Here is a 922,746-nt window from a genome sequence, read left to right on the forward strand (position 1 = left end):
CCATCAAGCATTTAGCCCTGATATCTGGTACGCCGACAACTACTATATGTTGCTCGAGTTTACGATTCGTGGCTTTGGTTGGTCACTTCTACCTTCGCACTTAGCGGAAAATGCGTTACATTCAGGTGAGTTAGTACGTGTCCCTGTAGACTTCGAGCAGCTTGGTTGGGTAGCCAACGTGGATGTAATACAGCATCAAACATGGAGCCACGACCCCATGCACAAGAAAGCACGTCAGCTGCTGCGTAATTTATTAAATGAGATTTAGACTATGAGTACGATTACTGTCGTTGGCGCAGGCTGGCTGGGATTGCCGCTGTGCCAAAACCTAGCGCTTAAAGGCCATAATGTTTATGCCAGTCGAACAACTGAGGAAGGCAAGAACGAATTGAGTTCGAAAGGCTTACAGGCATTTGTGTCCAACTTAAATGAACCGGCAAGCAATGGGCTGTCCTCAATCCTGCTTTCTCAGCAAAGCGAGATTGTAGTGGGCAGTTTTCCTCCCGGTTTTCGCAAGGGTAACTCTACAGGCTATATCGATTCATGGCGCAACCTTATTGGCCAGGTGCGCAAAAGTAACGCCAAAAAGCTCATTATGATTAGCTCAACCACGGTATACCCTAATCTAGCCGAGGATATGCCAGAAGACGCTGCGTCCTTAGCTTTAGCTGAACAGTACGACCACTTCAGTGACAATGCTCGTACCATGCTACAAGCCGAACAACTACTCATCGACTCAGGGTTAGACTATGTCATTCTACGCTGCTCAGGCCTCATTGGGCCAAACCGTAATCCTGCTCGCTTTGCTAGCAAGCTAAAGCAAATTAGTCGTTCTGCGCCGGCCAATATGTTACACCTGCAAGATGCTGTCGGTATCTCAACATTCGCAATTGAAAACGCCAGTAATACGATACTAAACGCCACTACACCAAATTGTCTCAGCAAAGCAGAGTTCTACCCACTTGCGATAGAAAAAGCAAAACTCGACGACATCGTGCTCCCACCAATTGTCGATATTCCTGACAAACGTATTTTGTGTAATAAACTCATCGCACTAGGCTACCAATTTACTTTCGACAACCTTCCTTCAGCGCTGGACGATATCAATGGCTAAACATCTATATCAACATATCGAATCACTTTGGCAGTACATGTTAATGGAGCATTCACCAGAACAGTCAGACATTATCTTCGTACTGTGCAGTAACGACATAAGGGTTGCAGAGCATGCAGCCAGCCTTTATTTGAAAGGTTTGGCGCCTAAAATCGTCTTTTCTGGTGGTGAAGGCCGGTTCACCAATGGATTGTTTGATAAAAGTGAAGCTGAAACCTTTGCTGCTATCGCTAGAGACTGCGGTGTTCCTGCTGAAGACATTATCATTGAGAACCTTGCAACCAATACCGGAGAAAACGTTCTATTCACTCATAAGCTATTGCAAGAAAAAGCGATCAGCCCGGAACGTATTATCTTGGTGCAAAAGCCGTTTATGGAAAGACGTACCTATGCGACCTTCATGAAGCAGTGGCCAGATGAAGTTCAAGCGGTATACGTCACCTCTCCTTACCAGCCATTCTTTGATTACTTGAACGAACACATGACACTTGATCTTGTCGTGGAAGCTCTGCTATCAGACTACGAACGTATTCTCAATTACCCTGCATTCGGATTTCAAATTGAACAACCCACTTCACCAGAAGCGCAGCATGCGTACGAAAAACTGAGAGAAGTGTTTGTTAAGTCGTAAATCATCAACTAAACAAAAAGGCCAGAGTAAAACTCTGGCCTTTTGATTAGTTAAGTTAGCATTCTAGTGAAGAACTTCTTCTTTTGCGCCAAGATATTTGAACTTAAGTTCATCTTTCTTAAGTGACACTTTCACAGTACCACCGTCAACCAATGAACCAAACAGTAACTCGTTAGCCAAAGGCTTCTTAAGCTGCTCTTGAATCACTCGGCTCATTGGGCGAGCGCCCATCGCCTTATCGTAACCTTTCTTAGCAAGCCAGTGTCTTGCATCTTCAGAGACTTCCAACGACACTCCGCGCGCATCAAGCTGAACTTGCAGCTCAACAATGAACTTATCAACCACTTGATGGATGACATCTTCATCTAGACTGTTAAACCAGATGATATTATCCAGACGGTTTCTAAATTCTGGCGTGAACACCTTCTTGATAACTGACATTGCATCGTGGCTGTGATCTTGTTGAATCAGGCCAATCGACTTCTTCACTGTTTCCTGTACACCAGCATTGGTCGTCATCACTAAGATTACGTTACGGAAATCAGCTTTACGACCGTTATTATCAGTCAAAGTACCATTATCCATCACCTGCAGTAGCAAGTTAAAGATATCTGGGTGCGCTTTCTCGATCTCATCCAACAGCACAACGGAATGTGGGTGTTTGATAACTGCATCAGTCAGTAGACCACCTTGGTCATAACCTACGTAGCCAGGAGGAGCACCAATCAAACGGCTCACTGAATGGCGTTCGCCATACTCTGACATATCAAAGCGCAACAGCTCGATACCAAGAAGTTTTGAAAGTTGAACCGTCACCTCTGTTTTACCAACCCCTGTAGGACCAGCAAATAGGAAAGAACCAACAGGCTTGTTGTCTGCACCAAGGCCAGCACGAGTCAGCTTAATTGCCTCACTGAGTACATCGATAGCCGGATCTTGCCCGAACACCAGCATCTTCATCTTGTCATCAAGATTTTGCAGAATGTCTTTATCAGAAGAAGAGACTGATTTCTCTGGAATACGCGCCATCTTCGCAACCATCGCTTCGATATCGGCCACGCTAACAGTTTTCTTACGGCGGCTAGCAGGTGCTAAGCGGCTACGCGCGCCAGCTTCATCGATAACGTCGATTGCTTTATCCGGCAGGTGACGCTCATTGATGTATTTCGCTGAGAGTTCGACTGCTGCACGCAGTGCTTTGTTGGTATAACGCACCTCGTGGTGTGCTTCATATTTTGGCTTAAGACCAATCAAAATCTTAGTCGTGTCATCGAGAGACGGCTCAACAATATCAATCTTCTGGAAGCGGCGAGATAACGCGCGCTCTTTCTCAAAAATATTGCTGTATTCTTGATAGGTTGTAGAACCAATACAACGAAGCTTACCGCTACTCAACAGTGGCTTGATAAGGTTTGCTGCATCGACTTGACCACCAGAGGCCGCACCTGCACCAATAATGGTGTGGATTTCATCGATGAACAAAATCGCATCTTCTTCTTTCTCAAGTTGCTTAAGAATTGCTTTAAATCGTTTTTCGAAATCACCGCGATATTTGGTACCCGCTAATAGCGAACCAATATCCAATGAATAAATAACGCTATTTTGGATAACTTCAGGTACCTGGCCTTCGACAATTCTCCAGGCCAAACCTTCAGCAATCGCGGTTTTACCCACGCCCGCCTCACCAACCAGTAGAGGGTTGTTCTTACGGCGACGACATAAGACTTGAATAGTGCGCTCTAGCTCTTTATCACGACCAATTAGTGGGTCGATATTCCCCTGTTTAGCCACGTTATTGAGGTTGGTTGCGAAACTCTCCAGACGCTCTTCCGAATTTACTTCTTCTACGCTGTCATTGTTGAATGATTCTGAAGATGAATCATCGCTAGAGTCAGAAGATTTGGTAATGCCATGAGAAATAAAGTTAACAATATCTAAGCGGCTAATGTCATTCTTTTTAAGCAGGTACGCTGCGTGTGACTCTTGCTCGCTAAAAATTGCGACAAGTACATTAGCACCCGTTACTTCATTACGCCCAGAAGACTGAACATGGAATACGGCGCGTTGAAGAACACGTTGAAAACTCAAAGTCGGTTGGGTTTCTCGAGTTTCATCGTTTTCAGGTATTAGAGGTGTAGTTTGATCGATGAATACATCGAGTTCTTGGCGAAGTGCGTCAAGATCTGCCTTGCAAGCTAATAATGCTTCCTTAGCGGCATCGTTTTCTAATAATGCCAATAGGAGGTGCTCGACAGTCATAAACTCATGTCGTTTGTCTCTGGCACGAGCAAATGCACCGTTCAGACTCGACTCTAATTCTTTATTAAGCATAAGTACCTCCTTTAGGAACAACTCTGTTGCTCGAGCAAGTGATTATTTACGCTTGCTCCTTTGTACACAGCAATGGATGCTCATTTTCCCTTGAGTACATAGTGACTTGGGCCACTTTTGTCTCAGCAACTTCGGCGGTGTAAGTGCCACAAATTGCTTTCCCTTCGTAATGCACCTTGAGCATGATCTGCGTTGCTTGATCAATGTCCTTCGAGAAAAACCGCTCAAGGATTTCGATAACAAAGTCCATCGGCGTGTAGTCGTCATTATTAAGCACAACGTTATACATCGCAGGTGGCTTTATCCCTGTTTTCTCTCTCTCCAGTAAATCTGAGTCTGGAGTCACCCATTCAAAATTTTTACTCATGACTAAATCAATATTCGAGTGTTTCTGTACTCAATTTTACCATCTTGTGTTGTGAAAGTTTTCGATTTTTCTCATAAAGTCGAAGAGAAAAATCATCGAGTCTAAAAACATCTCTTACTTAGAGACTAATGCAGCATTTGAGTCGCTGCAAATAAAACATTTCTATCATTCGGCTTGACTTATCTAATTGATTAAAAAGACACCAGAAAGCAATCTTAGTGACGAAAAAATCTTCATATTGACAGTTGCATTCATTACACAAATGTAAATCTTAAAAGTGATTTACTTGCAAATATGTCGAGTTTTAGACCTTTTGCCTATTGACTGTGTTCAATCATTGACTACATTGGTCAATTAGTGACTAAAAATTTGGCATCCGCTGAATTGATATTCACTCATACAACGTCGAGTCAGGGGTTGATTCGGCCGCAGTAACAACATCAGTAACAAAATGCATGAGGGATGTATAGCATGGCTACAGGTACAGTAAAATGGTTTAACAATGCCAAAGGGTTTGGTTTTATCTGCCCAGAAGGCGAAGATGGCGATATTTTTGCACACTACTCCACAATCAAGATGGACGGATACCGCACTCTGAAAGCTGGTCAGCAAGTCTCCTATGAAGTAGAGCAAGGGCCTAAAGGTTACCATGCAAGTTCTGTCGAGCCACTTGAGACTCAAGCTGCAAAGTAACTGCTGTCTTAGTTATAAGCTGTTTTACAGCGCAAGATAACCCGCCCTATGGCGGGTTTTTAGTCTCTATTTTCATCTGGCAACTCATTGCCCATCTTGTGACTTTCTAGTCTCGCACTATTCTTAGCTTAGGACTTGTTTAAATAGGTGTTCGTCACTTATGTGTGGCAGACTAAACATCATTGATGACCCGCTGACTCGTCTAGTGAGTCAAATCGCCGGCATCAGGTTCACCACCAAATCTAACAGCAACCTATGCCCCACTGATTCAGTCTCCGTCTTAGCGACCGCTCAAGGCCGTATCACGCAACGGACGCTATCATGGGGCATAAAACCTCACTGGGCGCAAAGGCTCATTATTAACGCGCAGGCCGAAACTGCGGCTATCAAGCCAACGTTTAAACAGGCTATACACCAGAATCGTGTCATCATCCCCTGCTCCGGTTGGTACGAGTGGACCGGCGAAAAAAACCACAAAGAAAAATATTTGTTTCGCGTCGACGACTCTCACCCGACATTGATGGCTGGTATCGCTCTCGGTGAGCATCTCGTCACCCTCACCACACAAGCGAATGAACGATATCGCCAATACCACCATCGAATGCCGCTGTTGGTGCAAGAAGAAGATGTGTTTGATTGGTTAGGAAGCGCCGACTCTAAGTGGGTTGATCTACTCAAATCAAGTCCGGCTAGTCATCTATTAGTAACGCGCTGTGCTTAAGTGACTCCGCAGGCATGATCAAAAAAGCCCGCTGTTAAGCGGGCTTTATATTCTTTAATGGGATTAACCATTAATAATGCTGTTTAGCGTAGAGCTAGGACGCATTAATTCAGATGCTAGAGCATCTACTGGAGCATAATAACCACCAAGCTCACCTGCAACGCCTTGAGCACCGTTCAACTCAGCAACAATTGTTTCTTCATTGTCTGCTAGTGATTTCGCTACTGAAGCAAACTCTGCCGCCAATTCTGCATCTGCAGTTTGCTCGGCTAGTGCTTGAGCCCAGTATGTCGCTAGGTAGAAGTGGCTACCACGGTTATCCAACTCACCCACTTTACGTGAAGGCGACTTGTTGTTATCTAGGAACTGGCCTGTTGCTTTATCTAGAGCGTCAGCAAGTACTTGTGCCTTCTTGTTGCCTGTCACTACGCTTAGGTGCTCTAGAGAAGCCGCTAGTGCTAGGAATTCACCTAGAGAGTCCCAACGCAAGTGGTTTTCTTTCTCTACTTGTTGAACGTGTTTAGGCGCTGAACCGCCGGCACCAGTTTCGAATAAACCACCACCGTTCATTAGCGGAACGATAGAAAGCATCTTCGCTGATGTACCTAACTCAAGGATTGGGAACAAGTCTGTTAGGTAGTCACGTAGAACGTTACCCGTTACAGAGATCGTATCTAGACCTTCTTTAATACGAACTAGCGAGAACTGACACGCTTCTAATGGAGCAAGGATCTTGATTTCCAAACCATCAGTATCGTGCTGTGGTAGGTACGCGTTTACTTTCTTGATAAGCTCTGCATCGTGTGCACGATTTTCGTCCAACCAGAACACGGCTGGAACACCTGTTGCACGTGCGCGAGTTACTGCCAGCTTAACCCAATCTTGGATTGGCGCGTCTTTCACTTGGCACATACGGAAGATATCGCCTTCCTCTACTGATTGCTCAAGTAGAACGGCACCAGATGCATCCACAACACGTACTGTACCTGCTGCATCGAGAATGAATGTCTTATCGTGAGAACCGTACTCTTCCGCTTTTTGAGCCATTAAGCCTACGTTTGGCACGCTACCCATAGTCGTTGGGTTGAATGCGCCGTTCTCTTTACAGAAATCGATAACTGCTTGGTAGATACCCGCGTAGCTACGATCAGGAATCATCGCTTTGGTATCTTTCTGCTTACCATCTGGTCCCCACATTTGGCCAGAAGAGCGCAGCATTGCTGGCATTGAAGCATCTACGATAATGTCACTAGGTACGTGTAGGTTAGTGATGCCACGGTCAGAATCAACCATCGCAAGAGGTGGCTGAGTTTGGTATACCGCTTGAAGTGCAGCTTCGATCTCTTCTTTTTGAGCTGCAGGCAGTGATTGGATCTTCGCGTAAACGTCACCGATACCGTTGTTAACATCAACACCAAGCTTGTCAAACAACTCGCCGTATTTCGCAAACACATCTTTGTAGTAAACCTTAACCGCGTGACCGAAGATCACAGGGTCAGAGACTTTCATCATGGTTGCTTTCATGTGCAGAGAAAGCAGCACGTCTTTTTCTTTCGCGTCTGCGATTTCTTTTTCAAAGAATGCAACCAGTGCAGCCTTGTTCATCACAGAACAATCGATAATTTCATTGTCTTGTAGAGGGAACGCTTTTTTCAGTTCTTTCACAGAACCGTCTTGTGCAACAAATTCAATCTTCACGTCAGTTGCTTTTTCTACTGTCGTCGATTTTTCGCTGCCGAAGAAATCTTGGCCTGACATGCTTGATACATGAGACTTAGAATCTGCTGACCAAGCGCCCATTGAATGAGGGTTTTTCTTTGCATAGTTCTTTACAGAAAGCGGGGCACGACGGTCTGAGTTACCTTCACGTAGTACTGGGTTTACCGCACTACCTTTGATCTTGTCGTAAGTCGCTTTGATTGCTTCTTGCTCGTAAGTGCTAGGCTCTTCAAGATAGTTAGGAAGAGCGAAACCTTTGTCTTGTAGCTCTTTGATTGCCGCTTTTAACTGCGGGATAGATGCTGAAATATTTGGTAGTTTAATGATGTTTGCTTCTGGCGTTTTCGCCAGCTCACCTAATTCTGCCAGTGCATCACCAATACGCTGCTCTTCTTTCAAGTGCTCAGGGAAGTTTGCAATAATACGCCCTGCTAAAGAGATATCACGTGTATCAACGTCAATACCTGAAGAAGCTGTAAATGATTGAATAATCGGTAATAGCGAGTAAGTTGCTAGTGCTGGTGCTTCGTCAGTAATCGTATAGATGATTGTAGGTTTTTCTGTAGGCATGAAATTTCCCTATTGTTCTAACAGCCTCTATTGGATGAATAGTGCCGTGTGAATGTACGCTTCCAAACTGGTACTGCATCCCCAAAACGTTTGGTCGCGATATTGTCACTCTTTTAAAAATACTCGGCTTTGCGTTGAGCATCGAAAACCTGAGTCCGTGAGTGTAGTTACTTATAATTAAACAAAACGAAGATAATAGTCTATTATCTTGTGCATTAATCTGTTTTTGGGCGCGCAAATGATAGCTCAAATTGGAAATTCTTAAAACTTTCAAACACAGTTCATTTACATTTTTGCAAGGTAGTTAACATGTCATCACGCTCCAGTCGTGACTCTAACGGAAAAGCCAATCAGGCAAATAAGCCAAAATTTAAACAAAGTAAATCGCCAGTATCTTGGAAAAACCGTTCACAAGACAGCCTTCCTAAAAACAATCGCGCTCAATTTAAGCGTAAATCTAAGGCTGAGCCTAAACGCGTTTCTGCCGAAGAACGGAAAGTCATTGTTTTTAATAAGCCATTCGACACACTAAGCCAATTTACCGATGGAGAAGGCAGGCAAACTCTCGCTGACTACATCCCTGTAAAAGATGTCTATGCAGCAGGCCGTTTGGATAGAGATAGCGAAGGGCTTATGGTGTTAACCAATGACGGCATTCTGCAAGCTCGATTGACTCAACCAAAATCGAAGTCTCCTAAAACCTATTGGGTCCAAGTCGATGGCGCCCCTCAAGAAGCCGATTTGGAAAAACTACGCAAAGGTGTCGAGCTAAAAGACGGCATGACACTGCCAGCCAAAGTTGAAAAGATGGATGAACCTGATATCTGGCCCAGAACGCCACCTGTCAGATTTCGCGCTAATATCCCCACGACATGGCTTGCCATTACAATTATCGAAGGAAGAAATCGCCAAGTGCGTAGGATGACCGCTCATATAGGCTTCCCTACCCTAAGACTGGTACGTTATTCAATGGGAGACATTACGCTAGCCGATCTACAGCCGGGTGAATGGAAGGAAATTAAGCTCTAAATTAGACGTAAAAAGCCTCTACGAATGTAAAGGCTTTTACTTCATAACCATCTAACTTTTAGAGCAACGCAAGCATCAGCATACATGCTCGCTCTAGTTACTTGTGGCGCTCTTTAAGTTTGTTCACAACATCATTCATTGACAGATCTTGGTCCTGAAGTAGAACCATTAGGTGGTAAATCAAATCTGCCGATTCACACACTAGCTCCGCCTTATCGCCCGACGTCGCCGCAAGCGCGACTTCAACGCCTTCTTCGCCCACTTTTTGCGAAATACGCTTGGTGCCACGGGCATAAAGACTGGCAGTATAAGAGGAATCTGGGTCGGCACTCTTGCGGGCAGCCAATAGCTGCTCAAGTTGATGAAGCCACACCATTTGTGACTCCTCTTGAGGGTCCACATCCCAGCAAGTTGTGTTACCCAAGTGACACGTAGGACCAATGGGATTCACTTTCACCAGTAACGTGTCGTTGTCACAATCGAGCTGAATGTTCACCAATTGCAATACGTTGCCAGAGGTCTCACCTTTCGTCCAAAGACGTTGCTTGGTACGAGAGAAGAACGTCACTTGACCTGTTTCGCCCGTTTTTGCCAACGCATCTTGGTTCATGTAACCCATCATCAGCACTTGGCTTGATTGGAAATCTTGTACGATGGCAGGTACCAGACCATCCACCTTTTCCCAGTTGATTCGCTCAGCTAGCGAACTTACTTCGGCGGCTTTCACACTCATAGTCGTACCTCAATGCCTTGTTGTTTCAAATACTGCTTTAGTTCACCAATATTGATGACTTGCTTGTGGAATACCGATGCGGCAAGCGCGCCATCCACATTTGCTTTTTGGTAGGCTTCTGCGAAGTGCTCCATGGCACCCGCCCCACCCGATGCAATCAATGGTACGTTACACACTTCACGCACCATATTAAGTTGTTCAATATCGTAGCCGTTACGCACGCCGTCTTGGTTCATCATGTTCAATACGATTTCACCAGCGCCACGCTTTTGCACTTCTTGCACCCAATCACGCGTTTCCCATTGGGTTGCTTTGGTACGTTCTTCATCACCAGTAAACTGGTAGACCTGATACTTGCCGGTCTCTTTGTCGTAGTATGAGTCGATACCAACAACGATACATTGAACGCCAAACTTATCGGCAAGATCGGTAATCAACTGCGGGTTCGCCAACGCAGGTGAGTTGATCGAGACTTTGTCCGCGCCAAACTCAAGAATGCGTGCTGCGTCTTCGGCTGATTTAATGCCACCAGCGACACAGAAAGGAATATCAATTACTTCCGCAACGCGAGCGACCCAACTTTTATCTACGACGCGGCCATCACTTGAAGCGGTAATATCGTAGAACACAAGCTCGTCAGCGCCCTCTTCCGCATAACGCTGTGCCAGAGGAACTATGTCGCCAATGATCTCGTGGTTACGGAACTGAACGCCCTTTACCACTTGTCCATCACGAACATCAAGACATGGAATTATTCGCTTTGCCAGCATGCAAACGCCTCCTCTGCTGTGAACTTACCATCTAACAGTGCACGACCAACAATCACACCAGCCACACCGCTGCCTTTTAGCGCTTCGATATCTGCTAATGAGCCAATGCCACCTGAAGATTGAAACTGCACTTGTGGGTACTGTTTACATAGGTCGACGTAAAGCTCTACGTTTGAGCCTTCTAGCGTACCGTCACGAGAAATGTCCGTACAAAGCACGTGCTGCAAACCTACCGTTAGGTAATCGTTGATCAGAGCTTCGATGGTCACGCCTGAGTCTTCTTGCCAACCAGAGATCGCCACTTTACGTGTGCCGTTTTGGTCGATGTTAATGTCTAGTGCGAGAACGATTTTCTCTGCGCCATACTTTTCCATCCAACCTTTCACAAGCTCTGGCTGTTTTACTGCTGTAGAACCAACTACAACACGTTGAGCACCTGCTTGGAGTAGATCAATGACATCTTGCTCTGTACGCACACCACCGCCGATTTGGATGTTCGCTGGCGTACTTGCTAATAGCTTTGCAATCAAATCAAGCTGGCGTGCTGTTGTGTCTTTCGCGCCGGTTAAATCCACCAAGTGCAGCCAGTTAGCACCAGCTTGGTGATACAAGTTGAACTGCTCTGCTGGATCGACTTTATACTCGGTTACTTGGCCGTAATCACCTTGATAAAGGCGAACCACCTGTCCTTCAATTAAATCAAGAGCTGGAATAATCACACTAAATCCCTTTTATAATTCTAAGAAGTTTTGAATAAGTTTCGCGCCCGCTTTTGAAGAACGCTCAGGGTGGAATTGCACGCCGTAGTAGTTACCGCTTTGTACTGCTGCTGTGAACGGGTTGCCATATTCACATTGGGCAATGGTGTAGTCACCTACTGGCATCGCAAAGCTGTGCACGAAGTAGAAATACTCACCCTCTTCAATACCTTTGAACAATGGGTTACCTGCTTTTGCAGACACCGTGTTCCACCCCATATGCGGCAGCGGTAAATCGCCGGTTTGTAGCAACTTCACTTCGCCATCACAAAGTCCAAGACACTCAACCAACTCATCTGCTTTCTGCCCTTTCTCTTGAGACACTTTGCCCAACAGTTGCATGCCCAAACAGATACCTAGCAGCGGCTTTTCTACCTGCTTTACCAAGCTGATAAGGTCACGCTCTTCAAGGTTTTTCATCGCTTCGCTGGCGGTTCCCACACCCGGTAGGAATAGCTTATCTGCCGACAATACAACTTGCGGATCTTTTGAAATTGTTACGTCATAGCCTAGGCGTTCAATAGCAAACTTCACCGAAGAGACGTTGGCACAGCCAGTATCGATAATGACAACTTTCTGTTCTGTCACTGTTTTTCTCCTTGCTAAGGTTAGCCTTAAAGTACGCCTTTACTACTTGGCAGCTCAGTGCCTTCTACTTTGATTGCTTGACGCAAAGTACGTCCAAACGCTTTGAACAAGCTTTCAATGATGTGGTGATCGTTATCACCAGCTGAAGAAAGGTGCAGCGTACACGCTAGGGTGTCAGTCAAAGAACGGAAGAAGTGAACCACCATCTCTGTTGAAAGATCACCGACTTGTTCACGGCTGAATTGCGCGTCGAACTTAAGGTAAGGACGACCAGATAGGTCTAGTGCACATTGTGCCAAACACTCATCCATTGGCAGGCTAAAGCCAAATCGGCCAATACCACGCTTATCACCTAACGCTTCTTTCAATGCTTGCCCTAAAGCAAGAGCGGTGTCTTCTACTGAGTGATGATCGTCAATGTGTAGATCGCCCTCCACCTTACACACCATCTTAAATCCACCGTGCGTTGCGATTTGATCAAGCATGTGGTCAAAGAAGCCTAGGCCTGTAGAAATATCATTACCGCCTTGGTCATCAAGATTTACCAAGACTTTAATATCCGTTTCTTTCGTAGTACGAACCACTTCCGCGACACGAGCTTTTACTGTTAAATCTTTAAGGATCTGCTTCCAGCCCATGGTTTCTGGATTGTATTGAATGCCACGAATCGCCATGTTTTCCGCAAGCTGAAGATCCGTTTGACGATCGCCAATCACGACTGAGTTTTGGAAATCCACTTTTCCACCTTGAAGGTACTCTTTCACCATGCCTAACTTAGGCTTACGGCATGAGCAATTATCTTCTTCAAAGTGAGGGCAGATCAGTACGTCATCGAACTTCACACCTTGAGATTCAAAAATCTCCATCATCATATCGTGTGGTGCATCAAAATCTGCTTGTGGGTAGCTGTCGGTACCCAAACCATCTTGGTTCGTTACCATCACTAGACGGTAACCTGCTTCCTGTAACGACAACAGGCTTGGGATAACGAACGGCTCTAGCTTTAGTTTATCTAGACGGTCTACTTGAAAATCAACCGGTGGCTCAACGATTAAAGTGCCATCACGGTCGATAAAAAGGATTTTTTGTTGTTTGCTCACTCGAACTTCCTTATTACTAATCTTTGGCGCTTCCGCTTGTTAGCGAAAACAAATAATTTTATCTCTACTTATGAGTAGTAGTTTCTTATAAATCCGAGCGTTTTTTCACACTCGTCGCGGTTACCTACACTGATACGTACGCAGTTTTCAATAGGCGAGTTACGCAAAATAATGCCGGTATCCCATGCAGCTTTAAAAAGATCGTCGCCATCAGGGAACTTCACCAATAGGTAGTTGCCCCACCCCTCGAACACTTCCAAACCTGGAATCATCGACAAACCCACCTGCAAATAGGCACGGTTTGCATTTAAATCAAGCACTTGAAACTTGGCTCGTGCCAACCCTGACTCAGATAATGCTTGAGTTGCAATTTCGGCAACCGGAACGGGTACTGGGTATGGTGCAATAACCTTAAGAAGTACATTAATCAGTTCTTCGTTCGCAAGCGTAAAACCACAACGTAACCCCGCAAGAGCAAAAGCTTTCGACAGAGTGCGCAAAATCGCCAAATTTGGGAACTGTTCAAGCAAGTCTACTGTTGACGCTTCAGGACAAAAATCGATGTACGCTTCATCCATCACCACGATAGCGCGGTCTTTGGTCATCTCAAGTAACGAAACAATATCTTCACGCTTAACCAAGTTACCCGTTGGGTTGTTTGGCGAACACACAAAAACCAATTTGACGTTATCTAGGTTGGCTTCAATACCAGCAAGGTCAAGCTGCCAATCCGAGGTTAACGGGACGGTTTTACGCTCGACACCAATGGTTTCTGAACTGATAGCGTACATACCGTAGGTTGGTGGACAATATAAAATCGCATCTTCACCTGGCTCACAGAATGCACGAATCAAAAGCTCTATACCTTCATCTGCACCTCGAGAGGTCAGCGTTTGTTCTGGCTTAACACCAGCGTAGGCAGCATAGGCTGAAATCAGTTCTTTAGGCTGGCATTCGCTGTAACGATTAAGCCTGGCAAAATCGGTCTTATATTCATTGTTGAATGGTGATTCATTAGCATTCAACCATACATCACCAGTACCACCGATACGACGAGCTGACAAATATGGGGTAAGTTTTTGGACTTGTTTACGCGCTAGCTTTTCCATCTCATTGTCCTCTTACTTCGCAGCCAGTTTTTCGACACGGCTTAACTTTTCTGTACGAATAGTCACGGCACGTTTGTGAGCATCTAGGCCTTCAGCTTCAGCCATCGTCACAACCGTTGGAGCTAAACCTTTGAGGCCTTCAGCAGACAGTTCTTGAACCGTCATACGTTTAGAAAAGTCCGCTAGCCCTAAGCTTGAGTATGTACGCGTGTAACCGTATGTAGGAAGAACGTGGTTAGTACCCGACGCATAGTCTCCTGCTGATTCCGGGGACCAGTCACCTAGGAAGATGGAACCTGCATTATCTAATAGAGGTAGAAGCTCGCGTGGGTTTTTAGTCTGAACAATTAAGTGCTCTGGACCGTAGTAATTTGAGATTGAAACTGACTGAGTCAGTGATTCCGCAATAATGATTAAACTAGATGCCAATGCTTTTTCCGCAATATCGGCACGCGACAGCTCTTTTAGCTGACGTTGTACCGCGTCTGTCACTTGATCGGCAATCACTGGAGATGGAGTCACCAAAACAACTTGAGAATCAGGGCCGTGCTCTGCTTGACTTAAAAGGTCGGCAGCAATGAAATCCGGATCGGCGGTATCATCGGCAATCACTAACACTTCTGATGGGCCTGCAGGCATGTCAATCGCTGCACCTCGGAAATCATTGCTCACTTGGCGCTTAGCTTCGGTCACATACGCATTACCTGGGCCAAAGATCTTATCGACTTTCGATACAGTTTCAGTTCCGTAAGCCATTGCTGCCACAGCCTGGCCACCGCCAACATTGTACACTTCATCGATATTACAAAGCTTAGCGACGTAAAGAATTTCGTCGGCGATAGGCGGTGGTGAACACAATACAACTTTTCGGCAACCTGCAATCTGAGCCGGCACACCTAACATCAGTACGGTTGATGGCAGGGGTGCACTGCCACCTGGAATATACAAACCCACGGTATTAATTGGACGCGTAACTTGCTCACAAACAACACCAGGTTGAGTTTCTACTCTGAGAGGCTCAGGGCGCTGAGCCTTGTGAAATTTGGCGATGTTAGAGTACGCTTGCTCAAGTGCGTTTTTCATCTTTTCTGATAGACGCCCGGCAGCCTCATCGATTTCTTGTGCAGAGACACGAATAGATTCAGGTTTAACGCGATCAAACTTTTCTGTCAGCTCTGTTAATGCCTTATCACCTTCACTACGCACCTTGGCTATAACATCGGACACTGCCGCTGTAATGTTTGCGCCTTCACTGATCGCAGGTCGCTCCAGTACAGAGTCTTGCTGAGATTCACTTAATGACTGCCATACAACCGTTCTCATGTTGTTACCCCATCATTTTCTCAATTGGAAGTACTAGAATTGAGCTTGCACCCAACTCTTTCAGCTGTTCCATCGTTTCCCAGAACAAGTTTTCTGTACTAACAAGATGTACGGCTACTTTCTCCTTATCAGAAGAAAGAGGCAAAACGGTTGGATCTTCTGCACCTGGCAGTAACGCCTTCACTTGTTCAAGCTTGGCAACAGGAGCATGTAACATGATGTACTTCGACTCTTTCGCTTGCTGAACGCCTTGCATACGAGTGAGTAACTTTTCAATTAACGCAAGTTTGTCTTCATCAAACTCGCCAACACGTTGAATCAAGGTCGCCTTAGACTGGAAAATAACTTCGGCTTCTTTCAGCCCATTTGCTTCTAAAGTCGCACCTGTCGAAACAAGGTCTGCAATCGCATCAGCTAGGCCCGCTCTTGGAGCCACTTCTACAGAGCCTGTCAGCATACAAGTGCTAAACGGTACGCCCTGCTCATCCATGTAAGCTTTAAGCAATTGAGGGTAAGTCGTTGCGATACGCTTTCCGGCCAAATCTTGCGGGCCGTTATACTCTTCATCTTTGTCAATGGCGATGGACAAACGGCAACCACCAAAATCTAAGCGACGAAGTGAAACAAATTCATAAGGCTCACCTAGTGCTTTACGGTCATAGCGAACTTCTTCAAGCTCATTTTCGCCAATAAAGCCCAAATCAACGACTCCGTCCATGATGAGGCCTGGAATGTCATCATCACGAACAAGCAATAAATCAATTGGCATATTTAGTGAGTGAACCACTAGGCGCTCACCCATGATGTTAAATTTAACACCACATTTTTTGAGTAGGTCTTGGCACTCTTTACTCAAGCGACCTTTCTTTTGGATTGCGATTCTTAGGCGTTGTGATTGCATTGCTGTATCCCTGTGCAAGAAGTTGAATTTATTAAATTTTACTGAATCAAAAACTAAAAAACCCTCGGGAGCTTTTGGTCTCCCGAGGGTTTAAAATCTTGTTTTCTATGATTTTATCTCCGGGAGTTTTCTGCCTCCCGGGTATGCGCGTATCTCCCCGAAAGACTAGATAGGGTGATGATGGTGATGAATGTTCATTACAAAATTGCGCATACTTATCAGCTCTTAGTTATGTTGCTGTCTTGATATCCACACTAACTAAGCTTGATTTTATTTGCAACCTTTAATTAGCACTTTTTTAATTTTATTTGTTTGAAACAAAAAAGGAGGCCGAAGCCTCCTTTATGACAGTTTTATTTCCTGCGCTTAAGCGCTCTGGCAATTTGCCATTTTTGATTTCGACATAATCGAAAGTACAAAACAAACCAATACAAATGTTGCAGCAGCGGCAGCAAAAGACATAGCAATAGAGGTAGTCATGCCAAGAACAATAAATCCAATACAAGAGACTAACGCCACTGAAAGTGCATATGGGAGCTGAGTCGCAACGTGGTCAATATGGTTACAACGCGCCCCTGTAGAAGAAAGAATCGTTGTATCAGAAATTGGTGAACAGTGGTCCCCAAATACAGCGCCTGCCAGTACAGCACTCAACATAGGTAGCATCAGTGCTACATCGGTTGCACCAGCCATATCACCAGCGATTGGTAACATGATACCAAACGTACCCCATGACGTACCGGTTGAGAAAGCCATTAGGCCCGACAACAAGAATAAGATGACTGGTAGCCAATGAACGTCAATGTTGCCTTGAGCTAAGGTAGACAAGTAAGAACCCGTCTTCATATCACCAATGACTGAACCAATTGTCCAAGCAAATACTAGGATCAGAATTGCACCAAACATTGATTTTGCACCAATCCAAAGCGTACGGGTAATTTCCACCATTGGGATACCCTGCTTAAGAACGGTGAACAGTGCAACCGCAAGGCCAAGCAAACTACCATAGATAAGAGACATGCCTACATCGGTGTTTTCGAATGCACCAAGCAACGCAAATTCTTTACCGTCGGCTGCCAATGCTTGTCCACCGGTGTAGAGCATGGCTGCTACTGTTGCTACGATAAGCGTTACGATAGGAAGTACTAAATCAAGCACATTGCCTTTCTCACTTTCTCGAATATCCAACTCTTCGTTTAAGTCATGAGCTTCCTGTGTATCGTTCTCTTTATCTTTATCGAAACCACGGCCTTGAGAAGCTGCAATTTCATGATCACGCATTTTACCAATATCTAAACCGAACCATGCCACTGCAAATACCATTAGTAGAGCAAACACAGCGTAGAAGTTCATTGGGATTAGTCGAACATAAGCACCAAGAGCTGAATACTCTGTAATGCCGTGAGAGACCAAAATGCCACCGATAATAGTAATGATGTAAGCACCCCAACTAGAAGCCGGCATAATCACACACATCGGCGCCGCCGTTGAGTCTAGGATGTAAGCTAGTTTAGCGCGAGAAACATAGAATCGATCAGTTACCGGACGCGAGATAGCGCCTACTGCTAGACTGTTGAAGTAATCATCAACAAAGATGAAAACCCCAAGGAACGCTGCGAGTAACTTCGAGCCGCGTTTACTTTTCACACGAGATTGAGCCCATTCAGCAAACGCGCGAGTACCACCAGACAATGTCAGTAATGCAGTCGTCATTCCTAATAAAATAAGGAAACCTACAATGCTCATGTTCCAAGTATTAATACCACCGTCTTCAATAAAGACGCTTGAAACGGTTGCCCCAACATAACCTAGTGCATTACCGATAGAGTAATCGGCAAGCAAAACTGCCCCCAGGAGAATACCAACCCCAAGAGATACTAAAACACGACGAGTAATGATTGCTAAGCTAAGCGCGACAATTGGCGGCAATAGCGACAGCGGAGATGATGCGAAATCAATTAAATTCATGATCTTCAAAAACCAGTAAGTAATGGCTAGAGATCTACTGCAGACAAATTACGTGAAGTCATTTCAACGCAATTAATGTTGAACTTAGCGAAAGGGAAGCGAACACTTCACCCAACCCTACAGTAGCGCTCCATAGTTTAACAAATTATAGACTATGGCAGTGTTGTACCTATTTGATACAACCCCAGCAGGTGGCGTTGATATACCAGTCTACTTCGGCGATAACACCCTTTCACAACAATTCATAGGCATCACCCCAATTGTTGCTACTGATTTGTATCGCTCCTCTACCGCGCAACATACAATCAACTATTGAAAAGTCAATTTAACAATTAATTAACTGCACTTACGCATAAGGTGGCGCCATTGTACTTACACAGGTCACCAATGCAACATATCATTCCATTTTTAGTGATATTTTATTTTTGGCCGATTCTGCCACATCTACTCCTGTGGGAAATCTAATGCTACAAATAGCATAACTAGGATTAATACCTAGTGAGACACTTTAGTCGTGTATGGGTAGCTTCGATAAAATTCTCTCATATCTGGTTACTTATTCGATTAAATATGAAGCAAGTTTAATTTAACCCAAATATTAAAAACTATTCGAACGAAATAATATTGTATTCTTAGTAGTCGCAGTTTAATATTATTCGGTCGACTCTTTTAAATTCATAGGAATAGTCATGTCGGATCTATCTAAAACTTTATTAAACATTCGTAGCCTACGTGCTTTTGCTCGTGAATTAACTTTAGAGCAACTAGAAGAAGCATTAGACAAACTAACCATCGTTGTTCAAGAACGCCAAGAAGCTGAAGCAGAAGAACGCGCAGCGAAAGCAGAGCAAGAAGCGAAGCTAGCGGCAATTGCAGATCAAATCGCTAAAGATGGTATTGATGTAGAAGCACTTATTTCAGCACTTTCTGGTGAAACAAAAGCGAAAGGCACAAAAACAAAACGTGCTCCTCGCCCGGCTAAATACAAATATGTAGATGGCGAAGGTAACGAAAAAACCTGGACAGGCCAAGGTCGTACACCTTCAGCTATCCAAGCGCAGCTTGACGCAGGTAAATCTCTAGAAGATTTTGCGATTTAATAGCGAATTCGTTAAATAAAAAAGGCTCCTTTCGGGAGCCTTTTTTATTATTACTAATTAGTCATGTTGTCCACTTATTACATGAGGAGCTTAGCGTTCCCAATATGACTCTTCTAGGCTATCTTCTCGTTCAGGTAAACCTCGAGACAAACGCGGAGAGTGTTGAACTAATACTTCGTAACTGGCTCTATTTGAATACTTACAAACTTGTGAGAATGAAGAGTAAGTTAAGAATGTATGAGCGTGTTTGCTCGAATTCGGTACATTCTCTTTATGGTATTTATTTGCTGCCATATCATGCAAAAGAGCTGACAATGCAGCATCACCAGCACCGTTGGTATTCTTTATTTTTTCTGGGCCGCCCATATAAGGTGCAATATGTGAATATACCTTGATTGGTTGTTCACATGCAGACTTTGACGCCGGACGACTGAACTCAAAACGGTTAAATTCAGCAATAGAGCCCGGTAAGAGAGGTAACGAAGTTTCCCTTTTTGCGGCATCTTCAGTATAGCCCGCCATGAACAGTCCAACAGGACCTGCGGTACACAATACCAAGTCAACCCATTCTAACGCTTTATCCGATGCAGCTAGAGGATCGGATTCCCCAGTTAACGCTTCAGCTTCGTCTTCATTCATAGCTACCACAGTGACATGGTCGCGTAAAAACTCTTGCCAGAACGTCGGATCATCTTGAATTACGAATTTCGTTCCTAATGTAAGTACAACAGGCACGTCATTTTGTTTTGCATATTCTATTGCTTTCATCGTCGCTTCAGGCATTGGGTCGCCTTCTTTACAACGAACTAAATATGCTGTTAATACTAACGCAGAAGCATTTTTAAAGATTTTCTCAGGAATACTTTCTGGATGAAGTTTATTCATTTGGCCTTCACTGATCGCGAAAGTTCTTTCTCCATCTTCGGTAATCAAGGCAAAACAACGGCCAATTGCTCCTTCAACACCCTGTAGATAATTCAAATCCATTCGGCTCGATGTATTACATAAATAACGGTAACCGTAGCTGCCAATCTTAATATCTTGGCTCATCACTCCTAAAAGAGTCGAACGATCATCGGCAAGCACAGAGTAGTTGTGCAAAGTATTGCCAATCGTGCCACCCGCAAATTCATTGGTAATAAGTTTTTGATCTTTGAGTTCGTTATAGAGAGACTCTGCCGCTTCATCATCAATAACCAACGAGTGACCTTTACTTAGATTATATTTCTCAATTAAATCAGTCGTCACTTTTGCTTCAATATCAACCAGAGTTTGATCAATACCGATAATATGCGTGCTGGACATTTTTTTACTTTCTTGAGCTTGGCTCACTAAAGGGTCACGAGCGTGTACTGGAAAGTAGTGCTTAGATTTACGTTGGCCTGGAAATTTCATAGCAATGATTCTAAGTATGGAAGTGAAGGATGCAGGATTCTACCGCGCACTTGTGTGCGCGGCAATACAGTGAATTATAGCAAACGTTTGCAACATTCAATTAACGGATGAGTTCTATTCCCCTTCCATAAAACTCAAATCTGGTAGCATATCTAAGTGCTCAGAATAACGTTTTAAATTAAATTCAGAGTCGTTTTTCATTACATCGAAAATCTCAATCGCAACAGCACACGCCATCATAGCAACCGCTTCATCGCGTGGGGTTCCTGTCATCATCAAACGCATTAAAGTTTCTTTCGCTTTGATCGGGTTACCATCTTCCAATTGATTCTCAACCACTTCAATCAACTCGGCTTCCTGCATAAATTCATTTTGTTCAGACATAATTTTCTCTTAGGCTTGTTTTCGCGAAACTATGCCATATATACGCAGGGAATACATCTGAAGAAATAGTAAGAGCGGCGCGTTAATACACTGTCCAACCACCGCCACTTAAGTGGGCAATTTGTAGTCAAATCGAATTGTGATTTAGATCGCGGATCTGTCCCCTACTCGCTATTTCTGTTAGAATCTGCGTCCAGTTATTTTGAGTGGTGTTTAGTAATGTCTGACAACAGCCAGAAAAAAGTCATTGTCGGTATGTCCGGCGGTGTTGATTCCTCCGTTTCCGCTTATCTTCTGCAACAACAGGGCTACCAAGTTGAAGGCCTGTTCATGAAGAATTGGGAAGAAGACGACAACGAAGAGTATTGTACTGCAGCGGAAGATTTAGCAGATGCACAGGCTGTGTGCGACAAACTAGGCATTCACCTGCACACCATCAACTTTGCTGCAGAGTATTGGGATAACGTATTTGAGTATTTCTTAGCGGAATACAAAGCTGGCCGTACGCCAAACCCTGATATTCTGTGTAACAAAGAAATCAAATTCAAAGCGTTTTTAGAGTTTGCCGACGAAGTACTCGATGCCGACTACATTGCTATGGGCCATTACGTACGCCGCTCTTTCCCAGAAAATGGCGATAAACCGCAGATGCTTCGTGGTTTAGATGGTAATAAAGATCAAAGTTACTTCCTGTACACATTGAGCCACGAGCAAGTTGCACGCAGCTTATTCCCAGTAGGTGAGTTGGAAAAGCCAGAAGTTCGTCGAATCGCTGAAGAACAGGGCTTAATCACTGCCAAGAAAAAAGACTCTACCGGAATTTGTTTCATTGGCGAACGTAAGTTCACTGACTTCCTAGGGCGCTACCTACCTGCTCAACCAGGCAATATTGAAACCCCAGAAGGTAAAGTCATTGGTACACACAATGGCTTGATGTACCACACCCTAGGTCAGCGAAAGGGCTTGCACATTGGTGGCCAAAAAGGCGGTGGTGGTAATGAAGACCCATGGTTCGTTGGTGACAAAGATCTCAAACGCAACGTGCTTATCGCAGTACAAGGCAAAGATCACCCAATGCTTAAATCTCAAGGGCTTATCGCTTCTCAGTTACACTGGGTAGATCGCGACGTTATTAATCAACCATTACAATGCACTGTGAAAACTCGCTACCGTCAAACAGATATCCCGTGTACTATCATCCCTATTGACGATGAAAACATTAAAGTTATCTTTGATGAACCTCAAGTCGCGGTAACACCAGGGCAATCTGCAGTTTTCTACCTAGGCGAAGTTTGCTTAGGTGGCGGCATTATAGAACAGCGCATTTAACTAATTAAAATAAGGAGTAAGACTACGTGGCTAATACACTTTATGATCGTACTATCGCTTTTGCAGGGATCTGCCAAGCTGTTGCTTTAGTTCAACAAGTAGCGAAGAACGGTGAATGTGATACTGACGCGCTTACAACTTCTTTGAATGCCATACTCAACACAAACCCGAACAGTACACTAAACGTATTTGGACGTGAGGCCGACCTGAAAATTGGTCTTGAGTGTTTAGTGAAAGGCATTGACAGCACTCCGACAGGAAGTGAGATTACTCGCTACATCATCAGCTTGATGGCGCTTGAGCGCAAACTAAGCAGCAGAAACGACGCTATGTCTCAACTTGGTGATCGTGTCCAAATGTTAGAGCGCCAACTAGAGCATTTTGATTTGCTAGACGAACAGATGGTTAGCAATCTTGCGAGTGTGTACCTAGACGTAATTAGCCCTATCGGGCCAAGAATCCAAGTCACAGGTACGCCAGAAGTGCTTCAACATACAACAAACCAACACAAAGTAAGAGCTTTGCTGCTGTCTGGGATCCGAAGCGCCGTTCTATGGCGTCAAGTAGGGGGCAAACGACGCCACCTCATTTTCGGACGTAAGAAGATGGTTGAACAAGCTCAAATCTTGTTGGCCAGAATGTAATACTCAGCTCGCGCATAGTCGCGAGCTGATTTTTTATCCGCCAAGACTTTTTATTTACCAAAACAAACTCAACGCAAACGTTTGCGCAATCTTCGTGACAATTGCCGTTGATATTGGTATAAAGCTCACCAAATTAAGTTAAGAACCTCAATTCAGGAGAAAACCATGGAACTGTCAGCATTGACTGCTGTTTCACCAGTAGACGGCCGTTACGGAAGTAAAACCACTGCATTACGTAGTATCTTTAGTGAGTTTGGCCTACTAAAGTACCGCTCTATCGTTGAAATTCGTTGGTTGCAAAAACTTGCTGCTACCGATGCGATTAAAGAAGTACCAGCATTCAGTGCAGAAGCAAACCAGTTCCTAGATGAACTTGCAGCAAACTTCTCTGAAGAAGATGCAGCACGTATCAAAGAGATCGAACGTACAACCAACCACGATGTTAAAGCGGTTGAGTACTTCCTTAAAGAGAAAGTCGCTGGTGTACCTGAGTTGCATGCTGTAAACGAATTCATTCACTTTGCTTGTACTTCAGAAGACATCAACAACACTTCTCACGCTCTAATGCTGAAAGAAGCTCGTGACGAAGTGATTCTTCCTGAAATCCAAAACATCATCGATGCTATCAAAGCGCTTGCTGTTGAATACCGCGACATCCCTCTTCTATCTCGTACACACGGTCAGCCAGCATCTCCATCTACAATGGGTAAAGAAATGGCGAACGTGGCGTACCGTATGGAGCGTCAATACAAGCAAATCGCTAACGTCAAAATTCTAGGTAAGATCAATGGTGCTGTAGGTAACTACAATGCTCACCTTTCTGCTTACCCAGAAGTTGATTGGCACCAATTCTCTGAAGAGTTCATCACTGAATCTCTTGGCGTAACTTGGAACCCATACACGACTCAAATCGAACCACACGATTACATCGCTGAACTGTTCGATGCAGTTGCACGTTTCAACACTATCTTAATCGATTTCGACCGTGACGTATGGGGCTACATCGCTCTAGGTCACTTCAAGCAGAAGACTATTGCTGGTGAGATCGGTTCTTCAACGATGCCACACAAAGTGAACCCAATCGACTTTGAAAACTCGGAAGGTAACCTTGGCTTAGCGAATGCAGTATTCGGCCACCTAGCGCAGAAACTACCAATCTCTCGCTGGCAGCGCGACCTAACGGACTCGACAGTTCTACGTAACCTAGGTGTTGGTGTTGGCTACGCAATCATCGCATACACTTCAACTTTGAAAGGTATTAGCAAACTAGAAGTGAACCGTGAAGCACTTCTTGCGGAACTAGACCAAAACTGGGAAGTTCTTGCAGAGCCAGTACAAACTGTGATGCGCCGCTACGGCATCGAAAAGCCTTACGAGAAGCTAAAAGAGCTCACTCGTGGTAAGCGTGTTGATGGTGAAGCGATGCGTAACTTCATCGACGGCCTTGATCTTCCAGAACACGAGAAAGCACGCCTAAAAGAAATGACTCCAGCTAACTACATCGGTCAAGCAATCGAGCTAACTGACAAGCTGTAAGTTTCGAATAAGATGATTAAAAAAGGCTTCCAAAATGGAAGCCTTTTTTGTACCCCTAGAACGATCTATCTGGATAATACGGCCAACAGTCAGCTCAGCTCAATAACTCAACGGCCAAGCCAGCCAAAATCGGCCTCTGCAAATTCAAACAAGTAATAAAAAAGGCCTCCTAATGGAAGCCTTTTAATAAATCACTGTACTAGCAATTACATGTTACGTAGAGACGCAATGCGCTTATCTAGCGGTGGATGGCTCATTAGAAGCTCACTCAGAGAGCGTTTACCATTGATACCAAACGCCATCATAGAACCCTCTAGTTGCGGTTCATGACTCACTTTTAAGCGCTCAAGTGCCGCTATCATCTTCTCTTTACCAACTAGGCGAGCAGCTCCAGCATCCGCATGGAATTCGCGATGACGACTGTACCACATCGTGATAAAGCTGGCTAAGAAACCAAACACCAATTCAAGCACCATAGAAACACCGAAGTAAACCATCATGTTACTTCCACCCTCACCCTCTTCATTGTTGTTATTTGAGGCAACAATGTTGGCAATAAAGCGAGATAGGAAGATAACGAAAGTATTTACTACACCCTGCATAAGAGTCATGGTAACCATGTCACCATTCGCAATATGGCTCACTTCATGGGCCAGAACGGCTTCCGCTTCGTCTCGGGTCATGTTGTGTAAAAGACCTGTAGACACTGCAACTAAGGAATCGTCTCTTTTTGCACCCGTTGCGAATGCGTTGATATCTGCTGCGTCATAAATCGCAACCGTTGGCATACCGATGCCTGCCTGTTGCGCTTGGCGGCCGACAGTTTCTAGAAGCCAGTGCTCCGTTTCATTACGTGGACTTTCGATCACCATACCACCCACTGAGCGAAGAGCCATGCTCTTTGACATCATCAGCGATATGAATGAACCACCGAAACCAAAGACGGCAGCCATTAATAGAATTCCAGACGTGCTTCCGCCGCCTAGCTGAATTCCAAATACAGCACTCACAATATTCAAAACAACACTTAGCACTAAAATCACGGCCAAGTTAGTTGCTAAGAACAACATTACTCGCTTCATTACCTGTCTCCAATAGCAAGCTTTTAATTATCCCCTTCCAACATTCAGTTGTTAGGGACTGTTAGTTATAGATATAGTTTAAATGCAAATAAAACAAGGTTAAGTGTTAAATTGAAACATTTGTTTTCTGGTAAGATTTTGGAATCAGCACCACACGTTAGACTTTAGTCTTATTGAGGTCGAAAGGTAAAGAGACTACATTGCGGTGAGAACAAAACGAGCTCCATGTAACCAAAGGGACTGACCATGGCAGAGACTAGCAACTATCAAATGGCTATTGATTTACTTTGCTGTCATCTTGGAATCTCAGAAGATGAAGCAAAACAACAACTTGGAATAAAGCAGCCACAACAGGCGCAACAACAAATCAGTGATACTCAACAAGCACTGATGGGCTTAACCCAAGAAAAATAACTACAAAAAAGGGCTGCAACAGCAGCCCTTTTTCATTTTTTCTCTATCGTTAACTCATCAATGGAGCTAAATCGATATATTTACCAAGATCTTTTCTCTTCACTCTAGGCACGTATGGAATTTCACCTAACTTAGGTGCATCCATCTTGTCTTCAAGCATTTCAATGATCTCAGCATAGTGCTCTGTACCAGGGTTAACTCGGTTGGCGACCCAACCTACAAGGTTAAGTCCGTCGGCTTTAATAATTTCAGCCGTTAACATCGCATGACTCAGACAACCCAATTTAATCCCAACGACTAGTACAACTGGAAGTTGTTCTTGCTTGACCCAAGTGGATAAGCAGTCAGTATCGGAAACAGGTACACGCCACCCACCTGCGCCTTCAACCAGAACGACATCGGCGTTCTGTTTATGCAGCATAAGCTTTTCGCTCAATACCCCATACTCGATAGATACGTTTTCATGCTTTGCAGCAATATGAGGAGAAGCAGGTAGCTCCAACGTGTAAGGATTTATATCTTTATAATCACACTCAACATTTGCGGCTTGTTGTAAATGCAACGCATCTGAGTTGCGCATTCCCAGTTCAGTGCTTTCACTACCCGCTGCAACCGGCTTATAGCCAATTGTTTTTAACCCTTGTGCAGCCAACGCTTGAAGAATAGCCTTCGAAGCGACTGTTTTGCCTACATCGGTATCCGTACCAGCAATAAAAAATGAGTCGATCATAGATTGATGGCCCCAAAACATACCTGATAAGTAGCAGGCAGTTTATTCTGTTGATTCTTGTATACTTGGTACGCACGCTCGACTTGAATAAGCGATCGACGACTCGTCAGACCATGTGAGCGACCACTTACGTGGTTAGCACCTATGCCTTTGAGATCACGCATGACAGAAAATGCAGTGTCGTACCAAACTGTGATAGGGGTCAAGTTTAGGTGATGATTGGTGCAGTGAGATTGCGCTAGCGCAATTTTTACCTGATTGGATGTCATAAAATCGTTAACATGTTGATATGAGTCAACTTCACGCCACGCTTGCTTAAGCTCATTCAGCGAGCCATCAAGTAATGTGGAGAATACTCCTCTACCTTTCGGTTTAACGATCCGCTTTATCTCAGCTAACGGCACCGCCAGATCGGTACACCATTGCAATGCCAAGCTTGAGAACACAAAGTCCACGCTATTATCCGCCAAAGGTAAGCACTCCGCATCGGCTAGCACATATTGAACTTTCTCGCTCCCACAGCGCTGATTAGCTTGTTCTAGCATCTGACTTGAAAGGTCAATACATATCACTTCAGCACCTTTCGCCAACAACTGCTCACTGAAGTAGCCGGTTCCACAGCCAAGGTCGACAACGGTTGTACCGCTCAGGTCTTCAGGCAATAGTGTCAGCAACCTATGCCCAACATCGCGTTGAAAGGCAGCATGCTGATCGTATCCCGCAGCTGCTTTTCCAAAAGTCTCAGCAATAAGGCGTTTATCCGTTTGCGTATCAAACAATTCTGTTACTACTTGAACCATTTAGTACCCTTTATTGATATTTTCGAGTATCGCATCCGACAAGTTCACGACTTGCTCCTTCGTGTGGTTGGCAGTCAAAGTTACTCTCAATCGTGCACTATTTGTCGCAACAGTTGGCGGCCTGATAGCAGCAACCCAAAGTCCTGAAGCTTTTAGGTAGTTAGAAAAGGTGAGCACTCGCTCACTGTCGCCTAATATAAAAGGTTTGATTGGTGTTGTTGTATCTACAAAACCGTTAACTTGACTCAGCTTGCTTTGGTATACACCCTGCAACTCTGCTAGTTTTTCTCTGCGCCAATTCTGCGTTTGAATCATTCCAATGGCATGAGTTAGAGCGTAAGCCTGAGAGGGCGGAATCGCGGTCGAGTATACGTGGTGCTTTGCAAACTGCGTTAAGTAATCCCCACACTCCTGACTACAAAGGATCGCAGCCCCCGACAAACCAAATGCCTTGCCAAAAGTCACCACCAATATTTCAGGGCGAATTCCAGCCTCATCACAACTACCTCGACCGTCTGAGCCCAACACTCCGATCCCATGAGCATCATCGACCGCCAACCATGCTCTATCGAGACAAGCGCTTTGGATATCCACTAACGGCGCAGTGTCTCCATCCATGCTGAACACACCTTCGGTCATGACGAGCGTATTTGAAGCCTTACCCAAGAAACTCGACAGATGTTGAACATCATTGTGGCGAAAACGCTTCATATCAGCGGCAGACAACAATCCAGCTTCCATCAAAGATGCATGGTTTAATTTGTCTTGAACGAGCAAATCACCCTTTTCTAAGAGACCAAAGATTAACGCCTGATTAGCTGAAAATCCTGAGCTAAACAGTATTGCCCTTTCAAAACCAAGCCAATCACACAATGCACTTTCAAGATCTGCATGGGCCGAGCTATAACCTGTAACTAACGGTGATGCGCCACTGCCACAGCCGTATAAGCTAAGTCCATGCTGCCAAGCTTCCAGCAGCTGTTTATCTCGTGCCAAACCAAGATAGTCGTTGCTAGAAAAATTAACATATCGGCTCCCTTCGAACTCGATACATGCTTCGTCAAGCGAAGTCAGTACCTTTGATTCTCTAGAGAGATCATGCTGACGCCGATATTCTAGTGCGCCAGCAATCCGCTCATTAAATGCTGGCTTCATAAAATAGGTCGTCTTTGCCCGGTCTTGCCGCAACACGCTCAACGACACGATCTAAGAGGTCATTTTCTTGAATTTCATCTGGCTTCTGAACAACTTGTTGACTATTGATGCCTAATTTTTTGAACAATTGCATGTCGCTGTCTTCGTCCGGGTTTGGAGTCGTAAGTAGCTTACATCCATAGAAGATTGAATTAGCTCCAGCCATAAAGCAAAGTGCTTGCATTTGCTCATTCATATTCTCACGACCAGCAGAAAGGCGCACAGCTGACTTAGGCATCATAATGCGCGCAATCGCAATCAAGCGGATAAAGTCGAATGGATCAACATCGTCAACTTCTTCAAGTGGAGTACCTTTCACTTTAACCAGCATGTTAATAGGCACACTCTCTGGGTGGGTCGGCAGATTCGCCAGTTCTACGAATAACCCAGCTCGGTCATTCGCACTCTCACCCATTCCAATAATTCCACCTGAACAGATTTTCATACCTGCATCTCGCACATGAGATAATGTATCTAAGCGGTCTTGGTAGGTGCGTGTTGTAATGATATTGCCGTAGAATTCAGGGGAGGTATCGAGATTGTGGTTATAGTAGTCAAGACCAGCATCCGCTAACTCTTTCGCTTGCTCTGGGTTAAGCATACCCAGAGTCATACACGTCTCTAGCCCCATACCTTTTACCCCTTTAATCATTTGGGTTAAATGTGGCATGTCACGCTCTTTCGGGTTTTTCCATGCAGCGCCCATACAAAAACGCGTTGAACCTGAATTTTTTGCCTTCTGCGCCGCATCGAGTACACGCTCAACCTCCATTAAACGTTCTTTATCTACATCAGTACGATAATGAGCACTTTGTGGGCAGTATTTGCAGTCTTCCGGACACGCACCTGTTTTAATCGACAACAGCGTGCTGACTTGTACGTGGTTATGAGGTTGATGTGAGCGATGAACAAGCTGCGCTTCAAACAGTAGATCCATGAACGGCTTTTGCATCAGTGTTTGTACTTCTGCATGTGTCCAGTTGTGACGTACTTCCACAAGGCTTCCTTATTTAATTATTTGTTAATTGCTTGGCTAGTGTAACGACAACAGATACACTGTCAACAAATTGAGATTCAACAAGTTTACACTTGGTTATTTTTTAATCTACAGGTTAAATCATTCATGGACTTAGAATTCGACCAGCAGCACGTTTGGCACCCGTACACCTCTACAATCTCTCCGTTAACATGCTACCCCGTTTCATCTGCAAAAGGAGTACATATAGAACTTGAAGATGGCCGACAGTTGATTGATGGAATGTCTTCCTGGTGGTCTGCAATTCACGGCTACAATCATCCGACTCTTAATGAAGCGGCTCACGCGCAGATTGACCGCATGTCGCATGTCATGTTTGGTGGTATAACACACCAACCGGCCATCGATTTATGTAAGTCGTTAGTTGAAATGACTCCAAAAGGGCTTGAGCAAGTTTTTCTCGCTGATTCAGGATCGGTAGCTGTTGAAGTCAGTTTAAAGATGGCGCTGCAATACTGGCACGCAAAAGGTGAAAAGCGCTCTAAATTTCTAACCTTAAGAGATGGTTATCATGGCGATACCTTCGCTGCCATGTCAGTGACCGACCCCGACAACTCGATGCATTCCCTATATAAAGGTTTCTTACCTGAACACATCTTTGCCACCTCCCCTAATACGGGGTTCTGGGACAATTGGAACCCAGAGGATATTGAAGATTTGGAGCACAAACTCGAGCATAACCATAAGGAGGTTGCCGCGGTTATCCTTGAGCCGATCGTGCAAGGTGCAGGAGGGATGCGTATTTATCACCCGGAGTATCTAAAACGTGTACGTAAGCTCTGTGACCAATATGGCCTATTGCTGATTCTCGATGAAATAGCGACCGGATTCGGGCGGACGGGAAAACTGTTTGCTTGCGAGCACGCTGAAGTCGTGCCGGATATTCTCTGCGTCGGCAAAGCCTTAACAGGCGGATACATGACCCTATCGGCAACCATAACGACCAAACATGTCGCGGACACTGTATGCAGTGGAGAAGCGGGTTGCTTTATGCATGGGCCAACGTTTATGGGAAACCCACTTGCGTGTGCAGTTGCTTCGGCAAGCATGTCACTACTTAAGCAAGGCAATTGGAAATCTCAAACACACAATATTGAATCAAGCTTTGCCAGATTGCTGCCAGCTTTACTTCAAAACGAAAGAGTAAGGGACGTGAGGTGGTTAGGTGCGATAGGTGTGGTAGAGACCAAACAGCCGGTTAATATGGAAGCAATACAAAAACGGTTTGTTGAACAAGGGGTTTGGATACGACCATTCGGTAAACTTATTTATATGATGCCTCCCTTCATTAGTGAGGCTCACCATATCAAGCGACTGATTGATGCGATTGCACAGGTTATAAGCGAAGACGATTGTTTTTTAGATTAGTTTATGGTTTTTGACATCCAACAATTAAAACAAAAGCCGTGTCGACTGACACGGCTTTGCTTTGCAAATGACACTTTGAAAATTTATTCTTGATCAATCATCCATTTACGGAATTCTTTTTGCTCAGCTTTAGTCGCTTTCTTATACCAAGCTTTAAGCTGTTCTACTGTCTGAGGTTCGACAGCCTTAGGTTGCTCTACAACATTCTTTTCAACTTGCGTCGCCGAAGTTTGTGTAACTTCTTTCTCTGCTGATGCACTGGTCGCGACGACTGCTGCACTTGCCGTTGTCGCAGTCACCAGTTTGCCATCGACAAATGTAATACCACGTTCGCTGTTATAGTCTTCGACAATGCCGTCCATCCCCATGAATGGAAGTAGACCTTTTTTGCTCGAAAGTTTGTCCAGATCATAAGCTAACGCATTGCCATCCTGAGACAAGCGCCATTCAGGGTTGTTAGAGCGAAATGCTTTTTCTGCCTCAGCTTTACTTCTGGCTACAGGGTGGTTCAATTTTATTTCTTCACCAGAAACATCAAACGTCAAGACAAAGGGTTCCGATGTATATACAGAGCTGCTGCTTCCTCGCCCTAAATCTTTGTCCATACGAACAATAACTTGATTCATGCCCGGATCGATGTTGTTCTTGCCAATTTTTGATTCAGCTTCTTGACCATTAATATAAAGGACAGAAACCCCTTTAGCGGGAACTAGTGTTGCTGCATTAATAGAGAATGCGACCATCATTGTCGACAGTGAAAGGATTTTGATTAACTTCACAGGGCTTAACTCCTTGATAATTATACGCTAGTGAACCTTTACTAGCTCGATAGATACTATAATTCACATCAAACGAGACAACAATGCTCGTCAAGTTATATTCAAAAAAACAAAGCCACCCTGAAGGGTGGCTTTGTTAGGATATAAATCAATTAAGATTTAATTAGAAGCTAGCTTTAACACCTAGTGCAACGCCTACTTCGCTGTTGTCAGCATCATCGCCACCTACTTCAGCGTAAGCTGTAGTGTTAGGAGCTAGAGCATAACCAGCATTTAGGAACCAGTTGTCTGATTCTAGAGCATCAACGTCGCTTGAACCGAAGCTGTAACCAGCAGCGATAGTAACTGAATCGATTGTGTAATCAGCAGCTAGGCCAACAGTGCTTGAATCAACTTCAGAACCAGTTGCTTTAACTTTAACGTTAGTTGCGTAGTAACCTAGTTCTAGGTTTAGGTTCTCAACACCAGCGTAACGAGCTTCTAGAGCAAGAATTTGTTCTTCTTGAGGAACAGTAGCTAGAGTTAGGTCGCCGTCACCGTAGTAACCAGTGAAGTCGAAGTCAGCAACACGAGCACCTAGTTTAAGGTCAAAGTAAGAACCATCTGTACCGATGTTAGTTGAGTTGTTGTGGTCTTGTGCGATAGACACTGTACCGTAGAAAGTACCTTTGTCTACGTCGTAACGAATCATTTCGTCTTCACAGAATGTGCTGTCGTTGTTGAAGAAAGAGCTAATACCAAATTGGAAGTCAGAACCAACACCAGCATCATCTAGAGCACCACAAGTACGACCTACTTTAATAGAACCGATAGACTGAGAGTATAGAGCTACGTATGTGTCACCAACATCTGCGCTAGAACCTTGACCGCTAGTTACAGTACCGCTTGCGCCGTCAAATTCCCAGTAACCACCGAATTGTAGATCGTCGTTGATTGCGTAACGAACGTCAAAACCGAAGTCTGCGTCTTGAATTTCTTGTTGGAACTCAGCGTCTTTGTCGAAACCTTTTACGTATACAACTTCGATATCACCAGCTAGATCAACTGTAACACCTTCATTGTTGTAAATTTCGATTGCTTGAGCAGAACCTGCTGCCGCCATAACACCTAGAGCTACTAGAGTCTTTTTCATAATAATCCACTGCCTTTTCTATAGAATGGGAATTCCTTATCCGGTTCCCTTTATGTTTTTTGACCATGACTCAAACTCTTAACTGGTTGGATGTCATCGCCTGTAATTCGGGTTCTAGATTGCAAAAGATCCTCCCACCTGTCAAATAAACTAAAAAATTATTATCAAAAAACATAAAAGCCATTAATAACAATAAGTTGCAGTGATTTGCGTATTTTTTTCGAGCAACTTCTTAGCTTTGCCCGATGTATACCCCAAGTCATCACCCACCCAAAGAGTAGTTTTAAATTCCAATTTCAAACTAAAATAGTCACTATCACAGAATATTAAACTTAACATTCATACAACTCGAAGTTATATATAATTCATTACCTAAATTTATTCTAAGTTCATGATGGTTCAGTTTTTTTTGTGAAGGAGATCTAGATTTGTTTTAAAAGCATTCAATTTCGTGAACTAAGTATCCCATAGCAATATGTGCTACTATCCGGGGGTCGTTAAGTAGGTCACAGTATGTCAACCAGTAAAATCCAGCAATCCATTCGCCACAGCTATCAAAACCTTCAATCACAGTTAGAAAACTTTGTACCTCGTCGAGCTCAGAATTACCTTGTTGCTGAGATCGCCAAGACACTCTGTGGCGACTATCACAAATCTAATCGCATTCTGGTGGCCGAAGCCGGTACTGGGATCGGTAAATCGTTGTCTTATTTGATGGCCACTATTCCCGTGGCAGTATGGAATAATCGTAAGGTTGTAATTTCTACCGCTACCGTTGCGCTACAAGAACAACTAATAAATAAAGACCTTCCATTGTTTCGTCGACTAACTGATAGAGAGTTTTCTTTTATTCTTGCAAAAGGTAGACAACGGTATTGCTGCGCCGAAAAGCTGGCATCAGCAAGTGGCGTTGATGGTGGTCAACTGGCGATGTTTGAGTCAAAGCCGAAAGCAAAGGACATCGAGTTACTCGGGAGACTCTATACCGCTTTGTCCCAAGGTAAATGGGATGGTGACAGGGATTCTTGGCCAAAACCAATCAAAGATGAATTGTGGCAACACATCGTTAGCGACAAACATACCTGTAATCTCAGTATGCCCGCTCATAGAGACTGCCCTTTTCAGAAAGCCCGATCAGAGCTAGACAAAGCTGATGTCATTATCGCAAACCACAGTTTAGTGATGTCCGACGCTGACTTAGGCGGGGGCGTTATTCTTCCAGAACCCGAAAACACAATTTACGTTTTTGACGAGGCCCATCACCTACCAAAAGTTGCACGTGACCACTCCTCGGCGGCCGCCAGTCTAAAAGGTGCTGCAAGTTGGTTGGAGCGGTTGAACCAAGCTGTGAGCAAGTTTTCTTCCCTCGCAGATGAAAAGCGGGTCAGTCGCTTTCGAAATGAACTACAGGATGCTATCCAGTTTCTCATACCCACTCTAGGTGCTCTCGCAACGCGTTTTGAGCCAAGCCAATTTGAAGAAAAGCGCTATCGTTTCGAGAATGGTGAACTCCCCGAATGGCTAGAAGCCGAATCTCAGGAGCTTAAGAAAGCTGCGAATAAAGCAAACACAGCAGTCGCGAAGATCGCAGATTTAATCGCCGAACGCGTGAAAGATGGAGAGTTAGCAAATCGGCTAGCGGAGCCGGCACTTGCTGAACTGGGCTTCTATATACAACGGATGGAGAACCTTGCCCAAGTATGGCAGTTGATGGCCGAGCCGATTCGAGATAAAGGAGCTCCGCTCGCTAGGTGGCTAGAAGTGAGCCCAGATCGAGAAGACGACTACATTGTTAATGTCTCACCACTAGAAGTAGGCTGGCAGCTAGACCAGCAACTTTGGAGCAGGTGTATTGGCGCGGTCTTGGTGTCTGCAACCATGAGAGCGCTAAACTCTTTCTCTTTCTTTTGTCATCAAGCTGGCATTAGTGAAAAACCGGAAAAAGGAACGCGCTTTCTAGCGTTGGCCTCACCGTTCGACTATCAAAATCAGGCCGAACTTTACGTGCCAACAATGAAGTATGAGCCTCAAGCTCCTCAGTTTACTGAATATCTTATTGAAAGATTGCCTAAGCTAATAGAAGACAAGAAAGCCAACCTTGTTTTATTCTCCTCTTACTGGCAAATGAACCAAGTTGCCGAAGCATTGGCAACCAATTTTGCTAAAAGAGGCTGGGCTCTTCAGGTTCAAAGTGATAGCTCAAGGTCAGAAATTCTAAATAAACATAAAACGCTCGTACAATGTCAGAAAACCAGTGTGCTATTTGGTACTGGTAGCTTTTCAGAAGGCTTAGATTTACCAGGTGAGCTACTGGAAAACTTAATTATTACCAAGATTCCTTTCGCTGTTCCAACGTCACCTGTAGAGCAGGCTCATGCGGAATATATAGAACAGAGGGGTGGGAACCCTTTCTTACAAATCAGTGTACCTGAAGCGAGTAAAAAGCTGATCCAATCGGTTGGCCGTTTGCTGCGCAAAGAACGAGATTCTGGTAGAGTCATCATCCTTGATCGCCGGATAGTCACCAAGCGGTATGGAAAGTCGTTACTCGATTCACTACCACCGTTTAAAAGAACAATCGAATATTAGGAAATTTCCCTAGAACTCGTTCTCCGTAGTATCCGGTGAGTGAATAAATAGAAGAATAATGTATGGAATTTATCGAACCAACCATGTTGGTTGCGTTGGCACTTGTTGCATTCACTGCTGGGTTTATAGACGCAGTGGCCGGAGGGGGGGGAATGTTAACAGTCCCAGCTCTCTTATCAATCGGCTTACCACCTCATATCGCGCTGGGGACGAATAAGCTTGCCGCTACTTTTGCGTCATCAACGGCAGCATTTACTTACTACAAGAAAAAGCTCTTTAAACCCGAGTGCTGGGGAAGAGCTTTTGTTGCGACATTAATCGGCGCGACAATCGGGACACTAGTAGTCGATGCAATCAGTACAGAGTGGCTCGAGAAAGTGCTGCCATTAGTCATTTTGGCGGCCGCTATCTATACCATCTGGCATAAAACACCGAATGCAAATAACAATGCCACACCTCAGCCCTGCCCCACCCTACACAAAAAGCAATACGTGCAGGGTTTTACGCTTGGTTTTTATGATGGTGTAGCCGGGCCAGGCACCGGCGCTTTCTGGACGGTAAGCTCCATGGCGCTATATCGCTTAAATATACTGCTCGCTTCAGGGTTAGCGAAGGCGATGAATTTCACCAGCAATTTCACATCATTGGTCACCTTTGCCATATTAGGACACATCGATTGGGTATTGGGACTCACCATGGGTGTATGCTTAATGGCAGGTGCTTTTGTCGGCGCCCATTCAGCCATTCGCTTTGGTGCTAAGTTTATCCGTCCTGTGTTTGTAACCGTAGTAAGCGTATTAGCAATTAAGCTCGCTTATGAAGCTTGGTTTGTGAATCTATGAGTAAATTATCGCAATTAAAACCAATATTGGCTCAGCTCGCTGTAGACGCAGCCAATCTCGACCGAGCCCGCGGCGAGCACCACCAGCCTCTGTTTGATGAGCGCTTGTTCCATGCGCACTGTAAATTACTAGTACCGTGTGTGAAAGAAGCTCAATCTACATTCGACACGATTCTTCGAGAAGAACAAGCGAATAAACTTACGCAGCAACGGGCTGAGTTTCTTTCAGAGCGGTTGCTAGCACAGATCTCTGCCATTCAACGAGAATTGTCGACTCAATCTATCCGCAAAAACGAACCCAAGCACTCTTCTTACTATCGAAAGCCTATCAACGCCTTGTATCAAGAGCTCGCGCAGCACCAAGAGTGGGAAACACGGCTTAAAGATATGGTTCGTGAAAAAGAATTCGCTGTATCCCAAGCCTCTTCTTTTCAGCAACAGCAAGCTCAACAAGCACTGATTGCAACTGAGCAGCGGCTAAAGCGCTGCCAAGAAGCCAAACTCAAAATCGAAAACCAAATTACCTATCGAGAGAAGAACCAATAACATGGCCGACCAAGCTAAATCACCACTCGATGACGCGCCCGAAGAAATCAAACTGGCCGTCGACCTCATCTATTTACTTGAATCGAATGAAATCGAGCCTTCCATAGCGCTAAAAGCCATTGAGATCGTCAAATCAGATTTAGAACAAAAGCTATCCGCTACAGAGTAATACCATGGATCAACTAACCGACTATCAGCTAACTTTCTCCCTAGACGAGTTTCTATCCTTATATTGGCAGAAAAAGCCCACCATCATTAAACAGGGTTTTAAAGACTTTAAAGATCCTATTTCTGCCGAAGAATTGGCTGGTTTAACCATGGAAGAGGAAATAGACACTCGCTTCGTTTCTAACTTGAATGACGACTGGTGCGCCGAACACGGGCCTTTTGACGAGACTAAGTTTTCAACTTTAAATGACTCTCACTGGCAGTTTATCGTTCAAGCAGCAAATCACTGGCACCAAGGTGCAGCGCAACTTGTCAAACCATTCAAGCAGTTACCGCAATGGCTGTTTGATGATTTGATGATCAGCTATTCTGTACAAGGTGGGGGGGTTGGCCCTCATATCGATCAATATGATGTATTCATCATTCAAGGAAGTGGGCGTAGACACTGGCGTGTTGGTGCAAAAGATATCGGTCAGTATAAAGAAACTTGCCGCTCATCCGCTTTACGCCAAATCGAAGGCTTCGATGCAGTCATTGATGCAATACTAGAGCCCGGTGACATTCTTTATATTCCACCAGGCTACCCTCATGATGGTTACGCACTAGAACCTAGTATGAGTTATTCTGTTGGCTATCGTTCACCAAAAGAACAGGAACTCGTCAGTAATTTCGCCGACTACATCCTTGCTCACGATATGGGCGACGTGCACCTCAGTAACCCTGACCTTAGAGCCCGTCAGCAATTCGGTGAAATACAGCAGCAAGACTTAACGCAACTCACCGAGATGCTCACCTCCGCACTTGAGAGCCCTGAAACTATCAAAGACTTTATGGGCTGTATGCTGAGCCAGTCTCGTCACCAGTTAGATATTGTTGAACCCCAGGAGAAATGGGAAGCTGAAGAAATACAAAATTACTTACAGCAAGGCGGTCCGTTGCACAAAGTGTCAGGCTTACGTGCCCTTTATCATCAGGGGGAAAGTAATATTGCCTACATTAATGGTGAAGTTATTAAGGTCCCGACAACGCAGTGCCACATACTTGAAACTCTGTGTAACCAAGATGAATTTCAGTTGAAAGATTTAGATGGAGAGACTGATGCATCCACAATTTCTCTGCTTTGTAATCTGGTAAATAAAGGTTATTGGTACTTACTCGATTAGAGTACTTACTCGATTAGAGTACTTACTCGATTAAGCTCCAAACCTTTTTCTTACGGTTAGAGCACGAGTTGGAGTGATCTTTTCCCATAACACCACGTATTCCTTGAATGAGAAAGATGTTGGGGAATAGTTATGTCGGACAACGAAAAGCTCAGGGAAATTCATCAAAGGTTACGTACAAAAGCTGAGTGGAGAAAAGCTTTCTCTATATTGGCTTTAATAGCCAGTTCTGCGATATTAACAATTGCATTGATTTGGACGACAGCTTACCTCATCGACTCAGACAAGGCTGTTTACTGGGGCATCACATTCGAACACATAGCCTACACATGGAGTCCGCTGTTACTCATCTTTACCTGTATTCTCCTAGCTCTGTTCAGCATTAAGAGTTACATCCATCAAGAGCGATAAAAAAAGCGAAGAGGAAACTCTTCGCTTTTTCGATTGTTTGACAGTGTTAAACCTTAAATTGATCTACCAGCTTTTGCTGATTTGCAGACAGCTCTTCTATCTGTACACCGACCGCTTCTGATTCACCCGCTTGCGACAGTATCTGCGCACTTAAGTCCCTTATATTCGAGACGCTTTGGTTCACTTCCGCCGATACGGCTTGTTGTTCTTCCGCTGCTCTAACAATCTGACTGTTCATATCATTAATTGCAGAGATCGCCTCAAAGATATGACTCAATTCAACGACAGCTTGGTTCACCTGCTGTGCAGAATCATTGGCAAGAATATTTCCTTCTTGAATGGCCTCAACTACGTCTTGAGTACCTTGTTGAACTTTGGCGATAACATCTCGAATTTCTCCTACAGAATCCTGCGTCCTACTCGCAAGGTTACGAACTTCGTCGGCTACGACTGCAAAGCCTCTACCTTGTTCTCCCGCACGAGCAGCTTCGATTGCGGCATTCAATGCCAGTAGGTTAGTCTGCTCCGAGATGCCTTCAATAACGGATAGGATTTCGGTAATATTAGCGTTGTTCTTTGCCAGTTCCTCTACAACAGGTACGGCTGCGGTCATGCGCTCAACCAGTTTAACCATCTCTTGTTCTGACTGTTCGATAACTCTTTGCCCTGAGCTTGCTGCTTCATCCGCTTCACTCGCCGCCTTCACTGCCACTTCCGCATTTTGGACCACGAGACTTGCCGTTTGAGTCATTTCTTCTGACGCGGTCGCGACAAGGTCGACTTCCTTAAATTGAGAGTCACTACTGGTTCGCGTTTCTGCCGCGGCAATTTTTGCTTGCTCTGTCGTCGTTGCGACCTGATGGGTGGTATCAACAACTTGTTTGATCGTGTGCTGCAGCTTATCTAAGAAAGAGTTGAAGCCATTCGCCAACTGGCCAATTTCATCTTTGGATTTTACGTCTAATCTCTGAGTCAGATCTCCTTCACCAGAAGCGATATCATCCAAGCGGCTGACCACTTCACGTATTGGCTTAACGATATTTAAAGCCAGCAGTGCAATCAGAGCTAAACCAACAACAACAAAAATAGCGCCTGCAATCAATTCAGTTTGAACACCTGCAGAGACTTGATCGCTGATGATCATGTCGAGCTTGTCCGCATCTTCTAACACTGCTGATCGTGGCATTTCAAATATAACGCCCCAGGTCTGGTTAGCGACCATTATCGGCGCGAACACAGACAACCATTGGCCATCGTCGCTCCATTGAGTCGTCACCTCATAACCAAACAAGAAGTCTGTAATAGCATCACTACTTAGGCGTGGCGTGGAAAGCGCTTGACCAATCGTTAGTGACGAATCATCGCTGGCGATCAAGCTACCATCTAACGCGACGATATATACATTACCCAAACCAGAGAACAGAGTTTCATCAGAGGCTTTAGCAACATCACCGAGCTGGTCGAGTTTTAAATCGATGCCGAAGAAGCCGATAGCGGTGTCGTCTATTTTAATTGGCACGGAGATGGATGTAGTGAGGACAGTACCTTGCTCTTGCTGAACCAGTTTTGGCGTTGATACACATGTTTCACCACTGGCCAACGGACAGAAGAAACGCTCGCTATTGTCACCGTGGTCAATCATCGCTTCTGTTAGAACATTAGGAACAATGTTTTCGCCGTTAGCTGCAGTTTGCCAGTACGGTGCAAAACGCCCTCTCTCGTTTGATCCCACATAATCGGCACCCTCATAGTTACTGTCTTCACCATCAAGCATATGAGGTTTAAATACGAGATAAGCGCCCTGAATTGAATCAAATGCTATAACGGATTTTCTCACCATTTCATCAAGGGCAGTACGTAGCTCTTCACTAGAACCAAAATTCTCTTCTGTATTGGTTTTATAGAAAAGAGCACTAGATGCCAGCATCTCTGATCGATAGATAGCTTCATTCAGATATTCACTCACTTCCGTTGAATTGAGCAGCGCACGGGTTTGTAACAATTGCTCTGATTTATCGATCACCGATTCAGAACTTTGTTCCTTAATGATCTGCTGATTCGCCACCGCGTTATAGACAGAGAATCCAACTAATGAAAGAGAGGTAATAAGCAGGCAACATCCTGCTAGAAGTGTGATTTTCCACTGAACGGAAAGGGTTCGCATACTACATCCTTATAAGCAAGCAATCTATACATCTTAATGAGAATAACCTGACTAAATCATTAGACCATAATCCTTAAACAGGTCAATCTAAAGTTTATATATCTGTTAACAATTTTGTCATAACTGGTCAATATAGCTGGTTAGCCACGTCTATTTCTCGTTCTGTTTTGTTTAGTGTTACTATCTCAGTCAAATACAAAAACAAGGACACTCAATGAAAGTCATTAGCTTTAATATCAATGGACTTAGAGCTCGCCTCCACCAGCTACAAGCATTGATCGACAAACATCAACCGGATGTCATAGGCCTTCAAGAAATCAAAGTTCATGACGAAGCATTCCCAATTGAAGACGTTGAAGCCATGGGCTACAAAGTCTACTTTCATGGTCAAAAAGCGCACTACGGTGTAGCAATGTTGTGTAAGCAAGAGCCAGTTCACGTCCAGAAAGGCTTCCCTACCGACAACGACGATCATCAAAAGCGCATGATCATGGCAACTTTCGAAAATGAAAACGGCGAAAAAGTAACGGTATTAAATGGCTACTTCCCTCAAGGAGACAATATTTCTCACGAGACTAAGTTCCCATACAAACGCCAGTTTTATAAAGATCTGATGACTTATCTAACCGATCATCACAGTAACGATGAGCAACTTATTGTCATGGGCGACATTAACATCAGTCCGCTCGATTCAGATATCGGCATTGGCGAACCAAACCGTAAGCGCTGGTTGAAAACGGGTAAGTGTTCATTCCAACCGGAAGAACGTGAATGGCTGAAAACACTGCTTGATTGGGGATTTGAAGATACATTCCGTAAGCTGCATCCAGACACTACTGAGCAGTACTCATGGTTTGATTACCGCTCACGCGGGTTCGACGACAACCGTGGCCTTCGTATTGATGTTGTGCTGGCGACGCCATCACTTGCGGCAAAGTGTACTGAAGCGGGTATCGATTATGAGTTGCGTGGCATTGAAAAACCATCCGACCACGCGCCAATCTGGTCAACATTCGAATAATATAACTCGAGTTTTAAACCCAAACGAAAAAAGGCTTCCAAATTGGAAGCCTTTTTGTATTCATCAAAATGAACTAGCTAAGTGGTCTTAGATACGCTAAGAAACGTTTTTCCGCGTGTTTGAAACACCACAGAATGATGAACGTCAGAGCCATGTAGAATAGGCCTGCAGTTAAGAATGATTCAAACGGCGCATAGTAACGAGAGTTCACCAGGCGAGCGGCCCCCGTTAAGTCCATAATAGTCACGATACCGGCAACTGCACTACCATGCAGCATGAAGATCACTTCGTTACTGTAAGCAGGCAATGCACGACGCAGTGCACTTGGCAGAATGATCCTACGGTATGTCTTCCACGGACTCATACCATAGGCTTTCGCCGCTTCCACTTCACCCTTTGGTAAACCGTTAATCGCGCCGCGGATAATTTCCGCTGTATACGCTGACGTGTTCAAAACAAACGCGACGAGTGCACAGAACCAAGCGTTCTCCCACAACGTATCTTTAACTGGAAAGAACTGGTCCATTCCGTAGTAAATAAGATAAAGCTGAACCAGCAATGGTGTGCCGCGGAAAAAGTAGATAAAGGCCCAAGATGGCCCACTCACAAAGTAGTTGTGGCTATTACGAGCGACGGCCAAAGGAATCGCTACGATTAGACCAAGAATCAGTGCTAGCCCGACTAACCAAACCGTCGTCCATAAACCGTCTAAGTAGACCGGGAAGCTTTCAATCACTAATGAAAAATCCATTTCTTACCTCGCATGAATACTGAACTTGCGCTCAACGAGCTTTAAGAAGCCGGTCGATACACTGGTGAAGAAAAGGAAAATAAGCGCAACAGCCATATAGAAAGTGAATGGCATTTTCGTTGAGCCCGCAGCCAGGGAGCTCACACGAACCATGTCTTCAAGGCCGATAATGGAAACCAACGCTGTCGTTTTCAAAAGTACCAGCCAGTTATTACCAAAGCCTGGCAACGCGTGACGAATCATTTGCGGCAACAGGATTCGGCGAAAAGCCAGTACCGAACTCATTCCGTACGCCTTTGCCGCTTCCATTTCGCCTTTGTCGACCGCCATAATTGCACCGCGGAACGTTTCCGCCATGTAAGCGCCGAATATAAAGCCAATGGTTAAGATACCCGCGATAAACGGACTAACGTCAATGTAATCCGGCAGGTAAGAAGTCCACTCATGGTTTGGATCGCTCGAAGCGAACCACTCATTTAACCATTCGTTAATTGAGTACAAACTGTTATTGAGAAGAATTTGGCCACCAAAGAAAATTAGCATCATCAGAACCAAATCGGGGATGCCACGAATGATGGTGGTGTAAAGAGTAGCGATAGCACGCGCCCAGCGATATGGCGCAAGTTTTGCCAGTGCTCCTAGCATGCCTAATACCATTGCAAGTATTAACGACAGAATCGCAACTTCAATAGTCAGCACGGCCCCTTTAAGAATAGAGGCTTCGTATCCTTGTAAATCCAGCATATTTTTATCCCAACAGAACTGCTTAAGTGTTGGTAAATAGAGTTAAATCAGGAGAGGCACCAGCCTCTCCTAAACCTAGAAAAATCTAGTTATTATTGACCGTAAACGTCGTAGTTGAAGTATTTAGCAGCAATCTCTTGATAAATACCTTTCTCACGTAGAGATAGGATTGCAGCGTCTAGCTTTTTAGTAAGGTCTTTATCTTGTTTGCGAACAGCAATTCCCATACCTTCACCGAACCACTTCGGATCAGTCAGAGAAGGACCAACGAACTCATACGCTTCGCCGCCCGCTTTATTTAGCACGCCTTCTTCAAGTGCAGATGCATCACCTAGAACTGCCGCTACGCGACCGTTTGCTAGATCCAGGTAAGCTTCATCGAAAGAGCCGTAACGTACGATGTCTACTTTGTCACCGTAGTTGTCAGTTAGGTATTTATCATGCGTTGTTGCACGCTGTACCGCGATTTTTTGACCATCTAGGTTGTCAAAGTTCAGGCCTGCGCCTTTCTTCGCGATGAATTTGTTAGGGATAAGTGCGTACTTACCAGTGAAATCAACTTTCTTCTTACGCTCTTCGGTGATAGACATCGCTGCGATGATTGCATCGTATTTACGAGCAAGCAGAGAAGGAATGATACCATCCCAATCTTGAGGAACGATCTTACATTGAACTTCCATCTCTTTACACAGAGCGTTAGCCATATCCACGTCGAAACCTTTCAGAGAACCATCTGATTCTGTCCAGCTAAACGGAGGGTAAGCACCTTCGATACCGAAGCGAACTGTTTTCCATTCTTTCGCTTGAGCGACACCAGTTGCAGTAGTTGCAGCAAGTGCTGCTACTAATAACCACTTTTTCATTTCCATACTCCTGTGATTGGTATAATCGTTTTTGTTAGTTAATGTTGTGTTTTTAGAATGACTAACTTGGCTAGCCAGTTTAGTAAATCGAAGATATAAATTGCTGAAGTCTTTCAGACTCAGGCTGCGTAAATAGCTTAGCAGGATCTCCCTGTTCTTCTACTAGTCCCTGATGCAAGAACATCACGTGATTGGAAACATCACGAGCAAACGCCATTTCATGAGTTACCACTAACATGGTTCTGCCTTCATCAGCCAGATCACGCATTACACCAAGGACTTCACCCACTAATTCAGGGTCAAGTGCAGAGGTCGGCTCGTCAAATAGCATAACTTCTGGGTCTACCGCGAGAGCGCGTGCGATTGCTGCACGTTGCTGCTGCCCGCCTGAAAGGTGGCCTGGGTAATAATCTTTACGCTCGTAAAGCCCTACCTTCTTTAGCAACATTTCTGCATTTTCGATAGCTTGAGCTTTTGGTACACCTAATACATGAACTGGAGCTTCGATAACGTTCTCAAGTACGGTCATATGTGACCAAAGGTTGAAGCCTTGGAATACCATCGCCAAGCGAGAGCGAATTCTTTGTACTTGTTTTTCATTAACAGGTACGGCTTCGCCTTGACGGTTATTCTTCATTTCGATGAGCTCACCGTTTACCCAGATTTCACCTGCGGTCGGTGTCTCTAATAGATTGATACATCTAAGAAAGGTACTCTTTCCTGAACCGGAAGAGCCAATAATAGAAATTACGTCGCCTTTGTGTGCTTCTAAAGAAATACCTTTTAGTACTTCATTCTGGCCAAAGGTTTTGTGCAGTTCTTTTATATCCAGCGCTGGTACATCTTTCATGCGCTTTTACTCCCTGTCGTGTCTAACTGCTTGGGTTCCACCCATATTTCGCTACAAACTAGCACTCCTCCCGAACAGATGCAACAAATTATTAACCTATAAACTATGGATGCATAGTTACAAAATATGACTAATAATTCATAAAATAGGCATTTATGCTTCTATGCTCGCATAAACCAAACAGCAACCATCAATTCCATTGAGTTATATTTATTAACAAATTTATAAAAACAAGATCTATCTCAATCTTTAGATTTCCGCCTAAAATCACTCCTGACATAGCATATGCATATTGTTTACTTCGAGTTATGTAATAATATTTCACTTTAAAAATCAGAACGATGGACCATTTAGGCTGCTTGTGTAGTTTTCTTTCACATTCTTTCATAAAGTGATCAAGATCAATCACCCTAAAGGGTAAGCACGTTACACTCGCCTCAAAGATAAAAGCCCTTAGAAGGCTACCATTGTCTTTTTAGTCGTCTATTCTTAAGCACTCAATTACCGTGCTACATAGGCAGGCTAAGGACTTTGCCGCAGGAAGCGGACTTGAAATTGAAAGAATGACTTACTTTTGAATATGAGGAATCTATGTCAGACGCAGTGAAACAACCGCACTCTGATTCGGATATTGAGAACAAGAGCTATAAAGAGCTTCATCGTCCAGCATCAGAATTTGCGAGCCGTTCAGATTACTTAGATCATGAACTGCAAATTATGAAACCGCGCCGCTTTGGATTAAACCTTCCTGGTCGCGACTTCCGATTTGAACTTGAAGATTTAGTTCCTGCACTCGCAGGTACCATCGGCATTATCGCGATGTACTCTGCAGTAATGATGTCTTGGGCAGATGGCCTAACCGCCGCTTGGGACCACGTGAACCTTGGTAAAGAGTTTGCGATTGAAGTTGCTCGTGTAGAGATGCTTATCCCTGCCCTACTTTTCTGTATTCTTGCTTCAGGCTTTTTTAACCCACGCGCTAACCTAGCCGGTAACCATGGCCCGATGATTCCGCTGATCGGTTCTATCGCGTTAGCTGGCGCTCACCCTCTTGCTCTTGCAATTTTACTTGGCGTGTTTGGTTTACTATTAAGCTACTTTAAGGGCGGTTCCAAACTGGTGAACCTCACCTCAGAAGGTACAGCCGGCGGCTTGCTTATCTTCCTTGGCTTTACGGGTACCATGAGCCAGATTGGTTCAATTCAATCTTGGGCAACGGGTCTACAGTCTGCAGATGTCGCTGCAGGTAGCATGGGCTATGTTGGCCTCATCGTACTTGGTATCACCATCGCCATTTACGCTTTCCTAGCAAAAATCAACATGCGTTGGTTAGCCATCCCAGTATGTGCTATTACCGGCCTTATCGTCGCACTTGTACTTGGCGCAGGCTTCGACCTAACGTTTGAAACTGAAATGGGTCTACCTAACCTAAACCCTGTTTATTGGTGGGGCAGCACAGAACAAGGTTGGATGCTTGGTCTTCCAAATCTTGAACACTTCATCGCTTCTTTACCTTTTGCGATTCTAGCGGTAGCTATGTGGTCACCGGATTTCCTTGGTCACCGTATCTTCCAAGAACTGAACTACCCACGTAAAACTGAAAAAGTGCTGATGGACGTTGATGACACGATGACTATGTGTTCGGTACGTCAAATGGTCGGTACGGCGGTTGGTGGTGGTAACATCACATCTTCTTGGGGTACTTACATGATCCCAGCCGCAATCGCGAAACGTCCTATCCCAGCAGGTGCAATTTTACTAGGCTCACTATGTATTATTGTTGCTATCCTTGGTTTCCCTATGGACGTTGCGGTATGGCCACCTGTGATGCGTGTGGCTCTGTTAGTAGGTGTTTTCCTACCACTACTTGAAGCTGGTATGCAAATGGTAAAAGACACCAAGGACTCGCAAGCTGCAGGTATTTGTATCTTCGCTTCTGTTGTTGCTAACCCTGTGTTGGCATGGGCTCTGACCATGTTCTTAGACAACAACGGCCTAATTGGCGATAAAGAACGTGCCACTCGTCTATCGTTTGCAGACAAGATCATTATCCCTGTCGGTGTATTTGTTATCTGTCTCGTTGCTATGCTTGCTGTAGGTATGCTAGAAAGCCAATATGGCTTAAAAGCGTGGCTATAAGCACCATCGATTCAAAAAATGTGTGGGTAGCGCAAGTCGCTACCCTACTTTTATCAACTTTTTTTATCTTTTATTGATTTAGTTTAAGGTTTGCGGAATTTTTTTAGTTTACTCTTAATTTCAAGTTAGCGAGTCTCTTTCTCGAAACGAGTAACAATATCTATAGTATTAATGTTGAATTTTGAAACTATACATATTGTTATTAATAAAGAGTGTACTGGTTCCCTCTTTGGGATTGCTGGCTCAACAGTAAACAGTACGTGTTTTTTCTACTAAAAAGGTAGGTATGTCATGGCAGAGCAATTTGCTAAAGCTTGGGAAGGTTTTGCTGAAGGTGATTGGCAGAACGAAGTAAACGTTCGTGATTTCATTCAAAAGAACTACACACCGTATGAAGGCGACGAGTCTTTCCTAGTTTCTGAAGGTACTGAAGCAACAAACGTACTTTGGGCTAAAGTAATGGAAGGCATCAAGCAGGAAAACGCGACTCACGCACCTGTTGATTTCGATACTTCTGTTATCTCTACCATCACTTCTCACGATGCTGGCTACATCAATAAAGATCTTGAGACTATTGTTGGTCTACAAACTGAAGCGCCGTTAAAACGTGCAATCATGCCTAACGGCGGTGTACGCATGATCGAAGGTTCTTGTAAAGCTTACGGTCGTACGCTAGACCCACAAGTTTCTAAAATCTACTCAGAGTACCGTAAAACGCACAACCAAGGTGTTTTCGATGTTTACTCCCCTGATATCCTAAAATGTCGTAAGTCTGGTGTTCTAACTGGTCTTCCAGATGCATACGGCCGTGGTCGTATCATCGGTGACTACCGTCGCGTTGCACTTTACGGTGTAGACTTCCTAATGAAGGACAAAGTAGCTCAGTTCCACTCTACTCAAGAGCAACTAGAAGCTGGCGACAACCTTCAAATGACTATGCAACTACGTGAAGAGCTTCAAGAGCAACACCGCGCTCTAGGTCAAATGAAAGAAATGGCAGCATCATACGGCTACGACATTTCTGGCCCTGCGACTACAGCTCAAGAAGCTATCCAGTGGACTTACTTCGGTTACCTAGCAGCTGTTAAATCTCAGAACGGCGCGGCTATGTCTCTAGGCCGTACTTCGACTTTCCTAGACGTATACGTTGAGCGTGACATCGCAGCTGGCATCATCACTGAAGAACAAGCTCAGGAAATGATCGACCACTTCGTAATGAAGCTACGTATGGTTCGCTTCCTACGTACTCCTGAGTACGATGAGCTATTCTCTGGCGACCCAATCTGGGCAACAGAATCTATGGGTGGTATGGGTGTTGACGGTCGTACGCTAGTAACACGTACAAACTTCCGTTTCCTAAACACGCTATACACTATGGGTCCTTCTCCAGAGCCAAACATCACTGTACTTTGGTCTGAGCAGCTACCTGACGGCTTCAAGAAGTTCTGTGCGAAGGTATCTATCGATACTTCTTCTATCCAGTACGAGAACGATGACCTAATGCGTCCAGATTTCGACAACGATGACTACGCTATCGCTTGTTGTGTATCGCCAATGGTTATCGGTAAGCACATGCAGTTCTTCGGCGCTCGTGCGAACCTAGCTAAAACTCTTCTATACGTTATCAACGGCGGTGTAGATGAGAAGCTTAAGATCCAAGTTGGTCCTAAGACTGAAGCAATGACTGACGAAGTTCTAGACTTCGACAAAGTTTGGGCTGGTCTAGACAACTTCATGGATTGGCTAGCGAAGCAATACGTGACTGCGCTAAACGCAATCCACTACTCTCACGACAAGTACAGCTACGAAGCAGCGCTTATGGCTCTACACGACCGTGACGTCCGCCGTACAATGGCTTGTGGTATCGCTGGTCTATCTGTTGCAGCTGACTCTCTATCTGCAATTAAGTACGGCACAGTTAAGCCAATCCGTGACGAAGACGGCATCGCAATCGACTTCGACATCTCTGGCGACTACCCGAAATTTGGTAACAACGACGCACGTGTTGATGACATGGCTTGTGAACTTGTGACTATCTTCATGAACAAGATCCGTAAGCTTAAGACTTACCGTGATGCAGTACCTACACAGTCTATCCTGACTATCACTTCAAACGTGGTATACGGTAAGAAGACTGGTACTACACCAGACGGTCGTAAAGCAGGTGCTCCATTCGCTCCAGGTGCAAACCCAATGCACGGTCGCGATGAGAAAGGTGCGGTAGCATCTCTAACATCTGTAGGTAAACTACCGTTTGCTGACGCTAAAGATGGTATCTCATACACATTCTCTATCGTTCCAAACGCACTAGGTAAAGAAGAAGATTCACAACGTTCTAACCTTGCTGGCTTAATGGACGGTTACTTCCACCATGAGCAAGGCATTGAAGGTGGTCAGCACCTAAACGTGAACGTTCTTAACCGTGAAACTCTAGAAGACGCAGTTAAGCACCCAGAGAACTACCCTCAGCTAACAATCCGTGTATCTGGTTACGCTGTTCGCTTCAACTCTCTAACTGTTGAGCAGCAAAAAGACGTAATCGCACGTACGTTTACTGAAACTCTGTAAAACATCCGTTAATAAACGTTTGTTAACAGTAAAAGCCCTGCTCTATTGAGCTGGGCTTTTTTATTATTCAAAAACATAATTATTAGTTATGAACTCGATGCGGTAAATTGGCGAGCTCGTGCACATTTGTACTTGTTTCTGCATTCTTTGCTCACAGATGGTTACAAGTTGCGGTAACATGAGGGTTCATTCAAGATTTGTAGTACACACATGAAGTTCACTCACCTATTACCTCTACTCCTGCTATCGACTAGCGCTGTCGCCTCTGAACGTTCTACCGTTACTTTTGGCTTAGACAATGATGGCGTATTCGGTGTCGATCAGGATTACACCAACGGAATATTCCTCTCTTATACATCCAGTGCCATTAACGAACCTTGGCTCATATTTAAGCCTCTCAGCCTTTCATTTTGGGGCGCAGGTTCACTGGATAAATGGGAATTTACGCTCGGTCATAAAATGTGGACTCCTTCAGATATCGAAGATACCACTCCGCGCGCGAACGACCGCCCATACGCAGGTTACTTCCATGGTGAACTGAACTACATCAGCCTACACCCCCAACAAGCTCAACGCTTCAACTTAACACTGGGTGCAACGGGCGAAAACTCCTACGCAGACCAAGCACAAAAGTTGGTTCACAGTATTACCGGATCAGACGACCCGAACGGTTGGGAATTTCAAATTGATGATGAAGTGGTGGGAAGTGTGGGCTATTTGAGCCACTTTAACCTAATGCGTAATCGCTCTATTGCCAATACAGATTGGGAAATCTCCAATGTATCGGAAGCGAATGTCGGTAACTTCCGAAGTGATGTCTCTACGGGCTTAATGTTTCGCTGGGGTACCGACCTAGCAGGCAACATGGGGGCCGCGAACATCAGCACAGAAAACCCATTTCGTGCAGGCATGATTGGTGCGTCCAATTCCGCTTGGTTCGTCTTTACCGGTATTGAAGGTCGCTATCGTTTCAACGATATAACCATTGAAGGCGATCGCTCTGGGGTTGAAGAGTGGGCGCTAGAGAATGGACAAGATCCAAGTATCTATGATGTGACTCTTGAGAATGTTCAAGCCAGTGCCGTTGCTGGTGTCGCTTGGTATAATGAATACGTCGGCGTGAGCTTAGCAGCAACAGTGAAAACGCCCGATTACAAAGAAGCCACTGAATCCATTTACGGTACTGGTGCCTTCTCTTTCTGGGCGTTCTTCTAACAAGTCCTAAATAGTAAAACGTTGGCAGTCTGAATTCAGGCTGCTTGAACGTTTGTCCACAAGTTGGCTGGTTGCTCTTAACTGTTCGTTGTTGTCTTCCAGCTCTTTCATCGCACCGGAAATTTGCGTCATGTTGTCCGCCATAGACTGACTAGTGGTCGCTAGCTCTCTAATTGAAGCGAATATGACTTCCGTTTGGTGCGCCGCTTCATCGGCTTTTTCAGTGATTTGAGTCAACGCCTGCATAGCCTCATGGCCTTTTTCCTGCCCAACTCGTATCGATGATTCGGATTGGCCAATATACTGAATCACTTCCGCACTCTCTTTTTTCATCGTGTCGATGGTGTCTGATATCTCAGTCACGGCATCTACCGTACGAACTGCTAAGCTTCTAACTTCGTCGGCTACCACAGCAAATCCTCTACCTTGCTCGCCTGCCCTAGCGGCCTCAATAGCTGCATTCAGTGCCAACAAGTTAGTCTGCTCGGCAATTCCGTTGATGATTTCCATGACAGAGTCGACTTTCGAAGAGGCTTCTTCCAGTTGCTGAGTGTGGCCTGCCGCTGAACTTAGAATCTTACCGACGTCTTCTAGAGAGCCAATAGCAGCAGTAATGACGGCTGCCCCCTCTTCGGCCGCTTGTGTCGAAGACTTACTGATGTCTGCCACAAATTCTAACGAGTTCGATACTTCTTGGGTTGTTACACTGACTTCTTCAGTTGCTGAAGCCAAAAGTTGAGTTTGTCCTAGTACTTCTGACTGATTGTGGACCAACCTATCGATGCCAACGTTAAGCTCCGCTGCGTTTTCTGACAACGCATCACTGCTTTGTTGCACGCCATGAACCAATTCCCCTAAGTTTTCACAACTTTCATTAATCGTGGTGGCTAATTGATTGAACTCATCTTTATGATTCTTACTGATTACCATTCTCTGAGACAAATCCCCTTTAGCAACCGCCCCCAATACCTTATTGGTCAAGTTGACAGAACGGGTAAGTGTCATACTGATCGTGATAAAAATTGCGATAGTGAACACTGCCAGTACTGCACATGCCACCAGCACCGACCACTGTGTTTGAGTTGCGCTTTTGCTCGCGTTCGATTGGTAACGATGGCTTATATCGGCAAGCTCTGCTGTCACCGCATTGATGACACTAGTGAAGTGCTCCTCACTGGCAAACAACTGCTGATCCTTGCTACCTAGTTGCTGAGAGAGCTCACTCACTCGCATGAAGGTACTTTTGAATGCGTCGATTTCTTTCTCATACAAGTCCAACATCGCATAGGTATTCGACATATTGACGAAGCCTGCCATGGCTCGATTGAACAATTTTAAGTTTTTTTCATTCGGTTGAAGTAAGTAGTTTTGCTGCGCTTTGATCATAGCTTGAAAATCGGAGTTGAGCGTAACCATGCCGGTTTCTTCAATTTTTTGCTCAATGGTTGCAGCGAGTTGTTTAAGTTGTCCAAGGTTACCTTCGTCAACATTAAAACCAAGCTCTGCTTTGAGTTCTAGCCAAGGCACAATTGCAGTAGAAAATTCATTGGCACTTTCTGTTAATTCGCTGGCTTGTGTTGCAAGTCCTAATTCACGTAGAAAAAGCGCATCTTGCTCCGTCATGGCTTTAAGCTCATCCACTTTGGTTTTCACTTCTTGAACTTGGGAGGCTGTGAGTGAATCCAATTCTGAGGCTAAAAATAGCAACTCACTTTGCGTTCGATAGATAGACATGGAACCATCGGCTACTTCACCACTGCTGTGGTACTGCTCTTCCATTCCAGATAACCGATTCGACGTGAAAATGCCGAGCGTTAAAAAACCAACTGACAACACGACTAAGAACAAAGTGATCTTTTGTCGCTGAGACATGATTAGCGCATCCATGAAATTTCCCTCAATCACCAATGGTGATTCCAGCAAAAGGCAATATACCCAAGTTAGTATTTACATTTTTGTTATTAATAACAATTTTATAACATATTTCTAACCATGATCGATGTTTTTTTGCTGTTACAGTTTTCATCTTGAGGATTCGCCCTAAAGACCTATTTATACAAAGGGTTTTGTAATAAAATAACGTACAAATCCCTTACTTGAGAGCACACCATGTCTACAACTGGTCGTATCCACTCCTTTGAGTCTTGTGGAACCGTTGACGGTCCTGGAATTCGTTTTATTGTCTTTATGCAGGGCTGCTTAATGCGTTGTATGTATTGCCACAATCGCGATACTTGGGATACTCACGATGGCAAGGAAGTCACTGTTGAAGAAATCATTAGTGAAGCAAAGTCTTATCGTCACTTTATGAATGCTTCCGGTGGTGGTGTCACATGTTCCGGTGGCGAAGCGATGTTGCAACCTGAGTTTGTGCGTGATTTCTTCCGTGCGGCAAAAGCAGAAGGCATTCACACCTGCTTAGATACCAATGGCTATATTCGTAAGCACACTGAAGTTGTAGATGAAGTGCTCGAGGCGACAGACCTTGTCATGCTCGACCTTAAACATATGAAGGATGAAGTTCACCACGACTTTATTGGTGTCTCAAATAGACGTACGCTCGACTTCGCTCGATACTTACACAAAATTGGTCAAAAGACTTGGATTCGATACGTTGTCGTTCCAGGTTACACCGACGATGAAGAAGCGGCGCACATGCTCGGTGAGTTCATTAAAGATATGGACAACATTGAGAAAGTCGAGTTACTTCCTTACCATAAGCTAGGTGCGCATAAGTGGGAAGCATTAGGTCACGATTACCCACTGGATGGTATCAACCCACCATCAAAAGAGACAATGGACAAGATCGTTTCTATCATAGGTCAGTATCACGATAACGTTAAGTATTAAGTACTTAACGGAAATACGATAGACTATAAGCCAGCATTCTTTGCTGGCTTTTTTATATGGAGATAAATCATGCTGCTGCCAGAGCTGTTTGCATTGGCTATCGTGACGGTTGTCATCGTGGTGTTTTGCTATACCGACGTAAATACAGTGTTTTTCCCAAAACTCCAGGCAGAGAAGACTTTCCAACACCTCACTTTCGCCAGCATGTTCGCCATTTTTATTCTTTGGTCAGCCCAAGCAGGTATTAAGCAAGGATTAGACATCCATTTTCTCGCACTAACTACATTGTGTTTAATGTATGGTTGGAAAAGTGCATTTACCATCACTATCCCAATCACTTTTGGCCTAGCTCTATTTGGTACAATCTCTTTTTACCACATCCCAGTATACCTGTTAGTTTCCAGCCTAATTCCAATCCTTGTTAGCTTTTTAGTTTTCGAGCTCAGCTACCGATTTTTGCCACGTAATATATTTGTATTTATCTTTGTTGCTGGCTTTTTTAACGCCGCATTCACTGGCAGTATCCACCTCGTCGTCAATGCGCTTTGGTACTCCGTTAATGACGCGTATACGTGGCCTGAAATCGTTGATAACTACCTTGTATTCTTGCCTTTGCTCGCTTTCCCCGAGGGGTTACTCAATGGCATGTCAGTCGCCCTACTTTGTGTATTCAAACCAGAGTGGCTGCGAACGTTTTCTGATAGAGATTACCTTTACCCACGAAACTCTCAAAAGTAGCCCTTCAAGCACGTTAAAAATTACATTTTTCACATTAAAACCGTGTTGAGATCATGTTTCGAGCCGGATAACACCTGTTAATCTTAGCTACAGAAAAATGAATATCTTTTAGTGAGGCTACTTATGGAAATGACAAACGCTCAACGTTTGATCCTATCGAACCAATATTACTTAATGTCTCAGATGGACCCTGAAAACCGTGCAAAGTACCAGCGTTTACAAATGATTGTTGAACGTGGTTATGAACTTCAAATGCGCGAGTTAAATAAAGATTTCGGCTGCTTAGTAGAAGCAGAGTGCCGTGAAATCATCGATATCTTAGAAATGTACCACGCAATGCAAGAGTCTAATAAAATGCTTGCAGAGCATGAACAATCGCAAGTGGATCAGCGCCGCCTTCAATTTTTAGGCTTCGATATCGCTAGTGAAGCGCAACTAGTGAACTATGTACGTTTCTTAATTGACTCAGAAGGACTTTATCCTCAATTCGACAAAGGCGATCACCACTTTAACAGTCAGATGCCAATGTTAGATAAATACCGCCGTATGCTGGTAACTTGGAAAAATTGTCCAAGACAATACCACCTATGCGCGACAGAGCTTACCCAAATTTTTAACGCGTAAGCTCTTCCCTCTGTTTTAGGCACGTTAGAGCCAAGAACGAAAAAAGGTTGGATTACATCCAACCTTTTTTACGCCAAATACTCTTGTTGTGCCAAAACAAAGGTCTACTCACTTTTCCTTTATTTAGAAAACGTACGCCACACCGACGTTGGCCGTGGTATTGACCCCACTTTCGATAATCGGGCTTCGCTCGATATCACCTTCTAAGTTGGTGTAACGAACCCCACCTGTTACCCGAACTCTCGGTGTAATGTGCAGGTATGCCGAAGCTCCAATAAAGTACTGGCCGTCCCAATCTGCATCAAACTTCGTCAACCCACTTCTCATAGCCTCTTCACCACTCACACCATATAAATGATTGTTGAGGTTCTGGCTGTTGTAGGCATAGCCGATTGACGGTGTAATTGCCCAGCCGCGTTTTCTGATTGGTAGCCTCCACGCAGCTTCTGCATACAACCCATTATGTGTACGCCCAACATCGGTTCCTGCTGTCGCTTCAAACATACCCACCATCGTAATAAGCTGATAGCTGACACCACCTAGTATTGTCGAATCACGCTCGTCAAGCTTCTGAATTTGTTCATTGTCTGAGTCAGATGGCTTTAGTGTTCTTGGGTCATACACTAAGCGAAATACTACGTTCTGCACTGAACCTACCGGATTAATGCGATAGCCTGCGCTAAAGCCACGTAAGAATAAGTGCTCTCCCTCGTAACCAACTACGGGAATAACTGTCTGATTTGATGGCGTGTCTTTATAAACAGCAGGAGAGTATGACGCTGCGACACCGAGTGACCACTGAGATATGTCAGCTTGTACTCCTGATGTCATCGCTGTCCAAATACCAATCGAACCCACTATTTGTTTCAAAAATCTCACACTACCACCAGTCACCTCAAATTAATTAGGTTCGAAATATACAGAACAACATACAGGTTTATCAATACAATCATTGTTCATTTTTATTTATCAAGCATGAAGCATTCACTCATAAGAGGACTTTCTCATAGAAGCAAAACTGCGGAGAAGCACAGCCATATTCAACTCGCAAATGAGAAATTTTAGATAGGCGATTTTCATCACCCTTTTGCAAATAAACACATAATTGTTAAGCAAAATTCGAAATAGCAACTAGGCTTAAATAGGAAAGGATTTGTATTCCATTGCGGGTTGTTTGTCAGTATGACAGGTTCAGAGGGGATTTCATTATGAGTATTTTCGACCACTTCCAAGCACGCTATGAAGCAGCCAAGGATGAAGAGTTATCACTGCAGGACTTTTTAGGTCTCTGTAAAGATGATAAAAGCGCGTATGCAAACGCAGCAGAACGATTACTAATGGCCATTGGTGAGCCAGAAGTTATTGATACTGCCCAGGATCCCCGATTAAGCCGTATTTTTTCTAATCGAGTCATCTCTCGTTATAAAACATTTGAGGATTTTTATGGGATGGAAGATGCGATTGAACAGATCGTTTCTTACCTAAAACATGCGGCTCAGGGGTTAGAAGAGCGCAAACAAATTTTATACTTACTCGGCCCAGTGGGCGGTGGTAAGTCATCACTTGCAGAAAAGCTAAAAGCACTGATGCAACAAGTACCAATTTACGTACTGTCCGCTAACGGAGAGCGAAGCCCAGTCAACGACCACCCATTCTGTCTATTTGATGTCAGCGAGGATGGTGACTTATTGAAGCAAGAATATGGCATCGAAAAACGTTACCTACGTTCAATCATGTCACCTTGGGCTGCAAAACGTCTGCACGAGTTTGGTGGGGATATTTCTAAGTTTAAAGTAGTGAAAGTTCGCCCTTCTATCCTCGACCAAGTTGCGATAGCTAAAACTGAGCCAGGTGATGAAAATAACCAAGATATCTCATCTCTGGTTGGTAAAGTCGACATTCGTCAGTTAGAGCACTTTTCTCAAGATGATCCCGATGCCTACAGCTATTCCGGTGCTTTATGTAAAGCCAACCAAGGCTTGATGGAATTCGTCGAGATGTTCAAAGCTCCAATTAAAGTGTTGCACCCGCTCCTAACTGCGACTCAAGAAGGCAACTTCAACGGTACCGAAGGGCTGTCGGCACTTCCATTCGACGGTATGATCCTAGCTCACTCCAATGAGTCCGAATGGCAAACCTTTAGAAACAACAAGAACAACGAAGCATTCCTCGACCGTGTGTACATTGTCAAAGTACCGTATTGTCTAAGAGTGTCTGAAGAAGTGAAGATTTACCAAAAATTGCTGGATCACTCAGAGCTATCCAAAGCACCTTGCTCACCAAGCACGTTAGATTTACTGGCTCAATTCAGTATCCTGTCGCGCTTGAAAGAACCAGAAAACTCTTCACTGTTCTCCAAAATGCGAGTCTATGACGGTGAAACCCTTAAAGACACCGATCCAAAAGCGAAAAGCTACCAAGAATACCGCGATTATGCAGGCGTCGATGAAGGCATGTCAGGGCTATCTACCCGTTTTGCATTCAAGATCCTCTCACGTGTATTCAACTTTGACCAAGCAGAAGTGGCAGCTAACCCAGTGCACTTGTTCTATGTCATTGAACAACAGGTAGAGAGAGAGCAGTTCCCTCAAGAACAATCAGAGAAATACTTGGAGTTCCTAAAAGGTTACCTAGTGCCACGCTACGTCGAATTTATTGGTAAAGAAATTCAGACTGCGTACTTAGAGTCCTACTCTGAATACGGTCAAAACATCTTTGACCGCTATGTCACTTACGCGGATTTCTGGATTCAAGATCAAGAATACCGTGACCCAGAAACAGGCCAGCTGTTCGACAGGGCATCACTGAACAGTGAGCTTGAAAAAATTGAGAAAACAGCAGGCATCAGTAACCCTAAAGATTTCCGTAACGAAATCGTTAACTTTGTACTTCGAGCTAAAGCCAACAACAACGGACAAAACCCTGTTTGGACCAGCTACGAGAAACTTCGCACCGTGATCGAGAAGAAAATGTTCTCGAATACGGAAGAGTTGCTTCCAGTTATCTCCTTCAATGCGAAAACCTCTTCAGAAGATCAGAAAAAACACGACGACTTTGTCGCTCGCATGATGGAGAAGGGCTATACCGAGAAGCAAGTGAGATTGCTATCTGAGTGGTATTTGCGAGTACGTAAATCCTCTTAAACGCAAGCTAACCTAAGCCCGCAATAAACCTTACAGCCATCATAATGGTGGCTGAAGGTTCAGTGGTGTGACGCTTACAGGGGGTAACTCATGGCGCAATTTATCGATAGACGACTGAACGGGAAGAACAAGAGTGCGGTTAACCGTCAACGCTTCCTTCGTCGTCACAAAGAGCAGATTAAAGAGTCTGTGGCAGATGCCGTTAATCGCCGCTCAATCACTAACACTGATTCTGGTGAGGATGTTTCAATCCCTCACCGAGATATAAAAGAACCCGTATTCCATCAAGGAAAAGGAGGCGTTCGAGAGCGCGTTCATCCAGGTAATGATCAATTCATCAGAGGCGATAAAATTGAACGTCCAAAAGGCGGTGGCCAAGGTGGAGGCTCAGGTGAAGGTGAAGCAAGCCCTGATGGCGAAGGGCAAGACGAATTTGTATTCCAGATCTCCAAGGATGAATACTTAGATCTTCTATTTGAGGACTTAGAGCTACCAAACCTCGAAAAGAATCAAATCAACAAAATCACTGAATGGAAAACCCACCGAGCAGGTTTTCAGACCGCTGGTATTCCTTCTAATATCGCGATCGTTCGTTCATTGCAGCAATCTCTTGCTAGACGCACAGCAATGACAGCCGGCAAAAAACGTATGCTTATCGAGTTAGAAGACGAACTAGAGCGAATCAAGAACATTGAGCCCGCTCAGGCACTTGAAGAAAAACGGCTGAAACAAGAAATAAAGGACCTACGCAAGAAGATCGAAAGTGTCCCATTTATCGATACGTTTGACCTTCGTTTTAAAAACTATGAGAAACGCCCTGTTCCTTCCAGCCAAGCGGTTATGTTCTGCTTGATGGACGTTTCAGGCTCGATGGACCAAGCCACGAAAGACATCGCTAAACGTTTCTATGTACTTTTGTACCTGTTCTTAACTCGTACGTATGAAAATGTTGAAGTGGTGTTTATACGTCACCACACACAAGCGAAGGAAGTCGATGAGCATGAGTTCTTTTACTCTCAAGAAACCGGCGGAACCATCGTTTCAAGTGCCCTTAAGCTAATGAATGAGATCGTTGCAGATCGCTACCCTGTTGGCGAGTGGAATATATACGCAGCGCAAGCTTCTGATGGTGATAACTGGGCAGATGACTCCCCTCGTTGTAAAGAGCTTCTAATAAACAAACTGTTGCCGACGTGTCAGTACTACTCGTACATCGAAATCACTCGTCGCTCCCATCAAACTTTATGGCATGAATACGAAAAACTCGAACAGTCTTTCGATAACTTCGCGATGAAGAATATTCGAACGGTTGACGATATTTTCCCTGTATTCCGAGAGCTATTCCAAAAAGAAACCGCGTAGGGAGGCACTATGACAACAAAAACGAAAAAGCCAACCAACAAAAGTAAGGTGCTGCCGGACGGCCCTGATTGGACGTTCGAATTATTGGAGCGTTACCACAAAGAAATAAAGCGTGTAGCAAACTACTATCGACTCGATACTTATCCAAACCAAATTGAAGTCATTACTTCTGAACAAATGATGGATGCATATTCTAGTATTGGTATGCCCATTAATTACAACCATTGGTCATTTGGTAAAAAGTTCATCCAAACCGAGCAAGGTTACAAACATGGTCAGATGGGGCTCGCCTACGAGATTGTTATCAACTCAGACCCTTGTATTGCCTATCTCATGGAAGAAAATACGGTCACCATGCAAGCGCTTGTTATGGCGCACGCATGTTATGGTCATAACTCTTTCTTTAAGGGTAACTACCTGTTCCAAACGTGGACAGACGCCAGCTCTATTATCGATTACTTGCTATTTGCCAAAAACTACATCACTGAATGTGAAGAGAAGTATGGTGTCAGCGAAGTAGAGGAGTTGTTAGATTCTTGCCACGCACTGATGAACTTCGGTGTTGATAGATACAAGCGCCCGGAAAAAATCTCTATTGCAGAAGAAACCGCGCGCCAAGAAGAGCGTGAGGCGTACTTGCAATCTCAAGTGAATGAGCTTTGGCGTACCGTACCTAAAGCAAAAACCAAAGAGGAAGATATTAAGGTTCGTTTCCCTACCGAACCTCAAGAAAACATTTTGTATTTCATCGAGAAACACGCGCCATTGTTAGAGCCCTGGCAACGAGAAATTGTGCGTATTGTGCGTAAAATCAGCCAATATTTTTACCCACAAAAACAAACTCAAGTGATGAACGAAGGTTGGGCTACGTTCTGGCATTACACCATACTCAACCATCTTTATGATGAAGGGTTGGTGTCAGACAAATTCATTCTAGAGTTTTTGCACAGTCACACCAGCGTAGTCGCGCAGCCGTCATACAACAGCCCTTATTTTAGTGGTATCAACCCGTACGCTCTGGGCTTTGCAATGTTTCGAGATATTAAACGTATCTGTGAAGAACCTACCGACGAAGATAAAGAATGGTTCCCAGACTTGGCCGGAACGGATTGGCTAGATGCAGTTCACTTCGCAATGCATAATTTCAAAGATGAGAGCTTCATTAGTCAGTACTTGTCACCTAAGCTGATGCGTGATTTTAAGCTTTTCGCTGTGTTGGATGATGATCGCAAAAACTTCATTGAAGTGAGTGCCATCCATGATGACTCTGGTTATCGTGCCATCAGGGAGAAGCTAGCCGCGCAGTACAACCTTAGTAACCTTGAACCTAACATTCAGGTATTCAATGTGGATGTAAGAGGCGATCGTTCATTGACCTTACAATACGTGCCTCATGATCGCATTCCATTAGCGGACAACCATGAAGAAGTCCTCAAGCACATGTACCGGCTTTGGGGATTCGATGTCATTCTTGAGGAAGTGAAAGACACAGGAAGAAGAGAAATACTCTCCACCTGCCCTCAACGTGGAGACTACGACGGTAAAATTTAGTATTTGAAAGATTTAACTTCCCCCTCCCCTAGCCCTAGATAGGGCAATAAAAAAGGAGCGCATTGCGCTCCTTTCTCTATATGCTGGATAGACCAACTTAAGACAAAATGTTTCGTACAACTTCCAAGTCTTCTGGTGTATCCACACCGGCCGCCGGTGCTTCTTTAGCTACAGCAACATGGATTTTTTCGCCATACCAAAGCACACGTAACTGCTCGAGACATTCAATCTTTTCCAGTGTAGTCGGTTGCCAGTTGATATAGGTGTTAATGAAACCAGCCCGGTAAGCATAAATACCTATGTGGCGCATAAGCGGTTGATGAATAGCCTTATCTTCTTTCGCAAACGCATCGCGATCCCAAGGAATCGTTGCTCTGCTGAAGTACATTGCATAACCATCTTTGTCTGTCACAACCTTAACTGCATTTGTATTAAACACTTCGGATTCGTGTTCAATTTCTACGGCTAAGGTCGCCATTGGTGCTTGGCTTGCCGCTAGGTTATCTGCTACCTGACGAATGATTGATGGCGGGATAAGTGGCTCATCCCCCTGTACATTAACAATGATGTGGTCTTCGGGAATATTCATCACCTTTACCACTTCAGCCAAACGTTCGGTGCCCGATTCATGGTTTGCTGAAGTCATACAGACTTGGCCGCCAAATGAGCTAACAGCTTGAGATACTCGCTCATCGTCAGTCGCAATGATTACGTTATCAGCACCCGCTTGAATAGCCTGCTCATAAACCCATTGAATCATCGGCTTGCCTGCAATATCTGCAAGAGGCTTACCCGGAAGTCGCGTGGACTGATAACGAGCAGGAATGACGACTGTAAAAGACATTAGCGTCCCTCTTCCATAGACATGGTACGTGCTTCAGGTTCAATCAGAACAGGGATGCCCTCTTTGATCGGGTATGCCAAACGGTCGAGTTTGCATATCAGTTCTTGGCTTTCTTTATCAAACGTGAGCTTACCTTTACATACCGGACAAGCGACGATTTCAAGCAGACGGTGATCCATATTGTTCCATTACCTCATTAATTTTGTTCAAAACACGCAGCTCATCTTCCTCTCGGAAGGTGGCAGAAACAGGTAGATACCACCAATTTTCTTCTGCAAACGCTCGGCATTTTACCGCGTCTTTTTCGGTCATTATGACATTAGAACCTTGCTGTGCAAGGTCTCTTAATTCTTGCTGATTAAAATCTTTATGATCGGCAAAACCTTGCGTCACTTTAACTTGCGCCCCAAGCGTAGCGAGGGTAGCAAAAAAGCGTGGAGGGTGACCTATCCCAGCGAACGCGACAAGATCGGCAAGTTGACTAACTGGCGCTTTCTCACCCGTGACCAAATTGATTGCTAGACTTGGAGTGAGCATCATTGGCATTTCACCAGATTGGGCATTGCCGCCATTGGTCACCACAAAATCCACTGTCTCTATTCTTGAAACCGGCTCTCTTAGTGGTCCCAACGGTATCATTTCGGCATTACCAAAACGGCGTACACCATCGACGATAGAGAACTCTATATCACGCTGCAACGCGTAGTGTTGCAGGCCATCATCGGTAACAATGACGTCCACACCAAGAGGTAACAGTGCTTGTACCGCTTGGCTGCGCTTGGGATCTACAGCAACAGCAGCCCCAGTACGTTGAAAAATGAGTTTTGGCTCATCGCCACTGTGCTCGGTAGGGGTATCAGCGTTTAGAACGAGTGGATAACTTGGCGCTTTCCCGCCATACCCGCGAGAAACAACGCCTGGCTTGTACCCCTGTTTTTGTAAAGCTTCAACCAACCAGACAACCACAGGCGTTTTACCATTGCCGCCCGCAGTGATATTGCCGACAACGATAACAGGAACAGGTGCTTTGTAACTGACTTTCTTACCCGTTTCGTAGCCTTGTTTTCTCGACGAACTAATCCAGCTAAATAATAGGCTTAGTGGCCACAAAAGTGGCCACAAGACATATTTAAGCGGATGGTTTTCAAACCAGATTTTTTCAATCACGGATTATTCGCCAAATTGGATCTTATGTAACTGAGCATAGGCACCTTCTCGCTCAATAAGAGCAGCATGTGGGCCACGCTCAATGATCTCACCATCGTCGACCACCAAAATTTCATCCGCTTCTTCGATGGTGGACAAACGGTGTGCAATCACTAATACCGTTTTATCTTTTTGTAATTCATCTAATGCCGCTTGAATCGCACGTTCAGACTCTGTATCCAGTGCCGATGTCGCCTCATCCAAAATGAGAACAGGCGCATCACGCAGCAATGCTCGCGCTATTGCGATTCGTTGGCGCTGACCACCGGACAGGCTTGCACCATTTTCTCCAATCACAGTATCCAAGCCGTCATCCATGCCTTCAATAAATTCCATAGCATGAGCTAGCTTAGCTGCGTTCTCGATTTGTTCTCGACTGTATTCTCCGCCAGAGGCGTAGGCGATATTATTTGCAATCGTATCGTTGAATAAATGGACATTCTGCGATACCAACGCAAAGTGATTACGTAAGTTTTTAAGTTTGAAGTCACGTACATCATGGCCGTCTAGCATAATTGAGCCAGAATCTACATCGTAGAAGCGAGTAAACAAGTTTGCGATGGTACTCTTACCCGAACCCGAACGGCCAACCAGTGCAACTGTCTTACCCTGAGGAATCGAAAAGCTCACATTCGACAGAGCTGGCTTTTCTTTACCTTGGTAAGTAAAGGTCACGTCCTTCACTTCAATTTCGCCACGCACTTTTTGAGACTCGTATTTACCCGAGTCTTTTTCAGTTTCTAGATCCATTAGGGCAAATAGGGTTTGGCTCGCAGCCATACCACGTTGAAATTCCGACGTCACATTCGTTAGCGCTTTCAAAGGGCGCATAAGACCGAACATAGCTGAAAAGACAACCGTAAAGGTACCAGGAGTAAGATCTGCTCGAATAGAGTCTACGCTTGCTAAGAACAACACGGTAACAAGAGCGATTGAGGCTATCATTTGGATCACAGGGTTTGCAATAGCTTGAGCCGCGACCAGCTTCATAGTCTGCTGACGCATCTGGTTACTCACGCTATCAAAACGTTCACGCTCGACCTCTTGACCTCCGTACGAAAGCACAACCTTATGCCCTTTAAGCATTTGCTCTGCAGAGGCTGTCACATGTCCCATCGAGGTCTGCATGTTTTTGGAAATCTTGCGAAAACGCTTCGACACCACGCTAATTCCCCATGCCACTAGTGGGGCAACCACGATTAGCACTAGCGATAGTTCCCAACTGTTCCAGAACATCAGAATCAGCAAACCAATGATACTAGCACCTTCACGGACAATACTGACTAAGGCGCGGCTGGTCGCTCCGGCAACTTGTTCAGAGTCATAGGTAATTCGAGACAGCAACCCACCTGTCGATTCTTTATCGAAGAACGCAACCGGCATATGCATAAACTGATTGAAGATCTTGCGGCGCATCTGCATCACCACATTACCCGAGACCCAGCTCAAGCAGTAGGTTGATACAAAGCCACTCAAACCGCGAACGGCCATCATGCCAAAGATGATTAAAGGAAGAATTCGAAGAAAGTTAGACTCTGCATTACCAAAACCTTCATCGAGAAGTGGTTTCAGTAAAGAGACCATATAAGTATCTGCAGCAGCATTAATGATGAGAGCAACAACCGCAACAGATAAACCAGATTTGTACAGTCGAATGAAAGTCCAAAGTCGCTTAAAGGTTTGCCACGTGGTCTCGTCGGTATTTAATGACATAGAAGTGCTTTATTTTTATTACAATATTCCCTCTATTCTACTCCGTTACGTAGCATCTGCCTATACCAAGCACCGCCTTCATCCTCCCTTAAGTGAGAAACTTGCCAGCCCTGACGGCCTACATGCAGTGTAATTTGCCCATGACTACCTGTATCTAGCCATTCGCTACCGTATCTTTGGTAGCGTTCTACAACGTGACGGTTCGGTAAATCCCATCTTCCGTGTTTGGCTGTCGATGCAATGGCAACGCTTGGGCTCACTGACGCAACAAAGGCAGAGGTTGAAGACGTCCTGCTGCCATGATGAGGGACAATGACCACTTCACTGTCTAGAATACTTGGGTTTCGTACCAGTAACCATTCAACAACAGCATCCATGTCTCCCGTTAATAGCAAACTAAATTGCGACTCAACATCCACCAGCTTAATCACACAAGAGTGAGGATTATAAGCTCGTGAAACTGTATCCGGCGGCCAAAGCACTTGAAACTCAACACCTTGCCAATTCCAACTTTTGCCTTTCACACAAGAATTAGCACCGGCAAGAGATTGACTACTCCATACCTTGGTGGGGGAAAGTAATTGTTTCACATCCTCAGCGCCACCTGCATGGTCGTTGTCCATATGGCTATAAACCACACCATCTAACCTTTCGATTCCGCGAGCATGAAGTAGTGGTGCCACCGTAGAACGAACCATAGAGCCCCCTTCCCAACCGATTCCTGTATCGTAGAGAATTGCTTGGCCATTTCTTTGCACTAATACCGCTAAACCATGACCAACATCTAGTACATCGATCCTGAGGCGCCCATCGCTTGTTTGCTTTATAACAACGGAGACGAAGATACTTCCCATGACGGCTGCAGTTAGTATTCGAGCCTTTCTTCTGAGCACTGTTCCAACACTGAGCACTAACGTCAGACACGTGATGCCTAACCACTGCAAATCGGATAAAACGATCCAGCTATTAATAGAGTGTTCGCTAGCCCACGAAACCAAATCCAAACTAGCCGCAACCAACTCCCAGAGAGGCTGACTCCATGATGCACCGATAAGTGTTGCCGCTAGAGACACGAAAAGCACTGGCACAACAACAAAACTAAACCAAGGAATGAAAAACAAATTGTATGCTACTGAACTCAATGACAAGCCTGAAAACAAGTAACTACTCAAGGGCGTCAGCAATAGAGTGATCGCTATTTGAATCGTAATTGTTTTTCTAAACAGCCCCCACGTAAAGGGAGTATGAGCAGTGACCCAATAAAGCACAGATACAGCGGTTAAAGACAACCAAAAGCTTGAGCTCAAAACAGAAAATGGTGAAACAAAGGTCAACACTACCGCCGTTAGCAGAATCTTCATTAATAAGGTCGAGCGTAGATTCATCGCTAGTAACCCAACCACAATGACACACATTACTAATGCCCTAGTCGTCGGTACACTGAACCCTGCTAGCCACGAATAACAAACTGCAAATAGAAAGCCTGTCACTAGCGATGCCCACACTAGGTTATGGTGGAACACCGTCAATACGCGACCAACAAAAAAGCCGATTGCGAATGCTAAGCCAATATGGAGCCCCGAAATAGCAATCAAATGAGACAACCCACTTGTTCGATACCGCTTTCGCTGCTCCAACGTCAAGCGGCTACGGTCTCCAAAACTCAGCGCCAGTATTGGACCAAGCTGCGCATTCTCTTCCAACAATGTCGCTACTTTGCTATGTAGCGCACTTCTTAACGAGCTAGCGGAACGTATACGTAATGGCTCGTGATGGTCAATCACAACCTTAGCGAGCCAACCTTGACTAAAATAGTATTGCTCCTTATCAAAACCAGTTTCATTCATCTGCCCGTAAATACGTTTTAAATATACGCTAGCGGTAATTTCATCACCCAAGTGGATAGGTAGATTCGAATGCAAGCGTATCCGCGGGCGGACTAAGGCGGGCAAAGTTTGACCATTGATTGATCTAACTACAACTGTGGCTTCATAACCTCGACTTATTTGCTTAAAAAAGCTGTCAACCTTAGCATTTATGGTAATATTCTGGCCGGCATGAAAGAGTGTGTTTGTCTGAAATGATATCAAGTTACCATTGATTACTATGACAAATAAGGCAAGGGAGCTTCCTAGAACGACTCGTAGCCTCCTATACTTCAATGAAAGTAAGGAAAACCCTATTACCGGTAATAACCAAGCCACAGATGGCATAACTGGCCAGTGCGATGCCGTTGTAATCGTGATAAAAAATGAAGCTAGTAACCAGTAGTTAGAAAAGAGAGTCATAGTCCCCGATGCCAAGAAAATTCATCAAACGTTTTATGCCCAATCACGACGTGATTAAACGTCAGAAGGCATTAAAGGTTTTTGGCAATGTGCTTTACAATCCAAACTTGTGGTGTTTAAACCGCCGTTCCGCCGCAGGCGCGTTTGCTGTTGGCTTATTTATGGCGTTCGTCCCACTCCCTAGCCAGATGATTATGTCTGCTGGCTTAGCGATCGTTTGTGGAGTGAATCTTCCATTAGCAGTAGCGCTTGTCTGGATCAGTAACCCTATTACCATGCCAGTCATGTTCTATTTCGCCTATAAGGTCGGAGCTTTTGCTATGAATGTTCCGGCCCAAGGTTTCCATTTTGAGCTATCCTGGGAATTCTTGCTTCACCAGATGCATACCATCGGGCCTCCATTCTTACTTGGCTGCCTAATTTGTGGGGTGATTTCTGCGATATTGGGCTACTTTGGAATCAAAGGTTTATGGCGCTACTCCGTTGTTCGTAGCTGGCAAAAACGCCAACTACGTTAAGATATTTATCCTCGAAGTGACAGTTGAGCTTCGTAGATTAAAACCCAGTTAACCTCGTACATGAAATGAGATGTTAGCCAAAACTAAAAAAAGGACCTATCGGTCCTTTTTTTGTTATTTGAAGAACAGGTTAGAAAGATGATTCAACTAACCTTAACTCCTTTACTTGGAGCTGAGCACCGAGGCAGGATTGAGTTTGGTTGCCCGAGATGAAGGGTACCAAGTCGCCAATAGGCTAAGTACTATCGCAGTGCTCGATACTAAAAGAATGTCTGAGAAGTTAACCTGCGAAGGTAGGAAGTCAACGAAATAGATATCACCAGATAAAAACTGGTGACCAATCAACGCCTCCAACGATTTAATTAAAGCGGTAAGGTTCATCGCAACCAAGGTACCCAAGACACTACCGACAAGGCTCCCCAGAACACCGGAAAAGACACCCTGCCATACAAATATCTGCTTAATAAGACTGTCAGTCGCTCCCATTGTACGAAGTATCGCTATTTCTCCAGCACGATCTTTAACTGCCATCATCAATGTGGAAACAATGTTAAAACTCGCGACTCCAATTACCAAAACCATAACCAAATACATGATGGTTCTTACTAATTGAATGTCTCGATGTAGGAATCCATATTTTTGCTGCCAGCTTCTCAGGTAAACATAGACATCCAAAGTATTCCCTACTTCACGAACTATTTGCGTTGCTTCAAGGACTGGTTCAACCTTGATGGAAACGCCAGTGACAGAATCTTGCATAGAAGCGTAACGTTGAGCATCGGCTAATGGGATAAGTGCTAAGCTATGATCGATTTGACCATTAAGCGCAAGTAAACCTGCCACCTTAACGCGGACACGCTTGGGCGTTTGTACTTTCGTTGTCCCATCGGCCATGGGGATCATCAATGTGACGTAATCACCCACGGCAACACCTAACGTATTTGCTACGCCCTGGCCGAGAATGACATTCTGCTGTCCGGCTGTGAAGCTCGACCATGCTTCTTGATCAATAAAGTCTGCTAAGCTCGAGACTCTGCTCTCTAGTTCAGGTTGAACCCCCCGCACCTCGATGGCTTTAAGCTGTGCTCCCCGCTCAACTAAAGCCGTAAGCTTAACGTATGGTGCAGCGGCCACAACTTGCTTATGCTGCTCCGCTTTATCGACCACAGTTTGCCAATCTTTTAATGGTGCACGTACCCCTTCTAGTTCGGCGTGAGGGATCACCGAAAGCACTCGGTTTTGCAGTTCTCGCTCGAAACCATTCATCGCAGAAAGGCCAATAATGATAACGGCCACACCTACGGCAATACCAATCGTTGACGATAGCGAGATGAAGGACACCATCTTATTACGCTGTTTCGCTTGGCTAAATCGGCGACCGATAAATAACGACAAAGAAGAAAACACTTAGGCAACCCCTTCATTCATTAATAAGCCATCTTGCATTTTCATCTGACGATCCATTTTGGCGGCTAACTCTCCATCGTGAGTTACTACAAGAAATGCGGTACCAGACTCTTGATTCAACTGACGCATCAAGTCATAGATGGCCAAGGCAGTGTTGTGGTCTAGGTTACCCGTCGGCTCATCGGCCAGAACCAAATCAGGCTTATTAACTAACGCTCTCGCAATCGCCACACGCTGTCGTTCACCACCAGAAAGCTCTGACGGGCGGTGGTCGACTCGATGGCTAAGTCCAACCTTTTCTAGCAATTCCCTTGCTGCTTGCTTCGCGGTCGCTGTTTTCACGCCACCAATCATCAGTGGCATCGCCACATTCTCGAGCGCCGTAAAGTCAGCCAATAGGTGATGGAACTGATAAACAAACCCTAAGTGCTGATTACGAATTTTGGCTTGTTTATTCGAGCTTAACTTGGTGAGTTGTTGATCCAAGAAAGTCACCTCACCTTCTGTGGCATCATCCAATGCACCAAGAATATGGAGCAAAGTACTTTTACCGGAGCCTGAGGTGCCGATTATAGACACCAACTCACCACGCTGAATATCAAAGCTAACGCCTTTCAATACTTGAGTGTCCAACGCTCCTTCATGGTAGGTTTTACATACATTACGACATTGAAGAAGATTACTCATATCTTAAGGCCTCGGCTGGTTTAACTGAAGATGCTCGGTAAGAAGGAAATAGCGTCGCTAATAAACTCAGGGCAATAGCCAATATAACGACAACAAAAATTTGAACTGGGTTAATCAGTATCGGTAGTTGACCACCGACTGAAAATAGCGCGACACCCATACTTTCAAGCAGCGTATTAAGGTTAGTGGCCAGCAAGATACCAAGCCCACCACCAACCACGGCACCTATAATGCCACTACTGGCACCCTGTACCATGAAAATAGACAGTATTTGATTGTTAGTCATACCTTGCGTTTTTAGTATCGCCACTTCTGATTGCTTCTCCATCACCACCATTATCAAGGCGGAAATGATATTGAATGCTGCTACACCAACAATCAGCCCCAGCATCAACCCCATCATGTTTTTTTCCATTCTGACCGCTTGGAACAACTCACCGCGTTGGTCACGCCAGTCACTCCACTCCCAGCCGGTAGGTAGAGGCTGTTGCGACAGTTCACCAACCACAAATGGGTCATCAAAAAATAGACGCCAACCAGAAATAGACTCTTTGGAATAGCGCAGCAAACGTCCCGCATCACCAATATGAGTGATCATGAGTTGCCCATCGACATCAGAACCCGTATTGAAAATACCCGCTACGGTAAAGTTGCGCTGGCTTGGAATACGCCCAAGAGGAGTATATTGGCTAGCACTGGTCACCATTAAACGAACCTTATCTCCCATCGAAACATTCAGTGAACGCGCCAAAGTATGACCAAGAAATACGCGATAACGGCTAGGTTGGAGGTCAGGCAGGTAACCCGCAATAAGGTGTTGTCCAATTGGATCATCGTCGCCAGGTTCGATCCCAACCAGATAACCAGCTGCAAGTTGAGAAGCACTTTGGATGACCGCTTCACTGCGCACAATCGGCTCTGCACGTTTATTTGACAGCGCTTGAATAAAATCAGGGGCAACGTCGGTATAAGCCGTTTTGCCACTTTGGTCCGAGATCACCGCTTGAGGTAATACGCCTAAAATTTTGCTCTTAAGCTGAGCTTCAAAACCGTTCATTACCGACAACACCGTGATGAGAGACATCACCCCAATCGTAATACCGGCGGTAGACATATAAGACACAAATCGACTGAACCTATCGCCCGAGCGTCCTCGTAAGTAACGCAATCCGATAAAGGCCGAAATTGGATGAAACATATTAAAAACCAAGAAAAAGTTATGGCTCATACTCTAACGATTAACATCGGAAGGTTGTAGCCCTATTTTGCTAATTATAAGGTTCAATACGCTATAACTAGCCCAAATACTGTATTTATTTACACCATTAGTCCTCCGATACCTTGATAAGTTCGCAAGTATGGCGATAATCACAAGATCACTTGTTATTTTTGTCTTGCGAAAGAGGCAGATATAACAACTACTTTTTACAAGGAAGATGTCTATGTCAGATCAAGAGTTTTTTACCGTTCATCATCAAATGAACGCCAATGTAGAACCATTGGGTGATGGATTCAGCCTTCCTTCTAAAGAACAATTCGAAGCTGAAATTCCTGCGCCTTTTATTGTCGCTAGCGAGTTCAGCCAACTCGATCTAATCAACGACCAAGCTAGAGCTGAATTGAAAAACAGCGACTTTAAGCATGTGATTCAACTGCTAGACACTCAGAACTCAAAGCTTAACTTGCTGCTTTCGTTTATGCTTTCACAGCAAGACGATGAGCGCTTTCGCTGTAAAACCAAATCGTTCGGAGCCAGCCAATTCACTTTCGCTTCAGAGCAAGCCGTGTCAAAAAGCACACACGTTCGCGCCAAATTGTTTTTGGAGTACCCGCCTGCGGCCATCTATTGCTATGGAGAAGTCACAGACTGCCAACAAGAAGACAGTGACCACCTCGTGCACGTGAAATACACGTTACTCCGAGACAGCGACCAAGACCTGCTGATTAAGGCTGCACTTCACCAACAACAAAAACTACTGCGCCAACGTTCACTCAATAGAGACAGCTAAACAAGATTATGACAACACCCACTCTATTATCTCTGACGCTACCAACTGGCGCCGGAGACAAAAAACATGTCGGTAACCTGAAAGGGGCCAGCTTGGCGCTTGCCGTTGCGGAACTGGCAAAACAACACAACAGCCATACCCTACTAGCGGTACCTGATCCACAAACCGCTCTAAAACTACTGCAAGAGATTGAGCAATTTACCAACGAAGAAGTCGCGCTGTTCCCTGACTGGGAGACGCTGCCTTATGATAACTTCTCGCCACATCAGGAAATCATTTCTGACCGTATTGCTCGACTTTATCAATTGCCTACGCAGACAAGTGGCATCACGATTATTCCTGTCGGTACTCTTTTACAGCGTCAATCACCTCGCGACTATTTAATGCAACACACTTTGATGGTCAAAACAGGTGATTTATTCTCATTGGAAAAACTTCGTATCCAATTAGAGAACTCAGGGTACCGTCACGTTGACCAAGTATTCAGCCCAGGCGAGTATGCGAGCCGTGGATCGATACTCGATCTGTTCCCTATGGGCAGTAACGACCCGTATCGCATTGATTTTTTCGACGACGAAATCGATACGATTCGTACCTTTGATCCAGAGAACCAGCGCTCGATTGAGGACATTCAAGAGATCCGCCTGCTTCCAGCGCATGAGTTCCCAACCACTGAATCGGCAATTGAAGATTTTCGTATTCGCTGGCGTCAACGCTTTGATGCGCGTAGAGAGCCCGAATCGGTTTACATGCAAGTCTCAAAAGGAACTTGGCCAGCAGGTATTGAATACTGGCAACCACTGTTTTTTGAAAAAACTGAGACACTGTTTGACTACATTGCACCTGATAGTCAACTGATCACAATTGGCGATCTAGAAACCGCCATTGACACCTTCCTAAATGACGCTGAGTATCGCTACGATCAGCGCAAAGTCGATCCCCTAAGACCTCTTCTTCCACCTAACGAATTGTGGATGAAGAAAGACGAACTATTTAGCCAGTTCAAAGCGCTACCTCAAGCTGTTTTAGCCGTTGACTCAATCAATGAGAAGCAAGGCCGAGTCAACGCACAGGTCGAATCTCTACCTGAGCTTTCAGTGCAGCATCAAAACAAAGAACCGCTCGCGCTGCTGCGTAAGTTCAGCGAGGCGCATAACGGAAAAATCGTCTTCTCGGTCGAGTCAGAAGGCCGCCGTGAAGCTTTATTAGAATTGCTGCAAGGCATCAAACTGCGTCCAAATGAAGTCACTGACCTTTGCGCTGCTATCTCAGGCAACGACAAGTTTACTCTCGTACTAGGCGCATCAGAACACGGCTTTATTCACCAAGGCGAAAACCTCGCCTTTATTTGTGAAAGTGACTTACTTGGTGATCGCGTCATTCAGCGCAGACGAAAAGACCGCAAAGTCACCAATAGCGATGCGGTAATTCGCAACCTAGCTGAATTAACCACCGGGCAACCTGTGGTTCATATCGACCACGGTATTGGCCGTTATATTGGGTTACAAACACTCGAAGCAGGTGGGATGACAACCGAATTCGTTACCCTCGAGTATCAAAACGACGCGAAACTCTATGTACCCGTAGCCTCACTTAACTTAATAAGTCGCTATTCCGGTGGCGCAGAAGAATCGGCACCACTTCATAAACTCGGCGGCGAGGCTTGGGCGAAGGCTCGTCGTAAAGCGGCAGAGAAAGTAAGAGATGTGGCGGCGGAGCTACTAGATGTCTACGCCAAACGAGAGTTAAAACCAGGCTATAAATTCGCCCTCGACAGAGGGCAGTACGCTACTTTCAAATCCGGTTTCCCATTTGAAGAAACCGACGATCAAAACATGGCGATTAACGCCGTACTTTCAGACATGTGCCAAGCAAAAGCAATGGATCGACTTGTCTGTGGCGACGTGGGTTTTGGCAAAACAGAAGTCGCAATGCGTGCTGCATTTGTGAGTACAGATAATGGTAAACAGGTAGCGGTGTTAGTGCCGACAACCCTGCTTGCCCAACAGCACTTTGAAAACTTCCGCGATCGTTTTGCTAACCTTCCCATCAGAGTGGAAGTGCTATCTCGTTTTAAATCAGCCAAAGAGCAAAAACAGATCATACAAGACGTAGAAGACGGCAAAGTCGATATCTTGGTAGGTACACACAAACTACTTTCAAATGACTTGAAGTTCAAAGATCTTGGTTTACTGATTGTCGATGAAGAGCACCGATTTGGCGTCCGTCAGAAAGAAAAAGTCAAGGCTATGCGTGCGGACGTCGACATCCTCACCCTGACCGCAACCCCAATTCCAAGAACGCTGAATATGGCAATGAGTGGCATGCGAGACTTATCGATCATCGCTACTCCACCCGCTCGTCGATTAGCCATCAAGACCTTTGTTCGCCAAAGCGAAGACAGCGTTATTCGAGAAGCGGTTCTGCGTGAGATCATGCGCGGTGGTCAGGTGTACTTCTTGCACAACCAAGTTGAAACCATCGATAAGGTCGCTGCCGATCTAGAAAAGCTCATTCCAGAAGCTCGTATTACCACTGCGCACGGACAGATGCGGGAGCGTGAATTGGAAAAAGTCATGAACGACTTCTACCACCAGCGCTTTAACCTGTTGGTTTGTACCACAATTATTGAAACAGGCATCGACGTTCCGACAGCGAACACCATCATCATGGATAGAGCGGACAACTTAGGGCTTGCTCAGCTTCATCAATTGAGAGGACGTGTAGGCCGTTCACACCACCAAGCGTACGCATATCTTCTCACGCCCCACCCTAAAGCAATGACGAAAGATGCCATTAAGCGTTTAGATGCGATTGCTTCTTTAGAAGACTTAGGTGCGGGCTTTACCCTAGCGACCCACGACTTAGAAATTCGTGGTGCTGGTGAGCTATTGGGTGATGAGCAAAGCGGCCAAATTCAGTCGGTCGGCTTTACCTTATATATGGAAATGCTAGAGCAAGCAGTCGAAGCGCTAAAAGAAGGCAAAGAACCCTCTTTGGATGAGCTACTCCGAGAGCAAACCGAAGTCGAAATGCGACTCCCTGCCCTACTACCGGACGATTACATCCCAGACGTTAATACTCGATTGTCGATGTACAAGCAAATCGCTAGTGTGACCAGCCAAGAAGAGTTGGCTGAGCTAAAAGTGGAACTGATTGATCGTTTCGGTTCATTACCAGACGCCACCAAAAACTTACTCTCGATAGCGACACTGAAAATCGATGCCGCTGCTCTGAAAGTGAAGAAAATTGAGGCACATGACAAAGGGGGTTACATCGAGTTCTATCCTGATGCTGACATTAACCCGATGTTTTTGGTTAAACTATTACAATCACAGCCACAAAAATTCTCTATGGAAGGCCCAACGAAGTTCAAGTTTACGGTACCATTAGTAGACAGACGCAAGAGAATCCAATTTGTAGCGGATATGCTGTCGGAATTTCAACAAAACTTGCTTCCAAAAGCGTAGAATATATTCATTATTAATGGGTTAGCCCCAATTGACGGAGTCAGAATGAAAAAGTTGATCCCACTACTGCTCTTATTAGTCTCCATGCCGAGTTTGGCACAAAGACAATTTGATATAGAAGTGATCATTTTTGAGCGTGCAGTTGATGCAGAAAAGACCAGCGAGTCATGGCCAAATACGCTGCCTGAAATCGACTTGGAACGTGTTGGAAGCTTCGCTGATGCCAGTTATCGCCAAGAGAAAGGCGTAAAAATGCTTGATTACTCAAAGTATGAACTCACTGAGCAAGCGCAATCTCTGCGTGATCATGCTGGCTTCAAAGTATTGCTGCATAAAGCTTGGCGCCAAGGTGATGAAGGAAAAAGAGCAGCACCTGTTTTCCATATCCAAGCAGGTAAAGATTACTCAGCGAAATTCAACGCAGATGGTTCTGAAAAAGTCTCCGACGTTGATGCTTCTCCAGTAGAGGGAGTGGTCGAAGAGAGTATTCCTCAGCCCTTGTATGAGTTGGATGGTAAGCTGCAGATTTACGTTCAGCATTACCTATACGCTGAAACTCAACTGGATATCAAAAAGCCAAGCGTACGCGAAGTTAAGCTCGAGGAAAAACCTCTAGAAGTATCCGGTGACCTCGTAGAAGAAGAGGCAACCGTTGTAGCCGGCAATATGGAAGATGTTACGCCGACTGTAAAAGTGGAAAAGTTCTTAAAAAGTTACCGTATGGAGCAAAAGCGTCGTATGCGAAGCACTGAAACTCACTACTTAGATCACCCGCTACTTGGAATGATAATTCAAGTTCGCCGTGTCGAAGAGCAACAATAAGTTTCTACGCCCTCTTACGAGGGCGTTTTTAGTTCCGCTTGCCAAAACCAATCGCTATGAGTCCTGATTACACGATTATCTCACCACGACTGACGTTAAAACTAATCAGCCCCGATGAAGCTGCTAACTTGAGCGCCATCATTCGCCATTCTGATACTCTTCATCAGTGGATTGATTGGTGCTCCTCCGAGTTCACAGCAAAAGATGCAGAGCGCTTCTTGCTCGCTAACAAACTCAACTGGGTTAAAGGCCAAGCCTATGGGTTTGGTTTGTATCGACGCGATGAGGATACGTTAGTGGGTATGGTGGCGATTAATGAGTTGTACCACACATTTAATATGGCGAGTGTGGGCTATTGGATTGCCGATGAGTATCAGCACAATGGGTATGCTAAAGAAGGCGTCAGCGCACTGGCGAGCTTTTGCTTCGAACAACTGAAACTCACTCGAGTTGAGATAGTCTGTGACCCGGATAACCTACCTAGCCATCGACTCGCATTAAGTTGTGGTGCAAAACAAGAAGCGCTAGCCCAAAATCGATTTATCTATGATGGAAAGCCCAAAGCAGGATTAGTGTTTTCGATTCTCCCCTAGGAAAAAGACCGCCTCAAAAAGCGACCAACACAGCATGTTTGATTGAGAGCTCCCCCTTTAAAATCAATGGGCTCCGATTGGAGCCCATTGTGATCTATCTTAATGCAGTTTCAAGTTCGGTCTCAAGACTCGGTTGATCCTGCCCATCAGAATAATCAGCGCTGTCTTAAACATGCCGTGAAGCGCCATCTGGTGTAATCGATAGAGTGAGATATACACCACACGTGCAATTCTACCTTCGACCATCATCGAACCTTTGGTCAAGTTACCCATCAGGCTACCGACGGTAGAGAAACGGCTTAATGACACTAAAGAACCTTTGTCTTTGTAGACATACGCCTTCAGGTCGCGACCGTTAAGCTTAGCGACGATATTAGAAAATGCACAACTTGCCATTTGGTGCGCAGCTTGAGCTCGTGGAGGTACAAATGAACCGTCTTCTTGAGTACATTGCGCCAAGTCACCGATGACGAAGATATCATCGTCACGGGTTGTTTGTAGCGTATCTTTCACAACAAGCTGATTGATTCGGTTCGTTTCAAGACCTGCGATGTCTTTAATAAAGTCAGGTGCTTTGATACCTGCCGCCCAAACCATGATTTGAGCAGGAATTTTCTCGCCATCTTTAGTAACTAGCCCGTGCTTGTCCGCTTCTGTCACCATTGTCGCAGTACGAACGTTAACGCCTAGCTTGGTTAATTCTTGATGAGCAGCGCCCGAAATACGTGGAGGAAGTGCAGGAAGAATACGTTCACCCGCTTCTACAAGGTTCACGTTCAGCTTACTTGAATCTAGATCACCAAAGCCATACGTACGTAGCTCTTTAACTGCATTGTGAAGTTCAGCAGAGAGCTCTACGCCGGTTGCACCAGCACCTACAATTGCTATGTCTACACTGCCTTGTCCGTTCTTAGCGTGCAGCTTTAGGAACTCATTGTTCATTTCAGTGCGGAAACGGTGAGCCTGTTCAGGGCTATCGAGGAAAATACAGTGGTCACGAACACCTGGGGTATTAAAATCATTCGATGTTGAACCGATAGCCATAACGAGAATGTCGTACTCAAGCTCGCGCGTCGGCATTAACAGTTCGCCATGTTCGTCTTTTAATTCGTGAAGTTTGATCGTTTTACGTTCACGATCGATGTCTTCTAAACCACCCATTTGGAAATCAAAGTGATGATTCTTAGCGTGAGCTCGATAACTCAATGCATCAACACCTTCGTCCAGTGATCCCGTCGCTACTTCATGCAGCAAAGGCTTCCATAGATGGCTAGCTTTACGGTCAACCAGTGTGATTTTAGCTCGCTTCTTGCGGCCTAGGGTTCGGCCCAGCTTCGTGGCTAGCTCTAGCCCACCAGCACCACCGCCTACGACAATAATTCGCGTCACGATAACATCCTCTAAAAGTTTGAATAATTATGATTCGAGCCGCCGTAGCGTCCCGATAGAATTCGCTTGTTTACTCGGGTAGAGAGATCACCGCAATGCGGTTTATGAAGGCAATCCTAGCTTTTGGGAAAACAGCTATTGAAAACCTCAGTTACTGGACACAAATACGGGATGAACCGCAACAAATGGGCAAGTTTAGTACTCGCTCTCAATTTTTTTTGATATTTGTCAATTTTTTTATAGCCCACTCATTATATAGGGGTTAAGCCGCTTCGCAACTCCTGAATACAGCCAATTCGTTAGTATTTTTGTTCTAAATTACTCGCCTTTAAGCTTGTTTAAAGGCTTTCATTGCCTGTAGATGCTGAGAAATCTTTTTAAACTTGTGTGCTTGCGTTTCGTCCCAAACGATATCGTAGTAGTCTTCCAATTCAGACGCCGACTTACCGTTATCATGAATTTCATCTTCTTTCGACAAAATCACTAAGCATCGGCCTTTATTTTTCGTCCTGAATTCCGACACGCATTTTGTCGCGATGTCTTCATACTCTTCAGGCCTATCGATTCGACCTTCCATTGTTCGCTCTGGGTGCAAATTAGGATTAAAGATGACTTGCTTTATCCCGCATAAAAATCCAATGCGCTCTGACCAGTAACCACCAAGGCCTACACCACAAATGATAGGCTGTTTATCATCCGACTGTTCAATCAGCTTATGCACTTCTTTCAATAAATGCTGCATATCGTGCTTAGGGTGTAAGGTACTGTAGTTCACGAAACGCACATCGTCATCAATAAACTGTAACTGTAAAATCTTCTCGTGGTTGCCAGGGCTTGTTGAGTCAAAACCATGCAAATAAATAATCATAATAACTTTCCCCGCTTTTTGGATAATCTACCACGAACTTTATGGTTTTAAAGGAATCATTACACAATAAGCCTAGCGACAGCGCCAAACAGTGATCCGATTATCACTGTTGATTGCTGCCGACAGATGAATTGATGAAATATTCAGCGTAAGTGCGAGGTATTTGTCCAGTGCGACTATTCTTGAGGCGGAGCATCATCGACGGTGAGTTGCGATTTAAGCAGTTCTGCCTGCTCTAAATACTCTGCTTCACCCCACAATTGATAAGCCAGTAGGTACCATAACATTGCCATCATCATCGTCCGAGGTTGCCATGCAAGCACCCCTTCTGCCCAATCATCGACTCCCTCTACTTCACCGAGTTGACAGTAACGGTACACGGCTTCTAATGGCTTTTCTTCAAACACCATAATACTCAGAGTCAGATCAAGCCGCGGGTCAGCGATGGATGCATACTCCCAATCAATCACGCGGTTGCCCATTTCAGTCTTTACCATGTTGTAGCCAGCTAGATCAAAATGACATAAAACTTTTCCTACATCAGCCAAATTCGGTGCACTTCGCCAGCGCTGGTAAAGGGATTGATAGTTTTCTGTTTTAAGCTCTTTTTTGATCTGCAGCCAATAGTGGTCAACTCGGGCTGTATAACTGAAAGGAGCAACGGGTACGCGAGATGTATCTAGTTGATGCACTTTGAGCAGCATTTTTAGCAGGTCGTCGAATGCCAGGGAATCGGTCAAAGATTCCCCTTCTATCCATTCAACCAGCAAGCCATGTTCATTTACTGTTATCGGTTTAGGTCCAACAGAAGAGGACTCTATAGCAGATAGGATTTGATACTCTTGGAAGCGAGAAATTGAAAAGGCTTTTGTGATAGGAGTATTAGGGCGCCAAACATAGCTATCACCGTTGGGTAATACAACTTTCCAACAGCGATTCGTTAATCCCCCAGTCAGGGTTTGCGCATAACTGGGGGGAACTTTGAAGAAGTGATCTAAAGACAATAACGATGAGTCTAACTGACACGCTTCATGCCACGACATCCTTGCCATACATCACCTCTCCAACTTAGTTCATTACAGACCTAATAGGCTCTTAGACTCTTGCTTACGAATCTCTGTCTCATCAGCCCACTCGATTAGGCCAGTTTCGAGATCCATCAAACGCATTGTCATTTTGTAGTACACATCTTTGTCACTACCTGCATTCTTCACAATGCTAGATAGGTTGCCGTAGAGCATGTACTGTGCGCCAACCATCTTACCAAACTGAATCGCCGTGCTTTGATTCACTAGCTCATCGTTGTTTTGGAAGTTCAACTGTTCACGCACAGACTCTACACGATCCATATCAACGAAACGGAACTTACCAGAGTTGAGCATTTTAGTGCTCACTGTATCCGTAATCGACTCTGTATCGATGTGTTCGCTGGTTTTATTTTTGATACGCTCAACAAATACGATTGGGCGAGAGTCTTTAGTGATTGCTGCGACCGAACCAGACATCATCATGCTATCAACCATTTCACCTGCAATCTTTTGAAGGTCGGTTGAACCGAAATCAATCGTGGTAGTTTCTACAGCTTGAGCATCACCATAGCTCACCTTGTTTGAACAACCGCCTAAAATGACCGCAAGACCTAATAGTGCAATTACACTCTTTTTCATACTTGTTCCTTATTTACCCGTATTCTGGGCTTATAACTTTTACTTTCGATATTTTCGGTTGTTTTTCCGACAACCGTATTCATTAACGGCTAATTCATACCATCAGAAATAGCGAAGAACGAACCGTCTCAAACTTTTAACTTGGATTAATCTGCTTCGCGAATTTGAACACGAAACTGTTTACCGTTCGGGTTAACTGACACTTCTGAGATAGAGAAGCTCTCTTTACCACGTACCACCGTTTGACGCCATGGGCTGAGTTTATTGTTAACCTCTAGACCATCTTCGTCATACCAGTAAAAACGGTACTGGATGTGTTGATCGCCATTGTATTCACTGACGAGCCTAACAACGCCACGTGCGTGTCCATCGACTTCTGTCGTCGCAATATCGTCAATAACTAAGCGAGAGCCTAGAACATTGTCGCCAAACAGCACATTCTGCGAAGCGCCATCGACACGTAAACCGGCCGTGTTACTCGAACACCCCACCACGAGAACTGCCATCAATGCAGCAAATAACCACTTTTTCATTACAATTTTCCTAATTGTTTATGCCAAACAGTAGAGTTATTTCCTTGTCTTGAAACCCAAACTAATACCGTTCTATTTTGCTCAACGTTGAACGTGTAATCCTTTCCGTCAACATTGAGGGTTTGCTCGCCCGCATTCACTTGCGCGCTTGCGCTATACACTTTGCCAGGTAATGTTTGCCAGCTACGCGTATCGGCTTGCTCAGTCAATGTATTCCAAACATTGAACAGCAAGTTACCTACATCGTCGCCTTTCGCTGTCTCTTTACGCATCTGATCCTTTGCCAATACACGTAGAGTTTGCCTTATTACTATGGTCGGCATTCTTTCAGAGAGATCTCGCTGAGCCATCAAATTTACGTTGGTCAACTGATCTGAAGAAAGCGCATCATCGTTAAGCTGTAACGCTCTAAACCTTTCACTTGCATCAGAGCGATAGTAAGGCAATGCTAAAGAATACAATGCGCCATCACCGCGACTGTCATATACCGGTAGAGATAGCTTCCAAGCACTCAAGGCTTCTACAACGCCCTGCTCGTCAATCACTATGACTCGGCTCTTGCCAGAGTCCAGAGAATTAACGTCTCCGTATCGCTTCTTAAGCTTTTCAAGATCTTGGTTCATCCCCAAGCGCTTAGCAACACGCATCGTTCCATCAATGATTTCTGCGTTATCTGGTTCGACCGCCAACGCTCGACGATAATCCACATACGCACTATTTAGATCGTTAGAAGTTTCGTATAGCAAAGCTGATAGATACAACAAATACCCATTTTGAACCGCTTGCAGCGTTTTTCCTGCATCTGGGTAATTGGAAAGTACACTCCCCAAATTTGGAGATACCCCTTGCTTCTTCAAGCTCGCCTGGGCGGACTCTAATTCGCGTTCGCGATCTTTCCTTGCCCTTTCCTGCACTTGGTTCGCTCTTCGCATCTCGACGAGCGCCCCTTCTAAGCTGTTACTTTGAAGATAGTTCAGCCCCAGATAAAGATGCAAAAAGCCGAGCTCGTAATCGGCAGGGCTATAGGTATTGAGATTATCATTAACAGCAATAGAGCCCACACTGGTCGCTGTATCGCTGACCGAGATCACCGCTTTATCTTGCTGAACACGAACGGCTGAATCACTCAGTTCTAAGCTAGATTTACTTTGTGGGTAATGCTCATTGAGAAAATAAACACGCCCTTTTTCCATATTGTCTAAGATATCACCTGCGATATACTCAGGGAGCTTTTGCTCCGCTTCATCATACTGACCCGACTTAACCGCAGAATAAACGCCATTATTTTGGGCGCTGTAGTGACTAAATAAATTTCCAGCCGACAGATTTGCACAGGCTGAAAGAAGCATTACCGCAGACGTTACGATTGTGATCCGAATTGGTCGTTTCACTTCGTACTCCATTGTTGTAAACATACTATTGTTCTAAACGTGCATTGTTTGAGCATATTGGCTGATATTCCACCGAGATACAGTATCTAATTAAAGACTGTAGTGCCGGAAAACCAAAACACCGAGTTGGACAACACAACTCGGTGTTAGTTTACATTAACCAGCCACCCTGATTAGCTCATTAACAGCGGACCAAGAGGTCGGCCGCCGACTAAGTGCATGTGAATGTGGTATACCTCTTGGCCGCCGTGTGAATTACAGTTCATGATCAAACGGTACCCGTCTTCTGCAATACCTTCATCTTTAGCAATCTTTTTCGCCACAGTGAACATACGCCCCATGGTCAACTCGTCTTCAACTTCGATATCGTTAGCTGTTGGTATTAGTTTATTTGGAATAATCAGCACATGGATTGGAGCTCTAGGGTTGATGTCACGGAATGCGGTGACTAAATCATCTTGATACACTACATCGGCAGGAATTTCTTTATTTATAATTTTGCTAAAAATGGTTTCTTCAGCCATTGAGTACTCCGTCTACTCGTCTTTATATGCGTTAGCTTCAGTATGCTCCAAGCTGGAACAAAGCTCAATAAAAACAGTGTTCACTTAACATTTATCACAATACCCTAATATTCGAATTAAAATTTGTATTGTGCGTCATAAAATGCGTCTCTCACTCTCAATACAATAATGACTATTTTGTTAATTTTATAAGACGAATTTGTCTTTGTGTTTTCTAGGGAGAGAGTATATGAAGGGTTCAGTGATTAGGCGTATGTACGCCGGCTTCACACTGATCATCATAATGTTCGCAATTATGACCAGTATTATGATGGGAGGCATGAGCCAGATCCATTCAAACTTTGAGTCGGTATCTAAGGTTTCACTTCCGTTAGTATCAATATCTAACCAAACTGCAGTACAACTGCTGTCAGCAGACAAATCATTCAAGGACTTTTTGACTACGCAAAGTACGGAACGTATGGCGGAAATGCGTGAAGAATTTGCCAGCGCAAAAGAGCAGTTTGCCGCAACGTTCGCTCAGCTACAAACTTCCAGTGCAAACAATCCGCAACTGGCAGAAAACATTACCTTGCTTCAAGAAATGGAGCAGCGCTACTTTGCCGAAGCAGAGGATGCAATGAACAACTACGAAGCGATGTTTGCCGCTCAAGAGAAGGTTCAAAAGTCTACGCGTAACTTCCAGCGTCTGCATTCTGAGTTAAGCACTGGTATGAAAGAATACGTTGATGATCAAAGTAGCATCTCAGTGAAAGTCATGGCGAAGAGTTACTTCATTAAGCTAAAAGACGCAGAAGTGATCACGTCCGATGCGCTTGCAAGCTCGAATGTCGAACTGGTCAACAAAGCTGTAGCCAAAAACAAAAAAGCCGTGACTCATTTAAATTACGCGTACCGTGGCCTTTCGGCTCAAATGCCTGAATTGAAAGAAGTGTTTGATGAATCCGTACAGCAGTTTACCCGTGACGTGGGTAAAAAAGGCGGCGTACTTGATCAACACAATAGCTACTTACTGGCCAAACAAGCGTTGTATGAGAACATTGGTAACCTCGCTGTTGAGGTTGATACGGCTATGTCTATCTTAGACTCATTCAACACCGTGGCGACAGAAGGATTGAATCAATCACTTGCAGAAGCTGGGGAAGTTTATGACCAAGGCGTAGTGAAAGCGATTGTTATCGGTGCGATTGTCGTATTGTTTGCAGCGGGCATCGGATATCACATTGCACATAGTGTTCGTGAACCACTCACTCGTATCTTGAAGACACTAGAAAGCCTAACTGAAGGGGATATGACTCAACGTATCGATATACGATACAACAACGAGTTTAGTCGAGTAAGTGGCCACATCAATTCACTTGCAGATAACCTGCATAACATCTTAGTTAAACTTAACGACGCGTCAGATGATCTAACCAGCACAGCGAATTCAAACCAAAGCACGTCCTCTAGCGCACAAGCACAATTGAGTACCCAGCGCGAACAAACAGCCAATGTAGCAACAGCAATGACAGAGATGTCTCATTCTGTACAAGAAGTTGCTCAAAGTGCACAAAGTTCACAGCAGATGGTCAAACAGGTTGAAACCGCATCAGAGTCTGGACGTCAGATTATGAGCACCAACATTTCGACCATTAACCAGCTTGAAGTTCGACTAACCGAATCCGTTGAAGCAGTGAGTGAACTGCGCAAAATGAGTAGCCAGATCGGATCAATTCTAGATGTGATTCGCAGCATTGCTGAACAAACAAACCTACTTGCACTGAACGCTGCCATTGAAGCTGCTCGTGCCGGTGAACAAGGACGTGGCTTTGCTGTGGTAGCAGATGAAGTTCGTGTACTTGCTCAAAAGACGACAGAATCAACATCTGAAATCGAGAATATGATCAGCAACTTACAAAGCAGCTCAACGGCAGCGAACAACGTCATTGAAAGCTGTATGAGTGATATGGAACTGTCGGTAGAACAAGCATCTAACGCTAATAGCGCAATGGAAGAGATACAAGCTCTGATTCTAGAAATCAGTCATATGAGTACTCATATCTCACAGGCGGCAGGTGAGCAAAGTGAAACAACGACAGAAATAGCATGTAATATCGAGGAGATTAACCTCATCGCAGACGCGAGTTACCAAGCAATGTCGCAAATTGCTAGCACCAATGAAAGCCTGACCCAACTTGCCAACCAACAAGGTGAGTTAGTACACCGCTTCAAACTTTAAGGTTTTGTTAGTGAGCGTAAACTCACTGTCAACCTAACGTAAAACTCTGACTAAGGGCGCCTTTATTTCTGAGGCGCCCTTGTTTTTTGTCTGGCACGGCGTTATATCCTATTTATGGTTCGCGCACCTTTTCCCAATTTCCCTTTTCGCGAGCCGAACATGAGGAAGATTTATGGCTGTTCATGTCGGTATCATCGACCAAGATCCAATTCGATTAGTCACCCCCCTACTCGACAATCGTACCATCAGCAAACACATCGTATTCATTGGTGATGCCACTCAAGAGTCAATGTATGTAAGACTCCACTCCGTGTTAGCTCAGCGTGACATTACCTCCGAGTTTTTCGAAATTCCTACGGCAGTGAACACCTCGATCATCAAACAATCAATTCGCAAACTTGCTGAAGATTTAAAAGCGCGTGGTGAAGACGTTAAGCTAAATGCCAGCTGTGGTTTACGCCATCGCTTATTGTCTGTATACGAAGTGTTCCGCACCTACCATTGGCCAATTTTTGTTGTTGAACCAAACAGCGACCGTCTTTGCTGGCTATACCCAGATGGACAGGAAGATACCCAAGTTCAAGATCGCATCACCATATCCGACTACCTAACCGTTTTTGGTGCGCGCGGTGAATTCAATGAACACGAGCTACCTCCTCAACTTGATCAAACTCTATACGAACTTGGCGAGCGCTGGGCAAGTAATGCACTAGAGCTGGGTCCTGGCCTAGCGACGCTAAACTACCTTGCGACCACGTGTCGTAAAGAGCAAAAGTTAGACGTTGAGCTGTCAGAGAAGCAGCAAGGTTATCGTGAGCTCAATATGCTGTTGGATGATTTAGTCAAAGCCGAGATAGCGACATACAGCGATGGGGTGCTTACCTTCGCCAATGAGGATGCGCGCCGCTTCTCCAACGGTGAATGGTTAGAAACTCTTGTGCATAGCACTGTGAAGCAGATACAGGACACAATGCCAACGATTCAAGACCGCTCTTTGAATGTACAGGTATATCGCCAACTTGGAGAACGTGAAGTACGCAACGAGCTTGATGTAGCATCGGTAGTGAACAACAAGCTACACATTATCGAATGTAAGACCAAAGGTATGCGTGACGACGGTGATGACACCTTGTACAAGCTTGAATCACTTCGCGATCTTCTAGGAGGACTTCAGGCAAGGGCAATGTTGGTGAGCTTCCGCCCTTTACGCCATAATGACATCACACGAGCAGAAGATTTAGGCTTAGCACTTATTGGCCCTGACGAGCTCAAAGATCTTAAAACGCACCTAACCACTTGGTTTAAAGGTGCAGGCGGTTACGAAGACCTCTAAAACGCCAGTCTTTAGGCATAAAAAAACCGGCGGTAGCCGGTTTTTTTGTTCTGAATCGAATTAACTGTCATCTTCAGTAAAGTTTGTTGGCAGTGTCGTCTTCATCTGATTCCAGATTTGTGCACTACCTAAACCATAGTGACGAACCGCTAGTGGTATTTGATCACGACTTCCTGTTTCACAGATATCCAATAGTTGGCGGTAGAAATCCAATGCTAACTTACGAGCTTCTGGATTAGAGAAATAATAGCTACCTACTCGGTCATATAACTTTCTCAAACCATTGAAAATTAATCCATATATCTGGTTACCAGAATGGAATGCCAAACGCTGGAACAACATGTAATCATAATAATTAAATGTTTTCGCAATTAGATTACTTTGGCGCTTTTCTTCATCTTTTTCACCATCATCTTTTATGTGTTGGCGAAGCTTTTCAGCGTAAGGAGATGATTCGATAAATACGTCCCAGCTCTCAGCATTTAATAGCGATTCACAAGATTCAATCACATTTGCAATTGTTCTTTCTGAAGCTTCTTTGTTTGCCTTAAATGCGTAACGCATAAAAATAGGACTGATACTTGTACGTGCTGCAAGCAAATCTTCAACAATTGTTGTCGCATTATCCGCGTCTAACGTCATAAGAGTATCTAGGATGTGTAGACCCGAAGTTTCCATGAATTGGTTTACTTTCGTCGGCTTACCGTGCTGGATCGTCAACCAACCATCACGCGCTAGACGCTGTAAAACTTCACGTAGAGTTGTGCGCGTAACACCTATTAATTCTGATAATTCACGTTCTGCTGGTAAAATAGAACCTGGAGGGAATCGGCCATTCCAAATGCTTTCGATAATGTATTTTTCTGCAAATCCTGCTGGGCTTTTTGCCTTAATGACCATTAAGTACTTTCCAGTTTTATTTTTAATTAGATAGCACTCATCATACCACTATTTTCACCACTTCGGAAACCTACTGATATAAAACTCGCCACAAGTAACATTTAGAGTTAACACTCTAACCATCTTCTCAATTTAAACAAGTTAAACCGGGATAGGAAGCGCAATAAATTTACACTTTAGTAGTACAAGTGTCTCGCAACTGCTTATATGTTATGACTCCTTATTCTATACGGCATAAATGTTTTCTCAGTTAACTTCAAACATCTTCATTCATATAAGATACATAAATTGTCAATTTCAGCACTTTCATTCATTGCGAACTATTAAGTTAACTTTTTCACAACTCTTCTTTGATATTTACCCAACTTAGATCGCGTTTTTTGACTAAATTCATCCATCTTTCATACCAAGGATGAGTTTCTTGTTGACTAAATAAAAGCGAAGAGTAGAGTTGCGGTCGAAGTAGAGTGCTTGTCTTTCTCAGGGAGTGACTTGGCAAGGCCACAATCGTCATGGATCGTTGTTGTTTTTCTAAGTCGCTGTTGGATCAGAGCATTACCCAAGAAAGTTCTGATTAATGGATACGAGCTACTCATAGTGTCTATTTATAACAACATTAAGAGTATTACCCATGCCGATGTCACTCGGAAGTGCTTTTATTAAGAACTTTCTTGGTAAAGCACCAGACTGGTACAAAGTTGCCATCATTTCATTTCTAATTATCAACCCTATTGTTTTCTTTTTGATCAACCCATTTGTTGCTGGTTGGTTATTAGTTATCGAATTTATCTTCACTCTCGCTATGGCGCTAAAATGTTACCCACTCCAACCAGGTGGTTTACTAGCGATTCAGGCTGTCGCGATTGGGATGACAAGTGCCGACCAAGTAAAACATGAACTCGTTGCGAACATCGAAGTTCTGTTGCTACTGATCTTTATGGTTGCTGGCATCTACTTCATGAAGCAGCTGCTTCTCTATATTTTCACAAAGATACTGCTAGGTATCCGTTCAAAAGCAATTCTATCTGTTGCTTTCTGTTTTGCAGCAGCATTTTTGTCAGCATTCCTAGATGCACTAACAGTAATTGCGGTTGTCATTAGCGTAGCGGTTGGTTTCTACTCGATTTATCACAAAGTAGCCTCAGGAAAAGGGTCATCAGCAGCACATGACCACACCCACGATGGTGAGCTGTCTGAACTAACACGCGATGATTTAGAAAACTACCGTGCATTCCTACGCTCACTACTCATGCATGCAGGTGTGGGTACAGCTCTTGGTGGCGTTATGACAATGGTGGGTGAGCCTCAAAACCTTATCATTGCAGATCAAGCTGGCTGGCTATTTGGTGAGTTCATCATTCGCATGTCACCAGTCACTGTTCCTGTTTTCTTCTGTGGACTAGCAACTTGTGTGCTAGTCGAAAAATTCAAAGTCTTTGGTTACGGCGCTGAGCTTCCAGATAACGTTCGTCAAATCTTAGTCGATTTCGATACTGAAGAGCGTAAAAACCGCACTAAGCAAGATGTTGCTAAGCTATGGATTCAAGGTGCAATTGCAGTATGGCTAATCGTTGGCCTAGCCCTTCACTTAGCGGCTGTAGGTTTAATTGGCCTGTCCGTTATTATCCTTGCTACTGCATTTACCGGTGTTATTGAAGAACACTCATTAGGGAAAGCATTCGAAGAAGCACTGCCTTTCACGGCGCTACTTGCAGTATTCTTTGCGATTGTTGCAGTAATCATTGACCAAGAGCTGTTTAAACCTGTTATTGACGCGGTTCTGCACGTAGAAGATAAAGGGACACAGCTTGCTCTGTTCTACGTCGCAAACGGCCTGCTGTCGATGGTGTCAGACAACGTATTCGTTGGAACGGTCTACATCAACGAAGTGAAAGCTGCGCTGGTACAAGGCATCATTACTCGCGACCAATTCGATCTACTGGCCGTCGCTATCAACACCGGTACTAACCTACCTTCAGTGGCGACACCTAATGGCCAAGCAGCCTTCCTATTCCTACTAACATCTACGCTGGCACCACTTATCCGCTTGTCGTATGGACGCATGGTTATTATGGCTCTACCGTACACTGTGGTATTGGCGATTGTTGGCCTTGCAGGAATCATGTTCTTCGTTGAACCAATGACCGCGTTCTTCTACGACGCAGGTTGGATTTCACCTAGCACGGCAGAAGCAGTTAGTAGCACGGTTTCAAACGGCCACTAAAAAATTTAGTTGATCGTGAAACTATTCCAAGATAAAAAGCTCTGATATATCAGAGCTTTTTTATTACGAATAAGGAATCTTTTGTGAAGCTTCTCTCTTTACTCAACACCTTCTCAAGAAGTCGCCTATCTTGGCTGCTGCTATTACTTGTAGTCGTCTTCTTTGAAGCATGTGCCCTATTCTTCCAACACGTCATGCTTTTACCACCATGTGTCATGTGTATTTATGAGCGTGTTGCTTTACTTGGTGTGGGTGGCGCGGCTCTCATCGGCCTGACTTCTCCGAATAATCCATTCGTACGTTGGTTGGGCCTTGCGGCTTGGGGAGCCTCTTCGTATAAAGGGCTTCAGCTTGCGCTCCAACATGTGGACTACCAATTCAATCCATCACCATTCGCGACATGTGACCTGTTCGTGACGTTCCCAAGCTGGGCGCCATTAAACCAATGGGCACCGTGGATGTTCGAAGCTTATGGCGACTGTAGCAAAGTGGTTTGGCAATTCTTAACGCTTTCTATGCCGCAATGGTTAGTTGTCATCTTTGCCGCGAACCTTGTTGTTCTAGCCGCAGTTGTTATCTCTCAGTTTGTAAAACCTGAGAAAGCGTAATCTCCAAAGGGCAATCTCGCGATTGCCCTTTTTCATACGTTACTTTCTGTTCCACCAGCACCTTCTAGCCTACCCTCAGTCACTATTTCGACTCCGTATCATCCATACCGATCGCAATTTTTCATTTGCAAAGATACCGATGTTAGCCAGCGAGCACACAAAAAAAACGCAAGCTGTAATAGCTTGCGCTTCAATCATGATCACGGCCTAATTGACTAGTTCATCTCACGACCAGGAGCCGGAGCAAGAACCTCTCGGTTACCATTATGGCCTGGTGCACTAACAATACCTTGTGCTTCAAGTTGCTCAACAATGCGTGCAGCTCGGTTATAACCAATCTTAAATCGACGTTGAACCCCTGAAACAGATCCTCGACGAGACTGCACAACATGCTCAACCACTTGGTCAAACAGTGGATCCATGTCTTCCTCACCTTCTGGCTTTTCACCCGGAAGTAGTGCTTCTGGGCCTTGGTCGCCATTAGTGATCTCATCAATATAGTTTGGTTTGCCTCGCGCTTTCCAATTATTGACCACGGCATGAACATCATCATCGGATGCAAACGCACCGTGCACACGCACTGTATGACTAGAGCCTGGCGGTAAGTAAAGCATATCACCCATACCCAACAGCGACTCTGCGCCCCCTTGGTCTAGAATCGTACGCGAGTCAGTTTTCGTTGAAACCGTAAACGCCACACGTGTTGGAATGTTGGCTTTAATTAGACCTGTAATGACATCCACAGAAGGGCGTTGAGTGGCAAGAATCAAATGGATACCCGCTGCACGTGCTTTCTGCGCCAACCGAGCGATAAGCTCTTCGACTTTCTTACCTACAACCATCATCAAGTCGGCAAACTCATCGACAATAACTACGATATACGGCAAGTTTTCAAGCAATGGAGGCTCAGGATCCATGCTGTCACCATCACGCCATAAAGGATCGTGAATTGGATGGCCCGCTTCCGCTGCCATTTTCAGCTTATCGTTGAAGCCCTTAATATTACGAACGCCTAGTGCAGACATCAGCTTGTAACGACGTTCCATTTCACCCACACACCAACGCAGCGCGTTTGATGCATCTTTCATATCGGTAACGACTTCAGACAGAAGATGCGGAATACCTTCATAAACAGAAAGCTCTAGCATTTTCGGGTCGATCATGATGAAACGCACTTCTTCTGGCGTTGCTTTGTACAGCATACTTAGAATCATTACGTTCACACCCACCGACTTACCAGAGCCCGTAGTACCGGCTACTAATACGTGTGGCATCTTAGAGAGATCGGCAATCACGGCTTCACCAGCGATGTCCTGACCAAGCACTACCGTCGTTGGTGACTTCGCTTCAATAAACTGCTGGCTACCCACAACATCAGAGAAATAAACCGTTTGTCGGCTCATATTTGGCAGCTCAAGGCCAACATAAGGTTTACCCGGGATCACTTCTACAACACGAACCGCCATCGCAGACAGTGAGCGTGCCAAGTCCATAGAAAGACCGGAAATACGGCTGACCTTAACACCAGGTGCCAGATCAAGTTCAAAACGAGTAATGACTGGACCAGGGAATATATCTACCACTTCAGCCTTGATCTTGTAGTCCGCCAATTTAGCTTCAACCAAACGCGCGATATTTTCTAATGCCTCTCGGTCGATAAAGTTTTCACGCTTTTCAGGGTGGTAGAGTAACTCTAACGTCGGCATTGGTTCTGCCGGCTTAGGCAAATTGACGTCTTGCTGGACTAGGAATGGGTTTTGTTGAGCAGCAACATTTGCCTGCGCTTCTGAAACCATATCTTGGAACGCAGCCACATCTTCATCGTCTGGCTCAACGTCTTCTTGCACAACTTCCTCAGCGGGCATCAATTCTGCCACTGGCGCTTCATCTTCTACCGGCAGCTGTTCTGGCTCAGACTCAAATTCATGAGAAGTCAGTTCCGCCTCTTCTTGCTCTGCAACATCAAATGTCGAGATAGTCGGCTCAATATGTAGCGGATCAGGTTCTACATCTTCTGCAATACGTTCAAACTGCTGATCATTGATCACTGGTTCAGTAATTGATTGTTCATCTACTGCTTCAACTGCAGGATCTGCAGCGGTTTCTACCATAGGCTCGAATGCAGGTTCTGAAAGCTCTGGTGTGCTTGCATTGCTTTCAACTTGCCAAGGCATAGTGTCAGCTTCAGCGACACCAGTTTGTTGAATTGGGCTTTCGATAGCTGCCGGTGATACAACGGCAGCCGCAAGCACTTCTTCTTTAGGCGCAAGATCATTGGCATCCGCCGCCGCCATTTCTAATTCTTCTATGGTTGCCGTCAATGGACGTTCACGTTCTTGCTCGGTCTCATCATAGTGGTACATCGGCTGCTCTGGCTGAGCACTTACTGGCTCAGATGCCACTGATACGGCTGTAGCGCTCGCGGCAACTGCCGTTTCAGGCATATGGATATTGAAGCGTCTTTCTGGCACGTGCTCTTCGACTTCAGGCTCAGTAGGTAGAGCATCAGACATAGTGACAGAATCAAAATCACGTCTTTCTTCTTTACTCGAGGTAGGTACGTATTCAGACAAATCCGGTGCCAGAGTTTCTTCTTTATCTCCACGGATGCGATTCATTAGTAAGCCTGCAGCATGGATTGTGCGTTCACCTAGCCACTCGACGATAGCCAACCATGAAATTCCAGTAAGCAGAGTAAAACCCGCCCCCCATAAGAAAAGAAGAACGAGAGTGGTGCCTAGCACATTTAATGTCGGTAGAGCGAGACTGGTTAGTACATCACCGATAACACCGCCTGACGAGAAATACCAAATATCGTCGAAATTAATGTCAGCTAAACCACAGCTTGTAAGCACCAAAACCACAAGGCCAAGTAATCTTGTGCCCCACAGCGTAAGATCTAGAGGCTCATCTTCCCCTCTAGTTCGTAAGAAAATCCAAGCGGTCGCAGTGAGAATGATAGGTATTGGGTACGCTAAAGAACCGAACACGAAAAACAGTGTGTCAGCAATCCACGCGCCTAAAGTGCCGCCAGCATTTTGGATATCACTGCCCCATGCGGTTTGTGACCACGAAGGATCAGCAGGGCTAAAGGTTACCAGCGCAACGGCGAGTAGGATTGAGAAAAGTACCGCCAGAATTAGGCCGCACTCTCGAAGACGTTGTGATCCATTTAAACGAGAAGACTGAGGCTCTTCACCCGTTTTGATAATAGTCGCGACTTTCTTTTTGTTCTCTCTGAACATAAACCAACTTGATTTTAATTAAGACCAACCCTCGTAGGAGTTTTGGTGGTGTGAAAACAATCTGAGCGGCATAAGCCGCTCAGAAAGATTTAACCATATTAAGGGTTAAAACCCAATTGCAGAAAGTCAGAATATGGAAAAGAGTTCCATCATTTCCCGACCTTTAGGCAACTAGCGAGTTTTAATCACTAACTGGTTGGTTTGTTTTACTTCTTCCATAACTACGTAGGTACGAGTGTCATTTACACCCGGAAGGCGAAGTAGCGTATCGCCAAGTAGCTTACGGTAAGCGCTCATATCTGATACGCGTGTTTTAAGAAGATAGTCGAAGTCACCCGAAACCAAATGACATTCTTGGATATCATCTAGCTTCTGTACCGCTGTGTTGAACTGCTCAAATACATCTGGAGCACCACGGTTAAGAGTGATTTCTACGAATACGAGTAATGATGCATCAAGGTACTGCGGATTCAAAAGAGCCGTATAGCCTGTGATATATCCTTGTCGCTCTAAGCGACGCACACGCTCTAAACACGGAGTTGGAGAAAGTCCAACACGTTTTGAGAGCTCAACGTTAGAAATTCGACCATCTTTCTGCAACTCGTTAAGAATGTTGCGATCGATACGGTCTAGATCCTTGGACGGCTTTTTGTAGTTGTCTGCCATTTTTTATTCCACCTTATTACTTCCTTGCAAAAAAATATACTACAACTTTTTAATATTCAGTATCAAATTTTACTTACTACTGTCTATACTAGATATTAATTCGACAGAATTACCCTACACACAGATAATACAACCAAAATTAAATAAGGAGTCAGGATGATCATTGGCGTACCTAAGGAAATCAAGAACCACGAATACAGAGTGGGCATGATCCCGGCAAGTGTTAGAGAGCTAATCTCACACGGTCACCAAGTTTATGTTGAAACCAACGCCGGTACTGGTATCGGTTTTTCAGACGATGATTACATCGCTGTAGGCGCATCCATTCTTCCTACCGCTGCTGACGTTTTTGCCAAAGCAGAAATGATTGTAAAGGTTAAAGAACCTCAAGCTGTCGAACGAGCTATGCTCAAAGAAGGGCAAATTTTATTTACTTATTTGCACCTAGCACCAGATTTTCCACAAACTGAAGAGCTAATCAAGAGCAAAGCTGTCTGCATAGCATATGAGACTGTAACAGATAATATGGGTCGCTTGCCACTATTAGCACCAATGTCTGAGGTAGCAGGTCGCATGTCTATCCAAGCAGGTGCACAAACTTTAGAGAAATCTCACGGTGGACGTGGTCTTCTTCTTGGTGGTGTACCAGGTGTTGAGCCAGCAAAAGTTGTTGTTGTTGGTGGTGGTGTAGTGGGTGCAAACGCTGCACGCATGGCAGTTGGTCTACGCGCGGACGTAACTATCCTAGACCGTAACGTTGATACTCTTCGTCGCCTAGATGAAGAATTCCAAGGTCGCGCAAAAGTGGTTTATTCTACAGAAGACGCTATTGAGAAGCATGTTCTAGAAGCTGACCTAGTGATCGGTGCGGTTCTAATTCCAGGTGCAGCAGCGCCTAAACTAGTGACTAAAGAGCACATCGCTAAGATGAAGCCTGGCGCAGCGGTTGTAGACGTAGCGATCGACCAAGGCGGTTGTTTCGAGACTTCTCACGCAACGACTCACGCAGAACCGACTTACATCGTTGATGACGTTGTTCACTACTGTGTGGCTAACATGCCTGGTGCAGTTGCTCGTACATCAACATTCGCGCTTAACAACGCAACACTGCCTTACATTGTTAAGTTAGCGAACAAAGGCTACCGCGAAGCACTTCTAGAAGATAACGGCTTCCTAGAAGGTCTAAATGTCATTCACGGTAAAGTGACTTGTAAAGAAGTGGCTGAAAGCTTCGACCTAGAGTACATCGCTCCAGCAGACGCTATCGCAATGTTCAACTAATGTTGAATGAATAGACAAAAAAGCGCCCATCAATGATGGGCGCTTTTTTATTTGATTGTTTTGAATATTGAGTTTAAAACCAACGCTCTAAAGCGGTTTTATCTAGTTGCCTAAACGCTCTGTTAAGGATCACCGCTAGCTCTTTATAACGCGGTTTAGATTTGATTGGCTCTAAGGCAAACCCACTTTCAGTGATCTTTTGGTACAACTCTCTGTACCAGCCTGCTAATGCCGGAGGTAGTTGAGTATTAGCGCGATTACCTAACCACCAGATGCCTTGAAGTGGCAAACTAATAGCAAATAGCGCAATAACTACAGCTTGAGGCATTGCTTGTTGGTTTTGGAACGCCATTTGAGTCAGGATACTAATTGCTGCAATGGCCGGCATGACTTTAATCGCAAAGCGGGTTGCTTTTATCACTCGCTGCTCAGGAAAGAGCATGTTGAGCTCTTTGCGCATCGGCCAAATATCCATATATTTCTGACCATCTTTTAAGCTGTGGACTAATCCGACTTTATTATTCATATGACACTCTCACTATCAAAGCGGGCTCAGCGCTAAAAATTAGTTGAACTTTTCAACTTATCGCGTAAAAAATTGACGAAAGTTAATATTCTTTCAAATTTTTTTTGTTATATTTGCCTATTATCGCTATCCTTTGCGCACCCTCAATCTCATTGTTGCTGTTATTTACAATTAAGGCAACTTTGCGATGACCATCTGCAAGGATTGCATAAGTTGCTTTCATGGTAAAGCGACGTCTCACTATACGGAAATTGAAGTTTTTTTTGACCAAGATTAGTGCGCACTCGCAAAGAGTTGAACTATTCTTGAGATTGATTTTCATCCTTAACTGATAAATTGTCAGACGAATAACAGGTAGTCACACATGTCTAAGCTAGTTTTAGTTTTAAACTGCGGTAGTTCTTCTCTTAAATTCGCTATTGTTGATGCAGCAAATGGCGAAGAGCACCTAACAGGTCTTGCTGAATGTCTTCACCTTCCAGAAGCTCGCATCAAGTGGAAACTTGATGGTAAACACGAAGCACAGCTAGGCGACGGTGCAGCACACGACGAAGCACTATCTTTCATCGTTGAAACTATTCTTGCGTCTAAGCCTGAACTAGCAGAGCAACTAAAAGCTGTTGGTCACCGCGTTGTACACGGCGGCGAGAAATTCACTCAGTCAGCTCTAATCACAGACGACGTACTTAAAGGCATCGAAGACTGTGCAACTCTAGCACCTCTTCACAACCCTGCAGCAATCATCGGTATCAAAGCGGCTCAAAAAGCGTTCCCTGGCCTACCAATGTCTGCAGTATTCGACACGGCTTACCACCAAACAATGCCTCAAGAAGCTTACCTATACGCTCTACCGTACAACCTATACAAAGAGCACGGCATCCGTCGTTACGGCATGCACGGTACTTCTCACCTATTCATCGCTCGCGAAACTGCTGAGCGTCTAGGCAAACCTGCTGATGAACTAAACATCATCAACTGTCACCTAGGTAACGGCGCATCTGTATGTGCAATCAAAAACGGTAAGTCTGTAGATACTTCAATGGGTCTAACGCCACTAGAAGGTCTAGTAATGGGTACTCGTTGTGGTGACATCGATCCTGCGATCATCTTCCACCTACACGATGCTCTAGGTTACTCAGTTGAGAAAATCAACACTATGCTAACTAAAGAGTCTGGCCTACAAGGTCTGACTGAAGTGACTTCTGACTGTCGTTTCGTTGAAGACAACTACGGTGACAAAGAAGAAGCAACTCGCGCGATGGATGTATTCTGCCACCGCCTAGCGAAATACGTTGCTGGTTACACTGCAACTCTAGAAGGTCGTCTAGACGCTATCGTATTCACTGGCGGTATCGGTGAAAACTCTGCGCCAATCCGTGAAATGGTTCTTAACCGTCTAGGTGTATTCGGTATCGAAGTTGATGGCGAAGCAAACCTTAAAGCACGTTTCGGCGGCGAAGGCACTATCACTTCTGCAGACAGCCGCATCCCTGCAATGGTTGTTTCTACTAACGAAGAACTTGTTATTGCAGAAGACACAGCTCGTCTAGCTGGTCTTTAATGAATTTTCTGGCTAGCTTCTCGCTAGCCAGTTTTTTTATATCCATATAGTCAAAGGTACTCTCCTAATGTCCCGTACTATTATGCTTATCCCTACCAGCGCAGGCGTTGGTCTAACTAGTGTTAGCATGGGTGTTCTACGCGCTATGGAACGTAAAGGCGTTAAAGTCTCGTTCTACAAGCCAATCGCACAGCCTCGTAGCGGTGCAAACCAACCAGATTTAACATCAACGATCATTGCTGCAAACAGCGACATCATCGTTGGTGAACCAACTCCAATGACCACTGCTGAAACTCTGATCGGTAGTGAGAAAATGGATGTACTTCTTGAGTCTGTTGTTGAGCAATACAACAAAATCAACAAAGAAGCAGAAGTAACGCTAATTGAAGGCTTAGTACCTACTCGTAAGCACCCATTTGCAAACCAGGTGAACGCGGAAATTGCGAAAACACTTGGCGCTGAAATCGTATTTGTAGCGACTCCAGGCACAGACAACCCAGCTCAACTGAAAGAGCGTATTGAGGTTGCATGTTCTAACTTTGGTGGTACCAAGAACAAGAACATCAAAGGCGTAATCATCAACAAGCTAAACGCACCTGTCGATGATGCTGGCCGTACGCGCCCTGACCTATCTGAAATCTTCGATGATGCAGACAGCGCTCAGCAAGCAAACCTTGAAATAATGCAAATCTTCAACTCTAGCCCTATCCGTGTTCTTGGTTGTGTGCCATGGAGCATCGACCTAATTGCAACTCGTGCAATCGATATGGCTAAACACCTTGATGCGGAAATCGTAAACAAAGGTGAAATCGAATCTCGTCGTATTAAGAGCATCACTTTCTGTGCACGTTCTCTACCGCACATGATTGAGCACTTTAAGCCAGGTTCATTGCTAGTAACTTCAGCAGACCGCCCAGACGTAATCGTTGCAGCAGCACTAGCAGCTAAAAACGGTGTAGAGATCGGTGCGATCCTACTGACTGGCGGCTACGACATTCCAGAGCAAATCGTTGACCTATGTAAGCCTGCTTTTGAAACAGGTCTTCCTATCTTCAAAGCTCAAGGCAACACATGGCAAACCTCTCTTAACCTGCAAAGCTTCAACCTAGAAGTTCCTGCAGACGATAAAGAGCGTATCGAGTTTGTAAATGACCACGTTGCAAGCCACATCGATGGCCCTTGGATCGACTCACTATCTGAAGGTACTCAAGGTATTCGCCGTCTAAGTCCACCAGCGTTCCGTTACCAGTTAACTGAGTTTGCTCGTCGTGCAGGCAAGCGTATCGTTCTTCCTGAAGGTGATGAGCCACGTACCGTAAAAGCTGCGTCTATCTGTGCTGAACGCGGTATCGCAACTTGTGTACTTCTAGGTAACCCAGATGAAATCCGTCGCGTTGCAGCACAACAAGGTGTTGAACTAGGCGCGGGTGTTGAGATCATCGATTCAGATTCAGTTCGTGAAAACTACGTAGCTCGCCTAGTTGAACTACGCGGCGCGAAAGGTATGACTGAAGTCGTTGCTCGTGAAAAACTAGAAGACTCAGTATTCCTAGGCACTATGATGCTAGAAGCTGGCGAAGTAGACGGCCTAGTTTCTGGTGCGGTACACACAACAGCGAACACTATCGTTCCTCCATTCCAGATCATTAAGACTGCACCTGATGCGTCTATCGTATCTTCAATCTTCTTCATGCTACTGCCTGATCAAGTATTGGTTTACGGTGACTGTGCAATCAACCCAGATCCAACAGCAGAGCAACTTGCAGAAATCGCTATTCAATCTGCAGATTCTGCAACTGCGTTTGGTATCGACCCTCGCGTTGCTATGATCTCATACTCTACTGGTGAATCAGGTAAAGGTGCAGACGTAGATAAAGTACGTGAAGCAACTAAGATTGCTCAAGAGAAACGTCCAGATCTTGTTATCGACGGTCCTCTTCAGTACGACGCGGCTATCATGGAAAACGTTGCGGCTTCTAAAGCTCCTAATTCTCCAGTAGCAGGTAAAGCGACAGTATTCGTATTCCCAGACCTAAACACGGGTAACACGACTTACAAAGCAGTGCAGCGCAGCGCAGATCTAGTATCTATCGGTCCAATGCTTCAAGGTATGCGTAAGCCAGTAAACGACCTGTCACGCGGCGCTCTAGTCGACGACATCGTTTACACCGTTGCTCTAACCGCTATCCAAGCAGACCAAGCTGAAAAAGCAGAAGAGAAAGTCGTTAACTAATTTCTCTTAGCGATAACCATATTGAGCGGCTAAGCTTGATGCCCTAATATGGAACACTGATGTAAATTAGTAATAAAAAGCCCTAGATTAAATCTAGGGCTTTTTTGTACCTGGTAGAAACAAGTTAGGCAGTACTTACTTATCGCGGCCATGCAGCGAATCTAGGTCAAGCTCCGGCCCTACTGGCACAACTTGAGTTGGGTTAATACCAGTATGACTAAAGTAATAGTGACGCTTAATATGATAAAAATCCGTCGTCTCTTTCACACCCTCAACCTGATAAAGCTCTTTCAAGTAGCCTTGAATATTTGGGTAATCTGCAATGCGCTTTTTATTGCATTTGAAGTGGCCAACATAAACCGCGTCGAAGCGCACTAACGTGGTGAATAGACGCCAATCAGCTTCTGTGATTGTATCGCCTACTAAGTAGCGGCTCGTAGCTAAATGAGAATCTACCTTATCAAGCGCTTCGAATAGCTGTTCATACGCTTCTTCGTAGGCTTCCTGTGTGGTCGCGAAGCCGCATCGATAAACACCGTTATTGATCCGTGGGTAAATGTAGTCGTTCCATTCATCTACTTTAGCTTGCAATGCTTGAGGATAGTAATCGTCATGATTCCCCGTTAACTCGTTAAAGGCTGAGTTAAACATACGGATGATCTCGGAGGATTCGTTACTCACGATAGTCTCGGTTTTCTTGTCCCACAGCACAGGAACAGTAACACGGCCAGTGTAGTCACGCTTCGCTTGAGTATAAATCTGATGCATGCGTGTATGACCATATAACGGCTCAGGAAGCCCCATTTCCCAGCCTTCGCCCATCATGTCTGGGCATACTACGGTAACGTCAATATGATCGGCTAAGCCTTTGAGTTGGCGAAACACCAAAGTACGATGCGCCCATGGGCAAGCTAAGGAAACATAGAGGTGGTAACGCCCCGACTCAGGCTTGTAAGTCGCGTTTGGTGAGTTCTCTATCCAGTTGCGAAAACCTGCGTCTTCTCTTACGAATTTACCACCCGATGTTTTAGTATCGTACCAAACGTCATGCCATACACCTTCAACTAACTTACCCATACTTGTTTCCTCGCTAAGCTCTTCTGATGTCATTCATTATATGAAATGAAGAACAGAGCTTAATGGGCAAAAATTGGCGTTGTTATTCGAAAAATTGGAACAAGTACAGCGTAAGCTAGATACCTGATCAAAAAAGCCTGCTTATTCAAAGCAGGCTTTTTAACTGTTACATCGCTGTGATTAGAAAATCCAATGTGCAATCACTACGATAATTGGCAATGTTACAAGCGTACGTAGTAGGAAGATGGCAACCAGTTCCAAGAAGTTGATTGGCACCTTACTGCTAAGAATAACTGAGCCCGTCTCTGCCATGAAGATAAGCTGCGTTACCGACAGTGCAGCGACAACAAACTTAGTCATGTCTGCATCGATTGTTGATGCAGCTATGATTGAAGGCACATACATATCAGTAAAGCCAACCAACATAGTTTGCGCTGCTGCCTGTGCATCCGGCACGTTCAACGCTTCTAATAGCGGAACAAACGGCGCGCCTAGCATTGAGAACAGTGGTGTTGTTTCTGCAACAACCAAGCCTAATGTGCCCACAGCCATTACTACAGGAAGCACTGACAGAACCATATCGAGTGCGTTGTGAATGCCTTCTTTTGCTACTGAACCCAAGCTTTTTACTTGATTGGCTCTTTTCAGCGCAAGGTTCAAACCAAAGCCCATTGTAGATTGACCTTCAGGTACCAACTCGTCATCACGGTTTGGTTTCGTGCCATCGATGTATAAGTCTTTCTTGTAAGACAGAGGTGGCAGGAATTGAATGACCATAGCTGCAAACACGCCTGACAAACAAATCGCAAAGTAGAATGGAACAAAGTAGTTTTGTAGGCCAACTTGCGTCAGCACAACCAGCGAGAATGAAATACCTACAGGTGAGAACATGGTCGCAATGACCGCCGCTTCACGAGCAGTGTACTTTTTGTCTTCGTACTGTTTACTGGTCAGAATAACCCCTACCGTACCGTCACCTAACCATGAAGACATACAGTCAATCGCCGCACGTCCTGGTAGACGGAAAACTGGGCGCATGAATTTACTCAGCATGGTGCCAAGTAACTCTAATAGACCAAAGTTCAAAAGCAGTGGAAGAAGAAGACCTGCAAAAAAGAATGTCACAAAAAGCGAAGGTAAAAGGTCATTCAGAACTAGGCCACCTGTGTTGCCATTCCAGATCATTTCTGGACCAACTTGATGCAGTGCAACCAACGTAAATACTGCGCCTAACACACGGATGGTTAGCCAGACAGGCGTCAGGACAAACAGTCTGGTCATCAATGCTGAGTTTTGAACAAATGCAGGTTTGAATAAAGTTGCAGCTAGTGAAGCAACTGCTGAAAAACAAATAACTGCTGTTACCGTTGGTAAAATTGCGTCACCAAGGATACCTTTGAAACCTTTAGCAAGTAATGCTAACAGAAAGGTAAAGTTTCCGTCGATCGTTAGTGGTGCAAGAAAGAAAAACAAGCCAAGCAATGATGGAATGGCAAACATCAGCACATTCCGGCTCGTTTTGTGGTTGTCTTGGGTAAGAACTGTTTCGCTCATCTGACTACTCCCTAGATGATTTAAATTTCACATATAGTGAATAACTTTTCTTTTGCGAGATTATATCGACAAAAAAATCACACACAAGCAAAATTTGTATATTTATTCACTTAAACAGCATTTAAATACAAAATATAAAGCTAAAACTCGATAAGCTATTGATTGGAGTAGAATTCAAAATCTGAGCGGCATGTATCCCGATGACAAGACAAATAAAAAAGCGCGCCGATTGGCGCGCTTTATGCGGTTTCATTTGAGTAGTGACTACACTTCTACATGTAAACAAGACACCGCGTGAACATCGGAACCTTGAATCGATGGTTTAGTTTGGGCACACGCTTCAGTCGCTTGCGGACAACGAGTACGGAACACACAACCAGATGGAGGGCTGATTGGCGACGGTAAGTCACCTTCTAGCATTTCAATCTTCTTGTTACGCTCTAAGTTCGGATCAGGGATCGGAACCGCCGACATCAGTGCACGTGTATACGGATGCTTAGGGTCGGCGAACAGTGCTTCGGCTTCACCGAGCTCTACCGCATTACCCAAGTACATAACCAGAACACGGTCAGAAATATGCTTGACCACCGATAGGTCGTGGGCAATAAACACTAGGCTAAGACCTAGCTCTTTCTGTAGCTCTTTAAGTAAGTTCACTACCTGAGCTTGAATCGATACATCCAATGCAGATACTGGCTCGTCACAGATGATCATCTTCGGCTTTAGAATAAGCGCGCGTGCAATACCGATACGCTGACACTGACCACCAGAAAACTCATGCGGGTAACGGTTAATCACGTTTGGTAACAAACCTACCTTCGCCATCATTTCTTTAACGCGAGATTTCACTTCGTCTTTAGATAATTCTGGATAGAAGGTTTCCAAAGGTTCGGCAATGATATCGCCGACCGTCATACGCGGGTTAAGTGACGCTAGAGGGTCTTGGAAGATCATCTGAATCTCTTTGCGAGTTTCGCGACGTTTTACTTCTTCCATCTTGGTTAAGTCTTGACCGAGCCATACAACTTCACCGTCGGTAGATTCCACCAAGCCGATGATTGCACGGGCGAACGTTGACTTACCACAACCCGACTCACCTACTACACCCAATGTTTCGCCTTCATAAAGTCGAACATTAACGCCATCCACCGCTTTAAGATTGGCAGGTTTCGCCCAAGGCCACGCAGATTTAGACGCAATACTAAAGTGGACTTTGAGATCTTTTACATCCAGCAGTAAAGATTTATTCATGCTCATCGTTTCCAAGCCTCCCAATCAGAAAAACATGCACGCTGACGTCCGTCTCCGAATGGAGTCAGGATCGGCGTTTCACTCTTACAACGGTCTGTTACACGGTGGCAACGCTCTTGATAAGGGCAGCCAGGTGGTAAGCGAAGTAAGTTTGGTGGGTTACCAGGAATTGTTGGCAGAATTTCGCCTTCAGTATCCAGGCGAGGAATCGCTTTCAGTAGGCCCTCTGCATATGGGTGGCTTGGCTGATAGAAGATTTCATCAACCGTACCGTACTCCATCGTTCGGCCTGCATACATAACCAATACTTTGTCACATGAACCCGCAACAACACCTAAGTCGTGCGTAATCATGATGATCGCTGTATTGAACTCTTGCTTAAGCTCATTCAGTAGATCCATGATCTGAGCCTGAACTGTTACATCCAATGCCGTTGTCGGCTCATCTGCAATCAGCAGTTTAGGACGACACAGCAGCGCCATTGCAATCATTACACGCTGACGCATACCGCCCGAGAATTCGTGCGGATACATAGTAATACGCTTGCGAGCTTCAGGAATCTTTACCGCTTCAAGCATACGGACCGATTCTTCGAATGCTGCCGCTTTACCCATGCCCTTATGCAGCATAAGTACTTCCATCAATTGGTCACTCACCTTCATGTAAGGGTTAAGTGACGTCATTGGATCTTGGAAGATCATCGCAATCTGTTCAGCACGGACTTTGTTTAAAGCATATTCTGGAAGGTTCAGGATTTCATTACCTTCAAACTTCGCACTGCCGGAAATAATACCGTTTTTAGCCAATAGGCCCATGATTGCGAATACTGTTTGAGATTTACCCGAACCCGACTCCCCTACAATACCCAAGGTTTCGCCTTGGTTTAGAGAGAAGTTCAAATCGTTTACCGCGGTGACGATACCATCTTGAGTGGTGAACTCGACTCGCAGATCTTTGACATCTAATAGACTCATCATTGCTTCCTTATTTTTATAGCTTTAATTATCGGTCTTTAGGGTCAAGCGCATCGCGCAAGCCATCACCAACGTAGTTGAAGCAGAATAGAGTCACGACCATAAAGGCTGCTGGGAAAGCCAATTGCCAAATAGCTATTTCCATCGTTTGTGACCCTTCTTGCAGTAGAGCACCCCAACTCGTCATCGGCTCTTGAACACCTAGACCAAGGAATGAAAGGAAGGATTCAGTCAGAATCATGCTTGGGATAAGCAGCGTTGAGTAAACCGCAACAATACCCAATACGTTTGGAACAATGTGGCGAGTAATGATCTTCCACTTGCTTACACCGCTCACGTGTGCCGCTTCGATAAACTCTTTGCTACGTAGGCTCAGCGTTTGGCCACGTACGATACGTGCCATATCGAGCCAAGCAATGGCACCAATCGCCACGAAGATAAGAATGATGTTACGGCCAAAGAAAGTGACCAATACGATAACCAGGAACATGAATGGTACCGCATAAAGGATTTCCAATACACGCATCATCAAGCGGTCAACTTTACCGCCAATAAAACCAGACGTAGCACCGTAGAGCGTACCAATCAGAACGGCTACTAAGGCACCTAGGATACCCACCATTAATGAAATTCGACCGCCAATCAAGGTACGAACGTAAAGGTCACGCCCGAGGCTGTCGGTACCAAACCAGTGCTCAGCGCTTGGCCCAACGTGCATCGCATACCAGTCAGTATCGTCGAAGGTGTAAGGCGCAACCATTGGCAAAAACACAACAGCCAAGGTCATAATGAAAAGGATAAACAAGCTCACCATCGCCGCTTTGTTACGCATGAAGCGAATGCGGGCGTCTTGCCATAAACTACGACCTTCAATCTCAAGATTTTCTGAGAACTTTTCGATCGCTTCTAGATTCTCTTTTTTCGTTAACATAACGATACTTCCCTGTTAGTAACGGATTTTCGGATCAATCAGCGCTAGCAAGATATCAACGACAGCGTTGAAAAGGATGAATAGGAAACCAATTAGAATGGTGATCCCCATTACTAGCGAATAGTCACGGTTGAATGCAGCGTTAACGAACAGCTTACCGATACCTGGTAAACCAAAAATTGTTTCGATAACCACAGAGCCGGTAATGATACCTACGAATGCAGGGCCCATGTACGACACAACAGGTAGCAACGCAGGTTTCAGCGCATGCTTTAGAATGATGTAACGGTAGCTCAAGCCTTTTGCGCGAGCGGTGCGGATAAAGTTACTGTTTAGAGTTTCGATCATTGAACCACGCGTGATACGCGCAAAGGTCGCAATGTATAGGAACGACATACCAAGAACCGGTAACACCATGTATTCAATTGCACCGCCATTCCAACCACCTGCTGGGAACCACCCCAGGCCGATTGAGAATATGTAGATCAGAACGGGGGAGAAAACAAAGGAGGGCAATACCACCCCTATCATGGATGTCGACATCACCGAATAGTCGAGCCACGTATTCTGTTTGAGTGCGGCGAGCGTCCCGACGGCCACACCAACCACAACGGTAAAGATGAACGCGTAAAAGCCAACTTTTGCTGATACAGGCAGCGCTTCAGACACTAGCTCATTTACTGTGTAGTCTTTGTATTTGAATGATGGACCAAAATCACCTTGCAAGATATTGCCTAAGTAGGTGGTGTATTGTTCGAAAAGAGGCTTGTCCAAGCCGTATTTCTCATTGATATTCTGCATTACTTCAGGCGGCAAAGTTTTTTCAGAAGAAAATGGGTTACCTGGAGCAAAACGCATAAGGAAAAACGAAACGGTTATCAGGACAAGTAAGGTTGGAATTGCTTCCACAATACGAGTAAAAATTAACTTCAACATAATGCATCTCACATCTAAAAAATAATGCACCCATAGCGCAAGCTACGGGCGCATTGTTATCTACTTCAAACTATTATTTTTGAATGATGTACATATCTTTTGAGTAGATATTGTCCTGAGGGTTTTGATCAGGGTAACCACCTAGTTCAGTGCTCACTAGACGCGGCTGAACGTATTGGTAAATTGGCGCGATAGGCATGTCTTGCGCAAGCTGAGCTTCAGCAATTGCGTAGTACTTGTTACGCTCGTCTTCCGACTTCGCCACTTTAACCGCGTCGTTCATCGCTTTGTCGAACACGTCGCTTGAGTATTTCTGATCGTTTGAACCGTTCTCAGTCATAGCAATCGCTAGGAATGTAGATGCTTCGTTGTAGTCCGCACACCAGCCAGCACGACGAACATCAAAGTTGCCTTGCTTAGAGCTGTCTAGGTACGTTTTCCACTCTTGGTTTTCTAGCTTAACGTTTACGAATCCACCTAGAGATTTCTTCCACATAGATTGAACCGCTACTGCGATTTTCTTGTGGTTCTCTGAAGTGTTGTAAAGAAGTGTGAAATCAAGTGGTTTGCCTTGACCAAAGCCCGCTTCTTCTAGCAGTTCTTTCGCCTTAGCGATACGCTCTTTCTGTGAAAGTGCTGCGTATTCTGGTGTTTCAGGAGCAAAACCTGTGATACCACTGTGAGTCAGTGCGTAAGCTGGTTTTTGACCTTGGCCAAGAATCGCTTTGGTGATGATGTCGCGGTCGATTGAGTAAGACAGTGCTTTACGTACGCGAACATCGTCGAATGGAGGACGCTGTGTGTTGAAACCGTAGTAGTAAGTACATAGGTTTGGTGAAACCACAACGTTATCTGCGTAATCTTTCGTTAGACGGCGGAATTGCTCGTTTGGCACTTCGTAAGTCAGGTGGATTTCACCTGATAGGAAGCGGTTCATTTCCGCGTTTTGGTTTTCGATAGGTAGGAACGTTACTTTGTCGATAACTGTGTCTTTGTTATCCCAGTAGTTTTCGTTACGCTCAAGAACGATCTTCTCGTTTACTACCCAATCAGACAGTACGTAAGCACCGTTACCAACAAAGTTACCAGGCTTAGTCCAGTTGCTGCCGAATTTCTCAACTGTTGCTTTGTGCACTGGGTACATTGTTGTGTGTGCCATCATCTTAACAAAGTAAGGTAGTGGGACTTCTGTTTCTAGAACAAGTGTGTGGTCATCAACCGCTTTAACACCCAACTCACTTACATCTTTCTTACCTGCAATGATGTCTTTCGCGTTCTTCATCTTGGTGTATTCGATGTACCAAGCGTATGGAGAAGCTGTCGCTGGATCCGCTGCACGCTTGAAGCTGTATTCGAAGTCGTACGCTGTTACAGGATCGCCGTTAGACCATTTTGCATCTTTACGGATTTTGAAAGTAAATGTTTGGTTGTCTTCTGTAGTCCAAGATTCTGCCGCACCTGGAATCGTGTTACCTGGGCCATCTTGAATAACTAGGCCTTCCATTAGGTCACGAAGCACGTGTGATTCTGGCACACCTTCTACTTTATGTGGGTCAAGAGACGCAACTTCAGTACCGTTACCACGAACGAGTTCTTGAACTTTTGCCAATTGAGTACCAGCTGGAACTTCAGCTGCTAGAGTTGTTGTAGAGGTGGCAGCCACTGCCAAACCAGCCCCTAGAAGTAGGGCTTGAGTGATTTTATTCTTGTACATGCATTAAACTCCAAGTTTTATGTTTTGCATCCATGACTTCTCTGCAAGGTCACTAGAACGGACAGTGATTTAGGTTTTTTTAGCTCAAAAATTAAGCATAAAACTCTAAAACCTTACAAAGATTGCGGCACACATTAGCAATCATCGAAGTAATTTGCCATAAAAACGCGGCAAAAAATCTTATAATTCTCCGATAACCACTCAAAACCAATCGAATTCACCAACAAAAAGATAAATTATGGTGAAACAATGTAAGAAAGAACTTACAAGTTAGCGGTTAGTGCCAAATAATCTAACATGACACACTTTTGCAGCATCTTATGCTAGAAACTAACCAAGAATTTAACATTTACGACATGACAGGTCTAATAATTACTCATGAATGACTTATCGGAGCTGTCAATTTGTGAAGGCAATCACCAACCAATATCATCAAAAATTAGAGTAATTTATCCGCCTAATCGACTGCTTATTCACATACAATGAGTGAATAATCCATATCAGCATTTAATAGAATACGGCAGAATATCCTACTGGCCTATGCTCACCTATACATATCGACAAGATCGTCACTGAATGGTTATTTAAACGCTTTTTGCCCGACTCACCTCGATTAACCAACACCGGATAACCGCCAAAAGTTGAAGTAGTCACACACTTCTCACAATTAATACCTAGTGAATCGACACAGCGCAGTCACTCCCTCTCTGTTCAGCGGACATAAAAAAGCTCCTTGAAGGAGCCTGACTAACGACTAGTGATTTACTTAACCGTCATTTCCGGAGATATCTTTCCATCCATGACTGGCTGACTTACTCCGTAATAGCGCATTGTAAAACTGAAGTCCTGCCCTTTCGTATCAATGTTATTCACCGCTTGTTCGCCACAGTTGAATGATACCGTTACTGTCCCATCTGCATTTGTTGACCAAGTATGCGAATTGACATTGGTGACACCCTCAATGAGGTAGCGTGTATTGTCATAAGCGGTAACTGATGTGAAGTACTTCGATTTTGGATCGTCAAAGGTCGTGGTTAAGCATTTCCCTCCATCAAGCATGACAGAGTTAGTATATTTGTTTGCCACACCGACTTCCGGCGACGAACCACCCCAACCGTTGGCATTCTCCAAGTTCCATTGATGACGATCGGTAATCTCGTTCGATGTTCTTGGGAAAGTATATTCGAACACTTCACCCTGTGTTTCTTCGGTGAGGCGTGCCGTCCACTCTTCTACTTTATCGTAGTCATAGTTCTGGATGGTATAAGAGCCAAACTTAAATGAGTCATCCTGATAGAGATCTTGTGTTTGACGCGCGACATCCAACCCTTTTTCCATACCCGTTCGGTAAATCAAAAACACGTAATCAGTTTCTACAGGTAAATCATAACGCCCAGCGCCCACAACATAATGTTGTCCGTGACCTCCTTCCGTTACCACTTGAACCGCAGAGTAGACCTCCGTTTTTGGCAAGTCGAACTGGACTCGACCATCAATAGTTTGAGCCACCACCACTGAGTAGAGCGTGTCATCATTCATTTGAACGGTTGGCGCTTTGTTCCCTCTTGGTGGCAAGTTGCGCATATGAGTAATTTGTTGGTTGGCTCCAAGCGCTACCCAGTTACGGTAGTTACGCGCTGTTTCAGCATGTGCGTAGTTTTGGTCTGTAATTTCGATAGTGTCCGCAGCCAGAATTGGTGAAGAAGCAAGCATGCTAGCTGTAAGTAGTGAAGCTGCGATTAGTGTCTTTTTTAACATGAGATTACCTTTACGTAGTTAATCTAGATAATGTGTAACGTACCACCTGCTGAATTAGGTGGTACGTTATTCGTGGACTTTCGTTATTACTTCACTTCTACGAAGTCACTTGGTTTCCAAGATTTATCGAACCATTCCTGCTTAGGTCCGTATACTCGGAAAATAACGTTGTAGCCTTTGCCGTCAACAGTTTGAACCCAGTTGCCTTCGTGGCCTTCGTGGCCTTCGTGGCCTTCGTGGCCTTCTGGCGCTTCAGGTGCAAAGTGGACAGTGATTGAACCATCTTTGTTTTTAACAACGTTTTTGTTCAACCCGTCAAGCCCAGCACTTACTTGGTCTGTGGCAAGCATTGAACGTGTTTGGTTGTCATAAACCATAAACGACCAAAACTTAGTCACAGGTACATTTGCGGGTAGTGTCACCGTGTAATGCTTAGAACCATCCAGTAGGTTTTCTTCGATATCACGGGTCGCAAGTAAATAGTCGGAACCCTTACCAACACTTTTCGTCACCATATCCGGCGTAATCCCTGTTGCCATAAAGTGGAACATGGCACGGTCGTCAGCATTAATCACACCACTTGCATCTTTGAATTCATGCCCATTGATGAGTGGAGTAAACCAATGACGATCATCATACGTTTTCACGGATTCATCCGGATGAAAGTAGAAACTACGCGCTTCAGCTGTCGCGATCTTGGCGGCTTCTTCTAATATACGTGCCATACGAGCATCAGGTTTAAACGCTTTACCTTTTTCTATGCCTAAACGTTGAGCCAGTGATAGCCACTCTGGATCAAAAATTTCGCTCGGTTCGTACTGAATTAAGGTATTGATCTCGTCATAAAACTCTTCGTTCATCGCGTGAACCGTGTTGTATTTCACATCGGTAATATTGATGAACTCCGTGTTGTTGCTCTTGCCGTATGGATAAAGCTTCATTGTTTCTTTCAGTTTTTGCACATCTTGCTCAACAGAGTTCGGCGTAGTGACGATTCTTACTAATAGCCAATGCTGATACCCGTCTGTTTTTACGTGAATGTAACCGTCTGGAAGTTCACCTTGGTATGAAGAATGGTAGAAGAAATATTTACCACCTTTACCTTGGTCCTCGGGGTGTGTTACCCCCACTCTCGAGGTGAATTGAAACGCCGCGTTATCCACCAGCCCCAATATAGGTGTGCCAACCTCTAACACTACTGGACCATTCTTTACGTCAATTTCCGATGTTACATATGGCGTAGTTGTATTCGCGGTTAACCAAATGCTATTTGCGTTGAGCATGCCTTCCGAAATACCAATGGTCTGATTCGGCTTCATGCCTATGCTTTCATGCCCTTGAAGTAGCCCCTGAATCGACGCAACAGGAATACCCGATAGAAAGACGCGCACTGCGTCGGCAGTGTCGACAAAGTCGCTCGCTTTCGTAGACGCTTCTAAAGAGGGAGCGCCATCGACATAGTTCAGTTCGCCAAGGTATTTTGACTCGACGTGATTTGGCGTAACAATGGAGCTTGGGATATGAGAAGAAAGATCGGAATTGCTGGCTAGTGCATTAGCACTCAAAGACATACATCCAATAACGGCCAAGCTAATAAGTTTCAGTTTGCTATTTACCACGAAGGTCTCCTAAACACAGTGAAGTAACTTGTTCAAAGAATACCCAACGCCTCAATTTGCATCCAACGACTTATAATCATAGTATATTATTACCAAAACGAATAATTTAGCATTTCAATGACCAACGAAACGGCGCAGCAACTCTCACGAGTCGACCTGAACCTTCTAGTGACTTTAGATGTATTACTGAGAGAAAAGAATGTCACTCGCGCAGCTGAGACACTACACCTATCCCAATCTGCTTTGAGCAGAGCCTTAAAGCGGCTGCGTACAACCTTTGACGATCCACTCTTCACTCGAGTTGCAAGTGGGTTAGTACCGACACCAAAAGCACTACAGTTGGAAACTCAACTGCGAAACGTTTTGCCTTCGTTGCGCACTATTTTTTCAGAGCAATCATTCATTCCCAAAGAATGTAAACTCACATTTTCTATTTCATTACCTACCTTTATCTCAAGCGCTTTAATGCCTAGCCTGATGCGTCGACTATCTTGTGACGCACCCTTGGTCAATATCGTCGAGCAGCCAGCAAAAGCTAATCCATTCACCGCCATAGACCAAGGGCAAATCGACTTCGCTTTTCATTACTCAGCATCGAATACTAAGCGCTTTATTTCTCAGGAGGTGGGCACCCTATTCCCACAATTATTTGTTAGAAAAGGCCATCCTCTAACAAAAGAGAACCAAGTTAATATCGAACGTATCCTACAGTTCCCATTACTCGGCATGTTGGTGGAACAAGATCAAACGCACTCGTTCAGTGCGCCCATTCAAAAGCTGTATGAAGACTTTATGCTCAAGAGCCAGCCTAAACTTAGAAGCTCTCAAACACAGATTTTGCTCGATAGGATGTGTGAATCCGACTCTGTGCTGTTCGGTACCAACACCATTCAAGCATTACCCGGATTCAATACCAATTTTCAGCTGATCTATACATTAGAACATGAGGAAAGGTACAACGTAGCTTTACATTTAGTACAACACGAGCGAACGCAGCACAGTCAAGCGCATCAGTGGTTTGCGGGAGTGATGCTAGAACACTTACAAAAAGCTCTTAGCACCCACCGTTAAACTCTTCAGAAAAATAAAAAACGCCGGATAACTTATCCGGCGTTTTTATTGATGCTAAAGACTACTATGCAGCTTGAGCTTCACGACCCAACTGCTCAAATAGTTGTGTCGGAGTGAGATTAAATCGGCGCCGAACAAAACGGCAGAAATGCCCGACCGATGAGAAATGTAACTCCGTCGATATTTGAGTAATGTTTTTACCCGTTGTCTTAAGTGACTGTGCCTTGTCGATGATTAACGATTCTTTAATCTTGAGAAAGGACAGCCCTTCTTTTTCCAACCGGCGCTGAATGGTACGGCGTGGAATTGACGTCACGCTAGAAGCAACATCGAGCGATATGTCGTGCTCATCGAATATTGGCCCAAGCGCACTTTTCAATGATTCGCTGAATGTCTCGACACCATGAGATTTCACCGAAAACAACGGTGTTGGCGAATTGCATTCGGTCGGCAACAGTTCGATCCCAGTGTACGGCTGCGCAAAACACAGCACACATTGTTGCTGATAAACTTTCGCCAAGTAATGGTGAATATCACTAAGCTCATCGACCTTAAGGTATAGATTAGATTTTACTGGGATATCTTTGAGTAAGTGACGGTATAACTCCAACGACAAGATCGAGAAATAGACCTCAGCAAAGACAAATTTCACGCTCGACTGCTCAACCGGTTCTACCACTAAGATTGGTTTACCATAGTGATGTGTTGCGCCCATCCAGAAACCGGCAAGGTGCGGCTCTGAGTTATAGACAGCTTGCGCCACATTCCATTGGAATAAAGACGTCGAATCGACGAGGCCTTGAGTCAAGACCGGTAAGATATCGTTTTGAATGCTGCATTGAATCGCTTCGACCAGCTTTTCTTTACCGTACTGCTGGGCAGTATTACGCAACAAAGATTCAAAACTAGCGTACGAAACAAGTCGAGTTTCCTCTTTTTGAGGAAAAGGACACATGGCATCACGATAAAGCTGTGACTTACGTTCTGCGTTTCCTTCCAGAGCATTAATAAATCCATCTAAGTACATTGTATGAATTAACGGAATCATAATTTACCTAGGATATTTAATTTAAAGGTGTCGATACAAAAACGATAAAAAGCCCTAACAATCGACATCTGTACGTAATTTACTCTTGTATAGATATAAGAACCAATGTAAAAAAAGGATAACTGATATACGCCTGGTGCATTTCTATGGTTACATTAGAGCAACAACTATCCAGAATTGACCTCAACCTACTCGTCTCTCTGAGTGTTTTGATCAAGGAAAGGAACGTAACAAAAGCGGCTAAGGTGCTTTACCTTTCCCAGCCGGCAATGAGTCGAACCTTGTCTCGCTTGCGCGATCTACTTGGCGATCCACTGTTCTATCGCGAATCCAACGGCCTAGTTCCGACCCAAAAAGCGTTGGAGCTGCAAGCGCCACTCGATGAGCTGCTTAGAGCGATGCAACAGTTAGTCACCGCAACTAGCTTTAGCCCCAAGGAGTGTGAGCAAGCCTTTACCATTTCTCTGCCACCCTTGATGAGCCAGTTTTTGTCTGTACCTTTGGCCAAACGCTTTATGGCGGAAGCACCCAAAGCTAGCTTGCTTGAGTTCCCGATCTCCCGAGATCCGTGCCAACAATTGCAAGAGCGCATCGTTGACTTCACCATCCACATCGAGAAACCTGGCAACGAGATGGAAATGCCAGCGCAAAAGATCGGCCAAACCTACGCCATGTTTTACGTGGCTCCAGATCACCCGTTAACTCAGAAAGAAAGCGTGACACTGGAGGATTGCCTGTCCTATCGCTTCGTAGACCTAACACTCGATATTCGCTCTAACTACGGATTGCTAAACCCGATCGACAGCTACCTGCACTCCAAAGGGCGTATGCGTGATATTGCGTTTCGTAGTGGGCAGCTTCAGACCTTAATTCAGGTGATGCAGGGAACGAATACTGTGCTGTCTTCGTCTCACAAAGTGGCCGAGCTCGAGAACTTGAAAGATACTCTCGTTCCTATCTATGCCATGGATGACAGCGAACTACTGGTCGACGTGTACTTGATTGAGCATAAGCGCACAGAAAACAGCCGCCCTCATCAATGGCTTAAACAACTCATACTGAATACATTAAGTGATGTGCTGAGCACACCGAATGCCTAGCCAGCGAAAGCGCTAGCGGCATAGAGTTGAAGTGCGAGTTCTTTGAACTCGCACTTTGTCGTTATAGAGCGGATGTATCGATAAGTAATTAGAGTGCGCTTAGGTAAGCCTTCAGAGATTTCAATCGAACCGTCGCACCACCAATAATGTCCATAAAACCAAGCATTGGGTGTGGTTTGGTTGCTGAAATCCAAGCTGCGCCTTTCGCACCGAGTGGAATGCGGTAACCCTCTGGTTCTTCGAACTCAATGATCACCGTACGGCCATGAGTTCCCATGTTATTACCGACATGTTGAGTTACGCGCTGAGCACCGTTTTGAACCGACACCATCGACTCACCCGTGCCACTGGTAATACTGTGAACCTTACCGCGGAACACTTCACCAGGATGCGAGTTGACATAGAACTCGGCAAACTGACCAACCTTGATGTAACGGAAAGATTGGTCTGGAATACGCATTTCCATGAACTTCTTACTGGTGTTGAATAAGTGCATGTTACCGGTGCGCGTGCCTTTAGTGATGTTAACCACACCCACTTGGCCATCAAATGGCGCAACCACTTGGTTTAGGTCATTAAGCCATTCCGTTTCTGCAATTTGCGCGCGAATGTTGCCGATATCAGCACGCTTAGACGCAAGCGTCGCGTAACCTTGCTGGATCTTGTTGGTCAAGTCATCGCGGTCCACTTCGCTGCTGTACTCGTCCAATTTCTCCATACGTTGTAGGTTTTTCTCGTCGGTTTTGATTTGTGTTTCCGTCGCGTCAATTTCGTGCTCAATCGCTTTTAGCTGTGCTTTCAAGCCGTTGATTTGTTCAACATCTGACGTTGATTCCAACGTGTACAACAAGTCACCTTTCTTAACCACTTGGTTGTGCTTAACGTAAACATCTTGCACTTTTTGACCAATTAGCGGGCTAAGGACCGCATGAGGAGCCTTCACGGTACTGCTATCGGTAAGATCCACAGGCGCCCAAAATCGGCTAACGGTGAACAATGTCGTTGCTAGAAAAGCACCAAAGGACACTAAAATCGTTGCATTCTTCAAGTTCCACTTAATGACACCAGCTTTAACTAACAGCCAGCAAATCAGGATATAAGGCAGCATAATTTCTTTCATTACTTCGTCTCCTCACCTGTTGATTTTGAATCTTGAACACCTTTACGAATGATCGCACTCAAGCCATCACTGATAACATCCCAACGAGTAAAGGCGATAATTAACGCGAAAATCCACCACACTTTGTTAATAAACAAACCACACAGCGATAAGATAAACACTAGATTGCTGTGAGCGCTCTTTTTATGTTGTGTTTCATGCACCGCCACTTCATGTAAGCGCCACAATAAGTAACCGACATACCCAAAAATCGACAGAGTGATCACAAAGATTAGCCCCATGAACACTTCGGAATTCAGCAAGTTTATGATGCTCGGGTTGCCACCAACGAAATCGCTCGCTGGCATCTCTTTACCGTGGATCAGTGACAAAGTAGAAAAGAAGAATGATGTGCCAGCCAGTGCTGACACTACTGCGATGGCTTTAACAAGCCACATCAGAATCGCTTTGATTTTTTTCATGGTTTAGCCCTCTAGAACGTGTACGCCATACCAACAAAGTGAACGTGGCCGATTAGAACACCGTCCAATGGGTTTGCTTTTCCAGTTTGCTCGATATCCATTTCACCAAAGTCTGCGAACTCGTAGTAGATGTCTAGCTTGCTGTCTGTCCACGCTTTGCTTACACCCACGGAATAACGGTGCTGTTCGCCCACAGGTAGGTCTGGGCTTTGGTTTGCAGGGTCATCTATAGGAGACGTTTCATAGGCGTAGCCAGCTTTTAGGCTCCAACTGCTTGTAAGTTGATATTCGCCCCCAATTGATGCTCGCCATACGTCTTGCCATTCGCGATTAATCGAAAGCGTCCCCTCAGGGCTCGTTAAGTCGACATCTGTTGACTGCATATCAGACCATTGATGCCACTGAACAGACGTCATAAGGTCGAGCCTGTCTGTCATTTGATAAGCAAGGCTTAAGTCTGCTGTCGCAGGAAGGATAAATTCGGTGCTATACGTACCCGTTCTAGTCACCGTTTGCTTTAAGATAACGGCACTGACTGTTGAGTCACCATCAAACTCATGTTCAATTTTAGAACGGTAAGACAAGCCAATTCTGGCCTTATCTGTCGCTTGAAAAACTACGCCCAAGTTGTAGCCGTAGGCAAAATCATCAGCGGTGTCGAGTTCGGCCAAAGCGGAGCTTTGCTGGAACAAAGCGTAATCAACTTGTAGGCCCGCAGCGATAGAAAGCTTGTCGCTTATCGCATAGCTCAAAGATGGGTTAAATTGATATGTAAGAAGTGCAACATCTGTCAGCTGGTTTTCGCCTTGCCAGCCGTCACCATAATCTAGCGTTGCACCACCAAGCGTACTGAAAGCCAAACCCAGTTTTAGTTTTTCATTTAACTCCATCACATGGTAAAAACTGGCAATAGGCATCGTTGTATTACTGTGCCCTTCAGTCCCCTCACCTTCATACTTTACGTCCAAGTTAAGTAGTAGGCCCGAGATTGTGGTGTGCTCTTTATCCATATGAGACATAATCGCTGGGTTGCTCCAAATGGAGGCAGCGGATCCAGTGTAAACTGCATCTCCAGCTCCTGCCGTACCCATATTTGCGTATGTTGCTTCCTGCAAAAATACTCCACTAGCGAATGCCGAATTGCATGCCGCTAAAACCGATAAACCGGCTATACGGAACATTGTTTTTGCCATTGTGATTCCTAGAGTAAATGATAATAAACACACTAAAACTAGGGCAACACAAGACATCACTTCAAATCATTTAAAAACATTTCAGGTATACGCTAAATGCATAGTCATTGATACAGCTATCATTCAGGCATTTTTTTGATTTTCACAAAAGATATAAAAAAACCGCATACAAGGAACTTGTATGCGGTTTGTTGTTTAAGTTGTAATTACGCTGTTACTTAGAAGTTGTAGTTCACGTTTAACTCTACTGTTTGCTCAGCACCGTACCAGCAGTTGTACATGTCGTAACAAGTGTATGATTCTTCGTTGAATAAGTTGTTCACGATCAAGTTAGCTGACGCACCACTTAACGAACTAGATAAGTAACTCATGTCATAACCAAACGATAAATCAACTGTCGTATAGCTTGGCACCATACCCTGAGTATTGGTCGCGTCCATCTGCATTTCACCGACATAGCGAACGCCTGCACTTGCACGAGTCCCCGCAAGCGCACCGTCGTAAACGAAGTAGTTCGCCCACAGGTTCGCAGCGTGCTCAGGGATATAGATAGGAGTGGTGCCCTCTAAGCCATTTTCACTATCCTGAGTAACTTCTACATCTAGGTAGGTGTAGTTTGCAGCAATATCCAAGGCATCAGTAATAAACCACGTACCTTGCGCTTCTAAGCCACGAGAGGTGAGTTCACCGACTTGCAGTTTTGCGCCCCATGGGTCTAGAGGATCTGCCATCAAGGCATCGCTTTTCACGATATTGAACAGCGATATCGACCCTGATTTAGACATATCCGGCGCCATATATTTCACGCCAACTTCAACTTGCTCACCCATTTCTGGCTTGTAGTTCTGACCTTCGGTGCTTGCCGTTGGTTCAAAGCTGGTAGCATAGCTGATAAAAGGTGCCACGCCGTTTTCGAATTCGTACAGTCCACCCACGCGGTATGAGAATTGGTTTTGGTCCGCTTCTGTGTAGTTTTCGTAAGGGTACCAATCTGGCCCATACTGATATTGGCCAGTGTAGTCGCTACTCGATTTAAACTGATCGTAACGGCCACCAGCAATCAACACCCAACGATCCCAACGCAATTGGTCTTGGAAGTACATGCCTAGTTGTTCAACCTTCACTTTGTCTTCGTATTCGGAAGTCTTAGAGAGTTGGCCGCGATCAATCATGTCGTTATTTGGGTCGAATAGGTTAAACGTACCAAACTGGCTAGTACTTCCGTACTCGTTGTACAGCGAATTACCATCCAACTTCTGGTAGTCGAGGCCAAATAGAATGTTGTGCTCAACGTCGCCCGTCATCACCTTAGCGGACAACTGGTTATCGATCACGATACCTTCCGACTTCTCGGTTGTGTCGTAGATGGTACGATCCAAGTTCCCAGTTGCTGGGTCGAATTGATCTGCGGTGTGGTAAGTGTTCTCTTGGTACAAATCCGCTTTCATATAACGGAAGTTTTGTAAGAACGACCAATTGCTGTTGAACTGATGTTCAAATTTGTAGCCAGCTAAAAAGACTTCACGCTCAAACGTGCTCCAGTTTTTATCACCAACAAAAGTATTTGGGTTAGTGCTACCGTTAGGGTTATCGACAAACATACCCGATGCAGGCATCGAAGAGTTCATCCCCATTGCTGGATCATTTTGATAGTAGATATTCAGATTAAGTAGCGTTTTCTCGCTAATATTCCAATCGATCGAAGGTGCAATGACATAACGCTCCTCTTCGGTATGGTCGACTTGGCCATCTTGCTTTCTCGCTAACGCAATGAAGCGGTAGTTGAGATCTGAATTGCCGATTTGCCCAGTACTGTCAATCGATGCTTCCATTAAGTTACGAGAACCAGTAGCAACACCAATATCTGTATTCGCTTCCTGCTGTGGTGATTTAGCAATCATATTCACCATACCACCTGGAGGCATCGCACCGTAAAGTACCGATGTAGGCCCCTTAAAGATTTCGACCTGCTGCAATGCGATTGGATCAATCTGAGGTTGTAGATTCCAACCCGCTAGAGACTGCAAAACCAAGCCATCATAATAGCTTTGGCTCACATCAAAACCACGGATATTGAACGTATCGTACATAGTGACCGACGAGCCTTTTTGCTCTGTCACTACGCCCGGTGTATAACGCAACGCTTGGTTTAAAGACTTCACGCCTCTAGCTTCTAGCGTCTCACTTTCAATCACATTAATCGCTTGTGGCGTTTCTTCTGGCTCCAGTGACGTTTTGGTCGCAGTATTTCGGTAAGCTTTACCTAATACAGAAATAGTCTCAACGTCCGAAGATTCCGTTTCTTCCGCAACAGTTTGGAATGAGGCCAACAATGAAATAGAGATAGCGCACGCAAGCGAAGTACGTACGAATAACGGGCGTGAATTTTGAATAGTCATAAGTCCCTACAAGTCGTATCCGATAGATGTAAATGGAATGTTAGTGATAATTGTTATCATTTGCATGCATGATATCCGAGAACGAATCGGAAAACTTAACCATTTGGTGCAACTTAACTGATTAATTTATTGATAGGGAACTTTTTCATCGGGTTAAAAGGTGAAATGACTGCAACACCGTGCCCTGTAGGCTTTCCTTCACTCCCTTTAATCACCTTTAGGTGCGACAGGTAACCAGTATTCGACACTAATAAAGCCTTGTTCAGTTTGAGGCTGGTACACTTCTATCTCACTTCCATCTAAGGCGATATAGCTTGAATGAGGAAGCCAGTGGAAAATAAACCAACTGACTGCTTCGGAAAAACGTTCAATTTCTCCCTCGTATTTCAAGACAGCATATTGACCTTCATCGATAGAGACCAAGTCTAGTGTTTCAGTTAGCGGGTGTGTGACATTAGCAGCGTCCGTCCCCGCAAAGTAACTGAGTGACCCTTCCAATATATCGCTATCAAACTGAAACACGCCGACATATCGCTCAAAGGGCTGATCATGGGTTAGCTTTTGAAAGTGTTGCCAAGCGAGTGGAACCGTTTGCAAGTAATCTGGATTGGTCGACATTAAGCCTTGCACCGGTTGGCTGACCCCAACCACATCGAATCTATTTGAGTGTTCAATTTTAACTTGATAAAACACATCCCCCTGAGAGGAAGAGGGCTGTGGCGCACGGACGACTCGCTGACAAATACCCGTTCGCGTACCACGTAGCTGATATTGCTTTGGGCTTAAGCCAAACTGCTTTTTGAACGCCCGACTAAAAGCAATTTCAGAGCCGAATCCACAAGCAGAAGCGATGTCTAACATACGCTGTTGCTTGCCGAGCACAAGCTCCGCAGCATGAGAAAGCTTCTGCTCTCGCACATACTGAGCGACTTTCTTTCCGGTGTATGCCTGAAAAACTCGCTGTAACTGCCAACGAGACCAACAACTTTTCTCGGCAAGCAGTTCTAAAGAGATGGGCTGGGAGATATGCTGATCGACATAATCTAGCACTTGCTCGATTCTATTGAGTCTATGGCTTGCTGATGTCGACGCTTTCATATGTCATAACGGTGAGTGGTTAAAAAGTGAGTCCAGTGTATACCCATCCATCACTTCGATGCACCAACTGAATTACTTCTTGTTATCAGGATGACGAGGGCAATCTGCGCATAGCTTTCGCCCCTCGCATTTATACACCAAGCAACAGCTGGTTCTTACTAACTTAAGATGCCCTGTCTCGTCATCAACTCGCAAACTTGCTAACAACTTCTCGGGTAGTTGAAATGCTTTAAACCAGAGCTGCGCTTGAGCAAGAAGATAGTCGTTGGTTAACTCCGGTACAAAGTTTTGCAACTTGATGAGACAACCTAAAATACCATCGGCGATCAAGTGGTGGGTAAAACCCGGGCGAATGCGAGTCCAGCTGTCGATAGACTGGCGATAAAACGAGTAGAGCTCTTGTAAATCGCGCCCGGCCATGTCAATCAACTCTTCCTGAGAGGCATGGGTATGTTGATGGCTTTCGAAGCTGAACCCTGCAATAAAGTGGGCATGTATACCCTGCCCCATGCGCTTCAGTGGAGGCAGACCATGACAGGCATAGATAGAGACAAAGGCCAAATACATTGGTTGCCAGCAGAGTAAATCCCATGTTCGGGTCAACCAATAGGCCGCGCCAGCTTCTGGGTTTTCTTGCTTCAAGCGTAGGTACAAGCCTTGAATATCACCAGAACAATCATTGTCGATATGAACAAAGCCAAATCCAGTCTTATCCCGTGGGCAAGACGTCACTTCCCCTTCCAAGTATGGTGTGACTTGACGCGAGTAATCAAAAAGCTGTTGGAAAAATGAGTCTGTCTGCATTGCTGTTTGAACGGTTCCGGATTTGGACGCTAGAGCATAGTTCGATACAAATAATAATGCAATTTATTATATGGATTAGCTTGGGTTACACTTTGCTACTCGAAGAAGCTTCACGTAACTGTGTTAGAAACTTCACCCAGCTTTGAGCTTCATTCGACGGGTTAATTTCGTTGACTCGTTTTGCATGAACCAGCGCTGTATCAATATCATTAAGCTTATACAGGGCTCGCACCCTAGCCAGTTCAACATCAGCTTTACGCGACTTATCGGTCACTTTATCCAACGAAGCTAGGGCAGCTTTATATTGGCCCTCTTGGCTTTGTAGCTGGGCCAGGTTCCAGTAGTACTTTTCATCCAACTGTGCCGCCAGTTTCCAAGTGCCAATCGCTTCTTGCCACTCTTTCGCCATTTGCCAATATGTCGCCTGCTCTGCTAGGAGCTTCGATTCTTGGCTGAGCTTTTCAAGTGTCGCCATCGTCTGCGCAGCACGCATCGGAATCCCGCGCTGTGCGTACAACTGAGCTTTAAGGTGAATGTCTTGCTGAGACAGTTCAATACCTTGCAGGGTTGCGAGGGCTAGTGTGTCTAGCGCCGCTTTACTTTGCTCTAACCTCAGGTGTAGTCCGGCTAATTGACGCCACCAATTGACCTTATTCGGCTCCAGTACAATTAGCCGTTCAAGAGTAGGAATCGCGCCTTCCCACTGCTTAAGCTGCATCTGTGCACCCAATTTTAGCGATAGTGGCGTGACTTCATCTGGATGACCAAATTTGTCGTATTTCGCGATACCGTTAAGCACCTCACGATACTGCTCAATTTGGTAGTGGGCCTGCGCTATACGAAGCCAGAGTTGGTCTTCTTTTTGGCTATCAGGTACCGCTTTAACCAAGTCATAGTAATACGGTAAAGCCTCTGAGAACTCCTGCTCGTTGAGCAACAGATCTGCCAACATTTTTTTGGTTGTCCAAGCTTGCTCATCTTCAAGCAAGTCGCTCTCCACAGCCTGGCGAATATGTTTGATAGCAGCCGAAGTATCATCGGATTGCCAATAGAAAACCCCAAGCATACGGTCGACGTAAGCCTTATCGTATGCACCATTCGCATCGATAGCGTTTAGGGTTTCAATCGCCTCGGCATACTTTTCTTCCTGCGCTAATGTGTTTGCTTTTTGCACCCGAACCGCAGTGTACTGCGTTAGTTGAGCGCCAACAGTAACCGGTGTCCAAGAGAGTGACGCCACCAATACAAGCATGGTGAAAGCGACCGTTGTGTATTTGCGTATCATCATTTTGCTAGTTTGAACTCCAGCTTAACGCTCTGATTGAGCTGAGCAATGGCCTTACCATCAATCACTTTTGGCTGATATTTCCACTTTTGCAACGCTCGAATGGCTTCTCGTTCGAATACGCGTCGTGGATTAGCTTCCACCACTTCAATATCCGTCGGGCGACCTGTTGAGTCAATCGTAAACTTCATGATCACATACCCTTCCATTGAGCGTTTAAGTGCTTTGGCAGGATAGCGAGGTTCGACACGATATAGCGGCATTGCTTGCTGATTAACACCAAAGTCTGAGAAGGTCGGTGCATTGATCGCCAGTCCATCAACAGCGGTATCTAAACCAAGTGATGGTACAGATTGCATCGAAGTGACTTGATTCACTTCTGCCTTCGCTTGGCTAACTTGAGCTTGTGGTGGAATTTCTGGTGGCTCTGGTTGATCCGGCACGCTGCGCTGGCGACGTTGCAGTTCCTGCTCATTTTCCACCATCACCATATTAAAGCTCACCGCTTCACTTTGCTTAGGTGCGCCTTTATGACCATTATCGACCATCCATGCCATAAAGCTGAACAGCCCGACAGAAAGTATCAGCGCCAGCGGAATAGCAACCCAGATACGCCCCATTATTGTTTCTCCGCGGCCAGTGCGATGTTTTTCACTCCTGCTCCTTTGGCAGCGTCCATCACCTTCACAACCGTACCGTTATACGCATGCTCATCAGCTTGAATCACGAGAGAGGCATCAGGCTTATCCAATAACAGATGTTCGAGAGTGGCTTGAACACGTTCGGCATCGACCACACGTTTATCAATGTAGATATCGTTTGCCGACGTAATTGCTACGAAGATCCCAGCATCTTTTTGGCTTGCAACATTTGAAGCCTGAGGGCGGTTGACCTCAACTCCAGATTCACGAACAAATGAACTGGTCACGATGAAGAAGATCAGCATGATGAAAACAATATCGAGCATCGACGTTAGATCGATTTGTGCTTCTTCAGATTTATTGTGGCGTCGACCGAGTCTCATCGTTGACTCCTTAAAGATTTTTCTAACTTCAGTTCAAGTAAATTGCATTTTTTGGCAAGACGAGAGTGTACAAACATCCCCGCTAAGGCTGCGACCATGCCAGCCATCGTTGGCAGGGTCGCCAACGAAATCCCTGAAGCCATTAGCTTAGGGCTGCTGCTACCTTGGTTTGCCATGACATCAAAAACAGAAATCATACCCGTCACGGTGCCAAGCAAACCTAACATAGGGCATATTGCCACCAGCACCTTGATGAAATTGAGATTCTGGCGAAGCGCCATATGCGCTTGACTAACCCAACTGTCACGAATCGCACGGGCGTGCCAAGAGGCATGGTCTTGCCTTTGTTGCCAAGCGTCAATCCACTCCGAGCGCTGCTTAGGGAAATAGAATGCGATGTACAATACTCTCTCAATGACAAGACACCAGAACACCGCGACGACAGCCGCCAACCACCATAATACTTGACCACCTTGCTGCATGAACTGCTGCAAACTCAAGTACCAGTGGCTAGACAACAATCCGCTGCTTTCTAGCAATGAGATTGAAATGAGATCGTTCATTACGCTGGCGTTCCTACAGGCTCAAGATCGGTTTTTTCCGCTTGCTCTGCCACTAAGCCGATGCCTTGTTTTTCCAGAATATTGCGAATATTTTCAGACTGAGTGCTCAGAATGTTATGCGCTAGAAGTAGTGGCATCGCTGAAACAAGACCAAGCACGGTAGTCACGAGTGCCATCGAAATGCCGCCCGCCATAACTTTAGGGTCACCGTTACCAAACTGCGTGATCACTTGGAAGGTTTCGATCATACCCGTTACAGTACCAAGCAGGCCTAACATCGGTGCCAATGCTGCAAGAAGCTTCAGCATTGATAAACCTTTTTCTAACGCTGCTTGTTCGTCTACTACCGCTTCCAATAAGCGAAGCTCAAGCGCTTCTACGCTTCGGTTTTGCTCTTTGTTATATACGGCAAGTACACGGCCAAGTGGGTTATCTCCTGGGTTTTCCGGCTGTTTAAGCTGCGCCGCGATCTTACGACGAGCGTTTGCCAGTGATACTCCACGAACTAACGCTATCACAAGGCCAACCGCCAATAAGCCTAAGATAATCTTACCCACTACACCACCTGCTTGTAGCCTGTCTGATAGGCTTGGCGTATGAGCCAGTTGCTCTAGCATAATGCCACGAGAAGGGTCTAGTACCACGCTAGACATGTCACCAGATAACACACTCGCAAGAGAGGAAAGTGTCGGCCCTTGCTCTGGCTGTTTGCGGTATTCAACCGCGTCACCACGTTTGCCATTCCACTCAATGTAGCCATTTTCTGTCACCAGTCCTAAAGCGCCAATGCGCACGGCTTCCACTTGTTGTTTCTGCCCTTCACCATTGATAAGAGTCACATTCTCTTTTTTCACTTCACCACTGGCGTTAATTTGTTCTAGCAAACTCTGCCAAAAGCCGGTTAGCTGCGGCATTGAAGGTAGTGACTTAGCCGCAACGATATCATCGACAACAGCTGAGTGAGTGTTTTCACTAACCCCAGTTACCGAGAAATGAAGCTCCGACTGAAGCTCTTTCGCATTTTGGCGCACAACACCAAACAACTCGCCCAAGCTACCGGTTTCTAAGCGCAGTTGCTCTTCTAGTCGGGCTAGAGTGTTTTCGTTTTCACCGAACGTTTTGGCTAGCGCGTCCGTTTCGCTCTGTAATTGATCTCGCTTGGCCGTCAACTCTGCTTTCAGTGCGTTAAGCTCTTTCTCCGAGAGGTTGAACTCAGCGCGTCTTTGTTTCTCAACTTGTTGCTGTTGCTGCCTGTCGGTAGACGCTTTTTGCGCTAATTCATCGGTCGCATGAGTCGCGAAAGACGCAAGAGAACACAGTAAAACAGTGCTAAAAATACGAGCTTTCATGTTATTTCGCCTCCGCAACAGTCAAAGATACAGGTAGTTGAATTAAGCTTGGCGCCACTTGCTTGGCAGCAATCGCATACGCTTTATCAAGTTCCGCTTTATTTGATGAATCAACCGTTACCCAAGATTGAGACTTCTCGTCCCAAGACCAGTATTTGTTACCCCCTAAATTACGCGCAATTAAGCTCACGCGGCCTAAATACAACACATCGGCTTCAATGCGTTCAGTACCAGACATTTCGATACTGCCGCGGTAAAGGCCAAGCTTAGTTCCGTAATCTAGCTCTATTTGGTAAGCCTCTAGAATACGGCGGTATTTTTCAGCATCGCTCACATCCGCTCTTGGCATCATGGCTTCTAGCTTCTCGATGCGAGTGACTCGCTGTTCAAAACGAAGGGGCTTGTCGTTTTCCACCAATGTTTTTAGACCATCGATCATGTTATACATCAGAGGCACTACCCCCTGACGAGTGTATTTGATTTGGTCGATCTGCTGATCAATGCTGGTAATTTCTTTCTGTTGGCTATCGACCAGAGACTTAAGGTGATCGCGGTATACTTCCAGATTCTTAAGCTCTTCTCGCAGCTGTTCAATCTCGGCTTTGTGTGCCATCGCGGCTTCTGCGCTACGGTCGATTTTGACTTGGCTGCTTGCCGATTCTGCGTGGCTTTTACTTTGAATAGACTGTGCGCTATCTAAACCAGAAGCGAGTGCCGTGGCAGAGCAAACAGTGAGGAATAAGGTGAAGCTAGATTTCATTATGTTCATGGCGATACTTACTTTAGAAGCGATCCCGAAGAAAGACAGTGTTGTCGTGTTTTCAAATACCTTATTGATAAACACTCTCATTATCAATAGGGCGGCGATTGTATCGGCTTTTATTTTGAAATACCAATCGATATTTCAAACGTATTGTTCACCAACCATAATCACAAATAAAGTAAGGGTATTAACTCTTTTCACAATATCACTTGGTAACGAATAGGGATTTTATCATCTACCGTACGCTACCCACAGCTATCCTGACGCCCAAATCATAGTTCTGATAAATACAAATCCTATCAAATACGCCAAGACTAATGATTATGAAAATCGTTATCATTAATCATATTTTATGGTAAAGTCAGCGCCTGATAATAACCCTATGCATAATGCGTTCACTCATGTACCAACTCGTCGATGCCTCTTTTGATATTGAAGGCAAAACCATTCTTCAGCCTACTTCCCTTACTTTTAATAAAGGCCAGGTAACGACATTACTCGGTCATAACGGTTGTGGTAAATCGACTTTGGTAAAGTTACTCAGCAGGCAAAACTCACCCAGTCACGGCAAAGTATTGTTCGAAGGAAAGGCTGTTTCTGAGTTTTCGCACCAAGATTTTGCACTAAACGTCGCTTATCTCCCTCAGCACCCACCTATCACCGACGGCGTGACCGTCCGAGAGTTAGTGTGCTTTGGCCGTTACCCTTGGAAAGGCGCTTTTGGCCGATACAGCAAACACGACTACCAGTTGGTCGATGACGCCATCGAAAAAGTAGGCCTTACGCCGTTTAAAGATAGATTTGTAGCAACGCTGTCGGGTGGTGAGCGCCAACGAGCATGGGTAGCGATGCTACTTGCCCAGCAAAGTAAGTGTATTTTATTGGATGAGCCCACCTCAGCATTAGATGTAGCTCACCAATACGAATTGCTGGCACTAATTAGAGAGCTCAACAAAAGCTTAGGACTAACTGTCATCATGGTGCTGCACGATGTGAACATGGCTGCAAAGTTCAGTGATGAGCTTATCGCCCTGCATTCAGGGAAAGTCATCGCATCAGGCTCACCAGAATCAATGATGACACCACAAACATTACAACAGATCTACGGAATGGAACTGGCGCTCTTTCCTCACCCAGAAACAGGCAAACCTATCAGTTACATCCCTTAACTGTCCGGTAGTAGGAACTCAGAATGAAATTCATAACGCTTTTATTTGCTGCACTGATTGCTTTCAACGCGAGCGCAATTGAGATTGAACACGAAATGGGAATGGCACATTTCGACGCAACACCTAGCAAAGTCGTGACCCTAGACTGGGCACTGACAGAAACCGTACTTAGCCTTGGCATTGAGCCTTATGGTGTCGCCGATGTCCCTGGTTACGATACTTGGGTTTCTCAACCAAAACTGAGCCCTGGTACTATCGATGTGGGTTCTCGTCGTGAACCCAACCTAGAACTGCTTACTGACATCAAGCCAGATGTTATTTTGATCAGCCAACACATGGCACCTGCTATCGAGCAACTGCAAAAGATCGCGCCAGTTCTTGTTTTCACAGTCTACAGCGACAAAAAAGCGCCACTTGAGTCGGCAGAACATATTACTACTCAACTAGGTGCTCTATTAGGAAAGCAGCAACAGGCGAAAAATGTCATTGAAGCGACTCATAAACGTTTAGCTGACAATGGTGATGCGATTCGTAAGCAGATGGATGAAGATAAGCCTCTGATGTTTATTCGTTTCATTAACGACAAAACGCTAAGAATTCATAGCGACGGTTCTTTAGCACAATCAACCATCGCGCTTATGGGTTTAGAAAACTCTTGGCATGAACAGACTAACCAATGGGGCTTTACGACGGCTGGGGTCGAAAAATTAGCAGAGCATCAAAAAACCAACCTGATGATCTTTGGCCCACTCAATGACACTGAACGCCAGCAGCTGATCAGCTCACCACTTTGGCAAGCGATGGAGTTCACTCGTACCGATTCCGTTTATGAACTGCCAGCGATTTGGACCTTTGGCGGATTACTGTCAGCACAACGATTTAGTGACCACATCACGCGTCAGTTATTGAACTAATCAATGAACACAACCACATGCCAAGATAGCGAGTTACCCGTTACATTCAGCCGCAAGCTACTTATAGTTGCGGCGATAATGGTCGCTATTGTTATTGCGTTACTCGACATTACCGCCCCTTATTCTCAAGGTATCCAACTGCTGTGGGATACGTTATTTCACTACGACCAAACAAATTACCAGCACCTGATCACTCATTTAACTTACCTACCCCGTTTGGTTGTCGCGATATTGTGTGGTTTTGCACTTGCGATTGCTGGGTGCGTGATGCAGTTTGTGCTACGTAACCCTATTGCCTCTCCTACTACGCTGGGCGTTGCGGCAGGTGCAGAACTTGGCATGATATTAGGTACCTTGCTAATCCCTGCCAGTATGGGGATCGGTGGATTCATTCCAGCTTTCATCGGTGGCTGCTTAGCAACCTTTCTCGTCTTCTCATTAAGTGCTAAACGTGGCTATTCGCCGGTACATATGGTTTTAGCTGGCATGGTCGTTAGCCTATTCTTTGGCTCCCTCAATACGATGCTGCTACTGCTGAACGAGCAGCAGCTCACCAGTTTATTCGTGTGGGGGGCTGGTACTCTAAACCAAAATGACTGGTCGAGTACCCAAATGCTTATCCCATTGGTGTTCATTCCTACTGCGTTACTGCTCGCACTGCAACGCCCTCTGTCAGCCCTTCAGTTTGGCGATGGCGTTGCGACATCTCTTGGCGTAAATATTAAACAGATTAAGCTCGCCTGTTTATCACTGGCAATCTTTGTTACTGCAGCGGTTGTCAGCGAAGTTGGGTTAATTGGTTTTGTTGGTATCGTTGCCCCTGCGCTTGCTCGAATGTTAGGTGCTCGAACCCTTTCGCGTCAGATTTTACTTAGTGGTGTTATTGGTTCAGCCATGCTGCTTTTGGTTGATCTTGTGATTCAGCCTTTCTCTGGTGTGGGAGGAGAAATGCTACCAACTGGAGCGATGACTGCACTGATTGGCGCTCCATTCTTACTATGGCTATTACAACGCAAATCTTTGCAATCAGATTTGCGTTCACGTGACGAAGTGGTTGAGCAGTATCAACATCGTCGACTTATCCCTGTACTCAGCATATTAACCATTGTGGTGTTCATCGTGGCGATGATTGCGCTATTTATTGGTAAAAATCAGTTTGGTTGGAGTTACGCCATCACGCAATCATTGTTTGAATTGCGGGCACCAAGAGTCGCCGTGGCTTTACTTGCAGGAATTGGGCTAGCGTTTGCGGGCACCATTATTCAACGAGTATCCAATAACCCTATGGCAAGCCCAGAGATTCTCGGTATCAGTTCTGGCGCAGCCTTAGCCTTGGTCCTTGGCACCGTGCTTGGTATGTCACTTGAACGACATGAACAAATGCTGTGGGGAACGATAGGAGCATTATCTGTTACCGCTGTCGTTTGGTTGATGGGACGAAAACACAACTTTGCACCCACTCAAACCTTGTTAACAGGTATTGCACTCAGTGCTGGCTTGGATGCCCTATTACGCGTTGCCATGACGTCTGGACAAGATAATGTGAAGTCATTGTTAACTTGGTTATCCGGCTCAACGTATTTGGTTTCTAGCCAAGATATTTGGTTGCTGCTCTTTGGCGTCATTATCATTGGTGCGGTGTCTCTGGCCTCACATCGCTGGATTGAATTGATCGGGCTCGGTGAAGTCAGCGCCAACAGTGTGGGTGTCGACTGCCGAAAAGTGCGCTTGGTATTACTCATTTTGGTCGCGGCGATGACAACCCTCTGCACGATTGTGATTGGCCCGCTAAGCTTTATCGGCTTATTGGCTCCGCATATGGCCAGATCTTTACACCAATATCGAGCTCTACCGCAAATGATAACAGCAGCACTGATCGGCGGCGCCGTGATGGTGATGGCCGATTGGATTGGGCGCGTCGTCTGGTTCCCATGGCAGTTCCCTGCTGGGCTACTTGCTTCCCTAATCGGCGGTGGCTACTTCTTGTACTTGATGAGACGTTAGGTGAGTTCAGTCTATTTCAATCGCTAAATCGGCCCTCATCTAATTGATAATAATAATATTTAAAAACGGATAATTCACAACACTAAAACATCCAACTCTACTTTTTCTAATATTCCATCAATTTCTCTAAAATTAGTTGATCACATTAATGCAACTAATTATCATTCCGGTTCTTATTTTCAATACTAACAACGTCAACCCGAGAAAGATGATGAAACCTACAATAAGGAAATTCCCCCTTTCGTCTGTTGCTGTCGCAGTGGCCCTTGCAGCAACAACTTCGATTACCGCCCAAGCTGAAGAAACCACAACGACTCAAGAGAAAATGGTTGTTGTGGCTAGCCAAACACCTAAAGCGATCAGTGAGATCCCAGGTACAGTTTGGTACATCGATTCAGAAGCAATCCAGCAGGAATACCGTGCTGGCAAGAACCTTGATGAGATCCTAGCAGCAACAGTACCGTCACTCGACATTGCAAGTGGTGGTCGTACTAATGCCGGACAAAATTTACGTGGCCGTGGTATTACCGTGATGATCGACGGTGTGTCACTACAATCGATCCGCGACATCAGCCGCCAGCTTGATGCAATTGACCCATTCAACATCGAACGCATCGAAGTGCTTTCAGGTGCAAGCTCTATCTACGGTGCAGGTGCAGCTGGTGGTGTAATTAACATCATTACCAAGAAAGCAGACAGCAACGAAGTTGCATTTGAAACATACGTAAGTGGTACTTCTGGCTTTAACGGTAGCGAAGATGGCGACTTTAAAATCGCTCAGTCTATCTCAGGCGGCAATGACAAAGTCAGCGGTCGTGCAGCGGTTGCCTACACTACAACCCAAGCTTTCTACGATTCAAATGGCGATATGGTCACTCCGGACATGAGCCAAGGTTCTTACCAATTCAATGACACGATTGATCTACTTGGTACATTGCAGTTCAACATTAGCGACGAACAGCGCTTGAACCTTCTTGCTCAGTATTACGACAGCCAACAAGACTCACCTTATGGTCTGTACTTCGAAAAGAACGAAGATGGCTTCTATGACTTTGTTGACGTAAGAGATGGCTACCACTCTGACAGACAGCAAGGTACCGAGCGCATGATGCTGAGTGCGGCCTACTCTCACGATAACGTGCTTAACCAACAATTTATCGCAGAGCTCTCTTACCGAACAGAGGATCACACCTACACGCCTTACATTGGTATCTACAGCAACGGCGAACCATATAAAGACGAACTCAGCCTGAGTTCTTCTCGTCAAAAGACTGAGATCATCAGTGCAAAAGCGCTTCTACACAAATCCTTTGATTCTGTGAACCTTACTTACGGTGTTGATGGCTACATTGATAAGTTCACCAGTGACCAAGCAATTTACGATTCGCAAACGTCTAGCGAATCAGGCGGCCTAATCAACAACATCTCTCACTACGACGGTCGTTATCCTGGCATTGATTCATCGGCACTTGCTGGTTTCATCCAAGCCGAGTACGCCATTACTGAAGCGTTATCGTTACAAGGTGGCTATCGTTACCAATACATCAATACCGAATTAAAAGATTTCCAAAAGAATGCGGATTCTGACTTCTACGAAGGTGGCGATGTCGATTATTCAGTTAACCTATTTAACCTAGGTGCAATTTACAAACTGACTTCAAACTCGCAAACATGGGTGAACTTCTCACAAGGTTACAATCTAGCGAACCCGGCGAAGTACTACGGTAAGAATGATTCTAACGGCAACCCTGTCGACGTAAATAGCTCAAAACTTGATGGTATTAAGACCAACAGTTACGAACTCGGCTATCGTATCGAAGGCGCCGATGTTTCATTCCAAACAGCTGCTTACTACTCGTACTCAGACGGTTCAATCTTGTATGACTACGATAATGACCACACAATCTCTGACGTTGCAGAGCCAACACGAGTGTATGGCTTAGAAGCGTTAGTGGATTACTGGGCAACAGATCGACTAAGCCTAGGTGCGTCTGGTCACTACGTTGTGTCTGAGATCGAAGCCGAGGATGGTTGGAAAGAGATGAACGCTGAAGATGCAAGTACATCGAAAGCGAATCTTTGGGTTGGTTGGACAGAAATGGACTACAACGTGAAGCTTCAAAGCTCAACAGCATTTGACTACGAAGATGCCGATGGCGATAGCCTAAATGGTTACACAGTGGTTGACCTAATGAGTACATACCACTTACCAGTTGGCTCTCTTGGCTTTAGCATTCGTAACCTATTTAACGAAGAGTACGACACAATGCTAAGCCAGCGTGCGAAGTACTGGTATGGTGACAACGCAATGTTTGACTACAACGGCCGTGGCCGCACGTTCACATTGAACTACCAAGTTAAGTACTAATACGAAACTTAGCAAACCAAAGTCCATAACGAAAAGCCGCTGATCATTCAGCGGCTTTTGCTTTTGTAGGTGGCCCATAGGTTAGCAGTCATTGTCTACTTATATCTTGGTAGCATCAGCAGCTCTATCTTTTGTTGCTTTCGGTAATGCAGTACAACCACTTAGTTTGGACAACACATTAAACAATAAGCCAACAGCAAACAAGGTCACTACAATGCTCGCGCCACTTGGTAAATCATAGTAAGCCGACATAGCGATACCCGTTACGATTCCAAAGGCACCAATACCGATACTGGCGACTAAAAAACGCCAACCGACTAGCATGGAAGCACATAAAGCAGGAATGACCAGTAAAGCAAACTCTAGGTAGATCCCCGTCAACTTCACCGTAATTGGCATTAAGATGGCGAAGATGAGGTAAAAACCACTTCCCTGCATAAAGCTTGGCTTCAGCTTGATAACCACCAGCATGGCAGCAGTAATGATTGCTAACGGCCACACGTCATCCCATGTTGACCAAAGCAGCTGCCCGTTCAAGATCCCTTGAATAAAGTCTGCACCATGCGGGTCTTTGCTGACTAGCAGTACCGCAACAGAAGCTGACACCACAAACAAGCTACCAATCATTGGTTCTAGCTGATCTTTGTAACGTCGTTCCATCAAGGCTATTAGACCACACAGCAATAATGACAAGACCCATGGTCCAATCATCTGTCCTAACCAACTTTGCGGAATTACCCCCAAATGCTTGAGCCAATACTGACTCAACGCCGCACCAAGCGCGGCCACTTGTGCGACGGCTAAATCGATGAAAATAATTTCACGTTTCAGCACCTGTTGGCCTAATACAACGTTTCCCACCAATGCAATCAGCCCGCAAATAAATGCGGGCGCTAGCCAATAATAGTCCGCTAGCATGCCTAAATATTCACTGGATTAGCAAAAAGGGCGAGTAAGTCATCGATGACCTCGTCATACATTTCATCAAGCGACTGCCCTTTTTTGACCGTCAGAGGTAATTGGACGATAGGCTTGTTCGTTTGGCCGTTCAACCAATTGGCAGGTCGGCTATCTTGATGTGAAGAAAACACAATCGCGTCAAACGAACTTGGCTCTAAACTAGATAAAGATTGCAAATGTGCTGTGGTAGGAGAAATACCTGGCTTTGGTTCTAAATCAGCCACTTGTTCCATCCCTAACCAGTCATAGAGATACCGATAAGTCGCGTGATAACCGACCACCTTTTTGCCCTCGAGGCGCTTGGCTTTCTCGCTCCACGTTGCAAGGTTTTGACGCCACTGAGCACGAAACTTCATCCCATTGAATTGGTATTGATGAGCATTCTCTGGATCAATAGCCTGAAGTCGTTTGGTCACTGCGTGGGAAATCGCCACCATGTCATTGGCTGCAAACTGAACATGAGGGTTACCATGAGCATGAATATCACCTTGGCTTCGATCGACATGGTCATGGGTATCCAACCTGTTCACATAGTCGGAGGTGTAAAGCATCCCTTGCGCATTGTTTTGGACAACCGGATTACCGCTACGAACCTGAAGCATTGGCAACCAACCTACTTCCAGTTCCGACCCAGAGCATACCGCGAGATCTGCTTGACGCATTTTGGCAATCAACGATGGCCTAGCCTGAACATAGTGTGGGTCCTGTTTCTCAGTGGTCGCTGAATAAATGCTGGCATCGGGTGCATGTTCAGCTAATAACGCTTTCCACTCTGGCTCACAGGTAAAAATATTCAGCGCAAAACTAGGTGAGGAAATTATGGCAGCTCCCGCTGCCATTAATACTGCTATTCGCTTAGAACGCATGAGCACCATGCGCCCCAAAGGTCATTACGTACTGCAGCGTGAACACATTATCTGTTTCGTCAGATTGGTTTTCGACACGAGAGTATTGCGCACGAATCGTACCAAAGTGCGAAGAATCCCAAGCAATCATAGCGTCTAGCTCTTGATCGCTAAGCTCCGAGAAGTGCATGTGGTCGCCGTGTGCGTGGCCGTCATAGGTTTCAGCTTCACCGTAACGTAGGCCCATTGACCAGCTCGGGTTAAAGCGGTAAACACCCGAGACATAGTAAGCCGATAGAGTATCTGGAGAGTGTGCATCGTTGCTGTACTTCGAATCAACAATGTCATCAAGCAGCATGTATTCCGCCGCTAGAGTAAAGTTGCTGTATTTGTAATTGCCATTTGGCGCCCACTTCCAAACAAAATCCGCACCGTAAAGGTTAGATCCAGTCACGGTAGCTGAGTGATTATGATCGTGGTCGTGATCATGGCCGCTGTGCACGTGTACATCTTCACCGAACGACTCAGTTTTACCATTTTCGTTACGCAGGTAGCTCAAGCCAAACTGCCAGCTTGAAGAGTCAGAAATATCATTCCCCAACTTCAAGTTAGTGCTGTAAACACCAACATCTTCACCGTCTTCAACCGCAGACATCTTGCTACCACTGAACGCTTCTACGCCAAACTTCACGTACATGTCTGTTGGCAAAACAATGTTTGCACGTACACCATCATCATAATAGTGAGAGCCAAGGAACGTACGGTATGCTACCGGTCTTTCTACAAAGCTATCGGTGTGCATATGCTGATTGTTTAAGTAACCAAAGTCAGACAGGAAACGACCCGCACGGATATTCACACCGTAAGGAAGAGACAAGGTTTCAATAAAAGCTTCTTCTAACAGTAACTCGGTTTCATCACCATGGCTTTCAAGTACAGTGGTCAATGCACCGTGGAATTTGTCATCGATATTCGCTGACATGTTTAGCTCAGTATGCCCAAGGCCAAAGCCTTCACTGCGCTCAGAATGGTTCCGTTCACCATTTTGATAGTAACCATCCAGCACCACACCAATTTGTGGATTTGAAAGCGTATTCGCCATAGCAGTTGAAGCAAAAAGTCCTGCTAGCGCAAGAGAAACGGTTGTCTTTTTCACGACGGGGTCCTTAAATTGTTATAATGTAACACCTTTTAACTTTTAGTATGTTATAACATAACAATAAATTACCAATCTTAGATATGTAATATTTTGTAAATTAAATTATTAAAGCAGCGCTGTTCCTTTTGATAGCGAATAGTTAGGAGGGAAAGCTATGATGGATACTGGCTACAAAAGCGCCTTGCAGCCAGATTGGAAAGGTGGGCTATAGCTTGAGTACGCCGTAGAAATAGGCAAGCTCTGCAACCGTTTTAGCGGCAAACTTTTTTAACAAGCTGGCGCGATGCACTTCCACTGTCCGCATTGCAATACATAGCTCGTCGGCGATACGTTGATTACGCTTGCCGTCGATAATCAGCATCAGGATATCCCTTTCTCTTGATGTCAAAGCATCATAAGCATGCTGCGCTGTCATTACTTCAACGTTTTTCAAAGACTGCGATGCCGCTACTTCAATAGCGTTCACAAGCTCGGAACCACTCACCGGCTTTTGGAAAAAGTGAACCGCCCCTTCTTGTAACGCCTCCACAGCCATCGGGACATCACCATGCCCTGTAAGATAAATAACGGCCAAAGGGCTATGAATTTGGTTAAGTCGCTGCTGAACTTGTTGCCCACGAAGCTTTGGCATTCGGCTATCCAAAATAACGCAGCCTGGCTCACTGAGATCTACGCTGTCGAGGAACTGCTGACCATCAGAAAACGTCGCAACATTGAGTTCGTGCTCTTCCAATAAAAACGCCAACGAATCGCGCACTGATTCGTCGTCATCCACAACATAAACAGGCAGATCAGCACCTTTCTCAGTCATTGTGTCTCCTTTCTTTATTTGCAGTGAGATACGGTATGGTTAATGTCACTCGGCAGCCATGTGGTTCAATGTTCTGTAGCTGTAATTCACCTTGGTGTTTTTCAGCTACATCTCGGCAAATAGTAAGACCAAGCCCTAATCCCCCTGCTTTGGTTGTGACAAAAGCTTCAGTCGCTGCATCACTTTGTAAGCCGGTTCCGTTGTCGATAACCTCAATCACAAAGCCTGCTTCACCGTATCGAGTCTCTAAGTCGATGCTAACGGGTAGCTCGCATTCCGGTTCTCGTGAATGATTGGCAGCACAAGCCTCAGCAGCATTAGTTAACAGATTCACAATCACTTGCTGTATACCAACACGGTCCACAACCACTTCTCTGGCAATCCCCACTCGTGTTGTCTTTATCAAGATATTTTGTTTGTTGAATCGGTAGGCCAACATCTCAATGGAGTCATCGATAACACTGGTTAAGTCACACTTAGAAAACTCAACCTCCCTTTTCTGAATGAGGGTACGAAGCCGCTGCACGATAGCATCGGCACGCTCTACTTGCCGTTGAATTCGTTCGAACACGGGTAGCAGTTCTTGGATTGGTTTGTTTTTACTTACCCGTAGCGCTCCCCCTTCGCTGTAATTTCGAATTGCAGCTAAGGGCTGATTGATTTCATGGGCTAGGCTTGTGCCTAATTCCCCCACTATCGCCACACGCTGGGAGTGCTCGAGCATTTCACTCTTTTCCTTCAAGTCATGCAACGTCTGTTCTAACTCACGTTTACTTCTACTAAAGCGATACTCCAGCCAGAAATGATAAACATTGATAACAATGAAAAAGATCAGTGCTGCCCACGCCCACTCTTGATGAATTCGTAGCCAGCGTAGCGCTTCACTCCACCAAGGTTGCTGCAAAGGATGGAGATCCAATGCTTGATACAGTTTATCAATCGATAGCAAACTTACCGGTGACGTCCACCCCGCTGCACCCGCGGCAATCGCGGCAGTGCTCTCCGAAGGCATAGATAACAGTGCTCGAGAAAGCTCTTTGGCAATAGCTTCAGACCCTCGGGCGGTTTTAGCTAATGACCAGTTAGGATAAAGGGGTGTCGACGCTTGGCATCCCAGCGATGACGATGGTTGCAGGTTCAGAACGCGGTAATCTTTTTGTTCGATGAGCCCATCTCGACTCATATTTTCCAGTAGACACACCGGCACTACTGCGGCTTCAACGTTAGCATCTCTAAGCTGATAAAGGTTGGCATCAATTGGAAAACCTAAAAACCTAGCGTCAGAAAAAAAATCGTTGGGATCCAGACCTTGCTCAGCCAGTTGATAGCGCAGCGTTAAGTAGCCACCAAACGCTATTTCAGATACAGCAGCAATTGGCAAACCTGCCACATCCAAAGCCGTTTGATATGGAGAGTCTCGTTTTACCACTAACGCGGAACCAATACCGTAGTTGGTCTCTGGCTCAGTTCGGCTAGTCAGCGTTGCTACCCAAGACAATTCATACTGTCTGCCTAACTTCACAGCTTGCCCAGGATTAGTCAGCACGAAATCCACTTGCTGCTCCTCAACCGCTGTCCTCATGCCGTCGAGGTCTAGCGGGGTCAGAACGAAAGTGATATTCGGCATCTGAGTGCTCAACCAGTCTAGTGTTGGTTGCCAACGTTGTTCTGCATATAAGTGCCCACGAATCGCCAGCACCCCGATCTCTACTTTCTCGGTCTGCTTTTCATTGGCGAAGACAGGCATCGAGGCGAGTATTGCCAGCCACAGCGTGACGGCATAGGTTCCTCGTCGCCAACTCATTTTCATGGTTATCCCCAGTTTTCGATTTCTGGCGACAGCATACCAGCAGCTACCCCACCCCTACATTTGTTTTGGATCAATTAAGTATTGGGTATGTGGAAATCCACAATACCGAGCCACTTAGGCATTTCTGACAATACAGTTAAGCCCAAATCAATCTTAGCAGGTCAGTGATGGATTCAACCAAACGACGCTTTCTCAGTGCTGTCACCGCCGGTGCTGCACTCATTCCTGTAACGGGGATCAATACTGCTACCGCAGCCACTGTGATCAGAAATAATAATCAGCCTGATCGCAAAGGCGAAAGCGGTAAGCGCTACGCGATGGTTATCGACTTACGCCAATGTGTAGGCTGCCAAGCCTGTACTGTAGGGTGCAGCATTGAAAACCAAGCCCCTATTGGAAAGTTCCGCACCACGGTAAAACAGTATGAAGTCGCTCTTGAGGACGGTTCAACAGCCACCCAAGAAGTGAAAGCCTTCACTCTGCCTCGTTTGTGCAATCACTGTGAAAACCCACCGTGTATTCCAGTCTGCCCTGTTCAAGCTACTTTCCAAAGAGAGGACGGTATCGTCATGGTTGATAATAGTCGCTGCGTTGCCTGCGCATATTGCGTACAAGCCTGCCCATACGATGCGCGCTTTATTAATGAAGAAACGCTAACCGCCGATAAATGCACCTTCTGTGCACATCGTCTAGAGCAAGGTTTATTGCCCGCCTGTGTTGAAACATGTGTTGGAGGCGCTCGTATTATTGGCGATCTCAACGACCCAAATAGCGAAATACAGCGCTTGCTTACCCAACACAAAGGCGACATCAAAGTGCTTAAACCTGAAGCTAACACCAAACCCCATGTGTTTTACATAGGCATGAGCGAACGCTTCACTAGCCAAACCCAAGGTCAAGCCGCGATTTATGATCCGCAAGGAGAACAAGCATGAGCATCACAGAAGTATTGATTCAACCACAGGCAATCGCGTGGCTTCCATGGGCAGTACAATATTTTTTCTATATAGGGTCAGCCTACGCTGCAGCTATTCTATTTCTGGTTACTCTGATCTATGACACTCGATTTACTCACCGGTTGCGCGCAGCCTTAGCATTAACTATGTCCATTGGAGCGATTATTGGTCCGCTTGCTCTGACAGGAGACCTGCACCAGCCGGGGCGAGCTTGGCATTTTTACGCCCACTTCACACCTTGGTCTTGGATGTCTCTTGGGTCTTTATTCTTGCCTGCTTTCTCAGGACTTGCTGTCACCACAGCTTGGCTCTATTTGCGCCAAGATTTACACACGTTATCAAGTCACTCTAACCCAGTGCTACGTTGGATATCAGTACTAACGTTAGGCAACTGGAACGTTTCTCGTAAAGCGCTAATCGCCATCAGTAGTTTGACTGTAATCTCAGGGTTATCGATCGCTTTGTACACCGGTGCTGAAATCGCGAATGTTGAGTCTCGCCCCCTATGGAACCAAGCAGCTTCACCACTTATTTGGTTTACCACAGCGTTTTTAGGCGCTATCGGTCTCTCACTATTGATATGGGTTCTTTTCCCGACAGGGCGCAACGCAAAACACCTCTCTGACGCAGATGCCAAGCTAGTAAAGAATACTGCACTGCTTAGTAGTATTTCCGCGCTGATCCTAGTACCAATCTGGGCATCAAACCATTCTGCGTTCTGCTTATTTTATGATGACCACTGGGTGAAAAACATCGCCGCAATGAGCTTATCACTACTAATCTGCGCGCTAGCCGTCTTGTTCTTTATGCGTGGCCAAGCTCGCCTCGGCGGTATCCTAGTCATTTCTATCGCTACCTTATCGACAACATGGCTGACGCGCTGGATCACCATGATGGAAGTGCAAACTCTACCTAAATACGACGTGGGGCCTTATCCGTACTCTCTTCCACTCGATAGCTCTGGACTCCTCGGCATCATCGGAATGCTTGGCCTTTGGCTAGCGCTCGCAATGTTTGCGTCTGAGCTCATTAAACGCGATGACGAAACGTCTCTTTCTACCACCACTGACAGCCAATAGAGGTTTTCTTCATGGACACTAAACGCAGACAATTTCTCAAAACAGGCCTAGCGGCTGGTGGATTAGGTGCTTTCGCCGCGGGTTATGCAACAACAGCGAAGCATGCTGTCAACGGCGTAGTTAACGGTACTGCAGGCAAAGCAACGCGTGACATACACCATGGCAACTCACTTGAACCAGAATACAAAATGGCTGGCGAAAATCAGTTGGTGCCGAATCCAAACCAACGTGTTGCTCCATCCATGTGCTTCGGATGCTGGACGCTCTGCGGACTAAGAGTAAGAATCGACAACCGTAATGATGAAATATTACACATAAGCGGTAACCCTTATCATCCTTTATCACACCACCAGCACATTCCGATGGAAACACCGGTCAAAGAAGCCTACTTATCTATGGCTGGTGAAGCTGGCCTTGATGGACGTTCTACCGCTTGTGCTCGTGGTAATGCAATGCTTGAAATTCGTAACAGCCCTTATCGTATCACTCAACCTCTCAAGCGAGTTGGAAAGCGTGGTGACGGAAAATGGCAACCCATCAGCTACGAACAATTAATCGAAGAAGTGGTTGAAGGAGGTAACTTATTTGGCGAAGGACACGTTGACGGGCTACGAGCTATCCGCGATATAGATACGCCTCTTGATAGAGACAACCCAGAATACGGGCCGAAGGCCAATCAACTGTTGGTCACTAATGCAGGTAATGAAGGTCGCGACGATATTCTTAAACGCTTCGCGTTTAACAGCTTCGGTACCCGTAATTTCGGCCACCATGGTTCGTATTGTGGGTATGCTTTCCGTGCAGGAAGCGGCGCATTTATGAATGACCTAGATAAATTTGCTCACTTGAAGCCCGACTTAGACCACGCTGAATACGTGATGTTTATCGGTATGTCACCAGCTCAAGCGGGCAATCCTTTTAAGCGCCAAGCTCGCCAATTAGCTCACGCACGCACCCAAGGTGAACTGGAGTACACTCTGGTGACCCCAAGTTTACCTGCTGGTTCTTCTAGTCTTGCCGCGGGAGACAATAATAACTGGATTCCAATCAAACCGGGAACCGACTCAGCTTTGGTTTTAGGTATGATTCAGTGGATCATTCGCCATCAAAAGTATAACCATCAGTTTCTGGCACAGCCCGGCGTCAACGCTATGAAGAAAGCGAAAACAGCCCACTGGTGTAACGCGACTCACTTGGTGATCAGTGACGAAAATCATTCGCGCAATGGCAGTTTCTTGCGCGCGTCGGACCTTGGATACACCTATCACGGCGATGCGCAATCTGACGGTGACCCGTATATCATCGTCGACGTACAAACTGGTGACTTTAGCGTGCATACACAAAGTGAAGAAGCGGAGTTATTTGTTGAAAAGCAAGTCAAAATCGGCGACAAACTCGTCACCGTAAAGTCTTCGCTTCAACGCTTGAAAGAAGAAGCGTTTCGTTATGATTTGACCTTCTATAGTCAGCAATGTGGCATCAGTGTAGAGACCATAGAGTCTTTGGCAAAACGCTTTACCAGTTATGGCACCAAGGCCGTGGTGGATACTCATGGTGGTAATATTCACACCAATGGATTCTACAATGCGTTTACCATCATGATGCTTAACGCCATGGTCGGTAACATCAACCTAAAAGGCGGCGCGATGGCAAAAGCGGGCGGGTTGCCAACTTCCGGCCAAGGTCCTCGCTACGACTTCACTCGATTTGAAGGAAAAACAGGACCAAAAGGCGTATTCCTGTCGCGAAGCAAATTCCCATACGAGAAAACCAGCGAATATCAACGTAAACTCGCCGCAGGGCAATCACCCTACCCAACGCGAGCGCCTTGGTACCCTATTTCTGCGCCGCTACTTACCGAGCATTTATCTGCCGCAATCGACGGCTATCCATACCGAGCGAAAGCATGGATCAATCACATGGCGAACCCGATTTATGGAGTTCCAGGGCTTAAAACATTATTAGAAGACAAACTCAAAGATCCAAAGCAGCTCGGACTTATCATTTCTGTGGATGCATTTATTAATGAGACCACAGCACTGTCTGATTATATTGTTCCAGATACCGTCACCTACGAAAGCTGGGGCTTCGCGACGCCATGGCACGGCGTACCAGTCAAAGCAGTCACGACGCGCTGGCCAATCGTTGAACCTCGCACAGAAAAAACCGCAGACGGCCGATCCATTTGTTTAGAAAACTTTGTTATCGATGTCGCGAAAAAGATGCAGCTAGCAGGGTTTGGGTCTAAGGCTATTAAAGGCACCAACGGTGATTGGCACGACTTACATAAAGCCGAAGATTTCTATCTTCGTGCTGCGGCAAACTTAGCTTATGTCAAAGGCGGCGTACCCGAAGTGAACGCATCCGACATCGTTTGGTCAGGTTTGGAAAGACTGATTCCAACGATGCAATCAACCTTAACACCAGACGAGCTCAAAAGAGTGGCATTTGTCTTCTCTCGAGGGGGTCGTTTCGAAAACGCTTCCAACGCGTATCAAGACGATCAAATGAAGTATAAGTGGAGCAAACCTATCGCGATTTGGAATGAAAAGTTAGGTTCAGCTAAAAATACCATGACAGGAGAAAGCTATTGCGGATGCCCAACTTGGCATCCCCAGAAGCTAAGCGATGGAACACCGCTGGAAACGAAATACCCGAAATCAGAGTGGCCGTTTAGCCTCACTAACTTTAAATCGAATATCCATAGCGCAGTGTCTAACTTGTCCCCAAGGCTAAACTCGATAAAAGGTGTGAATCCTGTTTACCTGCACCCACAAGATGCTGAGAACGCCGGTATTCGCACAGGTGACCACTTCATTATCGAAACGCCAAGCGCCAGCACCAAAGCCATTGCTATGGTTTTGGATGGAGTGGCACCGGGTACTCTCGGCTTTGAACATGGGTTTGGCCATACGGAACTTGGCGAACGCGCTCATTGGATAGGAGACGTTCAGCAACCTGTAAAGCTTAAGCATAATGACGGCGTTAACATCAATGATGTTGGCCTGATTGACCCAACACGCAAAGGGAGAGGCGTCATGTTGGATTGGGTTGTCGGCGCGGCAGCAAGACAAGCACTTCCGGCGAAAATTAGAAAGGTGTAACCCAGCTTGCTAACAACGCTCTCCTGAGTTGGAGAGCGTTACTCTAGCCCAGTTCGTGACGCTAGCACTTTACCCGCTTCTTTGTTCTAATACCCTCGCCTTCAGGTAGAGGCTAGCTAAGTTAAAACGATATTGGGGAACATCATGGAAAGCATCTATTTTGCCGGCGGCTGCTTATGGGGCGTACAGGAGTTTATTCGCCACCTTCCTGGGGTTATCTCTACTGAAGTTGGCCGAGCGAATGGGACAACCGATACCACCACCAGCGATTACGATGGCTATGCTGAATGTGTGCTCACTCAATTTGATCCGAATGTCATCACAGTAGAAGTGTTGATGGGGTATTTCTTTGAGATCATCGATCCGTATAGTGTGAATAAGCAAGGAGAAGATGTTGGCCTGAAATACCGCACCGGTGTTTACAGCACGCAGGCTATTCACTTAGAACAAGCTCGACAGTTTATTGAATCACGAGAAGACTCTGCTCGAATCGCAGTCGAAGTACTGCCACTAACCAATTACGTGAAAAGCGATGAAGAGCACCAAGACAGGCTTACTCGCTTTCCGGATGACTACTGCCACATTCCGCTCGATTTGCTGCATAAATACAAGAATCAGCCTTGATAGCCAAACTTTGCTAGATAGTGCCAGACTTTCTTCACGTCTTGTTGGTCAAACCCGTTCTGGTTTACCGCTTCTCCCAATAAATAAGGAGTCAGCCAACCGTCTTCGGCAATGTCTTTTGCCACCTCTACAATCTGTTTTCCGCGGTATTCTGGGTTCTGTTCGACTACTTTAACAGCTAATCGATAACCTGCATGCCAGCAAACAGGAAGTGCTATCCTTTGAGCAATATCTTCGACCTCACTACCTTGAAATGACGGATCCAATACCAGTTCTTTTACATCTTCAGTCAAAGAAAGCTGACCATGAACATGCGCCTCTATGTAATTATCGAGGGCATCGCTGTTACTTGAATGCGCCAGTTCAATCAAAGGAGTTAAATATTCATTGGCAGCAAAATGCTCCGGTTCGAAAAAGCTGTCTGGATAACAGTAACTCGTTCTTTGTAAGGTATGTGGTTGCAACACAAAATACGAAGAGCCAAATCGAGGCGATGCTCCGGTTTCTAATGCCAGATAATTGAGCGCGCCATATTTCGGTCTAAGCACGTCAGGGGCATGGTCGTATGCACCATCAAATACTCGCTGCTCCCATAACCAGCGGTCACCACCTTGGTAAGCCGTTAATCCACCATTGCTCGTCCCCGTTTCAAACTGAGATTTCAACCTGCCATCATTTGCGATCGCTGCCAGTAATGGCTCTCCCTGTAAGGTCAACCTATCAGGGTGAAAGTTTATGGTGACTTGGTGCAGAGAAGGTTGTGGTATTCCAGACGACTTAGCCGTCATAGTTGCGATGACAGCATTGCAGATATCGGTTTCCAACGTCACTGAGCATTTCCAAAAGTTCGACACTTAGTGACTGTATCGAACCTCAGCTCTGTTGCCTAGCACTCTATGAACTAAGCGTATTTCCGCTGCCACGACTGCATTGCTTTTCCGACTAACACGATGGTGACCGTTCCAATCAATACAGGGGTAATCAAAAAGCTCCAACCAAGTAACTGACTCGACATCATGATGAACAGCGGGTTTGCGCCTGCAGGTGGATGTGTTGTGTCGGTCAACAGCATAGCCGAGACTCCGATTCCAGTCGCAATAGCTAAGGTCGCAGGGTTAACACCAATAAAATGAACAAAGCCCAACCCTACTGCCGCTGTGATCAAATGACCGAAAATGACATTTTTCGGCTGCGCAAGCGGGCTATTCGGCAAGCCAAACACAATCACTGTCGACGCACCAAATGGAGCCATGACTAGGATAAAGTCGGAATAAGATTGGTTAGAAAACGTTAGGATTCCAATTGCGATTGCCGCACCGATTCCAGCCACAACAGAAGTGGAAAGTTTATTCATGACATGCTCCAAATTTATTTCAAAAACAGTAGACAACTCTGTCTCCTTTTTTTAGAGTAGACAAATCGGTCTCCTTTTTTTAGAGTAGACAAATCGGTCTCCTTTTGTCAACATACAAAAAACGGAGAGATATATGAGTAAAAAACGTCAGCTTCTGATCGATACTGCACTTGAACTGTTCTACACGCAGGGTATTAACTCGATTGGCATAAATGAAGTGCTCAAAGTGTCTGGCGTGGCCAAAAAGACCTTATACAGCCACTTCGAAAGTAAAGATGCCTTGATACTGGCGGCACTAGAACAGCGACATTCGGTCTTTATCCAATGGCTTGAGAGCAAACTCGCAGACGCCCCCGACGACGAATCACTAATCAGGCAGTTATTTGGCGCACTTGATGAGTGGTTTCATGGCGAGTCAAAAGAACTGGGGGCCTTTCGAGGCTGCTTTTTCATCAACACCTCCGCTGAATTTAGCCAGCAGAGCCCTGAGATATTGGGCCAATGTCAGCTGCACAAACAGCAAGTAAAAGCGTTGCTGGGTGACCGATTACAGTGCCCTTCGCCTCTGCTATTGAATACCCTCTGTACCCTTAAAGAAGGGGCAATTTCAAGTGCTCATGTCTCTCATGATCGCGATGCGGCGAAGCGCTGTATTGAGCCGCTACTTATTTTGCTCTCAATTGTAAACGCGCCAGCCAGTGAAGCTTAACAGGTTGTGTCCTCCTTGCTTTGGCTTATAATGAGCGCGATTTATTTGAGACCTCGACAATGATTTCTAAAAACCAGCTAAAACTCCTTCGTGCTCTCGGGCAAAAAAAACAGCGTAAAGCGCTAGGCCAATTTCTCGTTCAAGGTGAAAAGAACGTCTTAGAGCTTCTTGAAAGCCCGCTAATCACTAAGCAAATCTTCGCGACGTCGGAGTTTTTGGCGCAGCACGGTAAAGAGCTACAAGGGTTTGACTGTATAGAGGCCTCGCTGGATGAACTCACTAAGGCAAGCACTCTCAAAAGCAATAATGCCGCCATCGCGGTGGTAGAAATGCCTGAAGTTCAAGAGCCACAAGCACAAGGTTTGATGATTGCTCTTGATGGTGTTTCCGACCCGGGCAACCTGGGTACCATCATCCGCCTAGCGGATTGGTATGGAATCGAGCACATTGTCGCAAGCAGCGATTGCGCCGACCCTTACAACCCAAAAACAATCAGCGCTACGATGGGCAGTTTTGGTCGCGTTACGGTGACCCAGTTGGATTTGCCACGCTATTTGGAACAAACCGATTTACCAATATATGGCGCGTTCCTCGAAGGGGAAAGTGTTCATCACACCGAGTTTTCTGCACAAGGTATTTTACTGATGGGTAGCGAGTCTCACGGCGTGCGTGAAGAAGCGTCTAAGTTTGTCACCGACAAAATCACCATACCCGCTTTCGGTGGCGCGGAATCCCTCAATGTTGCAATGGCAACGGGCATTATTTTGGATAACCTACGCCGACAGCACAGCGCCTAATAAAGAAGTTACTCTATTAAACAACGAAAAAGGGTTGGCGCTAAACGCCAACCCTTTTTTAATCATTTGTAGCTCGGTACTGCTTTGCAGTTTGAATGCAAGTCGTAACTACTTTTCCAGCATGTCCAATTTATCTGGCACACCATTCCACTTTTCAGCTTCATCCATTGCTGGCTTCACTTCCGTTTGCACCGGCCACACTTCGGCGAGTTCAGCATTCAATTCAATGTAGATTGTTTGATCTTCTGGTACTTCATCTTCTTGGAAGATCGCATGCGCATCACATTCATCGACACACAGACCACAATCGATACACTCGATTGGGTTAATCACCATAAAGTTAGGGCCTTCATGAAAGGCATCGGCAGGACATACCGCAACACAGTCCGTGTATTTACATTGGATACAGTTATCGGTTACGACAAACGCCATGATGATCCGCTCTATAAGTTAGTCAAAATCGAAGAATGGGGATAATACTCATCCCAAGCCAAAATTCAACCGCTTGAATCGGGATACTTCCCTACAGCCCGTTAATTAGTATGACAGACTATCGAATTTTTCGTAAAATGCGCGCCATTGTGAGCTGACTCTTACCCAAGAGTTTCGGCTAAGACACCTACTACGAGACATCAATAATGATACGTTTAACTGAAATTAAGCTGCCTCTTGATCACGAAGAGAGTGCGCTAACCGACGCGATTGCGAAAAAACTGGGGATCTCCAGCGAGCAAATCATCTCTTTCAACATGTTTAGACGTGGCTATGATGCACGTAAAAAAGCCAGCATCCTGCTTATCTATACTCTTGATGTCATCGTAGAAAACGAAGCACAACTGCTTGAGCAATTTGCCAACGACCCACACGTAAAACAAACACCAGACATGGAATATAAGTTTGTTGCTCACGCTCCAGAAAATCAAACAGAGCGCCCTGTGGTTATCGGTTTTGGCCCATGTGGCTTGTTTGCGGCGTTGATTCTTGCTCAAAGCGGCTTCAAACCAATTGTTGTTGAACGTGGTAAAGAAGTGCGTGAGCGTACCAAAGACACCTTTGGCTTCTGGCGCAAGCGTACACTGAACACGGAATCTAACGTACAGTTTGGTGAAGGTGGCGCAGGTACTTTCTCTGACGGAAAACTCTACAGCCAAGTAAAAGATCCAAACTTCTATGGCCGCAAAGTCATTACCGAGTTTGTTGCAGCAGGCGCACCAGAAGAAATCCTCTACGTAAGTAAGCCGCACATTGGTACCTTTAAGCTGGTGACCATGATTGAAAAAATGCGCGCTAAAATTATCGAGTTAGGCGGTGAAATTCGCTTTAGCACTCGTGTCGACGACATTCATATGGAAGACGGTCAAATCACAGGCTTGACGCTATCAAACGGCGAAGAGATCAAGTCTCGTCACGTGGTACTCGCAGTTGGCCATAGTGCTCGTGATACCTTTGAAATGCTGCACGAGCGCGGTGTTTACATGGAAGCGAAGCCGTTTTCTGTCGGTTTCCGTATCGAGCATAAGCAATCAATGATCGACGAGGCTCGTTTTGGACCGAATGCAGGCAACCCGATTCTAGGCGCTGCAGACTACAAATTGGTTCACCACTGTAAAAATGGCCGCACCGTATACAGCTTCTGTATGTGCCCGGGTGGTACTGTGGTTGCCGCCACCTCTGAAGAAGGCCGCGTTGTCACTAACGGGATGAGCCAATACTCTCGTGCTGAGCGAAATGCAAACAGCGCAATCGTGGTAGGTATCGACCCAGAACGTGATTACCCTGGTGACCCACTGGCTGGTATTCGTTTCCAACGTGAGCTTGAGTCAGGTGCTTACGTACTTGGTGGTGAAAACTACGATGCGCCAGCGCAGAAGATTGGTGACTTCCTAAAAGGTCGCGATCCTAGTGAGATTGGTGATGTTCAGCCGTCATTCACTCCGGGTATCCACCTAACGGATATCTCTCAAGCGCTACCGGATTTCGCAATCGAAGCAATTCGTGAAGCGATTCCAGCGTTCGACAAGAAAATCAAAGGCTTTGCATCGGACGATGGCCTGTTAACGGGTGTTGAAACTCGTACTTCTTCTCCGGTTTGTATTAAGCGTGGTAAGGATTTCCAGAGCATCAACCTAAAAGGGTTCTTCCCTGCTGGTGAAGGTGCGGGTTATGCCGGAGGCATCCTGTCTGCGGGTATCGATGGCATTAAGGCTGCTGAAGCAGTCGCTCGCTCTATGGTTGAGCAAGCCAACAAGTAATCGCTTACGATTAATCCAAGCAGAAAATAAGCGGGGTAAAATTTATCCCGCTTTTTTATTCTCATTTTCTTCCATACTGAGTTAAACACGCTGCCCACTGAATAGGTACTTCAATAATGAAATGGCTACTTGCACTGCTCGCTCTCAGCGCGACTTCATTCTATGCGTTAGCAGATACCACCCACTACATTCGTTACTCTCATTTAGGAAAAGTCAGTTACGGTAAGTTGGTTAACGACACAATCTATCCACTCGAAGGCGACGTGTTTACCAACTCTGCTCTGTCTAGCCGCACTTTAACGCTTAGCCAAGTAGAGGTATTGCTGCCCACACAACCAGAAAAAGTGTTCGCGGTTGGTATGAATTTCGCGAGCCACATGCCTTCACCTTCAGATCAAGCGCCACCTCTGTTTCTCAAGTTGCCTTCCTCACTTATTCTGTCCGGCAGCCCGATCAACGTTCCTCAAGGTGCAAGCAACGTACATTTCGAGGGCGAGTTAGTTATTGTCATCGGGAAAACTGTCCGCAATATCCCAGAAAGTGAAGCGGAGAGTGCCATATTTGGCGTAACGGTAGGTAACGACATTACCGAGAGAAACTGGCAAGGCTCAGATTTACAATGGATGAGAGCAAAAGCCGCCGATGGTTTTGGGCCTATCGGCAAAACCATTGTTCGCGGTGTCGATTACAATAATGTGCTACTCACCACTCGCTTAAATGGGAAAGTCGTACAGCAAGAAAACACGCGTAATATGATTCATTCTCCAGCGAAAGTGGTCAGCTACTTAAGTCAGTATTTCACTCTTAAACCTGGTGACCTGATCTTCATGGGGACACCTGGTCGCACTCAAGCGCTAAAAGATAAAGATGTTGTCTCTGTGAGCATTGATGGTATCGGAGAAGTCAGTAACCAAGTTCGTTTTTAACTGGCTCTTACAAACAGCCGGGACTTTAGTAAGCACTCATCCTAATATAATTCAGTACATGGCGACCTTTTATTTGGTCGCCATGTATTTAAATGGGCTTAAATAAAAAATTTTGCTTCCCGATAAAGTTTTCTTATTTAGCGAGCAGAGCTTACTGGCACCAAGTTATTCTTCGAACCAAGAGTAAAAGTGTCGTAATCTCTTAAAACATACAAAGCAAAACACGCTGCTAACATTGGCCATGCGGCAAAGAAAAGCAAGTTATTGAACGGGTCCATGTACTTTCCAAACGAAGACAGCGTCGAAACCGCATGCAAACCAAGGATCGCACCGTAAGTCCACTTCTTCCATAGGCCTGCAACAAAGGCACCCAGAAATAGCATTTGCAACACGCCAAGCCCCATCATTGCGCCGGTCGATAGCGACAAGCCGTAAAACCCTTGCATTACCTTAACCGCGTGTTCTGGAACAATAATCTTGTCCAATCCCCACATGAGAAACACAACAAATATCGACACTCTGAGTAAAAGCAAACTGACTGAAATGTTGCTTGCGAGTTTTTTGTCCATTAGTAATCCTTATTATTTTGTTACAGATATAATCTGGAAGCCATTTATTAAAAATGTAATGTTGCCCACCTCGCAAATATCTAACCGCGAAGTAACACAACCGAAGCAGATGACCTTTCAACGAAAATAAACATTTCACGAAATACGCATCAGGTTGTAAGCAAATATTAAATTCTCTAATCAATTGGTACGGACAAAATAGGTTTATGACCCAATCACTGCTCACTCGCTTCCAGCAACAGTGGCCAATAGGTAAGAAAAAGCGCTACCAGTCGCTGGTCAACCGCTACTCTGCCGAGTTATACCAATATGCATTCTGGCTGACTCTCAATCAGCAAGACGCACAAGACATGGTTCAAGAAACCTATGTACGCTGCTGGCACCAGATTGGAAGCTTCCAAAATCCTTGTGCCAAGAAACAAAAACACTCTTTGTTCGCTTTATTGCGACACCAAAGCTTTTATCACTTTGAGACTCGCTGTAGCGCCACCTCTACCCCAGAATTTGCTTTAGGATGTAATCCACAAGACGCCAACCTGATGGGGATACAATCATCTGTAGCACAACTGCCACTGGTTTATCGTGAGCCGTTAGTATTGCAAAGCATGCAAAAATTCAGCACTAAAGAAATCTCAGTGCTATTGAATATGAGCGAATCATCCGTTAACAACAGAATTTTGGAAGCTAAACAAAGGTTAATTACGCAAGGGGAGGAAGGTCATGAGCACCGAGAAACCCAATGCTTCTAATGTTGCCAGCTTTATAGAATATAAACGACGTAGCGACAGCTTTGAGAATGAGCTGTTTCAAGCGCTACGAGTGGATGTTCCGAACAATTTGGCCACCAACCTTAAAGACATCCCTAATCGGGTACCAGAGAGAACCCGCCGACCGGCCATTATTGGCAGCATGGTGGCAGGTTTATCTTGTTTGTTATTGGTGGGAAGTTTGCTGTTCAATTCGACACCGACGGCGCATGCCGATAACCTAATCGACACAGCCTACAACCATATGATGACTCAAAAGAGCTTCACAGACACAATATCGAATGAAGTAGAGATAGGCGAAGTAAACAACAAATTAGAACCATTTGGCGTTGAAATCGAAGAACTTCCATGGAAAGTTCGCTATGTAAATCACTGCTATTTTAAATCAAAAGCAGTATTTCAGATGATCACTATGCTCGATTCAGGTCAACGAGTCAGTATTTACTTGATCCCAAACGCAGCTTCCAAAGGAAAGGCCGACAACGCGGACAAAGGCGTAGAAATTAACTTGGAATCAGGAGCAGCAGTGGTTGCTGTCAGTGAGAGTCGAGAACTATCAAAACAAGTTCTTAAAGAGTTTAGCGGTAACATCAGCTAGCCTTTACTCTCCAAATCAAAAAAGCCACTTCTAGTCTCCTAGAAGTGGCTGCTGTTCCCGATATGGTTTAACCCGATACCTATCAACTAATCAGAGTCAGTTACGCTGTTTCTGTCTCTTTCGTAACGTCAGACTTATCTTCAAAAGAATTGTGAATCAGGTAATCAAATGCACCCAAGCTTGCTTTCGCACCTTCGCCCATAGCGATGATGATTTGCTTGTAAGGTACTGTCGTCACATCACCAGCTGCAAATACACCACTCATGGATGTCGCGCCGTGCGCATCAATTTCAATCTCGCCACGAGGTGACAGCTCCACTTTGGTGCCTTTCAGCCATTCACTGTTTGGCATCAAACCAATCTGTACGAAGATACCCGCCAATTCGATTTGCTTCAGCTCGTCAGTGTTGCGATCTTTGTACTCTAGACCCGTTACTCTACTGCCATCGCCTAATACTTGTGTCGTTTGTGCCATCTTAATGATTTCGATGTTAGGTGTTGCGTTGGCTTTGTCGATGAGTACTTGGTCAGCACGAAGCGTATCCGCAAATTCAAGAACAGTGACATGCTCAACGATACCGGCAAGATCGATCGCCGCTTCAATCCCTGAGTTACCACCACCGATAACCGCCGTTTTCTTACCTTTGAACAGCGGGCCATCACAGTGAGGGCAGTACGCTACGCCTTTGTTACGGTATTCTTGCTCGCCTGGAACATTCATTTCGCGCCAGCGTGCACCTGTGCTAGTGATAACAGTACGTGAACGTAATACCGCACCACTTTCTAACTCCACGTGAATGTAGCCATCTTTGGTATCTTTAGCATCGATGATGTTTGCAGCACGTTGCTCTGTCATCACTTCAACACCGTATTCTTTTACATGTTCTTCAAGGCTTGCAACCAGCTTAGGGCCTGTTGTTGCTTTCACTGAGATGAAGTTTTCAATCGCCATAGTATCCATTACTTGACCGCCAAAACGATCAGCAACTACACCGGTACGAATGCCTTTACGTGCCGCATAGATTGCAGCTGACGAACCAGCCGGGCCACCGCCAACAACCAATACATCAAACGGTGCTTGCTCGTTTAGGCCGGCTGCTTTCTTCTCTGCTGCGCCTGAGTCCACTTTGTTTAGTATCTCAGCCAGTGACATGCGGCCTTGGCCAAAAAGCTCACCATTAATAAATACGCTTGGTACCGCCATGATGTCACGTGATTTCACTTCATCTTGGAACGCTGCACCATCAATCATGGTCGTCTTAATTAGCGGGTTGATTGCCGACATCATATTGAACGCCTGAACCACCTCTGGACAGTTCTGACATGATAGTGAGATAAAGATTTCAACATTCAGTTCTTTATCAAGCTGTTTAATCTGCTCGATTACGTCCACTTCAAGTTTAATTGGATGGCCACCGCTGTGAAGCAGCGCTAGAACCAAAGAAGTAAACTCATGACCCATTGGTAAACCTGCAAAACCGATTGAAGTACCTTTCTCTTGGTTCACAACCTGCATGATTGGCTTACGCGAACTTGCATTATCATCATGAGTCACATCAATCTTGTCAGTCAATGACGCGATGTCATTCGCTAAAGCTTCAAGTTTTGTTGCTGTTTCACTGCTATCTAGGCTCAGTACCAGCTGAACATTTGTTTTTAAGTTTTCTAAGTATGCTTTTAGCTGCTGCTTCATTGCTTGGTCTAACATAATCGTGCCCTTTCCCAATTCTTGTCTTCATTCTTTGTGTTGCGCTCTTTTGCGCTGATGGAGTTAGTTTGCCCTGCTCACTAACATAGGTAAATTCGAACGTTTCTATCACTTTGGTAGGTAAAACCTATTATAAAAATGCATGAAATTATTCTCTTTTTGGCTCAAGAGTTACTCGCAGCTTCCTACTTAGAGAACCTACTTAATAGCTCTCGATAGTGATTTACAACGCGAGTCACTTGCAGCGCTGGTGGACACCCCCTGATGTGAAAAAGCCACATCGGTAATGATGTGGCTTGAAAGCTAAGGCGGCACACCTCGCCCTTTAGGAGCGCGGACAAGGTATGCCTTTTTAATCGGAGTAATCCGTTAGATTTTACCTACTAGGTCTAGAGATGGCGCTAGAGTCTCTTCACCTTCTTTCCATTTAGCAGGGCAAACTTCACCAGGGTTGTTTGCTACGTACTGTGCTGCTTTCACTTTACGTAGTAGGTCTTCTGCATCACGGCCAATGCCTTCAGCAGTGATTTCCATTGCTTGGATAACACCTTCTGGGTCGATTAGGAATGTTGCACGGTCTGCAAGGCCTTGACCTTCACGCATTACGTTGAAGTTGTTAGTGATAGTGCCCGTTTGGTCGCCTACCATGAAGTACTCAATAGTACCGATTTTGTCTGAAGTATCATGCCACGCTTTGTGTGAGAAGTGCGTGTCTGTTGATACTGAGTAAACTTCTACACCGCGAGATTGAAGCTCAGCGTATTTTTCTTGTAGGTCTACAAGTTCAGTAGGACATACGAAAGTAAAGTCTGCTGGGTAGAAGAAAAATACTGCCCATTTACCTTTTACATCTTGCTCTGTGATTTCTACGAACTCGCCGTTTTTGAATGCCGTTGCGTTGAATGGTTTGATTTCTGTGTTGATCATGATTCTACTCTCTTTCATTTTTGTCATGTTTGACGCTCTGCTGCGTCGATGGAGATATATTGCCTCTCCCAGAGAGAATTAGAAAATTGGACGTTTCTATTAAATTGATAGCCAAAAGCTATTTGTAAGCCACCAACTTGATAGGTAATTCAAATCAACAGTAAATTTAATAGCTGGAAGATAATTGAATGACAGAGTGGACTGCTTGGCACTATAGAGCGATGTACGTGAACCTCAGTATTGTGGACTACATACGCACTATAAAGTAACTCATTTGGGAGCATTATCAGCTACTGTGTTTACGAACCTAGGAAATCAAGAGTAGTTATAGCTATTGCAAAGTGTATTGCTCACTTAAAGAGTGCACTTGAACATAAATTCTAAGTCTAAGGTGTAAGAATGTAGTTAGAATCTGGAAATCCATCGCCCCACTCTCTTTATATACTTTCTTCCAACGCACTATATGTGAACCGTGGAAATAGCTTATGAATTTTTATGAGTTTTATACAAAGATACAAATTCAGATAGAAGAAGCTCAATCTTTAGAGGCTTTGGTTGTCCAGCGACAAAGGAGACCTTCCAAAAATTCCGGACTACCTTACAAAGTAGAGCGCGGTGTGTTAATAAAGCATGACTACACAATATCCAAACCTGTCTTGGCGAACGTTAAAACTATGATACTTGATCCAGTTTAATCAATATTATGTTAAAAACCATTGACATACTCGATGATGACTTAGCCTACTGTAAAGCAATTTTAAAGTGAAAGTCTCAACCCAGACAAGAGCAGAGTGTATTATCGAATAGTTCCTTAGGACGATTAAACAGATGGTCTGGAAATCGATACTTTAAAAATGAATCCAAGAGTTCACTAAAATAAAGGTAATGAATCCTGAAAGTGAGGTGCTTTCAACTTGCTAAAGAGCAATTAACACCAACATAACATAAAAACAAATTTAGCGTTACAACTGAAAAACTTATGCCGTTAGAGTCTGATAGTTGTGTCACAGTGTTGAAGCAGAACCTTGTTTTCATGATCACCCTTTCGAAGGAGGCGAACTCATCTAGCACTCTGTATCAAACTTTTGTAAGAAATAATAGATCTAGTAGAAAGTTCTCCTTCTATCTATAAAACCACCTAGTTATATAGATGGTTTTATAATCGATAGTTAAAGCTAATTAGCAACGGTGTTAACAGAGATATTAAACACGCTGTTTTTACGTGGGTTGTTGACTGCGGAAATGAGAATATTATTTTCCCAAATAATACTATTGCCTCTCTTACCTTCGACATGAACGTAATAGCGAGCATCTTCTTCAAGATCGATTGAGTTGTAATCCATCTTATATTTGGCAATAAAGCCAGTGTCATACGTCGCTTTCGTTTCAGTCTCTGCGATAATATTTCCAGCCATGTCTTTTAGCTTTACGACGGCAGGCACTTCGACAAAATCGACATTTCGGTGTGCAGGTTTAATACTGCCTTTGATCGTCAACTGTTGACTCTCCGCCTTTAAAACGGATTCGGTTGGTGACTTTTGAGTTTCAGACAAACTGAGTTCATCTGCGTTTGAGTTGTGTGTGTCGCATCCAGTGACACCCAAGGTGAATAGCAGCGTCATCGATAAACTACGGAAATAATCCATTAACGATCTCCTCTATACATTCGAATATTAATAATAAGCATATTGCATTTATTTATGGGAGCTGAAGACGCACTTCAGCTCCCCTTTTTATTAGTAAGTTACGTTATATTAGTGAAGATATTTGGCACCACGCTCGTATCACCTCCATACGGCACTGAGGTCCCCATTGCCTGAGCAATGGTTGCCCAAATACGCTGTTGGTCGACTTGCTTTCCTGCCTTCCAGTGATTACGGTCACCATATTGCTCAATGTTGAAGTAACGACCCGATCCATTACCTGAATTTAGCAACCCAGAAGCACCGCCAACCAATAGCATAGGTTGATTGTATTGATGCTCAGGTGCGCCATCAGACATCTCAGACGTAATAACAACTAACGTATGATCAAGCAGAGAATCTGAAGGCACATCAGGATCAGCATGACGAGCCAACTCATCCAAAAACAGTTTGGCTTGACGGGCGTACCACTTGCGACACGCTTTCCACTCTTGTTCGCTCTTATAACGGTGAGCTAAATCATGAGGGTTGGCGTACAGACTTGCCTCTTTAATCACGATCTGATCCGCAGAGCGACCAACTTGGACTGTCGCGACCCGTGAAATACCACAACTCAGAGAGGTCGCAACCACTTGATGATGGCTAGCCTGTACTTGGTTTCGGAAATCTGGAGACATAATTGGATTGTCTGCCGGTGTAACAGGTTCACATTCTGCAGTAATTGGTATTGATGAATGTATGTCATCGACCACTTGTTCCATCGAATCAAGGTGAGTATCCAGTTTCTGTCTCTCACGCCCTGAAAGCTTGGAACGCAAGGTTTGAATATCTTGATTAATCGGGTCAAACAAATGAGTACCGTTATTACTTGAGGCTGGTGCAGCTTGAGCACCGCTATAGTTGGTACCAAATATGTTCTCAAACATTAACTTTGGATTGCCTTGCGGGGTACGCTTGTTTTGACCATCCCACGACACATACCAATTCACGCTATCTGTCGCGTGCGGCCCCGCAAATATCGAACGTTGTGACGGATCTGTGCCAGGCATCACTTGTCCTAATAGGACATCGATCGAGCTTTGGCTTTTATTTCTGTCACGCAAGACCTCTGCCCAACCGCCATGACCGGCATTACCACCACCAAGAATGATTCCTTGCAGATACAAAGACTTATCTTTGTATGCTGCTAACTCTTGGCTTACCTCGTTTAGAGTGAAATTAGTGCTATCTGTACTATTTCCGTCTTTTACCTCTGGAAACCAAAGGCCTTGGTTGTGACCACCAGTAAAGCTGTCGGTCGCAAACCCATCTGGCACAACAAAAAATACAACCTTGGTTTTGGCTTGTCCTGTTGTCCCCGCATGAGCCATTCGAGTCAGTCCCGGTAGAGACATAGGCGCTAGGACACTGGCACCCGCTGCGGCCTGAAGAAAACGTCTACGACTTTTTAGAAAAGACATTAGTAGTCCTCCTTTTTGAATTTGAACATTTGAGATGTCGCCAGGGTTTCCAACATTTCGCTGATAGAACCGCTCTTCTCTAATTGTTTTGTCATGTCTTGTACACCAGCCGTAGAATTCGCACCGGCTTCTTGACCCATCGCGTAACGGAAATAACTGTCTGCCAAACACTGTAGAACTGTTGCGTTGGTTGGGAAGTGTGCGGAGATGTCTCGGCTATTATTGAAGTCGAGCAACACACTTGCACCAGAGTTATCCACCAGTGGGCCTGAAGCATCGATCGCTAACATCACGCTTGGATCGTTGTAAGCCGCTTCTTCGATTCTCCATTTACCCGTTTGGCTGTAGTTCTCCATTGAAGCTCCCGTGTCATTCATGAACTCGTGACACTGCCAACATTGACCTGCTGACGCATCTTGTCCATTGATAATGTCCCAGCGCTCCCGAGTCGTGATCGGAGAATCTGGTAGCTCGATATCGTCCGGATCAACGTCGACAGGAACACCTATTGTTCGACACATTAAGTTCTGGCGAATCATCAACCCGCGCTTCACCATAGAAGTTGCTGCATAGTCTGAGTTAACAACCTGAGTTAAACCATGGTGAAGTAGGCCACCACGTTGGCCGTTGCCCACGACAACTTTCTGGAACTCTTCACCAGTCACACCTTCAATGCCATAGTGCTGAGCCAGCGTTCCATTGACGAAGGTAAAGTTAGGGTTGAATAGCTCTTCAACCGTGCCCTCACCTTCCGTTAAGAAGTAACGGATAAACTCGGCCTGTTCTTGAACCATTGCATTAACTACATCAGTCGTTAAACCTGGCTTTTCTGGCAACTGTTGAACTTGCGTATGAACGTAATAGCCAATGAAGTCGGTAAAGCGCGCAATACCTTGTGGACTTTGCAGCATGCTGGCCACTTCGCTAGCAATCTGTTCATTCGTCGCGAGCTCACCTCCTGCTGCTTTTCCAAGGAGTAAAGTACTCGGTGTCGTACCCAAGAAACTGTACGACAGTGCTGTCGCAACTTCGTATTGATCAAGCTCATAAACACCCGCTTCATCAGTTAACGTACCCAACTCTGAACGATACAGGTAGTTTGGTGAAAGCAGCATAGACGCCACTAAGTCACGTGGACCGTACTGATTTAGGAAACTCATAAAGCGTGTATGCTCATCAGAGGTTAACGGACGGCGATAAACTTTGAGGCCGAGATCTTGAACAAACTGTGGTGTGCTAACACTGTTTGTGTAACCAATCGTAGTAAGGTCAATACGCTCAGAAACTTCAACGGCCATCGCGTGGAACTGTCTCATATCCTCTGTAAGAATGACGCCTTGGTTAGATTGCCCCGCGTACTTAAACTCACGCTCGTACTTATCTTTTGGAAGTTTTTCTTTGTTAATAGTGATACCAAACAAATCTTTGATGCTATTGGCATACTCATAGCTCGTCAGTAGTCTTACTTGGCGATCGCCGTAAGACTCTGTTGAGTTCAAGTACTCGTACCATAGATCATCAAACAGGTAGTCTGCGATTTGCTCTGCACAGGTTCTATCACAATGACCAGCGATAGGCATCGACATGATTTTGTTTAACAGCGCTTCGTAGCCCGCGTTATTCCATGTATTTGCCTTATTGGCATCATCAAAGAATTCCGTTGAGTGACAAGACACACAGTTCTGACTGATCAGGTCTTCACCGCTACCGAACCCTACGTAGTTCACATACAGGTTATGCTCGAGGTTAGACTCATTGATCTCTACGACTTGTTTAGCAGGCTGCGGATAGTAGTTTTTCATATGAGGGTAACGGATTTCGTAAGATCCATAACCAAAGCTTTGTTCAAACGCTTCCCCCCAATCCATGTCAACTTGAATGGAGTCGCTGGTCGTTTGGTCGACAATAGTCAATGTTAAGGACTGCTCAGAAATACCTGATGGTTTTTGAGGCGCTGTAAATTTCACCAAACCTTCAAGATCTTGAGGCTTCTCAACATACTCAAGTTCAATGACCGAACTCGGATTACTGTCCGAGATGGTGATTTCATGATTACGTTGCGCAGGAATATAATCTCCAACATCATGCAAACGGACTTGATACGTACCATTTTCTAACCCGTCAATGTGCATTGTTGGCGCATCCCACGCTACATGGAAACGACTTTCATGACCATTCGGGTGAGTGAGTACACCAACAACAAGTTCATCACTGATGCTTTCATCAGGAGACGAGGTCGTAGTAAAGCTGACCTGCTTTACATTTGCACCCATTGGATCATAAGACACTCGATAAAGGACATTTGCCTTGTCATCCGATACCAACATAGACCCGTCGGCAAGTTCAAGGAACTCAACTGGTCGGCCAACACACGCGTCAGTTAGACATGTGTAAGACTCTACTGAACTCAAATCACGCATCCAGCCAGTGACCAGAGGGCGCTCATGAATCACTTCAGTCCCGTTCTCAATCGTCACCATACGCAGCTCTAAACCTGGGTGTTCAGGGCGACTGTTACCGTGGGTGGCATAAATTAAGTGCTGAACATTCTCTGACTGAGAATATGCATTCCAAAACTTAACTCCCAAAGGCGCACTGTTTGTCATGACATCAAAAGCAGCACCAGTGAAGTCTGTCGGTTTAACAACATCATAATCAATAGTCGGTAAGATCGCTTTAGGTGGAATGATCGGTGTCCCGCCGTTCGCACCCAGCAACATATCTTCCCAATTTGCCATTTCTTCGTCTGTCAGACCGCGAGTGCCCTTACCAAAGAAAATTGGAGCGCCGAAATTCTCATTACCAGGATTAGCCAAGCGGTTAATCTCATCAGGGTTTGCAAATTGCTGACGGTTGTTATCGCTAAACCAAATTTCACCCGTTTGAGGATGCCAGTCAAAGCCAACTGCGTTACGGATACCATTGGCTAGAATTTCATATTCACCAGTTTCCAAATCGATAGAGAAAATGGTTCCGTACATCTCTTCCTCAGGGGTAGTACAGATGTTACATGGCAAGCCAACTGCGGTGTAAAGTTTCTTATCAGTTGGGTCAATAGGATTAAATTTCAGAGGGTGCTTCTGGTGTTGGAATCGCGTCCACCACTGCTCCATTGGAATGGGTGTTTTAGCGCCATCCGCTGGGTAAGTGAAGATCTTCTCTGCTTTAGGACGAGACTTAAAGTTATCGTTGATGTTTTCGATCTTATACAACGCGCCTACTGTACTAAAGTAGAGTGTACCATCACGATAAGCGACGCCATGAGGCTCTTCACCTTCGGCAACAATATACGTCCCTATCGGTGCTTTTGTTTGCGGGTCGAGCTCAACGGCATAAATAGTGCCACCTAATGGATCGGAGTCGAGCTTGATTGCAGAAGATCCCACAAAGATGATGTTCTCACCCTGTGCCATAGCACGCGGCTGATAAATCCCTTCGAGGAACGTTTCAACTTTCACTCCACCTAATGGTAGCAATGAGTCTGTATCGATAGGTGCTCTAAATAGTGCATCCACTTTGATTTGAGGCTCTTCAACTTCTGTAAAGTCGACAACCCATGGTGAAAAGCGCGCAACATAACCGGCAAATCCGTCGATGTTTAGCTGATATTGGCACTCATTCAGTTCATCGATATGGATAACGTCTTCCCAAGTACCGCTAAACTCAATCGATGTACCATCTGTCGGGCAGTATAGCGTCCCTGTTAGAGTCTGGTTCTCTAGCTCAGCAGGTGGATTCAATAGATCCTTGTGTTCGAAGCTAGGGAACTCAATAGTTAGACGATTACCTTTAAAGGCTTCTTTCACCACTAAAGTGACATCTTCAGAGCGAGCTTGTGCACCTGTATCATCTGTAGCCACCGCAAAAACCCTATAAAAGCCTTTAGGTAAGCCAGTGTGTGATAGTGTAAACGGCTGACCTACCGTAGAGCCATATAGTATTCCATCAACATAATAGTCTAATCTTTCGACAGTACCATCTACATCGGAGACTAACGCTGAAAGTTCAAACTCTTGGCTATCAATAACTTCTGTCAAGTTAACTTCAACACTCGGCGGCTGATTCTCAGGCACCTCACATTTGCCTTTGTAGCTCCATGCGTCTTGCCAGTAGTCCTCACCATGATATGGTACACCCGGCTCATAAGGAGCTTGGCCGCACCACCCCACTTGCTTACATTGGTATATCTCTCCATTATTAACAACCATGTCACCTGTGATGTACCCATGTTCATTAACATATTGGGGATAATCGCAATCGCTAGCACCACCGTCACCACTCTCAAGGTTTGATACCTCTATAGAAATTGCATCAGAAAGCGTAGTTAAACCTTCGCTATCGGTTGCAAGTGCAGTAAGCGAATGTGTTCCTGAATTAACAAGGTAAGAGGCATGAAACGGTGGCTCTGTTACAACGGCAATACTTTCTTCATTAGAAAAAAACTCTACACTTGAAATTTCGCCTTCTTTGTCACTAGCCAAGGCTTTAAGCGTAATTCTATCCCCTGCTATAGCTTTTGCATTATCAGAAGGAAATATAATAGTCACATCAGGAGCATCGTTATTCGGCTCAACATCTCTAGGTATCAACTCAAAATTGATAGTTGTACCTTTAGAGCCCCAGACTTTGTTTCTATAACTGCTTCCTTTGACTACACTAATAGCTCCACTGCCAGAAAGTTCTCCAGCAATAACACCTAAAATATTCGCGCTGTTTATGTCATTTGCGACTACATGCTGCCAGTTATAGTCTTTAGGTACATAATCATAAGTCGAAGTAACTCTATGCACATTTCCTTCAACATCGGTAATCGTAGTCAAAACTGCTTGTGACGACGAAGGAACCGTCCCGCTAATATCGGTGATGAGTTCAAAATCCGGCACTAACTCAAGCTCGGCGACCGCCCCTGCCGGTCCCCAAATTTTGTTTCTATAGCTACTTCCCTTTACAATTTCTATCGTGCCGTCCATTTTAAGCTCACCAGCCAGTATTCCTGGGACATTTGCATCATTAATGTTTTGTGCTAAGACGTGCTGCCAGTTGTAGTCTTTAGGAGGTTCGCTATAAGTTGATGTTACATAGTACTCCTTACTATCCGCGGTAATCGTTGCCAAAATGGCCTGTGAATCCTCAGGTGTTGAGCCTGTAATTTCAGAAATAACCGTCAGCTCACTGCTAACAAGACCTGTTACTCTTAAAGTGTCAGAACTTTCGTTCTCGCCATCGCTCACCGTTAGCCTAAATTCATAATCTACACGTTCAGTTAGCTCAGGCATGATAAAGTGAGCCACAGCTTTATTAGCATTTACCATAACAACGATTGGGCCGCTGATCTGTTCCCACGCATAACTTAAGCTGTCCTGCTCCATGTCATATGTTCCAGAACCATCCAGAATGACGTTCAAATCTGGCGATTTAACCTGGCGGTCAGGGCCAAGAACAATTGAAGGGGGTGAGTTAGTAACTGTACTAGAACACGCCGAGGAGCCGTGAATTTTTAACCAAGCAGACTTTGACCATTCAGGATCAGAATGGGTTGTTGGGCCTTCAGGGTCGGGGACATCATTTGGGCCGGCCCACCACTTTGCCCTGAAATGGGTTCCAATATGACAAACCTCTGCATCTAGGTTATATGCTTTTTCAACCCACATAGGTGGGCTGGCGTGAGCAGGAGCCGTGATCATCAAAGCGCCAACCACAGACAAATACATTTTGTTCAATTTCATATCCATATTACTTAATTCAAAACGGTTAGATCTTTTTAATAAAAGAAACCAAAACATAACTAGTCGACAAAAAAATAAATAAATAATCGAACAAAAAACAAACAAAACAGTAAGGTAATAAAGTGATAAAAAAGCAAAACTCGACATAGCATCCAAAAAAGACAGCAGGAAAGGGAGATATATTTCCAACAAAAATCAAACTTCGCCCAAAGGCAAATGTTCACAGGAACTTACAGTTGGGCTATTTGAACAAGTAACCTATGTAGCAATAAAACCTTCCCATCACAGTTATATGCCCAAATTTAAAATAAACAATGAAGCTATTTTCATTAGCGAGAACCAAAAATTGTCCTTTTTTCGTACAGGTCGAGAAGTAACTTTTAGGTCGAAGGAAAGTAAGCTCCTTACACTGTTATGTGATAGATACCCGTCACCAGTATCGAGGGAAGCTATAAAAGAAGTGATTTGGCAAGGGCGATATGTAAGTAATGAGTCGATAAATCAGACCATAAAAAACTTACGTAGCAAACTTTCGATAGATCAAGGAATCAAGACTATTCCTAAGTTAGGATACGAAATGAATGTAGAAGTTAAGAGACAAAATATATTGCCCCCGTTAGGAAATATATTGAGTCGTTTTTTCAATTAAGGTTGGCGTATACCTAATCCAAGTATAATTCAATCACCTATTCCGTGACTTAACCATACTTACCTAAATTCATACCCATACATAATATCTCTTTCAGTTACAACGGAAAATGAGTCTCTCCGAGGAACTGCCTAGACAAGGCTTACAAGTGAGCAATGGTATTACCGACATGATATTAGGCAAAGGACTTAGAGGCTGATAATAGACACAGACTACGTATATGACATGAACATGACTGTTGAACTTGAATGTTTTCATGCATTCAATAGTTTCACAATACCTTTCTTAATAAATAGCATGACGCAACAAGTCTACTGGCTCGTTAACGAGGAATACGCTCATATAAAAAGGGGCGGCTCGAGGCCGCCCAAATAGGTATCGTTATACTAGGTCATTGTGTTTACATTACAATAACGAAAAAGATTATGCCTTGGTTAATCGTCTCTTTCCGTTCAAAAAAACAAAATCAAGAATTACCATTCTGGTTGAGTAGACTCGATTTCAAAGTATACCCAGTCAGTTTCATCGGCAGCGTTGTCGCAACTAGAGTCAGAGGACCAAGCGTCATCTTCAATATCTAAAATCGTAATTAGATCATTTGGAGCCGCGTCGTAATACTGAGCTGTGAGTTTATAACCCATCTTGTCGTTATATATACGGAAACCAGAACTCGACAGCTTGTGTACATTCCATGGTACAAAAACAGACCACTCTTGCTCCAAAAAAAGGTCATTATTTTGTCCATCGAATGTAAGAACAACGTTACTTTGATCAATATTGTTATCCTCCCAGTCGAATGGCAAATAGTTCAGACTCGTACTGTGCGAACCTAAGGTATCTAGGTAGTCTTCAATTGATTGCTCATCTGAAGATGAAATATCGACAGTGCCGACTGCACTTTCAAGTGCCGAATATAAATCCGAAGCAACAACAGAGGACGTGTAAGGCTTATCTGAACGATTGCTTATATCATTCATAAAACTCGTGCTTGGATAAGTGATGTTCGTAACTGAATTATTAATGCTCCACGCACACATAGTATTGAGCTTTACATCAGCAAACTCGGCCTGATAAGAATCTGAATATTCAGACACCCCATTTGGGAACACAAGCACTTTAGTAGGAGAAATAAGAAGCCTCACACTAGCTTGCGTAGCAGTAGAACCTCCAGAAGACCTTACTTCGAACATGATTTCTTCAGTTTTATCATCTAACCCAAAAGTCGCCGTTGTTGGCCCTTTAGTGTTAACCGCCTGAGTTTTAACTCCAAAACCATTGCCATCCCGCGTAAGTTCAAGAGAGTTGTTATCATCAAAGAAGCTTACTTTGTCTGATATATCTCGCCAAACATTATCGCTGTATAAACCTTGTACGTAGATATTGTGTTTGAGGCCCGTATCGAAAACAGCTTCTTCGTAATGAACACTAATATCTTCTAATGTTGCTTCAGTCACCTGAACTTCTACTTGAGCCATATGCCCTTGAAAAGAAGCTATAATGATCGTTTTGCCTTCAGTAATACCGTTAACTACGTTGTCAACAATACTGACAATAGATGAGTTTACCGCAGTGAAATCTGTCTGTGCTGTAACATCCAAGTCTTCACCTTCAACAGTAGCGATTACAGTTAGGGCTGCCGAGCTACCCGCTGGGATCGATTCGGTCAAATCTTCAATTCGAATCGCGTCGATCTTTCCATTTACAACATTAAAAGTTTTGCCAGCGCTAACAAGACCAGATGCTGCAGTAACAAAAGATGTGCCCGTACCAATTGTTTCTACTTGCCCTTTATCGACAGTCAAAACGGTCGGTTTTGATGAAAGCCACTCAACCTGCTCAGTCAAATCCATTTCCTGTGAATCAGAAAATACGCCTTTAACAGTAAGAACGGTGGACATACCATTAGGGAGCTTAATCGCTCCTTCCGGAGACATGATTAAGTCGGTCAGAGTTGCAGAACTCACCCTAAGTGGCAATTGCTCGCTAGACACACCAGAAAATTGTGCCTGAGCAAACGCTTCACCCGCGGTTAAACCGGTTAAAACACCAGATTCGTTAATCGTAAAATAAGATTCATCTGAAGAAGACCACTCAACTTGCGACGTCATATCCACTGTACTTGAATCACTAAAAATACCTTTGGCGTGAAGGGAAATTTCATAACCTGCCGGTACTGTAGAATAATCAGCCCTAACTTGAATTAACTCTAGTGAAGCCTCGGTTACTACAACTTCGATGACATTAGAAGATACACCGGACATACTAGCGTGTATATTTACATCACCACTCGCTTTCGCGGTAAGCACACCGGAAGATATGTTAGCAATAGTATCGGAAGAACTGACCCAACTTGCAGAGCTCGTGATATCTTCCTTCTCCCCATTTCTATAGGTTGCAATAGCTTTAAATTTGAGTTCGAGCCCTTTCGCTACCTGGATTCCGCTCTTACCTTCAAGTGCCCCCTCCACAAGACTTACGGCTACTGACTTAATGTTGTTTTGGGACGTATTTAAACTGGAGGAAGATTCGTCGTTACATCCAATCATTCCTGCCACTAAACTAAAAAAAACAAGGCAAAAAACCAAATTGGTTATGCTAAATTTTTTATCTTTACTTTTAAAAATATACTTCATAATTTGTCACTCTTACGGACTAAATAAAACATTGAATAACAAGGAGCTATTCGAATGCAATTTATCCTAAAAAAACAAAATTTATATGTTCCCGTGAACACTTTTATAAAAAATAGAAAAATATAAAGATAAGGATCTTATCCCAAGAGAGTAGATACAAAAAAAAAGCGGCACAAAGTGCCGCAAAGATGTACAAAACGATAGAGTTAAATGTTGAAGGGTTTCATCATAATAAAAAAATCAAACAATTAAGTTCATAGGAACAATTAAAGAGGCGAAAATTAAAATTTTAGAATACAAAAAGTATAAAGATGAATTTGATGGGTAAAGACAACGTCGAAAAGCTCTGAGAATTACACATAAAGCCTCTTGGTTCCTAAGAACAAAAATAACACATCTATTACAGGACCCTAACCAACATTTTTCACAAACAATGGTGACAATTTACTCAATAACAACTAACCTTTCAGTATATTTTTTGTTCAATTGAACACAAGGATACGTAAAGATAGGTTAGCCAGGCGGCTTACCTCAGATAAAACTTAACACTTTCATGAGGTAAACATGAATTTTCACCCTAAGGATATTTCATCAATCATTCAGTTTGGTGAGTCCAGTAAAATAAAGAAAGGGACCACTCTCATTCACCAGGGAGGATGCATAGATACACTGTACTATTTAGTCGAAGGAGAAGTTTCTCTGTGCACATCGACAGAAAATGGAAACATCGTATATTTTGATAGTAGGCTTCCAGGTCAATTTATTAACCCTGCTCAATGGGTGTGTAATAAAGAAATTTCAGAAATAACATACAAAGCAACAAAAGATTCCGTTATATGTCTGATTTCTAAAGAAAGCTTACTTTCAAACAAAGAATATTTAGAAGCTATGCTTATGCAAGTCTCTCAGCTTTTAATAAATGCTCATGAGAGAAGTACCGCCTATCTTACCTCAAGTAGCCTTGAGCTGATTGTAAATTTCATTTACGGCTTTCCCGTCGGTAGTGTGATAAACATTACGCATGAAGAAATCTCTAGAAAACTGAAGATATCTAGGCCTCAAGTAACCAAGTGCTTAAGATTATTGAAAGAGCACGGGGTGATAGATGGAAGAAGTAAGGTCATCAGATTAATCAGCAAAAAGGACATTCAAATCGACCAGTAATTGCGCATAAAAGCAAAGCACACGCTCGGATTTTCATCGTTCAAAATTGGATGATGGGGATCCACCTCCGCCAAGATACCCCTAAAATCCCCCCTCCGCTCCAACAACAGCCCTAATAACAAAAAAATCAATAAAAAAAAGTAAATATTTGTTCTCCTGAACTTTATCTAGTTCAAAAAAAAACAAAAAATACTCCTATCAATAGACAAAGTTTAAAGAAATAAATGAAAAAATTAATCGAGAATATTATGCCAGGTACAACATTTATAACAATGTTTGGCGGCCTTGGTTGTTTCATCAATAATGAGATATATGGACTAATAATCAATGATAGATTTTACATTCGCTCCAGCAATGCGAACATCTCTTACTACAAGAAAATAGGATGGCTAAGGCATTCATATTCTAAGAAAAAATACAACAATACTTTAACTCGGTATTTTCGTGTCCCTGAAGAATATTTGGATTGTGATAAAAAACTACTTTCCTTAATAACTTTAGAACTCAGACAAAGAAGCCATGAACTGACTAGATTACAAGAAGATAATGAGTCTAAGTTGAATAAATTACCCAATATCCAGAGAAGTTTAGAGCGTAAGCTAAAAGGGGTTGGAATTAAGACAGTTGAAGATCTCAAATCTACCGGAGCTGTTCAAGTTTATAGCAAGCTTAAGGAAATCGAAGGAGATAGTTTAAGAAAAGAAATACTTTTCTGTTTAGAGGGTGCTATTCGAGGTGTAAGAAAAGAAGTGATTCCGAAACACCGCAAAGAAGAACTTATTAGCTATTTAAACTAGCTAAAGCAACAAAAATCATCAAAAGAGAATAAATATGTTAAGTAAAAGCCTTTTAATTCCTACAATTATATTGTCTTCATTATCTACTTATACCTTTGCAGATAATGAGAAAAACTTCTATATTGGTGCAGACTACTATGGTGTTACAAATACTGATTCTAATAGAGTCGCTGAACAAGAACTAGGCCCCGGATACGCCATTAATCTTGGTTACTCATACAAGCTAGCTGAAAGATGGTCTATCGATGGTGAACTAGAATACGCTAACTACGGAAGTACCGATAAATTAAATCTTGATGGTGATAACCCTTCCGCATACGGTTTGGACGGTTCCTCACTGTCTCTTAATCTTAAACCAACATATAGGCTGAAAAGTAACGGCTTATATTTGTCTGCATTATTTGGCTTTGGACATTACAACTTCAACTCCAGTTACTATGATTATACTAACTTTTTGGGTGCGTACACTAATGACAAAGGAGTTGGATATAGTGTCGGGTTTGAGACAGGATATGAGTTCGACCAAGTTATTGCAAGTTTGGGATATAAGCAAGCATATGTAAATCTCAACGACATCGAATTATCAGCTCTTTATCTAGGTTTAGCATATAGATTTTAATTTTATTAACGTCCCAACATTTTAATGTTGGGACTTTTTATTTGGCATAGATTAATGAACGAAAAGAACTTATTTATTGCAAGCCGAGAAGAAAGCCTTGTAGATTTTCTAAAAACTGATTTGTCCATTGGAAAAAACCTACACCTGCAATATATATCAAAGTGTAACTTCAGAGAAAACAGCACTCTAGTCAAGGACTGTAAGAGAAAGTTGATACGAACCATTTCATTTAGCGATGGAAAAACATGGTTGATTCAAACTGATTCGTAATAAAAAACGGCTGAAGAAAATTGACTTCGAACTCTACACCTCCAACCACATTGTTAATCAGCCAATGAGTTCATATGAACCGAATGTCATAACAGGGAAGATGATAATAATAAAAATATTATAAAGGAATTTTGCAGTGAACGACGAAAGACTAGATGCCATTTATAAAAAAGACGTGATAAAAAACGTTAGAAACTTTAGTAAAAACTCATATATATTCCGACAAGGAGATGATATATCCAACGTATATCTTATCCTTGAAGGACGGGTAGGTGTAAGATCTACTACAGAAAGTGGAAAAGAGTTGGTATTCAATGAATATAGTAAAGGCGAGTTTTTAAACTTGGTCAATGCATTTAATGGCGAAAAACGTTCATTAGTAGACTTTATTTCAATAGAAAATACAAAAATTGCATCAATACCAATTCAACATGTATACGAAAACTATAGCATACTATTGTTAGCTACCAAACAAATGGCCTTAACATTAAAAAGAGCTTTTGAGCACGCCATGATAATTTATGACGGTGACGCACACACAAAAGTTAGTAGGTACATCTCCACATTCAAAGATAGTAAGTTAAATCTAACACACGACGAGATAGCAAAACGGTTAAGAATATCACGGCCACAAGTTACTAAAGCTTTAAATGAGCTAGAAAGCAAAGGCTACATAAGAACAAAATATAAAGAAATCGAAATAATAATGGATTGAATTGAGATTCCAACATCAGCCAAGGAGGGCTCCTTTGAGAACATACATACCAAGACCACTTAGGCTACTAATGTTTTTAATTTTTTTAACATTTCCAGAAATTTCATTATCAAAGAAAAATGAATATTTCGAGTTAAAAGTAGGTGCATGGTCAAAGCATTTAGGCAGCAAGCAAGAATACAATGAAACACATAATTTACTAGGTGGTACTTACAATAACATCTCAATTTTTACATTTATAAACAGTTACAACAGCAGAAGTTACGGTATTAGTTATCAATACTATAGCCCACTATCAGGTAACGTTAACTTAGGTCTATCTGGTGGCTTGCTGTATGGGTATGGCCATATTTCTGGATACGAGATCATCACACCTTATGTGGCACCTTACATAGACATCTACATCTATGACTTTGGCCTTGCGCTAAGCTACGTACCCGCTATTAGTAGTACAACCGATGGTGTAATTCTCTTTTCAAGTAAAATTAAGTTTAAGATTTAAAGCCTTGTACACTAGACAGAAGCCTTATGCTGTATAGGGCACTAACATTTATTTTCACTCCCCCTCCCTTCATTTTGTAACAAAAATGTGATTATTTGTTCATTTAATCAATTTTTTATATAAAAAACCCTAAAATATCTTCGTTCACTGGTCAGTGAACATAACAAAAAATCATCGAAAATAACAACGTCAGTTAAGGAAAAAAAATGAAAAAAACAGTTATCCTAATGTCACTTAGTATATTAGTTTCTCCCTCCAAACAGCCGGTACCACTGAATGCGCTAAGGGCTATATTAACTGGATTTCTGTCGGCTACAACGATGGAGACGATGGAAATCGAATCGACTTTTCAATAACAGCAACAAGCAGCAAGAGTGATTTAAAAAAAGGACAAACTAAGAACTACAAAATTGATAACCACCACAACGGTAATGACAGTGATGGAAAGCTATTCTTTTCCATGCTACAGAATGCACAATATTTCGGAACAACGGTACTAATCGGTGACAACCATGGCACACGGTGTGACGACGTTAGCTACATTAAAACTTACTAAGGAAATAAAAATGTTTTTATATAGAATGCTATTCTATCTATTCATGTTTGGTGTTCCTAGTGTGAGTCTAGCCTACGACGTACCATCTTCTTATCGCTTCCCTTACATGATGCAAGATCCAGACACAGGGCAAGCATATAGAGCTAGTTATCATTACTCCGGCAACACTATAAATTATTTTGTTGAACCAAGCGCACAGCATTTCGATGTAGAATTTAACGGTAGACGCTATCCTTTTTCTACAAGAGACCTTTTGGAAGGCGACAGCGTAACTCAGGGTGTGTTATCTCGATGGAACAATGTAATACGCCTAAGAAGAACGAATAACATGTCGGAAGCAAATCTTGTTATTCGTTCTTCGCGGGCCCCAGCAGCAGGCCCAGGGGCCGGGGCGCTCGCAATTGGAACCTCCCTTGGATACGGTACTCCGAGAGCTTCAAGAGCTTTGATAGAAATTCACCCAGAGCAATTCGAGCCTATGCGACAGCGCTTGGAAACACTTGAACAAATTAATCGGTATCGCTTTATCGACTATGAAGAAGATTACCAGCTACTCAACACCTTAATGCTTTACACTATCACTCATGAATTTGGGCACGTATTGGGATTTTCACATTCAAGGATGGCCCATTCATGCATAGAACAATCGAGCATTCTTAACCAGCGGCAAAATGCTCCACTTATGATTGGGGATTTAACCGATTATTTTTTGGTGCAATACCATCTCAATAACGATACTGCCGTTTCAATAGAAGACATACGGCCATCCCGAACAGAACTGGCAGCCTATCAATCTGCTAACCAAAACGGTAACCAGTTTGAGTGTGGAACAGTTAATAGGGCTGCCGGAATGGTACTGAGGAGCGAGTTTTAATATATAATCTTATGGCTTTACAATAGTAAAGCCATTATCTCCCCCTCCATTAATGTGCACAGGCACTTTATTGAAAACCCGAGAAATCATTATAATCGTCACTAGGACCGAGCATAAGGAACATTAAGAAACTTAACCAAAGAACTTGATTATGAAACCATCCAAACTAACTACATATTTTACTTTAGTTACTCTAAGCATTGCGTGTTTAGCAGGAATTTCCTATCTTAACTCTGATCGTTCTGATATTTTTCCCTCTAACGATTCTGAACATGAAGCATTCATTGAATTCCAAAATATCTTATTTCGATGTACAAAGGACTCCATTTGTACACCTGTCGAATCAAAATCAAGCAATGAGTCAATTTCCTAACTATAGATAAAGTAAATGGCGATAAAACTTCATCCACGATTGTATTACCTTAAGCCTCATAGACTGTACGACACTGTTGAGTAGCTACCAATGATTTGCATATCGTAATTTTGCTCTATAAGTTAAGAGTATATACCCTCAAGAACTTGGAGATAACAAGGCTAACACCATTACGCCTGTACTCAACATAAAGGCTATGTTCATTAAGTAAAGAGCAGCGTGCCATATGGTTGTACTATTCTAGTTTTTAGCGTCAAGCTAGCTACTCAATCACACAATAACCTTATTAGCCATTGGATTATATGAACATAGCCTTTTCTCTCAATAAGGTACATTAGTTCCCATAATAATTTTATTATCGTTACACTTCGAAGGTATATATGCTTTGTTTTAAATCAATAGATGAAGGGGGGTACAAAGCGCTCACCAAAAACTTTAAAAGTGGCGATATTGTATTCGGTTTATCTATAGATAGGTCCCTTGGCGTTGAGGCGTTGAATCGGAAATCTTACCCTAATAAAATAAAGGGTAAGGAGAATATCTTAGTTCAAAATACACTCACTAACGCAGTCTTCGGCACTACTGTCTTACCGGGAAGGCAGAGATCTGACGAAAATATTATAAATGAACTTTATGACCCGCTCAGAGGGTTAGCATTCAAAAGATACACCTCCAGCTACCCTTCATTGATGAAAACAGACTTTTTGAACCTACACGATTCCGAAAGAGCAAATAGATTATGGAGTAGAACGAGTAAAGCTGGTTTACTGTTCCAGATTTTTGAGCGAGGAGCTACAGTTCATTTTTGTGTGGATCATCTTCAATTTTCCATAAGAAAAATAGCTAAAAAGGAGGGGGTCGAAGGAAACTGTGTCACAGCCTCTGAAATACGAATGCTGTATCGATACCGACACCACCCACAAGTTGCACGTTGCTTGAAGATTTACACCAAAGAAAGAGAAATACCATTACATGAGTTTTTCAGTGACCCAAATTGGAGTTTATACTTGCCAAGTAACACTTATTTCTGACTATCAAATCTCTCATTTATTTCTACATAAATGAGAAGATTATAATCCCCCTTAAAAATCTTCTATACAAATGGCCTAACCTTAGAGCTAAGAGTTGGCATATGCTCTAGCCTTTTTTTTGTTTCAAATAATTTTTCAAACGGAACGTATACCACAACCACTCTGTCCAACCCTATACTCCCTATACTTACTGGATGATCGCGTATTTTCTCTGAAATAGGAACATACTTGTCGAAGCCAATTAATATTGGATAAGCGTTCTCAATACTATGCCGTGAATAACTAAGACAGTCTTTGTAGTTTTGGATATAGTGTAAGCTAACTCCCATACTTATCGGCTGACTTTTATATAAACACTCGATCGTATAGCCTCTCTCACCTGACTTTAACCCACCATCACGATGGAACCACGCGGTCCTATCAATATCTTCCATCGATAAAAAGGCTCTATATTTAATTAGGCCTTCTAAGAAATTAGAGTTTGTTCCATGAACATATAGAGCTCCCAAGCTAGCCATTTCCTTGAATAAAGGCTCCTCATGAATAGGCTTCACTTTTAATTTCAATCCGGAACTGTTTTGAAGTGGCATTTTTTTCTCCCAGACAATCAAACGTAGTCATCGATTAACGTAAAGAACAAGTACCGCGTAAATCGCGCTCTTAACGCTAGAGCGTTTTTACGAATCGAACGGTTTATATGAACCAATATGAATCCCAGCAGTGTAATTGGAATAAATATCAACAAAATCGAGACATCAATACTTAGTCATAGCCATAGCCATAGCCATAGCCATAGATACTTTAAGGATGGGAAAGCCTGTTGTCACAAGCACAAAAGAAAAAACGCAAATGGAAGATAAACACCAATATTTGTCTATAACGTTGGCTTTCAACATTACCATAAGACAGCTCTCCTCCTAATAAAATCTATCCACAGATTTTGTGGATAGTTTGAAATCTTAAACATTCCGATTCCGTTCTATTGAACCACTTGCCTACTCGAAAGGTGTTACCGTAGGTAACTTGGTTATCGCTTCAAAAGACTAAATAAGAAAGAAACAAAGGTCGGTTGCTTAGCTTCAGAGTCGCAATTATTTGACGCTCATCTATAGATTTAAGCTAGCCTAAGTATCATGCCAGCAATTACGTCTGCATGTTCTAGAACAGTCCTTTCATATGCATGCCGAATCAAATATTTGTATTTCATGTGACGAGGACCTAAACCTTTGAGATTCTGCAATCCACAATTATTGAAGTTAAATAAGGACCTCAAATGTTAAAAAAACTACCGCTAGTCACCCTGATTGTATTCTCCATTTGTGCTCAAGCCACTAGCCCACCTGACACTACTTTAAGTACGCGTATAAGCAGTCTAGAGGCAATTGAAATTTCCGCTGATAGAATTAATAACGACATTATTGAAGGCCAATTTGATAAAATTTTCGAGCTATATGGGAGTCTTAGCGATGAACAAAGAGTGATGCAGCAATTTTCTAATTCCGTAAATACTGATGGCGTTATACAGAATTTGGAGCAGAATAAAACCACGATCATCAATGAAGCTTTCAATACCATTCTCGAGAATACCGGCAAGGTGTTTCCTAAATCTGCAGACTTCACTCCCAAAGGGCTTATTGTTCTTGGCGCAACACCTGAAATAGGCATTTTGGAAAGCCGATTAGATGTCGCTTACAATATGGCACTGGACAACAAAACTTTACCCATCATTCTGTCAGGCAAGGGACGTAAAGAAGATGTTGTTGAAGCTGACTACATGTATGAATACCTGGTTTCAAAGGGGCTAAGCAGAGATCGTCTTTATAAAGAACCCTTAGCTCTAGATACCGTTAGCAACGCTGAATTTTCATATTTCACTATCACTGGAAATGCAGTCCTAAATGGTGTTACAGATTGGTTAGTGATCACCAACAATTACCATGCAATGCGCGCTCTGAACAACTTCCAATACGTATTCCCTGACAACTACAATATATCTGTATATTTGTCGCCATTGTTACCAGAAGGAGTTACGCACCCAGATCGTCTCACCATTTTGAGAGAGCTTGTTGCTGAAGAAGTAAGCTCAGAATCGAATCACCGATTTATGGAACTGCTAACTTATGAGCAATTCAGCAATAGTAGCCAAGTGTTTGAGCCGAAGAATATTTCCGGGCAACCTTGCGCAATCCTTAACGAGATGCTGATCGAACATAGATTGTATAAGGGCAAGATCAATGAATTAACAATGCAATTTAGCCAGTGCTATAAAGCTAGATAGCCAATAACGGTTCAGTGCACTAAATGGCTGAAACCGTAACATGTACTACTGCTATGGTGCGTTAGGCTAGGGTGTTGAAAGCTGTTCTTAACGTGCTTATATGTTCAAGCACATTAAAGGACAAAGGTTCCAACGCAGTCGACTCCGCTCCTGGACTAGTTAAACAGCAATGTATACATCTATAACGAAACATACCATTTAATAAAATCAGAGTGAGTTGTCATTTAGAATGGCATGTGAATTCCCATGCCATTTTATTAAAATTAACGTGAGTTACAGTAGCACATGAAGGTGGAAAGAGCTCCTTAGTCACTAGTTTACAATAAACTTTATGCCATCGACGAACTCACCCTGTGACCAAATTTTGACTTGTCGGATTGATGCTCCATCTGGTAATTCAAAGGTTTTATCATCTGTATTAAATGCAGAGTTTTTTGAGCCCAACACTTGTATAGAACCATCATCAAAAGTGAACGCCATACTCAGCAAATGACTCCCACTGTTTTCTAACTTTCCTGAAGTGGCAGTGATTTGCGCTACACGGTTAAGATCGATCTGAGTAAGGCTTCCACCAATACCACCTTGCATCGCATTTTCTTGTGTGCCAATTGCATCGATCGCACTACTATGGCGTATATATAGAGTTCCTGCGGGACCAACATCTTGATGAGCTGGCGAACCGGAGGTGAAACCGAATACTAGCGATTCATCAACATTACTAAATACATTTGTGTAAGAGGTGATAGTACGAAAACTCACTTGATCAGTGTCACTGCTATAAAGCCCTAACTCGCCTGTTACCTTGTTGTGCCCAAGATACTCATCAGAGAAAACGTTGCTCAGTTTATCAGTACCTTCTATCCACTCCCAACGCTGACTTAGACTTGAATCGCAGTCTTGTAATCGTTTTAGCGAGGCTCCATCTAAACATTTACCCACATCACTTGCACTAACATAGCGCCCTAACTGATCAAAAATGAAAGATTGTGAATTTTTGGTCTCCTCACAAACCCTCGCCATAAGAACACCATTGTCATCCATATCAACACAGCGGTTATTAAAACTTCCAAGTTGAAGGTTAACCGGCCTACCTCCTGTGAATACTGGATGTTCCCAGTCAACGGTAAAACTCACTTTTTTTCCCACTCGGCGACGCGGTGTATTTTCGAAGCCACGATACGACTGACGTAATCCGCGCCTGTACGCGCCGTTATAGATAGGACGAATATTGACAGAGGAATCAATGGTAAAGTCGGTTGTTCCTACTGCATTAGGAGCAGCCTTATAGATCACATCCATCTTAGGCACAAAGCTGGCATATCCGATAGGGTTAATACGATTAATATCTACAGGATATTTCTTTACCCATGGAGCATCAGTTGAACGATCTAGCAATGACTTTGCTGTTGCAAACTGATCACGATTCCACTTGAACTGAACATTCTGTGCATTTGGGCTATAACGCTCGACACGATAGTCTTGAGTATTAAAAGTTAACCAGCGGCTCTGATTGTAGCTAGCATTTGCTTCTAACTTAGCTTTCGGCCCGTCCTTGCCAACTTCAACACCACTTGCTACGCCAATCTCAAAGCCTGACACTTCCCTTACTTCGTATTGTGCATTTAGATTTTCCCTAGGGAATGTTTTTAAGATGTGCGCTTTGCTGTTCGAAGCATTAAATGAAAATTGATAATCTTGGGCTATAGCATCGGTAGACCAGTCTTTAAAGTACCCTCTCAGCTTTAAGGAACTCGACTTAGATTGCCTAAATTCGAGACGCTCATTAAGGTGAACCCCTGCACCTGTGGTGTCATCATCTAAACTTATCCGAACAATTTTTGCATCAGGCGTCGCCGAGCCCGTCGTTCCATATTGCAATGACCGCTCTAAGTTAACACGATAAATCAATGAAATATTGGGGTTGTCACAGAAAACGCTTTCGCCTCTATTCCATAGATGCGATTTCTTGAAGGTACATTCATCATTGGTAATAGGTCTATTCACATTTAAGTAAAATGCAACGTGTGGTAGTGAATGTGTCTCTGATGCTATACCTGATGCTAGTTTGCTAATGCCTTGCTTTTGTCTAGTCAGCATCGTTGAGGATGCTTCCAGCAAACTAACATTAGGATCATTCTCATCATCTAGAGGGGTAAATAACAGTCTTCCCTTATGCTTGCTTATGATCAAAAAATCACTAGTAAAAGCTAGCCCTATTTTATTTCTAAACAATAACTTAGCCTGTTTTTTTTGTACCTCTTCATTAATCGTACTAAAGTCTATAAAGTATCGGACTTGTTGATCTAAAACCTTGTTTCGTATAACTGAAAAGGATGGCGGAGCACCCTCCCCTTGTAGCCAGTAATTAGTATTAATGTAGTTGATTTGGCTATCATTCTGAAGTCTACTGAATATCCCAATAGCTGCCTCTTGCGGCTGATTGATGTTAGCTTGAGCAGGGTTAACTAGTGAACTACATATAACAGCCATAGTACTGAGTGATTTCCATCCATTGGTAAATTTATAGTTTATATTTTTCATTTTTCTGTCCCTAGCCAAATTATTGAGTTAATAATAACGGAGAGATAATTACGATTTCATTCGTTTTTCAATCAAGGTTTTACATTCCTATTAATCAAAACTGTCACTTCTCTCCATACCGTAATTGATATACTTACTAAAACCTGTAGGAAAGTAAAAAAGCCATCGACTTGAATTAAGATCTCAATAAATGTAGCTAATGCACACACTAATAAAATAAAATTGTGACTCTATTTGGCATAATATTCATGACCGATATCATCGTCATTCACCTTTTTCTACTTCATAGAAATATTTTTCTCAAAGCTCTTTGGTTAATATGTTAATTTTATTATAGTCATTAATATATCAATCTATAAATATTCATGATTCGCTAACGTCAAATGGTAAAAAATTCATTCTCTATAAAAAGTATTACCAACCTTACTAAATTGCCTCGAAAAATAATTCACTATGGCCTTTTCATTGTTCATTTAGCCTACGTTCTAAAGAACTTTCGGAGGATAAGGGATTGTTAATACAACATGGGAAGTTATGTATCGCCTTCCACTTTTAAAATATAAGTTCAGATAAAAAAATAGAATAGCCAATTATATCAATGAGATATGAAGTTAATTTAGAGTAGCATGGTGTTTTTACATCAAAGTGTAAAAGATATGATTATATTTGATCAAGCCAGAACCTGAGGCTGTTTGACAATGAGTTAATTCAGCCAGTGCTAGGCTTTATCCTTAATAAATAAATGGTAAATCAACATAAGCTCTTGCTTACTCAACAAGTTTTCGTAGCCTTTGTTCATAGCTATGTACTGCTCTCTATCTCTAATTAAAATCGGATGTTGTGGGCGAGACATAGGTTGTCTTAAACATTTGAATTGGTTAAGTTTTATCATACTGCTTATATTCACGTTTAATTAACAAGAGGTATTTTACGACAACTCGTTGCTTTAGATCGTTATACCAATATATACTCAATCCGTTGACATGATTTTCTATTCTAAGTTGCAATATTTTGCAATAGTATGCCTGTTTATTCCAAGTAATTTTGCAGCTTTGGTTTTATTACCAAGAGTATAGATAAGGGTTTCTTTGATAATCATCCTTTTCACTACTGGTAAAATATGACTTAAATCAGGTGTTTCTGAATGATAATCGTAAGCTGCTAATTGTAATCGGAAATATCTCCTTAAAACCTCATTTTCTAATGCTATTCTCGCCATTCTCTTTCCCACTCTTGCTGTTCAAGAAAAAGCTCTATCTTTTTTCTTATTTTCCATTTCTTCCTATCTTTTTCAGAAACAACAACTACCGAACGATATGTGTCTGTTTTTGTTTTTATTCCATTACCTTTTTTAATAAAATCCCAAGGATGATTCATGGTGTCCCCACTTCTTAAATACTACTAAGCTAGTGTTCCAATATTTTTCACTATTCTTATATATAGTCTATATTTGTTAACAATATTCACAGATCACCCTGTCGAATTAAAGTGCCCAAGAACGTTTCTTGCCATGATAGATATAACGAGGTAAATTTTTGTTAAAATTGATGAGGTTAGGAAGAAAATAAGTTGTTTAAATAGTATGGTTGTCAATTTCAGTGCCAGTTTATCCTACTAGCACGTCATGCAGTTTGTTGAGAGGTGCGATAGGAGCCCTGTATAAAGGAAAATAGATTCACTCGCAATTGGGCTTCTTTTTCAGTCTATGTACTCGAAAAATCAGTAAATCGATACTCCGCCAGGTGTTGTTCCAACTAGGACATCTAGATCACCGTTCACGCCTTGATGATCGTTTTTGAGTTCGGAGCCTATAAGCAACTCACCATCAGAAGACATGCTCATCGAAGAGCCAAAATATAGATTGTTGGTTGAAGAAGTAACATCTTTATTGAACATCACATTGATATCGTTACTTTTATATCCCTCATTTCCATCTAGATGCCCCCGTCAGGCGAAGCGTTCGCCGCCCAAATCGTACCATTATGTCTTAATACACTTACCAAACCACAATTAGCTTTGGTAATATTAGTATCATGTAACTCGTCGGTAATCCCAGTAAAAATCTTGTTATTTACAGATTTATTTGCTATAGCGAGTTCATTTCCATCACGACTATACTCGAGCGCACTAACTCCTGACTTGATATAGTACCCGTACGGAAAATCTTTACCTTCATCAACGTCTTGGCTGTAATCCCAATTAGCTCCATCAAACTCAAGTAAATGAATAGCTAACTTATCAGCGATAGCCAACCTACTTCCATCACCGCTCAATGATAAATGTTTGCCGAAATTCTCGAAGTGGTGGGCGTTATCATTCCCCTTAATAAAACCTGTCTCTATCCAGCTACCATTTAAGTATTGAAATATATAAACTGCGCCAGCTTCTAAAGTGTTGTTCTGTGCACCACCACCATTGATACCTTTGTGAGGAGAAGCCTCTTTTTGAGCACCAACAGCAATCGTCGTACCGTCGTAACTGATATCTAGGTCGCTCGCGAACCAATCTCCAGCGTCTGAATTCGAAGACTTGATTAATGTCTGTTGAACCCAATTACCGCCATCCGTTTTTTTAAATAAATATGCTGCACCGGAGTTGCTTGCAATATTATCATCCCCTAAGCTTCCGGTTCCCTGTCCACTAGAGTCTTCAGCGATAGCACCAACTAGAAGGCTATTGCCATCACCGCTCAATGCCAACGTACGACCAAAGTAGTCATCAGCACCAGAGTTGCTTGCTTTTACATACTGAGTTTGCTGCCACCCAGAGGTGTCAAGTTCAAAAATATATACTGCACCTGAGCCTGATGCACTATTATCGTTGCCTGAACCTGCCAATCCTTTCTCAGCTGAAGCTTCACCATCCGCTCCAACTGCTAAGGTTTTACCATCGTCACTCAAACTAATCGCAATACCAAATCGGTCATCTTGGTCAGTGTTATGAGCTTTTATATAAGCGCTTTGAGACCATTCATCGTCATTGTTTTTATTGTATATATAGACGGCCCCAGAGCCCGGAGCCTGATCATTATCCGCGGCGCCATTCACGCCCACTGCATATGACCAATCTCCCGGGGCGGATATAGCTAAAGTTTTGCCATCTTCACTAATATCAACACTATGACCGAAATCAAATTTGTCATTATCACTCGGTGAGAAACTAGGTTTAATAAAGCCAACCATATTGTTAATTACGTCTGCATCAATCAAATGAGATGGGGAATCAATAGATCCCATACCATTATACGCTCGAATAAAGATGTTTCTTTCATGCATTTTGATTAAAGAACTTACGCTGTATGAAACTTCGGTTTGACCTGTAACTGTAACTAATGGCTCTTCACACATATCTGCTACAGAATTATCGAGAGCCTCTAAGCAAATCGTATATTCAATTCCTTTCTCATTGGATTCAGCAGCACTTTCCCAAACAACTTTCATTTGCTTAACTTTACCGCTCTCACCCGATGTATTGTGCTTGCGATGTTGGTCAAATTAAAATGAGTCATTCCTGGTGGAGGTGTCACTCCCGGCAGTGGAGGTGTCGGTTCAGGGTTAGACGTATCGCTAGAGTCATCGTCTCCACAGCCTCAAAGGACAACACTACTCAGTAGCAAGGATAAGTTCATTAGTGAACGTTTTTGTTTATTTGTAATCATGTTATTACTTATATGGTTGTTTAACACGGCCATAGGTTATCGCTAACAGTAATGACAATAAGTTCAAATAAACAAGCTATAAACTTAACTCTCGATATTTATTCGAATAACAAGCCCTATCAATAATTCAATGTTCAGAAACCATAGTTAAGGCAATGGCCTCCCCCTCTTGCCGGATTGTTTATATCTTGAAATTACAATTTAAAAGTTCATGTGAACTTAATATCTTCAAAAATTTAAGTGATGATGATCTAAATTCAACTAAATCAATCCAAAAACATGTTTGAAAGAAGAACAACCAACATCGCATTAATATTTTGTTTCGGCTCCCTTTTATTTGGATGCAACCACGAACGTTATCCAGCGACGTCATCTTCGGCTCCACCTTCGGAAGTTGTTCCACCTGCTGGCTCACAATTGCAAGCATTTAATATTATTGACATGTATAGTGCCAACACTTCTGGTCTTAACGCGAATATTGGCCTTTTGACAGTTGATTGGGAAAGCTCAGCCAAGGAAAATATCATCGATGTGGAATATACAGTTTGCAAAGAAGACCATAACCTTGCGGATAACTGCCTTCCCTTAGCTTCAACCACAGATGCCACTTCTGTAACTTTTGCAGTACCATCTTTTCTAGATTTAGTAGAGCATAGTTTGTTTGTTATCGCTTCCAAGCAGTCAGAAATAAAACTCAGTCCATCAGAGCCCGTTCCTGCCAGCGAAGTCACTAATATGATCGGTTATATAAAAGCGTCCAACACTGGTGAAAACGATAAATTCGGTACTTACGTAAGTTTAAGCGCGGATGGAAAAACTTTAGCTGTCGGAGCGATTCACGAAGGGTCTTCTGCAACAGGTATTGATGGTGATCAAACCGATAATAGTGCTAGTAATTCTGGTGCTGTGTACCTATTTCGTCGAAATGGCAACGTATGGGCTCAACAGGCTTACATCAAGGCTTCTAACACTGATGAGGGAGATCAGTTTGGTAGTTCTTTAGCTTTGAGTGCAGATGGTAATACCTTGGCTGTAGCGGCTATATATGAAGACTCTAGTGCAACCGGCATTAATGATGATCAAATAAATAATAGTTCGGAAAAATCCGGCGCTGTGTATGTATTTCGATTTGAGAAAGAAAACTGGTCGCAACAAGCTTACATCAAAGCATCTAACACCGATGAGGGTGATGAATTCGGATACTCTTTAAGTTTAAGTGCAGATGGCAACACCTTGGCTGCGGGAACTCAATATGAGGAATCTAGTGCAACTGGTATTAATGGTGATCAGACAAATAATAGTGCTTACGCTTCCGGTGCCGTGTATCTATTTAGATACGACCAAGAACGTTGGTTTCAACAAGCATATGTCAAAGCGTCTAATACGGATGCTCATGATAACTATGGTATATCCGTTTCTTTAAATGCCAACGGCGATACCTTATCCGTTGGGGCGATTGATGAAGACTCGGGTTCAGCGGGCATCAATTCAGATCAGAGTAACAATGAAATAAATAATGCCGGAGCCGTTTATGTGTACCGCTATGAACAAGAAAATTGGTCACAACAAGCGTATATTAAGACTAAGAATCCAGAAGACCACCTCCGCTTCGGATCGTCAACCCATTTAAGCGAGGATGGCAATACTTTGGCTGCAGGCTCTATAGGCGGTTTGGTATACCTGTTTCGATATGAGCAGGGAAGCTGGTTACAAAAAGCATCTATGAAAAGCTCCAACACCGAATATGATGACAGATTTGGACGAGAAGTGAGAATAAGTGCAGATGGAACCACTTTGGCAATTGGGGCATACACTGATAGCTCCAGTGCAACCGGTATAAATGGAGAGCAGCACGACAATAGCATGATTAATTCTGGTGCAACGTATATATTCAAATATGATCAGGACGATTGGTCACAAAAAGCTTATATTAAAGCCTCTAACACGGATAGCGGGCATCAATTTGGTTATTCGTTTAGTCTAGGTTCGAACGGAAATACTTTAGCGGTATCATCTCCTCATGAAATGTCTAGTGCAACGGGGATAAACGGTAGTCAGTCTGATATTGATGCTGTTGGGGCCGGCGCTGTATATTTATTCAAATTGTAAAGCAAAATGTATTAGTTGAAACTAGAATTGTCGTCCAGACTCATTCTGTGTTGGTCCTCCATCATATTGATATGAAGAGCGCATTTCTAATAGTCAATGAGATAATCCATTGTTGTTTTGGAGCTACCACACCAGCTAACTATACTTTTCATTCATATAACAGCACCCTTGGTTTAAAGAGGATATCATGTCTGGCAGCCTTCCTCAGCTCTTATTGGCTATGGTTACGGCCCTAGCTATGGTTACTACCTTGCCAGTCGAAGTGTGATTTTCTGAGTTAATTAGATATATAATCATCCCCTTGGTGTATCTTTTGTGGTTGTGCTCAGTCGTTCGACGCTTACCGTTTATTTAGTTGAAGAGTTTGATACTGCTTGTAGCATGAATTTTGATGAAGTAGTTCTGATAAAAGCGACTAAACATATTGCCTCGAACTTAGATTACATAGGCATGCTGTACCCACGCTAGTAACTAACAAGAAGGTTACTTAATTCGAGATGTTTACCATAGTAAGTTTAAATATATTTATTAGTAAATCGGGAGCTTCTCAGAATTGTTTACTTTAAAACGAAGGGTGTTACATAAGCATTTATTTTTAATTTGACTGCTTAGGAGCTTATGTATTCTACAGTCAAGCTCAAATATGAGTGATGAGAAATTCCATATGAGCTCATTATTAACCATTACTGCTACGATTCTCGAACAGCTATAGCTTCATTCAAAGTAGGAGAATCCAACGTTGTGATAGCTTTCCGTTCAGCTTGTGTTAATAGCTTCCCACCTTTTTGCCAAGCGTCAACAGACATACAGTCGGTATCAAACACATTGATATACCTTTGCATGAAAAGCCTACATTCATCGCAAATTTTTCGAGACGATGCCAAACCGAAAATCTTGAGATTCTGTTCTTTCGCATATAGTACAATCGAATTCTCTGCATGATATGGCTCTTGTAAAACTTCCATGTTTAACTTTTTAATAAGAACGTTATGTCTTATCACTGGTGATACGATTCTATCTTTTGTTAGACGCACTTCATTAAACACTGCACTATTAATACCTAAAACTAGCTTAACCTTAAAAAGCGAAAGCCCAACGGCACCAATAGCAACAGTATCGTACCTTCTATTAGGCATAAAGTTATGGCAAATGTCTGTAATCGCGAGTAAAAAGTCGTTAGTTGGCAGCATAATAATCCCCCTAAAGTCTTACTTGATGAAACCTTGATCTTTTCTACTAAAAACGAATAAATAGCGATACTGTCGTGGCACTAACGTCCAAACTCCAACAATCCTTATTCATGGAGCAAGGGCGGTCACGACCCATAGTAAAGAAAAAGTGAATGGCTTGTATCTTTGCAGGTAAGACTTGATGTTACTGAAAGAGAGCAAAACGCCTTGGTGTCTCTTTTTATTCGATAAAAAGAGACACCAAAGCAGTTGCCTTAATCGGTAAAACTAGAGCTTGTAGACATAGGCCGCACCACTGCGTGCTGCACTGTTATCAGTCTGGTCACCGTTGATGCGGGTGGCATTCGAGTCTTCATCTACAGCTCCCACCACCAGAGTACTACCATCGGCACTCAAACTGATTGAATGGCCGAAAAAGTCACTACTCTCCGTATTGGAGGCCTTGAGGTAAGCCTTCTGGGACCAATTATCACTGGCGTATCGGAACAGGTACACCGCACTACTGCTTGTTGCACCGTTATTCTGGTTACCGTTGACGCCGGTGGCATCCGAGTCTTCATATATAGCTCCCACCGCCAGAGTATTACCATCGGCACTCAAATTGATTGAATGGCCAAAACGGTCCCTCATCTCCGTATTGGAGGCCTTGAGGTAAGCCTGCTGGGACCAATTATCACTGGCGTATCGGAACAGGTACACCGCACCACTGTCTTCTGCACTGTTATTACTCTGGTTACCGTTGACGCCGGTGGCGTTCGATTTTTCATACATAGCTCCCACCGCCAGAGTATTACCATCGGCGCTCAAACTGATTGAATAGCCGAAATAGTCTTCCGCCCCCGCATTGGAGGCCTTGAGGTAAGCCTGCTGGGACCAGTTATTACCGGCGTATCGGAACAGGTACACCGCACCAGCGTTTAATGCACTGTTACTAGCCTGGTTACCGTCGATGCCGGTGGCACTCGAGTCTTCTCTATGAGCTCCCACCGCCAGAGTATTACCATCGGCACTCAAACTGATTGAATAGCCGAAATAGTCGGTCGACGCCGTATTGGAGGCCTTGACGTAAGCCTGCTGGGACCAGTTATTACCGGCGTATCGGAACAGGTACGCCGCACCACTGCTTGTTGCACTGTTATTAGTCTGGTCACCGTTGATGCCGGTGGCACTCGAGCCTTCAGCTAGAGCTCCCACCGCCAGAGTATTACCATCGGCACTCAAACTGATTGAATGGCCAAAACGGTCACCCAACCCCGGATTGGAGGCCTTGAGGTAAGCCTGCTGGGACCAGTTACTACCGGCGTATCGGAACAGGTACACCGCACCACTGTCTGTTGTACTGTCATTATTCTGGTCACCGTTGATGCCGGTGGCACTTGAGTCTTCATCCTTAGCTCCCACCGCCAGAGTATTACCATCGGCACTCAAACTGATTGAATGGCCGAAAAGGTCACCCGCCCCCGCATTGGAGGCCTTGAGGTAAGCCTGCTGGGACCACCTGTCACCATCTCGACGATAAAGGTACACCGCACCACTGTCTGTTGAACTGTCATTATTCTGGTCACCGTTGATGCCGGTGGCACTTGAGTCTTCATTCTGAGCTCCCACCGCCAGGACATTACCATCGGCACTCAAACTGATTGAATGGCCAAAACTGTCATCCCCCTCTGTATTGGAGGCCTTGAGATAACCAATCATATCCGTGATTTCATCAGCAGAGACAGGTTCAGCGGGACTAGCTTGCTTTTCCTCCCCCTTTGTCGCCAATACAAAGAAATCATTCTCTAGAGCATCCAGTAAAGAGGGGACAGAAAAGGTCGCAGAAGTTTCATCGGTTACCTCAGCCAAAGGCAAACACTGTTGGGGTAAGGTAAGGTCTTCTTGACAGACGGTATATTCCACTCCAGTGATGTCTTCCTCTAGTGCGGCGCTTTGCCAATCTACCGTTAAACGGCCAATATCCCCTGCAGTTCCTGAGGTGTTAGCATGGCTCATATCGATAATATTGAACGGTTTCAACTCTGACTCCGGTGGAGGCGTTACCTCCGGTGGAGGCGTTACCTCCGGTGGAGGCGTTACCTCCGGTGGAGGCGTTGAAGAATCGTCATCACACCCAAATAGAAAAGGAGTAACGAAAATAACGAACATTGAACTGACAAGTTGTTTCTTTTTAAACATATTTTTAACCACAATGATAGTGTTTCAGTTGGACACCTCCCTATTAAATCGGTTATTAAAATTAATATTGGTTCTTATCAGCAAATAAAGAAATTTAAATTTTCGACTTGAAGGTTTTGTGGCTTTGTTGCTTAAGTCGATGGAACTAAATCTAGAAGCTATGATCTGATCTGGCTACACCCATCAATCATCGTAGCCTCATGCCTAAGCCTCGTTACAAAACAACTAACTGGAAGCAGTACAACAAAGCCTTAATCAACCGCGGTTCTCTGACCTTTTGGATTGATGAGGAAACGATAGCTGAGTGGAAACAAAACAAACAAGGCAAACGTGGTAGACCTCGCCGATTCAGCGACTTAGCCATTACTACCGCACTGATGGTGAAACGCATTTTCTCAATGCCATTGAGAGCGCTACAAGGTTTTCTCGACTCTGTATTTAAGCTGGCTAACATCCCGCTTACTTGCCCGCACTACACCTGTATAAGCCGCCGAGCTAAGGAAGTTGAGGTTTCATTTCAAACCAAAACCAGAGGAGCAATACAACACCTGGCAATTGATGCCACTCGCCTCAAGGTTTATGGTGAGAGTGAATGGAAGGTCAAGAAGCATGGTACTGATGGGAAGCGCAGAGTCTGGCGTAAACTGCATATTGCAGTAGATACAAGCACTCACGAGATAGTGGCGGCAGAGCTGAGTTTATCTAACGTAACCGATGCGGAAGTGCTCCCCAACTTACTCAAGCAGACGCGTCGTAAAATAATTGAAATATCAGGTGATGGTGCTTATGACACAAGGAATTGTCATGATGCGATACGGATTAAGCGAGCGGTTGCGCTTATCCCACCACGAGAAGGAGCTGCATTCTGGGAACAAGGACACCCTCGCAATTTAGCAGTAGCTTGTCAAAAGCTCTACGGCTCCAACAAGAAGTGGAAAAAACGGTATGGCTATCACAACAAGCGCTCATTATCAGAGACAGCAATGTACCGAGTAAAACAGCTGCTAGGTGGGAAATTAAGTCTAAGAAATCACAATGCTCAGGTTGGCGAGACTTACGCTATGATCAAAGCGCTGAACAAGCTTACAAGACTTGGTATGCCTGAAACGCAGTATTTTGCTTAATAACTGAACAACTTTGGGCTGCCATGTCTTCCAACCGAATTAAGCAATAAAGCCCTTTGTAGTACAAAACGACCCGCATACTCTCTGCACCAACTGTTTTATCGCCACTTTTTAATAGATATGTACAATGCTTGTTGCTAATTCAGAAGAAATCTTTGAGCAGCAATAAAACAGACTACATCCCCGCTTCTCTTCAGGAAATAAGCCAACACTTTGGCATTGATACTCACGCAGCGTTTGTCGAGAAGGCGGCCAACACTATTAGAGGTAATCAATCTCCAACCATACGTAAGAATCGTCCAAAGGTGGGGACTAGAATTTAAGCCTCGCATGTTGCGAACATCATTACTATGTTTTTATAACGACTCCAATCTTTACAATACGATCAGCTGTAATTTAGATGCTCTCAATTTAGCAGTAGTGAGTTGACGAGTGGATAGCGATGGCTTTGTTTCACGTCCATACGGGAAGAAGAGCGAAATAGAGCGGGGATTTAATCACGGAAGCATCCGATTACAGAGCAAGAGCGTTAAGTGAGATAGCCCATGTAGAGAGCACCACTATTCATCATCAATCGCTTTCAGAACTATATTTAAAGCCGGTTAATTGATAAACAAGGATAAAGCAGTAGAAGTGATGCTTGCAACATAAGTCAGCATAGCGCGAACAAGATTTCAAATAGTTAGAAAGCAGTTTGCAGCATAAGTTCGCATAACATTGCATCGAAAGCCTGCAAATTTAAACAATACCCCAAATCCAACGTTGTAAAATTACCACAGCCCCAATGAGCCCTCCAAAAGACATTGCGGGCACAACATTGCGAGCATGTGTGTAGCACACTTTTGGACAAAAATGCGTTAGAGCTACTGCACTAAATAGTTAGATTCGAATAAGGTGAATTTAGGTAAAATCTAGCTTGTTACAGTCTACAAATTAGAGCACGATTTACTTAGACTGACAGGACCGCTGATTGCTCCCTATTCTCGACTAGGTCTGTATATATAAATCTTTCCAAAAGACCTATAATTCCATCTTCAAATAAATTCAGTAACCATTGAGATGAAAAGCTATCTGGTATGAATGATCGTATTGTTCAGGCTCGCAAGGCTCTGATCTTAGAGAAAATAGCAGAAAACCCCTCTTCCAAACCGTTATTTAGGTATATAAATAAGCTTGGCTTTTCAGCAGAAGCTCGAACACTAGCAATCGCGGTTATGAAGGTAGAGTCCACTGCTAGGCCATGGTGGTTTAGGCTTGCGGAAGCCACAGTAGCAATGGTATTAGCAGCTCTCTCATTGTTAACAGGACATCTACCAAGAAATTATACTGTTGGTCCTCTTCAGTTGGGGATAAAAACATCCTTAGAATGGACCAACTCAGAACTGACTCCATTCAATTACATTCGACGACTCTGTCTTTTGTTGCAAGCTAAAGGAAGTTTGCGGATATTTAGGTGTGGCTATAGATTTCATCTACGGTCTATTAGAGCGGACAAAACTTCATTGCTTGAATTCAGTGAGTTTTACAACGGTAAGCAATCTATAAAGAACCGTTCTGTGCCGTACCATGAAGCTCTATTGGTTGCCATTAAATCAATAAAAGGAGCGTCAATAATTGATGTCGCTCGCAATGATAACCGATTAAATATAATGCAAACAGATAATGGAAAAGATGCTGCTCTATCCATAGAACGAGCAGTGAAAAAGAGGCTGTATTCGATACAAGAAAGTAGTGAAGATGGCGAATTAATTTCTGCGGTGGTTGTTCTTTGCAGTAATAAGACTCGTAAGGTTATTCATTCAATATATGTAGGACCTGATGTGGAACAGCAACCGGCTCTTCAGCAAAGACGATTGGTAGGATCGATCCTAAAAGTGCCTTTATACACATGTTATATAGAGCAATTCAAGTCAACTATCGATGAGACTTTCAATGATAAGCCGATAAAAGTCATATCAGATGGACAGGTGTTACAGCCCAGAAATGCAGACCATAAATTTCGAGGCCCTGTGACCGTGAAATATTCTTTTGCCTATTCAATTAATACAGTAGCTTTACAGATACTAGAAAAGCTTAAGGTCGAAAGGTTCATTTCATATCTAAGGAAGTCAGGGGTGCATATTCCTCTGCCCAATAGCCCGCTGCTTGCGCTTGGGGCTGTACACCTAACTATCTGGGAGGTACTTGCACTCTTTTCTCCAATTATGACTGGAGGGTACCTGAGCTGGGTTTCTAATGATGATTCTCGTCAGGTTTCCCCCCTTAATAATGGGGCTAGAGTCTCAAGTCGAAGAACAATAGAGACTATGAAGGACTTGCTGAAGGAAACAGCAATGGATGGGACTGCTGGATACCTACTAAATAAGGATCCTCATTCTCTTGGTGGAAAGACAGGTACGAGTGAGAAGAACCGAGACCTGTGGTTTGTCGGTGCTATCGATGAGGATACTTATGGTGCTGTTTGGATTGGAAGACACGATGGGCAACCACTCGTGGCAAACGATCATATCCCTATCTCGGCTTCGCGATTTGCTGTCCCAATGTGGTCAGACGTAGTTAGTGCATACAAAGAATGCACTAGATAGATTCGGTTGAGTACTCATCTGACCTAGAGTTCTATCCTTCCCGATTAAAAGATGCGATAAGCTGTTTGAGGCACCAAGCGAGAACTGCAAAAATGATTGCGGCCACTAGGCTATTCACAATGTCCTTAGCATCCAAATGGTTAGTTACTGCTGAAGTGTCGATATCAAATAAGATAGGGGCAAGGAGAGCACCAAAGAAACCACCAACCGTAAAAATCACAGCGACCATGATGTAAAGTGTGTATAGCTTTGCTTTTTGCCTAGCATAGTTTGGACTTATCAACTCTGGGTTATAGTAATCAGGCCAAACGAGGCAGAAAGCGGAAAAGAATCCTACCGATGCACCAACAAGCTTAATATTTTCAGCATAGCCAAAATAGAGAGCTGTCAACCCCGCCAAAAGGCCGGTAACAACTGGAATTGAGCTCCTGAATAAAGCCCCTAAAAATGATACGTCCTCATCCAACCCGTCTATAAGGCGTTCGTAGTGAAAATACCTCTTGGGCATAATTTTTTTCTGGACCTTTAAGAGCCCCATAGTGACGAGTGAGAACAAAAATATAAGTAGTAAGCTAAAACTCAGGTTATCCACAGCGACTTAATCCTTCCTTATGTGTTTAAATGCCTTGCTCCCCGCTTAGTTTATACTCAACATTTCTTTTGATGCTTACTTGCGGTTTCCGATTATGTTGTTCTTCGACTCTATAAGTCCAGAACTTTAAAATTGGCAAACTTCTGTCCACAAGTGTTTCAGGTAAAAAAAGTATTTCACTTATATGAAATTCCTAGCTCGAAACGGGACAGGTTTGAGCTAGCTACAAAAGCTAGCTCGCTTGGGAGGCTTCATATCTGAGATGCGCTAACGAGTAAATGGAGTGACTATGCTCTTTTAACTGCATCCAGCTCATTTTCTGCCTGCCGCATATCGTCTATCGCCTCTTTTAAATCTTCAGAACTTACCGCGCCTGCTCGATGAAGCTTTGCCATTTCCTTGTGATGCTGACACGCGCGATCATACTTTTCTCTTGCTTCTTTTATTTCAGGAGTTCTGTTTATGTTGAACATAGACAACTACCTCATGTGATTGAATGAACATGTTAAACACTACAGTACAAAGATGAATAAAAGTAAGTCAAAGCAGCACGATATAAATTGAGAGATGGTGCAAGTCTAACAACGAATGGGGCAAAAGTGTTTTAGCTTACCTTCCCCCGTCTGACTAGACACTGCCAAAAATCGATCAATCTTTATTGTAAATGATCAGACTTTATTGGAATCGACAAACTATATTGTCTTCCGACAATACATTTTGTAGAGATCCATTTACTCAGACCTGTTACATCAACTTCAAGCAAGTAATTCACATGACCATTTCGCTCCACGACAACGCAACGAATCGTTCTCTTTGCATCAGAGTCAATCAAGTGGCATTTACTACGTCCAACCTGATCTAGCTCATGAGTGTACGAGTCAATGATTGTGCAGGCATATTTTTCCTCTAGCATTTGCACCATCATGTTAAAGGCCGTAAAACGAGAAGCATACTCCTCTGATCGATCAGTGCAATCTTGCATACCTCCACCCATGTCTGCCGAAGGTATCTCACCATTACTGCCAGGCTCATTGGTACTGACCTTATCACCTGCTTTCTTAGCTTCATCTTTGCTTCTATCTGGCCGATGACTCCTTTTTGGCGTTGTTGCTTTCGACGTTGAAAAACGATTTTTAAACCTTACTGAGCAAGTATTTTCACCTAGTAAGAATGCATGGTTAGCATCGGAAGCCTCACGATCATCATCGATAATATGATCTTCTGGGCGCTCGTATGGTTCAGGGCATTTTCCACCAGTGGTTGGCTCTTGGCCTTCATCTGGATGCGTAAAAGAAGGGTTATGGAAATAGACCCTGGACGGCATAAGAGCATTAATTTCAATATCCGTGATCTTTTCAACCAGAAAGTAGCGACCACTTGCATCAAGCCGGCCTTCATATGACAAAGACCACCCAGACATTTGAGGAGGGTCGAAGTGAAATAGCCAACGCTTATACCCCGCAGATACATCTTGGTCCTTCTCGACGTTAAAATATCTAAAAATCTATTCAAATGAACGCTTTGCATTGCTATCAATAAGCAACCAGCTCAACATTGCTCTTGTTGCACAATCATTGAATGCCGAAGGAGGAAAGTTTGATGTTTGCAACACTTCGATATTGGCATAATCCTCCTTGGTGTTAACTTCGACCTTGAAGTCTGTAAGCAAACGAGAAGACATTAATGACGCTCGCGATAAGTAAGAGCTGGCATAAAATAGGACCCTTGCCAACTCTAGCTGAGGAATAATCAGTTTAGGGGCAGATACTCGGTCTAATACAAATGCATGTTGCTCTGACTCTTTCTTTCTCAAAGACTCTGCTGACTCTGAGTCGGGGAACTCACTCAAGCTACTGTGTCGAAGGAACTCATTACTTCTAAATTTATGACGCCCTCGTTTAGCGTAACTTTCTGACAACCCTCTTGGATTAATTATTTTTCCTCGGTACAAAGCAGGGACATTAGAAAATGCAGTCGCACGAAAATTATTTTTCTGCTGTGGGGGATAGCACCAAACTTCAATTGAAGGCCGGTAAGACGAATCACTTGTTCGTACTAATACTTTACCTGTATGGACTATACGTACATCATCGTCACACTTGTAAAACCTAGCTCCCATATCATTTCCTTATTTGTAATCTGATCTTGTAGTTACCCAGCCAAGTAAGTCGATGATAACTGGCATTATTCTTTCGTTGGGGAGGCTTGCTGAACGCATCAATTGCCAGCGACTCATTCCTGCTCCTGTTTTTGATTTTGCGATTACAGCCATGACTAGCCGACGAGCTTGAAACTCAAAGACGCTTTCTTGATACCGATTCAAAGCAAAAGATAGCAAGGGTAATAAGTTCAGTTTTTTGCTCACCGATCCGTAATCATCTAGCTGCTTGAGTAAGAAGTTTTTGCTTCTTCGAGGGCCGTCAATAACAGTATCTAATCGTTCTACAATCCTAATAAGCTGCTTAGTTAGTGAGCGGTCTCTTGCTCTCCAATCTACTTTTTTCTGCCTTACATGAGATTGGGATTGATGGGCTCGATTGAAAGCCAATAACCAATCTCTATCATTTCGGTACAGCCAAGCATACAGTGCACCACCACCAGGAAGTTTGCGTGCTCTCTTAATCGGGGCCTTGCCTATTAAGTTACGCCACAGCTCACGTTTTTCTTCACTTGAATTTGGCACAAGCTGAGCATTGTCCTTCGGGATCGATACCGTCACTTTATCTTTTGATTTTACTTCTTTTATGATTTCACTAGCCGACATTTCAGGAATAAAAGCAGACCAAACCGTTAAGTGCTGTAGATAGCTAAAAGCTTTACGATGACGGCGAAATAACGTGCGAAGCCAGTTAGTATCTCTATCAGAATTGATGGTGAGCTCAGGGGTAACGATCTTGCTTGCAACTAAGTCTGCAATCTTATCGTGAGCAACCTGTTTAGGACCTTTTCCACACCCAAAGTCCTGTGCTAGATGATTGTAGAAAAGGCTCCATTGATGCTGAGTCGGGGAGTCTTGGGCTGGTAAACACATTACCTCTTTAGCTTTGCTAGCTAAGTAAGCAAACCGCTGCGCTGTTATATTCTGGTCGTTACATAAAAAGGGCTGGCATTGTATTCGGTCACATGTATGGTACATGTGCCTACTATCATGGTATGAGGTTGTCGATTGGCTCAGAAGCCCATGCTCAGGGCAGTATGGTAAGGACGGTAAGAACCAAAATCTCGACCAATAACTTTCCCCATATTTTTGCTTTTGTTCCGCAACACAAGCAGGGCAAACACGAAAGTTGTCCGATGTTTTTACAATAGAAGCAGGAGCTCCTAGCATTAGATGAACAGAGCCCTTAGCACAATTTTCCATTCGCTTCATCGCTCTTATCCTGACACTTTCATCAACAAAAGGAGCGTAAATCGGGAACATTGTATGCTCATAAATAAGCTGTTGGACGTCAAATCGTCCCGTGTTAACTAGCTGCTCTGATATCGATGACAAATGACTAGGCAGGTCAATTGTCGCAATCACTTTTCTGTCACCAAACACTTCATCTAGTAGCTGTTTAGAGCTTGTTATCGCACTGCGAATTCCAGCTCTAGCTACCAAACTATAGATTAATTCATCTGGGTATGGGACAGGGAAACAGCGCAATATTAAACCGCCTTTTCTAGCAATGACTGAATGTCTAAAATCAAACCCGACTTTGACATTGCAGTGTACACTTCGTTATCAGAATCAGACTGAGAATGAACAAACCTCAAGTCCTCACTATCAAGTGTATGCCATTGAGTTTGTTTGATTGATGATGCCCTCTTGCCCTTGCTTGGCTTAGCCTCTTTTTTTGGTCGTAGTTGTTCAGGATTAGTGAGTTGCTCATGCACCAGCGGCAATAAGCTTATCCATGTCAAATCAGGATTTAGGTCAAATAGCTGTCGTATTACGGGAGCCAAAAGCGTTGAGTCGAACTCATCTTTCAAGGCCATATATACACGCCGCTCTTCATCGGTTTTGAGCTGTTGATATGCAAACTCTTCAGGTGTTTGTTGGACTGTTTCTGCAACCTGCTTTTGCAGTTCTAGTAGTCTCTTGTCTGTATCGCTAAGTTTAAGATCTGAAAACTTAATCATTTCTTCGACATCATTAGACCGCAAAGCTGCGAGCATTGGATGAACGGGTTTTAATTCATCCTCATAAACCTGTCGCATTAATTTAGGCGTGATCCTTTCCATTTTTGTCGCGATTGCACGCAACTGACACAATACGAATAGTTTAACCACAATATCCAGTACGCCTTGGCTCAGGTCATACCACAAAGAACGAATTTCCTCCGATAATACCTCATCACGTTTTTGTAGCCATTGGAGAGTCCATAACTTATCAGTGAGCGCTTTCCACTCTCTTCCTTCTTCCATTGGATCCCAAAAAATTGCGCCAAGACCAGAGCCACGCCTTGCAGATCTCATATCTGCCTCAAATATCTCGCGGGCTCGTGGTGTTCCGACCAAAATCACCGGAAGACCAATGGTATTTACCAGTGTTACAAAGAAATTGAGCATTTTCTCAGAACCACCAGAGCGAGAGCGGCTAAGGTGCTGTATTTCATCAATAATAAGAACACCTACTGCGTGAGCATTTGCAACTTGGGCCATTGCAGCTAAAAGTGTTTCAATACTGGGCCTTTTTCTCATCGAGTATTGTCTTTCGTAGTTTGATGTTCCTAGTGCTCTATCCATCGCACGAAAAAAGTTCAAACACAGCTCTTTAAGTGAACCGTCATGGGAGCAGTCAATTTTTAGATAAACAACTTGCTCAAGATTTCTGTCAGGGTGGTAAATAACTTGAGGATATAACGACAAAAGCTGCTTAATCGCTGTTGTTTTGCCATTTCCGCTACATCCGATCAATGTCATGCTTTGGGCTGTAGAACTAACTTCCGTGAACTTTATCGCCTTCAAATCACCAGATAAAACACGCTCGTAACCATTTTGTATGTGTCTTGCCCAGTCACCTGTTTCGGGGTTTCTTCCAACATAGCCACGCCGTATCATCAATGAAAGCCTTTCATGCAACTGTATGTGCTGACTGAGGGGCTGGAAAAAATCATCAATAACACGACAGATACTATGCGCTCTTTCAATGCCATTTCGATGGATATCTTCTGCGGTACACCTCAACGAACTCTTTAGAGCACTTGAGTCGTCCAGGAAGCTATTTATCGGTGGTAGGGCCTCTATCAGCGGGTTATCTCGATAAACTGAGAGTGTCGCATTTTGATAGACGGCAACTACGCGATGATCTTGGCTTTTCTTCATCAATTTTCATCCTCATCATCAAATAGCTCCGGTATGAAGTCAGGCAGTTGATAGCTTTCCTCCTCTCCCTTTATAGGTATCGCCGACGCAACTTCTTCTTTAGTCCTGTCTGGCCGTATTGCTAGTTCCTTTCTCTCTTGCTCTCGCGTATTCCGTTTATTGCCTTTAATCTCATTTATCTTTTGCGCGTTGCTCAATGTGCTGGTTTTTCGATTCTTTTTCGCCTTTTTCAGTTTCTTTTCAAGAAGGTCATCAAAATCCCGTTCTACCGGTGCAAATTGATAGTTAGCTTCTGCTAAAGTTTGTTTTTGAGCCGCTTGACGCTCCCATACTTGATACCAAGTTAGATCACGGAACTCTCTACTTCGACTTGAAAGATCGCAAACCCAAAATGTATTTTTTCCTTCTTCAGGAAACAAATATATGTGATTAGCAGAACCTAGCTCATAAGCTGCAAATAGTTTTTGGGGTCTCGAAACTTCCGAAGAACGGTGCATCCAACCTGTCTGGATAATTTCTTTTCCTGTGTAGGTTAATCCCCATAACTTTATGCCTAACTCTGATACGGTGACCTTTTTACGCGGTAACAGCAGTATCTTTGCAATATCTGTATCAATGGCTCGCAAACGGCCAGTACGATGCTGGAGTCCCCACCTCCAAAGCTCAATAGGGATCGATGGAAGGTTTTCTGGCATATCAGAATCGCGATCGTACTTTTCTAACGGTTTGTTTAAGTTGTGAGCAAGTATTGAATAAAGCAGTATTTCAATAAAGTCTGATCTCGCCACAGCAGCTTCAACCCTATAATCGCTTTCACCATGCTTCTTAACCTTGTTACCAGTTACGACACCTGGCATATAGGGCTTAAACTTAGCTTGCAACGTGCCAAATGACCTCTCTACGATACCTTTGGCGTCACCCCTTCGAGGGGGAGCACTTTCAAGACGAACTCCTATAGCATCAACCAAATAATTTGCTTGATGGCTCATCAATTCACCGCGATCAGCTAGCAGAACATCGGGAATACCTACACATGGCCACTGCTCTTCAGAAATATCGATTCCATATTCTGCGCAGGCATTTACTTTGCTATCAAAGCTGCATATAAGTGCCTTCATTGCAACGGGAAAAGAAGGGTTATCGAACCCGATATAAAAGCCAGCAACCATACGGCTAAAAACATCAATGACCATATAAATGGTCGGTCGACCGATAACCTTATCTGGGTCACCGTCATCAACTAGGTAAATATCGGCGATGGTGGCATCAATTTCGTATCGGCTGCCCGGGCCTAACGCTTGCTCGGTAGCAGTGCCATGAAGTGGTCTAACATCTTTTTTGTAATTTCCTTGAGGCGTCTGTACCGTGAGCTGAGTGGCCTTTGTATACTCGGTTTTGTAAAAGTATTGAAACTGGCGAAGCGTCGGAATTTCATGCTCTTCAACGTCAGGATGTTTGAGCTTGTAAGCCTTAGTAAACTTGATGTACGAATATCGAATTGAAAAGCCCTTATCATTCATCAGATACTTATCACAAATGATTCGAAATTGCTTTCTGACACTTTCGGTCACTGGCTCTCCGCGACCAATACCATATATCCTCGGTCTACCAGCTTTGCTAGTCTTGAAGTTTCTTCTTTTTCCACCTGCACCAGAGTTTTTGTAATCAGGCAAGAGAGCATTCTTCATCTGTCCTCTTTGCCAATAGCGCCTCAAGAGTCGATAGAGAGTAGGTTTGCCTTTACCCGATTTAGCAATAACCTGATTAAGCCTGCTCGCTCGAACTCGCTTGTCAAACGCACCTTCGCCTTCAACGATAGGCTTTATAAGTTCATAGTTGCGTTGGCTTTCCAAATAATTACTAGATGCTTGGTCCCAAGACTCACCTTGGAGGTATGAGTAGGGGTCAGGGATCTTTTCTAAACGCCCCTCATCAGTCCAAGCAAAGCATTCATCAAAATAGACTCTTTCAGGTAAACCTTTATTCTCATCAATAGCAATCCAATAGAAGTAGCTTGTCTCAGTAAAAAGTATACGATAGGGCTTGCCATCAAATGATAGGGTTTCATTAACTCGCCACATAGCTGTGCCCCTCATCAAAAGCTACACCTCTAAATACAAGGTCTCTTGCTCGCAAGCTATGGAAAGGATAACGAATATCAAACGTGATAAGCCTAGCAGCGCACATCAATCGAAGATCGAACATAGAGTCTCCTAACTTCTGTCCAAAGGCCAACTCATATTCTTTTGCAATTTCAACCACTTTCCTGTCGGGAGTGTGAGAGAAATAAGCTTTCATGTGTTTAAACGTTAGCAAAAGCTCATCGGTAATCAATTTATCAAAATACCCTTTGACGCCATATAGCCACTCAATATTATCCACAACGATTTTATCTATTTCCTTCTCCGTGACGAGGAACCACGGGATCTTTTTTAACTGCCAATAACGACGTTCAATTTCAAGCTTTTCGATAGTTCTGGGATCTTTAAGGGCATTTTTATATTTAGCTTGGATAACAAATCGGGGCTGAACTTTAGAAGAGGAGCTGACAAAAAAGTCTGACGACATTACTTGATTGACCCCGTTTTGCGCAGGGTGCCAAAGTTGATGTTCCTGGCAGATATTTAACGTGTCATTCACATACAACCACGGTTTATAATTAGAAAGCTTTCCTGAACCTCGGCCTTCGTTAATCCGCCTGATGATTTGCTTTTCAGTTAAAACATACTTTGATTTTGCCATAACAAAAACCCGGTCAACTTTTAATCAGTCTAACCGGGTTTAAAAAGTTTTCAACTTTAATGTCTCAGTTTCAAACTTTATTGTTTAGTTTCAATTTTTATTGTCTTACGACACTAATGATCCTTCGTAATGTCGGTTTTGATATCGCCGTTCGTTGGTGTAACAACTCCTGTGATATATGCCGTCGCTTTAACGCCAACTCGATATTCTCACCCAGTTGTTCGAGGATGCGTTGCTGTCTAGGAAAAACCACGGCTCTGCGACGTGAGCTCATAATGAAACTATATCTCCATCAATGTTCAAAATGTGAAAGCGTAGTTTCACTAAAGGTCTAGGTATACGTTCTGTTGTAAGTAACTCAACCAGTAACATTATACCTTCTTCATACATGCGTCCCCATAAACACATTACCGACAGTACCAAAAGTAAGTCAATTGTGTCTCATATGAGTTAAATAGATAGCCGGCACAAGCAAAGTTTGGGGCAAAACCTTCCTAGAGTTATCACGTAAAACAGCAAAATGAGAATGACGTTGACTGTCGGAAAGCCGCTTAGTAAAGCTTCCAAACCTACTGAGATATCTGTCAATTTCACCGTAAAATCCGACACTGAAAACCCTATTAAACCTATGTTTTATAAAGGTTAATTTCGGTTGCAAAAGTTATCATTTTTTTTAGAAAAAGCATTCCGAACTGAAAGAGCTCAACATCTGCCACTATTGATCACTGGTAGCGCGTAATAGAGCTACTTTTTGTGGTTATGGTCGTGTCTGTGCTTTAGCTAAGCTAGCTCCTTTGTGTTCGACACGTAAATCCATATTTTATAAACACTTTAGGGGAGAAATAAGTTCATTTCGCAGGTTGCGATTCGCACACTGCGAAATGAGCGTCTAACTCGAAAGTGGGCAAATTAACGGGTTAGTAAGCTTTAATGAACAAACTGACGGAACACAAATAAGCCTCGCATTGGCGAGGCTTGATGGTGTTCATTTGTAGTATTGGTGACGTCTTTTCGAATTATGCTTCCAACACTTAGCAACGTCATATACGTGTGCAGGGTAATCATCCCACGGGTTAGCTAGTGATCTTCCTCTAGCTGCTCGCAGTTTGATGGGATATTCACCACACTCAACTTTATGGAGGAAATAGTAGCTCTTCTCCTGCTTGGTTGAAAAATGCTTGTGAGTTCCACTGCGTACGCTAGGATACACATCCCATAGATAATCCCCTTGCGCTTTGACATAACTTCGATACTGTCGTTTTAGTTTTTTCATTTACCCTCCAGGTTTACATTACCTAGAAGGGGTCCTGTGCAAAGTAGTTCATTCGTCCACCATGATGTGCTCTTTACCCAAGTCTAGCAACTTCTAGTTAGGGCCTAAAATCATTGCCAAAGCTTATCAAGAAAACCATTAGTCTTAATACCATCTGTGAAGAGTTTGGGCAAAAATGGGGCAGACTCGCTTGAAATTAAAACAGCAATGTTTCATGTCTTTAAATTATTCTTAAGCTTCGCTATCGATTCTAGTTTTCCAATTAGCTCACGATCACTGGCGACCATACCAAGGTCATTTTCGAGGCCTAATACTGACAAAACGATCATATAGTGCCCAATAGAGACTGTTGAATCACCTCTAATTGTCGGAGGACAATATAGTTTAAAACTTTTCCATCTCAAACACCTTACTTTTAAGTAGAAAATAGGCATTGGGTGACAATAAAGGTTGAAACCTAATCTCTATTACAGCTTATACAAGCCAAAACCATTACAATAAAGATTGAAACTTTACAGATAATATAGTAACACAATAATATTTGACACAATTAACACTAAAAGAGGTTATTAGCCCTAACTAATAACCTCTTAAGCTATCTACACTAACCGTATTATTGACCCATAGTGTGTGCCGTTAGAATAGCTGCATAAACTGACTTCGCCGTAACAAGGAAAGGCATGTTGTGAATCGTCTCACCTTCAGCACATGAAGCCTCTGCCACTTCCATTAGCTTGTCATGGTTTAGCTCTTTCACGCCCATGTCGTGTAGGTTTGTTGGTAGACCAACAGCGCGACAGAAGTTAAGCACTTCTTCAATCTCTTGTTTCGGTGCATTCTCAAGCACAAGCTGTGTTAGCGTACCAAATGCTACCTTCTCACCGTGTAATAAGTGGTGACACTCTTCAAGCTTAGTTAAACCATTGTGGATTGCGTGTGCTGCAGCTAGACCAGAGCTTTCAAAGCCGATACCTGATAGGTATGTGTTTGCTTCGATGATGTTCTCTACTGCTTTCGTGGAAACCTTATTCTCTACCGCAGATTTTGCTTTTTCACCATCGGCAATCAGCGTCTCATAACATAGCTTCGCTAGTGCTTGCGCTGAACGAGTTGGTGCTCCCCCCGCCATTGTCGCTTTACCTGATAGACCATTCGCGCGCGCTTCAAAGTAAGTAGACAGCGCATCACCCATACCTGCAACCAGTGTACGGACAGGTGCTGCAGCGATGATACCTGTATCCATGATGACCATATTCGGGTTAGCAGGGAATAGTAGGTACTCACTGAACTCACCTTCTGGTGTGTAGATAACAGCCAGTGCTGAAGTTGGTGCGTCCGTAGAAGCGATTGTTGGAACAATTACAACAGGCAACTTAGTGTAGAACGCGATAGCTTTTGCTGTATCTAGCGTTTTACCACCACCGACACCGATGATGACATCATTTTGAGCCGCATTACATACTTCGATTAGACGTTCGATCTCTGGGCGAGAACACTCACCAGCGAACTTATCAAAGTTTACTTCTAGACCTTCACCAACGATGCTTGTTTCAACGCGGTCACGAACCAAACCCATTACGAAGTCGTCAGCAATCGCCAGTGGTTTCTTACCAAAAACAGATACGTATTTGCCGATGTTGTCGATTGCGCCTTCACCTTGGATGTACTTGCTTGGTGAGATGATGATGTTATCCATGTTCTTTTCCTATAATTCTTTTGTTTCGTTATTTATTGTTATTTTGGTTGCGGCCTTTTGCTGCTAACAGAAGCGAAAGACCACTTATTCGATGCTAATTACTTAGAACTGGCTGAATACAGTTTCTACAGCGAATGCGCCTGGATCTTTAGTGCCTGATAGGCTGTCGCTGTTTAGGTATGAAGAACGACCTGCGTTTGCGTTGGTCATCTCTACCGTAGATTCTGCCCCTGCTTTAGCTGCTGCAATCGCTGCAACAAAACCTTCAGCAGCCCATGCCTCTAGCGCTGGATGAAGCGCATCAATCATAGTGCGGTCGCCCGGTTTCGCGCCACCGTAAGCCATCATCTGACCAAGACCGGCTTGAAGTGCTTGAGCAAGAGAGCCGTTTTGTTCGTAGTCACGACCAGCCGCAGTGAACATGATTGAAAGTAGAACGCCAGAAGAGCCACCCATTACGGAAGTTAGGCAGTCTGCAACCGTTGTCAGCAGTTTCGCTTTATCTTGTAGAGGAAGCGCGCTCGCCTCCAGTTGAGCAAGTACCTTACGAGCACCTGCAGCGAAAGTAGAACCGGTATCGCCATCACCCACAATCGAATCAAGATGGTTTAGTTCACCTTCGATATCGATGATTGCATTACAAACTTTGCGTAAAACTAGCGCGGTTTCTTCGTCGTAAGATGGCTCAAACTCTTTCTTCGCAATGTGGTTTTCACACTTAGTCACAGGGATTTCACGACACGCTACTGCACCCGGCCATGCTTCTGTTTCAACTTCAGAGGTAAGTGCTTTCGTGATTTCATCCGTTAGCTGGATAGCAGAAATCGAGAAGCCTTTCATATCAATCGCGGTCATTAGAGCGCCGCTCACGATGAATTTCGCTTGTTTACCAAGATCTGATTCCATCACTTCTTTTGCTACGATGTTCATCTCAATTGGAGATAGGCCACCTAAGTTGTTGAGCAAAATAGCATTGTCTGTGGTTGGCTTCGCTTCCAACAGCTTGCTTACCATTGTGGTAACCAACTCTTTCGCTTGTGGAAGGTCGATGGTTTCGATACCCGCTTCGCCGTGAATACCAAGACCTAGCTCTGCTTTACCTTGAGCAATACGATCATTGCTTTCACCCGGTAAAGAACAGCTTGTTAGCGCCACACCAATCGATGCCGTCTTGTCACTTGCTTCAACCGCTGCTTGTTTCACTTCTTCTAAAGAACCGCCGTTCTCTGCCACGTAGCCCGCGACTTTCTGAACAAACAAAGTACCTGCGATACCGCGAGGCTGTGGATTACCAGGGATAGAAATGTCATCACCAACGACAATCAGATCAACCTTACGACCCATCTCTTTTGCTTTTTCAACAGCAAGACCAAAGTTCAGACGGTCACCCGTATAATTTTTGATAATAACCAAACAGCCAGCATCGCCCGTTACATGAAGGATTGCGTTTAGAACGGCATCAACACTTGGCGCTGCAAATAGATCGCCACAAACGGCAGCTGTCAGCATGCCTTTACCAACAAAACCTGCGTGCGCTGGCTCGTGACCAGAGCCACCACCACAAATAAGCGCCACTTTATCTTTGTTCCAGTCGCTACGAGCAACCACTTTGATGTCGTTTTCAAAGTCTAGAAGCGTTAGGTTTTCACGTTGAGCGCTGTAAAGCGTGCCTTGGATAGAGTCGATTACGAAAGACTCTTTATTATTTAAAATCAGATCAGACATTTTATTTCCAGGTTTTATTCAAGCGTAGAGATACAGAGACTAATTAATTACTATTAATAGCCTTGTTTATAATTTATTTTGGATAAAATAATGGCGAGATAATTTTTCACCTCGCCAGATATTTTAGATATTATTTATTGTAAAAGGTTCTTGATAGAGCGAGTTCAACACCGCGAATCTCAGCAAGACCTTTTAGGCGACCGATACAAGAATAACCAGGGTTGGTTTGCTTCTTCAGGTCATCGATCATTTGGTGGCCGTGGTCAGGACGCATTGGGATTAGTCGAGTTTCACCTTGGTCTTTACGACGGTTCTCTTCTTTAAGCAGCGCATTGATCACGTTGTACATATCAACATCACCTTCTAGGTGAGCTGCTTCATGGAAACTCATCGGGTTCTCTTCACGTTGTGTAGAGCGTAGGTGAGTGAAGTAAATACGATCACCGTACGTTTCAATCATATTCACAAGGTCGTTATCGCCACGAACGCCGTAAGAGCCCGTACACATGGTGATACCGTTCATCTTGCTTGGCACTGCCGTAGTAAGCGCTTCAATATCCTCAATCGTTGACACGATGCGTGGCAAGCCAAGGATAGGCCGCGGTGGATCGTCCGGGTGAACAGCAAGCTTGAGACCATACTGTTCACACACTGGTATGAGCTCTTCTAGGAATAACACCATGTGTTCACGCAGTTTCGCTTTATTAATGCCTTTGTACGTATCTAGACGCGCTTGGAATTCTTCTAGCGTATAGCCTTCTTCCGCCCCTGGAAGCCCTGCAATAATGTTAGCAGTCAGCTTGTCTATTTCTGCTTGTGTCATTGCTTCAAAACGTTGGCGCGCTTCATTCTGTTCTTCTTCTGTGTATTCTGCATTCGCACCTGGACGTTTTAGAATATAAAGCTCAAATGCGGCAAATTCTATTTGGTCAAATCTCAACGCTTTGGAACCATCAGCCAATTCATACTCTAGATCAGTACGAGTCCAATCCAGCACGGGCATAAAGTTATAGCAAACTGTATCAATTCCACATTCAGCTAAATTTATCAGCGACTGCTTATAGTTTTCTATCCACTCTGCGTAGTTTCCAGAGCGCGTTTTTATTTCTTCGTGTACTGGTACACTTTCTACAACCGACCAAACAAAGCCTTTTTCTTCAATGATTGCTTTGCGCTTTAGTATTTCTTCTATTGTCCAAACCTCACCATTTGGAATATGGTGGAGTGCATTTACAATACCTGTTGCTCCAGCTTGTTTTATATCATCTAGTGATACAGGGTCATTCGGGCCATACCAACGCCATGTTTGTTCCATATTACTTACCTTTATTGGGACAATACTAACCCGCAGTAGAAAACTATTAATCTACTGGAGTTATTTATATTTGAGTTTTAAATTATTTATCTAAATAAGAAGCCATCAAATTTAGGATCATCTACATCAGACAATTCAAACAGCGTCTGCTTTACATTTTCTAAATGTTGCCACATCGCTTCTTGGGCTCCCTTAGGATCACGTTTCTGAAGAGCTAGTAGTACTTGTTCATGATCTTCAAGCCAAGCCGTTCGATAGTTCATATTAGTGATTCGTATGTGGAGTTGACGCCACATAGAGCTTTCGTCTCGACGAGCCCAGAGATCTCGCACAATATCACTAAGTACACTGTTTTGAGATGCTTCAGCGATGGTTAAGTGAAACATTTCATCGCCATCATAATCACCATGGCCTGTTTCTAGCTGTTTACGCTCTGTATCAAGAGCATCACGCAGCTTAGAGATGTCACTCTTAGTTACATGTTGCGCAGCAAAACCTGCAATTTGGCTTTCTAGAACTTGGCGAGCTTGAAGGAGTTCAAATGGTCCAATATCAGAGCCAGCACGATTATTGGTTAGTTTTTGAGATTGACCAACTTCAGGCACGCTCACTACATAAACACCAGACCCTTTTCTAACTTCGACCAATTGCTGAAGCTCTAACATAATAATTGCTTCACGCACGACAGAGCGACTGACTTCCATTTCCTCGGCGATGTCGCGTTCTGGTGGGAGGCGGTCACCAACCTTGAATTCACTTGTGCTGATGCGTTCCTGTAATGCAAGGCCAATTTCTTGGTAAAGTCTTTTTGGTGCGGTGATTGCGATATTCATAGTAACTACTTTTTTGCTTTTTCTAGTGGTGATAATAGCACTCTCGTATAATTGGTCAACCAATTATCAACTCCACGCTCAACTTTGATTGATAAGTTTGGCGTAGAACTCTCCTAGGAGTTTAAACGACTCTTTTTTAGTGAATTTGTCATTTGAAATAAGCCCCTTACGATTCCAACCTTTTTGGAACATATTTTGTCGACGCTCAACTCTAAACTCATAAAGAATCCATGGAGAAATTCCTTTAATGTAGTCCAACTTCTCTAAGTACTCGATCTGTTTTTTATAGACTTCTGTCATGTATGATTCACTAAAGAAACCTTCTTTCGGTGCGCCCTCACCAATGAAACCATCTGCACCTGTTTCAGAGATGACCACTGGTTTGCCCGGATTGGAGTTTTCACCAATTTCTATCAACTCATCAAAGACCTCTTCATACCAACCGTAGTATTCATTAATGCCAATAACATCAAGGTGTTCAGCAAGGCGGTCTTCAATCTTATTTTTTGCATGGTTGACTAAACAAGCAGCGGAGACTAAACGTGTTGGGTCATACTCTCGTGCGGTTTGCACAAGGTTAGACATAAACTCAAGTCGAGCATCGGTATCCGCGTTTTCGTTGCCTACAGACCACATAATGACACTTGCTCGGTTGCGGTCACGCTTAATCATCTCAATTAATTGGTTCTGTGCATCCTTATATGTCGCTGGGTTTTCAAAATCAATTGCCCAGTAAACTGGAATTTCAGCCCAAATAAGAAATCCCATCTCATCGGCCATTTTTGTCGCCATTTCATGATGGGTATAGTGCGCAAAACGCATGTAGTTGCAATTGAGCTCTTTAGCATGTTGGAAGCGACGCTTGAGGTCTTCTGGAGTCACGACTTTACCAAGAGTTTTATCATCTTCATGAACACTGATACCACGCAGGAAAGTATTTACTCCATTGACAAAGATATCAGTCCCTACAACTTGTACTTGTCTAAAGCCGACTCGATCTGAAACTATGTCATCACCGTATTGAAAGGTCACATCATATAGCTTAGGACTCTCTGGAGACCACAATTCTGGAGTTGCTGAAAACTCCAAAGCGCCTTTTCCATTGTCTAGCTTAATGGATTGCTCTATATCGAGTTCTGGGATTAAGGCGGTGGCTTCTTCCAGCTCCCCCTCAACGTCAAACTCGGCTCGGAGTGTGTTGTATTGGCTGTTTGGTACAAGGTAGATATGAGCATCGCGGATAACCTGAACCGGGGTTCTAACTATCTCGATATCACGGTATATGCCGCCATAGTTGAACCAATCTGTGTTACGCATAGGTACACGGTCAAGCGTACGAGCATTGTTGACACAACACATAATCCAGTTTTGACCAACTTTTAATTTATCAGTGAATTCGGCAAAGAAAGGAGTAGATCCTCCATAGTGGTTACCAAGAAACTCACCATTAAGGAATATTTTACAGTCGTACTGAGCCGCACCGATACGTAAGAATATGCGTTCGTCATCTTCGCTAGGCTTGAAGTCCCATGCTTTGGTATACCATGCACTTCCTTCAAAGAAATACCATTTCTCTTTTTCCATCTGCCAACATGAGGGCACAGGAGTTGTTTCACCCACATATGGGTCGTAGTCCCAAGGCTCAATTCTTTGCTCTGCTGGCATTGGCTTCATATCGTACCAGCGTTGACGAAGTCCCGTATCGAGTAGGTCTACTGCAAAGTTCCAATACCCGTTGAGTGACTCAGTCTTACGATCTCCCATAAACAACATGTTCGTGTGATTAAGGTTTTGAAGATTGAAAGGGACATCGTATTGTTCGTCGTGAAGACAGTTAATAGCATTTTCAGCGAGTTCAGAGCGCTCTAACATCTTTGCTTTACTCCAAAAAAAGAGAGCGCGAGTGCGCTCTCTATGAGGTTAAAATTATTGTACCAGTGCATCAATACCACGAACGTAATCTGCGATCGCTGGGTTGTTTAAAGCCGCATCGTGCATAGGTTTAACAGCATCCACAAATGGTTGTTTTTCTACCGAAACGAACTTCACATTCATTGATTTCTGAGCCTTGTCGATAGCTTTTTCTGTCATTTCAGACCACACCTCTTTGTGGTACATCATCGACTCATTTGCTGCTTTCTTCAGTGCAGTTTGGTCTTCGGCATCCAACTTGTCCCACACCTTAGAGCTGATAACGAGTACATCTGGAATCATTGTGTGTTCGTCTGCGCTGTACACCTTAGATACTTCGCCATGACGTGAGTTTGTTAACGCAGTTGGATTATTCTCAGCGCCATCTACCACACCTTGCTGCAGCGCAGTATATAGCTCACCATATGCTAGTGGAGTTGGTGACCCGCCCATAAGCTTAATCATCTCTACCGCAGTAGGACTAGGCTGTACACGGATCTTCATGCCTTTTAGATCTGCTGGAGATTTAATCTCCTTATTAGCGTAGAAACTACGTGAGCCTGCATCATAGTACGTTAGACCAACGAAACCTTTGTCGTGTGAAGCTTCAAGAATTTTCTGACCCACGTCACCCGCCATTACACGGTAGTAATGCTCACGGTCACGGAAAATGTAAGGGATATTAAATGCGCCATAAGCAGGTTCAAATGATTCCATTTCACTCGCATTTGACTTCGAGATATCTAGAGCCCCATTTTGTAAAAGCTCCATTGATTCGCGCTGAGTTCCAAGCTGACCATTAGGATAGATTCGGATTTTTACTTCACCGTCCGTGTACTCTTTCACCTTGTCTGCCATGTATTGCATCGATTTGTGTACAGGGTGATTACGGTCTTGGTTATGGCTCAGTTTAAGCGTAGTGGCAGCAGCAGCCGAAAATGTGGTCGTCGCAGCTAGCGTACAGGTAACGAAAGTGGCTAATGCTTTTTTGTTCCAACGCATATTGAGTGTCTCCATTCAGATTTATTCAGTATTCAGTAATTGGATGGTTTTAATATTCGGTTAACCAAAATGTAATAAGCTAACATTTATTTTTTGTTCGAACTCAATTTCACTCATATTTGGTCCACTTTCAACCAATAACTTCCAATTGATTGACCAATGTCGACTTTTTAACGTTCGAATTGGCCGGACCAATTTTAATGTGAGTTCTATCACAAGCATTTTTGTGATCCTATGATTAAATCACACCAACTTTGCTTCTGGGTCGATGTGAGATTACCCAGAAAATTACTAGATTTGGTCAATTAGGAGATTCTATGAATAAGCTCATAGCGATAATGAATAAGGCTCTATCCTTATTTTGCATATCCCTGAGTAGTGTTTTGGTTGTATGTGTCGTATGGCAGGTATTTTCTCGCTACGTCCTGAATGTGCCAAGTACATTTACGGATGAAGTAGCGAGGTTCTTATTTATTTGGGTCGGCCTGATGGGCGCCGCATATACATTGGGCCAAAAGCGTCACTTGGCAATCGACCTATTGGCAATGAAAATTGAGCACGACCATGCAAAACACGAAAAATTAAGGCTAATTATTAACGCTATTAGTATGGTTTTCGCGTCAGTAATCCTTACTTATGGTGGTGGAAAACTGATGTTAAAAACACTATCAACTGGCCAAGTCTCTCCTGCTCTTGGAATTGAAATGGGGCTAGTTTATGGCGCTATTCCATTGAGTGGCCTATTTATGATGATTTATTTGGCTAAAGACATACTGGATAACATCTCTAACTTAAATAACCCAGTTCGCCCTGAATAATACAGAAGGAATATCATTGTGGAATGGCAAGTCATTATTGTTTTATTTGGTAGTTTCTTTCTCTTTTTAGGGTTAGGTGTACCAATCTCTTTTGCGATCGGCATTGCATCGCTTTTAACCATTATGCTTTCGTTGCCTTTTGATGCAGCAATCGCCGTTATTTCTCAAAAAATGGCATCAGGATTAGATAGCTTTGCGCTTCTAGCTATCCCGTTCTTCATCCTAGCGGGTAACATTATGAACCAAGGTGGTATTGCTCTCCGCCTTATTGAATTTGCAAAGGTATTAGGTGGTCGCCTACCGGGCTCACTTGCTCACGTAAACGTTCTAGCAAACATGATGTTTGGTGCAATCTCTGGTTCTGCTGTAGCTTCCGCAGCGGCAGTGGGCGGCACAATGGCACCGCTACAGAAGAAAGAAGGTTACGACGAGTCTTATTCTGCTGCTGTTAACATCACCTCGTGTCCTACCGGTCTTCTGATTCCACCAAGTAACACCTTCATCGTTTACTCGTTGATCTCCGGTGGTACATCAATCGGTGCACTATTCCTTGGTGGTTACATCCCTGGCCTACTGATGGGTCTAAGCCTAATGATCGTAGCTGGCGTGATTGCTAAACGTCGTGGCTACCCTGTTTCACCAAAACCAAGCGGCTCTGAAGTACTAAAGAAAACTTGGGATGCACTGCCAAGCTTGAGCTTAATCGTCGTCATCATGGGAGGTATCATTGGTGGTATCTTCACAGCAACAGAAGCATCGGCAATTGCCGTGGTTTACACCTTGCTACTGGCGGTTGTGTTCTACCGTGAAGTATCTATTAAGCAGCTACCATCAATCATCCTAGAGTCTGTGGTAACCACTTCAATTGTTCTTCTGTTGATTGGTGCATCTATGGGTATGTCTTGGGCAATGGCAAATGCCGATATCCCTTACATGATCAGTGATGCTCTACTGGCGGTATCTGAAAACCCAATCATCATTCTACTGATTATCAACATTATCTTACTGATCGTTGGTATCTTCATGGATATGACACCAGCGCTACTGATTTTCACACCTATCTTCCTGCCAATCGCAATGGACCTAGGTATGGACCCAGTACACTTCGGTATCATGATGACATTCAACCTAGCAATCGGTATCTGTACACCGCCTGTAGGTTCAGCACTGTTCATCGGTTGTTCTGTAGCAAAAGTGAAGATCGACAAAGTTATCAAGCCTCTACTGCCATTCTACGCAGTATTGGTACTGGCGCTGATGCTGGTGACTTTCATCCCACAAATCAGCCTGACACTACCTCAGCTATTCCTAGGCTACTAATCGCCTAGCAGACATAACGTTACCCAAATAAACAAAACAGAAAGCCCTTAGAAATGGGCTCTCTCATTCAACAGGAATGCACCATGAAAAGCCTAAGAAACTGGACTTTCAATCAACAAAACAACAACGAAATCATCCTGAATGTGGATGAGAAGCACGCCCTACATCTATTCGTGCTTGAAACAAATCTAATCCGCGTTCTTATCAAGCGCAAAAACGAACTGCGCCTAGACCGCACTTGGATGATTGCACCTGACGGCCAAGATGTACCTTGGGAAGGTCGCGACCGTATGTCTACAGAAGGTTTCTCTCTTCCTAGCTTCGAGCTAACGCACAACGAAGAGAAACTGGTTGTTGAGACTGAAACACTACGCCTAACGCTCAACCAACCACTTTGGATGGAATGGGAACACAAAGTAAACGGCGAGTGGCTACCACTGACTAAAGACCGTAAAACAGGTGCTTACCAGCTGGGCGTAACAGAGCCAGGCATCAGCCACTTCATGAACCGTGGCGACGATGAGTACTACTACGGTCTTGGTGAGAAAACAGGTAACCTAAACCGTGAAGGTCGCCGCTTTGAAATGCGCAACCTAGATGCAATGGGTTACGACGCAAGCTCAACAGATCCTCTATACAAACACGTTCCATTTTACATCACTAAGACCAACACTGACGAAAGTGCAGCATCTTTTGGTGTGTTCTACGATAACCTTGCAAGCTGTTGGTTCGACCTAGGTAACGAGCTAGATAACTACCACATCAAATACCGTAGCTACCGCGCTGAAGATGGCGATCTAGATCTGTACTTCATGTACGGTGACAGCATTAAGAACGTTACCAAACAATTTGTTCGCCTAACCGGTGGTACAGCATTTGGTCCTAAATGGAGCCTTGGTTACAGCGGCTCTACCATGCAATACACCGACGCGCCAAACTCTCAAGAGCTGCTTGAAGGCTTTGTTGACCAATGTGAAGACAACGGTATCCCTTGTGATTCATTCCAGCTTTCTTCTGGTTACACATCAATTGGTGACCTACGCTACGTGTTCAACTGGAACTACGACAAGGTGCCAAATCCAAATGCGATGGCAGACCACTTCCACAACAACGGCCTGAAACTGGCGGCAAACATTAAGCCGTGTCTACTGCACAGCCACCCACGCTTTGAAGAAGTAAAAGAGAAAGGTCTATTCATCAAAGACTCTGAATACGATCAACCAGAAAACTCAGTATTCTGGGATTCAGACGGCTCACACCTAGACTTCACTAACCCAGACACAGTGAGGTGGTGGCAAGACAACGTTAAAGAGCAACTGCTAGACAAAGGCATCGACTCTACGTGGAACGACAACAACGAATACGAAATTTGGGACAAAGGCGCTCGCTGTTTTGGTTTCGGTAAAGAAATCCCAGTTAGCCTGATTCGCCCTCTACAACCTCTTCTAATGATGCGTGCATCGTACGAAGCGCAAGTAGAATACGCGCCAGAGATTCGTCCTTACCTAATCTCTCGCTCTGGCTGCCCAGGCATGAACCGCTACGTTCAAACTTGGAGTGGTGATAACCGCACTAACTGGACGAGCTTGAAGTACAACATCAAGATGGGTCTTGGTATGAGCTTATCTGGCCTATACAACCTAGGTCACGATGTGGGTGGTTTCTCTGGTGAAAAACCGGATCCAGAGCTGTTTGCACGTTGGGTACAAAACGGTGTAATGAACCCTCGCTTCACTATCCACTCTTGGAATGACGACGGCAGCGTAAACGAACCTTGGATGCACCCAACAGTAACGCCAATCATCCGCGATGCAATGAAGATTCGTTACCAGCTTCTTCCATACATCTACGATTCGTTATACCAAGCGCACGCTCACGACGAGCCAATGCTACGTCCTACGTTCCTAGATCATGAGCACGATGAAAACACATTCGTTGAGAATAATGACTACCTACTAGGTAAAGACCTACTGGTTGCATCAGTGGTTGAAGAAGGCCAGCGTGAACGTGAAGTTTACCTACCAAACAACCAAAACGGTTGGTACGACTACTACACAGGCCAATGGTACAGCGCAGGCAGCACAGTAACACTTGATGCTCCACTTGAGCGAACTCCACTTCTTGCTCGTGCGGGTTCTATCATCCCTACAAGTGAGCGTATTGCGAATGCAGATGCGAAAAAAGATAACCGTCGTGGGCTGAACATCTACCCAATTCAAGGTGTCGGCAGCAGCACGTGCAGCCTATTCGATGATGATGGCGAAACGAATGGTTACCAATCTGGCGAGTACATCACGCTAGACATCGAAATGACATGTGACAACAGCAAGATTGAGCTAAGCATCACTCGCGCGGGTGAGTTCAAACCCGCTTACGATGCACTGACGCTAAACCTACCTCAAGGTGAAACTCGTCAACTAATCATCAACGGTGAAACATACCAAAACGGTACTGCTTTCCCTCTAACAGCAGCGAAATAAGGGACTGATTCATGACAAACATTAGCAATCAAACACTTAACGAATCTGTAAGCCAACCAACTTACGATCGTTCAAAGCTAAAATCTCGAATCGTTCACCTAGGGTTTGGCGCGTTCCATCGCGCCCACCAAGGTCTTTTTACTGATGAAGTTGCACGTAAATCAGAGAGTGACTGGGGTATTTGTGAAGTAAACCTATTCGGCGGTGAAGACCTAATCAAGTCACTGCGCGAGCAAAACCACCTATACACAGTTGCTGAAAAGGGTGCTGAGTCGACAGATGTAAAGGTGATTGGTTCAGTCAATGAATCTCTACACCCAAGCTTTGACGGCATTGAGGCTGTGATCGAAAAGATGGCAGAGCCACAAGTCGCTATCGTTTCAATGACTATCACAGAAAAAGGCTACTGCGCAGACCCAGCAACGGGCCTGTTAGATAAGAACAACCCACTGGTTATTGCAGATTTAGAGAACCCAACTCAGCCAAAATCCGCTCTGGGTTACATTGTTCAAGCGCTTAAGATTCGCCGTGAGCGTGGTCTAACGCCATTCACTGTGATGTCTTGCGACAACGTTCAAGAGAACGGTCACGTAGCAAAATCGGCGATTCTTGAATTTGCCAAATTGTTAGATGCAGAGCTAGGCACATGGATTGAAGCTAATGTGACGTTCCCATGTACTATGGTTGACCGCATTGTTCCAGCTGCAACAGAAGAAACACTGAACGAAATCACCGAGCTGCTTGGCGTTCAAGATCCATGTGGAATCGCATGTGAACCCTTCCGTCAGTGGGTAATTGAAGACAACTTCGTTGCCGGTCGCCCTGATTGGAACATCGCGGGCGCAGAATTTGTTGCTGACGTAGTGCCGTACGAAGAGATGAAACTTCGCATGCTAAACGGTAGCCACTCTTTCCTTGCTTACCTTGGTTACCTTGGTGGTTACGCGCACATCTCAGACACAATGACTGACGAAGGCTACCGCACAGCAGCATTCGACATGATGATGAAGGCTCAAGCGCCATCTCTTAGCATGCCAGAAGGTACAGACCTTGAAGGCTACGCGAAGCTTCTGATCGACCGCTTCACGAACCCAAACCTGAAACACAAAACATGGCAAATCGCGATGGATGGCAGCCAGAAGATCCCTCAGCGTATGGGCGGCAGCTTACGTTTCCACCTAGAGCAGGGCTCTGACTTCAAATGGCTTGCAGCAGGCATTGCAGGTTGGATGCGTTACGTATCAGCCATTGATGAGCAAGATAACGAGATTGATGTTCGTGACCCAATGGCAGAGCAATTAAAAGCAGTATGTGATGAGCACGGTCAGAACGTACCCGTTGTTCCTGCACTACTGGCTATCGAAGCGATATTTGCTCCAGAGATTGGTCAAAACCCACAAGTTATCGATGCAGTAAGCTCTGCGTACCAATCTCTAGTCGAGAAAGGTGCTCGCGCTACCGTTGCAGCACTTTAAGAGGAAAAAGACATGAAAAACTTTCTATGTGATGACTTCCTACTAAGTAATGAGACGGCTCGCCGTCTCTACCATGAGCATGCAGCAGACAAGCCGATTTTTGACTACCACTGCCACCTAAATCCAGCAGAGGTTGCACAAGACCGTAAATTTGAAAACATGAGCCAAATCTGGCTTGAAGGCGATCACTACAAGTGGCGTGGCATGCGATCTGCGGGTATTGAAGAGCGCCTAATTACTGGCGATGCAAGTGAATACGAGAAGTTCCAAGCGTGGGCGAAAACCGTTCCAATGACACTGGGCAACCCTCTATTCCACTGGACGCACCTTGAGTTACGTCGTCCTTTTGGCATCACTAACAAACTGCTTAGCCCAGAAACGGCTGATAGCATCTGGCATGAGTGTAATGAACTTCTTCAAACTCCAGAGTTTTCTGCTCGTGGCATTATGAAGCAAATGAATGTGGTAATGGCGGGTACAACCGACGACCCTATCGATACTCTAGAACATCACGCTGCGATTGCGGCAGATGATAACTTTGAAGCGGAAGTGCTACCAAGCTGGCGTCCAGACAAAGCGTTCAAGATTGAACTGGATGGCTTTGCTGATTACATGACGCTACTGGGTCAAGCAGCGGATATTGAGATTACTAACTTTGATTCCCTGCTTCACGCTCTAGACAAGCGCCTTGCGCACTTTGATGCTCATGGCTGTCGTGCAGCTGACCACGGTATCGAAGTGGTTCGCTACGCAGAAGTACCATCAGAACAAGCTCTGGATAGCCTAATCACTCGCCGCCTAAATGGTGAGGTGCTCTCAGAAACAGAATGTGCGCAATTCTCTACAGCAGTTCAAGTATGGCTTGGTAAACGCTACGCGAAACTGGGTTGGGTTATGCAGTTACACATTGGTGCGCAGCGTAATAACAACACTCGCATGTTCAAACTACTTGGTGCAGACGCAGGTTTCGATTCAATCAGCGACCGTACATTTGCATTCGAACTAGCTCATATTCTTGATGACATGGACAAGACAAACGAGCTACCAAAGACCATTCTTTACTGCCTAAACCCTCGTGACAACGAGATGATGGCAACCATGATTGGTAACTTCCAAGGTGGTGGTATCGCAGGCAAGATTCAGTTTGGTTCAGGTTGGTGGTTCAACGACCAAAAAGACGGTATGCAACGCCAAATGGAGCAACTGTCTCAGCTAGGTCTACTAACCCAATTCGTGGGTATGCTGACAGACTCGCGCAGCTTCCTATCGTACACCCGCCACGAGTACTTCCGTCGCATCCTGTGTGACATGATTGGTTGCTGGGCTGAAAACGGTGAAGTGCCAAATGATATGTCGCTGCTTGGCCCAATGGTTGAAGATATCTGCTTCAACAACGCTAAGCGCTACTTTGCGTAAGAGCAGACTATGAAGAATATCGCAATAATTGGAGAGTGCATGATTGAGCTGAACGGTAAACCGTTCGGCGCAATGCACCAAACCTTTGGTGGAGATACGCTAAATGCCGCGGTTTACCTAAGCCGTGGCTGCGAACTCAATACCAAAAAACAGCCTATCACAGTCTCTTACGTCTCTGCGATGGGGACTGACCCGCTAAGTGAGGGCATGCTTGCTCGCTGGCAGCAGGAAGGTATTAATACCGACCTCGTGTTGCGTGATAAGGTTCGTACACCTGGCCTATATCTAATCCAGTTAGATGATCAAGGTGAGCGAACCTTCTTGTACTGGCGTAACCAATCGCCAGCTCGCTACCTGCTGCAACATCCTGATTTTAACCGTATCGAAAAATCGCTAGCCGAAATGGATATTGTGTTTGTCAGCGGCATCAGCTTAGCCATCTTGCCCGAAGAAGATCGCGGCAAGCTGCTTAATCTACTCGCTAGCCTTCGTCGTCAAGGGATTGAAGTCTCATTTGATAGTAACTACCGTCCCGCCCTATGGCCAAACGATGGGCTTAAGACTATAAAAGAGAACTACCAAGCGATGTATCAGGCAACAGATCTAGCGCTAGTCACATTTGATGACGAGCAGCTCATCTGGGGCGATAAAACACCTCTCGATACGTTGAGTCGTTTACATCAGCTTGGCGTTACCAAGATTGTCGTCAAGCTTGGCGAACAAGGCTGTCTGGTTGGTGATACCACGACTAATAGTCACTACGCGGTGCCAACCACTCCGGTCGAAACTGTCATTGATACCACATCAGCAGGTGACTCATTTAACGGCGGCTTCCTATCTAGCTACCTAGCAGGGGGCTCTTTAGAACAATCATGTCAACGCGGTAATGCTCTTGCCGGCGTTGTGATCCAACACCGTGGCGCAATCATCCCAAAATCCGCCACCGACGTTGTGACTCAAAAACAGAACTAATTACCAAGGATTTATCATGTCTACAATTAATGAACAGCTAAAAGCACTTAAAGTTATTCCTGTAATCGCTATCGACAATGCGCAAGACATCATCCCTCTAGGCAAGGTGTTGGCTGAAAACGGCCTTCCAGCAGCAGAAATTACCTTCCGCTCTGACGCAGCCGTTGAAGCGATTCGCCTTCTTCGCGCAGCACAGCCAGACATGCTCATCGGCGCAGGTACGGTTCTCAACAAAGAACAAGCTATCGCCGCGAAAGATGCAGGTGCGACCTTCATAGTGTCCCCGGGCTTTAACCCAAATACAGTGAAAGCGTGTCAAGAAATCGGTATCGATATTGTTCCTGGCGTTAATAACCCGAGCACAATCGAAGCTGCACTGGAAATGGGGTTAACCACACTTAAATTCTTCCCAGCAGAAGCTTCTGGCGGCGTTAATATGGTAAAAGCACTGCTTGCTCCTTACGGTGATGTACACATAATGCCGACAGGTGGTGTAAACCCGAAAAACATCAAAGACTACCTAGCCGTGCCGCGTGTTCTTGCCTGTGGTGGCACATGGATGGTTGATAAAAAGCTAGTTGAAGCAGGTGAATGGGAAGAGCTTGCACGCCTAACTCGTGAAGCGGTAGAGTTAGTTAACTCTTAAGCAGAGACACCCTGATAAATCCTCTCCCTCTTGGAGAGGATTTTTGTATTAGCACACTCAAAAGGTCTGTTATGAATATCCTTTTTCTTCACACTCTCGACAGCAATACTGAGCTTTTCAAGCCGTTGGCTGAAGCTAAATTTCCACAGCACCATATCACTCACGATGTGCAAGAAACCTTTCTTACCGATATTCGTACCCACGGTCAGAACACACAAACCACTCAAGCAATACACGCTTATCTCGAAAACCAACTCAATAACGGTATCGATTACATTGTGTGTACCTGTTCAACACTTGGTCCTGTGGTGGATAGCTTTCCCAATGAGCAAGTTTTTCGAATCGATAAACCAATGGCGCAACTTAGCGCCCAATACACATCATGCTTAGTCGCCGTCACTCTAGAGAGCACCATCGAGCCCACTCGTGAGCTACTAGAGTCGCAAGCATCGGAAGCTCACTTTGAATTCCTACTAGTTGCAGGCGCATGGGATCTCTATGCAAGCCAACGACTCAATGCCTTCAATCAATGCATTGCTGACTGCGTTTCTCAACCATTGCAGCAAGAAAACACATATCAAGCCGTCGTTCTTGCCCAAGCCTCAATGACGGATGCCGCTCCACTCATTGTGAGTGAGTTGCCCGTTTTAACCAGCCCTGATACTTGCTTAGCGTATCTAGCTGAACGCTTGAACTAACCTCAAACCAAAAGGTCGATGAGATGATCGCTGCACAAATTGTTGGCGGGATAGCCTTTCTCTGTGGTGTACTCGCCTTTCTACAAAAAGAAGACCTAAAGTTTCGTTACGGTATGGTAGGGTTTTGTTTCATCATGGCGATACACTTCTTTATGATGGATGCAATGGTCGCAGCGATTGGGGTGAGCATTAACGGTATTCGTGCTTTTGTTTCGATAAAAACACAATCGCGTTGGGCTATGTGGATATTCATCAGCTTATTGATTGCAATGACGGTTCCACAGCTAAGCGCTCCTATAGAAGCGCTCACCATCATCGGTTCAGCGGCAGGTACTTGGGCTCTGTTCTCGTTAAAGGGAATTAAAATGCGCAGCGTGATCTTGTTTAACTCTTGCTGCTGGTTCACACACAATTTATGGCTAGGCTCCATCGGGGGGAGTTTGGTTGAGGGAACATTCATCATCACCAACTTGATGACGATTTATCGGATGTGCTTAAACCTCAAAGGTAAAGAGTAAAATGCTTGCGCTCAGAGCTCCAGTATCGGTTTCATTCAATTATTGCTCAGCTAACAATTGTCCATAAAAACCTAGCTTGTGACAAAGGTTAGCTTGAAGCTCCGTGGGCGAAACCCTTCAAATTAATTCAACTTAGACACTGTTATTATTTTATCCAAATGCAGTGGCACTAGTTCAGCCTTATCAAGTAACTTCTACTCATTTTGGTGATAAGATATAGCGACACCCATTATAGCTTTTCAGTCACCCTTCCGGCCCAATCTAAGATTGATTCCGTCGGAATCCCAGTCGGGTGCCCCTCTACTGATTTAGGGTGAGAAATGCCAATGTGCTTTTGGAAGCCAAACATGGCATCCATTTCTTGTGTTGGCCATCCCAGAGACTTTGTCACTACGCCTTTTTTGATTCGAGAAAACTGCTCTTTCCAATTGCGAGTATCAATCTGCCGTATACATGTCAGCGGACAATAATGTTTGATCGGTTTTGCACTTAAAACTGGTAGAGCTGGCCGTTTTTTAAGCTAAAGTTTGATCGTTTTTCAGAGATTACCATTTTCAAAGAGCCAAAAAAGTACAATAAAGATTGATCGCTTTTAAGCTCATTTTTGGACAAAAGTGAGTTTAGGAAAATTGAATATTAGCAATTAATGAATAACTACAGGTATGGCAAATCGCTTGATTTAATGGCCAGCATTGCTGATGCTGCTAGCTTAACAATCAGAGGTGTTATGACAACGACGTCGCTTATCAGTCGCTGTCAACCGCATTTGCTCTTTTCAGCTTGTTCAACTATCACTCTCGCATCAATCCAAAATGTGAATAAGGCTCGGTTGTTCAGGGAAATATTATAATGACATCAATAAGGGGCTTTAGCATAAAACCATGGTAAACAGGAGGACATCTTTGGTTTGGTCATAGATTTCTAACATTAATTCACTAGATTTCTGCAACAAAGCCCCGAATATCACTAAAGCATAGTTAAAAAGCTTACAGAGGATACAGAGACAAAACCTGCAAACGCGTAACATGCGATTTTACCGACCACTCCTGTGTGGAATTTAAGGTCGTGCATACCATGATGGACACGGTGCATTGCATGCCACATTGGTAGTGCTAGTGTGCCAATGATAAATAGCGCACCAATGATGCTAGTTGCAAACTCAGACACGCGCTCGTAGCTCAGAGCTTCTGCGTTAATTACGCCTAGTGGTGCTAGTACGCCAAGCACTAGGATAGTAATTGGTGTGATCATCGCAAACCAAGTGCCGCCAGCGCCAAATAGGCCCCACCAGATTGGCTCATCAGAACGTTTTGGAGCTCTATCAACAGAGTAATTTGGTTTCATCGTTAACGCTCCTTACACCACGACTAAGACGATTAGTGAAATAAATGCCACTGCAGCCCATTGTGTTAGTACAATAATCTTTTTATCTACTGGCTTACCTTTTAAACGGATCGGCATAACCTGCGGCATCATGCTAAAGAAAGTCTGAGCATGAAGTAGGCTACCAGCAAGTGCCACGATGTTAATCGCGATGATCACTGGGTTCGCCATGAAGTCTAGCCAGGTTTGCCACGCTTCAGGTCCTTTCACTAGTGAGCCTAAGCCGAATGTTAGGAACAGTGTGAATAGGATCAATGGGAGTACCGTTGCTTCACGCAGCATGTAGAAGCGGTAGAAAGGATGGTTCTTCCACCAAGTGCGTTTTACTTCACGAACGTAAGGTTTACGGTTGCTCATCCTTATGCCTCCACTTTTTTCGGTGAACCATCAGGTTTCAACATAGCAATTACGAAGTCCATAGAAGACTCTACTTTGCCTTGGTTTACTGCCGCTGCAGGATCTACGCTCTTCGGACAAACTTCAGAACAGTAACCTACGAACGTACAACCCCAAGCGCCGTTTTCACCGTTGATCAGCTTCATGCGCTCATCTTTACCGTTGTCACGGCTGTCTAGGTTGTAACGGTGTGCCAGAGTTAGAGCAGCAGGACCGATGAACTCAGGGTTCAAACCAAACTGAGGACATGCTGCGTAGCAAAGACCACAGTTGATACAGCCAGCAAACTGCTTGTATTTCGCCATTTGCTCAGGCGTTTGCAGGTTTGTACCGTCTTCTGGTTTGCGGTCGTTACCAATGATGTAAGGTTTGATAGCTTCTAGGCGCTCGATGAACGGCGTCATGTCCACGATCAAGTCTTTCTCGATTGGGAAGTTTGCTAGTGGCTCGATAGTCACACCATTCGGGTAGTCACGTAGGAAGCTCTTACAAGCTAGCTTAGGCACGTTGTTTACCATGATGCCGCAAGAACCACAGATCGCCATACGACAAGACCAGCGGTAAGACAGATCTTTGTCTAGGTGATCTTTGATGTAACCAAGCGCATCAAGCACAGACATGGTTTCATCAAAAGGTACTTCGAACGTTTGAGTATATGGTTCTGCGTCCTTCTCTGGGTCGTAACGCAGAATGTCGACTTTTTGAATGCGGTTTGATGACATTATGCTTGCTCCTCTGCCTTCTTCGCTTCTGCTTCAGCGGCTTTTTCAGCTGCTGCTGCTTTCTCTGCTGCTTCACCGTATAGACGGGCTTTAGGCTGAGACTTAGTGATCTTCACGTTGCTGTAGTCGATGCTTGGTGCAGCATCTTCTTGGAAGAAAGCGAGTGAGTGTTTTAGGAAGTTCACGTCATCACGCTCTGTGCAATCGTCGTCTAGACGTTGGTGGGCACCACGAGATTCTTTACGTAGGATTGCAGAGTGAACCATCGCTTCTGCGACTTCTAGGCCGTAACCCACTTCGATAGCGTAGAGAAGGTCAGTGTTGAACACTTTGCCTTTGTCTTTGATGCTGATTTTCTTGTAACGAGCTTTCAGCTCAGTGATCTTTTCAATCGTTGCTTGCATCAAATCTTCTTGGCGGTAGATACCACAACCCGCTTCCATGGTGTGACCCATTTCAGTACGGATATCTGCCCAGTTTTCTTCGCCTTCTTGGTTCATTAGAGCAGCAATGCGATCTTCAACTGCTTTCACCTGAGTCGCGATAGACTCTTCGTTCCAGCCTTTGAATTCTGCCGCGCGTTTCACCGCTTGTTCACCCGCAACGCGACCAAATACTACGAACTCAGCCAGTGAGTTAGAGCCTAGACGGTTTGCACCGTGAAGACCAACAGACGCACATTCGCCAACCGCGAATAGACCTTTAATGCGAGTTTCACATTCGCCGTTGGTTTCAATACCACCCATGGTGTAGTGAACCGTTGGACGAATTGGAATTGGCTCTTTTGCAGGGTCAACGTTCACGTAAGCTTTCGCTAGCTCACAAATGAACGGTAGACGCTCTTGTAGATACTCTTCACCTAGGTGGCGAAGATCTAGATGCACCACATCACCAAGAGGGTGTTTAATAGTGTTGCCTTTCTGTTGTTCGTGCCAGAAAGCTTGAGAAACTTTGTCACGTGGACCAAGTTCCATGTATTTGTTCTTAGGCTGACCCACTGGAGTTTCAGGGCCCATGCCGTAGTCTTGTAGGTAACGGTAGCCGTCTTTATTGACGATGATACCGCCTTCACCACGACAACCTTCCGTCATCAGGATACCCGTGCCAGGAAGACCTGTTGGGTGGTACTGAACGAATTCCATATCACGTAGAGGAACGCCGTGACGGTAAGCCATCGCCATGCCGTCGCCCGTTACGATACCGCCGTTGGTGTTACAGTGGTAAACGCGACCTGCGCCACCTGTTGCTAGTACGACAGACTTCGCTTTAATCGTAACCAGTTCACCTTCAGACATGTGGATTGCAATCAGACCTTGTACTTCACCTTCATCAACAAGCAAGTCGACAACAAAGTACTCATCAAAGCGCTTGATTTTGTCGTACTTCATCGACGTCTGGAATAGCGTGTGAAGCATGTGGAAGCCAGTTTTATCTGCAGCGAACCAAGTACGTTCAACCTTCATACCACCAAAGCGGCGTACGTTGACTTCACCGTTCTCTTTACGACTCCATGGGCAACCCCATTGCTCCATTTGGATCATTTCGCGAGTCGCGTTCTCTACAAAGTATTCAACAACGTCCTGTTCACATAGCCAGTCACCACCGCCAACAGTGTCGTTGAAGTGGTTGTCTAAGCTATCTTCATCCTTGATAACTGCTGCTGAGCCACCTTCTGCAGCAACCGTATGGGAGCGCATTGGGTAAACTTTAGAAATAAGCGCTACTTCTAAGTCCGGGTTTGCTTCAGCCGCTGCAATAGCAGTACGAAGACCAGCGCCGCCTGCGCCGATGACTGCGATATCTGTTTTTAATACTTTCATATTATACCTATTGACTTAGGAGGCTATTCTTCGATATTCACAATATTGAGCAGACCAAAATTCTTCGTCGATTCTTTCCTGCAAACGTTCTTCTGTCCTATCACTAGCCTTTCCCTGCTCAACAGCTTTTTTCGCTACCTCTAAGGCAATCTTTCTTGAAACCGCTTGAATATCGCTAAGCGGAGGTAATAACAAATTACTTCCTTTTAGCATTGGGGACATTGAAGCGAGTGTAATACTCGCCTGCTGTAACATCTCGTTTGTAACACGTTTGGCATTTGCACTGATCACACCAAGCCCCACACCAGGGAAGATATAACTGTTGTTACATTGAGCGATAGGGTAACGCTTACCTTCGAATACTACATCAGAAAATGGGCTACCCGTCGCGACAATAGCTTTGCCTTGCGTCCACATGATGATATCACTTGGCTTCGCCTCTACGCGGCTGGTTGGGTTTGAAAGCGGCATGACAACAGGTTGCTCACACCCTATTGCCATGCTTTCAATAACCGCTTGGTTAAACAACCCTGGTACACCTGTAACACCGACCAGAACATCCGGTTTGGCATGCTGAATTACATCAAGCAAACTGATCTCATTATTTGCTTGAATTCCCCACGTTTTTCTAACGGAGACAGGTTGAGAGAGATTCTTCTGGAAAGCAAGTAACCCCGTCATGCCTTGCTCTAGCATTCCCCATCGGTCGACCATAAAAACTTGGCTACGCGCTTGTTGCTCTGTTATACCCTCAGTCATCATTTGAGCAACTACAGCTTCGGCAATGCCGCAACCTGCAGAACCAGCACCTGCAAATACTACTCTCTGTGCTGAGAGCTTTTTACCTGTGGCATTCGCCGCAGCGAGTAATGTCCCTACTGTTACAGATGCGGTTCCTTGTATGTCATCATTAAAGCAGCGGAACTTATCTTGATAGCGAGTGAGCAAAGGCATCGCGTTTGTTTGTGCGAAGTCCTCAAACTGAATCAGAGCATCAGGCCATCGCTGACGAATGGCTTTTAAACAATCATCAACAAACTCATAGTATTGCTCGCCAGAAACACGAGGATGACGCCATCCCATGTACATAGGGTCAGAAAGAAGAGCAGAATTATTAGTGCCCACATCTAACACAATTGGCAAAGTATGTTCGGGGTTGATGCCGCCACACGCTGTGTATAATGCTAACTTCCCAATAGGGATCCCCATACCTCCAATACCTTGGTCACCTAACCCCAGAATGCGCTCTCCATCCGTAATGACGATAACTTTAACATCAGTATTCGGTGCATTGTTCAACAGCTCTTCAAGCTCACCTTGATCTTCATAACTCAAAAATAAACCTCGGTTACGACGGTAGATCTGAGAGAACTTTTGACATGCATCTCCAACAGTTGGCGTATATATGATCGGCATCATCTCTTCAATATGCTGATTGATGAGTTTGTAGTAGAGTGTCTCGTTCGTGTCTTGAATATTGCGTAGATAGATGTGTTTATCCATCGACGAGGCAAACAGCGAGAACTGCTCATATGCTCGACTAGCCTGCTCATCAATACTCTCGATGTTGGCAGGTAAAAGCCCTGTAAGGTTAAAGCTCTTACGTTCTTCTAATGAAAAAGCACTACCCTTGTTAAGTAATGGTGTATTGAGTAGTGTATTGCCCGCTTGTCGTATAAAAAGTTTCTTTAACATTAGCCTGCCACCTTTCGGTATAATTCTATCGCTTCGTCTATTAGCGCTTCGTTACAGCCTAAGTAATGCTTAGGGTCGCACGCTGCATCAATTTCGTCTGAAGAAAGTATCGCTGAAATACCTTGGTCTCTCTTGAGGACATTTGCGAGCTCACCCTGTTCTGGCGCATTCGCAATGGCTGCTTTCACTTTGTTGTAGCCATCACCTCGACCTGACTTCTCTGCCACCTTCATCATTACCGCTTCAGACATAATGAAGTTGCGAGAAGCTGAGAAGTTCTCCAGCATTTTGCTTTCATTAACAATGAGGTTGGCCATAAGGCGATCAGCTCTTTCTAATGATGTCGACAACGCAAGTGATGCCTCTGGAACTAAACTCCAGTTCAACACACGCATAGAAGCAGAACGAACATCTTGCTGATCCATTAAATTTGGTGCTCCCGAAGCGTACATCCACCCCATTCTAGATAGAGTTTGAATCATATTGGCTGCACGCGGGTTAGCTTTGTGAGGCATAGTGCTTGAACCACCGCCCGCTTCGCCTTCACGCACTTCACCAATCGATGCTCTACCCATGGTTTCGATATCATTCGCGATACGACACAAGGAGCCATGTACTAGTGCAAAGTACTGGATGAGTTCCGCAATATGATCTAGGCTCGCATTCCCGAGCCCTTTTGGCTCTGTTAGCTTCAATTTAGCAAACAGGCGCTTACGAACTTGGAGCCCTTCTTTTCCAACTGAAGACAAATTACCCACCGATCCACCATACATTCCCGTTGTTGCCCTAGGGTAAATCTCATCAAGTCGTACTAGATGACGAGTGACCTCTTGAAGGTAACTGCTCACTTGAAGCCCCCAAGTAGTCGGTAAAGCATCCATCGCGTTGGTTCTTGCAACCATGATTGTTTGTTTGTGTGTTAAAGCCATCAACTTTAACTGATTGCCTAACGTGATTAATTGCCCACGAATAATGTCCAGAGTCTGCTTAACTCGCATTGCTAAACTTGTATCGAGCAAATCTTGTGTCGTGCAACCCCAATGTAAGTACTTTTTGACGTCATCATCACCACGTTCAGCAAGTTGATCAACAAGTGGTTTGATTGCCATACCAACCTCTTGAGTCTCTAGCGCTAACCGTTCCCAATCTATATTTTGTAAATCACATACTCGTTCAATCGAGGCGACAGCAGAACAAGGAATCAACCCTAACTCTGCTTGCACCTTAGCAATCGAAACCTCAAAAGTTAACCAAGTACGAATCAAGTTTTCATCTGACCAAACTCGTTTCATTTCGGCCTGTGTGAACAGTGGCGAATAGAGTGTTGAGTCAAAGACGGAAGCGTTTGAGCCATGCATATCTACTTTCCTATGCGCCAATAAATGTAATTAGAAGAACCGTAATCAAACCACCTATCATTGGAATCGCGGTACGCTTAACTAACTCTGTGGGAGGAATGCCCGCAACTCCAGCACATGCAATCACAACACCTGCAACCGGAGAGAAAGAGCGGAAAATACCGGCTGACAGCTGCATTGGTAGTGCAAGAGCTGCCGTTGAAACACCAACATGCGTCGCGACATCCGGAGCCAGATTGGAAAAGCTGAAGAACGCCGCATTGCCAGAACCCGACATCAATGCTGTCACACCGATAATAGCGACTAGCATGACAACCATCATGGTGTAACCAAAACCAAGATGCGTAGCAACACTCAACATGCCAGAAATAAAGCCAATTGCTTTAAGGCCTACGACGAAAGTTTGTGCGGCGATAATTAACGAGACAACACCGGCAAACACATCGCCCATGCCTTGTAAGTAAACCTTAAGGGAAGCCGCAACCGCCTTGCCATCTTTTGAATAAAGGTAATAGCACGCCATCGCAACCGCCAAGCTGATAAACATCGCTGTGACAACATCAATTTTGATAGAGGTGATCGCGAACTTGCTGAAGGTCAAAAGTAGTACAAGAGGGAGAACAGGCAAAGCAGCAAACCATATTGGAGCTTCACGAGAAGTATCTTCTTTTGCTTGCAGCTCGTATGAGACACCATTAACTTCATCACGTTTATCAAACCATTTTTGACAAACAAAATGTAAGACAGCAATCACCAGTGCTGTACACACACCAACAAACAGTTGGTGTTCTACAAAATAAGAGGCTGCATCAATACCAATCACTTCTGCGGCTTTATTCGAAGCTCCAGACGCTGGGCCTAAATCCAAACAAGCGGTTGTTGCAAGCACAGCAGCTACCGATGCTGGAGTGCAGCCAATCCCGACCAAGACTGGATATAAGGCAACCAATAGCAACATCGCTAGACCAACGGCACTAGGGATGAATACATTCAAAAACTGACCCAAAATGTAAGCAAGAGCGAGGATGATGTATGGGTTGCTAATCACAGAGAGCGGTTTAGTCGTCACTTGAACCAGCGCATTTGCTGCACCGATATAACCCATGTATTTGGAGAAACCACCCACCGCCATGATGATTAAACCAAGCTTGGCCAGTGTTGAAGACGAAATCGATTTGATGACCAAAAAGAAGTCAACCACGGTAGCCCCTGAAGAACTTACCCCTTTTGGTAAGAATTCAGGACCACCTGCAATGACCCCAACCAGCATCATTAAAATACCAGAGCCGAACAATACAGCTTGCGTATTGTACTTCTTGATGATTAGAAATCCTGCCCCGAAAACAATCGGCAGAGCGAGCAGAGCGACCATATGTTTCACCTTTTTTTAAGTATTGAGTCACCGCTATCTTGTTTCTTAGGTGCCAGTAGCAACATGGGAAGTGCCCTTTCTCTAGAAAAAATGTGATTCAATTAAAACTCTCCTTCTTTACAGCTCGTTAAATCACCATTCATTCAAATAATTGTCTTCATTCACCTTTATGTCTCTATCCTTCGAGCAACCTCGATCACAATTTAAATAAAAACGTACCGCTCAATTTTCCTTCAATATTCTTGATTAGCTCGAAATGAGAAATTGAGTTTCCCATTTTTCCCACCTTACAGTAGCCTAATAAAGTAATGAATCATATTGAGTTTATTGTGCTCACTTCATACTCTTAGCATCCAGTAAATCAGTGGGAATTTTCATTTCTCATCACGGACGCATTTTGCTCACAACTTGTAACAATATATTTAACTGGGTCACAATTTCGCCAAATTATTCGCGCTATCTCCATACTTGTTCGTGTCTTTATAGATAGTTAGAGAGCCAAGCGGATGACTCACATAACAAATTCAAATTAAAACAAGAGATCTATCAATATTTAAATAGGGAAGCGGCAATTCCCTTATTTTTTAAGCAAGCCACTCATTACGATGCAAAGGTTTCCAATAACAAGCATGGAATGAGCATAATGATTAGAAATAAACCTCTCTTAACCCTTTTACCTACCCTCTGCCTCGCATCGTTCGCTCAGGCACAAAACGTTTATGATGATGAAACCAATAGACTAGACATATATGGTCGATTGGAAGGTCAAATCGCTAAAGGGGACGAAAGTTTTGCCAGCAAAGACGATTGGTCAGGAAGAATGAGTGGTCGCCTTGGTTTTAATATGAGCCGAGAGCTAAGCGCAATTGAAGACAGCCGTGTCATTGGTAAATTTGAATGGCAAGTTCGTACAGAAACGAATGATACTCGCCTTGATGAAGGTGAAGATTTAGAGGCTCGATACAATTACTTAGGTGTCGAGAATGACGATTGGGGCATGGTGATCTTTGGTCGCACTAAAAACCCAATGTATCAGGTTATGAAGATGACCGATAAATACAAAAACTACACGCCTAATATCTACAACTTTGGCATCTCGGCCATTGATACCTCTTACAAGTACAACCGCCAAGATGCAACTCTACAGTACAACGGCAACTTTGGCATTCATGAAGTTCAAGCCGCTTATGTGATGGGTAATGGTGAGAATGACCGCCTGGATAACGGCATGATAGCGAGTTACCGAATGAACTATAAAGGCGATGGCTTCAAATTGTCCCCGGCTCTCGCAATCAGTCAGTTCAACCGTGATAAAAGCAACACTGACACTAAGCGTGAACAGCACGATCAAATTATGGGTGGTATAGAACTGTCTTTAAAAGGTTTTACGTTTGGCGTTACCGCTGACTACGTGAAGATCAATGAAGATGGCGGAAGTGAAGATAAGTATTTTGGGATAGACTCCATCGTCGCATACAAGTGGGATAACTTTAGAGTATTAGCCGGTTATAGTTTCCTAGACCAAAAAGATGAGGATATCTACGAGAGAGAAGACTGGCGTGTCGAAGGCCAGTGGACATTGGCTCGACGCACTTATCTATCTTTAACCTATGACAGAGAGCTCGCCTCCAAAAATAAAGAGGGTGACGACGATGCAATCACACTTGGACTGCGCTACGACTTTTAAGGACTTGTGATGAAAAAACTACTTAAAACCAACCTACTAGCGACAACGTTAGCACTCGGTAGCTTTGCAGTTAATGCCGATACACTTATCGCGCCATCACCAACAGCAAAGATGGACGGTGACAACAAAGTCGTCGCAATATACGGAAACTCGTATACCCATTACAACAATAACTTAAATACTCGTCTACGTGATTTAACGCGGTCTTTATTGCCAAATAACGCGAAAGGTTACAGCTACCGAGGCATTACTATCTCAAGTGGTCGCTTGGGTTGGCATGAGCAAAACCTGCGTTTTCAAAACACGTTGAAAAGTTGGGATGTGGTCGTATTCCAAGGCAGTTCAATGGAACCTATCACTAAAAAAGCGTCGTCACGTGACTACTTTGAGGAGTCGGCAAAAACCATGGCGAAAGTTGCACATGACACTGGTTCTAAAGTGGTTTATTTCATGACGTGGGCTCAACAATCTCGGCCAGAGCAGACACGTGCGCTAGCAAAAGCGTATCAAGATATCGCGAAAAAAACAGGCGGATATGTGGCGCCGGTGGGTTTGGCATTTGAACAAAGCATTAACCAATACCCAGAGATCAATCTTTATCATAGTGATGGTAAACATCCATCACTTGAAGGCACCTATCTAGCTGCATCAGTGTTCTTTGCAACGCTATACAATAAATCACCAGTGGGCGGCGCAATTCCAATTGATACTGATATGTCTCCAGAAACCGCGAAAAAGTTGCAAACCATAGCATGGGAAACCGTTCAGAGGTTCCAAGATAACAAATAACGTCCTGATTGTGGTCTTCTGTCTACTCTGGCAGAAGACCATTTACCTTACAAAGATCACCTTTCAAACAGCAAAACACAAAGCACTCATCCCCGTGTGTTAATCTTCTTATCAATACAATGAACTACGATTGAGCTTTATGAAAGACCATCTCGATTTGGACTCCTACAAACAATTGGCAGAGCAGCTTCAACCTTTTACTGACTCCGAAGCAGCGCTTAATACATTTATCATTGAGCACTTTGGTGAGTTGTCTTATTACGGCATCATCGACCTAGCTCAGAAAGCAAAAGTTAGCAAAGCGACGATAGGCCGCTATTTGAATAAGCTCGGATACACTGGTTATTCAGCATTTAAGCATGCATTAAAACAAGATTTAATCGCCCATGACATCGTTACACCAATCGATGCTAGCAAAGCCAAATCACAGGTTCAGGGCGCCAATACAAAAGAAGAAGCCTTGCGCTATATTGTCAATGTGAGCCAACTCATCGACCAGTTTGTTAAAGATTTGGACATTAAAGAACTTGAGAAACTCGCCAAATTGATCGCCGACAAAAGTCGTACCATTTATGTAGTCGGTCCAGCTTCATCGCGTGCGTTAGCGATTCACTTCTCAACACTATTGAAATACAACCGAACTGAAGTCATCTTATTGCCTCTCGATAAAGGCGAACTGCCAAAAACACTACTTGGTCTTAAAGAAGAGGATATTCTAATTGCTTTTTCCTACTATCGCTTTAACCCCGTCGTTTTAGACATCACTAAATATTTCAATAGTAAAAATGCTCACGTTACCGTTATTACCAATACCCACTCGAACCCTTACGGTATCTATAGCAATGCACAATATGTGCTACCAAGTGACGTCGATTCAATCTTCCACAGTCGGACCATAGGCTTCTTGTTTGTTGAATTGCTTCTTTTTTTAGTACAACGCGAATCTAACGATAATGATAACTTCGAAGAGCTAGAGTCTCTGTTCAAGTTCTTTGATGTATTCTCATCAATTGGTCAATAAATAGAGTAAGTGTGCTGAAGCCGCGTACTTCCTAATTTGGCAACAAGTTATTGGCCAATTAGATTGCTACCAAGAACATTACTTTTTCTTATCTAAAAGCAAGCAGACTCTAAAAAGGTTTGGGGCAATTTTGAGTTACCCAATTGCCGTATAACGTCAGCCAAGCTGCAAATCATTTTTGTTTGCTAGCCTTTGTTATCAACTGAAACTCCATGCCAGAGCGTTTAGTGTTACGGGTTCTATAGCGCGTTGGATATTTATCAAAAAAGTCAGATAACTTCTTCAAACCGTAGTTTCGAGGGTCAAAATCTGGCTTCAATCTTTTTAAATATTTGCCAATTTCACCTAGTTTTGCCCAACCCGATTCATCTCTATAGTTCTGCCAAGCTTGATGCATTAATCGCCATAATTCGCGTTCTGCGTCTTGATTAGAGCTTGATTGTGCCTCCTCAAGATCAACATCAGCGTTCAAGTTCTCTATTGCAACAAAGTCGTCACAAGCGTTTTTAAAAGAAGTCGGAGTCATCGCTTTTCCAACACCGATAACGTGTATCTCTGACTCTCTTAACCTCGTAGCAAGACTTGTAAAGTCACTATCACTGGATATCAAAGCAAAAGCATCAAACCGTTGACTGTATAAGAGGTCCATTGCATCAATAATCATTAAAGAATCTGTGGAATTTTTTCCAGATGTGTAGGCAAATTGCTGTTTGGCTTGAATAGCTAACTCATTTAAAGGCTGCTTCCAGTTTTTTAGTTGCTCAGCAGAAAAATCGCCATATGCACGTTTAACGATGATCTGCCCAAAACTAGAAAGCTCTTCAATAATCAGGTTTAGCTTTGAGTGCGGAGTGTTTTCTGAATCAATTAATACAGCGATTTTTCTGTTACCCATAATCCGTACGTGACCATCCTTTATGTAGTTAGTTGCACTATATCGGCATTAGTAATATTTGTTCAAATGGGATTATCCAGAAATGATAAGAGTAACAATTCTAAACAGGAAAGGGGCAAAAATGAGTTGAACACGTCTGTTGCACCACGCCCTCAGCGTGATTAGCTTATAACTCGGAATGCGCATTTTGAGCCACATTCCCCGCCAGCAAATTAAAAAGCAAAAACCATCAAGCCTAAACTTGATGGTTTCGATTATTAACTGCTTGTTCAGCAGGTTTGGTTGTTTCCTTCCTGACCTATTCTTAACTGCCTATGCGGCAGGACACGATAGCTCTGCTTAAAAGTTTGGTCGCGGATATTTCTTAGCTGCCTATGCGGCAGGACACTGTTAACTATAGTCACTAAGCTGTTAATGCCACTGGTTTACATAACAAAATCCAAAAATACCCTTTTTCTTCTTACTTCTGTAAGTCCCTGTTTTTAAATCTCTAAAAAAGGACTGTCAAAAAAGGGTCGAACACGTAACTCTGGAACCGTGCCTTTTCTTTCTTGATTGGTGGCTAAACCATAGCTATTAAAGTTTGCAGCAACGCGCTCACTGACAAACTCCTTTTGCACGAACAAAATATAATCCTGCGCTGATGAGCCGCTAGAAATGGGGATTCGATGAAAGCTATCTATGATACGCTCTTCATTCGTTGCTGGTAACGATGGTTCAACACCAGATAATTCGGCTCTCGCCATGCTACGTTTGATTCGACGTTTCTTGGAACCCAGAAAGATTTTCCCAATCGTTTGGTTACGGGTAAACCTAACCTCTAAAGCATTGTCGGGCACCTCACATACACTGGAGATCTCAAATAATCCTTCATTTAACATCAAAGAAAAGTAGGGCTGAAAAGAGAGTCCAATCATCATCTCTTTATCTTCAGCAACAAAGGCTATGGTTTGACCAACCGTAGATTCATTCCAATCAGGGAAGCTCACTCCAATCCTATTCATCGCTTGTCGGTTATTGACCATAAACAAGTGCATTTGTGATATACAACGCCCTGCTAACAGCTCATAGTCGGCTTGAACAGGGGTATAACGTATACAGAAGTAGTAACGCTTCGACATAGCTATCCCTTACTTCGCTTTTGAACAATTGAAGAGGCCGCCTTTGATCAAGACAGACATGATGAAGTGCACATCATTTGGGATGGTCTGAGTATCTGTCATTGTCTCAATCCAACTCTCTGTATTTCTAACCAATTGGTAAAAGTCATTTCCACGGGAGACATGCCGCCTTGCTATAACGTACTCTCGGTCAGCTCCATATTCATTCACTCTTAATGGCTTATCTGCTTCTTCATGCCACCAATCGTCAATCGATTGCAACGCTGCGCCAACTTTTTGCCCATGAAAAACAACAGTTTCCCTTCCGTTCAATAATTCTACGGTGGCTAACTGTTTAGTAGGAACACCATCTTCTCGGCTATCTAAAAACTCTTGGCTTGGGTAAACCTCATCTCCCCAACCAACTCCAATTTTAGCTTTGACATCCATGTAGAAGTATTCGGTTGGATCAGACAGGGCTCGCGTCAAATAAGCTGTAAGTTTTTCTAAGCATTCCGCTGAAACTTCATCCCAATGACCATACCAAGAAAGCCTTGTTACATTCTCTACAATCAAGATTTGTGAATCACTGGTGGTCACTTCTATCGACAATTTTCGGCACTCTCTGTTTCTCCAAAGCCAAGTACCAAGCAGAATGTTCTTCGCGTATCGAAGAGCAAGTTCCTGATACCCATTAAGCTCTTCATATGTTTTAGCAAGTAACGAAAGTTTAGAGCGCACTTCATTATCACTACAGGTATCTGGAGTTAGAGAGTTGGATCGTATTCGAAGGGGGAATGCACAGTAGATATCATCAACACCAGGTTTGACATAACACTCTTCGATGAACTGAGGATTGGAGTAAGCTAAATCTTGTGGAGCAACATTCTTTTCTACGAACTTCCCCCCTTTATAGGCTTCTGCATAACCACCTTTTGGCGCACGCAACCTAGTCCTATCAATTTCAAGGGGACACATCTCACCACTTTTAGATAGATAGTAGAAATATGCTTTGCCAACAGAGAGTGATCGAACGTAGTTTAGCTGAGTGCAAAGTTCCATAAACGATTAATCCCTATAGTTTTTTATAAGAATAGTTTCGCTACTGCATTCTATCGACCAAAAGGCGTGGTTTAAAAAGTGATCTCTTCCACTAAAACGTACATCTACCGGATTCACTTTCTTAGCAAACCCTATCGCATTCTCTGCATAGGCGTGACAATCGGTTATAGAGTTTAACCGTTTAGTAGGACGTTCTAACAAATGGTAGCCAATAGAAACTGGCAAATTATCGGCATCTTTAGTCACTAAACGCTCTAGTTCATCAAAGCTACTCGGTTGGCTCTCACTTGGGTATAACCATCGCCCGTATGCTGGTAACCCCTTTATGACGTGGAAAAGCTCGCTCCTGCTGGTAAACGTCTTCAGCCACTCAACCTGTGCCGATAACTGTGGTTGGTATAATGCCCCTCCGGCGAAAGCAACAGGAAGTGCCGTTTTAAGCGCGGTCTTAAAATCTGAAATGCGGCTATCACTATGAACTCTGACAACTAAGTCTATTTCTAGATCCGCCAATCGTTCACTACGAATGGTTGGTCGTTTAGCGTTCGAAACCGTTCTAGCTTTGGCGACTGAGTTAGGTTCGGTAAGCTTGGCTGTCGGTTGAATGTTCTCGCTTCGAACATAGAAAGAGAAACTCGAAAACTCAAACGGGGAATCACAATGAACTAACTTATTAAACTCTCTTTGATAGCGGTGCATAAAGCCCCAAATAGCCGTCAAAGAAGGAGCACCACACAGATATGGGCTACTCATTGCGACCGCATCTTGCACCCTCATCGATGACAAATAGATATACTGCTCGCCCGTTACCTTATCTTCATTGCCAATTGGTTTGCTGAGTTGTTCGAGGATCCATACAATTTGGGCTTTAACGACCTGCATAAGCTTAGGGTGATAGGCAAACTTGGCAGCATACTTATTATTCTGAAACGTGAGATGCAAGCGACGGTTAAACTCACTAGCTAAGGAACCTAGGTCCGATTCTGGTAGCCCCAAAAAGGCCTGAGCTAAAGTGTCATCATGTTCCAATTGCTGTTGATTAGGGTCACCATCAACGATATCTCTTAACTCAATTAATGGGAGCATCCACAAGGCTATCTGCTTTCGCAATATCTTACTTCTAACCTTGCGAGCACTCTCCCTCTGCTTCTGCGTTTTAGATGGTTCTGAACCAATTAGATGATTTAACACCTGACAAATTTTGGCGTTAGTTACCTGATAGTCATCAAAGTAGTGGCCACTCTTTTTGCGACTTTCAGGTAACGTCCCACCCTGTGCTGGTTTAACGCCTAGTGGATAGTTTAGGATTTTCATATGCCCACCTAAACTACCGCACAGATTCCCGATACTGGCCGAGTTTGGTAGTGCTGAAGAAACAAAGTTAAGCTTACTTTCTCGACATCTCGCTCTCACCTCTAACTCACTCTGGATAGCATGACTGACCACAGGGGTGACCGAGACATAATCATCCCCCCACGGAAACCGTAGTTGCTTACTATAAGTACTGACACTGTCGGGAAAATGATTATCAGGGAGCTGCTCTTCAATTGTATGTTTTAAGCGAGTAAGTGACTTAGCACTTAGACCGAATTCGTTGAGCAACTCAATCCAAAAAGAGCTTTCTTGCTTGATAAGTGAAAGGATGCATACGGGCTGTGATTGCCAACTAAAAGGATTCAATAACCACAATGTGTGACGATACACAGCGGAATTATGCGCCCATCCCAAGCGTTGCTCTAATACTGCGCTTGAAATGAATACCTCGGTTGTCGTAAAAGGCTGCGCGACTATCCGCTGAGCTTTAACTCGGCAGTCTGGAAACTTGAGATTATGAGTGTGGAACCATTTGATTTCATCAAGGGATGCTTCGAAGTTCTCAGCCGCTTTTAAATGCCTTTTAGCACGGGCTACATCCAACCAATCAGAGCATCTATCTGAATGATGGCTTGAACTGAGATTGAGCAAGATCGTTAACGCCTCTTTTTCAAACCCTTCAACACAGACATCTTCCGTATAGGGCATGAACATCTTCTTTATCGTAATCTGCTTTACCGCTTCGTCTTCAATCGCCAATAAGTCACTTAATTTCGTCATAATTACCACTCAGGTAGATATACGCTTAAACCATCACTTTCAGAGCTCATTCGGGTCAGCTTTGTTTCAATGACACTTCGTAAAGTAAACGCTGATTTGTGACTCGCTATCTTTGCATGCATTCTCTGCCTAATAGCGGCTTTGATCTCACCAAACTCATACAACCGATATACCTCATCTGTTGTACAAGAGAGCAATGTAGAAGCTTCTAAGGGACTAAGCAGTACATCACCGATATTTCCTTTTGCGGTTGAAGGTACTGTTGCCATAAGCTGAGTAAAGTAAGCTAACACCTGTGTCAGTACGATATTATGACTCAACTGCCGACTAGGTAACTGGCGACAATCTTTAAGCAGAGCACCAAAGGCTTCGTTGAAAAACACCTTCTTCCAATCTTTTACTCGCACAAGTTCTGCCTTCTCTTTCAAGGCATCGAGGTCTTGCCACAGTGCCGTTGGCCAAGCGCCACAATATCCAATGAATGACTCAAAACTGAGGTCATCGATATCGCCATAGCGACTTACATACCAAAGTAAAAAGCCATAGCGCTCAGATAACGTCATTTCTGCTTTCAATAGTCCCAAGGGTTTTGAATCATTTCCTGACAACCATTGCGAGACCAACACCTCAGCCTCTGGCGCATCCTCTACTGGCGAGTTTCGGAGCTCAAAACCACATTCACATTGGCTAATACTCTCGGTACTTTGATATTCAAGTCTCGACTTACACTCGGGGCAATGATGAATCAGCTTACAGCCATGATGTTCACAAGCTTGGTGAGAGATAAATTGCCACTGCTGGCGAATGTAGGGTGCTTCGTTAACACACAGAGGGCAAATAGGCGTGAAGCGTTTGCGAAGAAAAGCATAAGGGTAGTCAACGCCAAATCTATGAACAGCTTTGTATTGCGGAGAGAATTGAGCTTTTGAATGTGATAGCGCTAGGCGCAATACACCAAAATTGTTGAGCTTTAATTGGTTCTCAAGATGGATAAGCACTCTCACCCGCATTTGGCTTGTGGTTTGAGCGTGGTAGATATTGACTCGTTCGAGCCCTAAGGGGAAAGAACCAGCAATCGCTTCATGCTGATCCATGGTGTCGAACCAAATGTCTTCTGCAAAATGAGAAAATCGCTCGTAACCTTGCTCTTGCGATAAACGCAACAAGAAGCTTTCGAGCGATTCATCAGAGTAAAGTTGAATGTCCGTTTTCACATGTCACCACTAAAACTTAGAATATCTAAGTTTTAGTATTGGTGAGTTTTCTAATACATCAAACTCTCAGAAGTACTTTTGTGATTAGACTCGCTTTATGAAGTAACTTTACGCTACAGGTCTAGCTGATCAGCCCGCATTATCTCTTGCAACAACACTTTTGAATAAGGAGGGGCTTCGAAAAGCTTGTATGAGGAGGACTCTCTTACTAAACAAAAGCCTTTAGAATAAGTAATCGGCTCTTTAAAACGATTGTTACCATTCATCTCATCCCCATCATCTATGCAAATTATGAAATCTATGTTTGAATATTGTTTCTTAGAATCATCCGGTTCAAACATCTGATACTCTCTATCGAATTTATAGCCACTTCGTTCAAGCACCGTGCTCGTTTTGCCGCTTATTCTGTAGCAAAACATACCGCATACTAGACTATCATTATGACTTTTGAGCTGCTTTGATTTTTGTTCAAAGTCCCTAATTTCTGTTAACTTTGCATTAGTTTTAACTTCAATGATCGCTGCACATTCTGTGATACAAATTCGAACTTGGTTCCCTATACTTGGGTTCACCGTGCCTTTCCGTCTTAAAATAATATCATGTTGTCCATATTCGATATCTCGGAAGAAGACCTCGCCTTTATGTAATCGGCCATCAACATTATCTAACCTCTGATTAATTTGATAGTGAAGGAACTCCTCACGAGCATCGCCCAAAACGCCTTTATGCTTAAACTTTTCAAGAGCTCTTGACTGAAGGCGCAACAACTCATCAAGGTACTCGTACAAATATGACACTACTCAGACCTACTGAAATTAAGCACTCTGACTTTCAGCAACCACTGCATTCGCATTTACTGTGCGAATAACTCCAAACAACTCCACTACGGTCCCTTCATCGAAGAAGCCGTAAGCGCTTTCGCCGTGATTGTCGGTAAATGGTGGCTCGAAGAGTTGCGACATATCTAAGATGCCGTTGCTAACGAGGTAGTCAATCACTTGATCGACGAACTGAATTTGCTCGGCGTTATACGCCTCTTCATCAAGGAAGCTACTGAATGCTTCTTTGGCTGCGTTCATATCTAAGCCGACAAGCTCGCGGATAAACGTACCTAAAGGCTTCTCTTGTAAGATTTTCTCACGATACGTTTCTACATCACTCATACCACTAGCTTCCAGTAGCAAGCCTTCTAAAACATCTAAGTCCGCTTGGGTAATGGCTTTATTGCGCTTTAGCTTTTGGATTGTTAATTGGTCTTGGTGATCTTGAATATAGAGCTCAATCTTCTTACGGTATTGGGCTAAATCAACGCTTGGGTTCTTGTACACGTTTGTCACGTCATGGACACCTTGAACTTCGTCTTCAAAGTTTGTGTACACCATCTCTTTTTTATCTTTGTCCAACGCAAACATCAGATTTCGTAGCTTACGTCGTAGTTCTTCTAGCGTGACTAAGTGGATATCTTGCCAAAACTCTTGGGTCTGGATATCTTGAATCAGCTGCAGTTGCGCTTGCACTGCTGGGATGGTTGATTTGGCCTCTAACTGTTCTGCAAACTCAATAACTCGCTCACGGCTTTTTTCCGAGATAATACCTTTCTCTAATAGATCTAGCTGCATGGTCAGTACAAGGCTGTCAAAGCGGTGTGATAAATGATTAAGTTGCTCATCAGAGTTAAATGCCTCAGCTTCAGTTGGAAGTTCTGAGATCTGACTCTCTAGCTCAGTAAACTTAGCATCATCAATATTATCCCAATGCTCACGCTCTAAAAATGGCTCAATTGCTCGACGCTTCGGTCTTACAATAAAGTTATCGAGATTCATACCACTAACAATATGGTGTAACATATCCAGTTGGTAACGATTTAGCTCAGAATAGCGCTCGCAGTCTTCTGGTTGTTGCTCTCTGAACTCTTCATTATTTAATCTGCTGTTAAGTAATGTACTGAGTAGAACGCGCTTCTCGAATACCTGTTGAGTCACTGGTTTCGCCACTCCGATCGCAATACCTTCAGGGTTCGCATCGAAATACTCAAAGTTTTGGCAATAATCGAAAACCTTAAAAGTCTTCTTATCATCCTTCGGACCAAACAGGTCTTTACACAAACGTGTTCCACGCCCAATCATCTGGGTGAATTTCACTTTTGAGCGAACGACTTTGAAGAACACAAGGTTCACTACTTCTGGTACATCAATACCGGTATCGAGCATATCTACCGAGATCGCGATACGACAGGTTGGGTTCTTCGGGTCAAACTCGTCAATCTTATTCTCGTCACCGCTGAACTCGTCGATAAGACTTTGTGCGTAAGTCTCTTTGAAGGTGATCACTCGCGCCAACTTCCCAGCCCACTTGGGGTAGTTCTTATTGAACATTTTCTCGAGGAAAACCGCATGGTCATTGTTGGCTGCAAAGATGATGGTTTTACCGATGACATCACCGCCTTCAACGTGGATACCACCACGTTTATCTTTACTCATTAACTGAGCAAACATCTTCTCGGCAGTGTCTTCATTAAACAAGAACTTGTTGATCTCAGATGGCAATACTTCATCTCGATCTTCTAGCTCAGCCTTGTTTTCCCACTCTTCTTGCTCTTCAGGGGATAAGTCTTTGTACTTTACACCTTCACGAAGAAACTTGGTTGCCACGGAGATCTTTGTTGGTGGCACAAGATAGCCTTGGTCGTACGCTTTATCGTCTTCATAAGCGTAAGTTGGCATCCCTTTTTGCAGGTCAAAAATGCCATAAGTGTCTTTTTCAACTTCATCTTTTGGTGTTGCTGTTAAACCCACTAAGAAACCATCAAAATACTCGAAGATTTGACGGTATTTCGAGTAGACGGAACGGTGCGCTTCATCGACAACAATCAAATCAAAATGACCGACACCAAATGGACGCTCATCTGCACCTCGATCCAGTAGATTCTTCATGGTCGGGTATGTCGAGAAGTACAAGCGACTGTCGATACTGTTTTTGCTCTGACCAGAATCCAAAATAGAACAACTTACCCGAGGCAGTAGCTTAACGAAGTTCTTCTTGGCTTGAGTGAGTAGCGCATTACGGTCGGCAAGGAACAGGATGTTCTTAACCCAATCGTTTTTCACTAACAAATCGACAAGGCTGATCACAGTACGAGTTTTACCCGTGCCCGTTGCCATAACGAATAGCCCTTTGCGCTCATGTTCTAGCTCAAAGTCTTGCAGCAGTTTAGTGATGGCTGACTTTTGATAGTGACGGTTGGTAATTTCGTTGTTAATAACAAGATTGCTGTTAGGCATGCCATTTTCAAAGAATGGTTTGCGGTCGGTACGACGCTTCACCATAAGCTCAAGTTCGGCTTTGGTGTAAAAGCCTTGAACTTCGCGTGGCGGGTAGAAATGGTCATCCCACAGATGCGTCTCATAACCGTTAGTGTAGAAAATAACTGGGCGCACACCACATTGTTTTTCTAAACAATTAGCATACAGCTCAGCTTGTCGCTTACCTTCTTCTGGGCTGATGCAAGCTCGTTTAGCCTCCACTACCGCTAAGGCAGTGCCGTCATCCCCCCACAACACATAATCTACTTTACCGTTGCCTTTGGGGTTCACTGTAGAAATCGGCATGCCTGAAACTGGATATTCACGGTCTCGCTTATGCTCTAGTTTCCAACCGGCTTCTTCCAAAAGCACATCGATAAGATAAGTGCGAGTTTCTGCCTCATTATAGTTGTGTGTATCCGTGACTTTTTCCGCACTTTGCTTGGCTTGCTCGATCTGTTCTAGTAAGGCTTGGTTTGCTGCTTTTAGCGCCTCGTTTTCTTTTAGCTGCTTGAGGTAAGTTTCACGCTCAACTTTGTATTCTTGCTCTAGCTGCTTCTCTAACTCTTGAACCCGTTTGATGCTGCTTAGCGCTTTGGTCGCTACAGCCGCATCAATTGAGACTTGCAGTGGGATAAGCGCTTCATCAAATGGCTGAACTAAAAACTGACTACGATTCAAGTCTGGTGTATAGGTACGAATAAACCAATACAAAACATGGTGCAGCTCTTTCACGGCTTGCAGCGCATCACGCTGTGGTAGTGTGGTTTTGCTGTGTACCGCCTCGTTACCCACCTTGATCACCAGCTTGAGCTTAGGGAATAGATTTGTGGTGAGGTTTTGTTTAAAGCCCTTGTCATGAATGAGCGACATTAAAGTTACATCATGGCGAGGACGGGCTAGCCAGTTATCAATATCAAATACGGTTTCAACCATTAACTCCAACGCATTACGAGCATAGAAGCCGGCAATACGCGGATCGGTCTTGATGCTGCTTTCCGCATTTTTGGCACGAGTTTGAATCTCAGTACAACGCGTGGTGTATACATCGCTGCCACCGTTAAGGGCAACGTCCATAAACGCAAAGTTGCTCTTTTGAGAAGAGCTGCCTTCAGCGCTAGACGAAGAATTTGCCGTATCTGACATTGAATTTCCTTTTTACATCATATTGTTATTATTTGTTATAGGTTTAGCTCGCCTTTAAAGGCTTTTTGCATAAGGGCATTAAAGCTATCATTGTATTCTTTCATTAAAAGTCGATTTTCAGCCAATAAATGGGTTAGTTGCTTACTAGAACTAACGAAATTCAACTGATCTTCTACGGCAGGAAACTCGACTTTTAATTTCTTTAAGTCGCCCAATCCAATTCTTGAACGAGTTGCTTCAACCGTAATAGCTTTTAGTGCATGCCTGCCAAGCTGACTATTAAAATAAGCAACTAAATACTCAGGTAAAACGATTGATCTGTCACATTTGATTCGAATGACGTCTTGAGTAACGATTGCTTTAGGTTGATCAAAAGGATAGATAGCAGCAGTACCTGGTGGCTCTCCAACTTTTGCGATTAAAACATCACCAGCGTCTACACGACAAGAATCTAATTCTAGAGCTTTCTCTTCTGTTACATAAACTTCTTTTTTCCGCTTAAATTCACCAGATGCAATATCTCGGATATAGAGCACTGGAACACCTGTATCCGTTAACTCAGATGAAAGTAAGTTGCTTCCAAATGGTCCATTTACAAAAGTATTTTTCTCTTTGATAGCCAAGTCACCAAAAGATACTACCGATTTACGAACTCGGTTATAACTAGACATAAACACTGACTGAGCGAGGCTGTTTAGCTCTTGTTCCATTTGCTGGCAGTCTTTACGCAATTGATCGGCTTTTTCTAGCACCGCTGCGATTTGCTTTTGGGTTTCTAGTGGGGGGAGTGGGATTTTCAGAGATTCGATTACTTTCTTGTTTATTTGAGGGAAAGTCGAACCCGTTGAATTCCGATATAACTCATCTTCAATTGATGCGATAAAATACCATAAGTATTTTGAGTCTAATTTTTCATAATTGGCTCTAAGCCCCGCAACACCGCGTCCGAGGCAATATTCTTTATCTGCCCAGTTCAAATCACCAATCGTAGCTCGAACACAAATTATGATGTCGCCTTTTTTACATAGTTTTGTTGGTTCAATTGTTGCTTTCTTTGGTCGAGGAAATACATCGCCATAGTCTGCTGCGCCAGCAATGAGTGGCACACCTCTATCCAGCTCTACATATGTCGAACCTTTAGGCGCAGAACCCATATCGATTTGGCAGACCGTTGATAAATTAACTAGAGGCCAGCTCATTTTAACAACCCTTCTAAATCAGCTAATCCCTTCGCCATACTATTTTGTAGCGTTTTAATGCGCTTCAAAATGTCCTTTGGTGCATCATATTGCACCTCTTCGTACACCACTTCTTTGTAGCGGTTGATGCTTAGATCAAAATCGTTTTTGCTGATGTCCGCTACCGGCACCATAAAGCTCTGCTCAGTCTTCTTGCGCTTGTATTCTGGGCTATCGCTGTTTGGTGTGCTGTCTTCATTGGTCAGCGTGTTGAAGCGTTCAATAATATCGGCAATATTGCTTTGCTCGTGAGTTGGTGTTTCGCCATCTTTAAAAAGCTGACTACGTTTATCATCTAACGAGAAACCATCGGCCTGCATGTCGTAAAACCAAACGTTATCAGTACCGCCACTGTTGGTTTTAGTGAAGATAAGAATCGCGGTGCTTACGCCAGCGTATGGCTTGAATACACCAGAAGGCAGTGAAATGACCGCTTCTAATTTCTGCTTAGATACAATTTGCTCACGAATCGTTTTATGCGCTTTAGTCGAACCAAATAACACACCATCTGGAATGATAACTGCCGCACGTCCACCAACTTTAAGCATACGAAGGATTAAGGCTAAGAACAGCAGCTCTGATTTTTCAGTCTGCTTTTTCTTTTTCACCTCAACCTGAATCTCATTGCCATCTTCATCAATTTCGGTTTTGAATTTAGGTGCCGTTTTCTTAACAACTGGATTCTTACCTAATGCACGAAGTAAGTCTGGTGCAACAATATCGAAATCAACTGCCCCTTTAAACGGTGGGTTGGCAAGGATAAGGTTGTAGGCTTCAGAGATATTCTCGTCACCTTGGTCTTGCAAGCTATCACGGTAGTGCACACTTGGGTTCTCAATCCCATGCAGCAGCATGTTCATCGCACCAATGCGTAGCATGTGTTTATCAAAATCGAAGCCAGTAAACATTTCATTGTTGAAGTGCTTGCGGTTATCAGGCTTGTTCACTTCTTTTGCGTGATGCTCTTCAACGTACTCAACCGCCGCCATTAAGAAGCCACACGTGCCTGATGATGGGTCACATATGGTGTCGCCCACTTTTGGCTGCATCAGCTCGACCATCATTTGGATGATGTTACGCGGAGTACGGAACTGACCATTTACGCCTGATTGTTGCAACTTGCTTAACAGATACTCGTACAGATCGCCTTTGGTGTCTTTGTCGTTCATGTCGATAGCACTTAGTAGCTGTACGACCTGATCTAATAACTTAGCCGATGGGATCATGAAAATCGCATCTTTCATGTGTTCAGCAAAGCTACCTTCATTTTGTAGCGATTTGATTTTAGGGAACACACGATCACGGACGATTTCCATCATTACATCAGGATCTTTGTCTTTGAAACTACTCCAACGAAGGGCTTGCTCTTCAGGCGAAAAGGTTGGGTTGTTTAGCGGTAGACCTGTTGCTTGGCTGCGACGCTCAGCGGTCTTTTGCAGTTCATCTAAACGACGAATAAATAGTAGGTAGGAGATCTGCTCGATAACTGAAATTGGGTTAGCGACACCGCCTGTCCAAAACATTTCCCAAACTTGGTCGATCTGATTACGAATTTTGCCTGTTAGCATGGTGATTCTCTTTGGTAAATTGTTACTCTCTTAACAACAAGAAAACAACTTAATGATGCATCAATTTATCGCGCGATTTTACCATACAAACTCAGTTTTACGTTAATGTGCATCACATTGAATTACTCAGAAATAAAAGTACTATTTTTTATTCAGTTAGCTAGTATCTAGCGCATCTATTTTTGTTAGAAAGCGAATGATGATGACCAGAGGAACACAACTCAAAATATATCTAGCAAATGGCTCTGTAACAGGTATTCGACATGCTGAAATTGTCAACTGGACAGGTCAAGCGATTGCGGTTCCTAGAGTACACATCAAAGAGCTATCTGAATGGGAAGAAACTCAGCGTCCGGGCGTCTATTTTTTGTTCGGGTACGACGCGGATAGTGGCAATAGCCTTGTTTACGTTGGAGAGGCTGAGCATATTCAGAAAAGATTGTCGCAACACTTGGCTGGCAAAGAGTTTTGGAATGAAGCTATTTGCTTTACCAACAAAGATGAAAACTTAACAAAAGCACACGTTAAGTACCTCGAAGCCCGTTTGATCGAAATAATCTTAGAGTCAAAACGATACGACCTCGACAATGACAAACAACCGCCTACCTCTTCATTGCCTAGAGGAGAAAGGGATGCCATGGAAACTTTCATCGACAATATTCGTACTGTTATTGGTTCTCTAGGGCACAAATTATTGGAGCCGAGAGTATCTCAACCCGCTTCGCTCCAAACAAACGAGCAAGAAAACACAGTATTACAACTGAAGGTCAAAAAAGTTGATGCTAAAGCTATGCTTACTGATGAAGGCATTGTCGTATTGAAGGGCTCTCAAGCACTAACAACCGCACAGCCTAGTTTATCTAAAGGCTATACAAAGTTGCGTAGTAGCCTCGAAGACAAAGAAGTGCTAACACCATCTGGAGATCGTCTGGTCGCAGCTGAAGATATTCTGTTTACCAGTGCCTCGCAAGCCGCAACCGTCCTACTGGGCTATCCTTGCAGCGGTCCTGATTACTGGAGAGACTCTTCGGGTAAAACATTGAAAGAGATTGAAGCTGAATCAGTCTAAGTGAACGCTGCAATGACCCTCTGCTTAAATTGACCTAACCTCAGCTCATCCATGGCTAAAGTAAGCCCTGCATTATTTGAATTAATAACATCTGAAGTTTCTCCCCAACTAAGTAAGCTTGGTTGGGGTCGATCAGATTGAACGCTTTCCGATACGGTACTCGACGGCAGGCGCTTTTCGTCAATAGCACTCGGCACATTGTTCTCTTGTTTAATGTACATGCAGCTATCAGGAATATCCTGCTCAATTCTTTCAGCAAACCCAATCAAGCTTTCTTCAGCAAAGGTATACAACCAAGCTTCTTGGTTGGGTGAATCATTAACTCTCAATATCCTTCCAAGGACTTGTCTAAAATAGAGTTCCGTTTTGACCGAACTCATATGACAACAAACCTGCAGCCGAGGGATATCTGTTCCTTCACTTATCATTCCAACACTGACTATCCATTGAACATTCGAGTGACGAAAAGACTCAATTTCATTTAACGGATTATCATGATGATAAGTCACGATGGATGCTGATTGATTAAAGTGCTCAATCAGTCGCTTTTGAATATGTTTAGCGTGCTTTATAGAAGCAGCGACGACTAAACCTCCTGCATTTGGGGACTCTTGCCTTATTTGGGCTAGCTTTTGGCAACCACTATTTAATATGTAGTTCATAGCGTCTTCATTGTGAATGACACTGTGATATGAGACATCGGATTGTTTAAGGCAATCAAGAATAGAAGCGAAATATTGATTGTCATTTCCGGCCTTAACACTCAGATGTTCATTATCGATTAAAACGATTTTAGGGCGGCGACATACCTTATCTTCAACAGCCTGTTGCAAGCCGTAATGATAATCGCAAGCAACCTTCCCATCAGGGTCGGAATACTCAGCCATGACAATGGGTAGTCGATCAGAGCGCCAAGGAGTGCCTGACAGCGCTAATGTGTAACGGGCAAAACCTTGGATCTTACTGACAATTTCTAACCCCCATGAATTTGATCGCCCCTCATCATCAAATGAACAATGGTGGATCTCATCAAATACGACTAGTACCCGATATTTACTGACGGTGTTCAAGAAGTTTTCATCTAAAAAACGGATGGATTGATAGGTATAAGACCCGCCTAGAGAACCCAAGCCACCATTAAATGAACATTCCAGTTTCCATGAAAAGGTCTTTTTCATCCCTTCAGCGACCGAAAGTAATGGTGAGAAACAGAGAACTAAGTCAATCATACCTTCTTGAAAAAGACGCTTAGCAACCTCTGCAGCCATAACAGTTTTACCTGCTCCTGGAGTTGCTTGACAGAAGAAGTGTGAACGCTTGTTTGAAGTAAACTTATCGATAACTTGAGCTGCACACTCAGCTTGCCATGTTCTTAACATTGGGAAGCCTTGCTTTGGGCTACTTGCATCCAGTTGGTTAGTGCATTGATTTTGCCCAATAGCTTAGCTGATCGCTCTCTCGCTGCATTGAATAACGGTTCCATATCATGCTTGTTGTTTGGAAAACGCGTTAACAAAGATTGGTATTCCTCAATCTCGCCCAGAGTAATCGCTAACTCACCTTCATGTTGTTTTTTCTCTTGTTCTAGTGCATTTAGAGAGAACTCCGGAGTTTGAACAGGTATTGAATCAACTTTAACTTTCTTATTTCTAGCTGCTCTAGGCTCAATTGTGAGCGCTTTGAATTCAATAGTTTGATGGTAACGCTTGTCTCTGCGAGTCCCAATGACAGAAAGCCAGCCTTTCTCCTCAAGTGATAGAAGTTGCTTATAAACATACTTTCGAGCTTCGTCACTGCTCGTAAAGGTTGAAGTACTATTTAACAAAGCATCCCTAGCTTCTATAACAGAGAAATTGTCCATCCCTTTTTCAATCAATAGGTTAAACATATCAGGATTAATTCTGGTTACTTTCTTCATGTGACTCTTGCATACAACAAAACTTAGGATTGCTAAGTATACAAAAATCAGTAAAACTTAGACAATCTAAGTTATCTAAAGGTTGAAAAGAAATGTGTAAGTGCAGAAAGACAACCCAATCCCAGCGAGGCTCAAAGCTGCGCGTAAAAAAGCCAAAATCACCCAAAAAGATTTAGGGGTGAAAATCGGCATGGAACCAAGCTCTGCTAGTGGGCGAATGAACCATTATGAGAAAGGTAGACACGTACCAGATATTGGTACACTCGAACGAATGGCTGAAGAGTTAGATGTTCCCTTAAACTATTTTTTCTGTAGGAACGAATTGAGTGCTGAACTGGCGTGTGCCATTGATAAGATGAGTGACGACGAGAAAGAGGCGCTACTGGAAAACCTAAATGGCGAAAGTCATCTCTAAGCTTTAAGCCCGCTTTTACTCAATAACATGCTCAACGGAATTGCATCTGTAAATCGCGGAGCAAGTATTTTATCCTCTGCGGCAATGGCATTTAGGTTGTAAGTAGAACCAGAGTCAATTTGATGAAGACGAAGCTCCTCTACAGGAGCATCAAATGGGTTATCCAAATAGGGGAACTTAAATGAAAACGTGCGCGACAATATCGCTTTGTCTATCGTATCGACGTTCTCATTGAAACTCATCAGTAGTGCATCTTTCAAGAAGTGCTTCAACGCTCGGCACTCCCCTCTACACATAACGAACAAAGGATATAACACTTCATTTTTTGTAAGCACTGGCGGTTCATCAAAACCCATTCTCGCACTCAACCCAGCGACAAATTTCGCAAAGTGCTTTTTTTGTTCCAAATCAAAAGCATAAGATGCCGTTCCACTCGAATAACTGTTAGCTTTCAAGAGCTTGAAATACTCAATCTTTCGTCTCCAACTTAACCTCGAGTTCCATTGCGGCTCTGTCGCGATCACATCGGCATAAGGCATACCAACCAATACAAACGAGACTTTCGCTTCTTCACTTATATATTTGAACGTATTAGCAATTGCTTGCCTTTCTTCTGCTGTAGAAAACTCCACAAGTTCTTGAATTTCATTGACGATAATCAGCTCAACAGATTTACGTTTAAGTTGCTTTACAACAGCCTCTCCAAGAGCAATTTCATTACGTCGTCGAGTACCTCTTCCTCCCGACTTTCCATCTAAATCAACTAAAAATTGGGTTAGCGTGTTCTGTTCATTTATTCGGCTCGGTACTCTGGTGCTAAGAATAGGTTGTTTGCTCCAAGTTGAACTCGACGGAAAGCGTGATAGATAATTGTTGATCAAAGCAGTCTTTCCACTGCCGGCCTCACCAGTTAGCAAGAAAGACTCAGGTTCACCGCCAAGAGAGTGGTTAAAACGAAGCTGATCGAAAATGGAGTAGATTTTAGTAATTGCAGGATACTCAATAAAGCAGGTTTCAAAGGCTCTTAGCTGTTCAAACTGCCTAGATGTTAAGTTCAAATTAATACCCCTCAATATCTTCAAAATCATCATCAGATAATTGCTCTGAGAAATCGACTACGACTGTGGTTTCTTGTTTAGCTGAGGTCGTATCGATTGAGCCAGGGCCCTCTGAGCCCACATCATTAAACTTTGCTAACTTCGAAGTATTACCCGTTTTAGGCAAGCTAGCCTTATTACTTTTTGCACTGCGGAATCTATCAGTTTCTTCCTGAATACGTTTCTTCATGTATAGAAATGTATCCGCTAGCGCCTCATCATCAGCAAGCTGCTTAGTATTGAGCCTACGTACTTTTTGTATTCGCTCGTGTTCAAAAAGCGACAGTCCTTTTGTATATCCGTTGTTGTCTACCGCTGGAACTTTTATGTACCTCTTTTCCGATTCTAGATAAACATGGATATAGCTGATATCAGAAGGGTCTGTTTTGGTCTTAACAAACAGCTTTTTGCCATTGTTGGATGCCCAATATTTACGGTATTCAATAAGTTCTGAGGACTGATAGCGGAGGTTATGAAGCCTGATCCCTGCCACTCCAATGGTTCGGTGTCTGAGCAAACCTAGCTCAACCCTCAACTGCTCCTTCTCAGCACCACTGTAGTATGAGGGAGTCCACTCCGATTGGTTCCATTTGTGGTATGGAATGTCACGTTCTCTTGAATCAGGTGCCATATGGTAATAGTCAATAATCCACTTATGAAGCAACTCAAGAAAAACGGAAACTCTAACCACCGCGTCCTTTTTAGGATTGTAATCTTGAAGTTGAGTAGGATTGGTGAACGTTTTTCCAGGCAGTGCGTTCACTAACCCTTTGTTCATCTGATCAAACAGCTTTTCTATCCCAGACTTTCGCCAAGGCTTAGCTGCTTGACTATATTGGATGTCTGATACCAGAGGCCGTAACGAATCTTCCAAGCTTTGACTCCAAAACTCGGCACCATTATCGACAACTAAACAGTCAATCTTACCGTGGCAAGGCCATTCATTATCAATAGATGGATACCTTTGCTTTACCCAACACTTATCTAGTAGCGAGTTCAATAGCGCCTTCCTGACAGAGTCAAAACTAGGCTCTCTAAAGTTGATACTGCACCCTACGATACATTTACTGAAGCGGTCATATAGCATCGTCAAGTAGGGCCGTCCTAAAGGAATATCTAACTCATCATCAATCAGGATAACTGGAACCGGGGTATGGTCAATTTCAACAAACTCCATTGGTTTAGTCGCAGCCACCTGTTGACCAACAGACCGAAACTCCCGCTCCGCATATCGTTTGCCAAACCTTGCGATCGCTACATCATATGGAGGTAAGTCGTGTATGCGATTATAAAAAGCTCGCTTTGAAATTGGTTTGATTTTCCCTTCGACAATCCCACGATTTATTTGAATCACTCGACTCTTATAGTATCGGTATGCTTCGGCTACACTTAGTCGTTCACGAGTGAGGTATATCTTGTGAATTGCTTCATCAATCAAGGATTGAGAATCAATTTCTTTTTGTCGGTTGCCCTTAAACGTATGCTTCGGAATAAGTGCACATGGGTCTTTACCCGCTTCAAAGTAATATTTTTTCCAAGTTGCTAAAGTTCGCCAGCTCGGGGGAGTGAGCTGTAATTCTGGTTCAATGAGACTTAAGATGGGGTTCAAGTTTTTCTCGGTCCATCCACCTTTTAAGCGTATCTCCACGAAATCGATGATTTTGATACGACGGATAACTTCTTGTTGCACCCTTTTCGGCTGGCTGTCTAGGGTTGATAAAATTTCAACGGGCTCTTGAAATAGCTCTATTGGAGGTTGTTGCGACTCTCCTTCTGAAGCTTCAAACTCATCAAAGAACCCAAATATGTTATTGGAGTCCGATGGCATAGTTAGCACCAAACGTAAGTTTCGAGGCCAAAGCCAATATTGTTGAGGTCTGTTTTAACTTGCCCCGAAGAGATCCAAGGAAGAGTAGAGATAAGTGTGTCCTGCTCCGATAAACCGAAATTCAAAGACACCTCTTGTAACTTCACCATTTGTTTACGTTGAATAAACGCCAACACTAACTTTTGAAACTCAGTCACTGTCCGCAATCCGGAGTAACGATGTAGTAGCTTGAAGTTATCTAAAGTTGGTCCCATTCTAATTTGCTTCTCAGTTACTAAAACCAAGCGTCTGTTAAACTCATTGAATGCAACTCTTTGTTTCTCTTTGAATCGGTCCCTGAAATCAGGTTTGAGAATCTGGCTAGAGTGTTTTACTTCAAAGAAAGTTGAATGGCCATCATGATCTGTCGCCAAAAAATCGGGGGTATATCGGCACTTCCGATTATTGAATTGATAATGGAAACCAAAAGGTTGGGACGTAAAGCTTTTGATGTCTGCGTTATATTCGAGGTGAAAGCAGAAATCGAACTCCAAAATGGAGAGAGTGCGAACAACCGCATCATTCTTCAAGCTCATGAACTTACAGATGTTGTGTACGTGAGATGATTTCTTGGTTTGATCGAACATAGCAAAATCACTTTTGTTGTAAACCTACAACAAAAAAATAGACTATGAAGACTTATGGTGCAAATATGAAGAAAGCCTGCAATTTATGCGAACATATATTGCAGGCTTCAAGAAGGGCGGAGACCCCAGCCACATCCCGGCACACAAGTCACACGCTGCGGCTGCTTCCTTCCGGACCTGACCGAGTTCACGAGCTATTGTTGCGGGAGGACCAGGGCCTCCATAGATTCTGTTTCTTGACGTTGCCATCAAGAGCGAAGGGGATTATCGGTGATAGCAGCCCCTAATGCAAGGGCAAACCTGCTTATTTTGGTGCTTAGGAATCTAAGTGTTTAGGGATTAAGCGATCCGGCTATAAAGCTCGCAAGATATTGCTGGTTTTCGATGCGCATTGTGTCTCTTTATTCTTGTCGCGATACATCGCTTCATCAGCAATATTCATGACTTCCTGTAAAGACATAAACTGCTTTCTTGGTGGAGAAACGCCAACCGCCACTGACACTTTCAATGTCAGATTGGCTGAAGTGTTACGATAGTAGATTGGGCTTAGCTGCTCGGATAGCCCGATGATATCTTTGCGCTCAATGTCTGCGACCAACACAAACTCGTCACCACCAATTCGGTAACAACTGCCACGCCATACTGAACGGATTCTGTCAGCAAGTGCTTTGAGTACCTCATCGCCTATCTCATGGCCATAGTTGTCGTTAATCACCTTGAATTCGTTGATGTCTAGGTACACCAACGTCATGTTTGCGCCCACGCCAGTACGAAACTTACGGTGCAATGCTCGACGGTTTTTCAAACGAGTAAGATTGTCGGTTGTGGATTGAATATGAAGATACATTGCTACAACCAACATAAATCCAATCACCAACATAAGTAACCATTGACTCTGACGGGCAAAACGCTTCTCTGTCAGTAGTGTCGCCCGCCAATCTGGCTGCACATCGTATTGACTCACAATCGATTCCACATCCAGCATCTTCATTGCTCGGCTAAACAAAGCAGCTAGAGCTTCACCCTGTTCATTTTTGGTGAATCCAATCGCAATATCTGATGTGTAAAAGCTGCCAATCATCGAATCTTTTACCAAAGGCAGTAGTTCGTTAGCACCACGAAGAATGAGATTAAAGCTGGTTTCACTCATTGGCACATAATCGATATCCCCACGAAGTAGCGCTTGCATTAATTCCGTATCAGTTTGATAGGTTTTTAATCGCTTGTTGGGAAGAAGTTGCCCGAGCAATTCTTCAAAGAAATCATCTTCAATGACACCTATTCGCTCAACCACCAGCTCCGATACATTACGATAAACGTTATCTTTGTAGCCTTCCCTTTTTACCATTACAGAACTTGGCTGGTAGTAAACGTCGCTATAGCTAACCAACGCTTTTCGGTGCTCAGACACAACCAAGGGGGCAATAATGTCGATATCTTTGGAGATGATGTCACCATACATACTTTCCCAAGATTCTCCTGCGTGACTTGTGATATCACACTTAAGAAGCAGTATTTCGCAAGCAGAGAGAACAATGTCGGCACTAATCCCCGTCACTCGGCCATCACGATGGTAAGTGGCGTACTGGCCACCATTTTCAAATTTGACCTTTAGAGGACGAGAGATGTTGAGTCCAGCATCGATAACAGCCTGACGCAGCGCCTGCTGACGGATATCCAGTTGGTACTTCTCAATCGACTCTCGTAGCAATTTCTGAATAGGCGCAGTGTGAATGTACGCAACCATCTGCTTGAGCACAGCTTGGTGTTGACCTTTAGGTGCAACAATAGAGACAGGTTGGATAGAGATTTGATCGTTAAGCAACTGAGCATCTAACCCTTTGAGCAACATCGGCTTAAGTTGGTTAATTGCGTCTACGACCCCTTCAACACCGCCGCTGTTGAGTAGCTGATAAGCTTCAGCATGACCACTGTATTCCACCGTTGTGATATGCGGAAAGTTAACATTTATCAATTCTCCATACACAGTCCCGGCTGGCACTCCAACAATAGAAATATCTCCGAGCCGAGCGTTGTTGTAACTGTATAGGTAGGTATATTCGATATTAGTGGGTTCAGAAAAAGAAAAGCGCAATGCTCTCGCATCGGTATAGGTGATATTGGCAGCGAAATCTGTGTCTCCACTTTCCACAGACTGAAGAATTGCATCGAAGCTCGGTTGATCGATGTAGTCGATATTAACGTTGAACTCATCGGCAATCGAATCAAACAAGACTCGAGTAACGACATCATCAGCTTCTGTCGACACTTTATAAGTGGTGATGCTCGAAGCTGCATGCAATGCAAAGGATGCACTGCATAAGCAGCAAAAGAAGAATGTTCGAGCAAGCCAAGCAAACATTAGATATATCCGTTATTTAAATGAGTGGATATTAATTATTTCTAATATTATGCATCACCACACATCAAAACAAAACAGCACACGTTAACACTTGTGCAACATAACACCTAAACTAAGAGTTCAATCACACCTCTTCCGACTCATCCGAACTGCGCAAGATGTAATCCGTCATCCAAGCCGTACCAAGCAAACAAATCCACACCACAAACACTGGGTTGGGTACTTCAATATTAGGCGACACGACGAGTGCAGCAAATCCTACGGTTGGTAGAGTCCAGCAGAGAAGCTTGTTCCAGCGGAAAGTCTTGAGCTTAGTGAGGCTTTCCATTGACGCCATGATTCCCGTAACGCATAACGCAACCAATACCGCGTAAGAAAGGTCGGCTATCCACAGTGGTAGAATAAGACCTAACGCCCACCAACTGTGTTTATTAGACGGCTTCCAATGATTGGCCGCCCACCAAATCACAATCACAGAAAGAGTTTGCACCGCCGTCACCATAGCACTGCCACCCAACTTTCCACCTGATTGCGTCACCATGATGCCAACCTGAAGCGTCACCACTATCAAAGCTGCAGTGAGAATCACGCCAATGCTACTGCGGCGGGAGAAAATCACCATCAACAATGGGAATAGCACCCATAAGCTGACTGATAATGCGATAGGTTGATGGGGAAGCGTCAAACCGTAACTGGTCATTGCACCCAATAAGATAAGCCCTGCCACGCCCCCTTGTGGAAATATCCATAACGCAGGGATCACTAGCGCAAGAACGGGAATGTCACCTTCACTCAAACTGATTGCTCTGGCACAAACTACCGCTAATAGGGTTGTGATTAAGAATTGAAATGTTGAAAATACCATGCCCTCTCCTTATACCGTTCCGTGGTAACAATTGAACTAGGACAAATTCAGTATGGATCAATTTTTAGTACAAATCTTTGCAGTAATTCACCAAATTCCACAAGGAAAAGTAACCACTTACGGTGAGGTCGCGAAGTTAGCAGGTTATCCAGGATACGCTCGTCACGTAGGTAAAGCGTTGGGGAATCTGCCAGAAGGTAGCAAATTACCCTGGTTTCGAGTCATCAACAGCCAAGGAAAAATCTCACTCAAAGGTGAAAACCTTAACAGGCAAAGAGACTTACTTGTTAAAGAAGGCATTGAGGTAACTGAAGAAGGGAAAGTGAGGTTGCGAATATACAAATGGCAGCCGTAGCTGCCATTTGTAAATATAACGTTACCGAAACTCTCGTTACTTACCACGTACACCAATCAGGCGAAGATCGACAACTTGGGTGTTGTTTTCATCTGTGATCACAGCGTTCATTGTGTCGGTTATAAAACGAAGCTTACCATCAACCTCAATGCGTGCACTTACGCTGTAACGATGGCGAGCGTCGATTTTCTTGCTGTCGTATGCAAGGTCAAAGTTAAATGGCACCTGCGCCCCATTGGTTTCAAAGCGATGCTTAGCGAGAACTTTTGCAGGTGCGTCTGCCAATGAAACATCTTGTAGCGTAATGGTGACTACCGCATTGTCAGGTAATGCGATACGCTCGCGATAAGCCACAGTACCGGTGATGGACTGAACGCCGCTCTGTTCCACTGCTTGTTCTGATGCTTGGCATCCCATCAAAATTGAACCGAATACCACTGACAGTACAAGCATTAGTGCCTTTTTCATAAAGCCTCTCTAAATTGTTAAATTCACAGCAATTATAGGTTTGGTTTGCTAAGCTGTCATTGTATATAAACCAAGTTGACAAAAATTTGACTCTGCTAAGATTTGGACAACTAGAATACTAGAGCAACAATAACTAAGGTAATTGAAGTATGAGTAAAGCCTTAACTGAATTATTAAGCCTGCTTCAGCTAGAAAAGCTGGAAGAAGGGCTATTTCGCGGTCAAAGTGAGAATTTAGGACTGCCACAAGTCTATGGTGGCCAGGTGATTGGCCAAGCGCTATCCGCCGCTCGATATACTGTTGAGTCCGACAGAACCGTTCACTCATTCCATAGCTACTTCCTTTATCCCGGTGATCCAGAAAAGCCGATTATTTATGACGTAGAAAACCTCCGTGATGGTCGTAGTTTTAGCACGCGTAGAGTGAAAGCCATCCAGAATGGCCGTCCAATTTTTTATCTCACCGCCTCTTATCACGGTGATTCACCGGGTTTCGAGCATCAAAATACGATGCCAAATATTCCTGGACCTGAAAACTTCGCATCAGAATCAGAGCTAGCAGCTCGTATTGCAGAGTTTCTGCCTGAGCGTCTAAAAAAGACGTTTTGTGGAGAAAAACCTATCGAAATGCGACCAGTGACTGTAGTCAACCCACTTAAACCCAGCAAAGAAGAACCCAAACAATACCTTTGGATCAAAGCGAATGGCGACATGCCAGACAGCCAATTAATCCATCAATACTTGTTGGGTTATGCATCCGATTGGGGTTTCTTGGTGACCGCTTTGCACCCTCATGAAGCCTCGCTGATGACGCCTAATTTCCAAGTGGCGACGATTGACCATTCGATTTGGTTTCATCGCCCTTTCAAAATGGATGATTGGTTGCTTTATGCCATTGAAAGTCCAACAGCAAGCAACACTCGTGGCTTAGTGAGAGGGGAAATATACAACCGCCAAGGCGACTTAGTAGCGACTGCAGTGCAAGAAGGGGTAATGCGCTACACCAAGTAAGGAATCACTCACTTCTCTTCTAAGTAACACGCTTGAAGCTCTCTATTGAAGTTGGCGACCAAATCCGGTCGCCCATTTAAATTTCGTTTTGTAAAGTACAGATACAGTGGCTTGTTCTTCACAAGCGAAGACTCCACTTCGTCCAACATTTCCATTTCTTCGAGTAACTTTTCTGCCACTAGATTATTGGCGATGAAAATATCAATCCTGCGCTTTTTGAGCAGCAGTACCAGCTGTTCAGTCGTGTTCGGGCGGTTGTAGATCGGATAGCTATTGTCTTCAAGCCAGCGCGACATATTCGACCCGATGAAAGCACCAATTCGTGGCCCGTTTTTCAAGTCATCGACATTTTGTGGATTAGATTTAAGCCAATACCACTTCCATTTTTGCTCCGCAATAATGTCCGTTTTCACGGCATAACTGTCTCGGTAATTGTTCTCAGAACCGGCAAAAAATCCGTCAACTTCAGAGCTCTCAGCCAGCCTTTGCGCTCTAGCCCAAGGTTCGACGAGAATCGTCAAACCCACCCCCAACTTATCGAATGCACACCGAACTCTATCCACTGCAATACCCTGGAAATGTTCATTCGCAACAGTCTCTACCCTCGCCTCTTCCGAGTAACTACCATAGGGAGCAAGGTTGTGAGTAGCAAGTACCACTTGCCGAGCAGCGACATGTACCGAAACAGTCGCCAACATAACCCAAAGGATGCAGCGCATAACGACACCAATAAATCAGAATCAACACACTAACTATAGTTTCTACTGGCGTAATCGTTCATAAAACAACTAGGTGCGTACTATGCAAACTTATATAGGCAGAGCGGTGGTGTACTTAAGTGGTTCCATCGCAAAAGTCGAGGTGACGTTAGATATGCCATCAATGCTGTTGACGAGCTTTTTATAGAACTCATCAAAGCACTTCATATCTTTAACGAGCACTTTCATCATGTAATCGTACTCCCCCGCCATTCGGTAAAACTCCATGATTTCTGGGAACTCTGATGCAGTCTCAACGAATCGGCTATACCACCCATGAGAATGATCGCATGTTTTAACCAGTACAAATGCGGTAAATGATAACCCCAAAAGTTCTGGGTTCAGCAAAGCTACCCGCTTTTCAATCACTCCGGATTCTTCGAGCTTCTTTAAACGTTTCCAGCACGGGGTTGTGGTTAGGTTGACCGCTTCGGCAAGGTCATTGAGTGACAAAGTGCTGTCTTGTTGAAGCAACGCGAGTAGTTTTCGATCAGTACTATCTAGATTCATTTCATCGACTCGGAGCAAAAGAGAAAAATATTCTCTCAATAATAGAATTTACAGTGTCGATAGCAAAGCTTTTCTCTCAGATTAAGGCTAAATTATTAGCATAACAATTTTAAGGAGATACCCTATGTGCAAAGATCATAACTGGATAAACAATGCTGTTCGTAAAATCGAAGCAGATTACCAACGTTCAGCAGACACTCACCTTATTAAGCTAGATATTCCAAGCTTAGAAGGCATTGATATTTATCTAAAAGATGAAAGCACACACCCAACAGGTTCTCTTAAACATCGCCTCGCACGCTCACTGTTTCTATACGCTATTTGTAATGGCTGGGTTGGTCCAGAGACCACCATCATTGAATCTTCTTCAGGTAGCACTGCCGTTTCTGAAGCATACTTTGCCCGTCTGTTAGGCTTACCATTTATCGCGGTGATGCCAAAGAGCACTGCTCGTAAGAAAATTGAACAAATTGAGTTTTACGGTGGTAAAGCGCATTTGGTCGATCGTTCAGATGAAATCTATGCTGAATCTCATCGCTTGGCTAAAGAGCTTAACGGACATTACATGGACCAATTCACCTATGCTGAGCGCGCGACAGACTGGCGTGGAAACAATAACATCGCCAATTCGATCTTTAGTCAAATGGAACATGAAGACCACCCAATTCCAGAATGGGTTGTAATGAGTCCGGGTACCGGCGGTACATCAGCTACTATTGGCCGATTCATCCGCTACCAGCAGCACAACACTAAGCTATGTGTTGTCGACCCAGAAAACTCAGTGTTCCACGATTTCTACAAAACAGGTAATGCCAACCTTACCGGTGACTGTGGAAGCAAAATTGAAGGTATTGGCCGTCCTCGCGTAGAGCCGAGCTTTATCCCTGGTGTTGTCGATGAAATGCGCACTATCCCAGACGCGGCCAGTGTCGCAACTGTTCACTGGCTAGAAAAAGTGCTCGGTCGTAAGGCTGGCGCATCTACCGGTACTAACCTATATGGCGTGCTCCAACTGGCAAGTGAAATGAAACAACGTGGTCAACGCGGCTCTATCGTCACACTATTGTGTGATAGCGGAGAGCGTTACCTAGACAGCTACTACAACGCCAACTGGATTAAAGAAAACATCGGTGATCTTCAACCATATCTAGCAAAACTAGAGACCTTAGAAGCAACAGGTGTACTAGATTAACGTTGAACACAACACAGTTTCGTTAGTCTTGGGGAAAAGGTTCTACCTTCTTTCATCTTGATAACAAAAATCTGTCTAGCAAAAACAAAGGCCACTGAAATGTCAGTGGCCTTTATCATAGTTAACTCTAGATTGAAGATGCGTTACAGCTTTTGCCTTCCCAGCAATGAGTGAGACAACGTTGTGCCGTCAACCAACTCAAGCTCTCCTCCGACAGGAACGCCATGAGCAATACGACTTGCCGAGACTTCATGAGCATGACACAACTCAGCAATATAGTGCGCTGTGGCCTCACCTTCTACTGTCGGGTTGGTGGCTAAAATCACTTCAGCAATATCGCCACGTCGTAGTCGGTAATCGAGTACATCTAGGCCAATATCGCTCGGGCCAATACCATCAAGCGGAGACAAATGCCCCATGAGCACAAAGTAACGGCCAGAAAACTGCCCGGTTGCTTCAACAGCTGCAATATCTGCCGGGCTTTCAACCACACAGAGCTGACCATTTTCTTGGCGCTTTGGATTGGTACAGATATGACACACTTCTTCTTCGGTAAAGGTTCGGCACTCGGTACAGTGACCAATCTCAGTCATCGCCTGACTCAAAGCATCAGCAAGCTGAACGCCACCTTTTCTATCGCGCTGTAACAAATGAAAGGCCATACGCTGTGCCGATTTGGGGCCAACCCCAGGTAGACAACGTAAGGCCTCCATCAAATGCTCCAGCATATGACTGGTACGCATTAATAATTCGCTTTATTCAATAAAACTAAGCTTGCGCTTTAGAATGGCATCTTCATGCCTGGTGGAAGTTGCATACCACCAGTTACACCAGCCATTTTTTCTTTTTGTGTTTCTTCAACACGACGCGCCGCATCGTTAAATGCCGCTGCGATAAGATCTTCTAGCATCTCTTTATCGTCTTCCATCAGACTTTCATCGATTTCAACACGACGCACGCTGTGGCTACCAGTGATAGTCACTTTTACAAGGCCAGCACCAGACTCACCGGTTACTTCCATGTTTGCGATTTCTTCTTGAAGCTTTTGCATACGATCTTGCATTTGCTGGGCTTGCTTCATTAGATTGCCCATACCGCCTTTACCAAACATTTTCGTCTCTCTGGTTTAATTGGGTGTTTCACTATTTATGGGGCTAAACATGCTTTATTTCAACCCCTGCTTATTCTGTTCTATCAGGTTAGATTGGACGAACGCTGTCTCTGTCTAACTCGGCTGCAAAGCGCTTTTCAATAAATTGTACGTTACTGTCGTTCTCTAAACTGACGAACGCCTGCTGTAGCCTTTCTTGATAAAGCTTATCACGTAATTCTAACGGCGTTTCTCCCGCCTCGCCGATTTCTACAGATAAATGACAATCTTCACCTAACGCTGTATTCAATGCTTCGAGAAGCTCTTGCTGCGCTTTATCGGTGTTTAAATGCGCTTGTCCGGCACGTAGCGTCAGTTCAATTGAACTGCCCGATTTTTTGTACGACGAGTTGAGTGCTAACTGTTCGACCAGTTTTGCTGTCTCAAGTTTCGAAATAATTTTTGACCAACCGTCTTGCTCGATTGACTCTTTCATCAGCTTTTCTGCCATTTCTGGCGTTTTAATATGCTCTAACGCTTTTTTAATTTGCGTCGGTGTCAGTTCTTTTTTGACTGTTTCAACAACAGGTTTAGACGGTTTCCATTGATATGGTTCATTCTTGTCCTGCTCTGGTGTACCAGAAGATAAGTTTGCAGTCATTGAAGCAGGCGACACCGGCGCAGTACTCGCGTGCTTTTGAGCTACACGATCAAGTACCGATTCTTTTTTTGCTGATGTCGCACTAGGCTTTTTTGAGCCCGTTTCCTTGCCAGATGATGTATCCCTAGCAGAGGATAATCCACGTCGCTGCGAGCGTAATTGATGACGTAAACCACTCAATGGTGAAGCAGGAGCCGTGCCCTGAGAGGCTTGCTGTTCAGGTTGGGAAACCATTTGTGCTGACGGAGGTGTACCTTGTGGCTCAGGCGCCATATCACTCGGTGGAATAGAGTCATACTCTGTGTAATCAGGCTGTCCCATCTCATAGCTAGGAGGCACATCCTGTGGCGCATAACCGTATTGGCTGTCGTCACTCACTGGTGGCGGTGTTTGTTCCGTATTAGGCTGCTGCTGACGCGGCATCGAAGGTACTGGTCGTGCAGCAATTTGCGGTGCAGATTGCTCAGCAATCGGTGACGTTGGGGCTGCCGGCGCTTGATTGACAGCAGGTACAGCTTGAGGCTGAGCCGGCACACTCGCTTCTTGAGCTGCACTTGTTGCTTGCGTCGAGATACTGTTTATCACCGAACTGGATGCTGGCTTGAATGCCATCATACGAAGTACGATCATTTCGAGGCCAATACGCTCTGTCGGCGACAGCGGTAAATCTTCTCGACCTTTTGAAGCAATCTGATAGTACAGCTGCACATCTTGTGGCGACAGCGCTTTACTTAGTAATTCGATTTTTTCCGCGTCTGGCTGCGCTTTATCAAGCGTCGATGGCAAAGCTTGGTACATGGCGATTCTGTGTAACTGGGTCGCTAGCTGTTGCAGTAGCCCGTCCCATTCCACCCCGTTTTGCGCCAAGTGCCCGATACAATCCATCGCAAGCTGAGGCTGCTTTTGACTGATCGCTTCTAGCAAATGAATCGCTTGATCAGTATCAAGCGTTCCCAACATGTGGGCTACGGTATCTGTTTGAACATTCCCGTTACCAAGTGCAATGGCTTGATCGGTCAAGCTAAGCGCATCACGCATACTGCCATCGGCCGCGTGTGAGATCATCCCGAGCGCTCGAGCTTCTGCAGAGACTTGCTCTTGTTCAAGAATATGATCGAGTTGCTGATGAATGTTATCAACACTGATTGGCTTGAGGTGGAACTGCAAACAGCGTGACAAGATGGTCACCGGCAGCTTTTGCGGATCGGTTGTTGCCAATAGGAACTTCACATACTCAGGCGGCTCTTCCAACGTTTTAAGCAATGCATTAAAACTGTGCCTAGAGAGCATGTGGACTTCATCGATTAGATAAACCTTAAAGCGGCCACGCGCGGGCTTATATTGAACGTTATCCAATAGATCACGAGTATCTTCAACCTTAGTGCGAGAAGCTGCATCAATTTCCAGTAAGTCGACAAAGCGACCTTGGTCGATCTCTTTACAGCTATCGCAGGTACCACAAGGTGTTGAAGTGATGCCAGTTTCACAGTTCAAACCTTTGGCAAACAATCGCCCAATTGTGGTTTTACCTACGCCGCGCGTTCCACTAAACAGGTACGCATGGTGTAAACGATTTTGTGCTAAGGCATTTTCTAGCGCAGTCAGAACATGCGCTTGCCCAACCACTTCATTGAACTTAGTTGGGCGCCACTTCCGCGCTAAGGCAAGATAACTCATGAAATAATCCAGTTATTCAGGGGAATTAGTGACCGTCAAACTCACAGATGCTGTAAAGCTCTAGGCCTAAAGCTTCTAGTCGCTTGTCACCACCAATTTCCGGCAGATTAATGACAAACGCAGCATGCTCAACTGAGCCACCAAGTTGGCGGATTAGCTTAGTCGTCGCTTCGATGGTGCCACCCGTTGCAAGTAGATCATCGACCATCAGAACTTTGTCACCTTCGTTGATTGCATCAGTATGGATCTCTAAGGTATCTGTTCCATACTCAAGCTCGTAAGTCTGTGCTACAGTTTCTCTTGGCAGTTTACCAGGCTTACGTACTGACACGAATCCAACACCTAGCTCTAACGCTAAAGGAGCGCCAAATAGAAAACCACGAGCTTCAGTACCCACCACTTTGGTAAAGCCCATGTCTTTGTACTTTTCAACCAACAGTTGAATCGTGGCTTGGTAAGCTTTCGCATCTTCCATCAAGCTAGTGACATCGCGAAATAAGATGCCTGGCTTCGGGTAATCTGGGATGCTTTTAATGCTCGATTTGATCAGAGAAATAGTTTCAGTAGTCATAATTCAACTTATTTAGGTTGGCTCGTTGCTCGCGCTGCCTATTAGAGTTTTATTCAGGGCAACGTTCGCAAGCGTTTTGCTTATCAGTGACACAACCCACACTTACCAACTGAGCATATTGAAGAAGGTAGTCTCACTGACTCTGTATTCTTAGTAAATTATAGTGTTTTCAGCTCAACAAAGGTGTCGTTGCTGAAAAAACAAACGCCCACTCGAAGAGCGGGCACACTTCCCAGCAATATTAGTGATTTTCTTCTTTTTCGGCAACCAACTCTATCACAGGAAGGCGTATAAACCACGTCAGCAGCAGGCACAGCATGACCAATAGCATGGCTTTTAACCAAAGATGTGGAACTACCCAGATAGAAAAAAGAAAACTGATCACAATAAGCACAGCCCCGCGCTTTTTTACTTGTTTGGTAACCGCGCGATTTTGTTCCCAATTGGCGATGATAGGGCCGAAGGTTGCATGGTGATGTAACCAACTGTGAAAACGAGGACTACTGCGCATAAAGCAGGCGCTCGCTAGCAAGATAAAAGGTGTGGTAGGAAGAAGTGGAAGAACGATGCCGATAATGCCAAGTAATAGGCTCAAGCCACCAACAATATTAAGAGCAATTCGACGAATACTGATGGTGGACTCCTAACTTTTCGGGAGATTAAAAACCCGCGTAGCAGTTCATAACTCGAATCCAAGTTAGTGTTGCTGGAAGGGTTGGGATCAATAGCACAGCAATGAAGCCTAAAAAGTAGAAGATATTATAAGGTTCTTTGAAATCTTTGTCTGCCATGGGATTACTTCTCTAATGTAGTTGACTGTTCGACGTTCTCATTGGTTACACAAGCGTTAACAAAATGAGTAATTATTGTTTTGGCCGCAAACTATAACCGAAACATCGAATGACAAACACCGATGAATAAAAAGGTTATTCCCATGGTTGCTGTTTTGAATACATACAAAAAGCCCGCAGATATCTCAGCAACCACATCGCTAAGAAAATCTACGGGCTTAATTTGATTAGTCCCTTTGTTAAGCACTACCACCTTGGTAAATATCTAAACTAAAGCTACTGGTTCCAAGCTTACTTAACGATAACTGGCAAGCTGTGTTAATCGGCAGCGAGGCTGTGACAAAATTCTTAGCACAGTTTTCTCCTAATCTTACGCCACCAGGAATGTGTTGGGATTGATAGCCGTTTGACCACTGGCCATCCAACCCAGCTGGTAATATAGATACCGTGCCTTCAGAGAGATCCGCTATGCCAAATAAAGCCTTGATTGGGCTTGCACATTCAGAGCAAGCGATACCTTTTTCGACAATATCCGCGATGTCTTTTAAATCGGCGTTGAAACATTTTAAGTTTCGTAGGTAATCGTGAAATAGCGCGCGAACTAACAAAGTCGTCGCAACACCTCTCTCATCATCAGACGACGAGTCCACAAGGTAAAAGGCAAATTGGCCGTTCATCAACCAAGCGTAGTCGAATACAAGGGGCATCATCTCTGTTGACTGTAACAACCGGTAATTACATTTCCAAACCCCTTGAGAAGTGTCTTTGTCTGGAAGTAATGCATGCAGCAGATCTTTGGCTGCACTTGGGTTGTTTTGCAAATACTCTAAATGCCAATGAAGTTCTTGTTCTTCAGGCAGATCACCACCACCATCAACTCTAAACCATTGGGTCGAAAAATCTCGTTGATCAGACATATGATCAAAGGAATCATCCAACGTATTTTCAATAGCATCGCTTAAGTTTTGGTGATCTCCGATAGGTTTTGGCAGGAAGTCCTTAATTCCATAACGAAGTGCTTTTGCAACATCAGACATTTCGTCGGTTGCAGAGACCACAATAAGTGGTAATGAAGGGTACTCAAGGCTGACTTCTTCCACGAATTCAATACCATCTAACACCGGCATTGAGAGATCGCACAAAATAAGATCCGGTTGCTCAACTCGAAGTTGCTTTAACCCCTCTAGCCCGTTCTCTGCCTCGGTTACCTTGTATCCTTGCGCTTCTAAATAGCCGGTCGTAATACGACGAAAAATTGGGTCGTCGTCCACCAGCATAATCAATTTCTGGCTAAGAGCGTTTTGCGCCGAGTGCACAGTAGCCGCGTTGTGAGTTTTATACATAAGCTTACGCCTCACATCTCCATCACTTGGTTAGTTATTGTTATTTTTATTAGCTTGTCCAGTCACTCTTTAAAAAGTAGTCTTGAAATAACTTTTATACAAATATTCCACTTTTCAACGCAGTTGCATACTATATGTATGGAATATCACATTTCTCAGAACTTGTTGATATGACGCAAGCTTTAACATATGAGAAAGTTATAAATTAACCGAATTCGTAAAAAAATGTGTCCGGAACGATGAAATTAGATGATCTAAACCTATTTAGACTGGTTGTCGAAAATGGGAGCTATACCGCAACTTCGCGTAAGACCATGATACCTGTCGCGACCATTACCCGACGCATTCAGGCATTAGAGGACTCTCTGAACCTGAGATTGCTCAATCGTCATGCGCGTAAACTATCTTTGACAGAAGCAGGCGAACGTTTTTATCAAGAGTGTTCACCTCTACTGCAACGCTTAGCGAATACCACCGAAGAGCTGACCGATGAATGCCGAGGCGCAGCTGGTCGAATCAAGATATCCGCACCTTCTAACCTCACCAAACGTATGATGATGCCAATGTTCAATGCGTTTATGAGGCAATACCCCGACATCAATATAGAATTGACCACCAGCAACCTAGCTGATGAGCTTGACCCAACGGAATGGGATGTCATTTTCCGCGTCGGCCCTCAGCGTGACTCAAGCTTGATTGCTCGTAAGATCAGTGCAGTGGAAGATATTTTGGTTGCTAGCCCAGAGTATCTCGCAGCGAACCCTGCGCCACAGCATGCCGAAGAACTGAGCCAACATTCTCTGTTAAAAGGCTACCCACTGATCAAGTGGCAGCTATCAAACAGCTCTGGTGAAACGGTCGTGAATACCGATAAAGGGCGTTTTCAAGCGAGTACCCTGAACATTGTCCGCAGCGCATGTTCCGACGGTTTAGGTATTACGCTTATGCCTAACGTTATGTTGAAAGAGTACATTGACGACGGCAGCTTGGTTCGAGTTCTTAAAGATTGGAACGCTAACCCTCGTGATATCTATATGCTGTACAACCATAAAGACCACTTACCTGAAAAAGTGCGTTTATTTATCGATTTTGTTATCGCGTTTAATATCCACTAATCGCAGAACAATAAGACACAAAAAAGAGCTTGGTAATAACACCAAGCTCTTTTTTATTGTTTTCAGCCACTCATTGCCAATTACTTATAAGTACTCGACAAACTTAGTGAGATCTCGCTCTGGCACTTTCATTGGAGTACAACCCGGAGTACCTAAATAAAGGAAGCCGACAATTTCATCTTCACCTTCAACACCAAAAGCCTCGCGAACTTGCTCATCAAACATCCACTTACCTGAACGCCAGAAACCTTGAAAACCCTGCGCCACCGCAGCCATCTGCATCGCCTGTACTGCGCAACCAGCAGAAAGGTGCTGCTCTAACGCTGGCACTTTATCGTGTGGAGTGACTTTAGCGATCACTGTAATCACCATTGGTGCTCTGAAAGGCGCATTTTTCACTTTTTCGATTACCGCCTCTTCACTGTTCGCTGCGGTCGCTGCATTGACCAACACGTCAGACAGTTTTTGCAGCCCCTCTCCTTGCGCGATGACAAATCGCCAAGGGGTTAAACCCGCATGATCTGGAGCTCGTAAACCTGCTCGAATAATATTTTCTAGTGCTGATCCTTCAGGTGCCGGCGCAGCAAGTTTGGCAATTGACCTTCTGTTGAGCAACAGATCTAACGCATCCATTTTCAATCCTTCTTTACTTCTTACTAGTCAACATTGGTCGCTAGTCTATTAATGCATTGTTATCACTTGATAATAACTCTCGATAACAAAAAAGGCGAACCCAAAGGTTCGCCTCAATTCACATAGATGCTCTTTTCTGAACAGCGATATTACTCGTAGAAAGGTTTATCCAGCCCAGCTCGAGTTAATAAACCATCGCACGGTGCAAATCTGTCACCATATTTCTCAGCATGCTGGTTCATTATTTCAATCAAATTTTTGATACCAATCTGATCCATATACCGGAACGGTCCACCTAAGAATGGCGGGAAACCAATTCCGAATATCGCACCAATATCACCGTCACGAGGGCTGCGAATGATGCCTTCGTCTAAGCATCGCACCGCTTCGTTGAGCATTGGTAACACACAACGCATCGCGATGTCTTTCTCTGCTAGCGTAGACTCTGGTGTCAACTTAAGAAGCTTGTATACCGATTTATCCACTTCTTTTTTCTTACCTTTGTAGGTATAGAAGCCTTTGCCACTCTTACGACCTTTTCGGCCATCGTTCAACAAGGTATCGAATACATCAGGACCTTGGAATCGAGCGCCCAGTTCACTCACTAGGATAGGCATGATTTTGGCGCCAATATCGACGCCAACTTCATCAAGTAGCGTGATAGGGCCAACTGGGAAACCAAAATTGAGCAGCGCATTGTCTAGCTGTTCAATTGGCTCACCGGTTAGCAGCACTTGAGCCGCTTCATTCATGTAAGGTGCCAGAATACGGTTTACATAGAAGCCCGCGCAATCTTTAACAACGATTGGCGTTTTACCTTGCTTCTTCGCCAATGCTACGACGGTCGCGATGGTCTCTTCAGACGTTTTGTCATGTGGGATCACTTCCACCAAAGGCATCTTCTCTACCGGGCTGAAATAATGTAGTCCGATGACGTTTTCTGGTCTGCTCGCTTTAGCCGCAATTTGATGAATTGGCAGCGAAGAGGTATTTGTCGCAAAAATGGTGCTTTCTTTCGCGTTCTCTTCGATATCTGCAACCATTTTCTGCTTAAGGTCTAGATCTTCAAAAACGGCTTCAATCACTACATCGGTATGATTGAATGTCGTGAAATCGGTACCGCCAGACATCTGCATCATCTTGCTTTGTAGCTGCGCTTTCGACAAAATTCTGCGTTTTCGCTGCTTTTCAAACAGTTTATAGTTGTATTTCAGCGCATTTAAAACACCATCGTTCGAAACATCTTTGATTCGGACAGGTACTTTCGCCTTGGCAACCGACACATGGCTGATACCCGCCCCCATCAGGCCACCGCCCAACACTCCAACGCGACCAACTTTAGCTGGATCTGCTGAACTGCCATTTTCTTTCTTCATTTCTGTTGTCGCAAAGAAGATCGAACGCAGTGAGTTAGATTCAGACGTCATGACCAACTCGCCAAATCTTTTTGCTTCAAGTTCCTGACCTGCTTTAAACCCTTTCTCTAAGCCGTGACGAATCACTTCAAGAATAGCGTCAGCCGCTGGGTAATTACCCCGGGTCTTTTGATTGGTTTTCTTTGCTGCTTGCTCAAAGATCACTTTGCGGCCAAGCCCAGTTTGAGAGATTAACTTCTCTTTGGTCGAGACCTTGCGTTTAGCGTTCTTTTTGCCTTTATGTTTGTCAACGAATGACTTTGCTACATCCAGTAATACGGTATCTGGCACACATGCATCGACAACCCCGAGTTTTTTAGCTTTCTTAGCACGCAGCTGTTTTCCTGTAAGAATCAAATCTAGCGACGGCAATAGGCCAATCAAACGTGGAAGACGCTGAGTACCGCCAGAGCCAGGTAATAAGCCAAGCTGGACTTCTGGTAAGCCCAAGCGTGTTTTATCAGAGTCAGTACAGACACGGTAATCACACGCCAGTGCAAGCTCTAGACCACCACCCAAACAAGGGCCATGAATAGCTGCAACAACTGGGTAAGGTAAATCCGAAAGTGCCTGGAACATTTCTTGGCCTTGCTTGGCTAACGCTTCAGCTTCGCCCGCTGTTTTACAGGCAGCCAGCATTCGAACATCGGCTCCAGCCACAAAATTGTCTGGCTTGAGTGAATGAATGATAAGGCCGTTAACCGATGAACCACTTTTCTTCAACTCAGTTAGAATCACCTGCATTTCTTCAGCAAATTCAGCTTGCAACGTGTTCATCTTCTCTCCCGGCACATCAATAGAAAGCCAGGCGATTTTTTGATCGTCAATAATTAGGTTGAAAGCAGCTGGTTTGTTCTCTGCTGCCACATTTTCTGGCTGCTTGTCCTCAGACTGCTTGATTGCATCACTCATTATTCAACCTCCAAAATCATTGCTGCACCTAAACCACCTGCCGCACATGCAGTGTTTAGAGCTAAACCACCGCCACGACGTTTAAGCTCACGAAGCGTTTGAGTCATCATTCGTGCACCCGTTGCGGCAAATGGGTGACCATAGGCGATAGAGCCACCTAGTACATTAAATCTATCCATATCTATTTCACCGATCGCCTTAGAGCGACCTAAATGTTGCTGCGCGAACTTATCACTACCAAACATTTTCACATTAGATAGCGCTTGTGCTGCGAACGCCTCGTGCATATCGATAAGCGTCAAGTCTGATAGCTCGATCCCAGCTCGTTGCAGCGCCAATGGCGTGGCATAGGATGGCCCCATCAGCATGTCTTTTTCCACGCCAATCGCTGAGAATGCGTAAGAGCGGATGTAGCCCATGATTTCCAAACCCAGCTCTTTCGCTCGACCTTCGCGCATTAGCATTACCGCAGCTGCACCATCGGTCAAAGGTGTACTGTTCGCCGCTGTTACACTGCCATATTGGCGGTCAAACGCTGGGCGTAATTTCGCGTAACCTTCAAGTGTTGAATCATGGCGAATGTTATTGTCTTCTGAAATCCACTTTTTATAAGGTTCAGGGAAAGCGGTCATCACCTCGTCTGAAATCTTGCCGTCCTTCCAAGCTTGAGACGCTAGGCTATGCGAACGATGCGCCAATGCATCTTGCTCTTCACGAGTTATACCGTGACTTTTCGCCATTTGCTCCGCGGTTTGCCCCATCGATAGCCCAGTAGAATATTCAGCGACAGCCGGTGGCACTGGCATCAAATCTTTAAACGAAAGTGACTTCAAAATTTTGAGCTTTTGCCCAACCGTCTTTGTTTTACTTAGAGCAAGTAGATTAGCTGCCAACTTTTTAGATACGCCAATTGGAAGCACTGAAGAAGAGTCCGCCCCCCCCGCAATACCGACATCTACGGTCCCTGAGATAATACTTTCTGCGACATTAACCGCCGATTGAAAACTCGTCGCACAAGCACGAGTCACGCTGTACGCATCGGTATGGATATTCATTCCAGTGCCCAATACGATTTCACGTGCAATGTTTGGGGCTTCTGACATTTGTACGACTTGGCCGAATACGACTTGATCAATCAATGCAGGATCGATTTCTGTGCGTGCCATCATTTCGCTCACAACCATCTTGCCAAGATCAACGGCAGGTACTTGGCTAAATTCCGTGCTCTGGCGTGCAAATGGTGTACGCAGCCCTGCTACAATAGCAACACGCTCACCGGAACGCGTTTGTAATATTTGTTGGTTTTTGACTTGCTGCTTACCCATTGTTTCTCCTTAGGTTCACATTCTAAAACAAAGAGGTCTGACCTGATGCATTGTAACGAGATTGTTAAAACAATCAAACATGCGTTTAAATAAACGTGACCTCAGCATAGAAACTGACCTAAGGGTAGCCAAGTCAGGACGAGGAATCGTTGGCACAATGTCAAATAATTTCAGAAACATACACAGTGTTACCCGCTAAGAGAACACATGCGGGTATATGTACCTTGCAGTCACTTGGGTATGTGTTTTAATTAGGGAAATAGTTTAGGCAAAAAAAAAACCACACAGAACTGTGTGGTTGGAATATCTAAAGCAATTAACTTACGCCAATTGAAAATAATCAGTTTCCTGATTAGGAGAAAGTAAAGTCAGCCTTCAAAAGGAAGTGTCATCTTGCTCAACATGTTAGCCACAAGGACTAACTAGATGACAAGGTGTACTATAGCGACTACTTGGCAGCAGATTTTGAAGTAGATCAATTTTATATTGATTAAGCGTTTATTCGTGAAGTTACAGCAAGAAAACCCTTAATCCGTGCCTAATCAAGAACCAAAAGATGGCTAACACGCGAGCGAAATGGAGACTCATGTGCCAATTATAAATTTTTTTGGAAAGAAAAAGTCTAATAGTCCGGTCGATTCAGATATGGACAGACAAAGAAAATACGAAGCGCTTGTAAGAGCCTACCATCGAGATTTATATCGATATGCCTATTGGCTGTGCAAAGATCAAAGCATTGCGGAAGATCTGGTGCAGGAAACCTGTTTAAGGGCATGGAAGTCTCTCGACAGTTTACAAGATGAAAAAGCCGCTAAATCGTGGCTTATTACTATCTTAAGGCGCGAGAATGCACGCCGCTTCGAAAGAAAACAATTCGATTTGGTCGATATCGACGACTACGGCAACGATGCCAAAGTCAGTGATGAACCTCACCATCAAACTGAGTGGGTTCAAGCACAGATAATGAAACTCGATGTGGAATATCGCGAACCACTGTTTCTTCAAGTTGTTGGGGGATTTAGTGGTGAAGAGATTGGCGAGATTCTCGACCTGAATAAAAACACCGTAATGACTCGATTGTTTCGAGCACGTAATCAACTGAAAGAAATGATGGATTCTTCAGAATCACCACGAGGGCAGCAAAATGGATGAATTAGAATTTCGCCGCCGCATAATGTCGGACCCAAAACAGCGCGATGCTGAAATCGCTGACGCTTTAAACAATAATGAAGCGAATAGTAAGTTTCTTGATGATGTTTTAGAGCTTGATGCACAATTGGCAAAAGCAATGAACGTTGACGTCCCAGACGATCTCGCGGACAAGATTTTGTTCAATCAACCAATAGAGAAAGACAATGTCGTTAGGCCAAACTTTGCTAAACGTGCAATGGCGCTCGCCGCTTCTGTCGCATTCGCATTTGGTTTGTTAGTTGGGCAGTTAAATTGGGGTAATTTATTGGTACCACCTGCTCAAGCAAGTCTTGTAGATACCGCAATGAAGCATGTACTCGACGAAAAAAGTTTTATCGAGCCGCTAGACGAGCAAGTCAGCTCAAGGCAAATCAATGCCAAGATGGCACCGTTTGCTTACCAGTTTGACGAAAACTTCCCATACCACGTGTATTATTTAAACCATTGTGGATTTGGAGATTCGAATGCAATGCATATGGTATTTCAGGGTGAAAAAGGCAAAGTAACCTTATTCCTAACCAAGGTTGGTTCGGAAGATACTAAGAATTTCCACCAACAAGGTATGTCTGGAATCGTAGAACCCATAGGTAATACCAGTTTAATCTTGGTTGGAGAAGACGGCGAAAATGTTGCTAAGATCGCTGAAAAACTCGCTCCTATGATCATCCCAGCTAGCTAACCGATAAAAGGCTCAATTCTCATAATTGAGCCTTTTTTGCAGAATAAAAGTAGAGTCAAAACTCTAAAAAGACTCATTTTTAAGCATTTTCCTGCCAAATACACATCATTTCCGTAATTTTATCATCCAATTAGCCAATGGTCGGATTTCTATCCTCTATACTAGCGACTAGTATCAGCCACCAAACTGAGCATTTGCTCAAATATATCGCCCACTAGAGGCGAACTATTAAAGGAAAAGCAAAAATGAACAACACGCGTCTGTTTAAAAAATCGCTGTTAGCAGTAACAATCACAGCAGCTACGTTTGCCTCTTCACAAGCAGTAGCAGCAGGTTTCCAACTTAACGCCCAGTCAGCAACTGGTATTGGCCGTGCATTTGCCGGTGATGCAGTAATCGCAGATAACGCTTCTGTAATGGCTCGTAACCCAGCAGCAATGGCTCTTTTCGACAAAACTTCTCTGTCGCTTGGTTTTGAAACTATTATTACCGACATTCAAGTTAAAGATGCTACCTACACTTCAGCAAACGGCCCACAGGCATCTAACTACGACAACGCAGGTGGTACTTCAGTTGCTCCCAACATTCACCTAATTGTTCCTGTAAACGACAAGTTCGCTTGGGGCGTAAATGCCTACTCAAACTTTGGCACATCGACAGATTTTGGTGACGACTTTGTAGGCGCTGAATACGGCGGCGAAACTGATATCATGAGCATGAATATTGGTCTTTCTGGTTCGTACCGCTTAAACGACCAATGGAGCTTCGGTGCTGGTCTGGACGTAATTTACGGTAAAGGTACGCTAAAGCGCTCATTTAGTGACACGTTATACACTGGTTCAATTGTAGATGGTACAACTGGTTTGCTAAGCGCATTAAACGGCAGTGAGATTGTAAATATTGATGGAGCTGACGGTTGGGGTGTTGGTTTTAACATCGGTACTGTTTACGAACTAGATGAAAATAACCGATTTGGTCTTTCTTACCGCTACAGCCCAGAAATCACGGCAAAAGATAGTCAAGGCCAAGAGATCACTCTGCCACTACCAGATATGGCTGAATTCTCGGGTTACCACCGTATCGATGAAACTAAATTCGCCGTTCACTACTCTCTACAATGGGTAGGCTGGAAAGCGTTTGATCAAATCGCATTCGGTGGAACACTGGATGCACCTGCATCTGAGTACAAATGGAAAAATGCGGGCCACGTTTCTATCGGTGGTACGTACTACCTAAACAATGACTGGACACTACGTACGGGCTACATGTACGACATCGCAGCTCAAGATGACCTAAAATCAGTATCAGTTCCTGATTCAGACCGTCAGTGGTTGTCTGCTGGTTTCACATACCACATTGATTCTGCTTCAAACGTAGACTTCGGCTTTACCTACCTAATTGGTGAAGATGTTAAGAACGTTGAAGAAAACTACGAAGTTGGTGGGACAACACTATCGTCCATTTCAGCAACAACTCGCGCAGATGCTATCCTAGTCGGCCTACAATACAGCCGCAGCTTCTAAGCGAAACACTGACAAAGCAATAATATTAAAGGGCTGGTTTTCCAGCCCTTTTTGGTTTCTACGCTCTCGCAATCTATTCATTTAGCGAACAGCTGTACTCAATTAGGCGGCATTCGCATCACACCTGTACGCTCAAATTCTTAAACAATTACATAACACTCAGAATATTCGTCTGACATATTGAATTGAAATGTATTTTATTTCTGAATATGGTCAAATTTTCATTTTTTGTTTTTAAAGCTTTTACTCTAACTTTAAAATCTCGCGACTATTCATCCGCACTTAAGCGAACAAAATAATGAAAACAAACAAATCTCTTCTTTCTTTGGCAGTGGCGACTGGCTTAGCTGTGTCTTCTACGACAGCTTCCGCAGCGGGCTTTCAGTTGGCTGAATACTCTGCAACAGGGCTTGGCCGAGCGTACGCAGGTGAAGCTGCCATGGCAGACAATGCTGGAGCGCAGTGGCGTAACCCAGCAATGTTAACTTACTTGACCGGCACGCAAGTCTCAGTTGGTGCGATCTACGTAGACCCAAATATCGATGTCGACGGTACAATCAATGGTGTCCTGCCAACAAGTTCAGAAGACTTCGCAAATAGCGCGGTAATCCCTAACTTCTACCTCTCTCATCAGTTAAACGACAAGGTATTCTTGGGTTTAGCACTTGGCACCAACTACGGCATGGAAACTGAGCTGGATGCTAACTTCGCAGGCAATCACTTTGGTAACGAAGCAATGGTCACCACAATGGAGGCTAACTTTAACGTTGCGTACCAACTGGTTGAAAGCGTTAGCATTGGTGGTGGTATCCGCTACGTAATGGGCGAAGGTCACTTCGGCGCGACCTCCCCTAAACAATCAGAGCCAACACTGCCTCAAGGTACTACTTTGAAATACATGGAAGGCGACGATACTTCGTGGGGATGGCAAATTGGTACAGCGTGGCAGATCAATGAGAATCACCGCATCGGTTTCGCCTACAAATCTGAAGTCGAACTGAAACTCGAAGGTTATGCTGAAGGTCTTGGCTTCGGTTTAGGCTCTGTGGCTCCACAAACTCGCGACAATGGTTATATGAACCTTGCTCTGCCTGCTACCGCTGAACTTGCAAGCTTCCACCAGTTAAATGACAAGCTTGCCGTACATGCGAGCATCAACTGGACTGATTGGAGCAGCTTTGAAAAGCTAGAAGCTCATCTAGATACCCTTGGCACTCACATGGTGAAGGTAGAAAACTGGGATGACAACTATCGCTTTGCACTAGGTGCGACCTACCAGCTAGATACCAAACTCGCACTACGTACCGGTATCGCCTATGACATGTCCGCTGTAAGTGATAAAAACCGTACTATCACTATTCCGGAAACCGACCGTACCTGGTTAAGTATTGGTGCGAGCTACGATGTAACACCTCAATTCAACCTAGACGCCGGTTTTACGTATATCATAGCTAAAGATGCCCCGATTCAAGAATCTCGCGGCTATGAGTCTGACGACGCTTCCCAAGCCATTGGCGGTGCATTCCAAGGAGAAGTATCAGGTAACGTTTGGTTAATTGGTGTGCAAGCTAACTACACGTTCTAACTCCAGAGTTGGAAAACAAAAAAGGCTTGATGGTGACATCAAGCCTTTTTTCATTGCACTGTCCCGTCCTAAATAAGGTTGACACTTTCCAAACTAAAATTCTTCGTCTAGGTAGTCATCTAAGAAGTCTTCTTCATCTTCATCATAATCATCCGTCACAATTTCTGCTTTGAAGTCTTGGTGCTGAAGATACACTTCTCTCGTTAACGCATATGGATCAGGTGAGTTCTCTAGTTGGCTTTCTTGTGCGACTAAAGAAGCACGAGTTTCCATGCCTTCCAAAGCCCACTTGCCAAGCCCTGCCCAGAAGTTTAAATAAGACAATGGCGCATAGAGCCCGTCGACCACATCCGTGGCTTCTCTGACCGTCCAGGGGCCATATGCAGGTACCATCACGTAAGGACCGTTACCAACTCCATAATGACCAACCGCGTCACTGAACGCTTTCTCGTTATGATCTGTGATCCCAGCCTCGGAAGCGATATCGATAAAACCCAGTAAGCCTAGCGTACTGTTGAGCCAAAAGCGGTTGAAGTGATCGAGCGCCTTATCTCCGTTTCCCATAACAAGGTTATTCACCATGCTGGAAGGTTCATCTAAGTTACCAAGAAAGTTGGCGATACCGCTACGAACCGGAGATGGAACGTAGTTGACATACGCAAGAGAGACTGGGCGCACTAGGTACGGATCAAGATAGTCGTAGTTAACCGTCCACATTGCGCGGTTAAACCCTTCCAGTGGGTCATTTATATTTGACTGCGGTTCTTCTTCAGGCGCACTAGCACACCCGAGTAGGGAAATAACAAATAAGCCTAAGATCCATGGCCGAAGCGGTCGAAGCTGCATAGACACAATATCCATATAAAACAAAGGCCAGTGAATACACTGGCCTAATCGTTACAACAAGTATATACAGATTGTATTAATACTGCTTATTAATCATAACTTCAACTGCTTCACCCAGTTTAATAACATCGCTGTCACCATACCAGTCACCATCTTTGGTCGCTACGTTGCCGTCAGTATCAATACGAACTCGGACAATTAGTTCTTCCAAGTCAGACAGTTTACGCCCTTGCACCATACTGTTTCCATCATCCAACACTACCGTTCTCGGTAGTGTTCCAAGTGGGTAGCGTGCTGCCGCTACTGGCATTGGCGCACCATCAGCGCTATGAATAGAAACAATCAGTGCAGAATTAGGATCCGCTTGAACGTCATCTGAAAGAGAGATAGTTACCGATACCGATTTGCCTGGTTCAATCGCTTTACCCATCTTCTTTTGAGCACTTTCAATACTGCGAGAAAGCATCTCATAACGGCTGTCTTCTGGACCAATCATTTGTTGCATAATGCTCCAGTACTTCACCGCTGCTGGGTAATCCTGACGCTCAAATGCATCAAATGCGAGTAGAGAGAAAACACGCAGATCAACGTAGTCTTTTTGTACTAGCTTACCGAGTAAGGTACGAGCACGGTTTTGATCAACTTCATCCTGAGACAACATCAGTGCTTGTGCGTAGCCAAGCTGTACATCGTCATTTTCCGGCTCAAGACGATATGCTTTTTTCATAGCCCCAATAGACGTATCGACATCGCGATTTGCCAGCGCGATTCGGCCTAGTAGTAACCAGCCTGTAGAGTCTTCAGGTTGATAATGTAAGCGCGTGCGCAAAGCTAAAGTTAAGTCATCCACCTCGTCTTGAGTTAATGCCTCGCCCTGTGGCGACATTAACTTTTTAGACAAAGCAGGTAAGTTATTGCTCACTTCTTGCCAGCTTTTTACTTGATCTGCTGCACCAAACTTAGCGTACATACCGTAAGAAAGGCCAACCACAAGAAGCACAGAAGGGATTAATACCATAGCCGGAGAAATGTGTGACTTCTCAGTTTTTGTATCATCGGCAGGAATGTCATCCAATAGAGACTGTTTCAAATCTGAAATCAGCTCTTGCTGGTTATCGACTAGACCTTCGTCAGTTTCTTCTTCCAATTCTGATAAGCGATCTTTGTAAAACGCTTTGTTGAGTTCATCACGCAACATTTCATCATTGTTGGCTTTCTTCTTGATCACTGGTAGCGCGATAAGAACACATGCAAATGCGACAAGCGCAATTGAAGCTATCCAGAATAATCCCATTACTGCTTGTCTCCGTTATTCTTCTCGTCAAGTAACGCTTTGAGTCTTGCTTCTTTATCTTTGTCCCAATCATCTCCGCTTGCGGTTTTTTTCTTAGTCGTTCGAGTACGAAGTACGATCAAACCGAAGCCTAAAACAAGCACTGCAATTGGACCAGCCCATAGAACGGCTGTACCAAGAGTCAGTGGCGGATTGTAAGTCACAAAGTTGCCGTAACGAGCAATCATGTAATCGACGATTTCTTTCTCAGATTTACCTTCTTTTGTCATCTCATAGACTTTTTGACGCAAGTCCTGAGCGAGCTCGGCGTTTGAATCGCCAATGGTATTGTTCTGACATTTAGGGCATCGCAACGTATGGCTTAGATCCTTGAATTGAAGCTCTTGCTCCAAGGTATCAAATTCATACACATCGATCGCTGCACTCGCAGCCATAGAAAGTGAGAAAGCTGCCACTATAGCGAGGAGGAATTTTTTCATTGCTTCGCCTCCGCCAACATTTCGTCATACATTGGTTTTAGCTTCTCATTCCAGTTGCGGGTATTGACGTCGCCAACATGACGGTATCGGATGATACCGTTTGCATCGATTAGGAACGTTTCAGGTGCACCGTATACACCTAAGTCTAGTCCCAGCATGCCGTCACCATCGAATAAGCTAATCAGGTAAGGGTTGCCTAACTCATTTAACCAACGTACCGCTTTATTACGCTCATCTTTGTAGTTCAAACCAATGATTTTAACGCCTTGGCTTGCAAGCTCATTAAGGTAAGTGTGCTCTGCGTAACACGTTGGACACCATGTCGCCCAAACGTTTAGTAGCAGAGGCTCACCTTTGAAAATAGCTTGGTCGTAAATTTTGCCAGGTTCTGCTAAATCTTCTAGATGGAACTCTGGAACGTCTTTACCAACCAGAACGGATTCCAGTTTGGTTGGATCATCACCCTCAGAATTACGTACCAACTGAGTAGCAAACACGGCTGCCAAGGCCATGAACGCGACTAGTGGGATAAAGAGTATCTTCTTATTCATTTACGCCTCCTTGGCCTTCGGCTGCTTACGGAAGCGGTATCGCTTATCGCTAATTGCAATCGCGCCACCTAGAGCCATCAGTAATGAACCGGCCCAAATCCAACGGACAAACGGTTTATGATAGATACGAACTGCCCACGACTCACCATCATCAAGACGTTCACCCATCGCAATGTAAAGGTCGCGAGTAATACCTCTGTCGATCGCAGCTTCTGTCATCATTGAGCGGGCTGTACGGTAGAAACGTTTCTCTGCGTGCAGTGTATTTACGTATTTACCATCTAGGGTGATTTCAAAGTCCGCAATGTAACCATCGTAGTTAGGTCCATCTTTGTCACGTAGACCTTGGAAGTAGAAATCGTAGCCTTGGATCTGGTAATGCTCACCAGGAGCTAAACGTACATCACGCTCGATACTGTAGTTTTGCACCATCGCAATACCAATAACGGTAACAGCCATACCAACGTGAGCACACATCATTGCCCAGTGGCTACGTTGCAGTTTACGTACACCCTCGGAGAATTTATGACGGTGCGTAGCACGCTCATAAAGTTCAAATGCATGCAACAAAATGATCCAGAACGCCATCACCCAGCCCATAAATGCCATGCCAGTGTAATGCTCGGCAAGGGAGAACACGGCCAAAGCAGCTAAGCCAAGTGAAAGGACACCGGAGATAACCATAGGCTTAATAAGCTTAGATAGGTTATCGCGTTTCCAGCGGATCAGTGGACCAATACCTAACAGAAACGAGAAAGGAATCATCAGCCAAGCAAACAGCATATCGAAGAATGGTGCACCGATAGATACCGAGCCCAAGCCAATTTGCTTATGAACTAGAGGTAACAGCGTACCCACTAAGACAACAGCCAGTGCTGCCATCAGTAATACGTTGTTTGCTAATAGTGCATTTTCACGAGATACCAGATCGAAGTTACCGCGAACTCGCACTGCAGCACCTTTCAGTGCGAACAATAATAGCGAACCACCAATAACAAAGACCAAGAAGCCCAGAATGAACATACCGCGCGACGGGTCAGATGCAAATGCGTGCACTGATACCAAAATACCCGAACGGACTAGGAATGTACCTAATAAGCTTAGTGAGAAAGCAGAGATCGCTAACAATACTGTCCATGCTTTAAATGTGCCGCGTTTTTCGGTCACCGCTAACGAGTGCATTAAGGCGGTACCCGCCAGCCAAGGCATGAATGATGCGTTTTCTACTGGATCCCAGAACCACCAGCCACCCCAACCAAGTTCGTAATACGCCCACCAAGAACCTAGTGCGATACCTAGTGTTAGGAATAGCCATGCGGCAGTTGTCCAAGGACGAGACCAACGAGCCCAAGCAGTATCCAGTCGACCAGACATGAGAGAGGCAATTGCAAACGAGAACGCTACAGAGAAACCTACATACCCCATGTACAGCATTGGCGGGTGAATGATCAAACCCGGGTCTTGCAGCAGTGGGTTTAGATCGCGACCATCAACTGGGAAGAATGGCAATGTACGCAAGAACGGGTTTGAGGTAATGATGATGAACAACAAGAAGCCGACAGTAATCATACCCATAACGGCCAGCACTCTTGCTACCGATTCCTGAGGCATCCCTCGGCTAAACATAGCAACGGCTACAGTCCAAGCTGCTTGGATTAATACCCAAAGAAGTAGCGAGCCTTCATGAGCCCCCCAGACTGCAGTTAGCCTGTAGTACCAAGGCAACTGAGTATTTGAGTTTGTGGCTACGTAGTTTAATGTGAAATCATTGGTATAAAACGCCCATAGCAAGGCGATAAAAGACACCAACAGTAATAAGAACATCCCCCAAGACAACGGCCTTGCTGTGTTCATTAACATTGTATTATTTCGAGACGCACCGACCAATGGCAGTATGCTTAATAGCACCGCCATACCGAGAGAGACGATCAGTGCAAAGTGACCTATTTCAGCAATCATTGACCGCTTCCTTGTTTTTGCTCTTGTGTGTATTGAAGAGGTTCGTGAGTTTTCTTCATTGCTTCAGCAACTTCTGCTGGCATGTACTCTTCATCGTGTTTTGCCAACACTTCAAATGCTTCGATGGTAGTTGCATCCGTTAAAACGCCTTGTGCAACAATCCCCTGACCTTCGCGGAACAAGTCAGGAAGAATACCGTCGTATACGACAGTGACTTTTGGACCAACGTCGTGTAACTCAAAGCTTACGCGTAGTGACTCAGGATCGCGTTTGACAGACCCAACCACAACCATGCCACCAATACGTAAACGTTGACCTACTTCTGGTTTAGTGCCGTCAGGCTTGCCGTTAACTAGCTCAGTAGGCGTGTAAAATAAATCCATATTCTGGTTAAGCGCGTAGAGCATTAAACCAACAGTTGCACCGATGCCCACTAGGATTGCGAGAACAATACCGAGCCTCTTTTTACGTCTTGGGTTCATAATGTATTCTCCATATTCTTAGCTGCATCGATACGCGCCTGACGGTCGACCTTAGCTTGAACTTCGCTTAGAAGTTTCTTGCCACGACGGATGCTAGTAACCAGTAAAATCAACATAGATAAAAAGGTGATGCCAAAAGCACTCCACACATACGCGGCATAACCGCCCATGAAGAAGAAATCACTCATCGATTCAAAATACATGCTATTTGGCTCCCTGAGATTGGTTTGTCGCAAGTTTAATCACCCAAGGGCGATGGCTCTCTTTACTGATGATTTCATTGCGAAGACGGATCATTGTGACCGCCCCGAAGAAGAACGCGAAGCCGAAGATACTCAGAAGAAGTGGCCATAGCATGTCGTTAGAAATCGACGGTTTGGCAAACTTGGTGATCGTTGCGCCTTGGTGAAGCGTGTTCCACCACTCTACTGAGAAGTGAATAATTGGTAGGTTTACGACGCCAACAATAGCCAAAATTCCGGCCGCTTTTGAAGCCGTTTTTTGATCGTCAAATGCGTGGTAAAGAGCAATAACGCCCAAATATAGAAACAGTAGAATCAGTTCAGATGTTAAGCGAGCATCCCAAACCCACCATGCGCCCCACATAGGTTTTCCCCAAACCGCACCAGTAAGCAGAGCGATAAAAGTAAACACAGCTCCGATTGGCGCCATAGCGGAAGCGGCCATATCGGATAGCTTAACTTGCCACACTAAGCCGATAAATGCGGCAATCGCCATCGACATGTAAACACCCATTGACCAAATAGCAGATGGTACGTGAATGTATATAATTCTAAAGCTATCGCCTTGCTGATAGTCCGATGGTGCAAATGCTAGGCCCCAGACTGTACCGACAGACAGACAAAGGAGGGCTAATACTGAAAACCAGGGAAGTAACTTACCGCATAGGTGGTAAGCGGATTCAGGCTTTGCATAGGGATGGAGCCATTTCCACATGTTTGTTCTCGCTCTTACTTCTGTTTAGACGAACTTAATGTTCGTTCTGTAATTTATATAAAGGGAAAATTTCGTGCTTGATCAAAAACAATTAATGCACACTTACTCGTAATGCGGCGCTAATTGCAAACGGTGTTAACGTCATAGCCCCCATAAACATGGCTCCAAGTATGGCTAACTGACCATTGTAAGGCATACCGAGAGACGCAGCATCGATTGCTGATGTAGCAAAAATAAGTATTGGAATATACAAAGGCAGTACAAGAAGACTTAATAGTACCCCTCCCTTTTGCAATCCAACGGTAAGCGCTACACCAATAGCACCTATAAAGCTCAAAGTGGGCGTCCCTATCAGTAAGGTCAACACAACTGCGAGCCAAGTGTTGAAGTCCAAAGACAACAAAATTGATAATAATGGGCTGATCATAATCAGTGGCAGCCCAGTCAAAATCCAATGCGATATGACTTTTGATATCACAACTAATGGCAATGGTACGGGCATCAGCATCATTTGCTCTAACGCACCGTCTTGGAAGTCATCACGAAACAGCCGTTCAAGTGACAATAACGCTGACAAAAGTGCTGCAACCCATACGATTCCGGCGGCAATGCGGGCTAACAGGTTTGGCTCAGGACCAATACTCAATGGGAACAAAGTAATAACGATAATGAAGAACCAAAGAGGATTAAAAATATCGGCCTGTCTACGATATGCAATCAGTAGTTCTCGGTGAACAATTGTGGACATTGTAGAAATCATTGCTTATTCACCTAATTTGATCTTTCTTAGCTTAGGGTTATCTGCAAACATGTCTTGGTGAGTTGTCAGCATAACAATCCCACCTTCTTCAGCGTGTTTGAGGAACAATGCCTCTAGTACTTTCACGCCTTGCTTGTCGATGGCGGTAAGAGGTTCATCTAAAATCCACAACTTTTGTTCACTTAGCCAAAGCCTCGCTAACGCCACACGACGTTGTTGACCTGCAGACAACTGCGCAACGGGCACATCCTCTCGGCCAGCTAGCCCTACCGTAGTAAGCGCTTGATATAGTGTCTCTTTCGTAACGTTATTTTTTGAGTGAATTGTTTGATAAAAGTTCAAGTTCTCATAGGCTGTAAGCTCTCGCTTTACACCAGTTTGGTGCCCTAAAAACAGTAAATCTTGATGGAAAGCGTCTCGATTAGATTCGATGTCTTCGCCATTCCAATAGATTGTACCCTCGTCACGATCACCTAAACCGGTAATGATACGGAGCAATGTCGTTTTTCCCGTACCATTACGACCTTCAATCTGAACAAGTTCGCCGGATTCTATCGTAAAAGAGAGTGATTCGAACAAGATTCGTTCATCACGAATGGCGGTAAGCTGTTTTACTTCTAGCATGGGCATTCATCGAGCTAATTCAAGACGGTTATATTACCACAGCCGGATTTAGACAAAACAGATTAACCCGCTTTTGAATCACGAAACTACGTAAGAAACTGTTAATTTTTAATCACTTTTTGTCGCAATTAATACTTTAGAGTTATATCAGTAAATATTAGATACAAAAAAGAGAGCTACAGCTCTCCTTTATCAACCAGCATACGCTAACTTCTTTTCCGCACCGGTTTAGATGCCTTATCTGGATTTGTTTCCAACGGCGGAATTTTCTCTTGCCCTGCTAACTTTTTCTGGAGTGACATCATCAGTTCAGCTTCGGCTTTAGGTAGCTCACACTCTTCAATAAGTTCATGAAGCCCAGCCCCAAGCTGAACCATTTTGCTCGCTCGTGTATATAAGCGACCATCGTTGTCAGCATGTTCTAATTCGGCAATTCTTTCATTCAGGTGTTGAATAATGTCTTTCTGCTCGCCAACTTGTTGACCTAGACCGACAACAACTGACCTTACTTCCAGCAATTGCTTGTTAGCTTTTTGTAACTCTTTTTCCAGTGCGCGGTACTGCTGGCGTTGGTGTGCACTTTGCTTCGAAAACTGACCTTTAAGGCGTATTAACCCAATAATCAGCACTAATACAACAAAAGTACTAACGCCAACGATGACTGGTGTACTAAGCAAAGATTCCATCGCCATTATAGGTGAGCCATTTCATCCCATTCTTCTTCAGAAAGAAGCTTATTCAGTTCAACCAAGATGAGTAACTTACCGTCACGGTTACTTACACCTTGGATAAACTTAGCACTTTCATCTGTACCAACACTTGGAGTGGTGTCGATCTCTGAAGAGCGCAGATAAACAACTTCAGCTACACTGTCGACCAAGATACCAATAACTTGGCGTTCAGATTCAATCACAATGATACGCGTGTTATCAGTGATTTCACCTTCCATTAACCCAAAGCGAGAGCGAGTGTCGATTACCGTTACAACATTACCACGCAGGTTGATGATACCCAATACGTAATCAGGCGCACCAGGAACTGGGGCAATTTCAGTATAGCGAAGTACTTCACGTACCTGCATTACGTTAATGCCGTACGTTTCTTCTTCAAGTTGGAACGTCACCCACTGAAGCACTTCGTCATTAGTTTGTTCTTTTCTTACTTCGACTTCATTAGATTGAGACATACCTTTTCCTCTCTAAGTCGTTTCCGACTAAATCTGTTTGTTATCTATCTAGTGCTTTGACATCAAGCCCTGCATTAAGCATAGCTATCAATGCCTCAACGTGAATCAAAGCACACATTTTTTCTTTAACCATACCCGCTAGCCAAGGCCTCTTTCCTGCCTTTTCACGCCAGCGAACTTTTTCTGTATTAAGCGATTCGGTGCCTTTAAGTTCAGAACTTGCAAGCCCCCACATGCTCTCACCAAGCATTACGATGTATTCATAGTTTTCTTTGTAAGTATCGTCTGCCAATTTATCCGGCATCACCCACAAAGCAGTATCAACAACATCAAGTTGGTTATCTTTGTTGGTCTGTAACCCTAAGTACCAACTAGGTCGCCCAATGAGATGGCTTAATTCGCCAATTCTGTGAATACCACCTAGTTCATCAAGCGGCACCGCAAACGTGACACCGTTAACATCAAAATACAGTACCTGGAAGTCTTCCGTTCTCTGGGTACTTTGCCAGTCTGACAAGTTGTTTCCACCAGACTGCGTTTCCAGTGCTTCTTGCTCAACGCTGGAGTCAGTTATATCGGAATCTTCAACTACTTCAGTGTCTACGACAACAGCGACATCTGCTATTGGCTCTTCAATAACCTCAGTATCAGACACAACAGTGTCAGCCGAAGCTTCAGGTAACTCTTCAATCACCCAATCTTGAACTTCCTCAACAACTTCAACTGTTTCAGGTGCTGATGCAATATCGATAGTGTTTTGCTCTATGAGTTCTTCCAACTCCAACTCTTGAACTGGGTTACTGTCTTCGAGTTGCTTCAACAAGCGTTCAACATCATCAAGATTAGGTAGCTCAATCTCATCACCATGAAGCTGATAGTAACTGCGCTCAGGTGAAGCTTGACGCTCTGGCTCTGGCTCTGGCTCTGGCTCTGGCTCTGGCTCTGGCTCTGGCTCTGCAGAGACTACCGACTCTTCAACAATGTCAACAAACGCTGTTTCCGCTTCTTCATCCAGTAGCGCAGTGAAGTAGTCATCTAACGCTTGTTCTCCTGACAACAATGAATCGCTACTCATCGATACTCAACCTCTCCAAGAAGAGTAACAACTGTTTGTATGCAAAGACCCCCCGACTCCCCGCAGCAAAGTGTGACACTGGAAGATGCTTTAAACTTGCGTCTCTAAATTTGGTGTCAATTGGTACAGCCGAACTCCAAACTTGGTTTGGATAATCTTTTTTAAGCTGATTCAAGGTTTGCAAGGAAGCATTGGTTCGCTTGTCGTACATTGTTGGAACGATCGTGACTTTAAACGCACGGTTGCGAGACTTCTGCATAATAGCCAAAGTCCGAACCATTCGCTCCAAGCCTTTCATCGCCAAGAACTCAGTTTGTACTGGGATCAATATGCGGTCGCTTGCCGCTAGTGCGTTTACCATCATCACACCAAGTATTGGAGGACAATCAATCAACACATAATCATAGCGTTCTTTTAGTGCGGACAACGCACGCTTTAGAATCAGCCCCATCCCACTGCGATTGCCCATGACTCTGTCTAATGTCGCAAGAGACATGTGCGCCGGAACTATATCTATGCCTTCAATTTCTGTTTTCAAGATGAGAGGCGACACAGTTTGCGGGGTGTATTCTTTTAGCTGGAACAGGTCGAACAAACTCGCTGGTACATTATCAGAATCGTAGCCGAGGTAAGTGGTCAAGGAAGCATGCGGGTCAGTATCCACTAACAACACCCGTTTCCCCTGCTTGCTAAGCAAACCCGCTAAGGTAACAGTCGTAGTCGTCTTGCCGACTCCTCCTTTCTGGTTTGCTACACTCCAAACAATCATGCCCTTACCTCTATGCCATTCCGACTTCAACTAGCATACGCTCAGCAATTCGGTCGAGTGGCAAGTCTTCTGTGGACAACCCCGCTTTCGCGACTGCTTGTGGCATTCCGTACACAACACAACTGTCTTCATCTTGCGCCCAAATCGTCGCACCTGCAGTTTTCAACATGCGAGCACCTTCACGACCATCTGCCCCCATACCGGTAAGTACCATCGAAAGTACCTTATCGGCATATATTTTTGCAGCAGAACCAAAAGTGACGTCAACACATGGTTTATAGTTCATGCGTTCACCGCCATCAATGACTCGCAGCTTCGCTGATCCAGGACGTCCATCAACCATCATTTGCTTACCACCTGGCGCTAAATAAGCAACACCAGGTTTCAAAATATCACCGTCTTGTGCTTCTTTAACTTGAATCCGACAAAGCGAATTCAAGCGACTCGCAAACGCTGCCGTAAATGTCGCAGGCATGTGCTGAATCAACACAATCGGATGTGGGTAATTCGCAGGAAGCTTAGTTAGAATTTTTTGCAGTGCGACAGGCCCACCAGTAGAAGTGCCTATTGCCGTCAATTGGTATTTTTTACCTGTCGCCTTGAAACGCGTTGCTGCTGGAGCACTTGCCACGGTTTTTGCAGCCGGCTTAGCACCAAGTGGAGCTCGCGTTGAGGTAGCTGGCTTAGCCGCTGGTGTAGGACGTGGTGTAACAGGTCTTCGCATCATCCCGCGACGCGAGGCGATTTGAATCACACGTTGCTGTAAAAGGCTCACTGCTTCATCACGGTTACGCGCGATATCTTCAAACTTTTTCGGTAAGAAATCCAAAGCCCCTGCATCAAGCGCATCTAATGTCGCTTTAGCACCATCGTGTGTCAGGGACGAAAACATCAAAATCGGAGTTGGAGACGCTGCCATTATCTCTCTGACAGCGGTGATTCCATCCATAACTGGCATTTCGATGTCCATCGTAATGACATCGGGTTTCAAGCGCTTCGCTTTTTCAACCGCTTCCTTACCATTTACTGCAACATCAACGACTTCTAAACGCGATTCTGAGTTGATGATCTCACTCACCCGACGACGGAAGAAACTTGAATCATCAACAACTAATACTTTAATCGCCATATATTCCCTTTTTAATAGCGTGTAACGCTTAGATTCGCGATGCCGCAGCGTACTGCTTCAACAAATCTGGTACATCCAAAATCAGCGCGATGTGGCCGTCACTTGTAATTGTCGCACCCGCCATGCCAGGCGTACCTTGTAACAAGTTATCTAATGGTTTGATTACCACCTCTTCTTGGCCGATCAATGTGTCAACGACAAAGCCTACACGTTGACTACCAATTTGAACGATAACGACATGTCCATGCCCTTTACGCAGTTCAACTTGACCGGCTTGCGGGGCGAGCCAGTTTTGCAAGTAGAATAGCGGAATGGACTTCTCGCGAACAATAATAGTCAATTGACCATCAACAACGTTCGTACGACTTAAGTCAAGGTGGAAAATCTCATTCACACTTGCAAGAGGAAGAGCAAATGGGTGGCCTGCAACACCAACCATTAGTGTTGGTAAGATTGCTAAAGTAAGAGGCACTTTGATGGTGATCTTAGTGCCTTTACCCATTTCGGAGTCAATATCAATCGAACCATTTAGTGTATTGATCGCTGTTTTCACAACGTCCATACCTACACCACGGCCCGAAATGTCAGAAATCTGCTCTTTACTTGAGAAACCAGGCATAAAGATCAAATTGAAACATTCTTTATCAGAAAGTCGCGAAGCCGCATCTTCATCCATCACTCCGCGCTTCACCGCGATACCACGCAATTTATCCGGATCCATACCGCCGCCATCATCGACGATAGCCAGTTCGATATGATCACCCTCTTGCGAAGCAGACAGGATTACCTTACCGGTGCGAGCCTTACCAGCTGCAACACGGTCTTCAGGCATCTCAATACCATGGTCAACGGAGTTTCGCACCAAGTGAATCAATGGATCAGCTAGAGCTTCAACTAAGTTTTTATCTAAGTCGGTATCTTCACCACGCATTTCCAGTGAGATATCTTTGTTCAAGCTACGAGCTAGGTCGCGTACAACTCGTGGGAAACGGCCAAATACTTTCTTAATTGGCTGCATTCGGGTTTTCATCACCGCCCCCTGCAGGTCAGCAGTGACAACATCTAGATTCGAAACCGCTTTCGACATTTCTTCGTCGTTGCTGTTTAAACCAAGACTCAATAAACGGTTACGAACCAATACAAGCTCACCGACCATATTCATAATGGTATCAAGTGTTGAAGTATCGACACGGACGGTCGCATCAGCTTGTGGCTTCTTAGTTTGTGTCGCTGGTGTCGCGGCTTCTTTTTTCGCTGGTGGCTTACTCTCTGCTTTAGGTGCTGGTTTCGGAGCCGCAGGCTTAGGAGCAGAAGTAACCGGTGCGGGAGCAGCCACAGGTGGTGGCGCAGCATTAGCCGAAACAGGTTTCGTTGCAGCATCCAGTTCTTCTGGTGAAGGGCCTTTCCCTGAACCGTGGAGTTCATCGAGTAGCTTCTCGAACTCCGCGTCAGTCATAAGATCATCACCACCTGCAGCAGGTGATGCTGCAACAGGAGGAGGTGTTGGTGCTGCTGGAGGTGGCATCGTTGATGTTTCAGCGCCAGGTGCCTTACCTGAGCCATGAAGCTCATCTAACAACTTTTCAAATTCATCGTCGGTGATATCACCATTTACATCCGCTGCAGCTGCAGCAGGCTCTGGAGCTGATGGAGGAGTAGCCGCGGCGCTAGATTGTCCAGGTGCACTGCCCTGTCCATGTAACTCGTCTAGAAGCTTCTCAAATTCATCTTGAGTAATATCATCCACCGACCCTGCATTCACTTGTGGCTCCACGGGTGCTTCTTCAATAACAGGCTCGACTTCGGCGATTGGTTCTGGAGCAGGTTCTTCAGCTACAGGTTCAGGGGCGGCTTCATCTTCTGATTCTGGTTTACACAAACGATGAAGTTCATCAAGTAAGTCTTGATCCGCTGGTGTCATTTCTTCGCGATCTTGTACTGCTTGGAACTGTTCATTGACAGTATCTAAAGCACGTAACATGGTATCCATTAAACCAGCCGTCACAGAACGCTGGCCATTTCTTAAGATATCAAACACATTCTCGGCACCATGACAGGTATCGACAAGTTCTGAAAGTGACAGGAAGCCCGCACCACCTTTAACGGTATGGAAGCCGCGGAAAATGGCGTTGAGAAGGTCTCGGTCTTCTGGGTTGTTTTCAAGTTCAACTAACTGCTCAGAAAGAAGCTCGAGTATTTCACCTGCTTCAACTAAAAAGTCCTGAAGAATTTCTTCGTCTAATTCGTAGCTCATACGTTACCCCTAAAAACCAAGACTCGAGAGTAGATCGTCTACTTCATCTTGAGATGAAACTGCGTCGGTTCGCTCGTGAGGGTTCAAAATTGGACCTTCAGGATCGACTGATGCTTTTTTCTTGTTATCGGATGCTTCTTCGGTTTGGTTAGTACCGAAAACGGTTAGGATTTCAACCAAACGACCTTCGACTTCATTCACTAAGGTGATGACACGGCGAATAATTTGACCCGTTAGGTCTTGGAAGTCTTGCGCCATCAATATCTCAGTAAGTTGTCCGCGCAACTCTGAACTGTCGCCTTCAACTTGTGATAGAAGCTCATCAATGCGATGGCAAAGCGCTTTAAACTCAGCTAATTCAATTCTGCCATGCATCAGTTCATTCCACTGAGGACGAACTTTTAACAACCCTTCATGAAGATCGTCGGCAATCGGCATACAGCGATCCACTGCGTCCATCGTTTTGTTTGCAGCAACTTCTGTTTTTTCGATCACGTATTGAAGTCGATCCCTCGCATCGGGGATTTCGTCTTTTGCAATCTCATTCATACGCTCATCGAGATTAAAATTCTTGAGCGAATCATGTAAGTCGCGGGTAAGAGTACCTATTTCTTGAAGCATGGCGTTCTCACCACCCTCATAGATATTCTTAACTAGCAGGTCGGCTTCTTGCTGCTGCTCTTGTTCGAGCAATTCGACAAGTTGTTTTGCCTGGTCTAATGAAATCATCCTAATATTGGCCTTTTTGCGTTTAACTAAACGCCATAAAAACTGGCTTATAAGCGCTCAAAAATTTTGTCTAGTTTTTCTTTAAGAGTAGCTGCGGTAAACGGTTTAACAATGTAGCCATTTACACCAGCTTGAGCAGCTTCAATGATTTGTTCGCGTTTAGCTTCTGCTGTAATCATCAGTACAGGCAGGTGCTTAAGCTCATCATCAGCACGAATGTTCTTCAGCAAATCGATTCCTTGCATCCCTGGCATGTTCCAGTCAGTCACGACAAAATCGAAATCACCTTTCTTCAACATAGGCAATGCAGTCAGGCCGTCATCCGCTTCTTGGGTATTATTGAAGCCCAAATCGCGAAGTAGATTTTTAACGATACGGCGCATTGTTGAAAAATCGTCAACAATAAGAATTTTCATATTTTTATTCAAAATTGCCTCCACTGAGTTTGATATCAGTGATTGTTATTCATGTTCCGTCCAAGCACTTAATTTGGTACGTAGACGCTGCATTGATTGGCTGAGTATTTGGCTAACGCGAGACTCGCTAACACCAATAACTTCACCAATTTCTTTTAAGTTTAACTCTTCATCATAATAGAGCGAAAGTACTAAGGCTTCACGCTCTGGTAGAGATTTTATTGATTCTATCAATGCTTTGCGGAAAGATTCGTCTGCGACACCCTTAAACGGTGTATTGTCATCATCTTCCGTTGGTGCAATTGCATCATCAGAAACACCTAGATCTTCAATTCCCACTAACCGAGAACAATTAATGTCTGTTAATGCAGTGTGGTACTGATCTATCGACATATCTAGGTATTTCGCTACTTCAGCATCCGTTGGATCGCGATTTAACTCACTTTCCAAGGTCGAAATCGCCTGGCTAATTTCTCGATTATGCTTATGCACGGAGCGGGGAACCCAGTCTCCGCGCCTGATATCATCGAGCATAGCGCCACGAATACGAATGCCAGCATATGTTTCAAAGCTGGCACCTTTGCTTCCGTCGTAATTTTTTTGGGCTTCAAGCAAGCCGATCATGCCGGCTTGGATCAGGTCGTCAACCTGTACACTTGGTGGTAAGCGGCCGAGTAAATGGTGCGCAATACGTTTGACCAATACAGAGTACTTCTCCAAAAAAATCTTTTGGCTATTTTGATTAGCATATTGGTCGTAAGTCAGCGCTTTATTCACTGAATGTTTCCCCTAAAATGTCTGTTCGATTTAATAATCGCTCTACAAAGAATTCTAGATGACCACTCGGAGTTTTGGGAATTGGCCAAGTAAGTGCTTTATTTGCCAACGAGCTAATTGCCAAAGCTGCTGGAGAGCGAGGAAACGCATCCACAACAATTTTTTGTTTTTTAACCGCTTGGCGCACTTTGTCATCTAATGGAATACATGCTACGAGTTCAAGGCTCACATTCAAGAACCTCTCTGTGACCAAAGTCAACTTTGCAAATAATTCTCTACCTTCACGGTAGCTTCTGACCATATTTGCAACAACTTTGAAGCGCTGAACCTGATGTTCTTTGCTCAAAAGTTTGATCAGAGCATATGCATCAGTGATCGACGTTGGCTCATCACATACCACAACAACAACATCCTGAGCGGCACGTGAGAAACTGATAACCATATCAGAAATACCAGCTGCCGTATCAATTAGCAACACATCCATTTCTTCTTCGAGACTACCAAACGCTCGAATCAACCCTACATGCTGTGCATGTGAGAGTTCAGTCATACTTTGCGTGCCTGAGGTCGCTGGAATAATCTTAATTCCATGCGGTCCTTCTACAATGGTATCTTTAAGCTCGCACTCACCGGCTAAAACATGGCCCAAATTAAGTTTTGGGCGAATCCCTAGCATCACATCGATGTTAGCTAAGCCTAGATCTGCATCTAGTACCATGACGTTTTTACCTTGGCGCGCCATACTAATGGCAAGGCCTAAGGTGACATTTGATTTACCTACACCACCCTTACCGCCAGTTACGGTAATAACCTTGGTTAATGATGGTTGCGTTAAGCGGCGTAAGCCACTTGCTTGGTCATGTATCATTTTATTTGTCATAATTTTTCGCCGCCTAGAGCCTCTCGTCTGAGTCACTATTCCAGTAGTGAGGCTCATTATCTGTCGACTTTTCAAGTAATTCGTTCGCTTTGGCTACCATGTATTTTGGCTGTGCTAAGACGATGTCCTCAGGTACACGCTGTCCATTTGCTATGTAAGCGACTGGCAAAGCATTTTGTACAACAACACTCACAAACTCCCCCAAGCTAAGCGATTCATCGAGCTTGGTCACAATACAACCAGAGAGCGGAATACGTCTGAAATGCTCTATGGTTTCTTGTAGCACTTTCCTTTGCGCTGTAGCTGGCAATACAAGATAGCTATGAATCACTTCTCCACTCTCTTGCATTAGCGTATCTAGTTGCTCAGACAAGCGAACATCTCGCTGTCCCATACCTGCTGTATCAACTAAGATCAGGCGGCGATTTCGTAACTGATAAATTACATCGGCTAACTCGTTGGAATCTTTAGCAACTTTTACAGGGCATCCCATAATTCTTCCATAAATGGACAGTTGCTCATGTGCACCAATACGGTAAGTATCCGTTGTTACCAGTGCGACATTGTCTGCACCGTACTCCATCGCAGCTCTCGCGGCCAGTTTAGCAATAGTGGTCGTCTTACCTACACCAGTAGGACCAAGCAAGGCTACAATCCCACCGCGCTTTAAAATATCTTGTTTAGAGACTGGGATTTGGTCGGCAACCAAACCTAGCAACGCCTTCCAAGCTTTCGTCGGTGGCGTATCTTCGGGAATATAACAAGCCAACTGATCTGCAAGCTCAGATGACACTCCCATTCGCTCCAAACGTTTAATAAGCATAGCTCTTAGCGGCTCACGACGTTCGACTTCTTGCCACATTAACCCTGATACTTGGTGCTCTAGAAGGCGACGAATCGAAGTCATCTCTTCTTTCATTCCTTCGAGCTCTTCATTAGGTAACGATTTATCGTTTTGGCGCTGTCTGTCGTACCTCGAAGGATCTAGGCGTGGAGGTGCTTTCTCAACCCTGCGGTCTTCTGCAATCAAGCGCGCTAAAGGAGAATCCGCCTTTGGCATGATGCTGTCGCGATCATTTTGGTCATTCTGACGTTTAAGCAGGGCAGAGAGTGAATCCTCGTTCTCGGATTTACGTACCGGCTCAGGTTCTTGTCCGTTACTGTACTGCTTAAGCATGTTGGCAAACCGTTTAGTCATTGAGTGACCGTTGTCTGCTCCAGCTTTGAGGCTTACTTTATCATCCTCAAGCTGCCGCTGAGCGGGCTTATGAGAAGCCACAGATGATGCCTGAGTGTAGTTATTTCTCGGACGAGAGCTATAGGCATTTGCTGAACGTTCATTGGCTTGCTCACCATCAACTGCGGCAACAATTTCAACGCCACCTGCGACTTTTTTGTTAGACATGATCACGGCATCAGCACCAAGTTCTTCTTTGACTTGGAGCAAAGCGGTACGCATATCTTTGGCAAAAAATCGTTTAATCTTCAAAGTAGATGTCCATTTAAGAATTGGTTAACAATCAATTTCCAACTGCCTGTACAATTCGTATTTGTTTCTCATCTGGAATTTCTTGGTAAGACAGAACCCGAAGCGATGGGATCGTGTTCTTAACAAATTTCGCGAGTGTCGAGCGCAATACCCCAGAAGTAAGGAGTACAGCAGGCTCACCTTTAAGTTCTTGATCTTGAGTTGCTTGACTCAAAGAAGATTGCAGTCTTTCCGCTAAACCAGGTTCAATGCCTGCCGATTCTCCACCGGATGCTTGCATGGTCTGATGCAATATTTGTTCCAGCTCAGGAATCAAGGTAATAACAGGTAATTCTGGCTCTATCCCATTGATTTCCTGAACGATCAGGCGCTTCAAGGAAATGCGGACTGCTGCGGTCAAAATGTCGGGTTCTTGACTCTTCGTTGAGTATTCGGACAAAGTTTGAACAATGGTACGAATGTCACGAATCGGGATCGCTTCGTTAAGCAAGTTCTGCAGTACTTTAACCACCACACCAAGCTGGAGTTGATCAGGTACAAAGTTCTCCACCAACTTCGGTGCGCTGCGCGATAGCATTTCAAGTAGATTTTGAACTTCTTCATGTCCAATAAGCTGAGATGCGTTGTTGGTCAGTAACTGACTCAAGTGTGTAGCGAGTACCGTTGACGAATCAACTACCGTATAGCCCAATGCCTGAGCATGTTCTCGTTGCTCTTCTTTAATCCAAACAGCTTCTAAGCCAAAAGCAGGGTCAATAGTTGGCTCGCCCTCAATCATTCCATACACTTGCCCAGGGTTAATCGCAAGCTCTTGGTCTGGACGAATTTCAGCTTCACCGACCGCTACGCCCATCAAAGTGATTCGATAGCTGTTTGGGGTTAACTCAAGGTTGTCGCGAATATGCACCGCCGGAATGAGAAAGCCGAAATCTTGTGACAGCTTTTTACGAACGCCTTTAACGCGTTCAAGTAGTTCCCCACCTTGGTCACGATCCACTAAAGGAATCAATCGGTACCCCACTTCTAGGCCAATAACATCGACGGGTTGAACATCATCCCAAGACAGTTCTTTTTGAGTAGGTGCTTCGGCTTCTTTTTTAGCTGGAAGTTTGGCTTCTTCTGCTTCTTTCTTCTGTTTACGCGTTATCCAGTACGCCCAACCACCAGCCATCGCAGCCAGCAGCAAGAACGCAAAGTGCGGCATGCCAGGAACAACCCCCATGACACCCAAAATGCCTGCCGTTATCATCAGCGCTTTAGGGTTGTCGAACATCTGGAATACGACCTGTTGCCCCATGTCCTCGTCCGTGTTCTGACGAGTCACCATAATCGCAGCACCAATAGAAAGAAGTAGCGATGGTATTTGCGCCACTAGACCATCACCGATAGTCAATAGCGTGTAGATTTCAATCGCGTCACCGAAACCTAGCCCGTATTGAGCCATACCAATCGATAGACCACCGATGATGTTGATAAATAGGATCAAGATACCGGCTATCGCGTCACCTTTAACAAACTTAGACGCACCGTCCATCGAACCGTAGAAATCCGCTTCTTTTGTCACTTCAAATCGACGTGTTCGCGCCTGCTCTTGATCAATCAACCCCGCGTTTAGGTCGGCATCAATCGCCATTTGTTTACCCGGTAAGGCGTCCAACGTGAATCGCGCGCTTACCTCGGAAATACGCCCTGCACCTTTTGTTACAACCATGAAATTGATGATCATTAAGATAAGGAAGACCACTAGACCAACGGCGTAATTACCACCGATAACAACGTTACCAAATGCCTCGATCACGCTACCCGCAGCCCCTGGGCCCTCGTGGCCATGCAGCAAAACTACACGAGTTGAAGCAACGTTGAGCGCTAGACGCAGCAGAGTCGCAATAAGTAGTACTGTCGGAAATGCAGCAAAATCTAGTGGACGCCTGGTGTACACAGTCACCAATAGCACCACCATCGCTAGTGCAATATTAAAGGTAAAAGACAGATCGAGAACAAATGCAGGTATTGGCAGGACAACCATCGCCAATGTAGCGAGAACCATGACTGGCGCGCCAATGGCCGGCATCGCTCGCTGTGGAATTGAAGGCAGTTTATCCGCAAATGGAAGTGAAAATTTCATAGCTCAGCTGGCGGTCTCGATTGAAAATATTGATTAGTATTGAATTACTTAAATCAGGAATGCAAAAATTAGTCCGCTTTACATCGTCAAAATAATGGCTGGCTAGGTTTTATACCAGAGTAAGATAAATTAGCCGAAACCTAAGCAACGACTAACCAAATCTAAAGCACTGTCAGAGAACAGGCTGTTCTTTAACGCTCTATTAAGGATGGATATGCCAACTTTGTTGACCAGACTGACTTGCCGGTTCGAAGTCAATACACATGAGGCCGGACGTTGGGAACATTGGAGGTACCATGTCAGTCACAAACTCTGCAGAGAGATATCCAACAAGTGGTAGATGGGACACTAGCAGCACCGATTGTAAGTTTTCAACTTCAATCAAAGCGGAAACATAGTCAAACACTTGTTCAGATTGACCATAGGGAGTGATATCTTCACTGGTTTCTACACTTTTTGCTGTAAAGTGTTGCCCAATAGCTTCCCAAGTTTGCTGTGCTCTTAGGTAGGGACTGACAAGTACCTTGTCAAACTCATGAAAACCTTGCTCGCGACAAGCACGGGCTACTGAGATCGATGCATCTCGACCTCGTTCAGTAAGAGGGCGCTCAGCATCAGAGGAAGCAAAATGCTCCGCTTCTCCGTGACGCATAATGAATATTTTCATTCTTGGTTCCTAAACTACTTGTATTTATATCTGGCAGTCTTTTGCTGCTCTTTCTATTCCAACGGATTCTTAGCTACGCAAAGCAGTTCGATCCAATACACGCAGTCACCCTCATAATAAACCGCTAAAGAGACTCGGTTTTGGGGTGTGTGGGTATAACAATAATTATATCAACAACCTTGCTAATTACGCTGACTTTTTTAACAATCTATTAAAACGCTATGACCTACGTAGCGTTTATGATTATTTAACCCTGCCCTATATTTGCAGCTCTCTGTTTCATAGTCATAATTGAACAATAACTGATAATTACGCGTTATGCCTTTTGAGTCATAAAAAGGCACTTTTCGGAGAATTGCTGTGCACGTAAGCCCAAATGATACTAATCAATACCGCTACATTACGTTGGCTAATGGTTTACGAACCTTGTTGGTTCACGATCCCGATGCACAGAAGTCCGCAGCTGCTCTCGCGGTCAATGTTGGGCATTTTGATGATCCAAGTGACAGAGAAGGATTGGCGCATTACTTGGAACACATGCTTTTTCTTGGCACAGAAAAGTACCCGAAGGTGGGCGAGTTTCAAAGCTTTATTAATCAACATGGTGGTAGCAACAACGCTTGGACCGGGACAGAGCATACCTGCTTCTTTTTCGATGTTTCTCCAAACGCTTTTTATAAAGCCCTAGATCGTTTTAGCCAATTCTTTACCGCGCCCCTGTTCAATGAAGAAGCGCTTGATAAAGAGCGTCAAGCCGTAGAGTCCGAATACAAACTTAAGCTCAATGACGACTCTCGACGTCTATACCAGGTTCATAAAGAACTGATTAATCAATCTCACCCATTTTCTAAATTTTCAGTCGGCAACCTCGAAACACTAGGTGACCGTGACGGGCAGTCGATTCGAAGTGAAATCGTCCAGTTTCATCAGCAGCAATATTCTGCCGATTTAATGACACTAACATTAGTCGGAGAGCAACAACTTGATGAGCTAGAGCAATGGGCTAGCGAGCACTTCTCTTCCGTGGTCAACAATCAGTTAGCAGGTAAGTCGATCGATGTAGAGTATTCTGCGCCATCCAGTACGGGTATCACTGTACATGTCGAGCCAGTCAAAGAGATCAGAAAACTCATCCTCGCATTCGCGATGCCAAGCGTCGACGACTACTACCAAACTAAACCACTCTCTTATTTAGCTAATCTACTAGGCTATGAAGGTGAAGGTAGCCTGATGCTCGCCTTGAAAGATCAAGGCTGGATAACCTCTCTGTCTGCAGGCGGTGGGGTAAGCGGCAGTAATTACCGAGAATTTACCGTTAGCTGCTCGCTCACAGAGCTAGGGCTTGAGCACACCGACACCATTATTCAAGCCGTATTCCATTATTTAGAGCTTATTAAGCAGCAGGGAATGGATGAGTGGCGATACAATGAGAAGCAAGCTGTGCTCGAGTCCGCTTTCCGTTTTCAGGAACCAACACGACCGCTAGACCTTGCCAGCCACCTTGTTATTAACATGCAACATTACGCCAGTGAAGACGTGGTATACGGCGACTACATGATGACCGAGTATGAAGAAGCGACCATTCGACGCTTCATGGATTACATGACAATTGATAATCTGCGTACAACCATCATTGCTAAACATCAGCATTCTGACCAAATCGCTAAGTGGTATTCGACTCCCTATTCGGTCGCTCCGTTTAGCCAGCAACAAATTGACATTTATCGTAGCAAAAATAATGACTTCCCATTAGCGCTGCCTCCAAAAAACCCATTTATTTGCTACGACCTCGATCCCCAGCCACTCGAATCTAACAGCGAGCTGCCAGAAGTGATTGAAGAATTAGATGGTTTTACGCTTTGGCATCTACAAGATCATCAATTCAGGGTGCCTAAAGGCGTTATTTACGTTGCCATAGACAGCCCCCATTCTGTAGCAAACCCTCGAAACATAGTGAAGACGCGCCTGTGCGTAGAAATGTTCTTAGATTCTTTAATTAAGGAAACCTATCAGGCCGAAATCGCTGGGATGGGTTACAACATGTACGCCCATCAAGGTGGTGTGACTTTAACGATTTCTGGCTTTAGTCAGAAACAACCTGAGCTGATGAAAATGATTTTGCAGCGTTTCGCTGCACGCGAATTCAACAGCCAGCGTTTCGACTCAATAAAGCAACAGTTGTTACGCAGTTGGAATAATTCTGCGCAAGATCGTCCTATATCGCAGCTGTTCAATGGTATGACCGGGATTTTACAACCCAATAACCCACCTTACCAAGACTTAATAGCGGCACTTGAAAGCATCGAGGTGAATGAACTCGCGGAGTTTGTAGAGAAGATCCTAGCTGAGTTGCACGTCGAAATGTTCGTCTATGGTGATTGGCGTAAAAAAGACGCGCTTCAGTTGGCTACGACTCTTAAGGATGCGCTGCGAGTAAGCAATCAAAGTTACGAAGAGTCGCTACGCCCGCTTGTCATGCTTGGCGAGAACGGTACCTTCCAGCGTGAAGTTCATTGCGATCAAGAAGATTCAGCGATAGTAGTCTACTACCAGTGTGAAGACATCGAGCCCAAAAGCATCGCGTTGTATTCACTGGCAAATCACCTAATGTCTGCGACGTTTTTCCACGAAATTCGTACCAAGCAGCAACTGGGTTATATGGTGGGAACTGGCAACATGCCGCTAAATCGCCACCCTGGTATTGTGCTTTATGTTCAATCTCCAAATGCCGCGCCTTCAGATTTGATCAGCTCCATCGATGAGTTTCTCAATGCCTTCTATATGGTGCTGTTAGAGCTGAACGAATACCAATGGCACAGCAGTAAGCGAGGACTGTGGAACCAGATTGCAACACCTGACTCGACGTTACGCGGTCGAGCTCAAAGGTTGTGGGTAGCAATCGGTAATAAAGACCACACTTTCGACCAGAAAGAGCGCGTTTTGGAAGAGCTAAAACAACTCAGTCGTACAGACATGATCCGTTTCGTCGTCAACCAACTTAAACCTCGGACTGCCAACCGTTTGATCATGCATACCCAAGGTAACGCACATCATGAATCGGCAGCCCTAGACCTAGGCCTAGAGATCGGTTCGATTGAAGAGTTCCAGCTCAGGCCAAAAGACGTTGACCTTGGTTAAAAACAAACACGAGAACTAGGACAAGCAGCTTGAACTAAAACATTCCGTTTAATTTAAAAATAACAAAGGGAGTCGTTGGCTCCCTTATGCTTTTCCTAAACTCAAGTGATCAAACTAGACCGTCAACTTTTAGCCTTGTTCTGATTTCACAATGCGCTTTAAGCTATGCGGATGCAGTTTGATACATATTCCCTGCCACTTAAACGCAACAGTTGGGTTATTCAGCCGCTCCCCCTCTCCTTTAGGGCTCGACAGTTTCACTTTAACTCCCTGATCCGCTAGGTGATCCCAATGGGCATCAAGTTTAGGAAACTGAGCGCGAATTTCTGCTGAAAACTCTTCAGCAGTTGTAGCTTGGCTCGGAATAACAAATTCAACATGCTCCCAGCTCTGTTCTGGGTAGGTTTTTCCAGCCGCTGGGTAAGGTAGCTCTAAGCACTCTATCGACCACTTTCCCCAATGGAGCGGCTTATCAAAGGCCATCACAATGATCGGGCGGCCATTAATCGTTGCTTGCGATATCACCTCCCCCTCTTTTTGCCACTCTTGATGCGCCAGTTTCGCCAACTCAGAATCATTAATTCTCAAAGCAATATGATCGGCTTGAAAATCGGTCAGATTAATATGCAAGAGTTCGGTTAAAGCTTGAATTTTATGCATAAAGCTATCAAGTTGAAGCTTCATCTGAGAGGGCATAAGGTTAGCGTTGAGAAGTGCTTGAGGCATTTTTGATAATCCAAAACATTGATTTTTCCGCAATACTAACAAGATTAGGGTGAAAAGTAGAAAAATTCCCAATTAACTCCCTACAAGCATGTCGATAAAGTTGGTATTATGTGCGCCAATTTATGAACAAAATTCAGATATGCATATCGCTCTATGAGTGAATAAAATGCATAGCTAACATTTCCCTAGTAATAAACAATTCCCAAGAATTGAAGGAAACGCGTGTGAATATCCAAGCACTTATTAATGACAAAGTATCTCAGGCTCTTGAAGCCGCCGGCGCACCAGCAGGAAGTCCTGCTGCAGTCCGACAATCTGCAAAGCCACAGTTTGGTGATTACCAAGCAAATGGAGTAATGGGTGTTGCTAAGAAGCTAGGTACAAATCCACGCGAGTTCGCACAAAAGGTATTGGACGTTCTAAACCTAGAAGGCATTGCAAGCAAAACTGAAATCGCTGGCCCTGGTTTTATCAACATCTTCCTTAGCGAAGAGTTCTTAGCGAAGCAAGCCGATGCTGCACTTGCAGACTCACGCCTAGGCGTGGCGAAAGAGTCTGAAAAGACTATCGTTGCGGATTACTCTGCGCCTAACGTAGCGAAAGAAATGCACGTGGGCCACCTACGTTCTACTATCATCGGTGATGCTGTTGTTCGTACCCTTGAATTCCTTGGCCATAAAGTGATTCGTGCTAACCATATTGGTGACTGGGGTACTCAATTCGGCATGCTAATCGCTAACCTTGAGCGCGTACAACAAGAGTCTGGCGAAGTTTCAATGGAGCTATCAGACCTTGAAGCGTTTTACCGCGAATCTAAGAAGCTTTACGACGAAGATGAAGAGTTCGCAGTAAAAGCACGTGGCTACGTAGTAAAACTTCAAAGTGGTGATGAATACTGCGCAGAAATGTGGAAGAAGCTTGTCGATGTCACTATGGTTCAAAACCAGCGTAACTACGACCGCCTAAACGTATCACTGACGCGTGATGATGTGATGGGTGAAAGCATGTACAACGACATGTTGCCAGGTATTGTTGCAGATCTTAAAGAAAAAGGTCTGGCACAAGAAGATGATGGCGCACAAGTTGTTTTCCTAGATGAATACAAAAATAAAGATGGCGACCCTATGGGCGTTATCATCCAAAAACGTGATGGTGGCTTCCTATACACAACCACTGATATTGCATGTGCGAAGTACCGCTACGAGCAATTTGGCGCAGACCGCGTATTGTACTTCATCGACTCTCGTCAACATCAACACCTAATGCAAGCTTGGACAATCGTTCGCAAAGCTGAGTACATCCCAGAGTCAGTCTCGCTTGAACACCATGCGTTCGGCATGATGCTAGGTAAAGATGGCAAACCATTTAAGACTCGTGCAGGTGGTACGGTTCGCCTAGCGGATCTTCTAGATGAAGCAGAAGAGCGTGCAGCTAAGTTGATCGAATCTAAGAATTCATCACTTGATGCGGAAGAGAAAGCTAAGATTGCAAACACAGTAGCAATGGCAGCGGTTAAGTACGCGGATCTATCTAAGCACCGCACTACTGACTACGTGTTCGATTGGGATAATATGCTAGCTTTTGAAGGCAACACCGCGCCTTACATGCAGTATGCATTCACTCGTGTATCTTCTATCTTCGCTAAAGCAGGCGTGTCTATGGACGAACTGCAAGGCGAAATTAAGATCACGGATGAAAAAGAGAAAGCACTTATCGCTAAACTGATGCAGTTCGAAGAAGCAGTTCAGTCTGTTGCTCGTGAAGGTCAACCACACATCATGTGTAGCTACCTATTCGAACTAGCAGGTCAGTTCTCTAGCTTCTACGAAGCTTGTCCAATCCTAGTCGCTGAGGACGAAAGCGTTAAGCAAAGCCGCTTGAAACTGGCAGCATTAACCGCGAAGACGATTAAACAAGGCCTTTCTCTACTTGGTATTGATACGCTAGAGCGTATGTAAAGTGAGTCTGGAGCGATAAAGAAAGGTTGGCGTGAGAACGTCAACCTTTTGTTTTATAGGGATATATACCCTGCACAATAAAAGAAATGGATTAGCACTATGAGTTTTGAACTGCATCCGCAATTAGCAAAAGATACCAGTGTGATTGGTGAGTTTCCGCTATCCCTTGCTTTACTGCATAAGGATAACGCGGTCCCTTGGGTTATTTTGGTACCTAAACGTACTAACCTAAAAGAGCTTCATCACCTGCCAATGAAAGAGCAGCAGCAGTTTTTGGTTGAATCTCAAGCCGTTAGCCAAGCATTGGAAGCCACCTTCCGCCCTGATAAGCTAAACCTAGGTGCTCTTGGTAACATGGTGCCTCAGCTGCACATTCACCACATAGCGCGCTTTACAGATGACGTCGCGTGGCCAGGGCCGGTTTGGGGAAATACTAACGGAATATTCCGCTCTGAAGAAGAACAACACGAAGTGCTAACGCGCATTCAGAACGTACTTTCCCTGAGCTCTCAATTCCGAAAGCTCTAACCAACAAAAGATTAAGACGAAAAAAGCCGCTGTTAAAACAGCGGCTTTTTAAGCTAAGAGCCTAGATGGCTACATTCTGACCGTAAGCGAAATCGCATCTGCGTGATTCACACAATACCTTATTCTCGTAATATGATCGGATTTATTGGTATCAACCATTTTCGAGATAACACCTTTACGAATCCATACCGACAGCATTGCATCCACGCCATCTTCACTAAGCGCAAATTTCTTCGCTAGCTCTTTTCTCGAAACAAATCCAGAGTGTTCAATGTAGCTCTTTAGCTCATTTAAGATCATGCCGTTTGTACCTCTAAGTCGGGCGCATTTTTCTTACCCGCGACTTTTAACATGCGAAGAACCACAAAGCCCGTACCAATCACTGTCACAATGCATACCGAACTATAGATAGGATGTTCAGTGAAGTGGGTCACTTGGTTGTAAAGCGTTGCAGAACCATACGCTAAGCCCATGGTCCAAGCGGCAATAAAGCGCGCATACATTTGTCCAAACTCACGAACATATGCCCCCATTGCGGCTACACAAGGAGTGTATAGCAAGATAAAGATAAGATAAGCAAATGCTGCATTACCTGAGGCAAAATACCCTTTTAAGTTACCAAAAATTGACTCATCCACTTCAGACTCTTCAGCGAAAGCAGACTTATCTGTTAAATCACCAACTTCTATTCCTAGGGGATCTGAGTAGCTTAAACCCGCTAGATTATCCGGAATCGTCATTACGGCTTCTTCTAAGCTCGCCATTAAGTCAAATTCAGCTTCTTCGCTTTCACTTGGTGCATATAGGCTGTTTAGCGTACCTACAACTGCTTCTTTAGCAAAAATACCTGAAATAATACCTACTGTCGCTGGCCAGTTATCTCCATTTACACCAATCGGTTCAAACACAGGAGTCACAACTTGAGCAGCTTTAGACAATACTGAGTTTTCACTGTCTTCATTGCCAAATGAGCCATCTGTCCCGATTGAGTTGAAGAAGCTCAAAATTGCTACGACCACAACAATCGTTTTACCGGCACCAAGTACAAATCGTTTAAGTTTCTGCCAAGTCTTGATCATCACGTTTTGCAGTGTAGGTAACTCATAATCAGGCATCTCCATGATCAGGTGTTCACTAGAGCCAGGGTAAAGCGTGCTTTTCAAGATGAGGCCAGTGAAAACCGCAGCTAGGATTCCAAGTACATACAATGCGAAAACAACATTTTGCCCACTTTCAGGAAAGAACGCGGCAGCAAACAGGGCGTATACTGGAAGGCGAGCACCACATGACATAAACGGCGCCATCGAGGCAGCGAGTTTACGCTCTCTTTCTTGATCCAATGTACGCGTTGCCATGATAGAAGGCACGTTACATCCAAAGCCGAGTACCAAAGGAACAAACGCCTTACCTGGCAAACCAATTTTTTGCATTACTTTATCCAGAACGAATGCCGCACGAGACATATAGCCTGAACTTTCTAGCACTGCTAGGAATAGATATAAGCAAGCGATCACAGGGATAAAGGTCGCGACCGTTTGAATACCACCACCAATACCGTCTGCAATTAATGTTGATAGCCAAATCGGCAAATGGTCATCTAAAAGGTAGTGCCCGCCATCCACAAATACCGCACCAAAACTGATGTCAAAGAAGTCAATAAACGCGCCACCGACGTTTATGGCGAACATAAACATCAAGTACATGACAACAAAAAAGAAAGGAACACCAACCCACTTGTTTAAAATGACATTGTCTATTTTCTCAGACAACTTGTGAGTCAGCTTGCCTTCCATACGACGAACTGCTTTACACTGTTCGTGTAGCAGCGTGTACTTGGTATCAGCTACTAATAGATCGACATCTATTCCCAGTTTATTAATTTGCGTTGACACTAATTCTCTTTCAGCTGATTTGAGTGCATTGATGACTAGTCGATCATTTTCCAACGCTCGAATTGCTAACGCACGCTCAGACGATTCTTGTCCTGCAAATAAAGGGGTAATTACTTCAAGCGCTCGTTCAAAATCTTCACCATAGTCGAGAGAGAGTTCATCAAGCGTCACCCCTTGCACAATAGTCTTATGCAATTGATCTTTGAAAGCGTTAACTTCTGCTTTTTTGTTTGCCGAAATGGCAAATACTGGGCAACCGAGCAGTTTCTGTAGTGCTTTGATATCCAATACTTGTCGGTCACGTTTCAGCGCATCCATCTTGTTGACCACCACAACCATTGGGCGGCCAAGCTCGCGCAGCTGCAAAGTCATATATAGAGAGCGCTCAAGGCACGTAGCATCTACAACATTGACGATAAGATCTGCCGGGTGAGTTAAAACCGCTCTAGAAGCAATGGACTCATCAATACTGTTCGCATCGTTGCCACTGTCTAAGGCATAGATACCAGGCAGGTCTGTTAATGAGAAGTGATCGCCAGCATGACTAAATGCACCTGTTTTCTTTTCAACCGTTACACCTGCCCAGTTACCTACTTGCTGCTTAGCGCCGGTGAGACCGTTGAATAAGGTCGTTTTCCCGCTGTTCGGATTTCCTACCGTCAGTACTGTGTAGTTCATGCTAACTTCTCCACGTTCACTGCTGCTGCAATAGCTTCGCGTAAAGCCAGCGATACCCCACGTACTTCAAATTGCATCGGGTCCCCCATTGGAGCTCGTCGAATAAAGGTTACAGAAGTATTAGGTAGAACCCCCATAACCATGAGTTTCTTTCTAACATCGCTTGCTAAGTTGTCGAATGAACGCACGACGGCGACATCTCCTGGGTTCAACTCTGATAACTTCATAAGTCCCTGCTCAAATCAAAAGTGGTAATGAGAAATATTTTTATTAACAATTGTGATTGTATCGATAAATACCCCTTCTAAATTTGTGTGAAATCAAAGTTTGCATAAATGAACACGTTGCTTTCGTAAAAATAAAGCTCGTTAAAAACGTCAATTAAACCAATAGACCCGACAATTACCTCCGCACAGACACATACTTAAACTCAATCAAATATTGTGATTATCATTCCAAAACAACAGGTTATGAATGATTTATCAAAACTGTCGCTTTTCTTATGGGAATTTGTCGTTAATTTTATAAGTAAAATAAGTCCAATATTTTATAGTTAATCACGTCGAGAGGGGCATCCCCTCAAAACAGAATTCCAGAGGTGATATAGCAATGCTATATCACTCCGGCAGCAAGCGAAGGTGTCATTGGCACCCGTGGTATAGTCCCCCCGGCTATACCACGATATTTTTTTTCTTATTCCCCACCCATCTAAGTAATCTCTCAATCACACCCTGTACAACCAAATTGAACTTTACTCTCTGCGTTTATCGAAACGTTGCCTTGTTTCCATTTAAATCTGTACTTGCCAAATACAAATAGCCAGGTTTGCCATACAACGAGTGGTTGCTAGCACATCGAATGTTTAGCAGGTTCTAGCGAGCTATTATGTGTAAAGCTGTGAGTCGTTGTCGCATCCGCAAACAATGTACCTAAAGCGGCACAGACATCATTAGGGTATTCGGATATGAACAAGCCCAAGATAAAAAGAGCGCGATAATCGTGCCCTTTTGGAAAGCAAGTAAATAAGAGAAGCGCTTTAGGACAAAGCGCTAGCATAAAGTAGGGTTCAATCTGCCTCGTATGTTTCGATGAACTGAGTAGGCGGCACGCCAAAATGATGCTTAAAACGCTGGCTGAAATAGGATGGATCATTAAAGCCACAATCAAAAGCAACATCAGAGACTTTTCCACCATTGAGAAGCTTTTGGCATGCGCGCTCTAAGCGAACTTCATTAAGGTACTCTTTGAACGTTTTTTCGGTTGCCGACTTAAATCTACGCTGAAGACTGCGTTCCGACATAAATAGAAGCTTAGCAGCACTCGCCGTTCCAAAGTCAGGATCAGAATAATGATTAGAGACTAACCCTTCGACTTTCTGTAGCCACTCTTGTTCTGGTCCAATTGTACTTTGCTGAGCCTCTAAAGGCGCTGTAGTAGGCTCATGCTGATTGCCAGTTTCTAACTCGGTACGCTTCCAACTGAGTTCGATCAGATTGCGCTCTTGTGAAATATAAGTATTGAAACTGCCATCATTTAGCTGTACTAGCTCAGCTAAATTGACAGAACTAACTTCATCTTCATTTACACTAGGAGACTCACCAAAAGGTTTTCCACCATCAATCAGCTTTAGAACGGCTCGGCCATCTTTACTTGTCAGTTCAAGTCTAACAATCTGAGACTTGAAACAGCGTTTCAAAGCACTATCAAACAAGGTATTAAGCACTACATCCAAATTGAAATTCATCAATTCGATATGTATATCATCCTGCTCTGAGAAAAATTCAAGTTCAATATCTGCTTTAGCAAACTCATTCCTCCACCCATCAATAATGGTTTGAATTAGTACCGGTAGATTATGAATTTGCTTGGTTCCCGTGCCATCACTTTTAACATCACGAAGAATGTTAAGCTCGCTAGAGACTTGGGTAAGCGCAGAGCTCTCTACCATTCCATGCTTCATTGCGGCAGATTGGAGCAAAGAAGTGATTTTAGACTGAATCGAACCAACAAACTGATCATAAATGAGCTGTCTGATTTCAAGCTGCTTGCGAAGCTGCTGGTTATTGGTCAGCAAAATGCGACTTTGATGCCTAAGCTGGTTAGTTTTCAACGCGACCTGCGCCTTTAACATTTTGTTCGTGGCAACAATAATCCTTGATCGCCAAATAATAACGATTGCAATGAACAGCAGCACAACCATCACCATGACAGATACAGCGAGATTTGTTAAATACCAAGGTTCCTTTACGGTAAAACTTTGTTCTATTGTTTCAAAATCTAAGTTCAACAAAGAGGCACGCTTGACTCTAATGGTGTAGTCCCCGGGCAATAGGTGGTCTAACGTTAATTGGCGGCCTTCTAGCTCAGTCCAACGGTCATCACCTTCCACTTGGTACAGTAGTTTTTGAGTATTGCTCTCGGGCAGTATTCCCAACAAAAAACTGATCGAATCCCCGTAACTCAATACGATATTCTCAGCAGGCTTATTACCCGTGGAAAGTACCTGATGGTTGACGCTTATTTGGCTAAATAAAGTCTGCTGCTCAGGAAGAGGATCCACTAACAATTCGTCAGCATTTACTTTAATTAACCCCTTCCTTACCCCCAAAATCAGTTCGTTCGCCCCATCGAAAGAGCGGTCACACAGGCCGGCAACAAATTCGTTGTTCAGAAGACCAAACGGCTCGCCAAAGTGTTTTCTTAGATGACCGGATTCGTTGTAATGGGAAAGCCCAGTGGAAGAGGTAAGCCAAATGCCGCTGTCATCATGAAGTAAACAGCGTGGGCTCAAGTTCTGCTCGTTAAGCTCAATCGCTTGTATCGCATCCCGATTGTTTTCAAAGCGATAAACACCATAAGCACCTGCGACCCAAACACCACTGCGGCTAGAAAGAATATCGATAACTTGGCCAAAGTTGTGGCTTTCGCGTACAAACCTAACTTCGCGATCTTTCAGCTGATAAACGCCATGGTCGGTGCCGATTAGCAATCCATGCTCTTCGCTTGAACGCAGTTTCGTCACCTTGGCAGGAAGATACTTATCAATCAGCCACGCTTCACCATAATCTTTAAAGGCATTGGTTTTAGGGTCAAACGACCAAAGCTGCTCACCCTTGGTTCCCCATAGTACCCCATCAGCACTGATTTCTATTTGCTCTACCGGTTGGGTCCTTATTGCTTTAGGTAGGTGTCCACCAATGACTTTACCTGTCAACGCGTCTAGGCAGACAATGCCAATATCCGTCGCAAGCCACAATATTCCGTCTCTCATGACTAAATCATGGACCTGTCGTCTATAAACAACCTTTTTAGTTGGACGTTGACCTAAAGTAACTTGATAGAGAGCTCGGTTACTAACTAACCAATACCCTTCTTGCTGCTCATTTTTTAGAATTTTGGTGATGGATTCATTGCTCGCAACGGAAGTAAGAAGATGATTGGGAATACGCTGAAACTTCTTACTATACAGTGAGTAATATCGAATGCCTCGGTCAGTAGCAATCCATACCCCCCCCACTCCATCATTGATTAGCGAATAGACCTTTCTCCCTTTGAGCGAAAAGTCATTCACATTATTGCTTTGCAGTTCAGTCAGTTCGCCGCTCAGAAACGAATATACGAACAAGCCTCTTTCGGTGCCTACCCAATATTCGGATTCTGTTTCTGTAAACGAAAGAACGTGACCTTTACCAATAAGTTCAATCGGCTTGTCTGGCTGTGCGAGATCAATAATGATCATCCCTTTCAGTGTTCCAACCAATATTTCTCTTCTGGCTTTGGAGAAGTACAGTTTCTCTACGAAATGTTTGTTGGAAAGCCCAATATGGCTAAACGTCGAGTTATCAGACAAATAAACGCCTGAGTTGGTCGCCAATACCCATTTAGACAACACTCTCTGTGCATCATTGATAGTCACATGGCTCGACTGATTGTATTGATAAAGCTCCATCAAGGAGTACGACTTAAAGTCTCTCGTATCAACTTGATAGGTATAAAAATATTTGTCATCTGTAACCCAAATATACCGGCCAGAACTTCCTATTTTTTGGATGCTGCTGCCTGGGGTTAAGCTAAAAATGAGCTCGCGCTCTTGGTTTGGATAAGTACGATAAATTTCGTTGTCGACAAATGACCAAAACGCGTTATTGAGAAAAGCCAGTTGCTCGTTAGTGTTGTCGAGCACAGAACCGGTTCTTGGTAGGATATTTTGCCCGTCAAAAAACACTAAACGGCCATGGACATCATGAATCCAGATCCCTCCTTGATCGCCTAAATAGAGGTTTTTAGACGCAAAAACCTTCCCTTCCGCTTGGGTGGGTAACGGGTATAAGACTGTAGAAGACGTATCTTCAGCAATGCTCGCGACTGAAAACAGAAGCGAGCACAGCAAGAGAATCGTTCGGAAAAGCAAACCAAGTCCTTTTAGCAACAATGCATATCAAGCCATCGCGCCAACCGACATCACTTGCCTTCCCATTCTGAGGAGAAGTACAAATACTAAGTATCGTTATCGTACATTATTTTGCGGCGCTAATTATCCCAATTCTATATCAATCGCTTGATAATGAAAGTGTTATAGAGCACCGGTTCTACAAAATCTCCCTCAGGTCAAAGAATTTTCTTGATTACTTACTCAGGCAATCGGAGAAATCTGACGCCATCGAGGTTAAGAACGTAAAGTAGCTACCAGACTGTACTGGGATTTCTGAACCGATCGGGTCTAAAACACCCACATCAACAGAACTTCCACGTGTAACAGATTCGATAACTGCCGGAGTAAACTGTGGCTCAGAAAACACACATTTTACTTCATCATTTTTTAAAGCTGTTCGGATGGAAATTAGCGTTTTAGCACCCGGTTTTCGCTCAGGAGAGACCGTGAAGTAACCAAGATGGTTCAAGCCATAGTCAGACTCAAAGTAACCGTAAGCATCATGGAAAACGTAGTACCCTTGCTCTTTTATTGGGAATAATTGGGTGTCGATGTCTTTCTTCACTTTGGCCATTTCAGCTAAGAAGGCCGCGAGGTTCGCTTCGTAGGTAGCCTTATTTTCTGGATCAATGTTCGCAAGTTTTGCAGCAATAGCTTGCGCGACTTGTACCGTGGTCTCGTTACCTAACCAGAAATGAGGGTCGTGGCTACCATGGTCGTGGCCTTCATGAGCATGTGCCCCACCCGCATATTCTCTTAGCTTAAGGTTTGGGATATCACTCAAAGTTAGAACTTTCGGCTGGGATTCCAATACCTTCTCAAGAAACGGCTCAAGGTCATGGCCATACCAAATCACCAAATCCGCTTGTCGGACACGCTTCACATCCGAAGGTTTTAGCGCATAGTCGTGTGGAGAAGTGTTATTACTAAGGAGTACCTCTGGCTCAGCTACTCCTTCGGTTAATTCGTAGGTAATCATTTGTATTGGTTTAATACTGGTCAAGACAGTTTTTGCCCACGTAACAGTTGGAGCAATGGCTAGCGGTAACAATAGTAGTGGTAGTAATTTCTTCATGAGCTTATGAGTTGAGGCTGTGGCTTTAATTGGGAACTAATGTTACATTATAACATTAGTTATTTGCAAATGAGTTCCATTCATGTCTTCTTTAGTCGAGCTGCATAATATCCAAGTGCGCTTTGGGCAAAAAAACGTCCTTGATAATGTCAGTCTTAGTCTAGAAAAAGGGAAAATCACGACCCTTATTGGGCCTAACGGAGCAGGCAAGTCGACCCTTGTCAAAGTTTTACTCGGATTACAAAATGTTCATTCTGGTCACATATCTAAGCCCGCTAAATTACGGATTGGCTATGTACCACAAAAGCTAAAGCTCAATGACTCACTTCCACTTGATGTAAAACGGTTTCTTAAACTTGCTGGTCGTTTCAGCGATCAAGAGCTACTCGATGCACTCAAACTCGTCGGTGCTGAGCATTTGATTCGCAACAACATGCATCAATTGTCAGGAGGTGAAAACCAACGTGTTTTACTTGCTAGAGCATTGCTACAAAGACCAGACTTACTTGTATTGGATGAACCTGCTCAAGGAGTTGACGTTCAAGGACAAATTGACCTCTACGAATTAATTGACAATATTCGCCATCGATTTGGGTGTGCTGTATTTATGGTCTCACACGATTTGCATTTGGTCATGGCAAAAACTGACGACGTCATTTGTTTGCACCACCATGTGTGCTGTTCAGGTGCGCCGGCAAGTATTGCGAAACACCCAAAATACATTGCCCTATTCGGCAGCGCTGAGCGCGAAAGTTTGGCTTTTTACCACCATGAGCACAGCCATCACCACCACGATTTGGCAGGTCAGCCAGTAAAAGGTGACGCAGCCGGCTGTGCTAACCACCAACACGGTCACACCCATGATTGAGTTTTTATTGCCTTCAATACTTGCAGGCCTAGGCATTGCGCTTATCGCCGGCCCATTGGGCTCTTTTGTCGTATGGCGACGAATGGCCTATTTCGGCGACACTCTGGCACATGCATCGCTTATGGGCTTAGCGCTCGGCTTTCTATTCGATATTAATATCTACTTCGCACTGCTGATATGTAGTATGTCTTTAGCCGTTGTGTTGGTGACATTGCAAAAGCAGAAGCTCGTGGCTACCGATACATTGCTTGGTATTCTCGCGCATAGCGCATTGTCGTTAGGCTTAGTCGCAGTGAGCTTCTTGGATAATGTTCGCGTCGATCTAATGAGCTACCTGTTTGGTGATCTACTCGCTGTCTCACCTTCGGATTTAATGGTTATCTATGCTGGCGTCGTCGCTGTTGCCGCGACACTATTTATTTTTTGGCGACCGCTGCTATCTACTACGGTTAATGAAGATTTAGCGTCAGTTGAAGGACACAATGTTGACTTGATGCGTCTCGTCTTAATGCTGATGGTTGGCTTGGTGATAGCAGTTGGCATGAAGTTTGTGGGCGCGTTGATCATGACATCGCTATTGATCATTCCTGCTGCGACAGCTCGTAGATTTGCTCGAACACCAGAACAGATGGCGCTCATAGCCTCAATGCTTGGCGTAGTGAGTGTCTTATGTGGCCTTTCATTATCTTGGCATTTCGATACACCTGCTGGGCCATCTGTCGTTATTAGCGCGACGTTCTTATTTGTCCTTAGCCAAGCAGCTAAGATCCGTCATTAAGAAAATGATTCGCCAGTAGCAAAGTGTCGTTTTTTACAACGTTAGTTTACACATAAAAAGAAAGGCTTCCATTTGGAAGCCCTTTTTTTATGCATTAAGCCCCTTCGTTATGAAGGTCGATGTTTGCGAGCTCTTGCAAAATCTCGGCTTGAATCTTTGCATCGTCACTTCTTAGTGACTCAAGGTAATCTAAATACTCTTGATTAATATCACCCGTAACGTATTCACCGCTAAATACAGACGTTTCAAACTGAGCAATATCACGATTACCTAAGCCTACTGCATCCACAAGGTCTTCCAAGCTTTGGAAGATTAACTCATCAGCGCCGATTTGCTTACAGATTGCATCATTATCACGACCATGAGCAATAAGTTCGTTGGCGGTCGGCATATCAATACCGTATACGTTCGGGAAACGAATTTCAGGTGCGGCTGATACCATAAAGACTTGTTTCGCACCTGAGTCACGAGCCATTTCAATGATTTGCTCAGATGTTGTACCGCGCACAATTGAATCATCAACTAGCAGGACATTCTTGCCTTTAAATTCAGAGCGAATTGCGTTGAGCTTGCGACGCACTGATTTCTTGCGTTGCTGCTGACCCGGCATAATAAAAGTACGGCCAACATAGCGGTTCTTAACAAAACCTTGGCGGTATGGCTTATCGATCGCTTGTGCGATTTGAAGTGCAATATCGCACGACGTTTCTGGAATTGGGATAACCACATCAATATCGAGGTGCGCATACTCTTCTTTAATACGCTGACCTAGTTTTTTACCCATTTCTACTCGAGCACTGTACACCGAAATTTTATCGATAAACGAGTCAGGTCGAGCAAAGTAGACAAATTCGAAGATACAAGGGTTAAGCGTCGGGTTGTCAGCACACTGCTGTGTGTGTAGTTCACCGTCAAATGTCGCATAGATAGCTTCACCTGGCGCTACGTCACGTACAAAGTCAAAACCTACCGCATCCAATGCAACAGATTCAGACGCTACCATGTACTCTACGCGCCCTTCTACTTCTCGTTTACCCAAGCAAAGTGGTCGAATACCATTTGGGTCACGAAATGCAATCAAGCCATGTCCGATGATCATCGCAACCACAGCGTACGCGCCACGAATAGTACGATGAACATTTGTCACTGCACGAAAGACATCTTCAGAAGTAACATTTCCTTTCACCATGTCAATTTCATGAGCCAATACGTTCAGCAGTACTTCTGAGTCAGAAGTAGTATTGATATGACGACGGTCTTTCTCGCAAATTTTGTCACGCACTTTGTGCGCATTGGTTAAGTTACCGTTGTGAGCGAGTGTAATACCAAAAGGAGAGTTAACATAGAATGGTTGAGCTTCTGAAGCACTTGAACTACCTGCTGTTGGGTAGCGAACATGGCCGATACCAACGTTGCCCTGTAGGCGCTGCATGTGTTTTGCTTCAAAAACATCTTTCACTAAACCGTTCGCCTTACGCAGACGAAAACGATTGCTTTCTATGGTACAAATACCAGCGGCATCTTGGCCACGATGCTGTAATACCGTTAACGCGTCATAAATTGACTGGTTTACAGGCGTTGTACCCACGATTCCAACAATACCACACATGTCTTAACCCTCGATTGCGACAATGACTGGCGCTAAAGCGCGCCAGATAAGAAACTTGATGTTGCTTGTATATGTTCAAAGAACGGTTCGATGATTCGCTTAAATTCAGGCACTAACACTGAAGTTTTAAACCATTCAGAGTTATTAGCTGTCGTAAAGACATCCATAAAAAACAGAGCGGCGGAAACAATCAAAACACCTCTTAATGCACCGAATACGATGCCTAAGATGCGATCCGTTCCAGACAGCCCCGTTTTTTCCACCAGCTGGCCAATCACGTAATTCACCAATGCCCCTACAATAAGGGTAGAAACAAATAGTGCCGCAATAGCCGTTCCGTTGCGGAACATGTCATCTTCGATATTGGTGAAGTACACTGCGAGTTTCGCGTAATACTGACTGGCGATAAAAAACGCGCCAAACCAAATAACTAATGACAAAGCTTCTTTAGCGAAACCTCGAACTAAACTGATCAAAGCTGATAGCCCGATCACACCTAAAATGACAAAATCTAACCAATTCATGAGTTCTTACATCTTAAGTTGGCGCGCATTTTAACAGAAAAAATAGCGACGCAAACGTTTTCTTATGGATTTAGTGGTTTAAATTTAAGCAAACGACCTTTTGAACCGGTTATTTTTTCCAATTCAATTATCTGACGCTCAAGTTTACTTTTTGATACATCTGGACCAACAATGACTCGAGTAAATGAGTTTTCTTGCTTAGTATGAGCTTGATAACCACGCTTCTGTAAATCTTTAACAAGGTTTGCTGCATTGTCAGCATTTTTCAATGCCATCAACTGAATGATCCAAGCACTGTCTTGATATTCATTCTTCTCCGCAACAGTTTTTACTTCTACCGGTAAAGGCTCTTTATTCGCTGTTTCGACTTGAGCTGCTAAGACTTCTTCAGTCACAGAAACGGGTGACTCAGGTAAGGCTACTTGATCTTCAATGGGATCGAGCATTTCAAACGTTTCTACTTCACCATCAAGTTCGGGTTTAATTGGAATACTCGCGATCTCTTCTTTGTAATGAAGCTTCTTTCCATCAAGTAGATCAGGAAGGACGATAACACCAATGGCAACCAAAATAATGGTGCCGACTAATCGGCTTTGGAACTTACTTGCCATTTATTCTCCTTTTTTCTGCCAGTGTTCTAAGACTTCACCAACAGTATGAAATGAACCAACAACCAGTATCACATCTTCTCTATTTGCTGATGTCAGCGCGGCTTCAAATGCAGCAACTGGCGATTCGTATGAGGTAACAGGACTATCGATGTACTGGCAAAGTTCAGAAGCTGTTGCAGCTCTAGGGCCAGTGAGAGAGGCTGGATACCAATCTCCGCTGATAGTTGCGAGTACATTAAGCGTAGCTTCGATATCTTTATCATGAAGCATCGCAACGACGACATGTACTTTACGCCCCGAAAATTGTTTATTCACTTGCTCGACTAGATACTGCGCCGAATGAGGGTTATGTGCAACGTCCAAAAGAATCGTTGGCGCATCCGCTAGTATCTGCATTCTTCCAGGCAATGCGGCTTGCCTTAGGCCATTCACTATATTGACATCACTTAAGTCAAGCTCAGCACACCCCAGCGCCATTAGGGCGGTTGCGGCATTTTGCAAAGGCAAACTAGGCACAGGTAAATCATCTAGGCTAAAGGCGCCACTAGACCACTTCCAAGAGTCTTCTCCAGTAAGGCTGTACTCGTATTGAATGCCTACTTGATGAAACTCAGAGCCAATGTCATCAGCATGCGCAGCAACGGTTGCTGGAGGCTTAGGCTGACCACAAATAGCGGGCTTACCTGGGCGATAGATACCCGCTTTCTCAAACCCAATCACGTTTATGTCGTCACCTAACCAATCAACGTGGTCGACCGCTAAACTAGTGATGACCGACACGTCATGGTCAACGACGTTAGTTGCGTCTAACCGCCCGCCTAGCCCAACTTCGAGCAGAACTATCTCAACTTGTTCAGTTTGAAATAAACGAAGTGCAGCCAGTGTCGCGTACTCAAAAAAGCTCAGGCTGATATCGCCACGTTGCTTTTCAATATAGTCAAAGGCTTGGGTATGCTTATCATCACTGAGCTCATATCCATTGATACGAACACGTTCGTTGTAACGAATTAGGTGCGGAGAGCTATAAACGCCCACTGAGTATCCAGCATCAAGTAGAATAGCTTCCATCAGGGCGCAGGTTGAACCTTTACCATTGGTGCCAGCTACAGTGATGACTTTTGGAGCGGGTTTGGTGAGGTTGGCTTTCTTAGCGACCGCGTCTACACGCTCAAGGCCAAGGTCGATTGCCGAAGTATGGATGTTTGTTAAATAATCAAGCCACATCGTAAGAGGAGATGTGGCTTGAGGAATAGGGTTTTGACTCATCTAACTTTAACCGATAATTAAGGTCTGTTGTTAGTGTCTACTTTACCCTTTTTCGCCTGCTTCTGGTACTTGATATGCAGGTTCATTTGGTGAATCGTTCACAGAAACTACCATTGGCGATTCTTTACGAGTCATCTTGGCAATAAGGCTACCCACACGTTGGCGCATCTCACGACGATCAACAATCATATCGATAGCACCGTGTTCTAGTAAGAATTCACTACGCTGGAAACCTTCTGGCAGATCTTCACGTACCGTTTGCTCAATAACACGACGACCAGCAAAGCCAATCAGCGCTTTAGGTTCACCAATATTTACGTCACCTAGCATTGCTAAACTCGCGGAAACACCGCCCATTGTCGGATCTGTCATCACTGAGATAAACGGCAAGCCTTTGTTAGACAGACGCTCAAGAGCAGCACTGGTTTTCGCCATTTGCATTAGAGACATTAATGCTTCTTGCATACGAGCACCGCCACTTGCGCTGAAACACACAAGGCCACAGTTATTTTCGATTGCAGCTTCGACTGCACGTACGAAACGAGCACCTACAACAGAACCCATTGAACCGCCCATGAAAGAAAACTCAAATGCACAAGCCACTAGAGGCATGCCTAGAAGTTCACCTTTCATTACGATCAATGCGTCTTTCTCGCCACTGCTCTTCTGAGCAGCTGAAATACGGTCTTTGTATTTCTTGGAATCTTTGAACTTTAGCTTATCTTGAGGCTCAAGGTCGTTTGCGATTTCTTCACGGTTATTTTCGTCAAGGAAAGTTTCAAGACGACGACGAGCTTTCATGCGCATGTGATGATCACACTTAGGGCACACTTCTAAATTTCTTTCTAGTTCCGCGTGGTATAGCACCTGCTCACAAGAGGTACATTTTGTCCAAACACCTTCAGGGATTGATGCTTTGCGTGAACTTACGATGTTGCTTTTTTCTAAAATCTTTTCAAGCCAACTCATGGAAGACCTTTCTCTCTACTCCCCCGCTTTATTGCGAGAGATACAAATTCGGAATTTATGCGTGATGGATTAAAGCATATAAAATGCCAACTGTAGACAAAAAACTGGTTGTACCTATTTCCTGTATGGATATCTCACGCACAAGCTAATGAAACCAGCGCATATTTTCGCCACTTAGTTTAATTCATCGGGGAAAAACAGCGGCCCAATTGGTACCCTTGGTAATTCAAAACTACTTGGGTAATCTACATCAACAAGATAGAGCCCTTCAGCCTTGGCCGTTGCCCCCGCAAGCTTTCTATCTTTTTCAGCCAATAGCCATTTGATCCATTCTGGAGATTGTTCTCCACGCCCTACGGCGATCAAGCTACCGGTAATATTTCGGACCATATGGTGAACAAAAGCGTTAGCCTTGATATCGATAACAACGTAATCGCCGTGACGGCTCACGTTTAAGTGCATAATATTACGCCAAGGGCTACGTGACTGGCAATGAACGGCTCTAAAGGACGTGAAGTCATTCTCACCTAAAAGGTACTGCCCTGCTTGATGCATTTTTTCGACATCAAGGTCTCCATGATAATGACTCACCCCCGATGACAGGATCCCCGGACGATAAGCGTGATTATATATCACGTAGCGATAGCGCCTTGCTGTGGCTGTAAATCGTGCATGAAAGTCTTCAGGTACTTCTTTTGCCCAGCGAACAGCAATATCACGTGGCATATTTGCATTGACTCCCATAGTCCACGCTGCCACTTTTCGCATTGATGTGGTATCAAAGTGGACAACTTGCCCTGTCCCATGAACACCCGCATCCGTACGCCCAGCGCATTGAACTTCGACCGGATGGTTCGCAACAATACTTAAAGATTTCTCCAGTTCTTCCTGAACACTTTTGACATCTCTTTGACGCTGCCAGCCATAATACTTTGTGCCGTCATATTCGATACCTAGGGCAATTCTCATGTTCGCTTTACTCTTGAAATTGGGGCGAGCAGTATAATAGGAATTGTTACTGATTTCTAACCAACAAAACAAAAATAGGCAGCCTAAGCTGCCTATTCGGTTTACTTTAACTTAACTCTGACGAATGGTATCAATTAAGTTTTTAGCTTCGCGGCGTATTTCGTCTGAACCGTCTACTATTGCCTCTTCTAACAGCTTAATTGCCCCTTGAGAATCATTCATCTCGATATAGATTTTAGCTAAGTCGAGCTTGCCTACCGCTTCTGCGTTAGAATCTACATCTTCAAAGCCAATATCACCGATAACATCAGGGAATTCATCCAAACCAACATTTAAGTTCAGTTCCTCTTCACTGCTCGATAGCTCTTCCGCTTCGCCATCAACTTCCGCCATCAGTTCATCGATTGTTCTGTACCCTTGCGCTTTAGGGTCGAAATCATCCTGCTCTCCCCAGTTTTCATCTGAGACTACAGCCTGTTCAGGTTGATTTTCAGCATCCCATGCAGACTGTTCATCTTCTGGAATTTCCTGAGGTATGCTCGCTTGTTGCTCCGGCGATAAACTGAATCCATTCCAGTCTTCTCCGCCAACTTCCAGCATTGCATCAAGATCCATACCCGCACTATCAATAGTTTCACTATCGATTGGTGAGTCAAACGAGAATGAAGATTGAGTCGCTCCATCATCTTCACTAAGCAATTCGTTAAGTGTTTCCTCACCATACTCAGCACCAGCAAGATCTGAAACTTCTTGATTCTGGAACACACTGAACAGAGCATCTTGTTCATTATCAGAATCTTCTACACTGGCTCTGATTTCTTCAGGCAAAGCATCTGATTGCGGTGAATCAGACACCACATCAGCCAGCGCTTCTTCTTCGCTGTAGTCAGGTAGCTCTAGATCATCGAATGACTCTGTCGCCGCTATCGCTTGTTCTTCAGCTGGTGCTTCTAGCTCTGGCTCTTGAGGCTCAAGTGCAACATCAGCAAGTGCATCTTCTTCGTTGTACTCTGGAAGCTCTAAGTCATCAAAGGACTCTGTCGCCGCTATCGCTTGTTCTTCAGCCGGCGCTTCTATCTCTGGCTCTTGAGGTTCAAGCGCAACATCAGCAAGTGCATCTTCTTCGTTGTACTCTGGAAGCTCTAGATCATCAAACGACTCTGTAGCCGCTTCCGCTTGCACTTCGGCTGGCACTTGTGATTCTGGCTCCTGAGGCTCAAGTGCAACATCAGCAAGTGCATCTTCTTCGTTGTACTCTGGAAGCTCTAAGTCATCAAAGGACTCTGTGGCCTCTTCCGCTTGTACTTCCACTGGCTCATCTAACTCTGGCTCTTGAGGCTCAAGTGCAACATCAGCAAGTGCATCTTCTTCGTTATACTCTGGAAGCTCTAGATCATCGAATGACTCTGTAGCCGGTTCCTCTTGTACTTCCGCTGGCTCATCTAATTCTAGCTCTTGCGGTTCAAGGGCAACATCAGCTAGTGCATCTTCTTCGTTGTACTCTGGAAGCTCTAAGTCATCAAAGGACTCTGTGGCCTCTTCCGCTTGTACTTCCACTGGCTCATCTAGTTCTCGCTCTTGCGGTTCAAACGCAACATCAGCCAGTGCGTCTTCTTCGTTGTACTCTGGAAGCTCTTGATCATCGAATGACTCTGTCACCGTTTCCGCTGGTACTTCGGCTGACTCTTCAAGTTCTGGTTCTTGCGGCTCAAGCGCAACATCAGCTAGCGCGTCTTCTTCGCCATATTCAGGAAGCTCTAGATCATCAAACGACTCTGTAGCCGCTTCCGCTTGTTCTTCCGCTGGCGTTTGTAACTCTGGCTCTTGAGGCTCAAGTGCAACGTCAGCCAGCACGTCTTCTTCACCGTATTCAGAAAGCTCTAAATCATCGAATGATTCTGTAGCAGCTTCCGCTTGTTCTTCAGTCGGTGCTTCTAGCTCGGGCTCTTGAGGTTCAAGCGCAACATCTGCCAGTGCATCTTCTTCGTTGTACTCTGGAAGCTCTAGATCATCAAACGACTCTGTAGCCGCTTCCGCTTGTTCTTCCGCTGGCGTTTGTAACTCTGGCTCTTGAGTCTCAAGGGCAACGTCAGCCAGCGCGTCTTCTTCGCCGTATTCAGGAAGCTCTAAATCATCGAATGATTCTGTAGCCGCTTCCACTTGTTCTTCAGTCGGTGCTTCTAACTCTGGCTCTTGAGGCTCAAGTGCAACATCAGCTAGTGCATCTTCTTCGTTGAGCTCAGGAAGCTCTAGATCATCAAACGACTCTGTAGCCGCTTCCGCTTGTTCTTCAGCTTGCGCTTCTACCTCTGGCTCTTGAGGCTCAAGCGCAACATCAGCCAGCGCGTCTTCTTCGCCGTATTCAGGAAGATCTAAATCATCGAATGATTCTGTAGCCGCTTCCTCTTGTACTTCCGCTGGCTCATCCAGTTCTGGCTCTTTCGGTTCAAGCGAAACATCAGCCAACGCATCTTCTTCACTGTCTTCTGAAAGCTCTAGCTCATCAAGTGATCCATCACGATGTTCTGGGTCTGTTGTCTCCATATCGGCCAGAACATCTGCCGCAGTTGACTCCACAGCATCTAGCTCGGCATTGTCCGTATCGACTTCTACTTGAGGCTCAACTTGAACATTTTCTTCAAGCTCAGGTGTACTTTTATCGCCAAGATCCTCAACATCTTGGTCAATTAGCCAATCATCGTCTTGCGGAACGCCAAACTCATTCGCCACTGCTTCAGGAACTGATAGCTCTGGCTCTGGCTCTGGCTCTGGCTCTGGCTCTGGCTCTGGCTCTGGCTCTGGCTCTGGCTCTGGCTCTGGCTCTGGCTCTGGCTCTGGCTCTGGCTCTGGCTCTGGCTCTGGCTCTGGCTCTGGCTCTGGCTCTGGCTCTGGCTCTGGCTCTGGCTCTGCAAGATTGCTTTCAAGTTCTTCGATGTCAACTGTTTGTTGCGCTTCATCTAAGTCCAGCGTGTCCAACAGTGGATCGGCTTCAGGTGCAACGCTGAGCATGTCATCGATAAAGTCATCGCTGGAAAATTCTTCATCGGCATTTGGCTGAACGCTGTCATCCGTACCAGTTTCAACTGACTCTTCATCCAGCGTGTCAATTTCAGACAGTTCCAAATCCAGTTCATCAGAAGTCGAATCTGGTTCTGCAGTGTCATTGGTCGGCTCCGAGAGTTCAGTTCGCTCAACATTGGTTTCTTGAGGCTCTTGCTGACTAGCTTGCTGCTCAATTTCCAATAATTCATCAAACAGGTCGGTACCGTCACTATCAAAGCTGTCATCACCAACAAGAGAATCATCAGACTCTAGCAGCTCATCAAGTGTGCTTGAATCGCCAACATTTAACGGTGTATCTTCGGAGTCAAGTAAGTCATCCAGTAAATCTGTGCTGTCTTCCTCAACAGAAACCTTGTCTGCTTCCTGCTCTTCCCCTAATAGTTCATCAAGCAGTTCAGTGCTATCACTATCGAGCTCTATTGCTGACTCTACTTCACTGCTAGACTCATCGAGGTCGATAAGCTCATCCAACAAATCTGTACTTGTGTCATCAAGCGAAATCGATTCTTCATCAACAATCTCATCCAATAGTGCAGTGTCGTCGACGGCATGCTTTTCCAATTCTTCTAAATCGGCTTGAGATTCGATCTGAGCAAACAAGTCATCAATTTCACTATCAGACGCTAGATTTGAATCTCCTAAGTCAAAGTCTTCTGCACTCTCCAGATTCACATCACTTTGCGTGTCGACAGGCTCATCATCAGGGCTATTTAGGTCAAACGAGTCGCCACTTTCTTCTAGCAAACTATCAATGTCAAAATCGTCATCGTCGTCACTGTCTCCTAGAAGCAAATCGTCTAGCATTGACTGATCAAGTTCATCAGTACCTAACTCTTCATGGTCGTCGTCCCCAGAAAGTAGCGCTTCAATATCATCTTGAGACATGCCGTTGTCATCTGAGAGGTCAAAGCCAGCTTCTTCATCATTATCATCGAGAGAGGCTTCATCAAGCGCTCGTTCCATCTCTTCAAGACCTAACGCTTTGTCTTCTGTGTTGACGCTAATGCCATTCGAACTCATATCGATGTCTTCAAGCTCAGCGTCCAAATCTCCGTTATCACCGATACCAGCAAACGGGTCTTCACCATCTTCGTCTTCTAGATTGAAATCAAGATCGCTGTCATCGAGGTCGGCAAAGATATCGTCTTCTTTCTTGTTGTCTTCGTCTTCTTCTAACGAGATATCATCATCTAGAGCTTTGTCATCATCAGCTTCACCAAATAGGTCATCATCGAGTAAAAGGTCATCATCAATGCTGTCGTCAATTTGGTCGATAGGTGCAACAGGCGTCATGCTATCTTGCTGAGATTGCATGAGCGGCTCTTGTGCTGATGACTCTTCTTTCGAACGACGGCCAAGTAGCACAACGATGATCAACACAATCAGCAAACCAGGAATGATAGCCAGTGCAGCCACTAGCCAAGTATTAGATAGTAGCTCATCAAGTTGTGATGGCTTCATCTTTTGCTCTTCGCTTAAACGGTTGCGCTCTTCTTGAAGTAGCTTTTCCACTTCATTACGAATACGATCTTCATCACTCAACTCGTCTTTAAGCACATCCACTTCTGACTGGACATCAGCCAGCATCAAACGAAGTCGATGGTTTTTTTCTTCAAGGGCTTGCAGTTCACTTTCTGAACTTTCCAGCTCGTTCTTTAGGTTGCTGACAATCTCAGGTTGCTTTTCAGGCGGAGCTTCTTGGGCCGCTGTAGCAGAGTTTTCAGTTGTCTTAGGTTCAGGCTGGGTTGGCGTACTTGGCGCTACTTTTTCGGTGGTCGCCGGAGTATTCGATACAACTGTTGCTGGGGCGACAGGTAGATTATTAAGCTTGTTTTGGTGAGCCTCCATTATAGCGACAGCTTTAGCGGTAGAAGTTCCGCGAACCTGCGCTAGAGACGGTATACGCAATGTACTACCAGGAATCAGGCTATGAATATTTTGGTCTTCAAAAGCACTTGGATTGAGCTCGTATATCGCCAATAGAGTCTGCTGAACCGTCAGGTTGGGAGCAGGCCTCACCTGTGTAGCGATCTTCCATAGGGTATCGGCGTCCGTTGTTGGGCCGAAGAAGCGAGAAGGCTCATTGCTGTTTGCACGAGAAATAGGTTCTGCAAATTGTGGAGAAGCTTGTCTCTCACCATTTGGACCTGTAAGGCGAATGCTTTCGGCACTAACGATAGAAGTCTGAGTCACGGCTACCAACACCAAAGGTAAAAGTAGACGCTTTAAAAATTGACGCATATAAGGCTCAGCTATGTGCTTAATAAGAATAAAATTATAGAGATCTGTTAAATATATCGGATTAGGCGAGCAAAACTATAGGCCTCAAGGCAAAAAATGTGTTGCTGGCGCAATAATCGCAGTAATCTCACATTAAAGTTAGGCCAATTGGATGATTTGTGTACCTAGCTCTGCTCAAGTTGTGAATTACAACGACTTATGGCTAAAGTCTTACTGATTTGAACCAGAATTGATTTTTGTCTTACCTAGTACAAAAAAACCTCGCATATTGGCGAGGTTTTGAAGCTAAATCAGATGAGATTCAATACTTAGAAGTAGTCTCGAATCAACACTTCTGCAATTTGTACCGCGTTAGTCGCAGCACCTTTACGTACGTTATCAGCTACTACCCAAAGGTTAACACCACTATGGTGGCTAATATCATTGCGGATACGGCCAACTTGAACGTGGTCTTTACCACCAGCATCACGTACTTGGGTAGGGAAATCGTCACCGAAAAATACTTCGATTCCATCTGTTTGATCTAGCAGACGTGTAACTTCTTCAGCATCAATTGGAGAACGTGTTTCGATATGAATCGCTTCCGCGTGGCCGTAAAACACAGGCACACGAACACAGGTTGGGTTGACCATAATCGATGGATCATTGAAGATTTTCTGCGTTTCCCACACCATTTTCATTTCTTCTTTGGTGTAACCGTTTTCCATAAACTTATCGATTTGAGGAATACAGTTAAACGCAATTTGCTGAGAGAAGTTTTCCGCTTCTGCAGGCATACCATTTAGCAGCTTGGCCGTCTGGCCTGCTAGTTCATCAATACCCGACTTTCCAGCACCCGAGACTGACTGATAGGTTGATACGTTGATACGCTCAATACCCACTGCGTCATGAATTGGCTTCAGCGCTACTAACATCTGAATCGTAGAGCAATTAGGGTTAGCGATGATATTGCGGTTACGAAACTCTGCAATAGCTTCTGGGTTTACTTCCGGTACAACAAGCGGAATGTCGTACTCGTAGCGGTAGTGTGAAGTGTTATCAATCACCACAACACCTTCGTCAGCAGCAACCGGTGCCCACTTTTCAGAAAGCGCACCACCCGCTGAAAATAGCGCGATGTGAACTTGAGACCAATCAAACTCTTCTACATTCTGAACTTTGATGGTTTTACCATTGAAACGGTAAGTCTTACCTTCGCTGCGCTCGCTCGCAAGCAAGTGCAGTTCGCCAATCGGGAATTTGCGTTCTTGCAACACTTCTAGGATGGTTTCGCCGACTGCTCCAGTCGCACCCAAAACCGCAATATTAAACTCTTGGCTCATCACTTACCTCGATTTGAAAACCTAATTTTTCCAGTGGGGCTAAATTACACGATGGTGTCCCAGTCACTGTTACTGCACTGTATTCACGCCTATCCCAATACTGCTTACGCATCAGGTCGAAAGAACCTGGAGTGGCGATTTCGCGACGGAATAAGGCATCGTCTTTACGCACATCATAGATTAATTGCGTTATGTTGTGCAGGCTCGCTTCGTCCCATGCTCGATCTAAGACCAAATTCGGCACTGGAGCCGTTGGTAACAAGTCGGAGGCTTGGGCACGTAAATCTCGGCCAATGAACTCACAATAACTATTAAAAATCATTGTCGTCCCTCTGGCTTTCCCCTCTAAACCATAGCCTGCAACGTGAGGGGTGGCGAATGCTAACAGAGGTAAGAGCTCCATATCAACTTCTGGCTCATATTCGAATACATCTAGCGCCGCAACAAAGCCATCATTTTTTAGCAAGCGATGTTTCAAAGCCGTGTTATCAACAATTGGACCACGAGCAGCATTAATCAGTATTTGATCGCTACGTAAGTTAGACAACACTTGCTCATCGATCAGGTGGTGGGTAGGAAAATCTCCGTCTTTAGTCAATGGAGTGTGCACGGTAATCACGTCCGCTTGCTCGAGCAGCTGGTCTAGAGGAGTAAATTCACGGCTATCGCCTTGTTGCTGCTTAGGTGGATCGTTGATCAATACTTTCAAGCCAATGCCGCCTAACGCTTTCGCTAAATACGAACCAACTTGGCCAGCACCGATAATGCCTACCGTTTTATCAAATACCGAAAAGCCTTTTTGCTGGGCCAACACCATCAATACGCTGAACGCGTATTCCGCAACACCCACTTTGTTACACCCAGGAGCAGCGGTGAAGAAGATACCTTTTTCCTTTAGCAAGGCTTGGTCAACGTGATCCATACCTGCGGTCGCAGTGCCAACAAACTTCAATTTGTTGGCTTTCGATAACAACTGCTCATTCACTTTGGTTACCGAACGAATCATTAATGCGTCTACATCAATCAAGTCATCGGCGGTAAGCGTTCTACCAGGTTTAAGCACTACTTCGCCCAACTGGCTGAATAACTGCTCAGCATAAGGCATGTTTTCGTCAATAATAATTTTCATATCGGTAATCGAGTAAGAATAGTTCGAAAGGATTGCTTGGATTGTGCTAAAAAGCACAAGTGGTGTCGAGCATATAATGAGTAGAGCAGATATAAAAATGCCCGGCTCACTCGAGCCGGGCAAACATCCAGAACAAAAGGATCTTGTCCCGCTCTCCATGGGACAAAGTCTGCGTCTGTTCGATTAACTAGATACAACACTAGCCAATCAAGCTCTGGAAACTGGCGTGCTCTGTTCGAGCATCATTCAGTTTTTAGCCTTGGTACTTCTTGATTACTAGTGTCGCGTTTGTACCACCAAAACCAAAGCTGTTAGACATAACCGTTGTTAGCTCTTGATCGCGCTTTTCAGTCACAATATCTAGGCCTTCAGCCGCTTCGTCTAGGTTTTCTACGTTAATGCTTGGTGCGATAAAGTTGTTATCTAGCATTAGCGCTGAGTAAATTGCTTCATGAACACCTGCAGCACCCAATGCGTGACCAGTCATCGCTTTAGTTGCTGAGATTGCAGGGCTCTTACCAGCGAAGACTTCTTGGATTGCACCAAGTTCTTTAACGTCACCGACAGGTGTTGATGTACCGTGCGTGTTTACATAATCAACAGAGTCAACGTCTTGCATTGCCATCTTCATACAACGCACAGCACCTTCACCAGATGGTGCTACCATGTCGTAGCCGTCTGAAGTTGCGCCGTAACCAACGATTTCACCGTAAATTTTCGCGCCACGAGCTAGTGCGTGCTCTAATTCTTCAACCACTAGCATACCGCCGCCACCAGAGATAACGAAACCGTCACGATCTGCATCGTAAGTACGTGATGCTTTATCTGGAGTTTCGTTGTACTTAGTAGATAGCGCGCCCATCGCATCGAACATCATGGTCAGAGACCAATCTAGTTCTTCACCACCACCTGCGAATACAACGTCTTGCTTACCAAGTTGGATAAGCTCCATTGCGTGGCCGATACAGTGTGCTGAAGTTGCACATGCAGAACTCATTGAGTAGTTCACACCGCGGATTTTAAATGGAGTTGCCAAACATGCTGAAACTGTAGAAGCCATCGTACGTGGAACCATGTAAGGGCCTACACGCTTTACGCCTTTCTCACGAAGAATATCCACTGCGTTCACTTGGTTTAGTGAAGACGCACCGCCCGAACCAGCCACAATACCAGTGCGCTCGTTCGATACTTGTTCTTCAGTTAGGCCAGAGTCTGCAATCGCCTGTTCCATCGATAGGTAAGCAAACGCTGCTGCGTCGCCCATAAAGCGCATTTTTTTGCGATCAATATGGTCAGCAGGGTTCATTTTTAGGTTACCCCAAACTTGAGAACGCAGGCCATTTTCTTTGAACTGCTCTGAAGCTGTGATACCTGACTTCCCTTCTTTAAGAGACGCTAAAACTTCTTCGACGTTGTTACCGATACTTGAAACAATACCCATACCGGTGATTACGACTCGTTTCATGTGACAATCCTAATAATTCAAAATTCCGCTAGATAATAACTAAGAAGACCAACAAAAGTGGTCAGCTTTCCCATAAATTCGTACAATCTCACCCTATATACCGCAGTTTCTCACAGAATTCACACATTATGACTTCTATAACCAATGCACAGCTTGATTGGAATGAATCAGGAACACCTGTATCCGATCAATTTGACGATGTTTATTTTTCCAATGTAAACGGCCTCGAAGAGACCCGATACGTTTTTCTCACTCAGAATCATCTACCGCAAAGATGGCAAGAATATGACCAACGTCGATTTACCATTGGGGAAACGGGGTTTGGGACTGGCTTAAATTTCCTTGCGACTTGGCAATGGTTCGACGCATTCAGACAAGCCAACCCAGACGCTAAACTCCAAGAGCTGCATTTCATTAGCTTTGAAAAGTATCCGCTCAGTATCGAAGATTTAGCCAAAGCTCATGAGGCTTGGCCTGAATTAGCCGAGTACGCAAAAAAGCTGCAACGCCACTACCCTATCGCCGTTCCCGAGTGCCATCGAATTGTGCTTGAAGACGGCGCCATCACTTTGGATCTGTGGTTCGGTGACATCAAAGACTGTATGCCACTAGTGCCAACAACCCAACGTGGCTTAATTGATGCGTGGTTCTTGGATGGCTTTGCACCAAGCAAAAACCCAGAGATGTGGAACCAAACCTTATTCAATAACATGGCGAAACTGGCAAAGCCAGAAGGCACCTGCGCCACATTTACTGCTGCTGGTTTTGTCCGTCGAGGCCTAATCAAAGCTGGCTTTGAGATGAAAAAAGTCAAAGGTTTTGGCACTAAACGAGAAATGATCGCAGGCTCAATGAATCAAACCTTACGGTTCAGTAACATTGCACCATATTACGCTCGGTGCACAACCGATCAGCTTAAGGATGTCGCGATCATTGGTGGCGGTATTGCCAGCGCAACGTTGGCTAAGACGCTAGCACGAAGAGGCATAAATGTTAGCCTCTATTGCGCTGATGAAAAACCAGCACTAGGCGCATCGGGCAACAAGCAAGGGGCGGTATACCCATTGCTTAACGGTACTCATACTGGCGTTTCTCGATTGTTTGCGCCGGGAATGCTATTCGCTCGCCAATTCGTAGAGCAGTGCGCAGATACCATTGATTTCGACCATGATTGGTGCGGTGTAACCCAATTAATGTGGGATGACAAAACCAAAACAAAACTCAGCAAAATGATGGAAGGAAACTTTCCAGCATCTCTCATAGAAAAGCTGTCGGCTGAAGAGACGAATCAAATACTGGGTTTACCTGTCGATATGGACAGCATCCACTATCCACTTGGCGGCTGGCTTTGCCCAGCCCAGCTAACCCAGAACCTCATTGCCGAATTAGAAAACACTCAAAAGCTCAGCGTTCACTATCAACATGAAGTTGAGTCACTAAACTTCGACCAAGACTCACAACGTTGGTCACTATCGACTCAACAAGGTCACTTTGAGCATCAAGCCATCGTCATCGCAAACGGTCATCAGTTCGACCAATTTGTGCAGAGCCAGCACCTACCGCTTGGTAAAGTGAAAGGACAAGTGAGTCACATACCTACCTCAAGCAACCTCCAACAGCTCAAAACTGTATTGTGCTACGACGGATACATGACGCCACATAATCCGAATAATCATCAGCATTGTATCGGTGCAAGTTACGACAGAAGCCATATTGACCAAGAATTCGATCCGCAGGCGCAAGTCGATAACGCAGCAAAACTCAAAAGTTGCTTACCAAAACAAACTTGGGTTGATGATGTAGACACCAGCGGCAATCAATCGCGCCAAGGTGTAAGGTGTGTAAGCCGAGATCACTTACCCTTCGTAGGAAATGTCGGTGACTTCGAGCAGATCAAACGTCAATACGCTGATCTGTCTCAGCAAACCGAAGAGCATATTAAACCTATTGCCCAATATGATAATTTGTACTGTTTCGTAGGATTAGGCTCTCGTGGCCTTAGTTCTGCACCTTTGATGGCTGAAGTGTTAGCGTCGCAAATGTGTGGCGACCCGCTGCCACTACCTGTTGATATGCTCGAAGGGATACACCCGAGCAAGATGTGGGTAAGAAAGCTGAAAAAAGGCAAGGCTCTGACCGAGCTGTAAAATTAAAAACGCCTCGATTCGTCGAGGCGTTAATTCGTCAAGGTATTATAGTGTCTAACCATTTCTAATTTAGCGTTAATTCATAAATGGCGCTAAATTGGAAAGCTTACTAAGCAAGTTTAGCCACTGCCTGTTTAAGCTCCGCTACAATTTCGTCGTTGCTCACCGCACCTGTTTCGAAATTGAAGTTGTCGTAGAAGCTTGGTACTGAAACCGATGCTTTTACGTTGCCACCAAAATAAGGTGCGGAACCCACTGCAGCAGCCAATACATTTTGAGCTCCGCCTGGGCCTGGTGAGGTGGCTAGGTAAACCGCTGGTTTGTTCTTAAACACTTCACGGTCAATGCGGGTCGCCCAATCGAATAGGTTTTTGTACGCCGCAGGGTAATGGCCATTGTGCTCAGCAAATGAGATAACAAACGCATCCGCCTCAGCCAAATCATTCAAGAAACCTTGCGCACCTTCCGCCTGGCCAATTTCTTTTTCCAGATCTTCACTAAACATTGGCACTTGATAGTTATTGATATCTAATACAACTACTTCAGCACCTTCGACTAAGTTTGCTGCATAAGTAGCCAAGGCTTTATTAATAGAAGTTGAACTGGTTGATGCTCCAAATGCGATAACTTTCATGGTGTTGCTCCTGTTGACTCGTTTCTTGTTATCTAGAATAACGGAGTACAGATTTTCAACAACCGTAATTTTCGCATCAAGTTATTCAATATTTTCGAACAAGAGTCAGCGCGTTCTTTAGGCTTGGCTTTGCAGCTCTTGCCATAAATCTTGAACAATGATGCGATCCGCTGGAGTCAACTCGCTGCGTGCGTCTTCAAGGCTTTGTTCAATTCGCTGCTTTAGTACATCTAGCTCTGCAATACCATCCTCTTCACAAGAAGCGGCAGAAAGAGAGATATGACCACGTAGATAACCACCGGCAAACAACTCATCATCTGAAGCGCTCTGTATGCGCGCATCAATCATATCCAGTAGTTTTTCTTCAAATTCAATAATCATTGTCGTCTCTTTATATTTTTAGATTGGGTATCCGTAACATCATAGCGTTCAAGCAACCTTGAAGTGGCTAATATCGAGTTCAGGAACCTCGTAATACTGGCGCAAAGCATCTGAAAGCATTTTAACTCTTGGCGGGATGCCCTGCTCAAATATACTTTCAACTTCACGATAGACCTTATTCATAAAGCCCAATCGATCTGGCTCAAAATCGCCGTGTAGGTTGTCACAACTTACGTTAAAAGGAAAGCCAGCGCTCGTGGCTAATATCCACTCATAAGCCTGAGGACGAATTTCTACTTTCTCGAACTCGGCTTGTACTGCTTCTGTCCTTCCATCTGGCTCATACCAGTACCCAAAATCTTCCATTAGCCTTCTTTCCGGACCTGCTACACACCAATGCGCAATTTCGTGTAACGCAGATGCATAAAAACCACGAGCAAAAATAATGCGATGGTGTGGCACTTTCTCGTCGGCAGGCAGATAGATAGGCTCATCCCCACCCAACTCCAACTTAGTGTTGAACTGGGGGTAAAATGTCTCATTGAAGATTGTCACTAAGTCTTGGTATTCGTGGCTCATAGCATGTCTAGCGTAGTGAATGACAGCAAAAACGCATTTTCCCTTTTTTAGCTGATAAGGTAAAGCTATTGTAAGGGATATAACATTAGATTATGTAATCTGAAAAACGATTTCGTCGGTATAAAATCTCATTCGCCTAAAAACGTATTTGCCACTACACTCTCGCCTTTCTTATTCCCCCTACTGGTTTTTTCCAAAAAGTTTTGAGTATCTCATCATGCTACTAAGTGTTTTGTATATCATTGGCATCACGGCGGAAGCCATGACAGGCGCATTGAGCGCTGGTCGACGCAAAATGGACTGGTTTGGAGTTATGCTGGTTGCAAGTGCAACAGCTATAGGTGGTGGTACAGTACGAGATATTCTGCTGGGGCACTATCCACTTGGTTGGGTCGAAAACCCACAGTTTTTGGTGATTACCTGTATTGCAGGCGTTTTGACCACAGGGTTTGCAAAATGGGTGATTAAACTGAAAGGCCTATTTATTCGACTTGATGCACTTGGGCTGATCGTATTCAGTATCATTGGTACTAAAGTCGCTATGGGAATGGGCCATCACGCGCTGATCTGTATGGTGGCAGCTCTCGTCACCGGTGTGTTTGGTGGATTACTGCGAGATTTGATCTGCCGCCAAACTCCTCTTGTACTGCACGAAGAGCTGTATGCGTCTGTTGCATTGATTGCTTCAGGACTCTACTTGGGTCTATTGGAGTTGGGGATAAATGACGTTACCGCGACCATCTCTACCCTTGTTGTGGGCTACGCACTTCGTATGGCAGCAGTACGATTTAAATGGCGCCTACCTTCATTTCAACTAGAAGCGGAAAGCTCTATTCACTAACTGAATAGACAACCCCACAGTTCAGCGAAATTCAGGCACATAACCACAAAAAAGCGCTCCTAAAAAGTAGCGCTTTTTCTGTTAGCTGGAGATTAAATCTTTGGCGTTTCCGTGGTCACACCAAAGTTTTGACCACGATGACGCAGCAGGTGGTCCAACAACACAATCGCTAACATAGCTTCAGCAATTGGCACAGCTCGAATACCTACACAAGGATCATGACGACCTTTAGTAATTAGCTGAGTCGGCTCACCTGTTTTAGTAATCGTCTCACCTGGTACAGTGATACTTGACGTTGGCTTCAACGCAATGTTTGCGACAATTTCTTGACCAGTAGAAATACCGCCGAGAATTCCGCCAGCATGGTTACTTGCGAAACCTTCAGGTGTAAGCGGGTCACGGTGTTCGCTGCCTTTTTGCTTAACCACATCAAAGCCGTCACCAATTTCAACACCTTTTACCGCATTAATGCTCATCAACGCATGGGCGATATCTGCATCTAAACGGTCAAAGATTGGCTCACCTAAACCAACAGGGACGTTGGTCGCAACAACCTGCAGTTTGGCACCAATTGAATCGCCTTCCTTTTTCAGGTCGCGGATCAGTTGGTCAAACGCATCTACTTTATCCGCATCTGGGCAAAAGAACGCATTGTTCTCAATCTCATCCCAATCAACTTTGTCGATGGATACGTCACCCATTTGAGACAAGTACGCACGCACCTGAACGCCGAACTCTTGCTCAAGATATTTCTTAGCGATGGCACCTGCCGCCACTCGCATTGCGGTTTCGCGTGCAGAAGAGCGACCACCACCACGGTAATCACGGACGCCGTATTTTTGGTGGTAAGTATAATCGGCGTGACCTGGGCGGAACTTGTCTTTGATTTCCGAGTAATCTTTTGAGCGTTGATCGGTATTTTCGATCAGTAGGCCAATCGATGTACCTGTTGTTTGACCTTCAAAAACACCGGAAAGGATTTTTACTTCATCAGGTTCACGACGCTGCGTTGTGTAGCGTGATGTGCCAGGACGACGACGGTCGAGATCTTTTTGAAGATCTGCTTCTGTAATTTCAAGCCCTGGTGGGCACCCGTCGACGATACATCCTAGTGCGATACCGTGACTTTCTCCGAACGTGGTCACTCGGAAATGTTGTCCGATACTGTTTCCTGCCATTACTTCCTCAATTGCTGCCAGTATTCATTGCCACAGTGAGCATATGTCTACTGACGTTACTCTCTATTCTTCGTGATTTCATAGTGGCTTTATTGCCCAATGATGTAAACCCCTAATGAGGTACAAAAGTGGCTTTTGCCGCAATAAAAAACGCCAGCATTACAATGCTGGCGTTTTCAATTCACTATGAATAATCAATCTTTGTAGAGTGCAAACTCTTCTGCATGCTCAACAATCTGGTCACGAGTTAGCATAAACACGCCATGGCCACCGTTTTCGAATTCAATCCAAGTGAATGGAATCTGCGGGTATTGTTCCATCATATGTACCATTGAGTTACCAACTTCACAGATAAGAATACCTTGTTCAGTCAAGTAATCAGGGGCATTAGCCAGAATACGACGTACCAGCTTCAGGCCATCAGTACCCGCAGCGAGACCTAGCTCTGGCTCATGAGTAAACTCATCAGGCAAGCTGTTCATATCTTCCTCGTCCACGTATGGCGGGTTAGACACGATTAGGTTGTACTTCTCTTTTGGCAGATCGCGGAACAAATCGGAACGAATCGGGAACACTTGCTGCTCCATACCATGATCTTGAACGTTTTGTTCTGCAACCTGAAGCGCGTCGGTCGAAATATCGATAGCATCCACTTCTGCTTCAGGAAATGCATGCGCACAAGCGATCGCAATACAACCACTGCCAGTACATAAATCCATGATGCGCACTGGCTCTTCTACCAGCCAAGGTTGGAACTGAGCTTCAATCAGTTCACCAATTGGCGAACGTGGCACAAGCACTCGCTCATCAACGAAGAACTCAAGTCCACAGAACCACGCCTTGTTAGTTAGGTAAGACGTTGGCGTACGCTCATTAATACGTTTTACCACTCGCTCAACAATACGCAGACGCTCGCTGCTGGTTAATCGGGAGTTCAATACGTGTGGAGGCACATCAATAGGCAGATATAGAGTTGGCAAGATTAATTGCACTGCTTCATCCCACGCGTTGTCCGTACCATGACCATAAAAAAGGTTTGCGGCATTAAAGCGGCTTACCGTCCAACGAATCATGTCTTGAAGGGTATGAAGCTCAGATACCGCTTCTTCTACAAAAATCTTATCCAAAATTGCCTCCGAAAAGCGCTACAATACTGCTAATTGAGTTTTACTATAAATTTTGAACCCTATGAGCAAAAAAGACACCGATCACGATGATGATTTCGCCTTATTTAAGGATGCAGTAGAGGGCGTTAAAAAGTTGCGACAGGATACCATAATCCATCAACCAAAAAAAAACCCTAAGCAAAAAGAAATCAGGCGCAGTGCCCGTGAAGCCAGCGATACAGAGTTTTATTTCTCCGATGAGTTTGTCCCGCTCCTAAGCGAAGACGGCCCAACGCGTTACGCTCGTGATGATGTATCCACCTACGAGGTAAAACGCCTGCGTCGCGGGGTATATGTTCCAGATGTGTTTTTAGATATGCATGGTATGACACAGCAAGAAGCTAAACGTGAGTTAGGGGCGATGATTGCATACTGCATCAAGAATGATGTTCACTGTGCATGTGTGCAACACGGAATCGGTAAACATATCCTCAAGCAAAAAACGCCACTTTGGCTTGCACAACACCCCGATGTGATGGCATTCCACCAAGCCCCTCTAGAATTTGGTGGCGACGGAGCATTGTTAGTTCTACTATCCATTCCTGAAAAGTAAAAAAGCCGCGTATGCGGCTTTTAATGTCTAAGCTCTGGTGGAATCGGTACGTCTTCAGCTTGAAACTTAGGCCTTTCACCACCGCGCTTACGGTATTGCTTAAGCTGGAACACATACGCTAACACTTGAGCTACCGCGGTAAATAGCCCATCTGGGATTTCCTGTTCCAGCTCTGTTGTATGGTATAACGCCCTTGCCAATGGCGGAGCCGGCACCACATAAATATCATGCTCTCTCGCCACTTCACGTATTTTCATCGCCATATGGTCAATACCTTTTGCGACAACAACAGGCGCTTTATCGGTGTTTTGTTTATACCTTAGTGCAACTGAAAAGTGCTCTGGGTTAGTAATAATAACATCGGCTTGCGGTACTTCTGCCATCATACGACGCTGTGCGGCTTCCCTTTGGAGCATACGAATTCGGCCTTTCACTTCAGGCTTACCTTCAGTGTCCTTATATTCGTCTTTAACTTCCTGTTTGGTCATTTTTAACTGATTGGCGTGTTGCCAAATCTGAAAAGGAATATCAATCGCGACAACCACAAGTAATGAGCAGCTGATCAACAAAACGAAATTCAGCAGGATGTCCAATGCATGGAAGATATTCTGCGGATAAACATCCATGCTTAACTGAAACAAGTCTTCTTTGGATGCATTAATTAGGTAGAAAGCAACGCCAGACACTAGAGAGACCTTTAGAATCGACTTGACCAACTCTACCCAGCTCTGCATGCCGACCATACGTTTTACGCCGCTTAATGGATTCATTTTGGACCACTTAGGCATTGCGGCCTCAACTGAAAAGCTGATACCTCCAACACCCGCGGAACCAATCAGGGCAGCGATAAAGAGCATGACCAAAACCAGAATCAAAGGCCCAAGTAGGCTACCAATCGCACCAAGTGCAATATCGCCTAATTTGGCAAAGTCGAACACCTCTTCTCGACTCAAGTCGAATAAACGACTCATCGATAAAAACAGCTCTTTGCCGAGCGCTTCGCCAAACCACATCAACGCAATCGCGCCAACCACTAATACCGATACGGACGCGAGTTCTTTAGACCTTGCAACCTGCCCTTTCTCTCGAGCCTGTTGCAAGCGCCTGGGCGTGGCGTCTTCTGTGCGTTCTTGGCCGTCTGATTCTGCCAATTCAGCCTCCTAACACATTATTTAGCGTGTAACGTAACTTCGTTTTGCACGCTAACAATTCAATCGAATCATGCGACATAACTGCTGCTCGCCTTGTTCCCATAGTAGTTCATAGTGGCTATACAAGCCGCCTAAAATATACCAACAAATCAATAGGCCGACCAAAAGTGCGAACGCAAAACCCAACGAGAAAATGTTTAGCTGCGGAGCGGCACGTGTCATTACGCCAAATGACATATTAATGGTGAGTAGCGCGATGATCCCTGATAAAGACATGCTCAGTGCAAACTTGAACATGATACCGAGCCACAATGCAATTTCGCGAAAGTCGACCGCAGTCAACGAACCAGACCCAATCGGCAGCGAGTGAAAACTCATCACCACTAATTGAATCATTTTAAGATGGCCGTCAGTCGCGAGGAAAAACATTGTCGCAAGAAACATAAATAGCTGACCAAGTAGCGGCGTGTTTTGCCCGTTCGCGGGGTCAACCATTGAGGCGAAACCCAAGCTGGCCTGCATACCTAAGATCTGACCGAGAATAACAAACGTCTGGATCATAAACTGGGTTATTGTGCCCATCGCAACGCCAATCACGATTTGCTCGAGCAATACCATAAAGCCTTCAAAAGACACCAGTTCAATTGTATTAGGAACAGCCGGACTCACCGCAAAAGTGATGGCTAACCCAAGGTATAAGCGTACTCGTGTTGGAACAAAACGCGCACCAGTGACCGTCATAACCATTAACATGGCCGCAATACGCGTATAGGGCCAAAAGTAGTTCGCAATCCAATCTAAAACGACACTGGTTGGATATTCCATAAGAGGCCTTTAGTACAAGACCTGAGGGAGACGCTCGATAATGCCGAAGAAGAATTCCATAAGCATTTGCGTCATCCAGTGAGCAAACAACATAAGTGCAAGCAACGTCACTACAAGACGAGGCAAGAAACTCAATGTTTGTTCGTTGATAGACGTGGCAGCCTGAAAGATGGCCACGACTAAACCAACCAATAAGCTTGGAATGATGATGGCACACACCATAATGAGTACCATCCAAAGCGCATCTCTAAAAAGTTCGACGAATAACTCAGGAGTCATAGTATTCTCCCGCTACAAGGCGAAGCTGCCGGCGAGCGTCGACAAGATCAAGTTCCAACCATCGACCAGCACAAACAACATCAGTTTAAACGGCAACGATACGATCATCGGTGATAGCATCATCATACCCATTGCCATCAGAACCGATGCCACTACCAGGTCAATGATCAAAAAAGGTAAGAACAGCATAAAACCAATTTGGAACGCCGTTTTCAGCTCTGAGGTGATAAATGCAGGTATCAAAACCGCCATCGACACATCTTCTGGGTTAGTCACCTCTGCACCAGCAATATTGACGAAGGTTTCTAAATCTTTCACACGAGTCTGCTTCAGCATAAATGCTTTCATCGGCTCTTGGGCAGTATCAAACGCTTCACGAGCAGTAATTTGTTCATTGAGATAAGGCTGAACCGCCTGATCGTTTATCTTGCTCAATACCGGAGACATGATGAAAAAGGTGAGGAAAATTGCGATACCGATAATCACCTGATTCGATGGTGTCTGCTGCAAACCCATCGCCTGACGTAATATCGACATCACAACCACGATTCGTGTAAATGAGGTCATCAAAATAACCATGGCAGGCAAAAAGCCCAACATGGTCATCAGCGCTAGAATTTGTAAGTTAATCGAATAGTCTTCACTACCGTCAGGGTTGCTGGTCATAGTAAAGGCAGGAATCCCACCGCCACTCGAGCTTCCCGAGGCAGCCGTACGAGCAGCCCCCTGCTCTTTTTCCATTGCCGTAACTGTGATACTCGATGCACCTGCAGCATTTTGAGGGATAGGTGTTTCTAACTCTTCTTGCGCATAAGTCAACGATGAAAAAGAAACGAGGATTAAAGTAACCGCTAGGCTAAGTACGCCACTTAGTTTTTTGAATATGAACAGATAATTCATCCTTTTTCACTCGCTCCATTCTTTTTCAATAGTTGAGCTAGCTGATTCGAAAACGGGACAGTTTCCGCATCTTCCTGAGAAATGGGGTTATCGAGCTTAGAAATGAGCTGAATAGATTGGGCGGTCACACCAACTAAAAACTGTTCCTCTCCTGCCTGAACAATCATGATCCGCTCTTTGGTACCAACCGGCAATTGGCGTACGACACTAAGGCCCTTTTGATTCATCAAAGTAGGCACTCGCATTCGCTTTAACAGCCAAGCTAAAAATAGAATGAAGGCTATAACGAACAAAAGCGACCCAAGGGTGGTCGCTAAATCAAGTTGGCTCGCAGGATTTGCAGCCAACGCACTAGACGGCATAAGAACAAGCCATAAAACGCTTCGTTGCATATATTACCCGTGGCTTCCAGCCAGTTAAGGGATAACTATCTAAGTTTCTTAATACGCTCGGTCTGGCTGATAACATCAGTCAGACGAATACCAAACTTATCGTTGACCACAACAACTTCACCGTGCGCAATCAAAGTACCATTCACCAAGACGTCAAGAGACTCACCAGCCACTCGCTCTAACTCAACCACCGAACCTTGGTTCAATTGCAGCAAGTTACGGATACTGATTTGAGAACGCCCAACTTCCATTGAAATAGTCACTGGGATATCTAGGATCGTATCAAGTTTGCGTCGCTCATCTTCTGAAATTGGAGATGAAGTATCTTTTAGTTCATCTAACGGCGCGGCAAGAATATCGTCTACATCCACTTCCGGAGCAGCAGGATCTTCACCTAAGGCAGCAGCCCATTCGTCCGCTAGTTTTTGGTCGTCACTTGGTTCCATTTTTCATTACCTACTTAATATTCTTCTTCATCATCGCCAGTCTCTTCTTCGAATTCAGACATGATGTCTTTTCCGAAGAATGCGAGGTCCGTTTTAACGACATCTGGGCGTTTAATTTTCTCGGATACTTGCACCGCCATGTTCTCACCAGCTCGTCCCATCTTCACACGGAATGTCGGCAATTCTTCAACAAACATGGTGGCATGTTCAGGCATAGTGATTGGGATAATATCGCCTGCTTGAAGCTCCATGAGGTCGCGCAGCGAAATGTCTTGCTCAAGCAGATTAACTCGGAAATTCACCGGCACGTCCATAATTTCTTCACGCAGCGCAGAACTCCAACGGATATCGGTTTCCATCTTGTCAGATTGGACACCTGCATCGAGCAGTTCACGAATCGGCTCAACCATGGAGTACGGCATAACGACATGGAAATCCCCGCCGCCACCATCGACTTCAATGTGGAAAGAGCTAACTACAATCACTTCCGTCGGGCTGACGATATTCGCCATACTTGGGTTCACTTCAGAATCAAGATATTCGAACTCGACACCCATTACCGGCGACCAAGCCTCTTTGTAATCTTCAAACACTATTTTTAATAGTAGTTGAACAATTCGTCTTTCCGTTGGAGTGAACTCGCGACCTTCAATACGGGCATGGAATCGACCATCACCGCCAAAGAAATTTTCTACCAGAATAAAGACCAAACGCGCTTCCATAGTCACCAAGGCCGTACCTTTTAACGGCCTAAAGCGCACCATGTTCAAACTGGTTGGAACATAAAGGGTGTTCTGATATTCGCCAAACTTCATCATTTGAACGCCGTTTATCGACACTTCAGCAGTTTTGCGAAGCATGTTAAACAGGCTGATGCGTAAATGTCGTGCAAAACGCTCGTTGATTAGCTCAAGCGTTGGCATTCGACCACGAACTATTCGGTCTTGTGAGGAGAAGTCAAAATTGACGGCGGCGCCACTTTCGTCTTCTATTTCCTCTTCGACCTCTTCGACATCATCTACCCCGTGGAGTAGCGCATCAATTTCGTCTTGGCTTAATAAATCGGTCACTCTGCACCTACTGAATTACAAAATCGGTAAACAAGACACGTTCAATAACGGGCTGTCCTACCGCTCGAGTTAGGCTGGCTTTAATATCTTCCGTTGCCTTATCTCTCAGCTCTACACGTCCATTGGCACTGCGAAGTTGGTCAACGGTGGCAGAGGCAAAAGTGCCCAATAATGAACTTTCAATCAACGGCGAATGATAACGAGCTAAGTTTTCGTTCTCACTACCTCTTACCATTAACTGCACTTTGATCTGTACAAGCCTGTCTCGCTTATCGCCTGTTACGTTAAACAAGAAAGGCTGAGGAATGTTGACGTAAGCAACTGGGTCGGCCGGCGTCACTGTTTGGGTATTCACAGTTTCTGCCTCAGGGGCAGCTTCATCGGAACCCATCAAAAAGAAAGCTGCACCACCGCCACCTGCTATCAATACAACGACTGCAATAATGATGATAAGCAGTTTACTTTTCCCTTTGGGCGCATCTTGTTCTAGATCTTCGTCAGCCATAACTTTCTCTAAACATGTAGTTTTTATATAGTTTATGCGTAATAACTAATTCCATCACGCTTTGTTGCGACATTCAAATCAAGATTGACGTCTGTATCAAGGTTTTCTTCCATTCCAGCGGCTTCATTGCCGCTTCCTTGAGCATTATTGCCATTTTGTGCGCTATAACGCCCCTGTTGCTGGCCCGCACTTTGCTGCTGAACAGAAGTGTCATTTAACTGTACACCTTGCTGTGCCAACATCTCTCTTAACCTTGGCATAGACTGTTCAATAACATCTCGCGCCTGTTGGTTAGCAACAGTGAAATGTACGGCTGTACCATCGCCATTCATATTCATTCTAATTTGCATACGTCCCAGTTCTGGCGGATCGAGACGAATGTCGATGTTTTTCAAGTTTTTCGACATCATCATTTGTACACGTTCCGCAACCTGGTCTCCTGCCGCCTCTTTAGTCAACATCATCGGTGTTTGAGCTTGTGCAGCACTTTCCACGCGAGCTTGTAGACTATTTGGACCTTGTTGCGCCCCTGCCGCACCAGCAAATTGCTGAGCGCCGGTGACGTCTTGCTTATCTTGGCCTTTTGCTAAGCTACTCACACCCTTAGCACCTAATGCTGCTTTCAATGCCGCCTGATTATTAAGCTGCTGCTGTGGTACTTGGGGAGCCATATTCGCTGCTACCAGCTGCTGCATCTGCGCTTGAGATAAGTCCGAAGGCATGGATGACGCCATTTGAGTCATTGCCGCCTTGTCAGCATTGATAGCAGTGGCCGTTTGTTGTGCCCCCTGCTGCTGGAGAGCTTGATGGACTGATGCTGCTACTGCTGCCTGTTTCGCTTTGTTGCCTTGAGCATCTTGAGCTTGTGCTGCACTTGGGTCGGTTTGTTCGGTTGAATTCCAAGCTATTGCTCCTGCTGCAACTGCCGCCCCGGTGCCCGCGCCACCACTTGTAACTCCCGACGCGCCAGCAGAACTCACCTGAGGGCTACCAGTAACTTGTACTGACTGAGCAGACTTCACATCACCCTGCGCCGCCGCACCAACCCCCAGGGCAGCAGCCGCTTTCACGCTACCTTCCTCACCCGGAGTTAATTCCTCAACCCCAGAGCTAACAATCGAAGCTTCCCCTTGGGGTGCTTTAGTCAAAGCCCCTTCTTCTGGCTTTTGGCCTACAACGGCTGCGGCCGTAGCCGCTTTTATTCCCGCATTTTGATTTGCTTCAGCGTCTGCTTGAGAGTTAGCACCTTTTACCTGATGAGTCGATGGGTCTTGCTGAATAAATCGCTTTGCCGACTCTGGAATATTGTCCGACTGTTGAGCGTTGGCGGGCTGTTCTGAACTCGCAGCAAACTGATTAGGTGATTGCTGAGCGACCTTACCATCGCCGACAACGGAATCATTTGAGCCTGCTTGAGATTTTGCTGCAACAGCTGCAGCAACCACCTTAGGATCTTTCGGCTCGCCATCACTGATAACCTTTTCACCCTCTTGTTGAGGCAAAGGTTTGCCGTCTTTTGATTGTAAAGCATTGTTCGATTCATTTATTCGACCAAGCATCTCATCGGTTTCTTGTTTCGCTTTGGTTGCTTGCGCTTTTTCTGACTCTTCAGCACTCACTTTTTGCTGGGTTTGCTTGCCTGTATCAACCGATTCGGCTTCCGACGATTTAACTGTATCACTATCTGATTGGGTATTTTTTTCTGCACTGCTTACTTGTGACGTTTTGGTTTCCTTAGTGTCACCTAGCTCATTGCTTTCTTTACTTTTTTCAGCACTTGAGACGCTTTTCTCTTCATCATCGGAAGCATCTGCCTGCTTCAACACCTCATCAGTGCTTTCACTGCTTTTCTTAATCTCCGCTTTAGCCTCTTCGCTACTTGAAGATTCACCGTAGGTCGATAACGATTTTTCTGTTGAAGAGGACTTATCTGCTGAAGAAGATTGAGCGCTTTCTTCAACTTTTCCTTTCTCGTCAGAGCCTTTCTCTCCTTCACCACTGATAAGAGAAGTAAGCTTGGATAGGAAGCCTTCTGAGTCTTTAGATTCGGAACTGGCAGTCGCCCCCTCACTTGACGAGGTTTCTGATTTGGAAGAGCCAAAAACTGAGGATAAATTTATATTCATACAGACGTTACTCTTGTAGACGTACCAAGTGCTGCATAAAACGGGGGAAACCAGCAGCAGTGAGAAAATACCTTGGACTACAATTGCAAAAAACACGCCAACCGGACATAACACGCAAACAATTTAACCGGCTCGCGGTAAATTGCTCTAAGCCGAATTAAAAAGAGTCGCGATTAGCTCTATTGCGGCTAAATTGAAGCGTAGAAAATTCATCAAGCTGCTGTTGCTCCTTCCGAGCCAGTTGCTTTTGGCGTTCTGTTTGCTTTTTCTCTAGCATCCATTCATACGAACGACGCTGCTTTCTTACTTCCATCCAGTGTTGCTGGCAGTTTTCAACCTGTGACTTAAAGTGGTTCTCTGCCTGCTTTTGCTTAGCAAGCGTTTCGTCTAACTGGGTCAAGAATCGGTTCAGGTGGCTATATTCGCTTGCCGTTAAACCAGACTTACCGCGATCGATCAATTGCTGACAGTAATCGAGGCGATACTGCTCAATTTGAGAAAGTTGGTCATAATAGTTTTCGAGTTCGACGCGCGCAGTATTCAACGCAAGTACCGCTTGTTCTTCGCGCTCTTTGGATTGGTCAAGTAGGAAATCTAGTGCATTTTCCATCGCTTATGTATGAACTCTTCCGTTAACAGTAACAATGACGTTTGAACTTACCGTAAGCGTTAAGCTTGCAGCACATTTTTAAGCATGCCAATACACATATCGTAAGGCACACTTTGTGTCATACCTTGTTGCAAATACTCGTCCAGCTTCGGCTTGAGAGTAAACGCACTGTCTATCGCAGGATCGGTGCCTGGTTTATACGCGCCAATAGAAACAAGGTCTTGGTTCTTACGACAAATAGAAAGCACCTGTCTAACCGCTTTAGACATTAGGACATGTTCTTCGGTTGTGATTTGCGGCATAACACGACTCACCGACTTCTCAACATCTATCGCTGGATAATGACCGGCATCGGCCATTTCACGTGATAGTACAATGTGCCCATCAAGAATCGCACGAGAAGCATCGGCAATAGGGTCTTGGAGGTCGTCACCTTCTGTAAGTACGGTAAAAAAGGCTGTAATTGAGCCTTGTTCATCCCCGCCATTACCAGCGCGTTCGACCAGAGCTGGCAGCTTAGCGAACACAGAAGGCGGATAACCTTTCGTAGCAGGTGGTTCGCCTACCGACAAAGCAATCTCACGTTGCGCCTGAGCAAAACGAGTCAATGAGTCCATAAGCAAAAGAACATCCAGCCCTTGATCGCGAAAATACTCTGCAATAGTCAGAGCGGTTTGACACCCTTTCAGCCGCATTAAAGGTGACGAGTCGGCTGGTGCAGCGACAACAACGGAGCGCTGTCGTCCATCAACACCAAGGATTTCTTCAATAAATTCTTTTACTTCTCGACCACGCTCACCAATCAAACCAACAACGACGACTTGAGCGGTCGTTCCTCGTGTCATCATCCCTAAAGTAACCGACTTACCCACACCCGAACCGGCAAACAGGCCAATACGCTGCCCTTTACCGACAGTAAGTAGGCCATTGATAGCCTTCAAGCCCACATCAAGAGGTTCAGTAATTGGCTTTCTTGCCAGAGGATTAATAGGTTCTGCATTGAAGGCGGCTCTTTGATCGGAATAAATCGGCCCTAAGCCATCCAATGGATTACCAACGCCATCGATGACTCGGCCAAGTAACTCCATTCCAACAGGTAAACCCGCTTCACTGGTTAAAGGCGTTACTTTTGCACCCGGTAATACCCCGGTGATTTGCTCACTCGGCATAAGATAGAGGTTATCACCCGAGAAGCCGACAACTTCGGCCTCCATAGAACCATTCATGGTTTCAACCGTACACAGGCTCCCGATCGGAGCGCGACAACCTGTCGCTTCTAATGTTAAGCCAACCACTCGAACAAGCTTGCCTGAAGCTACGGGGCGACAAGTCAAACCTTGGGTTTGATATTGGCTTAAGCGTTCTGCGAGGGCTAACATTACTCACCACCATTGTGGCGGTTAGAACCACAAAAGCTTTGCAAAACGTTCCGAATACGCTCTTCCATTCGATAATTCACGCTCGATTCACCCGCTTCTATTTGCACATCTCCACGGTTAAGCGCTGGCTCTGCAACCAGCGTCCAATTGCGAAAATCGAGTTCATTTTCACCGTAAGCAGAGCGGATAATATCGACGTCTTCAGGGTGGAGTTTCAACGTAATCGCGTGACCAGAAATTGGCAATGCTTCTACCGATTGCTTAATGGTATCGAGGATTACCTGTGGATTGGTTTGAGCTTCAACATGAACAACTTCCTTCACTAGCGTGAGTACCATGTCGACTAATTGTTTTTCAACTTGAGCATTCATCAGCTCTAACGGCTGAGCAAACTGATTGGCAAGTCCTACAAAGGTCTGAACTTGCTGCTGAATAAACTCTTGCCCCTCGGCAACACCTTGTAACTTACCTTGTTCTAGCCCTTCTTGGTGCCCTACTTCTAGTCCCTGCTCTTTGCCTTTGTCATAGCCTTGCTTAAAGCCAGCCTCTTGTCCCTGCATTAGACCATCTTGATAAGCGCCTTGCTTGATTAGCTCAATTTCTTCTTCTGTGAGTTGAAGTGGCTCTTCTTCAGCAGGCTCATCAAAGTTAGGTACCCAGCTTGGATCATAGTTAAGCGCAGTATCCTTCGCCTGTTTATTAACTTCAGAGCCGTAGTCAGGTAGGCCCCATTTCTTAGGCTGCTCTACTGATTCATCATTATCGAGGCGCAAAAAGCCTCGTTTCCTTTCACCTGACATGCTCTGTTTCACCTGACTGTGTAGTCTCGACTCGCTTTAATGAAGCAGTCGCTTAAAGAAAAATTATAGGAACTCGTCTGCGCCGCCAGACAACATGATCTCACCGTTGTCGGCCATTCGGCGCGCAATGGCCAGAATTTCTTTCTGAGCAGTCTCGACATCAGAAACTTTAACCGGCGGCATTGCTTCAAGGTCATCACGCATCATCTCAGCTGCACGTTTAGACATGTTCTTGAAGATCTTATCGCGCAGCGCATCGTCAGCACCTTTAAGCGACTTCTGCAATACATCTTGTGGTACATCACGCAGCAACTTCTGAATACCTTGATCGTCCACTTCGATAAGATTCTCGAACACGAACATAAGGTCTTGGATTTGCGTCGCCATGTCTTCGTCTTGGTCGCGGATCTGATCCATGAGGATACCTTCGACATTGTTGTCCATGTAGTTCATGATCTCTGCGGCAGCTTTCAGGCCGCCAATCTTGGCCGCTTGCGCGCCCGCTTGACCCGCAAACTGTTTCTCCATGATCTCGTTCAATTCGGCTAGTGCAGAAGGTTGGACTTCTTCAAGGTTCGCAATACGCATCATAAGATCCAATCGGTCACGCTCGGCAAACTGAGATAAGATTTCCGCTGACTGATCGGCCTCTAAGTAAGAAAGAACGATGGTTTGAATCTGAGGGTGCTCGTTGATGATGATAGAAGCCACTTGACGAGGGTCCATCCACTTCAACGAGTCTAGGCCTTTCGAGCCCGTACCTAGAAGGATTTGGTCTACTAAGTTATTGGCTTTATCTTCACCTAATGCCGCAACGAGGGCGTTACGCATGAAGTCTTCGCTGCCCATACCAATGTTGGTGTATTTTTGAATATCTTCTAAAAAGGCGCGGTGTACTGCTCCCACCTTTTCTTGACTCAGATCCGCAGCCCTTGCCATCGCGCTACCAACACGCTGAACCTGCTTCGGTTCTAAATGGCGAATAATACCCGCAGCGTCATCTTCATTGAGGCTTAACAGCAGAATCGCGGCCTTTTCGTCACCGCTGATCGTCGAGATGTCGACGGCATTCTCGTCTTCGCCGTTGCCATTTTCTTGAGGTACAATTTCGTTAGGCATCTTGCATCCAATTCTTCACTACTTGAGCTGCTAGCTCAGGTTCATTCGCCACTAAAGCACGCACAGCTTTCAACACGTCTTCATCTTTATGTAAGTTTGGTAAGTCGATGCTAGAGCCAAATTCAAACAGCTCTCCACCTTCTATATCACCGCCGATTAGGCTGGTTTCACCATCCATACCGATTGGCAAGCCATCTGGACCGTATGCTTGATCGTCTTCTTCAGCAGCAGGGTTAAGCAGTTTTTTCATTGCAGGACGAACCAGCACTAGAACCACAACGATAATGACCAACGCACTGGCGAACCAACGAACCCAGTCGTTGAAGTTTGGATGTTCCCAAATCGGCACGTCTGCAATGCTTTCAATTTCAGGCTCAGCAAACTGCATGCTCAGAACATTCAGTAAATCACCACGATTCTCGCTAAACCCTACCGCTCCAATTAAAACTTGGCGTATAGAATTGAGCTCGGCATCTGAAAGAGGCGTGTAGGTTGTTTCACCGGTATTCGGATCCACCGATGCGCGATTTTTTATCGCTACCGCAACTGTCTGACGATTCACGACACCGGTCTGGCGACGCTCATGGCTAATAGTAGTGTCTAACTCAAAGTTGCGCGTCGCTTCTTTATGAACCGAGCCTTGCCCCAGCATCGAACCATCTTTCATTTGCGCTACGTCTTGCGGAATAGAAGCATCTGCCGGTGGTTGGTTACTCAGAGCGCCTGGCACACCAGCAACAACATTCCCGTTGTTGTAGTCTTCTAAGGTGTACTCACTTCGCGTTGATGGGGTATTAGGATCAAACTGTTTGCGTGTTTGCTCGATCGCGCTGAAGTCCAGTTCAATATCCACTTGAGCGGTATAGTTACCAAAGCCTAAGATTGGAATAAGAACTGAGTCAATCTTGTCACGTAGCGCTTGTTCTTGCTTACGCTCTAACTCGTGCTCTTTACGGCGAGCAGATGAGGCAGGATCTTGAGAACCAGAGCTAAGAAGACGACCATGTTGGTCGGTGACAGTCACTCTGGTTGGTTTCATTCCAGGAACCGCACTCGCAACCATATCTACCACAGAATCGACTTCACCCTGCTTTAGTACTGAGCCAGTACCTAAAGTCAAAAAGACTGAAGCAGAAGCTTCTTGGTTATGACGAACGAACACGCTTTGTTTTGGTAAAGCAAGTAAAACGCGAGCACGTCGTACTTGTTTCATTTCCTCAATCGCTTTAGACAGTTGGCGTTCTCGGCTCAGCTTTAATCGTTCTAATTCAAGACGCTGTGATACACCGAACCCCATATCTTGAAGCAAGATTTCATCACCAGCTTCAGTTTGGTTATTTAAACCTGCACGGGCCAAATCAAGTTTCAGGCCACTGTATTCGGTAGCCGGTACTAAAATCGTATTGCCTTCAAGCTTGTAGGACAGTTTTTTCTGGTCGAGGTAGTCAAGGACAGGAATCAACTCATCGGTTTCATACGCACCCAAAGGGCGCATCTCTGGCTCTTTCACCCAGAAGAACAACATGACGATAAGCGCCACACAAATCGAAATCGATAGTACAAGTACGACTTGGCGTAGCAGATCCAAATCCCCCATCGCAAAATCAAACTTCGATGAGTCTTTTTCATTTAAATCAGGGTTTTGCTGCTCAACATCCAGATCCGAGCTGGCAACCATCGCGTGGCTGTCAGCGGAGTCGGATAGTGCGAGATCTGTTGTTTGATTCTGGTCTGCCACTGTTACTACCTAATCATTAAACCGGCATGTTCATTAGTTCTTTATAAGCTTCAACCAACTTATTACGAACTTGGATAGTTGCATCAAATGCGACACTGGATTTGTTACGAGCGATCATTACGTCCGAAAGAGACACATTTTCGTCACCACGGTCAAAACGCATTTGCAAGTCGCCTGAGGTTTTCTGTAATCCATTTACGTTATTAATCGCTTTGGTCAGCATATCACCAAAGTCGGCACCTACTTTTTGCCCAGTCGGCGCAGGTGCCGTGTTGGTCGCTTCAAGCCTCATTGCTTGCATTTCGCTGTTTAGACCGTCGATTCTCATTGTTCCCTCGGCTGCCAATTCTTTGACTTTTGCATTAGTTCTTTAGTTAGTTCAGCAATATGTATGCCATCACAAATTTGACACATGAATTCGTTCAATTAACCCGGTATATCAATACCAGCATCGCGCATTTTAGCTAACTTATAACGCAATGTTCTCGGGCTAATTCCAAGCTTTTCTGCCATTTCTTTACGGCGGCCATTACACTCTGCCAATGTGTCAAGAATGATAGTGTATTCCTGATCCCTAAGCTCCCCACCCAGGCTTGCAGAACCCTGCGATAAGGAACGATTTTCCGTCACTTCAGCAATAGGCTTGATCGCCGGCGTCGCAACGCCTGTTTCTACGACTTGCTGTAAGCTGCCTGCGTCTTGCCAATCGACACCTTCCAAAAGAATATGGTCGCCAGAAATATTTCCGTTCTCACTCAGGATAAGCGCACGCTGAACCACGTTGTCCAATTCACGCACGTTGCCTGGCCACGGGTACATCAGCAGTTTACCCATTGCATTGCTGTCAATTTCTGGAACGGGTAATCCTAACTTTTTACAGTGACGCTCGATTAAGTGTTTAGCTAAAGGTTCAATATCGCCACGGCGGTCACTCAAAGCTGGCCACGCAATTGGGAACACATTCAGGCGGTAGTACAAGTCTTCACGGAAGTTACCTTCTTGAACGTATAGTTTCAGGTCACGGTTACTGGTCGCTAGCACGCGAACGTCCAGTTTAATGCTTTTACGGCTACCTAAACGCTCTACTTCTCTTTCTTGTAGAACGCGAAGCAGCTTAGCTTGAAGGTTCAAATCCATTTCACTGATTTCATCAAGTAAAATAGTACCACCTTGCGCTTGCTCAAACTTACCCGGACACGCCTGAACAGCACCAGTGAAGGCACCTTTTTCGTAGCCAAACAGAGTTGCTTCGAGCATGTTGTCTGGAATTGCCGCACAGTTGATCGCTACGAAAGGGCCATCTTTACGATTCGACGCATTGTGGATGTATCGCGACATCACTTCTTTACCCGAACCACTTGGGCCAAGCACCATCACATTCGCATCGGTTTTTGCAACTTTGTCTGCCAAGGCTAACAACTTTAGGCTTTTATCATCAGCGACAACCGCATCACCATTGTCATCTGATTTGATTGGCGCGTAACGACTAACCATATTGAGCAGAACTTCTGGGGCGAATGGTTTCGCCATATAGTCGATCGCGCCATCTTTCATAGCAGATACCGCATCTTCAATATTGGCATATGCTGTCATCAATAAAACGGGCAGATTTGGCCAATGCTGTTTAATGTTACGAAGCAGCGCTAAACCACCCATACCAGCCATTTGAACATCCGAAACAACAATGTCGATAGCGTTTGACTTCAACTTCACTAACGCATCTTCAGCACTGTCAGCTTCTAACCATTCGTATCCCGCTAAAGCTAGGGTATCGACCAACGCTTCGCGTAGACCTTCGTCGTCTTCTACGATTAAGACTTTACTTTGAGCCATTGTCACTCTCCATCATTACTTCTAGGGGATCAGCAGCCTCGCGCTGAAGTGGGATACACATGGTGAAACATGCGCCATCACCCTGTTCTGAAATCAGCTCAAGCCTGCCATCATGTGCACGGCAAACCATTTGTACAACCGCCAAACCAAGACCTGTACCTTGGGAGCGCGTTGTAAAAAATGGTTCCATAATTTTGCTCTGTAATTCAGCTGGCACACCAGGGCCACTGTCTTGAACTGAGATTTTTAATTCATTGTTTACTGGTCTGAAAAACACATCGATCTGTGAGTTTTTCCCGGCGATTTGTATCGCGTTCATAACCAGATTACTTAACGCAGACGCGATCGCATTTGCGTTACCTAGTAAGGACGTCTGTTCTTGTTCAACTTCTTGGCAGTAATCGATGTGATTATTTTTTAACGACGTTTCCACCATAGGGGCAAATTCCGCAACTAAGTCAGAAATGGTGAAAGGCTTAACTACCTTGTTATCGCCGCCTTTAGCAAACAGCAGCATATCGTTGACCTGCTTCTCTAGGTCGTGAAGCCTGTCCATCAGTTTCGATTGGAAACGATCTTTGGTCGCCGGTGGTAAGTTAGGCGCAGCCAAGTTCGACGCATAAAGCATCGCACTAGAAAGAGGTGTTCTGACCTGGTGAGCCAGTGAAGCGACCATACGGCCGAGCGATGAAAGACGCTGTAAATCACTCACTCGAGATTGGAGCAAGCGTGTTTCAGTAAGATCGGTGATAAGAATCAATTGACCCGTGTTTGATGCTGAAATCGCCAAACGCACCTTACGACCATTTCGCAAGGAAATTTCATGGCCATCATCTTCTCGTGGTGCAAAAGCAGTCTGAATAATTGAAAACCACTTCTCCCCAAGCAAAGGGACGTCTAACAACTTCATTGCTTCTGGGTTGGCTTCGCGCACAACACCTTGTGTATCCAACAGAATTACGCCTGCGGGCATAACATCGAGCACTTGTTTATAGCGCTCTACTTGGTCTTCCAATGTGTCTAAATGAGACTGATTTTCTGCTGGGTCAACTGCTTGCATGTCGTATTTCTGCCAATAAAACTACAAAAGGCTAACATGCGAAATACATGCCAGCCTTTTATTCTTTATTTTCAATAGGTTATCGCCATGACAACTAATTGACGCAGTTTTTTGTCAGCGTTGAAGGTTATATTTACGCATTTTTTCAACCAAGGTCGTGCGTCTCATTCCTAGCATATCGGCTGCGCGTGCCACAACACCATCTTGAGCTTCCAAAGCTTGGCTGATCATATTGACTTCTAAATCGGCCAGCAATTCTTTCAAATTCACCCCCTCAGGTGGTAGAGACTGAGGGGCTTCCATGCTGTCGTTGAAGACTTCTGTTTCTTCAAAATTGAAATTTTCTGAGAAGATGTCCGCTAAGACGTCACGCTCTTGCTCCTCTACAGAGCTAAAGCTGCTAGGTTCAGGTTGGAACTCTGGAATATCACTGTAGCGATACTTCGTTGGAAGATGGTTTACATCAACCAAGCTATTTGGATACAGGATGATCATACGTTCAACTAGGTTGGCTAACTCTCGCACGTTCCCTGGCCAATCGTGCTCCATCAAAGAATTGATAGAACGTGGCGTGAAACAGATTGGTTGCCCGCCTTCAGCTTCCATGCGCGTCATAAGCTCTTGAAGCAATAAAGGAATGTCTTCTTTACGCTCTTTAAGCGCTGGCATCTCGATTGGGAAAACATTTAGTCGGTAGAACAGGTCCTCACGGAAAGAGCCTGCATCTATCATATCTTCCAAATTACGATGAGTTGCAGCAATCACGCGAACATTGACACGAATAGTGGTATTACCGCCAACACGCTCGAAACTTCGCTCTTGTAGTACACGCAGCAACTTAACTTGCATCGGCATTGGCATATCACCAATCTCATCGAGGAAAAGTGTACCGCCTTCTGCGAGTTCAAAACGCCCCTTACGAGAGGTAATTGCACCAGTAAACGCGCCCTTCTCATGGCCGAACAACTCACTTTCAAGCAAGTCTGGCGGTATTGCACCACAGTTTATCGGTACAAATGGGCCGCTACGACGTGCTGAATGATAATGTATATTGCGTGCTACTACTTCCTTGCCTGTTCCCGACTCACCGAGAATAAGTACATTCGCCTCTGTACCCGACACTTGTTCAATCAGGTGGCGTACTTCTTGAATACCTAGGCTCTGGCCTACAAGGCTACGGAACAATGTATTTTTACGTGAACTTGGAACAACCTGAACGCCTTTGCGACCTAAAAAGTCTTTACAGTGTCGTAATGCTTCACTTAACTGGGGATAGTTAAGCGGGAATTCTAGTTCACCAACGTACTGGGGGTAGTCTTCAACATGGTAAGAATGCTTACCCGCAATAAGAAGTGGGATATGATTTGAGTTGGCAAGCTTTTGACTCAGTTCTGGAGTCAGGGATTTGCTTTGCAAGGAGCCGATAATACACCCTGCCCAAAGCGTAGACCAATCTAGGTCTTCTATTTGCTCGGAAGTGACTACTTCACATTGTTCCCCAACGAATTCTAAAATATTACTCAGATTGACACGTACTTGAGCGTCGTCCTCAATCACAAGTATTTTTGCTAAACCTTGCATAGGTGAAAATGTTTGCCTTCAATTGAAAAAGTTTGCAGCAGAGTGAAATATAAATTCAGAAGCCCGAAATTTTGAGATTGGCTACTTTAACGATAGACAATTTATATAAATCAGCAACAAAAAAGCCACTTTACTAGCGTAAGTGGCTTCTATTTTATTTGATAAAAAAAATAAGGCAACCAAGCAATTGCCAGATGTGATGTTCGTGGAAAGTTTCCTAACCGTTACAAACCGACATCGCTTGCAGTTAAATTGTGATATTCAGCCGGAATTTGGTCCCACGCTGACTTAATTTCGCGAATAATGTCGATAACATCATCAATTGGCTGAGGATCGTTCAGGTGATTAGCATTTGAAATTTGCGTAATCATGAACTCATATAACTGGTCCAAGTTCTTAGCAACATCACCACCGTCTTCCATAGACAAGCAGCTTCTTAAGCTAATGATGATATCTAACGCCTTTCCGAGACGCTCACCTTTAACGGGAATGTTACCTTGCTGCATCGCAGCCTTACCTTGGATCAGGCGTTCTATCGCACCAGCCATCAGCATTTGCACAATCTTGTGTGGAGACGCCGCACTCAATTGACTGTCTACTGAAACCTTCTTGTATGCCTGCAAAGAACCACGCATAACTTTCCTCTTCTATAAAAACTTTTTGTACTGCTGCACAGACTTATTTCCGCGACGGAACTTAATCAACTCCGTACCAATCTGATTCGTTTCAGATTGCAGCTGCCCAACAAGCTGTTTTGTTTCTTCCATTAATGAAAGCCAATCTTCCGACTTAGCAAATTCTGGATTTACTTTTATATAGTCTAAGACATTCTGCAATATCTGTTCCCTGTTATCGACCAACTTAGTTATTTCTTCAGGATTAATGTCACCCAAAGTAAGAATTTGAAGTATTCGGTGATCCAGATCACGTATGGTTTGAAGTTCTATCACAGCATTAGCCTAACGCATTCATCATTCCGGCCAATTGACCCTGCATTTTGCTTGTCGCGTCTTGCATTGCAGTAAATTTGGCATGGGTTCGCTTCTCTAATCCTTCCATGCGGCGATCCAATGCCGCTTGGTCATCTTCAAGACGATAGTTTCTTTCTACTAAACTTTGCTCTCGCGTTCGGATAGACCCTGTTGCGCCTGTCATGCTTTGGATGGCATCTTCCACCTTTTTAGCAAAACCCTGATTACCACCAAAAAAGTCTTCTAACTTATTGAAGTTATTGTTCAACTGGCGATCCAGCAAATTATAGTTAATTTCTAACGTACCTTGCCGTGTGGTGGTAATACCAAACTCCGTCAGAGACTTTAAATCTTCCGGCGCTGGTTCGATGCGAGAGGAAAATACCGCTTTTAAGCGTGAATCGGCACTGCGGACAATACTGTCCCCTGCCAATGGGCCCGCTTGGCCTGTTTGTGGATTGACACCCGCAAGTTCTTTAGAGGTTTGGTAGAACTGATTGTATGCTGCGACAAACTGTTCAATATCTTCGCGCACCCCTTGCCTATCGTATTCAATATCGATTTCAGCAGGCGGCCTGTTGTTTTCCGTTTTGCCTTTGAGCGTCAAATCGACGCCTTCAATCGCGTCTTCAATAATGTTGTTATGACTCGATAAATGAGCAACGCCATCGAGCAAAACCTTCGAGTCCTGCGCAGCTTGAACTTGTGTCATGCCGTAATAAGTATCGAATGCTTGTTGCGCAGCCAATAGATCCGCATTCGCCTTATCAACGCGTTCCAAATAAGCGCGCTCTTCTGGAGTCAGCTTTGCACGCTCCATCTGTTTCGCTTGTTCAGGCGTGATTTCACCGCTAGCTACCGCTTTGTCGATCGCTGCTTGCTCAGCAGCAAGCTTACTCTCAAGCGCTGCTTGCGCTTCTTTTGGCGTTACATAGGAATCGGTTAGTGTACCAGAGGCGGTGTTACTCCACCCCGGAACATCTGGCGCTTTTGCACGAGATTTATCGTCCAACCCATCGCCTGGCTCATAATATGAATCAAGTAGAGTACCTGACGCGGTTTCTGACCAACCCGGAATGCGATCTTGAGGTCTTTGATACTTGTTGGCTTCTGCTGCCGCCGCGACCGCTGCTGGCGACATATCCCCACCGGCACTTTGGGCATTTGGATCGACGGAAGTAGCAGCACTCTCAGCTCCTTCAACAAGTTCTTGATCGACCTGCTTCGCTGCATTACTAATTTTATCCGCTATTTTCTGAGCCAGTTGTTTTTCGACATCAGTTAATGGATTGATCAATTGCTGGGCAGCAGCGCGCGCCTTTTCTAAATCTTTAACCCTGTCTTCTAAGGTTTTGTATTCCAGCTTCTTGAGCGGATTACCAATTTCTGATTCCACAGAAATTTTAATGTTGTTTTTCTCGCCCGACATGTTCGATGCGAGAATCAAACGTGGACCGGCCGCATCATTAATAACCGACGCTCGAACTCCCGGGTTACTTTTGTCCCCGTTAATGGCACGAACAATATCGACTAATTTTGAATCTGGCTGGACATCAATGGTGAAGTTATCTTTACCTAAACCGATTTGCAGCTTGCCCGGGCCAAATTTGTCGTCTTCAGACAGAACATCCGAAGCAACTTTATGACTCTGAGCAAGCTGCATCACATCGATAGAATATCTACCAGCGATTGCAGCAGTGGTTGCAGTTGCTGACACGACGTCTTCATTGGTAGTGTCGACTTTTCTCGCAGCAAATGCCTTCTCCTGACGAAAACTCGCCATTAGATCTTTCATCGTATCCAGCGACTCTTTGAGCCGACCATATGCGCTAATACTGGCTTGGTTGTCCGTCCGCTCATTGTCAATACGTTGCTGCTTTGGAAGCCGCTCCGCATTCACAATTTTGCTGACCATGGAATTAATATCCATGCCGCCAGTATTCATCCCCATAGGGCCTAAACTCATTAAACCACCTCAAACAACACGATTAAACCTTATCTATCAACAACCCCGTTGAATAACGGGCCGCTTGATCTCTAAGGCGCCTGAACACCTCCAACATCTCCTCGTCTGGTATCTGACGAATAATATCGCCAGTACTAGCCTCATAGATTGTCACCACATCTCTTCCGGATTGTTCATCAACCCGAAAAGATAAACCAGTGTTTAAGGAAGAAACAAATTCATTCATTTGTTCAACAACCTTTTCCCGTTCAGCTTGATTAAGCTTCTCTCGCTGTGCCAGCATTTCAGCGGCTAATTCTGCGGATTGAACGGACTTCTGATTTACTTCGGCCGCTTTGTTACTCCCTTTCTGGGAGGCAACGCTAGGTGCACCGTTGTATTCTGAAGCAAGTTTAATGCCACCTTGTGAGCCATAAAGCTGGATGTTCGATGTATTGGACGGTATATCCATAACAATCTCCCTTCCACCTTATAGGTCGGTAATCTATTGATTACACTGCCCAATAAGCTCCTGACGAAACTTATCGATTAACCTAATAGGCTAAGAGCCGCTGACGGTGATTGCTTCGCTTGCGCCAAGATAGAAGTACTCGCTTGTTGCAAAATCTGAGACTTCGTCATCTGCGTCGTTTCTTTCGCGTAGTCAGTATCTTCGATACGGCTACGTGATGCATTTACGTTCTCGTTGATGTTCTCTAGGTTATTGATCGCATGACCAAAACGGTTTTGGAAAGCACCTAGAGATGCACGTTGACTATCAACCGACTTCAAAGCACCATCAATAACAGAAACCGCCATTTGCGAACCTGCAACCGTTGAAACATCAACATCTGCAACAGTGATATCCTGAGCCGCACCGAAACCAATTTCGCCACCAAGCCCACCACCAATAGTCACTTCGCCATCAACTTTTTGAGTTGAAGCGAATAACTGAAGCTTACCTTCTTCGCCAACAGAGGCTTTCACATCTTCACTTTGACCATTGATGTAAGTCGCGAGCTGTTCGATATCATCGCCAGCCTTAGCATTAATGGTTAACGCTTTTGCTTCTCCATGCTTATCAGTATAGTTCAGAGTCAAATCGGTTGCTGTAGTAACAGTCCAGTCAGCGCTTTTGCCTTGTTGAGCAACATACGCTTTACCACCCATAGCTTCGGTGTCCGAACGCATATTTCCCATACTCAGCATTACCGCCTCACCAGAGCCCGCACCAATTTGGAATGACTGGTCGCCAAACTGACCATTAAGGAGTTTATTACCACCGAACGAGGTAGTTTCTGCAATACGGTTTAGCTCATCATTTAGAGCTGATACTTCTTCTTGAATCGCAACACGTTCAGAACGCGAGTTTGAACCATTTGAGGATTGTAGCGATAGATCTCGCATACGTTGGAGGATATTGGTTGTCTCGTCCATCGCACCTTCAGCAGTTTGCGCGATCGAGATACCATCGTTTGCATTCCTCACCGCCACGTCTAAACCACGGCTTTGAGATGTCAAACGGTTAGAAATTTGTAGACCTGCCGCATCATCGCGAGCACTGTTAATTTTGTAACCCGATGATAGGCGTTCCATCGACTTTTGAGCACCATCAGCGGCACTGTTTAGGTAACGCTGTGCGGTCATCGCCGACACGTTCGTGTTTACGTTAATTGCCATATTTGATCTCCTTAGGCATTGGGTTGATGTGCCGCCGTGTCTCTCACCTCACATAAGCACATCTCATTTCTCTCAATCCTTTAACGGCGAGTAGAAAATAAGCTTTAGGAAAAAATGATTTTTTTTTAATTAATTTTCCGAAGCCTGTAGTCCAGCCGGCTCGGAAATTAACAAAAACCCTTTTAAATCAAACAAATATTTAACGCATCGGCGATTTATCCTGCGCAATAAAAAATCCAGCCAAAGCCGGATTTTTTATTTAGCTTGTAGAAATTAGCCTAGTAGGCTAAGCGCTGAGTTTGGTGCTTGCTTAGCTTGAGCAAGAATAGAACTCGATGCTTGAGATAGAATTTGAGACTTGGTCAATGCAGTTGTTTCTTTCGCAAAGTCGGTATCTTTGATTCGGCTCTTAGACGCATTCACGTTTTCGTTGATGTTGTCTAAGTTGCTAATTGCGTGCTCGAATCGGTTCTGGAACGCACCTAGTTCAGCACGGTGACTATCAACAGATTTTAGAGCGTTGTCGATGATTGCAACAGACTCTTGAGCACCGCCCACACTGGTTACATCAATCGTGTCAACAGTCACATTCTTTGCAGGTCCCATACCTAACTCGCCTGCTAGACCACCACCGAATGATACTGCGCCATCAACTTTATTCGAACCAGCAAATACTTGCAGTTGACCATCTTCATTGACGGAAGTCTTAACCAAATCTGTTTGACCGTTGATGTAAGTTGCAAGTTGCTCAATATCGTCACCTTCTTTCGCGTTAATATTGATTGTTTTCGCTTCACCATCTGTTGTCGTTAGGGAGATAGTTAAATCTTTAGCCGTTGCAGACACCCCCCAATCTTTATCTTTCGCGTTTGCCGCCTGGTAACTCTGACCACCCATTTGTGCATCGTCACTACGCATGCTGCTCAGCGTGAGCATGACAGCTTCACCGTTATCTGCACCAATCTGCATTGATTTGGTACCGAAAGTACCGTTAAGCAGTTTATTACCACCAAAAGAAGTTGTTTCAGCGATACGGTTTAGCTCGTTGTTTAGCGCTGTTACTTCTTCTTGTATAGCAACACGCTCTGATTTGGAGTTCGAACCATTAGCAGATTGTAGAGACAAGTCACGCATACGTTGAAGGATGTTAGTGGTTTCATTCATCGCACCTTCAGCCGTTTGCGCAATTGAAATACCATCGTTAGCGTTACGTACAGCTACATCTAGACCACGGCTTTGAGCCTGTAATCGGTTCGAGATTTGAAGACCAGCAGCATCATCTTTCGCACTGTTGATTTTAAAACCTGAAGATAGACGTTCCATTGATGTTTGCTGTGCATTGTTTGCGCTGTTTAGGTAACGCTGTGCTGTCATCGCTGATACGTTAGTATTTACATTAATTGCCATAATTGTTACTCCAATTGATTTTCCGATGTATCCGGTTTCCGACGTCTCGGAAAACCAAGTTGTTCTCTTTAAGTTACTTTTATTAACGGCTCGATTTTCAAAACCTTGAGCATTTTTTTAAGTTTTTTATTAAAAAAATGCATTTCGATTAAAAAACAACCTAAAGCACACAAAAGCCGCAATAAATGTATTTTTTTGCTAAAGATTTTAAAATCGCGGCCGAATGGGTAACCCGCTAAAAGCTAGGTTGCATATGGTTCTAGATAAATTAAGCGAGAAGTGTCAGTGCCAGATTTGGCTGCTGCTTCGCTTGAGCAAGAATAGAAGTGCTAACTTGTTGCAAGATCTGCTGTTTTACCATCTGAGTGGTTTCTTTCGCATAGTCGGTATCTTTAATGCGACTGTTGGAAGCAGCTAAATTTTCATGCACGTTATCAAGGTTGTTGATGGCATGATCAAATCGATTTTGCAGCGCCCCCAGATCAGCGCGATGACTATCAACATATTGCATAGCGGCATCTAAAACTGCTACAGATCGCTGCGCGCCGCCCACGCTGGTAATATCTAAATCATCCACAGCTTCATAGCCCGCAGTCACCATTTGTAGTTCATTAGCGAGACTACCGGAGAATGAGATCGTACCCGATGCTTCTTTGCCTGCCATGAATATCTGCAGCTGACCGTCTTCATTAACCGACGCTGACACTTTATCCGTTTGGCCATTAATATAAGTAGCAAGTTGCTCGATATCATCACCAACTTTCGCTTCTATATTAATCGTTTGTTGTTGGCCATTGGAATCGACATATTGCATATTCAATTGCTGATTGCCTTGGCCCACTTGCCAACTTGAATCCGCTTTAGCGGCTGCGATATAAGAAAAACCGCCCATATCGATACCGTCAGAACGCATGCTTTTCAGCGTCACGGAGACTGCTTCACCAGAGCTCGCACCGATTTGAAACGACGACTGACCAAACGTCCCGTTGAGTAGTTTGCGACCACCAAAAGATGTAGTTTCAGCAATCCTATTCAATTCATCGTTCAAAGCCGCCATTTCTTCCTGTAATGCGACTCTTTCCGCTTTACTATTGGAGCCATTCGCCGATTGTAACGACAAGTCGCGCATGCGTTGCAACAAGTTGGTACTTTCTTGCATTGCACCTTCAGCGGTCTGCATGATTGATATGCCATCGTTCGCATTTCGAACCGCGACATCTAAACCACGCATTTGCGACTCTAGTCGATTAGATATTTGCAATCCCGCGGCATCATCTTTCGCGCTATTAATACGGCTCCCTGAAGCAAGGCGCTCCAAAGATTGGTTCAGCATTTCAGTCGCATTGCCCAAGTGGCGCTGCGCTGTCAGTGCGGAAACATTAGTATTAACCGTAATAGCCATAGTGACTTACTTACTCCGAAAGTTAGCTGTTCAAGTTTATATCGGTCACCTCTTCAGTTTCTTTAACAAAAAAACCGAGCTCATTGAGCTCGGTTTTTATTTAATAGAGATAAAGGGTTACTTCAGTTTAAGCTGCGCAAGCATGTCAGCGGATGGAGCAAAGAAATAGGCCCCAGTTACCGCTTTAGTGAAACGTAAAAGCTGATCAGTTTTACCATCGGTTACGCCGTACATGCTTTCGAGCATCGCTTTGAAATTGTGCAAAGTATTGCAGTAAGCAATGAACAATAAGCCATGTTCACCACTTACACTGCCGTATGGCAAGCTATGGCGGACAATTTTAAGCCCTTTTCCTTCTTCTTTGATATCAACTCGCCCAACATGCGAAGCTGCTGGTACATTTTCCAGTTCAATGGAATCTGGCTTGGTACGGCCAATCACTTTCTCTTGAGCAGAAACATTCAAACGATTCCAAGAAGGTAAGTTATGGATAAAGCGCTGAACCATGACATAACTGCCACCAGCAAACTCTCCATCTGCGACAAGAGCCACTTCACGACGCTGAGCATCTTTCGGGTTTTCTGTACCATCGACGAAGTCAGTCATGTCACGAGAATCTAAATAACGGTAGCCGTATGTCTCATCCACGACGGCTACGTCTTCCGCGACTTGCGCGAAGAACTTACGCAGTAGGTAGAAGTGCAAGTCATGTCGGTTAGAGTGACAGTGAATCAGTACATCGACATCGCTACTTGGCGCTACAACCTCACCTTCTCCCAATACAGGGAAATCAATCAGCTCACTAGGCATAGCCACATCAAGCTGCTGCCAAAATGCTTTAGTAAATGCGACCGATAACGTAAGCTCAGCACCCGGCTGGGTTTGGTTTAGTTCTTCGACCAAAGCAGGCAATAATTGAAGCTGTTCAAGTACCTGTGGCGCATTTTGGCTCACTTTAAGCAATGTATATTGGGCAAACGGACCTGCTTCTGGCAGGATAGCGCTCTGAGGTTGAGACATAGGATGATTCCTCACTTTTATTTTTGCTCAGTGTAATACTTTTTTATTGATGGATATTGATTGCGATCATTAGGGCATGCCCAGCGACAACTTTTCTTTAAACGTCTGGAGGCGTTTGTAAGCAGTCACTTACACTACGACTTTTCGTCAAGTAGAGCACAAACCACATTAGCAATAACATGGTAGCACCATTAGCCCAGCTGAAAGCACCGTTATCTAAATAGACATGATACAAAGTTTGTATCAACTGTGCGATTGAGGTAGCTAAAGTTATCCCCCCGCCCCAACTCACGACTCTATTGAGCCACGCTCGATCCGGATTTCTCAAACTGAAAAGCCACATTAGCACCATACTTGGTAAGCCCATCGCAAGGCCCAAATACAGCATAGTATGATCAGGATAAACAATAGAAAGGATTTTAGAGCCACTGTCTCGGCTGGCCCCTGCAACAACGAACACAACCCAAGCTTTGGCTAAAAAAATCCAACCTAACCACAACCATTTAGGTGCTTTCAGAAAACCGTGTTTATCGTATTGTTCGATGGCGTACCGCACAGTCGCTCACTATTTTGATTCAATATCTTGTCGACACTGTAACGCAATCAAATTAGCGATGTATACCCAAATAACCTCAGAAGCTTATTCAGCGAGAATTGCATGGTTCGCAAACAAGGTAATACATGTACCTAGGCACGTCGCGAGTTGATCTCACGCCAAGAAAGGAAAAAGAAAGCCAACAAAGCAAGCATAGGTAGCCCCCATAACAAAGCATTTTGCGCAGAGAAAGTCGGTTTATACAGGACAAACTCGCCATACCTCGCTGTCATGTAGTCAATGACTTGCTGATCCGTTTCGCCCTCATTCACTTTGTTAAATACAATCAAACGCAGATCTTTGGCTATCGGTGAATTTGATTCAACTAAATTCTGGTTTTGACACTGCGGGCAACGTAGAGTTTTCGCTAGCTCAATCGCTCGTTTTTGTAGTTGAGACGTATCAAACTCGAATAGCTCCACTTGTTGAGTCACTTCTTTGCTCGCTGGCGCAAACAAGTCCGGCTCACTGGCAACCACCGTACATGACACCATCATCGCCACTATAACGCACAGTAATTTAACCGATTGGATCATAACAATTCCTAGCCACTTTATAGCCTGACAAAGTAAGAGGAAAAATATCGCTGCCAAACTTTGTCAGTCAGCCGTCCGCTATGCTTTAACACGATATTTCCTTCATTATCGACCAGATAGGTCTCTGGTGTACCAACCACTCCCAAGTCTATTGCTAATAGCCCTTTGGGATCGAAAATAACTTCTCGGAATGGGTTCTCCGCCTGAGTTAAGTAACGATTTGCCGCATGCTCTGAATCGCGGTAATTCAGGCCTACAATAGGAACCCCTTTAGCTTGTAAGTCGAGTAAGTACTGGTGCTCACTCTTACATATGCCGCACCACGATGCCCACACATTAACCAATTGATAGCCATGACCAACGACCGTGCTTTCATCTAAAGTACGGTTGCTGTTTAACAAACTCGTTGACGTAAAACTTGGAAAACTCGCGACCGTACTCGCATGGACTTTAGTTTGCTGCTGAGAAACGAGTCCAACCATGACTATCGCAGCGAAGCTAAGTGTCACTGCGACCAATATCCAAAAGCTACGTGCTTTCGACTTGCTCATAAACACCACTCTCTTGTTTTAGCCGCAGTATAACAACCGACATTCCCCCGAGCATACCTAATAAAGCGCCAAACCAAACCCAGCGAATTGCAGCTTTGTACTGAACCTTCACTGCATAGGATTGGCTGTCCACTTTTTCACCTAGGGTAACGTAGTAATCTCCATGCCAGAAAATCTTAATCGCAGGTTCACTCATGTTCATCACCCTAACTGGATAATGACGCCTCTCAGGAAAAAGCGAAAAGCTCTCACTGCCTTGCTGATCAAAATAAATCGACGCCCTTTCTGCGGTATAATTCGGGCCAATCCGCCATTGGGTTTCTTGATAGTGCACCTGCCAGTCAACGAACTCAAAGGTCTTATTAGGAGCAAGCTTTCGGTTTACTTCGTAAGAATGTTCCGCGTTCATCGCAGCACCAACGCAGGCAATTGCTACTCCCACATGTGCCAAAGTCACTCCAATCAGTTTTTTTCTGTCGTTGGCCTTAAACCCAGCCCAAAGGTGAGTGACCACCACCCAAGATGCCAATATCCACACCGCACAAACCAGCGTATCAAACAGTTCAACTCGCTCAACGGAAGCTGGGGTCATCTCTAAGTTGAACACCTTAAGCTGAAATAAGTACCCCAATAACCCAGAGACAATTGCGACTAACCCTAACCAAACGACTTGCTGCCAGCGACAATAACCTCCTTTGCGCCACTTAACTAAGCTTCCAGCTCCCATTCCAACTAAAGCCAATAATGACAACGGCGTGATAAGTGTATTGAAATAAGGTGCCCCAACCGAGATGCTTCCCAAGCCAAGAAGCTCATAAACCATGGGATAAAATGTGCCGAGAAACACCGTAAACGTTGCAATCAAAAGCAGTCCGATTGCGACTAACACGAGATAACTGCGACTGAACACTGACACCAACGGCTCGGAGGTGAGTTTATCTCCCCTAAAAATCAATAAGCCAAATGAGCCAATCAACATCACAACTAAAATCAACAGTAGTGAAATACCTTTGCCCGGATCGACGGCAAACGCGTGGACAGACGTCAGCACCCCAGAACGCACGATAAAGGTGCCCAAAATGCTTAGACTGAATGTGATAAAAGCGAGGCTCATTACCCATGTCAGCAACATTTTTTGGCGCTGAGCAGCAAGCAATGCATGAAGTAACGCTGTACCAGTTAACCATGGCAATAACGAGGCATTTTCTACCGGGTCCCAGAACCACCAGCCCCCCCAGCCTAGTTCATAGTATGCCCACCAAGAGCCTAATACGATTCCGCCAGTAAGAAAGACCCACGCCACCAATGCCCACTGACGGCAAAGTGGTAACCAATCGAGAGTGACTTTTTCCTGCATCAGTGCCGCACAAGCGAACGCAAACACCATGGAGTAACCGATATAGCCTAAATAAAGCAAAGGGGGATGGAAGATAAGGCCAACGTCCTGCAACATTGGATTCAAATCACGCCCTTCCGCCATAAACTGAGGGCTAAACTCAAATGGATTAGACGCCAGCAATGTAAACCAAGCAAAAGCAGCGACCAGTAAGTTCATCACCCACAAAACGTCTGCTTTATATTGTGATGGACAACGTCGACTCAATGAATACAGTGCCGCCCATCCAGATAGAGTCATAACCCAAAACAGCATGGAGCCTTGATGCCCACCCCATACCGCGGCAAATTTAAAAAATACCGGTAGTTGAGAGTTAGAGTGCTCAGCCACATACAGCAATTGGAATTGGTCGGTCAGGAAGGCGGTCGCGAGTAAACCTAAACTCAGCAATGAGAGTAAACCATTCACTCGAGTAACAGGCAGCAAGTAGTGTTTGCTATTCGCACTAGATTGACCATCTTTGCCTGTTTGAACAAAGCGTTCAGATGCCCAACGTGGTAAAACGTATTGAGCACTTGCCATGGTGCTCAATACGACAACCGCAATCAGGGCTACTAAGCCTAACTCTCCTGCTAACATAGGCTAAACAACTGTCATTTGTCCGGCGTAAAGAATGAAGGTTCTAAGCATTAGCACCCCAACCAGACTCAAGGTCGTCACGACCAAAATGAAGCCATTGTTATGCTGGACTTCTTTTGGTGAAACTGCATTCAGTGTGAGTGGTAACAACATACCTATGCCTACCACGCCAATCCAGAACCAATTCGACCAAAAACCTCCACCGATCGCATTCCAAGCAGCCACTTCACTTTGTCCGCCCGAGAAGATGAGCCCTGTAAAAAATGTCACCAATACAAATAACTCAAATAGCACCACTGGGCGTTCAAAGCCATGCACCCATTTAACACTTGCACTTGATACCGGCTCTTTGAAAACTAGAATGCCGAACATGAGACATGCTGCTGCTCCAGACGATAGGCTCGAGAACAAGAACAGGATTGGCAATACTGGATTATTCAGCATTGGGTAGGTTTGTAGAGCAGACAATAAGAACCCAGTGTACGCTGCGAGTAGGATCGCCAGTACGCCGAGAAACACTTCAATCGCGTTTTCGAACTGTCCGAACTTTTCAAGCAAGGTGTCCACAAATGCAAACTTGCCCTGAAGGAATGCAACGATCTGTTTTCTAAAGATGATGCCAATCCAAACGAACAACACTGCCATGTAGACTTGGAACAGCACGACCCCCATCGACATCACGGACGTGACGTTGAAATAGATCATAATCTTCCAAAACGATAGCGGCTTAGTCAGGTGAAAGATCAAGATGGTCAAACCGGAAATAATCCCGAATGGTGCTAACCAAGCCGTCGCTTTCAAGATGCCATTTTGTGCAGGGTCTCCTTCTATTACCTTTCTCTTCAGGTAAATAGATATCATCACCGCACCCGCAGACATACCTGCTAAAAACAGATAAATCGCAATAATCCAATCCCAAACTAAAGAGTCAAACTGGAATGCACTTTCTACTCCGTTCATGGCTAAACCTCCCCTTTCTGTTTAGGAATCTTGTACAGCTTCGGCTTAGTTCCTAGGTGAACCTTATCTCTATAAACCACCTGGTTATTAAGCACTGCGTTGATCTCGCTGCTCGGGTCGTTAAGATCGCCAAATACCAAGGCTTTAGTAGGACACGATTCAACACAAGCTGGCAGTTTGCCCTGAGCTAAATTGGTATCTCGGCAGAAGTTACATTTATCTGCTGAACCATCAGCTGGATTAAAGAAACGAACTTGATAAGGACACGCTGCTAGGCAGTAACCACAGCCAACACATTTATCCTTATGAACATCAACGATGCCTGTTTTTTCGTCTTTATAGGCCGCACCGGTAGGGCATACCATCACACAAGGTGCATTCTCACAGTGTTGACAAGATTTTCGCGTAAAACGGTATTCAACATCTGGATGCTCACCCATAGGTTCGCTGCGAATGATCTCTAAACGCGATACGCCTTCTGGTACCTTATTGACGTCGCGACATGCATCGGTACAAGCAGTACAACCAATACACGCGGTTTCATCATGGATCATTCCGTATAGCTTATTGCCATCTTGTTCAACATTTGCCAGTGTTTTCCGGCTGTTCAGCACCGCTGTACCAGCGACTCCAGTAGTAAAGATGACTGCGCCTGCGCCCGTTAAAAAGTTACGTCTTGAACAACTCATATCACCTCTCCTCTTCTTTTTGGTTAAAATCAGAGTGGCAGTCCACACACAACTTAATGGTTTCTTTGCGCTCAAAGCCCAACACTTTGGCTTTTTTCGCATGAACATCGTGGCAGTTTGAACAAGTTAAGTTCTTGGCATGCACATCGTGGGTCCAGCTGTCTTCTTGCAAGTATTTTGGCTGATGACAATCGGTACACTGACTGTTAGCTTTCAATATCGCCTCAGGATCCATGAACACTTTTTCGGTGCCGGGTTTCGACTGCGCTGAAGAATACTTGGTCACAACCGGTGCACCTTCACGGTGATCAGGTCCTATAGAGTTATGACATTCAGTACAATTGACTTCCCGCCCCAAAATCTTATGTGCTTCCTCACCATGAGAACCTTGGAGGGTTTCTTTAGAATCCTTATGACACTGAATACATTTGTAATCCTTGTCACGGATAAGCGTGACTTCATGACGATCTGATTGGCCTTCAGACTGCAAGGTTGAAGTATCGGCAACGGCATGAAGAGAATAACCATAAAGGCAGAATGCTAGAATAGACTTTAGCATTATGACCATGGCCAACTTTATATTGCCCATTTTATCCTTTCCTTATACCAGCGCTAAAACATCTCATAGAAATGATTAGTTACTGATCAAAATTAACTTCCTCTGGGGTCGAGTAAATAAAACCCCAAATGAGATCAATTCTTATTTTTGGATAAGCCACAACGCTATATTTATATATTACTCATCTGCCTATTTAGGGGTAGATTTTATCGAGCAATTAGTGAGCTAAATCACCTTGTATCTTATAGGTGAATAGTTGCTAAGTTATTGATGAGAATGGTTTTCATTAAAAATAAACCTGCACACAAATAACCCTTAAGGGGTAGATACACTTAAATTTGAGATAGATCACTAGGCCAAATTGATCTAAGACAATGAATAACTATTACAAGGTTATTTAAAAAGTGTCTTTTTATTACAATTTGTTTCAGTTCTCTAATTCTTATTATTGGTATAGCCAGTTCACAACGCTGTTTATAACAACAGAATTATGGAGACAACACTGTGAAGAAATTGCACTGGATACCAAATTCCGCTGCAGCATTATTGTTAGCGACCAGCTCAATATTCAGCGTCGCCAGCTTTGCTGCATCTGAACCTACCGAACGCATCGATTCTAGAAACGACGCGTATGAACAGAACCACCCAGACCAATATGAATCGTGGAAAGCCACGTCGGAAAGCGAACACATAGAAGATGCGTTAGCAGAAGACCCAAATATGGTGATTCTCTGGGCTGGCTATGGATTCGCTAAAGACTATAACAAGGCACGTGGCCACTTCTATGCCGTTGATGACGTACGCCAGACTCTCCGTACAGGCGCACCCAAAGATGCTAACTCAGGTCCAATGCCTATGGCATGCTGGAGCTGTAAGAGCCCAGACGTTGGTCGTGTGATCGATGAACGTGGCGAGGATGGCTATTTTGAAGGTAAATGGGCACGCTTAGGCGAAGAAATTGCTAACCCTATCGGCTGTGCTGATTGTCATGACACCAGAAGTGAAGGCTTCAAAAAAGGTGAACCCGCTCTTGCGCTTGCCAAACCTTACGTTGAGCGTGCCTTTGAAGCGATCGATAAACCATTTGAAAAGCAGTCTCGTCTAGATCAGCAAGCTTCTGTATGCGGTCAGTGCCACGTTGAGTACTACTTCACAGGCCCTAACAAGTCCGTGAAATTCCCTTGGGATCGCGGCACCACAGTTGGCGAGATGGAAGAGTACTACGATGCCATCAACTTCAAAGACTGGACACACAAAGTATCCAAAGCACCAATGTTGAAAGCACAGCACCCGGGTTACGAAACATGGCGTGATGGTATCCACGGCAAAAACAAAGTGGCTTGTGTTGACTGTCATATGCCAAAAGTCACCAAAGAAGACGGTACCGTTTATACAGACCACAAAGTGGGCAACCCATTCGACCGCTTCGAAGACACTTGTGCAAACTGCCATACTCAGTCAAAAGACCAACTTCGTGAAATTGTTTCTAGCCGTAAAGCTCAAGTACTTAACATGAAGCTCACTGCAGAGAAGCAAATCGTAGCTGCTCACTTTGAGGCTGGAGCGGCTTGGGATGCTGGCGCAACCGAAGCAGAAATGAAGCCAATCTTACAAGACATTCGTCATGCGCAGTGGCGTTGGGACTATGCAATCGCATCTCACGGCGTACATATGCATGCACCAGAAGTCGCGTTAGAAGTACTGGGTACTGCGGTTGACCGCGCGGCAGATGCTCGAACTAAACTGGTTCGCTTATTAGCCAAAAAAGGCATTACAGAACCTGTTGAGATCCCGGATATTTCAACCAAGCTAAAAGCACAACAAGCTCTTGGTATGGACATGGATACCATGAATAGCGAGAAACAAGATTTCTTGAAAACGGTTGTTCCAGAGTGGGAAAAAGCCGCAGAGAAGCGCGAAGCAACTTACGACTAATCGCCCTCGACAAGCACTTAAAGGCCAAGCAACTGCTTGGCCTTTTCTTTGTTGCGAATAGAATATTGCTAGGCCGATATCACGGCACTTTCCAGCAGATGGGATTCTGGCGAATGAAACGCTTCAATCAATACCTCTTCATCGAGTTTATTATGGCTCTGACATGTCGACACCACTGCAAACAAAGCCTCACCTGCATAGGCCGTCATCGTATCAGCCGCCCCTCCAGATTGAGACAGTACGCTTAACCGCGTTGCGCTAGTGCGATCAACTAGCGCCTGCAAAGAAAGGCTCAGCTCTGACTGAGTAAGCATCGATTCAATACGATACAAGTACCCACCTTCCACTTTCTGCCTAACCCAATATTCATACGCAGAACACTCCAGTACTTGTTTGGAAACCACTAAACCTGAGCTGTTAAATCGTATCGGACGTATATTAACTGGGGTGTGCTTGAACTCAGGCTGCCCAGACGCAATATCTGTATTGGGTATAATCAACGAGCAAGGTTTGCTGTTTTTTGCTGTCACGCTATTCCAGTGAATTGGCATAAACACCTGCTGCGGTGACACTTCGTCGCTTATTCGACATCGGGCGAGGACTTCTCCTTGTGAGTTACAGATAGCGACCACATCATCAGGCTGTATCCGATATCGCTCTGCTGTGGCAGGGTGGACAGTAACATAAGGTTCAGGTGCATGGCTGCCTAACTGAGCCGATAGGCCCGTGCGGGTCATCGTATGCCAATGGTCTCGAGTGCGCCCGCTATTAAGCAATAATGGCACTGCGCTCTTGCACTGGCTGCGGGGATCGTTATGCTTCACTGCCACAAAACGCGCTTTGCCATCTGGAGTGAAAAACCGACCATCCGAGAAAAACCTTTGTTCTACAGGCTGGCTCTGCATACTCTGTACCGGCCACTGTTGAGGTGTGAGCTCACTGTATCCTCTGTCGTCTAATTGCGTCAGACCAATCAAGTTCAAGTCACGTTCACCGTGAGCGTTACCTATCGTGGTCAACCGAGCGTATTCAGAAAATATCTCTCCTTCATGTATATAATCAAACGCGTGACCAAAACCCATTTTCTGCGCTACTTGGCTGATAACCCACCAGTCTGCTTTTGCTTGTCCGGGGCTGGGTAACACACGTCGCTGTCGCGAGATTCGTCTTTCAGAGTTGGTCACCGTTCCTGATTTTTCACTCCAGCCTTGTGCAGGCAAAACCAGGTCTGCCATTCGGCTAGTTTCTGTATCTGCGATGCAATCAGACACCACAACAAATGGGCAAGCATCTAGTGCGGCCTTGATTTTCTTGCTGTCCGGTAAGCTGACCATAGGGTTGGTTGCCATGATCCAAACGGCCTTAATCTTCCCTTCTGCCATCGCATCAAACATATCAATCGCTTTGAGCCCTGGCTGCCGCGCTAGGCAATCTGTCTGCCAAAAGTGACTCACCAATTGATGATGCTCGACATTGTCAAACTCCATATGGGCCGTCAGCGTGTTCGCCAGTGCGCCGGTTTCCCTGCCGCCCATCGCATTAGGTTGGCCAGTCACTGAAAATGGCCCACTCCCAACCTTACCAATTTTCCCCGTGGCTAAATGACAATTAAGAATGCTGTTGACCTTGTCCGACCCTTGGCTTGATTGGTTGACGCCCTGAGAATACACGGTGACCACTTTTTCGGTTTGGCTAAATAGCTGATAGAAATCGTCGAGCTGACAGCGCGATAAGCCAGTTTTTTGCTCTATGCTTGCTTCAGGCTTGGCGACTTTGAGCGTTTCATTAAACCCATTAGTGTGCGCAGCAATGAAATCTGTATCGAGTGCTTGGTTCTCTTCAAGGTAGCTAAGTAAACCATTGAACAATGCCACGTCTCCACCAGATGCAATAGAAAGGTGCATGTCAGCAATGCTACATGTTTCCGTTTTTCGAGGGTCCACTACCACAACTTTCAAGTTTGGATTATCTTGCTTGGCCGCCCGCAACCGCTGAAAAAGCACAGGATGACACCAAGCTAAGTTTGAACCCACAAGGACAACGAGCTCCGCCTGTTCCAAATCGGAATAACACACTGGCACGGTATCACTGCCAAATGCTCGCTTATGTCCAACCACTGATGATGCCATACACAAACGCGAGTTGCTGTCGATATTCGCGCTCCCCATAAAGCCTTTCATTAGCTTATTCGCCACGTAATAGTCTTCAGTAAGCAGTTGACCAGATACGTAAAATGCCACCGAATCTCTACCGTACTGTTCGATAGCTTGGGTAAACTTATCGGCAACCAATTGGGTGGCACTATCCCAAGATAGCGCTTCAGTCCGAGAGCCCATTTTGAGTGTTGGATGGAGCAGTCGACCATCATGAATCACGGTATCTCCCAACGCTATGCCTTTGGTACACAGCTTTCCGTAATTCGAGGGATGTGACTTGTCACCTCTTACTTCCAACTTGCCGCTGGACAACGGACGCGCTTCCACACCGCACCCTACTCCACAATACGCACAGGTTGTTTTAATCCATCCATCATTTACTTGTGTCATCCTTTCCCACCTGCTGCTGTTTATTTTCAACTCCCTTTAAGTAGCAACTTATACGCCAATTCCAAAATTATGCATATTTCATTAATAATCGAATTTTTAATTCTTATTTATCATAAACTTAATCACGAATACTACTTTAGTGGTATATATGATCTTACTATATATAGAGGGAATAAAATTCTATTTGCACCATGTTATCGCTCAAATGCACCAATAAGGCTCATTTTTCTCACATTTTGCTTTATCGAACATCCTAACCCCACGTTAATCAAAGCAAAAACAAAAGCACAAGCCATTGTTTATTAACGACAATATAAATTAAACATCTCCATAGAACTGCAAATGGCACTCTCCTTGCTGATTGGTAAAACAACACGTTTACGACGTATTGCTGTTAAAGGAGTAACGCAATGAAAAGTCTGAATAAAGAAATCGGCACAGTCACGCTAGTTGGCGCAGGTCCCGGCGACCCAGAACTGCTAACCATCAAAGCATTGCGAGCAATAGAGTCTGCTGAGGTCATTGTCTACGACAACCTCGTTAGCCAACCGATACGCGATCTTTTCCCATCCACTGCAGAAACGTTATATGTAGGGAAAACAAAAGGATGTCACAGCAAAACCCAAGACGAGATTAACCAACTTATGGTTGAGCTGACCCTTTCCGGTAAAAACGTATGTCGTGTCAAAGGTGGGGATGCATTTGTATTTGGTCGTGGTGGTGAGGAAATGTTACTACTCAGCCAGAAAGGCATTCAAGTTTCCACCATACCCGGCATTACCGCCGCATCAGGCTGTACCACCTATGCCGAAATTCCTTTAACGCATCGAGGGCTTACTCAAGGTTGTACCTTCATCACTGCGCATGCGGATAAGAAGCTCGATGTCCAGTGGCAAGCACTCGCGCAATTAAATCAAACCATTGTGGTTTATATGGGGCTAAGCAAAACCGAGCTTATCCGTCAAAAATTGATTGAGCACGGTATGTCAGCCGACACGCCCGTAGCGCTAGTCGAGAATGGTTGCTCGTCGGATCAACGCAACATCCTCGGCACTCTAGACCAATTGAGTGAGCTCAAACATCAGCACGATGTGCAATCTCCCGCTCTGATCGTGATTGGCCAAGTCGTCAGCGTGGCTGAACAGATGCAATGGCTCCACCAGCTCAACTCCAAAATTCAACCAGATACACCATCAAGCACAGTGTTGGCAAAAACCGCATAGAGCAACACGCAAACAGGCGTGCGCAGAAGATTATTCGAATAATAAGTAATTTTAAGGAAGCAGACATGAAAACAGCACAAAGGATTGTAGTCGTTGGTAACGGCATGGTCGGACACAAGTTTATTGAGTCTATTATTCAAGCTAACCGCGATGATATTGAAGTCATTACCTTTTCAGAAGAACCAAGGCTTGCCTACGATCGCGTTCAACTCACCTCTTACTTTGAAGGCAAAACAATTGAAGACTTATCGCTGACCGATGAGCTCTACTACGAAGAGAATGGCATCAAATTCGTGGTCAATGAAAAAGTGACGCAGATTGATACCAACAAACAGCAAGTTGTCACTGAAAATGGACGTACAGAACAGTACGACAAATTAGTCCTCGCAACAGGCTCTTTCCCTTTTGTGCCTCCAATCCCGGGCAATGACCAAGAGCACTGCCACGTCTACCGCACTATTGAAGATCTCGATGCGATTGAGCAGTCGAGTAAGCAAAGCCAAAGTGGCGTGGTTATCGGCGGCGGCTTGCTAGGGCTTGAAGCAGCCAATGCAGTAAAAAACCTCGGCATGGACACTCACGTTGTGGAGTTTGCTCCCCGATTAATGGCAGTGCAGCTTGATCAAGGTGGCGGCACTCTACTTAAACGCAAAATAGAGGCCTTGGGTGTTTCGGTACACACCGAAAAAGCCACCACAGAGATCATTGCTGGGGAAAGCTCGCGCTACCGAATGAACTTCGCTGATGGCAGTCACCTAGAAACAGACATGATTGTTTTTTCTGCTGGTATCCGCCCGCAAGATGAACTGGCGCGCAGCAGCGATATTGAGATTGGAGAACGCGGCGGCATTGTGATTAATAACCGCTGCCAGACAAACCACCAAGATGTGTACGCTATCGGTGAATGTGCTTTATGGGACAATAAGATTTTTGGCCTCGTCGCACCAGGCTACCAAATGGCCAAAGTAGCGGCTGAGCATATTCTTGCTAGCGATGAGATCAGCACTGAGTTTACCGGTGCTGACATGAGCACTAAATTGAAGCTGTTAGGTGTTGATGTAGCCAGTATTGGTGAAGTGCATGATCAAACAGAAGGCGCACTGTCTTACACCTATAACGACGAAATAGAACAAGTCTATAAACGTTTGATTGTCTCAGCAGACAAACAAAAAATCGTTGGGGCGGTTCTGGTCGGTGATGCCGATGCATACGGCACGCTGCTACAGATGAAACAAAATGATATGCCACTACCGGAAAACCCTTCGGTACTGATTCTACCCAATGTCGCCGACGACGATTCTTCAGCGATGGGAATCGATGCATTACCAGATAGCGCCGTCATCTGTTCGTGCTTTGATGTGACCAAAGGTGACATCAAAGAGGCCGTTTCCGCAGGCTGCACCACCATGTCAGCTTTAAAGGAAAGCACCAATGCATCGACAGGCTGTGGTGGCTGTAGTGCTCTTGCTAAGCAAGTCTTAGACAGTGAATTAAGCAGCTTAGGTGTTGAAGTTAACAACGATATTTGCGAACACTTCGCATACTCGCGTCAAGAATTGAGCGACATTATCCGCGTAAATAAAATCCGTACTTTCGACCAGTTGCTAGAAAGCCACGGGCAAGGTTTAGGCTGTAGTGTATGCAAACCTGCAGTGGGTTCCATTCTCGCCTCATACTGGAACGATTACATTCTAGAAGACCAACATTTAGAACTCCAAGACACCAATGATATCTACCTTGGTAACATGCAAAAAGATGGGACTTATTCTGTGGTTCCCCGTGTCGCTGGAGGAGAAATCACCCCAGATAAATTAATCGTTTTAGGCGAAGTTGCTAAAGAATTTAACCTTTACACCAAAATTACTGGCGGGCAACGAGTTGATCTTTTCGGAGCGCAGCTCAACGAACTACCACTGATCTGGAAAAAGCTGGTTGATGCGGGTTTTGAGACCGGCCATGCTTACGGAAAGTCTGTCCGTACTGTGAAATCTTGTGTCGGCAGTACTTGGTGTCGATACGGTGTGGGAGACAGTGTCGGTTTCGCTATCGACATCGAAAATCGCTACAAGGGGCTCCGTTCCCCTCATAAACTCAAATTTGCTGTTTCAGGCTGTACTCGCGAATGTGCTGAAGCGCAATCTAAAGACATCGGCATTATTGCAACCGACAAAGGTTGGAACCTGTACGTGTGTGGTAACGGTGGCATGCGCCCACGTCACGCCGACTTGTTTGCCACTGACCTTGATATTCCCACTCTGATTCAATACGTCGACCGAATTCTGATGTTCTACATCCGCACCGCCGACCGTCTGCAACGCACATCCGTTTGGCTCGAAAATCTAGAGGGTGGTATCGAATACCTCAAACAAGTCGTTATCGAGGACAAGCTTGGTTTAGCGCAAGAACTTGAAGGTGAAATGGCTCAAAACATTGCCAAGTATCAATGTGAGTGGAAGACCACCATCGAGAGCCCAGAAAAACTCAAGCGCTTCAAACACTTTGTTAACTCGGATAACGGTGACAGCAGCCTTAAATTTGTCACGCTACGTGAACAACGCTTCCCAGAGCCTGCTCAACAAGGGCTCAGAGATTCAGAAACCGCTATTGAAGTAGTGGAAGTCAACTAATCCCTTACCACAGTGAGATTTGCGTTACTCGCTCACCTCACTGTGGAACTCAATCAAATTCTGGTTAGGAGATCATTATGGAAAATTGGTTAACTATTTGTCATACCCAAGACCTTGTCCCCAATACGGGCGTGTGTGCTGAAATTGCCCAGCAACAGGTCGCTATTTTTTATTGCGAGCGCAACGCTAAGCTTTACGCGCTGTCGAACTACGACCCAATTGGCAAAGCCAATGTGATGTCGAGAGGAATCATTGGCTCTATTGAGGGCCAACCTTGTGTCGCGTCCCCTTTGTATAAGCAGCACTTTAACTTAGAAACCGGAGTTTGCTTAGAAGAGCCCGAGTTCCAACTGACCCCGTACTCAGTACGTGAACAAGGCGGCGTAATCCAAGTTCAAGTTCCAACAGAACTTGCGGCATAACGCCTGACTCTATAGCCTACAAACGGTACAAGGAATTATCACTATGGAAAGTACAAAATTTTCGCTGCTGTCTTTTACAGGTAAAATGAAAGTCCTGCATCTTAGTTGGATGGCATTCTTTATCACCTTTGTGGTGTGGTTTAACTTTGCTCCACTACTGCAAATGGTCAAAACATCACTCGGATTATCAACCGAAGAGATCAAAACACTGCTGATCTTAAATGTCGCACTCACTATTCCTGCTCGTGTTGTGATCGGCATGTTCACCGATAAATATGGCCCAAGGCTAGTCTATTCAGCGCTACTCGCGATTTGTTCCATCCCATGTTTTATGTTTGCGCTGGCCGACTCTTTCATGCAAGCGGCTATTGCTCGCTTTCTACTCGGCTTCATTGGCGCTGGTTTCGTAATCGGTATTAGATTGGTTTCTGAGTGGTTCCCACACAATGAACTCGGCACAGCAGAAGGTATTTATGGAGGCTGGGGTAACTTTGGTTCTGCGGCAGCCGCATTCACTCTACCCACTGTTGCAGTGCTATTTGGCGGGGAAGACGGTTGGCGTTACGCCGTCGGCATCACTGGCTTAATGAGTCTTGCATTCTCAGTGATTTTCTACCGCAGCGTTACCGATACTCCGAAAGGGTCAACCTATTTCAAACCTAAGCATTTGTCTGCGATGGAAGTGACTTCAAAAGGTGACTTCTTCTTCCTGTTGATCATGAAGATTCCAATGTACGCCGCACTTGCTTTGCTTGCATGGAAGTTATCTCCATCGGGCATCAATATGCTTAGCGATACAATGGTCAACGCGATTTATGCTGGGTTAGCTGCACTGTACCTATACGAAGTTAGCCAAGTATGGAAAGTCAATAAAACCGTGTTTGAAAAACCAGTCGAAGAAATTCATCGTTATAAGTTCAAGCAAGTTGCAGTACTGAATGTCCTCTACTTTGCTACATTCGGCTCAGAACTTGCGGTTGTGTCTATGCTTCCTTTGTTCTTCTCTGAAACCTTTGAGCTATCCCCTGTTGTTGCAGGCATGGTGGCTTCTGCCTATGCGTTCATGAACTTGATGTCTCGCCCTGGTGGTGGTTGGATTTCCGATAAGTTCGGTCGTAAACCAACTCTACTCATCTTAACAGCCGGTCTTGCGGTCGGTTACTTCCTAATGGGGCAAGTTGGTAGTGAGTGGCCTATCTGGTTAGCTGTCGCTGCGGCCATGGCTTGTTCGTTCTTCGTCCAAGCAGGTGAAGGGGCCGTATTTGCAACCGTACCGCTAATCAAACGTCGTATGACCGGGCAAATTGCTGGTATGACAGGGGCTTACGGTAATGTGGGTGCTGTGGTTTACCTTACAGTTCTGTCATTCGTTGATTATCAAACATTCTTCTATGTGATTGCCGCAACGGCCGTACTTGGCTTTGCAACGCTACTGATTATGGAAGAACCAAATGGGCAAATTGCTGAAGTAAACGAAGATGGCAGCGTCACTATGATCGACGTGTCTCACTAACATCAATAATCGGGGGGATATTGCCTCTGCCTATGGGCCGCACTCTCATGGATGAGAGCGCAATATCGTTCAAAAGCTCTGTTCAAGCCTGATACGTTCAGAGCTTTTGTTCTCACCCAGTTTGCCCACTTACTTATTAAACGGTGGCCGTCTACGATGAATGTAATGCGCACGACCAAACAAAACGAAGTTGATAGCAACCCCGTCGCAAGCAAATTAACTATGCGCTTCGGGGGCTGTTCACTACAGGGGCTACGTGACGAAAACCAAGATGCCTTTCTAGTTAAAGCGCCAAGCGACAATGCTGAGCTGGAACATAAAGGGATTGTGGCGTGTATCGCCGACGGGGTTAGCTGCAGTGACCACGGCCAAAAAGCCAGCCATACCACTACAATACAGTTCATCACCGATTACTACGCCACACCAGAAAGTTGGAGTACCAAGCACTCCGCAGGAAAAATCTTAAGTGCATTAAACTCCTGGCTGTTTCATCAGGGCGCTAAGCAAGATCTTAAGCATAATGGCCTAGTGACTACATTCAGCTCGGTCATCTTCAAATCTAACTCGGCTCACTTGTTTCATGTTGGGGACAGCCGAATTTATCGAATCCGTGATAAAAAGGTCCATCAACTCACCCGAGACCACCAGCGCACAAACTTTGGCAAAGGCCAGTATTTAACTCGCGCCATGGGGATGGACAACACCCTTGAAGTCGACCACCAAACCGTATCACTAAAATGTGGTGACCGCTTTATACTCACCACTGATGGCGTACATGACTTTATTGATTACGATACGTTGTCAGAAATCGCTTCACGAGACGCTGACGACCTTGAACTACTCGCGCAAGATATCTGTAATGAAGCACTTTCGAATGGCAGCAGCGACAACCTAAGCTGCTTGTTACTCGATACCCTTACTCTGCCCAGCAACTCTCTACTGGAGCATCAACAACAATTAGCCAAACGCGCAATCCCACCGGCTTTGAGAGAAAACAATCGCATTGACGACTTCTTAGTCACCAAGGTGCTCCATGCTGGCTCAAGAAGCCACGTCTACGAGGTATTCGATGCCACCACAGACCGAACATTCGTGATGAAATGCCCTTCATTGCACTATACCGAAGACCAAAGTTACTTAACGGCATTCGCCAACGAATACTGGGTTGGGACTCAGCTCAATAATGAACGTGTCATGAAAGTCTTTCCTTCTCCCCCACACTCCAAGTTCAACTACCAACTGTGTGAACCCATAAACGGCATAACCTTACGGCAGTGGATGCTAGACAACCCACAGCCAAGCTTAGACAAGGTTCGAAAGCTCCTCGAAGAAATCATCAAGGCCGTTCGTGTATTCCAACGAGCAGACATGATTCACCGAGACCTGAAACCCGAAAACATCATGGTGACAGCAAGCGGTAAGATAAAACTGATTGATTTTGGTGCCACACTGGTGAGTGGATTGGAAGAAGCGCAAAGAACTGACATAGCACAAAGAACCAACATAGAAGAAGCGCCACTCGGCGCAGCAAACTACATTGCACCAGAGTATTTACAACATGGAAGAGCCACGATTCTATCCGATCTCTTTTCTGTCGCGGTGATCGGCTATGAAATGTTAACTGGGCAATTGCCCTATAAAGAAACGACTGGACTTACCGTTCAATCTGCTCGCCATCAAACATGGGACTACCGTCCACTCAGCACATTCCGTCCAGATCTTCCTGACTGGCTAAACTTAACTTTTAAAAAAGCTTGCCACCCTAAAAGTGCGCTTCGTTATCCTGTGCTTAGCGAGTTCATCACCGATGTGTTTAGCCCAAACCCGAGGTTACAAAAAGAGCTAAGTGAACAGCCGCTCATGCAACGAAACCCAGTTCTATTCTGGAAAGGCTTAACAATTGCTCTGGCATTGCTGGCGACAGTCGAACTGTTTTTACTGTTGAGTCACTAACAACTGTTTGGCTCGGTTGATGTTATTAATAATGGTCACTCGATCTAGGTCGCGTTGCTGTGAGTCCAACAGCTTGACCCAAGTATCGATAGCTTGCTGATAACGAAAGCTGACAAAATGGTCATTGGCTATTAGCATCAATGCCGTTGGATTATAAGGCTCTTGCGACAGGGCCGCATCTAATAGCTGTGTGACCTCTTCATTCATGGATTGCGAACTCAGGTAATAAAGCGCTGATGCTAGGGCAGCAAGTTGGCTAGCAGAAGGTTCAGGCGAGAGGCGAATCGAATAACCAAAGCTGGTTCTTGCTGCTCGAAAATCGTTTTCAAGCAAATACACATGGCCAAGCTGGAACCACAGCTCTGAGTCATTAGGGTTTTCAGTCAGCTTATCTTGGATATCGAGCATGAACGCTTGGCGTGTCATCGAAGCGGTATCAGCTTGGTCATTTTTTGGTGGCGTTCCTCGCACGATGAAGAGTAATCCAATAGCAAACACAGCCGCCAAAGAGACAAACTTTAGCGCCGACCACTTATCTTTTTGGCTTGCGACAATGAGAGAGCCGATAAACACCCCCATTAATATCATTGCCACTACTGTCCATACCGCCATGACACACCCTTCATACATATATCTTTGTAATACTTCACAAAGTATATCGTGGTAGTCTATAAATAACTTTGATCACGCAATAGTTAATCTGATGAAAAAGAAAGTCGTTCCATCGGAACAATCACAACAAGAAGCGGCAAAAATTGCCAAAGCCACTCAAAAACCAGGGCAAAGCAAAGAACAAACGCGCTTGATTGCTCAAGGGATAGAAAAAGGCATCGCGCTGTACAAGAAACAGCAAAAAGAGAAAAACCGTCAGGCTGACAAAGCGAAGAAGAAAGCTCAGAAAGCCAAAGCGAATGAACAAGACAGCCCCGTGATTGACCAAGAGATAAACTCCACCCATTCAGAGCAAAAGCCAAGTATGTTGCCATGGGCTCTACTTGCGGTGAGCTGGATAGGGTTTATCGCCTACATCACTCTGCAATAAGGACACAACAGGATGCAGAAAACACTCTTTGCTCTCGCTCTCGCAGCAACCACACTGACAGGCTGCTCCACACCTGTAGCGAAACTCTCAAACGGCGCAGATAGCATTCAAGTACGTATTGATGGGCAGTTTGATGGTGGAAAATGTGAGTGGTTAGGAGACTTAACAGGCAGCGAAGGTCATTGGTACAGCTACCTGTTCTTCCCGAATGATGTGATGATCCGAGGGGCGATAAACGACCTTAAGAGTCAAGCTTACACCATGGGCGCAGACACCCTTTACATGATCAACCCACAAGATTTTGCTACGTCGTTTACTGTGTTTGCTAACGCATACAAGTGTAACTAAGGCGAATAAAGAAAAAGCCAGCGAACGCTGGCTTATGCACGAAACCCGAGACTCTCGGCAATGTCACTTTGGCGCTCTAACACCCACTGGCTGTCAAAGGGACCCCAATCCGACAGCTGATAATAGCCGTCATTATGACGTCGTCCATCTTGGACAAACATAAGTTCAATTCCGATCCCAGGCAGCGCTTTTAGTACATCTTGAATAGTACGACGAGGCCACCCCGTTTTCTCGATAAGTTTAGGCACATTTGGCCTTTCAAGGCTTTCTACTAACAGAGCTAAGTATAAACGCCTTGCAAAAACAGGACTCAATTCCATTGACACCTCCTATTACTGTGCATACCCATTATTTCTGTTTTGGCTTTCAAGGTGTTGAGTTCGATCAATAACTGGCCGATCGTAACAGTTTGAAACGTATTTTTTTTAGCCTGCAAAATATTTACTTGTCTGTTTTGCTTCTTATTCGCTTCCTGATAGGATTTGCTGATAACAAATAAACACAGCATTCAAAGGAACGTTATGAGTATTACCATGTATGGCATCCCTAACTGCGATACCATCAAAAAAGCCAAGAAGTGGCTCGAAGCAGAAAGCGTAAGCTATGAATTTCACGATTACCGTAAACAAGGAATCGACACAGACATGGTGACCCAGTTTTGTCAGCAACTAGGTTGGGAAAATGTCCTGAACAAGCGCGGCACCACTTACCGCCAATTGACTCAAGAACAGAAAGATTCTCTCAATGAGCAAAATGCAATCGCACTACTTGTTGAACAACCAGCGATGATTAAACGTCCTATCTTGTTGGTAAACAACCAATACCACCTTGGATTCAAAGCGGATCAGTACAGCACGATTTTCTCCTAATTCGAGTATCGAGCAGTTCAACATGACTGATTCCAAACCCTATAACCTCTATTCAACTAATGACTATTTAAAGGAATTCAAGGATGACAGATAGCCCGACTTTGGCTCTCGCAAAAGACCTCATCAGCCGCCAATCCGTAACTCCAGAAGATGCTGGCTGCCAAGAGGTGATGATTGATCGCCTAAAAGCGCTGGGGTTTGAAATTGAAGTGATGGTGTTTGAAGACACCACAAATTTCTGGGCTCGTCGTGGCAACGAAGCCCCACTATTTGCTTTTGCAGGCCACACAGATGTGGTGCCAGCTGGACCACGTGAACAGTGGCACACACCTCCTTTCGAACCAACCATTATCGATGACCATCTGCATGGCCGTGGCGCAGCAGATATGAAAGGCTCGCTTGCATGTATGGTTGTTGCAGTGGAACAATTCATTGCCGAAAACCCTGACCACAAAGGTTCAATTGCCTTCTTAATCACCTCCGATGAAGAAGGCCCGTTCATTAACGGCACAACCCGCGTGGTTGATACACTCATGGCTCGTGATGAAAAAATCGATATGTGTATTGTGGGTGAACCGTCCAGTACACACGCAGTCGGCGATGTAGTGAAAAACGGCCGTCGCGGCTCTATTACCGGCGACTTGCGCGTAAAAGGCACGCAAGGCCATGTTGCCTACCCGCACCTTGCCAATAACCCAGTACACCAAGCTCTACCTGCTTTAGCAGAGCTTGCTGCGACAAAATGGGATGATGGTAATGAGTTTTTCCCACCGACAAGCTTCCAGATCCCAAACCTGCAGTCAGGTACTGGCGCATCTAACGTCATTCCTGGTGAGTTTGATGTTCAATTCAACTTCCGTTTCAGTACAGAACTGACAGATGAAGAGATCAAACGCCGAGTTCACTCTACACTCGATGCTCACGGTTTAGATTACGATTTAAAATGGACGCTAAGCGGTCACCCATTCCTAACTGGTACGGGAGACTTACTAGAAGCGGTGGTCAACGCTGTCGATGAAGTCAATCACAAGAAGCCGGAGTTGCTGACAACTGGCGGTACATCGGATGGCCGATTCATCGCCAGAATGGGTGCTCAAGTGGTCGAGCTAGGCCCAGTCAACGCAACCATCCATAAAGTAAACGAGTGTGTCAGTGTGCCAGACCTAGAAAAACTCACTGACATGTACCAAAAAACACTAGAGAACCTTCTAGGGTAACAAGGGCGATTTTGCTCACTGAGGGACCTATGACTCCTGAACAACTGACTGGACAACTTCAGACCCACCTAACGCCGACTCTAGTTGGTCAAAAGGAGTTTCTGGTCCATGAGCAAGTCAGCCAAGATCTACTGGCATTGAAGTCAGCCGCTGATGCAGCTGGCTTTAATTTCAACATCGCCAGTGGATTTCGAAGTTATCAGAGACAATCTGAAATCTGGAATAATAAAATGTCTGGCGTCAGCCCGATTCTAGATTCCAACAGCAAACCCATTCCTATCGAACAACTTTCCGAACATGAGCGCGTAATGGCAATACTGCGCTGGTCTGCCCTTCCGGGAGCGAGTCGTCATCATTGGGGTTGTGAGTTTGATGTTTTTGATAGAAGCGCTCTTCCCGAAGGAGTTCTGCTACAGCTTGAGCCATGGGAATACCAAACCGGCCACCAAAAAGAGTTTTACCTGTGGCTCAGTGATAACCTGTCGAAATTTGGCTTTTATTTTCCCTACGATCTAGACCGTGGAGGAGTAGCCATCGAGCCATGGCATATTAGTCATGTGGAAACCAGCCATACTTGTTTATCTCTGTTGACCCTCGATATTCTTGAGCAACAACTACATGCGGCTCCCATTTTGGGGCTCGAAAGTGTTCTCTCTCAGCTACAACAGATCTACAATCAATACATTAGCAACGTAAATCAGGTGAAGTTGTAATGGAACTACTTACTAACCCTTGGGTCATCTCGATCATCGTGGTAGGAATCATTGTCGGTAACATCGCGGCTTTGAAATACACGGCAAAAATGAAATTTGGTCAGATGGAAAAAAAGGATCAGCTCGATCGACTCAACGAACTCGATAAAGCTAGGCGCGCAGAAGAAGAAAACGAAAAAAGGGACTAGATAGTCCCTTTTTTTGTATGTGAATCGCTTTTACTTCGACTCTTTGTCTGCCATTGCTGCCAGCACTGGTACCATATCTTTCAGTATCTGCTCTTCAACTGGCTTACCGTTAACATCAGTAATGTTGATTGAAGTACGGTTACCTAGGTCACCAAATAGGAAAGTATAGTTAAGACCTTGTAAATCATAAGGCTTCACACCCACGCCTTCCCAGAATTCACTATCCGGTTCCGCGTACTTAGCTGTAATTGTACCTTGAGATTGGTTACGGCCTTCAATGGTGAATCCCATTCGATTCAGGATTTCAGGCAAGCGTGGCCAAAGTACGTTATATGGAGTACGAGCGATAATAACTGGGAAGCCACTGCGGTCGGTACCCATTGTAATTGGGATAGTTTTCACTAGCTCTTGCGCTTTACGCTGCGCTTCTTCTCTCAAGTCGAGATCGTATCGAGCTGTTACTAAGTTGGTCATTAACGCATTGTAACGCTCTTTGTTGGTGGTAGAGACAGGCATCTCTTTACCGCCTTCGCGCCAATCGATAAGTGAAATCTTAAACCCGTAACGGTTATTTGCTTCTACTCGAGTCATCTCGTAGCGGCTACCGATCTTCACATCCTCATCTTCTGATACCCAGCTAACCCAATCGGTTTCAATTCGGTTTTCTGAGTTTTCCAACAGGTTGATCTTGCGTTCACTTAACATGGTTAGTGTGGTTTGCCACACTTTATCCATCTCTTCTTTGCGTAGCAGCCATAAGGTCGTTTCACTATTTTGGCGTTCCGCACGAGCGCCCGGAATCAACTCCAGCACTTGTTGAGGTGGACGAATATCCACTTCCTTACCAATACCACCAGAGAACTCCCCTTCAGGGATCTGGTAGTTAGGATAGGTTTTTACATCAACGCCTTCAGGTAGCGTCCACTCTTGCATATCGGCTGTGTTCAGATATTCGAAATCGTCTTTCGCCTGACGACGTTGAGACGGATCACTAGAACATGCGCTCAAAACAAAAACAGCTAGTGAACTGATAACTAGCTGATTAGAAAACTTCATTGAAACTCCTAAAAGAGCCAGAGCATATACGCTCTGGCTACACAAACATTAGTAAATGCACGCTTCTGTCATCGCTTGTGCAACGATAGGCTTCGCTTGCTCTGAAAGCTCAGTCAAAGGAAGACGCAAGCTACCGTCAGCAATGAGACCCATTTTGTGTGCAGCCCATTTCACTGGGATTGGGCTTGATTCGACAAACAAGTTTTTGTGCAGTGGCATAATGCGTTGATTGATGATCTCTGCTTCTTCCCACTTGCCTTCTTTTGCTAAGCGGAACATTGTCGCCATATCTTCAGCAGCAATGTTGTTTGTCACAGAGATAACACCGTGGCCACCTTGTCTAACAAATTCAAGACCAGTACTGTCATCACCACTTAGTAAGATAAAATCTTCACCACAAAGTTCACGGTGAGTTGCAATTCTGCTTAAATCACCTGTCGCATCTTTCAGTGCAACGATGTTTTCGATCTCAGCAAGGCGTGCAACCGTATCTGGGTGTAGATCTACCGCTGTACGGCCAGGTACATTATACAAAATCTGAGGTACATCGCTTTCTTCTGCGATGGCTTTGTAGTGCTGGTACAAACCTTCTTGAGTTGGTTTGTTGTAGTACGGTGTTACGCTTAGGCAACCAGCGATACCAGAGTTGTTCAGCAAACGGCTAAATGTCACAGACTCGTGAGTTGCATTTGCGCCTGTTCCCGCAATAATTGGAATTCGACCATCCGCAAACTCGACCGCTTTAGTGACTACCTTGACATGCTCTTCAATGGTTAGCGTTGCGGACTCGCCTGTTGTTCCGACCGCAACAATACCGTCTGAACCAGCTGCCACGTGAAAATCCACCAGCTTTTTCAGGCTGATGAAATCTACTTCACCGTCTGAGTTAAACGGTGTGATTAACGCCACTATACTTCCTGAAAACATGTCTTTCTCCCTATATTGATTCTTTTTGCATGGTACTGTAAGGCGATTGATAAACACAAGGAAATAAACTCGCTTAAATCACCTAAATGAGTGAATAATTATCAGATGTTAGAGGTTTGGCATGAATCGCCAAGATCGCCATTAGTTATACCGCCATATTTGGTTGTCTTGTCAGCGTGACGTCATTAGCTCATGTGATACACGATAAAAAGGCTTGGCCTCGCGTTTTTCTCCGCTACAACTGTGCTAACATGCTTATTAATGACCACATCAAATAAGCAAACATATGACCCAACATCTCGTCATCACCGCGGTCGGTACGGATCGCCCAGGCATCTGCAATCAGGTCGTCCATTTAGTGACCCAGTCGGGGTGTAACATTGTTGATAGCCGTATTGCTCTGTTTGGCAATGAGTTTACGCTTATCATGTTGCTTTCAGGGAATGCTAATGGCATTTCTCGCGTCGAAACCACTCTTCCTTTACTTGGTCAAGAACACGACCTCATCACGATGATGAAACGTACCTCAACGCACGATCTTATCGACAATGCCTACACCATAGAAGTGTTTGTAGAGTCAGATGACCAAGTAGGACTCACTGAAAAATTCACTCAGTTTTTCGCCGATAAAGATATCGGCCTCGGCTCTTTAAGTGCTCAAACCATCAGCAAATCGAAAGTTCAATCAGAGAAAGACCAATTCCATATTGCTCTTACCGCCTCCGTGGACTCTGGCTGTAACTTGATGCAACTCCAAGAAGAATTTGATGCACTTTGCCAATCCCTTGATGTTCAAGGCTCGCTCAACTTTATAAAAAACAGTCTATAAAAAGGAATCGCAATGAATACGTTGACAGCAGGTACGCCAGCTCCAGCATTTTCTCTATTAGATCAAGACGGCAACACCGTTTCCCTTAGCGACTTCGCGGGTAAAAAAGTGTTGTTCTACTTCTACCCTAAAGCCATGACTCCAGGCTGTACCGTGCAAGCTCAAGGGCTTCGCGATACGAAAGCAGAGCTAGATGCTCATAATGTTGTGGTTCTAGGTGTGAGTATCGACCCTGTAAAACGCTTAGGTAAGTTTATCGAGCGTGATAACCTAAACTTCACTTTACTGTCTGACGAAGACCACGCTATTGCGGACCAGTTCGGTGTTTGGGGCGAGAAGAAATTTATGGGCAAGGTATACGATGGCCTGCACCGCATTAGCTTCCTAATCAATGAAGAAGGCGTGATTGAACATGTTTTCAATAAGTTTAAAACTAAAACTCACCACGAAGTGGTTTTAGATTACTTAAACGAAAACGCATAAGCGCTGCTTCGGTTAAAAATAAAAGCGCCGGTCATTAGACTGGCGCTTTTTTGTTTAGTGGCAATCCGGTTCAATAATGCTATTCAAGCTCTAAACAATAAACTTGTTCAGAATAGCATCTTGCTCGCGGACGTTTTCAGTTTGAACTTGCATCGCTATGTTTGCGTTCTCTGCTGAATCCGCTACTTGAGTCGATAGGTCTTTGATCTTCACTGTATTGTTGTTGATCTCTTCCGCTACCAAGCTCTGCTCTTCCGCTGCAGAAGCAATCTGTAGGTTCATGTCTGAAATCTGTTGGATTGAATCTCGGATACGCTGTAAAGAGGCGTTTGCCGCTTGAGCTTTATCTACCGCATCAACCGCTGTTGTTTTGCTCTCGTTCATCGCCGCCGAGACCGAGCTTGCGCCCGCTTGTAACTGCTCAATCATGCTTCGAATTTCAGTCGTTGACTCTTGAGTACGTTGCGCCAAAGTACGAACTTCGTCTGCAACTACCGCAAAGCCGCGGCCTGATTCACCAGCACGCGCTGCCTCAATCGCAGCATTCAACGCGAGCAAGTTGGTCTGATCGGCGATGTCGTTGATGACTTTCAAGATCGTTTCAATGTTCGCTGTCGCCGACTCTAGCCCATGGACTTCTTCAACAGCCTGATCGATACGGGCAGAAAGGTTATCAATCGAAATCGTGGTTTCATTAACGACTTGAGAACCCATTTCAGTCGCCTCATCGGCATCTTTCGCAGCAGAAGCTGCACCTTGAGCATTGTTTGCAACTTCAGTTGCCGTCACCGACATCTCATGCATTGCCGTCGCTAATTGTTCCAACTCATGTAGCTGACTGCGCATCGCTTCCGCTGATTGTTCCGCCCCCTGAACGGTTGCCTCAGTACCACGCATAATCTCAGCACCAATCGCTTTGGATTGAGTAATTTGCTGCTGAAGTGTTTCTGTAAAGGTATTAAAGCCTTTGGCTAACTCGGCAAACTCTGCGTCTGTATTAGTATCTAAACGTTTAGTAAGATCGCCCTGCCCTGATGCTACGTCCTGAATAGCTTCATTAAGTGTCCCAAGAGGGCGCATAAGAGAACGAATCAATACAAGCAATATGACGACACTGATAACCACTGCAATGATGGTGTAAACAATCGAGCTACTTCGTAAATCGTTCACTGACTGGTAAGCAATACTTTCGTCGAGAATGACACCCACATACCAGTCTTCACCTGGAACTACAGCAAAGTTCAACGTATAGGAGTCACCATCCAGCTCTATATGTTGTGTAAGATCTTTAATTTCCGCATTGGGCATATAGCTACTTAGCGGCTTACCATTCTTCTCTTTATCAGGGTGCGCTATCGTCGTTCCGTCCCCAGACACAATGAACACGTACCCAGCATCAAACAACTTCACCTTATTTACGATATCTGCAAGCCCTGCGAGACTAACATCATAGAAAATTGCTCCAACAAACTTACCTGCATCTCGCACCGGAGTCGCAATAGAAACCAATATTTCATTGGTGGCAGAGTCTGCATAAGGAGCGGTGATGATCAATTTTCCTGCATTTTTTGCATCGATATACCACGGGCGGGCACGTGGATCCCATGTCGCACCAGGGTCCCAGCTAGGGTCATTACTAACATGTGAACCATCGTTCTCAAACCCTATTCCTGCAAGCAAAAACGTATCTTTAACAACAGGTCTTGAAATTACATCTCGAATTTTGTTTGGTGAAAGGTCAAGCTCTAACATACTCGTTGAGTAAGCAGCAATTGACTTTCGACCTTCAATCTCTGAGGAGACGGTATCGCGCACTCCATTCACAATTTCTGTCACACTGGATTCAACTTGTTTCTTCACTTCAGCTTGCATAGTGAAGTACTGCTTAGCAGTCAGTAACGACACAGTCACAAGTAGCAAGACAGAAGATGCAGCAACTATTTTCTGACTAAATTTCATAGATTCCCTCAATTAATATATATGCCATTTATTATTGTTATTCTTCGCACTTTGTATCGACCTGATAACAAACCTCTAAAGTCATTTTTCTTCAATTTGTTGGCGCACTTAGTGGTTTATCAATAAAAGTATAGTTGCTTCTAAAAAATAAAAGGCAGTATCAGCAAAACCTGATACTGCCTTTCTTCAATTGAGTCTCAAACCAACACTGATTACAAAGTCGTTCTGTATTAATTGAGCGATAACACGTCTGTACCTTCATCTAAAAACAAAAGCGCCAGTCATTAGACTGGCGCTTTACATTTAACAACGTCCTTATTCGAGAATACCGTCCAAGGATTTAAACGATGAACTTGTTAAGAATTGCATCTTGCTCACGCACGTTCTCAGTTTGAACTTGCATTGCAATATTTGCATTCTCAGCAGACTCTGCCACTTGCGTCGACAGGTCTTTAATTTTCACAGTATTGTTATTGATTTCTTCTGCGACCAAACTTTGTTCTTCTGCTGCCGAAGCAATTTGTAGGTTCATGTCGGAAATCTGTTGAATTGCATCACGAATACGCTGCAGGGAAGCATTTGCCGCTTGAGCTTTATCTACCGCGTCCACAGCTGTTGTCTTACTTTCGTTCATCGCTGCTGATACCGAGCTCGCACCCGCTTGTAGTTGCTCAATCATGCTACGAATTTCAGTCGTTGACTCTTGAGTACGTTGAGCCAAAGTACGAACTTCATCCGCTACCACCGCAAAACCGCGACCTGACTCACCAGCACGAGCCGCCTCAATTGCAGCGTTCAACGCAAGCAAGTTAGTTTGGTCAGCGATGTCGTTGATCACTTTCAAAATCGTTTCAATATTCGCAGTCGCAGATTCAAGGCCATGAACTTCTTCAACAGCTTGGTCAATACGAGCCGACAAGTTATCGATCGAAATAGTAGTTTCATTTACGACTTGAGAGCCAACCTCGGTAGCGTCATCGGCATCTTTCGCTGCAGAAGCCGCACCTTGCGCATTGTTTGCTACTTCGGTCGCTGTTACTGCCATTTCATGCATGGCCGTTGCAAGCTGCTCCAATTCTTGTAGCTGGCTGCGCATTGCTTCCGCCGACTGCTCGGCACCTTGTACGGTCGTTTCAGTCCCACGCATAATTTCAGCACCAATCGCTTTCGATTGCGTGATCTGTTGTTGTAGCTGTTCGGTAAAGGTATTAAAGCCTTTCGCTAGCTCTGCAAACTCTGGATCAGTATTCGTATCTAAGCGCTTAGTCAAATCACCTTGGCCAGACGCTACATCTTTAATTGCCGCATCTAACACGCCCAGAGGTTTCATTAGGTAGTTTAGTAGGAGAACCATGACAGCAATACTTGCTACAACGGCAAGGACAGCATAAATCATCGAATCACGTTTCAAGGCCGATACTGCTTGGTAAGCTTTTTCTTTATCCAGCACAGCACCCACATACCAGTTTTCACCTGGAACTTCTTCCATGTGAACAATGCTTGGTTTGTCATCAATGACATGCTCGCTTTGACCAGCTTGCACTTGAACGCTAGGCATCACCGTCGCCAACTTAGTACCGTTTAGACTTTCGGTTGGGTGGGCGATGATGGTTCCGTCTGCCGCTGTAATGAACATTTCACCCGCACCAAACAAATCAATAGCGTTAACCAGTTTCGCAAGTCCAGTTAGCTCTACATCGAAGAACATCGCACCAACAAACTGACCTTGATCGCGAATTGGCACACCAATCGAAATAATCACCGCTTTAGTTGATGCGTCGACATATGGTTCAGTAATCACCATAGAGCCGCTTGCTTTAGCACGCTGATACCAAGGACGAGTACGAGGATCGTAGCTCGCATCTGGGATCCAATCATCGTTGGTAATAAACTTATCTTTCGAGGTTTCGTAACCCACACCAACAGAAATAAAGTTATTGATTAGAGTTGGTGAATGAATAACTTTCTCGATGTAATCCATGTCTTGTGGAGCGATCTCAACAACACTTTGCGTCGCTTCAGCTAATGAGCGACTTTTAGACATTGACGCTACAACGGTACTTTGTACACCAGCAACTAATTCCTTAAATGCCCCCTGAACCAGTTTACCTACTTCTTTTTCGACAGTGTTAATCTGGTGGATAGACAGCAAAGCAACGGTCGTTAACAAGAGCGCAGAAGCAGCCCCTACAACCTTATGCATAAATTTCATAGTATTCCTTGTTCGGCACGTGAGATGGGCTCTCACGACTTCTATCGTTGTTAAATTTTTTTTGAGACGTTATACGCTAAATCGACAGGCTTGTAAAAAACATGAGCTTTTTTTACACATTTTTTTACTCAATAGTAGTGTAGTACAGTTGGTCAGATATAAAAAAAAGCTCCTTTGATTAACAACCAAAAGAGCTTTTTAACAATAGCTTATAAGATGCAATTAGGTGGGGTTGTGTTCCTCGTAGTCTGGCAATGCATTCCATACTGCTTTAACTAGAGTTGCGAGTGGAATCGCAAAGAACACACCCCAGAATCCCCAAAGTCCCCCGAACACCAACACGGCAACAATAATCGCTACTGGGTGTAGGTTAACGGCTTCAGAGAACAAAATTGGCACCAACACGTTACCGTCCAACGCTTGAATAATGCCGTAAGCAATCAGTAGCCAATAGAAAGGTGGTGTTAACCCCCATTGGAACAAACCAACTATCGCCACAGGCACAGTAACCGCTGCTGCCCCGATATAAGGGATTAACACAGAGAAGCCAACGGCGACCGCAAGTAGCACTGAGTAACGTAGGTCAAGAATGGCGAAAGTAACGTAACTTACCCCACCAACAATTAAGATCTCGAGCACCTTACCACGGATGTAATTTGAGATTTGTTGGTTCATCTCATGCCATACCTGCGTCGCCAACTTACGATTGCGTGGCAGGATACCGCTCGCCATGGAGATCATCTCTTGCTTGTCTTTTAGCAGGAAGAACACCAACAACGGCACAAGAATCAGGTAAACAGCCAATGTGGCGATGCTGACCAATGAAGCTAAAGAGCCCTTAACAACACTTTCTCCCATACCAATAACTTGGTCTTTTGCATTGGTTGCCAATGACTCGACAATTTGCAAATTAGCGAGTTCAGGGTATCGCTCTGGAATGGTAGCAATAAAGTTCTGCAAGCCAGAATACATATTTGGGATATCGTTGATGAGGTTGCCGACCTGCTGCCAAATCGTCGGAACCAACCCAAATACCGCAAGAATCATGACGCTAGTGAAGGTCAGTATCACCAAAATAACCGATAAGGTTCGCGGCACACCAAAGCGCGATAGCTGAGTCACTGGCCACTCAAGTAAGTAAGCCAACACAATCGCGACTAACAATGGAGCGATCAAGTTGCCAAAAAAGTAGATGGTAATAAACCCAAACAGCAGAATCGCCACTAGGCTGACCGCGTGTGGGTCTGAAAAACGACGCTTATACCAGCGATTCACCATTTCAAACATTAAACTAAGCTTCCTTTGTCACTTGCATGGCACAAAATTCAGAGTTGTCTTCACATTCAATTTTATAAGATTTTGATTGAAGAAAGCGTTCTATATCGCGTTTTGAGCTTGGGTCTGAGATGTAGAGAGTCGCAACCTCATTGTTCGAAAGCTTTGCAATGTGACGCTTCGCAAGTAATAACGCCATTGGGCAACGCTCTTCGCGCAAATCCAGAATATTGGGTTTCATTCTTTAGCTCGATGCTTATTATAGGAGGGTCATTGTATAGAGTTTTACGTACCAAACAAACTCAAGTTATGTTTCTGTTGATGTGATAACCCTTCAAGTGCCAAATATACGTGATCACAAATATTTGACACGGTAGTTATCGAAATGGAAGACGGACACCGCTACAATTCACTCAAAATCATAAACTTGCCTGATTACGGAAACCAAACCACTTCTAAAGTGTCTATACAGAATATGAATACGGAGTATCACTAGCCAATATGTTTAAACGCGCTCGTTCCCTTGTCTGCCTTTGTGTTGCCGCTGCGATTGCCAGTCCGACGCTGTCTGTCGCCAACGATATTGAACTACCTGATATTGGCACCACAGCGGGAGGAACTCTGACTATAGATCAAGAATTGATCTATGGTGATGCGTACATGCGTATGCTCCGTAACAGCCAACCCATCGTCAATGACCCAGTTCTGAACGAATATATCGATAACTTAGGTCATAGACTGGTCGCTAACGCAAACGACGTAAAAACGCCTTTTACCTTCTTCATGATTCGCGATCGCAACATCAACGCATTCGCGTTTTTTGGCGGATATGTCGCCCTGCACTCTGGCCTGTTTTTACATGCGCAAAGTGAGAGTGAACTAGCCTCTGTTGTTGCCCACGAAATTGCGCACGTAACGCAAAGGCACTTGGCTCGAAGCATGGAAGATCAAGCGCGTCGCTCTCCTGCTACTATCGCTGCGTTGGCAGGTTCTCTGCTGCTTGCCATTGCTTCTCCAGAAGCCGGTATGGCGGCAATAACCGCGGCCACCGCCGGCAGCATGCAAAGCCAAATTAACTATACCCGCAGTAATGAGAAAGAAGCAGACCGCTTCGGTATCGCAACATTAGCCAAAGCAGGGTTCGATGTTAAAGCCATGCCCCGTTTCTTTGGCCGTTTAGCCGATGAATACCGTTACGCAAGCAAACCGCCACCAATGTTGCTGACTCACCCATTACCAGAAGATCGTATTACCGACAGCCGTGAGCGTGCAAGGCACTACCCTCCAATGCGCATCCAACCAGCCTTGGATTACCACTTAGCGCGCGCCAGAATCGTTGCTCGATATGCAGGCATTGAGGGCGAAGCAGCATTGGATTGGTTAGATCGTACAGAAAAGAAAGCCAAACCCGAACTTGTTCCAGCATTCCAATACGGCAAAGCGTTGGTGTATTTGGACACTAAAAAGCTCGACCAAGCAGAGCCAATCTTACTTGAATTGAGCAAGCAGGACCCAACCAATAACTTCTATCTAGATGCGCTATCTGATTTATACATTGCAAAAAAAGAAGCAAGTACCGCGCAAACCATGCTAGAAAAAGCGTTGTCCTCTAAGCCGAGTAACCCAGTATTAACCATTAACTATGCCAACGTGTTGCTGAAACAAGATAAATACGAAGATGCAATCCGAGTGTTACAACGCTATACACACGACAACCCGAACGATATCAATGGGTGGCATTTACTGTCGGAAGCCAATATTGCACTTGCTCGAGGAGATGAAGATTTAGCAGCTCGAGCAGAGATACTGGCTCTGAAGGCAAACTGGAACAAAGCGATTCAATATTACTCTCAAGCAAGCCAAATTGCTGAACTTGGGAGTTTGAAACAAGCTCGATACGATGCACGTATCGACCAACTTATGGTCCAAAGAGATCGATTCTTATCACTCCAATAAAAAATACAGCAGTGGAGAACACTATGTCAGTCGTGATTTATCACAACCCAAAATGCTCAAAAAGCCGTCAAACTCTTGCGTTACTTGAAGAAAAAGGCATTACACCAGAAATCATTAAGTACCTAGATACACCACTTAATGTCGCGCAACTTAAAACCATTTTCGGCCAGTTAGAGCTAGACGCTGTTCGCGGCATGATGCGCACTAAAGAAGCTATTTACAAAGAACTGAACCTCGCAGTAGCTTCTGACGAAGAGTTATTCCAAGCAATGGCAGAAAATCCAAAGCTTGTAGAGCGCCCAATTGTTATCGCTAACGGCAAAGCAAAGCATGGTCGTCCACCAGAGCAAGTTCTAGACATTCTCTAATGTGTAAGCTACTCGTACTGTATTACAGCCGACATGGCTCGACTCAAGCGATCGCGCGCCAAATTGCGCGCGGTATTGAATCACAGCCAGGCTGCGAAGCCGTACTCAGAACCGTCGAAGATCTGACTTCTCACTCTAGTGATGCCAGTGAACCAGTCGTCACGTTTGACGAGCTGGCCAATTGTGATGGGCTGGCGATGGGCAGCCCTGTGTGGTTTGGCAATATGGCTGCACCGCTGAAGCACTTCTGGGATCAAACCACCACGCTGTGGGTTAAAGGTGATTTGATCGATAAACCTGCCTGCGTCTTTACTTCATCATCCAGTATGCACGGCGGCCAAGAAACCACCCTACAAACGATGATGTTGCCGTTACTCCACCATGGAATGATGGTATTGGGTATCCCCTATTCTGAACCGGCTTTACATACTACCCGAGCGGGAGGGACTCCATACGGAGCCACCAGCGTTGCCTCCGAACACAATTCAGCACTCGAGCGCGACGAAGCCGAATTAGCACGGGCACTTGGTGCCAGATTAGCGGCGACCGCCCTAAAACTTAAACAGTGAGATTCACTATGGAAACGACATCTCGAACTAAGCAATTTCGCTTACTGGCATTGTTTGGTAACTTGGCTTTATTAGTATGGGTCGCACTGTGGCAGTGGACGCTGTCTCCGCATCCATATGTCAGTAACATCACCCTTGCGATTGCATGGTGCATCCCGTTGCTTCTTCCACTACCGGGAATCCTAGCTGGGAAACCTTATACTCACGCTTGGGCGAATTTTGTCCTGATGCTTTACTTCCTGCACGCGTTGACCATTTTGTATGTCGATGGTGGGGAAAGAATGTTGGCGTTGGTGGAGCTACTGCTCACCTCCGTTGCGTTCGCCGGCAATATTCTGTATGCCCGCTCTCGAGGCAAAGAACTCGGCTTAAAACTGAAAAGGCTTTCAGAAGTGGAAAAGCAGGAAAGAGCCCGCTTCGACCAGTAACAGTAGCTTAGCTCGAAGCTAGGCACAAAATCACATTAAAAAAGCCCTTCAGTTGAAGGGCTTTTTGTTTGTACCGTTTCACTGCCACTCAAAATTAAGCGTTGTATCCACAGGCTCGAGTGGTTCAGCCTCTACAACCTCTAGCGGTTCAGTAGCATTCACCACACTGCCATCTGCTGTGCTCACTGTTACGTTTTGAGCATCTGTGGTTTGAGACTCAACTGTATCCACTTCAGGTAGTGCGGTCGGCTCTGCATTTTCTGGTAGGTTAGCAGGAACTGGTGGCTGCTCAGTTTCTGGCAGTTGTACAGGTACGGCTACGTCTTGTGGCTCAACTTTGATAACCTTGCCCATACGAAGTACTTCCTGCTCAAAATCTTCCTCTGACGCCAGTAAGTGAACATTGAACAACACAGATGAACCTTGAATCTTAAGAATATCAAGCGAAGCAACCGAGCTTAGTGCCTTCAACTTGTTTTCAAGTTCGAAGAAATCCGCCGCATCGTTAATCATAGTAAACTCTGCTTTTACAGTTTCAGACGATTCACTCGCCACAACTACCGCATTCTTTTTCGCATAGTAATCTGCTAAATCAGCAACCATGTCTGCTGCCGCTGATTGGCCAGAGCTACTTCCCGTCACAGGAACTTTAGTACTGGTTTGCATCGTCGACGGATTCTGGTCGTACAAAGTCCAACGTAAATTGTTCCCTTGAGCACGAACGACTAACACAGCATCGGCAGGATAACGCTGGCTCGCCGCACTAAGTGGCTGAACGAAACCGCCCCACAGATCCGATACGGCAATTCCGCTGATGTCATCGAAGTCACCAACTGGCAATGTCAGTGGCAAACCACGTTGCTCTGCGCTTGTTTTGATCGCGTTAAGCAATGGAGTACCAGAATGCTCCCACGAAATATTTCTATCAAAATTAGAATCTTCCACCAGCCAAACTAGCAAATTTACTCGGTTCTCAGGCCAAAATGGTAACTGAGCCTGGCTCAGCAACGAGCGAATATGAGGAGCACTGAATCCCATTTGCAGAGTCTGAGACTCACCCGAGCGCCCATAGCTAAGCTGAGTGACGTACTGTGAAGACTGATTCAATGCTTTGACGATCACTTCATTATTGATGGCATCGGTATCACCAGAAGCACGAACAATCACTTGCTTCATGCCTTCAATACGCGCCTTAGCGTCTGCGTCTTTCTGCTCTTGTTCGAGCACTACTTCAGAGCGATATAAATCTACTTTAGTTAAGGCGTGAGCAGGGATAGTAACTAACCCCAGTAATAACAGAGCGATATTGCGCATACGTTTCCTAGATAGTATTGGGCGAAGACAGGGCTTTGCAAAATATAGTGTTTTCGAGTGTTGATGATAAGCAACTATCCAATCCTGAGCAAGGAATGCACTTCAAGTTACGGTCAGAATTCATGTCTAGCGTCTCGAACATCCATATCTTAGATTGAAAACCGATAATTTATTTGACCTAGGTTACATTGCAAACGTTTGCCAAAGTGATAAAATCCCGCGAATTTTATTTATTGAACAGGGAAATGATATGAAAAATGCTATTCAGGGAGCGCAAATGCTATTTGTTGCTTTCGGCGCATTGGTGCTGGTACCACTTCTAACCGGCCTCGACCCGAGTGTGGCACTCTTTGGTGCTGGTGTCGGTACTCTTCTTTTCCAATTGGTTACTCGACGTAGTGTGCCTATTTTCCTCGCCTCTTCTTTCGCTTTCATTGCCCCTATTCTTTACGGTGTTCAAACCTGGGGCGCACCTGCCACTATGGGTGGCTTAATGGCAGCTGGCTGTGTTTATGTCGCAATGGGCGCATTAATCAAAGTCCGCGGTGTAGAAATCATTCATAAATTACTCCCGCCAGTTGTCGTTGGCCCTGTCATTATGGTGATTGGCTTAGGCTTAGCGCCAGTCGCGGTAAATATGGCGTTGGGCAAGGTAGATGGTTCACAAGTCATCGACGCAAATGCATCGCTTGTAATCTCGATTGCTTCGTTGCTTACCACCATCATATTGAGCGTGTTCGCCAAAGGCTTTTTAAAACTGACTCCTATTTTAGGCGGTATTGTTGTGGGCTACTGTTTAAGCCTTGGCTACGGCATTGTTGACTTCACACCTGTGAAAGAAGCCGCTTGGTTTGCGCTACCGAACTTTACGACACCGGAATTCAATATCAATGCAATCTTGTTCATGATCCCAGTTGCCATCGCGCCTGCTGTAGAACACGTTGGCGACATGCTAGCCATCTCCAATGTGACCGGCAAAAACTACATCAAAAAGCCAGGTCTGCACCGTACCATTACTGGTGATGGTGTGGCGACTATTGCTGCTTCAATGGTTGGCGCCCCGCCAAACACCACTTATTCAGAAGTGACCGGTGCTGTAATGCTAACCAAGGCATTTAACCCTGTTATCATGACATGGGCAGCGATAAGTGCGATTGTACTTGCTTTGGTAGGTAAGCTAGGCGCTGTACTGCAAACGATCCCAATGCCAGTCATGGGCGGCATTATGATTTTGCTATTCGGTTCAATTGCGACCGTTGGCCTTAACACTCTAATTAAAAACAACGTTGACCTGCACAAGTCACGCAACCTAGTTATCGTCGCCATTACATTGGTGTTTGGTATCGGTGGTATGGCATTTGGTATTGGCGAATTCAGCCTTCAAGGCGTTAGCCTATGTGGTATCGTTGCTATTCTGCTTAACCTAATCTTGCCGAAAGATTTAGGTGAAAACCACGTAGTAGACAACGCGCAAATGGAAGACGAAGCGAAATAGTGTCTTAGCCAAGATGTGAACATACCCTAGATGTAAAAAGGCTGATCTTTGCGGATCAGCCTTGTTGTTTGCGGGTAATTAGGGTCTGTTGACCTTTCGCACCTCTAGCCACATAACGGAACAAACTGACCTCTCGTCAACGCTGCAAGGTCATTCGCTGCCAACTCAATCTCCAATCCACGCTTACCTGCACTCACACATATCATGTCCTGTGTTAACGCACTTTCATGGATAAAGGTCGGCAATGCCTTTTTTTGTCCTAACGGGCTAATACCTCCAACGACATAACCGGTTGTCTTTTGGGCGATATCAGGATCAGCCATATCCGCTTTTTTCGCTTTGGCCGCTTTCGCCGCTTGTTTCAAGTTCAGCTTCTGATCCACCGGAATGACTGCAACGGCCAAATTCTTTGGTTCACCATTAACGCAAAACAATAACGTTTTGAACACGCGAGCTGGATCTTGTCCCAATGCCTCAACCGCTTCAAGGCCAAAGCTCGCCGCTCTAGGATCGTGCTCATACTGATGAATGTTGTGAGTGACTTTTTTCTTCTTCGCGAGATTAATAGCCGGTGTCATTTTGCTCTCCTTAAGCTCCAACAAGGACACAAACAAAAAAGCGCCGTCATCTTTTGAATGACAGCGCTTTAGATTAAGGAGTTTTATGAGTTGTCGTCAACTTACTTGTAAACCATCTCGCCTGATGGAGCATATTGGTTTACATCAACAGGGCTATTCGCTTCTAGGTACTCTTTCAGCACTTCTGCATCAACGAAACCTGTGTTTACGTGACCAGGATGACCCGTTAGTTTAGGGTAACCGTCGCCACCTGCTGCGTTGTAGCTCGGTACAGTGAAACGGTAAGTTTCGTCTAAACGAAGCTGTTTACCACCGATGAATACGTTAGATACTTCACCATTAGCCACCGTCATAGAGATACCAGCGAACTGAGCGTATGCACCTGAATCAACCGGCTTGGTTGCAACAACGTTTAGGTAGTCTAGTACTTCAGCACCAGTCATATCTGTGTAAGTCAGGATGTTAGCAAAAGGCTGTACTGTCAGTACATCTTTGTAAGTAACGTCACCGCCTTCAATCGAGTCACGCACACCACCAGAGTTCATAACTGCAAAGTCGGCTTTTGCACGCTCCATGTGAGCCGTTGCGATCAAGCGACCAAGGTTGGTCTGTTGGAAACGAACAACATTACGGTCGCCTTCTAGCTTACCGTTAGTCTCTGCAATCTTAACGTTAAGCTGAGCTTGACCTTGCTCTTGATATGGACGTAGGAACTCAAGTAGTGCTTCGTCTTGCTTGATCTCATCTTCAATAAGAACGCGCTGTTTCTTACCATCGATTTTAACTTTCTTCTTCAAGTTTACTGGGATCAGATCGTAGCTCACCATTTCTAGTTCACCGTTACGGAATTCGTAATCAGCACGACCTACGTATTTACCCCATTCGTGCGCCTGAACGATGTAAGTACCGTTTTGTACATCTGGCTTACACTCATCAGAAGGCTTGAAGTTCTTCTTCACAACGTTCGGTGCTTCCATACAAACTGGCTCTTGAGAGTGACCACCAACGATCATATCTAGAGAGCCTTCGTCTAGGTAACGAGCAAGCGCTACATCACCCGGAGCGTTCACGCCGCGCTTACCATCTTCGTAGTGGCCCATGTGAGTAACCGCGAAGATCAGGTCAGGTTTTTCGGTCTTTTCTAGCTCGGCAATCAGCTTTTTCGCTTCTTCTTTTGGATCACGAAAATCAATGCCACCGATAAACTCTGGATTACCGATTTTCTGTGTGTCTTCAGTCGTTAGACCAATAACAGCAATCTTGATGCCTTGCTTGTTAAACATCTCGTAAGGCTGGAACATACGCTCACCAGTCTCTTTGTCATAGATGTTTGCCGATAACATCGGGAAGTTAGCCCACTCTTTCTGCTTAAATAGCACTTCTAGCGGATTGTCGAATTCGTGGTTACCCAGTGCCATCGCATCGTAACCAATCTTGCTCATACCTTTGAAATCTGGTTCTGCATCTTGAAGATCTGATTCAGGTACACCGGTGTTGATATCACCACCAGAAAGAAGCAGTGAGCTGCCACCCTCGGCTTCAATCTCAGCACGTAGCTCGTCGATTAACGTCTTACGAGCAGCCATGCCGTACTCGCCGTATTTGTTTTGCCAAAAACGACCGTGGTGGTCATTGGTGTGAAGAACTGTCAGCTTATAAGTTTTGTCCGCTTCCCACTCATGCTGAGGTGCTGTTGCACAACCCGCTAGAGTCGCAAGAATCGCTGCACTGAGCGTTGTTTTAAGAATAAGGCCTTGCTTCATTGTCATACCTTTGAACTGTTGGGGATCCACTGCTTTTCATTATCGGTAATAGTTATCAAGATCAGCGCACTTTAAGGCGCTGTTTAACCGATAAAACTTGAACTAGTTTAAATTAACCTAGTTTAGGTGACAGGATGATTTCATATTTATGTCGCCTAGATCACCTTAAATTAGTAAAGAATGTGTAACGAAATGAGGATCTTTCATATCAAATTCCAATAGATCACAAGCAATCGTTTTACTGTGAAGTGAGTGTATTTGAGTAAAATGTGAGGGATTGCACTAACTCAACATATCTGGGAATAAAAGGCAGACAAGATCAAAAAAAGGCTGACATATTCATGTCAGCCTTTTGGGTATATTTTCGAAGAAAATCTACTTAATATCGATACTATCAAAGCCTTTGATAAGATCATCAAGCGCTTTCATTTGAGCCAGGAAAGGCTCGAGTTTGTCTAGTGGTAAAGCCGATGGACCATCACAACGAGCTTGATCCGGGTTTGGATGCGCTTCGATGAATAGACCTGCAATACCTGTTGCTAGACCAGCTTTCGCTAGCTCAACCGTTTGCTCACGACGGCCACCAGATGCCGCACCAGAAGGGTCGCGCATTTGCAGCGAGTGCGTTACGTCAAAGATAATTGGGCTGCCTTTAGACGCATTTTTCATTACGCCAAAACCAAGCATATCAACAACAAGGTTGTCGTAACCGTGGCACGAGCCACGCTCACATAGAATGATATTTTCGTTACCACATTCAGCAAACTTCTCAACAATGTTACCCACTTGACCAGGGCTCATGAACTGAGGTTTTTTAACGTTGATAACCGCACCCGTTTTTGCCATCGCTTCAACTAAATCGGTTTGACGAGCCAAAAATGCAGGCAACTGAATCACGTCTACAACATCCGCTACTGGCTGAGCTTGCGCTTCAGTGTGGACATCTGTGATGATTTTCACGCCAAATGTATCTTTCAATTCTTGAAAGATCTTCATACCCTCTTCAAGACCAGGGCCACGGTAAGAGTGTACAGAGCTACGATTCGCTTTATCGAAAGAAGCCTTAAATACGTATGGGATGCCTAGCTTTTCAGTCACTTTCACATAGTGCTCACAGATCTGCATAGCTAGGTCGCGAGATTCTAGAACGTTCATGCCAGCAAACAATGTGAAAGGCTTATCGTTGGCAACTGGAATGTCACCAATCTGAACTATTTTCTGTTCCATTATTTTCTCTCTTATTTGTTTTCAATGCGATGAATAACAGTCAGACACTTAGTGGACGGTGACTGAACTTTCACTCATGGCTTTAACTTGATTTTGCAACAGCTCCGACGCTGGGTCATCAGGGCATTGATCGATGAAATACTGGTAATCATTCAGTGCGACTTGATGGCAGTCTAACTGTTGGTAGATGAACCCACGATCGCGAATTTCGTATGGATCATCTGGCACAAAGGTTAACGCGAGATCCGTGCATCGCAGCGCTAAAGTATAGCGCTCCTCGCGAAGTAAGGCACTTTTCAGCAACGCCAACCAACGGCCAATCACGGTTGGGTTATCCGTCGCTTCTAAATGCTCAGGTTTTAGCGTTGCTAATGGGCCTTTACTCCCAATCAACCAGGCTTTCAGAATATGCTCCGATACGTATTCACCGTTAAATGGGTTGATATACAACGGCTTCTCGCCATACCAGTTCACTTGGACAATGAATTGGGTTGGAAACGTAATACCTGCAACAGGGAACCCTAGCTTACGGCCAAAGTACAGCAGCAGCGCCCCTAAGCTTACTGGGATCCCTTTACGGCGCTCTAGAACTTTATCTAGAAAGCCGTTGCTTGAATCGAAGTAGGCTTCTTGGTCACCGACAAATGCCCAATCGTGGTAGAACAAGCGTAAGAATGATTCAAACTTTTGCTTCTCGTCCAACTCGTGGATCAGCGCCAATTCAGCTTCTTTAAACAATCGCTCGAGTTCTTGCTCTGCCCAGCTTACATTTGTTTCTGGATTCACGGCCCGATTTAGGACCAATGCTCCTTCAGCAAGCTCCATTGCATCAAAGTCTTCATCACATAACTCAAGCATTTATGCTTTTCCTACCTTCACTTCTATCAAATTTTTTAAATGTAATTAGCCCAAAAACATTGGGATTTTGGTCACGGCTACTTTGCCGGCAATACCTAGCCAGCCTAGAGCACCAAGAAACGCAAACGTTCTAGACAATTTATTTTTACCCAATTTAAGAGCAAAGAAACCTAGCGCAATGTATGCCAAAACCGAGGTGAGTTTTTCCGTCAGCCACATACCTTGAGGAGTAAACGGATAAAACTGCGTAATCATCACTAAAGTGATACCAGAAAGCAGAAGCACCGTATCGTTAATATGCGGGAACACTTTGAAAAACTTTTTATCGAGAAGTTTGGAATCCATCATCATTAATGCATAACGAACAGACAACAAAGTGGCACTGATTGCGATAGTCAGTAGGTGTAAATGTTTAATACCTTCGTACATGAAGTTCTCTCTATTGTTGATGGTAAAACTGGCCAAGTGTCACTCGGTCGTTTCCACCATAGTCCTTTTCTGTAGCCACTTGTTGATACCCAAATGACGCTAAAATTTCTCTTACTAATTCGCCTTGGTCATACCCATGCTCAAACATAAGCCAGCCTTCATTCTCCAGAAAGCCAATCGCATTTTCAGCGATATGCTTGATATCCGCTAGGCCATTATCGTCGGCAACCAACGCACTTTTCGGTTCAAAGCGAACATCACCTTCGACAAGGTGCGGGTCATTAGCTTCAATATAAGGAGGGTTCGACACGATTAAGGCAAACTTTGTGCCAGCAACTAAAGGTTCAAACCAGCTGCCGGAATAAAATATCGCATTGGAAATACCTAACTGACGAGCATTTTCGGTCGCAAGTGATTGAGCCTCTTGCTTGAGGTCAACGCCGATCACTTCTCTTTTGGGCATCTCTGAAGCCAAAGCCAATGCAATCGCACCTGTCCCTGTACCTAAATCGAGTATTTTGCCGTCTTGCTGATAGGTTTTATCTAACGCAACTTCAACTAAACGCTCGGTATCAGGGCGAGGGATAAGCGTGGTTGGGGATACTTTAAGTGGTAAAGACCAAAACTCGCGCTCACCGATAATGTAAGCAACTGGCTCACCTGAAATTCGTCTAACCAGCAACTGGCTGAAACGATCATATTGCTCGTTATCTAGCTTTTTTTCTGGCCACGTAAATAGATAGGAACGTGGCTTTTCCAGCGCGTGGCAAAGCAATACCGCAGCATCAAGAGAGGGCGAATCACTGCCACTCTCTTCAAGTTGTTTGATTGCAGTATCCAGTGCAGATTCTACACTCGGAAGCTCACTCATTTAGTTGTTGTCTGCTAGCGCAGCGAGTTGGTCAGCTTGATGTTCTTGAACAACAGGATCAACCAAACTCTGTAGATCACCTTCTAGCACTTCTGTTAGACGGTAAAGAGTGAGGTTAATACGGTGGTCTGACACACGGCCCTGCGGGTAGTTGTATGTGCGGATACGGTCACTACGGTCACCTGAACCTAGTAAGTTACGACGTGTATCAGACACTTCTGCAGCACGACGCTCTTCTTCGGCTTGTACAATACGCGCAGCAAGTACAGACATCGCTTTCGCTTTGTTTTTATGTTGAGAACGTTCGTCCTGACACTCTACAACGGTACCCGTTGGCAAGTGAGTAATACGAATAGCAGAGTCTGTCGTGTTAACGTGCTGACCACCCGCACCTGATGCGCGGAAGGTATCGATCTTAAGGTCAGCAGCTTTAATTTCTGGCAAATCAGCTTCTGGGATTTCTGGCATAATCGCAACGGTACATGCAGATGTGTGCACACGACCTTGAGATTCAGTTTCAGGTACGCGCTGAACACGGTGACCACCGGATTCAAACTTCATGGTACCGTAAACACTGTCGCCACTGATTTTCGCGATCATTTCTTTATAGCCGCCTTGCTCAGACTCGTTGCAGCTCATTACTTCAACGCGCCAACCTTTCTTCTCAGCAAACTTAGAGTACATACGGAATAAGTTACCCGCGAAAATACCGGCTTCATCACCGCCCGCACCCGCACGAATTTCAAGGAAACAGTTGCGCTCGTCATTTGGATCCTTAGGTAAAAGCAAGATTTGAAGTTCGTCAGTAAGACGTTCGATCGTCTCTTTTGCGTCCTTAATCTCTTCTTGCGCCATTTCTCGCATTTCTGCGTCATCTTCGTTAGCCATTTCTTCAGCAGCCACTAAATCTTCTTGAGCTTGCTGGTATGACTGGAAGCACTTAGTCACTTCTTCCAGTTGAGAATACTCTTTCGAAAGAGCGCGGAATTTATCTTGATCACCAATTACATCTGGATCACCAAGCAGGTGTTGAACTTCTTCATAACGCTCAACGAGAGTTTCAAGCTTTACTAAAATCGACGCTTTCATACATTCTTTCTTAAGTTAGGTTTTCTTAAATTAGGCTTTCTTTTACGGCAAAGGTAATTATGGCAGGTCATCAAGACCTAAGCTTTGTCTAATTACCGTTAATTTTGCTGGCTCGCCCTGTTCGGCCGCACTTTGCAATGCACGGGTCGGGGCATGAATAAGCCGGTTGGTCAGCTTATTACTAAGCTCTAGTAGCACTCGCTCTGGATCGTTACCCGCAGCCAGTGATTGTAAACTTTTTTGTAGCAGGTCTTCTCGGATGTCATTGGAAGATTTGCGGTATTCTCGGATACTATCTACGGCCTGCAACGAACGCATCCAAGTCATAAACAAAGCACTTTCTTCACTCACAATAGCTTCAGCCTGAATGGCTTCGACTTTGCGCTGCTCAATATTGCTTTCGACAATGGACTGCAAATCATCAACGGAATACAGGTACGCATCACTTAAGTCACCGACTTGAGATTCAATATCTCTTGGTACGGCAATATCCACCAGTAACATCGGCTGGAAACGTCTCGCTTTCAGTGCAGTTTCGACCATACCTTTACCAATGATAGGTAGAGGACTCGCCGTCGAACTGATCACGATATCTGCTTTAGCGAGATGTTCTGGGATTTCTGGCAGACTAATCACTTGAGCGCCAAACTGCTCAGCTAACCCTAACGCCCTTTCACGGGTACGGTTAGCCACAATAATGCGTTCACAACCATTTGCGGCTAAATGCTTAGCAACCAGTTCAATTGTCTCACCAGCACCAACAAGCAACACGGTTGAATCCGCTAACGATTCGAAAATGTGTTTCGCCAAAGTGCATGCCGCATAAGCGACTGACACGGCATTGCCGCCAATATCAGTTTCCGTTCTCACTCTTTTCGCAACGGAAAATGCTTTTTGGAACAGTTTTTCCATCGACGAATCGACAGATTTGTATTCACGAGCATCAGAATACGCTTGCTTTACTTGACCAAGAATCTGAGGCTCACCCAATACCAAAGAATCCAAGCCGCAAGAAACACGCATCAGGTGTTTAATGGCGGTTTGCTCTTCGTGGGTATATAAGCTTGGTTTAAGCTCTTCAGGGCTTACTTGGTGAAATTGAGAAAGCCAATCAATAACCTTACTTTTACTGCCTTGTTTCACGTCACAGTAAATCTCGGTACGGTTGCAGGTAGAAAGGATAACACTACCGTTAACATTTGAATTTGCGCCTAGTTGTTTTAGTGCTTCTGATAATTTATCAGGACCAAAAGCCACTTTTTCACGCAATTCAACCGAAGCTGTATTGTGATTAATTCCAATAGCAAGCAAGGACATGTAATGTGGGTTCTCTGAATCGAAAATACAAATAAGGCCAGAATTTTACTTGATGACCCCATTTATTAAAAGGGTCAAACGGTTTTGTTTTCCTGACTTCGTGATATCAATGATATAGTAAAGAGTAATCCTTCCTAAAATCGAGCAAATAGCGAGCAACTATGAGTTTCATGAGTCGTCTTATCTCTTTCTTAGTCGCCTTTTTAATTTTGTCCGGATGTAGCTCATTACCGGAAAGTCAGATGAGTGTTGAATGGCAAGCACACCAAGACAAACTCACGAGTATTGAAACTTACAAAGCCGTAGGCAAGCTCGGTTACATCTCTCCACAGGAGCGGCAGTCACTAAATTTTCAATGGACGCATTCGCAAGACCGCAGCCAACTAAGACTAACCAACTTCCTCGGCCAAACCGTACTCAACCTTGTTATTACACCTCAAGGCGCGATAGTAAATACTTACGATGACCAAACATTCTCAGACCTGAGTGCGACCCAATTGGTCAAAAGGCTCACAGGGTTAACAATTCCTGTGGACCAACTCCAAGACTGGATGCTTGGCATGCCCACCGGAAGTGATAGCTACGAATTAAACGTAAACAACACACTTTCGACCCTCAATAAAACCATTGCTAATCAAGACTGGCAGTTAGAGTACTTGTCTTATCAGGACATTGAATTCAACAACTCTCCACTGCCGTTACCGCAAAAAATGAGGCTCAATCAGGCCGAAACCAAGATTAACTTAGTGATCTCTAAATGGACGCTTAACTAAATGATTTCCAGTACAACTCACTGGCCTTCGCCAGCCAAACTGAATTTATTCCTCTATATCACTGGGCAACAAGAAAACGGTTACCACGACTTACAAACTCTATTTCAGTTCCTCGATCATGGTGACGAGCTGTCTATCACCGCAAGCTCAGAAGGCACGATAACAATCCTCCCTGAAATACCAGGATTGAAAACCGAAGATAACCTTATTTACAAGGCTGCTATGGCTTTACGGGCATATACTGGCTGCCAGCTCGGAGCAGAAATCGTACTGACTAAGAAACTCCCTATGGGAGGTGGTATTGGTGGTGGTTCCTCCAATGCCGCAACCACACTAATTGCCTTGAATTACCTATGGGATCTGAAACTTTCAGACATTCAGCTGGCTGAGATCGGATTAGCACTCGGCGCTGATGTACCAGTATTTGTCCGCGGATTTGCTGCTTTTGCTGAGGGTGTAGGTGAGCACTTAACTCAAGTATCCCCCCAAGAGAAGTACTACTTAGTAGTTAGACCCAACGTAAGCATAGCAACAGCGGACATATTTAGGCATCCCGACTTGACCAGAAACACGCCGAAACGAGCCATGGCAACGCTTCTTGAGCAAGAGCACGTAAACGATTGCGAAAAAATTGTCCGAATGCTGTACCCAGAGGTTGATAAGCAACTTTCATGGCTGCTACAATACGCGCCGTCAAGATTGACGGGTACTGGATCTTGCGTTTTTGCTGAATTTAACAGCAAGAAAGAAGCAGAAGCAGTGCTTGCTCAACTGCCTGACACTGTCTCGGCATTTGTCGCTCAAGGGCGTAACATCTCGCCATTAAAAGAGACATTGGCTGAATACCAATCAGCCCACCACAACTCTATTTAAAACTGGACGCAACCCTGAGGTTTCCACCGTGCCTGATATGAAGCTATTTGCTGGTAACGCAACACCTGAACTAGCCCAACGTATTGCTGACCGTCTATACATCTCTCTTGGCGATGCTACTGTAGACCGTTTTTCTGACGGCGAAGTCGCTGTACAAATCAACGAAAATGTTCGTGGTAGTGATGTATTCCTAATTCAATCGACTTGTGCACCAACCAATGACAACCTAATGGAATTGGTGGTAATGATTGACGCAATGCGCCGTGCTTCAGCGGGCCGTATTACTGCGGTAATCCCATACTTCGGTTATGCACGTCAAGATCGTCGCGTACGTTCTGCTCGTGTGCCAATCACTGCAAAAGTTGTTGCAGACTTCCTTTCAAACGTTGGTGTAGACCGCGTTCTAACTATCGACCTACACGCAGAGCAAATTCAAGGTTTCTTCGATGTACCTGTAGATAACATCTTCGGTACACCAGTTCTACTTGAAGACATGCAAAACCGCGGCCTTGAAAACCCAGTAGTGGTTTCTCCAGACCTAGGTGGCGTAGTTCGTGCTCGTGCAACAGCGAAAGCACTTGGTGATGTTGACATCGCTATCGTTGATAAGCGTCGTCCACGTGCAAACGTTTCTGAAGTAATGAACCTAATCGGTGACGTTGAAGGTCGTGACTGCGTTATCGTAGACGACATGATCGACACAGGTGGCACACTATGTAAAGCAGCTGAAGCACTAAAAGAGCGCGGTGCGAAGCGAGTATTCGCTTATGCTACTCACGCGGTATTCTCTGGTGCAGCAGCGCAGAACATCAAGAACTCAGTACTAGACCAAGTAATCGTCACTGACTCAATTTCTCTTTCTAAAGAGATGGCAGCGACAGGCAAAGTAACCGAACTAAGCCTTTCTCGCATGCTGGCTGAAGCGATTCGCCGTATCAGTAACGAAGAGTCAATCTCTGCGATGTTCAACTAAAGACGAGTCTTTAGAACAATATATAAAAGAAGCACCCACTTTGGGTGCTTTTTCTTTTGTCGTCGTATCACATCGGTGACATGCCTGCGCCCTTCTCGCTCAACAGATAACTTCTGTGCTATGATACGGCGCTTTTTGAGATCCCAGAGAGATTCTAACCGTGAGTCAACCAATTAAACTTCTTGTAGGCCTAGCCAATCCAGGTCCTGAATACACTCGTACAAGACACAATGCAGGAGCATGGGTCGTCGAGGAATTAGCAAGAGTCCACAATGTCACTCTAAAGAACGAAGCGAAGTTTTTTGGTCTGACGGGACGTATCATGGTTAACGGACAAGATCTTCGCCTGCTGATCCCAACAACTTTTATGAACCTGTCTGGTAAAGCGATTGCAGCTTTGGCTAAATTTTACCAAATTAAGCCAGAAGAGATCATGGTTGCCCATGATGAGCTAGATTTACCACCAGGCGTCGCTAAGTTTAAAAAAGGTGGTGGTCATGGCGGACACAATGGCCTACGAGACACCATTAGCAAACTTAGCAACAATAAAGATTTTTATCGCCTCCGGATTGGTATTGGCCATCCTGGGCACAAAGACAAAGTTTCAGGTTATGTGTTAGGTAAAGCCCCTGCTAAAGAGCAAGAGTGCCTAGACGCGGTTGTAGACGAATCAGTACGCAGCCTCGACATCTTAATCAAAGATGGCCTAACAAAAGCACAAAACCGCTTACACACGTTCAAAGCTGAATAAGGTTACTATCATGGGTTTTAAATGTGGCATTGTTGGTCTACCAAACGTTGGTAAATCTACGCTATTTAATGCACTAACTAAAGCGGGTATCGAAGCCGCAAACTTCCCGTTCTGTACTATCGAGCCAAATACTGGCGTGGTTCCTGTCCCGGATCTTCGCCTAGACGCGCTTGCGAAAATCGTTAACCCACAGAAAATTCTGCCAACAACAATGGAATTTGTTGATATTGCAGGCCTTGTAGCTGGAGCCTCTCGCGGTGAAGGTCTAGGTAATAAATTCCTAGCTAACATTCGTGAAACGGACGCTATCGGCCACGTTGTTCGTTGTTTCGAAAACGAAAACATCGTTCACGTTGCGGGTAAAGTATCTCCGATCGAAGATATTGAAGTCATCAACCTTGAGCTTGCTATGGCAGACTTGGATTCTTGTGAGCGCGCAATCCAACGTAACGCTAAAAAAGCAAAAGGCGGCGACAAAGACGCTAAATTCGAACTTTCTGTATTAGAAAAGCTACTACCCGTTCTAACTGAAGGTGGCATGGCTCGTACCGTAGAACTTGCTAAAGAAGAAGCAGCAGCAATTGGCTATTTAAACTTCTTAACGCTTAAGCCAACCATGTACATTGCGAACGTTAATGAAGACGGTTTTGAAGACAACCCGTATCTTGATGCAGTACGTGAGTACGCAGAAAAAGAAAATAATGTTGTTGTAGCAGTTTGTGCCGCTATCGAATCTGAGCTTTCAGAGCTGGACGATGCAGACCGTGAAGAGTTCCTAGCAGACATGGGAATCGAAGAGCCAGGCTTGAACCGAGTAATCCGTTCAGGTTATGAGCTGCTTACTCTTCAAACTTACTTCACGGCAGGTGTAAAAGAAGTTCGTGCTTGGACTATTCCAGTAGGAGCGACTGCGCCACAATCTGCTGGTAAGATCCACACCGACTTCGAAAAAGGTTTCATCCGAGCTGAAGTGGTTGGTTACGACGATTTCATTCAATATAACGGCGAATCGGGTGCAAAAGACGCAGGTAAATGGCGTCTAGAAGGAAAAGATTACATCGTAAAAGATGGTGATGTAATCCACTTCCGCTTCAACGTCTAGTTGAACTGATGAAAAGCTAATCGAAAGCCAGCAAACAAGCTGGCTTTTTTCGTTTTTAAGCTTTCTTAAGTGCGAATACGAAACAAGTTAACTTGTTCTAAACTTGCTGTTTTGATAACAGTTTTCGATCACAAACGCGTCTCTTTGTTTAAAAAGAAACCGAACGACCGTTTTATCGGGATTTATTAAAAAAAACTATTGACGGGTTTAGCTCAACTCCGCATAATGCGCCCCGTTCCCAGCGAGACAACAACGTTTCACTGAGAGCAACAATATGGTATTGGCTACGTAGCTCAGCTGGTTAGAGCACATCACTCATAATGATGGGGTCACAGGTTCGAATCCCGTCGTAGCCACCATTTCCTAAACGCTTTTTACTTTAAACCGTAAGAGCTGTTAGGAAATAATGCGGAAGTGGCGGAATTGGTAGACGCACCAGATTTAGGTTCTGGCGCCGCAAGGTGTGAGAGTTCAAGTCTCTCCTTCCGCACCATTATTTAGAATAACTTGTTTGTTAATGACAAATTATTCGCTGTTGGGCTATCGCCAAGCGGTAAGGCAGCGGCTTTTGATGCCGCCATTCCCTGGTTCGAATCCAGGTAGCCCAGCCATTAATTATAAAAGTGCTATTTATCTTGAAAAAGATGATGACACTCGCGATGAGATTATATATATTGTCTCGCTCGCAAAGATGGCTACTTAGCTCAGTTGGTTAGAGCACATCACTCATAATGATGGGGTCGCAGGTTCAAATCCCGCAGTAGCCACCACAATTCATTCAATAGTTTTTACCAGTTAACTGTTGGTGATATATAGATATTGAGACGCGGAAGTGGCGGAATTGGTAGACGCACCAGATTTAGGTTCTGGCGCCGCAAGGTGTGAGAGTTCAAGTCTCTCCTTCCGCACCATCTCAATTCATCTATAAAAACAAAGTATGCGGAAGTGGCGGAAGTGGCGGAATTGGTAGACGCACCAGATTTAGGTTCTGGCGCCGCAAGGTGTGAGAGTTCAAGTCTCTCCTTCCGCACCATACTTTGACAATTTGGCTACTTAGCTCAGTTGGTTAGAGCACATCACTCATAATGATGGGGTCGCAGGTTCAAATCCCGCAGTAGCCACCATTTCCTAAGCGCTTTTGTTTGCTTTAAACATTGAAAAGCTTTTAGGAAATAATGCGGAAGTGGCGGAATTGGTAGACGCACCAGATTTAGGTTCTGGCGCCGCAAGGTGTGAGAGTTCAAGTCTCTCCTTCCGCACCATTATTTAGAATGACTTGTTCTGTTGCCTAAGAGTAATAAAACAGATTGTTCGCTGTTGGGCTATCGCCAAGCGGTAAGGCAGCGGCTTTTGATGCCGCCATTCCCTGGTTCGAATCCAGGTAGCCCAGCCATTATTTAACAGGTCGAATTGAGTGCATTATTTGATGCCCCATCTATTCTCCCTGGTTCGGCTCTAAGCAGCCAGAACACAACAACGTCTCACTGATTTACCAATCATCAGTGATGACCATACTCTTAGCAGAGATTAAACAGCTATGCGGAAGTGGCGGAATTGGTAGACGCACCAGATTTAGGTTCTGGCGCCGCAAGGTGTGAGAGTTCAAGTCTCTCCTTCCGCACCATTATTTAGAATGACTTGTTCTGTTGCCTAAGAGTAATAAAACAGATTGTTCGCTGTTGGGCTATCGCCAAGCGGTAAGGCAGCGGCTTTTGATGCCGCCATTCCCTGGTTCGAATCCAGGTAGCCCAGCCATTATTTAACAGGTCGAATTGAGTGCATTATTTGATGCCCCATCTATTCTCCCTGGTTCGGCTCTAAGTAGCCAGAACACGACAACGTCTCATTGATTTACCAATCATCAGTGATGACCATACTCTTAGCAGAGATTAAACAGCTATGCGGAAGTGGCGGAATTGGTAGACGCACCAGATTTAGGTTCTGGCGCCGCAAGGTGTGAGAGTTCAAGTCTCTCCTTCCGCACCATTATTTAGAATGACTTGTTCTGTTGCCTAAGAGCAATAAAACAGATTGTTCGCTGTTGGGCTATCGCCAAGCGGTAAGGCAGCGGCTTTTGATGCCGCCATTCCCTGGTTCGAATCCAGGTAGCCCAGCCACTACAACGTCTCATTGATTTACCAATCATCAGTGATGACCATACTCTTAGCAGAGATTAAACAGCTATGCGGAAGTGGCGGAATTGGTAGACGCACCAGATTTAGGTTCTGGCGCCGCAAGGTGTGAGAGTTCAAGTCTCTCCTTCCGCACCATTATTTAGAATGACTTGTTCTGTTGCCTAAGAGTAATAAAACAGATTGTTCGCTGTTGGGCTATCGCCAAGCGGTAAGGCAGCGGCTTTTGATGCCGCCATTCCCTGGTTCGAATCCAGGTAGCCCAGCCACTACAACGTCTCATTGATTTACCAATCATCAGTGATGACCATACTCTTAGCAGAGATTAAACAGCTATGCGGAAGTGGCGGAATTGGTAGACGCACCAGATTTAGGTTCTGGCGCCGCAAGGTGTGAGAGTTCAAGTCTCTCCTTCCGCACCATTATTTAAAACCCAGCTTAACGGCTGGGTTTTTCGTTTTTAGTCTGTCGAGCTTACCCACTCAATCGGCAATAGATCTGACAAAGTCAATTCACTCGATATCCTCTCTGATCAATACAAATTTCAACTGTACTTAAGCTTAAACGTCAGCAGAGCTTCTAGTCATATAGGCATATCGAAGAAATTCCTCTGGTGTGTAGCGGCTAGGTATACCGATTTCCAATTTTAATGACAAGGTTGCCCATCAACCAATAGAACGGCGCTACAAATTGGAAACTCGGAGGATCACTAACTGCGTACGGTTATCTAGTCGGCTGAGTTACGATTCGACTGTAAATGACGCAATCACCTGGGTTCATCTCGTTATTGATTTCATAACACACTCTCGTTTTTAGCGTGGAAAGTACTACTTTGTTTAGGACGGGATAATTAGGGTGAAAAAAAACCCAGCGTTAAGCTGGGCCTTTTATTCGTGACTCTCACCTTAGCCAAGTAGACCAAGAGCTGAGTTAGGAGCTTGCTTTGCTTGCGCCAGAACAGAGCTAGAGGCTTGAGAAAGGATCTGCGACTTAGTCAGTGCAGTTGTCTCTTTCGCAAAGTCTGTATCTTTGATACGGCTCTTAGATGCATTCACGTTTTCGTTAATGTTTTCTAAGTTGTTGATAGCGTGGTCAAAACGGTTTTGGAACGCACCTAGTTCTGCACGATGGCTATCTACAAACTTCAATGCTGCATCAACGACAGCAACTGATTGTTGTGCACCGCCAACAGTACGAACATCGATAGTATCAACTGTTTCAGCTTGAGCCTGACCAATTCCAAGTTCACCAGCTAAACTACCACCAAAGGTCGCAGCGCCTTCTACTTTGTTATTACCAGTGAAGAGCTGAAGCTTGCCGTCTTCATCTACTGAAGCCGTAACCATATCGGTTTGACCATTGATGTAAGTTGCTAGCTGCTCGATATCATCGCCTTCTTTAGCGTTGATAGCGATATTTTGCTGCACGCCAAACTTATCAGTCAGTGCGATTGTTAGGTCGTTAGCACCTGCTTTCACTTCCCAATCTTTGTCTTGGCCGTTAGCCGCTTTGTACGAGTTACCACCCATCATCGTATTGTCGCTACGCATGTTGTTCAGGGTAAGCATTACTGCTTCACCATTATCCGCACCGATCTGGAATGATTTAGTAGAAAACGTACCGTTTAGTAGCTTGTTACCACCAAATGATGTGGTTTCAGCAATACGGTTCAACTCGTTGTTAAGAGCTGTAACTTCCTCTTGAATCGCAACACGCTCAGATTTTGAGTTAGAGCCGTTTGCAGATTGAAGTGAAAGATCACGCATACGTTGAAGAATGTTAGTGGTTTCGTTCATTGCACCTTCAGCTGTTTGTGCAATCGAAATACCATCATTCGCGTTACGGACCGCAACGTCCAAGCCACGACTTTGTGCATTCAAACGGTTAGAGATCTGTAGACCCGCTGCGTCGTCTTTCGCACTGTTGATTTTAAAGCCAGATGATAGACGTTCCATTGATGTTTGCTGAGCATTATTTGCACTGTTCAAATAACGCTGCGCTGTCATCGCTGATACGTTTGTATTTACATTAACCGCCATAGTGGTTTCTCCTATTGATTTTCCGGCGTAGCGGAAATTTCCGAACGGTTTCCGACGTCTCGGAAAACCAATTAGTTCTCTCAAAGTACCCTTATTAACGACACGGTTTGAGATTCCTTTAGAAAAAAAATAGGTAAAAAATAAAAAATACACGAAAGCAATGAATAACAAGACCTTACGCCCAGAAGGTAAAAAAAAAATTAAAGAAAATTGAGGTTTGGTCGAGAGGGGGGAACGCTAAATTGCAGATAAGAAAAAGCCCCTTTTCCTTTGAGAGAACTGGGGCTAGTTGGTAGCCAGAGCCAATGTGGAGATCAAGAGAAATGAACACATCACCGGCTGACCGGGTGCATGCTTATCGTAAAGTCACTAAACGTAAGTGAGAGAGTCTAATAACCAATAATAATCATGCTTTGCCATTGATCCTTTACTCTATGCCCACGTCTGAACACGCAAGTAAAGTCTCTGGGGTTACTGCAATAGTGACATTGCAGAGTTTGGCAACTGTTTTGCTTGAGCAAGTATCGAAGTACCTGCTTGTTGCAGAATTTGTGATTTCGTTAATTGAGTCGTCTCTTTGGCGAAATCGGTATCTTTAATACGACTGTTAGAAGCTTCAACGTTTTCTTGGATATTCGCCAAGTTGTTAATGCTGTGGTTAAGTCGGTTTTGCTTCGCACCTAGGTCAGCACGCTGAGAGTCTACATAACGTAGTGCAGCGTCGATAATACCTACCGCGTTTTGTGAACCACCTACTGTTTTAATATCAATATCTTGAACAGTAGACGTTTGACCTAATCCACCAGCAAGGCCAAGTTCACTTGCCAGTCCACCTGATATAGCGAAGTTACCTTCTAGCTCATTTTCGGCGATAAAGATTTGCAGCTTACCTTCTTCATCAACCGAAGCTTTTAGCTTGTCAGTTTGACCGTTAATGTAAGTTGCTAGCTCTTCGATGTCTTGGCCTTCTTTTGCCATGATATCAACCGTAGTCTGCTCACCTTTATCGTTGGTGTATTCAAACTTAATGTCTTTTGCTGTTGGTTGAACATCCCACGTTGCCGTCTTAGGTTGAGCGGCAATGAATGTGTGCCCCCCCATGCGAGAATCATCCGCACGGATACTGGTTAAGCCCATGATAATAGCTTCACCTGAACTCGCACCAATTTGGAATGAAGCATCACCAAACGAACCATTCAACAGCTTACGTCCACCGAATGATGTTGTCTCTGCAATACGGTTTAGCTCGTCTTGCAGTGCTACAGCTTCTTCGTTCAACGCTTTACGCTCAGACGGCGAGTTCGTGCCGTTAGCCGATTGCAGAGCTAGGTCACGCATACGCTGAAGAATGTTAGTCGATTCGTTCATCGCACCTTCTGCTGTCTGAGCAATGGAAATACCATCGTTGGCATTACGCATAGCTACATCTAGGCCACGAGACTGTGCGGTTAATCGGTTCGAGATCTGCAGGCCAGCTGCATCATCTTTTGCACTGTTGATTTTGTTACCTGAGGATAGGCGTTCCATCGAGGTATTCAATTCACCAGTTGCCTTATTTAGGTAACGCTGCGCGGTTAGCGCTGACACGTTAGTATTTACTGTAATGGTCATACTTTGCTCTCCTAGTGAGTTCGCAAATGCTTTGCGAAGCGGCCAGCTTAATCTCATTTGGAAGCACTGACCGTAAGTGACTTATATCCCTTATTTACTAGGGTTACTCGTCTATAAATTCGCTACGTACACTGATTAATACAATTTATGTGCCAAGTTATAAAAACCCATCAAATAAAACATTAACCAACTTAATATCAACAACTTAGATCATTAGGTAATAAGTAAGTTTTTTTCTTATTACTTGCTTTCCAAGTCGTGCTGGGCGGCATTGCCGCTCTTTTGCCTCCCTACCCAATCGGTGAGGAAGCACAACACATCACTTCGCTCATACGGCAGATGCACGTATGGCATTAAAGTTAGATGTAGTTAAATAGAGTGAGGTCTTTCGTTTTGCCGAATGCCTGTTGCGACGCTTGCAGTGCCCGAGTGTTTTCATTGAACTCAATAACGGCAGCCGCATAGTCCAAATCTTCGAAATTACTTCTAGATTTAGCTAATGTAATCTTGAAGTCTTCATGTTGCTGCTCTTGGATATCTAAAGTACCTAAACGTGCACCAACGTCAGTACGCGCTTTGTTAAGGTGTATAAATGCAGCATGGAATTCTTGCGTGATCTGATGCAGTTTCGCTGTAACATTCGGGTCTGACACTGAACCCTTGGATAACTCCATCGCGTCTCTAAAGCTATCGAAGATGGAATAAGTCTTTCTAGGTTCGAGTGAAATGGCATCACCTTTGGTGATCTGCCCTTTTACCTGAATAGTAACGTCTTGGTACTTGATGCCCACCGAAGGGTCAAACTCATCGGCTTTTACTACAGCACCGTCTTGCTCCAGCTGATAGCCAAACTTGCCATTCGCCATATCAACAAAAGTCACTTTATAGACTGACTGATCATCTGGGTTAGTATTAACAGCACGCTCTAATAGAAGATCGGAACCATCATTCAATTGATACTGAGGCTCGTAATCACCAAATGGATTATCAATCTCCATAAACATCTTGCTGCCAGGGTCATTGATTGCCATCTCCAAACTGTTAGAGATTTTCATCTTGCGCTGGTAGTCATCACCTGCGTAACTTACGTTCCCTTGATTGTCTTTGAAGAAAGGTTGATTCTTCGGTTTTGTACCGGCGAATATGTAGTTACCAGACTCGTCTTGTACATTAACAAGGTTCAAAAAGTTATTGGCAATCTCTTCAATTTCTCTAGATTTAGCCACCCTATCTTCCGGTGATAACGAGCCGTTGATCATTTCCATTACAGTACGTTTCGCTTCATCGGCAAAACTCTCCGCATTGGAAACAATGACTTCATGATGTTCTAAGCGGTTTCTCACCAACACGATCGCATCAACATACTGGCGTAATTGTTCCGATTGCTGAGTTACATTCTGGATATAGTGGGCTGCTAGCGGATCATCACTGGCTTTTTGCAGCTTTTTGCCCGATGCCAATTGCGCTTGGTTGTGGTGCACCTGAGTTTCTTGGCGGCGCAAATCATTTTGTACCGACTGATAGTTATGGAAGCTAGAGATTCTATTTAACATTAATTAGCCTCCTACCTTAGTGCCAAGATGGTGTTGAATGTGTCATTTGCCGCTTGGATAATGCGTGAAGACGCCATATACGACTGTTGAAACTTCATCATGTTTGCCGCTTCTTCATCCAGGTTTACACCAGCAATAGATGCAATGCGCTCTTGGGCCGCTTCTTTTTCTAAGCGTGCTACGTCTGCAAGACGCGAGGCGGTGGACGTTTTAAGCGCAACATTGCTGTTTAGGTTTTGGTAAACGTCGATGATGGTCGACTCTTTATCATTCAGCTTTTTCGCTGTCTGCAGATCCTGCATTTTACGTAAGTTGCCGTTGTCACCTTCAGAAGGGACAAGGTTTGCCGTAAACTTATCATTCGGCAAAGCGCCAGCTGAAAGCTCAAACGTGGTGCCCTGAACTGTCACAGGCCCAGTAGGTGGGTACGCTTGTGGCTGCATCAGCACTTTGCCTTTGGTATCCGTTACAGCAAACTGATCGCCCTTTGGTGAAATCACCACTTCGAACTCTCGAAGGTCGCCCGCAGCTCTAATCTTGAAGCTCGCACTACCTTGTGCAAAAGTGGTTGATGCCTGATAGCTTTGTGCCGCAATCGCAGTTGGATCATTGGTACGCATCTGAATTTGTGCCGCCCCTTGGCGCGTTGGGCGAATAAGTATACGTTCTCCAAGCTCTAGCCCTTTTCGGACCTCAATACGCATCCCATCAACCAGTAGCTCTCCACCGACTAGAGGAGCTGTAATGCGTTCTCCTGTTGGCTTAGTGACAATGTAGTCGCTGCCGTTGTATTGCAGAGAATACTCGCCCCCTTGAAGCTGGGCAGTATCATCAATAAATACAGCAAGCTCAGCATTCGAGCCCGCAGGTTGAACAACACGAGATTTTGCGACTACTTCAGAGTTCATATCAGTAAAGATAAGACCACCGACGTTGCCTCGTAGGTCCAGACCTTGAGATTGTAATTTATTCACCTCATGTGCAAAGGCAGTGGAAAGTAGGCCCATCTGATCCATTACTTGAGGTATATGCTCATCACGCATGTCCAAAATGGCGCCAATGTTACCGCCAATATCTTTAGCGGTAATGGCCTTGATACCTTTGCCTTCCACCATTGCAAGACGACGTTTATGCACATCTGGGTACCCATCCATGACCGCTAGTTGGCTTGCTTCAGTGCCGGAAACTAAAGTATGTCCGTTACCAATATGGACGTTGTATCCCTCGTTATTTTGACGAGTGGTAACCGTAACCTTGGTGTATTGAGAAAGCTCGTTGACGAGTTCGTCATGCTGATCTTTTAAATCGTTATGCGGCGCTGGAGTCCGCATCATTAAACGCTGCAAATCTCTTAATTCATAGGCAATCTGATTGATTCGTTCCACACCCATATTGAGCTTTTTGTTGGCAACGTCAGATTGCATCCTTACCGTCTCGTGGAAGTCGTTGAGATTCTTGGCAATGAGCTCCGCTTTTTCGAGAACAACTTTACGTGAACCGACATCATTTGGGCTATCAGCTAGTGTTTTAACAGCATCAAACCATTGGTTCAGGTTCTCTGGAATTTTTTTGGAAGTCACTGAAGACAGCATGCGCGTCAACATGTCTAAGTTTTCTTCTGTGTCTTTACGAAAAGCATTATTAGTCGTCGAGAGGTTCAACTCATTAACGGCAAATTGATCCCATGAGCGGCGAACATTTTCCACGTGGACACCCATCCCATAGGTCTGCCCACCAAAGTGACGAGGATCATTGGTTCCTTGGATTACAGATTGACGGCTATAACCTTCTGTATTCACATTAGAAATGTTATGACCAGTCGTGTTTAGCTGTCTCTGAGATGTGAGAACACTTTGTGCCCCTAAATTCAGAAGATCTGACGACATACGCCCCCCAAAAAACCAATAAAATGGAGTAGTTACTACTCATCCACTAGTTAAAAAGCAATATGTATGCCAAGTGGGTAATATTTACATTAAACAGGGGTTATAGCGCCTATTGTTTGGAAGTGCGGGAGGCAATACCTGAAAATTGAGAACATAATAAAACCCGCAACAGCGGGCTTTATTATGTGCTTACATTTGGTCGATTCGTTGTTTAACTCGAAGGACCTTATCTGCGTATTTAGGGTCTGTGGCGTAACCCGCTTGATGGATGCCTCGAATAAAGTCTTCAGAGCTGCCGTTGTTCTGTAGCGCTGTACTGTAACGTGGGTTCTGGTTAAGGAATTGCACGTAATCCTCAAAGCTATCTTGATAACTTTGATAAGAGCGGAATGCTGCTTTCTCTTTCACTGGCGTATCACCATGATATTCCAGAGTTTGAGTGGCTACTTTATCACCTTGCCAGCTTCTATCCGCTTTAATATTGAATAAGTTGTTACTGCTTCCACGTGAGTTCTTAACCACTTTTTGCCCCCACCCTGTCTCAAGAGCAGCTTGTGCAAGCAATAACGAGGAGTCAACACCAAGCGCCTTGGCGGCTTGCTCAGCATACGGCTTCATAGAAGCAATAAAGCTTTCCGGAGATTCAAACGAGGTTGGTTCAGCAGCTAAAGGAGCAACATCATTACCAGATTGAGCCCGCATTTCACGACTACGTGCTACTTTGTCCATGATTTCTTCGAAGTTGTCTTTTCGATTATCGGCATTAGGGTCATTGATTGTCCCCGTGCTCAATTGAGCAACGATCATATCAGCTAAGCCTAACGAGCCAGACTTGCTCATATCACTCGCCATCTGTTCATCCAACATCTGACGATAAAATTGCTCGTTTTGGCTATTCATTAAACCGGAATCAAACGTAGAGTTGGCATCACGCATTGATTTGAAAAGCATCGAAGTGAAAATCGATTCAAACTGTTTCGCAGCTGCAGTCAAGGCCGCTTTCTCGCCTTCACCTTCTCCGTTCACGGCCTGTTGTCGAAGCTTGTCTAAGCTAGCAATGTCATGTACGAATCCAACATCATTTCCATTGTTAATCATGACACAGCCCCTTAGATAACTATCAATTGGCCTTCAATTGCACCCGCTTGTTTAAGCGCTTGCAGAATGGCCATGAGATCAGAAGGTGCAGCGCCGACTTCGTTCACCGCACGAACGAGATCATCTAGGGTTAGACCAGGTTCAAACTTGAACATTTTTCCCTGTTCTTCAGTCACTTCAATATCAGTGTCAGGGGTTACTACCGTTTCTCCGCCACCAAAGGCATTCGGCTGGCTCACATTCAGGTTTTCTTTAATCGCTACAGTCATTCCACCGTGAGTTACGGCGGCAGGTTTTAGCCTTACATGACGCCCTACGACAATAGTACCAGTACGCGAGTTAACGATAATTTTTGCAGCACCATCTGCTGGGTTGAACTCTAAGTTTTCGATCGCAGACAAGAAAGCAACTCGCTGGCTCACATCGCGTGGAGCACGAACTTTTACTGAGGTCGCATCCACAGCAGATGCCATTTGAGGGCCTAGGAAGTTATTGACCGCATCAGCCATACGTTGAGCAGTGGTAAAATCAGATTCAAGCAAGTTAAAAGTGATAAAGTCACCTCGGCTAAATGGCGATGGTATTTCTCGCTCGACGATTGCGCCGCTAGAAATCATACCTGCAGTAGGGTTATTACCCACGATTTTCGAGCCATCTGCGCCCTCCGCGCTGAAACCACTCACCACAAGATTACCTTGTGCTACTGCATACGTTTCACCATCCAAGCCTTTTAGAAAGGTTTGCATCAATGTACCGCCACGTAGACTTTTCGCAGAGCCAATCGAAGAGACGGTTACATCGATGGTTTGGCCTTGTTTAGAAAATGCCGGTAGGTCTGCAGTTACAATAACTGCAGCGACGTTTTTAGTTTTTGGCTTAGTACCCGGCGGCAACTGAATGCCGAAGTTTTGCAGCATTGCATTGAAGCTTTGGTCTGTAAACGGGGTGGATTCACCGGTGCCCGGTAAACCCGTGACTAGACCGTAACCCACCAATTGGTTACTACGTACCCCTGCAACTTGCGCTACATCTTTGATACGCGCCGCTTGCGCGCTAGTGGCAATGAAACAAATGCCAATCAGTAACAGGGATAACTTTTTCATCATATATACCTTTCAATGAAATGAGCGTGAAGCCAAAAACTCGACCTTTCTACAACGTTATAATGAGACATTAAAGAATCGTGCCAAGAATCCAGGTTCTTGCATATCTCTGTTGGTACCCGTACCAGAATACTGGATTCGAGCATTTGAAATACGGTTCGACGCAATGCTGTTGTCAAAATCAATATCGTCCGGTCGAATCGTTCCGCTTAATCGGATGTATTCATCGCCCGTATTCAGCGTTAGCCACTTTTCACCACGAATGACGAGGTTGCCGTTTGCTAACACTTCAATGACTTCAACCGTAATGAAACCAGAAATACTGTTGCTTTGGTTCGCTTCAGCACTACCACTGAAGTTATTGTCATTTTGTAAATTATAGGAGAAATCGTAGTCACCGATGTTCAGTGGTTGTCCACCCACTTCAAGCGGTTCCATTGAAGAGTCATTCGCTTTCGAAAGGTCAGCATCTGCACTTTTCGCCGCTTTGGTGCTCTCATTCAGTTCAACAGTGATGATATCGCCCACACCACGTGGCTTTGAGTCATCATATAAACTATTTGCACTGGCCAAGTTAAACAGAGAGCCCGTTTCTGCCGCATAGTGCTCTGGCGCGTGTTTAGGGTGAATTGGCGCCCATGCAGGATCTCCTGCAACTGGATCATTACGTCCGCGCAGTGCATCCGTAAGTCCCGATTGCTCGTCAGAAGACTTATCTCCTTCAACCGCATCAACCGTCGTTGTGCCCTGTACAACATCAGAAGTCTCTATTGGTTCTTGAAATGCCGAACAGCCAGCTAGAACCAACAATGAAAGAACAGAAATTTGGCGAATCATATCGAATTCCTCAATTCAAACTTATAGCTGTTGGTTCACAAAGCTCATCATCTTATCTACCGCTGAAATTACTTTCGAATTCATTTCGTAGACTCGTTGAGCTTCGATCATATTAACCAACTCTTCCGTGACATTAACGTTTGAAGTTTCAAGCATCGCTTGGCGGATATCACCAAACCCATCAAAACCTGGAACACCCTCCTGTGGGTCACCACTTGCCCCTGTCGGCAAGTAAAGGTTTTGACCAATAGGCTCTAGACCACCAGGGTTGACGAAGTCTACGGTAGTAAGCTGACCGACAACTTGGTTATCTTGCTGACCAGGGAGGCGAACGGATACCTCACCGTCCGTACCCACAGTAATGCTTGTTGCATCTTGTGGAATAACGATCTCTGGTTCGACGGTATAACCTGCGCCAGACGTGACTAATGCACCTTCATCATTCACCGTGAATTGACCGTTACGCGTGTAACCAATATTGCCGTCTGGCATCAGAATTTGGAAAAAGCCATCACCTTCAATCATCATGTCCAAGCTATTGCTTGAGGTCTGAGTATTACCTTGTGTATGAACTTTTTGTGTAGCAACTACTTTAGAACCGGCACCAAGCATTAAACCGCTTGGCAGTTCGGTATTCTGAGAAGACTGGCCGCCAGGTTGATTAATATTTTGGTAAAACAAATCTTCAAAAACCGCACGGCTTTTCTTGTAACCCACTGTCGATGCGTTAGCCAAGTTGTTCGAAATCGTTGAGATATTGGTTTGCTGGGCGTCAAGTCCAGTCTTACTGACCCATAATGCTGGATGCATAGTCGTCTCCTTAAATCCTTATTAGCTCATACGAAGGAGAGAATCGGATGCTTTATCCATATCCTCTGCCGTGCTCATCATCTTGACCTGCATTTCAAATTGTCTTTGCAAATCAATTAGACTTGTCATCTCACCTACCGCGTTCACATTGCTTCCTTCAATGGCGCCAGTAAGAAGTTTGACATTGGCATCTGCTTCATATGCCACATTTGGCTCTTTCGAACGAAAAAGGCCATTGGAATCTTTGAATAAGGCTTGGTTATTGGTGTTGGTGAGCTTAATACGATCAACCACTTCAATAGCGTCCGCAGGAGCGCCTTGAGGTACAACCGAGATCGTACCATCAGTACCTATTTCGACTTTGCTTAGCGGGATAGGCAACGTAATTGGTGCCCCATTCTCACCAAGTACAAGGTGGCCTGCAGAATTGGTGAGTAAACCGTTTTGGTCAATCTTTAGGTTGCCGTTACGAGTGAGACCTTCCTTGCCGGTCTTATCCATTACAGAAATCCAGCCGTTACCCTTGATCGTGACATCGAGATCTCGGCCTGTCGTAATGACGCTGCCCTGTGCAAAATTCTGCCCTGGTCGCTCAGTCATGCTAAATACGCGGCTAGGTAAACCATCACCATAAGCCTGCATTGACCTTGCTTGCGCCAAATCAGCACGGAAACCCGTGGTACTAACGTTCGCAAGGTTGTTAGCTCTAAGCTGTAAAGCCTGCATATTTTGCTTTGCGCCACTCATGGCAAGAAACAGTGCGCGATCCATAACGTGCTCCAATAACCTATATTCAGATCAATTAAAGCAATGAACGTGCCAATTTTTATCTTATTGATATATGAGAGATTTTAGCGAAAACGGCAAGCGAATGTAGAGATAAAGAAGTGAATTGCCATAGGTGGCAACAACAGCAAGCCAGTGATTGCCACTCGCTTGCCATTGAAGTTGTTCATCGATAGGAGAATATTCGACTATCGAATCTGAAGGATATTTTGTTGTGTTTGGTTATGAACTTCTAAAGAACGAGAGTTCGCTTGGAAGTTTCGTTGAGCGGAAATAAGGTCCACCAACTCTTGCGTCATATCGATGTTAGATTGCTCTAGTACACCACTACCAATTGAACCAAACGAGCCGGTGTTAGACTCACCCCAAACCTTTTTGCCCGACAGGTTGGTAGAATCCCACTGGGTTCCCCCTTTCTTAGCCAAGCCTTGCTCATTTGCCACACGAACCATTGCAACACGTCCAAGGATAACTTCCTCACCATTTGAGTAAGTGCCGACAACGCTACCTTTTTCGTCAAAATCTACTTTGGCAAGGAAACCAGTTGTCGCGCCATCTTCATCAAATGCCTGAAGCTCAAATGGAGCCGCAAATTGGGTTGAGTCACCGAGTTTAAAGTTCAAGGTTTGGTTAACATCCGCACCACCCAAATCAATTGGGTTAGCACCCGAACCCAGAGGTTCAGTAGTAATAGGATTACCATTATTGAGGCTAGCAAGCGTACCATCATTGTTGAACCTAAAAGTATGACCGATATGGCCGGTAGGAGACGTTGCGTCACCACCAGTAATGTTGACTGGCTTTTCACCGTCACCATCCGTCACTGTGTAGTAACTTTGCCAAGTGTTTGGCTGGGTCGCATCTTTCAAGTAATACGTAGTCAACTTGTACGATTGTCCCATTGAGTCATAGACCGTTGAAGACGTTGAACGGTTGTAAGTTTCAGGATCGTTAATATCAAACAATGCTGGGTCTTTTAGCTCTGCATCGGCTGGCAAGTTAATGCCGATTTTCACGTTCTCTGTTTCTTTTGGTTTACCGTATTCTTTCGGAATCTGGATAGGAGAAGGCTCATAAGACAAGGCCTGTCCAGTTTCTTTATTGACTTGGTAACCTAGAAGATATTCCTCGTTCGCATTCACCATGTAGTTACTTTTGTTCAGATGGAACGCACCGTTACGCGTCATTTCGTTAGTCGTAGGAGACAAACGATCTTTCGCAACAGCAAAGAAACCATTACCTGAAATACGAAGATCCATCGGGTTGTTGGTATAAACACTCGAACCTTCGTGAAACTGCTGGGCTACTTGAGAGGCTTGCACACCTTGCCCTGGAGTTGTTTTCGCATGAGTGAATAACGAGTTAGAGTACACATCACCGAACTCTGCACGCGACTCTTTAAAGCCGTACGTGTTTGCGTTAGCAATGTTGTTACTCGTTGTATTCATATCTAATTGAGCAGCCGATAAGCCGCTAAGTGCAACATATGACATTCTATATCTCCTATCTAGCTAGTGTGGCTATGCTTTGCCAACTTCTAGTACTTCAGCAAGTCGAACTGGCGATTCAAAACCAGCTAGATTGAGTAGTACATTACCATCGCCCTTACCTAGCAATACACTATTGACGTTTGCGTATGTTGAAACATCAAATTCTGTAGATTGCCCGTCGAGTATGCCCGAGGCTTTAACATTGTATTTGCCAGCCGGCAATGGATTTCCTTCTTGGTCTTTACCATCCCAAGTGACTCGGCTATCGCCCGCAGGCTGTGCACCGACATCAAATGTTCTGATAAGCTGGCCCATTTGGTCTTCAATACGAACCATCACGTTATCAACGTTTTTCGGCAGCTTGACCATTGCAGACATCTCACCGTCATCTTTCTTGCTACCCGCTGCTCCAGGAACTAGAACATCGCGGCCAACAAGTGATGAGGCTTGCAGCGCTTGGTTTGAGGTCATAGAAGAGTTCAGCGTATCAAACTGAGTGTTCATCTTGCCAATACCATCTACCGTTGCAAACGACGCCATCTGAGCGATCATTTGATCATTACTGACCGGCTTGAACGGATCCTGCTGGGACAATTGCTTAGTGAGCAACGAGAGAAAGTCTTCTTGTTTAAGAGCTTGCTTACCCGTTACTTCATCAGGCTTATTTTTGTCCTGTAGTTGTTTAAGCTGGTCGATATAGGACAAGCCACTCTGACCAACATTATTAATGTCTCCGGCCATCTGTTACCCCCTTATCCCTATTGACCCATCTGCAGCGTACGCAGCAGCATTTGTTTACTTGCATCCGCTACTTGCACGTTCGTTTGGTAAGAACGTGAAGCAGAGATCATATTCGCCATTTCTTCCATCACATTAACGTTTGGCTTATAAATGTAGCCTTCGTCATTCGCAAGTGGATGATCAGGGTTGTACTCAGCATCCAGTGGTTTATCACTTTCAACGATACCTAACACTTTCACTGGCACGTTATGATCACGGTTATAACGTGCTTTACTTAACTCCGCGCCAAATACAGCGTGGCGAGCTTTGTAGGTTTCTTCAGCAGAGCTAGAAACACTATCCGCATTTGCCAGGTTGCTTGAGGTCGTGTTTAGACGAACAGATTCAGCGCTCATTGCAGAACCAGTCACATTGAATACATTAAATAAGCTCATCTAATTATTCCCCTTTAATCGCTTTCGTTAAGTTCTTGAATTTACTTCCTAAGAAGTCAAGTGATGCCTGATGTCTGATTTGGTTCTGCATAAACAAGTTACGCTCTAGATCCACATCGACAGTATTGCCATCACCCGTGTCAGGCTGAGTAGGAACACGATAAAGCTGCTCCCCTGTCACTGTCGTTGAGGCAGAGATATGCCGACCATCGGTGCGGCTAAGACCAATGCTTGCCTCCGACGTTGCCGCCTGCAAGGCTCTCTTAAAGTCCATCCCTTTTGCCTTAAAGCCCGGTGTGTTTGCTTGAGCAATGTTGGTAGAAATCACCTCAGCATTGCGCTCACGTACACCAACCGTGTGTTGGTGGATACCTAAAGCATTGTCAAAAGAAATAGCCATACTTGCCTCAACTCAAAGAACTGACCGTTATTAATCTAGATAAAAGCAATTTGTGTACCAACTTTTATCGCAAATATCCAAATAACCGCTATCACACTACAAAAAGCAAATAACAGACCAACCTAGACCTATCTTTGGAAATGTACGTGAAGAGATATTCGAATGTCTCACCCTATATATAGCGCAGGAGCGCATAAAGAAAAAGCCCGGCGAGTTGCCGGGCTTTGAAAATAAAGAAACACTATTTGAGCTTATAGATGATCCCAGGATTACATCGAACCATATCAAAGCGGTCGGTTAGGCCTGTTAGTGATTCCGATGCCCCTAGTAACAAGTATCCCCCAGGGTTCAAGCTGTTCGCTATTTGGTTCAAAACTTGAGACTTCATGTCTGGCGAAAAGTAGATCAGTACATTACGGCAGAAAACGATATCGAACTTGCCGAGCAGAGCATAACTTTCCATCAAGTTCTGCGGGCGAAAATTCACCAAACGCTTAACGTTGTCTTTGACCTTCATACGGCCGTCACCCGCATCTTCGAAGAACGTTCTGCGGCGTTCCGGAGAGAGTCCACGACCTAATGCAAGGTTGTCGTAAATGCCTGCGCGACACATATCAAGCATACTCGCCGAAATATCGGTAGCGGTGATCGATACATTAGGCAACATCCCTGGCTTACGCTGCTGAGTTTCTAAAACTGTCATTGCCATTGAGTAGGGTTCTTGACCCGATGAGCTTGCCGCCGACCAAATTTTAATAGGCCTTTTATTTGCGGCAATTTCTGGTAACAATTTTTCCGACAGCACCTGGAACGGGTACGTATCGCGAAACCATAACGTCTCATTCGTCGTCATGGCATCCACAGCGGCAACTCGAAGTTCACGATTCCGCCCCGTTACAACATCTCTTAATAAGTCAGATAATGATCCAACTTTGAATTTGGTGACCAAGGGGCTAAGACGACTTCTCACTAGGTACTGTTTACTGTCGCCCAGAACAATACCACACTGAGATTCTAAAAAGCGGCTGAAATCACGATACTCTTGATCGCTTATAGTTATCGCTGTCATTAATGTCTCTTTATTCTGTTAATGCTGTTTTAACCGCATTACCAAGTTCATCAGGGTTAAATTTCGCGATAAAAGAGTTCGCACCTACCCTTTCAACCATGGCTTGGTTAAAGACCCCACTAAGTGAAGAGTGTAGAATTACATACAAATCTTTAAGATCAGCATGGCGGCGTATCTCCGCTGTTAAAGTATAGCCATCCATTTCAGGCATTTCGATATCAGATATCACGAGAGATATCTGATCATAGATACTACCTTCTGCAGACATTTCTACAAGCTTCTCATAGGCTTCTTTGCCATCTTTTACCGAAACAACTTCAAATCCGATTGAAGTAATTGCTCGCTCAACCTGCTTACGCGCAACGGTAGAGTCATCCGCAATAAGAATTCGGCGCACAATTTGCTTCTCTTCTTCTGCTTGTGCAATTTCTTCGCCGATGGAGGAATCCATCGTCTCGTCAACAGGGGCGATCTCGGCTAGAATCTTTTCCACATCGAGAATTTCAACCAGCTCGTTGTCGATATTGGTTACGGCCGTTAGGTAGTTCGCCTTACCAGCGCCGTCTGGTGGAGGAAGGATCGCCTCCCAGTGCATGTTGATGATACGCTCTACAGAGCTCACCAAAAATGCTTGGATAGTACGGTTAAACTCAGCGATTACGACGAAACACTTGTCGATATCGGTAGTTGCACGGCCACCAATGGCCAAACTAAGATCAATAACAGAAACGGTATGGCCACGAATATGAGCAACCCCACGAACAAGGGGGTGTAAGTTTGGCATTGAAGTAAGCTTCGGGCACTGTAGGACCTCTTTTACTTTAAATACGTTGATCCCGTAACGCTGACGACCCATAAGTCGAAATGTTAACAGTTCTAATCGGTTTTGACCTACAAGTTGTGTACGCTGATTCACCGAATCAAGAATACCGGTCATAAGCTCATCTCCATCTCAAACTTTTGTTATAAAAGTGATAGTCTACTACAGGCTATGTTAAACCAGAGAAACAAAATGGTGTATTCTAAAACACATTGGTATTTTGTTACCATAACTAAGTGTAGAGCTATATATAAAAATTTTAATCACTCTATCGGCTTTTTGTTGGTTTTCTTTAGCTTCTATGCGCAACCTGCGACGATTGAACAAATTGAAGCCATTCAGCAAGCCGCTGAGAACTATATAATTAATAACGTTGAGGCCCCGACTGGGGGTAAACTCGACGCCACTGCAGCCAATATCGACACTCGCGTTTTCGCAACCGACTGTCCATCTCCCCTCGAAACATCATCGTCTTCTCTCAACGGGTCTGCGAGCAATATAACTGTGTTAGTAGAATGTTACGACGATAACTGGAAACTTTATGTTCCTGTACGTTTAACACTTTCTGGCCCTCAAGTTACAGTTGCCAGCCCACTGAGTCGGGGGCAAATCATCACAAATAATGATGTAACTATCAGTATGGTAGACCTGCATCGATCACGTCGGCAAGGCTTTTCCTCACTTAATGCCGTTGTTGGCGCTAAAGTGAAGAGGAACTTAAACGTCGGAAATGTTGTCGAAACAAGGGATATATGTGTCGTTTGTCGTAATGAAACGGTAGTAATTAGAGCAGTAAAACAGGGAATGGTCATCACAACCAAGGGTACCGCCCTCACAGATGGTGCAGCAGGCGAGCAGATAAGAGTGAAAAATACGAAATCCAACCGTATAATAGAAGGTATAGTAACAGGAATTGCAGAAGTCACGGTTCACTTCTGACCAATGAATGACTTATGCGACTGCCCAGTCAAATATTATGGGTAGAAATTATTAAAGTAATTTCTGTAGCAGTCGATAGTGACTGTACAGGTTCCCAAATCAAAGAAAGGCTAATTTATGGCAGGTATAGATAACATACGCTCTGGACACACGATGACATCGTCGACTCGTAACTCCACGCGTACAGAATCTAATGCATCTTCTGGTACTCAATCGTCGTCACAGTCTGGGGCCACAGACAAAGATGCAGTTTCTCTTAGTCAACAGGGAAAGGACATTGGGGCGATGCATAATCAAATGAGCACACAACCAAGCTTCGATAGCGCAAAAGTTGCAGCTATCAAAGAAGCGATCGCAAATGGTTCTTATACGGTAGATCCCGAGAAGCTTGCTGATAATATGATCAAGTTCGAAGATGAACTTGGCGGCCTATAGGCATACTTGTAGATAGGAGCGATTGAGTTATGGCAGCATTATTAAGCTTGGTCGAATTTCAACTCAAAAACGCCCATGATCTATCTACATTACTCGAGCAAGAAAAACACGCAATTGCCGCTCGTGTGGCAAAAGACATCGAGTCACTAGCAAAAGCTAAAGTCACGTTAATTTCTCAGTTAAAACAAACTGACGATCGAATAGCCTCTCATCCAGATGTTTCTAGCCTTTCAGAAGATGAGCAACTTAAATCGATGGTCAGCCAAGTACGTTCAATCATTCACGACTGCCAACAAGCCAATATGATCAATGGAGAAGCACTTGAACGTGCTCAGGTTAGCTTTAATAAACTGAATAACCTAATGCAGCAAAGTCACGGAAAGATTGGTATGACCTACAACGCAGTTGGCCAAACGCATACATTATCAACACTAGGCACCAATATAAAAGCATAGTGTTACAAGGAATAAAAAGCGGCAACCTAAGTTGCCGCTTTTTATTCTGGAGAGAGCTGACTATAAAATTTAGAATAGGGTTTGCTGGCGTTTTTCTGGAACTTGTTGAACTTCACCGTATTCGCGAAGTTTTTCCATCTTTTGGATATCTAGTCTAAGTTCCGTGACATAGCTGTCCCCCACTTTGTAACTGCGTACTACTTCCGCACCACGGATCACACCATCAACAGCGCCGGAAGTTCTTTCCGTTCCTAAGCGTTGGTTTTTCAAATCCGCTCGGCCACTCACTCGCATACCATATACTTGTTCTGCTAGCTCACGATATGCATCGATCTTAGAGGCACGCATAGCACGAACTTGCTGCTCTTCCTCATTCTTTCCTACTTGCTCACTGATACTCGCGTACCCTACAGCTGTCAGCCAATCATCAGGACGCATGTTACTCAATGGTTGGCAACCTACCATGATTAACACGGCAAGCATTACTATCCACTTACTCATTTCTTGCTCCTACGGACGTAAAATCACAGTATATGGTTGTGTCATGGTTGGATCTGAGCGAATTAGCACTCCATCCTGTGTCCGAATCGTATTCAACGTATCTAAATCACGCCCAATACGATCAGCTGGCAAAAACCCTTGCGCTGTAGCGACAACCACTCGTGACTGCATACCAACCACACGTGCATTCACTAGCACGCCCCCTTCTTGGCGCAGCATCGTGCCAGTAAGGATGTATTGAATTTCTTGCTCTTGGGCGAGCTCTTTCCAATCACGGCTGAGTGCAAAATCACCTTGCTGGGTGACCTGAATATTGCCTGTGGTTTTGAAGTCCACAACTTTGAAACCACGACGTTGGAACTGGTGAATAAACCCTTCTGATACCGAGTTTCCTAACCAGTTAGTCGCATCCATACTTTGCAAATCAACAAACGATGTGACTGCAATCGGTGTTCTTGCTGACACGCTCGTATTTGAGATCATCAGATCTTCTGTCAGACTCTCAACAAAAAAGTCGAGAGTATGGCGCGGGCTTTCCATCAGCATAAATTGAGAACCCGAGTACGGCTCTTTACCGTTATATATTGGGGCGTAGGCACATGCAGTTAAGAATACTGCTGGCACTAACGTTAACCATTTTTTCATTCTCTTGATCTCCAGATATTATAAGGCATTCGAATGTTCAAAGCTTTGACGCTATAAAGTGGAACATTCCTTGCTTTTCTAACTCTGCTATTAAGAAGAAAGGCAATGCCTAAATCAGCTAGAAAATGAAAAGCAATATTTATACCTAATTGGCCGCAGATGATGAAAAAAAATATACTCTCCATATTTTCAGTACTTTATATCCTAGTGTTTAGCACGCTCGCTAAAGCAGAATGGTATGAAGTGACAGGAACTGCCACTATCGTATCCTCAGAAGAAGTGGCACGCCTGCACGCGCTAGAGGATGCTATCTATAAGGCGGTCAGTTTTTCTGGTGGTGACATTGGCAGTATCAGTAACTTAAGAGACTTTTTGGAAACAGACAAAAAAGAGTATCAGTTCACTAATCACGAAGTTCGCTACATCCTAGTTGAATCGGAAAGAAGCAAAGATGGTGTAATGACCGTAAGGGCAAGGCTAGATATTTATCCATCGGCAAGTGGTTGCCACGTGAGCCAATACAAGAAGACCTTCTTAGTGGGTAATATCGATGTTGCCTCACCTCAACAGGCCGTTATGGGTCAAATTTATAACATTGGTGATGACTTCGCTCATGTAATCAATCGTCAAATTGATCAAGAGTCGGCCAGTTTTGTCTCAGTGGGCACCACCGACTACGAAATCAGTAAACGTTACCCTGAACGGCTAAAAATGATCGCTCAAGACACTGGAGCGCAATACATTATTGGCGGTGTAATCACCGATCTAACAGCAACCATTGATAAGAAGCTACTGAGAGACGACGTAGTGAACCGACAGTTTGCCCTCGAAATGAAAGTGTTTGATGGGAAAACAGGCCATGAGGTGTATAACACCAATTACCGCGAAGTCGCTCGTTGGCCATTTGCTAAAACCAGCCAGATAGACACTAAGAGTGCTCGTTTCTGGGCCTCTACCTACGGAGACATGATGTTGCGTGTCAGCCGAAATATCATGTTGGACTTAGAGTCTGAGATTTCCTGTAAGATCACCCTGCCAGAAGTGGTGGCTAAAACCGGCCAAACAGTAACCATCGATCTTGGTCGGTTACATGGAGTACGTGAAGGTGACCAACTACAGCTTTGGCACACAGGCGCTTTTATCGACCAAAAAGGCCTACCTCGTAATAAGGTTACCCAGAGTGACATTACCCTAACCGTCATTCGAGTATACGAGAATGAAGCAGAGCTCAAAGTCGATCAAGCCAACCTAGCAGGCGCTATTCAAATTGGCGATGTAATGCACAAACAGCTTTAGCGTGACTAAGAACTGCTTAACATATTCAATTTATTGAGTAAAATTATGGTTCTCTAAGCTCCCGTGGCACAGCTGGATAGCGCAGCCCCCTCCTAAGGGGCAGGTCATAGGTTCGAATCCTATCGGGAGCGCCACTTTTTAATATGGACCCAATCGGGTCCATTTTTTGTTTCTTAGATCCTTGTTCCAAAGTCACCCAAACACTGGCTTCCATTCACCTCTGCCGTACCGCAAGTTAACTTTTCTCTGATTTTGACCGCTGGGTTAGTCGATAGACTGCTACTTCTCGTTTCATGCTAAATCTACTAAAATGTCTATTAACAATATTATCGATAGCTATAAGATGAAAAAGAGTAATCTGACGACTAACACAGGGCACCGCTTTATTTCAAAAGCCAAAACGGCATTTAAGATCCATATTCATACTCCAGATGATACGGTCCTTCATCGCTCTGTCGGTTACATTCGTTTAGGTGAAAAGAAAGGGCTAAAGAAGGCGATTAAACTAAGAAACGAGTTAGGTAGCCAAATGTGGGGGAAATTTTGGAGGCGGCTACTTAAAGACCCTTATTTGATGACTCGCTTGCCTCACTCTTTAGAACCAAAGATCATCTTTAAGCCTCGCCCCACCATCGATAACCCAGATGGCAAAGACGAGTGCTATATCGCCGCATGGAGAAACTACGATGACAACGGTAAATTAATTTATCGCAGCGTTGTATGTTCCATTAACAAGCATGGCAGGCTAGGAGCCTATTCCAAAACGAAGAAAGCGCTGCTTGAAGCAAATAAAGAGAACCTTGAGATCCTCGAGTTTATGGGACGTCTCAACAGCATCGACCTAAAATAGTCTCTTTAGGGGCCACGTTTCCCATGTGGGCAGACATAAAAAACGCAGCCAGAATGGCTGCGTTTTTTAGATAAGGGAAGCTGAATTAAGCGTTCGCTTCGCGTTCTTCAATAAATGCGATAGCCATCTTAATACGAGCAACACAGCGCTCTTTACCTACGAGTTCCATTACTGCATCAACAGATGGAGATTGACCACCTCCTGTTACTGCAACGCGTAGCGGCATACCGATTTTACCCATACCAATTTCTAGCTCTTCACAAACGGTAGCAATAACACTTTCTTTGATGTTTGCTGTTGTCCACTCTTCTAGTGCTTCAGCTTTTGCAAGTGCAAGCTCTAGTGGGCCTTTAGCAACACCACGTAGGTGTTTTTTAGCCGCACCAGCTTCAAACTCTGAGAAATCTTCGTAGAAGTAACGAATCTGCTCAGCAAGTTCTACTAGTGTGTTACAGCGCTCACCAACAAGCTTGATCACTTCAGTGATTGCTGGGCCATTTGCAGTATCTAGCTTCTGGTTGTCTAGATGCCATTGTAGATGCTCAGCCACGTACTCAGGAGCCGAAGTCTTGATGTAATGGTTGTTCAACCAAAGTAGCTTTTCAGTGTTGAATGCTGACGCTGACTTAGAAATAGCATCCAAAGTAAACAAGTTGATCATCTCTTCTTGAGAGAAGATTTCTTGGTCACCGTGAGACCAACCAAGTCGCACTAAGTAGTTGTTTAGTGCATTTGGTAAGTAGCCTTCATCGCGGTATTGCATAACTGATACAGCACCATGACGCTTTGATAGCTTAGCACCGTCATCACCGAGGATCATTGCACAGTGTGCAAAGGTCGGTACTGGAGCACCTAGTGCTTCATAGATATTAATTTGACGTGGCGTGTTGTTGATGTGGTCTTCACCACGAACAACGTGTGTGATGCCCATATCCCAATCATCAACGACGACAACAAAGTTATACGTTGGTGCACCATCAGTACGACGAATGATCAAGTCATCCAGCTGGCTGTTTGCGATTTCTATACGGCCACGGATCTGGTCATCAAATACGACACTGCCTTCTTTCGGGTTACGGAAACGGATAACAAACGCATCGCCTTCTTTTGCCTCTGCATTAGCAGCAACAATTTTCGGGTGCTCAGCATCGTAACGAGGCATCTCTTTTGCTGCTTCTTGCTCAGCACGGATTTCGTCTAATAGCTCTTTAGACGCATAACATTTGTATGCTTTGTCTTCTGCTAGCAGCTTATCTACCATCTCGTTGTAGCGATCGAAACGCTTAGACTGAAAGTAAGGACCTTCATTCCACTCAAGGCCCATCCACTGCATACCTTCAAGGATCGCATCAACCGCTTCCTGAGAGTTACGTTCTAAATCAGTATCTTCGATACGCAGAACGAATTCACCGCCCTGGTTTTTAGCGAATAGCCAAGAATAAAGTGCAGTACGTGCACCACCAACGTGAAGGTAGCCAGTAGGGCTAGGAGCAAAACGAGTTTTAACCGTCATGTAAAATACCTTGATTGTCTATATGACTGCACCACTCCTTAAGCTAAGGATGGCGCCAAAATTGCGCGTTATTTTAGCACCGATGCGTAATTCTACAATCCTGATATTACTTTAAATTGCGCATAGCCCATTGCATAAATTGCTGCTGCTGTTCTGCGGTTAAATTGCCGAACTCTTGTTGCAATCCAGTAAGCCCTGGTGCAGGTTTATGTGTAGACTGGTTTTCAGATGCTGTAGCAACCGCTGGTGTGGCTACTGCACTGTTGCCCATTTTTGCATTGTAGTCAGCAACTTCACGCTCGTAATCGCGAAACCCTTGTAACCCGCCCTTATTTAGCTGTACAAGTTCGTATTTAACTGGCTTACCCTCTTCCGTTTCAAGCGTAAGATCTGGGTTCTTTGCAAATTTGTTTGCGTCTTCAATAGTGCGGAACTTCTCGTAGCTGATTGACAACGTTTGTTGATCTTTCACATCAAATTGAAGAAGCAGTGGCTGAGAATCAAATTTTCGACGTTTACCGTCTTCAAATACGATTTGACCAATTGTTACCGCAAGTTGGTTGCTACCAGTATTCAAAGCGATCGTGTTTTTATCCTGATAGTGCTGCTCAGAAACCATAGCTCCATTGAGCACTCTAGGGGTAATTTCCGTTTGTAAATTCAGAGCGCCATCGGCAAAAGCGAGCGAAGAAAACAAAATAGGTGTAGCAGCAACTAATAATGATTTTTTAAAACGCATATTTTTTCCATTTTTGAACGAGCAAAGGGTATGTATCCACATACCCTTTTTATTATTCACATTACTGTACAAAGTTCATATCTGTAACATGTCAGTGATTAATTAGAAGTAGTATTCAACACCTACAGAAAACTCATCATAATCTGCTGACTTCCAACGTAGTTCGCCAGAACCATCTATTGATTCAGCGCCGTCACCGAAGTCTAGTGTACGAGCACGAACATACAGTACAGCTGATGGGTCTACGAAGTACATGACTTGCGCTGACAATACGTTGTCATCAGTATTCTCGATAGTTTTACCATCACGCTCTAACTCAAAGTTAGCTGCATAGCCCAGTTTGTACTGCCAGTCACCCGTCGTATACATAATTGCAGAAGACATTGCATTTTGCTTTTCTTTAACGCCGTTACTGGCCGATGCTTCCATCATTTTGTATTGTGCGTAGAATGAAATGCCATTGTCGAACCAACCTTGAAGGCCAACAAGATACGTGTCGTTATCCCAAACGTGTTCCGTTGTGACATTACCATCAGCATCAGTAACAGATTCGCTTACAACATTGCGGTTTCCTTCATACGCTAAGTCGAACTGAATAGGGCCCATTTTGTAATGGCCTGCAATACCGGCCCAGTAATCATCACCTGCACCTAGCCCTGCGCTATCACCGGCACCTACTGCCACGTCAAATGACAATGCATCCATGTACATAGGGGTATCCCAACGGATGGTGTTTGATTGACGGTCTTGATACTTAGCACCACCGATTGCGCCGCCCCAGTCGTATACGTCACCCAAACCTGGGTTAGACGCTGGCCAGTCAACCAACTCATACATAGGTGTTAATACACGACCTAAGCGGATTTGACCCATTGACTCACTTTCGAAACCAACAAATGTGTCACGCTCACCAAGCCCTGCGCCTTCACCACCAAAGCTTGGATCTACATAGCCACCTTCAATTTGCCAAATGAATGTTGGGCTGAAGTTTGCAAATTGCTTTTTACCTCGGAAGCCAATACGCGATTCATTGTTCAACTGACCGCCACCGAGATCATCATCGGTAGCTGAACTACCAGAATCATAATCACGATACGCGGCCTGCATTGCGATGATTCCGTACACTTCATATGCAAAAGAGTCTTTAGTTAAGTAATTCTTAGCTGCATCACTGTTAGCGCCGTCAGCAAAAGCTGCGCCACTTAGCATTAAGCTTGATACTGCTGCACCCAGAAGTGTCTTTTTAAAGTAAGACATAGATTAACCCCTATATATTTATTAGTTTTTCCTTGTCCCATAACAAATTGGCATTTGTTAATGGCGGACTATTTATGGACGGGATAATCTTGGCAAACTTTTTTTGCGGCAAGAAATCAGCTCAAATGTAATCTGAGCAACTTCAAACTAAACAAAAGAAAATAAAAATAAACACTAAAAATTCAATAACTTAAATACAAACAGATCAATTAAATAAACGTCAAAATGGGTACAAAGCAAAAAAAACACCAAATATCGGCCATTTATTGCCAACAAGATCACTATGCTTTTTTATTGTTTTACGGAACTTTATAAAAGCCTAAATAAATATTTGAAATAGCTCGCAAACTAAAAGCAGCTAAGTTGGGTAAATAGAGATGATTTTGACGTTTTTACTTAGTCAAACTCCTCCTATTGACCTTCCCCCTAAGGTAAGGTTTATGCTGCTGATAAATCGTCTCAATTGGTGAATAGCATGAATACTTTCTCGTTGCCTTTATATGACCTTAACTGCATGGGGTGTGCAAATAAAATAAAGCGCGCTTTGCAAGAAGAACATGATGTAAGCATTGAAAAGCTATCTCCCACTCATATTGAGTTGATCACACCATCAATCTATAAAGCTATTCACGCAACAATCGTGAAACAGGGCTACAAAGTCGGCAACAAACAAGAATTTTTACTCAGTGGATTGAATTGCAATAAATGCGTCGAAAAGCTAAATAAACACTTAGCGGACTCGGATGATTTGGTTATTTTAGATATATCAACCACATCCCTTATCATTGACACTCACATCGACAGCCATCTAGTCCAAAAACTGATTGAACAAATCGGTTTTGAAGGCGAACTCAACACTCAACAACAACAAACAGCAACTCAAGAATCAGCAGCACCAAGTGTAGATACCCCTACTCCAACATCAGCTAGTCATCAAACAGTAAGCACACACTTACAGATAAATGGGATGACATGTGCGAGCTGTGTAGCATCGGTAGAAAAAGCATTAATGTCCGTAGAAGGTGTCGTGAAAGCTCAAGTCAACCTGTCAGAATCCAGTGCTTTGGTATTGAGCGATAACGAACTCGTTGAGTCGAAGAAGCAGCAGCTACTGGATGCCATCAAGACAGCCGGCTATCTAGGGGAGCTTGTTGAAAGTCCAAAGGCTGCACAAGAGAAACAAGCGCAGCAATTGGCCAGCAACCGGTCACTGCATAAACGTAATGCATGGCTAGGGCTCATAGTCGGCGGCCCTCTTATGGCTTGGGGCGTTTTCGGCGGGAGTATGATGATCCGAAACACCCAAGATCAGCTCGCTTGGGGAGGTATCGGATTACTCTGTTTACTACTACTTTGTACCGCGGGTAAACACTTCTTTCACAATGCGTGGCAAGCACTGATTCATAGACGAGCAACGATGGACTCCTTAGTTGCAATGGGCACAGGTGCCGCCTGGCTCTACTCAATGCTTATCGTGCTTTGGCCTGGATGGTTCCCAGAATCTGCACGCCATGTTTACTTTGAGGCTAGCGCAATGATCATCGGGCTTATCTCCCTTGGCCATTACATAGAAGCTAAAGCGAAAGCCAAAACAACACACTCGATTCAAGCACTAATCAATTTACAGCCTCAAACGGCCCTATTGATTGCTAACGGCATTGAGCAGACCATTGCCGTTGAAGATATTAAAACGGGCATGACGTTACGCATTAGACCAGGAGATAAAGTGCCGGTTGATGGCGTAGTTTTGTCAGGTTCTTCCTACATCGACGAATCAATGCTAACTGGTGAGCCAATCCCGACCCATAAAGACCATGGCGATAACGTTGCAGCTGGGACACTAAACCAAGACGGCAGCTTAGTGATCACCGCTGAAGGAGTGGGCAGTGAGACGATGCTCTCACGCATTATTCAGTTGGTTCGCCAAGCACAAAGCAGTAAACCGGCAATAGCGAAACTCGCCGACCAAATATCGGCAGTATTTGTCCCTATTGTCGTTGTTATCGCATTGGTAGCAGCCGCAGTTTGGTACTTCGTTGGACCGCAACCAGCTCTGAGCCACATGCTCGTCGTTTCTACTACTGTACTTATCATTGCTTGCCCATGTGCTCTTGGGCTTGCAACGCCTTTATCCGTCACCGTCGGAGTAGGTAAAGCGGCCGAATTAGGCATTTTGATCCGCGATGCTGACGCTCTGCAATCTGCCAGTAAGATCAACACCGTTGTATTTGATAAAACAGGAACTCTGACCCAAGGTAAGCCTAGCGTCCAAAAATTGTTTAATATAACTGATCAGCAAGATTCCATACTCGAAATGCTGTATGGCACTGAACGCTTATCTGAACATCCATTGGCCAAAGCGGTCTGCGAACATATCGATCAAATGGGCTTTATCGCTAAAGAGCCTAACAGCTTCAACAATCTTCAAGGTCGTGGCGTCGAAGCTTCTTTTGGGCAAGATTCGATGGTCGTTGGTTCCTTGCAGCATATGGAGTCGCTAGGAATATCTCTCACTTTATTTGAAGCTGAAATTCAAGAATGTATAGACAATGCTTGGACGCCAATTGTGGTCGCACTCAACAATAAAGTTCAAGTACTCGTTGCGGTCTCGGATCCGATAAAACCCGAAGCGAAGCGAGCTATCAAAAGTTTGAAAGCGTTAAACATCGATACCGTCATGTTAACTGGCGATAATCAAGCCGTCGCCCAAGCTATTGGTCTCCAATTAGGCATCAACAGCGTTATTGCTCAAGTGCTGCCTAATCAAAAAGCGGATCAGATTCAGAATCTACAAGCGCAAGGCAAACATGTTGCCATGGTGGGAGATGGGATTAATGACGCGCCAGCTCTGGCTCAAGCTGATCTAGGTGTTGCTATGGGTGCAGGTAGCGATGTGGCGATAGAAAGCGCACAAGTTACCTTACTGAACTCATCGCCTTTATCCGTAATTCGAACAATTGAGCTATCAAGCGCGACAGTCAAAAACATGAAACAAAACTTGTTTGGCGCCTTTGTATATAACTCTCTTGGTATACCAATCGCTGCTGGTGTTTTATATCCAGCATTTGGTTTTCTATTAAGCCCTGTGTTTGCAGGTGCTGCCATGGCTTTATCTTCTATTACTGTTGTAAGCAATGCTAATCGCTTACGCCTGTTCCAAACCAAATACTAACACTCAGAGGTAATCATGAAATTGAAATTAATGACTATCGTTCTTGCCGCCACTGCCTCCGCCAATGCATTAGCTGCAGACATTATTAACCATAAGTCACCATATTGTGGTTGCTGTGGAGAATGGACTAAACATATGAAAGACGCAGGCTTCTCGGTTGAAGAAAAGCTGCATGAAAATATGAACCCAATTAAACAAAAGCTAGGTATCACGCCAGAGCTTGCTTCCTGCCACACTGCCGAAATCAACGGGTACGTATTTGAAGGCCACATCCCTGCAGACGATATCAAAGCATTTCTTGAAAACCCGCCGAAAAACGCAGTTGGGCTTGCCGTCCCGGGGATGCCAATGGGTTCTCCGGGGATGGAATATGGCAATGAGAAAGACGCTTATTCTGTTTACGCATTTAACGACAAAGGACAAGTGTTTGAATATCGCCGTTACGAAGGTAACCAATAAATAAAAAAGAGCCTGGTATTAACCAGGCTCTTTACTTTAGGACTTTAAGGACTTTTTAAAATCTGAATTGTTTCGATTAGAAGCCGTAAGAAGCACCGAATACGAATGCGTTGTTCGTGTTGTCGCCTTGGTTACGGTACTCGAAGTATGGTTGAACGCCTTTACGAGTCCATGTAGCGCGAAGCTCGTGGTCCATCGATTCAGCTTCGATTAGGTATACGTTGTTGTAGCTAAGCGCTACATCTTCATTCAGCGTGTAACCGATGCGGTTATCCATGCGGTAATCAGTTTTGTTATCAGCATCAGTTGCGTCGATATGAGCACGAGTACGGTTGCTCAGTTGGATACCGTTGTCAAAGTTGTAACCAATCTTAACTAATGGACGATATTGTAGGCTCTCACCTTGGTAAATCACGTGTTGATAACCAGCAGCAACCCAGAAGTTGTCGTTAATGGCGAAAGACTGCTCACCACCTACAGTAGTGTAAACAGAATCTTGCTTAGATACGCCGTCTACTACTGCGATTTCACCTAGTTGGATACCATCAAACTCAGTGTATACAGTGAAGCCACCAAAGCGGTTATCAAAAGTGTGGCCAGCTTCTAGAGTTGAGGTTACATCAGAACCGTGCATTTTATCGCTGTCTGAGTGGAATTGTAGGTTACCCGTTACGTAAGAAGAACCAGCGAAAGCGCTTGAAGCGAATGCAAGAGAAAGTGCACTTAGTGCGATAACTTTTTTCATAATTAACTGCCTTTAAAATGTAATTTAGCCGCGGTTCTTATTAGGTATATCATTCACCACCGACCGCAAGTTGGGGTTGCCTCCCTGGCATGGCAGCCATATTGCAAAAATTAATTCGCCCTGAAAAATAAAACCTCAAATATAGTGATCTCACGCATCACCCAAAAACATAAATAGAACACTTAACAATAAAAAACAATCACTTATCGACACATATAAAAAAGACTAAAGTCATTCAAAGTGAGCCAGATCACTATTAATAGGATTAACAGTTAACCAATCACAGTGTGAGATCACACCAAATTTAGCGATTTTGACAGGTAACTTAATTTTCGTTGATAAAAATCCGATCTCGATCACTAGTGTGACCACAGTATTTAATTCACGCCGATAAAAAAAGCCCCAAGCTATCGCTTGAGGCTTCACCAATAGTTTTGCTAAATGTTACTGAACAATAGTTACTCGGCTCGTGCGTTCACCTGTCGCAGACACAGAGCGAATCATCACTTCCCCTTCTACCTGAGGTTGATTGTCCGCAGAGTAAGTCAGCCACTTCTCACCATCCAGAGAGTATTGAAGTTCAACACCAGGGAACTGAACGTTCATGACTAGCTTACCATCTTCAACTTTTGCGCCAGGTACAGGTAAGCGGTAGTCAATACCTGATTTTTCTAGCTTAGCCAGTTCACGTTGACCAAGTACGTTCGCAAAGCGGTTGTAGTCTTGGTTTAGCGCTGCTTTGTCTACTAGGTTTGTCTCTAGAGAATACTCTACACCCACTTTGTAGTCGTTTTCCCAATCAGCACGGTGCCACGCACGCTCTGCCGCTGCTAGTACGCGAGGGAATACCATGTACTCGTATTGCTCATCGTTACGTACTGTCTCAGACCAAAGCTGTGCTGATAGACCGTAGAAAGGTTTCGCTTCAATTTCACCTTTGCCAGTGAACCCGTTGCCGTCGCGGTCTACCGAGGTTTCTGCGTTCTGAGGCATGTTCTCTGGTGCAAACCCAAACATCTTACGAGTGTCTGTTGCACGCGTTGCCCAGTAGTAACCGCGCTCTTTCGGATCCACTTCGTATGGCATGTCCATGTACACGTAGTCTGGGTTAGAAACGATCACGTCGTAACCTTTCTTCGACCATTCGTACACAGATGATGTGCCACCCCAGTAAAGAACGTCCCAGAAGTTAACACGTGTGTTTTCTGTTGCGAACGCTTTCTCACCTTCACTGTATTTAAGGCCATCTTGCCAAGCTTGGAAGTTTGGAATGCCCTTCTCTGCCACAATCTTCGACACTTCTTCTGCGAAGTGGCTTGGTAGATGAGCAAAGTCACTTACCGTACCGTCTGCAATTAGCGTCTGACATTGTGGAGATAGTGCGAATGGCTTGTCTTGTTTAGACAGGTCGATCGTACCTTTCCAAGCAACTTTATCTTCCGCGTTGACGTCTTGTAAACCAGCCCCTAGCTTGATGTTCTTCGCTTCATCACCACCAAAGTGCCATGTTGTTAGCGGCGTGCCCGCCTCGATGTGCATTGCTGCTACTTCTGAAATCACTTTATCAACAAAGCGAGTTGAAGATTCCATACATGGGTTGATGAAGCTTTGCTTGTTGTAAAACTGAACCGTCGTTACGTTCGATGTATCTTGAGGATCCATCAGGCGGTACTCGTTCGCTTCTGCTTCTTTACCTTCTTCCATTAGGCGGTCGTAACGTGCTTCCATTGATACTACTGCTGCACGAGCGTGCGCTGGCATATCGATTTCAGGAATCACTTCGATGTTACGCGCTTTCGCGTACTTCAAGATGTCCACGTAGTCTGCTTTGCTGAAGAAGCCAGAACCAAAGTTGTCTGTCGTTGCACCTGAGCCAAGCTGAGGCAGTAAACAGCTTTTCTCTTGCAAATCGAAACAACGGTTAGCACCCACTTCAGTCAGCTCAGGCAGACCCGGGATTTCTAAACGCCAGCCTTCATCATCCGTTAGGTGAAGGTGTAGTTTGTTCATCTTGTACGCTGCCATTTGGTCAAGCGTGGCAAGGATTGCGTCTTTAGAGTGGAAGTTACGAGCTACGTCCACCATTACACCACGGTAATCAAAACGCGGCGCATCTTTAATAGACAGTTGTGGTAGAGAATCAGCATTTTGGCTGTCTACCAGGCCAAAGATAGATTGTACTGCGTAGAAAGCGCCTGCTTGGTCAAACGCTTTAATCGCAATACCGTCGCCTTTGATGCTCATTTCGTAAGCACCAGATTTTGCTAATTCACCGGTGAAGTCTGCAGGAACAACAGTGATACTTACAGGAAGATCACCACGGACATCCACACCTACCACTTCTGCACGATCTTGAATTGCTGCGTATTGAGTCGCATCGAATGCGTCTTTAGGCAGCGCAATACCCGCCGTGATATCTACTGTACCTTCGCCTGCTTCAACAGACATTGGCGTTGGTAGTAACGTTGTTGATACGTCTTGTTTTGCTAGGTCTTCGTTCTTCTCGAAACGAGACACAGCGTTTGCAAATACATTGTTGTCGTCTGGCGTACGTTTTAGGTTGTTACCCTCAAGGCCAGTCACGAAAGATGCAACGTCTTCTGTGTTAAGAGAAGCAATCATCTTAGGCTCTGCATTTGGTGCAGCAACAAACGCGCCTGGCATGAAGTCAGTTTCAAATAGCTGCCAGTATTCAGCAACAAGAGGAAGAACCACTTCTTCACCTGCAGCAAAGCCATCAAACTTATCGGTTGGTTCTAGTTTGTGTAGGTCACCCGTAACGCGAGAGATTTTGAACTGTTCGTTTTCAACATCCAGAATCAGACGAATACTGTGGAAGTAAATAGCCCAATCTTTAGAGTCAACCGCTTCACCTTGGTTAACTAGCGTCATGTTTACTTTGTTACAAGACGCCCACTCAGCGCCCATGTCTTGACATGCAAGACCTTCATTTGCGCCGTGGTTGGTTAGTACTTCATATTGAATATCAAGGTTGTCAGCGAGCGTGTTAACCGTAGATTGCTCAGTTGACGTAAAAGAAGAACACCCAGCTAAAGTAGCAACAACAGAGGCTGCTAGAAGACTTTGTTTAAACATCTTACTTACCCTAAAAGTGAAATGGTGCGAGCCAAAACAGCTAGCAAAATTGCGATGCATTCAACATAGCTCGAGTTATTTTAGGTCGTAAAATTAATCATCATTGGAAGTGATCGGAGTCAAACTTTGAAATAAGGCATTATTTTTTTATCTTAAAAAACAGAACGTTAATCACAACGTCAAAATCGACACAGTATTATTAACGAGTTTACTGAGAAGGAAATCACACTTATTTCTAGAAAACAGTAAAAAATTTAGCCAAGCATCACAAAATGCCTCTGACTGGGATACACTTTGATCTTAGCTCCAAATAAGAAATGTGATTTTTTCCACAAATATTTCTCGTCAACTTACGTTAAAAAGTTTTGCTTTGACAATTTTTACTCACAGGTCTCAATCCACATGCTCAGATCCTTAAGCCTATTGTTACCACTCTTGTTTTCCACACTATCTGTGGCTGAACCACTGTACTGGCAAGCTAAGAAAGGCGAATTGACATATACCATCATGGGCTCAGTTCATATCGGTGATGAAAGCATGTATCCACTCCCGAAGCCTATAATGGATAGACTAAACTCTTCCGACGGGTTGATTATTGAAACCGACATAAGAAAGACTCAGGGAATTACATACCCTGAAATGCAGTACCTATCTCAGGATGTGCTTTCATCCCGGCAAAAGTCTGATCTAAAGGGCATTGCCAAATTTCTGGAATTGAATGATAAGCAACTACTCAGCTCACCTCCTTGGGCTACGGCGCTAACGATTCAGATGAAGCAAACGGAATATTTGGGCTACCAAGCCGCTTTAGGTGTCGACGCTCACCTCATGTATAAAGCAACAATCAAAGAAATCCCAATATTAAGTTTGGAGTCATTGCAGTTTCAGGTCGACCTGTTTACCGGGCAACCAGAGTCAGGCAAAGAATTCCTAGTCAGCGCTATCGAAGAGTTTGATCATGTTGAAGGCGTACTACCCTGCTTAATAGAAAGCTGGCAGGCCGGAGACAAAAGTAAATTGGAGAAGTTCGCACAACTTGCTGCAATGTCACCGGAGCTCGAAAAAGCGTTTATTCACGACCGAAATGCAGACTGGGCGCAAAAGCTTGCTAATCCACCGTGGAGCAAAAAACAGCAAGGGCAATATTTGATGGTTGTAGGTGCACTCCACCTAGTCGGTGAAGACAACGTTCTAGACTTACTCAAGCAAAATGGATTTTCCGTTTCTCAGCAGTCTACCAGTAGTGAGGCCAGCTGCAATTTTAAGTATTAAATAATAATAACTAGCTATAACACCTCTCTGACATGTAGCTTGCTACAAAGATTACTATTTTGAGCAACATTTATAACGCTCTGTATCAAATCAAATAGGTTGTTTGCATGCGCAATTCCATTGCTATCCTTTCATTATTAACAATCCTACCGACCACTGTTTTTGCCAGTGAGCGGTGTACTGTCGATACTTTTCAGCCTGTCGATATTCAACCTAGCATTACAGGTGGTGTCTACGATAAAGAAAGCGGTCAATTTCTCACAACGACGAAACCACCGATGCGTTGTGCCTCTGTCACTTTTTATACCCAAGTGACTCGCAACCGTATCGCACGAGACATGGGACATGAGTTCACCGCAACTTACTTTGATGGTGAAGAAGGTGCCTCTCACTCAATTAAGTTCGACGACGATGCGGTAAAAGCCGGGTACATTCGCGTAGGCCCAAATAACCCAGCAACGGCTTACCTTTGTTTCACCACAGCAGAAACCCCCATTCAATCTATCCGATGCGATGTGAAATAACCTAGTCTAAGGTCTAGGCTCAAAGAGATACCCTTTGAACTTCAGGCGAACCCCACTATGGTTCTAGCCCTATTTTTATGCTCCTAAACGACGAAAGCCTGCTTAAAAAGCAGGCTTTCTTAAAGTGGTCGGTGAAGAGGGATTCGAACCCCCGACCCTCTGGTCCCAAACCAGATGCGCTACCAAGCTGCGCTATTCACCGAGATTGTTGTCACAAGCTTTGCCTGTCAACGGATGCGTATATTACGGATTCCTGCCCCGAACGCAAGCCATTTTAGCGAGTTTTTTACAAAACAGTACTGTTCGATTAAATGCTACTCAATCAAAACCAAAATGTGATTAAAAACACATCAACAGAAACAAGTTCACAACCCATAAGAAACAATTGATCCAGATCAGTACCAAGCATTTAACTGACTTATAAATTAAAACCTGTCTTCGATACTTTTGGAGGAAACATGGACTTTTGGCTTGATCTCCTATTTGGTAATGCAGTGGGGCTATCTTCGATGATAGTAATCTTTGGCGCTTTAGGTCTGATGCTGTTTTATGGCGGCTTCATCCTCTATAAAGTTAAGAACGACAAATCTCCTCACTAGATCGCTTAGCTACTATTAAACAATAGAGTAACGCTATGCACCGAAGTAGATTATCTGTCTACTTCGGTTTTTTATTTTTCTTCCTCAGATACGTAACACGGCCGCACGCACGAGGTGCTAGTGATATTCGTTGCTGATATAATAGTTAGCATTCCGAATTTCGTGATATGAGCTGTTCCCATGTCGAATAAAGACGAGCTTGACCTCTTCAAGCAAATGATGGGGGATGTCAAACCCATCAAACAAGATACTGCTGAACTGAAAAAGACTCACACAGTATCAGACTCTCAATTAGCAAAGCGGCAAGCCGCTACATGGCTATCGGAACAAGATCCTGAGTATTTGTCTGTCGACCACGCTGAGATGCTCAAACCAGAAGACATCATCGAATTCAAAAAAGATGGGGTTCAGGAAGGGGTATATCGCAAATTACGTTTGGGTAAATACCCGATTCAAGCCAAACTGGACCTACACAGACGCACTCTTAAAGAAGCTCGTGATGACGTTGTTGGCTTTCTTAAGCAGTGCATTCAACTTGATATTCGTACCGTATTGATCGTTCACGGTCGTGGTGAAAAGTCCAATCCACCAGCCCTAATGAAAAGTTATGTAGCCAGTTGGCTAAACCAAATCAAAGACGTGCAATGTGTGCATAGTGCACAGAGATTCCATGGTGGTACGGGCGCGGTTTACGTATTACTACGAAAGAGTGCAGACAAAAAGCTGGAAAATCGTGAGCGCCATCAAAAACGCATGGGCTAACGTTTCATACGATGCTAGAATCGCCCGCTTACTTATTACTCCACCAAACTAAGCCGTTGAGAAACGTAAAGAGGTCAAGATGACAACCGACAACGCTAAACGCCTAAACAAATTTATCAGTGAAACGGGATTTTGTTCTCGTCGTGAAGCCGACCGCCTCATAGAGCAGGGCCGTGTCACTATCAATGGTAAAATTCCAGAAATGGGGACTAAAGTCGTATCGGGTGACGACGTTCGTGTCGATGACAAGCCACTAAAGTCAAAAGAGCGCCCTATCTATATCGCATTGAACAAGCCAACCGGTATTACGTGTACGACTGAACGTGACGTTCCTGGCAACATTGTCGATTTTATTGGCCACCACAAACGCATTTTCCCAATAGGCCGCTTAGATAAACCTTCAGACGGGCTTATTTTCCTGACCAACGACGGTGATATTGTTAATAAGATCCTTCGTGCGGGTAACAACCACGAGAAAGAATATGTGGTTCGCGTTGATAAACCTATTACCCAAGAGTTTCTTACCCACATGGCATCCGGCGTCGATATTCTCGATACCACAACGCTGCCATGTAAAGTCACAAAGGAAACCAAGTTCTCATTTCGAATCGTTCTGACCCAAGGTTTAAATAGACAGATCCGTCGTATGTGTGAAGCGTTGGGCTATGAAGTATTTAAACTTCGCCGCGTACGTATCATGAACATTTCTCTAGACGGTATTCCAAATGGAAAGTGGCGTTACTTATCGGATGATGAGGTATCAGAGATCTTATCTATGTGTGAGGATTCTAGCTGCACTGAGGACGCGTCGAAAGTCGACGGCAAAGGTAAAAAAATCCGTAAAGCCACGGATGCCAAACTGTTTGATAGCCGAGAAGAAAATCAACCATCCAAAGCGCGACGCAATCAAAAGCAGAAAACCTTTCATGGCCGTAACGCTGACGAATTTAGACATGCGCCTAACTCGAAGAAAGGACGTGGCAAACCAGATAATAGCCGAACGAATAATAACAAAGGTAATAGCAGCGGCAAGGGAAAAACGTATTACAAACCAGACAACAACGAAAACTCTACACGCCAATCAAATAAACCACGTAAGTCTGGCACTTTGAGCCTGAAGAAATAGACAGACATAAAAAAGGAGAGCAAATGCTCTCCTTTTTTGATTGGCTCAGTTCAATTACTGAGTACCAAAAATCTTATCGCCCGCATCACCCAAACCAGGAACGATGTAGCCTTTGTCATTTAGCTTCTCATCAATAGCAGCAGTGTAAAGTTCTACATCTGGGTGCGCTTTCTCTAACGCTTCAACACCTTCAGGAGCCGCAACCAGTACAAGAACTTTAATCGCCTTACAGCCTTTCTCTTTAAGAAGGTCGATCGTTGCGATCATAGAACCACCCGTTGCAAGCATTGGGTCAACTACAAGCGCAATACGCTCGTCGATGTTCGATGCTAACTTATTGAAGTAAGGAACAGGCTCCAATGTTTCTTCATCACGGTAAATACCAACAACACTGATACGTGCGCTTGGCATGTGCTCAAGAACGCCATCCATCATGCCTAGACCCGCACGTAGAATTGGCACAACTGTCACTTTCTTACCTTTAATTTGGTCCACTTCCACTGGACCATTCCAACCTTCAATGGTTACTTTCTCTGTTTCAAAGTCTGCAGTCGCTTCATAAGTTAATAGGCTACCTACTTCGGTCGCTAACTCACGAAAACGCTTCGTGCTGATGTCACCTTCTCGCATTAGACCAATCTTGTGTTTAACTAGAGGGTGTTTTACTTCAACAACTTTCATTTCCATCTCCGGCAATATGGGGAACATTTAAACAAACCTTCGAATTATACACGATCTCAAAATAAATTTCAGGGTGATTAGAACAATAAAAAAACTCGCGCAAACGTTTGCTCTTTATGTTTAACCGCTGGTAGAATAGCGCCGTTTTCATATCCAACTTTAACCGAGGACTTCCCTGTGAGCGGTAACAACTCTTCTCTAAGCTATAAAGACGCTGGTGTAGATATTGATGCAGGCAACGCGCTTGTTGATCGAATTAAAGGTGCGGTAAAGCGCACTCGTCGCCCTGAAGTTATGGGTGGTATTGGCGGCTTCGGAGCCCTATGTGAACTACCAACTAAATACAAGCAACCTGTACTCGTGTCTGGCACTGATGGTGTAGGTACTAAGCTTCGTTTAGCTCTGGATATGAACAAGCACGACACAATCGGTATCGACCTTGTCGCTATGTGTGTGAATGACCTGATCGTACAAGGTGCAGAACCTCTTTTCTTCCTAGACTACTACGCAACAGGAAAACTAGACGTTGATACTGCAGCTGACGTAGTTTCTGGTATTGCTGAAGGTTGTATTCAAGCCGGTTGTTCATTGATTGGTGGCGAAACGGCGGAAATGCCAGGCATGTATGAAGGCGAAGACTACGATGTAGCAGGCTTCTGTGTCGGTGTAGTAGAAAAAGAAGACGTTATCGATGGCACAAAAGTCGCTGCTGGTGATGCACTTATCGCTGTAGGTTCAAGCGGTCCACACTCAAACGGTTACTCTCTTATTCGTAAAATTCTAGAAGTGTCTGGTGCCGATAAGAGTGAGGAACTAGCAGGCCGTACTATTGGTGAACACCTGCTCGAGCCAACTAAAATTTACATTAAGTCTGCGCTTAAGATGATTGAGCAGCACGACATCCACGCAATTTCGCACATCACAGGTGGCGGCTTCTGGGAAAACATCCCGCGTGTGCTTCCAGAAGGTACAAAAGCAGTCGTTGATGGCAATAGCTGGGAATGGCCAGTTATTTTCAAATGGCTACAAGAGAAGGGTAACGTAACGACTCACGAAATGTACCGCACATTCAACTGTGGTGTAGGCCTAGTGATCGCCCTTCCTAAAGATCAAGCAGACGCAGCTGTTGAGCTATTAAATGCAGAAGGTGAAAACGCTTGGGTTATCGGTGAGATCGCAAACGCTGCAGCTGGCGAAGAACAAGTAGAGATCAAATAAGTATGAAAAGTATCGTCGTTTTAGTTTCAGGGAACGGTTCTAACCTACAGGCAATCATTGATGCATGTGACAAGGACATTACTGGTGGTCGCGTGACCGCAGTATTTTCCAACAAAGCCAATGTCTATGCTTTAGAGCGTGCTGAGAAAGCCGGTGCAGCAGCACACTTCCTTGACCCTAAAGCCTTCGATACCCGTGATGCGTTTGACCACGAGTTGATGAAGCAGATCGATGAATATAAGCCAGACGTCATTGTACTTGCTGGTTACATGCGAATTCTAAGTGGTGAATTCGTTCGCCACTATATGGGCCGCATGATCAATATTCACCCTTCTCTGCTACCTAAGTACCCTGGCCTTAACACTTATCAGCGTGCTATCCACGCTGGAGACGAAGAGCATGGTACTAGCGTTCATTTCGTTACCGAGCAGCTTGATGGCGGTCCTGTTATTTTGCAGGCTAAAGTGCCTATTTTCGACGAAGACACGGTCGAGACTCTCACTGAACGCGTTCAAACTCAAGAACACAAAATCTACCCGATGGTGGTTAAGTGGTTGGTTGAAGAGCGTTTAGTGATGAAAGATGAAAAAGAGGCTTACCTTGATGGTGCTCTTCTGGGTATGCACGGTTACGCTGAAGAATAAATGCCTTTAGGCAAATAAAAAAAGAAAAGGTTGATGTACATGCATCAACCTTTTTTATTTCTCGGCCTTAGCCAAAGTAAGCCAAACGATTCAGTTACTCCAACGGTTCAGTTGGTGCCTGGCATTTAGGCTTCGCTTCAGCAAACGCCACATCGGTTAGCTTGGCAGCATTTCCGTCGATGAGCTCGCCAAAGTGGAATATCCCATACTCCCCTGGCTTCATCCGATGCCAAACTTCGTTGTCCGTCAATGGTTGTGTCGCAATAACCGATACCACATCATTTGGCGTAGTTTCTTCTTGGAAGTTAATCGTGACATCTTCATCAATCAGGCTCGCTTTCCCAAACGGAGCTCGACGTGTAATCCAATACAGATGGTTAGTGCAGTATGTCATCACATACTCACCATCCGACAATAACATATTGAATACACCTTTATCCTTCAACTTGTCGCAGCATTGTGCGACAAACTTAAACATCCCCACCATATCTTGAGGAGGTTCAGGGTATCGCTCTTCAAGCTGCTTCATGATCCAACAAAAAGCACGTTCGCTGTCTGTCTGCCCTACCGGTAAATAGCGCCCGACAGACAAGTCTTGATAATCACTTAGCTGACCGTTGTGTGCAAACGTCCAGTACTTACCCCATAAGTCACGAGTAAATGGGTGGGTGTTTTCTAAACTTACCCCACCTCGGTTCGCCTGTCTTATGTGACTTACGACAGCACAACTTTTTATCGGATAGTTTTGTACCAGCTCGGCAATCTTTGATTTACAGCTTGGGTTTGGGTCCTTAAAAGTACGAAACCCTTTCCCTTCATAGAAGGTAATCCCCCAGCCATCTCTATGCGGGCCAGTATTGCCACCTCGTTGCATCAAGCCTGTAAAGCTAAAGCATATATCTGTCGGTACATTGGCGCTCATGCCGAGCAATTCACACATGGTTTATTGGACTCCTTTACTCTAAACCAATTATACAAGCCTCTAAGACAACACGCCTTAGGCCATCTCTTTCTCAATCAGCTGAATCACAATGTGAATAATCTTAATATGAATCTCTTGAATACGGTCAGCATAACCAAAGTGTGGCACGCGAATTTCGATATCCGCTAGGCCTGCCATTTTACCGCCATCTTTACCAGTAAGAGCGATGGTTTTCATTCCTTTCGCTTGTGCCGCTTCGATAGCTTTTAGAATGTTGCCGGAATTGCCTGAAGTTGATAAACCAAATAGTACGTCGCCTTTTGAACCAACGGCTTCTACATAGCGAGAAAATACAAAGTCATAACCAAAATCGTTACTCACGCAAGACAAATGGCTTGGATCTGAAATCGCGATTCCTGGATAGCCAGGACGATTCTCACGGTAACGGCCTGTCAGCTCTTCGGCAAAATGCATAGCATCACAGTGCGAACCACCATTGCCACAAGACAACACCTTACCACCTTGTTTAAACGACTCAGCGATAAGCTTGGCTGCTGCTTCAATTTGAGCAATATTGTGCTCGTCACTTAAAAATTTATTTAGTACGTCGGCAGCTTCTGTTAATTCACTTTTGATTAAATCCTGATACATGGCGAGTTCTCTTATCGTTCTGAGTATTTGAGCATGGGGTGCTGGGTTTAGCACATTTGTCTCAAGTTTACTTAAACATTCCCGACTGTCGATAGTTAGCTTTCAAGATTTGTTGCTTTCTTGCCATTCCACGACAACAAAATCGTCTTCCGCTTCAAATATTAGAACTTTCACTCTACTTAGATCACTTTTTGCGCACTTTGAGGTTTTACATTTTATTAATATTTTGATTACACTTATAACTGGTTAGACCTCTTACAAGATATCTGCAATATCAATGGGTGATAGTTGCTAATAAGGAAAATTATATGGAAATCTTGCTCTCTATACTTGGCTTTGCTGCTGTACTCGGCACCTGCCTATATCATCGAACGTCTTTGGTAGCATCTGTCGCTGCTCTGACTGCTACGATGTTTGCGCTTTCAATCTTTGGCGCAGCTGGACATATAAGCTGGGCACTGTTCATTGCTGCTACTGCGTTACTGGCCATCCCTTCCGTGCGCCAGTCTGTCATAAGCCGCAAAGCTCTAGCGTTGTTCAAGCAGGTTTTACCTGCCATGTCGCAAACTGAAAAAGAAGCGCTAGATGCTGGTACAGTGTGGTGGGAAGCAGACTTATTCAAGGGCAAGCCCAATTGGCAAAAGCTACATACTATCGCTAAGCCTCAGCTAAGCGCAGAAGAGCAAGCTTTCTTGGACGGCCCAGTTAATGAAGTATGTGCAATGGTCAGCGACTATCAAGTTACCCATGAGCTTGCCGACCTGCCTCCTGAAGTGTGGCAGTACCTGAAAGATCACAAGTTCTTCGCCATGATTATCAAAAAGAAATACGGTGGATTAGAGTTCTCGGCTTACGCTCAATCACTCGTATTACAAAAGTTAACCGGTGTTTCTAGCGTATTATCCTCTACCGTCGGTGTACCAAACTCTTTGGGCCCTGGTGAGTTGCTGCAGCATTACGGTACTGAAGAGCAGAGAAATCACTACCTACCAAGACTTGCAGAAGGTAAAGAAATCCCATGTTTTGCCTTAACGAGCCCTGAAGCAGGGTCAGATGCAGGCTCTATCCCAGATTTTGGTGTGGTATGTAAAGGCAAGTGGAAAGGCAAAGAAGTGTTGGGTATGCGCCTAACGTGGAACAAGCGCTATATTACTCTTGCTCCTGTTGCCACCGTATTAGGTTTGGCGTTTAAACTGCGCGATCCTGAAGGGCTGCTGGGTGACACTGAAGATCTCGGAATCACTTGTGCCCTGATCCCTACGAATTTAAAAGGTGTGGAGATTGGTAACCGTCACTTCCCACTTAACGTTCCATTCCAAAACGGTCCGACCAAAGGCCAAGATATTTTCGTTCCTATCGACTTCATCATCGGTGGGCAAGAAATGGCTGGCCAAGGCTGGAGAATGTTGGTTGAGTGTCTTTCTGTTGGCCGTGGTATCACGCTACCATCAAACTCAACAGGCGGTATCAAAACTGCTGCTTTAGCTACCGGAGCTTATGCTCGAATTCGTCGCCAGTTCAAACAGCCTATCGGCCAAATGGAAGGTGTCGAAGAGCCTCTAGCTCGTCTTGGCGGTAACGCATATGTTATGGATGCAGCCAGCAACCTGACTGTGGCTGGTATTGACCTGGGTGAAAAACCATCAGTCATCTCTGCAATTGTGAAGTACCATTGTACTCACCGAGGCCAACAAAGCATCATCGATGCGATGGACATTGTTGGCGGTAAAGGCATTTGTTTGGGTCCATCAAACTTCTTAGCGCGTGGCTACCAAGGTTCGCCAATCGCAGTAACCGTTGAAGGCGCAAACATTTTGACTCGCTCTATGATCATCTACGGTCAAGGCGCGATCCGCTGTCATCCATATGTGTTGGCAGAAATGGATGCCGCGTATTCCGAAGATGCTAATGCACTCGATAAGTTCGATTCAGCGCTCGCTGGACATGTTGGGTTTACCATGAGTAACTTGGTCCGCAGTATCTGGTTTGGCTTGACGGATGGCTATGGCTCTTCTGCTCCGACTACAGATGCAACTAAGCGCTACTACCAACAACTTAACCGCTATAGCGCAAACTTGGCGCTTCTATCTGACATTTCTATGGCAGTTCTTGGTGGTTCTTTGAAACGAAAAGAACGCTTGTCTGCACGTTTAGGCGACATATTGAGCCAACTTTACTTGAGCTCAGCAACACTAAAACGTTTTGAAAATGAGGGACGACAAAGCGCTGACTTAGCTCTTGTTCACTGGGGTCTACAAGAAAGCTTGAAACAAGCAGAAGAAGCGATCGATGAGTTCCTAGCTAACTTCCCTAACAGAATTGTAGGTATGGCTCTGCGTGTTCTACTCATGCCATTTGGACGAGTACGTAAATCTCCTTCAGACAAACTGGATAGCCAAGTTGCTAAGATTCTTCAGACACCAAGTGAAACGCGTTCTCGTCTTGGTCAGGGCCAGTACTTAGAAGCCTCAGAACATAACGCTGTTGGTAAATTAGAACAAGCGCTAGAGATCGTGCTTAAAGCAGAGCCGATTTTCACTAAAATCTGTAAGGCAACCGAGCAACGTCGTCCATTCTTACGCTTAGATCTGGTTGCGGAGATTGGCCTTGAAAAAGGTATTATCAGCCAAGAAGAAGCAGAGCTTCTAAAGCAGGCAGAAGTACATCGTTTATACGCTATCAATGTCGATGATTTCTCCCCAGAGGAACTCGCAGCAAAGCCGCAGCTTCCTGCGATGGGTGAAGTCGCATAGCAAAACATAATTCATCAGTAAAAAGGGCAGCCTAATGGCTGCCCTTTTGTTCGACTATTCGCTCAGTATGAGTAGCGCTACCACATATTAGACTCAATAATGCCTTTAGCTACATGACTCACTCAGTCGTGTCGGATACGATTAAGAAGCATCATAAAAAGTGCGAGAGATGGACTTCATCATTTCTTCGGCATATCCAACTGCATCTCTGGCATCATCTCTTTCTTAGCCCGTAGTTTACCGCGAATAAACCAAGCAACTAACCCCAGAAGAATCGCAAACACATTACCACCAACAATCAACAGGATGCTACGCATGCGTTTTTCTTCGCGCATCTCAATCAAACGCATTTCTTCCAAGCGCTTTTGTTGCTCTAACTGTTGCTGCTCTTGAAGCTTACGAGTGGCTTCATAGTCGACTTCTTCTAAAACGCTGTAACTCATCTCCGAGGTCATGAAGCTCAAAGCGCGCCCGGACGCTAAATCCGTTGCGTAAATCGAACTGTTCCAAGTAAAGTTACCGAGCTCACCACTATTGGGGACTTTAACCGAGACTGACATCGATTCATCTTGGCTGGAGTTCTGTACCACCGTTTCTGCGCCATTCATATCCATATGTTTAACCGACAGGGCCAAGGAGCCTGGAGCAATCATGCCTTGCTCGCCAGAAACCGCCACTTCATGAGGCATCCCATCTTCACGCGATTGAATGAATGTAGCTTGAACCGGCGTCGGATAGACCAAGACTTCTTGCTCTTGCGCTCTTAAAAAGACCCCATTGCCAGACGTCACTCTAACGCGATACTTGCCAGGCTCTGGAGAGATTGGTAGCGATACGGTAAATACACCGTCTCCTGGAAACTCGTCCAAGCCTGTTCCATCGTCAGAAAATTCACCAATAACCACTGGAACCGGTTTGGCTTCTTTAGTTAGGGTTTCTTCGTTTTCAACGAACTTAGTAAACGTGACCCGCAGGTTCACCCTGTCCAAGAAATCACGTACCACCAGTGGCTTTCCATCTGAAGTTAGGCGCGCGGTAAACTTGATATCTTCACCTTGGAAGAGTCGATTAGGAAAGACGTCTGTTTCCAGAGCTAAATTTGAAATCAGCTTTATTTTGTTCTTCGGCGTGACCTTACCTACCGCTTGCCAAGGGCCTGGCATAGGATTATCCACAGAGATAATGTCCATGGCTGACTCCTGATACCACTGCACATTATCTGGGCTACGCCACGCATAGTATTTCTTACCATCAGGACGCACTAATACCACTGGTTGCGAACGTTCAGCGCGGTAAATGACAAAGGTAATTTGTTTGATGGTGGGATCCACTCGAAAACGGTTATCGAGTAGAGACATTGAGGATTCTCCGCTAGCGAAGCTTGTTACGCTGAACACTAAGCCAATTATGGCGATTAAAATCCTCAACATTTTTTCTCCTACTGACGCCAGAGGCAACTACCGGCCTTCTCGACAATGTCCAATCTAGAATTGTGTGCTTCTACTTCATCGGCGCTTGCTAGTAAAACCTTTAGCGCTTTTCGCCCTCCAGCGACACGTTTTATGCTTTCACCACCACTTTCACCCTGCGCCTCAGCATGAAATTGCAACGCCGTTTGTCCGCCGGTCATGGCCAAATAAACATCAGCTAGGATTTCAGCATCGAGCAATGCCCCGTGAAGTACACGTGCAGAGGTATCAATAGTGTAATGCTTTGCTAACGAGTCGAGGTTCTTCCTTGCTGGCATGTTGGGCATGCGCTTGGCCATTGCAAGGGTATCGGTCACTTCACAGTAATCTATGGTTTGACCTATGGTCTCATCCAGCATGCGGAATTCGTGATCCATAAAGCCCACATCGAAGGGCGCGTTATGGGCGACTAGCTCAGCGCCTTGAATGAACTCCAAAAACTCTTTGTGAACGTCTCGATAATCGGGCTTATCACGCAAGAATTCATCGGTGATACCGTGAACTTCAATCGCATCGGGTTGAATCTCGCGATCTGGCTTTATATAAACGTGAAAATGTCTTCCAGTCAGCTTACGGTTGATGATTTCTACCGCACCAATCTCAATGATTCGATGCCCTTGGTAATGTGGCCCACCTTCTCTGTTCATACCGGTGGTTTCGGTATCGAGAACGATGATGCGCTTGTGCTCAGAATTGTTGCTGGTATTCATAACAAATTGTGTGTCAGACTATGCAGATAATGTGCTTAACCCAATAGTATCAAATCATGACGAAACAGGTGGAAATTTTCACTGATGGTTCTTGCTTAGGAAATCCTGGGCCTGGTGGCTATGGCATTGTACTTCGTTACAAGCAAACCGAAAAAACTCTCGCCAAAGGTTACACGTTGACCACCAATAACCGAATGGAAATGCTTGCAGCCGTTGTTGCACTCCAAACTCTTAAAGAGCCGTGTCAGGTTATTTTAACCACCGATAGTCAGTATGTGCGCCAAGGTATTACTCAGTGGATTCACAACTGGAAAAAACGTGGTTGGAAGACAGCCGATAAGAAACCGGTGAAAAACGCTGACCTTTGGCAGGCCCTCGATAAAGAGACAGCTCGACATGATGTTGATTGGCGCTGGGTAAAAGGCCACGCAGGACACCGTGAGAACGAGATGTGTGATGAACTTGCACGTGCTGCAGCCGAGAACCCAACAGAAGAAGATATCGGTTATCAGCCAAGCTAGTGGCGTTATCAAAACTCACTGAAAAACAAAATGGCTGCCTTTCATGGCAGCCATTGTTAGTTTTGAGCGTTAGTCTTTAGAGACTCGATTGTTAACCCGGTAATTGACACTCACTGGTGATAATCGACGCTTCAATCTCCAATGCGGCTTAATAGGTTTTAGTGGATAAGTGCGCTTACGTGCCACAATAAAATACAAACTCCCCATTGGAGACGCCCAATCTCCTAAACTGCCTTCCAACCAAGTCCACATAGTGCGGTACTTTTGCATCGGAAACAGCGCGTATGAATCACAGTGAATGACTTGGTAGTTCAACACACTAAGCCAATCCTTTATCCGGTTTGGCGTAAACATCCTTCCACTCCAAGGCAGGTTATTACGACGCCACGGCATCAAACTCGCAAGGCCAGTAAAGCTGATTGGGTTAAACCCAGTAAGAATTAAATAACCATCATCAATCATAACCCTATCGACTTCGCGGAGCATTCGGTGAGGGTCGTTACAGTAATCAAGCTGATGAGACATGATGACAGCATCAAAGCTTTTTTCTAAAAAGGGCAAATCGTAACCATCTGCAATCACATTATGCAAAGGGTTCTGGATATCTAGGTTAACTTGATGTTGAATGTTACAGTTGCAACTGGTGAGTTCACAACTCAACCCACCCAACTTGAGCATATGATACCCGAACAGCTTTGGGCACCATTCATCAAGGCGCGTTTGGATTGACTCACTCACCCATTGGCCATTTTTCAGTTGCGACCACGAATGAGGTTTCTCAAGCTTCTTTTCACTACGTGCTGGCTTCATTAATAACCTGCTTAACTTAAGGTGACCGGAGACTCAACAATGTTAACTATCAAAAGCATACCTGCATTTAACGACAATTACATCTGGCTGATCCAAAATAGCGATCAACGCTGTGCTGTCGTCGACCCGGGCGATGCTAAGCCAGTTTTGCAGTACATAGAGCAATACGGCCTCACCCTCGACGCGATATTGATTACCCACCACCACAACGACCATATTGGCGGTGTGCCAGACTTGGTCCATAAGTTCCCAGATATTGATGTAGTAGGCCCAGCTCATGAACCTATTCCAACTCTAACTCACCCGGTTGAAACAGGGGATCAAATTAAACTTTTTGATGAAATTTTCTTCGTACTTGGGCTTGAAGGACACACCCGAGGCCATATTGGATATGTGGGAGATGGCAAACTATTTTGCGGCGATGTGCTTTTCTCTGCAGGGTGTGGCCGTGTTTTTGAAGGCACCATGGAGCAAATGTTCACCTCTTTGAGTAAGCTTGCAGCACTTCCAGAAGAAACCCTAGTCTACTGCGCCCATGAATACACTGCGAGTAACGTCGCCTTTGCCATGGCTGTAGAGCCAGACAATGACCTGCTGCATAAGTATCGTGAAGAGGTCAATCGTAAGCGAGCTCAAAACACCCCAACCTTACCCACAACCATTCGCCAAGAAAGATGGATTAATCCATTTTTGCGATACGACGAGCCAAGTGTGATTAAATCGGTCGCAAATCGAACAGCAAAAACAGATCCTTTATCAATCTTTACTGCATTACGTGAGTGGAAGAACGAATTTTAACGTTTTGCTGCTTGTCACTCCCCTAGAGTGACAAGTATCATCAGCAGCCGTTCAAAAAAAGGGCTGTAAAATGCGATTACGTTACAGCTGGGTACTTGCACCATTGATTTTATCAGGGTGTCAACTTACCCAGTCTTCGGATCAATCTAAAGATTCATCTCCAACCAATCTTCCAAAAGAAGAAGTTGCCGTTTCTCCAACGCCGAAACCAGAGCAACCAAAAACCGATCCGATTCCCGTCGTGACGCCACAAACCCAGCAAGATGTTTGGCAACGCATTGCTATGCAGCTGGAAATGGAAATTCCTGATCATAAAACGGTTGATTACTACCGAACTTGGTACCTAAAACACCCTAACCACCTTCGTACAGTATCGAAACGTGCTGAACCGTTTTTGTACCTCATCGTCGACAAAATTGAACAGCGTAATATGCCACTTGAACTTGCGCTATTACCTGTCGTAGAAAGCTCTTTTGACGCGTTTGCCTATTCGCACGGAAGTGCCGCTGGCTTATGGCAGTTTGTTCCTGGCACCGGAAAAATGTACGGTCTTGAGCAAGACTTCTGGTATGACGGTCGACGTGATGTCGCAGCAGCAACAGACGCTGCGCTCGATTACCTTACTTACCTAAACAACCGTTTTGATGGCAACTGGAACCATGCTATTGCCGCTTACAATAGCGGTGGCGGTCGTGTTTCAAGTGCTATCCGTAAGAACAACAAACTCGGTAAGCCGATTGACTTCTTCTCTCTCGATCTACCGAAGGAAACCAGCGGTTACGTACCAAAGTTACTTGCTTTGGCAGACATCGTAGCGAACCAAGAGAAATATGGCTTAACCATTCCAGCCATTGCCAACCAACCCGTTGTTGACTTAGTTGATCCAAAAGAGCAACTAGACCTTGCTATTGCAGCCAATTATGCAGGCATCTCAGTTAAAGAGCTTCAGAGCTTAAACCCGGCGTATAACCAATGGGCTACGTCACCAGATGGCGTCCAACAGTTGTTGCTTCCAATTGACTCCATCGAAGGCTTCAAGGCCGAAGTCGAGAAGAACCGTGGCAAAGGCATGAAGCTTGTTCGCTATAAAGTGAAGTCGGGAGATAGCCTGAGTGTATTGGCGAGCAAATACAACACAACCACCAGCGTGATCCAAAAAGCAAATGGTTTGTCAGGTAACACGATTCGTGTTGGTCAGCACTTAATGATTCCAACATCGACCAAAGACGAGACGACTTACGCACTCAGCGCCGCTAACCGCCTGCAGAAAACTCAGTCTCAATCACGTGGCCGATACAAACTCACTCACACGGTGGCTAAAGGCGATAGCCTATGGACTATAGCCAAAGCCAATAAAGTCTCTCATCAGTCTTTGGCTAAGTGGAACGGTATGGGACCTCGTGACACCCTACGTGTTGGCCAGAAACTGGTGATCTGGAAGGACAGCAGTGATGGCGCGATCATTCGCACGGTATTCTATCGCGTACGCTCTGGCGACACGATCAGTGGTATCGCCAGCAAGTTCAAAGTAAAAAGCAATGACATCGTGAAGTGGAACGACTTGAACAAGTCGAAGTATCTGCAACCGGGCCAGAAGTTAAAATTGTACGTCGATGTGACTAAGGTGAGCGTATGAACCCGTCTAGCAACCCTTTGATAATGTTGGTCGATATTTTTCGCTCCCCTTCAGCATGTTACCTTGCGTTGTATCAAAGAGGGACTTGGGGTTGGCAGCCTTATATCTTCCTTATCCTTAGTCCATTTCTATTTTGGGGTGCATACTTCGATATCGTCGATTTCGACTGGTTGTCAACCGCTCTTAAGCCACAACTTAACCCTGAGCAGTTTGCACTACTTGACGCCAACACATTAATGGCAAGCGAAGTAATTAGCGACATTGTTGGCAGAACCATTACCATTTTTATGTTGGCTTTCTGGTTCAACTTAGCCACTAAAGCAAGTCAACATCAACATGGCTTTTGGCGCTGGTTTGCTGCTGGTGCTGTCATCACCTTCCCAGCGGTACTTGGTGATCTCGCCAGTTACGCCAGCTTGCTTCTCAAGCATGGTCAGGTCATGAGCTATGCGGCTGACCTCAACAGTCTAAACGGCTTACTTAAGCTGCCATTGACTAATCCATGGTCTCAATTCGCGAGTTCATTCCCGCTGTTATTACCTTGGTACATTGTACTAGGTTACGCTGCGGTTGGTACTTGGACCGAGTTTGACCGAGGCCAAGCACTGGTTATATCTGCGCTGCCTTGGGTTGGTTACTACCTAATCTGGGCCATCTATATATTAGTTAGCTAAGGAATAGACACCCGTTAAGGTGAGTTGCTCATTAAAGCAAATTCCACCAACAACGGGTTATGATCAGAAGCGTCCGATTCGGGCGCTTTTGCGTTTTGGAGAGTAAGCCCACGGTAAAACACATGATCCAATGGCAAACCATTGATAAATTCTTTGCGATGATCCGGACTAAATCGCACTTCCTGCAAGTCAAGAGCCTCAAGGTGGCTTTTCATCACCGCTAACCTTTCTTCGCTCCAGCTATTGAAATCACCCGCGAACACAATTGGCCCGGTATGGGTAGTAAGTTCAGCAACTAAGCTGTCGAGTTGACGCTGGTACTCCTCAGTACCATAAGTAAAGTTCACTGAATGGATATTAACAACCGCTAGCGATTGCCCGTTTGAAAGTGGGTAGACAGCATACAAACCGGATTTGGGTAACCTTAACCAAGGCTCCAGCTCTGTATAAGCACACGCTAATGACGGAGCGTGTTTCGATAGGTTTAACACCCCGGCAGAGACGTCAAAAGCTTTGAAAGCATCAACTTGACTGCCGAACCACTGACGTTCGGAAACCCAAACCTTGAGTTCATTCGTCATACTCGCTTCTTGCAGCAGGACTAATTGCTGGCCTCTCGAATATTGATTAAGTGCTTGCTGCCAATTATCTCTATTTTGTTTGTATATGTTCCAAACGAGTATCGAGAGTTGGCCATTATCATCAACCGGGACAGTGCTCTCTGAGTGAAAACAGCGAAGTTCAGGTTGCGCATTATCTTGCGTCACTACAGATAACTGAGGTGATGTAGGTAATTTGAAAATGCTTTGGTAAGCAGCGATACCACCAAATCCCACCGCTAAGACAACAGCGGCTGCTATCGAAAATTTCTTAATGCTCATCGTATGCTTAATAATAGAAAAAGGAGCCGTAAGGCTCCTTTTTTAGATTGCGTCTTCGTCTTCTTCGCCAGTACGGATTCGTACCACTCGCTCGACATCGGTAATGAAAATCTTACCATCACCAATTTTGCCAGTTTGAGCTGTCTCGATAATTGTATCTACACACTGGTCAGCAACATCATCAGTCACCACGATTTCAAGCTTCACTTTTGGCAGAAAGTCGACCATGTATTCCGCACCGCGGTATAACTCAGTATGACCTTTCTGACGGCCAAAGCCTTTCACTTCAGAAACAGTCATGCCAGTAATGCCAACTTCAGCTAGCGCTTCACGGACATCATCCAACTTAAATGGCTTGATAATCGCTTCAATTTTTTTCATGTTCATCCCTTAAACTTTCATCAACTTAGCTTATTATCTTCTAGCTGATTTAAACAATCAATTGTCTTATAGCCAATTAAAAAGCCCAAGCTTAGTAACTTGGGCTTGTTGCAGCTTAATCTGCAAGTCTAATTCGATTTAATTCAAATCTACCGAACTATCTGAGGCTGTTCGACATTTTGGACTTGCCACTACTTAGAGCTCACCTTACTTAAGACTAGCGTAGTATGCTGCTAAGTTTGCGATATCCTGATCACTTAACATTGCAGCTTGAGGTTGCATAACAGCAGCATTACCACCATTACGTTCTTTGTTTTTGTACGCGTTCAGTGAAGAGATCAAGTACTGCTCGTTTTGACCTTTCAGATTTGGATACCCCGGAATCAAAGCGATACCGTCAGCGCCGTGACATGCGGCACATACTGCAGCTTTCGCTTGGCCCGCAGCAGCGTCACCAGCAGCTAAAACGTTGCCACTTAAAAGACCCATTCCAATCACTATTCCAATTGCGACTTTCTTCATTGCTTTTCCTTTTTGCTTGTTTTTATTTTCAGCGATTTTAAATAAAAACCACTTACTTGTCCCAGATGAGTTCACAGTCTTGGCCATAAAACGCTTTGTCGACAAATAACCCAACGACCGCGGCAACCTTGTCATCCACTAGTACTATAGGGGTTCTACGTCTGAGCCAGCTCGGAAGACCATATTCTTGAAACAATTTCTTAAGCTTTCTACTGTGCCCACGTTCGCAAGGGTGCGCACTCAGCCCTTCAGGGTTGAACATCACTTTGATTTCTCGGCCAACCAACGCTTTGGCACTGAGCTGCCCTTGTTTTTTCGTTTCAAGTATCGATAGTTGTCCGAGCCCGTCAGGAAGGTTCAGAGGTTGTTCCAGTGAGATAGACGCTTGCCACAAAGATACATCGCTGAAATCTGGAACCAAATAAAGCCTCTGTTGAAAGCGGCGAACCTGAACATTGGTCAAATTCAGGATGGGATTCGCATCTCCTTTTGCTAGAGCGACATCTTGCCAAAGCTGATGAATGTGTTGCTTGCTCGGCATGAGCTGATGATTGTGTTCAAACCACATACGAAGCAACCTGTTACGCGCCAATACGCTATGTGAGTGCAGCGCTGCTATGTCGATGCTACTGTCCGCTCGCAAAGCCATTGAGAAAGGCTGAGAAAGCAGTTCATTCAGTAGCTGTTCTTGCTCGGCACATAAGCTGGCACTACGGGCGACAGATTGGCTAAACGATGGCCATCTCGCTGCCATAACAGGCACTACCTTATGGCGAATGAAGTTGCGGTCAAACCGAGTATCATGATTACTCTCATCCTCAACCCAATTTAGCTGATTCAACGTAGCGTATTGCTCGATCTCATTGCGGGAGCGTGACAACAACGGCCTAACTAAGCGACCATGGTTCCATGCTGTGTCACCCGACATCGATGCCAAGCCTTTAGGGCCACTTCCTCGCTTCAACGCCAGTAGAAAGGTTTCTGCTTGGTCATCAAGGTGTTGCCCTGTCAGCAACAGATCGTTGGCGCCAATGTAATTATGTAGCACCTGATAACGCGCATTCCTTGCGTTACTCTCGATATTACCTTGCTGCTTATCTAACTCAATATTTTCAACAATCAAGTTGATATTCTCGTCATCACACCACTTCTGACATTTCTCAGCCCATTGGCCCGCATTGTCACTTAAACCATGATTGACATGGATAGCGAGACATTCCACCTCATGCTCTCGCTTATACCGTCCAAGCATGTGCAGTAATACACGAGAGTCCATTCCACCACTCAAAGCCAAAACGACTTTCTCCATGGAAGAGCTATACTGGTTCAGTTGGTTGGCAAAGTGAGGATAGAGGTCATCCATATAAAAGCTAGTTCCTGTGGTGATAGCCGCATTCTAGGCATTAGTATATCCGCGACAGTTGCGATTTACACTTACGCCATAAGCAGCAGACACAAAAAAGGCCGGGATATCCCGACCTTTTAATGGTTCGCTTTCGATTAACAGTAACCGTAGCTCATTAGGCGCTGGTAGCGACGCTCTAGTAGAGAGTCATTGTCAAACTGTTCAAGTTCATTTAGCTGCTTAAGCAGAGTCGCTTTCATGTTCGCCGCCATTTGCTGGTGATCTCGATGTGCACCACCTAATGGTTCTTCGATGATTTCATCGATCAGCTCTAGCTCTTTCAGGCGTGGAGCAATAAGGCCCATAGCTTCTGCTGCTTGTGGCGCTTTATCTGAGTCACGCCATAGGATTGAAGCACAACCTTCTGGTGAGATTACAGAGTACGTGGAGTATTGCAGCATGTTCACATAATCACCAACACCAATTGCTAGTGCACCACCAGAGCCACCTTCACCAATCACGTTGCAAATAACAGGAACTTTAAGGCCAGCCATTACTTTTAGGTTTTTCGCGATCGCTTCCGATTGACCACGCTCTTCTGCGCCAACACCAGGGTAGGCACCTGCAGTATCAATAAACGTAATGATAGGCATGTTAAAACGCTCTGCCATTTCCATCAAACGAAGCGCTTTGCGGTAACCCTCTGGCTTAGGCATACCGAAGTTGCGTTTAACTTTTTCTTTAGTCTCTCGACCCTTTTGGTGGCCAATGACCATAACTGGGCGGCCATCTAAGCGAGCCATACCACCAACAATCGCTTTGTCGTCAGCAAATGCGCGGTCGCCAGCCAGTTCATCGAACTCTGTGAATACATGCTCTAAGTAATCCAGAGTGTATGGGCGAAGTGGATGACGAGCTAGTTGAGCTGTTTCCCACGCACCTAAATCGCTAAAGATTTTCTTTTTAAGCTCTAAGCTTTTCTTTTCAAGTTGTTCAATTTCTTTGTCTAGATCAACTGCTGCATCACCACCGTGACGAGAAACGTCACGCAGTGCTTCAATCTTCGCTTCAAGTTCAGCAATTGGCTTTTCAAATTCTAGAAAGTTTAGGCTCATTTATTGATCCTTTTAGTGTTCAGCTGTGTTAGCAGCTCAACGTTTAGTTAAATTCGAGTTCGACCTGGCTTGAGCCAAGCAACTGTTTCAATTCGTCTAATAATGTATCGCTTGGCGTTACACGCCATTCTGTACCTAGCGTTAGGCGCGCTCTGGCATCGGCTCGCTGGTAATATACATTGACAGGCACACTGCCTGCTCGATGAGGCTCTAGAATTCGACTAAAGCGCTCAAAAAACTGTCCGTCAATTTGCGATTCTTCGATCGTAACGGATAAACCACGCGTGTATTTCTCGCGTGCGCTCCCTAAGTCCATGACTTCGCGCGCGGACATTTTAAGACCACCATTGAAATCATCAAAGCTGACCTGTCCAGAAACGACCAAAATTTTATCTTTTTCTAACAGTTCTGCGTATCTGTCAAGCGCATCTGAGAATAACATGACTTCCATTCGGCCTGAACGGTCATCTAAAGTCATGATGCCAATACGTGAACCTCGCTTCGTAGTCATCACTCTTGCCGCAATAACTAACCCCGACACTGTCAATGACTGATCACGCCTTGTCGGCGTGGCATCTTTTAGTCGACAGCTGGTGTATTTACCCAGTTCCTTTAAGTAAGCATTAATTGGGTGCCCCGTTAAATACAAACCTAGTGTATCTCGTTCACCTTCTAACCATACTTTCTCTGGCCATGCCGGAACTTTAGTGTACTTATGCTCTACTTCTTCCGGAGCATCAGTCAGTACGCCAAACATGTCAGCCTGACCAAACGCTTCTGCTTGGTGATGCTGGCTGGCCGCTTTTACCGCATCATTCAGTGACGCCATCATTGCTGCACGGTGAGGGCCTAACCGATCAAGTGCACCAGCATAGATCAATTTTTCAATCACACGTTTATTGACCTTTTTAAGGTCAATACGCGCACAAAAATCGAATAAATCTTTGAAGTGGCCACCTTTCTCGCGCGCTTCTAAAATCGCATCGATAGGGCCTTCACCCACCCCTTTAATTGCACCGATACCGTAAACAATGGCCCCAGTTTCATCTACGTTGAAACGATACAAACCTTTATTAATATCCGGAGGCAGCAGCTTCAGTTTCATTCGGATACATTCATCCACCAAGCCAACCACTTTCTCGGTATTATCCATATCAGCGGTCATTACCGCTGCCATAAATTCAGCTGGGTAGTGAGTTTTAAGCCAAAGTGTTTGATAGGAAACTAACGCATAAGCTGCTGAGTGCGATTTGTTAAATCCATAACCTGCGAACTTTTCCACCAAGTCAAAGATTTTCATCGCGAGTTCGCCGTCAACGCCATTGTTCTCAGCGCCCTCTTTGAAGGTACCGCGTTGCTTGGCCATTTCCTCAGGTTTTTTCTTACCCATTGCACGGCGCAGCATATCCGCACCACCCAATGTGTAGCCAGCTAAGATCTGTGCAATCTGCATTACCTGCTCCTGATACAGGATAATGCCGTAAGTCGGTTCTAACGTCTCTTTCAGAGACTCGTGCTGCCAAGTTTCATCAGGATAAGAAATGGCTTCTCGACCATGCTTACGGTCGATAAAGTTATCAACCATGCCTGATTGCAGCGGGCCTGGTCGGAAAAGCGCCACCAATGCGATGATGTCTTCAAAACAGTCAGGTTGAAGGCGTTTAATTAGATCCTTCATACCGCGAGATTCAAGCTGGAATACCGCCGTTGTCTCAGAGTTTTGCAGCAAGTTAAATGACGCTTGATCTTCTAGATCAATAGACTCGATACGTACCGGAGGCTTACCTTCTCTTACTAAGCGCGGGTTAATCAGCCCCAGTGCCCAATCAATGATGGTTAAGGTTCTTAATCCCAAGAAGTCGAATTTAACCAGCCCCGCTGTTTCTACGTCGTTTTTATCAAACTGGGTAACGGGGAAGTTACCTTCTGAGTCAGCATAGATTGGTGCGAAATCGGTGATTGTCGTCGGTGAAATTACAACACCACCAGCGTGCTTACCTGCATTTCGAGTACAGCCTTCAAGAATACGACACTTGTCAATTAGCTCCTTGACTTCTTCATCGTTGTTGTAAAGCTCTGGTAGCGCTGGTTCAGCATCAAACGCTTTAGCGAGCGTCATACCTGGATCAGGCGGCACCAACTTAGAGATTCTATCAACAAAACCAAATGGGTGGCCCAACACACGGCCTACGTCTCGAATTACCGCTTTTGCCGCCATCGTACCGAACGTAATAATCTGAGATACCGCATCTCGGCCATACATTTCGGCCACGTGGTCAATAACCTGATCACGCTTATCCATGCAGAAGTCGATATCAAAATCGGGCATCGAAACACGTTCTGGATTCAAGAAGCGCTCGAACAGCAAATCGTACTCAAGCGGATCGAGGTCGGTAATGTCTAGAGCATACGCGACTAGGGAGCCGGCACCAGAGCCTCGTCCAGGACCAACGGGAACGTCGTTATCTTTTGACCATTGGATGAACTCCATTACGATCAAGAAGTAACCAGGGAAACCCATGTTGTTAATTACTTCGAGCTCAATTTTCAAGCGCTCATCATATTCAGGGCGGCGCTCGGCTCTGACTTGTTCATCAGGAAACAAAAATGCTAGGCGGCGCTCTAACCCTTCTTCAGACTTCTTAATCAAAAAGTCTTCTATCTTCATACCTTCAGTTGGGAAATTAGGTAAGAAGTACTCACCTAAGCGAACGGTAACATTACAGCGTTTGGCAATCTCGACACTGTTTTGTAGCGCTTCTGGAATATCAGAGAATAGCTCGCACATTTCCTCTTCACTTCGAAGGTATTGCTGTGCGCTGTAGTTTTTCGGCCTTCTAGGGTCATCAAGGGTAAAGCCATCGTGAATTGCTACTCGGATCTCGTGCGCATCAAACAGCTCTTGCTCTATAAAGACTACTTCGTTCGTTGCGACAACCGGTAGATCATGCTTCTCGGCGACTTCAAGTGCTAAATGTAGATAAGTTTCTTCGTCTGAACGCCCAGTTCTAATAAGTTCAAGATAAAAGTGGTCGGCAAAGTGCTGCTGATAAAACGCGATGGACTGTTCAACTAAAACAGGATTACCTTTAAGTAGTGCCTTACCTATTTCACCCTCTTTCGCTCCAGACAATACAATAAGCCCTTTGGCGTGCTCAGCAAGCCACTCTTTGTCTATCACTGGCTGATTCTGTACATGCCCACGTAAATAGGCTTTTGAAATCAATAGAGTAAGGTTTTTATAACCATCGTTATCTTTAGCAAGCACCGTGAGTTTAGTTAATTCATCACCAAACTCTTTCGATTGCATCGAGAAGTCAGCACCCACAATAGGCTTAACGCCACAGCCATGCGCGGTCCCATAAAACTTCACCAGACCGCATAAGTTGGTAAAGTCGGTGATTGCCATCGCAGGCATACCTAACTCGGCGACTTTCTTCACCAGAGGTGGGACTTTAGACAGGCCGTCGACCATAGAGAAATCACTATGGACTCGGAGGTGAATAAACTTTGGGTCTGACATTAACTGCTTCCTGAAGAAAAAGCGAAGGGCTTTCTAATGGCTTGGTAGTTTACGTGATTGCGTGTGCGGCTTAAAGGCACACGCTCAAACTTCTGACTTACTCGAGACCAAGTGCTCGTTTAACCGGCTTAAAGCTCTTGCGATGCTGTTCAATTACACCATGTTGTTCAATTGCTTCAAAGTGTGCCTTAGTTGGATAACCTTTGTGCTTAGCAAAACCAAATTCAGGATGTAGCCTATCCAACTCTTCCATTTCTTGGTCCCGCACTACTTTTGCAATGATCGACGCTGCGCTAATTTCTGCAACTCTCATATCCCCTTTGACAACTGCGATACCGTCCATCGGTAAGTCTGGGACTCGATTCCCATCAATTAGGGCCAGATCCGGAGTAATGTTTAACCCTGCGATTGCGCGCTGCATAGCAACCATTGTGGCTTGCAAAATATTGAGCTCATCAATCTCCTGAGGAGAACATCGCCCGACAGACCAAGCTAAGGCCTTTTCTTTGATTTCGGGAAGTAACGCTAGACGCTTTTTCTCTGATAGCTTTTTAGAGTCGTTCAATCCTTCAATCGGGTTGTTTGGATCGAGAATTACAGCGGCAGTCACGACATCACCCACCAATGGTCCTCGCCCAACTTCATCAACCCCGGCAACAGTTTGGTACCCTTGCGGAATTTCGAACGGAGGAAGTTCTGTTTTCGAATTTTTCTTTTCAGTTGGCATGTTTAGTTTCGTTCAAATTGTATTAGTTCAAGGACAGCCTTCGCAGCTTGCTCATCGGCGTTTTTACGAATCCATTTATGCATATCGGTGAACCGTTCGATCAATTCGGTATTATCAGCAGTTAACATTTCTTCCACTGCCGGTACCAGAAACTCTGGCTCACACTCTTCCATAAGTAGCTCTTTAACCAGTTCTTCTCCAGCTAATATGTTGGGTAACGAAACAAACTCCGTTATCGCGAGTTTACGAACTAGCCAACCAGTAAGCCTATTCACTTTATAGCCGACGACCATAGGTCTTTTGAGTAACATACACTCGAGAGCAACCGTTCCTGATGCAAGTAACACAGCATCAGAGGCAGTAATCACATTTCGTGCAGTGTCTTGCACGATAGTAAACTCAAGTTCTGGTGCAGTTTGCTGCCAAATTTCTTCAAACTGATGTCGGCGCTTATCGTTGACTGCAGCGACAACGAACCCAAGCTCTGGGTGGGATTTCTTGAGCTTTTGGCAAGTTTCTATAAATGGTTTAGCAATAAGTCCTACTTCACCGCCTCGGCTACCAGGCAGAACTGCGAGCCACTGCCTATTTGGATCTAAATTAAGATGCTCTTGAGCTTCTGCTTGATTAGGAACTAAAGGAATTGCATCAGCAAGAGTATGGCCGATAAACTCACAAGCCACGTTGTATTTATCGTAGAAAGCTTTTTCAAAAGGAAGAAAAGCTAAGACTAGATCCGTTGCCGCATCGATCTTGAAAATTCGTTTAGGTCGCCACGCCCATACCGACGGACTTACATAGTGAACCGTTTTAATCCCGGCTTTTTTTAGGTCTAGTTCCAAGCGTAAGTTGAAGTCAGGAGCATCAATACCGATGAAGACATCCGGTGGGTTGCTGATAAAGTATTTAACCAACTCCGCTTTCACTTTGAGTAAACGAGGTAAGCGGCCCAGAACTTCGACCAATCCCATCACAGCGAGTTCTTCCATATCAAATAGAGACTCACAGCCTTGAGCAATCATTTTTGGTCCACCGATACCAACAAACTCAGCATTTGGGTGCTGTTGCTTGACGGCCTTGATAAAGCCTTCTCCTAGCGTGTCACCTGACAACTCACCAGCAATAATGCCAATTCGCAACGGTTTATCCATAACTCAATTTTCCCTTTCTACGGGTCATCAAAATACAAAAAGATCGCTACTCATAGAGATAGCGATCTTCATTACACACCGTTCACGATGTTTTAGCGAATAATACCACGAGTCGAATTTTCAATTAGCTTAGTGAACTGGCCAATTGATTCATACTCTTTCGCCATTTCTTCTAGAACTGGCATCACTTCAGCGATGGTTTTTCCGCTACGGTAGATCTCTTTATAGGCACTACGAATAGCGCGGATTTCAGGTTTCTCAAACCCGCGACGTTTCAACCCTTCCACATTAATACCAAATGGTTTGCAGTGGTTACCTTGTGCCATTACAAATGGTGGAACGTCTTGTACTACCACTGATGCTCCACCAACAAAGCTATGTGCTCCTACAGTACAGAATTGATGTACCGGAGATAACGCTGAAACAATCGCGTAGTCTTCAATGGTTACATGGCCAGCTAACGTCGCGTTGTTACCCATAATGATGTTATCTCCCACAACACAGTCATGAGCAATATGAACGTTGACACAAAATAGGTTGTCGCTACCCACTGTCGTAACGCCTTTATCCTGGACTGTACCACGATGCATCTGAACGCTTTCACGGATCACGTTGCGGTCGCCAACGACTAAGCGGGTGTCTTCACCTTGATACTTCTTGTCTTGACACTCTTCACCAATCACAGCAAATGGGAAGATACGGTTGTCTTCTCCAATTACCGTTGGCCCTTTGATTACGACATGTGACATCACTTCCGTGCCACGACCGATTTCAACGTTTGAGGTAATATAAGTAAAAGGGCCTACTGTTACGTCTGCGCCAATTACCGCTCCCTCTTCAACCACCGCACTTGGGTGGATTTGAGCACTTTCATGAATCATATTAAAACTCTCGGCGAGCACACTTTAGCTCAGCAGAACATACAACTTCGCCATCGACTTTTGCGATGCAATCAAACGCAGCAATTCCACGGCGCTCTTTTACAAATGTTACTTCAATAACAAGTTGGTCACCTGGTGTCACTGGCTTGCGGAACTTAGCTTTATCAACACTCGCGAAGTAGTACAGTTCGTTATCTGCAGGAGCACCAAACGATTTAAATCCTAATAAACCCGTTGCTTGCGCCATTGCTTCAAGGATAAGTACACCTGGGAAAACGGGTAGTTGAGGGAAGTGACCTGTGAACTGAGGTTCGTTTACTGATACGTTTTTAATCGCCGTCAGGTACTTTTCTTCTTCAAAGTCTGTTACACGATCAATCAGCAAAAATGGGTAGCGATGAGGCAAAAGTTCCTGAATTTCAGTAATGTCCATCGTTTTCTTTTCAGTAGTCAAAGTCAAATTCCTATAAAGTAAAACTTCAAAAAATAATCGCCAATATAATAGACGAAAAAGACTCGCATTTCGCGAGCCTTTACCGAGAAAGTTGGAATTAAGATTCCTTTTCTTGCTCTTCAAGCAATTTTTCAACTGCTTTAAGGCGTTTGTTCATCTCATCAATTCGATGAACTCGAGTCGCCGTCTTACGCCACTCTTTGTTGGTTTGCAAAGGTATACCTGATGAGTACATCCCCTTCTCGGAAATGCTGCGCATCACCATCCCCATACCGGTAATCGTAACGCCATCCGCAATTTCGATATGACCATTGATTACCGATGCACCACCAATAATACAGTATTTACCAATTTTGGTACTTCCGGCCACAACTGTACCACCCGCCATGGCTGTACCATATCCGATCTGTACATTGTGTGCGATTTGGATTTGGTTATCGATAATTACGTTATCTTCGACAATTGTGTCCTCTAGAGCACCACGGTCTATTGTTGTACATGCACCAATTTCAACACAATTACCAATTCGAACAGTTCCAAGTTGAGGGATTTTTATCCACTCGCCTTTTTCGTTAGCATAACCGAAACCATCCGCACCAATCACTGTACTCGATTGAACCAAACAATCAGTACCGATAACGACTGAATGATAGATGGAAACATTTGCCCAAAGCTTCGTATTCGTTCCAATCTTGGCATTCTTGCCAACAAAACAGCCAGCCCCAATGACAACCCCATCGCCTAGCTCTACGCCAGATTCGATCACTGCATTCGCACCAACTGCTACGTTATTACCCATAACCACATCAGTAGCGATCACTGCAGATGGCGCAATGTTATCAGCGGGTTTAGGGGTAATGTCCAGAGCTTGGGCTACTTTAGCAAACGCAACATAAGGATCATCAACAACTAATGCGTTACCAGCACACAGCTCTCGTTGTGCTTCCTTTACCATAACAACTGTCGCTTTACAGTCGGCAAGGTGTTTTGCATATCTAGGGTTGGACAGGAAAGTCACATGCCCAACTTCAGCTTTATCCATTGGAGCTACCATAGTCACGCTAGCATTTGCGTCACCGTGCAACTCCCCCCCGGTTATTGCGGCCAATTCGGCTAAAGTCAGTGTTAACATAAACGTATTATTTTAGTGATTTGATTACTTGTTCAGAGATGTTGTACTCAGGTTTCGCGTAAGATAGAGCTTGAGCGTCAACAACCATATCGTAGCCTTCCTTTTCAGCAACCTTCGCTACAGCATCTTGAATGACTTTAAACAACTTTTGCTTTTCTTCAGCTTCGCGGCGAGCTGATGCTTTCTCAAGAGCTTGTGCTTTAATCTTGTACTTGCTGTCAAGCTGACCAATTTCAATGCGCAGTTTTTCAACTTCTTCAGGGCCTAATAGCTCACCATCACGCTTTAGCTTCTCAATCTTAGTTTGAGCTTCAGCTTGAATAGCTTGCAGTTCACCCGCCTTATCTTTGAACTCTTCTTGCATTTTCTGCAGTACAACTTCGCGCTGTGGAAGAGCTTGAAATACTTGTGCGGTGTTGATGTAACCGACTTTCTGAGCCGCTTCTGCAGCATTAGCAAAGAACGAAGAAGTTAATACTGCTAGGCTAAGACCAGCCGCTTTGATCGCTTTATTCAAAATATAATTCCTTATTAGAAGGTTCTACCGATAGTGAAAGTGAAGACTTCTTTATCGTCACCCTCGTAATATTCTATTGGCTGTGCCAACGAGAAGACTAATGGCCCCATTGGGGACATCCATTGCAATGCAACACCAACAGATGAACGATAGTTCGATGGATCCGAATAGTCATAGTAGTACTGGTTACCATAATCCGCGCCAGAACTACGGTAATCAAATTCAGTATCCCAAACGCTTGCCATATCGAAGAAGATACTGGTACGGATCTGGCTTCTCACTTCATCTGAAGCGAATGGCGTAGGCACGATTAATTCAAGACTTGCCAATGCAATGGCATTACCACCAACCGAATCATCGGTCGCGGTATCAGTACCATTGTTCGAGTTTGAGTAGTCTCGATAAACAGCTTTAGGGCCAGCTGAGTTTGAGCCAAAACCTCGTAACGTCGTAAAGCCACCAGCGTAATAGTTCTCATAGAATGGGAACAGGTTATCTTGACCATCAGTTTGGCCGTAACCATTACCGTAACCCAATCTACCTCTTAACAAGAGTGAGAACTCATGCCCTTTCGTCAATGGGAAGTACTGTCTTACATCATACTGCACTTTAAAGTACTGAACGTCAGAGCCAGGTACGGTCATCTTATAAAATGCACGTTGGTGGTTACCTGAAGTTGGGAAATATGTTCGGTTTAACTTGTTACGAGTCCAAGAAACGTTGATATCGAAGTCATTGGTATTAAGAGAACCTTCATTATCAATGTTGCTCGCTTGAGAGGCTAAGAATTGCTCTACCTGCAAGTAAGGGCTTAAGTTACCAATCTTATTATGTGTATAACCTACACCAAACTCAAAAAAGTTAAGTTCATCGAATGGGAAACCCCAAGTCAAACTGGCGCCGTAACTTTCATTGGTGTAGTCAACGATACCCGCTTCGGAAGCTTCAAACTCGTTGTAGAAAATTTTACCACCAAGACTCACACCATCAAGGTTCCAGTAGGGGTCGCGATAATCCAAACTGACATTTCTTTGATAGTCGTTCATCATGGCGTTAATGCCAACACGATTACCCGACCCTAAGAAGTTGTCTTGTTGCAAGCCCACCTGGAAGCTAACACCCGACTCAGTACCATAACCGATACCAAAGTTCACACTGCCCGAGTTAGCCTCTTTGACGTTGTATACAAGATCAACTTGGTCTTCACTACCAGGGACACGAACGGTCTGAACTTCAACAGTTTCAAAGAAACCTAAACGATTCAAACGAGTCTTACCCGTATCGATCGCTTTCGAGTTTAACCAACTGCCTTCCATTTGACGCATTTCTCGGCGAAGAACTTCATCTTTCGTCGAGTTGTTACCAACAAATCGAATATCACGTACATAGATACGATTACCCGCCTCGACATTAATGACAAGCGATACTTCTTGAGTTTCATCATCAAATTCAGGGATGGTTCGAACTTGTGGGTATGCGTAACCCGCCTCCCCAAGAACACGCTTAACATCTTCTTCTAAGCGAGTTACAGATGACCCATTATAAGTATCACCATCTTCAAATGGGATCATCGACTTAAATTCGTCTTCTTTGCCTATCAGCTCACCACGGAACTGGACATCTTTGACTGTATAAGGATTGCCTTCATCCAACCCCAAAGTGATGTATACACCTTTCTTATCAGGAGAAATAGCAACTTGGGTTGAATCTACTTGAAACTTAAGGAAGCCTCGATCTAAATAGTAAGATTTTAATGCTTCAATATCACCCGCTAAAACCTGCTTCTGATACTTATCGTCCGCTAAAAAGTTCCACCACGCGACATCGACATTCAAGTTAAAACGGCTCAACAGTTCTTCGTCAGTAAAAACTTCATTACCGATAAAGTTGATCTGTTTGATTTTTGCCGAAACCCCTTCGGTAAACACAAATTTCAAATCTGAACGGTTACGAGGAAGAGGTGTAACAACAGCTTTCACTGTCGCATTGTATTTACCAACACTGTAGTAAAAGTCTTCCAAACCTTTTTCGATATTTGAAAGCGTTGTACGATCTAGGGCTTCGCCTACACGGATACCTGATGCATCAAGGTTTTGCTGCAACTGCTCTTCTTTAATTGCATCGTTACCTGAGAAAGAAATGCTCGCAATTGTCGGTCGCTCTTTGACCTGAACAACTAAAACATCACCATCCCTTAATACTTTTACATCTTCAAAGTTACCAGACGTGTATAAAGCGCGAATGATTTCCGCGACATCTTGACCATCGACATTGTCGCCAATTCGCACAGGCATGTTCAACAGTGCAGCACCCAGAGCTACACGCTGTAATCCTTCGATTTTGATGTCCTGAACAACAAAGTTTTCAGCACCATTTGCAGAGACACTCGTCGCTAGGAGCGTTGCAAATAGAATATTTTTCATCGCCATATTTGTTTTAGTTATTCCTTACTACAACCTTTGCCTTGTTTACAGGCGAGTAAAATCGTTAAAAATTGCTATAGCCATTAAGGAGAAAATAATTGCTCCTCCAATTCGATACCCCATCTCTTGGACCTTCTCAGGTACAGGGCGGCGGATAATGGCTTCAATGGCAAAAAAGAGCAAATGTCCACCATCAAGCATAGGCAGTGGAACCAAATTAATAATCCCTAGGTTGACGCTAATCAGCGCCAAGAACCCCAAGAAATAGACCAACCCGTAATCAGCCGTTGTGCCTGCTCCCTTCGCAATAGAAATAGGACCGCTTAAATTGTTTAGGCCTACGTCGCCAACAATCAGCTTTTTAAGCATCCCTACCGTTAGGTTAATGACTTGGATTGTCTTATCTATCGATTTACCAACAGCTTCGAATACACCATATTGGAGGTCGAATCGATAACTTTCCGGCCATTCTGCGACCTCAGGAGCAATCCCAGCAAAACCAATATTGCCACTTTGGGAGTCATTACGGCTGTCTGGTGTTAGCGTTAGCATCTGCAGCATACCATTTCTTTCAATCTGCAAAGCGATATCTGTCTCTGGATTGCCGCGAATTAACTCCACAACTTGCTGCCAATTTTCAATTGCTTGGCCATTAGCTGCAACGATACGATCACCACTCTCTAATCCAGCTCTCGCTCCTGCCCCCTCTTCCGACACAGTATTCAACGTAGTCGAAATCTCTGGAGTAAATGGCCTAAATCCAAGTGCTCCCATAGCAGACTCTGTTTCTGGGTTAAAGTTCCACGAAGTGAGATCTAAAGTTTTAGTTTGTTCGTAGTCAACGCTTTCTGAAGATTTAACCGTTAGCGTTAATGAGCTATCGCCAATATGGGAAATTAAGCCCATATTCACAGATTCCCAGTCTGCGGTTTTGACGCCACCGATTGAAGTAAGTTCCATACCCGGTTCCAAACCTGCCTGCGCGGCAATTGAATAAGGGGTCACTTCTCCAACGACCGGTTTGACTGCTGGTACTCCAATCAGGAAAACAGTCCAGTAAGCAAAAATGGCGAACAGAAAGTTAAATACAGGGCCTGCTGCTACAATAGCCGTTCTAGCCCATAAAGGTTTTTTATCGAACGCCACGCTATGTTGCTCTGGAGATAGCTCATCAACTCGACTATCGACCATTTTTACGTAGCCACCCAATGGGATAACAGACACACTGTATTCAGTGCCATCCTTGCCCACTCGACTCCAAATTGATTTACCAAAGCCTATCGAAAACTTTTCGACCTTTACGCCACAACGTCGAGCTACCCAAAAATGGCCAAATTCATGCACAGCAACCAATATGCCTAGTGCAACAATAAATGAAACAAAGTTCCAAAGAATACCGGTCATACTTTACACTCACGCACTATTTCATGGGCTTTAATACGAGCCATTTTATCTAGCTCTATCAGGCCGTCCAAATCGAAATGAGATCCAGCCGTTGGTGCAGCGTTTACTTTCGACATTGTCAACTCGTTCACTTTCGCAATATCAGTGAAACCTATTTGATTCGTTAAAAATGCTTCTACTGCTATCTCATTGGCAGCATTCAACGTAGTGGTTAGATGCTGGCCTTCATAACAGGCGTCCATAGCAAGCTTCAAACAAGGATAGCGAGTATAGTCGGGTGCCAAAAATGTCAGGTCACCTACTTTGGTAAAGTCTAATGGTGCAACTCCCGCAGGAACCCTGTCTGGATAAGACATAGTACATGCGATAGGTGTCGCCATATCAGGCTCCCCCATTTGAGCAAGCACAGAACCATCATTGTACTGAACCATCGAATGAATCACAGACTGTGGGTGAATAATGACGTCCAACTGTGACTTGTCAGCATTAAACAACCATTTCGCTTCAATGTATTCGAGGCCTTTATTCATCATAGTGGCAGAGTCGACTGAGATTTTCTTACCCATAGACCAATTTGGGTGCGCGATAGCTTGTTCAGGAGTGACGGTGGCTAGGATGGACGGTTCAGTATAGCGGAATGGCCCACCGGAACCAGTAAGCAAAATTTTGCTTATGCCATTTCCCGCCAGATCGCAATGACCCATTTGATGTTGAACCGACTGCGGTAAACATTGAAAGATTGCATTATGTTCGCTGTCGACAGGTAACAATTCAGCTCCATGAGTACGGACAGCGTCAATGAACAACTGGCCTGACATTACGAGTGCTTCTTTATTTGCTAGCAAGATACGTTTGCCCGCCTTCACGGCCGCCATTGTCGGTAAAAGCCCAGCAGCCCCAACAATGGCTGCCATAACTGTATCAACGTCTTCCAGTGAAGCGGCTTCACACAAGCCTTGCTCTCCTGCAAGAACTTCCGTCACGATACCTTCTGACTTCAGCATTGTTCCTAGTTCGCCAGCAGCTTTAATATCTGCCATTACTGCCACACGTGGACGCCACTTTTTGCAAAGTTGCATCATTTTGGCAACGTTACTCCCAGCCGCCAATGCCACAATCTCGAATGTGTGAGGGTTTTGCTCAACCACTTTTAGCGTACTGGCACCAATTGAGCCTGTTGCACCTAAAATAGTTAATTTACGCATAATGAAACCGAAACCTAAGTAAGCAGAACTAATGCTTATTTTACTAAAAGATGAAATACAGAAGAGCGAACACAGGAAATGCTGCAGTGAGGCTGTCTACGCGATCCAAGATACCACCATGCCCCGGAATAATGTTTCCACTGTCTTTAATACCCGAGACTCGCTTAAACATACTTTCAACCAAATCCCCTAGCACTGAAATTACGACGGTGACAAAAGTGATTGCAATCATAGCCCCGGCACTAGAAAACTCAATTCCGAATCCCTTAGCGGCAACCCAAGCAACAAATATCGCGGCAATAATCCCACCGATAAGTCCTTCAATCGTTTTATTCGGGCTCACGGAAGGTGCCATTTTGCGCTTACCCAAGCTCTTACCAGCGAAATAGGCTCCACTGTCGGCAGCCCATACAATTAAGCAGACAAATAGCACCAACTTAGCGCCATGATAAGGCGACGCATCAATGCTCTCCGCCCTTAACAGTAGAACACTCCAGAAAAACGGCAATAAGGTAAGGACACCAAATAGGTGTCTTAAGATGTTAGAGTCCTGCCAGCTTGCACTAGATCTAGGATAAGTGATAGCGAGTAAGCTCGAAGCAACCCACCAAGCACCACCTAGAGCCAAGACAAAATAGTGAGCGGGTAACACTGCATTAAGGCTAGTGGCATCAAAAGGAATGACAAGAAGGCTTAGGCCACTAATTGCAATTGCTGGAACAAGTGCAGTCACTCTAGACTTATGCTCCACAAATTGGGTCCATTCCCAAAAACCAATTACTGTAATCACAGCGATTGCAGCAATAAACGCGTCCAATGGGAGTTTGAAAATCCCTAATATAACCAACGGCGCCAAGATAAGCGCTGTAATTATTCTTTGCTTCAAACTAATGAATCCTTTATTGATTATCCATCAATGCCTTGATTTGTTCACCGGTGCAACCAAAACGTCTTTCACGATTAACAAACCAAGTCACTGCTTCTACTAAACTGTCCTCACCAAACTCGGGCCAGTAGATAGGAGTAAAGTACATCTCCGCGTAGGCCAATTGCCATAACATAAAGTTGCTTATGCGGCATTCACCACTGGTTCGAATCAACAAGTCAACTTCAGGAATGTCTGACATCGTTAAATGCTGAGTAATGAGCTCTTCATTGATATCGCTCGATGAGAGCTCACCAGATTCCACTTTCTGTGCAAGAGCGCTCATCGCTTGGGTGATGTCCCACTTACCACCATAGTTAGCGGCAATATTAATGACCATTCCCGTATTTTGAGCTGTTTTCGCTTCAGCTTCAGCAATTTTTTTCTGTAGTCGACTACTAAAGCGGCTTTTTTCGCCAATAATGCGTAAGCGTAAATTGTTCTTATGCAGTCGTTTCACTTCTGTAGAAAGTACAGAGATGAATAACTCCATTAGAACACCAACTTCCTCTTCAGGTCGACGCCAATTTTCACTACTAAACGCAAATAGAGTAACGGCTTGTATACCAAGCTTAGCTGCAGTAGATATCGTTTTTCGAACGGCAGCCACTCCGTTCTTATGGCCGAAAACTCGTGGTTTGCCTTGAGCTTTAGCCCAGCGGCCATTTCCGTCCATAATGACTGCAATATGCTTTGGAAGTGCGTCTACTGACAATTGAGACTTTTGCATAGAGGTGGCTTGATAGATAGACATTCAGAATAGTGATGAGAGATTAGCATAAAAAAGCGCTGTGCCATATACACAGCGCTTTCAAAAAAGAAGAGTTTATAAGCTATTAAACTTCCATCAACTCTTTTTCTTTAGCAGCTAGAACTTCATCAACTTTCTTAACTGCTACATCAGTCAGCTTTTGAATCTCATCTTGTGCTTTACGATCTTCATCTTCTGAAATTTCTTTGTCTTTTAGCAGAGCTTTTAGCTCGTTGTTCGCATCACGACGGATATTACGGATTGCAACACGACCACCTTCTGCTTCACCACGAACGATCTTAACTAGGTCTTTACGACGTTCTTCTGTCAATGGTGGAAGTGGAACACGAATAACTGTACCAGCCGACATAGGGTTCAAACCTAGGTCTGATTGCATGATCGCTTTTTCAACTTTTGCAGTCAGCTCTTTATCAAATACCGTGATAGCTAGCGTACGTGCATCTTCAGCAATGACGTTGCCCACTTGATTTAGTGGAGTTTGAGCACCGTAGTACTCAACAGAAATACCAGATAGAAGGCTTGGATGCGCACGACCTGTACGAATTTTGATTAGGTTGTTTTTTAGCGCTTCAACGCTCTTGTCCATGCGCTCTTGCGCGTCGTTTTTAATTTCGTTAATCACAATTTCACCTTAAATATGTGCTCTTTCGCTAAGAAAGCTGAAGAGGGGAAAGTTCAGAAGTTCCTTGCCAAGCATCACTCGACAAGGAAACACAGCTTACTCAGCATCGCTGATTAGTGTACCTTCAGTTTCACCCATCACCACGCGGCGTAATGCGCCTGGCTTGTTCATATTGAATACACGGATAGGCATTTTATGGTCACGCGCTAGAGTGAACGCTGCCAAATCCATTACTTTAAGCTCTTTTTCAAGAACACTGCTGTAAGTAAGCTTATCATACAGCTCTGCATCTGGGTTGGCTACTGGGTCTGCAGTAAATACTCCGTCTACTTTTGTTGCTTTTAGAACGACATCCGCTTCAATTTCGATACCGCGCAAACAAGCAGCAGAATCTGTTGTGAAAAATGGGTTACCAGTACCTGCAGAGAAGATAACAACTCGGCCTTGACGTAGCTGACTGATCGCATCAGCCCAGTTGTAGTCGTCACACACACCTTTAAGTGGGATAGCAGACATCACACGCGCGTTAACATAAGCACGGTGCAACGCATCACGCATGGCTAGGCCATTCATCACAGTTGCTAGCATGCCCATGTGGTCGCCAACAACACGATTCATGCCCGCTTCAGCAAGGCCTGCACCACGGAACAAGTTACCACCACCGATAACGACACCGACTTGAACACCTAGTTCTACCAGTTCTTTAACTTCTTGAGCCATACGATCCAAAATAGTTGGATCGATACCAAAACCTTCTTCGCCTTGTAGCGCTTCGCCACTCAGTTTTAATAGGATACGTTGATACGCTGGTTTAGGGTTCGTAGTCATGGAGTTTACCTTCCAAAATGAGAGTTGTTGATTAACAGTCATGGATGAGCTTTAGTCTCAATAGATGAGTAAAAGCGCATTCATCACTGAAATAATCTTCTCTTATCATAAAAAGACCGCAGCCTTGGCTACGGTCTAATATGTATGCAGGTCTCTAAGGATTAACCTTTTTGAGCCGCTGCTACTTCTTCAGCGAAGCTCATTTCTTCCGCTTTCTCGATACCTTCACCTACTTCTAGGCGAACGAAAGTAGAAACAGAAGCGCCACGCTCTTTAAGGATTTCACCAACAGATTTCTTAGGTTCCATTACGAACGCTTGACCTGTTAGAGAAATCTCGCCAGTGAACTTCTTCATGCGACCAACAACCATCTTCTCTGCGATTTCAGCTGGCTTGCCTTCGTTCATTGCGATTTCAACTTGAACAGCTTTCTCTTTTTCTACTACGTCTGCTGGTACGTCTTCTGGGTTAACGAACTCAGGACGTGACGCAGCAACGTGCATAGCTACGTGCTTAAGAGTTTCTGCGTCGCCTTCACCAGCAACAACAACACCGATCTTCTCACCGTGACGGTAAGCAGAGATAGCAGCGCCTTCAACGTATTGTACGCGACGGATGTTGATGTTTTCACCGATCTTAGCAACTAGAGCGATACGCTCTTCTTCGAATTTAGCTTGAAGCTCTTCTGCAGAAGCTTTAGTCGCTAGAGCGTCAGCAGCTACTTTTTCTGCGAATGCAGTGAAGTTAGCATCTTTAGCAACGAAGTCAGTTTGGCAGTTCACTTCTAGAAGAGCAGCAACGCCGTTTTCTTCTTTGATGATGATTGCGCCTTCAGCAGCAACGTTACCTGCTTTCTTAGCAGCTTTCGCAGCGCCAGACTTACGCATGTTTTCAATTGCTAGTTCGATGTCGCCGTTTGTTTCGTTCAGCGCTTTCTTACAGTCCATCATGCCTGCGCCAGTGCGGTCGCGCAGTTCTTTAACTAGAGCAGCAGTAACAGCCATTCTAAATTCCTCAGTTGATTCTGGATTTGGTAAAAAACAGGGGCCTACATTTTCGGCCCCTGCTGATAACTATAACTCAGTTTATGCGACAACCATGTTGCGCATAAATTAAGTGTGACTCGGAGCAGCTATTATTCAGCTTCTACGAAGCCGTCTTTTTCAGCAGCAACAGCAACGTCTTTGTTACGACCTTCTGTAACCGATTGAGCTGCAGCGTTTAGGTAAAGCTGTACAGCACGGATAGCATCGTCGTTACCAGGGATAACGAAGTCAACGCCATCTGGGTTAGAGTTAGTATCAACTACAGCGTAAACTGGGATACCTAGGTTGTTTGCTTCTTTAACTGCGATGTGCTCGTGATCAGCGTCGATTACGAATAGAGCGTCTGGTAGGCCGCCCATATCTTTGATACCACCAAGAGATTTCTCTAGCTTCTCCATTTCGCGAGTACGCATTAGAGCTTCTTTCTTAGTTAGCTTGTCAAAAGTACCGTCTTGAGACTGTGCTTCTAGGTCTTTTAGACGCTTGATAGACTGACGAACAGTTTTGTAGTTTGTTAGCATACCGCCTAACCAGCGGTTGTTAACGTAGAACTGGTTGCTTGCAACAGCAGCTTCTTTAACAGCTTCAGATGCAGCACGCTTAGTACCAACGAAAAGAACTTTACCTTTTTTCTCGCCAACTTTAGCAAGCTCAGCTAGAGCTTCGTTGAACATTGGAACAGTTTTTTCTAGGTTGATGATATGAACTTTGTTACGAGCACCAAAGATGAATGGCTTCATTTTTGGGTTCCAGTAACGAGTTTGGTGACCGAAGTGAACACCAGCTTTAAGCATATCGCGCATTGATACAGTTGCCATTTTATAATCCTCTATGGGGTTAGGCCTCCACATTCCCCATAACTCCGACCCGTACTATCAGTAGGGCACCCCGGAATATGTGTCGGAATGTGTGTGATTTAAAGATAAATGTTTAAGGAAATCACTAATCAGCTTCGCCAAATTGTTCTAAAAACAATGGAGAGAACTGACCAAGAATTCCGGCGCGCTTTATACCATATTTTTAGGCCACCTGGCTAGTAAAAGTTAAAAAACTGCTGCGCGAGTTTTCTCCCCGTCGACCTCAACTGATACACATTCGCAAACCATCCTGATAGAATGCGCGCATAAGCACGTATAGTGCCAACGAATTTGTAGAGAAAAGCCAATGTCAATCAAGATCAAAACTGCTCAAGAAATCGAACGCATGCGTATCGCAGGTGCGTTAGCTGCCGAAATCCTAGAAATGATCGAACCTCATATTAAAGAGGGCGTCACGACTGACGAACTGAATCAGATTTGTCACGATTACGGAATCGAGAAAGGCGCGTATTCTGCACCACTCGATTACCACGGTTTTCCTAAATCTATTTGTACCTCGATCAATCACATCGTTTGTCACGGTATTCCGGCAAGCCAAGACGAAGTGGGCAGCAATGGCCAACCGAAGCCTGCAATACTAAAGAACGGCGACATCATCAATGTTGATATCACGGTAATTATCCCTGATGACGAAAATGCTGATTTGAACACTCGCCCAGCAGGATACCACGGCGATACTTCAAAAATGTTCCTTGTCGGTGATGTGTCACCTGCAGATAAGCGCCTTTGTATGGTGGCTCAAGAAGCACTGTATGTAGGTATGCGAAAAGTGAAGCCAGGCGCAACGGTCGGTGATATCGGAACCGCTATCGAAAAATACATCAAAGAGAACAATAAAAAGAACCCACGTAACAAGTTTTCTATTGTAAAAGACTTCTGTGGCCACGGTATTGGTAACGAGTTCCATGAAGAACCACAAGTTGTTCACTACAAGAACAGCGATCGCCGTGTATTGAAAGAAGGCATGTGCTTTACCATAGAACCAATGATCAACGCAGGTAAATTCGGCTGTAGTGTCGACGCCGAAGACGATTGGACGGTCTACACTGGTGACGGTAAAAATTCAGCGCAGTGGGAACACACTCTACTAGTCACTGCTACGGGCTGTGAAGTACTGACGCTACGAAGCGAAGAAGACATTCCTCGCTTGATGAAAAACGCCTAACTCTCCTTCCAAATATCCCTGCTCAGCAGGGATATTTTTTTATCGACTTCTATCTGTTAAATTAACTCTACACTGGAGTTAACTTGCATGGATCGCAATGTATGCCGTACCAATCACCACTGAACTTTTCGACTCAACAGCTTTCAATTAGCGAATTAAAACAACAACTCGAAGCCTTTTCTGACTATCAGCGTACCGAATTCCTTAACCACCACCCGGTTACCGATCTCGTATTAGGTCGCTCGGAGTATATGGACTTGCTATTGCACCGCCTATGGCAAGAATTTGGTTTCGACCAATTGCCCAACATTAGCCTTGTTGCAGTGGGTGGCTATGGGAGAGGCGAGCTCCACCCTTTGTCGGACATTGATATTCTGATCGTGTCTAAAAAAACACTCCCAGATAACTTAGGCAATAAAGTCAGTGAGTTCATTACCCTACTATGGGATTTAAGATTAGAAGTCGGCCACGCAGTGAGAACAGTAGAAGAGTGCTCCCTAATCGGTAAAGATGACCTAACCGTTGCTACAAACCTGCAAGAGGCTCGACTGCTTTGTGGCTGCGAAGATACTTTCCACCAGCTGAAGCTCGCCATACATTCTGAATCTTTTTGGCCAAGTGAAACCTTTTACAAAGCCAAGATTCAAGAACAAAAAGAACGTCATGCCCGCTACCACGACACCACATACAACTTAGAGCCAGACATCAAATCAACGCCCGGTGGTTTACGCGATATACATACCCTAAGCTGGGTTGCTCGCCGCCACTTTGGTGCCACCTCACTGCTCGAAATGAGTCGATTTGGTTTCCTTACGGATGCCGAATACCGCGAACTGGTTGAGTGCCAAGACTTTCTCTGGCGAGTTCGTTTTGCTCTGCATATCGAGCTTAAGCGTTACGACAATCGACTAACGTTTGCTCATCAAGCACAAGTCGCTGAACATCTCGGTTATGTCGGAGAAGGGAACCGCGGTGTCGAAATGATGATGAAGGAGTTCTATCGAACTCTACGCCGTGTCGCTGAACTCAACAAAATGCTGCTTAAGCTGTTTGACCAAGCGATTCTCAACAATGGTGTGGTATGCGAACCAGAGATCATTAGCGAAGATTTCCAACGCCGTGGCAAACTTATCGAAGCGAGAAAACCGGCTCTATTCCAAGCGAGACCTGAAACCATCTTGGATATGTTTATCCACATCGCCAATGACTCGAGCATTGAAGGCGTCGCCCCCCCTACTCTTCGCCAACTCCGAACGGCAAGACGAAGACTGAATCGCTTTTTGCATACGATTCCTGAAGCACGTGAAAAGTTTATGGAACTGGTTCGCCACCCTAACGCGCTGCATAAAGCGTTCAGCCTAATGCACAAGCTAGGCGTGCTTGCCGCTTACTTGCCACAATGGAGTCAGATTGTTGGTCAAATGCAGTTCGACCTATTCCACGTCTATACAGTAGATGAGCACAGTGTACGCCTTCTCAAGCACATTAATACGTTCAGTTACGCAGAAAATCACCAAAAACACCCTATCTGCTGTGAAGTCTACCCGAGAATACAGAAGAAAGAATTACTGATCCTCGCCGCTATTTTCCATGACATAGGCAAGGGACGTGGTGGTGATCACTCCGAGATTGGCGCGGTCGAAGCCTATAACTTTTGCATGGAACATGGCTTATCCAAGCCAGAAGCTAAGCTAGTCTCCTGGCTGGTTCAAAACCATCTTCTCATGTCCGTTACGGCTCAACGTCGAGACATCTACGATCCAGAAGTAATCACTGAATTCGCTAAAAAAGTACGTGATGAAGAATACTTAGAATTTCTTGTCTGCCTCACTGTCGCAGATATTTGTGCAACCAATCCAGAGCTTTGGAATAGCTGGAAGCGCACGTTGTTAGCAGAATTATTCTATTCAACTCAAAGAGCACTACGAAGAGGATTAGAGAACCCTGTCGATGTAAGAGACAGAATTCGCCATAACCAACAAATGGCCTCAGCGTTACTAAGAAAAGAGGGTTTCTCGGCACGTGAAATCGAGGTCCTTTGGCAGCGTTTCAAAGCCGACTACTTCCTACGCCATACTCATAAGCAGATTGCTTGGCATGGCAGTCAGCTCTTACAACACGATAATCCAAACGAACCGCTGATTTTAATCAGTAAGAAGCCTACACGTGGTGGCACTGAAGTATTTGTGTACAGTAAAGACCAACACGCTCTGTTTGCGACAGTAGTTGCTGAGCTGGATAGACGAAACTTCAACGTTCACGACGCTCAAGTTATGACCAGTAAAGATGGATTCGTCCTCGATACTTTTATGGTGCTCGACCAAAATGGTGAAGCCATAGATGAAAGCCGCCATAAAGCCGTAACCAAGCATCTTATACATGTCTTACAAGATGGCAGGCCAACCAAAATTAAAACCCGCCGTACTCCACGTAACCTACAGCACTTCACGGTCAAAACTGGCGTCGACTTTTTACCAACCAAAAGTAAAAAACGTACCTTGATGGAGTTTGTCGCCTTGGATACTCCTGGGCTACTTGCCACTGTAGGGGCCACTTTTGCTGACTTGGGCGTTCACTTACATGGAGCAAAGATCACCACCATAGGTGAGCGCGCAGAAGACCTGTTCATCCTAACTAGCAGCACAGGTGGGAAACTCAATGAAGATGAACAAAATCAGCTGCGCGAAAGACTGATTAATAACGTTGCCGAGCTGGCGCCAAATTAAGCGCGATCTTGCCCACAAGTTAAACAGACAGCCTAAATATCAACTATCTACCACGAATTTAGGCTGCTACATTAGTAAAGGTAAATAACACCCAACAACACCATAGAGGTAGCCTATGTTTCCAAACCTCACTGGCTTAGGAATTCAAGAGCCTAAGCAAATCGAGCGTTATTCTCTTAGACAAGAAGCGCACAAGGATGTGTTAAAAATTTACTTTCACAAACAAAAAGGGGAGCTGTTTGCGAAGAGTGTGAAATTCAAATATCCCCGCCAAGTGAAAAATGTACTGGTTGATAGCGGTAGTCATAAGTACAAAGAAATTACAGAAATTAACCGTAATTTAACGCTAGTAATTGATGAGTTAAACAAAATAACCAAGCCAGAGAAGCTAGCCGAAGTCGACGTGAAGCAGAAAATCCTCACCGACTTACGTCACTTAGAGAAAGTGGTTTCAAGTAAAATTGCGGAGATTGAAGCTGACCTTGAGAAACTCAAGTAAGTTGCTTCAGTACGAGATAGAGAAAAGGGCTGACATCATTGTCAGCCCTTTTCTATTTATATGCAGTTTGGACTTGTCTACAACCAACCAGCATAACGACCAATAAGGTAAAGTGAGACACCCGCCATAATACCAGCGACAATATCATCAATCATGATCCCTAGCCCACCGTGGATTCGTTTATCCAACCAACCAATTGGCCACGGTTTTACCATGTCAAAAAAGCGGAATAGTATAAAACCGGTCAGTAACCACTTCCAATCCGTCGCATCAAGGTTGAACAACGGAATGACTAACATGGTGATCCAAAATCCAGCGAATTCGTCCCATACAATCGAGCCATGGTCATGTACGCCCATATCGTCTGACGTAACCTGGCAGATCTTAATACCTATGATGCAAGAGATGATGACAGCCAATACATAAAGAGGAAGTGGCAGTTGAACCAATAATAAATACAGTGGGATTGCCGCAACCGTTCCCATTGTGCCGGGAATGATTGGCGATAACCCGCTACCAAAGCCAGTTGCAAGCAGATGCCATGGATTTTTTAGTGAAATAAGCGCAAGTGGGTTTGTCATTTTTAAACCTTGAAATGATCGTAACCAGCTAATTGCCAGTCGATAGGATTACCTTGTTGATGCAGTTCTAACACACCTTGTGGCCTAACCTGACCAATGCATGTTACTTTAGCACCACAATGAGCCAGTGCACTTTCGACCATGCCTTTATTCTGGTCGGGCACAGTAAAGCACAATTCATATTCTTCACCACTGCTGAGCGCATATTTTTGAGCTGACGTGCTATCTTGCAAGTAGGCCCTAAGCGTATCAGAAACCGGAAGTAAAGAAACATCGATAGAAGCGCCGACATTTGAACGCTTCAAAATATGACCTAAGTCGGAAATCAGGCCATCTGAGATATCAATGGCTGCACTAGCAACACCGAGCAAAGCCTGGCCAACTAACACTCTGGGCGTTGATATATAGTGCCTTTTTTCTAACTCCACCGCACTCGGCTGACTACGCTTAGCAGGATCCAGAATCACTTCTAGCCCAGCTTTACTGTCACCCAATTCCCCAGTGACGAATATCCAATCCCCTATTTCAGCACCATCACGTTTAAGGGCTCTCTCTTCAGGTACAAAGCCTTGAACCGTCAAAGTCAGGCTCAGTGGGCCTTTGGTCGTATCGCCACCAATAAGCTGGATCCCAAAGTAATCAGCCAATTCAAAGAAAGATTGGCAGAACGGTTCTAGCCATTGTTCATCGGGCTCTGGCATCGTTAGAGCAAAACTGACCCACGCGGGTGTTGCACCCATTGCAGCTAAGTCACTGATGTTAGAAGCCAAAGCTTTATGGGCAACCCAGGCTGGGTTTGCACTAGCGAGAAAGTGAGTACCTGCCACTAATGTATCGGTACTGATAGCAATAGAAACATTTTCAGGAGGCTTTACAAGCGCACAGTCATCTCCCAAAGACAACAATACATCTTTGCGCTGAGGTTGACGGTTAGAGAAGTATTTATCGATAAGGTTGAATTCGCCAGACATAGTCTATGTTACTTCAAAGTGGTGAGAGCCTAAAAAAGGTAAACGCTAAACAACAAAAAGGCCAGCAATTGCTGACCTTTTAATTGTAACGTATCTTGTTATTTCTTACGTACGTGTGGCGCGGCTTTATCTAGCACACCATTCACAAATTTGTGACTTTCTTCTGCGGCGAATACTTTTGCAAGTTCAATCGCTTCGTTGATTACCACTTTGTAAGGTACGTCTTCGCGACGAGTCATTTCATACATAGCAAGACGAAGCAAAGCAAGCTCCATCATGTCTAAGTCCTGCATAGGACGCGCTGTGTATGGACGAATCTTGCTGTCTAGCTCTGTGTGACTTAGCACAACACCTGTTAGTAGGTCACGGAAGTAAGCTACGTCAGTTTCTGGAGCAGTTAACGCTGGTTCAGCAGCATGATGCTCTTCTTCATCATACTTACCACCAGATAAAAACTGTTCTTCAATTGTGGCAACATTATCTTTAGTAATTTGCCAAGAATAAATTGCTTGTAAAGCAAATTGACGTGCATTACGACGTGCGGCTGGTTTCACACTGGCCCCCATTAGGAATCGATTTCAGATAGAACGTTAATCATCTCAAGCGCGCTCAGTGCAGCCTCTGCACCCTTGTTACCAGCCTTGGTTCCTGCGCGTTCAATTGCTTGATCGATTGTATCAACAGTTAGGACACCGAATGCAACTGGAAGGCTATATTCCAGAGACACTTGTGCCAAACCTTTATTACATTCACTACAAACATAGTCAAAGTGTGGCGTTCCGCCACGAATTACTGTACCTAGAGACACGATAGCGTCGAACTTTCCAGTTTTAGCAACACGTTGCGCAACAAGCGGTAGCTCTACAGCACCAGGACAGCGTACAACAGTGATGTTGTCTTCGCTAACTTGTCCATGACGCTTTAAAGTATCGATTGCACCAGAAAGAAGACTTTCGTTAATAAAACTGTTGAAACGAGAAATAACGATAGCAATTTTTGCATTTGGCGCTGGGAAGCCACCCTCGATCACTTTCATAAGCTTTCCTTTAACTATGTTCATCAAGTGAGAATCGCCGGATTCTAGCATAAAACTGTGAGCAATATCTAATAGGTTTTTGCAGAAATCTGACGGTTTTGAAATTAGAAAGCGAGGTAGTCACTGCCTCGCCTAAAGATAATATCTGACCGCGAGGTTATTCGCAGATGTATTCAACCACGTTAAGGCCAAAGCCACCTAGTGCATGGTACTTTTTATTGGTTGAAGAGAGTAAGCGCATATCGTGAACACCAAGGTCTGCAAGGATCTGTGAACCCACACCGACACGACGAGACGTACCTTGCTTTTTCGCCAATGTTGGCGCTTCACCTTTATCTTGCTGCTCAAACATTTTAACGCGATGGATCAGCAAATCTGTAGACTCTTCATTCCCCAGAATAACTAACACTCCGCCTTCGGCACCGATACGCTTCATCGCTTTATCTAAGCTCCAGCTGCGCTGCGCATTACGGTCACTACGAAGTAAGTCCGTAAACGTGTCTTGCAAGTGCACTCGTACTAATGGAGCTTCTCCAGCAAGATCACCTTTTTTCAATGCATAGTGTATCTGGTTATCAATCGTGTCGCGGAAGGTCACTAAGTCGAACTCACCAAACTCAGTGGGTAGCTTACACTCAGCTACGCGCTCAATGGTAGTTTCTGTGTTGTTACGGTACTCGATAAGATCTGCGATAGTGCCTAACTTGATGTTGTGCTTTTCAGCGAACACTTCTAAATCAGGACGACGGGCCATAGTGCCATCGTCGTTTAGGATCTCAACAATCACAGATGCTGGCTCACAGCCACCTAAACGAGCTAAGTCACACCCCGCTTCTGTATGGCCGGCACGGGTCAATACCCCGCCATCTTGCGCTGCAAGTGGGAAAATGTGGCCGGGTTGAACTAAATCCGCCGCTTTCGCATCTGCCGCTACTGCTGCTTGAACTGTCACTGCACGGTCCGATGCGGAAATCCCGGTAGTCACACCCTCAGCCGCTTCAATCGAAACCGTAAAATTCGTGGTGTATTGCGCGTTGTTATCTTGCACCATTGGCGGTAAGCCCAAACGTTCACAACGCTCTTTAGTCATAGTCAGGCAGATCAAGCCACGGCCATACGTCGCCATGAAGTTGATGGCTTCCGGAGTGACGTGCTCCGCAGCCATAATCAGATCACCTTCATTCTCACGATCTTCATCGTCCATTAAGATGACCATTTTTCCTAAGCGAATATCTTCGATAATTTCTTGAGGCGTACTAATTGGCATTGTTCGTTCCTATGACATTGATTATATGGTCTCGCGATTAAGCAAAACCATTTTGTTGTAAGAGTTCCATGGTAAGGCGAGATTCTGGCTCTGACTCTTTTTGTCCTTGCAGCAGGCGCTCCATATAGCGAGCTAATACATCCACTTCTAGGTTAACTTTGCGACCTACCTGAAAGTCGGCGATAGTCGTTTCTTCACCAGTATGCGGCACAATGGTTAGCTTGAATGCATTCTTGCGTAAATCATTCACCGTTAGGCTGATCCCATCAACCGTAATCGAACCTTTCTCAGCGACGTACTTAGATAGTTCAGCGGGCATGGAGACCCAAAACTCAATCGCTCGACCAACTTGGTTGCGCTCAGCGATCTCACCAACACCATCTACGTGGCCAGACACGATGTGACCACCAAAGCGAGTGGTGGGTAACATCGCTTTCTCTAAGTTCACTTTATCACCGGCCTGATAGTCGGTAAAACCCGTTTTATTCAGAGTTTCGACTGAAAGGTCGGCGGTATAACTTGTGTCGGTGTAACTCACCACAGTTAAGCACACTCCATTGGTTGCAATACTGTCACCCAGTTTCACATCCGACATATCAAGCTTACCAACTTCCACGCTAACGCTGATGTCTTCACCTTTCGGTGTGATAGCGGTTAATGTACCTACAGCTTCTACTATTCCAGTAAACATAATCAGTCTTCTTTCTGTTTTAAGCAGGCAACAACACGAATGTCGCTGCCGACCTGTCGTAAATCAGTAATGTGGAGTTCTAGTACATCCGACATATTTTCTAACCCTAGCGCACCAAACAGGCCTCGACCATCGCTGCCCATCAACTTAGGAGCTAGATACAACACAATCTCATCGACCAACTGCTGCTCTATTAAAGAACGAGCTAGCGTTGCACCGGCTTCTACCCATATATGATTGATATCATGCTGTTTGGATAACGTACTCAGCGTTTCTTTCAGATCTAGCTGCCCTAGCGTGTCCAGTGGAACCGAGACTTCTGTCGCGACGGCATTTTGCTTGTGAGATGCATCAGTATGACTAACCGTCAATATCGGACCGGGTGCTTGCCACAGTTTAAGGCTATCATCGAGTTGACCTGTTCGGTCCAAAATTACCCGGGTCGGCTGGCGAACCTCTTCGTCGCTCATAACCGCTTTGATTTGACTTGGCAACTCACTGTGGCGCACATTCAACGTCGCGTTGTCATCTACGACTGTCTTACTTGTCGAGAGAATCGCTCCGGCTTTGGCCCTAAAGCCTTGCACATCTTTTCGCGCTTGTGGAGAAGTAATCCACTGACTTTGCCCGTTACTTAATGCGGTTTGACCGTCTAGGCTCGCCGCCATCTTTAATTGGACAAACGGCATTCCCGTTTTCATGCGTTTGATAAAACCAGGATTTAATGCAAGCGCCTCTTCGCGCTGCAAGCCTACCTCCACTTCAATGCCAGCTTGTTGCAACATTTTTATGCCACGTCCCGCCACTTTTGGGTTGGGGTCTTCCATCGCACATACAACTTTTGCAACTTTTGCGTTGATTAACCCTTCAGCACACGGCGGCGTACGGCCGTAATGAGAACAAGGTTCAAGGGTGACGTAAGCCGTGGCGCCTTGAGTTCGGCTACCTGCCATTCTCATTGCATGAACTTCAGCATGAGGCTCACCCGCTTTGTGGTGAAAGCCTTCGCCGACAATTTCACCGTTTTGAACGATAACGCAACCAACATTAGGGTTTGGTGCTGTGGTGTATATTCCACGCTTCGCGAGCTCTAGTGCTCGCGCCATCATTTGATGATCGAATATTGAATAGGATGACATGAAACTTCAGGATTAATCTTCTAACTTGGCGATCTCTTCACCAAACTCTCTAATATCTTCAAAGCTACGGTAAACCGAAGCAAAACGAATATAAGCGACTTTATCTAGCTCTTTCAGTTGGTCCATAACTAAATTGCCAATCATTTCACTTGGGACTTCTCGTTCTCCGGTAGCGCGAAGTTGAGATTTGATCATGCTGATGGCTAGCTCAATCGAGTCTGCGCTCACTGGACGCTTTTCCAATGCTCGTTGAAAACCACCCACCATTTTGTCTTCATTGAAAGGTTCTCGATTGCCATTCGATTTAATCACTTTTGGCATGACGAGCTCTGCTGATTCAAATGTTGTGAATCGTTCACTGCAAGCCAAACATTGGCGACGACGACGGACCTGGTGTCCATCGGCAACTAAACGAGAGTCTATAACTTTGGTGTCGTTCTCAGAACAAAAAGGACAATGCATATCACCTCCAGTTGATGCACACGCTTTGGCTTTTCAGCAAAGCTCGAACAGTTTAGCGGAATTGGAGGATTTTAGAAAAGAGTTTGCACGAAAATGAGGCTGGAAGTCGTTTATGACGTGGGATTACATTGGGTCAGCTAAGCATCCGTGCCATAGCCACTTTTAAATTGAACAAAGGTTAGTCAAACTCAATTTTGTAAGACAGCCCAACGGTTGAATCAGCCTCATACAACGTGCTGTCATCATACGTTGCGTACAGGTTGATTGATTGGTTATGGGTGAACGCATAGCTTACGCCACCTCCAACCCAATAGTTACGGTAATCTTCGCTACCCATCGAACCACCGGCAAACGTCATTACAGACCAAGTTTCATTAATCGGCTTAAAAGCAAAGCCACCCAAGTAGCCCCCATGAGGTTGCGTTGGCATCAGAACATATTCACTGACTTTCTTTTGCGGATCGTAGACCTCTTGCATCGAATCCCCATCGCTGTAGTTGTAGCCAAACATCGGGAATATTTGCCAACCTGCAGGTTCAATACCAAAATAACTCAGAGGCATAAACGTACCGATACTATAACTGGTGTTGCTCGAGCCATCGTCGTATTCACTATTGCTAAAATAGAAGTTAACAATTCCGATATCAAATAGCCAAGCACCACCCAACGTCCACTCTCCACCATCTCCGTATACCGATGCGTTCAGCATTCGAGCATCATCCAGCCCTACCGACCCCGACACCTTGACCTCCCCGGTATAACCAAGTGAGAACTTAGTCACCACTTTGGTTGGGTCATCGTGATGCTTTTCTGATTTGGCTTTTTTTATCGGGGTAGTTTCGTTTTCAGCGGCTTTCGAAGTCTGAATACTTTCAACTTCAGGCTTGGTATCGTTGGATTGAGTAGGTTCTTCTGCCAACGCACCACTTGCCAATAAAGCAAGCAGCGCAATTACCACTTTTTGCATTTCAATTTTCTTCCAAATAGTAAAAAGGCAAGCTCAATGCTTGCCTTTTTCAGTCAATTGGTCGCCAATGTAATGCATCTTTAATAAGCTGAATTACCACTTCACGCCATATAAGAAATTACATCGTTTATGGTCGAGGTAAGTAGTTAGCCTTACCAACCCACTTGTAACTTGTTAGCTCTTCTAGTCCCATAGGGCCACGAGCATGAAGCTTCTGAGTCGAGACGGCTACTTCAGCCCCTAAGCCGAATTGTGCTCCATCGGTAAAGCGAGTCGAGGCATTTACGTAGACCGCTGCAGAGCCAACTGAGTTAATGAACAACTCTGAGTTTTGTAGACTGTTAGTCATAATGGCATCTGAGTGGCTCGCGTTGTGAACACGCATGTGGTCAATCGCTTCTTTCACGTCGGCCACCACTTTAACGCCCAATGTGTAGCTCAGCCACTCGGTGTCAAAATCACCATCAGCCGCATCTTTGACTTGAGCAACACCTTCCAGTAATGCTTTGGCCTTTGGCTCAGCCACTAGAGTAACTCGCTCTGCTAACTGCTTAGCCAGTTTAGTCAGAAACTCTTGCGCGACTTTTTCATGCACCAATAAGGTATCTAGCGCATTACACGCTGAAGGACGCTGAACTTTTGAGTTTTCAACCACAACCAATGATTTGTCTAGGTCTGCACTTTCATCAACAAAAATATGGCTGATCCCAAAGCCGCCAATGATCACTGGAATCGTGCTGTTTTCTTTACACATTTTGTGTAAACCCGCACCGCCACGTGGAATGATCATATCAACGTATTCATCGAGCTTGAGTAGCTGAGATACCAATTCACGATCTGGCTTTTCAATGTACTGCACCGATGCTGCTGGCAGCTCTGCTTTTTCTAGAGCGGATTGAATCACTTTTACCAACTCCATGTTGGAGAAAAAGGTTTCTTTACCACCACGTAGAATACTCGCGTTACCCGTTTTCAAACACAGCGCTGCAATATCGATGGTCACATTTGGGCGCGCCTCATATATTACGCCAACGACTCCAAGAGGCACACGACGGCGAGACAAAGACATGCCGTTTTCTAGCACTTTGCTGTCAATCTCACTTCCTACAGGGTCGTTTAAGCTAATAACGTTTCGTACATCATTGGCAATACCCGCTAAGCGGTCTTGGTTAAGTAGCAGTCGGTCAAGCAGAGCATCAGTAAGCCCTGCTCCTCGGCCAAGTTCAATGTCCTTAGCGTTTGCCGCTAGGATAGTGTCAGCATTGGCTTCTAGTTCGTCTGCGATGATCGCTAGTGCTTTATTTTTTTGAGCCGTTGATGCCGTTGCTAAGTGGAAAGCCGCTTCTTTTGCCGCTTTACCCATATTCATTAATTCCACTTGGATTCCCTCTCAATTCTATTCTTGAATCACGACCAGATCGTCGCGGTGGATAACTTCCGAACCATAGTCATAGCCCAGAATAGAGTTAATATCTTTACTGTGTTTGCCAGCGATATTAGACAAGTCAGCACTCGAATAGCTTGTGATACCTCGAGCAATTAATTGGCCATTTGCGTTAGTCACACGAGCTACTTCACCGCGAGCAAATTCACCACTGACTTTCATCACGCCTTTCGCCAATAGGCTGCTTCCTTTGCCTACTACAGCGTTCACTGCACCGTCGTCGATAACAATATCTCCAGAAGCAGCAGGTCCCGCTAGTATCCAGCGCTTGCGATTTTCTAGAGCTTCATCGCAAGGCAAGAATCGAGTACCTTGTGGTTGCTCACTCAATGAATCTGAGATGACATTGTGAGCACTGCCCGCAGCGATGATCACTTCAATGCCTGCTCGACGAGCAATATCTGCCGCTTGCAGTTTAGTCGCCATACCACCAGTACCAAGTGTGGTACCACTGCCACCAGCAATTTTACGCAACGTGTCATCAATAGTTTTCACTTCTTTGATCAGCTCAGCGTTTGGATCTTTACGCGGATCGGCCGTAAACAAGCCTTTTTGGTCTGTCAAAAGCAGTAACTTGTCTGCACCACACAAAATACCCACTAAAGCCGATAAATTATCGTTATCACCGACTTTGATTTCACTGGTGGCCACTGCATCATTTTCGTTAACGATTGGGATAATATCATTCTCAACCAAGGCATTAATGGTATCTCGTGCGTTGAGAAAACGCTCACGGTCTTCTAGGTCAGCACGAGTAAGCAGCATTTGGCCAATTTTCAGGTTGTAGAGTGCAAACAATGATTCCCATGTTTGAATCAATTGGCTCTGCCCTACAGCAGCAAGCAGTTGTTTGCTCGCCATGGAGTTGGGCAGTGCGGGGTAACTTAAATGCTCTCGGCCTGCTGCAATTGCACCAGACGAAACAACCACCACTGAGTGGCCTTGTTTTTTTAACTCTGCACATTGACGGACAAGCTCGACCATATGAGCACGGTCTAACGCCAAAGTACCACCAGTTAGAACACTTGTTCCCAGTTTCACAACGACTGTTTTCGCTTGTGAAACGCTTCCGCTTTGTTGATTCGTTGTCATGTTGTCTTTTGAAATGAAAAACGTATAAGAGGAGATGTTTTAGCAATCAAATGAATATTTCACAAGCAGAAAAGGTGCGAAAACGCACCTTTTTAGTCGTAGAAGAAGATAAATACTTAAAATCAGACGAATTCTACAGATTCTTTATGTAACTCGACGTCTATATCGAACCTTTCTTTCAAGGTTGCAGTCAATTTATTGTGGAAGTCATCTTGTGTACGGTTCACTTCAGCGACGGCTTTCTTTGGAATACTATCGCCCTGCCAATCTCCTGCTGAATCGTACTTACCGGAATGATACTTCGCTAGGAAGCCCTGCTCCGATAATTCTAACTCTAGCCACCACCCCCAAAACTCTCGTTCTTCTGGGGACTTTTTGTCGTTTACACACACTGACAAGCAATCAAACATGTAGTACCCCTCGTTTGATTGCGACTCCCTTAGATATGGACCAATTGCCCTTAACGTACTAATCAAGCGGTAATGAGTAGGTTTTTTCGTCATCTCTGACATATTGACTCTCCATTTCAATGGTAAGAATGACAATTATTATTATTTATCATGTGGTTATTTTTAACTCACATATATCATGCTTGACTAAATTAGGAGAGTTGTCATCTAAATAGTTCATCTTCTAGCCACTTTATGGCTAAATCGAGGGATTGCTCATATCCTTGTGTAATTGTTTTACTTTTTATTTGCTTAGCTTTTCCATATTGACTGAAAAGTGCAACGAGTTGATTATCTGAAAGCGGTGAAACCGGATCGCCTTCCAAACTAAGCGCTAAGATAGGCACCTTAGTTTTTCTACTCTGTAGAAATCCTTGTGATTTCAAAGACCAAGCTGTCATTTGCCCTGCTAAGCTATTGATATCCACCACCGACTTACCTAACCGAGACGCCAGTACATCTAAGTACATTTTCGACATCTGCTTAAGTTTATCCGGTGAAGACAGCACATCATGAATTGGGGCACCCAATGAAACACACGCTTTGATTTTATCTTGCTCCAAGAAAGACAAACGCACCATCGCATTGCCACCAAAGCGGAAACCAATCAACCCCACTTTGAAATGATCAACCCAAGGTAATTTTGGCAATTCATTCACCACAGCTTGCACTAAGCTAGATGAATCCTCAGACAGCGGCCAATGAGAACTGTGGCCAACGGAAGGCATATCGACGGTTAGCATGGCGATATCACGTTTCGCAAAGTGATTTTTGAACAACTTCCACATATCCGACTGCAAGCTATCTAGGCCAGCACATACTATGACCACTGGCTGCGGCTTTTCAGTATTCGACAAATGCAAATTGACCGTGACTTTTTTGTTTTGATACGGGATTTCGAGTTGCTTAATGACGTACTTGGTCTTTTTGGCTCCTTCCGCATAGGCATTATGTGCAAGCACCTGAGCTTGTGCGGCTAAGTTATCATTTTTTAAATGAGGGTAGCCCGCAATACTGAAACATAGAGAAGCGGTAAATAGTTCATCTGCAGCTGATTCTCCGTCTAGCGTGCCTGAACGGCGTTGGTGTTCCATACCAAGCTTGGTCCATTCATACGCCCAGTTACCGCTGTGATAGCCCATCACGGTATCAAGCCAGTTGTCTTCCGTTCTCGAATGCTTAGAAGACGCTATCTTCGCCAATACAGCTTCTTGTTCTATTGGGTCAACGCCCTGCCAAGCCCACTGCAAACGATGCAGATTACGGTACCAAGCCGTATCTGGGTTGCTTTTCTTCTCGTCCAACACACTTTGGTTGCTTGGCATGTATTGAGTGAGGGCCGAGGTTTCTCTTGCTTGCTTATGCTTAACAAACAAGGTTTCGGAGAGGTTCTTGCTGACTTCTTCAGACATAGGGAGCTCTATTGCTTAGCGTGAATCTGCTCTAATAGTAATAAAAAAAAAGACCCTATAAAGGGTCTTTTTCCAAGAATTTAAGCAATCGCTTATTTTTGCTTGCGATTGATTGGCTCAGCGTACTGAATCGTCATATCCCAAGGTTGCTCGATCCAAGTGTCTTGAGCGATATCAACAACGTAGTCGTCTAGCAGCTCAACACCAGATGGCTTAGCACATACTGCGATAAGCTTCGCTTTAGGGTACATTTCACGAAGTTTACGTGCAGTGTCACCACTGTCGACTAGGTCTTCAACGATTAGGTAACCTTCGCCGTCACCTTCTGGCGCTTTTAGCACGCTCATATCACGTTGATGATCGTGGTCGTAGCTTGAGATACAAATAGTATCTACGTAACGAATTCCCAGTTCACGAGCCAAGATTGCACCAGGAACAAGACCACCACGGCTTACCGCCCAGATGCCTTTCCATTGCTCTGCAGGCATTTGCTTTTCTGCCAGTTGACGACAGTATGTCTGCATGTTGTCCCAAGTGATAATGAATTTATTGCTCATTGTAAAAAACCTAATATTTGAAATGTTGTGAATTCATTAAGCTACGATGTACTTGATGATAAAGATTGCCGACATAATCCATACACTCATGGATACTTCGCGGCCCTTACCACTAAATAACTTAATTGCAGCGTAAGCGATAAAACCTAGTGAGATACCTTCCGCAATAGAGAACGTTAACGGCATGAGTAAACAAGTCACTACTACCGGTGCCGCCTCTGTCAGATCTCGCCAATCAATGCTCACCAATCCAGAAAGCATTAGGATTGCAACATAAAATAGCGCCCCAGCGGTCGCGTAGGCAGGGATCATACCAGCTAATGGCGAGAAGAATAATGCAAGAAGGAACAAAATGCCAACAACTACAGCAGTTAAACCTGTACGGCCACCAGCTGCAACACCGGCAACACTTTCAATGTAAGAAGTTGTGTTTGACGTACCCAGCAATGCACCTGCAGATGTTGCAGTAGAGTCCGCTAGAAGTGCACGATTTAGACGTGGGATTTTGCCATCCTTGCCGATTAGATCTGCTTTTTGCGCCACGCCGACTAGTGTGCCCGCTGTATCGAACAAATCGACAAATAGGAATGCGAACACAACCGAAATCATGCCGATTTCAAACACTGCAGAAAAATCTAGCTGCATGAAGGTTGGTGCAATGCTTGGTGGCGCTGACATAATGCCTGCCCACTGTACGTCGCCAAAAACTAGACCTAGACCTGTTACCGCTAGAATCGCCACCATAACCGCACCTTTCATGCCACGGTGAACTAGAGCGATAGTTAAGAAAAAACCGATTGAAGCGAGCACTGCTGGTAGCGAGGTGATTGAACCAAGCGAAACCAGTGTCGCAGGGTTATCAACAACAATACCAGCGTTTTTAAGTGCGATAAAAGCGAGGAATAAGCCGATACCAGCAGAGATACCAGTACGCAGTGACATTGGGATTGAGTTGATGATCCACTCACGAATTTTGAACACGCTGAGTAAGATGAACAGCACACCGGATACAAATACAGCCGCCAATGCCACTTGCCATGTATAACCCATACCTAGCACAACGGCGTAAGTAAAGAATGCGTTCAAGCCCATACCTGGTGCTTGAGCGATTGGGTAGTTAGCAACAAAGCCCATGATGAAACAGCCGATAGCCGCAGCTAAACAGGTTGCAACAAACACAGCACCGTGGTCCATACCTGCATCTGACAGCATTGCTGGGTTTACAAAGATAATGTAAGCCATGGTCAGGAAGGTAGTCACACCTGCAATAATTTCAGTTCTAACGGTGGTTCCGTGTTCGCTGAGTTTAAATAGTCTTTCGAGCATGTTCGAATCCTACAATGGGTAAAAAGTAAACGGTTGCGTAATCGATTGGCTGCAGATTATAAAGTTATCAAATACTAAATTCCAGATAGAATTAAGACTCTAATTAGGTTTTGCTAGAGTTATGACGATTTCAATATGCAGGCAATACAATAACTCTAGACAAAAGTTCTTATAATTCAAATTAATAGAAAGATAGGCAGCAAAAGTCTAAGTGATGCTTTTTTGCACCATGTCGCAAACTTTCATTGTGTATGACGGAGCAAATGTGCGATTTGATATGAGTTTTAGAGAATAGAAACCGGTGATTATCATTCACTGGGGAAAGTATTTGTTGGCGGCGAAGTTTTAAGCACTTCAATTTAAAGATAAAAAAACGCCACTCAATTTGAGTGGCGGTTGAATCATGTCAGCAGCAAGCGCTGTAAAAAAAATTCCAATATATAGGGGTGAACAAACTGTTCGAGTTACAAGCTTCCGCTAATTAGTAGCCAAAGCTAGTAGGGTATGCAAAGTTGCTAGTGTAAACAGAGCTGTTAAGCCAGAACATTGCAGATGGTAAACCTTTCATAACTATCACCTTTTAAATCAATTAAACATACGGTTGATTTCTCGGTTCCTTGGAGGCGATAAAACGGACTCATCCTTTGAGCATTTTGTCTTCTCTTTCGAAGTTGTGTACAAATATACCACCAAGAAATTTAATTACAAGAAAAAGAGTGATTAAAATCACATAATTTTCATTTATTGACTTACATCAAAAGAATTGAGTAATTAAATTACAAAATCATCAGCCAGTCTGCGTGATTTAATACTCAATGAGTTACACACTAAGCGTTCGAGGAATGTAGATGTTCTGTGACATTAATAAACAATTTCATCACTCACTAGACTACTCGCTCGATAAAGGGAGTGGTATGCTGTACATCACTACATCGTAGGTCATATCTAGATAATCAAACTACATTATCAGCCAATTACCACCAAAAGATATGGCAAATTATTACAAAAGGAGTCATCCGTGTCTGAATTCCATTCTGAAATCAGCAACTTGTCACCAGCTCCACTGTGGCAGTTTTTCGATAAGATCTGTTCTATCCCTCACCCATCAAAGCACGAAGAAGCGCTAGCACAATACATTGTGAGCTGGGCAACTGAACAAGGTTTAGAGGTTCGCCGAGACCCAACTGGCAACGTTTTTATCAAAAAGCCAGCGACAGCCGGAATGGAAAACAAGAAAGGTGTTGTTCTTCAAGCGCACATTGATATGGTGCCGCAAAAAAATGAAGATACAGACCACGACTTCACTACAGATCCAATCCAACCATATATTGATGGGGAATGGGTGACAGCCAAAGGTACAACTCTAGGTGCTGACAACGGTATGGGTATGGCGTCTTGTCTTGCCGTACTGGCATCAAATGAAATCAAACATGGTCCACTGGAAGTCCTACTAACCGTTGATGAAGAAGCTGGTATGACAGGCGCCTTTGGATTAGAAGCGGGTTGGCTAGAAGGAGAGATCCTTCTCAACACAGATTCAGAGCAAGAGGGCGAAGTATACATGGGCTGTGCTGGTGGTATCGATGGCTCAATGACCTTCGACATCGCTCGTGAAGCACTTCCTGCGGGCTACGTTACTCGTCAGCTAACATTAAAAGGTCTTAAAGGTGGCCACTCTGGCTGTGATATCCACACAGGTCGTGGCAATGCAAACAAACTGGTTGCGCGTTTCCTAGCGGGCCACGCGCAAGAATTAGATCTGCGTCTTGTTGAGTTCCGCGGTGGTAGTCTACGCAATGCTATCCCACGTGAAGCCTTCGTAACAGTAGCGGTGCCAGCTGAAAACGAAGCTAAACTGGCTGAGCTATTTTCTTACTATACAGACTTGCTGAAAGAAGAGCTTGGTAAAGTAGAAACTAACATTGTCTCGTTCAACGAAGCTATAGAGTCTGCTTCAGATGTGATTGCAGTTGCTGATCAGCAACGCTTCATTGCTGCATTGAACGCATGCCCGAATGGCGTGATTCGTATGAGTGACGAAATTGAAGGCGTGGTTGAAACTTCACTGAATGTTGGCGTTATTACCACAGATGCAAGCAAGATTACCGTGCTGTGCCTAGTTCGCTCACTGATCGATTCTGGCCGCAGCCAAGTCGAAGGGATGCTAACGTCTGTTGCTGAACTTGCTGGTGCTCAAATTGAGTTTTCTGGTGCTTACCCTGGCTGGAAACCAAATGCAGATTCCGAAATCATGGCTATCTTCCGTGATATGTACGAAGGTATCTACGGTCACAAGCCAAACATCATGGTGATTCACGCAGGTCTTGAGTGTGGTTTATTCAAGAAGCCTTACCCTAATATGGATATGGTGTCATTTGGCCCTACCATCAAATTCCCACACTCTCCAGACGAGAAAGTGAAGATCGACACAGTCGCTCTATACTGGGAGCAAATGGTGGCACTGCTTGAAGCTATCCCAGCGAAAGCTTAGTTGCAGTTCAATTAAAAAGCCGAGTCTGTGTGACTCGGCTTTTTATTGTCAGTTGATTCTCTATACCTTAGAGGCAGCAAGCTCTTCTAGTTGTTGAATCGTGGTTTCAGCAACCAATTCACCGTCAATAAAGTACTGTACGTTCTGTTGGTCTTTCACACCCAAAAGTACCGCTTTCTCACCATTACTGTAAGTAATGTCCATTTGAATCGTATTTTCATCAATCTGCTTCATTTCGCCTTGCTCAAAAGAGCGGTACATCGAGATAGGAGCCACAGGCGCTTCTTTCAATGAATCGTCTAAGTCATCGTTAATATCCAACATAGTATCGGTTTTGGTATCGAAGATGTGTGGCGAGCCATTGATTGGGTTTTTACCTGTCCAGAATTCCAGTGAGTTGAAAATAATATAGTCGGCCGCGGTAGTAATCGCGTAAACCGGAGCCAAGAGAAAGTTCACACCAGCACGAGCATAGCGGTTATCCACGACTTCAACGTTAAACTGCATGAGCTTCCCCGTTACAGCCATACTACCTACACACCCAGTCATACTTGCCGCTATCGCTGCAATAGCCACTGCTTTTACAATTGTTTTTTTCATAAGTCCCTCTAATTAAAGACGTTAACCATCTGAATAAGCATAGAACAGCTTTCAAGTTGCATATAAGAATTTGCCTTTTTAGCGAATAATTAACGCCAAAACGTGGCTTTTATCCCAATTTTCAGTCGCTTATTACCCCTCCACCATCAATAAATAATTTTTGTCTTAATGGTCATTTTTTTTCGTTGGTCAGTAAAAAACTCTACTGATACAGTCCGCCTCCTTGAAGCTTCTTAGGCTCATCACCAAAGCCTTCTTCAAGCGATAACTCAAATTTAAATAACCCTTTTAAGTTGTATCGGTGGACTCGCTTTATCCCAAATCGAGTCTGTATTTCTCTCTAATAGTTTGTAGTGCGATGAAACAAAAAATGATTGTTGGTTGGCGAGAAACCCTCAGCCTGCCTGGTTTAGGTATTGAAAAAATTAACGCAAAAATCGATACCGGAGCCCGAACGTCTTGCTTACACGCGTTTAAAGTAGAGAGCTTTAAAAAGGACGAAGCTCTTTGGGTTCGATTTTGGATCCACCCATTTCAGAACAATTCGGACGTGGTGACCGTTTGTGAGGCTGAAGTGGTTGATGAGCGTACCGTCCGCGATTCGGGCGGACATGAAGAACTGAGATACGTCATCAAAACAGAAATGAGTTTAGGGGGCCAAATGTGGCCAATTGAAATCACCCTAACCAATCGAGAAAACATGGCATTTCGAATGCTGTTAGGCCGCACTGCAATGCACCATCGTATTGTCGTCGACCCTGTGGAATCTTTTTTAATCGCTTTCGAGGAGAGCAAATAATGAAAATTGGTATTCTTTCACGTAACGCAAATCTGTACTCAACTAAGCGTCTGATTGAAGCGTGTGAAAGTCGTGGACACGAAGTGAAAGTCATTGATGCACTGCGCTGCTACATGAATATCAATTCCGATAAGCCAGAAATTCACTTTAAAGGTGAAGAACTGTCTGGCTTTGATGCGATTGTTCCTCGAATTGGTGCATCTGTGACTTTCTATGGCACTGCTGTGTTACGTCAGTTTGAAATGATGGGTGTTTACCCAGTGAATGAATCGGTAGCGATCACTCGTTCACGCGACAAGTTGCGTTCAATGCAATTGCTGTCTCGTAAAGGGATTGGTATGCCAATTACTGGCTTTGCAAGCAAACCAGATGACGTCAAAGATCTGCTAGATATGGTCGGCGGAGCGCCTGTGGTCATCAAGTTACTTGAAGGGACACAAGGCATCGGTGTTGTACTGGCAGAAACGCGTAAAGCGGCTGAGAGTGTTGTTGAGGCGTTTATGGGCCTCAAAGCGAACATCATGGTTCAAGAGTACATCAAAGAGGCTGGCGGCGCGGACATTCGCTGCTTCGTCATCGGCGATAAAGTGATTGCAGCGATGAAAAGACAAGGTGCGGAAGGCGAATTTCGCTCTAACTTACACCGTGGTGGAACCGCTTCTCTGGTGAAAATCACTCCTGAAGAGCGCCGCACCGCAGTCGCGGCTGCGAAAATAATGGGTCTAAATGTGGCTGGGGTCGATCTACTAAGATCAGAGCGTGGTCCATTGGTCATGGAAGTAAACTCATCCCCAGGTCTGGAAGGTATCGAGGCCGCAACTGGTAAAGACGTCGCTGGGATGATTGTCGAATTTATTGAGAAAAATGCGGCAACAAAAAGGACGAAAACTCGTGGCAAAGGCTAAAAAAAATACGGCATTCGAATTCTTAGGTGAATTCGTTGCCCCAGGAGAGCGAAGAGTTATTGAGTTAGAAGCTGCAAAGCTCTATACCCACTCCCCGCTTTCTATTCCCGTAGAAATTATTAACGGTAAACAAGCTGGGCCAACATTAATGGTCAACGCTGCAATTCATGGTGATGAACTCAATGGCGTCGAAATCGTGCGTCAACTGATCAACACCATTGATACCGATAAGCTAAAAGGGACGGTTATCGCCGTCCCGATCGTTAACGTGTTTGGCTTCATTCATAAGTCCCGTTATTTACCCGACCGACGCGACCTAAATCGTTGTTTTCCGGGAAGCGAAAAAGGTTCACTAGCATCACGTATGGCACATACGTTTTTTACCCAAGTAGCAAAACGTTGTGACTATATTCTGGATTTACACACAGGTGCCATTCACCGAACAAATCTGCCTCAACTGCGTGCAGATTTGAGTAACCCAGAAACGCTACGTATCGCGAACGCGTTTGGTACACCAGTGATCGTCGATTCACCTCTACGTGATGGCTCACTGAGAAGTGAGGCTGAAAAGCTCAATATTCCAGTATTGACCTACGAAGCAGGGGAAGCACTGCGTTTTGAGCCAATCTGTATCAGCGCAGGCTTTATTGGTGTTCAACGTGTTATGCAGGCTATCGGTATGCTTCGTGCGAGCCGCAAGAAGTTGCCTACACCGGTCATTGCGAAATCCACCAGCTGGCTTCGAGCAGAAAGTGACGGCATATTACGCACCGTTGTTACACTTGGTGAAAAAGTAGAGAAAGGCCAAGTATTGGCATACATTAGCGCACCACTCGGGCACAGTGAAATTGAACTGAAAGCTCACAAGGGAGGCATTGTCATTGGCCAGCAAACACTACCTTTAGTCAACGAAGGAGATGCGGTGTTCCACTTAGCTTACTTCACTCAAGACGATCAACAAGTCGAACAGGTTGTGGAAGAGTTTATCGAAGTCGCAGCAGACGCCGATGTCGACCCACTCACGACGGGGCAAATTAACTCGCCAGTCTAAGCAGCTATCGCATCTTAAGTAACTAATGCATATAAAAAGCAACTAACGCATATAAAAAAGCCCTGAAGAAAAACTTCAGGGCTTTGTCTATTTAGCTATAGCTAAAACGAATTAACCGAATGAAGCCCAAATCACAGTAGCGACCAAAACCGGGCAAACAAACTTCACATACGCAGGCCATAACTTTCCAAACCAGCCTTGCGTGAACTCTGGGCAGCCTTGCTCTAGCTCTTTTATTTTTGCGTTTCGGCTCCAAACCCACCCACCAAAAAGGCAGAACATCAGCGCGGCTATTGGCTGTAAATACTGAGTAGCAATCATCGCAACTAAGCCAAACAAATCCCCAAAGTTAAACACAATAAATACACTGAATAACGCAATTGCACCACCTAACACCCAGCTAGTAGCACCGCGTTTCGTATTGAAACGCTCACTGACTAACGCAACTGGGCATTCCAGCATCGAAATAGAAGACGTAAGAGCCGCGATTGTTAGCAGTAAGAAGAAAACGATCGAAAAGATTTGCCCAAGGATCCCTAAGCTATCGAACATCATCGGCAACACAGTGAAGACTAACGTATCCGAGCTCAGTAAGGAGCCATCTTCTGCGTAAATCTGAACACCTTTTTGCATCGCAACAAACATCGCAGGCATCACGACCAGACCCGCGATAAACGCTACCGCTGTATCCACCAGCGTTACATTCATTGCCATCTTGGGTAAGTTTTCTTTCTTACTTAGGTAAGAGCCGTAGATCAACATAGAGCAACCACCAATGGTCAACGAAAAGAACCCCTGCCCCATAGCAGCTAAGATCAGTTGCCTATCCCAGACTTTTTCAAAGTCCGGCACCAAGTAATGCTTCAGCCCTTCCATCGCACCAGCTTGTGTCATGATGTAAATAAAAAGTAAGCCAAACAAAACAAACAGCGCAGGCATTAAACGCGTCGACCACTTTTCGATCCCTTGTTTTACGCCGCCCTGCACTATCAAAATCGTCAATACATAAAATGTGATTGCCCCAAAAAGGTTGCGCTCGACGCTAAAACCTTTAAACCAGGCCGTTACCGCTTCTAAGCCGAGCAACTCAGTAACAGCACCAAGCAAGAAACAAATCAACCAGCCGCCGACAATACTGTAGAAAGCAAGCACGGCGCAAGGAACCGATAGCCCCAGCCAACCTACCCATCCTCCGGCGCGTTTCGCCATCGGGTGAGAAGAGAGTGAACGCATGCTGTCTACAGGGTTAGCTTGTCCAGACCGACCGATGGCCATCTCAACAACAAGCATTGGAAATGCCACAACCAAGATCATGACAAGATAGACAAGTAGAAAAGCACCACCACCATTACTGGCAGCCTGGGTCGGAAAACCCCAAATATTACCTAAACCAACCGCAGCGCCCGCAGCAGCAAGAATAAAACCAAGGCGTGAACCAAAGTGTTCACGTGTCGATGAATCTGTATGTGTCATAGTGTCAAACGCATCAATAAACTAGTGGGCTAGTACGGTATTACTACACTCGCTAAAAATCAACTCCAACACAGCATTAATTAACCACAAAAACCACACAAGTCGACACGTAACACTATGAAAAGGAAGCGATATAGTTAATAAGTCTTTTCTAATTTGTAATAAAAGCATATTCCGTGAAGTGAGCCGTAAAATGTTTGAAACCGTGCTCATATGCATAATAGAGACGTGATATTGAATGAGAAAAATTAAACTATTCATGTATTTAGCAAGCGAAATTCAAAACATAAGCTAGACGTTTAAGAGTCCATTATTAATTACACTAAGGAGAGGGAAATGGGCTCGAATATACTCAGAGGAGCAATCATCGCTGCGCTTGGGGTCAGTTACCAAGCACATGCTTATGATTGTACGGCATTAGCTAATTGGGATGCTGGTACCGTCTATAACTCTGGCGATCAGGTTCAACAGTCGAACATCGCCTACAAAGCAAGTCATTGGACGCAAGGTAATGATCCAGCCTCAAATTCCGGCCCATGGGAAGCTTGGGTATCATTAGGCCAATGTGATACTGGCGGTGGAAATATCCCCCCAGAGGTTTCACTGACCTCACCACTTAACAACGCCACCATCCCAGAAGGAACGGTGACGAGTTTGCAAGCCAACGCCTCGGACTCTGACGGTAACGTCGATAACGTTGAATTCTTTGTTGATAACCAGTCAGTAGCGGTCGTTACCCAACCACCTTACTCTGTCGATTGGACGGCCACTATTGGCGCAACTTCAGTGAAAGCCGTTGCAACCGACGAGCAAGGGGCCTCTACCACCAGCCAAGTAACTATTTCCGTCACACCGTCTGGTGGATTAGTACCTCCTTCAGTATCGCTGACTAGCCCTACGGGCAATGAGCAGCTGACAGCAGGAGAGACTCTTGTCATCTCCGCCGACGCTTCTGACTCGGATGGCTCCATCAGCCAAGTTGAATTTTTCATTAACAATCAGTTGGTCGCCACAGATACCAGTGAACCATACCAATATAGCTGGGTATCTGAAGTGGGGACTCATAGCTTCAAAGCCAAAGCAACTGACAACGATGACCAATCAACCAATAGCCAAGAGGTCAGCCTGAGCGTATCGTCAAGCTCTAGTGGCGGCTGTGCAGACATACCAAACTATGTAGCAGGGACAAGTTATACCGCCGGACAGGAAGTCCAGAACCTCAACAATAAGTATCGCTGTGACGTCGCTGGCTGGTGTTCATCGAGCTCTGACTGGGCGTACGCACCAGGTGATGGTTTATATTGGACCGATGCATGGACAGACTTAGGCGCTTGCAGCACACCACCTGTAGTCACTATTCAATCACCACAAGATAACAGTGTTGTGCTCGCAGGCTCATTGGTGACCATTGAAGCAGACGCAAGTGACACTGACGGTTCAATCCAACAAGTTGAATTCTTTGCCAACAACACGAGTCTCGGGGTCGTGACCCAACCGCCTTATAACTATGACTGGTCTGCAACTACAATCGGCATGAACACAGTACGTGTCGTTGCAACAGATAACGAAAGCAATACCGGAGAATCGAGCGTTAATGTTAACGTGAGTGATCAAGACCTTGTTGTCTCACTCACCTCCCCTACATCAGGACAAACCGTTGGTTTAGGCAAGAACACCGTTATCACTGCAGACGCAACGTCACTAACCTCCAGTGTTAAGCAGGTGAACTTCCTACTCAATGGTGCCGTCATCGCTAGCGATACTACTGCACCATACTCTTACACTTGGGTACCTGGCGCCATCGGTTCATACACAGTCACTGCTCAAGCAGAAGATAACGCAGGTTCTAGTGTTGTGTCTGATGCTGCAACGATTACCGTTGTCGAACAAACAGAGAAAACTCACAAGCTGATTGGTTACTGGCATAACTTCGTCAACGGTGCCGGATGCCCGATGCGCTTGGCTGACATGTCTGACGCATGGGATATCATCGATATCGCGTTTGCGGAAAACGACCGCAGTAGTAATGGTACGGTTCACTTCAACCTTTATTCTGGCGATATCCACAGTAGCTGCCCTGCGCTAGATCCTCTGCAGTTCAAACAAGATATGGCGGCACTGCAAGCAAAAGGTAAAAAGTTCGTTCTGTCACTTGGTGGCGCTGAAGGCACGATCACTCTGAATACTGACCAAGATGAAGCTGCCTTTATTGCCAGCCTAACTGACATCATTGCTGAGTGGGGCTTTGACGGTTTGGATGTAGATCTGGAAAGTGGGTCTAACCTTGTTCATGGTTCTCAAATCCAAGCTCGTTTAGGACGTGCATTACTGCAAATTGAACAAAATATGGGTGGAGATATGTACCTCACCATGGCACCAGAGCATCCATATGTTCAAGGTGGCTTCGTGGCCTACTCAGGAATTTGGGGCGCGTACATTCCAGTGATCGATGCGACACGAAGCACGCTAGATTTACTTCACGTTCAACTATACAACAACGGTGGCTTACCAAACCCATACATGTCTGGTGCTGCACCCGAAGGTTCTATCGATATGATGGTAGCTCAATCGAAAATGTTGATTGAAGGGTTTGAACTTGCCGATGGTACGATGTTCGCCCCTCTACGTGATGACCAAGTCGCCATCGGTTTACCTTCAGGGCCTAGCTCTGCGAACTCCGGACAAGCTCCAACACAAAACATTCTCGATGCACTTGATTGTTTAACCAAAGGAACAAAATGTGGCTCTATCCAGCCTGCATTTAACTATCCAAACTATGCAGGTGTGATGACATGGTCAATCAACTGGGATGAACACGATGGCTTTAATTTCTCGGGCCCTGTCGGGGACAAGCTAACCCAAATGAACAATGAACGTTGATCCGTTCATCTGATAGACAAAGTTACTTAGGGCTAAGTAAAAGAGCGCCATATTGGCGCTCTTTTTTTGACTTCAATGATTTAGTCGAACCCTAAATCGTAAATGTTTGGTAATCCTTCAACTCAGGGATTTTCTCATGCAGCTCAAGCTCTTGCTCCGCAATATCATCCAAAGATTCACACAGCTCCTCGCCTTGTTGCTTAATCTCTGCTGAATGCTCCTTTAAACGCTCTTCCACTCGGACTTTTAGCTCCGCCATGCTGTCTGCCAGTTCAGTAAGGTTTAGCCCACCATCCTGTTTCATTTTTTCAGACATCGCATTGAATGCACTGGAGATGAATTCTTGATTAAATAACTGCTTCGCTTTTTCAAAGTCTTCTGCCCAAGACGCCGCCATCGACTCAAAGCTTTCTGCTGGCAAAACTAAATCGCCGTCTTGATAATAGCGAGCTTCAATATCAGCAAAGAATGCTTGCATTGACGCCTTAACGTCATCAAATGCACCCGGCGCATCCAGGCTTTGCGCGACATCATCAACGATGTCATTCGCTAAAGCTAACCCTTCACTGGCAATTTGTTTTGCTCTAGGCAAGTACTCATTCATGCTATCGCGGTACTGCTCGACCGCCGCTTGCTGCTCAGCGTTTAGCTCAACTTTTTCACCGTGAATATAAAGGTTATTACTGTCATCAAACACGGCTTTTTCACCGCTGGTTTGCTGAATCTCTAGAGTTTGCCCATCCAAATGGATTTCATTTTTGATATCAACTTTACACTGCGCAGCCCATACAGAGTGACTCATCAAAAGTGATACCAGTAAAATGCTTTTCTTCATAATCATCTCAACAATGGTTTTAAACAGTATACCCAAATTAAGGGAAAGAAGGTTAGCGGCTAGTCAACTGTAATAAAGAACGATGTCTAAGCAATGTCTACAACTTCGTAATACACAGTAATACCATTAATTGCCAGCTCGACCTCATCTTCTACTTGCCTCCCAAGTAACGCTTTTCCAAGCGGAGCTTGCGGGGTTAATACCGACACTTCAATTCCCTGGCAATCTACACTCACTCCGCCCGCTCTAGGACCAATGAAGAAATATTTTCGTTCATTTTCTTCATTCGCAACGGTTACCAAAGAGGCCATAACCACCGTATCTGATGCTTCCCTAAGCACTAGCTCTTTAAAAACTCGAATATCTTCTTCGCATTCCTGCACTCTCATCGCTTGCCCATGCGCCAAATACGAGGCCTCTAGCGCTAAAGTATCGTACTTGTGTTCAGGTACAGTTTCTTCATCAGTAGCTGCATCGATGGCACGTTGAGTCGCAGCTTGGGCGACCAATAAATTTTGTTCGAGCTGTAGCAAGATTATTTGGTGCAGATCAGATTTATTCATACATGTGTGCTGTGGTTTTCAAAGAGCTAAAGAATAGAATCAGGTACAATCAAGCGCAAGCTTTTCACTAGCAGGTTATGGGGATAATGATTGAAGATACGTTAAAGCAAGTATTTGGTTTCGACACACTAAGAGAAGGGCAGCGTCAAGTTGTAGAAACGATACTATCAGGCGAATCCAGTGCAGCGATCTTTCCGACTGGGTCAGGTAAGTCTCTTTGCTATCAATTGCCAGCGTTACACCTACCCCATCTCACATTAGTCATCTCGCCACTACTTGCATTGATGAAAGATCAACTGGCCTTCCTGCAGAGTAAAGGGATCGCGGCAGCGTCCATTGATTCGAGCCAAGATAGGCAACAAACCCAACACGTGATGCAGTCGGTACGCAACGGCGAAACCAAGATCTTGATGATCTCAGTTGAGAGGCTAAAGAACGAGAGATTTCGTCACTTCATCGCTCAAGTGCCAATTTCACTACTTGTCATAGATGAGGCACACTGTATGTCGGAATGGGGACATAATTTCCGACCTGATTATTTAAAACTGCCTCATTACAAACAGCAGCTCAATATTCCACAAGTGTTGCTCCTCACAGCCACAGCGACACCGAATGTCATCAAAGACATGCAAAGTAAATTCTCCATCAGTGCAGACAACACGGTTGTGACTGGCTTTTATCGCTCTAACCTTGATCTGACTATCTCACCTTGCCAAGAGCACGAAAAAGCTGAAGCACTGCATCGCATTTTAGCTCAAGATCCACTCGCACCCTCCATCATCTATGTCACCTTACAGCAGACCGCGGAGCAAGTTGCAAAGCAACTGAACCAACAGGGCTTGCTTGCAACCGCATATCACGCTGGATTAAAAAGCGAGCAGCGCGACGATATTCAACAACGATTTATGAATGGTCAAATTCACTGCATTGTCGCAACAATTGCCTTTGGCATGGGGGTAGACAAATCCAATATTCGCCAAGTGGTACATTATGATCTCCCCAAATCTATTGAAAACTACTCACAAGAAATTGGCCGTGCAGGTAGAGATGGTCATACGTCACATTGCACCTTATTAGCGAACCAAACCGGCTTACATGTACTCGAGAATTTTGTTTACGGAGACACACCGGACAAAGAAGCGATTCAAAGCGTCATCGAGGAAATTTATCAACAAACTGGCCAGTGGGAAGTCATGCTGACTAGGCTATCTCGAGAGAGCAACATTCGACAACTGCCACTCAAAACACTATTGGTCTATTTAGAGTTGGCCGCTGTTATCGAGCCAAAATACAGCTACTTCGCCGATTATCGTTTTAAGTTTGTTGCCACTCAGCAGCATATCGAAGAGCAGTTTTCCGGTGAACGTCGTCAGTTTGTTGAAGCTATCTTTGCCTGCTCGCCTAAAGCACGGACATGGTGCCAAGTCGATTTTGAAGCCTTATGGATGCACAGCCAAGCAGATAGACAACGTGTGATAGCTGCTATTGATTATTTCCATGAGCAAGGCTGGATTGAACTCGAAAGCAAACAAATCACCGATGTCTTTGGAGTTTGTGACACATCTAAATCAGTACAGCAGCTTACTGAAGAACTGTTCCAACTGTTCAGAAATAAAGAAAACGCTGAGATAAATCGGTTACATGAGATGCTCAACTTTTTCCAAACCGAACATTGCTTGAGTCATCGATTAGCAAGTTACTTCTCGGATAACAATGCACCAAGTCAGTGTGGGCATTGCTCCTCATGCAGAGGGAATATCGCCACATTGCCAAGCAGTAGCCAGCTGAAGATTGACAACCAACTTCTTCAACAATGGTTGAATGAATTTAGAACAGCAAGTACCAAATCATCAGATACTCAACCGTTAAGCCCTGAGGCACTGGCGCGCTTTTTGTGTGGGATAACCACGCCACTGTCGACCAAACTTAAAGCTCGCTCGATGAACGGCTTTGCCAAATTAGAGCAACACCCTTTTTCGACGGTTCTCGAAGCCGTGAAGTCCGTCAGTGGAATTGAGAATCAAAGATAAGTAATTATCGTGGGGGCCTTTGTTCGACGTGCTTTTCGAACAAAGGCCCTAAAAGAAGCTCAATTGCTTAGTTTGTTGATCTGGTTTAAGCATGACATTCAAGCCGAGTAAGCGTATCTCTCGGCCATTTTGACGCTTTAAGATATCTCGCAAGAGCCCTTTAAAATCTTCTAGCTCTAATTGACCATGAATATGCTCAATAGTCGTCAGTTGGAAGTCGGCAAATTTAAGCTTGATGCCCTGCTTTATGATGCTCTTATCAGGACTCACTTTCACCAAGCGCTGCTCAAGCTCGGGGTAAAGACGTTCTTCTATAACCTGCCAACATTCATCATAACTAGAAATATTCTCGCTGAACGTCCTTTCTACACCAACCGACTTGCGTTCACGCTCCACCACAATTTCACGTTCATCGATACCATGACTTCGTTTCCACAATGAAGCTCCCTGCCGGCCAAACTGTCGCAGCAGCTCTCGATAGTCACTTTGCTTGATATCTTCACAAACATAAAAGCCGGCTTTATGAAGTTTTTCTAAGCTCACTTTTCCCACTCCCGGAATCTTTTCTAACGGCAGCTTATCAACGACTTCTTGGACTCTTTCAGGAGGGATAACGAACTGCCCATTTGGTTTGTTCATATCTGAAGCGACTTTGGCCAAGAATTTAATCGGAGCCACTCCAGCAGATGCCGTAAGCTGAAGCTCGTTCCATATGTCCTCCCTGATCGCTTGAGCAATCAGTGTCGCTGACCCACGACACATGGTGGATTGGGTCACGTCTAAGTAGGCCTCATCAAGAGACAAAGGCTCTATAAGTGGTGTATAGCGACTAAAAATAGCTCGGATATGCTTTGATGTTTCTTTGTATACCTGCATTCTACCTGGAACAACCAAAAGCTCAGGGCATAGCTTTAACGCTGTTGCGGTAGGCATTGCGCTACGTACACCAAACTGCCTCGCCTCATAATTGCAGGTACTGATCACTCCGCGCTGCTTTTCATGTCCGCCAACGGCCAATGGCCGATTTCGGTAGTCAGGATTGTCGCGCATCTCAACCGCTGCATAGAAGCAGTCCATGTCAACATGAATGATCTTTCTCGTTACTGACTCCACAGCCCACCAAAGAAAAACTGTACAAAAACACAGTATACAAAATAATGAACGTTCAGGCACGAAATTAGGTTGGTTCAAATATTAAAAATTAATCGTAGCCAAATCGCCTGACTAATTTATTATTAGTTGTATCAGGATAAAAATGATAGGGACGGATCTTTGAGTCAAAAAATACTTGTTGTCGAAGATAGTCGTGCGTTTCGCAATTACTTGGAACAGCAACTAAGCCAAGCTGGTTTCGAGGTACTTGCTGCCGAGTCAATCGAACAAGCAAACAAAATACTCCAACATGAACACCACCTACTATGCGCGGTGCTGGATTACTGCTTACCTGATGGCCAAGATGGCGAAATCATTGATATAGTCCTCAATCACGATCATAAAGTGATCGTCCTTACCGCCATGTTTCAGGAAGAAATACGCGAAAAAATGTTGGCTAAAGGTGTTTTGGATTACATCTTAAAAGACAGCATGGCCTCAGTTTCCTACTTGCTCCCGCTAGTAAAACGCTTAACCAATAATCAAAAGCATAAAGCGCTCGTCGTTGATGACTCAGCCGTGGTAAGAAAACACATTACTCAACTGTTGGAACACCAATACATTTCCGTATTACAGGCCAAGAATGGCATTGAAGGTCAGAAAGTCCTATCGGAAAACTCAGACATTACTTTCATTATTTCTGATCACGATATGCCAGAAAAAGATGGCATTACCATGATTCGTGAAATTCGCACAGACTACGACAAGAATCAATTGGCGATCTTAGGCCTATCCGGAAGTGACGATAGAACTATGACAGCTCGCTTCCTCAAAGCAGGAGCTAATGATTTCCTATATAAGCCGTTCAACCAAGAAGAATTTTTCTGTCGAGTTCATCAAATTCTAGACATGAAAGAGGCCACAAACGAACTCTTTCGCATGGCTAACCAAGACGCCTTAACCGGACTTTGGAATCGCCGTTTCTTGTTCAATCAAGTTTGCAATGGTTGTGAAAAAAGAAACATAGCCATGCTCGACATCGACCACTTTAAAAAGGTCAACGACACATATGGCCACGATGGTGGAGATGCTGCACTGAAAACGCTGTCTAGCATCCTCAAAATATACTTCGAAGATGATGTCGTTGTGCGGTTTGGTGGTGAAGAATTTTGTATTCAATCATGTGCCCCAATCCAAGAGTTTACCAACCGATTGGAAATCATGCGCCAAAGAGTAGAGAAAACCACGATTACTCATAACGAGCAGCAGCTATCTATTACGATTAGTATCGGCGTGACCGATATCGAAGGGGATTTGAACGAGCAAATAAAGGTCGCTGATGACCGGCTCTATTTGGCCAAAGAAAATGGTCGAAACCAGATAGTATCAGTTGGATAAACTCCCAAAACTAAAAAAGCCCGAAGAATCATGTGTTCCATGAAAACTTTGGGCTTTTTGAGTGATTGGAGCGGGTTAAGCGATGCGATCTTTTTCCCACGCAGCAAGCTTTTCTGCTCTAGCAGCTTCACGTGCTTCTCGCTTCTTACGTGCATCACACGGTTCTGGGCAGTTACATACCTTGTCGATACCTACCGCACCTAATCCGCCACAGCTTCCTTTAACCACTTTCTTTTGGAAAATGTAACCTACCGACATTGCTGCGATAACAGCTAGGAACACTCCAAAGGTAATCAAAAATGTATTCATAATGACATGCTCTTGTTAATTATGTACGTATGGTTTGTATGCTTCTGAAGTTAGCTCTAAGAACCCGTCTTTTGTTTTGACGATAATCAGAGCTGGGATATTGTGCTTATTCGCAACTTCCAATCCTTTCTCTTCACCCAATACCATTATGCCTGTCGCCAGGCCGTCTGCCGTCATAGACGACTTATCCAATACAGTAACAGACACAACCTTATTTCTGATCGGTTTACCTGTTTGTGGGTTAATTATATGCGAATAACGGATTCCGTCACGCTCAAAATAGTTACGATAATCACCAGAAGTGGCTATCGCCATATCACCCGGTTCTATGATCTCTTGAACACTGCGCTCATCTACCGAAGGTTTCTCAATCGCAATACGCCAGCGAACCCCTTCACGATTCACGCCTTTTAGGCGCAGTTCTCCACCAACTTCAACCATGTAGTCTTGAATGCCTTGAGATTCAATATAGTCGGCAACCACATCCACTCCCCAACCTTTTGCAATCGTAGAAAGGTCCACATACAAGTTAGGAATATCTTTTGATAATGAAGTAGCGGTAGCGCTCAAATGAGAAATGCCTGTGACTGCTTTACGTGCTGCTAGTTCTTCATCTGTTGGGACAACTTCAGGGCGTGCTTCTGGGCCAAACCCCCATAAATTCACTAACGGTCCAACTGTTACGTCAAGCGCGCCATGAGTAAGCTCATTAAGACGAATAGCTTCTTTCACAACAATCGCGGTTTGTGGTGAAACCTCGAATTGGTCGCTGCCTTGATATTGATTAAAACGACTTAGCTCCGAGTCTTTGCGGTAAGTCGACATTTGGTCGTTTACTTCTTCAAGTAAGCGGTCAACTTCCTGATGGATCTTTTGTGCATCAGGCGTCGAGTCTGATTCGATGTATTTGATGTTATAGGTGGTACCCATCGTAGGGCCACTTAAATGCACTTGCTCGGCCGGTTTTTCACAGCCAGCAAGGATCAAAAGAGAAGCTAACGCAACAAGCCATTTTTTCACTTGTTTACTCCTATAGATAAAAGTGGGGATAGGAAAATAGTCTAGATAAAACCGCTTTACTATCACAACCGAAGTTCGAAAAAAGAATGGCTGGCTCCAAGAGCCAGCCATAGAGTTCAATCACTTAGGTAGATTAACCACCGAAGTCATCTAGAAGGATGTTTTCATCTTCTACACCGAGATCTTTCAGCATACCGATTACAGCTGCGTTCATCATCGGTGGACCACACATGTAGTACTCACAATCTTCAGGTGCTTCGTGGTCCTTCAGATAGTTTTCGTACAATACGTTGTGGATGAAGCCAGTGTAGCCATCCCAGTTGTCTTCAGGCATTGGATCAGAAAGAGCACAGTGCCACACGAAGTTGTCGTTTTCTGCTTGTAGGCCATCGAAGTCTTCAACGTAGAACATTTCACGTTTAGAACGAGCACCGTACCAGAAAGACATCTTACGAGAAGAGTTAAGACGCTTAAGCTGGTCAAAGATATGAGAACGCATTGGAGCCATACCTGCACCACCACCAACGAATACCATTTCTGCATCAGTATCTTTCGCGAAGAACTCACCAAATGGACCAGAGATAGTACACTTGTCGCCTTCTTTAAGAGACCAGATGAATGAAGACATGATACCAGGTGGTACGTCTGGGTTATTAGGCGGCGGCGTAGCAATACGCACGTTCAGCATAATAATCCCTTCTTCTTCTGGGTAGTTTGCCATTGAGTAAGCACGGATAGTTTCTTCATCTACCTTAGACTCGTAGCGGAACAGATTAAACTTGTCCCAGTCTTCACGGTACTCATCCGGTACATCAAACTCAGAGTATTTAACGTGGTGAGCTGGAGCTTCAATCTGAATGTAGCCACCTGCACGGAAAGGTACAGATTCGCCATCAGGGATTTGAAGTTTAAGCTCTTTGATGAATGTTGCTTTGTTATCATTAGAGATAACTGAACATTCCCACTTCTTAACGCCGAAGATTTCTTCAGGTAGTTCGATTTCCATGTCAGTTTTCATTGCAACTTGACATGCTAGACGTTCACCTTCACGAGCTTCACCTTTAGTAATGTGATCAAGCTCAGTTGGAAGAATGTCACCGCCACCTGATTTAACTTTTACGCGACACTGACCACAAGAGCCACCGCCACCACAAGCAGAAGATACGAATACGCCAGCACCAGCTAGAGCACCCAGCAGCTTGCTGCCTGGTTGTGTAACGATCGCCAATGAAGGGTCATCGTTCACAGAAATTGTAATGTCACCTGATGGAACTAGTTTAGATTTAGCGAATAGAATCACTAAAACTAGCGCCAAAATAATCAGGGTAAACATTACTACACCAAAAATAATAGTAGACATTGACTATTCCTTATTTGCTGCGGTTTACCCGACTTACAGTTGAACACCAGAGAAAGACATAAAGCCCAACGCCATTAGACCTACAGTGATAAACGTGATACCAAGACCACGAAGACCAGGAGGTACGTCAGAGTACTTCATCTTCTCACGGAGACCTGCAAGAGCAACAATAGCTAGCAACCAGCCCACACCAGAACCAAAGCCGTATACAACAGATTCAGCAAAGTTGTAGTCACGCGTAACCATGAAAGATACGCCACCGAAGATCGCACAGTTTACAGTGATCAACGGTAGGAAAATGCCTAACGCGTTGTACAGAGGCGGGAAGAAGCGATCGAGGATCATTTCTAGAATCTGTACTAGAGCCGCGATTACACCGATAAAGGTGATGAAGTTTAGGAAGCTAAGGTCCACACCTTCAACTAACGCATTCTCTTTAAGGATAAAGGTATAAAGCAGGTTGTTTACTGGTACCGCGACAGTCAGTACGAAAACAACTGCTACGCCAAGACCGAAAGAGGTCTTAACTTTCTTAGATACTGCAAGGAATGTACACATACCTAAGAAGAACGATAGTGCTAGGTTCTCGATGAAGATCGATTTAACTAGCAAGCTAATGTAATGTTCCATGACGTCCTTACTCCTTCGCTTCTACTTGTTCAGGCTTGAACGTACGAATCGCCCAGATCAGGAAGCCGATCAGGAAGAATGCTGATGGTGCAAGTAGCATCAAGCCGTTTGGCTGATACCAACCACCATTACTTACTAGCGGAAGTACTTCTAGGCCGAATAACTTACCTGAACCAAATAGTTCGCGGAAGAAACCAACAGTGATAAGAACGAAGCCGTAACCAAGACCGTTACCAATACCATCGATAAGAGAAGGAATTGGCTCAGACTTCATAGCAAACGCTTCAGCACGACCCATTACGATACAGTTCGTAATGATAAGGCCTACGAATACAGATAGCTGTTTAGAGATATCGTATAGGTAAGCTTTAAGTACTTGGTCTACCACGATTACAAGTGACGCAATGATCGCCATTTGAGCAATGATACGTACACTGTTTGGAATGTGATTACGGATAAGAGAAACGAAGAAGTTAGACAGTGCAGTTACAAAGATAACCGCTAGTGTCATTACAAATGCCGTTTCTAGTTTGGTTGTTACTGCAAGTGCAGAACAAACACCAAGAACCTGTAGAGCAATCGGGTTGTTATCCAACACCGGTGCCATCAGACTCTTTTTAACGTTTTGTGCGCCAGACATTAGTTCAGACCTCCGTCACGAACTTTTGCTAGGAATGGACCAAAGCCCATGTCGCCTAACCAGAAATCAAATGTTCCTTGAACACCGTTACCTGTTAGCGTAGCACCAGAAAGGCCATCAACGCCGTGTTCTGAGCCAGCTGGAGCACCACCTTTAACAACCTTAATAGCTGGTTTGTGGTTCTCATCGAACAGCTTCTTACCTACAAATTGTGCACGCCAAGACGGGTTCTCAATTTCACCACCAAGTCCAGGAGTTTCACCCTGTTCGTAGTAAGTGATCGCAGAAACCGTGTTGCCATCTGTTTCAACAGCAACAAACGCGTACATCATAGACCATAGGCCGTTACCATGTACCGGTAGGATAACTTTAGATACTTCATCACCTTCTTTCACAAGGTATACAACACCTGTGTTAGCACGACGAAGAATCTTAGCTTTGTCTTGGTCCGCAGTTAGACGGATAGACTCAGCTGGATCTTTTGCAGCGGAACGTTGATCGTAAGTTGCAGCATCACCTTCAACAAAGTCACCTGTTTCGAAATCTACTAGACGCGGCTCAATGTATTGTGCAAATAGCTCAGGAACTTTCTTTCCTTCCGCTTCAATACCAGCAACTTCAACAATTTTAGTTTGCTTATCTAGTACAGCGTTTGCTTTTTGTTGATCGCGAAGAACAACAGCTGCTGTTGATACGATGATTGAACAAACAAGGCTCAACCCGATAACAACACCCAGCGTCTTTTTAATGCTGTCGTTATTACTTGCCATAGCGAGCTAGTCTCCGTTTGATGTTCTTTTCAACAACTAAGTGGTCGAATAGTGGTGCAAATAGGTTCGCAAATAGAATCGCCAGCATCATACCTTCAGGGTAAGCTGGGTTTACTACACGGATCATTACACACATTGCGCCAATCAGAATACCGTAAGCCCATTTACCTTTATCAGTAAATGACGCTGATACTGGGTCAGTCGCCATGAAGAACATACCGAATGCGAAGCCACCTAGAACTAGGTGCCAATGCCAAGGCATATTGAACATAGGGTTTGTATCAGAACCGATAACGTTGAACAGTGTCGCCACTGCAACCATACCGATCATAACACCACCAATGATGCGCCATGAAGCAATACCCATGTAAACGATCATTGCTGCACCGATCATAAGAGCTAGCGTCGATACTTCACCGATAGAGCCTGGGATGTTACCAATGAACGCATCCATCCAAGTGATTGCATCACCCGTGATAGTGTTCACTAGAGCACCATTACCGCCTTGTGCCCATTGGCTAAGCGCTGTAGCACCAGAGAAACCATCAGCCGCAGTCCACACTAAGTCACCCGAGATTTGAGCTGGGTAAGCAAAGAATAGGAAAGCACGGCCAGCAAGCGCTGGGTTAAGGAAGTTACGACCAGTACCACCAAAGATTTCTTTCGCAACAACAACACCAAAGGTAATACCTAATGCTGCTTGCCAAAGTGGAAGTGTCGGCGGAACAATCAATGCGAATAAGATAGAAGTAACAAAGAAACCTTCGTTAACTTCGTGCTTACGCACCATACAGAAAAGCACTTCCCAGAAACCACCAACGATGAACACCGTCGCGTAAATCGGTAGGAAGTAAGTTGCACCTAGCAACATCTTACTGCCCCAACCAGCTTCAGGACTCAACGTTCCTCCAAGCATTTCGGTTAGCCAGTAGTGCCAATCGCCACTGATTACTGCTGCAAGCTCTGCACCAGAGTACATGTGGTTTAGTGCTGCGATAGCTTGACCACCTGCGTTGTACATACCCCAGAACATTGCTGGGAATACCGCAAGCCAAACCATGATCATGATACGTTTTAGGTCAACGCTATCACGGACATGCGAGCTTTTCTTTGTAACAAGACCAGGTGTGTAAAACAGAGTTGCTGCCGCTTCGTAAAGCGCAAACCACTTCTCGTGTTTTCCACCAGGCTCAAAATGATGCTCGATGTCTTCAATAAACTTTTTAAGGCCCATGAAAATTACCCTTCCTTCACAATTGTATCTAGGCATTCACGAAGTAGTTCGCCGTACTCGTATTTACCAGGACATACAAAGGTACACAGTGCTAAATCTTCTTCATCTAGTTCAAGAGCACCTAAACGCTGAGCGTTATCAGTATCACCTGCACATAGATCACGAAGTAGCAATGTTGGTTCCATATCAAGTGGCATTACTTTTTCGTAGTTACCAATTGGAACCATTGAACGGTCACTACCGTTAGTCGTTGTTGTCATGTTGAACAACTGACCTTTAAAGATGTGACCAAGGAAAGAGCGAGTAACAGAGAACTTGTTCTTACCAGGCATAGCCCAGCCGAATAGATCTTTCTCGCGGCCTTCACGTAATACAGAAACCTGTACGTGGTAACGACCTAGGTAAGCATGAGGACCCGTTGCGTGAGTACCAGTTAACACTGAACCAGAAATCACACGAACTTCGCCTGGCATCAACTCGTTGTCTGTTACATCGTCTAGGCTAGCACCTAGCGTTGTACGGACTAAACGAGGATTGTTTACAACTGGACCTGCAAGAGAAACAACACGGTCAGTGTAAAGCTCACCAGTTAGGAATAACTTACCAAACGCAATAACGTCTTGGTAGTTGATGCTCCACGCCACATTTTCTACATTCACTGGGTATAGGAAATGCATGTGGGTGCCAGCTAGACCAGCTGGGTGAGGGCCATCAAACACGTGCTCTTCTACATTAGATTGACCAGAACGAGGAAGGCTAGAACCAGACTTACATACGTAAACCTTGCCTTCAGTCAATGCAGAAAGAGCATCAAGACCAGCAACAAAAGCATCTGACTGCTCGTTGATAATCAATTCAGGGTCAGCTGCCAATGGGTTGGTATCCATTGCAGTAACGAAAATCGCCTGAGTTGTAGAATCGATTGCTGGAACCTTGCTAAACGGACGAGTACGTAAAGCTGTCCAAAGACCAGAGTCAACTAACTGAGTTTTAATCGCTTCGCGATCAAGACCCGCAATCTGACCTGCTTCAAACTTATCGAACGTTACCTGCTCATCACCTGCCACTTCAATCACAACGGATTGTAGGACACGTTTTGCGCCACGGTTAACCTCGATAACTTTACCGCTTGCTGGTGAAGTAAATTTCACGCCTGGGTTCTTCTTGTCTTCAAAAAGAACTTGAGCTTTCTTTACTTCATCACCTACGCGAACATGCATCGTAGGACGCATGCCAACGTACTCTTCGCCAAGCAAGGCGACTTTATTGATGGTCTTACCATCATTAATCACCTGGGATGGAGTTCCTGCGATAGGAAGGTCCAAACCCTTCTTTATTGTAATCATACGCACTTGCACTACTTTATCGGGAAAAAGATTCTTTAATTGCGTAACTTTTAGACACGACACTAGTGTCCGGTTTTGATGCTGTTTAAAACATCAAAATCGCAACATCCTATTAATTATCTCATCACAAAATTTGAGTGAGATTTATCAGGTGCGATAGTCTAGCATTTTTTCTCAACCTGATGCCATGACCAATAACTTGATAACTCGTTTTATTTCGAAGGTTTTGAAGAATAAAGGCTATAGAATAGTCATAAGTTTGAAGCATCGCACAAACCCCTATTCCCTTACTCTTTAGAGGTATTTCTATTCGGTAATCATTTTAAACAAATGGAAACAAACAATTTGTAACATTTATTTGTTGAAACACTGTTAACAAAGCGAACAAAAAACAGACACAAAAAAGGGCAGCAAACGCTACCCTTCTCAATTTCTCAAACTTATTTTCCACCACCCATACACATAGGGCTGTCTGGGAAAGACTGTTTTTCTTTTTCCCACTCTTCCTCTGTATAGGTATGCATAGAGAGCGCGTGAATTCCGCCCGCTAATTCCTCTGCCAATACTTGATTGACCGCACGGTGACGTGCAATCAAGCGTTTACCTTCAAACTCTGTGCTGACAATTACAACTTTAAAATGGCTCTCAGACCCTGCTGGTACATTGTGCATGTAGCTTTCATTCATCACCTTTAGCTCGATAGGAGAGAAAGCTTGGCTTAGCTTTTGTTCGACAATTTCTTGAATCATGTCTGTTCCTCAATTCGATAGCTTACGTCTAAGGCTGACATAAGCGAAATAATAAAGTCATCTTACTCCGCAAAACCAGAGAGAAAAAGGTTTTGGTTTCTTGTTGTCGCTCCATTTGCGACAATGATGTTGAACATCCCTAGACGACTTCAAACACTAATAACTTTGACCAATATGAACATTGAGCTCTCTCTTCACGATCGTAATCTAACTTTATATCGTTACCCAGTTCGAACCAACGAAACACTTCAAGCTTGGGATGCAGGTGATGAATACCTGATCAACCACGTAGAAGAACTGGACTTAGCACCCAATCAAAACATTCTGATTATCAACGATCATTTTGGTGCTCTTTGTTGCTGGTTTTCCAACATTCACAATGTCACCCTGATGAGCGACTCATTTCTCGCGCACACAGGGACTAACGAAAACTTGCAGCGTAATCATTGCCGTCCGATTCACTATATAACATGTATGGACGCTATTCCGGATTCGATTGATTTGGTCTTATTACAGCTGCCTAAGAGTAACAGGCATCTAACTTGGATATTGTCTCAACTGCGTCAACAAGTTCCTTCCCATGTGCCTGTTATAGGTGTGAATAAGGCCAAAGAGATCCATACTTCAACTCTGAAGCTATTTGAGAAATACTTAGGTGAGACAAAAACATCATTAGCATGGAAGAAGCATCGTTTAGTATTTTCACAAGCCAACAGCCGAACTTCTCTACCTGTTTCACCAATAACGGAATGGAAAGTTGATGGAGAAGATATTCGGCTAAGTAATCTCCCTAATGTTTATTCTGGCGAGTCTTTGGACTTAGGTGCACGCTTTATCTTGCCTCATTTACCGAGCACAGATAAGCCACTAAAGATCATTGATTTAGGCTGTGGTAATGGTGTTCTATCAGTAAAATTGGCTCAGCTTAATCCGAACGCACACATCACAAGTGTAGATGAGAGTTTTATGGCGGTGGAGTCCGCTCAAAAAAACATGCTAGACAACCTAGGCCAAGCTCAGCAGCATCAATGTGTTGCGAATAACTGTTTAGACGGTTTTGAGGCAAACTCTACCGACTTAGTTGTCTGCAACCCACCTTTCCATCAGCAGCAAGCTATTACGGATCACATTGCATGGCAGATGTTCTGTGATGCAAAGCATGTTCTTGCCAAAGGTGGACAATTAATTGTTATCGGAAACCGACACCTCGGCTACGATGGGAAACTATCTCGACTATTCGGAAAGTCGCAAGTATCGACTGTCGCTTCCAATAAGAAATTTGTTATTTTACAAGCGACTAAATAGTTCACTATTATCTACATACAAATATCTCTACAGTCTTGAGAGCATGATAAAGGAAAACACCATGAGAAAACTGGTTCTTGCCGCATCTATAGCGCTACTAACTGCGTGTTCTGCCCCTCAACCAGAACAAATCAATTTTAAGCCTAAAGCCGTGCTCAGCAGCAGTGACCTTGTAGATGGAAGCTCGTACACCTTAACCAGTAAAGACGTTCGTTCGGCTCAGTATGTTGCGCTAGTTGATAGTGGTCGTTCAAACATCGAACCTCTTCATGCTCAGCAAAATGTACGTATTTCTTTGGAAAACGCTCTTCTGGAGCAGTTTGGTTCCCAAGGTTTCCGTAGCACTGTAAACAGTGAAAACTCGGTTGAAGTTGAAATTCAAGAAGCCCTAGTAACGGTAAAACACTCCGTGATGGAAAATGAAATGGATGGCAAAGTCACCATTGAAATCACGGCTGAAACACCGAAAGGCAAACTTGTAAAAACCTACAATGGCACAGCGACTCGCTCTGGAATGCTGAGCGCTTCTAACGAAGAAATTGCGACAGTGCTGAACGATGTTGTCAATCTTGTTCTAAAAGAAGTCGCTAATGACCGTGAGCTGAAAGAGTACATGGCGGAGCGTTTCTAATGATTCGCACTATTATTTCTACCCTAGCATTAGTGAGCTGCTCGGTATTGGCAGGCCCAAAAGTGTTGGTTGAAACCAACCTCGGCCCTTTCACGCTGGAGCTTAACGACCAAAAAGCGCCAATTACAACAGCGAACTTCATCAAGTACGTTGAAGACGGAAGCTACATTGGTAGCATCTTCCATCGCGTGATTCCTGGTTTTATGGCACAGGGCGGTGGCTTTAACCAAAAGATGGACCGCTTACCAACCTATTCGAGTATCAAAAACGAAGCATCTAACGGCTTGAAAAACGATACCGCGACCATCGCTATGGCTCGTACTAACGATCCTGATAGTGCAAGTCGCCAGTTCTTTATTAACTACAAGAACAACGATTTCCTGAACCAATCAGGTGCTAATGCTGGTTACGCCGTTTTTGGTCAAGTAACTCAAGGATTTGAAGTGGTTCAAGAGATGTCTCGTAAACCCACTTCTTCTTTTGGCCGCATGCAAGACGTTCCTGTCGAGCCGATAGTTATCACCAACATCAGCGTGATTAAGTAGCCCCTCCAAGGCTCTGGATATTGCCAGAGCCTTTTCATTTCATAAGGACTTGGCTCTATGTCTCAAAATGCCCAATCATTATCCTGGGTTGAAACCCTACGCAGTTATCTAGATCGTCGCCTAATGTGGGTTTTCATGCTCGGGTGTTCGAGCGGATTTCCATGGGTTCTGATTGGCTCGAATATGTCTGGTTGGCTCAAAGATGCAGGCCTAACACGTGCAGCCATCGGCTACTTTGGAAGTGTATTTGCGGTATACGCCATCAATTTTTTATGGGCGCCTCTAGTAGACCGTGTAAAGCTTCCTGTTTTACACGCTGTATTAGGTCAGCGTCGAAGCTGGATTTTCTTGTGCCAATCTTTCGTGCTGGTATGTACCCTGCTTATTGCGGGCGTCAATCCTGCAGACAACTTGATGTTCACTTCTATGTTGGCGTTGGCTATTGCAACAGCATCGGCAACTCAGGACATCGCCATTGACGCTTTCCGAATCGATACCTTTCCTAAGTCAGAATCGAACAAACTCCCTCAAGCATCAGCCATGGCTGTCATTGGTTGGTGGACTGGTTACTCCTTACCAGGCTATGTTGCCTTTATTAATGCCGACTCAATTGGCTGGAACGGTGTTTACTATGGGATGGCGATTTTCGTTGCGATTCTAATGGTATTTACTTTACTGGTAGGTGAACCTAAGACTGAACGTGAACGACTTCAGGCACAAGCCGAGCAACGTCACGAGAAAGTCGTCAGCTCGAAATTGGTCGCATGGCTAAGTGTCACAGTAGTTGAACCGTTCTTAGACTTCTTTAAGCGCAACGGCGTACAAGTCGCCATCACACTTTTGCTGTTTGTATTTCTGTTTAAGATTGGTGAAGCATTCTTGGGCCGAATGTCGATTACATTCTATAAAGAAGTCGGCTTCAGTAACGAGCAAATCGGCCACTATTCGAAGTTGATAGGCTGGGGAGCAACAATATTCTTCACTCTCGTCGGCAGCATGTTCAACGTTAAGTTCGGCATAGTGAGAGGCTTAATGATCGGCGGTGTTGCTATGGCAGCGAGCAACTTAATGTTTGCTTGGATCGCGAAAGTGGGTCCAAATGAACACCTATTCCTTGCAACAATCATCGTCGATAACTTTACCACGGCATTCTCTACGGTTGCCTTTGTTTCTTTCTTAACCGTGCTTACAGGTCAAGCATTCTCTGCCACTCAGTACGCGCTGCTAGCCTCACTCGGTAACTTTGGGCGAACCACGCTTGCTTCATTTAGCGGTGAACTTGCGGACTACTTAAACGACTGGTCACTATTCTTCATAATAACTGCATTAATGGTGATCCCAAGTTTGATCATGCTGTATTCGTTACGGCACTACTTTGGTAATCTGCTTGAACAAGCGAGAGCTCGAGATTCTGAACCTAACCACCCCATAGAATCTGAAAAGTAATAAAAAGCGGCTTACAAGCCGCTTTTTACTTTCACTGTACGGACCAAACAATTCACCAAGCAAATAATAAAACCAATATCACATTAATTTGATAGATTTTTTACTCTATTCAGACATATAGTCGTAGTAACTAAAATTGTTGGTTAATCGATAACCATATATTTCATAAAACCCAGCCCAAAAACCAACTCAGATCACAATAACAATGCAAGATAATGCAACTTGAATTTAGTTCCCCTAAATAAATCACTAATGAGATCCAGATCACTATATTTGTTTATTTTTGCACCTTTTATCACTTTTAATTGAGATTTTTATCGCTATTATGCGCGTCATTCGGATAAGCGTAGCGCACGGATAAGCGCCTATAAGCATACAAACATAGAGAGTCCCATTATGCGTAAATCACTTCTAGCTCTTGGCTTGTTAGCAGCAACATCAGCTCCAGTTATGGCAGCAGATTACTCTGACGGCGATATTCACAAAAACGACTATAAATTCCTTCAGTTTAACCTGATGGGCGCTTTCAACGAGAAAGGTGTATCAGAATCTACTCATGACTATTTAGAGATGGAATTTGGTGGCCGTAACGGCATCTTCGATCTTTATGGCTATGTTGATGTGTTCAACCTAACTTCTGATTCAAGCAGCGACAAAGCTAAATCGGAAAAAATCTTTATGAAGTTTGCCCCACGTATGTCTCTAGACGGCCTAACAGGTAAAGATCTATCTTTCGGTCCTGTACAAGAACTTTACGTTGCAACTCTTATGGAGTGGGGTGGTGGCGGTGCTACTAACTGCAACGATACAGGTTGTATAGACGGTAGCCCAGGCGTTAACACTCAAAAAGTAGGTCTTGGCTCAGATGTTATGGTTCCTTGGTTTGGTAAAGTAGGCCTAAATGTATACGGTACTTACGATTCAAACAAAAAAGATTGGAACGGCTACCAAATCTCGACTAACTGGTTCAAACCATTTTATTTCTTTGAAAATGGTTCATTTATCTCATACCAAGGTTACATCGACTACCAATTTGGTATGGACACAGATAAAGGTTATGCAACTTCCAGCCACGGCGGTGCAATGTTCAACGGTATCTACTGGCACTCAGATCAGTTTGCTGTGGGTTACGGTCTAAAACTGTACAGCGACGTTTATGGCTTCGAAGATGGTGCAGGTCTACCATGGGATGAGTCTGCTAAAGCAGAATCATCAGGTGCAGGTCACTACGTTTCTGTAACTTACAAGTTCTAATTGAACTTTGTAGCATCCGAAAATGGCGCCGAATGGCGCCATTTTTATTGGCGATTAGAATTTAACCTTACTTTCCAAACATTTTCATTTGCTTTAGGCTCGCTTCGCATTATCCTTGCCACAAATCATCTATTGAGGCTATACAGTGAATATTGTGGTACTTGGCCCCGGTGCAATTGGCTCACTATGGGCTACGAAACTCCAGCAAGCCGGGCACAATGTCTCTATCTGGGGCAATCAACTCGCTCCCCATCTTAGTATTCAGCTTGATGAACAACCCAGTATTCAATTTGAGAACAAAAAGGCAGAAAGTGTCGAAAATGCTGACCTTATTCTCGTCACCGTTAAGGCGTGGCAAGTAAAAGGCGCCCTCGAGCCTTTAATCGCTCATATTCATCCTGAATGCATGTTACTGGTTATGCACAACGGTATGGGAGCAATAGATGAGTTGGCGGGCCAACTCCAGCAACCTTTACTACTGGCCACCACCACTCATGGTGCGTACAAGCCTAATGCTAATAAGGTATTGCATACAGGTCATGGAGCCACACAAGTTGGCGGTTACAATCTTAAAGGTGAAAAGTGCCAGTTTATCCAAGAAGTGCTCAATCATGCGCTGCCAAGCGTAGTCTGGAACCCTGATATTCAACTGGCATTGTGGACTAAACTTGCAATCAATTGTGCCATCAATCCTCTTACCGCCATAGAAGGCTGTAAAAACGGCCAGCTCGCGCAGCCTGCATATCAGCCAGTACTCAAAAACATCGTTGATGAAATTACTTTGGTTATGGAAGCGGAAGAGTACGCTATCAGTAGTGCGACCCTTTTCGAAAGCGTACAGTCAGTCATTCGCAATACCGCCGATAACCTATCTTCAATGCATCAAGATGTTTTCTATCACCGAAAAACCGAGATAGACTTTATTACTGGCTATTTACTAAAGAAAGCGCGCGAACACGGGATACCGACCCCAGAAAACCAGCGCCTCTATGACAAAATACAAAAACTAGAACGAGATTGGACTCACCAATGAGCAAACGAATTTTAGTGCCTATTGCTTCCGGCACTGAAGAAATGGAAGCCATCACCATCATTGATACTCTAAGACGCGCAGGCTATGAGGTCGTTGTCGCTAGTGCAGACTTTGAAGGTGAACTGACACTGACAGGTTCTCGTTCGATTGTACTGACTGTGGAATGTAAACTGGTCGATGTCGCTGATGATGAATTCGATGCTGTTGTATTACCAGGTGGTGTCGGTGGTGCAGAAACATTCAGAGACAGCACACTGTTGGTCGAAATCGTTAAGCAACAAATGTACGACGGACGTTTAGTGGCTGCAATCTGCGCGGCACCAGCATTGGTGTTGAAGCATCATAACCTTTACCCAGACGCGCTTATGACCTGTCACCCTAGCTTTCAATCTCATATTGATGAGAAGCTGTGGCGTGCTAAGCGAGTCACCATCGATGTAAACCACGACCTAATTACCAGCCAAGGTCCTGGTACAGCGCTTGAGTTCGCCGTCGAAATCATTATCTACCTTTCAGGTAAAGAGCATGCATGGAATGTCGCTGAACCAATGATCCCTAACCCAACCCTTCACTATCATAAATTTGGTGACGAATAATGTTTGATGTTGGCTCGGTACGTGCGCAATTTCCTGCACTCACCCAAACAGTAAATCAAGAACCTTTGGTCTATTTGGATAGCGCGGCAACCACGCAAAAGCCGCAAGTCGTCATCGATGCTATTACCCGTTATTACAGTGCTCAAAATGCCAATGTTCATCGCGGCAGCCATAGCTTAACAGCCAATGCTACTAGCCAATTCGAGCAAGCTCGTAAAACCGTCGCTAAGTTTATCGGAGCAGAGTCTGAAAAAGAGGTCATCTGGACTAGAGGAGCAACAGAGGCCCTAAATCTAATTGCTCAGACCTACGCTCGAAACACACTCAAGCCAGGTGATGAAATTCTCGTCAGCGAAATGGAGCATCACGCCAATATTGTTCCATGGCAAATTGTCGCAGAGCAGACTGGCGCAACAGTCGTTAAGGTTCCAATGACGTCTGACTGCCAATTTGATTTGGGCGTTTTTGAGCAAACCATTTCAGAGAAAACTCAGATCGTCGCCCTGGCGCACACCACTAATGTGACCGCCACAAGGCAACCGATTGAAGAAGTCATCGCGATAGCCCATCGTCACAATGCTGTGGTAGTGATTGACGGTGCACAAGGCATTGTCCACGAAAAAATCGATGTATCTCAGCTGGACGCTGACTTTTTTGTGTTTTCCGGCCATAAGCTGTATGCCCCAACCGGCATTGGCGTGCTGTATGGCAAACTTGCTTTGCTTGATGCCATGCCACCATGGCATGGGGGTGGGAAAATGGTCGAATCCGTCTCTTTCGAAGGCACCACGTTTACCGAGTTACCAGGTAAGTTTGAGGCTGGCACTCCAAATGTGGCAGGCGCCATCGCTCTAGCTACTGCCATTGAATGGTATAAAGAGTTTAATCTTTCTGATGTCGAACAGCATATTCATCAATTGCAACATGCAGCCTACCAAGCACTGAGCAGTATAGAAGACATCGATATTCTGGGCTATCAACCCAACTCTAGCGTGCTCACCTTCGTCATAGATGGTGTTCATCACCAAGATATTGCCACTCTGCTCGATCAACAAGGTATTGCTGTCCGCGCCGGCAACCATTGTGCTCACCCCTTAATGGATGCCCTAGGAGTCAAAGGAACCGTGAGGGTATCTTTCGGTATCTATAACACTCAGCAAGATGTACTACGCCTAGTTTCAGCGATAGAAAAAGCCGTCGATATGCTTTAAAACTTTTGCTGCAATAGCGACAAATAAAAAAGGTTGGCACAATGCCAACCTTTTTTATTTCAATTACCGTGAATGAGTCACATTACCTTGTGGTGTTATGGGGGTGTGATGCTCTAGATTCGTATCGTTATAGACTTGCCGCAAGTTTGATTTGCTCAACGATCGCTTTCAGCCCATTTCCCCTCGATGGACTTAAATGGGCAACAAGCCCCAACAGATCAAAGTATTCATTGATGTTGAAAGCAGCAATCTCTTCACTGTTCTTTCCTTCATATGCGGCTAATACAATCGCAATCAATCCACGCACAATACGAGCATCTGAGTCGGCACAAAAGTACCATTTTCCATCAATATTCTCACTCACTAGCCAAACCGTACTTTCACAGCCTGATACTGTTACTTGATCAGATTTTAGCTCTTCTGGCATTTTGGGAAGTTTTTTTCCCCACTGGATGACTTGGCGATAGCGTTCTTCCCAGCCTTTAAAGGCTTGCATTGTTTCTACGATATCTTGCGAAGAAATATCGCGCCCAAATGGAGATGGAGGAAAATTCGACATTATCTGCTCCGCTAATATTACTTGCTGTATTTTTGGATAAGCTTTTCGACTATACGCGACACGGCGACAAAACCAAACGTCGCAGTCACAACCGTTGCAGCACCGAAACCACTTGCACAGTCCATGCGTTTAGGACCTTCTGCTGTTGATTTTACTCCACACACACTGCCATCCGGCTGAGGGTATTTCAGTTGTTCTGTGGAAAAGACACAGTCAATTCCGAACTTGCGCGCCGGATTGGTTGGGAAGTTATGATGACGACGCAACGTGTCTTTGATCTTCTTAGCGAGTGGATCTTGAATAGTCTTAGTCAAGTCAGCGACTTTAATCTGAGTCGGATCAACTTGGCCGCCTGCACCACCTGTCGTAATTACCTTTATTTTGTTACTGCGGCAATACGCTAGCAAAGAGGCTTTCGCTCTTACACTATCGATCGCATCAAGCACATAGTCGTACTCTTTGCTCAAGTACTCTTGTTGATTGTCCGGAGTTATAAAGTCATCAATAAGATTCACTTTACATTCTGGGTTAATAAGCTTAACTCGCTCGGCCATCACTTCAATTTTGCTCTGGCCAACTGTCCCTGACATCGCATGGATTTGACGGTTGATATTAGTCACGCACACGTCATCCATATCAATTAAGGTTAACTCACCTACGCCCGTTCTCGCCAAGGCCTCAACTGCCCAGGAACCAACCCCGCCAATGCCAATAACACAAACATGAGCTGCACGCAGTATTTCCACTTCACTATTTCCGTAAAGCCTGCGAGTACCACCGAATCGTTGGTCGTAATTTTCAGAAGCAGGAGAGTCGAGTTCACGCATATTGATTGTCCGCTCAGTACAAAAAAGAAGAGTGCGATTTATACGCACTCTTGATTAAAAAGTCTAGATGAGATCCTCACCGATGGTTATTGTAACTTTTCCGGTGGTAACGCCCAAGGGGCTTGTGTTGGAGAATCCTCAAGCCCTAGCTTCCAGACTCGGCCAAAGTGTTTGTAATGGCCCGCTTCAGTTCCTGCTCTTGGCCCCATACCATGGTAAAGGTCTAGGTGGTTATCTTTCACCGCACCGCCTGTATCCAACACGATCAAAATCCTTAGTTGGTGCGCGCCGCTCCAAGTACCATCGGTATTGAGCAGTGGCACTTCTGCAAGAATTGGGGTTCCCATAGGGAATATAGAGCGGTCACCGGCTACCGATGCCATTGGCAGTAACGGAATACCTGCCGACCCTGTTACTGGCGCATCAGCTCTCGGTTCAAAGAAAACAAATGATGGGTTCTGCTCAAGCAGTTCACGCACCGTCGCTTCGTCGTTCTCTAGAACCCACTCTTTGATCGCCTTCATCGACATTTTTTCGCGTGGGACTAAATCACGCTCAATCAATACTCGACCAATGCTGACGTAAGCTTTATTGTTTTTACCGCCGTAAGCGAAATACTCTAACGTATCGTCATCTTCAAAGTGAACAAACCCACTGCCTTGTACTTCCATTAGAAATGGGTCAATCATATTCGCTGCATAGCCGAGCTCTAGCCCCTTCCCTTCCAAGGCTCCATCATAAATTTGAGCGCGAGTTGGACAGTCGCTTTCACAATCCGGCATGGCATATACAGGGTATTTAAACTTTTCGTTTGGCGTATGACGAAGTTCCATCACTGGGGAAAAGTATCCAGTGAATAACACATTACCTTTTTTATCTCCGCCACCCAATTGCGCAGTTTGAATACCAAACTGAGCGAGTTCGGATGTATCGCCACTTTGAAGCGCCCACTCACTGATCCGCTCATAAAGTGGTTGGTAAATCTTCGCCATAGACGGCGAGTTGTTGATAACTTCTTCAGATTGTCTTTGGAACTCAGTAAAATCTTGCGGTTTATCTGAATCCACGGAGGTGACTTTATTTAAAGTGTTAGTGAACTCTTCATCTAAATATTGCTGAGCTCTATCGGTAGGTTGAGCACAGCCCGCGAGCAGGGCTGTGATGAAAATGGGTACTAGAGGCTTAATCACGAAAGTCATCCCTTTTAAATGATACCACGAGGATGACAAACTCTAGGCTAAATCTCAATTACCTATTTGTTAACGAAGGTTATTTTTGTGTTTTTCTAACAAACGGAAGGTCGGCTGATAATAAGCGTCTGTGGCTAACTTCATTTCAGTGTATTGTTCGTTAAGCATTTCATATTTAAACGAGCCCTCACCAGTAGTAAAGCTAAGAAACTTTCCGTCAAAGACAAATTCTGTAGAGACAACCCCGCCTTGAATAAAAATACCTTCAGCACCAATAATGATCTCTTGAGCTGCGTATCCTGCTACATCTTGCTCAACCCAAGTCCCGTAAACGCTCTCTTGTGGTGGCCAGAACGATTGTGAAATCTTGTCGTAAAGTGAACCGAAGGTTGCGAACATTAAACCCAGCACCACTACAATTGCAGCTAGCACACTGATTTCTAACCATCTTTTTTTACTTTTTGGCGTACGCTTATCTGAAGCACTTCCGGCCATTAAAACCTCTTGGTATTGATACCATTACAAATACAAAAATTTACCGAGCCAGACACTATACGCTAACTGGGCCAACCAATGACAGAGCGCGGTAATTTTACGACGTTGTTATTCGTCACTCCCTTCAAAAAACACTTGCCACAAATGAATAAAAAGACAATATTATCGTATATAAATTCAATAAGAGCACGTTACGTTGAAAATTCGTAGTACCGCATTAGTTAAAGGGTTCCGTCAATCCGCTCCTTATGTCAACGCTCACCGAGGCAAGACCATGGTGATCATGCTAGGTGGTGAAGCCGTTGCAGACAATAATTTTACCAACATTATTAGTGATTTAGCACTACTTCATAGCCTTGGTGTAAAAATTGTTTTGGTTCACGGTGCTCGCCCACAAATTAATCAGATACTACAAGCTAACGCCCACACTACCCCATACCATAAAGGTGTTCGCATCACCGATGAGAAAGCCCTACAACTTGTAATGCAAGCTGCGGGACAACTCCAACTCTCTATCACGGCTCGTCTTTCAATGAGCCTCAATAACACCCCAATGGCCGGCACTCAGCTCAATATCGTTAGCGGGAATTTCGTTATCTCTCAACCTTTAGGTATAGATGACGGGATAGATTACTGCCACAGTGGGCGCATTCGCAGAATTGATATAGAAAGCATTAATCGAGCATTGAATCAAAATTCAATTGTCTTATTGGGGCCAATTGCTAGCTCTGTGACAGGCGATTCATTCAATTTATTGTCTGAAGAAGTGGCGACTCAAGTCGCTATCAAACTGAAGGCCGACAAGCTCATCGGGTTCTGCTCCGAGCAAGGGATCATTGACGAAAACGGTAATGCTATTGCTGAACTGTTCCCTAAAGAGGCAGAAAAAATCACTCAGCGCCTGCAAAACGACCGTAACCAAAACGATGATAACGCTTCGGGTACGCTTCGCTTCTTGCGTGCTGCAACTACTGCGTGCCGTGCTGGTGTGCCACGTAGCCACTTAATCAGCTACAAAGAAGATGGCGCTCTCATTCAAGAACTGTTCTCTTTCGACGGTATCGGTACTCAAATGGTCATGGCAAGCGCAGAACAAGTTCGCCAGGCGCAAATTGACGATATCGGCGGGATACTCGACCTTATAAGGCCACTAGAAGAGCAAGGTGTATTGGTAAGGCGTTCACGGGAACAACTAGAACAAGAAGTGCATCAGTTCACCATTATCGAAAAAGACGGGCTGATAATAGGTTGCGCAGCACTGTATCCTTATAGAGAAGACCGTATGGCTGAAATGGCGTGCGTCGCCATCCACCCCGAGTACCGTGATGGCAACCGTGGCTTACTGTTGTTAAAACACATGAAGCATCAATCTAAATCTCAAGGTATCGATCAAATATTCGTGCTAACAACCCACAGCTTGCATTGGTTCAGAGAGCAAGGCTTCTTTGAAATAGGGGTCGAATCTCTACCAATGACTAAACAAAGCTTATACAACTATCAAAGGCGCTCTAAGATCTTGGCACTACAAGTCTGATCAAGAGTCATCGTGAAAGTCTTATCGATGAGACGAAAGAAATCGATTACAAACTTAAAGCTGACAAATCTTCACTTTATTTCATATAGCTGATTGGTTAGAATTTGAGCTCCTCAATGAGGAGCTCCCTTTCGGGGTCATTGGACTCTTTGCCTAACTCAGTTAGGCCCGCATGGATTGCCTTTAGAACGTCACTAATGAGCAAGTTGTCTATGAGAACCATCGTTTGTAACTCTGTCCAGAGTTTCTGGGATATGGCTGATAACCATTTCCTTGAAGGCTTAGATGTGCACTGCGTTTTTCCAGTTAGCGAAGGCTTAAAAGCCTTTATCTTGAACTACCAAGAGCGCTACAAAATCAGAAGTATTTCCTTCACTAACGCATTTCAGCCATCATAAAAATTATGTAGCCAGGGATGGTTACTCACTTTCTATTTCTAATAACCACTCACAATACCTCAGCACTATTGTTTAGCCGCTAACCTAGCAATCAGACCACTCGCCCGCTCTGTTCGAAGCTTAATTCCACGCTTCATCACTCGTTCATCGATGTATAAACTCAAACGTTTCTTCGCTCGCGTTATCCCTGTATAGATCAACTCGCGTGTCAATATCGGAGTAAAATCTGGAGGCAAAATCATTAGCGTATGCTCAAATTCACTCCCCTGAGACTTATGAATCGTCATCGCATAAGCGGTTTCGTGTTCTGGTACACGGCTTGGCAACACTGACTTGACGCTGCCATCTGGCAGTTCGAAGAAGACCTTCAATCTTGGCTCGCTTTCCGAGTCATCCAGCATACAAATGCCGATATCACCGTTATACAAACCTAATGCGTGATCGTTTCTCGCTACCATTACAGGTCTACCGTGATACCAAAGCTCGTCTTGGGTCTGAATCAACTTTTTAGCCGCCAGTGCACGTTCAATACGTTGATTGAGCCCAGTAACACCAAAGTCGCCCTCACGAATAGCACACAGCAAACGACAGCGAGCAAACTGATCCAATACTGCTTTGGCCCGCTTCGCCATGGTTTCGACTTCGCCTGTTGCAGAATCAAGTTGCTGCACATCAATTCGCTTAAGGTAATGGCTATATTCAGCAACCAAAGTCTGCACCATTTGATTGTAGTGTTGGCTATCAATCGGAAACTTAGCGATATCAGAGAAATCTTTTTGCCACACCCAGTCAACTTTTTGCGCCGAACCAGCATTAATGGCTTGCGCTAATTGACCGATCCCAGAACGAGCATCAAATCGATAGCTCTTCTTCAGCATACATAAGCTATCGGCAATAGAGGGCTGCGTATTAGTGGTGTGAGCCAGTGTTTCAAAACTGGTTAAGCGAGCAATTTGAGCCGCTTGACCATAGCTGAAACCCAGCTGGCTGAAAGAACAAATGTCCCCCAGAACCGCCCCCGCTTCTACTGATGCCAACTGATCTTTATCACCCAGTAAAATCAATCTGGCATGCTTAGGTAACGCATCGACCAATTTGTACATCATAGGCAAATCGACCATTGAGGCTTCATCGACCACCAGCATATCTAAGTGGAGTGGATTATCTCTGTTGTGTCGAAACTCTGAGCTGTTAGGCAGTGCGCCGAGCAAGCGATGCAATGTACTGGCATCAGTTGGAATGGCTTGTTTTAGTTCAGGTGCTACAGGTAACTCTGCCACGGCTTTACCAATCGACTCGGTTAATCTCGCAGCTGCTTTGCCCGTCGGTGCGACCAACTTAATCGTTGGCTGCTCAGCTTGACCGTTGTGCTGCGATGAGCTTTGAGCTTGCTCAATCAAAGCAGCAAGTAGTTTGGTTACCGTGGTGGTTTTACCTGTTCCCGGACCACCAGAGATCACGGCAAACCTTTTACTCAGTGCAACCGCAGCTGCGACTTTCTGCCAATTCACACAAGCAGCCAAAGGGACTAGCTCGTCCAACACCGAAAGTTGCTCAATGTTTTTAGCAGCTAGGAGCTTTTGGTCTATGGTAGGCCAATCTAATTTATCCTCTGCCACAACGTCTAGATGGTCACAAACCATACGCTGACGCATCACAGGGGTAGAGTCACCTTCTTGCTGAGATTTATTAATTGCTTCAAATAGATAGCGATAGTTGCGAGCAAATAGATGATCAAGAAGATTGGAAAGTTTTTGGACTTCATTAGGCTTTAGGATCATAGGTGACCCAAAGCTAATCAAACGCTCAGCCAAGGTCACTTCATAGTGCCAATAGCGGTGTAGATAGAGTCGCTCACCATCAAATATCAGCGGTAGCGCTTCACTCTCTTCAGCTGAGTTTTTAGCCACCAAACAAGAGTTGTTGAGCAAGGACACCCAGTCAATCGCCACCACTGTTTGATTTAACTCTAGCGCCGCTTCGCCAAACAAACCCAGTTTAGCAGCGAGATCGACAGGCTGCCCTTCTGCATCAAACAGCGGCAGACAAATATGGCCTTTACCAAGTTCTTGGCTAACTACACCCGCAATAAAAGCGAGCTGATCATCCTGAGACTGGCTAGCGATAAAGCGGGCAAACTGATAATCAAGTTGTCTGATGCTGGATTTGTTTGCCAGTTGTTTAAGCACAGAAATAAGAGTAGTCATGATTACAGTAGCTCCATCTGGCCAGCTTGATTCGTTTTCGCATCGACGCTTTGCCCATCGATGAGTCTGTCCATATCTTTAAGAAACTCTAGGCTTGGTTTGGCAGAGAAAATACCATGCTCGCTTTCTCCGTCCATTCCTCTAAGGAATAGGTAGTAGACACCACCAAAGTGCTGATCGTAGTCATAATCTGCGATTCGACTGCATAAGAAGCGATGTAGCGCTAAGGCATAGATTTGATATTGCAGGTCATAACGATGATCTGCCATGGCAGATTTTAGCGCCTCTCCGTGATAGAAACCGACTTCGTCACCAAGGTGGTTCGATTTCCAGTCAAGGACATAGTATTTACCTTGATGCTCAAACACCAAGTCAATAAAGCCCTTCAACATACCTTGAACGGTATAAAACCCTAGGTCACCAGCCTTAGCAGATAAAGGATCATGACGTTGGATGACGCGATTTAATGCGGGCGCCGCCAATACCTCAATCGGTAGCAAGAACTCCATCTCAACTAATCGTTGGCTTGGCCCTTTCTGGTTAAGCAGCAAAGATTTGCCATCCAGTGGCGTAGCTAACACGGTATCAATCAACTGCTGTAAAATCGGTAGCCAGCTTGGGTCTAGCTGCTCGCTGTCGAGAAGATGAGTGATAATCTCAGTATTCGCTTCGCTAGTACTTGGCTCGGTAAACTCGACTTCTTCGAATAACGTATGCAGGAAAGTACCGGGCCTAGCGCCGCGCGGGAAAGTGAAGATGGACTGCTCTGGTTCAACTAACTCATCTTCATCGTGCTCATCGGAAGAGTCAATATCAAGATGCATTAAGTCGGTAAAGGCATCTGAGCTATGATGAGAGCCCTGTTTTACCAATCCAGAATAACTGGTGATTCGCCAATCTCGATCAATCACACTTTTCAGCTCGCTTGCGGTTAAATCTTGCTGCTGCGAAGTATGGGCAACGAAGACCTCTTGTTGTGGCTCTGGTAAGTCACTTAATCGCACACTTTCAAGCCCATCAACATGCTGTTGGATAGCATTAGTGAGATCATTGATCCCCCCTTCTTTACCATCTTGTAGCAAATACCCCATCGCACTGTGATGAACACCGGTTGGCTCTTTAGTAAAACGACCATTTCTTAGTGGCGCAGCCCCAACAAAACAGCCATAAACGGCACGGGTAAGCGCTACGTAGATTAGGCGTAGATCTTCAGCAAGGCGCTCTTTATCAGCTTGCGCTAAAGAAGTATCTTGCCCAGTAATATCTAAAATGGTTTTGTCTTGTTGCTCATCATAGTATTTTGCTTCGCTAGCCTCGCGATAGCTGAGAACAAAAGGCAAGAACACCAGATCATATTCCAGACCTTTCGATTTGTGGATTGTTACGATTTGCACCAAATTACGCTCTGATTCCAAGCGTTGGATTTGGTCTTCGCTGCCACCTAAACCATTTTGTGCATCACTGATAGCTTGAGCCAACCAACGCAGTAAACCATGGTCACTATCGAGCTCCTGACTTGCTTGCTGTAGCAGCTCACCGATGTGCATCAAATCAGTCAGTGCACGCTCTCCACCTTCTTCTTCTAGTAAACGCTCGGCAATATGTCGCTTGCTCATCACACTGCGCAACATAGGGAGCACGCCTCGCTGAGTCCAGAGTTTACGGTACTCTTTAAACTCATTGATTGCGTTTTCCCACTCATTTTCATCGTTGTTGAGTTTGTCTAAACTGCCCGCATCGAGAGCAAACATTTCAGAAGCTAAGCTTGCTCGTAAGGCGCGATCATTTTCCGGCGTCAGTACCGCTTGCAATAAACGCTGAATATCTTGAGCAACAAGCGAGGTAAACACACTGTCTCGGTTTGATAGATAAACACTCGCAATACCTTGTTTGGCGAGTGCCTCTTTCACCATACGACCTTCATTACTGGTTCGAACCAATACTGCAATATCACCCGCCTGAATCGAATGCTCTCCTTTGCCATCGTTAAAGAACGCTTGCTCATTTTGCGCAGCCGTGAGAACTGTTTGGATTTGATCCGCGGTAGCCTTAGACATTGCCTCTAAGTACTCACCTTTTGGTAATGGCTTCTCGTCGGCATCTTGCAGCCAATAAGTGAGCGCGGGTTGCTTTTGACCACCGATAGTCCAAACGCGTTTATCCGCGTTGGGGCTAGAGTCGACAGGCAAGAATGGAATATCTTTATCGTAAATAAACGGGCTCGAAGGCAATTCAAAAATCTGGTTTACCGCACTGACCATATCCGCGCTAGAACGCCAGTTAGTACCTAGAGTGAAGTGCGACGAAACCTGATTACGCGCTTTGATGTAAGTAAAAATATCTGCGCCACGGAAGCCGTAGATTGCCTGTTTAGGATCACCGATCATAAACAAACCACATTCAGGATTGTTCAAATAGATACGGCTAAAAATGCTGTATTGAAGAGGATCGGTATCTTGGAACTCATCAATCATAGCGACCGGATAAAGAGTTCGAATCCGCTCTGCCAGTAGCTCAGATTCATCACCATCAATAGCGGCAGAAAGATTAGTCAGCAAATCATCAAAAGAAAGCCACTGTTTTTGCTGTTTGGCTTTTGCCAACATTTCGCGACAATGTTCAATCGCATGGGCAAGAATAGGCGCTTTGAGACTGATTGGCGCAGCAAGGAAAGCATCAATCGCTTCAAAAACAAGGTGCTGCGGCGCGGTGCCTTTCGGCGTTTTCTCAACCAAGGTATTCTGGGCAAACTTCTCCAGTTTGTCTGGATAGTCATAGCCTGTCGTTTCTGTTGCCGCCCACACATTGACCGCTTCGAGCCAAATCGGTAATGACTTTTTGGTGTAACTGCGCTTGTTGACGTCAGAGTCACTAATCAGGGCAAAAAAGTCATCCTGATGCTCTCGCCATAGCGATTTCAATTCATCGATACGCTTTAGATTTTGTTGATGTAAGTCCGCTAAACTTCCACTCATCGCAGCAACAGACAGGCTCAGTGGCGCACCAGTCAGATAGCTAGTCACATCGCGTAGTAAATCAGAGGGGGCATTCCAGATTCGGCGCACTTCTCCGGCTAAATTAAGCGGCAAAGGATAGAAATTACGTCGCCAGTAATCGGTAACAATCTGAGCTTTAAGATGACTCTCATCGGTCACAAATTCGTTGTTAAAGCGACTGCCTGATTCAAATGCATTTTGGGTTAACATACGTTGGCAAAAGCCGTGGATGGTATAAACCGCGGCTTCATCCATTTGCCTTTCCGCTTGCAAAAGGATCTCCGCGGCTTGTTTGTGGTCACTGAACTCATCAAGTAAAGGCTCAATCACAGGGTCGCTACTTTTACCTCGGGCAAAAGCAAGACGAGCATCGTGAATTCGAGCGCGGATTCGGTCTCTAAGTTCTGCGGTTGCCGCTTCCGTAAATGTCACCACTAAAATCTGATCGACCGTCAACGGCACCGGATGTTTGGTCTCGGATGTACCGTGACCGAGAAGCAACCTTAGGTATAAGCCAGCGATAGTAAAGGTTTTACCTGTACCCGCCGATGCCTCAATCAATCGTGCACCGTGCAAGGGAAAAGTCATGGCATTAAGCGGAGTAACCATTGACGTTGCTGTCATAAAATATCTGCCTTTTTACTGAAATAGCAGGACCCAAATGTGATCCAGACTCTAAAACTCAAACTATCAATACAAGCTATTGAATTATTGGGAGGGGGTGAGATCTTTCTCACGGTACGTCCACACCCAAATCGCTACTATGCGCGCCATGTGTTGAGCAACTCTAAGCTTGTCTAAGCTGACTAGTTGCAACAAGCCCACCGAATAATGGTCCCTCTGACCTGTGGCCGTACAGCGAACGCCCTACACTATAATGATTTACTGGCGGCCACCTACTTTCCTTCAACCTATTTTCCACTAAGCTGATCTATTGCGCGTCTTCACTGGTCTTTGCCTCTAGTCGAGGTGTTTGCAGTACCAATGTTGTGATGGTGCGTGCCTGCGCTGCTAAATTATCATTCCAACTTGGCCAGATACGCGAGATGTATGGGTTATTGCCTTCACCTGCTGCCATAAAACTATCGTTAAATGTATCGGCCATTTTCTTAAGTGATTTCTCTTCATCATCCACCCAGTTTCCGCGACTGAATCCCGCTTCAACACCCGCTAATGCAGTTCTCGGGAAATAGCACAACGGCTCGGTCATACCTTGATAGAACAAACGAACCAGCTCAGATAACAAGCCATGAGCGTAGCTAGCATCTGCAATTTCAGGGTAGATAAGATGAACAACCCCTTCTTTGCGATCATAGCCAATCATATGGGTGCGCTTACTAATGCCCATCGCCGACATTGCTAGGTGGTCTATCCAAGCGGACAAGTAGTCTTGTGAACGAATCTTACCGCTGCGAAAGCGAATCAAGCCCGACTGATAATACTGTGTCAACCAGCCAGTTAGGTTGATCTTTTTATCCTCACCTAAGACATCAAATGTCAGTTTTACTTCGAGGTCATTAGCTTCGCTGCCACATAAGAAGGTCAGTTTTTCCACTAGCTCCTGCGCCTGAACTCGATTAGTTTCAAACTCGATATCACCAAATGCGCCAACCGGTAATTTCCCTTGAGCACGTTGCTGCTTAACAAAGCTTTCAATCACACCTTTGCTATCTTGACCACCCGAAAGCTGCTGTTTGAGTAAGCTATCTAATAAACTGTCGCGCATTTGATAGCTTTCTAAGCCATTGAGCACAAAGGGCTCGTCATCTTCCATTACCGGCAGCGGTGGCTCAAACATCACCTTTAAGCGGCGATTGAAAAAGTATTGCACTGGCAAACGCCAGAAACGTTGCAGCTCAACCAGATCCAGCTCTAATGGGTAGGTGGCATCGAGTAAGTAGTCTTGCAGCTGTCGATTAAATTCACCGCTTACCTGGCCTAATCTATTTACTGCAGGTAACCACTCTTTAGCATAACTTGGATGCTCACCGACAAACGCGGTGGCACTAAACGGCACCAGAGAGTGGTGAGTGATGAGTTCTGATAGCAGTTTTTCTCCAGACTTATCACTCGCTAACACCTCATCTCCATCTAGGCGGTAGTTTTGATGGCAATACTCCATCAGCTCAGAAACCAGCACCGATGGCACACGTTCGGTATTGTCTTGGATTGAGCGGCCAACATAGCTGATGTATAGCGTTTGCTGTGCAGACAGCATGGCCTCTAAGAATAAGTATCTGTCATCATCCCGGCGAGAGCGATCCCCTGGTTTGGTTCGCCCATTCATCAGATCGAAGCCCTCTGGCGGCATAGAACGTGGATAGACACCATCATTCATGCCCAGTAAGCACACCGTTCTAAATGGAATAGAACGCATCGGCATCAAGGTACAGAAGTTAACTTGTCCAGCAAGGAAGCGTTGGCTGATCCGCGTCCCCGACAGCTTGTTGTTCAAATAGGTGGTAATAATCGCCGGAGATAATGACTGCTCGAAGGCTGCGTCAGTCAGTTGCTCTTTTAAGTGGGCTAAGGTGTCACGAATCGACTTCAGCGCCGCCTCACCTTCGAGTTCAACACTAAAGAAATCATCCAGCAGCAAAGTAAGTATTTCGCGCCAACTATCAATTGGTTGAGTTTGTACTAGTTTGTGTCGGTAATCGCTGATCGTTTCAATAAAGTGCGCCAGCTTGCCCGCTAACTCCGCTCCCATTCCTTGCACTTCATTGTATGGTGACAGCGCCCCTGACTTGGATTCAAACAGCCCTGCTGATTCTGGCATGGCATAGCCAAGTAACATGCGCTCAATACCAAACTGCCAAGTATTTTGTGCTGTCTCAGGTAAATCAAACTCTTGTCCTGTGGTCGAATTCAATCCCCAGCGAATGCCCGACTCTTCGACCCACTGTTTGGCGAGAATAAACTCATCTTCCGTTAACCCGAATCGAGCTAAGATCGCCGGAGTTTCAAGCAGTTCGAGTAACTCAGACGCCAAACAACGGGTGTTTGGCAGGTTAACCAACTGCATAAATGCATTAAGGATTGGGCTTTCTTGGTCGGCGGTACGGTCAGAAATAGAGTAAGGGATAAATCGTTCACCGGGTGCGTTGCCAAACACGGCTTGAATGGCTGGGCTGTAGGCATTGATGTCGGCCACCATGACAATAATATCGCGCGGCTTTAAACTTGGATCGGCATCAAACATCGCCAATAGCTGATCATGTAAGACTTCCACTTCACGCATCGGGCTATGGCAAGCGTGCAGCGTGAGGGATTTATCGCCTAATTGCACCACTTGTTTATGCGTACTGCTTTCCAACTGATGATCATCTTGATGCTCTTCAAGATTGAGAATGTCTGCTTGAAGTTGATGCAGCAATGAATCTCGCTCGACATCAACAAAGGCTTCAATCTCATGGGACTCTAGCTGCGAAAGAAGATACATGTTGTCGCGCCCTAACTTACCCATTGAAGCGAGTAAGCTGTTCCCCACCGCATCGGTATGTAGCTCATCAAGTACGTTATCTTCAATCGAGCCTTTAAGTTGCTCACTCTCGCCCTGTTGCTCTGAGTGGTCTTGATTCCACACCACATGTTTGCGGTGTTTTGCCGCTAAACGCGCTAAGAACTTTCTGTCTCGTACTTCACCCCAGTAGTAACGACAAGGGTTGGTAAACATCAGGTGGACATCAATATGCTCGCCAATGGCTTTAAGCGCATCCAAATAACGTGGCGGCAGTGAGGTAATTCCGAACACAAACAAGCGCTGAGGCAAGTGTTCAAAACTGCCCTGAAAGTTTTCTAAGCTATCGATAAAGTGTTCGTACAAGTTGGCGCGATGATAAGGTGACTGACCTAAGGCAACGGTATGATCGTAAAGCGCTTGCCATAAAATCGGCTGCCAAGGGTGCTCATCTTCCAATTCCAATACCGCTTGCCCCGCTTCCCAACTGGCAATCCACTCTGGTCGATAAACCAAATAACCATCAAAGATATCGGCGATTTTCTCTGAGAGTTGATAAAGCTTGGAGCTGTCTTCGTCTTGCTCTAGATAACGTTTAAGTGGCTCGAACTCTGGCTGATTCAAAAGCCTAGGTAAGATGTGCATCAACTTCCACGTCATCGACTCTTTGTTAAAGGCGCTACGCTTAGGCACGTCTGGCAGCACCTCTGTAAACATATTCCAGATGAAGGTCGCTGGCAGAGGAAAATCAATGTTCGCGGCTACACCAAACTCTTTAGCCAGTTCCATCTTCAACCACTGAGACATCCCCGGGCTTTGCACCAAGATCTGCTCTTTATCGAAAGGGTTTTCTAATGGATTGAGACGAACGAGCTCAACAAGCAGTGACTTTAAGACATCGACTTGGTTGGAATGGTAGACAGTAAACAAAATGCACTCACACTAATATTGCCGCTATTAAGGCCAGATTAGCATAAGTGCATAACGTAGCAGAGAATAATCACCGCCTGACTCAGTCAAAAGGCTACGCATTACTCACTGTTAGTTTGTGGGGTTGGTAAAAGTGCAGGTAACGTATAGCGACATAGCTCACCACGACCGTTGCAACGATTAACTCTAGTCCAGCAAGAAAGTGAACCTGGTTGATGTATTTAGCTGCAACGCCAACCGATTCCATCCAGTGAGTAAGTTTGAACAAAGCTGTAGCACTAATAACAATTGGGAACGTAAACGCCGCGTAGCCTGGGCTAAATGGTAGGCGTAACAATCTAAAGAAAGCCAAGTAGATAATTGCAGTCATTAAAATCGCAATACCAAACAACAGACCAATGATCACTGGTGAAGGGTCGGCCGTTACCGTTAAATATCCAGCTAACGACAGGCTTGCAGGCGCTGCCATGATAGCCATAGTAGGTTTCGCTGCATCAGGGATTTCGTGGGTAAACATAAAACGATAGATCATCATTGGTAACATTACTGCGTACGCCAGCATACCAAAGATAAGTGCACCGTTAGCGATTGGAGCCAATACAGGATTACCAGAGAACGATACATCCGCCACGATAATGCCTACAGGTGGAACAAACCAACTCGGCACCATATGGTGAAGCTCAAACTGCTTTGCTCTGTGGTACAAAAAGCTCACCAAGAACACAACGTGCAACATAACCGCGAATAGCCATAATGTATCACCTGCTAATGGGTAAAAATAGCCGAGAGAATTTGAAACCACCATAGTGCCCATTGCGAACGTAGGCACCACACTACCAACAACAGGGTGCGCTAAATCTTGCTGAAGCAAATGGTTATGGATAAGGAATTTACCCGCGAGAATCACCAATAACACAGTGGCCACTGCGGCGCTGATCCACTGGCCGTAACCATTTAACGTTGCAAAGTTTTCCCAACTCCAACCTAAGCTCGCGATACCTAGTGCTAATCCAGCCATAGGAGTCGGAGCACCCATCAATTTTGTTTTTGCTCGTTGAATCATGGCAACCTCTGTTCAAAATTCTTTCATTGAGGTCAGTTTACGCTTGCACTTCGTTCTAATATATCTAATTATCTAAAACACTCGTTAAGATAACCTAAACGTAATCATTCTATGGCCAGCAATATTTCGTTGAAACAGCTTCGTGTGTTCACAACAATCACTCAGCACGATACCTTAACCTCGGCTTCTGAGTCACTTTTTCTGTCTAAAGCCGCGGTCAGCATGGCTCTTTCTGAGCTAGAGAAGCAAATTGGCCATGCCCTGTTTGATCGAGTTAATAATCGTTTGATTCTCAATCAAGAGGGGCAAAAGCTGTTGCCGCTAGCCGATGAACTGCTCAACCGAGCTCAAAGTATTGATGTGTTATTCGATGATGATCAAACGCTTTCTGGACAACTTCATATTGGTGCCAGCGATACGATAGGAAATCAAGTTGCGCCCTATTTGCTTAGCGACTTTCGTAATGAGACTGAGCATAAGTCTCAAAGCTTGTTCATCTCCAACTCGGCACAAATTTGCCAAAAGCTGATCGACTATGAATTAGATATCGCATTAATTGAAGGCAAAACGCTCCATCCAGAACTTTTATCAACTCAGTTCAGCCAAGATGAGATGTGCATTGTCTGTCATCCAGATCACCCGTTTGCCAATCAGGCTACGACTTCGGTTCATGAGCTAGAAAAAAGTGACTGGATTCTGCGTGAGGCTGGCTCTGGTTCACGTGAGTTTTTCCTCAGAGCCATCGCGCCTAGGATTGAACATTGGCACGAAGCATTTCAACTTAACACCACTGAGGCGCTAATCAACTCTGTCTCTGCTGGGCTCGGGTTTGGTTGCTTATCTAAGCTGTCTGCCGATCCTGCAATACGTGATGGAAGAATCGCCCAGGTTAAGGTGCCTCTCGATATGCAAAGGCGGTTTTGGCTTTTAGTCCATAAAGAGAAATACCAGAGTCCATTGTTGAAGGCATTTATTGAGTTTTGTCATCAATGGAACCGATAACCCTTCGAATAACGAATGTTGACTAACGCGTCGCCACTTAGCTCTCAGAATTGATACTTGACCTAGACTTAAACACGTAAAAACTGTATAAACAGACAGTAATTGAATAATCAAAATTGTTAGAGGATTAACCATGGCTGTAATCGTCAAGTACGTGGTGGAACGCAACGGAGAAGAGAAAATGACTTTTACCTCTAAAGCCGAAGCTGACGCTTATGACAAAATGCTCGATATGGCAGATGAGCTATTTGAACTGCTCGGTAAAAGCGATCTGCTAGAAGACGAAGGCAAACAAGAAGACCTTGCCATGTTCTTGGCTCAGAACAAAGAAGAAGTGTTATACGCTTTAGGTGCGAAACGTAAACCAGCGCCTAAAAAGCCAAAAGCAGTGAAAGATGAAGAGCCAAAAGAAGACGCGGCTTAAGTCTCAGTAGTTTCAAAAACGCCCTAGAGTTCTGCTGTAGGGCGTTTTTCTTTACTACTGTTTTCTTTTCTAAACACTCAATGGTAGATGAGAGACAAAGAGGAAAAGTTCACTGATAAACTTTACCCTTATTGGGGCAACACATTGCGATTACACTTTCATCATTCTCACTGTTCCAAAGCGAGTCAACTATGACTAATCACCTTGAAATGACCTACCACATTGAAGTTTGTATCGATAACCTTGAATCTCTGCATAACGCCATTGAAGGTGGCGCAACCAGAATCGAATTGTGTTCATCTCTGGCATTAGGTGGCCTCACTCCAAGCTATGGTTTGATGAAGAAAGCCGCCCAAATCGCCACTATCCCTGTTTATGCCATGATTCGACCGCGTCAAGGAGACTTCCTCTACGGTCAAGACGATATCGACTCTATGCTTCTCGATATAGAGTCTGCGGCGAATGCAGGCCTACAAGGCGTGGTATTGGGCGTACTCACTGATCAGGGCGAGATTGATATGCCACTAGCTAAGCAGCTAGTCGAAAAAGCCCACCAGCTTCAATTGGGCGTCACGTTTCATCGCGCAATCGACCAGTGTAGTGACTATAAGCAAGCTATCGAGCAAATTGCATCATTAGGTTGCGAGCGCGTATTGACCTCTGGGCTAGCGCCAAATGTCGAACAAGGCGTTGAGGTACTCAAAGAGATGGTGGTATTGGCAGCAGGTCGATTCAATATTATGGCTGGTGCAGGTTTAACGGCTGAAAACGTCACTCGCATTATCAACACAACAGGAGTGACTGAAGTTCATCTCTCAGGAAAGTCCACTCGCCCTAGCCACATGAAATATTATGGTGAAGAAGCTAAGATGGGTAGTCCAAGTATCGATGACTTTGTGGTACCGATTACAAGTAAAGCTGCAATTGCTGAAGTAGTTGCCACCATCAGCAAATAGCGACACAATATGAGAAAGCAATCTTGTCGTACAGAGGATCACCATGGCCAAAGATCTGTTTTCTCGCTTAGATTTGAACTTGCTACGCACCTTTATTGTACTTCATCAAGAATGCAACATGAGAAAGGCCTCCGAGCGCTTACTGGTTTCGCAACCAGCGATCAGTCAGTCTCTGCAAAAACTTCGTAACCACTTTGATGATGAGTTATTTGTTAAAGTGCGTACCGGCTTGGAACCAACCGCCTACGCAGATAAGCTCGCCGATCTCATTACTCCACACCTCAACGGACTGGAAGAAGCACTAAACAACTCTATCGATTTTAACCCTTCTGCTATTAATCAAACTATCAAAGTCGCATTAACCTCTGCGGTCATGGTCTGTTTAAGTGGCCCGTTGTTCGCAAAAATAAAAAAACTGGCTCCCAAAGCCAATATTGAGATGGTCAGTTGGTCGCATAATACAGTCGAAGACATCCAGAAAGGTAAAATCTTAATGGGGTTAAATTATAATTTTGACTACCCAAAAGACCTCTATAGAAACAAAGTTCTGGACTTAACAGGATTGGCCGTGGTGCGCAAAGATCACCCACTAGATGTTAAAATAGCGGTATTAAAAGATTTCGAACCATATGAGCTGGCTTCAATCGTAATCCCTGGTTACAACGATGACCGCAGCTTTGCGGCAGATATGATGAGAAAATATGGGCTGGACGGCAAGGTTGGCTTTCGCTCAGAGCTAATGCTTGCAATTATGGATGTAGTCCAACATACCGACATGATTATGCCACATTCTAACTTATTTCCGATCCACAGATACCCTGAGTTTAGGGGAATTGAGATTAAGATCGACGGCAAACCATACAATTACCCTGTTTTTAATTACTTCCACATGCGTAATCGAAACTCACAATTGTTACATTGGCTGCAAAGCCAAGTCGAAGAGGTACTTCAGGATCAAGTGGCCATCCATAATAACTATCGCTTATCACTAAAATAATGACTACTAGTTAGTCATTATCACATCATATCATTAACATTTGCTCTATTGGATTTAAGTGAGTTCAAGGAAAGAACATTAACTTGATACTAGAGAGTAAATAATGAAAGCAGCACTCACTACACTTTTTGCAACATCACTTCTATCAACTGCAGTATTCGCAAACAACTTTGAAAGCCAGCACCGTGTTGGACTGGGCTACACGAAAACATCGATAGATTTTGTTGATGTTGGCTTATCTGGCGACTGGGGCAACGGCTTTAAACTTGAATATGGCTATGAATTTAACCATATCGTTGGTTTAAACATATCGTATGGCAAAAACAAAGATAGCGCTAGTGACGCATACGGCTCAGTTAAGTTAGACGGTTCCACACTCAAGCTAGATACCGATATTGGCTACAAGTTTATGCTTGATGGTTTCAATATCAAGCCATATGCCGCAATTGGCGTGGCTCGTTACACTGAAGATGTCCGTGTAGACAATCTGGGCTATAAATGGAATGACGCTGGGTTATTCTTAGGCTTTGGCGTTCGCGGTGAGATAGGCCAACATATCTATTCCGACATTCGTTTCGATTATGCCGGGTTTGATGGTGACCTATGGGGAAATGCTGATTTTGACCAATTCTCTTGGACAATCGGCTACCGCTTTTAAAGAACTCCTACCAAGGATGGTAAACCTAAAATAGGAAAGCAGCGATTAACGCTGTTTTCCTATTAGTACCTCGTAATTTCTTCATTACCGCAATACATCATCAATACTCTGCTCGCCCAAGTGGCGAACATCTTTACCTTTCACAAAGTAGATAATGTATTCACAGATATTCTGGCAACGGTCTCCCACACGTTCAATGGCGCGAGCTGACCACATCACTTGCAGGATACTAGGAATGTTCTTAGGGTCTTCCATCATGTAGGTCATTAGCTGGCGAATAACCGCTTCGTATTCGGCATCGAGCTTGTCATCGAGCTTATGTACTTCCGCGGCAGAATCTACGTCCATACGAGCGAATGCATCGAGCACTTGATGAAGCATGGTGATGGCTTGACGGCAAAGTGGCTCCAAGGAAACATGAAACTGCGTTTCTTTTGAAGCAGGGCTTTCGATAGCGACATAAGCAATCTTAGTGGCAACATCACCAATACGCTCTAGGTCAGTGATCGTTTTAATGATTGCCATGATGAGGCGTAAGTCTTTTGCTGTTGGCTGCCTTTTTGCAATGATTCGAGTGCATGCTTCGTCGATAGAGACTTCCATGGCATTGACCTTATGGTCGTCGCGTACCACTTTTCTCGCCAGCTCAATATCTTCTTTGTGCAGTGCTTGCATCGCAAACGAAAGTTGCTGCTCGACCAATCCTCCCATCGTCAGTACGTGGGTACGAATCGATTCAAGCTCGACATTAAACTGACCTGAAATATGGCGCCCAAAATTCATAAATAAAGTTAGTCTCTTTTGCTGATTAAAAGGAAAAATCACATACTGGATAAGTACCAAGTTAGCATTGTTCTAAATAGTTGGAACAGTAGCATAGCAACAAGAAACTTCAGCCCTATGAGCATAGCTCGTCTATGTGATTAGGGGGAAATATCGCAGTTAACGCCGCTACGGTTGCAAATATGAAGAACAAACCTAGCCATATCTACCAGTAATGTAGTCTTCCGTTTGTTTTTTCAATGGTGAAGTAAAAATAGAGTCTGTATCTGAGTACTCGATCAAGGTTCCCATATGAATAAATGCCGTATGGTCACTCACCCTCGCCGCCTGTTGCATGTTGTGGGTGACAATCACTACGGTATATTTGGTTTTGAGATCGTTAATCAGCTCTTCAATTGTCAACGTAGAAATAGGGTCCAGTGCCGATGTTGGCTCATCGAGCAACAATACTTCCGGTTCAATAGCAATAGCCCGCGCAATCACCAAACGTTGCTGCTGACCACCGGACAAACCAAACGCATTTTCATGTAGACGATGTTTTACTTCATCCCACAATGCCGCTGCCCTGAGTGAGCTTTCAACGGCATCATCAAGCGTTCTGCTGTTCTTTATGCCTTGCAATCTAAGGCCATAGACTACGTTCTCATAAATCGACTTGGGGAAAGGGTTTGGACGCTGGAATACCATGCCAACCCTACGACGCAAAGTCGCCACATCGACATCTGGATGGTAAACATTTTTGCCGTGTAAGTTCACCCTTCCTTCAACACGGCAGCCTTCCACTAAGTCGTTCATACGGTTGATGCAACGCAACAAGGTAGACTTACCACAGCCTGAAGGGCCGATAAATGCGGTGACCTGACCTTTCGGAATTCGCATTGAAATGTCATTCAGCGCTTGGGCATTTTGATAGAACAAGTTGAGCCCTTCGATCGAGATGGCTGTCTCGTCATCACTTAGATTATTTACATCAAGAGGCGGCTCGTAGCCTAACGTTTGATCGACAGAAAACATGATTAGTCTTGCCCTAAAGTACGGTATTTTTCGCGTAAATTATTACGAATGCTGATAGCTGTTAAGTTTAGCCCGACGATTACTGTTACCAACAAAAACGATGTGGCATAAACCAATGGCCTTGCTGCTTCAATATTAGTCGTTTGAAAGCCTACATCATAGATATGAAAACCTAGATGCATGAATTTACGCTCTAAGTGTATAAACGGGAACTGAGTATCGACTGGAAGGCTGGAAGCCAACTTCACTACCCCAACCAACATTAATGGTGCCACTTCTCCAGCAGCACGAGCAACAGCCAATATTAAGCCCGTAATGATTGCAGGACTCGCCATTGGCAATACAATCCGCCATAACGTCTCGAACTGAGTGGCGCCTAGGGCCAATGAACCATGACGTACCGAACCTGGAATTCGGCTAAGCCCTTCCTCTGTTGAAACAATCACAACTGGCAAGGTTAATACAGCGAGCGTCAGAGCCGACCATAATAGCCCTGGTGTACCAAATGTCGGAGCAGGTAAGCGCTCTGAATACAATAGGGTATCAATCGAGCCACCTAAGGTATAAACGAAGAAGCCCAAGCCGAATACACCATATACAATTGAAGGAACACCCGCCAAGTTAATAACTGCAACCCGGATTACTCGAGTGAAGGCATTATTCTTTGCATACTCATGAAGATAGATCGCGGCGACAACCCCAAGAGGCATCACGATAATCGACATGATAATAACCAATAAAACGGTACCAAATATCGCAGGAAATACGCCACCTTCAGAGTTAGACTCTCGAGGGTTGTCCGACAAGAACTTCCAAACTTGTTTGAACCAATGAGACACCTTGTCGCCAAAGCCCATTTGATTTGGATACCACACATCTAAGATTTGGCTTAGCGGGATTTGTTTCGTTTGCCCGGAAATATCCTCGACTAATAGAGCCTGCTGACTAAATTCCGCTCGTAGATCATCCAATCGAGATTCAGAGATCGCTAAATCGGATTCCAGCTTCTGTTTGGCCTTTTGATGATTTTCGAGAAACTGCTCATCTAATTGTCCATTCAGCTCTCGCTTGCGCTTAGCTAATCTTAATCGCTCTAGCCCTCTGCTAGTTACTTGGATCTCATCACTGATAATTCGCGCGATTTCTTCATGCATCACTTCAGCAACAGCAAGTCCTTTGGCTAGGTTCACTGTAACTGAATCGTACGCAATACCAGATGGTGTCACATAGCCAACCGGTTTACCGTAAAAGTCGCCATTTCGGCTACGCTCAATCACCGCCCAGCCATTAGGTAGCGTTTTTTCTCGTAAATCGATATCGAGAAAAGAAACAAAGTCAGACGGGTAAAGGTCTCGGTTAGCCACTTTGATACTAAAGCGTTTTATAAGCCCCTTTTCAATCACTTCGGGGGGAAGCTCTACCTGCATATCTTGCAAGTGATTGATAGGCACATACTCTTCCGCATAGAGTTGGCCAAGCAACTTGTCGCCCTGTTCTGTTTGCCACTGATACAAAGGCGCAGGCCAAAAATAAGATAACCCTTTCCAACCGATCAGAAGCAATAGGCCCATCACAGATAGCAAACTAATGCTTACCGCTCCGCCTGTTAGCCAAATCCAAGGTGCACCCGACTTTAACCACTTAAACATGGGTGAGCACCCACTTACTCGTCATAAGAATACCAAACTTACAGTGCACGATACCGATCCCTCAGACGCTGCCTTACCCACTCAGCTACCGAATTAACTAAGAAGGTGAAAACCAGCAGCAATAACGCCGCAAGGAACAGCAGTCGATAGTGAGAACTGCCCACTTCTGATTCTGGCATTTCAACAGCAATAGTGGCTGACAACGTACGCATTCCCTCGAGAATATTCCAATCGAGTATCGGTGTGTTACCCGTCGCCATCAACACAATCATAGTTTCACCAACTGCTCGACCTAGTCCCATCATAATGGCAGAAAAAATACCTGGGCTGGCTGTCAGAAGAACCACATAAATAAGGGTTTGCCAAGGCGTCGCACCCAGTGCTAACGAACCATCAGACAGGTGCTTAGGGACTGAAAATATCGCGTCTTCTGCGATGGTAAATATGGTTGGTATCACCGCAAAGCCCATCGCAAAACCGACAACTAGTGCATTTCGCTGGTCATAGTCGATACCGTGCTCAGCAAGAAAGATTCGAATATCGCCACCAAACAACCACGCTTCAATCACTCCGCTATACATCATCGCTAGCGTCACTACGCCAACCAACACTGGCATTAGAATCAACCCGTGATAACCATTGGCCACTCGGGTTAACCATTTGCGCGGCAGTGCATGCCATAGTGCTCCTGTCACTAAGATAGTCACTGGCAGTAGTAACATCAGCGATACAACTGCAGGTAAATGAGTCTCGACAATTGGGGCAAACCATAGGCCTGCAAGAAAGCCAATGATTACTGTAGGCAACGCTTCCATCAGTTCAATTGAAGGCTTCACCACTCGGCGCATCCTTGGCGACATAAAGTAGGCGGTGTAGATCGCCCCCAAGACTGCGATTGGAATAGCGAACAACATGGCGAATGCGGCTGCTTTTAACGTACCAAATGCAATAGGTACTAAACTAAACTTGGCTTCAAATTCATCGCTGGCCGAGGTTGTTTGCCAAACATAAGCTGGCTCGGGGTAACTTTCGTACCATACCTTTTGCCACAACGATGAGAGCGATATTTCTGGGTAATCATTATCGACTTCAGCCACATCTAAACGCTGCCCAGACAAAGAAATAAGAAAGCGCTCATTGTTGGACATCGCAGCCAGAGACGGAGCCTTATCGTAAGCACGTTCAAACATCACTAGCTTTTCGCTTGTCGTGTAGTGACTCTGCAATGTGCCATTGGTATAAAAGCTGTAAAAACCCTTTCGGTAGGTATCAGGCAATAAGAACCTAAGCTGTGAAGCTAACTTAAATTCACGAATATGAGTCAGCTCGCGCGCCCCATCTTTCAACACATCGAACCATTGAGAGACCAATCCATCTTGATGGGTAACAAGTAAAGAATAGGCACCAGACAACAGCTTAATATCCGTTACTGCGTGTTTTTCAGCGCCGGCACTCAAATCAACGACTTCACGAACGGAAAATCTGTCGTGTTGCTTCTGCGCAACCACCAATTCCGATCCAGTCCGTAAGAAGAGCTGTTTTCCATCAGGCGTTAAGATAATTTGATCTAGCTGATTAAAAGGTAAAGCGAAGCCATACTCTCGAATAGAGCCAGACTGCTCCCAACGTACGAGTACACCGCCATCTTGGTAATAACCCGCTAAAGTCGTGCCTTGACTATTATGCGCAAAATCAAAGCTTTGCAATACACGCCCTGATACATTTAAATTCAGATTATTGAGCGTTGCTAGTTCAACGCTTGGCGCAAAGCTACGACCTTCTTTGCTGACTAAGGAAGTAAAAATTGGTCTGAATACGGACACACAGCCTTTTTCAGATGCAATCGCTAACCAACCCGAAATATCTCCGGTGGAGGCTAACAACGGTGAATTAGCTTGGACAGGAAACGAGAGAGGTGACTGACTTTTTCCGTTCAGCGTCCAGAAGTCAACTTTACCCTCTTTAGAGAGTACGTACGCATGCTGGCCATATTCGTCGACGCCAATAGCCATAGGGCTTGATGTTGAAATAGTTTGATTGGCAAAACCAGTTTCAATTTTAGCGTCAGAGAAAAGTGGTAGAACAACCATAGCGAGGTAGATAAAGATCAGCACCAAGGCGGCCAACACACCCACACCACCGCAAGTCACCGCAAGACGAACCAAACGATCTTTAATCAATCGTTTTCTATCTCGTTCTTTTAATGAAAATTCGGCTTTTGCCATGTGTGTCTCTACCTATTCTTGCCCAAGGTTATATTATTTCGTTTAGGTGACAATTATATTACAGATCGCATTAAACAACTGAAAACAATACAACAATAAACACGTAATAAAACTGTCATAGTAAAAAATTACCGTTCATTACCTGATATTTTTTGGAACCCACCGCACACGCGAACCAACGCGAGGAACTAAGGTAAGGTATGAGTGCTGAAAAACTGTACATCGAAAAGGAACTGAGCTGGCTCTCGTTTAACGAGCGAGTCCTACAAGAAGCGGCCGACAAATCGGTCCCTTTGATCGAACGCGTGCGATTTTTAGGTATATTTTCCAATAACCTAGATGAGTTTTATAAGGTTCGCTTTTCCGATGTAAAACGTCGAATTCTGATCAACCAAGAACGTGGTGGAAACGACAATTCCAAGCACTTACTCACCAAAATGCAAACCAAGGCGCTGAAACTGAATCAAGATTTTGATGAGGTTTATAATGAGTTAATTCTCGAAATGGCACGAAGACGTATCTTTCTTGTCAACGAAACTCAGCTCTCCGAAACACAGCAAAAATGGGTAAAAAAGTACTTTCGCAAGCAAGTCTTGCCCCACGTCACTCCACTTATGATGAATGATGACATCGATTTGTTGCAGTTTCTTAAAGATGAGTATGCCTACTTGGCGGTGGAGTTGCGTAAAGACGATAATCGTCAGTACGCCATTGTGGAGATACCAACCAACCATCTCCCTCGCTTTGTAATGATGCCAGAGCAAAAAGGCAAACGGCGTAAGACCATCATTTTGCTCGATAACATCATTCGTTATTGCCTCGATGATCTTTTTAGCGGTTTCTTCGATGGTTATCAGCTTAACAGTTACGCGATGAAAATGACCCGTGATGCGGAATACGATTTAAGTAACGAAGTCGAACACAGCTTACTGGAGCAGATGTCGGAGGGCCTTAGCCAGCGCTTAACGGCAATGCCAGTTCGATTTGTATACCAGCGTGAAATGCCCGAAGAGATGTTGACGTTCCTATGTGACAAGCTGCAAATCTCCAATTACGATAGTCTGATTCCCGGTGGCCGCTACCACAACTTTAAAGACTTCATCGGCTTTCCTAATGTTGGTCGGGATTACTTAGAAAACAAACCCTTACCACCAATGAAGTGTGCAGACTTTGATGGGTTCAATAACCATTTTGAAGCCATTCGTCATCAAGACATATTGCTACATTACCCTTATCACTCTTTCGAACATATCACCGAACTGGTACGCCAAGCTTCGTTTGACCCTAAGGTCATCAGTATAAAAATCAACATTTACCGAGTCGCCAAAGACTCTCGCTTGATGAACACGTTAATTGATGCGGTGCACAACGGAAAAAGCGTCACTGTCGTGGTTGAGCTGCAGGCTCGCTTCGATGAGGAGGCCAATATTGAGTGGGCAAAGCTGCTAACCGAAGCAGGTGTCCACGTTGTTTTTGGCGCGCCCGGACTAAAAATACACGCCAAGTTACTTTTAATTAGCCGCCGCGAGGGAGAGCAAATCACTCGTTACGCCCATATTGGTACTGGCAACTTCCATGAAAAAACCGCGCGTATTTATACCGACTTTGCCCTGCTAACTGCATCACCGGAAGTAACCAACGAAGTACGTCATGTATTCGGCTATATTGAGAACCCGTATCGGCCAGTTAAGTTTAACCAGCTGATTGTTTCGCCGCGCAATTCACGCAAACAGCTCTATCGCTTAATCGACACAGAGATTGCCGCGGCAAAAGCAGGGAAAAAAGCCGAGATAACCTTGAAAGTGAACAACTTAGTCGACAAGGGAATGATCAACAAACTGTATGGTGCGAGCAGTTCAGGAGTAAAAATACGAATGATCGTGCGCGGTATGTGCTCTTTAGTTCCAGGAGTAGAAGGGGTCAGCGACAACATCAAAATCATCAGTATTGTCGATCGCTTTTTAGAACACCCTAGAGTGATAATCACCCACAACGGTGGCGACCCACTCGTGTATATCTCTTCGGCGGATTGGATGACGCGTAACATAGATCACCGGATCGAAGTAGCAACTCCAATCAATGACCCTCGCCTTAAACAGAGAATTATCGATATCATCGAGATTCACTTTACCGATACCGTCAAAGCACGTTGGATCGATAAAGAGATGAGTAATACCTATGTGCCGAGAGGAAATCGTAAAAAAGTTCGTTCACAGCTCGCTATTTACAACTATCTTAAGCATATAGAGAAACACAATCGGCAACAAAAACAGCAACCATAAATGACCCAGCAAACAGACATTCGAGATATCGCCGCCATCGACTTAGGCTCAAACAGCTTCCACATGGTAGTAGCAAAAGTCGTCGGCCAAGACTTGCAACTGGTGAGTCGACATAAACAGCGAGTTCGCCTCGCTTCTGGCTTAGACAGCCAGATGAACCTCGACAATGCATCGATAGAACGTGGGCTCGAGTGTTTAGCCATGTTTGCCGAACGCCTAAATGGCTTTGAAGCTTCGAATGTCCGAATTGCCGCAACCCACACTTTGCGCCGCGCAAACAATAGTCATGTATTTTTACTCAGGGCACGTGATGTGCTTCCCTTCCCTATTGAAATCATTCCCGGTGTTGAGGAAGCTCGCCTAATTTACATGGGAGTCGCACATACACAACCAGAATCGACGTCCAAGTTAGTGATTGATATAGGCGGCGGCAGTACCGAATTGGTTATTGGTCACGGCTTCGAAGCGCAATTGGTCAACAGTAAGCAGATGGGATGCGTCAGCTACACCAATCGCTACTTCTCCAACGAGAAGCTGACCACTAAAAACTTTGCCAAAGCGACGTTAGCTGCAGAACAAAAGCTTGAAACACTGGCAGCTCAATATAAACGCAAAGGCTGGGATATCGCTATCGGCTCATCGGGAACAATAAAAGCCATACGCGAAGTACTAATAGGGTTAGGTTTTGAAGACGGGCTGATTAACAGTAAACGACTAGATACATTGATAGACAAACTCTGTGAATGGAGCTTAATAGACGATATTGTTCTAGAGGGTTTAACGCCAGAAAGAAAGCCAGTATTCGCAGCTGGGGTTGCAATACTTCGAGCTGCATTTAAGTCTTTAAAAATTAAAGAACTCCATTACTCAGAGGGCGCCCTACGGGAGGGTTTACTCTATGAAATGGAAGACCGCTTTCAACGTCTCGACATTCGTATGCGCACCACTGAAAACCTCGCAGCCAAACACTTAGTCGACCTCACTCACGCTGAAAACGTCGCCCGAAGTGCACAACTATTTTTGCAGCAAGTTCACCCCACTTTAGGAATTAGACACCGCAGCCAACTGTTCGCCTTACTTCGATGGAGCGCCCTGCTACACGAAGTTGGGCTTAGTATCAGTTTACAAGCTTTCCATCGCCACTCTGCTTATATACTCAAACACACCAACATGCCTGGATTTAACCGAGAGCAGCAGCAGGTATTGGCAATACTCGTTCGCTTTCAGCGTAAAGCGCTCAAGCTACATGAAATGGAAGAGTTTTCCCTGTTTAAGAAGAAACACATTCTAGGGCTGATTCGGATTCTTCGTTTAGCTATCGTCATTAATGGTCAACGTAGCGAAGCGCCTTTGCCTAATCTAACTTTATCCATAGACGAAGAGTCGTGGCACCTCTCCTGTGATGATTCAGAGTGGCTCAACAATAACCGTCTACTTAGTGCCGACTTACAAACAGAACAAGAATACTGGCGCAACGCGGGCTGGCAACTCGTATTCTAGAAAACGACCTAACATTTGCTTACTGAGTTAGCGAATGCCCACTTTCGCAAGTTCTAGCTGTGCAATATCACCTGAAATCGGCACGTAGCCATCTTTCTCCACCAGCGCTTGCCCCTGCTCCGAGAAAATGAAGCGAATAAACTCACGCTCGATTGGAGACAACGGTTTGCTTGGGTGCTTATTGATGTATACGTAGAGGTAGCGCGAAAGTGGGTACTCACCAGATAAGATATTTTTTTGGCTTGGCTGGATATATTCCTTGCCCTGTTTCGCAATAGGAATGAGCTTAACGCCAGAGACTTGATAACCAACACCAGAATAACCAATGGTGTTGATTGACGATGCAACAGATTGAACAACCGATGCGGAACCCGGCTGTTCGTTAACGTTATTCTTAAAGTCCCCGCCACACAGCGCATTCTTTTTAAAATAACCATACGTGCCAGAAACAGAATTACGTCCAAACAATTGCATGCCGCGCTTCGCCCAATCAAAGGCGATATCCAATTGGGACCAAGTTTGAATTGGCTCTGTCGCACCACAACGGAGCGTCACGGAGAATATAGCGTCTAACTGATCAAAGTTGAGGCCTTGAATGGGGTTATCTCGATGCACAAACACGCCGATCGCATCAATGGCGACTCTAAGCTCGGTTGGCTTATAGCCATGCTCTCGCTCAAACGCTTCAATTTCACGTTTACGCATTGGTCGGCTCATTGGGCCGAACTGAGCGGTACCTTCAGTCAGAGCCGGAGGAGCGGTCGACGAACCCGAAGCTTGTACTTGACCATTCACACTTGGGTAGAGCGCTTTAAATTCTTCTACCCAAAGCGTCGTCATACCCGCCAACGTATCAGAGCCTACCGACAAGATACTGCCAGACACGCCAGAGGTTTTCTGGTACGGCACAAGCTGCTGAGCTTGAGCTGAGCCCATTGTCAGCAAGCAACTGCAAAATATTGCCAAATAAGCTTTTCGTGCTAATTCAATAACCATCGTCCACCTACTCCAATTAATTTACGAGTAAGCGAGCAGGCAAAACAAAAGAGAACTTACTGCCAACGCCAACTTCACTGTGAATTTCTAGGTGTGAATCGTGGTGAGTAAGCGCATGCTTCACGATAGCAAGCCCAAGACCACTGCCGCCAGTATCTCGCGACCGCGCTTTATCGACTCGGTAGAAACGCTCCGTTAGGCGGTGTAAGTGTTGAGGTTCAATACCATCCCCACTGTCTTCGACTTCTAAGCAAGCACCCTGCGCGGTTTGGAACCAGCGTACTTTCACGTCTGCTCCTGCTGGGGTGTACTTGACTGCATTGTAAACAAGGTTAGAAATTGCACTGCGCAGCTGATCTTCATCACCTAATACACGCAAGCTGCTGTCGATATTAAATTCGAGTTTATGGCCTAGATCGCCGCTCAGACTGGACGCTTCTTTTTCTAACACTTCTAGCATTGCGGGTACATTTACCACTTCTTCCAGCTCATGCATTGGCGCCGCTTCAATCTTTGATAACGTCAGTAGCTGATTCACCAAACTGTTCATGCGGTTTAGCTGCTCTGTCATCACACCATGCGCTTTGGTCCACATAGGGCCAACAATCATATCTGGATCTTCAGTCATCTCCAGATAACCTTGCAGCACAGTCATCGGTGTTCTGAGTTCATGAGATACGTTGGCGAAGAAGTTTCTGCGCATCCCTTCTAGCTGTTTTAGCTGAGAGACATCGCGCACTACCATCAAATGCTCACCCTCGGTGTAAGGTACGATACGGAGTTCCAGCATACGTTCAACGTTTAGCGGAGAGCGCATTTCTAGCGGTTCGGAGAAGTCTTGTTTATTCAGGTATTTGATAAAGTCTGGCGTGCGAATCAAGTTGGAAATCGGCTGGCCTGAGTCATCCGGCCAACGAAAGCCCAACAGGTGCTGAGCAAGCTTGTTACACCACACGATGTTACCTTCACTGCGGAATACAACCACCGCATCCGGCAGTGATTCTGCACCGTTACGGAAACGGCGAATTAGGTTAGTCAGTTCTTTGCGCTTCTTACGCTGGCGCTGCTGCAAACGATAGATACCGTTAAACAGAGATTCCCAGTTTCCCGAACCCGATGGTGGTGTCAGGCGTTTTTCATCCCACAACCAGGCCGAGAGACGCATCTGGTTATGTAGATGCCACACAAGCTGCAAAACCGTGGCAGCGAGAAGCAACCACGGCATGTATCCGAATATCCAGCCAATAATCACCCAAGGGGTGTAAAAAAAAGCCAGCTCCCAGGCCAGCTTTTTCCAGGTTAACCTTTCAACCATTCAGTTCCTCGAATTCAATTCCTTTGCGCTGGATTAAGCTTTAGTAGAGAAACGGTAACCGGCACCACGCACGGTTTGAATCAGCTTATCATGTCCAGCAGCTTCGAGCGCTTTACGTAGTCGACGAATATGAACGTCAACAGTACGATCTTCAACATAAACATTTGTGCCCCAAACATTGTTCAGCAGTTGCTCACGGCTGTACACGCGCTCTTGATGAGTCATGAAGAAATGCAGCATCTTAAACTCGGTAGGCCCCATGTCTAACGGCTGATCATTTGCTGTTACACGGTGAGATACAGGGTCCAACTTTAGGCCTTGTACATCAATGATGTCTTCGAGTGCCGTTGGCGTTACTCGGCGAATCACCGCTTTCAAGCGAGCCACAAGCTCTTTCGGTGAAAAAGGTTTCGTGATGTAGTCATCAGCGCCCACTTCAAGGCCACGGACTTTATCTTCTTCTTCACCGCGAGCTGTTAGCATTACCACAGGGATGTTGCGAGTCAGCTCTTCACGTTTCATATGTTTAATAAAGTTGATTCCGCTACCGCCAGGTAGCATCCAATCTAGTAAAACCAGATCAGGGAAGGGTTCGGCCAATTTGTTGACAGCCATATCGTAGTCTTCCGCTTCTACGGCTTGGTAACCTTTCTGCTCAAGTACAAAACACAACATCTCACGAATTGGTGCTTCATCTTCAACAACCAGAATCCTTCTAGACATATCTGAATAACCTTATGTTTAAACTTTGATAAACAGGGAGTATCCCTTTGCAACTGTAGGCATTATCACTACTAATTATGACACTTTTGTGACCTTTGAAAACAAATTTTCATATAACTTTCTCTCGAATTTCATTGCGATATTTTGAAATTGAGATAAGACATACGTTCGAAAATTGCCTATGATTGGCTCCTTAATTCCGGCTTAGAGAAGAAATATGTGGTTTAAAAACTGTCTGGTTTATCGCTTTAATCGCGATATCGAATTCAATGCAGACCAGCTAGAGAAGCAACTTGAAGAGTTCCGTTTCACTCCTTGTGGCAGCCAAGATAAGCAAAAGTTTGGCTGGGTAGCAGCAATGGGTAAACACGGCGACATGATGACTCATGTGTCTGAAAACCGCATTCTTATCTGTGCTAAGCGTGAAGAAAAAATGCTACCTGCTTCAGTTATCAAAGACTCACTTGCAGCCAAAGTTGAAGTGATGGAAGCTGAAGAAGGTCGCCCATTAAAGAAAAAAGAAAAAGACACTCTAAAAGAAGACATCATCATCGACTTGCTGCCGCGTGCATTCAGCCGCAGTAACCATACTTTTGTTCTCATCCTGCCTAAAGAAGGATTCATTTTGGTGGATGCGAGCAGCTACAAAAAAGCTGAAGACGTATTGGCGCTACTACGTAAAACAATGGGTAGCCTACCTGTGGTACCAGCAATTCCAGAGCAAGCGGTCGAAACAACACTTACAGAATGGGTTAAGACAGGCACCACTCCGCAAGGTATCGAAATGCTCGACGAAGCAGAGCTCAAATCGGTATTAGAAGATGGCGGCGTTATTCGCTGTAAGAAGCAAGAGTTAACTGCTGATGAAATTCAGAATCATATCGAAGCAGACAAAGTGGTGACTAAGCTTGCTCTTAACTGGCAAGAGCGTATCGAGTTTCTTCTGGCAGAAGATGGAAGCATCAAACGCTTGAAATTTGCTGATGATTTAAAAGATCAGAATGACGATATCCCTCGTGAAGATCCTGCAGCTCGATTCGACGCAGACTTCTCGTTAATGTGTGGAGAGCTAAGCGCATTCCTACCAAACCTGTATGAGAACTTAGGCGGACTTCCTCACCCGAACGCTTAAGCAGTGCACATCAAAATAAATAGCGCCCTCTCAAGAGGGCGTTTTTGTTGGTGCGTTATCCGACTACACGAACTTCTCCTAGTCACAGGTCACATTTTGGCGTAAAATTTGCGCCCCTATTCCATATGGTGGAATAGGCCTGACTTGAGATCAGACTAAGAGAATTACACATGACTACTGAGAAAGCATTCGTACCAGAGCTACTGTCACCAGCGGGTAGCCTTAAAAACATGCGTTACGCATTTGCCTACGGCGCAGACGCGGTATACGCAGGCCAGCCTCGTTACAGCCTTCGCGTACGTAACAACGAATTCAACCACGAGAACCTACAAATTGGTATCAACGAAGCTCATGCACAAGGCAAGAAGCTTTACGTGGTATGTAACATCCAACCGCACAACTCAAAGCTGAAAACTTTCATCCGTGACCTTAAACCGGTTGTTGAGATGGGCCCTGACGCACTAATCATGTCTGACCCAGGTCTTATCATGATGGTTCGTGAAGCTTTCCCTGATATGCCAATCCACCTGTCTGTTCAAGCGAACGCAGTAAACTGGGCAACGGTTAAGTTCTGGGCGGCCAACGGCGTTGAGCGTGTGATTGTGTCTCGTGAGCTTTCTCTAGAAGAGATCGAAGAGATCCGTGAGCACTGTCCTGAAACGGAACTTGAAGTATTCGTTCACGGCGCACTATGTATGGCCTACTCTGGCCGCTGCTTACTTTCTGGCTACATCAACAAACGTGACCCTAACCAAGGTACGTGTACTAACGCATGTCGTTGGGAATACAAAGTTGAAGAAGGCAAAGAAAACGACACTGGCGACATCGTAGAGAAATTCGACCCAACAGAAGCGCAAGCGGTTGAAGTACAAGACGAGCACCCTGAAACCACTATCGGTCGTGGCAAGCCAACCGACGAAGTGGTTCTTCTGTCTGAAGCACATCGTCCAGACGAGAAGATGGCCGCTTACGAAGATGAGCACGGCACTTACATCATGAACTCGAAAGACCTTCGTGCTGTTCAGCACGTTGAACGTTTGACTAAGATGGGTGTTCACTCACTGAAAATCGAAGGCCGTACTAAGTCATTCTACTACTGTGCACGTACAGCTCAGGTTTACCGTAAAGCAATTGATGATGCAGTAGCGGGCAAGCCATTCGATGAGAACCTAATGGGTACACTAGAGAGCTTAGCGCACCGTGGTTACACAGAAGGCTTCCTACGTCGTCACACACACGATGCTTACCAAAACTACGACTACGGTTACTCGGTTTCTGATGCTCAACAGTTCGTTGGTGAATTCACAGGTAAACGCCGTGGCGACCTTGCTGAAGTAGAAGTAAAGAACAAGTTTGTTGTCGGTGACAGCCTTGAGCTAATGACACCAAAAGGCAATGTAATCTTCACACTTGAAGCAATGGAAAACCGCAAGTCAGAGAAGATTGAGGACGCAAAAGGAAACGGCCACTTCGTATTCATTCCTGTTCCTGAAGATATGGACCTAGAATACGGCCTGTTAATGCGTAACCTAAACTCAGGTCAGGATACCCGTAACCCAACAGGTAAATAAGCATGGCTCTGCTGATCACTGATAAGTGCATTAACTGTGATATGTGTGACCCAGAATGCCCAAATGGGGCAATCACTATGGGTGACACGATCTTCGAGATCGATCCCGATCTATGTACTGAGTGTAAAGGTCATTATGAGAAGCCAACGTGTCAGTCTGTGTGCCCAATTACAAAATGTATTATCACAGACCCGAATCACGTAGAGACTGAAGAACAACTACTCGAGAAGTTCGTGATTATTCAAGGCTTAGCTTAATCATTAAAAACGACCCCATGTGGGTCGTTTTTTGTTTCTAACTAGTCAACTAGTTCAGCAGTTTGTACAATTAACAATTACGTAACCTAAGGATGGGTATTTACTTGCGTACACTATTAATTCTACTAACCACTCTATTCTCAGCCCTAAGTTGGGCAAATGCAGAAAAGTCGTATGAAGCACTCCTACTAAAAAACAGTATTCTCCTCAATGAATCGTTAGCTACAGCTAAAAACTGCCTGTTTTGTGATGATGAGAACTATGCCGCAGGGAAACAAAACTTTCTGTTCACTTTGTTAGACATTTCTAAACGCGCTAACTCCTGTAAAAATGGAGATTCTTCAGAGACTGAAACCTTTGCTTGGAACATGGAAATGGTGGCCGATGAAGACTACCCATCAACAACCTTCGACATCAAAGAAAAACTCAGCCAACACTTCAATGGTTTTTCGATTGACCAAGTAAGCTGCGAAAACATGGCACGAGTGTTTTTAGCGGAAGAAATTTCCCAAGGAAATAAAAAGATAAACTTTGCCGCAAGCTCCACCCAAGTACTCGAAGTAAGCCGCATTAACAAAACCAATGTACATTCGAAACTCCAAGAAATTTGCCACCCGCTCGTTGAATTAACCGCTTGTTTAATCGATAACTCTTACACGGGGAGGCAGCTACTGAACGACTTGCGAAAGTCAGAGGGAAAAAAGAAAATTAGGTCGTCTCGTTCCTTGCCGAAACAATATACAGTAACTCCAGTTTCCCCGTAGAATGTTGGCCTAAACAGAAACGTCGCTCTTTGAGCGGCGTGTTTCTATGTGTGATTAGCGATTAAGTCATCAACTGTTTTCAAGCAATAGCTGACACTGTTCCGGTATAACCTTTGGTTTTTTCTTCTTTGCTGGAGGTCGAACCAAGCTAGAATTATCACTTTCATCGACAGGTTTCCAACTCGCTAGTTCGGCTCCACAGCCATCCCCTTCTGGCGGTAAAGACTGATTCTGGCAGTTCGTACTCCCCTCTGGGCAAGTTAAGCGAACGTGCATATGCGAATAATGTCCCCACCATGGCCGAATTTTTCTAAGCCATTCACGATCCGCAGACCTTTCCTCATCACACAATTTTTGCTTAATGACTGGGTGCACAAATATTCTGGCTACGTTTTTAACTGAGGCCGCTTGTTTGACGATACCGAAATGACGTTCATCCCAATTCTGTTGGTTCAGCTTGTATTGAGAAACGTGAACAACACTCATCGCTTTCGGTTCAGCTAACTCCTCAACCGATAGCTTTTGATCGGCTAAACGCAGCCATATATCAATATCGAGCCCAGTTTGGTGACTCGAGTGACCAAATGAAAAGCGACCGCCTTGAGGCAGAGAAAGATCGCCAATCAATAGGTTGGTTTGGTATTGCGTGCTAGCAACCTTCCCTAACTGACGAATGTAGTCAACAGCATCGGAGTGAGCATAATAACGCGCCCTGTGACTCCGAATTACCTGATACCCTTGCCCTTCTAACGGCAAGGCTTCAGCGCCAGCTAGACACCCATTTGCGTAGCTACCAATCGATTCAGTTGGTTGAGTCGAAGGCCTCTCTAACTGTTCCCATGGCGTGGCATTTGCACCTAAAGGTAGTGCTACCAAAATCGCCATGTACTTGTAGAATCGTTTCAAAAATCGCGTCCTTGTCGTTAGTCCTTAATCCGATTTACTTCATCTAATAGTGTTCGCCATTGTCATAGTAGCCCTTGGCATCTAACGCCGTGAAGATAACCGCGACATCGACGTCCTCCCCAATAATACCGCGCACTTGATGTGTGATAATACTTGCCACTGCGTCTTGGGTCTCTTGACCTCGGTCGAACCAAAGCACTTCTACAAATGGGTAAGCTGAACTTACCTCTCCATCGTGGAAAAACGTCGAGTAGATGTATTCAAAAGTGAAGTCTTCACGGGGGCAGTCCATATACGGCTGCAGTGAATCAATTAATGACGAGGACAGCGCTTGTACGGTTTGAGGCTCAACAGCTCTAAAACGTAGGTGAGGCATGACAAAGCTCCTTTTTCGTTATCATCCCAGCATAATAGCAGAGCTTGGCAAGATTATGATGGCTCAGTACGGCGCGCATAAAAAAACCGCTAGTAAACTAGCGGTTTTTCGGAGCTTATCAACAAATAGCCTTATGGCATTTCATCAAACTCTGCACCTTCTTTCTCAATTTGCGGTGGCATTAAGTGCTCTTTCTGGATACCCAGTTTTAGAGCCAGTGCCGATGCAACATAGATAGAAGAATATGTACCAACAGTGATACCAAGTAGCAATGCAGTCGCGAAACCATGAATCATAGCGCCACCCTGAGTAAATAGAGCGATAACTACGAACAATGTTGTACCGGAAGTAATCAATGTACGGCTCAATGTTTGAGTAATTGAACTGTTCATGATTTCTGCAGGCTCCCCCTTACGCATCTTACGGAAGTTTTCACGGATCCGGTCAAATACAACTATGGTATCGTTGAGCGAGTAACCAACTACGGTCAGCAATGCCGCAACAATGGTAAGGTCTACCTCAATTTGCATCAAAGAGAAGACTCCCAGAGTGATAATGACATCGTGAGCCAACGCGAGTACCGCACCTGCGGCTAAACGCCACTCAAATCGCATCGAGACGTAAATCAAAATACAGATGAGGGAAACAAGAATGGCTAGGCCACCCGCTTCCGTTAGCTCGTCACCGACATTTGGACCAACGAACTCAATACGGCGCATTTCAACCGACTCACCAGTACCGTCTTTAATTGCGTTTAGGATTTGGTTACCCAAGGTTTCGTTTGCAACGTCTTCACGTGGACGCAAACGAACCATTACATCACGCACAGAACCAAAGTTTTGTACGGTTGCATCGCCAAAGCCTTTCGCATCTAGCGCGGTACGGATTTCTTCTAGGTTAGCTGGGTTTTCAAAACCCACTTCAATAAGCGTACCGCCTGTGAAGTCGAGTCCCCAGTTTAGCCACTTCGTCGACAGCGTGAAGATAGACGCACCAATCATCAAGATTGAGAAGACAAATGCGAACTTCGACCAACGCATAAAGTCGATCGTTTTATCTGCTTTTAGAATCTGAAACATAATAATTCCTAGCCTTAGATCGACAATTTCTTAATGCGCTTACCGCCGTACACTAGGTTAACCACACAACGTGTACCTACGATAGCTGTAAACATAGAAGTTAAAATACCGATGGATAGCGTCACAGCGAAACCTTTGATCGCACCTGTACCGACTGCAAATAGAATGATCGCAGTGATAAGAGTTGTCACGTTCGCATCGGCAATGGTGCTAAATGCATTCGAGTAACCTTGGTGAATCGCTTGCTGTGGGTTACGCCCATCGCGGATTTCTTCACGTATCCGCTCAAATATCAGTACGTTCGCATCGACCGCCATACCGACGGTTAATACAATACCTGCGATACCTGGTAGCGTCATCGTCGCCCCCGGAATCATCGACATCACACCGATAATCAATACTAGGTTAGCCATCAATGCTAGGTTGGCAATCAAACCAAACTTACGGTAGTAAAGCAGCGTAAATAGCATTACCGCAACCATACCCCAGATCATCGCTTGGATACCCATATCGATGTTCTGCTGACCCATTGATGGACCAATCGTACGTTCTTCAACAATAGAGATAGGTGCAATCAAAGCACCAGCACGAAGTAACAGTGCTAGGTTGTGCGCTTCGGCTGCTGAATCAATACCAGTGATACGGAAGTTACGACCAAGTGCAGACTGGATTGTCGCTTGGTTGATCACTTCTTCATGCTTGGTCAGAATGACTTTACCTTCAGGCGTCTTACGACCACTGTCTTTGTACTCAGCAAATACCGTCGCCATTAGCTTACCGATATTTTGACGCGAGAACGCAGACATCTTGTTACCACCTTCACTGTCTAGTGAGATGTTAACTTGAGGGCGACCATATTCATCAACACTTGAGCTTGCATCAGTGATGCTCGAACCACCAAGAATAACGCGCTTTTTCACCACTACTGGGCGACCATCGCGATCTTGCTTAAGTTCACTACCTGCAGGTACACGACCATTCGCTGCTGCAGATAAGTCCGCTTTGTCATCAACTTCGCGGAATTCTAGTGTTGCCGTTGCACCAAGAATTTCTTTCGCACGAGCTGTGTCTTGAACACCAGGCAACTCAACTACGATGCGGCTTGCACCTTGACGTTGAACAAGTGGCTCAGCAACACCTAACTCATTTACACGGTTACGCAAAATTGTGATGTTTTGTTCAACAGCGTAGTTACGAATTTCTTGTAAACGAGCTTCAGTAAATGAAGCAACAATCGAGTAACGACCATTCGAATCTGAGTCAACAAAAGTCATATCAGGATGATTTGACTCAAGAATACGTACCGCTTGTGCAAGTTGCTCTTCATTGCGAAGTAGCACTTCTACTTTATCTTTACCCGAAGGGCGAATAGAACGGTAACGAATTCTTTCTTCACGAAGTTCGCTACGGAAGGCTTCTTCTTGTTGAGAAACTAACTTTTCCATTGCCGCGTCCATATCCACTTCCATCAAGAAGTGAACACCACCACGCAAGTCAAGGCCGAGCTTCATTGGTGCAGCACCAATAGACTCTAGCCAATCAGGTGTAGACGGCGCGAGGTTAAGCGCAACAATTTTGTCTTGGCCGAGAGCTTCAGAAATTACATCGCGAGCACTTAGCTGCGTGTCAGTATCAGAGAAACGAACAAGGATGGATCCATTTTCAAGAGCAATGGATTTATGAGATAAGCCCTCGTTTTCAAGAGCATTGGTGATGGAATCCAGCGTTGACAGATCTACAGAGGCGCCACGCGCCCCTGTAACTTGAATTGCCGGATCTTCACCGTAGAGATTTGGAAGTGCATACAGAGCTGCGATACCGATGGCAAAGATGACCATCAAGTACTTCCATAACGGATAACGGTTTAGCACAGCGAGGATCCTCTAGCTGTTTTATAGAGACTTCAGCGTACCTTTAGGTAGCACTGCAGTAACGAAATCTTTCTTGATAACAACTTCGTTGTTCGCGTTCAGCTCGATAGAGATGTAGTCGTTGTCTTCTGCGATTTTTGTGATTTTGCCCACTAGGCCACCGCTAGTTAGAACTTCATCACCTTTACCCATAGAAGCCATCAGGTTCTTGTGCTCTTTTACACGTTTAGCTTGAGGGCGGTAGATCATGAAGTAGAAGATAACAGCAAACATGCCAAGCATGATTAGCATTTCAAAACCGCCACCTGCTGGTGCGCCTTCTGCTGCTGCGTGAGCCTGAGAAATAAACATTAATACGTCCTCTATTATTTTTTATTGATAGTCCAATAACTTGGGCTAAATTCCTCTACTTTCAAGCCTTGGAGCCCCTAAAGTGGGAGCGCCGTCGACAAAATAGAAATCAGTAAACCCTAACAATTATAAAATTACCGCTTGGCTGTTTATTACATAACCAAGCGGCAGTTCAATTACTTACCTAAAGGCGGTACTTCGCGGTCGCGACGAGCGTAAAACTCTTCAACGAACTCATCAAAGCGATCTTCATCAATCGCTCTGCGGATACTTTCCATCAGACGTTGGTAATGACGTAAGTTGTGGATGGTGTTAAGACGCGCACCCAAGATTTCATTACAACGGTCTAAGTGGTGTAAGTACGACTTAGAATAGTTCTGACAAGTGTAACAGTCACAATGCGGATCGAGTGGCGTTGTATCTGTTTTATGTTTCGCATTACGGATCTTGATCACACCACCAGTCACAAATAGGTGACCATTACGTGCGTTACGCGTTGGCATCACACAGTCGAACATGTCGATACCACGACGAACGCCTTCAACCAAGTCTTCAGGTTTACCAACACCCATTAGGTAACGAGGCTTATCTTCAGGTAGTTGCGGACACGTGTGTTCAAGGATGCGGTGCATGTCTTCTTTTGGTTCGCCTACAGCCAAACCACCAACTGCGTATCCATCAAAGCCGATATCAGTCAGACCTTTAACGGATACATCACGTAGGTCTTCGTATACACCACCTTGAACAATACCAAACAGGTTGTTCTCGTTGTCTAGCTTGTCAAAATGGTCGCGCGAACGTTGAGCCCAACGGAGAGACATCTCCATCGACTTTTTCGCTTCGTCGTGCGTCGCCGGGTAAGGCGTACACTCGTCGAAGATCATTACGATGTCAGAACCTAAATCTTTTTGAATTTCCATCGACTTCTCTGCGTCCATGAAAATCTTGTCACCGTTTACTGGGTTGCGGAAGTGAACCCCTTCTTCAGTGATTTTGCGCATTGCGCCTAAGCTGAATACTTGGAAACCGCCCGAATCAGTTAGGATTGGTCCATGCCAGTTCATGAAATCATGCAAGTCACCGTGCATCTTCATCACTTCCTGACCAGGGCGTAGCCATAGGTGGAATGTGTTACCTAGAAGAATCTCAGCACCCGTGCCTTTTACTTCTTCCGGTGTCATACCTTTAACCGTACCGTAGGTACCTACAGGCATGAATGCTGGCGTTTGCACTGTTCCGCGTTCAAACGTTAGTTGACCACGACGTGCATTACCATTTGTCTTTTTAAGTTCGTACTTTAACTTCACGAAGCCTCCAATATGCCAGAGAAACAGTCTGACGATTCATTTAGGGGAGTATCCCCTACTTAAGGAGCGGTCGCTTATCCCTGCGAGAACACAATAGTCTTGCCATTGATATTCCTAGCGTACTGCTAGCACTCGTAAATTATTAATTTTAAAAACTTATTAGCTTAATATGTTACGCATCAAAAGCTCGGTTAATGCAGCTATTGAAGCGTAAGATACAGCTATTCAGTTTTTTTGTTGATGAACATTGAATCGCCATACGAGAAAAAGCGGTACTTGTTCTCTACTGCGTGCTTATAGGCGTTCATCGTATTTTCGTAACCTGCAAACGCACTCACTAACATAATCAGTGTCGATTCTGGCAGGTGGAAGTTAGTGATTAAGCAGTCCACTAACTGATATTCGTAACCTGGGTAGATAAAGATTTCTGTATCACCAAAGAACGGGACCAACTCAGTGCCTTTCTTCAATGCATCTTGAGCAGCACTTTCTAGTGAGCGTACCGATGTTGTGCCCACCGCGACAATACGACCGCCGCGCTGCTTGGCTGCTTTGATCGCATCCACCACCTCTTGTGGAACTTCTACATATTCCGCATGCATGTGGTGATCGTTAATATTGTCTACTTTGACTGGCTGAAATGTACCCGCACCTACGTGTAAAGTCACATACGCAAGCTCCACCCCTTTTGCTTTAATTTTTTCAATCAAAGCTTCATCGAAATGTAACCCTGCTGTTGGCGCTGCAACTGCTCCCGGCTTTTCATTATAGACGGTTTGGTAGCGCTCTTTGTCGGAGTCTTCATCTGGTCGGTCGATGTAAGGTGGAAGCGGCATGTGGCCAATTTCTTCAAGAACCGCTAGGACATTTTGCTCAGCATTAAACTTAAGCTCAAACAGCGCGTCATGACGTGCCACCATCTGTGCCGAGTACTCGTCGTTTTCACCAATAAAAATGGTTGAGCCTGGCTTTGGTGACTTAGAGCAGCGAACATGAGCAAGAATACTTTTCTCGTCCAATACACGTTCAACCAGAACCTCAAGTTTACCGCCCGATTCTTTACGGCCAAACATACGCGCAGGAATAACGCGCGTGTTGTTGAATACCACCAGATCACCCGGTTGGACTTGGTCCAATACATCAGTAAATGTGCCATCGCTTAGCTCACCACTGTTGCCATCTAACTGCAATAAACGGCTAGAAGTACGCTCTGGTTGAGGGTAACGAGCAATCAGCTCATCAGGTAAATCAAAGTGGAAATCGGATACTTGCATGGTACTAATCTTTTGTCGTGGTTTCTAAATGTCGTGATGAGTCGAACTGATTCTGTCACAAACAGACGACGAGTTTTTCGCAGCCGACTAGTATAGGTTTCCCTGCTTGAATAGCAAGGATTGTGATGTCAAATATTGTAAATCTGCATGTGCTACAGGCAGGTATTGAGTCGCCTCAAAAACAGCATTTTCTGACGACATATTTCGCCACACTTTTTTTAAGGTAATTACAACAAAAACGAACTAGCTCCCAGTTAAGCATAGGGAAAGAAACTATATTTAATTCATACCCACATAGCTTGTTATATACCAATAAGAACACTCAGGAGGCTGCTATGATCAAGGTTGAAGACATGATGACGCGTAACCCTCATACCTTGTTACGTTCTCATACCCTCGCCGATGCCAAACACATGATGGAAGCGCTCGACATTCGCCATATCCCAGTCGTAGATGCAGACAGGCAACTGCTTGGTATCATTACTCAAAGAGATATTCTCTCAGCGCAAGAATCTAGCTTGCAAAAACTTCCTTCCGAAAACTCCTACACACTCGCCACACCACTGAATGATGTCATGCACACCAGCATTATGACCGCTTCGCCTTTTGCGGGATTAAAAGAAAGTGCTAAGTACATGCAAAAACATAAAGTCGGCTGTTTGCCTGTGGTAGATAAAGGAGAGTTGGTTGGCATTATTACCGACAGCGATTTTGTTTCTATCGCCATTAACCTGCTAGAACTGCAAGAAGATTCAGAACCAGAAGAACTTGAACTCGAAGATTAAAAAAAGAGCGGCCGAAGCCGCTCAAAAAGTGTCGCAGTTTTTATTATTCGTAGGGGTCAACTAGCCCAACTTAGAATTGGTCTTCTTCAGTAGAGCCCGTTAATGCTGTTACCGATGAATTACCACCTTGAATGGTGTTCGTCATTCGGTCGAAGTAGCCTGTACCCACTTCTTGTTGGTGCGCTACAAACGTGTAGCCTTTCTCTGCAGCTTCAAACTCTGGACGCTGAACTTTCTCAACGTAGTGACGCATACCTTCACCCTGCGCATAAGCGTGTGCCAGTTCAAACATGTTGAACCACATGTTGTGAATACCCGCCAACGTAATGAACTGGTATTTGTAACCCATGTCCGCAAGCTCTTGCTGGAACTTAGCAATCGTTTCAGAGTCTAGGTTTTTCTCCCAGTTGAACGATGGCGAACAGTTATAAGCTAATAGCTGGTCTGGGTATTCTGCATGAATCGCTTCTGCAAACTTACGCGCTTCTTCTAGACAAGGTGTCGCGGTTTCACACCAAATAAGGTCGGCATATGGTGCGTAAGCCAAACCGCGAGAAATTGCTTGGTCGATACCCGCTTTCACTCGGTAGAAGCCTTCTGCCGTACGCTCGCCTTCGATAAAGTCACGATCGTAAGGGTCGCAATCTGAAGTAAGCAGGTCTGCAGCGTTAGCATCGGTACGTGCAATAACTAACGTTGTGGTTCCTGACACATCAGCAGCTAGACGAGCTGCAACCAGCTTTTGCACCGCTTCTTGAGTTGGAACAAGTACCTTACCGCCCATGTGACCACATTTTTTCACTGACGCAAGTTGATCTTCAAAGTGAACACCCGCAGCACCAGACTCGATCATGTTCTTCATTAATTCATAAGCGTTCAGTACACCACCAAAGCCAGCTTCAGCATCTGCAACGATTGGTAGGAAGTAATCAATACCGCCTTCGTCTTCCGGTGTCTTGCCACCAGCCCATTGAATCTGGTCTGCGCGGCGGAACGAATTATTGATGCGCTTCACTACCGCAGGTACTGAGTCTACTGGGTATAGTGATTGGTCTGGGTACATGGTAGATGCAGTGTTGTTATCCGCTGCAACCTGCCAACCCGATAGATAAATCGCTTCAATACCGGCTTTCGCTTGTTGTACTGCTTGGCCACCAGTCAGTGCGCCCAAACAATTCACATAGCCTTTCTTAGAAGAACCATTGACCAATGACCATAGCTTGTCAGCACCGCGTTGCGCGATAGTGTTAGCCGGTACCATTGAACCGCGAAGTTCTACTACTTCTTCTGCAGTGTAAGTACGTTTTACGTTTTTCCAACGTGGGTTAGTTGCCCAGTCTTTTTCCAAAGCTTCTATTTGTTGGCGGCGAGTTAATGTCATGGTCTATCCCTCATTTTGGTGCACGGCGTGTCAACTCTCTGGTCAACGACGGGTGCGATGGTCTTCCATTTCCTCAGCAGTACATCTCTCTCTGCATTCGAAAACTGATTTCACGTTATTGGTTATTAATGTTGTTCGTTGATTAATCAGGATTAATCGGTATTACTCAAAATCTGTTAGTCCAAGTAGTCATAACCTGGAATGGTTAAGAAATTAGTCAGCTCGTCACTGGTGGTGAGTTTCGCCATCAATTTAGCGGCTTCATCAAAACGCCCGCTGTTGAATCGCTCTTCACCGATTTCTTGCTTAACGACTTGGATCTCTTCTTCAAGGTATTGCTCAAACAAGTCTTTGGTGACAACTTGGCCGTTATCGAGTGACTTATTGTGTTTAATCCATTGCCAGATTGAAGCTCGCGATATTTCAGCAGTCGCTGCGTCTTCCATCATGCCGTAAATCGGTACACAGCCATTTCCAGAGATCCACGCTTCAATGTATTGCAGCGCAACACGAATGTTATGGCGCATACCTTGTTCAGTTCGCTCCCCTTCACAAGGGGCCAAGAGTTGCTCTGCAGTGATCGGTGCATCTTCACTGCGCGATATGTCCAGTTGGTTTATACGCTCGCCAAAGGTGTTGTCGAACACTTCAAGCGCGGTATCTGCCAACCCAGGGTGAGCAACCCAAGTACCATCATGTCCGTTGTTCGCTTCCAATGATTTATCATTGCGGATCTTATCGAGCACTTGCTGATTCACCTGAGGGTCTTTTGCTGGGATAAAGGCGGCCATACCTCCCATCGCAAATGCCCCTCTCTGGTGACACGTTCTTACAAGTAAACGTGAATATGCATTAAGGAACGGCTTTTCCATGGTCACTGCCTGTCTGTCTGGCAGCACGCGTTCAGGGTGACTCTTCAGCGTTTTGATATAGCTAAAAATGTAATCCCAGCGGCCACAGTTCAGGCCGACAATATGCTCTTTTAGCGCGAACAAGATTTCATTCATTTCGAACACTGCTGGAAGCGTTTCTATCAGAACCGTCGCCTTGATCGTTCCCGTATCTAAACCGAAGTATTCCTCAGTGAAATGGAATACATCGCTCCACCACTTAGCCTCAGTATGAGACTGTAGTTTAGGGACATAAAAGTAAGGACCGCTCCCTTTAGCCAACAGCGCTTTGTGGTTGTTATAGAAATAAAGCGCGAAGTCAAAAAGAGCGCCAGGGATGATTTTGCCGTTGAAAAGTACATGCTTCTCTTTCAAGTGCAGACCACGCACACGACAAATCAATACCGCTGGGTCTTCAGTCAATTGATAGTGCTTGCCATTGCTAGGGTTGGTGTAACTGATGGTGCCATTCACCGCATCACGCAAGTTAATCTGACCATCCAATACTTTACCCCAAGCCGGTGCCATCGAATCTTCGAAGTCCGCCATGAACACTTTTACGTTCGCGTTCAACGCATTAATCACCATTTTACGGTCTGTCGGACCAGTGATTTCTACTCGGCGGTCTTGCAGATCCTTTGGAATACCTAGGATTTTCCAGCTTCCTTCGCGGATATCTTGCGTATCCTCTAGGAAATCAGGCAGTTCACCCTGATCGATTTTTTCCTGTCGGGCTTCACGAGCCATCAACAAGTCATCGACTCTATCGGCAAACTTCTCACACAGCAGAGACAAAAGGGTTTGGGCTTCAACAGGGAAAATAGCTTGGTGTTCTGGCGAAAGGGTACCAGCAACCTCAAGCATGCCTTCTTGGGCTTCGGCTGTTATTGTTCTTTTCTCTTGTGTGTTTTCTGAAACTGGAGCAAGCATAACTATCTATCCTTAGACCTATCCTAAAACCTCTCAAAAACACATTTGTAACTATAAAACTACAATTTACATTTTCTGTTATCAGTGCGCTTTGAGCATTTCTTGTTGTTTGTTGTCTATACCTTCACTTAGTAGAGAAGGTTTTTCAAGACTGTCGGAACTAGACATAAGTCTTACAGAACCTTTATTTAACTTATACCAACATCCATTAGAGTAAAAGACCTAAAGTTAACAAAAGGTTAAATTCGAAGTTTTATTCCGTTTGAAACAAGTGCTTGATTTTAGCCCTAGAAATGTAAGTAGTTACGTAATAAAATTACAGTAAAATTGGACTAGTAAAACCGTTTCAAACGAATGTATGAAATAAAAAATAGAAGGGAAAGCTATATGCCACCGAGTTGGGCATAGTGATGAGTATGCATATTTAAACAACTGCTTTACTCAAATATGTAAAATTTACATTGTGAAATTTCACAATTTAATGAAACCTTCAATCAAGATTACTTGTGAAATTTTACAAGTTAAAGTTAACTGACAGAATAAAATGCTAAAAAGCACACCAATTACAGTGTGCTTTTTAGGGTAAAAACCAAATAAAAGTGGCTACGACCAAACTCTATAGTAGCTCCGAGACAACATCAGCTAATTGGTTGAAAGTGTTCACTCGTGAAGAACTCGGGCGCCAAACCAAGCCAATATCACGATAAGCTTGTTGGCCAGGGGGATCGATAACGACCAAGTTTTGGTTGTCCAGTAATCCATGATCAATCGCCATTTGAGGAATAAACGTAGTCCCCAGCCCATTCGCAACCATCTGCACGAGCGTGTGCAAGCTAGTTGCAGTAAATGGATTGATCTTTTCTCTTTCCGTTAATTTACAGGCTGATACCGCATGTTCTGTAAGACAGTGCTCTTTTTCTAATAGGAATACTGACTCATCGGGTAAGTCATCGTATTTAATTGGCACACGAATCCCATCCGCTTGATTACGGCTAATCACCATCCGAAACGGGTCCTGTCCAACCACCTTACTTTGCATTCCGTCGATTTCGACAGGAAGCGCCAAAATCAGTACATCTAATTCACCATGGCGCAACGCCTCTAATAGGTTGGTGGTCGTGTCTTCTCTTAGTAGCAAGTTAAGCTGGGGAAATCGCGCATTGGCCTCTTGAACAAAGTCACACAACAAAAATGGCGCTATCGTTGGAATACAGCCCACTTTAAGCTGGCCTTGCATTTTGTCGCCTTGGCATAGATTACCCAACTCGACCAGATCTTGCCCTTTCGCCAATAACTCTCGGCCTTGCTGCACCACCAGTTCTCCCGCTTGGGTAAATACTAATGGGCTTTTTTTATCTTTCTTTTCATATAAAGGACAACCAATCAGCTCTTCAAGGTTTTGGATACCTTTACTCAAAGTAGATTGGCTAACAAAACACTTATCGGCGGCGTCGCCAAAGTGGCGGGTTTCGTGAAGCGTGACTAAGTAATGTAACTGCTTCAAACTTGGCCATTTATTCATAATTCTATTGATAATTCACTGGGAAAAATTGATCTCTATAATAGATTTAGTCTTATCGCTTTTTTCGATTAACTTAATCTATTTATTTCGCTTTTTTCTATACTACAACCTGTACTATAGTTTGTCGCGAATAAACACGGACTAAACCAAGACACAATCGTCTGGTTTGGAACTAACCATACTTTTTAGGAGCAAAAAAATGGTACTAGTAGGTCGTCAAGCCCCTGACTTTACTGCTGCAGCAGTTCTAGGTAACGGTGAAATCGTTGATAACTTCAACTTCGCAGAATTCACTAAAGGTAAGAAAGCGGTTGTTTTCTTCTACCCACTAGACTTCACTTTCGTTTGCCCATCTGAGCTAATCGCATTCGACAACCGTCTAGCTGATTTCCAAGCTAAAGGCGTTGAAGTAATCGGTGTTTCTATCGATTCTCAATTCTCTCACAACGCATGGCGTAACACTGCTATCGAAGATGGCGGTATCGGTCAAGTTAAGTACCCACTAGTTGCTGACGTTAAGCACGAAATCTGTAAAGCATACGACGTTGAGCACCCAGAAGCAGGCGTTGCTTTCCGTGGTTCTTTCCTAATCGACGCTGAAGGTGTTGTTCGTCACCAAGTAGTTAACGACCTTCCACTAGGCCGTAACATCGACGAAATGCTACGCATGGTAGACGCACTAAACTTCCACGAGAAGAACGGTGAAGTTTGTCCTGCACAGTGGGAAGAAGGTAAAGCTGGTATGGACGCATCTCCAAAAGGTGTTGCAGCGTTCCTATCTGAGCACGCAGAAGACCTAAGCAAGTAATCTCTGCTTAAACTTACCTTAGCTCAATAGGTAAGTAATGGTTGGAACTCTCTATAAAGAGAACATAAAGCATAAGCTATAGCGCAAAGCGCACGCCAATCAGTTTTAAGTAAAGTCTTATATCAAAGCCCGAAGCACTGCTTCGGGCTTTTTGTATTCCCCGTTGCAAACAACCGCTGCTTAGAGTGTTTGTCGTCGTTTATTCGTACGAATATAAACTGGCTGTTTTCTGCTCACTCTTACAGTAGTATCTAAGTTATCTCTATCTTTATTAAAGGAATAATATGAAAGAGCTAATCATTCATACCATTACCGTTTTTATGGGCTTCTTTGCGATAATGAATCCTATCGCTAACACGCCTATTTTTCTTGGTCTCACCAATGGCAATGACCGAGATACGGTAAAATCCGTCGCATTTCGTTCGGTACTTATTGCCTTCTTCATTGTTGCCACCTTTGCTATATCGGGAAAAGTCATCTTCGACCTATTCGGGATTACGCTTTATGCACTGCGCATTACCGGAGGAATCTTGGTCTTTCTCATTGGCTTTCATATGCTGCAAGGTGACTCTACCCATGGAAAAACTAAAGAGAAAGCGAATTCGGATGCGCAAAAAGATGCGGCGCTAAGTGTTGCTGTATCTCCCTTGGCCATGCCGATACTGGCTGGGCCTGGCACGATTGCTACAGCGATGAACTTCGCCACTACCAGCGGTTTCTATGAAACTATTATCACCATCGTTGCTTTTGGCTTATTGTGTGCGTTGACCTATTTCCTATTCGTGTTTGGGGAGCGCTTTGTCAAAGCGGTTGGCCCAAGCGCTCTGAACGTGATTACTCGAATGATGGGATTGATCCTTGCCGTCATCGGCATGCAGATGCTCATAGAGGGAATTGAACAAGCCTACAAGGCGCTGTTTATCTAATGCAGCGAGTGAACTAACTGGCTCAGCACTTCCACACAGCAACATTTCTTAACAGACAAACATATCTCTAAAGAGACAAACCGTATCGGTTTACAGACTTTCTTGTCGTGCCCCCTTTCATAAACAGGGGGCTCTCTTTATGATGTCCTCATCGCAAAGATTTATCATGTGACGGCAATGAGCTGTCCATTAAAGCAATTTAAACATGGAGATTTAACATGGCTTATTTTTCAGCAGCCTTCGGTACGGCAACCAAAAACCGTGATGGGAAAATCATTGAAGCATTCTTCCCTAACCCAGTTCTAAACCCTAGCGATGCACTTATCGCAGCACTGAAAGAAGTGAGTGGTTACGAGCAAGGCAACCAAGCTATCGAGATCTCTGCAGCTCAAAGTGCTGACCTAGCGGCAGCATTTGAAGCTAATGGCGATGCTGCAAACGCATCATTCGCTCAAAAAGCAGCGTCTTCAGAGCAGCCACTTGTACTGGTTATTCTAGCGACGGACGAGAAGCCAGCTTCTGTAGCAGAAGGTTTCCTTAAACTACAGCTTATCTCTAATCGTCTAGTGAAGCCTCACGGTACGGTACTTGATGGTATCTTTGGCCTACTACACAACATTGCATGGACTAACGAAGGCCCAATCGATCTTCCTGAGTTGGCTGATCGTCAAATTGAAGCTCGCCTAGCTGGCCGTGCACTGAGCGTAGACTGCGTAGACAAGTTCCCTAAAATGGTGGATTACGTGGTACCAGCGGGTATTCGTATTGCTGATACTTCTCGTGTACGTCTTGGTGCTCACGTGGGCGAAGGTACAACAGTTATGCACGAAGGTTTCATCAACTTCAACGCAGGTACAACCGGCGTAAGCATGGTTGAAGGCCGTATTTCTGCAGGTGTCGTTGTCGGTGACGGTTCAGACATTGGTGGTGGTGCTTCTATCATGGGTACACTTTCTGGCGGTGGTACTGTTGTAGTATCTATTGGCGAGAACTCACTACTCGGTGCAAACGCAGGCCTTGGCTTCCCTCTAGGCGATCGTTGTACTGTTGAATCTGGTCTTTATGTGACTGCAGGTGCGAAGGTTCGCATGCTTGATTCTTCAGGTAACGAAGTAGAAGTGGTTAAAGCGCGCGACCTAGCAGGCGTATCCGATCTTCTGTTCCGTCGTAACTCTGTAACTGGTCAGATTGAGTGTCTAGCTAACAAGAGTGCAGTAGAGCTGAACAGCGAACTTCACAGCAACAACTAAACAGGTTGTTAACCAAATGAACATTTAGGGTTGGCGTATCTCGCCAGCCCTTTTTTATGCCTGCGATACCGTATGTCCACTTCTTCATCAATAGATAACCCCCTTCACACTTCGCGCCTCAAACTTGTCATACCAGTTGAACAATATCCGGTTCAAGGTTAATTTAGCCCCCTCTTCTATTTCCCCTTCGAACATAGACGCTCAAATAAAGTTCACTTTTGTTCTAAAAGATGCGTTATTTAACAATCAAAGCGCGTTTAATTAACATTTTTATGCTCAAACGCTCATTTTTAATGTTCGTTTGTTTTCGATATCGTTTAGATATGCACAATATCACCGTGCTAGATAAGCACAAACGACAAAGGACTATTTAAAATGAACACGAACAAACAACCTACACTTCTAGGTGAATGCTTAGCCGAGTTTATCGGTACCGGGCTTCTCATCTTTTTCGGCGTTGGCTGCGTGGCAGCTTTAGTGTTAACTGGAGCAACATTTGGGCAATGGGAAATCAGCATTATGTGGGGCTTTGGCGTTGCCATTGCTATTTACTGTACGGCGGGTGTATCGGGAGCACACATCAACCCAGCAGTCACCATTGCATTAGCCGCATTCCACGGTTTCGATAAAGCGAAAGTAATTCCTTACATTATCGCGCAGCTACTTGGTGCGTTTTGTTCGGCGGCGCTCGTATACGCCCTTTACAGCAACCTTTTCACTGATTACGAGATCGCACATAACTTCGCCCGTAGCAGCCAAGATGCGCTAGCAACAGCGGGTATCTTCTCTACCTACCCACACGCCTCTCTCTTTCTTCGGCGCTTTTGCAGTAGAATTCGTGATTACTGCTGTACTGATGTTTGTTATTTTAGCCTTGGGCGATGAAAATAATGGCGCTTCACGCGGCGCAATGAACCCATTGCTTATTGGTATTCTTATTGCTGTCATCGGTGGTTCTCTTGGCCCACTGACAGGCTTTGCGATGAACCCAGCACGTGACTTCGGACCTAAATTATTCGCTTACTTTGCCGGCTGGGAGTACGCACTTACAGGTGCTAGGGACATCCCTTACTTTATCGTACCTATTCTTGCACCTATTGCTGGCGCATGTTTTGGTGGCTGGTTATACCCTAAAGCCATCGCGGCCTACTTACCGCAACAAGGCCAAGGTTGCACGATTCCAAATCAATGCGACCAAGAAGACGACGCTCAAGAAGCTCGCGCTTAACCTTTCAACCCTGTATTAACTAAAATAGTAATAACGAAACAAAAAGGATTCTTACCATGACCGAGCAAAAATACATTGTCGCCCTAGACCAAGGCACAACAAGCTCTCGCGCCGTAATCCTAGACCACGATGCGAACATCGTTAGCGTAGCGCAACGTGAATTCACACAAATTTATCCTAAAGCAGGCTGGGTTGAACACGATCCACTAGAAATCTGGGCAACTCAAAGCTCGACTCTAGTTGAGGCACTTGGTAAATCCGGTATCCGCAGCGACCAACTAGCCGCCATTGGTATCACTAACCAACGTGAAACCACTGTTGTATGGAACAAAGAAACGGGTAAGCCGGTTTACAATGCAATCGTATGGCAATGTCGCCGTACTGCAGATATCTGTGAAGACCTAAAGCAACGTGGCCTTGAAGACTACGTTCGAGACAACACTGGCCTAGTGCTTGACCCTTACTTCTCTGGCACAAAAGTGAAGTGGATTCTGGATAACGTTGAAGGTGCACGTGAAGACGCTGAAGCCGGCAAGCTATTGTTTGGTACGGTAGATACTTGGCTAGTTTGGAAGATGACTCAAGGCCGTGCACACGTAACAGATTACACCAACGCATCTCGTACTATGCTGTTCAATATTAACGACCTTTGCTGGGACCAAAAAATGCTCGACGAGCTAGGTATCCCTGCGTCAATGATGCCAGAAGTGAAACGTTCTTCAGAAGTCTATGGTCAAACGAACATTGGTGGTAAAGGCGGTACTCGTATTCCTATCGCCGGTATTGCAGGTGACCAACAAGCCGCACTTTACGGTCAAATGTGTGTCGAAGCGGGTCAAGCGAAAAACACCTACGGAACGGGCTGTTTCCTACTGATGAACACAGGCCAGGAAAAAGTAACATCGAAAAATGGTCTACTAACAACCCTAGCCTGTGGCCCGAAAGGCGAGCCCGCTTACGCTCTTGAAGGCGCTGTGTTCATGGGCGGCGCATCAATTCAATGGCTACGCGATGAAATGAAACTTCTTGCCGATGCAAAAGATTCAGAATACTTCGCAACCAAAGTCGACTCTTCGAATGGCGTTTATGTGGTACCAGCCTTCACAGGTTTGGGCGCACCATACTGGGATGCTTACGCTCGCGGCACGATTGTTGGTTTAACTCGTGGTGTGAACTCTAACCATATCATCCGCGCAACTCTGGAAGGGATTGCTTACCAAACTCGTGACGTACTAGACGCAATGCAAGCCGACTCAGGTATCAAGCTTGCGAACCTACGTGTCGACGGTGGCGCGGTAGCAAACAACTTCCTAATGCAGTTCCAATCAGACGTACTTGATACCGAAGTTCACCGCCCTGAAGTGACAGAAGTCACTGCACTAGGTGCGGCATACCTTGCTGGTTTAGCTGTTGGTTACTGGAACAATATCGATGAGCTGCAAGGCAAAGCGGTACTTGATCGCACTTTCGCTCCTCACCACGACGAAGAAAAACGAAACCGTCGTTACAAAGGTTGGAAGCGTGCGGTGAAATGTGCACAAACGTGGGCAGAGATGCACAACGACGAAGATTAATCTTCCTTAATATATGAACTAAAGGGCGCATAATTGCGCCCTTTTTGCGTCTCAGACCTTATTCCTTATGAGTTACTCTTCTCAGCATGCGCTAATTCGAGCACAATAGCGGCAGTAAAATTATCGAGCGCGCTTTTTAGAAACAGATTTTGAATCCATTTATTCGACAATTCATGGTTTCGAAACCGACTTCGCTGAAGTTTCGCCTCGATCAGGGAGTAATGAGTGAAACAAATACCAAGACACCAGCAAATCATTGAGCTGGTTCAAAAGCAGGGCTATGTCAGCACGGAAGAGCTGGTAGAAAAATTCAATGTCAGCCCACAAACCATCCGACGTGATCTTAATGAACTTGCCGATGACAACAAAATTCGCCGTTATCACGGTGGTGCCACGATTCCATTGAGTTCGGAAAACACCAGCTACTCGACTCGTAAGTCTATGAACTTCAATGAAAAAGACGTCGTTGCCGAGGAGCTTGTTAAACACATCCCAGACGGTGCTACGCTATTTATCGATATCGGCACAACACCAGAAGCGGTCGCTCGCGCGCTCAATAAAAACCACAAGCAGCTTCGAGTCGTCACCAACAACATTAACGTTGCCACCATCTTACTACCTAACCCGGAGTTCAAGGTTATCTTGGCAGGTGGTGAAGTGCGCAACCGCGACGGCGGCATTGTTGGTGAAGCCACACTCGACTTCGTTAAACAATTTCGCTTAGATTTCGGTATTTTAGGTATCAGCGGTATCGACTTTGATGGTTCATTACTTGATTTCGATTACCACGAAGTTCGAGTGAAACAAGCGATTATCGACAACAGCCGAAGTGTCTACCTAGCCGTGGACCACACTAAGTTCGGCCGTAATGCGATGGTCAAACTGGGCAACATTTCTCAAATTCACATGCTGTTTACCGATAAACAACCACCAAGCGAAATCCAGGAAATTCTTCAAGAGCACTCTATTCCTCTTGAAGTCGTCCATAACAACGCTTAAGAATAACGGTCAAACACCCTTCATTCGAAACCTCTAGTTACAAACTAGAGGTTTTTTTTATGTTCAAATCACACAAAACGCTCATAAACGAAAATAAAGGATGATCCAAAACGAAAGCTGAGTTACGATTGTTTTATGTTCTAAAATGCTCGTTCGCTCACCAAGAGGTCAAATTTATGAGTATCCAACACAGTGCTACTGCATCGAATACGTCTGAAACATTGGACTTGATCGTCATCGGTGGTGGCATTAATGGCGCAGGTATCGCAGCAGACGCTGCAGGTCGTGGACTTTCTGTCGGTTTATATGAAGCCAGTGATTTCGCTTCTGCCACTTCATCTGCCAGCTCTAAACTTATTCACGGTGGCTTACGCTACCTAGAGCACTACGAGTTTCGTTTGGTTTCAGAAGCACTGGCCGAGCGCGAAGTATTGCTAAGAAAAGCACCGCATGTGGCAAGACCAATGCGTTTCCGTTTACCTCATCGCCCATTTTTGCGCCCAGCGTGGATGATTCGTTGTGGCCTATTCCTTTACGATAACCTAGGTAAGCGTACTACCCTACCAGCCAGTACTTCGGTTGATCTGGCGAAATCTGGCCTACTCAAGCCAGAAATGAAAAAAGGATTCGAATACTCTGATTGCTGGGTAGATGATGCACGTTTGGTACTGCTCAATGTGCTGGCTGCGAAAGAGAACAACGCAGAAATCCGCAATTACTGCCGCGTAGAAAAAGCGCAGCGCGAAAATGGCATTTGGCACGTCACGATCCACGATGTCACAACAGATCAGAGATTCGAGCGTAAAGCGAAAGCGTTGGTCAATGCAGCTGGCCCATGGGTTAAACAGTTCTTTGACGACGGATTAGAACAAGATTCACCACGTAATATCCGCTTAATCAAAGGCTCTCACATCGTCGTGCCACGTATTCACGATGAACCACAAGCGTACATTTTGCAGAACAAAGATAACCGAATCGTATTCATGATCCCTTATCTAGATAAGTTCTCGATCATCGGTACAACGGATGTTGAGTACAAAGGCGATCCTCGCGAAGTTGCGATTTCTGATGACGAAGTCGACTACCTAGTTGATATCGTAAACCAACACTTTGTTAAGCAATTGAGCCGTGAAGACGTGGTTTGGACATACAGTGGCGTTCGCCCATTATGTGACGATGAGTCTGATTCTCCACAAGCTATCACACGTGACTACACGCTAGAGCTGGATGCAGAACTCGACCAAGCTCCACTGCTATCTGTGTTTGGTGGCAAACTTACCACTTATCGCAAACTAGGCGAAGCTGCGCTGAAAAAACTGCAGCCTTACCTATCGAGCATGGGTAGTCCATGGACAGCGAATCAAGCGCTACCAGGTGGTAACTTTAGCTGTAGCCGCGAACAACTAGCTGAAACCATTCAAGCTAAATACAGCTGGTTACCGACTGAGTTGCTGCTTCGCTACGTGACTCAATTTGGTAGCTATACGTGGAAACTGCTTGAAGGTAAAACGAGCATCGCGGATATGGGTACTGAGTTTTCTCAAAGTGCACACGGCGTGTATCAACTTGAGATCGACTATATGATCAATCACGAGTTTGCAGTCGATGCTGAAGACATTTTGTGGCGCCGTAGTAAGCTTGGCCTCTACTTAACCAAAGAAGAACAGCAAGCGGTAGCCGACTATATGAAACAGTCACTGGCGGAAAAGGTCGTGAGCTTGGCTGATGTCGACAAAGTGGGTTGATTAAGCGGTTAGTTGAATTAGAAAGCTAACCAATACAAAACGAAAAAGGCTTGGTCACTTTGCAATGAAGTAGGTCCAAGCCTTTTTTAGTCTATTTATGCCCTACTAGCTTTAGCCTGGATGGCCATCCACTCTTGGGGTTAGCAGCATTTTTCCAAACAGCTTCAGATACATAGCAAATGCCAATATCCATAAAGCGCCACTAATATCGACCATCAACATCATATGTTGCGGGAAGAAAGTCACACCTAGGCTACGAACTAGCGCCGCCAAAATCAGTGCAGCAAATCCTACGCTCATGTTAGGGCCTTCATAGATTGCTCGACCAGTATGCCCCATAGTGACACGCGCAATCATGGCTAAAATGAGCCCTCCCAACGCGCCAATGGCAAATAAGTGAATCAAGTTGTGATTCGCAAATGGGTTCTGCAATAAACCTCGTAGCAACAAGCTAATAGGCAAACACGCGTACGCCGCATGTAAAGACCACACCAAAGGCTCACTTAGCGTGCGCCACGGTTGCCAGCGGTAAAAGCGGGCCAACTGAGCAACACCCGCAAACACCATTAATGGTTGGCCAATTTGGGCAAAAGTCATAGGAAAGAAGCTAATGATAAACAAGCCAACTAATGGCAGATTTGCCGCCCATTCCAGCCAGATTAATGGCTGAGCTTTTTCAAAATTAAAACGCCTTGCGGTGAAGAATGGAATCACTCGCCCGCCCATTACAGACAACAGCAAGGTGAACCACCACAACATCGCTTGCCAAACTGCAGACGCCGGAAAAGGAGGCATTCCCTTTATCGTTGCGTAGCTGGCAAAGTTCGCCACGATCGCTAATACAAACAAAGGCACAAAGAATAAATTTCTCCAACCTTTCGATTTCACAACTCTAGTAGCAACTTCATAAGCAGTGAACGCGAGAAACAGCGCTTCAATACTTGAGATGAGCCAAAGTGGCGTTGGTGTCCATAACAGAATTCGCGGTGCGATCCATAACACCACCAGCACAGCTAACCGATGATGTTTGGTACCATTAATACCTGTCCAATTTTGTACCGCGGTTAACACAAAACCGACCACAATCGCCATCGCAAAGCCAAACAACATTTCATGCACGTGCCACCATAATGCAGGCACTTGTAATTGGGGTGGTTGTCCGGTTTGGAACATCCAAACCCACAAGGCAATCGCCAGCACTGCATAGCAGCCACCTAGGAAAAAGAACGGACGAAAACCAAGACGTAGATAAGCTGGTATCGCTTCTTCCACTTTTTTATCTGTAATATTGAGCAAGTTAACTCCTAAACGGCTTCCCGACAAAGCACGAGTATCTATTAGTTGACCACTAATGTCGTCATAACACGCTTAACATTGCATTTTTCATTCCACATATTTAGTCATTTATTATCAATGATTTGAGAATCTCATGGTGTCTATATGACACACAAAAGTCATGTCATATAGACACGAAAGGGATAATTTATTACAGAAACGTCGTAGCTGTAGAGCCGAAGAAGTGATAGCGTAAAGTTTCAGCAGCAAGGAGGTAGTAATGTATATTTTCGGCTACGGCAGTCTTATGAACTCTGCATCAAGGAAACTGACAGGTCAAACAGGGCGAACTTATCCCGTCGTTGCGCATGGCCTAATTCGGTATTGGGGAAAGATCGACGACAGTTACATCCTTTCTCCTTTGGTTGTTAATAAAGGCGAAGGTCAGGTTAATGGCGTCTTACTTGAGATCGACGACGCTGCTCTGCTTGATTTCGATCGTCGTGAACGGGGTTATCACCGAATCCAAATCTCTGCCGCTCAAATCGACTCGGACTTCGAGTTAGCCTCAGATGCCGTCATTTGGGTGTATGTCAAAGATCAGCCAGAACCACCATGCTCACTGAGTCCAATCATGCAAAGCTATGTTGATACCGTACTTGCGGGTTGTTTAGAAGTGTCGGAAAGTTTTGCCAAGCATTTCGTCGACCATACCATCGGCTGGCACTTCCCAATGGAAAACGATAGAGAGCAGCCTAAATACGGTAACTTAGCTGGTGTAGAAGCAGCGCACCATAGCCAAATCGATGCGCTGATTGCGTCAGTTCGATAGGCGAGTTAAACGATACGAACCCCTGCTGACATCGCCCGCTCCGGTGTCAGCAATACACTTTCCGATTCATCATCCGTTTCCGCACAAAGCAGCATACACTCAGATGTCTCACCACGCATTTTCGCTTTCGCAAGGTTACACAGCACAACCACCTGCTTACCCATCAACTCTTCTTCTGTGTAGTACGGCACTAAGCTAGTCACAGTTTGTAAGCTCTTTTCGCCAACATCAATCTGTACAATGTACAGCTTGTCTGCATTATCGTGACGCTTCACTTCCGTGATTTTTCCCACTCTGATTTCAAGTTTTGCAAAATCTCCGTACGCGATAGTTTCCATCAAACCCACCTTTAGTAAAATTTAGTAAAAGACAACGTTTACACTATCAAGATTCTCAACAATGACAAGTGGTAAAGACCGCATTTAATGAAGTAAAAGCATCCACTGATTGCGTTATTTACATTGCCAGTGTTTAATGCAGGTATTACAAAGTGGAAAGGTTCAACCATGGCAACAATCAAGGATGTAGCAAAAGAAGCCGGTGTTTCTATCGCTACGGTTTCTCGAGTCATTAATAAATCACCAAAAGCGAGCAAGTCCTCAATTGAGTCTGTCACTCAAGCGATGAACAAGCTCGGCTATCGACCAAATGCAGCGGCCAAAGCCCTCGTTAGTCAAAGTACTAATACAGTGGGTGTATTAGTCGGTGATGTCTCTGACCCTTTCTTTGGCACTTTAGTGAAAGCAGTAGATACCGTTGCCCACCAGCATAATAAACACATACTGGTCGGAAACGGTTACCACAACGCAGAAGAAGAGCGACGTGCCATAGAGCTATTGATCAATAACCGCTGCGACGCGTTAGTTGTGCACGCCAAGGCACTATCCGACGAAGAGCTGATTGGCTACGCTAAAGAAGTCAAAGGCCTTGTCCTGATCAATCGTCATATTCCTCAGTTAGCCGATCGATGCATCTCGCTCGATAACAAAAAAGGCGCATACCTAGCCACTGAGTATTTGATTCGCCACGGTCATACAAAGATCGCCTGCATTGCGTCTAGCCACTCCATTGAAGATGCCGAAGAGCGAGTAGAAGGTTACTTAGCCGCACTTAACGATCACGATATCAAACTACCCAAAAGCTATATCGAATACAGTGAGCCAAACAGCGACGGCGGTGAAGTAGCCATGACTAACCTGCTATCAAAGTCGTTAGAGTTAAGCGCCATCGTTGCTTACAACGATTACATGGCTGCTGGAGCGTTGTCGGTTCTCGATGAAAACGGTATCCAAGTACCAAACCAAATGTCGATGTTGGGGTTCGATGATGGCTTGATCGCCCGATATGTTCACCCTCGCCTGACTACAATTCGTTATCCAATTGAAATGATGGCTGAACGTGCAGCGCAGCTGGCACTGAAATTAGCTAAGTCAGAGCCGAGTGAAGAGCAAGCGATCATCTTTAGCCCAACCCTAGTGCGTCGTAATTCGGTCGAAAAACGCTAAATACACCTATACCCAAATAAAAAAGCCCCAGCTATTAAGCTGGGGCTTTTCTCTTACCATTAAAGACTTAACTTAACGCTTGTCGCGTGTTGCTCTCATCAACTTCCACACCTTCAGCAAATTCACCTCTTTGAAGCTTCTCACGTAAAATTGCGTGCTGATCTTCAGTAAATGTGTAGCGAGACATAATAAAGATTCTAATCAATGCCCCAAGAGCAGGCAGTAGTGCGACACAGAAAAACATTCCATCTAATGCGGTAGTAGACTGTTCTGAGTTAGGCACATAGCCAATCATTGTTAAAATTACCCCCGTTAAACCACCCGCAACCGCAACCGATAGTTTGCCGGTAAATGTCTGACCAGAGAAAGTGATCGCTGCTGTACGTCTGCCGCTATGGTAGTACGAATACTCAACGGTATCCGCAATCATTGCTGAGATCAGTGGGTTAGTCATCATAAAGATACCGGTAATCACGGCTAACCAAGTCATCACCAAAGTTGGGTTATCGTAACCAGTAAAGTAGAAGCCGACTCGAGCAATAATTTCTAGGACACAAAGTGCAATAAAGATGTCGCGTTTTTTGAAGCGCTTGGTGAGTACTGGGGTGGCTAAACATGCAATCGCGCTTACCAGAGTGATTGTGCCGATTAACGAAACTAACCCCGCGTCTCCCATGTTGTAGGTAAAGAAGAAAATGTACATGCCATTAACTAGGTTAAAGAACACATTCATAAAAAACGCAGCCAGAATAAAAAACAATGGCTTGTTTTTTCTCACAGCTTGAAAGGTCTGCTTAAGTGTTACCTTTTCTCCACCAGCTGTCGAGATACGCTCTTTGGTGTTGTAAAAACCATTGAGCATAAACAACAATCCAACCACCATCAGTATCATTACCGCTGGCAAGTAACCTTGGTCTGCACGGCCATCAGAAAAATAAGCGCTCAGCTTTGGAAAAATGACCAGTGTTGCACCAATACCTGCGTTGACACCTAGCATTGCGCATGTCGCCGCCTTTGCTCGTTCTTGAGGTTCATCCGTCATCACTGATGACATAGACCAGAAAGGTACGTCAGATATGGTATACAACGTTCCCCAAAGTATGTATGTAATGCCCGCGTACATCACCTTGGTCGAAGTATCTGCATCAATATTGTAGAAAGACGCGATGGTCACTAACACAATCAAAAAAGGCGTAAAGAGCATGTATGGACGGAACTTACCAAATCGAGATTCTAGCGTATCCATATAACCAGCAATCACAGGGTCATTAACCGCATCCCAGACCCTAGCGATTAAAAAAATTGAGCTGGCTGCGATAGGTGAGATCCCTAGGATATCTGTATAAAAGTAGAGAATAAAAGAGCCGACTAGACCAAAGCTAAAGCACTGGCCTACTCCATAGCCGAAGTAAGACATCAGCTCCTTATTCGATAACTTGTTGCGTAGAGTAGTCATGTTTCACGTCCCAATTGATGATAATTATAGAGAGCTGACCGGCGTGTGTCGCAACGCCGAGTCACAGGCTATTAATCCACTTCTGCGAGTGTTTTGATTAGCTGAACTTCGCTTTGGTCATATGGCTGCCCTTCTTCATCGAGCAGATCATGAAACCAGCGCTCTGAATAGTTGGTGTCGTTGTTTTTGATCTCTGGCCATGGAAGGTGGGTTTGAGTTTTTCCTTTTACTAGCCCCCATTGATAACAACCGATCATTTTTTGTTTGAAGATTGGCAACTGTTCGTGCAGATGAGATTCAGCATGACGCGCAAGCCATTCTGTACACATCATCGGGCGGTTGTATGCTGCAACGACCTCAACTGCTTTGCTAAATAGGTCAAGGGGTAGATAAGCATGGAAAGTAAGAATGTCCGACAGTTCCATAGCTTTACGATCGGTCGGATGTTCAAAAATAGGTAGAGTACGATCGAGAATACTTGGCGCATGCCATGCACCAACAGTGAGTGGCTGAGAAGGGTTTTCCTCACGAGCCCATTTAAAAGATTTCTCCATCAATTCATGACTATATGATTCCATTGCTTCATCAAACGGCAATTCACCTGAAGTCGTAAAAATCATTCTGTTGGTTGGCTCGTTGTACAAGTCCCAAATAACGATTCGCGAATCGTTTTTATAGGTAGAGATAATGTCTCTGATGTAAGCCTCTACTTCACTCCACTGTGATTTATCCATCACTACATTACGTCCAGGGCTTGCAGCAGCTTGGCTGTTGTGTAATTCAGGAACAGGGGGCTTTTGAGGGCCGAGGTAAGGGTGATCGCCTGAGAAACCACAATCATCCATTGGTGTCATCATTACCTTGATTTGGTGGCGCTCACAGATGCCCAGAAAACGTTCTATCCTCTGATGCAACCCAGCACGATCCACCTGCCATACAATAAAAGGTAGGTTCGTGCGTAACGTGTTGTAGCCCACCTCATTGGCCCATGCGAGCTCTTGATCTATGACGTCAGGATCAAATGTTTCTGCCTGCCACATTTCTGTCCAGTTAACAGCAGTACGCGGTAAATAGTTAAATCCACGCAACCACCCCTGTTGTTCCTGCCATTGCCATGCTTCTTGTTCTGACCACTTTTGCATCTTCTCTTACCTTACAAGATAAATATATTAACTAATATTATTAGCTAATATATTTAGCATCTTTTTTACGTCTAGTAGGTCAAGAAATAAACGTGGGAGATATCACAGCTTTCAATGCGGCTATGGCAAATACTGTGATCAAGAAAGGTTATAGATGATCTCTAGGTGATCTTTAGCTAATATCTTTAGCTATCAAATCTAATCGTTCTAAAAAGATGGCTAAGAAAGTAACCATGAGCGATATCGCCGCATCTGCGGGGGTGTCACAATCAACCGTATCCTTGGTATTAAACGGTTCAACATCGGTAAAAATCGCTGAAGCAACCCAACAAAAAGTGCTCGACACAGCCGAATCTCTTGGCTACAAAAATAAAAAAGTGGCTCATGCTTTGGGGCGCCCGAAAAAGGTGGCCTTGGTCCTTAATGGACTAACGAGCTATGACCCATTTCTTGATGCCGTCAACGCCGCTCGAGAAGAAGCTTGGGCGAACGATTTCATATTAGTTTCATTCAGTTACAGTCACGATGAAGTCCTAGCGAGTAAGATCGAATCTGAAATCAACAGTGGAGATTACGCTGGGCTTATTTATGCGTCGAGTATGACGCGTGAACTCGAAGTACAAAGGGTCACTACTGAGCTGCCTACTGTACTGCTCAACTGCACCAGCCAAACTCATACCGATACACCTTCTGTACTACCTGCAGATATGATAGGTGCATACAAAGCGGTATCGCACTTAACCAACCAAGGGTATCGTCGTATTGCGATTCTTTCTGGAGAAAGCTGGATGTTGGCAAGCCAACAGCGGGTTGAGGGGTACCGTCAAGCGTTGATTGATGCTGATATTATTCCAAGTCCAGGTTACGTGCTTGAAGCTAACTGGTCACTCAAAGAGGCCTATGAACAAACGTTAACTTTGCTCTCAGCGAAGCAACCACCTCAAGCAATTTTTTGTTGTAGTGATTACATGGCTATGGGCTGTTATCAAGCTATTGCTGAGTTAGGACTAAAAATTCCCCAAGACATTGCTGTCGTAGGCTACGATAATCAGCAAATCGCCTCAGAGAGCTTCCCTGCTCTGACATCCGTTGAGCTACCCTATTCAGACATGGGTAAGCGCGCAATTGAATTCTTAATGGCACAGATTGAAAAACAGCCTTTGCTTTCGAAGAGACATAAAGTCGAAGGCGAGTTAGTTGTACGTCATTCATCAATAAAAAAGGCGAGCTAAAAAGCTCGCCAAAAGGCCGTTAAAAAACGAAGTAACTAGCTAATTCTCCCCCTAGCCAGTCAGTTCTAGCCTACAAAACCCTTAAAATTCAAATTTGTACGCAGTGCTATGATGATAGCGCTCCCCTGCTAGTAACACGCCACTGCTTTGCCCCCATTCTGGGTGGTTAGGCCCATCTGGGTAATATTGCGTTTCAAGCGCGACGCCATCGTAATGCTGATACTCTTTGCTCTTACCTTGGGTACCAAACAAAAAGTTTCCTGAGTAAAACTGAACAGCAGGTTTGGTAGTCATCACTTTCATCACCACATCTTCTTGTGGCGCAATCAGCACCGCGGCAACCTTCTTACCGTCAGTGAATTCTGAGTTGAAGATAAAAGCATGATCGTATCCGCCCGCAGTTTCTTGGTCAGCTTCCGACAGAAACTCTTGGCCAATAAGCTTAGGTTGCGTGAAGTCAAAGCTGGTACCGGCAACTGGCTTTTGCTCGCCCGTTGGAATAAGGCCTGAGTCAGTCGGTAGATAATGCTCGGCACTAAGTTGCAAGCTGTGGGTAAGCGCTGTCGCACCACTTCCTTCCCCCGCTAAGTTGAAATAAGCGTGGTTAGTCAAGTTCACTGGAGTTGCTTGATCCGCTTCTGCTTCATAAGCGATGTACAATGTGTTGTCGTCGGTTAATGTATATGTCACCTTCACGTCTAGGTGACCAGGGTAACCTTGGTCACCATCTGGAGAGTGGAGCATAAACACAGCTTGCTGAGGCGAATGCTCTACGATGGTCCAGCGGCGCTTATCAAACCCCTCTAGCCCACCATGCAGTGAGTTTTCACCGTTGTTGATGCCTACTTGGTAGTGACTATCGGCAATCGTAAATTTGCCAGCAGCAATTCGATTCGCATAACGGCCCACAATAGAGCCAAAGTAGGCTCCCTGCTGCATGTGTTCTGCCATATCTGGAGAACGCAGTAATACCTCACGCGATTCTCCGTTAATAGGCAGCGTGGTACTCAACCACGTTGCCCCAATATCCATAAACGATGCGGTCATACCATTGGCATTTGTCAGGTGTACTAACTTAGCGACTTGACCATCAAACGATGGCGTTGCCGCCATCGATTGTTGTAACAGCTCTAGAGTTGAATGCATGCTTCGTCCTTATAGTGCTTCGACTAAGCCAGCACCGTCTTTGGCTTGGCACACATAAATCGATTCTTTAAGACCCGTTGCAGCCTGATATTTCGCTTCCACTGCAGACTTCACTTCGTCGACCAAAGCCGGTGGTACTAGTGCAACAATACAGCCACCAAATCCGCCACCAGTCATGCGCACTCCTCCTTGATCGCCAATGACGTCTTTCACCATCTCAACCAAGGTATCAATTTCTTTTACTGTGATTTCGAAATCGTCGCGCATCGAAGCATGAGACTCCGCCATCAGTTCGCCCATTCGCTTCATATCGTGATTACGCAACGCTTGTGCCGCTTCTACCGTACGGTCATTTTCCGTGATCACGTGGCGAGCTCGCTTAGCCACTAACTCATCCAGTTCGCTCACTTTTGCGTTGAACTGCTCAATCGATACATCACGCAGAGCCTTCACACCGAAAATACGCGCTGCCTCTTCACATTGTTCACGGCGAGTGTTGTATTCACTGTCAACGAGGCCACGCTTCTTATTTGAGTTGATGATCACCACTGCCATATCTTCTGGCATTGAAACCGCTTGAGTTTCGAGGCTTCGGCAGTCGAGTAGCATAGCGTGATTCGCTCGACCTTCTGCAGAGATCATTTGATCCATAATGCCGCAGTTACAACCAACAAACTCATTTTCTGCTTGTTGGCCGTTTAGCGCGATTTCAGCTTGAGAAATTTCTAAGTTGTACAGCACCTTAAAGGTTTGACCGATCACCACTTCCAACGCAGCCGATGAGCTTAAACCCGCGCCTTGTGGAACATTACCCGTCACCGCAATATCGGCACCAGTAAACTCATAACCACGCGCAAGCAAGCACTTAACGACACCACGCATGTAGTTCGCCCACATTTTGTCTTGCTGGAAGGTGATTTCTTCTGTGATATCGAACTCATCCAATGCATCACCGTAATCGACCGAAACTAAACGCACTCGATTGTCATCGCGCTTTGCCGCCGCAACCACTGTTTGATAGTTAATCGCACATGGCAGTACAAAACCGTCGTTGTAGTCGGTATGTTCACCAATCAAGTTGACTCGACCCGGCGCTTGAATAATGTGGCTTGGTGCATAGCCCAATACGTTTTCAAAAGACGCTTTCACATTTTGGATTAGTTCAGACATAGTTAAATCTCGGCTTAGAATTTTTAGTGAGGTTTCGCATCTAACTTGGCGTGGCGGAACCTTGAATCAATCATTGTTAACGGGCGCGCTGCACCCATTCAGTTACTGTTCTTTGTAGTGAATATCGCTTAAATCGCGTAGGCGCTGCGCGGCTTGCTCAGCGGTTAAATCACGCTGAGTTTCAGCCAGCATTTCGTATCCCACCATGAATTTACGCACTGACGCACTTCGCAGTAGAGGCGGATAAAACACAGCATGTAACTGCCAGTGATCGACATTAGTGCCTTGCTCAAAGAACGGCGCGTAATGCCAACCCATGCAGTATGGGAAAGAACATTGGAATAAGTTGTCGTATCGACTGGTCAGCTTCTTCAGCGCTACTGCTAAGTCGTCACGTTGCTCTTTCGTCAGCTCACTCATGCGACGAATGTGCGTTTTAGGTAGCAGCATGGTTTCAAATGGCCATGCAGCCCAGTAAGGAACAACGGCAATCCAATGCTCGGTTTCAACGACTGTACGCGAGCCATCTTTCATTTCTGCTTCAACGTAATCCACCAGCATTGGGCGGCCATGCTCGTCAAAGTAGGCTTGCTGGTTACGATCTTTACGCTCGATCTCATTTGGCAAGAAGCTGTTTGCCCAGATTTGTCCGTGTGGGTGAGGCTGAGAACAGCCCATAGTTTCACCCTTATTTTCAAAGGCTTGAACCCAAACGTAATCTTTACCTAACTCTTCAATTTGTTCATTCCATGTGTCGACCACACCGCGAATGGCGGGCACCGATAGTTCTGGCAACGTCTTGCTGTGATCGGGAGAAAAACAAATCACTCGGCTTAAACCACGAGCGCCTTGAGTTTGGAACAGTGGATTGTTGGATTCTGGAGCATCAGGAGACTCAGGCATCAATGCTGCAAAGTCGTTTCCAAATACGTAGGTTCCTTGATAATCCGGATTCGCATCACCGGAAATTCGCTCGTTGGTCGGGCAAAGAAAACATTTTTCTTCATAGCTTGGCAGTTGCTCGTAGCTTGGTTTTTCATCCGCCCCACTCCAAGGACGTTTCGCTCGGTGTGGTGAAACCAGTAGCCACTCACCAGTCAACGGGTTATAGCGGCGATGCGGGTGATCTACAGGGTTAAACTCAATATTCGACATCTTAATTACTCAACTTTAAAAATTCTTTCTTTGCGACTTCAATGCTCAACAGGCGCTATGACTTTAGGGAATAGCCGTTCGGGTTATTCGATTGCCATTTCCAAGTGTCAGCCGTCATTTGATCGACAGTACGAGTCGCTTTCCAGCCAAGTTCTTGCTCGGCTTTTTCTGTACTAGCCCAGCATTCCGCAATGTCACCAGGACGGCGTGGACAAATTTCATAAGGCACTGGTGCACCACAGGCTTTGCCAAACGCATCCACCATTTCCAAAACACTTGAGCCTTTACCTGTACCCAAGTTATAGATGTGTAATCCCGATTTTTCACCGACTGCTTTTAAGGCAGCGATATGACCGTCGGCTAAATCCATCACATGGATATAGTCACGAACACCAGTGCCGTCTGGAGTCGGGTAATCGTTTCCAAATACAGCTAAAGATTCACGACGACCAACGGCCACTTGAGCAATAAATGGCATTAGGTTGTTTGGGATCCCTTGTGGGTCTTCACCCATCGAGCCTGAAGGGTGGGCGCCAACAGGATTGAAGTAACGCAGTAGCGTAATGCTCCAATCATTTTCAGCATTGAGCAAATCACTTAGGCACTCTTCCACCATGTACTTGCTACGCCCGTAAGGGTTGGTTGTCGCTCCTGTCGGTGAATCTTCCGTAATTGGCACCACCTCAGGGTCGCCATAAACAGTCGCAGAAGAACTGAAAACGATGCTTTTTACGCCGGCTTTACGCATACTGCGCGCCAGTACAAGTGAACCATTTACATTGTTGTCGTAGTACTCAAGAGGTTTAGCGACGGACTCGCCGACCGCTTTCAAGCCAGCGAAATGGATAACAGCTTGGATATCGTGTTGTGCGAATACTGAATCAAGGAAGGCTTCGTCACGAATATCCCCTTGATGAAACGCTGGCTGTTTGCCAGTAAGCACTTCAATTCGGCTAAGCACTTCCACATTGGCATTACACAAATTATCAACGATGATCGGTTCCATACCCGCTTCAATCATTTGTACACATGTGTGGCTACCGATGTAACCCATACCGCCTGTCACCAGAACTTTCACTTCAGCTTCTCCTGCTAGCGTTATCGACATTAACTGCGCCTTGATAGCGAGAATTAATGCCTGACGTATCAAATTGACTAAAAGTCTAGCAGCCAACTTAGGCACTTTGCTGTGATCAAATTCGCATTGTGTAAACGTTTCCACAAAATTCCATAATGCGCCACATGAGAGGTGCCGTTGATTAGCGGTCACAATCAAACAATAACCGCTATAAAAATCAGCAAGTTAATATTGATTTATCAAAGCGAGACTAAAAGCACTATTGTTTCGAAAATTTTTAGTAAAAAATTAGTGCATCGTTTATTGCTTTTATTACAATAGACAACAGATACCTTTATTCTCTTGACGAGAGCGACGCCAACTGGAAGTGAACATGGCAACTCTAAAAGACATAGCAACAGAAGCCGGTGTTTCATTAGCCACGGTTTCCCGAGTACTCAATGACGATCCCACTCTGAGCGTAAAAGAAGACACTAAACGCCGAATTTTGGAGATCGCAGAGAAGCTGGAATACAAAACCAGCAGCTCGAAAAAGTCCATTTTAAGTAAAAAGCAGAACCATCACTTTCTTGCACTCTACAACCATAAGCAAGAAGCTGAAGTTAACGATCCGTATTACCTGTCCATTCGACACGGCATCGAAACTCAATGTGATAAGTTGGGAATTGAACTGACCAACTGCTACGACAACCACATCGAGATCGAGAACCACAAAATTACCGGAATTTTACTGGTTGGTCGCTGCACCCCTGCTGCACTTAAACAAGCGCAAAAACTCACAGACAATATCTGTAATGTGGATTTCCAATCTCCCGAGTTGCCTTACGACTCGGTTGATATTGACTTGACTCGAATCAGCAAAGAAATCGTCGACTTCTTTGTAAATCAAGGCTATTCAAGGCTTGGTTTTATTGGCGGTGAAGACGCACCGAACACCCCCGATATTCGTGAAATGGCATTTTCTGAGTACGGCCAACTTAAAGGTGTAGTGTCACCTAACGATATCTACCGAGGCGACTTCTCGAGTTCATCGGGTTACGACCTAACCAAAGAAATGTTGAGTAAACCGGACTTTCCAAATGCGCTGTTTATCGCGTCGGACTCTATTGCCATTGGCGTGCTGCGTGCCATTCATGAGCATGGCTTGAATATCCCAGACGACATCTCTTTGATTAGCGTAAACGACATCCCAACAGCCAAGTTTACCTTCCCTTCTCTGTCAACAGTGCGCATTCACTCAGAGATGATGGGGATTCAAGGAGTAAACCTTTTAGTAGAAAAAGTTCGTGATGGTCGAGCGCTGCCACTGCAAGTCTACGTACCAAGCAAACTTAAGCTACGCGGCACCACCAAATAAGCTCACTCTCTGCAAACAATAAAAATAAAGCGCTGATAAATTAGCGCTTTATTTTTATCGCTCAATTTTACCCAACATTTTGTGTGCTATTTGCCACAAGTTCCCGCTAATTCCTCAATTAATCTAAGTGCTTTTAACTCGATCACAGCAATTCGACAAATCACTCAATAAAACGTGACCAAGTTAAAGTAAAACGTTTTCACGAATTTATTTTAGTAAAAATTTTACTAATATCTTTCCCAGATAGTTATTTTACCAATAGAACGTCGGCGTTCATGCAGTCGCCGAGGGGAGAGAAACGTGAACAACTGGGAAAACTTCCTCCATTTACATGAGAACCGTTTAGCACCTCGTGCTTACTTTTTCTCATACGACTCAGTTCAAAGCGCAACAACATTTCAACGTGAGCTAAGTAGTCGTTTTCAATTACTCAGCGGTCAATGGAATTTCAATTACTTCAGCAACCCACTACTGGTGCCTGAAGAGTTTTACACACAGAAAATGACCGACTGGGGCAGTATTACTGTACCGAACATGTGGCAAATGGAAGGCCACGGCGATCTTCAATATACCGATGAAGGTTTCCCATTCCCGATTGATGTACCTTTCGTACCAAGCGATAACCCAACCGGCGCCTATCAGCGTACTTTTAACCTTGGTGCTAACTGGAACGACAAACAGACCCTAATCAAGTTTGATGGTGTAGAAACCTACTTTGAAGTGTATGTGAACGGCCAGTATGTTGGTTTTAGTAAAGGCAGCCGCCTGACGGCAGAATTCGACATCTCAGCGTTCGTCAACCAAGGTGAAAACCTGTTGTCGGTACGCGTGATGCAGTGGGCTGACTCAACCTACATTGAAGACCAAGATATGTGGTGGACAGGCGGTATCTTCCGCGATGTTTACCTTGTCGGTAAAGAGCAAGTCCACGTGCAAGACCTAACTGTTCGCACTGACTTCGCCGACGACTACCAAAGCGCAACATTAAACTGCGCTGTTGAACTAGAAAACCTTAACGCTGCCGAAGCACAAGGTTACTCACTTGAGTACACATTATTTGATAAAAAACAGGTTGTCGCACAAGGCTCATGCGCCAACCTGTCTATCGCAGACAAAAGCCACACCCAATTTACAATTGATGTTTGCGAACCGACTCATTGGACAGCTGAAAACCCTTACCTTTACCAATTGGTTATCACGCTAAAAGATGCACAAGGCAACATGGTTGAAGTGATTCCTCAACGCGTTGGCTTCCGTGACATCAAAGTTCGTGACGGCTTGTTCTACATCAACAATAAATACGTGATGTTGCACGGCGTTAACCGCCACGATAACGACCACCTCAAAGGTCGTGCAGTTGGTATGGATCGCGTCGAGAAAGACATTGTGCTGATGAAGCAGCACAACATTAACTCAGTACGTACCGCGCACTACCCAAATGACCCACGTTTCTACGAACTGTGTGATATCTACGGTTTGTTTGTCATGGCTGAAACCGACGTTGAGACACACGGTTTTGCCAACGTTGGTGATTTAAGCCGAATTACCAACGATGCTGCGTGGGAAGCCGTTTTCGTCGAGCGCATTGAACGTCATATTCATGCTCAGAAAAACCACCCTTCAATCATCATGTGGTCACTGGGTAATGAATCTGGGTACGGCTGTAATATTCGTGCGATGTACGACGCCGCGAAACTGATTGATGACACTCGCCTAGTCCACTATGAAGAAGATCGTGATGCCGAGGTCGTAGACGTTATTTCTACCATGTATTCACGTGCGCAGCTGATGAACTACTTCGGTGAGTTCCCGCACGATAAGCCTCGCATTATCTGTGAGTACGCACACGCTATGGGTAACGGCCCTGGCGGTTTAACCGAATACCAAAATGTGTTCTACCAACACGACCATATTCAAGGTCACTACGTTTGGGAATGGTGTGACCATGGCATCCTAGCTCGTGATGAAGCTGGAACCGAGTTTTATAAATACGGTGGCGACTACGGCGATTACCCAAATAACTACAACTTCTGTATGGACGGTCTGATCTACCCAGATCAAACTCCGGGCCCAGGCCTTAAAGAGTACAAACAAGTTATCGCGCCAGTGAAGATTCGCGCTCTGGACGCCAAAGCAGGCACTTTCGTAGTGGAAAATAAATTGTGGTTTAGCGACCTCAATGACTACACCATCACCGCCGATATTCGAGCTGAAGGTGAAACCCTACACAGCGTGCAATTCAAAGTGGAAGAGTTAGCTGAAAACTCACAGCGTGAAATCACCCTTGAACTACCAGAGTTAGATACACGTGAAGCCTTTATCAACTTCACAGTACGTAAAGACTCTCGCACCGCTTACAGCGATGCAAACCACGATATCGCGGTTTATCAATTCCAATTGAAGCAAAATACGGCTCAGCTGCCTGCGTACCAAAACAGCAATGCGACAGAACTTCAATTGCAAGAGTCTCGTTTAGATTACTCAATCCAAGGGCACAACTTTGTCATCAACTTCTCGAAGGTAAACGGCAAGCTAACCTCATGGATCGTCAATGGTGAACAACTGATTAAGTCAGAACCTAAGCTGAGCTTCTTCAAGCCGATGATCGACAACCATAAGCAAGAACACGATGGTTTATGGGAGCCTGCTCACCTGCAAATCATGCAAGAGCACTTCCGCAGCCTAGATGTACAGCAGCACAACGGCAGTGTTCGTATCACAACCACCAGCATCGTGGCCCCTCCAGTATTTGATTTTGGTATGCGCTGTACTTATCGCTATGAAGTCACAGCAAACGGCCAACTAAATGTGGAAGTGAGTGGCGAACGCTACGGCGATTACCCACATGTCATTCCAGCTATCGGCCTCGACCTAGGCATCAACGGTGACTTCGACCAAGTTCAATACTACGGACGTGGCTCAGAAGAAAACTACCAAGACAGCCAACAAGCCAATGTGATTGACGTGTACCAATCGACTGTTGGCGACATGTTCGAGAACTATCCGTTCCCGCAAAACAACGGTAACCGTCAGCATGTCCGCTGGGCAGCACTTTCAAACCGTCATGGCTGCGGCTTAGCGGTTAAGCCGCAACAAGAAATCAACTTCAGTGCTTGGTTCTACACCAATGAAAACCTGCATCAAGCGCAGCACACCATCGAATTAGAGAAGAGCGGCTACATCACCTTGAACCTCGATATTCAAGTAATGGGTCTCGGTTCTAACTCTTGGGGCAGTGAAGTGCTGGACTCTTACCGCGTATACATGGATGAGTTCCGCTACGGCGTATCGCTAGTGCCATTCCAAGCAGGCGATTGCACCGCAGCAAGCTTGATGAACCACTCTTTCGACACTGATTTTTTTACAACGACTGAGTCACACCAAGGCTCTAGCGTTAACGAGGCATAACCCATGATCATATTAGACAGCTTAGAGCAATTTAAAGTGGTATATCGCGATGGCCGTAAATGGAATCGTTGTATCGAAGCGATTGAAAACATTGGCAACATCAAAGATGGCGTTATGTATTCCATTGGCGATTCCTTGGTGTACATGATTCAAGACGGCGCAGCTAAAACCACTGACACATTTGAAGGTAACCGCCGTTATTTCGATGTTCACTACTACCTCACTGGTACAGAAAGCATTGAAGTGGCAAACAAGGTAGACCTAGAGCAAGTCGAAGCCTACCGCGATGAAACTGACCGTGAATATTTTCAAGGTCAAGGGGACGTGACTTCTGTCGCCGCAGGCCAAGTCGTTATCTTTGACAACGATCAGGCGCATCGTTTTAGCCACAGTGAACAGCTTCGAAAAGTGGTTCTCAAGGTCACGATTGAAGACGGCTACTTCCTTAACAAATAAGAGCTGGACAACCAACAGCTCGACGAATAACAGCGGGACCAGTGAGTGACATGCTCACTGGCCTCTCTGATTGAACTATAAGCGGGTCAGGCACAAGTACCAGACCTACAACTTACAAAACACCAATAAAGATAGAGTGTATACTAGACGTGATTCATTGGAGGACACTATGTCTGAATCTATGCGCGGCACCATTGGCAAATTTGCCTTGCTGTCGATGACATTTGCGGCGGTATTTAACGTCCGCAACATCGTAAACAACAACATTGAATTAGGCCTGAGCTCTGCGCCTATTTTCTTGCTGGCGACGATTGTCTACTTCATTCCTTTCGTATTTATTATCGCGGAATTCGTTTCTGCGAATAAAAACTCTGAGTCGGGCATGTATGACTGGCTTAAACAGCCACTTGGCTCAAAAGCAGCCTACCTTGGCTCGTTCTTATACTGGTTCGTAAACCTGTTTTGGTTCGTATCGCTACTGCCAAACGTTATTGCCTACGCGTCTTACGCGATGCTGGGCTACGAATACACCTTCTCACCAATGGTGACTTCAATCATCTCCATTATCCTGTTTGCAGCAGCTACTCATATCTCAACTAAGGGCGCATCTTGGTTAGGTAAGATTTCTGAGATTGTTGCCTACGGTGTATTTGCACTGTTCGGTATCTACGTTCTAGGTGCATTGATGGCACTAAGCGGTGGCGACTACACTCCTGCAGAACCAATCACAATGGAAGCAATGAGCCCAACAATTAACTGGGCAACGCTAGGTATCATGTGTTGGATTTTCCAAGCAGCCGGCGGTGCAGAAACGGCAGCAGCTTACTTAAAAGATGTAAAAGGTGGTCAAAAAGCATTTATCAAAGTGATCATCCTTGCTGGTGTGCTTATCGGTGCAATGTACGCCATTGGCTCACTACTCGTGAACGTATTCGTTCCACGCGAAGACCTAACCTACGCCGGTGGTATGGTCGAGATCTTCACTGGTATGGCTCAGTACTTTGACGTTTCTACCGCTATGGTTGGTCGCTTCGTTGGTATCGTACTCTTCATCGCAATGTTCGGCTCAATGATGATGTGGACAGCGGCTCCAGTAAAAATCCACTTCTCTGAAATTCCAAAAGGCGTTTACGGCGAAAAAACGACTGAGCTAAACGAACATGGTGTACCTGTTCGCGCAGCATGGTGGCAGTTCGCATTCGTTGTTGTGATGCTAGTGGTGAATGGCTTTGGTTCAGAGTCTGTTCAAGACATGATGAACCAAGCAATTAACCTAACAGCAGGTACAGCAATGCTACCGCCAATCTTCATCATGGTGGCGTACTTTGTATTCCGCTTGAAGTTCGACGACACACCACGTGACTTCCGCATGGGTTCTCGTAACTTTGGTATGGCTGTGGTTTCTGTTCTGATTCTGATCTTCGTTATCAGTATGACTGCATCGGCGTTCCCAACAGGTGTAAACCTAGTTCGCGCCTTCTTCATCAACGTATTTATGACCGCAGTCTTCTCGGCTCTGGCATGGTGGTGGATTTCTCGCTTCGAAAAAAAGCAAGCAAAAAAAGCCGCTAACCAAGAGTCTGGTAAACCAGCAACTCAAGCATAAGTTCCTAATTTACTAGTCCATTAGTAAGTCCATGGGCACCGAAAGGTGCCCTTTTTTGTTTCCTACTCCTCAGAAACTTCGCCTTCAAAGCACATTAAACCGTCTTTTCGGACAACTCTCATTTCATAAGCCACGGTATAGTTTTCCTTAACGTGTGCGCCCACGACCTATTCCATTTAGTCATGTTTGCGGTTAAGGAAACCAAAATGAAAAACCTCAACACCTTTGCCCCGGTTCTGTTTCTTGTTATGTGGAGCAGTGGCGCAGTAATCGTAAAACTCGGATTGCAGTTTGCTTCAGAATGGAGCTTTTTAACTCTGCGAGCTGCACTCTCGTTCGCCTGTATCAGTATGATGTATCTGATAGCCAAACGCCTCTATCCCAATGGATTTACGCAGGTTCGACGTCAGGATTTCAAAAGCATTCTCGCTGTCGGACTAATGCTGCAAGTGTTGTATCTCGCCTTTTATATTTTGGCGATTGGCTCAGGCATCTCCCCAGGCTTGGTGACTTTAGTACTTGGCTTACAACCGCTGATTACGCCACTACTGTGCAAGCAGCGACTCACGGCTACTCAGATCATATTACTTATGGTCGGGTTTGCTGGGCTAGCAATTGCCATTTCAGGTTCGCAAAGCATCCAACACATTGCAGCAACGGGTTTTGTCTTCGCCCTATGTGCTTTGCTGGCCATTACCGGTGGAACTATTTGGCAAGCGAACATTCGAGTGCATTCGGTGCAAGCGATGTTCTACCAAAGCGGTTTAGCGACACTTTCGTTTGGCGGTTTAACCCTACTGACCGGATGGCAAGTAGATTGGACGGGCGAGTTTGTATTTGCTTGGCTGTGGATGAGTTTAGTCGTGTCGGTCGGCGCATTGTTGCTACTGATGTATATGGTCAAACAAGACAGTGCCGACAAAGTTAGCGTCCTGTTTTACGCCATCCCGGTGCTGACGTATTTATTTGACTACTTGCTGTTTGATGAGCCACTGACACTCACCACGTTGCTAGGAATGGTCATTGTCGCAAGTGCAGTGATACTTTACCGAAAGTATACCTACGTTCGCCCGGCTAACTTTGCCAACGATGCTGCTTAGGTGGCTGATTAAAATATCGAGTAAAACTGCGAGTAAACGAAGATGCGCTACTAAACCCGACTTTCTCGGCGATGATGCTAACGGGCAAGTCGGTGTTTGCCAGCAGCGTACTCGCTCGCTCCATTCTCAATTTAGCGAGGTATTTCAACGGCGTAAGTTTTATGTCTTTACTGAACAGATGTTTAAATTGAGTCGGGCTTAAACAGGCAACGTCAGCCAACTCTTCAATGGTGTGTGGCTTGGCAATATCTTGATTCAGATATTGAATGACTTTCTTGATTCGACTGTCGACTTTTTCTCCAGACTCTTGACGAACAAGTAACTCAAATAACAGCACCATCATGTTTTCTTCCAGCTCTGCCGAGGTTGAAAGCTCAAGCTGTTTTTCAATAAAGCGGATGTAGTGATGGCTGGCTTCATCTAGATGCAGAATTGGGTATTGCAAAGTCAGTAATTGCTCTGGCAACTCATCCACATCGATAACGAGAAAACGAAAGTCTTCTCGGGCTTTAAACTCATGAAAGCACCCAGATTCGATGATGACACAATCTCCATACGACACACTTGCCGCTCGCCCGTCGAGCGTTAAATCAATGAATCCACGCAATGGCAACAACACTTGATGATGAACGTGACTGTGTCCATCGGAAGATGGGCTGTAAGAGCGAATGGTAATTTTGTCAGTCACATCATTTCTCACTGCATGGTTGTTTGGTCCCCCAGCCTATCATACATAGACACATATCAATCAATTGCAGATTAATTCCGTATGCCAATACCTCAGCTATATCGTTTAAACATCAAAAAACCTCAAAAGGTAAAATTTTACTAAATGTAGATCACACCTTAACTAAAGAGCATTTAGTCAAACTTAGATTGATCGATAAAATTATCATCAGCTAGTGCGCAAAGTTGATCATACGCCTATAGAGCACACCCCAACAGAATCAACCAGGCCCACCAAGCAAATTCCTACACAATTAAGAAGTGACTAAAATGAAATTACATTTTACTAAAACTGTTTTATCCGGGTTAATTCTTGCTGCTGTGAACGTGCACGCTGCTGAAAGCGAAGCCAACCACAGCACCACTCAACCACCACAAGCCAGCTCGCCAGAATTGAGCTTCGACTTTTACGGTGAATTGGGTGTGGGTGGTCATGTTGCTCTGGAGGGTGACGACAAAGGCCGTTACGCCGACGGTACGTATATCGAAGGTGGTTTAGCGGTCGAGTATGGTAACTGGTTTGGTCTGGCCTACATGGAAGGCTGGACAGTTCAGGCAGACGACGATGGCAATGCTTGGGCAACCGGCCACGGTTGGGGCGGCTTTGAAGGTGGTTTTAACCGCTTCTATGCTGGCTACCGCACTGATGGCAATACAGAATTTATGGTTGGTCGTATGGACTCTTCTCTGGATGATATCCAGTGGTGGGGCGATGCAACTGTTGAGTACGGTTACGTTATTTCCAATACCCGTGACGTATTCTTAGGCGCAAAAATCCAGAACTTAGACGGTAAGTTCCGCTACAGCATCTCTGCAGCACCGGAGTCTGACTTCTCTGAAGATGACTCTTGGGTGAACTTTGGCAAATACGACCGCTTTGCCGATCAATGGATCGACAAGAACGCAATGGTCAACGGTTATATTCAGTATGATATCGCCGAAAACCTAACCCTTTTAGGTGGTGCCGAAGTTCGTAACAACGATGGCGGTGAGCTATTCCTATTGGGTGCTGAATACAAAAACGTTGCAGCACGTGTATGGCACGATACCGACAAAGGCAACCAAGTTTCAGACGGCACTGAGTCAGGCTTTATGACCAGTACTTGGTACGAAGCAGCCCCGGGCGTCTACCTATCTGCTGCTTATAACTACGCAAACTTCGAATCTGATACTGCGGAAGACGAAATCACGTCATACATCAACGCTGGTGTTTGGTGGGAATACGGCAACGGTACGTGGGCAACAGCCTTCGATAGCCGCTTCGCAGTTGGTAACGACAATGTCACTGGCGACGCTCAAGTTTTCGCAATGCAATACTTCTACTGGTAAACCGAGGATTAATTCATGACTTTACGTAAAACGCTTATCGCTTTAGCCGTTGGTTCTGTAGTTACACTATCTGGCTGTAACGCGCTTACTTCTTCTGAAGCGCCGCTACAAGCGAACGAATTTAAGAACGTCATTGATCGTACTGGTTCACCAGAATACATGCGCGATTACGATTTCGATGATCACCAACGCTACAACCCATTTTTCGACCTAGGTGCATGGCACGGCCACCTGCTACCAGATAACGCAGACGGCATGGGCGGCTTCCCGGGTACTGCGCTATTAACAGAAGAATACATTAACTTCATGGCGAACAACTTTGACCGCCTAAGCGTGTACAAAGATGGTCAGAAAGTCGCGTTCGAAATGGACGCTTACAGCCTGCCTGGCGCGTTAGTTCAAAAACTCACATCTAAGGATGTGACGGTTGAAATGACTATTCGCTTCGCTTCAGACCGTACTTCTCTATTGGAAACTAAAATCACTTCAGACACACCTGTAGAGCTAGTGTGGGACGGTGAACTGCTAGAGAAATACCACGCGAAAGAGGGTGAGCCTCAATCAGATAAAACGATTGATGAGCAATACCCAGATTACAATCGTACGATCGTCGCAACCGACGACGGCCTTAAAGTTACATTTGGCAAAGTTCGTTCTACTTGGGATCTTCTGACTTCCGGTGAATCTGAGTATCAAATCCATAAATCTATCGATATGGAAACTAAAGTCGATAGGCACCGCTTTACGTCTACAGCCAGCGTAGAAGGCTCAACGACGATCTACACTACTTACACACACGTGTTAACCGCGCAAGAGAATCAAGCTGAACAGGCGAAGATTGCCGATATTCTAGGCAACCCAGAATCTTACCTAGAAGCTTCTGAGCAGCGCTGGGAAGACTACCTAGAGAAAGGCTTAACCAACCCGCACGCTACACCAGAGCAAGAGCGCGTAGCTGTTAAATCAATGGAAACATTGAACGGTAACTGGCGCGGTGTTGCTGGTGCAATGAAGTTTGATTCTGTGACACCTTCTGTGACGGCGCGTTGGTTCTCAGGTAACCAAACTTGGCCGTGGGATACGTGGAAACAAGCGTACGCAATGGCGCACTTCAACCCAGATGTAGCGAAAGACAACATTCGTGCAATGTTCGCATACCAGATCCAAGCAGACGATCCAGTACGCCCTTGGGACGAAGGCTATGTGCCAGATCTACTCGCTTACAACCTAAGCCCTGAACGTGGCGGTGATGGTGGCAACTGGAACGAGCGTAACACTAAGCCAAGCCTAGCGGCATGGGCAGTAATGGAAGTGTACAAAACCACTGGTGACAAAGCATGGATCGAGGAAATGTATCCTAAGCTAGTGGCTTACCATGACTGGTGGCTACGTAACCGTGATAACAACGGTAACGGCGTTCCTGAGTACGGTGCAGCTGTCGATAAAGCGCACAACACACCAGAAGGTGAAATGTACTTCACCGTGGTACGTGGCGACGATCACGAGACCATCATCGGTAAGAAAGCACTGGCTGAAGTCATGGCGAAGGGTGATTACGATTACATCGAAAGCCCAGCTCAAACAGCAGCTTCTTGGGAGTCTGGCCGTGATGACGCAGCCGTATTCGGTTTCATCGACAAAGATCAGCTAGATGCTTATGTTGCGAACGGCGGTAAGCGCAGTGATTGGGACGTAGAGTTTGCACAAAACCGTGCGGAAGATGGCACTCTATTGGGTTACTCATTGCTGCAAGAGTCCGTTGACCAAGCCAGCTACATGTTCAGCGATAACCAATACCTAGCGGAAATGGCCGACATGTTAGGCAAAGATGAAGACGCGAAAGCGTTCCGCGCAAAAGCGAAACACCTAGCCGATTACATCAACACTTGTATGTTCGACGAAAGCACAGGTTTCTTCTACGACATCCGTATCGAAGACAAACCATTAGCAAATGGCTGTGCGGGTAAACCAATCGTAGAGCGTGGCATGGGCCCAGAGGGTTGGTCTCCACTATTCAACGGAGCCGCAACACAAGCCAACGCTGACTCTGTGGTGAAAGTGATGAAAGATACTGAAGAGTTCAACACTTACGTTCCACTAGGCACTGCAGCGCTGTCTAACCCTGCGTTTGGCCCAGATATCTACTGGCGTGGACGTGTATGGGTGGATCAGTTCTACTTCGGCCTGAAAGGTATGGATCGTTACGGTTACGGCGAAGATGCGGTTGAAATGGCAACCGCTTTCTTCGACAACGCTGACGGCCTAGTTCAAGACGGTCCAATCCGCGAGAACTACAACCCACTAACGGGCGATCAACAAGGTGCACCTAACTTCTCTTGGAGTGCCGCGCACCTATACATGCTTTACAACGACTTCTTTACCGAAGACAAGTAATTCCCCGCGATAAAGTTATTAAAAAGGGCACCATTAGGTGCCCTTTCTTTTTATCTCGAGTAAGCAGTCATCTATTCAGCCAACTCTGTGACTTCAAGTAACAACGCCGCTTCTGGGTCAAGAATGGGTAACGATAGCCCCATATTCATTAACCATTCTCCGTTAGCGACCAACTCACCACTTTCCCACCAGCCCGCATTTTCCTTCATCAGCGAAGCGCTGCTTTGTGGGTAATCCACCAACTTAATGTGGTAGTTCGCGCTTGGGTTAAGTTCTATCAATCGAATAGGATCAGGTAATGCATAGTCTGGCATCGCTAACTGGCACACAATGACGATACTTTGCGAACCATTGCTCACACCATAGGCTAAACGCGTGTCATCGATGTTATCGAGATAAAAGCTGCGCCCATGATGCAACAACTCACGATAGTGTTTATGCAAAGTAATGTAATGAGCGAAAGCCTGCTTTTCTGATTCCAACTCTTTTACCGGGTCCAGCTCTACCCCCATATGGCCAGTCAGCGCAGTTAAACCTCTCAGGTTAATACTGTGAGTTCGGCGCGTGGTATGGCTGTGTTTAGGACCAATATGCGCCCCCATCACTTCTGGAGGGAAAAAGATCCCCATGTGCTTTTGAATCGTTTGGCGCTCCAATGCATCGTTGCAGTCTGAGGTCCAGAAGCGACAAGTTCGCTTGAGAATCTCGTAATCAATCCGTCCACCACCTGAAGAGCAAGACTCAATCTCTACATTTGGGTGGGCGCGATTCAACTTATCGATAAGGCGATATAAAGCGCGTGTTTGCCCATTAACGGAAGCTTGTCCTTGGTGAATCGGCTGTACCAGTTCTCGGTTCATATCCCACTTCACGTAGCCAATATTGTGCTCTGCAAGCAGCTTATCTAGGCTGTGATACAAATAATCAAAGCAGTCTTGGTTTTGCAGGTTCAATACATATTGATAACGCCCCGTTGGCTGCTCATAGCCTTGTGCAGCTAGCAACCATTCAGGGTGAGCGCGGAACAGATCCGAGTCTGGGTTGACCATTTCTGGTTCCACCCAAATACCAAACTCCATTCCGAGCTGATTCACGTGCTCAATGACTGGATGGAGACCGTTTGGATATTTACTTTGATCCAGTACCCAATCGCCTAACGAAGACTTGTCGTCATTTCGCCCTTTAAACCAACCATCATCAATAATAAAACGTTCAACGCCAATTTTGGCAGCTTCGGTCGCCATCTGGCAGATATACTCAGGATCGTGTTCAAAGTAGATTCCCTCCCAAGTATTGAGGTGAACCGGACGCGGTTTGTTAACATCAAATGCTAGAACCTGCTCGCGGACAAACTGGTGATGGCTTGCTCGGATACCGTTAATCCCTGAACGGCTGTATGACGCGTATAACTCCGGCGTGGTGTAACTTTCATTTTCGGCCAGTACGATTTCACCCGGCAGTAATAGTTCCCCGGCTTGCATAAAACGGCGACCATCGCTTTTCACTTCTGCGCGTAGTTGATGATTACCACTCCAAGCCAGATGAAAGCCCCACACTTCCCCGTTTTGCTCGCTGAATCCACTCTGGCCGAATAAACACGCTGGGAAGTATTCATGCGATGTTCGGCCACGGCGGTTTTCAGCGCTCCAAGCACCATGAGAAATCAACTGCCGGTTGGCCTGTAGCTCTAGGCTCCATCTACCGTAGTAACTTTCAACCTCGTTCGCTCGATGTGGGACAGGCAGAGTAAGCGCCAATTTGTTTAACGTATAATCAACGCCTGACTGATTGGTGAGTGTCATCTGCTTGCGTAGTATGCCAGTAGCAGAATCGAGTGCGAGTGTGATGCTGAGCGCTAAGTTTGCTTGCTGATCTAAGCAATGTATCTCCGCCACATTGTCATTTTGCTGATGGGAAAGGTATTCAAACCTTGGCATAGCATTAAGCCCAGCATGATGGCCTTCGATACCAGATGCCCCAAATGAGCCTCGCCCTAGTTCTGGACACAAGGTTAGCGGAACATCGTGGTCGAGCCGTGCTTGTGGCACCGTTCGCTGTTGAGTATGTATGAATGCCTCTATCTGATTAGCATTCAGTGGTGTTATAGCCGCTCCCCAATACACAATTTCGGGCGCAGGTGTAAGCTTCACTAACAAGGAGACAAGTGGACTATGAAGCTGAATAATCTGAGTCATTGACGGTAAACCCTCAAAGTAAATTACGGCTACTGCTGAAACTGCAAGCAGACCTGATATCGGTATCGATTTTGTGTCAGTTGATACGCCTGATGCACACTCGGAGTCCAAGAGTCATCGCCGCCTACCCCCATATGGAAGCCATCAATACGCACAAACAAAGTATCGCTCTTAGTCAGCTCATTAGTGTGCTTCGCTTGAGCCAAATTTTGCTGACTGTATTCACTCACCGAAAAATGGAACTGGCCTTTAACCCACAGTTCACCAACAGCGGCTTGCTGCACATCACAGCGCAAGCCATTTTCTGATGGGAAGATGTACCCCGTATGCATATCGGCGATACTTGCCTCATAGTGCCCCATATGAGCTGATAACTTTCTGTCTGGGTAGTTTTCATGTGGCCCACGCCCATACCAGCTCACTGGCAACTGGTGCTCACTTTCATCGTGATCAAACATCGCGACTTCCATGCCAATCCTCGGCAATGGCGGTAGATCGTTCGCTAGCGAGACGTCGATATCGATGTCTACTTGTCCTGCCGAATCAATTTGGTATCGCCAGTCGGACGTAATATACAGTTTGTCGTGATGGTAATAAGCTTGGCGACAGATGACTTCAACCCCACTGCGGGTGTAATACCATTCAAGGTCGAACGCTTCACGGCGCAAGCTGGCTAAACCGATCGACTGCCATCGAGCAAACCAGGAGTTAGGATCAAGCTTGTCGGCTTCACTGGTACCAATATCGTTGTCCAGTGGGGCTCGGTAAAAATTATCGACAATGGGTTGGCGTAACTTTTCGTTATCGTTAACTTTCCAACTCGCAATCGCGCCAAGCGCTTTATCAAACTCAATCGCAAATAGATCACTGTAGACCAAAAGCGTATTTTCGTTATCAGCAACATTAGCCTGCCACTTAGATTTGTCGTTGGTAAGGGATAGCTCACCACACCCCAAAAGCTCAAATTGCTCTATTGCCGTGATATGGCCAGCCTTAGCCCAAGCCGTATCGTTAACTAATTTTACCTGCAAGTTTAAATGGTACTCTGCCCCGGGCTCTACTCTTGGTAAAGTGTTTTCAAGCACCAGTTCCACTTTTTGTTCCGCCCCCACAGCAAGCTCAATATGTCCTGATTCCACCTCTCGACCGTTGGCGGTAATGCTCCAATAAAGCGCTTCGTTATCACTGTTTGTAAACAAGTTCTCACTCTCGATGGAGACGCTTAGTGGGGTTTGCGATAGCAAACTAAACTGGTAAAACTGCTGGGCTCTCTTTACTTCATGTAATGTTGGATGAAGGCTTCTATCTGGGAAAACCAGCCCATTGATGCAGAACTGACGGTCGTTAATATGATCATCAAAGTCGCCGCCATACCCCCAATAGGTGTCGCCACTCGGCGCTGCTTTTGTCAGGCCTTGATCAACCCAGTCCCAAATAAACCCTCCTTGCAAGCGCGGGTTATCTCGAAACGCTTGCCAGTAGTTATTGAAACTGCCTAAGCTATTCCCCATCGCATGGGCGTATTCACACAATATCAGTGGGCGCTGTTCATTCGGCAATGCGATGGTCTTTTTGATACCGATACGAGGCGTGATTTCAGGCTGATGAGCCACCACTGGAAGATCCCAATCTACGCGCGCATACATTGGACAGATGATGTCGGTTGCGGCTGTCATCGCCCCACCGCCTTCATATTGCACCGGACGAGAAGGGTCTCGCTGCTTTACCCACTGGTACATAGCATGGTGGTTGGCGCCAATACCGGACTCATTACCCAATGACCAAATAATCACACTAGGGTGGTTTTTATCCCGCTCAACTAAGCGCGTCATCCTACGCATGTAACTTTGCAGCCACTCGGCGCTGTCGGACAAGCGGCACATAGGAAACTGACCGTGTGTTTCGATATTCGCTTCGTCGACCAAATATAACCCATACTCATCACACAGTTGATACCAAAGCGGATGGTTGGGATAGTGGGCGGTACGCACTGCATTGAAGTTGTGTTGTTTAAGCAACTTAATGTCGCGAATCATATCGTCTCGCGTCATAACATGCCCTAATTCTGGGTGATGCTCATGTCGGTTCACACCTCGAATTAGCAGCGCCTTACCATTAAGTTTCAGCTGCCCCTGGTCTATTTCGACTTTACGAAATCCGACCGAATAGGCTTCACAGTCAATGAGCTGACCCGCTTCATCAATCAACGCGACAACAACACGGTACAAATAAGGACGTTCGGCACTCCATAATTTGGGAGATGCTACCTCTATACTGTGCTGCGCTCTATCGCACCAAGCGCCTTTCTCATCGACAAATTGCTCCCCTGCGTTGGCCGTCTGTTCAGCAATCAGCTGATGCTTCGCATCGAATAAGCGCACTTGAACCGTATGGGGTAAGTTTTTACGTGACAGTGAAGTTTCAACGTGAAGTATTGCATCCCGATAACACGCGTCTAACTCGGTTTGGATTTCTACATCTCGGATATGAATCGTAGGCTTGGTTGTTAAGGTTACGTCGCGGAATATACCGCTTAGCCACCACATATCTTGATCTTCTAAGTAGGAACCATCACTCCATCTCATCACCATTACCGTCAGGTGATTTGTGCCCTCAGCGAGATATGGTGTCAAATCAAAACACGCCGCAAGTCTTGAGTCTTGAGAGAATCCAACCCACTTGCCGTTACACCATAAATGGAAAGCACTGTTAACTCCATCAAAGGTTATCGCTGTAACCTTTCCTTCTTCAATCTGATGCTCAAACTGAGTACGATATACCCCCGTCGGGTTAAGCTTAGGCACATAAGGTGGTGTGTCTGGAAAAGGGTATTTTACGTTGGTATAGATCGGCTTATCACGGCCTTGCGTCGCTTCAGGCGCTAGCTGCCAATTGCTCGGCACCGCGATATCATGCCATGTGCTGTCATCAAAACTCTTCTCAACGCACACCTCAGGAACCAGCTCAGGGGCATCAAACAGACGAAAGCGCCATTCACCGTTCAGAGAACACTGATTGACAGATTGTCGGTTCTCCAATGCACTGGCTTCATCGGAAAATGCATGTAGCGGAGCATGAGCAGGTAACACATTGTGGTGCACAATATGCTGATTCTCCCATTCTCTAGCAGCAAGAATTTGAGCAAAAGTTTTCATCACAGCATCCTTTAACGATAAGAATGAAATACAAGAATGTCTCTTAGAAGGGAAAGTGCCAGAAAGACACTTTAGGGAATACCGCCCCTCGCTTGCTCGATAAACCGACAAAGGACTCTAACTCACGAAAGACGGTATATAAGGTGCAGTCAAACGTTACTTAAAGGTACGCTTGCTGACTTTATCTAGTTTCTTCAGGATCTTATCAATTCTCTCTGGGTGAACCATAAACTCTTGGAAGCCTTTCATGCCTTCTTTCGCCATAGCTGGATCAGTATCACGGTCGTAGAACTGAGCTGTACCTGAAGCGGTATTCAACATCTCAACACCTTTATTCAAGAACGGATCGTTTTTCACTTTTGCTTTGTTGTTGGTTGGGATCTGCAACATCATTTCATTGATAAGCTGCTGATTCTCAGCACGAGCAACAAATGCTAGGAATTTACGTGCATCTTCTTTGTTCTTAGCTTTCGATGGGATATGAATCGTATCCATTGGCGCATCTTCTGCTTTTGGCACATTCGGATCGATAATCGGGAACTGGAAGAAGCCCATTTTATCTTTCACATCTTCTGGGAAGTTCGCTGTTAGGAAGTTACCCATCAGATACATAGCAGCCTGACCGTTGTATAGGAAAGGTTGCGCTTCTTGCCATGAGTATGATGCATGGTTATCTAGGAAGTAACCTGGTTCGACAAGCTGTGCCCAGTTGGCAAAAGTTTTCTTCACTCGCTCATCAGAGTAAGGCACTTTGCCATCCATCAATTGAATGTGGAAATCGAGACCGTTGGTGCGCATGTTGATGTAATCGAACCACCCAGCGGCTGTCCATAAGTACTTGGTACCTATAGTAAATGGAGTGACTCCATTCTCTTTTAGAGTCGCCGATGCTTTAAGTAAGTCGTCCCATGTTTTTGGTTCAGCAATACCGAATTGTTGGAAAATATCTTTGCGGTAGTAAATGCCCCATTGGTAATACGTGTAAGGCACACCATACTGCTTATCTTTAATGGTCATTGCAGGCTTAGCAGAGGCAAAGTCATCATACATACCTTGTGATTGCCATAAATCACTGACATCTTCAAACAAGCCACGATCAACGAAAGTCTTCATGCGGTTACCAGCGTACCAGAACACAACATCTGGTGGAGAAGTCACTAGCCAGTTACGAATCGTAGTTTTGTACGCTTCATGATCGTAAAGGTTGTACTTGACGGTAATATCCGGGTTTTCTTTCTCAAAGCGTTCAACGATTTCTCCCCACGCCTTTTTTGGCGCAGGATCGGAGGCATCTGAGTTAATCACTAACGTTCCCGCCCAAGCAGAGGTGGATAACGTAGCCCCAAGTACCGCAGTAGCAGCAAGATGTTTCACGTATTTCATATTCAGGTCCTTGTTATTGAGCATTTTGCTCATGGGTCCAATTGCTTTTTTTATTGTTAGTACCGCCAAAGCAATGTGGGGACACCGCCCTAGCAGTAAATCTGAATCTTGTTAACCTTTGGTTGCACCGAGTGTTAAACCGGCAATAAAGTGTTTTTGCATCGTAAAGAACAGCACCACTGGTGGAATCGCTGCGACCACTGCGCCGGCCGACATCAGTTGCCAAGACGCTAGCCACTGCCCTTGCAGCGAACTCAGCCCCGCGGTGACCGGCCTCACTTCATCACTCTGAACTAATACCAATGCCCAGAAGAAATCGTTCCAGATAAAGGTAAAGACAAGCACGGCAAGCGCCGCTAAGGCAGGACGAACCAACGGCAATACAACGTGCCAGAAGATTTTCCATTCCGTGACCCCTTCCACACGCGCAGCCTCTATAAGTGCGTCAGGAATGCCGACGATAAAGTTACGCATGAACAAGGTACAAAAGCCGGCTTGAAAGGCAATGTGGAAGAAAATTAACGCCCAGTGAGTGTCGTACAAACCAAAGCTAATAGTGAGGTCACGTACCGGAATCATTAAAATTTGAAACGGCACAAAGTTACCCGCGATGAACATCGCGAAGATCCATACATTGGCTTTGAAGTTGTACTTCGCTAGCGCAAACCCTGCCAAAGTAGACAGCGCAACAGCTCCTGCCACAGCGGGCAGCGTGATCATCAAACTATTGATCAGGTATTGCCCCATTGAGGTTGAGGTAAAGACTTGGCTGTAGTTTTCTAAGAACTGGATTTCAGTCGGCCAACCCCAATAGTTACCGGTATTAATGTCTTCCATTGAACGAATGGAAGTCATCATTACCGCGATCAGTGGCAGCAGCCACATCACAATCGAAATTGGCAGCGCTACTCGGTAGCTAATGTTGGTGAAGCGTCCTGATTTTTGTATCGGTTGCGGAAACATTATTTTTCACTCCTTAACATACGCCACAAGAAGTACGCGATATACACATCCATGATTAAAAACAGCACCACAGAGACAGCCGCACCATAGCCCATTCGATAATTAAAAATAGATTCTTCATACATTTGGTACGCGAGTACCGTAGAGCTTCCCCACGGACCACCCGCCGTCATGGTGGCAACTAAGTCGAACGAACGCAGTGCACCAATAACAGTAACAACGACCGCAATGAACGTTGCAGGGCGTAACTGAGGCAGTACCACATACCACAACATGCGCCACTTCTTAGCTCCATCCAGCCTTGCCGCTTCGATCTGTTCTGGGTCGAGGTTATTAAGACCTGTGAGATACAAAATCATGCAATAGGAAATCTGCGGCCATAAGCCCGCGGCGATAATGCCGTACGTCACGTAGTCTTCATTAGCTAAGATGGAAATTGGTTCAATACCGAAGCCACCGAGAACAATGTTGAATAAGCCAAATGAAGGGTCATAAAACCAAGCGAAAACTAAGCCGACCACCACTTGCGAGATAACAAAAGGAAAGAAGAATAATGATTTAACAACGCGTATTCCTCTTACCTGCTGGTTAAGGAACAACGCAATGGCGAGCCCTATCGGTGGCGCTAGCATAAAGAACACCAACCATAGGAAATTGTTTTTTAGAGAGGTATAGAACGCATCAGAGTCAAACAACTCTCGATAGTTATCCAATCCGACCCATTGCTTTTCACCTAGCCCATCCCATTCAAAAAAGCTCAACCAAATACTGTCGAGAATAGGGTAAACCACATAAACCGCGAAGATCACCATCGCTGGCGCAAGAAATAACCAAGGAGATAGCTTAGTGCTGATTCTTGCTTTGCGTTTCGATGATGGAAGACGATTTTCTGGGTATATCGTTTTCACAGATTGCTCCATTTTACGTGACTCCTTGTCACATTCGGCGAGTTACTTTGGTAAAAATCCACTCACTAAAAGTAGACCACTAGAAAGCAAAAGCCGAAGTTTTATCTAACACCTGAACAAATACTAGCCACATTATTTATTATTTTCACAATATAAGAGCTCTTTTTGTAAACGTTTCCACAAAAATGATTAAATTTCGGTAAAAATACATGACAGAGATCAATAATTAGCTAGCCATGAGTAACAAAAAACAATGAAAGGCGTATGTTTTATAGACAGGAAAATGAGCACACTTACAGACATTCATCTAAGTGCTTATTCATCAAGTTCACATGCCATTATGCAAGGAGTAGATATGGCGGATATCAGCTTAAAACAGATCAAAAAGCGCTTCGGTGACGTTCAAACCATTCATGGTGTCGACCTAGAAATCGAAAATGGCGAGTTTGTGGTGTTTGTTGGACCGTCAGGCTGCGGTAAATCCACTTTGTTGCGTCTTATCGCGGGCCTAGAAGAGATCACCGAAGGTGAACTGAGCATCGATAATGAAGTAGTGAATGAGATTGATCCCGCTGAACGTGGGGTGGCAATGGTATTCCAATCCTACGCCCTTTACCCGCATATGTCGGTAGAAGAAAACATGGGTTTTGGCCTCAAAATGAACGGGCACCCAAAAGAGTTCATCGATAAACAAGTCTCTAGTGCAGCAAAAACCCTGCAGCTAGACCATCTTCTAAAACGCAAGCCAAAAGAGTTATCGGGTGGGCAAAGACAACGTGTCGCTATTGGGCGTGCGATTGTACGCAACCCTAAAGTGTTCCTGTTTGATGAACCACTGTCGAATTTAGACGCAGAACTTCGTGTCGATATGCGCTTACAAATTGCGAAACTTCATCAAGATCTGCAAAACATTATGATTTACGTTACTCACGATCAGGTCGAGGCAATGACGCTAGCCGACAAGATCGTGGTATTAAAAGACGGCCAGGTCGAACAGGTGGGTTCGCCATTAGAGCTGTACCATACGCCAAGAAACGAGTTTGTCGCGGGCTTTATCGGCTCACCAAAAATGAACTTTATCCCAACCACAGTTGAGCACAGCAGCCCAACACAACTCACGCTCGTTACCCAAGACAATACCGTTATCCAGTTACCAGCGACGCAAAGCTCACTGAGCAGTGGTGACAAACTGACACTAGGAATTCGCCCTGAGCACCTAGAAATACACCATGACCTTGAAGTCAAACTAGAGTTCCAAAGCGAGGTGGTTGAGCGTTTAGGTAACAGCACTTATATGTTTGGCCAATCATGTGGAGTCGATGGCTTTAAAGTTCACCTACCTGGAGACCAAGAAGTCGAAAAATTCCAGAAAATTGGGCTTAGCTGCAAACAGGGTGATTGCCACTTATTCGACGCTTCAGGCCTACGTATTGAGTAGTTCAACACAGTTTTAAGTATGAAACACGAGCCAAATGTTTCATCAAAGGGCACAGAGTCTTGAACTTTGTGCCCTTTTTTCTATCTGGAGTGTAAACATTACCACTCCCTGACAAAATGGGATTTTCAGAGGTTCCTCACTCGACTAAAATAGCCCGTTAACTTTTTATGAGCGACTCGAATGCCGAACTCAGAATCAACCATGAACAAACGAATGAATATTGTTGCCCTTACTTGGCCAATTTTCATCGAAGTATTGCTAAGGACAGCACTCAACACTAGTGATGTCTTTATGCTCAGTGGTTATTCCGACAAAGCCGTTTCTGCCGTCGGGGTCATTGCCCAGCTGTCATTCTTTTTGATCATTGTCTCTTCGATGGTCAGCAGTGGAACTGGCATCCTCATCGCACAATACAATGGCTCAGGCCGAACCCAAGATTCCGCCTATGTTGGCGTGGCTAGTATTCTGCTTTCGGTGGGGGTAGGACTCTTGTTAAGTGTGCTGGCAGTGATCGGCGCCGAATACTTTTTGCCGCTCTATGGATTAGAAGCTCAAGTCGAGCAGTATGCACATGAGTATTTGATTATTAGTGGCGCGATGACCTTTAACGTCACGGTTGGTATTGTCTTCGCAACCATATTACGCAGCCATGGATTTTCTCGCTCGCCAATGGTGACCAACCTGATTGCTGGTGTGTTTAACATAGCGGGTAACTATATTGCCTTATATCAGCCTTTTGGATTACCTGTATATGGTGTCGAAGGGGTAGCCATTGCGACTGTCATCAGCCAAGTACTGGCGACAGTAATGCTTTGGGTATCTATGCGTTCTAAAGGTATCGAGCTCCCGTTTTCTCGCTACCGTGAGATTCCGAAAGATATCTACCGTAAGATTTTAAAAATTGGCGGCATGAATGCAGGGGAAGTACTGTCTTACAACGTTGCACAAATCACCATCATGTTCTTTGTCGTGCAAATGGGAACTGCTTCTCTGGCCGCTTTCACCTATGCACAAAATATCGCCCGAATTAGCTTTGCGTTTTCATTGGCACTGGGACAAGCCAGTCAGATTCAGGTTGGGTACTACGTAGGCAAAGGCTGGGCTGATAAAATATTGGTCATGGTACAGAAGTACTTTGTGGTCGGATTTATCGCTTCCGTCTCCTTCTGTGCACTTGTGTATCTATTCCGCTTCGATGTTATTGCGCTCTTTACTGACGAACCTGAGATAACAGCGCTCACCGCCAGCTTAATTGCAGGTTCTATTATCTTAGAAGCTGGGCGCGTGTTTAATCTTATCTTTATCTCAGCGCTAAAAGCTGCCGGCGACATTAAGTTCCCTGTACAAATGGGGATTATCAGCATGTGGGGCATTGGTGTCGGTATGAGCTATCTACTCGGTGTGCATTGGAGTTATGGTGTGTTTGGCGCATGGATGGCAATTGCTATGGATGAGTGGCTGCGCGGCATCATCATGGCTAGGCGCTGGAGGCAAAAACGCTGGGTTAAGTTTTCGCTATAACCCTAGCCTACAGGCCGAAAACTTCAGCCAATCTGGTCTACACTGTTAACATAGTCAACAGTGTGGCCAGATATGAACCAAACGATTCCTCTCTCCCGAGCCGTCCTTGCATTAATACTTCTTGGCTGTCTATTCTTCAGCTTCAACACGGTGTTCACACGTGCCGACGCGCTTGCGATGTACGACACAAAGAGGATGTTCGTTTGTGCAATTGTGATCTTATTTTGCTTAGCACTAGTCTTTTCTAGCGCATCGCGTCATCAGTTTTGGCAAACCCTCACGTCCTTAAACACAACCACTCAGCTACTTCTGTTTACTTTGTTTGCTTTCTCGTTTTTGGCCAATTGGCGAGGTCTTTACTTTTGGCCTGCGCACGCCAACTATTTTTATATTGTAGGGCTCGCTTTAACCTGTATCTGTTTAGTTCCAATGGCGGCGCAAAACCGAGTCATGAGCTATCAGTATTTCATTGCCATGTCAGTGCTGCTGTTTCTCTCAATTGCCGGAGGACAGTGGTTAAGAACTTACTATCAATTCCCAGAAAGTATTCACTCGGTGCTGAGCTTTATTAACCCTCGTTTTATTAATCAGGTACAAATCTGGATCTTAATTCCGTTGATGTATCTGACTCTTCTCGCCAAAAGAAAGCAAAGGCACTATCGCATTCTTCAATTTATTTCGGCGTTAAACGTTGCTGGGATTATCGCGACAGACGCGAGAGGTATCGCTATTGCCGGGATTTCCGCAGTACTTATTTGGGCTTGGTTGGAGTCTAACTGGCGTCGTCAAGTAATGGTACTACTGATTCAATCTTTAATTTTCGGCTACATTTTAAAACTGCTACTTATTACTCCTATTCCCGCGTACATACTGCACGGTGGTGAGTTAGATTGGTCTAGTATTCGACTCGACTCTCCTGGCAGAATCCAACTATGGTTAGAAGCTCTCGCACTCTCTAGCTTTTGGGGGTTGGGAGGCGATGCATTTGTCTGCTTGTCGGAACGGTTTGGTCGCCCGCATAACTCAGCCTTATTGGTGTGGGTAAACTGGGGGTTCATTCCACTGGTGTGCTATCTTGCACTGCTACTTCAATGTCTGATTACCGTCTGGAAAACACCGCATCGACTCACTCGCGTAACAGGCCTTAGCCTACTTGCGGGCTTCGCCTACAGCTTAGTGTCAGGAGTACTAGACTCTCCACTTAGCCAATTAATGGCCATTTTGAGTATTGCGCTATTCTGGGCAAGCTTTAAATCTCCAAGTGGTATTCCGCATGATACAAGGATTTACCATCACGTGAGTGTAATGGTATTAGCCTTAGCCAGCAGTGTGTTTATCATCGAAAAGATTCATCATCGTGTGATCAGTTATCCATACCTTGAGCAGTCCAGAGAACTCAAAGTGCAGTTTTGGCTTGGCTATAACTGCCAAACTGAGCCTGTTATTTTGCCTCGAACACCGAAGTAATCACTCCTCGCAACCAAGCGTTTTTATCATCCTGTCGCAGTTTAGCCGGCCAAAGCAATGAAATATCAAAATCGGGCACATCAATCGGTGGTGCCGCTGTCACTAGTTGATCTTTAAATGCATCAGTTTGTGTCATTCGTTCGGGAACGATCGCAATCAAGCGTCGCCCTTTCAGTAAGCTTCTTATGGTAAGGAAATTGCGAGAAGCCACTGTCACTTGCCTGGTTAGCCCCAATTCTTCTAACCGCTTATCAACCTGAGTGCTCAAACTACCATCAGGGCTAACTAAGGCTTGATCAATACTCGCAAATGTCTGGGCCGATAACTCTTCTGCGATGGAAACTAAACTTGGATCAAAAAGGCAAACATGCTTTTCGGTATACAGCTGATGTTGTTCGAACGCTTCATCAGCACTCGGAATGCTGCCTATCACTGCATCCAGTTTGTCTTGCTCAGAAACCTTTAGATAGTTGTTTCGATTGACATTAATGAAACTAACTTGCGCATTCGGCGCATCATTGCGAATGGCGTCATATAGCACAGGGGCATAAATAAACTCGGCATAATCGGTTAAACCAATCCGGCACACTCCAGAGTATTTTTTCGGGGAGAATGGCTCCCTAGCCAAGAGGTCAGAAGAAACCGTGTCGAGAAGCTTCATAACTATCGGCGCAATATGATGCGCATGGTCGGTTGGCTCCATGTGGTGTCCTTTGCGCTCAAATAAACTGTCATCTAATAAGGCTCTTAGACGAGATAAGCTGTGGCTCATGGCAGATTGACTCACAAAGGTTTTTTCCGCCGCAATGCTCACGCTACGATAGCGATAAAGGTGAGAAAAAGTGACCAGTAAATTCAGGTCAATACTCTTCCAGTTCATTTCTTTACTCATCACCAATCCCATTTAATTCATACTATGGATTAATACTATCAATTTGAGTCATCTTATACCATTTCATAAAATGAGCTTAATTACTTAACACGAGATCGCTCTCATGCTGTCGATATTCAAGACATTTTTTTGGTTAGGCTGGATTAGCTTTGGCGGGCCAGCGGCGCACATTGGATATTTCCGCAATACGTTTGTCGAAAAGCTAAAATGGCTCGATGACAAAGAATACGCGCAAATTGTTGCGCTCAGCCAGTTTTTACCGGGCCCAGGGTCAAGCCAAGTGGGATTTGCCTTAGGTTATAAACGTGGAGGATTAGGCGGCGCGTGTATGGCGTTCTTAGGCTTCACACTGCCATCTATTCTGATCATGTTGGCGTTAGCTATGCTAAGTAGCCAGCTGACTGAAGCGACGCTATTTCAAAGTGTTGTACACGGATTGAAGCTACTTGCAGTTGTCGTGGTTGCTGACGCGACTTGGGGCATGTACAAAAACTTCTGCCAGAATAAATTGTCTGTCGGTTTGTGCGTGGGCACGGCCATCGCGCTGCTGGTAGTGCCTAGTATCGCCACCCAAATGGTGGTACTTGTGGTCGCAGCACTTATCGGAGTGAAATACTTGGGTAGTGACGTTCAAGGTTCCAACGAAACATTTAAGCCTTCAGTTTTACCGTTGGCACTGTTCGCAGTTCTACTGTTTGCCCTACCTATTTTCGCCTACAAAATGCCGGAACTGGCTTTGTTTAGTGACTTCTTCCAAGCTGGCAGTTTAGTGTTTGGCGGCGGCCATGTTGTTCTGCCACTTCTACAAAATATTGTCGGTGACCAACTGACACAAGACGCTTTCCTCACCGGGTATGCAGCTGCTCAGGCAGTGCCAGGACCTATGTTCACTTTCGCCACCTATATCGGCTATGAACTACTGCCACAAGCACCTATTGTCGGAGCTCTGATTGCGACTATCGGTGTTTTCCTACCAGGTTTCTTATTGTTACTTGGCGTGCTCAAGAACTGGCAGGCATTAGCAGCAAACCACAAAGTATCTGGCGCAATAAATGGTGTAAACGCCGCTGTTGTGGGGTTATTGGTCGCAGCGTTATACCAGCCTGTTTTTTCTAGCGCAGTGGCTGGTGCACAAGACATCGCCTTGATTTTGATTGGTTTCTACCTACTAAAACAACTCAAACTGCCTATCGTATGGATGGTGGCGTTCTTTATGCTAGCTGGAGCCGTAACTGGCATGCTGTAAACAGGTAATGTTCGGTGAACCGAATAGCAAAAAAGGAGAGCACCTGGCTCTCCTTTTTTATTTATTGAGTGGACCATTTACTGCGTGACCTTAGTCGGCTGCTCTTCTAGACCTTGCTCTTTAACTGTTTTAGCTCTCACCTCAGCAAGCGCTCGTTCCAAATTTTCGTTGGCTACTTTGTAATAAGATGGCTTTTTGTCTATCGCCTGTTGTAAATAAGGAATGGCTTTGTCGGGCTTGCCTTGTAAGATCAAAAAGTACCCTACATTGTTTAACGCTTCAGCTGCATCCATCTGGCGCATGAACACATTAATAGCGCGTTTAATTTCACCTTTACCAAGATAGATCAGCGCCAAGTTGTTTTGCGCTTTCTCATTGTTCGGATCCACTTCAAGTGCTGCCATAGTGTAACGCTGAGCGTTTTCATAATCCCCGGTCATGTAATAGGAGTAGCCTAAGTTCATTTGAGCTTTGACCGACTTTGGCGTGATTTTAATGGCCTTGTTGTAAAAAGCTTGGGCGAGTTCATGTTCAGCTTTGACATCAGTTAACACCCCTAACCCCATGTATGCGGTCGTCGGTGAAGAACCATCAATCTTGAGCGCTTCCACATCCTGAGCGGTAACCAGATCGCCCTGCTTGAGGGTATTTGAGCTCTTTAATCTCACTTGATCAGCATTCAACGCGCGTAGAAAATAGCTGTAACCTTGCTCTACATCGCCTGACTTGGCATAAATACTCCCTAACTGCTCAAGTACTTTGACATTATTGGGATTATCTTCAATCGCCAATAAATACGCTTTTTCCGCTAGAGCTAAATTACCTCGAGATTGATGAATTCTGCCGATGTTATATAGCGACTTATCTCGATATTGCGCTTCAGGAAACGACAGTGAGCGAATGTATTCATACAGCGCCAAATCCAGATTGCGATTACCTAACGCGATATCCCCACGCATGATCGCCTCTTTCTCGCTAAGAGGGGCGGCTTCTGAGGTAAGAGTATCGACTGGGCGCCCATCATAAAGTGGGCTATCAAATGCATTTTTGTCTTCCTCTTGGGATGCACAAGCCACCAAAAACAAAGCCAAAAATGCAACGAGTATGTGTTTGAATCCATTCATAGCGAATCCTTAGTTACCCAATGTTGACGTGATCGATAACATCGCTGGGCCAATGGCGACGATGAAGAAACATGGCCATATGAACAGCAACAAGGGGAAAATCATTTTAGTAGGAATTTTGGCCGCAATTTCTTCAACTTCTTGGTTTCTGCGGTCACGAAAATCTTCGGTGTAATCACGTAATGTTTGAGCGATGCTACCACCGATTTTAGAAGCATGAGCCAGCATCTTCACTAGGCCAACGATCTCTTCAACACCAGTACGCTCTACTAACTCTTCAAACGCATCTGACATTTCTACGCCAGCTTTAATTTTTGAACACACAGTATCCAATTCATCAGCGAAATCGGGATGTGAAATCATTAACTCATCGGCTACACGCCTTAATGCAGAATTGAACCCTAGGCCAGACTCGGTACATACCACTAGCAAATCCAAGGCATCCGGTACCCCAGCGCGAATTTTTGTTTGCCGCTTTTGTACAAATCGATTGAGCCCTATGTTTGGGATATAGATACCAATCGCCACACTAACAATCATCGCAAGATGCAAATTACTCATTTCTGGCTGAAAGAAATACAGCAAAGCAGCAATCATTAACCCTACAACCAAACACACCGCTTTGATGGCATAAAAGATGGTTAGAGCGCTAGCATCATGAAAACCAGCATGCATGAGTTGATGGCGTAAGCTCTCGCTCTCCTTCGAGTTCGACTGTGCCATAACAGGGCTCAAAGACTCTAGGGTATTATCGATTCGGCTCGATTTTCTCAGTTTACCTGCACCACTCTCACTACGAATTAGCTCTAGTTTTCTTTTGATTGGGTTCTTCGTCCCTATCACAATAAGTACTACGGACACCACCATAAATACGGTAGACAGCAAGATCATCAGGAGATAAAGCATTTCCTCATCAAGAGGAATATTGTCGATAAACCCAAGCAGCGCGTTGATATCCATGCTACACCTCGAAGTTGATGATGTTGCGAATCCACAACGAGCCGATAAACAAACTAATAATCCCGCCACTAATTAATTTCATGCCTCTAGGGTCTTCGTAGAGCGGCGCAATATACCCAGGGTTAATGAAAGACATAGCGATGAACAAAATAAACGGCGAAAGCACCAGTATCCAAGCCGACATTCGGCTTTCTGCCGAAATGGTTTTGATCTTACGCTGAAGTTTGAATCGCGCACGCAGCACTTGCGACACTTTTTCTAAGTTCTCGGATAAGTTACCACCAGTTTCTTTTTGCAAGATAACCGCACTAGAAAACGCGAGCATGGATACTGTTGGGGTGCGCTCCGCCATCTGCATAATGGCAAGGCGCATGTCATAACCGTAGTTGAGTAGGTTGAAGGTGTTTTTAAATTCGATACCAATTGGCGGTGGCATTTCCACGCCAACTTCGTTGAATGACTGAGTGACGGGTTGCCCTGCTTGCAACATGCGACGCATGATGTCTAACGCATCCGGTAACTGCTCTTCAAACGCAGCCAATCGATCTGAAATTTTCTTTTGCAGGTAAACGTGCATAATTGCCCAAACACCGATAAAGCTGCATATTCCAACATAAAACAGCTGAGTGAGAATCGCGGTGATCAAACCGAAAACAACCGATAAGATCGTTGTAACAGTTAGCGTTTGGGTCAAAGTCCAGTGAGAACCCGACAACTCGAGAGATTTCTTAATCGATGAGAATAACTTGAACTCCACCAGCTTACGATCGAGTGGGGTTAAGCTTTTTAAGTAATGTTCGTGCAGCAGTGAACGCGCTTCTTCGTCCAATGTTGCCTGCGAATCTTTCAGCCGTTGAGACAGCTCTTTATGTTTCGCTTTACTACCTGCCGCGGGCAAGATAAGCGCTTGCGAAATAAATACAACAGCAAAGAACAGCAATACGAAAAAGAGAGTAATGTCTTCATCCATGACCTGTTCCTCCTACTGATAGGTTTCGTTGAATATCTCAAAAGGCAGGTGATGCCCTTTTTTCGACAGCATTTCATGACACCCAGGGATCACGCCTGTCGCGGTAAAATAGCCCACCACATTCCCTTCTTCGTCCATCCCTTGGCGCTGGAATTTAAAGATTTCAGACATGGTAATAATTTCGCCTTCCATGCCATTAATCTCCGCAATGCTGACCATTCGGCGCCGGCCATCTTCTTGCCTTTCCATCTGCACCACTAAGTGAATAGCAGATGCGATTTGAGAACGAAGATTCTTGGTCGACATATTCCAACCAGCCATTGCGAACATATTCTCAACCCGACTTAATGCATCACGAGGGGTATTGGCGTGAATGGTCGCTAATGATCCATCATGGCCGGTATTCATTGCGGCCAGCATATCGACCGCTTCACTTCCCCGCACCTCACCCAGTACCACTCTGTCTGGGCGCATACGCAGTGAGTTTTTCACCAAATCTCGCTGGGTAATTTCACCTTTACCTTCTAGGTTAGCTGGGCGAGTTTCCAAGCGAACAACATGAGGTTGCTGAAGTTGTAACTCGGCCGAGTCTTCAATGGTTATGATACGATCATCGCTGGGGATAAAGCCGGAGAAGATATTCAATGTGGTGGTTTTTCCAGAACCCGTACCACCTGAAATCAGTATGTTTAATTCCCCTTTAACCGCGGCTTCAACAAACTTCGCCATTTGCTCGGACAGCGAGTTGAAGCTCAAAAGGTTTTCCATATTGAGTTTTTCCACGGCGAATCGACGTATCGAGACAGAAGGGCCATCTAGAGCCAGAGGTGGGATAATGGCGTTTACCCGAGAACCATCCAATAAACGAGCATCCACCATAGGTGAAGCTTCATCGATACGACGCCCTACCTGACTCACTATACGGTCAATAATGTTACGTAAATGACGATCGTCTAAGAAGGTATACGGTGTAGCTTCAAGCTTACCTCGTCGCTCAACAAACACGCTCTTTGGCCCATTGACCAGAATATCTGACACGCTTGAATCATTAAGTAGGGGTTCTAAGGGACCTAAACCAAACACTTCATCTTCTATCTGCTGAATCACACGCTTTCGGCCTTCAGCGCTGAGTGCATGAGTTTGATCATCTGCCATTAGCTGAACAATGGCATCGTGCAAATCTTTTTTGGCTCTGTCTTCATCCAAACTCGCCAAAAGACCCAAGTCGAGAGTTTCTAACAAACGTTGGTGGTAATAATGCTTTGTTTCCAACTCTTGTGTTAGCTGCTTACGGGCGTCTTCAATGACTTTCTCTTTTGCTTCCGCCTCTTGAGCACGGCGCTGCTGAACATCATCAAGTGACGCCTCATTCACCTCTAGCGGAGGCTGGTCATTGATATCTAACTCAGCTTGCTCCAACTCTGATTGTTGACTCTCTTGCAACTCTGCGGCATCTAATTTTTCTTGCAGTCCTGGATTTATATTTTTTCTTTTGAAGAACATTGTTAATTCCTGTGGGTAGGTGGAATCACTCCGTTATGAAAATAGTCGTTTAAACCAGCCTTTCTTATCTTCAACTTCAGGCAACAAAGAGTGAGCAAACTTCACAACTGACTTAGTAATTGCACTGCTCTTTTTGGATTCAATAAACGGCCGTCCTAAATTGGCACTCTCGATGGCGACTTTAAAGTCATTGGGGATCATATGAACCGTCACCCCACCAATCGTTCCTTCAATATCTTTTAGCTTGATAGATTGTCGCTTCTCATAGCGGTTTACGATCACTTCTATCTGCTCACGCACAATGCCAAACTCAAACGCCAATTGTTTCGCAATGCGGGTGGTATTTTTTATAGAGACAAGGTTTTGCTGCGTAACAAGAAACACTTTGCTCGCAGGGGCAAGCACCGAAGAAAACATCCGGTCTAGCCCTCTAGAGAGATCGACAATCACAAATGGGTACATCTCTCGTAGGAAAGGCAGCAACTTACTCAGTTGATGCGCTTTTTCGTAGTTATCGTGGCTGTTTTCATATTTAAACCCCAATACATGCAGTCCAGAATCATGCTTAGTCACAAAGCTATTGAGTGAGACTTCATCCAAGTCTCCAGCGCTAGCAATCGCATCCGCTAGGCTGTATGGGGAAGAGACATTTAAGTAGTCGTCGATAACGCCAAATTGGAGATCCAAATCAAGCAGTAACACTTTTTCTGGATACTGCGTCGCCACCTCAATCGCAGCATTCACTGCCAACGTTGATGCCCCAGCGCCCCCTTTAGAATTTAGGAAGACAAACAGTTCCCCCAAATTTCGGCTTGCCACCTTTTCCTCAGCGACGTTTTTGAGCATCGGGATCAATTCTTCAAGTAGGGCTTTATCTGATACAAAATCTGCAGCGCCAATTCGTAACGCTATTTTAAGCGCGCCATTGTCGCTTTCATTCCCAAATACAATCAGCGACGCTTCATGGCCATCAGACGTTGGCATTTCATACTGCTGTAGCTCAACAATTTTCTGAGCCCAATTAGGTCCAGTTTCCACAAAAATCAGATCAGGTGGCGAGAATTGTGCAAGGTTGGCGACCACTAAACTGTGTAGGGATACAGTCTCGAAGTTAATACTGCTACTTTTGGCCAGTTCATTCGCCATGTGCAGCTTGAAGCGATCGCTCGAATAGAATACCCACACCGTTAAATTGGTTTTTAGCCTTAACTGGTTGTCTTCGTTCCTTGTCAGCTTCACGGCTTCTCCCATAGTATTCCCCCTAACCGAATAACCTACGTTGATTCGTTATGCTTCTAAGTGACTAACTTTCGTATTAACAAAAGTATAGATGTGATTTTGATCACTTGTAGCAATTGATTTATCACTCACTAAATCAATCACTTAAAGTTAACCCAAGGTTAATACTATAGAGTGAGGCGAATAATCACGTTAAGCATTTCATCGAAACAGGGCCCCAACGCAGACTCGTCAACCGCATGGCAATACACCCCTTGTAACTTGTCCGCCTGAAAATCCCCCGCAAGATCTGAATCGTCGAGCATAGCGGGGTCATTAGCCATTCTCAGTAGCAGATCTTCTCCGTATTCACTATCGGGACCGGAGGTTGAGGTGAGAGACGAGCCAAGCCCCAACGTAAACACATAAATGTCTTCGTCACGCGCAGCTTCTGCCATGTCTTCTACAAGGTTTCTCGCCACTCTATTCACTCGCTGATAGAGATCATTCGCGGAATGTGAACTTGGACTGTATTGATTAACTGGTCGGTTTGGGTGATCAGGATTCAGCACTCTAAACTCGGTCGCATCGGGGTCATGAGTGTTGTAGTAGTCAGGCAGTTCCTCAATGTAATCATCGATGTCATTACCTCTATAGCCATTTCCACTCAGTTGAGTCGCAATTCGATCGTGTCGCCATAATCCGCGTGGTGTGCCGCTAGCGCCATCACTGGAACGCAAAGCCCCTGTATAGGAGCTACTCGTAAATCTGAACTCGAAATCTGACGTAAAGGTATTAGGTGCTCCATCGGTAAAAAACACGATGACTTTCAGATTGGCTGGGTTATCGACATTTCGGATTTGATCAAGTGCTGCATAAACACCTTCAGATGCATTGGTGTATTGAAGATTGCTGGGGTAACTACCGAAGTCAAAGTCATCAATCTCACCAGCAATGTCACTACGACTAAAACCTCGTGAGCTATTAAATGCGACGGGAACTTCAGCACCAAAGGCAAACTTAACCAGTGAAATTCGGTCAAACCCTTCATGGAAGTTGTTCACAAACGCCTTAGACTGATCAATGACATCTTGCGTCACGTCGCCAATAGAGCCCAAGCGGAGCGAAGTTGTATTGTCGACCACTAACACCAAATCAACCGGCCGGCGGATACTTTGAGCTTCGGCGTCTATGTTGTAACTTTGGTCGCCATAGAATTGAAGGAATAAATTAGGCATTGATGCCGATGCATCGATATCTATTGAGATATTGCCGAACGCATCATAATCAAAAAAGACATTTTTCAGCTCTGCGGTACTATCAAAATATCCCGTAGGCATGTTTACCGTGAAATACCGATTTGCCGCTTCAATTGCAGCATCTTCGCCATTAGCGACCGCTCGCGCAGCAGCAATACTGGCTGCATCTACTGCAGACAATAACTTAGCTTTGACCAAGTAGGCGCGGCCCGTATCCACTGCTAAACCAACCACAGTGAGAAGTACAGGAAAGGCGATAACAGTGACAATGCCGACCAAGCCCTTGATACGCTTGAAGGTTAACTGTCGTAATCTTTTCATGCCTCCCCCTAAGCCATACAAGTAAATCTCTACAAGTAAGTGGCATCCTGAATCGTAATTGCGCTGTCAAACACAAGGTTGAAAAATGGTGTATATCGGTAGAACACTTCAACAACGTATACAGACTCGCCATCACTCAATTCCATTGGAAAATCGGCCAGTGTTGGATTATCACCGTCTTCTATTTCACACTGCTCTTGGATATCCCAACTTTCGCAGTGGCTCCAAATCGCACTTTCTTTGTCGTAACCATAATCTCCCCAGCGGTGTTGTTCGCTAAGGTATGGGTCGTCGTCCTCTTGCCCAACCACTAAATTGATATAGATAATGCCATCAGAATCTAATACCAGCGGCTGGGAAGTAACTGAGATGATATCCATCACATCTTGAGGCTCTTCTGTGCTGCTGCGAGAAATGATGTTTGCCCCTTCTCGGCTTAAGCTAAGCAAGATGTGGTTAGCCCTGACTAACTGGGTCAGTTCAACCACACCCACTAATATAATCAAAAGAAAAGGAACCACTATGGTCATTTCGACCGCAGCGAGTCCTGATTGCTTTCGAGGGGATTGGATAGTAGGAAAAGACATAACTCCCCCTAAAACTCTTCGTTTTTCATGGCGGCACTTACCGTGAACTTGTAAATGCCGCTGTCAGCTAGAGGAAGCGCGAACACACTCGCAATCGGCCACTCACAATCCATATGGATTGCAATGATTTCACCTGGTCCACCAAAGCCTGCTACCGGATTGCCATAAATGTCTTCCACGCGAATGTCTTCTTCCTCAATCACTTTGCTGAGAAGACCATTTGAGGCATTGGATATTTTTTGAATGATTGCGGCGCTGCGATCACCGTTGTCATCGGGGTCCAGATCAGATCGCCCCGTCACCGCATAGCGCGCGCCCTCTCTGACAGCATGTTGCATGGTGAGCTGCACATAACCCAAAATGCCGAGATCGATAATAGTGAAAATGACGGAAAGGAATACAGAAGCAACAAAAGTAAACTCGATAATTGCTGCTCCAATACTCTTTTTAAGGCTACGAGCGGCCGTACGCCTAGAGAGAGAAGAAACTCGATTGTGTTGTCGGCAGTGAGCAGACCTTACTTCCGCTCTTGGTTTTGAAGTGACCATGACTACATCTATTCCCAGGTTCAGCGGCGCTCCTTGCCTTTATGCCTTTCAAAAAAGCATCCTCTCAAGTACATACCCTTTGTACTCAAGCAAACAGCACCACACTACATATTGTGAATAAAGCCAATGACCATTTAGGTATAGGTGCTGTTTTCCCTCTCTGCAAATCAAAAATTGCAGTTGCTTATGCGCCCAATTTACTCTGAATTCGTAAGTACCGAATTAATCAGCAAATGACTCGATAACCTGACTATCACTTCCTTTAAGATTCTCACTTTTGAGACCTGTATACACATGATAGGCGCCTTCCATTCGCTCACCACTACCCGTTGGTATAACGGATAAATTGTCGCGCGTTGCGGTAGGGTCATACACTTGTTCTGATCTTAAATTCGCCATGTGACTACCAAGCCTGGCTTCGTTTGCACACCCAGTCAAGAAACCGCACCCTACCAACAGCAATACCCATTTTGTAATACCCATCATTTGACTCCTTATAAACTGTGACCAAAGGTACCTTCAGTACCACCTTGGGAATTATCCGTATAGGCGTCGGCTTCTTTAGAATAGTTACGCGGCGATGTCTCTGAAGGTGGTGCTAAATACGCACCACGCCCTAACAAGTAGTACTCCACATCATTCGGTTCAACAAATGCATCGGTCGGAAGCGTGATTTTGTTGCGATCGATAGGTTTTGCTAGCCTTGGAGTGACCAATATCACGAGTTCGGTTTCACCCGAAATGTACTCTTGGCTATTGAAGAGTTGGCCAAGTACCGGAATATCACCAAACCCCGGCATCTTATTCGCTACGTCACGAACGTTTTCACTTAACAGACCGGCAATACCAATCGTTTGACCGTCAGCCAGCTCCAAAGTAGAAGAGGCACTTCGACGAGTAATTGGTGGGATAACATAGGTACTATTGGTGCCACCCGGACTCAAAGTCAAAGAAGTCGAAGACGCTATTTCACTGACATCCACAGCGAGGTTTAAGTTGATCTTCTGATCGCTTAAAACCGTTGGAATGAACTTCAGGCCCACACCATACTCTTTGTATTCGATGGTAATACCATCTTCATCCGGTACCGGAATAGGGAATTCCCCACCGGCTAAGAACTCAGCTTTCGCGCCGCTTAATGCGGTTAGGTTAGGTTCGGCTAAAACTTTGGCATTACCGTTTTGCTTTGCGACATCCAATGCGAAAGTAAACAAAGTATTGCCATCTAAAAAAGAACCTAATAGGCCATAGTCCCCTGTAGAAGGAAGCTCAAAAATGGGTGTTGTTCCAGCTATGGCAGAGCCAACCGATGCGCCCCCCCAAGAAAAATTTGAGCCACTGGTCTGGAAGAAATGGAAGTTGGCATCAAACTTACGCACTAAGCTGCGCTGTACTTCGGCCACAGTTACTTCTAGCATGACTTGCTGCGCACCACCGATAGACATCAGGTTAATAACACCCGTTTGGTCAACTTGCTCACTCAGTGATTCATTTTCCTTATCCACCGCTTGCCCGGCAGAGTAGGTTTCCGCCACCCGCAGTGCGACATTCATATTAGCTTGATTGCTGACAAGCCCACTTAGAATTAATCGATTTTGCGCGCTGTGTACTTCAATGTTTTCATTTGGTAGAAACTCGTACAGTTTGGCTTTAAGGCTATTCAGATCATGGGTCACTTCGATATTGATGGACTCTATAAGCTGCCCACGGCTGTCCCAAGCCATCAAATTAGTCGAACCTAATTTCTTACCAATCAAAAACACTTCATCGGATTTCAGCATGACAATATCCAGAACTTCGGGATCCCCCAAAGAAACTCGTTTCGCCTTGCCCGCTAGATTTACGTGAGTAGATTTGTGATGCGGTACCTTAACGATTTTACCCGTTTGGGTAGAGGAGATAGCTGCACCACTGAAAAGAAATATAAGACATGCCGTTATTATTATTCTCATACATCACCTCAGTCCTTGACTCTGATGTTGGTAGATTGAGTACCTTTAATAATCGTGACACTTGGTGCTGCTTTATATTTCACGATTTTTTCTTCTGGCTCATGCGGGTTGCGCAAGGTCAGCTGAATTTCACCTTTGCTTTTTGCCGTCAGTAGTTTTTCTGCTTGCTTAGGCGTGACTTCCAAAGTAACCGCGCGAACAATCACAGGTTTGTTCTCTTTGCTCTTCGCCGTTTGGTCAACCGCCAGCACCTTAATGTCTTTAAGCACCGTCGTTGTAGCCGCAGAGCGCTCACCGTATTTGACGGTGTTAAGGATATCCACTCGATTCCCTGGTAATAGGAAACCCGCCACACCAATAACATCATTAACTCGGATGGTTACCGCTCGCATATTCTCGGGAATCAATGCCGCAAGTGTCGAGCCCTCACCAGGAGTGGTTAAACGAGGTGTAGTGATGATTTCACCTTTATGGATCGTCGTTGCGACGACTTGACCTAACAGATCTTCTGCTACGGTATATTGCGTTTCATCACGCCATGACTTTTCTAGTAATTTACTGGTTATGTGCTGCTCTTCAATCACGCTACCAGCCGTTATTTCCTGAGCGGCTACCACAACGGGTTCGCGCTCAATCACTTCGACTTCCACTTGTGGTTGAAGCTGACGATCCATCCATTGCTTTGCAAAAAATACTGCACCCAAACCAAATATGATGGATAGCAAAAACAACAATATCACTTGGTTTCTACTCATCTTTCGCCTCCTCCTTTGCCGTCAGCGGTGAAGTACACTTCCCATGCCCTCGCTAGGATTTCTGGCGTAATAACTGGCTCGACTTCTTCAAATGCAATAATGTCTCGGCTAATCCCAACAATGTCTTTCGGTAAACATGGGTAATAGCCAACGGTATGCTGACGATGTAATCCAAACAACTTATCGAATGTATCAAGTTCAATACTCAAGCCACGCCCCTGCGCTATCTTCTCCCATAGTGCGTGGTATTCATTTTCTTTTAGTGCATAAAACTGAATCTTGTAACCCAAGCGGCGCAAGAAAGCCGGATCGGCGATTTTCTGTGGATCTAAGTTAGAAGAGAACGCCAGTGTAAGAATAAATGGAATGGTTATTTGCTGTCCGTTGGGTAAAGAAAGGTAATCGTAAAAATACTCCATCGGCACAATCCAGCGGTTAAGCAATGTGTCCACGGGCATTGGTTGGCGCCCCAAGTCATCAATGATAAAGATGCCGTTGTTGGCCATCATCTGTAATGGCGCCATCCACACTCGGTTATGCTCGGTGTGGTTCACTTCAAGCATATCCATCGTCAGTTCACCGCCAACTTGGATACTAGGCCTTTCACACAGCGCCCAGCGCCTATCATGTTGATCTTTGAAAGTAATGCTAATACTTTCATCACCTGTGTTCACCTTACGGTGATGTTGCGGTGAAAACACCTTGATGATATTACCTGCCGCGTAGACGGCATAAGGTACGTACACAGAGGTATTCAATGAATTCAGGATTCTCGTTGCGACGAACGTTTTACCAGTACCGGCATCGCCGTAAAGTAATAATGCTCGCCCAGAGTTAATAGCCGGCCCCAACACGCCAATCATCCGCTCGGCACCATACACATCACTCAATGCATAAGTTACGTCTTGTTTTGTGACGGTCTGAGCTCGCACGTCCTGCGCTCCAACCATTTGTTGGTAATCCCTGAGAGAAACTGGCGCAGGTCCAAGATAGGCATCTTTGGCAAAGGCTATATCCGCCTCTTGCATTCCCTGCTCAGACAATGCGTAGCGAACATGACCACTCGTATTTTGAGAAAGGAAAGTTTCAGAAGCGGCTTGAAAAACTTCAACCAGTGATTTTTTTCTAAGCACAGCGATGAGATCTTCAATAAGGTGACTATTCACCCCGAGGAGCTTAGTAAGTTGTAAAATGTCGGACTTGGGAAACGCTGCTAATTGTTTAATTAACAAGTTTTCTAACACAACTTTAGGTATGCCCAAGTCATCAAAAGATGTAGGCACGTCAGGCGCAGCAGCCTGCGGTGTTAATTCCTCTCTATGCCGACTTTCAGTGGTTGTCGTACCCATAGAGACTCCTTGTTTTTAGAAGTATTGCTGCATGGCTAGCCCTATTACAACCACGGGCGCAAAAGGCATGCGCAATTTTGAGTTCTTATTGTTAACTGTAGGCGAAAACGATTTTCCTGCGAGTGAACCGTATGAAAAGATCATCGTGTACTTAGTCAATAATGCCCTACCTGAACTCGGTTCATCCGCAAGCCGCATCGCAGCAAAAAGAGAACCAACGACCACGCTTGCAATGGCGATCCAAAACGTAGTTTGCAGTAGAGATCCCCAACCTACGATAAAACCCACCACTCCCATAAGCTTTACATCGCCAGGAGCCATAACACCTAAGAGATAAAGAATAAATGCAGAGAAAAACATTACGACTAGCGCTACAGTAGACCATCCAATCAATGTCAGAGGTTGCGCTGATATAGATTTGTCAATGAGTGAAGCAATTAGAACAAACAACAAAGCTGCGTTCGGAATTCGATTTTCACGCGCATCAGAAACCGCGATGATGATAATCCCCAACCAGACTATATATTCCATGAGCTTCACTCCTGATATAGCAATGAGGTCAACTGCTAAAAAGTGAAGAAAATTCTGAGGCTAATATTCCATTAAACGCGACAAATAACCCCGAAAAACCCACAACGATCAGACCGGCGCCAACAACGTACTCTACGACTGTTAACCCTTCGTCGTCATCAATAAACAGTTGAATATTATTAATTAATTTGTACATACCATCCCCCTATATGCATCACTCTAGTCGAAATACAACATACTATTGAGTATGTTGTATTTAACTAGTGTATAAATAGTAGACGGTTGTTTGAGAATTGCCGCTTAAGAACTAAATACGTTACCTAATTCGGTAGTAAGCGTTGAGCTAAATGTACTGAATATACCCGTTAGACCGGCAACTAAAAGTCCAGCACCAACTACATATTCAACTACCGTCAAACCTTCTTCATCGTTTAAAAACTCTTTCATTTTATTCATAAAATTGTTCATGGCTTGGTCTCCTTCCAAATAGCAATTCCATCTGATTGCTTACTTCTTAATCTAGATACTTATAAAACTAACAGTTAGGATTTTTATGACCTCTTCTGGTACTTTCTTGCCATTAAGTTAGAGAAAGAATGCAAACTTTAGGACTATTTTGTCACGCTCTCTTTTTCTAAAATGCACACAATAGCTATAGAATCAGTTTTATATAGATCACATATATATACGTATTTAATGATATTTTTATCACCTTAATATTTAAGTGCATAGTGAATTAACTTTAGAGGTAGAATTCTCAATATTGATACTTGACAAGATCGGGAATCGAGAAAATATGTGATTTGCATTGCAAAACTACAGCAGTAAATATGGAGGCATAGCTTCTCTAACATCCAAGCGGCTGTTTGTTTCAACTTCTTGCACTTTCCTTATGAACTTCTAATCTAAAGTTGTAGGCACTTATGCCATATGGGATTCATATTTGGGTTTTAGATGGACGTTTTACATGCAGGTCATTGGATAGGTTTATCGGTATCCTATCTACCAAAAGACACATTATTCAGCATTGAGAAATACTTTCATGTCATTGAAAGTGGTCACGATATATCGATTGTGAGTGAAGATAATGTCCAGTTTTGTTTCTTTTTTTTAGATATCGATAACAACTACCCTCTATTACTGAGCGCTGTCAAGTTGTGCCAAAACTTAAACAAAAGCCTGATTATTCTATATAAACATAAAGTAAACCCTGAAATACTAGAGCTCGACACCGTATATGATAGCTTCCAATTAAATGGACAAGATATTGATCCTTGGTTACAAGAGCTAAGTAAAAACATTCACTATAAGTTTTCAGACCACCAGTCCATTATGGACATTCACAAAAAAGAGCCTTACTTAAGTGAAAACAAAATCAGTAAAGATTTACTTGAGGTACTTAGGTATATAGAGGGAAATATTTCTAAATCAATCCGTGAAGAAGATATTGCCGATTACTGCCACTATTCAGTGACTTACTTTTCTAAAGTATTCCATAAAGCAATAGGAATTAGTTTTCGAGACTATTTAATGTCTAAACGCATCGCTTTGGCGAAAAAGATGTTACTGGCAGACAAGAAAACCAAGATTGCATTCGTCGCTTATCAATGTGGTTATAATGACGTTTCTTACTTCTCTAGAATCTTCAAAAAGAAAACCGGCTTTTCACCCGGCACCTTCCGACGCATTAACTAGCTTTATGATCCAAGCACACCCAATATTACGTTTTTATTTAGTACGTTAGTTTACTTGGTGCAGATCACTCTATCGACATGAACCCACCTCTCCTCTCTTTTCTTGCGGCCATGCGCTATGCTAGAGTTAACAAGATCTTAACATAATAATTATTACATCATTTGCCAATAACACGGAGTTAGAGAATGATTCAGCCTAACGAGTTAAGCAAACCGACCTGTGCTCTCCCACCACCTAATGAGATGATCCTAAAATGGGCAGAGGAACGCCCAAATGAGGTTTATCTAAAACAAATTATCAATCGCGAGTTCGTAGAATATACCTACGCTGAAGTTGCCGACAAAGCCTTGCGCTTGGTATCAGCATTACGAGAACTAGGCGCCCAACCGGGCGACAAGATCGCTTTAGTATCAAAAAACTGTGCCGAATGGTTTATTTGTGATTTAGCGATGATGCTGGGTGACTATGTCAGCGTTCCAATTTTCCCGACAGCTGGCGCCGACACGATCGAATACTGTATTACTCACAGTGAAAGTAAGGTGCTGATTGGCGGAAAACTCGATGATCCGGCAGCAACTCAGCAAGTGCTGACCACTTTACCTGATCTCATCAGTATTTCCCTACCTTATGACACCGCACCACAGTGTCAACATAGTTTCACAGACATCATAGCGAAAGCAGAACCAAGCACTGATCGCCCTGAACACCACGATGAAAAGCTAATGTCGTTAGTGTACACCTCAGGTACGTCAGGCTTGCCAAAAGGCGCGATGCTCACATACGGTGCCTTTAGTTGGTCAGTGCAACAGTTGATCAACCATATCGGCATTCAGCCAAATGATCGCCTGTTCTCATACCTACCACTCGCTCATATTACTGAGCGTGTTTATATTTTCGGTTCTTCAATCATGGGGGGCGTGCCAACGGCTTTCCCTGAGTCTCTCGATACCTTTATCGAAGACGTAAAAATGCAGCGTCCAACGCTGTTCATTTCTGTTCCACGTTTATGGACACTGTTCCAGCAGCGAATTCAAGACAAACTGCCACAGAAAAAACTCAACATATTACTCAAGATTCCTTTTGTTAACTCACTAATCAAAAAGAAACTTGCAGATGGCTTAGGGTTAGATCAGGCACGGGTATTAGGTTGTGGCTCTGCACCGGTTTCACCTGCGCTACTTAATTGGTATCACAGCGTTGGCCTTAACATCACGGAAGCATGGGGCATGACGGAGTCTTTCGCCTACAGTACGCTCAACTACCCATTCCGTGCCGATAAAATTGGCAGCGTGGGTAACGCTGGCCCAGGGATTGAACTCAAAATTGCTGAAGACGATGAAATCATGGTTCGTGGCCAAGGCTTATTCTCTGGTTATTATAAGAATGACATCGCAACTCAAGAGTCTTTCGACAGCGATGGTTGGCTACACACTGGTGATATCGGAGCGATAGATAGCGAAGGCTATCTAACGATTCAAGGACGTAAGAAAGATACCTTTAAAACGGCGAAAGGAAAATTCGTTGCACCGGTGCCTATTGAGAAGAAACTATTTGAGTACAGCCGTGTCGAGATGATGTGTCTGATTGGTTTAGGTCTTCCTGGCCCGATCCTTCTTGTCGTTCCACACGATTTCCCTAACTTTGATCGCGCTCGATACGAACGCACTACTAAGCGCGTGATCGAGAAAATGAACCAACAGCTTGCCTCTCATGAAAAAATTAAAGGCGTGTTGATGATCAAAGAACCTTGGAGTATTGAAAACGGCGTTCTCACACCAACCTTGAAGATTAAGCGTCATATCCTTGAGCAGAAATACCACGAAGTAGGTCATAACTGGCCAAGTGACAAACTGGTTGTTTGGGAAGAATAAGTAACGTTGAGCGGCTGATTAGCCGCTCTTTTTCTATTCACAAACTACCCAACTCAACCGTAAATAAAGAGTCGTCATAGACATAATTTCTAGTTATTTAAATCTAAGATAATCGCTAGTCAAATGTTGCTCATTGGTAACGCCGATATCACGTTGCATATGCTCACTAAGTGATACGATATCGACAACGTCAGCTTTATCATTTGATTTAAGCAGCTTTCCAAACTGATAGCTAAACATTGATTTACCAAGCTTTAACTCAACGTTCATACCCCACTCTAACGCAATTCTCATCTCACTCTCCTAGCTGCTTCCTCTGTGACTCGTTGTTATTATCGACAGCCATGCTTACAATTACGAACAACGATTCATTACACGTTATATAAGATAGGGTTATGGACAACCGCTTGAGACACCTCTCCGGATTGAGGTACTTCGAGGCTGCAGCACGTATGAACAGCTATAGTAAGGCCGCGCAAGAGCTTTTCATCAGCCAAGCAGCTGTAAGTCAGAAAATACGCCAACTAGAGGAAGCATTAGGCTGTAAGCTATTTGTTCGACAAGGACGAGAAATGGCTCTGACGGATAAAGGCCAGAGCTTATACCAGCAAGTCTGTACCGGCTTCGAGCATATCATTACGGGCTTAAACCAAATCCAATGTGAACCCATCAATGGTTTACTCAATGTGAGCTCTCCGCCCTCTTTCGCTTCCCGTTGGCTGCTACCTAGGCTGTGGAAGTTCTCGATGCATCATCCAGAAATTCCTATTAAAGTGCACACAACGTGCGATAAGCCCGATCTAAAATACTCGGAGGTTGATATTGCTATTGTCCAAGGCAATGAATTTGACTTAGGCAGTGATATAGAGACGCGAATTCTGATCGATGAAGAGATCTATGCATACTGTTCTCCTCAACTAGCCAAGTCAATGAAGTTCACCTCACCACAGCAACTCCAAAAATGCTGGCTCGTTCATTTCGGCTCTGAGAGCTTTACATGGGACGATTGGTTTGCCCGCGCAGGAGTCAGTGTCAATAAAGGTGCAATTCAATGGATGGAGGTATCAACGTTCGAAATGGGATTAAGCGCTGTAATTGCAGGTCATGGTGTATGTTTAGCCTCAGAGAGTCTGGCCAGTGACTTTATTGAAAAAGGGTTACTCGTAAGGCCATTTGATATTGGTCTTTCTCCGGGGTTAAGCTTTACTCTCTGCAGTGATCCCAGCTCCTCTCGCCTAGCTCGTTGTCAGGTATTTTCCGACTGGTTATTCGAAGAAATCGGATTGATGCCAACCAATAAGCAAATTAGCTAATCACAAAAAAGCCCTGATATCGACTCGATATCAGGGCGCTACCAGACAGGAAGGTTAGCTAAAAACTTATTGTTAATCCCAGAACACTCGTCGGCTCTCGGTACGAGCTTGATGCTTAGAAATACCGACATCATCAAGAAGATAATCAGGCAACTCTGCGAGCTGCTTTCTTGAACGCGACTTGCTCAGCCAGAATCTAATTTGGCCATAGAATTTCTTAACTGTTGTTTCTAAAGTTAGTTGGCTGATTGCTTGTCTCGAAATAGCTGATGTAGTCATACCTAGCTCCTTCTCTTGCGTTATCGTGTTTACCTGTACAATAATCAGTCACAACCACTCGTTTCTCAAACGATGATATTTGACATTCAGTTAAGGAAAACTAATGTGAAAGAGAAAATGCCTCCGCTACAAGGAATGTACTATTTCTATATCGCAGCTCAATGTGGCAGCTTTAAACAAGCAGCCGAAACACTGTTCGTTACAGCAGCGGCGATTAGCCAACAAATACGCCAACTTGAAGATTGGCTTGGGACGGATTTATTTATTCGCCAGCACCGAAAGATCGTGTTAACGCATGAGGGAGAGTTGCTCTTTGAACAGGCTGAAAAGGGGTTCGCACATTTACAAGCAGGCGTCCGGCTCATCAATCAAGACCCAAACCCCAACCAACTCTCTATCTCAACACTGCCTTCATTTGCTCAGCACTGGCTAGTGCCTAGAATCGGTGAATTCCGCGAACAACACCCAGATATATCCTTGCTACTAGAGCCCACTAATGAATTAGTCACCTTTCAAGACTCTAGCGTCGATCTCTGCATACGCTACGGTGAAGGCAACTACCACAATATTGAAAGCCAATGGTTGATGGACGACGTCGTCTACCCAGTTTGCCATCCGCTCTATCAACAACTTCATGGGATTTACTCGGTCGAAGACTTAGAAAAAGCGGACTTGATTGAAGACAAGTGGCCAGACATGGATTGGCACCGCTGGTTAAACACCTTAGGTAAGAGGCACAGCCGTGCAACATTACAATACAACGGCTCACACTTTGTACTTGAAGGCGCTTTGTCAGTTCAAGGGGTAGCATTAGTCAAGCACTCTCTCGCGATTAGGTACATCAAGGAGGGAAAGCTTGTTCGAATCGGTGAACACGCACTAAAGCCTCGCTTTGCCTACTACATGTGCGCACCAGCAGGATATTACAAAAGGCAAAAAATACAGCTATTTGCTAAGTGGCTACGCAGCGAAATCAATCAGTTTGAGCACAACAATCCAATTGAAGGGAAAGTGATAGAGACAGACTTCTCTCTTTCTTGGCAAGAGTGACTTCTACCAATCATTTGAGCAAGTATAAGATTCATCAATTATAAAAAAGCCCCGCAGCTTTCGCATGCGGGGCTTTTAATCAGCTAGAGATTAAACAATTACTTGTTTTCTTTCTCTTCTTTAGCCTTAGCAATTACTTCTTCAGCAACGTTTGCTGGACAAGGTGCGTAGTGTGCGAATTCCATAGAGAATTGACCACGACCTGAAGTAATAGTACGTAGGTGACCGATGTAACCAAACATTTCTGATAGAGGTACGTCAGCTTTAATACGTACGCCAGTAGCACCAGCTTGTTGGTCTTTGATCATACCACGACGACGGTTTAGGTCACCGATAACGTCACCAACGTGATCTTCTGGAGTGAATACGTCAACGTTCATGATTGGCTCAAGAAGTTGCGCACCAGCTTTAGGCATAGATTGACGGAATGCACCTTTCGCTGCGATTTCAAATGCGATTGCAGATGAGTCAACTGCGTGGAAGCCACCGTCGAATAGTTCTACTTCAACATCTAGAGTTGGGAAACCAGCAAGAACACCGTTATCCATCATAGATGCAAAGCCTTTCTCTACTGCAGGCCAGAATTCTTTAGGTACGTTACCACCAACAACTGTTGAAGAGAACGTGAAGCCAGAGTTTGGCTCACCTGGTTTGATACGGTAGTCGATCTTACCGAACTGACCAGAACCACCAGACTGCTTCTTGTGCGTGTAGCTATCTTCAACAGCTTGCGTGATAGTTTCACGGTAAGCTACTTGAGGAGCACCAACAGTTAGTTCAACACCGTAAGTACGCTTAAGGATGTCAACTTTGATGTCTAGGTGAAGTTCACCCATACCTTTCAGGATTGTTTCGCCTGAATCTTCGTCAGTCTCAACTTGGAAAGATGGATCTTCTGCAACCATCTTACCGATAGCGATACCCATCTTCTCAGTAGAGCCTTTATCTTTCGGTGCAACCGCGATAGAGATTACTGGTTCTGGGAAGATCATTGGCTCAAGAGTACACTCGTGCTTAGGATCACATAGAGTGTGACCAGTTTGAACGTTCTTCATACCAACTACAGCGATGATGTCACCAGCTTGAGCAGTTGTTAGTTCGTTACGCTCGTCTGCTTGCATCTCAACCATACGGCCGATACGCTCAGTTTTACCTGTAGCAGCGTTAAGGATAGTGTCACCCTTGTTCATAACACCAGAGTAGATACGGATGAATGTTAGCGCGCCGAAACGGTCATCCATGATCTTAAATGCTAGTGCACGTAGTGGCTCGTCTGCAGATACTGTAGCAACTTCACCAGTTGGCTCACCAGTTTCTTTGTCAGTTAGAGGTTGAGGATCTACTTCTGTTGGAGCAGGTAGGTAGTCAACAACTGCGTCTAGTACTAGCTGAACACCCTTGTTCTTAAATGCAGAACCACAGAATGTTGGGAAGAATGCTAGGTCACGAGTACCTTTACGGATACAAGCTTTTAGTTGCTCGATAGTAGGCTCTTCACCTTCCATGTAAGCTTCCATTAGGTCGTCGTCTTGCTCTACAGCAGTCTCAACTAGCTCTTCACGGTAAGCTTCAACATCATCAACCATGTCAGCTGGGATGTCTTGGATTTCGTAGTTTTCTGGAAGACCTGAGTCATCCCATACGAAAGCTTTACGGTTTAGTACGTCTACAACACCAACGAAATCGTCTTCACGACCGATTGGTAGAGTCATAACTAGTGGGTTTGCACCTAGAACGTTCTTAACTTGGTCAACAACGCGGAAGAAGTCTGCACCCATACGGTCTAGTTTGTTAACGAAGATCAGACGAGATACTTCTGATTCGTTCGCGTAACGCCAGTTAGTTTCAGACTGAGGTTCAACACCGCCAGAACCACAGAATACACCGATACCGCCATCAAGTACTTTAAGTGAACGGTATACTTCTACTGTGAAGTCAACGTGTCCAGGAGTATCGATAACGTTTAGACGGTGACCGTTCCAGAAACAGCTAACAGCTGCAGACTGGATAGTAATACCGCGCTCAGCTTCCTGTTCCATGAAGTCAGTAGTTGATTCACCATCGTGAACCTCACCAGTTTTGTGGATTTGACCAGTTAGCTTTAGGATACGCTCAGTGGTAGTTGTTTTACCCGCATCAACGTGCGCGAAAATACCAATGTTTCTGTATTTCGATAAATCTGCCATTGTCTTACTCTGTTAATAGGATATAAATTGCGCGCAGAGTATACCACAATCTGTCAAGACTGATAGCTTTGCGTGCACTAGAAGAAAAAAAACTTGTGTATGTTACTGCATGCCTAACTCAAACAACATCAATTTGTTTAAATCTGCTCGAATTTAATGGCGTCAACTCAACAAGATTAGTCCCATTCGAATGTTAACGCCATTCGTCGTCGCTATTGATCGCGACTATAACTCATCGAATGCTTCAATCGCTTCCGACAATTTCTTAACACCATGAATCTGCATGCCTTCGATCCCCCCTTTCGGTAGGTTTGCAGCAGGCACAATGGCTTTTTTGAAACCGTGTTTGAACGCTTCCATCAACCTTTCTTGGCCACTTGGCACTGGGCGTATTTCACCGGCGAGCCCTACCTCACCAAACACCACCACATCTTTAGGTAACGCTCGATCTCTAAAGCTCGATAACAGTGCCATAACTAGCGCTAAATCAGCACTGGTTTCTGTCACTTTTACGCCACCAACTACGTTCACAAACACGTCTTGATCGGCCATTTGCAAGCCGCCATGTTTATGCAGTACAGCCAAAAGCAGCGACAAACGGTTTTGTTCAAGGCCAACCGCAACACGGCGTGAGTTGGCGAGCTGAGAGTAATCAACCAAAGCCTGAATCTCCACCAGCAAAGGGCGCGTACCTTCCCAAACAACCATAACGGAGCTGCCGGATGTTTCTTCTTCACCACGGGATAAGAAAATCGCGGAAGGGTTGCTCACTTCTTTTAGCCCTTGCCCCGTCATGGCAAACACACCGAGTTCATTAACAGCGCCAAAACGGTTCTTATGACTCCGTAGCGTACGGAAACGGCTATCGGTTCCACCGTCTAGCAAAACTGAACAGTCTATGATGTGTTCAAGTACTTTAGGGCCTGCAAGCGTACCATCTTTGGTTACGTGACCAACAATAAACACCGCCACATTGTTCTGCTTGGCGTAGCGTGTTAAGGCCGTCGCCGATTCTCTTACTTGGGCAACACTACCAGGAGACGACTGTACGTCGGCAACGTGCATAACCTGAATCGAGTCGATAACCATAATTCGAGGCTGTTCTTTTTCCGCGATCTGGCAAATCTTGTCGACATTGGTTTCCGACAGCATTTTTAGGTGTTCTCTAGGTAAACCAAGACGGGAAGCGCGCATCGCCACTTGCTGTAGGGATTCTTCACCTGTCACATATAAAGTTGGCATCTGGGCAGACAGCAAACACATTGTTTGTAGCAGTAGCGTCGATTTACCTGCCCCTGGGTTACCACCAATCAAGATAGCGGCTCCGGGTACAATTCCGCCACCTAATACTCGGTCTAACTCCTTGAAACCACTACCGAAGCGTGGCACATCTTGCAGATCGATTTCAGATAACGTCTGCACTTTAGCTTCTGTCGCAGAGCCCGCGTACCCAGACAATCGCTCATTACGAGCCACCGTTGGTGAAGCCGCTAAGCGAACTTCGGTAATCGTATTCCAAGCTCCACATGCATTACATTGCCCCTGCCAGCGAGGGAAATCAGCTCCACAGTCATTACATACATATGCGCGCTTTGCTTTAGCCATGAGTCCTCATTTACTAAACTATGTGACATATCATCCGTTTTTCACCACACTTTTACATTTAAGCGAGGTAACATAAACCTAAAGATTCTTGTCGAACTGTCGATGTTAAAGATAACGGACTACTCTAACAGAAAAGTATGCAGCAATCTGAAATTCTCTCTATTGCCGAGCGTTTGATCCCCGCCTATCACGCTCAAGATTTTGACTACCTTTTGTCTCAAATGACCGAGGGCGAATCCCCATCGGTCAAACTACTGGTCAAAATTGAGCTCAACCGTGTAATGGCCCCCTGTACAAAACCCGTCGATTTAAGAGGACGAGTACAAGGTGAATGCAGAGAATATGAACTGGATGGCTTAAAGCACTGGTTGGACGATGTGGCCTTCAATGCTTACCACAAAAATGTTCAGAAATTTAATGGCTATACGGAAGGTGTTTGGGAAGCGCTGATTAACACCAAGAACAACTTCCGGGTTATGAAGCAAAAAGGGACCAGCACTCAGAGCAAAGTCGTTTCTGGGGATAGCCTATTTCAGGTCGAGCCTGTCACACTTGGCTACGACTTAAAGCGCCAAGAGAATCGCCTCAAAGTCTCTTCTCAAGTCGAGATCGTACTTCCCAACGATCAAGTGGTTCACGCAGTCAGTGTCGACTTATCCCCTTCTGGAGCAAAATTCAAAGTCCCGACCGCCTTTGATTACAAGCTTGGCGAGATGATTGATGTCTCTTTTGTTGAGTTACGTAAAAGCTCACAAATCGACGGAATTTTCAGTAAGGTAACCTACCGAATTGTCGGCATCGACGACAGCTATGAAAATGATGCCGTAAAATTTATCCGTGCTTTGAAGTTATCGGATACTGATGTCATTGAACAAGTGATAGAGGAATCACTACAAAGCGATTCTCAGAAAGTTCGCCACGACAACCAAGATAAGATCATTCGCGCCCGTACCCGCGGTTACGAGCACACCTATTTAAAACACACCTGTAATCTGCCGGTATTTTTCAGTGGAAGTGAACTCAAGCTCGTCTTAATGACAGAAAACAATTTGCCAATTTGGAATTATTGGCAGGATGAGCGGAATCAACAAGCGCTTGGTGCGTTGTTTAATCAGCAGCGAATGTCTCATTTAACAAAGGCTGGTATGAGAGGCGGTAGCAATATTTTCTACTCCTTTAAACATGACCACCAAGGGAAAGATCTGTTCTTTTCGATGATGATGCCAGAAGCCTCTCGCGAAGAAAGGCAATTGTTTTGGCACATCGGTGCCAAGCGAGAAAGCTGGAAAGTATTTCGATTCTCGGTGTTTGAGTTATCAGATCCAGAATGTCAGCAGTTGGCTCAACACGCGACAGAACTTGGCGCAGATACAACCAATTTAACTCACTGCGGGATTTTGCAAGAGATCGCAGACTCTTCTGCTGCACAAGATTATCTATTTACCGAAAAGCCGAAGTTACCATCCAACACGCTTAACCGATTTAGGCAAACTCGAAATATCATTGGTAACCCAACCAGTATCTATTTTGATGCTTGCTCGCGCAGAAGAGAGCCGCGTTACCAATTAAATTCCCCTTTGCACGTAACCTTACCCAATGGTGCAGTGCTGAAAGGGAAGACTATTGATTTATCCAAGCATGGTTTAAGCCTGATGCTCGCTCAGCCCGTTGAAATAAAGGCGGGAGAGATGTGCAGCGTCAACTTCTTAGAGCTACAGCTATACGACAAAAAAATTCCTCTTGATGCCGTGCCTTATGAAGTGATTCGTGTTAGCCCGAATAATCAGCAGTTGCAGCTATCACTAGAAGACTCGACGAAAAACTTTAAAACCATCGGCTTTTTCCACCGTTTGATTCAACATAATGAAGCCAAGTTAGAAACTAAAAAAGAGATCTTGCCGAGTAACGACCTGCTTGAAGGTCTGCATAATATCTTACTGGATAAAATGGTGAGTACCCCTGTCTTTGTCGAAAAGAACAAAGGAACACTCGCGCCTAAGGTTGTTGGAATTAACTACCCTCTTCCTCCTCATATGGTGTTAATGGCACGACTTGGCAGTGAAAAGAACTTTTCGTTAGAGCCTATTTATAAAGGTAGAACTAGCACCTTACTCGCCGTACCGATGAAGCGAGTGGAAGGAGCAAAACCGCAATACCACGAGCTATACATTTCGGCGCTCATTTTCGGTAACCGAATTCAATCCCTTGATACTCGGCTTAGTAGCGAATTCGAAAGTGTCAAAGACCGGATGACATTTATTAAGAAAGCTCAAGTTTTGGGGGAGTTGTATGTGCTGCGTATTTCAGGTGCGCCAATATTTGAGCCTTTAACTAGCCTACTGAAATTAGATATCGAAGAGTTGACACAAATTAGCATGCATCAAGCTCGTAGCTTGGAGAAAGAGATTACGGCAACCGTTGGATACGGCGAAATTTACGACATCACCGATGAAGTTTTGGTGAGGCTAGAACTGACCCAATGAAAGAGCGAGGCTTAGCCTCGCTCTTTTAATTCTTTGCCCGTTTAAGGTTTGGTTTGCCAGCTGATCTTCTGTTGCTTAGCAAGTCCGGCAGACAAAATACATAGCACCCCACCTAAACCAGAAAAGCGCACAGCAGACTGAGCTTGCTGCTCAACTTTTGGCTTAGCATGATATGCCACACCTAGTCCTGAAGCTTTCATCATCACCAAGTCATTCGCACCGTCTCCTACCGCAACGGTATTGTGTGCTTCGATTTCATATTGGTCTGCAAGTTCTATCAATATGTCTGCTTTCGTCTGAGCAGAGACGATATCGCCCAACACTTTCCCAGTGAGCTTGCCATCGACAATTTCCAACGTATTTGACTGCGCATGATCAAGCCCGAGCTCTTGCTTCAAGTAATCAGAGAAGTAAGTAAAACCCCCAGAAGCAATAGCTGTTTTCCAACCCAGCGCTTTAAGAGTCGTGACCAATTCAGCGAGATCCGGCATAAAAGGCAGTTCACTTCGAACTGACTCTAGAATCGACTCATCAGCACCCGCTAGTTTTGCAACGCGCTGACGCAAGCTTTGTTCAAAGTCCAACTCGCCCTGCATCGCTCGCTCAGTGACTTCAGCGACTTCTTCACCAACCCCTGCTAACTTGGCGATTTCATCAATACATTCGATTTGAATCGCCGTCGAGTCCATGTCCATCACAATCAAGCCAGGCTTAGACAAATCTGGGACTTCAGCAAGACTCGCATAGTCTAACCCAATACTTTCTAAAATGGTTTCATGCTCGGGAGACAGGTGACCAGACATCAGCGCTACTTCGTATTGGCCTACTTTCCATGTGTCTATCACCGGGTTGTAAAAACCAGTAAAAAAGTCAATGTCATCGAAATGCTTTGGCGAAAGGTACTCGCCAAAAATGATCCAATTCGCACGAGCTTTATCGAGTTGAGTGGCATACCGAGTTTCCGGTAAGCGTGTTAAAAGAGAGGTGTGCCTTCGTATCGGCAACTTTTTTGAGAGTTCAGACATCGTCTTTAACAGTTCCATGTATACATTCCTCCCGTTAGTTAACCTATTGCAATTTAAAAACGCAAGTCTCAATATGGGGGAAATCCATTATTTCTTACTGAGTCGGTCATGAACCAATCCCTGTTCTCATTTCGAAATGCCTTAAAAGTCATCACGATACTTGTGCTATTAGCGATGGTTGCGGTCATAGCCATCAATAGCGTCAAGATCAGTAAAGGTAACGAACGCATTCAAAAAAACCAGTTGGAAACATTAACTAAGGTTTTGATTTCACAAGCATCGCTTTCTGCAAGTGAGATGATCATTCAACAAGATCAGGAGCGGTTACTAAAACTGACCAACCAACTGTCGCAAGACAATTTAGTATTTGATGCCACGATTTATAACGCAGAAGGCGTAAAGCTTGCGGCAAGTGAAAAGGCGCTATCAGTCCGCGAAGTATTAGGGTTAGACACGCCACTAGCTACCGCGCGTATTGGTCGACAGCAGTTAGTTGAGCCTGTTTTTCACGATGATGCCATCGTCGGATTTGTAAGAATTACTTTCGAAACAGGTAAAGTAACCGCGATTTCTGATCACCATTACCGCAAGAGTGATCGATATATGTATACCATGATTCTAATCAGCTTTATCGGTGGCTTGCTGATGGCGCTAGTGTTGCGTAGAAAGCCCAAATCCAAAGGTGAAAACCTGCTGTTAAAAGACGCTTAACAACAAAAAAACCTCAGCGCTGGCTGAGGTTTTTCTTTATTTAATCGACATTTGTTACTTAGCCATTAGCCCTTATCGCCAAGCAATACCGAATCTAGCGCGATCTCCATCATCTCATTAAACGTTGTCGCTCGTTCATCAGAGGTCGTTTGCTCTCCGGTTTTGATATGATCCGAGACAGTACAAATCGTCAGTGCTTTCGCGCCATATTCCGCTGCCACACCATAGATGCCAGCCGCTTCCATTTCTACACCAACAATGCCGTATTTATCCATCACATCAAACATTTCAGGATCCGGTGTATAGAACAGTTCAGCAGAAAACAGATTCCCCACTTTCACGTCGATGCCACGTGCTTTAGCGGCTTCTTCTGCTGCTCGTACCATCTTATAGTCTGCAATGGCTGCGAAGTCATGGCCTTTAAAGCGAATTCGATTGACCTTAGAGTCAGTACACGCCCCCATACCGATCACCACATCACGAACCTTAATGTCTTCGCTTACCGCACCACAACTGCCCACGCGAATCACTTTCTTCACTCCAAAATCTTTAATCAGTTCAGTGACATAGATAGAACAAGACGGGATACCCATACCATGTCCCATCACGGAAATTTTACGACCTTTATACGTACCGGTAAAACCGTACATATTCCGTACGTCACATACTTGAACAACATCTTCCAAGAAGGTTTCAGCGATGTACTTGGCACGAAGCGGATCCCCTGGCATTAAAACAACATCAGAAAACGCGCCCATTTCAGCATTAATATGTGGAGTCGCCATTAGAAATTCTCCTGTTCAAATTTCAGATAAAAAAATAGAGAGGACATCCTCTCTATTCATCAATTACAAAAAGTTTTTGCCGTATTCCATCGGAGACGTACCGAAGTAGCTTGCTAAGCTTTGGCCAATATCAGCGAAAGACTCACGCAAGCCTAATGAACCAGCAGGGACTTTCTGTCCATAAACAATCACAGGGATATGCTCACGAGTGTGGTCAGTACCCGGCCATGTTGGATCACAGCCGTGATCAGCCGTCAGGATCAGTACATCGTCTTCTTTCATCATATCAATCACTTCATTGATACGACCATCGAAGTACTCCAGCGCAGCTGCGTAGCCCGCTACATCGCGGCGGTGCCCGTATGCTGAATCGAAATCAACGAAATTAGTGAATACGATTGTGTTGTCACCCGCTTCTTTGATAGCTTCTTTAGTTGCTTCAAATAGCGCAGGAATTCCCGTTGCTTTTGTTTTCTGCGTGATACCACAGCCAGCGTAGATATCAGAGATCTTACCGATCGAGTGAACTTGACCACCCTTTTCATCAACGAGCTTTTGTAGAATCGTCGCCGCTGGCGGCTCAACAGAAAGATCACGACGGTTGCCCGTACGTTCAAACTGACCTTTACCCGGACCAACAAATGGACGCGCGATAACACGACCAATGTTGTAATCTTCCAGCTCTTCTCGAGCAATCTGACAAAGATCTAGCAAGTTTTGCAGGCCGAATGTCTCTTCGTGACACGCAATTTGGAACACTGAATCCGCAGAAGTATAGAAGATAGGCATGCCCGTCTTCATATGCTCTTCACCAAGGTCATCCAGTACTTGCGTACCTGACGCGTGGCAATTACCAAGAAAACCGTCTAAGCCAGCACGCTCTAAAATGCGGTCGGTTAGCTCTTTTGGAAAACTGTTTTGCTTATCAGTAAAGTAACCCCAGTCAAACAGTACCGGCACACCGGCAATTTCCCAGTGACCAGATGGCGTATCTTTACCTGAGGACAGCTCGGCAGCATGACCGTAAGCACCAATGATTTCAGCATCTTGGTCCAGACCTGGAGCGAAGCTTCCCGTCGACTCTTTGTGAGCCATTGCTAAACCAAGTTTTGATAAGTTAGGCAAGGTGAGTGCACCGCTACGCTCTGCATTGTCGGCTTTGCCTTCGAAACAGCGCTGAGCGATGTGACCTAAAGTATCAGAGCCCACATCACCGAATTTTTCTGCATCACCAGCAGCACCAATCCCAAATGAGTCTAATACTAAAATGAATGCTCTTTTCATTGCTCTCTTCCTGTGTTTGGCCGATAGCTTATCTCAGCTATCGACCAATCTAATTGTCATTATTTAACTCAACATGGTGGAGTGACTGTAAATACGGTAACTCCGAGTATTGAGACTAGATATCTTCTGCGCGAATTTGGCGATACACCTCTGGTGTCGGAGTGTATTCTCCTCCCACCGTGATCGCACTTTGCAGCGCTTGTGCCGCTTCGTTCCACTGCTCTTCACTGCGAGCATGGATCATCGCAAGTGGCTTATCTTGGCTAGCCACATCACCCAGACGAATAAAGTTGTCGAAGCCAACAGCATAGTCGATCTTATCGGTTGCTACGCGGCGACCGCCGCCCATTCCGACAACCGCCATACCGATTGCACGAGTATCCATCGCCGATACCACACCGCTTTCCAGCGCATATACAGGCTTAATGATCTCGGCTTTATCAAGGTAATTATCGTAGTTTTCTACAAAGTCTGCTGGACCACCAAGTCCTGCTACCATCTTACCAAAGCACTCTGCTGCTTTACCGTTATCTAAAACTTCCATCAATTTCGAACGAGCTTGCTCTGTGTTGTCAGCAAGTTTGCCCAATACGAGCATTTCTGCACACGATGCAATAGTGACTTCGAGTAGTCTTGGGTTACGGTATTCACCAGTTAAGAAACGAACCGCTTCACGGACTTCCACAGCGTTACCCGCAGAAGAAGCAAGAACTTGATTCATGTCGGTTAGGATTGCTGTTGTCTTAGTGCCTGCGCCGTTTGCAACCGCAACAATTGACTTCGCTAGCTCTTCAGACGCTTCGTAGGTTGGCATGAATGCACCTGAGCCTACTTTTACATCCATGACTAACGACTCAAGGCCTGCTGCAAGTTTTTTCGATAGGATTGAAGCTGTAATTAGCGAGATATTATCTACCGTCGCTGTGATATCGCGAGTGGCGTATACACGTTTGTCAGCAGGAGCTAAATCGCCCGTTTGACCAATAATCGCCACTCCAGCATCTTTCGTGACATCACCGAATACTTCATTCGTTGGCGTGATGTTGTAGCCAGGAATAGACTCAAGCTTATCGAGCGTACCGCCTGTATGGCCTAAGCCGCGACCCGAAATCATAGGAACGAAACCACCACATGCCGCAACCATAGGACCGAGCATTAGAGACGTCACATCGCCTACACCACCAGTTGAATGTTTATCAACGATTGGGCCAGCAAAGTTCATGTGGCTCCAATCGATCACCATGCCTGAATCACGCATCGCACACGTCAACGCAATACGCTCTGGCATCGTCATTTCATTAAAAAAGATTGCCATGGCAAATGCAGCGATTTGACCTTCAGACACGCTGTTGTTGGCAACACCCTGAATAAAGAAGTTAATTTCTTCGGCAGTGAGAACTTCGCCGTCACGCTTTTTACGAATAATTTCTTGAGGTAAGTACATTAGATCCTCCCAAGCAAAATGCTTTGGTTAGTAAGGGAAAGAGGTAGGCAAAGCGAAAGATTTCACTTTGCCTGTCAGACTTTTTGTTTTCAGCAGTGAGCAGCCAATTAGTATGCGGCTGGGTCTGCAGTCTCGTCTGTTACTTCTAATGTATTAAGTAGGTTGGTTAGTAGGCTTGATGCACCAAAACGGTAGTGCATGTTATCTGCCCAATCTGCACCTAGAAGCTCATCAGCCATTGCTAGGTATTGCGCCGCATCTTCAGCTGTGCGAACACCACCAGCAGGCTTAAAGCCAACGGTTTTTGCAACGCCCATATCGCGAATCACTTCAAGCATCATACGCGCGTATTCTGGAGTTGCATTCACAGGCACTTTACCTGTTGAAGTTTTAATAAAGTCAGCACCTGCTTCGATACAGATTTGCGATGCTTTCTTAATTAGCGCTTCTTCTTTTAGTTCACCCGTTTCGATGATCACTTTAAGAAGAATATCACCACATGCTTCTTTACACTGTTTAACTAGCTCAAAGCCAACTTTCTCATCACCTGCAATAAGTGCACGGTATGGGAAAACCACGTCTACTTCGTCTGCACCGTAAGCCACTGCTGCTTTTGTTTCTGCAACCGCGATATCGATGTCGTCGTTACCGTGTGGGAAGTTAGTTACTGTAGCAATGCGTACTTCTGGAGTACCTTGCTCGCGCAGTGTCTTCTTAGCAATAGGAATAAAGCGAGGGTAAATACAAATTGCAGCTGTGTTACCTACTGCTGTTTTCGCGTCGTGACATAGCGAGATCACTTTTGCATCAGTGTCATCGTCATTCAGCGTAGTTAGGTCCATTAGTTTAAGTGCACGTAGTGCTGCTGCTTTTAAATCGCTCATTTCTATCTCCGATCAATATATTCAATTAGTTCACTACTGCTGGTCATACCTAGTATAGGTGGTATGTCAAATATCAGCAGTCGTCACAAATGAACGGACTTGGTTCCCTGAAGACTCGGCATATACAGCGAATTTGTATGCCAATTGCTATCCTTGTCACCGCACAGTACCAGTTTGGTCTATGGCACAACAATCTAGGATTGAGGTGTCTAACGTTATACCCTGGCGCTCATCATACTCCTTGTATTGCAAGCCACCAGCTAAAAACTATCAGTGCTCGATTAACCTCATCATGAAGTTCTTTAGGCATCCACATATCACGTCAATACCCAGTATCGATACCATATAGATTATAGATATTCGTCGCAAAACTATAGTTGTACATAGAGCGCAAACGGTTTGTATCTCAAAAAAGATTCTGCTCAACGATTGCTCAATCTTCTGACTAAGCAATCGATTTGAATCCAATACTCCCAACAGCTAATTGGGCACGCTTCTTTCTAATCATTTGTTCGCAGTTAATGCCGTTAGCGGGCAAATGACGACGAAAGAAAAACAAAAAAGCCCCGTAGTACACAGTAAACTGTGCAACTACGGGGCTTTATAAAACGGCGTCTATATAATCTTTCGCTTACTTAATTAGAAAGATAGGAAGAAGCCAGCGATTGTCGCCGCCATTAGGTTAGATAGCGTACCAGCACACACCGCTTTCACACCCATACGAGCGATATCAGAACGACGGTTTGGAGCTAGACCACCTAGACCACCTAGTAGAATCGCAATAGAAGAAAGGTTTGCGAAACCACATAGAGCGAATGCGATGATTGCTTGAGTCTTCTCAGACATTACTGCACCAGTTGCTGGAATAACTTGAGCGTTTTCACCAACGAAAGGTACGAAGTTTAGGTATGCAACGAATTCGTTAACAACCAGTTTTTGACCGATGAATGAACCAGCAAACGTTGCTTCAGCCCATGGAACACCGATTAGGAATGCTAGTGGTGCGAACAACCAACCTAGTAGAAGTTCTAGAGTTAGGTTCTCCATACCGAACCAACCGCCAACACCACCTAGGATACCGTTGATAAGAGCGATTAGACCGATGAATGCTAGTAGCATTGCACCAACGTTAAGTGCTAGTTGTAGACCAACAGATGCACCGCCTGCTGCTGCGTCGATTACGTTCGCTGGCTTATCTTCGCCACCGTCGATGTCGCCGCCTATCTCTTCGTCAGGCTGGTCAGTTTCTGGTTTGATGATCTTAGCGAATAGTAGACCACCTGGTGCTGCCATGAATGATGCTGCTACAAGGTACTCAAGAGGTACACCCATAGATGCGTAACCAGCAAGTACACCACCAGCTACAGACGCAAGACCACCACACATTACTGCGAATAGCTCAGATTGAGTCATTTTAGGTACAAACGGACGAACCACTAGAGGTGCTTCAGTTTGACCTACGAAGATGTTCGCAGCTGCAGACATTGATTCCGCACGAGAAGTACCTAGTGCTTTCTGTAGGCCACCACCAAGAATCTTGATAACCCATTGCATAACACCAATGTAGTAAAGTACAGAGATTAGCGCAGAGAAGAAGATTAGAGTTGGTAGTACTTGGAAAGCAAAGATGAAGCCGATACCGTCAACAGAGAAGTTAACTAGGCTTCCGAAAAGGAAACCAGTACCGTCTTTACCAAAGTCGATAACGCTTTGTACACCTGCAGAGAAACCTGCAAGAAGGTCACGACCCCATGGTACGTAAAGAACGAAACCACCGATTAAAAATTGAATAGCAAAAGCGCCACCCACTGTTCTTAGATTAATAGCTTTGCGGTTGTCAGACAGTAGTACTGCGATTCCTAGCAGAACTGCCATACCGACTAGGCTCATAAACAGGCTCATAGTTTATGACTTCCTTATTAGTTATTTATTGGCGTGTTACAAAAATTGGTACTCAAAAGCGGGGTGATTATACTCATCCCTTGAATGATAAAGTAATGCTACCCTCACACTTTCTAATAAGATTCATTGCACGCTCACTTATTTATGTGAGCCAAATCACCATTCACACTACCCACAAACATTGAAAGAACATTTTCTTTCGAATTTATTCACAAATACCGAATAGCAGGTTGCTATTTTTCCAAGCCGCACAAGCAATCGTTTGCATTGATTCTTCTTTCAACAAGCAGAGCGTTTCTAAGACATTTACTAACTGTTTGGGATGATTTGGCTGTCCTTGATAGCCATTCAATGGCATATCAGGCGCATCGGTTTCTAGCACTAAAGAACTAAGTGGCAAGCGAGCAATAGCACTGCGTGTCTTTTGAGCTCTTGGGTAAGTTATCGTTCCTCCGACACCAATATGAAACCCTAAGTCAACAAACTGCATTGCTTGTTCGTAACTGCCCGAAAACCCATGTAAGACACCGCCTTGTTGAAACTTATGCTGCTTTAGTGTTCGGGTGAGTTCATTATGAGATTTGCGACTATGCAGGATAACGGGCATCTTGAGCTGTTGCGCCAGTTGCAATTGCAGCTGCAAGTAATGCTGCTGCACCTGCTTATCAACTTGAATGGCAAAGTCTAAGCCTGTTTCACCAATCGCTACGCACTTTCCTGCTCTTCGAGTAGCTAAAAAGTCTTCAAGTCTAGTATCAACGGCGGGCTGTTCTTGCGTAAGAAAGTAGGGATGGAAACCAGCAGAATAGTAAATAGAAGGATATTGAGCACTTAGAGCATCAATCTGATGCCAGTTCTGCTCGCCGATAGAAGGAATGAGAAAACGTTGTACTCCCTTTGCTGTAGCTTTCTGTAACTGCCCTGCAAAGTCTTCAGAGAACTGGGGGAAATCTAGGTGGCAATGGGTATCAAACAGCGGAAACGAGGTATTACTTTCGCTCGTCACGAGAAGGCTCTTTCCTGTATGGCACGCAGCTGCGCTTATTTTCAGGCGTTAATCCCATCGACTCACACCACGCGTCATATTTTGCTATCAAACGTTTAAACCAAGTCAACATCGCAATCTCACTGCCTCGCTATATCATAAAAGATGAACGCCCCTTTACTATTCTAGCGTTGAATAAAGGGGCGAGCGTTAGGTCGTTTAGTTTTGCTCTTCGCGCTTGAAAACGAGCTCTTTAGCTGAAGACTCTTCTTCAACAAAATAATAACCAGCAGTATTAAACTGAGTCAGCGCCTCAATCGAATCAACACGATTCTCAATAATGTAGCGAGCCATCATACCGCGCGCTTTTTTCGCATAAAAGCTGATCACTTTGTATTGACCATTTTTGCAGTCTTTGAATACTGGCGTAATCACTTGGCCATCTAAGTTCTTCGGCTTAACCGCTTTAAAGTACTCATTCGAAGCAAGGTTGATAAGCACATTGTCCCCCTGCTCATTCAAAGCTTCATTCAGCTTATCGGTAATTACATTGCCCCAAAACTGATACAAGTTGGTGCCACGTGCGTTGGCCAACTTAGTGCCCATTTCTAAGCGGTACGGCTGCATCAAATCGAGAGGCTTTAGCAATCCATATAGACCAGACAACATACGCAAGTGCTTTTGCGCGTAATCGAAATCTTCTTCAGATAAGCTTTCTGCTTCTAACCCCGTGTATACGTCACCTTTAAAAGCCAGAATTGCTTGGCGTGCATTATCCGTTGTGAACTCTTCGCTCCATTGTTCGAAGCGAGCAACATTAAGACCTGCGATCTTATCGCTCACCTTCATTAATGCGGAAACATCTGCAGGCGTTAGCTTACGACACTCTTCAATAAGCTCAGCTGAATGCTCGACCAAGTCTGGTTGAGTGTAGCGCTCTGTAGCGAGAGGCGATTCATAATCTAAAGTCTTGGCTGGTGAAACAACGATAAGCATGACGGTTACTCTACTAATTCTATTTATTGGCAATTTTATGGGTATAGATTACAAAAAAAGCCATGCTATGTCTGCATGGCTTTCTCTATAACTCTAATCGTTTATAACGATGGCGCTAACAGCAATTATTTTTTCTCGCTATTGTCCCAGATACCGTCTTCTAATTGTGACTTCAACTCTGGGAAATCGTCTGCGTTGAAAGTTGGTACTTTGCCCGCTTTCAATTGCTTGTTGTAGTCTTTAGCAAGCTTAATCACAATACCAGACAGTAATAAGATAGCCACTAAGTTAACAATCGCCATTAAGCCCATTGAAACGTCAGCGAGCGACCAAACAACTGGCAGAGACGCCACTGCACCAAACATCACCATGCCAAGTACAATAATACGGAACAGTCCTAGACCAGCTTTGTGGTTATGCTCTAAGAAGATAAGGTTTGTTTCCGCGTAAGAGTAGTTGGCAATGATTGAAGTAAACGCGAAGAAGAAGATCGCTACCGCAACAAAGATACCACCCCAGCTGCCCACTTGTGAGCTGAGTGCAGTTTGGGTCAACTCGATACCAGTCACTTCACCGTGAGGTACATATTCGCCAGACATCAAAATGATGGCCACAGTCGCAGAACAGATAACAATCGTATCCATAAATACACCTAGCATCTGAACATAACCTTGTGACGCTGGGTGCGGTGGGTACGGAGTCGCTGATGCCGCAGCATTTGGCGCAGAACCCATACCCGCTTCGTTCGAGAATAGGCCGCGTTTGATACCGTTGATCATCGCTTGAGCAATTGCGTAACCTAGGCCACCCGCAGCCGCTTCTTGCAAACCAAATGCACTCTTAAAGATCAAAGTCAGTACCGCTGGCAGTTTCTCGATGTTCATGAACATCACAAACAGCGCCAATACTAGGTAGGCTAACGCCATTGCAGGAACAATCAGCTCCGCTACTTTAGCGATACGCTTGATGCCACCGAAAATAACCACTGACGAAAGTAGAACAACCGCAACGCCAACGTAAGTTTGATCCCAACCAAAGGCATTGTTCATTGCACCCGCGATAGAGTTAGCTTGAACCGCGTTAAAGACCAAACCGAATGCGATGATAAGAAAGACAGAGAATAGAACCCCCATCCAACGCATACCTAGGCCCTTCTCCATGTAATAAGCAGGGCCACCACGATAGTTACCATCATCGTCTTTGGTTTTATATAGCTGTGCTAGCGTGCTCTCGGCAAACGATGTTGCCATGCCCAGCATTGCAATTAACCACATCCAGAAGATTGCGCCAGGGCCACCCGCCGTTAATGCTACCGCGACGCCAGCCATATTACCTGTGCCGACACGCGCCGCTAGACTGGTACAAAGAGCTTGGAAAGAAGAAATACCAGCGCTGTCTGCTTTACGACTGTTCTTTAACACTTTGAACATGTGGCCAAAGTGACGGAATTGAATGAAGCCAAGTCGCACAGTGAAATACACGCCGACACCGACCAGTAGATAAACCAGAATCGATCCCCAAAGTAGATCGTTCATTAAATTAATTATGTCTGTCACAAGAACCTCTCAATAGGTGTATGTGCTGTTCTAAGCTAAGAGCTTAGCTCTGAAGTAGGCATGCCGCTCGTTAACTTCCTTGCAAGCATGGTCATGGTGTTTTTGATTTTATCGAGCCTATTTCAGCGGAAAAGCGTGCTTTTACACGCCAGTTCCAATCAGCAAAATTTTTGACGGCGGGATAATGCAGCTTGAAATCGTAAAAATCAATACTCAACAACACACTTATTAATGTTATTTTTCACTATAAATACACCTTTAATTAACACAATAACAAACATCAAATACACAAATAAAGCACAAACAAGCACCAAATCAATAACATTTCAGCACGTAATAACTTTTAACAATTCGCAATTTATAAACCTTCCAGCAAGCCTGACGAAATAAGGTTTCGAGTCATTCGTACAATTTGATTATTAATCGAAAATCTCAAATCTAGGTCATGACCTCATCGTTCAAATATTCAGCATTACCTGTGAGCGCGACTTCATACATGTCTTTAACAAGCAAAAAAATTAATTTAATCGTTTGCCTCAACTCGTTTGAACAATAATTAACCATCAATTGTCAGGTTTTTGTGAGTATTGGTTCAAAATCCGCATAAAACCTTCATCGAAACGAAACAAATGAGAAACAAATCAAAGATAGGCTTCAAGGTAATGTGATATTTAAATTATTCCCATCAGGGTAAAACTAATAAAAACAGAGGTGGCTTATGGAAGGCATGCAATTAGACGATGTAATGGAAATGGATTTTCCACGTGGTAAAGCAACTCGCTCAAAACCTGTGAAACGTAAATGGCGCGAAATAGAAGCGATTAAGGATCGCCAGCGTCTGCAGAAAGAACTCCTAGAGATGGATGTCTGCTTAAAAGTTGAAGACTTAGATATTTAGAAATAAAGGCGCCAATGGCGCCTTTATTCGTTTCTACACTATACATATTCGCTATCAGCTTGCTTCACTCGCTGTGCAAGCTGCTGATATCGGTCAGCGATCGTTTCGCCAAAGACAGGATCATCTTCCGACACACTCCAGCGCGACTCTACTTCTTGCCAGTCCTGCGTGGTAAATGTTTTATTGATGAGCGGCAGCACCGATTGTTCCTCTGTCTCGAGATGGCGCTTTTGACTCAATACAAACTCTTCTAACTGTCCAATAAAAATATCTTGTGGGATTACCGCATCACTTAAAATCATATCGACAGTGTCTAGAAAGGCGTGGGTCTTTTTCGACAACTCCACATGTTCATGCTCTAAATTGCTGATCTCAAACTGCTGACCATACTTCTCTATAAAGTATCCATAGAGGATATCTTCTTTAGGATGGTGGACTCGTTCTGAGTGGTTAGCCAAATAGTCGACCACCTCTCGCACCAAACTGTAGTTAATACTTTGCTCATTTCTCAGCATAGCCACTTTGCCGCGCAGTATCGCCAATAAGCGAACCATATACCCATGTTCGCGTCTTATCCTTTCAATCATCATAACGCCCTCCTTAACACTTACTTTTTGTAAGTTTATTCAAAGAAATCTAAGGACGTCTTGAGCTTGTTCAAAGATCGACTAAATATTCACCAAAGCGGCAAATTAGATAGATACTTGTGCTGGCAGATTCCAGTTAATTGGCTGTTTTTGTTGCTGCTTTAACAATTCATTGGTTTGAGAGAAATGCTTGCAACCGAAGAAGCCACGGTGAGCCGATAAAGGCGATGGATGTGGGGCTGCTAATACATGATGTTTAGTGCGATCAATGAAACGTCCTTTCTTCTGGGCGTGAGCTCCCCAAAGCAGAAAAACGACTCCTTGCTGCTGCTGGTTAATCGCTTCAATCACTTTATCGGTGAAAGTCTCCCATCCGGTTTTCGAATGAGAATGTGCTTTACCTTGCTCAACGGTGAGCACTGTATTGAGCAGTAACACCCCCTGCTGCGCCCAAGTCTGTAAGAAGCCATGGTTTGGAATCTGGAAGCCCGGAATATCTTGCGCGAGCTCTTTATACATATTGACTAAAGATGGCGGGGTTTTCACACCTGGCAATACTGAGAAGCACAGGCCATGTGCCTGATCGGGGCCGTGGTATGGGTCTTGGCCTAAGATGACTACTTTCACATCATTAAACTCGGTATGACGAAAAGCATTAAATACATCTTGGCTAGGTGGGTAGATCTGTTTACCCATTTGACGCTCATTCTCAACAAAAGCCAGTGTCTGCTGAAAATAATCTTGCTGTTTCTCTACACCAATTACGTCATGCCAAGTCAAGTTTACGCCCATTTCCTACCTCTGTGTTATTCAAGCAAGAGTCACTACTTAACTCTCTTGCGTCCCGCTGTGAACGCTATTCTATACTCAAACGGCAGCAAGGTGCAGGACAAACATTAATGACACAGGTTCCACAAAAGGGATAACGTTGAATAGCTAAAACCGCCAAATATAAATAGAGCCGCCAATGCGGCTCTATCAGGTCGGATAAATAAGTAATTAAGAATGGCGTTGTGGCGTACGGTAATGTCCTTGTCCAGTGATATGGCGATTAGGTACAGGTAAACGTGGTACATGAGCAACATAAGTTGATGGTACAGAATGAATGACTGACATAGTGGCACCCTCCTTCCAGCATAATTGATACAGCTATGTTCAACTCTACTTATGAAAAATCAGTGCCAACAATTGTATTTAACTGATTAAACCACTGAATTTGTGTGAAATTCTCGCAGCGCATTAATTTCTTCTGGCCATATATCTGGGTTAATTGTCTCTAAAATCAGAGGGATAGTATTGAACCTTGGATCTGAGGCAATGTATTCAAAACAAGGCCAACCGATTTCTCCTTCACCAAGCGAGTGATGACGATCCACTCTAGCTGAGAATTCTGTTTTTGAATCATTAAGATGCATTGCTCTTAAGTAGTGCATGCCGACAATTTCATCGAACGCTCGAAACGTCTCTGCGCATGCTTCTTTAGTACGCAAGTCATAGCCAGCGGCAAAGGTGTGGCAAGTATCAATGCAGACTCCAACCCGAGTCTTGTCCTCAACTTGAGAAATAATTTCTGCTAGATGTTCAAATCGCCACCCTAGGTTGGTGCCTTGCCCTGCGGTGTTTTCAATAACAGCAACGACTTCTGGAACGGCTTGATGGGCTAAATTGATCGATTCCGCGATCCTAGCTAAACACTCTTTCTCAGAAATCTTCTTTAAATGACTCCCAGGATGAAAATTCAGTAATGTTAAACCAAGCTGATGGCAGCGCTCCATCTCGTCAATAAAGGCGGCGCGTGATTTCGCTAACTTTTCTTCTTCCGGCGCCCCTAAGTTGATCAAGTAAGAGTCGTGAGGAAGAATTTGCTCAGGTTGAAACCCGAGCGCCTGGCAGTTCTTTTTAAAAGCAGCGATAGTTTTGGAGGTTAACGGCTTGGCAGCCCATTGGCGCTGGTTTTTGGTAAACAGAGCAAATGCATTGGCTCCAATTTCTTTTGCTCTGAGAGGAGCTTGGTCAACACCACCTGCCGCTGATACATGCGCACCGATATATTTTTCTTTATTACACATTTTTACACTTGTCATTTTTGTCATGTTGCTCTTTCAAAATGGTACCACTCAGGCCACTAAAACCGTTAGGCGAACGGATTATACGCCTTAAAATGTAGTAAATTTACAACAAAACACTCATTAAACTTATTTTTAAACATTAAAAATAATTGTTATACCCATATTTTTAAAAGCTTTATTGATATCAATCAACAAAATCACCACTATTAAATTATGGTTTTTGGTTGTTTTTTGACTTAAATCAATATTAAAATAGTGGATATTAGCTATATAATACGTAGCTCAACAGAATTCGAAAGTTAACACCAATAACCACCACGTTAGTGGACTAGGAGAAAGTGATGATCCAAGGTATTCAAATTACTAAAGCAGCAAACGACGACCTACTAAATTCAATCTGGCTACTAGACAGCGAGAAGAATGAAGCACGTTGTGTTGCAGCTTCAAACGGCTACGAAGCTGACCAAGTAGTAGCAATCAACGATCTTGGTGAGTACGAAAGTCGTGAAGTCGCTATTGAGACAGCACCACGCATCGAAGGTGGTCAACACCTAAATGTGAACGTTCTTAAACGTGAAACACTTGAAGATGCCGTAGCAAACCCAGAGAAATACCCTCAGCTAACTATCCGTGTTTCAGGCTACGCTGTACGTTTCAACTCTCTAACTCAAGAGCAACAACGCGACGTAATCGCTCGTACGTTCACTGAGTCACTATAATCTCGATTCAGTACTCTTGAAGACAAAAGCTTGGCAAAACAGCCAAGCTTTTTTGTATCTGACGGCTACTTAAGGGGCATTTCGCTGCGAAGGGTCCCGACGAAATACTTTGATAATCGAAGTTGGGTCGACGCCCTCTCTTTGCGATTTCGCTCCTTCTGCCCACCAAATTAATTGCGCCATCGTCCTTGCAAGATATTCGTCCCATTGCTTCTGTTCACTAGGCTCGATTACTACACCTTCTTCATCAAATACCTCTTGAGCCCTGGGTAAATGAATCATCGCAGACACAGGCAAGCAACCTAACTCAGAAAGGAATGTTCTCATTCCAACCGCTGCTCTTGCTCCGCCCCACTGCCCAGCCGAATAAGTCACGATCGCACTCGGTTTGTAAGAAAACAGTGAACTACCAAAATGATTAAGAAGGTTGGCAAGCGCAGGGCTCATCGAGTGGTTATATTCCGGACTCACCATAATATAGCCATCGGCTTGAGCTATTTTATCGGCTAAGTTCTTTAAATCCTTGGGGGTATGGCTTCTTGAATAAGAAAATTCCGGCTTGAACACCGGACCTAGCTCGTAATCCAATGGATCAATAAGCTCGACCTCATGCTGTGGGTAATACAACTGCATTAATGCCATACACGCTTTACTGACTCTCAAGCCTAAGCGTACAGGTTTTGGAGGTGAGCTTTCGCGCACAGATCCTAAAAAAATCAAGAATTTCATATCAGGAATACTCTTTGAGATTGCTCTAGCTAATAAAAAAGGTGAATGACAAGTCATTCACCTTTTTGCAGCATCAGCAACCGGTTACTGAACGCGGCGTAGTACTTCTTTTAACGCATTGAAATCGTTAGCAAGATCTTCAGACAACAATTCCATCGCCGCATGTTTCGCTAGAGGGCCAGGCAGGTCGATATCTGAACCTAGGATGTCATCAACCACTTCTTTGAACTTAGCAGGGTGTGCCGTACACAAGAATAAACCTGTTTCACCGTCTTGTAGCTGTTCGTCTAGTAGGCGGTAAGCAATCGCACCATGTGGCTCACATAGGTAACCTTGTGCTTTTAGATCGCGTACTGATTCTGCACTCTGCTCGTCAGATACTTTACCTTTACCCAATGTATCTAGGCCCCAACCTTTCAGTTGGCAAAGCTCTTCGATACGAGGCCAGTTGTTCGGTTGACTCACGTCCATTGCATTCGATGTCGTGGCAACTGTTGGCTTAGGTTCCCACTTACCCGTTTCTAGGTAACGTGGCACCGTATCATTCTCGTTAGTTGCAGCAATGAAGCGCTTGATCGGCAAGCCAAGTGCTTTAGCAAGAAGACCTGCAGTTAGGTTACCAAAGTTACCACTTGGTACTGAAACCACTAAGTTTTCGCGCTCTTGCTTACTCATTTGAGAAGCGGCTTCGAAGTAGTAACAGATCTGAGCCATAAGACGGCTGATATTGATAGAGTTTGCTGAGTTAAGACCAATCTCTTCACGCAGTGCTGCATCATCAAACGCTTGCTTAACCAAAGCCTGACAAGCGTCGAAATCACCATCAATCGCAACAGTATGGATATTCTTCCCTAGTGTACAGAATAGCTTTTCTTGAAGCGGGCTAATCTTACCTTTCGGGTATAGAATAACAACGTTGATATCTTCCATACCATAAAATGCATGAGCTACCGCCGCGCCAGTATCACCAGATGTTGCCGTCAGGATAGTGATTTTGCCACCGTCTGAAACTGCAGCCATTGACTGAGCCATAAAACGTCCACCAAAATCTTTGAACGCTAACGTTGGGCCGTGAAATAGCTCTAATGCGTAAACGCCATCTTTAACGGATTTGATTGGTGCTGGGAACTGAAACGCCGCATCCACCATTGAGTTCACTTTATCTGCTGAAAGTTCATCACCGATCAGCGCAGAAAGAATCTTGCTACTACGAGTAACAAAGTCTTCTGCTAACAATGCATCAACATCATCAAACTTAGGTAATTCTGCTGGGAAAAATAGACCTTGGTTGCGGCCTAGCCCTTGGCGAACAGCTTGGCCAAAGGAGACTTGTTCATCATTTTCTTTGATGTTGTAGAGCTTCATAGTGAACTTCCTGTAACGGTCGAACCTTGTTTGTCTAGACGACAAACGTGAACGAATCCTTCTTCATTTTGTACGTAATTTTGTTCTAGCCAGCGAGCAACACGCTCAGCGACATCTTTATCTTTGCAAATGCTAAATAGGGTTGGGCCACTTCCGGAAATACCAGTCGCGAGCGCACCAGCCGACAGCGCATATTTACGCGCGTCTGCAAACCCAGGGAGCAGTTTCTCACGATACGGTTCTGCGATCACGTCTTTGATCATCTTTGCCGCTAACTCAGGTTGTCCTGAGTGACAAGCGTGAATAAAACCAGCTAAATGACGGCCATGAGCAATCACATCTTGGCGACGATATTGAGAAGGCAAGATCTCGCGAGCTTCCGCTGTTGAGACTTTAATCCCCGGATAAGCCATCACCCAGTACCAATCATCAAAGCATGGGACTTCTTGGCTAATGATCCCAAGCTCTTCGAGCATAAGTTGAACGCCACCCAAGTAGCACGGAGCAACGTTATCATAATGGATACCGCCGGAGATTTTACCCTCCATCTCTCCCATAAGAGCAAGCAGCTCCATTTCATCTAATGGCTGACCGTGGAAACGGTTCAAAGCATCAAGTGCCGCGACAATTGAACATGCACTCGAACCTAAACCCGAACCAATCGGCATGTTCTTTTCTAGCGTCATCTCTATAGGAAGTAACGGCACACCTTTTTTATCGAGTTCACGAGCGAAGACAGTCCAACAATCATAGACAATGTTCTCTTTGGCATTACTCGGCAGTTTATCTACAAAACTGCCCGCAGTTTTAAGTGAAAAAGGTTCACTCCCTGCCTTAACTAGCACTCGGTCACCTAGCAAGGTACCGTCGATTGGGGACACTGCCGCCCCCAACACATCGAAACCTACGCTGACGTTTCCGATAGACGCTGGGGCGTAAACAACTACATCCATACCACTACTCATACGATTACACTCCCAACTTCCAGCCAAGGGTACGCATCACATCAGAGAACACACCTGCTGCTGTTACTTCTGTACCCGCACCATAACCGCGCAGTACAAGAGGGATTGGTTGATAGTAACGGCTGTAGAATGCCAGCGCGTTTTCACCATCTTTAATCTTGAACATTGGATCGTTCTCATCAACCGCAGCAATGCTCACCTTACACTTACCTTCTAGGATTTCACCAACATAACGCAGTACTTTACCTTCTTCTGCCGCTTTTGCAGACAGTTCAGTGAAGTATGCATCGGCTTCAGGAAGGCGAGCCATAAACTCTTCTACGCTGCCTGAATCATCAAAACCTGGTGGTAGTGCTTGATCTACTTCAACGTCTTCCAGTTCCAAGTTCATACCAGCTTCACGAGCAAGAATAAGTAGCTTACGCGCCACATCCATGCCTGAAAGGTCGTCACGAGGATCTGGCTCAGTAAAGCCATTATCTTTGGCAATATTTGTTGCTTGGCTAAGCGTCATACCTTCATCAAGTTTGCCGAAGATATAAGACAGAGACCCAGAAAGAATGCCGTTGAACTTCTCAAGTTCATCACCTGCAGAAATCAGGTTCTGTAAGTTTTCGATAACTGGAAGGCCCGCACCAACGGTTGTTTCATACATCAATTTACGACGTGAGCTACGCGCGACTTCTCGCAACTGATGGTAGTAAGACATGCTTGCTGTATTCGCTTTTTTGTTTGGCGTTACAACGTGGAAGCCAGCCGCTAGGAAATCCGCATATTGGTTTGCAATAGATTCGCTTGAAGTACAGTCGACCAATACTGGGTTGATGATATGGTTACGCTGAACCAATGAGATAAGTCGTGCAAGGCTAAACTCTTCTGTCGCATCGTTCATACGATCGCGCCAGTGTTCCAGTGGCAAACCTTGGCTGTCTAGCAGTAAGCCTTTGCTGTTAGCCAACCCACAAACGCGGATCACGATGCCTTTTTCAGCCAGCTTACCTTGCTGACGCTGGATTTGATCAACCAATTCACCGCCAACCCCACCAACACCGACAACAAATACATCTAAGAAGTGTTTAGAGTTAAATAGGTTCTCATGACACGCTTTGATCGCTTCAGATATTTTATCTTCAGGGATAACGGCTGAAATCGCACGCTCAGACGAGCCTTGTGCAATCGCTACGATGTTAACGTTCACTTCAGCCAACGAGGCAAAGAATTGCGACGCGACACCACGAGAAGTGCGCATGCCATCACCCACTAGCGTCACAATCGACACATCATCGATGAACTCAACAGGCTCAAGTAAGCCATCTTTCAATTCAAGTTCAAATGCATCGGCTAACACTTTTTCTGCTTGTACTTTGTCTGCCGCTTCAATACAGAAGCTGATGCTGTACTCAGAAGAAGATTGAGTGATCAGGACAATAGAGACACCTGCTGAAGACATCGCACCGAATACGCGGCTAGCCATACCTACCATGCCCTTCATACCAGGACCTGATACGTTAACCATTGTTAGGTCATTTAGGGTGGTAATGCCTTTGATCGCTAGGTTATCTTCACCTGTATCTTGGCCAATCAAGGTGCCAGCACCCTGTGGATTGAAGCTGTTTTTGATCAAACAAGGGATATGGAACTGCGCAATAGGAGCGATAGTTTTCGGGTGAAGAACAGAAGCACCAAAGTAGGACAGCTCCATCGCTTCTTGGTAGCTTAAAGACTTCAATAAACGCGCATCATCAACCAATCTAGGGTCACAGTTGTATACGCCGTCTACATCAGTCCAGATTTCACAGCAGTCTGCACGTAGACACGCTGCTAGCACCGCTGCTGAATAGTCCGAGCCATTACGGCCAAGAGTGACTAGCTCGCCTTTATCATTACCCGCGGTAAAACCAGGCATGATGTTGACATGTCCTTGAGGAAGTGGGTTCTGTTTAAAGTTTTGTGTAGAGACTTCTACGTCAACCATAGCTTCAAGGTGATCACCTTGAGCGTAAAGATATTGAACAGGATCGATTAAGCTTGCTGGTTGCCCTTTTGCCTCTAGCACCGCTTTCATCAATTGAATAGATACTCGCTCACCTTTACTGATGATGCGTGCGTTAACGTTATTCGGGCACATACCAAGCAAGTTGATACCGTGCACGAACTGACGCAGTTGAGACAAAGATGTGCGGACTTGGTTGTCATAACCTGCGCCATCAATGTTTGGTAATACTGCTTTTATCTCTGCAAAAAGTGATTTAAATGAAGCCTCTAATTCTGCTATTTGCAGCTCTGCTTCACCATTGCGTAGCGCACCTTCAATAACTGCTACTAGCTTGTTTGTTGTTTTACCTGGTGCAGATAGAACAACTGCCACCTCTTCTTGCTGTGCATTATTAGCAATGATGTCCGCCGCTCTTAAAAAACGGTCCGCATCTGCCAATGATGAGCCTCCAAACTTTAATACTCGCATCCCTTCCTCTCCAAAGTGGTCAAATTGGTATAAAAAAAGGCCTGTATCTTGTTGGATACAGGCCTTTTTTTTGAATTTCTTTCGCTTAGCAGCCTGCCCCAACAATTGCGATGTCGGTAATAATAATGGTTGTGGTCATTACTAGGTTGCTATGCATTTTCGATTATCTATAAACCTTGTGTTTGCTTAACCATACGTTTACCGCATTTATCGCGTGATAGTCAATGAAAAGTTTATTTTTTTAACTAAATTACTTAAAATCTGATGGTATTGACAGATGTTTCAAAGCGTTTTAATGATAAGAAGCTAAGTAGCATAACTAAATAACCAAACGCTATATAAAACTTAATACACTTCACTGAGTTTTATGCTTTACTTATTCTTGCTGTATATAAAAACTAATAATAAAAAATGGACTAAGGAGTGGTTTATGAAGGGAATATTCTATCTATCACTTCTTGTTGCCTGCCCGTTAGTTAATGCAGCTGATCTACCAGTACTACCTCAGCATCAAGCTTCTTCACCGCACAAACTGTTTGTCTCGACCGAGAAAGATTCCTCTGGCTTTGATACATGGAAAATAGACAGCGGCTACGCATATAACGTATTCGATAAGATCGATCTTTATGTCGGTACACGCATTGACAATGCTCGTGAAGGTGAAAGTGGCTTTTTGAGTGGTGTAAACTACCAAGTCACTGAAAGAATCTCGGTGAAAAGTACCCTTCATTCCTACAGTACTGTTATCGAAGAAGAACGTACCGACAAAATTTCAGCCGAAGTATCAAGCCGATTGAAACTGACTGAAAATTTAGATTTGCATGCCACCCTTGATTATCAAGAGTGGCAGCAAGGCGTTGAATTTGGATTGGGTTTTCGCTTTTAAACGTTCCAAATTTTTCGACTACCTATTAACTCCAATCAAGTAGTTCTTTAGACATCAAAACGCCATTCCAATCAGCGTAGATATAGTCACCAGGTTGAATCATTTCATTATGAATGGTCAAAGTGACATTCACATCTCCAGCTCCTCGTTTCTCTGTTTTAAAAGGGCTACTGCCTAGTGCTTTGATACCTAAATCCATCTCAGACATCGCAGCCACATCACGAACAGCTCCGTAGATAACGACGCCTTCCCAGTTATTTTTTATCGCCATCAGTGCAACTTGATCACCCATTAGGGCTTTCTGACAAGAGCCATGACCATCGACAACTAGAACTTTTCCCTTACCATTGGTACTTAACATTTCACGAACTTTCGAGTTATCGTGATAGCAGCGAACGGTGACAATCTCGCCCCAAAATGCACTGCGCATGCCAAAGTTTTGTAAAGGTAAGTTAATGAGTGTGACCTCATCTTCAAACTTATCGCAAATATCAGGTGTTATATCTTTCATTTTTCCTCCATGATTTTCATAAATTCCTTAAACGCACCGCTCCACTAACTTGCCTAAGTGCTTTACCGTCTTATCCTTAAGACACGACAATAAAAACAGCTCTCCATGTTCTACATAGTACACGGCGTTTTGTTGGTACTGCTTACCTAACGCTACCGCCTTTTGGCGTGAAATCGCGACAGCAAAGCTCTCTTCACTCCAACTAAACTGCTGATCTCCTACCAACACCTTAGTCCATGAATAACAATTGAGCGATTGCTGTAAGTGTTGATTTTTAACAAAATTATATTGATAAGGCATTAACTTACTTGCAGGGTTCCAGGCAGTAACAATCGCAAAGCACGGCTCTGTGCAGTGATTACTGAATCTGAAGTAACAATCGCTATACGCTTCCCACAGGTAAGCATCAATCATCATATAAAACCAACATATTACATCTACGCATTACTATTAATATTTGTTACATTTGAACTCTTGATATAAATCAATAAAGTGAATGGAATTAACATTCTGTCGTTGTTAGCATGCTGTTAACATTATAGAATTCGCCCCATAGACTAGTAGAGTGGCTGTTGAGGTCAGGAACTATCTCCACTAAGTGTGGCACCATGGACGGCGGGTAACTGAAGTCAGTGTTTTTTTGAAAACTTTGGTTTAATATCAACATCAAATTACCTGTATGCTATTTTTTTGCCTAGAATTTATTCTATTAGCACAATTTTTTCACAAGTTTAGGTACCGCCAATGCAAACCCCGCAGATTCTTATCGTAGAAGATGAGCAAGTAACTCGTAACACTCTAAAGAGTATTTTTGAAGCAGAGGGATACGCTGTTTTTGAGGCTAGTGACGGTGAAGAGATGCACCATGTGCTGTCCGACAACCAAGTTAACTTGGTGATCATGGACATTAACCTTCCTGGTAAGAATGGACTTCTTTTAGCTCGAGAATTGCGTGAGCAAGCCAACGTAGCACTTATGTTCCTAACAGGCCGTGACAACGAAGTAGACAAAATCTTGGGTCTAGAAATCGGTGCGGATGATTACATCACCAAACCATTTAACCCACGTGAATTGACTATCCGTGCACGCAACCTGTTAAGCCGTTCAATGAACGCTAGCGCGACTCATGAAGAGAAACGTAGCGTAGAAAAATATGAATTCAATGGTTGGGTGTTAGACATCAACAGCCGTTCTTTGGTAAGCCCAGGTGGCGACGGATACAAACTGCCTCGCTCAGAATTCCGTGCTCTGCTTCACTTCTGTGAGAACCCTGGCAAGATTCAAACACGTGCGGATCTGCTGAAGAAGATGACTGGCCGTGAGCTTAAGCCACATGACCGTACCGTAGACGTAACTATTCGTCGTATTCGTAAACACTTCGAATCGGTATCTGGTACACCAGAAATCATCGCTACTATACACGGTGAAGGTTACCGTTTCTGCGGTGATTTAGAAGAGTAATCAAGTTCTTAAAATAAAAGGCTTGCTCATTGAGCAAGCCTTTTTTCTATGCTGGCCATCAATCGACTAATACACAGTGTCGACTTTAACCTTTTTCTCCACCAGCCAGTTCTTCACACCATTAGTATCAATCTGAACCGCGATATCGACAGGTTGCTCTGAGTCGAGTTCTAGCTGCCATGTAAACGCTACTTCCCACTGACTTTCATTGTGAGTTCTTAAATCAAGGCTATCGGAATCAATTAGCCAAACTTCTTCGCCTTGTTTGATTGAAACACTCTCCACAACCAATTCTGCTGGAAGCGGTTGCTCTGATTCAAGGTAAAGTGCACCGTGGACATTCTGATCGCGCACCTCACCAATACTTGGCATCTTATCGATCCAAAGGTTGCTTTTCAGTGCAACATTTGACTCAGCGACTACGGCTTGGTTACCTTGTTCCCAGTTCACACTGGTCGAATTACAGCCCGCAAGCGCTGCCACTGCTAACGAGGTTACGAGTAATTTTTTCATAGTTTACCTTTGTCCTAACCAATCTTTTAGAATTCGAATATCATGCTGATACTCATTTTTAATTTCTTCTACCCAATCTGCGATATTTTCCCACCATGCCGGCATATCTGGTGATTGGGCTTTTTGGGCTACTTTCTGAATGTGCTTCAAGCCGATAGAGCCTGCAGCTCCTTTAATTTTGTGCGCTTCAGACACAATACCAGCTTGATCTTTTGCCATCATGTTCGAGTCTAAAATTTCAATATACTCCGGCATCATTTGCTCAAACATTTCAATACTATCCAGAACAGGCTTCGTCCCCACGATACCGACATAGGACTCTAACATGTCAATATCGAGCAACTGCTGATACAGCTCACTCACTTGTTCATCCACTTTTGTCACCACCTCTGGCTTACTTGGCTGGGTATCCATATTGCAGTACTTGCTGATCACTTCCTGAATTGCCACTACAGAGAGAGGCTTGCTCAGCGCATCATCCATACCCTGTTCAATATACTCAGATTTATTCTTCAGAACATTAGCAGTCAACGCCACCAAAGGTGGTAACTCTTTATGTCTTATGCGAAGCTCTTGTGCAACATCAAAGCCTGTCATATCGGGTAGTTGAATGTCGAGTAAAGCTAGATCAAACTCCGTTGGCACGAAACGCTCAAGAGCTTCTTCTCCACTCATCGCAACAGTAACTTTATGACCTAAACTTTCAAGTAATGAACGGGCGACCGTCACATTCAGTTCAATGTCTTCTAACATGAAGATGGATAAGCTTGGCTGCTCAAGAATCTGCTCTTGTTTCGCTAACACTTGCTCTTCGGCCAAAGGAACATGGATGGATACCGTAAACGTGCTACCAAAACCTTCTTCGCTTGCGACTGTAATGTCACCATCCATCATGTTGATTAGCTGACGAGAAACCGCTAAACCAATCCCGGTACCTACAGCATGCAGGTTGTCTTTACCTGATTTCACTTGGTAATACATCGCGAATATTTTCTCTAATTCGCTATCAGGAATACCTATCCCAGTATCTTCTACTTCAAAGATGATGGTTGCCATGTCATCTTCAACATCAGCGCTAACCGTCATCACAACGCTACCCTCTTTGGTAAACTTCATCGCGTTGCTTATCAAGTTCCAAAGCACTTGGCGCAGTCGAGTACCATCGACTTGAATCGCAGCCGGAAAGTCGGTCAAACGTTCAAGGTCGAACCTAAGCCCTTTTTGCTCAGCCATCAGAGCAGAAATACTCTCAATTTCAGCGACAAAATCTTCAAAATGCAGCGGGGTCGGCAGTAGCTCGAGTTTACGGCGATCAAATTTGTCCATATCGATAATGTCGTTAAAGATATTGCCTAGGGTAATGGCGCTGACATTGATAGTTTGCATATGCTTACGCTGCTCTGAATTTAACTGACTATCCAGGAGCATTCGACTTAAGCCGACAATGCCGTTGAGCGGTGTTCTCAATTCATGGCTGATAGTAGAAATAAATGTGGTTTTGTCGCGACTGGCTTTCTCTAAAGACTCTTCATGACGCTTACGCTCAGTAATATCACGGCCAAAGCCGACGAGTCCTAAGTGACGCCCTTCTTTGCTGTAAAACGGCACTTTGCGCAGTTCAAAATAGTTCTTACGTCCATCTGGGTATTCTAGCCACTGTTCGTAGGTTAGTGCTTGGTTATCAGAGAAGACTTTCTGGTCAGTATCGACAATCTGCTGAGCAACTTCTTTGCTATACACTTCCCATGGAGTTAAACCAACCAATTGGTTTTCTCGTTTACCTGTCAGCTCTTCCATTGCTCGGTTACAACCAGAGAAGACCCCTTCCGCATTTCGGTAGTAGATAAGATCTGGCGAGGCATCAATAAATGAGCGTAGTAATGCCGTTCGCTCAGCTAGCTCCACTTGAGCTTTCTCGCGCTGAAACACCTCATTCTCGAGATCTTTCATCGCTTCTTCCCTCGCTTCTTCGGCTTTGATCCGCTCTTCAATCTCTTGGTTCTGCTTTGCGATATTTTGCTGAAGTTTATGGTTCAGTTCTTGGTCTCGAGAGCGCATATCTTTGAGTTTAGAGACGAGCTTAGATAATCGCTGACGAGACTCTTCTAACTGATCGACTACAACAGAAAGAAAATACACAGCCCAAGGGGTAATCAACAGGCCGAAAAACACTGAACGGACGATATCGATATCATCTACATGACCACTGAGCGCAAGTGTTATGCCGACCTGTACAACAACGGCAAGCGCAACCAGTGCGAGAGCAAGGAGAATAGAAAAACGTAAGATGCCCAACTTCACCAGAAGATCGACATAGTACTGCGCGAGGTTTTTGATTGGTTTCATTAAACGCTCCATGCGAAAGCTAGAGGTTCAGTTTACCCGTTTTAAACATTCTAGGTAAGCTAAACCCATCACAGGACAAGCGTTTTAATACCTTCTTCGTTAACGATTTTTAGTCTGAATTCGCGTGCACACATGTTTGGTTTCGCCCGTTTTTCTTCGCTTGGTAAAGCGCGCTGTCGGCAAAAGCAATCATTTGATCAGGGGTATGATTGTGAGTTGGCAAATAGGAGGCCAATCCAATACTTACCGTAATGTAAGTCGAAACAGAAGAAAGCTCATGGGTGATAGCTGCTTGCTCAATATGACGATGAATATCAGCAGCAATCTTCTGCGCCCCTTCCGAAGTGGTATTCGGTAGTAAGAAACCGAATTCCTCACCGCCATAGCGTGCGACACAGTCTGAAGAACGGCTGAGTACTTGTTTAAATACTTCCGCCACTTTGACCAGTGCTTCATCCCCTTTTTGGTGACCGTAGTGGTCGTTGTAACCTTTAAAGAAGTCAATATCACACATCATAATGGCAATGGGTTGTTGCTCACGAACATGAAGATGCCACAGCGTTTCTAGTTGAGAATCGAAATGTCTTCGGTTCGATACTTTGGTCAAGCTATCAACGAAACTCAATCGCTCAAGCTCTTGGTTGGCTTCTGCTAGTTTTTTCTCTGCTAAGTAACGCTCTGATACATCTCGCGCCATGATAAGCACACCATTGGTACCAGAGGCAGGATCGCGGAACGGCGACTTTACCACATCAAACCAAATGTATTCTCCACTCGAACTGATGCTTTTATCCAGATGACGAGTCGATTTCCCTTCATACAGCACTTTGTAGTCAGAGCCAGAAAATCTCGCATACGCCTCATCCGGAATCACGTCCTGCAAGCGATGACCAATCAAGTCATTCACATCGGAGATACCTAAAGCAGTCACAAATGGTTGGTTACAGGCTTGGTACACCATGTTTTCATCAAAAATGCCGATGCAGTCTGGACTCGACTCTAAGATGTTCTGCAGAATGGTATCTCTCTGCGCTAATGCGACTTCAGTATCTTTTCGTCGCTCCATCTCATCACGCAAGCTCTTTTGAATATTGTGCCAATCGGTCACATCGTGGCTAATACCTAAGTACCCTAACTTCTCTCCTTCGGGGGACATCAGGATACTTTGATAGGTTTCTAGCAAGCAGCCACGTCCATCCGGAGAAGAAGTCCAAAAACGTTTACTTGCACGACCTTTCAGTACTCCTTCAATCGAAGCACTGCCTTCTTCTTCTCGATTGGCCCAAAAGCGCTGAAAAGCGGTATTGGTTTGAATAAGCTTACCCTGGTTATCTTTTATGTAAATGTGTTCAGAAAGAGAATCCAACGCACTTTTCGCGACAGACAAACTATTAATTTCTTCTTGGACTTCTTCACTAGTTTGAAAATGTGGAATGGCCGAAATAACCCAAGCCGATTGACCGCGAAACAGCACCTTACGCCCAGTAAAGTCAATCGCAACATGCTGTTGGCTTGAAACTGGCCAGTTAACTAAAAGAGAATGAAAATGTCGAGAAGAGAATGGCTGTAATTGGCCAAGCATGAAATTGGCATCAATACTGGTTGGGTATAAGTAGTTATGCCCGATACGTCGTACACCTAGCAGTTGCATCGCAGCTCGGTTGGAAAGAATCAGCTCCCCTTTTTGGGCACCCACCACCATAATTGCAGCAGGCATATCTTTCACCAACGTTTCTATATGTTTAACGTAACGAGAGTAGACCAGAACAACGCAAGCAATGCTGGCAAAGATCACCAAAAAGTCTAAACCATGACCATAGGTGCTATCCCATAGCCAAGTCATCCACTGTTCCATTGCTCCGGTATTCCTGATCATCTATTGATAACTTAAGGTTACGAAAGATATCAGGTTCTCGCCTGCTAATCCGCTTTTATTAGCGGTTTAGAGTAGATAAATGTCTGTTTTATAAGAGAGCCTTGAGCACCATCACGATCCAATGCCCGCCCTATCTCTGTCATCGCCAACCAACGATTTTCACACCATAATGGCGCGAGTAATGTTGGCCGACGAGCTGCTGAAGAAACTCGATGATAAACAATGTCGGCAGGAGTTCGGCGAATAAGCTCACTCGCTATGGATACATAACCATCGAGTGTAGGGGCTTCTAGTCGACCAGCCTTCCAAGCCTTGGCCATCGTACTGCCTTCCACTATATGTAGGCCGTGCAGCTTAATGCCGTCAGTTCCCACCTCTAATACTTTTTCTAAGGTGCGTAAATTGTCTTCTCTACTTTCTTTAGGCAGGCCAACAATCAAGTGTGTACATACTTTGATGCCCAAATCACGTGCCCTTTGAGTGATCTCGGCATAGCATTCAAAGTCATGACCTCGATTTATCCTTTTAAGCGTCGCATTGTTCGCAGTTTGTAAACCAAGCTCCAACCAAATCTCATACCCTTGTTCGACATACCCTGCTAATAAGTCGAGAACAGCATCAGGAACGCAGTCAGGGCGCGTTCCTACGCATAGCCCCACAATATCCGCCGCTTTAAGCGCTTCTTCGTACATATTTTTTAGCACCTGAACTTCCGCATAGGTACTGGTATAAGCTTGAAAGTACGCTAAATATTTACGAGCGCGCTTTATCTCACCCGCTCTATCCGTTAGCTGGTCGACAATGCTTTTAACTTGAGTTTCTTCGTCAACAAAAGACGATACATTGCAAAATGTACATCCACCTCGGCCTATGGTGCCATCTCTGTTAGGACAACTAAATCCGCCATGCAGCGTCAACTTATGGACCTTTTCTCCATAACGTCGCTGCAGGTCTTGGCCAATGGTGTTTACCAATTCATGTAATTGCATAAAGTCGCTCTAGGGTATAGATAGGAATACATCTCAATCCTATTCCTGTAAGTAAATTACATCCCTGCAAAATAAATCCGACCATTTTATTTAATTCAAACATCCCATAAACTAACAAAAATCAATAAACATGCAGAAAACGGGCGTTATTTGCGTAATGTTGCGCATTTGTTAAACGCAATATGCATTTTTAAGCGAAAAAAATGGGCCGCAGCGTTCACTTTTCATTGCAATTTGGAGGGACTAAATTGTAGGATACTTACACATAGCCGTTTTTTTTGTAGTTTAAATTACAAAATCAAACGCGGAAATGTCGGTGAATCCCTAGCCCCATCTATATAAACCACTAGAAAGTGGTCCAAATTAAACGGATATCACCAAGGATTGTTTTTCTCGCAATATTTTTCCTGCGAGATACGGAAAGGACTCAAGCTAGCCACCACAGGCTGGCTTAGATTCATAAAAAATAAAGGACAAGACACCTAACTGAGCTTTTGCTTAGTGATTTGTGTCGACATTAAACTGGAAGGATGTATCTATGGTAGATAGAGAGCAGAATACACAAGGTCTGTATACTCCAGAACTGGAGCATGACGCTTGTGGTATCGGTTTTGTTGCTCACCTAAAAAACCGTAAATCGCACGAAGTTGTTACTCAAGCACTCGATATGTTAGCTCGTATGGAGCACCGCGGCGGTCAAGGCTGTGATCCATGTAGTGGTGATGGTGCGGGTATCTTATTGCAAAAGCCCCATGAATTTCTTTTAGAAGAAGCCGTTAAGCTTGGTATCAAGCTGCCTTCTTTTGAAAAATATGGTGTTGGTGTTGTGTTATTCCCTAAAGATGAACACAAGCGAGCACAATGCCGCGATATTTTAGAGCGCAATGCTAAACGCCTTGAGCTTGAAGTCATTGGCTACCGCGTACTGCCAACAGACAACTCAATGATAGGTGCAGACCCACTGAGCACAGAGCCACAGTTTGAGCACGTTTTTGTCTCTGGTGGTCCAGGCATCACACCAGAAGAACTTGAGCGCAAGCTATATGTGTTACGTAACTATACCGTTCGAGTTTGTCTTGAAAGCGTTTCTAATATTGGTGATGACTTCTACATCAACTCTATGTCTTACAAGACGGTTGTATATAAAGGTCAGCTAACGACAGAACAAGTACCTCAGTACTTCCTAGACCTACAAAACCCGACGATGGTGAGTGCCCTTGCGCTTGTTCACTCTCGTTTCTCTACCAATACATTCCCGCGCTGGCGTCTAGCTCAGCCTTTCCGTTACATCGCTCACAACGGTGAAATCAACACAGTTCGCGGTAACCTGAACTGGATGAAAGCCCGTGAAGCGATCATCGAATCAGACCTGTTCACTCAGGCTGAGATCGACATGCTACTGCCTATCTGTCAGGAAGGCAGCTCAGATTCATCTAACTTCGATATGGCACTTGAGCTCCTAGTTCTATCTGGTCGCAGCCTGCCACATGCGTTGATGATGATGATCCCTGAAGCATGGCAAGAAAACAAAAACATGGATCCAACTCGCCGTGCGTTCTACCAATACCACGCGAACGTCATGGAACCATGGGATGGCCCGGCATCTGTATGTTTCACTGACGGTGTTCAAGTAGGTGCAACCCTTGACCGTAACGGTCTACGCCCTTCTCGCTACACAGTCACTAAAGATGACTTCCTAGTAATGGCTTCAGAGTCTGGTGTTGTTGAAATTGAACCAGAGAACGTTGAGTTCCGTGGTCGTCTACAACCTGGTCGTATCTTCGTCGCTGACCTAGAGCAAGGTCGCATCATCTCTGATGAAGAAGTGAAAGACGGCATTGCATCAGCACAACCTTACGAGAAGTGGGTTGAAGAAAACCTACTGAGTCTTAAGAAACTGCCAGATGCGAGCAACGAATTCAGCCAGCCTTCACCAGAGAAGCTACTGCACAAGCAGCAAGCGTTTGGTGTCAGCTCGGAAGAAGTTAACGAAATCATTGTACCAATGGCGAAAGACGGCAAAGAGCCACTTTCTGCTATGGGTGCCGACTGGCCACTAGCGATTCTTTCGCACCAGTCACAACATCTATCAAACTACTTTAAGCAGCTGTTTGCTCAGGTAACTAACCCGCCAATCGACCCGATTCGTGAGCGTATGGTTATGTCTCTGAACACTTACCTAGGTAAAGATCAGAACCTACTGGCTGAGTCTCCAGAGCACTGTCAAAAAGTAGAGCTTGAGTCACCAGTTCTATCTAACTCTGAGCTAGAAAAACTACGTGCTATCGATAACGAGCACCTTCAAGCGAAGACGCTAGACATCGTATTCCAAGCAAGCGAAGACGAAGGCAAACTAGAGCGTGCACTTAAGCGTATCTGTCAGTACGCAGAAGATGCCGTTATCGATGGCTACTCAATCATCCTTCTAACAGACCGCGCAGTTAACTCAAACCACGCTGCAATCCCAGCAATGCTGGCTGTTGGCGCTGTTCACCACCACCTAATCCGCAAGGGTCTACGTGCTAAGTGTGACATCGTGGTTGAGACAGGTGATGCACGTGAAACACACCACTTTGCAACACTAGTTGGTTACGGTGCAAACGCAGTTAACCCATACCTAGTTATCGAAACTATGGTTGAGCTACAGCGTACGAAGAAGCTGGATCCAAACACAGATATTCGCGAGCTATTCGAGAACTACCGTAAGTCTATCAACGGTGGTCTACTGAAGATCTTCTCAAAGATGGGGATCTCAACACTGCAGTCTTACCACGGTGCACAGATCTTTGAAGCACTGGGTATCAGCAAATCTGTAGTTGATAAGTACTTCACTGGTACGGTTTCACGTATCCAAGGTCTAACAATCGACGATATAGCAAAAGAAGTGCTTGTGCGTCACCGCATTGGTTACCCAACTCGTGAAATCCCAGTACAAGTGCTTGATGTGGGTGGTGTTTACCAATGGAAACAGCGTGGTGAAAAGCACCTGTTTAACCCTGAGACTATCTCACTACTACAAGAATCAACGCGCAACAAAGACTACGCTCAGTTCAAGAAATACGCGAAAGCGGTAGATGACCAAGGCGATAACGCAGCAACGCTACGTAGCCAACTAGACTTTGTTAAGAACCCAGCAGGTTCAATCCCGCTAGAAGAAGTTGAGCCAATCGAGAACATCCTGAAGCGTTTCGCAACAGGTGCAATGTCATTCGGTTCGATCTCTTACGAAGCGCACTCAACACTGGCTGTTGCGATGAACCGCATTGGCGCGAAATCGAACTCTGGTGAAGGTGGTGAAGATCCAACTCGTTTCGAGCGTAAAGAAAACGGCGACTGGGAACGTTCTGCAATCAAACAGGTTGCTTCTGGTCGCTTTGGTGTGACTTCTTATTACCTAACTAACGCAGATGAGCTACAGATCAAGATGGCTCAAGGTGCGAAGCCAGGTGAAGGCGGTCAGTTACCAGGTGATAAGGTTGATGACTGGATCGGTGCAACACGTCACTCGACTCCGGGCGTAGGTCTAATCTCGCCACCACCACACCACGATATCTACTCAATTGAAGATTTGGCTCAGCTAATCTACGACTTGAAGAACGCAAACCGTGCTGGTCGCGTCAACGTGAAGCTCGTATCGGAAGCAGGTGTAGGTACCATCGCATCAGGTGTTGCGAAAGCGAAAGCTGACGTTGTCCTAATTGCAGGTTTCGATGGTGGTACAGGTGCATCTCCAATGTCATCTATCCGTCACACAGGTCTACCTTGGGAGCTTGGTCTAGCTGAAACACATCAAACACTTCTGAAGAACGGCCTACGTAACCGTATCGTTGTTCAGTCTGATGGTCAGATGAAAACGCCTCGCGACCTTGCAGTAGCAACACTACTGGGTGCTGAGGAATGGGGTGTAGCAACAGCTGCTCTAGTGGTTGAAGGTTGTATCATGATGCGTAAGTGTCATAAGAACACCTGTCCTGTTGGTATCGCAACTCAGAACAAGACTTTGCGTGAGCGCTTCGATGGCCGCGTAGAAGACGTTGTGACATTCTTCCAATACATGGCTGAAGGTCTACGTGAAGTCATGGCGGAGCTTGGTTACCGCACTATCGATGAGATGGTTGGTCAATCGCACAAACTGAAAGTGCGTGAAGATATCCAACACTGGAAATACAAAAACCTAGATTTGTCTCCAGTACTTCACATCGAGCAAGCTCGTGAAGAAGATGGCGTTTACAACCAAACACAGCAAAACCACAACCTAGAGGAAGTTCTAGACCGTAAGTTGATTCAAGCGGCTATCCCTGCACTTGAGAAAGGTGAAGCAGTAAATGCTGAGTTCCCTATCATCAACACGGACCGCTCTGCAGGTACCATGCTGTCGAACGAGATCTCTAAGGTTTATAAAGACGCGGGTCTACCTCAACCAATGAACGTGAAGTTCAACGGCAGCGCTGGCCAATCTTTCGGTGCCTTCCTTGCTAAGGGCGTTAAGTTCGAAGTGGAAGGTGATGCGAACGACTACTGGGGTAAAGGCCTATCTGGCGGTACGCTAGTGCTTTACCCTGATGCGAAGTCAACCATCGTTGCTGAAGATAACATCGTTGTAGGTAACGTATGTTTCTACGGCGCGACCTCTGGTGAATCATACATCCGCGGTATGGCGGGTGAGCGTTTCTGTGTACGTAACTCAGGCGCGAAAGTGGTTGTAGAGGGTGTTGGTGACCACGGTTGTGAATACATGACTGGTGGTGTCGCTGTAATCCTTGGCTCAACAGGTCGTAACTTTGCAGCAGGTATGAGTGGCGGTGTGGCTTATGTTTGGGATACTGCTGGTGACTTTGAAACTAAGCTAAACCCAGAACTAGTCGACCTAGACCCAATCGAAGCAGAAGATCGCGAACTACTGAAAGAGATGCTAACTAAGCAAGTAGAGTTCACAGGAAGTGAAGTTGCTCAGTCTTTCCTAGACAATTTTGAAGCTAGCCTAGAGACCATGGTCAAGGTTATGCCGCGTGATTACAAAGCGGTACTTCAAAAGCGCAAAGCTATCGCTGAGCAAGCACAAACGGAAGAAGTGGAGGCAGTATAATGGGTAAGCCTACTGGATTTTTAGAGCATGGTCGTGAGCTTCCAAAGAAGCTCGATCCATCGGTTCGTATCGAAGACAACAAAGAGTTCGTACTCAACGAAGAGTTTGGTGACAAAATCAATACTCAGGCTTCTCGTTGTATGGACTGTGGTGTCCCTTTCTGTCACAGCGGTTGTCCGATTGGTAACATCATTCCAGAATTTAACGATGCGGTTTACCGTGACAGCTGGGAAGAAGCTTGGAATATTCTAAGCTCAACCAATAACTTCCCAGAATTTACAGGCCGTGTATGCCCATCACCTTGTGAGAGCGCATGTGTTCTTGGTATCAACCAAGATCCAATCACCATCTGTAACATCGAGAAAACTATTGTAGAAACTGCGTACCGTGAAGGGTACGCCAAACCTAAAACACCTCGTTCACGCACAGGAAAAACAGTTGCAATCATTGGTTCTGGCCCTGCTGGTCTTGCTGCAGCTGAGCAGCTAAACAGCGCAGGCCATTCAGTCACTGTATTTGAGCGCGACGAGAAAGTTGGCGGCTTACTGCGCTTCGGTATTCCAGACTTTAAGCTGGGTATGGACGTGATTGATCGTAAGATCAACCTAATGGCTGAAGCGGGCGTTGAGTTCAAAGTCAACCAGCACATCGGTGTTGACGTGAATGCACAGCAGCTTCGTCAAGAGTTCGATGTAGTACTACTGACAGGTGGTTCAACGGTTCCGCGTGATCTGCCAGTTCCTGGTCGTGAGCTAAAAGGCGTTCACTTCGCAATGGAATTCCTAGGTCAAAACAACCGCCGCGCAAACGACATGGATCTTAAAGGTGAAGAAATTCACGCGAAAGACAAGCATGTTGTAGTTATCGGTGGTGGTGATACTGGCTCTGACTGTGTTGGTACATCTAACCGCCATAAAGCAGCAAGTGTTACTCAGGTTGAGATCATGCCGATACCACCAGAGAAGCGCCCGGCAAACATGCCTTGGCCTCAATACCCAATGATCATGAAGACAACCACTTCTCACGAAGAAGGCTGTGATCGTCATTGGAACATCCTGACTAAAGAGTTCATCGGTAACGATGAAGGTCAGGTAACAGGTCTACGCATCGCTGACATCGTATGGAAAGATGCAGCACCTGGTGAACGCCCTACTTTTGAAGAAGTTGCGAACTCTGAGCGTGTTATCCCATGTGATATGGCATTTCTGGCTATGGGCTTCCTACATCCAGAACCAACAGGCGTGCTCGCTCAACTAGATATCAAATTAGACGAGCGTGGTAACGTAGCAACTACAGGCTTTGCAACCAACCAAAAAGGTGTGTTTGCTGCAGGTGATATGCGCACTGGCCAATCTCTAGTAGTACGTTGTATCAACGAAGGGCGCGAATGTGCGATTGAAATCGACCAATACCTAATGGGCGGTTCCAACTTAGAAGCGAAAGCCGATTCACTGATGCTATCCGCTTAATAAACAACAATTCCTTCCTTTATATTTTGGCCAGCAATTCATTGCTGGCCTTTTTTTATCTTCATTTTTTATTGTTAAAAATATGTAACAATAAGAATCCTATATGTTTGATATTAAATAGCATTTCCAGTGTAATACGTGGTAAATCGCATACCAGCGTGATTATTCACCAAGAACTTGACCTTTTTCATAATAACCTATACGTTGTGAAGTCGATGAAAAATAAAACCATCTAATTTGTTAAATATTCAAAGAGTTTTTATAAGCTAATACGTAAAGAAAATAATAAGAATAACAAATAGTTAGTCATTTACTGTCTGGACGACAGCGAAGCAAAGGGAGAATTGCAATGGCTCTATATGATCCAAGTTTAGAAAAAGATAACTGTGGATTCGGCCTGATCGCGCATATGGAAGGCGAGCCGAGCCACAAGCTAGTTCGCACCGCAATATCAGCACTCGATCGAATGACCCACCGTGGCGGTATTGCAGCCGACGGAAAAACGGGCGACGGTTGTGGACTACTACTTCAAAAGCCAGATACTTATCTGCGTCTTATCGCCGAAGAAAACGATTTCAAACTCGGAAAGCAGTATGCGATCGGCATGGTGTTTTTCAGCAGAGACCCCGTCAAAGCACAATCGGCTAAAGACATAATCAATAAAGAACTAGCACAAGAGACACTGACAGTTTCGGGCTGGCGAACAGTCCCTACTAATTCAGATGTTCTTGGCCCGATAGCTCTAGACTCAGTACCCGATATCCAGCAAGTTTTCATTTCTGCTCCAGCAGGTTGGAGAGAAAGAGACATCGAGCGCCGTTTGTACATTGCTCGCCGTAGAATTGAAAAACAGATTACTGACGATAGTGATTTTTATATCTGTAGCCTATCGACACAGGTTATCGTCTACAAAGGCCTATGTATGCCAGCCGATCTGCCAAGATTCTATTTAGACTTAGCAGACTTACGCATGGAATCTGCCATTTGCTTGTTCCACCAGCGATTTTCCACCAATACGCAACCACGCTGGCCACTGGCTCAACCATTCCGCTACCTAGCGCATAATGGCGAAATTAATACCATTGAAGGTAACCGCCAATGGGCGCGCGCGCGAGCCTATAAGTTTGCCTCTCCATTGTTACCCGACCTGCAAACCGCCGCTCCATTTGTGAACGAAGTCGGTTCGGATTCTTCCAGCTTGGACAATATGCTCGATCTGTTCCTGGCGGGAGGCATGGACGTATTCAGAGCGATGCGTATGCTTGTGCCACCAGCATGGCAAAACCACCCAGATATGGATCCTGATTTACGCGCTTTCTACGACTTTAACTCTAAGCATATGGAACCTTGGGATGGCCCAGCTGGTATCGTCTTATCCGATGGTCGTTATGCTGCCTGTAACCTTGATAGAAACGGGCTTCGCCCAGCGCGCTACGTCATAACCAAAGACAAGCTCATCACACTAGCCTCTGAAGTCGGGATTTGGGATTACGCACCTGACGAAGTCTCAGAGAAAGGCCGAGTTGGTCCAGGCGAACTACTGGTGGTCGACACTCGTCGCGGTAAACTATGGCAATCGAGCGAGATCGACAATGATCTAAAATCTCGTCACCCTTATAAAGAATGGATGGAAGACAACGTTCATAAACTCACGCCATTTTCGCAAATGAGTGAAGAGCTCGTTGGACAACGCAGTTTCGATGAAGATCAACTCAAGACTTATCAAAAACAATTTGCGATGAGCAACGAGGAAGTCGATCAAGTGCTGCGTGTTCTTGGTGATATGGGTCAAGAAGCTGTAGGCTCTATGGGTGACGATACGCCAATGGCAGTATTGTCTTCCAAAGAGAGGCTAGTTACGGATTACTTCCGCCAGAAATTTGCTCAAGTGACGAACCCACCGATCGATCCATTACGTGAAAAACACGTGATGTCTTTGGCAACCAGTGTGGGCCAAGAAATGAATGTGTTCTGCGAAACGGATGGTCACGCCTATCGAGTCACGTTCGACTCTCCTGTATTGCTATATTCCGACATGCAGCAGTTGCTCGAACTCAGTGACAAACACTATCGAAATACGATCTTAGATATCAACTACGATCCAGAGCACACTGACTTAAAACACGCCATCCTTGATTTATGTGATAAAGCGGAACAAGTTGTTCGAGAAGGCACTGTTTTAGTTGTACTTTCAGATAGAGCACTGACCAAAGGGAAGCTTCCAATTCCCGCAGCTATGGCTGTGGGGGCAGTACAAACACGCTTAGCCGATGCAAGCTTGCGCTGTGATGCCAACATTATTGTCGAAACCGCGACGGCTCGAGATCCACACCAATTTGCTGTTCTACTCGGGTTTGGTGCGACCGCTGTCTACCCATATTTAGCCTATGAAGCTTTGGGTAAAGTCATCGATGATGGCGCCATTGATAAAACATATCGTGAAGTGATGCAGAACTACCAATACGGCATCAATAAAGGTCTGTATAAGATCATGTCGAAAATGGGGATCTCGACTATCGCTTCTTACCGTTGCTCTCAACTGTTTGAAGCTGTTGGCCTTAATTCCGATGTGGTTGAACTGTGTTTCAAAGGCGTCACAACACGTATTCAAGGGGCTGACTTCGCTGATTTCCAGCAAGATATCTATAATCTTTCACGTAAAGCATGGGCTAAGCGTAAACCGATTGAGCACGGTGGTCTTCTTAAATATGTCCATGGCGGTGAATACCACGCTTACAACCCAGACGTAGTCGGCACTCTGCAAACCGCCGTCAAATCAGGTGATACTTCAGACTATAAATCTTTCGCTAAACAGGTGAACTCTCGCCCTGTCGCGATGCTACGTGATTTGATGCAATTGAAAAAAGCGGACTCTCCTCTTAGCTTAGATAAAGTCGAACCTAACAGTGAACTGTACAAACGCTTTGATTCCGCTGCTATGTCTATCGGTGCACTCAGTCCAGAAGCGCACGAAGCGTTAGCAACGGCAATGAACAAGCTAGGGGGTTACTCTAATTCCGGTGAAGGTGGTGAAGACCCTCGTCGATTCGGTACAGAGCGTAACTCTCGTATTAAACAGATTGCTTCAGGTCGTTTTGGTGTAACACCACACTACCTGACCAATGCTGATGTACTGCAAATCAAAGTAGCGCAAGGTGCAAAACCAGGTGAAGGCGGGCAACTTCCAGGTCACAAGGTGACGGCAGAGATCGCTAAGCTGCGCTATTCCGTGCAAGGTGTCACCTTAATTTCACCTCCACCACACCATGATATTTATTCGATCGAAGACTTAGCGCAATTGATCTTCGACCTCAAACAAGTCAACCCGAACGCTCTCGTTTCGGTCAAACTGGTCTCAGAGCCAGGTGTAGGTACGATAGCAACGGGGGTTGCCAAAGCTTACGCTGATTTGATCACCATATCCGGTTACGATGGCGGCACGGCAGCAAGCCCGCTGACTTCAGTCAAATATGCAGGTTGCCCGTGGGAACTAGGTCTAGCTGAAACCCAACAAGCACTGGTTGCCAATGGACTGCGCCATAAGATCCGACTTCAAGTTGATGGCGGATTAAAAACCGGCTTAGACGTGGTAAAAGCGGCAATCTTAGGTGCGGAAAGTTTTGGCTTTGGTACTGCTCCAATGGTTGCAATGGGTTGTAAATTCCTTCGTATCTGCCACCTAAATAACTGTGCAACTGGTGTTGCTACGCAAGATGAAACGCTGCGTAAAGAGTACTTTAAAGGCTTACCTGAGATGGTAATGAACTACTTTATCGGCTTAGCTGATGAGGTGAGGGAGCACTTAGCGGAGCTTGGCGTTGAGAAACTAACCGACTTGATTGGCCGAACGGATTTACTACAAACCGTAGAAGGCATGACCGCCAAGCAAAGTAAGCTTGATCTCTCTGGCATTTTGGAAGCACCAATCTCGCCAGAAGGTCATCCGCTCTTTTGGACCGAGCCAAACGCACCGTTTGACAAAGCGCAGCTAAACCAAACGATTCTCGATGATGCCATCGCCGCTATCGAAGCCAAACAAAGTACAAACCTTTACTACGATGTCATCAATACTGACCGTTCGATTGGCGCTCGCCTATCCGGGGAAATTGCGAAACGTTACGGCAACCAAGGAATGGCAAGCTCGCCAATCAAGTTGCATTTGAACGGCACTGCCGGTCAATCCTTTGGTGTTTGGAACGCTGGCGGAGTCGAGCTTTACCTGACTGGTGATGCAAATGACTACGTTGGTAAAGGCATGGCGGGCGGAAAAATCGTTATCAAGCCGCATCTAGGTACAGCATTTAGCTGTAACGAAGCAACCATTGTGGGCAACACCTGTTTGTATGGAGCAACTGGCGGTAAGATCTTTGCAGCTGGTACTGCCGGTGAACGCTTCGGTGTTCGTAACTCAGGTACTATCGCGGTTATTGAAGGCGCCGGTGACAACGCTTGTGAATACATGACAGGCGGCATTGTCGCTATCTTGGGCGCTACAGGGGTTAACTTTGGTGCGGGTATGACAGGCGGATTTGCTTATGTACTCGACCAAAATGACGACTTTAATGGCCGAGTGAATACCGAGTCAGTCGAAGCAATTTCTCTTTCTGACTTAGCGATTCACCAAGAGCACCTTCGTGGGCTTATTGCCGAGCATCTCGATGAAACAGGCTCAGCTCACGCAGAAAATATCCTAGCGAACTTTGATGAATGGATTCCGAAGTTCTACTTAGTTAAACCTCAAGCAGCAGATTTACGCACCCTACTTGGCCACCAAAGCCGTAGCGCCGCTGAACTGCGCGTTCAAGCACAATAAATTGGAAGGAGCCTAAATTATGAGCCAGAACGTATACCAATTTATTGATGTTAACCGTGTCGACCCAGCGAAAAAGCCGGTTAAGATTAGAAAGATTGAGTTCGTAGAAATCTATGAACCGTTTACCAAGCAGCAAGCGACAGCGCAAGCCGACCGCTGCTTAGACTGCGGTAACCCATATTGTGAATGGAAATGCCCAGTACACAACTATATTCCTCAGTGGTTAAAACTCGCCAATGAAGGGCGAATCATCGAAGCTGTGGAGCTCTCCCATCAAACCAACAGCCTGCCAGAGGTATGTGGGCGTGTGTGTCCACAAGACAGACTATGTGAAAGTTCTTGTACTCTAAACGATGACTTTGGCGCGGTTACCATTGGTAATATCGAAAAGTACATTACTGACAAAGCGTTTGAGATGGGCTGGAAGCCTGATATGTCCAAAGTAGAGTGGACAGATAAGAAGGTCGCGATTATTGGTGCAGGCCCTGCCGGATTAGCGGCCGCTGATATTCTGGTGCGCAACGGCGTTAAGCCAGTTGTTTATGACCGTTACCCTGAAATCGGTGGTCTGCTCACATTTGGTATCCCCTCTTTTAAACTCGAAAAAGGCGTCATGGAAAACCGTCGTCGAGTCTTCAGTGAAATGGGTGTTGAGTTCCAGCTGAACATCGAAGTAGGTAAAGATATTCAAATGCAGCAATTAGTCGATGACTACGATGCTGTTTTCTTAGGCGTTGGTACCTACAAAAATATGCGTGCTGGGCTTGAGAATGAAGATGCGACAGGCGTTTATGACGCACTTCCTTTCCTCATTTCAAATACCTACAAAGTTATGGAGCTAGAAAGCAGCGAACCATTTATCGATATGGCTGGGAAAAAAGTTGTCGTTCTTGGTGGTGGTGATACAGCAATGGACTGTGTGCGTACTTCTATTCGTCAAGGCGCTGACAACGTAATTTGTGCCTATCGACGCGATGAAGCCAACATGCCCGGTTCAGTACGTGAAGTTAAAAATGCCAAAGAAGAAGGCGTAAACTTCATGTTTAACCTCCAACCTTTAGGTATTGAAGTTGACTCTGCAGGCAACGTAACCGGAGTAACGGTTGTAAAAACCGCGCTGGGTGAGCCTGATGAAGCTGGTCGTCGTCGCCCTGAACCAGTCGCAGGAAGTGAGCATACGCTTGAGGCTGACGCAGTCATCATGGCGTTTGGCTTCCAACCACACACCATGTCATGGCTAGAACCATTTGGAGTTGAACTAGACCAATGGGGCCGAATCAAAGCGCCATCAAAGCAAGAGTTTATGTACCAAACGAGTAACGCTAAGATCTTCGCGGGCGGTGATGCTGTTCGTGGCTCAGATCTCGTGGTTACCGCTATTGATGAGGGACGCAAGGCGGCTGAAGGTATTCTCGATTACTTAGAAGTCTAATACGCCCTAGCGCCTAAAATAAAAAAGGTTGATGTTTTACATCAACCTTTTTTGTTTCAACATCACAAGCAACTTTGCCTTCTCTTCGAATATAATAAACAAAATAATGATAGGGAAATCACTCATGACCAGACTCTCCATAATCGCTACTTTCCTGTTTGCGCTCACCGCTTGCAGTCAAAACTCGGTGAACATTCCCGATAGAACCAATGAACCATGCGGCGATAAGCCAAATTGCGTCTCAACACAGGACAAAAGAACAGATTTCAATATAGCTCGCTATCAACTTGCAGATAACGCCAATTTGAACGCTATCGAGCAAGTCGCGCTTACTCTTCCGGGAGCCGAAAGTGCCACAGTTCAAGGGAATTATCTGCGTATTGAATGCACGTCTACGGTACTTAGATTTGTCGACGATTTGGAATTGAAGATATCTGGGTCTCAACTCATTGTGCGCTCTGAATCACGTGTTGGTTATTCAGATTTTGGTGTCAACCGAGAACGGACTGAACTATTACGTCAGAAGCTAAAAGACAATGGACTGATAGAATAAATCACTTAACTGAATCGAATCACACTAAAAACAAAAAAGCCGAAGCAAACGCTTCGGCTTTTACAATCTTAGCACTTACTCAGCATCTTCACGGAAGACAACTAAGCGCTTTGGTGCCACCTTACCATCATCATTGACTTCAGCAACACCGATGAATAGCTTCTCTTCGCCAGAAGTCATGCGTAGCGGCGTGCCCTCTGGTGCGCCAAACACTTGCACTGGCATGCCATGTTGAACCAAATTGGTCAGTTCAGCATTGAGGTTCACTTCTGGTAAATCTTCTACCGCGGTATCCATAGGCAACAACAGAGGATCAAGTAGCTCTTTCGGTGCGACTTCATCACGGTGTGCTTGCTCTAAAAGCTCGTTAAGTTGCTCTAGAGTGACCATCTTCTCGTACGGATATTTAGCAACTCCTGTACGACGCAACATGGTGACATGAGCTCCACAGCCTAGCATTTCACCGAGATCGTCAACGATAGTACGGATGTAAGTCCCTTTTGAACAGTGGACCTCCATCTCGACTTCATCACCTTCAAAGCGATGCAGTACGATTTCATAAACCGTAATTTTTCGTGATTCTCGCGGTACTTCAATACCTTTTCGCGCATATTCATACAAAGGTTTACCTTGGTATTTCAATGCTGAAAACATTGAAGGCACTTGATCAGATTCACCGCGGAACTTATCAATGCACGCCTCAAGCTTATCGAGAGAAACGTCTACCGGACGAGTCTCAACCACTTCTCCATCAGAATCCGAAGTATCCGTACGCTCACCTAACTTGGCGATCACTCGGTAGCGTTTGTCAGAATCCAACAAGAACTGAGAAAACTTGGTTGCTTCACCAAGGCAAATTGGCAGCATTCCCGTCGCAAGCGGATCAAGCGCTCCGGTATGACCAGCTTTTTCCGCAAAGTAAATACGTTTTACTTTTTGCAGAGCATCGTTAGACGAAATGCCCGTTGGTTTGTCGAGTAAGATAACTCCGTTAATTGGGCGACCTTTACGACGACGAGCCATTATTCACCGCCTTCTTGCGATTGTTCGTCTTCACGACCCGCTTCGTTTTGTTTGCGCTTATCTTCGCTAACAACTTCGCTTACTAGGTTTGACATACGCATACCTTCAACCAAAGTGTTATCATATTCGAAACGGATTTCAGGTGTTAGACGTAGACGAATACGCTTACCAAGCATCATGCGGATATGAACTTCGTGTTCACGAAGTGCTTTTAAACATGACTCAGGCGTTTGTTCACCTACACATAGGAAAGTTACGAATACTTTCGCGTATGCAAGATCACGAGACACTTCCACATCTGAAATAGTCACCATGCCCAGACGCGAGTCACGGACTTCACGTTGCAGGATCATGGCTAGTTCTTTTTGCAACTGCTGCGATACACGCTGCGTGCGGCTAAATTCTTTTGACATATCTTTTCTCTTATTAGAAAGAATGGGGGGATGGATAAATTCCAGCCCCCCATGGCGTATTCAACAACCAATCACCGACAGCTTATGCCGGTCATTTTAGTCAATTAGTCTAGAGTACGTTTAACTTCAACAATCTCGAAGACTTCGATTTGGTCACCAACGCGAACATCGTTGTAGTTCTTAACGCCGATACCACACTCGTAGCCATTCTTAACTTCTTGAACGTCGTCTTTAAAGCGACGTAGTGACTCTAGTTCGCCTTCGTAGATAACAACGTTATCACGTAGAACGCGAATAGGGTTATTACGCTTGATTGTACCCTCAGTAACCATACAACCTGCGATTGCGCCAAGTTTTGGTGACTTAAATACATCACGTACTTCAGCAAGGCCAATGATTTCTTGCTTGAACTCAGGAGCAAGCATACCGCCCATTGCTTGTTTCACTTCATCAATCAATTGGTAAATGATTGAGTAGTAACGAAGATCTAGGTTCTCAGTTTCAACTGCACGGCGAGCTGTTGCATCTGCACGAACGTTGAAGCCTAGGATGATAGCGTTAGACGCTGCTGCAAGTACTGCATCAGTTTCTGTAATACCACCTACACCAGAACCAACGATGTTCACTTTAACTTCGTCAGTCGAAAGCTTAAGTAGTGAGTCTGCGATTGCTTCAACAGAGCCCTGTACGTCAGCTTTAAGAACAACGTTAAGCTCAGCGACTTCACCAGCAGCCATGTTCGAGAACATGTTCTCAAGCTTAGCTTTTTGCTGACGAGCAAGTTTAACATCGCGGAATTTACCTTGACGGTAGTTAGCAACTTCACGAGCTTTACGCTCATCGCGAACTACTGTTGCTTCATCACCAGACGCTGGAACACCAGAAAGACCGATGATTTCCACAGGAATCGAAGGACCTGCAGTAAAGATCTCTTGACCATTTTCGTCGCGCATAGCACGAACACGGCCGTACTCTTGACCACAAAGAAGGATATCACCTTTGTTTAGCGTACCAGACTGAACTAGAACAGTTGCAACAGGACCGCGACCTTTATCTAGACGCGATTCAACGACAACACCCGATGCCATACCTTCTTCTACAGCTGTAAGCTCTAGTACTTCTGATTGCAGAAGAATAGTTTCTAGTAGGCCATCGATGTTTGTACCCTGTTTCGCAGAGATGTGAACGAACATGTTCTCACCGCCCCACTCCTCAGGAATAACGTCGTATTGAGCAAGCTCGTTCTTAACGTTATCTGGGTTTGCGTCTTCTTTATCGATCTTGTTCACAGCAACAATCAGAGGAACACCAGCCGCTTTCGCGTGTTGGATCGCTTCAATTGTTTGTGGCATTACGCCATCGTCTGCAGCAACTACAAGAACAACGATATCTGTCGCTTGAGCACCACGAGCACGCATAGCTGTAAACGCCGCGTGTCCAGGAGTATCAAGGAAAGTGATCATACCGTTTTCAGTTTCTACGTGGTATGCACCAATGTGCTGAGTAATACCACCCGCTTCGCCTGAAGCAACGTGCGCTTTACGGATGTAGTCAAGAGTCGACGTTTTACCATGGTCAACGTGGCCCATGATAGTAACAACTGGTGCGCGAGGCACTGATTCAGCACTGTTATCACGATCAGATAGTACAGCTTCTTCAAGCTCGTTCTCTTTACGTAGGATAACTTTGTGGCCCATTTCTTCAGCAACAAGCTGTGCAGTCTCTTGGTCGATAACCTGGTTGATTGTCGCCATTGCACCCATTTTCATCATTACTTTGATGACTTCAGTGCCTTTCACAGACATCTTGCTTGCTAGCTCAGAAACAACGATCGTTTCGCCGATAACAACATCAGACTTAGCAACAGTCGCTGTCTTATCAAAGCCATGTTGCATTGAAGTTGGTTTAGCAAGCTTACCTTTGTTGCGACCTTTACCACGTTGGTTACGACCACCGCGCTCTTGGTCGTTAGACTTGTTGCCTGCTTTCTTCTTCTTGCGACGACCGCCTTCTTCTTTGCGGTCTGCTGCGTCTTCAGCTTCGCGAGCGTAAGTAGAAGTCGTTACATGGTAGTCAGAGTTTTCTAACTCTTTCTTCTTCTTCTCTTCTTCACTCCAGCGAGCTTCGTTTTCTTCAGCAAGTTTACGTGCTTCTTCAACAAGCTTTGCAGCTTCTTGTTCAGCTTTACGCTGCGCTTCTTCTTCCTGACGACGTTTTAACTCATCAGCTTCTTTTTTCGCTTGTTCGTTAACGTCTGCATTTTTCGCATTCATTTCTTTCTTAGCCTTTTCAGCTTGTGCGCGTTTAGCCTTTTCTTCAGCGTCACGTTTTGCATCCGCTTCTCGTTTCGCTTTTTCATCGGCTTCGCGCTGTGCTTTCTCTGCAGCTTCACGTTTCGCTAGCTCTTCCGCTTCGCGTTTTGCTAACTCTTCCGCTTCACGCTGTGCTGCTTCCTCAGCTTCACGCTTGGCTTCTTCTTCGATAGTGCTGCGCTTCACATAAGTGCGCTTCTTACGCACTTCTACTTGAACATCTTTACTCTTACCACCACCTGCTGCAACACTTAGAGTGCTACGAGTCTTACGTTGAAGTGTTAATCGTGTAGGTTCAGATTCGCCCGACGTATCGCCGTGCTCCTTTTTCAGGTGAGTAAGAAGCTTTTGCTTCTCTTCATCTGAAACTTGGTCGTTACTTGCTTTGTTCATGCCTGCATCAGCAAGTTGTTCAATCAAGCGGTCAACTGGTGTACCAATCTCTTCACTTAGAGCTTTTACCGTTAATTCTGTCATTCCGCTTCCTCCTTGCTGATATTATTCTTCGTCGCCAAACCAACAGATGTTACGTGCAGCCATGATTAGCTCACCTGCGCGTTCTTCTGTTAAACCTTCGATGCCTTCAAGCTCATCGATGCCTTGGTCTGCTAGGTCTTCTAGTGTTGCTACGCCTTTCGCCGCTAGTTTAAATGCCATTTCACGCTCTAGACCTTCTAGGCCTAGTAGGTCGTCAGCTGGCTCAACACCTTCAAAAGACTCTTCTTGAGCGAGTGCTAGCGTAGTCAATGCGTCTTTCGCGCGGCTACGTAGTTCTTCAACTAGCTCTTCGTTTAGGCCGTCAACTTCTAGAAGTTCGTTTACTGGTACGTAAGCCACCTCTTCTAGCGTAGAGAAACCTTCTTCAACTAGCATTTCAGCAAAATCTTGCTCAATATCTAGGTGCTTCATGAAGTTCTCAATCGAAGCTTGAGACTCTTCTTGGTGTTTCTTCTGTAGATCAGCAACTGTCATTACATTCAGTTCCCAGCCTGTTAGCTGAGACGCAAGACGTACGTTTTGACCACTACGGCCAATCGCTTGTGCTAGGTTATCTGCTTCTACCGCGATATCCATAGAGTGTGCATCTTCATCAACGATGATCGACGCTACGTCTGCTGGTGCCATTGCGTTAATAACGAATTGCGCTGGGTTATCATCCCAAAGCACGATATCAATACGCTCACCGCCTAGTTCACCAGAAACCGCTTGTACACGTGCACCACGCATACCAACACACGCACCAACAGGGTCGATACGACGGTCGTTTGTCTTCACTGCGATTTTCGCGCGAGAACCAGGATCACGAGCAGCACCTTTCAGTTCAATTAGCTCTTCACCAATTTCAGGTACTTCGACACGGAATAGCTCAGCCAGCATTTCAGGCTTAGAGCGGGTGATGAATAGTTGGAAACCACGCGCTTCTGGTGCAACTTTGTATAGCAAACCACGTACGCGGTCGCCTGGACGGAAGTTTTCACGTGGAAGTTGGTCATCACGTAAGATAACGGCTTCAGCGTTGTTACCTAGATCTAGGATAACCGTATCGCGGTTAACTTTCTTAACCACACCTGTCACTAGCTCACCTTCGTTATCGATGAACTGCTCTACAATTTGTGCGCGCTCAGCTTCACGTACTTTCTGTACGATAACTTGCTTAGCCGTTTGAGTCGTAATGCGGTCAAACGTTACTGAATCAATATCGTCTTCTACGAAGTCACCAACAGTCAATGTTTCATCTTCGTATTGTGCCGCTTCTAAAGAAATTTCTTTAGTTGGGTTCTCAACTTCTTCAACCACTTCCCAACGACGGAATGTGTCGAACTCACCAGTTTTACGGTCGATAGCAACACGAACATCGATTTCGATTTCGTGTTTTTTCTTAGTTGAGGTTGCTAGTGCAATTTCAAGCGCCTCAAAAATACGCTCACGAGGAACAGCTTTTTCGTTAGAAACTGCCTCAACTACCGCTAAAATTTCTTTACTCATTTTAATCTAGCCTCTTAAGCTTTTTTCTCTAGAGTTGCGTCTCTAGAAAATTAAAATTTAGGGATCAGGTTAGCCTTTGAAATGTTGCTAAGAACAAACGTTTCTTCTTGTCCATCAACAATTACTGTGATGTTTTCACCGTCTACAGAATGGATATCACCTTTCCATTTACGACGGTTGCCCACAGCCATTTTCAAAACGATGCTTACCTCGTGACCAATAAATTGCTCATAGTGTGCTGCTTTGAAAAGTGGTCTCTCTAGACCTGGTGAAGACACTTCTAAGTTGTACGCCACAGAGATTGGATCTTCTACATCCATTACTGCACTCACTTGATGACTCACTTCTGCACAATCATCAACGTTAATGCCATTTTCATGGTCGATGTAGATACGTAGCGTTGAATGCTCGCCTGCACGAATAAATTCTAATCCAACTAACTCGTAGCCAGATGCTGCTACAGGCGCATCAAGCATTTCAGTAAGTTGTCTTTCTAAACCAGTCATTTAAACCACTCCAGAAACAAAAAAAGGGCATAGAGCCCAATTTAAATTCCAAGCAAACACCTAAACCTTTCAAATGAAAAATTCAGATAACAAAAAACCCCGATAGTCGGGGTTTTTTGTTGCTGGACCCTTATATGTTAAACACCCAATGATGCTTAACTCACAGTGAAGAGTCACTGTGCAAACTTGTCCACGAATCCTGTAAGGATTTGGTTGCGGGGGCCGGATTTGAACCGACGACCTTCGGGTTATGAGCCCGACGAGCTACCAAGCTGCTCCACCCCGCGTCCGACTTGTGAGCATTATACGCTCAACAAGGTGATTTACAAGTTTGTAAATAATGGTGCCGAGAGAGGGACTCGAACCCTCACACCTAAGGCACTAGCACCTCATGCTAGCGTGTCTACCAATTTCACCATCTCGGCAGCTAAATCTATTTAATCGCTATAGAAAATAGCTTATTGAGGAATTTCATCACCCGTTGGGGCAGGAATTTCACTCGCATCATCAGCTTGCTGGATAATTTGACCTTGAGAAGGGTCTACCCACTGTGACTCGGTTTTATGCGTAGACATATTACCTAACACTAAGCTAAGGATGAAAAATACAGTTGCAAAAATTGCAGTCATTCGGGTTAGGAAGTTTCCTGAGCCACTCGCACCAAAAACAGTGTTTGAAGCGCCAGCACCGAATGAGGCTCCCATATCTGCGCCTTTACCTTGTTGAATCAACACAAGGCCAATTACACCAAGCGCTGCCAACAGGTAAATCACAAGTAGAACTGTAAACATAATTTCCACCTATGTTCCAAATTGTTGAGCCAGCGCCGTTCTGCTTCTTTGCCGAGGCAAATCTTAAGAACAAGGCTAGCGACCTCCTAACTGAAGGCCGAGCAATACTAGCGAAAGCCAGTTACTCTGACAAGCGGAATTTAATAAAAAACACCAACTTCACAACCAAACGGTCAAAAAAGGGGCAAAAGTGCAAATCACCCTCTATAAGCAAACGAAAAGAGCCCGGTAGGGCTCTCAAGCGCAATTACAGCGAAAAAGCTTAACAATTAGCTCTAACTGCATCAGCAATTTTGGTTGCGGATGATTGTACCAGTTCAGCGTCTTCACCTTCTACCATCACGCGCAGTAGTGGTTCAGTACCAGACTTGCGCAGCAGAACGCGCCCCTTCTCTCCCAGCACAGCTTCAACTTCGGTTACCGATGCTTTTACCGCGTCGGCTTCTAGTGGATTAGAATCGCCACTGAAACGAACATTTTCTAACACCTGAGGGTAAAGTGTCATACCTTGAGACAACTCATTCAGTGTCATGTCGCTGCCTACTACTGAAGCAAGAACTTGCAGCGCCGCCACAATAGCATCACCTGTAGTCACTTTATCTAGCAAAATGACGTGACCTGAGTTTTCAGCGCCAATCTTCCAGCCTTTTGCTAGAAGCTGCTCCATCACGTAACGATCACCAACAGCAGCACGGACAAATGGAATTCCTAATTGCTTAAGTCCATTTTCCATACCTAGATTGGTCATTAATGTACCGACAACACCACCTTTCAGTTCACCACGACGTAGTGCATCACGCGCGATGATATAAGCGATTTGGTCACCGTCGACTTTATTGCCTAACTCATCCACCATAATGATTCGGTCACCATCACCGTCGAAGGCTAAGCCTAAGTGCGCTTTTTCTTCAACTACTCTTTGCTGTAACGCTTTTACATCGGTAGCACCGACTTGATCATTAATGTTGGTGCCATTAGGTTCGACGCCCATCGCAATCACTTCCGCACCCAATTCACTGAATACAGCAGGTGCAATATGGTAAGTTGCACCGTGTGCACAATCCACGACGATTTTCAGACCTGCAAGGCTCAGCTCGGAAGGAAAAGTACTTTTACAGAATTCAATATAACGACCAGCGGCATCATTTAAGCGAGTTGCTTTACCAAGCAAAGCTGACTCGACACACTCGATGTCTTTATCTAGTTCAGCCTCAATCGCTAGCTCGATATCATCTGGCAGCTTAGTACCCTCTGAAGAAAAGAATTTGATGCCATTATCGTAGTAAGGGTTATGAGATGCAGAAATCACAATTCCCGCTTCAGCACGGAAAGTTTGTGTTAGATATGCCACTGCAGGTGTTGGCATAGGCCCAGTAAATGTCGCTTTTAGGCCCGCTGCTGCGAGTCCAGCTTCCAGCGCAGACTCCAGCATGTAACCTGAGATGCGGGTGTCTTTACCAATAATAACTTTCTTCGTCCCCTGCTTAGCTAATACTCGCCCAGCAGCCCAACCAAGCTTAAGTACAAAATCTGGTGTAATTGGATATTGGCCTACTTTGCCTCGTACACCATCTGTACCAAAATAACGTCTTTTATCAGACATAATGTATTTCCTTCTTATTTAGCGAGAACTTCAGCCCTGCGTTAAAGGTTATTCTGAGTTGTTTGTATTATTTTCATCGCTTCCAACGTTTCTTCTACGTCGTGAACACGAATAATTTGTGCGCCTTTCATCGCAGCAATGGTAGCGCAGGTAACACTCGCCACCATACATTCAGCAGGAGCCTTATCGAGCAACTTAAAAATCATTGATTTACGTGACATACCAGCTAACAGCGGAAAGCCTAATTGATGGAATTTTTCAAAATGCGCGAGTAAATGATAGTTATGCTCAAGTGTTTTACCAAAACCAAACCCAGGGTCGAGGATCAACTGACTTTTCTTGATTCCTACACTTTCACATGCCGCTACCCTATCCTCAAGGAACACTGCAATATCATTCATGATGTCTTGATATTCAGGGTTGGACTGCATGGTTTTTGGTTGCCCCTGCATATGCATTAAACACACAGGTACACCAGTATCAGCAGCGACTTGCAATGCACCTGGCTCTTGCAAAGCACGTACATCATTGATGATATCGGCACCAGCTTCAATAGCTTGGCGCATTACTTCCGCTTTACTGGTATCAATAGAGATCCAAACATCATGCTTTTCTCGAATTGCTTTAATGATGGGTACGACACGCTGTAGCTCTTCCTCAAGGCTAACATCAGGTGCGCCTGGGCGAGTCGATTCACCACCAATGTCAATGATACTAACGCCAGCTTCTATCATATTCTCTGCTTGAGTGAGTGCGTTCTCAAGTGAGTTATATTTGCCACCATCAGAAAATGAATCAGGCGTAACATTCAAAATACCCATGACATGTGGGTGAGATAGGTCTAATTGTTTTTTGTTGGATTCGATAATCATGGTTCTTCCCCTAAACCAAAACACAAAAACCCCGAGTCGCCTCGGGGTTTTATTGGTTAAGCTAGCGTTTACTCAGCGTCTTTCTTGTCCGCTGCTTCTTCAGAGCTTACTTCTGCCTTTTGTTCAGCTTGCTCAGCTTTAGGCTCCGCTTTTTTCTCGTCGGACTGTTTCGATTCTTCAGAATCAGATTCCGGCTTCGCTTCTTCCGCTTTCGGTTGAGATTGTTCTCCCCAACCAGCTGGCTCACGAATGTCCGTTTTACGTTCCATCAAGTCATCAATCTGACCAGCATCGATGGTTTCGTACTTCATTAACGCATCTTTCATCGCGTGCATGATATCCATGTTATCTTCAAGGATCTGCTTAGCACGGTCGTAGTTGCGGTCAATGATCTTACGGACTTCGTCATCAATCAGCTTAGCTGTGTCATCAGACATATGTTTAGTCTGAGTCACGCTACGGCCTAGGAATACTTCACCTTCTTCTTCTGCATACAAAAGAGGACCAAGTTTTTCAGAGAAGCCCCACTGAGTAACCATCTTACGCGCAATATCAGTTGCACGTTCAATATCGTTAGATGCACCAGTCGACACTTTATCAGCACCGTAGATAAGCTCTTCAGCTAAACGGCCGCCGTAAAGGCTTGAAACCATAGATTCAAGGTGTTGGCGAGACATACTCACACGGTCTTGCTCTGGCAAGTACATAGTCACACCTAGCGCACGGCCACGTGGAATGATAGACACTTTATACACTGGATCATGCTCAGGCACCAAACGACCAACAATCGCGTGACCCGCTTCATGATACGCCGTCGATTCTTTGGTCTCTTCAGACATAACCATAGAGCGACGTTCCGCACCCATCATGATCTTGTCTTTCGCCAGTTCGAACTCAACCATAGAAACGTTGCGCTTGTTGCCACGAGCAGCAAATAGTGCGGCTTCGTTTACTAAGTTTGCAAGATCAGCACCAGAGAAGCCTGGAGTACCACGAGCAATTAGAGAAGGCTCTACATCACCTGCAAGAGGCACTTTGCGCATGTGTACTTTAAGAATCTGTTCACGACCACGCACATCTGGTAGACCAACAACAACTTGGCGGTCAAAACGGCCCGGACGCAATAGAGCAGGGTCAAGTACATCTGGACGGTTAGTTGCAGCGATAACGATAATACCTTCATTACCTTCAAAACCATCCATTTCAACGAGCATTTGGTTAAGGGTTTGCTCACGTTCGTCGTGACCACCACCAACACCAGCACCACGCTGACGACCTACTGCATCAATCTCATCGATAAAGATGATACAAGGCGCTGCTTTTTTCGCTTGTTCGAACATGTCACGTACACGAGATGCACCAACACCTACAAACATTTCTACGAAGTCAGAACCCGAGATTGTGAAAAATGGTACTTTTGCTTCACCAGCGATCGCCTTAGCAAGTAACGTTTTACCAGTACCAGGAGGACCAACCATAAGAACACCAGTTGGGATCTTACCGCCAAGCTTTTGGAAACGGCTAGGGTCACGTAAGTAATCCACCAGCTCTTTCACATCTTCTTTAGCTTCATCACAACCCGCTACATCTGCAAACGTGGTTTTGATTTGTTCTTCGCTCATCATACGAGCTTTGCTCTTACCGAAAGACATAGCGCCTTTACCGCCACCGCCTTGCATCTGACGCATGAAGAAAATCCACACACCGATCAGTAAGATCATTGGGAACCACGAAATGAAGATAGTGCCAAGCAGGCTTTGCTCTTCAGGTGGTGTACCTTGAACTTTTACATTCTGGTTGATCAGATCATCAAGTAGCTTCTGATCATAAACAGGCATGTAAGTGACTGCCTTGGCGCCACCGCCACGACGGATAAAAGTGATCTCCTCACCTTTAAACGTTGCTTCTTGAATCTGGCCGTTGCCAACTTCCTGTACAAACGTGGTGTAATCAACTGCTCTGCCGTTGTTTTCTCCAGGGCCAAAGCTCTGGAAAACTGACATCAAAACTACAGCGATAACAAGCCACAGAATTAAATTTTTTGCCATGTCACTCAAGGTGTAAGCCTCGCGATAACTAATTGTAATTAAAGGTAGGGTACTACAGTTTGTAACCTGTAGCTATAGTGTTAACTTTTGCTATTTACAGCAAAATAGTTAGCCTTTGTAACCAGAGGCTACAATGAAAACTTCTCTTGAGCGAGCCCTTGAGGAGTCTGGTTTTCTAATTTTCACGACTTTAAACATGTCACGTACTTCTTTGACATATTGGTCGAAGCCTTCACCTTGGAAAACTTTAACCACAAAGCTACCATTAGGTGCCAGAACTTGTCGACACATATCTAATGCTAGTTCAACCAAGTACATAGCACGAGGTTGGTCTACCGAAGAGTTACCTGCAATGTTAGGCGCCATGTCTGACATCACAACATCGACCATGTTTGGTTGGATTCGCTCAAGTAATGCATCAAGAACCGATTCTTCACGAAAATCCCCTTGCAAGAAACTGACTCCAGCAATCGGGTCCATCGGCAGTAAATCACACGCGATGATTTGTCCGCTTTCCCCTATTACTTTAGCAGCATATTGAGACCATCCCCCTGGCGCAGCTCCCAAATCGACAACTGTCATTCCTGGAGCTAACAGTTTGTCTTTACTTTGGATTTCTTCCATTTTGAAATAAGCACGTGAACGATAACCTTTCTTTCTCGCTTCATTCGCGTATTTATCATCAAAATGTTCTTTCAACCAGCGTCCAGAGCTGGCCGAGTGTTTCTGTTTACTCATTCGATTCCTAACTAAAACGCCTCTACCCGATAAAGTATGGTAGAAAATATAGTCTTCCGAGATAGATGGCGTTAAAATGGTATTTTTCAACCCTAATAGTAAATAAAATTGGCCGCGTAATGAACCTAAGCACCAAACAAAAGCAGCATCTAAAAGGCCTAGCGCACAGTTTAAAACCTGTAGTGCTTATGGGCGCAAATGGACTAACTGAAGCTGTTCTAGCGGAAATCGAAATCGCACTCGATCACCATGAGCTAATCAAAATCAAAGTCGCATCTGAAGATCGCGACACTAAGCTATTGATTATTGATGCTATTGTTCGTGAAACTAAAGCAGAGAAAGTGCAAACCATCGGAAAAGTACTGGTGCTATACCGCCAGTCTGAGCAACGTAAGATCGAGCTTCCACGCAAGTAAGCTTTCGCTTTCCAAATGGTAAAAAAGGTCGCAATAGCGACCTTTTTAATTTCTAACAAATTCGAATAGCTGATTTAGCAGCCTGCTTTCGATTACTTGTACTCTACTTTGTCGATTTCAAAGTCTTTGTCACCACCAGGGGTAGAAATAACGACTTCGTCACCTTCCATTTTTCCGATCAAGCCACGTGCAATTGGTGAGCTCACCGAAATACGGCCAGATTTAATGTCAGCTTCATCGTCGCCAACGATTTGGTAAGTTTTTTCTTCATCAGTATCGACATCGATCAGGGTCACGGTAGTACCGAAGATAACTTTACCTGAGTTTTCCATTTGGCTAACGTCGATGATCTGAGCTACAGAAAGCTTGTATTCGATATCACGGATTTGCGCTTCACAAATACCTTGCTCTTCACGCGCTGCGTGATATTCCGCATTCTCTTTTAAGTCACCCAGTTCACGCGCTTCAGCAATAGCTTCTGAGATTTGTGGGCGAAGTTTTAGTAGTCGGTCTAATTCATCACGCAACAGTTGTGCGCCACGAACAGTCATTGGAACTTTTTCCATTTTATACCTCTATGCCAACGTTCCACTTTCAATATTGGAACGATTTGGACAATACAAAACCACCCAATACTCAGATTAGGTAGCTTATTCGCTTATCGATTTGGTTTAGTGTAAACAATGTTGGCGTCTAAATCACTCAAATTAATCTCACGTGATCTTAATTCAAAATATTCCGACCTAAAAACCGCCTCTGACTACAAAGCAAACAGTACCCTAGGAGCACAAGTACGATAAGAAACATATTTCACCTAAAAAAAGATAAACCTTGCGCTATTACCTCCATTATCAACAATGAATACAAGCCATTTAAAATCAAACACTTGATATTTTTACCCATCCAATAAAACACTGTTCATAAGTCTGATTTATATCATTTTACTAACTCATTAGTGAACTTTACGGTAGAAATTGAATGGCTAACATCACCGAAATTAGTCTTATAAATCATAGTTCTGACATAAATCTTACATATGAAACTTGATTAATTCGTGTGATGAGAAGAGGATAGCGCCTGCAAAGGAGATATCCCTCGCAAAACTATTTATGGACAGTAAATTAGGACTTATAAAATGAACAACAAAACTCTGATCGCTCTAGCAGTGGCAGCTGCAGCAGTATCAACTGGTGCAAGCGCAGCGAACGTATACAGCCAAGACGGCACAGAACTAAACGTCGGCGGTCGTGCGGAATTCCGTGGTGACTTCATCGGTAACGGCGGCGAAGAGATCGATGGCACAATGGCTAACAACAGCCGTTTCCGTCTAAACATCGGTGGTACAACTCAAATCAACGATTCACTTAGCGGTTTTGGTTTCTACGAAGCTGAGCAAGGTGTTGTTTCTTCGAGCGGCAACGATGCTGAAACTGACTTTACACAACGCTACATGTTTGCGGGCCTACAAGGTAACTTCGGCGCAGTATCTTTTGGTCGTCAAGATACTGCTGCAGTACAAATCTCACAAATGTCTGACGTAACTACGTTTACTGGTGCACAGAAAGAGTTTATTGCTGCGGGTAACGAGCAAGTTAACAACACTATTCTTTACACTGGCGACTTCGATGCGCTTTCTGTAAAAGCAAGTTTCATCGCAGGTGAAGACAAAGACACTAACGGTTACGGTATCTCTGGTATCTACACTCTACCTATGGGTCTAGGCTTCGGTCTTGGTTACTCTGCTGGTGATAACGGCGAGAACGCAGGTACTGGCAACGCAATCATTGCAGGTGTTAACTACACACTTGATTCTCTATACCTAGCAGGTACTTACACTACTGGTGAAACAGATGACAAATCTAGCTCTGACTTCAACGGTATGGAATTCGCAGCAACTTACGGCTTCGGTAACGGCTTCACTCTAATGGGTGCTTACCAAAAAACTGAGTACGATGTAGTTGGCCAAACAGTAAACCAAAGCGATTTCTTCGAAATCACTGGTGATTACGCGTTCAACAAGAACATCAACGCATACGTTGCATACATGCTAAATAACCTAGATAAAGATGACTTCGGTGCTAAAGACGCAGAAGACACGCTACGTCTAGGTCTAAAATACTCTTTCTAATCAGTTGACGAACCTCAGTTCGTAACTTGATGACTAAAGGTCTAGCGATTGCTAGGCCTTTTTGTTTTCTGCAATAAAATACATTGCTGACTAGCCCGATTGAGCTTCGCTCTTTATACTGAGTTCACTGTTTCATAATGAGCTCGCATCGCCTTGCCGCTCCCCTTACGGATTCTTCTATGCACAAGCTTCTTGTTTCTCTGGCAGCGCTATTTTCTAGTGTAACTTTCGCCTATTCACCTTTAGATACTCTGCCAACTGGAACTAGAAGTAGCCTGATCCTAGAAAGCCTGTCATCCCCGCAGCCAGAGCAACAACCCGAGCTTTCTCAGCAGCTGTTTCCACCTGCCAGCACACTAAAACTGGTCACTGCACTTGCGGCAAAATTAGAGCTGGGTGATGAGTTTCAGTTTGAGACCTCTATAGAAGCAGCCGGCAAAGATTTAGTAATACGCTTTAATGGTGACCCTACTCTGAAAACTAAAGATTTAGAGCTGCTATTGTCGCAAGCCAAACAGAAAGGCATGAGTCATATTGATGGGGATTTATGGCTTGATAACAGCCAGTTCACTGGCTACGACAGAGGTGTGGGCTGGCCTTGGGACATTTTAGGTGTGTGTTACAGTGCACCAGCCAGCGCGATCACGTTGGACGAAAACTGCGTACAAGCGTCTATTTATACTCAAACAGACGGTCATACCCGGGTATACGTGCCAGAACAGTACCCAATTCATGTGTCCACTCAAGCTCGTACCGTTACCGAAACCGAGCAAGAGAGCACTCAATGTGATTTAGAGCTACTGACGTCACCAAATAACCACTACCAGCTTAATGGTTGCCTAAGAGAACGTAGCAAGCCGCTGCCGCTCAAATTCGCGGTACAAGACCCTGCACAATACAGCACGCGTATGGTGTATAAGTTATTGAACAAACTTGATATTGTTTTAAAGGGGGAAGTAAAGGTTGGTTCACCAGAATCTTCAGATAATCAAGTTTTAGCTACCCATTACTCACCTAAACTTCCTCAACTACTTGAGACGATGTTGAAAAAATCGGATAACTTGATTGCCGATAATCTAACCAAAACGCTTGGTGCACATTTTTATATTCAAGCGGGAAGTTTTAGCAATGGCACAGAAGCGATCAAACAGATCATCTTCTCCAATACAGCAATCAATCTTGAACATAGCCAAATGGCTGATGGTTCAGGGCTATCACGTAATAACCGCTTAACGCCTCAAGACATGGCTCATGTACTGCGCTATATCTGGCAACATGATGAGGAACTTGGCTTGATTAAACTGATGCCAACATCAGGTGAATCTGGCACTTTGCAATACCGACGCAGCATGCGCAAGGCGCCAATTAAAGGCCAAATCATTGCCAAAAGTGGATCGCTATACGGTAGCTATAACATGGCTGGTTACGGGTTAGATAAAAATGGCCAACCACAGTCTCTGTTTGTTCAATTTGTTACTGACTACTACCCAATCAAAAAGAGCGACGGCCCTGCGGTCATCGCTCCTATTACTCAATTTGAAACCTTGTTCTACCAAGATGTGGTTCAGTTTAGTCAGGCTAAGCCTAAGAAGTAATTCACTACTGTAAAATAGATCCACATACCCGATATATCGACAATAGATGCGAGCACTGGACTCACAAGTACTGCTGGGTCCAATTTGCATGCACGAGCCAGTATAGGTAGCACTCCCCCAAGTGTGGTTGAAATTGTTACTTGAATGAACAGTGCCACCGCAATCGCCAGCGCAATCGTATCAATATCAAAACCACTAGCGGAGCTTGAATCGCTAAACATTAGAATGCGCGCCACCATCACAACGGCGATCGCAAACGCTAAGCAGATTGCTACTCGGCTCTCTTTCCATAACACCAGCATCCATTGCCGTTTTTTCAGTTCCCCGGTAGCAAGCGCTCGAATTACAAGCGTTGCTGCCTGAGTCCCCGTATTCCCCCCAGCTGCTGCAATTACAGGCATGTATACAGCTAGCAAAACCAACTGGCTGAGGGTGTCTTCGTACTGAGCGATGATCAGTCCAGAAACAATCCCCAATAACGCTAGCGCTATGATCCAACCAATTCTCTGTTTAACGTGTTCAATAACACTGGTCGTAAGATAGCCCTGCGCTGTTTCTACTTCCGAGTGAATCAAACCTAGCTGGTGCGCATAGTGACGAGCGCGCTTGTCATGGCCTTCACTTTCCAAGTGACTGATCAATTGCTGCACATAACCCACCGAGCAGTGGTGCAAGATTGCCACCGCCTCTTCAATTGGCATGACTGTCAGAAGTTGAATTTGTTTTTCGTGTTCGTATTGCAAAAATGCATTACGCGCCGCACCGATCTCTTCTTGAGAAAAGTGAGGCGTATTTTCAATGTAGTTATTGCTCATTACCGTCATGGCGAATCTCCCGATTGGCAAAGGTAACGACCATCAAACAGCAAGAAATAGACACAATAACGTACCAAAAACTTACGTAATCACTACGTAGCCTTGCTGTCAAAATCTAGAATTTTAAAGGAGAAAAAGAATAGAAAGGGAAAACTAAAGAAGATGCCCTACCGCAATGGTAGGAGCGGAGATCGCCAATACCGAAGCGGATTATTTTTCTCCCTTCATACTAGGGGGATGGTCGGTATTGTTCATAGTTATCTCCAAAAACACTGCTCAAATAGCAGCGCGCGTATTCTAACAAAAGCGCCAAGTTAGAACAGCTAAAATGTGTTTAGTTTTGTTAATAATTTGCCAATTCGAGTAATGCTAGCCAATACTTGAGTAGTCACTCTCTGTTTGGCTAGAGATAACACCCCACATTATGAATACAAAAAGAACACGACAAGAAATAAAACGTAAAGGCTATATGTGCGTTGGGTGGACCTGTGTCATTCTTGGGTCTATTGGTATTACAGTACCGCTGCTTCCAACCGTTCCCTTTATTCTACTCGCTCTATACTGCTTCGGCTGTGGATCACCAAAGTTTCAGCTTTGGCTATTAGAGCATCCAAGACTTGGCCCAATTGCAACACGGCTTAAAAATAATGACGGATTAACACGAAGAGAGAAAATACAATCTTTGGTGCTCATTTGGCTATCAATGGGCAGCGTATTTTATTTCATCGCCTATGGCTCTCATTGGCAATATGCCATCGCAGCCCTACTTTTATTCGAAACTTGGTTTATCCTTCGCTTTAAAACAAGCGAAAAAAAAGCGCCATAACGGCGCTTTTTCTTTTTATATTTAAATTACTTAATCGTAATTCGAGCAAACTTACGTTTACCCACTTGGAATACATATGTGCCGGCTTCAGGAGTAAACTTCGAGTCAGCGACTTTCTCACCTTCAATCTTAGCTGCGCCTTGCTTAACCATACGCATCGCTTCTGAAGTAGAAGAGCATAGGCCTGCTTCTTTTAGAAGATTACTCACCGGTAGACCTGCATCAAACTCAAATTCAGGCATTTCGTCTGGGATCTGGTTCTTCGCAAAACGGTTAACGAACTCTTGTTCAGCAGCATCTGCATCGGCTTCAGAGTGGAAGCGAGCGATGATCTCTTTCGCTAGCGCAACTTTCACGTCACGTGGGTTCTTACCCGCTTCAACACCAGCTTTAAGCTCTGCGATCTCTTCTAGCGGACGGAAAGATAACAGCTCGTAGTAGCTCCACATAAGATCATCAGAAATAGACATGATCTTACCGAACATTTCGCTCGGTGCTTCGCTCACACCAATGTAGTTGTGTGCAGACTTAGACATCTTCTTCTCGCCATCAAGACCAACAAGAAGAGGCATAGTAAGTACAACCTGAGGTTTCTGACCGTGAGCTTTTTGCAATTCACGCCCCATTAGTAGGTTGAATTTCTGATCCGTACCACCAAGCTCTACGTCTGTTTCCATTGCTACTGAGTCATAACCTTGTAGGAGTGGATACATAAACTCATGGATAGCAATTGGCTGGCCGCCTGTGTAACGCTTTTTAAAGTCATCACGTTCAAGCATACGAGCAACAGTTTGGTTTGCAGCAAGACGAATCATACCTTCTGCGCCAAGCTCAGAAAGCCACTCAGAGTTGAATTGAATCTTTGTTTTTGCTGGATCAAGAATTTTGAACACTTGCTCTTTATACGTTTCAGCATTACGCAAAACGTCTTCACGAGTCAGTGGTGGACGAGTAGTGTTCTTACCTGTTGGGTCACCAACCATACCGGTGAAATCACCGATTAGGAAAGTCACATCATGGCCTAGCTCTTGGAAAGCACGTAGCTTGTTCAAGATAACCGTATGACCTAGGTGAATATCTGGTGCTGTTGGATCGGCACCTAGTTTGATGCGAAGAGGACGTCCCTCTTTCAGCTTAGCAATCAGTTCTTCTTCAGGAATTAGCTCGTCTACACCGCGCTTAATTTCAGCCAGTGCTGCTTCAATGCTCGCCATTCTTGTTCACTCCCACAGATTTGGCAAAAATATGATAATGGTCCATCTTACTTGAATAGCGATGTTTTTTGAAACCAGTTAGACTAAACAGTTAGCTATTTTATTAATATTTTCAGAACGAAGTTTAAGATGTTGTCTATTTTCGCCCGACTGCCTTGGGTCCACAGAGCATTTATCGCCTTTTTCAGTGCGATAATTGTCATTGCACTGTTTTTCCTACCCGACCCCAAAGATCTTCGACCAGACAAAAAACGCTTCGAAGTTGGGCGCCATTACCCTTTAACCATTAATGCAGAAGCTTTGTCACCCGGAACCTCTATTTCTCCAACGGCTGCATTGCGCTGGGAAAAGCATACCGTTGGCTCTGGTGAAAGTGCTGCGATTTTGTTCCAGCGCCTTGGGCTTTCTTCTCGATTGCTTTATCAACTCACCAGCACAAATAACGACATCGAACGCCAACTGACGCGTCTGCGCCCAGGTGATGTGTTGGAATTCGGTTTTGATGAAAATGACGATTTAATCCAGCTAAAACGTAAGTTGAGCGCATTCGAAACCTTTGTCGTGTCTAAGACAGCCAAAGGGTTTAGCTCCAAGCTGGATAAAAAAGAGCTGTTTTTTCAGTACAACTACGCCGAAGCAGAGATTACATCTAACTTCTGGAATGCTGGTGTCAACGCTGGTTTAACGGCTAACCAAATTATGGAACTGGCTGGGATCTTTGGTTGGGATATCGACTTTGCTTTGGACATACGCAGCGGCGATCAATTTAAGATGTTGTACCAAGAACAAGTCGTTGAGGGTGAAGTGATTGGGCGGGGCAAAATTATCGCTGCTACCTTCGTTAACCAAGGTGATACCTTTACCGCAATTCTTGATGACAATACGGGCAACTATTTTGATGAAAATGGCCGAGCGATGAAAAAGGCTTTCTTGCGCTCTCCGGTTGATTTTCGTCGTGTAACATCAAACTTCAATCCACGCCGTAGGCACCCAGTAACAGGTAAAATTCGTGCGCATCGAGGGACTGACTACGCTGCCCCTGTTGGCACCCCTATTTGGGCTGCGGGTGATGGTGTGGTTCAAAAGTCGAGTTATAACCAATTTAACGGTAACTATGTCTTTATCAGACACAGTAATACCTACGTGACCAAGTACCTGCACTTACAGCGCCGCATGGTGAAAACAGGTCAACGAGTTAAGCAAGGACAAACCATCGGTACATTGGGAGGCACAGGCCGTGTAACGGGCCCTCACTTGCATTATGAATTCCTAGTTAACGGAGTACATAAAAATGCTCGCACGGTCAAACTACCTCAGTCGAAATCACTAACAGGTAAAGCTAAGGCCACCTTCATTGCTAACGCAAAAATACGCTTAGCCAAGCTAGAGCGCTACGGCGAATTACTTTACGCTCGTAACTAGCCCTCATATACGAAAAAGCCCACGATTCTCATCGTGGGCTTTTTTCTGCTCTTCGACCTAACTGGTTTCAATAGCTTCGCCATTGTTCTCTTCGAGCTTATGTCGTTTAGTCAGCATCAGTAAACATGGTGTCAGCACTAACGTCAGTACGGTCGCAAATGCAAGCCCGCCAGCAACAGCCGTTGCCAATTGAGACCACCACTGTGTACTTGGTGCCCCAAACTCGATTTTTTGGTTAATCAAATCGATGTTCATTTCCAATACCATTGGCATTAGACCCAAAATAGTGGTCACTGTTGTCAGTAGTACCGGCCTCAGACGCTGAACACCAGTTCGAAGAATAGCCTCACGACGATCTAATCCTCGCTTGAGCAGCTGGTTATACGTGTCGATCAATACAATATTGTTATTTACGACAATCCCCGCTAACGCAATCACGCCAATACCAGACATCACTATGCCAAACGGTTTTTGGAACACTAATAAGCCAGCGAAAACGCCAACAGTAGAGAACAGTACCGCACTCAATATTAAGAAAGCTTGATAGAAGCTATTGAACTGAGTAATGAGGATAAGCGCCATGACCGCCAAAGCAACAATGAAAGCATTTTGCAAGAATGCAGATGAGTTTTGCTGCTCTTCATTTTGACCACGGATTTTAAACTCAACTCCTGAAGGTAAGCCCAGCTCAGACAAAGCTTGCTCAATCTTTGGCAATTCTAAGGCTAAGTTATAACCTTCTTCCATATCAGCCTTAATGTTAATCACTCGGTGACCATCAATACGCTTGATCGTATCTTGCTTATGATCGGGAGTGATTCGGGCAAAATTGGTTATTGGTACTAAGCCCGCCGGCGTTTTAACTCTAAGCTGATCAAATCGGCCTATATCACGTTTGTCTTCAGGATAGCGGACCAAAATATCCACTTCTTCATTAGCATCATCAGGCAGGTAATCACCAATTTTTAAGCCATTGGTTACGAACTGAACCGTGTTTCCGACCAAAGTAGCATCGGCAGCAAAACGAGAAGCATCATCACGACGAATATCAATCTGCCAATCGATCCCCTCTTTGCTCGAAGTGTCACTGATGTTGGTAAAGGCGGGGTTATTATCCGCCCAATGTCGCACCATTTTAGACGCTGAATCCAGCTGTTCCGGTACGCGAGCAGACATCTCTATCACTAAATCATGCTCGACCGGAGGGCCTGCATCTGGGAACTTATACTCAATTTCAACCCCAGCAAACTTGTTGGTTTCCTGCTTTAATTCCTCGATGATCTCTTTTACTTTACGGCGGTACTGCCAATCGACCGGTGTAATTTGAATTTGGCCAATTTCATCGTCGCCCCCCGTACGGGTATAAACACTTTCAAACTCATCATGGCCGAGCATCACCTGTTCGATGTCACTCATAATGACGTCTTTTTCATTAATCGAAAGGTCACCGTAGGAGCGAACTTTTACAGTGAAGAACGGTGGGTCTACCTCAGGGAAGAACTCAGCCCCTAACCCTGCCTTTGCGTAGGTAAAGCCAACGCCCACAGCAAGCAAAATTGCCCCTAACAGTATTTTGAGCGGGTGTTTAATCGCAACCGATAAGGTCTGATAGTACAGCTTGGTCAGGCCCGTCGCCTTGTCAAAATCCCCATCATGCAGAGCCACCATTTGCGCGCGACTTTGAGGAGTAACATTCTGTGGCTTACCAATCATCCCGCCCAATACCGGAACAAACAGTAGTGCCATGACCAAAGAAGCACTCAGGGTTGCTATCAGCGTCAGGGGCAGATACTTCATAAATTCGCCGGTAATATCCGGCCAGAATAACAGCGGAGCAAATGCGGCCAGTGTCGTTGCTGTCGACGCTGTAATAGGCCATGCCATGCGTTTCGCAGCGTCTCTATACGCTTGTCGGCGTGGAGTACCTTCTTGCATTCGCCTGTCGGCAAACTCTGTTACTACAATTGCTCCATCTACCAGCATACCTACCGCCATAATCAGTGAGAACAACACTACGATATTGACGGTTAAGCCAAATAGAGACAGAACAAGCAAACCAGTTAAGAACGAGCCTGGGATAGAAATGCCGACCAGCAAAGCTGTTCGTACGCCTAAGATGGCGATAATGACAATGACCACCAAAATAATTGCTGACAAGATATTGTTTTGCAGGTCATTGAGCATGATCTTAACGTCTTTCGACTGATCATAAGTGTATTTAACTAGAAGATTATTTGGCCATTCAGGGCGTTTTTGCGCCTCCGCCAATACCGCTTTAACCAACTCCACGGTTTCAATGATGTTTTCGCCAGCACGCTTTTTAACATCCAGCACCACTGCTGATTTACCATCTAAACGAGCAAAGCTATCTGGATCGCGAAATGCACGACGCACCGTTGCGACATCCCCAAAGGTAATCACTTGCTTGCCATCCACTTTGACGGGCAATTCAAGTACATCTTTGAGCGAGTCAAAAACCGAAGGAACTTTGACCGAGAACCGGCCATAGCCTGTATCGACAAAACCCGCCGCGACGACTCGATTATTTAGTGCGATCAGGTTGTAGATATCTCCCTGATCAAGGCCATAGCTCTCCATCAATAAAGGATCGACAATGATCTCAACAATGTCTTCTCGATCACCAGCAATATCGACTTCCAATACTTGGCGGTAACTTTCTAATTTATCGCGCAGCTGGCGAGCAATTTGAACAATCGTTCTTTCTGGCACAGTACCGTACAAAACGACCGATAAAGCAGGCTCTTCCGATGCCAACGTCACTTCATTCACCGTTGGTTCATCACTGTCTGCCGGCAGTTTAGGTTTTGCCAGATCAACCGCATCTCGCACATCGGCCATTGCACGGCTAAGGTCCATTCCGACACTAAACTCCAACATCACCGACGCATGCCCTTCAGCAGCCGTCGATGTCATCTCTTTTACACCTTCAATAGAGCGAAGTTCTTGCTCGATTGGGCGCACTAAAAGACGCTCCGCGTCGCTAGGCGAAATACCTTGGTGCCCTACCGAAACATAGATAATTGGGATAGTAATATCAGGGCTGGACTCTTTCGGTATGGTCAGATAAGTACCGACTCCGGCAATTAAAATCAATATCAGTAAGCTGATCATCGTACGAGTACGAGACAGCGCTGCATCAATGATTGAATACATACTGCCTCCTATTTGTCAGACTGCTGAGACTGGTTCACCGCTATTACCGAGTCGCCATCGCGAACAAAGCCTTGGCCCACGGTGATGATGTCGACCTGTTCACCTAAACCAGATAACCAAACCCCATCTTTTTCCGCTTTAACTAGCTGAATAGGAACGAAACTAACCTTGTTGTCCTTGAGAGTTTTCACCCCGAGGTTGCCCACTTCATCCAAAGCCAACATCGCAGGAGTAACCTTTACCGCAAGCTGGCTTTTCAAGCTAAGCTCAACCTCCGCACTGATCCCAGCAGGGATTTTTTGGTTTGGGTTGTTGATTTCGATTTCAATTGGAAAAGTATTGGTAGAAATCGACGACACACGAGATATATAACGCAGCTTACCGCTTACCTCTTCACCATCGATAAAACGAATTACTGCCACTTGATTTGGCGTTAAGTATTGAATATGCCTTTCACTGACATCGGCTTCAATCACCAGTTTATTGAGGTCAAGTACAGTCGCAACGGGATCGCCAATCCCCACAAAATCGCCAGTTTCAATAAATAAGTGATCAACAATACCGGTAAATGGCGCAGTCACCTCAGTATTACGCAGAGCCACTTTTACATTGCTGACCATGGCTTTCGCTTCTACCAAAGATGCTTCAGCCGAGGCAAATGCCACTTCCCCCTGAAGACCTTTATTTTTTAAAGATTGCGCCGCTTTGAACTCTTTCTCACGAACCTTCAACATAGCTTCAGCACGTTGAAGTTGAATGTTTAGGTCACCTTTATCTATATAGGCAATGACTTGGCCTTTTTTAATCGATGAGCCTTTACGCACAGCAAGGCGCTCAATTTTTCCAGCGATTTCAGCACCAATCCGAGCCTTTTTGTCTGGAGCTGTACGACCATAAAGGTCAATTTTCTTTTCGGTACTTTGGGCGATAAAGGTCTGAAACACCACTTTGGCAAGCGGTATCGATTCTTGATTGTTTTTTGGAAGAGATTCTTCAGCTTTGAGACTACCTAGCCCAAGCCACATGATAAGAACAAGAAGGAGAAACAGAGAAACAAGCCATGGCCGCTGAGCAGCGAAACCAACTACGCGTAATCTTGGCATATAACATCCTTTTATTTTACTTACGTAACATCCTAATACGTAAGTTTATGCAGTTAGATCAATGATCTAACTGCAAGTCATGCATTCATATTAAACACTAAATGAAGCACCACACCCACAAGTTGTTGTTGCATTCGGGTTGTTTACAAAGAAGCGAGCGCCTTCAAGGCCTTCTGTGTAATCAACCATACCACCCATTAGGTATTGCAGGCTCATTGGATCAACAACCAAAGTAACGCCACTGTTTTCAATTTCAGTATCGCCTTCGTTCACGCTCTCATCGAACGTAAAACCATATTGGAAACCGCTGCAGCCACCGCCCGTGATGTAAACTCGTAGTTTTAGTGCTGGATTTTCTTCTTCAGCGATAAGCGCTTTTACGCGTGTTGCTGCTGCGTCAGAAAAGGATAATGGTACATTTACTTCGCTCACGACGACCTCTCTCACTCGTGTAAATATCCACTCGCTCGATTATGGAGTAAATCCAAATTCGGTGGATGTATCTTTTTTGATAATAGAGTGATTATCCAATACCTGACTTAACCGTTCAAGTATTCACCATCATGAATCGCTGTTTCCGTTACTTTACAGCTCAAAAGCGCTTGGAAGATGTGAAAAAGAGCAGAAAATTCAGCAAAAGATTTCTAGTTCAACCGACGATAGGTACAATGCGAGGCAAATTGGTCCTAAATAATCAAAAGAGGATGTATCCATGACCAAATCATCAGAGTTATATCAAAAAGCACAGCAAACCATTCCAGGCGGCGTTAACTCCCCTGTTCGTGCTTTTAATGGCGTCGGTGGTTCACCAATCTTTGTAGAACGAGCTGATGGCCCGTTGATTTTTGATGCTGATGGTAAAGCGTACATCGACTATGTAGGTTCATGGGGGCCAATGATTTTAGGCCATAACCACGCAGTAATTCGCGACGCTGTTATTGAAGCAGCTCAGCGTGGTTTGAGCTTCGGTGCTCCAACTGAAATGGAAATCAAGATGGCTGAGCTCGTTTCTGAGCTGGTACCATCTATGGAACAACTGCGCATGGTGAGCTCTGGTACAGAAGCAACGATGAGTGCAATCCGTCTGGCTCGTGGTTTCACAGGCCGAGACAAAATCCTTAAATTTGAAGGTTGTTACCACGGCCATGCTGATAGCTTACTGGTAAAAGCAGGTTCTGGCGCACTGACCTTAGGCCAGCCAAGTTCTCCTGGTGTACCAGCTGACTTTGCAAAACACACTCTAACAGCAACGTTCAACGACCTAGACTCTGTCCGTGAGCTTTTCGCCGCAAACAAAGACGAAATCGCTTGTATTATCGTTGAGCCTGTAGCTGGCAACATGAACTGTATCCCACCGGTTGAAGGCTTCCATGAAGGCCTACGAGAAATCTGTGACCAAGAAGGTGCTCTACTGATCTTTGATGAAGTTATGACAGGTTTCCGCGTAACATTAGGTGGCGCACAAGCGCACTACAACATCAAACCAGACCTAACAACACTAGGTAAAGTAATTGGTGGCGGTATGCCAGTAGGTGCGTTCGGTGGTCGTAAAGAAGTGATGCAGCATATAGCACCAACAGGTCCTGTCTACCAAGCTGGTACTTTATCAGGCAACCCTGTTGCGATGGCCGCAGGCTTTGCATGCTTGAACTTACTAAAAGAAGAAGGCAACGAAAAACGCTTGGCAGCAAAGACAAAGCAGCTAGCTGATGGCTTTAAATCTCTTGCTGATAAGCACGGCATTCCATTAGCGGTTAACCAAGTGGGTGGCATGTTCGGCTTCTTCTTTACAGAGCAAACAGAGATTACTTGTTACGAAGACGTCACGAAGTGTGATTTGGAGCGATTCAAGCGTTTCTTCCACTTGATGATCGATCACGGTGTATACCTAGCTCCTTCGGCATTTGAGGCTAGCTTCCTATCTTTGGCTCATGGTTCTAAAGAACTAGAAGCAACTCTAGAAGCAGCGGACCGCTGTTTTGCAATTATCGCGCAAGAAGCATAACCAGCGAGATTGTAAAAAGGCTGCCAACTGGCAGCCTTTTTGTTTTTGTAACATCTATCGCCAGTAAACAACTATCAAACCAATAAGCCCAATTAATACTAAACGAAACCACGGTATTTTCTTGATATGCTTCGTCTGCTTTTCTGAGCAGTTTTCATTATTGCAGCACCCCATTCGCCTAACTCTCCATTGATAACGCACTGTTTTGCGGTCATTATATCCCCATATGCATAAACCTTGGACTGTAATCGTGCCAAATAAAGCCAAAATAACGTCTAATCATTGGGTACTGGTCGTCGCCCTGATCGCCGCCGCGTTCGCCTGCTATTTACTTATTGCTCCGTACGTGAACTCAATTGTAATGGCATTTATCATCTCGTTGCTCATGTTCCCGATCCACGAATGGCTCGAAACAAAAATGCCCAAGCATAGAAACTTCGTCTCGTTTTTATCTTGCCTTATTCTTACTTTCATCATCGTCATCCCTTTACTGTTCGTCTTTACCGCTATCGTTCAACAAGGGTCAGTCTTCTCACAAAATGTCTATCAATGGGGTACGCATGGCGGTATTCAAACCGTCCTAGACCATCCTCTAGTAGTAAAAGCACTTGCATTCGCCAATAGCTATCTACCATTCGAAGAAATCACCCCGCAGGAAATCGCACAAAAAGTGGGACAGTTCGCCACATCATTCGGCGCAAACATCGTCAGCATCAGTGCCAAAATCCTGGGTGATGCCACCAGCTTTTTGATGAACTTCTTCTTGATGCTATTTGTGTTGTTTTTCCTACTAAGAGATCACGACAAAATCATCTCCTCTATTCGCCATATCCTGCCCCTATCTCGCAGCCAAGAAGACCGCCTTCTAAATGAGATCGAGCAAGTGTCTAAATCCGCAGTAATGGGCTCATTTTTGACGGCTATCGCCCAAGGTTTTGCCGGCGGTATTGGTATGTGGCTAGCCGGTTTCCCCGGGTTATTCTGGGGCACGATGATGGGCTTTGCCTCATTCATTCCTGTCGTCGGTACCGCGTTAATATGGATTCCAGCAACGATTTATCTGTTCTTAATCGGTGATACAACTTGGGCTATCTTCCTTGCTGTATGGTGTATCGCGATTGTTGGTTCAATTGACAACATCTTACGACCTCTGTTGATGCAAGGTAGCGCTGGCATGAACACCCTCATGATTTTCTTCTCACTACTTGGGGGCATCCAGTTCTTCGGTTTGATTGGTTTGATCTATGGCCCACTGATCTTTGCGGTAACCATGGTACTGTTCAATATCTACGAAGAAGACTTTAAAGGCTTCCTAGATAGGCAAGATAATAGCTAGCCTTATTAGCGCAATATTAACTACTTCAAGCTGAGGGCAGATTATGAGAAAATCCGCCCTCTTTTTTCATCTCTAATATCGAGTATCTAATGTCTGCTTATATCGCACCGAGTCAAATTGCTGAACGCCAACTTGCTTACTTCGCTGGAAAGCACGTATTAGTAGCAGGAGAAGCTGAAGATTTATTCCCAGTCGAACTGGCAAAATCTTGTGAATCGGTCACGGTATACACCACAAACTATGGGTATTACCGCCAACTCAACAATCATTCAGCGGTGAACTGTTACTTTGGTGCGGAGTTTGATCAAGACACTAACGCCGACATGATTTTACTCTACTGGCCAAAAGCTAAAGCGGAAGCTCAGTATTTACTAGCTATGTTGCTGGCTAAATTAGGCACTGATACTGAGATTGTTGTCGTAGGTGAAAACCGCTCTGGTGTAAAAAGCATTGAAAAAATGTTCAAGCCATACGGACCTATTAACAAGTATGATTCAGCGAGACGTTGCTCCTTCTACTGGGGGCAAGTCTCTCAAACTGTCGAACCTTTCAACATTCAAGATTGGTTCAAAACATATCAAGTTAGCTACAACGATGTCCCATTAACCATAAAAAGTTTACCAGGCGTATTTAGCCACGGTGAATTTGACATAGGCAGTAAGCTACTACTAGATACGCTTCCCACGCTAACCGGAAAGGTATTGGATTTTGGCTGTGGCGCTGGAGTATTAGGCGCAGTAATGGCGTCAACCAATGCCGACATCGAGTTGGAAATGTGTGATATCAGTGCACTTGCGGTAGCTTCAAGCCAAGCAACTTTAGCCGCCAATGGTTTGACTGGCCGAGTCTTCGCTAGTGATGTCTATTCAGATACAAGCGAAGACTACCAATTTATCATTAGTAATCCACCGTTTCACGCAGGGTTAGATACTAGCTACAGCGCAACGGAAACGCTATTGGCACATGCTCCGTCAAAACTGAAAGCAAAAGGGAACATGTATATCGTCGCAAATAGTTTTCTAAAATACCCACCAATCATCGAGCAAGCATTTCATAATTGTGAGACGCTAAATAAGACCAATAAATTCGCTATATACCACGCTAGCAAAGCCTAAACGGCGATTATATCGGCAACAAATTAGGCGCAATTTAATAAAATTGCGCCTACGCCCACGAATTCCTTAGGACTTACTTGTCAAAGTAAAAAAACTCGTTAATTTCGTAAGGTTGAAGACCTTTTAGTTTATTAACGTTGTTTTGCGCCGCTCTTCCGGCAAAAACGTTTGATGGAAAGTAACGTTCTATTATGTTCAAGTTTTATCGTAAACAAAGATTTAAACGCCTACAAAATACTCTGATGTTGGCGTTTCTTGCATTGAGCATCACCCCTCTCACGATCGTCGCACTGTTTTTCCTAAACTCTCACAGTAAAGATTTGCAGGAACAGAGTACTTCTCACCTGATATCTGTAAGGGATACCAAGCAGCAACAGGTCATCGATTACTTATACTCCAAAGAGTCTGAAGTGATGGGCTTTGTTCGCTCGGAGCTGGCTTATGCGAGTGGTGGCCGATTTTATGGCTTAGTCAACGCGTTCCAAAATTTAGGTTTAGACATCGAACAGGCTCGTTCCAACGCGCAACAGCGCTACATTCTTGGATCAGGCGACCAGATTAAAACGTCAATTTTGCCGCAATCTAAAGTGTACACGGGCAGTGAACGTTACCGTCTATTGCACAAGCGTTACCACTGGGCCTATTTAGAGTTACTTAAACGTTCCGATTTTGACGATATCTTATTGGTCGACATCACGGGTAACGTCACCTACTCCATCTACAAACACGATTACTACGGTACCAACCTCGTTTCGGGTAAATACAAAGACGAGAACCTAGGCAAAACCTTTCAGCAGCTCAAACAACTGGTCACGGAGAAACGCCGGACTAATGAAGAATTTACTCCTGTCATTATCTCCGACTTTTCAGAATCAAATGGTAAGCAGGTCGCATGGCTAGGCGCACCTATTATTCAACAAGGCTACCTACACAGTTACGCTCTTTTCCGTTTACCTAACAATGGCATTACTAAACTAATAGCCGATACCAACGCTAAATCAGGCATGAGAACACTGCTAGTTGGTAAAGATCACATCACACGTTCGATGGCCTTTAAACAAGAAGATATCGATAAAAGTACTGAAGTTATCGATTTAGCTCTGCAAGGACTCTCGTCGGTAGGTACTTACACCAATACGCTCGGTGAAAAAACCATCGCGGCTTATAGCCCAATCTCTCTCAAAGGAGTGAATTGGGCAATAGTAGTAGAAGTGCCCGAAAGTGAAGCTTTTGCACGCGTGCACAGCTTAGAGAAACTGTTCGTGATAGCAATGCTCGCGGCTATTATCTTAGTGGTTATCGCTTCACACTATCTCTCGAATTTCATTACCTCCCCTCTACTCAAATTAACTTGGGCAGCGGAGAAAGTATCGGCAGGTGACCTCGATGAAAACGTCATCAATACAGAACGAAAAGATGAGATAGGCCGCCTAGCGGTGAGCTTCGAAAGAATGCAGCGCTCGATTCGCGAAAAAATGCAGCTCATTAAATCGCAGAATGAGGAGCTTGAAAGTAATATCCATCTCATCCAGAAGCAAAATGATGAGTTGCAACTTGCCAATAAACTAAAAGATGAATTCCTAGCCACAACATCTCACGAGCTAAGAACGCCATTACATGGCATGGTTGGTATCGCAGAGGCTCTGGTTTCAGGTGCTAACGGACCAATCACTTCCGATCATAAATACCAACTAGATATCATTATTAGTAGCGGCCAACGCCTAGCAACACTGGTTGATGACCTACTCGATTACCACAAAATGCGCTACGGCAGCTTAGACATTCAAACCAGTGCAGTTGATGTTTCTACTGCTACTCGATTAGTACTAGAACTATCAAATCACCTGTTGGGCAACAAACCAATCAGAATCATTAACCAAGTTCCAGACGAAAGTATTTGGGTTTCAGCAGACCCTCAACGTTTGGAACAGGTGCTTTATAACCTCATCGGCAATGCGATTAAGTACACTTCTGAAGGTAAGATTGTTATCTCCACCACTATCGTCGATGAAAAACTACGTGTACAAGTGGTTGATACCGGACAAGGCATCCCAGCCGACCAACTAGAACACATTTTCGAACCACTCATTCAAGCGGGAAGTGACTCAAGTCGATATCGCCAAGGTGCTGGACTCGGTTTATCTATCAGTCGCCAGCTGATTGAACTTATGCAAGGTTCACTCTATGTCAGCAGCCAGCCGATGGTTGGTACGACCTTCAGCTTCACCTTGCCTCTGGCTTCCGAAGCGGAAGTTAATGAGGCTAGCCTACATGAACCTTCACACTTCCAAGCGCCAGATTCATCTGAAATAGAACTACCTAGCCAAGGTTCGCTCCCTGAAAACCCACAAGGCCCATTACTGCTTGTCGCAGACGACGAGCCAGTTAACTTAAGGGTACTCGATAGCTTCTTACGTTTAGAAGGCTACCGTGTCAGGACAGCAAAAGACGGTTACGAAGCGCTTGAGTTGGTCGAGAAAGAAAAACCAGAGCTGCTGCTGTTAGATATTATGATGCCTGGCATGAGCGGTTATAGCGTATGTGAGAAACTGCGTGAACAGTATGACCATGCAAGTCTGCCGATCATCATGCTAACAGCGCTAAATCAAACTGATGACCGGATTCGAGGTTTTGATGCCGGAGCCAATGACTATTTATCTAAACCATTTAACAAGCATGAACTTGCGGCTCGAATCGTCGCGCACTTAACAGCAAGTAAAGCCGAGCAAAGGCGTATCGAAAACGACCAACTACAGTTAGAGCTAAAACATCGAGCCATGGTCGAAGCAAGCTTACTCGAGACACAGGGAAGGCTGCTGGAACAACTAGAATCAGCACCTGAGGCCATTATCTGTGTTCGAGACGACAATAAGGTTAAGTTTGCTAATGATGCAGCCTCTAAGCTGTTTAAACGTAGCCATGAACAGCTTAAGCGCTCAAGTGCAGAAGAGCTTATTGCACCCAAATACCTTACCGTCGAACAAGAGCATTACTGTGGTGATATCGATATCTATGTAGAAGACATTCGCCAACATATCTCGACCGATATTCTCAAGCTGCCAGAAGCTTCAGGACTGAAAGCTATGTATATCTTCAACGTTGGTGGGAGCGTTAATGCGGCACGCATTAATAATCTAGAAACCGCGATTGAAGCGCTCTCTAGCTACGCATTTGAAGGAGATAAAGGGAAACTGCAGCAGCTAAAAGAGCTTGGTGGTGAATTCACTCGTATTGCAGATAAAGCTACCGACGAGAATAAATCTAAGCAAGACATCATGCGAGAAGTCCTAGTCGATGCCATGACAAGTGCGATTTCATACTGGGAGAGAACCACGGGGCAGAGCAAATTTAACTTCGCCGAACAAAGTGGATTGTGGCGCGTTTACTTAGATAGAAGTACGCTCCAAACTCGTACACTGGATAAGTACCTACGTATTGAAACATTGCCGAAAACTCCGCGCTGGCGAACCGTTTTGAGCTCACTCGAGTACATCCTAGAGCACTGCCAAGAACAGAGCCCTGAACGCTCTCACATCATCGCTTTAAGGGACAAACTACAGCACCTACTAACTACCTAGATAACTCGCCAAGATTCACTATCTAAAAGCCAGCTCTATGCTGGCTTTTTTGTGTTTTGAGGCCAACATGCTCTAAGGCCCCCCAATTAAGTACCTATCGCTTAGCTTCTCTTTTTTGTATGTAAATCACTCAATACTCTTGCCGCTACGTACTCATCAAAGCATCACCTTATTGACTCTAATTGCTGTCTAATAGCGTTGTTTTACGCCGTAAATTAACCCTCTAATTAGGCCTCTAACACTCGCTGTAATTCAGCATAATTCGATTTATTTGGATAATATAGCTATCCAAAAACTACTATTAGGCTCATATTGCGAACCGAATCACAACAATACGGCAGATATAATTTCCACCTTTAAATTAACGTCACAACGCACAAGTGAGCGCGATCTCATTAAGTAAAAGAAAACATAAAACACCAAGTAAATAAAAGAACTGATAGTTAGCAACCACTTACAAACAAAGGCAGAAAGTGGTTAAAATGAGAGCTAGATCGTTAACGTAATTTTGAGCTCAAAGCACTCATTAAGCCATTTTTTAACGTTTATGACGACGCGCCAAGTGTTTTTAACGTTTTTAACGGGAATTGAAATTGCTTAATTGGCGGATTAGGTGTTTTCTTACTCATGCCGAAGGCCTACAGGCCACTCTAGCAGCTCAATTCCTCCGATTGATTTTGTGAAAAGAGGTAGGCCTTGGGAGAGTGTTAATCAATTGATGACATTCATATCCATTAGTGAAATGAAAGCAAATAGTAAGGAACAGCTATGCTTGCCAATATTAAAAAGACAGCACTAGCAGCAGCGGTAATTGCAGCTGCAGCAACAAGTGTTTCAGCGCCAGCCGCAGCACGTAGTGAACTAACAATCGTACCGGATTTTTACCCTACAATGGTACGTAACTTTAACCCGTACCTAGCAACTAACCTGCGTACTACTACAGACTTCATCTATGAGCCGCTAGTAGTATTTAACGAGATGCACGGTAACACTCCAGTGATGCGTCTTGCAGAAGACTTCCGTATGTCTGACGACCTAATGAGTGTTACTTTTGACATTCGTAAAGGCGTTAAGTGGTCTGATGGCGAAAGCTTCACTGCTGACGACGTTGTATATTCATACAACCTTCTAAAAGACAAGCCAGAACTTGATCAACGCGGTATCAACAAGTGGGTCACTAGCGTTGAGAAGCTAAACGATTACCAAGTTCGTTTCCGTCTAACTGAAGCAAACTCAAACGTACCATACGAAATCTCTCTAGTTCCAATCGTAGCTGAGCACGTATGGAAAGACGTAAAAGATCCAACAACCTTTACTAACGAAAACCCTGTAGGTACTGGTCCTTTCACAGAGATTGACACGTTTACTCCTCAGCTTTACATCCAGTGTGAAAACCCTAACTACTGGGATGCAGCAAACCTAGACGTAGACTGTCTACGTGTTCCTCAGATTGCTAACAACGACCAACTACTTGGTAAGATTGTAAACTCTGAACTAGACTGGACTTCTTCTTTCGTACCAGATATCGATCGTACTTACGCTGCAGCAAGTCCTAAGCACCACTACTGGTACCCACCAGCAGGTACTCAAGCATTCGTAGTAAACTTCAAGAACCCAGATTCTGCTAAAAACGAAGCGCTAACTAACGTAGACTTCCGTCGTGCGTTCTCAATGGCACTTGACCGTCAAACTATCATCGATATTGCGTTCTACGGTGGTGGTACTGTGAATGATTTCGCATCTGGTCTTGGCTACGCATTCGAAGCTTGGTCTGATGAGAAAACTCACAACGAATACAAAGGCTTCAACACTTACAACGCTGAAGGCGCTAAAGCTCTACTAGCTAAAGCAGGCTTCAAAGACGTAAATGGCGATGGCTTTGTTGACACTCCATCAGGTAAAACGTTTGAGCTATCAATTCAATCTCCAAACGGTTGGACTGACTTCAACAACACTGTACAGCTAGCAGTAGAACAGCTAACTGAAGTAGGTATCAAAGCGAAAGCGGCAACTCCAGACTTCGCTGTATACAACGAAGCAATGCTGAAAGGTACTTACGACGTTGCATACACTAACTACTTCCACGGTGCTGATCCACACCTATACTGGAACAGTGCATACAACTCTTCACTACAAGGTGGTGAAGGTATGCCTCGCTTCGCGATGCACTTCTACAAGAACGAGAAACTAGACAACCTTCTAGACAGCTTCTACAAAACAGCTGACAAGAACGAACAGCTAGCTATCGCTCACGGTATTCAGCAAATCATCGCAGCTGACCAAGTAACAATCCCTGTAATGTCTGGTGCTTACATGTACCAATACAATACAACACGATTCACTGGTTGGTGGAACGAAGAAAATCCTAAGGGCCGTCCAAACATCTGGGCTGGTATCCCTGAGCGTCTACTACACGTACTGGACCTAAAACCAGTTAAGTAAGTAGAAGTTCATTCCTCGCGGCATACATTCCGTATGCCGCAATTAAAATCCCCTGCTGATATTCGTTATGTGGCGCTCGTCGTCAGGGGGTTTTTCGCTCTAAATTTTCGCTAGGGGCGACCTGAAACCAGAAACAGGGAAAAATCTGGGTGAGTAAGGTGTGAGTTATGGGTTATTTTTTAAGACGTTTGTCATTTTATTTGGTTGCGCTTTTAGTTGCTGCAACGCTTAACTTTATTATTCCGCGCGCAATGCCCGGGGATCCAGTTACCATGATGTTCGCGAACGCGACTACTCAGGTAACTCCAGAACGTATTGAAGCAATGAAACAACTACTTGGTTTCGTTGATGGCCCTATTTGGGTTCAATACTTAACATACATGAAAAGTATTCTGAGTTGGGAACTTGGTATTTCAATCAAGTTTTATCCACTGACTGTAAACGAGCTACTTGGTAGTGCGTTTGGTTGGTCGCTATTTTTAGCGGGTACAGCAGTAATTCTTTCTTTCTCTCTTGGCTCAATATTAGGCATTTTTGCTGCTTGGAAACGTGGCAGTAAATACGATGCCTTTGTAACGCCAGGCATGCTTATTCTCCAAGCGGTTCCTCAAGTAGTAATCGCTATGATCGCGCTATTTACCTTTGCCATTGGGCTGAAATGGTTCCCAACGGGTTATGCATATACGGCAGGTACTACTCCAGATTGGACAAGTTGGGAGTTCATCAAAGACGTCGCTTACCACGCAATTCTACCTTTAATCTGTGCATCAATTGTTCAAGTCGGTGGCTTCTTGGTGAACATGCGTAACAACATGATCAACTTACTCGCTGAAGATTACATCACTATGGCGAAAGGCAAAGGCCTAAGCGAAAACCGAGTTGTCTTCAACTACGCAGCACGTAATGCTCTACTACCAAGTGTTACCGCTCTTTCTATGTCACTAGGTATGGCTATTGGTGGTCAGCTGATTATCGAAATCATCTTTAACTACCCTGGTTTAGGTAGTGTTCTATTCAACGCGATAAACGCTCGTGACTACCAAGTACTTCAAGGTCAGCTACTAATCATGACGCTATTCATGCTGTTCTTTAACCTAGTTGCCGACATGCTTTATGTTGTTCTAGACCCTCGCCTACGTAAGGGAGGTAAATAATCATGAAAGATTTTCTTAAACTAATTTGGCGTAACCCAATGGCACTAACGGGCGTTGTCATCTTATCGGTATTCATCTTTATAGCACTGGCTGCTCCACTGATTACTAAACACGCTCCAGACAAACGTACGGGCAACCCGCACGAATATCCAGCCTTCGTAACTAAGGCTGCTAAGGACAACCCAAATGGGTTCATCGCTGAAAACTTAGCAACGGACCGTCGTACTTTGATCATGTCTAAGAAACAAGATCACGTATTGGGCACAACTCGTATGGGTCGCGATGTATGGTCACAGGTAGCTTATGGAGCACGTGTTTCATTAGCCGTAGGCTTTGGTGCGGGTATCACTGTATGTTTCCTAGCAACAGTAATCGGTGTTTCCGCGGGGTACTTTGGTGGCCGAGTAGATGACGTGTTGACCGCAGCCATGAACATCATGCTGGTTATTCCACAATACCCCCTCCTATTCGTCGTAGCAGCATTTATCGGTGAGGCAGGGCCACTCACTATAACCTTGGTCATAGGCTTTATGTCCTGGGCTTGGGGCGCACGTGTAGTTCGTTCGCAAACCTTAGCTCTACGTGAAAAAGAGTTTGTTAAAGCAGCTGAAGTGCTTGGTGAATCTTCATTCCGTATCATTTTCGTAGAGATTTTGCCAAACCTGATTTCTATTGTGGGCGCAAGTTTCATCGGCTCGGTAATGTACGCAATCATGATGGAAGCAACTTTGTCATTCCTTGGCCTAGGTAACCCGAACACTATTAGCTGGGGCATCATGCTGTACAACGTACAAACCTCATCATCAATGCTTATTGGCGCTTGGTGGGAATTACTGGCTCCTTGTCTAGCCCTAACTATTCTCGTGACAGGTCTTGCACTACTTAACTTTGCGGTCGATGAAATCGCTAACCCGCAGCTTCGTTCTCACAAAGGTATGAAGCGTTGGAAAAAGCTAGCATCACAAGACAAAACTGAGCGTGAACCAGAACTAGCACCTCAAAATGCACTTTGGAGCGGAGATAAATAACCATGACTGAACCACTAATTTCTATCCGCAACCTATGTGTTGACTACATTACAGACGCGGGCGATGTCCGCGCATGTAACAACGTGAGTTTCGATCTTGCGCCAGGCGAAGTCTTTGGCCTTGCTGGTGAGTCAGGTTGTGGTAAATCCACTGTCGCATTCTCACTAATGCGTCTACATAAGCCGCCTGCGTTTATTACCGGTGGTGAGGTTATCTTCAATGGTGAAGATATCCTTAAATACAGCGATGAACGCATGCAAGCATTTCGCTGGAGCGAAATGTCGATGGTATTCCAGAGTGCGATGAACGCTCTGAACCCAGTACTAACAATGGAAGAGCAATTTTGTGACGTAATTATGCGCCACACCAGTATGACGCGTGAACAAGCTAAACGTCGCGCTGAAGGCTTGTTAGAAATTGTTGATATTCACCCAAGCCGCTTGAATGACTACCCACACCAGTTCTCTGGTGGTATGCGTCAGCGCCTAGTGATCGCAATTGCATTGGCTCTAAACCCGAAAATGATCATCATGGATGAGCCAACTACGGCACTAGATGTAGTCGTACAGCGTGAAATTCTACAAAAAATTTATGCGCTAAAAGAAGAGTTTGGCTTCTCGATCTTATTCATCACTCACGATTTATCGTTGATGGTCGAGTTCTCAGACCGAATCGGCATTATGTACTCAGGTGAGTTAATTGAAGTCGCTCCATCGAAAGAGATTCTACAAAGCCCATACCACCCTTACACCAAAGGGTTGGGTAGCTCTTTCCCTCCACTAACCGGCCCGAAAACTAAGCTAACTGGTATTCCAGGTAATCCACTGAACTTACTTGAAATCCCGCAAGGCTGTCGCTTCCAAGCGCGTTGTGACCGAGTACATGAAGCCTGTACAAAAGTACCAACTAGCCTGCGTCAAATCGAGCCAAACCGTTTATCCAACTGCCACCTTTACGGTGAGCCAATTGCTCAAGCAAAAGTGTAAACAGCAATAAGAAAGATAACGAAGCAATAGTTTCTGGAGACAATTATGAGCAAACAGTATGGCGAGCTACTTATCGAAGGGAAAAACGTCGTAAAAGACTTTCCGCTAAACAGTAACTCAATCAAACAAAGTAAGATGCGTGCAATCAACGACGTGTCGTTCAAAATGTACAAAGGCCGCGGCCTGTCTGTAGTCGGTGAATCTGGTTCTGGTAAATCCACCACTGCAAAAATGATTGCAAAGATGTATGCACCAACAGATGGCGTCATCGAGTACAAAGGACGTGATATCCAAGATATCACGGCTAAAAAAGACCTAATGCACTACCGTGAAGGCGTGCAAATGGTATGGCAAGACCCGTTTGGTTCACTCAACCCAACGCACAATATCTTCCACCATATTGCGAGACCACTTCTTATCCATAAGAAGGTATCTCCTGGCAACAAAAAAGAGCTAGAAGAACGCGTATATGACCTTCTTGAACAAGTCGGCCTAATCCCACCAAAAGAGACTGCTGCAAAGTTCCCTCACCAACTATCAGGTGGTCAGCGTCAACGTGTCAATTTAGCGCGTAACATCGCTGTAGGAGCAGAGGTCGTACTGGCTGACGAACCAACCTCGATGCTAGATGTATCGATTCGTGCTGGCGTACTCAACTTGATGGAAGAAATGAAGTTTGAGAAGCAAATGTCGTTACTTTACATCACACACGACATCGCAACCGCTCGTTATATCGCAGAAGATCTTGCCGTAATGTACGTCGGCCACATGGTCGAATGGGGTGACACTGAAGAGATCATCCACGATCCTCAGCATCCTTACACCCAACTTCTTGTCTCTGCTGTACCTGATCCAAGTAAGTCTATTCATGAAAAGCTTAAAGGTAATAAAGGTGAGATTCCGCTGTGGACGCCAGAATCAGTAGGCTGCCCATTTGCCGGCCGATGTACGCATGCAACTGATAAATGTCGTGAGCGTTTACCTGGAGTTACTCAGCTATCTGACAACCACTTTGTGCGTTGTTATTTATACGAAAACTAAGCAATACCAAACTTAAAGTCACAAAAACTGGAGCCAGAGAACCTGGCTCCAAAACAAAAATAATAATAGATTCCCGGAGAACGTTAATGCTGCTACTCACTAACCACATAGGTTATGAAACCCAAGGCCCCAAACAAGCGATTATCATGACGAAAAAGCCTCGTCTTTCGTCTTACAGCGCTTTGCTGGTATGTGCTAATAGCCATCAAACGGTTTCTAATATCGATGTAGAGAAGCATGGCACTGTAGCCGAGTGGCACCAAGGAAACTTCTATACCGCTGACTTTTCAACGTTCCACCAACCTGGGCAATACTATATTCGCTTCGATAACATTCGTTCTGAAGTCTTTGAAATCAGCAACGGTTTATTGATGCACAACACTTTCTCAGATGTTTTACATTACTTTAAGTCCCAACGTTGTGGCGGGATTTTTGACCAACAAGATAAGCAAGTACCGCTGCTAGGCACAAATACCACTGCCGATGTGCGTGGCGGCTGGTACGATGCTTCTGGTGACGTGAGCAAGTACCTCAGTCACCTCTCTTATTCTAATTTTCTTAACCCTCAGCAAACACCAATGGTGGTGTGGAACATGCTTGCGGGATTAGAGCTTTTACAAAACCACTCAGATTTTGCACCGTTTTCTCGCACCCGCCTTAAGGAAGAGGCTTTGTTTGGTGCTGACTTCTTAGTGCGGATGCAAAATTCTGAGGGTTTTTTCTACATGACAGTCTTTGACAAATGGAGCAAAGACATAAAGCAACGGGAGATCTGTGCCTACGCTACCCAAGATGGCCATAAGTCTGATGATTTTCAGGCTGGTTTTCGACAAGGTGGCGGCGTATCAATTGCAGCCCTAGCCTCCGCTGCACGATTAGATGTTCATGGCGATTTTACTCAGCTGGAATATCTCTCTGCGGCCGAACTGGGTTACTGGCACTTAAAGGAGTACAACACACATTACCTCAATGATAATCAAGAAAATATCATTGATGAGTATTGCGCGTTATTGGCAGCGGTAGAACTGTACCGTAGCACCTCACATCAAAAATATTTAACTGAATCTAGAGAATGGGCTCTACGACTAATATCGCGCCAACAGTCTGACGAGCAATTTGAAGGATTCTGGTCGGCCAACAGTGATGGTAGCCGCCCATACTACCATGCTGCTGAGGCTGGCCTTCCTGTTATCTCACTCATTCAGTACTTAAACATTGAAACCAACAGTGAACTATCAGCGCAGACACAACGCGCCATTGAATCAGCCTGCCAATTTGAACTGACCATTTCTCAAAAAGCCACTAACCCATTTGGCTACCCTCGCCAGTACATCAAGCCAGTTGACGGGCCCAAGCAAGATGCTTTCTTTATCGCTCACAACAACGAAAGTGGCTACTGGTGGCAGGGTGAAAATGCTCGCATCGCATCATTAGCAAGCATGGCATACATGGCACAAACGGTAATATCAGATGAAGCACTCAAGCAACAACTAGCAATATTTGCTCAAAACTCTCTGAACTGGATTGTCGGCTTAAACCCATATGATATGTGCATGCTAGATGGCCATGGACATAACAACCCAGATTATCTACCACAGCTAGGGTTCTTCAATGCTAAAGGTGGTGTATGTAATGGTATTACGGCCGGATTCGACAACGAAGCCGACATCGCCTTTAACCCACCAGCGCAAAAAGATGACATGTTACAAAACTGGCGTTGGGGAGAGCAGTGGATTCCTCATGGAGCCTGGTACCTACTAGCCATTATGGCTCAATACCAGCATGTCTCGACACCACAAGAGGAGCTGTAATTATGGCGACTTATTATGTTGGAATAGACGGTGGTGGCACTTCTTGCCGAGCAAGAATACGAGATGAAAATGGTGTGCTAATCGGTGAAGCGAAGAGTGGCAGCGCCAACATTTTGCTTGGTGTTGATACCGCAATGGCTTCAATTCAAGAGGCCATCATTCAAGCAGCACAAACAGGCGGGTTATCAGATAAAGATTTCTGCGCGATGCACCTTGGATTAGTCTTAGCTGGCGCAGAACAGAAGTCGGCATGGCAAGACTTCATGTCACAAGAACACCCTTTTGCGAGCATGACACTCAATACCGATGCTTATGGCGCCTGTATTGGAGCTCACAACGGTGATGATGGCGCGATCATGATTGCTGGTACAGGTTCATGCGGCATCTACCTCAATTCAGGGCAGCAGCATGTGGTTGGGGGACGAGAATTCCCAATTTCAGATCAAGGTGGTGGCGCAGTAATGGGGCTACGCCTAATTCAGAAAGTGTTACTGATTCAAGACGGAATTGGTGAGCCCTGCCAGCTATCTCAGTATGTCATGAAGCACTTTTCAGATGATGTAGACAATATCGTCGCTTGGTCTAAAACGGCAATTCCGAAAGACTATGGACAATTTTCACCAGCCATTTTTGAGCATGCCCAAAATGGAGACTACCTTGCTATCGATATGCTGCAGCAAACGGCAGCGGACATCGAGATGTTCCTAGTCGCTTTACATCGTAAAGGCGCTAACCGCATCTGCCTAATGGGCAGTATCGCTGAGCGTATACTTGCTTGGCTTTCCCCACCAGTTCAACAGTGGATTGTTTCCCCTCAGTTCGATGCAATTGAAGGTGGAATAATGATCGCTGGTAAACCTGAACACAATTTGTATTGAGGTTGATATGAGTTTCCGAGTTGATTTGGCCGTAGTATCAGAACAAAAGCAATTTTGTCGCTTTGGCCTAACCGTCCATAACTTAAGTGATCAGGACATCCATAACTGGTCACTGACATTTGTCATTGATCGCTTCATCTCTCCAGATAGTGTTACGAATGCCGCACTTTCTCAAGTTGGCAGCTTCTGTACTCTTGAGCCAAACAACACACACCTAAAGGCCAATGCACATTTTTACTGCGAATTTAGCATTACAACCGCACCACTTCGTTTCTACACCGATGGAATCAAAGATGCCTTTATACAATTCAACAACTCAAGTGCTCGCCACCCAGTAGTTGTCACTCCTATCGTATTGGCTTCGCCATACAAGGAAAGGACCCACATTACACCTGTCGATGCCGCCACTCTTAATATTATTCCTAAGCCGAATCAATACGAGATTTATGACGGGCAATATACGCTTTCAAACGACAGTCAAATCACGCTACAGGCATCAGGAGCGGAAGAAGCCGCTAACTGGTTACAGCAAGAATTGTCTTCACTGTTTGACTTTAAAATGAAGCCGATAGGTAAAGGCGACATATTATATCGAACCAACCCCACTCTGGATGAAGGTGAGTACCAGCTCATCGTCGACCGCTTTGGTGTCCGATTAGAAGCGGGGTCTGCGAGCGGTTTTGTTCACGCGAGCGCAACGTTACTCCAGGCCCTAACTCGTTGCGCTGAGCCTAACCAACTCACAATTCCCTACCTCAAGATCGTTGATTCTCCTCGGTTTAAGTACCGAGGCATGATGTTAGATTGTTCAAGACACTTTCATCCTGTAGAGCGTGTAAAGCGTTTAATCAATAACTTGGCCCATTACAAATTTAACACCTTCCACTGGCACCTAACCGATGACGAAGGTTGGCGTATCGAGATCAAAGCATTTCCGGAACTAACCCAAGTGGGTTCGACACGCTCAGTGGATAGCCCTTTAGTTCCTCAGTTTAGTACGATCAGTGAAGAGTACAGCGGCTTCTATAGCCAAGCAGAAATCAAACAAGTCGTCGCTTATGCCGAGCAGCGTGGTATTACCATCATTCCGGAAATTGATGTACCAGGACACTGCCGCGCGGCGATTAAGTCACTGCCTCATTTATTGGTCGATGATGAAGACCACTCACAATATCGCAGTATCCAAAACTACAACGACAACGTGCTCTCTCCTGCAATTCCTGGCACTTATTTATTCCTAGATAAAGTTCTGGAAGAAGTGGCTGAATTGTTCCCATCAAAATGGGTTCATATTGGCGCTGATGAAGTGCCATCTGGGGTTTGGGAAGAAAGCCAAAAGTGCCAAGCACTTATGCAAGAACATGGCTACAGCGACACCAAAGAGCTTCAAGGACATTTACTACGTTACGCTGAGAAAAAACTGCGCTCACTCGGCAAACGAATGGTTGGCTGGGAAGAAGCTCAACATGGAGACAAAGTAAGTAAAGATACCGTGATTTACTCTTGGTTAAGTGAAGAAGCAGCTTTGAAATGCGCTAAACAAGGCTTCGATGTCATTCTTCAGCCAGGCCAATACACCTACCTTGATATGGCTCAGGACTACGCACCTGAAGAACCGGGAGTTGATTGGGCTAACGTGATCCCACTAGAGCATGCTTACCGGTATGAGCCACTAGCCGAACTCGATGACCAAGACCCGATAAAAAAACGCGTACTCGGTATTCAGTGTGCTCTGTGGTGTGAAATCGTCAACAACCAACAGCGTATGGATTACATGATATTCCCAAGGCTTACAGCAATTGCTGAGGCATGTTGGACACAAAACACTCAGCGTAATTGGGAAGATTACTTATCACGTTTGAAAGGGCATTTGTCGCTGCTTAACAAGCAAGGCATCAACTACCGTTCACCGTGGAAATAAACAACAAGCCAAAGAGTGTTTGCACTCTTAGAGGTTTTCACTAGCAAAATTTTGGTTGTGACATTCACAACTTATTTAAAAGGAAAGAACAATGAAATACGGCTATTTCGACAATGAGAATCGCGAATACGTCATCACTCGCCCAGACGTACCCGCTCCATGGACTAACTACCTAGGTACCGAGAAGTTTTGTACGGTAATTTCTCACAACGCGGGTGGCTACTCGTTCTACAATTCACCAGAATACAATCGTGTGACCAAATTTCGCCCGAATGCGACCTTTGATCGCCCTGGACACTATGTCTACTTGAGAGATGACCAAACAGGCGATTACTGGTCTATCTCTTGGCAACCTGTTGCTAAAAGCCTAGATGAAGCAAACTATGAAGTTCGTCATGGCCTGTCTTACTCTAAGTTTAAGTGTGAGTACAACGGTATCACTGCGACTAAGACGCTATTTGTTCCTAAAGGCGAAGACGCGGAGGTTTGGGATGTCGTGATCAAAAATACCTCGGACAAACCACGCACTATCAGTGCATTTTCGTTTGTCGAGTTTTCATTTAGCCATATCGCCTCTGATAACCAAAACCATCAGATGTCTCTCTACTCTGCAGGCACTGAATACAAAGATGGTGTTATCGAGTATGACTTGTACTACAACACCAATGATTTCGAAGGTTTCTACTACCTAGCATCAACATTCGACCCAGACTCATACGACGGTCAACGTGACAGCTTCCTAGGTCTATACCGTGACGAAGCAAACCCAATCGCAGTTGAACAAGGTAAATGTACTAACTCTGCTCAAACTTGTTACAACCACTGTGGTTCACTGCACAAACAATTTGTTATCCAACCAGGTGAAGAAGTTCGTTTTGCTTACGTACTAGGTATTGGTAAAGGCAATGGTGCTCGCCTGCGTGAGAAATACCAAGACCTAGCCAACGTTGACGCTGCATTTGCAGGCATCAAAGCACACTGGGATGAGCGCTGTGACAAGTTCCAAGTAAAATCTCCAAACGAAGGTCTAGACACGATGATCAATGCTTGGACCCTATACCAAGCAGAAACTTGTGTGGTTTGGTCTCGCTTTGCATCATTCATTGAAGTCGGTGGACGTACTGGCCTTGGTTACCGAGATACAGCCCAAGATGCGATTTCGGTTCCTCATGCTAACCCAGAAATGACCCGTAAACGTATCGTTGACCTACTTCGTGGACAAGTAAAAGCCGGTTATGGCCTGCACTTATTTGATCCTGACTGGTTTGATCCTGAGAAAGCAGACGTTGAGCCTTCCAAGTCTCCAACGGTTGTACCTACACCATCAGATGACGACAAAATTCATGGTATTGAAGATACTTGTTCAGACGATCATCTTTGGATTGTCCCAACCATCTGTAAGTACGTAATGGAAACTGGTGAACATCACTTCTTTGACGAAGTCATTCCATACGCAGACGGTGGTGATGCGACTGTGTATGAGCACATGAAAGCAGCGCTCGATTTCTCGGCAGAGTACGTAGGACAAACAGGCATCTGTAAAGGTCTACGTGCAGACTGGAACGACTGCTTGAACTTAGGCGGCGGTGAATCTTCGATGGTGTCTTTCCTACATTTCTGGGCACTACAGGAGTTTATTGACCTAGCGAAATTCCGTGGAAACGAAGCGGACGTAACGAAATACACAGAGATGGCAGCCAACGTTCGTGAAGCGTGTGAGACTCACCTGTGGGATGACGAAGGTGGTTGGTATATCCGAGGCCTAACTAAAGATGGCGATAAGATCGGTACTGCTCAACAAACCGAAGGTCGTATTCACCTAGAGTCAAACACACTTGCTGTTTTATCAGGTGCTGTATCTCAAGAACGTGGTGAAAAAGCAATGGATGCCGTTGATGAGAACCTGTTCTCTGAGTACGGCCTACATCTAAATGCTCCTTCATTTGCAACTCCGAATGATGACATTGGTTTCGTTACTCGCGTATACCAAGGTGTGAAAGAAAATGGCGCCATCTTCTCACACCCTAACCCATGGGCATGGGTAGCCGAAGCGAAACTAGGCCGCGGTGATCGTGCGATGAAGTTCTACGATGCACTAAACCCTTACAACCAAAACGACATCATCGAAAAGCGTATCGCTGAACCGTACTCCTACGTTCAGTTCATCATGGGACGCGATCACCAAGATCATGGTCGTGCTAACCACCCATGGTTAACTGGTACATCGGGCTGGGCATACTTTGCGGTGACCAACTTCATTCTAGGTGTACGTACTGGCTTCGAAGGTTTAACAGTCGACCCTTGTATTCCAACGAACTGGCCAGGTTTTGAAGTGACTCGTCAATGGCGTGGCGCGACATACAACATCAAAGTACAAAACCCAGACTCAGTAAGTAAGGGAGTGAAATCGATCACCGTCAACGGCGAAGCAGTGACTGGAGCGATTCCTGTACTAACAGAAGGCAGCGTAAACGACGTAGTGGTTGTTCTGGGCTAAGAATCAATAAGGCGCTAATTTTAGCGCCTTTTTCTACAAGGATTAGAGAAATGATTAAATTTGGTACTGGTGGTTGGCGCGCATTCATTGGTGAGGAGTTCACTAAAGATAACGTACGCCTAGTAGCGCAGGCACTTGCCAACATCATTAACAATGAGAATGCAGCAGGCAACGGTTTTGTTATCGGTTACGACCGTCGCTTTCTTTCAGACAAAGCGGGCCAATGGTTTGCTGAAGTTCTGGCAGCGAATAGCATCACTGTCAGCTTTATCGACAAGTTTGTTCCTACCCCAATCGTAATGTTCAAAGCGAAAGAAATGGGCTGTGCATACTCTGCATGCATCACGGCTTCACATAACCCTGCCGACTATAATGGTGTAAAAATCTTCATTGAAGGTGGCCGTGACGCTGACGAAATCATTACACAAAAGATTGAGCAGCAAATTTCTGTATTGAAACAAGAAGATGTTAAGTCTGTCGATTTCGAACAATCGGTTAACGATCAAGCCGTTGTCATCATCAACCCAATGAACGAATTCGTTGATTCGATCATTGATTTTGTCGATATCGAAGCCATCAAAAAAGCCAACTTACGTGTGCTAATCGACCCAATGTTTGGTGTGGCTAAAAATGCTCTACAGACTGTATTGATCAATGGCCGCTGTGATGTTGATGTGATCAACGACGGCAAGAACCCCGATTTCGGTGGCTTAATGCCGTCACCAAGTGCCGCAACTCTGTACCGACTAAAACACTTAGTTGCCGCTGAAGGTTATGATATTGGTATCGGTACAGATGGTGATGCGGATAGACTTGGCATTATCGACGAAAAAGGCAACTTTATTCACCCGAACGAAGTACTGATTCTGTTGTACTACTACTTGCTAGAGTACAAAGGCTGGAAAGGCTCTGTAGTACGCAATATTGCCACTACCCATATTCTCGATAAGATTGCCGCAGATCATGGAGAGAAGAGCTTTGAAGTACCTGTTGGCTTTAAGCACATTAGCTCGCAGATGGAAGCAGACGATTCCCTCATCGGTGGAGAAAGCTCTGGCGGTCTAACCATCCGAGGCCATATTAAAGGCAAGGATGGTGTCTTCGCTTCCAGTCTATTGGTTGAGATGATTTCCGTGACAGGCAAAAAACTATCAGAGCTGCTTGGAGAGATTTACGGTAAATACGGATACGCATACACCGCAGAGGGTGACTGCACATTTAAACCAACTCAGAAACAAGCTTTGTATGACAAGATTTATGTCGAGAAGCAGCTACCACAGTTTGAATATGAGATCGAGAAAGTCAGCTACGAAGATGGCGCGAAAGTCTACTTCAAAAACGGCGGCTGGGTTATTGCACGTTTCTCTGGTACAGAGCCATTGCTACGAATTTTTGCAGAAATGCAAGATAAAGACACTGCGGAACGTGTTCTTCAACAGGTAAAAGACTTCTTGTCTTTGTAATTACCCGACCACTTGCTCTTACGAGCACCCTATAGGTGAAGAACACTTGCCCGGCGAAAGCCGGGCTTTTTTCTAGAAGGCTAAGATTCCGTTAGTGTTCACTTTCACCGACACCATTTGACCAAGGTTCAGCGCTTCACTTGAACTTGCCAATAATTTGCTGCCACTCGCATCAATCACATAGCGACAATGGTCACCCATAAACTGTTGTTCAAGCACACGAACACTACTGTCTTCTGTTGAACTAATTTGAATGTGTTGTGGACGCAATAGCAACTCGCATTGAGTATCGACATCAATATGTTGCTGAGCTTTTGCTTCCACCACCCCTAGCTCGGTTTGATATTCAGATTCAGAAATACGTTTAGCTGGTAAGTAACTCCCGCCCCCTAAGAAATCTGCAACGAACTTACTCGATGGGTGGTAATACAACTCTGTTGCGGTGCCGTACTGCTCAATAACACCATTATTCATTACCGCCATCTTGTCGGAAAACGCAAAAGCTTCCTCGCGACTGTGTGTAACGAAAATCGCTGTCACACCTTGCGCTTTAAAGATCTTGCGAATTTCACCAATCAACTTATGGCGAACTTGTGTATCAATATTAGAAAATGGCTCATCTAACAATAGGAGATCGGGCTTATACGCCAAAGAGCGGGCGATGGCTACACGCTGCTGTTGACCACCAGACAATTGGTGCGGGAAGCGGTCACCGTAATCAGCAAGACGTACTAAGTGAAGCATTTCACTCACTTTCTCCTGCTTTTCTTGTACGCTGATATTCCTTAATCCAAACGCGATATTTTCAGCAACGGTGAGATGAGGAAAAAGGGCGTAATCTTGAAATATCATGCCAATGTTACGTTGCTCAGGAGGTAGCCAATTGTCACCATCATCAATGGTCATGCAGTTTAAGCTCATCGTTCCTGAACTTAACGGCAAAAGACCAGCAATCGCTTTCAACAAAGTGGTTTTGCCGCATCCACTAGCCCCCAACAAACAAACGATCTCGCCATGCTCAACATTTAAAGATAGTGACTCTAAGATGGTCTGAGACTCATATTTACATGTCAGGTTTTGAATTGATAACGCACAGCTCATTAGTGGGATTGCTCCAAGGAACGGTTAACAACAACAAGTGGAATCAAACCCACTAACACAAGAAGTACAGCCGGCATTGCCGCCAACTCTAGATGCTCATCAGAAGCATAGTTAAATACATAAGTCGCCAAGGTTTCAAAGTTGAACGGACGAAGCAACAAAGCGGCATTAAGCTCTTTCATTGACTCTATGAACACAAGCAAACCTGCAATCAATGCTCCACGACGAATAAGTGGTAAATGTATCCGACGGAGCATTTGATTTGAGTTACACCCCATGGTGCGAGAAGCCATATCCAAAGACGGCGACACTTTATTTAGGCTACTTTCAATACTGCCAATCGCGACCGCAGAAAAACGCACCACCAGAGCGAATATAAGCGCGAACATTGACCCCGAGAAGATCAAACCCGGTCTGCCCCACTCCATTGCTCTAGCGATATCATTCACAAAGTGATCCATGAACAGTACCGGCACCATCACACCAATGGCTAAAACCGTTCCAGGTACGGCATAGCCCATCGACGATAGACGCATGAACGCTAAACTACGGCGCGTTGGACTCACTCGATGGCAAAAATTAACGATAAGGGCAATGGCAACACCAATAAATGCAGCCGCGAACGAAACTTGTAAACTATTGATTGCGTACTGCTTAAACTCCGCCGTCCAGCTTTGTTCGAAGTATTTGTAAGCATAGATACAAAGCTGAAGTAACGGGAATATAAATGCCACCGAGACTAATCCCCAACACCAACTTAGCGCTGCCCACTTTTTCCAACCTTTCAGTTCATAACGAAAATCTTCTCGGCTGCTAAATTGGCTTTGGAAGAGTTTCTGCTTACGTCGGCTGTATCTTTCAGCACTTAAAAATAGCAGGACAAATATCAACATAATCGCAGATATTTTGGCCGCAGCACTGAGGCTAGAATATCCGAGCCAAGTATCGTAAACGGCGGTCGTCAATGTACTCACGGCAAAATAGTTCACCGTGCCAAAGTCGCCGATGGTTTCCATTGCAACCAACGACAAGCCTACAGCGATAGATGGGCGGACAAGCGGCAAAGAAATTCGTCTAAAGCTTTCCCAAGGTGAACACTTCAACAATCGAGCAGATTGAAGCAAAGAGACATTCTGCTCCATGAAGGCGGCACGGCATAACAGGTAAACGTAAGGATAAAGTACCAACGCCAACACAATCGTTGCGCCCGTTAAAGTACGTATATCAGGGAACCAGTATTCACCAGGCCCCCACCCTGTCATATCTCGCAGTAGGATCTGAATCGGCCCGGCGAAATCAAACCAATCGGTAAAAATGTATCCCACGATATAGCCCGGCATCGCAAGAGGCAGAACTAATGCCCATTGTAATACGCGCTCTGATGGAAGTTTGCACATCGCCATCAACCAAGCACTAGGGATACCGAACACCAAGGAAAGTGCCATCACTCCTACAACAAGAGTAATAGTGTTAGTGGTGTAGGTTGGAAGTACCGTTGACATCAGATGAGGGAAAATATCATCAGTGTCACCGATAGCCGTATAGAAGATCGCTAAGATCGGCAAAACCAGTAGTAGAGCCAAGCTCGCACTACTGGTTTTCCATAAGAAATTTTTTTCTTTCATCGCCTAATTACAACAAGGCTGTATGAAACACAAATGCCATTGCAAATACATCTCATATCCCTTTAAAAAAATAGGGGTACAGTTATACCCCTAGATTCAATTAAAGGTCAAATTTCACTTCGTCTAGAAGTTTGATTGCTGCTGCGTGATGCGCTGCAATTTCATCCAAAGAGATAGTATCTGCTTTGAAGTCGCCCCATGAAGCAACAAGCTCAGAACGCTTAACGCCTTCTTTCACAGGGTATTCATAGTTCACTTCAGCGTACATTTGTTGAGCTGTATCACCCGTTAGGAATTCCATCAGCTTAAGCGCGTTCTCTTTGTTTGGAGAGTATTTTGCCATCGCCATACCACTAATGTTTACGTGTGTACCTTCTGCGTTTTGGCCAGGGAAGTTAATGTAAACAGCGTCAGCCCAAGCTTTTTGCTCTTTATCGTTAACCATTTTACCTAGGTAGTAGCTGTTACCTAGAGAAACATCACATAGGCCTTCTTTGATTGCTTTAACTTGAGCGCGGTCGTTGCCTTGTGGTTTACGTGCTAGATTAGCCTTTACGCCTTCTAGCCACTCTTTCGTTTCCGCTTCGCCTTTATGAGCGATCATCGCTGATACGAGAGATACGTTGTATGGGTGCTTACCACTACGAGTACAGATCTTGCCTTTAAATTCAGGCTTAGCAAGGTCAGCGTATGTGAAGTCATCACCTAGCTTACCAACACGGTCACGTGACGAGTACACGCTGCGAGTACGAGTTGTCAGAGCAAACCACTCGTTGTTGTCGTCTTGGTATTGTGCTGGTACGTTAGCTTCAATAACTTCGCTATCGACTTTTTGTACTAAACCTTTGTCAGTTAGTTCAGCTAGACGGCTGATATCCACAGTAAGGATAACGTCTGCAGGGCTGTACTCACCTTCTTGAGCCAGTTTCTCAGCTAAGCCTTTTTTAGCAAACTTAACGTTAACTTTAATGCCTGTTTCTTTAGTGAACTCATTGAACATTGGTTCAACCAAGAATGGTTGGCGGTAAGAGTATACGTTCACTTCTTCAGCAGCCATCGCCGCTGCTGGTACTAGAGTGCTACATGCTAATGCTGATAGAGCTAGCAGTTTTTTCATGGTTTAGTCCTTTACATCGTAATGATAACGTTTATCAGTTGCGTTATTATATTCATCAATATTTTAATTACAATGATCGTAGACAAAAAAACCAGCTTTTGCTGGCTGGTTTCTTTGTGGTTATTTTGTAACAAGACTTTTCACGCACTCAACTCGGTGACCTTTATAACTGATCAAGTGTATGACGCAGCTGCGCTGCCGGCACATAACCACCAACCTGATAGCCTGACACGGTATAAATACTTGGTGTGCCAGAAATGCCAAGCTGAGCCCCCAAAGTGAGGTACTTGTTGACTATGTCTTCACACTTTTGCAGTTCACTTGCAGAAATATCCGCTGGAAGTTGAGGTGGCTTTTGGTTTGCTTTCGCATAATCCAAGCCTGATTTTCGGTCCTTTGAGCAATAGGTGTTCACCAGCATTTTATATGCTGCGCCGTTTTTACCGCTTCTTGGGTAAGGTAAATATTGAATTGAAAGACCTTGTTGCTGGTACTCCGCAATCTCTCGATGCAGTCGGTTGCAATAGCCACAAGTTGGGTCAGTAAAGACATACAGCTTATCCCCACCACCTGATTCAGGTGAGGACATATCAATCAGGTCACTTGAATCAATATTGGCGAGTAACGGCTTTACGTAGCTCGCTTGATATTCTTGACTGATGGATGACTTATCATCCAGTCGAATCAGGCTAGTTCTATCTCCAACAATGATGGCATCGACATCAGCGAGGTACGTTAGGGTGTGAACACCATCTGAATTTGGATCTTGGAGCTTTAGTAAGTAATTATTGCTCTGCCCTATCTGGCGAACATGACCTACATACTTTTTATTGCTTTCCATCTTTATACTGGTTCCAAACAGCTTGTCCATGATCCTTTGTTCAATGTCGGCACGCTGTTTTTCTGCTACTTGGTTTAGCTCTGAACTGGCATAAACGCTGGAAGACAACATAACGATAAGACTCACTAACCAAACTTTCATTCATCACTCCATGACGTATCTTTTATTCAAATTCACTATAAGAATAAATGAGTTCACCTTCTAGCACCATAAACAAAAAGGCCAGCTCTTTGCAGAGCTGGCCTTTTCATATTCTATTGAAGGGTTATTTTACTGTGACAAACTCAGGGTAAGCACCCACACCACAGTCATGCATATCCATACCTTCTAGTTCTTCGTCTTCGCTAACACGGATACCCATTGTCGCTTTCAGTACAGCCCAAACAGCTAGACTTGCACCAAATACCCAAGCAAAGATTACCGCAGCACCAAATAGCTGTGCACCGAAGCTTGCATCACCGTTGCTTAGTGGAACAACCATTAGGCCGAAGAAACCACACACACCGTGTACAGAGATAGCACCAACAGGATCGTCGATTTTCAGTTTATCTAGACCGATAATGCTGAATACCACTAGTGCACCTGATACTGCGCCGATAGATACCGCATAAAGTGGTGATGGAGACAGAGGGTCAGCAGTGATAGCCACTAAGCCTGCTAATGCACCATTTAACACCATAGTTAAATCAGCTTTGCCCCAGGTTGTTTTACACACTAGTAGTGCAGCGATCGCACCTGCAGCAGCTGCAGCGTTAGTGTTAAGGAAGATCTGACCAACTGCGGTTGCATTCTCGAAGTCAGAAACCATCAATTGAGAGCCGCCGTTAAAGCCGAACCAACCAAACCATAGAATAAACGTACCCAATGTCGCTAGCGGCATGTTTGAACCAGGAATTGGGTAGATTTCACCGTTTTTACCGTATTTACCCTTACGAGCACCTAGCAGTAGAACACCAGCAAGAGCAGCCGCCGCACCAGCCATGTGAACGATACCGGAACCTGCGAAGTCACTGAAGCCAGCTTCAGATAGGAAACCACCGCCCCATGTCCAGTAACCTTCCATAGGATAAATAAACGCAGTTAGTACTACTGAGAAGATTAGGAATGACCAAAGCTTCATACGCTCAGCAACCGCACCTGAAACCACAGACATGGCTGTTGCAACGAACACAACTTGGAAGAAGAAGTCTGACTCAAGTGAGTGATCTGCGCCTTCGCCTTGTGTACCAATCAATGTTCCAAATGAAGGTAACCAACCGCCTTCTCCATTGTCGACATACATAATGTTGTAGCCAACCAGTAAGAAAGTCGTACACGCGATTGCGTACAAACAAATATTTTTAGTTAAGATCTCGGTCGTATTCTTCGAACGCACAAGGCCCGCTTCCAGCATCGCAAAACCTGCTGCCATCCACATTACTAACGCACCTGAAATGAGGAAGAAAAAAGTGTCTAGTGCGTAACGTAATTCCGTTACTGTTGTTGATAGTTCCATCTTAGTGTCTCCAGTCCTTAGAATTCTTAAAGTGCCTCTGCGTCCATCTCGCCAGTACGAATACGTACCGCCTGGCTCAGGTCGTAGACAAAGATTTTTCCGTCACCAATCTTGCCGGTGTGCGCCGCTTTAGATACGGCTTCAATCACGCGATCGACGTTTTCAGCTTGTGTCGCGATTTCTAGTTTTACTTTTGGCAAGAAATCTACTTGGTATTCTGCGCCGCGATACAATTCTGTGTGACCCTTCTGGCGGCCAAAACCTTTTACTTCTGAAACTGTCATTCCTTCAATTCCCACATCCGCTAATGCTTCACGAACGTCGTCTAGTTTGAACGGTTTGATAATGGCATTAATTAGTTTCATCGCATCCTCTCTGAAGCTGTAGTCCTTTTAACACTTCTATTAATCCAAGGTACGTGCCAACTTGTTAAGTCTTTGTTTATCAATACTTATTCAACATAAGCCTTTATAAAAACAAAAAAGGTCGCACCATAATAGTGCGACCTTTTCACAATAATAATGCGCTGCACTATAAGGCAGCATCTAAAGCGTTAATGAAGGTTAGTAACCCAGAAAGTCTATCCACCGCTCAATCAGCAATTCAAAATCATCCAACCCGCAACTGGCGCTTGCTTCACTATCATAGAAGTCAAACTCACCTTCTAGTTCTTGTTCGTGAGCGAGGACATTCTCCTCAACCACCACCTCATTATCATGAATGGATAGGCTAATTTCAGTGCCAAGTAGTTTTAGTTCTTGGGCTGGGTTACTTTTCGCCAATTCAATCAGCTGGTCCACTTCTTCTATCTTGTGACGGTTCTTGCCAATTTCTTCTTGTAGCCAACGACCAACAACTTCATGACCCATACTGCATTTCACGTAGTACTCCCCCATAAGGGTATTGCGAGTAAATTGAAATTCCATACTGGCTCCTAGGCATTTAAACGACTTGAAAAAATAGGCGCAGAGTATAACGACTCACTCGCTAACTCTCTAGGGCCTGTTGACCTTTCGAGCTGATTTTTGCAGCACTTTGTGGGAAGTTTCTATTTCTTTACAAACAAGAGCAGGCAGAGGCTTTGATGTGTAGCTAGCCTACATGAGAAGCCGATAACGCAGTAGAAATGAACCACAAAGGCTGCCCGAAGGGTTCGGCTAAAATCGTTTTATGCTTTGTTGAAGACTATTTGCTTAGAATAACTAGGCCACACACTCTTCGCCTCGCCTAAAACGATTTTATCTCGAACAAAATTTAACCACGAAAGATCAACAGGCCCTAAGGTCTAAAAACAAAAAAGCACTTGTGAAAATCACAAGTGCTTTTTGTATCAATCCATTAGAGCTTTTCGATTATGCAGGCTCTTGGAAAATAACCGTATCTGCTTTCTCTGTGTACTGACCCATCTTGTGGAAGTTCAAGTAACGGTAAGTATCTGCTGCCGTTGCATCAATCTTCGCAGAGTACTCTAGATACTCTTCCTTAGTTGGGATGCGACCAAGAATCGCACCTACTGCAGAAAGTTCAGCAGAAGCGAGGTAAACGTTCGCACCTGTACCTAAACGGTTAGGGAAGTTACGCGTAGAAGTAGACATTACTGTCGCTTTATCAGCAACACGCGCTTGGTTACCCATACATAGAGAACAACCTGGAGTTTCGATACGAACCCCTGCACGACCAAAGATGCCGTAGTAGCCTTCTTCGGTAAGTTGGTCTTTATCCATCTTCGTCGGTGGAGCTACCCATAGGCGGGTGCTCAATGAGCCGTTAAACTCTTCAAGCATCTTACCTGCGGCACGGAAGTGACCAATGTTGGTCATACAAGAACCGATGAATACTTCTTGGATTTCTGTACCTTGAACATCAGACAGAAGACGAGCGTCATCAGGGTCGTTCGGAGCACATAGTATTGGCTGATCGATTTCTGCTAGGTCAATCTCAATTACGTGAGCGTATTCTGCATCAGCGTCAGCAGACAGTAGCTCTGGGTTTGCTAGCCACTCTTCCATCGCTGTAATACGACGCTCAATAGTACGCACGTCACCGTAACCTTCAGCGATCATCCACTTCAGCATTACGATGTTAGAGTTCAAGTACTCTTCGATAGACTCTTGAGAAAGCTTAACCGTACAACCAGCAGCTGAACGCTCAGCAGAAGCATCTGATAATTCAAACGCCTGCTCTACTGATAGGTGTTCAACACCTTCGATTTCAAGTACACGACCAGAGAACTCATTGATCTTACCTGCTTTCTCTACAGTCAGTAGACCTTGCTTAATACCGTAGTAAGGGATGGCATGCACTAGGTCACGAAGCGTAATACCTGGCTTCATTTCACCTTTAAAGCGAACCAAGATTGATTCTGGCATATCAAGAGGCATAACACCTGTTGCAGCAGCAAATGCGACTAGGCCTGAGCCTGCTGGGAAAGAAATACCTAGAGGGAAGCGAGTATGAGAATCACCACCAGTACCTACGGTGTCAGGTAGAAGCATACGGTTTAGCCATGAGTGGATAACACCATCACCTGGGCGTAATGAAACACCTGCGCGGTTCATGATGAAATCTGGCAACGTATGGTGAGTGTTAACATCAACTGGTTTCGGATACGCAGATGTGTGACAGAAAGACTGCATCACAAGGTCTGCCGAGAAACCAAGACACGCAAGATCTTTCAGCTCGTCACGAGTCATTGGGCCTGTGGTGTCCTGAGAACCTACAGTTGTCATCTTAGGCTCACAGTACTGACCAGCACGTACGCCTTCAACGCCACATGCTTTACCCACCATCTTCTGAGCTAGCGTGTAGCCTTTGTCAGATGCAGAAGGGTCAACTGGCTTAGCAAACAAATCTGTTTCTTCTAGACCTAGAGAAGTACGAGCACGGCTTGTTAGACCACGACCAATGATCAGTGGAATACGACCACCTGCACGAACTTCATCAAGTAGTACTTTACTTAACTCAAAGCTAGAGATTTCAGCACCATTCTTACGCACTACACCTTCATACGGGAAAATATCGATAACATCGCCCATATTCATTTGTTGTACGTCGAGCTCAATCGGTAATGCGCCTGAATCTTCCATTGTGTTGTAGAAGATTGGCGCGATCTTACCACCTAAACAAACGCCACCAGTGCGTTTGTTTGGTACGTATGGGATATCTTCGCCCATAAACCAAAGTACTGAGTTTGTCGCAGACTTACGTGAAGAACCTGTACCAACAACGTCACCTACGTAAGCAAGCTGAATACCGTCTTTTTGCAGTTCTTCGATTTGGTTAATAGGGCCAACACTACCAGGCTGATCCGGATTAATACCGTCACGCTCCATTTTTAGCATCGCTTTCGCATGCACTGGGATATCTGGGCGAGACCATGCATCTGGGGCTGGAGATAGGTCATCGGTGTTGGTTTCACCGGTAACTTTGAATACTTTAACTGTGATTTTTTCAGCCACTTTTTCTTTCGACGTGAACCAATCAGCATCAGCCCAAGATTGAAGTACCTGCTGAGCTGCGGCATTGCCTGCTTTCGCTTTTTCTTCAACGTCGTAGAACGCATCAAACATCAGTAGAGTGTGAGACAGCGCTTTCACCGCAATTGGTGCGAGCTCTGCATCTTCAAGTAGTGCAATCAGTGATTCAATGTTGTAACCACCTTGCATTGTGCCTAGAAGTTCAGCAGCTTTCGCGCGACTTACTAGTGGTGATTCAACTTCACCTTTAGTGATAGCTGTTAAAAAGCCAGCTTTAACGTAAGCAGCTTCATCTACACCAGGTGGAATTCTATTTTCTAGAAGGTCAAGAATAAACTCTTCTTCACCTTGAGGGGGATTTTTCAGTAACTCAACAAGTCCAGCGACTTGCTCAGCATCAAGGGGCTTAGGAACAACTCCCTCGGCAGCACGCTCTTCGACGTGTTTACGGTAGGCTTCAAGCACGACTTTTTCCTCTCATTGCGGTTCCTCCTTTTCTAATAGCTTTTATAAAAAGAAAGGAGTGAACATCCTTGGAAACTTGGCTCTCCATTGCCAGCGTTTTCATTCAATTAGACTGAGAAACAGCGCCAGAGAGGCCAAACTGTGGAACGCAGAATAGCAAATTTAACTTAAAATTAAAATCTTATCATTTTGACCAACATAGCAACTTAAGACTAAAGTCCCACTATTTTTCACTATAAAGTCGACAAATTTGCTACTTAAACGTCGTTCCAATAATTAAATATACTGAGCTAAAATTATCTTCGGTACGGCCATAACCTAGCATGATAGGTCCAACTGGTGAATCTACCCCAGCAAACACCGAACCCGCCAAATACAATGGCGCTTCATTGAGGTCGATATCAGGATCAGACCACACACCACCATATTCAATCGAGGTACCGACGTAAAATGGTGAGGTAAATATACCGAAATCATTATCAAACCAACGGTATCGGTACATTAAGCTACTAAACACCTTATTCTGACCAATTAAGCTATTTCTAGGAATGCCAGAAAGGTTCAAGAAGCCGCCGATTTCTTTCGGATTGATCGGCACAGAGGAGTTCTTGCTCTGTACGACGCCATAATCTAAATTTGCGACCAAAGTATGGCGTTTAATACTCTTGGCACCAATGAATCGAGCACTGATTTCGTGCACAGTATCTTCTGATTCTTCAGCACTAATCCCCGCGGTGCTGCCATCCACTGTGTCATGGGAAACCATGTATTCGAGGTTGAGATAGATGCCGCGAGTTGGAAGGCTAAAATCGTTCAGAGTATCGATTCGGAAACTGGTAAAGCCGCCGATTCGCTTGTACTCCATATCTAGATAAGACGGTAAGCTAGAGAGCTCCGCCTCACCATCTACATAGCGAACCCCCAATTTCAGCTCATTCCAAAGCGCATTTTGGTAACCCAACGCAAACTCTGCTCCCCACTCGGTGTAAGTCACAGGTAAGTAGTCTTTAGTCGCTTCTAAACTGGTATCTTCAAATCCGCCTATTGGTGCATTTCGCTTATCATTACTGTACTTAATGCCTAGCGTGGTGAAGGCTTTTTGGCTAGAAAGTAAAGGAGAGTACAGTTGGGCTTCAATCAGCTTGTCTGTACCCATATCCAAATTGGTACGTAGCTCCGCCCCATTGTCATTGAGGTCAGTAAAATTGGTCGATATACCAATCGAGTACTGACTATCGGTACTAAAATCATCTTCTAGGAAGAAACGGAAGTTGACGTAATTAGGCCCCCAAGATTTTTCGTTTACATCGACAACTAGCTGGTTATTACCTTCTTCGTCCTGAGCATATTCGTAAGTAATCAACTCAAAACGATCGAGTGCATATAAGCTTTGGACGCTTTTCTCGATCTCTTCGGTGGTGTGCCTTTTGCCCGCTTGCAAATTAAGGCGTTGCGCGAGCAGTTCATCACTATAGTGGGTGTTGTTGTTAATCACGACTTGGTCGACAACTACTTCGTCCCCGTATGTGAGCTTTTTGCGTGCTTGCTGCTTAGCTTCAACATAACGTTGGTACTCTTTGCTCGAAACGGAGAGTTGAGCTAGTCGCTCTTGCTGCTCCATCGCAATTTCAACACCTTCTTTGTACGCGTCGGGCATCTTGGCAAACTCAGTAGTCTGCATACCACCAACATCAGGGTGCAAGTACACATCTTTGTCGGTCAAGGTTTCTGCTTGTTGCTGAGTACTGCGGCGAACTAGATAGTTTGAAAGCTGATTTGCGACTGTTAGGTAAGTGGTAAATTCTTCTTCGTCTTTGTAGTCACTACTGATATCAACGGCGATGATGATGTCTGCACCAAGTTCACGAGCAACGTCGACAGGCATATTGTTGGTGACGCCGCCATCCACAAGAAGTTGGCCGTCAATTTCATAAGGCGGTAAAGCGCCAGGGACTGACATACTGGCCATCATGGCATCAACTAAATGCCCTTTCCCCAATACGACTGGCTTTAAGTCAATGATATCGGTCGCGACCGAACGATAAGGAATCGCGAGCTCGTCGAAAGATTCTAATGCAGGCAGATTTCCAGAAGTCTCACGCAAAATGCGCAACATATTTTGCCCTTGCACAACACCTTTAGGTGCACGCATCTCACCCCAGCTTAATCCGAGATCGGTGTTGATTTGATACCTGTCTTCGTACTCTTTGTCTCTGACTCGGCGGTCGCTACGGCTCACTCGATCGCGGTAACCGTCATTCCACTCTACCGAATAAATAAAACTCTCGATTTCATCGGCGCTCATGCCTGTCGCATATAAGCCACCAACATAAGCACCCATACTGGTGCCAGTAATAATATCGACTGGTATTCGTAGTTCTTCTAACGCCTTCAGCACACCTATGTGAGCTGCACCTTTGGCGCCTCCACCAGCTAAAACAACAGCGACTTTCGGTCGCTCTTTATCCGTTGAGTTCACTTGTTCGGCATGAGCAACGGTTGAAACTGCACACGCAAAAATGGCAAGTCGAGTAAACAAAGAATGTATCACGAGCAGTTATAATTCCTTTTAAAGTATCTCATTCAATATTACTGAATACTCTACCAACTGAATATCTTTTTTATCCAAGTAGCAGGTTGTTCATCACAGCTTTTCTTAAGCGCACCACTTTTATCCCACACTGGTAGTTTAAATTGGTTTGAGCAATCTAACCTTAGATCGCCTTGCGCAGTTTTTTCAAAGCCTAGCGTCGTAATCTGACTTGGCCATGGCAGGGTAAGTCTCTCTGGGATTCGATGTTTAAGGTATTCCGCGTAGACTCTCAACGCCCCACTAGAGCCCGTTAACTTGGTAGGCTTGTTGTCATCTCTGCCTAACCAAATGGTGGTCACCTCACGACCATCGACCCCAACGAACCAACTGTCTCGTGTGTCGTTACTGGTTCCAGTTTTGCCAGCTAAGGCAGCCCAAGCAAACTGGCTATTGAGATAGCGACCTGTCCCTTCTAATACACCACGCTTCATCGCGTAAGTCGTCAACCATGCCGCCTGCTGGTCAACAGATTGCGAGACTCTTGGAATAGACTCATACAGCACACTCCCTTCGATATCGAGCACTGAACGTAATGCAGACAGCTCCGCCTTTTTGCCAGAGTTGGTCAATGTTTGATACATCTGTGCTACTTGGAATGGCGTTAGAGTAAACGAGCCGAGGAACATCGATGGGACTGGCCTAATTTCTGAGCCATCCACCCCTAAACGCTCAAACGTCTTAACCACACTTGGGATACCAAGCTTCATCCCCAGTTGGACAGTCGGCACATTTAAAGATTTAGCCAAAGCCATATACAAAGGCACATCACCACGGAATTTTCTATCGTAATTTCTCGGAGACCACACATTGCCTTTACTGCCTTTTAGGCTAATCGGCTTATCTTGCAAGGTAGAAGCAAGAGTGTATTCGTCTGGCTTCTGCAATGCCGTCAAGTAAACCGCCGGTTTCGCCAATGAGCCTATCTGTCGACTCGCATTCAGAGCGCGGTTGAAGCCATCATAGCCAGTGCGCTTTCCACCAACCATCGCTCGAATCTCACCACTGTGTCTGTCTACTGCTACCGCAGCCGCTTCGAGATCTTTGCCTGCGATTTTTGCAAGGCTTGGTATTTTACGGTCGATCGCTTGTTCAAGCTTTTCTTGAGAAACCGGGTCTAATGAAGTGAATACTCTTAAGCCGGTATCAGATTGGAACACATCACCAACCTTCTCCCGGAGCTCTATTTTCAACTGCTGGAAATAGGCCGGTTGTCGGCTAGCAATTTTAGGGTTGGCTTGAATATCAAGAGGCCTACTGGCCGCTTGCTCAAACTCACTTGCTGTCAACGTATGTTGCTGCATCATCAAACGCAGTACGAGATCGCGACGCTGCTTAGCGCGCTCTGGGGAGCGCACTGGATTGTAGTAAGACGGACCTTTCACCATACCGACTAGCAAAGCCAATTGATCAATACGCAGCTCTTGAATTGGCTGACCAAAATAGAGCCTAGCGGCCAAGCCAAAGCCATGAATGGCTTCGCCACCACTTTGACCCAAATAAACTTCGTTGAGATAAGCTTCCAGAATTCGGTCTTTGCTGTAACGATAATCCAAAATAATCGCGATATACGCTTCTCTCACCTTGCGCCATAAAGTGCGGTCACTGGATAAGAATAGGTTCTTCGCCAACTGCTGCGTCAGCGTGCTACCGCCCTGCACTGTGCGTCCAGCTTTGACATTCACTATCATCGCGCGTGCTATTGCTAGTGGTGACACACCATCATGCTGATAAAAGTTTCTATCTTCAGTGGCAAGCAGAGCATCAACCATCACTTCAGGGAACTGGTCACGACGTAGGAATAAACGCTGCTCATCGCTGTTTTTTTCCAGCATCCCTAGCATCTTAGGCTCAACGCGTAAGTAGCCTAAGTCGCCTTGCTGCTCTAGCGACTGAATACGCTGCAACCCACTACTGTCGAAGTGAAGCATGACGTGACGATCGGGCTCTGGTCCATCTGAAAACTCAAATGGACGGCGGATCATTTCTATCTTAGTGGAAGACGAAGAGTACTCGCCAGCATAACGAGGCTGCCTTACCTTACGATAATTAAGTACATCCAGTTCATTGCGTACTTCTTGAATAGTGATGTTATCGCCAGGCGCTAAATTTAAAATTCTTGCGTATACCACAGTTGGTAAATCAAACAATTGCCCTTCAAAGCGCTGCTTCACCACACTGTCTAAATAAATTCCAATAAACAGTAAGATGGCAATACTGGCCACACCGACTTTCCAGCCAATGCTCCAAAGTACTTTGAGCCAAGTGCGCTTTCCTGATTTAGCCGTTTTTTTCGTTCGGGTAGTTTTACGCTTGGCAGGCTTTCGCGCTGCCGTGGTTTTACGTGTTGTAGTCTTCTTGCTACTTGTTTTGCCTTCAGGCTTTTTCTTCGTTGTCATTTATCTAGCTGTCGCTTTGTTTTAGTCGTTGCTACATGGTTTGCCGGATCATCTGGCCAAACATGTTTGGGGTAACGACCTTTCATTTCTTTTTGTACTTCACGATAAGCACCCTGCCAAAATCCGGCTAAATCTTTAGTCACTTGTAGCGGCCGCTGTGCTGGAGAGAGCAACTCCACCACCAATTTAACTTTACCTAACGCAACGGCAGGTGACTCTTGTTCCCCAAACATTTCTTGCATTCTCACCGATAGCATTGGCTCTGAGCCTTGTTGATAACAGATCTTTTTTTTGCTTCCGGTAGGAACGACATGATGTGTTGGTAACCATTTGTCTATGTCTTGATTCAGAGGCCAACCAAGCCGAGCCAACAAAGCCTGCTCTAGCGAAATATTCTTCAGTGCTTTCGCTGAATTGACGCCTTGCATATAAGGCTCAATCCAAAGCTCTAGTTCATCTAGTAAAGATTGATCATCCATAGCAGGCCACTCTTGTTCAGGAAGCCAATCAATTGCGCAACGAATCCGTTGTAAAAGCTCCTGAGACGACACGCTCCAATTTAATACTGAAAGCCCCTTACGACGAACATAGCTAAGTAAAGCTTGCGTCATTTTTTCTGAGCTCGGTTCTGGCAGTGCTTTTCGTTCAATGACTAACCGACCGATGCGCAGCTGCTGTTCGGCTACCAATCGCCCTCTCGATTCATCCCAGTCTACACATTCCGTTTGTTTGAATAGTTTGGGAAGTTTGTCTTTCACATAGTGAATATCAATAGGACTTGCTAGCTGAATAAAACTCGATTGCTGCCCTGAGCGCAACAAATCAATCGTGATTAAGTAGTCGTTGCCAAACAGGGCATCTTCATCGCGTAGTTGTGCGCCATGGCCATTCGCCAATAAATACTGCCCCCCGGAGTTAGAACGCAACTGTGCAATACGATCTGGGAAAGCGAGAGCTGCGACTACCGAAATGGAATCGTCGCAGATCGACGCATTTTGAAATTTGACCGCAAGCTTGGACGACAAGTTTTTAATCCGCTGCGCTATAACCGATTGTTTACTGTGTTTACCAACATTAAAACGATGCACGCTTTGCAACAAATCACTGACTTGGCGCTCAGGTTCTTCACTTAACGCAGCAACAAGCAAGGCATTGCTCACCAAGCCTGTATCTTGTTCACTCATTTGAGCAGATATTGTCAGCATACTGGCCAGCCGCGGCTCGACACCAAGAGTATGTGCTTGCTGCCCCAGCGACGTGAGTTGATCGTTTTCATCCATCAGGCTCAACCGTTTAAGCAATTGTTTCGCTTGAGACATGGATGCTTTTGCTGGCGTATCTAACCATGACAATTCCGCAGGATCTCGAGTACCCCACTGGGCAAGCTCCATCGCAAGAGGAGACAAATCAGAATGCAGGATTTCAGCTTCTGGTACTTTGGGTTGTTGAAACAATGAGGATTCAGAATACAGCCGTACGCAGATCCCTTCTTCCAAACGGCCAGCACGCCCCGCGCGTTGCTCAGCAGAAGATTGGGCAATTTTAACTTGCTCAAGCTTAGTCACACCGGTTTTCAGGTCAAATCGAGCGACTCGTTCGAGCCCGCTATCCACAACTATACGAATACCTTCAATCGTTAGTGAGGTTTCAGCAATGTTTGTCGCCAGCACGACTTTACGCTGCCCCGGCTCCGCAGGAGCAATGGCTTTTTGCTGCTGAGAAAAGTTCAACTGACCGTACAAAGGGCAAATTTCATACTGGTTCTTCAAGTGAGAGAGTTTTTCTTCAACTTGTTTTATCGCCGCAACTCCCGGCAAAAACGCCAATAAAGAGCCAGGCTCATTCGCCATCAAAAATTCAATTTGATTAGCCATTGCTTGTGGCAGATATTCGTTCGGCTTCAAAGGTTGATATCTTTGCGCCACAGCAAAAGCGCGTCCATGAGACTCTATGTATTTAGCATCGGGTAACAGTGCTTGAAGGGCTTCGTTGTCCAAAGTGGCAGACATCACTACCAACTTTAACTCTTCACGCAACGCGGTTTGGATCTCTAGGCTCAACGCCAATGCCGTATCAGCATGGATACTACGTTCATGAAATTCATCAAAGATCAGTAAATCAACCCCAGTTAGCTCAGGATCATCTTGAATCATTCGGGTCATGATTCCCTCAGTCACAATTTCGAGCTGCGTGTTTGGACCTGCTTTGGTGTCCCCTCTCACTCGATAGCCCACACGCTCACCGACCTTTTCCCCTAATTGAGCAGCCAGATACTGTGCAATGTTTCGAGCAGCCAAACGACGTGGCTCTAGCATGATAATTTTTCCCGCGACACACTGATTTTTCACCAGTTGCAAAGGAAAATAGGTCGACTTACCCGCCCCCGGTGCCGCTTTGAGAATCACTTGGTTGGAATTTTGTACGCTAGAGAGCAATTGTGAGATAACCGACTGAATCGGTAATGCATCTTGGCTGTCTGATAAAATCGATTGCTGTGAGGTCAATTGTGACAAAGCAAAAACCTTGTGGTGTAATACTGAAAAGTATTGTACATAAAAACAGTAGATAAATGCAGTTCAATCCATCTTTAGAATCCGCCAAACTAATAAAACGCTATAAACGCTTTCTTACCGATATCGAACTGGCCGACGGCTCAATCCGTACCATTCACTGTGCCAACACTGGCGCCATGACTGGTTGCGCTGAACCGGGTAACACCGTTTGGTATTCCACATCCGATAATCCGAAAAGAAAGTACCCCAACAGTTGGGAGATCAGTCAGACTCAACAGGGACATAGTATCTGTGTCAACACTGCGAGAGCGAACCAGTTAGCAGTCGAAGCGATTGAAAACGGCACTATTACTGAGCTTGCAGGATATGACCAACTTCAAACTGAAGTAAAATATGGCAATGAAAATAGTCGGATTGATATCTTGCTCAATTCAGAAACTAAACCAAACTGCTATATAGAAGTGAAAAGCGTCACCTTATTGGATGAAGATAACAACGGACAGGGCTATTTTCCGGATGCCGTCACCACTCGCGGTCAAAAGCATCTTAGAGAGCTCACTGAGATGGCGAATAATGGAAGCAGAGCCGTACTTTTATTTACTGTTTTGCATACAGGGATTGAAAAAGTTTCCGCTGCACACCATATAGACGCCAAATATTCAAATTTACTGAAAATCGCACAAGAACAAGGGGTGGAAGTCCTGTGCTACAAAGCAGAACTTTCCGAATCTGAAATCAAACTCGTTTCAGCTGTTAAATTTATCAATAACTAGCGAAAAATGATGTCACCTTCACATTGACAATAAGTTTGCAATTCAGAATTTGCCTCACTAAGTTCTTTTTGCTATAGATACCCGCCTCAAATTAACTGCTCAAGCAGTTGACTAGGTGTTAGTAGGAGATGCTGCATGCCAGAATCGAAGAAAAAAGCGCTAGGCATCCTAGCCATCGCAGGTGTTGAACCGTATCAAGAAAAAGCTGGTGAAGAATACATGTCACCAGAGCAAACGGATCATTTTACAAAGATTTTAGAAGCTTGGCGTAACCAGCTCAGGGAAGAAGTTGATCGCACCGTTCACCATATGCAGGACGAAGCGGCAAACTTTCCAGATCCAGTAGACCGCGCTTCGCAAGAAGAAGAATTCAGCTTAGAGCTACGTAACCGTGACCGTGAGCGTCGTCTGATCAAGAAGATCGAGAAAACGCTAACAAAAATCGAAGAAGATGACTTCGGCTTTTGTGAGTCATGTGGCGTTGAGATTGGTATCCGTCGCCTAGAAGCTCGCCCAACCGCTGACCTTTGTATCGACTGTAAGACACTTGCAGAAATCAAAGAGAAACAGATGCAAGGTTAATCCGAGCGATTGTTGAGAAAGGGAGCTTATGCTCCCTTTTTGTTGTTTTTGTGCCATCCCCAATGAACACTGCTCTTATAGAGTATTCATCATTGGAAATGGTATGTGAGGTTGTTACACCATGAGTTACGTTGGCCGCTTTGCGCCGTCGCCTTCAGGCCCACTACATTTCGGCTCTTTGGTTGCCGCTCTAGGTAGCTATTTTCAAGCGAAGTCGCAACAAGGTAAGTGGTTAGTTAGAATCGAAGACCTCGATCCACCTCGTGAAATGCCCGGGGCTGCAGAGCTAATCTTACAGACACTGCGTGCTTATGGCCTTCATTGGGATGATGAAGTGGTATACCAAAGTCAGCGCCACTCGCTTTATCAGCGTCAAATTGCTCAATGGCTCGAATCAGGCTTGGCTTATTACTGCCAATGTACTCGAAAGCAAATCAAACTCGCAGGTGGCTACTATCAAGGAACCTGCCGAAGTAAGCAGCTTGAGAACTCAACCGACTGCGCAGTTCGACTCAGGGTCGAGCACCCTATCGAATCGTTTCTCGATATCAAGCATGGCTCCATGACGATTCCAAGCGCTTTAGCGCATGAAGATTTTATTATAAAGCGCCGTGATGGCTTATTTGCTTACAACCTTGCGGTAGTATTGGATGACATAGACCAAAACGTGACGCAAGTGGTTCGCGGTGCAGACCTTATAGAACCAACAGGCAGACAAATCAGCTTGTATCGATCGTTAGGGACACCAGAAGTGAGTTACCTTCACCTCCCTTTAGCAATAGACGATAACGGCAACAAACTGTCGAAACAGAACCATGCGCCGGCGATTGATATTAGCAATCCAAAACCTGCATTGCTCGACGCAATGGCGTTCTTAGGCTTTAAGCTCAATACGAGCGTTAGAGCGGCAGATTTAGATGAAATCATTCACTGGGGAACTCGACATTGGCAGCTTAATCAGTTGCCGCCATCGATCGAGATCACACCAAGATTCTCAAATGGCGCTACGTAGGCTATCATTAGCCGCAAATTAGGCCTGTTTGGGCGACGATAACCAAATTAAAGCAAGCTTGGCTAATGCCAAATTGCCAGATGCACACATGACTAAAGACGACTATACACCAAGCCAATACCCAGAACTCGCACTGAATATTATCACTCGTCAAGAGCACAATATTTCGCGCAAGCAAATCAGCGATAATGCGTTGAAGGTGCTATACCGACTCCATGGAGCAGGTTTTGACGCTTACCTAGTAGGCGGCGGCGTACGTGATTTGCTGTTAGAACAATCACCAAAAGATTTTGATATCGCGACAAATGCGACACCTGAGCAAATCAAGCACTTGTTTAGAAACTGCCGCCTCATTGGCCGCCGTTTCCGCCTAGCGCATATTATGTTTGGCCGCGATATTATCGAAGTCGCTACTTTCCGCGGTCACCACCAAGAGCCAAGTAAGAATGTATCAGCGCAGTCAAAAGAAGGCATGCTGCTACGAGATAACGTCTATGGCACCATCGATGAAGATGCTGAGCGCCGTGACTTCAGTATTAATGCCATGTACTACAGCATTGGCGACTACAGCATCCATGATTATGCGGGCGGCATTGAAGATTTAGAAGATAAACTGATTCGCTTAATCGGTGATCCGGAAACTCGCTACCGTGAAGACCCGGTACGGATGCTACGTGCGATTCGATTTGCAGCAAAACTCGATTTTGATATCGAAGAAGACACCGCCGATCCTATCGAGCACTTAGCGCCATTGTTGCAAGACATTCCTGCGGCACGTCTCTATGAAGAGTCACTAAAGCTCCTACAATCTGGGTGTGGGCTTGAAACCTACCACCTAATGCGTGAATACAACTTGTTCCAGCAGCTATTCCCTGTAATCGCTGAGCACTTCACCGAAGATTACTCCTCACCAACTGAGCAGATGCTTGACTTAGTGCTGGATTCGACGGATATCCGCATCGAAGAAGGCAAACGTATTAATCCTGCTTTCATGTTCGCAGCTATGCTGTGGTACCCGTTACAAGAAAAAGCTAAGCAACTGATGGAAACACGTAAGTTGTCATACTACGACGCCATCATGGAAGCCAGTAACTATGTTCTGGATGACCAAGTGCGTACGATTGCGATTCCACGCCGTCACACAGCGACTATTCGTGAGATTTGGCAGCTGCAACTTCGTCTCCCTAGACGTAACGGTAAACGTGCATTCCGCTTAATGGAACTTAACAAGTTCCGTGCGGGCTTCGATTTCTTAGAAATGCGCGGCGAAGTAGAGGGTGAAGAAACAGCACAGCTAGCCAAATGGTGGGCGACTTTCCAAAATGCAGGCCGCAATATGCGCCAAGCTATGGTCGCAGATCTAGATGGCGGAGCATCAAAGCCAACTCATCGCCGCCGAAAAACGTATCGCAACAAGAAGAGCAAAGCGGAATAATGATCACAGCATACATTGCGGTCGGCAGTAATCTCGCCGATCCCGTCACTCAAGCGAATAACGCGATTGAAGCGCTAAAAAGCCTACCGAGATCAGAGTTTCTACAAGCTTCCATGCTGTACAGTAGCACTCCAATGGGGCCACAAGACCAACCCGACTACATTAATGCGGTAGTGGCCATCAAAACCGAATTAGCACCACTTGAACTACTCGATAACACTCAGACTATCGAGCAAGAGCAAGGGCGCGTCCGTAAAGATGAACGATGGGGGCCAAGAACGCTCGACCTCGATATCATCCTATACGGCAATGAGGTGATCGATTCCGAGCGCCTAACCGTTCCTCACTATGGAATGAAGGAAAGAGAGTTCGTACTCTACCCGCTCGCGGAAATCGCGCCAAATTTACAACTCCCTGATGGGACTGAGCTGCGAGAGCTACTAAAGCAAGTAGACAGAAACGGACTCAGCACTTGGCAATCATAGCCAACTCTCCTAGTAAGGAAATCCAATGAAAAAAATTACCATCAACGACCTGATTAAGTGGAAACAAGAAGGTCGTAAATTTGCCACTTCTACTGCTTACGATGCGAGCTTCGCTCAACTTTTCGAAAGCCAAAATATGCCAGTACTGCTAGTCGGTGATTCATTAGGCATGGTACTGCAAGGTCGCCCAGACACTTTGCCAGTTACGGTAGAAGAAATGGCTTACCATACGCGCTGTGTACGTGCCGGTAGCCCAAACTGCTTATTGATGGCTGACATGCCATTTATGAGCTACGCGACACCTGCACAAGCCTGCGAAAATGCGGCTAAGCTTATGCAAGCAGGCGCGAACATGGTAAAAATCGAGGGTGGTGAATGGCTAGTTGATACCATCAAAATGCTGACCGAACGAGCAGTTCCTGTATGTGCTCACTTAGGCCTAACCCCTCAATCAGTAAATATTTTTGGCGGCTATAAAGTGCAAGGCCGTGATCAAGAAAAAGCAGATAAGATGGTTAAAGATGCGCTGGCATTACAAGAAGCTGGCGCTCAAATCATACTTTTAGAGTGTGTACCATCTAGCTTGGCAAAACGTATCACCGAAGTGCTAGACGTGCCGGTAATCGGTATCGGAGCAGGCAACGAGACCGATGGCCAAATCCTAGTGATGCACGATATGTTCGGCATTTCAGCGACCTATATGCCAAAATTCTCTAAAAACTTTCTGGCTGAGACTGGCGATATGCAGTCAGCGGTTGCGAAATACATTGAACAAGTTCAAGACGCAACCTTCCCAGACGAAGCTCATACGATTGCCTAGAGGGTAAGTTATGCAAACTTTCGCAGATATCTCTGCGCTGCGTGAACAAATCAAGCAGCTAAAGCGTGAAGGCCGAAAAATCGCGTTTGTCCCTACAATGGGCAACCTACACGAAGGCCACCTAACGCTCGTTCGCAAGGCTCGAGAAAATGCCGATGTGGTTGTGGTTAGTATCTTCGTCAACCCTATGCAATTTGAGCGCGCAGACGATCTAAACAACTACCCGAGAACACTCGAAGACGACCTGAGCAAACTGAATGCAGAAGCGGTTGAGCTTGTTTTCACTCCAACGCCTGAAGTTATGTACCCAGACGGCCTAGATAAACAGACTTTCGTTGAAGTACCAGGTTTGTCACATATGCTGGAAGGCGCTTCTCGCCCAGGACATTTCCGAGGTGTAGCAACTATCGTCACTAAGCTGTTTAACATTGTTCAGCCAGACGTAGCGTGCTTTGGTGAAAAAGATTTCCAGCAGTTGGCTGTCATTCGTCAGATGACCATCGATCTTGCAATGGATATTGAAATCATCGGCGTTCCAACAGTACGCGAGATGGATGGCCTAGCAATGAGCTCTCGCAATGGCCTACTGACCATGGATGAGCGGCAGCGTGCCCCTGTATTAGCACGTACGATGCGTTGGATAAACAGTGCAATGCGTGGTGGCCGTGATGACTATGCATCCATCATTGAAGATGCGAGTGACCAGCTACGAGCCGCAGGCCTACAGCCGGATGAAATCTTTATTCGTGATGCGCGCACTCTGCAAGCTATTACCTCTGAATCTACTCAGGCGGTTATTCTAATGTCTGCGTTCTTGGGCCAAGCACGTTTGATTGATAACCAAACTGTTGAACTCGTAGTAGAAAGCAAAGAAGAAGAAAACACCGAATCTTCAGCTGAAGCTGAATAACGGGACTAGCAAATACAATAAAGGGTTGGCACATGCCAACCCTTTTCTTTTTATGCTCAGCTCAAGCTAGGGTCTATTGACCCTAAGCATTAACTTCTCAGCCCAATGCCTCGAGTTACCAAATAGTGCGCAACCGCATATAGAGCCACGACGAAGGCACCAAGCACGCTGAACGACGTCACAATCCCAACATCAGACACACCTAAAAATCCATAGCGGAACGCATTCACCATGTAGACGATTGGGTTGATTTTCGACACGCCTTGCCAAAACTCAGGCAATAAGCTGATTGAGTAGAACACACCACCAAGGTATGTCAGCGGAGTCAGCACGAAAGTAGGGATGATGGAAATATCATCAAATGTTTTTGCGTATACCGCATTGATCAATCCGCCTAACGAGAACACAACTGAGGTCATAAACACCGTAGCGATGATGATGCCCCAATGATCCACTTGAAGATCGACAAAGAACAGCGAAACAAACGTAACAATCGTTCCCACGAGCAAACCTCGTACTACGCCTCCCATAACAAAACCGAAAATGATCACATAGTTAGGTACTGGCGCGACTAAAAGCTCTTCAATATTTTTCTGGAACTTTGCACTAAAGAATGAGGAAGCCACGTTGGAGTATGAGTTGGTGATCACCGACATCATGATCAAACCAGGGACGATATATTCCATATAGCTAAAGCCGTTCATTTCACCGATTCTAGAGCCTATTAAGCTGCCAAAAATGATGAAATATAGCGTCATGGTAATGGCTGGTGGTACAAGTGTTTGCACCCAAATTCGTGTAAAGCGGTTCACTTCTTTCGTCAGCAAGCTAACAAAGGCAGTCCAATATAGCTGATACATTTTACTTACCTCCTTCACGCACAATGCTGACAAACAGCTCTTCTAAGCGGTTGGCTTTGTTACGCATCGACAACACTTTGATGCCTTGTTCGGTCAACTGAGTAAAGATAGCGTTCAGCCCCTGCGTTTTCTCGATCTCAATCTCTAAAGAGCCATTCACAAAGACTTGGCTATTCACCCCTGTCAACTGAGGCTCAACGCTGCCTTCTTCTAGGTCAAGAATGAAGGTTTCTACATGCAACTTACCCAAAAGATCTTTCATGGTCGTGTTTTCAATCAGCTCACCTTTGTTGATGATGCCAATATTGCGACACAACATTTCTGCCTCTTCAAGGTAGTGAGTTGTCAGAATGATTGTAATGCCCTGCTCAGAGTTGATTTCTTTAAGAAACTCCCACATCGATCGGCGCAGCTCGATATCAACACCAGCGGTAGGCTCATCGAGGATCAAAAGTTGAGGTTCATGCATCAACGCTCGCGCAATCATTAATCGGCGTTTCATACCGCCAGATAAGTTTCGCGCACGTTCGCTACGTTTTTCCCAAAGATCGAGTTTTGTCAGATACTTTTGAGCTCTTTCCTTTGCCAGCGCTTTAGGTACACCGTAGTAACCCGCCTGCTGCAGTACAATCTGCTCGACCGTCTCAAACTGGTTAAAATTGAATTCTTGCGGAACTAATCCAAGGTTTTGCTTGGCGAGTTCGAGGTCTGTATCAATATCAAAACCAAACACTTTAACCTTGCCCGATGTTTTATTGACTAGCGAAGAGATCACCCCAATGGTGGTAGATTTACCCGCTCCATTTGGCCCGAGTAAAGCGTAGAAGTCGCCTTTTTTTACGCTAAGGCTAATCCCTTTTAATGCTTCGAAGCCACCCGCATAGGTCTTGCGAAGCAGTTCTATTTCTAATGCGTACATTGCTTTTAGTTACCTTCAATTCATCAGGCAGTCGTTATTTATTCAGTTTATCGTCGAATGACGATTAAGACAAACAACAGTTCGATTTTTTTGGAAATATTTAAGTATAAATGCTCAATTGAGATATGGGTTGTCGTACACCCGGTAATAAAAAAGCCGCTGAATAAATCAAGCGGCTTCAAGTGAAGTCATTAAGACATCAATGATTATACAGCCTGTACTTGGTGTTCATCAGTATCTACGTATTTAAGCGCCGCATTTAATGCTTCATAGCGGAATGAGTAAGTATTGCCATCATCCACTAAATCCAACACATGGAATTTCTCCAATTGCTGACGAGTCTGCTCATTCGGGCACAGTAAAAAGACTTCACAATTTGCATCTTGAGCATCTTTAATTGCATTCTCTAATGCCAAACCAACGGTAACATCGATCATTGGTACGTCAGTCAGATCTAAAATCATGACTTCATAATCTGAGATACTGCTGTGCTGACGAGAGATCGCTTTAGAGACACTGAAGATCATTGGGCCTGATAAGTAGAAAAACAAGACCTTGCCACTGGCTTGATCCAATAAACCGCGTTCGCTATCGGTAAGTGGCACATCATCTTCATCCGCATCACTAATGGCTTTGACTTGCCTTGCTTGTTCACGGCTCAAGCGTTCGATGATGATGATGTTTGAAATAAATACCCCAAGCCCCACAGCCACAATAAGGTCAACGAAGACAGTTAATAACATCACACCATACATCACCGCCATGCCCGGAAAACTGACTTTGTGAGCGCGCTGGATAAAACTCCAGTCGAGAATGTTAAAGCCGACGTAAACCGCAATACCAGCCAGTACCGCCATCGGGATCGGTTCGGTCAATCCACCCGCAACCAACACAACCAAGGCCAACACCAGTGCACGCACGACACCCGACATCGGAGAGCGAGCTCCGACCTGAATGTTGGTTACTGTGCCCATTGTAGCGCCGGCTCCAGGAAGAGCACCGAACAAACCTGAAATCATGTTAGCTAGCCCCTGGCCTCGAAGTTCTTTATCTGAATCGTGTTCTTTACGCGTCAGTGAGTCTCCAATAACAGCGGTTAGCAACGTATCAATACAACCTAATGTACCCAACACCAATGCATCGATTACCATCTCAGTAAACATAGCTGGGTCAATATGCGGCACAACAAGCGAAGGTAAGCCTGCTGGTATTTCACCAATTCGACGAATCGATTCTGTGTCAAACACTATCACCGACAGCAGTGTCACTGCGACCAAAGCAACTAACTGAGCGGGTACATACTTTCGATATTGTTTTGGGAAAAAGAACAAGATACCCAGAGTCAGTAAGCCAAGAAACAGCTCACTAAATTTCATGTTTTCGACAGTTTCAGGTAGTGCTGAAAGTGTGCCCATAACCCCACCAGCTGGAGCGGCATGGCCCAATAAAGGAGACAACTGAAGAATGATTAAAATGACACCAATTCCCGACATAAAGCCGGAAATCACGCTGTATGGCATCAAAGTAACGTACTTACCCAGCTTTAAAGTACCCAGTAGGATCTGAAACGCACCAGCCATCATCACCACAGTGAAGGTCATCGCCATCCCCGTTTCAGGGTATTTCGCCATCATGCTGGTCAATACCGCGGTCATGATAACCGTCATAGGGCCTGTTGGCTCAGAGATAAGAGTATTAGAACCACCAAACAGCGAGGCAAACAACCCCACCATGATAGCGCCCCAAAGGCCGGCTTCTGCTCCTGCCCCCGAAGCAACACCAAACGCAAGTGCTAGAGGTAAGGAGATAATAGCGGTCGTCACACCACCAAATGCATCTCCTTTCAGATTAAAATCTGCGAAACGACGTCCAAACAAAATTCAGCTCCCTGCTGATAAAAAAACAAATCACATTACTGTATCAAATGTTAACAAAAAGGTTTATATATTCAAATTCGGCTATATAGTTTTTACTTATAACTAAAAAGCAGGACTACTGCTAAATCAATGATTTTAAGTGCTATAACTCGTCAGATGAGTGCATTTAGACACACTTTTAAAGAGATTGAAATTGTAACATTGTGTATAGTGGGCGGAGTTGATGAAGGGAATTGAGATGCCGGAAATTAAACAGCTTTTTGAAAACAATTCTAAGTGGTCTGAGTCTATCAAATCAGAGCGCCCAGAGTACTTTGCCAAGCTCGAAGAAGGGCAAAACCCAGGCTTTCTTTGGATTGGATGTTCCGACAGTCGCGTGCCAGCAGAGCGCCTAACAGGCCTGTATTCTGGAGAACTGTTTGTTCACCGCAACGTCGCTAACCAAGTCATTCATACCGATCTAAACTGTTTATCAGTTGTGCAGTATGCAGTAGACGTATTGAAGGTAAAACACATTATTGTATGTGGTCACTACGGCTGTGGTGGTGTTAATGCAGCAATTGATAATCCGCAATTGGGCCTTATCAATAACTGGCTGCTGCACATACGTGATCTTTACTTAAAGCACCGTAACTGGCTAGGTGAATTACCGCGTGAGCAATGGGGTGACAAGCTTTGTGAGATTAACGTTGCTGAGCAAGTTTATAATCTAGGAAACTCGACCATCATGCAGACTGCATGGGAAAGAGGACAAGACGTCGAAATCCACGGCGTAGTTTACGGCATCGGTGATGGCAAACTACAGGACCTTGGTGTCCGTTGTTCCAGCCGAGAAACATTAGAAGTGAACTATCAAGCGGCGATGTCGAAAATACTGAGTACTCAGGTCAGCAAATAAACAAATTCACAAATAAAAAACGCCCGCTACTGCGGGCGTTTTTTATTTTTAACTGAGGATAAGCGAATGCTTATTCTTGTGGTACCACTTTACCAATGTACGGAAGGTGACGGTACTTCTGTGCGTAGTCGATACCTACACCCACAACAAACTCATCTGGGATTTCAAAACCAATCCATTTAACATCAACGTCAACTTCACGACGAGATGGCTTATCCAACAGAGTACAGATTTGTACAGATTTAGGCTCACGTAAGCTCAGAATTTCTTTGACCTTGTTCAAGGTATTACCCGTGTCGATAATGTCTTCTACAAGCAGTACATCTTTCCCTTTGATGTCGTCATCAAGATCTTTAAGAATACGTACATCACGAGAGCTTTCCATCGTATTACCGTAGCTAGAAGCAGTCATGAAATCGACTTGGTGAGTAAGCTCAATCGCACGAGCCAAATCTGCCATAAACACAAAAGATCCACGTAGTAGACCCACCATGACTAGATCTTCGCTACCTTGGTAGTGCTCTGTAATCTGTTTACCTAGTTCTTGAACTCGTTCGTGGACTTCCTTCTCAGAAATCATCACTTCAATTGTATGCTTCATACCAATCTCGTTTAGTAGGTGACTATAGCAGTATCGGCCACTTTGGCGGTGTCTGCTACTTAGTTTCGGCGCTCATAATACCACTCCTCACAGCCTGTGTTAAACCCTCCAGACCGCTAAGGTTGTTAGTAGGTTGTTGTTTTACTATCACATTAAAACCCAACCTTATTAACACAATTGACTATAAAACAACCGACAGGCATTGACCTCTTTCATATGCACCATTACACTCATAGAGCGTCAGAAATAATAAAATAATCAACAGGGTAAAACCCAAATATAAATAAACAACTCAATTGGCAAGGAATATAAAATGGACACAATAGCTAAAAGACCGCGCACGCGCCTGTCTCCACAAAAGCGCAAACTTCAGCTAATGGAAATTTCATTAGAGGTATTTGCAAAACGAGGAATTGGCCGCGGAGGTCACGCAGACATTGCTGAAATCGCTCAAGTTTCAGTAGCAACAGTATTTAATTACTTCCCTACTCGTGAAGATTTGGTCGACGATGTTCTTAACCACGTAGTTCGTCAATTCTCGAATTTCCTATCAGACAACATCGATCTTGATCTTCACGCGAAAGAGAACCTTAGCAACATCACTAACGAAATGATCAACCTAGTGATCCAAGACTGTCACTGGCTGAAAGTTTGGTTTGAGTGGAGTGCTTCTACTCGCGATGAAGTATGGCCACTGTTTGTTTCAACTAACCGCACAAACCAATTGCTGGTCAAAAACATGTTTGTAAAAGCAATTGAACGTGGCGAAGTATGCGACGAACACGAACCAGAAGATCTGGCGACTCTGTTCCACGGAATATGCTACTCACTGTTCGTTCAAGCTAACCGCGTTAAGAACGAAGCAGCAATGCACAAACTCATTAACAGCTACCTTGATATGCTGTGTATCTACAAGCACGAAGAGGCTTAACTTCCTGCTTTGAAAGTGAATAATCACTTCTGACGCTTTGATTATTCATTTTCACGAGATATAAAAAAACCGCTGATAAATCAGCGGTTTTTTTTATGCATTCAAAAAAGCGTTTGCTTCAGAAGAATTATTTTTTCTTCTTAACTGCTTTCTTGTTTGGAAGGTCAGTGATTGAACCTTCAAATACTTCCGCAGCTAGACCAACTGACTCATGTAGAGTTGGGTGAGCGTGGATAGTTAGAGCGATATCTTCAGCATCACAACCCATTTCGATTGCTAGACCGATTTCACCTAGTAGTTCACCACCGTTAGTACCAACGATAGCACCACCAATTACGCGGTGAGTTTCTTTGTCAAAGATAAGCTTAGTCATACCATCTGCACAGTCAGATGCGATTGCACGACCAGAAGCAGCCCATGGGAATGTTGCCACTTCGTACTTGATACCTTCTTCTTTCGCTTCTTTCTCAGTCTTACCAACCCATGCCACTTCTGGCTCAGTGTAAGCAATTGAAGGAATAACTTTAGGGTCGAAGTAGTGCTTCTTACCAGAGATAACTTCAGCCGCTACGTGACCTTCATGCACACCTTTATGCGCTAGCATTGGTTGACCAACGATATCACCGATTGCAAAGATATGAGGAACATTAGTACGCATTTGCTTATCAACGTTGATGAAGCCGCGCTCGTCGATTTCTAGACCCGCTTTCTCACCATCGATTAGTTGACCGTTTGGTACACGACCGATAGCAACTAGAACCGCATCGTAACGCTCAGCTTCCGCTGGCGCTTTCTTGCCTTCCATTGATACGTAGATACCGTCTTCTTTCGCTTCAACTGCAGTCACTTTCGTTTCTAGCATTAGGTTGAACTTGTTCTTCACACGCTTAGTGTAAACTTTAACGATATCTTTATCCGCCGCTGGGATAACTTGGTCGAACATCTCAACCACATCTACTTTAGAACCTAGAGATTGGTAAACGGTACCCATTTCAAGACCGATGATACCACCGCCCATGATAAGTAGTTTTCCAGGAACTTCTTTCAGCTCTAGAGCATCTGTAGAATCCCAAATACGTGGGTCTTCGTGTGGGATGAATGGCAGTTTGATTGGGCGAGAGCCCGCAGCAACGATTGCATTATCGAAGTTAACCGTTTTTGATTCGCCTTCACCTTCAACCAAAATAGAGTTAGGACCAGTGAACTTACCGTAGCCGTTAACTACAGTTACGTTACGCATCTTAGCCATACCGCCAAGACCGCCAGTCAGTTGGTTTACAACTTTCTCTTTCCAGATGCGGATCTTGTTGATATCAGTTTGTGGCTCACCAAAAACGACACCGTGATCAGCCATCGCTTTTGCTTCTTCAATTACTTTAGAAACGTGTAGAAGCGCTTTAGATGGGATACAGCCAACATTTAGACATACACCGCCTAAGGTGCTGTAGCGCTCGATCAGTACAGTTTCAAGACCTAAGTCTGCACAACGGAATGCAGCTGAGTAACCAGCAGGACCAGAACCAAGTACAACAACTTGGGCTTTAATTTCTTTGCTCATTGTGACCTCTTGTAGTCATTATCCCTAACAGGCTGAGTGGGTATTGATTTATTTGTTCAAGTCGATTTGTTTTAAACAGTTATTTTCAGACCGCCAACAGTTTACAGAGATGTTAATGGAGTGAAAAGTAAATCAATTTAGCCTGTGAGCTAGACAACAATTCGTTTGAGAATCCACGTTTTCTTGCCAACGTGAGACGACGAATTGTCGGTATTCTTAGTAGTAGAGGCGGCAACTGCCGCCTCTAAATTTATGGTTCTTAAAGAACTAGACGACGAATGTCTGATAGTGCACCGTTTAGGAACGTAATGAAACGCGCACCTTCAGCACCATCGATCACACGGTGGTCGTATGAAAGAGATAGTGGAAGCTGTAGGCGTGGTTCGAACTCTTTACCGTTCCACACTGGTTTCATTTCAGACTTAGACACCCCTAGGATACCAACTTCTGGAGCGTTTACGATTGGTGTAAACGCAGTACCACCGATACCACCTAGGCTAGAGATTGTGAAACAACCGCCTTGCATATCACCAGCAGTTAGCTTACCAGCACGTGCTTTCTTAGAAATTGCCATTAGCTCTTCAGATAGCTCGTAGATGCCTTTCTTGTTCACGTCTTTGAATACAGGAACAACAAGACCGTTAGGCGTATCTACTGCGATACCGATGTTCACGTATTTCTTAAGAATGATGCTTTCGCCATCTTCAGATAGAGAAGAGTTGAACGCTGGGAACGCCTCAAGTGCTTTAGCAGCAGCTTTCATGATGAACACTAGTGGAGTGATCTTCATTCCAGTGTCTTTCTTCGCTTCGATTGCATTCTGCTCTTTACGGAATGCTTCTAGCTCAGTGATGTCTGCGTTATCCCACTGTGTAACGTGAGGGATCATTACCCAGTTACGGTGCAAGTTAGCGCCTGAGATCTTCTTGATCTTAGAAAGCTTCTGAACTTCAGTTTCGCCGAACTTGCTGAAGTCCACTTTTGGCCAAGGTAGTAGACCAAGAGCCGCGCCGTCGCCTTTACCAGATGCTGCTGCACCTGCGCCAGACTCAAGACGCTTAAGCGCATCTTTAACGTAAGCTTGAACGTCTTCTTTTAGGATACGGCTCTTACGACCAGTACCTTTAACCTTAGATAGGTTAACGCCGAACTCACGAGCAAGACGACGAACAACTGGAGACGCGTGAGCGTAATCATTGTTCTCTTGGAAATCACCAGTCGTTGCTGGAGCTGCTGCCGCTGGAGCTTCAGCTTTAGGAGCTGGTGCTGCCGCAGGTGCCGCTGCTTGAGCAGGGGCTGCAACAGGAGCTGGAGCTGCGCCAGCTACTTCGAATACCATGATTAGAGAACCAGTCGTTACTTTATCGCCAGCTGCAATCTTGATCTCTTTTACTGTACCAGCAAATGGTGCAGGAACTTCCATTGAAGCTTTGTCGCCTTCAACAGTAATTAGAGATTGCTCTTCTTCAACTGTATCGCCAACCGCTACCATTACTTCAGTAACTTCAACTTCATCACCGCCGATATCTGGAACGTTTACTTCTTTGTCAGCTGAAGCCGCTGGAGCAGCTGCTACTGGAGCTTCTGCTGCAGCAGGTGCCGCTGGAGCGCCAGAGCCTGCAGTTTCAAATACCATGATCAGAGAGCCAGTCGTTACTTTGTCGCCAGCTGCTACTTTGATCTCTTTTAGCGTACCAGCGAATGGTGCAGGTACTTCCATTGAAGCTTTGTCGCCTTCAACCGTTAGAAGAGATTGCTCTTCTTCGATGCTGTCGCCAACTGCAACCATGATTTCAGTAACTTCTACTTCGTCGCCACCGATATCTGGAACGTGAACTTCTTTCAATTCTGCCGCTGCTGCTGGAGCTGGAGCTGCTACTGGAGCCGCTTCTGCCGCAGGAGCAGGTGCAGCAGCTGCTGCACCCTCGGCTTCGAAAATCATGATTAGAGAACCAGTCGTAACAGAATCACCTTCCGCTACTTTGATTTCTTTAACAATACCTGCTTGAGACGCTGGAACTTCCATAGAAGCTTTGTCGCCTTCAACAGTGATCAGAGACTGTTCTTCTTCAACCTTGTCGCCAACGCTTACAAGAATTTCAGTAACTTCAACCTCATCCGCACCGATGTCAGGTACATTAATTTCGATTGCCATTGCTTATTTACCTTCTAGTTAAGCGCTGTATTAAGCGTATTGTGGGTTAGTTTTTTCAGTGTCGATGTTGAACTTAGCAATCGCTTCAACGACTACTGATTTCTCAACATCACCACGCTTCGCTAGCTCAGTAAGAGCTGCAACAACTACGTAGCCTGCATTAACTTCGAAGTGACGACGTAGGTTCTCACGGCTGTCAGAACGGCCGTAACCATCAGTACCCAGTACTTTGTAAGACTCAGAAGGCATGAACGCGCGAACTTGCTCAGAGTAGTTCTTCATGTAGTCAGTCGCTGCGATAGCTGGCTCAGTACCCATAACTTGTGCAATGTAAGGTACTTTCGCTTCACCTTCAGGGTGTAGCATGTTGTAACGCTCTGCGTCTTGACCGTCACGAGTTAGCTCGTTGAACGATGTTACAGAGAACACGTCAGATGCGATGCCATACTCTTCGCTTAGGATAGCCGCTGCTTTACGTACTTCGTTCATGATAGTACCAGAGCCCATTAGCTGAACTTTAGACTTGTCACCTGCGTAAGACTCAAGCTTGTAGATACCCTTACGGATGCCTTCTTCAGCGCCTTCTGGCATTGCTGGCATTGCGTAGTTTTCGTTCATTACAGTCAGGTAGTAGAACACGTTCTCTTGGTTCTCACCGTACATGCGACGGATACCGTCTTGCATGATTACTGCAACTTCGTAAGCGAATGTTGGGTCGTAAGAGATACAGTTAGGTACTGTATTCGCCATGATGTGCGAGTGGCCATCTTCGTGCTGTAGGCCTTCACCGTTTAGCGTTGTACGACCTGCAGTTGCACCTAGTAGGAAACCACGAGCTTGTTGGTCACCTGCCATCCATGCCATATCACCTACACGTTGGAAACCAAACATTGAGTAGTAGATGTAGAACGGAATCATTGGCAGATCGTTTGTGCTGTATGACGTTGCAGCAGCAACCCAAGAAGCCATTGAGCCTAGCTCGTTGATACCTTCTTGTAGAACCTGACCAGACGTAGCTTCTTTGTAGTAAGAAACGATGCCTTTATCTTCTGGCGTGTACTCCTGGCCGTGCGGGTTGTAGATACCGATCTGACGGAATAGACCTTCCATACCAAACGTACGAGCTTCGTCACAGATGATAGGAACGATGTTCTTACCAATGTTCTTGTTCTTAAGCAAAATGTTAAGAGTACGAACGTAAGCCATAGTTGTAGAGATATCACGCTTCTGCTCGCTTAGTAGCGGCGCGAACTCTTCTAGCTCAGGTGTATTGAATTCTTGAGTGAACTTAGGTAGACGCTGCGGCGTGTAACCTTTTAGTTCTTTACGACGAGCGTGTAGGTATTCGTATTCTGCAGTACCTTCTTCAAGTTTCAGGTATGGCAGTTCTGCTACTTTCTCATCAGATAGGATGTCTTGAAGACCTAGACGATCACGTAGGTGTAGTACGTGAGTCATATCCATCTTCTTAACTTGGTGCGCGATGTTCTTACCTTCAGCCGCTTCACCCATGCCGTAACCTTTAACAGTCTTAGCTAGGATTACTGTTGGGCGACCTTTAGTTTCTGCCGCGTTTTTGTAAGCTGCATATAGCTTAGAAGACTCGTGACCACCACGCTTAAGAGCGAAGATTTCGTCATCAGTCATGTCCGCAACTAGTGCAGCTGTTTCTGGGTACTTACCAAAGAAGTGCTCACGTACGTACGCGCCATCTTTAGATTTAAATGTTTGGTAGTCGCCATCTACAGTTTCATTCATTAGCTGTAGTAGTTTACCAGACGTATCTTTAGCAAGTAGTGAATCCCAGTTGCTACCCCAGATAACTTTAACAACGTTCCAACCAGCACCTTTGAATAGGCCTTCTAGTTCTTGGATGATGCTACCGTTACCCATTACAGGGCCATCTAGACGCTGTAGGTTACAGTTGATTAGGAAACATAGGTTGTCTAGTTTCTCACGCGCAGCGAAAGAAAGTGAACCACGTGATTCAGGCTCGTCCATCTCGCCGTCACCTAGGAATGCGTATACACGCTGTGCAGACGTGTCTTTCATGCCACGGCCGTCTAGGTACTTAAGGAAACGCGCTTGGTAGATCGCAGAAATTGGACCTAGACCCATAGATACAGTTGGGAACTGCCAGAACTCAGGCATCAGTTTAGGGTGCGGGTATGATGGAATACCTTTGCCGTCTACTTCTTGACGGAAGTTGTCCAGCTGCTCTTCAGTTAGACGACCTTCAACGAATGCACGAGAGTAGATGCCTGGTGAAATATGACCTTGGTAGTAAACTAGATCGCCACCATCCGTCTCATTTGGAGCGCGGAAGAAGTGGTTGAAACATACTTCGTAGAATGCAGCAGCAGACTGGTAAGAAGCCATGTGACCACCTAGGTCTAGGTCTTTCTTAGATGCACGCAATACGATCATGATTGCGTTCCAGCGAATGATTGAGCGAATACGGCGCTCTAGAGTAACGTCACCTGGGTAAGCTGGCTCTTGAGCTGCAGGAATGGTGTTGATGTAGTTAGTGTTGATACCTGTTGGCATATCAACGCCATCTAAACGAGCTTTCTCTAGAACAGTTTCTAGTAGGAACTGAGCGCGTTCTACACCTTCTTCACGTACAACTGACTCAAGGGCTTGTAGCCAATCCTGAGTTTCTAGTGCGTCTACGTCATGCTTCATATCAGACATGGCGATCTATCCTTCTGTTGGTTGGATCTAGTTAAACAAGTAATGGCCGCTATAGCGGCTCATTACCTCGTTGAATTCGACGCAAAGAGCGTTCTCTGCGCGACTCTTCTCGAGTCAAATCCAACAAAGTTTCTTCGATATAAGCTAAGTGTGAGTGACACATTTCACGCGCCTTTTCAGGCTGACCCGAAACAATGGCATCCACCATGTTAGCTCTGTGTTTACTTACTTTTTCGACCACTTCATCGCGGCGATGTAACAGCTTTAGATTCTGTAAGACATTTTGCTCGAGCAGAGGGGCTAAGCTACGAACAATGTGCAGCAGAACTACGTTATGAGCGGCTTCCGTCAGGGCAACAAGAAATTCCATCACGGCGGCTGCTTCAGCTTCCACATTTTTGTTCGTTTGCTCTACTCCGATTTTTTCAAGGCAAGCTTGAATTCGAGCAAAGTCTTCATCGGTTCCACGAATTGCTGCAAAGTACGCAGAAATCCCTTCCATCGCATGGCGAGATTCAAGTAAATCAAGCTGTGTTTCGGAGTGGCTAGACAATAAATTTAGCAGAGGATCTGAAAAGTTCTTCCAGATATTCTCACTAACAAACGTTCCGCCACCTTGGCGACGGTTAAGAAGTTTCTTTGCTTCTAAGCGTTGGATAGCTTCTCGGACTGAAGGACGTGACACATCGAACTGTTTTGCCAGCTCACGCTCTGGTGGCAGTTGTTGCCCCGGAGACAATGTTCCTTCCACAATCAGCCTTTCTAATTCTTGTTCTATGACATCAGAAAGTTTTGGCTGACGAATCCTTTGATAAGCCATATTTATTGTTCTTCTACTATTGCAGTCAATTGGTAATACCAATTCTAAGTTGGTGCAGAAATTAACATAATTAAAACAGCGCTGTCCAGCCAAAATTTGATTCAAATCATAGAACACTTCACGCTTAAACACTTTGATAACAATAAGCCATTAAAACAGCAAAAAAAATGGTCTGACCAATTACAAAATGTAAACAGATGGGGATATAGCGTGCCAGATATCACAGTTTAGCGAGGCACTTTTAAAGAAATATGAATAGAGTATGTCGATAAAAGAAGGGAAATGTGAACCGGTACCGAGCAGTTTAGATGCCCTCTAAAACAAGAAAGCATTGAGCTACTCGTAACTCAATGCTTACACTAGGAACAAAGGTCAGCTCTTGAAACAATGGGTTAGTTCACCCTCCAGTTTCCATTACTTCGCTTCAAGGTGGTCGACCATCAATTGTAAAGATTGGTTACCTCGAAACTCGTTAATATCCAACTTGTACGCTAAGCGTACTGTTTTTACTGACGCATCTGGCCAACGGCGCAAATCGACGTTAAATGCGATTCCATCAATCATGATATTAGTTGGGTGACCTTTATGCAGAGGCTCTAGCATTAACTTGAGGTGTTTCTCCCCCACCAATTTCTGGTGCAACACTTTGAACTCACCATCGAAGATAGGCTCTGGGAACGCCTGCCCCCATGGACCGCCAGCGCGAAGCAACTCTGCAGTGTGCATAGAAAACTCTTCCGGCGTGAGTTCACCATCACTCAATATCACCCCTTTTAATGCGGCTTCATCAAGCTCTTCTTTCACGGCGGCATCAAATAGCTTAGAAAACTGTTCAAAATTGTTTTCAGCTATCGTCAAACCTGCCGCCATCGCATGGCCACCAAATTTTACAATTAAGCCAGGATTTTGAGTATCAATACGATCCAATACATCTCGCATATGTAAACCAGGAATCGATCGACAAGAGCCTTTAATGCTACCTTCACCACCGTCGGCAAACGCAATCACTGGGCGATGAAATTTTTCTTTGATTCTCGACGCTAAAATACCGATTACACCTTGATGCCAATCACGTTGGAACAGCACAAGTCCATGGGGCATGTCCTTGTCACCAAACTGGAGTCGTTCACAAAAAGCCATGGCTTCTTGCTTCATACCCTCTTCAATCTCTTTGCGCGTTTGATTCAATCCATCCAGCTCACTCGCCATTCTTCTTGCTGCATGGATGTTATTACTCATAAGTAGCTCTACACCGAATGACATGTCATCCAATCGGCCCGCGGCATTGATTCTTGGCCCCAATGCAAAGCCAAAATCTGAAGCGACTAAGCGGCGTGCATCGCGCTTCGCTACTTCAATCAAAGCTTGAATTCCTGGCCGGGCTTTACCTGCGCGAATACGTTGTAAGCCCTGATGAACCAAAATTCGGTTGTTATCGTCCAGCGGCACGACATCGGCTACGGTACCGAGTGCCACAAGGTCTATAAGCTCCATTAACTTTGGCTCGGCCATACCTTGATCGGCAAACCAACCAACCTTTCTCATATGCACACACAGCGCCATCATGAGATAAAATGCAACGCCTACTCCCGCCAATGCCTTTGACGGAAAATCGCAGCTGTCTAGATTCGGATTCACCATTGCATCAACATCAGGCAGCACATGTCCAGGCAAGTGATGATCGGTGACAAGTACTTGTAAGCCTTGCTCTTTGGCATAACGAACACCGTCAATCGACGATACTCCGTTATCTACCGTCATGATGACTTCAGCACCGATTTCAATCGCTTGATCAACCACTTCAGGGCTCAAACCATAACCATCTTCAAAACGGTTAGGCACCAGGTAGTCAACGTTATGGCTACCAAGCATTCTTAATGCAAGCACTGATAACGCGGAACTGGTTGCACCATCAGCATCAAAATCACCGACAACAATAATGCGCTTGTTTTCAGTAATTGCATTGAAAAGCAGCACAACAGCGGCATCAATGCCACCTAACTTTTGATAAGAGTGCAGAGCGCGCGCTGATGTTTCTAGTTGCTGGGTAGAAGCAATACCACGGTTGATATAGATGCGCTTTAAGATAGGTGCTATCGAGTCAGGCAGTAAGGATAAATCAGGTTCGGGGCGGCGTTGAATTTCTATCATAACAGAGTAATAAGGCAGGCTTTACGCCTGCCTCCTTTTCAATATTGATTATTTTTCTAGGCGAGAAAGCAGTTCTGAAGGCGGTAAGTAACCACCAATCATTTCCCCACCAGGTAGGAATATGGAAGGTGTACCACTAATACCTAACTCACGGCCTAGAGTATAATGCTGAGCGATGGTTTTCTTAAACGGTGTTAGATCGCCATTTGGCTCCGGCATTTTACGATTAACTTTCGCATCATGCATGGCGAGCTTAGGATCTTGTGCAGCCCATATTGCCGCCATCTGCTCAGCCACAGAGCCCGTTGCACCTTGCCTTGGGTATGCCATGTATCTAACCGTGATGCCTAGCTTATTGTAATCGCTCATTTGATCATGCAGGCGAACGCAGTAACCACAAGTAATATCGGTAAATACCGTCACGACATACTTTTCGTTTTCAGCCTTAAACTCGATGGTTGAATCTTTAAGAGCGGCAATTTTCTCCGCGTTAATTGGCGCTTGACGTTTAGCCAAAACATCTTCGTAGCTGCCATCTTCTTTTAGGTGGTACAACGTTCCGGCTAAGAAGTAGTCTCCAGTTGGTGAGGCGAATAATACCCCTCCAGAAGTTTGAACCTCGACCAAACCGTCAATATCCGAAGGCTTTACGCTTAGGACTTTAAGCCCTAGCTTGCTGAACTTGTCTTGGAATTGTTTCGCTTCACCAGTCAATTGCCCTTCTTTACTCGCAACAGCGGTATTATCAGTCTGAGCAGGTTGTTGTTCTGCGGCTTCCGCAGGTTTATTTTCTTCACTACATGCAGCAAGCAGTAGTGGCAATGCAATAAGTGGTAGTCGGCGTAGTACGCTCATTAAATTCACCTTAAATCAAGCTCTTGGATGATGCTCGCTATGTAGCTGTTTCAATCTTTCTGTGGCGACGTGAGTATAAATTTGTGTAGTAGATAAGTCACTATGGCCTAAAAGCATCTGTACGACTCTGAGATCTGCGCCATAGTTCAATAAATGCGTTGCAAACGCGTGTCGCAGCACATGTGGGGATAATAACTCTGTGTCGATACCTGCGATCACTGCATAGTGCTTGATTCGATGCCAAAACGTCTGCCTTGTCATTTGACGTGCGCGTTTACTCGGAAAGACTACGTCAGATGTATTATCACCAAGCAGATCAGCTCGTCCGTTAGAAAGAAATGCTTCAATCCAATCAACAGCATTCTCTCCCATTGGCACCAACCTTTCTTTACCACCTTTACCTGTTACTCGAACAACACCTTGGCGTAGGCTGATGTTCTCCATGGTTAAGCTCACTAATTCTGTCACGCGCAGCCCTGTCGCGTACAAAAGTTCAAGCATGGCTTTATCTCTTAGTTCCATGGGATCGTTAGGGTCTGGCGCATCGAGTAATGCGTCCACCTGCGCTTCCGACAAATCTTTGGGTAAACGCTTGGGCAGCTTAGGACTGACCAATAGTGCACTAGGATCATCAGCTCGAAGTTTTTCTCTGTGCAAATACTGGAACAAACGGCGAATTGCCGACAGCATGCGAGCCCGAGAGGTTTGTTTGTAATCTTGGTCCACCAGCCACGTTTGATATTCCTGCAATCCCGACAAGCTGATAAAGTCCAATCGATAGTTATTCTGCTCCATCCACTGCAACAATTTTTTCAGATCGTTACGGTAAGACGCCAGTGTATTTTCCGATAGGCCTCGCTCCATCCACATGGAATCAAGAAACTGCTCAACGATACCTTGGTCAGCTGACATTATTTCAGACACGGTAAAACCTCTTTATTTAGCTGTCCTCAGGTTAAGTGAGAGTGGACGCTAATGCTATAAAAATTCACATTTCGCTCTTATAGGCGCTGCAATTCTCGTCAGAATATGGGTAGAATCCGACATCTCCCATCAAAAATCACAATTTTATGAAGATCGGACTGTTTTACGGCTCAACCACCTGCTATACCGAAATGGCAGCAGAAAAAATTCGCGCAATTATCGGTGAAGACCTTGTCGACATCCATAACGTTAAAGAAAGTCCACTTTCTTTAGTCAGTGATTACGATCTGTTGATCTTTGGTATCTCTACGTGGGATTTTGGCGAAATCCAAGAAGATTGGAGCGCAATATGGGATCAAATCGCTGGCGTATCTCTAAACGGCAAGTGCGTCGCCTTGTTCGGACTCGGCGATCAAGAAGGCTATGGCGAGTGGTATCTCGATGCCATGGGGATGCTGCATGATGAAATCGTCGCAATTGGTGCACAGGTCATCGGTTACTGGCCAAATCAAGGCTACGAATTCGAAGCATCGAAAGCGCTGACAGAAGACAAGTCTCATTTTGTTGGTCTGGCTCTTGATGAAGATTCACAATATGAACTTAGCGATGAACGCATTGCGTCTTGGGTAGAGCAAATTTTGGTGGAATACCAAGAAACGCTTTAACAGACCGCTTCAATAAAGGATAACAAAGGGCTGGGGTGAAAATACCAGCCCTTTTTCTATGATGCCACTCATACATAGTGGCTCCAACAATCTGACTTCAACGACTAGAGCGCGTTATTTTTTAGAGACCGACGGAATCTAACCCAATCAAAGACTAATCCAGGGTCGGTTTTTCTCAGTGGCGCAATGTATTGATGGCCTGTGATTCTCGGCACGGTGATACCTGGGAATGTGTCCATTAACTGCAGAGTAAGTGCCTGCAACGCAGCATACTGTTCTTCTGTATAAGCAAGGTAATCACAGCCTTCCAGCTCAATGCCTATTGAGTAGTCATTGCACTTCTCCCGCCCTGCAAAGCTAGACGCCCCCGCATGCCACGCTCGAGCCTTAAAAGGGACAAACTGTACTACCTCTCCATCTCTGCGAATTAAGCAGTGCGCCGACACACCCATCTTATGGATTACCTGAAAAAAAGGGTGTTCATTCGGGTCCAGATTACCAGTAAAGAATTGCTCAATATACGGCCCACCAAACTGACCCGGAGGCAAACTGATGTTATGGACCACCAGCAAAGATATGTCGCTGTTGTCACTTCTTTGGTCGAAATAGGGAGACGGCACATGCCGCGCGTGGCTATACCAGCCTTGGCTATCAATCATATTCGGCTTTCACTAGAGTTTGAGCTAATAGTTTGGAGTTGATCTAATAGTTTGATTTTATCGGTTTAGAAATGAAATGCGAACTTAAGGGCTGAATTTCATGTTCAGTCAGCGTATCATGCCCACCCCACTTCAATTCAGATGTTAGATTTGCGATGAAAGACACACATAACAGCCAAGAGCGCCTTGAATATTTGAAGCAACAACTACCTCTAGAAATTTCTCGAGCAGTCGCCGACACCCTAAGAGAAGATCTTGGTGGCACACTGGATCCTGTCGCTGATATTACTGCAAGTCTAATCCCTGCTGGTGCCAACAACACTGCGACAATTATTACTCGTGAACATGGTGTTTTCTGTGGCAAAGCGTGGGCAGATGAAGTGTTCAAACAACTTGCTGAACAAGAGAACGGTAGCGCAGTTACGATCGAATGGCACGTTGAAGATGGCGATAAAGTAGAACCGAATCAGGTACTTTGTACTCTATCCGGTTCAGCACGTATGCTCCTGACGGGAGAGCGTAACGCAATGAACTTTATCCAAACGCTATCAGGTTGTGCGACAGTAACCGCCGAATACGCAGAGAAGATCAAGCATACTAACTGCCGCTTACTCGATACTCGCAAAACCATTCCAGGCCTTCGTAGTGCCCTCAAGTACGCCGTTGCTTGTGGTGGTGGCTTTAATCACCGCATTGGTGTTTTTGATGCTTACTTAATCAAAGAAAACCATATCATCGCCAATGGTGGTATTTCACAGACCATCAAAACTGCTAAAGAACTCAACCCAGGCAAACCGGTTGAAGTGGAAACCGAGAGCATAGAAGAGCTAAAAGAAGCGATTGAAGCTGGTGCTGATATTATCATGCTAGATAACTTCACCACCGATATGATGCGTGAAGCGGTTAAAATCAACGCCGGCCGAGCTGCACTAGAAAATTCAGGCAACGTTACCCTTGAAACCATTTCTGAATTTGCTGAAACCGGTGTCGATTACATTTCTGTTGGTGCTTTAACCAAGCATTTAAAGGCACTCGACCTCTCAATGAGATTCCAATAACCTTACATTTAAATTGGAATAAATATCTTATTTTTCAAACAATAAAGGGAAGCTTAGGCTTCCCTTTTCAGTTTCTCTCGTTGTTAATATATATACAATTAGTTTGACATCCATCGAATACATTTGTTCAGGGTATGAAAACGTGTATTAACTTTTACTAATTGACTCGCGCAAACTCTTCAACCTCATTCCCCACTTTTCAGATGCTTCCTATGCTCAGCGACATTCATTTTTCATCGCATATGGAGACTAGGATGAAAACAAGTAACAAACCCAAGCAGAGTGGTTTCACTCTGATCGAGCTTATGATTGTAGTGGCGATCATTGGTGTACTGTCAGCAATCGCTGTTCCTGCGTACCAAAATTACGTGGCGAAGAGCGAAGCAGCTTCTGGGCTGGCAACACTAAAGTCGATGATGACACCTGCTGAACTATATATACAGGAAAATGGGGACTTCTCTGCAACAGATCAGGCGGCTGTTTTCACAGCTGTCGGTATATCCGCCGGCTCAAACACTCTTGGCGAATTAAGCGTAAGTGGAACCAATGCAATTCAGTTCAAATTTACTTCTGGTTCTATGGCAACAAGTGGATCTGAAGGAACCATCACATACACTAAAAACGCTAGCGTAGGGTGGCAATGTACAACTAATACCAATATCCCAAGTTCAGCTAAGCCCGCTAGCTGTTCATAGTGCTAACCAACCTCGCAACCATACTTCGCCAAGCAGAATTGCTCTCCCCAGCTCAAGAGCAAGCACTTGGCGAACATATACAAGCTTCAGGAACCTGTGTTCCTGAAGCTTTACTTGCTCTCGACATCTTCAATCATCAAGATCTCACCACTCATCTAAGCCAGCTCTTTGGTTTACCCGAAACGGACATTACTCGATTTGATTACTCATCTCTTTGTGGCCAACTAGGACTACGAGAGCTGATTACTCGCTTTCAAGCACTCCCGCTACTCAGCAATAATTCAGTTTTGACCATTGCGGTAGCCGATCCTACTCATATCCAAATCGAAGACGAGTTTCGTTTCGCTACAGGGCTACAAGTCGAGTTAGTTCTGACTGACTTCAAAGCGATTCAATCGGCGATCCGGCAACTGTATGGTAAGCGAATCGGTCATCAGGCTTCTGGCAATCGGGACATAAGCCAAGACGAACTCGCCAATCTTGTCGAAGTGGCCGATGATGAAATCAACGCGATTGAAGATCTTAGCCAAGACGACTCCCCCGTGAGTCGATTTATCAACCAAATCTTGCTCGATGCGGCCCGAAAAGGGGCCTCAGATATTCATTTTGAGCCATACGAAGACCTTTATCGAGTGCGCCTCCGCTGCGATGGAATATTGGTTGAAACCCAACAGCCTGCCAACCATCTCAGCCGGCGCTTGTCGGCGCGAGTGAAAATTCTAGCTAGCCTTGATATCGCAGAGCGTAGGCTGCCGCAAGATGGACGCATCAAGCTCAAGCTAAACGAAACCACAGCCGTCGACATGCGCGTTTCAACCCTACCAACCCTTTGGGGGGAGAAAATAGTACTCCGTATTCTAGATAGTAGCAGCGCAAATTTGGATATCGATAAATTGGGTTATAACGAACAACAAAAGCAACTGTACCTGCAAGCACTTAAACGTCCTCAGGGCATGATTCTAATGACAGGCCCAACGGGTAGTGGAAAAACGGTCTCCCTATATACAGGCCTTTCCATTCTCAACACGTCCCAAGTCAACATATCTACTGCTGAAGACCCGGTTGAGATCAACTTGACGGGAATAAACCAAGTTCAGGTACAACCAAAGATCGGCTTCGGTTTCGCCCAAGCATTACGATCATTCCTTCGTCAAGATCCGGACATCGTCATGGTAGGGGAAATCCGCGATTTTGAAACCGCAGAGATCGCCGTTAAAGCTTCGCAAACAGGCCACCTCGTCTTATCAACTCTACATACTAACTCAGCGGCAGAAACCGTAGTTCGATTAAGTAACATGGGGGTCGAAGCCTTCAACCTTGCCTCATCTCTCAGCCTAATTATCGCCCAGCGATTAGCTCGCAGGCTTTGCTCACATTGTAAAACCCCTGTTCAAGATGATGCATTAATTCACCAACTCTCTCTGCCGAAAGAAAGCATGCTATTTGAAGCCAATCCCAAAGGGTGCAGTGAATGTACTGGTGGTTATTTAGGGCGGGTTGGGATTTACGAAGTAATGCCATTTGATGACAAGCTTTCTCAAGCTGTCATAAAAGGCGCAGGGGTTCAGGACATTGAACTACTGGCTAAGTCGCGAGGAATGCAAACGTTAAAAGAATCAGGGCTCGAAAAGCTGAAGCATGGCATAACCAGCTATAGTGAACTACAGCGCGTTCTTTATCTTTAAATTTCATCAACACCGTGACTTCTATGAAACGATCGACAACCTCTACGCTCAAAAATTACCGCTGGAAAGGCATCAATAGCTCAGGAAAAAAAGTCGCAGGACAAACCCTTGCACTCACTGAACTTGAGGTTAGAGATAAACTGAAAGAGCAGCATATTCAGATCAAGAAAGTAAAAAAAGGCAGTGTCTCTCTTTTCACACGCTTGGCACATCGAGTTAAAGCGAAAGATATCACTTTACTCACTCGTCAGTTAGCAACCATGCTCGCCACGGGGGTTCCTATCGTCCAAGCACTCAAACTCGTCTCTGATAACCACCGCAAAGCAGAAATGAAATCGATCTTGTCGCAAGTCACCAAAGCCGTCGAAGCGGGAACGCCTATCTCCAAAGCAATGCGCACCGCAAGCCCACACTTTGATTCACTCTACGTCGATTTAGTCGCAACAGGAGAGCAAGCGGGTAATATTGCACAGGTCTTTGAAAGGCTTGCTACCTACAGAGAAAAAAGCGAACAGCTGAAAGCCAAGGTGATCAAAGCCCTCATTTACCCCGCGATGGTTGTATTAGTCGCTCTAGGTGTATCTTATCTAATGCTCACAATGGTTATCCCTGAATTTGAGATGATGTTTAAAGGCTTTGGTGCAGATCTTCCGTGGTTTACGCAGCAAGTGCTAAAGCTGTCTCATTTAGCGCAAGCGTACAGTGTGTTCATCGCTGTAGGAATCGCTACTATCGTATTGGCTATCAAGATTATCCGCAGTCGCTCACTTCAATTTCGCCTTTCGACTTGCAGAGCGGGGCTACGTTTTCCCATCATAGGTGGGGTGCTAACCAAAGCCGCTGTTGCTAAGTTCAGCCGTACACTCGCGACGAGCTTTAGCGCGGGAATTCCTATACTCTCAAGCTTAAAAACTACCGCAAAAACCGCAGGGAACATTCACTACCAAGTCGCAATCGATGATGTTTACCGAGATACCGCAGCAGGCATGCCGATGTATATTGCAATGCGTAACACCCAAGCATTTCCGGAGATGGTGCTACAAATGGTAATGATTGGTGAGGAGTCGGGGAAACTGGATGACATGCTCAACAAAGTTGCCAGTATTTATGAATTCGAAGTCGATAACACCGTTGATAACCTTGGAAAGATTCTTGAGCCTCTGATCATTGTCTTTCTAGGTGGGGTTGTAGGTGGATTAGTGGTCGCAATGTATCTACCAATCTTTAACTTAATGAGTGTATTAGGATAATATGAGGCATTGCTAACAACCGCACCACTCTAACTCGAGCCCCTTATGGAAGCATTTGACTACTACCCTTGGCTTTTCCCTACACTTGCAACCCTATTTGGGCTTATCATTGGCAGCTTCCTTAATGTAGTGATCCATCGCTTACCGATTATTATGGAACGAGAGTGGCGTAAAGAATGCTCTGAAAGCTTCCCTGAATATAAAATTTCCCCACCCGAAGGGGAATATACTCTGAGCCTCCCTCGCTCGACTTGCCCAAAATGCAAGACTCAACTGAGATTAATCGACAATATTCCTGTCTTAAGTTGGCTAATGCTAAAAGGCAAATGCCATCAATGCAGCCAACCAATCAGCGCCCGTTATCCTTTAGTTGAACTACTTGCTGCGTCGATGAGCTTCATCGTCGCTTTCCACTTTGGTTTTAGCTATTTCTCAGTCGCGCTTCTGTTTTTCACTTTTATTTTGATTGCTGCGACCTTTATCGACCTCGATACCATGCTGCTTCCCGACCAACTCACACTGCCACTCGTTTGGTTTGGCATCGCTTTATCGCTCTTCGGGGTAAGCCCTGTTTCATTACAGGATTCCGTCATTGGTGCCATGGCTGGGTATTTGTGTTTATGGAGTGTCTACTGGCTATTTAAGTTGCTCACAGGGAAGGAAGGTATGGGCTACGGTGACTTTAAGCTGTTAGCAGCACTCGGAGCGTGGCTTGGCTGGCAACACCTACCTTTGATTATCTTACTCTCTTCCCTAGTTGGCCTGTGCTTTGGGCTAATTCAGCTACGCTTACAAAAGAAAGGGATAGATAAAGCGTTTCCGTTCGGCCCCTACTTAGCTATTGCGGGGTGGATAAGCTTGATTTTCGGCGAACAAATCATGGCTTGGTACTTAGGCTCGGTAATGGGAATTTAAAATGCCTTTTGTAATTGGATTAACCGGCGGTATCGCCAGTGGCAAGACCACAGTGGCAAACCTATTTCACCACCACTTTGGTATCGATATTGTCGATGCCGATATTGTGGCGCGAGAAGTTGTTGAACCTGGAACTAAAGGGTTAGCTGCGATAGCAGAGCATTTTGGTAACGACATTTTGCTAAGCTCGGGCGAACTCAACCGCAGCGCATTGAGAGAACGTATTTTTTCCAATCCAGAGGAAAAGAGCTGGCTCAATCAATTACTGCATCCAATGATTCGTCAGCAAATGACTGAACAACTTGAAAAGACCCGTTCAGACTATGCATTACTTGTTGTGCCATTGCTTGTCGAAAACAATTTGCAAACAATGGCAAATAGAGTGCTTGTGGTCGATGTAGACGAAAATACTCAAATCTCGCGCACCATGGAAAGAGACAAGGTATCAGAGCAACAAGCTCGCTCTATCCTTGCTTCTCAAAGCTCTAGAGAACAGAGGTTATCCATCGCTGATGATGTGGTTAAAAATAATACGGGAAACGAAAAACTTTTGCCTCAAATCACAGAATTACATCAAAAGTACCTAGCTATTTGTAGGGAAAATCGGTCAGAATAAAAGGGTTAAGGACGAAGGCGCGCTAAATGACCACTCATAAGTTTGAACATCCTCTCAATGAGAAAACTCGCATATACCTCAGGGTTGAATCTCTGCTCAAGCAGCTGCACGTCTCTTCACAATTTTCTGATGATCTTCAACACCTATTATTCTTCCGTTCGCTGTTTGATTTGCTAGAGATTTTCGAGCAAATTCAACTAAAAAGTGAATTGGCAAAAGATATTGAAAAGCAAAGGCTGTCCTACAAAAGTTGGCTCAATGTGGACGGAGTCGATCAAGCGATGTTGCTAGATGTTCTTAAAGAAGTCGACGCTGTGCATAACGATCTGATGGGTGCTGAACGCTTTGGTCAATCGCTAAAAGAGGATCGTTTCCTCAGCACCATTCGCCAGCGTTTTAATCTTCCTGGTGGCGCATGCTGCTTTGATCTACCAGCCCTTGACCACTGGTTGCACCTGCCTATTGAGCAAAAAAACTCAGACACTAACCAATGGATGGATACGCTTCAGCCACTAGCCAATGCTCTGCAATTATGGCTTAAACTCGCACGTGAAACTGGCCACTTTAAGTCGCGTATTGCCCAAAATGGCTTTTACCAAAGCGACGCCGAAGATGCCAATATATTGCGTCTGGATATCCCCCTCAGCTATGGTGTTTACCCTATGATTTCGGGGCACAAAAATCGATTTGCAATTAAGTTTATTGATTTTCAAACCGGCCAAGCATGTACTCAAGATATCGAATTTGAACTCGCGGTATGTAGCTAATTTCAAGCTTCTGCCTTTAAATCACTATCTGTTATAATCTCCTACATCTTGTTTAGTAGCGTTAACCCTAGGACAACTCATGTCTAAGAAACTCACGATAGTGAAATGCCCACAATGCGAAGCCGACGTTGAATGGGGTGAGCAAAGCCCTCATCGTCCATTTTGTAGTAAACAATGCCAAATGATCGATTTTGGTGAGTGGGCCGATGAGGAAAATGCAATTCCTGGTGCTCCAGATATGTCGGATGCCGACGGTTGGTCTGAAGACCAATACTAAAAGCGCATTACAATTCACATATACAAGGGCTGACATGTACGTCAGCCCTTTGTGTTTCTGTTTATACGCCAAGACTAAGCTGCGTATTTCAAAAGCTTTGAGCGAGTCATTATCTGGAAGCTCTTAAGCTCTTAAGCTCTAACTTCTTCAAGATCACTTTCTGCAGACAAAAAAAAACCGCATAAGCGAGATATTCAAAGCTTAAGTTAATTACTCGCTAGGAATTATTGACCTTTAACTTCTTTTAGACCGCTTTCGTTGTAAAAGGGGGAGCTATAGAACCTAGAGCTTCTTCATTCAACTTTCACAGACAAAAAAATGCCCCGCATAAGCGAGGCATTCAAAGCTTAGGTTAATAACTCGCTAGGAATTATTGACCTTTAACTTCTTTTAGACCGTTGTAAGGAGCTTTAGAACCTAGAGCTTCTTCGATACGGATAAGTTGGTTGTACTTAGCAACACGGTCAGAACGGCTCATAGAACCAGTCTTGATTTGACCTGCAGCTGTACCTACCGCTAGGTCAGCGATAGTTGCATCTTCAGTTTCGCCAGAACGGTGAGAGATTACAGCTGTGTAACCTGCATCTTTAGCCATCTTGATTGCAGCTAGAGTCTCAGTTAGAGAACCGATTTGGTTGAACTTGATAAGGATAGAGTTAGCTACGCCTTTCTCGATACCTTCAGCAAGGATCTTAGTGTTAGTAACGAATAGATCGTCACCTACTAGTTGAAGCTTGTCACCTAGTAGTTCAGTTTGGTGCTTGAAGCCATCCCAGTCAGACTCGTCTAGACCGTCTTCGATAGAAACGATTGGGAATTGGTTAGCTAGCTCAGCTAGGTAGTGGTTGAACTCTTCAGAAGAGAAAGTCTTACCTTCGCCTTTCATGTTGTAGATGCCAGCTTCTTTGTCGAAGAACTCAGATGCAGCACAGTCCATAGCTAGAGTAACGTCTTTACCTAGTTCGTAACCAGCAGCTGCAACAGCTTCTGCGATAACTTCTAGAGCTTCAGCGTTAGACTTAAGGTTAGGAGCGAAACCACCTTCGTCACCAACTGCAGTGCTGTAGCCTTTAGACTTAAGAACTTTAGCTAGGTTGTGGAATACTTCAGCACCGATACGTAGACCTTCTTTAAGAGTCTTAGCACCAACTGGTTGGATCATGAACTCTTGGATGTCAACGTTGTTGTCTGCGTGCTCACCACCGTTGATGATGTTCATCATTGGTAGAGGCATAGAGAACTGACCAGCAGTACCGTTTAGCTCAGCAATGTGCTCGTATAAAGGCATGCCTTTAGCCGCTGCAGCAGCTTTAGCGTTAGCTAGAGAAACAGCTAGGATTGCGTTAGCACCGAACTTAGATTTGTTCTCAGTGCCGTCTAGCTCGATCATTACTGCGTCGATTGCAGCTTGGTCTTTAGCGTCTTTACCAACTAGAGCTTCAGCGATTTCGCCGTTTACAGCTTCAACAGCTTTAAGAACACCTTTACCTAGGAAACGAGCTTTGTCGCCGTCACGTAACTCAAGAGCTTCACGTGAACCAGTTGATGCGCCAGATGGAGCAGCAGCCATACCTACGAAACCGCCTTCTAGGTGTACTTCAGCTTCTACAGTTGGGTTACCACGTGAATCGATGATTTCACGACCTAGAACTTTAACGATCTTAGACATTGAATGTTTCCTTCTCGTTGAATATATAATGTCAAAATTAAGGGCAGCAGCACTACTAACGCTACTGCCCGTATCCTTTACTTCTCTAATTCGCCGCGTTGGTATTCACCAGCCGCTTTCACGAAACCTGCAAATAGTGGGTGACCATCGCGAGGTGTTGAAGTGAACTCTGGGTGGAACTGAGCCGCTACAAACCATGGGTGAGCTGGGTTCTCAATAACTTCTACCAGTTTCTTGTCTGCAGATAGACCCGATACTTTTAGGCCTGCTTTTTCAATCTGTGGACGAAGAACGTTGTTCACTTCATAACGGTGACGGTGACGTTCATGAATTGTCGCGTTATCGTATAGTTCACGAGCTTTAGTCCCTTTCTCTAGGTGACATAGCTGTGAACCAAGACGCATAGTACCACCTAGGTCAGAGGTTTCAGTACGTTCTTCAACTTTACCTTCACCATCAACCCACTCAGTGATTAGACCAACAACTGGGTACTTCGTCTCTTTATTAAATTCTGTTGAGTGTGCACCTTCCATACCCGCAACGTTACGCGCATATTCGATCAGTGCTACTTGCATGCCTAGACAAATACCTAAGTAAGGTACTTTGTTTTCACGAGCGTATTTTGCAGCAAGGATCTTACCTTCAACACCACGGTCGCCAAAACCACCAGGAACAAGGATTGCGTCAAGATCAGCCAGTGCTTCTTCACCTTTTGACTCAACATCTTGAGAATCTACGTATTTGATCTTCACGCTTAGACGGTTCTTAAGACCAGCGTGCTTCAGTGCTTCGTTCACTGACTTGTATGCGTCTGGTAGTTCAATGTACTTACCAACCATACCGATAGTCACTTCACCCGTTGGGTTTGCTTCTTCGTAGATTACTTGTTCCCACTCAGACAGATCAGCTTCAGGAGCTGTAATGCCAAAGCGTGTACATACTAGGTCATCTAGACCTTGAGATTTGATTAGCTGAGGGATCTTGTAGATAGAGTCTACGTCCTTCATAGAGATTACTGCTTTTTCTGAAACGTTACAGAACAGAGCAATCTTCTTACGCTCGTTCGCTGGGATCATACGATCTGAGCGACAAACTAGAATATCTGGCTGGATACCGATAGATAGCAGCTCTTTAACAGAGTGCTGAGTCGGCTTAGTTTTCACTTCACCCGCAGCGGCTAGGTAAGGAACTAGAGTTAGGTGCATGAACATTGCGCGTTCACGGCCTAGTTCTACAGCAAGCTGACGGATAGCTTCCATAAATGGCAGAGACTCAATATCACCAACCGTACCACCCACTTCAACGATCGCAACATCGTGGCCTTCTGAGCCTGCGATTACGCGGTCTTTGATTGAGTTAGTAATGTGAGGGATAACCTGAATAGTTGCACCTAGGTAATCGCCGCGACGCTCTTTTGCTAGAACGTCTGAGTAAACACGACCTGCTGTGAAGTTGTTACGCTTAGTCATTTTGGTGCGAATGAATCGCTCATAGTGACCAAGGTCAAGGTCAGTTTCAGCGCCATCTTCCGTAACGAACACTTCACCATGTTGAGTTGGGCTCATTGTGCCTGGGTCAACGTTGATGTAAGGGTCAAGCTTCATCATAGTCACTTTAAGACCACGAGCTTCTAAAATAGCCGCAAGAGATGCTGCTGCAATACCTTTACCTAGAGAGGATACAACCCCGCCAGTAACAAAAATGTAATTTGTCGTCATGTTTAACCTGAAATTGGTTGAATGAGGGAAATGGATTTCTTCTGGACGGGATATAAATATACCAGAAGCCCTTTTCCGCTACAACGTGAAATCTATCACACTGCAATTTTTTATTTTTTGCTTCAAATCAAAGTGTGTTGTCGGATATTCCGTCATTTCAACTCTGATTTCACCAAACTCTGCTCATCCATAAGCTAAGCCATTCATTTACTTAAAGCTTAGATTTTTCTTCAGCTTTGACTTGGTCCCAAAAGGCATCCAACTGTTCCAAACTGTAGTCTGTGAGTTGCTTACTTTCTTTCGCAACGTGTGCTTCGACTTGCTTAAATCGACGTGCGAACTTCAAGTTGGCTTTGCTCAATGCCACTTCTGGGTCTTTACCTAAATGCCGAGTTAGATTGACTGTTGCAAATAATAGGTCACCCAGCTCAAGCTCTACTTTGTCTTCATCAGGAGAGATTTGAAGTGCTTCATCCATGACTTCTTGGATCTCTTCTTCTACCTTGCCAACAACCGGACCGATACTGTCCCAATCGAAACCAAACTTAGCACATTTCTTTTGAATTTTTGTAGCACGAGAAAGTGCCGGCAGAGAATTCGGTATTGAGTCTAGAATACTTTGCTCTGCTTTGCCTTGCTGGGCTTTTTCTTTTGCTTTCTCCGCTTCCCAGTTGGCATTAATCTGCTCATCATTCTCAAATGTGGTATCAGAAAAAACATGAGGATGGCGACGAGTTAGCTTTTCGTTTACGGTGTCTACAACTTCAGAAAAATCAAACAGACCCTGTTCCTTGGCCAACTGACTGTAAAAAATCACTTGGAATAACAGATCACCAAGCTCTTCTTTGAGGTTTGGCCAATCGCGGTTTTGAATCGCATCAACCACTTCATACGTCTCTTCAATCGTATGTGGGACTATGGTGTCAAAGTTCTGCTTTAAGTCCCAAGGGCATCCACCCTCTGGATCACGTAGCTTCGCCATGATCTGTTCTAACTGTTCGATTGGGTGGCTCATTTCTCTGTTCCTTTAAATCTTTATCTAAAGAAAAAGGTGAGCAGCCAAAACCACTCACCTTTGTAATATATTGGTCAATTCTCTAAATAATTGAAGTTGTAGCTAGGCGGCAAGCGAGCGAGACTCCTGAGCATAGCTTGCCTATGTGATGGAGCGAGTGAGCGCAGGCAACAACGCTAACAACTTCAAGTATGACGAGAATTTTAGCCGAGGCGCTTAACGCTCATCACATCCTTAATTTGCTCAACACGTTTTGAAACGCGCGACAACACCTCGATGTTGGTCACTTCTAAATCAAAATCCATCACAGAGAGCTGACGCTTATAATCGGTGCGGCTCTTCATGCTGGTTACTTTGATTTTTTCGTTGGCAAATAGCGTGGTGATGTCTTTTAGTAAACCACCTCGTTCCATTGCCTCAACACGTACTGTTAAGATGTAAGAGCCCACAAAACCACTTCCCCAAACCGTATCAATGATACGCTCTGGCGCATGATGACTTAGCTCTTCTAGCTGTTCACAATCGCCACGGTGCACCGAAATGCCACGTCCTTGGGTTATGTAGCCTTTGATTTCATCTCCCGGAATTGGCTGACAGCATCGCGCTAGGTGGGTCATCAAATTATCGACGCCTTCCACGACCACGGCATCTTTCTTAGGTCGGCTTTGAGCTGGTGCTTTGTTTTCCGACTCTTGTAGGCGTTCTAAGGCTTGCTGATCTTCTTCTTCCGCTGTTGGCTTGTTCACCAAAGCGTTAATGTGATTAACGATCTGGTTGATACGCAAATCACCGCTACCCACGCCTGCATACAATTCATCTGGCGTATTAACATTGAAACGCTTAAGAGCGTATTCGTCGGCATGTTTGAGCGTTGCACCAATCTTGGCTAATTCAACTTCTAGGATCTCGCGCCCAGCTTCGACGTTTTTCTCTCGGCTTTGCTTACGGAACCATGCATTAATCTTAGCGCGAGCTCGGCCTGAATGAACAAAGCCTAGTGATGGGTTTAACCAGTCACGTGATGGATTCGGTTCTTTTTGGGTGATGATTTCAACTTGATCGCCCATTGCCAGTTTGTGGGTGAATGGAACGATTCGTCCAGCCACTTTAGCGCCGATACAGCGGTGACCAACTTCCGAGTGAATGTGGTAAGCGAAATCTAGCGGAGTTGCGCCCATTGGTAGATCAACGACATCACCACGCGGAGTAAAGGCATACACGCGGTCATCGAATACCTGACTACGCAGCTCATCAAGCATTTCGCCGGAGTCTGACATTTCTTCTTGCCAGTCAAGCAGCTTACGTAGCCAAGTAATTTTCTCATCGTATCCACTGCGCCCAGCGCTGCCACCTTCTTTATATTTCCAGTGTGCCGCCACCCCGAGCTCCGAGTCTTCGTGCATATCTTTAGTACGAATCTGGATCTCGATGGTTTTTCCTTCAGGCCCAAGTACGACGGTATGAATCGATTGATAACCATTCGGCTTAGGGTTAGCAACGTAATCGTCAAATTCACTTGGAAGGTGTTTATACTTGGTGTGAACCACACCTAATGCCGCATAACAGTCTTGAAGTTTGTCGGCGATAATACGCACTGCTCGTACATCAAACAATTCGTCGAACGCTAAGCTCTTCTTCTGCATTTTGCGCCAAATACTGTAGATGTGTTTCGGGCGCCCGCTCACCTCAGCGTTGATATTTGACGATTTCATTTCGGAAGTTAAGTCGTCAACGAAGTCGGTAATGTATTGCTCACGTACAATACGACGTTCAGATAACTGCTTGGCAATTTGCTTATAGGTATCTGGCTGCTGGTAGCGGAAAGCGTAATCTTCAATTTCCCATTTAAGCTGACCAATACCTAAACGGTTGGCTAATGGCGCATAAATATTGGCACATTCTTTTGCCGCTGCGCGTCTTACTTCATCGGGTGCTTTTTTCACTTCCAGCAGATTAGCAATTCGTTCTGCAAGCTTAATTACCACGCAACGGAAGTCATCGACCATGGCCAATAGCATGCGGCGCACATTATCAACTTGACCAGAAGCAGCACTTCCTTCAAGGGTAACGTTCAACTGGCCAATTGCCGCCATTTCTTCCACACCATCGATCAGTTTGATGGTTTCTTTGCCGTAACTTTCTTCTAAAGATTCTCGGTCAAATGCGCCGCTGGATACCAACGGGAATAATTGTGCTGCAACCAGTGTTGCCGTATCCATAGAAAGAGTGACCAAAATTTCATTCATTTCGCGGCCACGCCAAAGCAATAGTTCGGCTTGCTCGTTATCAGAGACTATCGTTTCACAGTGGCGATAGACCTCTTTCAAGCGTTTAGAAGTGTTCTTATCTTGTCCTAGGCTAGCCACCCAGTTATCTAAATTAAACTGCTCGTTTGGGTTTAAATGTGCGCTTCTTACCGCAACCATCTTTACATCCTAGTTATTATATTTTGTCTATATCGACTAACTGATTCCGCGTTAGTTCGAGTTCGAAGCAGGTCCGTCTGACCACATTCTTCTATTTTTCAAACAGAGCCATTGACTCTAAGTGACTGGTATGTGGGAACATATCCAACATACCCAATTTAGTTAGCTTGTAGCCTTGTTTTAGTAGGCTCAGGCTGTCCCTTGCAAGGGTAGCAGGATTACACGAAACATAAACAACGCTTTGCGCACCGAGTGCGGAAAGTTGATCTACGATCCCACTTGCACCAGCTCTCGCAGGATCGAGCAACACTTTGTCGAATTTTTCGTCCGCCCAAGCTTGGCCTTCAAACTCTTGCTCAAGGTTAGCATGGTAGAACGTCGCATTGCTTAGACCGTTCAGGCTAGCATTAGAAGACGCACGTTCTACCATTTCAGGCACGCCTTCAACTCCGACCACCGCATGCGCTCGCTTGGCCAAAGGCAAACTAAAGTTACCTAGCCCACAGAAAAGGTCTAAAACGCGCTCATCTTGCTGAGGCGACAGCCAATCCAAAGCTTGTTGCACCATTTGCTGATTCACATTCTGGTTCACCTGAATAAAGTTATTCGGTTCAAATGGAATCGTCACGCCAACTTCTTGGTAATTAGGTTGCTCCCCAACCACTCGGTTTAGCTGGTCACTTTCAGGCATAAGATACAAGATCGCACCATGAGCCTTTGCTAGCTCAGCAACAGTGTTATGTTCCTGCTCAGTCAATTTTCGTGTGTGGCGGAACACTATGCACGGGCCATTATCCGCTTGCACCAATTCGATATGGCCAAAGCCGTCTTGATTTGAAAAGCCGCGCAGCATGGCATCAAGTTCTGGGAGTAGCTGATTGAGTTGAGGGTGCAACACTGGGCAATCAGTGACATCAACAATTTGCTTGCTCTGCTTCTTACGGAAACCAAACTTGAACTGGCGAGAGCCTTTTTCCACCTGCAGACTAATACGAGCTCGGCGTCTATAACCTTGTTCGCCGCCGGCAATCGTAGATTCTAGCTCAATGTCGGTTCCACCAATTTTTTTTACCAGCTGGGTTAATGTTTGCTGTTTATGAGCCACCTGAGCGGAATACGCTAGGTGTTGTAAATCACATCCTCCGCATTGATGGTAATGCGGACAAAACGGCTCAATTCGCTCTTCACTCGGCTGCAAAATCTTAATCAGCTTGCCGCGAGAATATTTACTCTTACTTTCAGTCAACTGAGTTAGCACTTGCTCACCCGGTAATACACCATCAATAAACAAAGGTTTCTTGTTTAAGTAAGCAATACCAGCACCGTGGTGATCCAGTCGTTCAATCGAAACCGACTGATGCTTAGTGTTTAGTTGCGTTTTCTTTTTTGGTTGGAAGAAACGTGCCATGCTCTTAGTGCCTAAAGTGTTTTCAATATTATAATTGGTCCCAGTATCACTATTTAGCACTGGGAATATTGTCGAATTGTGTCGACTTGATTAAGCTAATTGATTAACTCTGTAATTCGCTTAGCGAGTTATTTTCCCATATCCAACCCACGATGTTTAGATAATAATGACCAGATATGGCTTACGTGCGCGTGTTATTACTCTTACTTTAGCGCCAACCCTAATCATTGGCTTGTTGCTCAGCGCTTTCTTTTCTTTCAATCGCTATCACGACCTTGAGCGCCAAGTAATCAATTCCGGCCTTAGCATCATCGAACCGCTTGCTATTGCGAGTGAAGACGGGATGAAAACCCAGAGCCGAGAATCTGTTCGTCGCTTGATAAGCTACGCTCACCGTAAGAACTCTAAATTTGTTCGCAGTATTGCGGTATTTGATTCAAACCATGACTTATTCGTAACATCAAACTTTCACCCAAACTTTGAAACGCTCACCTTTCCCAAAGATCAGCCAATTCCATTACTTGGGTCGTCTGAACTGAAAGAAAACACGCTAATCTTACGCACCCCTATTTTACCAGAGACTCATTTGGTCGCGACGCCAAATAGCTCAACCGACCCTAATCAAGCATTTGGTTACATCTCTGTTGAGCTTGATCTGTCGTCGCTGCGCTTACAGCAATACCAAGAAATCTTCTTAGCGGTTCTGGTGCTCTTAATTGGCCTTGGGCTGTCTGGGGTATTTGCGTTTCGCTTGATGCACGATGTGACTCGCCCGATCGAGCACATGAAAAACATGATCGAACGTATTCGTCGCGGCCACCTCGATGTGCGTATCGAAGGCAAGATGCATGGCGAACTCGACTCACTGAAAAAGGGCATCAACGCTATGGCTGAATCGCTATCGGCGTACCACAGTGAAATGCAACACAGTATCGATCAGGCCACTTCAGATCTACGTGAAACTCTAGAACAGCTAGAGATCCAAAACGTTGAATTAGATATCGCGAAAAAACGCGCTCAAGAAGCAGCACGAGTTAAATCTGAGTTCTTAGCAAATATGTCCCATGAGTTGAGAACGCCACTAAATGGGGTCATTGGCTTTACCCGCCAAATGCTGAAAACTCAATTAACCAATAGCCAAACCGATTACTTACAAACCATTGAGAAATCGGCCAACAATCTCTTGAACATCATTAACGACATTCTAGATTTCTCGAAACTAGAAGCGGGTAAACTAGCTCTGGAAAACATCCCATTTGAGTTCCAAGAAAGTCTTGAAGAAGTAGTCAGCCTGCAAGCCACCAGCGCCCATGAGAAAGGATTAGAGCTCACCCTTAAGGTTGATTCTAAGATCCCGACAGGCCTAGTGGGTGATCCACTCAGGATCCAGCAAGTGCTTACCAACCTGGTTGGTAACTCGATTAAATTTACGGAGCGCGGCAACATCGATATCAGTGTTGAATTACGCTCGCAAAAAGACGATGTGGTCGAGCTGCAGTTTATGGTCCGAGATACTGGTATCGGTATTTCTGAGCGTCAGCAAGCGCAGCTATTCCAAGCCTTCAGCCAAGCCGATGCAAGTATCTCTCGCCGCTATGGCGGTACTGGGTTAGGGCTAGTTATCACCCAGAAACTGGTCAGCCAAATGGGTGGGGAAATCAGTTTAACCAGTCGCCTACACCAAGGCTCAACCTTCTGGTTTACGCTACGTTTGCATGCGACGGATATGCCAGTAAGCGACTTGATTGAATCACAAGTCCTTGAGCAGCGTCAGCTACTGCTCATTGAGCCAAACATGCAAGCGGCCTCGGTTACACAGCAGATGCTGGTACAAGAAGGCTTAGTGGTCACCTATCGTTCTTCAATGCCAGATGAAGGCGAACAATACGATTACGTTCTACTCAACCTCGCACCGAACAAAGACATCGACTACGCAACGATTTCTAACTGGGTCGAACGTGCACAATCTATCGCACCACATGTGATTGTGGGTACACCAAGTACCGAGTTAGCCCTATCTGACCAATTAATACAAAACCATCAAGTGCAATGTATCACCAAGCCTCTATCACGTAAGAAGCTGCTGCAACTGTTAATTGCTAATCAACCGATTCCGCTATTACCGGCTATCGATACCCCTCAAAGTGAGTCGCTGCCACTTAAAGTGATGGCAGTGGATGATAACCCAGCTAACTTGAAGCTGATCACCGCTCTATTGCAAGAGCGCGTCGACACCGTTGTCGCCTGTACTAATGGTCATGACGCTGTTGAGAAAGCCATGCAGCAGAAGTTCGACATCGTGCTGATGGATATCCAAATGCCGAAAATGGATGGCGTAACAGCGTGTGGCAAGATTAAGCAGACCGATCTGAATAAACACACTCCTGTGATTGCCGTGACTGCACATGCAATGACGGGTGAAAGGGACAGGCTACTTGCAGCCGGTATGGATGACTATCTGACCAAACCGATCGAAGAGCACGTTCTTCAGCAGGTACTGGTGCACTGGAATCCATACACCAATGAGAATGAAGTTGAAAAGCTGGAAATCCCTCAACAACTTGAGCCTGAAACCTTAAGCCCAAACACCGAGCCAACTCACCATGAAATGATCATTGATTGGCAAGCGGCCTTAAAGCAAGCAGCGAACAAAGATGACCTAGCCAAAGATATGCTAACCATGCTGCTGGAGTACATCCCAGAGGTGAATGGCATTGTAGATCAAGCAGTTGAAAGTGATAACTTCGACTCAGAACAGCTCATCCATCATATTCACAAGCTGCATGGTAGCTGCTCATACAGCGGAGTTCCACGACTAAAGAAAGTCTGTGCTGAACTTGAAAAAGCACTGCGTTCAGGTGCGCAAATTGAGGATATAGAGCCAGAGCTTTTCGAGTTGCAGGACGAAATGGAGAAAGTCGCAGCAACCGCGTACCTCTATTTAGAGCAGAGCTAATCAAACTAGCATTTATATGTTGGAAGAGAGTGTGGTAAGTGTGCTGTAGAAGCAATAGGCATTCTTGCCACTTTCTTTAACATGGTACATCGCATGATCCGCTTCGAGCATCAACTTCTCTAACGAGTATTCCTCAATAGAAGCAAAACTGATCCCAATGCTGGATCCAATATGAACGTCACTGCTCCCATTCAGCACTATCTTTTTGCAAGAGGCGCGAATCAGCGCCGAAGCTACCTGCTCCGCTTGTTTTTCATCAGGGAAATCTAAGGGAAGTACCACGATGAATTCGTCTCCCCCCATACGGCCAACTATCCCACCTCCCCTCGCGACCATCTGAAAACGCTTGGCAATTTTGACTAAAACTGTATCCCCAGCTGCATGGCCAAAGCGATCATTTACCGATTTAAAACCGTCTAAGTCGATGATGAGCAATGCAAGGTAAGGCGACTCAATCTGCGCAATTGCTACCTCACAGCCTAGTCTGTTTTTTAGCTGAGTTAAGTTATCGAACTGGGCAATATGCCGATAATGTTGCTCCATCTCTTCGACTTTCAATCGCAGTGATTTTTCCCTTTGAATCGCACTGTCGGTCGATTCCACAAACTGATTAATACTACGCGTTACAAGACCGATTTCATTACTGCGGTTTTTTCTCTTCAATTGAATTTTTTTCGAACTACCGGGTTTCACCAACAATAGTTCTCGTGCTAACTCCGTGAGTGGTTGACCAATTACGCGCTGCACAACCCACACGATTACGACGAACACAACGACCCACTGAAATAGCAAAAAACTGATTTGATAGAGTATCTCATCGAAAGTCTGCTGCCGAATATACTCCTCGTTTTCCTTCAATTGAATGTAGCCAATATGTTTACCATCAACCGGAGATTGCAGCGCAAAGCTAAAGGGCAATTCGCCAACTGGCCCTGCCAACTTCGATTTAGAAAAGGTTGCTCCACTTGAACTCACAATACGCGCTTGTTCTATTTCCTCATGAAGCAATAAAGCATCCAGCACTTCATCCGCTATCTGTTGATTATCCGCAAACAACGCAATTGAGGCTGAGCCAGATACCGTCAGCGCCAAGCGGCTTTTGAACTCATCTAATTGCTTACCTCGATTGGCTAAGCCAAAGCTGGTGATGATCACCACTGCTATTGCCATGTAACTCACGGCACTTAGCGCAACAATACTAAGCAGTTGATTGGTAAGCGAGCGAGTGACCCTATTCATTGATCACCATCACCACTTTCAAATGCTTGTCACTGGGTTTTTGCAAGGTATACCCAATACTGGCGGGGTTAGAAATGAGGTGCTGTTCGAGCTCAGTATTATCGTTAAAACTATCAAGTGGTTGCACTCGCCCTGAAAACCGCAGCTTCGCCCAATAGGCATTGACCTGATTAACACTCATATTGGTGATCGATTCAAAGAACTGAGAACGTATCTCGCCTTCTCTATCCAATGGATAGATACGCGTATCTTGGTCTATCGTTCGCTTGCGCCCTAAATACAGCGCCGCAAGCTCACTTTTTGAAATACTGTCTATTTGACTGTTCTGGCTAACCACGACATAGATTTCCGCTCTAACAATGGAAGAGAAAGCTGCAATGCATAGTAATAATAGTAGCCGCATACCCCCTCCTCAGAATACAAAGTTAAGTGAAAGGGTATAGAGTTCAAGTTGAGTCTCGGCTGAGTTCAACTCAAGTTCATTTGCCCAAAGGCCATAGCCATTCGGTGCTATCTCGACCAGATCGATTTGGGCTTTCAAAGCAATATTCTTGGCGACATCCCATCGTAAACCTAGCGACCATGTCTGTTGCTCTATTCGGCTGAGGTTCACACCATTAATCACTTGTTGCTGAAGATAGCCAAGTTGAGGTGAAATCGAGCTCCAATCCACAGCCGCGGTTTGTGGATCGAGATCAGGAGAAAAAACCGATGCGATAATGTACGGTGACCATCCGTCAACGTAATAACTTAGCGTAACATACCCACCTAAGCCCGATGGCAAAATGACTTGATCGGAGTCAGAGTGAATCGATACTAACTCGCTGGCAACCATCCATGTGCCATCGAAGTACTCAAGTCCTAATTGGGTATACATCACGGCTTCATCTTCAACAACTAATGCTCGAGATAGTGCTTGGGCTTCTAGGCTAATCGTACCTAACCCCATCATGGATACGCCACCTAACTGATTCACTAACTGCTGGGTAGAAAATGAAACTTCAGAGCTAACACCGGGTGAGTAGAGTATCGAGCCTCGTGCACGCCATTCTCCCCATAAGGCTTTAAGTGAAAGCGACACCAACTCTGTACCAGAGGTATCAACCAACTCACCAGCTGGGGATTCTACAGACGTATGGAAGTAGCCTAATTGAGAGCTGATATACCAATCGATCTCTTCGGTATAGAAGAAATAGACCGCGTCGACACCATCTACCGATTGGAAAGGCAACCATGAATAGATTTCAATTGGTGGACGAACCCAATTGTGGCCAAAGTCGATATTGCGAGTTTCTGTTGCCCAAAAGGCATCGGGAGGTAGGCGGCCTAAGCGTATATCCCAGCGTTCGCTAGGCTGGTAACCCACAAAACCAATTTCAATGACATCAAGCCAATCGTCGCTCACTCGCTTCTTAGCGACACCTTGCAAGGTAAATCGCCAGTTAGGGTTCATTGAGTAGTCTAGTTGCAGGCCAAAGCGAGAGTCCGTTAGCCATGAACCATTCGTCGTGGTGTCATAAGGTTGGGCGAGATCGCGCCTAAATCCGATACCCTCTTCATCTTCATAGCTGTAAGCGAGCGTACCAAACCCAGACAAATGCACATCACTTGCCCATGAATTAGGCGTGATAGAAAAGAGAACAACAATGCTAATAGCCCAAAGGACAACATAGCGATTACACATACGGTTAACTCCCATAAAGGAAGAAGACCAGGCGAATAATTCACTGTTGTATCGATTAAGCCTTTATTGTTATTGCGATAACGCTTGAATTTGCCTACTCAAACAATGTTTATAAGACAAATATTAGGACTCAAGTAGCACAGTCGCCACTGCATAATGGCGCTCATCAGAAATGGTTAAATGGATATTTTGCACTTTCATGCCTTGAGCAATATCTAGTGCTTTGTTTGATAAGGATAATATCGGTTTGCCATTTTGGTCATTGGCAATCGTAAAGTCTTGGAAAGAAACACCGTGGGCAATGCCCGTTCCAAGCGCTTTAGAAGCCGCTTCTTTAGCTGCGAATCGCTTTGCCAAAAAGCGGCCTTGTTGTTTAAGGCCAGTGAAGGTTTCCATTTCAGACTCGGTAAGAATGCGACGAGCGAATGCTTCTCCCGTACGCGCTAGCGCTTTTTCAATCCGCTCTATCTCAGCGATGTCTGTACCTAAACCTACCACTGCCATTGCTTTGTCCTGCTACCCCTTACTTACGCGCTGCATCCATGATCGCTTTCATGTCTGCTACCGCTTTTTGCAAACCGTCAAACATCGCGCGCCCCATGATCGAGTGACCAATATTTAGCTCATAGATTTCAGGCAGTGCCGCAATTGGAGCCACATTGTGGTAAGTCAATCCATGGCCAGCATTAACCGTAATACCTAAGTCTGCGGCATAGCTAGCACCCGCTGCAATTTTCTTCAGTTCGTCTTGTTGATCTTCTTCCGTGGTCGCATCTGCATAGTGACCCGTATGAAGCTCAATATAAGGAGCACCACACGCTTTTGCTGCATCAATCTGTTGTCGGTCAGCATCAATAAACAGTGAAACCTTGATACCTGCTTCAGTCAGTTTCTCGGTTGCCGCTTTCACTTTTTCAAGTTGACCGGCCACATCTAAGCCGCCTTCAGTCGTCAGTTCTTCACGCTTTTCTGGCACTAAACAAACAAACTCAGGTTTGGTTTGCAGAGCAATATCTACCATCTCATCAGTCACGGCCATTTCAAGATTCATACGTGTCTGAAGAGTTTCACGTAGGACTCGAACATCGCGATCAACAATGTGACGACGGTCTTCACGTAGGTGAATCGTAATACCATCCGCGCCTGCACGCTCAGCGATTTCTGCTGCGTGAACAGGGTCTGGATATTTTGTCCCGCGAGCGTTACGTAAAGTCGCAATATGATCGATGTTAACACCTAAGTAGATTGAGCTCATTTTCCAATACTCCGTGCTCCGGGAAGGCCTGCTTTTGGAAGAAACAGTTCCCTGCTTTTTAATGGTTTGCCGCCAAGATACGGCTTTAATGCTATACGTGTAAAGCGTTTTGCCGCTTTTAGTTGTTCCTTGGTCACAAAGCGACGCTCACTGATAGCAATCAGCTCATTACCAAGGAAAGTTAAGTTGTCTCTGCGTACCGATGCGATAAAACCTTTTTGCTCTCTGTAGCGATAGGTCATGTCTGGGTCAACGGGTTCACCCGTTCCAGCACAATGCAAAAAATCCACTCCATAGCCCATGGCAGAAAGTAACGCTAACTCAAAACGCCTCAGAGCAGGCTCTGGATTGTCTGCTTGGGCCAGTTCAGTCAGTGCATGCAAATAGTCATGAAACAATGCTGGCATCGCGACTTCCGCCATTAATACGCGCCCTACCAACTCATTGATGTACATTGCCGAGTAAAGGTTGATACCAGTAAGCGGCAAGCCAAGGCTAATAGGTTCTGCTTGGCGTAATGTCTTCATTGAGCCGTTTCCAGACCATTTCAACAACAATGGTGTAAATGGCTGTAAAGCACCTTTAAGGTTCGAACGCTTACTGCGCGCCCCCTTAGACATCAGAGTAATACGACCATACTCCTCGCTAAATACGTCGAGGATTAAACTAGATTCGCTGTATGGACGTCGGTGCAGCACAAAGCAGCGCTGCAAACCGTCTCTTGGACCATCGCTCACGGATACCCTTACAGATACAAAAAGAGAGAGTTTATACTCTCTCTTTTACAGTAGAAAAACAATTTATACCCAATTAAGTGGATAAAGGCTAACTAGCTACGCGATTATAAATCGTCGATGTAGCCTAGTGAGCGTAATGCACGTTCGTCATCCGCCCAACCCGATTTCACTTTCACCCAAGTTTCTAGGTAAACCTTACGTCCAAATAGCTCTTCCATGTCTAAGCGGGCTTCACGACCAATCGTTTTGATCTTCTCTCCGCCTTTACCAATTACCATTTTCTTCTGTCCGCTACGCTCAACCAGAATCAGGCCATTGATGTGGAAGCCATCAGTATCAGGGTTGTAATCGAAACGCTCGATCTCCACCGTAACTGAATACGGTAACTCATCACCAGTAAAACGCATGAGCTTTTCACGCAAAATTTCTGATGCCATAAAACGCTGTGAGCGATCAGTCACATACTCTTCTGGAAAGTGGTGAGTCGCTTTCGGTAAGTGTTCACGTACGTGCTTACGCAATACATCAATGTTCTTACCATGTTTAGCAGAGATAGGCACAACATCAACGAAGTCCATCTTAGTGGACATTTCCTGCATGTGCAGCATCACGTCATTGCGGTCTTGAACGTTGTCTACTTTGTTGACACACAAAACCACAGGGAAGTTCGACTTCTGCAGCTTAGTTAGCACCATTTCGTCGTCTTTAGTCCAGTGAGTACCATCTACAAGGAAGAACACTAGGTTTACATCACTTAAAGAAGAGTTTGCCGCACGGTTCATCAAACGGTTGATGGCACGCTTCTCCTCAATGTGAAGCCCTGGGGTATCAACGAAAATCGCTTGGTAATCACCTTCCGTGTCCACACCCATTATACGGTGACGTGTCGTTTGAGGCTTACGCGATGTAATCGAGATCTTCTGACCTAAAATCTTATTCAGTAGTGTCGATTTACCCACATTTGGACGACCAACAATAGCCACAAAGCCACAGTGTTGGTTTTCTGGTGAAGTTTCTTCACCACTCGACGCAAAGTACGCGTCGATATCAAATTCGTTATCAGACATTTAGCTATTACTCTGATTGACTAACTGCTCCAGAGCAGTTTCAGCAGCCGCTTGCTCTGCCTTGCGGCGGCTTGTACCTTTACCGATTACAGGCTGTCCTATTCCTGCGACTTCACACGCAACCGTGAACTCTTGGTTGTGTGCTTCACCTTTAATATTAGTCACTGTATAGACAGGTAGCGGTTTTCTTCTACCTTGCAGGAACTCTTGTAAACGTGTTTTCGGGTCTTTTTGCGAGACACCTGGCTTGATCTCTTCAAGGCGAGTTTGATACCAACTCAATACAATCGAGCGGACTTTCTCAATATCACTGTCTAAGTAAATAGCGCCAATTATCGCTTCTACTGCATCAGCCAAAATTGAGTCGCGGCGGAAACCACCACTTTTTAACTCACCTGGACCTAATTTTAAGTAATCTCCTAGCTCGAATTCACGACCTAGTTCTGCCAATGTATTACCACGAACCAAGGTTGCACGCATGCGGCTCATGTCTCCCTCATTCACCTTAGGGAAACGGTGATACAGGTCATCAGCAATAACAAAACTTAAAATTGAATCGCCCAGAAACTCAAGACGTTCATTGTGTTTACCATTCGCACTACGGTGAGTCAGTGCCAGGTTAATTAGCTCAGCACTATTAAACTGGTAGCCAATTTTTCTTTCTAACTTTTCAATTGGAGAATTCATGCTCTCTCATTAATTTATGTTTAATTCTCGATACGCAACTGGCATTGCAGCGCTGATTTAACTCATCAATACTGCAACGCCAACAAGGAAGAGAATTAGTTAATACCACCAATGCGGTTGAAACGCACACCAGTTGGGATCCACGATGGTAGAACGCTGTCAGCGCCGCGTTCAAACTCAAAGCTAATCCAGATACCGACGGCTTTACCCACAAGGTTAGCCTCCGGTACAAAACCCCAGTAACGGCTATCTGCACTGTTGTCACGGTTATCACCCATTACAAAGTACTGCCCTTCAGGAACAACCCACTCATTAACGCCGCTACGAGGCTGATACGCTTCAACACGATCACCACGAAGTGGGTTTACTAGGATTTGGTGTCCAACCTCACCCAGTTTTTCGTCAAGTTGAATCAAAGGAATACCATTTTGGATAAATGGGCTTTCTTCAACATTAGACAACTTAACTTGAGTACAACTGCTTTCACCTTTTGGCTGAATGCAGATTTCTTTTTTGCTGCTGTAGCGAACCGTATCACCAGGCAAACCAACAACACGTTTAATGTAGTCAATGTTTGGTTGAGGTGGGTATTTAAATACCGCAATATCACCACGCTCAGGTTTACCCGTTTCAATCAGCTCAGAACGCCAAACAGGGTCTTTAATCCCGTAGGCATACTTCTCAACTAGGATGAAGTCTCCCACCAGCAGGGTTGGCATCATTGAGCCAGAAGGGATCTGAAACGGTTCATAGATAAAAGAACGCAGTACCAACACGAATGCAATCACAGGGAAGATGGACACACTGTTCTCAATCCACCACGGTTGCGCTTTTACTTTTTCCACTAACGCAGCATCTAAACCATTAGTTTGAGCTTCCACTTCAGCAACTTTCTGCAGACGCTTCTTACTCCAAACGAATTTCTCTAGCGCCCAAACAACACCGGTCACAAGCGTTACAAGAACCAGAATAAGTGAAAATGTATTCGCCATTGAATTCCCTTATCTAAAAAATACGAAAGTGAAAGAGCCGAAACCCTTTCACTTATTGAATATCTAACGTCTTATGACAGACTCAAGTCGAATTAAGTTCAACTCTAATCTTTGCCTACGTGAAGAATTGCGAGGAACGCTTCTTGTGGCAGCTCAACGTTACCGATCTGCTTCATACGTTTTTTACCTTCTTTCTGCTTCTTCAGTAGCTTTTTCTTACGACTCACGTCACCACCGTAACACTTCGCAATTACGTTCTTACGTAGCTGTTTAACCGTTGAACGTGCAATGATGTGGTTACCGATCGCTGCCTGAATAGCAATATCGAACATTTGGCGAGGGATGAATTCCTTCATTTTCTCAACAAGTTGACGACCACGAGTTTGCGACTGGTCTTTATGGGTGATCATCGCAAGTGCATCAACGGTATCACCGTTAAGTAGAACATCAACACGAACCATGTTTGACGCTTCAAAGCGCTGGAAGTTGTAGTCTAGCGATGCATAGCCACGTGAGGTTGACTTCAGACGGTCAAAGAAATCCAATACCACTTCAGCCATCGGGATATCGTACGTCACAGCAACTTGGTTACCGTGGTAAACCATATCTACCTGAACGCCACGCTTCTCGACACAAAGGGTAATTACGTTACCTAAATACTCTGAAGGAACCAGAATATTACAACGTGCAATCGGCTCACGAATTTCTTCAATATCATTAACCGCTGGGAGCTTAGCAGGGCTATCTACGTATAGTAAATTACCGTTAGTTTCTTCAACTTCATAAACTACTGTTGGTGCCGTTGTGATCAGGTCAAGATCGTATTCACGCTCTAGACGCTCTTGAATGATTTCCATGTGCAACATGCCAAGGAAACCACAACGGAAACCAAAGCCAAGCGCTGCTGAGTTTTCTGGCTCATAGAACAGAGACGCATCGTTCAAGCTCAGTTTACCTAACGCATCACGGAAGTTTTCGTAATCGTCAGAAGATACCGGGAATAAACCTGCGTACACCTGAGGCTTAACCTTCTTAAAGCCTGGTAGTGCTGTTTCACAACCGTTCTTGGATAGTGTTAGCGTATCACCTACAGGTGCGCCAAGAATGTCCTTGATACCACACACAACCCAGCCTACTTCGCCAGTACGTAGAACATCAGTATCTACTTGTTTCGGTGTGAAGATACCTAGGCGATCAACACCCCACACTTGGCCAGTGCTCATAACTTTGATCTTGTCATTCTTCTTCAGCTCACCGTTTTTGATACGAACTAAAGAAACAACACCAAGGTAGTTATCAAACCATGAGTCAATAATCAGTGCTTGTAGCGGCGCTTCAGGATCGCCTTCGGGCGCAGGAATAGCAGAAACAATGTTTTCTAGAACATCGTCGACGCCAATACCTGTTTTCGCACTACAACGAGTCGCTTCCATCGCATCAATACCTACGATTTCTTCGATCTCTTCTGCTACGCGCTCTGGATCTGCTGCTGGTAAGTCAATTTTGTTCAAAATTGGCACTACCTCTAGATCCATTTCGATCGCGGTATAACAGTTCGCAAGAGTTTGCGCTTCAACACCTTGTCCAGCATCAACAACCAACAATGCGCCTTCACAGGCAGCGAGAGAGCGTGATACTTCGTACGCGAAGTCTACGTGTCCTGGAGTATCGATGAAGTTAAGCTGATACGTTTCACCATCTTTGGCAGTGTAGTTCAGTGTCACACTCTGAGATTTGATGGTGATACCGCGCTCACGCTCAAGGTCCATAGAATCAAGAACCTGCGCAGCCATTTCACGGTCGCTCAATCCACCACAAACTTGGATTAGACGGTCAGATAGGGTCGACTTACCATGGTCGATGTGGGCGATAATCGAAAAATTACGAATGTGCTTCATGATTTGGTGTGAATTAACTCGTTGCTATAAGGATAAATAAGAAAGCCGTCTTTTGACGGCATTTCAATCAAGTTGGCAGATTCTACCCAATTTCTAGGCGGTTCGCACCATTATTTGCTGGCTAGGTGAGTGGCTTTCCTAGAACACGAAGTAAAATGACTTGCTGCTTAGAGGCTTGCTCAAGTTTTGTTGCTAAACGCTTAGCTATGGTAAACCCACCCCAAGCGAACAAAACCGATGATAAAATGACGATTCCTTCCCCCATTGAAAACACGGGGGCCAGCAACCACTGACCAATCAGGGCACCAAACATCATCATCAATAATGGAACGATATATACAACAGCAGCGGATTGAATCAAGCTCTTTTCAGGAAAGCCAATCTCGACAACTTCACCTTTGGACACCCCTTTCTGGGTGGTGAGCTGCCAAGATAGAGCCTTATTCCCTACTGCCTTTGATACAATGCCTGTACCACAGCTTTTTTGCGACGAGCAACTACTACAACTCGTTTGCTGTTCGCAGCTAAGCTCTACACGATACCCTTTCGAATCATGCTCTACGGAAGCCACTGTCGCCAATGCTGTCATCATTGGGTTGAGGTCTCAGATTGAGGCTGAGGTTGGAAAGTCACTGACTGCGCAATACGCTTTGCAGTTGCTGGCGGAATATCGCCAATCACAGAAACTTCGGCATCACCTTGCACAAAGCTATGCAAAGTGCGTCTGCCCTGTCTTACCAACTGACCGCGCAATGAATTGTTATCGCTGTCGGACACATATACAGAGAAACTGAATAAGCCATCACTATACACTTGGCTCTCTACCATACGATCGGTATTGGCCATACGGTAACGATTTAGATCTTTCGCTTCAAAACCGTTCGGGATCCAACCAACACTCCAGTCAGTTTGTTTGACATTACCTTTTGGCAAAGACAGTACCTCTGGCAACTGTACTTCATTAAGACCGTCTAAGATATTCGCAATTTGATCATTGATAGAATAAGAAATGGTACGGTACTGTTCTAGCACCTCGCCATCTCGGTCAACCAAATCTGCGCGCAATGGCAGTTTAGTCTTTTCATCGACCCATAATACGTACGAGTACCTTAAGCCATCTTTTGGCACAACTCTCAATACCTGACATGCAGCACCAGCTTCGCGCGCGCGACCCACTTGAATAAAGTCGTAGAATTCGCTCAGCTCACCTACATCGCTATTTAGCAAAGGGATCGTTGGAGCAACCATCTGCCCTGATTCAATCGTAAATGGGTCGGTACCCGGTTCAATATAGCTAATTTCAGAACCACGCCTTATCACTTCTCTTACTGGGCCGCTAAGGTACACAAGATGGGCTAATTGTTGGGAGTCTTGACGAGCGTGACGATACAACAGCGGTTCAATGCTGTTCTTTTTGATAAGGATATAGGAGAGCTCGTAATTTAAATGCTGACTCGCTTCGTTCATTTGAAGCAACAAAGCCTCTGCAGGCGTTTGCTCTGCAAAGGCATTGGTTGTATTCAAGCTGAACAGCGTCAGAGCACTGATCAGAAATTTTTTCATTCAACTACCGGTTCTATATGATCGAAATCCGCTTTTTCACCTTCGCTATTTAGGCGAAGCTGTAATTCGTAGTCTTGCAGCAGAGCATTCACTCGGCGTCTTTGTTCTTGCACATTAACGTTATTGTTAGATTTTTCAACCGACTCTCTTGTTAAGCTCACAGGCTCTGCACTACCCGAAAACGGAATGGTTTCTAACACAGGCAGTTGGTCGGCAGCTGGCTGAGCGGAATCGCTTCCACCGTATTGCTGAACACCAAGAATAACCGCTAAAGATACACAAGCAGCCACAGCAACTTGACCAAATTGCGCTAACCAAGCAGGAAGCTGACGCTTCGCTTGAGCAGGTGTTGGTTGCGACTCGATATGTGGTGTTGCAACTTCCGCAACACTACTTTGATTCAACGCACTATGCGCTGGTTCATCTTCGAGCGCCAATGCAACACTTTCAGCAATATTCCACTCCGGCTTTTCCGGGGCATCGCCACGCATCACATCACCAATCAAATGGTAATTTTTCCACGTTTGTAGGCTTTCTTGATCGTGCTCCAATTCTGAAATTAGAACTTTATCGATCGTTTCTCCATCCATGAGTGCTGAAAGTTTTTCTTTGTCAGCCATTATTTTCACCATAGTAATTACTGGTTCTAGCGTTGCAAAAGAGGTTTGATTTTCTTTTCCACCGCCTCACGAGCTCGGAAGATACGCGAACGCACCGTTCCTACGGGGCAATCCATTACTTCAGCAATTTCCTCATAGCTTAAGCCGTCAAGCTCTCGCAAGGTCATCGCGGTTTTTAAATCTTCAGGAAGTGCTTCTATCGCACTGAAAACAACTTGTTTCAGTTCTTTCGACAACGTTAAGTTCTCAGGGTTCGATATTTCTTTTAACGCACTTCCCGTTTCGTAATATTCAGCTTCTTCAGCATCAACATCGCTTGCAGGTGGCCTTCTGCTCTGTGCAACGATGTGATTCTTAGCGGTATTTACGGCAATTCGATATAACCAAGTATAGAAGGCGCTCTCACCACGAAAAGTAGGGATCGCCCTATACGCCTTTATGAAAGCCTCTTGGGCTACATCGGCTACATCTCCAGAATTGCTCACATACCGAGAGATAAGGTTGCACACTTTATTTTGGTATCGTAAAACCAATAGGTTAAAAGCTTGCTTATCTCCACTCTGAACTCGCTCAATCAATACTTGATCGGTCAGCTGCTCGTTCATTCGAGCGTGTACTCCTATTGTTATTTACTCTTATCCTCACAGATATGAGCATTAATTATGCAAAATGTAGTATTGACACCACCGCTTACATGAGCACTATTGTGACTCAGTGAATGTAAGAAAGTTCCACCCTTTCTCAAATAAATTACTCTTTATTTTGGGCAGTGTGATGTAATCGTCACTAATTGATTGCTCAAATACTGGGGATGAAAGCGGTGAAAAGCAATGGTATTTACAAAGTATTGCATCAGCAGTAGTGGTAATATACCAGCAGTAAACGCTATTTGGCGTAGTTAATAGAGAGTTGGACGACTCTAATATAGTTCGGGATTTTAATACTTTTATGAACGCAAACCGTGAACATCAATGTGATGTGTTAGTGGTGGGCAGTGGCGCAGCGGGTTTGTCGCTGGCTTTACGTGTCGCTGAGCATGGCAAAGTTATCGTGCTGAGTAAGGGCCCACGTAGTGAAGGTGCAACCTATTACGCACAAGGTGGTATTGCCGCCGTATTCGATGAGTCGGACAGCATCGAATCTCATGTGCAAGATACGCAAATCGCCGGTGCAGGGATCTGCGAAGAAGACACCGTGAAATTTATCGCCGAAAACGCAAAAGACTGCGTACAGTGGTTGATTGATGGCGGCGTTCCTTTCGACCGTGAAGATGATGATAGCGATGAATCTCCGCGTTACCATTTAACACGCGAAGGTGGTCATAGCCACAGGCGAATTCTTCATGCTGCCGATGCAACTGGCATGGCAATGCAAACTTCTTTGCAAGACAACGTGCACAACCACCCAAATATCACGGTTTTAGAGCGTCATAACGCATTAGATCTGATCACTGAAGATAAAGTTGGTGGTGATAAAAACAAAGTTGTCGGGGCTTACATTTGGAACCGCAACGACGAACATGTCGAAACAGTACGTGCTAAGTTTGTCGTCCTAGCCACTGGTGGTGCTTCCAAGGTATATCAATACACATCTAATCCAGATGTCTCATCTGGAGATGGTATTGCAATGGCTTGGCGTGCAGGCTGTCGCGTCGCCAACTTGGAGTTTAACCAATTCCACCCAACCTGTTTGTTCCACCCTGAAGCGAGAAACTTCCTGCTGACAGAAGCACTTCGCGGTGAAGGCGCATATTTGAAACGCCCTGATGGCACACGCTTTATGCCCGATTTTGATGATCGTGGCGAGCTTGCCCCGCGTGATGTGGTTGCTCGAGCGATAGACTTTGAGATGAAAAGACTGGGTGCTGATTGTATGTACTTAGATATCAGCCACAAGCCCGCTGATTTTATCGAAAAGCATTTTCCGACCATCCACATGCGCTTGCAAGACCTTGGCATTGATATGACCAAAGAAGCGATTCCTGTCGTACCTGCAGCGCACTACACTTGTGGTGGCGTTATCGTCAATCAGCAAGGTAAAACAGACCTTTCTCAGCTGTATGCGATTGGTGAAGTGAGCTACACCGGCTTACACGGTGCTAACCGAATGGCGTCAAACTCCCTGTTAGAGTGTGTGGTTTATGCTTGGTCTGCTTCCAATGACATCATCAAGAAAATTGCCAATGCTGAGCTTCCACCTACACTACCGGCGTGGGATGAAAGCCAAGTCAGCTGTTCTGATGAAGAAGTCGTAATCCAACATAACTGGCACGAACTGCGTTTGTTTATGTGGGATTACATGGGCATCGTTCGCACAGATAAGCGACTAGAACGCGCATTACGACGCATCCAGCTGTTGCAACAAGAAACCCATGAGTACTACAGTAACTTCAAGGTATCGAATAACCTTCTCGAGCTTCGTAACCTATTGCAAGTTGCAGAGTTAATGGTTCGCTGCGCGATGCAACGTAAAGAAAGCCGGGGGCTGCACTACACCTTGGACTACCCTGAACTCGCTGAAGACAGTGGGCCGACTATTTTAAGTCCACATAAATCTTAAACCCGAGTAAATGAACATAAAGGGAGCATCACTGCTCCCTTTTTAGTTCCGACACCACTCGACGATAGTCAGCTTCGCAGAGGCTATCTCGCCATAAGCAATAACGCTTTCCATCCGAATAGGTAATTAAAATTGCCAACCAAGAATAGGCCAACTGCGCGTGACGAATTGAGTTCGACTGATTATTTACTTCGAGAATATTACCGGGTTTGACGGTCAGTTTTCCCTTCAGTGGTGCAGGAAAGAAACCACCTTTTAGGTAAAGCGCAGCGACTATCAGAGCGAGATATAGCGTGATAACAAGAGGAATTGGCGAAACAATGAGCGCCCACATTGCGAACACCAGTACAACAGTATTGGCAAAATGGGCGTATGAAGAATGGGCTAGGTTAAGGTTAGCGCACCTTGCTAAGGTTGTGAGCGACAATCTTATCTACCATTGACGCATGACCTAAGTTTTCACTTCGGCCGTGGCCCATTATCCATGTAAACAGATCAGGGTCATCGCATTCAAGCAACGAAACAAAATCCTGCTGTTCGTTGTCATTTAGTTCATCAAAGCACTCTTCAAAAAAAGGCATGATAACGACGTCTAGCTCGAGCATACCGCGGCGGCATCCCCACTTAATACGAGCTTTCTCTTCTGTGGTGTACATTCCACGTCCTCACATTGAATCCTAACGTGTCAGATTGTAACAATCTCACTACTCACCATCTAGCGGATAAATCTCAGTCCGTGCTTTGGTCGACAAAAAGATAATCGCTCACTTGCTCACTACGTCTTGAAGTGGTTGAGCATTCAGGATTACCATAGCGACAACCCTTTACCAAATGCGATTAGGTACTCATACATGGACTGGCAAAACACATTCACTCCGTTCTCTATAGCCTCTGACGAAGCGCTTCCACCACTCATTTTGTCTCACCTAACCACTTGGGGAGCCATCACAATAGTAGGCGATGACAAAAAGTCTTACTTACAAGGACAAGTGACTTGCGATGTAGTGACCTTAACCGAAGATGAGTCAACACTGGGTGCACATTGTGATGCCAAAGGAAAAGTCTGGAGTATTTTTAGGTTGTTCAATCACAACCAAGGCTATGCCATGCTTCAGCCGCACTCAGCGATCGAAGTTGAACTGGCTGAAATTCGTAAGTACGCCGTATTCTCTAAAGTCGATATTGCTCAAAGCAGCGATGTCATCCTAGGCGTTATTGGTGAACAGGCGCAAACGTTAGTTGATGGTTTATCAGAATCACGCGGCAACGTTCGAGCAATAGAGGGTGGTAGCGCAATAAAAGTCGACAGTTCACGCTGGGTGCTACTTCTGACAGAAGAAGCAGCGCAAAAAGTCGTAGAGAGTCATGATGCAGTCAATACCGACGCCGCAATCTGGACACGTTTTGATATTGAAGCGGCACTACCAATCATCGAAAAGGACCAGCAAAACGCTCACATACCACAAGCGGTAAACTTAGATGCGCTGGGAGGCATTAGTTTCTCTAAAGGTTGCTACACTGGTCAGGAAACCGTAGCTAGGGCGAAGTATCGTGGTATGAACAAACGCGCGATGTTTATTGTAAAAGGTACCACCAGCGAGCCATTGAACATGGATGCTCCTGTATCACTAGAGCGTGCAGTGGGTGAGAACTGGCGTAGCGCAGGTCAATTATTGGCAAGCTACCAATTCTCCAATAATCAAGCGATTGGCCTTCTTGTTGCTTCAAAAGATCTCGATTCAGATACTCAGCTTCGATTGGCAGAACAACCGGATCAGCTGTGGTCACTTGAAGCACTGCCATACACGCTAGACGATGAGTAACCCCTTCTCCACCGAGCTTACACGCTATCTTGAGCAACAGCAGGTACCTTTTACGCTGTTGCTCCAAGAAAAGCCAACGCTCACCATTGAAGAAACGGCCAGCGCGCGTGGGATAAACGCCAAGCAGATGGTCAAATCTATTTTGCTGCGAGACATGGGCGGCCAGTATGCCTTAGCGTGCGTGCCCGGCGATCAAGCGGTTGATCCGAAGAAAGTACGTTCGGTATTAACGAGCCGAAGAATGACTTGTGTTAGCCTTGAAGACGTACCTCAGATTACTGGTTATCAAGTCGGGACGGTAGCGCCACTATTGCTCGCAACGGAGATGCCTATTGTCTTAGATCCCCAACTTCTTGATAACAACTTGGTCACTATCAGCAGCGGTCACCCCATGGCTGGTATTGCTTTGGCTCCCGACTCATTACTTCGGCTTTGCCAACCAACCCTCGCGTCAATCTGTCGCGATGAATGAAACTTTCCAATTTATTGCATTTTGATGTGATCAGCCTCGTGGTAATCGATTGCACTCGTTAAATTATTATTCATATTTAAAACATAAATAGTCACATAGCATTTTTTGCAGTATGCTGATCTTCGTTGGTTAAAATTGATGCAAATCGAGCAGTATTGCTGAGATCCTTCTCCAACGAAAAAGTGAATCCACTGATTGTTTCAGGACATCCACTTTTTGTGTAATGCATCTGTGACTATTCGCCCGCGCTAGAAGCGGGCTTTTTTTATGCAAAAAATTTACCGCAATTTCGCACAATCTAAAAATTTCCAACTATTCTTAAAACTGTCACATAGCTCCGGCTTAATATGCACGAGCTATGGTTCACCCGTGGTTCCTATAGAAAGATAACTTTGAGGAAGTTGTCACATAAACTTGGATATAATTCCAAAAAACTGCTTACAGCAGCACAAATATCCAAGGTTATCAGTTGAATCTGCATAATCCCCTATCTTCATCACAATATTATTATCGGGGCTTTTTTATAATCTGCAGTGCTAGAAGAATAAAAGGAAAGATATATGAGACTGTTTAAGCGCTATACACCAGGTATGATTGCTAAACATGTAAGTCGTTTATTTAAGGGAAGAATCTACATCTACGGAGTTGGAAAATTTGAATTTGATAATGGCAAACTCATCTTGCCAGACCGCGCAGAAAAAAGGCATTTTCAAGCGGTAAAAGAGGTAAACAACGAGATCATGAAACTTCGTTGTGCATACGCCTAAGGCGAAATTCTTCACACCTCTTCGCATAAAGCACAAATTAGAAGGGTTGGCACTTGCCAACCCTTTCCGTTTCTATCAGCCCTTAGAGCTTGTACCAGCTAACTCTGGTAAGTGCCCTTTTAACCCTAACGCGCGTTTCATTATCTCGTCTTTGGCACCTGGAATTTGTCCCGCGAGCTTCATTCCAATCCCGCGGATGAGCTTCTTCGCTGGGTTATTGCCTTCAAACAAATCTTTAAATCCTTGCATTGCTGCGATCATTTTCGCCGCCTCTGCTTTTCGCCAGCGCTCATAATCACGTAAATTGCGTTTACTGCCGAAATCTTCGCCTTTATGCCATAACGCTAACACTTCTTGTGCCAAACTGGCTGCATCAAGCAAGCCTAGGTTCACCCCTTGCCCTGCCAGAGGATGAATTGTATGAGCAGCATCACCGACTAAAGCAACACGCTCTACAGCAAAGTCACGTGCGTAGCGCATTTTCAACGGGAATGCGAAACGTTCACCAACCACTTCACATAAGCCCAAGCGGTTATCAAACTCAGAAGTGAGTGCTTTATTGAACTCGTTCGGAGACATCGCGACTAAACGCTCCGCGCGGCTAGGTTCAGTAGACCACACGATAGAGCTCATGTTGTCGCCTGACATTGGCAAAAACGCCAATGGGCCTTGAGGAGTAAAAGTTTGCCTCGCAACCGCTTGGTGTGGCTCAACAGTACGAATATTTGCAACCACTGCACTGTGGCCATAATCCCAATGCGTGAGAGGAATATCCAACTGATTACGCACCCAAGAATTCGCCCCATCCGCGCCAACTACCAGCTTGGCAGTAATCGCTTGGCCATTGTCTAACGTTAACCAGGCTTCACTTTCACCAATCGCCATCGTGGCGCACTTAGCTGGCATAAACAGAGTCACATTGCTTTGCTGCGTAACTTGCTCGAGTAGAGATAACTGAATAACTCGGTGTTCAACAATATGGCCTAAATCAGGCTGAGCGAGTTGATTAGCACTAAACTCGATACGAGCGAAACTGTCTTGCTCCCACACTTCCATCGCAGAATACGGCGAAGCACGTCGCTGCATAATGCCATCCCAAGCACCTAGATTCTTGAGAATATTTTCGCTTGAGCGGCTCAGAGCAGAAACACGAACATCGGGTAATTCGTTGAGTTGATCATCAGGTTGTTGCCCTTCAATCACTGCTATTCTCAATTCAGAATCTTTAAATGCAGCAGCCAGTGCAAGGCCAACCATTCCACCGCCTACAATTGCGATATCAACACTTTGCATCATTCTATTTTGTACCTTTTGCTAATTAGCGTTCTACAATGCCGAGAGTTCGACGCAGTAATGGAGCCTTGAAGGCTGGGAGGTTATCCATTGCAAATAGCCCTAAGTTTCGACCGATTCTAGTCGCAAGCCAATCATTGGAAAACAGATGAACAAGGCTAGATGTCAGCTCGATGATTGCTTTTCTATCACCTTGCCTTCTTTTCTTATAAGACATTAACGAAGCATAACTTCCGATATCGTTCGAATGCGCCATTATCTCTTCCGCTAAACTTGCTACATCGCGTATGCCCAAGTTAAAGCCCTGCCCGGCTATAGGGTGCAGTGTTTGCGCCGCATTGCCAACGATAGCGAAACGATGAGCGATATTTTGTTCTCGATAACGCAGCAATAGCGGGTAACTCGCGCGTGAGCCTACCTTTTCCAGTTTACCCAAACGCCAGCCAAATTCTTCTTGCAACTGGTGTAAAAACGCGCCGTCGTCCATTTCCATGACAGTTTGAGCGCTTTCCGGCGGTAAACACCACACCAAAGACAAACGGTTTTCACTCATCGGCAATAGCGCAACTGGACCATGCTGAGTAAATCGTTCAAAAGCACGACCTGCATGTGGCTCACTGGACACGATATTGGCAATCACTGCGACTTGCTCAAAATCATGCTCATTTAACTCCAAGCCGATTTGCTGACAACACGTCGACACAGCACCATCCGCGGCAACCAGAAGCTTGGCTTGAAGCTCATCACCACTAGAGAGCTTGATCTGAGTGGTATCGAGTTGTTGGTTAATTTCAGCCACCGAATCTGGGCAGTAAAAGGTGACATTATCCGCTTGCTGCAACTGTTCTGCGTAAATGCGGCCAATGTCGGCTAGCTCCACTACATACCCTAGTGCGGGTACAGACAAGTCATTGGTCCGAATATCCGTCATCCCAGCATGACTGCGATCAGACACGTGAATATGTTCGATCGCTGTAGCAACTGGTTGAATTTCTGACCATAACTTGAACTGTTTAAGAACCTCAATGGTTCCGTAGGACAAAGCAATAGAACGAGAATCAAACCCCGGATGAGATTGATGATCGGTTTCGAACGGTTCTACAACCGCTACCGACAGTGCTCCAGAACTCATTCGGCTTAAGGCGAGTGCCAGAGTTGCACCAGCCATCGCACCGCCAGCAATTACAACGTCATATTGCTTCATTCAGCCCAGCTCCTATCGGATTAGTGAATAGTCGGTGATGGCTCTGCATCTTTACTTGGTTTTACGCCAAACTCAGCGTGAATCGTGAGAGCACAAGCCTTCACGTGCTCAACCACTTGCTCAAGCAAAATAGCTTGCTCTTGCATGTCATCATCTTCATCGATGCCTAGCTTGGCTATTTCTTCAAGGTCAGCCAACGCTTCTTTACAATCAGCCGAGGCTTTATTCATTTTTGCTCCGACTAAGCCTAAACCAGAAATGAAGTGATTGACCCAATCTGCGACACCATCAGCCATATCAAATAAGCTCGCGCTTGCGTCTTCATCAGGCAACAGTACTGACAGTTCCATGCTGCTACCGGTTAACTCAGATTTGGTCACATCCAAAATTTGCTGAGCCACTTTAAGAGCCTTATCCGGCCAGCCCATACCTTCATTGGTGTAGTCGAAAATCAGAGGTTGCCAGCTATCATCATTCAAGCTCAAGCCACCACTCAACATACCAGCAATCAGTCCGTGCAGTTCAGCAGGATTTACCGCCAGTGCCGATGACTGTAATGTTGAAGCGGAAGAAAGATAATCTGGAAGTGTTTTTTCACTCATGTGGGCAACCCAATAAATTCAAATTTCTCCAATCGTATCACTTCACCCACTGAGCGAAAATGGCAGAGAAGCAATTGTGGGTAGCTTTTGCTCAAATTGCCCAATATCTGTGTTATTAAGCTGCCATTTACATGACCACCGTGGGAAAAGCTTGAATGTTATAGGCGCTTTTCCTATAGTTTCCCCCTCGGTGGTTGTATTATTATCAGCCCCTTAAGTAGCGCGAAAAGAGTTCATCCATCATGAGTAATCAAGCGGTAGACGTTGAAATTTTAGGTAAACTGACTCGAGTCAATTGCCCTGCGGGTCAAGAAGAGTCACTGATTGAAGCGGCAAAAGATCTTGATAATCGACTGAAAGAGATGACTGAGCGTACTAAGGTCACTAACGAAGTTCAGTTACTGAAGTTTGCAGCACTGAACATTTGCTATGAACTGCGAACCAAAAACCAAGCCGAGCAAGATCAACAGGACTTGCTAACAGAGCGAATGGAGCAGCTCTCTGCATCTTTGGAAGATGCACTGCGTAAAGTTAACGCTGGACAGCAATAAACTTTACTCACGACAAAATTTACCCTGGAGTGTGCGTCAGCAGGATTTAAGTCCCTGAGCCGATAAGCAATACCCAAGGGTTAGTACTTGATAACTATTGAGCAAGCTCGGCTCGTATCGAGAAGCCTACGGTCATCATTGCTGATCCGCCTTGAACCAGCTGGTTCAAGGGCCACAATCCTCAACGGCACTCTGGGGTATCCTCTCGATACCTATCACGCTATTCTATTCACCATGTCGTTACTCACACATAAGGTGAAGGGATGCCTCTCTCAAGACAAGATTTTCGCAAGCAAATCCGTCACATACGCAATCAGCTTAGTGATCGTCAGCAAGTTCAAGCAGGGCAAACACTCGTCCAACAGTTTTCTTCAATTCGAAAAATTGAACACTGTCAGCGCATAGCAGTCTACCTTTCTGCGGATGGTGAAATTGATACCAATCCATTAATCGAATGGCTATGGCAGCAAGGCAAGTCAGTTTATCTCCCTGTTCTGCATCCATTTTCCAAAGGGCACTTACTGTTCCTGCATTACACGCCAGACACACCCATGGTACATAACAAATACGGCATTCTTGAACCTAAGCTAAATCAAACGCTGATTGCTCCAGTTAACAGCCTCGACTTAATCTGCACGCCATTGGTCGGATTCGATTCCCAAGGCCACAGATTGGGGATGGGGGGAGGCTATTACGACCGAACCCTTGAGAGCTGGTTTAAAACAGGCTTAGGCCCAGTTCCTCTCGGTTTAGCACACGACTGCCAACACGTTGAACAACTGCCTACCGAATCTTGGGATGTTCCACTCCCTAAAATAGTGACGCCAAGCAAAATATGGCAATGGGAATCCTAACGCATTCTAGCTATAATCACGCCGCTTACACGGCATTCAAGCCGTAAGACTCAATCCAATACCGTCACACATCTCAGGAGATAGGCATGACTCAAGATGAAATGAAAAAAGCCGCTGGTTGGGCAGCGCTAAAGTATGTAGAAAAAGGCAGCATCGTAGGTGTTGGTACAGGCTCTACTGTTAATCACTTCATCGACGCTTTAGGTTCAATCAAAGAAGAGATCAAAGGTGCGGTATCAAGCTCAGAAGCCTCAACAGAACGTTTAAAAGCACTAGAAATCGAAGTATTCGACTGCAATGAAGTCGCAGGCCTTGATGTTTACGTAGATGGCGCAGACGAAATCAACCCGACACGTGACATGATCAAAGGCGGTGGTGCAGCGCTCACTCGTGAGAAGATCGTTGCCGCGATTGCAGATAAGTTTGTTTGTATCGTTGATGGTAGCAAAGCCGTTGACGTACTGGGTGAATTCCCACTGCCAGTTGAAGTCATTCCAATGGCGCGCTCTTACGTAGGTCGCGAACTGGTGAAACTAGGCGGAGATCCGGTATACCGTGAAGGTGTTATTACCGACAACGGCAACGTGATTCTTGATGTTCACAGTTTGAAAATCACAGATGCAAAAGCTCTGGAAGACAAAATTAATGCTATCGCTGGTGTTGTGACTGTTGGTCTATTCGCTCATCGCGGCGCAGATGTTGTCATTACAGGAACGCCTGAAGGCGCAAAAATCGAAGAATAAGACCTTCATTTTTGTTGTTTCATTACAAACGGTGCCTATTGGCGCCGTTTTTTCATTTTAGTCTATAAAAATTATGCCTTATTCCGTAATTTTCTTACCCAAACTGTATTTTTTTTGTTAACTTAATGGTCAGAAGACGCACAAGGAAAACGTTTGCGTGCTACATAATGCCTACAAAAACGTTTGCTTTACCTACTTTTGCTTAATGTGCGCCCGTTAAGCCCAAATTTCCCCACTTTAAGGAAGAAGACAATGGCCAAAGTTTCACTGGAAAAAGACAAAATTAAGATCCTCTTGCTTGAAGGTCTACATCCATCATCTGTAGAAGTTCTTCAGGCTGCTGGTTATACCAATATCGAATACCACAAGGGCTCTCTTCCAGAAGAAGAACTACTTGAAGCGGTGAAAGATGTTCACTTTATCGGTATTCGTTCGCGCACTAACCTATCCCAGCAAGTTATCGATGCCGCTGAAAAGTTAGTGGCTATCGGTTGTTTCTGTATTGGTACCAACCAAGTAGATCTCAATGCAGCTGCAGAACGTGGTATTCCAGTTTTCAACGCACCATTCTCAAATACACGCAGTGTTGCTGAACTAGTACTTGGCCAAGTGCTTCTGCTGCTACGCGGGATTCCAGAGAAAAACGCACTGGCGCACCGAGGCATTTGGAAAAAGAGTGCCGATAATTCTTATGAAGCCCGTGGTAAGCGCTTAGGTATCATTGGTTACGGCCACATCGGAACGCAGCTGGGTATTATTGCCGAAAACTTAGGTATGCGTGTTTACTTCTATGACATTGAAAACAAGCTGTCGTTGGGTAACGCTACTCAAGTACATACGATGAGCGACCTGCTAAACAAGTGTGATGTCATTTCTTTGCACGTACCTGAAACGGCTGGCACTAAGAATATGATGGGTGCAGAAGAGTTTGCTCGTATGAAGCCGGGCTCTATCTTCATCAATGCCGCACGCGGTACAGTCGTCGATATTCCAGCACTTTGTGCTTCTTTAGAATCAGGCCACCTTGCTGGTGCGGCGATTGACGTGTTCCCTGTCGAGCCAAAAACCAATGCGGACCCGTTTGAGTCACCATTAATGCAGTTTGATAACGTTATCCTGACTCCTCACGTAGGTGGTTCTACACAAGAAGCTCAAGAGAACATCGGAGTCGAAGTAGCGGGTAAGCTGGCGAAATACTCTGACAATGGTTCAACACTATCAAGTGTGAACTTCCCTGAAGTATCACTGCCAGAACACCGTGAATGCTCTCGTCTACTCCACATTCACAAAAACCGCCCAGGTATCCTAACGCAAATCAACACCATCTTTGCCGAAGAAGGGATTAACATTGCAGGTCAGTACCTACAAACATCTTCAGACATGGGTTACGTAGTGATTGATGTTGAAACGGCTCGCTCTGAAGAGGCGTTGGCGAAACTGAAGAAAATCGAAGGCACGATCCGCGCTCGTATTCTTCACTAATCTAGCGAACCACAAAACACAAAACACAAAAAGGCCGCATAACAATGCGGCCTTTTTATTATCTACTATTTAAGCTTTTAGCGCACGCTCACCACGAGCGATACCTACCACACCACTACGCGCAACCTCTATCACGTCAGTGACTTCAGATAGCGCCTGAATGAAAGCATCCAGCTTTTCACTGGTACCCGCCATTTGTACGGTGTATTGAGAAGCCGTAACATCCACAATCTGACCTCGGAAAATGTCCGCAGTACGCTTCACTTCTGCACGAGCAAAACCACTCGCTTTCACCTTAACCATGAGCAGTTCACGCTCAATGTGTTCAAGCTCAGATACCTCTTGCACTTTAAGCACATCAATCAGCTTATGCAGCTGTTTTTGGATCTGCTCAAGCTGCATTTCATCTGACGTGGTCGTCACGTTCAAGCGAGAAAGTGTTTCATCATCCGTTGGTGACACGTTCAGTGACTCAATGTTGTAGCCGCGCTGAGAAAACAGACCAACTACACGAGATAGAGCACCAGGTTGGTTTTCCATTAATAGTGAAATTATGTGTCTCATATTAGGTTCTCTCCGTTTTGCTTAGCCACATTTTGTCCATACCCTCGCCTTTGATTTGCATTGGGTATACGTGCTCGGTGTCATCCACACTGATGTCGACGAATACTAAGCGATCTTTCATTTCGAGTGCTTTTTGCAATCCAGATTCTAGTTCGTCTGGCGACGAGATACGCATGCCTACATGGCCATACGCTTCTGCAATCGCGGCGAAATCTGGAACAGAGTCCATGTATGAGTTTGAGTGACGACCTTGATAAACAATGTCTTGCCACTGTTTCACCATTCCTAAGAAACGGTTGTTCAGGTTGATGATTTTAACCGGGATATTGTATTGCAGTGCTGTGGACAGCTCTTGGATATTCATCTGAATACTGCCATCACCTGTTACAACTACCACTTCTTCATCTGGGTTGGCGAATTTAACACCCATGCCCGCAGGCAAACCGAAGCCCATCGTGCCCAAGCCACCCGAGTTGATCCAGCGACGCGGCTTATTAAACGGGTAATAAAGCGCTGCAAACATCTGGTGCTGACCTACGTCAGACGCTACGTATGCGTCTCCATTAGTGACTTTATGCAGGGTTTCAATAACTTGTTGAGGCTTAATACGCTCTGAAGATTTATCGTATGCAAGGCAGTTACGATCTTGCCAAACTTTAATCTCGCTCCACCAGCTATCAAGTGCTTGTGCATCATTAGTTCCACCCTGTTCCTCCAGCACTTTTAGCATGCTTTCCAGTACTTTTTCAGCCGAACCAACAATGGGTAAATCAACCTTAACATTCTTAGAAATAGAAGATGGGTCGATATCAATATGCATGATTTTTGCGTCAGGACAGTACTTTTCTAAGTTGTTAGTCGTACGGTCATCAAAACGCACACCAATACCGAATATCAGATCGGCATTGTGCATAGCCATGTTAGCTTCATACACGCCGTGCATGCCTAACATACCTAATGAATTCTTGTGTGTGCCAGGGAAGGCACCTAGCCCCATAAGGGTGCTAACCACAGGTAGGTTCAGTGTTTCTGCAAGCTTCAATAAATGAGCATCAGCTTCAGAAATAATCGCGCCACCACCCACATAAAGAACGGGCTTCTTCGCGTCTAGTAACGCTTTCAAAGCCTTTTTGATCTGGCCCTTATGCCCCGAAATAGTCGGGTTGTAAGAGCGCATTTTGATCGATTTAGGGTATTCATATGGCAGCTTGATTTGTGGATTCATTACATCTTTTGGTAGATCAATAACCACTGGGCCAGGACGTCCAGTCGTAGAGATATAGAAGGCTTTCTTCATGATCTCTGGAATGTCTTCGGCTTTTTTCACTAAGAAGCTGTGTTTAACAATCGGGCGAGAAACACCCACGATGTCACACTCTTGGAAAGCATCGTTACCGATCAGGTTGTTCGGTACGTTACCTGAAATAACGATCATTGGAATGGAGTCCATATAAGCGGTTGCTATGCCTGTAACCGTATTGGTTGCTCCAGGACCAGAACACACTAGCACAACACCCGGTTTACCGGTTGCGCGCGTATAGCCATCTGCCATATGAGTTGCAGCTTGTTCGTGGCGAACAAGTACATGTTTGATTTGATCGGTTTTCGCATGAAGAGCGTCATAGATATCAAGAACAGAGCCACCAGGGTAACCAAAAATCTGTTCTACGCCTTCTTCGATCAGAGACTGAACCACCATCTCTGCGCCGGATAACATTGCCATATTTTTCTCCTTACCAGTGTCCGAGATGATTGGGTGTATCAAATGGGCTGGTTTTACATAGTCTAGGTCTTATTTGTAGCCTAATTCGAAATTTATCCACTTTCGGCTATGTCCTGTCTTTGTCATAACAAAGAACAAGGAATCGAAACAACTGTAACCTTTTATTTCCATACGGTCTAATGCGACAAAGATCCAAAATTTCCAGATCGTCTAGCTTTCAGCTAAATACCAAAATTAACCGCTACCTACTCTCAACATAACACCACATATTGAAATAAAAGCCAGACAAAAAAGAATTAAATATCAATGTAGGCGTTCTATTTAGAGCAAGTATTTGGTGTTTTCACCCCAGTTATTAATAAATCAAACAATAAAAAAGCCTCCACATCGCATGTGGAGGCTTTTTAATCACTTCAAATATTATCTAACGGAAAACTAGCTCTGTTTCTTTTTTTCCGTATACATTTCTTCGATTTCGTCCTGATATTTATCGTTAATCACTTTACGACGAAGTTTCTGAGTTGGTGTCAGCTCGCCATCATTCATAGAGAATGCTTTAGGTAACAGCTTGAACTTCTTCACTTGTTCAAACTTCGCGAGCTCTTTCTGCAATTCATTCACTCGCTTTTCAAACATTTCGACGATTTGATGATGCTTAATCAATTCAAGGCGATCATGATATTTAATATTCAGCTCTTTAGCGTGCTCTTCTAACGTATCGAAACATGGCACTATCAGAGCCGAAACGAATTTACGAGTATCAGCGATAACCGCAATTTGCTCGATGTAATGATCTTTACCAATCGCACCTTCGATCATCTGTGGAGCGATATACTTACCACCCGATGTTTTCATTAATTCTTTAATACGGTCGGTAATAAAGAGATTACCTTGCTCATCAATATGACCCGCATCGCCCGTTTTTAGGAAGCCATGTTCATCAAATGTTTTTGCGGTTTCTTCAGGTAGCTTGTAATAACCACGCATAACCATTGGGCCGCGTACCAAGATTTCGTTGTTTTCGCCAATTTTCACTTGGGCGCCGGGCATAGACATACCGATCGAATCCGGGTTAAAGCATTGGTCATCCCAACATGAAATGGTTGCCGTCGTTTCTGTCATGCCATAGCCAAGCTTTACATTGATACCAATCGCATGGAAAAAACGACCAATAGTTTCATCAAGCTTAGCGCCACCACATGGCATGAAGTTGATTCGACCACCCAGCAAGTCACGCAGCTTAGACAACACCATTTTGTCCGCTAGGTTATGTGCTTTCTTCAGCATCAGCGATGGTTTTCTACCTTCTTGCTGGCAAACCGCCATTTTAGCCCCCATATTCACCGCCCAAGTGAAAATCACTTTGCGTATGAATGGGGCTTTCGACACTTTTTCATGGATAGCAGAGAAGATTTTTTCGTAGAAGCGAGGAACAGCGCACATCACGGTCGGGCGTATTTCACCAAGAGCGTCGCGCACCTGCATCGTGTCTTGTAAGTAACAGTTGGTTGCACCGCGGTAAAGAACGTAGAAAGTCCAAGCTCGCTCGAAAACATGAGATAACGGTAAGAAACACAGTGATACATCACTTTCACTCAAGCTAAGGCGTTGGTCGTGACCTTCTAGCTGCGCTGCAATATTAGCGTAATCCAGCATCACGCCCTTTGGCTGGCCAGTTGTGCCTGAGGTGTAGATAAGCGTTAGCAGATCATCAAAATTAGCTTGCTCAAGACGTTGCGCTAGTTCTGCTTGATTCTCTTCGCTGCCTTTAGCAAGAAATTCATTCCAGCTCAAAGCAAACTCGCAACCGTCAACATTGATGTCGTGCGACATCGCAACGATCAATTCAAGTTGTTCACACTGCTCGAAAATCCCTAGCGCTGCATCAAACAGCTCTTGCTCGCCAACAAACAGTACTCTCACATCAGCATTTTGGATAATGTAAGCCGCTTGAGCTGCCGTGTTGGTTGGGTAAATCGGTACTGTTACTGCGCGTAGCTGCAGAGAAGCGAAGTCAGCCACAGTCCAATTAGGCATATTGTTGGAGAAGATCCCCACTTTATCTTGAGTTCTCAGTCCTTGAGCCAATAGTGCAAGTGACAATGCGTCTACCTGCTGACCAAACTGCGTCCAGCTAATACCTTGCCATACAGTGCCGACTTTATGCTTTAAAGCAATACGCTCGCCACCCTTCGCAATTTGCTCTCGAATTCGTTTTACGATATGAAAATCTAAATTGGCCATGTCTCTTACCTTTGGCTTACACATGTAAGCTATTTTGAGCGCACAAGTGTACATTTCGAGTTAAAAAAGGCAACTGACGAACATCAAAGTTATCAACAAAACTGTCAGTTTTAGCCATAAAAAAACCTTGTCCAAGCTAGCCTGGACAAGGTTTTTGTGTTGCGAAATGTAACGCTTAGTCTAGAGCGACAACTTCACCACAGATCATCATTAGTTGGTCACGGAACCAGATGTGGCCTTTGTCTTTTTCGCTCGACTCATGCCAGCTTAGGTAACCGCTGATGTTTGCGTTCTCGAATGGGAACTCTAGCACTTGAAGCTGATCTTTATTTGCAGCGTTTTCTACCATCCAACGAGGTGCAATCGTTACAAGCTCAGATTGACCAACAACGTACAGTACATTGCTTAAGCTTGTGCCTTCGTAGTATGGCTGGCAGTCAAGTTCGCGGTACGCTTGCTCAGAGAAGCTGCGTTGGCCGTGAATTTTAGATAGTTTTGCGTGTTTCTCTTGAAGTAGAGCTTCTGGAGTCACAGAGCCTTGGATACGGCTGTGTGCTTTAGACGCAACAACAACAAGTTCATCTTGGAAGATTTCAGTGCTTGAGAAACCTTGCTCATCAAAACGAGCGTAATCGATAACGAAGTCGATTTCTTGGTAACGCATACGCTCAGCAAGCATACGGTCGAATTCTGCATCTAGGTGAAGCTGTACGTTAGGCGCTTGTTCATGAACAGTAGACATGATCTTTGGAGCAAAACGCATATCACAAGGGCTGCAAATTGCGAGTTTGAATAGGCGAGTTGAAGTCTCTGGAGAGAACACCGAACTTGGTAGTTCGTTGCGGATAAGTTGCAGTGCTTGACGAATAGGACCAAACAATTGGCGAGCGCGTTGAGTAGGCTGAATACCGCGGCCTTGACGCATGAATAGTTCGTCGTTGAACATCACTTTAAGGCGAGCAACTGCGTTACTTACCGCTGGTTGTGACATACCTAGGTTGTGCGCTGCACGAGTAATGTTTTGCTCTTGCATAACGGCATCAAATACGGTCAACAGATTTAAATCTACTCCGCGTAATGTGCTTTCCATACGGTAACTAGCAATAGCGCTCATTGCGTCTTTTTTATCTAACATTGGGTTACGCCTCTTGTTGTCATCGTCAACATTATTTAATGGGTGGTCGGAAAATAGATAACCTGTCGTTGTTATATTTACGCCTTAGATACTTCTCGGCTGACACCCACTATCGGCGAATCAATTGATGATTAGCAACAAGATTGACATTTAATCAGCAAATTTTACCCTACAATAAAGAATCCCCTTAATTTTCCAATAATTAACTCTTTTATAAAAAACTATAAAACACATTTTTTTATGGTTTTAGTTCATTCATTCGGCTTAGCTATGAGTTAAATACTTTACCTTTGGTTACATTTAGCAAATCTATTGGTCACTCCGCCAATTAAATGACACCGCTTATATTGTTCATAAGTTTGAAACATAACTAGGAAAGTCGACCTTATCCCACAGCGTTTGGCTTAGCGTTTCATGGGTATCCCATTGCCCTGCCAACACCCAGTCCACAATAGCTTCTGCCACATCGGGATACTGCACACTTTCACCCGGTTTCTCATCCAGCCATTGACGAACAACACTGGCATCCAAAATATCCATCGCGGTTGCTAAACCTAAGCTTTCCAGCGTGGCAACATTGCTTTGCTGCTCAAACTGACCAGCCAACGGTTTCAGCAGTAGCTTTTTTCCTAAGCTCAAGGCTTCAGAAGGCAATTCAAAACCACCATTAGCAATCACGCCCCCACATTGATGTAAGTGATGCTGAAAATTGCTGTGACATAGTGGGAATAACTGAACATTTCCAATCTCATGTTTATCTACAACGTCAGGATGAAAACAGACGAACTTATGGCTGTTAAAGCGCGTTAACAACTCCTGAATGTCATCAACATTTTCAAACGGTAAATAGACCAAAATGAAGTCGCCTTGCGCGACTTGCTGCTCTATCGTCGCGACAATTGGTGGCAAAATAGGCTGCTCGAAATGATACCAATGCAGTCCAATAGCATAATCAGAAGGCGCAAAATGATGGATCACTTGCTTATCGAGCCAACTCGCGCCCTTTTTCGGCACCGAATAACGAAAAGCATTTTGGTGACTGATACTGATACAAGGTTTATTTTGTTTCTTCGCAGCCCACGCTGAAACTGGCTCGAAATCGTTAATAACCACATCATATTGGCTCAAATCGAGAGAGCGAATGTCCTTATTGAGCTGAACTAAACTGTTATCTAACGCGGTTTTCACGTAATCCACTTTGCCCTTTTGAGTGACAAAGCTCAGTCCCCTACGCGTTTCAAACTCTCCAAACTCCTGCATCGAGAAATACTTATCTTTCGCTCTTCCGGAAAACAGAAAATCGGCTTCGATGTCTCTCGCTTTTAATGCCTTATTCATTGCTCTTGCCCGAGCGATATGACCGTTGCCAGTCCCTTGCACTCCGTAAAGTATCTTCATTAGCTCACTCCAGAGGTAACTGAAAGAGCAATATTGGCGCAAGTAATCCCTAGCAATGCGCCAATCACCACATCGGTAAAGAAATGCACTCCAAGCAAAATGCGAGAAACACCAATCAGGCTTGCCCATAACAATGCATATTCAGTAAGAGCAGGATAGAAAGCTCCGATTAAGGTCGCCATTAGAAAACCTGCTGCTGTGTGACCTGACGGTAAGCTATAGCGATCTGAAGGAGTAATAAAAGCGGGGAGTAACGCAGACAACTCTTCTGGCCTGCGACGTTTAAAACTGTTTTTAAGAAACCAATAAATGGGTAGCTCAATAGCAAATGCAATTAAGCCTGCGAGTAAGAAAAGCTGCCCGACAAGGCCATCAAAAAACCAAGCCAATAGCCCAATGACAATATACAAATGGCCATCACCGCTGTGGGAAATAGCTTTACTGACATTAGCCACTTGCTGATTGAATCTGTGTTGTAAGCAGAAGGTTGAAAAAGCCAAATCAAACTTCGCTACAGGTTGGATAGTACGCATCACTAGCTCCTTTAAATGAAACGATGCAAGTACGATCAAATTAGTGCGACTAAATGACAATCTGGTTAAGGTTTGTTGGAGAAAGAATGAAGATTGCTATCGAAGCCTATCGAAATAGAAACCGCCTGTAAGAGTCAGGCGGTTTTGATGGTATGCCAGTTAACGTTAGTTAGCTTAGTGCAGTTCTTCATGTTTATGGACTAAGCCGAAGTCGGCCAATACAGCGTATGCGGCTGGGATCATAAACAGTACCAATAAGGTAGAAGCAAAAATACCGAACACAATCGAAATGACCAGCGGCTGAATCACCTGCGCCTGCAAGCTGGTTTCAGTAAGTAGCGGCAGCAAGCCTGCGGCGGTGGTCATGGAAGTTAAAAATACTGCCCTGAAGCGCTCTCTACTCGCTTTCACCACGGAGTCATGCACGCTGTCGCCTTCATCAACGTGATGGCGAATATATTGCACCAATAGAATAGAATCGTTAACGACAATACCGGCCAATGACACAAAGCCCATCATGCTTGGCATACTCAGTGAGTGGCCGAGTAGGATATGCCCCCACACGACACCAATGAAAGCGAGTGGAATCGCCAGCATCACCACTACAGGTTCTAAGTAACTACGGAACTGATAACTCAATATCGCAAACACACCAAACAAGCCGAGCAAGAAGCCTTTGCCCATTGACGCGCCCGTTTTCGCTGCATCTTTTGCCTCACCTTCAAAATCGAAACGTAAACCTGGGTATTTTTGCACTAACCTTGGCGCTTCATCTCGCTGGAACTGAGCGATGATTGCAGACGAGCTGGCTTTGGTATTGTCGACGTCACCAAACACACTAATAGTACGTAGCCCATCAATACGCTGAATTCTCACGTAGTTACGCTGAAAGTCCAAAGTTGCGATAGTCGCAAGCGGGATCTGAATACCGTCTGGCATAATAATTGGGAAGTTAGCTAGCTGCTGTAAATCACCGGCTTGAACCTTATCCAATCTCACTTCAATCGAAATATTCTCGACTCCAACCTGAATTTCGTCAGCCGTTTGTCCGAAAAACGCAGCTCGTAGCTGATTTGCGATCATCTGGCCATTTACGCCGTAGGTTTCTGCGCCTGGGCGAAGTTTCACTAACACCTCTTCTTTACCCATACGCATATCATCAAGCACACCGTGCACGCCTTCAAATTCATTCAGATACTGCTGAATTTCAATCGATGCTGCTTTCAATTCATCTAAATCATCATGCTTGGCGCGAATTTCGATCGCTCGACCACCCGGCCCCATTGTTGGCTGCTTGAAGACCAATGAAATTGGATCGGCTAAATCGCCGATATCTTCTCGCCATGCGTTGATGAACTCATCAATGACTGTATTGCGTTGCTCTGCACCGAGTAAGTCGAGTCGCACCGTCGCGACATGTGGCCCCGACTCATTTGCATCCGCATTGGCATTGAATTGGCTGGTAATATGCTGAACGAGGTTTCGACCTCCTTCTACTTCCTCACTCCAACTTTCATTTAAACGTTGAGCGGACGCGACTATTCTGTCCACGACTCGTTCAGTTTGAGATAGGGACGCGCCAGGAGGAAGGATAATGCGCGCCTCTGCAATGTCGCCATCTAGCTCAGGGAAAGGTTGGAACTTGAGTAAACCACCAGCAATCGCAGCAACCGAAATCAGTAGTAAAGCAATCACACCCCCCAAAAACGCATAACGGAACGCAACGACTTTCTCCACCGCATTCATCAGTGTGGTATTACGAAAGTGTTCAAATTTCTCTAGCAGTACACGCTTAAACTTGAGTGGTGGCTTCTCTTTCTTTTCTTTATGTAATGAATGCGACAGGTGATTCGGCAGAATCAAGAATGCTTCGACAAGGCTCAGAGTCAAAACCAAAATCAGCACTTGAGGAACCGCTTTGAGCACTGCGCCCATCTCACCATCTAGGAACAGTAAGCTACCAAAGATACAGACTGTGGTAAGGAAAGATGACAAGACCCCCGGCAGTACCTTCTTCACCCCATTAACAACCGCATCATCGACTTTCTGCCCTCGCTCTAAGTGAGCAGCAATGGATTCGGCGATAACAATGGCATCGTCCATCATGATACCGATAGCCATGAGCAAACCAACCAACGACATGATGTTGATTGATAAGCCAAGGTTCGCCATCAAAAACAAGCCACCAAGGAACGCAACCGGAAGCCCCGCAGCAACCCAAAACGAGTAACGTAAGCTGAAAAATAGCCACATGGTCGCGAACACCAACACAATCCCCTGCCAGCCATTTCTCACCATCATGGTGAGGCGATCCCATAAGACCGAGGAGAGATCGTTTGTCATCTGCAGCTTCACACCGTCTGGTGCGATTAAGCTTTGCTCTTCGACAAACTGAGTGACTCTGTCTTTGATCCGCAGTGCATCATCTTCTTTGTTCTTACTGATCTTCAGCAAAGCCGATGGCTTACCGTCGAACAGTACTTTCTGCTCATCAAGTTCAAAACGATCAGTGATCTTCGCGATGTCTCTTAGTCGAATCAGAGATCCATTTGGACCAGAGCCTACCACGATGCTTTCCAGCTCTTGCGGAGTAATGCGCCTTTCATCAAAACGGATCAGAAAGTTTTTGTCTGGCGTTTCCACATTACCACTAGGCAGCTTAACGTTTTGACGTCCAACTTGATCAGCAATGTCCCCGACACTCAAACCCAGTTGTCGCATCGCTTGAGCATCCAGTTCAATGCGATATTGGTGATCAGAAAATCCACTGACTTCCACCAATGAAACTCCGTAATCTAACTTGAGAGTACGTTTTAAATCTTCGGCGTACGCTTTAAGCTCCGGCCAGGTGGTATCTGCGGTAATCGCTACATCAACAACAGGCTCATTCCAATCTAGCTCTTGAACGATCGGTGACTCTATTTCTGCCGGGAAGTCGTTGATTGAATTGATCTGCGTTTGCACATCGACCAACATCCTACCGATATCAGCTTTTTCATTGAGCTTTAAGATAAGGCGAGCAGAGCCTTCAATCGCTTCACATTGCGTCTCTTCAATATTTGCTAGGCCATCGACTGCATCTTCCATACGCATACAAATGCTTTCTTCCACCTCTTGTGGTGAAGCACCTGGGTAGACAACCCCAGCCATAATGTACGGTGGATCAAACTCAGGAAAGGTCTCACGTTTAATCGTCGGTAACGACACTAGACCAACCAACAACAGTCCGAGCATCAGTAGATTTGCAGCTGTTGGGTGTCTGGAAAAGAATGCGATCATGCTTTTGGCTCCTCAGTTTGAGTGCCAATTTCTCTTAGTAGCATGCCATCAATGGCAGGAAGAAGATCGTTGAGAATCACTTTGTCGCCTTCTTCTAGCTCACCATCCACAACCACTTGATTGTCGCGGCGATATAGCACTTCAACGGGGAGGATCTCTAAACGACTCTGTTGATTAAGTAGATAGATCTTATCGCCATGCAGCGCTCGTTCCGGTATCGACCAGCTCGGATTCGCATGACCTTCGATCTCCGCTTTGACAAACATCCCATTCACCAGTGGAGGCACAGTTTGAGGCTTAAGATCGGTATAATCTTGGCTGATCTCCAAGATCACTCCAGCCGTAGCTTGGTTAGGATCAACCGTTTCACTAATGCGGGCGACTTTCGCTGGCCAACGGGATCGCAAACTGCCACTACTCAACTCAATATTGGCCTTAATAAACGCCATATCAGGCTGAGGGATACCCGATTCATCTCGGCTGAAGTCTTTTAGGCTCATCGCCAACGTTTGCATGTCGTGAATAGAAAGCTGCGCTTCAACTTCCATGACATCGATACCGTGCGCGGTGACCATCGTTTGCTGCAGATTCACCACTTGGTTTTGCTCGATTTCCACATCAGCAATACGCAGGTTTTCAGGTAAAGTGATCGACGTTTTCTCTAACGAACGCTGTGCTTCTTGTACTTTAGATACATTCACTTTGACTACGGCTTCTGCCACACGTTTTTCATCAGGCATCAAGTCGATCTGGTTCTGAATATCCAACACCAACTTTCTTTGTGACAAAGCACTTTGCTCTTGTTGATCGACATCAGACTGGGACGTTAATCCTTTCTTACGCAGATTCAGTTTTCGCTCAAGCTCAGTATTGGCAATGTTTAAGCGGTTGTTCTCAATTTTAAGTGTTTGCTTGAGGTTCTCTTCCTCCTGATTCAATTTCGCCAATGAGGTTCTACTTGACTTCAAATCCGCCTGCGCTTGCACCAACTTCAGCTCATAATCGAGCGGATCAATACGCAGAATCTCTGTCCCCGCTGGGAGTATTTGCCCTTTCTCAAGTTTCGGGTGCCTGTAAACGACTTTACCCGTTACTTCTGCAATCGCTTTCCACTCCATTTTTGGCGTGATCTTGCCAAAGCCAATTGCCAAGGGCGCCATGTTCGTTAGCGCTAAGGTTTGCACTTCGACGACCCTTGCTCTATCACCTGCAGGTTTAACGGGTAAATCCGGGCGCATGTTAATCGCCAACACTAAAACCAATATACCGACCGCTAAAGCAGGGAAAAAAAGAAGTTTGCGGTTAATTTTCATCAATGTGTCCTTAAGATTCTTGCGGCAGCATAAAGCCATGTGTCATGAGCTTGATGTTGTGCTCCAACAGCTCGCTGAGAAATTGTTCATTCAACTCAATGCCATGAATGGCTAAGAGAGCCGGAGGGGCGATAAATGGAAATACCATCAAGCTGATATACGAAACTCGACATAGTTTTGGATCCATGTCTGGCTGCAAAATGCCGCTATCGACCAATTTATCGAACATCACGTCCTGCATCGGTTTACTAATATCAAAGAACACCTTCTCCATTAGCTTGCGCTGAGTATCAGAAGGCGGCATGAACATCACTTGAGAAATCAATCGAGGAAACTGCGGCACTTTGATCATTTCTCGGTAATAGGTTCGCATTAAATCTAGGAAATTCTTACGTGAACTATCCGCCATTAGGGTCTGCATTTGCTTCTGCATCGGCGCTAAAGTTTCGCGTAGCATGGTTTCAAATAACCCTTCCTTATTATCGAAGTAATATCGAATCATGGCACTATTTACGCCTGCTTTATTGGCGACCAACCGAGTGGATACTTTGTCATAAGCCATTACTGTAAACAGCTCGCGAGCGTGATAGATTAGCTTTTCTCGGGCATCGGTTTTATTCTGTGGGCGTCCCGCCTTTCTCGCTTCATCTGCCATAGAAAAGACCCTAATTATTAATCAGTTGATTAATTGTAGGATGACGACTTTGTAAACAACAGAGTTATTATTAATCAATATTTCATCAAGTGATTAATTAAAGTATTTCTAATGTTAGCCTTACAAACTGATCCGATATGAATAAAATATCGACTTTAGGGTTGACGTTCCACACTGAGTGCGGTACTAATTTGTTAACTTAATTTTGTGGTTTATTTAACTCCTTATAGGAAGTAGTTAACAATGACTAAGCGTTTTTCTATCCTGCTGAGCCTCCTCCTTATCGTGAAGACATCGCGCGGGTAGGCTGTGGAAGAAAAAAAACCACATAAGAATTCCAAAAAACCCGCATCGAGATGCGGGTTTTTTTATAACTATTGACTGGAAGTAAACGATTAACCTGTGTGAAAACACAAGAATCTTAAAGGAAGCAAACATGAACGATCAGGTGATTATATTCGACACCACTCTACGTGATGGCGAACAAGCGTTGTCAGCAAGTTTGACAGTTAAGGAAAAACTGCAAATTGCCTATGCGCTCGAGCGTCTAGGTGTTGATGTCATTGAAGCGGGCTTCCCTGTGTCTTCACCAGGTGATTTTGAATCGGTAAGAGCCATTGCTCAGAATATTAAAAACAGCCGTATCTGTGGCTTATCACGTGCAGTAGCAAAAGATATCGATGCCGCTGCAGAAGCGCTAAAAGTAGCAGAAGCCTTCCGAATCCATACCTTTATTTCCACTTCAACTGTTCACGTTCAAGACAAACTTCGCCGCAGCTACGACGACGTAGTAGAAATGGGTGTAAAAGCAGTTAAACATGCGCGCAAGTACACTGATGACGTTGAGTTTTCTTGTGAAGATGCAGGTCGCACACCTATCGACAACTTATGCCGTATGGTAGAAGCAGCAATCGATGCTGGCGCAAACACCATCAACATTCCAGACACCGTTGGCTACACTGTGCCAAACGAGTTTGGCGGCATTATCCAAACTCTTTTCAATCGAGTACCAAACATCGACAAAGCGATTATCTCCGTTCACTGTCACGATGATTTAGGCATGTCCGTTGCTAACTCGATTGCCGCTGTTCAAGCAGGTGCTCGCCAAGTAGAAGGCACCATTAATGGTATTGGTGAACGTGCAGGTAACTGTTCTTTAGAAGAAATCGCAATGATCATCAAAACTCGTCAAGAGTTGCTTGGTGTTCACACCGGCCTTAAGCACGATGAAATTCATCGCACCAGCAAATTGGTTAGCCAACTATGTAATATGCCGATCCAAGACAACAAAGCCGTTGTCGGTGCTAATGCATTTAGTCACTCTTCAGGCATCCACCAAGATGGCATGCTTAAGAACAAGAATACCTACGAAATCATGACTCCAGAGTCTATTGGCCTTAAGAACAAAGCACTTAACCTAACCAGCCGTAGTGGCCGAGCAGCGGTTAAGAGCCATATGGATGCGATGGGCTACAACGAAGGTGATGAATACAACCTAGATGCGTTGTACGAAGATTTCTTGAAACTAGCCGACCGTAAAGGCCAAGTCTTCGATTATGACTTAGAAGCATTGATGCACTTCTCTAACCTACGTGAAGAAGATGACTTCTATAAACTGAACTACCTAAGTGTTCAGTCTGGTAGTGTCATGGCTACCACCAGTATTAAGATGCAATGTGGTGATGAAGAAACTAGCGAAGCTGCTGTCGGCAATGGACCGGTAGATGCTCTTTACCAATGTATCTATCGAGTAACAGGATATGATATTGTTCTTGATAAGTTTGATTTGACCGCAAAAGGCGAAGGTGAAGATGGCTTAGGCCAAGCCGATATTATCGCCAACTACAAAGGCCGCAAGTACCACGGTACTGGCGTATCAACTGACATCGTTGAAGCCTCTGGCCAAGCACTATTGCACGTGATTAACAGCATTCACCGTGCAAACAAAATTGAAGAAATCAAACAGCGTAAAATCGAAGCCGTTTAATACTCCTGGACAATAGCCAAACTCCCAGATGTTCAGGGAGTTTGGCTCTAACCGAGAGAGTCAAAAGATATAAACATAAAGGATTAACATGACAGACAAATCGTACAAAATTGCCGTTCTACCAGGTGATGGCATTGGCCCAGAAGTAATGCAGCAAGCACACAAAGTGCTAGACGCAATTGAAAATAAACACGGTATCGAATTCGCTCGAGATGAACATGATGTAGGTGGTATCGCCATTGATAACCACGGCTGCCCACTTCCAGAGTCGACAGTAAAAGCCTGTGAAGACTCAGATGCAGTATTGTTTGGTTCTGTTGGCGGTCCAAAATGGGAACACCTTCCACCAAACGATCAACCAGAACGTGGGGCGCTACTTCCTCTGCGTAAACACTTCCAGCTTTTCTGTAACCTGCGCCCAGCTCAAATCCACGCTGGTTTAGAAGCATTCTCTCCACTACGTGCTGATATCTCAGGCCGCGGTTTCGATATTGTTGTGGTTCGTGAGCTAACTGGCGGTATTTACTTTGGTCAGCCAAAAGGGCGCGAAGGAGAAGGTGCTAACGAGAAAGCATTCGATACTGAGGTCTACCACCGCTTTGAAATTGAGCGTATCGCTAAGATTGCATTTGAATCAGCTCGCCTACGCGACAAAAAAGTGTGCTCAATTGATAAAGCTAACGTACTTCAAAGCTCTATCCTATGGCGTGAAGTAGTTGAAGAAATCGCGAAAGACTACCCAGATGTCGAGCTAACACACATGTACATTGATAACGCGACCATGCAGCTAATCAAAGATCCTGCGCAGTTCGATGTCATGCTATGTTCAAACATCTTCGGTGACATCATTTCTGATGAATGTGCGATGATCACGGGTTCAATGGGTATGCTTCCATCTGCATCACTAAACGAAAGTAAGTTCGGTCTATACGAGCCAGCAGGTGGTAGTGCTCCTGATATTGCAGGGAAGAACATTGCAAACCCTGTGGCACAGATCCTATCCGCAGCGTTAATGCTACGATACAGCCTGGGTGAAGAGTCTGCTGCACAAGATATCGAAGCAGCCGTTTCTAAAGCGCTTTCAGCAGGTGAGCTGACAGGCGATCTTGCGGGTGATAAACCTGCACTATCAACGTCAGAAATGGGCGACAAGATCGCTGAGTACATTTTGAACTCATAATAAACAGTTAAATTCATAATTATTATTCGCTCCTGATTGCCGTTATCAGGAGCTACGCACAGGATTGTGATGATGGGCAAAACATTATACGAAAAGGTCTACGACGCACACGTTGCCGTGGCTGCAGAGGGTGAAAACCCAATTTTATACATCGACCGCCATTTGGTTCACGAAGTAACGTCTCCACAAGCGTTTGATGGCTTACGTGAAAAGGGTCGTAAGGTTCGTCAAGTTGGTAAGACGTTTGCTACCATGGACCACAACGTTTCTACGCAAACTAAAGACATTAATGCTTCCGGTGAGATGGCTCGTATCCAGATGGAAACGCTATCGAAGAACTGTGAAGAGTTTGGTGTCACCCTTTACGACATCAACCACAAATACCAAGGTATCGTGCACGTCATGGGCCCTGAATTAGGTATTACTCTACCGGGTATGACGATTGTATGTGGTGACTCCCATACAGCGACGCACGGTGCATTCGGCTCGCTAGCATTCGGTATTGGTACTTCTGAAGTTGAGCACGTGTTAGCAACTCAAACGCTAAAACAAGCTCGCGCGAAAACGATGAAGATCGAAGTGAAAGGTAAAGTTGCACCTGGCATCACAGCGAAAGATATCGTACTAGCCATCATCGGTGAAACAACTGCAGCCGGCGGTACTGGCTACGTTGTTGAGTTTTGTGGTGAAGCAATTACTGATCTTACGATGGAAGGTCGTATGACAGTATGTAACATGGCTATTGAGCTAGGTGCTAAAGCAGGTCTAATCGCACCAGACGAAACTACATTCGAATACATCAAAGGTCGTAAGTTCGCACCAGTTGGTGAAGATTTAGAAGCAGCAATTGAATACTGGTCATCTCTAAAAACTGACAACGACGCAGAATTCGATGCAGTGGTAACGCTTAACGCAGCAGACATCAAACCACAGGTTACTTGGGGTACCAATCCGGGTCAGGTTATTGCAGTAGATGAAGCAATCCCAGCTCCAGAAAGCTTTTCAGATCCAGTAGAAAAAGCCTCTGCTGAAAAAGCGCTGGCTTACATGGGCCTAGAAGCGGGCAAAGCGCTGTCAGACTACAAAGTCGATAAAGTGTTTGTTGGTTCTTGTACTAACTCTCGTATCGAAGATATGCGCGCCGCTGCTGCAGTTGCGAAAGGTCGCAAAGTCGCTGATAACGTGCAAGCGCTTATCGTACCTGGCTCTGAGCAAGTAAAAGCTCAAGCGGAAGCGGAAGGTTTGGATGTAATTTTCAAAGACGCAGGCTTTGAGTGGCGCCTACCGGGCTGTTCTATGTGTCTAGCGATGAACAATGACCGCCTAGGTCCACACGAGCGTTGTGCTTCTACCTCAAACCGTAACTTTGAAGGTCGCCAAGGCCGTGATGGTCGTACCCACCTAGTAAGCCCTGCAATGGCAGCGGCGGCAGCGATTGCTGGTCATTTTGTTGATATTCGTGAGTTATAAGGAGAATAGTCATGTCAGGTTTTAAACAACACACAGGCTTGGTTGTTCCTCTAGATGCAGCGAACGTCGATACCGATGCAATCATCCCTAAGCAGTTCCTTCAAAAGGTTTCTCGCCTAGGTTTTGGTAAGCACCTATTCCACGATTGGCGTTTTCTAGATGACGCAGGTGAGCAGCCAAATCCAGAGTTTGTAATGAATGCTCCTCGTTACCAAGGCGCTTCGATTTTACTTGCTCGAGAAAACTTTGGCTGTGGTTCATCACGTGAACACGCACCATGGGCGTTAGCGGATTACGGCATCAAGGCAATGATCGCTCCAAGCTTTGCGGACATTTTCTACGGCAACTCAATTAACAATCAGATGGTTCCAGTTCGTCTAACTGAACAAGAAGTGGATGAAATCTTCCAATTCATAGACGCTAACGAAGGTGCTGAAGTCGAGGTAGACCTAGAAGCAAACCTAGTTCGAGCAAATGGCAAAGAGTACTCATTTGAAATCGATGAGTTCCGCCGTCACTGCTTGTTGAATGGCTTAGATAACATAGGCCTAACGCTTCAACATGAAGACAAAATTGCAGCATATGAAGAAAGCATTCCTGCTTTCCTCAAATAGACTCATATCTAGTTTGATAGAATTCAAAAGGGTTGGCATATGCCAACCCTTTTTATTTTGAAATGAAACTCCTCAAGGCACGGTCTTAAGTTTTAGATTCACGCTTACTAATTAGGTCACTATGAAGATTTTATTTACTCTAATATTCACTCTGCTTTCTTTTAGCACCTACGCAGCACCGAAATCTGAGCTATGGCCTTATTGGAATACCAGTAATGAGAGCAACACAGTTCAAGTTAACCACCAAGCTTGGCAAGCATTGCTTGATACATATTTAGTCGTTGACGGTGAAAACACCTTATTCAAATACTCTTCAGTCACTCTTGAAGATAAACAAAAACTAAATGCCTACCTAACTAACCTATCAAAACTGAACCCAAGAGAGTTTAGTCGAGCAGAACAGTATGCCTATTGGGTCAACTTGTATAATGCTATTACGGTCCAGCTCATCCTCGATGCTTATCCAGTCAAGTCAATCACTAAGCTAGGAGGCTTTTTTAGCTTTGGGCCTTGGGGGGATGAAGTGATCAGCATCAATGGTAAAGCCTTAACCCTAAATGATATCGAACATCGCATTCTTCGCCCTATTTGGAACGACCCACGCACTCACTACGCAGTGAATTGCGCTAGCCTTGGCTGTCCCAACCTACAACCTAATGCATTTACTGTCGACAATACAGAACAACAGCTCGAAAGCGCAGCATTTACCTTTATTAACAGTGATAAAGGCGTGTTGGTAGATAATGGCAAAATCCAACTATCATCTATCTATGAGTGGTTTGCAGAAGACTTTGGAAATCGACAACAACTTACTGAGCATTTAGCCCATTACCGCCCTGACCTGGTGACGCTAAGCGGAAAGTTTCACTATGAATACAATTGGGATTTAAATGACAAGAAGTAGACCCGAAGCTATCAGTGCATATTTTCAGGCTTACGGTTGATATGAATAACTATCGATACCTCAACTCCTCATCGAAGCATTTGGCGTACTAGGTCATTGGATTTGTAGGTACAGAAACGAAAAACGCCCTGACTTGATTAGTCAGGGCTTTGCAAATATAAGCCTGGCGATGTCCTACTCTCACATGGGGAAGCCCCACACTACCATCGGCGCTATTGCGTTTCACTTCTGAGTTCGGCATGGAATCAGGTGGGTCCACAATGCTATTGTCGCCAAGCAAAAACTGTATAAGTGGTGCTAGTACCCAGATTTGAACTGGGGACCTCACCCTTACCAAGGGTGCGCTCTACCAACTGAGCTATACCAGCACACTAAATCTTTATGCTTGGACTAAAAAAGCCCGCTTTTTCAAACGGGCTCTTTTAATCTATGTCTTCACCTTTCAAAAGGTAAAAACTAAATTTAAAGCCTGGCGATGTCCTACTCTCACATGGGGAAGCCCCACACTACCATCGGCGCTATTGCGTTTCACTTCTGAGTTCGGCATGGAATCAGGTGGGTCCACAACGCTATGGTCGCCAAGCAAATTCTTTCTCTCTATTTCTAGAGAATAACTTGGAAAACTGATTTAAGTTCTACTGATACACATTCAATGTTCTATTTGAGTCCATCAAAACCCCTTGGGTGTTGTATGGTTAAGCCTCACGGGCAATTAGTACAGGTTAGCTCAACGCCTCACAACGCTTACACACCCTGCCTATCAACGTTCTAGTCTCGAACAACCCTTTAGGACGCTTAAAGCGCCAGGGAAGACTCATCTCAGGGCTCGCTTCCCGCTTAGATGCTTTCAGCGGTTATCGATTCCGAACTTAGCTACCGGGCAATGCGTCTGGCGACACAACCCGAACACCAGAGGTTCGTCCACTCCGGTCCTCTCGTACTAGGAGCAGCCCCCTTCAATCTTCCAACGCCCACGGCAGATAGGGACCGAACTGTCTCACGACGTTCTAAACCCAGCTCGCGTACCACTTTAAATGGCGAACAGCCATACCCTTGGGACCGACTTCAGCCCCAGGATGTGATGAGCCGACATCGAGGTGCCAAACACCGCCGTCGATATGAACTCTTGGGCGGTATCAGCCTGTTATCCCCGGAGTACCTTTTATCCGTTGAGCGATGGCCCTTCCATACAGAACCACCGGATCACTATGACCTGCTTTCGCACCTGCTCGAATTGTCATTCTCGCAGTCAAGCGGGCTTATGCCATTGCACTAACCTCACGATGTCCAACCGTGATTAGCCCACCTTCGTGCTCCTCCGTTACTCTTTGGGAGGAGACCGCCCCAGTCAAACTACCCACCAGGCACTGTCCTCACCCCAGATAATGGGGCTAAGTTAGAACATCAAACATACAAGGGTGGTATTTCAAGGATGGCTCCAACGATACTGGCGTACCGTCTTCAAAGCCTCCCACCTATCCTACACATGTAGGCTCAATGTTCAGTGCCAAGCTGTAGTAAAGGTTCACGGGGTCTTTCCGTCTAGCCGCGGGTACACTGCATCTTCACAGCGATTTCAATTTCACTGAGTCTCGGGTGGAGACAGCGTGGCCATCATTACGCCATTCGTGCAGGTCGGAACTTACCCGACAAGGAATTTCGCTACCTTAGGACCGTTATAGTTACGGCCGCCGTTTACCGGGGCTTCGATCAAGAGCTTCGACCGAAGTCTAACCCCATCAATTAACCTTCCGGCACCGGGCAGGCGTCACACCGTATACGTCATCTTACGATTTTGCACAGTGCTGTGTTTTTAATAAACAGTTGCAGCCACCTGGTATCTGCGACTCTCAATAGCTCCATCCGCAAGGGACTTCACCGTCAAGAGCGTACCTTCTCCCGAAGTTACGGTACCATTTTGCCTAGTTCCTTCACCCGAGTTCTCTCAAGCGCCTTGGTATTCTCTACCCGACCACCTGTGTCGGTTTGGGGTACGATTCCTTACAATCTGAAGCTTAGAGGCTTTTCCTGGAAGCATGGCATCAATGACTTCACTACCGTAGTAGCTCGACATCGTGTCTCAGCCTTAAAAAGAGCCGGATTTACCTAACTCTTAAGCCTACGCACTTGAACCTGGACAACCGTCGCCAGGCCCACCTAGCCTTCTCCGTCCCCCCATCGCAATTGTAAGAAGTACGGGAATATTAACCCGTTTCCCATCGACTACGCCTTTCGGCCTCGCCTTAGGGGTCGACTTACCCTGCCCCGATTAACGTTGGACAGGAACCCTTGGTCTTCCGGCGAGGAGGTTTTTCACCCCCTTTATCGTTACTCATGTCAGCATTCGCACTTCTGATACCTCCAGCAGACTTTACAATCCACCTTCAACGGCTTACAGAACGCTCCCCTACCCAATACAATAAATTGCATTGCCGCAGCTTCGGTGTATAGCTTAGCCCCGTTACATCTTCCGCGCAGGCCGACTCGACTAGTGAGCTATTACGCTTTCTTTAAATGATGGCTGCTTCTAAGCCAACATCCTAGCTGTCTAAGCCTTCCCACATCGTTTCCCACTTAGCTATACTTTGGGACCTTAGCTGGCGGTCTGGGTTGTTTCCCTCTCCACGACGGACGTTAGCACCCGCCGTGTGTCTCCCGGATAGTACTTACTGGTATTCGGAGTTTGCAAAGGGTTGGTAAGTCGGGATGACCCCCTAGCCTTAACAGTGCTCTACCCCCAGTAGTATTCGTCCGAGGCTCTACCTAAATAGATTTCGGGGAGAACCAGCTATCTCCAGGTTTGATTGGCCTTTCACCCCTAGCCACAAGTCATCCGCTAATTTTTCAACATTAGTCGGTTCGGTCCTCCAGTTGATGTTACTCAACCTTCAACCTGCCCATGGCTAGATCACCTGGTTTCGGGTCTATATCCAGCAACTCGACGCCCAGTTAAGACTCGATTTCTCTACGGCTCCCCTAATCGGTTAACCTTGCTACTGAATATAAGTCGCTGACCCATTATACAAAAGGTACGCAGTCACACCACGAAGGTGCTCCTACTGCTTGTACGTACACGGTTTCAGGTTCTATTTCACTCCCCTCACAGGGGTTCTTTTCGCCTTTCCCTCACGGTACTGGTTCACTATCGGTCAGTCAGTAGTATTTAGCCTTGGAGGATGGTCCCCCCATATTCAGACAGGATATCACGTGTCCCGCCCTACTCGATTTCACTGATTATGATGTGTCGGTTACGGGGCTATCACCCTGTATCGCGAGACTTTCCAGACTCTTCACCTGCATCATTAAAAGCTTAAGGGCTAGTCCAATTTCGCTCGCCGCTACTTTCGGAATCTCGGTTGATTTCTACTCCTCCGGGTACTTAGATGTTTCAGTTCCCCGGGTTCGCCCTGTTAACCTATGTATTCAGTTAACAGTAACTGCTTATGCAGTTGGGTTTCCCCATTCGGAAATCCCAGACTCAAATGGTTTTTACTACCTAATCTGGGCTTATCGCAAGTTAATACGTCCTTCATCGCCTCTGACTGCCAAGGCATCCACCGTATACGCTTAGTCACTTAACCATACAACCCGAAGGGGTCTTTACGTATGGCAAACAACCAAGGTGTTGTCTCTCATTATTTGAATGAGCGAGAGACATTCGATTTTGCCGGACTCAAATATGAATAACTCGAAAGTTATTCCCAAGAACACTTGAATGTGTGTTGGTACCTACATCTCTATGAGACATAGGATTTGAGAACTTTTATTTGAATAACATCAATCAAATGTTATTCGTCAGCTTTCCAAATTGTTAAAGAGCTAATCACTTCCAAGGAAGTAACCATTTTTAAAGATTCTTAAGGAAGAACACTTAAAGATGGTGGAGCTATGCGGGATCGAACCGCAGACCTCCTCGCTGCCAGCGAGGCGCTCTCCCAGCTGAGCTATAGCCCCATCTGGAAAAGTTTTCCTTACTCTTAACTTTTTAAACCATATCAATCTGTGTGAACACTCATCGCAATAATCATCGTATAAGGAGGTGATCCAGCCCCAGGTTCCCCTAGGGCTACCTTGTTACGACTTCACCCCAGTCATGAACCACAAAGTGGTGAGCGTCCTCCCGAAGGTTAAACTACCCACTTCTTTTGCAGCCCACTCCCATGGTGTGACGGGCGGTGTGTACAAGGCCCGGGAACGTATTCACCGTAGCATTCTGATCTACGATTACTAGCGATTCCGACTTCATGGAGTCGAGTTGCAGACTCCAATCCGGACTACGACGCACTTTTTGGGATTCGCTGACCATCGCTGGCTCGCCGCCCTCTGTATGCGCCATTGTAGCACGTGTGTAGCCCTACTCGTAAGGGCCATGATGACTTGACGTCGTCCCCACCTTCCTCCGGTTTATCACCGGCAGTCTCCCTGGAGTTCCCGACATTACTCGCTGGCAAACAAGGATAAGGGTTGCGCTCGTTGCGGGACTTAACCCAACATTTCACAACACGAGCTGACGACAGCCATGCAGCACCTGTCTCAGAGTTCCCGAAGGCACCAATCCATCTCTGGAAAGTTCTCTGGATGTCAAGAGTAGGTAAGGTTCTTCGCGTTGCATCGAATTAAACCACATGCTCCACCGCTTGTGCGGGCCCCCGTCAATTCATTTGAGTTTTAATCTTGCGACCGTACTCCCCAGGCGGTCTACTTAACGCGTTAGCTCCGAAAGCCACGGCTCAAGGCCACAACCTCCAAGTAGACATCGTTTACGGCGTGGACTACCAGGGTATCTAATCCTGTTTGCTCCCCACGCTTTCGCATCTGAGTGTCAGTATCTGTCCAGGGGGCCGCCTTCGCCACCGGTATTCCTTCAGATCTCTACGCATTTCACCGCTACACCTGAAATTCTACCCCCCTCTACAGTACTCTAGTGAACCAGTTTCAAATGCAGTTCCGAGGTTGAGCCCCGGGCTTTCACATCTGACTTAATCCACCACCTGCATGCGCTTTACGCCCAGTAATTCCGATTAACGCTCGCACCCTCCGTATTACCGCGGCTGCTGGCACGGAGTTAGCCGGTGCTTCTTCTGCAGCTAACGTCAAACACTAAGAGTATTAATCTTAATGCCTTCCTCACTGCTGAAAGTGCTTTACAACCCGAAGGCCTTCTTCACACACGCGGCATGGCTGCATCAGGCTTTCGCCCATTGTGCAATATTCCCCACTGCTGCCTCCCGTAGGAGTCTGGACCGTGTCTCAGTTCCAGTGTGGCTGTTCATCCTCTCAGACCAGCTAGGGATCGTCGCCTTGGTGAGCCATTACCTCACCAACTAGCTAATCCCACCTAGGCGTATCCAATAGCGCAAGGCCCGAAGGTCCCCTGCTTTGCTCCGAAGAGGTTATGCGGTATTAGCCATCGTTTCCAATGGTTATCCCCCTCTACTGGGCAACTTCCTAGGCATTACTCACCCGTCCGCCGCTCGACGCCGTTACCATCCCCCGAAGGTTCAGTTAACTCGTTTCCGCTCGACTTGCATGTGTTAGGCCTGCCGCCAGCGTTCAATCTGAGCCATGATCAAACTCTTCAATTAAAGTTTTGTTGAAGCTTAAAGCTTCGGCTCAATGAATACTGATTACATTTTCTTTGCTTATAAAAAGCAGAGTAATGTGAATTGACTGTGCCAAGCTGTCCTTTCAAATAAAAAGACGACTCGTTTGGTCACTCAGTTCATTGATAAATCTTTTGGATTATCATCAACGAGTGCCCACACAGATTGATAGGTTTAAATTGTTAAAGAGCGTTTCTTCTTTGTGACTTAAGTCACTTCAGAAGAGGCGGCCATTCTAGCGAGATAATCTTCAGTGTCAAACACTTTTTGATATTTATTTTCTCACCGACATCCCGTCTTAACTGTTCACTGCTGAAGCCTTGTGGCATCTGCCGTGTCAGTGGGAGCGCATTATAGAGAGTCAGTTTCTTCTGGCAAGCAAAAAAACGCACTTTTTCAATAAAAAAAGCCCGAATGGCGACAAATCCATCAGGGCGTTTTTTATCTATACGTTAACTACCGAAAAGGAACATGTTTTCCACAATTACCTGTGGGTAACTAGTCATCACTGTCGAAGAAATAGGAAATACGAGATCTCGGATTCAAATACTCTCGTACTTTGTCTGGCAATTTATTTGGCAGGATTGCATTAACGATTTTTAGCTCTTTATCAGCTAAGTCGATAATAGGCGCTTGCGTCCTAGGTACTGATGGGTCGTATATAAGGACGTTTGGAAACAATATGTTCTTGGCATTGACAGAAATCACTAAGCCAACCATCTCATTAGACAACTGCACGACTGTGCCCGGTGGGTAAACTCCCATGAATTTAATCAGTATGTTGAGATTGTCATTGTCATAAAGGTGTTTGCAATTCTTATACAGATGAGAAAGCGCTATATAAGGAATTTTCTGTTCAGAGGGGATTGCCGGATGGCACAGGTTATCGAAGGCATTAGCAACAGCGACGACTTTAGCTAAATCATTAATCTTGTCTTCTTTTAAACCATTAGGGTAACCAGAGCCATCGTTGAGCTCATGATGTTGTTCTATTACGAGTTTTGCTGCGTCAGGAAAGCTCTCCATATTATTCGCTAGATCTAACCCATATTTCGTATGCAGCTTTAAGTAGTTCTTCTCCGGATCAGTGAGCGGTGTTTGCTTCCTTACAATAGCAGCAGGGACTTTTATCTTGCCCATATCATGGAACAACGCTGCAAAAGCAATATCCTTTATCTTCTGCGCTTCATAATCTTTAGCCTTAGCTATCATCATCGCAATAACGGACACATTCAACGAATGAAAGTAGATGTCTTCGAATTCACTTTTACCGTTCATCAAATGCAGTGTTACGCTATTGTCACCTAGTAACTTATCGACGATATCATCAATCAGAGCAGCTGCTTCATCGACGGCTTTCTCAGGACGATTACGAATCTTGTTCATTACCGCACGCATACGCGCTAACGAACGCTCAAATTCTTTTTCACATTGAATGACTCGACGACGATAAGCGCTTAGCTCCTCAATTCGCCTTTGTTTCTCGTCCCACATTTTCTGAGCTTCGATATCGATCACCACTTCTTCTTCCGACTCTGAAGTGCCTTTATCATGATCTGGAGGCAATGGTTGGGTATCACTCTGGTTTGGATTAATATAGACATGTTTAATCCCCAGGTGTTTGATCAACTGGATTTGCTCTTGGTCTTTGACCTTAAAGCTATTAAATAAAAATGGGTGCTCGTTCCACTTTACCGGTAGCCGAATGTGCAGCCCTGGTTGGATACGATCGACGGTAATTTTGATGCTTGCCACGTTTTATATACAACACTTTATTTATCGGTGGATTTTATAAGTTTAGATTATCTAAATTATCATTTCATCACTAGCACACGTTGTTAAAAAGTAGAGTAATATCCTCGTAACACTTTGTTAGTTAAACTAATTCGCAGTGCAACATCCAGCGCACTCCAAACTGGTCTTCTACTTTACCGAATCTAGCGCCCCAGAAAGTATCCGCTAAAGGCATCATCACATGCCCCCCTTCCGAGAGTTTGTCATATAACCTTGCCTGCTCATCCAGATTATCCAGCACTATTGATAAAGCAATGTTGTTTCCCCCCAGCTCTTTCGCCACTAAACCATCTGAAAGCATCAGTTTCATTCCGAAAGCTTCAAATTCCGCATGCATGACCCAATTAGGGTCCGCACCTTCAATAACTTGTGGTGCATCTTTGAATAGTTGCTTGGTCAACACGACACCATTAAAGCTCTTACGATAGAACTCGAGAGCCTCTTCACAACGGCCGGCAAAAAATAGATATGGGGTCACTTGATACATTGCTATCTCCATAAACAGATTCATAAGATAAAGATAGGCAACCAATTGAAAATTCGCATGAAAATTTTGAATTTTTTCACTCGATACTTAACCTATTACCGGCTTTAGTGATCGAGTTAGAACTTTGCCTTCGCACTTGGGTAACTGTTTCATTCAAATCAAAAACAAAAAGCCCGACACAATGCCGGGCTTCTGCTATTTAACTTACTTAGTATGGAATATCTGTTCCGTTTCCAACGATGTCATTGCGCGGATCTGTCGCCATACGTAATAGAAGATTCCAAACATCATCAGCATGCTTGGAATCGCAATCACTGGGTAGCTATACAATGTTAACTTCCCTAACTCCTCGTTAAATGCAGCCGTACCCGCAGGGCTCGTCACGATCCATGTTGCAAGGAAGTAGTTCATCACTGACGAAAAGGCAAAGGTACTGGCAAATAGGTAGTTAGAAGTCATCAAACAACGCTCAAATGCTTGTGACTTACCGTTTTCTTCAAGACGCTGGGTGATTAATGGAAGGTTTAAGACAGTATCGTTTAAAACCATCTTTTGCATCAAAGGATAACGAGTGAACGTTGAGCCCAACACCGCTAAACCGATAAGACCAGGAATCAATGCTTCTTTTAACGCCAACCAGCGTGTATCGAGCTCTAGTAAGCCAATCCCCCCCGTCAGTAGAACACTGACAAAACCCAGCGCTGCAATGAAATTAAACTTCTTATTGCGAATCAGATCCATGCCACCGAACACAACAGGGAATGCCAGCGCAACAACAAGCGCCATGACCGTTCCTAAGTGCTCGTCACCACTGAACTTCATTAAAATGAAAGAAGGGATAAAAACGTTGAAAAGGACTTCAAACAATGGATTCGACTTTTTCGTCTCAGTGCTACTCATAATTTCCTAGTGACTTGTCATGCTTTTGGTGTTTTCAAACGTGATTGTTCATCGCATAACGCCAGATGTAAAGCCCTAACCCTCTAGGCTGTGTAACGACTTGTGAAATAAAATCGTATTTCGCGAGACAAAACAGCGAACTAGACCTCTACCCTATGTATAGTTTTAATCGCTATAACATTGACTTTATAGGTAACCAGAATGAATAAGGGAGCGTTCTAATGAGGATAGGGAGGCTTTCATAGACTATCACGCCCTTTGGGCACTGCACCCCACGAATATACACTGCCTAAAACGACGAAAGGCCGCTATAAAGCGACCTTTCTATGTATGGTACCGGTGGGCGGACTTGAACCGCCACGCCCGAAGGCAACGGATTTTGAATCCGTCGTGTATACCAATTTCACCACACCGGCATCTTAGGGTGTTCCCCTTTGATGATTGGCATTATACGTAAGAAGCTTAGGTGCGCAAGAGTAAAAGATTGAAAAATCTTTTGTTTGCCGATAATTTCACCACAAATTGGTAAGCTGTGCGTTAGCTCTCTTTAAAGTGTCCCTTTGAGGCATTATTCTTTCGCGCAATTTGAATTAGGTAAGTACTTAACTATGACTCACTCCACCACTCTTCCACCAGCAGGTCTTATGCGTCGCTTTGGTGCTCTTTTCTACGACGCATTAATTGTACTCGCGATTGAAATGATGGCCGCAGGGCTTGTGATTGCGGTTATTTTTGCTCTTAACGCAGCGGGCATTCTCAGTTACGGTGAGTACGGTGATGCGGCTGGTCTTGTGGGTGAACACCCAATAGTAAGCCCACTGTTTACACTATACCTTGCTGCGGTATGGGTTTACTTCTTTGTATTCTTTTGGACCCGCGCTGGCCAAACTCTTGGAATGCGAGCTTGGAAGCTGCAAATTAGAAACGAAGACGCGACACCTATTACTGTTACTCAAGCATTGATCCGCTTAGGGACTTCCGGTTTCGGCCTGGCTAACTTCACCGTACCTTTTGACCCTAAAAAGCGTGGCTTCCACGACATTTGGGCCAAAACTCAAGTAGTAGTATTAAAGAACGCACAATAGAAAAAAGGAGGCTTTCGCCTCCTTTTTCAATAACCGTATTGCTTTATAATTTTCTTCGCAGCAACATTATCGCCACCGATAAGAACACCACACTTGGAGCAACAGCGCCAAATACTGGCGGTATTCCGTACACCAAGCTCAATGGGCCAAAAAACTCACTCGATATGTAGAAAGTAAAGCCTGCGATAACACCAGATAAAATCCTAGCGCCCATTGTCACACTTCTCAGCGGACCAAAGATAAACGATAGTGCCATCAACATCATTACAGCAATCGAGAATGGCTGAGTTATCTTACGCCACAACGCGAGCTCATAGCGTGACGAGTCTTGTTCTGATGCGTCAAGATAGGTGACGTAGTCGTATAAGCCACTGAGCGAGAGTTCTTCTGGTTTAACCGTCACTACAGCAAGTTTGTCTGGAGCTAAAGACGTCGTCCAACGATAAGTCGGCAAGGTATCTTTTGATATTTCAATACCATCACGCATGTCCGTCACTTGAACGTCTTTCATCTCCCATTCGTTATCGGAAATGAAATCGACTTTCTTGGCGTATATAACCGACTCTAAGTTTTTCTCTTCATCGAAACGCCACATGTTCATCTGATGAATTGTTTCGTCTTCTACTTTACCGATGAAGATAAAGTCGTTGGCATCCCTTGCCCACACACCAGTTCTCACTGACATGATATTACCGCCAGATGTGGCAATAGCGCGTAAGTCTCGCGCCATTTTTTGAGCTTGCGGTGCGCCCCACTGACCAAGCAAAGTCACAATGATCATTAACGGTACCGCGGTTTTTAGCACCGACATACCGATGTTGAGTTTAGAGAACCCAGACGCCTGCATTACCACTAGCTCTGAACTCGCCGCTAGCATCCCCAAACCAATCAAAGCACCAAGCAAAGCCGCCATTGGAAAAAACATCTCGATATCACGTGGAATACTCAACACCACAAACATCAACGCTTGGAATAAGTCGTAAGTGCCCTGCCCGACCTTTCTTAGCTGCTCAACATATTTAATGATGGCGGAAAGGCCAACAAAAGTGATCAATACAAGCGAAGTGGTCGCGATAATCGTTCTACCGATGTATAAATCTAGAATCTTAAACACTTGCTTTCGCCACCTTCTTTTGTCTCAACTTATCTTTAAACCTTCTGACCGGAATGCTATCCATGGTGTTCACTCCTATGGCCGAAAGCAGTAAAGCTGCATTAATAGGCCACATGCCGACCATAATTGGAATACTTCCATCTTCAATCGCAGATTTAGTCGCACTGATCGATAAGAAATACGCCAGATAAATCAAAATTGCCGGCCCCATTTTCGCGAAGCGACCTTGGCGAGGGTTCACCGCCGAAAGTGGCACCACCAGCATAGTGAGTAGCGGAATACATAGAACCAAAGAGATACGCCACTGCAGCTCGGCTTGTGCTCTAGGGTCTGGGTTAGATAGTAACGCTAAGGTTGGGATTGCTTCCCAGTCACGTCCTTTCTCTTTTACGCTGCGCTGTCCAATTAGGCCTTCATATTCATCAAAGTCAGTGATTCGATAATCAACTCGTGTAGGTACTCCTTCATAACGAGTACCTTCGTACATAGTGATCACTTGACGGCCATCACTGGTTTCTTTGACATCACCATAATTTGAGAACATTACACTTGGTAAGATTGAATCACGCGGACGCAGTTGAGCTACAAACACGTTTTTCAGCTGCTTGCCTTCAATATCATCGATGAATACCACCGAAGAACCATCAGGTGTACGTTGAAAGCTACCCTTTTGCAGCAAGTCCACACTATTCTCGGAAGCTAACTGCTCCATCAGTTGCGCTTCTTTGTCTTGGCTCCACGGAGCCAACCAAAATGAGTTAAACGCAGCCACACAGCCAGTAATTACCGCAAGATATAAGGCAGCTCGTACTAGGAACTTATTTCCGATCCCTGTTGCATTCATTACGGTGATCTCACTTTCCGCATATAGGCGGCCAAAAGTGAGCAAAATACCGATATACAAACTTAAAGGCAGCATCAACAACCCCATCGCAGGCATGTTCAAACTCACGATGGACAGGATCATTCGAGCAGGAATTTCACCATCCGAGGCTTCGGCCAAAACTCGTATGAACTTCTGGCTCAGAAACACTAAAAAGAGCACGAAAAATATCGCAAACTGGCTCTTGAGTGTCTCGCGGATCAAATATCTAACAATAATCACGCTGAAATTACCTATACAAAACTTGTTTTTTTGATTGAATCACTATAATTTCCCGTTGAACCTTTTATTTTTAAAATTTTCACTAACTGTTAGTCTGCTTATTTTAAGGGTAGTTCCTAGTAAGGAATCAACAAGTAAGCCGGCATTATCTAACATTTAGTTCTAAATGTCTTCAGGATGTAGGAGTACGCATGGAGTTCAGTGTAAAAAGTGGCAGTCCAGAGAAACAACGTAGCGCATGTATCGTTGTTGGAGTGTTTGAACCACGCCGCCTTTCTCCAGTAGCAGAGCAGCTAGACAAAATTAGCGATGGCTACATTAGTTCACTACTTCGCCGTGGTGATCTGGAAGGTAAACCAGGGCAGATGCTACTTCTGCATCAAGTTCCAGGAGTGCTTTCAGAGCGCGTGTTGCTGGTAGGTTGTGGTAAAGAGCGTGAACTTGGTGAGCGCCAATATAAAGAAATTATCCAAAAAACCATCAGCACTCTAAACGAAACTGGCTCTATGGAAGCAGTATGTTTCCTTACTGAGCTGCACGTTAAAGGCCGCGATACTTACTGGAAAGTGCGTCAGGCAGTAGAAGCAACCAAAGACGGTTTATACACGTTCGACCAATTCAAGAGCAGCAAGCCTGAAACTCGTCGTCCACTACGTAAGCTCGTATTCAACGTTCCGACTCGTCGCGAGTTAAACCAAGGTGAAAAAGCGATTGCTCATGGTTTAGCTGTTGCTTCAGGTGTTAAGGCTTCGAAAGACCTTGGCAATATGCCACCAAACATTGCGAACCCAGCTTATTTAGCTTCACAAGCTCGCCGCTTAGCCGATGACTACGACACCATCACGACTAAAATCATTGGTGAAGAAGAGATGGAAAAACTGGGTATGACTTCATACCTAGCCGTTGGCCGCGGTTCGAAGAACGAGTCTATGATGTCTATCATGGAGTACAAGGGCAACCCTGATCCAGAAGCAAAACCAATCGTACTCGTTGGTAAGGGCCTGACTTTCGATTCTGGCGGTATTTCGCTTAAGCCAGGTGAAGCGATGGATGAGATGAAGTACGACATGTGTGGTGCTGCATCCGTATTCGGCACAATGAAAGCCTTGGCAAAACTCAACCTGCCAATCAATGTAGTCGCTATTCTTGCGGGTTGTGAAAACATGCCTGGTAGCAACGCATACCGTCCTGGTGACATCCTAACTACTATGTCGGGCCAAACTGTCGAAGTTCTTAATACTGATGCAGAAGGCCGCTTGGTTCTATGTGACGCGCTGACTTACGTTGAGCGTTTTGAACCAGACTGCGTAATTGATGTAGCAACTCTAACTGGTGCGTGTGTGATTGCTCTTGGTCACCACATCAGCGGTGTACTATCGAACCACAACCCTCTTTCTCACGAACTAGTAAACGCATCTGAGCAAGCAAGTGACCGTGCATGGCGCCTTCCAATGGCTGACGAATACCACGAACAACTTAAGAGCCCATTTGCTGATATGGCAAACATCGGTGGTCGCCCTGGCGGCACTATCACTGCTGGCTGTTTCCTATCTAAGTTTGCCAAGAAATACCACTGGGCACACGTTGATATCGCGGGCACTGCATGGAAGTCTGGTGCAGCGAAAGGCTCAACGGGCCGTCCGGTCTCAATGCTTGTCCAATTCCTGCTTAACCGCAGTGGCCAAGAGACCGAGGAATAATCCTCACAATCTTGAAAAGGGCCGCAAGGCCCTTTTTTGTATCTCCTGTATTAGGTATGCCTCATGGCCAATGCGACTTTTTACATCATTAAGCCAGACACACCTCAAGAAACCCCCGAGGGTTTTGGCTTATATGTCATCTTTCTTGCACACCATTTTGCCAAGCAAGGTGCCAAGGTGTATTTGAATTGCAACGATAAGTTGCACGCAGAGCAATTGGCAGAACTACTTTGGCAAGTTGAACCAGAGCAATTTGTCGCCCATAACTTAGTGGGTGAAGGCCCTAAATATGGCACAAACATCGAGATTGGACACCAAGGGCTAAAGCCTTCTTGGAATCGCCAGTTGGTAATAAATTTGGCGGAAAATGAGACAACCTTTGCGAACAAGTTTGCTGAGGTGGTAGACTTCGTCCCTTGCGAAGAAAAAGCCAAGCAACTGGCGCGAGAAAGATATAAAATCTACCGCCAAGCAGGCTATCAGCTACAAACGATCGAAATCGAACACAGCTAGCAGCAACAAAATATGCAACCGGTCAATCCTTATAGTTAAGCTCTCCACTTAGAGAGTTCACTTATAATGATTGACTACGATTACCATCAACGTATCCAATAAATGAGTACTATGGAAAAGACATACAACCCAACTTCAATCGAACAAGCTTTATATCAAGCTTGGGAAGAGAAAGGCTACTTCAAGCCACACGGTGACACGACGAAAGAATCATACAGCATCATGATCCCGCCACCGAACGTCACTGGTAGCCTACATATGGGCCACGCGTTCCAAGACACCATCATGGATACTCTGATCCGTGCTGAACGTATGAAGGGCAAAAACACCCTTTGGCAAGTAGGTACTGACCACGCTGGTATCGCAACTCAGATGGTTGTTGAGCGTAAGATCGCTGCAGAAGAAGGCAAAACTAAACACGATTACGGTCGTGATGCTTTCATCGACAAAATCTGGGAATGGAAAAACGAATCTGGTGGCACAATCACTAAGCAGCTTCGTCGCCTAGGCGCTTCTGTAGACTGGGACCGTGAGCGTTTCACTATGGATGATGGCCTATCTAACGCTGTTCAAGAAGTGTTTGTTCGTCTATACGAAGAAGACCTAATCTACCGTGGCAAGCGTCTAGTAAACTGGGATCCAAAATTGCACACTGCAATTTCTGATCTTGAAGTTGAAAACAAAGACAAAAAAGGCCACATGTGGCACTTCCGCTACCCGCTAGCAAACGGCGTAAAGACAGCTGAAGGTAAAGACTACATTGTTGTTGCGACCACTCGTCCTGAAACCATGCTTGGTGATACTGGTGTTGCTGTTAACCCAGAAGATCCACGTTACAAAGATCTTATCGGTAAAGAGATCCTACTTCCTATCGTTAACCGTCTAATCCCTATCGTAGGCGATGAGCACGCAGATATGGAAAAAGGCACAGGTTGTGTGAAGATCACGCCTGCACACGACTTCAATGACTACGAAGTTGGTAAGCGTAACAACCTACCAATGATCAACATCCTAACTTTCAACGCAGACATTCGTGATGCGGCTGAAGTCTTCACAACTAACGGTGAAGCGAGCGATGTTTACTCTACTGAGCTACCAGCTAAATACCACGGCATGGAGCGTTTTGCTGCACGTAAAGCGATCGTTGCTGAGTTTGAAGAACTAGGTCTTCTTGATGAAATCAAAGACCACGACCTAACGGTTCCTTACGGCGACCGTGGTGGCGTGGTTATTGAACCAATGCTAACTGACCAATGGTACGTGCGCGCTGCACCTCTTGCTGAGCCTGCAGTTAAAGCAGTTGAAGATGGCGAGATCCAATTCGTTCCTAAGCAATATGAAAACATGTACTTCTCTTGGATGCGCGACATTCAAGACTGGTGTATCTCTCGTCAGCTTTGGTGGGGCCACCGTATCCCGGCATGGTACGACAACGACGGCAATGTATACGTAGGCCGTACTGAAGAAGAAGTACGTGCAAACAACAACCTTGCATCAGTAGTTGTTCTTCGCCAAGACGACGACGTACTTGATACATGGTTCTCTTCTGCACTATGGACGTTCGGCACTCAAGGCTGGCCTGAGCAAACTGAAGACCTGAAGACATTCCACCCTTCAGACGTTCTAGTAACTGGCTTCGACATCATCTTCTTCTGGGTTGCTCGTATGATCATGATGACCATGCACTTCAACAAAGACGAAAATGGTAAAGCACAAGTACCATTCAAGACTGTTTACGTAACGGGTCTAATCCGTGACGAAAACGGCGACAAGATGTCTAAGTCTAAAGGTAACGTTCTTGACCCTATCGACATGATCGATGGTATTGACCTTGAGTCTCTAGTAGAGAAGCGTTGTGGCAACATGATGCAACCTCAGCTAGCGAAGAAGATCGAGAAGAACACGCGTAAGACTTTCGAGAACGGTATCGAACCATACGGTACTGATGCACTGCGTTTCACTCTTACTGCTATGGCTTCAACTGGCCGTGACATCAACTGGGACATGAAGCGTCTTGAAGGTTACCGTAACTTCTGTAACAAGCTATGGAACGCAAGCCGTTACGTATTGATGAACACAGAAGAGCACGATTGTGGCATGTCACTATCTGCTGAAGACCGTGCAAACATGGAATTCTCTCTAGCGGATAAGTGGATTGAATCTCAGTTTGAGCTAGCAGCGAAAGAGTTTAATGCTCACCTAGACAACTACCGTCTAGATATGGCAGCAAACACACTTTACGAATTCATCTGGAACCAATTCTGTGACTGGTATCTAGAGCTTACTAAGCCAGTTCTATGGAAAGGTACAGAAGCTCAGCAAAAAGCGACTCGCTACATGCTGATCACTGTTTTAGAGAAGACACTACGTCTTGCTCACCCAGTGCTTCCTTACATCACTGAATCTATCTGGCAGAGCGTTAAGCCACTAGTAGACGGTGTTGAAGGCGACACTATCATGACTCAAGCGCTTCCTCAGTTTAACGAAGAGAACTTCGACGCTGAGATCGTAGAAGACATCGAATGGGTTAAGACTTTCATCACTGCTATCCGTAACCTACGTGCAGAGTACGACATTGCACCTAGCAAAGGTCTAGAAGTAATGATCAAGGTTGCTAACGAGAAAGACGCGGCACGTATCGAAGCAAACAAGGTAGTTCTCAACTCTCTTGCTAAACTAGATAGCTTAACGGTTCTTGCAGACGACGCTGAGACGCCAGCATGTGCGACTAAGCTAGTTGGTCAATCTGAGCTGATGATCCCTATGGCAGGTCTTATCGACAAAGATGCAGAACTTGCTCGTCTTGACAAAGAAGTGAAGAAAACGCACGGCGAAATCAAGCGTATCGAAGGCAAGCTAGGTAACGAAGGTTTCGTTGCTAAAGCGCCTGAAGCAGTTATTGCGAAAGAGCGTGAGAAGCTAGTGGGTTACCAAGAGACACTAGCTAAGCTTGAAGAGCAAAAAGCGACTATCGCTGCACTTTAAGACTTGATTAGTTTTCAATATAGAAACACTTCAAAGGCTGGTCACATTGACCAGCCTTTTTTTCTATCTAGGTTTCACTAGAACAAGTATTATCTTCTAGGGTTATAGGTAACCAATACCGTGGTAAGTACGAATACCGTAGTAAGCAATAAGACGGTGGTAAGTAATGATAAATTATCGATGTATACTCGGCACGTTAGTACTGATTGCTTCTAACTCAGTCTTTGCATCAAGCAGTGTCGAAACTCCAAACAGTGACAAAATCATTAAAATCGCTGCGGGTGAATGGCCGCCATTTATCGGCGAACAACTTGAAGACTTCGGCCATGTTGGTCACACCATTCAGCAGGTATTTGCCCGTCAAGGCTACTCAGTTGAGTTTCACTTCTACCCTTGGAAACGAGCTTATAAAAAGGCCAGCGAAGGCGAATATGTGGCGACTGCGGTTTGGATGTTTACCGAAGAGCGAACTGAACACTTCATGTTCAGTGATCCCGTCGCGCAAGAACAGTTTGTCTTCTTTCATTTAAAAGAAAATCCATTCCAGTGGCAGTCGCTGAGTAACTTAAAAGGGAAAACACTTGGTGGCGGCCTAGGCTACAGCTACGGTGAAGCACTCGATACTCTGATTAATGATGAACAAGTAACGATAAAGCGAGTTGAGAGCCCAGAGAAAGCCTTTCAGCTACTGAAATACCGCCGTGTAGAGCTTGTACCGGAAGAAAAGCACATTGGTATGTTTGCGTTAAGTAAAATGCCAATCGACACTCAGGAATTGATCACCTACAACCCAAAACCTTTCCTGTCTAATGACAGCTTTCTCATGTTTTCTAAAGCGCACCCTGACGCACAGAAGTTACTTATGATCTTTAATCAAGGGCTTAAACAATTTAAAGTCAGCCAGGATATACCTTATCTCAAACCTTAAACGACGCGGTTTTGCTCTCTTCCTTCAACAAACGCATCAATGTTATCCATTAGGATATTGGCTAAATTTTGAATGGATGAATCACTACCCCACGCAACATGTGGTGTTAACAGCAGGTTCGGCATGTCCATATTGGACAATAACGGGTTAGATTCATCAGCAGGCTCTTGAGCGAATACATCCACCCCAGCAGCCGCAATATATCCCGATTTCAGTGCCGTGATTAACGCAGCTTCATCCACTAAACCACCTCGACCAGTATTAATTAAAATCGCATCAGACTTCATTTTTTTCAGCTCAGGCTCACCAATCAAATGGTGAGTCTCAGCAGATAACGGGCAATGCAGTGTGATTGCATCCGATAGCTGTAGCACTAGGTCAAACGGAAGGTAGCCTTCTCTACACTCGGTAATACCCTTTCGCTCAGCAAAGACAACATTGATGCCAATTGATTTAGCCAAAGCCGCTGTGGCTTTTCCTAGTGCACCACTTCCAATAATCCCCAGAGTTGAGCCCGCAACATCCCCAATTGGGTGAGTAAAAAAACAAAACTGTTTGTTTCTCTGCCACTCTCCCTTCTTGATATCTTGGTGGTATCCCACCAAGTTGCGTCTCAAACTAAACAACATCGCTATCACATGCTCTGGTACAGATTGCGTGGCATAACCTTGAACGTTCGTCACTGCAATTCCATACTCTTGGCAATATTGGATATCGACGTTGTTAAATCCTGTTGCCGACACAGCAATCAGTTTGAGTTGTGGCAGCTTCTGTAAGGTATTGCGGTCGAGCACGACTTTGTTGGTGATTACAATCTCTGCATCTGCCAATCTATTTTCAACAAGCTGAGGGGACGTAAAGTCATACTCTTGCCAGTGATGCTCAAAGCTGGGTTTGGGTAAGGTTATCTGAGTTGGAATGGTCGCTCGATCGAGAAAAACAATGCTGGGTTTCGAGTGAGGTAACGACATTCAATGCTCCTATCGCTACCTCAACCGCATTCGTGCCGAGCACTATGCCTTGGGTAGCGTTTTATAATCAGGTAATGTTTCTTCGGCGCTAAAGTGTTGCAAAATTTCCGGTTTGGCTTCGGGATAAAAATCACACGGTACAAAAATTGTCTTCAGCTTATTGGTGTCTGGGTGGTAAAAGCTCAATTCTGCAGCATGCAGTTCCAAACGGTCCGAGAAATCCAGCGCCTCTTGTGTGGCATAGAACTCATCCCCCACAATTGGATGGCCCAGCGCTTGAGTATGCACACGTAGTTGGTGCGATCGCCCTGTGATTGGTAGTAGTCGAACGACACTCGTTTTCTGCTCTTGCTTGACCCTCTGATATCGTGTTTGTGATGGCTTGCCATGTTCAAAGCACACTTTTTGCCTCGGCCGGTTTGGCCAATCGCAAATCAAAGGCAGGTCAACCTCTCCTTCTTGCTCTTCAAGTTGCCCCCACACTCTCGCATAATAGATCTTATGAGTAAGTCGATATTGAAACTGCTTTTTCAAAGCGCGTTCTGCATCTTTCGTTTTTGCCAGCAGCATTAACCCTGATGTCGACATGTCCAGGCGATGAACAACTTGGATATCAGGATATTCAACCACTAACCGACTCCACATACTGTCGTAGTGTTCTGCCAACCTCCCCGGTACGGAAAGCAGCCCGGAAGGTTTATTCACAACCAAAATATGCTCATCTTGGTAAACAATATCGATCCACGGTTCTGTGGGTGGATGATAGTGCTGCATTGCCATACGTTTCTCGATTCTATTTACAATCTGGTCATTATATCAGAGCTATGTTTGTGACCGCAGCTGGTCATCCTAGGATGTTTTAGGTTTTTCATGTAAACAATATTTAACGCATTGAATACATATGATATTGATGCATTTCATTGACAGAGAAAAACCAAACATTCAAGGAACATTAATGGAAAGTATTTCCTCCACTGAGCACCAATCTACATACTCAGTATCACAACTCATTCGCTCATTAGGGCCAGGAATCATGATGGCCGCGGCGGCTGTTGGAGGCTCTCACCTCGTCGCTTCCACCAAAGCTGGTGCCATCTACGGCTGGCAACTGGCAGCATTAATCTTACTGGTTAACTTCTTCAAATATCCTTTCTTTCGCGCCAGTATTCAATACACCATGGGGACAGGAGAGAGCCTAGTTGAAGGTTACTCGAAATTGGGGCGCCCCTATTTATGGTTGTTTGTCGCGCTCAGTGTAATTTCAGGCATCGTCAATACCGCTGCACTGCTCCTATTCAGTGCAAGCCTACTCGGTTACTTCATTCCTTTCGAGCTGTCTAACACTGCCTTGTGTCTGATCATACTGGCCACGTGCTTAACGATTTTATTTGCGGGGCATTACAAAGCGCTCGATTCACTCTCAAAGATAATCATGGCAGTGCTAACCATCGCGACCCTAACTGCTGTGGTAATCGCAGTGGGCAACCCAGTCGAAGTCGTTCCTTCTTTTGAAGCCCCTTCTCCTTGGTCTATTGCTGCAATTGGCTTTATCGTCGTCACCATGGGGTGGATGCCAGCCCCTATCGAAATTTCAAGCTTAACGTCAATGTGGCTCAAAAGTCAGCAACGCCACCAAACCGTGACAGCGCGCTCCGCGTTATTTGATTTTAATGTTGGCTACATCGGCACAGCAATTTTAGCGATAGTGTTCCTAGCTCTTGGCACCCTTGTGCTGCATGGCGGTGGTGTGGAGCTGGCTAAATCTGGGGTTGGTTTTTCACATCAGCTGGTTGGCTTATACGCTTCAACCATTGGAGAGTGGTCGCGTTACTTGATTGCCATTGTCGCTTTCTTCTGTATTTTTGGTAGCACAATAACCGTCATTGATGGTTACGCTCGTGTGATCTCAGAATCGCAGCGTTTACTTCGCAAGCAAAACGAGATGAAGCCGAAAGTGACTCAGAGCTGGATGCTAGTGATTTCCTCAGCGGCGCTATCCATCATTGTTTTTTGGGCTTCGGCACTATTGCCAATGCTCGATTTCGCTATGATTCTAGCTTTCATGACGACACCGTTTTTCGCCCTACTTAACTACATCCTGGTATCTAAATCAGCTTTGCCAGAACCGCTAGCAATGACAAGAAAGCTCAAGCTACTCTCAATCGCAGGGTTAGTCTATCTATTCGGTTTTCTTGCCATATTCGTTTGGTGGAAATGGTTGATGTAACTTCCCTCTACACCAGCTATAAAAAAGGCCTTCGTAGTGAAGGCCTTATTGTATGTAGTCTCAATGGTTAGTTATGAGAAACCACAATCAAACGCAGTGAGTCTAACTGTACTTGAGCTTTACTAATATAGCCCGTTAACTCTTTTATCTGATCGTCAATGGCCTCTATTTCTTCGTCACGAATATTTGGGTTTACCGCTTTAAGCGCTTGTAAACGTTCTAGCTCTCCGTTCAAGCTCGCTTGCATCTCTTTTTGTGCTTGCTCACGCACATCATCAACACGTTGCGCTATTTGGGCGTCGCCTGCTTCAATCAACTTGTGTACGTCATTTTGTACCGAGTTAACCAGTTTGCTTGCAAGGTGGCGATTCACCGGGCTGAGCTGACGGTTAAAGCTATCAAACTCTACTTGTGAAGACAGATCATTACCGCGAGCATCCATCATCAAGCGAATTGGTGTTTGCGGCAAGAAACGGCTGATACCACTGCGTTTTGGTGCTTGGGCATCCACAACGTAAACCAGCTCGAGTAAAATAGTCCCGACTGGCAAAGCTTTGTTTTTCAGCAGGGAAACCGCAGACGTACCCACGCCTTCGCTCATTAGAAGGTCGATTCCGCCTTGAATCATAGGGTGCTCCCAACTGATGAAGTTCATGTCTTCACGGGATAAAGCAGTTTCTCGATCGAAAGTAATAGTGGCACCTTCATAAGGCAAACCCGGGTAGCTCGGCACCATCATGTGCTCAGATGGTGTAACAACCAGTGCATTTTCACCTTTATCGTCTTGGTTTAGGCCAATAGTGTCAAACAAGCTTAGTGCGAAAGTGACTAGGTTTGTGTCGCCATCGGTTGCTTCGATGGTCTCAACAATCTTCTGCGCTTTTTCACCGCCGTTAGAGTGCATCTCTAACAAGCGGTCGCGGCCTTGCTCCAACTGTGACTTCAGCTCTTTATTCAGCTTGGCAGATTCGTCGATCACACTGTCCAGCTGCTCAATATCACCAGATGACAACATCTCAATCAAAGCATCCGAATATTTGTCGTAGACAGCTCGTCCTGTTGGGCAAGTTTCGCGGAATGCGTTAAGGCCTTCCTCAAACCAACGCGCCAGTATCGCTTGAGCGCTACCTTTCAAGTAAGGCACATGGATATCGATATCTCGCTTTTGGCCAATACGATCTAAACGACCGATTCGCTGCTCTAACAAATCAGGGTTGAAAGGTAAGTCGAACATCACCAATTGATTTGCAAACTGGAAGTTACGTCCTTCCGAACCAATTTCACTACATAGCAATACTTGTGCGCCACCTTCTTCCTGAGCAAAGTAAGCCGCTGCTTTATCTCGTTCAAGAATCGACATGCCTTCATGGAAGACGGTCGCACGGATACCTTCACGCTCTCGCAGAGCTTGCTCCAATTGCAAAGCGGTATTGGCACGAGAGGCAATAACTAGAATCTTCTCACTGCGCTTCTCTTTTACTTTTTCGATCAGCCAGTTAACCCGCGAATCAAATTGCCACCAGCTTGCGTCATCACCTTCAAACTCTTGGAAAATCTCTTCAGGATATAGGTTTTTCAGCGCCCTTGCTTCGGGTGCAATCTTGCCACCAATTAGGCCAGAAACACGCATAGACGTGCTGTATTGCTGTGGAATATCCATCGGCATTAAATGCACATTGCGCTGTGGGAACCCTTTGATCGCAGCTCGTGTATTACGGAACAGAACTCGGCCAGTACCGTGACGATCCATCAGGTTATCGATCAACTCTTGGCGTGCAGCAGCTTTCGCCTCTTCATCTGAGTCACTCTCAATAATACGGAACAGGGGCTCAACATCCTGTTCAGACAACAGCTCGGTAATTTGGTTTTTCGCTTCATTTTCCAACGTTAAGCCTGAAAACAAAGCCGTAACAGAATCGGCGACTGGTGCATATTGCTCTTCTTCTTGAACAAACGCGTCGTAGTCGTAAAAGCGGTCCGAATCGAGTAACCGTAGCCTAGCAAAGTGGCTTTCACGACCAAGCTGCTCAGGTGTTGCGGTAAGCAACAATACGCCCGGTGTTTTGTCAGCTAAGCCTTCAACCACTTGGTACTCACGACTTGGATTGTCTTGGCTCCACTCTAAATGGTGAGCTTCATCCACTACGAGTAGGTCCCAGTCACCTTCCAGTGCTTGCTCAAAACGTTTGCGACTCTTTCGCAAGAAATCCAGTGAACACAAAACATATTGTTGAGTATCAAACGGGTTATCCGCTTCAGCAAATGCTTCGACACAGCGCTCTTCGTCAAAGATTGAGAAATGCAGGTTGAAGCGGCGCATCATTTCCACCAACCACTGATGCTGCAGTGTTTCCGGAACAACAATCAAAATACGTTCTGCGCGGCCAGCTAAAACCTGCTGGTGAATAATCATGCCTGCTTCGATGGTTTTACCTAAACCAACTTCATCAGCAAGTAATACACGTGGAGCGTGACGACGACCAACTTCATGAGCGATATATAACTGGTGTGGAATCAATCCTGCGCGCATGCCACATAAACCACGCATCGGACTTTTGTGCTGCTCAAACTGATTGGTTAAAGCGCGGTAACGCAACACAAAGTTGTCCATACGATCTATCTGGCCTGCGAACAACTTGTCTTGTGGCTTATTAAATCGGATTTGATTGCTAAGCATGATTTCACGTAGAGCAGCTTGTTCACCGCTATCGTCACGCTCACCAAGGTAAGTCAGAACACCTTGGTCTTCTTCCACCTGTTCGACAGTCAATGACCAACCTTGTTGGCTTTCCACTACATCACCAACATTAAATGTTACTCGGGTAACCGGAGCATCGTTACGTGCATAAACACGGTTTTCTTCAGATGCTGCAAACATCAGCGTTACGGTGCGAGCATCCAATGCCACCACGGTACCTAAACCTAAATCGCTTTCCGTATCACTTATCCAGCGTTGCCCCAAAGCAAATGTCATGAATTGACTACCTCTTATAAATTGTATCTTTTATCTTAGCTGTTCTTTTATGCGCCACTTTTCAAGGCAACTTCTAATCATAATAGCCAGAAGCACAGGCACAGAAAAAGGTCGCTAATCTTACTTGAAGCTGTGATACAGGTCACGTGATAACGGGGGATTTTTTCCCAGAACTTCGCCTGCCATCAAACTGTAAGAAAGCAGTGCCTATTGTAGTTTTGAGTGTTGCTATACTCAGCAATGAATAGGCATCTTTGAGAGCGTCAATTAAACGTCTGTGGCACAAAGCATGCATTATTTTAGGTATAGATGATGATCAACACGGGTTTGCAGTATGTAGTTAAGAGCTACTTACAAGGCACTGCCTAGATAGCTCAACTACCTCTTCTGCAAGCAAATCCGTTCTTTACTCAGTTAAAGACTGAAAGCTAAAGAATTTGCTAAGCAAGCCGCCTCGCGGCAAGGAGACGCTTATGGGTGACACCGATCGGAAACTGTTTGTACTTGATACCAACATCCTTCTACACGAACCTTTCGCCATTTTTTCCTTTCAAGAGCATGATGTGGTCATCCCGATGACCGTCCTTGAAGAACTCGACCGAATCAAAGACAGTAAACGCGATGTTGCGCGAGACGCACGCGTTGCTATTCGTGCTCTAGAAGATCTTTTCCGTGACGCAACCCCTGATGAAATTTCAGAAGGGATTCCATTTACCAAAGACAGCAATTCAAAAAATAGTAGTACCACTGGCACGATTTCCATACTGGCCGACTTTGAGCTGCAGGAGACGGTGAAAGCATTTGCAGACAAAGCTGGCGACAACCGAATTCTCAATGCTGTTTTATATCTACAGAACAAACGTGCACCACGAGAAGTCATTTTAATCACCAAAGACATCAATATGCGTCTGCGCGCCAAAGGGGCTGGTGTTCGATTCGTCGAAGATTATCGTACCGACCAACTGATTGATGACGTTCAGTACCTAACCAAGGGCTTCCAGCAACGAGAAGGGGATTTTTGGAACAGTATTGAACAAGTTGAAAGCAAAACCTTAGGCGGAAAAACCTTCCATACGCTCAGCCGAGAATCTTTTGAACCAACTTTTATCAACCAGTATGTGATTGATGAAGAGAGTGACTTCGCCGCTCGCGTGGAAGAAATCAACCCAGACAGCATTATGCTGCGTGATTTAAGCCGTGAGCGCATGATGCATCGACGCGCTTGGGACATTACGCCGAAAAATATCTATCAAGGAATGGCGATGGATGCCCTACTGGATCCCGACATTGACTTGGTGATCCTCACCGGTGCTGCAGGTAGTGGTAAAACACTGCTGGCAATGGCAGCAGCTTTAGAGCAGACCATCGAACACAGCATGTTCGATAAAATCATAGTGACACGAAATACCCCCGACATCGGTGAATCAATTGGTTTCTTACCTGGTACCGAAGAAGAGAAAATGCTGCCATGGCTCGCGGCAGTCACCGACACTTTAGAAGCACTGCACAAGAACGATCACTGTACGGAAGGGTCTTTGAAGTACATCTGCGACAAAGCCAATATCCAGTTCAAATCCATTAACTTCATGCGTGGACGCTCAATTCAAAACGCTTTTGTCTTACTCGATGAGTGTCAAAACTTAACCGCTTCGCAAATCAAAACCATCATTACTCGATGTGGTGAAGGCACTAAGATTGTCTGCTCTGGTAACTTAGCGCAAATCGACTCGCACTACCTGACTCCTGTCACATCAGGTTTGACCTATATGGTAGAGCGATTCAAAAACTTTGAAGGCAGTGCCAATATCCACCTAAATGGAGTGGTACGAAGTCGCCTGGCTGAATTTGCTGAAGAGAATTTATAATCACTATTGCCGAGATATAATTCATATCTCGGCATTTGTTTGAAATAATTATTCACAAACAATACTTAAATATGTTTAACTAACTCCATATCACGAATGAACATTCAAGGACTGGAGTATGGCCTTTAATCTACGTAACAGAAACTTCCTCAAACTACTTGATTTCACTCCAAAAGAGATCCAGTTTTTACTCGACCTATCTGCAGACCTGAAAAAAGCAAAATATGCAGGTACAGAGCAGAAGAAGTTGGTAGGTAAAAACATCGCCCTTATCTTTGAAAAAGCGTCCACTCGTACCCGGTGTGCATTTGAAGTCGCCGCTTTTGATCAAGGTGCACAAGTTTCTTACATTGGTCCGTCCGGCTCACAAATTGGGGCGAAAGAGTCAATGAAGGACACCGCCCGTGTCCTTGGAAGAATGTACGATGGCATCGAATACCGCGGTTTTGGTCAAGAGATCGTTGAAGAACTCGGTGAACATGCTGGCGTGCCGGTCTGGAATGGTTTAACTAATGAGTTCCACCCGACCCAGATTTTGGCCGATTTCCTCACTATGTTGGAACACGGCAGAGGAAAACAGCTACACCAAATCACCTTTGCCTATCTTGGTGATGCCCGTAACAATATGGGGAATTCATTGCTGGTTGGTGCCGCCAAAATGGGGATGGATATCCGCTTAGTTGCGCCAAAGGCATTTTGGCCGGAACAAAACTTGGTTGAGACCTGCCAAACAATCGCACAGCAAACCGGTGCAAAAATCACTCTTACAGAAAACGTAGAGGAAGGTGTGAAAGGCTGCGATTACTTGTATACCGATGTATGGGTATCCATGGGGGAAGCGCCAGAAGCATGGGATGAACGCGTCGCATTGATGACGCCTTACCAAGTCAACATAGATACACTTAAGAAAACGGGTAATCCTCAAGTCAAATTCATGCATTGCTTACCCGCTTTCCACGATGCCGAAACGACTATCGGTAAGCAAGTCGCAGAAAAATACGGTATGACCGGGTTAGAAGTGACTGACGAAGTGTTTGAGTCTGAACACTCAATTGTATTCGACGAAGCAGAAAACCGTATGCACACAATAAAAGCGGTTATGGTCGCCACACTAGGGCAGTAATCCGTCTTAATTGCACAGATTAAAAGCTTGATGTAATCGCTTGCGCTCACAAAAGTTAAGCGTATAATGCTCGGCAATTTGTCTGAGGGTTATGAAATGGCATTACGCATTGCACACTCTAAAATGCGACTTTCTCACACTAAGCAAACGCTGAATAAGCACTGCTTACTGGCTGCCACTTTTTGTAACTTTTTCAATTTTTAAAGCCTCCCTTATTGGGGGGCTTTTTTATTGCATTACGTAAATTAGATAGGGAAGAAGAATATGGCTAATTCGCTTTATCAAAAGCACATCATCTCTATTCCAGAGCTCTCACGCGACGAGCTGGAACTGATTGTCGATACCGCTGGGCAACTCAAAGCGCAACCAAACCCAGAGCTGATTAAAAACAAAGTGATTGCGAGCTGCTTCTTCGAGCCGTCGACTCGAACTCGCCTATCGTTTGAAACGGCAATTCAACGTATTGGTGGCGATGTCATAGGTTTCGATAGCGGTGGCAACACATCTCTGGCTAAGAAAGGGGAAACACTAGCGGATTCAGTCCAAGTTATCTCTTCTTACGTTGATGCTTTCGTGATGCGCCACCCACAAGAAGGCGCGGCTCGTTTAGCTTCAGAGTTTTCAAATGGTGTTCCGGTAATTAACGCTGGTGACGGTGCTAACCAACATCCTACCCAAACGTTACTTGACCTATTTTCTATCGCCGAAACTCAAGGTCGTTTAGACAACCTGAACGTCGCGTTTGTTGGTGACTTGAAATATGGCCGCACGGTTCACTCTTTGACTCAGGCTCTGGCGAAATTCGACAATGTTCGCTTTTTCTTTATCGCCCCTGAAGCACTGGCTATGCCAGATTACATTCTAGAAGAGCTTGATGAAGCCGGTATTGAGTACAGCCTTCATACAGATATGGAAACTGTGATTCCAGAGCTAGATGTTCTGTATATGACTCGTGTTCAAAAAGAACGCTTTGATGAATCAGAATACGCTCACATTAAGTCTGCGTATATTTTGACAGCAGCTCTACTGGAAGGGGCAAGAAGCAATCTTAAAGTGCTTCATCCACTACCACGTGTTGATGAAATCACCACCGATGTCGATAAAACACCTCACGCATATTACTTCGAGCAAGCTGAGAACGGGGTCTATGCTCGCGAAGCACTACTTGCACTCGTGCTAAATGAATCACTGTAAGGGAGAGATGGACATGAACAAAGAAACCCAATTACAAGTTGAAGCGATTAAAAATGGCACAGTGATCGACCATATCCCAGCGCATGTGGGGATTAAAGTGCTGAAGCTATTTGATATGCATAACTCGCATCAAAGGGTCACTGTAGGATTAAACCTTCCCTCCTCTGCTCTGGGCGCCAAAGACCTGCTTAAGATTGAAAATGTGTTCATCAATGAAGAGCAAGCCAACAAGTTAGCCTTATATGCACCACATGCGACCGTTAACCAAATTGAAGAATATCATGTCGTTAAAAAGCTGGCGTTGGAACTTCCAGAGCAGATCAATGATGTATTTGAATGTCCAAACAGCAACTGCATTACCCACAATGAACCTGTAGAAAGTAGCTTCAAGGTATTCGAAAAGAAAGAAGATATCCGTTTGAAATGCAAGTACTGCGAAAAAGTCTTCTCACGTGAGATTGTGACAGAACGTTAGAGCACCGAGAACTAAGATTAGGAATAATCTTAAATAATTCAATACCTCGCTATGCGGGGTATTTTGCTCTTTACCTCTTGGGTATTTGTCGGCACACTGAGTGCCTGATTTTCCCCTATAACTAGATGGAACATAACAATGACCAAAGTACTTCACACAGACTCAGCGCCTGCTGCTATCGGCCCTTACATCCAAGGTGTAGACCTAGGCAATATGGTTCTTACATCAGGCCAAATTCCTGTAGACCCAGCAACAGGTGAAGTATCAGAAGACATCGCCGAGCAAGCACGTCAATCTCTCGATAATGTAAAAGCCGTTGTAGAGGCGTCTGGCCTAACCGTTTCTGACATTGTAAAGATGACGGTATTCGTAAAAGATCTAAACGATTTTGGTACAGTAAACGAAGTGTATGGTAAGTTTTTTGACGAGCACAATGTTGCTCATTACCCTGCTCGCTCATGTGTAGAAGTGGCTCGTTTACCTAAAGATGTCGGTATCGAAATTGAAGCGATTGCTGTTCGTAAATAGCACCCCAATTAAATAAAAAAGGCGAGCTAGAGCTCGCCTTTTTTGAGGTTATTACCACAGCATTTTTTATTTAAACCCTTTGACCTTTTTAATCAGGTCGTAAGCGTTTTGGATTTCCTGCGATTTTTCTTTTGCAACATTCATCATTTCTGGTGGCAAGCCTTTCGCCATCAGCTTATCGGGGTGATGCTCGTTCATCAGCTTGCGATACGCACGCTTGATTTCTTTACTCTCTGCACTTTCACTTACACCTAATACATCGTAAGCATCTGCTAAATGATCGGTTTGACTTGCTTGTTGCCAACTGCCAGATTGCTGATGCCCGCCTCCAGCCTGACCACTAAATCCGCCACCTTGCTGGAAGCGAAATGCTGCTTCTTGCATTCTTAGTCTGCGCTCCAGTTGGTCTGAAGAAAACCCTAAACCACGGGCAATCTTATGTAATACATTGCGCTCACTTGGGTGAACATCTCCATCTGCAAACGCAGCCGAGATTTGTAGTTCAAGGAAGAACTGCATCAAGTCAAAGCGACCACCAGATGAAATGCGAACACGCTCCAATACCTCTTCTAAAGGAAAACCTGAATCTTTACCTTCGCGAAATGCATCTTGCGCCGCCTTACGTTGCGCTCCATGCAGATTCATTCGCTCCATCATAGTGGTAGCAAGTTGAATCTCCTGCTGGGTCACCTGCCCTTTTGCCTTAGCAACATGCCCCATGACGGCAAAGGCGGCTTTAAAAAATTCTTCTTGTCGCTCAGCCTGGCTAGGGCCACTACCAAAGCCACTGGTTTTGAACCCTGCCTGATTTAAACGGCGCGCTTTATCAAATTGGTGACCTAGGAATAAACCGAATACTGCCCCAAGAGGTCCCCCAAATAAGAATCCAAAAAAAGCGCCAAGAATTTTGCCAAAAATATGCATTATGTGCTCTCAATCTGTGAATTTTTTAGTCGTTAAGCGGTCTGATAGTGCCGGAAGCCAGAAATTCCTTTATGATAACAGTCGTTATATTCACATTCGGTCTCCATTCACCGGATAAATCAAGTTAAACAGGATAGTACAACTCGATGTCACGTTTTTCCCGCACTTTGCTTGCTGCTTCAATCAGTGCTGCTCTTTTTGTGCCTCAGACTCAAGCTGAAGACGTATTAGATGACACTCTATCAGACGATAGTGTGCAGGAACTGCCTGCTATAGATCAATGTTTGATCCACGAACCAGAAGCAGAAAATGCCAACGAACTGCCAATCAATGTCGAGGCAGACTCCTTGGAAGCCATCAACGGTGAGCGAGCAACATACACAGGTAACGTTGTCGTCGTGCAAGGTAAAAAACGCATCAAAGCGGACACTGTTACTCTTCATCAACAGGACAATGTGGTCGTCGCAGAAGGCAACGTCAACATGAGTGATGGCGAAATCAAAACGATTTCTAATAAAGCCACTAACCATCTTGATACTGACTTTATGTCGATGGAAGACACTGAATATAGCTTTTTGTGTGAGCCTGGCCGTGGTGAAGCGGTTTATATTGCTAAAACAGGCAAAGCCGTTTATGAGATCGAAGACGGTTCAATTACATCATGCCCTGTAGGCAATAATGCTTGGCGTATGCGCGCTTCCAGTATTGATGTAGACCAAAATGAAGAAGTAGCTACCTTCTACAACCCACGTTTTGAAATTCAGAATATACCCGTTTTTTATCTCCCTTGGTTAACCGTTCCAATTGGTGATACCCGTAAGACAGGTTTCCTCTACCCAACAGTCTCATATGGTTCAAGTGACGGCTTTGAGATGGAGGTACCTATATATTGGAACCTAACACCAAACTACGATCTTGAAACCACGTTTAAGTATATGCAGGAACGCGGCACTCAAGTTGATAGTGAGTTTCGCTACTTGTCCAGATTTGGTTCAGGTAACATTAAGTCTGAATATTTATCCGATGATAAAAAATACCCTGAATATGGTGACCGCTGGGGAGTTCAATATCAACATGGTGGTGTATTTAAAGGCTCATGGAAATTTGAAATCGACTACTCTAAAGTCAGTGATATTCGCTACTTCTCTGATTTAGATTCAAATATCGGTAACCGTGAAGATGGTCAACTTCTTCAAGAGGCACAAGCAACCTATCGTTCAAAAGACTGGGATGCTTCAGTTATGTTCAGAGATTTTCAAGTCCTTTCAGCAAATAGCTACCCTTACCGTTTGATGCCACAAGTAGAATTCAATTACTACTCTCCCGAGTTAATGCGCTACTTAGACTTTGATCTCACCAGTCATATTTCTCGCTTTGAGACAGATGACGAGCATAAGCCGTCTGCCACTCGTGTTCACGTTGAACCGGGGTTAACCGTTCCTTTAGCTAATACATGGGGTACATGGACGACTGAAGCTAGAGTGTTAGGTACATATTATCAACAAGATTTGGACGGTCTGAACCTAAGCTCTTCAACTTACGATGACTTGAATTTGAAAGAGTCCGTTACACGTGTAATTCCAGAGTTTAGAAGTCATGCAGGCGTTGTACTCGAACGCGATACGACTTGGCTTGACGGCTATACACAAACGCTAGAACCTCAGGTTCAATATTTGTATGTCCCAGAAGAAGATCAAAGTGACATCTACTTTTATGATACAACGGTATTGCAAACGGATTACTACGGGTTATTCCGCAGCCGTAAATACAGTGGTGTCGATCGAATTGCAGCAGCGAATCAGTTCAGCTATGGCGCTTCTTCACGCTTCTTTGACGATGGTTATAAAGAAAGACTGAATATCTCTTTTGGCCAAATCATCTACTTAGATACCTCCAACCGAGTCGATAGCAATATTGATACTCCATCCAATTACTCCGCCTGGGCAGTAGAGATGGATTTCAACTATGACGACTCTTGGTTCTACCATGGTGGTATTCAGTACGATATTGATTCGAGTGAAGTGCAACTTGGGAACAGTACGCTAGAATATCGATTTAGCGATGGCTATATTCAAACTAACTATCGCTATGTAACTAAGGACTATATAGAAAACACTGTCGACTTAAATACTGATAATATTACAGTAGACGGTATTTCTCAGCTCGGTTTATTAGGCCGATATCAAATAACACCTAAGTGGAATGCCAGAGCTCAATATTTTTATGACTTAACGACACAAGAAAACCTAGAATGGCTTGCTAATCTATCGTATCGCTCAGACTGCTGGTATGTAGGGTTTACCTACAGTAACCAACTAAGAAGTTGGGATGATAAATTTGCAGACTACCCTAACGCCACACCAGTATATGAAAATAACTTTAGCATAAACTTTGGCATTATTGGCTTTGGTACTAGTATCGGCTCAGATTCTAGTGCTGCTGGTGCCAGCAATGCCGGAAACTCTCTCAAGTACGGCCGACCATTCTTCTTAAATAACTAATTGGTAGTCAAAAAATGATTTACTGAAAGACCAGTGTAATTACTGGTCTGAGATTAACAGGACAAACAATGAAACTGTGGACTAAGACTCTACTCAGCGTAATTACTGCACTCAGCACATTTTCACTAATGGCGGAGCCTGTCGAGCTGGATAAAGTAGCCGTGATCGTCAATGAAGGCGTTATCCTTCAAAGTGATATCGATACGGCATACAAAACCCTAAAGGCCAATGCCAAAGACAACGGCCAAGCGCTTCCTGAAGAAGATGTTCTACGCGAACAAGTTTTGGAGAAGCTGATTATCGATACCATTCAGCAACAAGAAGCAGAGCGTATCGGTGTACGTATCGACGATAACCGCCTTAACGACGCGATTGCCGAGATAGCAGAAAACAATAAGCAAACTATAGAGCAGTTGACCGCTTCAGTGGCAGCTGAAGGCTTAACGTATTCTGCTTTTCGTGAACAAGTAAGAAAAGAGATCGCAGCAAGTGAAGCTCGCAATGCGCTCGTTCGTCGTCGCATTAATATTTTGCCGGCCGAAGTTGATAACTTGGCAGATATTTTAGCGCAAGAAACCAATGCCACGGTTCAGTACAAAGTGGGCCATATTCAACTCCGTTTCAACGACACTCAAGATAAATCAGAAGTTGAAGCGCAAGCCAAAGAGTTAGTGGAAAAACTTAACAACGGCGCTGATTTCAGCACTATGGCTTACTCCTATTCGAAAGGCCCAAAAGCACTACAAGGTGGTGATTGGGGTTGGATGCGCAAAGAAGAGATGCCTACCATCTTTGCCGACCAAATTAAGCTGCAAAACAAAGGCAGTATTATTGGCCCATTTAGAAGTGGTGTCGGCTTCCACATCCTAAAAATTGAAGATGTGAAAGGCTTAGAAACTGTTGCAGTAACAGAGGTCAATGCTCGTCACATCTTGATTAAGCCTACCGTTATTCTGAGTGACGAAGGCGCTCAGAGCCAGTTGAAAGAATACACCCGCCGTATTAATGCCGGAGAAGCAACGTTTGCGGAGCTAGCTCAGCAACATAGCCAAGACCCTGGCTCAGCAGCTCAAGACGGTGAGCTAGGCTACCAAACGCCTGATCTCTATGTACCAGAGTTCAAACATCAAGTTGAGACTCTGCCACTAGGCCAAATCAGTGAACCATTTAAAACCGTTCACGGCTGGCACATCGTTGAAGTTCTCGATAGACGCGAAGTAGACCGTACCGATTCGGCTCTGAAGAACAAAGCTTACCGAATTCTATTTAACCGTAAATTCAACGAAGAAGCCGGAGCTTGGTTGCAAGAGATCAGAGCTAGCGCATTTGTTGAAGTTGTCGAAACTGACGAAGGTGACCAAGATGGCAATTAAACGCATCGTCGTTACTGCCGGTGAACCTGCTGGAATTGGGCCAGACTTAGTGTTGGCTCAATCAGAGCATAATTGGCCTCACCAGTTAGTGGTGTGCGCCGACAAAAACTTACTGGCTGAACGAGCAAAAGTATTGGGTATCGAAGTCGAACTTATCGACTATAACTCAGATCTTCCTGCCGTCGCTCAGAAAGCTGGGTCACTACTCGTTGACCATATTCCACTAGCGAAGCCCGCTATTGCAGGTAAGTTAGACGAAGCCAATGGCCACTACGTATTAAAAACACTAGAAAGAGCAGCTTTAGGCTGTATGAATGGTGAGTTTGATGCTATTGTCACCGGCCCTGTACATAAAGGGGTGATAAATAGAGCCGGCGTTGCCTTTAGCGGCCACACTGAGTTCTTTGCTGAAAAGTCCAATACACCTCTGGTTGTTATGATGTTAGCAACAGAAGGACTAAGAGTCGCTCTGGTCACCACGCACATTCCACTTGCTTATGTTTCTAAAGCAGTGACAGAAGAACGTTTGGAAAAAATCATCGACATCCTTCATACCGACTTGGTTGAGAAGTTTGCGATAGAGAAACCAACTATCTATGTGTGTGGACTTAACCCTCATGCAGGTGAAGATGGCTGCTTGGGTAGAGAAGAGATCGAGACCATCACTCCTACATTGGAAAAAATTCGTCAAGAAGCTGGCTATAATCTAGTTGGCCCGCTTCCAGCCGACACCATCTTTAATGAGAAATATCTGCAGGAAGCCGATGCCGTTTTAGGTATGTATCACGATCAAGTGTTACCGGTACTGAAATACAAAGGCTTTGGGCGCTCTGTCAATATTACTCTGGGTCTACCGTTTATTAGAACATCGGTCGATCACGGAACCGCGCTAGAACTCGCAGGAACGGGCCAAGCGGATACAGGGAGCTTTAAAACTGCACTTACTCATGCAATCGAGTTGGTTGATAAAAAATCCGATTAAATTGCAAAGCACTGAATTCGAGAAAACTATGAGAAATGATGTCCACTTAGGGCACAAAGCGCGTAAACGTTTTGGTCAAAACTTCCTAAACGATCCATATATTATTGATGGAATAGTCTCTTCCATTAACCCAAAGCCGGGGCAGAACCTTGTAGAGATTGGGCCTGGTTTAGGCGCAATAACAGAGCCGGTTGGTAAAGAAGTCGACAAATTTACTGTTATCGAGCTAGACCGTGACCTTGCAGAACGACTGCGTAATCACCCAGATCTTGCTGATAAACTCACCATCCATGAAGGCGATGCAATGCGCTTCGACTTCACTCAACTGGTTAAGCCAAATAATAAACTGCGTATTTTTGGTAACTTACCATACAACATTTCAACACCGTTGATGTTCCACCTGTTCGAGTTTCATAAAGACATCCAAGACATGCACTTTATGCTACAAAAAGAGGTTGTAAACCGACTAGCAGCTGGACCAGGCAGCAAAGCCTATGGACGTCTTACTGTCATGGCACAGTACTACTGTAAGGTCGTACCGGTTCTTGAAGTGCCACCAACGGCATTCGTACCGCCGCCAAAGGTCGACTCTGCGGTAGTTCGCTTAGTACCATACGAAGACTTACCGCACCCAGCGACCAACTTAAAATGGCTAGATCGTGTTTGTCGAGAAGGTTTCAATCAGCGCCGTAAAACGGTTCGTAATTGCTATAAAGGGTTACTTTCAACCGAAGTACTGAAAGAGCTTGGCGTTAATCCAAGTATGCGCCCTGAAAACCTCACACTTGAACAGTTTGTTGCCATGGCCAATTGGCTGGATGCCAACCACTGATAGAATTTAAGTGTTATGTTTCAAGCCTCTAGCATTAATTTGCTAGAGGCTTTATATTTTAAGGACACTTCGTCTGTTTAGGAGTTCTCATGGATGTATCAACCCCTTGTATCAAGATCCAAGTGCATACCAAGTACATACCCGAGCAATCAGATCCGGATAAAAGCCGCTACCTGTTCGCTTACATCATTACCATCAAAAACCTAAGTAACCAAAGCGTTCAACTGATGAGCCGCCGCTGGTTAATCACCGATGCAAACGGCAAACAAATGTCGATAGAGGGAGACGGCGTCGTTGGTCAACAACCTGTCATTCCCGCCAGTGACGAATATACCTACAGCAGTGGTACTGCAATTGAAACTCCCGTCGGCGTTATGCAGGGCCAATACATCATGCTAGATGAATCAAGTAAAGAATTCGTGACCGAAATTGAACCCTTTCGCCTCGCTATTCCGAATGTACTTAACTAATCCAACATAACGTTCCTTAGGAAAAGTCATGGCTAACTATATTGTCGGTGATATTCAAGGTTGTTTTGATGAGCTCCAACTGCTCCTCAAAAAAGCCAACTTTAGTAAAGCAACAGACACGCTATGGTTAGCCGGCGATCTTGTCGCTCGTGGTCCCAAGTCATTAGAAACGCTACGCTTTGTTAAGCAATTAGGCAATTCAGCAAAAGTGGTACTTGGTAATCATGATTTACATCTGATCGCCGTGTCTTTAGGTATCCACAAAGCAAAAGGTAAAGATAAAACCGCAGATATTTTCTCCGCCCCTGATAGCCAAGAGCTGCTGGGTTGGTTAAGACTACAGCCACTGCTGGCAGAGCATGATGATTTTGTCATGTGCCATGCAGGCATATCTCCTCAATGGAACTTATCCACTGCTCGCTCAGCAGCTAAGGAAGTCGAGTCAATACTACAAGGTGAACATTGGCAGTGGTTAATTGAGCAAATGTATAGCAACCAGCCAGACAAATGGAGCGAAGAGCTAACAGGCATCGAACGATATCGCTATACCATTAACGCGTTTACCCGAATGAGGTTTTGTTTTAGTGACGGCAGGTTAGACATGGCGTGTAAGCTTCCCCCTGAGCAAATGAAAAACAATACACTCGTACCTTGGTTTGCTCTTAATGCTCGCCAACCGATTGAAAAGACGATTCTCTTCGGCCACTGGGCGGCTCTGGAAGGTTACAATGGAAGTGATGTTATTGGACTCGATACCGGTTGCGTGTGGGGAGGACATCTCACTATGTTGAGGTGGGAAGACAAGACGTATTTTACTCAAGAAGCCCTCACTACCTCTTAAATAAACATACATAAGCCGCATAAAGAAATGGGGTTGAACGAGGCTTATTAGCCCAACTTCACCCCCATTTACACTTCATCGCTCTAATATAACAAAGTCCATATCGTAGGCATTTTTGTCATCTGCAGAGTAGCTTTCTCGGTGGGTCTCTTTCCAGTTATCTCCCCAACTAGGGAACTGGGTATCTCCGTTAACTTGAAGACTGATATGCGTGAGATAAAGACGATTTGCCTTAGGTAAACATGACTCGTAGATAGAGCCACCGCCAATAATCATCACTTCCTCCACTCCATCAACTAAGCTTAATGCCTGCTCAATCGACGTTGATGTTTCTACTCCATCAATTTTTAATTCAGGATCACGGCTGATAACAATATTCTTCCTACCAGGCAGGGGACGGCCAATTGAATCGTAAGTTTTACGCCCCATTACAACCGGCTTCCCCATTGTGCAACGCTTAAACCAAGCAAAATCTGCAGGCAGGTGCCATGGCATTAGATTGTCTTTACCAATGATACGGTTGTCTGCCATTGCAGCTATCATGCTGATGATCATCCATCAATCCTTTATCTTATAAGTCGAGTTTTCAACTGTTAAGCGATCCGCAGCTTAATAAACCAGCGTATGACTAAACAATTGGTTTGCGACGATAGAATAGCAGCCCTGGCATCGCCAATCCAACCGCTAAGCCTGCGATAATGAACATGGCCTTTAAAAAGTTTTCCATCAAACTTGCTATCAATTCTGGAGCGTAGCCTTGCTGATTGATCTCAACCATCGCTATCATGGCTTTGAATGCAAACACTCCAGGAACCATAGGAATGAGCGCAGCAACGGTAAACACCTTAGGATGAGCCAAAAACTTATGTGACCAGTGAACCCCAATCATGCCTACCAAAGTTGCAGCAAAAAACGTCGCCCATTCGATTGGAATTCCAAAGTGCATCATGACGTATCGACTTCCGTGTCCTATTGCCCCTCCCAAAGCGCAGTAACCCAAGGCTTTATGAGGAACGTTAAACACCAGTGCGAAACCTACCGCAGGAATAGCGGCAAAAAACATGTCATTAGCTAAGCCAACTAATAGAGGTAATATCGTCTCCATACCTAGCTCCACCCCCATACACCAATCACGCTCATCGCGGCGACAATTCCTAAAGATGTCGCTAGAGTGAGCAAGCTGGCCATAACAAAGCGAGCAATACCCATATTGATATAGCCTTTAATCATATCGGCGACAGAATTGATGAGCGGGAAGCCAGGAACTAACATTAATACCGAAGACGCCATCGCCAATGACGGATGATTACCTATCGAAAATACAACAGCTTGTGCTGATATGATGGTCGTTACAAAAGCCGTAATAGAAAAATTTAATAGAGGATTGAAGTGTCGGTGCCCAATTTCTTGCCTTACCACCATGCCAACAGATGAGGCGATAAATGTCATGGTAAACACACCTAAGTCCCCTCCTGCCAGCCGGCTGAATGCAGCACATGACAAGCCAATCATAAACACAACCAACCAGCGATTATAGCGTTCAGGGCTGATTTGATTGAGTTTGGTTTGTGCGAGGGAATAATCAAGAATTCCTTTCTCCATCATGATACAGATCCGTTGGATCTGCGTGATCACTCTCATATTGATACCGCGATCTGGGCTACGGCGAGCAGTGGTAATACAGTGATCTTGATATACCGTCGTCACAACCAATGAACTGGCTGACAATGAAAGCTCCACTTCATCCATTCCAGCAGCAAGTCCTATACGCCTAGAGATGTCGCCAACTAACGTACTTTCTGCACCATGCGCTAATAACATTTGTCCTGATTGAGCAACTAATCGTGAAACTGCTCTCTGTTTTGATGCCATGATTCCTTCCATTCATCCAAATAACTTGGTTATTCTGCCCCAAGCGCTGGTCCCTCAATATGATTTAGATACAAAAAAACCGCAAATACCTGAGTATTTGCGGTTTTTATCAGAGACTAAGAAAACTTAATCACGAACGTAAACAACGTGGCCATCATCTTCTTCGTCATCCCAGTCGTCCCAATCATCATCTTCAGTAACAACATCGGAACCACTCATCGCATCTTTATGGTAGTCATCCCACATAAAGTCGACTTTATCTTCTTCTGCAATCTCTTCTTCTTCACGTGGTAGAGTTTCCATGAAGTCAGCCAACTTATAGCAAAGCTCTTTAGTCCCTTGCTTGTTCACTGCCGAGATCTTGAAATAGTCGCCTTCCCAAGCTAACGCTTCTAAGATCTCTTGGATCTTCGCATCTGCTTCTTCTTCAGGCATCAAGTCCACTTTATTGAACACTAACCAGCGAGGTTTATCGGCCAACTTCTCACTATATTGCTCAAGCTCATCAATAATGGTTAAGGCATTCTGAGCAGGATCCGTCTGATCAATGGGTAAAATATCGATCATGTGTAGCAGAACACGACAACGCTCTAGATGCTTCAAGAATCGAATACCTAAGCCAGCACCGTCTGCCGCACCTTCGATAAGACCTGGAATATCCGCAACAACAAAGCTCTTCTCTGGAACAACACTCACTACACCCAAGCTTGGGATCAGTGTAGTAAACGGGTAGTCTGCCACTTTTGGCTTCGCTGCAGAAACAGAGCGAATGAAAGTCGACTTACCAGCGTTTGGAAGACCAAGCATACCGACATCAGCTAGCAGCAATAGCTCAAGGCGTAGCTCACGCACTTCACCTTTTGTACCTAATGTTTTTTGACGTGGAGCTCGGTTTACTGAAGATTTAAAACGAGTGTTACCTAAGCCGTGCCAACCACCTTTAGCGACCATAAGCTTTTTACCGTGCTCTGCAACTTCGCCAACGATCTCGTTAGTGTGAATATCGACAGCACGAGTACCAACAGGTACACGTAAAACCTTATCTTTACCACGCTTACCGGTACAGTTGCCACCACGACCGTTTTCACCACGCTCAGCAGCATAGAAGCGCTGGAATCGGTAATCAATCAAGGTATTTAGGTTTTCATCAGCGAGAATATAAACATCACCGCCATCACCACCGTCGCCGCCGTCAGGGCCACCCTTGGTAACAAATTTTTCACGCCAAAAGCTAACGACGCCACTACCGCCATCACCGGCTTCTACTTTCACTACCGCTTCATCAACGAATTTCATCTTTTACTCCGCATTGTGTGCGTTGCAATATCACCTATTTAGGATGATATAAATTCTAGCAGATCAGAATTCAAGATCGATCACCTGAGATCTATGACCGTTCTGCAATTGGACCAAATAAGGAGAGACTCTCATGCCCATAGGCAATTGATAATAAAGAGCATCTTCTCATTTGCACTTTTCATAAATAAAAAACCCTGCCAAATCGGCAGGGCTTTTGAATTCAGCTTTAAAGCAAGTTAACTAAGTCAGAGACCTAATTACTCAGCTTCGATGCTAACGAATTTACGGTTTTTAGGACCTTTAACTTCGAACTTCACTTTACCTTCAGTAAGAGCGAATAGAGTATGGTCTTTACCGATACCTACGTTAGTACCAGCGTGGAACTTAGTACCACGTTGACGTACGATGATGTTACCTGCAAGAACAGACTCGCCACCGAAACGCTTAACACCTAGGCGTTTGCTTTCTGAATCGCGGCCGTTACGAGTAGAACCACCAGCTTTTTTGTGTGCCATTGTTAAACTCTCCTAATATCTTAAGCGTTGATGCCAGTGATTTTCACTTCAGTGAACCACTGACGGTGACCTTGCTGCTTACGAGAGTGCTTACGACGACGGAACTTAACGATTTTAACTTTATCGCCACGACCGTGTTGTACTACTTCAGCAGTTACTTTGCCGCCCTCAACAAGAGGTGCGCCAACTGTAATTTCTTCACCGTTAGCAACAAGAAGAACTTTATCAAATTCAACAGTTGCACCAGTTTCAACGTCTAATTTCTCTAAACGAAGAGTTTGACCTTCGCTTACACGGTGTTGTTTACCACCAGATTGGAAAACAGCGTACATATTTTACTCCGCTTTTTCCGCACAGCCTATGCTTATTGTTTGAGCAATTTGGGTGTGCGCTAAACTAATCATCAATAGGGCGCAGATTCTACAGAAAGGATGTCCCTATGACAAGCCATATTTTTAAAAAATTGGCGAAAAGCTAATCGCCAAAGAAAAGTGCCGCAATCATGCCCTTTAGCCATGTATTTATCAACGTTTTTTAGTGTATTATTCAGCAACTAATGAAGATAAGAACACCTTACAGGGTCTAACCTCAGCCGGATTTACAATGGATTTTAAAGCTATCCAAGCGCTTACTGCCGATGACATGGCAAAAGTGAATGAAACAATTCAAGCCCAACTTAACTCTGATGTCACTTTAATCAATCAATTGGGATTCTACATTGTCAGTGGCGGTGGCAAACGCCTTCGCCCTCTTTTAGCCATCCTTTCTGCACGTGCATTAGGTTACAAAGGCGAAGCGCATACCACGGCTGCAGCCTTTATCGAATTCATCCATACAGCAACCTTGTTGCACGACGATGTCGTCGATGAATCAGACATGCGACGCGGCAAAGCCACGGCTAATGCCGCATTTGGTAATGCAGCTAGCGTTTTGGTCGGCGACTTTATCTATACCCGTTCATTTCAGATGATGACTAAGTTAGGATCATTAAGGATCCTTGAGCTTATGAGCGATGCTGTAAACGTCATTGCAGAAGGGGAAGTCCAGCAGTTAATGAACTGTAACGACCCAGATACAACTGAAGAAAGCTACATGCAGGTTATCTACTCCAAGACGGCGCGTTTATTCGAAGCTGCAACGCAAATTGGAGCCATCCTGAATGATGCACCCTCTGAAGTTGAAATCGCACTGCAAAATTACGGTAAGTATTTAGGTACGGCTTTCCAGCTAATCGACGATGTCATGGACTACACCTCCGATGGCGAAGACATGGGTAAGAATGTTGGTGACGACCTAGCAGAAGGCAAGCCTACGCTTCCTCTACTTCACGCCATGCGCAATAGCTCAGGTGAAGCTTCTGCAATGATTAGAGAAGCGATTGAAAAAGCGAATGGAATGGATAAGCTGGAAGAGATTCTCGCAACCATGAAACAAGCAGGTTCTTTGGAATACACCACCAACAAAGCGCTAGAAGAAGCAGATAAAGCAATCGCTGAGTTAGCTATTTTACCTGACTCAGAATACAAGCAAGCGCTTGTCACTTTAGCGCACATTGCAGTAAACCGTACTAAGTAGATATAAATAGTTCGTTAACGCGACATATAACTTCAAGCTTCTCATTGAGCAGAAAACAAAAAAGCTGATCTTTCGATCAGCTTTTTTATTATATAGAGCGTTGTTACTTAAACCATCTGCTATTTAGCAAACTCAACACCGATTTCGATATCACCTTTCAGTGTATCTAACATGCCATCAAGAGCCGCTTTCTCGTAGTCGCTTAGTTCACCGTAGCTAAGGATTGCTTCTGCGCCTTCTTTACCTAGTTTTACTGGCTGTGCGAAGAACGGAGCATGTTCGCCCTCACCTTCAACGTATGCACATTCAATCACATTTTCTTGGCCTTGAAGCGCTTTCACAAGAGCTAAACCGAATCGGCAAGCCGCTTGACCCATAGACAGTGTCGCACTACCGCCACCAGCTTTCGCTTCAACAACTTCAGTACCAGCGTTCTGGATACGTTTGGTTAGAGCTTCGATTTCGTCGGCTGTAAATTCAACACCTTCGACTTGAGACAATAGAGGAAGAATAGTCACACCAGAGTGGCCACCGATAACAGGTACACGAACGTCACCTGGATCTTTATCTTTTAGCTCTGCAACAAACGTTTCTGAGCGGATCACGTCCAGTGTTGTTACACCAAATAGGCGGCGCTTGTCATAAACACCCGCTTTCTTTAGTACTTCAGCCGCGATTGGCACAGTAGTATTCACTGGGTTAGTGATGATACCAACACAAGCTTTTGGACAAACCACGGCAATTTTCTCTGCCAACGATTTAACAATGCCTGCGTTTACGTTAAATAGATCCGCGCGATCCATACCTGGTTTACGAGCTACACCCGCAGAAATCAGAACAACGTCCGCACCGTCTAGCGCTGGAGTTGGATCTTCACCTGCATAACCTTTGATCGAAACAGGAGTTGGGATGTGGCTAAGGTCTGCTGCAACACCTGGCGTTACAGGAGCAATATCATATAGGGCTAAATCTGAACCCGCTGGAAGGCGGTTTTTAAGAAGAAGTGCTAGGGCTTGACCGATGCCACCAGCGGCACCAATAACAGCTACTTTCATTGTAGTTCTCCTTGAGATCTTATCTCTTATAAATGTTTTAGTAGGGTATTCTGTACGCGAATAGGGTAAAAACTATAGTAATCACAACTTGATTACAATCAATTAACGCGCGCTTTGCGACCTCGCGCAAATCAATAAGGACGTGCTACACGAGCAAATGCATTATGTATGAAACACCTTGTTCGACAAAGGTTTAACTAGTAATTTTTCTGTCATTAAAAATAAGTTTACAGTGACCTATTAGACAGAATTCAGTGATAGTTTGGCGATAAGTGCATAGCTATGCGAGAATATTCACTACGGATCTTATAAATAGAAAGAAGAACCATGCGCAATACAGAAAAACAAGATAACTTAGTCCGCGCTTTTAAAGCCCTACTAAAAGAAGAGCGATTTGGCTCTCAAGGCGACATTGTTGATGCTCTTAAAAATGAAGGTTTTGAGAACATTAACCAATCTAAAGTCTCGCGAATGCTGACTAAGTTTGGTGCGGTACGAACACGTAACGCAAAAATGGAAATGGTCTACTGCCTTCCAGCAGAGTTGGGGGTGCCGACCGTCTCTAGTTCACTACGCGAGCTTGTTCTTGATATTGATCGCAACAACGCATTGGTTGTTATCCATACTGGTCCAGGAGCTGCACAACTGATTGCTCGACTACTCGACTCCCTAGGTAAATCCGAAGGCATTCTAGGTGTAGTGGCTGGTGATGATACTATTTTCATTACTCCAACACTGTCAGTGACTACTGAGCAGCTGTTTGAATCTGTGTGCGAACTCTTTGAATACACAGGCTAATTTATCGCATAGCTCAATGGGTTACGTTCACTCATAAACAACGTGACCCACTTCACATCTAAAGAAACTCACCTCTCCGTAAGTGGCAAAAAACAACCGCTTTATAAACAACCACTTAGCCATCATTTTGACACTGACAATTCTGTTACATCACAGTCCAATACGCTACATATTTTAACAATCCTATAATTATCTCCGGTTTTTTTGGTATTATTCAGCCACTTTTTCAACATACGGATTGAAAAAGATGCCGTTTCCAAACGAGGAAACTCCCGAAGCGACTACACTTGTTTTGGGGCAAATAATGAATAAGGAAGGGACATTCATGGCATTAAACAAACTTATTAAAATTGGCGCAATTGCAGCTGCTGTTATGGGTGCTGGCGCGGTTAACGCCCAAGAGTTCATTACAATTGGTACTGGTTCAGTAACGGGTGTTTACTACCCAACTGGTGGTGCAATTTGTAAGCTAGTGAACAAAGGTCGTAAAGATCACAACATCCGTTGTTCAGTAGAATCAACTGGCGGTTCTATCTACAACGTAAACACTATCCGTGCTGGCGAGCTAGACTTCGGCGTTGTTCAGTCGGACTGGCAATACCACGGCTACAACGGTACCAGTAAGTTTGCTGAACAAGGACCGTACAAGAAGCTACGTGCAATGTTCTCACTTCATACAGAACCTTTTAACATCATTGCTCGTGCAGACTCAGGTATCGAAAACGTTTCTGACCTAAAAGGTAAGCGTGTAAACATCGGTAACCCAGGTTCAGGTGACCGCGCAACAATGGGCGTGGTAATGGATGCAATGGGCTGGACTAACGACAGCTTCAAACTTGCATCAGAGCTAAAAGGTTCAGAACGTTCTCAAGCTCTGTGTGACAACAAAATCGATGCATTCATCTACGTTGTTGGCCACCCGAACGGATCAATCAAAGAAGCAACAACTTCTTGTGATGCGAAGCTAGTTTCAGCTTCTGGTGCACAAGTAGATAAGATTGTTGCAGACAATCCTTACTACGCATACAGCACAGTTCCAGCTGGCATGTACCGTGGTACCGATTCAGACGTAAACAGCTTCGGTGTTGCGGCAACAATGGTAACGACTTCTGATGTTTCAGACGAAGTTGCATATAACGTTGCTAAAGCAGTATTCGAGAACTTCGATACGTTTAAGCGTCTACACCCAGCATTCGCGAACCTGAAGAAAGAAGACATGGTTAAAGCAGGTCTTACTATTCCTCTTCACCCAGGCGCAGAAAAGTACTACAAAGAAGTTGGCCTACTTAAGTAAGCTCAACTCATAGCAGACCAATACAAGGAGGCGTAATGCCTCCTTGATGGTTGTTATCCCTTTTGGTTTCACCGTTGAAAACCATCCTCACTTAATACCCAAAATAATTACAATTAGAGCGATACAGATCTATTCACTACACTGAATAGGATTCACTGTACGTTCTATATCTAGACAGAAAGACACCATCAATAATAAGGACAAAGTACATGACGCAGACAAATACACCGTCTCAAGATGTGCAAGAAATGGTGGCACAAGCCGACACTGGAGCCCGAAACCCTAGAGGTATTCCTGGGCGTATACTTTGGTTGGTACCGCTATGTTGGTCGTTATTCCAACTTTGGTACGCATCACCACTGCCGTTCATTTTCGATTTTGCAGTACTGAATGACACGCAAGCGCGCTCCATTCACCTAACGTTTGCAATTTTCCTCGCGTTTACTGCCTACCCAGCGCTGAAAAACTCTCCGCGTGACAGAATTCCTGTCATCGACTGGGTACTGGCTTTAGCCGGTAGTTTCTCAGCAGCGTACATCTATATCTTCTACACCGAGCTCGCTGGGCGTTCTGGTGCACCAACCACTTTTGATATCGTTGCTGCCGTCACTGGTATGGTGTTGCTACTGGAAGCCACTCGCCGAGCATTAGGTCCACCTTTAATGGTCGTTGCTGCAGTCTTCTTACTGTATACGTTTGGTGGCCCTTACATGCCAGATGTCATTGCTCATAAAGGTGCAAGCCTCAATAAAGCAATGTCCCACCTATGGTTAACTACCGAAGGGGTATTCGGTGTTGCACTAGGTGTATCGACGTCTTTTGTTTTCTTGTTTGTACTATTCGGCGCAATGCTAGAACGAGCTGGTGCGGGTGCTTACTTTATTAAAGTGGCTTTCTCTTTGCTTGGTCACATGCGTGGTGGCCCAGCAAAAGCTGCTGTTGTAGCATCCGGTCTATCGGGCTTGGTTTCAGGGTCATCGATTGCAAATGTAGTAACTACGGGTACTTTCACTATTCCTCTTATGAAACGTGTTGGCTTCCCTGGTACCAAAGCTGGTGCGGTAGAAGTTGCGGCTTCGACTAATGGCCAGCTAACACCACCTATCATGGGTGCTGCTGCTTTCCTTATGGTGGAGTACGTAGGGATCTCTTACGTTGAAGTTATTAAAGCTGCGTTACTTCCTGCCCTTATTTCTTACATTGCTCTCATTTACATTGTTCACTTAGAAGCATGTAAAGCAGGCATGACTGGTCTACCACGTCGTCATAATCCGACTCTACTGGCTAGCCTGCTGTCTTTCACTGGCACCATTCTCGGTTTGTGTGTCATCAGTGCGGCAGTTTACTACGGTGTGGGCTGGACCAAAGATGTCTTTGGCGATGCTGCAACACCTATTGTTACCGTTGCTCTGCTGATTGCCTACGTGGCGCTGGTTCGCGTATCAGCTAAGTACGCGAATGAAGGTAATCTGGAAATTGATGCCGAGATCACCGAAGTACCAGATCCAGGTCCAACCATCAAATCAGGCCTACACTTCCTACTTCCAATTGTTGTATTGGTTTGGTGTTTAACTGTAGAACGCTTCTCTCCTGGCCTATCAGCATTCTGGGCAACTGTGTTTATGATCTTCATCTTGATCACGCAACGTCCGCTAATGGCATTAATGGCGAAAACGGATGATGTCGCGGAGCAAACTAAAGCAGGCTTTATTGATCTTGCAGAAAGTTTAGTTTCTGGTGCACGCAATATGATCGGTATCGGTGTCGCGACAGCGGCTGCAGGTACAGTCGTTGGTGTGGTAACACTAACGGGCATCGGCCTAGTTATGACAGACTTTGTTGAGTTTATTTCTGGCGGTAACATCATTCTGATGCTGTTATTTACCGCAGTAATCAGCTTGATCTTGGGTATGGGCCTTCCAACCACTGCCAACTACATCGTTGTTTCAACACTAATGGCACCAGTTATCGTGACTCTAGGTGCTCAACACGGTTTGATCATTCCACTGATCGCCGTTCACTTATTCGTGTTCTACTTTGGTATTTTGGCAGATGATACCCCTCCAGTAGGTCTCGCCGCCTTTGCTGCCGCAGCAATTGCGAAATCAGACCCTATACGGACCGGTATCCAAGGTTTCACCTACGATATACGGACGGCAATTTTGCCATTTATGTTCGTGTTCAATACCCAATTGTTACTTATGGGGATCGATAGTTGGTGGCACTTAATGCTGACCATTATCTCTTCAGTGATAGCCATGCTGGTCTTCTCCTCGGCAACTCAAGGATGGTGGTTTACGCGTAACAAGTGGTGGGAAACAGTCCTATTACTGGTGTTGACGTTCTCTTTCTTCCGTCCTGGGTTCTGGTGGGACATGATCTATCCAGCTAAGGTTCTCTCACCTGGAGTTGAGATAGCTCAAATCACAGAGCAAATGAATGTAGGACAATCCCTGGAGCTAAGAGTCGGTGGTGAGAACCTTGAAGGTGATTACACTGAGAAAACGGTTCGTCTTCCATTCGATGATCAAGCGAAAACGGCTGAAGAACGAATCAGCTCAATGGGTCTGATGCTAACCGAAGCCGATGACAAAATGATTGTTGATATGGTCGAGTTTGGCAGCCCAGCTGAGTCTGCTGGTATCGACTTCGATTGGGAAATCAAATGGGTAGTACAAGATGCAGACCGACCTATGAAGGAATGGGTCTTCATCCCTGCTCTATTAATCCTAATTGGGCTAGGCTTAAATCAAAGAAAACGTGCTCGTAAGGAACAGCTAAGCGCGTAATTCGCTCGGCCTTACTTATCTACTAATGAGTAAGGCCGTTTAAACAAGGGATTAATTGGCTTCGCCAAATTAAAAAAGAGACAATACAAATGTATAAAAAAATCCTTGTTCCAGTCGACTTAAATGACCAAGGCTTTTCTGATAAAGCGGTTGAACTTGCTGTTTGGCATGCAAAACACTCAAATGCCGAAATCCACCTACTCAATGTGTTGCCTGGCATCCACATGTCAATGGTCGCGACCTACTTTCCGAAAGATGCAGCCAACCAGATGAAAGTGGACGTAAAAGCGCAACTCAAAAAATTCGCAGACCAATACATCGACGATTCCATCGTCTATAAAGTGCACGTTGCTGAAGGTAAACCCTATGCGACTATCTTGGATTACGCAGAAAAACTAGGCGCGGACTTAATTGTGATGCCAAGCCACAAGCGCTCTAAGATAGACAAAGTGGTATTAGGCTCTGTTGCTAGTAAAGTGGTACAGAACTCGCCGATTAATGTACTGGTGGTAAAACCACAGGGCTAAAGAAAGGACGCATCATGCGTCCTTTTTTCTTCCACTCGCGATAACCCTATCTTGTTTATTGCCCTTTACCTATTGAATCAATAGGTAGAAGCCACTTTTACAAATGAGAACAATTCTTAATAATAACCTTAGTTCCACAGATTATGACTAAGGCTACTATTATGAAAAAGACACTTAACTTTGCAGCTCTCCACTTCACTATTGCGTTCAGTGTCGCATACATTCTAACTGGCGACGTCTTAATCGGTAGTTTGATTGCGATGATAGAGCCTATGGTCAATACCGTCGCTTTCTACTTCCATGAGCGTGCGTGGAATACATCTGCAACACTCAAGAGATTTGCTCACTCCGCTAAAGTAAAAACGCTCAGCTTTGCTAGCGTACATTTCAGTGTCGCATTTAGCGTGGTCTATTTACTCACAGGAGATTTGTTTGTCGGTGGTGTGATGGCGGCTATCGAACCTACCATCAATACGTGCGCTTACTACTTCCATGAGAAAGTGTGGCAACGAAAACATCCCCAACAATGGGTGTGCGCACACTAACTCACTCGACTATATCGGATAGTGGGACACGCATAAGTCGCGACTTAACCCGACTTTAAAATGCTGCTGTTGGCCGTCCAAGTTGACTTCTAAACTATACAAATCTTGCTCTTTAGGCTGATCAGGCTCTGAATAGATCGGAGCCTCGATCTGAAAAAGTGCACTCGCATGGTTACTTCTCACATCAATAGGCAAGTGATAAGTCATGCCGTTAAATTTCACCATCGCAGACACAAGGCCTGAAGCATACGTAGTGTAATGGAGGTCAACCATAAACTCACACCCTCCACCGTGGTGCCAAATTTGCTCCGTAGCCACATGCTCTAAACGAACATGGCGAATAAATTGAAGGTAGGGCTCTTGCCAAATTCCCATTCGCTCATCAATCTTTGAAGGAGCGTCGCCTAATTCGCACAATTCAGTGGCTGAATCATCATCCAGCAACCAATCTTCTTCTTGCTCAAGGAATAGCACCTCAAATCGGTTTCTCCCTAACTGCAAATAAGGGCGAATATCTTTCTTGTATAACGATTGAGTACCATCACAGTCGAACACAGCGACACCATTAATACGCACTTCTGCATGGTAATCGACACCTGCTATGACTAAATCCACTGCTGGAAAAGCTAACATGGCTTCATCTACCTCAATATCATGCATGAGGTGCCACTCTTGCTGAGCAATATCTTGTTCCGTCAGGGTCTTGGGTAAGATGCTGCTTAAAGATGCTGGAAAAGTAATGTCATCTTGAGGAATAGACAAATCAGTTAAAGGTGACAATTGCCAAAGGCCTGCGAGAGATAGCTTCATTGAGGATAAACTTGAGCGAGATCAATTTTGAAAATTATAATCAATCTCAATGGATAAAGATATCTATTTACTTGTTAGACAAATACGAAAAAGCCCAGAGACGGTATGCGTCGCTGGGCTTTAATTTTATTACTAGAAGAAGCTAATAAAGCGTTACGCTAGAAGCTCTTTCGCTGTGTTTACTACGTTTTCAGTAGTGAAACCGAACATCTTGAATAGCTCGCCTGCTGGTGCAGATTCGCCGAATGTTGTCATACCGATGATCTTGCCACCGAAGCCAACGTACTTGTACCAGAAGTCAGCGATGCCAGCTTCTACAGCGATACGAGCTGTTACGTCAGATGGAAGTACAGATTCACGGTACTCAGCGTCTTGCTTGTCGAATGCGTCAGTTGCAGGCATAGATACTACACGTACCTTCTTACCTTCAGCTGTTAGTTCAGCCGCAGCGTTAACCGCTAGTTCAACTTCAGAACCTGTAGCGATAAGGATAAGCTCTGGCTTGCCTTCGCAATCTTTCAGGATGTAACCACCACGTGCGATGTTTGCTACTTGCTCTTCGTTACGCTCTTGCTGTGCAAGGTTTTGACGAGAGAAGATGAGAGACGTTGGACCGTCTTTACGCTCGATAGCCAGTTTCCAAGCTACTGCAGACTCAACTTGGTCACATGGACGCCATGTGCTCATGTTTGGAGTCAAACGTAGTGACGCCATTTGCTCAACAGGTTGGTGAGTTGGACCATCTTCGCCAAGACCGATAGAGTCGTGCGTGTAAACTTGGATGTTCTGAACTTTCATCAGAGCAGCCATACGCATTGCGTTACGAGCGTATTCCATGAACATTAGGAAAGTAGCACCGTATGGTACGAAACCACCATGCAGAGCGATACCGTTCATGATCGCTGTCATACCGAATTCACGTACACCGTAGTGGATGTAGTTACCCGCTGGATCTTCAGCAGAAACAGACTTAGAGCCAGACCACATAGTTAGGTTAGAAGGTGCAAGGTCAGCAGAGCCGCCTAGGAATTCAGGTAGCATAGCACCAAATGCTTCTAGTGCGTTTTGAGACGCTTTACGTGATGCGATGTTTGCTGGGTTAGCTTGAAGATCAGCAATGATTTGGTTTGTTTTCTCTTCCCACTGTGCAGGTAGTTCACCGTTTAGACGACGTTTAAGCTCAGCAGCTTCTGCCGGGTAAGCCGCAGCGTACGCTTCAAACTTAGCGTTCCAAGCTTCTTCTTTAGCTGCGCCTGCTTCTTTTGCGTCCCACTCAGCATAGATGTCCGCTGGAATTTCAAATGGACCGTGTTCCCAGCCAAGTTCTTTGCGAGTTGCTGCGATTTCTTCAGCGCCTAGCGGAGCACCGTGACAATCGTGTGAACCAGACTTGTTTGGCGAACCAAAACCGATGATCGTCTTAGTACAGATTAGTGTAGGACGTGGATCGGCTTTAGCTGCTTCAATAGCAGCGTTGATTGCAGCTGAATCGTGACCGTCTACCGCTGGGATGACGTGCCAGCCATAAGCTTCAAAACGCTTAGGCGTGTCGTCAGAGAACCAACCTTCAACTTCACCGTCGATAGAAATACCGTTGTCATCCCAGAAAGCAATAAGTTTACCAAGGCCTAGCGTACCCGCTAGAGAACATGCTTCGTGAGAAATACCTTCCATCAGACAGCCATCACCCATAAATGCATAAGTGAAGTGGTCAACGATGTCGTGGCCTTCTTTGTTGAATTGTGCTGCTAGAGTTTTCTCAGCCAGCGCCATACCAACAGCGTTAGTGATACCTTGGCCTAGTGGACCTGTTGTTGTTTCAACACCCGGCGCGTAACCGTACTCTGGATGGCCTGGAGTCTTAGAGTGCAATTGACGGAAGTTTTTCAGATCATCGATTGATAGCTCGTAACCTGATAGGTGCAGCAAAGAATAGATCAGCATTGAACCGTGGCCGTTTGACAATACAAAACGGTCGCGGTCGGCCCACTCAGGGTTTGCTGGGTTGTGGTTTAGGTGAGAACGCCAAAGAACTTCGGCGATATCTGCCATACCCATTGGTGCGCCTGGGTGGCCAGAGTTGGCTTGTTGTACGCCATCCATGCTAAGTGCGCGGATTGCATTTGCTAGATCTTTACGAGAAGACATGACTGCTCCTGAGTGCATTAAGCGAATTCGAAATGTGTGGTTAGAGGCTGAAAAATCAGCGCGCGATATTGTCTCAAAGGGATTTTGTCTCTGCAAACGTTTTACTGGCAGAATTCTAGCAATTCAGCGTAATTTTTAGCATTTTGATTCAAAGTAACTAAATTTAAGCTTTGCCGAAGCAAACGTTTGGTTATCTTCGATAAGAAAAAAGAGCTTGTAATTCGAGCGTTCAAAACTAGAATAGACGTCTAGATGTAGAAACACCTACAAAATTTACTGTATTTCATTACGGTTGGTTAACAACACCAGCCGTTATAACTAATTTAAGTGGAGCTCTCATGGCTAAGCACCTGTTCACTTCTGAGTCTGTTTCAGAAGGCCATCCAGATAAAATCGCAGACCAAATTTCTGATGCTGTTCTTGATGCCATCTTAGAACAAGATAAGAAAGCTCGCGTTGCGTGTGAAACGTACGTGAAAACAGGCATGGTAATGGTTGGTGGTGAAATCACGACTTCTGCATGGGTTGATATCGAAGAAATCACTCGTGAAACTGTACGTGAAATTGGCTACGTTCATTCAGACATGGGCTTTGATGCTGACTCTTGTGCTGTTCTAAACACAATTGGTAAGCAGTCTCCAGACATCAACCAAGGTGTTGATAAAGCAGATCCTAAAGAGCAAGGCGCGGGCGACCAAGGCATCATGTTCGGTTACGCAACAAACGAAACTGACATTCTAATGCCAGCTCCGATCACTTACTCTCACCGCCTTGTTGAAAAACAAGCTGAAGTACGTAAAAGCGGTAAGCTAGATTTCTTACGCCCAGATGCAAAATCTCAGGTAACGTTCCAATACGACCAAGGTAAGATCGTTGGTATTGATGCTGTTGTACTTTCTACTCAGCACTGTGATTCAGTAACGACTCCAGACCTACGTGAAGCGGTAATGGAAGAGATCATCAAGCCTGTACTGCCTTCTGAGTGGATCACTAAAGACACTAACTTCTTCATCAACCCAACAGGCCGTTTCGTAATCGGTGGTCCAATGGGTGACTGTGGTCTAACTGGTCGTAAAATCATCGTAGATACATACGGCGGTGCGGCTCGTCATGGTGGTGGTGCATTCTCTGGTAAAGATCCATCAAAAGTAGACCGCAGCGCAGCTTACGCAGCTCGTTACGTTGCTAAAAACATCGTCGCTGCTGGCATGGCGGACCGTTGTGAAATCCAACTTTCTTACGCTATCGGTGTTGCAGATCCAACTTCTATCATGGTTGAAACATTCGGCACTGAGAAAGTATCTCACGACATCATTATCGAAGCTGTTCGTCAAAACTTCGACCTACGTCCATACGGCCTACAAGAAATGCTGAACCTTCTTCAACCAATCTACAAGAAGACTGCAGCCTACGGCCACTTCGGTCGTGAAGAATTCCCTTGGGAAGCAACAGATAAAGCGGCATTACTACGCGAGTTCGCTGGCATCAAGTAATCACTAGCTAGATTTAAAAAGCCCTTACTAATAAGTAAGGGCTTTTTTTATGTCTGTTATTTGTAATTTTCGTCATTCACGCCAATAGTTAATAAGGTGTTAATTTTTCTATCTACCCATAGGTTTCGAGACTCAAATAAGTTTCTAAACGCAAGTAGAAAGAAACTTCACTAACAACGTGATGCAGGGCTTTGCTGTGAGTGCTTTTTAAGTCGAACTGTTTGTATCGCCAAAGCAGGCATCGAATCTACCAATACTTAGCTCAGGCTTGGTATTGAACGTGAATCGATCAAGGAGGATCTATGCCTCGTACGGTTAATCCATCGGACTTTCAAGATAAACGAAAGGAAGTCCCAGATAACGAATACGCTCGAACCATACCGTGTAATCAGCTTAGTGTGTCAGCGCCGTTTCACTGGCTATCGCTAGGGTTACACGACTTTATCCGCATGCCTTTCATCAGTGCATTTTACGGTTTCTGCTTTATGTTAGCGGCAGTCGGTATTGTGCTGTTAGTACAATGGCAAGGCACCCACTTGGTTGTAATGCCAAGTCTGGTTGTTTATATGCTCATCGGCCCCTTCCTAGCTCTAGGGCTCTACGATGCTAGCTGGGAAAGGGAAAAAGGTCACAACGCAAGCTTACTACACTCGATGAAAGCAATTGGCCGCAACTCGACTTCTCAATGGACGTTTGCCGTATTTCTCGCCATCGCCATGATCTTTTGGATGCGTATCGCAGCATTGCTACATGTGCTCTATCCGTCGGTAGAAGGCGCGCCTCTCACTGAATTTTTACCATTCTTGATCACTGGCTCTGTTGTCGGGTTTGTTCTTGCGTGCATTGTATTCAGTGTCTCGGCTTTTTCGATTCCATTAATGATGGAGCGTCGAGTCGACATTATGACGGCGGTATTCTCTAGCTTTAACGCTGTAAAATCGAATATCCCAGCCATGATCGTTTGGGCAGGGTTAATTTGTGGCGGTATCTTGATTGGTTTTGCCACGTACGGGATAGGAATGCTGTTTACCATGCCAATCTTAGGCTACGGTACTTGGCATGCTTATCATGCAACGATAAAGAAAAAACATTAGGTCTCCAACCTTCTATTTTCGTTTGCCATTAATGTTACAATCTTGCCCCGGATTTTCTCCGGGGCTTTATTTTACTGAGGCATAACGTGATAGATTTTGAACTTAACTACCGGGCACAAGTGCAACTAAAACAATGCATTGATAAAGCGAGCCAATACTTCCAAACCCATTTTGAAACGCCAAGTCTAAGCTATAAACTACGTGGGAAAACAGCAGGTAAAGCCTACTTGCAACTGTGGGAAGTTCGCCTCAACCCAGTTTTATTTACAGAAAACCAAGCGGCGTTTATTGAACAAGTTATTCCCCATGAAGTGGCTCATCTCATCGTCCACAAAATCTATGGTCGAGTTCGCCCACATGGCAAAGAATGGCAACAAATAATGCGCAGCGTTTTTGGTGTCTCTCCAGACACAACACATCAGTTCGATATTGCCTCTGTTCAAGGTAAAACCTTCGCCTACAGCTGTGGCTGCTCTGAATACCCACTCTCTATCCGACGTCACAACAAAGTCATGAGAAGGCAAGCGAGCTATCGTTGCCAACAGTGCAAGCAAACACTAACGTTTACAGGTCAGCAGCTCTCCTAGCCCAGCTCTAGCTATTTCATATCTCTTACACTAAATTGCGTGGTAGACTGGCATTTGTCATACTTTTACCACACTCTGTTAATGAAACCTTTTACCATCGCCGTTTTTGGCTCGTTGTTTATTGTTTCGCATTTAGCCCTATCTGCGCCTCCATCATCGTTTTACAAGGCCAAAAAAGAAGCGGTTAAAATCTACCAAGATCATCCCAGTAGCTTTTATTGCGGCTGTGACATCCAATGGCAAGGAAGAAGGGGCACTCCAGACTTGGAGTCTTGTGGCTATGAGGTCAGGAAACAACAAAAGCGTGCATCTAGAATCGAGTGGGAACATGTCGTCCCGGCTTGGCAATTTGGTCATCAGCGCCAATGCTGGCAGCAAGGAGGGAGGAAAAACTGCACCAAAAACGACACCGTATTTCGTTCAATGGAGGCGGATCTACACAACTTAACGCCGACGATTGGTGAAGTGAACGGCGATCGCTCCAATTACAATTTCAGTCTGTGGAATGGTACACAAGGTGTCAGTTATGGTCGCTGTGAGATGCAAGTGAACTTCAAACAGCGCAAAGTGATGCCACCCGATAGAGCAAAAGGTTCCATTGCCCGGACTTACCTGTATATGAGTCAGGAGTATGGTTTCCAGTTATCTTCTCAACAAACTAACTTAATGACAGCCTGGAACAAGCAATACCCGGTCGATGAATGGGAATGTGAACGCGATAGACGCATCCAAAAGATTCAAGGCAATCACAACCCATTTGTCTATGAACGCTGCAACCCATAACACGGACATCAAGAGATTCAATCTCACGCGTTGAATCTCTTCTTCTGCCCTTGTTTTTTTACCTTAAAGCATCCATGTTAGTCTCTAAACATTCTCTAACTGTTTGCTGGAATTTCAAAAAATCATGCGCATCCCAAGAATTTATCACCCTGAAACTATCCACCAGCTAGGCACGCTTGCTTTGAGTGATGATGCCGCAGGTCACATTGGCCGAGTGCTACGCATGAAAGAAGGCCAAGACGTGCTGTTGTTTGATGGCAGTGGTGCCGAGTTTCCAGCCACTATCAGTTCTGTAGGAAAGAAAAACGTAGATGTGAACATCACCGAGCGTATTGAACGCAGTTCAGAGTCACCACTCGACCTACATCTTGGTCAAGTCGTGTCGCGCGGCGATAAGATGGAGTTTACTATCCAGAAATCTGTTGAGCTGGGCGTAAACACGATTACCCCACTCATCTCAGAGCGTTGCGGCGTAAAGCTCGATCAGAAACGTTTTGAAAAGAAGTTGGCTCAATGGCAAAAAATTGCAATCAGCGCGTGTGAGCAGTGCGGTCGTAATACCGTACCTGTCATTAGACCTATCATGCAGCTAGAACAATGGTGTGCAGAGCAAACCGACGCGCTCAAGCTTAACCTGCACCCTAGAGCGAAGTATTCCATTAACACCCTACCTACTCCTATCGAAAAAGTACGCTTACTGATTGGCCCAGAAGGTGGCCTGTCAGAGCAAGAGATCGATATGACACAAGACTATCAGTTTGAAGAGACGTTGCTGGGCCCACGTGTACTACGAACCGAAACAGCGGCTCTCACCGCAATTACCGCCCTTCAAGTTCGCTTTGGCGATCTTGGCTAACCGGAGAAGATCATGATTAAACTTGGCATCGTAATGGATCCAATTTCATCCATTAACATTAAGAAAGACTCTAGCTTCGCCATGATGCTTGAAGCACAGCGCCGTGGCTATGAAATCCACTACATGGAAATGAATGATCTACACTTAGATCAAGGTGTCGCGGTAGCTGATACTAAAGTGGTTGAGCTGAAAGAAGATCCGGCAAACTGGTATCAATTTAAGTCAGAGCAAACGATCGAACTCTCTGATTTAGACGCGGTATTAATGCGTAAAGATCCTCCATTCGATACCGAGTACATTTACGCGACTTACATTTTAGAGCGTGCCGAAGAACAAGGCACCCTGATCGTTAATAAACCACAAAGCTTACGTGACTGTAACGAAAAACTATTTACGGCGTGGTTCCCAGAATTAACGCCGACGACAATCGTTACGCGTAAAGCAGAAAAGATCAAAGCATTCCGTGAACAGCATGGTGACGTGATCTTGAAGCCATTAGATGGCATGGGAGGTGCATCAATCTTCCGAGTGAAAGAAAATGATCCTAATGTGTCGGTGATTATTGAAACACTCACCAACCATGGTCAGAACTACGCCATGGCGCAAACATTCGTTCCTGACATCAGCAACGGTGACAAGCGCATACTCGTGGTAGACGGCGAACCAATGCCTTACTGCCTAGCTCGTATCCCGGCAAAAGGGGAAACTCGCGGCAACTTAGCGGCAGGTGGCACTGGCGAAGCGAGACCGCTCAGTGAAACAGACTTAAAAATCGCCCAAGCGGTAGCTCCAACATTAAAAGAAAAGGGCCTTATCTTTGTAGGCTTAGACGTAATTGGCGACAAATTAACAGAGATCAACGTGACCAGCCCGACTTGTATTCGTGAAATCGAGGCCGCGTTTGATGTTTCTATTACTGGTAAGTTAATGGACGCGATTGAGCGTCGTCTAAAAAATTAGCTTCATTTAGGCGGGGAAGCCCGCCTCCTTAATCATTTGGAGTCGCTATGAACCTAACCAACCACTTCTTAGTTGCTATGCCGGGAATGAAAGACCCGTACTTCAAGAACAGTGTTATTTATGTTTGTGAGCACAATGAAGAAGGCGCGATGGGGCTAATGATCAATGCACCTATCGATATTACCGTCGCGGGGATGTTGGAGCGAGTCGATATTCAGCCCGTTCACCCCCAACTGCATACTGAGAGCCTAGAGAAACCCGTGTTAAACGGTGGGCCAGTATCTGAAGATCGCGGCTTTATACTCCATCAACCGAAAGATCGGTACGAATCGAGTATCCAAATGACCGATGAAATTTCTGTGACGACTTCTAAAGATATTCTCTCGGTGCTAGGTACTGAAGCGGAACCAAACAGCTACATTATCGCACTTGGCTATTCAGGCTGGGAAGCGGGGCAACTCGAAACTGAACTAGCCGAGAACTCCTGGCTGACTATTGAAGCTGATCCTGACGTTATTTTTAACACCCCTATCCGCGAACGTTGGCGTACCGCTGTACAAATGCTGGGGATCGACGCCGCGCAACTATCAACACAAACAGGTCACGCATAGCGCTCGCTGTATAACTCGTCCCCTACAAAATAAAGGCACACCATGTCCAGAACTATCATGGCTTTCGATTTCGGCACCAAAAGCATCGGCAGTGCAATTGGCCAAGAAATCACGGGAACAGCTTCACCATTGAAAGCCTTTAAAGCCAACGATGGCATTCCCAATTGGGATGATATCGAAAAGCAAATTAAAGAATGGCAACCGAACATGCTGGTTGTTGGGCTTCCAACCGACTTATACGGCAAAGATCTTGAGTCTATAACGCCTAGAGCAAGGAAGTTTGCCAAGCGGCTTCAAGGTCGCTACGGATTACCTGTAGAACTGCATGATGAGCGCCTATCGACAACAGAAGCTCGCTCAGATTTGTTCAATATGGGCGGTTACAAAGCGCTTTCAAAAGGCAACGTCGATTGCCAATCTGCCGTCGTTATCTTAGAGAGCTGGTTTGAAGCGCAATACGGCTAAGCTCTCACAAAATAGAGAAGCTCCAGAAACAGAAAAGGGTTGGTAACGTACCAACCCTTTTTATCATCCAAAGCTTGTGACCGCTTGGCTAATCCATATCTATCTGCACATTGGTGAGTGAGCCAGAATCGTAGCTCTCACCACGCTGAGTCTTTAACATCAGACGTAAATCATTTGCTGAGTCAGCACTGTGCAACGCATCTTGTTCACTGATTTTACCCTCGACCACCAGCTGATAAAGCGCTTGATCAAACGTCTGCATGCCCACCTCTTTCGATTTAGCCATCGTTGTTTTTAATTCATGTAGATCACCCCGGCGAATTAAATCAGAGACTCGAGGACTGTTTAGCAATAATTCAAACACCCCATGACGACCTTGGCCATTCTTGTCGCGGATAAGTTGCTGCCCTACTACCCCTTTTAGGTTCATCGACAAATCAAACAAGAACTGCTCTTTTTGCTCTTTAGGAACAAGGTGGAGAATCCGTTCTAACGCTTGATTGGCGTTGTTAGCATGCAGCGTTGCCATACATAGGTGGCCCGTTTCGGCAAACGTCATGGCGTATTCCATCGTCTCTCGACTACGGATCTCACCAATTAGAATCATATCAGGAGCTTGGCGCAAAGAGTTCTTAAGCGCCACTTCATAGCTTTCAGTATCCAACCCAACCTCTCGCTGAGTGACGATGCAGCTCTGGTGCTGGTGCACGAACTCAATGGGATCTTCAACGGTAAGAATATGCCCAGTTCGATGTTGATTGCGATAGCCCGTCATTGCCGCCATCGTCGTAGATTTACCAGAGCCCGTCGCCCCGACAACCAACACGAGCCCACGCTTGGCTATGGCCAAATCTTGCAGCGTTTCAGGTAACTTGAGCTCTTCAAAGGTTGGGATATTGGTTTCAATGCGGCGTATTACCGCCCCCGGCAACTCACGTTGAAAAAATGCACTGACACGAAAGCGTCCACTATCGCGAACCACAGCAAAGTTAGATTCGCGAGTTTGCTTAAAGCTTTCTCGACGATCATCATCCATCATGGCATTAAGGAAGCGAGTAACCTGCCCCTCGTTCAGTTTGTCGCCCTGAGCTCTGAGTTCCCCGTCGACTCGGAACAAAATCGGAGCATCGACCGTTAAATAGAGATCCGATGCTTTAAGCTCGATCATCTGTTGTAAGCACTGATTCAAATCCATGAGGTTTCTCTCTAAAACGGTGAAGACTCGATTTCTATTTTCTTCTCAACTTCTTGAACATCCACAAGACCTTGAGCCATTAATTTCTTCGCATTTTGCTCCATCGTTTGCATGCCGTGAGCCGCACCTGTTTGAATGATGGAGTACATCTGCGCCACTTTGTCTTCACGCACAAGGTTTCGAATCGCAGGTGTCGCTAGCATAATCTCATGACAAGCAACTCGGCCCCCACCCACACGCTTGAGGAGCTTCTGCGCAATAACGGCACGCATCGACTCCGACAACATAGATCGCACCATATCTTTATCACTACCCGGAAATACATCAATAATACGGTCGATGGTTTTCGCCGCTGAACTGGTATGCAGCGTACCAAAAACTAAGTGACCTGTTTCTGCAGCCGTCAGTGCTAAGCTAATGGTTTCTTGATCTCGTAGCTCACCTACCAGAATGACATCGGGATCCTCACGTAATGCACTACGTAGCGCATTTTTGAAACTATGGGTATCTCTGTGTACTTCACGCTGGTTCACCAAACATTTATTGTTGGTGTGAACAAACTCAATCGGGTCTTCGATGGTAAGAATATGTTTATTGTGGTGACGGTTAATGTAATCCACCATAGCGGCTAACGTGGTCGATTTACCCGAACCCGTTGGCCCAGTTACCAGCACTAACCCTTTTTCGTAGTTGGCAATTTTCTCAAAGATTTCTGGCGCATCGATCTGCTCTAAGGTAGGAATCTCAACCGGAATGGTTCGAAACACGGCAGAGCAGCCACGGGATTGGTTAAAGGCATTCACCCTAAAACGGCCGACATTTGGCAACTCAAACGAGAAGTCGACTTCCAGCTTTTCCTCGAACTCACTACGTTGAGCATCATTCATGATCTCAAAAACTAAACGGTGAACATCGGCATGGCTAAAAGCTGGTACTCCAAGCTTTCTTACTTCACCATCTATACGTACCATAGGCGCTACACCAGCAGAAAGATGTAGATCTGAAGCATTATGCTTTACACTAAAATCCAGTAACTCAGCGATATCCATTTAATTTCCTTACGTATAAGTAGCTATGAGTAGTATTCAACAAAACATTGAACATATCACCTCACAGATTGAAAGCGCACAACAAAAGTGTGGACGACCTCGAGACTCGGTGCAACTTTTAGCGGTGAGTAAAACTAAGCCTAATGAAGCAATTCTAGAAGCGGCACAATCAGGCCAGCGTGCCTTTGGCGAGAACTACGTTCAAGAAGGCGTAGAGAAAGTTCAGCATTTCAATCAACATCACGCTGATATCGATATTGAATGGCACTTCATCGGCCCTATTCAATCGAATAAAACCCGCCATGTTGCAGAACACTTTGCTTGGGTGCACACAGTAGATCGAGCAAAAACAGCTCAGCGTCTGAACGACCAACGCCCTGAATATATGCCTGCTATCCAAGTACTTATTCAGGTAAACACCAGTGGTGAAGCCAGTAAATCAGGCGCAACTGATACAGAAGTTTTTGAGCTAGCAGAGTTGATTTCTAGCCTACCGAACCTCACTTTAAGAGGATTGATGTCTATTCCTGCTAACGTTTCTGACTATCAGTCTCAACTGAGTGCATTCAAGCAGTTAGCAGAACTCAAAGACAAACTCGCAAAGCAATATCCTGATATTAATACTTTATCAATGGGAATGAGTGGCGATATGGATGCAGCGATTGAAGCTGGCAGTACCATGGTTCGTATTGGTACAGCAATATTCGGTGCACGCGATTATAGCGGTAAAGCCTAGCAATAGCGGGGAAACCACACGCTTAACAAAAGGATCAAACGACCAATGGAACACAAGAAGATTGCCTTTATTGGCGCGGGAAATATGGTTAAGGCTATTGTTTCCGGGCTTATTGCCGATGGCTACCCTGCTGAACTTATCACAGCGACAGCGCCATCTGAGACTAGACGCTTACCTCTTGAACAAGCATACGGCATTCGCACCACCAGCAATAATGAAATCGCGGCTCAAGAAGCCGATGTAGTGGTACTATCAGTCAAACCGCAAATGATGGAAGAGGTGACGAAACCTCTACAAAGCATCGATTTTTCTGGCAAGCTGGTTATCTCCATTGCGGCCGGAATTCATAGCTCGCGCTACGATGAAATGCTAAACAGCACATTAAATTTGGTACGCGTGATGCCAAATACTCCGTCTCAGATCGGGCTTGGCATGAGCGGGCTTTATGCTGCACAACATGTTCCAGTGGAAGATAAAAACTTTGCTGAGCAGTTGATGAATGCGGTAGGTAAAGTATGCTGGGTTGAGAACGAGTCTGGTATCAATAATGTAATTGCAGCTGCGGGAAGTGCTCCTGCGTATTTCTTCCTCTTTATGGAGGCAATGCAGGCAGAAGCTATGGCTCAAGGCTTCGATGTAGAAACGGCGCGCAATCTAGTGCAACAATCAGCACTAGGAGCAGCAAGCATGGTAGCCGCGAACCCTGACACAGAACTTTCAACGCTACGTGAGCAAGTGACCTCAAAGGGTGGTACAACAGCAGAAGCGCTGCGCACATTCAATGAACATCAATTATCCGATATTGTTGCGAAAGCGATGCAAGCTGCAGTCTCTCGCGCAGAAGAAATGGAAAAGTTATTTTAATTTTGTCCAACCCAGTAAACTTGGACACAACCTGTATTAAGGGCTCCTTATGAATTCAATGAGTTTTCTGATATCCACACTGTTTGATCTCTATATTATGGTCGTGATCTTACGCATCTGGCTTCAAGCTGCGCGTGCGGATTTCTATAACCCATTCTCTCAATTTATCGTCAAAGCGACTCAACCTATTGTAGGCCTGCTTCGCCGTGTGATTCCGTCAATCGGCAGTCTCGACCTAGCCACAGTTCTGTTCGCGTACGTGCTGTGTGTTCTAAAGTTCGTCGCACTTATCTTTATCGCCTCTAGCGGTTCGGTAAGCTTCAGTGCCGATTTCCTATTCCTAGGCTTATTGTCACTGCTTAAAGCTGCAGGCGGGTTACTCTTCTGGGTACTACTTATTCGTGCAATTCTTAGCTGGGTAAGCCAAGGTCGCAGTCCTATCGAATACGTTTTCCACCAGCTAACAGAGCCAATGCTAGCGCCGATTCGTCGTATCATTCCTGCTATGGGTGGCTTCGACTTAAGTGTGTTAGTGTTATTTATTGCCTTGCAATTTGCTAACTTCCTAATGGGCGACCTTATTGGTCCAATGTGGTTTAGGCTGTAATGGCGCTAGCGGCTTGGAAGGACGGTTCAGATATCCTGCTCCGTCTTTACATTCAGCCAAAAGCGAGCCGCGATAAAATTGTTGGACTCCATGGTGACGAATTAAAAGTCGCCATTACTGCTCCTCCTGTTGATGGCAAAGCCAACGCGCATTTGAGCAAATACTTAGCTAAACAATTTAAAGTCGCGAAAGGACTTATCACCATAGAGAAAGGCGAGCTAGGTCGACATAAACAGATCCGAGTTCAAACACCCAGCCAAATACCTACAGAAATCGAAGCCATCTTATGATGGCTTTTCATTTATTTACGATAAGATATCCCCATAACGAAGCAAAAAAATAACAACAAACAAAGGAAGCCCTATGAACAAATGGATCACCCTAATTCTGGTAAGTTTTCTGGCACTCCCAACATGGGCAGGTCAGTTCAAAACCATCAAGGATGTTGAAGTTCATTACTCTGCATTTAACTCCACTTTTCTTACCCCACAAGTTGCTCGTAGCTACCAGCTAAAAAGAAATGGCTACTCTGCGATTATTAACATCAGTGTGCTTGATAACTCTCAGGCGGGGAAACCAGCAACAGAGGCTAACATTACCGGTCATAGCCGTAACCTGATCGGCAATACTCGTGAACTATCCTTTAAGCAAGTCAAAGAAGGTGATGCGATTTACTATTTAGCTGAGCTGCCAATTTCCAATGAAGAAACCCTCACCTTCGATCTCGACATTAATGCTGGAAACAAAGGCACGGGTAAACTAAAGTTCAGCCAAAAGTTTTACGTTGAAGAATAGACTTCTACTAAAGAGAATCTCGATGAACAAGATAGTACTTGCAATAGGTAACCAAGGAAAAGTCCGTGAAATGGCGGATCTCCTTTCTGAATTTGGCTTTGACGTTGTCGCGCAAAGCGAATATTCCGTGTCAGAAGTCGCGGAAACTGGCACTACATTTATTGAAAATGCCATTATCAAAGCCCGCCACGCAGCCAAAGAAACCGGCTTGCCTGCTATTGCCGATGATTCAGGGTTAGAAGTGGATTACCTAAAAGGTGCGCCAGGGATCTACTCTGCTCGCTTCGCAGGAGAAAAGGCAACCGACCAGCAAAATTTAGAAAAACTGCTCAAAGAGATGGAAGGCGTACCGAGCGAACAACGCAGTGCTCGTTTTCATTGTGTGTTGGTTTTGATGCGCCATGAGCATGATCCAACACCGATTGTATGCCATGGGAAATGGGAAGGTCAGATCCTAGAACAAGCTCAAGGTGACAATGGCTTTGGTTATGATCCGGTATTTTTTGTACCTGAAGATAACTGTGCGTCTGCACAATTGGAGCCTGCCCGTAAGAAACA

Annotated in this window: 785 protein-coding genes, 23 tRNA genes, 4 rRNA genes, 2 other RNA genes, 3 pseudogenes, 1 riboswitch and 2 other annotated features (2 of these 820 running past the window's edge); of the genes and pseudogenes, 314 read left to right on the forward strand and 503 right to left on the reverse strand. The window is 45.0% G+C overall.

The features are described 5' to 3' along the window. The 3 genes in view from ACXABW_RS09225 to ACXABW_RS09235 are tightly spaced (at most 3 nt apart) and all read left to right on the forward strand, a layout consistent with a single transcriptional unit that may run on beyond the window. A protein-coding gene (locus ACXABW_RS09225; RefSeq protein WP_457522342.1) for a LysR family transcriptional regulator crosses the window boundary here: on the forward strand, positions 1–268 show its 3' portion. Its footprint begins 617 nt before the window's first position; only the last 268 of its 885 coding nucleotides appear in the window; the start codon falls outside the window, past its left edge; it ends in the stop codon at positions 266–268. Positions 269–271: 3 nt separating this feature from the next. Beyond that, positions 272–1,114 (forward strand): NAD(P)H-binding protein, encoded by an 843-nt coding sequence (locus ACXABW_RS09230; protein ID WP_457522344.1) that lies wholly within the window; start codon positions 272–274, stop codon positions 1,112–1,114. After that, positions 1,107–1,745: a YdcF family protein gene (locus ACXABW_RS09235; protein WP_457522346.1), complete on the forward strand. Its 639-nt coding sequence runs from the start codon at positions 1,107–1,109 to the stop codon at positions 1,743–1,745. Before ACXABW_RS09230 ends, ACXABW_RS09235 begins: the two co-directional genes overlap by 8 nt. 63 nt (positions 1,746–1,808) lie before the next feature. Here the strand turns inward: ACXABW_RS09235 and clpA are convergent, their stop codons facing one another. Then, positions 1,809–4,076, reverse strand: coding sequence for an ATP-dependent Clp protease ATP-binding subunit ClpA (gene clpA, locus ACXABW_RS09240; RefSeq protein WP_252027516.1), 2,268 nt, complete (start codon positions 4,074–4,076; stop codon positions 1,809–1,811). Positions 4,077–4,122: 46 nt separating this feature from the next. Then, a complete protein-coding gene (clpS, locus tag ACXABW_RS09245; protein ID WP_252027517.1) occupies positions 4,123–4,443 on the reverse strand; it encodes an ATP-dependent Clp protease adapter ClpS in 321 nt (106 codons plus the stop codon). 471 nt (positions 4,444–4,914) lie between these two features. Between clpS and cspD the strand changes: the two genes are divergently transcribed. After that, positions 4,915–5,136, forward strand: a complete 222-nt coding sequence (gene cspD, locus ACXABW_RS09250; protein WP_252027518.1) for a cold shock domain-containing protein CspD — start codon at positions 4,915–4,917, stop codon at positions 5,134–5,136. Between the two features lie 160 nt (positions 5,137–5,296). Continuing rightward, a complete protein-coding gene (locus ACXABW_RS09255) occupies positions 5,297–5,857 on the forward strand; it encodes an SOS response-associated peptidase (RefSeq protein WP_265687700.1) in 561 nt (186 codons plus the stop codon). A gap of 63 nt (positions 5,858–5,920) precedes the next feature. On the opposite strand, the gene ACXABW_RS09260 is transcribed toward ACXABW_RS09255, so the two are convergent. Further along, a complete protein-coding gene (locus ACXABW_RS09260) occupies positions 5,921–8,146 on the reverse strand; it encodes an NADP-dependent isocitrate dehydrogenase (RefSeq protein ID WP_457522348.1) in 2,226 nt (741 codons plus the stop codon). A gap of 309 nt (positions 8,147–8,455) precedes the next feature. Between ACXABW_RS09260 and ACXABW_RS09265 the strand changes: the two genes are divergently transcribed. Continuing rightward, the gene (locus ACXABW_RS09265) at positions 8,456–9,175 is read left to right on the forward strand and encodes an rRNA large subunit pseudouridine synthase E (protein WP_457522349.1); all 720 of its coding nucleotides are present in this window, start codon (positions 8,456–8,458) and stop codon (positions 9,173–9,175) included. Between the two features lie 97 nt (positions 9,176–9,272). Here ACXABW_RS09265 and hisIE read toward each other — a convergent pair whose 3' ends face one another. The 9 genes from hisIE to tet(35) form a co-directional block, all read right to left on the reverse strand. Continuing rightward, entirely contained in the window at positions 9,273–9,908 is a 636-nt protein-coding gene (gene hisIE / locus ACXABW_RS09270; RefSeq protein ID WP_457522351.1) for a bifunctional phosphoribosyl-AMP cyclohydrolase/phosphoribosyl-ATP diphosphatase HisIE, read from the reverse strand. Then, entirely contained in the window at positions 9,905–10,678 is a 774-nt protein-coding gene (hisF, locus tag ACXABW_RS09275; protein ID WP_004749837.1) for an imidazole glycerol phosphate synthase subunit HisF, read from the reverse strand. Before hisF ends, hisIE begins: the two co-directional genes overlap by 4 nt. Next, positions 10,660–11,397, reverse strand: coding sequence for a 1-(5-phosphoribosyl)-5-[(5-phosphoribosylamino)methylideneamino]imidazole-4-carboxamide isomerase (hisA, locus tag ACXABW_RS09280; RefSeq protein ID WP_457522354.1), 738 nt, complete (start codon positions 11,395–11,397; stop codon positions 10,660–10,662). The genes hisF and hisA overlap by 19 nt, the downstream gene beginning before the upstream one ends. A gap of 12 nt (positions 11,398–11,409) precedes the next feature. Next, positions 11,410–12,024, reverse strand: coding sequence for an imidazole glycerol phosphate synthase subunit HisH (hisH, locus tag ACXABW_RS09285; protein WP_038867122.1), 615 nt, complete (start codon positions 12,022–12,024; stop codon positions 11,410–11,412). A 26-nt stretch (positions 12,025–12,050) separates the two neighbouring features. Next, entirely contained in the window at positions 12,051–13,124 is a 1,074-nt protein-coding gene (hisB, locus tag ACXABW_RS09290) for a bifunctional histidinol-phosphatase/imidazoleglycerol-phosphate dehydratase HisB (RefSeq protein ID WP_265687696.1), read from the reverse strand. Positions 13,125–13,192: 68 nt separating this feature from the next. Beyond that, positions 13,193–14,233 carry a histidinol-phosphate transaminase gene (gene hisC, locus ACXABW_RS09295; protein ID WP_457522357.1) on the reverse strand — a complete coding sequence of 347 codons (1,041 nt, stop codon included), beginning with the start codon at positions 14,231–14,233 and terminating at the stop codon, positions 13,193–13,195. Between the two features lie 12 nt (positions 14,234–14,245). Continuing rightward, positions 14,246–15,556, reverse strand: a complete 1,311-nt coding sequence (hisD, locus tag ACXABW_RS09300; protein WP_252027528.1) for a histidinol dehydrogenase — start codon at positions 15,554–15,556, stop codon at positions 14,246–14,248. Positions 15,557–15,560: 4 nt separating this feature from the next. Then, positions 15,561–16,457, reverse strand: a complete 897-nt coding sequence (gene hisG, locus ACXABW_RS09305) for an ATP phosphoribosyltransferase (RefSeq protein ID WP_252027529.1) — start codon at positions 16,455–16,457, stop codon at positions 15,561–15,563. A gap of 52 nt (positions 16,458–16,509) precedes the next feature. Beyond that, positions 16,510–16,647 (reverse strand) — a sequence feature (His leader region). A gap of 176 nt (positions 16,648–16,823) precedes the next feature. Next, positions 16,824–18,425, reverse strand: coding sequence for a tetracycline efflux Na+/H+ antiporter family transporter Tet(35) (gene tet(35), locus ACXABW_RS09310; RefSeq protein ID WP_457522359.1), 1,602 nt, complete (start codon positions 18,423–18,425; stop codon positions 16,824–16,826). A 115-nt stretch (positions 18,426–18,540) separates the two neighbouring features. After that, positions 18,541–18,723: riboswitch (Lysine riboswitch) on the reverse strand. A 391-nt stretch (positions 18,724–19,114) separates the two neighbouring features. Here tet(35) and ACXABW_RS09315 point away from each other — a divergent pair. After that, positions 19,115–19,525, forward strand: a complete 411-nt coding sequence (locus ACXABW_RS09315; RefSeq protein WP_252027531.1) for an H-NS family histone-like protein — start codon at positions 19,115–19,117, stop codon at positions 19,523–19,525. A 90-nt stretch (positions 19,526–19,615) separates the two neighbouring features. Here the strand turns inward: ACXABW_RS09315 and ACXABW_RS09320 are convergent, their stop codons facing one another. Continuing rightward, a complete protein-coding gene (locus tag ACXABW_RS09320; RefSeq protein WP_252027532.1) occupies positions 19,616–20,920 on the reverse strand; it encodes an inosine/guanosine kinase in 1,305 nt (434 codons plus the stop codon). A gap of 114 nt (positions 20,921–21,034) precedes the next feature. Further along, complete coding sequence (locus ACXABW_RS09325; protein WP_252027533.1) at positions 21,035–21,304, reverse strand: hypothetical protein; 270 nt, start codon at positions 21,302–21,304, stop codon at positions 21,035–21,037. 219 nt (positions 21,305–21,523) lie between these two features. Between ACXABW_RS09325 and mnmA the strand changes: the two genes are divergently transcribed. From mnmA to purB, 3 genes are all read left to right on the forward strand, one after another. Then, on the forward strand, positions 21,524–22,633 hold the full coding sequence (mnmA, locus tag ACXABW_RS09330; RefSeq protein ID WP_457522361.1) for a tRNA 2-thiouridine(34) synthase MnmA: 1,110 nt from the start codon (positions 21,524–21,526) through the stop codon (positions 22,631–22,633). Between the two features lie 26 nt (positions 22,634–22,659). Continuing rightward, positions 22,660–23,277, forward strand: a complete 618-nt coding sequence (gene hflD / locus ACXABW_RS09335) for a high frequency lysogenization protein HflD (RefSeq protein WP_252027535.1) — start codon at positions 22,660–22,662, stop codon at positions 23,275–23,277. Positions 23,278–23,442: 165 nt separating this feature from the next. Then, entirely contained in the window at positions 23,443–24,813 is a 1,371-nt protein-coding gene (gene purB / locus ACXABW_RS09340; protein ID WP_457522364.1) for an adenylosuccinate lyase, read from the forward strand. A 206-nt stretch (positions 24,814–25,019) separates the two neighbouring features. On the opposite strand, the gene htpX is transcribed toward purB, so the two are convergent. After that, the gene (htpX, locus tag ACXABW_RS09345) at positions 25,020–25,895 is read right to left on the reverse strand and encodes a protease HtpX (protein ID WP_252027537.1); all 876 of its coding nucleotides are present in this window, start codon (positions 25,893–25,895) and stop codon (positions 25,020–25,022) included. Positions 25,896–26,141: 246 nt separating this feature from the next. Here htpX and ACXABW_RS09350 point away from each other — a divergent pair, with 246 nt between their 5' ends. Beyond that, entirely contained in the window at positions 26,142–26,309 is a 168-nt protein-coding gene (locus ACXABW_RS09350) for a hypothetical protein (protein WP_252027538.1), read from the forward strand. Between the two features lie 49 nt (positions 26,310–26,358). Here ACXABW_RS09350 and bioD read toward each other — a convergent pair whose 3' ends face one another. From bioD to bioB, 4 genes are read right to left on the reverse strand one after another with little or no spacing between them, the layout of a single operon-like run. Further along, positions 26,359–27,039 carry a dethiobiotin synthase gene (gene bioD / locus ACXABW_RS09355; RefSeq protein ID WP_457522366.1) on the reverse strand — a complete coding sequence of 227 codons (681 nt, stop codon included), beginning with the start codon at positions 27,037–27,039 and terminating at the stop codon, positions 26,359–26,361. Continuing rightward, positions 27,036–27,839: a malonyl-ACP O-methyltransferase BioC gene (bioC, locus tag ACXABW_RS09360; RefSeq protein ID WP_457522368.1), complete on the reverse strand. Its 804-nt coding sequence runs from the start codon at positions 27,837–27,839 to the stop codon at positions 27,036–27,038. The genes bioD and bioC overlap by 4 nt, the downstream gene beginning before the upstream one ends. After that, complete coding sequence (gene bioF / locus ACXABW_RS09365; RefSeq protein ID WP_457522370.1) at positions 27,840–28,994, reverse strand: 8-amino-7-oxononanoate synthase; 1,155 nt, start codon at positions 28,992–28,994, stop codon at positions 27,840–27,842. It abuts the gene before it with no gap. Beyond that, positions 28,978–30,030 (reverse strand): biotin synthase BioB, encoded by a 1,053-nt coding sequence (gene bioB / locus ACXABW_RS09370; protein ID WP_457522372.1) that lies wholly within the window; start codon positions 30,028–30,030, stop codon positions 28,978–28,980. Before bioB ends, bioF begins: the two co-directional genes overlap by 17 nt. A 126-nt stretch (positions 30,031–30,156) precedes the next feature. On the opposite strand from bioB, the gene bioA reads away from it, so the two are divergent. Next, on the forward strand, positions 30,157–31,437 hold the full coding sequence (gene bioA, locus ACXABW_RS09375) for an adenosylmethionine--8-amino-7-oxononanoate transaminase (RefSeq protein WP_457522373.1): 1,281 nt from the start codon (positions 30,157–30,159) through the stop codon (positions 31,435–31,437). Between the two features lie 83 nt (positions 31,438–31,520). On the opposite strand, the gene ACXABW_RS09380 is transcribed toward bioA, so the two are convergent. Together ACXABW_RS09380 and ACXABW_RS09385 are read right to left on the reverse strand one after the other, a co-directional pair. After that, a complete protein-coding gene (locus ACXABW_RS09380) occupies positions 31,521–32,216 on the reverse strand; it encodes a YccT family protein (RefSeq protein WP_457522375.1) in 696 nt (231 codons plus the stop codon). Between the two features lie 163 nt (positions 32,217–32,379). Continuing rightward, positions 32,380–33,348: a porin gene (locus ACXABW_RS09385; RefSeq protein WP_252027545.1), complete on the reverse strand. Its 969-nt coding sequence runs from the start codon at positions 33,346–33,348 to the stop codon at positions 32,380–32,382. Positions 33,349–33,861: 513 nt separating this feature from the next. Here ACXABW_RS09385 and dinG point away from each other — a divergent pair. From dinG to ACXABW_RS09415, 6 genes are all read left to right on the forward strand, one after another. Further along, the gene (dinG, locus tag ACXABW_RS09390) at positions 33,862–35,937 is read left to right on the forward strand and encodes an ATP-dependent DNA helicase DinG (protein WP_457522376.1); all 2,076 of its coding nucleotides are present in this window, start codon (positions 33,862–33,864) and stop codon (positions 35,935–35,937) included. 62 nt (positions 35,938–35,999) lie between these two features. After that, a complete protein-coding gene (locus tag ACXABW_RS09395; protein ID WP_252027547.1) occupies positions 36,000–36,779 on the forward strand; it encodes a sulfite exporter TauE/SafE family protein in 780 nt (259 codons plus the stop codon). Next, positions 36,776–37,324 carry a primosomal replication protein gene (locus ACXABW_RS09400; protein ID WP_252027548.1) on the forward strand — a complete coding sequence of 183 codons (549 nt, stop codon included), beginning with the start codon at positions 36,776–36,778 and terminating at the stop codon, positions 37,322–37,324. Before ACXABW_RS09395 ends, ACXABW_RS09400 begins: the two co-directional genes overlap by 4 nt. Before the next feature lies 1 nt (position 37,325). Beyond that, positions 37,326–37,493, forward strand: a complete 168-nt coding sequence (gene rsmS / locus ACXABW_RS09405) for a pleiotropic regulatory protein RsmS (protein WP_252027549.1) — start codon at positions 37,326–37,328, stop codon at positions 37,491–37,493. A 4-nt stretch (positions 37,494–37,497) separates the two neighbouring features. After that, positions 37,498–38,655 carry a ribosomal protein uL16 3-hydroxylase gene (locus ACXABW_RS09410; RefSeq protein WP_457522379.1) on the forward strand — a complete coding sequence of 386 codons (1,158 nt, stop codon included), beginning with the start codon at positions 37,498–37,500 and terminating at the stop codon, positions 38,653–38,655. Positions 38,656–38,787: 132 nt separating this feature from the next. Further along, positions 38,788–39,066, forward strand: a complete 279-nt coding sequence (locus ACXABW_RS09415; RefSeq protein ID WP_457522380.1) for a hypothetical protein — start codon at positions 38,788–38,790, stop codon at positions 39,064–39,066. Positions 39,067–39,112: 46 nt separating this feature from the next. Here the strand turns inward: ACXABW_RS09415 and ACXABW_RS09420 are convergent, their stop codons facing one another. Next, positions 39,113–41,230 (reverse strand): methyl-accepting chemotaxis protein, encoded by a 2,118-nt coding sequence (locus tag ACXABW_RS09420; protein WP_252027552.1) that lies wholly within the window; start codon positions 41,228–41,230, stop codon positions 39,113–39,115. Between the two features lie 214 nt (positions 41,231–41,444). On the opposite strand from ACXABW_RS09420, the gene xthA reads away from it, so the two are divergent. Then, positions 41,445–42,251: an exodeoxyribonuclease III gene (gene xthA, locus ACXABW_RS09425; protein WP_252027553.1), complete on the forward strand. Its 807-nt coding sequence runs from the start codon at positions 41,445–41,447 to the stop codon at positions 42,249–42,251. Between the two features lie 73 nt (positions 42,252–42,324). Here xthA and ACXABW_RS09430 read toward each other — a convergent pair whose 3' ends face one another. The 4 genes from ACXABW_RS09430 to ACXABW_RS09445 form a co-directional block, all read right to left on the reverse strand. Then, entirely contained in the window at positions 42,325–43,002 is a 678-nt protein-coding gene (locus tag ACXABW_RS09430; RefSeq protein ID WP_252027554.1) for an ABC transporter permease, read from the reverse strand. A 3-nt stretch (positions 43,003–43,005) separates the two neighbouring features. Next, entirely contained in the window at positions 43,006–43,746 is a 741-nt protein-coding gene (locus ACXABW_RS09435; protein ID WP_252027555.1) for an ABC transporter permease, read from the reverse strand. Positions 43,747–43,838: 92 nt separating this feature from the next. Next, positions 43,839–44,609 (reverse strand): ABC transporter substrate-binding protein, encoded by a 771-nt coding sequence (locus ACXABW_RS09440; protein WP_457522384.1) that lies wholly within the window; start codon positions 44,607–44,609, stop codon positions 43,839–43,841. Positions 44,610–44,688: 79 nt separating this feature from the next. Then, complete coding sequence (locus tag ACXABW_RS09445; RefSeq protein ID WP_252027557.1) at positions 44,689–45,459, reverse strand: ABC transporter ATP-binding protein; 771 nt, start codon at positions 45,457–45,459, stop codon at positions 44,689–44,691. A 591-nt stretch (positions 45,460–46,050) separates the two neighbouring features. Between ACXABW_RS09445 and ACXABW_RS09450 the strand changes: the two genes are divergently transcribed. From ACXABW_RS09450 to ACXABW_RS09460, 3 genes are all read left to right on the forward strand, one after another. Next, the gene (locus tag ACXABW_RS09450; RefSeq protein WP_252027558.1) at positions 46,051–47,598 is read left to right on the forward strand and encodes a DUF3360 family protein; all 1,548 of its coding nucleotides are present in this window, start codon (positions 46,051–46,053) and stop codon (positions 47,596–47,598) included. Between the two features lie 291 nt (positions 47,599–47,889). After that, a complete protein-coding gene (gene pflB / locus ACXABW_RS09455) occupies positions 47,890–50,166 on the forward strand; it encodes a formate C-acetyltransferase (RefSeq protein WP_457522385.1) in 2,277 nt (758 codons plus the stop codon). Between the two features lie 210 nt (positions 50,167–50,376). After that, a complete protein-coding gene (locus ACXABW_RS09460) occupies positions 50,377–51,381 on the forward strand; it encodes a lipid A deacylase LpxR family protein (RefSeq protein ID WP_252027560.1) in 1,005 nt (334 codons plus the stop codon). A 6-nt stretch (positions 51,382–51,387) separates the two neighbouring features. On the opposite strand, the gene ACXABW_RS09465 is transcribed toward ACXABW_RS09460, so the two are convergent. Beyond that, complete coding sequence (locus ACXABW_RS09465; protein WP_457522387.1) at positions 51,388–53,268, reverse strand: methyl-accepting chemotaxis protein; 1,881 nt, start codon at positions 53,266–53,268, stop codon at positions 51,388–51,390. A 222-nt stretch (positions 53,269–53,490) separates the two neighbouring features. Between ACXABW_RS09465 and pflA the strand changes: the two genes are divergently transcribed. The 3 genes from pflA (at position 53,491) to ACXABW_RS09480 (ending at position 55,593) form a co-directional block, all read left to right on the forward strand. Further along, a complete protein-coding gene (pflA, locus tag ACXABW_RS09470) occupies positions 53,491–54,231 on the forward strand; it encodes a pyruvate formate lyase 1-activating protein (RefSeq protein WP_265688674.1) in 741 nt (246 codons plus the stop codon). A gap of 69 nt (positions 54,232–54,300) precedes the next feature. After that, a complete protein-coding gene (locus ACXABW_RS09475; RefSeq protein WP_457522388.1) occupies positions 54,301–54,969 on the forward strand; it encodes an energy-coupling factor ABC transporter permease in 669 nt (222 codons plus the stop codon). Between the two features lie 123 nt (positions 54,970–55,092). Continuing rightward, positions 55,093–55,593, forward strand: a complete 501-nt coding sequence (locus ACXABW_RS09480; RefSeq protein WP_252027564.1) for a YfbU family protein — start codon at positions 55,093–55,095, stop codon at positions 55,591–55,593. A gap of 123 nt (positions 55,594–55,716) precedes the next feature. Here the strand turns inward: ACXABW_RS09480 and ACXABW_RS09485 are convergent, their stop codons facing one another. After that, positions 55,717–56,424, reverse strand: a complete 708-nt coding sequence (locus ACXABW_RS09485) for a MipA/OmpV family protein (RefSeq protein WP_457524990.1) — start codon at positions 56,422–56,424, stop codon at positions 55,717–55,719. Between the two features lie 377 nt (positions 56,425–56,801). Between ACXABW_RS09485 and ACXABW_RS09490 the strand changes: the two genes are divergently transcribed. The 3 genes from ACXABW_RS09490 (at position 56,802) to ACXABW_RS09500 (ending at position 61,649) form a co-directional block, all read left to right on the forward strand. Then, positions 56,802–58,736 carry a PrkA family serine protein kinase gene (locus ACXABW_RS09490; RefSeq protein WP_252027565.1) on the forward strand — a complete coding sequence of 645 codons (1,935 nt, stop codon included), beginning with the start codon at positions 56,802–56,804 and terminating at the stop codon, positions 58,734–58,736. A gap of 90 nt (positions 58,737–58,826) precedes the next feature. Then, positions 58,827–60,098 (forward strand): YeaH/YhbH family protein, encoded by a 1,272-nt coding sequence (locus ACXABW_RS09495; RefSeq protein WP_457522389.1) that lies wholly within the window; start codon positions 58,827–58,829, stop codon positions 60,096–60,098. A 9-nt stretch (positions 60,099–60,107) separates the two neighbouring features. After that, complete coding sequence (locus tag ACXABW_RS09500; RefSeq protein ID WP_457522391.1) at positions 60,108–61,649, forward strand: SpoVR family protein; 1,542 nt, start codon at positions 60,108–60,110, stop codon at positions 61,647–61,649. A 97-nt stretch (positions 61,650–61,746) separates the two neighbouring features. On the opposite strand, the gene kdsB is transcribed toward ACXABW_RS09500, so the two are convergent. Genes kdsB through ACXABW_RS09525 form a run of 5 tightly spaced genes read right to left on the reverse strand, consistent with a single transcriptional unit; the run spans position 61,747 to position 67,700 of the window. Then, positions 61,747–62,493, reverse strand: coding sequence for a 3-deoxy-manno-octulosonate cytidylyltransferase (gene kdsB / locus ACXABW_RS09505; RefSeq protein ID WP_457522392.1), 747 nt, complete (start codon positions 62,491–62,493; stop codon positions 61,747–61,749). Next, entirely contained in the window at positions 62,493–62,672 is a 180-nt protein-coding gene (locus tag ACXABW_RS09510) for a Trm112 family protein (RefSeq protein ID WP_252027569.1), read from the reverse strand. Before ACXABW_RS09510 ends, kdsB begins: the two co-directional genes overlap by 1 nt. After that, positions 62,653–63,660, reverse strand: a complete 1,008-nt coding sequence (gene lpxK / locus ACXABW_RS09515) for a tetraacyldisaccharide 4'-kinase (protein ID WP_457522395.1) — start codon at positions 63,658–63,660, stop codon at positions 62,653–62,655. Before lpxK ends, ACXABW_RS09510 begins: the two co-directional genes overlap by 20 nt. Positions 63,661–63,663: 3 nt before the next feature. Continuing rightward, a complete protein-coding gene (gene msbA / locus ACXABW_RS09520; protein ID WP_457522397.1) occupies positions 63,664–65,412 on the reverse strand; it encodes a lipid A ABC transporter ATP-binding protein/permease MsbA in 1,749 nt (582 codons plus the stop codon). Between the two features lie 32 nt (positions 65,413–65,444). Then, positions 65,445–67,700, reverse strand: a complete 2,256-nt coding sequence (locus ACXABW_RS09525) for a DNA internalization-related competence protein ComEC/Rec2 (protein ID WP_457522398.1) — start codon at positions 67,698–67,700, stop codon at positions 65,445–65,447. A gap of 8 nt (positions 67,701–67,708) precedes the next feature. Between ACXABW_RS09525 and ACXABW_RS09530 the strand changes: the two genes are divergently transcribed. Then, a complete protein-coding gene (locus ACXABW_RS09530; RefSeq protein ID WP_252027573.1) occupies positions 67,709–68,218 on the forward strand; it encodes a DUF2062 domain-containing protein in 510 nt (169 codons plus the stop codon). Positions 68,219–68,380: 162 nt separating this feature from the next. Here the strand turns inward: ACXABW_RS09530 and lolE are convergent, their stop codons facing one another. Genes lolE through lolC form a run of 3 tightly spaced genes read right to left on the reverse strand, consistent with a single transcriptional unit; the run spans position 68,381 to position 71,510 of the window. Then, positions 68,381–69,625, reverse strand: a complete 1,245-nt coding sequence (gene lolE, locus ACXABW_RS09535; protein WP_457522400.1) for a lipoprotein-releasing ABC transporter permease subunit LolE — start codon at positions 69,623–69,625, stop codon at positions 68,381–68,383. Then, the gene (gene lolD / locus ACXABW_RS09540; RefSeq protein ID WP_457522401.1) at positions 69,626–70,312 is read right to left on the reverse strand and encodes a lipoprotein-releasing ABC transporter ATP-binding protein LolD; all 687 of its coding nucleotides are present in this window, start codon (positions 70,310–70,312) and stop codon (positions 69,626–69,628) included. It abuts the gene before it with no gap. Next, complete coding sequence (lolC, locus tag ACXABW_RS09545; protein ID WP_457522402.1) at positions 70,305–71,510, reverse strand: lipoprotein-releasing ABC transporter permease subunit LolC; 1,206 nt, start codon at positions 71,508–71,510, stop codon at positions 70,305–70,307. Before lolC ends, lolD begins: the two co-directional genes overlap by 8 nt. Positions 71,511–71,754: 244 nt before the next feature. Between lolC and ACXABW_RS09550 the strand changes: the two genes are divergently transcribed. The 4 genes from ACXABW_RS09550 to ACXABW_RS09565 are packed head-to-tail and all read left to right on the forward strand — an operon-like array spanning position 71,755 to position 77,206. Continuing rightward, positions 71,755–72,321, forward strand: coding sequence for a PilZ domain-containing protein (locus tag ACXABW_RS09550; RefSeq protein ID WP_457522403.1), 567 nt, complete (start codon positions 71,755–71,757; stop codon positions 72,319–72,321). An 8-nt stretch (positions 72,322–72,329) separates the two neighbouring features. Further along, positions 72,330–75,791 carry a transcription-repair coupling factor gene (gene mfd / locus ACXABW_RS09555; RefSeq protein WP_457522405.1) on the forward strand — a complete coding sequence of 1,154 codons (3,462 nt, stop codon included), beginning with the start codon at positions 72,330–72,332 and terminating at the stop codon, positions 75,789–75,791. A 45-nt stretch (positions 75,792–75,836) separates the two neighbouring features. Continuing rightward, positions 75,837–76,613, forward strand: coding sequence for a peptidoglycan binding protein CsiV (locus ACXABW_RS09560; RefSeq protein ID WP_457522407.1), 777 nt, complete (start codon positions 75,837–75,839; stop codon positions 76,611–76,613). 56 nt (positions 76,614–76,669) lie between these two features. Next, the gene (locus ACXABW_RS09565) at positions 76,670–77,206 is read left to right on the forward strand and encodes a GNAT family N-acetyltransferase (RefSeq protein ID WP_457522408.1); all 537 of its coding nucleotides are present in this window, start codon (positions 76,670–76,672) and stop codon (positions 77,204–77,206) included. A 99-nt stretch (positions 77,207–77,305) separates the two neighbouring features. On the opposite strand, the gene ACXABW_RS09570 is transcribed toward ACXABW_RS09565, so the two are convergent. The 7 genes from ACXABW_RS09570 to hinT all read right to left on the reverse strand — a co-directional run bounded on the left by ACXABW_RS09570 (position 77,306) and on the right by hinT (position 83,578). Continuing rightward, positions 77,306–78,595 (reverse strand): NAD(P)/FAD-dependent oxidoreductase, encoded by a 1,290-nt coding sequence (locus ACXABW_RS09570; RefSeq protein ID WP_457522409.1) that lies wholly within the window; start codon positions 78,593–78,595, stop codon positions 77,306–77,308. Between the two features lie 328 nt (positions 78,596–78,923). Beyond that, positions 78,924–79,463, reverse strand: coding sequence for an alpha/beta hydrolase YcfP (gene ycfP, locus ACXABW_RS09575; RefSeq protein WP_252027582.1), 540 nt, complete (start codon positions 79,461–79,463; stop codon positions 78,924–78,926). A 176-nt stretch (positions 79,464–79,639) separates the two neighbouring features. Continuing rightward, a complete protein-coding gene (locus tag ACXABW_RS09580) occupies positions 79,640–80,515 on the reverse strand; it encodes a phosphotransferase (RefSeq protein WP_457522410.1) in 876 nt (291 codons plus the stop codon). Positions 80,516–80,539: 24 nt separating this feature from the next. Beyond that, positions 80,540–81,130, reverse strand: a complete 591-nt coding sequence (gene lpoB / locus ACXABW_RS09585; protein WP_252027584.1) for a penicillin-binding protein activator LpoB — start codon at positions 81,128–81,130, stop codon at positions 80,540–80,542. A 146-nt stretch (positions 81,131–81,276) separates the two neighbouring features. Next, positions 81,277–81,663, reverse strand: coding sequence for a YcfL family protein (locus tag ACXABW_RS09590; protein ID WP_265689416.1), 387 nt, complete (start codon positions 81,661–81,663; stop codon positions 81,277–81,279). After that, positions 81,663–83,066, reverse strand: a complete 1,404-nt coding sequence (locus tag ACXABW_RS09595) for a COG3014 family protein (protein WP_457524992.1) — start codon at positions 83,064–83,066, stop codon at positions 81,663–81,665. Before ACXABW_RS09595 ends, ACXABW_RS09590 begins: the two co-directional genes overlap by 1 nt. 161 nt (positions 83,067–83,227) lie before the next feature. Continuing rightward, positions 83,228–83,578 carry a purine nucleoside phosphoramidase gene (gene hinT / locus ACXABW_RS09600; protein ID WP_457522411.1) on the reverse strand — a complete coding sequence of 117 codons (351 nt, stop codon included), beginning with the start codon at positions 83,576–83,578 and terminating at the stop codon, positions 83,228–83,230. Between the two features lie 229 nt (positions 83,579–83,807). Here hinT and ACXABW_RS09605 point away from each other — a divergent pair, with 229 nt between their 5' ends. Both ACXABW_RS09605 and ACXABW_RS09610 read left to right on the forward strand, forming a co-directional pair. Further along, the gene (locus ACXABW_RS09605) at positions 83,808–85,799 is read left to right on the forward strand and encodes a methyl-accepting chemotaxis protein (protein ID WP_457522413.1); all 1,992 of its coding nucleotides are present in this window, start codon (positions 83,808–83,810) and stop codon (positions 85,797–85,799) included. Between the two features lie 172 nt (positions 85,800–85,971). Continuing rightward, on the forward strand, positions 85,972–87,132 hold the full coding sequence (locus ACXABW_RS09610; protein WP_252027588.1) for a DUF1887 family protein: 1,161 nt from the start codon (positions 85,972–85,974) through the stop codon (positions 87,130–87,132). 60 nt (positions 87,133–87,192) lie between these two features. Here the strand turns inward: ACXABW_RS09610 and fadR are convergent, their stop codons facing one another. Further along, complete coding sequence (gene fadR / locus ACXABW_RS09615) at positions 87,193–88,032, reverse strand: fatty acid metabolism transcriptional regulator FadR (protein WP_252027589.1); 840 nt, start codon at positions 88,030–88,032, stop codon at positions 87,193–87,195. A gap of 631 nt (positions 88,033–88,663) precedes the next feature. On the opposite strand from fadR, the gene nhaB reads away from it, so the two are divergent. After that, the gene (gene nhaB, locus ACXABW_RS09620) at positions 88,664–90,256 is read left to right on the forward strand and encodes a Na(+)/H(+) antiporter NhaB (protein ID WP_252027590.1); all 1,593 of its coding nucleotides are present in this window, start codon (positions 88,664–88,666) and stop codon (positions 90,254–90,256) included. A gap of 83 nt (positions 90,257–90,339) precedes the next feature. Continuing rightward, entirely contained in the window at positions 90,340–90,864 is a 525-nt protein-coding gene (gene dsbB / locus ACXABW_RS09625) for a disulfide bond formation protein DsbB (RefSeq protein WP_252027591.1), read from the forward strand. Between the two features lie 215 nt (positions 90,865–91,079). On the opposite strand, the gene ACXABW_RS09630 is transcribed toward dsbB, so the two are convergent. Together ACXABW_RS09630 and lrp are read right to left on the reverse strand one after the other, a co-directional pair. Next, positions 91,080–94,109, reverse strand: coding sequence for a DNA translocase FtsK 4TM domain-containing protein (locus ACXABW_RS09630; protein ID WP_457522415.1), 3,030 nt, complete (start codon positions 94,107–94,109; stop codon positions 91,080–91,082). A gap of 171 nt (positions 94,110–94,280) precedes the next feature. Beyond that, a complete protein-coding gene (lrp, locus tag ACXABW_RS09635; RefSeq protein ID WP_017033863.1) occupies positions 94,281–94,775 on the reverse strand; it encodes a leucine-responsive transcriptional regulator Lrp in 495 nt (164 codons plus the stop codon). A 156-nt stretch (positions 94,776–94,931) separates the two neighbouring features. Here lrp and ald point away from each other — a divergent pair, with 156 nt between their 5' ends. After that, positions 94,932–96,056 carry an alanine dehydrogenase gene (gene ald / locus ACXABW_RS09640; protein WP_265688812.1) on the forward strand — a complete coding sequence of 375 codons (1,125 nt, stop codon included), beginning with the start codon at positions 94,932–94,934 and terminating at the stop codon, positions 96,054–96,056. A gap of 73 nt (positions 96,057–96,129) precedes the next feature. Here ald and yfbV read toward each other — a convergent pair whose 3' ends face one another. Next, a complete protein-coding gene (yfbV, locus tag ACXABW_RS09645; RefSeq protein ID WP_252027594.1) occupies positions 96,130–96,582 on the reverse strand; it encodes a terminus macrodomain insulation protein YfbV in 453 nt (150 codons plus the stop codon). Positions 96,583–96,946: 364 nt separating this feature from the next. Between yfbV and ACXABW_RS09650 the strand changes: the two genes are divergently transcribed. Both ACXABW_RS09650 and pta read left to right on the forward strand, forming a co-directional pair. Next, positions 96,947–98,143: an acetate kinase gene (locus ACXABW_RS09650; protein ID WP_252027595.1), complete on the forward strand. Its 1,197-nt coding sequence runs from the start codon at positions 96,947–96,949 to the stop codon at positions 98,141–98,143. 67 nt (positions 98,144–98,210) lie between these two features. After that, positions 98,211–100,376: a phosphate acetyltransferase gene (pta, locus tag ACXABW_RS09655; RefSeq protein ID WP_457522416.1), complete on the forward strand. Its 2,166-nt coding sequence runs from the start codon at positions 98,211–98,213 to the stop codon at positions 100,374–100,376. Positions 100,377–100,511: 135 nt separating this feature from the next. On the opposite strand, the gene ACXABW_RS09660 is transcribed toward pta, so the two are convergent. The 9 genes from ACXABW_RS09660 to ACXABW_RS09700 all read right to left on the reverse strand — a co-directional run bounded on the left by ACXABW_RS09660 (position 100,512) and on the right by ACXABW_RS09700 (position 112,190). Continuing rightward, entirely contained in the window at positions 100,512–101,453 is a 942-nt protein-coding gene (locus ACXABW_RS09660; protein WP_457522418.1) for a glutathione S-transferase family protein, read from the reverse strand. Between the two features lie 180 nt (positions 101,454–101,633). Further along, a complete protein-coding gene (locus tag ACXABW_RS09665) occupies positions 101,634–103,007 on the reverse strand; it encodes a YjiH family protein (protein WP_457522419.1) in 1,374 nt (457 codons plus the stop codon). Positions 103,008–103,271: 264 nt separating this feature from the next. Continuing rightward, positions 103,272–104,264 carry a murein tripeptide/oligopeptide ABC transporter ATP binding protein OppF gene (oppF, locus tag ACXABW_RS09670; RefSeq protein ID WP_279348527.1) on the reverse strand — a complete coding sequence of 331 codons (993 nt, stop codon included), beginning with the start codon at positions 104,262–104,264 and terminating at the stop codon, positions 103,272–103,274. Beyond that, positions 104,261–105,232, reverse strand: a complete 972-nt coding sequence (gene oppD, locus ACXABW_RS09675) for an oligopeptide ABC transporter ATP-binding protein OppD (RefSeq protein ID WP_457522420.1) — start codon at positions 105,230–105,232, stop codon at positions 104,261–104,263. Before oppD ends, oppF begins: the two co-directional genes overlap by 4 nt. 28 nt (positions 105,233–105,260) lie before the next feature. Then, positions 105,261–106,163, reverse strand: a complete 903-nt coding sequence (gene oppC / locus ACXABW_RS09680; protein WP_252027600.1) for an oligopeptide ABC transporter permease OppC — start codon at positions 106,161–106,163, stop codon at positions 105,261–105,263. Positions 106,164–106,178: 15 nt separating this feature from the next. Beyond that, the gene (gene oppB / locus ACXABW_RS09685; RefSeq protein WP_252027601.1) at positions 106,179–107,099 is read right to left on the reverse strand and encodes an oligopeptide ABC transporter permease OppB; all 921 of its coding nucleotides are present in this window, start codon (positions 107,097–107,099) and stop codon (positions 106,179–106,181) included. 73 nt (positions 107,100–107,172) lie between these two features. Then, positions 107,173–108,813, reverse strand: a complete 1,641-nt coding sequence (locus ACXABW_RS09690; RefSeq protein ID WP_252027602.1) for an ABC transporter substrate-binding protein — start codon at positions 108,811–108,813, stop codon at positions 107,173–107,175. Between the two features lie 762 nt (positions 108,814–109,575). Next, positions 109,576–110,571 carry a DUF1214 domain-containing protein gene (locus ACXABW_RS09695; RefSeq protein WP_457522421.1) on the reverse strand — a complete coding sequence of 332 codons (996 nt, stop codon included), beginning with the start codon at positions 110,569–110,571 and terminating at the stop codon, positions 109,576–109,578. An 86-nt stretch (positions 110,572–110,657) separates the two neighbouring features. Continuing rightward, positions 110,658–112,190 (reverse strand): DUF1254 domain-containing protein, encoded by a 1,533-nt coding sequence (locus ACXABW_RS09700; RefSeq protein WP_457522422.1) that lies wholly within the window; start codon positions 112,188–112,190, stop codon positions 110,658–110,660. A gap of 117 nt (positions 112,191–112,307) precedes the next feature. On the opposite strand from ACXABW_RS09700, the gene ACXABW_RS09705 reads away from it, so the two are divergent. After that, positions 112,308–113,261, forward strand: coding sequence for a LysR family transcriptional regulator (locus tag ACXABW_RS09705; protein WP_457522423.1), 954 nt, complete (start codon positions 112,308–112,310; stop codon positions 113,259–113,261). Between the two features lie 64 nt (positions 113,262–113,325). Here ACXABW_RS09705 and ACXABW_RS09710 read toward each other — a convergent pair whose 3' ends face one another. Continuing rightward, a complete protein-coding gene (locus ACXABW_RS09710) occupies positions 113,326–114,309 on the reverse strand; it encodes a helix-turn-helix domain-containing protein (RefSeq protein WP_457522424.1) in 984 nt (327 codons plus the stop codon). Positions 114,310–114,455: 146 nt separating this feature from the next. Here ACXABW_RS09710 and ACXABW_RS09715 point away from each other — a divergent pair, with 146 nt between their 5' ends. After that, a complete protein-coding gene (locus ACXABW_RS09715) occupies positions 114,456–115,409 on the forward strand; it encodes a LysR family transcriptional regulator (protein ID WP_457522426.1) in 954 nt (317 codons plus the stop codon). A gap of 88 nt (positions 115,410–115,497) precedes the next feature. On the opposite strand, the gene ACXABW_RS09720 is transcribed toward ACXABW_RS09715, so the two are convergent. The 12 genes from ACXABW_RS09720 to ACXABW_RS09775 form a co-directional block, all read right to left on the reverse strand. Next, positions 115,498–116,529: an HlyD family secretion protein gene (locus ACXABW_RS09720; protein WP_457522428.1), complete on the reverse strand. Its 1,032-nt coding sequence runs from the start codon at positions 116,527–116,529 to the stop codon at positions 115,498–115,500. Continuing rightward, complete coding sequence (locus ACXABW_RS09725; protein WP_457522429.1) at positions 116,529–116,990, reverse strand: magnesium transporter; 462 nt, start codon at positions 116,988–116,990, stop codon at positions 116,529–116,531. The genes ACXABW_RS09720 and ACXABW_RS09725 overlap by 1 nt, the downstream gene beginning before the upstream one ends. Positions 116,991–117,001: 11 nt before the next feature. Beyond that, complete coding sequence (locus tag ACXABW_RS09730; protein WP_457522431.1) at positions 117,002–118,183, reverse strand: OmpP1/FadL family transporter; 1,182 nt, start codon at positions 118,181–118,183, stop codon at positions 117,002–117,004. 218 nt (positions 118,184–118,401) lie between these two features. After that, a complete protein-coding gene (locus ACXABW_RS09735; RefSeq protein WP_457522432.1) occupies positions 118,402–120,582 on the reverse strand; it encodes a TonB-dependent siderophore receptor in 2,181 nt (726 codons plus the stop codon). A gap of 207 nt (positions 120,583–120,789) precedes the next feature. After that, on the reverse strand, positions 120,790–121,680 hold the full coding sequence (locus ACXABW_RS09740; RefSeq protein ID WP_457522433.1) for a helix-turn-helix domain-containing protein: 891 nt from the start codon (positions 121,678–121,680) through the stop codon (positions 120,790–120,792). A 72-nt stretch (positions 121,681–121,752) separates the two neighbouring features. Then, a complete protein-coding gene (locus tag ACXABW_RS09745; RefSeq protein WP_457522434.1) occupies positions 121,753–122,484 on the reverse strand; it encodes a siderophore ferric iron reductase in 732 nt (243 codons plus the stop codon). Between the two features lie 85 nt (positions 122,485–122,569). Beyond that, on the reverse strand, positions 122,570–123,736 hold the full coding sequence (locus ACXABW_RS09750) for a tetratricopeptide repeat protein (RefSeq protein ID WP_457524994.1): 1,167 nt from the start codon (positions 123,734–123,736) through the stop codon (positions 122,570–122,572). Between the two features lie 32 nt (positions 123,737–123,768). Further along, positions 123,769–124,389, reverse strand: coding sequence for an energy transducer TonB (locus ACXABW_RS09755; protein WP_457522435.1), 621 nt, complete (start codon positions 124,387–124,389; stop codon positions 123,769–123,771). Then, entirely contained in the window at positions 124,389–124,793 is a 405-nt protein-coding gene (locus ACXABW_RS09760; protein ID WP_252027615.1) for an ExbD/TolR family protein, read from the reverse strand. The genes ACXABW_RS09755 and ACXABW_RS09760 overlap by 1 nt, the downstream gene beginning before the upstream one ends. Beyond that, positions 124,790–125,356: a MotA/TolQ/ExbB proton channel family protein gene (locus tag ACXABW_RS09765; RefSeq protein ID WP_457522436.1), complete on the reverse strand. Its 567-nt coding sequence runs from the start codon at positions 125,354–125,356 to the stop codon at positions 124,790–124,792. Before ACXABW_RS09765 ends, ACXABW_RS09760 begins: the two co-directional genes overlap by 4 nt. Then, positions 125,356–126,705: a MotA/TolQ/ExbB proton channel family protein gene (locus tag ACXABW_RS09770; protein ID WP_457522438.1), complete on the reverse strand. Its 1,350-nt coding sequence runs from the start codon at positions 126,703–126,705 to the stop codon at positions 125,356–125,358. Before ACXABW_RS09770 ends, ACXABW_RS09765 begins: the two co-directional genes overlap by 1 nt. A gap of 1 nt (position 126,706) precedes the next feature. Continuing rightward, positions 126,707–127,474 (reverse strand): DUF3450 domain-containing protein, encoded by a 768-nt coding sequence (locus ACXABW_RS09775; protein WP_457524996.1) that lies wholly within the window; start codon positions 127,472–127,474, stop codon positions 126,707–126,709. A 395-nt stretch (positions 127,475–127,869) separates the two neighbouring features. Here ACXABW_RS09775 and ACXABW_RS09780 point away from each other — a divergent pair, with 395 nt between their 5' ends. From ACXABW_RS09780 to ACXABW_RS09795, 4 genes are all read left to right on the forward strand, one after another. Then, complete coding sequence (locus ACXABW_RS09780) at positions 127,870–128,637, forward strand: ABC transporter ATP-binding protein (RefSeq protein ID WP_457522440.1); 768 nt, start codon at positions 127,870–127,872, stop codon at positions 128,635–128,637. Positions 128,638–128,660: 23 nt separating this feature from the next. Then, positions 128,661–129,551: an ABC transporter substrate-binding protein gene (locus ACXABW_RS09785; RefSeq protein ID WP_457522442.1), complete on the forward strand. Its 891-nt coding sequence runs from the start codon at positions 128,661–128,663 to the stop codon at positions 129,549–129,551. Between the two features lie 78 nt (positions 129,552–129,629). Then, positions 129,630–131,555 carry a Fe(3+)-hydroxamate ABC transporter permease FhuB gene (gene fhuB, locus ACXABW_RS09790; protein ID WP_457524997.1) on the forward strand — a complete coding sequence of 642 codons (1,926 nt, stop codon included), beginning with the start codon at positions 129,630–129,632 and terminating at the stop codon, positions 131,553–131,555. Positions 131,556–131,766: 211 nt separating this feature from the next. After that, positions 131,767–133,923 carry a TonB-dependent receptor gene (locus ACXABW_RS09795; RefSeq protein ID WP_457524998.1) on the forward strand — a complete coding sequence of 719 codons (2,157 nt, stop codon included), beginning with the start codon at positions 131,767–131,769 and terminating at the stop codon, positions 133,921–133,923. A 99-nt stretch (positions 133,924–134,022) separates the two neighbouring features. On the opposite strand, the gene ACXABW_RS09800 is transcribed toward ACXABW_RS09795, so the two are convergent. The 5 genes from ACXABW_RS09800 to ACXABW_RS09820 form a co-directional block, all read right to left on the reverse strand. Next, positions 134,023–134,841, reverse strand: coding sequence for a metal ABC transporter permease (locus tag ACXABW_RS09800; protein ID WP_457522444.1), 819 nt, complete (start codon positions 134,839–134,841; stop codon positions 134,023–134,025). Positions 134,842–134,843: 2 nt separating this feature from the next. Further along, entirely contained in the window at positions 134,844–135,722 is an 879-nt protein-coding gene (locus ACXABW_RS09805; protein WP_457522446.1) for a metal ABC transporter solute-binding protein, Zn/Mn family, read from the reverse strand. 16 nt (positions 135,723–135,738) lie between these two features. Beyond that, positions 135,739–136,884, reverse strand: a complete 1,146-nt coding sequence (locus tag ACXABW_RS09810) for a hypothetical protein (RefSeq protein ID WP_457522447.1) — start codon at positions 136,882–136,884, stop codon at positions 135,739–135,741. A 208-nt stretch (positions 136,885–137,092) separates the two neighbouring features. Next, on the reverse strand, positions 137,093–137,698 hold the full coding sequence (locus ACXABW_RS09815; RefSeq protein ID WP_457522449.1) for a response regulator transcription factor: 606 nt from the start codon (positions 137,696–137,698) through the stop codon (positions 137,093–137,095). Next, positions 137,691–139,445, reverse strand: a complete 1,755-nt coding sequence (locus tag ACXABW_RS09820) for a sensor histidine kinase (protein ID WP_457525000.1) — start codon at positions 139,443–139,445, stop codon at positions 137,691–137,693. The genes ACXABW_RS09815 and ACXABW_RS09820 overlap by 8 nt, the downstream gene beginning before the upstream one ends. A 230-nt stretch (positions 139,446–139,675) precedes the next feature. Here ACXABW_RS09820 and dsrO point away from each other — a divergent pair, with 230 nt between their 5' ends. From dsrO to ACXABW_RS09840, 4 genes are all read left to right on the forward strand, one after another. Continuing rightward, positions 139,676–140,443, forward strand: a complete 768-nt coding sequence (gene dsrO / locus ACXABW_RS09825) for a sulfate reduction electron transfer complex DsrMKJOP subunit DsrO (RefSeq protein ID WP_457522451.1) — start codon at positions 139,676–139,678, stop codon at positions 140,441–140,443. Continuing rightward, positions 140,440–141,543, forward strand: a complete 1,104-nt coding sequence (gene nrfD / locus ACXABW_RS09830; RefSeq protein ID WP_457522453.1) for an NrfD/PsrC family molybdoenzyme membrane anchor subunit — start codon at positions 140,440–140,442, stop codon at positions 141,541–141,543. Before dsrO ends, nrfD (ACXABW_RS09830) begins: the two co-directional genes overlap by 4 nt. An 11-nt stretch (positions 141,544–141,554) precedes the next feature. Beyond that, positions 141,555–144,647, forward strand: coding sequence for a molybdopterin-dependent oxidoreductase (locus ACXABW_RS09835; RefSeq protein WP_457522454.1), 3,093 nt, complete (start codon positions 141,555–141,557; stop codon positions 144,645–144,647). Between the two features lie 144 nt (positions 144,648–144,791). After that, the gene (locus ACXABW_RS09840) at positions 144,792–145,271 is read left to right on the forward strand and encodes a peptide-methionine (S)-S-oxide reductase (RefSeq protein WP_457522455.1); all 480 of its coding nucleotides are present in this window, start codon (positions 144,792–144,794) and stop codon (positions 145,269–145,271) included. Here ACXABW_RS09840 and ACXABW_RS09845 read toward each other — a convergent pair. Together ACXABW_RS09845 and ACXABW_RS09850 are read right to left on the reverse strand one after the other, a co-directional pair. Further along, positions 145,262–146,095 (reverse strand): DUF3626 domain-containing protein, encoded by an 834-nt coding sequence (locus tag ACXABW_RS09845; RefSeq protein WP_457525002.1) that lies wholly within the window; start codon positions 146,093–146,095, stop codon positions 145,262–145,264. The genes ACXABW_RS09840 and ACXABW_RS09845 overlap by 10 nt on opposite strands. A gap of 77 nt (positions 146,096–146,172) precedes the next feature. Then, positions 146,173–146,625 (reverse strand): HPP family protein, encoded by a 453-nt coding sequence (locus tag ACXABW_RS09850; RefSeq protein ID WP_457522456.1) that lies wholly within the window; start codon positions 146,623–146,625, stop codon positions 146,173–146,175. A gap of 133 nt (positions 146,626–146,758) precedes the next feature. Between ACXABW_RS09850 and ACXABW_RS09855 the strand changes: the two genes are divergently transcribed. Then, on the forward strand, positions 146,759–147,334 hold the full coding sequence (locus ACXABW_RS09855) for a TetR/AcrR family transcriptional regulator (RefSeq protein ID WP_265688479.1): 576 nt from the start codon (positions 146,759–146,761) through the stop codon (positions 147,332–147,334). Between the two features lie 59 nt (positions 147,335–147,393). Beyond that, positions 147,394–148,131, forward strand: coding sequence for a TrmH family RNA methyltransferase (locus ACXABW_RS09860; RefSeq protein WP_457522458.1), 738 nt, complete (start codon positions 147,394–147,396; stop codon positions 148,129–148,131). Between the two features lie 108 nt (positions 148,132–148,239). On the opposite strand, the gene fdxA is transcribed toward ACXABW_RS09860, so the two are convergent. Then, positions 148,240–148,563 carry a ferredoxin FdxA gene (gene fdxA / locus ACXABW_RS09865; RefSeq protein ID WP_457522459.1) on the reverse strand — a complete coding sequence of 108 codons (324 nt, stop codon included), beginning with the start codon at positions 148,561–148,563 and terminating at the stop codon, positions 148,240–148,242. A 206-nt stretch (positions 148,564–148,769) separates the two neighbouring features. Between fdxA and ACXABW_RS09870 the strand changes: the two genes are divergently transcribed. Together ACXABW_RS09870 and ACXABW_RS09875 are read left to right on the forward strand one after the other, a co-directional pair. After that, positions 148,770–150,383 carry an NAD(P)/FAD-dependent oxidoreductase gene (locus tag ACXABW_RS09870; RefSeq protein WP_457522461.1) on the forward strand — a complete coding sequence of 538 codons (1,614 nt, stop codon included), beginning with the start codon at positions 148,770–148,772 and terminating at the stop codon, positions 150,381–150,383. 116 nt (positions 150,384–150,499) lie between these two features. Continuing rightward, positions 150,500–151,309, forward strand: a complete 810-nt coding sequence (locus ACXABW_RS09875; RefSeq protein ID WP_457522463.1) for a fumarylacetoacetate hydrolase family protein — start codon at positions 150,500–150,502, stop codon at positions 151,307–151,309. Positions 151,310–151,446: 137 nt separating this feature from the next. On the opposite strand, the gene ACXABW_RS09880 is transcribed toward ACXABW_RS09875, so the two are convergent. Next, entirely contained in the window at positions 151,447–151,878 is a 432-nt protein-coding gene (locus tag ACXABW_RS09880) for a hypothetical protein (RefSeq protein ID WP_265688475.1), read from the reverse strand. A 206-nt stretch (positions 151,879–152,084) separates the two neighbouring features. Between ACXABW_RS09880 and ACXABW_RS09885 the strand changes: the two genes are divergently transcribed. Further along, positions 152,085–152,627 (forward strand): sigma factor-like helix-turn-helix DNA-binding protein, encoded by a 543-nt coding sequence (locus ACXABW_RS09885; RefSeq protein ID WP_457522465.1) that lies wholly within the window; start codon positions 152,085–152,087, stop codon positions 152,625–152,627. Further along, positions 152,599–153,243, forward strand: a complete 645-nt coding sequence (locus ACXABW_RS09890; RefSeq protein WP_457522467.1) for a DUF3379 family protein — start codon at positions 152,599–152,601, stop codon at positions 153,241–153,243. Before ACXABW_RS09885 ends, ACXABW_RS09890 begins: the two co-directional genes overlap by 29 nt. A gap of 100 nt (positions 153,244–153,343) precedes the next feature. On the opposite strand, the gene ahpF is transcribed toward ACXABW_RS09890, so the two are convergent. The 5 genes from ahpF to ACXABW_RS09915 form a co-directional block, all read right to left on the reverse strand. Then, complete coding sequence (gene ahpF / locus ACXABW_RS09895; RefSeq protein WP_457522469.1) at positions 153,344–154,951, reverse strand: alkyl hydroperoxide reductase subunit F; 1,608 nt, start codon at positions 154,949–154,951, stop codon at positions 153,344–153,346. A 369-nt stretch (positions 154,952–155,320) separates the two neighbouring features. After that, the gene (gene ahpC / locus ACXABW_RS09900) at positions 155,321–155,878 is read right to left on the reverse strand and encodes an alkyl hydroperoxide reductase subunit C (RefSeq protein WP_032553653.1); all 558 of its coding nucleotides are present in this window, start codon (positions 155,876–155,878) and stop codon (positions 155,321–155,323) included. A gap of 1,175 nt (positions 155,879–157,053) precedes the next feature. Beyond that, positions 157,054–157,524: a hypothetical protein gene (locus ACXABW_RS09905; RefSeq protein WP_457522472.1), complete on the reverse strand. Its 471-nt coding sequence runs from the start codon at positions 157,522–157,524 to the stop codon at positions 157,054–157,056. 98 nt (positions 157,525–157,622) lie between these two features. Further along, entirely contained in the window at positions 157,623–158,981 is a 1,359-nt protein-coding gene (locus tag ACXABW_RS09910; RefSeq protein ID WP_457522474.1) for a DUF1552 domain-containing protein, read from the reverse strand. Next, on the reverse strand, positions 158,981–164,707 hold the full coding sequence (locus ACXABW_RS09915; protein ID WP_457522476.1) for a DUF1592 domain-containing protein: 5,727 nt from the start codon (positions 164,705–164,707) through the stop codon (positions 158,981–158,983). The genes ACXABW_RS09910 and ACXABW_RS09915 overlap by 1 nt, the downstream gene beginning before the upstream one ends. A 292-nt stretch (positions 164,708–164,999) precedes the next feature. Between ACXABW_RS09915 and ACXABW_RS09920 the strand changes: the two genes are divergently transcribed. Next, positions 165,000–165,356, forward strand: a complete 357-nt coding sequence (locus ACXABW_RS09920) for a winged helix-turn-helix domain-containing protein (RefSeq protein WP_457522478.1) — start codon at positions 165,000–165,002, stop codon at positions 165,354–165,356. A 473-nt stretch (positions 165,357–165,829) separates the two neighbouring features. On the opposite strand, the gene ACXABW_RS09925 is transcribed toward ACXABW_RS09920, so the two are convergent. Then, on the reverse strand, positions 165,830–167,989 hold the full coding sequence (locus tag ACXABW_RS09925; RefSeq protein WP_457522480.1) for a hypothetical protein: 2,160 nt from the start codon (positions 167,987–167,989) through the stop codon (positions 165,830–165,832). 564 nt (positions 167,990–168,553) lie between these two features. Here ACXABW_RS09925 and ACXABW_RS09930 point away from each other — a divergent pair. From ACXABW_RS09930 to ACXABW_RS09955, 6 genes are all read left to right on the forward strand, one after another. Next, on the forward strand, positions 168,554–169,153 hold the full coding sequence (locus ACXABW_RS09930) for a Crp/Fnr family transcriptional regulator (RefSeq protein WP_457522482.1): 600 nt from the start codon (positions 168,554–168,556) through the stop codon (positions 169,151–169,153). A 224-nt stretch (positions 169,154–169,377) separates the two neighbouring features. Then, positions 169,378–169,950, forward strand: a complete 573-nt coding sequence (locus tag ACXABW_RS09935; protein WP_457522484.1) for a TfoX/Sxy family DNA transformation protein — start codon at positions 169,378–169,380, stop codon at positions 169,948–169,950. A 34-nt stretch (positions 169,951–169,984) separates the two neighbouring features. Beyond that, the gene (locus ACXABW_RS09940) at positions 169,985–170,569 is read left to right on the forward strand and encodes an outer membrane beta-barrel protein (RefSeq protein ID WP_457522485.1); all 585 of its coding nucleotides are present in this window, start codon (positions 169,985–169,987) and stop codon (positions 170,567–170,569) included. Positions 170,570–170,975: 406 nt separating this feature from the next. Beyond that, on the forward strand, positions 170,976–171,554 hold the full coding sequence (locus tag ACXABW_RS09945) for a Crp/Fnr family transcriptional regulator (RefSeq protein WP_457522487.1): 579 nt from the start codon (positions 170,976–170,978) through the stop codon (positions 171,552–171,554). Positions 171,555–171,624: 70 nt separating this feature from the next. Next, entirely contained in the window at positions 171,625–172,056 is a 432-nt protein-coding gene (locus tag ACXABW_RS09950) for a hypothetical protein (protein ID WP_457522488.1), read from the forward strand. A 512-nt stretch (positions 172,057–172,568) separates the two neighbouring features. Further along, positions 172,569–173,486: a hypothetical protein gene (locus ACXABW_RS09955; protein ID WP_457522490.1), complete on the forward strand. Its 918-nt coding sequence runs from the start codon at positions 172,569–172,571 to the stop codon at positions 173,484–173,486. 1,466 nt (positions 173,487–174,952) lie between these two features. Here the strand turns inward: ACXABW_RS09955 and ACXABW_RS09960 are convergent. Further along, positions 174,953–175,480 carry a hypothetical protein gene (locus tag ACXABW_RS09960; RefSeq protein ID WP_457522492.1) on the reverse strand — a complete coding sequence of 176 codons (528 nt, stop codon included), beginning with the start codon at positions 175,478–175,480 and terminating at the stop codon, positions 174,953–174,955. A 683-nt stretch (positions 175,481–176,163) separates the two neighbouring features. Between ACXABW_RS09960 and ACXABW_RS09965 the strand changes: the two genes are divergently transcribed. Further along, positions 176,164–177,168, forward strand: coding sequence for a YdcF family protein (locus tag ACXABW_RS09965; RefSeq protein ID WP_457522493.1), 1,005 nt, complete (start codon positions 176,164–176,166; stop codon positions 177,166–177,168). Between the two features lie 312 nt (positions 177,169–177,480). On the opposite strand, the gene ACXABW_RS09970 is transcribed toward ACXABW_RS09965, so the two are convergent. From ACXABW_RS09970 to ACXABW_RS09990, 5 genes are all read right to left on the reverse strand, one after another. Further along, on the reverse strand, positions 177,481–179,709 hold the full coding sequence (locus ACXABW_RS09970) for a leukocidin family pore-forming toxin (RefSeq protein ID WP_457522494.1): 2,229 nt from the start codon (positions 179,707–179,709) through the stop codon (positions 177,481–177,483). A 991-nt stretch (positions 179,710–180,700) separates the two neighbouring features. Beyond that, positions 180,701–180,928 (reverse strand): helix-turn-helix domain-containing protein, encoded by a 228-nt coding sequence (locus ACXABW_RS09975; RefSeq protein ID WP_457522495.1) that lies wholly within the window; start codon positions 180,926–180,928, stop codon positions 180,701–180,703. Then, on the reverse strand, positions 180,916–181,086 hold the full coding sequence (locus ACXABW_RS09980) for a hypothetical protein (protein ID WP_457522497.1): 171 nt from the start codon (positions 181,084–181,086) through the stop codon (positions 180,916–180,918). The genes ACXABW_RS09975 and ACXABW_RS09980 overlap by 13 nt, the downstream gene beginning before the upstream one ends. A 342-nt stretch (positions 181,087–181,428) precedes the next feature. Next, positions 181,429–181,605: a hypothetical protein gene (locus tag ACXABW_RS09985; RefSeq protein WP_457522499.1), complete on the reverse strand. Its 177-nt coding sequence runs from the start codon at positions 181,603–181,605 to the stop codon at positions 181,429–181,431. A 38-nt stretch (positions 181,606–181,643) separates the two neighbouring features. After that, on the reverse strand, positions 181,644–183,149 hold the full coding sequence (locus ACXABW_RS09990; RefSeq protein WP_457522501.1) for a hypothetical protein: 1,506 nt from the start codon (positions 183,147–183,149) through the stop codon (positions 181,644–181,646). 497 nt (positions 183,150–183,646) lie between these two features. Between ACXABW_RS09990 and ACXABW_RS09995 the strand changes: the two genes are divergently transcribed. Then, a complete protein-coding gene (locus ACXABW_RS09995; protein ID WP_457522502.1) occupies positions 183,647–185,476 on the forward strand; it encodes an FG-GAP repeat protein in 1,830 nt (609 codons plus the stop codon). Positions 185,477–186,165: 689 nt separating this feature from the next. On the opposite strand, the gene ACXABW_RS10000 is transcribed toward ACXABW_RS09995, so the two are convergent. Continuing rightward, on the reverse strand, positions 186,166–186,666 hold the full coding sequence (locus ACXABW_RS10000; RefSeq protein ID WP_457522504.1) for a hypothetical protein: 501 nt from the start codon (positions 186,664–186,666) through the stop codon (positions 186,166–186,168). Positions 186,667–186,933: 267 nt separating this feature from the next. Further along, a complete protein-coding gene (locus ACXABW_RS10005) occupies positions 186,934–188,844 on the reverse strand; it encodes an FG-GAP repeat protein (protein ID WP_457522505.1) in 1,911 nt (636 codons plus the stop codon). Between the two features lie 200 nt (positions 188,845–189,044). Here ACXABW_RS10005 and ACXABW_RS10010 point away from each other — a divergent pair, with 200 nt between their 5' ends. Next, positions 189,045–189,968, forward strand: coding sequence for an IS5 family transposase (locus ACXABW_RS10010; protein ID WP_457522506.1), 924 nt, complete (start codon positions 189,045–189,047; stop codon positions 189,966–189,968). Positions 189,969–191,044: 1,076 nt separating this feature from the next. After that, positions 191,045–192,553, forward strand: coding sequence for a penicillin-binding transpeptidase domain-containing protein (locus tag ACXABW_RS10015; RefSeq protein ID WP_457522507.1), 1,509 nt, complete (start codon positions 191,045–191,047; stop codon positions 192,551–192,553). Positions 192,554–192,584: 31 nt separating this feature from the next. Here the strand turns inward: ACXABW_RS10015 and ACXABW_RS10020 are convergent, their stop codons facing one another. The 16 genes and pseudogenes from ACXABW_RS10020 to ACXABW_RS10095 all read right to left on the reverse strand — a co-directional run bounded on the left by ACXABW_RS10020 (position 192,585) and on the right by ACXABW_RS10095 (position 210,949). After that, on the reverse strand, positions 192,585–193,145 hold the full coding sequence (locus tag ACXABW_RS10020) for a hypothetical protein (protein ID WP_457522509.1): 561 nt from the start codon (positions 193,143–193,145) through the stop codon (positions 192,585–192,587). Between the two features lie 287 nt (positions 193,146–193,432). Further along, on the reverse strand, positions 193,433–193,618 hold the full coding sequence (locus ACXABW_RS10025) for a hypothetical protein (protein WP_273643529.1): 186 nt from the start codon (positions 193,616–193,618) through the stop codon (positions 193,433–193,435). Between the two features lie 182 nt (positions 193,619–193,800). Next, positions 193,801–194,550, reverse strand: a complete 750-nt coding sequence (locus ACXABW_RS10030; RefSeq protein ID WP_457522510.1) for a Tn7-like element transposition protein TnsE — start codon at positions 194,548–194,550, stop codon at positions 193,801–193,803. Between the two features lie 99 nt (positions 194,551–194,649). Beyond that, entirely contained in the window at positions 194,650–195,264 is a 615-nt protein-coding gene (locus tag ACXABW_RS10035; RefSeq protein ID WP_457522512.1) for a hypothetical protein, read from the reverse strand. A 9-nt stretch (positions 195,265–195,273) separates the two neighbouring features. Beyond that, a complete protein-coding gene (locus ACXABW_RS10040) occupies positions 195,274–196,176 on the reverse strand; it encodes a TnsD family Tn7-like transposition protein (RefSeq protein WP_457525004.1) in 903 nt (300 codons plus the stop codon). A 204-nt stretch (positions 196,177–196,380) separates the two neighbouring features. Continuing rightward, positions 196,381–196,791, reverse strand: a pseudogene (locus ACXABW_RS10045) (TniQ family protein); the annotation flags it as partial. 2 nt (positions 196,792–196,793) lie between these two features. Beyond that, the gene (locus tag ACXABW_RS10050) at positions 196,794–198,452 is read right to left on the reverse strand and encodes an AAA family ATPase (protein WP_457522513.1); all 1,659 of its coding nucleotides are present in this window, start codon (positions 198,450–198,452) and stop codon (positions 196,794–196,796) included. Continuing rightward, positions 198,452–200,533, reverse strand: a complete 2,082-nt coding sequence (locus tag ACXABW_RS10055; RefSeq protein WP_457522514.1) for a transposase — start codon at positions 200,531–200,533, stop codon at positions 198,452–198,454. Before ACXABW_RS10055 ends, ACXABW_RS10050 begins: the two co-directional genes overlap by 1 nt. Further along, positions 200,520–201,194 carry a TnsA endonuclease N-terminal domain-containing protein gene (locus tag ACXABW_RS10060; RefSeq protein WP_457522516.1) on the reverse strand — a complete coding sequence of 225 codons (675 nt, stop codon included), beginning with the start codon at positions 201,192–201,194 and terminating at the stop codon, positions 200,520–200,522. Before ACXABW_RS10060 ends, ACXABW_RS10055 begins: the two co-directional genes overlap by 14 nt. 118 nt (positions 201,195–201,312) lie before the next feature. Then, a pseudogene (locus ACXABW_RS10065) lies at positions 201,313–201,468 on the reverse strand (transcriptional regulator); the annotation flags it as partial. Between the two features lie 1,612 nt (positions 201,469–203,080). After that, positions 203,081–204,163: a glycerol dehydrogenase gene (locus ACXABW_RS10070; protein ID WP_457522517.1), complete on the reverse strand. Its 1,083-nt coding sequence runs from the start codon at positions 204,161–204,163 to the stop codon at positions 203,081–203,083. A 102-nt stretch (positions 204,164–204,265) separates the two neighbouring features. Then, the gene (locus ACXABW_RS10075) at positions 204,266–205,888 is read right to left on the reverse strand and encodes a dihydroxyacetone kinase subunit DhaK (RefSeq protein ID WP_457522518.1); all 1,623 of its coding nucleotides are present in this window, start codon (positions 205,886–205,888) and stop codon (positions 204,266–204,268) included. Positions 205,889–206,018: 130 nt separating this feature from the next. Continuing rightward, on the reverse strand, positions 206,019–207,203 hold the full coding sequence (gene uxuA / locus ACXABW_RS10080; RefSeq protein WP_457522520.1) for a mannonate dehydratase: 1,185 nt from the start codon (positions 207,201–207,203) through the stop codon (positions 206,019–206,021). Positions 207,204–207,289: 86 nt separating this feature from the next. Next, the gene (locus tag ACXABW_RS10085; protein WP_457522522.1) at positions 207,290–208,036 is read right to left on the reverse strand and encodes an FCD domain-containing protein; all 747 of its coding nucleotides are present in this window, start codon (positions 208,034–208,036) and stop codon (positions 207,290–207,292) included. Positions 208,037–208,114: 78 nt separating this feature from the next. Beyond that, positions 208,115–209,908, reverse strand: a complete 1,794-nt coding sequence (locus ACXABW_RS10090; protein ID WP_457522524.1) for a glycoside hydrolase family 2 protein — start codon at positions 209,906–209,908, stop codon at positions 208,115–208,117. 54 nt (positions 209,909–209,962) lie between these two features. Continuing rightward, complete coding sequence (locus tag ACXABW_RS10095) at positions 209,963–210,949, reverse strand: TRAP transporter substrate-binding protein (protein ID WP_457522525.1); 987 nt, start codon at positions 210,947–210,949, stop codon at positions 209,963–209,965. 317 nt (positions 210,950–211,266) lie between these two features. On the opposite strand from ACXABW_RS10095, the gene ACXABW_RS10100 reads away from it, so the two are divergent. The 9 genes from ACXABW_RS10100 to ACXABW_RS10140 all read left to right on the forward strand — a co-directional run bounded on the left by ACXABW_RS10100 (position 211,267) and on the right by ACXABW_RS10140 (position 221,292). Continuing rightward, positions 211,267–211,767: a TRAP transporter small permease gene (locus ACXABW_RS10100; protein WP_457522527.1), complete on the forward strand. Its 501-nt coding sequence runs from the start codon at positions 211,267–211,269 to the stop codon at positions 211,765–211,767. An 18-nt stretch (positions 211,768–211,785) separates the two neighbouring features. Further along, positions 211,786–213,087, forward strand: a complete 1,302-nt coding sequence (locus ACXABW_RS10105; RefSeq protein ID WP_457522528.1) for a TRAP transporter large permease — start codon at positions 211,786–211,788, stop codon at positions 213,085–213,087. 83 nt (positions 213,088–213,170) lie between these two features. Continuing rightward, the gene (locus tag ACXABW_RS10110; protein WP_457522529.1) at positions 213,171–215,567 is read left to right on the forward strand and encodes a TIM-barrel domain-containing protein; all 2,397 of its coding nucleotides are present in this window, start codon (positions 213,171–213,173) and stop codon (positions 215,565–215,567) included. Between the two features lie 11 nt (positions 215,568–215,578). Then, entirely contained in the window at positions 215,579–217,042 is a 1,464-nt protein-coding gene (locus ACXABW_RS10115; protein ID WP_457522530.1) for a fructuronate reductase, read from the forward strand. A 12-nt stretch (positions 217,043–217,054) separates the two neighbouring features. Next, entirely contained in the window at positions 217,055–218,458 is a 1,404-nt protein-coding gene (uxaC, locus tag ACXABW_RS10120; protein ID WP_457522532.1) for a glucuronate isomerase, read from the forward strand. Positions 218,459–218,467: 9 nt separating this feature from the next. After that, positions 218,468–219,430: a sugar kinase gene (locus ACXABW_RS10125; protein WP_457522534.1), complete on the forward strand. Its 963-nt coding sequence runs from the start codon at positions 218,468–218,470 to the stop codon at positions 219,428–219,430. A 16-nt stretch (positions 219,431–219,446) separates the two neighbouring features. Next, entirely contained in the window at positions 219,447–220,076 is a 630-nt protein-coding gene (locus ACXABW_RS10130) for a bifunctional 4-hydroxy-2-oxoglutarate aldolase/2-dehydro-3-deoxy-phosphogluconate aldolase (RefSeq protein WP_457522536.1), read from the forward strand. A gap of 71 nt (positions 220,077–220,147) precedes the next feature. After that, a complete protein-coding gene (locus ACXABW_RS10135) occupies positions 220,148–220,774 on the forward strand; it encodes a hypothetical protein (RefSeq protein ID WP_457522537.1) in 627 nt (208 codons plus the stop codon). 23 nt (positions 220,775–220,797) lie between these two features. Next, positions 220,798–221,292, forward strand: coding sequence for a YgjV family protein (locus ACXABW_RS10140; RefSeq protein ID WP_457522539.1), 495 nt, complete (start codon positions 220,798–220,800; stop codon positions 221,290–221,292). Positions 221,293–221,521: 229 nt separating this feature from the next. On the opposite strand, the gene ACXABW_RS10145 is transcribed toward ACXABW_RS10140, so the two are convergent. The 8 genes from ACXABW_RS10145 to dcuC form a co-directional block, all read right to left on the reverse strand. Continuing rightward, complete coding sequence (locus tag ACXABW_RS10145; RefSeq protein WP_457522541.1) at positions 221,522–221,683, reverse strand: Tn7-like element transposition protein TnsE; 162 nt, start codon at positions 221,681–221,683, stop codon at positions 221,522–221,524. Positions 221,684–222,258: 575 nt separating this feature from the next. After that, the gene (gene frdD / locus ACXABW_RS10150; RefSeq protein ID WP_457522543.1) at positions 222,259–222,636 is read right to left on the reverse strand and encodes a fumarate reductase subunit FrdD; all 378 of its coding nucleotides are present in this window, start codon (positions 222,634–222,636) and stop codon (positions 222,259–222,261) included. 12 nt (positions 222,637–222,648) lie between these two features. Then, positions 222,649–223,032: a fumarate reductase subunit FrdC gene (gene frdC / locus ACXABW_RS10155; RefSeq protein ID WP_457522544.1), complete on the reverse strand. Its 384-nt coding sequence runs from the start codon at positions 223,030–223,032 to the stop codon at positions 222,649–222,651. A gap of 2 nt (positions 223,033–223,034) precedes the next feature. Continuing rightward, positions 223,035–223,793 (reverse strand): succinate dehydrogenase/fumarate reductase iron-sulfur subunit, encoded by a 759-nt coding sequence (locus ACXABW_RS10160; protein ID WP_005425032.1) that lies wholly within the window; start codon positions 223,791–223,793, stop codon positions 223,035–223,037. Further along, positions 223,793–225,613 (reverse strand): fumarate reductase (quinol) flavoprotein subunit, encoded by a 1,821-nt coding sequence (frdA, locus tag ACXABW_RS10165; RefSeq protein WP_457522546.1) that lies wholly within the window; start codon positions 225,611–225,613, stop codon positions 223,793–223,795. Before frdA ends, ACXABW_RS10160 begins: the two co-directional genes overlap by 1 nt. A 15-nt stretch (positions 225,614–225,628) precedes the next feature. Beyond that, a complete protein-coding gene (locus tag ACXABW_RS10170; protein ID WP_457522548.1) occupies positions 225,629–227,308 on the reverse strand; it encodes an NAD-dependent malic enzyme in 1,680 nt (559 codons plus the stop codon). Next, positions 227,308–228,666 (reverse strand): class-II fumarase/aspartase family protein, encoded by a 1,359-nt coding sequence (locus tag ACXABW_RS10175; protein WP_457522550.1) that lies wholly within the window; start codon positions 228,664–228,666, stop codon positions 227,308–227,310. Before ACXABW_RS10175 ends, ACXABW_RS10170 begins: the two co-directional genes overlap by 1 nt. Positions 228,667–228,676: 10 nt before the next feature. Then, positions 228,677–230,038: a C4-dicarboxylate transporter DcuC gene (gene dcuC / locus ACXABW_RS10180; RefSeq protein ID WP_457522552.1), complete on the reverse strand. Its 1,362-nt coding sequence runs from the start codon at positions 230,036–230,038 to the stop codon at positions 228,677–228,679. A 643-nt stretch (positions 230,039–230,681) separates the two neighbouring features. On the opposite strand from dcuC, the gene ACXABW_RS10185 reads away from it, so the two are divergent. The 3 genes from ACXABW_RS10185 (at position 230,682) to ACXABW_RS10195 (ending at position 233,535) form a co-directional block, all read left to right on the forward strand. Continuing rightward, entirely contained in the window at positions 230,682–231,725 is a 1,044-nt protein-coding gene (locus ACXABW_RS10185; RefSeq protein WP_457522554.1) for a porin, read from the forward strand. 9 nt (positions 231,726–231,734) lie between these two features. Then, complete coding sequence (locus ACXABW_RS10190) at positions 231,735–232,514, forward strand: DUF4886 domain-containing protein (RefSeq protein ID WP_457522555.1); 780 nt, start codon at positions 231,735–231,737, stop codon at positions 232,512–232,514. A gap of 139 nt (positions 232,515–232,653) precedes the next feature. After that, positions 232,654–233,535: a MurR/RpiR family transcriptional regulator gene (locus tag ACXABW_RS10195; protein WP_457522557.1), complete on the forward strand. Its 882-nt coding sequence runs from the start codon at positions 232,654–232,656 to the stop codon at positions 233,533–233,535. Positions 233,536–233,707: 172 nt separating this feature from the next. On the opposite strand, the gene ACXABW_RS10200 is transcribed toward ACXABW_RS10195, so the two are convergent. From ACXABW_RS10200 to ACXABW_RS10240, 9 genes are all read right to left on the reverse strand, one after another. Beyond that, positions 233,708–234,430, reverse strand: a complete 723-nt coding sequence (locus tag ACXABW_RS10200) for an NYN domain-containing protein (protein WP_025559098.1) — start codon at positions 234,428–234,430, stop codon at positions 233,708–233,710. A gap of 482 nt (positions 234,431–234,912) precedes the next feature. Beyond that, complete coding sequence (gene cas6f, locus ACXABW_RS10205) at positions 234,913–235,551, reverse strand: type I-F CRISPR-associated endoribonuclease Cas6/Csy4 (protein WP_457522558.1); 639 nt, start codon at positions 235,549–235,551, stop codon at positions 234,913–234,915. 9 nt (positions 235,552–235,560) lie between these two features. Then, positions 235,561–236,592: a type I-F CRISPR-associated protein Csy3 gene (gene csy3 / locus ACXABW_RS10210; protein ID WP_457522559.1), complete on the reverse strand. Its 1,032-nt coding sequence runs from the start codon at positions 236,590–236,592 to the stop codon at positions 235,561–235,563. A 6-nt stretch (positions 236,593–236,598) separates the two neighbouring features. After that, positions 236,599–238,686: a type I-F CRISPR-associated protein Csy2 gene (locus tag ACXABW_RS10215; protein WP_457522561.1), complete on the reverse strand. Its 2,088-nt coding sequence runs from the start codon at positions 238,684–238,686 to the stop codon at positions 236,599–236,601. A gap of 2 nt (positions 238,687–238,688) precedes the next feature. Beyond that, complete coding sequence (locus ACXABW_RS10220; RefSeq protein ID WP_457522563.1) at positions 238,689–239,900, reverse strand: TniQ family protein; 1,212 nt, start codon at positions 239,898–239,900, stop codon at positions 238,689–238,691. A 113-nt stretch (positions 239,901–240,013) separates the two neighbouring features. Next, on the reverse strand, positions 240,014–240,697 hold the full coding sequence (locus ACXABW_RS10225; RefSeq protein WP_457522565.1) for a DUF6602 domain-containing protein: 684 nt from the start codon (positions 240,695–240,697) through the stop codon (positions 240,014–240,016). An 18-nt stretch (positions 240,698–240,715) separates the two neighbouring features. After that, a complete protein-coding gene (locus ACXABW_RS10230; protein WP_457522567.1) occupies positions 240,716–244,348 on the reverse strand; it encodes a DEAD/DEAH box helicase family protein in 3,633 nt (1,210 codons plus the stop codon). Between the two features lie 35 nt (positions 244,349–244,383). Then, positions 244,384–245,547 carry a restriction endonuclease subunit S gene (locus ACXABW_RS10235; RefSeq protein ID WP_457522569.1) on the reverse strand — a complete coding sequence of 388 codons (1,164 nt, stop codon included), beginning with the start codon at positions 245,545–245,547 and terminating at the stop codon, positions 244,384–244,386. Continuing rightward, complete coding sequence (locus ACXABW_RS10240; RefSeq protein WP_457522570.1) at positions 245,544–247,154, reverse strand: type I restriction-modification system subunit M; 1,611 nt, start codon at positions 247,152–247,154, stop codon at positions 245,544–245,546. Before ACXABW_RS10240 ends, ACXABW_RS10235 begins: the two co-directional genes overlap by 4 nt. Positions 247,155–247,350: 196 nt before the next feature. Here ACXABW_RS10240 and ACXABW_RS10245 point away from each other — a divergent pair, with 196 nt between their 5' ends. Continuing rightward, positions 247,351–248,223: a GIY-YIG nuclease family protein gene (locus ACXABW_RS10245; RefSeq protein WP_457522572.1), complete on the forward strand. Its 873-nt coding sequence runs from the start codon at positions 247,351–247,353 to the stop codon at positions 248,221–248,223. Here the strand turns inward: ACXABW_RS10245 and ACXABW_RS10250 are convergent. After that, complete coding sequence (locus tag ACXABW_RS10250; protein WP_457522574.1) at positions 248,220–249,602, reverse strand: DEAD/DEAH box helicase; 1,383 nt, start codon at positions 249,600–249,602, stop codon at positions 248,220–248,222. The genes ACXABW_RS10245 and ACXABW_RS10250 overlap by 4 nt on opposite strands. Then, a complete protein-coding gene (locus tag ACXABW_RS10255; protein WP_457522576.1) occupies positions 249,596–250,141 on the reverse strand; it encodes a hypothetical protein in 546 nt (181 codons plus the stop codon). Before ACXABW_RS10255 ends, ACXABW_RS10250 begins: the two co-directional genes overlap by 7 nt. A gap of 100 nt (positions 250,142–250,241) precedes the next feature. Between ACXABW_RS10255 and ACXABW_RS10260 the strand changes: the two genes are divergently transcribed. Then, positions 250,242–250,556 (forward strand): helix-turn-helix domain-containing protein, encoded by a 315-nt coding sequence (locus ACXABW_RS10260; protein WP_457522578.1) that lies wholly within the window; start codon positions 250,242–250,244, stop codon positions 250,554–250,556. Here ACXABW_RS10260 and ACXABW_RS10265 read toward each other — a convergent pair. From ACXABW_RS10265 to ACXABW_RS10290, 6 genes are all read right to left on the reverse strand, one after another. Beyond that, a complete protein-coding gene (locus ACXABW_RS10265; RefSeq protein ID WP_457522579.1) occupies positions 250,553–251,647 on the reverse strand; it encodes a TniB family NTP-binding protein in 1,095 nt (364 codons plus the stop codon). The two genes, ACXABW_RS10260 and ACXABW_RS10265, sit on opposite strands and share 4 nt — an antisense overlap. Next, entirely contained in the window at positions 251,616–253,481 is a 1,866-nt protein-coding gene (locus ACXABW_RS10270; protein ID WP_457522580.1) for a Mu transposase C-terminal domain-containing protein, read from the reverse strand. Before ACXABW_RS10270 ends, ACXABW_RS10265 begins: the two co-directional genes overlap by 32 nt. A gap of 2 nt (positions 253,482–253,483) precedes the next feature. Further along, a complete protein-coding gene (locus ACXABW_RS10275; RefSeq protein ID WP_457522583.1) occupies positions 253,484–254,107 on the reverse strand; it encodes a Tn7 transposase TnsA N-terminal domain-containing protein in 624 nt (207 codons plus the stop codon). Between the two features lie 120 nt (positions 254,108–254,227). Continuing rightward, positions 254,228–254,324: signal recognition particle sRNA small type (gene ffs / locus ACXABW_RS10280), an RNA gene on the reverse strand. A gap of 135 nt (positions 254,325–254,459) precedes the next feature. Then, on the reverse strand, positions 254,460–256,469 hold the full coding sequence (locus tag ACXABW_RS10285) for a GGDEF domain-containing protein (protein ID WP_252027633.1): 2,010 nt from the start codon (positions 256,467–256,469) through the stop codon (positions 254,460–254,462). 124 nt (positions 256,470–256,593) lie between these two features. Next, positions 256,594–257,334 carry a VP0952 family biofilm-associated protein gene (locus ACXABW_RS10290; protein WP_265686711.1) on the reverse strand — a complete coding sequence of 247 codons (741 nt, stop codon included), beginning with the start codon at positions 257,332–257,334 and terminating at the stop codon, positions 256,594–256,596. Between the two features lie 52 nt (positions 257,335–257,386). Between ACXABW_RS10290 and ACXABW_RS10295 the strand changes: the two genes are divergently transcribed. Then, complete coding sequence (locus tag ACXABW_RS10295) at positions 257,387–257,689, forward strand: DNA base-flipping protein (RefSeq protein WP_252027634.1); 303 nt, start codon at positions 257,387–257,389, stop codon at positions 257,687–257,689. Positions 257,690–257,725: 36 nt separating this feature from the next. On the opposite strand, the gene ACXABW_RS10300 is transcribed toward ACXABW_RS10295, so the two are convergent. Next, complete coding sequence (locus tag ACXABW_RS10300; RefSeq protein WP_457522585.1) at positions 257,726–258,157, reverse strand: YbaY family lipoprotein; 432 nt, start codon at positions 258,155–258,157, stop codon at positions 257,726–257,728. A gap of 149 nt (positions 258,158–258,306) precedes the next feature. Here ACXABW_RS10300 and tesB point away from each other — a divergent pair, with 149 nt between their 5' ends. Then, complete coding sequence (gene tesB, locus ACXABW_RS10305; protein ID WP_457522586.1) at positions 258,307–259,167, forward strand: acyl-CoA thioesterase II; 861 nt, start codon at positions 258,307–258,309, stop codon at positions 259,165–259,167. An 8-nt stretch (positions 259,168–259,175) separates the two neighbouring features. On the opposite strand, the gene ACXABW_RS10310 is transcribed toward tesB, so the two are convergent. After that, positions 259,176–259,886, reverse strand: a complete 711-nt coding sequence (locus tag ACXABW_RS10310; protein WP_457522587.1) for a substrate-binding periplasmic protein — start codon at positions 259,884–259,886, stop codon at positions 259,176–259,178. Between the two features lie 90 nt (positions 259,887–259,976). Further along, the gene (locus ACXABW_RS10315; RefSeq protein ID WP_457522589.1) at positions 259,977–260,435 is read right to left on the reverse strand and encodes an Lrp/AsnC family transcriptional regulator; all 459 of its coding nucleotides are present in this window, start codon (positions 260,433–260,435) and stop codon (positions 259,977–259,979) included. A 124-nt stretch (positions 260,436–260,559) separates the two neighbouring features. Between ACXABW_RS10315 and ACXABW_RS10320 the strand changes: the two genes are divergently transcribed. Beyond that, the gene (locus ACXABW_RS10320) at positions 260,560–261,627 is read left to right on the forward strand and encodes a PLP-dependent cysteine synthase family protein (protein ID WP_457522590.1); all 1,068 of its coding nucleotides are present in this window, start codon (positions 260,560–260,562) and stop codon (positions 261,625–261,627) included. 143 nt (positions 261,628–261,770) lie between these two features. Here the strand turns inward: ACXABW_RS10320 and recR are convergent, their stop codons facing one another. The 7 genes from recR to ACXABW_RS10355 all read right to left on the reverse strand — a co-directional run bounded on the left by recR (position 261,771) and on the right by ACXABW_RS10355 (position 267,760). Continuing rightward, positions 261,771–262,370 carry a recombination mediator RecR gene (gene recR / locus ACXABW_RS10325; RefSeq protein ID WP_252027640.1) on the reverse strand — a complete coding sequence of 200 codons (600 nt, stop codon included), beginning with the start codon at positions 262,368–262,370 and terminating at the stop codon, positions 261,771–261,773. Positions 262,371–262,408: 38 nt separating this feature from the next. Then, on the reverse strand, positions 262,409–262,738 hold the full coding sequence (locus ACXABW_RS10330; RefSeq protein ID WP_004413339.1) for a YbaB/EbfC family nucleoid-associated protein: 330 nt from the start codon (positions 262,736–262,738) through the stop codon (positions 262,409–262,411). Positions 262,739–262,826: 88 nt separating this feature from the next. Continuing rightward, positions 262,827–265,055: a DNA polymerase III subunit gamma/tau gene (gene dnaX / locus ACXABW_RS10335; protein ID WP_457522591.1), complete on the reverse strand. Its 2,229-nt coding sequence runs from the start codon at positions 265,053–265,055 to the stop codon at positions 262,827–262,829. A 25-nt stretch (positions 265,056–265,080) separates the two neighbouring features. Continuing rightward, a complete protein-coding gene (apt, locus tag ACXABW_RS10340; RefSeq protein ID WP_457522592.1) occupies positions 265,081–265,626 on the reverse strand; it encodes an adenine phosphoribosyltransferase in 546 nt (181 codons plus the stop codon). A 241-nt stretch (positions 265,627–265,867) separates the two neighbouring features. Next, positions 265,868–266,233, reverse strand: a complete 366-nt coding sequence (locus ACXABW_RS10345; protein WP_457525006.1) for a YbaN family protein — start codon at positions 266,231–266,233, stop codon at positions 265,868–265,870. 52 nt (positions 266,234–266,285) lie between these two features. Further along, positions 266,286–266,417: a hypothetical protein gene (locus tag ACXABW_RS10350; RefSeq protein ID WP_457522594.1), complete on the reverse strand. Its 132-nt coding sequence runs from the start codon at positions 266,415–266,417 to the stop codon at positions 266,286–266,288. A gap of 239 nt (positions 266,418–266,656) precedes the next feature. Next, positions 266,657–267,760, reverse strand: coding sequence for a response regulator (locus ACXABW_RS10355; RefSeq protein WP_252027643.1), 1,104 nt, complete (start codon positions 267,758–267,760; stop codon positions 266,657–266,659). A 239-nt stretch (positions 267,761–267,999) separates the two neighbouring features. Between ACXABW_RS10355 and ACXABW_RS10360 the strand changes: the two genes are divergently transcribed. Next, complete coding sequence (locus tag ACXABW_RS10360; RefSeq protein WP_252027644.1) at positions 268,000–268,875, forward strand: LysR family transcriptional regulator; 876 nt, start codon at positions 268,000–268,002, stop codon at positions 268,873–268,875. 84 nt (positions 268,876–268,959) lie between these two features. Here ACXABW_RS10360 and ACXABW_RS10365 read toward each other — a convergent pair whose 3' ends face one another. The 3 genes from ACXABW_RS10365 to fadI all read right to left on the reverse strand — a co-directional run bounded on the left by ACXABW_RS10365 (position 268,960) and on the right by fadI (position 273,160). Then, on the reverse strand, positions 268,960–269,508 hold the full coding sequence (locus ACXABW_RS10365; protein ID WP_457522596.1) for an NAD(P)H nitroreductase: 549 nt from the start codon (positions 269,506–269,508) through the stop codon (positions 268,960–268,962). 149 nt (positions 269,509–269,657) lie between these two features. Continuing rightward, positions 269,658–271,835: a fatty acid oxidation complex subunit alpha FadJ gene (gene fadJ / locus ACXABW_RS10370; RefSeq protein ID WP_457522598.1), complete on the reverse strand. Its 2,178-nt coding sequence runs from the start codon at positions 271,833–271,835 to the stop codon at positions 269,658–269,660. Continuing rightward, positions 271,835–273,160, reverse strand: a complete 1,326-nt coding sequence (gene fadI / locus ACXABW_RS10375; protein WP_457522600.1) for an acetyl-CoA C-acyltransferase FadI — start codon at positions 273,158–273,160, stop codon at positions 271,835–271,837. The genes fadJ and fadI overlap by 1 nt, the downstream gene beginning before the upstream one ends. A 576-nt stretch (positions 273,161–273,736) precedes the next feature. On the opposite strand from fadI, the gene ACXABW_RS10380 reads away from it, so the two are divergent. The 4 genes from ACXABW_RS10380 (at position 273,737) to ACXABW_RS10395 (ending at position 278,138) form a co-directional block, all read left to right on the forward strand. Further along, positions 273,737–274,312 carry a sigma-70 family RNA polymerase sigma factor gene (locus ACXABW_RS10380; protein WP_265686737.1) on the forward strand — a complete coding sequence of 192 codons (576 nt, stop codon included), beginning with the start codon at positions 273,737–273,739 and terminating at the stop codon, positions 274,310–274,312. Beyond that, on the forward strand, positions 274,305–275,030 hold the full coding sequence (locus ACXABW_RS10385; RefSeq protein ID WP_252027649.1) for a DUF3379 domain-containing protein: 726 nt from the start codon (positions 274,305–274,307) through the stop codon (positions 275,028–275,030). Before ACXABW_RS10380 ends, ACXABW_RS10385 begins: the two co-directional genes overlap by 8 nt. 245 nt (positions 275,031–275,275) lie before the next feature. Beyond that, a complete protein-coding gene (locus tag ACXABW_RS10390; protein WP_457522602.1) occupies positions 275,276–276,553 on the forward strand; it encodes an outer membrane protein transport protein in 1,278 nt (425 codons plus the stop codon). 298 nt (positions 276,554–276,851) lie between these two features. Beyond that, positions 276,852–278,138, forward strand: coding sequence for an outer membrane protein transport protein (locus ACXABW_RS10395; protein WP_457522603.1), 1,287 nt, complete (start codon positions 276,852–276,854; stop codon positions 278,136–278,138). A gap of 93 nt (positions 278,139–278,231) precedes the next feature. Here ACXABW_RS10395 and ACXABW_RS10400 read toward each other — a convergent pair whose 3' ends face one another. From ACXABW_RS10400 to sixA, 23 genes are all read right to left on the reverse strand, one after another. Then, positions 278,232–278,984: an MlaA family lipoprotein gene (locus tag ACXABW_RS10400; protein WP_457522605.1), complete on the reverse strand. Its 753-nt coding sequence runs from the start codon at positions 278,982–278,984 to the stop codon at positions 278,232–278,234. A gap of 76 nt (positions 278,985–279,060) precedes the next feature. Then, a complete protein-coding gene (gene ccmI / locus ACXABW_RS10405) occupies positions 279,061–280,278 on the reverse strand; it encodes a c-type cytochrome biogenesis protein CcmI (protein WP_457522607.1) in 1,218 nt (405 codons plus the stop codon). Further along, positions 280,278–280,757: a cytochrome c-type biogenesis protein gene (locus tag ACXABW_RS10410; RefSeq protein ID WP_252027654.1), complete on the reverse strand. Its 480-nt coding sequence runs from the start codon at positions 280,755–280,757 to the stop codon at positions 280,278–280,280. The genes ccmI and ACXABW_RS10410 overlap by 1 nt, the downstream gene beginning before the upstream one ends. Continuing rightward, the gene (locus ACXABW_RS10415) at positions 280,754–281,308 is read right to left on the reverse strand and encodes a DsbE family thiol:disulfide interchange protein (protein WP_457522609.1); all 555 of its coding nucleotides are present in this window, start codon (positions 281,306–281,308) and stop codon (positions 280,754–280,756) included. The genes ACXABW_RS10410 and ACXABW_RS10415 overlap by 4 nt, the downstream gene beginning before the upstream one ends. Beyond that, complete coding sequence (locus ACXABW_RS10420; protein ID WP_252027656.1) at positions 281,309–283,267, reverse strand: heme lyase CcmF/NrfE family subunit; 1,959 nt, start codon at positions 283,265–283,267, stop codon at positions 281,309–281,311. Continuing rightward, on the reverse strand, positions 283,264–283,749 hold the full coding sequence (ccmE, locus tag ACXABW_RS10425; protein ID WP_252027657.1) for a cytochrome c maturation protein CcmE: 486 nt from the start codon (positions 283,747–283,749) through the stop codon (positions 283,264–283,266). The genes ACXABW_RS10420 and ccmE overlap by 4 nt, the downstream gene beginning before the upstream one ends. Then, positions 283,746–283,952, reverse strand: a complete 207-nt coding sequence (gene ccmD / locus ACXABW_RS10430; protein ID WP_252027658.1) for a heme exporter protein CcmD — start codon at positions 283,950–283,952, stop codon at positions 283,746–283,748. Before ccmD ends, ccmE begins: the two co-directional genes overlap by 4 nt. Position 283,953: 1 nt before the next feature. Then, positions 283,954–284,706 (reverse strand): heme ABC transporter permease, encoded by a 753-nt coding sequence (locus ACXABW_RS10435; RefSeq protein WP_457522612.1) that lies wholly within the window; start codon positions 284,704–284,706, stop codon positions 283,954–283,956. A gap of 91 nt (positions 284,707–284,797) precedes the next feature. Next, positions 284,798–285,466 carry a heme exporter protein CcmB gene (ccmB, locus tag ACXABW_RS10440; protein WP_252027660.1) on the reverse strand — a complete coding sequence of 223 codons (669 nt, stop codon included), beginning with the start codon at positions 285,464–285,466 and terminating at the stop codon, positions 284,798–284,800. Positions 285,467–285,469: 3 nt separating this feature from the next. Then, positions 285,470–286,090 carry a cytochrome c biogenesis heme-transporting ATPase CcmA gene (gene ccmA, locus ACXABW_RS10445; RefSeq protein WP_265686744.1) on the reverse strand — a complete coding sequence of 207 codons (621 nt, stop codon included), beginning with the start codon at positions 286,088–286,090 and terminating at the stop codon, positions 285,470–285,472. Positions 286,091–286,296: 206 nt separating this feature from the next. Further along, a complete protein-coding gene (locus tag ACXABW_RS10450) occupies positions 286,297–286,782 on the reverse strand; it encodes a DUF2802 domain-containing protein (RefSeq protein WP_265686745.1) in 486 nt (161 codons plus the stop codon). Then, entirely contained in the window at positions 286,782–287,276 is a 495-nt protein-coding gene (locus ACXABW_RS10455) for a chemotaxis protein CheW (RefSeq protein ID WP_457522614.1), read from the reverse strand. The genes ACXABW_RS10450 and ACXABW_RS10455 overlap by 1 nt, the downstream gene beginning before the upstream one ends. Positions 287,277–287,316: 40 nt before the next feature. After that, positions 287,317–288,351, reverse strand: a complete 1,035-nt coding sequence (locus ACXABW_RS10460; RefSeq protein ID WP_457522615.1) for a chemotaxis protein CheW — start codon at positions 288,349–288,351, stop codon at positions 287,317–287,319. After that, positions 288,344–289,120 carry a ParA family protein gene (locus ACXABW_RS10465; protein WP_252027665.1) on the reverse strand — a complete coding sequence of 259 codons (777 nt, stop codon included), beginning with the start codon at positions 289,118–289,120 and terminating at the stop codon, positions 288,344–288,346. Before ACXABW_RS10465 ends, ACXABW_RS10460 begins: the two co-directional genes overlap by 8 nt. 10 nt (positions 289,121–289,130) lie before the next feature. After that, complete coding sequence (locus tag ACXABW_RS10470) at positions 289,131–290,249, reverse strand: protein-glutamate methylesterase/protein-glutamine glutaminase (RefSeq protein WP_457522616.1); 1,119 nt, start codon at positions 290,247–290,249, stop codon at positions 289,131–289,133. 28 nt (positions 290,250–290,277) lie between these two features. Beyond that, positions 290,278–292,503: a chemotaxis protein CheA gene (locus ACXABW_RS10475; RefSeq protein ID WP_457522618.1), complete on the reverse strand. Its 2,226-nt coding sequence runs from the start codon at positions 292,501–292,503 to the stop codon at positions 290,278–290,280. Positions 292,504–292,512: 9 nt separating this feature from the next. Next, the gene (locus ACXABW_RS10480; RefSeq protein WP_252027668.1) at positions 292,513–293,232 is read right to left on the reverse strand and encodes a protein phosphatase CheZ; all 720 of its coding nucleotides are present in this window, start codon (positions 293,230–293,232) and stop codon (positions 292,513–292,515) included. Positions 293,233–293,279: 47 nt separating this feature from the next. Beyond that, positions 293,280–293,648: a chemotaxis response regulator CheY gene (cheY, locus tag ACXABW_RS10485; RefSeq protein WP_161153530.1), complete on the reverse strand. Its 369-nt coding sequence runs from the start codon at positions 293,646–293,648 to the stop codon at positions 293,280–293,282. Between the two features lie 45 nt (positions 293,649–293,693). Further along, positions 293,694–294,425, reverse strand: coding sequence for an RNA polymerase sigma factor FliA (locus tag ACXABW_RS10490; protein ID WP_252027669.1), 732 nt, complete (start codon positions 294,423–294,425; stop codon positions 293,694–293,696). Beyond that, positions 294,418–295,305: a MinD/ParA family protein gene (locus tag ACXABW_RS10495; protein ID WP_252027670.1), complete on the reverse strand. Its 888-nt coding sequence runs from the start codon at positions 295,303–295,305 to the stop codon at positions 294,418–294,420. The genes ACXABW_RS10490 and ACXABW_RS10495 overlap by 8 nt, the downstream gene beginning before the upstream one ends. Before the next feature lie 13 nt (positions 295,306–295,318). Continuing rightward, entirely contained in the window at positions 295,319–296,794 is a 1,476-nt protein-coding gene (gene flhF, locus ACXABW_RS10500) for a flagellar biosynthesis protein FlhF (RefSeq protein WP_457522619.1), read from the reverse strand. A gap of 31 nt (positions 296,795–296,825) precedes the next feature. Beyond that, a complete protein-coding gene (gene flhA / locus ACXABW_RS10505; RefSeq protein ID WP_265686756.1) occupies positions 296,826–298,919 on the reverse strand; it encodes a flagellar biosynthesis protein FlhA in 2,094 nt (697 codons plus the stop codon). Positions 298,920–299,121: 202 nt separating this feature from the next. After that, positions 299,122–299,586 carry a phosphohistidine phosphatase SixA gene (sixA, locus tag ACXABW_RS10510; protein WP_252027673.1) on the reverse strand — a complete coding sequence of 155 codons (465 nt, stop codon included), beginning with the start codon at positions 299,584–299,586 and terminating at the stop codon, positions 299,122–299,124. A gap of 360 nt (positions 299,587–299,946) precedes the next feature. Between sixA and ACXABW_RS10515 the strand changes: the two genes are divergently transcribed. After that, positions 299,947–302,724, forward strand: coding sequence for an insulinase family protein (locus ACXABW_RS10515; protein WP_457522620.1), 2,778 nt, complete (start codon positions 299,947–299,949; stop codon positions 302,722–302,724). Between the two features lie 129 nt (positions 302,725–302,853). Here ACXABW_RS10515 and ACXABW_RS10520 read toward each other — a convergent pair whose 3' ends face one another. Next, entirely contained in the window at positions 302,854–303,450 is a 597-nt protein-coding gene (locus ACXABW_RS10520; RefSeq protein ID WP_265686759.1) for a VOC family protein, read from the reverse strand. Positions 303,451–303,674: 224 nt separating this feature from the next. Between ACXABW_RS10520 and argS the strand changes: the two genes are divergently transcribed. Continuing rightward, the gene (gene argS, locus ACXABW_RS10525) at positions 303,675–305,408 is read left to right on the forward strand and encodes an arginine--tRNA ligase (protein ID WP_252027676.1); all 1,734 of its coding nucleotides are present in this window, start codon (positions 303,675–303,677) and stop codon (positions 305,406–305,408) included. 99 nt (positions 305,409–305,507) lie between these two features. Further along, entirely contained in the window at positions 305,508–305,936 is a 429-nt protein-coding gene (locus ACXABW_RS10530; RefSeq protein ID WP_457522621.1) for an HIT family protein, read from the forward strand. Positions 305,937–306,005: 69 nt separating this feature from the next. Here ACXABW_RS10530 and ACXABW_RS10535 read toward each other — a convergent pair whose 3' ends face one another. From ACXABW_RS10535 to znuA, 5 genes are all read right to left on the reverse strand, one after another. Continuing rightward, entirely contained in the window at positions 306,006–306,236 is a 231-nt protein-coding gene (locus tag ACXABW_RS10535) for a FeoC-like transcriptional regulator (RefSeq protein WP_265686762.1), read from the reverse strand. Then, a complete protein-coding gene (gene feoB, locus ACXABW_RS10540) occupies positions 306,233–308,506 on the reverse strand; it encodes a Fe(2+) transporter permease subunit FeoB (protein WP_457522622.1) in 2,274 nt (757 codons plus the stop codon). The genes ACXABW_RS10535 and feoB overlap by 4 nt, the downstream gene beginning before the upstream one ends. After that, complete coding sequence (locus ACXABW_RS10545) at positions 308,503–308,733, reverse strand: FeoA family protein (RefSeq protein ID WP_457522623.1); 231 nt, start codon at positions 308,731–308,733, stop codon at positions 308,503–308,505. The genes feoB and ACXABW_RS10545 overlap by 4 nt, the downstream gene beginning before the upstream one ends. Positions 308,734–309,572: 839 nt before the next feature. Continuing rightward, positions 309,573–312,917 carry a helix-turn-helix domain-containing protein gene (locus ACXABW_RS10550; protein ID WP_457522625.1) on the reverse strand — a complete coding sequence of 1,115 codons (3,345 nt, stop codon included), beginning with the start codon at positions 312,915–312,917 and terminating at the stop codon, positions 309,573–309,575. Between the two features lie 214 nt (positions 312,918–313,131). Continuing rightward, entirely contained in the window at positions 313,132–314,013 is an 882-nt protein-coding gene (gene znuA, locus ACXABW_RS10555) for a zinc ABC transporter substrate-binding protein ZnuA (protein WP_457522627.1), read from the reverse strand. An 82-nt stretch (positions 314,014–314,095) separates the two neighbouring features. Between znuA and znuC the strand changes: the two genes are divergently transcribed. Next, complete coding sequence (gene znuC, locus ACXABW_RS10560) at positions 314,096–314,881, forward strand: zinc ABC transporter ATP-binding protein ZnuC (protein ID WP_265686767.1); 786 nt, start codon at positions 314,096–314,098, stop codon at positions 314,879–314,881. Then, on the forward strand, positions 314,874–315,659 hold the full coding sequence (gene znuB, locus ACXABW_RS10565; RefSeq protein ID WP_457522629.1) for a zinc ABC transporter permease subunit ZnuB: 786 nt from the start codon (positions 314,874–314,876) through the stop codon (positions 315,657–315,659). Before znuC ends, znuB begins: the two co-directional genes overlap by 8 nt. Before the next feature lie 94 nt (positions 315,660–315,753). On the opposite strand, the gene purF is transcribed toward znuB, so the two are convergent. The 10 genes from purF to fabB form a co-directional block, all read right to left on the reverse strand. Then, positions 315,754–317,268 carry an amidophosphoribosyltransferase gene (gene purF, locus ACXABW_RS10570; protein ID WP_265686769.1) on the reverse strand — a complete coding sequence of 505 codons (1,515 nt, stop codon included), beginning with the start codon at positions 317,266–317,268 and terminating at the stop codon, positions 315,754–315,756. A gap of 32 nt (positions 317,269–317,300) precedes the next feature. Further along, positions 317,301–317,792 (reverse strand): CvpA family protein, encoded by a 492-nt coding sequence (locus tag ACXABW_RS10575; RefSeq protein WP_252027686.1) that lies wholly within the window; start codon positions 317,790–317,792, stop codon positions 317,301–317,303. Between the two features lie 62 nt (positions 317,793–317,854). Then, positions 317,855–318,403 carry an SPOR domain-containing protein gene (locus ACXABW_RS10580; RefSeq protein WP_457522631.1) on the reverse strand — a complete coding sequence of 183 codons (549 nt, stop codon included), beginning with the start codon at positions 318,401–318,403 and terminating at the stop codon, positions 317,855–317,857. Continuing rightward, complete coding sequence (gene folC / locus ACXABW_RS10585) at positions 318,404–319,669, reverse strand: bifunctional tetrahydrofolate synthase/dihydrofolate synthase (RefSeq protein WP_457522632.1); 1,266 nt, start codon at positions 319,667–319,669, stop codon at positions 318,404–318,406. A gap of 42 nt (positions 319,670–319,711) precedes the next feature. Next, on the reverse strand, positions 319,712–320,638 hold the full coding sequence (gene accD / locus ACXABW_RS10590) for an acetyl-CoA carboxylase, carboxyltransferase subunit beta (protein WP_252027689.1): 927 nt from the start codon (positions 320,636–320,638) through the stop codon (positions 319,712–319,714). A 174-nt stretch (positions 320,639–320,812) separates the two neighbouring features. After that, a complete protein-coding gene (truA, locus tag ACXABW_RS10595) occupies positions 320,813–321,607 on the reverse strand; it encodes a tRNA pseudouridine(38-40) synthase TruA (protein ID WP_457522633.1) in 795 nt (264 codons plus the stop codon). Positions 321,608–321,718: 111 nt separating this feature from the next. Next, positions 321,719–326,911: a FimV/HubP family polar landmark protein gene (locus ACXABW_RS10600; protein ID WP_457522634.1), complete on the reverse strand. Its 5,193-nt coding sequence runs from the start codon at positions 326,909–326,911 to the stop codon at positions 321,719–321,721. A 308-nt stretch (positions 326,912–327,219) separates the two neighbouring features. Next, positions 327,220–328,233, reverse strand: a complete 1,014-nt coding sequence (locus ACXABW_RS10605; protein ID WP_252027692.1) for an aspartate-semialdehyde dehydrogenase — start codon at positions 328,231–328,233, stop codon at positions 327,220–327,222. Continuing rightward, on the reverse strand, positions 328,217–329,362 hold the full coding sequence (locus tag ACXABW_RS10610; protein ID WP_252027693.1) for a 4-phosphoerythronate dehydrogenase: 1,146 nt from the start codon (positions 329,360–329,362) through the stop codon (positions 328,217–328,219). The genes ACXABW_RS10605 and ACXABW_RS10610 overlap by 17 nt, the downstream gene beginning before the upstream one ends. 253 nt (positions 329,363–329,615) lie before the next feature. Further along, the gene (gene fabB / locus ACXABW_RS10615) at positions 329,616–330,827 is read right to left on the reverse strand and encodes a beta-ketoacyl-ACP synthase I (RefSeq protein ID WP_252027694.1); all 1,212 of its coding nucleotides are present in this window, start codon (positions 330,825–330,827) and stop codon (positions 329,616–329,618) included. Positions 330,828–330,955: 128 nt separating this feature from the next. On the opposite strand from fabB, the gene mnmC reads away from it, so the two are divergent. Continuing rightward, on the forward strand, positions 330,956–332,974 hold the full coding sequence (gene mnmC / locus ACXABW_RS10620) for a bifunctional tRNA (5-methylaminomethyl-2-thiouridine)(34)-methyltransferase MnmD/FAD-dependent 5-carboxymethylaminomethyl-2-thiouridine(34) oxidoreductase MnmC (protein ID WP_457522637.1): 2,019 nt from the start codon (positions 330,956–330,958) through the stop codon (positions 332,972–332,974). Positions 332,975–333,083: 109 nt separating this feature from the next. Here mnmC and ACXABW_RS10625 read toward each other — a convergent pair whose 3' ends face one another. The 3 genes from ACXABW_RS10625 to ACXABW_RS10635 form a co-directional block, all read right to left on the reverse strand. After that, positions 333,084–333,608 (reverse strand): NADPH-dependent FMN reductase, encoded by a 525-nt coding sequence (locus ACXABW_RS10625; RefSeq protein ID WP_457522638.1) that lies wholly within the window; start codon positions 333,606–333,608, stop codon positions 333,084–333,086. Between the two features lie 117 nt (positions 333,609–333,725). After that, positions 333,726–333,989, reverse strand: a complete 264-nt coding sequence (locus ACXABW_RS10630; protein ID WP_252027697.1) for a YfcL family protein — start codon at positions 333,987–333,989, stop codon at positions 333,726–333,728. 48 nt (positions 333,990–334,037) lie between these two features. Further along, on the reverse strand, positions 334,038–334,568 hold the full coding sequence (locus ACXABW_RS10635) for an elongation factor P hydroxylase (protein WP_457522640.1): 531 nt from the start codon (positions 334,566–334,568) through the stop codon (positions 334,038–334,040). Between the two features lie 217 nt (positions 334,569–334,785). Here ACXABW_RS10635 and ACXABW_RS10640 point away from each other — a divergent pair, with 217 nt between their 5' ends. Then, on the forward strand, positions 334,786–335,409 hold the full coding sequence (locus ACXABW_RS10640) for a trimeric intracellular cation channel family protein (RefSeq protein WP_457522642.1): 624 nt from the start codon (positions 334,786–334,788) through the stop codon (positions 335,407–335,409). 92 nt (positions 335,410–335,501) lie between these two features. Here the strand turns inward: ACXABW_RS10640 and aroC are convergent, their stop codons facing one another. Together aroC and prmB are read right to left on the reverse strand one after the other, a co-directional pair. Further along, entirely contained in the window at positions 335,502–336,587 is a 1,086-nt protein-coding gene (aroC, locus tag ACXABW_RS10645; protein ID WP_252027700.1) for a chorismate synthase, read from the reverse strand. A gap of 194 nt (positions 336,588–336,781) precedes the next feature. After that, a complete protein-coding gene (gene prmB / locus ACXABW_RS10650) occupies positions 336,782–337,714 on the reverse strand; it encodes a 50S ribosomal protein L3 N(5)-glutamine methyltransferase (protein ID WP_252027701.1) in 933 nt (310 codons plus the stop codon). A gap of 61 nt (positions 337,715–337,775) precedes the next feature. Here prmB and smrB point away from each other — a divergent pair, with 61 nt between their 5' ends. Continuing rightward, complete coding sequence (gene smrB, locus ACXABW_RS10655) at positions 337,776–338,306, forward strand: endonuclease SmrB (RefSeq protein ID WP_457522644.1); 531 nt, start codon at positions 337,776–337,778, stop codon at positions 338,304–338,306. Between the two features lie 20 nt (positions 338,307–338,326). Here smrB and flhB read toward each other — a convergent pair whose 3' ends face one another. The 33 genes from flhB to nrfB all read right to left on the reverse strand — a co-directional run bounded on the left by flhB (position 338,327) and on the right by nrfB (position 370,440). Next, positions 338,327–339,457 carry a flagellar biosynthesis protein FlhB gene (gene flhB, locus ACXABW_RS10660; RefSeq protein ID WP_457522645.1) on the reverse strand — a complete coding sequence of 377 codons (1,131 nt, stop codon included), beginning with the start codon at positions 339,455–339,457 and terminating at the stop codon, positions 338,327–338,329. Positions 339,458–339,508: 51 nt separating this feature from the next. After that, positions 339,509–340,282, reverse strand: coding sequence for a flagellar biosynthetic protein FliR (gene fliR / locus ACXABW_RS10665; protein ID WP_265687055.1), 774 nt, complete (start codon positions 340,280–340,282; stop codon positions 339,509–339,511). Positions 340,283–340,291: 9 nt separating this feature from the next. After that, complete coding sequence (fliQ, locus tag ACXABW_RS10670; protein WP_252027705.1) at positions 340,292–340,561, reverse strand: flagellar biosynthesis protein FliQ; 270 nt, start codon at positions 340,559–340,561, stop codon at positions 340,292–340,294. Between the two features lie 12 nt (positions 340,562–340,573). Further along, complete coding sequence (fliP, locus tag ACXABW_RS10675) at positions 340,574–341,461, reverse strand: flagellar type III secretion system pore protein FliP (RefSeq protein ID WP_457522647.1); 888 nt, start codon at positions 341,459–341,461, stop codon at positions 340,574–340,576. Next, positions 341,458–341,853 carry a flagellar biosynthetic protein FliO gene (gene fliO / locus ACXABW_RS10680; RefSeq protein WP_252027707.1) on the reverse strand — a complete coding sequence of 132 codons (396 nt, stop codon included), beginning with the start codon at positions 341,851–341,853 and terminating at the stop codon, positions 341,458–341,460. The genes fliP and fliO overlap by 4 nt, the downstream gene beginning before the upstream one ends. A 35-nt stretch (positions 341,854–341,888) precedes the next feature. Next, positions 341,889–342,299, reverse strand: coding sequence for a flagellar motor switch protein FliN (fliN, locus tag ACXABW_RS10685; RefSeq protein ID WP_252027708.1), 411 nt, complete (start codon positions 342,297–342,299; stop codon positions 341,889–341,891). Between the two features lie 14 nt (positions 342,300–342,313). Beyond that, positions 342,314–343,369: a flagellar motor switch protein FliM gene (gene fliM / locus ACXABW_RS10690; protein WP_252027709.1), complete on the reverse strand. Its 1,056-nt coding sequence runs from the start codon at positions 343,367–343,369 to the stop codon at positions 342,314–342,316. A gap of 7 nt (positions 343,370–343,376) precedes the next feature. Next, entirely contained in the window at positions 343,377–343,874 is a 498-nt protein-coding gene (gene fliL, locus ACXABW_RS10695) for a flagellar basal body-associated protein FliL (protein WP_457522649.1), read from the reverse strand. 32 nt (positions 343,875–343,906) lie between these two features. Continuing rightward, the gene (locus ACXABW_RS10700) at positions 343,907–346,000 is read right to left on the reverse strand and encodes a flagellar hook-length control protein FliK (RefSeq protein WP_457522651.1); all 2,094 of its coding nucleotides are present in this window, start codon (positions 345,998–346,000) and stop codon (positions 343,907–343,909) included. Between the two features lie 157 nt (positions 346,001–346,157). Beyond that, positions 346,158–346,610, reverse strand: a complete 453-nt coding sequence (gene fliJ, locus ACXABW_RS10705) for a flagellar export protein FliJ (protein WP_252027712.1) — start codon at positions 346,608–346,610, stop codon at positions 346,158–346,160. 59 nt (positions 346,611–346,669) lie between these two features. Next, positions 346,670–347,989: a flagellar protein export ATPase FliI gene (fliI, locus tag ACXABW_RS10710; RefSeq protein WP_252027713.1), complete on the reverse strand. Its 1,320-nt coding sequence runs from the start codon at positions 347,987–347,989 to the stop codon at positions 346,670–346,672. Then, positions 347,989–348,789: a flagellar assembly protein FliH gene (gene fliH, locus ACXABW_RS10715; protein WP_457522653.1), complete on the reverse strand. Its 801-nt coding sequence runs from the start codon at positions 348,787–348,789 to the stop codon at positions 347,989–347,991. The genes fliI and fliH overlap by 1 nt, the downstream gene beginning before the upstream one ends. A gap of 63 nt (positions 348,790–348,852) precedes the next feature. Continuing rightward, a complete protein-coding gene (gene fliG / locus ACXABW_RS10720) occupies positions 348,853–349,908 on the reverse strand; it encodes a flagellar motor switch protein FliG (RefSeq protein ID WP_252027715.1) in 1,056 nt (351 codons plus the stop codon). Next, the gene (fliF, locus tag ACXABW_RS10725) at positions 349,901–351,646 is read right to left on the reverse strand and encodes a flagellar basal-body MS-ring/collar protein FliF (protein ID WP_457522654.1); all 1,746 of its coding nucleotides are present in this window, start codon (positions 351,644–351,646) and stop codon (positions 349,901–349,903) included. The genes fliG and fliF overlap by 8 nt, the downstream gene beginning before the upstream one ends. A 16-nt stretch (positions 351,647–351,662) precedes the next feature. Further along, a complete protein-coding gene (gene fliE / locus ACXABW_RS10730; RefSeq protein ID WP_457522656.1) occupies positions 351,663–351,974 on the reverse strand; it encodes a flagellar hook-basal body complex protein FliE in 312 nt (103 codons plus the stop codon). A gap of 98 nt (positions 351,975–352,072) precedes the next feature. Beyond that, complete coding sequence (locus ACXABW_RS10735) at positions 352,073–353,479, reverse strand: sigma-54-dependent transcriptional regulator (protein ID WP_252027718.1); 1,407 nt, start codon at positions 353,477–353,479, stop codon at positions 352,073–352,075. Further along, on the reverse strand, positions 353,466–354,539 hold the full coding sequence (locus ACXABW_RS10740; protein ID WP_265687048.1) for a sensor histidine kinase: 1,074 nt from the start codon (positions 354,537–354,539) through the stop codon (positions 353,466–353,468). Before ACXABW_RS10740 ends, ACXABW_RS10735 begins: the two co-directional genes overlap by 14 nt. 114 nt (positions 354,540–354,653) lie before the next feature. After that, on the reverse strand, positions 354,654–356,120 hold the full coding sequence (locus ACXABW_RS10745; protein WP_252027720.1) for a sigma-54 dependent transcriptional regulator: 1,467 nt from the start codon (positions 356,118–356,120) through the stop codon (positions 354,654–354,656). A gap of 224 nt (positions 356,121–356,344) precedes the next feature. Further along, complete coding sequence (gene fliS, locus ACXABW_RS10750) at positions 356,345–356,755, reverse strand: flagellar export chaperone FliS (protein ID WP_252027721.1); 411 nt, start codon at positions 356,753–356,755, stop codon at positions 356,345–356,347. A 12-nt stretch (positions 356,756–356,767) separates the two neighbouring features. Beyond that, positions 356,768–357,070 (reverse strand): flagellar protein FliT, encoded by a 303-nt coding sequence (locus ACXABW_RS10755; RefSeq protein ID WP_457522659.1) that lies wholly within the window; start codon positions 357,068–357,070, stop codon positions 356,768–356,770. 4 nt (positions 357,071–357,074) lie between these two features. Next, entirely contained in the window at positions 357,075–359,057 is a 1,983-nt protein-coding gene (gene fliD / locus ACXABW_RS10760; protein WP_457522661.1) for a flagellar filament capping protein FliD, read from the reverse strand. 22 nt (positions 359,058–359,079) lie between these two features. Next, entirely contained in the window at positions 359,080–359,508 is a 429-nt protein-coding gene (flaG, locus tag ACXABW_RS10765; protein WP_457522662.1) for a flagellar protein FlaG, read from the reverse strand. 77 nt (positions 359,509–359,585) lie between these two features. Then, complete coding sequence (locus tag ACXABW_RS10770; RefSeq protein WP_457522663.1) at positions 359,586–360,716, reverse strand: flagellin; 1,131 nt, start codon at positions 360,714–360,716, stop codon at positions 359,586–359,588. Between the two features lie 273 nt (positions 360,717–360,989). Continuing rightward, positions 360,990–362,123, reverse strand: a complete 1,134-nt coding sequence (locus ACXABW_RS10775; protein ID WP_252027726.1) for a flagellin — start codon at positions 362,121–362,123, stop codon at positions 360,990–360,992. Between the two features lie 268 nt (positions 362,124–362,391). Next, positions 362,392–363,525: a flagellin gene (locus ACXABW_RS10780; RefSeq protein WP_457522665.1), complete on the reverse strand. Its 1,134-nt coding sequence runs from the start codon at positions 363,523–363,525 to the stop codon at positions 362,392–362,394. 117 nt (positions 363,526–363,642) lie between these two features. Continuing rightward, positions 363,643–364,545: a Dyp-type peroxidase gene (locus tag ACXABW_RS10785; RefSeq protein ID WP_457522667.1), complete on the reverse strand. Its 903-nt coding sequence runs from the start codon at positions 364,543–364,545 to the stop codon at positions 363,643–363,645. 97 nt (positions 364,546–364,642) lie between these two features. Then, positions 364,643–365,101 carry a DUF2919 domain-containing protein gene (locus ACXABW_RS10790; protein WP_457522669.1) on the reverse strand — a complete coding sequence of 153 codons (459 nt, stop codon included), beginning with the start codon at positions 365,099–365,101 and terminating at the stop codon, positions 364,643–364,645. A gap of 131 nt (positions 365,102–365,232) precedes the next feature. After that, a complete protein-coding gene (locus ACXABW_RS10795; protein WP_457522671.1) occupies positions 365,233–365,676 on the reverse strand; it encodes a cytochrome c-type biogenesis protein CcmH in 444 nt (147 codons plus the stop codon). 17 nt (positions 365,677–365,693) lie between these two features. Beyond that, on the reverse strand, positions 365,694–366,227 hold the full coding sequence (locus ACXABW_RS10800) for a DsbE family thiol:disulfide interchange protein (protein WP_457522672.1): 534 nt from the start codon (positions 366,225–366,227) through the stop codon (positions 365,694–365,696). Beyond that, entirely contained in the window at positions 366,205–368,202 is a 1,998-nt protein-coding gene (locus ACXABW_RS10805; protein ID WP_457522674.1) for a heme lyase CcmF/NrfE family subunit, read from the reverse strand. Before ACXABW_RS10805 ends, ACXABW_RS10800 begins: the two co-directional genes overlap by 23 nt. Before the next feature lie 3 nt (positions 368,203–368,205). Beyond that, positions 368,206–369,162 carry a cytochrome c nitrite reductase subunit NrfD gene (gene nrfD / locus ACXABW_RS10810; protein ID WP_252027733.1) on the reverse strand — a complete coding sequence of 319 codons (957 nt, stop codon included), beginning with the start codon at positions 369,160–369,162 and terminating at the stop codon, positions 368,206–368,208. Between the two features lie 2 nt (positions 369,163–369,164). Then, positions 369,165–369,851: a cytochrome c nitrite reductase Fe-S protein gene (nrfC, locus tag ACXABW_RS10815; RefSeq protein ID WP_252027734.1), complete on the reverse strand. Its 687-nt coding sequence runs from the start codon at positions 369,849–369,851 to the stop codon at positions 369,165–369,167. Between the two features lies 1 nt (position 369,852). Further along, positions 369,853–370,440: a cytochrome c nitrite reductase pentaheme subunit gene (nrfB, locus tag ACXABW_RS10820; RefSeq protein ID WP_265687667.1), complete on the reverse strand. Its 588-nt coding sequence runs from the start codon at positions 370,438–370,440 to the stop codon at positions 369,853–369,855. A 474-nt stretch (positions 370,441–370,914) separates the two neighbouring features. Here nrfB and nrfA point away from each other — a divergent pair, with 474 nt between their 5' ends. Next, on the forward strand, positions 370,915–372,345 hold the full coding sequence (gene nrfA, locus ACXABW_RS10825; RefSeq protein ID WP_252027736.1) for an ammonia-forming nitrite reductase cytochrome c552 subunit: 1,431 nt from the start codon (positions 370,915–370,917) through the stop codon (positions 372,343–372,345). 68 nt (positions 372,346–372,413) lie between these two features. Here the strand turns inward: nrfA and ACXABW_RS10830 are convergent, their stop codons facing one another. Then, positions 372,414–374,891: a molybdopterin oxidoreductase family protein gene (locus tag ACXABW_RS10830; protein WP_457522676.1), complete on the reverse strand. Its 2,478-nt coding sequence runs from the start codon at positions 374,889–374,891 to the stop codon at positions 372,414–372,416. Positions 374,892–375,301: 410 nt separating this feature from the next. Between ACXABW_RS10830 and cobA the strand changes: the two genes are divergently transcribed. The 5 genes from cobA (at position 375,302) to ACXABW_RS10855 (ending at position 382,629) form a co-directional block, all read left to right on the forward strand. Further along, on the forward strand, positions 375,302–376,114 hold the full coding sequence (cobA, locus tag ACXABW_RS10835; protein ID WP_457522678.1) for a uroporphyrinogen-III C-methyltransferase: 813 nt from the start codon (positions 375,302–375,304) through the stop codon (positions 376,112–376,114). 65 nt (positions 376,115–376,179) lie between these two features. Next, entirely contained in the window at positions 376,180–378,741 is a 2,562-nt protein-coding gene (gene nirB / locus ACXABW_RS10840; RefSeq protein ID WP_265687663.1) for a nitrite reductase large subunit NirB, read from the forward strand. Positions 378,742–378,818: 77 nt separating this feature from the next. Further along, positions 378,819–379,163, forward strand: a complete 345-nt coding sequence (gene nirD / locus ACXABW_RS10845; protein ID WP_252027740.1) for a nitrite reductase small subunit NirD — start codon at positions 378,819–378,821, stop codon at positions 379,161–379,163. A gap of 43 nt (positions 379,164–379,206) precedes the next feature. Next, positions 379,207–380,676, forward strand: coding sequence for a NarK family nitrate/nitrite MFS transporter (locus tag ACXABW_RS10850; protein WP_265687661.1), 1,470 nt, complete (start codon positions 379,207–379,209; stop codon positions 380,674–380,676). Between the two features lie 165 nt (positions 380,677–380,841). Beyond that, entirely contained in the window at positions 380,842–382,629 is a 1,788-nt protein-coding gene (locus ACXABW_RS10855) for a protein kinase domain-containing protein (protein WP_457522680.1), read from the forward strand. Here the strand turns inward: ACXABW_RS10855 and ACXABW_RS10860 are convergent. Next, entirely contained in the window at positions 382,612–383,241 is a 630-nt protein-coding gene (locus ACXABW_RS10860) for a tetratricopeptide repeat protein (RefSeq protein ID WP_457522682.1), read from the reverse strand. The two genes, ACXABW_RS10855 and ACXABW_RS10860, sit on opposite strands and share 18 nt — an antisense overlap. A 91-nt stretch (positions 383,242–383,332) precedes the next feature. On the opposite strand from ACXABW_RS10860, the gene ACXABW_RS10865 reads away from it, so the two are divergent. Together ACXABW_RS10865 and ACXABW_RS10870 are read left to right on the forward strand one after the other, a co-directional pair. Next, complete coding sequence (locus tag ACXABW_RS10865) at positions 383,333–383,671, forward strand: DUF2956 domain-containing protein (protein ID WP_457522684.1); 339 nt, start codon at positions 383,333–383,335, stop codon at positions 383,669–383,671. 12 nt (positions 383,672–383,683) lie between these two features. After that, complete coding sequence (locus tag ACXABW_RS10870) at positions 383,684–384,019, forward strand: DUF4156 domain-containing protein (protein WP_457522685.1); 336 nt, start codon at positions 383,684–383,686, stop codon at positions 384,017–384,019. Positions 384,020–384,051: 32 nt separating this feature from the next. Here the strand turns inward: ACXABW_RS10870 and ACXABW_RS10875 are convergent, their stop codons facing one another. Next, a complete protein-coding gene (locus tag ACXABW_RS10875; RefSeq protein WP_252027746.1) occupies positions 384,052–384,339 on the reverse strand; it encodes a winged helix-turn-helix domain-containing protein in 288 nt (95 codons plus the stop codon). Between the two features lie 201 nt (positions 384,340–384,540). On the opposite strand from ACXABW_RS10875, the gene ACXABW_RS10880 reads away from it, so the two are divergent. The 4 genes from ACXABW_RS10880 to ACXABW_RS10895 all read left to right on the forward strand — a co-directional run bounded on the left by ACXABW_RS10880 (position 384,541) and on the right by ACXABW_RS10895 (position 387,006). After that, positions 384,541–384,888: an ArsC family reductase gene (locus ACXABW_RS10880; RefSeq protein WP_252027747.1), complete on the forward strand. Its 348-nt coding sequence runs from the start codon at positions 384,541–384,543 to the stop codon at positions 384,886–384,888. An 83-nt stretch (positions 384,889–384,971) separates the two neighbouring features. Next, positions 384,972–386,105 (forward strand): succinyl-diaminopimelate desuccinylase, encoded by a 1,134-nt coding sequence (gene dapE, locus ACXABW_RS10885; RefSeq protein WP_457522687.1) that lies wholly within the window; start codon positions 384,972–384,974, stop codon positions 386,103–386,105. Between the two features lie 29 nt (positions 386,106–386,134). Beyond that, positions 386,135–386,818, forward strand: a complete 684-nt coding sequence (locus ACXABW_RS10890; protein ID WP_457522688.1) for a M15 family metallopeptidase — start codon at positions 386,135–386,137, stop codon at positions 386,816–386,818. Beyond that, positions 386,818–387,006: a DUF2897 family protein gene (locus ACXABW_RS10895; protein ID WP_252027750.1), complete on the forward strand. Its 189-nt coding sequence runs from the start codon at positions 386,818–386,820 to the stop codon at positions 387,004–387,006. Before ACXABW_RS10890 ends, ACXABW_RS10895 begins: the two co-directional genes overlap by 1 nt. Positions 387,007–387,036: 30 nt before the next feature. Here the strand turns inward: ACXABW_RS10895 and bamC are convergent, their stop codons facing one another. Further along, on the reverse strand, positions 387,037–388,062 hold the full coding sequence (bamC, locus tag ACXABW_RS10900) for an outer membrane protein assembly factor BamC (protein ID WP_457522691.1): 1,026 nt from the start codon (positions 388,060–388,062) through the stop codon (positions 387,037–387,039). 48 nt (positions 388,063–388,110) lie between these two features. Continuing rightward, positions 388,111–388,989 carry a 4-hydroxy-tetrahydrodipicolinate synthase gene (gene dapA, locus ACXABW_RS10905; RefSeq protein WP_252027752.1) on the reverse strand — a complete coding sequence of 293 codons (879 nt, stop codon included), beginning with the start codon at positions 388,987–388,989 and terminating at the stop codon, positions 388,111–388,113. Between the two features lie 286 nt (positions 388,990–389,275). Here dapA and ACXABW_RS10910 point away from each other — a divergent pair, with 286 nt between their 5' ends. Together ACXABW_RS10910 and bcp are read left to right on the forward strand one after the other, a co-directional pair. Then, positions 389,276–389,818, forward strand: coding sequence for a glycine cleavage system protein R (locus ACXABW_RS10910; protein WP_252027753.1), 543 nt, complete (start codon positions 389,276–389,278; stop codon positions 389,816–389,818). 12 nt (positions 389,819–389,830) lie between these two features. Then, positions 389,831–390,301, forward strand: a complete 471-nt coding sequence (gene bcp / locus ACXABW_RS10915; protein WP_457522692.1) for a thioredoxin-dependent thiol peroxidase — start codon at positions 389,831–389,833, stop codon at positions 390,299–390,301. 90 nt (positions 390,302–390,391) lie between these two features. On the opposite strand, the gene ACXABW_RS10920 is transcribed toward bcp, so the two are convergent. The 4 genes from ACXABW_RS10920 to ACXABW_RS10935 all read right to left on the reverse strand — a co-directional run bounded on the left by ACXABW_RS10920 (position 390,392) and on the right by ACXABW_RS10935 (position 395,988). Then, positions 390,392–392,260 (reverse strand): methyl-accepting chemotaxis protein, encoded by a 1,869-nt coding sequence (locus ACXABW_RS10920; RefSeq protein ID WP_457522693.1) that lies wholly within the window; start codon positions 392,258–392,260, stop codon positions 390,392–390,394. Between the two features lie 340 nt (positions 392,261–392,600). After that, positions 392,601–394,472 (reverse strand): methyl-accepting chemotaxis protein, encoded by a 1,872-nt coding sequence (locus tag ACXABW_RS10925; protein WP_457522694.1) that lies wholly within the window; start codon positions 394,470–394,472, stop codon positions 392,601–392,603. Between the two features lie 222 nt (positions 394,473–394,694). Next, entirely contained in the window at positions 394,695–395,759 is a 1,065-nt protein-coding gene (locus ACXABW_RS10930; RefSeq protein ID WP_252027758.1) for an AI-2E family transporter, read from the reverse strand. 4 nt (positions 395,760–395,763) lie between these two features. Continuing rightward, complete coding sequence (locus ACXABW_RS10935; RefSeq protein WP_457522696.1) at positions 395,764–395,988, reverse strand: sulfurtransferase TusA family protein; 225 nt, start codon at positions 395,986–395,988, stop codon at positions 395,764–395,766. Between the two features lie 260 nt (positions 395,989–396,248). Here ACXABW_RS10935 and bepA point away from each other — a divergent pair, with 260 nt between their 5' ends. The 4 genes from bepA to ACXABW_RS10955 are packed head-to-tail and all read left to right on the forward strand — an operon-like array spanning position 396,249 to position 399,068. Further along, on the forward strand, positions 396,249–397,703 hold the full coding sequence (bepA, locus tag ACXABW_RS10940; RefSeq protein WP_457522697.1) for a beta-barrel assembly-enhancing protease: 1,455 nt from the start codon (positions 396,249–396,251) through the stop codon (positions 397,701–397,703). 23 nt (positions 397,704–397,726) lie between these two features. Continuing rightward, complete coding sequence (arsC, locus tag ACXABW_RS10945) at positions 397,727–398,071, forward strand: arsenate reductase (glutaredoxin) (RefSeq protein WP_457522698.1); 345 nt, start codon at positions 397,727–397,729, stop codon at positions 398,069–398,071. Next, positions 398,071–398,640, forward strand: a complete 570-nt coding sequence (gene wrbA / locus ACXABW_RS10950; RefSeq protein ID WP_265687890.1) for an NAD(P)H:quinone oxidoreductase — start codon at positions 398,071–398,073, stop codon at positions 398,638–398,640. The genes arsC and wrbA overlap by 1 nt, the downstream gene beginning before the upstream one ends. An 8-nt stretch (positions 398,641–398,648) precedes the next feature. Next, entirely contained in the window at positions 398,649–399,068 is a 420-nt protein-coding gene (locus ACXABW_RS10955; RefSeq protein WP_457522700.1) for a DUF2069 domain-containing protein, read from the forward strand. Between the two features lie 78 nt (positions 399,069–399,146). On the opposite strand, the gene ACXABW_RS10960 is transcribed toward ACXABW_RS10955, so the two are convergent. Next, entirely contained in the window at positions 399,147–400,382 is a 1,236-nt protein-coding gene (locus ACXABW_RS10960) for a DUF2066 domain-containing protein (RefSeq protein ID WP_457522702.1), read from the reverse strand. Between the two features lie 250 nt (positions 400,383–400,632). Between ACXABW_RS10960 and ACXABW_RS10965 the strand changes: the two genes are divergently transcribed. After that, positions 400,633–401,877, forward strand: a complete 1,245-nt coding sequence (locus tag ACXABW_RS10965) for a uracil-xanthine permease family protein (RefSeq protein ID WP_457522704.1) — start codon at positions 400,633–400,635, stop codon at positions 401,875–401,877. A gap of 104 nt (positions 401,878–401,981) precedes the next feature. Here the strand turns inward: ACXABW_RS10965 and ybaK are convergent, their stop codons facing one another. The 8 genes from ybaK to hemA all read right to left on the reverse strand — a co-directional run bounded on the left by ybaK (position 401,982) and on the right by hemA (position 410,009). Further along, positions 401,982–402,455, reverse strand: a complete 474-nt coding sequence (gene ybaK / locus ACXABW_RS10970) for a Cys-tRNA(Pro) deacylase (RefSeq protein WP_457522705.1) — start codon at positions 402,453–402,455, stop codon at positions 401,982–401,984. A gap of 101 nt (positions 402,456–402,556) precedes the next feature. Further along, positions 402,557–404,218 (reverse strand): bifunctional UDP-sugar hydrolase/5'-nucleotidase UshA, encoded by a 1,662-nt coding sequence (gene ushA, locus ACXABW_RS10975; protein ID WP_252027767.1) that lies wholly within the window; start codon positions 404,216–404,218, stop codon positions 402,557–402,559. A gap of 375 nt (positions 404,219–404,593) precedes the next feature. Further along, entirely contained in the window at positions 404,594–405,445 is an 852-nt protein-coding gene (kdsA, locus tag ACXABW_RS10980; protein WP_252027768.1) for a 3-deoxy-8-phosphooctulonate synthase, read from the reverse strand. Positions 405,446–405,493: 48 nt separating this feature from the next. Continuing rightward, entirely contained in the window at positions 405,494–406,303 is an 810-nt protein-coding gene (locus ACXABW_RS10985) for a SirB1 family protein (protein ID WP_457522706.1), read from the reverse strand. 45 nt (positions 406,304–406,348) lie between these two features. Further along, a complete protein-coding gene (locus ACXABW_RS10990) occupies positions 406,349–406,732 on the reverse strand; it encodes a SirB2 family protein (RefSeq protein WP_252027770.1) in 384 nt (127 codons plus the stop codon). Positions 406,733–406,742: 10 nt separating this feature from the next. Further along, positions 406,743–407,603, reverse strand: a complete 861-nt coding sequence (gene prmC, locus ACXABW_RS10995) for a peptide chain release factor N(5)-glutamine methyltransferase (RefSeq protein WP_457522708.1) — start codon at positions 407,601–407,603, stop codon at positions 406,743–406,745. Further along, positions 407,604–408,692, reverse strand: a complete 1,089-nt coding sequence (gene prfA / locus ACXABW_RS11000; protein ID WP_252027772.1) for a peptide chain release factor 1 — start codon at positions 408,690–408,692, stop codon at positions 407,604–407,606. It lies immediately after the preceding gene. A 57-nt stretch (positions 408,693–408,749) separates the two neighbouring features. Then, positions 408,750–410,009 carry a glutamyl-tRNA reductase gene (gene hemA, locus ACXABW_RS11005; protein ID WP_252027773.1) on the reverse strand — a complete coding sequence of 420 codons (1,260 nt, stop codon included), beginning with the start codon at positions 410,007–410,009 and terminating at the stop codon, positions 408,750–408,752. A gap of 161 nt (positions 410,010–410,170) precedes the next feature. On the opposite strand from hemA, the gene lolB reads away from it, so the two are divergent. From lolB to ACXABW_RS11110, 21 genes are all read left to right on the forward strand, one after another. After that, entirely contained in the window at positions 410,171–410,782 is a 612-nt protein-coding gene (gene lolB, locus ACXABW_RS11010) for a lipoprotein insertase outer membrane protein LolB (protein WP_457522711.1), read from the forward strand. Beyond that, positions 410,783–411,655, forward strand: coding sequence for a 4-(cytidine 5'-diphospho)-2-C-methyl-D-erythritol kinase (gene ispE, locus ACXABW_RS11015; protein WP_457522713.1), 873 nt, complete (start codon positions 410,783–410,785; stop codon positions 411,653–411,655). Positions 411,656–411,683: 28 nt separating this feature from the next. Beyond that, complete coding sequence (locus tag ACXABW_RS11020; protein WP_252027776.1) at positions 411,684–412,628, forward strand: ribose-phosphate pyrophosphokinase; 945 nt, start codon at positions 411,684–411,686, stop codon at positions 412,626–412,628. Between the two features lie 160 nt (positions 412,629–412,788). Then, positions 412,789–413,379 (forward strand): aminoacyl-tRNA hydrolase, encoded by a 591-nt coding sequence (gene pth / locus ACXABW_RS11025; protein ID WP_252027777.1) that lies wholly within the window; start codon positions 412,789–412,791, stop codon positions 413,377–413,379. A gap of 10 nt (positions 413,380–413,389) precedes the next feature. Next, the gene (ychF, locus tag ACXABW_RS11030; RefSeq protein ID WP_252027778.1) at positions 413,390–414,481 is read left to right on the forward strand and encodes a redox-regulated ATPase YchF; all 1,092 of its coding nucleotides are present in this window, start codon (positions 413,390–413,392) and stop codon (positions 414,479–414,481) included. A 282-nt stretch (positions 414,482–414,763) separates the two neighbouring features. Beyond that, positions 414,764–414,840, forward strand: a tRNA-Met gene (locus ACXABW_RS11035). 49 nt (positions 414,841–414,889) lie between these two features. After that, positions 414,890–414,974 (forward strand) — tRNA-Leu (locus ACXABW_RS11040). Between the two features lie 43 nt (positions 414,975–415,017). After that, positions 415,018–415,092 (forward strand) — tRNA-Gln (locus ACXABW_RS11045). Positions 415,093–415,174: 82 nt separating this feature from the next. Continuing rightward, positions 415,175–415,251, forward strand: a tRNA-Met gene (locus ACXABW_RS11050). A 56-nt stretch (positions 415,252–415,307) separates the two neighbouring features. Further along, positions 415,308–415,392: transfer RNA gene (locus tag ACXABW_RS11055), tRNA-Leu, on the forward strand. Positions 415,393–415,429: 37 nt separating this feature from the next. Next, a tRNA-Leu gene (locus ACXABW_RS11060) sits at positions 415,430–415,514 on the forward strand. Between the two features lie 14 nt (positions 415,515–415,528). Then, positions 415,529–415,605: transfer RNA gene (locus ACXABW_RS11065), tRNA-Met, on the forward strand. 53 nt (positions 415,606–415,658) lie between these two features. Continuing rightward, positions 415,659–415,743, forward strand: a tRNA-Leu gene (locus ACXABW_RS11070). 56 nt (positions 415,744–415,799) lie between these two features. Continuing rightward, a tRNA-Gln gene (locus ACXABW_RS11075) sits at positions 415,800–415,874 on the forward strand. Positions 415,875–416,020: 146 nt separating this feature from the next. Further along, positions 416,021–416,105: transfer RNA gene (locus ACXABW_RS11080), tRNA-Leu, on the forward strand. Positions 416,106–416,161: 56 nt separating this feature from the next. After that, a tRNA-Gln gene (locus ACXABW_RS11085) sits at positions 416,162–416,236 on the forward strand. A gap of 146 nt (positions 416,237–416,382) precedes the next feature. Beyond that, positions 416,383–416,467, forward strand: a tRNA-Leu gene (locus ACXABW_RS11090). A 56-nt stretch (positions 416,468–416,523) separates the two neighbouring features. Further along, positions 416,524–416,598, forward strand: a tRNA-Gln gene (locus tag ACXABW_RS11095). A gap of 68 nt (positions 416,599–416,666) precedes the next feature. Continuing rightward, positions 416,667–416,751, forward strand: a tRNA-Leu gene (locus ACXABW_RS11100). 56 nt (positions 416,752–416,807) lie between these two features. Next, positions 416,808–416,882, forward strand: a tRNA-Gln gene (locus ACXABW_RS11105). 68 nt (positions 416,883–416,950) lie between these two features. Next, positions 416,951–417,035, forward strand: a tRNA-Leu gene (locus ACXABW_RS11110). A 483-nt stretch (positions 417,036–417,518) separates the two neighbouring features. Here ACXABW_RS11110 and ACXABW_RS11115 read toward each other — a convergent pair. From ACXABW_RS11115 to ACXABW_RS11185, 15 genes are all read right to left on the reverse strand, one after another. Beyond that, complete coding sequence (locus ACXABW_RS11115; RefSeq protein ID WP_252027779.1) at positions 417,519–418,652, reverse strand: flagellin; 1,134 nt, start codon at positions 418,650–418,652, stop codon at positions 417,519–417,521. A 471-nt stretch (positions 418,653–419,123) separates the two neighbouring features. Then, positions 419,124–420,263 carry a flagellin gene (locus tag ACXABW_RS11120; RefSeq protein WP_457522716.1) on the reverse strand — a complete coding sequence of 380 codons (1,140 nt, stop codon included), beginning with the start codon at positions 420,261–420,263 and terminating at the stop codon, positions 419,124–419,126. A gap of 359 nt (positions 420,264–420,622) precedes the next feature. Next, positions 420,623–421,816, reverse strand: coding sequence for a flagellar hook-associated protein FlgL (flgL, locus tag ACXABW_RS11125; protein ID WP_252027781.1), 1,194 nt, complete (start codon positions 421,814–421,816; stop codon positions 420,623–420,625). An 11-nt stretch (positions 421,817–421,827) separates the two neighbouring features. Then, the gene (flgK, locus tag ACXABW_RS11130) at positions 421,828–423,702 is read right to left on the reverse strand and encodes a flagellar hook-associated protein FlgK (protein WP_252027782.1); all 1,875 of its coding nucleotides are present in this window, start codon (positions 423,700–423,702) and stop codon (positions 421,828–421,830) included. A 189-nt stretch (positions 423,703–423,891) separates the two neighbouring features. Further along, positions 423,892–424,800: a flagellar assembly peptidoglycan hydrolase FlgJ gene (gene flgJ / locus ACXABW_RS11135; protein WP_457522718.1), complete on the reverse strand. Its 909-nt coding sequence runs from the start codon at positions 424,798–424,800 to the stop codon at positions 423,892–423,894. An 11-nt stretch (positions 424,801–424,811) separates the two neighbouring features. Then, positions 424,812–425,903 (reverse strand): flagellar basal body P-ring protein FlgI, encoded by a 1,092-nt coding sequence (locus tag ACXABW_RS11140; RefSeq protein ID WP_252027784.1) that lies wholly within the window; start codon positions 425,901–425,903, stop codon positions 424,812–424,814. 57 nt (positions 425,904–425,960) lie between these two features. Continuing rightward, a complete protein-coding gene (gene flgH, locus ACXABW_RS11145; RefSeq protein WP_457522720.1) occupies positions 425,961–426,740 on the reverse strand; it encodes a flagellar basal body L-ring protein FlgH in 780 nt (259 codons plus the stop codon). A gap of 21 nt (positions 426,741–426,761) precedes the next feature. Next, on the reverse strand, positions 426,762–427,550 hold the full coding sequence (gene flgG / locus ACXABW_RS11150) for a flagellar basal-body rod protein FlgG (protein ID WP_252027785.1): 789 nt from the start codon (positions 427,548–427,550) through the stop codon (positions 426,762–426,764). A 21-nt stretch (positions 427,551–427,571) separates the two neighbouring features. Further along, the gene (gene flgF / locus ACXABW_RS11155; RefSeq protein ID WP_252027786.1) at positions 427,572–428,321 is read right to left on the reverse strand and encodes a flagellar basal-body rod protein FlgF; all 750 of its coding nucleotides are present in this window, start codon (positions 428,319–428,321) and stop codon (positions 427,572–427,574) included. Positions 428,322–428,524: 203 nt separating this feature from the next. Then, complete coding sequence (flgE, locus tag ACXABW_RS11160) at positions 428,525–429,829, reverse strand: flagellar hook protein FlgE (RefSeq protein ID WP_457522722.1); 1,305 nt, start codon at positions 429,827–429,829, stop codon at positions 428,525–428,527. Between the two features lie 27 nt (positions 429,830–429,856). Continuing rightward, positions 429,857–430,567: a flagellar hook assembly protein FlgD gene (gene flgD / locus ACXABW_RS11165; protein WP_252027788.1), complete on the reverse strand. Its 711-nt coding sequence runs from the start codon at positions 430,565–430,567 to the stop codon at positions 429,857–429,859. Positions 430,568–430,584: 17 nt separating this feature from the next. Next, on the reverse strand, positions 430,585–431,001 hold the full coding sequence (gene flgC, locus ACXABW_RS11170; protein WP_252027789.1) for a flagellar basal body rod protein FlgC: 417 nt from the start codon (positions 430,999–431,001) through the stop codon (positions 430,585–430,587). A 4-nt stretch (positions 431,002–431,005) separates the two neighbouring features. After that, a complete protein-coding gene (gene flgB, locus ACXABW_RS11175) occupies positions 431,006–431,401 on the reverse strand; it encodes a flagellar basal body rod protein FlgB (protein ID WP_252027790.1) in 396 nt (131 codons plus the stop codon). A gap of 241 nt (positions 431,402–431,642) precedes the next feature. Beyond that, entirely contained in the window at positions 431,643–432,470 is an 828-nt protein-coding gene (locus tag ACXABW_RS11180) for a protein-glutamate O-methyltransferase (protein WP_265688227.1), read from the reverse strand. Between the two features lie 10 nt (positions 432,471–432,480). After that, positions 432,481–433,407 carry a chemotaxis protein gene (locus tag ACXABW_RS11185; RefSeq protein ID WP_252027792.1) on the reverse strand — a complete coding sequence of 309 codons (927 nt, stop codon included), beginning with the start codon at positions 433,405–433,407 and terminating at the stop codon, positions 432,481–432,483. A gap of 75 nt (positions 433,408–433,482) precedes the next feature. Between ACXABW_RS11185 and flgA the strand changes: the two genes are divergently transcribed. The 3 genes from flgA (at position 433,483) to ACXABW_RS11200 (ending at position 435,119) form a co-directional block, all read left to right on the forward strand. Then, entirely contained in the window at positions 433,483–434,229 is a 747-nt protein-coding gene (gene flgA / locus ACXABW_RS11190) for a flagellar basal body P-ring formation chaperone FlgA (RefSeq protein WP_457522724.1), read from the forward strand. Positions 434,230–434,346: 117 nt separating this feature from the next. Beyond that, positions 434,347–434,664 (forward strand): flagellar biosynthesis anti-sigma factor FlgM, encoded by a 318-nt coding sequence (flgM, locus tag ACXABW_RS11195; RefSeq protein WP_252027794.1) that lies wholly within the window; start codon positions 434,347–434,349, stop codon positions 434,662–434,664. 29 nt (positions 434,665–434,693) lie between these two features. Then, positions 434,694–435,119: a flagella synthesis protein FlgN gene (locus ACXABW_RS11200; protein ID WP_457522726.1), complete on the forward strand. Its 426-nt coding sequence runs from the start codon at positions 434,694–434,696 to the stop codon at positions 435,117–435,119. 69 nt (positions 435,120–435,188) lie between these two features. On the opposite strand, the gene flgP is transcribed toward ACXABW_RS11200, so the two are convergent. Continuing rightward, positions 435,189–435,620, reverse strand: coding sequence for a flagellar assembly lipoprotein FlgP (flgP, locus tag ACXABW_RS11205; protein ID WP_457522728.1), 432 nt, complete (start codon positions 435,618–435,620; stop codon positions 435,189–435,191). Positions 435,621–435,629: 9 nt separating this feature from the next. Beyond that, complete coding sequence (locus ACXABW_RS11210) at positions 435,630–436,265, reverse strand: FlgO family outer membrane protein (RefSeq protein WP_252027797.1); 636 nt, start codon at positions 436,263–436,265, stop codon at positions 435,630–435,632. Positions 436,266–436,427: 162 nt separating this feature from the next. Here ACXABW_RS11210 and ACXABW_RS11215 point away from each other — a divergent pair, with 162 nt between their 5' ends. The 3 genes from ACXABW_RS11215 (at position 436,428) to ACXABW_RS11225 (ending at position 438,411) form a co-directional block, all read left to right on the forward strand. Then, the gene (locus tag ACXABW_RS11215; RefSeq protein ID WP_457525007.1) at positions 436,428–437,561 is read left to right on the forward strand and encodes a flagellar assembly protein FlgT; all 1,134 of its coding nucleotides are present in this window, start codon (positions 436,428–436,430) and stop codon (positions 437,559–437,561) included. A 57-nt stretch (positions 437,562–437,618) separates the two neighbouring features. Continuing rightward, positions 437,619–437,695: transfer RNA gene (locus ACXABW_RS11220), tRNA-Arg, on the forward strand. A gap of 209 nt (positions 437,696–437,904) precedes the next feature. After that, positions 437,905–438,411, forward strand: a complete 507-nt coding sequence (locus tag ACXABW_RS11225; RefSeq protein WP_457522730.1) for a Fe3+-citrate ABC transporter substrate-binding protein — start codon at positions 437,905–437,907, stop codon at positions 438,409–438,411. A gap of 85 nt (positions 438,412–438,496) precedes the next feature. Here the strand turns inward: ACXABW_RS11225 and gltX are convergent, their stop codons facing one another. The 3 genes from gltX to chiP all read right to left on the reverse strand — a co-directional run bounded on the left by gltX (position 438,497) and on the right by chiP (position 441,920). Beyond that, positions 438,497–439,924, reverse strand: coding sequence for a glutamate--tRNA ligase (gene gltX / locus ACXABW_RS11230; RefSeq protein WP_457522732.1), 1,428 nt, complete (start codon positions 439,922–439,924; stop codon positions 438,497–438,499). A gap of 106 nt (positions 439,925–440,030) precedes the next feature. Next, positions 440,031–440,663 (reverse strand): YccT family protein, encoded by a 633-nt coding sequence (locus tag ACXABW_RS11235; RefSeq protein WP_457522734.1) that lies wholly within the window; start codon positions 440,661–440,663, stop codon positions 440,031–440,033. Positions 440,664–440,765: 102 nt separating this feature from the next. After that, complete coding sequence (chiP, locus tag ACXABW_RS11240; protein WP_457522736.1) at positions 440,766–441,920, reverse strand: chitoporin; 1,155 nt, start codon at positions 441,918–441,920, stop codon at positions 440,766–440,768. A gap of 475 nt (positions 441,921–442,395) precedes the next feature. On the opposite strand from chiP, the gene ACXABW_RS11245 reads away from it, so the two are divergent. Both ACXABW_RS11245 and ACXABW_RS11250 read left to right on the forward strand, forming a co-directional pair. Then, a complete protein-coding gene (locus ACXABW_RS11245) occupies positions 442,396–445,092 on the forward strand; it encodes a copper-translocating P-type ATPase (protein ID WP_457522738.1) in 2,697 nt (898 codons plus the stop codon). Between the two features lie 15 nt (positions 445,093–445,107). Continuing rightward, complete coding sequence (locus ACXABW_RS11250) at positions 445,108–445,551, forward strand: DUF411 domain-containing protein (protein ID WP_457522739.1); 444 nt, start codon at positions 445,108–445,110, stop codon at positions 445,549–445,551. A gap of 76 nt (positions 445,552–445,627) precedes the next feature. Here ACXABW_RS11250 and ACXABW_RS11255 read toward each other — a convergent pair whose 3' ends face one another. Then, the gene (locus ACXABW_RS11255) at positions 445,628–446,296 is read right to left on the reverse strand and encodes an oligogalacturonate-specific porin KdgM family protein (RefSeq protein WP_457522740.1); all 669 of its coding nucleotides are present in this window, start codon (positions 446,294–446,296) and stop codon (positions 445,628–445,630) included. 444 nt (positions 446,297–446,740) lie between these two features. After that, positions 446,741–449,392: a beta-N-acetylhexosaminidase gene (locus ACXABW_RS11260; RefSeq protein ID WP_457522741.1), complete on the reverse strand. Its 2,652-nt coding sequence runs from the start codon at positions 449,390–449,392 to the stop codon at positions 446,741–446,743. A gap of 402 nt (positions 449,393–449,794) precedes the next feature. On the opposite strand from ACXABW_RS11260, the gene ACXABW_RS11265 reads away from it, so the two are divergent. Next, the gene (locus tag ACXABW_RS11265; RefSeq protein ID WP_457522742.1) at positions 449,795–450,664 is read left to right on the forward strand and encodes a TraB/GumN family protein; all 870 of its coding nucleotides are present in this window, start codon (positions 449,795–449,797) and stop codon (positions 450,662–450,664) included. A gap of 107 nt (positions 450,665–450,771) precedes the next feature. Continuing rightward, positions 450,772–451,188, forward strand: coding sequence for a hypothetical protein (locus tag ACXABW_RS11270; RefSeq protein WP_457522744.1), 417 nt, complete (start codon positions 450,772–450,774; stop codon positions 451,186–451,188). Positions 451,189–451,313: 125 nt separating this feature from the next. Here the strand turns inward: ACXABW_RS11270 and ACXABW_RS11275 are convergent. Then, positions 451,314–451,390, reverse strand: a tRNA-Pro gene (locus tag ACXABW_RS11275). A 256-nt stretch (positions 451,391–451,646) separates the two neighbouring features. Here ACXABW_RS11275 and ACXABW_RS11280 point away from each other — a divergent pair. The 3 genes from ACXABW_RS11280 to rluF all read left to right on the forward strand — a co-directional run bounded on the left by ACXABW_RS11280 (position 451,647) and on the right by rluF (position 453,675). Continuing rightward, positions 451,647–451,787 carry a DUF3149 domain-containing protein gene (locus ACXABW_RS11280; RefSeq protein ID WP_252027808.1) on the forward strand — a complete coding sequence of 47 codons (141 nt, stop codon included), beginning with the start codon at positions 451,647–451,649 and terminating at the stop codon, positions 451,785–451,787. 180 nt (positions 451,788–451,967) lie between these two features. Next, positions 451,968–452,549 (forward strand): DNA endonuclease SmrA, encoded by a 582-nt coding sequence (smrA, locus tag ACXABW_RS11285; RefSeq protein ID WP_457522745.1) that lies wholly within the window; start codon positions 451,968–451,970, stop codon positions 452,547–452,549. A gap of 79 nt (positions 452,550–452,628) precedes the next feature. Then, the gene (gene rluF, locus ACXABW_RS11290) at positions 452,629–453,675 is read left to right on the forward strand and encodes a 23S rRNA pseudouridine(2604) synthase RluF (RefSeq protein ID WP_457522747.1); all 1,047 of its coding nucleotides are present in this window, start codon (positions 452,629–452,631) and stop codon (positions 453,673–453,675) included. Between the two features lie 54 nt (positions 453,676–453,729). On the opposite strand, the gene upp is transcribed toward rluF, so the two are convergent. After that, positions 453,730–454,356 (reverse strand): uracil phosphoribosyltransferase, encoded by a 627-nt coding sequence (upp, locus tag ACXABW_RS11295; RefSeq protein WP_252027811.1) that lies wholly within the window; start codon positions 454,354–454,356, stop codon positions 453,730–453,732. A gap of 177 nt (positions 454,357–454,533) precedes the next feature. Here upp and purM point away from each other — a divergent pair, with 177 nt between their 5' ends. Together purM and purN are read left to right on the forward strand one after the other, a co-directional pair. Then, positions 454,534–455,574 (forward strand): phosphoribosylformylglycinamidine cyclo-ligase, encoded by a 1,041-nt coding sequence (purM, locus tag ACXABW_RS11300; protein ID WP_252027812.1) that lies wholly within the window; start codon positions 454,534–454,536, stop codon positions 455,572–455,574. Positions 455,575–455,576: 2 nt separating this feature from the next. Then, positions 455,577–456,218 (forward strand): phosphoribosylglycinamide formyltransferase, encoded by a 642-nt coding sequence (gene purN / locus ACXABW_RS11305; RefSeq protein ID WP_457522749.1) that lies wholly within the window; start codon positions 455,577–455,579, stop codon positions 456,216–456,218. Between the two features lie 94 nt (positions 456,219–456,312). Here purN and ACXABW_RS11310 read toward each other — a convergent pair whose 3' ends face one another. Next, complete coding sequence (locus ACXABW_RS11310) at positions 456,313–457,158, reverse strand: class II glutamine amidotransferase (RefSeq protein WP_265686601.1); 846 nt, start codon at positions 457,156–457,158, stop codon at positions 456,313–456,315. A gap of 57 nt (positions 457,159–457,215) precedes the next feature. After that, the gene (gene lpcA / locus ACXABW_RS11315; RefSeq protein WP_252027815.1) at positions 457,216–457,791 is read right to left on the reverse strand and encodes a D-sedoheptulose 7-phosphate isomerase; all 576 of its coding nucleotides are present in this window, start codon (positions 457,789–457,791) and stop codon (positions 457,216–457,218) included. Between the two features lie 308 nt (positions 457,792–458,099). Here lpcA and fadE point away from each other — a divergent pair, with 308 nt between their 5' ends. Then, positions 458,100–460,544: an acyl-CoA dehydrogenase FadE gene (fadE, locus tag ACXABW_RS11320; protein ID WP_457522752.1), complete on the forward strand. Its 2,445-nt coding sequence runs from the start codon at positions 458,100–458,102 to the stop codon at positions 460,542–460,544. A gap of 179 nt (positions 460,545–460,723) precedes the next feature. Here the strand turns inward: fadE and ACXABW_RS11325 are convergent, their stop codons facing one another. Continuing rightward, positions 460,724–461,974 (reverse strand): TIGR03503 family protein, encoded by a 1,251-nt coding sequence (locus ACXABW_RS11325; protein WP_457522754.1) that lies wholly within the window; start codon positions 461,972–461,974, stop codon positions 460,724–460,726. 8 nt (positions 461,975–461,982) lie between these two features. After that, positions 461,983–462,723 (reverse strand): DNA polymerase III subunit epsilon, encoded by a 741-nt coding sequence (gene dnaQ / locus ACXABW_RS11330; RefSeq protein WP_457522755.1) that lies wholly within the window; start codon positions 462,721–462,723, stop codon positions 461,983–461,985. A 56-nt stretch (positions 462,724–462,779) separates the two neighbouring features. On the opposite strand from dnaQ, the gene rnhA reads away from it, so the two are divergent. After that, positions 462,780–463,244, forward strand: a complete 465-nt coding sequence (rnhA, locus tag ACXABW_RS11335) for a ribonuclease HI (protein ID WP_252027819.1) — start codon at positions 462,780–462,782, stop codon at positions 463,242–463,244. 69 nt (positions 463,245–463,313) lie between these two features. Here rnhA and ACXABW_RS11340 read toward each other — a convergent pair whose 3' ends face one another. After that, positions 463,314–464,054: a methyltransferase domain-containing protein gene (locus ACXABW_RS11340; protein ID WP_252027821.1), complete on the reverse strand. Its 741-nt coding sequence runs from the start codon at positions 464,052–464,054 to the stop codon at positions 463,314–463,316. A gap of 39 nt (positions 464,055–464,093) precedes the next feature. On the opposite strand from ACXABW_RS11340, the gene gloB reads away from it, so the two are divergent. From gloB to ACXABW_RS11355, 3 genes are all read left to right on the forward strand, one after another. Then, entirely contained in the window at positions 464,094–464,852 is a 759-nt protein-coding gene (gene gloB / locus ACXABW_RS11345; protein ID WP_457522757.1) for a hydroxyacylglutathione hydrolase, read from the forward strand. 70 nt (positions 464,853–464,922) lie between these two features. Next, complete coding sequence (locus tag ACXABW_RS11350; protein WP_265686590.1) at positions 464,923–466,488, forward strand: lytic transglycosylase; 1,566 nt, start codon at positions 464,923–464,925, stop codon at positions 466,486–466,488. Next, the gene (locus tag ACXABW_RS11355) at positions 466,485–467,162 is read left to right on the forward strand and encodes a YIP1 family protein (protein ID WP_252027827.1); all 678 of its coding nucleotides are present in this window, start codon (positions 466,485–466,487) and stop codon (positions 467,160–467,162) included. The genes ACXABW_RS11350 and ACXABW_RS11355 overlap by 4 nt, the downstream gene beginning before the upstream one ends. Before the next feature lie 14 nt (positions 467,163–467,176). On the opposite strand, the gene ACXABW_RS11360 is transcribed toward ACXABW_RS11355, so the two are convergent. The 21 genes from ACXABW_RS11360 to rpsB all read right to left on the reverse strand — a co-directional run bounded on the left by ACXABW_RS11360 (position 467,177) and on the right by rpsB (position 489,834). Then, entirely contained in the window at positions 467,177–468,043 is an 867-nt protein-coding gene (locus ACXABW_RS11360; RefSeq protein WP_457522759.1) for an endonuclease/exonuclease/phosphatase family protein, read from the reverse strand. Between the two features lie 42 nt (positions 468,044–468,085). Then, positions 468,086–468,424 (reverse strand): nitrogen regulatory protein P-II, encoded by a 339-nt coding sequence (glnB, locus tag ACXABW_RS11365; protein ID WP_038203435.1) that lies wholly within the window; start codon positions 468,422–468,424, stop codon positions 468,086–468,088. A 207-nt stretch (positions 468,425–468,631) separates the two neighbouring features. After that, positions 468,632–468,946: a c-type cytochrome gene (locus ACXABW_RS11370; protein ID WP_252027831.1), complete on the reverse strand. Its 315-nt coding sequence runs from the start codon at positions 468,944–468,946 to the stop codon at positions 468,632–468,634. 52 nt (positions 468,947–468,998) lie between these two features. Further along, on the reverse strand, positions 468,999–470,309 hold the full coding sequence (gene tilS, locus ACXABW_RS11375) for a tRNA lysidine(34) synthetase TilS (protein ID WP_457522761.1): 1,311 nt from the start codon (positions 470,307–470,309) through the stop codon (positions 468,999–469,001). A 137-nt stretch (positions 470,310–470,446) separates the two neighbouring features. Then, a complete protein-coding gene (gene accA, locus ACXABW_RS11380) occupies positions 470,447–471,406 on the reverse strand; it encodes an acetyl-CoA carboxylase carboxyl transferase subunit alpha (protein WP_252027835.1) in 960 nt (319 codons plus the stop codon). 43 nt (positions 471,407–471,449) lie between these two features. Beyond that, complete coding sequence (dnaE, locus tag ACXABW_RS11385; RefSeq protein ID WP_457522762.1) at positions 471,450–474,929, reverse strand: DNA polymerase III subunit alpha; 3,480 nt, start codon at positions 474,927–474,929, stop codon at positions 471,450–471,452. Positions 474,930–475,026: 97 nt separating this feature from the next. Then, positions 475,027–475,656, reverse strand: a complete 630-nt coding sequence (gene rnhB, locus ACXABW_RS11390) for a ribonuclease HII (RefSeq protein ID WP_252027839.1) — start codon at positions 475,654–475,656, stop codon at positions 475,027–475,029. A 2-nt stretch (positions 475,657–475,658) separates the two neighbouring features. Further along, the gene (gene lpxB, locus ACXABW_RS11395) at positions 475,659–476,807 is read right to left on the reverse strand and encodes a lipid-A-disaccharide synthase (protein WP_457522763.1); all 1,149 of its coding nucleotides are present in this window, start codon (positions 476,805–476,807) and stop codon (positions 475,659–475,661) included. Between the two features lie 92 nt (positions 476,808–476,899). Continuing rightward, entirely contained in the window at positions 476,900–477,688 is a 789-nt protein-coding gene (gene lpxA / locus ACXABW_RS11400) for an acyl-ACP--UDP-N-acetylglucosamine O-acyltransferase (protein ID WP_457522764.1), read from the reverse strand. 1 nt (position 477,689) lies between these two features. After that, positions 477,690–478,142 carry a 3-hydroxyacyl-ACP dehydratase FabZ gene (fabZ, locus tag ACXABW_RS11405; protein ID WP_252027845.1) on the reverse strand — a complete coding sequence of 151 codons (453 nt, stop codon included), beginning with the start codon at positions 478,140–478,142 and terminating at the stop codon, positions 477,690–477,692. 97 nt (positions 478,143–478,239) lie between these two features. Further along, the gene (gene lpxD, locus ACXABW_RS11410) at positions 478,240–479,274 is read right to left on the reverse strand and encodes a UDP-3-O-(3-hydroxymyristoyl)glucosamine N-acyltransferase (protein ID WP_457522765.1); all 1,035 of its coding nucleotides are present in this window, start codon (positions 479,272–479,274) and stop codon (positions 478,240–478,242) included. A 7-nt stretch (positions 479,275–479,281) separates the two neighbouring features. After that, positions 479,282–479,791 (reverse strand): OmpH family outer membrane protein, encoded by a 510-nt coding sequence (locus ACXABW_RS11415; protein ID WP_252027848.1) that lies wholly within the window; start codon positions 479,789–479,791, stop codon positions 479,282–479,284. A 14-nt stretch (positions 479,792–479,805) separates the two neighbouring features. Next, entirely contained in the window at positions 479,806–482,220 is a 2,415-nt protein-coding gene (gene bamA, locus ACXABW_RS11420) for an outer membrane protein assembly factor BamA (RefSeq protein WP_457522767.1), read from the reverse strand. Between the two features lie 39 nt (positions 482,221–482,259). Beyond that, on the reverse strand, positions 482,260–483,618 hold the full coding sequence (gene rseP, locus ACXABW_RS11425; RefSeq protein ID WP_457522768.1) for a sigma E protease regulator RseP: 1,359 nt from the start codon (positions 483,616–483,618) through the stop codon (positions 482,260–482,262). Continuing rightward, positions 483,615–484,823: a 1-deoxy-D-xylulose-5-phosphate reductoisomerase gene (gene ispC, locus ACXABW_RS11430; protein WP_457522770.1), complete on the reverse strand. Its 1,209-nt coding sequence runs from the start codon at positions 484,821–484,823 to the stop codon at positions 483,615–483,617. The genes rseP and ispC overlap by 4 nt, the downstream gene beginning before the upstream one ends. 43 nt (positions 484,824–484,866) lie before the next feature. Then, complete coding sequence (locus ACXABW_RS11435; RefSeq protein ID WP_265686575.1) at positions 484,867–485,709, reverse strand: phosphatidate cytidylyltransferase; 843 nt, start codon at positions 485,707–485,709, stop codon at positions 484,867–484,869. Between the two features lie 13 nt (positions 485,710–485,722). Next, entirely contained in the window at positions 485,723–486,478 is a 756-nt protein-coding gene (locus tag ACXABW_RS11440) for an isoprenyl transferase (protein ID WP_457522772.1), read from the reverse strand. A 106-nt stretch (positions 486,479–486,584) separates the two neighbouring features. Then, entirely contained in the window at positions 486,585–487,142 is a 558-nt protein-coding gene (gene frr, locus ACXABW_RS11445; protein WP_252027856.1) for a ribosome recycling factor, read from the reverse strand. 96 nt (positions 487,143–487,238) lie between these two features. Next, a complete protein-coding gene (gene pyrH / locus ACXABW_RS11450) occupies positions 487,239–487,970 on the reverse strand; it encodes a UMP kinase (RefSeq protein ID WP_252027857.1) in 732 nt (243 codons plus the stop codon). A gap of 161 nt (positions 487,971–488,131) precedes the next feature. Then, complete coding sequence (gene tsf / locus ACXABW_RS11455; protein ID WP_252027858.1) at positions 488,132–488,974, reverse strand: translation elongation factor Ts; 843 nt, start codon at positions 488,972–488,974, stop codon at positions 488,132–488,134. A gap of 131 nt (positions 488,975–489,105) precedes the next feature. After that, the gene (rpsB, locus tag ACXABW_RS11460; RefSeq protein ID WP_252027859.1) at positions 489,106–489,834 is read right to left on the reverse strand and encodes a 30S ribosomal protein S2; all 729 of its coding nucleotides are present in this window, start codon (positions 489,832–489,834) and stop codon (positions 489,106–489,108) included. A 346-nt stretch (positions 489,835–490,180) separates the two neighbouring features. On the opposite strand from rpsB, the gene map reads away from it, so the two are divergent. The 3 genes from map to ACXABW_RS11475 all read left to right on the forward strand — a co-directional run bounded on the left by map (position 490,181) and on the right by ACXABW_RS11475 (position 494,284). Then, positions 490,181–491,059, forward strand: a complete 879-nt coding sequence (gene map, locus ACXABW_RS11465) for a type I methionyl aminopeptidase (RefSeq protein WP_457522773.1) — start codon at positions 490,181–490,183, stop codon at positions 491,057–491,059. Between the two features lie 101 nt (positions 491,060–491,160). After that, on the forward strand, positions 491,161–493,785 hold the full coding sequence (gene glnD, locus ACXABW_RS11470) for a bifunctional uridylyltransferase/uridylyl-removing protein GlnD (RefSeq protein WP_457522775.1): 2,625 nt from the start codon (positions 491,161–491,163) through the stop codon (positions 493,783–493,785). Between the two features lie 115 nt (positions 493,786–493,900). Next, entirely contained in the window at positions 493,901–494,284 is a 384-nt protein-coding gene (locus ACXABW_RS11475) for a DUF3461 family protein (RefSeq protein ID WP_252027862.1), read from the forward strand. A 77-nt stretch (positions 494,285–494,361) separates the two neighbouring features. On the opposite strand, the gene pgpA is transcribed toward ACXABW_RS11475, so the two are convergent. The 15 genes from pgpA to ACXABW_RS11550 form a co-directional block, all read right to left on the reverse strand. Beyond that, the gene (gene pgpA / locus ACXABW_RS11480; protein WP_252027864.1) at positions 494,362–494,865 is read right to left on the reverse strand and encodes a phosphatidylglycerophosphatase A; all 504 of its coding nucleotides are present in this window, start codon (positions 494,863–494,865) and stop codon (positions 494,362–494,364) included. A 2-nt stretch (positions 494,866–494,867) separates the two neighbouring features. Next, a complete protein-coding gene (gene thiL / locus ACXABW_RS11485) occupies positions 494,868–495,836 on the reverse strand; it encodes a thiamine-phosphate kinase (protein WP_457522776.1) in 969 nt (322 codons plus the stop codon). Positions 495,837–495,934: 98 nt separating this feature from the next. Beyond that, positions 495,935–496,402: a transcription antitermination factor NusB gene (gene nusB / locus ACXABW_RS11490; RefSeq protein WP_252027868.1), complete on the reverse strand. Its 468-nt coding sequence runs from the start codon at positions 496,400–496,402 to the stop codon at positions 495,935–495,937. Beyond that, positions 496,402–496,872 (reverse strand): 6,7-dimethyl-8-ribityllumazine synthase, encoded by a 471-nt coding sequence (gene ribH, locus ACXABW_RS11495; RefSeq protein WP_004415274.1) that lies wholly within the window; start codon positions 496,870–496,872, stop codon positions 496,402–496,404. Before ribH ends, nusB begins: the two co-directional genes overlap by 1 nt. 157 nt (positions 496,873–497,029) lie before the next feature. Continuing rightward, positions 497,030–498,139 (reverse strand): bifunctional 3,4-dihydroxy-2-butanone-4-phosphate synthase/GTP cyclohydrolase II, encoded by a 1,110-nt coding sequence (ribBA, locus tag ACXABW_RS11500; protein WP_457522779.1) that lies wholly within the window; start codon positions 498,137–498,139, stop codon positions 497,030–497,032. Between the two features lie 37 nt (positions 498,140–498,176). Further along, positions 498,177–498,830 (reverse strand): riboflavin synthase, encoded by a 654-nt coding sequence (locus ACXABW_RS11505; protein ID WP_457522780.1) that lies wholly within the window; start codon positions 498,828–498,830, stop codon positions 498,177–498,179. A gap of 2 nt (positions 498,831–498,832) precedes the next feature. After that, the gene (ribD, locus tag ACXABW_RS11510; RefSeq protein WP_457522782.1) at positions 498,833–499,969 is read right to left on the reverse strand and encodes a bifunctional diaminohydroxyphosphoribosylaminopyrimidine deaminase/5-amino-6-(5-phosphoribosylamino)uracil reductase RibD; all 1,137 of its coding nucleotides are present in this window, start codon (positions 499,967–499,969) and stop codon (positions 498,833–498,835) included. Between the two features lie 12 nt (positions 499,970–499,981). Next, positions 499,982–500,431, reverse strand: coding sequence for a transcriptional regulator NrdR (gene nrdR / locus ACXABW_RS11515; protein ID WP_252027874.1), 450 nt, complete (start codon positions 500,429–500,431; stop codon positions 499,982–499,984). A gap of 178 nt (positions 500,432–500,609) precedes the next feature. Next, on the reverse strand, positions 500,610–501,398 hold the full coding sequence (locus ACXABW_RS11520) for a hypothetical protein (protein ID WP_457522784.1): 789 nt from the start codon (positions 501,396–501,398) through the stop codon (positions 500,610–500,612). 127 nt (positions 501,399–501,525) lie between these two features. Beyond that, complete coding sequence (locus ACXABW_RS11525) at positions 501,526–502,776, reverse strand: glutamate-5-semialdehyde dehydrogenase (protein ID WP_457522786.1); 1,251 nt, start codon at positions 502,774–502,776, stop codon at positions 501,526–501,528. A gap of 18 nt (positions 502,777–502,794) precedes the next feature. Next, positions 502,795–503,934, reverse strand: a complete 1,140-nt coding sequence (proB, locus tag ACXABW_RS11530; RefSeq protein ID WP_252027879.1) for a glutamate 5-kinase — start codon at positions 503,932–503,934, stop codon at positions 502,795–502,797. A 122-nt stretch (positions 503,935–504,056) separates the two neighbouring features. Beyond that, a complete protein-coding gene (gene crl / locus ACXABW_RS11535) occupies positions 504,057–504,446 on the reverse strand; it encodes a sigma factor-binding protein Crl (RefSeq protein ID WP_252027881.1) in 390 nt (129 codons plus the stop codon). Between the two features lie 101 nt (positions 504,447–504,547). Next, entirely contained in the window at positions 504,548–505,795 is a 1,248-nt protein-coding gene (gene frsA, locus ACXABW_RS11540; RefSeq protein ID WP_252027883.1) for an esterase FrsA, read from the reverse strand. Between the two features lie 92 nt (positions 505,796–505,887). Next, entirely contained in the window at positions 505,888–506,352 is a 465-nt protein-coding gene (gene gpt, locus ACXABW_RS11545; protein ID WP_252027884.1) for a xanthine phosphoribosyltransferase, read from the reverse strand. Between the two features lie 36 nt (positions 506,353–506,388). Further along, positions 506,389–507,678, reverse strand: coding sequence for an NCS2 family permease (locus tag ACXABW_RS11550; RefSeq protein WP_252027886.1), 1,290 nt, complete (start codon positions 507,676–507,678; stop codon positions 506,389–506,391). A 1,018-nt stretch (positions 507,679–508,696) separates the two neighbouring features. Here ACXABW_RS11550 and ACXABW_RS11555 point away from each other — a divergent pair. Beyond that, positions 508,697–510,169, forward strand: coding sequence for an aminoacyl-histidine dipeptidase (locus tag ACXABW_RS11555; RefSeq protein ID WP_457522789.1), 1,473 nt, complete (start codon positions 508,697–508,699; stop codon positions 510,167–510,169). Between the two features lie 60 nt (positions 510,170–510,229). Here ACXABW_RS11555 and ACXABW_RS11560 read toward each other — a convergent pair whose 3' ends face one another. After that, positions 510,230–510,769, reverse strand: coding sequence for a DUF3332 domain-containing protein (locus tag ACXABW_RS11560; RefSeq protein ID WP_252027890.1), 540 nt, complete (start codon positions 510,767–510,769; stop codon positions 510,230–510,232). A gap of 358 nt (positions 510,770–511,127) precedes the next feature. Between ACXABW_RS11560 and ACXABW_RS11565 the strand changes: the two genes are divergently transcribed. From ACXABW_RS11565 to ACXABW_RS11575, 3 genes are read left to right on the forward strand one after another with little or no spacing between them, the layout of a single operon-like run. Continuing rightward, a complete protein-coding gene (locus ACXABW_RS11565; RefSeq protein WP_252027892.1) occupies positions 511,128–511,568 on the forward strand; it encodes an ATP-dependent zinc protease family protein in 441 nt (146 codons plus the stop codon). Further along, positions 511,568–512,473, forward strand: coding sequence for a 30S ribosomal protein S6--L-glutamate ligase (gene rimK, locus ACXABW_RS11570; protein ID WP_265686556.1), 906 nt, complete (start codon positions 511,568–511,570; stop codon positions 512,471–512,473). The genes ACXABW_RS11565 and rimK overlap by 1 nt, the downstream gene beginning before the upstream one ends. After that, positions 512,433–513,524, forward strand: coding sequence for a succinylglutamate desuccinylase/aspartoacylase family protein (locus ACXABW_RS11575; protein WP_457522792.1), 1,092 nt, complete (start codon positions 512,433–512,435; stop codon positions 513,522–513,524). The genes rimK and ACXABW_RS11575 overlap by 41 nt, the downstream gene beginning before the upstream one ends. 111 nt (positions 513,525–513,635) lie before the next feature. Here ACXABW_RS11575 and ACXABW_RS11580 read toward each other — a convergent pair whose 3' ends face one another. After that, complete coding sequence (locus ACXABW_RS11580; protein ID WP_457522793.1) at positions 513,636–514,997, reverse strand: sodium-dependent transporter; 1,362 nt, start codon at positions 514,995–514,997, stop codon at positions 513,636–513,638. 336 nt (positions 514,998–515,333) lie between these two features. Here ACXABW_RS11580 and ACXABW_RS11585 point away from each other — a divergent pair, with 336 nt between their 5' ends. Then, positions 515,334–517,877, forward strand: coding sequence for an Ig-like domain-containing protein (locus ACXABW_RS11585; RefSeq protein ID WP_457522795.1), 2,544 nt, complete (start codon positions 515,334–515,336; stop codon positions 517,875–517,877). Between the two features lie 91 nt (positions 517,878–517,968). On the opposite strand, the gene ACXABW_RS11590 is transcribed toward ACXABW_RS11585, so the two are convergent. Further along, the gene (locus ACXABW_RS11590; protein WP_457522797.1) at positions 517,969–518,712 is read right to left on the reverse strand and encodes a YggN family protein; all 744 of its coding nucleotides are present in this window, start codon (positions 518,710–518,712) and stop codon (positions 517,969–517,971) included. An 86-nt stretch (positions 518,713–518,798) separates the two neighbouring features. Then, a complete protein-coding gene (locus tag ACXABW_RS11595; protein WP_457522799.1) occupies positions 518,799–519,275 on the reverse strand; it encodes a GreA/GreB family elongation factor in 477 nt (158 codons plus the stop codon). Positions 519,276–519,361: 86 nt separating this feature from the next. On the opposite strand from ACXABW_RS11595, the gene ACXABW_RS11600 reads away from it, so the two are divergent. Next, entirely contained in the window at positions 519,362–521,305 is a 1,944-nt protein-coding gene (locus tag ACXABW_RS11600) for a RecQ family ATP-dependent DNA helicase (protein WP_457522801.1), read from the forward strand. 48 nt (positions 521,306–521,353) lie between these two features. On the opposite strand, the gene dinB is transcribed toward ACXABW_RS11600, so the two are convergent. After that, complete coding sequence (gene dinB / locus ACXABW_RS11605) at positions 521,354–522,382, reverse strand: DNA polymerase IV (protein WP_457525009.1); 1,029 nt, start codon at positions 522,380–522,382, stop codon at positions 521,354–521,356. A gap of 195 nt (positions 522,383–522,577) precedes the next feature. Here dinB and ACXABW_RS11610 point away from each other — a divergent pair, with 195 nt between their 5' ends. Beyond that, positions 522,578–523,795: a diguanylate cyclase gene (locus ACXABW_RS11610; protein ID WP_252027901.1), complete on the forward strand. Its 1,218-nt coding sequence runs from the start codon at positions 522,578–522,580 to the stop codon at positions 523,793–523,795. A gap of 75 nt (positions 523,796–523,870) precedes the next feature. Here the strand turns inward: ACXABW_RS11610 and nqrM are convergent, their stop codons facing one another. The 9 genes from nqrM to bolA all read right to left on the reverse strand — a co-directional run bounded on the left by nqrM (position 523,871) and on the right by bolA (position 531,853). Continuing rightward, positions 523,871–524,104 carry a (Na+)-NQR maturation NqrM gene (nqrM, locus tag ACXABW_RS11615; protein ID WP_252027902.1) on the reverse strand — a complete coding sequence of 78 codons (234 nt, stop codon included), beginning with the start codon at positions 524,102–524,104 and terminating at the stop codon, positions 523,871–523,873. Between the two features lie 15 nt (positions 524,105–524,119). Then, positions 524,120–525,124: an FAD:protein FMN transferase gene (locus ACXABW_RS11620; protein ID WP_457522804.1), complete on the reverse strand. Its 1,005-nt coding sequence runs from the start codon at positions 525,122–525,124 to the stop codon at positions 524,120–524,122. A gap of 133 nt (positions 525,125–525,257) precedes the next feature. Then, positions 525,258–526,484 (reverse strand): NADH:ubiquinone reductase (Na(+)-transporting) subunit F, encoded by a 1,227-nt coding sequence (gene nqrF / locus ACXABW_RS11625; protein ID WP_265688385.1) that lies wholly within the window; start codon positions 526,482–526,484, stop codon positions 525,258–525,260. Between the two features lie 33 nt (positions 526,485–526,517). After that, positions 526,518–527,114, reverse strand: a complete 597-nt coding sequence (nqrE, locus tag ACXABW_RS11630; protein WP_252027907.1) for an NADH:ubiquinone reductase (Na(+)-transporting) subunit E — start codon at positions 527,112–527,114, stop codon at positions 526,518–526,520. 7 nt (positions 527,115–527,121) lie between these two features. Further along, positions 527,122–527,754, reverse strand: coding sequence for an NADH:ubiquinone reductase (Na(+)-transporting) subunit D (locus ACXABW_RS11635; RefSeq protein ID WP_252027909.1), 633 nt, complete (start codon positions 527,752–527,754; stop codon positions 527,122–527,124). Beyond that, positions 527,754–528,524, reverse strand: a complete 771-nt coding sequence (locus tag ACXABW_RS11640) for a Na(+)-translocating NADH-quinone reductase subunit C (protein ID WP_252027911.1) — start codon at positions 528,522–528,524, stop codon at positions 527,754–527,756. The genes ACXABW_RS11635 and ACXABW_RS11640 overlap by 1 nt, the downstream gene beginning before the upstream one ends. Beyond that, a complete protein-coding gene (locus ACXABW_RS11645; RefSeq protein ID WP_252027913.1) occupies positions 528,514–529,758 on the reverse strand; it encodes an NADH:ubiquinone reductase (Na(+)-transporting) subunit B in 1,245 nt (414 codons plus the stop codon). The genes ACXABW_RS11640 and ACXABW_RS11645 overlap by 11 nt, the downstream gene beginning before the upstream one ends. Positions 529,759–529,763: 5 nt before the next feature. Beyond that, complete coding sequence (locus ACXABW_RS11650; protein ID WP_252027914.1) at positions 529,764–531,104, reverse strand: Na(+)-translocating NADH-quinone reductase subunit A; 1,341 nt, start codon at positions 531,102–531,104, stop codon at positions 529,764–529,766. A 440-nt stretch (positions 531,105–531,544) separates the two neighbouring features. Further along, entirely contained in the window at positions 531,545–531,853 is a 309-nt protein-coding gene (bolA, locus tag ACXABW_RS11655; protein ID WP_252027916.1) for a transcriptional regulator BolA, read from the reverse strand. Positions 531,854–532,027: 174 nt separating this feature from the next. On the opposite strand from bolA, the gene ACXABW_RS11660 reads away from it, so the two are divergent. From ACXABW_RS11660 to csdA, 8 genes are all read left to right on the forward strand, one after another. Beyond that, positions 532,028–533,158 carry a methyltransferase gene (locus tag ACXABW_RS11660; RefSeq protein WP_457522807.1) on the forward strand — a complete coding sequence of 377 codons (1,131 nt, stop codon included), beginning with the start codon at positions 532,028–532,030 and terminating at the stop codon, positions 533,156–533,158. Between the two features lie 61 nt (positions 533,159–533,219). Beyond that, a complete protein-coding gene (locus ACXABW_RS11665; protein ID WP_457522808.1) occupies positions 533,220–533,789 on the forward strand; it encodes a YajG family lipoprotein in 570 nt (189 codons plus the stop codon). Beyond that, entirely contained in the window at positions 533,789–534,334 is a 546-nt protein-coding gene (locus tag ACXABW_RS11670) for a peptidylprolyl isomerase (protein ID WP_265689400.1), read from the forward strand. The genes ACXABW_RS11665 and ACXABW_RS11670 overlap by 1 nt, the downstream gene beginning before the upstream one ends. 57 nt (positions 534,335–534,391) lie before the next feature. Then, complete coding sequence (locus tag ACXABW_RS11675) at positions 534,392–535,780, forward strand: AmpG family muropeptide MFS transporter (protein ID WP_457522810.1); 1,389 nt, start codon at positions 534,392–534,394, stop codon at positions 535,778–535,780. Positions 535,781–536,176: 396 nt separating this feature from the next. Next, on the forward strand, positions 536,177–537,034 hold the full coding sequence (locus ACXABW_RS11680; protein WP_457522811.1) for a nucleoside-specific channel-forming Tsx family protein: 858 nt from the start codon (positions 536,177–536,179) through the stop codon (positions 537,032–537,034). A gap of 145 nt (positions 537,035–537,179) precedes the next feature. Then, complete coding sequence (gene panE, locus ACXABW_RS11685; protein WP_457522813.1) at positions 537,180–538,067, forward strand: 2-dehydropantoate 2-reductase; 888 nt, start codon at positions 537,180–537,182, stop codon at positions 538,065–538,067. Then, complete coding sequence (locus tag ACXABW_RS11690) at positions 538,064–538,663, forward strand: DJ-1 family glyoxalase III (RefSeq protein WP_457522815.1); 600 nt, start codon at positions 538,064–538,066, stop codon at positions 538,661–538,663. The genes panE and ACXABW_RS11690 overlap by 4 nt, the downstream gene beginning before the upstream one ends. Next, positions 538,663–539,874, forward strand: a complete 1,212-nt coding sequence (csdA, locus tag ACXABW_RS11695) for a cysteine desulfurase CsdA (protein ID WP_457522817.1) — start codon at positions 538,663–538,665, stop codon at positions 539,872–539,874. Before ACXABW_RS11690 ends, csdA begins: the two co-directional genes overlap by 1 nt. Before the next feature lie 127 nt (positions 539,875–540,001). Here csdA and csdE read toward each other — a convergent pair whose 3' ends face one another. The 4 genes from csdE to ACXABW_RS11715 form a co-directional block, all read right to left on the reverse strand. Next, on the reverse strand, positions 540,002–540,433 hold the full coding sequence (csdE, locus tag ACXABW_RS11700; protein ID WP_457522818.1) for a cysteine desulfurase sulfur acceptor subunit CsdE: 432 nt from the start codon (positions 540,431–540,433) through the stop codon (positions 540,002–540,004). 17 nt (positions 540,434–540,450) lie between these two features. Next, positions 540,451–541,260, reverse strand: coding sequence for a tRNA cyclic N6-threonylcarbamoyladenosine(37) synthase TcdA (gene tcdA / locus ACXABW_RS11705; RefSeq protein WP_457522819.1), 810 nt, complete (start codon positions 541,258–541,260; stop codon positions 540,451–540,453). 86 nt (positions 541,261–541,346) lie between these two features. After that, positions 541,347–542,450, reverse strand: coding sequence for a murein transglycosylase A (gene mltA, locus ACXABW_RS11710; protein WP_252027935.1), 1,104 nt, complete (start codon positions 542,448–542,450; stop codon positions 541,347–541,349). Between the two features lie 69 nt (positions 542,451–542,519). Continuing rightward, positions 542,520–542,945: a DUF2850 domain-containing protein gene (locus ACXABW_RS11715; protein WP_457522821.1), complete on the reverse strand. Its 426-nt coding sequence runs from the start codon at positions 542,943–542,945 to the stop codon at positions 542,520–542,522. A 196-nt stretch (positions 542,946–543,141) separates the two neighbouring features. On the opposite strand from ACXABW_RS11715, the gene argA reads away from it, so the two are divergent. Next, on the forward strand, positions 543,142–544,479 hold the full coding sequence (argA, locus tag ACXABW_RS11720; protein WP_252027938.1) for an amino-acid N-acetyltransferase: 1,338 nt from the start codon (positions 543,142–543,144) through the stop codon (positions 544,477–544,479). A gap of 212 nt (positions 544,480–544,691) precedes the next feature. Then, on the forward strand, positions 544,692–544,877 hold the full coding sequence (locus ACXABW_RS11725; RefSeq protein ID WP_457525010.1) for a hypothetical protein: 186 nt from the start codon (positions 544,692–544,694) through the stop codon (positions 544,875–544,877). 65 nt (positions 544,878–544,942) lie between these two features. On the opposite strand, the gene recD is transcribed toward ACXABW_RS11725, so the two are convergent. The 4 genes from recD to ACXABW_RS11745 form a co-directional block, all read right to left on the reverse strand. Then, positions 544,943–547,084, reverse strand: a complete 2,142-nt coding sequence (gene recD / locus ACXABW_RS11730; RefSeq protein WP_457522823.1) for an exodeoxyribonuclease V subunit alpha — start codon at positions 547,082–547,084, stop codon at positions 544,943–544,945. 2 nt (positions 547,085–547,086) lie between these two features. Next, on the reverse strand, positions 547,087–550,704 hold the full coding sequence (recB, locus tag ACXABW_RS11735) for an exodeoxyribonuclease V subunit beta (RefSeq protein ID WP_457522824.1): 3,618 nt from the start codon (positions 550,702–550,704) through the stop codon (positions 547,087–547,089). A gap of 307 nt (positions 550,705–551,011) precedes the next feature. Beyond that, entirely contained in the window at positions 551,012–554,470 is a 3,459-nt protein-coding gene (gene recC / locus ACXABW_RS11740; protein WP_457522826.1) for an exodeoxyribonuclease V subunit gamma, read from the reverse strand. A gap of 94 nt (positions 554,471–554,564) precedes the next feature. Beyond that, positions 554,565–555,533, reverse strand: coding sequence for a TDT family transporter (locus ACXABW_RS11745; protein ID WP_457522827.1), 969 nt, complete (start codon positions 555,531–555,533; stop codon positions 554,565–554,567). Positions 555,534–555,644: 111 nt separating this feature from the next. Here ACXABW_RS11745 and ACXABW_RS11750 point away from each other — a divergent pair, with 111 nt between their 5' ends. The 5 genes from ACXABW_RS11750 to ACXABW_RS11770 all read left to right on the forward strand — a co-directional run bounded on the left by ACXABW_RS11750 (position 555,645) and on the right by ACXABW_RS11770 (position 559,570). Next, positions 555,645–556,535: a LysR family transcriptional regulator gene (locus ACXABW_RS11750; protein WP_457522828.1), complete on the forward strand. Its 891-nt coding sequence runs from the start codon at positions 555,645–555,647 to the stop codon at positions 556,533–556,535. Positions 556,536–556,668: 133 nt separating this feature from the next. Beyond that, a complete protein-coding gene (locus tag ACXABW_RS11755; RefSeq protein WP_252027951.1) occupies positions 556,669–556,959 on the forward strand; it encodes a YebG family protein in 291 nt (96 codons plus the stop codon). 209 nt (positions 556,960–557,168) lie between these two features. Next, positions 557,169–557,915, forward strand: a complete 747-nt coding sequence (locus ACXABW_RS11760) for a copper homeostasis protein CutC (protein WP_457525012.1) — start codon at positions 557,169–557,171, stop codon at positions 557,913–557,915. A gap of 43 nt (positions 557,916–557,958) precedes the next feature. After that, positions 557,959–558,912: a LysR family transcriptional regulator gene (locus ACXABW_RS11765; RefSeq protein WP_457522830.1), complete on the forward strand. Its 954-nt coding sequence runs from the start codon at positions 557,959–557,961 to the stop codon at positions 558,910–558,912. A 103-nt stretch (positions 558,913–559,015) separates the two neighbouring features. Continuing rightward, positions 559,016–559,570: a porin family protein gene (locus ACXABW_RS11770; RefSeq protein ID WP_457522831.1), complete on the forward strand. Its 555-nt coding sequence runs from the start codon at positions 559,016–559,018 to the stop codon at positions 559,568–559,570. Between the two features lie 84 nt (positions 559,571–559,654). Here the strand turns inward: ACXABW_RS11770 and phoU are convergent, their stop codons facing one another. The 4 genes from phoU to ACXABW_RS11790 form a co-directional block, all read right to left on the reverse strand. Continuing rightward, the gene (gene phoU, locus ACXABW_RS11775) at positions 559,655–560,353 is read right to left on the reverse strand and encodes a phosphate signaling complex protein PhoU (RefSeq protein ID WP_252027965.1); all 699 of its coding nucleotides are present in this window, start codon (positions 560,351–560,353) and stop codon (positions 559,655–559,657) included. 195 nt (positions 560,354–560,548) lie between these two features. Continuing rightward, positions 560,549–561,367: a phosphate ABC transporter ATP-binding protein PstB gene (gene pstB, locus ACXABW_RS11780; RefSeq protein ID WP_252027967.1), complete on the reverse strand. Its 819-nt coding sequence runs from the start codon at positions 561,365–561,367 to the stop codon at positions 560,549–560,551. Positions 561,368–561,369: 2 nt separating this feature from the next. Further along, positions 561,370–563,016 (reverse strand): phosphate ABC transporter permease PstA, encoded by a 1,647-nt coding sequence (gene pstA / locus ACXABW_RS11785; RefSeq protein ID WP_457522833.1) that lies wholly within the window; start codon positions 563,014–563,016, stop codon positions 561,370–561,372. Between the two features lie 38 nt (positions 563,017–563,054). Beyond that, complete coding sequence (locus ACXABW_RS11790; RefSeq protein WP_457522834.1) at positions 563,055–565,241, reverse strand: ABC transporter permease subunit; 2,187 nt, start codon at positions 565,239–565,241, stop codon at positions 563,055–563,057. 200 nt (positions 565,242–565,441) lie between these two features. On the opposite strand from ACXABW_RS11790, the gene ppk1 reads away from it, so the two are divergent. Both ppk1 and ppx read left to right on the forward strand, forming a co-directional pair. Continuing rightward, positions 565,442–567,523 carry a polyphosphate kinase 1 gene (ppk1, locus tag ACXABW_RS11795; protein WP_457522835.1) on the forward strand — a complete coding sequence of 694 codons (2,082 nt, stop codon included), beginning with the start codon at positions 565,442–565,444 and terminating at the stop codon, positions 567,521–567,523. Further along, a complete protein-coding gene (gene ppx, locus ACXABW_RS11800) occupies positions 567,524–569,023 on the forward strand; it encodes an exopolyphosphatase (protein ID WP_457522836.1) in 1,500 nt (499 codons plus the stop codon). It abuts the gene before it with no gap. Between the two features lie 27 nt (positions 569,024–569,050). On the opposite strand, the gene ACXABW_RS11805 is transcribed toward ppx, so the two are convergent. From ACXABW_RS11805 to phoB, 3 genes are all read right to left on the reverse strand, one after another. Beyond that, positions 569,051–569,959, reverse strand: coding sequence for a PstS family phosphate ABC transporter substrate-binding protein (locus tag ACXABW_RS11805; protein WP_457525013.1), 909 nt, complete (start codon positions 569,957–569,959; stop codon positions 569,051–569,053). A 76-nt stretch (positions 569,960–570,035) separates the two neighbouring features. Continuing rightward, entirely contained in the window at positions 570,036–571,334 is a 1,299-nt protein-coding gene (gene phoR, locus ACXABW_RS11810) for a phosphate regulon sensor histidine kinase PhoR (RefSeq protein WP_252027974.1), read from the reverse strand. A gap of 33 nt (positions 571,335–571,367) precedes the next feature. Next, positions 571,368–572,057, reverse strand: a complete 690-nt coding sequence (gene phoB, locus ACXABW_RS11815) for a phosphate regulon transcriptional regulator PhoB (RefSeq protein WP_252027975.1) — start codon at positions 572,055–572,057, stop codon at positions 571,368–571,370. Positions 572,058–572,274: 217 nt separating this feature from the next. Here phoB and rdgC point away from each other — a divergent pair, with 217 nt between their 5' ends. The 4 genes from rdgC (at position 572,275) to ACXABW_RS11835 (ending at position 575,781) form a co-directional block, all read left to right on the forward strand. Then, positions 572,275–573,189 carry a recombination-associated protein RdgC gene (gene rdgC, locus ACXABW_RS11820; protein ID WP_252027976.1) on the forward strand — a complete coding sequence of 305 codons (915 nt, stop codon included), beginning with the start codon at positions 572,275–572,277 and terminating at the stop codon, positions 573,187–573,189. 170 nt (positions 573,190–573,359) lie between these two features. Then, positions 573,360–574,760, forward strand: a complete 1,401-nt coding sequence (gene trhP, locus ACXABW_RS11825) for a prephenate-dependent tRNA uridine(34) hydroxylase TrhP (protein ID WP_457522837.1) — start codon at positions 573,360–573,362, stop codon at positions 574,758–574,760. Positions 574,761–574,762: 2 nt separating this feature from the next. Beyond that, the gene (locus ACXABW_RS11830; RefSeq protein WP_265686122.1) at positions 574,763–575,017 is read left to right on the forward strand and encodes a YfhL family 4Fe-4S dicluster ferredoxin; all 255 of its coding nucleotides are present in this window, start codon (positions 574,763–574,765) and stop codon (positions 575,015–575,017) included. A 92-nt stretch (positions 575,018–575,109) separates the two neighbouring features. Further along, the gene (locus ACXABW_RS11835; RefSeq protein ID WP_457522839.1) at positions 575,110–575,781 is read left to right on the forward strand and encodes a hypothetical protein; all 672 of its coding nucleotides are present in this window, start codon (positions 575,110–575,112) and stop codon (positions 575,779–575,781) included. Between the two features lie 69 nt (positions 575,782–575,850). On the opposite strand, the gene mepA is transcribed toward ACXABW_RS11835, so the two are convergent. From mepA to queA, 7 genes are all read right to left on the reverse strand, one after another. Continuing rightward, positions 575,851–576,666, reverse strand: a complete 816-nt coding sequence (gene mepA / locus ACXABW_RS11840) for a penicillin-insensitive murein endopeptidase (RefSeq protein WP_457525015.1) — start codon at positions 576,664–576,666, stop codon at positions 575,851–575,853. A 64-nt stretch (positions 576,667–576,730) separates the two neighbouring features. Continuing rightward, the gene (locus tag ACXABW_RS11845; RefSeq protein ID WP_457522841.1) at positions 576,731–577,063 is read right to left on the reverse strand and encodes a DUF1904 domain-containing protein; all 333 of its coding nucleotides are present in this window, start codon (positions 577,061–577,063) and stop codon (positions 576,731–576,733) included. Between the two features lie 131 nt (positions 577,064–577,194). Next, positions 577,195–578,142, reverse strand: a complete 948-nt coding sequence (gene secF, locus ACXABW_RS11850) for a protein translocase subunit SecF (RefSeq protein WP_252027979.1) — start codon at positions 578,140–578,142, stop codon at positions 577,195–577,197. A gap of 14 nt (positions 578,143–578,156) precedes the next feature. Further along, complete coding sequence (gene secD / locus ACXABW_RS11855) at positions 578,157–580,013, reverse strand: protein translocase subunit SecD (RefSeq protein ID WP_457522843.1); 1,857 nt, start codon at positions 580,011–580,013, stop codon at positions 578,157–578,159. Between the two features lie 21 nt (positions 580,014–580,034). Then, complete coding sequence (gene yajC, locus ACXABW_RS11860) at positions 580,035–580,364, reverse strand: preprotein translocase subunit YajC (protein WP_252027980.1); 330 nt, start codon at positions 580,362–580,364, stop codon at positions 580,035–580,037. Positions 580,365–580,540: 176 nt separating this feature from the next. Beyond that, positions 580,541–581,671, reverse strand: coding sequence for a tRNA guanosine(34) transglycosylase Tgt (tgt, locus tag ACXABW_RS11865; RefSeq protein WP_252027981.1), 1,131 nt, complete (start codon positions 581,669–581,671; stop codon positions 580,541–580,543). 221 nt (positions 581,672–581,892) lie between these two features. Then, positions 581,893–582,945, reverse strand: a complete 1,053-nt coding sequence (gene queA / locus ACXABW_RS11870) for a tRNA preQ1(34) S-adenosylmethionine ribosyltransferase-isomerase QueA (RefSeq protein WP_457522844.1) — start codon at positions 582,943–582,945, stop codon at positions 581,893–581,895. A gap of 335 nt (positions 582,946–583,280) precedes the next feature. On the opposite strand from queA, the gene ACXABW_RS11875 reads away from it, so the two are divergent. Beyond that, complete coding sequence (locus tag ACXABW_RS11875) at positions 583,281–583,730, forward strand: CBS domain-containing protein (RefSeq protein WP_457522846.1); 450 nt, start codon at positions 583,281–583,283, stop codon at positions 583,728–583,730. Between the two features lie 70 nt (positions 583,731–583,800). On the opposite strand, the gene aceA is transcribed toward ACXABW_RS11875, so the two are convergent. The 3 genes from aceA to ACXABW_RS11890 all read right to left on the reverse strand — a co-directional run bounded on the left by aceA (position 583,801) and on the right by ACXABW_RS11890 (position 588,453). Further along, complete coding sequence (gene aceA / locus ACXABW_RS11880) at positions 583,801–585,111, reverse strand: isocitrate lyase (RefSeq protein WP_252027984.1); 1,311 nt, start codon at positions 585,109–585,111, stop codon at positions 583,801–583,803. Positions 585,112–585,287: 176 nt separating this feature from the next. Further along, the gene (gene aceB / locus ACXABW_RS11885; protein ID WP_457522847.1) at positions 585,288–586,931 is read right to left on the reverse strand and encodes a malate synthase A; all 1,644 of its coding nucleotides are present in this window, start codon (positions 586,929–586,931) and stop codon (positions 585,288–585,290) included. Between the two features lie 616 nt (positions 586,932–587,547). Beyond that, complete coding sequence (locus tag ACXABW_RS11890; RefSeq protein ID WP_457522849.1) at positions 587,548–588,453, reverse strand: hydrogen peroxide-inducible genes activator; 906 nt, start codon at positions 588,451–588,453, stop codon at positions 587,548–587,550. A gap of 199 nt (positions 588,454–588,652) precedes the next feature. Between ACXABW_RS11890 and ACXABW_RS11895 the strand changes: the two genes are divergently transcribed. From ACXABW_RS11895 to glpD, 7 genes and pseudogenes are all read left to right on the forward strand, one after another. Beyond that, a complete protein-coding gene (locus ACXABW_RS11895; protein WP_252027987.1) occupies positions 588,653–589,261 on the forward strand; it encodes a peroxiredoxin C in 609 nt (202 codons plus the stop codon). Between the two features lie 284 nt (positions 589,262–589,545). Then, positions 589,546–590,187, forward strand: a complete 642-nt coding sequence (locus ACXABW_RS11900) for a MarC family protein (RefSeq protein WP_457522852.1) — start codon at positions 589,546–589,548, stop codon at positions 590,185–590,187. A gap of 218 nt (positions 590,188–590,405) precedes the next feature. After that, the gene (dapD, locus tag ACXABW_RS11905; RefSeq protein ID WP_457522853.1) at positions 590,406–591,437 is read left to right on the forward strand and encodes a 2,3,4,5-tetrahydropyridine-2,6-dicarboxylate N-succinyltransferase; all 1,032 of its coding nucleotides are present in this window, start codon (positions 590,406–590,408) and stop codon (positions 591,435–591,437) included. A 375-nt stretch (positions 591,438–591,812) separates the two neighbouring features. After that, positions 591,813–592,665: pseudogene (locus ACXABW_RS11910) on the forward strand (MIP/aquaporin family protein). A gap of 56 nt (positions 592,666–592,721) precedes the next feature. After that, the gene (gene glpK, locus ACXABW_RS11915; RefSeq protein WP_457522855.1) at positions 592,722–594,239 is read left to right on the forward strand and encodes a glycerol kinase GlpK; all 1,518 of its coding nucleotides are present in this window, start codon (positions 592,722–592,724) and stop codon (positions 594,237–594,239) included. 225 nt (positions 594,240–594,464) lie between these two features. Then, positions 594,465–595,238 (forward strand): DeoR/GlpR family transcriptional regulator, encoded by a 774-nt coding sequence (locus ACXABW_RS11920; RefSeq protein ID WP_265686112.1) that lies wholly within the window; start codon positions 594,465–594,467, stop codon positions 595,236–595,238. A gap of 176 nt (positions 595,239–595,414) precedes the next feature. Beyond that, entirely contained in the window at positions 595,415–596,983 is a 1,569-nt protein-coding gene (gene glpD / locus ACXABW_RS11925) for a glycerol-3-phosphate dehydrogenase (protein ID WP_457522857.1), read from the forward strand. Positions 596,984–597,094: 111 nt separating this feature from the next. Here glpD and ACXABW_RS11930 read toward each other — a convergent pair whose 3' ends face one another. Then, entirely contained in the window at positions 597,095–598,279 is a 1,185-nt protein-coding gene (locus ACXABW_RS11930) for an NnrS family protein (RefSeq protein ID WP_457522859.1), read from the reverse strand. A 259-nt stretch (positions 598,280–598,538) separates the two neighbouring features. Between ACXABW_RS11930 and ACXABW_RS11935 the strand changes: the two genes are divergently transcribed. Further along, complete coding sequence (locus ACXABW_RS11935; protein ID WP_265686110.1) at positions 598,539–599,090, forward strand: gamma-glutamylcyclotransferase family protein; 552 nt, start codon at positions 598,539–598,541, stop codon at positions 599,088–599,090. A gap of 5 nt (positions 599,091–599,095) precedes the next feature. Here the strand turns inward: ACXABW_RS11935 and ACXABW_RS11940 are convergent, their stop codons facing one another. Then, positions 599,096–599,428, reverse strand: a complete 333-nt coding sequence (locus tag ACXABW_RS11940) for a tRNA-binding protein (RefSeq protein ID WP_252027996.1) — start codon at positions 599,426–599,428, stop codon at positions 599,096–599,098. A gap of 168 nt (positions 599,429–599,596) precedes the next feature. Between ACXABW_RS11940 and ACXABW_RS11945 the strand changes: the two genes are divergently transcribed. Then, entirely contained in the window at positions 599,597–600,595 is a 999-nt protein-coding gene (locus tag ACXABW_RS11945) for a substrate-binding domain-containing protein (RefSeq protein WP_265686108.1), read from the forward strand. Between the two features lie 67 nt (positions 600,596–600,662). On the opposite strand, the gene ACXABW_RS11950 is transcribed toward ACXABW_RS11945, so the two are convergent. Continuing rightward, complete coding sequence (locus ACXABW_RS11950; protein WP_457522861.1) at positions 600,663–602,051, reverse strand: MFS transporter; 1,389 nt, start codon at positions 602,049–602,051, stop codon at positions 600,663–600,665. A 71-nt stretch (positions 602,052–602,122) separates the two neighbouring features. Continuing rightward, on the reverse strand, positions 602,123–603,193 hold the full coding sequence (locus tag ACXABW_RS11955; protein ID WP_457522863.1) for a cellulase family glycosylhydrolase: 1,071 nt from the start codon (positions 603,191–603,193) through the stop codon (positions 602,123–602,125). Positions 603,194–603,408: 215 nt separating this feature from the next. Here ACXABW_RS11955 and ACXABW_RS11960 point away from each other — a divergent pair, with 215 nt between their 5' ends. Continuing rightward, positions 603,409–604,425, forward strand: a complete 1,017-nt coding sequence (locus ACXABW_RS11960) for a LacI family DNA-binding transcriptional regulator (RefSeq protein WP_457522865.1) — start codon at positions 603,409–603,411, stop codon at positions 604,423–604,425. Between the two features lie 81 nt (positions 604,426–604,506). Here ACXABW_RS11960 and galM read toward each other — a convergent pair whose 3' ends face one another. From galM to galE, 4 genes are all read right to left on the reverse strand, one after another. After that, positions 604,507–605,571, reverse strand: coding sequence for a galactose-1-epimerase (gene galM / locus ACXABW_RS11965; RefSeq protein ID WP_457522866.1), 1,065 nt, complete (start codon positions 605,569–605,571; stop codon positions 604,507–604,509). Positions 605,572–605,580: 9 nt separating this feature from the next. After that, complete coding sequence (gene galK, locus ACXABW_RS11970; RefSeq protein ID WP_457522868.1) at positions 605,581–606,741, reverse strand: galactokinase; 1,161 nt, start codon at positions 606,739–606,741, stop codon at positions 605,581–605,583. 102 nt (positions 606,742–606,843) lie between these two features. After that, a complete protein-coding gene (locus ACXABW_RS11975; RefSeq protein WP_457522870.1) occupies positions 606,844–607,896 on the reverse strand; it encodes a UDP-glucose--hexose-1-phosphate uridylyltransferase in 1,053 nt (350 codons plus the stop codon). Between the two features lie 55 nt (positions 607,897–607,951). Beyond that, positions 607,952–608,974 (reverse strand): UDP-glucose 4-epimerase GalE, encoded by a 1,023-nt coding sequence (gene galE, locus ACXABW_RS11980; protein WP_457525017.1) that lies wholly within the window; start codon positions 608,972–608,974, stop codon positions 607,952–607,954. Between the two features lie 373 nt (positions 608,975–609,347). Here galE and ebgR point away from each other — a divergent pair, with 373 nt between their 5' ends. The 5 genes from ebgR (at position 609,348) to ACXABW_RS12005 (ending at position 616,901) form a co-directional block, all read left to right on the forward strand. Then, positions 609,348–610,331 carry a transcriptional regulator EbgR gene (gene ebgR / locus ACXABW_RS11985; protein WP_252028004.1) on the forward strand — a complete coding sequence of 328 codons (984 nt, stop codon included), beginning with the start codon at positions 609,348–609,350 and terminating at the stop codon, positions 610,329–610,331. Between the two features lie 300 nt (positions 610,332–610,631). Continuing rightward, complete coding sequence (ebgA, locus tag ACXABW_RS11990) at positions 610,632–613,739, forward strand: beta-galactosidase subunit alpha (protein WP_457522871.1); 3,108 nt, start codon at positions 610,632–610,634, stop codon at positions 613,737–613,739. Positions 613,740–613,742: 3 nt separating this feature from the next. After that, complete coding sequence (locus tag ACXABW_RS11995) at positions 613,743–614,195, forward strand: beta-galactosidase subunit beta (RefSeq protein WP_457522873.1); 453 nt, start codon at positions 613,743–613,745, stop codon at positions 614,193–614,195. Between the two features lie 169 nt (positions 614,196–614,364). Next, entirely contained in the window at positions 614,365–615,801 is a 1,437-nt protein-coding gene (locus tag ACXABW_RS12000; protein WP_457522874.1) for an amino acid permease, read from the forward strand. A 206-nt stretch (positions 615,802–616,007) separates the two neighbouring features. Then, a complete protein-coding gene (locus ACXABW_RS12005; RefSeq protein ID WP_457522876.1) occupies positions 616,008–616,901 on the forward strand; it encodes a DMT family transporter in 894 nt (297 codons plus the stop codon). Here ACXABW_RS12005 and ACXABW_RS12010 read toward each other — a convergent pair. Continuing rightward, positions 616,876–617,589: a helix-turn-helix domain-containing protein gene (locus tag ACXABW_RS12010; protein ID WP_457522878.1), complete on the reverse strand. Its 714-nt coding sequence runs from the start codon at positions 617,587–617,589 to the stop codon at positions 616,876–616,878. The genes ACXABW_RS12005 and ACXABW_RS12010 overlap by 26 nt on opposite strands. A gap of 308 nt (positions 617,590–617,897) precedes the next feature. Between ACXABW_RS12010 and ygjJ the strand changes: the two genes are divergently transcribed. Then, positions 617,898–618,956 (forward strand): protein YgjJ, encoded by a 1,059-nt coding sequence (ygjJ, locus tag ACXABW_RS12015; protein ID WP_457522879.1) that lies wholly within the window; start codon positions 617,898–617,900, stop codon positions 618,954–618,956. A gap of 15 nt (positions 618,957–618,971) precedes the next feature. Further along, a complete protein-coding gene (ygjK, locus tag ACXABW_RS12020) occupies positions 618,972–621,350 on the forward strand; it encodes an alpha-glucosidase (RefSeq protein WP_457522881.1) in 2,379 nt (792 codons plus the stop codon). A gap of 71 nt (positions 621,351–621,421) precedes the next feature. On the opposite strand, the gene ACXABW_RS12025 is transcribed toward ygjK, so the two are convergent. From ACXABW_RS12025 to ACXABW_RS12045, 5 genes are all read right to left on the reverse strand, one after another. Then, positions 621,422–623,545 (reverse strand): alpha-galactosidase, encoded by a 2,124-nt coding sequence (locus tag ACXABW_RS12025; protein ID WP_457522882.1) that lies wholly within the window; start codon positions 623,543–623,545, stop codon positions 621,422–621,424. Between the two features lie 29 nt (positions 623,546–623,574). After that, positions 623,575–626,700, reverse strand: coding sequence for a beta-galactosidase (locus tag ACXABW_RS12030; protein WP_457522884.1), 3,126 nt, complete (start codon positions 626,698–626,700; stop codon positions 623,575–623,577). A 156-nt stretch (positions 626,701–626,856) separates the two neighbouring features. Further along, positions 626,857–628,083, reverse strand: a complete 1,227-nt coding sequence (locus ACXABW_RS12035) for an ABC transporter substrate-binding protein (protein ID WP_457522885.1) — start codon at positions 628,081–628,083, stop codon at positions 626,857–626,859. Positions 628,084–628,194: 111 nt separating this feature from the next. Continuing rightward, positions 628,195–629,046 (reverse strand): carbohydrate ABC transporter permease, encoded by an 852-nt coding sequence (locus ACXABW_RS12040; RefSeq protein ID WP_252028015.1) that lies wholly within the window; start codon positions 629,044–629,046, stop codon positions 628,195–628,197. Then, the gene (locus ACXABW_RS12045) at positions 629,046–629,966 is read right to left on the reverse strand and encodes a carbohydrate ABC transporter permease (RefSeq protein WP_457522886.1); all 921 of its coding nucleotides are present in this window, start codon (positions 629,964–629,966) and stop codon (positions 629,046–629,048) included. Before ACXABW_RS12045 ends, ACXABW_RS12040 begins: the two co-directional genes overlap by 1 nt. Before the next feature lie 343 nt (positions 629,967–630,309). On the opposite strand from ACXABW_RS12045, the gene ACXABW_RS12050 reads away from it, so the two are divergent. The 3 genes from ACXABW_RS12050 to ACXABW_RS12060 all read left to right on the forward strand — a co-directional run bounded on the left by ACXABW_RS12050 (position 630,310) and on the right by ACXABW_RS12060 (position 634,380). Beyond that, positions 630,310–631,392 carry an ABC transporter ATP-binding protein gene (locus ACXABW_RS12050; RefSeq protein WP_457525018.1) on the forward strand — a complete coding sequence of 361 codons (1,083 nt, stop codon included), beginning with the start codon at positions 630,310–630,312 and terminating at the stop codon, positions 631,390–631,392. A 180-nt stretch (positions 631,393–631,572) separates the two neighbouring features. Beyond that, positions 631,573–632,913 (forward strand): MATE family efflux transporter, encoded by a 1,341-nt coding sequence (locus tag ACXABW_RS12055; RefSeq protein WP_457522888.1) that lies wholly within the window; start codon positions 631,573–631,575, stop codon positions 632,911–632,913. 72 nt (positions 632,914–632,985) lie between these two features. Continuing rightward, positions 632,986–634,380, forward strand: coding sequence for an O-antigen ligase family protein (locus tag ACXABW_RS12060; protein WP_457522890.1), 1,395 nt, complete (start codon positions 632,986–632,988; stop codon positions 634,378–634,380). Here the strand turns inward: ACXABW_RS12060 and ACXABW_RS12065 are convergent. Further along, positions 634,355–635,272, reverse strand: a complete 918-nt coding sequence (locus ACXABW_RS12065) for a LysR family transcriptional regulator (RefSeq protein WP_457522892.1) — start codon at positions 635,270–635,272, stop codon at positions 634,355–634,357. The two genes, ACXABW_RS12060 and ACXABW_RS12065, sit on opposite strands and share 26 nt — an antisense overlap. A gap of 103 nt (positions 635,273–635,375) precedes the next feature. On the opposite strand from ACXABW_RS12065, the gene chrA reads away from it, so the two are divergent. Beyond that, a complete protein-coding gene (gene chrA / locus ACXABW_RS12070; RefSeq protein WP_457522893.1) occupies positions 635,376–636,518 on the forward strand; it encodes a chromate efflux transporter in 1,143 nt (380 codons plus the stop codon). Between the two features lie 77 nt (positions 636,519–636,595). Here the strand turns inward: chrA and ACXABW_RS12075 are convergent, their stop codons facing one another. The 15 genes from ACXABW_RS12075 to ACXABW_RS12145 all read right to left on the reverse strand — a co-directional run bounded on the left by ACXABW_RS12075 (position 636,596) and on the right by ACXABW_RS12145 (position 650,063). Continuing rightward, positions 636,596–637,642: a tetratricopeptide repeat protein gene (locus ACXABW_RS12075; RefSeq protein WP_457522895.1), complete on the reverse strand. Its 1,047-nt coding sequence runs from the start codon at positions 637,640–637,642 to the stop codon at positions 636,596–636,598. 9 nt (positions 637,643–637,651) lie between these two features. After that, positions 637,652–638,596, reverse strand: coding sequence for a type II secretion system F family protein (locus ACXABW_RS12080; RefSeq protein ID WP_457525020.1), 945 nt, complete (start codon positions 638,594–638,596; stop codon positions 637,652–637,654). Positions 638,597–638,603: 7 nt separating this feature from the next. Then, positions 638,604–639,572 (reverse strand): type II secretion system F family protein, encoded by a 969-nt coding sequence (locus tag ACXABW_RS12085; RefSeq protein ID WP_457522897.1) that lies wholly within the window; start codon positions 639,570–639,572, stop codon positions 638,604–638,606. Positions 639,573–639,584: 12 nt separating this feature from the next. Further along, entirely contained in the window at positions 639,585–641,075 is a 1,491-nt protein-coding gene (locus tag ACXABW_RS12090) for a CpaF family protein (protein ID WP_457522899.1), read from the reverse strand. Positions 641,076–641,108: 33 nt separating this feature from the next. Then, positions 641,109–642,326, reverse strand: coding sequence for an AAA family ATPase (locus ACXABW_RS12095; RefSeq protein ID WP_457522900.1), 1,218 nt, complete (start codon positions 642,324–642,326; stop codon positions 641,109–641,111). Between the two features lie 155 nt (positions 642,327–642,481). Further along, positions 642,482–643,873 (reverse strand): VWA domain-containing protein, encoded by a 1,392-nt coding sequence (locus ACXABW_RS12100; protein ID WP_457522902.1) that lies wholly within the window; start codon positions 643,871–643,873, stop codon positions 642,482–642,484. 29 nt (positions 643,874–643,902) lie between these two features. Continuing rightward, a complete protein-coding gene (locus ACXABW_RS12105) occupies positions 643,903–644,460 on the reverse strand; it encodes a TadE/TadG family type IV pilus assembly protein (RefSeq protein ID WP_457522904.1) in 558 nt (185 codons plus the stop codon). An 8-nt stretch (positions 644,461–644,468) separates the two neighbouring features. Next, positions 644,469–645,008, reverse strand: a complete 540-nt coding sequence (locus ACXABW_RS12110; RefSeq protein WP_457522905.1) for a TadE/TadG family type IV pilus assembly protein — start codon at positions 645,006–645,008, stop codon at positions 644,469–644,471. A gap of 222 nt (positions 645,009–645,230) precedes the next feature. Next, positions 645,231–645,407, reverse strand: coding sequence for a hypothetical protein (locus tag ACXABW_RS12115; RefSeq protein ID WP_457522907.1), 177 nt, complete (start codon positions 645,405–645,407; stop codon positions 645,231–645,233). A gap of 95 nt (positions 645,408–645,502) precedes the next feature. Then, complete coding sequence (locus ACXABW_RS12120; RefSeq protein WP_457522909.1) at positions 645,503–646,960, reverse strand: type II and III secretion system protein family protein; 1,458 nt, start codon at positions 646,958–646,960, stop codon at positions 645,503–645,505. Between the two features lie 8 nt (positions 646,961–646,968). Continuing rightward, a complete protein-coding gene (gene cpaB / locus ACXABW_RS12125) occupies positions 646,969–647,715 on the reverse strand; it encodes a Flp pilus assembly protein CpaB (RefSeq protein ID WP_457522911.1) in 747 nt (248 codons plus the stop codon). Beyond that, entirely contained in the window at positions 647,712–649,064 is a 1,353-nt protein-coding gene (locus tag ACXABW_RS12130) for an AAA family ATPase (RefSeq protein WP_457522913.1), read from the reverse strand. The genes cpaB and ACXABW_RS12130 overlap by 4 nt, the downstream gene beginning before the upstream one ends. A 15-nt stretch (positions 649,065–649,079) precedes the next feature. Further along, positions 649,080–649,595 (reverse strand): prepilin peptidase, encoded by a 516-nt coding sequence (locus ACXABW_RS12135; protein WP_457522914.1) that lies wholly within the window; start codon positions 649,593–649,595, stop codon positions 649,080–649,082. Positions 649,596–649,623: 28 nt separating this feature from the next. Continuing rightward, a complete protein-coding gene (locus ACXABW_RS12140) occupies positions 649,624–649,791 on the reverse strand; it encodes a Flp family type IVb pilin (RefSeq protein ID WP_457522915.1) in 168 nt (55 codons plus the stop codon). Positions 649,792–649,895: 104 nt separating this feature from the next. Then, on the reverse strand, positions 649,896–650,063 hold the full coding sequence (locus ACXABW_RS12145) for a Flp family type IVb pilin (protein WP_457522916.1): 168 nt from the start codon (positions 650,061–650,063) through the stop codon (positions 649,896–649,898). Positions 650,064–650,549: 486 nt separating this feature from the next. Here ACXABW_RS12145 and ACXABW_RS12150 point away from each other — a divergent pair, with 486 nt between their 5' ends. Both ACXABW_RS12150 and ACXABW_RS12155 read left to right on the forward strand, forming a co-directional pair. Continuing rightward, complete coding sequence (locus ACXABW_RS12150) at positions 650,550–651,290, forward strand: helix-turn-helix domain-containing protein (protein ID WP_457522917.1); 741 nt, start codon at positions 650,550–650,552, stop codon at positions 651,288–651,290. 185 nt (positions 651,291–651,475) lie between these two features. Then, complete coding sequence (locus ACXABW_RS12155; RefSeq protein WP_457522918.1) at positions 651,476–653,161, forward strand: AMP-binding protein; 1,686 nt, start codon at positions 651,476–651,478, stop codon at positions 653,159–653,161. Between the two features lie 93 nt (positions 653,162–653,254). On the opposite strand, the gene ACXABW_RS12160 is transcribed toward ACXABW_RS12155, so the two are convergent. Then, positions 653,255–653,455 carry a hypothetical protein gene (locus ACXABW_RS12160; protein ID WP_457522919.1) on the reverse strand — a complete coding sequence of 67 codons (201 nt, stop codon included), beginning with the start codon at positions 653,453–653,455 and terminating at the stop codon, positions 653,255–653,257. Positions 653,456–653,556: 101 nt separating this feature from the next. On the opposite strand from ACXABW_RS12160, the gene ACXABW_RS12165 reads away from it, so the two are divergent. Further along, on the forward strand, positions 653,557–654,474 hold the full coding sequence (locus ACXABW_RS12165) for a LysR substrate-binding domain-containing protein (protein ID WP_457522920.1): 918 nt from the start codon (positions 653,557–653,559) through the stop codon (positions 654,472–654,474). A 72-nt stretch (positions 654,475–654,546) separates the two neighbouring features. On the opposite strand, the gene ACXABW_RS12170 is transcribed toward ACXABW_RS12165, so the two are convergent. After that, on the reverse strand, positions 654,547–654,753 hold the full coding sequence (locus ACXABW_RS12170; RefSeq protein WP_457522922.1) for a DUF1127 domain-containing protein: 207 nt from the start codon (positions 654,751–654,753) through the stop codon (positions 654,547–654,549). Between the two features lie 105 nt (positions 654,754–654,858). Here ACXABW_RS12170 and ACXABW_RS12175 point away from each other — a divergent pair, with 105 nt between their 5' ends. Further along, positions 654,859–655,803 carry a LysR substrate-binding domain-containing protein gene (locus tag ACXABW_RS12175; RefSeq protein WP_457522924.1) on the forward strand — a complete coding sequence of 315 codons (945 nt, stop codon included), beginning with the start codon at positions 654,859–654,861 and terminating at the stop codon, positions 655,801–655,803. Between the two features lie 98 nt (positions 655,804–655,901). Here ACXABW_RS12175 and fusA read toward each other — a convergent pair whose 3' ends face one another. Both fusA and radA read right to left on the reverse strand, forming a co-directional pair. Next, positions 655,902–657,989: an elongation factor G gene (fusA, locus tag ACXABW_RS12180; RefSeq protein WP_265687930.1), complete on the reverse strand. Its 2,088-nt coding sequence runs from the start codon at positions 657,987–657,989 to the stop codon at positions 655,902–655,904. A 225-nt stretch (positions 657,990–658,214) separates the two neighbouring features. Beyond that, entirely contained in the window at positions 658,215–659,594 is a 1,380-nt protein-coding gene (radA, locus tag ACXABW_RS12185) for a DNA repair protein RadA (RefSeq protein WP_457522926.1), read from the reverse strand. A gap of 137 nt (positions 659,595–659,731) precedes the next feature. On the opposite strand from radA, the gene ACXABW_RS12190 reads away from it, so the two are divergent. Continuing rightward, positions 659,732–662,077 (forward strand): PilZ domain-containing protein, encoded by a 2,346-nt coding sequence (locus ACXABW_RS12190; protein WP_457522927.1) that lies wholly within the window; start codon positions 659,732–659,734, stop codon positions 662,075–662,077. Between the two features lie 41 nt (positions 662,078–662,118). On the opposite strand, the gene serB is transcribed toward ACXABW_RS12190, so the two are convergent. Further along, the gene (gene serB / locus ACXABW_RS12195) at positions 662,119–663,102 is read right to left on the reverse strand and encodes a phosphoserine phosphatase (protein ID WP_457525022.1); all 984 of its coding nucleotides are present in this window, start codon (positions 663,100–663,102) and stop codon (positions 662,119–662,121) included. 108 nt (positions 663,103–663,210) lie between these two features. Here serB and ACXABW_RS12200 point away from each other — a divergent pair, with 108 nt between their 5' ends. Continuing rightward, positions 663,211–663,813, forward strand: a complete 603-nt coding sequence (locus ACXABW_RS12200; RefSeq protein WP_265687927.1) for a YtjB family periplasmic protein — start codon at positions 663,211–663,213, stop codon at positions 663,811–663,813. A gap of 65 nt (positions 663,814–663,878) precedes the next feature. Here the strand turns inward: ACXABW_RS12200 and deoD are convergent, their stop codons facing one another. The 9 genes from deoD to ACXABW_RS12245 form a co-directional block, all read right to left on the reverse strand. Next, positions 663,879–664,598: a purine-nucleoside phosphorylase gene (deoD, locus tag ACXABW_RS12205; RefSeq protein WP_457522929.1), complete on the reverse strand. Its 720-nt coding sequence runs from the start codon at positions 664,596–664,598 to the stop codon at positions 663,879–663,881. A 63-nt stretch (positions 664,599–664,661) separates the two neighbouring features. After that, positions 664,662–665,882 (reverse strand): phosphopentomutase, encoded by a 1,221-nt coding sequence (locus tag ACXABW_RS12210; RefSeq protein ID WP_252028063.1) that lies wholly within the window; start codon positions 665,880–665,882, stop codon positions 664,662–664,664. Between the two features lie 115 nt (positions 665,883–665,997). After that, the gene (gene deoA, locus ACXABW_RS12215; protein ID WP_457522930.1) at positions 665,998–667,326 is read right to left on the reverse strand and encodes a thymidine phosphorylase; all 1,329 of its coding nucleotides are present in this window, start codon (positions 667,324–667,326) and stop codon (positions 665,998–666,000) included. Positions 667,327–667,433: 107 nt separating this feature from the next. Beyond that, positions 667,434–668,210, reverse strand: coding sequence for a deoxyribose-phosphate aldolase (gene deoC, locus ACXABW_RS12220; RefSeq protein WP_252028067.1), 777 nt, complete (start codon positions 668,208–668,210; stop codon positions 667,434–667,436). Between the two features lie 639 nt (positions 668,211–668,849). Further along, positions 668,850–670,112 (reverse strand): NupC/NupG family nucleoside CNT transporter, encoded by a 1,263-nt coding sequence (locus ACXABW_RS12225; protein ID WP_457522932.1) that lies wholly within the window; start codon positions 670,110–670,112, stop codon positions 668,850–668,852. Positions 670,113–670,317: 205 nt separating this feature from the next. After that, positions 670,318–671,118: a TatD family hydrolase gene (locus tag ACXABW_RS12230; RefSeq protein WP_457522934.1), complete on the reverse strand. Its 801-nt coding sequence runs from the start codon at positions 671,116–671,118 to the stop codon at positions 670,318–670,320. Beyond that, positions 671,102–671,230 carry a DUF5363 family protein gene (locus ACXABW_RS12235; protein ID WP_252028073.1) on the reverse strand — a complete coding sequence of 43 codons (129 nt, stop codon included), beginning with the start codon at positions 671,228–671,230 and terminating at the stop codon, positions 671,102–671,104. The genes ACXABW_RS12230 and ACXABW_RS12235 overlap by 17 nt, the downstream gene beginning before the upstream one ends. Positions 671,231–671,316: 86 nt before the next feature. Further along, positions 671,317–672,093, reverse strand: coding sequence for a peroxide stress protein YaaA (yaaA, locus tag ACXABW_RS12240; RefSeq protein WP_457522935.1), 777 nt, complete (start codon positions 672,091–672,093; stop codon positions 671,317–671,319). Positions 672,094–672,218: 125 nt separating this feature from the next. After that, the gene (locus ACXABW_RS12245) at positions 672,219–673,649 is read right to left on the reverse strand and encodes an alanine/glycine:cation symporter family protein (protein ID WP_252028076.1); all 1,431 of its coding nucleotides are present in this window, start codon (positions 673,647–673,649) and stop codon (positions 672,219–672,221) included. Positions 673,650–674,367: 718 nt separating this feature from the next. Between ACXABW_RS12245 and ACXABW_RS12250 the strand changes: the two genes are divergently transcribed. Continuing rightward, positions 674,368–674,547, forward strand: coding sequence for a DUF3545 family protein (locus ACXABW_RS12250; protein ID WP_252028078.1), 180 nt, complete (start codon positions 674,368–674,370; stop codon positions 674,545–674,547). Between the two features lie 38 nt (positions 674,548–674,585). On the opposite strand, the gene ACXABW_RS12255 is transcribed toward ACXABW_RS12250, so the two are convergent. The 3 genes from ACXABW_RS12255 to nfo all read right to left on the reverse strand — a co-directional run bounded on the left by ACXABW_RS12255 (position 674,586) and on the right by nfo (position 677,227). Beyond that, complete coding sequence (locus tag ACXABW_RS12255; RefSeq protein WP_457522936.1) at positions 674,586–675,137, reverse strand: hemerythrin domain-containing protein; 552 nt, start codon at positions 675,135–675,137, stop codon at positions 674,586–674,588. Between the two features lie 102 nt (positions 675,138–675,239). Beyond that, on the reverse strand, positions 675,240–675,926 hold the full coding sequence (ung, locus tag ACXABW_RS12260) for a uracil-DNA glycosylase (protein ID WP_252028081.1): 687 nt from the start codon (positions 675,924–675,926) through the stop codon (positions 675,240–675,242). A 410-nt stretch (positions 675,927–676,336) separates the two neighbouring features. Then, positions 676,337–677,227, reverse strand: coding sequence for a deoxyribonuclease IV (nfo, locus tag ACXABW_RS12265; RefSeq protein ID WP_457522939.1), 891 nt, complete (start codon positions 677,225–677,227; stop codon positions 676,337–676,339). Between the two features lie 317 nt (positions 677,228–677,544). Here nfo and grcA point away from each other — a divergent pair, with 317 nt between their 5' ends. After that, positions 677,545–677,922, forward strand: coding sequence for an autonomous glycyl radical cofactor GrcA (grcA, locus tag ACXABW_RS12270; RefSeq protein WP_252028083.1), 378 nt, complete (start codon positions 677,545–677,547; stop codon positions 677,920–677,922). 69 nt (positions 677,923–677,991) lie between these two features. Here the strand turns inward: grcA and ACXABW_RS12275 are convergent, their stop codons facing one another. The 4 genes from ACXABW_RS12275 to thrA all read right to left on the reverse strand — a co-directional run bounded on the left by ACXABW_RS12275 (position 677,992) and on the right by thrA (position 683,445). Further along, entirely contained in the window at positions 677,992–678,651 is a 660-nt protein-coding gene (locus ACXABW_RS12275) for an NADPH-dependent FMN reductase (protein WP_457522941.1), read from the reverse strand. Between the two features lie 84 nt (positions 678,652–678,735). Beyond that, entirely contained in the window at positions 678,736–680,016 is a 1,281-nt protein-coding gene (gene thrC / locus ACXABW_RS12280; RefSeq protein WP_457522943.1) for a threonine synthase, read from the reverse strand. Then, positions 680,013–680,969 (reverse strand): homoserine kinase, encoded by a 957-nt coding sequence (gene thrB / locus ACXABW_RS12285; RefSeq protein ID WP_457525023.1) that lies wholly within the window; start codon positions 680,967–680,969, stop codon positions 680,013–680,015. The genes thrC and thrB overlap by 4 nt, the downstream gene beginning before the upstream one ends. A 16-nt stretch (positions 680,970–680,985) precedes the next feature. Further along, positions 680,986–683,445, reverse strand: coding sequence for a bifunctional aspartate kinase/homoserine dehydrogenase I (thrA, locus tag ACXABW_RS12290; RefSeq protein WP_265686041.1), 2,460 nt, complete (start codon positions 683,443–683,445; stop codon positions 680,986–680,988). A 30-nt stretch (positions 683,446–683,475) separates the two neighbouring features. Next, positions 683,476–683,595: a sequence feature (Thr leader region), on the reverse strand. 280 nt (positions 683,596–683,875) lie between these two features. On the opposite strand from thrA, the gene ACXABW_RS12295 reads away from it, so the two are divergent. After that, complete coding sequence (locus tag ACXABW_RS12295) at positions 683,876–684,331, forward strand: hypothetical protein (RefSeq protein WP_252028091.1); 456 nt, start codon at positions 683,876–683,878, stop codon at positions 684,329–684,331. A 25-nt stretch (positions 684,332–684,356) separates the two neighbouring features. On the opposite strand, the gene ACXABW_RS12300 is transcribed toward ACXABW_RS12295, so the two are convergent. Beyond that, entirely contained in the window at positions 684,357–684,842 is a 486-nt protein-coding gene (locus ACXABW_RS12300; RefSeq protein ID WP_265686042.1) for a putative 4-hydroxy-4-methyl-2-oxoglutarate aldolase, read from the reverse strand. A 27-nt stretch (positions 684,843–684,869) separates the two neighbouring features. Beyond that, complete coding sequence (locus ACXABW_RS12305) at positions 684,870–685,259, reverse strand: DUF3293 domain-containing protein (RefSeq protein WP_313905593.1); 390 nt, start codon at positions 685,257–685,259, stop codon at positions 684,870–684,872. 327 nt (positions 685,260–685,586) lie between these two features. Between ACXABW_RS12305 and arcA the strand changes: the two genes are divergently transcribed. Then, positions 685,587–686,303, forward strand: coding sequence for a two-component system response regulator ArcA (gene arcA, locus ACXABW_RS12310; protein WP_252028096.1), 717 nt, complete (start codon positions 685,587–685,589; stop codon positions 686,301–686,303). Positions 686,304–686,369: 66 nt separating this feature from the next. On the opposite strand, the gene ACXABW_RS12315 is transcribed toward arcA, so the two are convergent. The 4 genes from ACXABW_RS12315 to ACXABW_RS12330 form a co-directional block, all read right to left on the reverse strand. Next, on the reverse strand, positions 686,370–686,816 hold the full coding sequence (locus ACXABW_RS12315) for a membrane lipoprotein lipid attachment site-containing protein (RefSeq protein WP_265686044.1): 447 nt from the start codon (positions 686,814–686,816) through the stop codon (positions 686,370–686,372). A 3-nt stretch (positions 686,817–686,819) separates the two neighbouring features. Then, on the reverse strand, positions 686,820–689,162 hold the full coding sequence (gene arcB, locus ACXABW_RS12320) for an aerobic respiration two-component sensor histidine kinase ArcB (protein ID WP_457522947.1): 2,343 nt from the start codon (positions 689,160–689,162) through the stop codon (positions 686,820–686,822). Between the two features lie 109 nt (positions 689,163–689,271). Next, positions 689,272–691,017 carry a diguanylate cyclase domain-containing protein gene (locus ACXABW_RS12325; protein WP_457522949.1) on the reverse strand — a complete coding sequence of 582 codons (1,746 nt, stop codon included), beginning with the start codon at positions 691,015–691,017 and terminating at the stop codon, positions 689,272–689,274. A 65-nt stretch (positions 691,018–691,082) separates the two neighbouring features. Then, positions 691,083–692,027 (reverse strand): TIGR01212 family radical SAM protein, encoded by a 945-nt coding sequence (locus ACXABW_RS12330; RefSeq protein WP_457522951.1) that lies wholly within the window; start codon positions 692,025–692,027, stop codon positions 691,083–691,085. 538 nt (positions 692,028–692,565) lie between these two features. On the opposite strand from ACXABW_RS12330, the gene gltB (ACXABW_RS12335) reads away from it, so the two are divergent. From gltB (ACXABW_RS12335) to ACXABW_RS12355, 5 genes are all read left to right on the forward strand, one after another. Next, complete coding sequence (gltB, locus tag ACXABW_RS12335; RefSeq protein ID WP_252028101.1) at positions 692,566–697,113, forward strand: glutamate synthase large subunit; 4,548 nt, start codon at positions 692,566–692,568, stop codon at positions 697,111–697,113. After that, entirely contained in the window at positions 697,113–698,582 is a 1,470-nt protein-coding gene (locus ACXABW_RS12340; protein WP_457522953.1) for a glutamate synthase subunit beta, read from the forward strand. The genes gltB (ACXABW_RS12335) and ACXABW_RS12340 overlap by 1 nt, the downstream gene beginning before the upstream one ends. A 349-nt stretch (positions 698,583–698,931) precedes the next feature. Further along, positions 698,932–703,395 carry a glutamate synthase large subunit gene (gene gltB, locus ACXABW_RS12345; protein WP_457522955.1) on the forward strand — a complete coding sequence of 1,488 codons (4,464 nt, stop codon included), beginning with the start codon at positions 698,932–698,934 and terminating at the stop codon, positions 703,393–703,395. 19 nt (positions 703,396–703,414) lie between these two features. Next, positions 703,415–704,827 carry an FAD-dependent oxidoreductase gene (locus tag ACXABW_RS12350; RefSeq protein ID WP_457522957.1) on the forward strand — a complete coding sequence of 471 codons (1,413 nt, stop codon included), beginning with the start codon at positions 703,415–703,417 and terminating at the stop codon, positions 704,825–704,827. 124 nt (positions 704,828–704,951) lie between these two features. Further along, positions 704,952–705,380 (forward strand): DUF1499 domain-containing protein, encoded by a 429-nt coding sequence (locus tag ACXABW_RS12355; protein ID WP_457522958.1) that lies wholly within the window; start codon positions 704,952–704,954, stop codon positions 705,378–705,380. 75 nt (positions 705,381–705,455) lie between these two features. Here ACXABW_RS12355 and truB read toward each other — a convergent pair whose 3' ends face one another. The 12 genes from truB to rlmE all read right to left on the reverse strand — a co-directional run bounded on the left by truB (position 705,456) and on the right by rlmE (position 717,672). Next, positions 705,456–706,403, reverse strand: coding sequence for a tRNA pseudouridine(55) synthase TruB (gene truB, locus ACXABW_RS12360; RefSeq protein ID WP_457522960.1), 948 nt, complete (start codon positions 706,401–706,403; stop codon positions 705,456–705,458). Beyond that, positions 706,403–706,816 (reverse strand): 30S ribosome-binding factor RbfA, encoded by a 414-nt coding sequence (gene rbfA / locus ACXABW_RS12365; RefSeq protein WP_252028110.1) that lies wholly within the window; start codon positions 706,814–706,816, stop codon positions 706,403–706,405. Before rbfA ends, truB begins: the two co-directional genes overlap by 1 nt. Positions 706,817–706,920: 104 nt before the next feature. Further along, the gene (gene infB / locus ACXABW_RS12370) at positions 706,921–709,605 is read right to left on the reverse strand and encodes a translation initiation factor IF-2 (RefSeq protein ID WP_457522962.1); all 2,685 of its coding nucleotides are present in this window, start codon (positions 709,603–709,605) and stop codon (positions 706,921–706,923) included. 21 nt (positions 709,606–709,626) lie between these two features. After that, a complete protein-coding gene (gene nusA, locus ACXABW_RS12375; RefSeq protein WP_252028114.1) occupies positions 709,627–711,114 on the reverse strand; it encodes a transcription termination factor NusA in 1,488 nt (495 codons plus the stop codon). Between the two features lie 50 nt (positions 711,115–711,164). Next, complete coding sequence (gene rimP / locus ACXABW_RS12380) at positions 711,165–711,620, reverse strand: ribosome maturation factor RimP (RefSeq protein WP_457522965.1); 456 nt, start codon at positions 711,618–711,620, stop codon at positions 711,165–711,167. Positions 711,621–711,830: 210 nt separating this feature from the next. Beyond that, positions 711,831–711,907 (reverse strand) — tRNA-Met (locus ACXABW_RS12385). A 54-nt stretch (positions 711,908–711,961) separates the two neighbouring features. After that, a tRNA-Leu gene (locus tag ACXABW_RS12390) sits at positions 711,962–712,045 on the reverse strand. Positions 712,046–712,078: 33 nt separating this feature from the next. Continuing rightward, positions 712,079–712,411, reverse strand: coding sequence for a preprotein translocase subunit SecG (secG, locus tag ACXABW_RS12395; protein ID WP_252028118.1), 333 nt, complete (start codon positions 712,409–712,411; stop codon positions 712,079–712,081). Positions 712,412–712,673: 262 nt separating this feature from the next. Then, complete coding sequence (gene glmM / locus ACXABW_RS12400; protein WP_457522966.1) at positions 712,674–714,014, reverse strand: phosphoglucosamine mutase; 1,341 nt, start codon at positions 714,012–714,014, stop codon at positions 712,674–712,676. Positions 714,015–714,055: 41 nt separating this feature from the next. Next, the gene (folP, locus tag ACXABW_RS12405) at positions 714,056–714,886 is read right to left on the reverse strand and encodes a dihydropteroate synthase (protein WP_457522967.1); all 831 of its coding nucleotides are present in this window, start codon (positions 714,884–714,886) and stop codon (positions 714,056–714,058) included. Between the two features lie 68 nt (positions 714,887–714,954). Then, positions 714,955–716,934 (reverse strand): ATP-dependent zinc metalloprotease FtsH, encoded by a 1,980-nt coding sequence (gene ftsH / locus ACXABW_RS12410; RefSeq protein ID WP_457522968.1) that lies wholly within the window; start codon positions 716,932–716,934, stop codon positions 714,955–714,957. 108 nt (positions 716,935–717,042) lie between these two features. After that, positions 717,043–717,672, reverse strand: a complete 630-nt coding sequence (rlmE, locus tag ACXABW_RS12415) for a 23S rRNA (uridine(2552)-2'-O)-methyltransferase RlmE (RefSeq protein WP_252028126.1) — start codon at positions 717,670–717,672, stop codon at positions 717,043–717,045. 119 nt (positions 717,673–717,791) lie between these two features. On the opposite strand from rlmE, the gene yhbY reads away from it, so the two are divergent. Beyond that, positions 717,792–718,088: a ribosome assembly RNA-binding protein YhbY gene (gene yhbY, locus ACXABW_RS12420; RefSeq protein ID WP_457522969.1), complete on the forward strand. Its 297-nt coding sequence runs from the start codon at positions 717,792–717,794 to the stop codon at positions 718,086–718,088. A 92-nt stretch (positions 718,089–718,180) separates the two neighbouring features. Here the strand turns inward: yhbY and greA are convergent, their stop codons facing one another. After that, complete coding sequence (gene greA / locus ACXABW_RS12425; RefSeq protein ID WP_252028130.1) at positions 718,181–718,654, reverse strand: transcription elongation factor GreA; 474 nt, start codon at positions 718,652–718,654, stop codon at positions 718,181–718,183. A 569-nt stretch (positions 718,655–719,223) separates the two neighbouring features. On the opposite strand from greA, the gene ACXABW_RS12430 reads away from it, so the two are divergent. Beyond that, positions 719,224–720,216 (forward strand): porin, encoded by a 993-nt coding sequence (locus ACXABW_RS12430; protein ID WP_457522970.1) that lies wholly within the window; start codon positions 719,224–719,226, stop codon positions 720,214–720,216. Between the two features lie 179 nt (positions 720,217–720,395). Then, the gene (gene dacB / locus ACXABW_RS12435) at positions 720,396–721,811 is read left to right on the forward strand and encodes a serine-type D-Ala-D-Ala carboxypeptidase (protein WP_457522971.1); all 1,416 of its coding nucleotides are present in this window, start codon (positions 720,396–720,398) and stop codon (positions 721,809–721,811) included. Here the strand turns inward: dacB and ACXABW_RS12440 are convergent. Beyond that, entirely contained in the window at positions 721,790–722,635 is an 846-nt protein-coding gene (locus ACXABW_RS12440) for a magnesium transporter (protein WP_457522972.1), read from the reverse strand. The genes dacB and ACXABW_RS12440 overlap by 22 nt on opposite strands. A gap of 415 nt (positions 722,636–723,050) precedes the next feature. Between ACXABW_RS12440 and ACXABW_RS12445 the strand changes: the two genes are divergently transcribed. Further along, positions 723,051–723,452, forward strand: a complete 402-nt coding sequence (locus ACXABW_RS12445; protein WP_252028138.1) for a YbaN family protein — start codon at positions 723,051–723,053, stop codon at positions 723,450–723,452. Between the two features lie 26 nt (positions 723,453–723,478). Here ACXABW_RS12445 and tyrS read toward each other — a convergent pair whose 3' ends face one another. Beyond that, positions 723,479–724,666 carry a tyrosine--tRNA ligase gene (gene tyrS / locus ACXABW_RS12450; RefSeq protein WP_252028139.1) on the reverse strand — a complete coding sequence of 396 codons (1,188 nt, stop codon included), beginning with the start codon at positions 724,664–724,666 and terminating at the stop codon, positions 723,479–723,481. 129 nt (positions 724,667–724,795) lie between these two features. On the opposite strand from tyrS, the gene ACXABW_RS12455 reads away from it, so the two are divergent. After that, positions 724,796–726,088 (forward strand): peptidoglycan DD-metalloendopeptidase family protein, encoded by a 1,293-nt coding sequence (locus ACXABW_RS12455; RefSeq protein WP_252028141.1) that lies wholly within the window; start codon positions 724,796–724,798, stop codon positions 726,086–726,088. 57 nt (positions 726,089–726,145) lie between these two features. Here the strand turns inward: ACXABW_RS12455 and ACXABW_RS12460 are convergent, their stop codons facing one another. The 3 genes from ACXABW_RS12460 to erpA all read right to left on the reverse strand — a co-directional run bounded on the left by ACXABW_RS12460 (position 726,146) and on the right by erpA (position 730,797). Next, on the reverse strand, positions 726,146–729,262 hold the full coding sequence (locus ACXABW_RS12460) for an efflux RND transporter permease subunit (protein ID WP_457522973.1): 3,117 nt from the start codon (positions 729,260–729,262) through the stop codon (positions 726,146–726,148). Between the two features lie 8 nt (positions 729,263–729,270). Next, a complete protein-coding gene (locus tag ACXABW_RS12465; RefSeq protein ID WP_252028145.1) occupies positions 729,271–730,365 on the reverse strand; it encodes an efflux RND transporter periplasmic adaptor subunit in 1,095 nt (364 codons plus the stop codon). A gap of 90 nt (positions 730,366–730,455) precedes the next feature. Further along, complete coding sequence (gene erpA, locus ACXABW_RS12470) at positions 730,456–730,797, reverse strand: iron-sulfur cluster insertion protein ErpA (RefSeq protein ID WP_252028147.1); 342 nt, start codon at positions 730,795–730,797, stop codon at positions 730,456–730,458. Between the two features lie 280 nt (positions 730,798–731,077). Between erpA and hemL the strand changes: the two genes are divergently transcribed. From hemL to ACXABW_RS12540, 14 genes are all read left to right on the forward strand, one after another. Then, positions 731,078–732,370 carry a glutamate-1-semialdehyde 2,1-aminomutase gene (gene hemL / locus ACXABW_RS12475; RefSeq protein ID WP_457522974.1) on the forward strand — a complete coding sequence of 431 codons (1,293 nt, stop codon included), beginning with the start codon at positions 731,078–731,080 and terminating at the stop codon, positions 732,368–732,370. Positions 732,371–732,620: 250 nt separating this feature from the next. After that, entirely contained in the window at positions 732,621–733,706 is a 1,086-nt protein-coding gene (locus tag ACXABW_RS12480; protein WP_252028151.1) for an AI-2E family transporter, read from the forward strand. Positions 733,707–733,795: 89 nt separating this feature from the next. Beyond that, positions 733,796–734,821, forward strand: a complete 1,026-nt coding sequence (rsmC, locus tag ACXABW_RS12485; RefSeq protein ID WP_265686066.1) for a 16S rRNA (guanine(1207)-N(2))-methyltransferase RsmC — start codon at positions 733,796–733,798, stop codon at positions 734,819–734,821. Between the two features lie 191 nt (positions 734,822–735,012). Next, positions 735,013–738,399 carry a response regulator gene (locus ACXABW_RS12490; RefSeq protein ID WP_457522975.1) on the forward strand — a complete coding sequence of 1,129 codons (3,387 nt, stop codon included), beginning with the start codon at positions 735,013–735,015 and terminating at the stop codon, positions 738,397–738,399. 768 nt (positions 738,400–739,167) lie between these two features. Then, positions 739,168–740,841: an ABC transporter substrate-binding protein gene (locus ACXABW_RS12495; RefSeq protein WP_265686068.1), complete on the forward strand. Its 1,674-nt coding sequence runs from the start codon at positions 739,168–739,170 to the stop codon at positions 740,839–740,841. A gap of 167 nt (positions 740,842–741,008) precedes the next feature. After that, positions 741,009–741,995, forward strand: coding sequence for an ABC transporter permease (locus tag ACXABW_RS12500; RefSeq protein ID WP_265686069.1), 987 nt, complete (start codon positions 741,009–741,011; stop codon positions 741,993–741,995). Between the two features lie 2 nt (positions 741,996–741,997). Then, positions 741,998–743,023 (forward strand): ABC transporter permease, encoded by a 1,026-nt coding sequence (locus tag ACXABW_RS12505; protein ID WP_265686070.1) that lies wholly within the window; start codon positions 741,998–742,000, stop codon positions 743,021–743,023. 2 nt (positions 743,024–743,025) lie between these two features. Next, positions 743,026–744,009, forward strand: coding sequence for an ABC transporter ATP-binding protein (locus ACXABW_RS12510; RefSeq protein ID WP_252028162.1), 984 nt, complete (start codon positions 743,026–743,028; stop codon positions 744,007–744,009). 45 nt (positions 744,010–744,054) lie between these two features. After that, on the forward strand, positions 744,055–745,050 hold the full coding sequence (locus ACXABW_RS12515; RefSeq protein WP_252028164.1) for an ABC transporter ATP-binding protein: 996 nt from the start codon (positions 744,055–744,057) through the stop codon (positions 745,048–745,050). A gap of 86 nt (positions 745,051–745,136) precedes the next feature. Next, a complete protein-coding gene (locus tag ACXABW_RS12520) occupies positions 745,137–746,861 on the forward strand; it encodes a glycoside hydrolase family 9 protein (protein WP_457522976.1) in 1,725 nt (574 codons plus the stop codon). Between the two features lie 2 nt (positions 746,862–746,863). After that, positions 746,864–747,739: a BadF/BadG/BcrA/BcrD ATPase family protein gene (locus ACXABW_RS12525; protein WP_457522977.1), complete on the forward strand. Its 876-nt coding sequence runs from the start codon at positions 746,864–746,866 to the stop codon at positions 747,737–747,739. Positions 747,740–747,746: 7 nt separating this feature from the next. After that, complete coding sequence (locus ACXABW_RS12530) at positions 747,747–749,660, forward strand: beta-N-acetylhexosaminidase (RefSeq protein WP_457522978.1); 1,914 nt, start codon at positions 747,747–747,749, stop codon at positions 749,658–749,660. A 91-nt stretch (positions 749,661–749,751) separates the two neighbouring features. Further along, positions 749,752–752,157 carry a GH36-type glycosyl hydrolase domain-containing protein gene (locus ACXABW_RS12535; RefSeq protein WP_457522979.1) on the forward strand — a complete coding sequence of 802 codons (2,406 nt, stop codon included), beginning with the start codon at positions 749,752–749,754 and terminating at the stop codon, positions 752,155–752,157. Between the two features lie 50 nt (positions 752,158–752,207). Continuing rightward, positions 752,208–753,620 (forward strand): phosphoglucomutase/phosphomannomutase family protein, encoded by a 1,413-nt coding sequence (locus tag ACXABW_RS12540; protein WP_457522980.1) that lies wholly within the window; start codon positions 752,208–752,210, stop codon positions 753,618–753,620. A 72-nt stretch (positions 753,621–753,692) separates the two neighbouring features. Here ACXABW_RS12540 and ACXABW_RS12545 read toward each other — a convergent pair whose 3' ends face one another. From ACXABW_RS12545 to hrpB, 11 genes are all read right to left on the reverse strand, one after another. Next, complete coding sequence (locus ACXABW_RS12545) at positions 753,693–754,721, reverse strand: ABC transporter ATP-binding protein (RefSeq protein ID WP_457522982.1); 1,029 nt, start codon at positions 754,719–754,721, stop codon at positions 753,693–753,695. Beyond that, on the reverse strand, positions 754,721–756,346 hold the full coding sequence (locus ACXABW_RS12550; protein WP_265686078.1) for an ABC transporter permease: 1,626 nt from the start codon (positions 756,344–756,346) through the stop codon (positions 754,721–754,723). Before ACXABW_RS12550 ends, ACXABW_RS12545 begins: the two co-directional genes overlap by 1 nt. 100 nt (positions 756,347–756,446) lie before the next feature. Further along, complete coding sequence (locus tag ACXABW_RS12555; protein WP_457522983.1) at positions 756,447–757,463, reverse strand: Fe(3+) ABC transporter substrate-binding protein; 1,017 nt, start codon at positions 757,461–757,463, stop codon at positions 756,447–756,449. 163 nt (positions 757,464–757,626) lie between these two features. Further along, entirely contained in the window at positions 757,627–758,445 is an 819-nt protein-coding gene (locus tag ACXABW_RS12560; protein ID WP_457522985.1) for a DsbC family protein, read from the reverse strand. Between the two features lie 124 nt (positions 758,446–758,569). Continuing rightward, positions 758,570–759,799, reverse strand: coding sequence for an ammonium transporter (locus ACXABW_RS12565; protein WP_265686081.1), 1,230 nt, complete (start codon positions 759,797–759,799; stop codon positions 758,570–758,572). 26 nt (positions 759,800–759,825) lie between these two features. Continuing rightward, positions 759,826–760,164 carry a P-II family nitrogen regulator gene (gene glnK, locus ACXABW_RS12570; protein WP_004742633.1) on the reverse strand — a complete coding sequence of 113 codons (339 nt, stop codon included), beginning with the start codon at positions 760,162–760,164 and terminating at the stop codon, positions 759,826–759,828. Between the two features lie 198 nt (positions 760,165–760,362). Then, positions 760,363–760,725, reverse strand: coding sequence for a YacL family protein (locus ACXABW_RS12575; RefSeq protein ID WP_265686082.1), 363 nt, complete (start codon positions 760,723–760,725; stop codon positions 760,363–760,365). 426 nt (positions 760,726–761,151) lie between these two features. Further along, entirely contained in the window at positions 761,152–763,740 is a 2,589-nt protein-coding gene (gene acnB, locus ACXABW_RS12580; protein ID WP_457522987.1) for a bifunctional aconitate hydratase 2/2-methylisocitrate dehydratase, read from the reverse strand. A gap of 253 nt (positions 763,741–763,993) precedes the next feature. Beyond that, positions 763,994–766,261: a patatin-like phospholipase family protein gene (locus ACXABW_RS12585; protein ID WP_457525025.1), complete on the reverse strand. Its 2,268-nt coding sequence runs from the start codon at positions 766,259–766,261 to the stop codon at positions 763,994–763,996. Positions 766,262–766,341: 80 nt separating this feature from the next. Further along, the gene (gene mrcB / locus ACXABW_RS12590) at positions 766,342–768,729 is read right to left on the reverse strand and encodes a penicillin-binding protein 1B (RefSeq protein ID WP_457522988.1); all 2,388 of its coding nucleotides are present in this window, start codon (positions 768,727–768,729) and stop codon (positions 766,342–766,344) included. Further along, entirely contained in the window at positions 768,726–771,173 is a 2,448-nt protein-coding gene (gene hrpB, locus ACXABW_RS12595) for an ATP-dependent helicase HrpB (RefSeq protein ID WP_457525026.1), read from the reverse strand. The genes mrcB and hrpB overlap by 4 nt, the downstream gene beginning before the upstream one ends. 125 nt (positions 771,174–771,298) lie before the next feature. Between hrpB and sfsA the strand changes: the two genes are divergently transcribed. The 7 genes from sfsA to panC all read left to right on the forward strand — a co-directional run bounded on the left by sfsA (position 771,299) and on the right by panC (position 777,259). Continuing rightward, positions 771,299–772,015, forward strand: a complete 717-nt coding sequence (gene sfsA / locus ACXABW_RS12600; protein ID WP_457522990.1) for a DNA/RNA nuclease SfsA — start codon at positions 771,299–771,301, stop codon at positions 772,013–772,015. Positions 772,016–772,150: 135 nt separating this feature from the next. After that, complete coding sequence (gene dksA, locus ACXABW_RS12605; protein ID WP_265686086.1) at positions 772,151–772,597, forward strand: RNA polymerase-binding protein DksA; 447 nt, start codon at positions 772,151–772,153, stop codon at positions 772,595–772,597. 121 nt (positions 772,598–772,718) lie between these two features. Next, positions 772,719–773,609, forward strand: coding sequence for a tRNA glutamyl-Q(34) synthetase GluQRS (gluQRS, locus tag ACXABW_RS12610; RefSeq protein ID WP_457522992.1), 891 nt, complete (start codon positions 772,719–772,721; stop codon positions 773,607–773,609). An 88-nt stretch (positions 773,610–773,697) separates the two neighbouring features. Continuing rightward, the gene (gene pcnB / locus ACXABW_RS12615; RefSeq protein ID WP_252030841.1) at positions 773,698–775,044 is read left to right on the forward strand and encodes a polynucleotide adenylyltransferase PcnB; all 1,347 of its coding nucleotides are present in this window, start codon (positions 773,698–773,700) and stop codon (positions 775,042–775,044) included. Beyond that, entirely contained in the window at positions 775,044–775,529 is a 486-nt protein-coding gene (folK, locus tag ACXABW_RS12620; protein ID WP_457522994.1) for a 2-amino-4-hydroxy-6-hydroxymethyldihydropteridine diphosphokinase, read from the forward strand. Before pcnB ends, folK begins: the two co-directional genes overlap by 1 nt. A 25-nt stretch (positions 775,530–775,554) precedes the next feature. Beyond that, complete coding sequence (gene panB, locus ACXABW_RS12625; protein WP_252028197.1) at positions 775,555–776,349, forward strand: 3-methyl-2-oxobutanoate hydroxymethyltransferase; 795 nt, start codon at positions 775,555–775,557, stop codon at positions 776,347–776,349. A gap of 10 nt (positions 776,350–776,359) precedes the next feature. Beyond that, on the forward strand, positions 776,360–777,259 hold the full coding sequence (gene panC / locus ACXABW_RS12630; protein ID WP_252028199.1) for a pantoate--beta-alanine ligase: 900 nt from the start codon (positions 776,360–776,362) through the stop codon (positions 777,257–777,259). Between the two features lie 89 nt (positions 777,260–777,348). Here panC and ACXABW_RS12635 read toward each other — a convergent pair whose 3' ends face one another. The 3 genes from ACXABW_RS12635 to ACXABW_RS12645 all read right to left on the reverse strand — a co-directional run bounded on the left by ACXABW_RS12635 (position 777,349) and on the right by ACXABW_RS12645 (position 780,915). Then, positions 777,349–778,119, reverse strand: a complete 771-nt coding sequence (locus ACXABW_RS12635; RefSeq protein WP_252028200.1) for an ABC transporter permease — start codon at positions 778,117–778,119, stop codon at positions 777,349–777,351. 1 nt (position 778,120) lies between these two features. Next, positions 778,121–779,038: an ABC transporter ATP-binding protein gene (locus ACXABW_RS12640; protein WP_265686089.1), complete on the reverse strand. Its 918-nt coding sequence runs from the start codon at positions 779,036–779,038 to the stop codon at positions 778,121–778,123. Between the two features lie 206 nt (positions 779,039–779,244). Further along, a complete protein-coding gene (locus ACXABW_RS12645) occupies positions 779,245–780,915 on the reverse strand; it encodes a SulP family inorganic anion transporter (RefSeq protein WP_457522997.1) in 1,671 nt (556 codons plus the stop codon). Between the two features lie 238 nt (positions 780,916–781,153). Here ACXABW_RS12645 and can point away from each other — a divergent pair, with 238 nt between their 5' ends. Further along, complete coding sequence (gene can / locus ACXABW_RS12650) at positions 781,154–781,813, forward strand: carbonate dehydratase (protein WP_252028205.1); 660 nt, start codon at positions 781,154–781,156, stop codon at positions 781,811–781,813. A 70-nt stretch (positions 781,814–781,883) separates the two neighbouring features. On the opposite strand, the gene hpt is transcribed toward can, so the two are convergent. Beyond that, entirely contained in the window at positions 781,884–782,414 is a 531-nt protein-coding gene (hpt, locus tag ACXABW_RS12655) for a hypoxanthine phosphoribosyltransferase (protein ID WP_252028207.1), read from the reverse strand. Between the two features lie 313 nt (positions 782,415–782,727). On the opposite strand from hpt, the gene ACXABW_RS12660 reads away from it, so the two are divergent. Further along, complete coding sequence (locus tag ACXABW_RS12660; protein WP_457522998.1) at positions 782,728–783,345, forward strand: LuxR/HapR/OpaR family quorum-sensing transcriptional regulator; 618 nt, start codon at positions 782,728–782,730, stop codon at positions 783,343–783,345. A gap of 127 nt (positions 783,346–783,472) precedes the next feature. Here the strand turns inward: ACXABW_RS12660 and lpdA are convergent, their stop codons facing one another. The 7 genes from lpdA to xerD all read right to left on the reverse strand — a co-directional run bounded on the left by lpdA (position 783,473) and on the right by xerD (position 794,490). Continuing rightward, positions 783,473–784,903 carry a dihydrolipoyl dehydrogenase gene (gene lpdA / locus ACXABW_RS12665; protein WP_457523000.1) on the reverse strand — a complete coding sequence of 477 codons (1,431 nt, stop codon included), beginning with the start codon at positions 784,901–784,903 and terminating at the stop codon, positions 783,473–783,475. A gap of 259 nt (positions 784,904–785,162) precedes the next feature. Next, positions 785,163–787,058, reverse strand: coding sequence for a pyruvate dehydrogenase complex dihydrolipoyllysine-residue acetyltransferase (gene aceF, locus ACXABW_RS12670; RefSeq protein WP_457523001.1), 1,896 nt, complete (start codon positions 787,056–787,058; stop codon positions 785,163–785,165). Between the two features lie 30 nt (positions 787,059–787,088). Beyond that, positions 787,089–789,752 (reverse strand): pyruvate dehydrogenase (acetyl-transferring), homodimeric type, encoded by a 2,664-nt coding sequence (gene aceE, locus ACXABW_RS12675; RefSeq protein ID WP_457523003.1) that lies wholly within the window; start codon positions 789,750–789,752, stop codon positions 787,089–787,091. Positions 789,753–789,801: 49 nt separating this feature from the next. Continuing rightward, complete coding sequence (gene pdhR, locus ACXABW_RS12680; protein WP_252028216.1) at positions 789,802–790,572, reverse strand: pyruvate dehydrogenase complex transcriptional repressor PdhR; 771 nt, start codon at positions 790,570–790,572, stop codon at positions 789,802–789,804. Between the two features lie 414 nt (positions 790,573–790,986). Next, positions 790,987–792,723, reverse strand: coding sequence for a single-stranded-DNA-specific exonuclease RecJ (gene recJ / locus ACXABW_RS12685; RefSeq protein ID WP_457523005.1), 1,737 nt, complete (start codon positions 792,721–792,723; stop codon positions 790,987–790,989). 48 nt (positions 792,724–792,771) lie between these two features. After that, positions 792,772–793,578, reverse strand: coding sequence for a thioredoxin fold domain-containing protein (locus ACXABW_RS12690; RefSeq protein WP_457523007.1), 807 nt, complete (start codon positions 793,576–793,578; stop codon positions 792,772–792,774). Positions 793,579–793,593: 15 nt separating this feature from the next. Further along, on the reverse strand, positions 793,594–794,490 hold the full coding sequence (gene xerD / locus ACXABW_RS12695; RefSeq protein WP_252030842.1) for a site-specific tyrosine recombinase XerD: 897 nt from the start codon (positions 794,488–794,490) through the stop codon (positions 793,594–793,596). 158 nt (positions 794,491–794,648) lie between these two features. Here xerD and fldB point away from each other — a divergent pair, with 158 nt between their 5' ends. Beyond that, positions 794,649–795,167: a flavodoxin FldB gene (gene fldB, locus ACXABW_RS12700; RefSeq protein WP_252028222.1), complete on the forward strand. Its 519-nt coding sequence runs from the start codon at positions 794,649–794,651 to the stop codon at positions 795,165–795,167. A gap of 104 nt (positions 795,168–795,271) precedes the next feature. Here fldB and ampD read toward each other — a convergent pair whose 3' ends face one another. After that, complete coding sequence (ampD, locus tag ACXABW_RS12705) at positions 795,272–795,826, reverse strand: 1,6-anhydro-N-acetylmuramyl-L-alanine amidase AmpD (RefSeq protein WP_252028224.1); 555 nt, start codon at positions 795,824–795,826, stop codon at positions 795,272–795,274. A 155-nt stretch (positions 795,827–795,981) separates the two neighbouring features. Here ampD and nadC point away from each other — a divergent pair, with 155 nt between their 5' ends. The 8 genes from nadC (at position 795,982) to yacG (ending at position 803,089) form a co-directional block, all read left to right on the forward strand. Continuing rightward, positions 795,982–796,884, forward strand: coding sequence for a carboxylating nicotinate-nucleotide diphosphorylase (nadC, locus tag ACXABW_RS12710; protein WP_252028226.1), 903 nt, complete (start codon positions 795,982–795,984; stop codon positions 796,882–796,884). Between the two features lie 254 nt (positions 796,885–797,138). Beyond that, positions 797,139–797,579, forward strand: coding sequence for a pilin (locus ACXABW_RS12715; RefSeq protein ID WP_457523009.1), 441 nt, complete (start codon positions 797,139–797,141; stop codon positions 797,577–797,579). Then, the gene (gene pilB, locus ACXABW_RS12720) at positions 797,579–799,264 is read left to right on the forward strand and encodes a type IV-A pilus assembly ATPase PilB (protein ID WP_457523011.1); all 1,686 of its coding nucleotides are present in this window, start codon (positions 797,579–797,581) and stop codon (positions 799,262–799,264) included. Before ACXABW_RS12715 ends, pilB begins: the two co-directional genes overlap by 1 nt. Before the next feature lie 23 nt (positions 799,265–799,287). Continuing rightward, entirely contained in the window at positions 799,288–800,514 is a 1,227-nt protein-coding gene (locus ACXABW_RS12725; protein WP_457523012.1) for a type II secretion system F family protein, read from the forward strand. A 45-nt stretch (positions 800,515–800,559) separates the two neighbouring features. Beyond that, a complete protein-coding gene (locus tag ACXABW_RS12730) occupies positions 800,560–801,429 on the forward strand; it encodes a prepilin peptidase (RefSeq protein ID WP_265687922.1) in 870 nt (289 codons plus the stop codon). Between the two features lies 1 nt (position 801,430). After that, positions 801,431–802,045: a dephospho-CoA kinase gene (gene coaE / locus ACXABW_RS12735; RefSeq protein ID WP_265687923.1), complete on the forward strand. Its 615-nt coding sequence runs from the start codon at positions 801,431–801,433 to the stop codon at positions 802,043–802,045. Between the two features lie 26 nt (positions 802,046–802,071). Then, on the forward strand, positions 802,072–802,812 hold the full coding sequence (gene zapD, locus ACXABW_RS12740; protein WP_252028233.1) for a cell division protein ZapD: 741 nt from the start codon (positions 802,072–802,074) through the stop codon (positions 802,810–802,812). A 79-nt stretch (positions 802,813–802,891) separates the two neighbouring features. Continuing rightward, positions 802,892–803,089, forward strand: coding sequence for a DNA gyrase inhibitor YacG (yacG, locus tag ACXABW_RS12745; protein ID WP_252028234.1), 198 nt, complete (start codon positions 802,892–802,894; stop codon positions 803,087–803,089). A gap of 370 nt (positions 803,090–803,459) precedes the next feature. Here the strand turns inward: yacG and eno are convergent, their stop codons facing one another. The 5 genes from eno to rlmD all read right to left on the reverse strand — a co-directional run bounded on the left by eno (position 803,460) and on the right by rlmD (position 811,325). Continuing rightward, positions 803,460–804,758 (reverse strand): phosphopyruvate hydratase, encoded by a 1,299-nt coding sequence (eno, locus tag ACXABW_RS12750; protein WP_252028235.1) that lies wholly within the window; start codon positions 804,756–804,758, stop codon positions 803,460–803,462. A gap of 77 nt (positions 804,759–804,835) precedes the next feature. Then, complete coding sequence (locus ACXABW_RS12755) at positions 804,836–806,476, reverse strand: CTP synthase (RefSeq protein WP_457523013.1); 1,641 nt, start codon at positions 806,474–806,476, stop codon at positions 804,836–804,838. 211 nt (positions 806,477–806,687) lie between these two features. Beyond that, positions 806,688–807,491 (reverse strand): nucleoside triphosphate pyrophosphohydrolase, encoded by an 804-nt coding sequence (gene mazG, locus ACXABW_RS12760; RefSeq protein WP_252028237.1) that lies wholly within the window; start codon positions 807,489–807,491, stop codon positions 806,688–806,690. Positions 807,492–807,694: 203 nt separating this feature from the next. Beyond that, positions 807,695–809,917 (reverse strand): GTP diphosphokinase, encoded by a 2,223-nt coding sequence (relA, locus tag ACXABW_RS12765; protein WP_252028239.1) that lies wholly within the window; start codon positions 809,915–809,917, stop codon positions 807,695–807,697. 91 nt (positions 809,918–810,008) lie between these two features. After that, positions 810,009–811,325, reverse strand: a complete 1,317-nt coding sequence (rlmD, locus tag ACXABW_RS12770) for a 23S rRNA (uracil(1939)-C(5))-methyltransferase RlmD (RefSeq protein WP_457523014.1) — start codon at positions 811,323–811,325, stop codon at positions 810,009–810,011. A 166-nt stretch (positions 811,326–811,491) separates the two neighbouring features. Here rlmD and barA point away from each other — a divergent pair, with 166 nt between their 5' ends. After that, positions 811,492–814,281: a two-component sensor histidine kinase BarA gene (barA, locus tag ACXABW_RS12775; protein ID WP_457523015.1), complete on the forward strand. Its 2,790-nt coding sequence runs from the start codon at positions 811,492–811,494 to the stop codon at positions 814,279–814,281. Between the two features lie 12 nt (positions 814,282–814,293). Here barA and ACXABW_RS12780 read toward each other — a convergent pair whose 3' ends face one another. The 14 genes from ACXABW_RS12780 to rpoE form a co-directional block, all read right to left on the reverse strand. Continuing rightward, complete coding sequence (locus tag ACXABW_RS12780; protein WP_457523016.1) at positions 814,294–815,520, reverse strand: diguanylate cyclase; 1,227 nt, start codon at positions 815,518–815,520, stop codon at positions 814,294–814,296. Then, on the reverse strand, positions 815,513–815,923 hold the full coding sequence (locus tag ACXABW_RS12785; protein ID WP_457523018.1) for a hypothetical protein: 411 nt from the start codon (positions 815,921–815,923) through the stop codon (positions 815,513–815,515). The genes ACXABW_RS12780 and ACXABW_RS12785 overlap by 8 nt, the downstream gene beginning before the upstream one ends. Before the next feature lie 9 nt (positions 815,924–815,932). Further along, positions 815,933–817,204: a hypothetical protein gene (locus ACXABW_RS12790; protein ID WP_457523019.1), complete on the reverse strand. Its 1,272-nt coding sequence runs from the start codon at positions 817,202–817,204 to the stop codon at positions 815,933–815,935. A 123-nt stretch (positions 817,205–817,327) separates the two neighbouring features. Then, positions 817,328–817,708: a holo-ACP synthase gene (gene acpS / locus ACXABW_RS12795; RefSeq protein WP_252028250.1), complete on the reverse strand. Its 381-nt coding sequence runs from the start codon at positions 817,706–817,708 to the stop codon at positions 817,328–817,330. A 19-nt stretch (positions 817,709–817,727) separates the two neighbouring features. After that, positions 817,728–818,459 (reverse strand): pyridoxine 5'-phosphate synthase, encoded by a 732-nt coding sequence (pdxJ, locus tag ACXABW_RS12800; protein ID WP_252028251.1) that lies wholly within the window; start codon positions 818,457–818,459, stop codon positions 817,728–817,730. After that, positions 818,456–819,196, reverse strand: a complete 741-nt coding sequence (gene recO, locus ACXABW_RS12805; RefSeq protein ID WP_252028253.1) for a DNA repair protein RecO — start codon at positions 819,194–819,196, stop codon at positions 818,456–818,458. Before recO ends, pdxJ begins: the two co-directional genes overlap by 4 nt. A 104-nt stretch (positions 819,197–819,300) precedes the next feature. After that, the gene (gene era / locus ACXABW_RS12810) at positions 819,301–820,263 is read right to left on the reverse strand and encodes a GTPase Era (protein ID WP_252028254.1); all 963 of its coding nucleotides are present in this window, start codon (positions 820,261–820,263) and stop codon (positions 819,301–819,303) included. Beyond that, positions 820,264–820,950 (reverse strand): ribonuclease III, encoded by a 687-nt coding sequence (rnc, locus tag ACXABW_RS12815; protein ID WP_252028256.1) that lies wholly within the window; start codon positions 820,948–820,950, stop codon positions 820,264–820,266. A 95-nt stretch (positions 820,951–821,045) separates the two neighbouring features. Then, entirely contained in the window at positions 821,046–821,942 is an 897-nt protein-coding gene (gene lepB / locus ACXABW_RS12820; protein ID WP_457523020.1) for a signal peptidase I, read from the reverse strand. A gap of 104 nt (positions 821,943–822,046) precedes the next feature. After that, positions 822,047–823,840, reverse strand: coding sequence for a translation elongation factor 4 (gene lepA / locus ACXABW_RS12825; RefSeq protein WP_252028260.1), 1,794 nt, complete (start codon positions 823,838–823,840; stop codon positions 822,047–822,049). Positions 823,841–823,961: 121 nt separating this feature from the next. After that, positions 823,962–824,432, reverse strand: coding sequence for a SoxR reducing system RseC family protein (locus ACXABW_RS12830; RefSeq protein WP_252028262.1), 471 nt, complete (start codon positions 824,430–824,432; stop codon positions 823,962–823,964). Then, positions 824,429–825,403 carry a sigma-E factor regulatory protein RseB gene (gene rseB, locus ACXABW_RS12835; RefSeq protein ID WP_457523021.1) on the reverse strand — a complete coding sequence of 325 codons (975 nt, stop codon included), beginning with the start codon at positions 825,401–825,403 and terminating at the stop codon, positions 824,429–824,431. Before rseB ends, ACXABW_RS12830 begins: the two co-directional genes overlap by 4 nt. Continuing rightward, positions 825,400–826,035, reverse strand: coding sequence for an RseA family anti-sigma factor (locus ACXABW_RS12840; RefSeq protein WP_252028266.1), 636 nt, complete (start codon positions 826,033–826,035; stop codon positions 825,400–825,402). Before ACXABW_RS12840 ends, rseB begins: the two co-directional genes overlap by 4 nt. A gap of 14 nt (positions 826,036–826,049) precedes the next feature. Further along, complete coding sequence (gene rpoE / locus ACXABW_RS12845) at positions 826,050–826,628, reverse strand: RNA polymerase sigma factor RpoE (protein WP_252028267.1); 579 nt, start codon at positions 826,626–826,628, stop codon at positions 826,050–826,052. 343 nt (positions 826,629–826,971) lie between these two features. Here rpoE and nadB point away from each other — a divergent pair, with 343 nt between their 5' ends. Continuing rightward, on the forward strand, positions 826,972–828,582 hold the full coding sequence (nadB, locus tag ACXABW_RS12850; protein ID WP_252028269.1) for an L-aspartate oxidase: 1,611 nt from the start codon (positions 826,972–826,974) through the stop codon (positions 828,580–828,582). 28 nt (positions 828,583–828,610) lie between these two features. Here the strand turns inward: nadB and ACXABW_RS12855 are convergent, their stop codons facing one another. Together ACXABW_RS12855 and ACXABW_RS12860 are read right to left on the reverse strand one after the other, a co-directional pair. Further along, on the reverse strand, positions 828,611–828,916 hold the full coding sequence (locus ACXABW_RS12855) for a hypothetical protein (protein WP_457523023.1): 306 nt from the start codon (positions 828,914–828,916) through the stop codon (positions 828,611–828,613). Positions 828,917–828,977: 61 nt separating this feature from the next. Beyond that, positions 828,978–829,238, reverse strand: coding sequence for an FAD assembly factor SdhE (locus ACXABW_RS12860; RefSeq protein ID WP_252028273.1), 261 nt, complete (start codon positions 829,236–829,238; stop codon positions 828,978–828,980). Positions 829,239–829,433: 195 nt separating this feature from the next. Here ACXABW_RS12860 and ygfZ point away from each other — a divergent pair, with 195 nt between their 5' ends. The 3 genes from ygfZ (at position 829,434) to ACXABW_RS12875 (ending at position 831,644) form a co-directional block, all read left to right on the forward strand. Next, the gene (gene ygfZ / locus ACXABW_RS12865) at positions 829,434–830,405 is read left to right on the forward strand and encodes a tRNA-modifying protein YgfZ (RefSeq protein ID WP_252028275.1); all 972 of its coding nucleotides are present in this window, start codon (positions 829,434–829,436) and stop codon (positions 830,403–830,405) included. After that, entirely contained in the window at positions 830,398–830,877 is a 480-nt protein-coding gene (locus tag ACXABW_RS12870) for an aminoacyl-tRNA deacylase (protein WP_457523024.1), read from the forward strand. The genes ygfZ and ACXABW_RS12870 overlap by 8 nt, the downstream gene beginning before the upstream one ends. Positions 830,878–831,437: 560 nt before the next feature. Further along, positions 831,438–831,644: a DUF1107 domain-containing protein gene (locus tag ACXABW_RS12875; RefSeq protein ID WP_252028279.1), complete on the forward strand. Its 207-nt coding sequence runs from the start codon at positions 831,438–831,440 to the stop codon at positions 831,642–831,644. 75 nt (positions 831,645–831,719) lie between these two features. On the opposite strand, the gene ACXABW_RS12880 is transcribed toward ACXABW_RS12875, so the two are convergent. Genes ACXABW_RS12880 through ACXABW_RS12890 form a run of 3 tightly spaced genes read right to left on the reverse strand, consistent with a single transcriptional unit; the run spans position 831,720 to position 834,743 of the window. Continuing rightward, positions 831,720–832,940 carry an FAD-dependent 2-octaprenylphenol hydroxylase gene (locus tag ACXABW_RS12880; RefSeq protein WP_457523026.1) on the reverse strand — a complete coding sequence of 407 codons (1,221 nt, stop codon included), beginning with the start codon at positions 832,938–832,940 and terminating at the stop codon, positions 831,720–831,722. A gap of 22 nt (positions 832,941–832,962) precedes the next feature. Continuing rightward, complete coding sequence (gene ubiH, locus ACXABW_RS12885; protein ID WP_457523028.1) at positions 832,963–834,141, reverse strand: 2-octaprenyl-6-methoxyphenyl hydroxylase; 1,179 nt, start codon at positions 834,139–834,141, stop codon at positions 832,963–832,965. A gap of 20 nt (positions 834,142–834,161) precedes the next feature. Continuing rightward, positions 834,162–834,743, reverse strand: coding sequence for a YecA/YgfB family protein (locus tag ACXABW_RS12890; protein ID WP_252028285.1), 582 nt, complete (start codon positions 834,741–834,743; stop codon positions 834,162–834,164). Between the two features lie 242 nt (positions 834,744–834,985). On the opposite strand from ACXABW_RS12890, the gene zapA reads away from it, so the two are divergent. From zapA to serA, 5 genes are all read left to right on the forward strand, one after another. Beyond that, positions 834,986–835,294, forward strand: a complete 309-nt coding sequence (zapA, locus tag ACXABW_RS12895) for a cell division protein ZapA (RefSeq protein WP_457523029.1) — start codon at positions 834,986–834,988, stop codon at positions 835,292–835,294. Between the two features lie 18 nt (positions 835,295–835,312). Then, positions 835,313–835,497: non-coding RNA, 6S RNA (gene ssrS, locus ACXABW_RS12900), on the forward strand. Between the two features lie 60 nt (positions 835,498–835,557). Next, entirely contained in the window at positions 835,558–836,148 is a 591-nt protein-coding gene (locus ACXABW_RS12905; RefSeq protein ID WP_457523030.1) for a 5-formyltetrahydrofolate cyclo-ligase, read from the forward strand. A gap of 86 nt (positions 836,149–836,234) precedes the next feature. Beyond that, entirely contained in the window at positions 836,235–836,891 is a 657-nt protein-coding gene (gene rpiA, locus ACXABW_RS12910) for a ribose-5-phosphate isomerase RpiA (RefSeq protein WP_252028291.1), read from the forward strand. A gap of 252 nt (positions 836,892–837,143) precedes the next feature. Beyond that, entirely contained in the window at positions 837,144–838,373 is a 1,230-nt protein-coding gene (gene serA, locus ACXABW_RS12915; protein ID WP_252028293.1) for a phosphoglycerate dehydrogenase, read from the forward strand. A gap of 69 nt (positions 838,374–838,442) precedes the next feature. Here the strand turns inward: serA and ilvN are convergent, their stop codons facing one another. From ilvN to ACXABW_RS12960, 9 genes are all read right to left on the reverse strand, one after another. Beyond that, positions 838,443–838,937, reverse strand: coding sequence for an acetolactate synthase small subunit (gene ilvN, locus ACXABW_RS12920; protein WP_252028295.1), 495 nt, complete (start codon positions 838,935–838,937; stop codon positions 838,443–838,445). Between the two features lies 1 nt (position 838,938). Beyond that, complete coding sequence (locus ACXABW_RS12925; RefSeq protein ID WP_252028297.1) at positions 838,939–840,660, reverse strand: acetolactate synthase 3 large subunit; 1,722 nt, start codon at positions 840,658–840,660, stop codon at positions 838,939–838,941. 435 nt (positions 840,661–841,095) lie between these two features. Then, a complete protein-coding gene (locus ACXABW_RS12930) occupies positions 841,096–842,904 on the reverse strand; it encodes an AMP-dependent synthetase/ligase (protein ID WP_457523033.1) in 1,809 nt (602 codons plus the stop codon). A gap of 175 nt (positions 842,905–843,079) precedes the next feature. Then, a complete protein-coding gene (leuO, locus tag ACXABW_RS12935) occupies positions 843,080–844,039 on the reverse strand; it encodes a transcriptional regulator LeuO (protein WP_457523035.1) in 960 nt (319 codons plus the stop codon). A 351-nt stretch (positions 844,040–844,390) separates the two neighbouring features. Next, entirely contained in the window at positions 844,391–845,437 is a 1,047-nt protein-coding gene (locus ACXABW_RS12940) for an MJ1255/VC2487 family glycosyltransferase (RefSeq protein WP_457523036.1), read from the reverse strand. Then, positions 845,437–845,970, reverse strand: a complete 534-nt coding sequence (locus tag ACXABW_RS12945; RefSeq protein WP_457523038.1) for a phosphatase PAP2 family protein — start codon at positions 845,968–845,970, stop codon at positions 845,437–845,439. The genes ACXABW_RS12940 and ACXABW_RS12945 overlap by 1 nt, the downstream gene beginning before the upstream one ends. Positions 845,971–846,144: 174 nt before the next feature. Continuing rightward, positions 846,145–849,249 carry an efflux RND transporter permease subunit gene (locus ACXABW_RS12950; protein ID WP_457523039.1) on the reverse strand — a complete coding sequence of 1,035 codons (3,105 nt, stop codon included), beginning with the start codon at positions 849,247–849,249 and terminating at the stop codon, positions 846,145–846,147. Next, positions 849,246–850,562: an efflux RND transporter periplasmic adaptor subunit gene (locus ACXABW_RS12955; RefSeq protein WP_457523040.1), complete on the reverse strand. Its 1,317-nt coding sequence runs from the start codon at positions 850,560–850,562 to the stop codon at positions 849,246–849,248. The genes ACXABW_RS12950 and ACXABW_RS12955 overlap by 4 nt, the downstream gene beginning before the upstream one ends. A 10-nt stretch (positions 850,563–850,572) precedes the next feature. Then, positions 850,573–851,217 carry a TetR/AcrR family transcriptional regulator gene (locus tag ACXABW_RS12960; RefSeq protein WP_457523041.1) on the reverse strand — a complete coding sequence of 215 codons (645 nt, stop codon included), beginning with the start codon at positions 851,215–851,217 and terminating at the stop codon, positions 850,573–850,575. A gap of 436 nt (positions 851,218–851,653) precedes the next feature. Between ACXABW_RS12960 and leuA the strand changes: the two genes are divergently transcribed. From leuA to ACXABW_RS12985, 5 genes are all read left to right on the forward strand, one after another. Next, on the forward strand, positions 851,654–853,204 hold the full coding sequence (gene leuA, locus ACXABW_RS12965; protein WP_265688730.1) for a 2-isopropylmalate synthase: 1,551 nt from the start codon (positions 851,654–851,656) through the stop codon (positions 853,202–853,204). An 88-nt stretch (positions 853,205–853,292) separates the two neighbouring features. Beyond that, complete coding sequence (leuB, locus tag ACXABW_RS12970; protein WP_457523043.1) at positions 853,293–854,384, forward strand: 3-isopropylmalate dehydrogenase; 1,092 nt, start codon at positions 853,293–853,295, stop codon at positions 854,382–854,384. A gap of 72 nt (positions 854,385–854,456) precedes the next feature. Beyond that, positions 854,457–855,854: a 3-isopropylmalate dehydratase large subunit gene (leuC, locus tag ACXABW_RS12975; RefSeq protein WP_265688731.1), complete on the forward strand. Its 1,398-nt coding sequence runs from the start codon at positions 854,457–854,459 to the stop codon at positions 855,852–855,854. Positions 855,855–855,865: 11 nt separating this feature from the next. Further along, a complete protein-coding gene (leuD, locus tag ACXABW_RS12980) occupies positions 855,866–856,468 on the forward strand; it encodes a 3-isopropylmalate dehydratase small subunit (protein ID WP_457523045.1) in 603 nt (200 codons plus the stop codon). Between the two features lie 121 nt (positions 856,469–856,589). Further along, positions 856,590–857,372 carry a DUF547 domain-containing protein gene (locus ACXABW_RS12985; protein ID WP_265689730.1) on the forward strand — a complete coding sequence of 261 codons (783 nt, stop codon included), beginning with the start codon at positions 856,590–856,592 and terminating at the stop codon, positions 857,370–857,372. Positions 857,373–857,533: 161 nt separating this feature from the next. Here ACXABW_RS12985 and rrf (ACXABW_RS12990) read toward each other — a convergent pair. From rrf (ACXABW_RS12990) to ACXABW_RS13035, 10 genes are all read right to left on the reverse strand, one after another. Beyond that, a 5S ribosomal RNA gene (rrf, locus tag ACXABW_RS12990) occupies positions 857,534–857,649 on the reverse strand. Positions 857,650–857,664: 15 nt separating this feature from the next. Beyond that, positions 857,665–857,740, reverse strand: a tRNA-Thr gene (locus ACXABW_RS12995). Positions 857,741–857,839: 99 nt separating this feature from the next. Continuing rightward, positions 857,840–857,955, reverse strand: a 5S ribosomal RNA gene (gene rrf, locus ACXABW_RS13000). Positions 857,956–858,063: 108 nt separating this feature from the next. Continuing rightward, positions 858,064–860,953, reverse strand: a 23S ribosomal RNA gene (locus ACXABW_RS13005). Between the two features lie 297 nt (positions 860,954–861,250). Beyond that, positions 861,251–861,326 (reverse strand) — tRNA-Ala (locus ACXABW_RS13010). 78 nt (positions 861,327–861,404) lie between these two features. Continuing rightward, a 16S ribosomal RNA gene (locus ACXABW_RS13015) occupies positions 861,405–862,957 on the reverse strand. Together the 16S, 23S and 5S rRNA genes with 2 tRNA genes alongside form the textbook arrangement of a ribosomal RNA operon. Positions 862,958–863,473: 516 nt before the next feature. After that, on the reverse strand, positions 863,474–864,730 hold the full coding sequence (locus tag ACXABW_RS13020) for an HD-GYP domain-containing protein (protein ID WP_252028315.1): 1,257 nt from the start codon (positions 864,728–864,730) through the stop codon (positions 863,474–863,476). Between the two features lie 121 nt (positions 864,731–864,851). Next, entirely contained in the window at positions 864,852–865,256 is a 405-nt protein-coding gene (locus tag ACXABW_RS13025; RefSeq protein WP_252028316.1) for a VOC family protein, read from the reverse strand. Positions 865,257–865,460: 204 nt separating this feature from the next. Further along, positions 865,461–866,156, reverse strand: a complete 696-nt coding sequence (locus tag ACXABW_RS13030; RefSeq protein WP_252028317.1) for a VC0807 family protein — start codon at positions 866,154–866,156, stop codon at positions 865,461–865,463. Between the two features lie 331 nt (positions 866,157–866,487). After that, positions 866,488–866,572, reverse strand: a tRNA-Leu gene (locus ACXABW_RS13035). Positions 866,573–866,764: 192 nt separating this feature from the next. Between ACXABW_RS13035 and ACXABW_RS13040 the strand changes: the two genes are divergently transcribed. Continuing rightward, positions 866,765–867,241, forward strand: coding sequence for an RDD family protein (locus ACXABW_RS13040; protein WP_252028318.1), 477 nt, complete (start codon positions 866,765–866,767; stop codon positions 867,239–867,241). Between the two features lie 43 nt (positions 867,242–867,284). Here ACXABW_RS13040 and lptG read toward each other — a convergent pair whose 3' ends face one another. Both lptG and lptF read right to left on the reverse strand, forming a co-directional pair. Then, positions 867,285–868,355, reverse strand: coding sequence for an LPS export ABC transporter permease LptG (lptG, locus tag ACXABW_RS13045; RefSeq protein WP_265686861.1), 1,071 nt, complete (start codon positions 868,353–868,355; stop codon positions 867,285–867,287). Next, entirely contained in the window at positions 868,348–869,460 is a 1,113-nt protein-coding gene (gene lptF, locus ACXABW_RS13050) for an LPS export ABC transporter permease LptF (protein ID WP_457523047.1), read from the reverse strand. The genes lptG and lptF overlap by 8 nt, the downstream gene beginning before the upstream one ends. Positions 869,461–869,651: 191 nt before the next feature. On the opposite strand from lptF, the gene pepA reads away from it, so the two are divergent. The 4 genes from pepA (at position 869,652) to ACXABW_RS13070 (ending at position 875,586) form a co-directional block, all read left to right on the forward strand. After that, entirely contained in the window at positions 869,652–871,160 is a 1,509-nt protein-coding gene (gene pepA, locus ACXABW_RS13055) for a leucyl aminopeptidase (protein ID WP_252028321.1), read from the forward strand. A gap of 63 nt (positions 871,161–871,223) precedes the next feature. Then, positions 871,224–871,673: a DNA polymerase III subunit chi gene (locus ACXABW_RS13060; RefSeq protein WP_252028322.1), complete on the forward strand. Its 450-nt coding sequence runs from the start codon at positions 871,224–871,226 to the stop codon at positions 871,671–871,673. A gap of 111 nt (positions 871,674–871,784) precedes the next feature. Then, a complete protein-coding gene (locus ACXABW_RS13065; protein ID WP_457523049.1) occupies positions 871,785–874,658 on the forward strand; it encodes a valine--tRNA ligase in 2,874 nt (957 codons plus the stop codon). A gap of 166 nt (positions 874,659–874,824) precedes the next feature. After that, the gene (locus ACXABW_RS13070; RefSeq protein WP_457523051.1) at positions 874,825–875,586 is read left to right on the forward strand and encodes a substrate-binding periplasmic protein; all 762 of its coding nucleotides are present in this window, start codon (positions 874,825–874,827) and stop codon (positions 875,584–875,586) included. Here the strand turns inward: ACXABW_RS13070 and ACXABW_RS13075 are convergent. Both ACXABW_RS13075 and rluA read right to left on the reverse strand, forming a co-directional pair. Then, entirely contained in the window at positions 875,583–876,557 is a 975-nt protein-coding gene (locus tag ACXABW_RS13075) for a D-2-hydroxyacid dehydrogenase (RefSeq protein WP_457523052.1), read from the reverse strand. The genes ACXABW_RS13070 and ACXABW_RS13075 overlap by 4 nt on opposite strands. A gap of 42 nt (positions 876,558–876,599) precedes the next feature. Beyond that, positions 876,600–877,337, reverse strand: a complete 738-nt coding sequence (rluA, locus tag ACXABW_RS13080) for a bifunctional tRNA pseudouridine(32) synthase/23S rRNA pseudouridine(746) synthase RluA (RefSeq protein ID WP_457523054.1) — start codon at positions 877,335–877,337, stop codon at positions 876,600–876,602. 175 nt (positions 877,338–877,512) lie between these two features. Between rluA and ACXABW_RS13085 the strand changes: the two genes are divergently transcribed. Further along, entirely contained in the window at positions 877,513–878,784 is a 1,272-nt protein-coding gene (locus ACXABW_RS13085; RefSeq protein WP_252028327.1) for an NRAMP family divalent metal transporter, read from the forward strand. Between the two features lie 67 nt (positions 878,785–878,851). On the opposite strand, the gene rapA is transcribed toward ACXABW_RS13085, so the two are convergent. Next, positions 878,852–881,758 carry an RNA polymerase-associated protein RapA gene (gene rapA / locus ACXABW_RS13090; protein ID WP_457523055.1) on the reverse strand — a complete coding sequence of 969 codons (2,907 nt, stop codon included), beginning with the start codon at positions 881,756–881,758 and terminating at the stop codon, positions 878,852–878,854. A gap of 473 nt (positions 881,759–882,231) precedes the next feature. On the opposite strand from rapA, the gene ACXABW_RS13095 reads away from it, so the two are divergent. From ACXABW_RS13095 to ACXABW_RS13115, 5 genes are all read left to right on the forward strand, one after another. Next, positions 882,232–883,623 (forward strand): PhoH family protein, encoded by a 1,392-nt coding sequence (locus ACXABW_RS13095; RefSeq protein WP_457523056.1) that lies wholly within the window; start codon positions 882,232–882,234, stop codon positions 883,621–883,623. A 118-nt stretch (positions 883,624–883,741) separates the two neighbouring features. Continuing rightward, positions 883,742–884,746, forward strand: a complete 1,005-nt coding sequence (locus ACXABW_RS13100; protein WP_457523057.1) for an ornithine carbamoyltransferase — start codon at positions 883,742–883,744, stop codon at positions 884,744–884,746. A gap of 264 nt (positions 884,747–885,010) precedes the next feature. After that, positions 885,011–885,940: an aspartate carbamoyltransferase gene (pyrB, locus tag ACXABW_RS13105; RefSeq protein WP_265686852.1), complete on the forward strand. Its 930-nt coding sequence runs from the start codon at positions 885,011–885,013 to the stop codon at positions 885,938–885,940. 13 nt (positions 885,941–885,953) lie between these two features. Beyond that, positions 885,954–886,415 carry an aspartate carbamoyltransferase regulatory subunit gene (pyrI, locus tag ACXABW_RS13110; RefSeq protein ID WP_252028332.1) on the forward strand — a complete coding sequence of 154 codons (462 nt, stop codon included), beginning with the start codon at positions 885,954–885,956 and terminating at the stop codon, positions 886,413–886,415. A gap of 138 nt (positions 886,416–886,553) precedes the next feature. Further along, on the forward strand, positions 886,554–886,943 hold the full coding sequence (locus ACXABW_RS13115) for a RidA family protein (RefSeq protein WP_252028334.1): 390 nt from the start codon (positions 886,554–886,556) through the stop codon (positions 886,941–886,943). Between the two features lie 66 nt (positions 886,944–887,009). Here ACXABW_RS13115 and djlA read toward each other — a convergent pair whose 3' ends face one another. After that, on the reverse strand, positions 887,010–887,867 hold the full coding sequence (djlA, locus tag ACXABW_RS13120) for a co-chaperone DjlA (RefSeq protein WP_457523059.1): 858 nt from the start codon (positions 887,865–887,867) through the stop codon (positions 887,010–887,012). A 146-nt stretch (positions 887,868–888,013) separates the two neighbouring features. Here djlA and lptD point away from each other — a divergent pair, with 146 nt between their 5' ends. From lptD to apaH, 6 genes are all read left to right on the forward strand, one after another. Next, entirely contained in the window at positions 888,014–890,368 is a 2,355-nt protein-coding gene (lptD, locus tag ACXABW_RS13125) for an LPS assembly protein LptD (RefSeq protein WP_457523060.1), read from the forward strand. Between the two features lie 68 nt (positions 890,369–890,436). Continuing rightward, positions 890,437–891,741 carry a peptidylprolyl isomerase SurA gene (gene surA, locus ACXABW_RS13130; RefSeq protein WP_457523061.1) on the forward strand — a complete coding sequence of 435 codons (1,305 nt, stop codon included), beginning with the start codon at positions 890,437–890,439 and terminating at the stop codon, positions 891,739–891,741. Further along, entirely contained in the window at positions 891,731–892,723 is a 993-nt protein-coding gene (pdxA, locus tag ACXABW_RS13135; protein ID WP_457523063.1) for a 4-hydroxythreonine-4-phosphate dehydrogenase PdxA, read from the forward strand. Before surA ends, pdxA begins: the two co-directional genes overlap by 11 nt. 28 nt (positions 892,724–892,751) lie before the next feature. Continuing rightward, positions 892,752–893,555, forward strand: a complete 804-nt coding sequence (gene rsmA, locus ACXABW_RS13140) for a 16S rRNA (adenine(1518)-N(6)/adenine(1519)-N(6))-dimethyltransferase RsmA (RefSeq protein WP_457523065.1) — start codon at positions 892,752–892,754, stop codon at positions 893,553–893,555. A gap of 89 nt (positions 893,556–893,644) precedes the next feature. After that, the gene (apaG, locus tag ACXABW_RS13145; protein ID WP_457523066.1) at positions 893,645–894,025 is read left to right on the forward strand and encodes a Co2+/Mg2+ efflux protein ApaG; all 381 of its coding nucleotides are present in this window, start codon (positions 893,645–893,647) and stop codon (positions 894,023–894,025) included. 28 nt (positions 894,026–894,053) lie between these two features. After that, a complete protein-coding gene (gene apaH / locus ACXABW_RS13150; RefSeq protein ID WP_457523068.1) occupies positions 894,054–894,866 on the forward strand; it encodes a bis(5'-nucleosyl)-tetraphosphatase (symmetrical) ApaH in 813 nt (270 codons plus the stop codon). 75 nt (positions 894,867–894,941) lie between these two features. Here apaH and folA read toward each other — a convergent pair whose 3' ends face one another. The 6 genes from folA to rplU form a co-directional block, all read right to left on the reverse strand. Further along, the gene (gene folA / locus ACXABW_RS13155) at positions 894,942–895,421 is read right to left on the reverse strand and encodes a type 3 dihydrofolate reductase (RefSeq protein WP_457523069.1); all 480 of its coding nucleotides are present in this window, start codon (positions 895,419–895,421) and stop codon (positions 894,942–894,944) included. A 73-nt stretch (positions 895,422–895,494) separates the two neighbouring features. Next, complete coding sequence (locus ACXABW_RS13160) at positions 895,495–895,971, reverse strand: threonine/serine exporter family protein (protein ID WP_457523071.1); 477 nt, start codon at positions 895,969–895,971, stop codon at positions 895,495–895,497. 2 nt (positions 895,972–895,973) lie between these two features. Then, on the reverse strand, positions 895,974–896,738 hold the full coding sequence (locus tag ACXABW_RS13165; protein ID WP_457523073.1) for a threonine/serine exporter family protein: 765 nt from the start codon (positions 896,736–896,738) through the stop codon (positions 895,974–895,976). A gap of 126 nt (positions 896,739–896,864) precedes the next feature. Then, the gene (gene cgtA, locus ACXABW_RS13170) at positions 896,865–898,034 is read right to left on the reverse strand and encodes an Obg family GTPase CgtA (RefSeq protein WP_252028355.1); all 1,170 of its coding nucleotides are present in this window, start codon (positions 898,032–898,034) and stop codon (positions 896,865–896,867) included. Positions 898,035–898,294: 260 nt separating this feature from the next. Beyond that, positions 898,295–898,552 (reverse strand): 50S ribosomal protein L27, encoded by a 258-nt coding sequence (gene rpmA / locus ACXABW_RS13175; protein ID WP_004409945.1) that lies wholly within the window; start codon positions 898,550–898,552, stop codon positions 898,295–898,297. Positions 898,553–898,572: 20 nt separating this feature from the next. Then, entirely contained in the window at positions 898,573–898,884 is a 312-nt protein-coding gene (gene rplU / locus ACXABW_RS13180) for a 50S ribosomal protein L21 (protein ID WP_117235792.1), read from the reverse strand. Positions 898,885–899,155: 271 nt separating this feature from the next. On the opposite strand from rplU, the gene ispB reads away from it, so the two are divergent. Continuing rightward, entirely contained in the window at positions 899,156–900,127 is a 972-nt protein-coding gene (ispB, locus tag ACXABW_RS13185) for an octaprenyl diphosphate synthase (protein ID WP_252028357.1), read from the forward strand. A 119-nt stretch (positions 900,128–900,246) separates the two neighbouring features. Here ispB and mdh read toward each other — a convergent pair whose 3' ends face one another. Next, positions 900,247–901,182, reverse strand: coding sequence for a malate dehydrogenase (mdh, locus tag ACXABW_RS13190; RefSeq protein WP_252028359.1), 936 nt, complete (start codon positions 901,180–901,182; stop codon positions 900,247–900,249). A gap of 327 nt (positions 901,183–901,509) precedes the next feature. Between mdh and argR the strand changes: the two genes are divergently transcribed. The 5 genes from argR (at position 901,510) to ACXABW_RS13215 (ending at position 907,135) form a co-directional block, all read left to right on the forward strand. Beyond that, positions 901,510–901,980, forward strand: a complete 471-nt coding sequence (argR, locus tag ACXABW_RS13195) for a transcriptional regulator ArgR (protein WP_252028360.1) — start codon at positions 901,510–901,512, stop codon at positions 901,978–901,980. A 325-nt stretch (positions 901,981–902,305) separates the two neighbouring features. Beyond that, positions 902,306–903,274: a TAXI family TRAP transporter solute-binding subunit gene (locus tag ACXABW_RS13200; protein ID WP_252028362.1), complete on the forward strand. Its 969-nt coding sequence runs from the start codon at positions 902,306–902,308 to the stop codon at positions 903,272–903,274. A 209-nt stretch (positions 903,275–903,483) separates the two neighbouring features. Next, the gene (locus ACXABW_RS13205) at positions 903,484–906,063 is read left to right on the forward strand and encodes a TRAP transporter permease (protein WP_457523077.1); all 2,580 of its coding nucleotides are present in this window, start codon (positions 903,484–903,486) and stop codon (positions 906,061–906,063) included. 89 nt (positions 906,064–906,152) lie between these two features. Next, positions 906,153–906,590 (forward strand): universal stress protein, encoded by a 438-nt coding sequence (locus ACXABW_RS13210; RefSeq protein WP_457523078.1) that lies wholly within the window; start codon positions 906,153–906,155, stop codon positions 906,588–906,590. A gap of 161 nt (positions 906,591–906,751) precedes the next feature. Beyond that, complete coding sequence (locus tag ACXABW_RS13215) at positions 906,752–907,135, forward strand: DUF2061 domain-containing protein (protein ID WP_457523080.1); 384 nt, start codon at positions 906,752–906,754, stop codon at positions 907,133–907,135. A 9-nt stretch (positions 907,136–907,144) separates the two neighbouring features. Here ACXABW_RS13215 and ACXABW_RS13220 read toward each other — a convergent pair whose 3' ends face one another. Beyond that, positions 907,145–907,945 carry a glycosyl hydrolase 2 galactose-binding domain-containing protein gene (locus ACXABW_RS13220; protein ID WP_457523082.1) on the reverse strand — a complete coding sequence of 267 codons (801 nt, stop codon included), beginning with the start codon at positions 907,943–907,945 and terminating at the stop codon, positions 907,145–907,147. Between the two features lie 153 nt (positions 907,946–908,098). Further along, a complete protein-coding gene (tkt, locus tag ACXABW_RS13225) occupies positions 908,099–910,093 on the reverse strand; it encodes a transketolase (RefSeq protein WP_457523083.1) in 1,995 nt (664 codons plus the stop codon). Between the two features lie 338 nt (positions 910,094–910,431). Between tkt and metK the strand changes: the two genes are divergently transcribed. The 8 genes from metK (at position 910,432) to ruvX (ending at position 916,942) form a co-directional block, all read left to right on the forward strand. Then, complete coding sequence (gene metK / locus ACXABW_RS13230; RefSeq protein WP_252028372.1) at positions 910,432–911,586, forward strand: methionine adenosyltransferase; 1,155 nt, start codon at positions 910,432–910,434, stop codon at positions 911,584–911,586. A gap of 302 nt (positions 911,587–911,888) precedes the next feature. Next, a complete protein-coding gene (locus ACXABW_RS13235; RefSeq protein WP_252028374.1) occupies positions 911,889–912,680 on the forward strand; it encodes a DUF2189 domain-containing protein in 792 nt (263 codons plus the stop codon). An 86-nt stretch (positions 912,681–912,766) separates the two neighbouring features. Further along, positions 912,767–913,267: a SprT family zinc-dependent metalloprotease gene (locus ACXABW_RS13240; protein WP_265688834.1), complete on the forward strand. Its 501-nt coding sequence runs from the start codon at positions 912,767–912,769 to the stop codon at positions 913,265–913,267. 81 nt (positions 913,268–913,348) lie between these two features. Next, a complete protein-coding gene (locus ACXABW_RS13245) occupies positions 913,349–914,050 on the forward strand; it encodes an endonuclease (RefSeq protein ID WP_457523086.1) in 702 nt (233 codons plus the stop codon). A 124-nt stretch (positions 914,051–914,174) separates the two neighbouring features. Beyond that, the gene (gene rsmE / locus ACXABW_RS13250; protein ID WP_252028380.1) at positions 914,175–914,906 is read left to right on the forward strand and encodes a 16S rRNA (uracil(1498)-N(3))-methyltransferase; all 732 of its coding nucleotides are present in this window, start codon (positions 914,175–914,177) and stop codon (positions 914,904–914,906) included. A gap of 12 nt (positions 914,907–914,918) precedes the next feature. Next, positions 914,919–915,866, forward strand: coding sequence for a glutathione synthase (gene gshB / locus ACXABW_RS13255; RefSeq protein WP_457523089.1), 948 nt, complete (start codon positions 914,919–914,921; stop codon positions 915,864–915,866). Positions 915,867–915,913: 47 nt separating this feature from the next. Then, positions 915,914–916,477, forward strand: coding sequence for a YqgE/AlgH family protein (locus tag ACXABW_RS13260; RefSeq protein WP_252028384.1), 564 nt, complete (start codon positions 915,914–915,916; stop codon positions 916,475–916,477). A gap of 42 nt (positions 916,478–916,519) precedes the next feature. Beyond that, positions 916,520–916,942, forward strand: a complete 423-nt coding sequence (gene ruvX / locus ACXABW_RS13265; RefSeq protein ID WP_252028386.1) for a Holliday junction resolvase RuvX — start codon at positions 916,520–916,522, stop codon at positions 916,940–916,942. A gap of 88 nt (positions 916,943–917,030) precedes the next feature. Here ruvX and ACXABW_RS13270 read toward each other — a convergent pair whose 3' ends face one another. Together ACXABW_RS13270 and ACXABW_RS13275 are read right to left on the reverse strand one after the other, a co-directional pair. Continuing rightward, positions 917,031–918,137, reverse strand: coding sequence for a PilT/PilU family type 4a pilus ATPase (locus tag ACXABW_RS13270; RefSeq protein ID WP_457523091.1), 1,107 nt, complete (start codon positions 918,135–918,137; stop codon positions 917,031–917,033). A gap of 11 nt (positions 918,138–918,148) precedes the next feature. After that, entirely contained in the window at positions 918,149–919,186 is a 1,038-nt protein-coding gene (locus tag ACXABW_RS13275) for a type IV pilus twitching motility protein PilT (RefSeq protein WP_457523093.1), read from the reverse strand. A gap of 25 nt (positions 919,187–919,211) precedes the next feature. Between ACXABW_RS13275 and ACXABW_RS13280 the strand changes: the two genes are divergently transcribed. The 6 genes from ACXABW_RS13280 to ACXABW_RS13305 form a co-directional block, all read left to right on the forward strand. Beyond that, entirely contained in the window at positions 919,212–919,922 is a 711-nt protein-coding gene (locus ACXABW_RS13280) for a YggS family pyridoxal phosphate-dependent enzyme (protein WP_457523094.1), read from the forward strand. A 45-nt stretch (positions 919,923–919,967) separates the two neighbouring features. After that, a complete protein-coding gene (gene proC / locus ACXABW_RS13285; RefSeq protein WP_457523095.1) occupies positions 919,968–920,786 on the forward strand; it encodes a pyrroline-5-carboxylate reductase in 819 nt (272 codons plus the stop codon). A gap of 49 nt (positions 920,787–920,835) precedes the next feature. Further along, positions 920,836–921,393, forward strand: coding sequence for a YggT family protein (locus tag ACXABW_RS13290; protein ID WP_457523097.1), 558 nt, complete (start codon positions 920,836–920,838; stop codon positions 921,391–921,393). Then, complete coding sequence (gene yggU / locus ACXABW_RS13295; RefSeq protein WP_252028398.1) at positions 921,393–921,683, forward strand: DUF167 family protein YggU; 291 nt, start codon at positions 921,393–921,395, stop codon at positions 921,681–921,683. The genes ACXABW_RS13290 and yggU overlap by 1 nt, the downstream gene beginning before the upstream one ends. Positions 921,684–921,756: 73 nt before the next feature. Beyond that, positions 921,757–922,188 (forward strand): DUF4426 domain-containing protein, encoded by a 432-nt coding sequence (locus tag ACXABW_RS13300; RefSeq protein ID WP_252028400.1) that lies wholly within the window; start codon positions 921,757–921,759, stop codon positions 922,186–922,188. A gap of 22 nt (positions 922,189–922,210) precedes the next feature. After that, a protein-coding gene (locus ACXABW_RS13305) for an XTP/dITP diphosphatase (protein WP_457523098.1) crosses the window boundary here: on the forward strand, positions 922,211–922,746 show its 5' portion. 61 nt of this gene lie beyond the right edge of the window; the window shows 536 of its 597 coding nt (coding positions 1–536); the start codon lies at positions 922,211–922,213; its stop codon lies beyond the right edge, outside the window.

The sequence above is a fragment of the Vibrio paucivorans genome (genome assembly GCF_054053395.1).

What these genes read in the sequence shown, in the direction of transcription:
- ACXABW_RS09230 (WP_457522344.1), top strand. Translation starts at nt 272, where the DNA reads ATGAGTACGATTACTGTCGTTGGCGCAGGCTGGCTGGGATTGCCGCTG.
- ACXABW_RS09235 (WP_457522346.1), top strand. Translation starts at nt 1,107, where the DNA reads ATGGCTAAACATCTATATCAACATATCGAATCACTTTGGCAGTACATG.
- clpA (WP_252027516.1), bottom strand. Translation starts at nt 4,076, where the DNA reads ATGCTTAATAAAGAATTAGAGTCGAGTCTGAACGGTGCATTTGCTCGT.
- clpS (WP_252027517.1), bottom strand. Translation starts at nt 4,443, where the DNA reads ATGAGTAAAAATTTTGAATGGGTGACTCCAGACTCAGATTTACTGGAG.
- cspD (WP_252027518.1), top strand. Translation starts at nt 4,915, where the DNA reads ATGGCTACAGGTACAGTAAAATGGTTTAACAATGCCAAAGGGTTTGGT.
- ACXABW_RS09255 (WP_265687700.1), top strand. Translation starts at nt 5,297, where the DNA reads ATGTGTGGCAGACTAAACATCATTGATGACCCGCTGACTCGTCTAGTG.
- ACXABW_RS09260 (WP_457522348.1), bottom strand. Translation starts at nt 8,146, where the DNA reads ATGCCTACAGAAAAACCTACAATCATCTATACGATTACTGACGAAGCA.
- ACXABW_RS09265 (WP_457522349.1), top strand. Translation starts at nt 8,456, where the DNA reads ATGTCATCACGCTCCAGTCGTGACTCTAACGGAAAAGCCAATCAGGCA.
- hisIE (WP_457522351.1), bottom strand. Translation starts at nt 9,908, where the DNA reads ATGAGTGTGAAAGCCGCCGAAGTAAGTTCGCTAGCTGAGCGAATCAAC.
- hisF (WP_004749837.1), bottom strand. Translation starts at nt 10,678, where the DNA reads ATGCTGGCAAAGCGAATAATTCCATGTCTTGATGTTCGTGATGGACAA.
- hisC (WP_457522357.1), bottom strand. Translation starts at nt 14,233, where the DNA reads ATGGAAAAGCTAGCGCGTAAACAAGTCCAAAAACTTACCCCATATTTG.
- hisD (WP_252027528.1), bottom strand. Translation starts at nt 15,556, where the DNA reads ATGAGAACGGTTGTATGGCAGTCATTAAGTGAATCTCAGCAAGACTCT.
- hisG (WP_252027529.1), bottom strand. Translation starts at nt 16,457, where the DNA reads ATGCAATCACAACGCCTAAGAATCGCAATCCAAAAGAAAGGTCGCTTG.
- ACXABW_RS09315 (WP_252027531.1), top strand. Translation starts at nt 19,115, where the DNA reads ATGTCGGATCTATCTAAAACTTTATTAAACATTCGTAGCCTACGTGCT.
- ACXABW_RS09320 (WP_252027532.1), bottom strand. Translation starts at nt 20,920, where the DNA reads ATGAAATTTCCAGGCCAACGTAAATCTAAGCACTACTTTCCAGTACAC.
- ACXABW_RS09325 (WP_252027533.1), bottom strand. Translation starts at nt 21,304, where the DNA reads ATGTCTGAACAAAATGAATTTATGCAGGAAGCCGAGTTGATTGAAGTG.
- mnmA (WP_457522361.1), top strand. Translation starts at nt 21,524, where the DNA reads ATGTCTGACAACAGCCAGAAAAAAGTCATTGTCGGTATGTCCGGCGGT.
- purB (WP_457522364.1), top strand. Translation starts at nt 23,443, where the DNA reads ATGGAACTGTCAGCATTGACTGCTGTTTCACCAGTAGACGGCCGTTAC.
- htpX (WP_252027537.1), bottom strand. Translation starts at nt 25,895, where the DNA reads ATGAAGCGAGTAATGTTGTTCTTAGCAACTAACTTGGCCGTGATTTTA.
- ACXABW_RS09350 (WP_252027538.1), top strand. Translation starts at nt 26,142, where the DNA reads ATGGCAGAGACTAGCAACTATCAAATGGCTATTGATTTACTTTGCTGT.
- bioD (WP_457522366.1), bottom strand. Translation starts at nt 27,039, where the DNA reads ATGATCGACTCATTTTTTATTGCTGGTACGGATACCGATGTAGGCAAA.
- bioC (WP_457522368.1), bottom strand. Translation starts at nt 27,839, where the DNA reads ATGGTTCAAGTAGTAACAGAATTGTTTGATACGCAAACGGATAAACGC.
- bioF (WP_457522370.1), bottom strand. Translation starts at nt 28,994, where the DNA reads ATGAAGCCAGCATTTAATGAGCGGATTGCTGGCGCACTAGAATATCGG.
- bioA (WP_457522373.1), top strand. Translation starts at nt 30,157, where the DNA reads ATGGACTTAGAATTCGACCAGCAGCACGTTTGGCACCCGTACACCTCT.
- ACXABW_RS09385 (WP_252027545.1), bottom strand. Translation starts at nt 33,348, where the DNA reads ATGAAAAAGACTCTAGTAGCTCTAGGTGTTATGGCGGCAGCAGGTTCT.
- dinG (WP_457522376.1), top strand. Translation starts at nt 33,862, where the DNA reads ATGTCAACCAGTAAAATCCAGCAATCCATTCGCCACAGCTATCAAAAC.
- ACXABW_RS09395 (WP_252027547.1), top strand. Translation starts at nt 36,000, where the DNA reads ATGGAATTTATCGAACCAACCATGTTGGTTGCGTTGGCACTTGTTGCA.
- ACXABW_RS09400 (WP_252027548.1), top strand. Translation starts at nt 36,776, where the DNA reads ATGAGTAAATTATCGCAATTAAAACCAATATTGGCTCAGCTCGCTGTA.
- rsmS (WP_252027549.1), top strand. Translation starts at nt 37,326, where the DNA reads ATGGCCGACCAAGCTAAATCACCACTCGATGACGCGCCCGAAGAAATC.
- ACXABW_RS09410 (WP_457522379.1), top strand. Translation starts at nt 37,498, where the DNA reads ATGGATCAACTAACCGACTATCAGCTAACTTTCTCCCTAGACGAGTTT.
- ACXABW_RS09415 (WP_457522380.1), top strand. Translation starts at nt 38,788, where the DNA reads ATGTCGGACAACGAAAAGCTCAGGGAAATTCATCAAAGGTTACGTACA.
- ACXABW_RS09420 (WP_252027552.1), bottom strand. Translation starts at nt 41,230, where the DNA reads ATGCGAACCCTTTCCGTTCAGTGGAAAATCACACTTCTAGCAGGATGT.
- xthA (WP_252027553.1), top strand. Translation starts at nt 41,445, where the DNA reads ATGAAAGTCATTAGCTTTAATATCAATGGACTTAGAGCTCGCCTCCAC.
- ACXABW_RS09430 (WP_252027554.1), bottom strand. Translation starts at nt 43,002, where the DNA reads ATGGATTTTTCATTAGTGATTGAAAGCTTCCCGGTCTACTTAGACGGT.
- ACXABW_RS09435 (WP_252027555.1), bottom strand. Translation starts at nt 43,746, where the DNA reads ATGCTGGATTTACAAGGATACGAAGCCTCTATTCTTAAAGGGGCCGTG.
- ACXABW_RS09440 (WP_457522384.1), bottom strand. Translation starts at nt 44,609, where the DNA reads ATGAAAAAGTGGTTATTAGTAGCAGCACTTGCTGCAACTACTGCAACT.
- ACXABW_RS09445 (WP_252027557.1), bottom strand. Translation starts at nt 45,459, where the DNA reads ATGAAAGATGTACCAGCGCTGGATATAAAAGAACTGCACAAAACCTTT.
- ACXABW_RS09450 (WP_252027558.1), top strand. Translation starts at nt 46,051, where the DNA reads ATGTCAGACGCAGTGAAACAACCGCACTCTGATTCGGATATTGAGAAC.
- pflB (WP_457522385.1), top strand. Translation starts at nt 47,890, where the DNA reads ATGGCAGAGCAATTTGCTAAAGCTTGGGAAGGTTTTGCTGAAGGTGAT.
- ACXABW_RS09460 (WP_252027560.1), top strand. Translation starts at nt 50,377, where the DNA reads ATGAAGTTCACTCACCTATTACCTCTACTCCTGCTATCGACTAGCGCT.
- ACXABW_RS09465 (WP_457522387.1), bottom strand. Translation starts at nt 53,268, where the DNA reads ATGGATGCGCTAATCATGTCTCAGCGACAAAAGATCACTTTGTTCTTA.
- pflA (WP_265688674.1), top strand. Translation starts at nt 53,491, where the DNA reads ATGTCTACAACTGGTCGTATCCACTCCTTTGAGTCTTGTGGAACCGTT.
- ACXABW_RS09475 (WP_457522388.1), top strand. Translation starts at nt 54,301, where the DNA reads ATGCTGCTGCCAGAGCTGTTTGCATTGGCTATCGTGACGGTTGTCATC.
- ACXABW_RS09480 (WP_252027564.1), top strand. Translation starts at nt 55,093, where the DNA reads ATGGAAATGACAAACGCTCAACGTTTGATCCTATCGAACCAATATTAC.
- ACXABW_RS09485 (WP_457524990.1), bottom strand. Translation starts at nt 56,424, where the DNA reads ATGACATCAGGAGTACAAGCTGACATATCTCAGTGGTCACTCGGTGTC.
- ACXABW_RS09490 (WP_252027565.1), top strand. Translation starts at nt 56,802, where the DNA reads ATGAGTATTTTCGACCACTTCCAAGCACGCTATGAAGCAGCCAAGGAT.
- ACXABW_RS09495 (WP_457522389.1), top strand. Translation starts at nt 58,827, where the DNA reads ATGGCGCAATTTATCGATAGACGACTGAACGGGAAGAACAAGAGTGCG.
- ACXABW_RS09500 (WP_457522391.1), top strand. Translation starts at nt 60,108, where the DNA reads ATGACAACAAAAACGAAAAAGCCAACCAACAAAAGTAAGGTGCTGCCG.
- kdsB (WP_457522392.1), bottom strand. Translation starts at nt 62,493, where the DNA reads ATGTCTTTTACAGTCGTCATTCCTGCTCGTTATCAGTCCACGCGACTT.
- ACXABW_RS09510 (WP_252027569.1), bottom strand. Translation starts at nt 62,672, where the DNA reads ATGGATCACCGTCTGCTTGAAATCGTCGCTTGTCCGGTATGTAAAGGT.
- msbA (WP_457522397.1), bottom strand. Translation starts at nt 65,412, where the DNA reads ATGTCATTAAATACCGACGAGACCACGTGGCAAACCTTTAAGCGACTT.
- ACXABW_RS09525 (WP_457522398.1), bottom strand. Translation starts at nt 67,700, where the DNA reads ATGACTCTCTTTTCTAACTACTGGTTACTAGCTTCATTTTTTATCACG.
- ACXABW_RS09530 (WP_252027573.1), top strand. Translation starts at nt 67,709, where the DNA reads ATGCCAAGAAAATTCATCAAACGTTTTATGCCCAATCACGACGTGATT.
- lolD (WP_457522401.1), bottom strand. Translation starts at nt 70,312, where the DNA reads ATGAGTAATCTTCTTCAATGTCGTAATGTATGTAAAACCTACCATGAA.
- lolC (WP_457522402.1), bottom strand. Translation starts at nt 71,510, where the DNA reads ATGTTTCATCCAATTTCGGCCTTTATCGGATTGCGTTACTTACGAGGA.
- ACXABW_RS09550 (WP_457522403.1), top strand. Translation starts at nt 71,755, where the DNA reads ATGTCAGATCAAGAGTTTTTTACCGTTCATCATCAAATGAACGCCAAT.
- mfd (WP_457522405.1), top strand. Translation starts at nt 72,330, where the DNA reads ATGACAACACCCACTCTATTATCTCTGACGCTACCAACTGGCGCCGGA.
- ACXABW_RS09560 (WP_457522407.1), top strand. Translation starts at nt 75,837, where the DNA reads ATGAAAAAGTTGATCCCACTACTGCTCTTATTAGTCTCCATGCCGAGT.
- ACXABW_RS09565 (WP_457522408.1), top strand. Translation starts at nt 76,670, where the DNA reads ATGAGTCCTGATTACACGATTATCTCACCACGACTGACGTTAAAACTA.
- ycfP (WP_252027582.1), bottom strand. Translation starts at nt 79,463, where the DNA reads ATGATTATTTATTTGCATGGTTTTGACTCAACAAGCCCTGGCAACCAC.
- ACXABW_RS09580 (WP_457522410.1), bottom strand. Translation starts at nt 80,515, where the DNA reads ATGGCAAGGATGTCGTGGCATGAAGCGTGTCAGTTAGACTCATCGTTA.
- lpoB (WP_252027584.1), bottom strand. Translation starts at nt 81,130, where the DNA reads ATGAAAAAGAGTGTAATTGCACTATTAGGTCTTGCGGTCATTTTAGGC.
- ACXABW_RS09590 (WP_265689416.1), bottom strand. Translation starts at nt 81,663, where the DNA reads ATGAAAAAGTGGTTATTTGCTGCATTGATGGCAGTTCTCGTGGTGGGG.
- ACXABW_RS09595 (WP_457524992.1), bottom strand. Translation starts at nt 83,066, where the DNA reads ATGGAGTACGAAGTGAAACGACCAATTCGGATCACAATCGTAACGTCT.
- hinT (WP_457522411.1), bottom strand. Translation starts at nt 83,578, where the DNA reads ATGGCTGAAGAAACCATTTTTAGCAAAATTATAAATAAAGAAATTCCT.
- ACXABW_RS09605 (WP_457522413.1), top strand. Translation starts at nt 83,808, where the DNA reads ATGAAGGGTTCAGTGATTAGGCGTATGTACGCCGGCTTCACACTGATC.
- ACXABW_RS09610 (WP_252027588.1), top strand. Translation starts at nt 85,972, where the DNA reads ATGGCTGTTCATGTCGGTATCATCGACCAAGATCCAATTCGATTAGTC.
- fadR (WP_252027589.1), bottom strand. Translation starts at nt 88,032, where the DNA reads ATGGTCATTAAGGCAAAAAGCCCAGCAGGATTTGCAGAAAAATACATT.
- nhaB (WP_252027590.1), top strand. Translation starts at nt 88,664, where the DNA reads ATGCCGATGTCACTCGGAAGTGCTTTTATTAAGAACTTTCTTGGTAAA.
- ACXABW_RS09630 (WP_457522415.1), bottom strand. Translation starts at nt 94,109, where the DNA reads ATGTTCAGAGAGAACAAAAAGAAAGTCGCGACTATTATCAAAACGGGT.
- lrp (WP_017033863.1), bottom strand. Translation starts at nt 94,775, where the DNA reads ATGGCAGACAACTACAAAAAGCCGTCCAAGGATCTAGACCGTATCGAT.
- ald (WP_265688812.1), top strand. Translation starts at nt 94,932, where the DNA reads ATGATCATTGGCGTACCTAAGGAAATCAAGAACCACGAATACAGAGTG.
- yfbV (WP_252027594.1), bottom strand. Translation starts at nt 96,582, where the DNA reads ATGAATAATAAAGTCGGATTAGTCCACAGCTTAAAAGATGGTCAGAAA.
- ACXABW_RS09650 (WP_252027595.1), top strand. Translation starts at nt 96,947, where the DNA reads ATGTCTAAGCTAGTTTTAGTTTTAAACTGCGGTAGTTCTTCTCTTAAA.
- pta (WP_457522416.1), top strand. Translation starts at nt 98,211, where the DNA reads ATGTCCCGTACTATTATGCTTATCCCTACCAGCGCAGGCGTTGGTCTA.
- ACXABW_RS09660 (WP_457522418.1), bottom strand. Translation starts at nt 101,453, where the DNA reads ATGGGTAAGTTAGTTGAAGGTGTATGGCATGACGTTTGGTACGATACT.
- ACXABW_RS09665 (WP_457522419.1), bottom strand. Translation starts at nt 103,007, where the DNA reads ATGAGCGAAACAGTTCTTACCCAAGACAACCACAAAACGAGCCGGAAT.
- oppF (WP_279348527.1), bottom strand. Translation starts at nt 104,264, where the DNA reads ATGAGCATGAATAAATCTTTACTGCTGGATGTAAAAGATCTCAAAGTC.
- oppD (WP_457522420.1), bottom strand. Translation starts at nt 105,232, where the DNA reads ATGAGTCTATTAGATGTCAAAGATCTGCGAGTCGAGTTCACCACTCAA.
- oppC (WP_252027600.1), bottom strand. Translation starts at nt 106,163, where the DNA reads ATGTTAACGAAAAAAGAGAATCTAGAAGCGATCGAAAAGTTCTCAGAA.
- oppB (WP_252027601.1), bottom strand. Translation starts at nt 107,099, where the DNA reads ATGTTGAAGTTAATTTTTACTCGTATTGTGGAAGCAATTCCAACCTTA.
- ACXABW_RS09690 (WP_252027602.1), bottom strand. Translation starts at nt 108,813, where the DNA reads ATGTACAAGAATAAAATCACTCAAGCCCTACTTCTAGGGGCTGGTTTG.
- ACXABW_RS09695 (WP_457522421.1), bottom strand. Translation starts at nt 110,571, where the DNA reads ATGTTAAAAAAGACACTAATCGCAGCTTCACTACTTACAGCTAGCATG.
- ACXABW_RS09705 (WP_457522423.1), top strand. Translation starts at nt 112,308, where the DNA reads ATGACCAACGAAACGGCGCAGCAACTCTCACGAGTCGACCTGAACCTT.
- ACXABW_RS09710 (WP_457522424.1), bottom strand. Translation starts at nt 114,309, where the DNA reads ATGATTCCGTTAATTCATACAATGTACTTAGATGGATTTATTAATGCT.
- ACXABW_RS09715 (WP_457522426.1), top strand. Translation starts at nt 114,456, where the DNA reads ATGGTTACATTAGAGCAACAACTATCCAGAATTGACCTCAACCTACTC.
- ACXABW_RS09720 (WP_457522428.1), bottom strand. Translation starts at nt 116,529, where the DNA reads ATGAAAGAAATTATGCTGCCTTATATCCTGATTTGCTGGCTGTTAGTT.
- ACXABW_RS09725 (WP_457522429.1), bottom strand. Translation starts at nt 116,990, where the DNA reads ATGAAAAAAATCAAAGCGATTCTGATGTGGCTTGTTAAAGCCATCGCA.
- ACXABW_RS09730 (WP_457522431.1), bottom strand. Translation starts at nt 118,183, where the DNA reads ATGGCAAAAACAATGTTCCGTATAGCCGGTTTATCGGTTTTAGCGGCA.
- ACXABW_RS09735 (WP_457522432.1), bottom strand. Translation starts at nt 120,582, where the DNA reads ATGACTATTCAAAATTCACGCCCGTTATTCGTACGTACTTCGCTTGCG.
- ACXABW_RS09740 (WP_457522433.1), bottom strand. Translation starts at nt 121,680, where the DNA reads ATGAAAGCGTCGACATCAGCAAGCCATAGACTCAATAGAATCGAGCAA.
- ACXABW_RS09745 (WP_457522434.1), bottom strand. Translation starts at nt 122,484, where the DNA reads ATGCAGACAGACTCATTTTTCCAACAGCTTTTTGATTACTCGCGTCAA.
- ACXABW_RS09750 (WP_457524994.1), bottom strand. Translation starts at nt 123,736, where the DNA reads ATGCTTGTATTGGTGGCGTCACTCTCTTGGACACCGGTTACTGTTGGC.
- ACXABW_RS09755 (WP_457522435.1), bottom strand. Translation starts at nt 124,389, where the DNA reads ATGGGGCGTATCTGGGTTGCTATTCCGCTGGCGCTGATACTTTCTGTC.
- ACXABW_RS09760 (WP_252027615.1), bottom strand. Translation starts at nt 124,793, where the DNA reads ATGAGACTCGGTCGACGCCACAATAAATCTGAAGAAGCACAAATCGAT.
- ACXABW_RS09765 (WP_457522436.1), bottom strand. Translation starts at nt 125,356, where the DNA reads ATGAACGATCTCATTTCAATCTCATTGCTAGAAAGCAGCGGATTGTTG.
- ACXABW_RS09770 (WP_457522438.1), bottom strand. Translation starts at nt 126,705, where the DNA reads ATGAAAGCTCGTATTTTTAGCACTGTTTTACTGTGTTCTCTTGCGTCT.
- ACXABW_RS09775 (WP_457524996.1), bottom strand. Translation starts at nt 127,474, where the DNA reads ATGAACATAATGAAATCTAGCTTCACCTTATTCCTCACTGTTTGCTCT.
- ACXABW_RS09780 (WP_457522440.1), top strand. Translation starts at nt 127,870, where the DNA reads ATGTACCAACTCGTCGATGCCTCTTTTGATATTGAAGGCAAAACCATT.
- ACXABW_RS09785 (WP_457522442.1), top strand. Translation starts at nt 128,661, where the DNA reads ATGAAATTCATAACGCTTTTATTTGCTGCACTGATTGCTTTCAACGCG.
- fhuB (WP_457524997.1), top strand. Translation starts at nt 129,630, where the DNA reads ATGGTCGCTATTGTTATTGCGTTACTCGACATTACCGCCCCTTATTCT.
- ACXABW_RS09795 (WP_457524998.1), top strand. Translation starts at nt 131,767, where the DNA reads ATGAAACCTACAATAAGGAAATTCCCCCTTTCGTCTGTTGCTGTCGCA.
- ACXABW_RS09800 (WP_457522444.1), bottom strand. Translation starts at nt 134,841, where the DNA reads ATGCTAGCGGACTATTATTGGCTAGCGCCCGCATTTATTTGCGGGCTG.
- ACXABW_RS09805 (WP_457522446.1), bottom strand. Translation starts at nt 135,722, where the DNA reads ATGGCAGCGGGAGCTGCCATAATTTCCTCACCTAGTTTTGCGCTGAAT.
- ACXABW_RS09815 (WP_457522449.1), bottom strand. Translation starts at nt 137,698, where the DNA reads ATGACTGAGAAAGGTGCTGATCTGCCTGTTTATGTTGTGGATGACGAC.
- ACXABW_RS09820 (WP_457525000.1), bottom strand. Translation starts at nt 139,445, where the DNA reads ATGCCTGTCTTCGCCAATGAAAAGCAGACCGAGAAAGTAGAGATCGGG.
- dsrO (WP_457522451.1), top strand. Translation starts at nt 139,676, where the DNA reads ATGGATTCAACCAAACGACGCTTTCTCAGTGCTGTCACCGCCGGTGCT.
- nrfD (WP_457522453.1), top strand. Translation starts at nt 140,440, where the DNA reads ATGAGCATCACAGAAGTATTGATTCAACCACAGGCAATCGCGTGGCTT.
- ACXABW_RS09835 (WP_457522454.1), top strand. Translation starts at nt 141,555, where the DNA reads ATGGACACTAAACGCAGACAATTTCTCAAAACAGGCCTAGCGGCTGGT.
- ACXABW_RS09840 (WP_457522455.1), top strand. Translation starts at nt 144,792, where the DNA reads ATGGAAAGCATCTATTTTGCCGGCGGCTGCTTATGGGGCGTACAGGAG.
- ACXABW_RS09850 (WP_457522456.1), bottom strand. Translation starts at nt 146,625, where the DNA reads ATGAATAAACTTTCCACTTCTGTTGTGGCTGGAATCGGTGCGGCAATC.
- ACXABW_RS09855 (WP_265688479.1), top strand. Translation starts at nt 146,759, where the DNA reads ATGAGTAAAAAACGTCAGCTTCTGATCGATACTGCACTTGAACTGTTC.
- ACXABW_RS09860 (WP_457522458.1), top strand. Translation starts at nt 147,394, where the DNA reads ATGATTTCTAAAAACCAGCTAAAACTCCTTCGTGCTCTCGGGCAAAAA.
- fdxA (WP_457522459.1), bottom strand. Translation starts at nt 148,563, where the DNA reads ATGGCGTTTGTCGTAACCGATAACTGTATCCAATGTAAATACACGGAC.
- ACXABW_RS09870 (WP_457522461.1), top strand. Translation starts at nt 148,770, where the DNA reads ATGATACGTTTAACTGAAATTAAGCTGCCTCTTGATCACGAAGAGAGT.
- ACXABW_RS09875 (WP_457522463.1), top strand. Translation starts at nt 150,500, where the DNA reads ATGAAATGGCTACTTGCACTGCTCGCTCTCAGCGCGACTTCATTCTAT.
- ACXABW_RS09880 (WP_265688475.1), bottom strand. Translation starts at nt 151,878, where the DNA reads ATGGACAAAAAACTCGCAAGCAACATTTCAGTCAGTTTGCTTTTACTC.
- ACXABW_RS09885 (WP_457522465.1), top strand. Translation starts at nt 152,085, where the DNA reads ATGACCCAATCACTGCTCACTCGCTTCCAGCAACAGTGGCCAATAGGT.
- ACXABW_RS09890 (WP_457522467.1), top strand. Translation starts at nt 152,599, where the DNA reads ATGAGCACCGAGAAACCCAATGCTTCTAATGTTGCCAGCTTTATAGAA.
- ahpF (WP_457522469.1), bottom strand. Translation starts at nt 154,951, where the DNA reads ATGTTAGACCAAGCAATGAAGCAGCAGCTAAAAGCATACTTAGAAAAC.
- ahpC (WP_032553653.1), bottom strand. Translation starts at nt 155,878, where the DNA reads ATGATCAACACAGAAATCAAACCATTCAACGCAACGGCATTCAAAAAC.
- ACXABW_RS09905 (WP_457522472.1), bottom strand. Translation starts at nt 157,524, where the DNA reads ATGGATTATTTCCGTAGTTTATCGATGACGCTGCTATTCACCTTGGGT.
- ACXABW_RS09910 (WP_457522474.1), bottom strand. Translation starts at nt 158,981, where the DNA reads ATGTCTTTTCTAAAAAGTCGTAGACGTTTTCTTCAGGCCGCAGCGGGT.
- ACXABW_RS09915 (WP_457522476.1), bottom strand. Translation starts at nt 164,707, where the DNA reads ATGAAATTGAACAAAATGTATTTGTCTGTGGTTGGCGCTTTGATGATC.
- ACXABW_RS09920 (WP_457522478.1), top strand. Translation starts at nt 165,000, where the DNA reads ATGCCCAAATTTAAAATAAACAATGAAGCTATTTTCATTAGCGAGAAC.
- ACXABW_RS09925 (WP_457522480.1), bottom strand. Translation starts at nt 167,989, where the DNA reads ATGAAGTATATTTTTAAAAGTAAAGATAAAAAATTTAGCATAACCAAT.
- ACXABW_RS09930 (WP_457522482.1), top strand. Translation starts at nt 168,554, where the DNA reads ATGAATTTTCACCCTAAGGATATTTCATCAATCATTCAGTTTGGTGAG.
- ACXABW_RS09935 (WP_457522484.1), top strand. Translation starts at nt 169,378, where the DNA reads ATGAAAAAATTAATCGAGAATATTATGCCAGGTACAACATTTATAACA.
- ACXABW_RS09940 (WP_457522485.1), top strand. Translation starts at nt 169,985, where the DNA reads ATGTTAAGTAAAAGCCTTTTAATTCCTACAATTATATTGTCTTCATTA.
- ACXABW_RS09950 (WP_457522488.1), top strand. Translation starts at nt 171,625, where the DNA reads ATGTTTTTAATTTTTTTAACATTTCCAGAAATTTCATTATCAAAGAAA.
- ACXABW_RS09955 (WP_457522490.1), top strand. Translation starts at nt 172,569, where the DNA reads ATGGCACACGGTGTGACGACGTTAGCTACATTAAAACTTACTAAGGAA.
- ACXABW_RS09960 (WP_457522492.1), bottom strand. Translation starts at nt 175,480, where the DNA reads ATGCCACTTCAAAACAGTTCCGGATTGAAATTAAAAGTGAAGCCTATT.
- ACXABW_RS09965 (WP_457522493.1), top strand. Translation starts at nt 176,164, where the DNA reads ATGTTAAAAAAACTACCGCTAGTCACCCTGATTGTATTCTCCATTTGT.
- ACXABW_RS09970 (WP_457522494.1), bottom strand. Translation starts at nt 179,709, where the DNA reads ATGAAAAATATAAACTATAAATTTACCAATGGATGGAAATCACTCAGT.
- ACXABW_RS09975 (WP_457522495.1), bottom strand. Translation starts at nt 180,928, where the DNA reads ATGGCGAGAATAGCATTAGAAAATGAGGTTTTAAGGAGATATTTCCGA.
- ACXABW_RS09980 (WP_457522497.1), bottom strand. Translation starts at nt 181,086, where the DNA reads ATGAATCATCCTTGGGATTTTATTAAAAAAGGTAATGGAATAAAAACA.
- ACXABW_RS09985 (WP_457522499.1), bottom strand. Translation starts at nt 181,605, where the DNA reads ATGTTCAATAAAGATGTTACTTCTTCAACCAACAATCTATATTTTGGC.
- ACXABW_RS09990 (WP_457522501.1), bottom strand. Translation starts at nt 183,149, where the DNA reads ATGAAAGTTGTTTGGGAAAGTGCTGCTGAATCCAATGAGAAAGGAATT.
- ACXABW_RS09995 (WP_457522502.1), top strand. Translation starts at nt 183,647, where the DNA reads ATGTTTGAAAGAAGAACAACCAACATCGCATTAATATTTTGTTTCGGC.
- ACXABW_RS10000 (WP_457522504.1), bottom strand. Translation starts at nt 186,666, where the DNA reads ATGCTGCCAACTAACGACTTTTTACTCGCGATTACAGACATTTGCCAT.
- ACXABW_RS10005 (WP_457522505.1), bottom strand. Translation starts at nt 188,844, where the DNA reads ATGTTTAAAAAGAAACAACTTGTCAGTTCAATGTTCGTTATTTTCGTT.
- ACXABW_RS10010 (WP_457522506.1), top strand. Translation starts at nt 189,045, where the DNA reads ATGCCTAAGCCTCGTTACAAAACAACTAACTGGAAGCAGTACAACAAA.
- ACXABW_RS10015 (WP_457522507.1), top strand. Translation starts at nt 191,045, where the DNA reads ATGAATGATCGTATTGTTCAGGCTCGCAAGGCTCTGATCTTAGAGAAA.
- ACXABW_RS10025 (WP_273643529.1), bottom strand. Translation starts at nt 193,618, where the DNA reads ATGTTCAACATAAACAGAACTCCTGAAATAAAAGAAGCAAGAGAAAAG.
- ACXABW_RS10035 (WP_457522512.1), bottom strand. Translation starts at nt 195,264, where the DNA reads ATGGGAGCTAGGTTTTACAAGTGTGACGATGATGTACGTATAGTCCAT.
- ACXABW_RS10040 (WP_457525004.1), bottom strand. Translation starts at nt 196,176, where the DNA reads ATGTGTTTACCAGCCCAAGACTCCCCGACTCAGCATCAATGGAGCCTT.
- ACXABW_RS10050 (WP_457522513.1), bottom strand. Translation starts at nt 198,452, where the DNA reads ATGAAGAAAAGCCAAGATCATCGCGTAGTTGCCGTCTATCAAAATGCG.
- ACXABW_RS10055 (WP_457522514.1), bottom strand. Translation starts at nt 200,533, where the DNA reads ATGTGGCGAGTTAATGAAACCCTATCATTTGATGGCAAGCCCTATCGT.
- ACXABW_RS10060 (WP_457522516.1), bottom strand. Translation starts at nt 201,194, where the DNA reads ATGGCAAAATCAAAGTATGTTTTAACTGAAAAGCAAATCATCAGGCGG.
- ACXABW_RS10070 (WP_457522517.1), bottom strand. Translation starts at nt 204,163, where the DNA reads ATGGATAACATCATCATCTCACCAAGCAAGTACATCCAAGGTGAAGGC.
- ACXABW_RS10075 (WP_457522518.1), bottom strand. Translation starts at nt 205,888, where the DNA reads ATGTCTGATCTGATTTTAAATAATAAAGAGTCTTTCGTAATCGACTCT.
- uxuA (WP_457522520.1), bottom strand. Translation starts at nt 207,203, where the DNA reads ATGGAACAAACATGGCGTTGGTATGGCCCGAATGACCCTGTATCACTA.
- ACXABW_RS10085 (WP_457522522.1), bottom strand. Translation starts at nt 208,036, where the DNA reads ATGAATATCGCAATCACCGCACCAAAAAGACTTTACCAAGAAATTGGC.
- ACXABW_RS10090 (WP_457522524.1), bottom strand. Translation starts at nt 209,908, where the DNA reads ATGTTAGAGCGCTCTGAACTCGCTGAAAATGCTATTAACTGTCTTCAC.
- ACXABW_RS10095 (WP_457522525.1), bottom strand. Translation starts at nt 210,949, where the DNA reads ATGCGTTGGAACAAAAAAGCATTAGCCACTTTCGTTACCTGTACGCTA.
- ACXABW_RS10100 (WP_457522527.1), top strand. Translation starts at nt 211,267, where the DNA reads ATGAATAAGCTCATAGCGATAATGAATAAGGCTCTATCCTTATTTTGC.
- ACXABW_RS10110 (WP_457522529.1), top strand. Translation starts at nt 213,171, where the DNA reads ATGAAAAGCCTAAGAAACTGGACTTTCAATCAACAAAACAACAACGAA.
- ACXABW_RS10115 (WP_457522530.1), top strand. Translation starts at nt 215,579, where the DNA reads ATGACAAACATTAGCAATCAAACACTTAACGAATCTGTAAGCCAACCA.
- uxaC (WP_457522532.1), top strand. Translation starts at nt 217,055, where the DNA reads ATGAAAAACTTTCTATGTGATGACTTCCTACTAAGTAATGAGACGGCT.
- ACXABW_RS10125 (WP_457522534.1), top strand. Translation starts at nt 218,468, where the DNA reads ATGAAGAATATCGCAATAATTGGAGAGTGCATGATTGAGCTGAACGGT.
- ACXABW_RS10130 (WP_457522536.1), top strand. Translation starts at nt 219,447, where the DNA reads ATGTCTACAATTAATGAACAGCTAAAAGCACTTAAAGTTATTCCTGTA.
- ACXABW_RS10135 (WP_457522537.1), top strand. Translation starts at nt 220,148, where the DNA reads ATGAATATCCTTTTTCTTCACACTCTCGACAGCAATACTGAGCTTTTC.
- ACXABW_RS10140 (WP_457522539.1), top strand. Translation starts at nt 220,798, where the DNA reads ATGATCGCTGCACAAATTGTTGGCGGGATAGCCTTTCTCTGTGGTGTA.
- frdD (WP_457522543.1), bottom strand. Translation starts at nt 222,636, where the DNA reads ATGAAACCAAATTACTCTGTTGATAGAGCTCCAAAACGTTCTGATGAG.
- frdC (WP_457522544.1), bottom strand. Translation starts at nt 223,032, where the DNA reads ATGAGCAACCGTAAACCTTACGTTCGTGAAGTAAAACGCACTTGGTGG.
- ACXABW_RS10160 (WP_005425032.1), bottom strand. Translation starts at nt 223,793, where the DNA reads ATGTCATCAAACCGCATTCAAAAAGTCGACATTCTGCGTTACGACCCA.
- frdA (WP_457522546.1), bottom strand. Translation starts at nt 225,613, where the DNA reads ATGAAAGTATTAAAAACAGATATCGCAGTCATCGGCGCAGGCGGCGCT.
- ACXABW_RS10170 (WP_457522548.1), bottom strand. Translation starts at nt 227,308, where the DNA reads ATGTTAAAGAAACTTTTTATACGACAAGCGGGCAATACACTACTCAAT.
- ACXABW_RS10175 (WP_457522550.1), bottom strand. Translation starts at nt 228,666, where the DNA reads ATGCATGGCTCAAACGCTTCCGTCTTTGACTCAACACTCTATTCGCCA.
- dcuC (WP_457522552.1), bottom strand. Translation starts at nt 230,038, where the DNA reads ATGGTCGCTCTGCTCGCTCTGCCGATTGTTTTCGGGGCAGGATTTCTA.
- ACXABW_RS10185 (WP_457522554.1), top strand. Translation starts at nt 230,682, where the DNA reads ATGATTAGAAATAAACCTCTCTTAACCCTTTTACCTACCCTCTGCCTC.
- ACXABW_RS10190 (WP_457522555.1), top strand. Translation starts at nt 231,735, where the DNA reads ATGAAAAAACTACTTAAAACCAACCTACTAGCGACAACGTTAGCACTC.
- ACXABW_RS10195 (WP_457522557.1), top strand. Translation starts at nt 232,654, where the DNA reads ATGAAAGACCATCTCGATTTGGACTCCTACAAACAATTGGCAGAGCAG.
- ACXABW_RS10200 (WP_025559098.1), bottom strand. Translation starts at nt 234,430, where the DNA reads ATGGGTAACAGAAAAATCGCTGTATTAATTGATTCAGAAAACACTCCG.
- cas6f (WP_457522558.1), bottom strand. Translation starts at nt 235,551, where the DNA reads ATGTCGAAGCGTTACTACTTCTGTATACGTTATACCCCTGTTCAAGCC.
- csy3 (WP_457522559.1), bottom strand. Translation starts at nt 236,592, where the DNA reads ATGGAACTTTGCACTCAGCTAAACTACGTTCGATCACTCTCTGTTGGC.
- ACXABW_RS10215 (WP_457522561.1), bottom strand. Translation starts at nt 238,686, where the DNA reads ATGACGAAATTAAGTGACTTATTGGCGATTGAAGACGAAGCGGTAAAG.
- ACXABW_RS10230 (WP_457522567.1), bottom strand. Translation starts at nt 244,348, where the DNA reads ATGTCAGATACGGCAAATTCTTCGTCTAGCGCTGAAGGCAGCTCTTCT.
- ACXABW_RS10235 (WP_457522569.1), bottom strand. Translation starts at nt 245,547, where the DNA reads ATGAGCTGGCCTCTAGTTAATTTATCAACGGTCTGCCAAATCGATATG.
- ACXABW_RS10240 (WP_457522570.1), bottom strand. Translation starts at nt 247,154, where the DNA reads ATGCTAACAGGCAAAATTCGTAATCAGATCGACCAAGTTTGGGAAATG.
- ACXABW_RS10245 (WP_457522572.1), top strand. Translation starts at nt 247,351, where the DNA reads ATGATGATGACCAGAGGAACACAACTCAAAATATATCTAGCAAATGGC.
- ACXABW_RS10250 (WP_457522574.1), bottom strand. Translation starts at nt 249,602, where the DNA reads ATGTTAAGAACATGGCAAGCTGAGTGTGCAGCTCAAGTTATCGATAAG.
- ACXABW_RS10255 (WP_457522576.1), bottom strand. Translation starts at nt 250,141, where the DNA reads ATGAAGAAAGTAACCAGAATTAATCCTGATATGTTTAACCTATTGATT.
- ACXABW_RS10265 (WP_457522579.1), bottom strand. Translation starts at nt 251,647, where the DNA reads ATGATGATTTTGAAGATATTGAGGGGTATTAATTTGAACTTAACATCT.
- ACXABW_RS10270 (WP_457522580.1), bottom strand. Translation starts at nt 253,481, where the DNA reads ATGCCATCGGACTCCAATAACATATTTGGGTTCTTTGATGAGTTTGAA.
- ACXABW_RS10275 (WP_457522583.1), bottom strand. Translation starts at nt 254,107, where the DNA reads ATGTTCGATCAAACCAAGAAATCATCTCACGTACACAACATCTGTAAG.
- ACXABW_RS10285 (WP_252027633.1), bottom strand. Translation starts at nt 256,469, where the DNA reads ATGTTTGCTTGGCTTGCTCGAACATTCTTCTTTTGCTGCTTATGCAGT.
- ACXABW_RS10290 (WP_265686711.1), bottom strand. Translation starts at nt 257,334, where the DNA reads ATGGTATTTTCAACATTTCAATTCTTAATCACAACCCTATTAGCGGTA.
- ACXABW_RS10295 (WP_252027634.1), top strand. Translation starts at nt 257,387, where the DNA reads ATGGATCAATTTTTAGTACAAATCTTTGCAGTAATTCACCAAATTCCA.
- ACXABW_RS10300 (WP_457522585.1), bottom strand. Translation starts at nt 258,157, where the DNA reads ATGAAAAAGGCACTAATGCTTGTACTGTCAGTGGTATTCGGTTCAATT.
- tesB (WP_457522586.1), top strand. Translation starts at nt 258,307, where the DNA reads ATGAGTAAAGCCTTAACTGAATTATTAAGCCTGCTTCAGCTAGAAAAG.
- ACXABW_RS10310 (WP_457522587.1), bottom strand. Translation starts at nt 259,886, where the DNA reads ATGCGCTGCATCCTTTGGGTTATGTTGGCGACTGTTTCGGTACATGTC.
- ACXABW_RS10315 (WP_457522589.1), bottom strand. Translation starts at nt 260,435, where the DNA reads ATGAATCTAGATAGTACTGATCGAAAACTACTCGCGTTGCTTCAACAA.
- ACXABW_RS10320 (WP_457522590.1), top strand. Translation starts at nt 260,560, where the DNA reads ATGTGCAAAGATCATAACTGGATAAACAATGCTGTTCGTAAAATCGAA.
- recR (WP_252027640.1), bottom strand. Translation starts at nt 262,370, where the DNA reads ATGCGTACCAGTCATATGCTGGAGCATTTGATGGAGGCCTTACGTTGT.
- ACXABW_RS10330 (WP_004413339.1), bottom strand. Translation starts at nt 262,738, where the DNA reads ATGTTTGGTAAAGGCGGTATGGGCAATCTAATGAAGCAAGCCCAGCAA.
- dnaX (WP_457522591.1), bottom strand. Translation starts at nt 265,055, where the DNA reads ATGAGTTATCTTGCCTTAGCGCGGAAGTGGCGCCCAACTAAGTTCAAT.
- apt (WP_457522592.1), bottom strand. Translation starts at nt 265,626, where the DNA reads ATGACTACTGAAACTATTTCTCTGATCAAATCGAGCATTAAAAGCATC.
- ACXABW_RS10350 (WP_457522594.1), bottom strand. Translation starts at nt 266,417, where the DNA reads ATGGCAGACAAAGATTTCAAAGAACCTTATAATATCTTCTACTTTTTA.
- ACXABW_RS10355 (WP_252027643.1), bottom strand. Translation starts at nt 267,760, where the DNA reads ATGTATAAAACTCACAACGCGGCTACTGTGCACTCGGCGCAAAACGCT.
- ACXABW_RS10360 (WP_252027644.1), top strand. Translation starts at nt 268,000, where the DNA reads ATGAAATTAGATGATCTAAACCTATTTAGACTGGTTGTCGAAAATGGG.
- ACXABW_RS10365 (WP_457522596.1), bottom strand. Translation starts at nt 269,508, where the DNA reads ATGGATGCGTTAGATCTGTTGCTCAACAGAAGGTCAATTGCCAAACTT.
- fadJ (WP_457522598.1), bottom strand. Translation starts at nt 271,835, where the DNA reads ATGAGTGATGCAATCAAGCAGTCTGAGGACAAGCAGCCAGAAAATGTG.
- fadI (WP_457522600.1), bottom strand. Translation starts at nt 273,160, where the DNA reads ATGGGTAAGCAGCAAGTCAAAAACCAACAAATATTACAAACGCGTTCC.
- ACXABW_RS10380 (WP_265686737.1), top strand. Translation starts at nt 273,737, where the DNA reads ATGGAGACTCATGTGCCAATTATAAATTTTTTTGGAAAGAAAAAGTCT.
- ACXABW_RS10385 (WP_252027649.1), top strand. Translation starts at nt 274,305, where the DNA reads ATGGATGAATTAGAATTTCGCCGCCGCATAATGTCGGACCCAAAACAG.
- ACXABW_RS10390 (WP_457522602.1), top strand. Translation starts at nt 275,276, where the DNA reads ATGAACAACACGCGTCTGTTTAAAAAATCGCTGTTAGCAGTAACAATC.
- ACXABW_RS10395 (WP_457522603.1), top strand. Translation starts at nt 276,852, where the DNA reads ATGAAAACAAACAAATCTCTTCTTTCTTTGGCAGTGGCGACTGGCTTA.
- ACXABW_RS10400 (WP_457522605.1), bottom strand. Translation starts at nt 278,984, where the DNA reads ATGCAGCTTCGACCGCTTCGGCCATGGATCTTAGGCTTATTTGTTATT.
- ccmI (WP_457522607.1), bottom strand. Translation starts at nt 280,278, where the DNA reads ATGGGATTATTCTGGATAGCTTCAATTGCGCTTGTCGCATTTGCATGT.
- ACXABW_RS10410 (WP_252027654.1), bottom strand. Translation starts at nt 280,757, where the DNA reads ATGAAAAAATTCCTCCTCGCTATAGTGGCAGCTTTCTCACTTTCTATG.
- ACXABW_RS10415 (WP_457522609.1), bottom strand. Translation starts at nt 281,308, where the DNA reads ATGAATAAGAAGATACTCTTTATCCCACTAGTCGCGTTCATGGCCTTG.
- ACXABW_RS10420 (WP_252027656.1), bottom strand. Translation starts at nt 283,267, where the DNA reads ATGATTGCTGAAATAGGTCACTTTGCACTGATCGTCTCTCTCGGTATG.
- ccmE (WP_252027657.1), bottom strand. Translation starts at nt 283,749, where the DNA reads ATGAACCCAAGACGTAAAAAGAGGCTCGGTATTGTTCTCGCAATCCTA.
- ccmD (WP_252027658.1), bottom strand. Translation starts at nt 283,952, where the DNA reads ATGTATTTTGAATCGATGAGTGATTTCTTCTTCATGGGCGGTTATGCC.
- ACXABW_RS10435 (WP_457522612.1), bottom strand. Translation starts at nt 284,706, where the DNA reads ATGTGGAAATGGCTCCATCCCTATGCAAAGCCTGAATCCGCTTACCAC.
- ccmB (WP_252027660.1), bottom strand. Translation starts at nt 285,466, where the DNA reads ATGATTTCTACAATGTCCACAATTGTTCACCGAGAACTACTGATTGCA.
- ccmA (WP_265686744.1), bottom strand. Translation starts at nt 286,090, where the DNA reads ATGCTAGAAGTAAAACAGCTTACCGCCATTCGTGATGAACGAATCTTG.
- ACXABW_RS10450 (WP_265686745.1), bottom strand. Translation starts at nt 286,782, where the DNA reads ATGGCGATGGAATCTTTGCTTAGTACACCAGTCATCGTTGGCGTTAGT.
- ACXABW_RS10455 (WP_457522614.1), bottom strand. Translation starts at nt 287,276, where the DNA reads ATGTCTCAATCTAATGAAGTCGAAGTAAGAAAAGAACAAACTAATGAC.
- ACXABW_RS10460 (WP_457522615.1), bottom strand. Translation starts at nt 288,351, where the DNA reads ATGAGTAGCGATTCATTGTTGTCAGGAGAACAAGCGTTAGATGACTAC.
- ACXABW_RS10465 (WP_252027665.1), bottom strand. Translation starts at nt 289,120, where the DNA reads ATGATTGTTTGGAGTGTAGCAAACCAGAAAGGAGGAGTCGGCAAGACG.
- ACXABW_RS10470 (WP_457522616.1), bottom strand. Translation starts at nt 290,249, where the DNA reads ATGGCGATTAAAGTATTAGTTGTTGATGATTCAAGTTTCTTCCGTCGT.
- ACXABW_RS10475 (WP_457522618.1), bottom strand. Translation starts at nt 292,503, where the DNA reads ATGAGCTACGAATTAGACGAAGAAATTCTTCAGGACTTTTTAGTTGAA.
- ACXABW_RS10480 (WP_252027668.1), bottom strand. Translation starts at nt 293,232, where the DNA reads ATGATTTCATTAGACCAGGCAAAACAACTTGTCGAATTGCTCGAACAA.
- cheY (WP_161153530.1), bottom strand. Translation starts at nt 293,648, where the DNA reads ATGAAAATTCTTATTGTTGACGATTTTTCAACAATGCGCCGTATCGTT.
- ACXABW_RS10495 (WP_252027670.1), bottom strand. Translation starts at nt 295,305, where the DNA reads ATGACAAATAAAATGATACATGACCAAGCAAGTGGCTTACGCCGCTTA.
- flhA (WP_265686756.1), bottom strand. Translation starts at nt 298,919, where the DNA reads ATGAAATTTTCACTTCCATTTGCGGATAAACTGCCTTCAATTCCACAG.
- sixA (WP_252027673.1), bottom strand. Translation starts at nt 299,586, where the DNA reads ATGAAAATATTCATTATGCGTCACGGAGAAGCGGAGCATTTTGCTTCC.
- ACXABW_RS10520 (WP_265686759.1), bottom strand. Translation starts at nt 303,450, where the DNA reads ATGCCTCAAGCACTTCTCAACGCTAACCTTATGCCCTCTCAGATGAAG.
- ACXABW_RS10530 (WP_457522621.1), top strand. Translation starts at nt 305,508, where the DNA reads ATGAGTTTTGAACTGCATCCGCAATTAGCAAAAGATACCAGTGTGATT.
- ACXABW_RS10535 (WP_265686762.1), bottom strand. Translation starts at nt 306,236, where the DNA reads ATGATCTTAAATGAGCTAAAGAGCTACATTGAACACTCTGGATTTGTT.
- feoB (WP_457522622.1), bottom strand. Translation starts at nt 308,506, where the DNA reads ATGAACTACACAGTACTGACGGTAGGAAATCCGAACAGCGGGAAAACG.
- ACXABW_RS10545 (WP_457522623.1), bottom strand. Translation starts at nt 308,733, where the DNA reads ATGAAGTTATCAGAGTTGAACCCAGGAGATGTCGCCGTCGTGCGTTCA.
- znuA (WP_457522627.1), bottom strand. Translation starts at nt 314,013, where the DNA reads ATGAAGAAATTACTACCACTACTATTGTTACCGCTAGCCATTGCTCCA.
- znuC (WP_265686767.1), top strand. Translation starts at nt 314,096, where the DNA reads ATGTCTTCTTTAGTCGAGCTGCATAATATCCAAGTGCGCTTTGGGCAA.
- znuB (WP_457522629.1), top strand. Translation starts at nt 314,874, where the DNA reads ATGATTGAGTTTTTATTGCCTTCAATACTTGCAGGCCTAGGCATTGCG.
- purF (WP_265686769.1), bottom strand. Translation starts at nt 317,268, where the DNA reads ATGTGTGGTATTGTTGGAATCGTGGGTACAACGCCTGTAAACCAGTCA.
- ACXABW_RS10575 (WP_252027686.1), bottom strand. Translation starts at nt 317,792, where the DNA reads ATGAATTGGTTAGATTTTGTCATTTTAGGTGTGATCGGGCTATCAGCT.
- ACXABW_RS10580 (WP_457522631.1), bottom strand. Translation starts at nt 318,403, where the DNA reads ATGGCAAGTAAGTTCCAAAGCCGATTAGTCGGCACCATTATTTTGGTT.
- folC (WP_457522632.1), bottom strand. Translation starts at nt 319,669, where the DNA reads ATGAGTCAAAACCCTATTCCTCAAGCCACATCTCCTCTTACGATGTGG.
- accD (WP_252027689.1), bottom strand. Translation starts at nt 320,638, where the DNA reads ATGAGTTGGCTTGAAAAGATTTTAGAAAAAAGCAACATCGTAAGTTCA.
- truA (WP_457522633.1), bottom strand. Translation starts at nt 321,607, where the DNA reads ATGAGAATTGCCCTAGGTATCGAATATGACGGCACAAAGTATTATGGC.
- ACXABW_RS10600 (WP_457522634.1), bottom strand. Translation starts at nt 326,911, where the DNA reads ATGCGTCAATTTTTAAAGCGTCTACTTTTACCTTTGGTGTTGGTAGCC.
- ACXABW_RS10605 (WP_252027692.1), bottom strand. Translation starts at nt 328,233, where the DNA reads ATGAGCCAAGAGTTTAATATTGCGGTTTTGGGTGCGACTGGAGCAGTC.
- ACXABW_RS10610 (WP_252027693.1), bottom strand. Translation starts at nt 329,362, where the DNA reads ATGAAAATTATTATTGACGAAAACATGCCTTATGCTGAGCAGTTATTC.
- fabB (WP_252027694.1), bottom strand. Translation starts at nt 330,827, where the DNA reads ATGAAACGAGTCGTAATCACCGGTATGGGTATTGTTTCAAGTATCGGT.
- mnmC (WP_457522637.1), top strand. Translation starts at nt 330,956, where the DNA reads ATGACTTCTATAACCAATGCACAGCTTGATTGGAATGAATCAGGAACA.
- ACXABW_RS10625 (WP_457522638.1), bottom strand. Translation starts at nt 333,608, where the DNA reads ATGAAAGTTATCGCATTTGGAGCATCAACCAGTTCAACTTCTATTAAT.
- ACXABW_RS10630 (WP_252027697.1), bottom strand. Translation starts at nt 333,989, where the DNA reads ATGATTATTGAATTTGAAGAAAAACTACTGGATATGATTGATGCGCGC.
- ACXABW_RS10635 (WP_457522640.1), bottom strand. Translation starts at nt 334,568, where the DNA reads ATGAGCCACGAATACCAAGACTTAGTGACAATCTTCAATGAGACATTT.
- ACXABW_RS10640 (WP_457522642.1), top strand. Translation starts at nt 334,786, where the DNA reads ATGCTACTAAGTGTTTTGTATATCATTGGCATCACGGCGGAAGCCATG.
- aroC (WP_252027700.1), bottom strand. Translation starts at nt 336,587, where the DNA reads ATGGCAGGAAACAGTATCGGACAACATTTCCGAGTGACCACGTTCGGA.
- smrB (WP_457522644.1), top strand. Translation starts at nt 337,776, where the DNA reads ATGAGCAAAAAAGACACCGATCACGATGATGATTTCGCCTTATTTAAG.
- fliR (WP_265687055.1), bottom strand. Translation starts at nt 340,282, where the DNA reads ATGGAATATCCAACCAGTGTCGTTTTAGATTGGATTGCGAACTACTTT.
- fliQ (WP_252027705.1), bottom strand. Translation starts at nt 340,561, where the DNA reads ATGACTCCTGAGTTATTCGTCGAACTTTTTAGAGATGCGCTTTGGATG.
- fliP (WP_457522647.1), bottom strand. Translation starts at nt 341,461, where the DNA reads ATGAATTATCTGTTCATATTCAAAAAACTAAGTGGCGTACTTAGCCTA.
- fliO (WP_252027707.1), bottom strand. Translation starts at nt 341,853, where the DNA reads ATGCAACGAAGCGTTTTATGGCTTGTTCTTATGCCGTCTAGTGCGTTG.
- fliN (WP_252027708.1), bottom strand. Translation starts at nt 342,299, where the DNA reads ATGGAACCAAGTGACGACCAAAAACTAGCGGACGAATGGGCTGCTGCC.
- fliL (WP_457522649.1), bottom strand. Translation starts at nt 343,874, where the DNA reads ATGGCTGACGAAGATCTAGAACAAGATGCGCCCAAAGGGAAAAGTAAA.
- ACXABW_RS10700 (WP_457522651.1), bottom strand. Translation starts at nt 346,000, where the DNA reads ATGAATATAAATTTATCCTCAGTTTTTGGCTCTTCCAAATCAGAAACC.
- fliJ (WP_252027712.1), bottom strand. Translation starts at nt 346,610, where the DNA reads ATGGAAAATGCACTAGATTTCCTACTTGACCAATCCAAAGAGCGCGAA.
- fliI (WP_252027713.1), bottom strand. Translation starts at nt 347,989, where the DNA reads ATGTTAGCCCTCGCAGAACGCTTAAGCCAATATCAAACCCAAGGTTTG.
- fliH (WP_457522653.1), bottom strand. Translation starts at nt 348,789, where the DNA reads ATGTCAGGTGAAAGGAAACGAGGCTTTTTGCGCCTCGATAATGATGAA.
- fliG (WP_252027715.1), bottom strand. Translation starts at nt 349,908, where the DNA reads ATGCCTAACGAAATTGTACCTCAAGAAAATGGCAACGGCGAAGACGAG.
- fliE (WP_457522656.1), bottom strand. Translation starts at nt 351,974, where the DNA reads ATGAGAATCGACGGTCTAAACAGCGAAATGCAAGCAATGAGGCTTGAA.
- ACXABW_RS10735 (WP_252027718.1), bottom strand. Translation starts at nt 353,479, where the DNA reads ATGGCTCAAAGTAAAGTCTTAATCGTAGAAGACGACGAAGGTCTACGC.
- ACXABW_RS10740 (WP_265687048.1), bottom strand. Translation starts at nt 354,539, where the DNA reads ATGCAAGCAGTTGACCCAGCAGAAAATCAGTCTCATTTAGACACATTG.
- ACXABW_RS10745 (WP_252027720.1), bottom strand. Translation starts at nt 356,120, where the DNA reads ATGCAAGGTTTAGCAAAAATACTTGTGATTGAGGACGACGCTCAAGTA.
- fliS (WP_252027721.1), bottom strand. Translation starts at nt 356,755, where the DNA reads ATGCGTGGTTCTTTGCAGGCATACAAGAAGGTTTCAGTAGACAGTCAA.
- fliD (WP_457522661.1), bottom strand. Translation starts at nt 359,057, where the DNA reads ATGAGTTTAGGCCCTATGGGGATGAATACTGGCGGCATGGATATTAAT.
- flaG (WP_457522662.1), bottom strand. Translation starts at nt 359,508, where the DNA reads ATGGATATACCGTCCAATACATCGAACATCCAGCTTTATGGCTCACAA.
- ACXABW_RS10770 (WP_457522663.1), bottom strand. Translation starts at nt 360,716, where the DNA reads ATGGCAATTAACGTAAACACGAACGTGTCGGCGATGACCGCACAGCGT.
- ACXABW_RS10775 (WP_252027726.1), bottom strand. Translation starts at nt 362,123, where the DNA reads ATGGCAATTAATGTAAATACTAACGTATCAGCGATGACAGCACAGCGT.
- ACXABW_RS10780 (WP_457522665.1), bottom strand. Translation starts at nt 363,525, where the DNA reads ATGGCTATTACGGTTAATACTAATGTTTCCGCACTGACAGCGCAGCGC.
- ACXABW_RS10785 (WP_457522667.1), bottom strand. Translation starts at nt 364,545, where the DNA reads ATGTCTCAACCTCAGAGCGCTATCCTGCCAGAAGCAGGTCCGTTTGCC.
- ACXABW_RS10795 (WP_457522671.1), bottom strand. Translation starts at nt 365,676, where the DNA reads ATGATCCAATCGGTTAAATTACTGTGCGTTATAGTGGCGATGATGGTG.
- ACXABW_RS10800 (WP_457522672.1), bottom strand. Translation starts at nt 366,227, where the DNA reads ATGAGCAAGTCGAAAGCACGTAGCTTTTGGATATTGGTCGCAGTGACA.
- ACXABW_RS10805 (WP_457522674.1), bottom strand. Translation starts at nt 368,202, where the DNA reads ATGTTAGCAGGAGAGTTAGGCTTAGTAGCCCTGATTGCGGTTGTCGTA.
- nrfD (WP_252027733.1), bottom strand. Translation starts at nt 369,162, where the DNA reads ATGAACGGAGTAGAAAGTGCATTCCAGTTTGACTCTTTAGTTTGGGAT.
- nrfC (WP_252027734.1), bottom strand. Translation starts at nt 369,851, where the DNA reads ATGAGTTGTTCAAGACGTAACTTTTTAACGGGCGCAGGCGCAGTCATC.
- nrfB (WP_265687667.1), bottom strand. Translation starts at nt 370,440, where the DNA reads ATGGGCAATATAAAGTTGGCCATGGTCATAATGCTAAAGTCTATTCTA.
- ACXABW_RS10830 (WP_457522676.1), bottom strand. Translation starts at nt 374,891, where the DNA reads ATGACACAAGTAAATGATGGATGGATTAAAACAACCTGTGCGTATTGT.
- cobA (WP_457522678.1), top strand. Translation starts at nt 375,302, where the DNA reads ATGAAAAGTCTGAATAAAGAAATCGGCACAGTCACGCTAGTTGGCGCA.
- nirB (WP_265687663.1), top strand. Translation starts at nt 376,180, where the DNA reads ATGAAAACAGCACAAAGGATTGTAGTCGTTGGTAACGGCATGGTCGGA.
- nirD (WP_252027740.1), top strand. Translation starts at nt 378,819, where the DNA reads ATGGAAAATTGGTTAACTATTTGTCATACCCAAGACCTTGTCCCCAAT.
- ACXABW_RS10850 (WP_265687661.1), top strand. Translation starts at nt 379,207, where the DNA reads ATGGAAAGTACAAAATTTTCGCTGCTGTCTTTTACAGGTAAAATGAAA.
- ACXABW_RS10855 (WP_457522680.1), top strand. Translation starts at nt 380,842, where the DNA reads ATGCGCACGACCAAACAAAACGAAGTTGATAGCAACCCCGTCGCAAGC.
- ACXABW_RS10860 (WP_457522682.1), bottom strand. Translation starts at nt 383,241, where the DNA reads ATGGCGGTATGGACAGTAGTGGCAATGATATTAATGGGGGTGTTTATC.
- ACXABW_RS10865 (WP_457522684.1), top strand. Translation starts at nt 383,333, where the DNA reads ATGAAAAAGAAAGTCGTTCCATCGGAACAATCACAACAAGAAGCGGCA.
- ACXABW_RS10870 (WP_457522685.1), top strand. Translation starts at nt 383,684, where the DNA reads ATGCAGAAAACACTCTTTGCTCTCGCTCTCGCAGCAACCACACTGACA.
- ACXABW_RS10875 (WP_252027746.1), bottom strand. Translation starts at nt 384,339, where the DNA reads ATGGAATTGAGTCCTGTTTTTGCAAGGCGTTTATACTTAGCTCTGTTA.
- ACXABW_RS10880 (WP_252027747.1), top strand. Translation starts at nt 384,541, where the DNA reads ATGAGTATTACCATGTATGGCATCCCTAACTGCGATACCATCAAAAAA.
- dapE (WP_457522687.1), top strand. Translation starts at nt 384,972, where the DNA reads ATGACAGATAGCCCGACTTTGGCTCTCGCAAAAGACCTCATCAGCCGC.
- ACXABW_RS10890 (WP_457522688.1), top strand. Translation starts at nt 386,135, where the DNA reads ATGACTCCTGAACAACTGACTGGACAACTTCAGACCCACCTAACGCCG.
- ACXABW_RS10895 (WP_252027750.1), top strand. Translation starts at nt 386,818, where the DNA reads ATGGAACTACTTACTAACCCTTGGGTCATCTCGATCATCGTGGTAGGA.
- bamC (WP_457522691.1), bottom strand. Translation starts at nt 388,062, where the DNA reads ATGAAGTTTTCTAATCAGCTAGTTATCAGTTCACTAGCTGTTTTTGTT.
- dapA (WP_252027752.1), bottom strand. Translation starts at nt 388,989, where the DNA reads ATGTTTTCAGGAAGTATAGTGGCGTTAATCACACCGTTTAACTCAGAC.
- ACXABW_RS10910 (WP_252027753.1), top strand. Translation starts at nt 389,276, where the DNA reads ATGACCCAACATCTCGTCATCACCGCGGTCGGTACGGATCGCCCAGGC.
- bcp (WP_457522692.1), top strand. Translation starts at nt 389,831, where the DNA reads ATGAATACGTTGACAGCAGGTACGCCAGCTCCAGCATTTTCTCTATTA.
- ACXABW_RS10920 (WP_457522693.1), bottom strand. Translation starts at nt 392,260, where the DNA reads ATGAAATTTAGTCAGAAAATAGTTGCTGCATCTTCTGTCTTGCTACTT.
- ACXABW_RS10925 (WP_457522694.1), bottom strand. Translation starts at nt 394,472, where the DNA reads ATGAAATTTATGCATAAGGTTGTAGGGGCTGCTTCTGCGCTCTTGTTA.
- ACXABW_RS10930 (WP_252027758.1), bottom strand. Translation starts at nt 395,759, where the DNA reads ATGTTTGAAATGGTGAATCGCTGGTATAAGCGTCGTTTTTCAGACCCA.
- ACXABW_RS10935 (WP_457522696.1), bottom strand. Translation starts at nt 395,988, where the DNA reads ATGAAACCCAATATTCTGGATTTGCGCGAAGAGCGTTGCCCAATGGCG.
- bepA (WP_457522697.1), top strand. Translation starts at nt 396,249, where the DNA reads ATGTTTAAACGCGCTCGTTCCCTTGTCTGCCTTTGTGTTGCCGCTGCG.
- arsC (WP_457522698.1), top strand. Translation starts at nt 397,727, where the DNA reads ATGTCAGTCGTGATTTATCACAACCCAAAATGCTCAAAAAGCCGTCAA.
- wrbA (WP_265687890.1), top strand. Translation starts at nt 398,071, where the DNA reads ATGTGTAAGCTACTCGTACTGTATTACAGCCGACATGGCTCGACTCAA.
- ACXABW_RS10955 (WP_457522700.1), top strand. Translation starts at nt 398,649, where the DNA reads ATGGAAACGACATCTCGAACTAAGCAATTTCGCTTACTGGCATTGTTT.
- ACXABW_RS10960 (WP_457522702.1), bottom strand. Translation starts at nt 400,382, where the DNA reads ATGCGCAATATCGCTCTGTTATTACTGGGGTTAGTTACTATCCCTGCT.
- ACXABW_RS10965 (WP_457522704.1), top strand. Translation starts at nt 400,633, where the DNA reads ATGAAAAATGCTATTCAGGGAGCGCAAATGCTATTTGTTGCTTTCGGC.
- ybaK (WP_457522705.1), bottom strand. Translation starts at nt 402,455, where the DNA reads ATGACACCGGCTATTAATCTCGCGAAGAAGAAAAAAGTCACTCACAAC.
- ushA (WP_252027767.1), bottom strand. Translation starts at nt 404,218, where the DNA reads ATGAAGCAAGGCCTTATTCTTAAAACAACGCTCAGTGCAGCGATTCTT.
- kdsA (WP_252027768.1), bottom strand. Translation starts at nt 405,445, where the DNA reads ATGGAACAGAAAATAGTTCAGATTGGTGACATTCCAGTTGCCAACGAT.
- ACXABW_RS10985 (WP_457522706.1), bottom strand. Translation starts at nt 406,303, where the DNA reads ATGCTTGAGTTATGTGATGAAGACTTTGATGCAATGGAGCTTGCTGAA.
- ACXABW_RS10990 (WP_252027770.1), bottom strand. Translation starts at nt 406,732, where the DNA reads ATGTACGAAGGTATTAAACATTTACACCTACTGACTATCGCAATCAGT.
- prmC (WP_457522708.1), bottom strand. Translation starts at nt 407,603, where the DNA reads ATGAGTGAGCTTCCGAGTGTAGAATCTGCACTGGATACTGCAATCAAA.
- prfA (WP_252027772.1), bottom strand. Translation starts at nt 408,692, where the DNA reads ATGAAAGCGTCGATTTTAGTAAAGCTTGAAACTCTCGTTGAGCGTTAT.
- hemA (WP_252027773.1), bottom strand. Translation starts at nt 410,009, where the DNA reads ATGTCCTTGCTTGCTATTGGAATTAATCACAATACAGCTTCGGTTGAA.
- lolB (WP_457522711.1), top strand. Translation starts at nt 410,171, where the DNA reads ATGAGTTTCATGAGTCGTCTTATCTCTTTCTTAGTCGCCTTTTTAATT.
- ispE (WP_457522713.1), top strand. Translation starts at nt 410,783, where the DNA reads ATGATTTCCAGTACAACTCACTGGCCTTCGCCAGCCAAACTGAATTTA.
- ychF (WP_252027778.1), top strand. Translation starts at nt 413,390, where the DNA reads ATGGGTTTTAAATGTGGCATTGTTGGTCTACCAAACGTTGGTAAATCT.
- ACXABW_RS11115 (WP_252027779.1), bottom strand. Translation starts at nt 418,652, where the DNA reads ATGGCGGTTAATGTAAATACAAACGTATCAGCGATGACAGCGCAGCGT.
- ACXABW_RS11120 (WP_457522716.1), bottom strand. Translation starts at nt 420,263, where the DNA reads ATGACCATTACAGTAAATACTAACGTGTCAGCGCTAACCGCGCAGCGT.
- flgL (WP_252027781.1), bottom strand. Translation starts at nt 421,816, where the DNA reads ATGTTAAATAGAATCTCTAGCTTCCATAACTATCAGTCGGTACAAAAT.
- flgK (WP_252027782.1), bottom strand. Translation starts at nt 423,702, where the DNA reads ATGTCGTCAGATCTTCTGAATTTAGGGGCACAAAGTGTTCTCACATCT.
- flgJ (WP_457522718.1), bottom strand. Translation starts at nt 424,800, where the DNA reads ATGATTAACAATGGAAATGATGTTGGATTCGTACATGACATTGCTAGC.
- ACXABW_RS11140 (WP_252027784.1), bottom strand. Translation starts at nt 425,903, where the DNA reads ATGAAAAAGTTATCCCTGTTACTGATTGGCATTTGTTTCATTGCCACT.
- flgH (WP_457522720.1), bottom strand. Translation starts at nt 426,740, where the DNA reads ATGATTCGCCAAATTTCTGTTCTTTCATTGTTGGTTCTAGCTGGCTGT.
- flgG (WP_252027785.1), bottom strand. Translation starts at nt 427,550, where the DNA reads ATGCATCCAGCATTATGGGTCAGTAAGACTGGACTTGACGCCCAGCAA.
- flgF (WP_252027786.1), bottom strand. Translation starts at nt 428,321, where the DNA reads ATGGATCGCGCACTGTTTCTTGCCATGAGTGGCGCAAAGCAAAATATG.
- flgE (WP_457522722.1), bottom strand. Translation starts at nt 429,829, where the DNA reads ATGTCATATGTTGCACTTAGCGGCTTATCGGCTGCTCAATTAGATATG.
- flgD (WP_252027788.1), bottom strand. Translation starts at nt 430,567, where the DNA reads ATGGCCGGAGACATTAATAATGTTGGTCAGAGTGGCTTGTCCTATATC.
- flgC (WP_252027789.1), bottom strand. Translation starts at nt 431,001, where the DNA reads ATGAGCTTATTTAATGTATTCAATGTGACTGGTTCTGCAATGAGCGCT.
- flgB (WP_252027790.1), bottom strand. Translation starts at nt 431,401, where the DNA reads ATGGCTATTTCTTTTGACAATGCTTTAGGTATCCACCAACACACGGTT.
- ACXABW_RS11180 (WP_265688227.1), bottom strand. Translation starts at nt 432,470, where the DNA reads ATGACAGCGATAACTATAAGCGATCAAGAGTATCGTGATTTCAGCCGC.
- ACXABW_RS11185 (WP_252027792.1), bottom strand. Translation starts at nt 433,407, where the DNA reads ATGACCGGTATTCTTGATTCGGTGAATCAGCGTACACAACTTGTAGGT.
- flgA (WP_457522724.1), top strand. Translation starts at nt 433,483, where the DNA reads ATGGTGTATTCTAAAACACATTGGTATTTTGTTACCATAACTAAGTGT.
- flgM (WP_252027794.1), top strand. Translation starts at nt 434,347, where the DNA reads ATGGCAGGTATAGATAACATACGCTCTGGACACACGATGACATCGTCG.
- ACXABW_RS11200 (WP_457522726.1), top strand. Translation starts at nt 434,694, where the DNA reads ATGGCAGCATTATTAAGCTTGGTCGAATTTCAACTCAAAAACGCCCAT.
- flgP (WP_457522728.1), bottom strand. Translation starts at nt 435,620, where the DNA reads ATGAGTAAGTGGATAGTAATGCTTGCCGTGTTAATCATGGTAGGTTGC.
- ACXABW_RS11210 (WP_252027797.1), bottom strand. Translation starts at nt 436,265, where the DNA reads ATGAAAAAATGGTTAACGTTAGTGCCAGCAGTATTCTTAACTGCATGT.
- ACXABW_RS11215 (WP_457525007.1), top strand. Translation starts at nt 436,428, where the DNA reads ATGAAAAAAAATATACTCTCCATATTTTCAGTACTTTATATCCTAGTG.
- ACXABW_RS11225 (WP_457522730.1), top strand. Translation starts at nt 437,905, where the DNA reads ATGAAAAAGAGTAATCTGACGACTAACACAGGGCACCGCTTTATTTCA.
- gltX (WP_457522732.1), bottom strand. Translation starts at nt 439,924, where the DNA reads ATGACGGTTAAAACTCGTTTTGCTCCTAGCCCTACTGGCTACCTTCAC.
- ACXABW_RS11235 (WP_457522734.1), bottom strand. Translation starts at nt 440,663, where the DNA reads ATGCGTTTTAAAAAATCATTATTAGTTGCTGCTACACCTATTTTGTTT.
- chiP (WP_457522736.1), bottom strand. Translation starts at nt 441,920, where the DNA reads ATGTCTTACTTTAAAAAGACACTTCTGGGTGCAGCAGTATCAAGCTTA.
- ACXABW_RS11245 (WP_457522738.1), top strand. Translation starts at nt 442,396, where the DNA reads ATGAATACTTTCTCGTTGCCTTTATATGACCTTAACTGCATGGGGTGT.
- ACXABW_RS11250 (WP_457522739.1), top strand. Translation starts at nt 445,108, where the DNA reads ATGAAATTGAAATTAATGACTATCGTTCTTGCCGCCACTGCCTCCGCC.
- ACXABW_RS11255 (WP_457522740.1), bottom strand. Translation starts at nt 446,296, where the DNA reads ATGAAAAAAGTTATCGCACTAAGTGCACTTTCTCTTGCATTCGCTTCA.
- ACXABW_RS11260 (WP_457522741.1), bottom strand. Translation starts at nt 449,392, where the DNA reads ATGTTTAAACAAAGTCTTCTAGCAGCCTCTGTTGTTGCTACTTTAGCT.
- ACXABW_RS11265 (WP_457522742.1), top strand. Translation starts at nt 449,795, where the DNA reads ATGCTCAGATCCTTAAGCCTATTGTTACCACTCTTGTTTTCCACACTA.
- ACXABW_RS11270 (WP_457522744.1), top strand. Translation starts at nt 450,772, where the DNA reads ATGCGCAATTCCATTGCTATCCTTTCATTATTAACAATCCTACCGACC.
- ACXABW_RS11280 (WP_252027808.1), top strand. Translation starts at nt 451,647, where the DNA reads ATGGACTTTTGGCTTGATCTCCTATTTGGTAATGCAGTGGGGCTATCT.
- smrA (WP_457522745.1), top strand. Translation starts at nt 451,968, where the DNA reads ATGTCGAATAAAGACGAGCTTGACCTCTTCAAGCAAATGATGGGGGAT.
- rluF (WP_457522747.1), top strand. Translation starts at nt 452,629, where the DNA reads ATGACAACCGACAACGCTAAACGCCTAAACAAATTTATCAGTGAAACG.
- upp (WP_252027811.1), bottom strand. Translation starts at nt 454,356, where the DNA reads ATGAAAGTTGTTGAAGTAAAACACCCTCTAGTTAAACACAAGATTGGT.
- purN (WP_457522749.1), top strand. Translation starts at nt 455,577, where the DNA reads ATGAAAAGTATCGTCGTTTTAGTTTCAGGGAACGGTTCTAACCTACAG.
- ACXABW_RS11310 (WP_265686601.1), bottom strand. Translation starts at nt 457,158, where the DNA reads ATGTGTGAATTGCTCGGCATGAGCGCCAATGTACCGACAGATATATGC.
- lpcA (WP_252027815.1), bottom strand. Translation starts at nt 457,791, where the DNA reads ATGTATCAGGATTTAATCAAAAGTGAATTAACAGAAGCTGCCGACGTA.
- fadE (WP_457522752.1), top strand. Translation starts at nt 458,100, where the DNA reads ATGGAAATCTTGCTCTCTATACTTGGCTTTGCTGCTGTACTCGGCACC.
- ACXABW_RS11325 (WP_457522754.1), bottom strand. Translation starts at nt 461,974, where the DNA reads ATGTTGAGGATTTTAATCGCCATAATTGGCTTAGTGTTCAGCGTAACA.
- dnaQ (WP_457522755.1), bottom strand. Translation starts at nt 462,723, where the DNA reads ATGAATACCAGCAACAATTCTGAGCACAAGCGCATCATCGTTCTCGAT.
- rnhA (WP_252027819.1), top strand. Translation starts at nt 462,780, where the DNA reads ATGACGAAACAGGTGGAAATTTTCACTGATGGTTCTTGCTTAGGAAAT.
- ACXABW_RS11340 (WP_252027821.1), bottom strand. Translation starts at nt 464,054, where the DNA reads ATGAAGCCAGCACGTAGTGAAAAGAAGCTTGAGAAACCTCATTCGTGG.
- gloB (WP_457522757.1), top strand. Translation starts at nt 464,094, where the DNA reads ATGTTAACTATCAAAAGCATACCTGCATTTAACGACAATTACATCTGG.
- ACXABW_RS11350 (WP_265686590.1), top strand. Translation starts at nt 464,923, where the DNA reads ATGCGATTACGTTACAGCTGGGTACTTGCACCATTGATTTTATCAGGG.
- ACXABW_RS11355 (WP_252027827.1), top strand. Translation starts at nt 466,485, where the DNA reads ATGAACCCGTCTAGCAACCCTTTGATAATGTTGGTCGATATTTTTCGC.
- ACXABW_RS11360 (WP_457522759.1), bottom strand. Translation starts at nt 468,043, where the DNA reads ATGAGCATTAAGAAATTTTCGATAGCAGCCGCTGTTGTCTTAGCGGTG.
- glnB (WP_038203435.1), bottom strand. Translation starts at nt 468,424, where the DNA reads ATGAAAAAAATTGAAGCGATTATCAAGCCATTTAAGTTGGATGATGTC.
- ACXABW_RS11370 (WP_252027831.1), bottom strand. Translation starts at nt 468,946, where the DNA reads ATGAAGAAAGTCGCAATTGGAATAGTGATTGGAATGGGTCTTTTAAGT.
- tilS (WP_457522761.1), bottom strand. Translation starts at nt 470,309, where the DNA reads ATGGATGACCTCTATCCTCACTTTGCCAACCAACTGAACCAGTATAGC.
- accA (WP_252027835.1), bottom strand. Translation starts at nt 471,406, where the DNA reads ATGAGCCTAAACTTTCTAGAATTTGAAAAGCCAATTGCTGAACTTGAA.
- dnaE (WP_457522762.1), bottom strand. Translation starts at nt 474,929, where the DNA reads ATGTCAGACCCAAAGTTTATTCACCTCCGAGTCCATAGTGATTTCTCT.
- rnhB (WP_252027839.1), bottom strand. Translation starts at nt 475,656, where the DNA reads ATGCCAACTGAAAAGAAAAATTCGAAAACAGAACTTCCTCCGTTCGAA.
- lpxB (WP_457522763.1), bottom strand. Translation starts at nt 476,807, where the DNA reads ATGGATAAACCGTTGCGAATTGGCATTATTGCTGGTGAGTTGTCAGGT.
- lpxA (WP_457522764.1), bottom strand. Translation starts at nt 477,688, where the DNA reads ATGATTCATGAAAGTGCTCAAATCCACCCAAGTGCGGTGGTTGAAGAG.
- lpxD (WP_457522765.1), bottom strand. Translation starts at nt 479,274, where the DNA reads ATGTTAACACTGACTTTAGCCGAATTGGCCGCAATAACCGGGGGGGAG.
- bamA (WP_457522767.1), bottom strand. Translation starts at nt 482,220, where the DNA reads ATGGCGATGAAAAATATTCTATTTGCAACGCTCCTAGCGACGAGTGTC.
- rseP (WP_457522768.1), bottom strand. Translation starts at nt 483,618, where the DNA reads ATGACCGGTATTCTTTGGAACTTTGTTTCATTTATTGTTGCACTAGGC.
- ispC (WP_457522770.1), bottom strand. Translation starts at nt 484,823, where the DNA reads ATGCGTAAATTAACTATTTTAGGTGCAACAGGCTCAATTGGTGCCAGT.
- ACXABW_RS11440 (WP_457522772.1), bottom strand. Translation starts at nt 486,478, where the DNA reads ATGCAAAAGTCTCAATTGTCAGTAGACGCACTTCCAAAGCATATTGCA.
- pyrH (WP_252027857.1), bottom strand. Translation starts at nt 487,970, where the DNA reads ATGACTACGAACCCTAAACCAGCGTATCAACGTATCCTATTAAAACTG.
- tsf (WP_252027858.1), bottom strand. Translation starts at nt 488,974, where the DNA reads ATGGCTGTTACTGCTGCTCTAGTTAAAGAACTGCGCGACCGCACTGGC.
- rpsB (WP_252027859.1), bottom strand. Translation starts at nt 489,834, where the DNA reads ATGGCAACTGTATCAATGCGCGATATGCTTAAAGCTGGTGTTCACTTC.
- map (WP_457522773.1), top strand. Translation starts at nt 490,181, where the DNA reads ATGTCAATCAAGATCAAAACTGCTCAAGAAATCGAACGCATGCGTATC.
- glnD (WP_457522775.1), top strand. Translation starts at nt 491,161, where the DNA reads ATGCCGTACCAATCACCACTGAACTTTTCGACTCAACAGCTTTCAATT.
- ACXABW_RS11475 (WP_252027862.1), top strand. Translation starts at nt 493,901, where the DNA reads ATGTTTCCAAACCTCACTGGCTTAGGAATTCAAGAGCCTAAGCAAATC.
- pgpA (WP_252027864.1), bottom strand. Translation starts at nt 494,865, where the DNA reads ATGACAAACCCACTTGCGCTTATTTCACTAAAAAATCCATGGCATCTG.
- thiL (WP_457522776.1), bottom strand. Translation starts at nt 495,836, where the DNA reads ATGTCTGGCGAATTCAACCTTATCGATAAATACTTCTCTAACCGTCAA.
- nusB (WP_252027868.1), bottom strand. Translation starts at nt 496,402, where the DNA reads ATGGGGGCCAGTGTGAAACCAGCCGCACGTCGTAATGCACGTCAATTT.
- ribH (WP_004415274.1), bottom strand. Translation starts at nt 496,872, where the DNA reads ATGAAAGTGATCGAGGGTGGCTTCCCAGCGCCAAATGCAAAAATTGCT.
- ribBA (WP_457522779.1), bottom strand. Translation starts at nt 498,139, where the DNA reads ATGCCAATTAGTACGCCTCAAGAAATTATCGAAGATATTCGCTTAGGA.
- ACXABW_RS11505 (WP_457522780.1), bottom strand. Translation starts at nt 498,830, where the DNA reads ATGTTTACTGGAATAGTAGAAGCTGTAGGTACATTAACCGCTATCACA.
- ribD (WP_457522782.1), bottom strand. Translation starts at nt 499,969, where the DNA reads ATGTCATCCTATTCAATATTCGATCATCAAATGATGGCGCGAGCACTA.
- nrdR (WP_252027874.1), bottom strand. Translation starts at nt 500,431, where the DNA reads ATGCATTGTCCTTTTTGTTCTGAGAACGACACCAAAGTTATAGACTCT.
- ACXABW_RS11520 (WP_457522784.1), bottom strand. Translation starts at nt 501,398, where the DNA reads ATGCAAAAAGTGGTAATTGCGCTGCTTGCTTTATTGGCAAGTGGTGCG.
- proB (WP_252027879.1), bottom strand. Translation starts at nt 503,934, where the DNA reads ATGACAACGAATCAACAAAGCGGAAGCGTTTCACAAGCGAAAACAGTC.
- crl (WP_252027881.1), bottom strand. Translation starts at nt 504,446, where the DNA reads ATGTCAGAGATGACGAAAAAACCTACTCATTACCGCTTGATTAGTACG.
- frsA (WP_252027883.1), bottom strand. Translation starts at nt 505,795, where the DNA reads ATGTCTGAAGAAGTCAGCAAGAACCTCTCCGAAACCTTGTTTGTTAAG.
- gpt (WP_252027884.1), bottom strand. Translation starts at nt 506,352, where the DNA reads ATGAGCAATAAATTCATTATCACTTGGGACAACATGCAGACATACTGT.
- ACXABW_RS11550 (WP_252027886.1), bottom strand. Translation starts at nt 507,678, where the DNA reads ATGCTCGAAAGACTATTTAAACTCAGCGAACACGGAACCACCGTTAGA.
- ACXABW_RS11560 (WP_252027890.1), bottom strand. Translation starts at nt 510,769, where the DNA reads ATGAAAAAAACAATTGTAAAAGCAGTGGCTATTGCAGCGATAGCGGCA.
- ACXABW_RS11565 (WP_252027892.1), top strand. Translation starts at nt 511,128, where the DNA reads ATGAAACAAAAAATGATTGTTGGTTGGCGAGAAACCCTCAGCCTGCCT.
- rimK (WP_265686556.1), top strand. Translation starts at nt 511,568, where the DNA reads ATGAAAATTGGTATTCTTTCACGTAACGCAAATCTGTACTCAACTAAG.
- ACXABW_RS11575 (WP_457522792.1), top strand. Translation starts at nt 512,433, where the DNA reads ATGCGGCAACAAAAAGGACGAAAACTCGTGGCAAAGGCTAAAAAAAAT.
- ACXABW_RS11580 (WP_457522793.1), bottom strand. Translation starts at nt 514,997, where the DNA reads ATGACACATACAGATTCATCGACACGTGAACACTTTGGTTCACGCCTT.
- ACXABW_RS11585 (WP_457522795.1), top strand. Translation starts at nt 515,334, where the DNA reads ATGGGCTCGAATATACTCAGAGGAGCAATCATCGCTGCGCTTGGGGTC.
- ACXABW_RS11590 (WP_457522797.1), bottom strand. Translation starts at nt 518,712, where the DNA reads ATGAAGAAAAGCATTTTACTGGTATCACTTTTGATGAGTCACTCTGTA.
- ACXABW_RS11595 (WP_457522799.1), bottom strand. Translation starts at nt 519,275, where the DNA reads ATGAATAAATCTGATCTGCACCAAATAATCTTGCTACAGCTCGAACAA.
- ACXABW_RS11600 (WP_457522801.1), top strand. Translation starts at nt 519,362, where the DNA reads ATGATTGAAGATACGTTAAAGCAAGTATTTGGTTTCGACACACTAAGA.
- dinB (WP_457525009.1), bottom strand. Translation starts at nt 522,382, where the DNA reads ATGGACTGCTTCTATGCAGCGGTTGAGATGCGCGACAATCCTGACTAC.
- nqrM (WP_252027902.1), bottom strand. Translation starts at nt 524,104, where the DNA reads ATGAATACATTTTTGATTACCTTTGGAGTGTTCCTAGCTGTTATCGCA.
- nqrF (WP_265688385.1), bottom strand. Translation starts at nt 526,484, where the DNA reads ATGTCTACTATTATTTTTGGTGTAGTAATGTTTACCCTGATTATTTTG.
- nqrE (WP_252027907.1), bottom strand. Translation starts at nt 527,114, where the DNA reads ATGGAACATTACATTAGCTTGCTAGTTAAATCGATCTTCATCGAGAAC.
- ACXABW_RS11635 (WP_252027909.1), bottom strand. Translation starts at nt 527,754, where the DNA reads ATGTCTGGCGCACAAAACGTTAAAAAGAGTCTGATGGCACCGGTGTTG.
- ACXABW_RS11640 (WP_252027911.1), bottom strand. Translation starts at nt 528,524, where the DNA reads ATGGCAAGTAATAACGACAGCATTAAAAAGACGCTGGGTGTTGTTATC.
- ACXABW_RS11645 (WP_252027913.1), bottom strand. Translation starts at nt 529,758, where the DNA reads ATGGGCCTTAAAAAGTTTATTGAAGACATCGAGCATCATTTTGAGCCT.
- ACXABW_RS11650 (WP_252027914.1), bottom strand. Translation starts at nt 531,104, where the DNA reads ATGATTACAATAAAGAAGGGTTTGGACCTTCCTATCGCAGGAACTCCA.
- bolA (WP_252027916.1), bottom strand. Translation starts at nt 531,853, where the DNA reads ATGATTCAAGAAATTGTCGAACAAAAGCTAAGCCAAGCTTTCTCTCCT.
- ACXABW_RS11660 (WP_457522807.1), top strand. Translation starts at nt 532,028, where the DNA reads ATGAACATTGAGCTCTCTCTTCACGATCGTAATCTAACTTTATATCGT.
- ACXABW_RS11665 (WP_457522808.1), top strand. Translation starts at nt 533,220, where the DNA reads ATGAGAAAACTGGTTCTTGCCGCATCTATAGCGCTACTAACTGCGTGT.
- ACXABW_RS11670 (WP_265689400.1), top strand. Translation starts at nt 533,789, where the DNA reads ATGATTCGCACTATTATTTCTACCCTAGCATTAGTGAGCTGCTCGGTA.
- ACXABW_RS11675 (WP_457522810.1), top strand. Translation starts at nt 534,392, where the DNA reads ATGTCTCAAAATGCCCAATCATTATCCTGGGTTGAAACCCTACGCAGT.
- ACXABW_RS11680 (WP_457522811.1), top strand. Translation starts at nt 536,177, where the DNA reads ATGCGTAAATCACTTCTAGCTCTTGGCTTGTTAGCAGCAACATCAGCT.
- ACXABW_RS11690 (WP_457522815.1), top strand. Translation starts at nt 538,064, where the DNA reads ATGAGCAAACGAATTTTAGTGCCTATTGCTTCCGGCACTGAAGAAATG.
- csdA (WP_457522817.1), top strand. Translation starts at nt 538,663, where the DNA reads ATGTTTGATGTTGGCTCGGTACGTGCGCAATTTCCTGCACTCACCCAA.
- csdE (WP_457522818.1), bottom strand. Translation starts at nt 540,433, where the DNA reads ATGTCGAATTTTCCTCCATCTCCATTTGGGCGCGATATTTCTTCGCAA.
- tcdA (WP_457522819.1), bottom strand. Translation starts at nt 541,260, where the DNA reads ATGCGTGAACTCGACTCTCCTGCTTCTGAAAATTACGACCAACGATTC.
- ACXABW_RS11715 (WP_457522821.1), bottom strand. Translation starts at nt 542,945, where the DNA reads ATGGCCGGAAGTGCTTCAGATAAGCGTACGCCAAAAAGTAAAAAAAGA.
- ACXABW_RS11725 (WP_457525010.1), top strand. Translation starts at nt 544,692, where the DNA reads ATGAGAACCATCGTTTGTAACTCTGTCCAGAGTTTCTGGGATATGGCT.
- recD (WP_457522823.1), bottom strand. Translation starts at nt 547,084, where the DNA reads ATGACTACTCTTATTTCTGTGCTTAAACAACTGGCAAACAAATCCAGC.
- recB (WP_457522824.1), bottom strand. Translation starts at nt 550,704, where the DNA reads ATGACAGCAACGTCAATGGTTACTCCGCTTAATGCCATGACTTTTCCC.
- ACXABW_RS11745 (WP_457522827.1), bottom strand. Translation starts at nt 555,533, where the DNA reads ATGATTCAACGAGCAAAAACAAAATTGATGGGTGCTCCGACTCCTATG.
- ACXABW_RS11750 (WP_457522828.1), top strand. Translation starts at nt 555,645, where the DNA reads ATGGCCAGCAATATTTCGTTGAAACAGCTTCGTGTGTTCACAACAATC.
- ACXABW_RS11755 (WP_252027951.1), top strand. Translation starts at nt 556,669, where the DNA reads ATGGCTGTAATCGTCAAGTACGTGGTGGAACGCAACGGAGAAGAGAAA.
- ACXABW_RS11760 (WP_457525012.1), top strand. Translation starts at nt 557,169, where the DNA reads ATGACCTACCACATTGAAGTTTGTATCGATAACCTTGAATCTCTGCAT.
- ACXABW_RS11765 (WP_457522830.1), top strand. Translation starts at nt 557,959, where the DNA reads ATGGCCAAAGATCTGTTTTCTCGCTTAGATTTGAACTTGCTACGCACC.
- ACXABW_RS11770 (WP_457522831.1), top strand. Translation starts at nt 559,016, where the DNA reads ATGAAAGCAGCACTCACTACACTTTTTGCAACATCACTTCTATCAACT.
- phoU (WP_252027965.1), bottom strand. Translation starts at nt 560,353, where the DNA reads ATGAATTTTGGGCGCCATATTTCAGGTCAGTTTAATGTCGAGCTTGAA.
- pstB (WP_252027967.1), bottom strand. Translation starts at nt 561,367, where the DNA reads ATGTTTTCTGTCGATCAAACGTTAGGCTACGAGCCGCCTCTTGATGTA.
- pstA (WP_457522833.1), bottom strand. Translation starts at nt 563,016, where the DNA reads ATGTTTAAGTGGTTAAAGTCGGGTGCACCTTGGATTTGGCTAACAGGC.
- ACXABW_RS11790 (WP_457522834.1), bottom strand. Translation starts at nt 565,241, where the DNA reads ATGGCAAAAGCCGAATTTTCATTAAAAGAACGAGATAGAAAACGATTG.
- ppk1 (WP_457522835.1), top strand. Translation starts at nt 565,442, where the DNA reads ATGAGTGCTGAAAAACTGTACATCGAAAAGGAACTGAGCTGGCTCTCG.
- ppx (WP_457522836.1), top strand. Translation starts at nt 567,524, where the DNA reads ATGACCCAGCAAACAGACATTCGAGATATCGCCGCCATCGACTTAGGC.
- ACXABW_RS11805 (WP_457525013.1), bottom strand. Translation starts at nt 569,959, where the DNA reads ATGGGCTCAGCTCAAGCTCAGCAGCTTGTGCCGTACCAGAAAACCTCT.
- phoR (WP_252027974.1), bottom strand. Translation starts at nt 571,334, where the DNA reads ATGGTTGAAAGGTTAACCTGGAAAAAGCTGGCCTGGGAGCTGGCTTTT.
- phoB (WP_252027975.1), bottom strand. Translation starts at nt 572,057, where the DNA reads ATGTCTAGAAGGATTCTGGTTGTTGAAGATGAAGCACCAATTCGTGAG.
- rdgC (WP_252027976.1), top strand. Translation starts at nt 572,275, where the DNA reads ATGTGGTTTAAAAACTGTCTGGTTTATCGCTTTAATCGCGATATCGAA.
- trhP (WP_457522837.1), top strand. Translation starts at nt 573,360, where the DNA reads ATGACTACTGAGAAAGCATTCGTACCAGAGCTACTGTCACCAGCGGGT.
- ACXABW_RS11830 (WP_265686122.1), top strand. Translation starts at nt 574,763, where the DNA reads ATGGCTCTGCTGATCACTGATAAGTGCATTAACTGTGATATGTGTGAC.
- ACXABW_RS11835 (WP_457522839.1), top strand. Translation starts at nt 575,110, where the DNA reads ATGGGTATTTACTTGCGTACACTATTAATTCTACTAACCACTCTATTC.
- mepA (WP_457525015.1), bottom strand. Translation starts at nt 576,666, where the DNA reads ATGGCGATTTTGGTAGCACTACCTTTAGGTGCAAATGCCACGCCATGG.
- ACXABW_RS11845 (WP_457522841.1), bottom strand. Translation starts at nt 577,063, where the DNA reads ATGCCTCACCTACGTTTTAGAGCTGTTGAGCCTCAAACCGTACAAGCG.
- secF (WP_252027979.1), bottom strand. Translation starts at nt 578,142, where the DNA reads ATGTTTCAGATTCTAAAAGCAGATAAAACGATCGACTTTATGCGTTGG.
- yajC (WP_252027980.1), bottom strand. Translation starts at nt 580,364, where the DNA reads ATGTTTATTTCTCAGGCTCACGCAGCAGCAGAAGGCGCACCAGCAGGT.
- queA (WP_457522844.1), bottom strand. Translation starts at nt 582,945, where the DNA reads ATGCAAGTATCCGATTTCCACTTTGATTTACCTGATGAGCTGATTGCT.
- ACXABW_RS11875 (WP_457522846.1), top strand. Translation starts at nt 583,281, where the DNA reads ATGATCAAGGTTGAAGACATGATGACGCGTAACCCTCATACCTTGTTA.
- aceA (WP_252027984.1), bottom strand. Translation starts at nt 585,111, where the DNA reads ATGACATTAACTCGCCGCCAACAAATAGAAGCTTTGGAAAAAGACTGG.
- aceB (WP_457522847.1), bottom strand. Translation starts at nt 586,931, where the DNA reads ATGCTTGCTCCAGTTTCAGAAAACACACAAGAGAAAAGAACAATAACA.
- ACXABW_RS11890 (WP_457522849.1), bottom strand. Translation starts at nt 588,453, where the DNA reads ATGAATAAATGGCCAAGTTTGAAGCAGTTACATTACTTAGTCACGCTT.
- ACXABW_RS11895 (WP_252027987.1), top strand. Translation starts at nt 588,653, where the DNA reads ATGGTACTAGTAGGTCGTCAAGCCCCTGACTTTACTGCTGCAGCAGTT.
- ACXABW_RS11900 (WP_457522852.1), top strand. Translation starts at nt 589,546, where the DNA reads ATGAAAGAGCTAATCATTCATACCATTACCGTTTTTATGGGCTTCTTT.
- dapD (WP_457522853.1), top strand. Translation starts at nt 590,406, where the DNA reads ATGGCTTATTTTTCAGCAGCCTTCGGTACGGCAACCAAAAACCGTGAT.
- glpK (WP_457522855.1), top strand. Translation starts at nt 592,722, where the DNA reads ATGACCGAGCAAAAATACATTGTCGCCCTAGACCAAGGCACAACAAGC.
- glpD (WP_457522857.1), top strand. Translation starts at nt 595,415, where the DNA reads ATGAGTATCCAACACAGTGCTACTGCATCGAATACGTCTGAAACATTG.
- ACXABW_RS11935 (WP_265686110.1), top strand. Translation starts at nt 598,539, where the DNA reads ATGTATATTTTCGGCTACGGCAGTCTTATGAACTCTGCATCAAGGAAA.
- ACXABW_RS11940 (WP_252027996.1), bottom strand. Translation starts at nt 599,428, where the DNA reads ATGGAAACTATCGCGTACGGAGATTTTGCAAAACTTGAAATCAGAGTG.
- ACXABW_RS11945 (WP_265686108.1), top strand. Translation starts at nt 599,597, where the DNA reads ATGGCAACAATCAAGGATGTAGCAAAAGAAGCCGGTGTTTCTATCGCT.
- ACXABW_RS11950 (WP_457522861.1), bottom strand. Translation starts at nt 602,051, where the DNA reads ATGACTACTCTACGCAACAAGTTATCGAATAAGGAGCTGATGTCTTAC.
- ACXABW_RS11955 (WP_457522863.1), bottom strand. Translation starts at nt 603,193, where the DNA reads ATGCAAAAGTGGTCAGAACAAGAAGCATGGCAATGGCAGGAACAACAG.
- ACXABW_RS11960 (WP_457522865.1), top strand. Translation starts at nt 603,409, where the DNA reads ATGGCTAAGAAAGTAACCATGAGCGATATCGCCGCATCTGCGGGGGTG.
- galM (WP_457522866.1), bottom strand. Translation starts at nt 605,571, where the DNA reads ATGCATTCAACTCTAGAGCTGTTACAACAATCGATGGCGGCAACGCCA.
- galK (WP_457522868.1), bottom strand. Translation starts at nt 606,741, where the DNA reads ATGTCTGAACTAATCCAAAATGTGAAAGCGTCTTTTGAAAACGTATTG.
- ACXABW_RS11975 (WP_457522870.1), bottom strand. Translation starts at nt 607,896, where the DNA reads ATGTCGAATATTGAGTTTAACCCTGTAGATCACCCGCATCGCCGCTAT.
- ebgR (WP_252028004.1), top strand. Translation starts at nt 609,348, where the DNA reads ATGGCAACTCTAAAAGACATAGCAACAGAAGCCGGTGTTTCATTAGCC.
- ACXABW_RS11995 (WP_457522873.1), top strand. Translation starts at nt 613,743, where the DNA reads ATGATCATATTAGACAGCTTAGAGCAATTTAAAGTGGTATATCGCGAT.
- ACXABW_RS12000 (WP_457522874.1), top strand. Translation starts at nt 614,365, where the DNA reads ATGTCTGAATCTATGCGCGGCACCATTGGCAAATTTGCCTTGCTGTCG.
- ACXABW_RS12005 (WP_457522876.1), top strand. Translation starts at nt 616,008, where the DNA reads ATGAAAAACCTCAACACCTTTGCCCCGGTTCTGTTTCTTGTTATGTGG.
- ygjJ (WP_457522879.1), top strand. Translation starts at nt 617,898, where the DNA reads ATGAAATTACATTTTACTAAAACTGTTTTATCCGGGTTAATTCTTGCT.
- ygjK (WP_457522881.1), top strand. Translation starts at nt 618,972, where the DNA reads ATGACTTTACGTAAAACGCTTATCGCTTTAGCCGTTGGTTCTGTAGTT.
- ACXABW_RS12025 (WP_457522882.1), bottom strand. Translation starts at nt 623,545, where the DNA reads ATGACTCAGATTATTCAGCTTCATAGTCCACTTGTCTCCTTGTTAGTG.
- ACXABW_RS12030 (WP_457522884.1), bottom strand. Translation starts at nt 626,700, where the DNA reads ATGAAAACTTTTGCTCAAATTCTTGCTGCTAGAGAATGGGAGAATCAG.
- ACXABW_RS12035 (WP_457522885.1), bottom strand. Translation starts at nt 628,083, where the DNA reads ATGAAATACGTGAAACATCTTGCTGCTACTGCGGTACTTGGGGCTACG.
- ACXABW_RS12040 (WP_252028015.1), bottom strand. Translation starts at nt 629,046, where the DNA reads ATGTTTCCGCAACCGATACAAAAATCAGGACGCTTCACCAACATTAGC.
- ACXABW_RS12045 (WP_457522886.1), bottom strand. Translation starts at nt 629,966, where the DNA reads ATGGAGCAATCTGTGAAAACGATATACCCAGAAAATCGTCTTCCATCA.
- ACXABW_RS12050 (WP_457525018.1), top strand. Translation starts at nt 630,310, where the DNA reads ATGGCGGATATCAGCTTAAAACAGATCAAAAAGCGCTTCGGTGACGTT.
- ACXABW_RS12055 (WP_457522888.1), top strand. Translation starts at nt 631,573, where the DNA reads ATGCCGAACTCAGAATCAACCATGAACAAACGAATGAATATTGTTGCC.
- ACXABW_RS12060 (WP_457522890.1), top strand. Translation starts at nt 632,986, where the DNA reads ATGAACCAAACGATTCCTCTCTCCCGAGCCGTCCTTGCATTAATACTT.
- ACXABW_RS12065 (WP_457522892.1), bottom strand. Translation starts at nt 635,272, where the DNA reads ATGAGTAAAGAAATGAACTGGAAGAGTATTGACCTGAATTTACTGGTC.
- chrA (WP_457522893.1), top strand. Translation starts at nt 635,376, where the DNA reads ATGCTGTCGATATTCAAGACATTTTTTTGGTTAGGCTGGATTAGCTTT.
- ACXABW_RS12075 (WP_457522895.1), bottom strand. Translation starts at nt 637,642, where the DNA reads ATGAATGGATTCAAACACATACTCGTTGCATTTTTGGCTTTGTTTTTG.
- ACXABW_RS12085 (WP_457522897.1), bottom strand. Translation starts at nt 639,572, where the DNA reads ATGGATGAAGACATTACTCTCTTTTTCGTATTGCTGTTCTTTGCTGTT.
- ACXABW_RS12090 (WP_457522899.1), bottom strand. Translation starts at nt 641,075, where the DNA reads ATGTTCTTCAAAAGAAAAAATATAAATCCAGGACTGCAAGAAAAATTA.
- ACXABW_RS12095 (WP_457522900.1), bottom strand. Translation starts at nt 642,326, where the DNA reads ATGGGAGAAGCCGTGAAGCTGACAAGGAACGAAGACAACCAGTTAAGG.
- ACXABW_RS12100 (WP_457522902.1), bottom strand. Translation starts at nt 643,873, where the DNA reads ATGAAAAGATTACGACAGTTAACCTTCAAGCGTATCAAGGGCTTGGTC.
- ACXABW_RS12105 (WP_457522904.1), bottom strand. Translation starts at nt 644,460, where the DNA reads ATGTCTTTTCCTACTATCCAATCCCCTCGAAAGCAATCAGGACTCGCT.
- ACXABW_RS12110 (WP_457522905.1), bottom strand. Translation starts at nt 645,008, where the DNA reads ATGGTCACTTCAAAACCAAGAGCGGAAGTAAGGTCTGCTCACTGCCGA.
- ACXABW_RS12115 (WP_457522907.1), bottom strand. Translation starts at nt 645,407, where the DNA reads ATGGCGAATTTAAGATCAGAACAAGTGTATGACCCTACCGCAACGCGC.
- ACXABW_RS12120 (WP_457522909.1), bottom strand. Translation starts at nt 646,960, where the DNA reads ATGAGAATAATAATAACGGCATGTCTTATATTTCTTTTCAGTGGTGCA.
- cpaB (WP_457522911.1), bottom strand. Translation starts at nt 647,715, where the DNA reads ATGAGTAGAAACCAAGTGATATTGTTGTTTTTGCTATCCATCATATTT.
- ACXABW_RS12130 (WP_457522913.1), bottom strand. Translation starts at nt 649,064, where the DNA reads ATGGGTACGACAACCACTGAAAGTCGGCATAGAGAGGAATTAACACCG.
- ACXABW_RS12135 (WP_457522914.1), bottom strand. Translation starts at nt 649,595, where the DNA reads ATGGAATATATAGTCTGGTTGGGGATTATCATCATCGCGGTTTCTGAT.
- ACXABW_RS12140 (WP_457522915.1), bottom strand. Translation starts at nt 649,791, where the DNA reads ATGTACAAATTAATTAATAATATTCAACTGTTTATTGATGACGACGAA.
- ACXABW_RS12145 (WP_457522916.1), bottom strand. Translation starts at nt 650,063, where the DNA reads ATGAACAATTTTATGAATAAAATGAAAGAGTTTTTAAACGATGAAGAA.
- ACXABW_RS12150 (WP_457522917.1), top strand. Translation starts at nt 650,550, where the DNA reads ATGGACGTTTTACATGCAGGTCATTGGATAGGTTTATCGGTATCCTAT.
- ACXABW_RS12155 (WP_457522918.1), top strand. Translation starts at nt 651,476, where the DNA reads ATGATTCAGCCTAACGAGTTAAGCAAACCGACCTGTGCTCTCCCACCA.
- ACXABW_RS12160 (WP_457522919.1), bottom strand. Translation starts at nt 653,455, where the DNA reads ATGAGAATTGCGTTAGAGTGGGGTATGAACGTTGAGTTAAAGCTTGGT.
- ACXABW_RS12165 (WP_457522920.1), top strand. Translation starts at nt 653,557, where the DNA reads ATGGACAACCGCTTGAGACACCTCTCCGGATTGAGGTACTTCGAGGCT.
- ACXABW_RS12170 (WP_457522922.1), bottom strand. Translation starts at nt 654,753, where the DNA reads ATGACTACATCAGCTATTTCGAGACAAGCAATCAGCCAACTAACTTTA.
- fusA (WP_265687930.1), bottom strand. Translation starts at nt 657,989, where the DNA reads ATGGCAGATTTATCGAAATACAGAAACATTGGTATTTTCGCGCACGTT.
- radA (WP_457522926.1), bottom strand. Translation starts at nt 659,594, where the DNA reads ATGGCTAAAGCAAAGCGCGCATATGTATGTAATGACTGTGGAGCTGAT.
- ACXABW_RS12190 (WP_457522927.1), top strand. Translation starts at nt 659,732, where the DNA reads ATGCAGCAATCTGAAATTCTCTCTATTGCCGAGCGTTTGATCCCCGCC.
- serB (WP_457525022.1), bottom strand. Translation starts at nt 663,102, where the DNA reads ATGTCTGAACTCTCAAAAAAGTTGCCGATACGAAGGCACACCTCTCTT.
- ACXABW_RS12200 (WP_265687927.1), top strand. Translation starts at nt 663,211, where the DNA reads ATGAACCAATCCCTGTTCTCATTTCGAAATGCCTTAAAAGTCATCACG.
- deoD (WP_457522929.1), bottom strand. Translation starts at nt 664,598, where the DNA reads ATGGCGACTCCACATATTAATGCTGAAATGGGCGCGTTTTCTGATGTT.
- ACXABW_RS12210 (WP_252028063.1), bottom strand. Translation starts at nt 665,882, where the DNA reads ATGAAAAGAGCATTCATTTTAGTATTAGACTCATTTGGGATTGGTGCT.
- deoA (WP_457522930.1), bottom strand. Translation starts at nt 667,326, where the DNA reads ATGTACTTACCTCAAGAAATTATTCGTAAAAAGCGTGACGGCGAAGTT.
- deoC (WP_252028067.1), bottom strand. Translation starts at nt 668,210, where the DNA reads ATGAGCGATTTAAAAGCAGCAGCACTACGTGCACTTAAACTAATGGAC.
- ACXABW_RS12225 (WP_457522932.1), bottom strand. Translation starts at nt 670,112, where the DNA reads ATGAGCCTGTTTATGAGCCTAGTCGGTATGGCAGTTCTGCTAGGAATC.
- ACXABW_RS12235 (WP_252028073.1), bottom strand. Translation starts at nt 671,230, where the DNA reads ATGTTGACTTGGTTTAAACGTTTGATAGCAAAATATGACGCGTGGTGT.
- yaaA (WP_457522935.1), bottom strand. Translation starts at nt 672,093, where the DNA reads ATGCTTATCGTTGTTTCACCAGCCAAGACTTTAGATTATGAATCGCCT.
- ACXABW_RS12250 (WP_252028078.1), top strand. Translation starts at nt 674,368, where the DNA reads ATGGAAGGCATGCAATTAGACGATGTAATGGAAATGGATTTTCCACGT.
- ACXABW_RS12255 (WP_457522936.1), bottom strand. Translation starts at nt 675,137, where the DNA reads ATGATGATTGAAAGGATAAGACGCGAACATGGGTATATGGTTCGCTTA.
- ung (WP_252028081.1), bottom strand. Translation starts at nt 675,926, where the DNA reads ATGGGCGTAAACTTGACTTGGCATGACGTAATTGGTGTAGAGAAACAG.
- nfo (WP_457522939.1), bottom strand. Translation starts at nt 677,227, where the DNA reads ATGACAAAAATGACAAGTGTAAAAATGTGTAATAAAGAAAAATATATC.
- grcA (WP_252028083.1), top strand. Translation starts at nt 677,545, where the DNA reads ATGATCCAAGGTATTCAAATTACTAAAGCAGCAAACGACGACCTACTA.
- ACXABW_RS12275 (WP_457522941.1), bottom strand. Translation starts at nt 678,651, where the DNA reads ATGAAATTCTTGATTTTTTTAGGATCTGTGCGCGAAAGCTCACCTCCA.
- thrC (WP_457522943.1), bottom strand. Translation starts at nt 680,016, where the DNA reads ATGAAGCTCTACAACATCAAAGAAAATGATGAACAAGTCTCCTTTGGC.
- thrB (WP_457525023.1), bottom strand. Translation starts at nt 680,969, where the DNA reads ATGGATGTAGTTGTTTACGCCCCAGCGTCTATCGGAAACGTCAGCGTA.
- thrA (WP_265686041.1), bottom strand. Translation starts at nt 683,445, where the DNA reads ATGCGAGTATTAAAGTTTGGAGGCTCATCATTGGCAGATGCGGACCGT.
- ACXABW_RS12295 (WP_252028091.1), top strand. Translation starts at nt 683,876, where the DNA reads ATGAAGGGAATATTCTATCTATCACTTCTTGTTGCCTGCCCGTTAGTT.
- ACXABW_RS12300 (WP_265686042.1), bottom strand. Translation starts at nt 684,842, where the DNA reads ATGAAAGATATAACACCTGATATTTGCGATAAGTTTGAAGATGAGGTC.
- ACXABW_RS12305 (WP_313905593.1), bottom strand. Translation starts at nt 685,259, where the DNA reads ATGATGATTGATGCTTACCTGTGGGAAGCGTATAGCGATTGTTACTTC.
- arcA (WP_252028096.1), top strand. Translation starts at nt 685,587, where the DNA reads ATGCAAACCCCGCAGATTCTTATCGTAGAAGATGAGCAAGTAACTCGT.
- ACXABW_RS12315 (WP_265686044.1), bottom strand. Translation starts at nt 686,816, where the DNA reads ATGAAAAAATTACTCGTAACCTCGTTAGCAGTGGCAGCGCTTGCGGGC.
- arcB (WP_457522947.1), bottom strand. Translation starts at nt 689,162, where the DNA reads ATGAAACCAATCAAAAACCTCGCGCAGTACTATGTCGATCTTCTGGTG.
- ACXABW_RS12325 (WP_457522949.1), bottom strand. Translation starts at nt 691,017, where the DNA reads ATGGAACAGTGGATGACTTGGCTATGGGATAGCACCTATGGTCATGGT.
- ACXABW_RS12330 (WP_457522951.1), bottom strand. Translation starts at nt 692,027, where the DNA reads ATGCAATTACATGAATTGGTAAACACCATTGGCCAAGACCTGCAGCGA.
- gltB (WP_252028101.1), top strand. Translation starts at nt 692,566, where the DNA reads ATGGTAGATAGAGAGCAGAATACACAAGGTCTGTATACTCCAGAACTG.
- ACXABW_RS12340 (WP_457522953.1), top strand. Translation starts at nt 697,113, where the DNA reads ATGGGTAAGCCTACTGGATTTTTAGAGCATGGTCGTGAGCTTCCAAAG.
- gltB (WP_457522955.1), top strand. Translation starts at nt 698,932, where the DNA reads ATGGCTCTATATGATCCAAGTTTAGAAAAAGATAACTGTGGATTCGGC.
- ACXABW_RS12350 (WP_457522957.1), top strand. Translation starts at nt 703,415, where the DNA reads ATGAGCCAGAACGTATACCAATTTATTGATGTTAACCGTGTCGACCCA.
- ACXABW_RS12355 (WP_457522958.1), top strand. Translation starts at nt 704,952, where the DNA reads ATGACCAGACTCTCCATAATCGCTACTTTCCTGTTTGCGCTCACCGCT.
- truB (WP_457522960.1), bottom strand. Translation starts at nt 706,403, where the DNA reads ATGGCTCGTCGTCGTAAAGGTCGCCCAATTAACGGAGTTATCTTACTC.
- rbfA (WP_252028110.1), bottom strand. Translation starts at nt 706,816, where the DNA reads ATGTCAAAAGAATTTAGCCGCACGCAGCGTGTATCGCAGCAGTTGCAA.
- infB (WP_457522962.1), bottom strand. Translation starts at nt 709,605, where the DNA reads ATGACAGAATTAACGGTAAAAGCTCTAAGTGAAGAGATTGGTACACCA.
- nusA (WP_252028114.1), bottom strand. Translation starts at nt 711,114, where the DNA reads ATGAGTAAAGAAATTTTAGCGGTAGTTGAGGCAGTTTCTAACGAAAAA.
- rimP (WP_457522965.1), bottom strand. Translation starts at nt 711,620, where the DNA reads ATGACTGGTTTAGAAAGACAACTTACTGAAATGCTTGATGCGCCTGTA.
- secG (WP_252028118.1), bottom strand. Translation starts at nt 712,411, where the DNA reads ATGTTTACAGTTCTACTTGTGATTTACCTGTTGGCAGCGCTTGGTGTA.
- glmM (WP_457522966.1), bottom strand. Translation starts at nt 714,014, where the DNA reads ATGTCTGATAAAAGACGTTATTTTGGTACAGATGGTGTACGAGGCAAA.
- folP (WP_457522967.1), bottom strand. Translation starts at nt 714,886, where the DNA reads ATGATTATCGAATCCAACAAAAAACAATTAGACCTATCTCACCCACAT.
- ftsH (WP_457522968.1), bottom strand. Translation starts at nt 716,934, where the DNA reads ATGGCAAAAAATTTAATTCTGTGGCTTGTTATCGCTGTAGTTTTGATG.
- rlmE (WP_252028126.1), bottom strand. Translation starts at nt 717,672, where the DNA reads ATGAGTAAACAGAAACACTCGGCCAGCTCTGGACGCTGGTTGAAAGAA.
- yhbY (WP_457522969.1), top strand. Translation starts at nt 717,792, where the DNA reads ATGAACCTAAGCACCAAACAAAAGCAGCATCTAAAAGGCCTAGCGCAC.
- greA (WP_252028130.1), bottom strand. Translation starts at nt 718,654, where the DNA reads ATGGAAAAAGTTCCAATGACTGTTCGTGGCGCACAACTGTTGCGTGAT.
- ACXABW_RS12430 (WP_457522970.1), top strand. Translation starts at nt 719,224, where the DNA reads ATGAACAACAAAACTCTGATCGCTCTAGCAGTGGCAGCTGCAGCAGTA.
- dacB (WP_457522971.1), top strand. Translation starts at nt 720,396, where the DNA reads ATGCACAAGCTTCTTGTTTCTCTGGCAGCGCTATTTTCTAGTGTAACT.
- ACXABW_RS12440 (WP_457522972.1), bottom strand. Translation starts at nt 722,635, where the DNA reads ATGACGGTAATGAGCAATAACTACATTGAAAATACGCCTCACTTTTCT.
- ACXABW_RS12445 (WP_252028138.1), top strand. Translation starts at nt 723,051, where the DNA reads ATGAATACAAAAAGAACACGACAAGAAATAAAACGTAAAGGCTATATG.
- tyrS (WP_252028139.1), bottom strand. Translation starts at nt 724,666, where the DNA reads ATGGCGAGCATTGAAGCAGCACTGGCTGAAATTAAGCGCGGTGTAGAC.
- ACXABW_RS12455 (WP_252028141.1), top strand. Translation starts at nt 724,796, where the DNA reads ATGTTGTCTATTTTCGCCCGACTGCCTTGGGTCCACAGAGCATTTATC.
- ACXABW_RS12460 (WP_457522973.1), bottom strand. Translation starts at nt 729,262, where the DNA reads ATGTATTCAATCATTGATGCAGCGCTGTCTCGTACTCGTACGATGATC.
- ACXABW_RS12465 (WP_252028145.1), bottom strand. Translation starts at nt 730,365, where the DNA reads ATGCCAAGATTACGCGTAGTTGGTTTCGCTGCTCAGCGGCCATGGCTT.
- hemL (WP_457522974.1), top strand. Translation starts at nt 731,078, where the DNA reads ATGACCAAATCATCAGAGTTATATCAAAAAGCACAGCAAACCATTCCA.
- rsmC (WP_265686066.1), top strand. Translation starts at nt 733,796, where the DNA reads ATGTCTGCTTATATCGCACCGAGTCAAATTGCTGAACGCCAACTTGCT.
- ACXABW_RS12490 (WP_457522975.1), top strand. Translation starts at nt 735,013, where the DNA reads ATGTTCAAGTTTTATCGTAAACAAAGATTTAAACGCCTACAAAATACT.
- ACXABW_RS12495 (WP_265686068.1), top strand. Translation starts at nt 739,168, where the DNA reads ATGCTTGCCAATATTAAAAAGACAGCACTAGCAGCAGCGGTAATTGCA.
- ACXABW_RS12500 (WP_265686069.1), top strand. Translation starts at nt 741,009, where the DNA reads ATGGGTTATTTTTTAAGACGTTTGTCATTTTATTTGGTTGCGCTTTTA.
- ACXABW_RS12505 (WP_265686070.1), top strand. Translation starts at nt 741,998, where the DNA reads ATGAAAGATTTTCTTAAACTAATTTGGCGTAACCCAATGGCACTAACG.
- ACXABW_RS12510 (WP_252028162.1), top strand. Translation starts at nt 743,026, where the DNA reads ATGACTGAACCACTAATTTCTATCCGCAACCTATGTGTTGACTACATT.
- ACXABW_RS12515 (WP_252028164.1), top strand. Translation starts at nt 744,055, where the DNA reads ATGAGCAAACAGTATGGCGAGCTACTTATCGAAGGGAAAAACGTCGTA.
- ACXABW_RS12520 (WP_457522976.1), top strand. Translation starts at nt 745,137, where the DNA reads ATGCTGCTACTCACTAACCACATAGGTTATGAAACCCAAGGCCCCAAA.
- ACXABW_RS12525 (WP_457522977.1), top strand. Translation starts at nt 746,864, where the DNA reads ATGGCGACTTATTATGTTGGAATAGACGGTGGTGGCACTTCTTGCCGA.
- ACXABW_RS12530 (WP_457522978.1), top strand. Translation starts at nt 747,747, where the DNA reads ATGAGTTTCCGAGTTGATTTGGCCGTAGTATCAGAACAAAAGCAATTT.
- ACXABW_RS12535 (WP_457522979.1), top strand. Translation starts at nt 749,752, where the DNA reads ATGAAATACGGCTATTTCGACAATGAGAATCGCGAATACGTCATCACT.
- ACXABW_RS12540 (WP_457522980.1), top strand. Translation starts at nt 752,208, where the DNA reads ATGATTAAATTTGGTACTGGTGGTTGGCGCGCATTCATTGGTGAGGAG.
- ACXABW_RS12545 (WP_457522982.1), bottom strand. Translation starts at nt 754,721, where the DNA reads ATGAGCTGTGCGTTATCAATTCAAAACCTGACATGTAAATATGAGTCT.
- ACXABW_RS12550 (WP_265686078.1), bottom strand. Translation starts at nt 756,346, where the DNA reads ATGAAAGAAAAAAATTTCTTATGGAAAACCAGTAGTGCGAGCTTGGCT.
- ACXABW_RS12555 (WP_457522983.1), bottom strand. Translation starts at nt 757,463, where the DNA reads ATGAAAAAACTGCTAGCTCTATCAGCATTAGCATGTAGCACTCTAGTA.
- ACXABW_RS12560 (WP_457522985.1), bottom strand. Translation starts at nt 758,445, where the DNA reads ATGAAAGTTTGGTTAGTGAGTCTTATCGTTATGTTGTCTTCCAGCGTT.
- ACXABW_RS12565 (WP_265686081.1), bottom strand. Translation starts at nt 759,799, where the DNA reads ATGGAACTATCAACAACAGTAACGGAATTACGTTACGCACTAGACACT.
- glnK (WP_004742633.1), bottom strand. Translation starts at nt 760,164, where the DNA reads ATGAAACTAATTAATGCCATTATCAAACCGTTCAAACTAGACGACGTT.
- ACXABW_RS12575 (WP_265686082.1), bottom strand. Translation starts at nt 760,725, where the DNA reads ATGGAATTTCAATTTACTCGCAATACCCTTATGGGGGAGTACTACGTG.
- mrcB (WP_457522988.1), bottom strand. Translation starts at nt 768,729, where the DNA reads ATGACAACGAAGAAAAAGCCTGAAGGCAAAACAAGTAGCAAGAAGACT.
- sfsA (WP_457522990.1), top strand. Translation starts at nt 771,299, where the DNA reads ATGCAGTTCAATCCATCTTTAGAATCCGCCAAACTAATAAAACGCTAT.
- dksA (WP_265686086.1), top strand. Translation starts at nt 772,151, where the DNA reads ATGCCAGAATCGAAGAAAAAAGCGCTAGGCATCCTAGCCATCGCAGGT.
- gluQRS (WP_457522992.1), top strand. Translation starts at nt 772,719, where the DNA reads ATGAGTTACGTTGGCCGCTTTGCGCCGTCGCCTTCAGGCCCACTACAT.
- pcnB (WP_252030841.1), top strand. Translation starts at nt 773,698, where the DNA reads ATGACTAAAGACGACTATACACCAAGCCAATACCCAGAACTCGCACTG.
- folK (WP_457522994.1), top strand. Translation starts at nt 775,044, where the DNA reads ATGATCACAGCATACATTGCGGTCGGCAGTAATCTCGCCGATCCCGTC.
- panB (WP_252028197.1), top strand. Translation starts at nt 775,555, where the DNA reads ATGAAAAAAATTACCATCAACGACCTGATTAAGTGGAAACAAGAAGGT.
- panC (WP_252028199.1), top strand. Translation starts at nt 776,360, where the DNA reads ATGCAAACTTTCGCAGATATCTCTGCGCTGCGTGAACAAATCAAGCAG.
- ACXABW_RS12635 (WP_252028200.1), bottom strand. Translation starts at nt 778,119, where the DNA reads ATGTATCAGCTATATTGGACTGCCTTTGTTAGCTTGCTGACGAAAGAA.
- ACXABW_RS12640 (WP_265686089.1), bottom strand. Translation starts at nt 779,038, where the DNA reads ATGTACGCATTAGAAATAGAACTGCTTCGCAAGACCTATGCGGGTGGC.
- can (WP_252028205.1), top strand. Translation starts at nt 781,154, where the DNA reads ATGCCGGAAATTAAACAGCTTTTTGAAAACAATTCTAAGTGGTCTGAG.
- hpt (WP_252028207.1), bottom strand. Translation starts at nt 782,414, where the DNA reads ATGAAGCATACAATTGAAGTGATGATTTCTGAGAAGGAAGTCCACGAA.
- ACXABW_RS12660 (WP_457522998.1), top strand. Translation starts at nt 782,728, where the DNA reads ATGGACACAATAGCTAAAAGACCGCGCACGCGCCTGTCTCCACAAAAG.
- lpdA (WP_457523000.1), bottom strand. Translation starts at nt 784,903, where the DNA reads ATGAGCAAAGAAATTAAAGCCCAAGTTGTTGTACTTGGTTCTGGTCCT.
- aceF (WP_457523001.1), bottom strand. Translation starts at nt 787,058, where the DNA reads ATGGCAATCGAAATTAATGTACCTGACATCGGTGCGGATGAGGTTGAA.
- aceE (WP_457523003.1), bottom strand. Translation starts at nt 789,752, where the DNA reads ATGTCTGATATGAAGCATGACGTAGACGCACTAGAAACTCAGGATTGG.
- pdhR (WP_252028216.1), bottom strand. Translation starts at nt 790,572, where the DNA reads ATGGCTTATCAAAGGATTCGTCAGCCAAAACTTTCTGATGTCATAGAA.
- recJ (WP_457523005.1), bottom strand. Translation starts at nt 792,723, where the DNA reads ATGATAGAAATTCAACGCCGCCCCGAACCTGATTTATCCTTACTGCCT.
- ACXABW_RS12690 (WP_457523007.1), bottom strand. Translation starts at nt 793,578, where the DNA reads ATGAGCGTACTACGCCGACTACCACTTATTGCATTGCCACTACTGCTT.
- xerD (WP_252030842.1), bottom strand. Translation starts at nt 794,490, where the DNA reads ATGTCAGCTGACCAAGGTATCGTTGAGCAGTTTCTTGATTCCATGTGG.
- fldB (WP_252028222.1), top strand. Translation starts at nt 794,649, where the DNA reads ATGAAGATCGGACTGTTTTACGGCTCAACCACCTGCTATACCGAAATG.
- ampD (WP_252028224.1), bottom strand. Translation starts at nt 795,826, where the DNA reads ATGATTGATAGCCAAGGCTGGTATAGCCACGCGCGGCATGTGCCGTCT.
- nadC (WP_252028226.1), top strand. Translation starts at nt 795,982, where the DNA reads ATGAAAGACACACATAACAGCCAAGAGCGCCTTGAATATTTGAAGCAA.
- ACXABW_RS12715 (WP_457523009.1), top strand. Translation starts at nt 797,139, where the DNA reads ATGAAAACAAGTAACAAACCCAAGCAGAGTGGTTTCACTCTGATCGAG.
- ACXABW_RS12725 (WP_457523012.1), top strand. Translation starts at nt 799,288, where the DNA reads ATGAAACGATCGACAACCTCTACGCTCAAAAATTACCGCTGGAAAGGC.
- ACXABW_RS12730 (WP_265687922.1), top strand. Translation starts at nt 800,560, where the DNA reads ATGGAAGCATTTGACTACTACCCTTGGCTTTTCCCTACACTTGCAACC.
- coaE (WP_265687923.1), top strand. Translation starts at nt 801,431, where the DNA reads ATGCCTTTTGTAATTGGATTAACCGGCGGTATCGCCAGTGGCAAGACC.
- zapD (WP_252028233.1), top strand. Translation starts at nt 802,072, where the DNA reads ATGACCACTCATAAGTTTGAACATCCTCTCAATGAGAAAACTCGCATA.
- yacG (WP_252028234.1), top strand. Translation starts at nt 802,892, where the DNA reads ATGTCTAAGAAACTCACGATAGTGAAATGCCCACAATGCGAAGCCGAC.
- eno (WP_252028235.1), bottom strand. Translation starts at nt 804,758, where the DNA reads ATGTCTAAGATCGTTAAAGTTCTAGGTCGTGAAATCATCGATTCACGT.
- ACXABW_RS12755 (WP_457523013.1), bottom strand. Translation starts at nt 806,476, where the DNA reads ATGACGACAAATTACATTTTTGTTACTGGCGGGGTTGTATCCTCTCTA.
- mazG (WP_252028237.1), bottom strand. Translation starts at nt 807,491, where the DNA reads ATGAGCCACCCAATCGAACAGTTAGAACAGATCATGGCGAAGCTACGT.
- relA (WP_252028239.1), bottom strand. Translation starts at nt 809,917, where the DNA reads ATGGTTGCGGTAAGAAGCGCACATTTAAACCCAAACGAGCAGTTTAAT.
- rlmD (WP_457523014.1), bottom strand. Translation starts at nt 811,325, where the DNA reads ATGGCACGTTTCTTCCAACCAAAAAAGAAAACGCAACTAAACACTAAG.
- barA (WP_457523015.1), top strand. Translation starts at nt 811,492, where the DNA reads ATGACCAGATATGGCTTACGTGCGCGTGTTATTACTCTTACTTTAGCG.
- ACXABW_RS12780 (WP_457523016.1), bottom strand. Translation starts at nt 815,520, where the DNA reads ATGAATAGGGTCACTCGCTCGCTTACCAATCAACTGCTTAGTATTGTT.
- ACXABW_RS12785 (WP_457523018.1), bottom strand. Translation starts at nt 815,923, where the DNA reads ATGCGGCTACTATTATTACTATGCATTGCAGCTTTCTCTTCCATTGTT.
- ACXABW_RS12790 (WP_457523019.1), bottom strand. Translation starts at nt 817,204, where the DNA reads ATGTGTAATCGCTATGTTGTCCTTTGGGCTATTAGCATTGTTGTTCTC.
- acpS (WP_252028250.1), bottom strand. Translation starts at nt 817,708, where the DNA reads ATGGCAGTGGTAGGTTTAGGTACAGACATCGCTGAGATAGAGCGGATT.
- pdxJ (WP_252028251.1), bottom strand. Translation starts at nt 818,459, where the DNA reads ATGAGCTCAATCTACTTAGGTGTTAACATCGATCATATTGCGACTTTA.
- era (WP_252028254.1), bottom strand. Translation starts at nt 820,263, where the DNA reads ATGTCTGATAACGAATTTGATATCGACGCGTACTTTGCGTCGAGTGGT.
- rnc (WP_252028256.1), bottom strand. Translation starts at nt 820,950, where the DNA reads ATGAATTCTCCAATTGAAAAGTTAGAAAGAAAAATTGGCTACCAGTTT.
- lepB (WP_457523020.1), bottom strand. Translation starts at nt 821,942, where the DNA reads ATGGCGAATACATTTTCACTTATTCTGGTTCTTGTAACGCTTGTGACC.
- lepA (WP_252028260.1), bottom strand. Translation starts at nt 823,840, where the DNA reads ATGAAGCACATTCGTAATTTTTCGATTATCGCCCACATCGACCATGGT.
- ACXABW_RS12830 (WP_252028262.1), bottom strand. Translation starts at nt 824,432, where the DNA reads ATGATGACAGCATTGGCGACAGTGGCTTCCGTAGAGCATGATTCGAAA.
- rseB (WP_457523021.1), bottom strand. Translation starts at nt 825,403, where the DNA reads ATGAAAAAATTTCTGATCAGTGCTCTGACGCTGTTCAGCTTGAATACA.
- ACXABW_RS12840 (WP_252028266.1), bottom strand. Translation starts at nt 826,035, where the DNA reads ATGGTGAAAATAATGGCTGACAAAGAAAAACTTTCAGCACTCATGGAT.
- rpoE (WP_252028267.1), bottom strand. Translation starts at nt 826,628, where the DNA reads ATGAACGAGCAGCTGACCGATCAAGTATTGATTGAGCGAGTTCAGAGT.
- nadB (WP_252028269.1), top strand. Translation starts at nt 826,972, where the DNA reads ATGAACGCAAACCGTGAACATCAATGTGATGTGTTAGTGGTGGGCAGT.
- ACXABW_RS12855 (WP_457523023.1), bottom strand. Translation starts at nt 828,916, where the DNA reads ATGTGGGCGCTCATTGTTTCGCCAATTCCTCTTGTTATCACGCTATAT.
- ACXABW_RS12860 (WP_252028273.1), bottom strand. Translation starts at nt 829,238, where the DNA reads ATGTACACCACAGAAGAGAAAGCTCGTATTAAGTGGGGATGCCGCCGC.
- ygfZ (WP_252028275.1), top strand. Translation starts at nt 829,434, where the DNA reads ATGGACTGGCAAAACACATTCACTCCGTTCTCTATAGCCTCTGACGAA.
- ACXABW_RS12870 (WP_457523024.1), top strand. Translation starts at nt 830,398, where the DNA reads ATGAGTAACCCCTTCTCCACCGAGCTTACACGCTATCTTGAGCAACAG.
- ACXABW_RS12875 (WP_252028279.1), top strand. Translation starts at nt 831,438, where the DNA reads ATGAGACTGTTTAAGCGCTATACACCAGGTATGATTGCTAAACATGTA.
- ACXABW_RS12880 (WP_457523026.1), bottom strand. Translation starts at nt 832,940, where the DNA reads ATGATGCAAAGTGTTGATATCGCAATTGTAGGCGGTGGAATGGTTGGC.
- ubiH (WP_457523028.1), bottom strand. Translation starts at nt 834,141, where the DNA reads ATGAAGCAATATGACGTTGTAATTGCTGGCGGTGCGATGGCTGGTGCA.
- ACXABW_RS12890 (WP_252028285.1), bottom strand. Translation starts at nt 834,743, where the DNA reads ATGAGTGAAAAAACACTTCCAGATTATCTTTCTTCCGCTTCAACATTA.
- zapA (WP_457523029.1), top strand. Translation starts at nt 834,986, where the DNA reads ATGAGTAATCAAGCGGTAGACGTTGAAATTTTAGGTAAACTGACTCGA.
- ACXABW_RS12905 (WP_457523030.1), top strand. Translation starts at nt 835,558, where the DNA reads ATGCCTCTCTCAAGACAAGATTTTCGCAAGCAAATCCGTCACATACGC.
- rpiA (WP_252028291.1), top strand. Translation starts at nt 836,235, where the DNA reads ATGACTCAAGATGAAATGAAAAAAGCCGCTGGTTGGGCAGCGCTAAAG.
- serA (WP_252028293.1), top strand. Translation starts at nt 837,144, where the DNA reads ATGGCCAAAGTTTCACTGGAAAAAGACAAAATTAAGATCCTCTTGCTT.
- ilvN (WP_252028295.1), bottom strand. Translation starts at nt 838,937, where the DNA reads ATGAGACACATAATTTCACTATTAATGGAAAACCAACCTGGTGCTCTA.
- ACXABW_RS12925 (WP_252028297.1), bottom strand. Translation starts at nt 840,660, where the DNA reads ATGGCAATGTTATCCGGCGCAGAGATGGTGGTTCAGTCTCTGATCGAA.
- ACXABW_RS12930 (WP_457523033.1), bottom strand. Translation starts at nt 842,904, where the DNA reads ATGGCCAATTTAGATTTTCATATCGTAAAACGAATTCGAGAGCAAATT.
- leuO (WP_457523035.1), bottom strand. Translation starts at nt 844,039, where the DNA reads ATGTTAGATAAAAAAGACGCAATGAGCGCTATTGCTAGTTACCGTATG.
- ACXABW_RS12940 (WP_457523036.1), bottom strand. Translation starts at nt 845,437, where the DNA reads ATGAAGATACTTTACGGAGTGCAAGGGACTGGCAACGGTCATATCGCT.
- ACXABW_RS12945 (WP_457523038.1), bottom strand. Translation starts at nt 845,970, where the DNA reads ATGCGTACTATCCAACCTGTAGCGAAGTTTGATTTGGCTTTTTCAACC.
- ACXABW_RS12950 (WP_457523039.1), bottom strand. Translation starts at nt 849,249, where the DNA reads ATGATCGCATTCTTTTCCAGACACCCAACAGCTGCAAATCTACTGATG.
- ACXABW_RS12955 (WP_457523040.1), bottom strand. Translation starts at nt 850,562, where the DNA reads ATGAAAATTAACCGCAAACTTCTTTTTTTCCCTGCTTTAGCGGTCGGT.
- ACXABW_RS12960 (WP_457523041.1), bottom strand. Translation starts at nt 851,217, where the DNA reads ATGGCAGATGAAGCGAGAAAGGCGGGACGCCCACAGAATAAAACCGAT.
- leuA (WP_265688730.1), top strand. Translation starts at nt 851,654, where the DNA reads ATGAACGATCAGGTGATTATATTCGACACCACTCTACGTGATGGCGAA.
- leuB (WP_457523043.1), top strand. Translation starts at nt 853,293, where the DNA reads ATGACAGACAAATCGTACAAAATTGCCGTTCTACCAGGTGATGGCATT.
- leuC (WP_265688731.1), top strand. Translation starts at nt 854,457, where the DNA reads ATGGGCAAAACATTATACGAAAAGGTCTACGACGCACACGTTGCCGTG.
- leuD (WP_457523045.1), top strand. Translation starts at nt 855,866, where the DNA reads ATGTCAGGTTTTAAACAACACACAGGCTTGGTTGTTCCTCTAGATGCA.
- ACXABW_RS12985 (WP_265689730.1), top strand. Translation starts at nt 856,590, where the DNA reads ATGAAGATTTTATTTACTCTAATATTCACTCTGCTTTCTTTTAGCACC.
- ACXABW_RS13025 (WP_252028316.1), bottom strand. Translation starts at nt 865,256, where the DNA reads ATGTATCAAGTGACCCCATATCTATTTTTTGCCGGCCGTTGTGAAGAG.
- ACXABW_RS13030 (WP_252028317.1), bottom strand. Translation starts at nt 866,156, where the DNA reads ATGAGTAGCACTGAGACGAAAAAGTCGAATCCATTGTTTGAAGTCCTT.
- ACXABW_RS13040 (WP_252028318.1), top strand. Translation starts at nt 866,765, where the DNA reads ATGACTCACTCCACCACTCTTCCACCAGCAGGTCTTATGCGTCGCTTT.
- pepA (WP_252028321.1), top strand. Translation starts at nt 869,652, where the DNA reads ATGGAGTTCAGTGTAAAAAGTGGCAGTCCAGAGAAACAACGTAGCGCA.
- ACXABW_RS13060 (WP_252028322.1), top strand. Translation starts at nt 871,224, where the DNA reads ATGGCCAATGCGACTTTTTACATCATTAAGCCAGACACACCTCAAGAA.
- ACXABW_RS13065 (WP_457523049.1), top strand. Translation starts at nt 871,785, where the DNA reads ATGGAAAAGACATACAACCCAACTTCAATCGAACAAGCTTTATATCAA.
- ACXABW_RS13070 (WP_457523051.1), top strand. Translation starts at nt 874,825, where the DNA reads ATGATAAATTATCGATGTATACTCGGCACGTTAGTACTGATTGCTTCT.
- ACXABW_RS13075 (WP_457523052.1), bottom strand. Translation starts at nt 876,557, where the DNA reads ATGTCGTTACCTCACTCGAAACCCAGCATTGTTTTTCTCGATCGAGCG.
- rluA (WP_457523054.1), bottom strand. Translation starts at nt 877,337, where the DNA reads ATGGCAATGCAGCACTATCATCCACCCACAGAACCGTGGATCGATATT.
- ACXABW_RS13085 (WP_252028327.1), top strand. Translation starts at nt 877,513, where the DNA reads ATGGAAAGTATTTCCTCCACTGAGCACCAATCTACATACTCAGTATCA.
- rapA (WP_457523055.1), bottom strand. Translation starts at nt 881,758, where the DNA reads ATGACATTTGCTTTGGGGCAACGCTGGATAAGTGATACGGAAAGCGAT.
- ACXABW_RS13095 (WP_457523056.1), top strand. Translation starts at nt 882,232, where the DNA reads ATGGGTGACACCGATCGGAAACTGTTTGTACTTGATACCAACATCCTT.
- ACXABW_RS13100 (WP_457523057.1), top strand. Translation starts at nt 883,742, where the DNA reads ATGGCCTTTAATCTACGTAACAGAAACTTCCTCAAACTACTTGATTTC.
- pyrB (WP_265686852.1), top strand. Translation starts at nt 885,011, where the DNA reads ATGGCTAATTCGCTTTATCAAAAGCACATCATCTCTATTCCAGAGCTC.
- pyrI (WP_252028332.1), top strand. Translation starts at nt 885,954, where the DNA reads ATGAACAAAGAAACCCAATTACAAGTTGAAGCGATTAAAAATGGCACA.
- ACXABW_RS13115 (WP_252028334.1), top strand. Translation starts at nt 886,554, where the DNA reads ATGACCAAAGTACTTCACACAGACTCAGCGCCTGCTGCTATCGGCCCT.
- djlA (WP_457523059.1), bottom strand. Translation starts at nt 887,867, where the DNA reads ATGCATATTTTTGGCAAAATTCTTGGCGCTTTTTTTGGATTCTTATTT.
- lptD (WP_457523060.1), top strand. Translation starts at nt 888,014, where the DNA reads ATGTCACGTTTTTCCCGCACTTTGCTTGCTGCTTCAATCAGTGCTGCT.
- surA (WP_457523061.1), top strand. Translation starts at nt 890,437, where the DNA reads ATGAAACTGTGGACTAAGACTCTACTCAGCGTAATTACTGCACTCAGC.
- pdxA (WP_457523063.1), top strand. Translation starts at nt 891,731, where the DNA reads ATGGCAATTAAACGCATCGTCGTTACTGCCGGTGAACCTGCTGGAATT.
- rsmA (WP_457523065.1), top strand. Translation starts at nt 892,752, where the DNA reads ATGAGAAATGATGTCCACTTAGGGCACAAAGCGCGTAAACGTTTTGGT.
- apaG (WP_457523066.1), top strand. Translation starts at nt 893,645, where the DNA reads ATGGATGTATCAACCCCTTGTATCAAGATCCAAGTGCATACCAAGTAC.
- apaH (WP_457523068.1), top strand. Translation starts at nt 894,054, where the DNA reads ATGGCTAACTATATTGTCGGTGATATTCAAGGTTGTTTTGATGAGCTC.
- folA (WP_457523069.1), bottom strand. Translation starts at nt 895,421, where the DNA reads ATGATCATCAGCATGATAGCTGCAATGGCAGACAACCGTATCATTGGT.
- ACXABW_RS13160 (WP_457523071.1), bottom strand. Translation starts at nt 895,971, where the DNA reads ATGGAGACGATATTACCTCTATTAGTTGGCTTAGCTAATGACATGTTT.
- ACXABW_RS13165 (WP_457523073.1), bottom strand. Translation starts at nt 896,738, where the DNA reads ATGGCATCAAAACAGAGAGCAGTTTCACGATTAGTTGCTCAATCAGGA.
- cgtA (WP_252028355.1), bottom strand. Translation starts at nt 898,034, where the DNA reads ATGAAATTCGTTGATGAAGCGGTAGTGAAAGTAGAAGCCGGTGATGGC.
- rpmA (WP_004409945.1), bottom strand. Translation starts at nt 898,552, where the DNA reads ATGGCACACAAAAAAGCTGGTGGTTCTACTCGTAACGGCCGCGATTCA.
- rplU (WP_117235792.1), bottom strand. Translation starts at nt 898,884, where the DNA reads ATGTACGCTGTTTTCCAATCTGGTGGTAAACAACACCGTGTAAGCGAA.
- ispB (WP_252028357.1), top strand. Translation starts at nt 899,156, where the DNA reads ATGGATTTTAAAGCTATCCAAGCGCTTACTGCCGATGACATGGCAAAA.
- mdh (WP_252028359.1), bottom strand. Translation starts at nt 901,182, where the DNA reads ATGAAAGTAGCTGTTATTGGTGCCGCTGGTGGCATCGGTCAAGCCCTA.
- argR (WP_252028360.1), top strand. Translation starts at nt 901,510, where the DNA reads ATGCGCAATACAGAAAAACAAGATAACTTAGTCCGCGCTTTTAAAGCC.
- ACXABW_RS13200 (WP_252028362.1), top strand. Translation starts at nt 902,306, where the DNA reads ATGGCATTAAACAAACTTATTAAAATTGGCGCAATTGCAGCTGCTGTT.
- ACXABW_RS13205 (WP_457523077.1), top strand. Translation starts at nt 903,484, where the DNA reads ATGACGCAGACAAATACACCGTCTCAAGATGTGCAAGAAATGGTGGCA.
- ACXABW_RS13210 (WP_457523078.1), top strand. Translation starts at nt 906,153, where the DNA reads ATGTATAAAAAAATCCTTGTTCCAGTCGACTTAAATGACCAAGGCTTT.
- ACXABW_RS13215 (WP_457523080.1), top strand. Translation starts at nt 906,752, where the DNA reads ATGAAAAAGACACTTAACTTTGCAGCTCTCCACTTCACTATTGCGTTC.
- ACXABW_RS13220 (WP_457523082.1), bottom strand. Translation starts at nt 907,945, where the DNA reads ATGAAGCTATCTCTCGCAGGCCTTTGGCAATTGTCACCTTTAACTGAT.
- tkt (WP_457523083.1), bottom strand. Translation starts at nt 910,093, where the DNA reads ATGTCTTCTCGTAAAGATCTAGCAAATGCAATCCGCGCACTTAGCATG.
- metK (WP_252028372.1), top strand. Translation starts at nt 910,432, where the DNA reads ATGGCTAAGCACCTGTTCACTTCTGAGTCTGTTTCAGAAGGCCATCCA.
- ACXABW_RS13235 (WP_252028374.1), top strand. Translation starts at nt 911,889, where the DNA reads ATGCCTCGTACGGTTAATCCATCGGACTTTCAAGATAAACGAAAGGAA.
- ACXABW_RS13245 (WP_457523086.1), top strand. Translation starts at nt 913,349, where the DNA reads ATGAAACCTTTTACCATCGCCGTTTTTGGCTCGTTGTTTATTGTTTCG.
- rsmE (WP_252028380.1), top strand. Translation starts at nt 914,175, where the DNA reads ATGCGCATCCCAAGAATTTATCACCCTGAAACTATCCACCAGCTAGGC.
- gshB (WP_457523089.1), top strand. Translation starts at nt 914,919, where the DNA reads ATGATTAAACTTGGCATCGTAATGGATCCAATTTCATCCATTAACATT.
- ACXABW_RS13260 (WP_252028384.1), top strand. Translation starts at nt 915,914, where the DNA reads ATGAACCTAACCAACCACTTCTTAGTTGCTATGCCGGGAATGAAAGAC.
- ruvX (WP_252028386.1), top strand. Translation starts at nt 916,520, where the DNA reads ATGTCCAGAACTATCATGGCTTTCGATTTCGGCACCAAAAGCATCGGC.
- ACXABW_RS13270 (WP_457523091.1), bottom strand. Translation starts at nt 918,137, where the DNA reads ATGGATTTGAATCAGTGCTTACAACAGATGATCGAGCTTAAAGCATCG.
- ACXABW_RS13275 (WP_457523093.1), bottom strand. Translation starts at nt 919,186, where the DNA reads ATGGATATCGCTGAGTTACTGGATTTTAGTGTAAAGCATAATGCTTCA.
- ACXABW_RS13280 (WP_457523094.1), top strand. Translation starts at nt 919,212, where the DNA reads ATGAGTAGTATTCAACAAAACATTGAACATATCACCTCACAGATTGAA.
- proC (WP_457523095.1), top strand. Translation starts at nt 919,968, where the DNA reads ATGGAACACAAGAAGATTGCCTTTATTGGCGCGGGAAATATGGTTAAG.
- ACXABW_RS13290 (WP_457523097.1), top strand. Translation starts at nt 920,836, where the DNA reads ATGAATTCAATGAGTTTTCTGATATCCACACTGTTTGATCTCTATATT.
- yggU (WP_252028398.1), top strand. Translation starts at nt 921,393, where the DNA reads ATGGCGCTAGCGGCTTGGAAGGACGGTTCAGATATCCTGCTCCGTCTT.
- ACXABW_RS13300 (WP_252028400.1), top strand. Translation starts at nt 921,757, where the DNA reads ATGAACAAATGGATCACCCTAATTCTGGTAAGTTTTCTGGCACTCCCA.